The 922,746-nt window shown below is 41.3% G+C and carries 942 protein-coding genes, 1 tRNA gene, 2 other RNA genes, 3 pseudogenes, 11 riboswitches and 3 other annotated features (2 of these 962 cut by a window edge); of the genes and pseudogenes, 331 read left to right on the top strand and 617 right to left on the bottom strand.

Annotated features, from left to right (window positions below):
• The 3 genes in view from NSS76_RS10315 to NSS76_RS10305 are tightly spaced (at most 17 nt apart) and all read left to right on the top strand, a layout consistent with a single transcriptional unit that may run on beyond the window.
• Nucleotides 1-387, top strand: the 3' portion of a protein-coding gene (locus tag NSS76_RS10315) for a DnaD domain-containing protein (RefSeq protein WP_024422777.1). Its footprint begins 318 nt before the window's first position; only the last 387 of its 705 coding nucleotides appear in the window; its start codon lies beyond the left edge, outside the window; it ends in the stop codon at nucleotides 385-387.
• 17 nt (nucleotides 388-404) lie between these two features.
• Nucleotides 405-1,067, top strand: coding sequence for an endonuclease III (gene nth, locus NSS76_RS10310; protein ID WP_024422776.1), 663 nt, complete (start codon nucleotides 405-407; stop codon nucleotides 1,065-1,067).
• Nucleotides 1,064-1,573 (top strand): YpoC family protein, encoded by a 510-nt coding sequence (locus NSS76_RS10305; RefSeq protein WP_025093074.1) that lies wholly within the window; start codon nucleotides 1,064-1,066, stop codon nucleotides 1,571-1,573. The genes nth and NSS76_RS10305 overlap by 4 nt, the downstream gene beginning before the upstream one ends.
• A gap of 36 nt (nucleotides 1,574-1,609) precedes the next feature.
• Here NSS76_RS10305 and NSS76_RS10300 read toward each other — a convergent pair whose 3' ends face one another.
• Complete coding sequence (locus NSS76_RS10300) at nucleotides 1,610-4,327, bottom strand: PBP1A family penicillin-binding protein (protein ID WP_056767113.1); 2,718 nt, start codon at nucleotides 4,325-4,327, stop codon at nucleotides 1,610-1,612.
• Nucleotides 4,328-4,346: 19 nt separating this feature from the next.
• Entirely contained in the window at nucleotides 4,347-4,982 is a 636-nt protein-coding gene (gene recU, locus NSS76_RS10295; RefSeq protein ID WP_024428112.1) for a Holliday junction resolvase RecU, read from the bottom strand.
• A gap of 46 nt (nucleotides 4,983-5,028) precedes the next feature.
• On the opposite strand from recU, the gene NSS76_RS10290 reads away from it, so the two are divergent.
• A complete protein-coding gene (locus NSS76_RS10290; protein ID WP_341082110.1) occupies nucleotides 5,029-5,985 on the top strand; it encodes a DUF2515 domain-containing protein in 957 nt (318 codons plus the stop codon).
• Between the two features lie 24 nt (nucleotides 5,986-6,009).
• Here NSS76_RS10290 and sspM read toward each other — a convergent pair whose 3' ends face one another.
• Nucleotides 6,010-6,114 (bottom strand): acid-soluble spore protein SspM, encoded by a 105-nt coding sequence (gene sspM / locus NSS76_RS10285; protein WP_024422772.1) that lies wholly within the window; start codon nucleotides 6,112-6,114, stop codon nucleotides 6,010-6,012.
• A 197-nt stretch (nucleotides 6,115-6,311) separates the two neighbouring features.
• Here sspM and NSS76_RS10280 point away from each other — a divergent pair, with 197 nt between their 5' ends.
• The 3 genes from NSS76_RS10280 to NSS76_RS10270 all read left to right on the top strand — a co-directional run bounded on the left by NSS76_RS10280 (nucleotide 6,312) and on the right by NSS76_RS10270 (nucleotide 7,545).
• The gene (locus tag NSS76_RS10280; protein ID WP_223251001.1) at nucleotides 6,312-6,545 is read left to right on the top strand and encodes a DUF5446 family protein; all 234 of its coding nucleotides are present in this window, start codon (nucleotides 6,312-6,314) and stop codon (nucleotides 6,543-6,545) included.
• Nucleotides 6,546-6,594: 49 nt separating this feature from the next.
• The gene (locus NSS76_RS10275; protein ID WP_226340828.1) at nucleotides 6,595-6,975 is read left to right on the top strand and encodes a YppE family protein; all 381 of its coding nucleotides are present in this window, start codon (nucleotides 6,595-6,597) and stop codon (nucleotides 6,973-6,975) included.
• 108 nt (nucleotides 6,976-7,083) lie between these two features.
• On the top strand, nucleotides 7,084-7,545 hold the full coding sequence (locus NSS76_RS10270) for a YppG family protein (RefSeq protein ID WP_024422769.1): 462 nt from the start codon (nucleotides 7,084-7,086) through the stop codon (nucleotides 7,543-7,545).
• 19 nt (nucleotides 7,546-7,564) lie between these two features.
• On the opposite strand, the gene NSS76_RS10265 is transcribed toward NSS76_RS10270, so the two are convergent.
• Nucleotides 7,565-7,984, bottom strand: coding sequence for an Hsp20/alpha crystallin family protein (locus NSS76_RS10265; protein WP_056767106.1), 420 nt, complete (start codon nucleotides 7,982-7,984; stop codon nucleotides 7,565-7,567).
• 169 nt (nucleotides 7,985-8,153) lie between these two features.
• Here NSS76_RS10265 and NSS76_RS10260 point away from each other — a divergent pair, with 169 nt between their 5' ends.
• Nucleotides 8,154-8,660: a PTS sugar transporter subunit IIA gene (locus NSS76_RS10260; protein WP_024422767.1), complete on the top strand. Its 507-nt coding sequence runs from the start codon at nucleotides 8,154-8,156 to the stop codon at nucleotides 8,658-8,660.
• 54 nt (nucleotides 8,661-8,714) lie between these two features.
• Here NSS76_RS10260 and NSS76_RS10255 read toward each other — a convergent pair whose 3' ends face one another.
• Entirely contained in the window at nucleotides 8,715-9,833 is a 1,119-nt protein-coding gene (locus NSS76_RS10255) for an NADH-dependent flavin oxidoreductase (RefSeq protein ID WP_024428115.1), read from the bottom strand.
• A 159-nt stretch (nucleotides 9,834-9,992) separates the two neighbouring features.
• On the opposite strand from NSS76_RS10255, the gene NSS76_RS10250 reads away from it, so the two are divergent.
• The 12 genes from NSS76_RS10250 to pbuX all read left to right on the top strand — a co-directional run bounded on the left by NSS76_RS10250 (nucleotide 9,993) and on the right by pbuX (nucleotide 22,951).
• Complete coding sequence (locus tag NSS76_RS10250; protein ID WP_056767104.1) at nucleotides 9,993-12,239, top strand: DEAD/DEAH box helicase; 2,247 nt, start codon at nucleotides 9,993-9,995, stop codon at nucleotides 12,237-12,239.
• A gap of 24 nt (nucleotides 12,240-12,263) precedes the next feature.
• Complete coding sequence (locus tag NSS76_RS10245) at nucleotides 12,264-13,511, top strand: ribonuclease H-like domain-containing protein (RefSeq protein WP_024422764.1); 1,248 nt, start codon at nucleotides 12,264-12,266, stop codon at nucleotides 13,509-13,511.
• Nucleotides 13,512-13,827: 316 nt separating this feature from the next.
• Nucleotides 13,828-14,067 carry a CotD family spore coat protein gene (locus NSS76_RS10240; RefSeq protein WP_073206049.1) on the top strand — a complete coding sequence of 80 codons (240 nt, stop codon included), beginning with the start codon at nucleotides 13,828-13,830 and terminating at the stop codon, nucleotides 14,065-14,067.
• A 48-nt stretch (nucleotides 14,068-14,115) separates the two neighbouring features.
• Nucleotides 14,116-14,658, top strand: coding sequence for a DUF1273 domain-containing protein (locus NSS76_RS10235; protein ID WP_056767102.1), 543 nt, complete (start codon nucleotides 14,116-14,118; stop codon nucleotides 14,656-14,658).
• A 75-nt stretch (nucleotides 14,659-14,733) separates the two neighbouring features.
• On the top strand, nucleotides 14,734-15,039 hold the full coding sequence (gpsB, locus tag NSS76_RS10230; protein WP_012010336.1) for a cell division regulator GpsB: 306 nt from the start codon (nucleotides 14,734-14,736) through the stop codon (nucleotides 15,037-15,039).
• A gap of 61 nt (nucleotides 15,040-15,100) precedes the next feature.
• Nucleotides 15,101-15,487, top strand: an RNA gene (gene rnpB / locus NSS76_RS10225) — RNase P RNA component class B.
• A 108-nt stretch (nucleotides 15,488-15,595) separates the two neighbouring features.
• Nucleotides 15,596-16,750, top strand: coding sequence for a THUMP domain-containing class I SAM-dependent RNA methyltransferase (locus NSS76_RS10220; RefSeq protein WP_056767100.1), 1,155 nt, complete (start codon nucleotides 15,596-15,598; stop codon nucleotides 16,748-16,750).
• A 105-nt stretch (nucleotides 16,751-16,855) separates the two neighbouring features.
• Complete coding sequence (locus tag NSS76_RS10215) at nucleotides 16,856-17,053, top strand: hypothetical protein (RefSeq protein ID WP_024422762.1); 198 nt, start codon at nucleotides 16,856-16,858, stop codon at nucleotides 17,051-17,053.
• A 75-nt stretch (nucleotides 17,054-17,128) separates the two neighbouring features.
• A complete protein-coding gene (locus NSS76_RS10210; RefSeq protein WP_024422761.1) occupies nucleotides 17,129-19,066 on the top strand; it encodes an ATP-dependent DNA helicase in 1,938 nt (645 codons plus the stop codon).
• A 125-nt stretch (nucleotides 19,067-19,191) separates the two neighbouring features.
• Nucleotides 19,192-20,697 carry a carboxypeptidase M32 gene (locus NSS76_RS10205; RefSeq protein ID WP_025093083.1) on the top strand — a complete coding sequence of 502 codons (1,506 nt, stop codon included), beginning with the start codon at nucleotides 19,192-19,194 and terminating at the stop codon, nucleotides 20,695-20,697.
• A 136-nt stretch (nucleotides 20,698-20,833) separates the two neighbouring features.
• Nucleotides 20,834-20,933: riboswitch (purine riboswitch) on the top strand.
• A 117-nt stretch (nucleotides 20,934-21,050) separates the two neighbouring features.
• The gene (gene xpt / locus NSS76_RS10200) at nucleotides 21,051-21,635 is read left to right on the top strand and encodes a xanthine phosphoribosyltransferase (RefSeq protein ID WP_125587080.1); all 585 of its coding nucleotides are present in this window, start codon (nucleotides 21,051-21,053) and stop codon (nucleotides 21,633-21,635) included.
• On the top strand, nucleotides 21,632-22,951 hold the full coding sequence (pbuX, locus tag NSS76_RS10195; protein WP_197172695.1) for a xanthine permease PbuX: 1,320 nt from the start codon (nucleotides 21,632-21,634) through the stop codon (nucleotides 22,949-22,951). The genes xpt and pbuX overlap by 4 nt, the downstream gene beginning before the upstream one ends.
• A 189-nt stretch (nucleotides 22,952-23,140) precedes the next feature.
• Here pbuX and NSS76_RS10190 read toward each other — a convergent pair whose 3' ends face one another.
• Nucleotides 23,141-23,998 carry a polysaccharide deacetylase family protein gene (locus tag NSS76_RS10190; protein WP_197172696.1) on the bottom strand — a complete coding sequence of 286 codons (858 nt, stop codon included), beginning with the start codon at nucleotides 23,996-23,998 and terminating at the stop codon, nucleotides 23,141-23,143.
• Nucleotides 23,999-24,263: 265 nt separating this feature from the next.
• Here NSS76_RS10190 and NSS76_RS10185 point away from each other — a divergent pair.
• The 7 genes and pseudogenes from NSS76_RS10185 to NSS76_RS10155 form a co-directional block, all read left to right on the top strand.
• Nucleotides 24,264-24,656: pseudogene (locus NSS76_RS10185) on the top strand (hypothetical protein); the annotation flags it as partial.
• A gap of 321 nt (nucleotides 24,657-24,977) precedes the next feature.
• Nucleotides 24,978-26,078 carry a type III polyketide synthase gene (locus NSS76_RS10180; protein WP_197172698.1) on the top strand — a complete coding sequence of 367 codons (1,101 nt, stop codon included), beginning with the start codon at nucleotides 24,978-24,980 and terminating at the stop codon, nucleotides 26,076-26,078.
• Nucleotides 26,075-26,584 (top strand): isoprenylcysteine carboxyl methyltransferase family protein, encoded by a 510-nt coding sequence (locus NSS76_RS10175; protein ID WP_034623498.1) that lies wholly within the window; start codon nucleotides 26,075-26,077, stop codon nucleotides 26,582-26,584. The genes NSS76_RS10180 and NSS76_RS10175 overlap by 4 nt, the downstream gene beginning before the upstream one ends.
• A gap of 64 nt (nucleotides 26,585-26,648) precedes the next feature.
• Nucleotides 26,649-26,756, top strand: a complete 108-nt coding sequence (fbpC, locus tag NSS76_RS10170) for a Fur-regulated basic protein FbpC (protein ID WP_306299200.1) — start codon at nucleotides 26,649-26,651, stop codon at nucleotides 26,754-26,756.
• Nucleotides 26,757-26,889: 133 nt separating this feature from the next.
• Nucleotides 26,890-30,486, top strand: coding sequence for a dynamin family protein (locus NSS76_RS10165; protein WP_197172699.1), 3,597 nt, complete (start codon nucleotides 26,890-26,892; stop codon nucleotides 30,484-30,486).
• A 41-nt stretch (nucleotides 30,487-30,527) separates the two neighbouring features.
• Entirely contained in the window at nucleotides 30,528-30,791 is a 264-nt protein-coding gene (locus NSS76_RS10160) for a YpbS family protein (RefSeq protein ID WP_024422753.1), read from the top strand.
• 278 nt (nucleotides 30,792-31,069) lie between these two features.
• Nucleotides 31,070-31,957 carry a 5'-3' exonuclease gene (locus NSS76_RS10155; protein WP_341082098.1) on the top strand — a complete coding sequence of 296 codons (888 nt, stop codon included), beginning with the start codon at nucleotides 31,070-31,072 and terminating at the stop codon, nucleotides 31,955-31,957.
• Nucleotides 31,958-32,151: 194 nt separating this feature from the next.
• Here NSS76_RS10155 and NSS76_RS10150 read toward each other — a convergent pair whose 3' ends face one another.
• The 3 genes from NSS76_RS10150 to NSS76_RS10140 are packed head-to-tail and all read right to left on the bottom strand — an operon-like array spanning nucleotide 32,152 to nucleotide 33,406.
• Nucleotides 32,152-32,277 (bottom strand): small, acid-soluble spore protein L, encoded by a 126-nt coding sequence (locus tag NSS76_RS10150; protein ID WP_135032195.1) that lies wholly within the window; start codon nucleotides 32,275-32,277, stop codon nucleotides 32,152-32,154.
• A gap of 42 nt (nucleotides 32,278-32,319) precedes the next feature.
• A complete protein-coding gene (locus tag NSS76_RS10145) occupies nucleotides 32,320-32,715 on the bottom strand; it encodes a reverse transcriptase-like protein (RefSeq protein ID WP_025093093.1) in 396 nt (131 codons plus the stop codon).
• Between the two features lies 1 nt (nucleotide 32,716).
• A complete protein-coding gene (locus NSS76_RS10140; RefSeq protein WP_025093094.1) occupies nucleotides 32,717-33,406 on the bottom strand; it encodes a queuosine precursor transporter in 690 nt (229 codons plus the stop codon).
• A gap of 94 nt (nucleotides 33,407-33,500) precedes the next feature.
• Here NSS76_RS10140 and NSS76_RS10135 point away from each other — a divergent pair, with 94 nt between their 5' ends.
• From NSS76_RS10135 to NSS76_RS10125, 3 genes are all read left to right on the top strand, one after another.
• Nucleotides 33,501-34,172, top strand: a complete 672-nt coding sequence (locus NSS76_RS10135) for a ribonuclease H family protein (protein ID WP_024422749.1) — start codon at nucleotides 33,501-33,503, stop codon at nucleotides 34,170-34,172.
• A gap of 1 nt (nucleotide 34,173) precedes the next feature.
• Nucleotides 34,174-34,356, top strand: coding sequence for a zinc-finger domain-containing protein (locus tag NSS76_RS10130; protein WP_024422748.1), 183 nt, complete (start codon nucleotides 34,174-34,176; stop codon nucleotides 34,354-34,356).
• A 172-nt stretch (nucleotides 34,357-34,528) separates the two neighbouring features.
• Nucleotides 34,529-34,711, top strand: a complete 183-nt coding sequence (locus tag NSS76_RS10125; protein ID WP_008346368.1) for a hypothetical protein — start codon at nucleotides 34,529-34,531, stop codon at nucleotides 34,709-34,711.
• A gap of 51 nt (nucleotides 34,712-34,762) precedes the next feature.
• Here the strand turns inward: NSS76_RS10125 and cspD are convergent, their stop codons facing one another.
• A complete protein-coding gene (gene cspD / locus NSS76_RS10120; RefSeq protein ID WP_024422747.1) occupies nucleotides 34,763-34,963 on the bottom strand; it encodes a cold-shock protein CspD in 201 nt (66 codons plus the stop codon).
• A 262-nt stretch (nucleotides 34,964-35,225) separates the two neighbouring features.
• Here cspD and NSS76_RS10115 point away from each other — a divergent pair, with 262 nt between their 5' ends.
• Nucleotides 35,226-35,927 (top strand): AIM24 family protein, encoded by a 702-nt coding sequence (locus NSS76_RS10115; RefSeq protein ID WP_024422745.1) that lies wholly within the window; start codon nucleotides 35,226-35,228, stop codon nucleotides 35,925-35,927.
• 32 nt (nucleotides 35,928-35,959) lie between these two features.
• Here the strand turns inward: NSS76_RS10115 and NSS76_RS10110 are convergent, their stop codons facing one another.
• Together NSS76_RS10110 and metA are read right to left on the bottom strand one after the other, a co-directional pair.
• Nucleotides 35,960-37,111, bottom strand: a complete 1,152-nt coding sequence (locus NSS76_RS10110; RefSeq protein ID WP_024422744.1) for a diglucosyl diacylglycerol synthase — start codon at nucleotides 37,109-37,111, stop codon at nucleotides 35,960-35,962.
• A 228-nt stretch (nucleotides 37,112-37,339) separates the two neighbouring features.
• The gene (metA, locus tag NSS76_RS10105) at nucleotides 37,340-38,248 is read right to left on the bottom strand and encodes a homoserine O-acetyltransferase MetA (protein ID WP_024428133.1); all 909 of its coding nucleotides are present in this window, start codon (nucleotides 38,246-38,248) and stop codon (nucleotides 37,340-37,342) included.
• A 139-nt stretch (nucleotides 38,249-38,387) separates the two neighbouring features.
• On the opposite strand from metA, the gene NSS76_RS10100 reads away from it, so the two are divergent.
• The 12 genes from NSS76_RS10100 to NSS76_RS10045 all read left to right on the top strand — a co-directional run bounded on the left by NSS76_RS10100 (nucleotide 38,388) and on the right by NSS76_RS10045 (nucleotide 49,259).
• Entirely contained in the window at nucleotides 38,388-40,070 is a 1,683-nt protein-coding gene (locus tag NSS76_RS10100) for a formate--tetrahydrofolate ligase (protein ID WP_044335198.1), read from the top strand.
• Between the two features lie 74 nt (nucleotides 40,071-40,144).
• Nucleotides 40,145-40,627: a glutathione peroxidase gene (locus tag NSS76_RS10095; RefSeq protein WP_025093096.1), complete on the top strand. Its 483-nt coding sequence runs from the start codon at nucleotides 40,145-40,147 to the stop codon at nucleotides 40,625-40,627.
• A 13-nt stretch (nucleotides 40,628-40,640) separates the two neighbouring features.
• The gene (locus NSS76_RS10090; protein WP_226340829.1) at nucleotides 40,641-41,252 is read left to right on the top strand and encodes an HD domain-containing protein; all 612 of its coding nucleotides are present in this window, start codon (nucleotides 40,641-40,643) and stop codon (nucleotides 41,250-41,252) included.
• Nucleotides 41,253-41,282: 30 nt separating this feature from the next.
• A complete protein-coding gene (locus tag NSS76_RS10085; RefSeq protein ID WP_185854493.1) occupies nucleotides 41,283-42,419 on the top strand; it encodes a conserved virulence factor C family protein in 1,137 nt (378 codons plus the stop codon).
• Between the two features lie 307 nt (nucleotides 42,420-42,726).
• On the top strand, nucleotides 42,727-44,403 hold the full coding sequence (gene ilvD / locus NSS76_RS10080; protein WP_024422739.1) for a dihydroxy-acid dehydratase: 1,677 nt from the start codon (nucleotides 42,727-42,729) through the stop codon (nucleotides 44,401-44,403).
• A gap of 81 nt (nucleotides 44,404-44,484) precedes the next feature.
• Entirely contained in the window at nucleotides 44,485-44,919 is a 435-nt protein-coding gene (locus NSS76_RS10075) for a BrxA/BrxB family bacilliredoxin (RefSeq protein WP_024422738.1), read from the top strand.
• A 66-nt stretch (nucleotides 44,920-44,985) separates the two neighbouring features.
• A complete protein-coding gene (locus tag NSS76_RS10070; protein ID WP_149126525.1) occupies nucleotides 44,986-45,774 on the top strand; it encodes a class I SAM-dependent methyltransferase in 789 nt (262 codons plus the stop codon).
• Nucleotides 45,775-46,072: 298 nt separating this feature from the next.
• Nucleotides 46,073-46,690, top strand: coding sequence for a YpjP family protein (locus NSS76_RS10065; protein WP_149126526.1), 618 nt, complete (start codon nucleotides 46,073-46,075; stop codon nucleotides 46,688-46,690).
• 18 nt (nucleotides 46,691-46,708) lie between these two features.
• Complete coding sequence (locus NSS76_RS10060) at nucleotides 46,709-47,236, top strand: phosphatidylglycerophosphatase A family protein (RefSeq protein WP_024428140.1); 528 nt, start codon at nucleotides 46,709-46,711, stop codon at nucleotides 47,234-47,236.
• Nucleotides 47,237-47,339: 103 nt separating this feature from the next.
• Nucleotides 47,340-48,134, top strand: a complete 795-nt coding sequence (locus NSS76_RS10055) for a thymidylate synthase (protein ID WP_024422734.1) — start codon at nucleotides 47,340-47,342, stop codon at nucleotides 48,132-48,134.
• Nucleotides 48,131-48,616 carry a dihydrofolate reductase gene (locus NSS76_RS10050; protein ID WP_341082081.1) on the top strand — a complete coding sequence of 162 codons (486 nt, stop codon included), beginning with the start codon at nucleotides 48,131-48,133 and terminating at the stop codon, nucleotides 48,614-48,616. The genes NSS76_RS10055 and NSS76_RS10050 overlap by 4 nt, the downstream gene beginning before the upstream one ends.
• A 19-nt stretch (nucleotides 48,617-48,635) precedes the next feature.
• Nucleotides 48,636-49,259, top strand: a complete 624-nt coding sequence (locus NSS76_RS10045) for a lysophospholipid acyltransferase family protein (RefSeq protein WP_044335184.1) — start codon at nucleotides 48,636-48,638, stop codon at nucleotides 49,257-49,259.
• A gap of 37 nt (nucleotides 49,260-49,296) precedes the next feature.
• Here NSS76_RS10045 and trhA read toward each other — a convergent pair whose 3' ends face one another.
• Together trhA and NSS76_RS10035 are read right to left on the bottom strand one after the other, a co-directional pair.
• On the bottom strand, nucleotides 49,297-49,935 hold the full coding sequence (trhA, locus tag NSS76_RS10040; protein WP_041109539.1) for a PAQR family membrane homeostasis protein TrhA: 639 nt from the start codon (nucleotides 49,933-49,935) through the stop codon (nucleotides 49,297-49,299).
• Nucleotides 49,936-49,949: 14 nt separating this feature from the next.
• Nucleotides 49,950-50,903 (bottom strand): sigma 54-interacting transcriptional regulator, encoded by a 954-nt coding sequence (locus tag NSS76_RS10035; RefSeq protein WP_044335183.1) that lies wholly within the window; start codon nucleotides 50,901-50,903, stop codon nucleotides 49,950-49,952.
• 180 nt (nucleotides 50,904-51,083) lie between these two features.
• Between NSS76_RS10035 and ilvA the strand changes: the two genes are divergently transcribed.
• The 7 genes from ilvA (at nucleotide 51,084) to ypmT (ending at nucleotide 55,914) form a co-directional block, all read left to right on the top strand.
• Nucleotides 51,084-52,352 carry a threonine ammonia-lyase IlvA gene (ilvA, locus tag NSS76_RS10030; protein ID WP_025093104.1) on the top strand — a complete coding sequence of 423 codons (1,269 nt, stop codon included), beginning with the start codon at nucleotides 51,084-51,086 and terminating at the stop codon, nucleotides 52,350-52,352.
• A 36-nt stretch (nucleotides 52,353-52,388) separates the two neighbouring features.
• Entirely contained in the window at nucleotides 52,389-52,640 is a 252-nt protein-coding gene (locus NSS76_RS10025; RefSeq protein WP_024422728.1) for a YpmP family protein, read from the top strand.
• 187 nt (nucleotides 52,641-52,827) lie between these two features.
• Nucleotides 52,828-53,670, top strand: coding sequence for a DegV family protein (locus NSS76_RS10020; protein WP_044335180.1), 843 nt, complete (start codon nucleotides 52,828-52,830; stop codon nucleotides 53,668-53,670).
• Between the two features lie 23 nt (nucleotides 53,671-53,693).
• Complete coding sequence (locus NSS76_RS10015; protein ID WP_044335178.1) at nucleotides 53,694-54,284, top strand: SCO family protein; 591 nt, start codon at nucleotides 53,694-53,696, stop codon at nucleotides 54,282-54,284.
• Between the two features lie 69 nt (nucleotides 54,285-54,353).
• On the top strand, nucleotides 54,354-55,115 hold the full coding sequence (locus NSS76_RS10010) for an SGNH/GDSL hydrolase family protein (RefSeq protein WP_024422725.1): 762 nt from the start codon (nucleotides 54,354-54,356) through the stop codon (nucleotides 55,113-55,115).
• A gap of 10 nt (nucleotides 55,116-55,125) precedes the next feature.
• Complete coding sequence (locus NSS76_RS10005) at nucleotides 55,126-55,692, top strand: YpmS family protein (RefSeq protein WP_024422724.1); 567 nt, start codon at nucleotides 55,126-55,128, stop codon at nucleotides 55,690-55,692.
• A 24-nt stretch (nucleotides 55,693-55,716) separates the two neighbouring features.
• A complete protein-coding gene (ypmT, locus tag NSS76_RS10000) occupies nucleotides 55,717-55,914 on the top strand; it encodes a protein YpmT (RefSeq protein WP_024422723.1) in 198 nt (65 codons plus the stop codon).
• A 32-nt stretch (nucleotides 55,915-55,946) separates the two neighbouring features.
• Here the strand turns inward: ypmT and NSS76_RS09995 are convergent, their stop codons facing one another.
• The 3 genes from NSS76_RS09995 to NSS76_RS09985 all read right to left on the bottom strand — a co-directional run bounded on the left by NSS76_RS09995 (nucleotide 55,947) and on the right by NSS76_RS09985 (nucleotide 57,479).
• Entirely contained in the window at nucleotides 55,947-56,663 is a 717-nt protein-coding gene (locus tag NSS76_RS09995; protein WP_235356883.1) for a DUF4397 domain-containing protein, read from the bottom strand.
• A 69-nt stretch (nucleotides 56,664-56,732) separates the two neighbouring features.
• On the bottom strand, nucleotides 56,733-56,993 hold the full coding sequence (locus tag NSS76_RS09990; protein WP_024422721.1) for a hypothetical protein: 261 nt from the start codon (nucleotides 56,991-56,993) through the stop codon (nucleotides 56,733-56,735).
• Nucleotides 56,994-57,047: 54 nt separating this feature from the next.
• The gene (locus tag NSS76_RS09985) at nucleotides 57,048-57,479 is read right to left on the bottom strand and encodes a MarR family transcriptional regulator (protein WP_007500780.1); all 432 of its coding nucleotides are present in this window, start codon (nucleotides 57,477-57,479) and stop codon (nucleotides 57,048-57,050) included.
• Nucleotides 57,480-57,616: 137 nt separating this feature from the next.
• On the opposite strand from NSS76_RS09985, the gene msrA reads away from it, so the two are divergent.
• Both msrA and msrB read left to right on the top strand, forming a co-directional pair.
• Nucleotides 57,617-58,150 carry a peptide-methionine (S)-S-oxide reductase MsrA gene (gene msrA, locus NSS76_RS09980; RefSeq protein ID WP_024422720.1) on the top strand — a complete coding sequence of 178 codons (534 nt, stop codon included), beginning with the start codon at nucleotides 57,617-57,619 and terminating at the stop codon, nucleotides 58,148-58,150.
• Entirely contained in the window at nucleotides 58,150-58,581 is a 432-nt protein-coding gene (gene msrB / locus NSS76_RS09975; RefSeq protein WP_024422719.1) for a peptide-methionine (R)-S-oxide reductase MsrB, read from the top strand. The genes msrA and msrB overlap by 1 nt, the downstream gene beginning before the upstream one ends.
• A gap of 51 nt (nucleotides 58,582-58,632) precedes the next feature.
• Here the strand turns inward: msrB and NSS76_RS09970 are convergent, their stop codons facing one another.
• Nucleotides 58,633-59,661: an SDR family NAD(P)-dependent oxidoreductase gene (locus NSS76_RS09970; RefSeq protein ID WP_044335176.1), complete on the bottom strand. Its 1,029-nt coding sequence runs from the start codon at nucleotides 59,659-59,661 to the stop codon at nucleotides 58,633-58,635.
• 250 nt (nucleotides 59,662-59,911) lie between these two features.
• On the opposite strand from NSS76_RS09970, the gene NSS76_RS09965 reads away from it, so the two are divergent.
• Nucleotides 59,912-60,634 carry an acylneuraminate cytidylyltransferase family protein gene (locus NSS76_RS09965; protein WP_044335174.1) on the top strand — a complete coding sequence of 241 codons (723 nt, stop codon included), beginning with the start codon at nucleotides 59,912-59,914 and terminating at the stop codon, nucleotides 60,632-60,634.
• A gap of 229 nt (nucleotides 60,635-60,863) precedes the next feature.
• Here NSS76_RS09965 and NSS76_RS09960 read toward each other — a convergent pair whose 3' ends face one another.
• Nucleotides 60,864-61,826 (bottom strand): CgeB family protein, encoded by a 963-nt coding sequence (locus NSS76_RS09960; RefSeq protein WP_024428314.1) that lies wholly within the window; start codon nucleotides 61,824-61,826, stop codon nucleotides 60,864-60,866.
• 15 nt (nucleotides 61,827-61,841) lie between these two features.
• Entirely contained in the window at nucleotides 61,842-62,243 is a 402-nt protein-coding gene (locus tag NSS76_RS09955) for a hypothetical protein (protein WP_024422714.1), read from the bottom strand.
• A gap of 206 nt (nucleotides 62,244-62,449) precedes the next feature.
• Between NSS76_RS09955 and cgeC the strand changes: the two genes are divergently transcribed.
• The 12 genes from cgeC (at nucleotide 62,450) to NSS76_RS09895 (ending at nucleotide 71,694) form a co-directional block, all read left to right on the top strand.
• A complete protein-coding gene (cgeC, locus tag NSS76_RS09950; RefSeq protein WP_024422713.1) occupies nucleotides 62,450-62,770 on the top strand; it encodes a spore maturation protein CgeC in 321 nt (106 codons plus the stop codon).
• Between the two features lie 17 nt (nucleotides 62,771-62,787).
• Nucleotides 62,788-64,083 (top strand): glycosyltransferase family 2 protein, encoded by a 1,296-nt coding sequence (locus NSS76_RS09945; RefSeq protein WP_044335168.1) that lies wholly within the window; start codon nucleotides 62,788-62,790, stop codon nucleotides 64,081-64,083.
• Between the two features lie 146 nt (nucleotides 64,084-64,229).
• Nucleotides 64,230-65,606 (top strand): sigma-54 interaction domain-containing protein, encoded by a 1,377-nt coding sequence (locus NSS76_RS09940; protein ID WP_044335165.1) that lies wholly within the window; start codon nucleotides 64,230-64,232, stop codon nucleotides 65,604-65,606.
• 117 nt (nucleotides 65,607-65,723) lie between these two features.
• Complete coding sequence (ablA, locus tag NSS76_RS09935) at nucleotides 65,724-67,124, top strand: lysine 2,3-aminomutase (protein WP_024428317.1); 1,401 nt, start codon at nucleotides 65,724-65,726, stop codon at nucleotides 67,122-67,124.
• Between the two features lie 2 nt (nucleotides 67,125-67,126).
• Entirely contained in the window at nucleotides 67,127-67,408 is a 282-nt protein-coding gene (locus tag NSS76_RS09930) for a YokU family protein (protein ID WP_024422710.1), read from the top strand.
• A 79-nt stretch (nucleotides 67,409-67,487) separates the two neighbouring features.
• Nucleotides 67,488-67,712, top strand: coding sequence for a YozE family protein (locus tag NSS76_RS09925; protein ID WP_024422709.1), 225 nt, complete (start codon nucleotides 67,488-67,490; stop codon nucleotides 67,710-67,712).
• Between the two features lie 142 nt (nucleotides 67,713-67,854).
• Nucleotides 67,855-68,535 (top strand): hypothetical protein, encoded by a 681-nt coding sequence (locus NSS76_RS09920; protein ID WP_024422708.1) that lies wholly within the window; start codon nucleotides 67,855-67,857, stop codon nucleotides 68,533-68,535.
• A 250-nt stretch (nucleotides 68,536-68,785) separates the two neighbouring features.
• Nucleotides 68,786-68,956: a YozD family protein gene (locus NSS76_RS09915; RefSeq protein WP_065214722.1), complete on the top strand. Its 171-nt coding sequence runs from the start codon at nucleotides 68,786-68,788 to the stop codon at nucleotides 68,954-68,956.
• A 50-nt stretch (nucleotides 68,957-69,006) separates the two neighbouring features.
• Nucleotides 69,007-69,615 carry a phosphatase PAP2 family protein gene (locus tag NSS76_RS09910; protein WP_073205971.1) on the top strand — a complete coding sequence of 203 codons (609 nt, stop codon included), beginning with the start codon at nucleotides 69,007-69,009 and terminating at the stop codon, nucleotides 69,613-69,615.
• Nucleotides 69,616-69,669: 54 nt separating this feature from the next.
• Nucleotides 69,670-69,987, top strand: a complete 318-nt coding sequence (locus NSS76_RS09905) for a hypothetical protein (RefSeq protein WP_024422706.1) — start codon at nucleotides 69,670-69,672, stop codon at nucleotides 69,985-69,987.
• A 112-nt stretch (nucleotides 69,988-70,099) separates the two neighbouring features.
• Nucleotides 70,100-70,795, top strand: a complete 696-nt coding sequence (gene deoD, locus NSS76_RS09900; protein ID WP_012010274.1) for a purine-nucleoside phosphorylase — start codon at nucleotides 70,100-70,102, stop codon at nucleotides 70,793-70,795.
• 68 nt (nucleotides 70,796-70,863) lie between these two features.
• Nucleotides 70,864-71,694 (top strand): M15 family metallopeptidase, encoded by an 831-nt coding sequence (locus NSS76_RS09895; RefSeq protein WP_024422705.1) that lies wholly within the window; start codon nucleotides 70,864-70,866, stop codon nucleotides 71,692-71,694.
• A 50-nt stretch (nucleotides 71,695-71,744) separates the two neighbouring features.
• Here the strand turns inward: NSS76_RS09895 and NSS76_RS09890 are convergent, their stop codons facing one another.
• Nucleotides 71,745-71,996 carry a hypothetical protein gene (locus tag NSS76_RS09890; protein WP_024422704.1) on the bottom strand — a complete coding sequence of 84 codons (252 nt, stop codon included), beginning with the start codon at nucleotides 71,994-71,996 and terminating at the stop codon, nucleotides 71,745-71,747.
• A 93-nt stretch (nucleotides 71,997-72,089) separates the two neighbouring features.
• Entirely contained in the window at nucleotides 72,090-72,788 is a 699-nt protein-coding gene (locus NSS76_RS09885) for a class I SAM-dependent methyltransferase (protein WP_341082069.1), read from the bottom strand.
• A gap of 150 nt (nucleotides 72,789-72,938) precedes the next feature.
• Here NSS76_RS09885 and NSS76_RS09880 point away from each other — a divergent pair, with 150 nt between their 5' ends.
• Together NSS76_RS09880 and NSS76_RS09875 are read left to right on the top strand one after the other, a co-directional pair.
• Nucleotides 72,939-74,324: a S41 family peptidase gene (locus NSS76_RS09880; protein WP_149126534.1), complete on the top strand. Its 1,386-nt coding sequence runs from the start codon at nucleotides 72,939-72,941 to the stop codon at nucleotides 74,322-74,324.
• Nucleotides 74,325-74,677: 353 nt separating this feature from the next.
• Nucleotides 74,678-75,592 carry a class I SAM-dependent methyltransferase gene (locus NSS76_RS09875; RefSeq protein ID WP_185854485.1) on the top strand — a complete coding sequence of 305 codons (915 nt, stop codon included), beginning with the start codon at nucleotides 74,678-74,680 and terminating at the stop codon, nucleotides 75,590-75,592.
• Nucleotides 75,593-75,691: 99 nt separating this feature from the next.
• Here the strand turns inward: NSS76_RS09875 and NSS76_RS09870 are convergent, their stop codons facing one another.
• The 3 genes from NSS76_RS09870 to NSS76_RS09860 all read right to left on the bottom strand — a co-directional run bounded on the left by NSS76_RS09870 (nucleotide 75,692) and on the right by NSS76_RS09860 (nucleotide 78,244).
• Nucleotides 75,692-77,185: a sodium:solute symporter family protein gene (locus NSS76_RS09870; protein ID WP_172880755.1), complete on the bottom strand. Its 1,494-nt coding sequence runs from the start codon at nucleotides 77,183-77,185 to the stop codon at nucleotides 75,692-75,694.
• Nucleotides 77,185-77,388, bottom strand: coding sequence for a DUF3311 domain-containing protein (locus NSS76_RS09865; protein ID WP_024422700.1), 204 nt, complete (start codon nucleotides 77,386-77,388; stop codon nucleotides 77,185-77,187). Before NSS76_RS09865 ends, NSS76_RS09870 begins: the two co-directional genes overlap by 1 nt.
• A 238-nt stretch (nucleotides 77,389-77,626) precedes the next feature.
• Nucleotides 77,627-78,244, bottom strand: coding sequence for a nitroreductase family protein (locus NSS76_RS09860; protein ID WP_151039980.1), 618 nt, complete (start codon nucleotides 78,242-78,244; stop codon nucleotides 77,627-77,629).
• A gap of 138 nt (nucleotides 78,245-78,382) precedes the next feature.
• Between NSS76_RS09860 and NSS76_RS09855 the strand changes: the two genes are divergently transcribed.
• Nucleotides 78,383-78,715 (top strand): winged helix-turn-helix transcriptional regulator, encoded by a 333-nt coding sequence (locus tag NSS76_RS09855; RefSeq protein WP_024422698.1) that lies wholly within the window; start codon nucleotides 78,383-78,385, stop codon nucleotides 78,713-78,715.
• A gap of 75 nt (nucleotides 78,716-78,790) precedes the next feature.
• On the top strand, nucleotides 78,791-79,009 hold the full coding sequence (locus tag NSS76_RS09850; RefSeq protein ID WP_024422697.1) for a hypothetical protein: 219 nt from the start codon (nucleotides 78,791-78,793) through the stop codon (nucleotides 79,007-79,009).
• A gap of 41 nt (nucleotides 79,010-79,050) precedes the next feature.
• Here NSS76_RS09850 and NSS76_RS09845 read toward each other — a convergent pair whose 3' ends face one another.
• On the bottom strand, nucleotides 79,051-79,524 hold the full coding sequence (locus NSS76_RS09845; RefSeq protein ID WP_044332887.1) for an Hsp20/alpha crystallin family protein: 474 nt from the start codon (nucleotides 79,522-79,524) through the stop codon (nucleotides 79,051-79,053).
• Between the two features lie 86 nt (nucleotides 79,525-79,610).
• On the opposite strand from NSS76_RS09845, the gene rarD reads away from it, so the two are divergent.
• From rarD to bshB2, 4 genes are all read left to right on the top strand, one after another.
• Nucleotides 79,611-80,522 (top strand): EamA family transporter RarD, encoded by a 912-nt coding sequence (gene rarD / locus NSS76_RS09840; RefSeq protein WP_048239421.1) that lies wholly within the window; start codon nucleotides 79,611-79,613, stop codon nucleotides 80,520-80,522.
• Between the two features lie 78 nt (nucleotides 80,523-80,600).
• Nucleotides 80,601-80,882 carry a hypothetical protein gene (locus tag NSS76_RS09835; RefSeq protein ID WP_024428326.1) on the top strand — a complete coding sequence of 94 codons (282 nt, stop codon included), beginning with the start codon at nucleotides 80,601-80,603 and terminating at the stop codon, nucleotides 80,880-80,882.
• Nucleotides 80,879-81,229, top strand: coding sequence for a YojF family protein (locus tag NSS76_RS09830; RefSeq protein WP_008359999.1), 351 nt, complete (start codon nucleotides 80,879-80,881; stop codon nucleotides 81,227-81,229). The genes NSS76_RS09835 and NSS76_RS09830 overlap by 4 nt, the downstream gene beginning before the upstream one ends.
• A gap of 18 nt (nucleotides 81,230-81,247) precedes the next feature.
• Nucleotides 81,248-81,913, top strand: a complete 666-nt coding sequence (gene bshB2, locus NSS76_RS09825) for a bacillithiol biosynthesis deacetylase BshB2 (protein WP_024422693.1) — start codon at nucleotides 81,248-81,250, stop codon at nucleotides 81,911-81,913.
• Between the two features lie 45 nt (nucleotides 81,914-81,958).
• On the opposite strand, the gene NSS76_RS09820 is transcribed toward bshB2, so the two are convergent.
• Nucleotides 81,959-83,320, bottom strand: a complete 1,362-nt coding sequence (locus NSS76_RS09820; RefSeq protein WP_024422692.1) for an MATE family efflux transporter — start codon at nucleotides 83,318-83,320, stop codon at nucleotides 81,959-81,961.
• Nucleotides 83,321-83,379: 59 nt separating this feature from the next.
• Nucleotides 83,380-83,505, bottom strand: coding sequence for a hypothetical protein (locus NSS76_RS09815; RefSeq protein ID WP_008359993.1), 126 nt, complete (start codon nucleotides 83,503-83,505; stop codon nucleotides 83,380-83,382).
• Between the two features lie 82 nt (nucleotides 83,506-83,587).
• On the opposite strand from NSS76_RS09815, the gene cdaS reads away from it, so the two are divergent.
• The 7 genes from cdaS (at nucleotide 83,588) to odhB (ending at nucleotide 93,825) form a co-directional block, all read left to right on the top strand.
• Entirely contained in the window at nucleotides 83,588-84,214 is a 627-nt protein-coding gene (gene cdaS, locus NSS76_RS09810; protein WP_044332896.1) for a sporulation-specific diadenylate cyclase CdaS, read from the top strand.
• A gap of 404 nt (nucleotides 84,215-84,618) precedes the next feature.
• A complete protein-coding gene (locus NSS76_RS09805) occupies nucleotides 84,619-85,941 on the top strand; it encodes a C40 family peptidase (protein ID WP_151039979.1) in 1,323 nt (440 codons plus the stop codon).
• Nucleotides 85,942-86,020: 79 nt separating this feature from the next.
• Entirely contained in the window at nucleotides 86,021-86,599 is a 579-nt protein-coding gene (locus NSS76_RS09800; RefSeq protein ID WP_122631000.1) for a superoxide dismutase family protein, read from the top strand.
• An 89-nt stretch (nucleotides 86,600-86,688) separates the two neighbouring features.
• A complete protein-coding gene (locus NSS76_RS09795; protein WP_044332903.1) occupies nucleotides 86,689-87,567 on the top strand; it encodes an ATP-binding protein in 879 nt (292 codons plus the stop codon).
• 11 nt (nucleotides 87,568-87,578) lie between these two features.
• A complete protein-coding gene (locus tag NSS76_RS09790; protein ID WP_213405098.1) occupies nucleotides 87,579-89,495 on the top strand; it encodes a vWA domain-containing protein in 1,917 nt (638 codons plus the stop codon).
• Nucleotides 89,496-89,719: 224 nt separating this feature from the next.
• On the top strand, nucleotides 89,720-92,554 hold the full coding sequence (sucA, locus tag NSS76_RS09785) for a 2-oxoglutarate dehydrogenase E1 component (RefSeq protein WP_034280582.1): 2,835 nt from the start codon (nucleotides 89,720-89,722) through the stop codon (nucleotides 92,552-92,554).
• Between the two features lie 14 nt (nucleotides 92,555-92,568).
• Entirely contained in the window at nucleotides 92,569-93,825 is a 1,257-nt protein-coding gene (gene odhB / locus NSS76_RS09780) for a 2-oxoglutarate dehydrogenase complex dihydrolipoyllysine-residue succinyltransferase (protein WP_024422686.1), read from the top strand.
• A 35-nt stretch (nucleotides 93,826-93,860) separates the two neighbouring features.
• On the opposite strand, the gene NSS76_RS09775 is transcribed toward odhB, so the two are convergent.
• The 4 genes from NSS76_RS09775 to NSS76_RS09760 form a co-directional block, all read right to left on the bottom strand.
• The gene (locus NSS76_RS09775) at nucleotides 93,861-94,811 is read right to left on the bottom strand and encodes a bile acid:sodium symporter family protein (protein ID WP_024422685.1); all 951 of its coding nucleotides are present in this window, start codon (nucleotides 94,809-94,811) and stop codon (nucleotides 93,861-93,863) included.
• Nucleotides 94,812-94,960: 149 nt separating this feature from the next.
• Nucleotides 94,961-95,782: a superoxide dismutase gene (locus tag NSS76_RS09770; RefSeq protein WP_206533767.1), complete on the bottom strand. Its 822-nt coding sequence runs from the start codon at nucleotides 95,780-95,782 to the stop codon at nucleotides 94,961-94,963.
• Nucleotides 95,775-97,649 carry a terpene cyclase/mutase family protein gene (locus NSS76_RS09765; protein ID WP_341082053.1) on the bottom strand — a complete coding sequence of 625 codons (1,875 nt, stop codon included), beginning with the start codon at nucleotides 97,647-97,649 and terminating at the stop codon, nucleotides 95,775-95,777. The genes NSS76_RS09770 and NSS76_RS09765 overlap by 8 nt, the downstream gene beginning before the upstream one ends.
• A 300-nt stretch (nucleotides 97,650-97,949) precedes the next feature.
• The gene (locus tag NSS76_RS09760) at nucleotides 97,950-99,434 is read right to left on the bottom strand and encodes an aldehyde dehydrogenase family protein (protein ID WP_024422684.1); all 1,485 of its coding nucleotides are present in this window, start codon (nucleotides 99,432-99,434) and stop codon (nucleotides 97,950-97,952) included.
• 212 nt (nucleotides 99,435-99,646) lie between these two features.
• On the opposite strand from NSS76_RS09760, the gene NSS76_RS09755 reads away from it, so the two are divergent.
• From NSS76_RS09755 to NSS76_RS09720, 8 genes are all read left to right on the top strand, one after another.
• Nucleotides 99,647-99,859, top strand: a complete 213-nt coding sequence (locus tag NSS76_RS09755; RefSeq protein ID WP_024422683.1) for a DUF6501 family protein — start codon at nucleotides 99,647-99,649, stop codon at nucleotides 99,857-99,859.
• 49 nt (nucleotides 99,860-99,908) lie between these two features.
• The gene (locus tag NSS76_RS09750) at nucleotides 99,909-100,046 is read left to right on the top strand and encodes a DUF4025 domain-containing protein (RefSeq protein WP_075611524.1); all 138 of its coding nucleotides are present in this window, start codon (nucleotides 99,909-99,911) and stop codon (nucleotides 100,044-100,046) included.
• Nucleotides 100,047-100,324: 278 nt separating this feature from the next.
• Entirely contained in the window at nucleotides 100,325-100,663 is a 339-nt protein-coding gene (locus NSS76_RS09745; RefSeq protein ID WP_024422682.1) for a PH domain-containing protein, read from the top strand.
• A 175-nt stretch (nucleotides 100,664-100,838) separates the two neighbouring features.
• On the top strand, nucleotides 100,839-101,486 hold the full coding sequence (locus NSS76_RS09740) for an SDR family oxidoreductase (RefSeq protein ID WP_247721533.1): 648 nt from the start codon (nucleotides 100,839-100,841) through the stop codon (nucleotides 101,484-101,486).
• 91 nt (nucleotides 101,487-101,577) lie between these two features.
• Nucleotides 101,578-102,078: a TraR/DksA family transcriptional regulator gene (locus tag NSS76_RS09735; protein WP_024422680.1), complete on the top strand. Its 501-nt coding sequence runs from the start codon at nucleotides 101,578-101,580 to the stop codon at nucleotides 102,076-102,078.
• 132 nt (nucleotides 102,079-102,210) lie between these two features.
• Nucleotides 102,211-102,396, top strand: a non-coding RNA gene (gene ssrS / locus NSS76_RS09730) — 6S RNA.
• Between the two features lie 133 nt (nucleotides 102,397-102,529).
• Nucleotides 102,530-104,332 carry a DNA helicase RecQ gene (gene recQ / locus NSS76_RS09725; protein WP_024422679.1) on the top strand — a complete coding sequence of 601 codons (1,803 nt, stop codon included), beginning with the start codon at nucleotides 102,530-102,532 and terminating at the stop codon, nucleotides 104,330-104,332.
• Nucleotides 104,333-104,566: 234 nt separating this feature from the next.
• The gene (locus tag NSS76_RS09720; protein ID WP_341082046.1) at nucleotides 104,567-105,370 is read left to right on the top strand and encodes a LysM peptidoglycan-binding and 3D domain-containing protein; all 804 of its coding nucleotides are present in this window, start codon (nucleotides 104,567-104,569) and stop codon (nucleotides 105,368-105,370) included.
• A gap of 153 nt (nucleotides 105,371-105,523) precedes the next feature.
• Here NSS76_RS09720 and NSS76_RS09715 read toward each other — a convergent pair whose 3' ends face one another.
• Entirely contained in the window at nucleotides 105,524-106,036 is a 513-nt protein-coding gene (locus tag NSS76_RS09715; RefSeq protein ID WP_029708157.1) for a GNAT family N-acetyltransferase, read from the bottom strand.
• Nucleotides 106,037-106,234: 198 nt separating this feature from the next.
• Between NSS76_RS09715 and NSS76_RS09710 the strand changes: the two genes are divergently transcribed.
• The 4 genes from NSS76_RS09710 to prpB all read left to right on the top strand — a co-directional run bounded on the left by NSS76_RS09710 (nucleotide 106,235) and on the right by prpB (nucleotide 110,454).
• Nucleotides 106,235-106,774, top strand: a complete 540-nt coding sequence (locus NSS76_RS09710; RefSeq protein ID WP_024422676.1) for a DUF420 domain-containing protein — start codon at nucleotides 106,235-106,237, stop codon at nucleotides 106,772-106,774.
• Between the two features lie 168 nt (nucleotides 106,775-106,942).
• Nucleotides 106,943-108,085, top strand: a complete 1,143-nt coding sequence (mmgD, locus tag NSS76_RS09705) for a citrate synthase (protein WP_024422675.1) — start codon at nucleotides 106,943-106,945, stop codon at nucleotides 108,083-108,085.
• 2 nt (nucleotides 108,086-108,087) lie between these two features.
• A complete protein-coding gene (locus tag NSS76_RS09700; protein WP_103132034.1) occupies nucleotides 108,088-109,524 on the top strand; it encodes a bifunctional 2-methylcitrate dehydratase/aconitate hydratase in 1,437 nt (478 codons plus the stop codon).
• Between the two features lie 12 nt (nucleotides 109,525-109,536).
• Nucleotides 109,537-110,454: a methylisocitrate lyase gene (gene prpB / locus NSS76_RS09695; protein WP_268415118.1), complete on the top strand. Its 918-nt coding sequence runs from the start codon at nucleotides 109,537-109,539 to the stop codon at nucleotides 110,452-110,454.
• 34 nt (nucleotides 110,455-110,488) lie between these two features.
• On the opposite strand, the gene NSS76_RS09690 is transcribed toward prpB, so the two are convergent.
• A complete protein-coding gene (locus tag NSS76_RS09690) occupies nucleotides 110,489-111,151 on the bottom strand; it encodes a lysozyme family protein (RefSeq protein ID WP_024422672.1) in 663 nt (220 codons plus the stop codon).
• 97 nt (nucleotides 111,152-111,248) lie between these two features.
• The gene (locus NSS76_RS09685; RefSeq protein ID WP_198457005.1) at nucleotides 111,249-112,574 is read right to left on the bottom strand and encodes an APC family permease; all 1,326 of its coding nucleotides are present in this window, start codon (nucleotides 112,572-112,574) and stop codon (nucleotides 111,249-111,251) included.
• Nucleotides 112,575-112,758: 184 nt separating this feature from the next.
• Between NSS76_RS09685 and czrA the strand changes: the two genes are divergently transcribed.
• Nucleotides 112,759-113,088, top strand: a complete 330-nt coding sequence (gene czrA / locus NSS76_RS09680; RefSeq protein WP_024422670.1) for a Zn(II)-responsive metalloregulatory transcriptional repressor CzrA — start codon at nucleotides 112,759-112,761, stop codon at nucleotides 113,086-113,088.
• 31 nt (nucleotides 113,089-113,119) lie between these two features.
• Here the strand turns inward: czrA and NSS76_RS09675 are convergent, their stop codons facing one another.
• Complete coding sequence (locus NSS76_RS09675) at nucleotides 113,120-113,644, bottom strand: hypothetical protein (RefSeq protein ID WP_024428348.1); 525 nt, start codon at nucleotides 113,642-113,644, stop codon at nucleotides 113,120-113,122.
• 117 nt (nucleotides 113,645-113,761) lie between these two features.
• Here NSS76_RS09675 and NSS76_RS09670 point away from each other — a divergent pair, with 117 nt between their 5' ends.
• The 7 genes from NSS76_RS09670 (at nucleotide 113,762) to NSS76_RS09640 (ending at nucleotide 119,773) form a co-directional block, all read left to right on the top strand.
• Nucleotides 113,762-114,694: a helix-turn-helix transcriptional regulator gene (locus NSS76_RS09670; protein WP_024428349.1), complete on the top strand. Its 933-nt coding sequence runs from the start codon at nucleotides 113,762-113,764 to the stop codon at nucleotides 114,692-114,694.
• A 54-nt stretch (nucleotides 114,695-114,748) separates the two neighbouring features.
• Nucleotides 114,749-115,222, top strand: a complete 474-nt coding sequence (locus tag NSS76_RS09665) for a GyrI-like domain-containing protein (RefSeq protein ID WP_122630990.1) — start codon at nucleotides 114,749-114,751, stop codon at nucleotides 115,220-115,222.
• Nucleotides 115,223-115,258: 36 nt separating this feature from the next.
• On the top strand, nucleotides 115,259-115,978 hold the full coding sequence (locus NSS76_RS09660) for an MBL fold metallo-hydrolase (RefSeq protein WP_341082030.1): 720 nt from the start codon (nucleotides 115,259-115,261) through the stop codon (nucleotides 115,976-115,978).
• A gap of 3 nt (nucleotides 115,979-115,981) precedes the next feature.
• Nucleotides 115,982-116,554, top strand: coding sequence for a TetR/AcrR family transcriptional regulator (locus tag NSS76_RS09655; protein ID WP_024422665.1), 573 nt, complete (start codon nucleotides 115,982-115,984; stop codon nucleotides 116,552-116,554).
• A gap of 148 nt (nucleotides 116,555-116,702) precedes the next feature.
• The gene (locus NSS76_RS09650) at nucleotides 116,703-117,584 is read left to right on the top strand and encodes a hypothetical protein (RefSeq protein ID WP_024422664.1); all 882 of its coding nucleotides are present in this window, start codon (nucleotides 116,703-116,705) and stop codon (nucleotides 117,582-117,584) included.
• Nucleotides 117,547-118,155 (top strand): DUF4166 domain-containing protein, encoded by a 609-nt coding sequence (locus tag NSS76_RS09645; protein ID WP_257802549.1) that lies wholly within the window; start codon nucleotides 117,547-117,549, stop codon nucleotides 118,153-118,155. Before NSS76_RS09650 ends, NSS76_RS09645 begins: the two co-directional genes overlap by 38 nt.
• Nucleotides 118,148-119,773: a YndJ family protein gene (locus tag NSS76_RS09640; RefSeq protein ID WP_341082022.1), complete on the top strand. Its 1,626-nt coding sequence runs from the start codon at nucleotides 118,148-118,150 to the stop codon at nucleotides 119,771-119,773. Before NSS76_RS09645 ends, NSS76_RS09640 begins: the two co-directional genes overlap by 8 nt.
• Here the strand turns inward: NSS76_RS09640 and NSS76_RS09635 are convergent.
• Nucleotides 119,770-120,249 (bottom strand): hypothetical protein, encoded by a 480-nt coding sequence (locus tag NSS76_RS09635; RefSeq protein ID WP_024422662.1) that lies wholly within the window; start codon nucleotides 120,247-120,249, stop codon nucleotides 119,770-119,772. The genes NSS76_RS09640 and NSS76_RS09635 overlap by 4 nt on opposite strands.
• 244 nt (nucleotides 120,250-120,493) lie before the next feature.
• Here NSS76_RS09635 and csaA point away from each other — a divergent pair, with 244 nt between their 5' ends.
• From csaA to NSS76_RS09620, 3 genes are all read left to right on the top strand, one after another.
• On the top strand, nucleotides 120,494-120,826 hold the full coding sequence (gene csaA, locus NSS76_RS09630) for a chaperone CsaA (RefSeq protein ID WP_125587054.1): 333 nt from the start codon (nucleotides 120,494-120,496) through the stop codon (nucleotides 120,824-120,826).
• Nucleotides 120,827-121,339: 513 nt separating this feature from the next.
• On the top strand, nucleotides 121,340-122,731 hold the full coding sequence (locus tag NSS76_RS09625; protein ID WP_257802544.1) for an MFS transporter: 1,392 nt from the start codon (nucleotides 121,340-121,342) through the stop codon (nucleotides 122,729-122,731).
• A 24-nt stretch (nucleotides 122,732-122,755) separates the two neighbouring features.
• Nucleotides 122,756-124,363 carry a glycoside hydrolase family 43 protein gene (locus tag NSS76_RS09620; protein ID WP_133744108.1) on the top strand — a complete coding sequence of 536 codons (1,608 nt, stop codon included), beginning with the start codon at nucleotides 122,756-122,758 and terminating at the stop codon, nucleotides 124,361-124,363.
• A gap of 46 nt (nucleotides 124,364-124,409) precedes the next feature.
• Here NSS76_RS09620 and xylR read toward each other — a convergent pair whose 3' ends face one another.
• Nucleotides 124,410-125,570, bottom strand: coding sequence for a transcriptional repressor XylR (gene xylR / locus NSS76_RS09615; RefSeq protein ID WP_185854478.1), 1,161 nt, complete (start codon nucleotides 125,568-125,570; stop codon nucleotides 124,410-124,412).
• A 210-nt stretch (nucleotides 125,571-125,780) separates the two neighbouring features.
• Here xylR and xylA point away from each other — a divergent pair, with 210 nt between their 5' ends.
• The 3 genes from xylA (at nucleotide 125,781) to NSS76_RS09600 (ending at nucleotide 129,427) form a co-directional block, all read left to right on the top strand.
• Entirely contained in the window at nucleotides 125,781-127,118 is a 1,338-nt protein-coding gene (gene xylA / locus NSS76_RS09610) for a xylose isomerase (RefSeq protein WP_044332951.1), read from the top strand.
• 35 nt (nucleotides 127,119-127,153) lie between these two features.
• Entirely contained in the window at nucleotides 127,154-128,653 is a 1,500-nt protein-coding gene (gene xylB, locus NSS76_RS09605; protein ID WP_341082009.1) for a xylulokinase, read from the top strand.
• Nucleotides 128,654-128,740: 87 nt separating this feature from the next.
• Nucleotides 128,741-129,427 carry a glycoside hydrolase family 11 protein gene (locus tag NSS76_RS09600; protein WP_341082008.1) on the top strand — a complete coding sequence of 229 codons (687 nt, stop codon included), beginning with the start codon at nucleotides 128,741-128,743 and terminating at the stop codon, nucleotides 129,425-129,427.
• A 44-nt stretch (nucleotides 129,428-129,471) separates the two neighbouring features.
• Here NSS76_RS09600 and NSS76_RS09595 read toward each other — a convergent pair whose 3' ends face one another.
• Nucleotides 129,472-131,514, bottom strand: a complete 2,043-nt coding sequence (locus tag NSS76_RS09595) for a molybdopterin oxidoreductase family protein (RefSeq protein ID WP_341082007.1) — start codon at nucleotides 131,512-131,514, stop codon at nucleotides 129,472-129,474.
• 130 nt (nucleotides 131,515-131,644) lie between these two features.
• Nucleotides 131,645-132,841: a cytochrome P450 gene (locus tag NSS76_RS09590; RefSeq protein WP_341082004.1), complete on the bottom strand. Its 1,197-nt coding sequence runs from the start codon at nucleotides 132,839-132,841 to the stop codon at nucleotides 131,645-131,647.
• Between the two features lie 470 nt (nucleotides 132,842-133,311).
• On the opposite strand from NSS76_RS09590, the gene proC reads away from it, so the two are divergent.
• Genes proC through NSS76_RS09575 form a run of 3 tightly spaced genes read left to right on the top strand, consistent with a single transcriptional unit; the run spans nucleotide 133,312 to nucleotide 136,542 of the window.
• Nucleotides 133,312-134,109: a pyrroline-5-carboxylate reductase gene (gene proC, locus NSS76_RS09585; RefSeq protein WP_217273370.1), complete on the top strand. Its 798-nt coding sequence runs from the start codon at nucleotides 133,312-133,314 to the stop codon at nucleotides 134,107-134,109.
• 27 nt (nucleotides 134,110-134,136) lie between these two features.
• Nucleotides 134,137-135,255 carry a glutamate 5-kinase gene (proB, locus tag NSS76_RS09580; protein WP_024428364.1) on the top strand — a complete coding sequence of 373 codons (1,119 nt, stop codon included), beginning with the start codon at nucleotides 134,137-134,139 and terminating at the stop codon, nucleotides 135,253-135,255.
• 18 nt (nucleotides 135,256-135,273) lie between these two features.
• Nucleotides 135,274-136,542 carry a glutamate-5-semialdehyde dehydrogenase gene (locus NSS76_RS09575; RefSeq protein WP_044332966.1) on the top strand — a complete coding sequence of 423 codons (1,269 nt, stop codon included), beginning with the start codon at nucleotides 135,274-135,276 and terminating at the stop codon, nucleotides 136,540-136,542.
• A gap of 67 nt (nucleotides 136,543-136,609) precedes the next feature.
• On the opposite strand, the gene NSS76_RS09570 is transcribed toward NSS76_RS09575, so the two are convergent.
• A complete protein-coding gene (locus NSS76_RS09570; RefSeq protein ID WP_133744101.1) occupies nucleotides 136,610-137,182 on the bottom strand; it encodes a GNAT family N-acetyltransferase in 573 nt (190 codons plus the stop codon).
• An 87-nt stretch (nucleotides 137,183-137,269) separates the two neighbouring features.
• Between NSS76_RS09570 and NSS76_RS09565 the strand changes: the two genes are divergently transcribed.
• Nucleotides 137,270-138,097 (top strand): MerR family transcriptional regulator, encoded by an 828-nt coding sequence (locus tag NSS76_RS09565; protein WP_133744100.1) that lies wholly within the window; start codon nucleotides 137,270-137,272, stop codon nucleotides 138,095-138,097.
• Between the two features lie 50 nt (nucleotides 138,098-138,147).
• Here NSS76_RS09565 and NSS76_RS09560 read toward each other — a convergent pair whose 3' ends face one another.
• The 3 genes from NSS76_RS09560 to NSS76_RS09550 form a co-directional block, all read right to left on the bottom strand.
• Entirely contained in the window at nucleotides 138,148-139,977 is a 1,830-nt protein-coding gene (locus NSS76_RS09560) for an ABC transporter ATP-binding protein (RefSeq protein ID WP_025093146.1), read from the bottom strand.
• The gene (locus tag NSS76_RS09555) at nucleotides 139,970-141,706 is read right to left on the bottom strand and encodes an ABC transporter ATP-binding protein (protein WP_122630976.1); all 1,737 of its coding nucleotides are present in this window, start codon (nucleotides 141,704-141,706) and stop codon (nucleotides 139,970-139,972) included. The genes NSS76_RS09560 and NSS76_RS09555 overlap by 8 nt, the downstream gene beginning before the upstream one ends.
• 94 nt (nucleotides 141,707-141,800) lie before the next feature.
• Entirely contained in the window at nucleotides 141,801-142,703 is a 903-nt protein-coding gene (locus NSS76_RS09550) for a LysR family transcriptional regulator (RefSeq protein ID WP_024422648.1), read from the bottom strand.
• Between the two features lie 153 nt (nucleotides 142,704-142,856).
• Here NSS76_RS09550 and gltB point away from each other — a divergent pair, with 153 nt between their 5' ends.
• Nucleotides 142,857-147,428, top strand: a complete 4,572-nt coding sequence (gene gltB / locus NSS76_RS09545) for a glutamate synthase large subunit (protein ID WP_073205909.1) — start codon at nucleotides 142,857-142,859, stop codon at nucleotides 147,426-147,428.
• 16 nt (nucleotides 147,429-147,444) lie between these two features.
• On the top strand, nucleotides 147,445-148,929 hold the full coding sequence (gene gltD, locus NSS76_RS09540; protein ID WP_024428371.1) for a glutamate synthase small subunit: 1,485 nt from the start codon (nucleotides 147,445-147,447) through the stop codon (nucleotides 148,927-148,929).
• 60 nt (nucleotides 148,930-148,989) lie between these two features.
• Here gltD and NSS76_RS09535 read toward each other — a convergent pair whose 3' ends face one another.
• A complete protein-coding gene (locus tag NSS76_RS09535; protein WP_341081999.1) occupies nucleotides 148,990-150,192 on the bottom strand; it encodes a nitrate/nitrite transporter in 1,203 nt (400 codons plus the stop codon).
• A 170-nt stretch (nucleotides 150,193-150,362) separates the two neighbouring features.
• On the opposite strand from NSS76_RS09535, the gene NSS76_RS09530 reads away from it, so the two are divergent.
• The 9 genes from NSS76_RS09530 (at nucleotide 150,363) to NSS76_RS09490 (ending at nucleotide 163,056) form a co-directional block, all read left to right on the top strand.
• Nucleotides 150,363-152,612 (top strand): FAD-dependent oxidoreductase, encoded by a 2,250-nt coding sequence (locus NSS76_RS09530; protein ID WP_341081997.1) that lies wholly within the window; start codon nucleotides 150,363-150,365, stop codon nucleotides 152,610-152,612.
• Nucleotides 152,609-154,768, top strand: coding sequence for an assimilatory nitrate reductase catalytic subunit NasC (gene nasC, locus NSS76_RS09525; RefSeq protein WP_341081995.1), 2,160 nt, complete (start codon nucleotides 152,609-152,611; stop codon nucleotides 154,766-154,768). The genes NSS76_RS09530 and nasC overlap by 4 nt, the downstream gene beginning before the upstream one ends.
• A gap of 69 nt (nucleotides 154,769-154,837) precedes the next feature.
• Nucleotides 154,838-157,249: a nitrite reductase large subunit NirB gene (nirB, locus tag NSS76_RS09520; protein WP_341081992.1), complete on the top strand. Its 2,412-nt coding sequence runs from the start codon at nucleotides 154,838-154,840 to the stop codon at nucleotides 157,247-157,249.
• Nucleotides 157,250-157,272: 23 nt separating this feature from the next.
• Nucleotides 157,273-157,596: a nitrite reductase small subunit NirD gene (nirD, locus tag NSS76_RS09515; RefSeq protein WP_044332990.1), complete on the top strand. Its 324-nt coding sequence runs from the start codon at nucleotides 157,273-157,275 to the stop codon at nucleotides 157,594-157,596.
• Nucleotides 157,597-157,662: 66 nt separating this feature from the next.
• Nucleotides 157,663-158,364 (top strand): DUF421 domain-containing protein, encoded by a 702-nt coding sequence (locus NSS76_RS09510; protein WP_149126558.1) that lies wholly within the window; start codon nucleotides 157,663-157,665, stop codon nucleotides 158,362-158,364.
• Nucleotides 158,365-158,452: 88 nt separating this feature from the next.
• Complete coding sequence (locus NSS76_RS09505; RefSeq protein WP_216100443.1) at nucleotides 158,453-159,427, top strand: pectinesterase family protein; 975 nt, start codon at nucleotides 158,453-158,455, stop codon at nucleotides 159,425-159,427.
• Between the two features lie 126 nt (nucleotides 159,428-159,553).
• On the top strand, nucleotides 159,554-161,038 hold the full coding sequence (dacB, locus tag NSS76_RS09500) for a D-alanyl-D-alanine carboxypeptidase/D-alanyl-D-alanine endopeptidase (protein ID WP_257802534.1): 1,485 nt from the start codon (nucleotides 159,554-159,556) through the stop codon (nucleotides 161,036-161,038).
• 25 nt (nucleotides 161,039-161,063) lie between these two features.
• Nucleotides 161,064-162,431 (top strand): MATE family efflux transporter, encoded by a 1,368-nt coding sequence (locus NSS76_RS09495; protein WP_029705978.1) that lies wholly within the window; start codon nucleotides 161,064-161,066, stop codon nucleotides 162,429-162,431.
• 64 nt (nucleotides 162,432-162,495) lie between these two features.
• Nucleotides 162,496-163,056 (top strand): CatB-related O-acetyltransferase, encoded by a 561-nt coding sequence (locus NSS76_RS09490; protein WP_341081984.1) that lies wholly within the window; start codon nucleotides 162,496-162,498, stop codon nucleotides 163,054-163,056.
• A 20-nt stretch (nucleotides 163,057-163,076) separates the two neighbouring features.
• Here the strand turns inward: NSS76_RS09490 and NSS76_RS09485 are convergent, their stop codons facing one another.
• Nucleotides 163,077-169,658 carry a hypothetical protein gene (locus NSS76_RS09485; protein WP_341081983.1) on the bottom strand — a complete coding sequence of 2,194 codons (6,582 nt, stop codon included), beginning with the start codon at nucleotides 169,656-169,658 and terminating at the stop codon, nucleotides 163,077-163,079.
• Between the two features lie 173 nt (nucleotides 169,659-169,831).
• On the opposite strand from NSS76_RS09485, the gene NSS76_RS09480 reads away from it, so the two are divergent.
• Entirely contained in the window at nucleotides 169,832-170,851 is a 1,020-nt protein-coding gene (locus NSS76_RS09480) for an LLM class flavin-dependent oxidoreductase (RefSeq protein WP_024427753.1), read from the top strand.
• A 37-nt stretch (nucleotides 170,852-170,888) separates the two neighbouring features.
• Here NSS76_RS09480 and NSS76_RS09475 read toward each other — a convergent pair whose 3' ends face one another.
• Entirely contained in the window at nucleotides 170,889-171,509 is a 621-nt protein-coding gene (locus NSS76_RS09475; protein WP_025093160.1) for an acetate uptake transporter, read from the bottom strand.
• Between the two features lie 142 nt (nucleotides 171,510-171,651).
• Here NSS76_RS09475 and NSS76_RS09470 point away from each other — a divergent pair, with 142 nt between their 5' ends.
• Nucleotides 171,652-172,473 (top strand): uroporphyrinogen-III synthase, encoded by an 822-nt coding sequence (locus NSS76_RS09470; protein WP_025093161.1) that lies wholly within the window; start codon nucleotides 171,652-171,654, stop codon nucleotides 172,471-172,473.
• Nucleotides 172,474-172,530: 57 nt separating this feature from the next.
• Here NSS76_RS09470 and NSS76_RS09465 read toward each other — a convergent pair.
• From NSS76_RS09465 to NSS76_RS09450, 4 genes are all read right to left on the bottom strand, one after another.
• A protein-coding gene (locus tag NSS76_RS09465) for an IS3 family transposase (RefSeq protein WP_341081980.1) occupies nucleotides 172,531-173,681 on the bottom strand; the annotation gives its coding sequence in 2 pieces (ribosomal slippage) (nucleotides 172,531-173,408 and nucleotides 173,408-173,681; 1,152 coding nt in all).
• A 119-nt stretch (nucleotides 173,682-173,800) separates the two neighbouring features.
• Complete coding sequence (locus NSS76_RS09460; protein ID WP_024425701.1) at nucleotides 173,801-174,403, bottom strand: DedA family protein; 603 nt, start codon at nucleotides 174,401-174,403, stop codon at nucleotides 173,801-173,803.
• A 53-nt stretch (nucleotides 174,404-174,456) separates the two neighbouring features.
• Nucleotides 174,457-175,338, bottom strand: coding sequence for a UTP--glucose-1-phosphate uridylyltransferase GalU (galU, locus tag NSS76_RS09455; protein WP_034624312.1), 882 nt, complete (start codon nucleotides 175,336-175,338; stop codon nucleotides 174,457-174,459).
• A 4-nt stretch (nucleotides 175,339-175,342) separates the two neighbouring features.
• Complete coding sequence (locus NSS76_RS09450; RefSeq protein WP_056766903.1) at nucleotides 175,343-175,750, bottom strand: GtrA family protein; 408 nt, start codon at nucleotides 175,748-175,750, stop codon at nucleotides 175,343-175,345.
• A 168-nt stretch (nucleotides 175,751-175,918) separates the two neighbouring features.
• Here NSS76_RS09450 and NSS76_RS09445 point away from each other — a divergent pair, with 168 nt between their 5' ends.
• The 4 genes from NSS76_RS09445 to NSS76_RS09430 all read left to right on the top strand — a co-directional run bounded on the left by NSS76_RS09445 (nucleotide 175,919) and on the right by NSS76_RS09430 (nucleotide 177,207).
• Nucleotides 175,919-176,149, top strand: coding sequence for an excisionase family DNA-binding protein (locus tag NSS76_RS09445; RefSeq protein WP_024425698.1), 231 nt, complete (start codon nucleotides 175,919-175,921; stop codon nucleotides 176,147-176,149).
• 114 nt (nucleotides 176,150-176,263) lie between these two features.
• Nucleotides 176,264-176,458 (top strand): hypothetical protein, encoded by a 195-nt coding sequence (locus NSS76_RS09440; protein WP_249366127.1) that lies wholly within the window; start codon nucleotides 176,264-176,266, stop codon nucleotides 176,456-176,458.
• A gap of 200 nt (nucleotides 176,459-176,658) precedes the next feature.
• Nucleotides 176,659-176,799 (top strand): hypothetical protein, encoded by a 141-nt coding sequence (locus tag NSS76_RS09435; protein WP_232624299.1) that lies wholly within the window; start codon nucleotides 176,659-176,661, stop codon nucleotides 176,797-176,799.
• A gap of 177 nt (nucleotides 176,800-176,976) precedes the next feature.
• Complete coding sequence (locus tag NSS76_RS09430; RefSeq protein WP_232624300.1) at nucleotides 176,977-177,207, top strand: hypothetical protein; 231 nt, start codon at nucleotides 176,977-176,979, stop codon at nucleotides 177,205-177,207.
• 10 nt (nucleotides 177,208-177,217) lie between these two features.
• On the opposite strand, the gene NSS76_RS09425 is transcribed toward NSS76_RS09430, so the two are convergent.
• The 6 genes from NSS76_RS09425 to NSS76_RS09400 all read right to left on the bottom strand — a co-directional run bounded on the left by NSS76_RS09425 (nucleotide 177,218) and on the right by NSS76_RS09400 (nucleotide 184,943).
• Nucleotides 177,218-178,318, bottom strand: a complete 1,101-nt coding sequence (locus tag NSS76_RS09425; protein ID WP_024425697.1) for a Ger(x)C family spore germination protein — start codon at nucleotides 178,316-178,318, stop codon at nucleotides 177,218-177,220.
• Nucleotides 178,315-179,415 carry a GerAB/ArcD/ProY family transporter gene (locus tag NSS76_RS09420; protein ID WP_341081962.1) on the bottom strand — a complete coding sequence of 367 codons (1,101 nt, stop codon included), beginning with the start codon at nucleotides 179,413-179,415 and terminating at the stop codon, nucleotides 178,315-178,317. The genes NSS76_RS09425 and NSS76_RS09420 overlap by 4 nt, the downstream gene beginning before the upstream one ends.
• A 12-nt stretch (nucleotides 179,416-179,427) precedes the next feature.
• The gene (locus NSS76_RS09415; protein WP_029707078.1) at nucleotides 179,428-180,912 is read right to left on the bottom strand and encodes a spore germination protein; all 1,485 of its coding nucleotides are present in this window, start codon (nucleotides 180,910-180,912) and stop codon (nucleotides 179,428-179,430) included.
• A gap of 72 nt (nucleotides 180,913-180,984) precedes the next feature.
• Complete coding sequence (locus NSS76_RS09410) at nucleotides 180,985-182,325, bottom strand: (Fe-S)-binding protein (RefSeq protein WP_341081958.1); 1,341 nt, start codon at nucleotides 182,323-182,325, stop codon at nucleotides 180,985-180,987.
• Entirely contained in the window at nucleotides 182,322-183,731 is a 1,410-nt protein-coding gene (glcD, locus tag NSS76_RS09405) for a glycolate oxidase subunit GlcD (RefSeq protein WP_341081956.1), read from the bottom strand. The genes NSS76_RS09410 and glcD overlap by 4 nt, the downstream gene beginning before the upstream one ends.
• 78 nt (nucleotides 183,732-183,809) lie before the next feature.
• Nucleotides 183,810-184,943, bottom strand: coding sequence for a CdaR family transcriptional regulator (locus NSS76_RS09400; protein ID WP_151863028.1), 1,134 nt, complete (start codon nucleotides 184,941-184,943; stop codon nucleotides 183,810-183,812).
• A gap of 122 nt (nucleotides 184,944-185,065) precedes the next feature.
• On the opposite strand from NSS76_RS09400, the gene NSS76_RS09395 reads away from it, so the two are divergent.
• Nucleotides 185,066-185,644 (top strand): branched-chain amino acid aminotransferase, encoded by a 579-nt coding sequence (locus tag NSS76_RS09395; protein WP_133744082.1) that lies wholly within the window; start codon nucleotides 185,066-185,068, stop codon nucleotides 185,642-185,644.
• A 17-nt stretch (nucleotides 185,645-185,661) separates the two neighbouring features.
• On the opposite strand, the gene NSS76_RS09390 is transcribed toward NSS76_RS09395, so the two are convergent.
• Nucleotides 185,662-186,426 carry a DeoR/GlpR family DNA-binding transcription regulator gene (locus NSS76_RS09390; protein ID WP_133744081.1) on the bottom strand — a complete coding sequence of 255 codons (765 nt, stop codon included), beginning with the start codon at nucleotides 186,424-186,426 and terminating at the stop codon, nucleotides 185,662-185,664.
• A 150-nt stretch (nucleotides 186,427-186,576) separates the two neighbouring features.
• Here NSS76_RS09390 and NSS76_RS09385 point away from each other — a divergent pair, with 150 nt between their 5' ends.
• From NSS76_RS09385 to NSS76_RS09340, 10 genes are all read left to right on the top strand, one after another.
• Complete coding sequence (locus tag NSS76_RS09385) at nucleotides 186,577-187,383, top strand: tyrosine-protein phosphatase (RefSeq protein WP_133744080.1); 807 nt, start codon at nucleotides 186,577-186,579, stop codon at nucleotides 187,381-187,383.
• Between the two features lie 24 nt (nucleotides 187,384-187,407).
• Nucleotides 187,408-188,949, top strand: a complete 1,542-nt coding sequence (locus tag NSS76_RS09380; protein WP_198457397.1) for a glycoside hydrolase family 10 protein — start codon at nucleotides 187,408-187,410, stop codon at nucleotides 188,947-188,949.
• A gap of 142 nt (nucleotides 188,950-189,091) precedes the next feature.
• The gene (locus NSS76_RS09375) at nucleotides 189,092-190,234 is read left to right on the top strand and encodes an acyl-CoA dehydrogenase family protein (RefSeq protein ID WP_341081945.1); all 1,143 of its coding nucleotides are present in this window, start codon (nucleotides 189,092-189,094) and stop codon (nucleotides 190,232-190,234) included.
• Between the two features lie 42 nt (nucleotides 190,235-190,276).
• Nucleotides 190,277-191,914: an AMP-binding protein gene (locus NSS76_RS09370; protein ID WP_024425683.1), complete on the top strand. Its 1,638-nt coding sequence runs from the start codon at nucleotides 190,277-190,279 to the stop codon at nucleotides 191,912-191,914.
• Nucleotides 191,915-191,922: 8 nt separating this feature from the next.
• The gene (locus NSS76_RS09365; RefSeq protein WP_213405137.1) at nucleotides 191,923-193,272 is read left to right on the top strand and encodes an acetyl-CoA carboxylase biotin carboxylase subunit; all 1,350 of its coding nucleotides are present in this window, start codon (nucleotides 191,923-191,925) and stop codon (nucleotides 193,270-193,272) included.
• Nucleotides 193,269-193,484: an acetyl-CoA carboxylase biotin carboxyl carrier protein subunit gene (locus NSS76_RS09360; protein ID WP_044335272.1), complete on the top strand. Its 216-nt coding sequence runs from the start codon at nucleotides 193,269-193,271 to the stop codon at nucleotides 193,482-193,484. Before NSS76_RS09365 ends, NSS76_RS09360 begins: the two co-directional genes overlap by 4 nt.
• Nucleotides 193,485-193,495: 11 nt before the next feature.
• Entirely contained in the window at nucleotides 193,496-194,392 is an 897-nt protein-coding gene (locus NSS76_RS09355; protein ID WP_172881161.1) for a hydroxymethylglutaryl-CoA lyase, read from the top strand.
• A 24-nt stretch (nucleotides 194,393-194,416) separates the two neighbouring features.
• The gene (locus NSS76_RS09350; protein WP_073205854.1) at nucleotides 194,417-195,199 is read left to right on the top strand and encodes an enoyl-CoA hydratase; all 783 of its coding nucleotides are present in this window, start codon (nucleotides 194,417-194,419) and stop codon (nucleotides 195,197-195,199) included.
• 18 nt (nucleotides 195,200-195,217) lie between these two features.
• On the top strand, nucleotides 195,218-196,741 hold the full coding sequence (locus NSS76_RS09345) for an acyl-CoA carboxylase subunit beta (protein ID WP_281237124.1): 1,524 nt from the start codon (nucleotides 195,218-195,220) through the stop codon (nucleotides 196,739-196,741).
• A 13-nt stretch (nucleotides 196,742-196,754) separates the two neighbouring features.
• The gene (locus tag NSS76_RS09340) at nucleotides 196,755-198,689 is read left to right on the top strand and encodes an AMP-binding protein (RefSeq protein WP_341081933.1); all 1,935 of its coding nucleotides are present in this window, start codon (nucleotides 196,755-196,757) and stop codon (nucleotides 198,687-198,689) included.
• 29 nt (nucleotides 198,690-198,718) lie between these two features.
• On the opposite strand, the gene cysI is transcribed toward NSS76_RS09340, so the two are convergent.
• Nucleotides 198,719-200,437, bottom strand: coding sequence for an assimilatory sulfite reductase (NADPH) hemoprotein subunit (gene cysI, locus NSS76_RS09335; RefSeq protein ID WP_044335260.1), 1,719 nt, complete (start codon nucleotides 200,435-200,437; stop codon nucleotides 198,719-198,721).
• Between the two features lie 33 nt (nucleotides 200,438-200,470).
• Nucleotides 200,471-202,288, bottom strand: coding sequence for an assimilatory sulfite reductase (NADPH) flavoprotein subunit (locus NSS76_RS09330; RefSeq protein WP_213405131.1), 1,818 nt, complete (start codon nucleotides 202,286-202,288; stop codon nucleotides 200,471-200,473).
• A gap of 260 nt (nucleotides 202,289-202,548) precedes the next feature.
• Here NSS76_RS09330 and NSS76_RS09325 point away from each other — a divergent pair, with 260 nt between their 5' ends.
• Entirely contained in the window at nucleotides 202,549-202,947 is a 399-nt protein-coding gene (locus NSS76_RS09325; RefSeq protein ID WP_341081929.1) for a DUF3221 domain-containing protein, read from the top strand.
• A 70-nt stretch (nucleotides 202,948-203,017) separates the two neighbouring features.
• Here the strand turns inward: NSS76_RS09325 and NSS76_RS09320 are convergent, their stop codons facing one another.
• Nucleotides 203,018-204,445 (bottom strand): aldehyde dehydrogenase family protein, encoded by a 1,428-nt coding sequence (locus NSS76_RS09320; protein ID WP_172881496.1) that lies wholly within the window; start codon nucleotides 204,443-204,445, stop codon nucleotides 203,018-203,020.
• Nucleotides 204,446-204,656: 211 nt separating this feature from the next.
• On the opposite strand from NSS76_RS09320, the gene NSS76_RS09315 reads away from it, so the two are divergent.
• The 3 genes from NSS76_RS09315 to NSS76_RS09305 are packed head-to-tail and all read left to right on the top strand — an operon-like array spanning nucleotide 204,657 to nucleotide 206,283.
• A complete protein-coding gene (locus tag NSS76_RS09315) occupies nucleotides 204,657-205,082 on the top strand; it encodes a DMT family transporter (RefSeq protein ID WP_024425673.1) in 426 nt (141 codons plus the stop codon).
• Between the two features lie 13 nt (nucleotides 205,083-205,095).
• On the top strand, nucleotides 205,096-205,776 hold the full coding sequence (locus NSS76_RS09310; protein WP_024425672.1) for a Crp/Fnr family transcriptional regulator: 681 nt from the start codon (nucleotides 205,096-205,098) through the stop codon (nucleotides 205,774-205,776).
• Nucleotides 205,777-205,797: 21 nt separating this feature from the next.
• A complete protein-coding gene (locus NSS76_RS09305; protein WP_024425671.1) occupies nucleotides 205,798-206,283 on the top strand; it encodes a DMT family transporter in 486 nt (161 codons plus the stop codon).
• Between the two features lie 7 nt (nucleotides 206,284-206,290).
• On the opposite strand, the gene NSS76_RS09300 is transcribed toward NSS76_RS09305, so the two are convergent.
• Nucleotides 206,291-207,697: a phospholipase D-like domain-containing protein gene (locus NSS76_RS09300; protein ID WP_044335837.1), complete on the bottom strand. Its 1,407-nt coding sequence runs from the start codon at nucleotides 207,695-207,697 to the stop codon at nucleotides 206,291-206,293.
• 159 nt (nucleotides 207,698-207,856) lie between these two features.
• Here NSS76_RS09300 and NSS76_RS09295 point away from each other — a divergent pair, with 159 nt between their 5' ends.
• The 5 genes from NSS76_RS09295 (at nucleotide 207,857) to NSS76_RS09275 (ending at nucleotide 212,453) form a co-directional block, all read left to right on the top strand.
• Complete coding sequence (locus tag NSS76_RS09295; RefSeq protein WP_024425669.1) at nucleotides 207,857-208,633, top strand: MurR/RpiR family transcriptional regulator; 777 nt, start codon at nucleotides 207,857-207,859, stop codon at nucleotides 208,631-208,633.
• A gap of 130 nt (nucleotides 208,634-208,763) precedes the next feature.
• Nucleotides 208,764-209,678 carry a 1-phosphofructokinase gene (gene pfkB / locus NSS76_RS09290; RefSeq protein ID WP_044335841.1) on the top strand — a complete coding sequence of 305 codons (915 nt, stop codon included), beginning with the start codon at nucleotides 208,764-208,766 and terminating at the stop codon, nucleotides 209,676-209,678.
• Between the two features lie 13 nt (nucleotides 209,679-209,691).
• On the top strand, nucleotides 209,692-211,107 hold the full coding sequence (locus tag NSS76_RS09285; protein WP_151863036.1) for a PTS fructose transporter subunit IIC: 1,416 nt from the start codon (nucleotides 209,692-209,694) through the stop codon (nucleotides 211,105-211,107).
• Nucleotides 211,108-211,122: 15 nt separating this feature from the next.
• Nucleotides 211,123-211,581: a PTS sugar transporter subunit IIA gene (locus NSS76_RS09280; protein WP_024427781.1), complete on the top strand. Its 459-nt coding sequence runs from the start codon at nucleotides 211,123-211,125 to the stop codon at nucleotides 211,579-211,581.
• A 2-nt stretch (nucleotides 211,582-211,583) separates the two neighbouring features.
• On the top strand, nucleotides 211,584-212,453 hold the full coding sequence (locus tag NSS76_RS09275; protein ID WP_044335845.1) for a class II fructose-bisphosphate aldolase: 870 nt from the start codon (nucleotides 211,584-211,586) through the stop codon (nucleotides 212,451-212,453).
• 38 nt (nucleotides 212,454-212,491) lie between these two features.
• Here the strand turns inward: NSS76_RS09275 and NSS76_RS09270 are convergent, their stop codons facing one another.
• Complete coding sequence (locus NSS76_RS09270) at nucleotides 212,492-214,012, bottom strand: MDR family MFS transporter (RefSeq protein WP_044335847.1); 1,521 nt, start codon at nucleotides 214,010-214,012, stop codon at nucleotides 212,492-212,494.
• Nucleotides 214,013-214,182: 170 nt separating this feature from the next.
• Here NSS76_RS09270 and NSS76_RS09265 point away from each other — a divergent pair, with 170 nt between their 5' ends.
• The 5 genes from NSS76_RS09265 to NSS76_RS09245 all read left to right on the top strand — a co-directional run bounded on the left by NSS76_RS09265 (nucleotide 214,183) and on the right by NSS76_RS09245 (nucleotide 218,042).
• The gene (locus NSS76_RS09265) at nucleotides 214,183-214,602 is read left to right on the top strand and encodes a MarR family winged helix-turn-helix transcriptional regulator (protein WP_044335851.1); all 420 of its coding nucleotides are present in this window, start codon (nucleotides 214,183-214,185) and stop codon (nucleotides 214,600-214,602) included.
• A 375-nt stretch (nucleotides 214,603-214,977) separates the two neighbouring features.
• Complete coding sequence (locus NSS76_RS09260) at nucleotides 214,978-216,606, top strand: T7SS effector LXG polymorphic toxin (RefSeq protein WP_192929555.1); 1,629 nt, start codon at nucleotides 214,978-214,980, stop codon at nucleotides 216,604-216,606.
• A 19-nt stretch (nucleotides 216,607-216,625) separates the two neighbouring features.
• Complete coding sequence (gene cdiI, locus NSS76_RS09255) at nucleotides 216,626-216,985, top strand: ribonuclease toxin immunity protein CdiI (protein WP_226340878.1); 360 nt, start codon at nucleotides 216,626-216,628, stop codon at nucleotides 216,983-216,985.
• Nucleotides 216,986-217,128: 143 nt separating this feature from the next.
• On the top strand, nucleotides 217,129-217,491 hold the full coding sequence (locus NSS76_RS09250) for a hypothetical protein (protein WP_122631316.1): 363 nt from the start codon (nucleotides 217,129-217,131) through the stop codon (nucleotides 217,489-217,491).
• A gap of 131 nt (nucleotides 217,492-217,622) precedes the next feature.
• Nucleotides 217,623-218,042, top strand: coding sequence for a hypothetical protein (locus tag NSS76_RS09245; protein ID WP_151863039.1), 420 nt, complete (start codon nucleotides 217,623-217,625; stop codon nucleotides 218,040-218,042).
• A gap of 433 nt (nucleotides 218,043-218,475) precedes the next feature.
• On the opposite strand, the gene NSS76_RS09240 is transcribed toward NSS76_RS09245, so the two are convergent.
• A complete protein-coding gene (locus tag NSS76_RS09240; protein WP_024425197.1) occupies nucleotides 218,476-218,940 on the bottom strand; it encodes a hypothetical protein in 465 nt (154 codons plus the stop codon).
• 21 nt (nucleotides 218,941-218,961) lie between these two features.
• On the bottom strand, nucleotides 218,962-219,441 hold the full coding sequence (locus NSS76_RS09235; RefSeq protein WP_151039541.1) for a GyrI-like domain-containing protein: 480 nt from the start codon (nucleotides 219,439-219,441) through the stop codon (nucleotides 218,962-218,964).
• A 108-nt stretch (nucleotides 219,442-219,549) separates the two neighbouring features.
• Here NSS76_RS09235 and NSS76_RS09230 point away from each other — a divergent pair, with 108 nt between their 5' ends.
• From NSS76_RS09230 to NSS76_RS09115, 24 genes are all read left to right on the top strand, one after another.
• Nucleotides 219,550-220,512, top strand: a complete 963-nt coding sequence (locus NSS76_RS09230; protein WP_341081909.1) for a helix-turn-helix transcriptional regulator — start codon at nucleotides 219,550-219,552, stop codon at nucleotides 220,510-220,512.
• 277 nt (nucleotides 220,513-220,789) lie between these two features.
• Nucleotides 220,790-221,230 (top strand): rhs-associated protein, encoded by a 441-nt coding sequence (locus NSS76_RS09225; RefSeq protein ID WP_073205833.1) that lies wholly within the window; start codon nucleotides 220,790-220,792, stop codon nucleotides 221,228-221,230.
• A 257-nt stretch (nucleotides 221,231-221,487) separates the two neighbouring features.
• Entirely contained in the window at nucleotides 221,488-223,560 is a 2,073-nt protein-coding gene (locus tag NSS76_RS09220; protein ID WP_341082685.1) for a BglG family transcription antiterminator, read from the top strand.
• A 15-nt stretch (nucleotides 223,561-223,575) separates the two neighbouring features.
• A complete protein-coding gene (locus NSS76_RS09215; protein ID WP_024425192.1) occupies nucleotides 223,576-223,842 on the top strand; it encodes a PTS sugar transporter subunit IIB in 267 nt (88 codons plus the stop codon).
• Nucleotides 223,843-223,867: 25 nt separating this feature from the next.
• Entirely contained in the window at nucleotides 223,868-225,130 is a 1,263-nt protein-coding gene (locus NSS76_RS09210) for a PTS ascorbate transporter subunit IIC (protein WP_341081905.1), read from the top strand.
• Between the two features lie 17 nt (nucleotides 225,131-225,147).
• Nucleotides 225,148-225,840: a D-allulose 6-phosphate 3-epimerase gene (gene alsE, locus NSS76_RS09205; protein ID WP_257802823.1), complete on the top strand. Its 693-nt coding sequence runs from the start codon at nucleotides 225,148-225,150 to the stop codon at nucleotides 225,838-225,840.
• 185 nt (nucleotides 225,841-226,025) lie between these two features.
• The gene (locus tag NSS76_RS09200; protein ID WP_212048913.1) at nucleotides 226,026-227,066 is read left to right on the top strand and encodes a LacI family DNA-binding transcriptional regulator; all 1,041 of its coding nucleotides are present in this window, start codon (nucleotides 226,026-226,028) and stop codon (nucleotides 227,064-227,066) included.
• A 218-nt stretch (nucleotides 227,067-227,284) separates the two neighbouring features.
• On the top strand, nucleotides 227,285-228,541 hold the full coding sequence (locus tag NSS76_RS09195) for an ABC transporter substrate-binding protein (protein WP_341081902.1): 1,257 nt from the start codon (nucleotides 227,285-227,287) through the stop codon (nucleotides 228,539-228,541).
• Between the two features lie 30 nt (nucleotides 228,542-228,571).
• Entirely contained in the window at nucleotides 228,572-229,504 is a 933-nt protein-coding gene (locus NSS76_RS09190) for a carbohydrate ABC transporter permease (RefSeq protein ID WP_172881724.1), read from the top strand.
• Nucleotides 229,504-230,334, top strand: a complete 831-nt coding sequence (locus NSS76_RS09185; RefSeq protein ID WP_281237129.1) for a carbohydrate ABC transporter permease — start codon at nucleotides 229,504-229,506, stop codon at nucleotides 230,332-230,334. The genes NSS76_RS09190 and NSS76_RS09185 overlap by 1 nt, the downstream gene beginning before the upstream one ends.
• A gap of 31 nt (nucleotides 230,335-230,365) precedes the next feature.
• Nucleotides 230,366-231,706: an alpha-glucosidase/alpha-galactosidase gene (locus NSS76_RS09180; RefSeq protein WP_341081891.1), complete on the top strand. Its 1,341-nt coding sequence runs from the start codon at nucleotides 230,366-230,368 to the stop codon at nucleotides 231,704-231,706.
• A gap of 488 nt (nucleotides 231,707-232,194) precedes the next feature.
• Nucleotides 232,195-233,088: a myo-inosose-2 dehydratase gene (gene iolE, locus NSS76_RS09175; RefSeq protein WP_149126720.1), complete on the top strand. Its 894-nt coding sequence runs from the start codon at nucleotides 232,195-232,197 to the stop codon at nucleotides 233,086-233,088.
• Nucleotides 233,089-233,108: 20 nt separating this feature from the next.
• A complete protein-coding gene (locus NSS76_RS09170; protein ID WP_341081888.1) occupies nucleotides 233,109-234,524 on the top strand; it encodes a sugar porter family MFS transporter in 1,416 nt (471 codons plus the stop codon).
• A gap of 77 nt (nucleotides 234,525-234,601) precedes the next feature.
• On the top strand, nucleotides 234,602-235,471 hold the full coding sequence (gene fba / locus NSS76_RS09165; RefSeq protein WP_341081886.1) for a class II fructose-1,6-bisphosphate aldolase: 870 nt from the start codon (nucleotides 234,602-234,604) through the stop codon (nucleotides 235,469-235,471).
• Nucleotides 235,472-235,520: 49 nt separating this feature from the next.
• Nucleotides 235,521-236,306, top strand: a complete 786-nt coding sequence (locus NSS76_RS09160; RefSeq protein WP_135031627.1) for a DeoR/GlpR family DNA-binding transcription regulator — start codon at nucleotides 235,521-235,523, stop codon at nucleotides 236,304-236,306.
• A 42-nt stretch (nucleotides 236,307-236,348) separates the two neighbouring features.
• Nucleotides 236,349-238,274: a 3D-(3,5/4)-trihydroxycyclohexane-1,2-dione acylhydrolase (decyclizing) gene (gene iolD / locus NSS76_RS09155; protein ID WP_341081884.1), complete on the top strand. Its 1,926-nt coding sequence runs from the start codon at nucleotides 236,349-236,351 to the stop codon at nucleotides 238,272-238,274.
• Between the two features lie 28 nt (nucleotides 238,275-238,302).
• Nucleotides 238,303-239,133 carry a 5-deoxy-glucuronate isomerase gene (iolB, locus tag NSS76_RS09150; protein ID WP_151039530.1) on the top strand — a complete coding sequence of 277 codons (831 nt, stop codon included), beginning with the start codon at nucleotides 238,303-238,305 and terminating at the stop codon, nucleotides 239,131-239,133.
• Nucleotides 239,133-240,143, top strand: coding sequence for a 5-dehydro-2-deoxygluconokinase (iolC, locus tag NSS76_RS09145; protein WP_341081883.1), 1,011 nt, complete (start codon nucleotides 239,133-239,135; stop codon nucleotides 240,141-240,143). The genes iolB and iolC overlap by 1 nt, the downstream gene beginning before the upstream one ends.
• A gap of 19 nt (nucleotides 240,144-240,162) precedes the next feature.
• The gene (locus NSS76_RS09140) at nucleotides 240,163-241,623 is read left to right on the top strand and encodes a CoA-acylating methylmalonate-semialdehyde dehydrogenase (protein ID WP_149126597.1); all 1,461 of its coding nucleotides are present in this window, start codon (nucleotides 240,163-240,165) and stop codon (nucleotides 241,621-241,623) included.
• 64 nt (nucleotides 241,624-241,687) lie between these two features.
• The gene (locus NSS76_RS09135; RefSeq protein WP_044334537.1) at nucleotides 241,688-242,722 is read left to right on the top strand and encodes a Gfo/Idh/MocA family oxidoreductase; all 1,035 of its coding nucleotides are present in this window, start codon (nucleotides 241,688-241,690) and stop codon (nucleotides 242,720-242,722) included.
• A 253-nt stretch (nucleotides 242,723-242,975) separates the two neighbouring features.
• Nucleotides 242,976-244,514 (top strand): glycoside hydrolase family 43 protein, encoded by a 1,539-nt coding sequence (locus tag NSS76_RS09130; protein ID WP_341081881.1) that lies wholly within the window; start codon nucleotides 242,976-242,978, stop codon nucleotides 244,512-244,514.
• A gap of 35 nt (nucleotides 244,515-244,549) precedes the next feature.
• Nucleotides 244,550-245,815, top strand: a complete 1,266-nt coding sequence (locus tag NSS76_RS09125) for a glucuronoxylanase (protein WP_122631330.1) — start codon at nucleotides 244,550-244,552, stop codon at nucleotides 245,813-245,815.
• 141 nt (nucleotides 245,816-245,956) lie between these two features.
• A complete protein-coding gene (locus NSS76_RS09120; protein ID WP_122631331.1) occupies nucleotides 245,957-246,664 on the top strand; it encodes a response regulator transcription factor in 708 nt (235 codons plus the stop codon).
• Between the two features lie 2 nt (nucleotides 246,665-246,666).
• Nucleotides 246,667-248,070, top strand: coding sequence for a sensor histidine kinase (locus NSS76_RS09115; protein WP_257802828.1), 1,404 nt, complete (start codon nucleotides 246,667-246,669; stop codon nucleotides 248,068-248,070).
• Between the two features lie 58 nt (nucleotides 248,071-248,128).
• On the opposite strand, the gene NSS76_RS09110 is transcribed toward NSS76_RS09115, so the two are convergent.
• Nucleotides 248,129-248,437, bottom strand: a complete 309-nt coding sequence (locus NSS76_RS09110) for a DUF4870 domain-containing protein (protein ID WP_257802829.1) — start codon at nucleotides 248,435-248,437, stop codon at nucleotides 248,129-248,131.
• A 343-nt stretch (nucleotides 248,438-248,780) separates the two neighbouring features.
• Between NSS76_RS09110 and NSS76_RS09105 the strand changes: the two genes are divergently transcribed.
• The 7 genes and pseudogenes from NSS76_RS09105 to NSS76_RS09075 all read left to right on the top strand — a co-directional run bounded on the left by NSS76_RS09105 (nucleotide 248,781) and on the right by NSS76_RS09075 (nucleotide 255,682).
• Nucleotides 248,781-249,623: a PRD domain-containing protein gene (locus NSS76_RS09105; protein ID WP_073205807.1), complete on the top strand. Its 843-nt coding sequence runs from the start codon at nucleotides 248,781-248,783 to the stop codon at nucleotides 249,621-249,623.
• Nucleotides 249,624-249,736: 113 nt separating this feature from the next.
• Nucleotides 249,737-251,638, top strand: a complete 1,902-nt coding sequence (locus NSS76_RS09100) for a beta-glucoside-specific PTS transporter subunit IIABC (RefSeq protein ID WP_341081871.1) — start codon at nucleotides 249,737-249,739, stop codon at nucleotides 251,636-251,638.
• Between the two features lie 23 nt (nucleotides 251,639-251,661).
• The gene (locus NSS76_RS09095) at nucleotides 251,662-253,125 is read left to right on the top strand and encodes a glycoside hydrolase family 1 protein (RefSeq protein ID WP_171464276.1); all 1,464 of its coding nucleotides are present in this window, start codon (nucleotides 251,662-251,664) and stop codon (nucleotides 253,123-253,125) included.
• A 157-nt stretch (nucleotides 253,126-253,282) separates the two neighbouring features.
• Nucleotides 253,283-253,684, top strand: coding sequence for a MerR family transcriptional regulator (locus NSS76_RS09090; protein WP_024425176.1), 402 nt, complete (start codon nucleotides 253,283-253,285; stop codon nucleotides 253,682-253,684).
• A gap of 34 nt (nucleotides 253,685-253,718) precedes the next feature.
• The gene (locus NSS76_RS09085; RefSeq protein ID WP_024425175.1) at nucleotides 253,719-254,639 is read left to right on the top strand and encodes an alpha/beta hydrolase fold domain-containing protein; all 921 of its coding nucleotides are present in this window, start codon (nucleotides 253,719-253,721) and stop codon (nucleotides 254,637-254,639) included.
• 229 nt (nucleotides 254,640-254,868) lie between these two features.
• On the top strand, nucleotides 254,869-255,141 hold the full coding sequence (locus tag NSS76_RS09080; RefSeq protein ID WP_024425174.1) for a DUF2651 family protein: 273 nt from the start codon (nucleotides 254,869-254,871) through the stop codon (nucleotides 255,139-255,141).
• A gap of 132 nt (nucleotides 255,142-255,273) precedes the next feature.
• A pseudogene (locus tag NSS76_RS09075) lies at nucleotides 255,274-255,682 on the top strand (cytidine deaminase).
• Between the two features lie 34 nt (nucleotides 255,683-255,716).
• Here the strand turns inward: NSS76_RS09075 and NSS76_RS09070 are convergent.
• Entirely contained in the window at nucleotides 255,717-256,484 is a 768-nt protein-coding gene (locus NSS76_RS09070) for a pentapeptide repeat-containing protein (RefSeq protein WP_044334521.1), read from the bottom strand.
• A gap of 342 nt (nucleotides 256,485-256,826) precedes the next feature.
• Nucleotides 256,827-257,717 carry a LysR family transcriptional regulator gene (locus tag NSS76_RS09065; protein ID WP_257802831.1) on the bottom strand — a complete coding sequence of 297 codons (891 nt, stop codon included), beginning with the start codon at nucleotides 257,715-257,717 and terminating at the stop codon, nucleotides 256,827-256,829.
• Between the two features lie 100 nt (nucleotides 257,718-257,817).
• On the opposite strand from NSS76_RS09065, the gene NSS76_RS09060 reads away from it, so the two are divergent.
• Nucleotides 257,818-258,765 carry a carbon-nitrogen hydrolase family protein gene (locus NSS76_RS09060; RefSeq protein WP_341081855.1) on the top strand — a complete coding sequence of 316 codons (948 nt, stop codon included), beginning with the start codon at nucleotides 257,818-257,820 and terminating at the stop codon, nucleotides 258,763-258,765.
• Nucleotides 258,766-258,813: 48 nt separating this feature from the next.
• Here the strand turns inward: NSS76_RS09060 and NSS76_RS09055 are convergent, their stop codons facing one another.
• Together NSS76_RS09055 and NSS76_RS09050 are read right to left on the bottom strand one after the other, a co-directional pair.
• A complete protein-coding gene (locus tag NSS76_RS09055) occupies nucleotides 258,814-259,131 on the bottom strand; it encodes a monooxygenase (protein WP_212048950.1) in 318 nt (105 codons plus the stop codon).
• An 11-nt stretch (nucleotides 259,132-259,142) separates the two neighbouring features.
• The gene (locus NSS76_RS09050; protein WP_212051889.1) at nucleotides 259,143-260,069 is read right to left on the bottom strand and encodes a DsbA family protein; all 927 of its coding nucleotides are present in this window, start codon (nucleotides 260,067-260,069) and stop codon (nucleotides 259,143-259,145) included.
• Nucleotides 260,070-260,246: 177 nt separating this feature from the next.
• Here NSS76_RS09050 and NSS76_RS09045 point away from each other — a divergent pair, with 177 nt between their 5' ends.
• The 3 genes from NSS76_RS09045 (at nucleotide 260,247) to NSS76_RS09035 (ending at nucleotide 261,779) form a co-directional block, all read left to right on the top strand.
• Nucleotides 260,247-260,819: a TetR/AcrR family transcriptional regulator gene (locus NSS76_RS09045; protein ID WP_025093225.1), complete on the top strand. Its 573-nt coding sequence runs from the start codon at nucleotides 260,247-260,249 to the stop codon at nucleotides 260,817-260,819.
• Nucleotides 260,820-260,888: 69 nt separating this feature from the next.
• Nucleotides 260,889-261,314: a MarR family winged helix-turn-helix transcriptional regulator gene (locus NSS76_RS09040; protein ID WP_341081850.1), complete on the top strand. Its 426-nt coding sequence runs from the start codon at nucleotides 260,889-260,891 to the stop codon at nucleotides 261,312-261,314.
• A gap of 117 nt (nucleotides 261,315-261,431) precedes the next feature.
• Nucleotides 261,432-261,779, top strand: a complete 348-nt coding sequence (locus tag NSS76_RS09035) for a DoxX family protein (RefSeq protein WP_024425167.1) — start codon at nucleotides 261,432-261,434, stop codon at nucleotides 261,777-261,779.
• A gap of 63 nt (nucleotides 261,780-261,842) precedes the next feature.
• Here NSS76_RS09035 and NSS76_RS09030 read toward each other — a convergent pair whose 3' ends face one another.
• Complete coding sequence (locus NSS76_RS09030; protein ID WP_056766646.1) at nucleotides 261,843-262,040, bottom strand: hypothetical protein; 198 nt, start codon at nucleotides 262,038-262,040, stop codon at nucleotides 261,843-261,845.
• Between the two features lie 242 nt (nucleotides 262,041-262,282).
• Here NSS76_RS09030 and NSS76_RS09025 point away from each other — a divergent pair, with 242 nt between their 5' ends.
• The 14 genes from NSS76_RS09025 (at nucleotide 262,283) to NSS76_RS08960 (ending at nucleotide 278,053) form a co-directional block, all read left to right on the top strand.
• Entirely contained in the window at nucleotides 262,283-263,470 is a 1,188-nt protein-coding gene (locus NSS76_RS09025; protein WP_341081847.1) for an FAD-dependent oxidoreductase, read from the top strand.
• A gap of 42 nt (nucleotides 263,471-263,512) precedes the next feature.
• Complete coding sequence (locus NSS76_RS09020; protein ID WP_169510854.1) at nucleotides 263,513-264,193, top strand: TetR/AcrR family transcriptional regulator; 681 nt, start codon at nucleotides 263,513-263,515, stop codon at nucleotides 264,191-264,193.
• A gap of 146 nt (nucleotides 264,194-264,339) precedes the next feature.
• Nucleotides 264,340-265,005: a helix-turn-helix transcriptional regulator gene (locus NSS76_RS09015; protein ID WP_172881718.1), complete on the top strand. Its 666-nt coding sequence runs from the start codon at nucleotides 264,340-264,342 to the stop codon at nucleotides 265,003-265,005.
• Nucleotides 265,002-265,376 carry a RidA family protein gene (locus NSS76_RS09010; RefSeq protein ID WP_172881717.1) on the top strand — a complete coding sequence of 125 codons (375 nt, stop codon included), beginning with the start codon at nucleotides 265,002-265,004 and terminating at the stop codon, nucleotides 265,374-265,376. Before NSS76_RS09015 ends, NSS76_RS09010 begins: the two co-directional genes overlap by 4 nt.
• A 72-nt stretch (nucleotides 265,377-265,448) precedes the next feature.
• Nucleotides 265,449-266,552 (top strand): threonine synthase, encoded by a 1,104-nt coding sequence (locus NSS76_RS09005; RefSeq protein WP_212048960.1) that lies wholly within the window; start codon nucleotides 265,449-265,451, stop codon nucleotides 266,550-266,552.
• A 216-nt stretch (nucleotides 266,553-266,768) separates the two neighbouring features.
• Nucleotides 266,769-268,931, top strand: coding sequence for an MMPL family transporter (locus NSS76_RS09000; RefSeq protein WP_341081838.1), 2,163 nt, complete (start codon nucleotides 266,769-266,771; stop codon nucleotides 268,929-268,931).
• A gap of 101 nt (nucleotides 268,932-269,032) precedes the next feature.
• Complete coding sequence (locus NSS76_RS08995) at nucleotides 269,033-270,217, top strand: sensor histidine kinase (protein ID WP_341081835.1); 1,185 nt, start codon at nucleotides 269,033-269,035, stop codon at nucleotides 270,215-270,217.
• A 5-nt stretch (nucleotides 270,218-270,222) separates the two neighbouring features.
• Nucleotides 270,223-270,873 carry a response regulator transcription factor gene (locus NSS76_RS08990; RefSeq protein ID WP_024427104.1) on the top strand — a complete coding sequence of 217 codons (651 nt, stop codon included), beginning with the start codon at nucleotides 270,223-270,225 and terminating at the stop codon, nucleotides 270,871-270,873.
• A gap of 207 nt (nucleotides 270,874-271,080) precedes the next feature.
• Nucleotides 271,081-272,049 (top strand): AraC family transcriptional regulator, encoded by a 969-nt coding sequence (locus NSS76_RS08985; RefSeq protein WP_149126613.1) that lies wholly within the window; start codon nucleotides 271,081-271,083, stop codon nucleotides 272,047-272,049.
• A gap of 139 nt (nucleotides 272,050-272,188) precedes the next feature.
• Nucleotides 272,189-273,607, top strand: a complete 1,419-nt coding sequence (rhaB, locus tag NSS76_RS08980) for a rhamnulokinase (RefSeq protein ID WP_125587382.1) — start codon at nucleotides 272,189-272,191, stop codon at nucleotides 273,605-273,607.
• A 21-nt stretch (nucleotides 273,608-273,628) separates the two neighbouring features.
• Complete coding sequence (rhaA, locus tag NSS76_RS08975) at nucleotides 273,629-274,897, top strand: L-rhamnose isomerase (RefSeq protein WP_125587381.1); 1,269 nt, start codon at nucleotides 273,629-273,631, stop codon at nucleotides 274,895-274,897.
• A gap of 281 nt (nucleotides 274,898-275,178) precedes the next feature.
• Nucleotides 275,179-275,895, top strand: a complete 717-nt coding sequence (locus NSS76_RS08970) for a (Fe-S)-binding protein (RefSeq protein WP_111927442.1) — start codon at nucleotides 275,179-275,181, stop codon at nucleotides 275,893-275,895.
• A gap of 20 nt (nucleotides 275,896-275,915) precedes the next feature.
• Nucleotides 275,916-277,340, top strand: a complete 1,425-nt coding sequence (locus tag NSS76_RS08965) for a LutB/LldF family L-lactate oxidation iron-sulfur protein (protein ID WP_149126615.1) — start codon at nucleotides 275,916-275,918, stop codon at nucleotides 277,338-277,340.
• Nucleotides 277,340-278,053, top strand: coding sequence for a LutC/YkgG family protein (locus NSS76_RS08960; protein WP_341081830.1), 714 nt, complete (start codon nucleotides 277,340-277,342; stop codon nucleotides 278,051-278,053). The genes NSS76_RS08965 and NSS76_RS08960 overlap by 1 nt, the downstream gene beginning before the upstream one ends.
• A 119-nt stretch (nucleotides 278,054-278,172) precedes the next feature.
• Here the strand turns inward: NSS76_RS08960 and NSS76_RS08955 are convergent, their stop codons facing one another.
• From NSS76_RS08955 to NSS76_RS08945, 3 genes are all read right to left on the bottom strand, one after another.
• Nucleotides 278,173-279,444 (bottom strand): MFS transporter, encoded by a 1,272-nt coding sequence (locus NSS76_RS08955; protein ID WP_125587379.1) that lies wholly within the window; start codon nucleotides 279,442-279,444, stop codon nucleotides 278,173-278,175.
• Between the two features lie 82 nt (nucleotides 279,445-279,526).
• Nucleotides 279,527-279,841 carry an L-rhamnose mutarotase gene (rhaM, locus tag NSS76_RS08950; RefSeq protein ID WP_056766886.1) on the bottom strand — a complete coding sequence of 105 codons (315 nt, stop codon included), beginning with the start codon at nucleotides 279,839-279,841 and terminating at the stop codon, nucleotides 279,527-279,529.
• Between the two features lie 330 nt (nucleotides 279,842-280,171).
• Nucleotides 280,172-280,954 carry a DeoR/GlpR family DNA-binding transcription regulator gene (locus NSS76_RS08945; RefSeq protein WP_111927438.1) on the bottom strand — a complete coding sequence of 261 codons (783 nt, stop codon included), beginning with the start codon at nucleotides 280,952-280,954 and terminating at the stop codon, nucleotides 280,172-280,174.
• A gap of 366 nt (nucleotides 280,955-281,320) precedes the next feature.
• Here NSS76_RS08945 and rhaD point away from each other — a divergent pair, with 366 nt between their 5' ends.
• Together rhaD and aldA are read left to right on the top strand one after the other, a co-directional pair.
• Complete coding sequence (gene rhaD / locus NSS76_RS08940; protein ID WP_111927437.1) at nucleotides 281,321-282,157, top strand: rhamnulose-1-phosphate aldolase; 837 nt, start codon at nucleotides 281,321-281,323, stop codon at nucleotides 282,155-282,157.
• A 42-nt stretch (nucleotides 282,158-282,199) separates the two neighbouring features.
• Nucleotides 282,200-283,666, top strand: a complete 1,467-nt coding sequence (gene aldA / locus NSS76_RS08935; RefSeq protein WP_149126616.1) for an aldehyde dehydrogenase — start codon at nucleotides 282,200-282,202, stop codon at nucleotides 283,664-283,666.
• Between the two features lie 124 nt (nucleotides 283,667-283,790).
• Here the strand turns inward: aldA and NSS76_RS08930 are convergent, their stop codons facing one another.
• Nucleotides 283,791-284,132, bottom strand: coding sequence for a winged helix-turn-helix transcriptional regulator (locus NSS76_RS08930; protein ID WP_024425154.1), 342 nt, complete (start codon nucleotides 284,130-284,132; stop codon nucleotides 283,791-283,793).
• A 122-nt stretch (nucleotides 284,133-284,254) separates the two neighbouring features.
• On the opposite strand from NSS76_RS08930, the gene NSS76_RS08925 reads away from it, so the two are divergent.
• Complete coding sequence (locus NSS76_RS08925) at nucleotides 284,255-284,836, top strand: NAD(P)H-dependent oxidoreductase (RefSeq protein ID WP_073205741.1); 582 nt, start codon at nucleotides 284,255-284,257, stop codon at nucleotides 284,834-284,836.
• A gap of 227 nt (nucleotides 284,837-285,063) precedes the next feature.
• Here NSS76_RS08925 and NSS76_RS08920 read toward each other — a convergent pair whose 3' ends face one another.
• Nucleotides 285,064-285,633, bottom strand: a complete 570-nt coding sequence (locus tag NSS76_RS08920) for a sugar O-acetyltransferase (protein ID WP_122631423.1) — start codon at nucleotides 285,631-285,633, stop codon at nucleotides 285,064-285,066.
• 225 nt (nucleotides 285,634-285,858) lie between these two features.
• On the opposite strand from NSS76_RS08920, the gene NSS76_RS08915 reads away from it, so the two are divergent.
• The 3 genes from NSS76_RS08915 to NSS76_RS08905 all read left to right on the top strand — a co-directional run bounded on the left by NSS76_RS08915 (nucleotide 285,859) and on the right by NSS76_RS08905 (nucleotide 287,732).
• Entirely contained in the window at nucleotides 285,859-287,040 is a 1,182-nt protein-coding gene (locus tag NSS76_RS08915) for an MFS transporter (RefSeq protein WP_024425151.1), read from the top strand.
• A gap of 187 nt (nucleotides 287,041-287,227) precedes the next feature.
• The gene (locus tag NSS76_RS08910) at nucleotides 287,228-287,563 is read left to right on the top strand and encodes a hypothetical protein (RefSeq protein ID WP_176967404.1); all 336 of its coding nucleotides are present in this window, start codon (nucleotides 287,228-287,230) and stop codon (nucleotides 287,561-287,563) included.
• 43 nt (nucleotides 287,564-287,606) lie between these two features.
• Nucleotides 287,607-287,732, top strand: coding sequence for a hypothetical protein (locus NSS76_RS08905; RefSeq protein ID WP_254966705.1), 126 nt, complete (start codon nucleotides 287,607-287,609; stop codon nucleotides 287,730-287,732).
• Nucleotides 287,733-287,785: 53 nt separating this feature from the next.
• Here the strand turns inward: NSS76_RS08905 and parC are convergent, their stop codons facing one another.
• From parC to NSS76_RS08885, 4 genes are all read right to left on the bottom strand, one after another.
• Nucleotides 287,786-290,224, bottom strand: a complete 2,439-nt coding sequence (parC, locus tag NSS76_RS08900; RefSeq protein WP_024427093.1) for a DNA topoisomerase IV subunit A — start codon at nucleotides 290,222-290,224, stop codon at nucleotides 287,786-287,788.
• A gap of 2 nt (nucleotides 290,225-290,226) precedes the next feature.
• Nucleotides 290,227-292,194: a DNA topoisomerase IV subunit B gene (gene parE / locus NSS76_RS08895; RefSeq protein ID WP_024425148.1), complete on the bottom strand. Its 1,968-nt coding sequence runs from the start codon at nucleotides 292,192-292,194 to the stop codon at nucleotides 290,227-290,229.
• Between the two features lie 417 nt (nucleotides 292,195-292,611).
• Nucleotides 292,612-293,025 (bottom strand): CoA-binding protein, encoded by a 414-nt coding sequence (locus NSS76_RS08890; RefSeq protein WP_024425147.1) that lies wholly within the window; start codon nucleotides 293,023-293,025, stop codon nucleotides 292,612-292,614.
• A complete protein-coding gene (locus NSS76_RS08885) occupies nucleotides 292,976-293,104 on the bottom strand; it encodes a hypothetical protein (RefSeq protein WP_254966706.1) in 129 nt (42 codons plus the stop codon). Before NSS76_RS08885 ends, NSS76_RS08890 begins: the two co-directional genes overlap by 50 nt.
• Before the next feature lie 75 nt (nucleotides 293,105-293,179).
• Between NSS76_RS08885 and plsY the strand changes: the two genes are divergently transcribed.
• Nucleotides 293,180-293,761 carry a glycerol-3-phosphate 1-O-acyltransferase PlsY gene (gene plsY, locus NSS76_RS08880; protein WP_024425146.1) on the top strand — a complete coding sequence of 194 codons (582 nt, stop codon included), beginning with the start codon at nucleotides 293,180-293,182 and terminating at the stop codon, nucleotides 293,759-293,761.
• A gap of 97 nt (nucleotides 293,762-293,858) precedes the next feature.
• Nucleotides 293,859-294,146, top strand: a complete 288-nt coding sequence (locus NSS76_RS08875) for a HesB/YadR/YfhF family protein (protein ID WP_024425145.1) — start codon at nucleotides 293,859-293,861, stop codon at nucleotides 294,144-294,146.
• Nucleotides 294,147-294,185: 39 nt separating this feature from the next.
• On the opposite strand, the gene NSS76_RS08870 is transcribed toward NSS76_RS08875, so the two are convergent.
• The 7 genes from NSS76_RS08870 to acnA form a co-directional block, all read right to left on the bottom strand.
• Nucleotides 294,186-294,497, bottom strand: a complete 312-nt coding sequence (locus NSS76_RS08870; RefSeq protein WP_149126618.1) for a hypothetical protein — start codon at nucleotides 294,495-294,497, stop codon at nucleotides 294,186-294,188.
• 3 nt (nucleotides 294,498-294,500) lie between these two features.
• A complete protein-coding gene (locus tag NSS76_RS08865; RefSeq protein ID WP_341081814.1) occupies nucleotides 294,501-294,923 on the bottom strand; it encodes an acyl-CoA thioesterase in 423 nt (140 codons plus the stop codon).
• Nucleotides 294,924-295,030: 107 nt separating this feature from the next.
• Nucleotides 295,031-295,273, bottom strand: coding sequence for a small acid-soluble spore protein Tlp (gene tlp, locus NSS76_RS08860; RefSeq protein ID WP_341081811.1), 243 nt, complete (start codon nucleotides 295,271-295,273; stop codon nucleotides 295,031-295,033).
• Nucleotides 295,274-295,286: 13 nt separating this feature from the next.
• Nucleotides 295,287-295,430, bottom strand: coding sequence for an acid-soluble spore protein N (locus NSS76_RS08855; RefSeq protein WP_008357830.1), 144 nt, complete (start codon nucleotides 295,428-295,430; stop codon nucleotides 295,287-295,289).
• Nucleotides 295,431-295,481: 51 nt separating this feature from the next.
• Nucleotides 295,482-295,607, bottom strand: coding sequence for an FbpB family small basic protein (locus NSS76_RS08850; RefSeq protein WP_003211002.1), 126 nt, complete (start codon nucleotides 295,605-295,607; stop codon nucleotides 295,482-295,484).
• Nucleotides 295,608-295,681: 74 nt separating this feature from the next.
• The gene (locus tag NSS76_RS08845) at nucleotides 295,682-296,185 is read right to left on the bottom strand and encodes a TlpA family protein disulfide reductase (RefSeq protein ID WP_024425141.1); all 504 of its coding nucleotides are present in this window, start codon (nucleotides 296,183-296,185) and stop codon (nucleotides 295,682-295,684) included.
• A 66-nt stretch (nucleotides 296,186-296,251) separates the two neighbouring features.
• The gene (gene acnA / locus NSS76_RS08840) at nucleotides 296,252-298,981 is read right to left on the bottom strand and encodes an aconitate hydratase AcnA (protein WP_341081809.1); all 2,730 of its coding nucleotides are present in this window, start codon (nucleotides 298,979-298,981) and stop codon (nucleotides 296,252-296,254) included.
• Between the two features lie 220 nt (nucleotides 298,982-299,201).
• On the opposite strand from acnA, the gene sspO reads away from it, so the two are divergent.
• The 4 genes from sspO (at nucleotide 299,202) to NSS76_RS08820 (ending at nucleotide 300,706) form a co-directional block, all read left to right on the top strand.
• Entirely contained in the window at nucleotides 299,202-299,348 is a 147-nt protein-coding gene (sspO, locus tag NSS76_RS08835; RefSeq protein ID WP_024425139.1) for a small acid-soluble spore protein O, read from the top strand.
• Between the two features lie 16 nt (nucleotides 299,349-299,364).
• Nucleotides 299,365-299,511: a small acid-soluble spore protein P gene (locus NSS76_RS08830; RefSeq protein WP_003211331.1), complete on the top strand. Its 147-nt coding sequence runs from the start codon at nucleotides 299,365-299,367 to the stop codon at nucleotides 299,509-299,511.
• 102 nt (nucleotides 299,512-299,613) lie between these two features.
• Nucleotides 299,614-300,015, top strand: a complete 402-nt coding sequence (locus NSS76_RS08825; RefSeq protein ID WP_024427087.1) for an Hsp20/alpha crystallin family protein — start codon at nucleotides 299,614-299,616, stop codon at nucleotides 300,013-300,015.
• Between the two features lie 262 nt (nucleotides 300,016-300,277).
• Nucleotides 300,278-300,706: a DUF2621 domain-containing protein gene (locus NSS76_RS08820; protein WP_024427086.1), complete on the top strand. Its 429-nt coding sequence runs from the start codon at nucleotides 300,278-300,280 to the stop codon at nucleotides 300,704-300,706.
• Nucleotides 300,707-300,726: 20 nt separating this feature from the next.
• Here the strand turns inward: NSS76_RS08820 and NSS76_RS08815 are convergent, their stop codons facing one another.
• Complete coding sequence (locus NSS76_RS08815; RefSeq protein WP_073205729.1) at nucleotides 300,727-301,209, bottom strand: CcdC family protein; 483 nt, start codon at nucleotides 301,207-301,209, stop codon at nucleotides 300,727-300,729.
• Between the two features lie 94 nt (nucleotides 301,210-301,303).
• Entirely contained in the window at nucleotides 301,304-302,011 is a 708-nt protein-coding gene (locus NSS76_RS08810; protein ID WP_024425135.1) for a cytochrome c biogenesis CcdA family protein, read from the bottom strand.
• Between the two features lie 208 nt (nucleotides 302,012-302,219).
• On the opposite strand from NSS76_RS08810, the gene NSS76_RS08805 reads away from it, so the two are divergent.
• The gene (locus NSS76_RS08805) at nucleotides 302,220-302,393 is read left to right on the top strand and encodes an aspartyl-phosphate phosphatase Spo0E family protein (protein ID WP_369810454.1); all 174 of its coding nucleotides are present in this window, start codon (nucleotides 302,220-302,222) and stop codon (nucleotides 302,391-302,393) included.
• A 261-nt stretch (nucleotides 302,394-302,654) separates the two neighbouring features.
• Here the strand turns inward: NSS76_RS08805 and NSS76_RS08800 are convergent, their stop codons facing one another.
• From NSS76_RS08800 to yneA, 6 genes are all read right to left on the bottom strand, one after another.
• Nucleotides 302,655-302,873: a YneF family protein gene (locus tag NSS76_RS08800; RefSeq protein ID WP_003212379.1), complete on the bottom strand. Its 219-nt coding sequence runs from the start codon at nucleotides 302,871-302,873 to the stop codon at nucleotides 302,655-302,657.
• Between the two features lie 84 nt (nucleotides 302,874-302,957).
• Nucleotides 302,958-303,404: a sporulation inhibitor of replication protein SirA gene (sirA, locus tag NSS76_RS08795; protein WP_024425134.1), complete on the bottom strand. Its 447-nt coding sequence runs from the start codon at nucleotides 303,402-303,404 to the stop codon at nucleotides 302,958-302,960.
• A gap of 198 nt (nucleotides 303,405-303,602) precedes the next feature.
• On the bottom strand, nucleotides 303,603-305,606 hold the full coding sequence (gene tkt, locus NSS76_RS08790) for a transketolase (protein WP_073205726.1): 2,004 nt from the start codon (nucleotides 305,604-305,606) through the stop codon (nucleotides 303,603-303,605).
• 187 nt (nucleotides 305,607-305,793) lie between these two features.
• Nucleotides 305,794-306,024, bottom strand: coding sequence for a DUF896 domain-containing protein (locus tag NSS76_RS08785; protein ID WP_024425132.1), 231 nt, complete (start codon nucleotides 306,022-306,024; stop codon nucleotides 305,794-305,796).
• A gap of 69 nt (nucleotides 306,025-306,093) precedes the next feature.
• A complete protein-coding gene (locus NSS76_RS08780; RefSeq protein WP_044335370.1) occupies nucleotides 306,094-306,741 on the bottom strand; it encodes a YneB family resolvase-like protein in 648 nt (215 codons plus the stop codon).
• Between the two features lie 17 nt (nucleotides 306,742-306,758).
• The gene (yneA, locus tag NSS76_RS08775) at nucleotides 306,759-307,070 is read right to left on the bottom strand and encodes a cell division suppressor protein YneA (protein ID WP_024425130.1); all 312 of its coding nucleotides are present in this window, start codon (nucleotides 307,068-307,070) and stop codon (nucleotides 306,759-306,761) included.
• Nucleotides 307,071-307,228: 158 nt separating this feature from the next.
• On the opposite strand from yneA, the gene lexA reads away from it, so the two are divergent.
• Nucleotides 307,229-307,849, top strand: coding sequence for a transcriptional repressor LexA (gene lexA, locus NSS76_RS08770; protein WP_024425129.1), 621 nt, complete (start codon nucleotides 307,229-307,231; stop codon nucleotides 307,847-307,849).
• Nucleotides 307,850-307,893: 44 nt separating this feature from the next.
• Here lexA and NSS76_RS08765 read toward each other — a convergent pair whose 3' ends face one another.
• Nucleotides 307,894-308,343 carry a hypothetical protein gene (locus NSS76_RS08765; protein ID WP_171464262.1) on the bottom strand — a complete coding sequence of 150 codons (450 nt, stop codon included), beginning with the start codon at nucleotides 308,341-308,343 and terminating at the stop codon, nucleotides 307,894-307,896.
• A 295-nt stretch (nucleotides 308,344-308,638) separates the two neighbouring features.
• Between NSS76_RS08765 and NSS76_RS08760 the strand changes: the two genes are divergently transcribed.
• Complete coding sequence (locus NSS76_RS08760) at nucleotides 308,639-309,181, top strand: IseA DL-endopeptidase inhibitor family protein (RefSeq protein WP_341081793.1); 543 nt, start codon at nucleotides 308,639-308,641, stop codon at nucleotides 309,179-309,181.
• A gap of 32 nt (nucleotides 309,182-309,213) precedes the next feature.
• On the opposite strand, the gene NSS76_RS08755 is transcribed toward NSS76_RS08760, so the two are convergent.
• The 8 genes from NSS76_RS08755 to NSS76_RS08720 all read right to left on the bottom strand — a co-directional run bounded on the left by NSS76_RS08755 (nucleotide 309,214) and on the right by NSS76_RS08720 (nucleotide 321,034).
• Nucleotides 309,214-310,062, bottom strand: coding sequence for an STAS domain-containing protein (locus tag NSS76_RS08755; protein WP_171464260.1), 849 nt, complete (start codon nucleotides 310,060-310,062; stop codon nucleotides 309,214-309,216).
• 147 nt (nucleotides 310,063-310,209) lie between these two features.
• Nucleotides 310,210-310,590 (bottom strand): NucA/NucB deoxyribonuclease domain-containing protein, encoded by a 381-nt coding sequence (locus NSS76_RS08750; protein ID WP_044335941.1) that lies wholly within the window; start codon nucleotides 310,588-310,590, stop codon nucleotides 310,210-310,212.
• 224 nt (nucleotides 310,591-310,814) lie between these two features.
• Nucleotides 310,815-312,821: a glycosyltransferase family 39 protein gene (locus tag NSS76_RS08745; RefSeq protein ID WP_341081788.1), complete on the bottom strand. Its 2,007-nt coding sequence runs from the start codon at nucleotides 312,819-312,821 to the stop codon at nucleotides 310,815-310,817.
• A 146-nt stretch (nucleotides 312,822-312,967) separates the two neighbouring features.
• Complete coding sequence (locus NSS76_RS08740) at nucleotides 312,968-313,876, bottom strand: trypsin-like serine peptidase (protein WP_341081786.1); 909 nt, start codon at nucleotides 313,874-313,876, stop codon at nucleotides 312,968-312,970.
• 193 nt (nucleotides 313,877-314,069) lie between these two features.
• Nucleotides 314,070-317,213 (bottom strand): bifunctional cytochrome P450/NADPH--P450 reductase, encoded by a 3,144-nt coding sequence (locus NSS76_RS08735; protein ID WP_341081783.1) that lies wholly within the window; start codon nucleotides 317,211-317,213, stop codon nucleotides 314,070-314,072.
• A gap of 22 nt (nucleotides 317,214-317,235) precedes the next feature.
• A complete protein-coding gene (locus NSS76_RS08730; protein WP_041109214.1) occupies nucleotides 317,236-317,814 on the bottom strand; it encodes a TetR/AcrR family transcriptional regulator in 579 nt (192 codons plus the stop codon).
• Between the two features lie 227 nt (nucleotides 317,815-318,041).
• Nucleotides 318,042-318,752, bottom strand: a complete 711-nt coding sequence (locus NSS76_RS08725) for a DUF421 domain-containing protein (RefSeq protein WP_149126621.1) — start codon at nucleotides 318,750-318,752, stop codon at nucleotides 318,042-318,044.
• 65 nt (nucleotides 318,753-318,817) lie between these two features.
• A complete protein-coding gene (locus tag NSS76_RS08720; protein ID WP_341081778.1) occupies nucleotides 318,818-321,034 on the bottom strand; it encodes an RNA ligase in 2,217 nt (738 codons plus the stop codon).
• A gap of 110 nt (nucleotides 321,035-321,144) precedes the next feature.
• On the opposite strand from NSS76_RS08720, the gene NSS76_RS08715 reads away from it, so the two are divergent.
• Nucleotides 321,145-321,336 (top strand): hypothetical protein, encoded by a 192-nt coding sequence (locus NSS76_RS08715; RefSeq protein WP_025093255.1) that lies wholly within the window; start codon nucleotides 321,145-321,147, stop codon nucleotides 321,334-321,336.
• Nucleotides 321,337-321,348: 12 nt separating this feature from the next.
• Here the strand turns inward: NSS76_RS08715 and NSS76_RS08710 are convergent, their stop codons facing one another.
• The 7 genes from NSS76_RS08710 to NSS76_RS08680 form a co-directional block, all read right to left on the bottom strand.
• Entirely contained in the window at nucleotides 321,349-322,257 is a 909-nt protein-coding gene (locus NSS76_RS08710) for a DMT family transporter (protein ID WP_341081775.1), read from the bottom strand.
• A gap of 145 nt (nucleotides 322,258-322,402) precedes the next feature.
• Nucleotides 322,403-323,125, bottom strand: coding sequence for a LutC/YkgG family protein (locus NSS76_RS08705; protein ID WP_212048978.1), 723 nt, complete (start codon nucleotides 323,123-323,125; stop codon nucleotides 322,403-322,405).
• Nucleotides 323,125-324,546 carry a LutB/LldF family L-lactate oxidation iron-sulfur protein gene (locus NSS76_RS08700; RefSeq protein ID WP_212048980.1) on the bottom strand — a complete coding sequence of 474 codons (1,422 nt, stop codon included), beginning with the start codon at nucleotides 324,544-324,546 and terminating at the stop codon, nucleotides 323,125-323,127. The genes NSS76_RS08705 and NSS76_RS08700 overlap by 1 nt, the downstream gene beginning before the upstream one ends.
• A 15-nt stretch (nucleotides 324,547-324,561) precedes the next feature.
• Nucleotides 324,562-325,284, bottom strand: coding sequence for a (Fe-S)-binding protein (locus tag NSS76_RS08695; protein ID WP_341081767.1), 723 nt, complete (start codon nucleotides 325,282-325,284; stop codon nucleotides 324,562-324,564).
• A gap of 190 nt (nucleotides 325,285-325,474) precedes the next feature.
• Entirely contained in the window at nucleotides 325,475-326,326 is an 852-nt protein-coding gene (locus tag NSS76_RS08690; protein ID WP_212048982.1) for an SDR family oxidoreductase, read from the bottom strand.
• Between the two features lie 101 nt (nucleotides 326,327-326,427).
• Nucleotides 326,428-326,841 (bottom strand): Rrf2 family transcriptional regulator, encoded by a 414-nt coding sequence (locus NSS76_RS08685; protein ID WP_025093258.1) that lies wholly within the window; start codon nucleotides 326,839-326,841, stop codon nucleotides 326,428-326,430.
• Nucleotides 326,842-326,889: 48 nt separating this feature from the next.
• Nucleotides 326,890-327,363, bottom strand: coding sequence for a VOC family protein (locus tag NSS76_RS08680; protein WP_212048983.1), 474 nt, complete (start codon nucleotides 327,361-327,363; stop codon nucleotides 326,890-326,892).
• 165 nt (nucleotides 327,364-327,528) lie between these two features.
• Here NSS76_RS08680 and NSS76_RS08675 point away from each other — a divergent pair, with 165 nt between their 5' ends.
• A complete protein-coding gene (locus tag NSS76_RS08675; protein WP_212048985.1) occupies nucleotides 327,529-327,972 on the top strand; it encodes a DUF2188 domain-containing protein in 444 nt (147 codons plus the stop codon).
• A 218-nt stretch (nucleotides 327,973-328,190) separates the two neighbouring features.
• Here NSS76_RS08675 and ku read toward each other — a convergent pair whose 3' ends face one another.
• On the bottom strand, nucleotides 328,191-329,039 hold the full coding sequence (gene ku / locus NSS76_RS08670) for a non-homologous end joining protein Ku (protein ID WP_212048987.1): 849 nt from the start codon (nucleotides 329,037-329,039) through the stop codon (nucleotides 328,191-328,193).
• Nucleotides 329,040-329,154: 115 nt separating this feature from the next.
• Here ku and NSS76_RS08665 point away from each other — a divergent pair, with 115 nt between their 5' ends.
• Both NSS76_RS08665 and NSS76_RS08660 read left to right on the top strand, forming a co-directional pair.
• Entirely contained in the window at nucleotides 329,155-330,987 is a 1,833-nt protein-coding gene (locus tag NSS76_RS08665; protein WP_212048989.1) for a DNA ligase D, read from the top strand.
• A 67-nt stretch (nucleotides 330,988-331,054) separates the two neighbouring features.
• Nucleotides 331,055-331,750 carry a YoaK family protein gene (locus tag NSS76_RS08660; RefSeq protein ID WP_095408693.1) on the top strand — a complete coding sequence of 232 codons (696 nt, stop codon included), beginning with the start codon at nucleotides 331,055-331,057 and terminating at the stop codon, nucleotides 331,748-331,750.
• Between the two features lie 40 nt (nucleotides 331,751-331,790).
• On the opposite strand, the gene NSS76_RS08655 is transcribed toward NSS76_RS08660, so the two are convergent.
• Together NSS76_RS08655 and NSS76_RS08650 are read right to left on the bottom strand one after the other, a co-directional pair.
• On the bottom strand, nucleotides 331,791-332,012 hold the full coding sequence (locus NSS76_RS08655) for a hypothetical protein (RefSeq protein ID WP_058015686.1): 222 nt from the start codon (nucleotides 332,010-332,012) through the stop codon (nucleotides 331,791-331,793).
• A 456-nt stretch (nucleotides 332,013-332,468) separates the two neighbouring features.
• The gene (locus NSS76_RS08650) at nucleotides 332,469-333,581 is read right to left on the bottom strand and encodes a response regulator aspartate phosphatase (RefSeq protein WP_103132502.1); all 1,113 of its coding nucleotides are present in this window, start codon (nucleotides 333,579-333,581) and stop codon (nucleotides 332,469-332,471) included.
• 542 nt (nucleotides 333,582-334,123) lie between these two features.
• Here NSS76_RS08650 and NSS76_RS08645 point away from each other — a divergent pair.
• Nucleotides 334,124-334,495: an iron chaperone gene (locus NSS76_RS08645; RefSeq protein WP_203129860.1), complete on the top strand. Its 372-nt coding sequence runs from the start codon at nucleotides 334,124-334,126 to the stop codon at nucleotides 334,493-334,495.
• Nucleotides 334,496-334,547: 52 nt separating this feature from the next.
• Here NSS76_RS08645 and NSS76_RS08640 read toward each other — a convergent pair whose 3' ends face one another.
• Entirely contained in the window at nucleotides 334,548-335,129 is a 582-nt protein-coding gene (locus NSS76_RS08640; RefSeq protein ID WP_197197886.1) for an undecaprenyl-diphosphatase, read from the bottom strand.
• A gap of 228 nt (nucleotides 335,130-335,357) precedes the next feature.
• Between NSS76_RS08640 and NSS76_RS08635 the strand changes: the two genes are divergently transcribed.
• On the top strand, nucleotides 335,358-335,819 hold the full coding sequence (locus NSS76_RS08635; RefSeq protein WP_133743787.1) for a macro domain-containing protein: 462 nt from the start codon (nucleotides 335,358-335,360) through the stop codon (nucleotides 335,817-335,819).
• A 65-nt stretch (nucleotides 335,820-335,884) separates the two neighbouring features.
• Here the strand turns inward: NSS76_RS08635 and NSS76_RS08630 are convergent, their stop codons facing one another.
• The 14 genes from NSS76_RS08630 to spoVK all read right to left on the bottom strand — a co-directional run bounded on the left by NSS76_RS08630 (nucleotide 335,885) and on the right by spoVK (nucleotide 349,354).
• The gene (locus NSS76_RS08630; RefSeq protein ID WP_041109174.1) at nucleotides 335,885-336,361 is read right to left on the bottom strand and encodes an immunity protein YezG family protein; all 477 of its coding nucleotides are present in this window, start codon (nucleotides 336,359-336,361) and stop codon (nucleotides 335,885-335,887) included.
• 6 nt (nucleotides 336,362-336,367) lie between these two features.
• A complete protein-coding gene (locus NSS76_RS08625; RefSeq protein WP_341081735.1) occupies nucleotides 336,368-338,293 on the bottom strand; it encodes a T7SS effector LXG polymorphic toxin in 1,926 nt (641 codons plus the stop codon).
• Between the two features lie 125 nt (nucleotides 338,294-338,418).
• The gene (locus tag NSS76_RS08620; protein WP_257787571.1) at nucleotides 338,419-338,553 is read right to left on the bottom strand and encodes a hypothetical protein; all 135 of its coding nucleotides are present in this window, start codon (nucleotides 338,551-338,553) and stop codon (nucleotides 338,419-338,421) included.
• Between the two features lie 2 nt (nucleotides 338,554-338,555).
• Nucleotides 338,556-339,647, bottom strand: coding sequence for a Rap family tetratricopeptide repeat protein (locus tag NSS76_RS08615; RefSeq protein WP_044335959.1), 1,092 nt, complete (start codon nucleotides 339,645-339,647; stop codon nucleotides 338,556-338,558).
• A gap of 378 nt (nucleotides 339,648-340,025) precedes the next feature.
• Nucleotides 340,026-340,394, bottom strand: coding sequence for a nuclear transport factor 2 family protein (locus tag NSS76_RS08610; protein ID WP_024425099.1), 369 nt, complete (start codon nucleotides 340,392-340,394; stop codon nucleotides 340,026-340,028).
• 317 nt (nucleotides 340,395-340,711) lie between these two features.
• Nucleotides 340,712-341,056 (bottom strand): structural protein, encoded by a 345-nt coding sequence (locus tag NSS76_RS08605; RefSeq protein WP_341081731.1) that lies wholly within the window; start codon nucleotides 341,054-341,056, stop codon nucleotides 340,712-340,714.
• Nucleotides 341,057-341,146: 90 nt separating this feature from the next.
• Nucleotides 341,147-341,326 (bottom strand): hypothetical protein, encoded by a 180-nt coding sequence (locus tag NSS76_RS08600; RefSeq protein ID WP_341081729.1) that lies wholly within the window; start codon nucleotides 341,324-341,326, stop codon nucleotides 341,147-341,149.
• A 769-nt stretch (nucleotides 341,327-342,095) separates the two neighbouring features.
• Nucleotides 342,096-342,305 carry a hypothetical protein gene (locus NSS76_RS08595; RefSeq protein ID WP_341081726.1) on the bottom strand — a complete coding sequence of 70 codons (210 nt, stop codon included), beginning with the start codon at nucleotides 342,303-342,305 and terminating at the stop codon, nucleotides 342,096-342,098.
• A gap of 340 nt (nucleotides 342,306-342,645) precedes the next feature.
• Entirely contained in the window at nucleotides 342,646-342,933 is a 288-nt protein-coding gene (locus tag NSS76_RS08590; protein WP_341081723.1) for an XtrA/YqaO family protein, read from the bottom strand.
• 884 nt (nucleotides 342,934-343,817) lie between these two features.
• The gene (glnA, locus tag NSS76_RS08585; protein ID WP_341081720.1) at nucleotides 343,818-345,152 is read right to left on the bottom strand and encodes a type I glutamate--ammonia ligase; all 1,335 of its coding nucleotides are present in this window, start codon (nucleotides 345,150-345,152) and stop codon (nucleotides 343,818-343,820) included.
• 60 nt (nucleotides 345,153-345,212) lie between these two features.
• A complete protein-coding gene (locus NSS76_RS08580; protein WP_024424081.1) occupies nucleotides 345,213-345,623 on the bottom strand; it encodes a MerR family transcriptional regulator in 411 nt (136 codons plus the stop codon).
• Nucleotides 345,624-345,714: 91 nt separating this feature from the next.
• Nucleotides 345,715-346,995 (bottom strand): methionine gamma-lyase family protein, encoded by a 1,281-nt coding sequence (locus NSS76_RS08575; protein WP_103132395.1) that lies wholly within the window; start codon nucleotides 346,993-346,995, stop codon nucleotides 345,715-345,717.
• 6 nt (nucleotides 346,996-347,001) lie between these two features.
• On the bottom strand, nucleotides 347,002-348,273 hold the full coding sequence (gene hflX, locus NSS76_RS08570) for a GTPase HflX (RefSeq protein ID WP_257802843.1): 1,272 nt from the start codon (nucleotides 348,271-348,273) through the stop codon (nucleotides 347,002-347,004).
• 121 nt (nucleotides 348,274-348,394) lie between these two features.
• Nucleotides 348,395-349,354: a stage V sporulation protein K gene (gene spoVK, locus NSS76_RS08565; RefSeq protein ID WP_024424083.1), complete on the bottom strand. Its 960-nt coding sequence runs from the start codon at nucleotides 349,352-349,354 to the stop codon at nucleotides 348,395-348,397.
• A 320-nt stretch (nucleotides 349,355-349,674) separates the two neighbouring features.
• Here spoVK and NSS76_RS08560 point away from each other — a divergent pair, with 320 nt between their 5' ends.
• Complete coding sequence (locus NSS76_RS08560; protein WP_095408571.1) at nucleotides 349,675-350,433, top strand: N-acetylmuramoyl-L-alanine amidase; 759 nt, start codon at nucleotides 349,675-349,677, stop codon at nucleotides 350,431-350,433.
• Between the two features lie 67 nt (nucleotides 350,434-350,500).
• On the opposite strand, the gene NSS76_RS08555 is transcribed toward NSS76_RS08560, so the two are convergent.
• The 9 genes from NSS76_RS08555 to NSS76_RS08515 form a co-directional block, all read right to left on the bottom strand.
• Entirely contained in the window at nucleotides 350,501-351,118 is a 618-nt protein-coding gene (locus tag NSS76_RS08555) for a hypothetical protein (protein ID WP_024424084.1), read from the bottom strand.
• An 88-nt stretch (nucleotides 351,119-351,206) separates the two neighbouring features.
• Nucleotides 351,207-352,187 (bottom strand): class 1b ribonucleoside-diphosphate reductase subunit beta, encoded by a 981-nt coding sequence (gene nrdF, locus NSS76_RS08550; RefSeq protein WP_024424085.1) that lies wholly within the window; start codon nucleotides 352,185-352,187, stop codon nucleotides 351,207-351,209.
• A 17-nt stretch (nucleotides 352,188-352,204) separates the two neighbouring features.
• A complete protein-coding gene (gene nrdE, locus NSS76_RS08545) occupies nucleotides 352,205-354,307 on the bottom strand; it encodes a class 1b ribonucleoside-diphosphate reductase subunit alpha (protein WP_024424086.1) in 2,103 nt (700 codons plus the stop codon).
• Nucleotides 354,267-354,659 (bottom strand): class Ib ribonucleoside-diphosphate reductase assembly flavoprotein NrdI, encoded by a 393-nt coding sequence (nrdI, locus tag NSS76_RS08540; RefSeq protein ID WP_008360380.1) that lies wholly within the window; start codon nucleotides 354,657-354,659, stop codon nucleotides 354,267-354,269. Before nrdI ends, nrdE begins: the two co-directional genes overlap by 41 nt.
• Nucleotides 354,660-354,924: 265 nt before the next feature.
• Entirely contained in the window at nucleotides 354,925-355,137 is a 213-nt protein-coding gene (locus NSS76_RS08535) for a hypothetical protein (protein ID WP_003212415.1), read from the bottom strand.
• A 79-nt stretch (nucleotides 355,138-355,216) separates the two neighbouring features.
• A complete protein-coding gene (locus NSS76_RS08530; protein ID WP_024424087.1) occupies nucleotides 355,217-355,537 on the bottom strand; it encodes a YmzC family protein in 321 nt (106 codons plus the stop codon).
• A 162-nt stretch (nucleotides 355,538-355,699) separates the two neighbouring features.
• The gene (gene hfq / locus NSS76_RS08525) at nucleotides 355,700-355,921 is read right to left on the bottom strand and encodes an RNA chaperone Hfq (RefSeq protein WP_024424088.1); all 222 of its coding nucleotides are present in this window, start codon (nucleotides 355,919-355,921) and stop codon (nucleotides 355,700-355,702) included.
• Nucleotides 355,922-355,946: 25 nt separating this feature from the next.
• Entirely contained in the window at nucleotides 355,947-356,903 is a 957-nt protein-coding gene (miaA, locus tag NSS76_RS08520) for a tRNA (adenosine(37)-N6)-dimethylallyltransferase MiaA (protein WP_025093277.1), read from the bottom strand.
• A gap of 70 nt (nucleotides 356,904-356,973) precedes the next feature.
• On the bottom strand, nucleotides 356,974-357,375 hold the full coding sequence (locus NSS76_RS08515) for a YmaF family protein (RefSeq protein ID WP_044330437.1): 402 nt from the start codon (nucleotides 357,373-357,375) through the stop codon (nucleotides 356,974-356,976).
• Between the two features lie 104 nt (nucleotides 357,376-357,479).
• Here NSS76_RS08515 and NSS76_RS08510 point away from each other — a divergent pair, with 104 nt between their 5' ends.
• The 4 genes from NSS76_RS08510 to erbB all read left to right on the top strand — a co-directional run bounded on the left by NSS76_RS08510 (nucleotide 357,480) and on the right by erbB (nucleotide 359,108).
• On the top strand, nucleotides 357,480-357,749 hold the full coding sequence (locus NSS76_RS08510; protein ID WP_024424091.1) for a hypothetical protein: 270 nt from the start codon (nucleotides 357,480-357,482) through the stop codon (nucleotides 357,747-357,749).
• A gap of 112 nt (nucleotides 357,750-357,861) precedes the next feature.
• Nucleotides 357,862-358,404: a TetR/AcrR family transcriptional regulator gene (locus NSS76_RS08505; RefSeq protein WP_122631370.1), complete on the top strand. Its 543-nt coding sequence runs from the start codon at nucleotides 357,862-357,864 to the stop codon at nucleotides 358,402-358,404.
• 2 nt (nucleotides 358,405-358,406) lie between these two features.
• Nucleotides 358,407-358,724, top strand: coding sequence for an SMR family multidrug efflux transporter EbrA (erbA, locus tag NSS76_RS08500; protein WP_024424092.1), 318 nt, complete (start codon nucleotides 358,407-358,409; stop codon nucleotides 358,722-358,724).
• A gap of 15 nt (nucleotides 358,725-358,739) precedes the next feature.
• Nucleotides 358,740-359,108 (top strand): SMR family multidrug efflux transporter EbrB, encoded by a 369-nt coding sequence (gene erbB, locus NSS76_RS08495; protein ID WP_024424093.1) that lies wholly within the window; start codon nucleotides 358,740-358,742, stop codon nucleotides 359,106-359,108.
• A 46-nt stretch (nucleotides 359,109-359,154) separates the two neighbouring features.
• On the opposite strand, the gene NSS76_RS08490 is transcribed toward erbB, so the two are convergent.
• Nucleotides 359,155-359,604, bottom strand: a complete 450-nt coding sequence (locus tag NSS76_RS08490) for an OsmC family protein (RefSeq protein ID WP_024424094.1) — start codon at nucleotides 359,602-359,604, stop codon at nucleotides 359,155-359,157.
• A gap of 76 nt (nucleotides 359,605-359,680) precedes the next feature.
• Nucleotides 359,681-360,415, bottom strand: a complete 735-nt coding sequence (locus NSS76_RS08485; protein WP_025093280.1) for a poly-gamma-glutamate hydrolase family protein — start codon at nucleotides 360,413-360,415, stop codon at nucleotides 359,681-359,683.
• Nucleotides 360,416-360,999: 584 nt separating this feature from the next.
• On the opposite strand from NSS76_RS08485, the gene NSS76_RS08480 reads away from it, so the two are divergent.
• Nucleotides 361,000-362,325, top strand: a complete 1,326-nt coding sequence (locus tag NSS76_RS08480) for a S8 family peptidase (protein WP_341081706.1) — start codon at nucleotides 361,000-361,002, stop codon at nucleotides 362,323-362,325.
• Nucleotides 362,326-362,414: 89 nt separating this feature from the next.
• On the opposite strand, the gene NSS76_RS08475 is transcribed toward NSS76_RS08480, so the two are convergent.
• The 4 genes from NSS76_RS08475 to NSS76_RS08460 all read right to left on the bottom strand — a co-directional run bounded on the left by NSS76_RS08475 (nucleotide 362,415) and on the right by NSS76_RS08460 (nucleotide 365,761).
• Nucleotides 362,415-363,563, bottom strand: a complete 1,149-nt coding sequence (locus NSS76_RS08475; protein ID WP_103132402.1) for a Rap family tetratricopeptide repeat protein — start codon at nucleotides 363,561-363,563, stop codon at nucleotides 362,415-362,417.
• 161 nt (nucleotides 363,564-363,724) lie between these two features.
• Nucleotides 363,725-364,474 (bottom strand): poly-gamma-glutamate hydrolase family protein, encoded by a 750-nt coding sequence (locus NSS76_RS08470; RefSeq protein WP_257802845.1) that lies wholly within the window; start codon nucleotides 364,472-364,474, stop codon nucleotides 363,725-363,727.
• A gap of 310 nt (nucleotides 364,475-364,784) precedes the next feature.
• The gene (locus NSS76_RS08465; protein ID WP_024424099.1) at nucleotides 364,785-365,258 is read right to left on the bottom strand and encodes a CarD family transcriptional regulator; all 474 of its coding nucleotides are present in this window, start codon (nucleotides 365,256-365,258) and stop codon (nucleotides 364,785-364,787) included.
• Between the two features lie 245 nt (nucleotides 365,259-365,503).
• A complete protein-coding gene (locus NSS76_RS08460) occupies nucleotides 365,504-365,761 on the bottom strand; it encodes a hypothetical protein (protein WP_024424100.1) in 258 nt (85 codons plus the stop codon).
• A 68-nt stretch (nucleotides 365,762-365,829) separates the two neighbouring features.
• Between NSS76_RS08460 and NSS76_RS08455 the strand changes: the two genes are divergently transcribed.
• Entirely contained in the window at nucleotides 365,830-366,234 is a 405-nt protein-coding gene (locus NSS76_RS08455) for a hypothetical protein (RefSeq protein ID WP_024427030.1), read from the top strand.
• 123 nt (nucleotides 366,235-366,357) lie between these two features.
• Nucleotides 366,358-366,882: a biofilm surface layer hydrophobin BslA gene (gene bslA, locus NSS76_RS08450; RefSeq protein ID WP_024424102.1), complete on the top strand. Its 525-nt coding sequence runs from the start codon at nucleotides 366,358-366,360 to the stop codon at nucleotides 366,880-366,882.
• A gap of 37 nt (nucleotides 366,883-366,919) precedes the next feature.
• Here bslA and mutL read toward each other — a convergent pair whose 3' ends face one another.
• The 130 genes from mutL to NSS76_RS07800 all read right to left on the bottom strand — a co-directional run bounded on the left by mutL (nucleotide 366,920) and on the right by NSS76_RS07800 (nucleotide 508,549).
• A complete protein-coding gene (gene mutL / locus NSS76_RS08445) occupies nucleotides 366,920-368,818 on the bottom strand; it encodes a DNA mismatch repair endonuclease MutL (protein ID WP_073205249.1) in 1,899 nt (632 codons plus the stop codon).
• Between the two features lie 21 nt (nucleotides 368,819-368,839).
• Complete coding sequence (gene mutS / locus NSS76_RS08440) at nucleotides 368,840-371,416, bottom strand: DNA mismatch repair protein MutS (protein ID WP_270125059.1); 2,577 nt, start codon at nucleotides 371,414-371,416, stop codon at nucleotides 368,840-368,842.
• Between the two features lie 124 nt (nucleotides 371,417-371,540).
• Entirely contained in the window at nucleotides 371,541-372,086 is a 546-nt protein-coding gene (cotE, locus tag NSS76_RS08435) for an outer spore coat protein CotE (protein ID WP_024424105.1), read from the bottom strand.
• 255 nt (nucleotides 372,087-372,341) lie between these two features.
• Nucleotides 372,342-372,776 (bottom strand): RicAFT regulatory complex protein RicA family protein, encoded by a 435-nt coding sequence (locus NSS76_RS08430; protein ID WP_008358013.1) that lies wholly within the window; start codon nucleotides 372,774-372,776, stop codon nucleotides 372,342-372,344.
• A gap of 1 nt (nucleotide 372,777) precedes the next feature.
• A complete protein-coding gene (miaB, locus tag NSS76_RS08425; protein WP_341081693.1) occupies nucleotides 372,778-374,304 on the bottom strand; it encodes a tRNA (N6-isopentenyl adenosine(37)-C2)-methylthiotransferase MiaB in 1,527 nt (508 codons plus the stop codon).
• A 150-nt stretch (nucleotides 374,305-374,454) separates the two neighbouring features.
• The gene (locus NSS76_RS08420; RefSeq protein ID WP_044330477.1) at nucleotides 374,455-375,633 is read right to left on the bottom strand and encodes a glycine C-acetyltransferase; all 1,179 of its coding nucleotides are present in this window, start codon (nucleotides 375,631-375,633) and stop codon (nucleotides 374,455-374,457) included.
• Nucleotides 375,633-376,697, bottom strand: coding sequence for an L-threonine 3-dehydrogenase (gene tdh / locus NSS76_RS08415; protein ID WP_044330479.1), 1,065 nt, complete (start codon nucleotides 376,695-376,697; stop codon nucleotides 375,633-375,635). The genes NSS76_RS08420 and tdh overlap by 1 nt, the downstream gene beginning before the upstream one ends.
• A gap of 177 nt (nucleotides 376,698-376,874) precedes the next feature.
• Entirely contained in the window at nucleotides 376,875-379,922 is a 3,048-nt protein-coding gene (locus tag NSS76_RS08410; protein WP_341053389.1) for an efflux RND transporter permease subunit, read from the bottom strand.
• 202 nt (nucleotides 379,923-380,124) lie between these two features.
• Complete coding sequence (spoVS, locus tag NSS76_RS08405) at nucleotides 380,125-380,385, bottom strand: stage V sporulation protein SpoVS (protein WP_003211281.1); 261 nt, start codon at nucleotides 380,383-380,385, stop codon at nucleotides 380,125-380,127.
• Between the two features lie 202 nt (nucleotides 380,386-380,587).
• On the bottom strand, nucleotides 380,588-381,382 hold the full coding sequence (locus NSS76_RS08400) for a TIGR00282 family metallophosphoesterase (RefSeq protein WP_024424109.1): 795 nt from the start codon (nucleotides 381,380-381,382) through the stop codon (nucleotides 380,588-380,590).
• Nucleotides 381,383-381,472: 90 nt separating this feature from the next.
• Nucleotides 381,473-383,035 carry a ribonuclease Y gene (gene rny / locus NSS76_RS08395; protein WP_003211958.1) on the bottom strand — a complete coding sequence of 521 codons (1,563 nt, stop codon included), beginning with the start codon at nucleotides 383,033-383,035 and terminating at the stop codon, nucleotides 381,473-381,475.
• A 233-nt stretch (nucleotides 383,036-383,268) separates the two neighbouring features.
• Complete coding sequence (locus NSS76_RS08390) at nucleotides 383,269-384,447, bottom strand: serine hydrolase domain-containing protein (protein ID WP_341081688.1); 1,179 nt, start codon at nucleotides 384,445-384,447, stop codon at nucleotides 383,269-383,271.
• 142 nt (nucleotides 384,448-384,589) lie between these two features.
• Nucleotides 384,590-385,633 carry a recombinase RecA gene (recA, locus tag NSS76_RS08385; RefSeq protein ID WP_024424111.1) on the bottom strand — a complete coding sequence of 348 codons (1,044 nt, stop codon included), beginning with the start codon at nucleotides 385,631-385,633 and terminating at the stop codon, nucleotides 384,590-384,592.
• A 177-nt stretch (nucleotides 385,634-385,810) separates the two neighbouring features.
• Nucleotides 385,811-387,061, bottom strand: a complete 1,251-nt coding sequence (locus NSS76_RS08380) for a competence/damage-inducible protein A (RefSeq protein ID WP_073205231.1) — start codon at nucleotides 387,059-387,061, stop codon at nucleotides 385,811-385,813.
• 16 nt (nucleotides 387,062-387,077) lie between these two features.
• Complete coding sequence (pgsA, locus tag NSS76_RS08375) at nucleotides 387,078-387,659, bottom strand: CDP-diacylglycerol--glycerol-3-phosphate 3-phosphatidyltransferase (protein WP_008358030.1); 582 nt, start codon at nucleotides 387,657-387,659, stop codon at nucleotides 387,078-387,080.
• A gap of 74 nt (nucleotides 387,660-387,733) precedes the next feature.
• Nucleotides 387,734-388,633 (bottom strand): helix-turn-helix domain-containing protein, encoded by a 900-nt coding sequence (locus NSS76_RS08370; RefSeq protein ID WP_025092608.1) that lies wholly within the window; start codon nucleotides 388,631-388,633, stop codon nucleotides 387,734-387,736.
• Nucleotides 388,634-388,656: 23 nt separating this feature from the next.
• Nucleotides 388,657-389,448 carry a DUF3388 domain-containing protein gene (locus tag NSS76_RS08365; RefSeq protein ID WP_003211480.1) on the bottom strand — a complete coding sequence of 264 codons (792 nt, stop codon included), beginning with the start codon at nucleotides 389,446-389,448 and terminating at the stop codon, nucleotides 388,657-388,659.
• Nucleotides 389,449-389,579: 131 nt separating this feature from the next.
• Nucleotides 389,580-389,837 (bottom strand): DUF3243 domain-containing protein, encoded by a 258-nt coding sequence (locus tag NSS76_RS08360; protein ID WP_024424114.1) that lies wholly within the window; start codon nucleotides 389,835-389,837, stop codon nucleotides 389,580-389,582.
• A gap of 73 nt (nucleotides 389,838-389,910) precedes the next feature.
• Nucleotides 389,911-390,639 carry an elongation factor P 5-aminopentanone reductase gene (ymfI, locus tag NSS76_RS08355; RefSeq protein ID WP_024427021.1) on the bottom strand — a complete coding sequence of 243 codons (729 nt, stop codon included), beginning with the start codon at nucleotides 390,637-390,639 and terminating at the stop codon, nucleotides 389,911-389,913.
• Between the two features lie 31 nt (nucleotides 390,640-390,670).
• Nucleotides 390,671-393,790: an MMPL family transporter gene (locus NSS76_RS08350; protein WP_103132406.1), complete on the bottom strand. Its 3,120-nt coding sequence runs from the start codon at nucleotides 393,788-393,790 to the stop codon at nucleotides 390,671-390,673.
• A complete protein-coding gene (locus tag NSS76_RS08345) occupies nucleotides 393,768-394,244 on the bottom strand; it encodes a MarR family winged helix-turn-helix transcriptional regulator (protein ID WP_151039478.1) in 477 nt (158 codons plus the stop codon). Before NSS76_RS08345 ends, NSS76_RS08350 begins: the two co-directional genes overlap by 23 nt.
• Nucleotides 394,245-394,395: 151 nt before the next feature.
• On the bottom strand, nucleotides 394,396-395,688 hold the full coding sequence (gene yfmH / locus NSS76_RS08340) for an EF-P 5-aminopentanol modification-associated protein YfmH (RefSeq protein ID WP_257802852.1): 1,293 nt from the start codon (nucleotides 395,686-395,688) through the stop codon (nucleotides 394,396-394,398).
• Entirely contained in the window at nucleotides 395,685-396,965 is a 1,281-nt protein-coding gene (gene yfmF / locus NSS76_RS08335) for an EF-P 5-aminopentanol modification-associated protein YfmF (RefSeq protein ID WP_133743802.1), read from the bottom strand. The genes yfmH and yfmF overlap by 4 nt, the downstream gene beginning before the upstream one ends.
• Before the next feature lie 145 nt (nucleotides 396,966-397,110).
• On the bottom strand, nucleotides 397,111-400,227 hold the full coding sequence (locus NSS76_RS08330) for an MMPL family transporter (RefSeq protein ID WP_198456703.1): 3,117 nt from the start codon (nucleotides 400,225-400,227) through the stop codon (nucleotides 397,111-397,113).
• A 311-nt stretch (nucleotides 400,228-400,538) separates the two neighbouring features.
• Nucleotides 400,539-401,768 (bottom strand): MFS transporter, encoded by a 1,230-nt coding sequence (locus NSS76_RS08325; RefSeq protein WP_411809883.1) that lies wholly within the window; start codon nucleotides 401,766-401,768, stop codon nucleotides 400,539-400,541.
• 102 nt (nucleotides 401,769-401,870) lie between these two features.
• Entirely contained in the window at nucleotides 401,871-402,596 is a 726-nt protein-coding gene (locus NSS76_RS08320) for a GntR family transcriptional regulator (protein WP_024424122.1), read from the bottom strand.
• Between the two features lie 164 nt (nucleotides 402,597-402,760).
• Entirely contained in the window at nucleotides 402,761-405,133 is a 2,373-nt protein-coding gene (locus NSS76_RS08315) for an FtsK/SpoIIIE family DNA translocase (RefSeq protein ID WP_044330521.1), read from the bottom strand.
• 110 nt (nucleotides 405,134-405,243) lie between these two features.
• Nucleotides 405,244-405,480 (bottom strand): YlzJ-like family protein, encoded by a 237-nt coding sequence (locus NSS76_RS08310; RefSeq protein WP_044330523.1) that lies wholly within the window; start codon nucleotides 405,478-405,480, stop codon nucleotides 405,244-405,246.
• Nucleotides 405,477-406,205, bottom strand: coding sequence for a ClpP family protease (locus tag NSS76_RS08305; RefSeq protein WP_024424124.1), 729 nt, complete (start codon nucleotides 406,203-406,205; stop codon nucleotides 405,477-405,479). Before NSS76_RS08305 ends, NSS76_RS08310 begins: the two co-directional genes overlap by 4 nt.
• A gap of 323 nt (nucleotides 406,206-406,528) precedes the next feature.
• On the bottom strand, nucleotides 406,529-408,196 hold the full coding sequence (gene rnjB / locus NSS76_RS08300) for a ribonuclease J2 (protein ID WP_012010007.1): 1,668 nt from the start codon (nucleotides 408,194-408,196) through the stop codon (nucleotides 406,529-406,531).
• 171 nt (nucleotides 408,197-408,367) lie between these two features.
• Complete coding sequence (gene dapA / locus NSS76_RS08295; protein WP_024427012.1) at nucleotides 408,368-409,234, bottom strand: 4-hydroxy-tetrahydrodipicolinate synthase; 867 nt, start codon at nucleotides 409,232-409,234, stop codon at nucleotides 408,368-408,370.
• Between the two features lie 30 nt (nucleotides 409,235-409,264).
• On the bottom strand, nucleotides 409,265-410,479 hold the full coding sequence (gene dapG / locus NSS76_RS08290) for an aspartate kinase (RefSeq protein WP_270125066.1): 1,215 nt from the start codon (nucleotides 410,477-410,479) through the stop codon (nucleotides 409,265-409,267).
• Between the two features lie 92 nt (nucleotides 410,480-410,571).
• Nucleotides 410,572-411,591, bottom strand: coding sequence for an aspartate-semialdehyde dehydrogenase (asd, locus tag NSS76_RS08285; protein ID WP_024427010.1), 1,020 nt, complete (start codon nucleotides 411,589-411,591; stop codon nucleotides 410,572-410,574).
• A 139-nt stretch (nucleotides 411,592-411,730) separates the two neighbouring features.
• Nucleotides 411,731-412,324 (bottom strand): dipicolinate synthase subunit B, encoded by a 594-nt coding sequence (dpaB, locus tag NSS76_RS08280; protein ID WP_025092602.1) that lies wholly within the window; start codon nucleotides 412,322-412,324, stop codon nucleotides 411,731-411,733.
• The gene (dpaA, locus tag NSS76_RS08275) at nucleotides 412,321-413,223 is read right to left on the bottom strand and encodes a dipicolinic acid synthetase subunit A (RefSeq protein ID WP_024424129.1); all 903 of its coding nucleotides are present in this window, start codon (nucleotides 413,221-413,223) and stop codon (nucleotides 412,321-412,323) included. Before dpaA ends, dpaB begins: the two co-directional genes overlap by 4 nt.
• Before the next feature lie 122 nt (nucleotides 413,224-413,345).
• The gene (locus NSS76_RS08270; protein ID WP_024424130.1) at nucleotides 413,346-413,618 is read right to left on the bottom strand and encodes a YlmC/YmxH family sporulation protein; all 273 of its coding nucleotides are present in this window, start codon (nucleotides 413,616-413,618) and stop codon (nucleotides 413,346-413,348) included.
• A gap of 71 nt (nucleotides 413,619-413,689) precedes the next feature.
• Nucleotides 413,690-414,610: an aminoglycoside phosphotransferase family protein gene (locus NSS76_RS08265; protein ID WP_025092600.1), complete on the bottom strand. Its 921-nt coding sequence runs from the start codon at nucleotides 414,608-414,610 to the stop codon at nucleotides 413,690-413,692.
• A 72-nt stretch (nucleotides 414,611-414,682) separates the two neighbouring features.
• Nucleotides 414,683-415,912 (bottom strand): M16 family metallopeptidase, encoded by a 1,230-nt coding sequence (locus NSS76_RS08260; RefSeq protein ID WP_025092599.1) that lies wholly within the window; start codon nucleotides 415,910-415,912, stop codon nucleotides 414,683-414,685.
• A 33-nt stretch (nucleotides 415,913-415,945) separates the two neighbouring features.
• On the bottom strand, nucleotides 415,946-416,899 hold the full coding sequence (locus NSS76_RS08255; RefSeq protein WP_024424133.1) for a polysaccharide deacetylase family protein: 954 nt from the start codon (nucleotides 416,897-416,899) through the stop codon (nucleotides 415,946-415,948).
• Between the two features lie 124 nt (nucleotides 416,900-417,023).
• A complete protein-coding gene (gene pnp, locus NSS76_RS08250) occupies nucleotides 417,024-419,141 on the bottom strand; it encodes a polyribonucleotide nucleotidyltransferase (RefSeq protein ID WP_024424134.1) in 2,118 nt (705 codons plus the stop codon).
• Between the two features lie 181 nt (nucleotides 419,142-419,322).
• Nucleotides 419,323-419,592, bottom strand: coding sequence for a 30S ribosomal protein S15 (gene rpsO / locus NSS76_RS08245; RefSeq protein WP_008354438.1), 270 nt, complete (start codon nucleotides 419,590-419,592; stop codon nucleotides 419,323-419,325).
• 140 nt (nucleotides 419,593-419,732) lie between these two features.
• Nucleotides 419,733-420,698, bottom strand: coding sequence for a bifunctional riboflavin kinase/FAD synthetase (gene ribF / locus NSS76_RS08240; protein WP_056766472.1), 966 nt, complete (start codon nucleotides 420,696-420,698; stop codon nucleotides 419,733-419,735).
• Nucleotides 420,699-420,715: 17 nt separating this feature from the next.
• A complete protein-coding gene (truB, locus tag NSS76_RS08235; protein ID WP_151039473.1) occupies nucleotides 420,716-421,645 on the bottom strand; it encodes a tRNA pseudouridine(55) synthase TruB in 930 nt (309 codons plus the stop codon).
• Between the two features lie 68 nt (nucleotides 421,646-421,713).
• The gene (gene rbfA, locus NSS76_RS08230; protein ID WP_007499525.1) at nucleotides 421,714-422,064 is read right to left on the bottom strand and encodes a 30S ribosome-binding factor RbfA; all 351 of its coding nucleotides are present in this window, start codon (nucleotides 422,062-422,064) and stop codon (nucleotides 421,714-421,716) included.
• Nucleotides 422,065-422,081: 17 nt separating this feature from the next.
• A complete protein-coding gene (locus tag NSS76_RS08225) occupies nucleotides 422,082-422,360 on the bottom strand; it encodes a DUF503 domain-containing protein (protein WP_024424137.1) in 279 nt (92 codons plus the stop codon).
• Nucleotides 422,357-424,477: a translation initiation factor IF-2 gene (infB, locus tag NSS76_RS08220; protein WP_034623586.1), complete on the bottom strand. Its 2,121-nt coding sequence runs from the start codon at nucleotides 424,475-424,477 to the stop codon at nucleotides 422,357-422,359. Before infB ends, NSS76_RS08225 begins: the two co-directional genes overlap by 4 nt.
• A gap of 19 nt (nucleotides 424,478-424,496) precedes the next feature.
• The gene (locus tag NSS76_RS08215; protein WP_024424138.1) at nucleotides 424,497-424,799 is read right to left on the bottom strand and encodes a YlxQ family RNA-binding protein; all 303 of its coding nucleotides are present in this window, start codon (nucleotides 424,797-424,799) and stop codon (nucleotides 424,497-424,499) included.
• Nucleotides 424,792-425,076, bottom strand: a complete 285-nt coding sequence (gene rnpM, locus NSS76_RS08210; RefSeq protein WP_024424139.1) for an RNase P modulator RnpM — start codon at nucleotides 425,074-425,076, stop codon at nucleotides 424,792-424,794. The genes NSS76_RS08215 and rnpM overlap by 8 nt, the downstream gene beginning before the upstream one ends.
• 15 nt (nucleotides 425,077-425,091) lie before the next feature.
• Nucleotides 425,092-426,207 (bottom strand): transcription termination factor NusA, encoded by a 1,116-nt coding sequence (gene nusA, locus NSS76_RS08205; RefSeq protein WP_024424140.1) that lies wholly within the window; start codon nucleotides 426,205-426,207, stop codon nucleotides 425,092-425,094.
• 32 nt (nucleotides 426,208-426,239) lie between these two features.
• Nucleotides 426,240-426,713: a ribosome maturation factor RimP gene (gene rimP, locus NSS76_RS08200; protein ID WP_003211398.1), complete on the bottom strand. Its 474-nt coding sequence runs from the start codon at nucleotides 426,711-426,713 to the stop codon at nucleotides 426,240-426,242.
• A 238-nt stretch (nucleotides 426,714-426,951) separates the two neighbouring features.
• Nucleotides 426,952-428,085, bottom strand: a complete 1,134-nt coding sequence (locus tag NSS76_RS08195) for a glycoside hydrolase 5 family protein (protein WP_044330582.1) — start codon at nucleotides 428,083-428,085, stop codon at nucleotides 426,952-426,954.
• A gap of 24 nt (nucleotides 428,086-428,109) precedes the next feature.
• A complete protein-coding gene (locus NSS76_RS08190; protein WP_103132414.1) occupies nucleotides 428,110-429,339 on the bottom strand; it encodes an endo-1,4-beta-xylanase in 1,230 nt (409 codons plus the stop codon).
• A gap of 81 nt (nucleotides 429,340-429,420) precedes the next feature.
• Nucleotides 429,421-431,526 carry a glycoside hydrolase family 48 protein gene (locus tag NSS76_RS08185; RefSeq protein ID WP_103132415.1) on the bottom strand — a complete coding sequence of 702 codons (2,106 nt, stop codon included), beginning with the start codon at nucleotides 431,524-431,526 and terminating at the stop codon, nucleotides 429,421-429,423.
• A 32-nt stretch (nucleotides 431,527-431,558) separates the two neighbouring features.
• Nucleotides 431,559-433,409, bottom strand: a complete 1,851-nt coding sequence (locus tag NSS76_RS08180; RefSeq protein WP_103132416.1) for a glycoside hydrolase family 9 protein — start codon at nucleotides 433,407-433,409, stop codon at nucleotides 431,559-431,561.
• A 425-nt stretch (nucleotides 433,410-433,834) separates the two neighbouring features.
• Nucleotides 433,835-438,148, bottom strand: coding sequence for a PolC-type DNA polymerase III (locus NSS76_RS08175; RefSeq protein ID WP_073205195.1), 4,314 nt, complete (start codon nucleotides 438,146-438,148; stop codon nucleotides 433,835-433,837).
• A 73-nt stretch (nucleotides 438,149-438,221) separates the two neighbouring features.
• Entirely contained in the window at nucleotides 438,222-439,919 is a 1,698-nt protein-coding gene (locus tag NSS76_RS08170) for a proline--tRNA ligase (protein WP_149126658.1), read from the bottom strand.
• An 80-nt stretch (nucleotides 439,920-439,999) separates the two neighbouring features.
• Complete coding sequence (rseP, locus tag NSS76_RS08165) at nucleotides 440,000-441,265, bottom strand: RIP metalloprotease RseP (protein WP_087975441.1); 1,266 nt, start codon at nucleotides 441,263-441,265, stop codon at nucleotides 440,000-440,002.
• Between the two features lie 6 nt (nucleotides 441,266-441,271).
• Nucleotides 441,272-442,423: a 1-deoxy-D-xylulose-5-phosphate reductoisomerase gene (gene dxr, locus NSS76_RS08160; RefSeq protein ID WP_341081648.1), complete on the bottom strand. Its 1,152-nt coding sequence runs from the start codon at nucleotides 442,421-442,423 to the stop codon at nucleotides 441,272-441,274.
• Nucleotides 442,424-442,462: 39 nt separating this feature from the next.
• Entirely contained in the window at nucleotides 442,463-443,257 is a 795-nt protein-coding gene (locus NSS76_RS08155) for a phosphatidate cytidylyltransferase (protein ID WP_024424148.1), read from the bottom strand.
• Between the two features lie 12 nt (nucleotides 443,258-443,269).
• Nucleotides 443,270-444,052 carry an isoprenyl transferase gene (locus NSS76_RS08150; RefSeq protein ID WP_024424149.1) on the bottom strand — a complete coding sequence of 261 codons (783 nt, stop codon included), beginning with the start codon at nucleotides 444,050-444,052 and terminating at the stop codon, nucleotides 443,270-443,272.
• A 130-nt stretch (nucleotides 444,053-444,182) separates the two neighbouring features.
• Entirely contained in the window at nucleotides 444,183-444,740 is a 558-nt protein-coding gene (gene frr, locus NSS76_RS08145) for a ribosome recycling factor (protein WP_024424150.1), read from the bottom strand.
• A 1-nt stretch (nucleotide 444,741) separates the two neighbouring features.
• Nucleotides 444,742-445,464 (bottom strand): UMP kinase, encoded by a 723-nt coding sequence (gene pyrH, locus NSS76_RS08140; protein ID WP_008344767.1) that lies wholly within the window; start codon nucleotides 445,462-445,464, stop codon nucleotides 444,742-444,744.
• A 134-nt stretch (nucleotides 445,465-445,598) separates the two neighbouring features.
• The gene (gene tsf, locus NSS76_RS08135; RefSeq protein ID WP_024424151.1) at nucleotides 445,599-446,480 is read right to left on the bottom strand and encodes a translation elongation factor Ts; all 882 of its coding nucleotides are present in this window, start codon (nucleotides 446,478-446,480) and stop codon (nucleotides 445,599-445,601) included.
• 91 nt (nucleotides 446,481-446,571) lie between these two features.
• Nucleotides 446,572-447,306 (bottom strand): 30S ribosomal protein S2, encoded by a 735-nt coding sequence (rpsB, locus tag NSS76_RS08130; RefSeq protein ID WP_024426991.1) that lies wholly within the window; start codon nucleotides 447,304-447,306, stop codon nucleotides 446,572-446,574.
• A gap of 155 nt (nucleotides 447,307-447,461) precedes the next feature.
• Nucleotides 447,462-448,001, bottom strand: a complete 540-nt coding sequence (locus tag NSS76_RS08125; RefSeq protein ID WP_073205190.1) for a Swarming motility protein SwrB — start codon at nucleotides 447,999-448,001, stop codon at nucleotides 447,462-447,464.
• Between the two features lie 21 nt (nucleotides 448,002-448,022).
• Complete coding sequence (locus NSS76_RS08120; protein WP_024424154.1) at nucleotides 448,023-448,790, bottom strand: FliA/WhiG family RNA polymerase sigma factor; 768 nt, start codon at nucleotides 448,788-448,790, stop codon at nucleotides 448,023-448,025.
• Between the two features lie 24 nt (nucleotides 448,791-448,814).
• Nucleotides 448,815-449,315, bottom strand: coding sequence for a chemotaxis protein CheD (locus NSS76_RS08115; RefSeq protein ID WP_024424155.1), 501 nt, complete (start codon nucleotides 449,313-449,315; stop codon nucleotides 448,815-448,817).
• On the bottom strand, nucleotides 449,315-449,941 hold the full coding sequence (locus NSS76_RS08110; RefSeq protein WP_024424156.1) for a chemotaxis protein CheC: 627 nt from the start codon (nucleotides 449,939-449,941) through the stop codon (nucleotides 449,315-449,317). Before NSS76_RS08110 ends, NSS76_RS08115 begins: the two co-directional genes overlap by 1 nt.
• 12 nt (nucleotides 449,942-449,953) lie before the next feature.
• Complete coding sequence (locus NSS76_RS08105; RefSeq protein ID WP_024424157.1) at nucleotides 449,954-450,415, bottom strand: chemotaxis protein CheW; 462 nt, start codon at nucleotides 450,413-450,415, stop codon at nucleotides 449,954-449,956.
• Between the two features lie 24 nt (nucleotides 450,416-450,439).
• Nucleotides 450,440-452,467, bottom strand: coding sequence for a chemotaxis protein CheA (locus tag NSS76_RS08100; protein WP_122631391.1), 2,028 nt, complete (start codon nucleotides 452,465-452,467; stop codon nucleotides 450,440-450,442).
• 5 nt (nucleotides 452,468-452,472) lie between these two features.
• Entirely contained in the window at nucleotides 452,473-453,546 is a 1,074-nt protein-coding gene (locus tag NSS76_RS08095; RefSeq protein WP_024424159.1) for a protein-glutamate methylesterase/protein-glutamine glutaminase, read from the bottom strand.
• A complete protein-coding gene (locus tag NSS76_RS08090) occupies nucleotides 453,543-454,448 on the bottom strand; it encodes a MinD/ParA family protein (protein WP_024424160.1) in 906 nt (301 codons plus the stop codon). Before NSS76_RS08090 ends, NSS76_RS08095 begins: the two co-directional genes overlap by 4 nt.
• A complete protein-coding gene (flhF, locus tag NSS76_RS08085; protein ID WP_041109005.1) occupies nucleotides 454,442-455,560 on the bottom strand; it encodes a flagellar biosynthesis protein FlhF in 1,119 nt (372 codons plus the stop codon). The genes NSS76_RS08090 and flhF overlap by 7 nt, the downstream gene beginning before the upstream one ends.
• Nucleotides 455,560-457,593, bottom strand: a complete 2,034-nt coding sequence (flhA, locus tag NSS76_RS08080) for a flagellar biosynthesis protein FlhA (RefSeq protein WP_044330616.1) — start codon at nucleotides 457,591-457,593, stop codon at nucleotides 455,560-455,562. Before flhA ends, flhF begins: the two co-directional genes overlap by 1 nt.
• A 29-nt stretch (nucleotides 457,594-457,622) precedes the next feature.
• Nucleotides 457,623-458,711, bottom strand: coding sequence for a flagellar biosynthesis protein FlhB (gene flhB / locus NSS76_RS08075; RefSeq protein ID WP_029706524.1), 1,089 nt, complete (start codon nucleotides 458,709-458,711; stop codon nucleotides 457,623-457,625).
• On the bottom strand, nucleotides 458,708-459,487 hold the full coding sequence (gene fliR, locus NSS76_RS08070) for a flagellar biosynthetic protein FliR (protein WP_073205185.1): 780 nt from the start codon (nucleotides 459,485-459,487) through the stop codon (nucleotides 458,708-458,710). The genes flhB and fliR overlap by 4 nt, the downstream gene beginning before the upstream one ends.
• 6 nt (nucleotides 459,488-459,493) lie before the next feature.
• Nucleotides 459,494-459,763, bottom strand: a complete 270-nt coding sequence (gene fliQ / locus NSS76_RS08065; protein ID WP_003211206.1) for a flagellar biosynthesis protein FliQ — start codon at nucleotides 459,761-459,763, stop codon at nucleotides 459,494-459,496.
• A gap of 16 nt (nucleotides 459,764-459,779) precedes the next feature.
• Nucleotides 459,780-460,445, bottom strand: coding sequence for a flagellar type III secretion system pore protein FliP (gene fliP, locus NSS76_RS08060; protein ID WP_008354479.1), 666 nt, complete (start codon nucleotides 460,443-460,445; stop codon nucleotides 459,780-459,782).
• The gene (fliZ, locus tag NSS76_RS08055; protein ID WP_024424165.1) at nucleotides 460,438-461,097 is read right to left on the bottom strand and encodes a flagella biosynthesis regulatory protein FliZ; all 660 of its coding nucleotides are present in this window, start codon (nucleotides 461,095-461,097) and stop codon (nucleotides 460,438-460,440) included. The genes fliP and fliZ overlap by 8 nt, the downstream gene beginning before the upstream one ends.
• A gap of 18 nt (nucleotides 461,098-461,115) precedes the next feature.
• Complete coding sequence (locus NSS76_RS08050) at nucleotides 461,116-461,478, bottom strand: response regulator (protein WP_007499584.1); 363 nt, start codon at nucleotides 461,476-461,478, stop codon at nucleotides 461,116-461,118.
• 27 nt (nucleotides 461,479-461,505) lie between these two features.
• Complete coding sequence (fliY, locus tag NSS76_RS08045; protein ID WP_024424166.1) at nucleotides 461,506-462,627, bottom strand: flagellar motor switch phosphatase FliY; 1,122 nt, start codon at nucleotides 462,625-462,627, stop codon at nucleotides 461,506-461,508.
• Complete coding sequence (gene fliM, locus NSS76_RS08040; RefSeq protein ID WP_024424167.1) at nucleotides 462,617-463,615, bottom strand: flagellar motor switch protein FliM; 999 nt, start codon at nucleotides 463,613-463,615, stop codon at nucleotides 462,617-462,619. Before fliM ends, fliY begins: the two co-directional genes overlap by 11 nt.
• A 32-nt stretch (nucleotides 463,616-463,647) precedes the next feature.
• Nucleotides 463,648-464,076 (bottom strand): flagellar basal body-associated protein FliL, encoded by a 429-nt coding sequence (fliL, locus tag NSS76_RS08035; protein WP_024424168.1) that lies wholly within the window; start codon nucleotides 464,074-464,076, stop codon nucleotides 463,648-463,650.
• Entirely contained in the window at nucleotides 464,073-464,288 is a 216-nt protein-coding gene (locus NSS76_RS08030; protein WP_008344794.1) for a flagellar FlbD family protein, read from the bottom strand. Before NSS76_RS08030 ends, fliL begins: the two co-directional genes overlap by 4 nt.
• A gap of 37 nt (nucleotides 464,289-464,325) precedes the next feature.
• Entirely contained in the window at nucleotides 464,326-465,120 is a 795-nt protein-coding gene (flgG, locus tag NSS76_RS08025) for a flagellar basal body rod protein FlgG (protein WP_073205183.1), read from the bottom strand.
• 17 nt (nucleotides 465,121-465,137) lie between these two features.
• The gene (gene flgD, locus NSS76_RS08020) at nucleotides 465,138-465,584 is read right to left on the bottom strand and encodes a flagellar hook assembly protein FlgD (protein WP_024426978.1); all 447 of its coding nucleotides are present in this window, start codon (nucleotides 465,582-465,584) and stop codon (nucleotides 465,138-465,140) included.
• Nucleotides 465,584-466,909: a flagellar hook-length control protein FliK gene (locus tag NSS76_RS08015; RefSeq protein WP_122631394.1), complete on the bottom strand. Its 1,326-nt coding sequence runs from the start codon at nucleotides 466,907-466,909 to the stop codon at nucleotides 465,584-465,586. The genes flgD and NSS76_RS08015 overlap by 1 nt, the downstream gene beginning before the upstream one ends.
• Nucleotides 466,910-467,611: a MotE family protein gene (locus tag NSS76_RS08010; RefSeq protein WP_025092579.1), complete on the bottom strand. Its 702-nt coding sequence runs from the start codon at nucleotides 467,609-467,611 to the stop codon at nucleotides 466,910-466,912.
• Between the two features lie 12 nt (nucleotides 467,612-467,623).
• Nucleotides 467,624-468,067 (bottom strand): flagellar export protein FliJ, encoded by a 444-nt coding sequence (gene fliJ / locus NSS76_RS08005; RefSeq protein ID WP_024424173.1) that lies wholly within the window; start codon nucleotides 468,065-468,067, stop codon nucleotides 467,624-467,626.
• Nucleotides 468,068-468,075: 8 nt separating this feature from the next.
• Nucleotides 468,076-469,392, bottom strand: a complete 1,317-nt coding sequence (gene fliI / locus NSS76_RS08000) for a flagellar protein export ATPase FliI (protein ID WP_024424174.1) — start codon at nucleotides 469,390-469,392, stop codon at nucleotides 468,076-468,078.
• On the bottom strand, nucleotides 469,389-470,153 hold the full coding sequence (gene fliH / locus NSS76_RS07995) for a flagellar assembly protein FliH (RefSeq protein WP_073205175.1): 765 nt from the start codon (nucleotides 470,151-470,153) through the stop codon (nucleotides 469,389-469,391). The genes fliI and fliH overlap by 4 nt, the downstream gene beginning before the upstream one ends.
• Nucleotides 470,146-471,162 carry a flagellar motor switch protein FliG gene (gene fliG, locus NSS76_RS07990; RefSeq protein WP_024424176.1) on the bottom strand — a complete coding sequence of 339 codons (1,017 nt, stop codon included), beginning with the start codon at nucleotides 471,160-471,162 and terminating at the stop codon, nucleotides 470,146-470,148. The genes fliH and fliG overlap by 8 nt, the downstream gene beginning before the upstream one ends.
• An 11-nt stretch (nucleotides 471,163-471,173) precedes the next feature.
• Nucleotides 471,174-472,766, bottom strand: a complete 1,593-nt coding sequence (gene fliF, locus NSS76_RS07985; RefSeq protein ID WP_024424177.1) for a flagellar basal-body MS-ring/collar protein FliF — start codon at nucleotides 472,764-472,766, stop codon at nucleotides 471,174-471,176.
• A gap of 49 nt (nucleotides 472,767-472,815) precedes the next feature.
• Nucleotides 472,816-473,133, bottom strand: a complete 318-nt coding sequence (gene fliE / locus NSS76_RS07980) for a flagellar hook-basal body complex protein FliE (protein WP_025092577.1) — start codon at nucleotides 473,131-473,133, stop codon at nucleotides 472,816-472,818.
• Between the two features lie 11 nt (nucleotides 473,134-473,144).
• Nucleotides 473,145-473,597: a flagellar basal body rod protein FlgC gene (gene flgC / locus NSS76_RS07975; RefSeq protein WP_024424179.1), complete on the bottom strand. Its 453-nt coding sequence runs from the start codon at nucleotides 473,595-473,597 to the stop codon at nucleotides 473,145-473,147.
• Entirely contained in the window at nucleotides 473,597-473,986 is a 390-nt protein-coding gene (gene flgB / locus NSS76_RS07970; RefSeq protein ID WP_034623641.1) for a flagellar basal body rod protein FlgB, read from the bottom strand. The genes flgC and flgB overlap by 1 nt, the downstream gene beginning before the upstream one ends.
• Before the next feature lie 288 nt (nucleotides 473,987-474,274).
• Nucleotides 474,275-475,054 (bottom strand): GTP-sensing pleiotropic transcriptional regulator CodY, encoded by a 780-nt coding sequence (gene codY / locus NSS76_RS07965; RefSeq protein ID WP_007499612.1) that lies wholly within the window; start codon nucleotides 475,052-475,054, stop codon nucleotides 474,275-474,277.
• Between the two features lie 34 nt (nucleotides 475,055-475,088).
• Nucleotides 475,089-476,489, bottom strand: coding sequence for an HslU--HslV peptidase ATPase subunit (gene hslU / locus NSS76_RS07960; protein ID WP_024424180.1), 1,401 nt, complete (start codon nucleotides 476,487-476,489; stop codon nucleotides 475,089-475,091).
• A gap of 16 nt (nucleotides 476,490-476,505) precedes the next feature.
• Nucleotides 476,506-477,051 carry an ATP-dependent protease subunit HslV gene (gene hslV, locus NSS76_RS07955; RefSeq protein WP_024424181.1) on the bottom strand — a complete coding sequence of 182 codons (546 nt, stop codon included), beginning with the start codon at nucleotides 477,049-477,051 and terminating at the stop codon, nucleotides 476,506-476,508.
• A gap of 14 nt (nucleotides 477,052-477,065) precedes the next feature.
• Nucleotides 477,066-477,983: a tyrosine recombinase XerC gene (gene xerC / locus NSS76_RS07950; RefSeq protein WP_024424182.1), complete on the bottom strand. Its 918-nt coding sequence runs from the start codon at nucleotides 477,981-477,983 to the stop codon at nucleotides 477,066-477,068.
• 62 nt (nucleotides 477,984-478,045) lie between these two features.
• Nucleotides 478,046-479,350, bottom strand: coding sequence for an FADH(2)-oxidizing methylenetetrahydrofolate--tRNA-(uracil(54)-C(5))-methyltransferase TrmFO (gene trmFO / locus NSS76_RS07945; RefSeq protein ID WP_024424183.1), 1,305 nt, complete (start codon nucleotides 479,348-479,350; stop codon nucleotides 478,046-478,048).
• A 70-nt stretch (nucleotides 479,351-479,420) separates the two neighbouring features.
• Complete coding sequence (topA, locus tag NSS76_RS07940; protein WP_024424184.1) at nucleotides 479,421-481,496, bottom strand: type I DNA topoisomerase; 2,076 nt, start codon at nucleotides 481,494-481,496, stop codon at nucleotides 479,421-479,423.
• A gap of 193 nt (nucleotides 481,497-481,689) precedes the next feature.
• Complete coding sequence (gene dprA, locus NSS76_RS07935; RefSeq protein WP_341081628.1) at nucleotides 481,690-482,592, bottom strand: DNA-processing protein DprA; 903 nt, start codon at nucleotides 482,590-482,592, stop codon at nucleotides 481,690-481,692.
• A 63-nt stretch (nucleotides 482,593-482,655) separates the two neighbouring features.
• The gene (gene sucD / locus NSS76_RS07930) at nucleotides 482,656-483,558 is read right to left on the bottom strand and encodes a succinate--CoA ligase subunit alpha (RefSeq protein WP_007499624.1); all 903 of its coding nucleotides are present in this window, start codon (nucleotides 483,556-483,558) and stop codon (nucleotides 482,656-482,658) included.
• 22 nt (nucleotides 483,559-483,580) lie between these two features.
• Nucleotides 483,581-484,741, bottom strand: a complete 1,161-nt coding sequence (gene sucC / locus NSS76_RS07925) for an ADP-forming succinate--CoA ligase subunit beta (RefSeq protein ID WP_024426972.1) — start codon at nucleotides 484,739-484,741, stop codon at nucleotides 483,581-483,583.
• A gap of 176 nt (nucleotides 484,742-484,917) precedes the next feature.
• Entirely contained in the window at nucleotides 484,918-485,193 is a 276-nt protein-coding gene (locus NSS76_RS07920; RefSeq protein ID WP_003211418.1) for a FlhB-like flagellar biosynthesis protein, read from the bottom strand.
• Nucleotides 485,190-486,929, bottom strand: a complete 1,740-nt coding sequence (locus tag NSS76_RS07915; RefSeq protein ID WP_073205166.1) for a glycosyltransferase — start codon at nucleotides 486,927-486,929, stop codon at nucleotides 485,190-485,192. Before NSS76_RS07915 ends, NSS76_RS07920 begins: the two co-directional genes overlap by 4 nt.
• A 26-nt stretch (nucleotides 486,930-486,955) precedes the next feature.
• Nucleotides 486,956-487,720, bottom strand: coding sequence for a ribonuclease HII (locus NSS76_RS07910; RefSeq protein WP_044330674.1), 765 nt, complete (start codon nucleotides 487,718-487,720; stop codon nucleotides 486,956-486,958).
• Between the two features lie 76 nt (nucleotides 487,721-487,796).
• Nucleotides 487,797-488,645, bottom strand: coding sequence for a ribosome biogenesis GTPase YlqF (ylqF, locus tag NSS76_RS07905; RefSeq protein ID WP_024424188.1), 849 nt, complete (start codon nucleotides 488,643-488,645; stop codon nucleotides 487,797-487,799).
• 89 nt (nucleotides 488,646-488,734) lie between these two features.
• Nucleotides 488,735-489,082, bottom strand: coding sequence for a 50S ribosomal protein L19 (gene rplS, locus NSS76_RS07900; protein ID WP_008354510.1), 348 nt, complete (start codon nucleotides 489,080-489,082; stop codon nucleotides 488,735-488,737).
• A 137-nt stretch (nucleotides 489,083-489,219) separates the two neighbouring features.
• Nucleotides 489,220-489,954: a tRNA (guanosine(37)-N1)-methyltransferase TrmD gene (gene trmD, locus NSS76_RS07895; protein ID WP_024424189.1), complete on the bottom strand. Its 735-nt coding sequence runs from the start codon at nucleotides 489,952-489,954 to the stop codon at nucleotides 489,220-489,222.
• Nucleotides 489,951-490,475, bottom strand: coding sequence for a ribosome maturation factor RimM (gene rimM, locus NSS76_RS07890; protein ID WP_044330677.1), 525 nt, complete (start codon nucleotides 490,473-490,475; stop codon nucleotides 489,951-489,953). Before rimM ends, trmD begins: the two co-directional genes overlap by 4 nt.
• An 8-nt stretch (nucleotides 490,476-490,483) precedes the next feature.
• On the bottom strand, nucleotides 490,484-490,870 hold the full coding sequence (locus tag NSS76_RS07885; RefSeq protein ID WP_024424191.1) for a YlqD family protein: 387 nt from the start codon (nucleotides 490,868-490,870) through the stop codon (nucleotides 490,484-490,486).
• 103 nt (nucleotides 490,871-490,973) lie between these two features.
• Entirely contained in the window at nucleotides 490,974-491,219 is a 246-nt protein-coding gene (locus NSS76_RS07880; RefSeq protein WP_024424192.1) for a KH domain-containing protein, read from the bottom strand.
• Nucleotides 491,219-491,491 (bottom strand): 30S ribosomal protein S16, encoded by a 273-nt coding sequence (rpsP, locus tag NSS76_RS07875; RefSeq protein WP_008344841.1) that lies wholly within the window; start codon nucleotides 491,489-491,491, stop codon nucleotides 491,219-491,221. Before rpsP ends, NSS76_RS07880 begins: the two co-directional genes overlap by 1 nt.
• A gap of 105 nt (nucleotides 491,492-491,596) precedes the next feature.
• Entirely contained in the window at nucleotides 491,597-492,937 is a 1,341-nt protein-coding gene (gene ffh / locus NSS76_RS07870) for a signal recognition particle protein (protein ID WP_024426967.1), read from the bottom strand.
• Between the two features lie 13 nt (nucleotides 492,938-492,950).
• Nucleotides 492,951-493,283 carry a putative DNA-binding protein gene (locus tag NSS76_RS07865; protein WP_012009935.1) on the bottom strand — a complete coding sequence of 111 codons (333 nt, stop codon included), beginning with the start codon at nucleotides 493,281-493,283 and terminating at the stop codon, nucleotides 492,951-492,953.
• A gap of 143 nt (nucleotides 493,284-493,426) precedes the next feature.
• On the bottom strand, nucleotides 493,427-494,413 hold the full coding sequence (ftsY, locus tag NSS76_RS07860; protein WP_024424194.1) for a signal recognition particle-docking protein FtsY: 987 nt from the start codon (nucleotides 494,411-494,413) through the stop codon (nucleotides 493,427-493,429).
• A 21-nt stretch (nucleotides 494,414-494,434) separates the two neighbouring features.
• The gene (gene smc, locus NSS76_RS07855; RefSeq protein WP_073205163.1) at nucleotides 494,435-497,995 is read right to left on the bottom strand and encodes a chromosome segregation protein SMC; all 3,561 of its coding nucleotides are present in this window, start codon (nucleotides 497,993-497,995) and stop codon (nucleotides 494,435-494,437) included.
• A gap of 105 nt (nucleotides 497,996-498,100) precedes the next feature.
• Nucleotides 498,101-498,844, bottom strand: a complete 744-nt coding sequence (gene rnc, locus NSS76_RS07850) for a ribonuclease III (RefSeq protein ID WP_008344850.1) — start codon at nucleotides 498,842-498,844, stop codon at nucleotides 498,101-498,103.
• A 181-nt stretch (nucleotides 498,845-499,025) separates the two neighbouring features.
• Entirely contained in the window at nucleotides 499,026-499,259 is a 234-nt protein-coding gene (gene acpP, locus NSS76_RS07845) for an acyl carrier protein (RefSeq protein WP_003212028.1), read from the bottom strand.
• Between the two features lie 81 nt (nucleotides 499,260-499,340).
• Entirely contained in the window at nucleotides 499,341-500,084 is a 744-nt protein-coding gene (gene fabG / locus NSS76_RS07840) for a 3-oxoacyl-[acyl-carrier-protein] reductase (protein WP_025092570.1), read from the bottom strand.
• A complete protein-coding gene (gene fabD / locus NSS76_RS07835; protein WP_206533872.1) occupies nucleotides 500,084-501,028 on the bottom strand; it encodes an ACP S-malonyltransferase in 945 nt (314 codons plus the stop codon). Before fabD ends, fabG begins: the two co-directional genes overlap by 1 nt.
• Nucleotides 501,029-501,044: 16 nt before the next feature.
• Entirely contained in the window at nucleotides 501,045-502,043 is a 999-nt protein-coding gene (gene plsX, locus NSS76_RS07830) for a phosphate acyltransferase PlsX (protein ID WP_268416264.1), read from the bottom strand.
• Between the two features lie 15 nt (nucleotides 502,044-502,058).
• On the bottom strand, nucleotides 502,059-502,625 hold the full coding sequence (fapR, locus tag NSS76_RS07825; RefSeq protein WP_024424199.1) for a transcription factor FapR: 567 nt from the start codon (nucleotides 502,623-502,625) through the stop codon (nucleotides 502,059-502,061).
• Nucleotides 502,626-502,737: 112 nt separating this feature from the next.
• Nucleotides 502,738-504,786: an ATP-dependent DNA helicase RecG gene (gene recG, locus NSS76_RS07820; protein ID WP_024426964.1), complete on the bottom strand. Its 2,049-nt coding sequence runs from the start codon at nucleotides 504,784-504,786 to the stop codon at nucleotides 502,738-502,740.
• On the bottom strand, nucleotides 504,764-505,666 hold the full coding sequence (gene sdaAA / locus NSS76_RS07815; RefSeq protein WP_024424200.1) for an L-serine ammonia-lyase, iron-sulfur-dependent, subunit alpha: 903 nt from the start codon (nucleotides 505,664-505,666) through the stop codon (nucleotides 504,764-504,766). Before sdaAA ends, recG begins: the two co-directional genes overlap by 23 nt.
• Nucleotides 505,667-505,686: 20 nt before the next feature.
• Nucleotides 505,687-506,349, bottom strand: a complete 663-nt coding sequence (sdaAB, locus tag NSS76_RS07810) for an L-serine ammonia-lyase, iron-sulfur-dependent subunit beta (RefSeq protein WP_024424201.1) — start codon at nucleotides 506,347-506,349, stop codon at nucleotides 505,687-505,689.
• Between the two features lie 148 nt (nucleotides 506,350-506,497).
• Nucleotides 506,498-508,171, bottom strand: a complete 1,674-nt coding sequence (locus NSS76_RS07805) for a DAK2 domain-containing protein (protein WP_073205160.1) — start codon at nucleotides 508,169-508,171, stop codon at nucleotides 506,498-506,500.
• A 15-nt stretch (nucleotides 508,172-508,186) separates the two neighbouring features.
• Nucleotides 508,187-508,549 (bottom strand): Asp23/Gls24 family envelope stress response protein, encoded by a 363-nt coding sequence (locus tag NSS76_RS07800; protein WP_048239670.1) that lies wholly within the window; start codon nucleotides 508,547-508,549, stop codon nucleotides 508,187-508,189.
• Nucleotides 508,550-508,820: 271 nt separating this feature from the next.
• On the opposite strand from NSS76_RS07800, the gene rpmB reads away from it, so the two are divergent.
• On the top strand, nucleotides 508,821-509,009 hold the full coding sequence (gene rpmB / locus NSS76_RS07795; protein WP_003212514.1) for a 50S ribosomal protein L28: 189 nt from the start codon (nucleotides 508,821-508,823) through the stop codon (nucleotides 509,007-509,009).
• Nucleotides 509,010-509,078: 69 nt separating this feature from the next.
• Here the strand turns inward: rpmB and spoVM are convergent, their stop codons facing one another.
• The 17 genes from spoVM to NSS76_RS07710 form a co-directional block, all read right to left on the bottom strand.
• The gene (spoVM, locus tag NSS76_RS07790) at nucleotides 509,079-509,159 is read right to left on the bottom strand and encodes a stage V sporulation protein SpoVM (protein WP_008354550.1); all 81 of its coding nucleotides are present in this window, start codon (nucleotides 509,157-509,159) and stop codon (nucleotides 509,079-509,081) included.
• A gap of 71 nt (nucleotides 509,160-509,230) precedes the next feature.
• Nucleotides 509,231-509,875 carry a thiamine diphosphokinase gene (locus NSS76_RS07785; RefSeq protein ID WP_044330689.1) on the bottom strand — a complete coding sequence of 215 codons (645 nt, stop codon included), beginning with the start codon at nucleotides 509,873-509,875 and terminating at the stop codon, nucleotides 509,231-509,233.
• Nucleotides 509,876-509,935: 60 nt separating this feature from the next.
• Complete coding sequence (gene rpe / locus NSS76_RS07780; protein WP_044330691.1) at nucleotides 509,936-510,586, bottom strand: ribulose-phosphate 3-epimerase; 651 nt, start codon at nucleotides 510,584-510,586, stop codon at nucleotides 509,936-509,938.
• 3 nt (nucleotides 510,587-510,589) lie between these two features.
• On the bottom strand, nucleotides 510,590-511,486 hold the full coding sequence (gene rsgA / locus NSS76_RS07775) for a ribosome small subunit-dependent GTPase A (protein ID WP_024424205.1): 897 nt from the start codon (nucleotides 511,484-511,486) through the stop codon (nucleotides 510,590-510,592).
• Between the two features lie 12 nt (nucleotides 511,487-511,498).
• Nucleotides 511,499-513,454, bottom strand: coding sequence for a Stk1 family PASTA domain-containing Ser/Thr kinase (pknB, locus tag NSS76_RS07770; RefSeq protein ID WP_044330695.1), 1,956 nt, complete (start codon nucleotides 513,452-513,454; stop codon nucleotides 511,499-511,501).
• Nucleotides 513,448-514,218, bottom strand: a complete 771-nt coding sequence (locus tag NSS76_RS07765; protein ID WP_029706534.1) for a Stp1/IreP family PP2C-type Ser/Thr phosphatase — start codon at nucleotides 514,216-514,218, stop codon at nucleotides 513,448-513,450. Before NSS76_RS07765 ends, pknB begins: the two co-directional genes overlap by 7 nt.
• A 3-nt stretch (nucleotides 514,219-514,221) precedes the next feature.
• Nucleotides 514,222-515,304: a 23S rRNA (adenine(2503)-C(2))-methyltransferase RlmN gene (gene rlmN, locus NSS76_RS07760; RefSeq protein ID WP_024424208.1), complete on the bottom strand. Its 1,083-nt coding sequence runs from the start codon at nucleotides 515,302-515,304 to the stop codon at nucleotides 514,222-514,224.
• Between the two features lie 3 nt (nucleotides 515,305-515,307).
• Nucleotides 515,308-516,651, bottom strand: a complete 1,344-nt coding sequence (rsmB, locus tag NSS76_RS07755) for a 16S rRNA (cytosine(967)-C(5))-methyltransferase RsmB (RefSeq protein WP_044330699.1) — start codon at nucleotides 516,649-516,651, stop codon at nucleotides 515,308-515,310.
• A complete protein-coding gene (gene fmt / locus NSS76_RS07750; protein ID WP_216100352.1) occupies nucleotides 516,638-517,591 on the bottom strand; it encodes a methionyl-tRNA formyltransferase in 954 nt (317 codons plus the stop codon). Before fmt ends, rsmB begins: the two co-directional genes overlap by 14 nt.
• Before the next feature lie 5 nt (nucleotides 517,592-517,596).
• Nucleotides 517,597-518,079, bottom strand: coding sequence for a peptide deformylase (def, locus tag NSS76_RS07745; protein ID WP_024424211.1), 483 nt, complete (start codon nucleotides 518,077-518,079; stop codon nucleotides 517,597-517,599).
• 15 nt (nucleotides 518,080-518,094) lie between these two features.
• Nucleotides 518,095-520,503 carry a primosomal protein N' gene (gene priA, locus NSS76_RS07740; protein ID WP_122631404.1) on the bottom strand — a complete coding sequence of 803 codons (2,409 nt, stop codon included), beginning with the start codon at nucleotides 520,501-520,503 and terminating at the stop codon, nucleotides 518,095-518,097.
• Complete coding sequence (gene coaBC / locus NSS76_RS07735; RefSeq protein WP_341081587.1) at nucleotides 520,500-521,717, bottom strand: bifunctional phosphopantothenoylcysteine decarboxylase/phosphopantothenate--cysteine ligase CoaBC; 1,218 nt, start codon at nucleotides 521,715-521,717, stop codon at nucleotides 520,500-520,502. The genes priA and coaBC overlap by 4 nt, the downstream gene beginning before the upstream one ends.
• Nucleotides 521,718-521,834: 117 nt before the next feature.
• Nucleotides 521,835-522,038, bottom strand: a complete 204-nt coding sequence (rpoZ, locus tag NSS76_RS07730) for a DNA-directed RNA polymerase subunit omega (RefSeq protein ID WP_003211647.1) — start codon at nucleotides 522,036-522,038, stop codon at nucleotides 521,835-521,837.
• 3 nt (nucleotides 522,039-522,041) lie between these two features.
• Complete coding sequence (gene gmk, locus NSS76_RS07725) at nucleotides 522,042-522,656, bottom strand: guanylate kinase (protein WP_024424214.1); 615 nt, start codon at nucleotides 522,654-522,656, stop codon at nucleotides 522,042-522,044.
• A gap of 9 nt (nucleotides 522,657-522,665) precedes the next feature.
• The gene (gene remA / locus NSS76_RS07720) at nucleotides 522,666-522,935 is read right to left on the bottom strand and encodes an extracellular matrix/biofilm regulator RemA (RefSeq protein ID WP_008344898.1); all 270 of its coding nucleotides are present in this window, start codon (nucleotides 522,933-522,935) and stop codon (nucleotides 522,666-522,668) included.
• Between the two features lie 76 nt (nucleotides 522,936-523,011).
• Entirely contained in the window at nucleotides 523,012-523,887 is an 876-nt protein-coding gene (locus tag NSS76_RS07715) for a YicC/YloC family endoribonuclease (RefSeq protein ID WP_024424215.1), read from the bottom strand.
• Between the two features lie 83 nt (nucleotides 523,888-523,970).
• Nucleotides 523,971-526,646 (bottom strand): calcium-translocating P-type ATPase, SERCA-type, encoded by a 2,676-nt coding sequence (locus NSS76_RS07710; RefSeq protein ID WP_024424216.1) that lies wholly within the window; start codon nucleotides 526,644-526,646, stop codon nucleotides 523,971-523,973.
• 164 nt (nucleotides 526,647-526,810) lie between these two features.
• Between NSS76_RS07710 and NSS76_RS07705 the strand changes: the two genes are divergently transcribed.
• Nucleotides 526,811-528,520 carry an Rqc2 family fibronectin-binding protein gene (locus NSS76_RS07705; RefSeq protein ID WP_341081580.1) on the top strand — a complete coding sequence of 570 codons (1,710 nt, stop codon included), beginning with the start codon at nucleotides 526,811-526,813 and terminating at the stop codon, nucleotides 528,518-528,520.
• Nucleotides 528,521-528,554: 34 nt separating this feature from the next.
• Here the strand turns inward: NSS76_RS07705 and NSS76_RS07700 are convergent, their stop codons facing one another.
• From NSS76_RS07700 to NSS76_RS07410, 59 genes are all read right to left on the bottom strand, one after another.
• Complete coding sequence (locus tag NSS76_RS07700) at nucleotides 528,555-529,058, bottom strand: precorrin-2 dehydrogenase/sirohydrochlorin ferrochelatase family protein (RefSeq protein ID WP_149126678.1); 504 nt, start codon at nucleotides 529,056-529,058, stop codon at nucleotides 528,555-528,557.
• On the bottom strand, nucleotides 529,039-529,824 hold the full coding sequence (locus tag NSS76_RS07695) for a sirohydrochlorin chelatase (RefSeq protein WP_149126679.1): 786 nt from the start codon (nucleotides 529,822-529,824) through the stop codon (nucleotides 529,039-529,041). Before NSS76_RS07695 ends, NSS76_RS07700 begins: the two co-directional genes overlap by 20 nt.
• 74 nt (nucleotides 529,825-529,898) lie before the next feature.
• Complete coding sequence (gene cobA / locus NSS76_RS07690) at nucleotides 529,899-530,654, bottom strand: uroporphyrinogen-III C-methyltransferase (RefSeq protein ID WP_025092552.1); 756 nt, start codon at nucleotides 530,652-530,654, stop codon at nucleotides 529,899-529,901.
• Nucleotides 530,655-530,683: 29 nt separating this feature from the next.
• Nucleotides 530,684-531,277: an adenylyl-sulfate kinase gene (gene cysC, locus NSS76_RS07685; protein WP_149126680.1), complete on the bottom strand. Its 594-nt coding sequence runs from the start codon at nucleotides 531,275-531,277 to the stop codon at nucleotides 530,684-530,686.
• Nucleotides 531,278-531,291: 14 nt separating this feature from the next.
• Nucleotides 531,292-532,428, bottom strand: a complete 1,137-nt coding sequence (sat, locus tag NSS76_RS07680) for a sulfate adenylyltransferase (RefSeq protein WP_257802864.1) — start codon at nucleotides 532,426-532,428, stop codon at nucleotides 531,292-531,294.
• A gap of 57 nt (nucleotides 532,429-532,485) precedes the next feature.
• On the bottom strand, nucleotides 532,486-533,550 hold the full coding sequence (locus NSS76_RS07675; protein ID WP_025092551.1) for an inorganic phosphate transporter: 1,065 nt from the start codon (nucleotides 533,548-533,550) through the stop codon (nucleotides 532,486-532,488).
• Between the two features lie 13 nt (nucleotides 533,551-533,563).
• Entirely contained in the window at nucleotides 533,564-534,265 is a 702-nt protein-coding gene (locus NSS76_RS07670) for a phosphoadenylyl-sulfate reductase (protein WP_024424224.1), read from the bottom strand.
• A 45-nt stretch (nucleotides 534,266-534,310) separates the two neighbouring features.
• Entirely contained in the window at nucleotides 534,311-534,415 is a 105-nt protein-coding gene (locus NSS76_RS07665; protein WP_369810469.1) for a DUF2292 domain-containing protein, read from the bottom strand.
• 116 nt (nucleotides 534,416-534,531) lie between these two features.
• Nucleotides 534,532-534,634: riboswitch (SAM riboswitch) on the bottom strand.
• 167 nt (nucleotides 534,635-534,801) lie between these two features.
• A complete protein-coding gene (gene pyrE / locus NSS76_RS07660; RefSeq protein ID WP_024424225.1) occupies nucleotides 534,802-535,440 on the bottom strand; it encodes an orotate phosphoribosyltransferase in 639 nt (212 codons plus the stop codon).
• A gap of 7 nt (nucleotides 535,441-535,447) precedes the next feature.
• A complete protein-coding gene (pyrF, locus tag NSS76_RS07655) occupies nucleotides 535,448-536,152 on the bottom strand; it encodes an orotidine-5'-phosphate decarboxylase (protein WP_149125672.1) in 705 nt (234 codons plus the stop codon).
• Complete coding sequence (locus NSS76_RS07650) at nucleotides 536,124-537,056, bottom strand: dihydroorotate dehydrogenase (protein ID WP_149125673.1); 933 nt, start codon at nucleotides 537,054-537,056, stop codon at nucleotides 536,124-536,126. The genes pyrF and NSS76_RS07650 overlap by 29 nt, the downstream gene beginning before the upstream one ends.
• Nucleotides 537,050-537,826, bottom strand: coding sequence for a dihydroorotate dehydrogenase electron transfer subunit (locus NSS76_RS07645; protein WP_341081565.1), 777 nt, complete (start codon nucleotides 537,824-537,826; stop codon nucleotides 537,050-537,052). Before NSS76_RS07645 ends, NSS76_RS07650 begins: the two co-directional genes overlap by 7 nt.
• The gene (gene carB, locus NSS76_RS07640; RefSeq protein ID WP_151039465.1) at nucleotides 537,823-541,038 is read right to left on the bottom strand and encodes a carbamoyl-phosphate synthase (glutamine-hydrolyzing) large subunit; all 3,216 of its coding nucleotides are present in this window, start codon (nucleotides 541,036-541,038) and stop codon (nucleotides 537,823-537,825) included. The genes NSS76_RS07645 and carB overlap by 4 nt, the downstream gene beginning before the upstream one ends.
• Nucleotides 541,023-542,117 (bottom strand): carbamoyl phosphate synthase small subunit, encoded by a 1,095-nt coding sequence (locus NSS76_RS07635; RefSeq protein ID WP_024424230.1) that lies wholly within the window; start codon nucleotides 542,115-542,117, stop codon nucleotides 541,023-541,025. Before NSS76_RS07635 ends, carB begins: the two co-directional genes overlap by 16 nt.
• Nucleotides 542,114-543,400: a dihydroorotase gene (locus NSS76_RS07630; RefSeq protein ID WP_024424231.1), complete on the bottom strand. Its 1,287-nt coding sequence runs from the start codon at nucleotides 543,398-543,400 to the stop codon at nucleotides 542,114-542,116. The genes NSS76_RS07635 and NSS76_RS07630 overlap by 4 nt, the downstream gene beginning before the upstream one ends.
• The gene (locus NSS76_RS07625) at nucleotides 543,384-544,307 is read right to left on the bottom strand and encodes an aspartate carbamoyltransferase catalytic subunit (RefSeq protein WP_341081560.1); all 924 of its coding nucleotides are present in this window, start codon (nucleotides 544,305-544,307) and stop codon (nucleotides 543,384-543,386) included. Before NSS76_RS07625 ends, NSS76_RS07630 begins: the two co-directional genes overlap by 17 nt.
• Before the next feature lie 130 nt (nucleotides 544,308-544,437).
• A complete protein-coding gene (locus NSS76_RS07620; protein WP_025092549.1) occupies nucleotides 544,438-545,766 on the bottom strand; it encodes a solute carrier family 23 protein in 1,329 nt (442 codons plus the stop codon).
• Nucleotides 545,767-545,921: 155 nt separating this feature from the next.
• Nucleotides 545,922-546,464, bottom strand: a complete 543-nt coding sequence (pyrR, locus tag NSS76_RS07615; RefSeq protein WP_024424234.1) for a bifunctional pyr operon transcriptional regulator/uracil phosphoribosyltransferase PyrR — start codon at nucleotides 546,462-546,464, stop codon at nucleotides 545,922-545,924.
• A gap of 170 nt (nucleotides 546,465-546,634) precedes the next feature.
• Nucleotides 546,635-547,549 (bottom strand): RluA family pseudouridine synthase, encoded by a 915-nt coding sequence (locus tag NSS76_RS07610; RefSeq protein ID WP_024424235.1) that lies wholly within the window; start codon nucleotides 547,547-547,549, stop codon nucleotides 546,635-546,637.
• Entirely contained in the window at nucleotides 547,546-548,013 is a 468-nt protein-coding gene (gene lspA, locus NSS76_RS07605) for a signal peptidase II (RefSeq protein WP_024424236.1), read from the bottom strand. The genes NSS76_RS07610 and lspA overlap by 4 nt, the downstream gene beginning before the upstream one ends.
• 94 nt (nucleotides 548,014-548,107) lie before the next feature.
• On the bottom strand, nucleotides 548,108-548,482 hold the full coding sequence (locus NSS76_RS07600; RefSeq protein WP_103132565.1) for a TraR/DksA family transcriptional regulator: 375 nt from the start codon (nucleotides 548,480-548,482) through the stop codon (nucleotides 548,108-548,110).
• 160 nt (nucleotides 548,483-548,642) lie between these two features.
• Entirely contained in the window at nucleotides 548,643-551,408 is a 2,766-nt protein-coding gene (gene ileS / locus NSS76_RS07595) for an isoleucine--tRNA ligase (RefSeq protein WP_341081550.1), read from the bottom strand.
• Nucleotides 551,409-551,467: 59 nt separating this feature from the next.
• Nucleotides 551,468-551,705, bottom strand: a binding site (T-box leader).
• 59 nt (nucleotides 551,706-551,764) lie between these two features.
• Complete coding sequence (locus NSS76_RS07590) at nucleotides 551,765-552,259, bottom strand: DivIVA domain-containing protein (RefSeq protein WP_008344947.1); 495 nt, start codon at nucleotides 552,257-552,259, stop codon at nucleotides 551,765-551,767.
• Between the two features lie 26 nt (nucleotides 552,260-552,285).
• Nucleotides 552,286-553,062 (bottom strand): YlmH family RNA-binding protein, encoded by a 777-nt coding sequence (locus NSS76_RS07585; RefSeq protein ID WP_073205114.1) that lies wholly within the window; start codon nucleotides 553,060-553,062, stop codon nucleotides 552,286-552,288.
• Between the two features lie 53 nt (nucleotides 553,063-553,115).
• Entirely contained in the window at nucleotides 553,116-553,397 is a 282-nt protein-coding gene (locus NSS76_RS07580) for a YggT family protein (protein ID WP_073205111.1), read from the bottom strand.
• A gap of 6 nt (nucleotides 553,398-553,403) precedes the next feature.
• On the bottom strand, nucleotides 553,404-553,862 hold the full coding sequence (gene sepF / locus NSS76_RS07575; protein WP_024424241.1) for a cell division protein SepF: 459 nt from the start codon (nucleotides 553,860-553,862) through the stop codon (nucleotides 553,404-553,406).
• A gap of 1 nt (nucleotide 553,863) precedes the next feature.
• A complete protein-coding gene (locus NSS76_RS07570; protein ID WP_341082680.1) occupies nucleotides 553,864-554,553 on the bottom strand; it encodes a YggS family pyridoxal phosphate-dependent enzyme in 690 nt (229 codons plus the stop codon).
• 6 nt (nucleotides 554,554-554,559) lie between these two features.
• Complete coding sequence (pgeF, locus tag NSS76_RS07565; protein ID WP_073205108.1) at nucleotides 554,560-555,423, bottom strand: peptidoglycan editing factor PgeF; 864 nt, start codon at nucleotides 555,421-555,423, stop codon at nucleotides 554,560-554,562.
• Nucleotides 555,424-555,634: 211 nt separating this feature from the next.
• Nucleotides 555,635-555,871 carry a YlmC/YmxH family sporulation protein gene (locus NSS76_RS07560; protein ID WP_008344958.1) on the bottom strand — a complete coding sequence of 79 codons (237 nt, stop codon included), beginning with the start codon at nucleotides 555,869-555,871 and terminating at the stop codon, nucleotides 555,635-555,637.
• Between the two features lie 79 nt (nucleotides 555,872-555,950).
• Nucleotides 555,951-556,727, bottom strand: a complete 777-nt coding sequence (locus NSS76_RS07555) for an ABC transporter ATP-binding protein (RefSeq protein ID WP_024424244.1) — start codon at nucleotides 556,725-556,727, stop codon at nucleotides 555,951-555,953.
• A gap of 130 nt (nucleotides 556,728-556,857) precedes the next feature.
• Nucleotides 556,858-557,214, bottom strand: a complete 357-nt coding sequence (locus NSS76_RS07550; RefSeq protein WP_007499733.1) for a PTS glucitol/sorbitol transporter subunit IIA — start codon at nucleotides 557,212-557,214, stop codon at nucleotides 556,858-556,860.
• Between the two features lie 26 nt (nucleotides 557,215-557,240).
• Nucleotides 557,241-558,251 (bottom strand): PTS glucitol/sorbitol transporter subunit IIB, encoded by a 1,011-nt coding sequence (gene srlE / locus NSS76_RS07545; protein ID WP_024426936.1) that lies wholly within the window; start codon nucleotides 558,249-558,251, stop codon nucleotides 557,241-557,243.
• A 13-nt stretch (nucleotides 558,252-558,264) separates the two neighbouring features.
• A complete protein-coding gene (gene srlA, locus NSS76_RS07540) occupies nucleotides 558,265-558,795 on the bottom strand; it encodes a PTS glucitol/sorbitol transporter subunit IIC (RefSeq protein WP_024424246.1) in 531 nt (176 codons plus the stop codon).
• A gap of 18 nt (nucleotides 558,796-558,813) precedes the next feature.
• Nucleotides 558,814-559,245 carry a transcriptional regulator GutM gene (locus tag NSS76_RS07535; RefSeq protein WP_024424247.1) on the bottom strand — a complete coding sequence of 144 codons (432 nt, stop codon included), beginning with the start codon at nucleotides 559,243-559,245 and terminating at the stop codon, nucleotides 558,814-558,816.
• Between the two features lie 12 nt (nucleotides 559,246-559,257).
• Nucleotides 559,258-560,502, bottom strand: coding sequence for an NAD(P)H-dependent oxidoreductase (locus NSS76_RS07530; RefSeq protein ID WP_024426935.1), 1,245 nt, complete (start codon nucleotides 560,500-560,502; stop codon nucleotides 559,258-559,260).
• A 244-nt stretch (nucleotides 560,503-560,746) separates the two neighbouring features.
• Nucleotides 560,747-561,685: a sugar-binding transcriptional regulator gene (locus tag NSS76_RS07525; RefSeq protein WP_044330757.1), complete on the bottom strand. Its 939-nt coding sequence runs from the start codon at nucleotides 561,683-561,685 to the stop codon at nucleotides 560,747-560,749.
• 150 nt (nucleotides 561,686-561,835) lie between these two features.
• Nucleotides 561,836-562,615, bottom strand: a complete 780-nt coding sequence (gene sigG / locus NSS76_RS07520; RefSeq protein ID WP_024424250.1) for an RNA polymerase sporulation sigma factor SigG — start codon at nucleotides 562,613-562,615, stop codon at nucleotides 561,836-561,838.
• Between the two features lie 143 nt (nucleotides 562,616-562,758).
• Nucleotides 562,759-563,478: an RNA polymerase sporulation sigma factor SigE gene (gene sigE / locus NSS76_RS07515; protein WP_007499746.1), complete on the bottom strand. Its 720-nt coding sequence runs from the start codon at nucleotides 563,476-563,478 to the stop codon at nucleotides 562,759-562,761.
• A 58-nt stretch (nucleotides 563,479-563,536) separates the two neighbouring features.
• Nucleotides 563,537-564,466 carry a sigma-E processing peptidase SpoIIGA gene (gene spoIIGA, locus NSS76_RS07510; protein WP_206533878.1) on the bottom strand — a complete coding sequence of 310 codons (930 nt, stop codon included), beginning with the start codon at nucleotides 564,464-564,466 and terminating at the stop codon, nucleotides 563,537-563,539.
• A gap of 249 nt (nucleotides 564,467-564,715) precedes the next feature.
• Complete coding sequence (locus tag NSS76_RS07505) at nucleotides 564,716-569,032, bottom strand: S8 family serine peptidase (protein WP_433961053.1); 4,317 nt, start codon at nucleotides 569,030-569,032, stop codon at nucleotides 564,716-564,718.
• Between the two features lie 302 nt (nucleotides 569,033-569,334).
• Nucleotides 569,335-570,480: a cell division protein FtsZ gene (ftsZ, locus tag NSS76_RS07500; protein ID WP_024426931.1), complete on the bottom strand. Its 1,146-nt coding sequence runs from the start codon at nucleotides 570,478-570,480 to the stop codon at nucleotides 569,335-569,337.
• A gap of 33 nt (nucleotides 570,481-570,513) precedes the next feature.
• The gene (gene ftsA / locus NSS76_RS07495; protein ID WP_024424253.1) at nucleotides 570,514-571,836 is read right to left on the bottom strand and encodes a cell division protein FtsA; all 1,323 of its coding nucleotides are present in this window, start codon (nucleotides 571,834-571,836) and stop codon (nucleotides 570,514-570,516) included.
• Nucleotides 571,837-571,995: 159 nt separating this feature from the next.
• Complete coding sequence (locus tag NSS76_RS07490; RefSeq protein ID WP_003210988.1) at nucleotides 571,996-572,364, bottom strand: small basic family protein; 369 nt, start codon at nucleotides 572,362-572,364, stop codon at nucleotides 571,996-571,998.
• Complete coding sequence (locus tag NSS76_RS07485) at nucleotides 572,364-573,089, bottom strand: DUF881 domain-containing protein (RefSeq protein ID WP_073205101.1); 726 nt, start codon at nucleotides 573,087-573,089, stop codon at nucleotides 572,364-572,366. Before NSS76_RS07485 ends, NSS76_RS07490 begins: the two co-directional genes overlap by 1 nt.
• A 20-nt stretch (nucleotides 573,090-573,109) precedes the next feature.
• A complete protein-coding gene (locus NSS76_RS07480; RefSeq protein WP_073205098.1) occupies nucleotides 573,110-573,799 on the bottom strand; it encodes a DUF881 domain-containing protein in 690 nt (229 codons plus the stop codon).
• Nucleotides 573,796-574,575: a cell division protein FtsQ/DivIB gene (locus NSS76_RS07475; RefSeq protein WP_024424256.1), complete on the bottom strand. Its 780-nt coding sequence runs from the start codon at nucleotides 574,573-574,575 to the stop codon at nucleotides 573,796-573,798. Before NSS76_RS07475 ends, NSS76_RS07480 begins: the two co-directional genes overlap by 4 nt.
• Before the next feature lie 125 nt (nucleotides 574,576-574,700).
• Nucleotides 574,701-575,612: a UDP-N-acetylmuramate dehydrogenase gene (murB, locus tag NSS76_RS07470; protein WP_073205095.1), complete on the bottom strand. Its 912-nt coding sequence runs from the start codon at nucleotides 575,610-575,612 to the stop codon at nucleotides 574,701-574,703.
• Nucleotides 575,613-575,643: 31 nt separating this feature from the next.
• Nucleotides 575,644-576,738, bottom strand: a complete 1,095-nt coding sequence (gene murG / locus NSS76_RS07465; protein ID WP_286099088.1) for an undecaprenyldiphospho-muramoylpentapeptide beta-N-acetylglucosaminyltransferase — start codon at nucleotides 576,736-576,738, stop codon at nucleotides 575,644-575,646.
• Between the two features lie 196 nt (nucleotides 576,739-576,934).
• Nucleotides 576,935-578,035, bottom strand: a complete 1,101-nt coding sequence (gene spoVE / locus NSS76_RS07460; protein WP_024424259.1) for a stage V sporulation protein E — start codon at nucleotides 578,033-578,035, stop codon at nucleotides 576,935-576,937.
• Between the two features lie 59 nt (nucleotides 578,036-578,094).
• Nucleotides 578,095-579,441 carry a UDP-N-acetylmuramoyl-L-alanine--D-glutamate ligase gene (gene murD / locus NSS76_RS07455; RefSeq protein WP_404841203.1) on the bottom strand — a complete coding sequence of 449 codons (1,347 nt, stop codon included), beginning with the start codon at nucleotides 579,439-579,441 and terminating at the stop codon, nucleotides 578,095-578,097.
• 9 nt (nucleotides 579,442-579,450) lie between these two features.
• The gene (gene mraY, locus NSS76_RS07450) at nucleotides 579,451-580,425 is read right to left on the bottom strand and encodes a phospho-N-acetylmuramoyl-pentapeptide-transferase (RefSeq protein WP_003211854.1); all 975 of its coding nucleotides are present in this window, start codon (nucleotides 580,423-580,425) and stop codon (nucleotides 579,451-579,453) included.
• A 135-nt stretch (nucleotides 580,426-580,560) separates the two neighbouring features.
• A complete protein-coding gene (locus NSS76_RS07445; protein ID WP_151039453.1) occupies nucleotides 580,561-582,036 on the bottom strand; it encodes a UDP-N-acetylmuramoyl-L-alanyl-D-glutamate--2,6-diaminopimelate ligase in 1,476 nt (491 codons plus the stop codon).
• A 211-nt stretch (nucleotides 582,037-582,247) separates the two neighbouring features.
• The gene (locus tag NSS76_RS07440) at nucleotides 582,248-584,167 is read right to left on the bottom strand and encodes a stage V sporulation protein D (RefSeq protein WP_024424263.1); all 1,920 of its coding nucleotides are present in this window, start codon (nucleotides 584,165-584,167) and stop codon (nucleotides 582,248-582,250) included.
• 133 nt (nucleotides 584,168-584,300) lie between these two features.
• Complete coding sequence (locus tag NSS76_RS07435; protein ID WP_073208310.1) at nucleotides 584,301-586,451, bottom strand: penicillin-binding protein; 2,151 nt, start codon at nucleotides 586,449-586,451, stop codon at nucleotides 584,301-584,303.
• Between the two features lie 7 nt (nucleotides 586,452-586,458).
• A complete protein-coding gene (gene ftsL / locus NSS76_RS07430) occupies nucleotides 586,459-586,806 on the bottom strand; it encodes a cell division protein FtsL (protein WP_024424265.1) in 348 nt (115 codons plus the stop codon).
• 37 nt (nucleotides 586,807-586,843) lie between these two features.
• A complete protein-coding gene (gene rsmH / locus NSS76_RS07425; RefSeq protein WP_024426925.1) occupies nucleotides 586,844-587,776 on the bottom strand; it encodes a 16S rRNA (cytosine(1402)-N(4))-methyltransferase RsmH in 933 nt (310 codons plus the stop codon).
• 66 nt (nucleotides 587,777-587,842) lie between these two features.
• Entirely contained in the window at nucleotides 587,843-588,274 is a 432-nt protein-coding gene (gene mraZ / locus NSS76_RS07420) for a division/cell wall cluster transcriptional repressor MraZ (RefSeq protein ID WP_003211163.1), read from the bottom strand.
• A gap of 128 nt (nucleotides 588,275-588,402) precedes the next feature.
• Nucleotides 588,403-590,022 carry a bacillithiol biosynthesis cysteine-adding enzyme BshC gene (gene bshC / locus NSS76_RS07415; RefSeq protein WP_341081528.1) on the bottom strand — a complete coding sequence of 540 codons (1,620 nt, stop codon included), beginning with the start codon at nucleotides 590,020-590,022 and terminating at the stop codon, nucleotides 588,403-588,405.
• Nucleotides 590,023-590,087: 65 nt separating this feature from the next.
• Nucleotides 590,088-590,987, bottom strand: a complete 900-nt coding sequence (locus NSS76_RS07410; protein WP_172881500.1) for a 2-dehydropantoate 2-reductase — start codon at nucleotides 590,985-590,987, stop codon at nucleotides 590,088-590,090.
• Nucleotides 590,988-591,197: 210 nt separating this feature from the next.
• Here NSS76_RS07410 and NSS76_RS07405 point away from each other — a divergent pair, with 210 nt between their 5' ends.
• Nucleotides 591,198-591,677 carry an N-acetyltransferase gene (locus tag NSS76_RS07405; protein ID WP_007499784.1) on the top strand — a complete coding sequence of 160 codons (480 nt, stop codon included), beginning with the start codon at nucleotides 591,198-591,200 and terminating at the stop codon, nucleotides 591,675-591,677.
• Between the two features lie 45 nt (nucleotides 591,678-591,722).
• On the opposite strand, the gene gerR is transcribed toward NSS76_RS07405, so the two are convergent.
• The 3 genes from gerR to NSS76_RS07390 all read right to left on the bottom strand — a co-directional run bounded on the left by gerR (nucleotide 591,723) and on the right by NSS76_RS07390 (nucleotide 593,114).
• The gene (gerR, locus tag NSS76_RS07400; RefSeq protein ID WP_024424269.1) at nucleotides 591,723-592,262 is read right to left on the bottom strand and encodes a sporulation-specific transcriptional regulator GerR; all 540 of its coding nucleotides are present in this window, start codon (nucleotides 592,260-592,262) and stop codon (nucleotides 591,723-591,725) included.
• Between the two features lie 138 nt (nucleotides 592,263-592,400).
• On the bottom strand, nucleotides 592,401-592,574 hold the full coding sequence (gene rpmF, locus NSS76_RS07395; RefSeq protein WP_008354700.1) for a 50S ribosomal protein L32: 174 nt from the start codon (nucleotides 592,572-592,574) through the stop codon (nucleotides 592,401-592,403).
• A gap of 21 nt (nucleotides 592,575-592,595) precedes the next feature.
• A complete protein-coding gene (locus NSS76_RS07390) occupies nucleotides 592,596-593,114 on the bottom strand; it encodes a YceD family protein (protein WP_019743276.1) in 519 nt (172 codons plus the stop codon).
• Between the two features lie 206 nt (nucleotides 593,115-593,320).
• Here NSS76_RS07390 and NSS76_RS07385 point away from each other — a divergent pair, with 206 nt between their 5' ends.
• Nucleotides 593,321-594,565, top strand: coding sequence for a nucleotidyltransferase (locus NSS76_RS07385; protein WP_341081523.1), 1,245 nt, complete (start codon nucleotides 593,321-593,323; stop codon nucleotides 594,563-594,565).
• 40 nt (nucleotides 594,566-594,605) lie between these two features.
• On the opposite strand, the gene NSS76_RS07380 is transcribed toward NSS76_RS07385, so the two are convergent.
• Together NSS76_RS07380 and NSS76_RS07375 are read right to left on the bottom strand one after the other, a co-directional pair.
• Nucleotides 594,606-595,634 carry a SepM family pheromone-processing serine protease gene (locus NSS76_RS07380; RefSeq protein WP_133743855.1) on the bottom strand — a complete coding sequence of 343 codons (1,029 nt, stop codon included), beginning with the start codon at nucleotides 595,632-595,634 and terminating at the stop codon, nucleotides 594,606-594,608.
• A 4-nt stretch (nucleotides 595,635-595,638) separates the two neighbouring features.
• The gene (locus NSS76_RS07375; RefSeq protein WP_048238859.1) at nucleotides 595,639-596,418 is read right to left on the bottom strand and encodes a patatin-like phospholipase family protein; all 780 of its coding nucleotides are present in this window, start codon (nucleotides 596,416-596,418) and stop codon (nucleotides 595,639-595,641) included.
• 155 nt (nucleotides 596,419-596,573) lie between these two features.
• Between NSS76_RS07375 and ylbJ the strand changes: the two genes are divergently transcribed.
• Nucleotides 596,574-597,782, top strand: a complete 1,209-nt coding sequence (gene ylbJ, locus NSS76_RS07370; RefSeq protein ID WP_326849054.1) for a sporulation integral membrane protein YlbJ — start codon at nucleotides 596,574-596,576, stop codon at nucleotides 597,780-597,782.
• A 13-nt stretch (nucleotides 597,783-597,795) separates the two neighbouring features.
• Here the strand turns inward: ylbJ and coaD are convergent, their stop codons facing one another.
• The 9 genes from coaD to NSS76_RS07325 form a co-directional block, all read right to left on the bottom strand.
• Nucleotides 597,796-598,278, bottom strand: a complete 483-nt coding sequence (coaD, locus tag NSS76_RS07365; protein ID WP_024424274.1) for a pantetheine-phosphate adenylyltransferase — start codon at nucleotides 598,276-598,278, stop codon at nucleotides 597,796-597,798.
• Nucleotide 598,279: 1 nt separating this feature from the next.
• Nucleotides 598,280-598,837, bottom strand: coding sequence for a 16S rRNA (guanine(966)-N(2))-methyltransferase RsmD (gene rsmD / locus NSS76_RS07360; RefSeq protein WP_024424275.1), 558 nt, complete (start codon nucleotides 598,835-598,837; stop codon nucleotides 598,280-598,282).
• A gap of 310 nt (nucleotides 598,838-599,147) precedes the next feature.
• Nucleotides 599,148-599,420, bottom strand: a complete 273-nt coding sequence (locus tag NSS76_RS07355; protein WP_024424276.1) for a YlbG family protein — start codon at nucleotides 599,418-599,420, stop codon at nucleotides 599,148-599,150.
• A 65-nt stretch (nucleotides 599,421-599,485) separates the two neighbouring features.
• Nucleotides 599,486-599,935 (bottom strand): YlbF family regulator, encoded by a 450-nt coding sequence (locus tag NSS76_RS07350; RefSeq protein ID WP_007499807.1) that lies wholly within the window; start codon nucleotides 599,933-599,935, stop codon nucleotides 599,486-599,488.
• Between the two features lie 57 nt (nucleotides 599,936-599,992).
• Nucleotides 599,993-600,403 carry a hypothetical protein gene (locus tag NSS76_RS07345; protein ID WP_224426554.1) on the bottom strand — a complete coding sequence of 137 codons (411 nt, stop codon included), beginning with the start codon at nucleotides 600,401-600,403 and terminating at the stop codon, nucleotides 599,993-599,995.
• 69 nt (nucleotides 600,404-600,472) lie between these two features.
• Entirely contained in the window at nucleotides 600,473-600,721 is a 249-nt protein-coding gene (locus tag NSS76_RS07340; RefSeq protein ID WP_024424278.1) for a YlbE-like family protein, read from the bottom strand.
• 19 nt (nucleotides 600,722-600,740) lie between these two features.
• Nucleotides 600,741-601,154, bottom strand: coding sequence for a YlbD family protein (locus NSS76_RS07335; RefSeq protein ID WP_234107758.1), 414 nt, complete (start codon nucleotides 601,152-601,154; stop codon nucleotides 600,741-600,743).
• Nucleotides 601,155-601,264: 110 nt separating this feature from the next.
• Nucleotides 601,265-602,308, bottom strand: a complete 1,044-nt coding sequence (locus NSS76_RS07330; protein WP_024424280.1) for a CAP domain-containing protein — start codon at nucleotides 602,306-602,308, stop codon at nucleotides 601,265-601,267.
• A 122-nt stretch (nucleotides 602,309-602,430) separates the two neighbouring features.
• Nucleotides 602,431-602,853 (bottom strand): CBS domain-containing protein, encoded by a 423-nt coding sequence (locus NSS76_RS07325; RefSeq protein ID WP_029706548.1) that lies wholly within the window; start codon nucleotides 602,851-602,853, stop codon nucleotides 602,431-602,433.
• A 161-nt stretch (nucleotides 602,854-603,014) separates the two neighbouring features.
• Between NSS76_RS07325 and NSS76_RS07320 the strand changes: the two genes are divergently transcribed.
• A complete protein-coding gene (locus NSS76_RS07320; RefSeq protein ID WP_024424282.1) occupies nucleotides 603,015-603,380 on the top strand; it encodes a YugN family protein in 366 nt (121 codons plus the stop codon).
• Between the two features lie 73 nt (nucleotides 603,381-603,453).
• Here NSS76_RS07320 and ctaG read toward each other — a convergent pair whose 3' ends face one another.
• The 6 genes from ctaG to cyoE all read right to left on the bottom strand — a co-directional run bounded on the left by ctaG (nucleotide 603,454) and on the right by cyoE (nucleotide 609,626).
• Nucleotides 603,454-604,332 carry a cytochrome c oxidase assembly factor CtaG gene (gene ctaG, locus NSS76_RS07315; protein WP_024424782.1) on the bottom strand — a complete coding sequence of 293 codons (879 nt, stop codon included), beginning with the start codon at nucleotides 604,330-604,332 and terminating at the stop codon, nucleotides 603,454-603,456.
• A 30-nt stretch (nucleotides 604,333-604,362) separates the two neighbouring features.
• The gene (ctaF, locus tag NSS76_RS07310) at nucleotides 604,363-604,692 is read right to left on the bottom strand and encodes a cytochrome c oxidase subunit IVB (RefSeq protein ID WP_024426910.1); all 330 of its coding nucleotides are present in this window, start codon (nucleotides 604,690-604,692) and stop codon (nucleotides 604,363-604,365) included.
• Nucleotides 604,693-604,694: 2 nt separating this feature from the next.
• Nucleotides 604,695-605,315 (bottom strand): cytochrome c oxidase subunit III, encoded by a 621-nt coding sequence (ctaE, locus tag NSS76_RS07305; protein WP_024424780.1) that lies wholly within the window; start codon nucleotides 605,313-605,315, stop codon nucleotides 604,695-604,697.
• Entirely contained in the window at nucleotides 605,315-607,186 is a 1,872-nt protein-coding gene (gene ctaD / locus NSS76_RS07300) for a cytochrome c oxidase subunit I (RefSeq protein ID WP_024424779.1), read from the bottom strand. The genes ctaE and ctaD overlap by 1 nt, the downstream gene beginning before the upstream one ends.
• A 175-nt stretch (nucleotides 607,187-607,361) precedes the next feature.
• A complete protein-coding gene (coxB, locus tag NSS76_RS07295; protein ID WP_024424778.1) occupies nucleotides 607,362-608,429 on the bottom strand; it encodes a cytochrome c oxidase subunit II in 1,068 nt (355 codons plus the stop codon).
• A 279-nt stretch (nucleotides 608,430-608,708) separates the two neighbouring features.
• Nucleotides 608,709-609,626, bottom strand: coding sequence for a heme o synthase (gene cyoE / locus NSS76_RS07290; RefSeq protein ID WP_044334029.1), 918 nt, complete (start codon nucleotides 609,624-609,626; stop codon nucleotides 608,709-608,711).
• 393 nt (nucleotides 609,627-610,019) lie between these two features.
• On the opposite strand from cyoE, the gene NSS76_RS07285 reads away from it, so the two are divergent.
• Nucleotides 610,020-610,943: a COX15/CtaA family protein gene (locus NSS76_RS07285; RefSeq protein ID WP_044334038.1), complete on the top strand. Its 924-nt coding sequence runs from the start codon at nucleotides 610,020-610,022 to the stop codon at nucleotides 610,941-610,943.
• A gap of 37 nt (nucleotides 610,944-610,980) precedes the next feature.
• On the opposite strand, the gene NSS76_RS07280 is transcribed toward NSS76_RS07285, so the two are convergent.
• The 5 genes from NSS76_RS07280 to glsA form a co-directional block, all read right to left on the bottom strand.
• A complete protein-coding gene (locus NSS76_RS07280; protein ID WP_268748934.1) occupies nucleotides 610,981-612,417 on the bottom strand; it encodes a cryptochrome/photolyase family protein in 1,437 nt (478 codons plus the stop codon).
• 100 nt (nucleotides 612,418-612,517) lie between these two features.
• Nucleotides 612,518-615,964, bottom strand: a complete 3,447-nt coding sequence (gene pyc, locus NSS76_RS07275) for a pyruvate carboxylase (RefSeq protein WP_044334027.1) — start codon at nucleotides 615,962-615,964, stop codon at nucleotides 612,518-612,520.
• A gap of 79 nt (nucleotides 615,965-616,043) precedes the next feature.
• Nucleotides 616,044-617,255, bottom strand: a complete 1,212-nt coding sequence (ftsW, locus tag NSS76_RS07270; RefSeq protein WP_034621092.1) for a putative lipid II flippase FtsW — start codon at nucleotides 617,253-617,255, stop codon at nucleotides 616,044-616,046.
• Between the two features lie 210 nt (nucleotides 617,256-617,465).
• Entirely contained in the window at nucleotides 617,466-617,747 is a 282-nt protein-coding gene (locus NSS76_RS07265; RefSeq protein ID WP_003212509.1) for a YlaN family protein, read from the bottom strand.
• Between the two features lie 122 nt (nucleotides 617,748-617,869).
• Nucleotides 617,870-618,799: a glutaminase A gene (gene glsA, locus NSS76_RS07260; protein ID WP_044334025.1), complete on the bottom strand. Its 930-nt coding sequence runs from the start codon at nucleotides 618,797-618,799 to the stop codon at nucleotides 617,870-617,872.
• A 120-nt stretch (nucleotides 618,800-618,919) separates the two neighbouring features.
• Here glsA and NSS76_RS07255 point away from each other — a divergent pair, with 120 nt between their 5' ends.
• A complete protein-coding gene (locus NSS76_RS07255; RefSeq protein WP_087977216.1) occupies nucleotides 618,920-619,402 on the top strand; it encodes a hypothetical protein in 483 nt (160 codons plus the stop codon).
• Nucleotides 619,403-619,417: 15 nt separating this feature from the next.
• Here NSS76_RS07255 and NSS76_RS07250 read toward each other — a convergent pair whose 3' ends face one another.
• Nucleotides 619,418-620,740: a PhoH family protein gene (locus NSS76_RS07250; protein WP_025092370.1), complete on the bottom strand. Its 1,323-nt coding sequence runs from the start codon at nucleotides 620,738-620,740 to the stop codon at nucleotides 619,418-619,420.
• 140 nt (nucleotides 620,741-620,880) lie between these two features.
• On the opposite strand from NSS76_RS07250, the gene NSS76_RS07245 reads away from it, so the two are divergent.
• Nucleotides 620,881-621,498, top strand: coding sequence for a YhcN/YlaJ family sporulation lipoprotein (locus NSS76_RS07245; protein WP_185854374.1), 618 nt, complete (start codon nucleotides 620,881-620,883; stop codon nucleotides 621,496-621,498).
• A gap of 102 nt (nucleotides 621,499-621,600) precedes the next feature.
• Nucleotides 621,601-621,831, top strand: a complete 231-nt coding sequence (locus NSS76_RS07240) for a YlaI family protein (protein ID WP_024424769.1) — start codon at nucleotides 621,601-621,603, stop codon at nucleotides 621,829-621,831.
• A 31-nt stretch (nucleotides 621,832-621,862) separates the two neighbouring features.
• On the opposite strand, the gene NSS76_RS07235 is transcribed toward NSS76_RS07240, so the two are convergent.
• Both NSS76_RS07235 and typA read right to left on the bottom strand, forming a co-directional pair.
• Nucleotides 621,863-622,144 carry a YlaH-like family protein gene (locus NSS76_RS07235; protein WP_044334035.1) on the bottom strand — a complete coding sequence of 94 codons (282 nt, stop codon included), beginning with the start codon at nucleotides 622,142-622,144 and terminating at the stop codon, nucleotides 621,863-621,865.
• Nucleotides 622,145-622,240: 96 nt separating this feature from the next.
• Nucleotides 622,241-624,079 (bottom strand): translational GTPase TypA, encoded by a 1,839-nt coding sequence (gene typA, locus NSS76_RS07230; protein WP_024424768.1) that lies wholly within the window; start codon nucleotides 624,077-624,079, stop codon nucleotides 622,241-622,243.
• A 113-nt stretch (nucleotides 624,080-624,192) separates the two neighbouring features.
• Here typA and NSS76_RS07225 point away from each other — a divergent pair, with 113 nt between their 5' ends.
• Together NSS76_RS07225 and NSS76_RS07220 are read left to right on the top strand one after the other, a co-directional pair.
• A complete protein-coding gene (locus NSS76_RS07225; protein ID WP_024426900.1) occupies nucleotides 624,193-624,372 on the top strand; it encodes a DUF5325 family protein in 180 nt (59 codons plus the stop codon).
• A 275-nt stretch (nucleotides 624,373-624,647) separates the two neighbouring features.
• On the top strand, nucleotides 624,648-625,283 hold the full coding sequence (locus NSS76_RS07220; protein WP_024424766.1) for a hypothetical protein: 636 nt from the start codon (nucleotides 624,648-624,650) through the stop codon (nucleotides 625,281-625,283).
• Nucleotides 625,284-625,324: 41 nt separating this feature from the next.
• On the opposite strand, the gene NSS76_RS07215 is transcribed toward NSS76_RS07220, so the two are convergent.
• The 6 genes from NSS76_RS07215 to NSS76_RS07190 form a co-directional block, all read right to left on the bottom strand.
• Nucleotides 625,325-625,621: an anti-sigma factor family protein gene (locus NSS76_RS07215; RefSeq protein WP_044334015.1), complete on the bottom strand. Its 297-nt coding sequence runs from the start codon at nucleotides 625,619-625,621 to the stop codon at nucleotides 625,325-625,327.
• A complete protein-coding gene (locus NSS76_RS07210) occupies nucleotides 625,618-626,136 on the bottom strand; it encodes a sigma-70 family RNA polymerase sigma factor (protein WP_187470532.1) in 519 nt (172 codons plus the stop codon). Before NSS76_RS07210 ends, NSS76_RS07215 begins: the two co-directional genes overlap by 4 nt.
• Nucleotides 626,136-626,399 (bottom strand): hypothetical protein, encoded by a 264-nt coding sequence (locus tag NSS76_RS07205; RefSeq protein WP_216100330.1) that lies wholly within the window; start codon nucleotides 626,397-626,399, stop codon nucleotides 626,136-626,138. Before NSS76_RS07205 ends, NSS76_RS07210 begins: the two co-directional genes overlap by 1 nt.
• Nucleotides 626,389-628,314: a hypothetical protein gene (locus NSS76_RS07200; RefSeq protein ID WP_216100329.1), complete on the bottom strand. Its 1,926-nt coding sequence runs from the start codon at nucleotides 628,312-628,314 to the stop codon at nucleotides 626,389-626,391. The genes NSS76_RS07205 and NSS76_RS07200 overlap by 11 nt, the downstream gene beginning before the upstream one ends.
• 111 nt (nucleotides 628,315-628,425) lie before the next feature.
• On the bottom strand, nucleotides 628,426-629,232 hold the full coding sequence (locus tag NSS76_RS07195; RefSeq protein WP_024426895.1) for an inositol monophosphatase family protein: 807 nt from the start codon (nucleotides 629,230-629,232) through the stop codon (nucleotides 628,426-628,428).
• 133 nt (nucleotides 629,233-629,365) lie between these two features.
• On the bottom strand, nucleotides 629,366-629,554 hold the full coding sequence (locus NSS76_RS07190) for a hypothetical protein (protein ID WP_024424761.1): 189 nt from the start codon (nucleotides 629,552-629,554) through the stop codon (nucleotides 629,366-629,368).
• Nucleotides 629,555-629,831: 277 nt separating this feature from the next.
• On the opposite strand from NSS76_RS07190, the gene NSS76_RS07185 reads away from it, so the two are divergent.
• Nucleotides 629,832-630,467 carry a DUF1054 domain-containing protein gene (locus NSS76_RS07185; protein WP_103132175.1) on the top strand — a complete coding sequence of 212 codons (636 nt, stop codon included), beginning with the start codon at nucleotides 629,832-629,834 and terminating at the stop codon, nucleotides 630,465-630,467.
• A gap of 27 nt (nucleotides 630,468-630,494) precedes the next feature.
• Here NSS76_RS07185 and NSS76_RS07180 read toward each other — a convergent pair whose 3' ends face one another.
• The gene (locus NSS76_RS07180) at nucleotides 630,495-630,764 is read right to left on the bottom strand and encodes a UPF0223 family protein (RefSeq protein ID WP_024424759.1); all 270 of its coding nucleotides are present in this window, start codon (nucleotides 630,762-630,764) and stop codon (nucleotides 630,495-630,497) included.
• Between the two features lie 190 nt (nucleotides 630,765-630,954).
• Here NSS76_RS07180 and NSS76_RS07175 point away from each other — a divergent pair, with 190 nt between their 5' ends.
• Nucleotides 630,955-632,427 carry an aminotransferase class I/II-fold pyridoxal phosphate-dependent enzyme gene (locus tag NSS76_RS07175; RefSeq protein WP_306655083.1) on the top strand — a complete coding sequence of 491 codons (1,473 nt, stop codon included), beginning with the start codon at nucleotides 630,955-630,957 and terminating at the stop codon, nucleotides 632,425-632,427.
• 42 nt (nucleotides 632,428-632,469) lie between these two features.
• Here the strand turns inward: NSS76_RS07175 and NSS76_RS07170 are convergent, their stop codons facing one another.
• The gene (locus NSS76_RS07170; RefSeq protein WP_003212464.1) at nucleotides 632,470-632,589 is read right to left on the bottom strand and encodes a GapA-binding peptide SR1P; all 120 of its coding nucleotides are present in this window, start codon (nucleotides 632,587-632,589) and stop codon (nucleotides 632,470-632,472) included.
• Nucleotides 632,590-632,904: 315 nt separating this feature from the next.
• Between NSS76_RS07170 and NSS76_RS07165 the strand changes: the two genes are divergently transcribed.
• Entirely contained in the window at nucleotides 632,905-633,285 is a 381-nt protein-coding gene (locus tag NSS76_RS07165; protein ID WP_223250976.1) for a hypothetical protein, read from the top strand.
• Between the two features lie 326 nt (nucleotides 633,286-633,611).
• Here the strand turns inward: NSS76_RS07165 and lpdA (NSS76_RS07160) are convergent, their stop codons facing one another.
• The 5 genes from lpdA (NSS76_RS07160) to NSS76_RS07140 form a co-directional block, all read right to left on the bottom strand.
• Complete coding sequence (gene lpdA, locus NSS76_RS07160; protein ID WP_024426892.1) at nucleotides 633,612-635,024, bottom strand: dihydrolipoyl dehydrogenase; 1,413 nt, start codon at nucleotides 635,022-635,024, stop codon at nucleotides 633,612-633,614.
• 4 nt (nucleotides 635,025-635,028) lie between these two features.
• Complete coding sequence (locus tag NSS76_RS07155) at nucleotides 635,029-636,369, bottom strand: dihydrolipoamide acetyltransferase family protein (RefSeq protein ID WP_024426891.1); 1,341 nt, start codon at nucleotides 636,367-636,369, stop codon at nucleotides 635,029-635,031.
• 107 nt (nucleotides 636,370-636,476) lie between these two features.
• Nucleotides 636,477-637,454 carry a pyruvate dehydrogenase complex E1 component subunit beta gene (gene pdhB, locus NSS76_RS07150; RefSeq protein WP_012009824.1) on the bottom strand — a complete coding sequence of 326 codons (978 nt, stop codon included), beginning with the start codon at nucleotides 637,452-637,454 and terminating at the stop codon, nucleotides 636,477-636,479.
• A gap of 3 nt (nucleotides 637,455-637,457) precedes the next feature.
• Nucleotides 637,458-638,573 carry a pyruvate dehydrogenase (acetyl-transferring) E1 component subunit alpha gene (gene pdhA, locus NSS76_RS07145; RefSeq protein ID WP_024424754.1) on the bottom strand — a complete coding sequence of 372 codons (1,116 nt, stop codon included), beginning with the start codon at nucleotides 638,571-638,573 and terminating at the stop codon, nucleotides 637,458-637,460.
• A 409-nt stretch (nucleotides 638,574-638,982) separates the two neighbouring features.
• Nucleotides 638,983-639,651 carry a YkyA family protein gene (locus NSS76_RS07140; protein ID WP_056766352.1) on the bottom strand — a complete coding sequence of 223 codons (669 nt, stop codon included), beginning with the start codon at nucleotides 639,649-639,651 and terminating at the stop codon, nucleotides 638,983-638,985.
• Nucleotides 639,652-639,885: 234 nt separating this feature from the next.
• Here NSS76_RS07140 and NSS76_RS07135 point away from each other — a divergent pair, with 234 nt between their 5' ends.
• A complete protein-coding gene (locus NSS76_RS07135; protein ID WP_029706718.1) occupies nucleotides 639,886-640,077 on the top strand; it encodes a YjcZ family sporulation protein in 192 nt (63 codons plus the stop codon).
• A 111-nt stretch (nucleotides 640,078-640,188) separates the two neighbouring features.
• Nucleotides 640,189-640,746, top strand: a complete 558-nt coding sequence (gene def, locus NSS76_RS07130) for a peptide deformylase (protein ID WP_024424751.1) — start codon at nucleotides 640,189-640,191, stop codon at nucleotides 640,744-640,746.
• 39 nt (nucleotides 640,747-640,785) lie between these two features.
• On the opposite strand, the gene NSS76_RS07125 is transcribed toward def (NSS76_RS07130), so the two are convergent.
• Nucleotides 640,786-641,565 (bottom strand): Cof-type HAD-IIB family hydrolase, encoded by a 780-nt coding sequence (locus tag NSS76_RS07125; protein ID WP_044334000.1) that lies wholly within the window; start codon nucleotides 641,563-641,565, stop codon nucleotides 640,786-640,788.
• A 397-nt stretch (nucleotides 641,566-641,962) separates the two neighbouring features.
• On the opposite strand from NSS76_RS07125, the gene NSS76_RS07120 reads away from it, so the two are divergent.
• Both NSS76_RS07120 and rnjA read left to right on the top strand, forming a co-directional pair.
• Nucleotides 641,963-642,172, top strand: a complete 210-nt coding sequence (locus NSS76_RS07120) for a DNA-dependent RNA polymerase subunit epsilon (RefSeq protein ID WP_008345114.1) — start codon at nucleotides 641,963-641,965, stop codon at nucleotides 642,170-642,172.
• Nucleotides 642,173-642,177: 5 nt separating this feature from the next.
• A complete protein-coding gene (gene rnjA / locus NSS76_RS07115; RefSeq protein WP_012009818.1) occupies nucleotides 642,178-643,845 on the top strand; it encodes a ribonuclease J1 in 1,668 nt (555 codons plus the stop codon).
• A gap of 98 nt (nucleotides 643,846-643,943) precedes the next feature.
• On the opposite strand, the gene ade is transcribed toward rnjA, so the two are convergent.
• The 5 genes from ade to NSS76_RS07090 form a co-directional block, all read right to left on the bottom strand.
• Nucleotides 643,944-645,671 (bottom strand): adenine deaminase, encoded by a 1,728-nt coding sequence (ade, locus tag NSS76_RS07110; protein ID WP_341081475.1) that lies wholly within the window; start codon nucleotides 645,669-645,671, stop codon nucleotides 643,944-643,946.
• A gap of 261 nt (nucleotides 645,672-645,932) precedes the next feature.
• Entirely contained in the window at nucleotides 645,933-646,601 is a 669-nt protein-coding gene (locus NSS76_RS07105) for a potassium channel family protein (RefSeq protein WP_008345123.1), read from the bottom strand.
• Nucleotides 646,602-646,638: 37 nt separating this feature from the next.
• Nucleotides 646,639-647,475 (bottom strand): gamma-glutamylcyclotransferase, encoded by an 837-nt coding sequence (locus tag NSS76_RS07100; RefSeq protein ID WP_122631281.1) that lies wholly within the window; start codon nucleotides 647,473-647,475, stop codon nucleotides 646,639-646,641.
• Nucleotides 647,476-647,479: 4 nt separating this feature from the next.
• Nucleotides 647,480-648,790, bottom strand: a complete 1,311-nt coding sequence (locus tag NSS76_RS07095; RefSeq protein ID WP_171464194.1) for an ATP-binding protein — start codon at nucleotides 648,788-648,790, stop codon at nucleotides 647,480-647,482.
• A gap of 145 nt (nucleotides 648,791-648,935) precedes the next feature.
• Nucleotides 648,936-649,214 carry an AbrB/MazE/SpoVT family DNA-binding domain-containing protein gene (locus NSS76_RS07090; RefSeq protein ID WP_024424746.1) on the bottom strand — a complete coding sequence of 93 codons (279 nt, stop codon included), beginning with the start codon at nucleotides 649,212-649,214 and terminating at the stop codon, nucleotides 648,936-648,938.
• A 276-nt stretch (nucleotides 649,215-649,490) separates the two neighbouring features.
• Here NSS76_RS07090 and mreBH point away from each other — a divergent pair, with 276 nt between their 5' ends.
• From mreBH to NSS76_RS07075, 3 genes are all read left to right on the top strand, one after another.
• Nucleotides 649,491-650,498 carry a rod-share determining protein MreBH gene (mreBH, locus tag NSS76_RS07085; protein WP_024424745.1) on the top strand — a complete coding sequence of 336 codons (1,008 nt, stop codon included), beginning with the start codon at nucleotides 649,491-649,493 and terminating at the stop codon, nucleotides 650,496-650,498.
• 74 nt (nucleotides 650,499-650,572) lie between these two features.
• Complete coding sequence (locus NSS76_RS07080) at nucleotides 650,573-650,704, top strand: protein YkpC (protein WP_003210922.1); 132 nt, start codon at nucleotides 650,573-650,575, stop codon at nucleotides 650,702-650,704.
• 107 nt (nucleotides 650,705-650,811) lie between these two features.
• On the top strand, nucleotides 650,812-652,044 hold the full coding sequence (locus tag NSS76_RS07075) for an aminopeptidase (protein ID WP_024424744.1): 1,233 nt from the start codon (nucleotides 650,812-650,814) through the stop codon (nucleotides 652,042-652,044).
• 38 nt (nucleotides 652,045-652,082) lie between these two features.
• On the opposite strand, the gene NSS76_RS07070 is transcribed toward NSS76_RS07075, so the two are convergent.
• Nucleotides 652,083-653,702 (bottom strand): ABC-F family ATP-binding cassette domain-containing protein, encoded by a 1,620-nt coding sequence (locus tag NSS76_RS07070; RefSeq protein ID WP_024426884.1) that lies wholly within the window; start codon nucleotides 653,700-653,702, stop codon nucleotides 652,083-652,085.
• A gap of 143 nt (nucleotides 653,703-653,845) precedes the next feature.
• Between NSS76_RS07070 and NSS76_RS07065 the strand changes: the two genes are divergently transcribed.
• Nucleotides 653,846-654,121 carry a hypothetical protein gene (locus NSS76_RS07065; protein ID WP_024424743.1) on the top strand — a complete coding sequence of 92 codons (276 nt, stop codon included), beginning with the start codon at nucleotides 653,846-653,848 and terminating at the stop codon, nucleotides 654,119-654,121.
• Between the two features lie 63 nt (nucleotides 654,122-654,184).
• Here the strand turns inward: NSS76_RS07065 and lepB are convergent, their stop codons facing one another.
• The 8 genes from lepB to NSS76_RS07025 form a co-directional block, all read right to left on the bottom strand.
• Nucleotides 654,185-654,757: a signal peptidase I gene (lepB, locus tag NSS76_RS07060; RefSeq protein WP_029706712.1), complete on the bottom strand. Its 573-nt coding sequence runs from the start codon at nucleotides 654,755-654,757 to the stop codon at nucleotides 654,185-654,187.
• 211 nt (nucleotides 654,758-654,968) lie between these two features.
• Nucleotides 654,969-656,861 (bottom strand): PTS fructose transporter subunit IIABC, encoded by a 1,893-nt coding sequence (locus NSS76_RS07055; RefSeq protein ID WP_024424741.1) that lies wholly within the window; start codon nucleotides 656,859-656,861, stop codon nucleotides 654,969-654,971.
• Nucleotides 656,862-656,874: 13 nt separating this feature from the next.
• Complete coding sequence (gene pfkB / locus NSS76_RS07050; RefSeq protein WP_024424740.1) at nucleotides 656,875-657,786, bottom strand: 1-phosphofructokinase; 912 nt, start codon at nucleotides 657,784-657,786, stop codon at nucleotides 656,875-656,877.
• Nucleotides 657,783-658,538, bottom strand: a complete 756-nt coding sequence (locus tag NSS76_RS07045; protein WP_024424739.1) for a DeoR/GlpR family DNA-binding transcription regulator — start codon at nucleotides 658,536-658,538, stop codon at nucleotides 657,783-657,785. Before NSS76_RS07045 ends, pfkB (NSS76_RS07050) begins: the two co-directional genes overlap by 4 nt.
• Before the next feature lie 318 nt (nucleotides 658,539-658,856).
• The gene (locus NSS76_RS07040) at nucleotides 658,857-660,050 is read right to left on the bottom strand and encodes an ABC transporter permease (protein ID WP_044333993.1); all 1,194 of its coding nucleotides are present in this window, start codon (nucleotides 660,048-660,050) and stop codon (nucleotides 658,857-658,859) included.
• A complete protein-coding gene (locus tag NSS76_RS07035) occupies nucleotides 660,037-660,738 on the bottom strand; it encodes an ABC transporter ATP-binding protein (RefSeq protein WP_044333991.1) in 702 nt (233 codons plus the stop codon). Before NSS76_RS07035 ends, NSS76_RS07040 begins: the two co-directional genes overlap by 14 nt.
• A complete protein-coding gene (locus NSS76_RS07030; RefSeq protein ID WP_044333989.1) occupies nucleotides 660,735-661,841 on the bottom strand; it encodes an efflux RND transporter periplasmic adaptor subunit in 1,107 nt (368 codons plus the stop codon). Before NSS76_RS07030 ends, NSS76_RS07035 begins: the two co-directional genes overlap by 4 nt.
• Nucleotides 661,842-661,850: 9 nt before the next feature.
• Nucleotides 661,851-662,477, bottom strand: coding sequence for a YIP1 family protein (locus tag NSS76_RS07025; protein ID WP_044333987.1), 627 nt, complete (start codon nucleotides 662,475-662,477; stop codon nucleotides 661,851-661,853).
• Nucleotides 662,478-662,994: 517 nt separating this feature from the next.
• Here NSS76_RS07025 and NSS76_RS07020 point away from each other — a divergent pair.
• Nucleotides 662,995-663,372, top strand: coding sequence for a Rok-like winged helix domain-containing protein (locus NSS76_RS07020; RefSeq protein WP_024424734.1), 378 nt, complete (start codon nucleotides 662,995-662,997; stop codon nucleotides 663,370-663,372).
• Nucleotides 663,373-663,419: 47 nt separating this feature from the next.
• Here NSS76_RS07020 and moaD read toward each other — a convergent pair whose 3' ends face one another.
• The 6 genes from moaD to NSS76_RS06990 are packed head-to-tail and all read right to left on the bottom strand — an operon-like array spanning nucleotide 663,420 to nucleotide 667,555.
• Entirely contained in the window at nucleotides 663,420-663,653 is a 234-nt protein-coding gene (gene moaD / locus NSS76_RS07015; protein WP_024424733.1) for a molybdopterin converting factor subunit 1, read from the bottom strand.
• The gene (locus tag NSS76_RS07010) at nucleotides 663,646-664,137 is read right to left on the bottom strand and encodes a molybdenum cofactor biosynthesis protein MoaE (RefSeq protein WP_056766335.1); all 492 of its coding nucleotides are present in this window, start codon (nucleotides 664,135-664,137) and stop codon (nucleotides 663,646-663,648) included. Before NSS76_RS07010 ends, moaD begins: the two co-directional genes overlap by 8 nt.
• Entirely contained in the window at nucleotides 664,134-664,658 is a 525-nt protein-coding gene (mobB, locus tag NSS76_RS07005) for a molybdopterin-guanine dinucleotide biosynthesis protein B (RefSeq protein ID WP_247721840.1), read from the bottom strand. Before mobB ends, NSS76_RS07010 begins: the two co-directional genes overlap by 4 nt.
• Nucleotides 664,640-665,917 (bottom strand): molybdopterin molybdotransferase MoeA, encoded by a 1,278-nt coding sequence (locus tag NSS76_RS07000; RefSeq protein ID WP_341081457.1) that lies wholly within the window; start codon nucleotides 665,915-665,917, stop codon nucleotides 664,640-664,642. The genes mobB and NSS76_RS07000 overlap by 19 nt, the downstream gene beginning before the upstream one ends.
• A gap of 9 nt (nucleotides 665,918-665,926) precedes the next feature.
• Complete coding sequence (locus NSS76_RS06995) at nucleotides 665,927-666,943, bottom strand: ThiF family adenylyltransferase (RefSeq protein WP_341081454.1); 1,017 nt, start codon at nucleotides 666,941-666,943, stop codon at nucleotides 665,927-665,929.
• Between the two features lie 30 nt (nucleotides 666,944-666,973).
• Nucleotides 666,974-667,555, bottom strand: a complete 582-nt coding sequence (locus NSS76_RS06990; RefSeq protein ID WP_341081451.1) for a molybdenum cofactor guanylyltransferase — start codon at nucleotides 667,553-667,555, stop codon at nucleotides 666,974-666,976.
• A gap of 85 nt (nucleotides 667,556-667,640) precedes the next feature.
• Here NSS76_RS06990 and NSS76_RS06985 point away from each other — a divergent pair, with 85 nt between their 5' ends.
• Complete coding sequence (locus NSS76_RS06985) at nucleotides 667,641-668,558, top strand: sigmaE regulated sporulation protein (RefSeq protein WP_341081448.1); 918 nt, start codon at nucleotides 667,641-667,643, stop codon at nucleotides 668,556-668,558.
• A 47-nt stretch (nucleotides 668,559-668,605) separates the two neighbouring features.
• Here the strand turns inward: NSS76_RS06985 and rok are convergent, their stop codons facing one another.
• The 3 genes from rok to ahpA form a co-directional block, all read right to left on the bottom strand.
• Complete coding sequence (gene rok, locus NSS76_RS06980; protein WP_024426871.1) at nucleotides 668,606-669,178, bottom strand: transcriptional regulator Rok; 573 nt, start codon at nucleotides 669,176-669,178, stop codon at nucleotides 668,606-668,608.
• 481 nt (nucleotides 669,179-669,659) lie between these two features.
• On the bottom strand, nucleotides 669,660-670,118 hold the full coding sequence (locus NSS76_RS06975; protein ID WP_024424727.1) for a TlpA family protein disulfide reductase: 459 nt from the start codon (nucleotides 670,116-670,118) through the stop codon (nucleotides 669,660-669,662).
• An 82-nt stretch (nucleotides 670,119-670,200) separates the two neighbouring features.
• Entirely contained in the window at nucleotides 670,201-670,743 is a 543-nt protein-coding gene (gene ahpA / locus NSS76_RS06970) for a biofilm-specific peroxidase AhpA (protein WP_003211758.1), read from the bottom strand.
• A gap of 271 nt (nucleotides 670,744-671,014) precedes the next feature.
• On the opposite strand from ahpA, the gene NSS76_RS06965 reads away from it, so the two are divergent.
• A complete protein-coding gene (locus tag NSS76_RS06965) occupies nucleotides 671,015-671,824 on the top strand; it encodes a mechanosensitive ion channel family protein (RefSeq protein WP_341081444.1) in 810 nt (269 codons plus the stop codon).
• A 22-nt stretch (nucleotides 671,825-671,846) separates the two neighbouring features.
• Here NSS76_RS06965 and NSS76_RS06960 read toward each other — a convergent pair whose 3' ends face one another.
• From NSS76_RS06960 to fadH, 14 genes are all read right to left on the bottom strand, one after another.
• Nucleotides 671,847-672,089: a YkuS family protein gene (locus NSS76_RS06960; protein ID WP_024424725.1), complete on the bottom strand. Its 243-nt coding sequence runs from the start codon at nucleotides 672,087-672,089 to the stop codon at nucleotides 671,847-671,849.
• A 50-nt stretch (nucleotides 672,090-672,139) separates the two neighbouring features.
• Nucleotides 672,140-673,270 (bottom strand): N-acetyldiaminopimelate deacetylase, encoded by a 1,131-nt coding sequence (locus tag NSS76_RS06955; RefSeq protein ID WP_257802699.1) that lies wholly within the window; start codon nucleotides 673,268-673,270, stop codon nucleotides 672,140-672,142.
• Between the two features lie 82 nt (nucleotides 673,271-673,352).
• Nucleotides 673,353-674,063, bottom strand: a complete 711-nt coding sequence (dapD, locus tag NSS76_RS06950) for a 2,3,4,5-tetrahydropyridine-2,6-dicarboxylate N-acetyltransferase (RefSeq protein WP_008347987.1) — start codon at nucleotides 674,061-674,063, stop codon at nucleotides 673,353-673,355.
• A gap of 109 nt (nucleotides 674,064-674,172) precedes the next feature.
• Nucleotides 674,173-674,631 (bottom strand): flavodoxin, encoded by a 459-nt coding sequence (locus tag NSS76_RS06945; RefSeq protein WP_024424724.1) that lies wholly within the window; start codon nucleotides 674,629-674,631, stop codon nucleotides 674,173-674,175.
• A 16-nt stretch (nucleotides 674,632-674,647) separates the two neighbouring features.
• Nucleotides 674,648-675,541 (bottom strand): hypothetical protein, encoded by an 894-nt coding sequence (locus tag NSS76_RS06940; protein WP_024426867.1) that lies wholly within the window; start codon nucleotides 675,539-675,541, stop codon nucleotides 674,648-674,650.
• The gene (locus NSS76_RS06935) at nucleotides 675,531-676,007 is read right to left on the bottom strand and encodes a flavodoxin (RefSeq protein WP_024426866.1); all 477 of its coding nucleotides are present in this window, start codon (nucleotides 676,005-676,007) and stop codon (nucleotides 675,531-675,533) included. Before NSS76_RS06935 ends, NSS76_RS06940 begins: the two co-directional genes overlap by 11 nt.
• Before the next feature lie 123 nt (nucleotides 676,008-676,130).
• Nucleotides 676,131-677,012 (bottom strand): LysR family transcriptional regulator, encoded by an 882-nt coding sequence (locus tag NSS76_RS06930; protein WP_024424721.1) that lies wholly within the window; start codon nucleotides 677,010-677,012, stop codon nucleotides 676,131-676,133.
• A gap of 96 nt (nucleotides 677,013-677,108) precedes the next feature.
• On the bottom strand, nucleotides 677,109-677,552 hold the full coding sequence (gene cbpB, locus NSS76_RS06925; protein ID WP_024424720.1) for a cyclic-di-AMP-binding protein CbpB: 444 nt from the start codon (nucleotides 677,550-677,552) through the stop codon (nucleotides 677,109-677,111).
• 146 nt (nucleotides 677,553-677,698) lie between these two features.
• Nucleotides 677,699-677,890 carry an antirepressor AbbA gene (abbA, locus tag NSS76_RS06920; RefSeq protein ID WP_003210802.1) on the bottom strand — a complete coding sequence of 64 codons (192 nt, stop codon included), beginning with the start codon at nucleotides 677,888-677,890 and terminating at the stop codon, nucleotides 677,699-677,701.
• 149 nt (nucleotides 677,891-678,039) lie between these two features.
• Nucleotides 678,040-678,495 (bottom strand): ribonuclease H-like YkuK family protein, encoded by a 456-nt coding sequence (locus NSS76_RS06915; protein ID WP_206762011.1) that lies wholly within the window; start codon nucleotides 678,493-678,495, stop codon nucleotides 678,040-678,042.
• Nucleotides 678,496-678,702: 207 nt separating this feature from the next.
• Nucleotides 678,703-678,945: a YkuJ family protein gene (locus NSS76_RS06910; RefSeq protein WP_003212254.1), complete on the bottom strand. Its 243-nt coding sequence runs from the start codon at nucleotides 678,943-678,945 to the stop codon at nucleotides 678,703-678,705.
• A gap of 184 nt (nucleotides 678,946-679,129) precedes the next feature.
• Nucleotides 679,130-680,026 (bottom strand): manganese catalase family protein, encoded by an 897-nt coding sequence (locus tag NSS76_RS06905; protein WP_024424718.1) that lies wholly within the window; start codon nucleotides 680,024-680,026, stop codon nucleotides 679,130-679,132.
• A gap of 400 nt (nucleotides 680,027-680,426) precedes the next feature.
• On the bottom strand, nucleotides 680,427-681,647 hold the full coding sequence (locus NSS76_RS06900) for an EAL domain-containing protein (RefSeq protein ID WP_041117245.1): 1,221 nt from the start codon (nucleotides 681,645-681,647) through the stop codon (nucleotides 680,427-680,429).
• A 64-nt stretch (nucleotides 681,648-681,711) separates the two neighbouring features.
• Nucleotides 681,712-682,476, bottom strand: a complete 765-nt coding sequence (gene fadH / locus NSS76_RS06895; protein ID WP_041117243.1) for a 2,4-dienoyl-CoA reductase — start codon at nucleotides 682,474-682,476, stop codon at nucleotides 681,712-681,714.
• 138 nt (nucleotides 682,477-682,614) lie between these two features.
• Between fadH and NSS76_RS06890 the strand changes: the two genes are divergently transcribed.
• The 4 genes from NSS76_RS06890 (at nucleotide 682,615) to NSS76_RS06875 (ending at nucleotide 685,953) form a co-directional block, all read left to right on the top strand.
• Nucleotides 682,615-683,472, top strand: a complete 858-nt coding sequence (locus NSS76_RS06890) for a metallophosphoesterase (RefSeq protein WP_061109770.1) — start codon at nucleotides 682,615-682,617, stop codon at nucleotides 683,470-683,472.
• Between the two features lie 156 nt (nucleotides 683,473-683,628).
• Nucleotides 683,629-684,126 carry a L,D-transpeptidase family protein gene (locus tag NSS76_RS06885; protein WP_034623332.1) on the top strand — a complete coding sequence of 166 codons (498 nt, stop codon included), beginning with the start codon at nucleotides 683,629-683,631 and terminating at the stop codon, nucleotides 684,124-684,126.
• Between the two features lie 73 nt (nucleotides 684,127-684,199).
• A complete protein-coding gene (locus NSS76_RS06880; protein WP_024426859.1) occupies nucleotides 684,200-685,477 on the top strand; it encodes an MFS transporter in 1,278 nt (425 codons plus the stop codon).
• A 260-nt stretch (nucleotides 685,478-685,737) separates the two neighbouring features.
• Complete coding sequence (locus tag NSS76_RS06875) at nucleotides 685,738-685,953, top strand: hypothetical protein (protein WP_024424712.1); 216 nt, start codon at nucleotides 685,738-685,740, stop codon at nucleotides 685,951-685,953.
• 152 nt (nucleotides 685,954-686,105) lie between these two features.
• Here the strand turns inward: NSS76_RS06875 and NSS76_RS06870 are convergent, their stop codons facing one another.
• Nucleotides 686,106-687,002: a DMT family transporter gene (locus NSS76_RS06870; RefSeq protein ID WP_061109769.1), complete on the bottom strand. Its 897-nt coding sequence runs from the start codon at nucleotides 687,000-687,002 to the stop codon at nucleotides 686,106-686,108.
• A 113-nt stretch (nucleotides 687,003-687,115) separates the two neighbouring features.
• On the opposite strand from NSS76_RS06870, the gene NSS76_RS06865 reads away from it, so the two are divergent.
• Together NSS76_RS06865 and NSS76_RS06860 are read left to right on the top strand one after the other, a co-directional pair.
• Nucleotides 687,116-688,033 (top strand): AraC family transcriptional regulator, encoded by a 918-nt coding sequence (locus NSS76_RS06865; RefSeq protein WP_341081435.1) that lies wholly within the window; start codon nucleotides 687,116-687,118, stop codon nucleotides 688,031-688,033.
• Between the two features lie 178 nt (nucleotides 688,034-688,211).
• Complete coding sequence (locus NSS76_RS06860) at nucleotides 688,212-688,673, top strand: YkyB family protein (RefSeq protein ID WP_008356877.1); 462 nt, start codon at nucleotides 688,212-688,214, stop codon at nucleotides 688,671-688,673.
• Between the two features lie 37 nt (nucleotides 688,674-688,710).
• Here the strand turns inward: NSS76_RS06860 and NSS76_RS06855 are convergent, their stop codons facing one another.
• Nucleotides 688,711-689,619, bottom strand: coding sequence for a chemotaxis protein (locus tag NSS76_RS06855; RefSeq protein ID WP_024424709.1), 909 nt, complete (start codon nucleotides 689,617-689,619; stop codon nucleotides 688,711-688,713).
• A gap of 73 nt (nucleotides 689,620-689,692) precedes the next feature.
• Nucleotides 689,693-691,003, bottom strand: a complete 1,311-nt coding sequence (locus NSS76_RS06850) for an MFS transporter (RefSeq protein WP_341081431.1) — start codon at nucleotides 691,001-691,003, stop codon at nucleotides 689,693-689,695.
• Nucleotides 691,004-691,206: 203 nt separating this feature from the next.
• On the opposite strand from NSS76_RS06850, the gene NSS76_RS06845 reads away from it, so the two are divergent.
• A protein-coding gene (locus NSS76_RS06845; protein ID WP_206534229.1) for an IS3 family transposase occupies nucleotides 691,207-692,357 on the top strand; the annotation gives its coding sequence in 2 pieces (ribosomal slippage) (nucleotides 691,207-691,480 and nucleotides 691,480-692,357; 1,152 coding nt in all).
• Nucleotides 692,358-692,418: 61 nt separating this feature from the next.
• Here NSS76_RS06845 and NSS76_RS06840 read toward each other — a convergent pair.
• The gene (locus tag NSS76_RS06840; protein WP_212042820.1) at nucleotides 692,419-692,958 is read right to left on the bottom strand and encodes an RDD family protein; all 540 of its coding nucleotides are present in this window, start codon (nucleotides 692,956-692,958) and stop codon (nucleotides 692,419-692,421) included.
• A gap of 301 nt (nucleotides 692,959-693,259) precedes the next feature.
• Here NSS76_RS06840 and NSS76_RS06835 point away from each other — a divergent pair, with 301 nt between their 5' ends.
• Nucleotides 693,260-693,412, top strand: a complete 153-nt coding sequence (locus NSS76_RS06835; RefSeq protein WP_180272403.1) for a hypothetical protein — start codon at nucleotides 693,260-693,262, stop codon at nucleotides 693,410-693,412.
• Between the two features lie 64 nt (nucleotides 693,413-693,476).
• Here NSS76_RS06835 and NSS76_RS06830 read toward each other — a convergent pair whose 3' ends face one another.
• A complete protein-coding gene (locus NSS76_RS06830; RefSeq protein ID WP_144495051.1) occupies nucleotides 693,477-694,361 on the bottom strand; it encodes a cation diffusion facilitator family transporter in 885 nt (294 codons plus the stop codon).
• 293 nt (nucleotides 694,362-694,654) lie between these two features.
• On the opposite strand from NSS76_RS06830, the gene NSS76_RS06825 reads away from it, so the two are divergent.
• Entirely contained in the window at nucleotides 694,655-695,824 is a 1,170-nt protein-coding gene (locus NSS76_RS06825; RefSeq protein WP_341081421.1) for an aminotransferase A, read from the top strand.
• 25 nt (nucleotides 695,825-695,849) lie between these two features.
• Here NSS76_RS06825 and NSS76_RS06820 read toward each other — a convergent pair whose 3' ends face one another.
• Both NSS76_RS06820 and NSS76_RS06815 read right to left on the bottom strand, forming a co-directional pair.
• Complete coding sequence (locus tag NSS76_RS06820) at nucleotides 695,850-697,679, bottom strand: PAS domain-containing sensor histidine kinase (protein ID WP_025092344.1); 1,830 nt, start codon at nucleotides 697,677-697,679, stop codon at nucleotides 695,850-695,852.
• 156 nt (nucleotides 697,680-697,835) lie between these two features.
• Nucleotides 697,836-699,962, bottom strand: a complete 2,127-nt coding sequence (locus NSS76_RS06815) for a peptidoglycan D,D-transpeptidase FtsI family protein (RefSeq protein ID WP_044331937.1) — start codon at nucleotides 699,960-699,962, stop codon at nucleotides 697,836-697,838.
• Nucleotides 699,963-700,299: 337 nt separating this feature from the next.
• Between NSS76_RS06815 and NSS76_RS06810 the strand changes: the two genes are divergently transcribed.
• Nucleotides 700,300-701,094, top strand: coding sequence for a CAP domain-containing protein (locus NSS76_RS06810; protein WP_041116470.1), 795 nt, complete (start codon nucleotides 700,300-700,302; stop codon nucleotides 701,092-701,094).
• 61 nt (nucleotides 701,095-701,155) lie between these two features.
• Here the strand turns inward: NSS76_RS06810 and NSS76_RS06805 are convergent, their stop codons facing one another.
• From NSS76_RS06805 to NSS76_RS06760, 11 genes and pseudogenes are all read right to left on the bottom strand, one after another.
• Entirely contained in the window at nucleotides 701,156-702,028 is an 873-nt protein-coding gene (locus NSS76_RS06805) for an NAD(P)-dependent oxidoreductase (RefSeq protein WP_044331934.1), read from the bottom strand.
• Between the two features lie 13 nt (nucleotides 702,029-702,041).
• Nucleotides 702,042-702,827: an SDR family oxidoreductase gene (locus NSS76_RS06800; protein ID WP_044331932.1), complete on the bottom strand. Its 786-nt coding sequence runs from the start codon at nucleotides 702,825-702,827 to the stop codon at nucleotides 702,042-702,044.
• A gap of 73 nt (nucleotides 702,828-702,900) precedes the next feature.
• Nucleotides 702,901-703,848 carry a methyl-accepting chemotaxis protein gene (locus tag NSS76_RS19635; RefSeq protein ID WP_412152444.1) on the bottom strand — a complete coding sequence of 316 codons (948 nt, stop codon included), beginning with the start codon at nucleotides 703,846-703,848 and terminating at the stop codon, nucleotides 702,901-702,903.
• A pseudogene (locus tag NSS76_RS19630) lies at nucleotides 703,840-704,862 on the bottom strand (cache domain-containing protein); the annotation flags it as partial. The gene NSS76_RS19635 and the pseudogene NSS76_RS19630, both read right to left, overlap by 9 nt.
• A gap of 113 nt (nucleotides 704,863-704,975) precedes the next feature.
• Nucleotides 704,976-706,004: a spore photoproduct lyase gene (gene splB / locus NSS76_RS06790; protein WP_024424698.1), complete on the bottom strand. Its 1,029-nt coding sequence runs from the start codon at nucleotides 706,002-706,004 to the stop codon at nucleotides 704,976-704,978.
• A gap of 82 nt (nucleotides 706,005-706,086) precedes the next feature.
• On the bottom strand, nucleotides 706,087-706,329 hold the full coding sequence (locus tag NSS76_RS06785) for a transcriptional regulator SplA domain-containing protein (RefSeq protein ID WP_044331928.1): 243 nt from the start codon (nucleotides 706,327-706,329) through the stop codon (nucleotides 706,087-706,089).
• A 100-nt stretch (nucleotides 706,330-706,429) separates the two neighbouring features.
• On the bottom strand, nucleotides 706,430-708,148 hold the full coding sequence (gene ptsP, locus NSS76_RS06780) for a phosphoenolpyruvate--protein phosphotransferase (protein ID WP_024426847.1): 1,719 nt from the start codon (nucleotides 708,146-708,148) through the stop codon (nucleotides 706,430-706,432).
• Complete coding sequence (locus tag NSS76_RS06775; RefSeq protein ID WP_003211078.1) at nucleotides 708,148-708,414, bottom strand: phosphocarrier protein HPr; 267 nt, start codon at nucleotides 708,412-708,414, stop codon at nucleotides 708,148-708,150. Before NSS76_RS06775 ends, ptsP begins: the two co-directional genes overlap by 1 nt.
• A 93-nt stretch (nucleotides 708,415-708,507) precedes the next feature.
• Nucleotides 708,508-710,607 (bottom strand): glucose-specific PTS transporter subunit IIBC, encoded by a 2,100-nt coding sequence (gene ptsG / locus NSS76_RS06770; protein ID WP_044331925.1) that lies wholly within the window; start codon nucleotides 710,605-710,607, stop codon nucleotides 708,508-708,510.
• A gap of 202 nt (nucleotides 710,608-710,809) precedes the next feature.
• Entirely contained in the window at nucleotides 710,810-711,664 is an 855-nt protein-coding gene (glcT, locus tag NSS76_RS06765; RefSeq protein WP_024424695.1) for a glucose PTS transporter transcription antiterminator GlcT, read from the bottom strand.
• 55 nt (nucleotides 711,665-711,719) lie between these two features.
• Entirely contained in the window at nucleotides 711,720-712,709 is a 990-nt protein-coding gene (locus tag NSS76_RS06760; protein WP_341081411.1) for a LacI family DNA-binding transcriptional regulator, read from the bottom strand.
• Between the two features lie 93 nt (nucleotides 712,710-712,802).
• Here NSS76_RS06760 and NSS76_RS06755 point away from each other — a divergent pair, with 93 nt between their 5' ends.
• Entirely contained in the window at nucleotides 712,803-712,946 is a 144-nt protein-coding gene (locus tag NSS76_RS06755) for a hypothetical protein (RefSeq protein ID WP_162842493.1), read from the top strand.
• A gap of 54 nt (nucleotides 712,947-713,000) precedes the next feature.
• Here NSS76_RS06755 and NSS76_RS06750 read toward each other — a convergent pair whose 3' ends face one another.
• From NSS76_RS06750 to NSS76_RS06725, 6 genes are all read right to left on the bottom strand, one after another.
• A complete protein-coding gene (locus NSS76_RS06750) occupies nucleotides 713,001-714,095 on the bottom strand; it encodes a M24 family metallopeptidase (protein WP_122631259.1) in 1,095 nt (364 codons plus the stop codon).
• A gap of 104 nt (nucleotides 714,096-714,199) precedes the next feature.
• Nucleotides 714,200-716,119, bottom strand: a complete 1,920-nt coding sequence (locus NSS76_RS06745; protein ID WP_341081407.1) for a heavy metal translocating P-type ATPase — start codon at nucleotides 716,117-716,119, stop codon at nucleotides 714,200-714,202.
• A gap of 289 nt (nucleotides 716,120-716,408) precedes the next feature.
• Nucleotides 716,409-716,897, bottom strand: coding sequence for an endospore biogenesis thiol-disulfide oxidoreductase StoA (gene stoA / locus NSS76_RS06740; RefSeq protein WP_122631257.1), 489 nt, complete (start codon nucleotides 716,895-716,897; stop codon nucleotides 716,409-716,411).
• A gap of 54 nt (nucleotides 716,898-716,951) precedes the next feature.
• Nucleotides 716,952-718,268 carry a polysaccharide biosynthesis protein gene (locus NSS76_RS06735; protein ID WP_024424690.1) on the bottom strand — a complete coding sequence of 439 codons (1,317 nt, stop codon included), beginning with the start codon at nucleotides 718,266-718,268 and terminating at the stop codon, nucleotides 716,952-716,954.
• Between the two features lie 112 nt (nucleotides 718,269-718,380).
• Nucleotides 718,381-719,031 (bottom strand): cell wall hydrolase, encoded by a 651-nt coding sequence (locus tag NSS76_RS06730; protein ID WP_024424689.1) that lies wholly within the window; start codon nucleotides 719,029-719,031, stop codon nucleotides 718,381-718,383.
• Between the two features lie 307 nt (nucleotides 719,032-719,338).
• Nucleotides 719,339-719,533, bottom strand: coding sequence for a hypothetical protein (locus tag NSS76_RS06725; protein WP_024424688.1), 195 nt, complete (start codon nucleotides 719,531-719,533; stop codon nucleotides 719,339-719,341).
• 167 nt (nucleotides 719,534-719,700) lie between these two features.
• Between NSS76_RS06725 and NSS76_RS06720 the strand changes: the two genes are divergently transcribed.
• On the top strand, nucleotides 719,701-719,889 hold the full coding sequence (locus tag NSS76_RS06720) for a YkvS family protein (RefSeq protein WP_003211747.1): 189 nt from the start codon (nucleotides 719,701-719,703) through the stop codon (nucleotides 719,887-719,889).
• A gap of 122 nt (nucleotides 719,890-720,011) precedes the next feature.
• On the opposite strand, the gene NSS76_RS06715 is transcribed toward NSS76_RS06720, so the two are convergent.
• Together NSS76_RS06715 and NSS76_RS06710 are read right to left on the bottom strand one after the other, a co-directional pair.
• Nucleotides 720,012-720,230 (bottom strand): hypothetical protein, encoded by a 219-nt coding sequence (locus NSS76_RS06715; protein ID WP_024424687.1) that lies wholly within the window; start codon nucleotides 720,228-720,230, stop codon nucleotides 720,012-720,014.
• 381 nt (nucleotides 720,231-720,611) lie between these two features.
• A complete protein-coding gene (locus tag NSS76_RS06710; RefSeq protein WP_122631256.1) occupies nucleotides 720,612-721,358 on the bottom strand; it encodes an SDR family NAD(P)-dependent oxidoreductase in 747 nt (248 codons plus the stop codon).
• 168 nt (nucleotides 721,359-721,526) lie between these two features.
• On the opposite strand from NSS76_RS06710, the gene NSS76_RS06705 reads away from it, so the two are divergent.
• A complete protein-coding gene (locus NSS76_RS06705; protein WP_034623357.1) occupies nucleotides 721,527-721,889 on the top strand; it encodes a winged helix-turn-helix transcriptional regulator in 363 nt (120 codons plus the stop codon).
• 443 nt (nucleotides 721,890-722,332) lie between these two features.
• On the opposite strand, the gene queF is transcribed toward NSS76_RS06705, so the two are convergent.
• The 5 genes from queF to NSS76_RS06680 form a co-directional block, all read right to left on the bottom strand.
• Nucleotides 722,333-722,830 (bottom strand): preQ(1) synthase, encoded by a 498-nt coding sequence (gene queF / locus NSS76_RS06700; protein WP_024426839.1) that lies wholly within the window; start codon nucleotides 722,828-722,830, stop codon nucleotides 722,333-722,335.
• Between the two features lie 15 nt (nucleotides 722,831-722,845).
• Nucleotides 722,846-723,577 carry a 7-carboxy-7-deazaguanine synthase QueE gene (gene queE / locus NSS76_RS06695; protein ID WP_034623358.1) on the bottom strand — a complete coding sequence of 244 codons (732 nt, stop codon included), beginning with the start codon at nucleotides 723,575-723,577 and terminating at the stop codon, nucleotides 722,846-722,848.
• A complete protein-coding gene (gene queD, locus NSS76_RS06690) occupies nucleotides 723,570-724,010 on the bottom strand; it encodes a 6-carboxytetrahydropterin synthase QueD (protein ID WP_151863005.1) in 441 nt (146 codons plus the stop codon). The genes queE and queD overlap by 8 nt, the downstream gene beginning before the upstream one ends.
• Nucleotides 724,011-724,667 (bottom strand): 7-cyano-7-deazaguanine synthase QueC, encoded by a 657-nt coding sequence (gene queC, locus NSS76_RS06685; RefSeq protein ID WP_024424683.1) that lies wholly within the window; start codon nucleotides 724,665-724,667, stop codon nucleotides 724,011-724,013.
• Between the two features lie 158 nt (nucleotides 724,668-724,825).
• A riboswitch (PreQ1 riboswitch) is annotated at nucleotides 724,826-724,870 on the bottom strand.
• A gap of 71 nt (nucleotides 724,871-724,941) precedes the next feature.
• On the bottom strand, nucleotides 724,942-725,985 hold the full coding sequence (locus tag NSS76_RS06680; RefSeq protein ID WP_024424682.1) for a YkvI family membrane protein: 1,044 nt from the start codon (nucleotides 725,983-725,985) through the stop codon (nucleotides 724,942-724,944).
• Nucleotides 725,986-726,229: 244 nt separating this feature from the next.
• On the opposite strand from NSS76_RS06680, the gene NSS76_RS06675 reads away from it, so the two are divergent.
• The 3 genes from NSS76_RS06675 to motB all read left to right on the top strand — a co-directional run bounded on the left by NSS76_RS06675 (nucleotide 726,230) and on the right by motB (nucleotide 730,268).
• Complete coding sequence (locus NSS76_RS06675) at nucleotides 726,230-728,332, top strand: ATP-dependent Clp protease ATP-binding subunit (protein ID WP_024426836.1); 2,103 nt, start codon at nucleotides 726,230-726,232, stop codon at nucleotides 728,330-728,332.
• Between the two features lie 378 nt (nucleotides 728,333-728,710).
• The gene (gene motA / locus NSS76_RS06670) at nucleotides 728,711-729,505 is read left to right on the top strand and encodes a flagellar motor stator protein MotA (protein WP_024424680.1); all 795 of its coding nucleotides are present in this window, start codon (nucleotides 728,711-728,713) and stop codon (nucleotides 729,503-729,505) included.
• A complete protein-coding gene (gene motB, locus NSS76_RS06665) occupies nucleotides 729,498-730,268 on the top strand; it encodes a flagellar motor protein MotB (protein ID WP_024424679.1) in 771 nt (256 codons plus the stop codon). Before motA ends, motB begins: the two co-directional genes overlap by 8 nt.
• A 192-nt stretch (nucleotides 730,269-730,460) precedes the next feature.
• Here the strand turns inward: motB and NSS76_RS06660 are convergent, their stop codons facing one another.
• Nucleotides 730,461-730,916 carry a MarR family winged helix-turn-helix transcriptional regulator gene (locus NSS76_RS06660; RefSeq protein WP_044331884.1) on the bottom strand — a complete coding sequence of 152 codons (456 nt, stop codon included), beginning with the start codon at nucleotides 730,914-730,916 and terminating at the stop codon, nucleotides 730,461-730,463.
• A gap of 204 nt (nucleotides 730,917-731,120) precedes the next feature.
• On the opposite strand from NSS76_RS06660, the gene NSS76_RS06655 reads away from it, so the two are divergent.
• Nucleotides 731,121-732,626 carry an ATP-binding protein gene (locus tag NSS76_RS06655; protein ID WP_044331882.1) on the top strand — a complete coding sequence of 502 codons (1,506 nt, stop codon included), beginning with the start codon at nucleotides 731,121-731,123 and terminating at the stop codon, nucleotides 732,624-732,626.
• A gap of 46 nt (nucleotides 732,627-732,672) precedes the next feature.
• On the opposite strand, the gene NSS76_RS06650 is transcribed toward NSS76_RS06655, so the two are convergent.
• The 6 genes from NSS76_RS06650 to NSS76_RS06625 form a co-directional block, all read right to left on the bottom strand.
• Nucleotides 732,673-732,915 (bottom strand): aspartyl-phosphate phosphatase Spo0E family protein, encoded by a 243-nt coding sequence (locus NSS76_RS06650; RefSeq protein WP_024424676.1) that lies wholly within the window; start codon nucleotides 732,913-732,915, stop codon nucleotides 732,673-732,675.
• Between the two features lie 300 nt (nucleotides 732,916-733,215).
• The gene (locus tag NSS76_RS06645; protein WP_044331880.1) at nucleotides 733,216-733,746 is read right to left on the bottom strand and encodes a 1,2-dihydroxy-3-keto-5-methylthiopentene dioxygenase; all 531 of its coding nucleotides are present in this window, start codon (nucleotides 733,744-733,746) and stop codon (nucleotides 733,216-733,218) included.
• A 16-nt stretch (nucleotides 733,747-733,762) separates the two neighbouring features.
• Nucleotides 733,763-734,401, bottom strand: a complete 639-nt coding sequence (locus tag NSS76_RS06640) for a methylthioribulose 1-phosphate dehydratase (protein WP_024424675.1) — start codon at nucleotides 734,399-734,401, stop codon at nucleotides 733,763-733,765.
• Nucleotides 734,365-735,060, bottom strand: coding sequence for a 2-hydroxy-3-keto-5-methylthiopentenyl-1-phosphate phosphatase (locus NSS76_RS06635; protein ID WP_024424674.1), 696 nt, complete (start codon nucleotides 735,058-735,060; stop codon nucleotides 734,365-734,367). The genes NSS76_RS06640 and NSS76_RS06635 overlap by 37 nt, the downstream gene beginning before the upstream one ends.
• On the bottom strand, nucleotides 735,060-736,280 hold the full coding sequence (gene mtnW / locus NSS76_RS06630) for a 2,3-diketo-5-methylthiopentyl-1-phosphate enolase (RefSeq protein ID WP_044331877.1): 1,221 nt from the start codon (nucleotides 736,278-736,280) through the stop codon (nucleotides 735,060-735,062). The genes NSS76_RS06635 and mtnW overlap by 1 nt, the downstream gene beginning before the upstream one ends.
• A gap of 102 nt (nucleotides 736,281-736,382) precedes the next feature.
• A riboswitch (SAM riboswitch) is annotated at nucleotides 736,383-736,484 on the bottom strand.
• 44 nt (nucleotides 736,485-736,528) lie between these two features.
• Nucleotides 736,529-737,719, bottom strand: a complete 1,191-nt coding sequence (locus NSS76_RS06625) for a pyridoxal phosphate-dependent aminotransferase (protein WP_103132203.1) — start codon at nucleotides 737,717-737,719, stop codon at nucleotides 736,529-736,531.
• Nucleotides 737,720-737,883: 164 nt separating this feature from the next.
• Nucleotides 737,884-738,041, top strand: a riboswitch (SAM riboswitch).
• An 80-nt stretch (nucleotides 738,042-738,121) separates the two neighbouring features.
• Between NSS76_RS06625 and mtnK the strand changes: the two genes are divergently transcribed.
• Together mtnK and mtnA are read left to right on the top strand one after the other, a co-directional pair.
• Complete coding sequence (mtnK, locus tag NSS76_RS06620; protein WP_024424671.1) at nucleotides 738,122-739,315, top strand: S-methyl-5-thioribose kinase; 1,194 nt, start codon at nucleotides 738,122-738,124, stop codon at nucleotides 739,313-739,315.
• 6 nt (nucleotides 739,316-739,321) lie between these two features.
• Nucleotides 739,322-740,383: an S-methyl-5-thioribose-1-phosphate isomerase gene (gene mtnA / locus NSS76_RS06615; protein ID WP_341081384.1), complete on the top strand. Its 1,062-nt coding sequence runs from the start codon at nucleotides 739,322-739,324 to the stop codon at nucleotides 740,381-740,383.
• A gap of 24 nt (nucleotides 740,384-740,407) precedes the next feature.
• Here the strand turns inward: mtnA and NSS76_RS06610 are convergent, their stop codons facing one another.
• From NSS76_RS06610 to NSS76_RS06600, 3 genes are all read right to left on the bottom strand, one after another.
• The gene (locus NSS76_RS06610) at nucleotides 740,408-740,545 is read right to left on the bottom strand and encodes a hypothetical protein (RefSeq protein ID WP_162860203.1); all 138 of its coding nucleotides are present in this window, start codon (nucleotides 740,543-740,545) and stop codon (nucleotides 740,408-740,410) included.
• Between the two features lie 89 nt (nucleotides 740,546-740,634).
• A complete protein-coding gene (locus NSS76_RS06605; RefSeq protein ID WP_341081382.1) occupies nucleotides 740,635-741,126 on the bottom strand; it encodes a methylated-DNA--[protein]-cysteine S-methyltransferase in 492 nt (163 codons plus the stop codon).
• 1 nt (nucleotide 741,127) lies between these two features.
• The gene (locus NSS76_RS06600; RefSeq protein WP_341081380.1) at nucleotides 741,128-743,338 is read right to left on the bottom strand and encodes a PAS domain S-box protein; all 2,211 of its coding nucleotides are present in this window, start codon (nucleotides 743,336-743,338) and stop codon (nucleotides 741,128-741,130) included.
• A 293-nt stretch (nucleotides 743,339-743,631) separates the two neighbouring features.
• Between NSS76_RS06600 and NSS76_RS06595 the strand changes: the two genes are divergently transcribed.
• Nucleotides 743,632-744,651, top strand: coding sequence for an acyltransferase family protein (locus tag NSS76_RS06595; RefSeq protein WP_041116436.1), 1,020 nt, complete (start codon nucleotides 743,632-743,634; stop codon nucleotides 744,649-744,651).
• A 28-nt stretch (nucleotides 744,652-744,679) separates the two neighbouring features.
• Here the strand turns inward: NSS76_RS06595 and NSS76_RS06590 are convergent, their stop codons facing one another.
• The 5 genes from NSS76_RS06590 to htpX form a co-directional block, all read right to left on the bottom strand.
• On the bottom strand, nucleotides 744,680-744,853 hold the full coding sequence (locus tag NSS76_RS06590; protein WP_166644678.1) for a hypothetical protein: 174 nt from the start codon (nucleotides 744,851-744,853) through the stop codon (nucleotides 744,680-744,682).
• Nucleotides 744,846-745,010 carry a hypothetical protein gene (locus tag NSS76_RS06585; protein WP_087975542.1) on the bottom strand — a complete coding sequence of 55 codons (165 nt, stop codon included), beginning with the start codon at nucleotides 745,008-745,010 and terminating at the stop codon, nucleotides 744,846-744,848. The genes NSS76_RS06590 and NSS76_RS06585 overlap by 8 nt, the downstream gene beginning before the upstream one ends.
• A 6-nt stretch (nucleotides 745,011-745,016) precedes the next feature.
• Nucleotides 745,017-745,535, bottom strand: coding sequence for a DUF421 domain-containing protein (locus NSS76_RS06580; RefSeq protein ID WP_024424666.1), 519 nt, complete (start codon nucleotides 745,533-745,535; stop codon nucleotides 745,017-745,019).
• Between the two features lie 97 nt (nucleotides 745,536-745,632).
• Nucleotides 745,633-746,979, bottom strand: coding sequence for a TrkH family potassium uptake protein (locus NSS76_RS06575; protein WP_080652937.1), 1,347 nt, complete (start codon nucleotides 746,977-746,979; stop codon nucleotides 745,633-745,635).
• A 144-nt stretch (nucleotides 746,980-747,123) separates the two neighbouring features.
• On the bottom strand, nucleotides 747,124-748,023 hold the full coding sequence (gene htpX, locus NSS76_RS06570; protein ID WP_024424664.1) for a protease HtpX: 900 nt from the start codon (nucleotides 748,021-748,023) through the stop codon (nucleotides 747,124-747,126).
• A 278-nt stretch (nucleotides 748,024-748,301) separates the two neighbouring features.
• On the opposite strand from htpX, the gene NSS76_RS06565 reads away from it, so the two are divergent.
• Nucleotides 748,302-749,018 carry a DUF1836 domain-containing protein gene (locus NSS76_RS06565; protein ID WP_103132207.1) on the top strand — a complete coding sequence of 239 codons (717 nt, stop codon included), beginning with the start codon at nucleotides 748,302-748,304 and terminating at the stop codon, nucleotides 749,016-749,018.
• 124 nt (nucleotides 749,019-749,142) lie between these two features.
• Complete coding sequence (locus NSS76_RS06560; RefSeq protein ID WP_024424662.1) at nucleotides 749,143-749,337, top strand: alpha/beta-type small acid-soluble spore protein; 195 nt, start codon at nucleotides 749,143-749,145, stop codon at nucleotides 749,335-749,337.
• Nucleotides 749,338-749,375: 38 nt separating this feature from the next.
• Here NSS76_RS06560 and NSS76_RS06555 read toward each other — a convergent pair whose 3' ends face one another.
• The 4 genes from NSS76_RS06555 to NSS76_RS06540 form a co-directional block, all read right to left on the bottom strand.
• Nucleotides 749,376-750,554, bottom strand: a complete 1,179-nt coding sequence (locus NSS76_RS06555; protein WP_270125228.1) for an anti-sigma-I factor RsgI family protein — start codon at nucleotides 750,552-750,554, stop codon at nucleotides 749,376-749,378.
• On the bottom strand, nucleotides 750,551-751,306 hold the full coding sequence (gene sigI / locus NSS76_RS06550; RefSeq protein WP_003210952.1) for an RNA polymerase sigma factor SigI: 756 nt from the start codon (nucleotides 751,304-751,306) through the stop codon (nucleotides 750,551-750,553). Before sigI ends, NSS76_RS06555 begins: the two co-directional genes overlap by 4 nt.
• A 215-nt stretch (nucleotides 751,307-751,521) precedes the next feature.
• The gene (locus NSS76_RS06545) at nucleotides 751,522-752,313 is read right to left on the bottom strand and encodes a TerC family protein (RefSeq protein WP_025092318.1); all 792 of its coding nucleotides are present in this window, start codon (nucleotides 752,311-752,313) and stop codon (nucleotides 751,522-751,524) included.
• A gap of 31 nt (nucleotides 752,314-752,344) precedes the next feature.
• A riboswitch (yybP-ykoY riboswitch) is annotated at nucleotides 752,345-752,515 on the bottom strand.
• A 76-nt stretch (nucleotides 752,516-752,591) separates the two neighbouring features.
• Nucleotides 752,592-753,206, bottom strand: a complete 615-nt coding sequence (locus NSS76_RS06540; RefSeq protein WP_044331861.1) for a DedA family protein — start codon at nucleotides 753,204-753,206, stop codon at nucleotides 752,592-752,594.
• A gap of 246 nt (nucleotides 753,207-753,452) precedes the next feature.
• Between NSS76_RS06540 and NSS76_RS06535 the strand changes: the two genes are divergently transcribed.
• The gene (locus NSS76_RS06535) at nucleotides 753,453-755,873 is read left to right on the top strand and encodes a bifunctional diguanylate cyclase/phosphodiesterase (RefSeq protein WP_073204937.1); all 2,421 of its coding nucleotides are present in this window, start codon (nucleotides 753,453-753,455) and stop codon (nucleotides 755,871-755,873) included.
• A gap of 234 nt (nucleotides 755,874-756,107) precedes the next feature.
• Here NSS76_RS06535 and NSS76_RS06530 read toward each other — a convergent pair whose 3' ends face one another.
• The 3 genes from NSS76_RS06530 to NSS76_RS06520 form a co-directional block, all read right to left on the bottom strand.
• Nucleotides 756,108-756,572, bottom strand: a complete 465-nt coding sequence (locus NSS76_RS06530) for a MarR family winged helix-turn-helix transcriptional regulator (RefSeq protein ID WP_087975546.1) — start codon at nucleotides 756,570-756,572, stop codon at nucleotides 756,108-756,110.
• Nucleotides 756,573-756,929: 357 nt separating this feature from the next.
• Nucleotides 756,930-757,094, bottom strand: a complete 165-nt coding sequence (locus tag NSS76_RS06525) for a hypothetical protein (RefSeq protein ID WP_024426818.1) — start codon at nucleotides 757,092-757,094, stop codon at nucleotides 756,930-756,932.
• Between the two features lie 37 nt (nucleotides 757,095-757,131).
• Complete coding sequence (locus tag NSS76_RS06520) at nucleotides 757,132-757,287, bottom strand: hypothetical protein (RefSeq protein ID WP_087975683.1); 156 nt, start codon at nucleotides 757,285-757,287, stop codon at nucleotides 757,132-757,134.
• A gap of 192 nt (nucleotides 757,288-757,479) precedes the next feature.
• On the opposite strand from NSS76_RS06520, the gene NSS76_RS06515 reads away from it, so the two are divergent.
• Nucleotides 757,480-757,809 carry a MerR family transcriptional regulator gene (locus NSS76_RS06515; RefSeq protein WP_024424656.1) on the top strand — a complete coding sequence of 110 codons (330 nt, stop codon included), beginning with the start codon at nucleotides 757,480-757,482 and terminating at the stop codon, nucleotides 757,807-757,809.
• A 128-nt stretch (nucleotides 757,810-757,937) separates the two neighbouring features.
• Here NSS76_RS06515 and NSS76_RS06510 read toward each other — a convergent pair whose 3' ends face one another.
• A complete protein-coding gene (locus NSS76_RS06510) occupies nucleotides 757,938-758,309 on the bottom strand; it encodes a cupin domain-containing protein (RefSeq protein ID WP_122631243.1) in 372 nt (123 codons plus the stop codon).
• A gap of 209 nt (nucleotides 758,310-758,518) precedes the next feature.
• On the opposite strand from NSS76_RS06510, the gene NSS76_RS06505 reads away from it, so the two are divergent.
• On the top strand, nucleotides 758,519-759,382 hold the full coding sequence (locus NSS76_RS06505; RefSeq protein WP_341081370.1) for a LysR family transcriptional regulator: 864 nt from the start codon (nucleotides 758,519-758,521) through the stop codon (nucleotides 759,380-759,382).
• Between the two features lie 65 nt (nucleotides 759,383-759,447).
• On the opposite strand, the gene NSS76_RS06500 is transcribed toward NSS76_RS06505, so the two are convergent.
• The 7 genes from NSS76_RS06500 to NSS76_RS06470 form a co-directional block, all read right to left on the bottom strand.
• A complete protein-coding gene (locus NSS76_RS06500) occupies nucleotides 759,448-759,846 on the bottom strand; it encodes a hypothetical protein (protein ID WP_341081369.1) in 399 nt (132 codons plus the stop codon).
• A 290-nt stretch (nucleotides 759,847-760,136) separates the two neighbouring features.
• On the bottom strand, nucleotides 760,137-761,495 hold the full coding sequence (mgtE, locus tag NSS76_RS06495) for a magnesium transporter (protein WP_212048302.1): 1,359 nt from the start codon (nucleotides 761,493-761,495) through the stop codon (nucleotides 760,137-760,139).
• A gap of 207 nt (nucleotides 761,496-761,702) precedes the next feature.
• Nucleotides 761,703-761,867: riboswitch (M-box (ykoK) riboswitch) on the bottom strand.
• A gap of 134 nt (nucleotides 761,868-762,001) precedes the next feature.
• The gene (locus tag NSS76_RS06490) at nucleotides 762,002-762,142 is read right to left on the bottom strand and encodes a hypothetical protein (RefSeq protein WP_003212346.1); all 141 of its coding nucleotides are present in this window, start codon (nucleotides 762,140-762,142) and stop codon (nucleotides 762,002-762,004) included.
• 76 nt (nucleotides 762,143-762,218) lie between these two features.
• Nucleotides 762,219-762,737: a PepSY domain-containing protein gene (locus NSS76_RS06485; protein WP_151039385.1), complete on the bottom strand. Its 519-nt coding sequence runs from the start codon at nucleotides 762,735-762,737 to the stop codon at nucleotides 762,219-762,221.
• Nucleotides 762,738-762,830: 93 nt separating this feature from the next.
• Nucleotides 762,831-763,520, bottom strand: a complete 690-nt coding sequence (locus NSS76_RS06480) for a PepSY domain-containing protein (protein WP_341081366.1) — start codon at nucleotides 763,518-763,520, stop codon at nucleotides 762,831-762,833.
• Nucleotides 763,521-763,586: 66 nt separating this feature from the next.
• Nucleotides 763,587-764,936: an ATP-binding protein gene (locus NSS76_RS06475; protein WP_198456766.1), complete on the bottom strand. Its 1,350-nt coding sequence runs from the start codon at nucleotides 764,934-764,936 to the stop codon at nucleotides 763,587-763,589.
• Between the two features lie 3 nt (nucleotides 764,937-764,939).
• On the bottom strand, nucleotides 764,940-765,626 hold the full coding sequence (locus NSS76_RS06470; protein ID WP_024424649.1) for a response regulator transcription factor: 687 nt from the start codon (nucleotides 765,624-765,626) through the stop codon (nucleotides 764,940-764,942).
• 443 nt (nucleotides 765,627-766,069) lie between these two features.
• Between NSS76_RS06470 and NSS76_RS06465 the strand changes: the two genes are divergently transcribed.
• The 3 genes from NSS76_RS06465 to NSS76_RS06455 all read left to right on the top strand — a co-directional run bounded on the left by NSS76_RS06465 (nucleotide 766,070) and on the right by NSS76_RS06455 (nucleotide 770,382).
• Nucleotides 766,070-767,029: a S8 family peptidase gene (locus NSS76_RS06465; protein WP_024424648.1), complete on the top strand. Its 960-nt coding sequence runs from the start codon at nucleotides 766,070-766,072 to the stop codon at nucleotides 767,027-767,029.
• Nucleotides 767,030-767,141: 112 nt separating this feature from the next.
• A riboswitch (cobalamin riboswitch) is annotated at nucleotides 767,142-767,333 on the top strand.
• Between the two features lie 150 nt (nucleotides 767,334-767,483).
• On the top strand, nucleotides 767,484-769,772 hold the full coding sequence (gene metE / locus NSS76_RS06460; protein WP_024424647.1) for a 5-methyltetrahydropteroyltriglutamate--homocysteine S-methyltransferase: 2,289 nt from the start codon (nucleotides 767,484-767,486) through the stop codon (nucleotides 769,770-769,772).
• Nucleotides 769,773-769,911: 139 nt separating this feature from the next.
• The gene (locus NSS76_RS06455) at nucleotides 769,912-770,382 is read left to right on the top strand and encodes a nucleoside deaminase (protein WP_048238666.1); all 471 of its coding nucleotides are present in this window, start codon (nucleotides 769,912-769,914) and stop codon (nucleotides 770,380-770,382) included.
• Nucleotides 770,383-770,619: 237 nt separating this feature from the next.
• On the opposite strand, the gene NSS76_RS06450 is transcribed toward NSS76_RS06455, so the two are convergent.
• A complete protein-coding gene (locus NSS76_RS06450) occupies nucleotides 770,620-771,036 on the bottom strand; it encodes an organic hydroperoxide resistance protein (protein ID WP_024424645.1) in 417 nt (138 codons plus the stop codon).
• A gap of 161 nt (nucleotides 771,037-771,197) precedes the next feature.
• Here NSS76_RS06450 and NSS76_RS06445 point away from each other — a divergent pair, with 161 nt between their 5' ends.
• A complete protein-coding gene (locus NSS76_RS06445) occupies nucleotides 771,198-771,644 on the top strand; it encodes a MarR family winged helix-turn-helix transcriptional regulator (protein WP_024424644.1) in 447 nt (148 codons plus the stop codon).
• A 32-nt stretch (nucleotides 771,645-771,676) separates the two neighbouring features.
• On the opposite strand, the gene NSS76_RS06440 is transcribed toward NSS76_RS06445, so the two are convergent.
• The 6 genes from NSS76_RS06440 to purU all read right to left on the bottom strand — a co-directional run bounded on the left by NSS76_RS06440 (nucleotide 771,677) and on the right by purU (nucleotide 777,238).
• Nucleotides 771,677-772,105, bottom strand: coding sequence for an organic hydroperoxide resistance protein (locus NSS76_RS06440; RefSeq protein ID WP_024424643.1), 429 nt, complete (start codon nucleotides 772,103-772,105; stop codon nucleotides 771,677-771,679).
• A gap of 170 nt (nucleotides 772,106-772,275) precedes the next feature.
• Entirely contained in the window at nucleotides 772,276-772,410 is a 135-nt protein-coding gene (locus tag NSS76_RS06435) for a hypothetical protein (RefSeq protein ID WP_024424642.1), read from the bottom strand.
• Nucleotides 772,400-773,536 (bottom strand): Rap family tetratricopeptide repeat protein, encoded by a 1,137-nt coding sequence (locus tag NSS76_RS06430; RefSeq protein WP_056766262.1) that lies wholly within the window; start codon nucleotides 773,534-773,536, stop codon nucleotides 772,400-772,402. The genes NSS76_RS06435 and NSS76_RS06430 overlap by 11 nt, the downstream gene beginning before the upstream one ends.
• A 124-nt stretch (nucleotides 773,537-773,660) precedes the next feature.
• Entirely contained in the window at nucleotides 773,661-774,908 is a 1,248-nt protein-coding gene (locus NSS76_RS06425) for a glutamate-5-semialdehyde dehydrogenase (protein WP_341081359.1), read from the bottom strand.
• A 12-nt stretch (nucleotides 774,909-774,920) separates the two neighbouring features.
• A complete protein-coding gene (proB, locus tag NSS76_RS06420; protein ID WP_024424639.1) occupies nucleotides 774,921-776,018 on the bottom strand; it encodes a glutamate 5-kinase in 1,098 nt (365 codons plus the stop codon).
• A 55-nt stretch (nucleotides 776,019-776,073) separates the two neighbouring features.
• Nucleotides 776,074-776,292 (bottom strand) — a binding site (T-box leader).
• 43 nt (nucleotides 776,293-776,335) lie between these two features.
• Nucleotides 776,336-777,238 carry a formyltetrahydrofolate deformylase gene (gene purU / locus NSS76_RS06415; protein ID WP_024424638.1) on the bottom strand — a complete coding sequence of 301 codons (903 nt, stop codon included), beginning with the start codon at nucleotides 777,236-777,238 and terminating at the stop codon, nucleotides 776,336-776,338.
• 161 nt (nucleotides 777,239-777,399) lie between these two features.
• Here purU and NSS76_RS06410 point away from each other — a divergent pair, with 161 nt between their 5' ends.
• Entirely contained in the window at nucleotides 777,400-777,585 is a 186-nt protein-coding gene (locus NSS76_RS06410) for a hypothetical protein (RefSeq protein ID WP_024424637.1), read from the top strand.
• A 67-nt stretch (nucleotides 777,586-777,652) separates the two neighbouring features.
• On the opposite strand, the gene NSS76_RS06405 is transcribed toward NSS76_RS06410, so the two are convergent.
• The gene (locus tag NSS76_RS06405) at nucleotides 777,653-777,967 is read right to left on the bottom strand and encodes a DMT family transporter (RefSeq protein ID WP_024424636.1); all 315 of its coding nucleotides are present in this window, start codon (nucleotides 777,965-777,967) and stop codon (nucleotides 777,653-777,655) included.
• Nucleotides 777,964-778,293, bottom strand: coding sequence for a DMT family transporter (locus tag NSS76_RS06400; protein WP_025092310.1), 330 nt, complete (start codon nucleotides 778,291-778,293; stop codon nucleotides 777,964-777,966). Before NSS76_RS06400 ends, NSS76_RS06405 begins: the two co-directional genes overlap by 4 nt.
• A gap of 66 nt (nucleotides 778,294-778,359) precedes the next feature.
• Nucleotides 778,360-778,469, bottom strand: a riboswitch (guanidine-I (ykkC/yxkD leader).
• Nucleotides 778,470-778,692: 223 nt separating this feature from the next.
• Between NSS76_RS06400 and NSS76_RS06395 the strand changes: the two genes are divergently transcribed.
• Together NSS76_RS06395 and NSS76_RS06390 are read left to right on the top strand one after the other, a co-directional pair.
• Nucleotides 778,693-778,827 carry a YrzI family small protein gene (locus tag NSS76_RS06395; RefSeq protein ID WP_073204910.1) on the top strand — a complete coding sequence of 45 codons (135 nt, stop codon included), beginning with the start codon at nucleotides 778,693-778,695 and terminating at the stop codon, nucleotides 778,825-778,827.
• Between the two features lie 229 nt (nucleotides 778,828-779,056).
• Nucleotides 779,057-780,100 carry a bifunctional transcriptional activator/DNA repair enzyme AdaA gene (locus tag NSS76_RS06390; protein ID WP_341081358.1) on the top strand — a complete coding sequence of 348 codons (1,044 nt, stop codon included), beginning with the start codon at nucleotides 779,057-779,059 and terminating at the stop codon, nucleotides 780,098-780,100.
• Nucleotides 780,101-780,117: 17 nt separating this feature from the next.
• On the opposite strand, the gene NSS76_RS06385 is transcribed toward NSS76_RS06390, so the two are convergent.
• The 5 genes from NSS76_RS06385 to NSS76_RS06365 all read right to left on the bottom strand — a co-directional run bounded on the left by NSS76_RS06385 (nucleotide 780,118) and on the right by NSS76_RS06365 (nucleotide 783,000).
• On the bottom strand, nucleotides 780,118-780,663 hold the full coding sequence (locus tag NSS76_RS06385) for a GNAT family N-acetyltransferase (protein WP_024424633.1): 546 nt from the start codon (nucleotides 780,661-780,663) through the stop codon (nucleotides 780,118-780,120).
• Nucleotides 780,664-780,680: 17 nt separating this feature from the next.
• Nucleotides 780,681-781,169 carry a small multi-drug export protein gene (locus tag NSS76_RS06380; RefSeq protein ID WP_025092307.1) on the bottom strand — a complete coding sequence of 163 codons (489 nt, stop codon included), beginning with the start codon at nucleotides 781,167-781,169 and terminating at the stop codon, nucleotides 780,681-780,683.
• A 105-nt stretch (nucleotides 781,170-781,274) separates the two neighbouring features.
• The gene (locus NSS76_RS06375; RefSeq protein WP_341081356.1) at nucleotides 781,275-782,033 is read right to left on the bottom strand and encodes an HAAS domain-containing protein; all 759 of its coding nucleotides are present in this window, start codon (nucleotides 782,031-782,033) and stop codon (nucleotides 781,275-781,277) included.
• A 4-nt stretch (nucleotides 782,034-782,037) separates the two neighbouring features.
• Nucleotides 782,038-782,364: a PadR family transcriptional regulator gene (locus tag NSS76_RS06370; protein ID WP_024424630.1), complete on the bottom strand. Its 327-nt coding sequence runs from the start codon at nucleotides 782,362-782,364 to the stop codon at nucleotides 782,038-782,040.
• Nucleotides 782,365-782,478: 114 nt separating this feature from the next.
• On the bottom strand, nucleotides 782,479-783,000 hold the full coding sequence (locus NSS76_RS06365; protein WP_008346212.1) for an acyl-CoA thioesterase: 522 nt from the start codon (nucleotides 782,998-783,000) through the stop codon (nucleotides 782,479-782,481).
• 179 nt (nucleotides 783,001-783,179) lie between these two features.
• On the opposite strand from NSS76_RS06365, the gene NSS76_RS06360 reads away from it, so the two are divergent.
• Nucleotides 783,180-784,061, top strand: a complete 882-nt coding sequence (locus NSS76_RS06360) for a dimethylarginine dimethylaminohydrolase family protein (RefSeq protein ID WP_151039375.1) — start codon at nucleotides 783,180-783,182, stop codon at nucleotides 784,059-784,061.
• Nucleotides 784,062-784,099: 38 nt separating this feature from the next.
• On the opposite strand, the gene NSS76_RS06355 is transcribed toward NSS76_RS06360, so the two are convergent.
• The 10 genes from NSS76_RS06355 to proG form a co-directional block, all read right to left on the bottom strand.
• Entirely contained in the window at nucleotides 784,100-785,068 is a 969-nt protein-coding gene (locus tag NSS76_RS06355; protein ID WP_024426800.1) for an ABC transporter ATP-binding protein, read from the bottom strand.
• Nucleotides 785,065-785,976, bottom strand: a complete 912-nt coding sequence (locus NSS76_RS06350; protein WP_151039373.1) for a C40 family peptidase — start codon at nucleotides 785,974-785,976, stop codon at nucleotides 785,065-785,067. The genes NSS76_RS06355 and NSS76_RS06350 overlap by 4 nt, the downstream gene beginning before the upstream one ends.
• Nucleotides 785,976-787,055, bottom strand: coding sequence for a mandelate racemase/muconate lactonizing enzyme family protein (locus tag NSS76_RS06345; protein WP_213404919.1), 1,080 nt, complete (start codon nucleotides 787,053-787,055; stop codon nucleotides 785,976-785,978). Before NSS76_RS06345 ends, NSS76_RS06350 begins: the two co-directional genes overlap by 1 nt.
• On the bottom strand, nucleotides 787,052-787,993 hold the full coding sequence (locus NSS76_RS06340) for a S66 peptidase family protein (protein WP_025092301.1): 942 nt from the start codon (nucleotides 787,991-787,993) through the stop codon (nucleotides 787,052-787,054). The genes NSS76_RS06345 and NSS76_RS06340 overlap by 4 nt, the downstream gene beginning before the upstream one ends.
• 116 nt (nucleotides 787,994-788,109) lie before the next feature.
• Nucleotides 788,110-789,732 carry a peptide ABC transporter substrate-binding protein gene (locus NSS76_RS06335; protein WP_172880119.1) on the bottom strand — a complete coding sequence of 541 codons (1,623 nt, stop codon included), beginning with the start codon at nucleotides 789,730-789,732 and terminating at the stop codon, nucleotides 788,110-788,112.
• A complete protein-coding gene (locus NSS76_RS06330) occupies nucleotides 789,729-790,742 on the bottom strand; it encodes an ABC transporter ATP-binding protein (protein WP_120207199.1) in 1,014 nt (337 codons plus the stop codon). Before NSS76_RS06330 ends, NSS76_RS06335 begins: the two co-directional genes overlap by 4 nt.
• Before the next feature lie 7 nt (nucleotides 790,743-790,749).
• Entirely contained in the window at nucleotides 790,750-791,712 is a 963-nt protein-coding gene (locus NSS76_RS06325; RefSeq protein ID WP_024424622.1) for an ABC transporter permease, read from the bottom strand.
• A complete protein-coding gene (locus NSS76_RS06320; protein ID WP_034623403.1) occupies nucleotides 791,709-792,644 on the bottom strand; it encodes an ABC transporter permease in 936 nt (311 codons plus the stop codon). The genes NSS76_RS06325 and NSS76_RS06320 overlap by 4 nt, the downstream gene beginning before the upstream one ends.
• An 18-nt stretch (nucleotides 792,645-792,662) precedes the next feature.
• Complete coding sequence (locus NSS76_RS06315; RefSeq protein WP_034623405.1) at nucleotides 792,663-793,487, bottom strand: M55 family metallopeptidase; 825 nt, start codon at nucleotides 793,485-793,487, stop codon at nucleotides 792,663-792,665.
• A gap of 189 nt (nucleotides 793,488-793,676) precedes the next feature.
• Nucleotides 793,677-794,501 (bottom strand): pyrroline-5-carboxylate reductase ProG, encoded by an 825-nt coding sequence (gene proG / locus NSS76_RS06310; RefSeq protein ID WP_341081349.1) that lies wholly within the window; start codon nucleotides 794,499-794,501, stop codon nucleotides 793,677-793,679.
• A 168-nt stretch (nucleotides 794,502-794,669) separates the two neighbouring features.
• Here proG and NSS76_RS06305 point away from each other — a divergent pair, with 168 nt between their 5' ends.
• On the top strand, nucleotides 794,670-795,959 hold the full coding sequence (locus NSS76_RS06305) for a S1C family serine protease (protein ID WP_281237212.1): 1,290 nt from the start codon (nucleotides 794,670-794,672) through the stop codon (nucleotides 795,957-795,959).
• Nucleotides 795,960-795,991: 32 nt separating this feature from the next.
• Here the strand turns inward: NSS76_RS06305 and NSS76_RS06300 are convergent, their stop codons facing one another.
• Nucleotides 795,992-796,948 (bottom strand): ring-cleaving dioxygenase, encoded by a 957-nt coding sequence (locus tag NSS76_RS06300; RefSeq protein WP_341081344.1) that lies wholly within the window; start codon nucleotides 796,946-796,948, stop codon nucleotides 795,992-795,994.
• Nucleotides 796,949-797,277: 329 nt separating this feature from the next.
• On the opposite strand from NSS76_RS06300, the gene NSS76_RS06295 reads away from it, so the two are divergent.
• Nucleotides 797,278-798,603, top strand: a complete 1,326-nt coding sequence (locus NSS76_RS06295) for an APC family permease (RefSeq protein WP_025092292.1) — start codon at nucleotides 797,278-797,280, stop codon at nucleotides 798,601-798,603.
• A gap of 174 nt (nucleotides 798,604-798,777) precedes the next feature.
• Here the strand turns inward: NSS76_RS06295 and NSS76_RS06290 are convergent, their stop codons facing one another.
• The 18 genes from NSS76_RS06290 to ggt form a co-directional block, all read right to left on the bottom strand.
• Nucleotides 798,778-799,107: a bh protein gene (locus NSS76_RS06290; RefSeq protein WP_034281483.1), complete on the bottom strand. Its 330-nt coding sequence runs from the start codon at nucleotides 799,105-799,107 to the stop codon at nucleotides 798,778-798,780.
• A 63-nt stretch (nucleotides 799,108-799,170) separates the two neighbouring features.
• Nucleotides 799,171-800,127 (bottom strand): sugar-binding transcriptional regulator, encoded by a 957-nt coding sequence (locus NSS76_RS06285; RefSeq protein WP_024424944.1) that lies wholly within the window; start codon nucleotides 800,125-800,127, stop codon nucleotides 799,171-799,173.
• 93 nt (nucleotides 800,128-800,220) lie between these two features.
• Nucleotides 800,221-801,006, bottom strand: coding sequence for an SDR family NAD(P)-dependent oxidoreductase (locus NSS76_RS06280; RefSeq protein ID WP_133744060.1), 786 nt, complete (start codon nucleotides 801,004-801,006; stop codon nucleotides 800,221-800,223).
• On the bottom strand, nucleotides 800,984-801,685 hold the full coding sequence (locus NSS76_RS06275; protein ID WP_243837375.1) for an SDR family NAD(P)-dependent oxidoreductase: 702 nt from the start codon (nucleotides 801,683-801,685) through the stop codon (nucleotides 800,984-800,986). Before NSS76_RS06275 ends, NSS76_RS06280 begins: the two co-directional genes overlap by 23 nt.
• A 25-nt stretch (nucleotides 801,686-801,710) precedes the next feature.
• A complete protein-coding gene (gene lpdA / locus NSS76_RS06270) occupies nucleotides 801,711-803,093 on the bottom strand; it encodes a dihydrolipoyl dehydrogenase (protein ID WP_213404915.1) in 1,383 nt (460 codons plus the stop codon).
• Between the two features lie 12 nt (nucleotides 803,094-803,105).
• A complete protein-coding gene (locus NSS76_RS06265; RefSeq protein ID WP_073204871.1) occupies nucleotides 803,106-804,431 on the bottom strand; it encodes a dihydrolipoamide acetyltransferase family protein in 1,326 nt (441 codons plus the stop codon).
• A 17-nt stretch (nucleotides 804,432-804,448) separates the two neighbouring features.
• Nucleotides 804,449-805,429 (bottom strand): alpha-ketoacid dehydrogenase subunit beta, encoded by a 981-nt coding sequence (locus NSS76_RS06260; protein WP_034281944.1) that lies wholly within the window; start codon nucleotides 805,427-805,429, stop codon nucleotides 804,449-804,451.
• 31 nt (nucleotides 805,430-805,460) lie between these two features.
• Nucleotides 805,461-806,444 (bottom strand): pyruvate dehydrogenase (acetyl-transferring) E1 component subunit alpha, encoded by a 984-nt coding sequence (pdhA, locus tag NSS76_RS06255; protein WP_341081335.1) that lies wholly within the window; start codon nucleotides 806,442-806,444, stop codon nucleotides 805,461-805,463.
• Nucleotides 806,445-806,624: 180 nt separating this feature from the next.
• A complete protein-coding gene (locus NSS76_RS06250) occupies nucleotides 806,625-807,656 on the bottom strand; it encodes an alcohol dehydrogenase catalytic domain-containing protein (protein WP_341081332.1) in 1,032 nt (343 codons plus the stop codon).
• Nucleotides 807,653-808,099 (bottom strand): hypothetical protein, encoded by a 447-nt coding sequence (locus NSS76_RS06245; protein ID WP_252057893.1) that lies wholly within the window; start codon nucleotides 808,097-808,099, stop codon nucleotides 807,653-807,655. Before NSS76_RS06245 ends, NSS76_RS06250 begins: the two co-directional genes overlap by 4 nt.
• Nucleotides 808,100-808,160: 61 nt before the next feature.
• Nucleotides 808,161-808,439, bottom strand: a complete 279-nt coding sequence (locus NSS76_RS06240; protein WP_003212259.1) for a PTS sugar transporter subunit IIB — start codon at nucleotides 808,437-808,439, stop codon at nucleotides 808,161-808,163.
• Between the two features lie 19 nt (nucleotides 808,440-808,458).
• Nucleotides 808,459-809,832 (bottom strand): PTS galactitol transporter subunit IIC, encoded by a 1,374-nt coding sequence (locus NSS76_RS06235; protein WP_024426780.1) that lies wholly within the window; start codon nucleotides 809,830-809,832, stop codon nucleotides 808,459-808,461.
• Between the two features lie 53 nt (nucleotides 809,833-809,885).
• Nucleotides 809,886-810,353, bottom strand: a complete 468-nt coding sequence (locus tag NSS76_RS06230; protein WP_341081325.1) for a PTS sugar transporter subunit IIA — start codon at nucleotides 810,351-810,353, stop codon at nucleotides 809,886-809,888.
• 239 nt (nucleotides 810,354-810,592) lie between these two features.
• Nucleotides 810,593-811,324, bottom strand: coding sequence for a sulfate/molybdate ABC transporter ATP-binding protein (locus NSS76_RS06225; RefSeq protein ID WP_341081323.1), 732 nt, complete (start codon nucleotides 811,322-811,324; stop codon nucleotides 810,593-810,595).
• Between the two features lie 15 nt (nucleotides 811,325-811,339).
• Complete coding sequence (gene cysW, locus NSS76_RS06220) at nucleotides 811,340-812,209, bottom strand: sulfate ABC transporter permease subunit CysW (RefSeq protein WP_341081321.1); 870 nt, start codon at nucleotides 812,207-812,209, stop codon at nucleotides 811,340-811,342.
• A gap of 5 nt (nucleotides 812,210-812,214) precedes the next feature.
• Complete coding sequence (gene cysT, locus NSS76_RS06215) at nucleotides 812,215-813,060, bottom strand: sulfate ABC transporter permease subunit CysT (protein ID WP_044334582.1); 846 nt, start codon at nucleotides 813,058-813,060, stop codon at nucleotides 812,215-812,217.
• A gap of 11 nt (nucleotides 813,061-813,071) precedes the next feature.
• Nucleotides 813,072-814,109 carry a sulfate ABC transporter substrate-binding protein gene (locus NSS76_RS06210; protein WP_341081318.1) on the bottom strand — a complete coding sequence of 346 codons (1,038 nt, stop codon included), beginning with the start codon at nucleotides 814,107-814,109 and terminating at the stop codon, nucleotides 813,072-813,074.
• Between the two features lie 260 nt (nucleotides 814,110-814,369).
• Nucleotides 814,370-816,121, bottom strand: coding sequence for a gamma-glutamyltransferase (ggt, locus tag NSS76_RS06205; protein WP_044334585.1), 1,752 nt, complete (start codon nucleotides 816,119-816,121; stop codon nucleotides 814,370-814,372).
• Between the two features lie 227 nt (nucleotides 816,122-816,348).
• Between ggt and NSS76_RS06200 the strand changes: the two genes are divergently transcribed.
• The 6 genes from NSS76_RS06200 (at nucleotide 816,349) to NSS76_RS06175 (ending at nucleotide 819,936) form a co-directional block, all read left to right on the top strand.
• Nucleotides 816,349-816,807 carry an ASCH domain-containing protein gene (locus NSS76_RS06200; RefSeq protein ID WP_024424958.1) on the top strand — a complete coding sequence of 153 codons (459 nt, stop codon included), beginning with the start codon at nucleotides 816,349-816,351 and terminating at the stop codon, nucleotides 816,805-816,807.
• A gap of 206 nt (nucleotides 816,808-817,013) precedes the next feature.
• Nucleotides 817,014-817,631 carry a DUF47 domain-containing protein gene (locus NSS76_RS06195; RefSeq protein WP_024426775.1) on the top strand — a complete coding sequence of 206 codons (618 nt, stop codon included), beginning with the start codon at nucleotides 817,014-817,016 and terminating at the stop codon, nucleotides 817,629-817,631.
• A 15-nt stretch (nucleotides 817,632-817,646) separates the two neighbouring features.
• Nucleotides 817,647-818,645 carry an inorganic phosphate transporter gene (locus NSS76_RS06190; RefSeq protein WP_017359158.1) on the top strand — a complete coding sequence of 333 codons (999 nt, stop codon included), beginning with the start codon at nucleotides 817,647-817,649 and terminating at the stop codon, nucleotides 818,643-818,645.
• Between the two features lie 145 nt (nucleotides 818,646-818,790).
• The gene (locus NSS76_RS06185; RefSeq protein ID WP_024424960.1) at nucleotides 818,791-819,561 is read left to right on the top strand and encodes a type II toxin-antitoxin system SpoIISA family toxin; all 771 of its coding nucleotides are present in this window, start codon (nucleotides 818,791-818,793) and stop codon (nucleotides 819,559-819,561) included.
• A complete protein-coding gene (locus NSS76_RS06180; RefSeq protein WP_024424961.1) occupies nucleotides 819,536-819,706 on the top strand; it encodes a type II toxin-antitoxin system SpoIISB family antitoxin in 171 nt (56 codons plus the stop codon). Before NSS76_RS06185 ends, NSS76_RS06180 begins: the two co-directional genes overlap by 26 nt.
• Before the next feature lie 98 nt (nucleotides 819,707-819,804).
• Nucleotides 819,805-819,936 carry a type II toxin-antitoxin system SpoIISB family antitoxin gene (locus NSS76_RS06175; protein ID WP_120207232.1) on the top strand — a complete coding sequence of 44 codons (132 nt, stop codon included), beginning with the start codon at nucleotides 819,805-819,807 and terminating at the stop codon, nucleotides 819,934-819,936.
• On the opposite strand, the gene NSS76_RS06170 is transcribed toward NSS76_RS06175, so the two are convergent.
• A complete protein-coding gene (locus tag NSS76_RS06170; RefSeq protein ID WP_024424962.1) occupies nucleotides 819,925-820,824 on the bottom strand; it encodes an N-acetylmuramoyl-L-alanine amidase in 900 nt (299 codons plus the stop codon). The two genes, NSS76_RS06175 and NSS76_RS06170, sit on opposite strands and share 12 nt — an antisense overlap.
• Nucleotides 820,825-821,134: 310 nt before the next feature.
• Between NSS76_RS06170 and NSS76_RS06165 the strand changes: the two genes are divergently transcribed.
• Complete coding sequence (locus NSS76_RS06165) at nucleotides 821,135-821,683, top strand: ImmA/IrrE family metallo-endopeptidase (protein ID WP_024424963.1); 549 nt, start codon at nucleotides 821,135-821,137, stop codon at nucleotides 821,681-821,683.
• Between the two features lie 3 nt (nucleotides 821,684-821,686).
• On the opposite strand, the gene NSS76_RS06160 is transcribed toward NSS76_RS06165, so the two are convergent.
• On the bottom strand, nucleotides 821,687-822,310 hold the full coding sequence (locus NSS76_RS06160) for a poly-gamma-glutamate hydrolase family protein (RefSeq protein WP_065214258.1): 624 nt from the start codon (nucleotides 822,308-822,310) through the stop codon (nucleotides 821,687-821,689).
• 242 nt (nucleotides 822,311-822,552) lie between these two features.
• Between NSS76_RS06160 and NSS76_RS06155 the strand changes: the two genes are divergently transcribed.
• Nucleotides 822,553-822,924 (top strand): DUF5412 domain-containing protein, encoded by a 372-nt coding sequence (locus tag NSS76_RS06155; RefSeq protein ID WP_341081313.1) that lies wholly within the window; start codon nucleotides 822,553-822,555, stop codon nucleotides 822,922-822,924.
• Nucleotides 822,925-822,960: 36 nt separating this feature from the next.
• On the opposite strand, the gene NSS76_RS06150 is transcribed toward NSS76_RS06155, so the two are convergent.
• Nucleotides 822,961-823,785 carry a methyl-accepting chemotaxis protein gene (locus tag NSS76_RS06150; protein WP_224426338.1) on the bottom strand — a complete coding sequence of 275 codons (825 nt, stop codon included), beginning with the start codon at nucleotides 823,783-823,785 and terminating at the stop codon, nucleotides 822,961-822,963.
• Nucleotides 823,786-824,001: 216 nt separating this feature from the next.
• On the opposite strand from NSS76_RS06150, the gene NSS76_RS06145 reads away from it, so the two are divergent.
• Nucleotides 824,002-825,474, top strand: coding sequence for an NAD(P)/FAD-dependent oxidoreductase (locus NSS76_RS06145; RefSeq protein WP_341081310.1), 1,473 nt, complete (start codon nucleotides 824,002-824,004; stop codon nucleotides 825,472-825,474).
• Nucleotides 825,475-825,505: 31 nt separating this feature from the next.
• On the opposite strand, the gene hag (NSS76_RS06140) is transcribed toward NSS76_RS06145, so the two are convergent.
• The 5 genes from hag (NSS76_RS06140) to NSS76_RS06120 all read right to left on the bottom strand — a co-directional run bounded on the left by hag (NSS76_RS06140) (nucleotide 825,506) and on the right by NSS76_RS06120 (nucleotide 831,318).
• Entirely contained in the window at nucleotides 825,506-826,327 is an 822-nt protein-coding gene (gene hag / locus NSS76_RS06140) for a flagellin Hag (protein ID WP_025093449.1), read from the bottom strand.
• Nucleotides 826,328-826,613: 286 nt separating this feature from the next.
• Nucleotides 826,614-827,453 (bottom strand): flagellin Hag, encoded by an 840-nt coding sequence (hag, locus tag NSS76_RS06135; RefSeq protein WP_025093448.1) that lies wholly within the window; start codon nucleotides 827,451-827,453, stop codon nucleotides 826,614-826,616.
• Nucleotides 827,454-827,684: 231 nt separating this feature from the next.
• On the bottom strand, nucleotides 827,685-829,235 hold the full coding sequence (locus NSS76_RS06130) for a Kelch repeat-containing protein (protein ID WP_151862985.1): 1,551 nt from the start codon (nucleotides 829,233-829,235) through the stop codon (nucleotides 827,685-827,687).
• A 118-nt stretch (nucleotides 829,236-829,353) separates the two neighbouring features.
• On the bottom strand, nucleotides 829,354-830,535 hold the full coding sequence (gene alr / locus NSS76_RS06125; protein ID WP_034621719.1) for an alanine racemase: 1,182 nt from the start codon (nucleotides 830,533-830,535) through the stop codon (nucleotides 829,354-829,356).
• Between the two features lie 171 nt (nucleotides 830,536-830,706).
• Nucleotides 830,707-831,318 carry a hypothetical protein gene (locus tag NSS76_RS06120; RefSeq protein WP_044334595.1) on the bottom strand — a complete coding sequence of 204 codons (612 nt, stop codon included), beginning with the start codon at nucleotides 831,316-831,318 and terminating at the stop codon, nucleotides 830,707-830,709.
• Nucleotides 831,319-831,461: 143 nt separating this feature from the next.
• Between NSS76_RS06120 and NSS76_RS06115 the strand changes: the two genes are divergently transcribed.
• The gene (locus NSS76_RS06115; RefSeq protein WP_341082666.1) at nucleotides 831,462-831,818 is read left to right on the top strand and encodes a YunG family protein; all 357 of its coding nucleotides are present in this window, start codon (nucleotides 831,462-831,464) and stop codon (nucleotides 831,816-831,818) included.
• A 46-nt stretch (nucleotides 831,819-831,864) separates the two neighbouring features.
• On the opposite strand, the gene NSS76_RS06110 is transcribed toward NSS76_RS06115, so the two are convergent.
• The 4 genes from NSS76_RS06110 to NSS76_RS06095 all read right to left on the bottom strand — a co-directional run bounded on the left by NSS76_RS06110 (nucleotide 831,865) and on the right by NSS76_RS06095 (nucleotide 835,566).
• On the bottom strand, nucleotides 831,865-832,314 hold the full coding sequence (locus tag NSS76_RS06110) for a GyrI-like domain-containing protein (RefSeq protein ID WP_198456789.1): 450 nt from the start codon (nucleotides 832,312-832,314) through the stop codon (nucleotides 831,865-831,867).
• A 370-nt stretch (nucleotides 832,315-832,684) separates the two neighbouring features.
• Nucleotides 832,685-833,818, bottom strand: coding sequence for a Rap family tetratricopeptide repeat protein (locus tag NSS76_RS06105; RefSeq protein WP_087977362.1), 1,134 nt, complete (start codon nucleotides 833,816-833,818; stop codon nucleotides 832,685-832,687).
• Nucleotides 833,819-833,947: 129 nt separating this feature from the next.
• Nucleotides 833,948-834,367, bottom strand: a complete 420-nt coding sequence (locus NSS76_RS06100; protein WP_024424975.1) for a GNAT family N-acetyltransferase — start codon at nucleotides 834,365-834,367, stop codon at nucleotides 833,948-833,950.
• Between the two features lie 41 nt (nucleotides 834,368-834,408).
• Entirely contained in the window at nucleotides 834,409-835,566 is a 1,158-nt protein-coding gene (locus NSS76_RS06095; protein ID WP_024424976.1) for an MFS transporter, read from the bottom strand.
• Between the two features lie 127 nt (nucleotides 835,567-835,693).
• Here NSS76_RS06095 and NSS76_RS06090 point away from each other — a divergent pair, with 127 nt between their 5' ends.
• A complete protein-coding gene (locus NSS76_RS06090) occupies nucleotides 835,694-836,584 on the top strand; it encodes a LysR family transcriptional regulator (RefSeq protein ID WP_024424977.1) in 891 nt (296 codons plus the stop codon).
• Nucleotides 836,585-836,600: 16 nt separating this feature from the next.
• Nucleotides 836,601-837,164 (top strand): GNAT family N-acetyltransferase, encoded by a 564-nt coding sequence (locus NSS76_RS06085; protein ID WP_341081301.1) that lies wholly within the window; start codon nucleotides 836,601-836,603, stop codon nucleotides 837,162-837,164.
• Between the two features lie 4 nt (nucleotides 837,165-837,168).
• Here NSS76_RS06085 and NSS76_RS06080 read toward each other — a convergent pair whose 3' ends face one another.
• Together NSS76_RS06080 and NSS76_RS06075 are read right to left on the bottom strand one after the other, a co-directional pair.
• Nucleotides 837,169-837,693, bottom strand: a complete 525-nt coding sequence (locus tag NSS76_RS06080) for a DinB family protein (protein ID WP_103132073.1) — start codon at nucleotides 837,691-837,693, stop codon at nucleotides 837,169-837,171.
• Nucleotides 837,694-837,894: 201 nt separating this feature from the next.
• A complete protein-coding gene (locus NSS76_RS06075) occupies nucleotides 837,895-838,791 on the bottom strand; it encodes a macrolide 2'-phosphotransferase (RefSeq protein ID WP_103132074.1) in 897 nt (298 codons plus the stop codon).
• Nucleotides 838,792-839,368: 577 nt separating this feature from the next.
• On the opposite strand from NSS76_RS06075, the gene NSS76_RS06070 reads away from it, so the two are divergent.
• The gene (locus tag NSS76_RS06070) at nucleotides 839,369-839,617 is read left to right on the top strand and encodes a DUF2651 family protein (RefSeq protein WP_024424983.1); all 249 of its coding nucleotides are present in this window, start codon (nucleotides 839,369-839,371) and stop codon (nucleotides 839,615-839,617) included.
• Between the two features lie 32 nt (nucleotides 839,618-839,649).
• Here the strand turns inward: NSS76_RS06070 and NSS76_RS06065 are convergent, their stop codons facing one another.
• The 5 genes from NSS76_RS06065 to hag (NSS76_RS06045) form a co-directional block, all read right to left on the bottom strand.
• Complete coding sequence (locus tag NSS76_RS06065; protein WP_341081296.1) at nucleotides 839,650-840,477, bottom strand: SMI1/KNR4 family protein; 828 nt, start codon at nucleotides 840,475-840,477, stop codon at nucleotides 839,650-839,652.
• Nucleotides 840,478-840,822: 345 nt separating this feature from the next.
• A complete protein-coding gene (locus NSS76_RS06060; RefSeq protein ID WP_024424985.1) occupies nucleotides 840,823-841,122 on the bottom strand; it encodes a contact-dependent growth inhibition system immunity protein in 300 nt (99 codons plus the stop codon).
• Nucleotides 841,123-841,371: 249 nt separating this feature from the next.
• Nucleotides 841,372-842,028: a type A chloramphenicol O-acetyltransferase gene (gene catA, locus NSS76_RS06055; RefSeq protein ID WP_024424986.1), complete on the bottom strand. Its 657-nt coding sequence runs from the start codon at nucleotides 842,026-842,028 to the stop codon at nucleotides 841,372-841,374.
• A 255-nt stretch (nucleotides 842,029-842,283) separates the two neighbouring features.
• Nucleotides 842,284-842,607, bottom strand: coding sequence for a SunI/YnzG family protein (locus tag NSS76_RS06050; protein WP_024424987.1), 324 nt, complete (start codon nucleotides 842,605-842,607; stop codon nucleotides 842,284-842,286).
• 258 nt (nucleotides 842,608-842,865) lie between these two features.
• A complete protein-coding gene (hag, locus tag NSS76_RS06045) occupies nucleotides 842,866-843,837 on the bottom strand; it encodes a flagellin Hag (RefSeq protein ID WP_024424988.1) in 972 nt (323 codons plus the stop codon).
• A 448-nt stretch (nucleotides 843,838-844,285) separates the two neighbouring features.
• Between hag (NSS76_RS06045) and NSS76_RS06040 the strand changes: the two genes are divergently transcribed.
• Nucleotides 844,286-844,732, top strand: coding sequence for a MarR family winged helix-turn-helix transcriptional regulator (locus tag NSS76_RS06040; RefSeq protein ID WP_024424990.1), 447 nt, complete (start codon nucleotides 844,286-844,288; stop codon nucleotides 844,730-844,732).
• A 28-nt stretch (nucleotides 844,733-844,760) separates the two neighbouring features.
• On the top strand, nucleotides 844,761-845,702 hold the full coding sequence (locus NSS76_RS06035) for an acetyl-CoA carboxylase carboxyltransferase subunit alpha (protein ID WP_341081291.1): 942 nt from the start codon (nucleotides 844,761-844,763) through the stop codon (nucleotides 845,700-845,702).
• A gap of 355 nt (nucleotides 845,703-846,057) precedes the next feature.
• Here NSS76_RS06035 and NSS76_RS06030 read toward each other — a convergent pair whose 3' ends face one another.
• Both NSS76_RS06030 and NSS76_RS06025 read right to left on the bottom strand, forming a co-directional pair.
• Nucleotides 846,058-846,333: a MarR family winged helix-turn-helix transcriptional regulator gene (locus NSS76_RS06030; RefSeq protein WP_080780844.1), complete on the bottom strand. Its 276-nt coding sequence runs from the start codon at nucleotides 846,331-846,333 to the stop codon at nucleotides 846,058-846,060.
• 148 nt (nucleotides 846,334-846,481) lie between these two features.
• Nucleotides 846,482-846,865, bottom strand: coding sequence for a RidA family protein (locus tag NSS76_RS06025; protein WP_044334827.1), 384 nt, complete (start codon nucleotides 846,863-846,865; stop codon nucleotides 846,482-846,484).
• Nucleotides 846,866-846,970: 105 nt separating this feature from the next.
• On the opposite strand from NSS76_RS06025, the gene NSS76_RS06020 reads away from it, so the two are divergent.
• Nucleotides 846,971-847,309: a winged helix-turn-helix transcriptional regulator gene (locus NSS76_RS06020; RefSeq protein WP_024424994.1), complete on the top strand. Its 339-nt coding sequence runs from the start codon at nucleotides 846,971-846,973 to the stop codon at nucleotides 847,307-847,309.
• Nucleotides 847,310-847,708: 399 nt separating this feature from the next.
• On the opposite strand, the gene NSS76_RS06015 is transcribed toward NSS76_RS06020, so the two are convergent.
• Entirely contained in the window at nucleotides 847,709-848,815 is a 1,107-nt protein-coding gene (locus NSS76_RS06015) for a Rap family tetratricopeptide repeat protein (protein WP_341081282.1), read from the bottom strand.
• 202 nt (nucleotides 848,816-849,017) lie between these two features.
• Complete coding sequence (locus tag NSS76_RS06010; protein ID WP_122631198.1) at nucleotides 849,018-849,854, bottom strand: SMI1/KNR4 family protein; 837 nt, start codon at nucleotides 849,852-849,854, stop codon at nucleotides 849,018-849,020.
• 122 nt (nucleotides 849,855-849,976) lie between these two features.
• On the opposite strand from NSS76_RS06010, the gene NSS76_RS06005 reads away from it, so the two are divergent.
• A complete protein-coding gene (locus NSS76_RS06005) occupies nucleotides 849,977-850,099 on the top strand; it encodes a hypothetical protein (RefSeq protein ID WP_259279658.1) in 123 nt (40 codons plus the stop codon).
• Between the two features lie 323 nt (nucleotides 850,100-850,422).
• Here NSS76_RS06005 and NSS76_RS06000 read toward each other — a convergent pair whose 3' ends face one another.
• The 3 genes from NSS76_RS06000 to NSS76_RS05990 all read right to left on the bottom strand — a co-directional run bounded on the left by NSS76_RS06000 (nucleotide 850,423) and on the right by NSS76_RS05990 (nucleotide 851,783).
• The gene (locus NSS76_RS06000; RefSeq protein ID WP_024424997.1) at nucleotides 850,423-850,647 is read right to left on the bottom strand and encodes a hypothetical protein; all 225 of its coding nucleotides are present in this window, start codon (nucleotides 850,645-850,647) and stop codon (nucleotides 850,423-850,425) included.
• A 136-nt stretch (nucleotides 850,648-850,783) separates the two neighbouring features.
• Complete coding sequence (locus tag NSS76_RS05995; RefSeq protein ID WP_024424998.1) at nucleotides 850,784-851,005, bottom strand: hypothetical protein; 222 nt, start codon at nucleotides 851,003-851,005, stop codon at nucleotides 850,784-850,786.
• A 253-nt stretch (nucleotides 851,006-851,258) separates the two neighbouring features.
• Nucleotides 851,259-851,783, bottom strand: coding sequence for a hypothetical protein (locus NSS76_RS05990; protein ID WP_024424999.1), 525 nt, complete (start codon nucleotides 851,781-851,783; stop codon nucleotides 851,259-851,261).
• Nucleotides 851,784-852,040: 257 nt separating this feature from the next.
• Between NSS76_RS05990 and NSS76_RS05985 the strand changes: the two genes are divergently transcribed.
• Both NSS76_RS05985 and NSS76_RS05980 read left to right on the top strand, forming a co-directional pair.
• Nucleotides 852,041-852,310: a hypothetical protein gene (locus tag NSS76_RS05985; protein WP_024425000.1), complete on the top strand. Its 270-nt coding sequence runs from the start codon at nucleotides 852,041-852,043 to the stop codon at nucleotides 852,308-852,310.
• A 222-nt stretch (nucleotides 852,311-852,532) separates the two neighbouring features.
• Entirely contained in the window at nucleotides 852,533-853,159 is a 627-nt protein-coding gene (locus NSS76_RS05980; RefSeq protein ID WP_024425001.1) for a hypothetical protein, read from the top strand.
• A gap of 23 nt (nucleotides 853,160-853,182) precedes the next feature.
• Here NSS76_RS05980 and NSS76_RS05975 read toward each other — a convergent pair whose 3' ends face one another.
• Entirely contained in the window at nucleotides 853,183-853,449 is a 267-nt protein-coding gene (locus tag NSS76_RS05975) for a hypothetical protein (RefSeq protein WP_024425002.1), read from the bottom strand.
• Here NSS76_RS05975 and NSS76_RS19625 point away from each other — a divergent pair.
• Nucleotides 853,348-853,587, top strand: a complete 240-nt coding sequence (locus NSS76_RS19625) for a tyrosine-type recombinase/integrase (RefSeq protein WP_073204766.1) — start codon at nucleotides 853,348-853,350, stop codon at nucleotides 853,585-853,587. The two genes, NSS76_RS05975 and NSS76_RS19625, sit on opposite strands and share 102 nt — an antisense overlap.
• Before the next feature lie 140 nt (nucleotides 853,588-853,727).
• Here the strand turns inward: NSS76_RS19625 and NSS76_RS05970 are convergent.
• The 3 genes from NSS76_RS05970 to NSS76_RS05960 all read right to left on the bottom strand — a co-directional run bounded on the left by NSS76_RS05970 (nucleotide 853,728) and on the right by NSS76_RS05960 (nucleotide 856,226).
• Nucleotides 853,728-853,800 (bottom strand) — tRNA-Val (locus NSS76_RS05970).
• Between the two features lie 132 nt (nucleotides 853,801-853,932).
• Nucleotides 853,933-855,111 carry a cystathionine beta-lyase gene (gene metC / locus NSS76_RS05965; protein WP_185854248.1) on the bottom strand — a complete coding sequence of 393 codons (1,179 nt, stop codon included), beginning with the start codon at nucleotides 855,109-855,111 and terminating at the stop codon, nucleotides 853,933-853,935.
• Complete coding sequence (locus NSS76_RS05960) at nucleotides 855,108-856,226, bottom strand: methionine biosynthesis PLP-dependent protein (protein ID WP_151862970.1); 1,119 nt, start codon at nucleotides 856,224-856,226, stop codon at nucleotides 855,108-855,110. Before NSS76_RS05960 ends, metC begins: the two co-directional genes overlap by 4 nt.
• 78 nt (nucleotides 856,227-856,304) lie before the next feature.
• Nucleotides 856,305-856,426, bottom strand: a riboswitch (SAM riboswitch).
• A 221-nt stretch (nucleotides 856,427-856,647) separates the two neighbouring features.
• Here NSS76_RS05960 and NSS76_RS05955 point away from each other — a divergent pair.
• The 4 genes from NSS76_RS05955 to NSS76_RS05940 all read left to right on the top strand — a co-directional run bounded on the left by NSS76_RS05955 (nucleotide 856,648) and on the right by NSS76_RS05940 (nucleotide 859,670).
• The gene (locus NSS76_RS05955; RefSeq protein ID WP_172881641.1) at nucleotides 856,648-857,388 is read left to right on the top strand and encodes an alpha/beta hydrolase; all 741 of its coding nucleotides are present in this window, start codon (nucleotides 856,648-856,650) and stop codon (nucleotides 857,386-857,388) included.
• Nucleotides 857,389-857,440: 52 nt separating this feature from the next.
• Nucleotides 857,441-857,956 carry a YjcG family protein gene (locus NSS76_RS05950; RefSeq protein WP_039177859.1) on the top strand — a complete coding sequence of 172 codons (516 nt, stop codon included), beginning with the start codon at nucleotides 857,441-857,443 and terminating at the stop codon, nucleotides 857,954-857,956.
• Between the two features lie 6 nt (nucleotides 857,957-857,962).
• Complete coding sequence (locus NSS76_RS05945; RefSeq protein ID WP_103132082.1) at nucleotides 857,963-858,397, top strand: GNAT family N-acetyltransferase; 435 nt, start codon at nucleotides 857,963-857,965, stop codon at nucleotides 858,395-858,397.
• Between the two features lie 122 nt (nucleotides 858,398-858,519).
• Nucleotides 858,520-859,670 (top strand): IS3 family transposase gene (locus NSS76_RS05940; RefSeq protein ID WP_206534229.1). Its coding sequence is split into 2 segments (ribosomal slippage): nucleotides 858,520-858,793 and nucleotides 858,793-859,670, totalling 1,152 coding nucleotides; the frame shifts between segments, so codons are not numbered across the junction.
• A 98-nt stretch (nucleotides 859,671-859,768) separates the two neighbouring features.
• On the opposite strand, the gene NSS76_RS05935 is transcribed toward NSS76_RS05940, so the two are convergent.
• Nucleotides 859,769-860,026: a hypothetical protein gene (locus NSS76_RS05935; RefSeq protein WP_103132083.1), complete on the bottom strand. Its 258-nt coding sequence runs from the start codon at nucleotides 860,024-860,026 to the stop codon at nucleotides 859,769-859,771.
• Nucleotides 860,027-860,152: 126 nt separating this feature from the next.
• Between NSS76_RS05935 and NSS76_RS05930 the strand changes: the two genes are divergently transcribed.
• Complete coding sequence (locus NSS76_RS05930) at nucleotides 860,153-862,465, top strand: ATP-dependent helicase (RefSeq protein WP_341081268.1); 2,313 nt, start codon at nucleotides 860,153-860,155, stop codon at nucleotides 862,463-862,465.
• Nucleotides 862,466-862,481: 16 nt separating this feature from the next.
• Here the strand turns inward: NSS76_RS05930 and NSS76_RS05925 are convergent, their stop codons facing one another.
• The 5 genes from NSS76_RS05925 to NSS76_RS05905 all read right to left on the bottom strand — a co-directional run bounded on the left by NSS76_RS05925 (nucleotide 862,482) and on the right by NSS76_RS05905 (nucleotide 863,962).
• A complete protein-coding gene (locus tag NSS76_RS05925; protein WP_034282022.1) occupies nucleotides 862,482-862,739 on the bottom strand; it encodes a stage VI sporulation protein F in 258 nt (85 codons plus the stop codon).
• A gap of 138 nt (nucleotides 862,740-862,877) precedes the next feature.
• Complete coding sequence (locus NSS76_RS05920) at nucleotides 862,878-863,015, bottom strand: YjcZ family sporulation protein (protein WP_024425009.1); 138 nt, start codon at nucleotides 863,013-863,015, stop codon at nucleotides 862,878-862,880.
• An 84-nt stretch (nucleotides 863,016-863,099) separates the two neighbouring features.
• Nucleotides 863,100-863,321 carry a hypothetical protein gene (locus NSS76_RS05915; RefSeq protein ID WP_024425010.1) on the bottom strand — a complete coding sequence of 74 codons (222 nt, stop codon included), beginning with the start codon at nucleotides 863,319-863,321 and terminating at the stop codon, nucleotides 863,100-863,102.
• 90 nt (nucleotides 863,322-863,411) lie between these two features.
• Nucleotides 863,412-863,540, bottom strand: a complete 129-nt coding sequence (locus tag NSS76_RS05910; protein ID WP_259279657.1) for a hypothetical protein — start codon at nucleotides 863,538-863,540, stop codon at nucleotides 863,412-863,414.
• 71 nt (nucleotides 863,541-863,611) lie between these two features.
• Complete coding sequence (locus NSS76_RS05905) at nucleotides 863,612-863,962, bottom strand: DUF1360 domain-containing protein (protein WP_024425011.1); 351 nt, start codon at nucleotides 863,960-863,962, stop codon at nucleotides 863,612-863,614.
• Nucleotides 863,963-864,129: 167 nt separating this feature from the next.
• Here NSS76_RS05905 and NSS76_RS05900 point away from each other — a divergent pair, with 167 nt between their 5' ends.
• From NSS76_RS05900 to NSS76_RS05880, 5 genes are all read left to right on the top strand, one after another.
• The gene (locus tag NSS76_RS05900; RefSeq protein ID WP_341081263.1) at nucleotides 864,130-864,525 is read left to right on the top strand and encodes a spore coat protein; all 396 of its coding nucleotides are present in this window, start codon (nucleotides 864,130-864,132) and stop codon (nucleotides 864,523-864,525) included.
• A 42-nt stretch (nucleotides 864,526-864,567) separates the two neighbouring features.
• Nucleotides 864,568-864,903 (top strand): hypothetical protein, encoded by a 336-nt coding sequence (locus NSS76_RS05895; protein ID WP_024425013.1) that lies wholly within the window; start codon nucleotides 864,568-864,570, stop codon nucleotides 864,901-864,903.
• A gap of 88 nt (nucleotides 864,904-864,991) precedes the next feature.
• Nucleotides 864,992-865,495, top strand: a complete 504-nt coding sequence (locus NSS76_RS05890; protein ID WP_024425014.1) for a spore coat protein — start codon at nucleotides 864,992-864,994, stop codon at nucleotides 865,493-865,495.
• 146 nt (nucleotides 865,496-865,641) lie between these two features.
• Nucleotides 865,642-866,133: a CotY/CotZ family spore coat protein gene (locus tag NSS76_RS05885; RefSeq protein ID WP_003211658.1), complete on the top strand. Its 492-nt coding sequence runs from the start codon at nucleotides 865,642-865,644 to the stop codon at nucleotides 866,131-866,133.
• Between the two features lie 203 nt (nucleotides 866,134-866,336).
• Entirely contained in the window at nucleotides 866,337-866,780 is a 444-nt protein-coding gene (locus tag NSS76_RS05880) for a CotY/CotZ family spore coat protein (RefSeq protein WP_044334783.1), read from the top strand.
• Nucleotides 866,781-866,815: 35 nt separating this feature from the next.
• On the opposite strand, the gene NSS76_RS05875 is transcribed toward NSS76_RS05880, so the two are convergent.
• The 10 genes from NSS76_RS05875 to NSS76_RS05830 form a co-directional block, all read right to left on the bottom strand.
• Nucleotides 866,816-867,502, bottom strand: coding sequence for a CotO family spore coat protein (locus NSS76_RS05875; RefSeq protein WP_133743987.1), 687 nt, complete (start codon nucleotides 867,500-867,502; stop codon nucleotides 866,816-866,818).
• A 113-nt stretch (nucleotides 867,503-867,615) separates the two neighbouring features.
• Complete coding sequence (fabI, locus tag NSS76_RS05870) at nucleotides 867,616-868,392, bottom strand: enoyl-ACP reductase FabI (RefSeq protein ID WP_024425017.1); 777 nt, start codon at nucleotides 868,390-868,392, stop codon at nucleotides 867,616-867,618.
• Between the two features lie 150 nt (nucleotides 868,393-868,542).
• Nucleotides 868,543-869,349, bottom strand: a complete 807-nt coding sequence (gene thiD / locus NSS76_RS05865; protein WP_332284580.1) for a bifunctional hydroxymethylpyrimidine kinase/phosphomethylpyrimidine kinase — start codon at nucleotides 869,347-869,349, stop codon at nucleotides 868,543-868,545.
• Between the two features lie 16 nt (nucleotides 869,350-869,365).
• Nucleotides 869,366-870,379, bottom strand: a complete 1,014-nt coding sequence (locus NSS76_RS05860; RefSeq protein WP_341081258.1) for a thiazole biosynthesis adenylyltransferase ThiF — start codon at nucleotides 870,377-870,379, stop codon at nucleotides 869,366-869,368.
• Complete coding sequence (locus NSS76_RS05855; protein WP_041117145.1) at nucleotides 870,376-871,143, bottom strand: thiazole synthase; 768 nt, start codon at nucleotides 871,141-871,143, stop codon at nucleotides 870,376-870,378. The genes NSS76_RS05860 and NSS76_RS05855 overlap by 4 nt, the downstream gene beginning before the upstream one ends.
• Before the next feature lie 4 nt (nucleotides 871,144-871,147).
• Nucleotides 871,148-871,351, bottom strand: coding sequence for a sulfur carrier protein ThiS (gene thiS, locus NSS76_RS05850; RefSeq protein ID WP_024426466.1), 204 nt, complete (start codon nucleotides 871,349-871,351; stop codon nucleotides 871,148-871,150).
• Entirely contained in the window at nucleotides 871,348-872,460 is a 1,113-nt protein-coding gene (gene thiO, locus NSS76_RS05845) for a glycine oxidase ThiO (protein WP_341081256.1), read from the bottom strand. Before thiO ends, thiS begins: the two co-directional genes overlap by 4 nt.
• On the bottom strand, nucleotides 872,444-873,061 hold the full coding sequence (gene tenI / locus NSS76_RS05840; protein ID WP_103132091.1) for a thiazole tautomerase TenI: 618 nt from the start codon (nucleotides 873,059-873,061) through the stop codon (nucleotides 872,444-872,446). Before tenI ends, thiO begins: the two co-directional genes overlap by 17 nt.
• A complete protein-coding gene (gene tenA, locus NSS76_RS05835; protein ID WP_024425024.1) occupies nucleotides 873,036-873,746 on the bottom strand; it encodes a thiaminase II in 711 nt (236 codons plus the stop codon). Before tenA ends, tenI begins: the two co-directional genes overlap by 26 nt.
• Before the next feature lie 77 nt (nucleotides 873,747-873,823).
• Nucleotides 873,824-873,933, bottom strand: a riboswitch (TPP riboswitch).
• Between the two features lie 59 nt (nucleotides 873,934-873,992).
• Nucleotides 873,993-875,834, bottom strand: a complete 1,842-nt coding sequence (locus NSS76_RS05830; RefSeq protein ID WP_341081251.1) for a monovalent cation:proton antiporter family protein — start codon at nucleotides 875,832-875,834, stop codon at nucleotides 873,993-873,995.
• 161 nt (nucleotides 875,835-875,995) lie between these two features.
• On the opposite strand from NSS76_RS05830, the gene prpE reads away from it, so the two are divergent.
• Nucleotides 875,996-876,739, top strand: coding sequence for a bis(5'-nucleosyl)-tetraphosphatase PrpE (gene prpE / locus NSS76_RS05825; RefSeq protein WP_044334771.1), 744 nt, complete (start codon nucleotides 875,996-875,998; stop codon nucleotides 876,737-876,739).
• A gap of 41 nt (nucleotides 876,740-876,780) precedes the next feature.
• Here prpE and NSS76_RS05820 read toward each other — a convergent pair whose 3' ends face one another.
• From NSS76_RS05820 to NSS76_RS05805, 4 genes are all read right to left on the bottom strand, one after another.
• A complete protein-coding gene (locus NSS76_RS05820) occupies nucleotides 876,781-877,683 on the bottom strand; it encodes an RluA family pseudouridine synthase (RefSeq protein WP_044334770.1) in 903 nt (300 codons plus the stop codon).
• Between the two features lie 8 nt (nucleotides 877,684-877,691).
• Nucleotides 877,692-878,492, bottom strand: a complete 801-nt coding sequence (locus NSS76_RS05815; RefSeq protein ID WP_003211364.1) for an NAD kinase — start codon at nucleotides 878,490-878,492, stop codon at nucleotides 877,692-877,694.
• 63 nt (nucleotides 878,493-878,555) lie between these two features.
• Nucleotides 878,556-879,185: a GTP pyrophosphokinase gene (locus NSS76_RS05810; protein WP_024425028.1), complete on the bottom strand. Its 630-nt coding sequence runs from the start codon at nucleotides 879,183-879,185 to the stop codon at nucleotides 878,556-878,558.
• A gap of 33 nt (nucleotides 879,186-879,218) precedes the next feature.
• Nucleotides 879,219-879,584: a UPF0738 family protein gene (locus tag NSS76_RS05805; protein WP_024425029.1), complete on the bottom strand. Its 366-nt coding sequence runs from the start codon at nucleotides 879,582-879,584 to the stop codon at nucleotides 879,219-879,221.
• A 235-nt stretch (nucleotides 879,585-879,819) separates the two neighbouring features.
• On the opposite strand from NSS76_RS05805, the gene NSS76_RS05800 reads away from it, so the two are divergent.
• The 5 genes from NSS76_RS05800 (at nucleotide 879,820) to NSS76_RS05780 (ending at nucleotide 883,238) form a co-directional block, all read left to right on the top strand.
• Nucleotides 879,820-880,398, top strand: coding sequence for a CYTH domain-containing protein (locus NSS76_RS05800; protein WP_034282049.1), 579 nt, complete (start codon nucleotides 879,820-879,822; stop codon nucleotides 880,396-880,398).
• Nucleotides 880,399-880,419: 21 nt separating this feature from the next.
• The gene (locus tag NSS76_RS05795; RefSeq protein WP_024425031.1) at nucleotides 880,420-881,187 is read left to right on the top strand and encodes a lytic transglycosylase domain-containing protein; all 768 of its coding nucleotides are present in this window, start codon (nucleotides 880,420-880,422) and stop codon (nucleotides 881,185-881,187) included.
• Nucleotides 881,188-881,462: 275 nt separating this feature from the next.
• Nucleotides 881,463-881,861 (top strand): globin domain-containing protein, encoded by a 399-nt coding sequence (locus tag NSS76_RS05790; RefSeq protein WP_008355333.1) that lies wholly within the window; start codon nucleotides 881,463-881,465, stop codon nucleotides 881,859-881,861.
• Entirely contained in the window at nucleotides 881,858-882,769 is a 912-nt protein-coding gene (locus NSS76_RS05785; protein WP_024425033.1) for a ClpXP adapter SpxH family protein, read from the top strand. The genes NSS76_RS05790 and NSS76_RS05785 overlap by 4 nt, the downstream gene beginning before the upstream one ends.
• Nucleotides 882,770-883,064: 295 nt before the next feature.
• A complete protein-coding gene (locus NSS76_RS05780) occupies nucleotides 883,065-883,238 on the top strand; it encodes a hypothetical protein (protein WP_024425034.1) in 174 nt (57 codons plus the stop codon).
• Between the two features lie 106 nt (nucleotides 883,239-883,344).
• Here NSS76_RS05780 and pepF read toward each other — a convergent pair whose 3' ends face one another.
• From pepF to mecA, 4 genes are all read right to left on the bottom strand, one after another.
• Entirely contained in the window at nucleotides 883,345-885,171 is a 1,827-nt protein-coding gene (gene pepF, locus NSS76_RS05775; RefSeq protein WP_281733681.1) for an oligoendopeptidase F, read from the bottom strand.
• A gap of 214 nt (nucleotides 885,172-885,385) precedes the next feature.
• Nucleotides 885,386-886,546, bottom strand: coding sequence for a competence protein CoiA (locus NSS76_RS05770; RefSeq protein WP_341081243.1), 1,161 nt, complete (start codon nucleotides 886,544-886,546; stop codon nucleotides 885,386-885,388).
• A 162-nt stretch (nucleotides 886,547-886,708) separates the two neighbouring features.
• Nucleotides 886,709-888,229, bottom strand: coding sequence for a cardiolipin synthase (gene cls, locus NSS76_RS05765; RefSeq protein WP_044334757.1), 1,521 nt, complete (start codon nucleotides 888,227-888,229; stop codon nucleotides 886,709-886,711).
• An 87-nt stretch (nucleotides 888,230-888,316) separates the two neighbouring features.
• Nucleotides 888,317-888,982 carry an adaptor protein MecA gene (gene mecA / locus NSS76_RS05760; protein WP_341081237.1) on the bottom strand — a complete coding sequence of 222 codons (666 nt, stop codon included), beginning with the start codon at nucleotides 888,980-888,982 and terminating at the stop codon, nucleotides 888,317-888,319.
• 263 nt (nucleotides 888,983-889,245) lie between these two features.
• Between mecA and NSS76_RS05755 the strand changes: the two genes are divergently transcribed.
• Nucleotides 889,246-889,911 carry a TerC family protein gene (locus NSS76_RS05755; RefSeq protein WP_103132097.1) on the top strand — a complete coding sequence of 222 codons (666 nt, stop codon included), beginning with the start codon at nucleotides 889,246-889,248 and terminating at the stop codon, nucleotides 889,909-889,911.
• A gap of 39 nt (nucleotides 889,912-889,950) precedes the next feature.
• Here the strand turns inward: NSS76_RS05755 and spxA are convergent, their stop codons facing one another.
• The 8 genes from spxA to NSS76_RS05715 form a co-directional block, all read right to left on the bottom strand.
• Complete coding sequence (spxA, locus tag NSS76_RS05750; protein WP_003211421.1) at nucleotides 889,951-890,346, bottom strand: transcriptional regulator SpxA; 396 nt, start codon at nucleotides 890,344-890,346, stop codon at nucleotides 889,951-889,953.
• A gap of 193 nt (nucleotides 890,347-890,539) precedes the next feature.
• Nucleotides 890,540-891,118 carry a GNAT family N-acetyltransferase gene (locus NSS76_RS05745; RefSeq protein ID WP_024425040.1) on the bottom strand — a complete coding sequence of 193 codons (579 nt, stop codon included), beginning with the start codon at nucleotides 891,116-891,118 and terminating at the stop codon, nucleotides 890,540-890,542.
• 137 nt (nucleotides 891,119-891,255) lie between these two features.
• The gene (locus NSS76_RS05740) at nucleotides 891,256-891,543 is read right to left on the bottom strand and encodes a hypothetical protein (RefSeq protein WP_341081232.1); all 288 of its coding nucleotides are present in this window, start codon (nucleotides 891,541-891,543) and stop codon (nucleotides 891,256-891,258) included.
• Between the two features lie 104 nt (nucleotides 891,544-891,647).
• The gene (locus NSS76_RS05735; protein ID WP_024425041.1) at nucleotides 891,648-892,568 is read right to left on the bottom strand and encodes an ABC transporter ATP-binding protein; all 921 of its coding nucleotides are present in this window, start codon (nucleotides 892,566-892,568) and stop codon (nucleotides 891,648-891,650) included.
• 1 nt (nucleotide 892,569) lies between these two features.
• Nucleotides 892,570-893,649 carry an ABC transporter ATP-binding protein gene (locus NSS76_RS05730; RefSeq protein WP_024425042.1) on the bottom strand — a complete coding sequence of 360 codons (1,080 nt, stop codon included), beginning with the start codon at nucleotides 893,647-893,649 and terminating at the stop codon, nucleotides 892,570-892,572.
• Between the two features lie 12 nt (nucleotides 893,650-893,661).
• Complete coding sequence (locus NSS76_RS05725; RefSeq protein WP_024425043.1) at nucleotides 893,662-894,579, bottom strand: ABC transporter permease; 918 nt, start codon at nucleotides 894,577-894,579, stop codon at nucleotides 893,662-893,664.
• A gap of 3 nt (nucleotides 894,580-894,582) precedes the next feature.
• The gene (locus tag NSS76_RS05720) at nucleotides 894,583-895,527 is read right to left on the bottom strand and encodes an ABC transporter permease (protein WP_024426481.1); all 945 of its coding nucleotides are present in this window, start codon (nucleotides 895,525-895,527) and stop codon (nucleotides 894,583-894,585) included.
• Between the two features lie 116 nt (nucleotides 895,528-895,643).
• Nucleotides 895,644-897,281: a peptide ABC transporter substrate-binding protein gene (locus NSS76_RS05715; protein ID WP_024425045.1), complete on the bottom strand. Its 1,638-nt coding sequence runs from the start codon at nucleotides 897,279-897,281 to the stop codon at nucleotides 895,644-895,646.
• A 482-nt stretch (nucleotides 897,282-897,763) separates the two neighbouring features.
• Nucleotides 897,764-897,984 (top strand) — a binding site (T-box leader).
• Between the two features lie 53 nt (nucleotides 897,985-898,037).
• Here NSS76_RS05715 and trpS point away from each other — a divergent pair.
• Nucleotides 898,038-899,033, top strand: coding sequence for a tryptophan--tRNA ligase (gene trpS / locus NSS76_RS05710; protein WP_024425046.1), 996 nt, complete (start codon nucleotides 898,038-898,040; stop codon nucleotides 899,031-899,033).
• 35 nt (nucleotides 899,034-899,068) lie between these two features.
• Here the strand turns inward: trpS and NSS76_RS05705 are convergent, their stop codons facing one another.
• The 9 genes from NSS76_RS05705 to NSS76_RS05665 all read right to left on the bottom strand — a co-directional run bounded on the left by NSS76_RS05705 (nucleotide 899,069) and on the right by NSS76_RS05665 (nucleotide 909,032).
• A complete protein-coding gene (locus NSS76_RS05705) occupies nucleotides 899,069-899,821 on the bottom strand; it encodes a YjbA family protein (RefSeq protein ID WP_024426484.1) in 753 nt (250 codons plus the stop codon).
• Between the two features lie 145 nt (nucleotides 899,822-899,966).
• Nucleotides 899,967-900,866, bottom strand: coding sequence for an oligopeptide ABC transporter permease (opp4C, locus tag NSS76_RS05700; RefSeq protein WP_341082665.1), 900 nt, complete (start codon nucleotides 900,864-900,866; stop codon nucleotides 899,967-899,969).
• 33 nt (nucleotides 900,867-900,899) lie between these two features.
• The gene (locus NSS76_RS05695) at nucleotides 900,900-901,850 is read right to left on the bottom strand and encodes an ABC transporter permease (protein ID WP_024426486.1); all 951 of its coding nucleotides are present in this window, start codon (nucleotides 901,848-901,850) and stop codon (nucleotides 900,900-900,902) included.
• Nucleotides 901,851-902,080: 230 nt separating this feature from the next.
• Nucleotides 902,081-903,715: a peptide-binding protein gene (locus tag NSS76_RS05690; protein ID WP_341081229.1), complete on the bottom strand. Its 1,635-nt coding sequence runs from the start codon at nucleotides 903,713-903,715 to the stop codon at nucleotides 902,081-902,083.
• 85 nt (nucleotides 903,716-903,800) lie between these two features.
• The gene (locus NSS76_RS05685; protein ID WP_341081227.1) at nucleotides 903,801-904,823 is read right to left on the bottom strand and encodes an ABC transporter ATP-binding protein; all 1,023 of its coding nucleotides are present in this window, start codon (nucleotides 904,821-904,823) and stop codon (nucleotides 903,801-903,803) included.
• On the bottom strand, nucleotides 904,820-905,800 hold the full coding sequence (locus NSS76_RS05680) for an ABC transporter ATP-binding protein (RefSeq protein ID WP_025093401.1): 981 nt from the start codon (nucleotides 905,798-905,800) through the stop codon (nucleotides 904,820-904,822). The genes NSS76_RS05685 and NSS76_RS05680 overlap by 4 nt, the downstream gene beginning before the upstream one ends.
• 149 nt (nucleotides 905,801-905,949) lie before the next feature.
• Entirely contained in the window at nucleotides 905,950-906,753 is an 804-nt protein-coding gene (locus NSS76_RS05675) for a DUF2268 domain-containing protein (RefSeq protein ID WP_024425050.1), read from the bottom strand.
• Nucleotides 906,754-906,830: 77 nt separating this feature from the next.
• Nucleotides 906,831-908,072 (bottom strand): beta-ketoacyl-ACP synthase II, encoded by a 1,242-nt coding sequence (gene fabF, locus NSS76_RS05670; RefSeq protein ID WP_024425051.1) that lies wholly within the window; start codon nucleotides 908,070-908,072, stop codon nucleotides 906,831-906,833.
• A gap of 21 nt (nucleotides 908,073-908,093) precedes the next feature.
• Entirely contained in the window at nucleotides 908,094-909,032 is a 939-nt protein-coding gene (locus NSS76_RS05665) for a beta-ketoacyl-ACP synthase III (protein ID WP_024425052.1), read from the bottom strand.
• Between the two features lie 171 nt (nucleotides 909,033-909,203).
• Here NSS76_RS05665 and NSS76_RS05660 point away from each other — a divergent pair, with 171 nt between their 5' ends.
• Nucleotides 909,204-909,437 carry a hypothetical protein gene (locus tag NSS76_RS05660; protein ID WP_024425053.1) on the top strand — a complete coding sequence of 78 codons (234 nt, stop codon included), beginning with the start codon at nucleotides 909,204-909,206 and terminating at the stop codon, nucleotides 909,435-909,437.
• A gap of 10 nt (nucleotides 909,438-909,447) precedes the next feature.
• Here NSS76_RS05660 and NSS76_RS05655 read toward each other — a convergent pair whose 3' ends face one another.
• From NSS76_RS05655 to NSS76_RS05640, 4 genes are all read right to left on the bottom strand, one after another.
• Nucleotides 909,448-909,645: a ComZ family protein gene (locus NSS76_RS05655; protein ID WP_024425054.1), complete on the bottom strand. Its 198-nt coding sequence runs from the start codon at nucleotides 909,643-909,645 to the stop codon at nucleotides 909,448-909,450.
• Nucleotides 909,646-909,657: 12 nt separating this feature from the next.
• Nucleotides 909,658-910,620: a BMP family ABC transporter substrate-binding protein gene (locus tag NSS76_RS05650; protein ID WP_024425055.1), complete on the bottom strand. Its 963-nt coding sequence runs from the start codon at nucleotides 910,618-910,620 to the stop codon at nucleotides 909,658-909,660.
• A gap of 91 nt (nucleotides 910,621-910,711) precedes the next feature.
• On the bottom strand, nucleotides 910,712-911,287 hold the full coding sequence (locus NSS76_RS05645) for a nad binding enzyme (RefSeq protein ID WP_103132101.1): 576 nt from the start codon (nucleotides 911,285-911,287) through the stop codon (nucleotides 910,712-910,714).
• Between the two features lie 73 nt (nucleotides 911,288-911,360).
• Nucleotides 911,361-912,101 (bottom strand): hypothetical protein, encoded by a 741-nt coding sequence (locus NSS76_RS05640; protein WP_024425057.1) that lies wholly within the window; start codon nucleotides 912,099-912,101, stop codon nucleotides 911,361-911,363.
• 212 nt (nucleotides 912,102-912,313) lie between these two features.
• Here NSS76_RS05640 and NSS76_RS05635 point away from each other — a divergent pair, with 212 nt between their 5' ends.
• Entirely contained in the window at nucleotides 912,314-912,508 is a 195-nt protein-coding gene (locus NSS76_RS05635) for a YjzD family protein (protein WP_003211779.1), read from the top strand.
• A 111-nt stretch (nucleotides 912,509-912,619) separates the two neighbouring features.
• Here NSS76_RS05635 and NSS76_RS05630 read toward each other — a convergent pair whose 3' ends face one another.
• The 9 genes from NSS76_RS05630 to argC all read right to left on the bottom strand — a co-directional run.
• The gene (locus NSS76_RS05630) at nucleotides 912,620-913,885 is read right to left on the bottom strand and encodes an MFS transporter (protein WP_034282089.1); all 1,266 of its coding nucleotides are present in this window, start codon (nucleotides 913,883-913,885) and stop codon (nucleotides 912,620-912,622) included.
• Nucleotides 913,886-914,048: 163 nt separating this feature from the next.
• On the bottom strand, nucleotides 914,049-914,228 hold the full coding sequence (locus NSS76_RS05625) for a YjzC family protein (RefSeq protein ID WP_008348517.1): 180 nt from the start codon (nucleotides 914,226-914,228) through the stop codon (nucleotides 914,049-914,051).
• Nucleotides 914,229-914,330: 102 nt separating this feature from the next.
• A complete protein-coding gene (gene argF / locus NSS76_RS05620; protein WP_041110110.1) occupies nucleotides 914,331-915,281 on the bottom strand; it encodes an ornithine carbamoyltransferase in 951 nt (316 codons plus the stop codon).
• A complete protein-coding gene (locus NSS76_RS05615; protein ID WP_125586509.1) occupies nucleotides 915,278-918,358 on the bottom strand; it encodes a carbamoyl phosphate synthase large subunit in 3,081 nt (1,026 codons plus the stop codon). The genes argF and NSS76_RS05615 overlap by 4 nt, the downstream gene beginning before the upstream one ends.
• Nucleotides 918,351-919,412 (bottom strand): carbamoyl phosphate synthase small subunit, encoded by a 1,062-nt coding sequence (locus NSS76_RS05610; RefSeq protein WP_024425061.1) that lies wholly within the window; start codon nucleotides 919,410-919,412, stop codon nucleotides 918,351-918,353. The genes NSS76_RS05615 and NSS76_RS05610 overlap by 8 nt, the downstream gene beginning before the upstream one ends.
• Nucleotides 919,413-919,482: 70 nt before the next feature.
• Nucleotides 919,483-920,634 carry an acetylornithine transaminase gene (locus NSS76_RS05605; protein WP_044335428.1) on the bottom strand — a complete coding sequence of 384 codons (1,152 nt, stop codon included), beginning with the start codon at nucleotides 920,632-920,634 and terminating at the stop codon, nucleotides 919,483-919,485.
• Entirely contained in the window at nucleotides 920,631-921,407 is a 777-nt protein-coding gene (gene argB, locus NSS76_RS05600) for an acetylglutamate kinase (protein ID WP_025093396.1), read from the bottom strand. The genes NSS76_RS05605 and argB overlap by 4 nt, the downstream gene beginning before the upstream one ends.
• A gap of 14 nt (nucleotides 921,408-921,421) precedes the next feature.
• A complete protein-coding gene (gene argJ, locus NSS76_RS05595; protein ID WP_341081211.1) occupies nucleotides 921,422-922,642 on the bottom strand; it encodes a bifunctional ornithine acetyltransferase/N-acetylglutamate synthase in 1,221 nt (406 codons plus the stop codon).
• A 22-nt stretch (nucleotides 922,643-922,664) separates the two neighbouring features.
• A protein-coding gene (argC, locus tag NSS76_RS05590) for an N-acetyl-gamma-glutamyl-phosphate reductase (RefSeq protein ID WP_025093394.1) crosses the window boundary here: on the bottom strand, nucleotides 922,665-922,746 show its 3' end. Its footprint extends 956 nt past the window's final position; 82 of the gene's 1,038 nt are visible here — the last part of the coding sequence; its start codon lies off the right edge, out of view; it ends in the stop codon at nucleotides 922,665-922,667.

Genomic DNA, 922,746 nt, shown 5'->3' with positions numbered 1-922,746 from the left:
TATGACTTTTTAGAAACAAAACAGGCGAAAGAAGTTCAAAAACAACAGGTGCAGGCTGAAAAATCTTTATATGCTTTATTTGAAGATGAATTCGGCAGACCGCTGTCACCTCTTGAAGGAGAAACACTTTCGATCTGGATGGATCAAGACCATCATGATGCTGAGATGATTCGGCTAGCACTAAGAGAAGCCGTTTTATCAGGGAAATTAAATTTCCGTTATATTGATCGAATTTTATTTGAGTGGAAAAAGAAAGGGCTGAAAACAGCGAAAGAAGCAAAAGAACATAGCCAGCACTTCCGTTCTCAGCAGAAAACGCCACCTTCAAATGAAGAGACGTCCACTTATAAACGACAAGTTCCTTTTTATAATTGGCTGGAACAATAACCAATAAAGGAGAAGGCATGTTATCAAAAAAACAAATCAATGAGTGTTTAGATATTATAGGAGATATGTTTCCAGAGGCTGAGTGTGAGCTTGTTCATGCCAACCCATTTGAGCTTGTGATTGCTGTTGCGCTCTCTGCTCAATGTACGGACGTGCTTGTAAACAAGGTCACCAAAACGTTATTTCAAAAATATAAAACACCAGAAGACTATTTAAGTGTACCGCTTGAAGAACTCCAGCAAGATATTCGCTCGATTGGTCTTTATCGAAATAAGGCTAAAAACATTCAAAAGTTGAGCAAAATGCTGATTGAAGAATATGGCGGTGAAGTACCAAAGGACCGGGACGAGCTTGTTAAGCTTCCTGGGGTTGGCCGGAAAACAGCAAATGTCGTCGTTTCAGTCGCTTTTGGAGTACCGGCAATAGCAGTAGATACACATGTAGAACGAGTCAGCAAGCGTCTAGGCATCTGCCGCTGGAAGGATTCTGTGCTTGAAGTAGAGCAAACCTTGATGAAAAAGGTGCCAAAAGAAGATTGGTCTGTGACGCATCACCGTCTAATCTTTTTTGGAAGATATCATTGTAAGGCGCAGCGGCCGCAGTGCGAATCGTGTCCACTTCTTGATATGTGCAGAGAAGGGCAGAAGAGGCTGAAAAAAGGATTGGTGAAGCTGGCATGAGCGGGGCAGCTGTTTTCACCTCATATGTCGAAAAGCTAAAAGAAAAAAAGGTAGAGATTAAAGGTGATCGAGTAGATATACTGAGAGCCAATCCGCTCGCATATGATCTATCTTCAGAAGTTTTAACAGACGAGTTTCCATGGCAGGAAACGGAAGGATTTGTTCCTGTGATGTTTGAGCTGTGGGACGAATTAAAAGAAAAAATGCTTCCTCGTTTCCAAACAAGAAAATCCCGCTGTGAAGAAGATGATATGCTGCAAGGAATCGTCAGTATGATTGCGATGTTTTACTGGATCAAAGGGGAGAGTGTCCAAACGTTTGAATGGGAACATATCAAGCAAGAGACATTTCCTGTTGCTCCGATTAATTGGACGGAACGTTTAGAGTTCATTTTGCTAAAACCAACTCAATATCACTGCTTTATTCAATTGGACGAGCTATACACGGAATTAAAAAAGCAGTATGGAAAATATGAAGCATTAAAAAAAATCAGACAGCAGCGTTAAAAAAAGCACTTGCCATAGGAGGCAAGTGCTTTTTCATTATTCATCTTCTTTTCGAGAAGTAGCATTTGATTGCGAATTGGAACTTTGAGAGTTGGCTTTCTCATCATCTTTCTTTTTATCTTTATTATCAGTTTGCGAGTTGCTGCTGTTCCCATTTGTACTGTCTGAGCCATTTTCTGAAGAACCATTATTTCCGTTTTCTGTATTTCCACCTTGGTCTTGATCCTTATCCTTATCTTGATCTTTTTTGTCATCAGGCTTTTGCTCATCAGTGCCAGGGGGCTGATTTTTGTTATTGTCAGTTTGGTCTGTCTGTTCGTCGTCAGGCTGCTGCGGTTCTTCTTCTTCTTTATTCTCATCATCCGCTTTTTCTTCCTCATCTGCGTCATCCTTAATGGTGAGGAAGGTAGAAGCCGCTTTACTTGTGACATCATCTACAGTGGCTGTCACTTGGAATTTATAAGTGGAGCCAGGCTTCACATCAGAGATGACCGCTTCTTTAGCAGAGCTGTTTTGAATATCTTTATAGCCGCCATTATCAACTGCTTGCTTGACATTAAATGTAGCATCAGCGTCGTCAGAATAGCCCCAAGTCAGTGTGATGGATTTTTTCTCTTCATCATACACCGCTTTTAAGTCAGAAGGCTTATCGGCTTCTTTTTTCTCAAAAGTGTCAGACACTTTTGTTGGAACCGTACCTTTTACAAAGTATTCTGTTGTCTTCTTGTCACTTGGTGTATTCGGTCCGGCTAATTTTGCAGGATCGGATCCTTTTTCAACCGTAGCTTCAACGACACTGTCTGGTTTTTCAAATGAGCCGCTTCCATCATCAATTTGAGAAATTAATCGCTGGAAGACAATTTTGGCAACACGCTGCTCGTTTTCATTCAGCCATACTTTGCCGTCTGCATCTTTTGAATTACCGATTCCAGTCCAAACGGCTGCTGTATATTGCGGCGTATAACCGACAAACCACGAATCTTTTGCACCGCCAGAAGGGATATTGTGTGTCTTAATATCTTTTTCTATAAAGTTCGTTGTACCTGTTTTACCAGCTACTTGAACGTTCGGTACTTGTGCAAGTGTACCAGTTCCAGATTGGACAGCAGTTTTCAGCATATCTGTGATCATAAATGCTGTATAATCACTCATTGCTGCTTTTGAGTCCGGCGTAAGGTCAAGCTTTGTCCCATCATTAAATTCAACAGACGTGACAGCATGCGGTTCGTTATAGTATCCGTTATTACCGAATGCACTAAATGCTCCAGCCATCTTCAGGGAGGAGACACCATCGTCAAATCCACCGATTGAGTAGGACTCTGGAATGTCAGAAGGTAAGTCCATACCTAAGTTATTAGCGAATTGAACGGCATTGTCTGTACCAGCTTCTTGGAAAGCTTTTAGGGCAGGAATGTTACGTGATTGTGCCAAAGCACTTCTCATCGACATTTTCCCTAAGTGTCTTCTGTCAAAGTTATTAATCGGCGTACCGTTTGAGTACGTATACGGTGCATCATCAATTTGCTGATATGTTGACCATTTTTTGTTTTCAATGACTGGGCCGTAATCTAAGATCGGTTTGATTGTGGACCCTGGCTGGCGTTTTGCATCCGTCGCATAATTAAAGCCGCCGGCTGGTACATCACGTCCACCGCCAATGGCGCGAATTTCACCATTTTTCGTATCAAGCAGGGTCACACCCGCCTGCATCCCTTTCGTAAATCCAACTGAATCTCCATTGATGATATCATTTAGATGATCCTGTGCATTTCGATCAAGGGAAGTATAGATTTTTAATCCATCAGTTGATGCATCCACTTTGGCTTTTTTCTGTACTTCTTCCATCACTTCTTCAATGTAGGCAGAGTACTTACTAGAGTTTTGGCTCTTATATTTACTAGCTGAAACAACTGTCTTACTGACAGGGGTTGCTTTTGCAACGTCATATTCTTTTTCTGAAATGTAGCCTTGTTTTTTCATAAGGCTTAAAACGATATTACGGCGTTTTTCCGCTGCCTCGGGATGTTTCACTGGGTTATAAGCAGAAGGACTCTGCGGCATACCTGCAAGTGTAGCAGCTTGTGCAACGGTTAGTTTATTTAAATCTGTGACTCCGAAAAATTGTTCAGCTGCTTTCCCAACTCCATAAGCATAAGGAGAGAAGAAAATCCGGTTTAAATACATTTCTAAAATTTCATCTTTAGAGTATTTTTGCTCAAGCTGAATCGAGAGCCATACTTCCTGTACTTTCCGTTTTAACGTCTTTTGATTGGTTAGGAGGGAGTTTTTCACAACCTGTTGTGTAATGGTACTTCCGCCCTCAGCACCAAAGCCGTCCTCAACGTTTGCGACAAGGGCACCGCCAATACGGATTGGATCAATCCCGTGGTGCTTATAAAAACGTGCATCTTCAGTCGCAATAAATGCGTCTTTTACCACATCGGGTATATCTTTTATCGAGACATACGTTCTTTTTTCTGCACCAACTTCTGCAAACACTTTCTTGTCTTTATCATAAAGCTTTGAAGAGTATGGTGTTTTAAGCTTACTATCATCAATAGAAGGAGCGCTTGATGCAAAAACGGCAAAAGTTGTGATTCCGGCAACTAAACAAAGTAGACCGATCACGAGTAAAGATAAAAATATTTTTTTAAATAGACCTGCTTTCTTTTTGCCTTTTTTGTTCTTTTGCTTCTTATTGTTAACTTGACTTGCTTTACGTCGCTGTTCACGACTTGTAAATTGATCAGACATCACATCTCAACCTTTCGTGTTAAACCTTTTTCGAACGTAATTGCTGATTGCTTTCATCCGAAAAATGAAGTGTCTCCACTACTTTAATATAATCAATTCTTGGCGAATATCCAAGTGTCATTATGTGGCCAGCTTCCATTAATTCGTCTTTGCTAATGGATTTACGGCCGTTTTTCTTCTGCCGCTCCCAGAAGTAAAAGAGATCTGAAGCGGGCAAATAATAAACGGAGCCAAAAGCGGATATAATAACGAAACAAATGCCGCCTTGCTTTTCAACCTGTTTCATATGCTCAATTTGATGGTCGTGGAAATTTTTGAGCGGAAACGAGGTAGTGCTTTTGGTTTCCTTTGCTTCAAAATCGATATAGCGGCCTTTGTACACCCCGTTATAGTCTGTTGTGGATGATTGTTTAAAATAGGCTTCTTTAATGACAGCAGCACTTCTTTTTGGGTAATCCACATTCACAATTTGAACTGGGGTAGGCTTTTTATGAATGACTGCGATCCCGTTGACCAAATAGTATTGGTTCGTTTCATTTAAATCAGCCTCAAGCGTCATCCCGCGGTTACTATAAGAGGATTCGCCGCTGATTCTTTTTTTTGTCCCAATTTGTTGAATGGGCTGATACGATTTTCCGTTTGGATACCGAATCATCAAGTTTCAGCCTCCTTTTAATGCATTTTGTATTGGAGAGATCACCATGTTGTCCCAAGAAGAGCACATCATCACTCAGCAAATTTTGCGTGAAACGAAAGCAAAAAATAAAGACAACCTGACGAGGACAAATGCTTACAAGCGCTTTTATGACCGGCATCCAGAGATGAAATGGTCGCTGCTCGCTTCCTTTGTCTCGAGAAATGCTGGGTGGTCCATGACGGATTTAAAGGGCGAGCTCTTCCATCCAGGTTTAACGGATCAGCAGGGGCACCTTTTTTTCACAGCATATGAAAGAGCGAATTGGCTGATCTTTTCGGATGCTTACCCTCAGCTTCTTTTGTATGAATGGTCTAAAAGGTGCAGTCAACCTTTGTTTCATCTGCTTCCTTATTTCTCCGTGTCTCGGTTTATGAGCGCTGAGTGGGAACGTTTCTGGCTAAAGCGTGACACAGAGCGTCTGCTATATGCACTCATCATAAATGAACAATATACTATACAATCTCCTATTATACAAAATCCTCTTCTGAAAAAGAATGTTTTTCACTCGATTCAATATCTTTTCAGCGAGTGGGGACATTTCCAAACCGTTGTTTTTCCAACGGTGGACGGGCATTTGTACGGCATAACCATACGGAAGTTTTCCAATGTAAAGGAGCGCATTACATTAGGTAAAAAACTAGCGAAACTATTATTTCGAGCCGATTTGTTTTCGGATTTTTATCATTTTTTGCATACCGTTCCGCATACGGGGTCTCGGTTTGATTTTGAGCCGTTTTTAGGGATCGCTAGAAGGTCAACACCTTTTCTTCGGACGGTTTATCCGGTGATGACACATTCATTAGACGATCAAAGGGAAGATTGGTTTCAAAAGAAATTGAGTCCATCTTTATTTGAGGCAGAGCCGCTGCCAAAGCAGATTGATCTGACCGACTGGTATTTCCATAAAAAAAGACAGCTTCGTTTTCTTTTCTCATTAGAGCACTATTTTTTGCATAAATAAAAAGCAGGGGGTGCCTGCTTTTTTTTACGTTGATGGACGATTAGGACCGCCGAGCTTTTTATCAAGCTGATCTGGACTGTTTTCTTTCCCTTTTGGCTTTTGCTCTTTTGGTGCTGGCTGCTTTTTCATGAAATCTACCTCCTTTTGTCCTTAGAATTTACACAATCGGACGCAATCATACAAAGAAGGACAAGCATCTGTCGAAAAGGAAGAAATAGCGCTCATCTACACTTAGATTGGCGATTTGCTTCTAGTTTTGTCATGTGTGAAGGAGGGGGAGAAAGAAAAGAGAATGTAACGAGAGACAATAAAGGAGGAATCTGATGATGAGCGAATTTGTATCAAAAGAATCCATTATGCAGTTGTTAGAGGAAATCGAGCGAAAAATTGATGCGGTGGAGGAAGAGCTGTCTCTTGCTGTGAAGCAGACGAAACGTGCAGCGATAGAAGAGCAAGAACAAATAATTGACCGGCTTGAATCAGAAGTAAAGGACTGTGAAGTGAAGCTTCATGCAGCCGAGTATAAACTGGCAGCAAGACCGGCATATCACGCCGGATAGCTTTTCTATTTGAGCAATAGGTAAACGTTTGATAGGATGGTTCATAGAGGTGAACACTTTGGATAATCAAACATTACTTGAACATACACAAAACTTGAGAATATGGATCGAAGAAGCGTATAAGCAGTACCAAAAGGGAAAGGCTGAAGAGGAATACCCATCGTATGATTTTTATACGGATATTCAGCCGGCCGTTGTTACATTTGATCAGAAAATGGAGGAGTGGCTCACCGCTGCGATCTCGTTTATTGAGCAGGCCAAACCTAGATATTTACACCAAGAACAGCTTGAAGCCGTAAAAGAAAATGGTAAAGAGGTTGTCCTGCAATCTTATTTTGGTAAACAGCACGCACCCCGTGTAAAAAATTTAGTTGAGTCAGTGGTTTACACTCTGAACCTTTTAATAGAAGAAATCAAAAAGCGCAGCTAAAGACATGATGCTGCGTTTTTCTTATGGCTTCTTTAGGCACATCTTCTGCTCTTGGTCATAATATATGAGTGACATCAATATGTGTTGAGAGCGAGAGGAGCGAGATAGATGTTCCCTTATTCAAACCAGCAGCCTTATGAATTCAATCAATTCAAGCAAAGGCCTTTTCCGTATCCAGAGATGCAGCAGCAGCCTCCGCAGCCTCCAGACTATTTCATGCCGCCGTATCAAGGTGGAGGGGGAATGAATCAGGCACCATCTACTGTTTATCAGCCGCCTTATGGATACCAAGAAAACGTGCCGCTTATGCAGCCGCCTGAAGCGATGAATCCACCCCAAATGCAGCCGCCTCCAGGCATGATGCCCATGCAGCCGCCTATGAACCCTTATCCATTGCCAAGGCCGCAAAAACAGCAGCCATCTCAATTTAAAAGTGTGCTGTCACAATTCAAAAAGACGAATGGGCAATACGATTTTAACAAAATGTTTGATACAGCTGGCCAAATGATGAGTACAATGAATCAAGTAGGCTCATTGGCGAAAGGATTTACAAGCATTTTTAAAGCATAGCTAAACCCAATAGATTGAACTATTGGGTTGTTTGCTTTGGCGCAGACACATGAAGCGATTGATCTTTCCACACACTCTTCATTTTTGTCTCATCTATTTTTGCCGGCATTAAAATCGTTTTAGTAAAACTTGAATACGAGGTAGTCGTATTCGTTTTGATTTTTTCCTGTACTGATAAGTGTAAATATTGGGCTTTTACTTCTAGCGCAATGTCTCCTTCGACAAAATGGTCTGGAAATTGAATCTCGATATACACATTCTGTTCATCCTCTGTCACATTGGTCGTAATGGATGCAAGTGAATGCGATGTGGTCATGAGTGCCTCTGCACTATTTAATATCTCGTGAAACGGGGAGGATGCAAAAAATTGTTCAATCGCTTCATATAGCATATCTTCATTTGCCAGCATTTCATGTTTTTTTTCGCCTTCATGTTTCATCTGAATCACCTCTCATCTACAGCCTATGCAGAGGGGGCTCAGGCGGTTATCAATTGATGAGAGGAAAAAATTATGATTAAATAGTGTTGAATGAAGCAAGGTGTATGGGCGTAAAGTTTCATACACGAAATAGATTTAGGAAGCAAAGCTTGAAGGGAGCAAATTGACATTGCTGAAAAAATTATTCGGTTTCGGAAAAAACCAAGATGATGTAAAGGAAGAAGTCATTTATTCTCCAGTTGATGGAGAGTTAATGGATATGACTGATGTACCAGATCCCGTCTTTTCTCAAAAGATGATGGGAGACGGCGTAGCAGTAAAACCAAAAAGTGGGACGATTGTGTCACCAGTAGAGGGTGAAATCATTCAGCTCTTCCATACAAAACATGCAATTGGCATTCGAACACTCTCGGGGCTTGAGCTTCTGATTCATATCGGACTTGAAACAGTTGGGTTAAATGGTGAAGGATTTGAAGCGCACATGAAAGAAGGGGATAAGGTGAAAATCGGGGATCCTCTTATTACGTGTGATTTAGAACTGATTGAAGAGAAAGCGTCAAGTACAGTGACACCGATTGTGATTATGAACGGTGACCTTATCGAACGACTTGATAAAGAACCAAAAGGCTCTGTAGAAAAGCAGACGTCCAAGCTCTTTACAGTGAAAATGAAATAGTTCATGAAAAAAAACTACCCATTGATAGGGTAGTTTTTTATTGAGGTGAGAACATTAATCCTCCATTGGAACCCAGCCTTGACTCGCTTCCATGACAGACCACAATCCTTCTGGAATAAGATACTTGTCTTTTTGGCTGCGTTTAATGACGGTTTCAATCTCTTGTTCTCTGCCTTCTTTAATTTTCTTTGCCCAATCTGGGTCGACGATCAGCTCTCGTGCGACAGCGATGAGAGGAATTCCTTGATTGTAAGCATGGAGTGCATCTTCAGCTGTAATGACGCTGCCTACTCCAATAAGCGGAAGAGCATCGCCGCAGCGTTCTTTTAGCAGTTCCATACGTGTCTTATTAGAATCTGCGCCTCGTCTTGCTTTAGAGCCAATCTCCATTAAAGAGATATGCAAATAATCGAGGCTTTTTGTTTTGAGAACATCCACTAATGTAAACGTCTCTGTCATTGTTAAACCAGGAGTTTCTGGTTCTTCAGGAGATAACCGGTATCCAAAGATAAACGGTTTAGCCGCATGCTCTTTGATGGCCTCTTTAACTGCATCTACAACAGCAATAGGGAAAGCTAGACGTTTTTCTTCGTTTCCTCCCCATTGATCTGTACGCTGATTGCTATGCGGTGAGTAAAATTGCTGTAATAAATAACCGTTTGCCCCGTGAATTTCCACGCCGTCAAACCCTGCTTGAACCGCTCGTCTTGCCGCTTCTTTAAAGGAGTCGATAATATGCGTAATTTCCTCTTCTTTTAAAGCGCGTGCAATTTGTTTTCCATCTTTAAACACATCACTTGGCGCAACCACATCACCGTTTGGAACTAAATGAGGGAGAGCCTGAGAGCCGCCGTGATGAATTTGAATGATGGCTTTTGTTCCTTTTGCCTGGATAGCTGAAGCCAGTTTTTTCAGGCCAGGGATATCTTCATCTCTTGCGATAGAAGGCTGTCCTTCAAATGCCTTCCCATCTGGAGTCACATTCGCACATGCTGTAATGACCATGCCCATTTCACTTGATCTAGCTGTAATGAAGTCAATTTCGTCTTTTGAAATGGTGCCGTCGTCATGAGAACCGAAGTGTGTCATTGGAGCAACCACTAACCGGCCATCAATAGAGGCGCCTCCTGGAAACGTAAATGGTTCAAATAAAGGCTTAAATTCGTTTTTCAATCTGATCATCTTCTTCCTTGATAAAATCATTTCACTTTAGAAGTGTAATAGATACTGTTACAACAGTTCAAAGTATTTGCTCATAAGTCCGCATCAAAAAATTGCCGCCTAGTCATGCAAACAAATATTCGGTACACTAGAATGAGAGGTGGACGCAATATGAAAAAGAAAACAATGAACGAACTGATAGAAGAATTAAAGAAAGACGAACAGGTAGAACATTGGCATGAAATTGAAGCAAAGCCTGCACAGACCTCACCCGTTCCTGAAAGAGTGGACGACAGGCTAAAAAAGGCGCTTGAAAAACGAGGCGTGAAAGAGCTGTATATTCATCAAAAAGAAGCCTTTGAACGAGTAATGAATGGTGAGCATGTAGTAACGGTTACACCAACAGCTTCAGGTAAAACGCTTTGCTACAATCTGCCTGTTCTTCAGTCGATTGCAGAAGACCAGACAAACCGCTCTCTTTATTTATTTCCAACAAAAGCGCTCGCACAGGATCAAAAGAGTGAACTTAACGAGATCATCCACGAGATGGATGTTCCGATTCATAGTGAAACATATGACGGGGACACCTCCCCGGCCATTCGGCAGCGAGTCAGACAAGCAGGACATATTGTCATCACAAACCCAGATATGCTGCATTCAGCTATTTTGCCTCATCATACGAAATGGGTCAGTTTATTTGAGAATTTGAAGTATATTGTCATTGATGAGCTTCATACATATCGAGGCGTTTTTGGCAGTCATGTGGCTAATGTGATTCGCAGGTTAAAACGTATTTGTGCATTTTATGGAAGTGATCCGATTTTCATTTGTACTTCCGCAACGATTGCAAATCCAAAAGAGCTGGCGCAGCAGCTCACAGGGAGCAAAGTGCATCTTATTGAACGAAACGGAGCGCCTAGCGGTAAAAAGAATTTTGTGTTTTATAACCCGCCGGTGGTGAATAAACCATTAAATATTAGACAAAGCGCTGCCACTGTCGTCAACCAATTGGCTAAAACATTTTTAAAAGAAAAAATTCAAACGATCGTTTTTGCTAGAAGCAGAGTACGAGTAGAAGTGATTTTAAGTCATATTCAAGAGCTTGTGAAAAAAGAAATTGGTCCAAAATCGATTCGCGGGTATCGCGGAGGCTATTTGCCAAAAGAGCGGCGCGTGATTGAAAAGGGGTTAAGAGAAGGAGACATTCTAGGTGTCGTGAGCACGAACGCACTAGAATTAGGGGTAGATATAGGTCAGCTAAAGGTATGCATTATGACGGGGTATCCTGGCAGTGTAGCGAGTACATGGCAGCAGGCAGGACGTGCTGGAAGGCGTCATGAGGAGGCGCTCATTATCATGGTGGCAAGTTCCTCACCCCTTGATCAATATATTGTCCGACACCCTGAATATTTCTTTAATAGACCGCCTGAAGCAGCCAGAATCAATCCTGAAAATCTCATTATTTTAGTGGATCATCTAAAATGTGCTTCCTACGAGCTGCCATTTCGGACGGATGAACAGTTTGGCGGCATGGAAGTAGAGGACATTTTGCAATACTTACATGAGGAAGGGGTTCTTCATTTTAGCGGGAACCGGTATTATTGGTCAGATCAATCGTTCCCAGCGCATGGCATCAGCCTGCGGTCTGCAAGCCAAGAAAATGTGGTAATTGTGGATCAATCCGACGTAGCGAATGTTCGGATTATTGGAGAGATGGATCGATTCAGTGCAATGACACTGCTTCATGATGAGGCGATTTATTTACATGAAGGGGTTCAGTATCAAGTAGAAAAGCTAGATTACGAGCATTTGAAGGCTTATGTGAAACAAGTAGATGTAGAATACTATACAGATGCGAATTTAGCTGTTCAGCTCAAGGTACTGGAAATCGATCAGACAACAGAGAAAGAAGCAGTATCTGTTCACTACGGTGATGTGACTGTCAACGCAATGCCAACAATTTTCAAAAAAATCCGGCTCAGTACTGGTGAAAATATCGGGTCTGGACCGATTCACTTACCGGAAGAAGAAATTCATACGAGTGCGGCTTGGTTTGAATTACACGAGGCAGAGCGGAGATTTGAAGAGAAGACACTTGAACAGCTGCTGCTTGGCATCGCAAATGTTCTTCAGCACATTGTACCTGCTTTTGTGATGTGTGACCGCTCAGATATTCATGTTGTTTCACAAATTAAAGCGGCACATACCGGTAAACCGACAGTCTTTTTATATGACCACTACCCTGGCGGAATCGGTTTAAGCAAAGAAGTCCAAGCTCGTTTCGATGAAATAGCAGGTGCAGCCATTCAGCTGATAGAGCGGTGCCGCTGTGAGAACGGCTGTCCATCCTGCATTGGCATGGAAATGAAAGAGGTGAGCGGAAAAAGCAGCATTGTTGAATTGATGTCTGTATTTTAAGGGGAAGGAGGAAGATACCTACTCATGTCTTTAAAAGGGAAATTAAATCGAATGAAGAAGCACCTATCGCACAACCAGCCAAACGAAAAAAGGCAAAAAGCAGTGGAAGGGCAACCTCAGCCTGTGACGGCCGATAACATTCCATTTTTAAAGGAATGGGAGCAATTGGGAGCAGCTCCTTATCACTTTGAGGATTCTTTTTGTCTCATTCGAGAAGTCACCTATTCATTAGATGATAAGCATGGACTCTACTCGTTTGCGGAACTGCCAAAGATCATCGAGGCATGGAACAAAAGCAGCATCCAGCATTCTCTATCGGCTAAAGGTTACAAGCCGCATGAACTGTTTTTCTTTGATACAGAAACAACTGGATTATCTGGCGGAACGGGAAATATGATCTTCTTGCTAGGACATGCGCGGGTCTTTGCTGACAAAGTAGTGGTGAAACAGCACCTGCTCACAAATCCGGGAAATGAAGCGGCTCTTTATAAAAGCTTTCTCGATGAAGTGAACGTAGAATCACTCGTTACATATAATGGAAAATCATTCGATTGGCCGCAAGTGAAAACGAGACATACTTTGCTGCGAGATCAAATCCCTGCGCTTCCAGAGTTTGGCCACTTTGATCTTCTGCATGGGTCAAGACGGTTGTGGAAGCATAAATATGAACGAATGGCGCTGTCTGTGGTTGAAAAAGAAGAGCTGCACGTTCACCGGGAAGGAGACACACCGGGTTTTTTGGCACCGATGATCTATTTTCACTTTTTAAAGGAACAAAATCCGAAGCTCATTGAAGGGATTTTGACTCATAATGAATTAGACGTCCTTTCGTTAATCAGCCTCTACATTCATCTATCCAAAAAAATTCTATCTATGGATGCAGTAAAGGAGCACGATGAGAAATACGCGCTGGCTAGGTGGCATCTTGCGCATCGTGATGTACAGGAAGCTACGAAGCATTTGCGGGAATTAACAGGTGCTGATTTTGAACATGCCAATCAGGCGGCTTTTGATCTCTCCTTACAATATAAACGGCTAAACGAGTGGGATGAAGCAGTTCGAATTTGGGAAACATTATTTGAATCAAGTGATGTCCATTTAGCATTAAAAGCGGGTATAGAGCTTGCGAAGTGTAAAGAGCATCGCCAAAAAGATGCAAGGTCAGCTCTTTCCATCACGGAATCTTTATTATCTTTCTCATCGTTAAGCGAGCGAGACACAAAAGAGCTTGAGAAACGAAAAAAACGGCTATTGAGAAAAGCTGGGCAATGAAATATTATTACCCGGGAAAGCGCAAAAAATGACAACGTTCGGCTCTCGGCCGAAAATAAAAATTGTTTAGCACTTTTATTGTAGAAAGTCCGCGAATCCTGTAAAATAACGTTAGATATTGAATGAGGAGCGTATAGCATGTATAAGGGTCTTTTCTACTTGTTTTTTCTTGTGGTCATTTTGGTCGCTTTTGTGTTTTCAAACTATAAAGATATTTTTCTTGCCAACTTTTAAAATAGGTTAATGCATTAGTACATGTACACCTCTTAATTCATACATTGTTAATGTAAGAAAATAAAGGAGAGGGGAATGCTACATGTACCATCATCACCATCATTGCCATCCGAATGTTACACAGCCAATTGTTCATCCGACGAATCATTGCTGTACACACAGCGAGTCAACAACAATTGTGCCGCATATCCACCCGCAGCATGTGACAAATGTTCACCACCATAATTTCAAACATGTTCACTACTTCCCGCATACGTTTTCTCAGGTGGACCCGACAACACATCAACACTTTAACTGCGGTGGACCTTGCTGTAACAGATAAAGTGAATGGGACTTTTATAAGTCCCATTTTTTAAAAGCAGGTGAAAAAATGAAAATTATTGCTGTCACAGGGTACAAGCCGTTTGAGCTTGGGATATTCAAACAAGACGAGCCTGCACTTCAATACATAAAAGCGGAGCTTCAAAAAAGGCTGACAGCCCTTATCGAAGAAGGTCTGGAATGGGTTCTCATATCAGGCCAGCTTGGGGCAGAAATTTGGACAGCCGAAGTGGTGTTTGAGCTTCAGGAGGAATATCCAGCGTTAAAACTTGCAGTCATTACGCCATTTTATGAACAGGAAGAGCGCTGGAATGAACAAAACAAAGTGTTGTATGAAGGAATTCTTGCACAGGCCGATTTTGTAGAAAGTGTCACGCATAGACCGTACGAAAGTCCGGCACAATTTAAACAAAAGAACCGCTTTTTTATTGAAAAAACAGATGGTCTTCTCGTCTTATATGATCCCGAGCATGAGGGATCGCCGAAGTATATGATCAGGGAGGCGGAAGCCTATACCGATTACCCGATTATGTACATCACGATGGATGATCTAAGAGCGCAGGTTGAGGCGGAAGATCCGTTTTTTGATTAAAAGCAAGAGAAAATTTGACAACGTCACGTATTTCTGAAAAAATATACTATGAATTCACGATATGAGGTGAAAAAGATGCTTGCTGATAAAGTAAAGCTTTCTGCGAAAGAAATTTTAGAAAAAGAATTTAAAACAGGTGTCAGAGGGTACAAACAAGAAGAAGTCGATAAATTTTTAGATATGGTCATTAAAGACTATGAGACATTCAACCAAGAAATCGAAAAACTTCAACAAGAAAACCTCCACTTGTCAAAACAGCTTGAAGAAGCTGTTGAACAAGGGAAAAGACAGCCTGCACAGTCTAATACAACAAACTTTGATATTTTAAAAAGACTATCGAACCTTGAGAAACACGTTTTCGGCAGCAAACTTTATGATTGAGTGTTGCTGAAAAAAGCTTGTGTCAGATGTCATTGTCGTTTATAATAACGCTTATTGATTAACGTTCGGGTAATCGCTGTAATGCTATTTAGGGCATTGCAGAGGAAAGTCCATGCTCGCACGGTGCTGAGATGCCCGTAGTGTTCGTGCCTGGCGAAAAAATAAGCCAGGGCAGCCTGGGAAAGGCTGACGGCAGGAAAAATGCCTACGTCCTTTTTAGGATATGGCAAAGTATCCTTGAAAGTGCCACAGTGACGAAGTCTCACTAGAAATGGTGAGAGTGGAACGCGGTAAACCCCTCGAGCGAGAAACCCAAACTTGGTAGGGGAACTTTCTCAAAGGAACCAAACGGAGAGAAGGACAGAGAATTCTGTAGATAGATGATTACCACCTGAGTACGAGGCATTTGCCGTTTGCAGTACGATGGAACAAAACATGGCTTACAGAACGTTAAATCCGTTATAATAAACATGATGAAACAAAGCTCTCCTATTTCAACATATGGAGAGCTTTTATCTTGAATACATAAAAGGACGAGAAAACAGGTGATAAATCAATGAAAACCTATACACTCATCGCAACAGCTCCAATGGGAATTGAAGCAATTGTTGCAAAAGAAGTAAGAGACCTTGGCTATGAGTGCACAGTCGACAACGGAAAAGTGATTTTCAAGGGGGATGCTCTTGCGATTTGCCGTGCAAACCTTTGGCTGCGTACAGCAGACCGGATCAAGGTACAAGTTGCTGAATTTTCGGCTAAAACATTTGATGAGCTTTTTGAACGGACGAAAGCGATTGACTGGGCCGCTTTTTTACCAAAAAACAGTACGTTTCCTGTCATCGGGAAATCTGTTAAATCTCAGCTTGCCAGTGTGCCGGACTGCCAGCGCATCGTCAAAAAAGCCATTGCGCAAAAGCTTAAATCCTCCTACAACATTCAGTCTGAATGGCTTGAAGAAACGGGACCTGAATATAAAATCGAGATCGCTCTTTTAAAAGATAAAGCGGTTCTTACGCTTGATACATCTGGTGTAGGTCTTCATAAACGCGGATACCGCATGGATCAAGGCGGAGCACCTATTAAAGAAACGCTTGCTGCTGCGCTCGTCTTATTAACGAACTGGACACCTGACCGTCCGTTTGTTGATCCTTTCTGCGGATCAGGAACAATCGCCATTGAAGCAGCGATGATAGGACAAAACATTGCCCCAGGATTTAACCGGGATTTTGCGTCTGAATCATGGGAATGGATCGGTGAAGACGTATGGAACAAAGCGCGTGTGGAAGTAGAAGAAAAAGCAAACTATGATCAGCCGCTCCGCATTATTGCAAGTGACATCGACCATCGTATGGTAGATATCGCAAAAATGAATGCAGAAGAAGCAGGACTGAGTGAACTGATTGAGTTTAAACAAATGCAAGTAAAAGACTTTCAAACAAAAGAAGAGTACGGTGTGATTGTCGGAAATCCTCCTTATGGTGAACGACTGAGTGATAAACCAGCAGTTGAAAAAATGTATCAAGGAATGGGTGAAGCGTTTAAGAACCTAGATACATGGTCCATTTACATCTTGACGTCACACGAAAAATTCGAAGAGTGCTTCGGAAGAAAAGCGACGAAAAAGAGAAAACTGTTTAACGGATTTATCAAAACAGACTATTATCAATATTGGGGAAAACGCCCGCCTAGAAAGCAATCAACTGAATCGTAATAAAGAGCCGCACCGAAAGAAGGTGCGGCTTTTTTATGCTGAAAAGGTATAACTCTCAGCAAGACGGAATAAACTGAACTTGATTTTAAAAAAAGAGGTGTCTTCATGATTCATTATGATCAAATTCAGTTAATCCAAAAAGCACTCGCTTCGACTGCTCAAGAAATTGAAGGGCATGAAGGTGGACAATCTGCTCAGCTTACGGCAGCCATTGAAGATTTGGCGCTGGCTCAGGCATACATAGAACGTTCTGAGCATGCATTTTTAATGAAGGAAAGCTATCAGCATCGCCTGCGCTCATAAAAAAAGATTGTTTTTCCCCAGCGTAAATGGTACTATTGAATGTCTGAATGATTCAAAAGTTGGGGGTTGAAGCAGGTGACAGCATCTCGTTTGCCTTTTTCATTATCAAAAGAACACAATTTTTACGAAGAACTGGGCAACTGGATTGGTGATGTGTTTTATGACATTTTGCCAGAAAAGGGCTTTGATCTTCGAGATGAACAAATATTTATGGCTTTTCAACTAGAAAGAGCCTTTAAAGAAAAAAGTGTGATGTTTGCCGAAGCTGGGGTAGGCACAGGCAAAACCATCGTCTATTTATTATTTGCCGTCACATATGCAAGGTATACAGGGAAGCCTGCGATTATTGCATGTGCAGACGAAACGTTAATTGAACAGCTCGTTAAACAAGAAGGTGATATCTATAAAATTGCCAATCACCTTGATATTCAAATAGATGCGAGATTAAGTAAATCGCATGATCAATATTTATGCTTAAAAAAGCTGGAGAAAACGATGCAGCGTGAAGATGATGAAAAGTGGCTCGATATTTATGAATCACTGCCTTCATTTGTTCATGAATCACATGGCATGCAAACCTTTTATCCGTATGGCGATCGAAAAGAGTATCCAGAGTTATCAAATGATGAATGGTCACGAATTGGCTATGACTCGTTTCAGGACTGCCTGACGTGCGATATGCGTCATCGCTGCGGTCTGAATTTATCAAGAGATCATTACCGGAAAGCGACAGATCTCATCATCTGTTCACATGATTTTTACATGGAGCATGTGTGGACGAAGGAATCCCGGAAACGTGAGGGTCAGCTTCCGCTGCTTCCTGAGCATAGCTCCGTCGTATTTGATGAGGGACATCTTCTCGAGTTTGCCGCACAAAAAGCGTTAACGTACCGAGTGAAGCAATCAACGCTCGAAACATTTTTGGAACGTCTTTTGCAAAACGACATACGCGAAGAATTTGCAGAGCTTGTTGAAGATGCACTTGCAACAAACGATGAGTTCTTTTATCTCTTAAAAACGCATGCCAAAGAAGTCAAAGGCTCGCACCGGCTTGAAATTGGGCGTGTCGATGAGGTGAAGCGTTCTGCAAGTGAATTGTGTGACTTGCTTGAAAAAATCGGAGAAGCGCTCGTGTTTGAATCTGAGATGTATACGATCGATCAATACGAATTATCTGTTGTGGAAGAATACATTGAACAAATGGCGTATTCTTTATCGCTTTATCAAAAAAATGCCATTAGCTGGCTGGAAAAACAGGAATTAGATACAACATTTGTTGTGATGCCGAAGACGGTCGCAGAGGTACTTGGCGAAAAAGTATTCTCTCAAAAAAGACCATATATTTTCTCTTCCGCTACATTGTCTGAGAATCAATCCTTTGATTATTTAGCTGAAAGTCTTGGGATTAAAGATTACTTATCAATGAGTGTCGCTTCGCCGTATGATTACGATGAACAAATGAAGATTTATTTCCATGGAATTCAGCAGCTCGCTGAGCAAGAGGCAAAAGCACAGCAAGTGATGACTCAGCTGAAAGAAAATGGAGGACGATCTCTGATTCTCTTCCCTTCATTTGATGAACTTCATTTCTTTAGAAAACAACTTGAAGCAGCAAATGAATCACTGCCGTTTGACGTATATTTTGAGGGAGACGAGGAAATCAGCACGATTGTTCAAAAGTTCCAAGCTGATGAGACATCCGTGTTATGCTCAGTTCATCTGTGGGAAGGGCTTGATATTCCAGGTGAATCATTAACGAATGTGATCATCTGGGGACTTCCTTATCCGCCGCATGATCCAGTATTTGAAGCGAAACGGAATGAAGCAAAGGATGCACATGCTGAAGTTGACCTTCCGTATATGCTGCTTCGCTTACGCCAAGGGATCGGAAGACTGATCCGGACAAGCCAAGACGCAGGAAGCATTCATATTTACTTTGATCGTCAGGAAGATACTAAGCTTCAAAGTAAAATTGAATCCGTCCTGCCAGTGAAGCCCATCATCACATCTTAAATAGGTGAAAACTTGCAAATGAGGAGGATACCACGGTGTATCCTCCTTTTTCATTGACAAAAGAACATTCATTGAAGTAGCCTTGAAACGTACATACATATTTTATTGATTGGGGGAACAAACGCATGAGTCTTGAAGCAACTGAGAAAGCGTTTTATCAATTACTAGGGAAAATCGCCCATTATACAGAGGCGCTCCATTTACTTTATTGGGACTCTAGAACACAAGCACCTAAAAAAAGTGCGGATTTTAGAGCTGAAACGATCGGTCAATTATCAAGTGATATTTTTAATATGAAGACTTCTGATGAAATGAGAGATCTTCTTCTCGCATTAAACAAACATCGAGATGAGCTGTCAAAAGATACACAGAAGGCGCTCGAATTATCACAAAAAGAGTATGATGAAAACAGTAAAATTCCGAAAGAAGAATTTAAAGAATACTCGATTTTGCAATCAAAAGCGGAGCATGTATGGGTAGAAGCAAGGGAGAAATCAGACTTTTCACTCTTTGCACCATACTTAAAACAGCTTATTGACTTTAACAAGCGTTTCATCCAATATTGGGGCGTGAAAAAAACGCCTTATGATGTGCTGCTCAATAACTATGAGCCAGATATGACGGTTGAACAGCTTGATCAAAAATTTGGTGCACTTCGTGACGCTATTGTTCCTCTAGTGAAAAAAATCGAAGCCTCACCTAATAAGCCGGATACTTCATTTTTATCGAAAAGCTTCCCAATCGATAAACAAAAGGAATTGAGTCTCTTTTTCTTAAAAGAATTAGGATATGACTTTGACGCAGGCCGCCTTGATACAACAGTCCATCCTTTTGCTGTAACGTTAAGCAGAGGTGACGTACGTGTGACGACCCGTTATGATGAGCATGATTTTCGAATGGCGATCTTTGGCACGATTCATGAATGTGGTCATGCGATTTATGAGCAAAACATTGATGAAGCACTGAGCGGAACACTTTTATGTGATGGGACTTCGATGGGTATCCATGAATCACAGTCTCTTTTCTTTGAGAACTTTATCGGCAGACACGAAGATTTCTGGAAAACGTATTATCAAAAGCTGCAAGAAGCTTCTCCTGAGCAATTTAAAGATGTTTCTTTAGAAGACTTTGTGCATGCAGTGAATGAATCGAAGCCGACTTACATTCGAATTGAAGCCGATGAACTGACATATCCGCTTCACATTATCATCCGCTATGAAATTGAGAAAGCGATTTTCAATGAAGAAGTAGCAGTTGAAGATTTGCCTGCACTTTGGAATGAAAAATATCAAGCGTATCTTGGTATTACGCCTCCTAATGATGCACTCGGTATCTTGCAGGATGTTCACTGGTCTGATGGAAGCTTTGGCTATTTCCCTTCATATGCCCTTGGTTATATGTATGCAGCGCAATTAAAGCAGCAAATGATCAAAGATTTACCAAATTTTGATGAGCTCATTCAAACTGGGTCTTTTGCACCGATAAAAGAATGGCTGACGGAACATGTTCACCAGCATGGTAAACGGAAAAAGCCATCTGAAATTATTCAAGATGCAACAGGTGAAGAATTAAATGTGCAATATTTAATCGACTACTTAACGGATAAATATACGAAACTGTATTTATCATAAAAGAAGGGCACCCTTTCATGAGAGGGGTGCTTTTTTGATGCTTGAATATTCTAAAAACGAACATTTTGTTCTGATCTATTATTTAAGTTCGGTATTTTTCTAGAAAAGTGCTTTCCAAGCGTCTGAAATCTTGTTATAATTTGAACACTATAACACTCATATAATCGCGTGATGATGGCACGCAAGTTTCTACCGGACACCGATACGGTCCGACTATGAGTGAGCAAAATGAAACAGCTCTTGTTTGAGCTGAAGATCCGTTGATCGTTTTCGCATTGCTTGCTCCTCATGGACAGCAATGCTTTTTTTATACCAAAAATTGAATGTTTGCCAATATGCTAGGGGGAAGAATGATGGAATTGTTACGTCAAAAAATTGAGAACGAAGGAATCGTTCTGTCAAATCAAGTGTTAAAGGTAGATGCTTTTTTAAATCATCAAATTGATCCTGTGTTAATGCATGAGATCGGACAAGAGTTCGCTAGATTATTTCAGCATGATGGCATTACAAAAATCATCACAATTGAATCTTCTGGCATCGCACCTGCTGTGATGGCTGGACTTGCTCTTCAAGTACCTGTTGTGTTTGCAAGAAAACGTCAATCACTCACATTAACGGATAACCTGTTAACAGCCAGTGTGTACTCTTTTACAAAAAAAGTAGAAAGCACGATTGCTGTCTCAAATACGCATCTTAGTGAAAATGATTGTGTGTTAATCATCGATGACTTTTTAGCGAATGGTGAAGCTGCGAAAGGACTGGCTGCGATTGCAAAGCAGGCGAAGGCGAAAGTAGCCGGATTTGGCATTGTCATTGAAAAATCATTCCAGCCTGGAAGAAATGCGCTTGTGCAAATGGGCTACCGCGTTGAGTCGCTCGCACGTATTGAATCACTTGAGGAAGGGAAAGTCACGTTTGTACGGGAGGTACAATCATGAGTGCCGCTAAAAAAGTCAAAATGCTCTCACTGGGTATTCAGCATGTGCTGGCGATGTATGCCGGTGCTGTTCTTGTACCGCTCATTGTTGGAGATGCGCTCGGGCTCACGCCTGCACAGCTGACTTACTTAATCTCGGCGGATATTTTCATGTGCGGGGCTGCCACATTGCTTCAAGTATGGAAAAACCGCTTCTTTGGGATCGGTCTGCCCGTTGTATTAGGCTGTACATTTACTGCGGTTTCGCCTATGATTGCGATTGGCTCTAAGTATGGGATTTCGTCTATCTATGGAAGTATTATCGCTTCAGGATGTATTATCATTCTTCTTTCATTTTTCTTTGGAAAGCTTGTGAAATTTTTCCCGCCTGTTGTCACTGGTTCTGTCGTCACCATTATTGGTATCACCCTCATTCCTGTAGCGATGAACAATATGGCAGGAGGAGAAGGAAGTGCGGACTATGGTTCTTTTGAAAATCTAGGACTCGCTTTCCTTGTACTGTTTATCATTGTACTGCTCTATCGATTCACGAAAGGATTTATGAAGGCGATCGCCATTTTAATCGGTATTCTTCTTGGGACAGCAGTTGCTGCGTTTATGGGGAAAGTGGAAACAGCTGAGGTGGCAAACGCTCAGGTTTTCCGTATGATTGAGCCATTTTATTTTGGGATGCCGACCTTTGAATTTGCACCGATCATGACCATGACGTTAGTTGCGATTGTGTCATTAGTTGAATCAACAGGCGTTTATTTCGCATTAGGTGATTTAACAAACCGGTCATTAAAAGAGAAGGATTTGGCTAAAGGCTATCGGGCAGAGGGGATTGCTGTGTTATTAGGCGGAATCTTTAATGCTTTTCCGTATACAGCCTACTCGCAAAATGTTGGATTGATCCAGTTAACAGGCGTCAAGAAAAACCAAGTCATTGTCGTCACAGGGGCATTGCTCATGTTATTTGGTCTTTTTCCTAAAATCGCTGCCTTTACGACGATTATTCCAAAATCAGTTCTTGGCGGTGCAATGGTTGCCATGTTTGGCATGGTCATTGCATACGGTATTAAAATGCTCTCGCGCGTGGACTTTGCAAAGCAGGAGAACTTGCTGATCGTCGCTTGCTCCGTGGGAATCGGCTTAGGAGTTACTGTCGTACCGCAAATGTTTGAGCATCTGCCAGATTCGATTAAATTATTAACAAGTAACGGCATTGTGGCCGGAAGCTTTACCGCTATTTTGCTTCATATTATTTATCACATGATTCCTTTTAAAAAAGAAGCCGGGCATGACCTGGTAGAAGAACCTAAGCAATCTGTTATGTAAACCCCTCTCTTGGAGAGGGGTTCAGATGATGGACAAAGAGCTAAAATGACCTTTTATTTTAGCTCTTTGTCTTCTTTTTAGCTTGATAAAAAACCTTTGAAGTCCTAGGATCCTAGGAAGGAGCGTGTGAGGGTTTGTCTACAAGCTGAAAGCCCGCATCTTTTGGATACGGGCTTTTTGTGATTAGCACTATTCATGTTGTACCGGCGGCATTGTTTCGTTAATGACTGCAAATGTATAGCCCCTTGCTTTTAGCTGTATAATCAGGCTATCTAAATAGTTTGTGGTAGAGGGTTGATCATGCATTAATATAACTTTTGGTTCCCATGGTTTATTTTTCTCAAACATTTGCAATTGATTCAATACCTCTGGAACATATTGTGAGTTTTTATATCTCCAGTCAAGGCTATCAATCGTCCAGTCCCAGTAAATAAAGCCATTTTGGTTTAAACGTACTTTTTGATGATATGTTAAATTTGGAACACTGCCAAAGGGGGTTCTTACAAGACGGCTGTAGACGCCTGTAACAGAGGCAAGAATACGCTGAGCTTCTCTCATTTCATTTGCGGGAGACTCGCTGTTCTGATAAAAGAGGTTTATATCATGCGTCATGCCATGAAGACCTAATTGATGTCCTTCTTGATAAAGTCTTTTCACAGTTGATTGGTGTGCTTGAATTTGCGGTCCAAGCATGAAGAACGTCGCCTTCACGTGATGTGCTTTTAATACATTTAACAGCTGATTTGATGTAGCAGAAGGACCATCATCAAATGTTAAAAAGACCGTTTTATTCGTTGCCTGTTGGTTTGGATTGGTCTTAAAATGTGTATCCAATGTTCTTGTAGACTGATCTTTTGCTATCAGACTGATGCTTGTGTCACGGAAGTCACTGCTGGCAACATTTTTTGCTTGCCCATTTGTCGCCTGCAAATGGGGTTTAGACATATCCCAGATAAAAAAGAGAAACAGTGTAAGAAGCACTAAACCAATTACCTTTGAGAGAAGTATCGTGTTGTAGGGTGTCTTTTTTCTGGAAACCTTTTTCATTACAATCACTCCAGTCAATTAAATTTAGAGCCGAACCATGTTGTAGATCCTTTCTTTTTCACTGTTTTTCTTGGTACTCATATTGATTAAGTATATAGTGGAAAAAATCCTTTTTATATGGTTGTTACTTTGTGTTGATCAGCAAAAAAGGTGATCCATTCATGTTTAAATAAAATCATTCCGAATAATGATCGAAACGTTAATATTTATACGCTAAGATAGCAGCAGATTTGACCATTAATTCGAAGCGAAAGGGAGATTCCTTATGAAAGTGTTGTATAATGACGATTTCATTGAAAAAAGGGTGCTCATGTGGAAAGTGGAGACAGAGGCGATTAATCTCAAAAATCATAGAGAAAAGTTCTTACCACTACAAAATAAAGAAGAAACAAAAGAAATCAAAGTCAGTACAACTGAATCAGAGCTAACTTTTTATAGATCAAGAGATAAACCTGTCAAGCCTTACATTCGTCCGAGAATAGCAGCAGATTATTTTAAAAAGAATGAATGCGTGTATGGACGCATATTGTGCCCATATCGGCAAATTCTCTCTTACCGTACAACGACTAGAGAAGGATTTAAACAATATGTGTCCGGTTCAGAGGTTTGTAAAACTTGTTCTTTTCTAGTTAACTATACACCAAGTCAAAATCATACATGGAAAACACTATGTCCAGCGTAAACCCTTTATAATTATAGTGAAACCCCCACTTTTATTTAAAGTAAGGGGGGTTCTACGGTCTGAACACTTCTCTTTTAGAGGTGTTTTTTTGCATAAAAAAAGCAGGTTCGCTTGGCTTAGAACGAACCTGTGAAGGAGGAAAACTACATCATGTTTTCACCTATATTATCCAATATTTATCAATTGTCGTCAAGACAAAAAGTTAGCCGGAGGAAAATATTTTGACTGAATTGTGACGTTTTGGCATGTATATCCTTTTTTCGATAGGGGATATTAATCGAAAAAGAGGTGAAGCCGATGGCGTACATTCTTTCTGTTGGAACGAGTCTGCCAAAACATCATGTGGATCAGAAAAAGGCGGCTGATTTTGCTAGATCCCAATTTAAACGATCGTTTAAAGATATCGACCGGCTGCTCAGAGCTTTTCAAAACGGAGAAATCGAGAGCAGACAGTTTGTGCAGCCAATTGAATGGTATCAGACGCACCACTCTTTTGAGGAGAAAAACAATCTCTATTTGGAAAAAGCATTGGCTCATGCAAAAGAAGCGGTCATACACTGTCTCCATGAGAAGGCGTTCCTGAAAAAACCGATTCCGTTTGATGAGATCGATGCATTGTTTTTTATTTCAAGCACCGGCCTTTCGACACCAAGTCTTGATGCAAAACTGATGAATGTTCTTCCTTTTTCGCCTTATACGAAACGAGTACCGATCTGGGGATTAGGGTGCGGGGGCGGAGCGGCAGGGTTGTCCCGGGCTTACGAATACATAAGGGCATTTCCAGAAGCAAAGGTGCTGGTTGTCGCCTGTGAACTGTGCAGTTTAACTTTCCAGCCGCAAGATCAATCAAAAAGCAATTTAATCGGGACATCTTTGTTCGGAGACGGGACAGCCGCGGTACTCTTAACTGGAGAAAAAGGTGTATCAGAATATACCCATCTCAAAACAGTCCCTAAAGTGATTGGTACACAATCCGTCACAATGAAAGAGTCTGAAGATGTGATGGGCTGGGAATTTACAAGTGACGGCTTTCGGGTTATTTTCTCCCGTGACATTCCTTCCATTATTTCCGGCTGGTTAAAAGAGCAGGTCGATCAATTTTTAGAGCAGCAAGGGTATTCGGCAGAAGATCTATCAGTTTTTCTTGCTCATCCTGGAGGAAAAAAAGTGATTGACGCCTATATTGAAAGTCTATCCTTACAAGACGATCAACTTTTTTCATCAAAAGAGGTACTTAAACAACACGGAAATATGTCCTCTGCCACAGTTTTGTATGTGATCAAACATTATCTTGAACATCGATCTGCTGAAGCGGGAGATATGGGTCTTTGCGGAGCGCTTGGTCCGGGCTTTTCCTCAGAGCTGCTGCTCATGAAATGGGAGGAGGTCTTATCATGATCATTTGGCTCGTCATTGGTTTCTTCGTTTGTCAGCGGCTTATTGAAATGCTTGTGGCTAAAAGAAATGAAAAGAAAGTAAAAGCGATCGGTGCCATTGAATTTGGTGCTAGTCATTATCCTTATATGGTCGCTATGCATGCGGGCTTTTTTCTCTCACTTATGGTTGAGGTATGGGGGTTAAACAGGCCGCCGTCGCGCTATTTTCTTGTGCTTCTCGTTTTCCTGCTGGCCACACAGGTGATTCGATACTGGGCATTATGTTCTCTTGGGACGTATTGGAATACAAAGATTTTAGTTGTACCAAATGCGATGATGGTGAAAAAAGGACCTTATCGCTGGTTAAAGCATCCTAACTATGTAGTGGTGGCGATTGAGCTTATGCTGATCCCGCTTTTGTTTAATGCTTATTTTACCGCCATTTTGTTCACATGTTTAAATGCATGGATGATGGCTGTGAGAATTCAAACAGAAGAGAAAGCGCTCAATCAGTATTTGTTAAATTAATATTGAAAATCATTATCAATTGTGATACACTTTCATTAATGATAAGCATTCTCAATCACGAAGGATGGACGGTGATCACATGACAATGGTTTTCTTACTCGGTACGGTCTGTGTATACAGCCTATTAATTGGCTTCGTATTAAAAGGTGTTTCTAAAAAATCTGCTTCCTGATCGCAGTCAATTGCGACTGATCGGGCAGCAGATTTTTTTTATTTCCTCAGATCAGAAGAAAAATCTCTTCATTTTGTGTAAAATGGTATCACATACATAACTGACTTTTCTAAAAACAAAGGGGTTTATCGTCATGGAAGACTTGTCTATTCGAGATTCGCTCGTTCAAACTACAGGTGCTTTATATCAAAGCCTTCTCAAAAGGGATGATCATGAACGCGCAGCCAAACTTGCATCAATTATCAAAAAGGAAGCAGAAGAAGAAGTGTATATCGCATTTACCGGCCACTATTCAGCTGGAAAGTCATCACTTGTGAATCATCTGCTTCATGATCACATCCTGCCAACGAGTCCAATTCCAACAAGTGCAAACTTGGTCGTCGTGAGGAAAGGGGAGAGTGAAGTAAAGCTTCACACCTCAGATGGCCGTTTTGCAAAAATGAGCGGTTCTTATGATAAAGAAGCAGTTCAGCGTTTTTGTAAGGATGGAGAACAGATTGAAATGGTGGAAATTAGCGGGGACTATAGAGGACTGGAAGAAAAGGTGGCAGTGATTGATACACCCGGAATTGATTCAACGGATCATGCTCACTTTTTATCTGCTGCGTCTATTCTTCATCAAGCAGATGCTCTTTTTTATGTTGTTCATTACAACCATGTTCATTCGGAGGAAAACATTCGTTTCATTCGCTCCATTAAAGAGAAAGTGCCAAATCTTTATTTCATCGTAAATCAAGTCGATCGACATGATGAGCATGAGACAGCGTTTGAAGACTACAAAAATCAAGTAGTTGATATGCTTCAAAAAGAAGGCATTGAAGAAGAACACCTATACTTTACATCTGTAACCGATGAGGCGCATCCAAGAAACGAAATGATTCGTTTAATCGAGAAACTGCAAGAATTACAAACATTGCCGAAAGCATCGCTTCGCGCCTATACCGAGCAGAAAATAGAGCACGTTTTAAAAGAACATATTGACTCATTAAAAGAAGAGCTGCAGGAAGAGGGTCTGGATTTTCAGCTTCAAGAAAAAAGAAAAGAAGTGAAGGAACTCGAAGCGAAAAGCAGCTTCATTGAAAATGGAGCAAAACAGTTAGAAGATGAAGTGTCTTCTGAAGTTGAGAACATTTTAAAAAATGCAAATCTAACCCCATTTAAAATGAGGGAGCTAGCAAGTGATTATATTGAATCGAAAGCACCTGGCTTTAAGGTAGGACTGCTGTTCGCGAAAAATAAAACCGAGCAGGAAAAAGAAAAGCGGGCGAACGAGTTCTTAGCAGATGTCAAAGCAAGAATGAAAGCAGAAGTAGACTGGCATATTGCTGAACTGCTCAAAAAAGAAGTCAAGAAGCATCAGCTTGGTGAAGAATTATTAAATCAAGTGATGGCGTTTGAAACGCCTGTAGAAGAATCACTGCTTGAAAACGTGATTCATCACGGTGCGACATTTTCAAATGAATACGTTTTGCAATATGCAAAAGATGCTGGTGAAGCACTGAAAAGACAGACGAAACAGAAAGCAATACCATTGATTGAACAAATGACCGAGATGCTGAAAACCCAGCTCCTGAATGAAAAGGGAAAGCAGCAAAATAAATGGGCCCAGGCAGCACAGGAGCTCCAAGCGCTGGAGCAATGCATGGAAAAAAATGATCAAATCAGAAAAGATATTGAGCATGTATGGGATATATGGCAAAACGGAACAAATGAGCAGATCGAAGAAGATTGGTTTTATGTGAAAAAACACCGGATGCAGCATGACGAGCTAAATCAGAATCAAGCATCAACTCATACGGAAGAAAGCGAAAAAGAAAATCAGCAGCAGATAAAGCTTGATCAAATGCGACAATCACAGCATATCCCGACAGCGCAGTCGATTGACCAGTTTGAGCAGCTTTCTCAAATTTTAATGCCATTAAACGCGCTTCAATCTCAAAGAAAGTCCTTTGAAAAACGAACAAAGCGGCTGCAAGCGAAGGAATTTACACTCGCCTTATTCGGTGCTTTTAGTTCGGGGAAATCTTCGTTTGCCAATGCCCTTGTTGGGAGAAAGGTGCTGCCATCATCTCCTACACCAACGACGGCCACGATCAATAAGCTGACCCGGCCGACAGAAGACCATCCGCATGAAAGTGTGAAAGTGGTGTTTAAAACCGAGCAGGAAATATTAGAAGAGCTCGATCAAATTCTCGGTTATTCTATAACAGAAGAAAAGGGAGATACGTTTCAAGCGAAACTCGAGCGAACGCTGAAAAAAAGAGAGCTTGAACAAGATCACCGCATCATTGTTGACCATTTTTTAAACGCTCATGAAAAGTTCCGTGATTCGATTCAAAAACAAACGCCGCTCAATGTCACCCTTCAAGAATTAAAGCCATATGTGGCAGAAGAGGCTGTTTCTTGTGTGGTGAAGGAAGTGACGGTCTATTTAAGTACAGCTTTAACAGATAAAGGACTGACGATTGTTGATACACCAGGCGCCAGCAGTATGAATAAACGTCACACAGAGATTGCCTTTCAATATATGAAGGATGCTGATGCCCTTCTTTATTTAACTTACTACCAGCATTCTTTCTCAAAAGCAGACCGGTCATTTTTACGTAAACTCGGGCTTGTAAAAGATTCTTTTAGCATGGATAAAATGTTTTTTATTATCAATGCAGCTGACCTCGCAAAGGATCAAACAGAGCTTGAAACCGTCTTTGACTATGTGAAAAATGAGCTCACAAAAGAAGGCATCCGGCATCCAAACCTTCATCACGTATCCAGCAAGGAAGAGATCGAAGGAAAGGGACAGTCGCCTTATAACCAGTATGCACAGCTTAGAACACAGCTTGACTATTTTATTGAGGAAGAATTAACGAAAGATGCGATTGAGCTGCTGTATTTTGAAGCGAGTACATTATGTAGAACAGTTGACAAGCTGCATGAGACGCTGCATCAGTCGGAAGATGAAAAGCAAGCAGAAAAGAAAAAGATAAACACATCCTATGAAGCGATCGTTGATCAAATGAGCCATATTAAACGATCTAAGCTAGTAACAGAAAGTGTGAAAAAGGACTTGCACGAACAGCTGTACCACATTGTTCAGCGCTTGTCACTTTATGCAAACGATCTGTTAAAGACAGCCTTTTATCCTGGAATATCTCAAGGGGACTTCAGACAGGAGTTGAAAAAAGCGCTGGAACAAGCGTTAAAGGATTATGAATTTGAATTTGTACAGGAGATAAAAGCGCTTGATATTCGAATGGAATCGTTTATCACTCAATATTTCAAAGAGGAGTGGGAGAAAGGGTTACAGGCTGCGTGTGCAGAAGATCCTTACTTTTCTCTCCGGCTGTCGCCGCCAGATGAGAAGAATGCCGAGCTGAAACAAATTGAAGTGGAAGCGGACCTGACGCCGTTTGAGCCGCTCTTAAAGAAGCAAAAATCAGCGAAAGCTTTCTTTGAACAAAACGGGAAGGCAGCGTTTATTGAAGCGATTCGAGATGTCCTTTTCCAATTAACGACGAAATGGGCAGATAAAGAAAAAGAAGAATTACAGAGCAGATACGATATGATGGTAAAGACCTTTACTGAAAGATATGAAACAGAAGCGCTTAAGCAGCTGAGTGAACAAAAACAAACATTTATCATGAGCTTAACGACAGATGCGAAAGAGCAGGCGATGATAGAACAAGTATACAAGCAAACAAATGAATGGAAGAACCAGTTGAAAACCATTTGAGTCATGATACACTATATAAAAAAGAAAGCAGTTGATAAAAAATGACGAGCGTACACGAAGAAATTTCCGCACATTCACAAAAACAGAATGCTCATATCAAATCGTTTCTTGCGCTTGAACAGAAAAGAGAGCAGGCAATAGAGACTGCTGTTTTGAAGTGTGAGCAAAACGAACCATTTACAACTGACGAGATCAATGAAATTACCTCGAAGATGAATGAGCTTGCACGAGGCGGAATTGTTCCGCTGCGTAAGCATGTCACGATTGATATGGTCAGGGAGTATGTCGAACGAAAACAGAAGTAAAGAGTAACTTTCTCTTTTTAGGTCATCTTAACAAGTGAACCGAGAAAGGGGAATGATGATGGAAAAAAAGCAGCATGCAAAAAAGCAGGATGAGCGTCACCCTAAACAAAAAGAGATGCCGTCCTACGCAGAAGCAGAATCGAAAAAAATGCAATACGGTCAAAAGTAATCCCCCGGGTGCCACTTCTTTTCCAAAAGAAGAAGGCGCCTTTTTTATGTCGAATTCGATGTTCTATGATAGAATAGGAGTATTGTTTTGAAAAAGGGAGTTTATAAGAATGAATAAACACGTATTGCTTGTTGATGGCATGGCGCTTCTGTTCAGATCGTTCTATGCAACGGCTGTCCATCGCAATTTTATGATAAATGATCACGGCGTCCCAACGAATGGAGTAAATGGCTATTTGAAGCATTTATTAACCGCTGTTCAGACATTTGAGCCAACTCATATTGTTTGCTGCTGGGATATGGGAAGCCAAACATACCGAAATGAATTGTTTCAAGATTATAAAGCAAATCGAGGAGATGCGCCTGTCGAGCTCATTCCGCAATTCGATTTAGCAAAGGAAGCGACAGAAGAATTAGGAATTGTAAACGTTGGTATAAAGGGCTTTGAGGCAGATGATTGTATCGGCACCCTGGCGGCACTCTATCGGAATGAAGCACGTGTGACTGTCCTAACTGGGGACAGAGATTTGCTGCAGATATTGAATGAACAAGTGACGGTTGCTCTAATGCAAAAAGGAATCGGGAACTATAAACATTATACAAAAGCCTTATTTGAAGAGGAAATGGGTATCTCTCCAAAGGCGCTGATCGATATGAAAGCACTTATGGGGGATTCAAGTGACAATTATCCAGGCGTCAAAGGAATCGGAGAAAAAACAGCATTAAAATTTATTCAAACATATCAAACCATTGACGGATTATTAGAAAATGTTCATGAACTAACGGCTGGCCAGCAAAAGAAAATGCAAGCAGGATTAGAAGATTTGAAGCTTTCTCGTCTATTGGCAGAGATCAAATGTGATGTCCCGCTGAGCTGTCCAATTGATGAGACGAAGGTGAACATCAATCAAGAACGGGCTGCTGCCATGCTGCGATACCATCAAATCAAAGGAATTGAACCGATGGTAAATCGGATAAGTAAAATAGAGATCAGCTAAGCCGATCTCTCAGCGTATAGACAAACCCTCGCATTCGCCCGCAGGTCTGCGCTCCGGTGCTCACGAATGTCAAATTCGCTCCGCTCCGGTACTCGTCCTTCCTAGGGCTGCAAAGGTTTTCTATCACGCTGAAAAGAAGACAAAGGGCTAAAATAAAAATCATTTTAGCCCTTCAGCTAAGCTGATCTCTAAGGTCATCTTTTTGTATTGCTTTTCTTCGCTCTATTTTCGAGCTGAGATAGTGGCTGCTTATCATTTGTTTGCGCATCACCTTGAGGGGTTGTCCCATTTGTGACACGACCTTTATTTTCTTTATCCAATCAGTATCACCTCATACATTAGCATAACCGAAAAAAAGCGATTCATCCTTTAGAAAGGTGAATCGCTTTTCTAGCGAGCTGATCAGCTACTTGATTTTCCTTACTTGGAATCCACTTAATGAAAAATAAATCAAACTGGCTTTGAAGCTCGATCATCTCTTTTATAAAATGCTGAAAGGCTGGATTTTTAGCAAATCCTGCATTGGCCGCACGGTCAACTACCTGTGAATCTGTTCGAAACGAAACGGATCGCAGTCCTTTTTCTACGCAGATTTTCATCCCTTCAATGAGAGCGGTAAATTCTGCTTCGTGATTGCTCATTGATCCAAGAGGAATCGAGAAAGATTCTGCCTTTCCATCATATTTAATGAAAACGCCGATGCCAGAAGGACCCGGATTACCTGCGCTAGCACCATCAATGTATATTTCAGCTGGCAATTTATTTCCCCCTTTCATCAAGTGGAACCATTCTTTTCGCTGCATACGCGTATGGTGTCGCAATCGCGGCGACGATAAATTTAATCACATAAGTCGTGATGAAGATTTCGATCCATACATGAAATGGATAGGTGCCAAGAAAGGCAATAGTTGTGAAGATCAATGTATCAAGCAGCTGGCTGATCATCGTACTTCCAGCGTTGCGCACCCAGAGCGCACCATCAGAAGGAAATATCCGGCGAATAAACGAATATACATAAACATCTAACATTTGACTGATGATATAAGCAGCAAGACTGCCAAGTGCGACCCTTGGCATAAAGCCAAATATGGTTTCCAGCGATGTTTGAGAAATGTCAGATGGAGCGGGATGGAAAAGTAAAGCCTCTTGCATGACAACGGTTAGCGTTAAAAGGGTGGCAAAGCCAATCCAGACAGCTTTTCTTGCTTCATTTTGTCCATATTTTTCATTCAATACGTCCGTTGCAAAGAATACACTGCCGTATAAAATGTTTCCAAGTGTTGCCGTTAAGCCAAACAATTCAACGGTTTTGACCACTTGTAAATTTGCAGCAACCGTCGCAAAGCCAATCCAGACGAAAAGGCCCATCTTGCCAAATCCTTTATAAAATAGAAGAACAATGATAAAATTAATGATCGCAAATAAGATCCAAATACCTTCATTAAACAAGTGACATGAACTTCCTTTCTCATTGTAAAATGTAACTTTTTGATTATAGCATAACGTATGTTTACCTTAAAAGCACAGGAAGGCGATGTGATCAATGAAATTAAGAGCACACTACACAATGAAAGTGAAATCAATTGGGTCCATTGCTTTTTTCCAAGAAGATTGGATGGAGCTAAAAGAGGCCTTGATTTTAGCCAAACATATCGATAAAAAAGAACCACAGTCCCTCCTATCATTTGAAGATGAAAAAGGGGCGATGTGGTCTATTAAAGAACTTGAAAAGCTAAATGAAGAACTAAAGCTTGAACCTGATCAGCTTCAGGTCTATTTTGATGCAAGTTTTCACAAAGAAACAGGCGACTCTGGTCTTGGGGTTGTCGTCTACTATAAGCTCGGAGAAGATGCTTATCGTTTGAGAAAAAATCAGCCCTTCAAAGGAATCACCAATAATGAAGCAGAGTATGCGGCTTTATTTGAGGCAGTCAAAGCATTAAAAGACCTTGGAGCAAGCAGAAATTCTGTCACGATTAGAGGCGATTCACTTGTTGTCATGAATCAATTAAAAGGAGAATGGCCTTGTTATGATGATATACATAACAAATGGCTCGACCGGATTGAATCGGCTTTAAAAGAGCTGAGGCTTACGCCAACCTATGAAGTCATCGATCGTAAACAAAATGCAGAAGCGGATCAGCTTGCAAGGCAGATGCTTGCAGACGTTCCAATTGAAAGTAAATTGAAATTAGAAGCAGACGGAGCTGAATAATGTGGATAAAAAAACAGCAGTACAAGAATTGACGGATCTCCAAGACACGTATTGTTCAGATTGTTTGATTAAGAAGCACTTCCGAAAGGAATATGGCAAAAAATACGCCCATTCCTTTTGTATTCAGCAATGCACAGTAGGAGAGAAAATAAAAGAATACGGACAGACGCTGCTTAAAAAGTAAGCCGCTGCCGCCCCGGTTTTCCCTGCTCAAACATCCGCTCATGAAAAAAAACGGATAGAATGTGTAAAAAAAGAACATATTCTGAAAAATGAGCCGATATAACTATAGAAAGTTTTGGTTGAGTTACTTTTTGACTAAGTGACGGATAATAGAGGAAAAGGGGAAGGCCGGCATGGATAATAAGGATTTCGAAACGGTATTACATCGAACATTTCAAGAGGTATACAGCGATCTAGAGCAGCTAGTAGATGTAGCAAAGAAGGGAAGACCTTTTCTCGAAAAAGATATTTCTGAAATTGAACAACGACTGAAGCAAAATATTTTAGCCATTGAAATTCAGCTGAAAATCAAATAAGAGAGGCATAGGCCTCTCTTTATTTTGTCGTTTCATCATTGATTTAGTTGATTAAAGTTTTGTTACGTTTGCAGCTTGAGGTCCACGATTACCTTCAACAATTTCAAAAGAAACTTCTTGTCCTTCTTCTAAAGACTTGTAGCCGTCACCTTCGATAGCTGTGAAGTGAACGAATACATCGTCTCCGCCTTCAACTTCAATGAAGCCGAAACCTTTTTCATTATTGAACCATTTTACTTTACCGTTTTGCATATTGCTTTTTCCTCCTAGTACTGTAGCACACCTTTTGGCATACTAAAAAAAATTTTCATCACCTAACGACTTTGCAGTTGTTAAATGATGGTTCCACTATACACCATCAAAAGTAAAGCGTCAAGCAGGCGAGCCAAATTTTGAGCAGAATGTTTGATTTTTTTGTTTTTTTGGTGAATAACAATGAAATATAAAACGTTCTTTTCGGAACCTCACGTGCAGTTTGTCCGTATATAAAAAAAATACAGAAAGAGGTGCAATCATGAATCGTTATACACTTGAAGAATTTGTTCAGAATACGCAGCAAGAAGATAAAGGAGAAGGTGTCTTCGAACTTGAAACATCAAGACTTTTAGAAATTAATTTGACTGACACGATTTGGGCAAAAACGGGTTCTATGGTTTCCTATCGTGGGAAAATCAAATTTGAACGTGAAGGTGTTTTTGAGCACGGCGTCTCAAAAATGTTCAAAAAAATGCTCTCAGGAGAAGGCACCTCACTAATGAAGGCGACAGGTGATGGGAAATTATATGTGGCAGATCAAGGTAAAAAAATCTCGATTCTTCGTTTGGCTCAAGGAGAATCCATTTTTGTGAATGGAAACGATCTGCTCGCGTTTGAACCATCTGTCCGCTGGGATATCAAATTGATGAAAAAAGTGTCTGGCATGCTTGCAGGTGGATTATTTAATGTCAAATTAGAAGGGCCGGGCTTAGTAGCAATCACAAGTCATTATGAGCCGCTGACACTCATTGTTCAGCCAGGTGACTCTGTTTATACAGATCCGAATGCGACTGTTGCGTGGTCAGGGGATTTAAAAACTGAATTTGTGACAGATGTTTCATTTAAAACTTTTATTGGCAGGGGAAGCGGAGAGTCCATTCAAATGAAGTTTACCGGAAGCGGCTTTGTTGTCGTTCAGCCGTTTGAAGAAGTATACACAACAAATGGAAATCAAGGATGAAGAAAAGGTGTCCGTCATTGACGGACACCTTTTTATGATAATGCGCGAGCATAAGTTTTGTTATTCATGATGAGATCTGACTGCTCGACGATATCTTCCAGAATGGTTTGAGAAGATTGTTTTAAGTGCAGTTTTTTCATGTTTTGTTTCATTGTTTCTAATTTTTCTTCATCCTGAAGCAAGTTGGTCACAGATTCTAAAATGTCTTCATGTCTGTTAATGACAATGGCAGCGCCATAATCCTCAAAGAAAAGAGCATTTTCCTTTTCTTGACCAGGGACAGGCTTGTAAAGAATGACCGGGACACCGATTGCAGTTGCTTCTGTTAAAGTAATGCCGCCTGGTTTTGTAATCATACAATCTGTTACTCTGAACAATTCATCAATTTGTTCCACATATCCAAGCGCCTTCAATTGATCTGGGTGTGCTTGTTCAAGAACGCTAAGCGATTGTTTCAGCGCGGCGTTCTTTCCGCATACAACAACAATTTGTACTTCACTGTCGAGAAGCAGCGCCTCACATAATTCCTTCACATTTTTTAGTACACCGTGAGCACCGGCCATGATGAGAAGAACTTTTTTATCTGATGATAATCCATATTTCTTATAGATCATCGATTTTGGCACGTCTGCTTCAAACTGTGGTCTAATAGGAATACCTGTCACCTTGACATCGCTTGGATGTGTGCCGATTTCCACTAATTTTTGTTTCACATAATCGGTTGCAACATAGTATCGGTCGATGTTTTCATGTACCCAAATCTTATGGAGACAAAAATCTGTCATGACATTAAAAGTCGGAATCACTTTACCTGTTTTGTTTCGGTATTCTGGTACCACAATCATTGGGAATGTAATAATGATGATGTCCGGATTGTGTAACTGAATTAATTCATCGAGACGCTTATTTCCCATTTTTAAATAAATGTTAAATTTGCGTTTATTGTAAATTTTATCTACACCGTAATAAAACAAGCGATAAAATTGTTTCCCAATGGAAAAGCTCTTCAAGTATAAATATTGAGTCACTTCTGACACAATGGGATTCGATTCTTGATACAAATTAGAAACTACAACATGTTCAAATCCTTGGGATTTGCATTCATCATACAGTGTTTTTGCTACCTGCATATGTCCATTTCCATAATTTGCGGTCAAGATTAATATTTTTTTATTGGTATTCAAGAATATTCACCTCAAATGTAATCAACAACAACAAAACTTCGTACGAAAACTATTAATCTCATAGGTCTACATATACATAAAGATAACATATAAACAGTTAGAGCATATCATTCGTTACGAAAGAATTAAACTAATTTTAAAAAACAAACAGATTCAATTGATAATGGAAGACAGAGCCATTTGTATTTTAACACATTTTGACGATTTATCATCAGACCACAGTCTATTTTATTCCCAAACATATGGTGTTTCTTGATAAACATAATAATTAAGCCAATTCATAAACAATAAGGTTGCATGGGCTTTCCAGCGATTTACTGGGATTAATGTGTCACCATCTTCTATAAAATAGTGGACAGGTTTTTGGACTGTATCATGTTTCAACAAATCTCTTTCATATTCCTGCATCAATGTATCTGTATCATATTCAGGATGTCCAGTTAAAAATACTTGTTTATCATCATCTGAAACAATTAAACAAACACCCGCTTCTTCAGACATACTCAAGACTTTCAAATTCGGCGTGTTTTTTAATTGTTCTGTATTAATATCTGTATGCCTAGAATGTGGGACATAGTATACTTCATCAAAACCTCTGACTAATCTTTCTTTTTTCTCTTTCACAATATGCTCAAATACGCCAAATTTTTTCTCAGGAAGCTTGATTTTTTCAATCCCGTAATGGTGATATAAACCTGCCTGTGCACCCCAGCAAATATGAAGGGTAGACGTCACATTGGTTTTACTCCAGTCCAAAATGTCCTGCAGCTCTTTCCAATAAGAGACTTCTTCAAAAGGTAAGTGCTCGATTGGTGCGCCAGTGATGATCATTCCATCAAATTTTTTATGGCGAATCGATTCAAAGGTCGTATAAAATTCATCTAGATGCTCTCTCGACGTATTCTTCGGTGTATGTGTACTTGGAATCAAAAACGTAAAGTACACTTGTAAAGGAGAATTTCCGAGCATTCTCAGCAGCTGCGTTTCAGTTTGTATTTTTTTTGGCATTAAATTTAAGATCACGATATTCAAAGGACGGATATCTTGCTTGAATGCCCTTGTCTCATCCATGACGAAAATATTTTCGCTCTCTAGTATTTGTTTTGCCGGCAGATGAACTGGTATGTTTATAGGCAACTCGCCACCCCCTGAACCAAAGCTAATTTCACTTCATTATAGGAACTTTCTGGCGATATTTCAATGTTTCAATTATGTTACAATGAAAAATAGAGCAAAAAAGAATGCTGTTTCTGTAAAAAAAGGAGGCCGTTTTGTTATGATCACAAAGCATTTATCAGATATTGACATTGCCCAAAAGGCTAAGCTGAGACCGATTCAAGACATCGCAGCAAAGCTGCAAATACATGACGAAGAATTAGAATGCTATGGTTTCACAAAAGCGAAAATTTCTTTGACTATTTTTGACCGTTTAAAGAAACAAAAAGAAGGACACGTGATTCTTGTCACTTCGATTAACCCTACGCCAGCAGGTGAGGGGAAATCCACCGTAACTGTCGGCCTTGGTCAAGCCTTCGAAAAAATTGGCAAAAAAGCGATCATTGCGATGCGTGAGCCATCATTAGGTCCTACAATGGGGATTAAAGGCGGAGCAGCGGGCGGAGGATATTCACAGGTGCTGCCAATGGAAGAAATCAATCTTCATTTCACAGGGGATTTTCATGCCATTACATCTGCACATAACGCCTTATCTGCATTTATTGATAACCATATCCATCACGGAAATGAACTCGGTATCGACACGCGGCGCATTGTGTGGAAGCGGGTGCTTGATTTAAACGATCGTGCATTAAGACAGGTCGTTGTCGGACTTGGCGGTCAGTTAAATGGATATCCTAGAGAAGACGGATTTGATATTACAGTGGCTTCCGAAATGATGGCGATCCTTTGTTTAGCAGAAGACTTAAACGACTTAAAAAAACGTCTTTCTTCTATTGTTGTTGCCTATAATCAAGAAGGCGAGCCAGTCACAGTGGGAGCACTTGGATATGAAGGTGTTCTGACGCTACTTTTAAAAGACGCACTCAAACCGAACCTTGTTCAAACGATTGAAGGAACCCCAGCCCTTGTCCATGGCGGTCCTTTTGCTAATATTGCACATGGATGCAATAGTTTAATTGCAACCAAAATGGCAGCAAAATTAGCTGATTATGTCGTTACAGAAGCTGGATTTGGTGCAGACCTTGGAGCAGAAAAGTTCCTGCACATTAAAACAAGAGCTGGTGATTTCAAACCTAGTGCAGTTGTCATTGTCGCAACAGTGAGAGCATTAAAGATGCATGGCGGAATGAAGAAAACCGAACTCAAAGAAGAGAATGCACACGCCGTATTAGAAGGTATACATAATTTAGAAAAGCATATTGAAACCGTGCAAGCTTTTGGTCTTCCATATATTGTGGCGGTAAACCGATTTATAACGGATACAAAAGAAGAGATTCAAGCGATAGAAGATTGGTGCGGCAAACATGGCCATCCAGTCAAAGCCGTGAATGTATGGGAAGAAGGAGGAGAAGGCGGGACAGCTCTTGCCGAGGAACTAGCAGCACTCATTGAAAAGAAAAAGAACAACTTTACCTATTTGTATGAAGAGAACGATTCCATCGAAGAAAAGTTATCTAAAGTGGCCAAAGTGGTTTACGGGGCAGATGGGGTCACGCTCACAACTAAAGCAAGAAAGCAGCTGGCTGCCATTGAGGAAAACGGCTGGGCTCATTTGCCGGTTTGTATGGCAAAAACACAATATTCTCTTTCAGATGATCCAGCTTTAATCGGCAGACCTAAAGGCTTTACCATTACGATTCGAGAGTTAAAGCCATCTGTAGGAGCAGGGTTTATTGTAGCCTTAACCGGAAGCATTTTGACAATGCCTGGCTTACCTAAAAAACCTGCGGCTCTCGAAATGGACTTATTAGAAGACGGCAGTGTGACAGGACTCTTTTAAACGGGAGCATAAAAAGCGATTTTCTAAAAGAAGCATGTTACGATAGGAAAAAGTGAATCCTAGGAGGCTATGAGATGTCAATTTATGATATTCAGGTCAAGACCATTAACGGTCAGGAAAAATCGATGGCAGATTACAAAGGAAAAGTGCTCATTATTGTAAACACAGCAAGCAAATGTGGACTGACTCCTCAATTTAAACAATTACAAGAGCTATATGATCAATATCATGAAAAGGGCCTTGAAATTTTAGGATTTCCGTGTAACCAATTTATGAACCAAGAGCCAGAAGGAGAAGAAGCCATTCAAGAGTTCTGTTCTTTGAATTATGGAGTGACCTTCCCTATGTTTGCGAAAGTAGATGTCAATGGCGAAGAGGCGCACCCGCTGTTCAAACATTTAACAAGTGAAGCGAAAGGTGTGCTTGGGACAAAAACAGTGAAATGGAATTTCACCAAATTTATCGTGGACCAAAACGGAGAAGTCACTGAACGATTCTCTCCGAAAACACCACCAAAAGAATTAGAAAGCTCAATCATTGCTCTGCTTAACAAATAAGATGGTGACAGTCATGCAACGAAAACAATTGGAGGCAGCAGCCTCCTTTGTTTCAGACAGGCTGAAGAATGAACCGACTGGACACGATGCGGCTCATGTTGCTCGTGTGCGTCAGCTTGCCGTTCGTATTGCAAATCAGGAAGGCGGCTCTCTTTTTATCATCGAAATGGCGGCGATTGTACATGATGTCATTGATGAAAAGCTGTCAAGTGAATGGAAGGTTACGAAGGAGCAGCTTGAGAACCAGCTCCTTTTGTGGGAATTGGACACGCGGGATATCCGCTATATCATGGACATTATTACAACGATGTCTTTTCGTCATCGGCATAAGCAGTTTAGGCCAATGACGTTAGAAGGGGCCATTGTTCAAGATGCGGATAGGCTGGATGCGATAGGAGCAAGCGGTATCGCTAGAGTGTTTACGTATGCTGGCGCTACAGGTGAGCCCCATTATACAGAGGACACGCAGCAGGGCTCTGTGCTAAAGCATATGGAAGAAAAACTGCTCAAATTAAAAGACTTGATGAACACTCATGCAGGAAAGCAGCTTGCTGATGAGCGGCATGAATTGATGAGTTTATTTATCAAGAAGTGGAAAGAAGAATGCGGCCTTACAGATGAGTAGGGTCTTTATGTGTGTAAGGAGGATATATCAATGAAAATAACAGCAATAGAACCAACGCCAAGTCCGAATACCATGAAGGTGATTTTGACAGAAGCACTTGCCGGCGGTAAAAGCAACAACTACAAAAAGGATCAAAAAGACGAAGCACCAGAAATGATCAAGCGTATTTTAAGCATTGAAGGTGTAAAAGGGGTTTATCATGTTGCAGATTTCTTAGCGGTTGAGCGAAATGCAAAGTTTGACTGGCAGGGTATTTTACAACAGGTCAGAGAAGCCTTTGGACAAGAAACAGAAGGTCTTCAGGAAGGAGCTCAGTCAGGCGATGACACATTTGGTGAAGTGAAAGTGTTTGTCCAAATGTTTAATGGGATTCCAATGCAGGTCAAACTGTCAGACGGTGAAAGAGAAGAACGGTTTGGCATGCCTGAACGTTTTCAAGCAGCCATTTTAAAGCTTAGAAGCAGCTCAGACAATGTCGTGTTTGAACGTGTGTGGAAAGAACACGGCGTTCGTTTTGGAGAATTTGCTGATATCGGTCAGGAAGTCACAGAGGAGCTGCAAGCAGCCTATGATGACGAGCGTTTAGCCCGATTAACAGAGGCGGTTAAAGAAGGTCAGGAAGCTGTAGATAGACAGGTGAACCGAAAGGCATATGATGTAACAGAAGACATGCTGCAAGAGGAAGATTGGAAAAAACGTTTTGCCCATTTAGAGCAAATGCAGCCAGAGCTAAAGGACATACCTGTTTTAATGAAAGCAATGGAGGATCCAAAAACGTCTATTCGCAGACAAGCCGTTGTGAATGCTGGTATGATTGAAGATCCTGCCATTCTGCCTATTTTATATAAGGGGCTCGAAGACAAAACAGTGACGGTCCGCAGAACGGCTGGCGACTGTATTTCAGACCTTGGTGACCCAAGTGCTAGCGAAGCCATGATCGCAGCATTAAAGGACCCGAGTAAGCTCGTCCGCTGGCGTGCAGCTATGTTCCTTTATGAAGAAGGGGACGAAACGGCACTTTCAGCATTAAAAGAAGCAGAGCAAGACCCTGAGTTTGAAGTCAGTCTTCAAGTGAAAATGGCGATTGAGCGTATTGAGCATGGAGAAGAAGCAAAAGGCTCAGTATGGAAGCAAATGACAGAAAGTAGAAAGAACGCATCAGAATGATGAGATAGATGAACAAGCTGCCAATGAAAAGCAGCTTGTTTTTCTAAAAAGGATAGACAGAAAAATTTTTTTAGAAAAATTATTTTGAATATTGTTGAAATATGCGAAAAAACTCTATATAGTAGTACCAATATAGAATATTGGAGGTCAGATTTTATGACACGAACCTTGCTGAGCGCTTGCTTCAGCAGCCATGTTAGTCATCAGTCATTCATAGGTGGCTAAATAAACAGAAAATTTGTAAAATAAAATCAACTCAAAATCATGCAGTCAACAAGACTTGTAGTATAGGAGGCTTTTTAAACAGATGGCAGAACTACGCAGTAATATGATTAAACAAGGAATCGACAGAGCACCTCACCGAAGCTTGCTAAGAGCGGCGGGGGTAAAGGATGAGGATTTCGGCAAGCCATTTATTGCCGTATGTAATTCCTATATTGATATTGTCCCAGGACATGTCCATCTTCAGGAATTCGGGAAGATTGTGAAGGAAGCCATTCGTGAAGCTGGCGGGGTTCCATTTGAATTCAATACGATTGGCGTCGATGATGGAATTGCCATGGGTCATATCGGGATGAGATATTCATTGCCAAGCCGTGAAATCATTGCGGACTCTGTGGAAACCGTTGTATCTGCTCATTGGTTTGATGGAATGGTTTGTATTCCTAACTGCGATAAAATCACACCAGGAATGATGATGGCAGCGATGCGCGTGAATATCCCGACTGTCTTTGTGAGCGGGGGACCGATGGAAGCGGGTAGAACAAGTGATGGCAGAAAAATTTCTCTTTCTTCTGTATTTGAAGGCGTTGGTGCATACCAGTCAGGTAAAATCAATGAAGAGGAATTAAATGAATTAGAGCAGTTTGGCTGTCCAACCTGCGGATCTTGTTCAGGTATGTTTACAGCTAACTCAATGAACTGTTTAGCGGAAGCACTAGGGATCGCTCTTCCTGGCAATGGAACGATTTTGGCGACATCACCAGAGCGAAGAGAATTTGCGAAGAAGTCTGCAAAACAACTCATGGAGCTTATCAAAAAAGATATTAAACCACGGGATATTGTCACTGAAAAAGCAATTGATAATGCATTTGCATTAGATATGGCACTTGGTGGTTCAACCAATACCGTTCTTCACACATTGGCGATTGCGAATGAAGCAGGTGTTGAATATTCACTTGAACGTATCAATGAAGTAGCAGAACGTGTGCCTCATTTATCAAAACTTGCTCCAGCTTCAGACGTTTATATTGAGGATTTACATGAAGCAGGCGGCGTTACAGCAGCACTAAATGAATTGTCTAAAAAAGAAGGAGCTCTTCATTTAGATACAATGACCGTCACTGCGAAAACGCTTGGCGAGAACATTGCGGGGCATGAGGTAAAAGATTATAACGTCATTTATCCAATTGACAAGCCATTTACTGAAAAAGGCGGCTTAGCCGTTTTATTTGGAAACCTTGCGCCAGATGGAGCCATCATTAAAACGGGCGGGGTACAAGACGGGATCACACGCCACGAGGGACCTGCCATCGTATTTGAATCCCAAGAAGAAGCCCTTGAAGGTATCATTAATAGAAAAGTAGAAGCAGGACATGTTGTCATCATTCGCTACGAAGGACCTAAAGGCGGACCTGGCATGCCTGAAATGCTTGCACCTACTTCACAAATTGTCGGCATGGGACTTGGACCAAAGGTTGCTTTAATAACAGACGGACGTTTTTCCGGCGCTTCTCGCGGATTGTCTATTGGACACGTCTCTCCAGAGGCAGCTGAGGGCGGCCCGCTTGCCTTTGTTGAAAATGGTGACCATGTCGTTGTCGATATTGAGCAGCGCATTTTAAGCGTAGATGTTCCAGAGGAAGAATGGGAAAGAAGAAAAGCAAACTGGAAAGGTTTTGAGCCAAAAGTAAAAACGGGTTATCTTGCTAGATATTCAAAACTTGTGACATCAGCCAATACAGGCGGCATCATGAAAATTTAATCTGATATCGAACATTTGAAAATTGGCTCTCTCTATAGTATCCTTTATTCACAACATAAGGATTATAGAGGGGGCTTTTTTATGTCAATGGCATATGAAGAATATATGCGCCAGCTCGTTGTACCGATGCGTCAAGAGCTGACAAGTGCAGGATTTCAAGAACTAACAACGGAAGAAGAAGTAGAACAAACGATGCAAGAAGCAGAAGGAACGACATTTGTCGTTGTCAATTCTGTATGCGGGTGCGCTGCCGGCTTAGCACGCCCAGCTGCTACACAAGCTGTGATGAAGGCAGAAAAAACACCAGATCGAATTGTCACAGTTTTTGCTGGTCAGGACAGGGAAGCAACGGCAAAAATGAGAGAATACTTCACAGGGGAAGAGCCATCGTCTCCATCTATGGCACTTTTAAAAGGAAATGAACTCGTTCATTTTATTCCGCGTGACGAAATTGAAGGTCATGAAATGGAAGACATCATGAACAACGTCTTATCTGCATTCGAAAAACATTGCTAATACACATGTTGAAATGTCCTGTGATCAAATCAGGGCATTTTTTCTTGATCATGATGGAGGAACCGCATGCTTATCACAACAAGCTTTAGAGCAAATGAACAAACAATTGAAACAGCAAAAGCCCTTGCAGAGGATTTACATGGTGAGTATGTTGAAAGGCGCAAACAATCCGTCAAGCAGCTTGCGATGAAACGAGGAGACGTCCTTGTTGTGGGGAAAGAAAGATTCGAATGGTATCAGCCAAATGGTGAAAAGTTCTTCTTCCATCCAAGCTCAGCAATGTTCAGGATGAAGCGGCTCATGCGCGGAGAAAAGGATCCTTTAATCGAAGCCACGCAGCTTCGGCCAGGCGATTCCTTTTTAGATTGTACGCTTGGTCTAGGATCAGATGCCATTACAGCCAGCTTGCGAGTAGGTCCGAATGGAAGGGTCATTGGTATCGAAAAGAATCCCATGACAGCATTGTTAGTCCGAGAAGGATTAAACACATGGGAGACAGGGGTAAGAGAGGCAGATGAAGCAATGAAACGGATATCTGTTGTAAGTGGAGACAGTATCGAGCAGCTAAAAAAGCTCTCTGATGAATCAATTGATGTCGTCTATTTTGACCCGATGTTTGAGGAGGCGATTCAAGAATCTGCAAGTATCGCTCCGCTCCGTCATGCGGCAGAGTACCACTTTGATCACGAAACAGCCGTCCAAGAAGCGCTGAGAGTAGCGAGAAAAAGAGTGGTTTTAAAAGATCATTGGAAAAGCACCCGATTTCTAGCAGACTCCTATCAATTTCACGTTTTAAAACGAAAAACAGCCCAATTTCATTATGGATATATTGAGAAAGAAAAAAGCCCTCGCTAAAGGTTCAGCTGTGCAGACAATTCTTTTTAATTCCTTGTCAAGCATCTAAAAAAGCCCTTATTCAGGGCTTTTAATCTGTAATCTCCATATAGACAAAATAAAATAATGTCAGCAAGGAAGCCGTAATAAAAAACCCTTCAAGCATACCCATTCCTCCCAAATTTTAGTCGCCTTTACTGTCATTGTAAACGTTTTATTATAAAAAAGAAAGTCTCAAATCGGTGACCAAATTGAATGACTGAAAATTCATTATATGCTAGAATAGCAGTATGATAACTTATGGAAGGAATTAGATATCATGAAGATGTGGATGAGAAAAACGCTTGTTGTGCTCTTTACGATTGCAACTTTTGGTTTAGTCTCTCCTCCGTCGGCTTTGATGACAGACAAGCCCTCTGAACTTTCTTCATCTGATAAAACGCCTTATACAGCTGTTTATGATACATCAGATGAATTGCGCAGCTGGGAACGAACGCAAGAGGAAAGCAAAGAGCAGGTAGACCCCTTTGAGCAATATAAGCAAGAGGTGCTGTCAAGTGCAGAAAATCAATCCTTTCTCAAATTTGGCCGTAAAATCACACCTGTCATTGAGGACGAGTACAGAGAAGAAATTCAGCCGAAGATTGAACAAGTGTTAACCGACTATTTAACAAATTTCAAAGATGACGAAAAATTTCAAGATGTTGTGATAACTGATCAGCCTTCAAGCGGAAATGGCGAAAAAATCTTCCACATTTACAACCGCAAGACCGGAGAAGATTTGCTCCGTTTTCATGTCAGAAGAGATCAGCCGCCTCACAGCGGATATTGGTTTAACTTTCATTACCATACAGCAGAAGATGGATTCCAGACGCATCATGAACTCGGTAATATTTACTGGGATAAAAACACCCCGCCGAGCTGGATGAGCCACTAGAAGGAGATGTCATGCCAATTGAAAAAATATACAATGAACGAAATGGTGCAGATTACAAAACAAATGTTAAACGATCGCGGAGTGAAAATTGAAGATATCGCACACATTGTGCTGAAGCTCCAAGAAAAATATCATCCAAACCTTCCACTTAGTGTCTGTATTGAAAATGTTGAAAAAGTGCTGAATAAAAGAGAAATTGTCCATGCAGTTTTAACAGGACTTGCCCTTGATCAGCTGGCAGAAAAAAAGCTTTTGCCAGAACCTTTACAGCACTTAGTTGAAACAGATGAGCCGCTATATGGAATTGATGAGATTATTCCGCTTTCCATTGTCAATGTATATGGATCAATCGGTTTGACCAACTTCGGTTATTTAGATAAAGAGAAATTTGGTATTATTCGTGAATTAGATGAAGGCCGTCCAGGTGAAGTGCATACTTTCCTTGATGACCTAGTCGCTGCACTTGCCGCAGCAGCTGCAAGCCGGATTGCTCACTCACACCAAGATATTAAGGATGAAGAGCAGGAACGAGTGAATCAAGCATAAAAAGAAAAACATGTCTGCTCATCATGCAGGCATGTTTTTTTGGTTTCAAGAAAAGCTGAAATAAGGTAAACTACAACAAGAACATAAATAAAGGATGAAAAAAATGAAACAATACAAAGAGTTATGCCGTCATGTATTACAGCACGGGGATGAAAAAGGTGACAGAACGGGTACAGGTACAATCAGCACGTTCGGTTACCAGATGAGATTTGATTTACAGGAAGGGTTTCCTCTTTTAACCACAAAGAAATTACACCTGAAATCAATCATTCATGAGTTGCTTTGGTTTTTAAAAGGTGATACAAATGTCAAATATCTTCAAGAAAATGGTGTCCGGATTTGGAACGAATGGGCAGATGAAAATGGAGAGCTGGGCCGTGTATACGGTGCACAGTGGAGATCATGGGCGAGCGGAGACGGCGAGACAGTGGATCAGATCGCAAAGCTGATTCATGATATTGAGCACAACCCGAATTCAAGACGACTGATCGTCAGTGCTTGGAATCCGGGGGAAATTGATCAAATGGCGCTGCCTCCTTGTCATTGTCTGTTTCAATTTTACGTATCAAACGGGAAGCTTTCCTGCCAGCTATATCAAAGATCGGCAGATATCTTTTTAGGCGTGCCATTTAATATCGCTTCATATGCTCTTCTAACGATGATGATTGCCAAAGTCACAAATCTTGAGCCAGGAGAGTTTATTCATACACTCGGAGATGCTCATATTTACCAAAATCATCTTCCACAGGTGAAAATGCAGCTAGAGCGCGAGGAACGTACGCTTCCTACGCTTCGTATTACGAGAGATGTAAAAAGCATTTTTGATTTTACGTTTGATGATTTTGTGCTTGAGAACTATGATCCGCATCCGCATATTAAAGGAGAAGTCAGTGTATGATTTCCATGATTGTGGCGACAGGAGAAGACAGAGTCATTGGTCAAGATAATCAAATGCCTTGGCATTTACCAGCAGATTTAGCGTATTTTAAAAAAGTCACAGGCGGTCATACGATTGTCATGGGCAGAAAAACCTTTGAATCGATTGGACGAGCGCTGCCTAACCGCCGAAACATTTTGCTGACCACAAGTTCTTCTTTTAAAGCAGAAGGATGCGAGGTTGTTCATTCAATTGCTGACATTTTGGCAATTGCGGAAAGTGAGGCAGAGCTCTTTATCATTGGCGGGTCTAAACTGTATGAAGAAATGATGCCATATGCGGATCGTCTCTATATCACGCACATTCACCATGCGTTTGAAGGAGACCGCTATTTCCCGTATTACAATGAAGGTGAATGGACGATTGTATCACGCGAAAAAGGCCATCGTGACGAAAAGAACCCCTACAATTATGAATTTGTCGTCTATGACAAAAAAGGATAAGTGAGTAGGAGGAGTACGGTTGTTTCGTTATTGGTTTTTAACGATTTATGTTGTTGTATCCTTTTTAAAAAGTATGAGGCATTTGTACGATCATGAATTAACGGATCCACGCATTTCCTATACGAAACGAATGCATCTCATTCATGAGCATGCAAAAAGGTTTGCCCGGGGATGTATTGATCAATCAGGATCAGTCATGACCATTCATCAGCAAAAGAAGCTGCCTGATGGCCCGGTTATTTATGTCACAAAAGAGCTGAATCCAGTCACGACGACATTATTGATCGGCCACCTTGAGAAGCCATTTGCTTTTATGGCAAAGCCGAAGCTCTTTCGGTATCCGATTTTAAAACAATGGCTCAAAAAAATGGCGGTCATTCATCAGAATCAAACGGATGAGGTCTTATTAGAAGAAGCAAAGGAAAGAGTCATGTCTGGGCAGAGTATCTTGCTTTCAGAAGCATATCGTCACATTGCAGAGGCGCTTGCTGAAGAATACGATTGTCCGCTTGTACCGGTTGAAACGAGCGGAACGGATCGTCTTTTAACTGGGAAGATCGTGAAAAGACTGCGTCCTGTTAATGTTGATATTCATATTAAAGCTCCTGTCATGATCAGTGATTACGCACAAAAGCGTGCATAGAAAAAACCAGCATCCGAATAGTGGATGCTGGTTTTTTTCATGCAGCAGGAACGTTCACACAATAGAATAAAATACAGAAGAACATCGAGGCGCTGCCGCCGAGAACAAAGCTGTGCCAAATCGCATGATGATAGGGGATTTTCCGCCAAATATAAAAGATGGTTCCGACTGAATATAAAATGCCGCCTAACAGTAAGAGGCCAAATCCTGCACCTGTTAATTGGATATAAAGCGGTTTGATGGCAATGATGATCATCCAGCCCATTAATAAATAGACAAGGGTAGATACGATAATAAAGCGTTTGACGAAAAAGATTTTAAAGACAATCCCACCAGCAGCAAGCGCCCATACAATCGCAAGGAGTGTATAACCCAGTGCACCTTTTAGTGGTCCAAGTAAAAAGGGTGTATATGTACCAGCAATCAATACATAAATAGCCGAGTGGTCGAGAATTTCAAAAATATCTTTTGTTTTTTTGTGCCGAATGCTATGAAGCAGGGTTGAGCTTAAATAGAGCAGCAGCATGGATGCACCAAATATCGAAAAGCTGATAATGTCTGTGACGGTGCCGTATTGAACAGCGAATAAGACGAGAAACACAATAGCTGGAATGGATAAAATAACACCAATGCCATGTGTAATGGCGTTTGCAATTTCTTCTTTTACAGTAAACAATGGATGTCCTCCTTTTATTGAACCGGTATATAACCATCAAGCGACTTCAGGAATGAAAGACCTTCAAGTGTAATCTTCGTTCCGGCCCTGCCTTTTCCTTTCGTCACGTATGCTTTTTTCTCAAGATCATCTAAGCGGTTTCGCACCTGCTGAGGGGTCAGCGGGATGTCTCCTTGTTTGCTTAATTCAGACAAGATACGCCTGCTGGCTGCTTCTCCTTTTTCATTGAGAGATTTAATGGCTTCCAGCAAGAAAACAAACTCTTGTTTTTCCATTAGTGTGAGCTGGTGTTCTTCCTTTTTACCTTTCACGGCTGAGGGAAGAGGTGCTAACACAAAGGGCGGTAAATGATGTAAAAATACCGTGTGGCCCTCGAGTATGGTCGCAGCGTAATGAACGATATTTTTGAGCTCTTGCACATTTCCTTCAAATGGATACTGCTGCAAGGCTTCCCAAACACTTGGATCAATATCAGGTGCCATGTTCAGCTCTTGAAAGAAAGCATTTGTTAACACAGGAATGTCTGTTTTTCGTTCGGCTAAAGCCGGAAGGGCCAAATGAAGAACATTCAGACGATAAAACAACTCGGGTAAAAAGGTAGAAGAAACCCTGAGTGCCTCTATTGATAAAGACGAAGAAGCGATTACTTTTGTTGCAGGTGACGTTTCTAGAAAGTGAATGACCTGGTGCTGCATAGAAATACTTAATGCACCGATCTCATCTAAATAAAGAATTTGATTGTTTTTTTCTGTGAAGGCTTTCTGTAAGGTTTCTTCATTCAAGATGGGGCAATACATGTGTGTCAGTGATGCGTTCGCCATTTCTTGGGCGAATAGCGTTTTGCCTGTGCCGATGTCTCCTGTTATCAAGACCGGCTGTTCGTTTTTAGAAAATTGTTTTGCCAGATGAATTGCATGTTTGATATCTTGATGATCTCCATAGATAGATGCGAATGATTGAGTGGCCATTGGGTGATTCCTTTCTTTGTGGTTCTAATTGGTTCAATTGTAACACCCAATTAAAACAAATGTACAGGAAAACGAAAAAGTTTATAAAATTTATGATGGATCGTGATCTATTGGTTTATTTTTTGAATATTCATGTTATAATGACAAATTAAATAAGGTTAAAGAGAAAGGATCTTGTACATGAAACCGTTGCTCAAAGAAAATACGCTAATTCAAGTGAAAGACATCTTAAAAGCCCATCAAAATTTGAAGGATGTAGTCATTCATACACCACTTCAAAAAAATGAGCGACTTTCTGAACGATATGAATGCAATGTCTACTTAAAAAGAGAGGATCTTCAAGTAGTTCGTTCCTTTAAATTAAGAGGCGCTTTTAATAAAATGAGCCAGCTTCCAAAAGATAAACTAGAAAATGGCATTGTCTGTGCAAGTGCTGGAAATCACGCGCAGGGTGTTGCCTATTCTTGTAAATATTTAGGCATCCACGGGAAAATCTTTATGCCTGCTACGACGCCAAGGCAAAAAGTATCACAAGTGGAGCTGTTCGGAAAAGAATATGTTGAAATTATCTTAACCGGAGATACGTTTGATGATTCGTATCATGAAGCCGTAAAATGCGGAGATGAAGAGAAGCGCGAATTTATCCATCCGTTTGATGATCTGGATGTGATGGCAGGACAAGGAACGACTGCTGTCGAAATCTTAAATGATATCGAGGTGGAGCCTCACTTTTTATTTGCAAGTGTCGGAGGTGGAGGTCTGTTATCTGGTGTTGGTACATATATCAAAAATATCTCACCAGAAACCGAAATCATTGCAGTCGAACCGCTTGGCGCAGCTTCACTGCATGCCTCGCATGAGAAGGGCGAGGTTGTGACACTTGATTCGATTGATAAGTTTGTAGACGGAGCAGCGGTTCAGCGGATTGGCGAAAAGACGTTTACATCGCTTCAGTCTGTTGTCGATAAAATCAGTCTTGTACCAGAAGGGAAAGTATGTACAACGATTTTAGAGCTGTATAATCAATGTGCGATTGTAGCAGAACCGGCTGGCGCATTGCCGATCGCAGCATTAGATGCTCATCGCGAGGAGATCAAAGGGAAAAATGTTGTCTGTATTGTCAGTGGAGGAAATAATGACATCGGCAGAATGCAGGAAATCAAAGAACGCTCGATGATCTATGAAGGGCTTCAACATTACTTTATTGTCAATTTTCCGCAAAGAGCAGGAGCGCTTCGTGAATTTTTAGATGAAGTGTTAGGGCCAAATGATGATATCTCACGCTTTGAATATACGAAAAAGAATAACCGAAGCAAAGGTCCTGCGCTAGTCGGCATCGAATTGAAAGAAAGAGATGACTATGCAGCGCTGATTGAGCGGATGGATAAAAAAGGCTTCCACTATGTTGAAGTGAATAAAGATCAAGATTTATTCCACCTATTTATTTAGGCTTAACAGATAATTGGAAAAGAGGATTGATCGTTTGTGCTGCTCAAAACAATATGTTTTAGACGGATGGATGGAGCTCAGATCAAGGTAACAGAAGTCCCTGTTCTAAAGGGAGATGAGACGTATCGTTTCATGCTCACCTTTAGACTTGAAGCTTTCTTGAAAAAAGTCTATGTATCTAAAGGAAAGAGAGCTGTGTACTCTTTCAGAGAGGATGTGAAACGTAACGTCAAGTGGAGCACATATGAACAGATCTATCAGGAGCCTACACTGAAACACAATGCGTAAGCAGAAATCTTTGTCAAAAGGGGGAGGTAGCCATTTTGAAATGGCAGCTGCTCAGTTTGGCAAGGATTTTTTTCATGACAAGAAGAAAATGTGACAATTTCAAAAACGTTAGGTCAGTTGTTTTCAAGTGTGCAGGAAATAAGGTAATATCATAAGTAAAGACTAAGACAGCAAGGATGAGACGATAGTGAAACAAATTAAAATTGTAACAGATTCAACTGTGGACCTTCCGCAAGAAAAAATCAATGATCTTTCCATTCACGTGATTCCGCTCAATATCTCCATTTCTGGAGTTGATTATATTGACCGAGTGAATATACAGCCAGATGAATTTATTGAAAAAATGGAGGCCGCTGAGGAACTGCCGAAAACGTCTCAACCTGCGATCGGTCAATTCGTCGAATTATATGAAAAGCTGACGGTAGATGGAAGTGAAGTGATCAGTATCCATTTAACTGGTGGAATGAGTGGTACTGTTCAAACTGCTGAAAGCGCTTCGAAAATGGTAGATGGAAATATCACGGTAATTGATTCGAATTTTATTTCCTATGGATTAGGATTTCAAGTCATCAAAGCAGCAGAACTAGCCAAAAAGGGTGCAAGCCGTGAAGATATTATCACAGAATTAGATAAAATCCGTCATCAAACAAAGCTATATGTCACGATCGATACATTAGAAAATCTCGTCAAAGGCGGCAGAATTGGAAGAGGAAAGGCGCTCATCGGCTCACTTCTTCACATCAAACCTATTGCCAGCTTAACAGACGGGGTATATACGCCAGAAGCGAATGTGAGAAGCTACTCTGCGCTTGTCCGCCATCTGACAAAACAGTATGTACAGGCGGTGAAGGGAAAAACAGTTCAAGCCATTGGGATCGCACATGCAGATGCATTAGAACTCGCTGAAAAGCTAAAAAAAGCGCTGCTTGATCACACACCTGAAGCACTGATTGACATCGCCTACACAACACCGATTATTTCGTGTCATACTGGAAAGGGCGCAATAGGCTTTACTTTTTATACCGATTGATAGAAAAAGGGGATGGACATATCATGTATAGAAAAAGGGGAGCCTTACTTGGTGCGCTTATGATGGTAAGCGTGCTTCTTTTAGTCTCATGTTCAAATGGACAAATCAAGGATGCTTTAAATTATCAAATAGAGCCGTTTGAGTTTGAAAACCAAGATGGCCAAAAGGTGTCATTGGATGATTTGAAGGGGAAAGTATGGGTCGCTGATTTTATTTTCACAAGCTGTGAAACGATTTGTCCGCCGATGACTGCTCATATGACAGAGCTGCAAAAACGGTTAAAAGAAGAAAAATTGGAAGCGCATATCATTTCCTTTAGCGTGGACCCAGAGGTCGATTCACCGAAAAAGCTAAAGGAATTTGCAAAAGCCTATCCATTGTCCTTTAAAAATTGGGATTTTCTCACTGGGTATTCACAGTCAGAAATTGAAAAATTCGCAATGAAAAGTTTTAAAACCATTGTAAAAAAACCTGAAGATGAAGACCAAGTGATTCATCAGTCCCTGTTTTTCCTTGTCAATCAAGATGGGAAAGTGATGAAAAACTATGATGGGGTGCAAAACACACCTTATGATGACATCATCAAGGACATCAAAACGCTGAACCGAAGCTAGCATAAGGATGTTCAAATGGGCGAAAACATGATACACTTTTTTAATCAGAAAAAGGAGGGACATCATCGTTTGAAGGCTCGTTTGATTTTGATTGTGATGTCTCTAGCTTTTGTTCTTTCTGCATGTTCCGCGCAAGAGGCTGGCATAAAGGATAAACTAGAAGACACACCAAAAGTAAAAGAACATATTACCATCGCAGCGGTTGGAGATTCCTTAACAGAAGGAATCGGAGATCAAGATAAAAAAGGCTATGCAGGTATGACCCGTGACAAGATAGAAGCAGTGGACGGCGTGCAGTCTGTCACATTAAAAAACTATGCCATTAAAGGCAGTAGAACAGTAGATTTATTAAAAAGATTAAAAGAAAAAAAGGTGCAGGACGGACTGAAAGACGCTGACTATATTTTCTTTACGATCGGCGGGAATGATCTCATGCATGTTGTCCGTCAAAATGTGCTTAATTTGACGTTTGCTCCTTTTCAAAAAGAGCAGGGTCCTTTTGAAGAGCGCTTTAAAACCATTCTTGCTCAACTGAGAGAACAGAATGACCATGCGAAAATCATGTATGTCAGCATGTACAATCCTTTTAAATTCAGTTTGTCTGAGCTGCGAGATATTGATGAAGTCGTTCAAGACTGGAATGCCGCTGCCAAAAAGGAACTCAAAAAAGACGGCAATGCGGATATGGTCAATGTAGCAGATTTATTTGAAGAAGGTTCTGATGAAAAATTACTGGCAGAAGATGATTTCCACCCAAACCAAAAGGGGTACTCTCTTATGGCAAATCGTTTATTCTCCGAAGTGAAAAAAGAAGGACTGCCGAAGGAATAGGGTGAAACAGATGAAAAAATGGAAAAGCTTATTTTTTATTTTACTTGCAATCAATCTATTGATTGTGATTGGCTGCGGTATTTTGATGCTGCTGCCAGGCGGTCAATCCGCTTCAACCAAAGAAGTGAAAAGCGAATATGCTTTTAATATATCCAGCTCAAAGGAATCACTCACCAGCTTTGTGAATGATTATTTGAAAAATCAAGGATCAAATGATATGCCAGACTTTCATGTAGCAATCGATCAAGATGTGAAAGTAACAGGCGCAATTAAAGCTTTCTCTTCAACGATTGATGCAAACGTCTCATTTACGCCAACTGTTGAAGATAATGGTGATGTGCTTTTGAAAGTGGATGACTTTTCAATTGGACAATTGAGCATTCCGATTAGTTTTGTTTTAAGCTACATGGGTCAGTTCTATGAGCTGCCAGAGTTCGTTCATGTAAAACCGGATCAAAAAACGGTTGAAGTGCGTCTTTCAGAAATGCCGCTGACGAATGATATGTATGTGAAAGCAAACAAAATTGATCTACAGAACGATGAAATTGAATTTTCATATTATCATCCAAAGCAATAGAACGTGTGAGTCAGGAGTGTTATCATGAAGCGAGTCTATCAATATTTTAGTTTACTGTCGTTTTTATTTGCTGCGTACTTCGGCATAACAGCTGCCAATGCTTTAAAAGCAGAAAATATCGATCAGTTTTACTTAAATATTGCCTACTGTGCATTATTTCTTGGCACGATGATTCTTGCTTTTGATTTTCAAAAGCAAGAAAAAGCTGAAGATGTCTCGTAAGGAGCCTTTTCCATTTTAGGAAAGGCTCTTTTTTATAGTTGCCGAGACAAGACCACCTTTGCCATAAGTTCAGGTTCTCCGTTAGCAAAACCATGAAGCAGAATCAGGTATGCACGCTTTGTTTGCAGATGAACTTTTGGGATATCAAGCAGTACACTTTGAGTGCCGGCGGCTTTCAATTCAAAATGATATTTATTTGGAGAGAAATGTTGAATGTGGGTGCTGTTTACATAATCAAGCTCCTTCGATATGATCCCTTGGTCTCGTTCATATATATCTATAGAAGGAAGGTCCGGAGACAGCTGCACAAATGTAAGTGCTGACAGGTCTTCTTGTTTGATCAAAGGAGTCTGCTGCTCAGTCAGCAGTGCAAAGCCTGCACGGGCACCTGTGATACATAATGTGTAGACCTCGCCGCTCTTAAATCGAATGCGGGAATGAAGAATTCTCTCATTTGTAGCCAGTTTGAACACTTCTATTTCATACATTCCCTCATCCCACTCCATATAAGCGGTCAAATGGCTGTAAGGCATTGGTTTCATTACCTGCTTCCGGTTCACATAAACAGCAAGCTCACTGAGATCTGGTGCAGCGTGAAATAATCGAATAAAGGCTTTTGATGAAGGGCTGCTTTGAAGATGCTCGTAGGTGTCAGCGAATGGCCGATATGGAAAGTCATGATAAAAGAGCTGCTGCATGTCATCAATCCCTTCTTTCTCATGCAATGGTGTTTTTTGTAGCGTATGCATGAAAAAGACGATCTGTATAGGCAAAAGAAGCATAGAAAAAAGCCTGACGTATTCCGTCAGGCCGGCATGTTAAGAAGGAGAAGAATATTGATGATATTCAGCTAGTTTAATGAACGTTTTTTCATCCTCAATTAAACCACAAACACCGCACTGGACTTTCATTTGAGGACCTTGATAGCTCAAGTGAAAAGGAGACAGCTGTTCTCCTTCGTATCTTTCGACAACTGCTCCTGTTGCTGGATCTAGCTTGACAGGTTCTGAAAGCTGCTCAATGAGATTAAAGCGCGTTCTGTTTGTTTTACAGTTTGGACAAAGGTAAGGGCTTGTCATGGTTCATTCCACCTCTTTTTATCCGTAGCATGTCCTGAGCGCTAAAATCTATGCTTAATCCTTTTGACTTTTATCCAGCTTTTTAAATAATTTGATCATGGTTTTTAGTTCTTCGTCATCAAATGATTCAAATCGCTCCATAAAGTATTCCGTTTTCTTTTTCTCAAAATGCTCAGTAATTTCCTTACCCTTATCGGTTAAGTGGATTTTGATGATGCGGCGGTCCTCTTTTGAGCGGATACGGGTGATCCAGCCTTTTTCTACGAGTGTGTCAGTCACTGCGGTAATATGACTTGCTGACACTCCAAGAATGGAAGCGAATTCCGTTACTTTTTTTGCACCTTGCTCACGCAGCAGATTTAAAATAAGAAATTCATTCCGAGATAATTCGTTTTCGAGCAGGCTGTTAATTTCATAACGGATCTGCTTAAATACGGTTCTCAGTAAAGTGTCCATTTCGTACATCATTTGTTTTCTTTGTTCCAATCATTAAACCCCCATTATATTTTAAAGATACGACGTAATGCTTTCTTTTATTTTGGTATACAAGTCGTATCATTTTCATTATTTTTTATCATGTTATAATATGATGATACCATTTTTTAAATGAAGGGGGCACTAATATGTCTGAAAAACAAGAATTAGCCACATTTGCAGGAGGCTGCTTCTGGTGTATGGTTAAACCTTTTGATGAACAGCCGGGCATTATCAAAGTTGAATCAGGGTATACTGGCGGACATACAGTGAATCCGACCTATGAGGAAGTATGTACAAATACAACGGGACATAGAGAAGCGGTTCAAATTACGTTTGATCCTGACGTGTTCCCGTATGAGAAGCTGCTAGAGCTGTATTGGCAGCAAATAGACCCAACAGACGATGGCGGGCAATTTGGCGATAGAGGGGAATCTTACCGTACAGGTATTTATGTTCATCATGACGAGCAGCGAAAGCTAGCTGAAGCATCGAAAGAGCAGCTGAGCCAAAGCGGGATTTTCAAAAAGCCAATCGTTACAGAAATTTTAGACGCAGGTCCTTTTTATCCAGCAGAGGAATATCATCAGCATTATTATAAGAAAAACAAAATGCACTACGAACGATATCATGTCGGTTCGGGCAGAGCCGGTTTTATTGAGTCCCATTGGAGTGATAAATAATGGCAAATGAAAAAGAAAAGCGTATAAAAGAATTAAATCGCATGCAGTACGAAGTCACGCAAAATAATGGCACAGAGCCGCCATTTCAAAATGAATTTTGGGATCATAAAGAAGAAGGTATCTATGTGGATATCATTTCAGGAAAGCCGCTTTTTTCTTCTTTAGATAAGTTTGATGCCCACTGCGGATGGCCAAGTTTTACAAAACCGCTTGAAGAGGAAGAAGTAGCAGAGAAGGTTGATACGAGTCATGGAATGGTGCGGACAGAGGTTCGCAGTAAAACAGCTGATTCTCATCTAGGTCATGTTTTTCCTGATGGACCAGGGCCAAACGGTCTTCGGTATTGTATTAACTCAGCTGCTTTAAAGTTTATCCCAAAGGATGATCTTGAAAAAGAAGGCTACGGGGATTTGAAACATCTATTTGATTGATCCATTTAAAAATCGTCACATGGAAAGCAGCTGCTTCCGTGTGACGATTTTTTATTTTTTATGATGTGTATGATGTAATTGTTCGATGATGTGGAACAGCTTTTCTTTTGTAATGAGCGGTGCTTCTTTTGAGGTGTAATTCGTTAAGTCGACTTTTTGAAAGGCAGGGTGCAAATGTGGTCTCGGTAAAATGGCATAAAATTGTTCATGTTCAAACAGTGCATCTGCTTCGTGCGGAAATGTGAGCTCCTCGTGAAGCTTTTCGCCAGGTCTTTTTCCGACTACAAGAATATCCGGAGATTTAGCATTGATTTGAGCGGCATATTCATGAAACGCTTTTAGGAGATCGGCAAGCTGTAAGGACTCCATCTTGAGTATGAAGGTTTCGCCGCCTTTCATCATGATTGCTGCTTTAAGTGTGAGGGAAACAGCCTCTTCAATGGACATAAAAAAACGTGTCATATGAGGATCAGTCACGGTCAAAGGTTTTTCATTTAATAGCTGCTGGAGCATGATCGGAATAACGGAACCTCTAGATCCAAGCACATTGCCAAAGCGTACAGAGCAAAACCTCGTTTTTTGATTCGGAATACTTTCGTTTGCTTGGAAAAATAGTTTTTCTGAAATCAATTTTGTTGCACCCATGGCATTCGTTGGAGAAACCGCTTTGTCAGTTGAAATGTTGACGACATGACTCACTTCATGTTCGAGAGCGGCTTCAATGACGTGCTGCCCGCCGATGATATTCGTTTGAACAGCTTCGAACGGATTATCTTCACAAGTAGGTACTTGTTTTAAGGCCGCTGCATGGAAAATGATATCCACACCCTTGACGAGCTGTCTCACGCGGCTTGCATCCCGGACATCTCCTAAAGCGAATACGACCTCTTGATGATCTGCGTACTCATTTTTCATCATGTATTGTTTGCTGTCATCTTTACTGAAGACGATTATCTTCTTTGGAGAGCAACTTGTTAATTTATTCACGATTTGCCGGCCGATTGACCCTGTACCGCCTGTAACCAATATCGTTTTATCACGAAAAAAGGTCTTCAAAGTCGTTTCTATCTGTTTGGACATATCTAATCCCCCAACTCTCATTTCTCTACTTTGCATCATATGTGAAAGAGCGGCATTCGTTTGAGGAAAAGAACCACTTCATGTATAAATTAGGTGAACAAATTATAACCATCTGCTTGTTGTCTTAATAGAATATGGAGAGATAAGAGATCAACTAGAAAAACGAGAGACCTGAATACTTCAGTACTGCGGTCAGCTCGGGCAGAGAAGAAAATTGTAGGGAGCTGTGCGCGAGGGGAGAAGAGAAGACATGTATAGGGGAAATCGTATTTTAGCCATGATACCTGCATTTAGAAGTCACGACGGCCGGCATGATGAACACATACGCATATTGGCTGAGAGGCCGCTTATCTATTGGACCATTCAGCCGTTACTGCAAATGATTGAATTAGATGAAGTCATCGTCTCCTCAGAGGATGTCAATACGCAAATTATTTCATCTCACTACGGAGCAAATGTGATTGAACTGCCAAGCACACATGTGACAGAACAAACGCCGTCACTGTTAGCTGTGAAGCATGCGCTTGCTTATTTAGAGCGGGAGGGAAAAACCTTTGATATTGTGCTGTATCTGCATCCATCGTCTCCTCTAAGACAGCCGGCAGATATCGAGAAGTGCTTGCAGCTTTTAGTGGAGGGGGGATATGACTGCACCGCATCTTTTACAGAGGCGTTAGAAAACCCAAATGAAACTTGGACACTGCATGAAAACAATGAAGCTACTTTATATAAGGACAATCATTACTTTTTCATGCCAAAGCATGAGCAGCCATATACGTATGGCCGGCTAAATGGTGCAATATATGCTTTTCATGCTCATTATGCCAAAGAATGCATTCATTCCTTTTTAGAAGGATCTGTCGGAGCATATATGATGGATCACACGCAGTCGCTTGTGGTGAAACAGGAGGCAGACCGGAAAGAGGCAGAGAAAATCTTATTAGCTCGCCGAGATGCGGAAGATCATGCATAAGCTGGCATTCAACGAGAAAAAGCGCCCAGTCATAGGGCGCTTTCAGCGTGTAGACAAACCCTCGCATTCGGTGTCAGGTCTGCGCTCCGGTGCTCACGAATGTCAAATTCGCTCCGCTCCGGTACTCGCCCTTCCTACACTGCAAAGGTTTTCTATCACGCTGAAAAGAAGACAAAGGGCTAAAATCAAGAACATTTTAGCCCTTTGTCAACAATTTGAAAGCGCCCAGTTATAGGGCGCTTTTTACAATGTCATAAAGCCTTTGTGGCATCGTATCAAATGTATTCCAGCGAACGGCTTGCTCATAGTTGTTCAGTGCGGCAGCCTTTCTTTCACCGGCATTTGATCCATAGTATTCCACCTGTTTTATCAAATCATCCTCATCTTTGTAAAAAGCAAAGCTTGAAAAAGCAGGCGGTGGATGTAGATCTGTCAATTGAAAACTTCCAGTTGCAGCAATGTCAAATGCTCTGTTATTGAGGCTCATATTTTGAATCATGGCTTTGTTTTTGTTATACGCAAATTGAGCCGGCCTATGCGGATTCAGGACAATGGCTGTCTGCTGATAGATGTCCGCCATTTGCTGAGGACTCAGCCAATTCGTTATCAGTGTGAAATCACGATAATGTCTCCGTGATTTATTTAAGTGACGGTGCCATTCCTTACCTGCAACGAGAATACGCCATTTGTTTTGCTGCAAGAGTGTATCGATGGCTTTGATGCGGTTGGGATAAGGGTAGCCAATGAGAGCAATGTCATACGTGCACATCTCTTCTGGCGATTCATTTTTCTGAAAGACACGTGTATTTGCCGGAATGGGAAAGTAGTGCGTATTTAGAGCGCCTAATTGTTTATAAAATGGCAAAACCCCTTCATCAATCGTTAATATAAGCTGAGCTTCATGTGCGCAAGCAGCTGACACATCTGTATAAAAGGGATCTTCTGTCATCCAAAGAACAATCGGGATTTTTTCTTGTTTGAATTGATGAAGTACATCTTTCGGAACATGATCACCGATCATCATCAAAACAAAATCCGGAGAAAATGTCCGGATTTTGTGCATGTTAGTGGGTAGAGATTCTCTATCAATCTTTACACATGAAAAGGGGGAATCAATGAAGCTTTCTTCTACCCATTGATCAAACATGTGATAGATTCCGCCGTAGCCAGAACTGATATAAAGAAGCTTCATGATGATCCTCTCACATTAAGATGTGAATGTAACACTTTCAACTTTATCTACATCTAATAGAGTCGTTGCTGAGCCTGTAGGTGTGACAGAGCTTTCTTGTGTAACAAATACAACGCCTGTTGAAGCATCGAATGATACAAATTGAACTGGCCCAATTAAATCTCCTGAGTCAGTGACAATGCTAATGACTGTTCCTGGTGCAAGTCTTGCAAAGATCCATCTTGCTGGCTGAGATACATCGAGTGTTGTAGCAGAATCTGAAGGTGATGCCTCAGCTGCCACTTCACTTAATAAATCGTTCAATTTTTCTTCCATTTGAACTCCTCCTTCTTCGAGATTAGCTGTTAATGCATGAGTAATTGGTTTGAAAAACACTTTCAATAGTTCCTTTTTTAATTCAGCACGCTTTTCGCTCATTTTTTCCCCATCCTTTCTTCATCAATTCAAACTCACCCCTATGTATATGCCGTTCATTTTTTTTGGCATAAGCAGAACGCTGATTCCTGATCTTTTTTTCATTTAATCACTTCACACATTTTTAAAAATGTTTTCAAATGCTGAGGCTAAATGAAGTGGCGCTCATACTCTAGTAAAGATTAAATGTGAAGAGAGAGGGATTATGAATGGAATTTGAACAATTATTAGATGGTTGGAACGAAGAATTACTAGAGTCGGAAGGAGTGCTTGAAGTTATCTTGATTTTACTTCTTCTTCGTCTTTTAGAAGAAAGTGGGGAAGAGAATGTGTCAGACATCAAAGAATTACTTCGTCCATGGCTTGAGCTTGGCATTCCAGTGCCGCGTGTTCATTTAGTCAATGGAGATGTACTTCAAAACGTGGTTGTCGTGCAATTGTTTGATACGGTTGCAGTCTTTAAAAACGCGACAAATCAGCTAAGAGTGAGTGTTCCTTATGTGAACATTGTCAGCTGGGGGGCTTTTTAATCTAATCAAAAAGGATAATGATCATGAAAGTATCGGTGATTTTAACAAGCTACAATAAACCAGATTTCATTGATCGTGTGCTAAAGAGTATGGTAGATCAAACGTATCCGCATTGGGAGCTTTTGATTATGGATGATGGCTCAGAAGAGGGCACCATTCAAAAGATCCAGCCCTATTTAAGTGATGAACGCATTCAGCTGTATTCGCACACAGTTCATCCGGCAAAACGGCTGTTAACCGCACGATATGCGACGCTTATTAATGAAGCATTAACCCGTATAACAGGTGAGCTCATTTGTTATTTAACCGATGATACCGTGTACCATAAAGATCGTTTGCTTAAAATGGTGGATGTTTTTCGGTCGAAGCCTCACATAGATATTGTGTATTCCTCGCAGCGGGTCGTGCATGTTGATCAGCATTTAGTGGAAACGATGAGTTTTATTCGAGAAGCAGATCAAATCTTAGAGCATGCGTCCTTTCAAGTGGACCATTGTTCGGTCATGCACAGAAGCTGCTTGCTTCCACTGATTTATGAAAAATACGGACAATATTGGGACGATGAGCCAAAGCACTGGCATCATGCAGATTCTGTATTTTGGATGAGGCTGAATCACTTCGCTGCGTTTTTTCCATTAAAAGATGTACTGGATACAACGTATAAAACGCCTCATTCCTTTCATCATCTGTTTTCGAGTATGCCGTATGATTTAATTGACGGAACGGTCATTGAAAAAGAAGGAGATTATTATCAAATCGCAGACGGGAAACTTCATGGAATTGAAAAACGCTGGATCAATGAAAAGAACAGGCGTGCGATCCGTGTTCCACTGTTATGTGAGATGAAATATGAAATGAAAGAGAAGCTGGCAGTACCCAATTATACAGTTGTCACCGCAGATTATGGGAAAACGTTCTTTTATATTGAAGATCAGAAAAAAAGACGGTTTGCTTCAAAACGTGACGTGCAATATTTTCAGTTTCACCCAAAGGAGATCTATACGATTTCAAATGATCAGCTCCAGGCATTTGAGGATGGCAGCATCATTCAAGCTTCTCCAGTTTTCAGTCCGCCAAACAGGCGCCTGTTTAAATGGAAACAAGATGTTTATTTACTTGTGCATCATACCTTTTGCCGAATTGATCCTGAGGTCGTGAAGCGATTTGCTTTTTATCATCAGCCGATTAAGCTGTACCCATCCCAATTTGCGTTTTTTCAGGAAGGAAAGCCGATTGTGCCGCTGTATAGGGAATCGCTGCAAGAATTCGATATGTCTCTTTATCAAACATCCGGACGAAAGCACTCCTCATAAGAGGGGTGCTTTTTTCGCAATGATTGCAGGAAGTAGAAAGGAAAAAGCGAAACATGAAAAGGACAGGAACCTTTAAGAAACGATCAAGCCGCTGAAAACTTGGCAATTGATGCCGGTTTTTTGGCACTGAAAGTGAGGGGGAAAGAATGGGGAAGGTTGTCGAAAGAGCAGATTGGTTTGAATTGATTTTAGAAGCTATTGATGAAGCCATTCACGTTGTAGATGATCGAGGGATGACGATTTTTTACAATCATAATGCCGCTAAGTTTGACTCTTTAAAAAAAGAAGAGGTGATTGGCAAGTACATCCTTGATGTGTATCCCTCTTTAACTGAAAAAACAAGTACGCTCATGCATGTGTTGCGAACAGGAAAGCCCATTTATCATTCGCTGCAAACCTATTTGAATAAAAATGGAGAAAGGATTGAAACAGTGAACACGACATTGCCTATTATCGAAGATAACGAGTTAATAGGCGCGGTCGAAGTCGCAAAAGATGTTTCAAAGCTGTCAGCCCTTTCCAATCGTTTAGATCAAAAAAAGCGGACACAAGATGCGGCTGAGGCCGTACAAATGCATGATTTTGCTTCATTTTTAACAAATGATCCGCTTTTAAAAGAAATGCTTGAAAGGGCAAAAAAAGCAGCTGCTTATCCATCATCAGTTGTTGTCTACGGGGAAACAGGGACAGGAAAAGAAGTGCTCGTTCAAGCCATTGTCCATGAATCTGATCGAAAAAATCAAGTGTTCATTCCGCAAAACTGCGCAGCACTCCCAGAATCATTACTTGAAAGTTTATTGTTCGGATCTGTCAAAGGGAGCTATACGGGCGCGCTTGATCGCAAGGGACTTTTCGAATTAGCTGATGGGGGCACACTTTTTCTTGATGAGCTGCAAGCGATGCCGCTCACGTTGCAGACGAAATTATTACGTGTGTTAGAAGATGGCGTGGTGCGCCGCATCGGTGATGCAAAGTCCATTCAAGTGGATGTTCGGCTCATTACTGCGCTCAATATGGACCCATTCGAAGCAGTGAAAAAGCAAATTTTAAGAGAAGATTTATTTTATAGACTGCATGTATCATCTTTTCATATCCCGCCGCTTCGTGAAAGAAAGCAAGATATCACGCTGCTATCCCGCCACTTCATTCAAACCTATCATCAGCAGTTTTCAAAAAACGTTACACGCCTTTCTGAAGAAACGGAACGATTGTTTATGGCGCACCACTGGCCTGGGAATGTCAGAGAATTAAAACATACAATAGAACATGCTGTGTTGATGATGCCAAAGGAAGCGGAAGAGATCATCCCTCTATACCTTCCGGCTCATTTACGTGAGCAAAAGCTGGAAAAAGAAACATCTGAATCCTCCTTAAAAAATCAAGTGTCTTCATTTGAACAAACATTGATTCAAGAAGCTTTACATCAGCATAATGGGAATATTAAAAAAACCGCCGCTGCTTTAAAAATCCCTCGACAAACGCTGCAATATAAATTAAAGAAATATGCAGATGCCGAAATCTAGGCACAGCATCCAATTGAATATGACGGGTAAAGCTCCTTTTGTAAAGAATAGGGGCATTTTCCCATGTTGGCACATAACTTGCATAGTATAAAGTGAATGCTGATAGGGGGAATGGATATGAATCAGAAATTGTATGAACCGGCACGTCACTGGAAGGACATTGAGCTTTGGAAGGATGTACCTGAGGAAAAGTGGAACGACTGGATTTGGCAGCTGACGCATACCGTGAAAACGCTTGAGGATTTAGAAAAAATCGTAAACTTAACAGAAGAGGAACGAGAAGGGGTGAAGATTTCCACCAAAACCATTCCACTCAACATTACACCCTACTATGCCTCACTGATGAATCCAGACGATCCAAGATGTCCAATACGTATGCAATCTGTGCCAATTGCAGAAGAGCTTCATAAAACAAAATATGATCTGGAAGACCCGCTGCATGAAGATGAGGACTCACCTGTCCCAGGGCTCACGCACCGATATCCAGATCGTGTGCTGTTTCTTGTGACAAATCAGTGCTCCATGTACTGCCGTTATTGTACGAGAAGACGTTTTTCCGGCCAGATTGGTATGGGTGTGCCGAAAAAGCAGTTAGATGCTGCAATTGGATATATTAGAGAAACACCTGAGGTGCGGGATGTGTTAATTTCTGGCGGAGATGGGCTTTTAATCAATGATCAAGTGCTTGAATACATTTTGAAAAACTTACGAGATATTCCGCACGTTGAGATCATTCGGATTGGAACCCGCGCGCCGGTTGTCTTTCCGCAGCGTATTACAGATGAGCTGTGCGAGATTTTGAAAAAATATCACCCAGTTTGGCTGAACACCCATTTCAATACAAGTATTGAAATCACAAAAGAAGCAAAAGAAGCGTGCGAACGTCTCGTGAATGCCGGCGTTCCTGTAGGGAATCAGGCCGTCATCCTTGCAGGTATTAACGACAGTGTGCCGATTATGAAGAAGCTGATGCACGATCTTGTGAAGATTCGGGTCAGACCATATTATATTTATCAATGTGATTTATCTGAGGGCATTGGCCACTTTAGAACGCCGGTATCAAAAGGGCTTGAAATCATTGAGGGTTTAAGAGGACATACGAGTGGTTATGCAGTACCAAGCTTTGTTGTAGATGCGCCAGGAGGCGGAGGGAAAATTGCCTTACAGCCAAATTATTTATTATCGCAAAGCCCTGACAAAGTCGTCCTTCGTAACTTTGAAGGTGTCATCACCTCTTATCCAGAACCAGAGCATTACGTCGCAGGCCAGGCAGATGCGTATTTTAATGAAATTTATGAAGAGAAACAAGAACCGGCAATTGGTATTACCGCACTATTTGAGGATGAAGCGAGATCGTTTACGCCTGAGAATTTAAGCCGAATGAAACGTAGAGAAGCATATGAGACAAATCCTGAGCACGACACACTTAAAAACAAACGTGAGAAACGAGATGAATTAAAAGAGAAGAAATATCAAGCGCAGCTCAAAAAAGAACAAACCGTAAAGGAGGAGAAATAGCCTTGCTGACATGTGATTGGTGTGAGGAAAACAAAGCAAATGCGGAGCAGACAACAGTCTATTGGGAACTGATCACGGGCACACAATCAATTGAAATCATCGAAACGCCGTCCATTTCCTGCACGCACTGCGGGATGATCTATCAAAAGGATGAGACGGTCAAAGAGATTGAAGATCAATTAATTTTAGTGGATCAGACAAAACTTCCAGAAAAAATCTCCTACGAGGAATTAATGAGCATGGAGCGGTTATTAAAGCGAAATTACTTTGACTTTTCATCATAAGTTGTACCTCCGCCTATACAAGTCATCAAATTGCTGTATAATATAACAACAAAATAGTGTGTCGCGGAGGGAAAAACAGGTGAAGTCGTTTTACCATTATTTAATGAAGTTCAGACATCCAAAACCGAAAGATGAAATCAGCCATTTCGCAAATGCTGCGTATGAGGATCACAGCTTTCCTAAAGCTTCCACAGATTATCATGAGCTGTGCGCTTATTTAGAATTAAATGGTGATTATTTAAGCTCAATGACAACATTTGACGAAGCGTTTGAGCAATACGAAGTAGAAGTCAAAAAAAAATAACACACAACCGCTTATCCGAATGGAGAAGCGGTTTTTTCATGAGAAATAAAATGGCGTTTTGCATGGTGTGGTTGCCCATGCAGAATTCCTTGCGCCGGCATACGATACGTTAAGACCAAAAGTCGGGCAAGGGGGAGACAGAATGAAGGCGAAAGCACCAAAATATCAAGTAGGGGATATTGTCGTCGTTGTCATGTACGGCACAGTCGGAACGATTACAAAAGTCCATCAAATTGACCAGCACTATTTATATGAGGTCAATCATAATGAGGTGCTTTATTTTGAAACATCACTTCAGCTTTACGATGAGTATAGCGGAGTGATTGTCGATACAGAAAAGCTGGACATTGAATATGAGTTCCTCATTGGCGATGTTGTATATGTAAAAGATTACGGAAAAGAGCTATTTAAAATCATTGGTCATCGGACTGAAATTTGGCGCTACCTTGAAGATGGCTGGGAAGATGTCATTTACGAACTCACGAGGCTGAAAGACGGAGAGTGGCTGGAAACAGAAGAGGAAGATTTAACGCTTGTCCTAAGAAAATATGAGATGGACCAGTTTGTTCATCAGCTTCTTTTTGTGCATTACGTCGGAGAAACCTCAAAAGAGTTAGAAGAAGATATGGTCCAAACGGCTCTATTGCAGCTAGAAGAGAAACAAGAAAGCGAATCTTCACTTGAATTTCTGGCTGTATCTATAGTGGATGAGCTTCTTGATATTTATAACGATTATAAAATTCTCTATGAATTTTTCAAAGATCCAGAATATAAGGATATGATGGATTTTATTTTGGAAAGTTTACACGAACATTTTGGTTAAAGAAAGACTTGTCCTAACACGAATAAAAAATAAGGCACACAGAAAAATGCAATCACATAAAACCATCCCCTCAAGATACGGCCCATCACCTGATCAAAAGTTTCTCCATCTAATATGCTTAACCATTTCATTCTTTCAAGCCCCATTTCTTTTTGTTTACTGCATTTATATGTATGGAATGAGCCATTATGACAAACTGTAATAAAAAACAGCCGGCGTTCATACATCATAAAAAAGGAGGCGGAATGCAATGAAAGAAGCAGATTTGGTGATTGATACAGAGGAAATTGCGGAGTTCTTCTACGTGGAGCTGATCAAAAGAGGGTACATACCTGCTGAGCTTGAAACATTTGAGCTGGCTGACATTACATTTGAATATATGCTGAAAAAAGCAATGATAGTTGAAGAAGAGGCGTGGTAGGCACTATACTTTGAAGAGATTCTGAAGAGAGAGGGAGGGGAATCCTTCGCGTGTACATCCTATTTCTTTTCATTTTATTTGGCGCCATTGCTGCGCTCATGGCATCTGGGGCTTTTCAAGACTTGGACAACCAGATCATCCTATGGTTTGAAAGCATCAGACTCCCTTTTTTAAATGATGTCATGCTGGCTTTGACGGACTTAGGCATCAGCACGCTGCTCGTTCCAATCATGCTCATTTTTAGTGTGGTCTTGTTTATGTATAAGCGCTACTACTCTATCATGATGCTTTTTCTACTATATCTCACAGAAAAAACAATCAATCATGAATTAAAGGGGCTGTTTGCTAGAGAGCGTCCGGCCTTTGATCACCTTGTAGTTGAAACGTATTACAGCTTTCCGAGCGGACATTCGATGAATGCAGCCACCATCTACCCTTTTATTGCTTATCTATTAGTTGAAATGATCCCATGGCTGAAAGAAAGACAAAAAATCGTCTATTTGATCACAGGGCTTTGCGTTCTGGCCATTGGCATCAGCCGGATGTATATCGGGGTGCATTATTTGACAGATGTTGCAGGAGGCTTTGCGATAGGACTCGCTCTATTTCTCATTTGTAAAAAGATTGACGAAAGATTGCCTGTCATTCGACAAAAATAGAAGAAGGAAATGGACAGATCCCAGCCAATTTTATATAAAAGGGGAGGGATTTGAATGCAATTGACGTTGAGATTTTTTCAAAAGAAACCTTCAGCATTTCACTTAACCATTTATCAGACACCTGAATATGGCGCTGCAAGCGGGCATCAGCCTGTGTACCGGACAAAGATTGGCGGCAGAACACACCTTGATGTACTGGAAAAAGCATTCTCGACATTTAATGTACATGATACAGTCCCTAATGATTACAATGCGCGGTTTATCACAACAGGTGATATTGTTGTGATTGATGATAAGAAAAAGGGGAAGTGCTATTATCAGCTCTCTCCGGCAGGGTGGAAACGCAGTGAACGACTAATGACGATAGGTTAAATAGATAATGAATGATGCCAGCTTGAGATCCAGCTGGTATTTTCTTTTTTAAGCTCGATCGTTTATAATAAATAGGATAAAATACATAGTAAACGTAAGTGGAGGCTAAAAAATGAGTGTACATATTGGAGCAGAAAAAGGACAAATTGCAGAAACGGTATTGCTGCCAGGCGATCCGCTTCGTGCGAAATATATTGCAGATACATATTTAGAAGATGTTGAGTGCTATAACGAAGTGCGCGGAATGTATGGCTATACTGGAACCTATAAAGGGAAACGTGTTTCTGTACAGGGCACTGGAATGGGCGTACCGTCTATTTCAATTTATGTGAATGAACTCATTCAAAGCTATGATGTTCAAAACTTAATTCGCGTTGGATCTTGCGGAGCCATCAAAAGAGATGTCAATGTACGTGACGTCATTTTAGCCCAGACATCATCAACAGATTCACAAATGAATCGTGTGGCATTTGGACCGATTGATTATGCGCCATGTGCTGATTTTGGCCTACTCAAGAAAGCCTACGACACGGCAGAAGCAAAAAATGTCGCTGTACGTGTCGGAAATGTATTTACAGCAGACCAATTTTACAATGAAAAACCACTTGAGCTCATGGCTCAATATGGTATCCTAGCGATCGAAATGGAGACAACCGCTCTTTATTCTCTTGCAGCAAAATTTGATCGAAAAGCGTTATCCATTTTGACTGTGAGTGATCATGTTCTAACAGGAGAAGAAACAACGGCTGAAGAGCGTCAAACAACGTTTGATGAAATGATCTTAATTGCGCTAGACTCCGTTTTATAATAGTATAAAGGGTGTGCTACAATGTAGCGCATCTTTATTTTTTTAGAAGAGCAAAAGGAAGGTATGTCATGAAGAAAAGCTACAAAATACTCTCAATCGCATCGATTCTTGGTTTGACAGCCGCGCTATCAGGCTGCCAGTTGCTGGATCAAAAAAGCGGTACATCTGAATCAAACAAAACAAACGAACAAAAAAACGCAGCAAGTTCATCTCCCCAGCACAACTCAAACGATAAGGCAGATTCATCGAATCAAGAGCTGACGTTAAAGAGTGAATATTTCAATGACATCAAGGTTGTGAGTGGTCTGAAAACCATTCAAAATCCTGAAAATGTGCTAGCACTTGTCAACAAAGAATATGCATTACCAGGAACCTATAAACCTTCTGATCTCGTTGTACCAAAAGTAGAATTCTCTTTTTCGGAAGATATTGAAAAGCGATATATCCGCAAAGAAGCAGCGGAAGCGCTTGAGAAGTTATTCAAAGGTGCAAAAAAGGAAAACTTCGAGCTTGCTGCAGTATCTGGCTATCGCTCCTATGACCGTCAAAAAGTCATTTTTGATAGTGAGGTCAAATTAAAAGGCAAAGAAAAAGCACAAGAAGCAGTCGCTTTACCAGGCGAAAGTGAACATCAAACAGGTTTAGCCATGGACATTTCCTCAAAAAGTGCCGGTTTTGAGATATCTGAAAAGTTTGGTGAAACACCCGATGGCAAATGGGTGGCTAAAAACGCCTATAAATATGGCTTTATCATCCGTTATCCAAAAGGAAAAGAAGACATTACGAAATACGAATATGAGCCGTGGCATCTGCGCTATGTGGGAAAAGAAGCCGCAAAAGCGATGCATGATCATGATTTAACATTTGAAGAATACATGAACAAAGTAAAGAAAATCTAAACAAGTTAAAGGCCTCCCAGCTATTCGGGAGGCCTTCTCTTATTCTTCTTTTAAAAAAAGAACAATCCTGCTAATGCGAAGCCGGTAATGAAACCGAGGCCGATGCCATACGCTGCACCCCAGCCATAATATCCGCCCCAATAGCCAAAGCCAAAGCCTCCGCGAGACCCGCCGACTGGACGAATATAAACTTTGCGGTTTGTCACACGCTCAATGCGTCCGACGTGTACTCTGCCATTACGGTCAGTAATTCTAGCGACTTTCCCCATATGCTGCTGACAAAGCTTGTAGTAGCGCTCCATGTTTTTCCTCCTTATGACAAAACTCTATTCACTCTTATCCTATGCGAGAGACTTCATAGAGTTTGGACAAAACATATAGGAGATTCGCTCATTTTATACGGTGCATTCAAATAGAATGTGACTTAACTGCTTTCGGTGTGCTTGAATGAGATCGTAGTGTGTTTGCAGTGTCTCGTAAAGAGAAGGCGGTATGTGTTCAGATAATTCCATCTCTGTCGGTTCCTCCTGCACCATATGTTCATCGAATGAAAGAATCTGATTGTCACGGAAGCCTGCTGCTGTTAACTGCTCCTTCCATTCTTCAAGCGACAAGAGCGAGTGAAAGCCGTAAAAATTTCGAACAGCTGCCAGCTCTTCAGGGGTAAGAGGGGCTTTTAACACAGCTTCATTTGCAATCAATTGACTGCCAGGAGCAAGCACTCGTTTGATTTCAGCTAGTGCATCAGGCAGCTTGGTAAAGCTTAAAACAGATTCACTGATGAGTAGAGAGAACGCTTGATCTGGAAAGGGCAGCTGCTCAATAGATGCCTCTAAAGCACGGATCGGCAGTTCCTCCCGTTTGAATCGCAGGTTCGCCTTTTCAATCATCAATGGATGCGTATCAATGGCCTCCACCTGATAACCTATATTTCCTAAATAGGCGGCGGTCTGTCCTGTACCGCATCCAGCGTCCAGTATTCGTGCATGAGGCGGCAGTTTTATATGCTCAATCATCGTTTTTGTTAACTCAATTCCGCCAGGATGGGCACCTGATACGCCAAAATAAGCAAGCATTTCTACATAATCACTCATATAATCCCTTCTTTCTTTATCCTGTTCCTCTCTAAAGATTATGCAATAGAAGGGCAAATGGCTTATCTTTTCAAATAGAAGTTGATCCTTTGGTTGACGGATGAAGCATCGTCCTTGATAATAATGAAAGGAGATAAAGGTGGTGTTTTTTTGAAAAAACAAATGAAGTTCGTGGTAGCCATTCTGGTGACTGCTGCACTGTCCTCAGCGATTACATTTGTGATCACAAAACAAGGTGCTGTCAGCGTCTCAGGAGACGAGAAGTTTAGTAAACTCATGGCTGCGTATACGAAGGTAAAGGATGAGTATTACGAAAAAACGGATGATCAAAAACTAGTAGATGGTGCGATCCAAGGAATGATTGCATCACTTGATGATCCATACTCTACATATATGGATCAGGAGGAAGCCGAAGGATTTAATAATACCATTTCTTCTTCATTTGAAGGAATTGGTGCACAAGTTGAAGAGAAGGATGGACAAATTTTAATTGTTGCGCCGATTAAAGGCTCTCCTGCTGAAAAAGCTGGTTTGAAACCTCATGATCATATTTTAAAAGTGAATGGAAAAAGCACCAAAGGAATGTCGGTCAATAAAGCAGTCTCTCTCATTAGAGGGAAAAAAGGAACGGATGTTAAGCTGCATCTTAACCGTCAAGGAGTCGGCAATGTAGATGTGACCATCACAAGAGACACCATTCCGCTTGAAACGGTGTATGCAAAACTCACAAAAGACAAAATAGGAGAAATCCAAATTACGTCCTTTGCTGAAACCACATCGAAAGAGCTGGATAAAGCAATTGATGACCTTGAGAAAAAAGGGGCAAAAGGTTTTGTCATTGACCTGAGAGATAATCCAGGCGGCATCATGACAGAAGCCATTGAAATGAGCAATGACTTTATTGATAAAGGGAAAGTCATCATGCAGGTTGAAGAAAAAGGGAAGAAACAAGTGTACAAGGCTGAAAAAGAACGCAAAGTCCATCAGCCGGCAGTTGTCCTTGTAAATGGCGGTTCAGCCAGCGCTGCTGAAATCATGGCGGCGGCTCTGCACCAATCTTCAGGCATTCAAATTGTGGGTGAAAAGACGTTTGGCAAAGGAACTGTTCAAAATGCGCAAAACTATAATGATGGTTCTAGTGTCAAGTTAACCATTGCAAAATGGCTGACACCAGACGGTTCTTGGATTCACAAAAAAGGTATCGAACCACAGGTGAAAGCAGCTCTCCCAAGTTATGCAAAGCTGCCGTACTTAAGCCCGAAAAAATCATATGAGCTAAATGACAATGGAGATGAAGTCAAAGCAGCTCAAAAAATGTTCCAAGCGCTTGGCTACAAAGCAAAAGCAAACGGTGAGTACGATCAAGCATTCCAGTCTATCGTCAAAAGCTTCCAAACAGACAACGATCTCAAGGCAGACGGTATCCTGACAGGAGATACAACGACCGTTCTGATGACAAAGATCCAAGATAAGCTAAAGAACAACGATACACAAATGAAAAAAGCCATTGAAGTCTTGAAAAAAGAAATGAAATAAAAAAAGCAGTCCTCATCAGGGGACTGCTTTCAGATTGTAGAAAAACCCCACCTTTATTTTGAGTGAAGTGGGGTTTTTTGATAAAAACATATAGAGTTTTATGTTGAACACGGGTCTTTCCATGTCTAGTTTGTTTCCTTTTAAAATGCATGGCAGTGAAAGTAAGCATACTTTCTTTTTGATCCATGTAACGCTGTTAGGTGTTAATATTTGTATGAAAAAAGACTTTTTTGAACTTGACAAAATAATGTAATTATGCTATAATTTACTTTATTGTTTTTAGAATATATAATAGGATTCTCCTGGCCAGGAGAATCCTATTTTTTTGTTCTAAAATAAAGGAGTGTATTTGTATGAAGAAAGATGAGTCCAGTCTCACTTCGTTAATATCGGCTTTTGCCAGATCCTATCATAGTCAATTTGATACGCCTAAAATTTTTAATGATGATATAGCTAGAGAATTAATTTCTGAAAAAGAATTCAATGACATCAAAGAAAACATGGTTCAAGGCATACATTTCTTCAACAAATATATCGATCAAAAATTCGAAGGAAATACAGAAGAAATATTAAAATGGATTACACAAGTCCAGCTTTCTCCAATAACCTTATCACGTGCAGCGTATTGCGAAAAAGTATTGCTTCACGAGGTAGCGTTAGGATTAAAACAATATGTCATACTTGGTGCTGGATTAGATACTTTTAGTTTCCGACATCCAGAATTGGAAAACAGCTTAGAAATATTCGAAATTGATCATCCTACTACACAGGAATTTAAAAAGCAAAGATTGGACGAGGCTAAATTAAAAATCCCAAGTAATCTTCATTTTGTTTCTATGGACTTCACCAAAAATTTGTCCTATCAAAACCTAATAGTTCAAGGATTTGATAACAAAAAGACGTTCTTTAGTCTTCTAGGGGTTTCTTACTATTTAACGAAAGAGGAAGTGTCAAGCTTAATAGATTATTTATTCACCAAGGTTCCATCAGGAAGTTCAATCGTTTTTGATTATGCAGATGAAAAACTATTCGAAGAAAAAGGAACCTCTAATAGAGTTGAAAATATGGTGAAAATGGCTTCAATAGGCGGAGAACCGATGAAATCATGTTTTTCGTACTTTGAAATCGAAAAGGTGTTAGAGAAATCAGATTTACTCATTTATGAACATTTATCACCTGAAAAAATTAATGAACTGTATTTTAATAATAGAGAAGATTACCTATCAGCCTTTGAGACAATTCATTTTATTCATGCTGTAAAAAAATAATACTCGATCATGTACATTGGAATTGTGTTATACAAAAAATCTTGTAGACTTTGTCTACAAGATCAAAGCAGTCCTCATCGGGACTGCTTTTTCTTATCCTTACACTTCGTTTGTGATTGCTTCTGTTTTTTCATGATCCTTTTCAAATAGATCATTCATGACAGAATTGGATGTGACCTTGTTTTGGAAGAATGGATTCAAAATCAAGATGACAACGACGTTTGCTAGTAAACCAAGAAAACCTTCATAAAGACCAAACGTAACTTGTGAGATATTCGCTGTAAAGGTAACGATGATTCCAACGACTAAACCGGAAATCGTTGCTTCTCTCGATTGTTTTTTCCAGAACAAACTGATGGCAATAGCTGGGAAGATTTGAACCATTCCTGAAACACCAATGAGCTGAAGTGTGACAAGTGCAGTTGGGAACAGCATCCCGAATAAAAGAGCGAGCCCGATGACGATAAACACCATCGAACGTGTAATGATGGTCAATCTTTTAGGTGACACATTCGGATGAATTAAGTCACGGTATAAATTATTGGCAAATAAATTCGATGCGCCAATGGCCATGATGGAGCATGGAATGAGGGAAGCCAGTGCAATCGTTGAATATGCGAGCCCCTGCATCACGCCGCCATATGATGTTTGAATTAAATGAAGAAGAGCAAATCTTGGATTTGTATCTTCTGGTAAGACTAAAAAAGCAATAAATCCAAGGAAGATGACCAAAATCAATACAATATTATAAAGAGGCAAAAACATGCTGTTTTTACGGATGGCATCTGCGCTTTTGGCTGTAAAAACCCCAGTTGCTGCGTGTGCCCACATAAACAAAGCAAGAGCAGAAACGCCTGAAGCAGTAATGAACCATAAAATGCCCTTAGGACCGCCTTCAGGGATCGTTAGAAGCTGAGGCGCTTCTTTGGCTAACGTGTTCATCATCGGTGTCCAGCCGTTAAAATGAATAATTGGCAGTGAAACGACCATAAACAGCATGATCACCCAAACAAGAATATCCTTAATAATGGCTGTATATGTAGGACCTTTAATACCACTAAAAAATGTATAAAGTGCGACTAAAATAAACGAAATAATAACTACTGCATTCACATTAATATAATTCGTTCCAGCGACAGTTAACGTATCTTGAATTCCGCTCAGCTGAAGACAAATATAAGGAATCAGCATAAGTACTCCAACAATCGCAATCAAACTGGATAACAGCTTGCTGTCAAACCGCTCACGTGCATAATCGGCAAGTGTTGTAAGGTTGTGATTTTTCGCAACCGTCCATAGTTTCGGTAAAAAGAAATAAGCAATAAAATAAGCTAGGACTGAATAAGGAATAGCGAAAAAAGCGACGCTTCCAGCTGTATAGGCTGTACTTGTAAGCCCTAAAAAGGTATAAGCTGTATATAAGTCTGCGCCAACGAGGAACCAGACGAGCAGTCCGCCAAATTTTCTTCCGCCGACAGACCATTCTTCTACTGACTGTCTTGATGATTTGTCACGACCAGCGGCAAATCCGATGACCACGACGATGAAAATAATACTTGCAGTAATCAATAAAGCTGTTAAATTTCCTTGCATTAGTCAGTTCCTCCATTTGAATGTTGCATCTTATAAATGATAAATGTGCAAATTGGTGTGAGTACAATCCATAGCAAGAGCCAGAAGTGGAAAAAGGGCAGGCCGATGACAAATGGATGAATGCGATTCGCAAAAGGCAGCAATGCGAGCTGTCCGATGAATGGAATCGCGATTAGTAGTGCCAGCATCAATTTTTTGTTCATAATTTCCTCCTGAATATTTTGTAATTTCATAATAATAGCAGTTGTCAGATTAGATCACAAGACTATTTTCAGAAAAAACAATCATTTTGGTGAATATCATACTAATATAACGCTTTCATTTTTGAAAAAGGAGAAAGAGTGAAGTTGTAAAGAGGAGGAAGGTGAAAGAAAGTATGTAGAAATAATATTTAAAGCCAATAAAAAAGCCCCAGCATAAAGGCTGAGGCTTTGCCAATTTTTAAAGGAAATCAGAAACTTCTTCGATGTCGAAACGGTTGCTTTTATGAGCTTCTTTCGCTGCTTTACCAACTGAAATCAGCATAACCGGCTCGTAGCGGCCGCTTACATTGAATTCTTTGATGTACGCGTCTTTACTGAAACCACCCATTGCACATGTATCATAGCCCATTGCTTTGGCCGCAATCATTAATTGCATAGCAGCTAATGAAGCATTTGAATACGCTGCTTCGCGTGCATATTGCTTGCTTTGGTATGCGCCATTGATTTGAGTCATCAATGTTTCTTTAATGTCTTCAGTAATGAAGCCTTGTTCTGCCAGCTCACTGTAGATTTTTTCGCCATTTTGGTTAGCTTCAAGGTCACCTAGAACTGCAATAACAGCTGATGCCTGTGATACTTGCTTTTGGTTGTAAGCGATTGGAAGTAATTTTGCTTTTGCTTCAGCACTATGGAAAACAGTGAAATGCCAATGCTGAAGGTTCCAAGCAGATGGTGCTTTTGTTGTGATTTCAAGAAGCTCTGTTAACTCTTCTTTTGTCATTTCATGAGAAGTATCATACTCTTTTACTGAAGCTCTTTGTTTTAAGATGTCAATTGTTTTTTGATCGGTCGCCATATGGATATTTCCTCCCGTTTTTGCAAATAATATGGTACAATAACTAAAAAGTGAGAAACTTACTTATTGTAACTAGAGTTATTTTAAATTGTACACCGTTAGTTTGTCAAACAATCATGAAAAGAAAGGCTGAAATTTATGGAATTCCAATTATGTCCACACATTCAGCAAGCTTTTTTACTCCTAGGCAAAAGGTGGAACGGTCTCATTATACATGTATTGCTTGATGGACCAAAGCGTTTTAAAGACCTTACAGACACGATCCCGACGATCAGTCAAAAAATGCTCGCAGAGCGTTTAAAAGAGCTCGAGCAAGAAGGGATTATAGAGCGGACTGTCCTGCCTGAGACGCCTGTCAAAGTCATTTACAGTTTAACTGAAAAAGGGAATGCGTTACATGATGTGTTTCATGAGGTATCTCGGTGGGCAGGGGAGTATACAGACTCACACGGGAAAAAGGAGCAAGCCTAGTTTCAGGTTTGCCCAAACATTTTAACTCCTGATGAATATGCTGATGTTAGGCACATGACAAAGGAGGAGAAATGCATGTACCCTCATACTCCGTATTTTCGAGGCGGCGCCCCTGGCATTCCGCCATATGAATCCAGAGTCCCTTTGTTTTTTGGTTTTGGCGCTCCTTTAGTCGGCGGACTGCTTGGCGGATTTCTAGGAAGTGCGATTTTTAATTATCCCCGTCCATATTACCCGCCACCACCACCGCCTGCTCCACCACCTTATGGCGGCGGATATCCACCATATTATTAAGAAAAAAGAGTAAGCCTGCTTCCGTTCTTAAAGCAGGCTTTTTATAATGGAATATCAATTTCAGAAATTCCTGGATCATCATGCTTTAAAAACATAATTTCCAAAATGCCGTCTTGATATGACGCCTTCGTTCCTTTTCGTTTCACAGCAGCAGGGAGAACGACTTTCTTCTGCGTCCCTTCTTCAGGAAAATGATCAATAAACAGCAGATTGGCTGTATGTTTGATTTTGACTTTTTCTGTGTTCGGACGAGCAAGTTCAATTTTGACAAACACATGATCAGTCGTCTCGAACACTTCGACTTCTGGCTCTTTTTCTTTTTCGACATCATTTTCTCTCGTTTTTTGATTTTGAGAAAGGGGATCCTGAAATGGGAACTGAGCAGGATAATTGGAGCCGAATACACTTTCCATGACTTGATTGACATACTGCTCAACGTCTTTAGGATCTGAATTCTTTAAGGCTTCTTTTGAGAACTGCTTTTGAAAAGGGAATAATCGGTTCCAGTCGAACATGTGAATCATCCTTTCTAAATGCCCTGAATTAGTATATGCCCATTCGCCGGCGTGCGTGCTATAATATATGTTAGATTTAGAAAGGGATGGTTACATTGAACGAACAGCAATCAAAAGGTGTTCTCTACACGGCAGCATCTTTTACACTCTGGGGTTTATTCCCGTTATATTGGAAGCTGATGGAGCATATTTCGTCAGGCGAAATTTTAGCGCACAGAATTTTATGGTCATTTGTGTTTATGTGCGGTATTCTTTTGTATTTAAAACAAGTCCGCCCGGCAATGCAGACAGTGAAGGGTCTCATACTGGATGGTAAAGCATTTTTTTCATTACTTTTATCTGCTATTTTAATTTCGGTCAACTGGTATGTTTACATTTGGGCAGTCAATCATGGTCTTATGCTAGAAGCAAGTTTAGGGTACTATATTAATCCGCTTGTATCCGTTCTATTAGGCATTATTTTCTTAAAAGAACGACTAAATAAATTACAAACCATTGCCATCCTCATTGCCGCATTTGGGGTGATCCTTTCAACAGTTCAATACGGGTCATTTCCTGTCGTTGCTTTCTTATTAGCCCTTAGCTTCGGCTTTTATGGTTTGATTAAAAAAAGGATGAGCTTCACGAGCGCGATTGGTTTGACGATTGAAACGCTGCTTCTCGCACCGGCTGCACTTGTGTACTTATTATTTTTCTTAAAAGAACCTGTTGTGACTATGAATCCTAACAGCTTCGGGTCGCTCGGTCTCTTATTTTTTGCAGGCGTTTTTACAGCCGTGCCGCTTCTTTTATTCTCAGAAGGCGCAAAAAGAATACCTCTTTATCAAGTGGGCATTTTGCAATACATTGCACCGACAATTACGCTGTTTTTAGGGCTGTTTGTCTATCACGAACACTTATCCGCAGCTAAAATTGTAACATTCCTTTGTATTTGGGTGGCGATTTTACTGTTTACCACCTCTCAATTACGCATGAAAAAAACAGCGAATTCTCATTAAGTCAAACGAGCAGTTTGCTTTTTTTTGCAGGCGGATCATGTCATAATAAGTTGTTACCAAAACTGTAGAGGTGATCATATGTCGTCAGCTCATGAGCTTGCAGCCGCCTATCAATCTTTATGGAAAAATCGTCAGCTTGATGTTGATGATATGTCTTCTTTACACGAGGCCATATGTGATGATTTACTTGATGCACGAACTCATCCGCGGGCAAGGAAATCATTACACCAAAAGTATGTGCTTGCTGTGGAGAGAATTTTAGAAAGTGAGCTTAAGCATGATCATCAGCTGCAGCTGATCAGCTTACATACGAAAAAGCTGCGAGAATTAATTCAAAATGAAGGAAGGAACCACTCATGAAACCAATTCAAACGGAAGATGTCACAGCACATCTTGAATCGTTTTTAAATCGTCCAGTCTTCGTTCATCTTGAAACGACAACTGGTTCTTATTCAGCTCATGTAAATGAACAAAATATGACGGTTGTTGCGTATATCCGCAACGCGAAAGTCGTCTATTCACAGGCGAAAATAAAAGGACAAGGTCCATACCGTGTTGGAATGAAAACAGAAGATGGCTGGATTTACGCAGAAGGATTAACCGATTATGTGTTTGATGACCAAGGCCGCCTGCTATTAGCTGGACACTTGCCAGACGGCAAACTAGCGATCTCATTACAAATTAGCGAAACACCATTTCAGGTGTAGAAGAAAGGGTGACAAGTCATGAACGAACATGTACTAGTGATGCTGCCTCACCCCGATGATGAATCTTTTGGGGTTGCTGGTCTCATTGCACAAAGCAGAAAACGCGGAATTCCCGTCACATATGCATGCGGGACACTTGGAGAAATGGGCAGAAATATGGGAAGCCCAACATATGCGAACCGTGAAACACTTCCTGAATTAAGAAAACAGGAATTAATCAATGCCTGCAAAGAAATGGATATCACAGACTTACGTATGCTTGGCCTGCGTGATAAAACATTGGAATTTGAAGACGACGAGTATTTGGCAGATGTGATGGAAACCATCATTGATGAAGTCAAACCGACACTCATTGTGACGTTTTATCCAGGACACGGTGTACATCCTGATCATGATGCGACAGGTGAAGCTGTGATTCGTGCTCTTTACCGCAAGAAAAAAGAAGACCGTCCTGTCACATACTGCATGGCCATTACGAAGAATAGAGAAGAAGTCCTTGGACATGCGGATATTGTGATTGATATTACAGATGTTGCAGATATCAAATTAAATGCACTGAGAGCGCATAGAACGCAAACAGAGGGCATGCTGAGAGAGCTTGAACAAAAGCTGAAAAACAAAGAACCAGTTGTCCAAAAATGGTTTGATGAAGAAATTTTCTGGACGTATCAATGGAATGACTAAACAAAAAAGCAGCTGATCTATGTCAGCTGCTTTTTTGTGTTGTATTTAGTGATTCGATACATGCCTGAGTTGACGTTTTTGAATCAATCTGAGACGGATAAAGAGGACGATGGCGCCTGCGGCAAGCCCGGCAATCAGTCCGATCCAATAACCAAACGCCCCAAAGGAGGTATATGTGCCAATGAGATAACCGGCAGGAAGACCGATGACCCAGTAAGAGACAAAAGCAGCAATCAGCGTATAATTCACATCTTTATAGCCGCGCAGAGCCCCTTGAATGGGTGCAGCAATCGCATCTGACAGCTGGAAAAAGATCGCGTAAATCAAAAAGTGCTGTGTCATTTGTAAAACAGCTGATTCAGCTGTATATAAACCAGCGATCTCTGGTCTGAATAGCAAGATGAGGGCCGCCGTACATAATGAGAATAATACCGCTGTTCCAATGCCGATATAGCTGTAGCTTTGCGCGTCTTTATACCTCTTAGCCCCCGCTTCAAACCCAACAACGATCGTTAATGCCATTGAGATACTAAGCGGTAAAATATAAAGAATAGAAGCAAAGTTCATCGCTGCTTGGTGACTGGCAATAGTAATGGTATCAAAGTGCCCCATTAATAGCGTCACTGCTGCAAAGATACTCGTTTCAAAAAAGATCGCAAACCCGATAGGAAGGCCAATTTTCAGTATTTGCCCTATACGGGAGATATTCATTCGAGGCAGTTTTTGAAACAAACGAAATGAGGCAAATGGTTCTGCTTTAATGACAATACAAATACTCATGATGAAAATCGCCCAATACGTCATTGCAGATGCAAGGCCGGCACCCGCGCCCCCAAGCTTTGGAAAGCCAAAATTCCCAAAAATAAATACGTAATTTAAAACAAAGTTAATAGGAAGTGCTGTGAGCGTGATGAACATTGTCACACGTGTTTTCCCTAATGCATCAATAAATGACCTTAGCACCGAATAACCAAACAGCGGAATGATGCCAAAAGCAAGAAAGCTGAGGAAATGCCGGGCAATATCCTCTACAGAGTGCTCGAGTCCAAGTCCTCCGAGTATGTAAGGAACGCTGATCGTACCAATGACAATTACAGCGATACTTAAAAGAAAGGACAAATAGATCGCCTGAAAGACAGCCCGGGGAACATCATCTTTATGCCCAGCGCCCATCAGCTGAGCCACAATCGGAGTAACGGCCATCAAAATCCCGGCAAGTCCCGTATAAACAGGTGTCCAAATACTAGAACCGATCGCAACACCCGCAAGGTCTTCTGCACTCACTTTTCCAGACATCACCGTATCTAAAAAGGTAATAAGCGAAAGACCTGCTTGGGTGATTAAAATCGGAATCAAAATGGTTAAAAATAGTGTCAGCTTTGCTCGAATGCTATTCGTTTCTCTCATCATAAGTTCCTCTCTGAACAGAAATAACGAGAGGAATTATATCATGCTATGTAAAAAAATCAATTCTCCGTCGGATTATTTTTCTTAGATGGCTTCGTTTTTTTAAACATTTGGGCATAAATAAAAGAAAGACTGACAACACCTAAAATGCTGCAAGCATATTGGATGATTTTCTGAATGGTCATATTAAGCTCACCTCCATACTAATAGAATGTGCACAATTTGCTATTTTATAACAACAAGCGAAAGGAGGAGGGAAAAGATCAGATGATCCATCGGACGAACGAAGAAGTGATATTTAAAGCCGGGATGAGAACACATTTGATGAACATTATGAAGGATGCAAGTGATATCATTGATTCTCTTGATGAAACAGAGCAGTGTTTACTTTGTGATCTCGAATCATTGCATGATCAGTTTAATGAAATGCATGCAGAGGCCTCGTCGTTTTATTTACAAGCGTATATGGAAGAATTCACACCAGGATTTGCTCAATTTTCTTTAGCCATTGAGAATTTATCAAAACAAAAGCATGGAGCACTCATTGTGATCCAAAGACGCGATGAGGTTGAGGATTTTATTCAAAAAGGGACAAACCTTCATGCGAAGATTAGCGCTTCCTTAATAGAAAGCATTTTCTACCCGGGAAATCCACTGCATGACGGTGCTCTTTTAGTCAAAGAAAATACACTTGTCTCTGCTGCAAATGTGCTGCCGCTTACATCAAAAAAAGTGAGTCCTTCGCTTGGCACAAGGCACAGGGCAGCGATCGGACTCTCTGGTATGACAGATGCACTTGTTCTTGTCGTATCAGAAGAAACGGGAAAAATGTCGTTTGCGAAAGAAGGCGTGCTTTACCCGCTTACCGTAAAAGATCCGGAAATAAGAAAATAAAAACGAACGCTGCATTCTTCATTCGGAAGGATGCTTTTTTATTTGCGGAGAAAAATCGACCAATTAAGTAAAAAGTCATTTGATACAGAAAAATTTGTCATGTAGAATAGAACTATGAAACTAGCAGTGTGCTTGTTTTGACAAATTTCTAAACGTCAACTTAAAAATTCCTTAAAAAATGTTTATAAATACAACAAACAGCCGATAGAAACGATATGGCTTTGTTTTTTAGCATTTTGAGTTGGCTGCTTTAGCCTATTTGTTATTGCCCAACGTCTTCATGTCGAGTAATATAATAGAAATAAAGATAAAATAGTGCAAGAGAAGCAGAACCATTAAATGCTAAACTCGAAACTAGTACATAAGTCTTGATGGACCAAATTACGAAAGGCGGAGATTTCTTTATGAAGAAAAAAGTAGTAACCGGCCTCACAGTTTCAGCGATCGCTGGCTCAGCTGTGTTTGCTGCACCGGCAGAAGCACAGACGATCAAGGTGAAAAGCGGTGACTCACTTTGGAAGATTGCCGAACAGTACAATACAACTATTTCGGAGCTTCAATCTCTTAATCAATTAAAAACGACAATGATTTTTGCAGGGCAAAGCTTAAAAATTCCTGGTGAAAAAAGCAAGAAATCCAGTTCATCAACAGGGTCAAAAGCAAAGAAATCAAGTGCTTCAACGACTTCCAGCTATACTGTAAAGCTTGGGGATTCTTTATGGCTGATCGCAAAAAATCATAAAATGTCAGTTGCAAGCTTAAAAAGCCTAAACAGCTTAAACAGCGACCTGATTCGTCCTGGTCAAAAGCTAAAGGTATCTGGCAGCACGAAGACGAGCGGAAGCCAGTCATCAAATTCAAACTCATCTTCAAATTCCAGCTCAAGCAATAAGACAACGAACTCAAATAGTTCATCATCTTCAAGTACATACAAGGTTAAATTAGGGGATTCACTTTGGAAAATTGCGAATTCGCTAAACATGTCGATTGGTGAAATCAAAACATTGAACGGATTAAAATCTGATATGATTTATCCGAATCAAGTATTGAAAGTAAAAGGGACGGCTGCATCAAAACCAAGTCAGCCGAAACCTACTAAACCAAGCAATTCAAACAGCAACCAGTCTTCTAGCGGGAAAACAACCTCTTATACTGTAAAATCAGGCGATTCGTTATGGAAAATTGCGAATCAATTCAAAGTACAGGTTCAATCAATCCGCACAGCCAACAACTTAAAAAGTGATGTGCTTAGAATTGGACAAGTATTAAAAATTAATGGTGCAGCTTCCGGCTCAACTGGATCGAATGGCTCTACGTCTAACGGTTCAACAAAGCCAGTCGACAATAACAAAAATGATGTACCAATGAATGCAAAGATCACGACAATGATTCAAGAGGGGAAAAAGCTGACAGGCGTTCCTTACAGATGGGGCGGTAATACACCAGCAGGATTTGACTGCAGCGGCTTTGTTTACTATCTCATTAACAAAGTTTCATCTGTATCCAGATTAAGCACAGCTGGCTACTGGAATATGATGACTCCTGTAAGCACACCACAAGTTGGAGATTTTGTTTATTTTACAACGTACAAAGCAGGCCCTTCTCATATGGGACTATACCTTGGCGGAGGAGATTTCCTTCATGCAAGTGACAATGGAGTAGGAATTTCGAACTTAAGTAACCCATATTGGAAAAAAGCCTACTTAGGTGCAAAACGTTTCTTCTAAAAAAAGCCGATTTTCGGCTTTTTTTGTTTGCCCGCTGCTGTGATTGTCCATACTGATAACAAAAGGGGGCAGTCATAAAATGAAAAAGTCAGTGTGGATGATCATGATATGTTTGATCTTTACCGCATCAGCATGTCATGCACCGCCGAAAAAAGAAACGACAGAAGAAACAAGCGAAGTTTCAGCACCTAAACAAGCACCAGTCACGACGTCACTCATAAACGCAAGCGGGCAAAAAATAGGAAGCATTGAAATAAGAGAGTCCTCAGAAAATGGGCTGGATCTGCATGTGAAGGCGAAAGGGCTGCCGCCAGGTCCTCACGGTTTTCATATTCATGAAACAGGAATATGTGAAACGCCAGATTTTGAAACGGCAGGAGCTCACTTTAATCCAACCCATAGAGAGCATGGTTTTGACAATCCAAAGGGGCACCATGCTGGAGATATGCCTAATTTAGAGGTAGGGGCAGATGGACAAATTGATGTGGTTGTAAACGTACCAGATGTGACGTTAAAGGGAGGCCCAAATCAATTAATCGATCAAAATGGGCGAAGCTTTATCATTCATGCAGAAGCAGATGATTATTTAAGTAACCCTTCTGGAAACTCAGGGAAACGCATCGCTTGCGGATCAATCACAAAAGAAATGGTAAAATAACAGAAGTCTAACCTTTATGTATTGAGTGCATAAAGGTTTTTTTAGTATACTTGGTGAGGAAAATGATCGAAGAGAGGAATTAATCATACATGTTTAACGAACAATCACTCCCAGAAGAAATTCAAGAAATGATTGAAGCAAAAGCAAAAGTGCTGGAAGAAGAATTTCGTCCGCTTATTGGAACAGGCGGCTATGAATCACAGGATACTTCTATCATTCAAGATGCCATGATTGCATTAGCACTAGGAAAAAACGTTCTTTTAAAGGGGCCGACCGGCTCAGGTAAAACAAAACTAGCAGAAACATTATCCGCTTTCTTTCAGCAGCCGATGCACAGTGTGAACTGCTCGGTTGATCTTGATGCTGAAAGCTTAATTGGCTATAAAACCATTCACAATGATGGTCAGGTGGCTTCGATTGAATTCATTGAAGGGCCTGTGACAAAAGCAATGAAAAAAGGCCATCTTTTATATATTGATGAAATCAACATGGCGAAGCCAGAAACACTTCCTATTTTAAATGGTGTACTCGACTACAGAAAAATGATGACAAACCCATTTACAGGTGAGGTTGTTCGAGCAGAAGAAGGCTTTGGCGTCATTGCGGCAATCAATGAAGGATATGTCGGCACAGTACCTCTAAATGAAGCGTTAAAAAACCGTTTTGTTGTCATTGACGTTCCATATATTGGCGGCGGTATCCTGAAAGATGTACTGCAATCTCAATCTGTTTTAAAGGATGAGCGGTTAATTGATCAATTCGTTCAGCTCTCATCAGACCTCATTACACAAGCTCATAACGGACAGGTGAGTGAAGAAGCAGCATCCATCCGCGCACTCCTAGATACTTGTGATCTTGCGCAGTACATCCCGCCGCTTCGTGCCGTTGAACGAGGCATTGTTGAAAAGCTGGAAGATGACCGGGAAAAAGCAGCGGTAAGAAATATCGCTCAAACATTATTCGAGTGAGGTTCTGACTTTTGAAATTCATCAAATTTAATGACAGCAGAATCGATTCATTTTTATTTATGGAATTAACGGATTTAGCCAAAACGTTAGCAAAAAGTGATGATGTCGAGCTTGAATACGGTGTACAGTCCTACTATGAACCGTTTGAAAAGAAAATTTTCATCAGTCATTTTTGGGATGATCGTAAACAAGAAGATATGCTAGCAGGGCTGAAAAGTGATGTGTTCCTTCGTGCAGTAGGCACGGTTTATAGTGATCTTACGGTATTTCAGGAGATCATTCGCTTTGCTCATACATTATCCATTCCTGATGTATGTAAACAATTGTTTATGCTGTTTGAAGATATCCGGATCGAAGAGCGGATTAAACATGACCGCCCAGGAACAAAAAAGGTATTTAAACGAAGAAGAGAGCTGTACCGGCGTCACTTTAAGACACAATTAACGATTAACCAAGAACGAAGTATTTTAACAGATGCACTCTTTTGTGCGATTTATGTGAAGCTGACAGCTGATTCTCCGCTCGAAGAGATTCCGCCTCTTCATGAGCAGATCAACCCAATGATTCCGTTTATTGAGTCAAGTCTTGAACGTGTGTATGATGCGGGTTCAACAGCAGACATCGCAGCTATTGTCAAAGAATTGATGGAAGGCTTCGATGAACTGCTTGAAAAGGATATGCTGAATACGTACTTTTTCTTCCCTGAATTGGACTATGAACAAGCGGCAAAAGAACCGCTGTTCCATGACTTAAAAAGAAAACCTAAATTAAGTGAGGACATTAAAGTCGACCGTGAAAAAGAAGGCGATGAAGACATTCACCAAGAGTATATGGAAGTGTGGCATCGAGAAACCGAAGCGCCATCCAAAAGCTTCCTTCAATTTGATTTAGAGCACGGCGGTAAAAGTGATCTTGGTAAGGATGCGGCAAGAGAAGGTGATGACGGAGATCAGGCACTCGGAACTGTCCAGGGCTCTGCAAAGCAAACACACCGAAAAGATTATTCAAAGCTTGAAGCGCTGGAAGAGGCTGAAGGTGAAGAAAGCGGGTCAGATGGTTATGAGAATGGAAAAGAAAACAAATATGCGTTTCCAGTCATGATTTCACCAGATCCTCCTAAGCCAGAACAAATCGATGCATACAAGCAGCATGCGAAGGAAATTGAGCCTTATCAGAAACGCTTAAAACAAATGATCCAAAAAACACTTGAACATAAAAAATCATGGCCTAAAACAGACCTTCATGCAGGACGTCTCAGTAAAAAGCTGATTCGCTACTTTACAGAGTCTAACCCGCGTCTTTTCTATAAAAAACAGGCACCGTCTTCTCAGATTGATGCTGTTTTCACCTTATTAGTAGACTGTTCAGCGAGCATGTTTGACAAGATGGATGAGACGAAAAAAGGCATTGTTCTCTTTCATGAAGCGTTAAAATCCGTGCAAGTCCCACATCAAATTGTTGGGTTTTGGGAAGATACAAACGACGCAACAGAAACAAGTCAGCCAAACTACTTCAACACAGTTGTGTCGTTTAAAGATTCTTTATTTGACGTAGGGCCTTCTATTATGTCTCTTGAGCCAGAAGAGGATAACCGGGATGGCTATGCGATTCGCCAAATGACAAAGATGATTTTAAAGAGAAGAGAAGAACAAAAGTTTCTGATTGTCTTTTCAGACGGAGAACCAGCTGCGTTCAGCTACGAACAAAACGGGATTGTCGATACGCATGAAGCAGTTCTTGAAGCGAGGAAAAAGGGCATTGAGGTGATCAATGTGTTTTTATCCAATTCGCCGATAGAAGAAGCGCAGATGAAAACCATTCAAGATATGTATGGCAAGTTCAGCATTTTTGTACCAGATGTCGATACATTGCCAGATGTTTTATATCCATTACTGAAGAAACTGCTGCATAAAAGCATTGGGGCATAAGCTTTTGCCCCTTTCTTTAAATTATTTTTCGGAATGATTTAAATTTTTTGTTTTTCTGTGAATTTTTTATCTTTAATTGAACAAAGAATGTAGAAAGTAATCCAAAACAGTGGTAGAATATTATTGGAAGCGTTTTATTACATAAATTTGGTCATTGTGTTCTGGAAGTTATATCGAGATAGTGTTCAATCACTTGATGATCAAAGTTGGGGGTAGTGTTCAAAATGTTTCAAAATGATGTGAAACAACCGTTGAGTTGGGAAGAATTTCATGGTCCGAACCTCGGCTATGTGCTCGAGCTCTACGATCAATATGTCCAGGATCCTACTAGTGTTGATGAAGATCTAAGAGGCATATTTGATGAACTTGGTGCACCACCGAGTGAAATGAAGGAGGAAATTGGGAAAAAAGAAAATAGCGTAGTTACTTCTGAACAAATCCAAAAGATAGCATCAGTCGTTAAACTGGCAGAAGACATCAGAACGTATGGCCATTTAAATGCTTCCGTCAATCCTCTTCGCAAAGAAAAGGAATTACAAGAGCTGTTTCCTTTAAAGGAGTACGGTTTAACAGAAGAAGATGTCAAGAATATTCCGATTTCTATTATTAGTCCGGATGCACCAAAACACATTTCAAACGGCATAGAAGCCATTAACCATTTGAGAAATACGTATAAACGTACCATTTCATTTGAGTTTGATCACGTGCATGACTTCGAAGAGCGAAACTGGCTCTCAAAATCAATCGAATCTGGTGAACTATTTAAGAAAAAACCAGCAGATAAACTAGTTTCTGTATTCAAGAGATTAACAGAAGTTGAGCAGTTCGAGCAGTTTCTTCATAAAACATTTGTTGGGCAAAAGCGCTTCTCTATAGAAGGTTTAGACGCACTTGTCCCAGTACTTGATGAAATTATTTCAGAGTCTGTTACACAAGGGACTTCAAATATTAACATTGGAATGGCACACAGAGGCCGTTTAAATGTATTAGCACATGTGTTAGGAAAGCCATATGAGATCATTTTCTCAGAATTCCAGCATGCGCCAAATAAAGAGCTGGTTCCATCAGAAGGCTCTATTGGCATCAGCTACGGATGGACAGGGGATGTTAAGTACCATCTTGGAGCTGACCGTCAAATTAAAGACGAAGATACAAAGAGTGCGAGAGTCACGCTTGCTAATAACCCAAGCCACTTGGAGTTCATTGATCCAATCATTGAAGGAAGCACGCGTGCCGCTCAGGAATCACGTACTCAAAAAGGCTATCCAGTTCAAGACGTTGAAAAAGCGTTAGCCATCTTAATTCATGGGGATGCAGCATTCCCTGGAGAAGGAATTGTGGCAGAAACATTAAATTTAAGCCAACTTGTAGGCTATCAAGTGGGCGGAACCATCCATATTATTGCCAACAATATGATCGGGTTTACAACAGAAAGCAATGAATCTCGCTCGACGAAATATGCGAGTGACCTTGCAAAAGGATTTGAGATCCCTATTGTTCACGTCAATGCAGATGATCCAGAAGCGTGTTTAGCGGCTGTTCAGCTAGCAGTAGAATACCGCAAACGCTTCAAGAAGGATTTCCTTATTGACTTGATCGGTTACCGCAGATACGGTCATAACGAAATGGATGAGCCTTCTACAACTCAGCCAATGCTGTACGATGCGGTCAGAAAGCACAAAACGGTCAAGAATATCTTTGCAGATAAACTTGTCTCAGAAGGTCTTTTGACAAAAGAGCAGCGTGAAGAAATCGAGCAGGCTGTGACAGCAAAAATAGAAGAAGCTTATAAAAAGGTGCCTTCAAAGAAAGAGCATACGATTCAAGAAATCGAACTGCCAGAGCCTGTATCAAACGGCTTCCCAGCAGTGGATACATCAGTAGAATTTGATGTATTGCGAAAGCTGAATGAAGAATTGATCAGCTGGCCGAATGATTTCCAAGTATTTGGTAAGCTGAAGCGGATCCTTGAAAAACGTGCAAAAGTGTTTACAGATGACCGTAAAGTAGAATGGTCACTTGGGGAAGCACTCGCATTTGCATCTATATTAAAAGACGGTACGCCAATTCGAATGACCGGACAGGATTCAGAGCGTGGTACTTTTGCTCAAAGAAACCTTGTTCTTCACGACAGTCAAACGGGAGATGAATTTATTGCTCTTCATGAACTAAGTGATGCAAATGCTTCGTTTACAGTTCATAACAGTCCACTGTCAGAAGGCTCAGTCATCGGGTTTGAATATGGTTATAATGTCTATTCTCCTGAAACGTTAGTGATTTGGGAAGCTCAATTCGGAGACTTCGCAAATGCGGCTCAAGTGTATTTCGATCAATTTATCTCAGCTGGCCGTGCAAAATGGGGACAAAAATCAGGTTTAGTCATGCTGCTGCCGCATGGATATGAAGGACAAGGTCCTGAGCATTCAAGTGGAAGAACAGAGCGCTTCCTGCAATCAGCTGCTGAGAATAACTGGACAGTTGCGAACCTGACAAGTGCAGCGCAATATTTCCATATTCTTAGAAGACAGGCGAAAATGCTGCTTCGTGAAGAGATTCGTCCGCTTGTGATTATGACACCGAAGAGTCTGCTTCGTAACCCGAACACATTGTCTGAAGTCCAAGAATTAACAGATGGACAGTTCCGTCCAGTTCTTGAACAGCCAGGTCTTGTACATGATCACGAAAAAGTATCGCGTCTCGTGCTATCTAGCGGGAAGGTATCCATTGATATTAGTGATCGTTTTACTCAAATGGAAGAGCCGAAAGATTGGCTTCACGTTGCAAGAGTGGAACAGCTATATCCGTTCCCAGCCAAAGATATTAAAGGAATTTTAACAAAGCTGACAAACTTAGAAGAAATCGTATGGGTGCAAGAAGAACCACAAAATATGGGAGCTTGGGGATACATTGAGCCATATTTGCGTGAAATTGCGCCTGAAAAAGTAAAAGTACGTTACATCGGCCGAAGAAGACGTTCAAGTACGGCTGAGGGTGATCCAACTGTGCATAAAAAAGAACAAGAACGAATTGTATCTGATAGCTTGACTCGCAAAAACTAAGGGGGAAATGAAAAATGGCGGAAATTAAAGTACCTGAATTAGCGGAATCAATCTCGGAAGGAACGATTGCTCAATGGCTAAAGCAGCCGGGCGATTATGTGGAGCAGGGGGAGTACCTGCTAGAACTTGAAACAGATAAAGTCAATGTCGAACTGACTGCTGAAGAATCTGGTGTATTAAAAGAAGTGCTGAAAGATTCTGGTGACACTGTACAAGTTGGAGAGGTCATCGGAACGATTGCAGCAGGTGAAGCTGGCGGAAGCGAGTCCGCAGCTCCAGCACCTGAGCAAGCTTCTGCACCAGCTTCGAAAGAAGAACCGGCAGCTGCTCAAAAAGAAGAAGCAGTGAAAGAAGAGCCGAAAGCTGGTAATGGCAGAACCATCGCTTCTCCTGCAGCTAGAAAATTAGCGAGAGAGAAGGGATTAGACTTATCTGAGATTCCAACCGTAGATCCGCTGGGCAGGGTACGAAAGCAGGATGTCGCTTCTTATCAAAAGAATGAAGCACCTGCAAGTGCACCGAAAGCCGCGCCAAAAGCAAATGCTGCGGTGCAAACTGAACAACCAGGAAAGCCTATTGAACGTGAAAGAATGTCACGCCGCAGACAAACAATTGCAAAACGTTTAGTTGAAGTTCAACAAACGGCTGCGATGCTGACGACATTTAATGAAGTCGATATGACAGCGGTAATGGATTTAAGAAAGCGTCGTAAAGATGCCTTCCTAGAACAAAATGATGTCAAGCTTGGCTTCATGTCCTTCTTTACAAAAGCAGTTGTAGCAGCACTGAAGAAATATCCGCTGCTTAACGCAGAAATTCAAGGTGATGAGCTTGTCTTGAAAAAATTCTATGACATCGGCATCGCTGTTGCTGCAAACGAAGGACTTGTTGTACCGGTTGTCCGTGATGCAGACAGATTGTCATTTGCGGGGATTGAAAAAGAAATTGGTCATCTTGCGAAAAAAGCAAGAGATAACAAATTGTCTCTTAATGAGTTACAAGGTGGATCATTCACGATCACAAACGGCGGAACATTTGGTTCTCTGCTTTCAACTCCGATTTTAAACAGCCCGCAAGTTGGAATTTTAGGGATGCATAAAATTCAGCTTCGTCCGGTAGCGATTGATGAAGAACGTTTTGAGAACCGTCCGATGATGTATTTAGCTCTTTCTTATGACCACCGCATTGTCGATGGTAAAGAAGCAGTTGGATTCCTCGTTACGATTAAAAATCTGCTTGAAGATCCTGAGCAGCTATTACTTGAAGGATAATCTTCAATTATAAAAAGCTAGCACCTGTTAAGGTGCTAGCTTTTTTTCTTTTCACTGTCATGTTGTCCTCGTTTTGACCAATACGTCGCAAGCCAGGAACCAGATAAATTATGCCACACACTAAAAATCGCACTTGGTACGGCTGCGAGCGGTGAGAAGTGTGCTGTTGCTAGCGCTGCACCGAGCCCGGAGTTTTGCATGCCTACTTCGATCGAGATCGCTCTACGAGAAGGGATATCCATTCTGCACCACTTTGCGATCAGGTAACCAAATAAGAGACCAAGTGCATTATGTAATATAACAACGGCAAATATCAGCAATCCAGTTTGAAGAATTTGCTCTTTATTTGCACTGACAACCGCTGCAATGATCAACACAATTCCAGCAACAGATACAAGCGGCAATGCTTGAACTGCATAGTTTACTTGTTTTTTGAAAAATACCTTAACGATAACCCCTAAGATAATAGGAATTAGCACAACTTGGACAATCGACAAAAATAATGCCTCAGGTGATACAGGTAACCATGATCTTGCAAAAATATAGATAAAGAGAGGCGTTAAAAAGGGAGCAAGAAGGGTCGATATCGTTGTGACCGCTACGGATAATGCCATATTGCCTTTTGCCAAGAAGGTCATGACATTGGATGCTGTACCGCCTGGGCAGCAGCCGACAAGAATAACGCCTACTGCAATTTCAGACGGCAGCCGTAATCCGTAAGCTAATAGAAAGGCGATCAGCGGCATGAGTGTGTACTGCGCCAAAACCCCAATTAACACATAGAGAGGTTTACGAAAAAGCTCCTTAAAATCTTCACCAGATAACGTAAGCCCCATCCCAAACATAATGACACCTAGTAAAAAAGGGATATACGGTCCAATCTGAGAAAAGACGTCAGGAAAAGCAAATCCAAGACATGCAAAGATAATGACCCAGATTGCAAAGGTTCTTCCTGCAAATTGACTAATGGTTAAAAGAATGTTCATTCATTGCTTCATCTCACTTTCCTCACATATCCTTTCTATTTTAAACGAATTTTCTGAAAAAACAACCCATTCTTTATAAAGGTGTTAATAATAAAATTATGTAAACTAAAAATACCCCATATAAGCATTAGCCTATATGGAGCATCGTTTTAAAAAGGGGTCCATCTCACTTGCTGTGCTTGCTTAAGCCTAGCTTCTGGCTCACGCCAGTCGACTACATTCCACCAACGATCGACGTATTTCGCTTTTTCATTCAAATATTGAAGGTAGTAGGCGTGCTCCCATACATCAAGGGCTAGAAGGGGGATCACATCCCATTGTGACAAAAATTGATGGCGTTCTGCTTGTAAAATCTCTAATCGCTGAGATCTGGGCGCCCATACGAGAATGGCCCAGCCAACACCCTCTACTTGTTTGGCCGCTGCTGAAAATTGAGATTTAAATGCATCATAGCTGTCAAACGATTGTTCAATGAGACGAAGCATTTGTCCAGTGGGCTTTCGTTTTCCTGAAGGACTCATGGAAAACCAAAAAATACAATGTAAATAGTGCCCCGCACCATTGAAGGCAAGCTCCCGTTCCCAATGTTTGATCATTTTAAAATCATTGGTTCTTCTTGCATTTTTTAATGCAAGCTCAGCTTGGTTCAAACCATCTACATATGATTGGTGATGCTTCTGGTGATGCAAATACATAATTTCTTTTGATATAAACGGTTCTAGTGCATCATACCGGTAAGGGAGAGGAGGTAACTTGTGACTTCCAGCTGCTACCTCTCGCATGTCTTCTTGTGGGTTCAGGTCCTCAGCAATACGTTCTGCCAGTTCGTACCACTCTTGTTCACTGGAATGTTCATCATCCATTGAAAACCATAAATGGTCTACTTTCTGACGGATGTTGTCATCTTGAATCGCGGGTTGAATGGAGCTAAGCCACTCTTTAAGCTGCAAACGGTACTCTTCCTTATTCATTCTTACGCCTCATTTCTTCTAAAAATGTGGAACAAGCCATCATCGGAAAGACAAATGGGTAGCTATGATAAGTGATGTAAAATTGCTTTGGCAGGCCAATGCCTACTGGATAGTGCAAGGCTTCACTCGTATGCTGATGATGGATCAAAAATGAGATGGCTTTTAAAATCGTTTTGTCATCTGGCTTCTCATATTGTAAAAGTGCCTCTGCTGCCCAAGCCGTCTGAACCACTGTGCCAAACGGAAGGGGGACATACGTTTTTACCTCTGCACTTTTACACGATTCTCCGAAGCTGCCATCTTCTCGTTGAATCTGCTTTAAAAATCGGCATGCTTTTTGGACAGCAGGATGGGTGGAGGGGATGCCGGCCGCTTTTAGACCTGTTAATGCTGCCCACGTTCCATAAATATAGCAAACACCCCACCTGCCAAACCATGAACCATTTTTCTCTTGATGATCTAGGAGCCATTTGACACATTGATCTTTTTGCCTCTGAATAGGCGGTGACATGTTTTTCTCTTCAAGACCAATGAGATGAAGCACGCGGCCTGTAATATCGGGAGTCGATGGATCAATTGCTGCATCCTCCGCAGATTCAAGCGGCAGATGTCGAAGCAGGAAGTGATCTTGATTTTTTTCAAAGGCAGAGAATCCGCCGTCACGGTTTTGCATGGAAAGAAGCCAATGAAATCCTCGCTTCCACTGAACTGGTGCGTATGTTTTCGGAATGGCTTTTAATACAATTTGCGTATCATCACAATCAGGGTTATTCGTATTGATATCTGAAAAACCAAAGCCTCCCGGAGCAGCATGCCGGTTATGAATCGCCCAATCTGCTTTCTTCATTTGCTGCCGGTTCAATAAGTATGAGAAAGACTTTGTGATGACTGGGTCTTCTTGTTTTTTGCCAGCTTTTTGAGAAGCATAACTGACAAGCGCTGTATCCCAAACTGTGGATGTGGAATTTTCTGCATACATTCTGCCCTGACAGACAGTGACTAGCTTTTTCATGCCTTTGACTGCTTTTAAAATGAGATGATGTCCCGGCGAGTATCCAAGACTCATCAGTGCATAGACCATAAAAATACTTGCACTTAAATAGCTGTACAGTGTGCCATCTTTTTCGAGGCGGTCAAACATATATCGCTTTGCTGCTTCATATCCGAAAAAGTCCAGCCGGCTGTCAAGTGCTGTATACGATCGCATGTAAGTCAGAAAGTGATGAGTGGAACGTTCTTCTTTTGCCATAAACCAGTCAAATGGATTTTTAGTCATGTTTGCATCAAGGTGTGCTAGGCTTGGGAATTTCTCATGAGAGGTATATCGTTTGTTGAGTGCAATCATCATTGGCACAAAGTGAATTCTTGCATAAGCACTAAGATGATAGAAGTGCAGCGGAAAGTATGTAGGGATGAGTAAAAAGGAAAGTGGTGCATAGAAATACGGCCAAGGGTGCATGCCGTTGACGGCGAGCATCCACTTTGTCATAAAGTGAACGTTCTTTAATCCGCCTTTTGATCGAATAAATTGCGCTGCTTTTTCCATATGAGGCTCATCTTGTTGAAACCTGCCTGAAACAAGCATTCCGCAATAGCCCTGCACAGTGGCTGTTACATGTCCCGTTTGATCATGATACAAAGAAAAAGACCCATCCTCATTTTGTTTTTCGCGTATCGCTTCTGCTAATTGATGAACCAAAGCCTGATCCGAATCGCCGACAGCCTTTAACAGCATAATCAAAAAAGCATTTGTCATCATAGGACCTTCAAAGCAGAAAACAAAGGCACCATCTTCTCGTTGTCTTCGCTGCATTTGCATGTGCAATTCTTCAATAAATTCGTTTACTTTCAATTTAAAATCTTGCATATGCGGCCATGCTCCTTTCCTTTCATACTATATTCAGGAGCCGGCCTGTCACATGCAAACACAAAAAAAGCCGATGACAGGGTCACCGGCTCAGCGTGTAGACAAACCCTCGCATTCGGTGTCAGGTCTGCGCGCTGGTGCTCACGAATGTCAATTCGCTCCGCACCAGTGCTCGTCCTTCCTAGACTGCAAAGGTTTTCTATCACGCTGAAAAGAAGACAAAGTGCTAAAATAAAAATCATTTTAGCACTTTGTCAACGATCTGAGCCGATGACAGGGTCACCGGCTTTCTTGACGTCATTAGTCTTGGAGGTTAATCCATACACTTTTGACTTCTGTATAGTTGTTAAGGGCATATGATCCCATTTCTCTGCCAAGACCTGATTGCTTATATCCTCCAAACGGGGAGGCGGCATCAAAGACATTATAGCAGTTGACCCAAATTGTTCCTGCTTCAAGACGTGCAGCGATATCATGGGCATGCTTTAAGTTTTCTGTCCAAAGTCCTGCTGCTAATCCATATTCAGACTGGTTGGCTCGTTCGACCACTTCATCAATGGAATCGTAAGGAATGGCAGATAAGACAGGTCCAAAGATTTCTTCTTTAGCAATGGTCATTTCATCTTCTACATCTTTAAAAATAGTAGGAGAGACGAAATAGCCAGCCTCATAAGGGCAATCGCCCCCGACAACGGCTGTTGCCCCTTCGGATTTACCTTTTTCAATATAGCCTAACACGCGTTCGTGCTGTTCTTTACTTACAAGAGGTCCAATTTGCGTATCTTGATGAAGACCAGCGCCTTGTTTGAGGGATCCTGCATATTTGGCCATTTGATCGACCACTTCATCATATTGGCTCCGATGAACAAAGACTCTGGACCCTGCGCAGCATACTTGGCCTTGGTTAAACATGACGCCATTTAAAGCACCTGGAATGGCTTTCTTTAAATCGGCATCAGGTAAAATAATATTCGGTGATTTTCCGCCAAGCTCTAATGTGACCCTCTTAATGGTTTTAGCCGCTTTCTCCATAATTAATTTCCCAACACTTGTTGACCCTGTGAAGGCCAGCTTGTTCACGTCAGGATGATCAGTTAAGGCTTCTCCGGCTGTTTCGCCAAATCCAGGAACGATGTTAATCACGCCTTCTGGGAAGCCGGCTTTGTCCACTAATTCTGCTAAGTAAAGAGCAGAGAGTGGAGTTTGTTCGGCTGGCTTTAAAACGATGGTGCACCCTGTTGCAAGTGCGGCGCCCATTTTCCACATAGCCATGAGCAGCGGGAAGTTCCATGGGATGATTTGTCCTACAACCCCAACCGGCTCATGGCGGGTATAATTAAAATATCCTTGACTGACAGGAATGGTTTGTCCATTCATTTTTGTCGTCCAGCCCGCATAATAGCGCATGTGCTCAATAGCGAGGGGGATATCTGCATTTGTTGTTTCATTAATTGGTTTTCCGTTATCTAAAGTTTCTAGCTGTGCAAGCTCTTCCTGATTTTCTTCCATTAAATCAGCAAGCTTGAACATGAGGCGGGCGCGTTCAGCGGCAGACATTGAGCGCCAAGGACCATGAAAGGCTTTTTTTGCAGCTTTTACGGCCTCATCAATATCTTTTGCACCTGCTTCATAAACATCAATAAGGGTTTCGCCTGTGGCTGGGTTAGGAGTAGCAAAGGTTTTGTTATCGTGACTTGTGACAAACTGACCATTAATGTAGAGTTTTTTCGTCCCTTGGAGAAAAGATTCGAGTTTTGAACTAATTTGAAGTGTTGTAGAGCTCATAAATAAACAAACCTCCTTAAAGATATGGATTGTTTTCTGCGAGTTCTAGGTGGGAAAAGCGGACATGCAACGAAATTGTATACGCACAAAGATGTAAACGTATACAATTATCATATTACACGACCTGTTTGAAAGCAATCCATAACACTCATTGCATTTCGCGAAAATTTGGCTAAAATAAATGTATAGATGAAAAAAGGAGTTTTTAAATCATGATCCATCAAAACTGGCAAACGGCTCAAACGTTAAAACAGGTAAAATGTGTACATACAAATGCGAAAAAATATATGGTCGACCGGGCATTAACGGTTGGAAGCACATATGAAGTGAAAAATGAAACAGAAGAATTCCTGTTTGTCGTAGACAATACGGGTAAAGTAGGCGGGTATTACAAGGAGTATTTCGAAGATATTTCAGCTGAATGATTTTGATGGTCATCACTCATACTAAGAAAAACAGTAAAGGGTGATGATGATGAAAAAGCAGCAAAATGACGAGCAGAAAAATCAAAATGCATGGCATGAACACGAGGACGCTGATATGGCGATTACGCTTGAACAGATTTCCGATGTGTATGCCGAGGGAACGATTGATACACCAAAAGACGAATAGTCATTTAAAAACAGTGATTTGGCATAATCACTGTTTTTTTATTGGAATGATTCAGCATTTTTCTCGAAAAGAACTGAAACTTTTTTCCTGGTTTAACTGTCTAAATAAGTAGAGGAAAGAGCATCGGATCAAAAAGAAAAAGTTAAATGAAATTTAATCTATTCGTAATGGAATAACAACCATTTATAGCGTATTCTATAAGTGAGAATAAAACGTACCCACAGAGCCGTGTGGCCGTTTTGTCATAAAGGAATTTGATGCAGGAAGAGGGGGTTTACGTGGGTATTTTTTCTGTCAGTAAACAAAATGATAAGAAATTCGAATCCTTATTGATTGAAGGGGAAAGAATTGAGGCTGTTTACAGACTGCGTCACGACCAAATTTGCTTTACCAATAAACGACTGATCTTTGGCGATAACCGCGTATTTTCTAAGAAGAAAGTCAGGGTCTCCTTGCCGTATCGATCAATTGAAAGTTTTGCCATACAAGAAGCTGGCGTGTTTGATCAGGACACAGGTATGCTGCTTGTCACAAGCTCAAAAGTATTTGAACTCGACTTTTCCAAAGAGACGGATTTGAGTGATGTGCAAGCCATTTTGACAAAACATCTTTGCTGATCAATCTTGCGATTACATAGATCATATGCACTTTTCTCATTCTTCGTTCTTATTTTTATAGATCGCACATTGCTAAGCCCTTCCCATCTGATGGGAAGGGCTTTTTTCTGCTTAAGAGTTTGAATGATAGCAAAAAAGGATAAAGATGAAACAGATACAGAAAGGAGAATGAACAATGAAAGTATTAGTTGCAGGAGCAAATGGACATACAGGCAGACTTGTCGTTCGTTATTTAAAAGAAAAAGGACAGGAGCCGCTTGCTCTCATTCGAGATGAAAAACAAGCTGATGCACTAAAAGAACTTGGTGCAGTACCTGTCATCGGTGATCTTGAAAAAGATGTGACAGATGCTGTGAAACAAGCAGACGCTGTCATCTTTGCAGCTGGTTCAGGCTCAAAAACAGGTGCAGATAAGACCATTGCGGTCGATCAAGAAGGGGCAAAACGCCTCGTTGATACAGCGAAAAAAGAAAACATCCAGCATTTTGTTATGCTTAGTGCTTATAATGCAGATGATCCGAATCAAGGAAAAGGGCAAGGAAGTATGGAAACTTATTATGAAGCAAAAAGAAAAGCCGATGAGCACTTAAAACAGTCTGGTCTTTCCTATACGATTGTCCGCCCAGGTGCCCTGCTGCATGAGGAGAAGACAGGAAAGATTGAAGCTGCCGAACATATTCCAGATGATCAAAACATCGAAATTTCAAGAGAGGACGTAGCCATTGTTCTTGTGGAGAGCTTAACAGAATCCAATGTGAAAAATAAGTCCTTTGACTTGATGAAAGGCGATAAACCAATCGAAGAAGCACTTCGCCATCTGTAAGAAAAGAAAGCTGCTGCCAAAGAGGCGGCGGCTTTTTTGATGTTTTCTTTTCCCTTTCAGCGGGAAGGTAATGAGAAAGGAGTGATTGACCGTGGGCTTAACGAAAGAACAACAAGCTGATTTATACGAAAGATTGATTCAATTAAAAGAAGATGTGAAGGGATCAAAAAAGAAAGAAGAATCGATGCTCGTTGAATCGAGTGAGATTTCAAATGGTGTTGGTAATCATATCGCTGATCATGGGAGCATCTATTTAGACCGTATGACAGAACAAACGCTGGATCAGGTCGATGATCAGCTTGAAGGTGAAATCGATGCAGCACTGAAACGAATGGAAGACGGAACATATGGGATATGTGAGAAAACGGGAAAAGAGATCCCATACGAGCGTTTAAAAGCAGTTCCATATACACGTTATTCAATAGATGCAAAGAAAAATGAAGAAACCACTCAAGATCCAAACGAATTTGACCGTTCATTCTCCGATCAAATGCGCGATTTAACAAATAGAGAAACAATGGATCAGATGCATTCAGATACGTATGAAAGATTAGAGGAAGAGCAAGATGCTGATGTAGATGAGGAAAAATAGGATCATAAGCGAAGGTTAAATTTTTTCAGAATAATTTTTTCTTATGTACACATGAACAAATAACTTGTATACATGAGTATTTCATAGAAAAAAGATCTCTTGAAATTTAATAAACTTTCGTGTAATATAGTTTAAAGGCTGCGATGCGCGTAATGTTAATTAAGTTTTAACCTTTAAGCTGTAATAGGGAGTTTTATATTGAAGCCGGAATGTCATGCCTCCTTAGCGAGGAAGACAGGAACGTTTCTGCAAACACCCACTTTGAGGAGTGGTGGTTTAAAACTTTCTTACTTAGATTACGGCATCCGCAGCTTTTCCTAGGATGATTCAAGCCATTTTCCATTTTGGAAAATGGCTTTTTATTTTGTGAAAAAACGAAATTGCACAGTCAGCCGGAAGAGGCATGAATGTATGTTAAAATAGACAAAACAAAAGACGGAGAGGGAATTGGATGTTAGAACAAGCAGAAGCACTCCTGAAACAATACTTTGGCTTTGACGCCTTTAGGCAGGGACAGAAACAAGCCATTGAATCGATTGTAAACAAACAGAAGGATACCGTCTGTATTATGCCGACAGGCGGGGGGAAATCGGTTTGCTACCAGATTCCTGCCCTGATGATGGAAGGAACAACGATCGTTGTATCCCCGCTAATTTCTTTAATGAAAGATCAAGTCGATGCGCTAAATGAGATGGGCATACGATCGTCCTTTTTAAACAGCACACTTTCCGCAGCTGAAATGAATAAAAGGCTGAAAAAATGTGAAGATGGGGAATATCAGCTGCTTTATATCACACCTGAACGTTTACAAAATGAACGTTTTTTTCAGCTGCTTGATCGGTTAACGATCCCTTTAATTGCAATTGATGAAGCACACTGTATATCTGAGTGGGGGCATGATTTTAGGCCGAGCTACCGCTTTATTCAAGAATGTTTAAATCGGCTGACAAAAAGGCCAGTGATTGTCGCATTAACTGCTACAGCCACGAAAAAGGTTCACCGAGATATATGTGAACAGCTTGGCATGAACGAAGAAGAAACCATTTTTACTGGGTTTGCTAGAGAAAATTTATCTTTTCAGGTGGTCAAAGGAGAAAATAGTGACCGCTTTATCACACATTATATGAAGAAAAATAAGCTTGAGTCCGGCATTATCTATACTGCTACAAGAAAAGAAGCCGAAAATATTTACAATCGGCTAAAGAAACAAAAGATCAAAGCTGGCATTTATCATGGCGGGTTAGATGACGATGTGAGAGAAGAGCAGCAAAACCTGTTTTTAAACGATGACATCCAGGTCATGGTCGCTACATCTGCATTTGGCATGGGAATTAATAAGTCAAATGTCCGTTTTGTGATACATCATCAAATTCCAAGGGATATTGAAAGCTACTATCAAGAGGCTGGACGCGCCGGCAGAGACGGGCTCCAAAGTGAATGCATTTTACTGTTTTCGCCGCAGGGCGTACGAATGCAGCGATTCCTCATTGAACAGTCAACAGAAGATGAAGTGCGCTTTCAGCATGAGCTGCTTAAACTTAGACAAATGGTCGATTACTGTCACACTGAGCAATGTCTGCAGCAATTTGTGATGGACTACTTTGATCAATCAGCAAGTGCCCCTTGCCAAAAATGCAGTAATTGCCTTGATGAAAGAGAGCGTGAAGAGGTCACTCGAGAAGCGCAAATGGTTTTATCGTGTACGGTTAGAATGAACGAGCGCTTTGGAAAAATGATGATTGCTCAAGTACTGGCAGGCTCCAAAAATAAAAAAGTGCTTGACCTCGGTTTCGACCGTCTTCCTACATACGCTTTAATGAAGCCGCAATCAGCCCAGCAAATCAGTGATTTCATCGAATTTTTAATTACAGAAGAGTATTTGCACATGTCTGAAGGAGCTTATCCAACATTAAAAGTGACACATAAAGGAAAGAAAGTGTTAGTCGGGCAAGAGGCTGTGTATAAAAAGCAGGCAGTTAAAAGAGAGGCGATTCAAGAAAACGATGCATTATTTGAGCAGCTGAGAGCGGTGAGAATGAAGCTGGCGAGAGAGCAGGGCGTTCCGCCATTTGTTGTATTTTCTGATCAAACCTTGAAGGAAATGTCAGCCGTTCAGCCTAAAACAGAAGAAGAACTTCTCCATATTAAGGGAATAGGCGCTCAAAAAAGAGAGAAATACGGGGATGTTTTTTTAGAAGAAATCCGTTTATTTATAGAAAAAGAGAAAAATAAAAAGATTGAAGAAGAAAAATAAATTTTTTTCGCTGCGTTTGGACACGTTTTCAACAGGAGGTTTCTGATCCTTTCAAAACCTTGATATGGCGGGTAATCGAGCTGTTTTGTGGTCTGATTTACCAATGGAGAGAGATGTTTCATGTAAAGGAACTGTAATCTAAAACATATCGTTTTGTTATTGAATTGACATTTACATATGTTACGATAGCACTCGTTAGCCGCCATAAAAAGCTAACAAGGGAGGATTTACTTTATGAAGAAGACTATTATGTCCTTGGTTGCTGTTGCAGCAATCTCTACAACAGCATTTGGAGCACAGCAAGCTTCTGCAAAGGAAATCACTGTGAAGAAAGGTGATACACTTTGGGGAATCTCTCAAAAAAATGATGTGTCTCTAAAGGACCTAAAGGGTTGGAACAATTTATCAACAGACATGATTTATGTAGGTGATAAATTGACAATCTCTTCAAAAGAGAAAACTCAGGAGCAGTATAAAGTCCAGAAGGGGGACAGCCTCTGGAAAATCGCTCAAAAATTCAATGTGTCAATTAGCGATATTAAGTCTTGGAATAACTTAAACTCAGATATAATTATGATTGGTTCAACACTAAGTGTTGCTGGTCAAAGCTCAGCTCCGGTAAGCTCAGAGCCTGTCCAAAAAGAGCAAACAACACAAAAAGCTGCTCCTAAACAGGAAGCACCAAAAAAAGCTGCTCCTAAACAGGAAACAGCTAAAGCAGAATCATCTTCTGCTAGTCAAAGTGTACAAAAAGAAATGACTGTAACGGCTACGGCTTATACAGCAAATGATGGTGGCATCTCAGGTATCACTGCAACAGGGGTAAACTTAAACAAAAACCCAAATGCGAAAGTGATTGCAGTAGATCCTAATGTCATTCCATTAGGAAGTAAGGTTTATGTTGAAGGCTACGGTGAAGCCATCGCAGCAGATACTGGCGGCGCAATTAAAGGTAACAAAATTGATGTTCATGTACCAAGCAAATCCCAAGCAAAAAATTGGGGCGTAAAATCAGTCAAAGTGAAAGTACTTAACTAGTAACTTATTGTTTTTTGGAAGAAAGCATCAGGTGGCGGCCTGATGCTTTTATTGTACCCTTTTTTTGGTCAAAAAAACACACATTTTTCAGAAAAATTTGCATTTTCGACAAAAAACAGCGTATATTCCATCATACACGCTGTTTTTTTGTCGTTAGCTGTCCACCCAATAAATTTCTCCGCTTTGTTCTTTCCAATTGATTTGGACATCAAATTGGTGCTTTTCATAAAAGTGAATCAATCGGTCCACGTGATTCCAATCTCTTTTGACGAGATCACCTGTAATAACTGGAATGTTCTGCTCCCTTGCGATCTCTTTTAAATGCTTCATACAGATTGAGCCGTACCCATTATCGGGAGGGCCTTTAATATCAGCAATATGAATCTTTCCTTCTTCAGGATATTCCGCAATTAAGGAAAAATCAGATTGTCCGCGAAAAGCTTTTTCACAATCGGTCAGCATGATTTTACATGTATCAGCATTTTCAATGGCAGAGACAATCATCCATTCATCTTCTTTCGCCTGATCAATGCCAATGATCTTTGCCTTTTTCGAAATATCTTTCATATTTTCTTGCATTCGATACATTTGGAACTGCAATTGCTGTAATTCTTGCTCTAACGCCTTCACATCTTTGGGTGTTTCCTGTAAGATTGACAAGTCCATTACTCCTTTCATATAAGAAATGATAAAAATCACATAAATTCCAATTTTAAAGGAAGTGGATGGATCTTTCAAGCCGTTAGAATGCCGATTATCGGCAAGTTTGTCTAAAATTCGACGAAGACAGCGAATTCATTGACTTTATAGAGAAAGTTAAATAACATACTCTTAGTCGGAACTAATAAAGAGAGGTTTTCAAACATGAACGAACAGAATCAAAAACCGAAAAATTTCACCGGCATTGTTGTCATTTTAACAATTGCCATAAACGGATTAATCGCTTTATTATTTTTAATGCCAAAAACAGATAAATTTAGTCATCTGGATATTACATTTCTGCCGTTACTGAATGCCGTGATGAACAGCTTTACGTTTATCTTCTTACTTTCAGCACTCATTATGATTAAACAAAAGAACATTAAAGCGCATAGACGATTTATCTTTGCTGCATTTTCAACAACACTTGTCTTTTTAATTTCGTATGTGACGTATCATTCAATGGCAGCTGATACACATTTCGGAGGAGAAGGGATCATCCGTCCGATTTATTTCTTTATTTTGATTACACATATAGTGCTCTCAGCTATTATTGTACCGCTTGCACTGATTACACTATTTAGAGGCGCACAGATGCAGGTCGAGCGTCACCGTAAAATTGCCCGCTGGACGATGCCGCTTTGGCTCTATGTTAGTCTCACTGGCGTCATTGTCTATATCATGATTTCTCCATATTACAGCTAACGTATGTCCAACTGGACATACGTTCTTTTATTTACAAGATGAAGTGCTTTGGATAGAATGGAAATTGGATATCCGACTAGCACGGTATCTTCCCATCTATAGATTCACATCATTTCTGGCCGTTTGCTCGTTTGGAGATCAACAATTGGACGAAACGGGGGTTATATGATGACTGAACAATTGCAGTATAAACCGGGGCTTGAAGACATTGTGGCAAGCGAAACGTCCATATCATACTTAGATGTGGAGCAAGAGGAAATTGTGATTCGCGGGTACGACCTCATTGAGCTGGCACAAAACAAGACATATTTAGAAACAGCCTATCTGCTTATTTATGGAAGATTACCAGATAAGATGGAATATCATCAATTTCAGCAAGATATATCCTCACAAACGAGCTTACATCCAACCATTCAAACCATTTTAACCAAGCTGCCAAAATCCACTCACCCTATGGATGCGATGAGAACGTGTTTATCTGCTCTTGCAGGGTATGATGACGCATTACATGATCGATCTGAAGCGTGCCAAAAGAGGCGTGCAGTTCGATTACTAGGCCAGCTGCCGGCCATTGTTGCTGGAAGCTATTATATTCTCACAAAAGACGCCGCTATTTCTCCAGATCAGACCAAATCCTACACTGAAAACTTTTTATCCATGCTAACTGGACGCACCCCGACACAAGACGAAATTACCACTTTTGACCAAACACTCACATTATATAGCGAACATGAGCTGCCGAATTCAACGTTTGCGGCTAGAGTGATTGCATCCACGCATTCTGACATGTATGGTGCTTTTACTGGAGCGATCTCTTCATTAAAAGGTGACCTCCACGGAGGAGCAAATGAAGCTGTCATGCACATGCTTCTTGAAGGAAAAACAACAGAAGGATTTCTTGCGCTCATTGAACGAAAATTAGCCGCAAAAGAAAAAATGATGGGCTTTGGCCACAGAGTATACATGAGAAAAATGGACCCGCGAGCCGCTCTTTTAAAACGTTCATTGAAAACGCTTACCGAATCAAAAGGGGATACAATGCTATATGACATGTGTGTAGCAGGAGAGGCATACATGAAAGAGCAGAAAAACCTTTATCCAAATCTTGATTATTATGCTGCACCGATTTATTACGTACTCGGAATCCCTATTTCACTTTATACACCTATTTTCTTTGCTGCAAGAGCTAGCGGATTAGCCGCACATGTTATTGAACAGCATTTGCATAATCGCATTTTTAGACCGAGAGTCCGGTATTTAGGGCCAAGAGGATTAAAGGTTTCAAATGATGATGGAAAAACGGGGGAATGAACATGAACAAAACAGCAGTCGCCAATCAAACAGATCAGCTATTAGAAGAAATCGCTGCCTATGCAGTAGACGGAGAAATTACAAGCAAAGAGGCCATTGAAACCGCGCGGTATGTGCTCATAGACACGCTCGGTTGCGGAATGCTGGCTCTTAATTTTCCAGAATGTACGAAGCACCTTGGACCTATCGTACCTGGAACAGTCGTACCTAACGGAGCAAGAGTTCCAGGCACTTCGTTTGTGCTAGATCCTGTTCAAGCGGCTTTTGATATCGGCTGTATGATCCGCTGGTTAGATTATAATGACACGTGGCTTGCACAGGAGTGGGGGCATCCTTCAGATAACTTAGGCGGAATATTAGCTGTAAGTGATTATATCAGCAGAACTCGCCTTGCAAACGGAGAAGAGCCGCTAACGATGAATGATGTACTGCATGCAATCGTCAAGGCACATGAAATTCAAGGTGTCCTTGCTTTAGAAAATTGTCTAAATCGAAATGGATTGGACCATGTGTTATTTGTCAAAGTGGCAACAAGTGCAGTTGTGTGTGCAATGCTTGGCGGAACAAAGGAAGAGGTCCAGCATGTTTTATCACAAGCGTTTGTTGATAATTCCCCGCTTAGGACGTATCGCCACGCCCCAAACACAGGATCGAGGAAATCATGGGCAGCGGGGGATGCAACAAGCCGCGGAGTGAGGCTGGCAATGATGACACGTAAAGGGGAAATGGGTTATCAAACGCCCCTCAGTGCAGAGAAGTGGGGCTTTGAAGATGTTCTGATGAAAGGAAAACCACTTACGCTCGCCCAGCCCCTTGGATCATACGTCATAGAAAATGTTCTCTTCAAAATTGCTTATCCTGCTGAGTTCCATGCGCAGACTGCTGCAGAGGCGGCTGTGATGCTGCATGACGCTGTAAAAGATCGTTTAGATGAAATTGACCGGGTAGAGATTACGACACATGAGTCAGCGATTCGGATTATTGATAAGAAAGGACCGCTTTATAATCCGGCAGACCGTGATCATTGCTTGCAGTATATTACAGCTATTGGACTGATCTATGGTGAACTAACAGCTGACCATTATGAAGAAGAAACGGCGCAAAATCCAGCCATTGATCGTCTTCGTGATCGAATGATTGTGAAAGAGGATAAACGTTACACAGAGGATTATTTAGATCCGAAAAAGAGATCGATTGCAAACTGTGTACAAATTTTCTTTAAAGACGGGACGATGACAGACCGAATTGAAATTGAATACCCGCTCGGTCATCGCAGAAGAAGACAGGAAGGCATTCCGCTGCTTGAAAAGAAATGGCTCTATCATTTAAAGACAAGATTTCCACAAAAGCAAGTGGATCAAATTGTGTCACTCTGCCAAAATCCAAATCAATTAAAAACAACAACAGTGCCAGCATTTATGGACTTATTCGTCATATAAGGGGGAGCTAGTGTGTGGATCGTGAATGAAGAAAGAAGTCAGGCTGATTTAGCCGCAGCCTTTAAAGAACAAATGAACAAATCAGCTTTATTTCAAATTCCAGGCGTTCACGATGGAATGTCTGCGCTCTATGCGAAAAAAATGGGCTTTCAAGGACTCTATTTATCAGGTGCCGCTTTTTGTGCCAGCAAAGGACTGCCAGACCTCGGCATGATCCATTCAACAGAAATGGCTGAAAAAGCGAAGGAGATTATTCGAGCTTCCCAGCTGCCGCTTTTGGTCGATATGGACACAGGTTATGGCGGTGTTTTAAATGCAGCAAGAGCGGCAAAAGAAATGGTTGAGAGCAAAGTGGCAGCTGTTCAAATTGAAGATCAGCAAATGCCGAAAAAATGCGGGCATTTAAACGGGAAATCACTCGTTCCAGTAGAAGAAATGGTCGCAAAAATCAACGCCATCAAACAAGCGGCACCAACGCTTTTGGTGATTGCAAGAACCGATGCAAAGTCTGTAAATGGAATGGAGGATGTCATCCGCCGGGCCAATCTTTACGTAGAAGCAGGAGCTGATGCTATTTTTCCTGAGGCACTCATCACAGCAGAGGACTTCACGCATGCGTCAAACCATATTAAAGGTCCGCTCCTTGCAAACATGACGGAGTTTGGCAAGACGCCTTATTATCATGCAGACGAATTTTCTGTATTTGGATTTCAAATGGTCATTTACCCTGTGTCATCACTTAGAGTTGCTGCAAAAGCGTATGAGCGTTTATTTACAGAAATCATGGAAAAGGGAACGCAGCAGGGGATACTTGGGGATATGCAAACGAGAAAAGAGCTCTATGAAACGATTCATTATGATGAATATGAGGAAATGGACCAGCATTTAGCAAAAACGATCCTCCCGGAAATTGGGAAAGAACAGCGATAAAATGAAAAGCACTTCCTTGACGGAAGTGCTTTTTTTACGATGATGGTGTGGATGAAGAAGCCAATTTCATCTTTTCTTCAACTGTTTTCGTTTTTTCTTTTACTTTTTCAGCGTAAGTGAAGTCACCGTAGCAATACGGATAGCGGAAGTTATCTTTATTGCCGCCGCACGTATAGACCTCGGGGTTTCGTTTCACTTGCTTTTTGGAGTATTGCTTTGCCAGTTTCTCGGAATGTTTTCCCCCGTTTTTTGCAACAAAATCAATATAGCCGATTCCCATGTTATAGCTTTGAATAATGGTTTCCAAATCAACGCCTTTTTTCTTCCCATGCTTGTACATAGTCGAAAAATGATGGACTCCTTGTTTAATGCTTTTCTCAGGGTCATTGATTTCATTTCGTTTCAAACCAAGAGATTCAGAGGCCTGCATTGGATCTCCGCCCCTGCCTTTTGATTCTTGATACATCATACCGAGGATTAACCCGGTATACTGATCTAAATCTTGATCTCTTAACTCTGTTTCTACAAGCGGTTTGTAATCATCCAATCTCGACAAAACAATTGATTCCGTATCAATCGGCAGCTTTTTTAACTCCTTTTGATTAAAGGAGATGGCAATGGCTGCTAATACGAAAACAAAGAGAAAAATCGTGAAACAGCCTGAAATGGCAAAACATCCTGTTTTTTTCTTTTTCAAGGTCAGTTCACCCCTGTTTTGCCCCGCTTTTAAAAGGGAAGTACAGCCTTTTCATTATGCCATATCCTGTGCAGGATACCAAGTGAAAACCTTATAATCAATCATATCCAAACGTAAATTCAGATCTTGTTTTCAGCCTGAAGCAGAAATAAACAAAACCGATAATCAGCCAAATCATGCCAATGATTAATGCATTTGTACTAATGCTCGTTAACAGCCAAATACAAAACGCCGTCCCGCATAGAGGGATCACGGCATATCTCAATGTATTCAGTACACCTCTTTGTTTTTGTTTGACGAAAAAGTACGCAAAAACAGACAAATTCACAAAGGTAAATCCAATTAAGGCGCCGAAGCTGATAAAGGAATAAATGACTTCAAGTTCGCCAACGACTGCGGTTAATGAGAAAGCTCCGATTAACAAAATATTAAAAACAGGGGTTTTTAATCTCGGATGAATATACCCGAAGAAACGCTTTGGTAACGATTGATCTCTTCCCATTGCATATAAAAGCCTTGCTGCACTCGCATGTGACGATAAGGAGGAAGAAATGACAGCGACCATTGTGCCGGCTAAAAAGAACGAGTGAAGAAATGCGCCGCCCACAAATTCTGCAATTTCAAGTGAGGCTGCATCAGGATGTTTGAACTGCTGAAAATTTGGAAACACCTGCTGCAAAAAATAAGACGTCAAAGTAAACAGTACGCCTCCAATCGCAACTGTTAAGAAAATGGCAAGCGGAATCGTCTTTTTTGGTTTAATGGTTTCCTCAGACATCGTGGAAATGGCATCAAATCCCAGAAAGGAGAAACATAAAATGGTCGCTCCTGAAAAAATAAGCGCTGGATCTAAGCTCGCTGAATAAAAAGGCCGGGCTGACAATAACTCTCCACTGCCAGCGTTTTGCGTGAGCCCATAAATAACAAATCCAACAAAGGTGACAGCGACAATGACCTGAAATGTCACAAACAGCGCCGTAATGTTGGCTGTAAGCCGTATACCGATGACATTGACAGTCGTTATGGCGATAGCAAGTATGATGATCCAAATGTAATGAGGTACATCAGGAAAGGCTGCGGTTAAATAAGCACTTCCGATCGCAAAATTCACCATAGGCAGAAATAAATAATCCAGTAAAAGTGTCCAGCCCACAAGGAAGCCGACATGAGGATGAATACTTTTTTGCGCATATGTATAAGCAGATCCTGCTTTTGGAAAAGCTTTCACCATATTCCCATAGCTAAGCGCTGTCAATAGTAATGCAAGTAACGTAAATATATAAGCTGCAGCGACGTGTCCTTTCGTCAGCTGAGCAACAATGCCGTATGAATCAAATACGACAAGTGGATCCATATAAGCAAGCCCGATCACAACGAGTGGAAAGACAGTCAGGCTGCGTTTTAGTCTTGGCTCTTCAGTCAATTTGCCTATCAGCTCCTCTAAAAATGAATAAATAATGCTCATTTTAAAAAGAATGCTACCAAGTGTCAATGCTATTTGAATAAATCTTTTGTTTAAAGTGTGCCCGCTTTGCACGCCGGACGTTTTAGTATATGATGATACATAGAATAAGTCGTGATTTGACTAACAAGAAAGGTGAAGCGAAATGAAGGAAGAACTGAATACAAATCAAGAACAGGAACGGATGGAGCTGGATGAAGAAAGTTTATTTCTTGTCTCCCAAACGTTTAAAGCCTTATCTGATCCGACACGTATTCGTATTCTGCACCTCTTGTCTCAAGGTGAATACTCGGTAAATGATATCGCAGAAACGCTGAATCTCATGCAATCAACAGTTTCTCATCAGCTGCGTTTTTTAAAAAACCTTCGTCTCGTGAAATCTAGACGAGCAGGGACATCAATCTTTTACAGTCCTGAAGATCAGCATGTGATGGAAGTACTTGAACAAATGATTCATCATGCACAGCATGACTAATAAAAACCTTCCTATATGAGTAGGAAGGTTTTTACGCATGATGCATACGTGTTGATCGTTTACCTGCTTTCATCATTTGATAAGAAAAAACGACATAGTAAGCAGCTAACAGAAAAAAGCTGAGCATGGTCATGGCATCATCACTCACAATATGCTGATATAGTTCAACGACACCAATCTTTGTGAGCGAATGGTTCGTCAGCTCACCCAGCTTAAAACTAAGTCGAGATAAAAATAAGCATAAAATGAAGCTTTCAATCCATTTACTCGTTTTCACATAAAGACGGCCATTTTCTTCTTTCATGCGGATCGTCTCATAGGCATGAACGGCCAGACTGCTTCCAAAGAGCATACCAATAGCGGCATAGATGAAAATGCTGTGATTTTGCCAGCCTTCTAATAAGAGAATAAGGGCAGTGAGTCCAAATACATACATTCTCATCAAAAGACTGATCGGGCGCACAAGCTGATAGCGTCTCATTCGATTCATTCGAAAGATGATGCAGATCAGCATAATGCCCCCAATTATGAATAACTGCCACACGTGATGTGTCATGATGCAACCTCCTCCTGCATGTGCAGGGATGTAAACGAATGCTGGCTGTTCCTTATCTTTACCATTCTTTCATTTTTTATCAAATCAAAACCTACATTTATGAAAAAGAGGAAAAGCATGAAAATCGATCGTATTTTGTCTATTGTGATGCTGCTCATTAGCAAAAAGCAAATACAAGCGAAAGACCTTGCTGAACTTCACGAAGTGAGCGTAAGGACGATTTATCGCGATATTGAGACCATCAATCAAGCCGGGATTCCTATTGTGACAACACAAGGAGCAGGCGGTGGCATTTCGCTTGTTGACGACTATCGTTTAGAGAAAAAATTATTTACCGATGATGACATTGAGCTTATTTTAACTGCCCTTGAAAGCATGACGAGTGCATACTCCTTTAAAGAAAGTGAACATGTACTGAAAAAAATCAAATCTCTCATTCCGCCACAAAGTGATGAAAGCGAGAAACAGCACCATGTCTTTATTGATTTAAGCTCATGGGGGAAAGACAGCCAGGCAGAAAAGAAGCTTCAGCTGATCCATACAGCTGCTTCCGCGCATCAATTCATTCAATTCACTTATCGCAACGCAAAAGGTGAAACACTTCCACGTAAAGTGGAGCCTTATACGCTTGTCTTAAAAGGAAGGCATTGGTACTTGTATGCGTTTTGTTGTGTGAAACATGATTTTCGTCTATTCAAGCTGACCAGAATGACAGACCTCATCACCATTTCAGCATATTTCAGGCCGAAAAGAATCAAAAATGAAGAGAAGCCTTGGAATGACTCTTGGCATGAAGAACCTTCAGTCACAACCCTCACGCTCAGGTTAACGGAAGCATCAGTTGGCAAAGTGAAGGAATGGGTGGATGAGAACGAATTGATCATATGTTCAGACGGGACTTATCTGGCAGCATTGACTGTGCCGCAAGATGATTGGCTGCACAGTTTCCTATTCCATTTAGGACCGGACGTCGACATTGTTTCACCTCAGCACATCAAGGAAGCATTTGATCTCCAATTAAAACAATTTATGAAGCGATTAGAAACTTGACACACTGTTGTCAGGTTTCTTTTTATATGATGGGAGAAAAGGAGATGAGAATGTATGTACGATATCGTCACATTAGAGAAACAATGGGTCAAAGGGTTGTCTGTTCGAACAACAAATGAAATAGAGAAAACAAAAGAGCGGAAGATTGCACCGCTTTGGCAGGATTTTTTTGCGCAGCAGCTACATGGGGGGCAAGCTCCAGTCATAGGGCTGTATTCAGATTATGAAAAAGATGAACATGGTTCTTATTTATTTACAGCTGGGCAATTCGCGGATCAGCAGATCGAACATGTAAAAGAGATTCCTGCGTCCACCTATGCAAGATTTCAAACGAGAAAAGGACCGATTGAAGAGGTCGTGCTTGAAACATGGCACAAGATTTGGACGTGGGATCAGCGTCAATACCGCACTTATACAGGTGATTTTGAATGGTATGATGAAAGATCTATTGATCCAAAAGAAGCGCAAATTGATATTTATATTGCGGTTGATGAAAAAATGATTGCTAAAACTAATACCATTAGTTAATATAAAACTAACGATATTAGTTTTAGGAGGGCAATCATGAGATTAACAACTTTTGACCGTCTGCACCAGCTTACATTGATGCCGCGATTATTTCCGGTAAATTGCTATGTCTTTGAGGAAGAGGAAGGACTCATCTTAATTGATGCTGCTTTAAAAATGGCGGCAAACTCGATCATCGAATTTGCCCGTAAAAAGAACAAACCAATTCATAAGATTATTCTCACTCATAGCCATATGGATCATATCGGCGCATTAGATGAGGTGAAGAAGGCTTTTCCAGAGGCAGCTGTCTATTTATCAAAACGTGATGCACGCCTTTTTGAAGGTGACTTTTCCTTGCTCCCTGATGAACCTCAGCAAAAAATTAAAGGCAGTTTTATGAAAAATATTCATACAAAACCAGATGTACTTGTCGAAGAAGGAGATGAGATTGGGCCGCTCAAAGTGATTGCAACACCAGGGCATACACCCGGCAGCATTTCTTTATACGATGAAAGGTCAGGAGTTGTCATTGCAGGGGATGCCCTTGTGACAAAAGGGGACTTATCGGTTACAGGTGAGTTTCGGTGGAGCTTCCCGTTCCCGGCATTTGCCACATGGGATGCAGAAACCGCATTAAAAAGCGCTGAAAAATTACTAGCGCTGCGCATATCCTGTCTTGCTGCAGGACATGGTGACCTTATCATAGAGCCTCATGAAAAGCTTCAAGCTGCCGTTAAAAAAAGACAGTACCAGCTAAAAAAAGGAGGGCAGTAAACCGTGTCTCCAAGAATGGGAATTACACAAGAAAAAATTATGGATACAGCGGCTGCATTTGTTGATGAAGAGGGCTTCTCCGCTTTGACTATTGCTACATTGTCTAAAAGGCTGAATATCAGGCCGCCTTCTCTTTATAATCATGTATCCGGCCTTCATGAGATTCAGGCAGCACTCGCAGTAAAGGGGCTCTCCATGCTTTGTGAGGAAGGGATGCAAGTCACAGAGGGGCTAGAAAAAGAAGAAGCTGTTTTAGCCTTTGCCAGACAATATGTGCAATTTGTCCGAACACATCCCGGTCTTTATGAAGCTGCCTTTTCACATATGAACGAAAAAGAAGTACGACTTGCAGCAGAGCGCCTTGTTCAGTTTGTTCAATCCATTATGTCACGCTTTGGTGTAAAAGAAGAAGAAATGACGCATGTCGTCAGAGGACTGAGAAGCTTACTGCACGGCTTCGGTGATATTTCTAATAAAAAGGGATTTCAACGAAAAGAACAGCTTGAAGAAAGTGTGAGCTATGCGGTTCGGCTCTATATCACAGGTGTATTGCAAAAAGAAGATCTGTCTATTTGACAGGTCTTTTTTTATAGCAAATCGATATCATAAAGGAGTGTCCGTCTGGCACAATTTTTTAGCGAGAAAAACGAATAAAGATTTGACAGTTTTGTGAAACATGGTATGCTTATTATGTGAAATAATTCACATAGAGGAGTAGAGGCAGATGAAAAGAAAGCCTGTTTATGTGGAAACAACCATTCATGCACCTTTAGAGAAAGTATGGGAATATACGCAAAATCCAAAGCTTCATGAACAGTGGGATTTGCGCTTTTCAACCATTTCATTAAATGGACCTCAAGATGAACAGCCCCAAACCTTTTTGTATGAAAAGCATCTTGGTTTTGGGGTAAGTGTCACAGGGACAGGAGCATATCGAACTAGAATGATGGATGAACGGAATGAACGGGCATCCTCGCTTAAATTTAAATCGTCACACCCATTGTCTTTTATCAAAGAAGGCGGCGGTTATTGGAAATATGTGAAAACGAACGATCATATTGTGTTTCAAACGCAATTTGATTATGAACCGAAAGAAGGAAAAGGATGGGCGTGGGCAGATCGATTTCTTTTTCGCCCGATGATGGGGTTTATGACGGCCTTTAGTTTTGGCGCACTAAAGACGTGGCTTGAAAAGGGTACGCACCCTCGGTTGTTACTGGAGAGAACACTTGCCCATTATGGAATTTGTTTGCTGTTTGCCATCGTCTGGCTGTGCCAAGCGGTTATCCCTTTTTCACATTCTGCTTTTGATCATAGCACCGGGTTTCGGTTGTTTTATGCCCTTATAGGCGTATCATGGCTGATACCTAAGCTATCAAAGAAATATTTGTTCATTCTTCAAAGTGTGTTTCTGCTGCTGATGCTTTGTATCGGGATCCTATCCCCCCAAACGACACTTCATGAGCCGCTTGTGATGAGTGCATTTTTGATCCTATCCATTGCAGGAATGATTAATTTAAAAGATTGTATAGACGTATTTTCGATCAAACGAAAAAGGGGAGGTAGACATGGTCGTTCATCGTCATCAAGTAAAGGATTACGATAAGCTTCATCCAAAATTAAAAGAGAGATACAATCGTGCGTTTACCGCAGAAGGCACTATGGAGGAAATAGGCGGCGGAACGAGGCTCATTCGATTTTTCTTCAAAATTGGTCCACTGTTTCGCTGTTTTTTCCCTGAGAGAGGAAAAAACATTCCTTTCCGGATTGTGAATAAACCCTTTATGACAAATAAGGGAGAGGAGGGCATGCACTGGTTTCGTACGTTTTATTTCCCAAAGAAGGAACGGCACTTTGATGCAGATATGATCATTGATCAGAAGAGTCATAAAGTACTAGACTATTTTGGAAAGCCTAGACTTCTTATGTCAGAGCTTCATTTTAAAGTAACAAAGCATGGGTTCCTTCACATTCAATCCGGCCGGCAGAAGCTGCTCATGTTAGGACGTGAGTGGCCGCTGCCTTCATGGCTTTACGGTGTATCAGATGTCACAGAAGGCTACAACGAGCACGCGGGTGTGTATACCATTGATGTGCATGTGAAAAACCGATTGTTTGGGACCCTTTTTACATATAAAGGCCGGTTTACTGAAAGGGTAATGTCTCATTATGAATAAATGGCATTTGATATCAAGCCTCGTCTTCATGTGCTGTTTTATCGCCACCCGCTTGATGACAGGTCCGGTAGCAGAGTTATTTGTACTGATAGCCATTCTGTTTTTCCTTCCTGCAATTTTAGCCTTTTTTGTGAAGGAAGAGAGGGAGAGTAAGCCGGGGATACTGCTCGGCTTTTTAATGAAAGCCTTTCCATTAGCTGCTCTTTGTGCAACGGCTGCATTCATCTATCATTCTGCCTTGTTTGCATCGGGATGGTTTTTGTATACGATTCTTTTGGCGTTATATGGCTGTACTCGTTTGCTGAAAAGGGGAATCTTTCCGCTTCATGAATTGATCATCGATGGTGCATGGATGTATCTCGCTTTAGGAGGGCTTTGGTTTTGGCTGTACACGGCAGATATACAGGTGATGACCTTTTCACCAATCATCGTGCTTTTGACCGCTATTCATTTTCATTACTCGGCTTTTTTTATCCCGCTTTTCTATGGATTATTAGGGAGACAGCGAGAAAAAGAGACAGCTTTATACAAAGCGGCAGGCTGGGTGATTTTGCTGTCACCTGTGATGATTGCTGTTGGGATTAGCTTCTCCCGTCTATTTGATACGTTCAGCGTCACGCTATATGTCATTGCACTCTACTTGTACGGTATTCTTTGTATGAAAACAAGGTTTCGATCGACTGTGGCAAAAGTGCTGATTGTGTTTTCTAGCTGCGTCTTAATGGGAACGATCGTGCTATCTCTTCTTTATTCTGCTGGCATGCTCATGCGCGTGACCTACATCAGCATTGATCAGATGATTTGGTTTCATGGCAGTATTAATGCCTTTTTTGTTATTTTACCAGGTTTGATTGGATGGCTGATCGAAGGGCCAAAGGATCAATTGAAGCAGAAGGACTTTCCGATATCAAAAGTGCATGGCCGTTTTCATTTGATCTCTTTTCAAAAGGAAGGAATGCATGATCGAGAGAACCTTGGTTTAGTCGATTCACTTGATGATTTAAATGGAACGACATTTTCAGCTGATAGGGTGTCACCTGTGATTCGAAGGTTTTATGAGAACCCGATGGCGTTTACGTTAAAAGCAGCAGTCTGTTTTCATTGGTGGGTGAGGCCGTTTGTTTTTTTACTTCAGCCAGTTTTTAAGAAAATAGGCCAGCTCTATTTGGGGACATCTTGTATCCCGTATGAAATGAAGGGGCGTCTGACTACATTTCAACATCCTAAAGAAGGGCGAAAGAATGTCAGGGCGTGGATCCGTTATAACGAAAAAGGGGAGCAGGTTTTTTTTGCACTTTATGCTCATCATCACGATGCAGCTGCGGGCTATATGAATATTGCGCTGCCGCTTCCATATTCTCAGATGACCGTCATTTTAAAACCTTTTAATGAAAAGGAAGACTTTCTCTTAAAAAGTGCATGTCCAAAAGGCAGTACCGGTGACGAAGGATTGTATTTGCATACACCTTTTATCACCATGAAACTGCCAATGGAAGAAAGCTTTCATATGAAGCCGGAGACAGATAAAAGTCTCACAGCAGTTCATCAAATGAAGCTATTCGGTATTCCCTTTTTAACGATTCATTATCAAATTGACAGCAGGAAGCCATCCTGTTAATCAATGATGTCACATGGTTCACCGTGCCGAATGATGTTCACAATCGCTTGTCCATCACTCGGATGATGATCTGCATACTGGACTGGCAGCAGTGCAAAAAATACATAGTAGACAGAGAAGTAAGCAAATTGATAGAAAAATTGATGTTCTGGCAGGATATCATTGGCGATCATTGTATTCAGTATGAGAACACTGAGCAGGTTGCATAATGATCCGCCTAGGTAGACAAGAATATGCGAGAATCGGTTATTTTTCCTCATTTCTTCATAATGGCAAAATGCATCTAGAAAATAGATTCGTCTAATTTCAACAACACCTATTTTCAATACTTTTTTGCCTCTGCCAAGAGCAAAAGAAACCTTTGCGCCAAACATCCATGCGACCATAATATGGCCAAGCTGATGCAAGATGGCAACGATAGGAAGAATGACGAAAAACGACCAGCAAAATGTCCACATATCTGATAATGTAAACAAGTGTTAACCCCTCCCCAATATATTTGGGAGGAAGCAGTAGGATTATTTGCCATTTTACTGAATTCATTTTCAGGATGCAAATATTTAATACATGACGATAAAAACATTATGTAAACTAAAGGGAAGTTTTTGCGATGAATCGGCTTTTTGACTCTCTTTTTTTACGAAATGAATGTGCTACAATGAAAAAACAATAGATAACTCTAGTAAATGAACCTACCCTGAATGAAGAGGAGAGAATCAGATGGCAGATATTGAACAGTTTTTGGCGTTAGATATTCGTGTTGGGACGATCATTGAAGCAGAATTCTTTGCAGAGGCAAGAGTACCTGCATTAAAACTCAAGATTGATTTTGGTGAAGAGATTGGTCTAAAACAATCCAGTGCTCAGCTGACAAAACGTTATACGGCTGAGAGTCTTATTGGCAGACAAATCGTAGCAGTCGTCAATTTTCCGCCAAGAAGAATTGCAGGCTTCAAATCAGAAGTGCTTGTCTTAGGGGGTATGCCGTCAAAAGAAGACGTAGTATTACTAGCAACAGATGAGCCTGTAGAAAATGGGACAAAAATAGGATAATAAAAAAGACATCTTCCTGAGAAGATGTCTTTTGCGTATTGAGGCGGAATAACCACACGCCACATTCGTGTGTGTCTCAAGGAGACATGTTACCCGACTTACACAATTCAGCTCATCGCTTGATTAATATAGCATGAGGTGATCGGAATTGCAACCATTAAATGCTTTACTTCAGTTTTTCACGTCATTTCAGCAGAAAAATGACAAGAAATCAATTATTTGGATTATTTTTTCAAAAAATATTGAAAAGTCAGATCAGATTTTATAAAATGAATTCATCTTAGTTTGTTTAGTCGATAAACTAAGATGAATTCCAAGTGATGATCCGGTCATTAAAGGGGATGATTCCGTCATTCAAATCATTTGCTGTCTATGTGGGCTAAGCTGAAAGGATCAGATGTTCAGCTTCATTTTTACAACAAATTGAAAGCGCTTTATATTCTTTGTATTGACTGCTGCTGCCCTCCATCATCTGTTCATTAGAAGAGGCTAAGAGAAGAAGGGAGAAAGCTCATGGTAAGTGAGAATTTAAAAAAGATTCGTATGTCTGAAAAAGTGGGATATGCTTCAGGAGATTTCGCATGTAACTTAATTTATGCAACTGTCTCTACGTATCTATTATTTTTTTATACAGATGTGTATGGTTTATCAGCGGCGGCAGCAGGAACGATGTTTTTAGTTGTTCGCGCCATTGATGCGCTTGCAGATCCGTTTATTGGTGCATTGGTGGATCGAACGAACAGCCGTTTTGGCAGGTTTAGACCTTACTTGTTATTCGGTGCTTTTCCTTTTGTGGTACTTGCTATCCTTTGCTTTACAACACCTGATCTTTCTGAAATGGGTAAACTCGTTTATGCCTACATCACGTATGTTGGTTTATCGCTTACATACACATTCATCAATGTTCCTTATGGTGCTTTAACATCCGCAATGACAAGAAATAACCAAGAGGTTGTCAGTATTACGTCTGTTCGTATGCTTTTTGCTAATCTCGGAGGTCTAGTTGTTGCTTTTTTTGTTCCTTTTCTTGCGACTTTTTTGAGCGATAAAACAGGAAATACAGCTCTCGGCTGGCAGATGACGATGGCTTTTCTCGGCGTTCTTGGCGGTGTATTACTTATTTTCTGTTTTAAAAGCACGAATGAACGTGTCACGCTTCAAAAGCCGGAGGAAAAAATTAAGTTCAGTGATATCTTTGTCCAGTTACGTGTCAATCGTCCGCTTGTTGTATTAAGCATTTTCTTTATTATTATTTTTGGCGTGAACTCGATCAGTAACTCTGTTGGGATTTATTATGTGACGTATAACCTCGGCAGAGAAGATTTAGTGAAATGGTACGGACTCATTGGCAGTCTGCCCGCTTTAATGGTGCTGCCGTTTATTCCAAAACTGCACAAGCTGTTAGGAAAGAAAAAGCTGCTGAATTATTCATTATTGCTGAATATCGTAGGTCTTCTTGCATTACTTGTGATACCGCCGAGTCAAATCACTTTAATACTGATTTTTAGACTCGTTGCAGCTGCAGGAAGCATTACAGCCGGTGCTTATATGTGGGCGCTCATTCCTGAAACTGTTGAATATGGCGAATATAAAACAGGGAAAAGGATGGGCGGGCTCATCTATGCCATCATCGGATTCTTCTTTAAATTTGGGATGGCATTAGGCGGGATTGTGCCAGGGCTTGTACTCGATCGCTTTGGCTATGTTGCGAACCAAATGCAATCACCAGAAGCTTTACTTGGCATTTTAATCACGACAACGGTGATTCCTGTATGCTTACTGATTTTAGCGATGGTGGATATTAATTTTTATAACCTAGACGAAGAAAAACATAAAAAAGTCGTACGGGAGCTTGAGAATAGAGACAAAGTGTATATCGATCATATGGACGATTTTAAAATGTAGGTCTCTGAATGAGGAGGAAGTTCAATGAAGATTACTAACCCAGTGCTCAAAGGGTTTAATCCTGATCCAAGTATTTGCCGTGTAGGAGAAGATTATTATATGGCCGTCTCTACATTTGAATGGTTTCCAGGGGTGCAAATTTATCATTCAAAGGATCTCGTCCATTGGCGTCTTGCTGCGCGTCCATTGCAAAAAACGTCGCAGCTGGATATGAAGGGGAATCCTGACTCTGGCGGGGTATGGGCGCCGTGCTTAAGCTATGCTGATGGGCAGTTTTGGCTTATTTATTCAGATATCAAAGTAGTGGATGGCCCATTTAAAGACGGTCATAATTATTTGGTCACGGCAAGCGAGGTGGACGGCGATTGGAGTGAACCGATCCTGCTCAACAGCTCCGGCTTTGATCCATCTTTATTCCATGATCACAGCGGGAAGAAATACGTCTTAAATATGCTGTGGGATCATAGGGAAAAGCATCATTCCTTTGCAGGTATTGCCTTGCAGGAATATAGTGTGGCTGAAAAGAAGCTCATCGGACAAAGGAAGGTCATTTTTAAAGGCACACCGATTAAATTGACAGAAGCGCCGCATCTGTACCGTATCGGTGACTACTACTATTTATTAACGGCAGAAGGAGGTACCCGGTATGAGCATGCAGCAACGATCGCCCGGTCCTCGCATATTGAAGGGCCATATGAGGTTCATCCTGATAACCCGATTTTAAGTGCCTTCCATGTGCCTGAACATCCGCTTCAAAAATGCGGGCATGCTTCAATCGTTCAAACGCATACAAATGAATGGTATCTCGCTCATCTCACTGGCCGCCCGATTCAATCAAGCAAGGAATCTATTTTTCAACAGAGAGGGTGGTGCCCTTTAGGAAGAGAAACAGCGATACAAAAGCTTCAATGGAAGGATGGATGGCCTTATGTTGTAGGCGGAAAAGAGGGGACGCTAGAGGTTGAAGCGCCAAAGATCGAAGAAAAGGTTTTTGCACCAACCTATCATACAGTCGATGAATTTAAAGAATCAACACTAAATAGACACTTCCAAACATTAAGAATTCCGTTTACCGATCAGATTGGTTCGTTAACGGAGGAACCTCAGCATTTAAGATTATTCGGCCGCGAATCTTTAACGTCTAAGTTTACCCAAGCATTTGTTGCAAGACGCTGGCAAAGCTTTTATTTTGAAGCAGAGACAGCTGTTTCGTTCTTCCCAGAAAACTTTCAGCAAGCCGCAGGTCTTGTGAATTATTATAATACGGAAAACTGGACAGCACTCCAGGTGACATATGATGAGGAACTTGGCCGCACGCTTGAACTATCTGTCTGTCAAAATCTTGCCTTTTCTCAGCCATTGACACATAAAATCATCATTCCTGACGAGGTCACTTATGTCTATTTAAAAGTGACCGTTCGGAAAGAGACATATAAATATTCTTATTCATTTGATCAGAAAGAGTGGAAGGAAATTGATGTACCGTTTGAATCCATCCATTTATCCGATGATTTCATTCGAGGTGGGGGGTTTTTTACAGGGGCATTTGTCGGTATGCAGTGCCAAGATACGAGCGGCGAGCGTCTTCCTGCTGATTTTCACTATTTTCGCTATGAGGAAACAGACGAATAAAAAAGACAACTCGCTACGAGCTGCCTCTTTTTGAAAAATATATAGATCAGGTTGTGAGGGTGGCATTTTGCAGAAAAGCTTCTATGACAAGAGATGTCATCCCCAATACTGGTGCATTGTGTCCTAATGATGAAGGGAGCAGCTCTACATGTGAGCTGAATTGCGTATCCATTCGCGAGGATACCTCCTCCTTAATCACATGTAGAACCGCCTGATGTGATTCGATCACTTTGTTTCTTAAAATAATGGCTTGCGGGTTAAAGGTATGCAGGACGTTTGTGAGACCGACACCAAGGTAAAAGCCAAAGTTGCGCAGGGCATTGAGCGTTTTCATATCATTTAACTTGGCCAGCTGTTCCAGATCTTGATGGGAGATGTGCTGATCATCTGTTTGAAGAGACTGAAACAAGGCCTTCTCAGAAGCATACAATTCCCAGCACCCACGGTTCCCGCAGCTACATGTCGGTCCGTTAAAATCGATTGTCATATGTCCCATTTCACCAGAAAAGCCATACGCTCCTCTGTATAAATGATGATTGATGATGATGCCAATCCCGATGCCAGTGCCGATGCTTGCATAGATCAAATGGTCATAATGTTTAGCGGCACCAAAGATTTTTTCACCATATGCACCGGCATTTGCTTCATTTTCAATGAAGATCGGTACTTGGAATGTCTCTTGAAGCGTGGTTTTCAGATCAACATTTTTCCATTTTGAATGAGGCGTAAACACGATTTGTTCACCTGCATCCACTAAACCATGTATGCATAGGCCAATGCCAATGAGCCCGTATGGGGAAGAGGGCATTTGTGTGATGAGCTGCTGTATTAATTCAATTAATTTACGTATCGTCACCTCAGGAGAGCTGGGTGGGAGCTTGATCTGCTCTTCGTAAAGAATAGACCCTTCAAGGTCAGTTAATATGCCATTGACGTAATCAACGCCGACATCGATTCCGATGGAACAGCCAGCACGCTTATTAAACATCAGTAAAACCGGTCTTCTCCCGCCGCTAGATTCACCTTGACCGATCTCATAGACAAGATGTTCTTTCATTAACGTACTTACTTGAGAGGAAACAGTCGATTTATTTAATCCAGTGCGTTCAGATAATTTTGCTCTCGAAATGGGCGCATGCTGGAGAATTTCTTTTAATAAAAGTTTTTGATTTATTTTTTTGACAAAGTTCTGATCAGCGATATCCACGTTATCCACTCCATTTGTTTCGTCTTTAGATTAAGTTGAGAAGAGCTGCTTTTTTTCGCATGTATTCGATAAGAAAGATGATTTTAACTTTATTATAACGAAAATATTTTTAAAAAACTAAAAAATATGGAAAATTCAAAGTGATTTTTTCATAGATTGATCATTAGTTTGTTGTATCAACTTACAAAGTGTACTCAGGAGGAATGAAGAATGGCCAAATCAAATATGAAAACATTATACAGTCTAGAAGGAATCGGCAAGATTCAATATGAAGGAAAACAATCAAAAAATCCACTCGCTTTTCAATACTATAATCCAAGCGAAGTGATTGGCGGAAAAACAATGAAAGACCACCTGCGCTTTTCAGTTGCTTATTGGCATACATTGACGGCTGATGGAACAGACATGTTTGGAACTGGCACGATGCAAAGAGCCTGGGACACCTATAGCGGAATGGATTTAGCAAAAGCTAGATTGGAAGTCGCTTTTCAGCTTTTTGACCTATTGGATGTTCCGTATTTTTCATTCCATGACCGTGACATTGCGCCAGAGGGGGAGACGCTTCAAGAGACGAATCAACAATTAGACATCATTTTAGAAAGAATGAAAGAATACATGAAGCAAAGCGGAGTAAAGCTGCTGTGGAACACAGCCAATATGTTCAAGCACCCTAGATTTGTACACGGCGCTGCGACATCTTGTCATGCAGATGTCTTTGCCTACGCGGCCGCACAGGTTAAAAAAGGCATCGAAACCGCCAAAGAACTCGGTGCAGAAAATTATGTTTTCTGGGGTGGACGAGAAGGGTACGATACGCTGCTCAATACAGATATGAAAAGAGAGCTTGATCACATGGCGTCTTTCTTGCATATGGCTGTTGATTATGCAAAAGAAATTGGGTACACTGGCCAATTTTTAATCGAACCAAAGCCAAAGGAGCCAACCACTCATCAATACGACACAGATGCAGCGACATCCATCGCCTTTTTAAAACAATACGGATTAGATTCCCATTTTAAATTAAATATTGAGGCCAATCATGCGACACTGGCCGGTCATACGTTTGAGCATGAATTACGTGTCGCAAGAATTCATGGGCTGCTCGGTTCTGTTGATGCAAACCAGGGCAATTCGCTTCTTGGATGGGACACAGATGAATTTCCAACCGATCTGTATGCCACAACTCTTGCCATGTATGAAATTTTGCAAAATGGCGGTCTAGGGTCTGGCGGTCTTAATTTTGATGCAAAAGTGAGAAGAGCTTCCTTTGAACTTGAAGATATTTTATATGCTCATATTGCTGGGATGGATGCATTCGCAAAAGGACTGCGGGTCGCTCATAGACTCATAGAAGACCGTGTGTTTGAGGATGTGATAAAGCACCGGTATCGCAGCTTTTCTGAAGGAATTGGCCGTGACATTTCAGAAGGGAAGGCAAACTTTCATACATTAGAAGAATATGCGCTGAAACATCCTTTGATCAGAAACGAATCGGGAAGAGAGGAACAGCTGAAAGCCCGTTTAAATCAATACTTGTTAGAAGATTAATTGAAGGGGCTGACCTGTTTTGAAGGAGTGAAAACATGAAATATGTGATGGGAATTGATCTTGGAACGAGCGGGGTCAAGGCGATATTAGTGGATGAGAGCGGGAAGGTGTGCTGCGAAGCCTCTAAGCCGTACCGCCTCATTCAAGAAAAGCCTGGATATTGTGAGCAGCACCCCGAGGATTGGGTAAACCAGACAATGGCTGTGATGAAAGAACTGATGGCAAAGCAGCCTGTTCATTCAAGACAAGTTGAAGGCATCAGCTTTTCCGGCCAGATGCATGGATTAGTTCTATTAAATGAATCTCGCGAAGTGCTCCGCCCTGCAATTTTATGGAATGATACACGAACGACAGCACAATGTGCACACATCACAAAAAAGCTGGGAGACCGGCTGCAAAAGATCACAAAAAACCAGGCGTTAGAAGGATTCACACTGCCAAAATTATTATGGGTAAAGGAACATGAACCACATATTGATCAGCAAATCGACATGTTTTTACTCCCAAAAGATTATGTCAGATTTCGTTTAACTGGCGCTGTCCATATGGATTATTCTGATGCGGCTGGCACTTTGCTGTTAAATATCGGTGAACAGACGTGGAGTGAGGAGATTTGTCAGGCATTTGATATTTCTCCTCATATTTGCCCGCCTCTTATCACATCAGAGGCGGAGGTTGGTACACTTTTGCCGCACATTGCACGTGATGTTGGGATGAAAGAAGGCGCGAAGGTTTTTGCCGGCGGGGCAGATAATGCTTGCGGAGCAATTGGTGCTGGCATCTTGTCCTCTGACCGCACGTTATGCAGCATCGGCACATCTGGGGTGATTCTCTCCTACGAAGAGGATCATGAAAGGGAGCTTCAAGGGAATTTACATTTGTTTCATCATGCAAAAAAAGACGCTTTTTACACAATGGGTGTCACCCTCTCAGCAGGATATAGCCTTAACTGGGCAAAACACTTACTGGCTCCTGAGGAATCGTTTCAATCACTTTTAGAAGGTGCGGCGCATGTAGCGCCAGGAGCGAAAGGATTGCTCTTTACTCCCTATTTAGTCGGGGAAAGAACACCTCATGCGGATTCGACCATTCGCGGCAGCTTGATTGGATTAGACAGCAGGCATGAAAGGGCACATGTTGTCAGAGCTGTGTTAGAGGGAATTACCTTTTCGCTAAATGAATCTATCGCATTATTCCGGCAGGCAGGAAAAAACATAGATTCTATTGTGTCCATTGGCGGCGGTGCGAGAAGCCGGACTTGGCTTCAAATGCAAGCAGACATTTTTCAGGCTGAAGTCATCCAGTTAGACAATGAACAAGGGCCTGCTTTAGGTGCAGCCATGCTTGCTGCGGTTGGCTGCGGATGGTATCCGTCACTTGAAGTATGTGCCCATCAGTTGATCCATCAAGCTGCTGTTTATGAGCCAAATCAGCAGCATGCGGAAGTATATGCTGATCTATTTCATTTGTATCAAAGGATTTATACACAAACAAGAGACATCCATGCCGGGTTAAAGCAGTATCGTTCCATCTAACTGAGAAGGCTGCATGAAAGGAGGTGATGGGTTTATCACCTTAGGGATGACAGAACAATACGGATGAAAAAAGGAGAGGGATGGAAAATGAATTTGAAAAGATTGAGGCTTTTGTTTGTGGTGTGTATTGGATTTGTGCTGACACTGACGGCTGTGCCAGCTCATGCGAAAACGATTTATAATAATGAAATGGGTACACATAGCGGATACGATTATGAATTATGGAAGGATTATGGAAACACCTCAATGACACTCAATAACGGCGGGGCATTTACTGCAGGCTGGAACAGTATCGGAAATGCTTTATTTCGAAAAGGAAAGAAGTTTGATTCCACTAAAACTCATCATCAGCTTGGCAACATCTCCATCAATTACAACGCAAACTTTAACCCAGGCGGGAATTCCTATTTATGTGTCTATGGCTGGACACAATCTCCATTAGCAGAATACTACATTGTTGATTCATGGGGCACATATCGTCCAACAGGAGCGTATAAAGGATCATTCTATGCAGATGGAGGCACATATGACATTTATGAGACGACCCGCGTCAATCAGCCTTCCATTATCGGGATTGCGACCTTCAAGCAATATTGGAGTGTACGTCAAACAAAGCGTACAAGCGGAACGGTCTCCGTCAGTGCGCATTTTAATAAATGGGAAAGCTTAGGAATGCCAATGGGCAAAATGTATGAAACAGCATTTACTGTAGAAGGCTACCAGAGCAGCGGAAGTGCGAATGTGATGACCAATCAGCTGTTTATTGGACGATAAAAGCTTATAAAAAAGCCAGCAGTTTTTGCTGGCTTTTACTTTTTCTATGATAATTTTTCAACTTCCACTCTGCCAGAAAAGAACGTAGCGCCGCCGCCCATATCTGCCAATCGATCAGGTGTTAATCCATTCACTAAATGCTTTTTGCCTTTTTGATCTGCCCATAATCCTTGACTGACTACAACACCAGATAATACATTTTGACCGACTGACACGACAAGCTCACACTCTCCTCGGTCGTTCAACACACGTACCATGTCACCATCTTCAATTTTTCTTTCCTTTGCATCCTGTTCATTCATGTGAAGCTTCGGAAATTTCTCAAGCTTTTGATGCTTTTCATGAAGTGAGAAGGTGGAATTCAGAAAATTATGGTTCGGTCCCGGTATAAAGGTAAGCGGATAATCGCTTTCCTGATAAAGGGGCACATAGGTTGGAAGTGCTGGATACCCGTCTTTTTTCATTTGTTCAGAATAAAGCTCAATTTTCCCGCTTGGGGTTTGAAGCTTTAATTCCTGGAAAGGTCCACGTTTCGCTTTGATCCATTTCTTTTCTTTTAATGCCTCGTATGAAATGTCCTCATAATGCGGATTTTCTGGATGATGAAGAGCTTGTTCCATCAGTTCAGCATCTGTCTCGCGGAAGGCTTCATCTTCAAAGCCCATCGCATGGGCAAGCAGGCGGAATACTTCAGTATTGGATTTGCTTTCTCCGTAGCGTTCAATTACGGGCTCCTGAATTTGAATATAATGATGCCAGTATGATGTATAAAAATCCTCGTTTTCAAAGGCTGATGTCGCTGGCAGGACAATGTCTGCATACGTCGCTGTTTCTGTCAGGAATAAATCATGAACCACTGTAAATAAGTCCTCTCTCAGCAAACCTTCTCTGACTTTATTCGCTTCAGGTGTTACAACCGCTGGGTTGCACGAGTAGATAAAGAGAGAATCAACGGAAGGCTCTGCGCTTGTCAGCACGCTGCCCAGCTGATTCATATTAAATGATCTAGGCGTGCGTTCTTTTATTAAATCCGGCCGCTGAAGAGCTGTTTCATTATAGTTGAGAAAAGAAGAGTTTGATTTCATCGCTCCGCCGCCCTTGTGCAGCCATTGACCAGTCAGGGCAGGGAGGCAGGAAATGGTTCTAATACTCATCCCGCCATTATCATGGTGCTGCAAACCATTCCCAATCCGAATCAGAGAGGGCGATGACTCAGCGTACATTCTTGCAAGTGTAATGATATCGCCTTTAGGAACACCCGTGATGCGCTCAACTGTGTCTGGATCATACTGCTTTACATGCTCGCGCAGCTCTTTATGGCCGACCGTGTAAGCCTCTAAAAAGGCTTCATCTGTACGTTCCTCTTTAAAAAGGACATGCATGATGCCTAGGGCAAGTGCACTGTCAGTACCAGGCCGAAGCGGAATGAACCAATCTGCCATCCGGCCGGTTTGGTTCTTGTGAACATCAATTACGACAATCTTCGCTCCTTGCTTTCGTGCTTTTTGTGCCAAGGTGATTTGGTGCATATTGGTCGATACGGCATTGATGCCCCAAAAGATAAATAGTTTCGTATGAATGGTGTCTTCAGGATCTGCCCCAATGCTTGCACCCATTGTATATTTATAGCCAGTCGTTCCTGCTGACTGACAGATTGTCCGGTCTAACTGACTTGAACCAAGACGGTAAAAAAAGCGGCGGTCCATACCTTCTGCGTTGAGATTGCCCATGTTCCCATAGAAGCTGTAAGGCAGAATGCTTTCTGGCCCTTTTTCTTCGATCAGCTTTGTCCATTTTTGACGAATGGTTTCAATGGCTTCTTCCCACGTAATCGGTGCAAACTGACCTTCGCCTTTTTGGCCAACACGTTTTAAAGGAGTGGTCAGCCTTTTTTCATCATATAAACGGGCTGTGACATTACGCACTTTGTTGCATATGTTTCCTTGTGTGACAGGGTGATCCGGATCTCCCTGCACTTTCACGATCTTTCCATTTTCTTTATGTATTAAAAGACCGCACTGATCCGGGCAATCTAACGAACAAACTGATTTGAATATTCCGTCTTTCATCGCTGTATAATCGGTCATGAGTTTTCGGCTTCCTTTCTGCATTCCGTTATCACTTTGTATGGACTTTATTTTAGCATGTTCGGAGGAGGAAGGTAAGAAAGAGATGATGAATTGAAGAAAATGAAAAAAAGCCCCTGAAAAGGGACTTTTAAAAACGGGTGACTTGTACAGGAAATTCTTTTACCCCAAAAACAAACGTGCTTTGTATAGGTTTTAGCTGATCTGCAATACAGGTGATGTCTTGAAACGTATGGAGTAAAACGTCAAGCGCAATGTTGCTTTCAAGCCGGGCAAGCGGTGCACCGAGACAGAAATGAATGCCAAACCCAAAGCTCATATGCGGATTTGATTTCCGGTCAAGCCGGAACGTATCTGGATCTTCAAACTTCAGTTCATCCCGATTTGCTGAAGCAACCCAGCTGATGAGGTAGTCTCCTTTTTCAATGCGTGCGCCTGCAATTTCAACATCCTCTGCGGCGATTCGGCCAATGGCTTGGACAGGCGGATAATACCGCAGCGTTTCCTCAGTCAATTGAGGAATAAGAGAGGGGTCCTGCCGAACTGATTCAGTGATATGCGGCTGCTCTGTCAGCAGTCGTACGGCATTGGTTATTAAATTGGTCGTTGTCTCATTGCCTGCAACGAGTAGTAGAATACAAAAGCCAAGCAGTTCATTTTCCGTTAAACGCTCTCCATCAATTTCCGCTTGAATGAGAAGCGAGATCAAGTCATCGGCTGGTGTTTCTTTTCGTTTTTTGATCAAATGAGCAAAATAAACGGACAGCTCCTCTTCAGCGCGTTTCTGCATATCTACAACAGCCTGAATGGCTTCTTTTGATTCATCCTTAGCACCTGCCACGAGGGCATCAGAATGTTTTTTAATCAGCTCTCTGTCCTGCACCTCTGCACCAAGAAGCTCAGCGATGATCATCACTGGCAGGGGAGCTGCTAAATCTTGCACAATATCAAACGTACGTTGATCCTTAACTTGATTTAATAGATCATGTGTCAAGTCTTTGATCTTATCTTCTAATTGTTTGATCGCTTTTGGGGTGAACGCTTTATTCACAAGCGCTCTCATCTTTGTATGTTTTGGAGGATCCATCGTTAAAATACTTGTTTTAGACGTGCTTCTTCCTCGCTGTGAAGAAAACACTTTAGGCTGCTTTAGAACAGACTGGATATCTGCATATCGAAAGAGATCCCAGCACTTTCTTGTCTCATCATATCTAATATCACTCTCTGCACGCAGCTCATTGTAAATAGGGAATGGGAAAAGAAGGTCATCGGTAGAACGGATTTCTTTCATTGGAATCACATTGACATAGTTTTCTTTCACTTTCATTATGAACGCTCCTTTTTCACATGATTTCTCTTTCACGGTATCACCAGAAAAATATCATTTCAACGGACATGTTTTCTAAAATATGTCAATAGTCTAATCGAAAGATTCAAGCACATTCACCATATAGGAAAATAGAAAGTTATTAAAATGAGAGCGCTTTCTAAAAAATAGAATTGAAGTCACCGAAACCAAAAATAAAATGGTGAATTCAGTCGAACGAAAGGGCCCTATGATTCAAATGATCATAGTTCTTTTGATCTAAATTACTGTATTCGAAAAACACGGCTAACATACTTGCAGCAAGCTGCCGGCCATGCATTCGGGACTTTTGAAAAGCGCTGGCTCTTTCTTGACACGATTTCTCATCATGTTACGATAACTTACGTGTGAAAAACACGAACAAAAAGCGAACAAGGGAGAGGATCAATATCATTGATCAAAAGAAAGTTGCTTTCATTGGAGCAGGTTCTATGGCGGAAGGAATGATCGCAGGGATTGTACGATCAGGACAGATGCCGCTAGACCAAATTTACGCAACAAACAGACAAAATCAACTTCGATTGAATGAACTAACGAAACGATACGGAATCCAAACAGCCGCAATGGATTCATTTCCTTTTGAAGAAATGGATATGTTGATCCTGGCCATGAAGCCAAAGGATGCTGAAGCAGCACTTGAATCATTAAAACCTCATATTCGGCCAGATCAGCTCATCATGTCTGTCCTTGCAGGTGTGAAGCTATCGTATATTGAAGACATGCTGCACGAAGGCCAGCCTGTTATGAGGGTCATGCCAAATACATCAAGTACAATCGGAGCGTCAGCGACTGCTTTATCTGCTGGACGTTATGTGAAAAACGATCATATGAGCATAAGTCAGGCTCTTTTATCTGAAATGGGCGAAGTCTATACCATTCAGGAAGAGCAAATGGATATCTTCACTGGAATTGCTGGAAGCGGGCCCGCCTACTTTTATTTCTTAATGGAAAGAATCGAAGAAGCAGGAGAAGAGGCAGGTTTATCAAAGGAATTGTCTCGCCAAATTGGCGCGCAGACACTCCTCGGTGCGGCAAAAATGCTGCAAGAAACAGAGGAAAATCCTTCTGTCCTAAGAGAGAAAATTACGTCACCAAATGGAACAACTGCTGCAGGACTCAATGCATTAGATGATTTTGGCGGAGGAGAAGCGATCAAGCAAGCTGTCAAACATGCTGCCAATCGATCAAAAGAAATAAGCAATCAGCAAAAACAAAAAGTATCTATATAAATAGAGCTCAGGTACAGGAGTGATTAGGTGTACGCAGATAAAGAGAGAAAACGAATTGTTGTGAAAATCGGAAGCAGCTCTCTTACTAGCTTTCAAGGTGAGATTAGTTTGAAAAAACTAGAAAACCTCGTCAATCAAATTGTGAAACTCAAAGATGAAGGACACGAAGTCATTTTGGTTTCATCTGGTGCGGTTGCAGCTGGTTACCGAAAATTAGGATTTATTGATAGACCCAAAACACTGCCGGAAAAGCAGGCATCTGCCTCAATTGGGCAAGGGCTTTTAATGGAATCATATTCTACTTTATTTTTATCACACGGTTATATTGCCTCACAGCTCTTAATTACAAGAAGTGATTTTTCTGATGAAACGCGCTATCAAAATGTGCGTAACACAATGAACGTGTTATTAGATCGAGGCATCATCCCAATTATTAATGAAAATGATACAGTGACGATCAATCGGTTGAAGTTTGGAGACAACGATACATTGTCTGCAAAAGTAGCTGGACTCATTGATGCGGATTTCCTTGCCATTTTATCTGATATTGATGGCTTGTATGAAGATAATCCTCATACAAATCCAAATGCAAAGAGAATTCTTGAAGTGACAGACATCACAGAAGACATCGAAGCAGCTGCTGGAGACGCAGGCAGCAGCGTAGGTACAGGCGGAATGAAATCAAAGCTCGATGCGTTTAAAATATCAATGGCCGCAGGGATCAACGGCTTTTTAGGAAAAGCAGATACGCCTGACATTTTAGACAAAGCCATCAATGGGACAGAGGACGGTACTTATTTTACCGCTGACGAAAATGTAGCGCCGCTCAATTATAAGAAGCAGTGGATTGCCTTTCATTCTGGACCAAAGGGTGAGATCGTGGTTCAAGAGAAAACACAGGAATTCCTCATGCACCGAGAGGGAAGCCTTGATTCTGATGGGATTGTCAACGTAAAAGGTTCGTTTAAAAAAGGCGATGTGGTCCGTATTTTAGATCAAGATGGAAGAGAAATAGGTCTTGGCATTGTGAATTATGCGTCAGATGAACTCGCACGTAAGAGTGATTTGTTACAAGATGAGATCGTGCATGTCGTCGATCTTGAAGCATTTGTTTGTCATTTAGATTTATCGATTCCAGTTTGTTAACCAAAAGGGAGGAATTCCATGACACTGACAGCTGAAGTTGTCACATCGGTCAAAGAAAAAGCGAAAAAAGCAAAGCATGTTTCAAAAAAACTAAGTTTACTTCAAACAGAGGAAAAGAATGACGCGCTTCTTAAAATGGCAGAAGCATTAGAGCAAAACAGCCGCTTTATTTTACAGGAGAATCAAAAGGACTTAGATGCTGGAAAAGAAAAGGGCTTCACAGAGGCACTCTTGGATCGATTACTGTTAAATGAAGAAAGAATTCATGAGTTTGCTGAAAGTTTGCGGCTCGTGACGAGATTAACAGATCCTGTTGGAGAAATATTGGATGAATGGACTCTTGATAACGGCTTACACGTAAAAAGCCGAAGAGTACCGCTCGGCGTGATCGGGATGATCTATGAAGCGAGACCGAACGTCACTGTCGATGCAGCAGGCCTTGCCTTAAAGGCAGGCAACTCAGTGATTTTAAAAGGCGGTTCCTCCGCTATTTCTTCCAACAAAGCCATTGTCAGCGTGATCCATGAAGCATTGGATCAAACAAAGATTCCTCGTGATGCGGTGCAATTAATTGAACAAACAGATCGTTCATCGGTTCAGGCGATGTTTCAACTAAAAGAGTGGATCGATGTTTTAATTCCGCGAGGCGGAGCCTCTTTAATCAAAACAGTGGTAGAAGAATCCACTATCCCAGTGCTTGAAACAGGGACAGGAAACTGTCATGTCTTTATTGATCAAACCGCGAATGTGAAAAAAGCCATTGAAATCGTGATCAATGCAAAAACGAATCGTCCGGCTGTATGTAATGCACTTGAGACGCTGATCATTCATCGCGAATGGCTGAAAGAGAATGCAGCCTCATTAAATGAAGCTTTGCAGGAGCATCGTGTCACTGTACATGGCGACCAGGCAGCAGAGTCTTACTTTTCAAACGCGGTTCCTGCTGGAGAAGTGGATTGGACAGATGAGTATTTAAGTCTGGATCTTGCAGTAAAGGTAGTCGATTCAATTGACGAAGCAATCAGCCATATCGATCAGTATGGCACAAAACATTCAGAAGCGATCGTGACAGAAGATGAAAAAAATGCACTCACGTTTCTAAACGAAGTAGATGCGGCGGCTGTTTATCATAACGCATCGACTCGCTTTACAGACGGCGGTGCACTTGGCTATGGAGCTGAAATCGGCATCTCCACGCAAAAGCTGCACGCCAGAGGGCCGATGGGACTTCCTGCACTCACGACAACTAAGCTGCTTCTGTGTGGTGACGGTCAGATTAGAAGCTAGAAAGATTCAAGAAACACTACCTTTTTTATGAGGTAGTGTTTTTAACTTTATTTAAAAGAAATACACGTTATCCTACGTTTGCACAATTTTTCTTCATGACCTTCTCAAATTTAAAAAATTCAAATTCCTCTGGTGCTAAAGGTTCATTGCCTTGATGTGCTTCATGAGGTGCGTTTGGATCTGGATGGTGTAAGTGATAAAATTCAACTATTTGAAAGCCGCATTTATTGACATAAAAATGAATGTTGCGTTTTTCAAAGTATGGAGTCACAACCTCCCATACAATCGTTTCTGGATATTGCGCCTCGATGGCTTTCCATGCTGCCTGACCAATGCCCCGGCTGTGAAAGGATGATGAAATGTATAGCAAATCAACCGAGTTGTGATGTGTCTCTTGGTTGATTTTGATCACAACGCCGCCTGCCTTTTCACCATTTAGCATAATATGATAAACAATGTGTTCAATTGAATGAAAGGATTCATCAATCACTTCATCTGGAGGAATTGGTCCACCATGCGCATCGCCAAATGCATCGATCACGCCAGCTGTAAAAGCTTTCTGGAGCTCTTTTTTCATTGAAGGGAAGTCCTCTTTATTTGCTTGTGCTAATGTTACTTCATGTTGAGTTATTTTGTTCATTTTTTTATCCTTTCCATGCGTAGTGATGTTTCTGGATGTTATAATAAAGGATGGAGTTACTCCATAGTCAAGAAAGGAGCCTTCATCATGATCAATGATGTGCAAAAAACGTTTTTCACTGGAGAATTTGCCAAGCTATTTGATGTCAAAAAAGATACGCTTCTGTATTATGATAAAATCGATTTATTTAAGCCGGCTGGTGTTCACGAAAATGGATACCGTTACTATACACTTGAGCAATTTGACCATTTTATTGCGATTCAATCCTTGCGGGCTGTTCAATTTCCGATCAAAGAGTTAAAACAATATTTCACAGAACCTTCCCGCGAGAGACTGCAAAGCCTTGCGGCCGACCAAATAAAAAAAGTCAAACAAGAGATTGAAAAACTTCAAGACATCCAGGCTTTTCTTATGCGGGTGATGGAGACGACACATGAATTAGCAACTGTGAAAATAGGGGAGGTCCTGTTTCAAGAGCTGCCAGAAGAACCCGTTGTACTAAGTGCATCAAACCCGATCGATTTCAATACACCTGTAGAAGAAATATCACGTATTGTAGGGGAATTTTTAAAGGAAGTTGGCATAAAAGGGGCTGCGGCAAATGGTTCTGTCTTAAAAAAGGAGCAGTTCCGTAAACGGCACTATCATCAGTCAGATCAGCTGTTCTGCCGAATGGATGGCCCGGGGGCAGTCAAAAAACCAGGCGGGCTCTATGCGGTGATGTATGATCAAGGAACATTTGATGAGATCGAATCTGCTTATTCGCATTTGTTAGATGAAATCGAGAAAGAGGGCATGATGCTGGATGGAGATGTATATGAGGAGTATTTACTTCATTCGCTCATGTCTAAAGATGAAGCAGAGTATATAACGAAGCTCAGTGTAAAAGTGAAGAAGCGAGCAGATGACAATTGAAAAGAGGATAGACAGCATGTGACATGCGTGTCTATCCTCTTTTTTTGATGTTATCCCACTTGATTTTCGGCAAATTGACTCATATATAAGTCTGCATAGAAGCCTTTTTGTTTTAAAAGTTCGCTGTGCGATCCTTTTTCAATGATGCTTCCATCCTTCATGACTAAAATAAGGTCTGCATCCTTAATCGTTGAAAGTCTGTGTGCAATCACGAAGCTCGTTCTGCCTTTCATCAATTCATTCATTGCTTTTTGAATATGCATCTCTGTCCGTGTATCCACACTGCTTGTTGCTTCATCTAATATCAAGATCTTTGGATCAGATAAAATGGCACGGGCGATGGTTAACAGCTGGCGCTGACCTTGAGACAGGTTGCCTGCATCTTCTGTTAACAGTGTGTCATATCCATCTGGTAGCGTGCGGATGAAATCATCTGCATAGGCATGTTTGGCGGCTTTGATGACATCCTCTTTGGAAACGTGCTGCCTGCCATAGGCAATGTTGTCATAAATCGTTCCTTCAAAGAGCCATGTATCTTGAAGAACCATCGCAAATAATTCTCGTACTTGCTGACGGCTGAGGTCAGTTGTTTTGACACCGCCAATGCGTATGGAGCCCTGATCTAATTCGTAAAAACGCATTAAAAGATTAATGATGGTCGTTTTTCCCGCGCCTGTTGGTCCGACAATGGCAACCGTCTGTCCTTCTTGCACATCTAAATTCAAATCTTTAATAATCGGATGATCTTTTTCATATCCGAATTGAACTTGTTCAAAGCTCACATCGCCTGAGAGTGATGCAAGATCAATTGCCGCATCTTCTTCGGTACTTTCTTCTTCCTCATCAAGAATTTCAAAGACCCTTTCAGCAGAAGCGATCGCTGATTGAACTAAGTTTGCGACGCTTGATGCTTGCACAAGCGGCTGAGACATTTGCTGTGTGTATTGGATAAACGCCTGCACATCCCCGACACGAATATTCCCGTTAATGACTAGAATCCCGCCGGCTACACTGACTGCCACATAGCCAAGGTTCCCGATAAAGGTCATCATTGGCATCATTAAACCAGAAATGAACTGCGCTTTCCTTGATGATTCATACAGCTTTTCATTTAATTCATCAAATGTATCGATTGCTTTCTTTTCGTAGCCATACGCACGAACTGTCTGATGTCCTGTGAACATCTCATTGATATGTCCATTGATCGTGCCAAGCTCTTTTTGCTGCGCTTTAAAATGCTTTTGAGAAAATGACGTAATACCGCGAATCGCAAACAGGCTGAGTGGCAGCGTCAAACAAACAAGCAATGTAAGCAGCGGACTGATGAAGAGCATCATGACGACAATCCCAATGACTGTAATCACAGATGTAATCACTTGGGTGAGCGCCTGCTGAAGCGATGTATTAATATTATCGATATCATTCATCACACGGCTTAGCGTGTCCCCATGGGTTGTTTTATCAAAATAACGCAGGGGGAGACGTGTGAGCTTGTCATTTGCTTCCTGCCGTAATTCAGCAATGGTCTGTTGAGAGACACCAGCCATGACATATTGCTGAACGAATGAAAAGAGGGAGGCAACGACGTACAGCACGACAAGCAGTAAAAGAATTCGTGAAATGACGTCAAATTGAACGGCTGTTCCATTCGTAAAGCTGTCAAATAGGGAAGAGGTGGCATCCCCAAGCAGCTTTGGACTAATGACGTTAAAGACAGTTGAACCAATTGCTGCAATAAAGACGATGATCAGCTGAAATTTCCTTGGTTTTAAGTAGCCTGTCAAACGTAGCAGTGTTTTCTTAAATTCCTTCGGTTTTGCGGCTGGCCCTTTAGGGTGGCCGCCTTTATGCCCCATGCCAGAAGACATTTTCTTACTCATTCTCGCTCACCTCCTGACCTTCCTGAGATGCGACAATCTCTTGGTATACAAGATTGTCCTTTAATAATTGTTCATGTGTTCCGATACCTGCGATTTTCCCTTCATCAAGTACAATGATTTTATCACTATGCTTCACTGTACTGATTCGTTGAGCCACAATGATGAGGGCTGCATGAGCTTTTTCTGCTTCTAATGATGCCCGCAGCTTCGCATCTGTTTTGTAATCAAGTGCTGAAAAGCTATCGTCAAACAGATAGAATGATGGTCTTCTCACTAGCGCCCTTGCAATGGAAAGCCGCTGCTTTTGGCCGCCGGATAGATTGGAACCACCTTGATCAATTTCTGCATCAATTCCGCCATCTTTTTGCAAAACAAATTCTTCGGCCTGCGCAGTTCGCAGCGCCTGCCAGATGTCTTCATCGCTTGCATCCTGTTTGCCAAAGCGTACATTCTCGGCAATGGTTCCGCTGAATAAAACAGCTTTTTGAGAGACATAGCCCATTTGGTTTCTCAGTTTCTCCTGAGGCAGCTCTCTAATGTCTACACCATCTAGTGTAATCCGGCCTTCTGTCACTTCATAAAAGCGCGTCATCAGCTGGAGAAGCGTTGTTTTCCCAGAACCCGTACTTCCGATGATGGCTGTCGTTTCACCAGTTTTGGCTTCAAACGTGATACCTTGAACGGCCGGTTTCTCAGCATTTGAGTAATAAAATGACACATCCTCAAAGCGAATGGATTGAGCGGGCTTGTGAAGGTCAGTCATAGACTCTTCTTTGTCTTTAATCTTTGGTTCCATGTTTAACACTTCATTCATGCGTTTAGCTGACGCTTGTGCTCTTGGGACCATAATAAAGCTCATCGACAGCATAATCAGTGCCATTAAAATCATCATCGCATATTGAATGAAGGCAATGAGATTCCCAACTTCCATTTCTCCGGCATCAATTCGGTTTGCACCAAGCCAGACAATGCCGATATTCGTGAAGTTCATGATGATCAGCATAAATGGAAACAAGTAAGCCATTAATCGGTTGACTTTAAGACCAGTGTCCTTATAGGACGTGTTGGCTTCTTGGAATCGTTCCTTTTCATCATCCACACGGTTAAATGCACGAATAACGCGGATGCCTGAAAGAGATTCCCGCATAATTAAATTCAGCCGGTCTGTTTTTTTCTGAAGCTGGCCAAATAGAGGGATGGCTTTTCTTGACACCAAATAGATGAATCCGCCAAGAAGGGGGAGGGCTGCCAAAAAGATAAGAGACAGGACAGCATCCCTGGAAACAGCCAAAATAATTCCGCCCACAAGCATGAGCGGGGCCCGCGTCATCATTTGTAAAATCATAATCGTCACATCTTGGACTTGTTTCACATCATTTGTTGATCTAGTAATAAAGGAAGATGTGCCGATCTTTTGAAATTCTTCTAATGAAAATTGTTCGACATGCACAAACAGCTGTCTTCTCATATCACGGCCGAAGCCAAGTGCTGTCTTTGATGACAAGTAAGACTTCCAAATGGTGAGCAAAATGGCGAGTAAAGAACAAGCCACCATCCAGCCGCCAACCTTCCATATGTAAGCAATATCTCCCTGGACGATACCGACATCAACGATATCTGCTGTTAACGTCGGTAAATACAGCTGGAGCATACTGCTTAAAAAGGTGAGAATGACAATGGACACAACGGACAGCCGATACGGCTTTAAAAACGATAAAATTGATTTCATACGAATACCTTTCTTCCATATAGTCTTTTGTTCTGTAACCCATCATATACAATGAGGGATTATTTCTACAAATGAAATGTCTTCTTTTAATGAATTATTTATATTGTTCAATTTTAGAAAAGAAATCCTTCACAAACACATAAAAATCATGGGCAGAAGGAGACATTTCGCGCGTTTTAGATGCAATAATTCCAACCGTTCGTCTCACTTGAGGAAAATCGATCGGAATTTTCACTGTAAATCGCGGTGTTGTTTCATAAAAGGCGCTTTCGGGTAATAAGGTAACACCCATACCTGCCGAGACGAGACCTTTAATCGCATCCAAATCTTCTCCTTCAGATGAAATGGTAGGCTCATAGCCTGCCTGCTTGCAAGCATCAACCGCAATTTGTCTCAGCACATACCCTTCAGGAAATAACACGAAATGATCCCTTCTTAAATCACTTAAATGAATACTCCTTTGTCCGCTAAAGGGGTGGCTAACTGGTAAAAGGGCATAAATGCTTTCGGAAAACAAAATATTTCCTTCTATTTGAGAATCGTTTGTCGGTACGGGTCCTAAAAAGGCGAGATCGATATCTCGATTTTTGACCGCTTCAATGAGAAATTTATAGGATCCTTGACGAAGTAAAAAATCGACCTCTGGATATTCCTGCTTAAAGGCGGAGATGACAGAAGGGAGTACTTGGCTTGCTAGACTTGTAGGAAAGCCAATATTCACCGTTCCTTTGTGCGGGTCTAAGTATTCATCAATTTGCTCTTTCGCATAATCAATGGCTTTGAGTGCAGTTCTGACATGATCTAAAAATTGTCTGCCGATCTTCGTTAATTTGATATTTCGTCCTTCTCGTTCGAATAAGGCCACTCCAAGTTCTTCTTCTAAATTCGCAATCTGCCGGCTGATGGCAGATTGGGCAACATGTAAGTTTTCAGCCGCTTCTGACACGTGTTCACGGTCTGCGACTTCTACAAAATAACGTAACTGACGAAGCTCCATTTTTGCACTTCACACCCATCTATCTCAAAAAGAGATTGTTTTGATCTAAATTATATATTGTTTATATCAATTTGAAAACTTAAAATAAGTTACAGAGTTTGTGAGATTTTATTACTGTGAAAAAACGGATCTTTTAAACGGGGGAGAGAAACGATGACTTATAATCAACTACCACAACCACAAGGTCTCTACCGTCCTGAATTTGAACATGATGCATGTGGAATCGGACTGTACGCCCATTTAAAAGGGGAGGCGACACATAGCATCGTCAAAAAGGGATTACAAATGCTGTGCCAGCTTGATCATCGCGGCGGGCAAGGCAGTGATCCGTATACAGGTGATGGTGCCGGTTTAATGGTACAGCTGCCAGACGCTTTCTTTAGAAAGAACTGCAAAGAATTTGCACTTCCTGAAAAAGGCCGTTACGGGGTAGGAATGGTCTTCTTTTCAAAAGATGATGACGAAAAAACGCGTCAAGCCATCGAACAGAAAATCAACGGGTTCATTAAACAAGAAGGCCAAACATTAATTGGCTGGAGAACGGTTCCTGTCGATCCAGGAAAAATTGGTACTGTCGCAGCGAAGAGCTGTCCGGTTGTGAGACAGGTCTTTATCGGAGCAAACGACAACATCACAGATCGTTTGTCATTTGAACGAAAATTATATGTCATCCGTAAGCAGGCTGAGAACTGGGGAACAAGAGAGGAAAAGCAATTTTACTTTGTCAGCCTGTCGAGTCAAACCATCGTATACAAGGGGCTTTTAACATCAGATCAAGTCGATGCTTTTTATCTTGATCTACAGGATGAAACATTTGTTTCTGCATTTTCACTTGTTCATTCAAGATTTAGTACAAATACATTTCCTACATGGGAAAGAGCCCATCCAAACCGTTACTTAATTCACAACGGAGAAATCAACACATTAAGAGGAAACATCAATTGGATGAGAGCAAGAGAACAACAATTCGTATCTGAAGCCTTCGGAGACGATTTAGACAAGATTTTGCCAGTGCTGAATGCAGACGGAAGTGATTCATCCATTTTAGACAATGCCTTTGAATTCTTTGTGCTTGCAGGCCGTACACCTGCTCATACAGCAATGATGCTGATTCCTGAGCCTTGGACGGAAAACACGCACATGTCGAAAGAGAAACGGGCATTTTATGAATACCATAGTTCTCTCATGGAGCCGTGGGATGGACCAACAGCCATTTCCTTTACGGACGGGAAACAAATCGGGGCCATCTTAGACCGAAATGGATTGAGACCGGCAAGATATTATGTCACGAATGATGATCATATCATTTTCTCTTCTGAGGTTGGCGTAATTGACACAAATGAAGAAGATGTGAAGTATAAAGATCGACTTGAGCCTGGTAAAATGCTGCTCATTGATCTAGAAGAAGGACGAATTATTTCTGACGAAGAAGTGAAATCGACCATTGCGAATGAACTGCCTTATCAAAAATGGCTCGATGAAGAAATGGTCCACGTCAATCGCTCGGAAGAAAATTCAGAAAATTCTAGTATAATGGATGATTTATTGACGCGTCAGCGTGCGTTCCATTATACGTATGAAGACATTCAAAAGTATTTAATTCCTTTACTAGAGGAAGGCAAGGATCCAATCGGTTCAATGGGAAGTGACACACCGCTTGCTGTGTTATCAGATCGTGCGCAGTCTCTTTTTCATTATTTTAAGCAGCTGTTTGCACAAGTCACGAACCCGCCGATTGATGCCATTCGTGAGCAGCTCGTGACATCAACCATGACTTGGTTAGGTGCCGAAGGCGATATTTTACATCCGAATGAATATTCATGCCGAAGAATTAAACTTTATACACCGGTCTTAACGAGCGGACAATTTAACGGCTTGAAAACGATTGTTCATAATGCCTTTAAAAGCAAAACAATCCATACACTTTTCACCGATGATTTAAAGCGCGGACTGGATGCGATGTTTGAAGAGGCGGAAAAAGCGATCAGAGAAGGTGTCTCTTTATTAATCCTTTCAGATCGTGAAATGACAGCACAAAAAGTACCGATTCCACCACTTCTTGCGCTAAGTGCACTTCATCAGCATCTTGTGCGTCAAGGTCTACGGACAAAGGTCAGTCTGATCGTTGAATCTGGAGAGGTGAGAGAGGTCCATCATTTTGCCGCACTAATTGGCTACGGCGCAGATGCGATTCACCCTTACCTTGTCTATGAAACGTACAAACAGCTGATTGCAGACGAAGCGATTTCGATCAGCTTTGATGAAGCTGTTACAAAGTTTGGTAAAAGCGTGACAGAAGGTGTCGTCAAAGTCATGTCCAAAGTGGGAATTTCCACTGTGCAGAGCTATAGAGGCGCGCAAATCTTTGAAGCAGTCGGGATTAGTGAAGACGTCATTCAAGCGTATTTCACAGGAACAGCTTCACAGCTTGGCGGGATTGATCTTGACACCATTGCTCATGAGGCAAAACTCCGCCATGAAGCAGGGTATCAAGCAGCAACAGACCAGACACTTGAATCAGGCAGTGAATTCCAGTGGAGAAAAAATGGAGAGCATCATGCTTTTAACCCAAAAACGATCCATACGCTCCAGTGGGCATGCCGTAATGAAGATTACGATCTATTTAAACAATATACAAAAGCAGCGGATGAAGAAAGAATCGGCTTCCTCAGAAACTTGTTTGCATTTCAGCCAAAACAAAAGCCGGTTCGTCTGGAAGAGGTTGAATCTGCTGAATCCATCGTGCGCCGCTTTAAGACAGGTGCCATGTCATTTGGATCTTTAAGTAAAGAAGCGCATGAGGCACTTGCGATTGCGATGAACCGAATTGGCGGTAAAAGTAACAGCGGAGAAGGCGGAGAAGATCCTGCCCGCTTTACAGTAGATGAACACGGTGATGACCGCAGAAGTGCGATTAAACAAATCGCTTCTGGCCGATTTGGTGTAAAAAGTCATTACTTGGTCAATGCAGATGAACTGCAAATTAAAATGGCGCAAGGAGCAAAACCTGGAGAAGGCGGACAGCTGCCAGGAAATAAAGTGTATCCTTGGGTGGCCGATGTACGTGGTTCTACGCCAGGTGTCGGATTGATTTCACCACCGCCGCATCATGATATTTATTCCATTGAGGATTTGGCACAGCTGATTCATGATTTGAAAAACGCGAACCGTGATGCACGCATCAGTGTCAAGCTTGTATCTAAAGCCGGCGTTGGCACGATTGCAGCAGGTGTAGCAAAAGGAACTGCGGACGTCATTGTTATCAGTGGTTATGATGGCGGTACAGGAGCTTCACCGAAAACAAGTATTAAACACACAGGGCTTCCTTGGGAGCTTGGATTGGCAGAGGCGCATCAAACCCTTGTGTTAAATGGTCTTCGCGAGAGAGTCGTTCTTGAAACAGACGGAAAGTTAATGACTGGCCGCGACGTTGTGATGGCTGCGATTTTAGGAGCAGAAGAATACGGATTTGCGACAGCTCCACTTGTCGTGCTGGGCTGCGTGATGATGAGAGCATGTCATTTAGATACTTGCCCAGTCGGTGTTGCCACACAAAACCCAGAGCTTCGCAAAAAATTCATGGGTGACCCTGATCACATTGTGAACTTCATGATGTTTATTGCAGAGGAAGTAAGAGAAATCTTAGCGGAACTCGGCTTTACATCAATGGATGAATTAATCGGACGTACGGACGTCCTGGCGGTCAGTGAACGAGCAAAAGCTCACTGGAAAGCAGGTCAGCTAAACCTTGAAACACTGCTTTATCAGCCAGAAGGAGCGCGGACATTCAGAACACCGCAAAATCATAAAATTGACGAATCGCTGGATATGAATGAAATCCTTCCTTATGTGCAAGAAGCGCTGAATCATCAAACACCGGTTGATCTATCATTGAACATTCGCAATATCAACCGTGTGGCCGGAACCATTACTGGCAGTGAAGTGTCTAAGCGCTACGGGGAAGAGGGCTTGCCAGAGGATACGATCACACTCAGATTCACTGGTTCAGCTGGACAAAGCTTTGGCGCATTTGTGCCAAAGGGCATGTCTCTCTATTTAACAGGTGATTCAAATGACTATATCGGCAAAGGACTCTCAGGAGGCAAAATTGCTGTGAAAACGTCTGATCATTTTGTACAAAATGGACATGAAAACGTCATTGTAGGAAACGTTGCATTTTACGGTGCAACTAGCGGAAAAGCTTATATTAACGGCCGTGCTGGTGAACGATTTGCTGTTCGTAATTCAGGTGTACATGTGGTTGTTGAAGGAATTGGAGATCACGGCTGTGAATACATGACTGGCGGACGTGTCGTTATTTTAGGAGACGTTGGGAAAAACTTTGGTGCAGGTATGTCTGGCGGTGTGGCTTACATCCATACATCGGATGCGAAACAGTTCAAAAGAATGTGCAATATGGAAATGATCATGTTTGAAAAGCTCACAGATCATGAAGAAGAACAAGAAGTGAAGCAGATGATCAAGGAACACCTTGATTATACAAACAGCTCAAAAGCAGCAGCACTTCTTGAAAACTGGGAGCAAGAAAAGGATCAATTCATCAAAGTCATTCCGAGAAATTACAAAATGATGCTTCAAAGCATTGAAGAACAAAAACAAGCGGGCCTCAGTCATGAAGAAGCGGTGATGTTTGCCTTTGAAGCAAACACAAAACCGAAAAATCAAGAAACGGCAAACGGGCAAAAAGCAGCCCTCGCTCATTAAGAAAGGGGAGAGGACAATGGGCAAAGCAACAGGTTTTATGGATTATAAAAGAGAAAAGCCAAATGAACGTGACCCTCTCACTCGTCAAAATGACTGGAAAGAATATTCAGCTCCTTATACAGATGACGTATTGAAAAAGCAGGGCGCTAGATGTATGGATTGCGGAACACCGTTTTGTCAAATTGGGATGGAGATCAGGGGCGGCGTGTCTGGCTGCCCGATCTACAACTTAATTCCAGAATGGAATGATCTTGTCTATCGCGGGAGATGGAAGGAAGCTCTCGAAAGACTGCAAAAAACAAATAATTTCCCAGAGTTTACTGGGAGAGTATGTCCTGCACCTTGTGAAGGGTCATGTACAGTCGCTATCAATGATCCGGCTGTTTCGATTAAAAATATCGAACGCACGATCATTGATAAAGGTTTTGAAAATGGATGGATCACACCAAGAATTCCTTCAAGCCGTACAGGGAAGAAAATTGCCATTGTCGGCTCAGGACCAGCAGGACTTGCAAGTGCTGATCAATTAAACCAAGCAGGGCACGCTGTCACAGTGTTCGAGCGTTCTGACCGTCTTGGCGGACTGCTGACATACGGGATTCCAAATATGAAGCTCGACAAAGAAGTGGTCGAACGAAGAGTCAAACTTCTAAGACAAGAAGGCATTGACTTTGTGACGAACACAGAAATCGGCGTGGATATTACTGCTGATGAACTGAAAGAGCAGTTTGATGCAGTTATCCTTTGTACAGGTGCACAAAAGCAGCGTGATCTATTGATTGAAGGCCGGGAAGCAAAAGGGATTCACCTTGCGATGGATTATTTAACCCTTGCAACGAAAAGCATGCTTGATTCAGGATTTAAAGACAAAAACTTCATTGATGCAAAAGGAAAAGACGTGATTGTGATTGGCGGAGGAGATACAGGTGCGGACTGCGTGGCAACTGCACTTCGCCAAAAAGCAAAAAGTGTTGTTCAATTCGGGAAGCATCCAAAGCTTCCGGATACACGTGTAGGGGATAACATGTGGCCAGAACAGCCTTATGTCTTCTCGCTGGATTATGCTTATGAAGAAGCACAAGCAAAATTCGGAGAAGATCCGCGTCAATATTCAATTCAAACCACAAAAATTGTGGCAGATAAAAATGGGAAATTAAAAGAGCTTCATACCATTCAAATGGAAAAGGTGAAAAACGAACAAGGGAAGTTTGAATTTCATGAAATTCCAGGGACAGAAAAGGTATGGCCTGCTCAGCTCGTCTTTATTGCAATTGGTTTTGAGGGAACTGAACAGCCGCTTGTGAAACACTTTGGCGTGGACAGCAAAAACAATCGCATTGACGCAAAATATGGGGAATATACAACAAATGTAGAAGGCGTATTTGCAGCGGGAGATGCAAGACGCGGGCAAAGCTTGATTGTCTGGGCAATTAATGAAGGCAGACAAGTGGCGCACGAGGTAGACCGTTATTTAATGGGGAGTTCGGTTCTGCCAAAATAGGTCAAACAAAGGGTGTTACAATATAAAGAAAAGCCGTGACCAACGTGTGGTCATGGCTTTTTATGATTCAGAAATGGTATGGTTGATCAACACCTTTTTACGTTTAAACTGCGATACGACTAAACAGAGGAAGACAATCAGAACAAAAAGGGAAATGGTCAAAAAGCCAAACGTATATGAGCCAGTCAATTTTTTTAAACTGCCAAGAATATTAGGTAAAAAGAATCCGCCAATGCCTCCAGCAGCCCCAACAATTCCGGTCACAATCCCAATTTCTTTATGAAATACTTGAGGCACCAGCTGAAAAACAGCGCCATTCCCCATCCCAAGGCACATCATCCCCACAAATAAAAGCGCAATGACCACAGGTAAAGCTGGAAGACTGCTCACTCCTCCTAAGCAGATGGCGATGATTCCGAATAATGCAAGCAGTACTTTCATTCCGCCTATTTTATCGGCAATGAGACCGCCCACAGGCCGAAAGAAGCTGCCTGCCGCCACACAAAGTGTCACAAAATCACCAGCATGAATCTTCGAAACCCCATATTGATCTACAAAGAAAATACTGAGGAAACTGGAAAGCCCGACAAATCCTCCGAATGTGATCGCATAAAGCAAACAGAAAAACCATGTCGATTTCACTTGAAATACTGAAAAGTACGACCGGATCGGCTGAGGAGCGGGCTGATTTGGTGCATCTTTTGCAGTGAAAATAAAAAACAAAAAGACAAGACTTAACGGAATCAAAGCGAGCCCCATTACGGCATGCCACCCGTAAATCTCCGCAAGCCTTGGACCAAATAAGGTGGAGATTAGTGTTCCACTATTCCCGGCGCCTGCAATCCCCATGGCTACTCCTTGTAAGTGAGGAGGATACCAGCGGCTTGCCATGGGCAAAGCAACAGCAAAACTTGCTCCTGCTACTCCAAGCAAAATCCCAATTAGTACGAGCTCTGAAAGGGTTGTACCAGCGATAAACCCCCAAATAAGCGGAATAGTCGTTAAAAGCATTCCTATCACTGCGGTCTTTTTAGGTCCTATTCGATCGGTGAATAAACCAAGCACAATCCGAAAAAAAGAACCAGATAGAATTGGAATGGCTACAATCATGCCTTTCTCTACGGTTGATAAAGCAAAATCTTGTGCAATAAAAGCACCCAGCGCCCCTAACAAAACCCAAATCATAAAGCTCACATCAAAATATAAAAAGGAACCAAACAATGTCTTAGGATGACCACTTGATTTTAATTCTGAGAGTTTCATAAAACGCCTCCTCTATTTTGAATTTTCTGACTTAAAGATAGCGAGTTCACTTATGTAATGAAAGTATTATGTGAGAAAAATTGACATGAATAAACACTTTTTTACAAGTGTGTGCCATAATCAATCCATACAATGTGCTCGAGCAAGAGGCTTAGAAAGGTTGATTTCAGATGGCAAAACGCAAACTTGTGTTTATCGGAAACGGCATGGCGAGTATGAAATGTATCGAAGAGATCATTCAAAAGCAGCCAGAACATTATGCCATAACAGTCATTGGAAAAGAGAAGCACTCTGCCTACAATCGAATAAAACTTTCGTCGATTTTACAAAAAAGCGAATCATTCGCTGAAATTCAACTAAAGGAAAAAGAATGGTACACCGCGCATGACATCACATTGTACAAAGGAGAATCAGTTGTACATATCGATACAAATCGAAAGTGTGTCATGACAGATGCGCGCCGGGAAATTCCCTATGACAAGCTCGTCATTGCAACGGGTTCATCACCGAATTTTCTTCCTATTCAGGGTGTGTCCAAAAAAGGGATATACGCTTTTCGGACAATTGATGATTATGAGGCCATTTGTGCGGATGCGGTGCATTATCAACAAGCAGCAGTGATCGGAGGCGGCGTGCTTGGTGTGGAGGTAGCAGCCGGTCTGCAGATGGCGGGGCTTGAAACGACCATCATTCATCATACGGAGCGGCTGATGCAGCGCCAATTAGATGAAACAGCAGCCGGATTATTACAGCGAAAATTCATAAGAAAAGGCATTCAGGTGAAAACAAATGCCCATACGATTGCATGCTTAGGCGGTGAGAGGGTAGAAGGCGTTCTATTGAAAAATGGCGACATCGTGGATGCTGATCTTGTTGTTTTTACAACAGGTATCCGTCCGAATATACAGCTTGCAGAGAATCATGGCATACACACGAGAAAAGCCATTGTTGTCAATGACGTGATGGAGACTAATATCCCGAATATTTATGCGATTGGAGAATGTGCAGAGCACCAAGGAATGGTGCATGGCCTTGTTCAGCCCATTTATGAACAAGCAAGCGTGCTCGCTAAGCATCTTTTAGGAGAAAAAATCACACATACACCAAAGCCCATTTACTCAACAAAATTAAAAGTACCTGATTTGCCGATTTATTCTGCTGGATGTATTGAACATCATTCTCCGTTTATGTCAGCTGTGACTTATTTAGATGAAGAGCAAGAGGTGTATAAAAAATTCGTCTTTGAACGTCAGGCGCTGGCAGGTATTTTATTCGTCGGAGAGCTGGGGAATGCCGATCAGCTTTTGCAAGATGTAAAAGTGGGACGTGATAAAAGTGTGGTCATGAAAGCCCTTCATGAAAAGCCATCATCCCCACTAGATTCATTAAAAATGGAAGACCTCGTCTGCCAATGTCAAACCGTTACAAAAGGGACGATTTTAAAAAGCATTTCGGTTCATCAGCTGACAAACTTAGACGAGGTGAAAAAACAGACAGGGGCAGCAACTGGGTGCGGCGGCTGTCAAGAGCTCGTCCGTGCTTGCTGCCAGTTACCATCACATGATCAAACGGAATCGCAGGCCTTTTTTTGTCCATGTACAGAAGTAGAGGAGCAGACCATTTTTTCGTTTATTAAAAAACAGCAACCGGTGAATGCTGAAGAAATAAAAAGACATTTTCAATGGAAAACGAATCACGGCTGCGGCATCTGCCGGCCGGCCATTCAATACTATCTCGAGCAATTTCAAGGATCGGTGGAAAAAATCGGCGCTGCTGAACAGGAAGACATGTTGATTCCTCAATTATATGGAGGCCGGCTTGATCTGGATTTTTTGAAAATCATTACGTCTTTGTTAGAGAACAGGCTGATTGAGCAGGCAGAGCTGACAAAGCATAAACGAATACGGCTCATCGGTGTGTCAAAACAGGCGGCACAAATCGTCAAAAATCATTGGCCAATTATGCCTAATGAGAAAAGAAGACTATCTCATATCCTTTCATGCGACTGTAACGATCCAGCTGTCACGTCACTTGTGATGGAGCTGGAAAGACAAGTGGAAGATACACTTTTACCAGCTGTCACCTCCATTCATATCACCGGTGCTTCTTGCACGTGTAAACTTGCTCCAATTGATGACATCTGTCTGAAAAAGCAGCTGGGTGAATGGAACATTTATATAGGAGGCCAGCTTTTTTACACCTTGGCTCATTCAAGTGAGCTTATTCCTTTCTTAAAAGCGCTGCTTGAAGAGTATAGAAAAAATGCTTACTTTCAAGAATCCATTGGCGATTGGCTGTCACGGCAAGGGAACATTTCTATTCGAGAAAAGTTACTTGATGAGGAAATAAGAGAAGAGCTCTGTGCGCAATTTGACCAAAGCAGACAAGGAAATGTAAGACATAAGGATGTGAAGGTATGAGTCAATCTTTTTTACAATATGCCCAGCAAAAATCAAAGCAGGAAGAACAAAAGCGAGTGTTCCCAGCCCAATGTCCTTTTTGCAGTATGCAGTGCAAAATGCAATTAATCGAGCAGCATGTGGAAGGGCGAACACGCTACCAAACGATTGGTGTACACAATCCAACTACGCACGGAAGACTTTGTATGAAAGGACAGCATGCCCACCAGCACGCGCTTCATAAAGATCGCCTGAATCACCCGCTGATCAAAAGAAACGGACAATTTGTAAAAGCGACATGGCAGGAGGCTCTCGAAGAAATCAAAACAAACATAGAATCCCTTCAGCTGTCGCATGGCCATGATGTGATCAGTGTGTACGGAAGCGCATCAATTACAAATGAGGAAGCGTACTTACTCGGGAAATTTGCAAGAGTGGCGCTGAAAACGAAATACATCGATTATAACGGCAGACTATGTATGTCTTCGGCAGCAACTGCCGCAAATCAAACATTCGGACTTGACCGTGGTCTGACCTTTCCTTTAAGCGACATCAAGCATGCACGGGTGTTGATATTGGTTGGAACGAATATAGCGGAATGTCAGCCAACCTTTCTGCCCTACATTGAAGAGGCAAAAAACAATGGCGCTTTTCTCATCGTCATTGATCCACGCAAAACTCCGACAGCCCAAATAGCCGATTTACATGTCAGCCTCAAACCAGGGTCTGATGCCGCACTGGCAAACGGCATATTGCACATCATGCTGCATGAGCATTTAATCGATGAATCATTTATTCATCAACGAACATCAGGTTTCCAAAAACTAAAGGAGCACATCTCACGCATCTCCTTGCCAGACATTGCTGAGCAAACTGGCGTGACGATTGATGTGATGCAGAAAATAGCAAGGAAATTCGCGCAAGAAAAGACAGGTATGATTTTTACAGCAAGAGGCATTGAGCAGCAAATAGACGGTACAGCCTCTGTCCGTAATTTCCTGAATATTCTGCTTGTTACTGGGAAGATCGGCCGCTTTGGATGCGGCTATGGCGCAATAACCGGCCAGGGAAATGGCCAGGGAGCAAGAGAGCATGGGCAAAAAGCAGATCAGCTTCCAGGATACCGAGATATCTCAAACCCTGCTCACAGAAAAGAAATGGCTGAACGATGGAACATTGATGAAAAAGAACTTCCAGGAAAGGGCGTGTCTGCTTTTGAAATGTTTGAAAAAATGCAGGCAGGTGAAATCAAAGCACTCTTTTTAATGTGCTCAAATCCTGTCCAGTCAGGGCCGAACGCGCACTTGATTCAGCAAGCCATCAAGAATTTGTCCTTTTTTGTTTCCGTTGATTTATTTATGTCTGAGACAGCTGCGCTGGCAGATGTAATTTTACCGACTTCGTCATATTTAGAGGATGAAGGTACCGTGACAAACGTAGAGGGGCGCGTTACGCTTAGAGAAGCAACATATCCACTTAAACACCAAAGAAAGCACGATTGGCAAATCATTTGTGAAATAGCAGCTGTATTAGGCAAAGGCAGCCATTTTTCCTTTTCATCCGCAGAAGAGATCTTTGAGGAATTAAGAGCCGTAACAAAAGGTGCAAAGGCTGATTATTCAGGCATAACCTATGAAAGGCTGAGGAAGGAACAAGGCATAAGGTGGCCTTGTACTCATTTAGAAGACCCGGGAACTGAAAGATTATTTGAACATGCATTCTCACATTCTGACAGTTTAGCAAAGTTTGCCGTCGTCACACACGGAAAAAAGGCTGCAAAGGAACCCGTCAGTCAAGAATACCCTCTTTATTTAACGACCGGCAGGGTGATGGCTCATTACCAAACAGGCGTTCAAACAAGAAGGAGCACCTCTCTTGTTGCCAGACAGTTTGAAGCATATGCAGAGCTTCATCCTGATACAGCGAAAACGTATGGACTTCAGCACGGGGAGCTCGTGACCATCAAGTCAAAAAGAGGAAGTGTCATCATCAGATGCCGCATATCAGACACCATTCGAAAAGATACCGTATTTGTTCCATTTCACTGGAGCAAACATCAATCAATTAATCAATTAATTGATGATCAACTAGATCCGCACAGTAAAATGCCAGGCTTTAAATATTGTCCTGTACAGCTGTCAGCCTATGTGAATGAAAAACTATGTGAGAAATTTTAACATGTATTTTCCATCTATGTTTAGATTATGGTATTTTCTAAAAAATGATCACATGAGGGGTGTTTATTCATGAAAGAAAAACTCGTATTAGTGGGGAATGGTATGGCGGGCATTCGAAGCCTTGAAAACATTTTAAAAACAGACGGCGAACGCTTCGACATGACGGTATTTGGGAGTGAACCGCATCCTAACTATAACCGAATTCTTTTATCGAAAGTTCTTCAAGGAGATACGAAGGTCGAGGATATTACGTTAAACGATTGGAACTGGTATCAAGAGCATAATATTCAGCTGTTTACAAACGAGACCATTGTGAAGATTGATACAGAGAACCAAACAGTCACCAGTGATCAAGGACGGACCGTGAATTATGACCGATTGATTTTAGCAACAGGGTCCCTTCCATTCATCCTGCCAATTCCAGGGAGTGATAAAAAAGGCGTAACGGCTTTTCGTACATTGCAAGACACTGAGGAAATGGTCAATGCCTCTACCATGTACAAAAAAGCAGCAGTCATCGGAGGCGGACTCCTTGGGCTTGAAGCAGCACGCGGCCTATTAAACTTAGGCATGGAAGTGAATGTCATTCATCTCAGCTCTCATTTAATGGAACGCCAGCTAGACCCTATTGCAGGCCAGCTTCTTCAAAAAGCATTAGAAGAACAGGGGATGAAATTCCTGCTTGGAAAACAGACAAATGAGATTTTAGGAGATACAAGAGTAGAAGGATTATCATTTTCAGACGGCACTACACTTGAGACAGACCTAGTCGTCATGGCTGCGGGAATTAAACCAAGTAAAATGCTTGCAGAAATAAGCGGGCTTGAAGTGAACCGAGGTATTATTGTCAATGATTTCATGGAAACAAGTGTACCGGGCATTTATGCCGTCGGCGAATGTGTGGAACACAGGGGACAAACGTACGGATTAGTTGCTCCTTTATACGATCAAGCGACTGTACTTGCCAAGCATGTATGCGGCTTGAACCCTGCTCCATATGAAGGCTCTGTTCTGTCAACACAGCTGAAAGTATCTGGAGTTGATGTATTTTCAGCTGGTGATTTTATTGAAAACGATGAGAAAAAGGCGATTAAAATTTTTGACGAACAAAAAGGCATCTATCAAAAACTCGTCTTCCAGCAAAACCGATTAGTAGGCGCCGTCATGTTTGGAGAAACAAGCGACGGACCTCGTTTATTCTCGTACATTAAAGAAGGAATAGATATGTCGGATATGGAGAAGGTATCTGTCTTAACCTCCAATGATTCGGCGCAAGAAAGCACGATTGACAGCATGGCAAACGACCATATCGTTTGCGGCTGTAATGGCGTGTCAAAAGGGCAAATTGTAGAAGCCATTCAGAAAGAAGGCTTAACAACGTTTCAGGAAGTCAAGCAATGTACAAGTGCCTCACGATCTTGCGGAGGCTGTCAGCCTGTTGTCGAAGAGATTCTTTGGCATACGCTAGGTGAGGATGCAAGCCGGACAGGCCAAAAAGAAACCATCTGCGCCTGCACCACTCTTTCACGAGATGAAGTCATTCATGAAATCAAAGAAAAAGGCTTGCAGCATGTCAAAGAAGTAATGAATGTACTTGACTGGAATACAGAAGAGGGCTGTTCAAAATGCCGACCTGCACTGAATTATTATTTAGGCATGCTTTATCCACTTGAATACAAAGATGAAAAGAGCTCACGCTTTGTAAATGAACGGATGCATGCCAATATTCAAAACGATGGTACCTATTCAGTTGTTCCGCGAATGTACGGCGGCGTCACCAATGCAAATGACTTGAGGAAAATAGCCGATGTCGTCGACAAATATGAAATACCGCTTGTGAAAATGACTGGCGGTCAGCGTATTGACCTTCTAGGTGTCAAAAAAGAAGATTTACCAAAAGTGTGGGCGGATCTAGATATGCCATCGGGTTATGCTTATGGGAAATCTTTAAGAACAGTTAAAACATGTGTTGGAGAACAATTTTGCAGGTTCGGCACGCAGGACTCCATGGCTCTTGGAATTGCACTTGAAAAGAAATTTGAAGGTCTTGCGACACCGCATAAAGTAAAAATGGCCGTCTCTGCTTGTCCGAGAAACTGTGCAGAGTCCGGAATTAAAGACCTCGGTATCGTGGGGATAGATGGAGGGTTTGAATTGTACGCCGGCGGAAATGGCGGCACACACCTGCGGGCTGGAGATTTATTAATGAAGGTCAGTACAGCAGAAGAAGTAGAGCAAATGGCCGCAGCATACCTTCAATATTACAGAGAAACGGCAAATTATTTAGAAAGAACTTCTGCTTGGGTTGAGCGACTTGGGTTAGATCATATTCAATCAGTACTCCTGGATGATGAAAAACGAGCAGCCTTAATCGAAAGAATGAACATTGCGCTTTCAACATATGAAGAGCCTTGGCAGGAGCTTCGCGAGAGCCAAAAAGACACGAGACAATTATTTCAAAAAGCGACGGCTTCCGTATAAATCAATTGAAGGGATGAGATCATATGACAGTTTCAGTTGTTAAAGTTCACATTGGCACCCTATCAGATTTTCCGCTCCAGCTAGGGAAAACAGTTGAAGTCGGTACACTTGAATTAGCTGTTTTTCAAACTTCTAATAAGCAGTTCAAAGCCATTGAAAATCGCTGTCCTCATAAAGGCGGCGTTCTGGCTGAAGGCATGGTCAGCGGCAATCACGTTTTCTGTCCAATGCATGATTGGAAAATTGATCTTTCATCAGGAAACGTTCAAGCACCAGACCACGGATGCGTTAAAACATATGAAACATTCGTTGAAGGGGACAATGTCTTTATTTTATTGCCTTCATAAATGGTTTAGATCCTTCCTTTCATGTATATGCTGTATATAAATGCAGCAAGAAAGGAAGGAATTTTTGTGCCGTTCGTTAATATTTTGATTGAACTCTTAATCGGATTTTTCGCTTTATTTTTTATTACAAAATTATTAGGGAAAACACAATTTGCACAAATCACACCGTTTGATTTCATTTCTGCACTAATTTTAGGCGAAATGGTCGGAAACGCTATTTTTGATCCGGAAGTCAGGATTCAGCACATTTTATTTGCTGTTGCAGTATGGGGCGTTCTCATTTATACAGTTGAATGGCTTTCACAGCGCTTTAAATCCATTCGCGCTTTTTTAGAAGGAAGACCTACTCTTGTGATTGATAAGGGGAAGATTCGCTACAATCGGTTGAAGAAGAATATGCTTGATATCAATCAGCTGCAGACACTGGTTCGCGCAAAAGGCCATTTTGCCCTGAATGAAATTGAATATGCTATTTTGGAAACGGACGGCTCTGTCAGCGTTCTTCCGAAAATGAAATACGCCCCAGCCACAGCCGAAGATGTGAACGTGAAGGGAAAAGAAGTGAAATTGCCTAGAACGTTTATTATTGACGGCGAAATTTTAAAAAAAGATCTTCAAGAAGCCGGTTTTGATGAATCCTGGCTAAATGAGCAATTAAAAAAGCAGCATATTTCCTCTTATCGAGACGTTCTATTTTGTGAATGGATTGAAAATGAAGGGATTTATGCGATGCAATATGAAAAGTCTAAAAAAACATCCACAACATAAAAACGTGGGTGTTTTTTTGTGCGTGTACGGAATAGGATCAAAAAGAATGTTTGATGAAAACGTTCACAAAATGAGGGGGAGATATGTGATGAAATTTAGAAACGTATGGATGGTCATGGTCTTGTCTTTCTTTCTTTTTGACCCAGCTTCACTTCAAGCAGCAGAAGCCGGGCATAACCGCGTCCTTGTCGTTGATCAAAAGGGAAGCGGGACATACCGCACCGTTCAGTCTGCCATTGATGCGATTCCAGCAAACAATCAACAACCGGCAACGATCTATATTAAAAATGGCGTATATAAAGAAAAAATATTGCTTCCGCAAAATAAACCACACGTATCCTTTATTGGCGAAAACCAGCACAAGACGATTCTTACGTATGATGATACAAATGCAAGCACTGGGAGTACAACAAACAGCTCAAGCACAATGATTCGTGCAAACGATTTTTATGCAGAAAATATCACCTTTCAAAATACAGCTGGCAGACATGCGGGTCAGGCAGTTGCACTGTATGTGTCTGGCGACCGGGCTGTGTTTAAACAAATACGTGTGTTAGGCTATCAAGATACACTTTATGCAACAGGCACTGGGCGGCAATATTACGAAAACTGCTATATTGAAGGCACGGTCGATTTTATTTTTGGATCAGCCACAGCTGTGTTTAAAAGAGCTGAAATAAAAAGCCTTGGAAATGGGTATATTACTGCAGCATCCACAACAGAAGCACAAAGGTACGGCTATGTATTCATAGATTCTACGTTGAAAAAGGGAACGGCAGCTGCGCAATCGGTTTATTTAGGACGTCCGTGGAGACCTTATTCGGCTGTGACATTCCTCCATACAAAAATGGATGACCATATAAAAGCCGAGGGATGGCATAACTGGGATAACCGTAACAACGAAAGAACGGCCAGGTACAAAGAATTTGGATCGACAGGAGCAGGAAGCAGCCCAGCAAACCGCGTAAAATGGTCAACCATTTTAACCCAAAATGAAGCAAGTCAAATCACAGTTCAGGCTGTTCTTGGAGGAGCCGATGGCTGGAATCCAGAAAAGAGGTAAAGGGCTTGTCAGTTTTCGTCAAAGAAAGCTGACTTTTCTGTTTAAAAAACCTTTGAGAACAAACGTTCTTTTGTGTATAATGAACATATTCTTCTAAAATTGGCTGCAACAAAAAGGAGGGATTGCGTGAAGCGTTTTTCACAGCTCATGTTTTTACAAATATGTATCCTGTCGATTTTATTTCTCCCTTTTTCAGCAAAAGATGAACAACTCAAAGCTCGTGACGATTCACTTCAATGGATGACAGCTTTAGACGAATTCATACGAACAGCACCTGATTTAGAGGGCGCGATCTCTGGCATCAGCGTCCGCGATACTTCTGACACCTCCCTTATTTATGAACATCAAGCCGATATTCGTCTTACTCCTGCTTCTAATATGAAACTGCTCACATCAGCCATCGCACTTGATATACTTGGAGAAACACACACATTCCCTACAGACATCTGGATGGATGGTTCTATTCAAAAGAAAACGCTACATGGCAGCCTTTATCTTCGTGGCACCGGCGATCCGACTTTATTAGAGGAGGATTTTGCAGCACTCGCCAAACAGGTCAAAAAGGCCGGAATACATACCATTCGCGGACAGCTTGCGGCAGATGATACTTGGTTTGATGACACGAGATATTCCATTGATCTGCCTTGGAGTGATGAGGATCAATATTACGGTGCACAAATTTCTGCTCTCACGGCTTCACCGAATCAAGATTATGATGCAGGGACCGTGATTCTCGAAGTAAAACCAGGAAAAAAAGCAGGACAGAAAGCCGCCTATGATATGATCCCGAAGACGGATGTCGCTCAAGTCATCAATCAAGTGAAAACCGTTCCAGAAGGCGGAAAAAAGAAAATTTCTTTTAAGCGCTCTCACGGAACCAACAAGATAACGTTGACTGGAACCATTCCGGTTAAAGCAAGCTCATCTAAACAATGGGTAGCTTTATGGGATCCGTCCGCCTATGCTTTAGACTTAATGAAACGAGCGTTAAAGGCGGAAGGGATTCAAGTGAAGGGACCGCTGAAATCAAAACAAGTTCCTAAAAAAGCCAAAAAAATTGCTTCCCATACATCGATGCCATTATCAGAGCTGCTTGTTCCTATGATGAAATTAAGCAACAATACCCATGCAGAAATTTTGCTAAAGGAACTAGGCAAAAAAGTGAAGAACAAAGGGAGCTTTGAAGCTGGGCTGGACGTCATGAATGAACGGCTTCCTGCGTTTGGCGTTGATCCTTCGTTTGCAGTGCTGCGTGACGGATCGGGGATATCACCTATTAACCTTGTCTCCGCTAACCAGTTCACTTTATTTTTGACAAACATTCAAAAGGAAAAATGGTTTAAAACCTATGAACATGCGCTCCCTTTAGCAGGGGAAAGTGAACGAATGGTGGGGGGAACGTTAAGGAACAGATTGAAGGAACCAGCTACACTAGAAAAAGTACGTGCAAAAACAGGGTCGTTAACAACGGTCAGCACACTTTCTGGATATATTGACACGCAGGGCGGAAAAACGCTCGCTTTTTCCATTTTATTAAATCACCTTGTTGATGACGAAAAAGGGAAAGAGATAGAAGACCGTATTGTCAGCATACTAGCTGAGAATCTTTAGATTTAGAGAGAGAAGGAGAACCATCATGACGTTAGATAATAATCAATCTTTAGTAAAAACCATGTCCATTTTTCTCATCCCGCTTTTGCTAAGTAATATTTTGCAATCGATCGGACAATTAGTGTCTATTGTTCTTGTCGGAAGATGGATTGGAGAGGATGCAGTAGCTGCCATTTCTGCATTCTTTCCGCTTTTCTTTTTACTCGTTTCTTTTTCCATTGGCATTGGATCGGGGAGCTCGATCCTTATTGGACAAGCGTATGGAGCAAAAAATGAACAGAAATTAAAAGAAATTATTGGCACAACGCTTTCATTCACTTTTTTAATCGGAGTATCTTTAGCGATCATTGGAGGTTTTTTCGCAACTGATATCTTAAACCTCATGGGAACACCCGCTAATATCGTGGAGGAAAGTGCGGCATATGCCAGAATTCTATTCATCTCAATGCCGATCTTATTTCTTTATTTTGTTTATACGACCTTCTTGAGGGGAACAGGGGATTCGAAAACACCTTTTTATTTCTTAATGATTAGTACGGCAACGAATATTTTGATGCTGCCCATTTTATTATTTGGCTGGCTGGGACTGCCGGCGTTCGGCTTATATGGCGCTGCGTATGCTTCTGTGATTTCAACAATTGTGACGTTTATCATTCTACATATCTACTTATATAAGACAAAGCACCCGCTTCGCATTGATGCATCGGTGAGAAAGCATTTATTGATGAAAGGGGATCTATTAAAAACGTTATTAAAGCTTAGTATCCCATCAAGCATTAATATGATCCTTATTTCTTTATCAGAAATTGCCGTTATTTCTTTCGTCAACGATTATGGATCACAGGCGACAGCTGCCTATGGTGTTGTCAATCAAGTCGTGAGTTATGTGCAGATGCCGGCAGTGAGTCTTGGCATTGCGGTCTCAATCTTTGCAGCACAATTCATTGGTGCAGGGAATATGAATCGACTGAAAGATGTCATTAAAATTGGGTTAGGACTTAACTTTGCCATAGGCGGATGTATCATTATTTTCGTTTATATTTTTGCACCGCAGATTTTATCTATCTTTTTAACAGATCCTAAGACAATAGACATTGCCTATAGTTTGGTCGTCATTACACTATGGAGCTATCTCATTTTTGGAACGGCCCAAATTGTTGCAGCCACAATGAGAGCAAGCGGGACGGTTCTTTGGCCGACGATCTTTAGTATTTGTTCCATTTGGCTTGTAGAAGTACCAGTCGCTTATGTGCTATCACACTATACATCTCTTGGCATTAAAGGAATATGGATTGGCTACCCAGCTGCTTTTTTTGTGAACTTACTCCTCCAATACAGCTACTATCAGCTCGTATGGAAGAAAAAACAAATTGTCTCGCTTGTTCAATCATAATGTGAAAGCGTAAAGCAGCATATACATACGAAGATCTCTCACTTTTAAGGAGGCCGGATCTTCTATGTTTTTGAATCAAAGAAGTGAACTAATCTCGTACAATATCGGTGATTTTTCTTATGCCGGACCAGATTTCCAAGTGTTGACTTGGGGAGAAGGAACGACATTACATATTGGGAAGTTTTGTTCCATCGCAAACGAAGTGAAAATTTTTCTAGGCGGGGAACACCGTACAGATTGGGTCACAACGTATCCGTTTAATCAAATTTTTAAAGAAGCTGCCCATATTAAAGGACATCCCAAATCGAAGGGGGATGTTCATATTGGACATGACGTATGGATTGGATATGGTGCGACGATTATGTCAGGAGTATGTATAGGAAACGGGGCCGTGATCGGGGCAAATAGTGTGATCACAAAAGATGTGCCGCCATATGCAATTGCCGCAGGAAATCCCCAGCAGCTCATGAAATATCGATTTTCATCCGAAATAATCGAAAAACTGCAGTTATTAGAATGGTGGAATTTAGAGCTTTCAATCATCCAATCTATTTTTCACCTTTTACAATCTCATGATATTGAACGTTGTATAACTGTAATAGAAGATATAAAAAAGAAAGGCTGAGAAAGCCTTTCTTTTTTAGTTTAGCTGAGCCGTATGATGGTCAAGGTAGCACCTGCAGCACCGCCCCCGCCAACTAAAATAGCTGTGACAACTGCCCCAAAAAACTGCAGTGAAATGGTGCTTCCAGCTGTTATATTGACGATTAAAGTATTATTGAGAAACGAAGTAGAGATAACCGGTGATTGAACAGAACCAGGCACAGTATCTCCATTTAAAAGCAAACGTGTATTAATTAAAAGAGCTGTTGTGGTGTTGACTTGATACGTAATATAATATTTACCAGTTTGCAAAACGGTAAAAACAGTGCTCGTTCCGTTTGCGGTAAAGTTAGTAATGTTTTGTAAATTCGGCAGAGGAATATTCGTTCCACTAGCTACAGTGATAATGGTAGATCCAGAACTATTAGCAGCATAAAGTGCTGTATCCGTAAAACCACCTGTTCCAGTAGCCCCAGTAGCCCCAGTGACACCAGTAACACCGGTAGCGCCAGTAGGTCCGGTTGGTCCGGTGATACCTGTAGCGCCAGTACGACCAGTAGCCCCAGTGATACCCGTCGCACCCGTGATGCCTGTAGCGCCGGTAGGTCCAGTTGACCCAGTGCTACCCGTGGCACCGGTAGGACCAGTTAATCCAGTACTACCTGTGGCACCAGTAGGTCCGGTAGCACCAGTGCTACCCGTGGCGCCGGTAGGACCTGTTGATCCAGTACTACCCGTGGCACCAGTAGGTCCGGTTGATCCAGTGATACCAGTTGCACCAGTAGGTCCGGTAGCTCCAGTGATCCCCGTTGCGCCAGTAGGTCCGGTAGCTCCAGTGATCCCCGTTGCGCCAGTAGGTCCAGTTGATCCAGTGATCCCCGTGGCACCGGTAGGACCAGTAGGTCCCGTAATCCCAGTGGCACCAGTAGGTCCAGTTGATCCGGTAATCCCCGTGGCACCAGTAGGACCAGTAGGTCCAGTTGATCCAGTAATCCCAGTGGCACCAGTAGGTCCGGTTGATCCAGTGATACCAGTTGCACCAGTAGGTCCGGTAGCTCCAGTGATCCCCGTTGCGCCAGTAGGTCCGGTAGCTCCAGTGATCCCCGTTGCGCCAGTAGGTCCAGTTGATCCAGTGATCCCCGTGGCACCGGTAGGACCAGTAGGTCCAGTAATCCCAGTGGCACCAGTAGGTCCAGTTGATCCGGTAATCCCCGTGGCACCGGTAGGACCAGTAGGTCCAGTTGATCCAGTAATCCCAGTGGCACCGGTAGGACCAGTAGGTCCCGTAATCCCTGTCACCCCAGTAGGCCCAGTTGATCCAGTGCTGCCTGTAGCACCCGTATCTCCAGTTGCTCCAGTAATACCTGTAGCCCCAGTAGGTCCAGTTGACCCAGTGATCCCCGTAGCCCCGGTAGGTCCGGTTAATCCGGTGATCCCCGTGGCACCAGTAGGACCAGTAGGTCCAGTGCTGCCTGTAGCACCCGTATCTCCAGTTGCTCCAGTGATACCTGTAGCCCCAGTAGGTCCGGTTAATCCGGTGATCCCCGTGGCACCAGTAGGACCAGTAGGTCCAGTGCTGCCTGTAGCACCCGTATCTCCAGTTGCTCCAGTGATACCTGTAGCACCCGTAGGTCCAGTTGACCCAGTGATCCCCGTAGCCCCGGTAGGTCCGGTAGCTCCGGTAATCCCCGTGGCACCGGTAGGACCAGTAGGTCCAGTTGATCCAGTAATCCCCGTGGGACCAGTAGGTCCCGTAATCCCCGTGGCACCAGTAGGCCCAGTTGCTCCAGTGATCCCCGTTGCACCAGTAGGTCCAGTTGATCCGGTGATCCCCGTTGCGCCAGTAGGCCCTGTTGACCCAGTTGATCCGGTGATTCCCGTGGCGCCGGTAGGACCGGTATCTCCAGTTGCTCCAGTGATACCTGTAGCCCCGGTAGGCCCTGTTGACCCAGTGATCCCCGTGGCACCGGTATCTCCAGTTGACCCAGTAATCCCAGTGGCACCAGTAGGCCCGGTAGCTCCAGTAGGTCCAGTGCTACCCGTTGCACCAGTAGGCCCGGTAGCTCCAGTAGGTCCAGTGCTACCCGTTGCACCAGTAGGCCCTGTTGGTCCAGTGCTACCCGTTGCACCAGTAGGCCCTGTTGATCCAGTGATCCCAGTAGCCCCGGTAGGCCCGGTAGCTCCCGTAATCCCCGTTGCACCAGTAGGTCCAGTTGATCCAGTGATACCTGTAGCCCCGGTATCTCCAGTTGCTCCAGTGATACCTGTAGCCCCGGTAGGCCCTGTTGACCCAGTGATCCCCGTGGCACCGGTATCTCCAGTTGACCCAGTAATCCCAGTGGCACCAGTAGGTCCGGTTGATCCAGTGCTACCCGTGGCGCCAGTAGGCCCTGTTGACCCAGTGATCCCCGTGGCACCGGTATCTCCAGTTGACCCAGTAATCCCAGTGGCACCAGTAGGTCCGGTTGATCCAGTGATCCCAGTAGCCCCGGTAGGACCGGTAGCCCCAGTTGATCCGGTGATTCCCGTGGCACCCGTATCTCCAGTTGATCCGGTGATACCTGTCACCCCAGTAGGACCAGTTGGTCCAGTGCTACCAGTGGCACCAGTAGGCCCTGTTGATCCAGTGATCCCAGTAGCCCCGGTAGGCCCTGTTGACCCAGTGATCCCCGTGGCACCGGTATCTCCAGTTGACCCAGTAATCCCCGTGGCACCAGTAGGTCCGGTAGCTCCAGTGCTACCCGTGGCGCCAGTAGGTCCAGTTGATCCAGTAATCCCCGTGGCACCAGTAGGACCAGTAGGTCCAGTGCTGCCTGTAGTACCCGTATCTCCAGTTGATCCGGTAATCCCCGTTGCGCCGGTAGGCCCGGTAGCTCCGGTAATCCCCGTGGCACCAGTAGGTCCAGTTGATCCAGTGATACCTGTAGCCCCGGTAGCTCCAGTTGATCCAGTGATACCTGTAGCCCCGGTAGGCCCTGTTGACCCAGTGATCCCCGTGGCACCGGTATCTCCAGTTGACCCAGTAATCCCCGTTGCACCAGTAGGACCGGTAGATCCAGTTGATCCGGTAATCCCCGTTGCACCAGTAGGTCCGGTAGCTCCGGTAATCCCCGTGGCACCAGTAGGCCCAGTAGGTCCAGTGCTGCCTGTAGCACCCGTATCTCCAGTTGCTCCAGTGATACCTGTAGCCCCAGTAGGTCCGGTTAATCCGGTGATCCCCGTGGCACCAGTAGGCCCAGTAGGTCCAGTGCTGCCTGTAGCACCCGTATCTCCAGTTGCTCCAGTGATCCCAGTAGCCCCGGTAGGACCTGTTGACCCAGTGATCCCCGTGGCACCGGTATCTCCAGTTGACCCAGTAATCCCCGTGGCACCAGTAGGTCCGGTTGATCCAGTGATCCCAGTAGCCCCGGTAGGACCGGTAGCCCCAGTTGATCCGGTGATTCCCGTGGCGCCGGTAGGACCGGTAGCCCCAGTTGATCCGGTGATTCCCGTGGCACCCGTATCTCCAGTTGATCCGGTGATACCTGTCACCCCAGTAGGACCAGTTGGTCCAGTGCTACCAGTGGCACCAGTAGGCCCTGTTGATCCAGTGATCCCAGTAGCCCCGGTAGGACCTGTTGACCCAGTGATCCCCGTGGCACCGGTATCTCCAGTTGACCCAGTAATCCCCGTGGCACCAGTAGGTCCGGTAGCTCCAGTGCTACCCGTGGCGCCAGTAGGTCCAGTTGATCCAGTAATCCCCGTGGCACCAGTAGGACCAGTAGGTCCAGTGCTGCCTGTAGTACCCGTAGCTCCAGTTGATCCGGTAATCCCCGTTGCGCCGGTAGGCCCGGTAGCTCCCGTAATCCCAGTGGCACCAGTAGGTCCAGTTGATCCAGTGATACCTGTAGCCCCGGTAGCTCCAGTTGATCCAGTGATCCCAGTAGCCCCGGTAGGCCCTGTTGACCCAGTGATCCCAGTGGCACCGGTAGCTCCAGTTGCTCCAGTGATACCTGTAGCCCCGGTAGGTCCGGTAGCTCCAGTAATCCCAGTAGCACCAGTAGGTCCAGTTGACCCGGTAATCCCCGTGGCGCCGGTATCTCCAGTTGCTCCAGTGATCCCCGTTGCACCAGTAGGTCCAGTTGATCCAGTGATACCTGTAGCCCCGGTAGCTCCAGTTGATCCAGTGATACCTGTAGCCCCGGTAGGCCCTGTTGACCCAGTGATCCCCGTGGCACCGGTAGCTCCAGTTGCTCCAGTGATCCCAGTAGCCCCGGTAGGACCGGTAGCCCCAGTTGATCCGGTGATTCCCGTGGCGCCGGTAGGACCGGTAGCCCCAGTTGATCCGGTGATTCCCGTGGCACCCGTATCTCCAGTTGATCCGGTGATACCTGTCACCCCAGTAGGACCAGTTGGTCCAGTGCTACCCGTGGCACCAGTAGGCCCTGTTGCTCCAGTGATACCTGTAGCCCCGGTAGGACCTGTTGACCCAGTGATCCCCGTGGCACCGGTATCTCCAGTTGACCCAGTAATCCCCGTTGCACCAGTAGGACCGGTAGATCCAGTAATCCCCGTGGCACCGGTAGAACCAGTTGATCCGGTAATCCCCGTTGCACCAGTAGGACCAGTAGCTCCCGTAATCCCTGTTGCGCCAGTAGGCCCTGTTGATCCGGTGATACCTGTCACCCCAGTAGGACCAGTAGGTCCAGTGCTGCCTGTAGCACCAGTTGATCCGGTAATCCCTGTGGCGCCGGTAGGACCAGTTGCTCCAGTGCTACCCGTTGCACCAGTAGGTCCAGTTGATCCGGTAATCCCCGTTGCACCAGTAGGACCAGTAGGTCCAGTGCTGCCTGTAGCACCCGTATCTCCAGTTGCTCCAGTGATACCTGTAGCCCCAGTAGGTCCGGTTAATCCGGTGATCCCCGTTGCACCAGTAGGACCGGTTGATCCAGTGATCCCCGTAGCCCCGGTAGCCCCGGTAGGACCGGTAGATCCGGTGATCCCCGTTGCACCAGTAGGCCCGGTTGATCCAGTAATCCCCGTTGCACCAGTAGGCCCAGTAGGTCCAGTGCTGCCTGTAGCACCCGTATCTCCAGTTGCTCCAGTAATACCTGTAGCACCCGTAGGTCCAGTTGACCCAGTGATCCCCGTAGCCCCGGTAGGTCCGGTAATCCCCGTTGCACCAGTAGGCCCAGTAGGTCCAGTGCTGCCTGTAGCACCCGTATCTCCAGTTGATCCAGTGATACCTGTAGCCCCAGTAGGTCCGGTTAATCCGGTGATCCCCGTGGCACCAGTAGGCCCAGTAGGTCCAGTGCTGCCTGTAGCACCCGTATCTCCAGTTGCTCCAGTGATCCCAGTAGCCCCGGTAGGACCTGTTGACCCAGTGATCCCAGTGGCACCGGTATCTCCAGTTGACCCAGTAATCCCCGTTGCACCAGTAGGACCGGTAGATCCGGTGATCCCCGTGGCACCAGTAGGTCCAGTGCTGCCTGTAGTACCCGTATCTCCAGTTGATCCGGTAATCCCCGTGGCGCCGGTAGGCCCAGTTGCTCCAGTGCTACCCGTTGCACCAGTAGGTCCGGTAGCTCCAGTGCTACCCGTTGCGCCAGTAGGTCCAGTTGATCCAGTAATCCCCGTGGCACCAGTAGGCCCAGTAGGTCCAGTGCTGCCTGTAGTACCCGTATCTCCAGTTGATCCGGTAATCCCCGTGGCGCCGGTAGGCCCGGTAGCTCCCGTAATCCCAGTGGCACCAGTAGGTCCAGTTGATCCAGTGATCCCAGTAGCCCCGGTAGGCCCTGTTGACCCAGTGATCCCAGTGGCACCGGTATCTCCAGTTGCTCCAGTGATACCTGTAGCCCCGGTAGGTCCGGTAGCTCCAGTAATCCCAGTAGCACCAGTAGGTCCAGTTGACCCGGTAATCCCCGTGGCGCCGGTATCTCCAGTTGATCCAGTGATCCCCGTTGCACCAGTAGGTCCAGTTGACCCAGTACTACCTGTAGCACCGGTAGGTCCAGTTTCACCTGGTGCTGCTAAAAGTGTGTAATCTGGCGACGTATCTGGCGTACCTGAAGGTGGTGCAGAATCCACAATATACGTACCACCACCATAAGTGACCACTTGACCGACTGAATATGTTGGTGCCATAACAGGATCATAGGCTTCAATACCACTTAATCCGATCCCAGTAGGACCCGTAGGACCGGTTTCTCCAGAAGCAGCTAAAAGGGTATAGTCGGGGGAGAGTCCAGGTATTCCTGATGGAGCGTCAACATTGGCAATGTAAGTACTGCCATCAAACGTGACCACTTGCCCTGCATCGTAATCTTGTGATTGTGAGGGATTAAAAGGAAGGGCGCCGGTTAACCCGCCAGCAGGTCCAGTAGGTCCGGTTGGTCCAGGGGGACCTGCTGGGCCTGCCGGGCCTCTTGGTCCAGCTCTTTGATTTTGTTTTGATTGTTTTATTCCTTTTGCATTGTGGCAAGGTTGATTCCCTTGAGATATATTTTGTTTTGAATATTCTTGTTTAATGAATGGACAGTCTCTTTTTCGAGGACGGTCATGACGTGATCTTTTGTAATGAGGCTGTTCATGGTATTTACCGCAAAAGGGACATTTGTGTTCGAATTGATTGTACAAATTGCCCATCTCCTAGAATTGATATTTCATTCTATGTGCAAATTTTCAAATTGGAAGTAAAACCTAGAAAATCATCATTTCGAAAATCATCGAATCAAATCATTTAAATCTTTCATTGATTTGTGTTATGGTGTTGAAAGTATAAAATAGTATGATTTTTGACAGAAATGGGGACATCATATATGAGTCAATCAGTTTTACAAGGCAAAGCCTATTCCGTTTTAAATTTATCCTCAGTGACAGAAGGAGGTACCATTAAAGAATCTTTTGATCGTAGTATGGATTTAGCAAAGAAGGCGGAGAAGTGGGGTTATCATAGATACTGGCTGGCAGAACACCATAACATGGAAGGGGTAGCGAGCTCTGCAACGTCTGTTTTAATTGGATATATTGCGGGAGGAACCGAAAAAATTCGAGTAGGATCTGGCGGGATTATGCTGCCAAACCACTCTTCACTTGTCATTGCCGAACAATTTGGCACACTTGAGACATTGTATCCGGGGAGAATTGATTTAGGTCTTGGCAGAGCACCAGGGACAGATCAGTTAACAGCAAGAGCGCTTAGACGTAATCTTCATAACGGAGAAGATTTCCCTGAGCAGCTTGAAGAACTTCGTCAATATTTCAAACCGACCGGTCAGGTTAAAAAACATGTAAGAGCTGTTCCAGGAGAAGGCCTGGACATTCCAATTTGGCTCCTTGGTTCAAGCGGTTTTAGCGCTAGACTTGCAGGAGAACTTGGATTGCCATTTGCCTTTGCAGCACACTTCTCACCTAAAAATACAATTCCCGCATTAGAGTTGTACAGACAGTCATTTAGACCTTCTGATGTATTAAAAGAGCCTTATGCCATGGTCGGTGTGACGGTTTTTGCTGCAGATCAAACAGAACGGGCTGAATATTTGGCAACCTCTCATTATCAGCGGTTTTTAAGTCTCATTCGCAACACACCAGGAAAACTGAAGGCGCCTGTCGACAGCATGGACGGTCTTTGGAGTCCATATGAAAAGGCGATGGTGGATGAACAATTAAGCTCGACTATCATTGGGGATAAAGAAAAGGTGAAAACAGAATTAGAAGCCTTTATAGAAGCTACTCAAGCAGATGAAGTGATGATTAATTCGGATATGTTTGACCATCAAGAAAGAATGCGCTCGTATGAAATCATCGGAGAGATTTTTCAAGAGGCACAAGAAAAATAAACATAAAAAAGAACTGCACAGAGCAGTTCTTTTTTATTTAATCTTTTGTAAAAATGCGAAATGGTTGTCCAATTGGCAGAACAATACGGCCAAAATGTGTATTAAGAACAACAGCTGCAGAACCATAAAATGAAAGCAGAGAAATGATCAATTCTGCAATACCAGCCATGGTATGAGTCACATCATACATCACACCAAAAGTGCTAAGGGAAAGACCAATGAATAAGAAATCAATAAAGACGAAAATCAAAAATAACACTTTATGTGTTTCCATTGCACCAATCGTCATAAACAAGCTGAAAATCAAATAACCAATAAACGCAAAGCCTAGCTGTTTTGGATCTGCTGCTCCCGCAAGCGTTTTCCCAAAGACGCCGGCTTGAATGAGCCAAGTTGTTCCAACGCCCATCCAGAAAAGACCGAATGCGCCAAAAGCAGTGGCTCCAAAAATATTATGATGCTTTGAATCTTGTATGGACGCGATCAGCTGCGCGATTCCTCCAAGGAAGATAGCCCAAGGTAAAATAAGAGAAGTGCCATCTGTGATTCCTAGTTTTTGTGAGGACGCAACGAGCGTCACCATTGCTAAACCAAACAAACCAAGTGGTGTTGGGTCTGCAATTGATAATCGAATTGCTTGAACATTCTGTTTTTCCATAATGACCTCCTACAATTTGCACTTACAAAAGATACTCGAATTCGATAGAAACGTCAAGCTCTTTTTTAGTAGACACTTGCATCGTCTTCCAAATAAATCTATATTTAATACATATCAAATGTGATAGAAAAAGAGGGATAACATGAGTAAAGGCTTATCTGGAAAAACGATTGCCATTTGTGGAACAAGAAAAACAGAAGAAATGCGTACACTTGTCGAAAAACAAGGAGGACAAGCCGTTATTCGCTCTCTTCAAGGAACCGTATTTTTAGCCAAAGAGGATTTAAAGCCAGGCATAGAAACCTTTGTGAGACAAGGGGCCGACTGGGTGATCTTGACAACAGGCATCGGTACAGATACATTGATTGAGAGTGCAGAAGAGCTGCAGCTTGGTAAAGAATTTATGAACATTCTATCAAACGCACATATTGCTTCAAGAGGGTACAAAACCTTTGCTGCGCTGAAAAAACGCGGAATTCAGCCAGAGGTCTCTGATGAAGACGGAACGGTTCGTGACTTGATTTCAAAGCTTGAAGACAAGGAGTTTCAAGGAAAACGCGTGATGGTGCAGCTTCATGGTGAAAATGCACCAGCTCTCATTCAGTTTTTACATGACAAGGGGGCAGATGTTTTGCCGCTTTTACCATATCAGCACACACCTCCTGAACCAGAGGCAGCTGAAACGCTGCTGCAAGAAATGAAAGATGGACAAGTTCATGCCGTCTGTTTTACAACCGCTGTCCAGGTCCACGCTTTTTTCAAACTAGCCGCAGAGTGGGGCAGAAAAGAAGAATTGCAAGCATTATTCGAGCAGGATGTGCTTGCAGTAGCTGTCGGAAAAGTTACGGCTGAAGCTTTAAAAGAAGAAGGAATAGACCGAATTCTTGCCCCGTCACTTGAGAGAATGGGAGCAATGATTATAGAATTATCCCAATATATGAAAAAACAATCAGCACACATATAAAAAAAGCCTTTCACCAGGGGACTGACCCCCGTTTTTGAGACAGGGATCAAAACACCTTTATACAGCCAATTGCCGATAGTTGATCGGTGATTGGTTGTTTAGTTTTGTTTGAATACGAATGTTGTTATAATAATAAATGTATTCTTTGACAGTGCGTTCTACGATGGTGGTCGTAGTTCGATCAATGCTGTTAAGATAGAACGTTTCAGACTTTAGCGAGGAATGAAACGATTCGATGGAGGCATTATCAGCGGGCGTCCCTTTACGGGACATGCTCATGGTAATGCCTTTTATATGAACAGCTTTCTGATACTCGTAAGATGTATACACAGAACCTTGGTCGCTATGTAACACACAGTTTTCAGGCAGTGCTGGGAGCTGATCAAGTGTGTTTAAAATAAAGTCTGTGTCCTGCTTATCACCAATCGTAAACGCAATCACTTCTCCATTATATAAATCCAATATACTGGAAAGGTACAATTGTTTCTGTCCATAAGGCAAATACGTGATGTCCGTTACTAGTTTTTCAAGAGGACGATCAGACTGAAAGTTCCGATCCAGTATATTACCGGCCACGGCATAGGGCTGCCCATTCTTCTTACGCTTTTTCATTTTAACCCGGCACTGCCACTGGTTTTTCTGCATGATACGTTGAACAGTTTTATGGTTAATATGCAACCTCATTTTTAGTATGGCTGTGATTTTTCGATATCCATATCGATACTTGTGCTCTCGGCACAACGTGCCGATTTGTTCCTCTAGTTGTTTTTTAGAATGATTCTGAGTCAGATCTTTTTTCCATCTATAGTACGAAGCGCGAGAGATGCCTAAATGGACACAAATGTCCTGTACTGTCATCATTTTGCACAATTCTTCTACTAGTTTGATTGACGTTTCTTTATCAACTTCCTTTCCAATTCGTTGTACTTTTTTAAAACTTCATTCTGTTGACTCAGATAGCGATTTTCTGCCTGCAGTCTCTCTAATTCGGAAGAGTACTCGGGACCCTTTCCATAGGTATATTGTTTTCCAACAGGCTGTTCGAACCGGTGTGTATCCCCAGCCTTATGCCACCTCACCCATGTCTGAACCTGCGTTTTATTTTTGATATTCAATTCCTGCATGATCTCTTTCATAGATACGCCTGCCAATCTCATGTCTACAGCCTTCTGCTTGACTTCAACCGGATAACTCACTCTTGTCCCCATAGAAAAAACACCTCCATGTTTTATTTCGGATTACAACGATCCGTTTTCAAACTTGAAGGTGTTTTTTATTTGTCTCATCTTATGGGGTCAGTCCCCCAGATCAGTGAAAGGCTTTTTTGTTAGATTGTCCGTTTTCGATTCGTCCGAATTTTTTTGAGTACAAAGTAGAGAACAATCAGGACGATGGCAATGACCATAATGGGGGTTGTATAAGCATGAGCAACACTTTGAATATGATCCCATTTCGTCCCAAGCTGCATGCCAAGATAGATAAATAAGATAGACCAAGGGATGGCAGCTAATCCTGTCAAGAAAACAAATTTCAAAAAAGGCATCTTGGCAATACCCGCTGGAATCGAGATGGCATGACGGACAACAGGGATAAAGCGGGCGGTAAAGACTACACCGGTTCCATACCGATCAAACCAGCGCTCTGCAGTCGCGATATGATGTTCATGGATGAATAAATACTTTCCATACTTTGTTAAAAAAGGTCGTCCGCCGTACAGACCGATCCAGTAAATAAAACACTGGGCGAGCGTACCACCGATGACGCCGGCAATCACAGCTCCTACAAAACCAATTGTGCCTGTTGATACCATATATCCGCCATAGGCAAGTACAATTTCACTCGGAATGATTTCAATCATCAGTCCAAGTGCAACACCCGCGTAACCTAGGCTTGTCAGCCAGGTTAAAATTTCATTAAACAAGGTTCCCATTCATTTCACTCTGCCTTTAAATACGAATTTTCTTCAAGCATCCTTATAAGAGCCTATGCTTGTTTTTCTTCTCTCATGAGTATGCTTTGCATATATGCTAGCATGGCTGGCCGCATATCATGACGCATTAATCCAAGTTCTGCCGCTGCCTTAAACGAGCCGAGCTTATCACCAACATCAAATCTCATCCCATCTAATTGTGTTGCATAAATGGGTGATTCATGTGCAATGATTTTCAGTGCATCTGTCAGCTGGATTTCGTTCCCGGTACCTCTCTCGATTCCTTGTAAAATAGGAAAAATCGATGGTGTTAACAGGTACCTGCCCATGACGGCTAAATCGGAAGGAGCTTCATGAATTGCTGGCTTTTCCACTAAGTCTGTGACTTCAAACACTTGACCGTCTATTCTAGCTGGTCTTATCATACCATACTTACTGACATCTAGACGATCCACTTGCTGGACGCCAATGACCTCTCTTTGTTTGTCTTCAAAGACTTCCATGAGCTGAGAGAGTGCAGGTCTTTCTGACACCATGACATCATCACCTAAAAGGACCGCAAAAGGATCATTGCCAGTAAAATGACGTGCACATAATACCGCATGTCCAAGACCTAAGGGCTCCTTTTGACGAATATAATGAATATTGGCCATATCCGCAATATGTTTGATTTCAGCCAGCTGTTCTTCTTTCCCTTTTTCAAGCAACGTGTGTTCTAGCTCAATCGAACGGTCAAAGTGATCTTCAATCGATTTTTTATTTCTTCCTGTGATAATTAGTATATCTTCAATGCCTGATTGAACAGCCTCCTCAACTATGTATTGAATGGCGGGTTTGTCGATAATAGGCAGCATTTCCTTTGGCTGTGCTTTCGTTGCGGGTAAAAAACGTGTGCCTAATCCGGCTGCTGGTATGACGGCTTTTTTAATGTTCATTGAATCATCGCTCCATTTCTGATGGTTTATTTTCTGATGGAAAAACCCATAGGCGGCTTCCAGTAAAAGTGATCATCATGCCAAGAAGGGTACCAATCGCTTTACTAATGAATAATGAGAAACCTGCTTGCTGTATGACATATAAGACAACATAGGTGAGGAGGCACGCTGCGCCGTTGACTGTGGCCCACTTGATCCATTCCCACTTGTCAGCTTTCTTTTTCACTTGGAACGTCCATTTTCGATTCCAAACATAACTGTTCAGCATTCCTGCGGTATAGGACAAGCACTGTGCAAGAAAAGAGGGAACAAAGCAAGCAGTTAAAAAAAAGAAGAACAGAAAGTCAATCATCGTATTGCTAGCGCCTACAGTTAAAAATGCGGCATAGGTCCGAATATTTTTCTTTGACATGCGAAGGATCATCACCTCCTAGTGTTTGAGTGGGTGTATGAATACTGTACAAAAGCGAGTTGACGAATCAGTGAAGAAAAGATGAAAAAAACATGAACAAGCGATATCTGTTTTTTCACCAGCTCGTGATATAATTTGCTAGATGAAACGAACGGGTGGTGCACAAACATGTATTTAACAATCGCAGAAACAGCTGAATACTTAGAAGTATCTGAAACATATGTTGAAAAATTAATCCAGCAAAAAAAGATCCGTTACGTATTTGACGGGGAATCTTATCTCATTTATCAAGGGCAGTTTCAAACGCATTTAAAGCAGCTCGAGCAATATAAAGAGCTCGTCCAAGAGATCTTAAATGAACCGATTCCGGAAGATCCCGATGTAAAGGATGAAGATTAGAATATCTTTTCAATTTATTCAACATGGATTAATGGCCGTGGGTGATAGATAGAATAATCTCTATTTGAAAGAAGCAGAATGACCATTCATTAGCAGTAAAAGTAAGTGAAAATAATGGGGACAACTACTTTATGTGAAGCCGGTCAAAAAAACGAAATGAACATTTTAGAAGCGACTGATGAACCGAAACAGCCTTATGAATTATGCCATCAATGGCACGAAAGACTACTCAGCTATTCATTACGGCCTATTGAATGGTATAACCTAGCTGTTCTCCATTCTCCTAAACAATTTTTACTCCCGCGATGATTTTTATGGAGAGGACGGACAGGCTTTCCAATTAGAGGAGGAGGTTGTCATCACCAAAAGTGAAAAAGCACCAACATTACAAGCCGTTAGGCATGATTTGGTGTCTTTATTAGACTTTTCAATCACTAGATGGTTTCTTGAGGATGATGTCATCGATGCTTTGAAGCCAAAGTAGGTTTTATGAAACGGAGCATGCCGAAGTGAAATCACGAATGTTAGAGATCGCGGGTGATGTTCTAGATACATTTGCCGCTGAATGGGTCAGGGAACTTTTGGATCACGAGGACGAAGAATTCCTTTACCTACTCATGGGCAGCAGCCAGCAGTTTGCCGGGAGATGAGGGATTATATTAGAAAAATTGAAATCGATCAGTGAAAAAGAATTGCCGTTAGAGGCTTTTATTTGCCTGCATCGTTTCCGTTCTCACAAAATTTTGGATTGGATGGAGTCAAATTGCACCCATTTTCACGATCAGTGGGAAAGGCTGGCAGCCGTCAGCTGCCCAACCTGGGAGAGAATGAAATCTTGGCTAAACAAAAGAAGACCTTTCTGCTTCATTGCACTAGATACAATGGCAAACTGTGCAAAAGGGAATAGACCGGCTCTTGTGGAAAAATTTTCACCTAAAATTCTTAGAACTGATCAAAATGAAGTAGAAAAGATTTTACATGATGTTCATCAAAAAGATCCGGTTCCACGAGTGAAAATGAAAGTGTCCAACATCTTGGAGAACAAGCAAGACATTTGAATAAGCCTTTTTATTGGCTGACTCCGGTTTGAACAATCTTCATGTGGCATTTAACTTGTACATCTGCATCAGGATAAATGCTTTTCCACTTTTCTGGTGTTACTGCTTTGTCTTTTGATCTATACCTCAGGCCCAGCCCAAGCGGATCTATGTTTTGCTTTTTAAAGGATTGAACAAGGTCTTGTCCTTGCTGAGCGACACGTTTTTCTACTTCTTTTTCAACATGGTCCAATATAGATGGTTTATCAATTTTTTTGGACTTCATGAATTCTTTTAATTCACCTTTCAGTTTGATATCAATCATGATCTGAGGCTTCTTTGTTAGGTTTTCCGTTGGTTTAATTCGGTAAGACACATGGGATTTGATATTTTCAATGACGACATGGGTCTTTGCATGATCAGCCAATTGAAATTCGTAGATGCCATTTTTATGATTTTCAATCATCGCTTTAAATGTGAACGTGTCTTTTCCAGGGATATGACCGACCATTTTTTCATGATCAAACAGAGCGACTCCTGTGATCTTAATGACATTGCCTTTTTTCTTAATGTAGGGGAGGTATGCATCGACCCCTTTTGCCAGCATCTGATTCATAAAAATATGCTGATTGGTGACAGGTTCATTGCCATTTCGCATATTTTGGGCGAGCAGATCAGAAAGATATACACCTATATTTAAGTTCGTTTGATTCATTTTTGTGTATAATAACTCTTCCACTTCTCCGCCTACAATCGCAAACACTTGACGTGAACCAATGATAGGATCACGATAAATATAATTCATTAAATCGATCATGCCGACTTCTTTTGCTAACTTTTCACTGACTAAAATAACGAGCACCTGGCCCATGACTACTGGAAAAGGTGATTCTTCTGACACGAGAAATTGAATATTACTAATGGTGTTTGACTTTCCGCTTAATATTTGATAACTTCCTTGCTCTTGACTTTTAAAGACAGGGAAGACAAAGAAGCCCTTCATTTCTCCATCTTCCAATAAATCAAATCCTGCCGCCTGAGAGATATTTAATTCATCTAAAAGGCGGGGCTCTGCACAGCTGGTTAACAAAAGACTACACAACATGAGGCCCGTAAGTATATAACGTTTCATGCTCGTTTTTTCCCCCTCCTTTTTTTCAGCATCAGTCCAATGACCATACAGATAATCAATCCATAGTACAGAATGAATCCGCTAAATTCCACCCATTGATTAAAGGTTTCAAAAGAAGTTGCACTGGCAAAAAACGAAAACATGATCAGAATGAGGATGCTGAGCCCGATGAACGTGACGCGCTGGCTCGTATGAAGCATTTTTTTTGCCATTCGGCTTGCTGCCCATAATGGAATCGTGATATTAGGAATGATCAGAAGCAGCCAAAGAGACACTTCAATAAATTCAAAGCGCTGGATAAACGGAAGCTTCACAATGCTCGTTAACGTTAGCGTCGGCCATTTTGTTAATTTGAGCTGAGCACTTGAGTAATACGCTATAGAGACGAGAAAAGTGAGCAAGTTTAAGCATGTCGTAAATAATACCCCCATGTGAGCAAATTTTTGAGATGTCTGAGCTTGTTTAATAAAGGGATAATAGACAAGCAGCGTGCCAAAACCAGACATGGATAAGGATGCATCTTTGACTCCCACAAGCATTTGCGAAAATGTATGATCAAACATTGGGAACATGAAACGAAGGTGACTATATTTCATGGCATAAAAACAGATAAACGTCATCCAATATGTCAGTACAACACTAAAAAATGCCCATCCAGCAATGGTTCTAAAGCCGCCAGTATGAATGTAATACACAAGCAGCAACAGTACAGACGCAAACAAAAGACCAGGAATTTCTTTAAACAGCCATACATGGATCACATCCATGTAATGGATAAGAACGGTCAGCGACAAAGAAGCAAAATATAAGATATAAAGAATGTTGAATAATTGCCCAATCCATTTGCCAAATACATATTGCGTGATTTCACCAAATTCATCCGAAGGTGCCTTTTTAAACATCAAGTACATGAGAAAGATCATCACATTGACGCTCATGCCAGAAATCAAAATAGCGATCCATCCATCATTATTGATAGAACGAACAAGGTTTGTTTGAAAGTTTAAAATGCTGACACCGACTTGATTGGCATTGATGAGAAAAAACACAAAATAAGGGGATACTTGAAATTTCTCTTTGACAGAAGAAGAGCTCATGCCTTCACTTCCTTATTCATAAAAATCATTTTTCCCCTTGCGGCCTTGCTTCGGCTTAGAGCGATGGATGGTTTCATTTTGCGGACGTAAATTTTCCGGCCTTTTGTTCAAAAAACGGAGCTGAGGACGAATCAAACTGCCTTTTAAATCAGCAAGGCGCATTGGAAAAATAGGCTCTAAATACGGCCGGCCAATTGAAGTTAATTTCATTAAATGGGTGAGCAGAAAAGATCCCATCACAGCAATACCTAATGCGCCCCAAACCTGTGCTGCAACTAAAAAAGGAAATCTCAGCAGCCGAATGGCACTGCCCATTTTGTATATAGGCGTGACAAATGAGGCGAGAGCAGACAGGGCAACAATAATGAGTAAAATATTGCTCGTTAAGCCTGCTGCTACAGCAGCCTGTCCAATGACAATCCCTCCAACAATCCCGAGCGTCTGACCGACTTTAGCTGGGAGCCTTGAACCTGCTTCTCTTAGTAATTCAATCGAAATCTCTAAAAATAGTGCCTCAATGATCGGAGGAAATGGCACAAGATAGCGCGAGGACACAATGGTTTCTAATAAATCCTTTGGGATCAGCTCATAATGAAAGGTTAAAACGGCAACATATAAAGGTGTCGCAAAAATGGAAAATATCACAGCAAATATGCGTAACAGCCTAAAGCAAGAAGCCGCAATCCATGACATATTGTAGTCTTCCATCGTGGAAAAATACTCAAGTAAAATAGTCGGAGCAAGCAAGACATGAGGCGAACCATCCACTAATATAGCAATTTTCCCTTCTGATAAGCCTGAAGACACGCGGTCGGGTCTTTCTGTATTCAAAAACAACGGAAAGATCGTATTGGATACATCATAAAGCATTTGAGCGAGGTAATTCGCATCTAAAATCTGATCATAATCAACGTCCTCAATTCGCTGAAGAACCGTTTCGATGTTCTCCGGGTTGGCGATTTCTTCAATATATAACACGGCAACTTTTGTTTGAGAGAGCGTACCAACCGTCTTTTCCTCAACTTTCAGGTTAGGCGTCGGCAGCCGCCGTCTGACCAAATTTAAATTGGTATCTAAAACCTCCACAAATGCTTCCTGTGCACTGATAATCCCAAATTCAATTTCAGGCGGACCTATTTGTCTGCCTTTCTTTTCTTCAATCGGCAAAAGAAGCGTTTTGCCCCAGTCTGTCTCAAGTCTAATCGCAATGCTGCCCCGGTGAAGGGCTTCTTGCACTTTTTGAAGATCGCTCGTGATGACAGCCTGCTCAATGGGAATTCGTTCTTTCAGCTCTTCAAGAGTGGGTGACAGGTGCAGTTGTTTGAGGGAAGGGAGAATTTGTTCATGTAGAAGATGTCCATTAATCAATGAACGAAAAAAGGAAATCCTATACAGAAAATCTCCATTTCGAGACAGCTCATTTGTAAAATCAGCAGAACGTGACAATGCTTCAAATACTGAATTTGGGTCCTTTTGTTGTTTGTTTTTCTTCAGCATTTGGACCAGCTCCTTCGGCGATTTGCCTCTATTATCTAACCGATTGTCTAAAGATATGCATGAAAAAAGCGTTCAGCTTGATGGGCTGGACGCTTTTTTTCCATATAGAACGGCTTCTAATAATAAATCAGCTAGATGGACGGCACGCATGCTCGGTGAGTGCCCTGAGCGTTTGATGCCTGCTGCCATTTGCAGCTGACAGCCTGGATTAGACGTAACGATGGCAGCGGCCTTTGTTTGAGTGGCTTCTGTCATTTTATGATCTAAAATTTGCATCGACATCTTTGGCTGCAAGATGTTGTAAATGCCAGCTGAGCCGCAGCAACGGCCCGAATCCTTCATTTCTTTAAATGATACACCTTGAATGGCCTTCATCAGCACCCTTGGTGCATGCTGTACACCCATTCCGTTCCGCAAATGACAAGAATCCTGATAGGTGATGACCTGCTCTGGCAAAGCAAGCGGCATGCGGCGGTGAAATTCCAGCTCCACTAAAATGTCTGATATATCTGTGATTTTCTTTGAGAAGGATTCACTTCGCTTTTGAAAATCCGGATCATCGCAAAGCAAATGATCATAATCACTTAAAAAAGCGCCACAACCGCCCGCATTCATGACTATGGCATCCGCATCTATCTCTTCAAACGCTTCAATATTCCGCTTTGCTAACTGTTTCGCTTGTTCTTTTTCACCGCTATGGCCATGGAGCGCTCCGCAGCACGTCTGAATAGGAGGGACGATGACGTCACAGCCTGCCAGCTGCAAAAGCTGGATGGTCGCTTCGTTTGTGCTGGAAAAAACGGTGTCCATTAAACAGCCAGTAAAAAAGGCGACCCGTTTTCTCGCTACGCCGGCGGCTTTGTATTCCGGCAAACGGCTTTTTCGTTGACGCGGCACCTTTGGAAGCGCCTGTTCCATCAGGCGTAAGTGCGGTGGAAGCACCTTCAGCATGCCAGTTTTACGGGCGGCCGTTTGCAGACCAGATGTTTGATAAAATCGAAGAAGTCCTGCTGCTTGCCTCATTCGGCTTTGTGAAGGAAAGAGACCTTTAAACACTACACGTCTTACAAGTTTGACAGGAATGGATTGTTTTTTGTGCTGCTGAATGATGTCTCTTGCATCTTCAAGTAACCGTCCATATTTAACGCCGGAAGGGCAGACCGGTTCACATGCACGGCAGCCAAGACAAAGATTCAGTGAATGCTCGACATCTTCATCTGGCTCAATGACGCCGTCTCTCACCGCCTTCATTAAAGCAATTCGGCCGCGGGGAGAGTGTGTTTCTTGTTGACCAGATTCAATATAAGTCGGGCAGGAAGGAAGGCAGAATCCGCAGCGCATGCAATTGAGCAGCTCTTTTTCGTCCATTTGCTGCTGAAATGCTTGCTGAATCTCTGTTTGTTTAGAACTCATGAGACCACCACCCGCTTTCTTGCGGCTTTTCCGAACACTTTATCCGGGTTCATGATATTTTCCGGGTCAAGCGCTTGTTTGATCGCTTTCATTGCCGCAATGCCTTCTTTTTTAACTTTTAGTTCTAAGTAAGGGGCTTTCATAAGACCCACGCCATGTTCACCCGTAATGGTGCCGCCAAGTGAGACTGCTTTTTCAAAAATGGCCTGAAAGGCTTCTTCCACCCGTTTCATTTCTTCTTCATTTCTTGCATCTGTTGCACAAGTAGGATGCAAATTGCCATCACCTGCATGACCAAATGTACAGATTTTCACTTTGTACTGCTTCGCAATGTCTTCGATCGCCCGCACCATGCGGGCAATTTCAGACCTAGGGACTGTAGCATCTTCTAAAATGGTCGTCGGGCTTAACCGGGCGAGGGCAGATAAAGCGGATCGTCTCGCTGTTAAAAGTGCATTTGCCTCTTCTTCAGAATGAGCGATATTTACTTCTTTTGCACCGTGCTGCTGACAAACTTTTTCGATGCGCTGCATATCACGGGAAACCGCCTCGGGATGGCCGTCTTGTTCGATTAACAGCACCGCTTGAACGTCAGTCGGCAAACCGATTTTTGCAAAGTCTTCAACGACTTCCAGAGTCGGCTGATCCATAAATTCTAATGTGGCGGGGATGATACGCTCTGCAATAATCGCCGACACTGAAGCGGCGGCTTCCTCTAAACTTTCATATAAGCAAAGCATCGTTTGTTTTGTTTCTGGAAGCGGCAAAAGCTTTAGCGTAGCTTCAGTGACAATCCCAAGCGTTCCTTCTGAACCTACGAACAAACGGGTCATATCATATCCGGCAACGTCCTTTGCAAGCTTGCCGCCTGTTTTGATGATGTCACCGTTTGGGAGAACGACTTCAAGTCCAAGTACATAATCTCTTGTCACACCATATTTTAACCCCCGCAGACCACCTGAATTTTCATTAATATTTCCGCCTAATGTAGAGATTTTCATAGAGCTTGGATCAGGTGGATAGAAGAGGCCTTTCGCCTCTACTTGGCGAATAAGTTCCTGTGTGATCAAACCAGGCTGCACCGTTGCTGTCAGGTTTTCTTCATCTATTTCTATTAATTGGTTCATTCTTGTAAACAGCAGCACAAGTCCGCCTTGAGTGGGACATGTGCCTGCACAAAGGTTCGTTCCTGATCCTCTTGGCACGATCGGTATGTTATATGAGGCGCAGAGCCGGACAATTTGCTGGATTTCCTCAGCCGTATGCGGGCTTACGATGACATCTGGCATATGCTGAAAATTTGGTGTTGCATCATAAGAGTAGGCAAGCCGATCGGCTTTACTGTCCTGCATGTAAGACGCGCCAACAATCTTTTTTAATTGATTTAAAAATTCAGAATGTAACATACGCATTCAACTCCTATTGATGAGACGTATCGTTTCTTTCAGTATAAAAAAAGAATCGCCTCATGCCTATGGACGATTCTACAAAATATCAGGCTGTTTGCTTCGTTTTTTTGGATCATTATCTAATAGCATGAAGGCTAAATAAAAGAGCATGGCATCTTGCATGCGCTTTGGATCGAGTGTCGTTAAATCTTGGATTCGTTTTAGTCTGTAATGCAGTGTATTGATATGGACATGCATCGCTTCTGCGGTATATTTCAATGAGCAATCTGAGGTCATGAGTACCCGCAATGTTTTCACTAATTCAGGATAGGGGAAAAGAGGGGCGATCGTTCGATCGAGAAACACTTCTTTTGTTTCCTGACTGACTTCCTCCATAAAAAGTTCGAGCGTTAAATCTTCATCAAATACAATCGGGGTATCAGCATGGGCCATTTTTAATGCTCGAAAGGCTTGTTGAAACGATTGCTTCATCAAATGAGCAGCTGCTGGTTTTCCCGCTCCAATCAAAACCCCGGGCGAGCTCCGCGCCGTAAGGGAGGCATGGATGTGAAACAGGCGCTGCTGCAGGGCTTTACGATCATCTGCTGTTGTTTGCAGCATGAGTAAAAAGCGGCCATGCCCCCAGCGGACGATGATCTCCTGGATGTTGAGATGCAGCGTTTCCTTCAATTCTTTGTATTGATTCTGCTTCATAAACGATTCATCCTGACAATCGATCAGAACAACTGCACGCTCCTTGTTGATATCAAGCTGAAGCCGCGACGCTTTTTCAGTGAGATCAATCGCTGTCTCTGGCAGATGAAGCCAGTCGAATACAAACGCTTCGAGCTGACGTTCATCCGTTTCAGTTTCTTGAAAAAATTCATGTTCATGAATAAGCAGCTCGGTCATTTTTCTTAATATTTCGCCAAAAGGAGACACATGTACAGGATCTCCTGTCATTCCAATGACCCCGATGACCTCTTGCTTAAAATAAATAGGCAGATTGATGCCAGCTTTGACGCCTTTCATGTGCTGCTGGTCATCCTTTGTGAGAATTCGTTTCTGTCCTTCAAAAGATGTCAGATACGCTCCTTCATGAAATTGTCCAACGCGCGCTGGATCTGTGGCTGCAATGATGGTGCCGTTTGTTTGTGCGATGATGATTTCCTCAGTCAGCACCTTTTTAACCTCATCTACGATTTTTTCTGCCAGTGTCATTGTGAGCAAAACGTACCCCTCCGAGATGTTTCTTTTGACACTATCATACCATCATATGCTAGGACATATCTTTCTTTTCATGAGTTATGCTAAAATAATGAATGCACATGAAGAAGAAAGGAGACATAGCCATGTCGTTACTAAATCGCTTACAAGAACTATTAAAAGAAGGACAGGCGCTGACAGACTTCGAATATGATGAAGCGGCGCGCCGCAATTGGACATTAGAAGGAGCGAGAATAAAAGAAGAAGCCCGTTTTGGCGATGTATATATAGAGCGTGTAGACAAGGAATCAGAGAACATGATTCAAACAGAAAACCCCTCATTTCTAAACACACCGCTTACATATGTGAAAAAACATCAAAAAGAATTCATTTATATCGAATCCAAGTGGTTTGATGTCGTGAAAGTGGATGGCTTGGCCATTGAATGGGATGAAGTGTTTCAGACGTATACCGTCCTATTCGGTTTAAAACGTCCTAAAAAAGACACGAATATTCTAAAGGACATGCTATCGCCATTAAATGGTGCTCAGCTTCAATTTAATGGACAAGATGGCTTATTTGATGTGAATTTGCAGCTTCTTGAGCTTGAGAATATCCACGAAGATACGGCTTTCATTGACGTCATCTCGGCCGTGTATCGATTTTTATTCCGTATGATCATACAGCTTGAAATCAATGAATCAAAAAACGGCTCAAATTCCTGAGCCGTTTTTTTGTCCATCTATTCATTTGATGAAGGTGTGACAAACTGTACATCATGCTCTTTTCCATATTGAAGATAATCTTCATGTGGCTCCTGATTGGTCACGACGATATCAATCTCGTGCAAATCACAAAACGTGGTCAAGGCGTAATGATCGAATTTGCTATCATCCACTAATAAAAAGGTTTTGGCACTTTTTTGAACAAGCGTCTTTTTAATATCGGTTTCAAGCGGAGACGAATTCGTGACGCCGTGATCAATGGATAAACCAGTTGATGCGATAAAGGCTTTATTGACATTGTAAGCTTTTAAGCGCTCAACACTTTGATAACCAACGAAAGAATTCGTTTTTCTTTCAAGCATCCCACCAGTGGAAAAGATGGTGAGATTTTCATAAGGCATCGCCTGTGTAATGAAATCCACATTATTGGTCACAATGGTCACCTGTTTCTCCGTCAAATAGGGGAGCATCTCAAGCGTTGTCGTACCTGAATCAATAAAAATCATATCCCCGTTTTCCACAAAAGCGGCAGCCGTCTGACCGATCAATTGCTTTTTACTGAGCTGACGGATCTTTCGCTCCTGATACACGACTAACGTTGAGTGGTTCACAGCCACTCCGCCATACACTTTTTTGAGTACGCCGGACTCGACCAACGCCTGTACATCTCGGCGTATCGTGTTTTTTGAGACACCAAAATGCGCAACAAGCTCATCAAGTGAGGCAGATTCACGGTCAAACACATACTCTTTGATTTGCTGAATCCGTTTTGTTTTTATCATACTTCATATCTCCAATCAATCCGAATGTCCTTTTTCCATTATACCAATAAATTCTCTTACATGGATTAGGTCAATTGATTCTCTTTTCTCCTTTGATATAAAAGCGTATGATAGAAAAAAGAAAGAAACTAGAAAGGAACTTTCACTTCTATGAATCAATCAAACAACCCATTTTCAAAGCTTGCGAATTTTAGAGAAGTAGGGGGACTTCAAACAACAGATGGGATGGTGATCAAACAGAGAATGATTTATCGATCCGCAGACTTATCCCGTTTGTCGAAACAAGACATTGAGATATTCTCAGCACTCGGACTTCAAACCGTTTGTGACCTCCGTACAGCCTCAGAACGTAAATCACATCCGCCAAAGATCAAGGAACACGACAAAATCGTCCATATTCCGATGCAGCCTGACAGTAAGATGCCAAGTAAATGGACCATGTTTCGTATGCTGGTAACAGAAGGGAAGTCTCTCTCATTTACACCGATCATGAAAGAGTTATATCAAAGCATGCTGACAGAGCGTAAAGAAGAGATTCGTCAGCTGTTCACACTGCTTTCAGATCAAAGCCATTACCCGCTGATGCTTCACTGCACGAGTGGCAAGGACCGTACAGGTTTTTTATCTGCCCTGATTCAGTTGGTGGCAGGTGTACCGCTGGCTGTCGTTTTAAGTGAATACATGCGTTCCAATGAAGGCGTGCAAATGCTCGTCAGAAGGCAGGAACGATTTGTCCGATTGATGAGTTTATACCGGGTGTCAAAAGAACAAATTCAGCCGCTTGTCGGTGTGCAGCAAGATTATCTTGAAGATGTGCTGCACGAAATGCTGGAGACATACGGGAGTGCAGAGCGGTATTTAATTGAAGCCTGCAAAGTCCCTGAAGCTCATCTCAATGAAATGAAAAACATTCTGCTTACACCATCTGCTGGCATTCCATCACAAAAAGCGGAATAAACTTAAGATGAGGTGATGCAAAACATGCTGAAAAAGATCAGTATGACAGTTTTAACACTGATGTTGATGTTTGTATTTTTATTGATTCCTTCTAGCAGTCTAGCAGCTCGTGCAGTGCCAAAAGGGAAGCTTGAGAGCACAAGAGAGATGCGCGCGGTATGGATTGCATCGGTTTATAACTTAGATTGGCCCTCAAAGAAGGGGCTGCCCGTAGCAGAGCAGAAGCAAGAGTTTATTCGTTTGTTAGACGAAATCAAAGCGATGAATATGAATGCCGTCATTATGCAAATTAAACCAACAGCAGATGCCTTTTATCCTTCAGCATACGGGCCGTGGTCAGAATATTTGACTGGAACACAAGGGAAAGATCCGGGGTACGATCCGCTTGAGTTTATGATCGAAGAAGCTCATAAACGCGGCCTTGAATTTCACGCTTGGTTTAACCCTTACCGAATCACAATGAATCATACTGATCTCAGCCGTTTGTCTGCCGATCACCCTGCAAGACAACATCCTGATTGGACGATTGCGTATGGTAATCAGCTTTATTACAATCCTGGTATTCCTGAAACTCAGGACTTCATTATCGGCGGTATAGAAGAAGTTGTGAAAAACTACGATATTGATGCCGTGCATATGGATGATTATTTTTATCCATATAAAATAGCCGGTGTACCATTTCCAGATCAAGAAACGTATGAAACATATGGAAAAAAAGCATTTACACATATAGAAGATTGGCGAAGAGATAATGTGAATCAGCTAGTGAAGCAAATCAATGACACCATTAAGAAAGAAAAGCCGTATGTGAAATTTGGTATTAGTCCATTCGGGGTATGGCGCAACATAAAAGATGACCCGACTGGTTCAAACACCACTGCAGGAATGACCAACTACGATGATTTGTATGCTGATACAAGAGAGTGGATTCAGCAGCACGATATTGATTATGTTACTCCACAAATTTACTGGAGCATCGGCTTTCAAGCTGCCGCTTATGAAGTGCTGACGAAATGGTGGTCAAATGAGGTGAAAGGGGAGCCGGTTCATCTGTACATTGGGCAGGCGGCATATAAAATTAATCAAAACAGTGACCCTGCTTGGTCTGACCCGGAAGAATATTTTAGGCAGATTGAGCTGAACAGGCAGTCACAGCTTGTGCAGGGAAGCATGCATTTCAGCCTGAAGGATCTCAATCGCAACCCTTTGAATGTAAAGGATCGATTGATAGAAGAGTCATACCGCAAACCAGCTCTCATTCCAGAAATGCCTTGGCTTCATCAGAAAGCACCTAAAAAACCAATCATTCAATCTGTGAAAAAGACAGCGGATGGTGCGGCTTTACAAATCAAAAATGATTCGCATTCTACCGTATCCTATTATGCGGTCTATCGATTAACAAATAAAGGAACATATGAATTGCTGCAAACGGTTAGAAAAGAAAAAGGCGCCATAACAACGATTAAAGACCTCCCAGTCAATCAAAAGAAAATGGATACTTACAAGATTACGGCTCTTAATCGGCTTCATCACGAAAGCAAGCCTTCTACAAAAATAGTGAAATAACAGAAAAAGCATGAGTGAGATTTTCTTCGTTCATGCTTTTTTTCTATTATTCTTGTTTTAATTTTCTGAATTCAATCAAGCTTGGCATGAAGCAGCTGCTTGATTAATAAATATGATAGAAAGAGCTAAAGGGGGAAGCAAGATGGATTTTGAATTAACGAAAGAACAACAAATGATCCGCCAGATGGTCAAAGATTTCGCCAAAGCAGAAATTGCACCACTCGCTCAAACCATTGATGAACAGGCCGTATTCCCAGCCAAAACGTTTCAAAAAATGGGGGAGCTCGGCTTTATGGGCATCCCCTTTCCAGAGAAATACGGCGGCTCAGGAGGAGATACGATATCATATGCACTCGCTGTAGAAGAAATCGGAAAACAGTGTGCCAGTACAGGTCTTAGCTATGCCGCAGCCGTCTCCTTAGGCGCAAGCCCGCTTTATTACTTCGGTACAGAGGAGCAAAAGATGGACCACCTTGTCCCGCTGGCTTCTGGAACAGCACTTGGTTCCTTCGGATTAACAGAACCAAATGCAGGGTCAGATGCAAAAGGGACGAAAACAAAAGCAGTCAAAGACGGACAAGAGTATGTCATTAGCGGGGAGAAGTGCTGGATCACAAACGCCAATTTTGCCAGAACCATTATCGTCACTGCTGTCTCGGATCAAGATGAAAACGGCCGCCCGATCATCTCCGCCTTCATTGTGGAGAAAGGGCAAAAAGGGCTGACCATTACAAATCCATATGACAAAATGGGCGTGCGCGGTTCAGATACAGCAGAAATCATTTTAGACGGTGTACGTGTACCAGCCCAGAATATTTTAGGAGACCCAGCGAAAGGCTTTAAGCAATTTTTATATACATTAGACGGGGGGCGCATTTCAATTGCTGCGTTATCAGTTGGCATCGCACAAGCTGCACTAGATGCTTCGCTCTCGCATGCAAAAGAAAGAAAGCAATTTGGGCAGACCCTTTCTTCCTTCCAAGCGATTCAGTTTAAGCTGGCAGATATGGCGATGCAAATAGAGCTTGCCAGACAAATGGTGTGGAAAGCCGCTTGGCTGAAAGATCACGGCAAGCCGTTTACAAAAGAAGCTGCCTATGCCAAACTCTTCGCTTCTGAAATAGCGACAAAAGCAAGTCTTGATGCTGTTCAAATTCACGGGGGAACAGGCTACATGAAAGAATGTGGTGTAGAACGGCTTGTGAGAGATGCCAAGCTAATGGAAATTGGAGAAGGGACCTCTGAAATTCAGCGTCTAGTCATCGCAAGACAACTGTTAGCGTAATTCGATAATGAAAACGCTTACCATCAATGGAGGAGGAAAGCCATGATGTCGATTCATCCACAAACGATCGGCTCCCTATTAAAAGAGAAAAGGGAGCAGCACCCAGCACATGAAGCCATTGTGTATCCAGAACGTTCTTTACGTTATTCATATGAAGCGTTTTATCGAGAAGTCAAGGAAACTGGGAAAGGTCTTATGGCATTAGGGGTTCAAAAAGGGGATCATATCGCCATCATGGCGCCCAATGTACCTGAATGGCTTATGCTGCAATTCGCCTGCGCGTCGATTGGAGCCGTTCTTGTCACCGTGAATACGAACTTTCAAGCACAAGAACTCGCTTATTTACTCAAGCATTCTGATAGCAGCATGCTGTTTATCGTAGACGGCTTTAAAGAGACATCCTATGTCAAAATGCTTGAAGAACTCATACCGGAGCTTCAAAACGCTCATCAAGGTGAGATCACATCCTCATCTTTTCCTTATTTAAAAAGTGTCGTCTATATTGGCGAGCACACGCCAAAGGGCATGCGCAGCTGGGACAGTATTCACGCAGCTGCTAAAAGAACAGAGAATCATGAGTGGGAGAAACGAATGGATGAGCTTGCGCCTGATGATGTCATTAATATGCAATATACTTCAGGCACAACCGGCTACCCAAAGGGAGTCATGCTCAGCCATACAAACATTGTCTGCAATGCCAGACAAATCGCAGATTGTATGAAGCTCACCCAAAAGGACCGCATGTGTATCCCTGTTCCTTTCTTTCATTGCTTTGGATCCGTTCTTGGCGTGCTTGCTTGTCTCACAAAAGGAGGAACGATCATTCCAATTGAATCCTTCCATCCAGAGAGAGTTCTTCAAACAGTGGAAAAAGAGAAGTGCACCGTACTTCACGGCGTCCCGACAATGTTCATTTCAGAACTCGACCATCCGAATTTTCACCAATACGATCTGTCCACATTACGAACGGGCATTATGGCAGGTTCTCTTTGCCCATCCCATGTGATGAAAGCCGTCATTGAACAAATGGGACTAAAGGAGCTCACGATTGCTTACGGACAGACCGAAAGCTCTCCTGTCATTACCCAAACAAGAACGGATGATTCATTTGAAAGGCGGGTTCAAACGGTCGGCCGGGCGCTTCCTCACATTGAAGTGAAAATCACCGTTCCAGGCACGCCGGAGGAAGTACCAAGAGGAGAACAAGGAGAGCTGTGTACAAGAGGCTATCATGTGATGAAAGGCTACTATAAAAATGAAGAAGCCACAAATGAAGTGATTGATCAGGACGGCTGGCTTCATACGGGTGATTTAGCAGAGATGGATGAGGACGGCTATGTGAAAATCACAGGACGGCTGAAAGATATGATCATTAGAGGCGGGGAGAATGTTTACCCAAAAGAGATTGAGGATGTTCTTTACACTCATCCGGATATTCTTGATGCACAGGTCGTTGGTATACCTGACGAGACGTATGGAGAAGAAGCCGCCGCATTCATTCGGCTTAAACAAGGTAGGACGGTGACAATTGAGACACTCACCAGCTATTGTCAGTCGCAAATGGCACGCTACAAAATTCCTAAATATTTTTTCATCACTGACGAGTATCCAATGACCGCATCAGGGAAGATTCAAAAATTTCGTCTGAAAAAGCAGGCGCTTGATCTAATAAAGGAGTGAAGGCAGTGATGTTTCAAAAAGTACTGATTGCCAATCGAGGCGAAATTGCCCGGCGAATTATTCGAACGTGTAAAAGGCTCGGAATCCACACCGTCGCCGTTTATTCAGAAGCAGATCAGCATGCACTTCATGTGCAAGAAGCAGACAGCGCCTATCCGATTGGAGGCGCGAAAGTATCTGAAAGCTATTTAAACATGGAAGCCATCATTCGTGTAGCCAAACAGACAAATACAGATGCCATCCACCCAGGATATGGCCTCTTATCAGAAAATGCAGCCTTTGCAGAACGCTGCCGCAGCGAAGGAATCGCCTTTATTGGCCCATCCGCACAAGTCATTCAGCGAATGGGGAATAAAATTGAAGCAAGAAAAACGATGGCTCAAGCAGGTATCCCCATTGTACCAGGCGTTTCAGCTCCGCTGCATGATGCAGAAGAAGGGGTCAGTCAAGCGCAGTCACTCGGTTATCCGATCATGCTCAAGGCATCAAGCGGGGGCGGAGGAATTGGCATGCAGATCGTGCAAAATGACGAGGAGCTGTACAGGGCTTTTGAAGGGAATCAAAAAAGAGCGCAAAGCTTTTTCAACGATGGGACGCTGTATATGGAAAAGGTTATTGAAAACGCTCGGCACATTGAAATTCAGGTCCTTTTTGATTCCTTCGGTCATGGGGTTCACTTATTTGAGCGCGACTGCTCACTCCAGCGAAGACATCAAAAAATCATTGAAGAAGCACCAGCCGCCTGTCTTGATGAATCAGTAAGACATCAGATGGGGGAGATGGCCGTCAAAGCAGCCAAAGCGATTGGGTATGAAAATGCAGGAACGATTGAATGTTTAGTTGATCAGCATCAACACTTTTATTTCCTAGAAATGAACACAAGATTACAAGTAGAGCACCCTGTCACAGAAGAAATTACAGGCATTGACCTTGTCGAGGAACAGCTGAAAATCGCTGCATGTGAGCCGCTTTCCTTTAATCAGGAGGATATTCATCAAATCGGCCATGCCATCGAGGTTAGAATTTATGCGGAAGATCCCGTCACCTTTTATCCATCACCAGGAACGATCACTCGGCTTTCCACACCTGAAGCTCCGTATATCCGTCATGAGTCAAGCGTGAGAAATGGAAGCATCATTACCCCTTTTTACGATCCAATGATTGCGAAAATGATCGTTTACGGTGATACACGAAAACTTGCAATAGAACGATTAAAAGGGGCATTACAAGCATATGAAATAGAAGGGATCAAAACCAACTTACCGCTTTTAAGGGAAATGACCGGATCTTCTGCTTTCTTACAAGGCAGCATCACCACCGATTTTCTCATGAAAAAAAGGGAGGAAAACCGTTCATGAAAACTGTCACAATTCAAATGGCCGGAAACTTGTGGAAGCTTCTTGTGAAACAAGGCGATGAAGTGCAAAAAGGACAGGAGGTTGCCATTTTAGAATCAATGAAAATGGAGATTCCGATCGTTGCTGAAGAGGCCGGGATCATCAGTAAAGTGTATAAGGGAGAGGGAGAGTTTGTCGATGAAGGAGAGGTTCTTTTAGAACTAACAGAATAGGAGGGAGCCAGATGGCATTACCAAAGAGTGTGCTTATCAGGGAGGTCGGCCCGCGGGACGGACTGCAAAATGAATCAGTCTGGCTTGACACAGGCGAGAAGCGAACGTGGATTGATCTGCTCGCAGCAGCCCAGCTCCCTTATATTGAAGTCACATCATTTGTTCATCCTAAATGGGTTCCAGCCTTAAAAGATGCCAAAGAACTCACCCAATCCTTTAACAAAAAAGACGACATCACCTATGCAGCACTTATTCCCAATGAAAAAGGCTTAGCTCATTTTTTTGAAGCCAATCTTGACACAGGCGCTATGTTCATCTCTTCGAGTGAAACACATAACAAGAAAAATATGAATCAATCCATCCACGAAACACTTCCTGTTATCAAACAAATGACAGCTGATTTAAAAGCAGCAGGAAAAAACACGCGCGCGTATATTTCCACCGTGTTTGGCTGCCCATATGAAAAACAAGTGCCAATGGATCAAGTCCTCCGGTTAACGGATATTTTGCTTTCTTATGGCATTGATGAAATATCTCTCGGTGACACCATCGGTGAAGCCCATCCGCTTCAAGTAGAAAGGCGCTTAGACATTTTACTCGAACGTTTTCCTGCTGATAAAATCGCTCTTCATTTTCATGATACGAAGGGGATGGCTCTTGCGAATATTTATACGGCATTAAAAGCAGGGATCACCATATTTGACTCCTCCAGCGGCGGGCTCGGCGGATGTCCCTATGCACCTGGTTCCAGCGGAAATGTGGCGACAGAAGATGTGGTGCATATGCTTCAAAAACTAGGAATTGAGACAAATATTCACCTTCCTGCATTAATTAAAGCGGCAGAATGGATTGAAGCAAAAGTAGATCGAACCTTACCTAGTCACTGTTTACGTGCTTATCACTCTTAGACTATTTCATAAAGGATGAATAACATGACATCATTGGTCCATTTTTCGATACAAGATGAACAGATCGCTATCATGACCTTAAACAGGCCAGAACAAGCGAATTCCCTATCTGCTCCAATGCTGGAGGAGATCAATCAAATTATTCAAGAAATCAAACACGATGAAAGCATTCGCTGTCTTCTCATTACAGGAGCCGGTTCAAAAGTCTTTTGTGCTGGAGCAGATTTAAAAGAACGACGATTGATGACAGAAGCAGAAGCGAAAGGAGCTGTTCTTTCGATTCAGCAAACTTTTATCGAGATTGAATCTATTCCTGTACCTGTCATTGCAGTGATGAACGGACACGCACTGGGTGGAGGACTTGAGCTCGCGCTCGCTTGTGATCTCCGCATTGCACGAGCCGGAGCAAGACTCGGCCTGCCAGAAACAGGACTAGCTATCATACCAGGAGCCGGAGGGACGCAGCGCCTTCCGCGCCTCATTGGACTCGGTAAAGCAAAAGAACTTATTTTCACAGGCGCATCAATACAAGCAGAAGAAGCCATTCAAATCGGGCTGATTGAGCATATCTCTGTAGCAGATTCCCTCATGAACGATGCCATCTCTCTTGCAAAACAAATCATCAAAAATGGCCCGCTTGCCTTAAAAGAAGCGAAACAAGCGATTCAATCAAGCCTTGATCACGATTTGCATACAGGTTTGACAAAGGAATACGAAGCCTATCTACGGCTCATTGAGACAGAAGATCGAACGGAAGGTCTTCGAGCCTTCCAAGAAAAACGAACGCCTCAATACAGAGGCAGGTAGCAAGAAAGGGGAATGGGTATGATCGAAGAATATGAACTAAAAAAACAGCAGATTCTGAAAGGCGGGGCAGACCGATACCATCAAAAAAACAAAGAAAAAGGAAAATTGTTTGTCCGTGACCGCCTCCAGTTGTTATTAGATGAGGATTCTTTCATTGAGGATGCCATGTTTGCCGAGTGTCAAAATGAACATTTACCAGCAGATGGTGTTATCACAGGGACAGGGCGGATGAATGGGCAAACTGTTTGCGTCATGGCAAATGATTCTACCGTCAAAGCAGGATCATGGGGCGTCAAAACGGTAGAAAAAATCATTAGAATCCAGGAAACAGCCGAAAAGCTCAACTGCCCAATGCTGTATTTAGTTGACTCTGCGGGTGCTAGAATCACCGATCAAATCGCCATGTTTCCAGGCAGAAGGGGTGCAGGCCGCATTTTTTATAACCAGGTGAAGCTGTCTGGACGTATTCCGCAAATTTGTTTACTATTTGGTCCTTCGGCAGCCGGAGGTGCTTACATTCCTGCTTTTTGTGACATCGTCGTCATGGTCGAAGGGAATGCCTCAATGTACTTAGGCTCACCGCGAATGGCCGAAATGGTGATTGGAGAGAAAGTATCACTTGAAGAAATGGGCGGAGCAAAAATGCATTGCAGCATTTCTGGATGCGGCGATATTTTAGCAAAAACCGAGGAAGAAGCCATTCAAATCGCCCGCACTTATTTAACTTACATGCCTGCCAACTATACAGAAAAACCAAAACGGGCAGCCGCAATCGCACCTAAACCATCAGAGATCACCATCCAAGACCTCATCCCTAAAGGGCAGAATACCCCTTTTGATATGTATCAGCTCATTGATTTACTCATTGATGAAGGATCTTTTTTTGAAATCAAAAAACTGTTTGCCGCAGAATTGATCACAGGCTTTGGCCGCATGAATGGTCAGCCTGTCGGTCTTATTGCCAACCAGCCGAGGGTAAAAGGCGGCGTTTTATTCCATGACTCAGCCGACAAAGCGGCTAAGTTTATTCAGCTATGTGACGCCTTTCATATTCCACTCCTTTTCCTTGCCGATATACCGGGGTTTATGATCGGAACCAAAGTAGAACAAGCAGGCATTATCAGGCACGGGGCGAAAATGATTTCCGCCATGTCAGAGGCAACCGTTCCGAAAATATCCGTCATTGTTCGTAAAGCATATGGTGCAGGTTTATATGCTATGGCAGGACCGGCCTTTGAACCGGACTGCTGTCTTGCTCTTCCATCAGCACAAATTGCTGTCATGGGGCCAGAAGCCGCTGTAAATGCTGTCTATGCGAATAAAATTGCCGAACTGCCTGCTGAGGAAAGAGCGGCATTTATTCAAGAGAAACGCAAGGAATATCAGGAAGATATGAATATATATGAGCTTGCCTCTGAAATGATTGTCGATGGTGTCATTCCATTTGACCATTTGCGAGATGAGCTTTGTCATAGATTACAAGCCTATACCTCTAAAGAGATGACATTTACAAGACGAAAACACCCGGTTTATCCGGTCTAAAGGGGGCGGCCTCATGATGAACCTAAAACCAGCGTGGATACCCGAAGAGCAGATGATGAAACAAACACGCCTTTACAAATGGATGCATTCACTTGGTTTTTCTACTTATGATGCGTTCTATCAAGCTAGTATCGAGCGGACCGATTGGTTTTGGAGAGAAGCCGAAAAGGCGGTCGGCATCGTGTGGAAGAAGCCGTATGAAGCCGCATTAGGCCAAGATTCATTCATGTGGCCCAATTGGTACAAAGGCGGACGGCTCAACGTGGTCGAAACGGCTGTTGACAAATGGGCAGAGAATGAAGAAACCCAGCATCAACCAGCTGTGATGTGGAGAAATGAAGCGGGAGAAGAGAGAAGATGGACGTTCCTCGAACTTCAAGAAAAGGTCAATCGTCTCGCTGCTGGTTTTTTGAAGAAGGGAATACAAAAAGGAGATGTAGCGGTCATTTATATGCCGATGCTTCCGGAAACAGCTGCCGTCATGCTTGCCTTTGCAAAGATTGGTGTCATCTTTAGCCCGGTATTTTCTGGCTATGGAAGCGAGCCTCTTGCCGTACGTATTCGTGCATCAGGTGCAACCATTGTCGTCACAGGCTCTAGCGTGACGCGCCGGGGAAAGACGATCAACATGCGTGAATGTGCGGCAGAAGCGATCGACAAAACCAAGACTGTCCAAACAGTCATTGTACATGCTTCCTCTTCTACTGGATATAAAGAGGATATTCAGTTAAACGATTTGTTAAAAGAGGAACCACTGAGTAAAACGACTTATCTTTCAAATGAAGAGCCTCTTATGATCTTATACACGTCTGGAACAACCGGTACACCAAAAGGGGCTGTTCATACACACGCAGGCTTTCCTGTAAAAGCGGCTTTTGATGCCGGTCTTTGTATGGACGTTGCAAAAGGAGACCGTTTGTTTTGGCTCACAGACATGGGATGGATGATGGGGCCCTTTCTCGTCTTTGGCGGCTTGATCAATGGAGCTGCAATTGTTTTATATGACGGCGCCCCCGATTATCCAGATGAACAACACCTTTGGTCATTCATCCACGAGCAAAAAGTCACCCATTTTGGACTTTCACCTACTTTTGTTCGATCTGCGATGCAGCAAAACCTTTCAGACATTGAGCTGCCGCATGTGAAAGCCATCATATCTACAGGTGAACCGTGGAATGAAGCACCATGGCAATGGCTTTTTAACACCATTGGTCAAAAGCACATTCCAATCTTAAATTACTCAGGGGGAACAGAGGTTTCTGGCGGTATTGTAGGAAGTACGCTGCTTCGTCCAATCAAACCGATCCTTTTTAATGCGGCAATCTTAGGAATGGCGGCAGATGTGTATAATGAGGCCGGAGAGAGCGTTCTGAATGAGGTAGGGGAGCTTGTTGTGAAAAAGCCGTGGGTCGGCATGACATGTGGGTTTTGGAAAGATCCGGAGCGATATGAAGACACCTATTTTAAACGATTTGATGGGGTGTGGACGCACGGTGATTGGGTGATGCAATCAGAGGATGGCGCATTCCATATCACGGGCAGATCGGATGATGTCATTAATACAGCAGGTAAACGCATTGGTCCAGCTGAAATTGAATCCATTCTTGTCGGGCATCCAGCCGTACATGAGGCTGCTGTGATTGGAGTAAAGGATAAGGTGAAGGGAGAAGCACTAGTTTGTTTCATTGTGGCCAATTCACAGTCTTTCGAAGAAGCTGCACTCATTCAAGAGCTCAAAATACATGTTGGTTCATATGCGGGAAAAGCGCTCACACCAAAGGAAATTCATCTCATTTCAGCTTTACCGAAAACAAGAAACGGAAAAATCGTCCGTCGTTTATTAAAAGGAGCTTATGAACAGCAGCCTTCACCAGATCTTTCGTCTCTAGATAATCCTGATGTGTATAACAGCATTTGCGAATACTTGAAAAGGAAACAAAGTCCATAAAAAAAAGACAGGAGAGCGTCCTGTCTTTTTTATTGCACATGAAAATTCGTGCCATCTGTTGTTTCTTTTACAATACCTGCCCGAATCACAAAATCACCGAAATGTTCATGTTCCGCGCGTTCTTTTGCATAGCGGGGGAGAAGAGAGCCAAGCTCGTTTAAAATGTCTTCTTCTCCTACATTTTCTCGGTACAGTTTACTTAATCTGCTGCCATCAAACGCAGCGCCAAGATACATGTTGTATTTACCAGGTGATTTCCCGATAAAGCCAATTTCACCAAGCGCATGACGGGCGCATCCATTTGGACATCCAGTCATACGAATCGTGATTTCTTTATCACTTAAGCCATTTTCTTCGACAATCTCTTCAATTTTGTCAATTAAGCGCGGGAGGTAGCGTTCTGCCTCTGCCATCGCTAAGCCGCATGTCGGAAGAGCAACACAGGCCATTGAACTGCGGCGCAGTGCAGAGTGCTGCTGTCCATCTGACAAACTAAACTCCTGAATGAGCTGCTCGATTTGTTTCTTTTTATGAGATGTGACGTTTCCAATGATCAAATTTTGATTCGCTGTTAAGCGGAAGTCACCTGTATGAATCTTTGCGATTTCACGAATACCTGTCATCAGCGGATAATCATCGTAATCCGTGATACGTCCGCCTTCTACAAACATTGTATAATGCCATCTGCCATTGATTCCTTTTACCCACCCATAGCGGTCACCGTTATGATCGAAGTGATAATCTCTTGCGTCTAATAGGGAAAAACCAAGGCGGCGCTCAAGCTCTTCTTTTACATTCTCAAGACCAAGACGGTCCACTGTATATTTAAAGCGGGCATTTTTTCTCACCGAACGGTTTCCGTAGTCCCGCTGGATGGTGATCACTTGTTTGGCAATCTCTACAACTTGTTCCGGTGTACAAAAGCCAATTACTTTTGCAAGCTGAGGATAGGTCGCTGTATCACCATGAGTCATGCCCATTCCACCGCCAATCGCGACATTAAAACCGACTAATTGATCATTTTCAATAATCGCAATGAAGCCTAAATCCTGCGAAAAAACATCAATATCGTTAGCAGGAGGGACCGCCACACCAATCTTGAATTTTCTTGGCAAATAAAGTGGACCATACATCGGCTCAACCTCTGTATCAGGCGTTGCTGCTACCTTTTCCTCATCAAGCCAAATTTCATGGTACGCTCTTGTTTGTGGAAGCAGGTCATCACTTAATTTTTTGGCGAGCTCGTATACATCATGGTGCACTTCTGATTGATAAGGATTTGACGTACACATGACATTACGGTTCACATCGCCGCAAGCAGCGATCGTATCAAGCATAGTGGAATGAATGTCTTGAATGGTCTTTTTCATGTTCCATTTTAGAATACCGTGAAGCTGAAAGGTTTCACGAGTTGTCAGCTTTAACGTACCGTTTCCATATTTATGAGCAAGCTCATCCATTACAAGCCACTGTTTGGATGTAGCGATTCCGCCAGGCAGGCGGACGCGTAGCATAAATTGATAGGCAGGCTCAAGCTTTTGTTTTTGCCGTTCATTTCTCAGGTCACGATCATCCTGTAAATAACTGCCGTGATGCTTCATCAGACGGTTATCATCATCAGGAATACCCGCTGAAATCGGATCAAGCATCACTTCTTTTAAAGTACCCCGTAAATAATCACTTTTTTCTTTGATTTCCTCTACGTCGCTCGGAGGTCCATCCGGCGCTGTTAATGCTGTCTTCACCATGTAAGTAAAAGCTCCTTTCTTTCAAGCATTCAATCAATATACGTCACGCTGATAGCGTTTTTGCTGCTGCAAGTTGGCTAGATAGCTTTCAGCTTTCTCTTTGCTCATCGCACCTTCTTCTTGGATGATTGATAGAAGGGTATTATGAACATCATGCGCCATATGTTTTTCATCTCCGCAGACATATACATAGGCACCTTGCTCCAGCCATTCGAATAATTCTTTACTTTGTTTCTTCATTTGATGCTGGACATATACTTTTTCCTCTGAATCTCGTGAAAAAGCCACATCCATTTTCGTTAACACACCATCTTTTAACCACTTTTGCCATTCGGTTTGATATAAGAAATCCGTCACAAAGTGCTGATCACCGAAGAACAACCATGACTTTCCGTCTGCACCGACTTCCTCGCGCTCCTGCATAAAGGAACGGAAAGGGGCGATGCCTGTGCCTGGTCCTACCATAATGATCGGTGCTTCAGGGTTTTCAGGAAGCTTAAAGTTTTGATTGTGCTGGATATAAACAGGCAGCTTATCACCTGGCTCTAAGCGCTCCGCACATAAGATTGAGCAGACACCCTGACGTTCTCTTCCGTGAGCATCATATCTCACAGCACCGATCGTCAAATGAACTTCTTCTTCATTGGCTTTCAGGCTGCTTGCAATGGAATAGAGGCGAGCCGGAATTTTTCTTAAAATGGCAGTGAAGTCTGCCGCTGTTCCTTCAAAAGGACCGAAATCACGAGCAGCATCTACTAAATCTCTTCCTGCTATATACGCTTTTAACTTTTCTTCGTTTCCTTCTTCTAAAAGGGCCTGCAAGGCTTCGCTTTTTGTAAAGGACGCCATCTTTTGAAGAAGAGGTTTTGTCAATACGGTAATCTCAAAATGAGAGGTAAGTGCTTCTTTTAAAGGAAGCGTGTCGCCGTTTTTATGAACGGTTACGGCTTCCTCTGCATTCCATCCGCATGTTGTGATCAGTTCATCAACAAGCGCAGGATCATTTGTTGGATAAATACCAAGGCTGTCACCCGGCTCATAAACAAGTCCTGATCCTTCAAGAGAAAGCTCTAAATGACGGGTTTCTTTGTTAGAACCGCGGCCATTTAAGTTGATATTTTCAAGCACTTCAGCATAAAAAGGATTTGTTCTTGAGTATTCAGATGCTGCCGTTTGAGTGTTCGCTTCCGCTGATTCCTGCGGGGCTGCGGCTCCGCCTTCGCTAAGTGATGATGCCACCCCTTGAAGCCATTCAGAAAACGGCTCATCATAATCAAGATCACAGTCCACTCGATCGAAAAGACGCGTTCCGCCAAGCTCTTTTAAGCGCTCATCAAATTCTTTACCTGTTTGACAGAAGAATTCGTAAGAGCTGTCACCAAGTGATAGGACAGAAAAGCTTAAATGATCAAGCTTTGGTGCACGTCTGCCGTGAACATATTCATGGAAAGAAAGGGCATTATCAGGCGGATCTCCCTCGCCATGTGTGCTGACGATAATCAGTAAATTGTTTATTTTTTTCAGACTATTTGGTTTAAAATCTGACATAGAAGAGAGCGTCACTTGAAAACCTTTCTCTTCAAGATGTTGAGCTGTCTTTTTTGCTAACCCTTCAGAATTGCCTGTTTGTGAGCCATAAAGGACGGTCACATCTTTGCTGATAGGCTGCGCTGGTGCTGCGGCAGAAAGAGAAGGGGCTAGGGCAGTATTTTCTGATCCGGCTAAAGCTGCCTGTGCTGATAAATAACCGGTAAGCCAAATTTTTTGCTGATCTGTTAAAGTCGGAAGCAGCTGATTAAGCAGTTCTGCCTGCTCCTGACTAAACGGACTGTTCAATACATGAAGTTGCAACGATATCCACCTCACAAGGAATATAAACATAGATTAATTCGATAGGAATTATATATATAGGTTCAATTTGAACTTTACCGAAAGTTTGCCATTAAGTAAAATATATAATATTGATTGTCATGATTAAGATTTCTAATACCTTTGCAAGGTGACAGAACTTGAAGGTGAATCGCTTAACTGTATAAAGCATCTTTAGAAAAATGGGCCGTTTTGAATGAAGAGACGATCGTAAGGGATTGAAAAGGGGTGTATGAAAGTTAATGCAGATAAAGTTTAAAAATATAAAATGTTTTCGGCTTGTCATCTTGATTTTTCTCATTTTATTAGTAGCGTGTAATTCTCCACAGGGCAATATAAAAGATTCGTACAATAAAAATAAAACGACAGCACCTTTTTCAAAAAAAGGCATCCTGCTAAGAAAAGGGGAGACGAATTTACTTCTTATAAACAATAAAACGCCTCTAAAAAACGATGATTCATTGAATACACATCTTCTTATTGAAAAGTATAAAAATGATCTCATCGTTATGGATTTAACAAAAGTAGATTCTAAAGAGCTGTCACAGGGTCAAACGATTGAGGTTTGGTTTGATGAGTTACAAGAATCGTTTCCTCCTAAAGCAAAGGTCGAAAAATATAAAATCATGATGGATAAGTAGGGGGCAGGGGGCAGATTCTTTCTATCATGAAAAAGGAGAAAAACCTTAGAGTTTTTCTCCTTTTTTCAAATTATGCTGTTGGAAGTCCCATCACGGCTTTTACTTCTAAATATTCCTCGATACCGAAGTCTCCCCATTCTCTTCCGATACCAGATTGCTTAAAGCCGCCAAATGGGGCAAAGTAATCTGTTTCGGCGTTGTTAATGGTAATTTGACCGGCACGAATATGTTCAGCTACATATTTTAATGTTTTTTCATCTTTTCCAACCACATAGCCAGCAAGACCGTACACTGTATCATTGGCAATCTCAAGGGCATGATCCAAGTCTTGATATGTGATCACACTCATGACGGGTCCGAATATTTCCTCTTGCGCAATGGTCATATCATTTTTCACATTTGTGAAAATAGTATGCTTGGCGAAATATCCTTTGTCTAGTCCGTCCGGCTTACCAGTTCCCCCAGCAAGCAGGTGAGCACCTTCTTCAATTCCTTTTTCAATATAAGACTGCACGGTATCCCATTGCTTTTTGGAGACAAGCGGGCCAGTGGCGTGATCTTCTCGCGGATCACCAACTGTAAACTTCGGCAGGGCATTCAGCAGCGCTTTTTCAAATGCATCTTTCATTGATTCAGGAATCAGCACACGTGTAGCTGCGGAACATACTTGACCTGTATTCATCGCAATATGATGAACGGCTGTTTCGGCTGCCTCATCCACATCTGCATCATCTAAGATGATAAGAGGGGATTTCCCGCCGAGCTCAAGAGCCACTTTCTTAATATTGTCTGCAGCATTTTCCATTATTTTAGAGCCGACAGCACCTGATCCCGTAAATGAAACAAAGTCAATATCAGGGTGTGAGCTAATGCCGTCACCAATGACATCACCAGTTCCGTTTACTAGGTTGAAGACGCCTTTCGGTACGCCAGCTTCATCAATGATGTCTGCAAGAATCATTGCGGCAAAAGGTGTAATTTCCGCAGGCTTTAAGACAACTGGTGAGCCTGCTGCAATGGCACCCGCGATTTTAAGTGATGTTTGATTTGTTGGGAAATTCCAAGGTGTAATCAATCCGCTGACACCAATCGCTTCTTTTATAATGGTGTGTCCGCCGCGGTCCTCAGTAAATGTATACGATTTAAGTGCTTCCGCTGCTTTAGAAAAATGTTCATGTCCCATTTTGTAATGAACCTCTTCCGATACTTTCAGCGGTGCACCGAGCTCTTGTGTCATGACTTCAATTAGTTCATCCTTACGCTTTTCGTAGCCGCGCACAATGTTTTCCAGCATCTTTACGCGTTCATTTCGAGATGTTTTTGAGAAAGAAGGGAAGGCGGTACGAGCAGCTTTGACTGCCTTATCTAAATCTTCTTTTGTTCCTAAACTAATGGTGCCAATGACTTCCTCTGTAGCAGGATTGATGACTTCCGTCGTTTCGTTTCCTGTTGATGCGATCCATTCTCCGTTAATAAAATGTTTCTCTTGATTTCTCATTCTGACATGTCTCCTTTTTATATGTGATTCAATTCAATATTCTGTTTTCAGGTGATATAAAACTGTACCCACTGTGAAAAATCTAAAACGATGCAACTGTAAAAGAAAAAGTTTCTGATATAATACGCAAAGTGGGACATATGTCCTTTTCAACATCAGGGCATCTATCTTTTAATGGAACTAGACTGAAAAAGAAGGAGCATTTGAACGAATGAAAGGTGTTATTTTCGCTTTATTAGGAGGCGCTTGTATTACACTGCAAGGCGTAGCAAACGCAAGAATCAGCCAGGATATCGGGACATGGCAGGCGGCAACCATCACGCAGCTGACCGGCTTTATGATCGCACTGATCATTTTACTGATCGTACGTGACGGACACTTCAGGGAATATCAAAAGGTGCAGCCGCTTTATTTAGTAGGCGGTGCATTTGCAGCCATTATTATTTTCAATGAAGTGACTGCGATTCAAATGATCGGTGTCACACTGACCATCGCTGCTTTACTCATTGCTCAGCTGGCATTTACCTTTGCAATCGATGCAAAAGGATGGTTTGGTGTACAGAAGAAGAAAATGAAATGGCAGCATTATGCAGGAATTCTATTGATGATCGCAGGCGTAATCATTTTAAAGCTATAAAGGAGGGCGTCAGATGGAGGAGCTTCATGATGAATCTCTATTTTCCTCTTATCTCAAGGCACATGAATTAGAAAACGTCTTTCATCAGAAACTCATATCACACGTCAGCTTATGGCGCTATGAGCAAGGTGAGCTGATTTGTTCAAAGGGAGATCAGAGGGAGCACTTGTACTTGTTAGTAAAAGGAAAATTAAAGATTTTCACCACCACAAAAGAAGGAAAGACCTTCATTCTTTGTTTTAAACATCCTCTTGAAGCGATTGGAGATATTGAATACGTTCAGCAGACTGATATGGTCAATACAGTGGAGGCTGTCACAGAAGTACATATGCTAAGGATTTCTCATCAAGCGCTCATGCGCCATGCGAAGGATGACCCGCGCGTGTTAACCTTTTTACTAAAGGGCATCACAAACAAATTTTATACGAAATCAAACGATTTGAGCTTCCACCTTTTATATCCTGTAGAGGTCAGACTCGCAAGCTACTTATTGTCTGTGTTAACAGGGGATAACAGCGCGAGCGCACTGCGTCTTACTGATGCGGCGAGCTTAATTGGTACAAGCTACCGTCATATTAACCGGGTGATTCAGCAATTTTGTGAAAAAGGGCTGATAGAGAGGCGAAGAGGGAAGATTACGATTCTTGACCGGGAAGGACTCTTAGAAATAGCGGAGCGAAACATTTATGAATAGAAGAAATGAAGGGATTCAGACATGATCATAGGAATAGGATTAGCCATCACGGCTGGCGCACTCGTCAGCTTACAAACCATTTTTAACAGTAAGGTCAATGAGCAGACAGGCTCTTGGTCAACGACCACTCTCGTTCTAGGTATGGGCTTTATTGCTTCACTTTTGATGGGTCTTTTGCTAGAAGGAACCGGCATGTTTCAATTAAGACATATGGAAGCGTGGTACTGGATTAGCGGAGCCATTGGAGTAGGGGTGGTCATCTGCCTCGTTCAAAGCATCAAACGTCTCGGTCCGACTTATGGAATCTCGATTGTCCTGATTTCACAGCTCGGCTCCGCGCTTTTGTTCGATTCGCTTGGCTGGCTTGGGTTAGAGAAAGTGGAATTTTCCCCCGCAAAACTATTAGGTGTCATTGTGATTGTTGCGGGGATCCTGGTGTTTAAATTGACCAAATTGGAGTCAGCAGAAGAGGAGCAATCAGAAGAAAAAGGGCTGCCACAAAAGTAGCTGCCCTTTAGATCAACCGCCGCCATAGAACAGTTATCGCAGATAAACCATTTAAAAGGAGCCTTTTCATCAAAGGCTTTTTTTTCTGACCATAGGACCCCGTTTTATAGGCTTCCTTGTCCTTCGCGACAAGTATACTATAGGCGATTTTACGTTCTATTGCCTGAGTAAGTGATAGCGCAAAAGGGGCACTATCAATGACCAAAATTGACTCTGTATTTAAAAAACTAGACCTCGCATCTAAATTATATGTGCCAATAATACTTAAATAATCATCAATGACCATTGATTTCGCATGAATGGAATACGGACCTTCATATTCGTACAAATGAACGCCTGTTTTCATCAGTTCCTTTTTCGTGCTTAAGTAACCTGCAAAAGCTAATGGATTTGGCGTCGCTGTAAGAGAATTCGTGACAACTGTCGTTTGAATCCCGCTGCCTAAGGGAGTGAGGCCGTCTTTCATGGGTCGTGTCGGGATGACATAAGGCGTCTGTATGAGCACAGAACGCTTTGCCCGGTGAGCTAGATCGTTTAGTTTTTTGAGCACAAGAGGACGCTTATTGAAACGCTCCACAGGATTTGTAAAAAATGCAATCTGCTTTACTGAGGTGCCATCTGCTGCCCAGTTAAAGGACGACATCACAAAAGGTTCTTTCTCATGCACTGCCTCCTGATAGGATCTAAGCAGTTTCTTTCTTAGTTTTAAGCCTTTCTTTGCTTTTTGTTTGGAGAACACAGCTTTTGTTCTTTTCGTAAAGTTATGATTCCATAAATAAACGAAGTATTGCTCCATTTCATCTAATACTTTTCCTTTTTTGTCGTTATAAAGCAGCACATCGCGGTCAAATGCAAAGTCTTTCGGCGGCTGATCTGCAAAGTATTTATCACCGATATTTCTTCCGCCCATCACAGCCACTCGGCCATCTGCCAGCAGCAGCTTATCATGAAGGCGGTTATGCCACGTCCATGGCTTAAATAACCGAAAGGGCTCATAAAAACGAATGGCCATGTTCGGGTGATTTGCCACGGCATATCGTAAATCTTTTAGCGGTCCACGCAAACTGTGGCAGATGCCGTCTAAAAGCAGCTGAACTTTCACCCCTCGATCAGCAGCTTCAATTAAAGCACCTAGTACCCATTCGGCTGTTTTTCCCTTTTGAATGGAATAATAACTTAGGCGGATCATCCTCTTTGCCTCACGAATCATTTGGATTCTGGCCTGACCAGACTCAAATCCATCGTCAAGAAGCATCACTTGATTTGTGCCCTGATCATCTCCTGAGATCGAAGAGGCTTTATAGATACAATGTTCTTTGCATGTTTTTTGGATCGGTAAATAAAACAAAACAAATGCGGTCAAAAAGACATAAACGACATAGAGAAGGATCAGATAAAACAAAAGATGAAGCATTCGGATCAGCTCCTTTCACATAGACACAACTTTTCCTTAGTTTATGTCAAAAATAAAATTTCACTCATTTTCGCCTTTCATCTAAATACATGACAAAAGAATCATCTTGTTTTTATTGGGCATTTAATTATAGTATGAAATGAATAAGGGGGAATCGAATTGAACGAATCATTATTTAACATCCCAAGTGATGTATATCAAACGTTAAGTGAAACAGAACGTTATTTACTCAATTATATTCACCAGCATTTAGAGGATATCTCCACCTTATCCATTGTCACTTTAAGCGAAAGAGCCAATGTATCAACGGCCACGATTGTCAGACTGATGAAAAAAATTGGCTATAACGGCTATACATCCTTTAAATATCGATTGAAACAAGAAAAGAAAATGACAGATGCAAGCGACCAGCTCAAAAATATTGATGAAGACATCAAACTAGCGATTCGGAAAAATGAAGAAGAGGTTTTAAAAACGATACAGCTGCAAAGTATTGGACAAATTGAAGATGCCGTTCAAAAAATACATAATGCAGACAAAATTTATATTTTCGGCAGAGGCTTCTCAGAGATGATCGCCAAAGAGATGACCATCAAATTACAGCTCATCGGGAAAACATGTGAAGTACACGACGATCCGAATATCATTCGGCTGAAATCGCGAGACATTGAAAAAAGTGAGCTTGCCATCTTTGTTTCATTAAATGGCGAAACAGCTGAGCTTGTTGAAGCGTGTCAAAACCTCAGTATGAAGCAAGTCACAACCATTACGGTTACGACAAGAATAGATTCTACATTAAGCAAAATATCAGATATGACACTAGTCGGATATAAAGGGGAACAATCTTTCTTCCCAGATTATGAAGTCAGATCCCGTCTGTCTCTTCATGTCATTGCCCGCATTTTACTTGACGCCTATGTGATCCGAATGAAATAACCAATAAGAAAGCCTTCGAGAGTTTGATCTGGAAGGCTTTTTCTCATGAAAACCTTTACACATTCTGAAAACATTTTCACTGAATCGTATGAGATACTTTCTTTAGAGAAAAGAAAGAAGGTGAAACCAATTGATTTATACCTGCACCTTAAATCCTGCTATTGACCTATATATTGCATTAAAAGAAATGCGGGCAAATGCAGTCAATCGCACAGAAGATGAAGATTATCAGCCGAATGGAAAAGGCGTGAACGTGTCAATTATGCTAAAGAAATATGGCTTCACCAGCACTGCACTAGGATTTATTGCTGGGTTTTCAGGCTCTTATATTGAACAATCTTTAAAGGATCTCTCCATTCAAACCGATTTTATCTCGGTTGAAGGCATTACACGCATTAATGTTTTTATTAATACGACAGAAGAATACAAACTCGTGAATCAAGGCCCTGCAATTGAAGAAAAAGCGCTTCACGCCTTTCGTGAGAAAATTGCGGCTATCCCGCAGGGAGGCATCCTCATCATGTCAGGCAGTCTGCCAAAAGGCGTTCCTGCCAGCATTTTTTCAGAAGTAGCAGCTATTTGTCATCAACAGAAGGTCAAGTTCATTTTAGACACAAGCTCCGCAGCGGTTCTTGAGACGCTTCAATACAAACCGTATTTACTAAAACCGAATGAAGAAGAAATTGCTGCTTTTTTCGGTAAAACACATCCTTTGTCAGAAAAAGAACTCATTCAATCAGGAGAGAAACTCATTGAGATGGGTGCAGAGCAAGTGCTTATTTCCCGCGGGGGAGAAGGGGCTTTGTTCATTACGAAAGACGCCGTCTTAAAAGGAAACGCACCGACAGGCACTGTAGTAAATACAGCTTGCTCTGGAGATGCGATGCTCGCAGCCTTTCTTAGTAAACAGCTTGAAGGTCATTCATCTGAAGAGTGCTTACGTTACGGCATTGCAACTGGCGCATCTACTGCATTTTCTAAAGGCTTAAGTGATTTACATGACATTGATTCATTGATTGAGCAAGTACACATTCAGAAGAAATAAGGGGGAATAACACATGAGCCGTAAAAAAATTGTCGCTGCAACCGGCTGTCCAACAGGCATTGCACACACATTCATGGCAGCTGAAGCATTAAAAATCGCTGCCGAGCAACTAGGGGTCGACATCAAAGTCGAAACGCATGGTCAAGTAGGAATTGAAAACGCTTTAACTGATCAAGACATTCTGGAGGCCGATGGGGTCATTGTCGCAGCTGACAAAGATGTAAATACAGATCGTTTTCACGGCAAACCACTAATTGAAGTGCCTGTAGCGAAGGGTATCCGCACGCCAAATGAACTGATCCAAGGCATTATCAATGAAGATGCCCCCGTTCATCAAGTGAAAGGAAGAACTTCTGGAACGGAGAAACCATCTGCTCCTTCATCCTCTCAACAAAAGTCGGCAAATAAATGGATACACACCATCTATAAGCACTTAATGAACGGTGTATCACACATGCTGCCATTTGTTGTTGGAGGCGGTGTTTTAATTGCCCTTTCTTTCTTATTCGGTATCTACTCTGCTGATCCTAAGCACGAAACGTATCATCCGTTTGCTGCCTATTTGAAAAGCATTGGCGGACTCGGCTTTAGTTTAATGGTGCCAATTTTAGCAGCATTTATCGCTGATTCGATCGCAAGACGCCCAGGGATGGTCGTTGGATTTATAGGTGGTCTCCTTGCAAACGATGGAGGCGCTGGATTCTTAGGTGGTATTATCGCAGGTTTTGCAGCAGGGTATATCATCGTACTTCTTCAATTCCTGCTTCAAAAATTACCAGCATCACTTGATGGATTAAAATCAATCTTCATCTATCCTGTCATCGGTATTTTCTTAATTGGGGCTGTCATGACCCCGTTGTTAGTTCCAATCACAGGGCTAAATAATTCCTTAATGGACTTTCTCTCATCTGTACAATCCACAAATCCGCTGCTTTTAGGCTTAATTGTTGGAGCAATGTGTGGATTTGATATGGGCGGACCTTTTAACAAAGCAGCCTATGTCACAGGAACGGCTTTACTTGCAGAAGGTAACCTTTACTTCATGGCAGGTGTGTCAGCAGCATGTATCACACCGCCGCTTATTATTGCGATTGCTACAACGATTTTCCGAAAACATTTCACGCCACAAGAACGAAATGCAGGGGCAATCAACTATATTCTAGGAGCGACACATATTACAGAAGGAGCCATCCCATTTGCGGCCAAAAACCCGGTCGTTGTCCTGCCAATTATCATGTTTGGCTCTGCCATCTCTGCTATATTGACATATTTGTTTGGGGTACAGGTTCCAGCTCCGCATGGTGGATTCCTTGTTCTTCCGGTCGTCACAGGTGCATTCCAATGGGTGCTTTCCATACTAATCGGCTCACTCGTAGGTGCGATTCTCTACGGACTTTACCGTAAAAAAATAGACAACCCCGCAGTTTAAAAGGGAGGATGAGAAATGATGGAACATATCTATATGAATCTTCACGAAACAGCTTCTTCACAGGCTGGCGTGTTCGCAGCCATTGCTGACATTGCCTACAAAGCAGGTATTTGCACCTCACCAGAGGATGTCAAAAAAGGGTTAGCGGAAAGGGAAGCACTGAGTACAACCGGATTTCAAGATGGATTTGCCATTCCGCATACTCAAACAGAAGCCATCACGAAACCAGCACTTGTGATCGTCCGCACGGAAACAGGTATTGAATGGGACGCTTTTGATGGGAAGCCTTGCTTTTTCTTCTTATCCTTACTGATCCCTAAAAGTGAAGCAGGGACGACTCATTTAAAAGCTCTTTCAGCCCTTTCACGAGGCTTAATGGATGAAACGAAACGTCAAAAACTGCTGGAAACAAGAACAAATGAAGACATGCTTGCTGTATTAGAAACGGATATTTTAACTAGAGAGGATGTTTGATCATGCCTTTACTTTCAACAACACCAATGCTTGAGGCTGCGAAAAACGAAAAATACGGAATTGTGGCATTCAATGTGCACTCCTTTGACAGTATCTATTGGGTGCTCGAAACTGCCGCAGAATTAAAGTCACCTGTGATTTTGCAAACAACGGTTGGAACGGTTCAATCTCTTGGAGCAAAAGCGATTGCAGATACAGTGAAGGCGGCGGCTGATCAATATCAAATCCCAATCGGTCTTCACCTGGATCACTGCACAGACTTTGATGTGATTCTCACCTGTATCAGGGCTGGATATACATCCGTTATGATCGATGCATCTATGCACTCATATGAAGAAAATGTACGCCGCACAAAAGAAGTCGTGGATCTTGCCTTAAAAGTCGGTGTAAATGTCGAAGCAGAGCTAGGCAAGGTAGGCGGTGTAGAAGATGATATCGTCGTTGACGAAAAGGATGCTGAAAAAGCCGTTCCATCAGAATGCCGTCAATTTGTAGAAGAAACTGGAGTGCCTACTTTAGCGCCTGCGATTGGTACTGCCCATGGCATTTATAAAGGGGTGCCGGATATTGACTTTGACCGCATTGAACAAATTGCAGCGCTGGTCGATGTACCACTTGTCCTGCACGGTGGTTCCGCTGTACCAGATGAGGATGTCAAGCGATGCGTTGCACTTGGTATGGCAAAGGTGAATGTCTCAACTGAACTGAAAAATGCGTATTCCGAAGCAATACGTGATCATTTCTCAAACGAACCTGAAAGCTTAGATCCGCGTATGTATTTACAAAAAGCAAAACAAGCAGCGAAAGACATGGTCCAATCGAAAATACGAATCGTTGGCAGTGAGGGCAAAGCCCATCCGTTATATCAATAAGAAAAAAAGCAGAGCCGCTATCGCTCTGCTTTTTCACATTATTCGTTTTCCTTCATTTCATTAGATGTGCGTACTCGTGCATTTCCCATAAATATGACCGTAATCGCCGCAAGTGCAATCGGGAATAATGCAAGCAAAAATACGTACGTAATACTTTGTGACATCGCATCGATGACTTTATTTAAAATATCAGTCGGAATTTGTGAGCGGGCACCTTCTTGGAAAATAGCCTGTGGATCGCTTATTTGAGAAGGGGCTCCTTTCATTCCGCTAAAGGCATCAGCTAAACGATTTGTCAGCACATTGGTTTGAATCGTTCCGAAAATTGTTACACCGAGCGTCATTCCAAGTGATCTCATAAATGAATTGGTCGAGTTTGCACTGCCTCGGTAACGCGGCTCAAGATCATTCATTGAAGCTGACGGCAGAAGGGAGAAGCTGAACCCGACGCCAAAGCCTGATATCATCATAAAGAGTGTGAGCCACAGTCTTGCTGTATCTGGTGACATATTGGCAAGCAGCAGCATCCCAGCGAAAAATGAAATGACAGAAATAGTCATAAGACGTCTGAAAGGCACTTTCGTCTGCATCGTTCCGCCGATCATACTGCCAATGACTGATCCAATCATCATCGGTGTTAAAATGAACCCTGCACTTGTCGCAGATTCACCGTACACAGCCTGCACGAAAATAGGAATAAAGACAGCAAGAATAATAAATGTCCCGCCATATAAAAACGCCAAAATTTGAGATGTTGCAAATAATCGATTTTTAAACATCCAAAATGAGATAATCGGCTCCTCAGCCTTACGCTCAACAATAAAGAAGATCGTACCGAACACAAGAAACACAGCAAAAAGTGTGAGGATTTGCACCGAATCCCAAGCATAAGATTTACCGCCAAGCTCAAGCGCGAACATTAAGCTGACAACCGCAACGACAAGTGTAATAGCACCTGACCAGTCGATTTTCTGCTTACGATGTTCAAGCGATTCCTGATAGTATCTGGCGATCAAGAAGACACTGACAATACCAATTGGCACATTAATATAGAAAACCCAATGCCAGCCGATCGAATCCGTAATAATAGCACCTAAAAGTGGTCCGAGTACACTTGATAAACCAAAGACTGCTCCAAACATACCAGACATTTTCCCGCGCTTTTCAGGCGGGAAGATGTCGAAGATAATCGTAAATGCGATCGGAAGAAGTGCACCGCCCCCAAGCCCTTGAATGGCTCGGTAAATAATGAGCTGATCCATCGTTTGTGCGATACCGCACAGCGCTGATCCAATTAAAAAGAAAATAAGTCCAAACAGAAAAAAACGCTTTCGACCATACATATCAGAAAGCTTTCCGTAAATAGGCATTCCCGCCATCACTGCCACCATATAAGAAGCCGTCACCCAAGCAAATTTATCAAAACTGCCTAAATCTGCTACGATGCTTCCCATTGCTGTTGCAACAATGGTATTGTCCATCGCTGCCATAAAAATCCCTAACAGCAAACCGATGACAACAAAGCGAGTGGATGCCTTGCCTTTATCCACATGATTCATTTCATTTACCTCCTGCTTACGTTCTCTCATTATTTTTGCTATGATCAACTTAACCATAAAGTAAGAGAACATTTATCTTGATGATCAAGATAAATTGATTTTAAAGGGAGGAGAACAAGTTGTCAATAAAGAACGAGGCTGAAGACAGAGCAGCCCAGATCATACATACAATGAGGCGCCTCGCCACACGAACCGTTTTGTTCCACCAAGCGGCCGCTCAATCGCTCGGCCTTTTTCCAACAGATCTCAAATCCGCCGATTTATTAAACGAACTCGGTCCCCTCACAGCAGGGGAATTAAGTGAAAAAACAGGCCTTAGCTCCGGTGCAGTCACAGCTCTCATTGACCGGCTTGAAAAAGCGGGCTACGCCAAAAGAGAAAAGGATCCAAAAGACAAACGAAGAGTCATCATTGTTCCTCTAACAGCGGGGAAATCCCAGGTAAAAGAACTCTTTCGATCCTTATCAACATCAACGAAGGAACTCACAAATGAATACAAACCAGAAGAATTAGATTTAATTATTCAATTTATAACTGAAGCAGCAGATATCATGGAGCAAGAGCTGCAATTGCTGAAGTCTAAATCGTAAAAAGTACACTGATGCGGGTGTGCTTTTTCTAAGTGCATTCCTAATTCATGTATGGATTGCCTCGACTAGTGACATCTTCCTTACCATGGAAGTGCTCTATAACACTTTTTTATAATGGAGAAGCTCAAAAAAATGTTCTATTTAAAAGATTGTTCTAAAAACTACATTATAATTGTTATGACAAAAGTGGAGCTAACGCATTCTATAGTGAGCTTTTCAATTGCAACAATGTCATTTACATAATAAGTATTGTTTTTGTGTCTTAATTCCTATTTAATGACAAACTTTGTATTGGTAAAATTGACCTTGTCAATGAATAGGAAGGAGTGAATTCTTCTGGGCAAGATACTTGATGCAAAAGCACTAACAAGTGCCATGGACACAAGGGCAAAACACTATCAGGAACTCCGCGAACAAATGGTAGATTTAAAAAAGGCATTACAAGGTGTTGCCAATCTCGGTGATGACTTCACTGGGAAAGGTGCAGATAATATTAAAAGTTTCTATAAAGAGCTTGCTGGAAATGTAGACATGTTTATCAGCTTCATTGATAAACAAAAAGCCTTTCATGAAGGTGTTTCTGGGACACTGGATGATACGAGCTTTGGCGGCGATACCTTTGTAGAAGAACACTTTTTAGACAACGCAGTACATATGGGCATCAAGAATGCCAAAAGCATTGTGAAGGATCAAAAAAAGGCACTCAAAACGATTTTTCAAGACATTGATGACCTCATTTCCCTAGAGGTATTTGATAGCCAAACCTTTGATGAAAAAATAGAAGATGCGGAAGATGAACGAAAAAAGACGGTCAAAGAACTAAGAGAGCTTGATCAAAATTTAAAAGATGAATATGCTTTGTCAGAGACGGAGCAGCAAGCTACAATGGCATTGTACGCTGAAATGATGAATGCGACAAATGACGGAAAAGCGATTTCGCCTATGAATTTTGACAAGAAAGCGTATCAAAATAGCGAAATCTACAAGGCAAAAAGCGATATTGAGAAGCAAACTGCTGAATATCTGAAAATCAAAAAAGAACAAGAAGAAGCCCGCGAGATCGCAAAGGAACAAGAAGCGCTCGCCAACCGTCCTTGGTATGAAAAAGCCCTTGATTATGGGGGAAACATTGTCAATGAGCTAACCGGTGTGAATGATGCAAAACGAGCAGCTACAGGCGTCGATCCAATCACAGGCGAAAAGCTTACGGCAGGCCAACGAGTCGCTGCAGGTGGAATGGCAGCAGCCGGTTATATCCCTATCGTCGGCTGGGCAGGACGCATTTTTAAAGGCGGGAAAGCCGTCTATAAAACCACCCAAGCCACATCAGCTGCAGTCAGGGCAGTCGACATTTACAAGACATCACAAAAATCCTTTGACGCCTTAAAAACATCTCAAAAAGGACTATATGGCCTCACTGCAACCAACGGCTTCAGCGAAGCAATTACAGGCCGAGACATGTTTGGAAACAAGATCTCAAAAGAACAGCAGGAAGCAAGTATGAACGCGGCTCTGGGGATGCTTTTGCCGTTTGGGGCGAAAGGCTTTCGGGGGAAGATGGGAATTACGGGTAGGGAAAACGTTAAGTTCTCATCTAGCTTAGAAGATCATATAAGAAAAGTTGATCCCAATGTTCCAAGGAGAAGAGGAATTGGTGGGGCGCATAACAAAGATGAATTTATGAAAAATGATGTAAATATATTAAATGTTAAGAAGCATGATGCTTTGCCAGGAGTGGAAAAAATAACTTACCAAGTTCCTTCTTTAGATGCTAAAACAGGTCAAAAAATTGGATGGAAAGCAAAGCCATTTGATAAAACTGTTTATGATCCTAAGTTAATTTCTGATGAAGATTTTATTAAACGAGGAAAAGAAGCTGTAAATAATGCTTCTTCAAAAGGTGTTTTAGGGAGAGAATGGGAAGGTTATGATGGACAAGGTATAAAATGGAGAGGTTATACAGATAAGGATGGGGCAGTGACCTCGTTTTATCCTGAATTATAGGTAGGAGGATTCAGATAGTATGTTAAAAAAAATTTTAGAAACTCAAATGTTAAGAGATGAACACTTTCCTGTGGTGGCTTTCTTCAATGCCATTACTGATGATAGCTTTGTAAATATTGTTCAGCATTTATCTACGGGAGTAGGTTATGGAATTAACGATGTGGATTGCACATTTCCAAATGATCTGGAACCCGACGAGGAGCCCTTTCATGGAGTACTATTTGCACTTCATGATGATGAGGTTATTGTTGATTATCAAACATTCTACTATTATCTTGAGCAAGCCTGTAACACGTACATTACAGAGTATCCTCAGGATAAGAAAACTATTAGCGAGGTGTTAAGGAAGGTTTTTGAAAAATATAGATTGGCCAATTGACAGAAGCAACCTCTGAAAATAGTTGAGCAACTAAGTATTGAAATTAGTAGAATGATTAAAGACAATTCTAATTGATAATTTATAGGCTGAATAATAAATTAGGACTTAAATTACTATCAAATTTATGAATAAGTTGGAGAATAATGAGAAGAAATATAAAACTCGAAGTCCCTGTATTCAACATTCATCCTTTAAGAATAACTGAAGGTTGGATTGTACGTTATAATAATTTCAGGGAAATTGACCCTAAAAAGTTAGAAGCAGAAGATGATAGATGGTTTATGTTCACTGAAAGTTTATTACAACTTTATCATGAGAAATCATCAATAACATTGGATTTAGGGTGGTATCCTGATTTATCTTCTGATGGTAACTACCTTGTTCTAATAGTTAAAAATACAGATTGGGACAATCCTATTGAGGAATTCAGCTCGGATGACTATACCAAAGTGATTGACTTTATAGAATTTCATTTGAAAGAAATTACATCCAACTGGTGGAAATAAAATAGTAGATACTTAATTACTAACAAATTAACATCGCTAGTTTCTTCAGTTTTACTCGTTTATGATCAATTTTTGGGGCTGTAGGTACTCGAATGTGTTCTCAGAGTAATTTCATAATTAGGGGATTCAATATGTTTAGAGAATTAGATAATCTCTTATCTGCTGATACAACAGTAGATTCATGGTATGATGACGGGTGTTTGATTGCTAGTGAGATACTCTCTGATTTTAGCCAAAATGACTGGGAAGAACTATCAAATCAGGTGCTTAATAAACCAATAGAGTGGCAGCGTAAAATTGCTTATTGTCTGGATAATGAGTGCAATGAATATGAGCTAAATATTTTAATAGATTTGTTGAATACTAATGATAAAGAATTATTTGAGATTTGTATTGATACATTGAGAAGCTTCCCAATTGAAGAAGGCAAGAAATTGATATTGAAGCATCCTCAAATTTTAAAACGTGTAAATCATGTAATGGCTACTACTACGAATTCACCAGTAAAAGTAGTTCTTCAAGACTTTCTTTCAAAAATGAATTCAAATTAGTTCATTTTTAATGAGATTACGCAAAAAAACCTTGATCTGCTTAATGCCCTCAAGGTTTTTTGTGTTATTGGACTTCAAATTGAGAAAAAACCGACCAAAAGAGGGATGGGGACCCATCGTATGATAAAGACCAGCAAAACTAGGCGCTCACAGCTTTTATAGTGAGTTTTTTCGAATGAGGGGGATACTTTACATCTTTTTCTTTGATATAGATCAGAAATTCCTTTGAAGAAGTATAGATGTTAAACAATGAAATAGCAGGACATTTATATAAAAGACTAATGCCAAGCCATTTTAACGGCGAACTTCTTCATAAGAAAATGAAGTTGGTACAATAAACAGAAAAACATCCTCTAATAATGCATAGAGAATGCTGCTCTGTTTAGAAGAGGGAAATAATTTTAATTTATTTGTTAGATTCACAAATTCGGGTTCAATATTCCCCTTTAATTTTAAAAAATGACCCACGAATCGTTCCAGCAAGTTTAGACTTCTGCCTAGCAAATTTAAATTTCCCTTCTAATTCCTTTGGTACTTCCATACCTTCAGAAAGCTTAAAACCAACAGCACGTTTTTTCGGGTCATCCACTGTATACAGGACGTTAATTGCAAGACCATCCTCATAAAAGACGTAAGTCCATTTGATATTTTCCACTTGAAAACTTGCCGTTTCTAAAGGTTTTGCTGCAAACTCTAGTTCACGTTCTTCTTTTAACACTCGGTTCACATAATCAAGGGTATCCTGACTTTCGCTGGCAGGTAATACTGTAAATTCATGCTTATATTTGTTCATAAAGTAACGAGCCTCATTAGCTCGTAAGCCAGCAAGTGCTTCTGCTACAGGTGAAGACTCTAAACCAATCGTAGACACATTTTTAAAATCAACGATATAGGCCATTTCTATCCCTCCATATCCTTCTTATTTTCGTACAACAGGAATCCACATCTCACCAAGTAATAAGTCGTTTCGCTGCCCCATCTCTACCACTGCATTTGGTCCACCAACATAGGCGAAATTCTTTGCTTCAGGCAAGACTTGACCAAATGCAATACCAGTAAGCGTTTGATGCAATTCATCAGCGGTTTTAGCTTCCCCTTTAACGATTAGATATTCCCCTTTAGGAAATTGAATTACTCTGTCCGCTTCTGGTAATGATTCCTCTGTCATGACCCCGACATAATGCATCAGCTTGTTATTTACCGCTTCGTTTACGATAAAAATATAGTCATTTGAGGCAATGGCTTTTAAGGTGTCAAGCTTACCTTCTTGTGTGACTGCTTGCCAAAAGTCTGCTTTTTCCTTCGTGATGCCCGCATAGTCTGTGTAATGACTCTTAAGTTCAGTTCCAATACCTAACACGTGAAAGCTGTCTTTTTGTTCTAGTATATAATCTGCCATATTCAACACTTCCTTTTGAAAAATTGATCAAATGTTTTTTCTTTTCACTTGATAAATATATAATAGGCTTAAACCATGTCAAAAAATGATACTGTTTAGGGGGATCAGATGAAAAAAGTTGAACGGATTAATACCATCATGCGGTATATTAACAACCGCGCCAACTTTACAATTTCTGAAATCATGAGAGAATTTCATATCTCTCGTTCGACAGCAATTAGAGACATCAGAGAAATTGAAGCTATGGGGATGCCGCTTGTCGCTGAAGTCGGAAGGGACGGGGGGTATTTTGTGATGAACAATTCAGTCCTGCCAACTGTTCGTTTTACCGATAATGAGATTAAAGCTCTTTTTATTGCCTTTATGGCCACGAGAAACCAACAACTTCCTTATTTAAAGAGTCGCCAGTCTTTAGCTGAAAAATTACTAGGACTCATCTCAGAAACCCAGCAAGATGACCTTGTTCTGTTAAATCGCCTCTTGCTATTTGAAGGGACTAATCCGAATAATCCTGATCTGCTTGATTTGACAGATCTCCCTCATCCCATGTTAGAAAAATTAATCCAACTGCTTATTTTGGATCGATATTTACTGATTACCATGAGAGAGGAGAAAGTGATGAAGTCCTATCCTATTTACCTCTTGAACCTTTATCGTGAAAAAAGCATTTGGCTGATTGAAGGCTTTGATTTAAAGGAAGAGAAAAAACGGATTTTGCCTGTCGACAACCTCACAGATGTTGAACCATGCTCTACAAAAAATCGATTAAGCAGGAAAAAGATTTTAGAAAAACTAAGTAAGCAGGAGGAAGTAATCAACCTTGTCCTTGAACTTGGTCCAAAGGCAATTGCACAGTTCAAAAAATACCATCCTTTCAAAATGTCAATTTCTTATACGAATCCTTACCAAACTACAGCCATTTTAAAGACTTTTATCGATGTTAATCATTCAGAAGAAATAACGGAAATGACAAATTGGCTATTTTTCCTAGGCGATGATATCAAGATCAGGGAAATGCCTGTAGAAATCTTGGAAAGTTTACAAGAGAGACTACTCCTATATTGTCCATAATCAATGCTGGTTAGACCTCTTACTAGATACATGAACGTGAGTCGTATCAAAAAATTCTTGCTCCAAGTTTCGAACAAAATCTCAATGAACCACCAATCTTATTTCCATCTTCTTTAGATCTCAGCTGTTGAAGAAAGATAAATATGCTTTGTCAGAGACGGATCAGCAAGCTTCAATGGCATTGTACACTGTAATGATTGCAACAAAATGACAAAACAGCGATGCCTATGGATTTTGACAAGAAAGACATTAAAAAACATAAAAGGGGGTAATTTTATTGAATTTTTATGATGAAGATCTAATAAAAGATTTGGAATTAAAAGACCTTCTTAAATATGTCAAAGTACATAAAAATCCAAAAATTTATTTAGACTTAATAGAACAAAAATTTGATTTTGCTGGTTCAAAAATAGATTGGTTACAAACCAATAAACATTATAGTAAGAGCTCAAATCATGAATCGTTACTTCCTGATGCTCTTCTATTTATAACCGAATTAAAAGAAAAATATTTAGATAATAACTTACAAGTAATTTACATAGGGGATAACCTTACAGAGTTTGGGTACCAGTTTGAATTAAAACATTTAAAAGAGTTACTCGTCTATTTTTTAGATATCCCACAGCACCACTACTTTATATCCTTAAAAGGCGATTGGTGTATTTGTATTTCATTTGAAAACGATTTGGATTTCGGATTTAGTTTAAACAAAAAATAATTTTGAGCGTCACATATAAGAAAAATAAAAGATGTTAAGAAATGAAAAAACCTTGACTGGCTCTATACCATTCTAGGTTTTTTGCGTTTATTGGTTCTCAAATTGTATACAAGCCTGAAAGCACACTCCAATGGTGTGTTTTTCTTATGAAAAGAGCACACAATCGCTGCACAGCACGTGCTGAAGACATTTGGGCTTCTTTGATGCATGTGAGTTGATTAGACTTATAACAAAGGGAAAGAAAGGAGGAATTCCAACTGTACTTAACCAAAAGGGGCACGACGTTACTATCTATGCTGCTTCATACGACATCTTATCTATCAATAGAAGATTTACAGAATCGAATGAACGTTTCGACTCGAACCGTTTACGCTGAAATCAAGCGAATGAACAGCTGGCTGGAAACTCATCAGCTTAGTGGTGTGCAGCGAAAAGGCCAACTTGGCTATTATTTAAATCCTCATGAAAAAGAAATCATTATTCAAAAAGCTGATACCATTCTTGTTGGTCACGATTATGAACCATGTGTAAAGGAACGAAGGGCTATCTTGCTTTTAACCATTGCATGCAGCGAGCATTGCCTAAGAATAGATGATTTTATGAAGATGACAAAGGTGAGCCGAAATACATTACTCGAGGATATGAAACAGCTAAAAGAAGCGCTTTCAAAGCAGGAGATCACACTCCGCTATCAGGCAGCAAGCGGCTATGTCATTTCAGGGGACGAAAGGGCCATTCGATTGGCACTCAAACCTTATATACATTTCATCCGCACCATGATAAAAAACGAAAAAACGTTTCCGTCGTTTTGGTTAAAGGGACCTATTTCATCCAAACGGGTACACCATCTCCTCCAGCAGTCAGAACAAGAACTTAAGCTTGAATTTGCAGATGAGATGCTGGATCAGCTCTCTTTGGATCTCTTTTTCTACTTCAAGCGGATGAAGCTGGGGCATGCCGTACACATTTCAAACGAAGAAAAACGAACATTGCAGGAAACAGAGGAATGCTTGGCTGCTATTCGTTTCATGGCGCAGATTCAAAAAGAGGCCAGTCTCATTGTTCATGATGATGAGATCTATTTTCTCAGCACCTTATGGCTCAGTGCCAAAAAACAAAAACTTCCATCAATTAAAAAACCAGAAGAACATCTCATTCGCACCATCGCCAGACAAATGATCTTTGACTTTCAGCGATATGCTTGTATTTCCTTTCAAGAACCTAAAGCATTGGAGCAAAACTTAACAATGCATTTAATTCCAGCCTATTACAGGCTCATCTATCACATTGGTATGATCAACGAACTGACGGATTCTATAAAAAAAGCACAGCCAGAAGTGTTTGAAATCACTCAAAAAGTTGCTTGCCATTTAGAAAAGGCGGCCTGTTCAAAGTTGAGTGACCATGAAATTGCATATCTCGCCATGCATTTTGGCAGCTGGATGAGAAGAGAAGGAATTTCATCCATTGTCAGACGTTCTGTATACATTGTCTGCGGAGAAGGAATCGGCACAAGTAACATGCTGAAAACTCAGCTTCTCGAATTAATCGGCTACATTGAAGTACGCGGACTGTTATCAAAGCGTGCATATGAAGAATTAGCAGCAGTTGATGCAGATTTCGTTGTGTCCACAACACCTATTTCGTTTAAAGGAAAACCAGTTCATCTCGTTCATCCTATTTTAACTGCCTATGAGAAAAAAACATTACTTCAATACGGGAAAGGCTCCGAAGCGAAGATTGACGAGAATCATGTAAACGCTTTATTCAACATCATTCAGCAGCATACCATCGTACAAAATAAACAAGCACTGCTTCATGACATTCGGGAGCTGCTACATCCCACATATGTATCCTATCAGAAAGGGTGGAACCCAGTGTTAAATGATTTATTAACAGAACAAACCATCAAGCTCCACCAAACAGCAGACACATGGCAAGAGGCGATTACAAAAGCGGCGCAGCCTTTACTTGATCAAAATGCTATTAAACCAAGTTATGTAGAAGCCATGATACAGTCTGTTCATCAAAATGGTCCTTATATTGTCATTGCACCACAAGTGGCCATCCCACATGCAAGGCCCGAGGATGGCGTGAACAAATTGAGCATGACGCTCATGTCATTCAAACAGCCCATTTCGTTTTCAAAGGATGGAAAAAAGCAGGTGCGGCTTGTCATTGTGTTAGCTGCCATTGACAGCATGAGCCACTTGAAAGCACTCAAACAGCTGACCATGCTGTTAAGTGAAGAAAAACGCACGAAACAATTGATTGAAGCAGAAGATTTAGCATCGGTTCAAAAGCTAATTGATCAATTTTCACAAGTATAAAGGGGGAGTAAGAAAATGAAAAAAATTCTTGTTGTATGTGGAAACGGGTTAGGAAGCAGCTTTATTGTAGAAATGAATGTCAAAAAAGCATTAGAAGAATTAGGTCTTAAAGCTGAAGTGGATCATACCGATCTCAGTACAAGTAAAAATGAACAAGCAGACCTTTATATCGGAGCAGCTGATATTATTGACCAGCTGAATGACGGCACAAGAAATGTGGCTGGCTTAAACAATTTGTTAGACCAGGAAGCCATTAAAGACGTCCTTCGTCAACACATTTAAGTCATGAAAAAGGGGGATTCACATCATGATAGAACTGATCATGAACGATATATTGGGCACACCTGCCATTCTCATCGGTTTGTTTGCACTAGCCGGTTTACTTTTGCAGAAAAAATCAGCTGCAGACACTGTGTCAGGCACCTTGAAAACAACCATGGGTTTCTTAATATTAGGGGCGGGCGCTACAGTCGTCTCTGATTCACTTGGGGTTTTTCGAAAGATGTTCGAAGCAGCCTTTCACATTCAAGGGGTTGTCCCAAATACAGATGCTATGGCCGCCATTGCTCAAAAGGAATTCGGTACACAGACAGCACTTATCATGATTTTTGGTATGCTGGTCAATTTGTTACTTGCAAGATTTACACCTTTTAAATATGTCTTTTTGACTGGTCATCATACGTTGTATATGGCGGCGATGCTCGCCGTCGTTCTTTCGACAGCCGGCATGCACGGGTGGCTGCTCATCTCCACTGGCTCCATGATATTAGGTGCAGCTATGGTCATTGCACCCGCAATCCTTCAACCGTTTACGAGGAAAGTCACCGGAAGCAATGATCTCGCGCTCGGACACTTCAGTACTTTCGGTTATTTTACTGCGGGAATGATCGGCACATGGGTTGGATCTCCAGAAAAATCAACGGAAACCATTCAAGTGCCTAAATCACTCGGTTTTCTAAGAGATACATCTGTTGCCATTTCGATTACAATGGCTTTACTGTTCTTTGCCATTGCACCGTTTGCAGGAATTCCTTATATAGAACAAATTAGCGGTGGCACGAACTTCGCTGTCTTCATTCTCATTCAAGCGATTACGTTTGCTGCTGGTGTGTACATTATTTTAGCAGGGGTTCGGATGGCCATTGGCGAGATCGTGCCTGCGTTTAAAGGAATTGCCGATCGATTCGTGAAGGGGGCAAAGCCGGCACTTGATGCGCCAGCCGTTTTTCCATTTGCGCCAAATGCGGTCATTATCGGTTTTTTATGCAGCTTTGCAGGAGGCATTGTATCCATTTTTCTTTTACCTTTGTTTGGTTTAACTGTCATTGTCCCTGGACTTGTCCCGCACTTTTTTTGCGGTGCTACAGCAGGCGTGTATGGCAATGCAACAGGAGGGGTTAGAGGTGCTGTCGCTGGGGCCTTTGTAAATGGATTGCTTCTTTCCTTTTTACCTGCCTGTTTATTACCTGTGTTAGGAGCCCTTGGCTTTGAAGGGACAACGTTTGGAGATACAGACTTTGGTATCATCGGAATCTTGATTGGATTGATCAAGTTTTTATTTCAGCTATAAAAAGGAGGAGCCTGAGAATGACAGCCGTTTTTTCACCTTCACTGATGTGCATGGATCTAACGCACTTCCGTGAACAAATTCATCTTCTCAACACAAGAGCAGACCGGTACCATGTCGACGTGATGGATGGGCATTATGTGAAGAATATGACGTTATCACCCTTTTTCATTGAACAGCTTCGAAAACTGACAAATTTACCGATTGATGTTCATCTAATGGCTGAACATCCGCAGGAATTTTTAATCGATGCATGTATTGATGCAGGCGCAACGATGATTTGTTTACACCCAGAAGTCGTGCAAAAAGATGCCTTTCGAATCATCCGGCATATTCACCAAAGAGAATGTGATGTTGGCTTTGTTCTAAATCCCGCCACACCAGTTGCAGCATTAGATTCCTTTATTCATTTAATAGACAGAGTGACGATCATGACAATCGATCCAGGATTTGCCGGACAGCCTTTTATTAAAGAAATGCTTCAAAAAATTAAACAGGTGAGAGATATCAAAAAACACGGAGGATACTCGTTTTCAATTGAAGTAGACGGCTCTTGTAATGAGAGCACGTTCCGGCTGCTTGCTGAGGCTGGAAATGAGATTTACATCATCGGCACCTCAGGTTTATTTGGACTTCATAAAGAACTCAACACTGCTTGGGAAAGAATGAAGCAAATATTTGCAAAAGAAACAGCCTCAATCGAATCACGTTAGTAAAAGAGAGGATGAAAGCCATCCTCTTTTTTACGCAAATTTTACTAAAACATAATTCACTCACCAAAACTTACCCAAAAACAAATTAAAAATCACAAATTCATAATTGAAAGCGCTTTATTAATATGTTATCCTTCAAATATCTTTAGTAAATATTTAGTCAAATAACGATGAGGAGTTTGCCTATGACCACACTCAAAGATATTGCTCATGATGCAAAAGTGTCCGTTTCTACTGTATCCCGTGTGTTAAATGGCGATCAAACGCTTGCTGTTTCACACGCAACGAGACAAAACATCCTCGACATTGCTAAGAAGTTAAACTATACCCCAGTGAGAGCAAGAAAAGCCGATCAAGCAGAAGAAAAAAGCCCATCTGAATCCCCAGTCATCGGTGTTGTTGTCGCTCAATCCATTGACGAAGAATTAAATGATCCCTTTTTTTCATCGATTCGAAAAGGAATTGAAAAAGAATATGCCAAGCAAGGCTTGTCCACTCTCCATACCTTTCGCCTAAGAAGCATGGATAAAGGGGCGATACTAAAGGATATTGACGGTTTGATCGTCATTGGACGAATCAGCCCCGATACGGTTGAAAAAATGACAAATCGAATGGAACACATTGTGTTTATCAATCATTATGCGGATGAAGATTTGTATGATTGTGTACATGTGGATTTTGTCAGAGCGGCAGATCGCGCCATTCGTCATCTGCAATCTCTCGGCTATACACATCTAGGCTATATTGGCGGGAAAGAGCGGGAGCATTATTTCGAAGGTAATGCTGTGATTGAGGACGAAAGACAAACGACGTTTATGAAAAGAATGCAAGAGGCGGGAACTCTTCATATGGAAGACATCCACATTGGTGAATACTCCATGCAAGAAGGCTATACGCTTATGCAGCAAGCCATCAAAAAAGGAAAACTGCCGCAAGCCTTTTTCATTGGAAGTGACTCTATGGCAATCGGGGCAATGCGCGCTCTGCATGAAGCCGGTCTACACGTGCCTTCAGATGTATCTATTGTTGGATTTAATGACATTGAAGCCGCTTCATTTTCAAGCCCACCGCTTACAACCGTCAAAGTATATACAGAAGAAATGGGGGAAGTCGGGCTGAAGCTTTTGCTTGAGAGAATAAACGGAAGAAAACTTCCTCTAAAAGTCGTCGTACCAACAACACTCATCGAGCGAGGCAGTACATGTCTCATCCATGAAAGGGGGTGAACCATAGATTTCAGCACACAAAAAAGAGACAAAAAAGCAGAAAGCAAGCTGCTTAGCATGATGGCCAGATCATGCTAAGAACAAGGCAGCCTGCCGGTATGCTCTCTTATCTCTTAGAAAAGAATAGAATTCCAGTATAATGGACTTCCTTTGTTTCCGCAACTGCATGAATTCTACCGATTATCGTCTGAATTTTCAGTTATTAAAAGGAGGAAACCATGAATAAAAAAATCATGCTGCTGACTGCTGCCATGTTCTTGACCATGATTTTGTCTGCTTGCGGTAATAACAGCTCATCTGAAGCAAATGGAAAGGTCACCTTGACGCTATTTTCAACAATGAGCAACAGCGGGGAAAGAAAAGCGTTTGAAGAAGTCATTCGCGAGTTTGAGAAGAAGCATCAACAGATTCGAATCGATGCTAATTTCCCAGGCAACAGCTATGAAGATATGATCCGCGTCAAAATGGGAGCAAACGATATGCCAGACCTGTTTGATACACATGGCTGGGCCAAACTGCGCTATAGCGAGTATGTGGCTGATTTAAAAGAGATGGATTGGGTCAAACAGCTTGATCCATCACTCGACCAGATTTTAAAAGACCAAGATGGGAAAGTGTACGCTTATCCGCTGAATCAAGCAAAAGACGGGCTAAGCTTTAATGCCAATCTATTAAAGGAATATGGCATAGAAGTGCCTAGAACACTTGATGAATTAAAATCTGCTTTGCTGACAGTGAAAGAAAAGAGCAAAGGAGATGTTGTGCCGCTCTGGATACCAGGAGGAGATAACTCAAATATTGCCCAAGTCTTTGATGAGCTGGCGACGCCTTTATTAATCACCGATCAAAAGCATCAATACGGAAAAGAACTTGAAAACGGATCATTTGCTTGGTCTCTCTATACCCCGCTTGCACAATTCATGAAAAATCTGAAGGATCAAGACCTTTTAAACAAGGATGTCCTGACAGCGAAACTCTCTCAAGCGCCTGAACTCATGGCACAAAACAAAATCGCCTTCACCTTTGTCGGAGGATCCTTAGGACCTGAAGCAACAGAGCTGAATTCATCGATCAAAGTAGGCACGATGCCTGTTCCAGCCATTCATAAAGGAGATGAACAAAGCTGGATTGGCGGAGAACGTTTTACTGTTGCTGCTTGGAAAGGCTCTAAGCATCTAAAAGAAGCAAAACAATTCATCGATTTTTTAGCAAAACCTGAAAACGCAAAAAAAATCGCAGAGGGCACATCCTCTGAAACAGCTCTAAAACAAGTGAAAGCGAAAAACTATTACTCTACATTTTACGATCAATACAAACAGGTAAAGATTGAACCGTATTTCGATCGAAAATACTTACCAAGCGGAATGTGGGCGGTCATGGCAACAACGGGTCAAGAATTATTAGCAGGCTCGATCACACCAGAACAGTTATCAAAGAAAATGGAAGAGGAATATAAGCGTTTGAAAAAACAATAGCCGATGGATGCTGAAACAGGAGTGAAGCCAATGAATGACATCACAAAAGCAAAGCAGCCAGCCGTATTCACCTCTTTACCAAAACAAAAGATGCAAAAACGCCAGAATTCCTCACTTTGGTGGATGTACATGCCAGCTGTTCTCGTCGTCAGTACCTTTATCATCTATCCTTTTTTAAACGGCATTCAGCTTTCTTTTACGAATTGGAACGGTTTCTCACAAACTTATCAATGGATTGGTCTTGAGCAATATCAAAGACTGCTTCAGGATCAAGCGACATGGCTTGTTGTCAAAAACACGCTTCTCTATGGAATTGGGAGCACCATCTTGCAAAATATCATCGGACTTGGATATGCTCTTTTATTAAATCAAAGTTTAAAGATGAAAGCCATCACAAGAACGGTCATCTATTTACCTGTCATGATCAGCCCGATTGCGATGGGCTATATTTGGTATTTTGTGTTTGCTTACCAAGGCGGTGCCTTAAATGATGTGGTGACGCTTTTTGGATTCGATCAAATAAATGCGCTCGGCAATCCGGAATTAAACACATGGATCATTGTGCTTGTCAACACATATCAATTTGTGGGGATTGCGATGATCATTTATTTAGCAGGACTTCAAAGTATTCCTAAGGATTATTATGAAGCGGCTCAATTAGACGGCGCATCGAGCTTCCAGCAATTCAGGCGGATTACATTGCCGCTGCTTATGCCGTCGATCACCATTAATGTTGTGCTGAATGTCATTGGCGGGCTCAAGCTCTTTGATGTCATTGTAGCACTCACGGGCGGCGGACCTGGAGATTCCTCGCAATCCATGTCGACCTTTATGTATGATCTGTATTTCAAACGTCAGGATGCAGGCTATGCAGCGACGCAAGGGGTGTTCATGGCGGTCATCATCCTTGTCATTAGTGTCGCAGCGCTGATTTATTTCAAACGAAAGGAGACCGAGGTGTGATGGATAACGCCTATAAACGCAAGAAAAGATGGTACTCCGTCCTCGCACTATTGATCACATTGCTGCACCTCATTCCATTTTATATTTTGGTGACAACATCATTAAAGGGGATAGGAGATTTCAGTTCAAAATGGCTGTTTCCGAAAGCACTGCATCTTGAAAACTTCCGCACAGCATGGACAGAGGCTCAGCTTGGCCAGTCCTTTTTGAATACAGTGATCATTACGTTCAGTTCCGCTGTATTGCTCATTATCTTTGGATCTCTTGCAGCCTATCCGCTTGCAAGAAGGAACACAAAGCTGAATAAAGCAGTCTATGTTTTATTTATTGCCATTATGGTCATTCCACCGCTTACAGCCCTTGTCCCGCTCTATAAAATGGTCGTTCAAATCGGGATGATGAATACCTATCAAATTGCTATTTTAAATAATGTGGCTGCTTTTTTGCCGCTGACAATTTTCTTATACGCAGGCTTTATCCGGTCGACAATTCCAAAGGAGCTTGAAGAAGCTGCCCGTATTGATGGAGCAGGGACACTCAGAGTTTTTTTCACAGTCGTTTTTCCGCTTTTGAAGCCCATCACCGCTTCTGTATTAATCATTGCCTGCGTGTATATTTGGAACGACTATCAATTTGCTATCTTCTTTTTGCAAGATAAAGAGATGCATACACTCACAGTCGCCTTATCCCATTTTTTTGGTCAAAATCAGCATCAGCTTCAGCTCGTTGGGGCAGCTGCACTCATTGCGATGCTGCCAATGGTCACGATTTTTTTACTTTTGCAAAAATATTTTATCGCAGGGCTTTCACAAGGCTCTGTCAAAGGCTAGCCCAATATGGATGTGAAAAGGAGAGTCGTCTATGTCTAAAATTACATTTATCGGTGCAGGGAGTACCGTGTTTGCTAAAAATATATTAGGAGATTGTCTGTTTGTTCCCGCCCTTGCAGGGTTTGAATTCGCATTATATGATATCGACCACAACCGGCTGAAAGAATCAGAAACAATGCTGTCGCATTTAAAAGCAAATTACGGTGCAAACGTGACCATCCAGTCCTATCACAACCGCAAAGAAGCCTTAAAGGATGCAAAATATGTCATCAATGCCATCCAAGTTGGAGGCTATCGGCCAAGTACTGTCATTGATTTTGAAATACCTAAAAAATACGGATTAAGACAAACGATTGCGGATACGGTAGGGATTGGCGGCATCTTCCGCTCTCTTCGGACGATTCCTGTCATGCTAGACTTTGCAAAGGATATGGAAGAGGTTTGTCCAAATGCTTTATTGTTAAATTACACGAACCCAATGGCCACACTGACAGGAGCGATGCTGCGCTATACTCAGGTTCAAACGGTTGGTCTCTGTCATAGTGTGCAGGTGTGTACAAAGGACCTATTTGAATCTCTTGAAATGGAACATGAAGGCATTGAAGAAAAAATCGCCGGCATTAACCATATGGCATGGTTATTAGAAGTAAAACGGGACGGAAAAGACTTGTATCCAGAAATCAAAAGACGAGCAAAAGAAAAGCAGCAATCGCGGCATCATGATATGGTTCGTTTTGAACTGATGGATAAATTCGGCTACTATGTCACAGAATCCTCAGAGCACAATGCCGAATACCATCCATATTTCATCAAATCACGGTACCCTGAACTAATCGGTCAGTTTAACATTCCGCTCGATGAATATCCGCGACGCTGCGAGGAACAAATCAACAATTGGAATACAATGAAGCATGACCTTGTGGGAAACACACAGATCACACATACCCGCTCAAAAGAATATGGTTCCCGGATCATTGAAGCGATCGAAACGAACGTTCCCTTTAAATTTGGTGGAAATGTTCTGAACACTGGCGGGCTCATTGACAACCTGCCTGAAAAAGCCTGTGTAGAAGTACCGTGTGTGGCAGATCGAAGCGGCATCATGCCATGCTATGTCGGAGAAATACCTGAACAATTGGCAGGACTCAACCGAACGAATATCAGCTCACAGCTGATGACCATTGAAGCAGCGATCAGCGGTAAAAAAGAACACATTTATCAAGCAGCTCTACTGGATCCACACACAAGCGCTGAACTATCAATTGATGACATCGTGAATCTTTGCGACGACCTCATTGAAGCGCATGGGGATAGACTGCCAGCCTACAAAGAGGCTACACAGTATAGCGCTTCATCACCGTCATCAAATTAATCATGCTAATCAATCTTTTTTAAAAAAATAGGAGTCGGTGAAAATCACAGGAAAAAGAGACAAATGGATGAATTGAAAGTTTGTTGACGCTTTCATCTGTTTTGCAAATAAAACACACTGTCTTCATAATGAAAGAATCCGAAAAACGAAGGAGTCATTCATTATGAAAACATATGTGAAAAAGTTTATTGAAGAACTAAAAGAATCCATGAAGCATTACGGTGAATCTATCATTAAAATTAAGTCAAATCTATAATAAATGGATAAGGAACAAGACCTGATGTGCAAATGCCATCAGGTTTTTTTATACAAAAAATCACAAATAAATAGAAAAAATTCAGAAAAATAATTGACTGAAAGCGCTTTTAATATTATGATTACCTCAAACTTAACCATGAGTTACCCAATTAATCATCACTTTATTGGTTAACTTGTGATAAAGTTTGATGGAAATAAAGATGATGAATAAAAGGATGGTGACAAACAACGTGTCTAAAGAAGAAATTTTATGGGGCATCGCGCCTATTGGATGGAGGAACGATGACGTCCCAGCACTTGGCGCCGAAAACACACTATCTCATTTATTAAGTGATATTTGTGTCGCTGGCTTTGAAGGAACTGAAGCAGGTGGTTTCTTTCCAGAACCAGCTGTCTTGAATAAAGAACTAAAACTTCGCAATTTAAAAATAGCTGGAAAATGGTTTAGCAGTTATATGATACGAGATGGTTTAGCGGCTTCAATACAAGCATTCAAAAAGCATTGTCAGTACTTGCAAGACATTCATGCTAGTGTAGCTGTTGTCTCAGAGCAAACGTATTCCATTCAAAAAGAAAACATCAACATCTATCAACATCAGCCATCTTTCACAGGTGAGGAATGGGCACTGCTTTTAGAAGGTCTCAATGAATTAGGTCAAATAGCAAACAGTTATCATCTCAAACTAGTCTATCATCATCATCTCGGAACAGGGGTACAAACCTTATCAGATGTCACACGTCTTTTAGCTGGAACAGACCCTCGGTATGTTCACCTTCTATATGATACTGGACATATTTACGTATCAGATGGCGATTATTTATCCTTGCTCAAGCTGCATATCGACCGTATCCAGCATGTGCATTTTAAAGATGTGAGAAAAGAAGTGATGGAAAGCTGTCGTCAAAAAGAATTGTCTTTTTCTGAATCTTTCTTAAATGGATTGTTTACAGTACCTGGGGATGGCTGTATCGATTTTAATGAAGTATACCGTTTGTTAATCAGTCATGGCTATAAAGGGTGGATCGTCATAGAAGCTGAACAGAATCCTGCGATTGCCCATCCTTTAGAATATGCATTAAAGGCTCGTCAGTATATTGATGAAAACTTGGCTATTCATTCTTAAAGAGAACAGGAGAAAAGACCATGAACAAAAGTCAACAAACCAATTTAAGATCTATTATCCTAATTTCGACCTTTGGAGGACTTCTTTTTGGTTATGACACTGGTGTATTAAATGGTGCATTACCTTACATGTCTTTACCGAATCAGTTAAATTTAACAGCATTGATGCAAGGGATTGTGACAAGTGCATTATTATTAGGTGCAGCATTAGGTGCAGTCATATGCGGACGTTTATCAGATAGGTTCGGACGCCGTAAAACTATTTTTTACTTAGCCGCTCTATTCTTTTTTTCTACATTAGGATGTACTGTATCACCAAACGCTGAAGTAATGGTCTTATTCCGATTCTTATTAGGACTTGCAGTTGGAGGAGCTTCAGTCATAGTTCCAGCCTTTTTAGCTGAAATCTCTCCAGCAGAAAATCGCGGAAGAATCGTCACCCAAAATGAACTGATGATCGTATCCGGTCAATTACTTGCTTTTACCTGTAATGCATTGATTGGAAATTTATTTGGAGAGAACCCGTATGTATGGCGCATCATGCTACCAATTGCAGCGATTCCAGCCATTATTTTATTCTTCGGTATGCTAAAAGTGCCAGAGAGCCCAAGATGGCTTGTAACAAAGGGGAAAAACAAAGAAGCACTTCAAGTACTTCACCGCATTCGCTCAAAAGGAGCGGCGAAAACGGAGTTGCTCGAAATAGAGAACGCTTACAGGGAAGAAGTGAATTTAGATAAAGCGACTTTAAAAGATTTATCCACGCCTTGGATTAGGCGGCTTGTGTTTATCGGCATAGGAATTGCGGTTGTACAGCAGTTCACAGGAGTGAATTCCATCATGTATTACGGAACAGAAATTTTAAAAGATGCAGGTTTCGAAACGAAGGCGGCTCTAATTGGGAATATCGGGAATGGTGTTATCTCTGTCCTTGCTACATTTGTTGGAATTTGGCTGCTTGGCAAAATAGGACGTCGCCCTATGTTAATTTCAGGCTTGATTGGAACAACCTTCACATTACTGTTTATCGGCATTTGCTCTAATCTTTTTGCAGGAACAGCCTTTCTTCCATATTTGATTTTATTTTTGACGATTACATTTCTTGCATTCCAGCAAGGCGCCATCTCTCCTGTCACTTGGCTCATGCTGTCAGAAATTTTTCCTCTTCGGCTACGGGGGCTTGGTATGGGGGTAAGTGTATTTTGTCTATGGATGGTGAACTTTTTAATTGGTTTGACGTTCCCAATATTACTTGCTCAGATCGGCCTTTCGATGACTTTCTTCGTTTTTGTCGCTTTCGGAGTCCTGTCTATTTTGTTTGTGGTGAAGTGCTTACCGGAAACAAAAGGGCTGACACTTGAAGAACTAGAAATGAATTTCCGTAAGCACGATCAAACATCAATTGACATCACAACAGATCATCAAACACTGTCTTAAATAAAAGGAATGAAAACAAAGATGGTGTCGAACCAATTTGTGAAAATGGAGTTTCAACAGTAAGGAGTGTTCAATAGATGACCGTAATAGATTCAAAGCTCATTTCAATGAAAAGCATACTGCATGAAGCAAAACAAAAACAATATGCAGTAGGACAAATGAATATCAATGGTTTGCAATGGGTGAAAGCCATCTTACTTGCGGCAAAAGAGGAGCGATCTCCTATCATTTTAGCAGCATCTGACCGGCTCATTGATTATTTGGGCGGCTTTCACACGATTGTAGGCATGGTTGAAGGGTTAATGAGAGATTTGGAGATCAGTGTCCCAGTTTCTTTACATTTAGATCATGGCATGACTGTCTCTCGGTGCAAAGCTGCCATTGATGCAGGATTTAGCTCAGTCATGATAGACGGCTCTTCCTATCCTCTTTCACAAAATATTGCCATGACAAAAGAAGTTGTGCATTATGCCTCTAAAAGAGGTGTATCTGTCGAAGCTGAAGTTGGCTCTGTTGGAGGAATGGAAGATGGCTTGATAGGAAATATCATCTATGCTGATCCATACGAATGTGTGCGACTTGTTAGAGAAACAGGAATTGATGCCTTGGCCGCAGCACTCGGTTCAGTGCATGGCCCTTATCAAGGAGAACCGAAGCTAGGATTTGATGAGATGAAGCAAATAGCTGAACTCACAGACGTTCCGCTTGTCTTACACGGCGGTTCAGGCATTCCTGTTGATCAGATTCAAAGAGCTATCTCACTTGGTCATGCAAAAATCAATGTCAACACTGAATGCTTGGAAGCTTGGAATCAAGCTGTCCGAGCTCAACTAACTAAAAACAAAGCAACCAATGATCCACAAACAATTTTAACACCTGGTACAGAAGCCATTAAACAAGTTGTCAAGATGAAAATCCAACAATTTGGATCAAGTCAGCGTGTTTGAGCACATCTAGCAGACACTCCCATAGATAAGACGAAAAGGAAGATTAAGCATGATAAAAACGAAAAGAATCCAGCAAATAAAAGAATATGTGATCCAACATCAGTCTGTCTCGTTAGATGATCTTGTCACAACCTTTGGGGTGTCAAAAAATACGATTAGGCGAGACGTTCAAAAGCTCGTTGAAGAAGGACATATCCAAAAGGTTTATGGGGGAGTAGCAGCCAATCATGCAAGGCTTGAATCATTTCATGACAGACAAACACGAAACCAACTTCAAAAAAGATGGATTGCAAAAGATGCGGCTCGATTAGTAGATGATGGCGATGTCATTTTTATTGACTCTGGTACCACAACATTAGAAATGATTCATTTTATAAAAGAAAAGGAATTAACGGTTGTCACGAACAACTTAGACTTTATTGTACAAGCATTGCCTTACACTCAGCTTCAAGTCATTTCAACTGGCGGCCAATTAGAGCGGAAAACGAAATCATTTTCCAGCATTACTAATACAAATGATGTACTTCAATACAACTTCGATAAAGTGTTTATGGCCTCAACAGGGGTCTCTATTTCAAATGGAGTAACAAATTCATCGCCAGTAGAAACAAGCATGAAGGAAATGGTCGTCAAAAAAGGTAGAGAAGTGATTCTATTAGTCGATCATACAAAATTCAATAAATATGCGATGTTGACATATTGCCAGCTGGATGAAATCGACTACTTAATCACTGACGATTCTCTGGATACCTCCTATACAACCTTTTTCAAAAAGAATCAAATCAAATGGATCGTTGCTCCTTCACAAGATGAAAGTCAGCAAACTTTAACATGAAGGAACATGTCAAAAATATTTTCAGATAAGGCAGGGGAAAAAATGGACACAATCAGATTAACGGTGAGTCAAGCATTGGTCAAATTTTTAAATGCCCAGTACGTTGAATATGACGGTGAAAAAAAGCCTTTTATCAAAGGAATCTTTACTATTTTCGGTCACGGAAATGTGTTGGGGCTCGGTCAAGCACTTCAAGAAAACCCTGGAAGGCTCGAGGTATATCAAGGAAGAAATGAACAAGGGATGGCACATGCTGCAACGGCTTTCGCAAAACAAAAGCAACGTAAACAAGTAATGGCCTGCACCTCATCCGTTGGGCCTGGCTCTGCCAATATGATCACAGCTGCTGCAACGGCAACAGCGAATCAAATTCCACTTTTGCTTTTCCCAAGTGATGTCTTTGCCACACGACAGCCAGATCCAGCACTTCAACAGATTGAGCAAACATATGACTTGAGTTTATCGACGAATGATGCCTTTCGGGCTGTGAGTAAATACTGGGACCGGGTTTCAAGACCAGAACAGCTGATGTCCGCACTGATTAACGCCATGCGTGTTTTAACAAATCAAGCAGATACTGGTGCGGTCACAATTTCGCTTCCTCAAGATGTTCAAGGAGAAGCATGGGATTACCCGCTGTCTTTTTTTCAAGAGCGCACGCATTTTTTAGACAGAAATGCTCCTTCAGCAAGAAGTATTCAAGAAGCAGCGGCACTCATTCGTAAGAAAAAGAAGCCTTTCTTGATTTTAGGCGGAGGGGTGCGTTACTCAGAGGCGGCTGACGAGTTTGTCCAATTTGCTGAAACTTTTCATATACCCTTTAGTGAAACACAAGCTGGTAAAAGCTGTGTTGAAAGCAGCCACCCATTAAATGTAGGCGGACTTGGTGTCACTGGCAATAGTGCTGCCAATGAACTCGCTCAGAAGGCTGACCTTATTATTGGCGTCGGCACTAGATTTACAGACTTTACAACGTCATCTAAACGGCTATACGCAGACAGTGATGTTTTAACGATCAATCTATCCGATTATCATGCATCTAAATTAGATGCAACAACAGTCATTTCTGATGCGAAGATGGCACTCCTTGCATTAAAGGATGAACTAGCAAACTATCGAACAGGTTATCAAAATGAAATCAAAGAAGCAAAGCAGCGCTGGGCACAAGAATTACATCGGCTTCATCATATTCAGTACACTGAAACAGGCTTTACACCTGAAATCAAAAGCCACTTTGATCATGAATTAGATGAATATAAGGAAAAACTTCATACAACGCTACCTCAAACGACTGTACTTGGCTGTTTAAACGAATGGATTCCATCTGACGCCATTATTACATGTGCTGCAGGCAGTCTCCCAGGAGATTTACAGAGAATGTGGGTGACAAAAGAGCGAAACACATATCACCTTGAATATGGATACTCTTGTATGGGCTACGAAATTGCTTCTGCACTTGGAGTAAAAATGGCTGAACCAACTAAAGAAGTGTATGCCTTAACAGGTGATGGCAGTTATTTAATGCTGCATAGTGAACTTGTCACAAGCATTCAAGAGGGCTATAAAATCAATATCATTCTCTTTGACAACTCCGGTTTTGGCTGTATTAATAATTTGCAAATGGGCCATGGAATGGACAGTTTTGCGACTGAATTTCGAAAAAGAAACAAGAAAACAGGACAGCTTGATGGAGAGATTATGAAAATCAATTTTGCACAATCAGCAAAAGGTTATGGAGCAAAAACATACGAAGTTCATACACTCGATGAACTGAAATCTGCGGTTGAAGATGCTAAAAAGCAGACAGTCAGTACCCTGATTGATGTGAAGGTACTTCCAAAAACTATGACAGCAGGTTACGGTGACTCATGGTGGAACGTAGGTATCTCAGAAATCTCTGATAAAGAACAGATCAAAAAAGAATATGAAGAAAAACAGCAAAAATTAAAACAAGCAAGACAATATTAAGAAAAGCTATATGAAAGGTGTGTGCATAATGGCTGATTTAATTGTACCGAAACAAAAAAGAGACAAAGAGGGAAATGTGCTGAGCATCACACCTCAATCAGCAGGTTGGACCTATATTGGCTTTGAGGTGTACACATTGACAAAAGGTGAAAACCTTCGTAAAAAAACAGGTGAAAATGAGGTGTGCATTGTCATTCTCTCAGGTAAACTTCATCTCCAAACGAAAGAAGAGACATGGAAAGAAATTGGCGAACGAATGAATGTTTTTGAGAAAACACCTCCTTTCTCCATTTATATACCAAACGATGATCATTACGAAATTGAAGCCATAACAGATATTGAGATTGCCGTTTGTAGTGCACCTGGAAAAGGCACATATCCAGCTCGTCTCATACTTCCTGAACGAGTAGGGGTTGAACATAGAGGCGCAGGTAATATTGCAAGACAGGTTCACAACATTTTACCCGAACATGAACCAGCTGACCACCTGCTTGTTGTGGAAGTATTTACACCCGAAGGAAACTGGTCGAGCTATCCGCCGCATAAACATGATCAAGATAATTTACCGCACGAATCTTATTTAGAAGAAACGTATTATCACAAAGTAAACCCAGAACAAGGTTTTGTTTTACAAAGAGTATATACAGATGATCTTTCACTAGATGAGACAATGGCTGTAAGAGATAGTTCCGCCGTTCTTGTACCAAAAGGATATCACCCTGTGTCAGCACCACCAGGCTATGAAATCTATTATTTGAATGTCATGGCAGGTCCAGTGAGAACTTGGAAGTTTCATAACAATGCTGAACATGAATGGGTGATGAAAAACAAATTGAGTATGAAAAGGGAGGGGCGCTGATGCTAGACTTATCATTTAAACAAGATCGGCAGCTTGATGTTATTGCAATGGGAAGATTATGTATTGATTTGAATGCGAACGAACTGAATAGGCCGATGGAAGAGACGATGTCTTTCACAAAATACGTCGGGGGGTCTCCAGCCAACATTGCCATTGGTTTAGCAAGGCTCGGTATGAAATCTGGATTCATTGGAAAAGTCGCTAACGATCAGATGGGACGTTTTGCAACAAGCTACTTGGAAAAGAACAACATCAATACAGACGGCATTGTCATAGATCAATCTGGTGCTGTCACGGGTCTTGCTTTTACTGAGATTAAGAGTCCCGAAGAATGCAGTATTTTAATGTACCGAGACAATGTAGCAGATTTAAAAATCGATGTCCAAGAAGTATCTGAACAATATATCAAAAAGGCGAAAGCCTTACTCATCTCAGGCACTGCGCTAGCAAAAAGTCCATCAAGAGAAGCAGTATTTGTGGCACTTGATTATGCACGTAAGCATCACGTAACTGTCTTCTTTGACCTGGATTATCGTCCATACACTTGGCAAACCGAGCAAGAAACAGCGATTTATTACAATTTAGCTGCTGAAAAATCAGACGTGATCATCGGCACAAGAGAAGAGTTTGATATGATGGAAAAACTCATAGCAGATGGACCGTCAAATGATGAATTAACCGCCAAAAAATGGTTTTCACACCATGCCAAAATCGTTGTTATTAAACATGGGGGTGATGGTTCCATCGCTTATACGCAGGATGGACAGTCATATCGAGGCGGCATCTTTAAAACAAAGGTCCTCAAAACATTCGGAGCGGGTGATTCATATGCTTCAGCCTTTATTTACGGGCTGATGAACAACATGTCCATTGAAGAAGCTATGCGTTTTGGAAGCGCTTCTGCCTCCATCGTAATTTCTAAGCATAGTTCATCAGATGCCATGCCCACAGTTAAAGAAATCAAAGACTTTATAAACGAAACAAAAGTTGAACAATCACAACCAATTTAACCGTAGAGGAGAGAATACCATGGCTAAAACAACTGTCAAAACATTAAAAAATTATATTGGAGGAGAATGGGTAAATGCTGAAACAAGTCAAACTGAACCCGTTTATAATCCAGCAACAGGGAAAATCATTGCAGAAGTTCCCCTATCAACAAAAGGAGATGTAGAACGAGCAGTTCAAGCAGCAAAAGAAGCGTTTTCCAGCTGGTCTAAAACCCCTGTACCAAGACGTGCACGTATTCTCTTTAAATATCAGCAATTATTAGTCGAAAAATGGGAAGAATTAGCCGAACTGGTTACGCTCGAAAATGGAAAAAGCTTAACTGAAGCACGCGGAGAAGTACAGCGAGGCATTGAATGCGTCGAATTCGCAGCAGGTGCCCCAACTTTAATGATGGGAAAACAGCTGCCAGATATTGCGACTGGACTTGAATCAGGCATGTACCGCTATCCTATTGGCGTCATTGGCGGCATTACGCCATTTAACTTTCCAATGATGGTTCCTTGCTGGATGTTCCCGCTTGCCATTGCCTGCGGAAATACGTTTGTCTTAAAACCTTCAGAACGTACGCCTGTTCTTGCGGCACGGTTAGCAGAGCTGTTTGAAGAAGCGGGTCTTCCAAAAGGTGTTCTTAACATAGTCAATGGGGCTCACGATGTCGTTAACGGCCTGCTTGAACATCAAAACGTCAAAGCTATTTCATTTGTCGGCTCTCAGCCAGTCGCAGAATATGTCTATAAAAAAGGAACAGAGCATGGCAAACGTGTCCAAGCACTTGCAGGGGCTAAAAATCACTCCATTGTCCTAAAAGACGCAGATATAGATGCAGCCGTCAAACAAATTGTTGGTGCTGCCTTTGGCTCTGCTGGAGAAAGATGTATGGCTGCAGCTGTTGTCACAGTAGAAGAAGATATCGCTGACGAGCTCATTCAAAAATTAATCGCTGAATCCAATCAAATGGTCATTGGAAATGGCATGAATGAAGATGTTTTCCTCGGCCCAGTCATTCGGGAAAGTCACAAAGAACGAACGCTTCAATATATTCAATCAGGTATTGAAGAAGGAGCGAGTCTCATTCGTGATGGCCGCAAAGATCGTGAAACAGAGGGAGAAGGATACTTTATCGGACCGACTATTTTTGATCATGTAACAAAAGAAATGAAAATTTGGCAGGACGAAATTTTCGCTCCCGTTTTATCCATTGTTCGCGTTTCATCGCTTGCTGATGCTATTGAAATTGCCAATGAGTCTAAATTTGCAAATGGTGCCTGCCTTTACACTGATAGTGCATCAAGTGTGAGGGAATTCCGCGAGAATATTGATGCAGGCATGTTAGGTATTAATGTCGGCGTTCCAGCACCAATGGCATTTTTCCCATTCTCAGGTTGGAAAGATTCATTCTATGGCGACCTGCACGCAAATGGCACGGACGGTGTTGAATTTTATACTAGAAAGAAAATGGTCACCGCTCGTTATATGTAATACAACATACTCCTATCAATTTCAAAACAGCTGTGCGAAAAGCACAAAAACAGGAGGTCACTAGATGGAATTAAAGATTGGTGTTATTGGTATAGGTGCCATTGGTCAAGATCATATGAAACGAATTACAAATACGCTGTCTAAAGGAAGAGTGGTGGCTGTTACTGATGTGAACAGACAGCAGGCAAAAGCCATCGTAGATGCATTCAGCCTTGATGCACGTATTTATGAGGATGGCCATCAACTCATTCAATCAGATGAGGTAGATGCCGTTATCGTCACATCATGGGGGCCGACACATGAAGAATATGTGTTAGCTGCTATTGAAGCTAATAAACCTGTTTTTTGTGAAAAACCACTTGCAACCACAGCAGAAGGCTGCATTCGTATAGTCGAGGCTGAAATGAAGAAAGGGAAATTACTCGTACAGGTTGGATATATGCGCCGGTACGATTCGGGATATCGCGCTTTAAAACAAGTACTGGATGAAGGACAAGTAGGTGAACCATTAATAATTCATGCTGCACATAGAAACCAAACCGTCCCTGACACATATACAGGAGATATGTCAATTGTCGATACATTCATTCATGAAATCGATGTCCACCGCTGGTTACTAAATGATGAATACGTATCCGTACAAGTCATTGCACCTAAAAAAACGCAGCAAGCTGCTGAGCACTTACAAGATCCTTTAATAGTGATCATGAAGACGCAACAAGGAACCATCATCAACAGCGAAATATTCGTTCATTGTCAGTACGGCTATGACATTCAGTGTCAAATTGTCGGTGAAAAAGGAATTGCAAGTCTGCCTGATCCTGCCAGTGTCGTTTTGCATAGTCAGGCAACACGATCTACAAATATCTTAACAGACTGGCAGCATCGATTTAAGGCAGCCTATGACGAAGAATTGCAGGATTGGATCAATTCCTCCTTAAAAGGAGAAGTAAATGGACCTACTGCTTGGGATGGATATGTAGCTGCCGTAACAGCAGATGCTTGTCTTAAAGCAAAGGCAACTGGTGAGACAACACCAATCCATCTCCAAGAACGTCCAGCCTTTTATCATCAATCATTTGTCCCTGAAAAAGTATAATCAATTCAAAAGAAGAGGCTGCTGAAAGCAGTCTCTTTTTCATTCCAAAAAAGAAAAAATGCAGCTCCATCATGGGAGACTGCTTTTTTTGTTGTCTTCTAGTCAAAAAGTAAGGGTTTTCATCGTGATTCCAGCAAGGATTTGCCCTAGAAATCATTCTTTCTATTCATTCTTCATCAGTATCTATCAACATATTTTGAAATTGGGCCTAAACCCCAATATTAGGAAGATGAAAACAGGAGGAAATGAAACGATGAGGACGAGGATGAAGTGCGGCGTTGGTTTATTGATTTTTGCTTTGGTACTGAGCTTTTTACCGGTATATGATGCGAGTGCGGCAAGCACAACAATTGCAAAACGTGTAGGAAATGCAAACCCGCTCATAGACCACCACTTGGGCGCTGATCCGTTTGCGCTCACCTATAACGGAAGAGTGTACATTTATATGTCGAGTGATGACTATGAATATCACAGCAACGGAACGATTAAGGATAATTCTTTTGCCAATTTGAATAGGGTCTTCGTCATCTCTTCAGCAGATATGGTGAACTGGACAGATCATGGCGCGATTCCAGTAGCCGGTGCAAATGGAGCAAATGGCGGCAAAGGGATCGCTAAATGGGCAGGTGCTTCCTGGGCTCCATCAGCGGCGGTGAAAAAAATCAATGGGAAAGATAAATTTTTCCTTTATTTCGCGAACAGCGGCGGAGGGATTGGTGTTCTGACAGCAGACTCCCCAATCGGCCCATGGACAGATCCTATCGGAAAAGCGCTCGTCACGCCAAATACACCAGGAATGTCTGGGGTTGTATGGCTGTTTGATCCAGCCGTTTTTGTAGATGATGACGGCACTGGGTATTTATATGCCGGCGGAGGTGTACCAGGCGGTTCTAATCCAACGCAGGGACAATGGGCCAATCCGAAAACAGCAAGAGTCTTAAAACTAGGGCCTGATATGACAAGTGTTGTGGGCAGCGCCTCGACCATTGATGCTCCTTTTATGTTTGAAGACTCAGGGATGCATAAGTATAACGGAACCTATTACTATTCCTATTGCATCAACTTTGGCGGCTCCCACCCAGCAGATAAACCACCTGGTGAGATCGGTTATATGACGAGCTCAAGTCCGATGGGTCCCTTTACGTATAGAGGGCATTTCCTGAAAAATCCGGGTGCATTTTTCGGTGGAGGCGGTAACAACCATCATGCTGTGTTCAATTTTAAAAACGAGTGGTATGTCGTGTATCATACCCAAACGGTCAGCTCTGCCTTATACGGGGCAGGAAAAGGCTACAGATCTCCACATATAAATAAGCTTGTGCATAATGCTGACGGCTCCCTTCGAGAGGTTGCAGCCAATTTTGAAGGGGTCAAACAGCTTTCCAACCTGAATCCTTATCAGCGGGTAGAAGCTGAAACATTCGCATGGAATGGACGCATTTTGACAGAGGCATCTTCAGCTCCAGGCGGACCGGTCAATAACCAGCATGTCACAAACATTCAAAACGGAGATTGGGTGGCTGCCAGTAACGTCGATTTCGGATCAAACGGCGCAAGAACATTTAAAGCCAATGTAGCATCAAATGCAGGCGGAAAAATAGAAGTACGCCTCGGAAGCCCTGACGGCAGACTCGTTGGGACACTAAATGTCCCTCCCACAGGCGGAACAAACAATTGGCGAGAAGTAGAAACGACAGTAAAAGGAGCAACTGGCGTGCACAACGTATTTTTTGTCTTTACTGGAACAGGTTCAAACCTATTTCAGTTTGATTCCTGGCGGTTTACTCAATAACAAAGGATGACAAAATGATAGGAGAGTGGAAAAATTTGATTTCAATGATCAAAAAACCAATCTGTACTTTCTTGATCTGCTTCACCATGCTGTCTGTCATGTTCATCGGACCTGGTGTCACTGAAGTTTCAGCAGTAGATGCCAATATTAATATCAATGCAGAAAGACAAGTGATTCGCGGCTTTGGCGGAATGAACCACCCGGCTTGGATTGGTGATTTGACCGCACCTCAAAGGGAAACCGCTTTTGGCAATGGGCAGAATCAATTAGGGTTTTCCATTCTAAGAATTTTTGTAGATGAGAACAGAAATAATTGGCACAGAGAGGTCGCCACAGCCAAAAGAGCAATAGAGCATGGAGCTTTAGTGATCGCTTCACCTTGGAATCCTCCAAGCCATATGGTCGAGACTTTCAACCGTAATGGTACAACTGCAAAGCGTCTGAGATACAATCAATACGCTGCATATGCTCAGCATCTGAACGATTTTGTGACGTATATGAAAAATAATGGCGTCAATCTCTATGCGATATCAGTACAAAACGAGCCCGATTATGCACATGAATGGACATGGTGGACGCCTCAGGAAATCCTGCGTTTCATGAGAGAAAATGCCGGCTCCATTAATGCCCGCGTGATTGCACCAGAATCCTTTCAATACCTTAAAAATATATCAGATCCTATCTTAAATGATCCACAAGCGCTAGGAAATATGGACATTCTCGGAGCCCATTTGTACGGAACCCAAATCAGCCAGCTTCCGTATCCATTGTTCAAACAAAAAGGAGGGGGGAAGGAGCTTTGGATGACAGAGGTCTACTACCCGAACAGCGATAACAATTCAGCGGACCGCTGGCCTGAGGCATTAGGGGTTTCAGAGCATATTCACCATTCGATGGTGGAAGGTGACTTTCAGGCATATGTTTGGTGGTACATCCGCAGATCCTACGGCCCTATGAAGGAAGACGGCCTGATCAGTAAACGCGGTTACAACATGGCGCATTTCTCCAAGTTTGTACGCCCAGGATACGTCAGAATTGATGCAACGAAAAGTCCTGAACCAAATGTTTTCGTATCTGCCTACAAAGGAAACAATCAGGTCGTCATTGTCGCGATTAACAAAAACAATACAGGAGTCAATCAGCACTTTGTGATGCAAAATGGAACTGCTTCGCAAGCATCAAGATGGATTACGAGCAGCAACAGCAACCTTCAGCCGGGTACAGACTTAAATATATCAGGTAATCAATTTTGGGCTCATCTCCCGGCTCAAAGTGTGACAACATTTGTAGTCAAACGCTAAAAATTAATTGAATCACCAAAAGCCAATTTTCTTATTTTAAAAGAAAATTGGCTTTTTTTATGCAAATAGGAAGTTGATTTTTTCACTATGTTCTTACATTGGGTATAATAATGGCAATGACTTCAGGAGAGTGATCAATGTATGCCAAAGCATCAAAGCAAAGTATTAATGATCGATGACGAAAAAGAAATTTTGGAATTAATCAACACAGTATTAACAAGAGAAGGCATTGATCGTGTCATAACAGCTTCAACTGCCCGTGAGGGGCTCACGAAATTTCATCAAGAACAGCCCGATCTTGTCATACTTGATATTATGCTGCCAGACGGTGAAGGCTATGATATTTGCAGACAAATCAGAGAGACCTCCCATGTTCCGATTATCTTTTTATCAGCAAAGGGAGAGGAAACAGACAAAATTGTAGGACTTGCCATCGGCGGGGATGACTACATTACAAAACCATTCAGCCCAAAGGAAGTCGCCTACCGGGTGAAAGCGCAGCTGAGACGGCTCTCATACTTGCAGTCATTTCAAGCCGATCCCGTGATCAAAAAAGGGCCGTTTGAATTAAACGAGCAGCAAGCAGAACTGACGAAAAACGGCACGGTCATTGAGCTCACGCCGAAAGAGCTTCTGCTGATGACCTACTTCTTGCAGCATCCGAACCGCATCATCAGTAAAGAAACGCTTTATCAAACTGTTTGGGGGGAAGACTTCTTCGGTTCTGACAATACAGTGATGGTTCATATCCGAAGACTTCGGGAAAAAATAGAAAATTCCCCGTCAACACCAGAGTTTCTCGTTACAGTCAAAGGGCTTGGCTATAAATTTGTTGTAAAGGATGCGTAAGGATGAAATGGCGATTAACAGGCAGATATATGGTCTCTGTCATTATCGTGACCATAATCACAGTCTTTATCAACTTATTCGTATTTATGATTTGGCTCGTACTTCAGGCAAACAGCCAGCATAACGAGGAAAATACGCCGGAAACTTTTACAAGATCATTTGAACAATACGTCTCTTTTTCTGATCAAGGGATAACCGTAAACAAAGAAGGGCAGAAAGCCTTAAAACAACAGAATGCATGGATTCAAATTTTAGACGAAAATGGACAAGACGTGTATCATGCGCAGGCACCTAAAGGATTAAAGAACAAATATACACCGATTGACATCGTGAACTTACATAAATATAAAGATAAGCAATTATTATCGACCATTTATGCTGGCGGAAAAAAAGTAAAGGGCAAAGAATACAGTTACTTTATCGGATTTAAAGATCCTTCCATTGGAAAATACCTATTCTCGTTTGACACGAAGGATTTAGTAACAAGATTCAATATTGGGACGATGATTTTATTATCAATTGATGCCATCATAGCTTTACTCATTGGTTACTTATTCAGCCGGCAGCTCACAAAACCGCTCGGCCGTGCCATTCATAGCATCCAGCGGCTGGCAAACGGAGATTACACGACAAATCTGCCTGCTAAAGGAATTTATAAAGATGTCTTCTATAATATCAATCACTTATCAGAGCAGCTCGCTTCAAGCAAAAAAGAAAAAGACAAACTAGAGCAAATGCGTGAAGAATGGATCAGCCATATTTCTCATGATATTAAAACGCCGCTCGCTTCTATTCAAGGCTATGCAGAAATCATGAAAGACCCAAAGTATCCTCTTTCAAAGCAAGACATCAGACATTACGCGGGCATCATTGAGAATAAGTCATTGTATATCAAAGATGTTATGGAGGATCTGAATTTAACGACAAGGCTGAAAAATAACGGCGTCATGCTCAATAAAGAGCTGGTCAACATCGTGTCACTGCTGCGGGAAACGTTAATTGATATTTTAAACGATTCAAGATATGCGGATCAGACGATTGAGCTTCAAACGAATGAAGACAAGCTCATGCTGAATATTGATAAAATCCTCATTCGAAGAGCGGTTACCAATCTGATTTTAAATGCCCTCGTTCACAATGATCCTGATGTGACGATCATTGTACAGCTTGAACAAAAAGAAAAAACCCATATCACGATCCAAGACAACGGCAGAGGAATAGAAGAGGCAGAGCTGGAAAAAGTGTTTGACCGCTATTACAGGGGGACGAATACAGGAGTTTCACATGCTGGCTCTGGTCTTGGGATGGCCATTGCAAAGGATATTATCGTCAAGCACGGCGGGGACATCACGATCCGCAGCAGTGTAGGAAAAGGAACAACAATTGATATCCAACTACCAGCATAAAAATAGACAAAAAAAAACGGTTCTGTTCAACAACAGAACCGTTTTTTCACCTAATTATTTATTCTGAAAATACTTTGATGCCTTTCACAATGTTCCAAATGAAGAAGTAGATGGCAACAAGGAATGTCACTGCATATGTCCCAATTAAGAAAGGCCCCGCATGGCTGATATCTTTCATACCAAGTAAACCTGAACCAAGGATGCCAATACCAAAAATCAAATAAGGTATGACATGCGTCCATAATGATTTTTTCGCATGATATTTCACTTCGTCCTGACCTAAGAAATAGACGATAATTGGGAACAAAAATGGTGCGAAAAAGATACTGAAGTAACATAATGATGACAAGATTTTATTTTCTCTCAAAACGTTTCACCTCTATGATTTATTGACTACAAACACATTGTACTACCTCAACCTTAATCCGTATTAATCTGAACCTTACAGCAACCTTAAAAATGTTTACCTTTTAAAATAATTTATAAACGACATAATATAATATAGGTATTTAAATCTATTTTACCGAAAAAAATAGTTGACTTTGGTTTATCCTGTGTTTACAATAAAGTCGTAACCGATGCAGGAGTGTTACTGATATCATCAGGCACCACCAAGTCAGGTAAACATGTTGTACATTTGTACGTTGTTTGCTGAGATTTTGGTGTTTTTTTTATGCTTTTTTAGCAGTTTTAGGTAAGGTGGGATGAAGATGTTCACCGTCGTTAAAGTTTTAAACAATAATATTGTATTAGCTCTAACAGACACTCAAAATGAAGTAGTTGTTTTTGGTACAGGAATAGGCTTTAAGAAGAAAAAGGGTGATACACTTGATGAGAGCGCTGTCAGTAAGACGTTTTATTCTGATCAGACGTCTCCATTAGAATCTCAACTTGCCGCTATCCCAACTGATATCCTTTTATTAACTGAAAAAATCATTCATATGGGCGAAGAGATGTTGAATAAAAAATTAGGTTCTAGCATGCTGTTTTCGCTATCTGATCATCTTACCTTTTCTATTCAAAGGCATCAAGAAAAAATGGAATATGAAAACCCTATTGTATGGGAAATTCCACATCTATATTTTCAAGAATATCAAATTGGGAAAAAAGCACTTAAAATTATTCAAAAAATGATGGGAATTACTTTTCATGATACAGAGGCTTCACTCATTGCCCTTCATTTTGTAAACGCTCAAATAGATGGTCAGTCTATGGGAGATACGATCAAAATGACCCATCTCACGAAGGAAATCGTTAAGATTATTCAAAACATTTTCGAGATGGTATTAGATAAATCATCAATAGATTATTCGAGGTTTATCACTCATTTGAGATATTTTATTGTCAGACAAGAAACAAATCAACCGCCTCAGCAAATGGATGATTCATTAAAAGAATTAATTCAGGATCGTTATATGAAGAGCTATGCATGCGGTTTAATTATTAAAGAAATGTTAAAGCGGGAATTCAATTGGAATGTCACTGAAGACGAACTTGTTTTTCTAGTCATTCATATTGAAAGAATTACAAAGAAACATCAACAGAATAAATGATTTCTTTTAGGCGTGTTATGAAAAAGCATTAACCTAAACAAATCTCCATTTAGAAGTCTTTCTAATGGTGGATTTTGTTTAGGTTTTTTTTGTGAAAATGAAGGGGTGAAGACATGGGAAACAAAGAATTGGCGCAAGAAATTATCAAATTAATGGGTGGAACCGGCAATATATCTCAAAGCTGGCATTGTATTACGAGGCTGAGATTTAATATCAACGATGAAAAACAGGTGAAAGTAGATGAACTGAAAACAGTAGACGGTGTGCTGGGAGCGCAATTCCAAAGCGGACAATTCCAAGTCATTATTGGAGCAAAGGTTGCAGAAGTCTATGAGGAAATCGACCATCTGATTGGAGAGAGCAGCAATGATTCTACTTCTGCTAAAAATACGTCAAAAATGAATCCAATCGAAGTCGTATTCGATGTCATTAGCGGAATTTTCACACCCATTTTGCCGGCGATTGTTGGTAGTGGATTGATTAAAGGGATCATGGCTTTGTTCGTTAGTTTAGGCTGGATGACGGAAAAAAGCTCTACCTATGCTGTGCTTCAAATCTTTTCAAATGCAGTCTTTTACTTTTTACCTTTCCTCATCGCTTATTCTGCAGCGAAGAAATTTAAAACACGAGAATCTCTCGCGATGGCCTTGGCTGGGATTTTATTGTATCCCACGATGGTGGAAGGTGCAGTAAAAGGGGCAGATCCACTTAGTTTTTTAGGGTTGAGTATTCCATTATATAATTATACTTCTTCAGTCTTACCGATTATTTTAGGCGTGCTGCTGCTTAGCTTTGTCGATAAATGGATGACGAAAGTGATTCCAAAGTCCTTAAGTATCGTGTTTACACCAGTACTGAGCTTAATGATCACAGCGCCTCTTACACTAGCTTTCATAGCTCCTGTTGGAAACGTTTTCGGCCAGTATTTAGAGATCTTTTTCACTTCTTTATTCCATTTTGCTGGACCGATTGCAGGTTTATTAATGGGAGGCCTCATGCCTTTAATTGTGTTAACTGGGATGCATTACGCATTCTTCCCAAGCACGTTTGCCAGCTTTGAAAAAGTTGGTTACGATGTCATGCTGCTTCCGATGAACTTTATTGCCAATATGGCACAAGCAGGCGCCGTTTTAGGTGTCATCATTCGCACAAAACGAGTAGAAACAAGGTCTTTAGCGTTATCAACCTTGCTTCCGAGTTTCTTTGGTATCACAGAACCAGCCATTTATGGCGTAACACTGAGACTGAAAAAGCCTTTCTATGCTTCATTAATAGGCGGCGCAGTTGGCGGATGTTTTTATGGTTTATTCTCAGTCAAAACGACAGCATTTTCAATTCCAGGTATTACATCTCTGCCAACTTACATTATGAAAGGCACAAACAATTTCCAGCTGGCTCTAATTGGAATAGCACTGAGCTTTTTAGTATCCCTGCTAGTCACTATGTTCCTTGGTTTTAAGGAACCTGCCACAAAAGAAGAAGATCAGCCGGAAAAACAGGAGAAGCCATCTAAAAATCCAGAGAATGCAGTCAATCAACAAGCTGCCAGACAAGTAAATCCTTATGAAGTACAAGCACCTATAACTGGTAAAGTCGTTCCTTTATCTGACGTAAATGATGCCGTCTTTTCAAGCGAAATGATGGGCAAGGGAGTAGCGATTATACCTGATAAGGGGGTGGTACAAGCGCCGTTTGCCGGAAAAGTAGTGACCGTTACACCTACTAAACATGCAATAGGTTTGGTTTCAGATGATGGGGTTGAATTATTAATACATGTAGGGATTGATACCGTCACCCTAAATGGTCAATTCTTTGAGGTATTGGTGGAAGAAGGAGATGAAATCAACATCGGGGATCATTTATTATCCTTTGATATAGAAGGAATTCAATCAAAAGGATTAGATGTCGTGACACCTATGATCGTCACTAATTCCTCGAAGTACCTGGATGTTATTTATACAGGTGACTCTTATGTCAACGCAGGAGAAAATAAACTCTTAATGCTCATTCATTAATCAAAATAGAAGGGATGATTGAAATGAAAGAATTAAAAAAAGGATTTTCAGATAATTTTCTATGGGGTGGCGCAACCGCTGCCAATCAAATTGAGGGTGCATATTTAGAAGGTGGAAAAGGGCTGTCAACTTCAGACTTCGCTGCATATAAAGATCCTTATGCACAAGGAAAAGTGAACAACTTTACATTCGATGTGAGTTCAGCTGAACTAAACAAGTACAAGGAAAGTCCTGATGCATTTGATTTCCCAAAAAGACGCGGAATTGATTTTTATCATCGTTATGAAGAAGATATTGCACTGTTTGCAGAAATGGGATTTAAAGTATTTCGTTTGTCTATCTCATGGGCAAGAATCTTTCCAACAGGCTTAGAGGACAAGCCGAATGAAGAAGGATTGGCTTTTTACGATAAAGTATTTGATGAATGTGCGAAATATGGAATTGAACCGCTAGTAACGATGTCTCATTATGAAATGCCGATTACTTTAACAGAAAAATATAATGGATGGATGAGTAGAGAGCTTGTCCCATTGTTCGAAAAATACGCACGTGCGATTTTAGAAAGATATAAAAACAAAGTGAAATATTGGATTACGTTTAATGAAATGAATATGAACCTCAATAGCCTTTATACAGGTGCTGGAATTTTAGAGGATCTAGTAGACCATAAATTACAAGCTGCTTACCAAGCATCTCATCATCAATTTGTGGCAAGTGCCTTAACAGTGAAGGCTGCGAAGGAAATCATTCCAGATGTCCAAATTGGCTGTATGATTAACCAGATTGAAGCCTATGCAAAAACAACAAAACCAGAGGATCAGCTGCAGGCAGTCAAATCGAATCAATTGAATATGTTCTATCCAGATGTACAAGCTAGAGGCGAATATCCAACATACATGGTGAAATACTTTGCTGATAATCAAATCAAGCTGGATATTAAAGAGCAGGATGAACAAATTTTAAAAGAAGGCACGGTTGATTTTGTTGCGATCAGCTACTATATGTCACACGTAGCAGAAGCACGTGAAGATGCAGCTGAGCTAGCGGGTACGTTTGACAGTCCGATTAAAAATGAACACTTGGAATTATCACAATGGGATTGGCCAATCGATCCAATGGGTCTGCGCATTTCATTAATTAAACTGTATGACAGATACCAAAAACCTTTATTTGTTTGTGAAAATGGACTTGGTGCAAGGGATACATTGACACAAGACGGAAAAGTACACGATGATTATCGAATTGATTATTTGAAAAAACATATTGAACAGATGAAAGAAGCCGTAAAAGAAGGTGTTGACCTAATGGGGTACACACCTTGGGGCTGCATTGACTTAATCAGCTGCGGAACATCTCAAATGACTAAACGCTATGGTTTGATCTATGTGGATCAAGACGACCAAGGAAATGGTACACTGAATCGTTACCGCAAAGACTCATTCTTCTGGTACAAAAATGTAATCGCATCAAATGGAGAAGACCTATAAAAGCAAATTGAATGATGTAAAACACCATCTCAGGGCGCCTTAACCGGCTGCATGCGATGGTGTTTTGTTTTTTACGAAAACGTATCTTGACCTTGAAGTATACTTCAACCTTTATAATGTAAATATAGAAAGACAAAATTACGAAAAAGGGGTAACGATGGAGTTGATGACTAGAGGAGAACTTGCCAAACAAACAGGAATAAGCCCTGCCGCAATTCGTTACTATGAAGAACACAACATTTTACCTGTCCCGAGACGCCGTTCGAACGGTTATAGACTATACACAGAAGATTATATTGTGAAAATTCAATTGATCAAAGATGCCAAATCATTGGGTTATTCACTAAAGGAAATAAAAGAAATATTGGAAATGCTGAGTCAAGACATAGAACTTGATACTTTAAAAAGAATTGTACATCAAAAACATGAAGAAATTGAAAAGAAAATTGACAGTCTCCGTCTCATACAAGACCTTTTATCTAACTTATTAAAGACTCCTGAGAAAGAAGTACAAGTGTATCTCAAATCATTTCGTATGATGAATCAGGATGACGAATAAACATATCTGCTTAAAGTAAAGGAGAGGAAACAAAATGAGTATCGACATTTTTAATGGAGAACGTTCTGAAGAAAGTATTCAATTTGAAACATTATTCACGTCCCAAAGTAATAAAGAGAGTTTTGCTAGTGTCGAAAAAACCAAAAATCTTCTGTCTCAAATAGAAAATATAAAGCCTTATGCAATCGGAGACGATGTGAAATTAAAGAGTGAGATAAAGGAGCAGACTTTCGAAGAAATGCAGGTTTTCACATTGAATGACCAAATGTCGCAAAAACAAAAGGTGATTTTATATATACATGGTGGTGCCTGGGTAAACCAGCCTCTCGATTTCCATTGGTGGTACATGAATAAAATGGCTAGGTCCCTTAACGCCAAAGTGATCGCTCCTATTTACCCTAAATTACCTCATTACAGCTACCAAGATACCTATCCAAAAATTCTAAATCTATATAAAGAAATACTAAAAACAATTGAGAGTACCGATCAATTAACGATCATGGGTGATTCAGCGGGCGGAAATATCTCTCTTGGCCTTGCGCACCTCTTAAAGATGGAAGGTCTGCCGCAGCCGAAGGATATCATTTTATTATCTGCATGTGTTGATATGAGTTTAAGCAATCCTCTTATATTTGAATATGCCGATAAAGATCCCATTCTAGCGCCAGAAGGAATAGATGTCATTACAAAAATGTGGGCAGCAGATAAAAAGGTAACTGACCCATTAATCAGTCCAATTCACGGTGACTTTAACGGTCTTGCGAAGATCACTCATTTTATTGGAACACATGATATTTTATATCCAGATGCACTAAAACTTGATGAAAAGCTAACAGAACAAGGAATTGACATGAAAACCTTTGTTTATCCAGAAATGCTGCATGTATTTGTCGTCATGCCAATCCCTGAGGCACAAGACGCTCAGGAAAAAATCATTCAGGTGATAAATAGTTAGATGCTCTTTTCACATATCAAAATGCTCCGGCTTGAATATTTGAAAGCTTAGCGAAATGGGCTGCTTACTGAAAGCAGTCTTTTTCCATTCAACATGACATACATTTAGAATGTCAATCCGCCTCAGATTAAACATTCCTTAAATTCCATTTTTTGTTTACAACGTGCGGATTTCCTATTAATATGATACATATTCGGTTGTTCACCGGTTCATAAAGGAGAGTGACATGATGAGTGTTTTCTTTCTTCATCCCATGGCGCTAATCTTATTTACACTGCCTTTGTTATCTTTGGTATGGGGGATTGTTGGCTACTGCATCTTTAAGCGAGTTTACATCGTTCTTATCATCACATTTGCAGTCTCCACTATTTTCATATTTGCCTATACTGGGTTTGACATGTCAAATATGTATTGGGTCGTGGTCATGACCTTTTTATGCATGTGTACCTCTGTCATCACAAAAATCATTCGATATATGTATGCCCGCTATAAAAGAGCATAACGAAAAAGCTGATGGTCACAAAAATCAGCTTTTTTGTATCCATTCTTCATCTAGCGGAACCGCCCATTATCTGAAGTTTGGTATAATAGATCAGTATATTCAAAACGAGCATAGAAGGGCGAAGGGGACACAATGCACACATTTGATCTTACTCCAAAAGATGTAGAGTTAATAGACGAAGCAAAAAAGAAGATTACGAGCCTTTATGAAGAGGATAAACACCATGTAGGAGCCGCTATCCGCATGAAAACAGGAGAAATGATCTCGGCTGTCCATATAGAAGCGTATATCGGACGGGTAACGGTTTGTGCAGAAGCCATTGCAATTGGCAGTGCTTTATCGAATGGATATAAAGATTTTGATACAACATCCATATTCAGATGAAGAGGATAGAAGATTGAGGGTCGTAAGCCCTTGCGGCATCTGCAGAGAGCTCATTTCAGATTTCGGACCAGAATGTTTTGTCATCATAGAAATAGATGGCGAACTAGTCAAAGTGAAAATCGGGGAACTGATTCCACTCAAATATACTAGAAGTTGATGTACGACCTAGACTTAGCAGGAAGAGGGACGCATCAAGCGTTCTCTTTGTTACATTCCAGATAACTGAAAAATCGCTCCACAAAATCAGCCCCATGTATGTTCTCCATATGCGCCGTGTTAAAAATATATTGTTCCATATGCTCAAGCCTGCGCAGGCTGCGTACCAGTACTTTCCGATCCTCGTCAGAAAGATGAGGGTCATGATTTATCTTCAGCAATGCCTGTTTGACACGCGCGGAGACCTTTTCAACATATAGATGGTTTTTGGAAGCTGGCGGAATACATTGCGACAGGTCACAGCCTGTAAAGCGAACACCGTCAAGAATGCAGTTTTCAAAGTTGGCGATCAGCTTTTGTTTACCATTTCCCTCAAACGTTATATCCACTAGCTTACCGGTAAAGGTACAATGAACGATATTCGCTGCTTGTAAAATGCGGTCATTAAACCTGCATTGATAAAATGTACAGTTGATAAACGCAGCATTTTCCAATGTCATTCCTCTCATATCACAGGAGGAAAATTCGCAATTCGTAAAAACAGCCTCGCCTTTAGCAATCCCAACAGAGCGCAAATCGGAACGAATAAACGTACAATGCTCAATCGTACTACCTGCAAAGAATCTCGCATTCGTCAGATCACACGTATTAAATACAAGATGACGCAGCTGACAGTTCCAAAATATAGGTGAATGAACATTCGAGTTATTGATGGTCGTTCCGCTTATCGTTTCATGTTCATACCTGACAATATCAGAAAATATTTCGTTGTCTACTGACATTCCAGACTCAAGCCTTCTCATTGTGATCACCTATCATTTCTTCAGAATCTTTTCCAATGATGAATACCTTCCAGCAAGTTCATTTCGGTTTCACTAAGCGGTTGGCACTGACAAGTTATTATATCATAAAGCTAGAAACATAAAGAGGGTGGTCATCGTTTTGAAAAGCGCTTATATCAAAATGTGTATTTCACATTCATTTTTTGATCATTACATTCTGCAAAAGCCTGTACATGTGGAAAGTCTGTCATACGATGGCGTGGAAAACGAGCAGAAAGTGATGACCTGATGGTCTCATGTCTATTGCATGGCTGACAGGTGCTATCATGGAGAAACTAAGAAGGATGATTTTTTTATTTGTTTCTATTTCTGTTCCCCAGAATAGATATCCGCAACGATTTTTAAAAAAGCCTTCAAAGCACGTGTTTTATATCGATCTTTCTTCACGACAATGCCAATTTTCCAGGGAATATATTGACTGCTAATTGGTTTTACACAAATGTCCTCTCTGTACATATCCGTTAAAGGACTTGGAAGGATCGCCACTCCAAGTTCATCACGAACTAATGTCAAAAGCAAATCCCATTGTGTTGTGCTGTAAGCGATGTTGGGAACAAAATGTTCCTTACGGCAGCTATCTAAAATCACTTGACTCAACGCAAATGAAGAATCAAACAATATCCAGTTATCCTCTTTAAGCTGTTCGAGTGAGAGCTGTTGTTCATCTTTTAAAGCGTGATTTTTTGGTAAACAAGCCACAAATGGCGCTTCAAAAATGAGTTGTTCTTCTAATTCATGACTTTGCGCAGGTATGACAACAAAGGCAACATCTACTTCGCCTTTCTCAACGAGTTTTTCTACATGCAAGCCGCCCTCTTCAATCATTTCGAGCGTCACATCTGGATGCTTTTTAGTAAAAGACTTTGCCACTTTGGAAAAGAAAAAGGTACCAATTATTTGTGGCAGACCGATCTTTAAATGGCCGCGAATATGCGTCTCGGTATCACCCAGCTCCATTTGCAGCTCATTCATTTGCTGCAGCACCGCAATCGCTTTTTCATATACAAGCTGTCCTTCATCCGTTAACCTAAAAATTCGATTTGACCGATCGAATAGGATGACACCCAGTTTTTTCTCTAATTTTTGAATGGTTTTAGAAAGGGAAGGCTGTGCGATAAAAAGCTTTTCACTTGCTCTTGAAAAACTTCCACATTCCGCAATTGTTTTAAAAATTTCAAAGTCCCGTATGTTCATTTTATCCTCCCATTATTCCAATAAGGCATACTCATTATGATGATGATATATTGTACATGATAAACATTTATTTTTACACTGAGAATAAGGAGGGGGTAAGATGTCAACATGTAGAGTTGCTGTTGTGCAAGCTGCTTCTGTCATTATGGATAGAGAAGCTTGTATTGAAAAAGCCATTTCGTTAACACTTCAGGCTGGAGAAAAAGGAGCCAATATTGTTGTATTTCCTGAAGCTTTTATACCTGCTTATCCAAGAGGACTAGCATTTGGCGCCACAGTAGGAAGCCGTTCTCCAGAAGGAAGAAAGGACTGGCTTCGTTACTTAGAAAATTCAGTTCCAGTTCCTAGTCAAACGACAGACAGATTAGGAGAAGCAGCCCGCAAAGCTGGTGTCTACCTCGTCATTGGTGTCATTGAAAGAGATGATGAATCAAGCCGCGGGACTTTATATTGTTCCGTATTGTTTTTCGGACCAGATGGAACCTTACTTGGAAAGCACCGTAAACTAAAGCCGACAGGATCTGAACGACTCATATGGGGAGAAGGGGATGGCAGCACACTGCCGGTTTTCGATACACCATATGGTAAAATAGGCGCTTTAATTTGCTGGGAAAACTATATGCCATTAGCTAGAGCAGCGATGTATGCAAAAGGCGTCCAAATCTATATAGCCCCTACGGCAGATTCCAGGGAGCTATGGCAATCAACGATTCGCCATATTGCCGCAGAAGGCCGATGCTTCGTTCTATCTTGTAATCAATATGTGAATAAAGAGATGTATCCTAAAGATTTAGCCTGCTATGATGAATTAGCATCTTCTCCTGATGAAATGTGCCGAGGGGGAAGTGCAATCGTCGGTCCGTTAGGCGAATATATAAAAGAACCTGTCTATGGTCAAGAAGAGATACTGCTGGCAGATCTTGATTTGCGTGATATTTCTTCTAGTCAATTTGACTTCGATGTCGTAGGACATTATTCAAGACCTGATGTCTTCCAGCTCGTCGTCAATGAAGAGAAAAAAGAAAATGTAAAGTGGATGAATCGATGAAATCACACGAAAAAAAGAGCAGCCATCCAGCCGCTCTTTTTTCGTGTGTCAACCTTGATGAGTTTTTAATGGACCTTTTGTGATTTGAGAAAGCTCAGCATTAATATCAAAGATTTTAGCGTTGATGTCTGTTATTCCAAAGCTGGTTATTCTTTTAGAATGCATTTCAAGATAGTTTTCAGCTGCTTCTTTTGTTTCGAATAAGTAGATTCCGCCAGCCTCATTCTTCTCGGGATTCTCCGTCCATATTTTCCATATGAATCCGTCTTCCTCATTTATACTTTTCGCTAAATCAGAAAACTCTTTTGCCATTTCATCACCGAAAGGGCCCTTCATCTTAAAATCCATCTGTAATAAATGTGCCATCGTCATTCTCCTTATGTCGAAGTTGTAAAATACAGTTCTCCCAGCACTTCTTTCATTTGATACTGCTGCTGGGGAAGTTCTTTCTTCATAAAAGACCGTACATCTGATTGGTCAACATCGTACATTACTTCAATTTCTTTAGAAAATAGAAGTTTTTCTTTTTCGAGCAGGATTGAAACAGCTGGGCGCTTTTTCGGTTGAAGTTCTTCAGTGTTTAAAGCTTGCTTTAATCCTTCAACATAGACTTCAAATGAGCGGCCACCCGTGATTTTGACTCCTTTATTTTCTTCGTTGACGAAGATGATCGTTGGGAAACCTCTAGCACCAAGGTCTCGAACAAGAGTAAAATCTTGATCTAATAATTCCTGGCCGCTAGGCAGCTCCGCTTCATGGACTATCACATCTCCGTTAAGTCCAAGGTCGTTGACGATATCAATTAACACCGTGATATCCGATATATTTTGATTGAAGGCAAATAGCGCTTCTCTTGCACGGCGTAAAAAAGTATAGGCTAGTGCATCATCATGATGTTTTTGAATCACTTTGAACACGCGAGAGGGCGGGTAGGAGGATTGAACAGGATTGTCAATCATTAAGGAACCATCTATTGGCATGCGAGAATGTTCTCCAACCTCTCTCCAGTGACCAGCAACATCAGCAGGCTTATAAATTCCGTTTGCAGGATCAATTGGACCACCATGCCATTTCTCTAACAGTCCACCCAACACAGTCTGGAAATGAAAATAATGTCCATATTGCTCTTTCAATCGACGCAGGACAGGTTCAATTGCCCAGCAATGCGAACAAATCGGGTCTGTTACATAATAGAGCGTAATAGATTTTTTAGATTGTTGAAAATCAATCACCTGGATATCCTCTTCTTCACCTACACCACATACACCTGTTTCTATATCACAAAACATCTCATTGTTTTTCAATTTCATTTACCTCCTCAAATTATGCAGGAAACGCTATTCCCTATGTTTGTTTGAATCAATCATTTGCATTACAATTAGATCTTAAGACACAATGAGTAAGACCAACACCAATAATTTCTTCAATTTGTTGTTTATCCAACAGATTGATAGATGTGTTGAAAAAGGAGGAGGGATAAGATGACGCAGCCAAAGACAGACCCTCGGGTTTTAAGAACGCGTAAGTTAATCATGGAGTCTTTTATGAAACTTTCATCGAAAAAGGAATTTAAGGATATTACGATCAAAGATGTCACGGCAGAAGCCATGATCAACCGAGCGACGTTTTATTATCATTTTGAGGATAAATACGATTTGCTGGATAAAACGCTGTCAGAAGTATTATCGATTAATTTAGAAAGTATTCATTTCAATCATCGTAAACTAGATGAAGATACGATCATCAATATTTTTAAAGCATTAACGAATTTTCAACAATCTCTGCATAACCGCTGCCAAGTAGAATATGAAACTGAACTTGCTCCTATTGTGAGGGAACAGCTTGAAATTATTTTTTATCAATTGTTAATCAATCAATATACAAATGTCGAAAAGCAAATTCTGAAGGTCACAGCTGTTTTTTTAAGCTGGGGAATTCACGGAGCTTCTGTTGAGTGGAGAAAAAATAGTTCGCACATATCATCAGAGGAGTTTATCAAATCAGCAGTTCCATATATTTTGTCAGGGATTGATTTTAAACAAGCAGATAGTTGATTTGACAATTTTCAAAGGCTTCACTAATATAAATGCTATAGCATATAAATTTCATAGAGGGTGTTTTACATGGAGTTACAAGATTTAATAGGTTATCTCGTTCATCGTACCGATCTCAAAATGACAAATTATTTTACAAACAGGTTAAAGCCTTACGGGGTCACTCCTGAACAATGGAGTATTATCAGTATTCTGAGCAGTGAAAAGGGGACTACTCAAAAAGAATTGGCAGAAGGAATTGATAAAAATCAAACCACTGTCGTCAGAATGATCCAATCAATGGAACGAAAAGGGCTTGTCAAAAAAATCTATAACGAACAAGACCGGCGCTCACATCACCTGCTTTTAACAGAAAAAGGGCACGAGGTCAAAAAGGCCATTCTTCCTGTCGTCATGGATGCACACCAAACGGTAACAAAGCAATTAAGCGATGAAGAGATTCAACAATTAAAATTACTTTTGAACAAATTATTTCATTCACACTATGAATTTTGAAACGTCTAATCTGTAACAAACGATTTATACCTAATATATGCTATGACATATAATTTTCACCAGCTGAAAATTTGTCCATTTTGGACTGAGTGTTTCAGTCAAATAACTTAGAAAGATGTGATCACGATTTTCATACTTATTCTGCAAATGATATTGGCTGCTTTCTTTTTTGTAACAGGATCGAAAATTATATCAGGGAAAATGGCAGAAGAGTTCAAACGATTTGGTTTACCTGCTTTTTTTAATGTTTTAACCGGAGCCTTTGAGCTCATAGGCGCTGCTGGAATGCTGATCGGCATATGGATGCCAACAATAGCAATATTATCAGGCTTACTGTTAGGAGGCACGATGCTTGCAGCTGCCTTTACTCTGATCGTATTAGCCAAAGATCCCTTTAAAAAAGCACTCCCTGCACTTGTGTTATTCGCTCTCAGTATCGGGGTCAGCTTGTACCACATTCTTTAAGTTGATATCAGAATAAAACACAAAACCTAAACAAATCTCCATTATTCTAATGGCGGATTGTGTTTAGGTTTTTTTGCGATTGAATTGTTTTCGAAGAACTAGGCATGAGACAGCGAATACTGCGAAAGCGCCCGCTGATCCAGCAGCAAACACCAGCTCAAATTGTTCTGGTTTGGACTTGAATAACAAAGGGACAGAAAGAATGAGAGCGGCACCACTAAAACTCAATCCTAATATCAACATTGCCAATAATTTATTCATAGAAACACCTCTTACACTCAGAATTAGAACAATGGAAACGACTGATTCAAGAATCATTGTGATGATTTGACATCCTTTCACATTCCTAGTTGAAGTGTATCATATGGTGGCGGGCGATTGTAAAACACACAATTGTGAAATAAACTTTTTAAACGAACACTGTTCTTTACGAACGGTGTTCGTTATAATATAAATGTGATGTGGCTTTAAACGATTTCCATAAAGAAGAGGAGATGCATACGATGACGGCATTATCTAAGAAACAAAAGCAGATCGCTATTATTGGAGGAGGGCCTGGGGGGCTAACACTCGCCTTAATTCTGCAAAATTACGGTATACAAACTACTATCTATGAGCGAGAGATGCATGACAAGAGTCTTGAAAGAGGGGGATCACTGGATATTCATGAAGAAACAGGTCAAAAAGCTTTAAAAGAAGCAGGAGTTTATGAGGAATTTCAAAGGAACGCCCGCTATGAAGGAGAAGATTTCCGCTTACTTGATAAATCAGGAAGAATTTATTTAGATGAAGAAACGGAATCAGAGCAAAAAGGCACCCGCCCAGAAATTGATCGTGGTCTTTTGTGCGAACTGCTGTTAGATCAAATTGATGCTGAAAACATCAAATATGGATATAAACTAGAAAGTTGCATTTCACTAGAAAGTTGCATTTCACTAGAAAGCGGCATGACGGAGCTTCATTTTGAAAACGGAGTTGTTGAGACAGTTGAACTTGTAATCGGGGCAGATGGTGCTTTTTCTCGTGTGCGTCCTCTCTTAACAGATATTGATATTGAATACGCCGGACTCACGATGCTGGAACTGAATATCCTCAACGTAGAGATGAACCATCCTGATTTAGCTGCATTTAATAAACGTGGTAAGATGTTTGCTTTAGCTGACCACAAAGGACTGATTGGTCAGTTAAACGGAGATGGACGAATCAAAGTGTATGCAAGCCTTATGGTAGAGCGTAACTGGATTGAGACTTGTGGTATTCCGTTTCATCAAGCGAAAGAAGCAAAAGAACAATTATTAGAATTATTTAGTGATTGGGACGATCAGCTGAAAAATTATATTCGTTATGCAGAAGATGCCATCATTCCAAGACGGATTTATACGCTTCCTGTCGGTTTTAAATGGAACCGCCATAAAGGAGCAACGCTTATCGGTGATGCCGCTCATGTCATGTCGCCATTCGCAGGGGAGGGTGTAAACATGGCGATGTTTGATGCAATGGAGCTTGCACTTGCGATTGTTCGAAATCCTCATCATATTGAAAAGGCTATTGAAGAATACGAAGACAGGATGTACGAATATTCATCGGAGAAAGCTCATGAATCTGAAAAAAGTTTAAAGCTGTGTTTTTCAAAAGATGCTGCAGTCAAGCTTGCTGAAATGATGAATTCTTTTCAAGAAAACGGTGATTGATGCTCAATTTACTATTTGACTTTGACATGTTATAAAGAGATTATGAACAATTCAAATCGTCGTATTATAAGTCGTCGGTCTCGGCCGGCTAAAGAGCCCTTAAGCCGTGAACTCATTGTGAAAACTGCCTATGAGCTTCTAAAGGAGCAAGGGTTAGAGGGCATGAGTATGCGTAAGGTGGCTAAAGCACTCGATACGGGACCTGCATCTTTGTATGTCTACGTGAACAATTTTCAAGAACTAAGTGCTTACGTATTGGATTATGGTCTCGGCCAAATGGTTTATCCAGATTCAGTGAATGGCACATGGAAAGAACAGTTATTTGACATATTGCATACTTATTTCCTACTGTTATTCGAAAAACCTGGTCTTGCTGAAATTTCTCTTTCCACCATCCCGCAAGGAACGAACTTTTTACAGTTGACCGAACATATTCTCGCTGCATTGCATGAAGGCGGGATTAAATCTACATCTGCTGCATGGGGAGTAGACCTGTTACTGTTATACGTATCTTCCGTAGCATACGAAAAGGTCTCTTGGAAGAAACATGGCTCTTCGCAGATTTCAGATACAAAAAAAGCATTTCATGATGCAGACAAAACGCGGTTTCCTTTCATCCATAGCCTAAAAGAAGAAATGTTTGCAGGTGATACCGTATCAATGGAACGGTTCAGGTGGGGAATTGAAGTCATTTTGTATGGAATCCAGCAAGAAATCAATTAGAAAGGAGCACAAGCAAAAAGCAGTCAATGGCTGCTTTTTTTTTATATTTTCTTAACTTTTTCAACATATATAAAAAAATCTATATATTGTTTTTATATATAAAAAATTATATAATATAGTAGAATAAACAAATGAGGTGCTTAGGCATGGAAAATATAAAGAATTTATTAGAGAGCTATATTCCTTTAGCAAAATCTACGGCTAAAATGTTTGGACCAAATTGTGAAGTCGTTATTCATGATTTAACGAACCCTCAAGCATCTGTCATGTTTACAGTCAATCATCATGTGACGGGAAGAAAAATCGGTCAATCATTTGATCATTTGGTAAAGACTGTTTTACAATCAGAAGATTTTAAAGAAGATTATCTTGCTGGGTATACATTTAAAACAGAAGACAACCGTACCATTCGTTCTTCGACTTCATTAATTCGTGATTCGAAGAAAAAGGTGATCGGGGCATTCTGTATCAATTTTGATGTTGAAGCATTGAATCAAATGCAGCAATTTATAGATACTTTTCTTTCTACAAAAGTTGAAGTTCAAGAGAATGAAACAACATCAAATGATGATCTTGAAAATGTGGAAGGAATCGTAGATCAATTGATTCAACAGATCATTCAAAACAGTGTCCACCCAGTTATGAAACGTCATGAAAAAATTGAATTAATAAGGTTCATGGATGAAAAGGGAATCTTTTTAATGAAAGGTTCGGTTGAGAAGGTCGCATCTATGTTAGGTATTTCTAAAGTCACCGTCTATAGCTATTTGGATGAAATCAAACATAAATCGAATGAAGGGGAAACGAAATGAAAAGCATCCTTGAGGTAGGAAATCTAAAATCCAACGGACACTATGCATTTGCAACCATTCATCAAAACACGGTCTACGTTTCAGGACAATTTGCCATCAATCCCGAAACGAGAGAAAAAGAATTCGGCCCCATTGAAGAAGAGACATTACAAGCACTTAAGAATGTGGAGATGATTGTAGAAGCAGCCGGAAGTAAAAAAGAAAAGATTTTGCGTATGACATTATACATTTCGGATATTCATTTATGGGACAAAGTAGATGCGGTTTATACTCAATTTTTTGGTGAACATAAACCAGCACGTACTGTTGTCCCAACGAATGAATTACATTTTGGTTTCAAAATTGAAATTGATGCTATTTCTTATATTTAGAATATTTTTTTGCCTATGATATATAAAAAAGTATATTTTGTATAAAAAATTATTCGAAGGGGCTGATGATTGATGAATCAATTGATTTGTAACGATTGCGGTAAAAAGTATGAGATGACACCAACTCTATGGAAATGTGATTGTAACGGCGTATTAAACCTGGTGAAAGATACCCCTCAAATAGATATTGCGGCTTGGAATCACTACCCAAACTCATTATGGCGTTATGTTGAAACCATGCCATTTTCAAAAGGTTCAAAGACTTGGGAATCTGTGACAATGGGTGAAGGCCAAACTCCGTTAATCGTTTTAGATCCTAATGAGCCAAACACTTATGTAAAGGTTGATTATATGATGCCTACGCTATCCTTTAAAGATCGAGGAGCTGCTGTTTTAATGACAAAGGCAAAGGAATTAGGGGTATCAAAAGTCATTGCGGATAGCAGCGGGAATGCAGGAACGGCGATTGCCGCTTATGCAGCTCGTTGCGAGATTGCATGTGACATCTATCTAAGCGATGAAACTTCACCTAAAAAGATCGCTCAAATAAAAGCCCATGGAGCAACGGTTAAAGAAATTCACGGTACACGAGAGGATATTGCAGCCGCGGCGCAAAAAGCAGTAGACGCCGAAAACGTTTTTTATGCAAGCCATGTGTATAATCCTTATTTTTTTGAAGGAACAAAAACATACGCCTATGAAATATATGAACAAGTAAACGGAGCACCTGATGCTTTAATCATTCCGGTTGGAAATGGTACTCTCCTCCTAGGTGCGTATTACGGTTTTAAAGACTTACTTGAAAATGGTTTGATTCATAAAGTACCGAAAATCATTGCCATACAAGCGAAAAACTGTGCTCCTCTCGTGAAAGCTTATCAAAACGCGGTGGAATCAGCATCGCCTGTTACGAATACAGGAACTTTGGCAGAAGGAATAGCCATTGCTGCTCCGGCGCGCTCCAAACAAATATTAGAAGCTGTACAAGATACCAATGGTACATTTATAGATATTGAAGAGGATGAGATATTGAATGCACGCTCTAAACTAAGTGAGAAAGGATTTTATGTGGAAGTGACATCTGCCGTCAATTTTGCTGGCTACATGAAATATAAAAAGGAAGCAAAAGAAACAATCGTCATACCTCTTTGTGGTGCAGGAATTAAATCAAAATAACCAGATATGACTAATACAACTGATCCGGAATTGACCAGATGATGATATAGATAAAATGAACGCTCTCTATCAATAGAAGGGTATCTCAAAAGAGATGCTCTTTTTCTTGCCTAAATGTACAATCCCTTTTGCCCAAAAGTACAATTTCAATCAACTATTTCATTACGTAGAATAAAGAGGTGAATATCATGAATTCGATGAAAAAGGAGTAAGTGAATGGCTAAATTTTTATATAACTTAGGAAACTTTGCTTTTACTAAGCCGAAACGAATGTTAATCGGTTGGTTACTTATTTTAGCAGCTGTAGTTGCGGCAACAATAGGGACAGGCGTTTCATTTAATGGAGATATGTCGATTCCAGGAACTAAATCTGAAAAAGCGATGGATCTTTTGGAAAAGAAGTTCCCAGCAGGTGATGATGGGGGAACGATTCGTCTAATATTTAAAGCACCTAAAGATGAAACTTTAGAAGCAAAGAAAGTGAAACATAAAATTAATGAGACGATAAAAGAAATTAAAAAGGATAAAGCCGTTAAGCAGGTAACCGATTTATATGAGACCTTTACGATAAGTAAAGATAAGAAAATAGGATATGCGGATATTACGTATCGAATGAAAGCGGACAAGGTAAAGGAATCCTCAAAAGAGAAAGTATTAAATAGCATAAAGATTTCAAAAGATGCGGGCATCCAAACGGAATTAGGCGGCTCCGTCACATTCTCTGAAATTGAAGTAGGTGGGATTTCTGAAATCATAGGGATTGTCTTCGCCTTCTTGATTTTAGCCTTTACATTTGCTTCACTTTTGGTCGCAGGATTACCAATATTGACGGCTGTGATTGGGTTAGTAATAGGTGTGATGGTCATTTTAATCACCTCAAACTTTGTTGAAATGTCTGCATTTAGTCTCACATTAGCGGTGATGATTGGTCTTGCAGTAGGAATTGATTATGCACTGTTTATCATTTCAAGATATCGACAGCTGTTAGCAGAGGGCTACAATTTAAATGAGGCTGCTGCTAGAGCTGTGGGTACCGCAGGAAGTGCTGTATTATTTGCGGGCGTCACTGTTATTGTTGCATTATGTGGACTTGTATTAGTTGACATACCGTTTCTAGGTATCATGGGTCTTGTGGGAGCCTTTATGGTACTATCTGTTATGCTTGTTTCTCTCACGATTGTTCCAGCTATACTAGGGCTTCTTGGAGATAAGGTGAGTCCTTCCAGGCAAAATAAGTTATTTTCTAAATTACAGCCAAAAAAAGAGAAAAAAACAATGGGCTGGGCAAGATATATTCAAAAGCATCCGGGTAAAATAATGATAGGTGTCATTTTATTGACAGGATTGATAAGCTGGCCAGCACTTCATATGGAGCTTGGTCTTCCGGATAACGGTATGAAAGGCAAAGAAACAACTGAACGTAAAGGATACGATCTTTTAGCAGAAGGATTTGGCAAGGGGTTTAATGGACCACTTGCCATCATCATAGATGCCTCTCAAGCAGATAAAACGATGAAGTCCAAGTCCATCGAGGAATCATCAAAATTGTTAGAAAAAATGGATGGTATCAAACAAATCACGCCGGCGATCCCTGATCCATCGGGTGAGTACGCAATGTTAACAATCTTACCTAGAAGTGGTCCGGAGGATAAAGAAACGAAGCAATTAGTGAAAGACATTCGAAATGTATCGAGTGTGACTGACACAAAGTTTCTTGTGACTGGTTCTACTGCCGTGAATATAGATATTTCAGATAGACTCAGTGAAGCATTGCCAAAATTTGCAGGAGTCATTATTGGATTTGCTTTTGTGTTAATGATTCTTGTATTTAGATCATTCCTTGTTCCATTAAAGGCTGTACTAGGGTTTTTAATGACATTAACTGCTACATTAGGTTTTGCTGTCTTTGTTTTACAGGATGGACATCTTGCCCCATTGTTTGGAATACCTGCAGCAGGACCGTTGTTAAACTTTATGCCTGTACTAGTGACAGGAATATTATTTGGTCTTGCAATGGATTATGAAGTATTTTTAGTTAGTAGAATGAGGGAAGAATTCCTTCTATCTCATGATGCAAAGAAATCTGTTATTTCTGGATTACAGCATAGTGGCAGGGTTGTAACTGCAGCAGGCTTAATTATGATTTTCGTTTTCGCAAGCTTTATTTTTGCTCAAGACTTGATTATTAAAACAATGGGATTAACATTGGCATTTGGGGTTTTATTCGATGCATTTGTCATTAGAATGACCTTTATCCCTGCTTGTATGATGCTATTAGGGCGGGCAAATTGGTACTTACCAAAATGGCTGGCACAATTGCTTCCGCATATTGATATTGAAGGAGAGTCAATTGCCCAAAAAGAAAAGAAGATTATATAATGTTTTCTTTTTAAAATGTTAAAATCCTAATACCGCCATTGCCTCTTTAAAAGGCGGGCGGTATTTTTCGTGTTATGATGGGGTTTGGAAGGTGAGAATTTATGCTTAAGAAACGGATAGACCCATTTAATGAAATGATCTATTCCCGAATTCCCACGTTATTATGGGGCGTTCTTGTGTATGCTGCAGCGATGATTTTTCAGTTTTTAACAGCATCATTATCGCTTTCAAGTTTGTTTTTTTCTGGCCTTATCGCGATCCATCTCATTTTGCACTGGTGGTCATTTTATTGGTTCAAGAAGAAGCCTTGGATTTATTTCTTCATACAAGGAATCGTTATTTTACTTTGTGTTTTAGCTATGCAAGCTGCCTCTCCTGTTATTTTAATTGGTCTTTTACCGTTATTAATTGCTCAAAGCATCGGTGTATACTATCATACATTAAAGATTATTTTGACAGGACTTTGTTTTTATGTACTTTTTTTTCTAGCTCTTATTTTGGTTAATGATACAGATGATCTGACTGTCTACATTCCGATTTTATTTCTTATCCTTATTGTGGTCGTTGCATACTCTATCTTATTTTTTAGACAAGTAAAGGCTAGAATACGAACTCAAACGTTTCTAAAGGAACTCGAACTCGCACATCAGCAGGTGGAGGAGTTAACCCTTGCTAATGAACGTCAAAGAATGGCCAGAGATTTACATGATACCCTTGCACAAGGGCTTGCAGGCATTATTATGCAATTGGAAGCTGTTCAAGCACATTTAGTGAATCAAAATACCCAGCGTGCTCAAAGCATTATCAAGGGCTCAATGAGCCAAGCTCGAAAAACATTAGGTGAGGCACGAATGGTGATTGATGATCTTCGGAAGGATCGTCAGGATCAATACGATTTAACTGAAACAGTGAAAAATGAAGTAAATCGATTTACGACAGCAACGAATATTCCAATTCGTACAAAGATATCTGTACCTCAGAATATGTCACCTTTTTTTATTGAACATACTGTTTACATGATAAAAGAATGCTTAACGAATGTTTCAAAACATGCCAAAGCAAGCCATGTCGAGTTAGTGATGGTACAACAAGGTGATCACATCCATTTGGAAATAGCAGACAATGGAGTGGGATTTGATGAGAAAAAACGAGAATCCACTTTTGGACATTACGGCATCATTGGTATGTCAGAACGTGTTCGGCTGCTTGGTGGAGAGATCCATTTGAAAAGTAAAAAAAATGAAGGTACACAAGTAATAGTGAACATACCTTTGAAAAAGGAGTAAATACAGTGTCTTATCGAATTGTGATTGTTGATGATCATTATGTTGTGAGAGAAGGATTAAAATTAATTCTTGAAACAGACGAAAGATTTGAAGTAGTTGGAGAAGCAGAAGATGGAGGAAAGGGGATAGATGTCATAAAAGAAAAATCCCCAGACCTTGTATTACTTGACCTCAACATGCCTATGATGAGCGGGCTTGATATGCTTAGAGAAATGCAGACTCTTCAAATAAAAGTTCCTGTACTCATTCTGACTACTTATAATGAAGAAAAATTAATGATCCAAGGGTTACAGCTTGGTGCAAAAGGCTACCTCTTAAAGGATGCCAGCAGAGAAAACTTATTTAATACAATTGAAGCGGCCATTAGAGGAGACATTTTACTTCAATCAAATGTGGCCTCAAAGGTATTTGAATCAACCGTACACAAAGAACCTCAAGTAAAATTGAAAACAGACAACCACTTGCTTACCGAAAAAGAAATGCTCGTTTTGCAAGCAGTAGCTAGAGGGTTTCGGAGTAAGGAAATTGCATTTGATATGGGAATTTCCGAGAGAACTGTAAAAGCACATTTAACAAACATTTATCAAAAACTAAATGTGACATCAAGAGCTGAAGCCATTAAAACATCAATAGAATTAGGGATCATTCATTTTTAGATAATTGAACAAACAGGAGTCAAAGCCACTCTTGCAGAAGCACTTTTGTACAAACCTATGAGCTTGGGAAATAATAAAGAGACTACTTTAGGTAGTCTCTTTTTAAAAAGCATGGAGTTAGACTCTATATAAGAAAGAAGGTATGTGGGCTTTGGTTGAAGAAGTCTAATAAACAATGAAGTAAGATTATAAACAAAGGAGAAACCTATGCAACATGATCTTCTCAATCAATTATTAAAGATAACAGATGAAGAGGAACTGATTCTACAAAACAGAAGAGAGATAAATAAAGACATTTATACCAATCAGTCTAATTTTATTATAGAAAGTCAAAAATTTCTCAATCAAGAGAGTATGATTACGGTTCGAAAACATACACGCTTTGTGGATTTTCCTAAACATAAACACGACTACATTGAGATTAATTATGTTTACAATGGACAGTATAACCAAAAAGTAGGGAATCAAAGAATAAATTTGCAACAAGGGGAGCTGTTATTTTTAAACCAGCATATTGAGCATGAAACTCAAGCTTGTGCAGAAGAAGACATTATTATTAATTTTATCATTTTACCTCATTTTTTTGATTTTATCTTTTCGTTTTTAACGACTGAAAATAGAATTAGTAATTTCTTAATTAACAGTTTATATAACAGTACTCAAAATGGACAATTCCTTTACTTTAAAGTTTCAGAAGTAGAAAGCATTCAAGAATTAATAAAAAAAATTATTATTGAAATTATGTCTCCTGCTTTTATGTCTGAATCCACCATTAAATTGTATATGGGGCTTTTAATGGTGGAGTTAATTAAACACGCTGATAAGGCCGAACATACAGAAGACAATCCTGTACAACATTATTTAATTGTTGAATCATTAAAGTATATTGATGAACATTTCCAGAGTGCATCACTGAATGAATTAGCCACAAAATTAAGCCAGCCCGCTTATGCTTTAAGTAAAGAGATTAAAAAGGCTACCAACTATACATTTAAAGAATTACTTCAAGAAAAACGTTTAAATAAAGCGAAAGAGTTACTGGAAAGTACAGATATGCCAATTGCCTCTGTTATAGATCAAGTTGGATATGATAATGTAAGTTATTTCTATCGGATTTTTAAAAACAAATATCATCAGACACCAAAGCAATTCAGAGAACACTTAGCAAAAAGATAAGATGCTGCTAAATGTTCTTTTTTATTTTAAACAATTGCAAATAAGGACAATAAATAAATCATTTTAGACATTATTTTCTCCTTTTAGCTGGCTTAATATAAAGACATAAGCAAACGCTTTCATGCAAAGGGTGATTAAAATGAAGAAATGTTGTTTAGCAGTTGATATTGGTGCTTCTAGTGGAAGATTAATAGCGGGTCATCTTGAAGATGGACTTTTAAATCTAAAAGAAATCCACCGTTTCGAGAATAAAATGGTCCAAAAAAATGGCCAGTTTTGCTGGGAGCTTGATCGATTATTTGAAGAAATAAAAAAGGGAATCCATCAATGTAGTGAAATGGGATTATCTCCAGAAAGTATCGGTATTGATACATGGGCAGTAGACTTTGTTTTACTAGATGAATGGAACAAACCTTTAACAGATTTTGTTGCCTATCGCGATTCGAGAACAGACGGGATGATGGATGAGGTTTTTAAAACATTCATGAAGGAACGTCTGTATCTAGAGACAGGAATTCAATTTCAAAAATTTAATACGATTTATCAACTTTATTCAATCAAACAAAATCATCCGGAGATTTTAGAAAATGCAAAATCTTTTCTAATGGTTCCTGACTATTTTCATTATTTATTAACAGGAAAAAAGGCAAACGAATACACAAATGCCACTTCAACTCAGCTGGTTAATGCTTTCACAAAGAAATGGGATCATGAGATATTAGATCAACTAGGCATGAACAAAGAAATGTTCAAAGATATTCATCCCCCAAAAACAGTGTTGGGTACATTGACTGAAGATTTAATAGAGGAATTCGGCTTTAATATGAAGGTTATTCTCCCAGCCACTCACGATACTGGTTCAGCTGTCATTTCGGTTCCTGAGCAGGAAGAAACAATCTATATTAGTTCAGGAACGTGGTCTTTAGTTGGTGTAGAAAATCATTTTCCAATATGTATTACAAAAGCTTTAGATTACAATTTCACCAATGAGGGCGGCATTGATTATCGCTATAGATTTTTAAAGAATATTATGGGGCTTTGGATGATACAAGAAGTGAAAAGAAATTATAAAAATCAATTTTCTTTTGCAGAGTTGGTCGTCTTAGCTAATCAGGCTCAAACATTTAAATCCATCGTTAATGTAGATGATCCACGGTTTTTAAAGCCAGAAAATATGATTCAAGAGATTCAAAGTTATTGTCAAGAAACAAACCAGCCAATTCCATCTAGACCTGGAGAAGTAGCAAAATGTGTGTTTGACAGTTTAGTATGCAGCTACCAGCAAGCCATTAATCAAATTGAAGAAATTTTTGAAAGAACATTCAATCAAATTAATGTGATCGGAGGGGGTTGCCAAAATGAACTGTTAAATCAACTAATTGCTGACGCAACAAAAAAAGAAGTATACGCTGGTCCAGTTGAAGCAACCGCCATTGGAAATATTGTAGCGCAGTTAATGGCAGTTGGCGAAATTGAAGATATAAAAGAAGCAAGAACAATCATTAAGAACTCTTTTAAGGTTAAAAAATACACACCTTTAACAGTAACGACACCGTAAAAAAGAAAGGAAGAATATCACATGACAATAAGAGAAAATTATGAGATTGCGAAAAAAGAATATGAAAAATGGGGAATCAATGTTGATGAAGTATTGGAACAATTAAAACATGTACCGATTTCCATTCATTGCTGGCAGGGAGATGACATTGCTGGATTTGAAGTAAATAAAGGAGAATTGTCAGGTGGAATTGATGTAACGGGAAATTATCCTGGTAAAGCAACCACACCTCAACAACTAAGAGCAGATTTAGAGAAAGCGTTGTCTTTAATTCCTGGAAAACATCGTGTGAACTTACATGCCATTTATGCGGAAACAAATAGAGAAGTCGTTGAAAGGGATCAATTAGAGCCAAGACACTTTGAAAACTGGGTGAAATGGGCTAAAGATCAAGGTGTAGGCTTAGATTTCAATCCAACATTATTCTCACATGAAAAAGCAGCAGATGGGCTAACGTTGTCTCATCCTGATGAACATATCAGAAATTTTTGGATCAATCATTGTATCGCCAGCCGCAAAATTGGTGAGTATTTTGGTAAAGAATTAGGAACAGCATCCTTAACAAATATTTGGATTCCAGATGGTTATAAAGATATTCCAAGTGATCGACTAACGCCTCGTCAACGGTTAAAAGATTCGTTAGATAAGATTTTTGAAGAGGAGATCAATGAAAACTATAATCTTGATGCCGTTGAAAGTAAGTTATTCGGTATTGGTTCTGAATCTTATGTGGTTGGATCGCATGAATTTTATCTTGGATACGCATTAAAGAATAATAAACTATGTTTATTAGATACAGGACATTTCCATCCGACTGAAATGGTATCAAACAAAATTTCATCTATGCTGCTTTACAGTGACAAGCTTGCCCTTCATGTTTCTCGTCCTGTTCGCTGGGACAGTGATCATGTTGTGACGCTGGATGATGAGTTACGTGAAATTGGTCTCGAAATTGTTCGAAATCAAGCATTGGATAAAGTGATGATTGGCCTTGATTTCTTTGATGCAAGTATTAACCGAGTTGCAGCATGGACAATTGGAACAAGAAACATGATTAAATCGTTACTATATGCAATGTTAGTACCAAATGAACATTTAAAAGAGTTACAGGAAGATGGAAACTTTACAGAAAGATTAGCATTAATAGAGGAATTCAAAACGTATCCTTTCGGTGCAATCTGGGATTACTATTGTGAAAAAATGGGCGTGCCTGTAAAAGAAACATGGCTGGAAGAAGTGAAACAATATGAGCAAGATGTATTAACAAAAAGAAACTCTGTTTTAGCCTAAAAAATCATGAAAGGCTAACTAGTAAATTTACAAAGAGATACAGTCAGGGGAAGGGTCTAATAGATCAATTCCCTTGTTTATATTACAAGGATTCCTTTTTAGATGAATAGGTTACAACTCAATGTTTTTTCCACTCTACGCGTGCTAATTGAAGGGAATCATATTCATCTCACATGGAGAATACACAATAAAAATACTTATGAGAGAAGGGGCCTGCTTTTACTTTTCAGTCATCAGCCGACCAGGTAAATCTAAATATTCGTTAAGAGGAGGTTTTAAAATTGAAAGTGAGCTTATTTATTACATGTTTAATTGATACTTTCCAGCCGAATGTCGGTAAGGCAACAGTTGAGATACTTGAACACCTTGGTTGTGAAGTATCATTTCCTACATCACAAGTATGTTGTGGCCAGCCCGCCTATAATAGTGGCTATGTTGCCGAAGCCAAGCAAGCAGCGAAAAATATGATCCAAACCTTTGAAGATGCAGAGTATATAGTAACTCCCTCGGGTTCTTGTGCAGCGATGTTCCACGAATATCCACATATATTCAAAGGAGATTTTCAATGGGAGGAGCGAGCAAGGCGTCTTGCTGAGAAAACGTATGAACTAACTCAATTTATCGTAGAGGTGTTAAAGGTTACAGATGTAGGGGCACGTTTAAAAGGGAAAGCGACCTATCATACATCTTGTCATATGACACGTTTGCTAGGTGTGAAGGAAGCACCTTTTACGCTGCTTTCTAATGTAAAAGAATTAGAGGTTGAGCACCTTCCCAACGCCCAAAATTGCTGTGGATTTGGGGGAACTTTTTCTGTGAAAATGATGCCAATATCTGAACAAATGGTAGACGAAAAAGTGGAAAGTGTTGAACAGACAGGTGCGGACTATTTAATTAGTGCAGATTGTGGATGTTTAATGAATATTGGAGGACGAATAGAACGTTTAGGAAAATCAGCGCGGGTACTGCATATTGCAGAGGTATTAAATAGCCGTTAATTCAAGGGGGGGAACACGACATGAGCATGAAAATTAGTGATAAAAAATTTAATGAACGTATTGAGAAAGGAATCCAAGATTCTACGATGCGTGAAGCTGTGTCTACAGCTCAAGAACGCCTGTATACACGTCGTTTGGCAGCTAGTGAAGAGCTTGGGAACTGGGAAGAATGGCGCGATTTAGGGGAGCAAATCCGTCAACACACGCTGGAGAATTTAGATTATTACTTAATGCAATTAAGTGAAAATGTTACAAAACGCGGGGGACATGTCTTTTTTGCGAAAACAAAAGAAGACGCCGCTCAATACATGAAGGAAGTTGCAGAAAAAAAACAAGCCAAGAAAGTCGTGAAATCCAAATCAATGGTAACCGAAGAAATCGAAATGAATAAAACTTTAGAAGACATAGGTTGTGAAGTAGTAGAAAGTGACCTCGGCGAATACATTTTGCAAGTTGATGATCATGAACCACCTTCCCACATCGTAGCGCCGGCTCTTCATATGAAAAAAGAACAAATTCGTGATGTATTTCAAGAAAAACTAGGTTATGGAAAGTCGGAAGATCCTTACGAGATGACAAAATTTGTTCGTAAAATCCTGCGCGAAAAATTTCTTGAAGCAGAAATCGGTGTCACCGGTTGCAACTTTGCCGTTGCAAATACAGGATCAATCTGTTTAGTGACCAATGAAGGAAATGCGGATCTTGTAACTGCTATTCCAAAAACGCAAATCGCTGTAATGGGAATGGAACGTCTTGTACCAACAATGGAGGAGCTGGATGTACTCGTTGGATTGCTTTGCAGAAGTGCAGTAGGGCAAAAGCTAACGAGTTACATTACAACAGTAGGGCCTAAATATGAAGAAGAGGCAGATGGTCCAGAAGAATTTCACCTTGTTGTCGTTGATAACGGCCGTTCTGAAATCTTAGGGTCTGAGTTCCAACAAGTATTACAATGCATCCGTTGTGCAGCATGTATTAATGTATGTCCAGTATATCGTCATGTCGGAGGACATTCTTATGGCTCTATCTATCCGGGGCCAATTGGTGCAGTATTAAGTCCACTTTTAGGTGGATATGACGATTATAAAGAACTGCCATATGCATCAACTCTTTGTGCAGCATGTACTGATGCTTGTCCAGTTAAAATTCCGCTACACGAACTACTTTTAAAACATCGTCAAGTAATTGTTGAAAAAGAAGGACGTGCTCCTCTCGGTGAGAAACTAGCGATGAAAATGTTTGGAATGGGAGCATCATCTGCTGCTCTATACAAACTAGGTACAAAAATGGCACCTACAGCTATGAAGCCCATTGTATCAGGAGATCGAGTCTCCAAAGGAATTGGCCCATTAAAAAATTGGACTGAAATTCGAGAATTCCCAGCTCCAAGTAAAGAACGTTTTCGAGACTGGTTTGACAATCATAAAAAAGGTGGTGAAAAGTAATGAGAGGAACAGCTCAAAATCAGGAAGTTTTTTTAAATCATGTGGCTAAACAGCTAGGACGCGAAAGACGAATAAGTGGTGTTGTACGACCAGAGTGGAAGAATAACGTAAACTGGGATGTAATGAAAGGTTATACAGAAAAGGAGTTAATCGCTTCGTTCACAGAGCACTGCAGCAAAATTCATACCACTGTTTTTGAAACAACAAAAGATCACTTAGCTGAAGCTTTAAAGAAAATTGTTGCTGAACATGGCGGGGGGCCCGTAATGACAGCCCAAGATTCACGTTTCAAAGAATATGGCTTAACAGATTTACTTGAAAAAGAATGGCCGGAAGAAAATATAGAGGTACATGTATGGGATTCAAAAAGAGGACGTGAAGCGAATCATTCCCTCGCCGAAAAAGCCAATATTGGTATTACATTCAGTGACTATGCACTTGCCGAGTCAGGAACAATTGTTGTAAAAACTCATGAGGGACAAGGGCGGGCACTTCACTTTTTGCCGACTGTCTATGTCACGATTATCCCGCGTGAAACGATTGTGGCACGTATTACACAGGCTGTTTCTGACCTAAACCAACGTGTGGAAAAGGGAGAAGCTGTTGCTTCTTGTATTCACTTTATTTCTGGACCAAGTAATTCTGCAGATATCGAAATGAATTTGGTCGTAGGTGTGCATGGACCTTTAAAAGCTTTTTATTTCATTGTGTAAGGTTGGTTGATATAAAAAATAGAGTTTCCATTTGGAATCTCTATTTTTTATTGTAGTAAGGAGAGCAGGGGGGAGGCAGAAAAATAACCAAGCTTCTCAAAGAAAGCTTGGCTATTTTTTTAAGCGCTGTATCGTTCTTTTTCAATTTCTTTTAATGATTTTCCTCTTGTTTCTGGCGCCATGACTAATCCAATAATTGCAGCAATTACAAGAAACCCAATCATAATAGAACCTGATATTTTAAATCCTAATGTAGAAATCATCGTTGGAATCACAAGTGATATAAGGCCAACGGCTACACGCGCTGTACAAAAAAGGAATCCTTGTGCCTTTGCACGGTATTTTGTATGAAATAACTCACTTGACCAAAGACCATAAAATGCTTGAGCACCAAAACCAGCTGCAATTCCCCATAATATTACAAATATAAGCAGTTCAGTCATGCCCATTCCGCCATACGTAAGAGTAGCCCAAGCAGCAATCCCCATTGCCGCTCCTATGCCATACAATACACGTCTGTTCACTTTATCACCTAGTTTAATAAAGACAAAGTACGTTCCTAAAACGGTCAAAATCCATAAAAACGCTTGTAATAAATTTGCTTGTGATGATGAAAGCCCTCCAACGGTCTGATAAATATACGGCATGAAGTATCCCATTACACCAGCTACTAAGTTCCAAAAGCAATAGATCCCTAGTAATAAAATAATGGCATGACGGTTTGCTTTGATTGTGAATAATTCTTTGACTGGACTTTTTAATTTTTCACCATTTGCTTTTTGATTCTCTTCTTTTTGTTTTTCTTCTTCCCATATTTTTGATTCACTAATTTGTTGTTGCATAATCCAAGTAATTAAAGCGATTACAAATAATTGACCAAAAATAATTCGGCTTCCTAAAAGACCTAATGGGGCCAAGGCGACAGAGAGGAGTAACGAAATAGCTGGACCAACCGACCACGCTAACTGTCCCCATCCTACACGAGATGCACGTTCATTTTCAGGCGCTTCTTCTGCTATATACGTCCAAGCAGCTGGAATGGCAGCTCCTACGGCTACTCCAGTAATAATGTATCCAGCTAACAACATGGGGAAGTTAAAAGACAACATCGTTAATAAGACACCAAACATATAGACCAATAAATCGTATTTATAAATTAACTTTCGCCCATATTTATCAACCAGAACGCCTCCTATGAGGGCTCCTGCAGCTGAAGCAAATCCATTAGCACTCAGCGCTCCTAATAATCCCAGTTTAAAGTCATTTAAATTTAAATATTCCATCCAGAGTGTCAGGCCGCCAGCAGCAGCTACGATGGATGCTGCCTCCAAATAATTTGACATTGCTACAGTAATAGTAGACTTTAATCCGCCTTTTGCATTACCAGCCATATTTAAATCTCCTCTCAAGTACCTTCAAACGATACATCCGTTTGAATGCCTGTATTTTTGCTGTCTTTGTTTTCCTAAAAAATTATGCTAAGTAAAACAATTCATTTAAATCTACAGAGCGTGGACTGTTATCTGAATTTGTCTCCATGATAGGTGCCATGTAATCCCACCATTTTTTACAAATATCACTTTTAGCCATCTGGTTCCATCTATCTTCATTTTCGATTTCCAAATAAGCAAACAATTGGCCACTTTCTTTTTCTAAGAAAATAGAATAGTTATGAGCTCCATGCTGTTTTAATGCCTCAACCATTTCCGGCCATATTTCATCATGTCGACGTTTGTATTCATCAAATTGATCCTTGTGTACAAACATAATACTGGCTTTTCTTATCATCTCTCTCGCTCCTTGTACTGTAGAATAAATGAAAAAAATAAAGAAAGCGTTTGCAAAAAGCAATTTAATCTTCACAATAAAGTGATTTTTTCCCCTGATTTCTGCAAAATCTTTATTTTTCTTTGTTTATATGGTCATATTATTATAAAAACAAAAATAAAACAACATTTTTTTATTATTGGTTTTTGTTAATGTTGATTACGAGAGGGGTTCATCATAAATAAGGCAAGATAAAATTGTGGATATAGAAAAAGACAAACCTATATAGGTTTGTCTTGAACACGTATATACACAGAAAAGGAGAGACATTAATCTTCTATTTGGATTTGACTATGAAGCAGATTCACTCATCAAGGCTACAGAAGTAACATTAATATTTTTATCACGTAAAATGGCATGTGCATCATTGCTTAGTTTATCGTCAACAATAATGCGGCTAATATCACTTAATGAAGAGATATGAGAAAATTCACGGGATCCAAACTTACTAGAGTCGACCATTAAAATGGTCTCATGTGACCGTTCAATCATTTTTCTTTTTAAGAGAGCCTGCCACTCATTTGAATCACTTAAGCCGCTATTTAAGTCAATACCCTTACAGGATAAGAACACTTTATTCACATGATAATTTTCCAGTGAGCGCTCTGCTAGAGGTCCTACGTAGGACAACGATTTAGGAAGGAGGAGACCTCCTGTTGAGATCACCTGAATTTTTTCTTTCTTACTTAATTCTATGGCTACCTTAATGGAGTTGGTGATAACAGTCAAAGGAATATTCGGAAGGATTTTTGACATGTACCATGCAGTGGTACTTGCGTCAAGGATAATACGGTCGCCTTCTTCAACTTGCTTCACAGCTTCACGTGCAATCACTTTCTTTTCTAATACATTCGTAATTTCTCGCTCTGAAAAATCAACTTCTGATTCTTTTTCCTCAATACTAACTGCTCCGCCGTGGCTTCGCCGCAACTTATTTTCTTTCTCTAATTTTTCAAGATCACGGCGAATCGTTTCATCTGTCACAGAAAAAATTTCGCTTAATTCTGATACACGAATGCTGGATCGTAAATTAACTAAATCTACTATTTTTTGATGCCTTTCAGCTAATAACATGTGTAACTTCCTTTCGCTTTTAAATATGAATAAAAGAAAAACAGCATAAAATTGCCTATAAGGTTGTTGTTTTGTTTTTATTTTTGTTTGTTTTCATCATAACATACTTATAACTTCAAAAAAATGACCTTAAACAGCAGCAAGGTTTAGTATTTAACGCGAATGAAACAGCATTGTATCATTCATAAAATAACCACTTATATCACAATCAAAACAAACACAAACAAAGATAAAATGTTTGTTTGTGTTGACTTAATGTGTTTCTCGAAGTAATATGAGGATGTAAACGCTTTTGCATGAGTTTATCAAAAGTATAATTTTTATTTAGAAAGATATATATCAATGAAAACAAGGGAGAAGATGGAGATGAAAGACCTTTTGACAAAGAAAAATATACTAAAAGCACCTTTCCTTCAAGAAATGACCAAAACGACAGCAAACCTATATCGCTTAGGTTGGGATGAACGAAATGGCGGGAATATTAGTTATTTATTAAAAGAAGACGAAGTAGCAGAGTACCTTGACGTTCATGATGTGAAACGAACGGTGCCGATGATTTTTGATGGTGCTGAGTTAGCAGGGAAATATTTTATTGTGACGGGTTCGGGGAAATATTTTAAAAATGTAATAGATGATCCAGCCGCTAACCTTGGTATTATTCGTATAACTGAAGATGGCAAATCGCTTGATATTTTATGGGGGTTAGAAGAGGGAGGCGTTCCAACAAGTGAGCTTCCATCACATTTAATGAGCCATATTGAAAGATTAAAAGCAGATCCAAACCATCGTGTGATCATGCACTGTCATGCAACAAACCTTATTGGTATGACATTCACACACAGCTTGGATGAAGTAGCATTTACAAAAACTTTATGGCAGATGTGTACCGAATGCATTGTTGTATTCCCAGAAGGAATTGGTATTATTCCATGGATGGTTCCAGGAACTGATTCAATTGGAGAAGCTACAGCTGCAAAAATGAAAGATGTTCGTTCAGTTATTTGGCCACACCACGGAATTTTTGGTGCTGGAACTACAATGGATGAGACATTTGGGTTAATTGAAACAGCTGAAAAAGCTGCGGAAGTATACACAGTTGTATGTGCACAAGGAAGCGTCAAACAAACCATTACAGATCAACAGCTTCAAGACTTGGCAGATGCTTTTGGTGTTGTGCCAAGACAAGGAGTTTTAAATCTATAAAAATAGTCTTTCCTACAATCCAATATTAGGAGGTTTCAGTAAATGAACTCACAAACCAATGTTAAACAATTTCAAATGTACATTAATGGAGAATTTGTAAATGCTAGCTCTGGCGAAGTGATACAGGTGTTAAATCCGGCAACTGAAAAAGTGATTTCAGAAGTGCCAAGTTGTTCTAAAGAAGAGGTTCAAGAAGCGATTGAGTTTGCAGAAGCTGCACAAAAAGAATGGAAAAAGAAACCGGCTGCTGAGCGTGCAAAGTATTTAACACGTTTAGCTGAAGAAATTCGAAAAAATAGAGATTTTCTTGCACGCGTCATTTCAGAAGAACAAGGAAAAGTACTTGCTCTCTCTACTACAGAAGTTGATTTTACTGCTGAGTACATTGATTATATGGCAGGTTCAGCAAGGACGTACGAAGGGGAAATTCTTCAAAGTGACAGACCAAATGAAAATATAATGATCTTTAAAGAGCCAATCGGGGTTGTAGCTGGCTTTTTACCATGGAATTTCCCATTCTTCCTTGTAGCGAGAAAGGCTGCGCCTGCATTGGTAACAGGGAATACCATTGTCATTAAACCTAGTAGTGATACGCCAAATAATGCAATAGAATTTGCAAAATTAGTAGATAAAGTGGGTATTCCAAAAGGGGTATTCAATCTTGTAACAGGGCGCGGAGATACAGTGGGAGACGAACTTGCTTCAAATGAAAAGATTGGTTTAGTCAGTTTAACAGGGAGCGTGGATGCAGGTGTAAGTGTCATGAAAGCTGCAGCTCAAAATGTAACAAAAGTCAGTCTAGAGCTTGGCGGTAAAGCACCAGCTATTGTAGCTGAAGATGCAGACATTGATTTAGCCGTGAAAGCAATTGTCGACTCACGTATCATTAATACGGGACAAGTATGTAACTGTGCTGAACGCGTGTATGTTCATGAAAGTATCGCCGATCCATTTATCAAAAAAATTGTCACATCAATGAAAAATGTGAAATATGGCAATCCTCTCGAAGATGAAGGTTTAGATATGGGACCACTTACAAATAAGCAAGCAATAGAATCAATTGAAGCGATGGTAAACCGAGCTGTTGAAGAAGGGGCCCAAGTGTTAACTGGTGGAAAACGTGCAGATGTGACACCTGGATATTACTATGAACCAACAGTCCTCGTGAATGTAAAACAAGATTCAGAAATTGTACAGGAAGAAGTATTTGGACCGGTTCTCCCGATTATGACGTTTAAAGATTTAGATGAAGCAATTGAGCTTGCGAATGATTGCCAATATGGATTAACATCATCTATCTTTACACAGAATTTAGATACAGCGATGCGTGCTGCAAATGAGTTACTATTTGGAGAAACGTACATTAACCGTGAAAACTTTGAAGCCATTCAGGGATTCCACGCAGGTCGTAAGAAATCTGGAATTGGCGGAGCAGATGGTAAACATGGTTTAGAAGAATTTTTACAAACTCATGTTGTTTATTTGCAGCATAACTCAAACAAAAGATAAGAGAAAGACAACTTAATATTCCATGAGATGTATCAATGTTCTAAGAGTATCTCAAGAGAGATGCTCTTTTTTTGACTGAATGTACACCCTTTTGCCTAAAAGTACAATTTCACTCAACGTCTAACTATTTTTTCATTTGTTCTTCACCCCAATAGCAAATCGCATCTAATACAGGGATCAATGATAATCCCTTTTCCGATAAACTATATTCTACTTTTGGAGGCACTTGAGGATATTCTTTACGATTAATTAACTGATCTGCTTCAAGTTCTTTTAGTGTATTGGTTAATGTTTTAAAAGAGATTGCCCCAAGCATTCGTTTCAACTGATTATAGCGAATAGGCGCATTGTTTGCATATAAAGCATACAGTACCGTCATCTTATATTTCCCACCAATTAATGATAAAGTGTACCCAAATCCAGTTTCTTTTAGATCAGCATGAGCTGTAAAGGATTCTTTTGTCATTTTACACTCTCCTTAAGGTTAGTATCGCACTTTAATTACCGTACTTGTAGTACGTTATAGCATACAATAAAATGAATGTACATCAAAATATGATGAAAATAACAAAAAAGGGTGAATGAATCATGAAAACAATTGTCTATGCACATCCTTGGGATGGAAGCTATAATCATGCCATTTTGACTTCCATTACAGAAAATCTAGAAACAAAGAGAGAACCATTTCAAGTGATCGATTTATATAAAGATGGGTTTAATCCCGTTTTTTCAGCTGAGGAATTGAAGTATTTTCATAAAGGAGAAACGCCTGATCAATTAGTTAAGGATTATCAAAAGAAATTAAGTCAGTCAACTGAATTAATATTTATATTTCCTGTCTGGTGGTGGGATTTACCTGCAATTTTAAAAGGATTTATTGATAAAGTCATGTTAAGAGGTTTCGCATTCTTGGAAGATAAAAACACTGGGGCTTTAAAAGGTTTATTGACAAATATTAAAAAAACAACCGTGATCTCAACATCTACAACAGATAAGGATTATATAGAATCTGAAGGTGGGAATGCGATTCAAAGCGTTTTTATTAACAGAACTCTTGCTGACTTGGGAATTAAAAATGAAGACACCAAATGGATTCATTTTTCGAGAGTTAACTTAACAACAGATGAAAAGAGGAAAGTATTTTTAAACGAAATATCCCAAAGTATTTAATTTACTGTAGCAGCCAATAAGGAAAGACACAACCTTTACGACTGATCTAATTTATTGAGAAGGTGGTAGAGGTTGTGAAATTAAATATCGACACTCAAATATGTATTCTCTTTTTTAGTTTACATAATATATATTCTAGGAAGTTAAACAAACATTGAATTTCTCTTGTCTCAAAATTAAGTATACTTATCTTATTGAGACAAAATAGGAAAAATCAAAATCCAACGTTATTCGCCAGATTTTGATTCATCAAGATATTTAATGATTTTCGCAGGATTTCCGCCAACCACCACATTTGCTGGAACATTTTTTGTCACAACGGCACCAGATGCAATGACAGCATTGTCGCCAATTGTGACACCTGGATTAATAATAGCACCGCCGCCAATCCATACATGGTTTCCAATGGTGACTGGTTTGCCGAATTCAATGCCTTTTGCACGTTCTGTCGGGTCAAGCGGGTGTCCAGCCGTATAAATATGTACATTCGGACCTAATAAACAATGATGTCCAATGGTAATTTTACAAACGTCTAATAACACTGCATCAAAATTCGCAAAAAAATGCTCACCAATCTCGATATTGTATCCGTAATCGCACTGCAGTCTTCCTTCAAAAACGACATCATTTCCGCAAGCGCCTAATAATTCCTTTAAAATGGATGTTCTTTTTTCTTGCTGATTGGTTTGCTGATATGCGTATGTCAATTGTCTCGCTCTTTCACGATCTGCGATCAGTGTTTGGTCACTAGATACATAATGTTCTCCTTGGATCATTTTTTCCTTTTCACTTTTCATGTTGATCTCCTCCTCCCTTCTATTTAAATTGATGCGATATGATTACATCCTACCGCCCCCTTTATGTTTATTTTACCTTCTCATCATAACAATTGGGAAGGAATGATTTCTTTTGACTAGAATTGACCTTGTTCCTCCAGCAAGTTATTTACGAATCAGCAAGTCTCATTTATAATCGAGTAGATTTGTTCAATAACATATATATCTTTAAATGTGAGGGATTAGATGGAATTAAAGTGGTATAAAGCAATTATTGTGATCTTTACGATGTCTGGGATCTCCATTTCTACATGGTTTTCTCGGACACCGGAAGTGAGAGATTTATTACAAGCAAACACAGGAACAATGGGACTTATTTTACTCGGTTTATCCGTTGGTTCAATTGTTGGGCTTGTTCTTTCAAATGTATTCGTCCGCAAAAAAGGCGGCCGAGTGGCGATTGTGATCAGTGCTTTTTTGATGTTCCTTGGATTTACTACTCTTGCCATTGGTTCAACACTCTCTTCTATCTTTGTCGTCACTTCTGGTCTTTTTCTTTTTGGCGCAGGCTCTGGCATGTGCAATGTAGCGATGAACTTAGAAGGAACAGAGATTGAGTACAGCATCAAGAAAACCATTCTGCCTATATTGCACGCTTCCTTTAGCATTGGGACTTTAATTGGAGCAGGTGCTGGTATTCTTTTTATCCATTTAGGGGTTTCTGTATTGATACACCTTCTCGCTATTGCTCTTCTGCTTTTCCTCAGCATATTGATTTGTACACGGTTTATTCCGCACGGGACAGGAAAGGATCAGCATGAGAAACAGTCCGATACAGTTGAGCCTACTCAAACGGCATGGTTGAACAAACGAACAATATCTCTTGCGATGATCGCCTTATGTCTTGCGTTTGTCGAAGGCTCGGCCAATGATTGGATTCCACTTGCAATGGTGGATGGCTACCAAGTTTCACATTCCATGAGTACAGTCATCTATGCTTTGTTTTTGTGTGGCATGATTAGCGGCAGACTGATCAGCGGACGTTTGATCGATCGCTTTGGCAGAGTATTATTGCTAAGAGTTGCGATTTTATCAGCAGCTGCCGGCCTATTCTTAGTCATTTTGAAGATTTCACTTGTTGTATGTATGATATCAATCTTTTTATGGGGACTTGGCGCATCTTTAGGCTTTCCGCTGACCATCTCTGCAGCTGGCGATGATAGCCGGTACGCTGTCAAACGCGTTAGTATTGTGACCTTATCTGGTTACACAGCCTCCCTTTCCGGTCCTCCTATTTTAGGGCTGCTTGCCAATCAGGTTGGACTCCTTCATGCCTTTATCTTTGTTCTATTTGCCATATGTATTGCAGGAATCTTTACTAAAGCTGTAGCAAAACCACATTCATTACAAGCGACTAAAAGTGTCTGATCCTTTGTGATCATGGCACTTTTTTAAAATTTAAAAAATAAAATTGAAACCTTTCATGAAGTGAAACAGTCCTATAGATGTCGTGATGTTTATCGCTTTTTTAAAGAGGGAAAGTAAAAAAATAAGACTTTTCAAATAACTGAAAACGTGGTAAGATCATGAAAATAACCAGGAAGGGGTGAGAAAAATGAAAAAAAATATGCTATTAAAATTAGGTGTTTTATGCATAGCACTTGCAAGTTTTCATTTGTTCTCAATGCCTCATTCCGTTCAGGTATACCATCATGCTAAGGTGGTTGCCGATCAAGAATCACATGAAATGAAAATCGTCCAGACAATGGGCGATGAAAAGAAACAAAAACATGTGAACGCAGTATTTGCCGCATTTACAGCACTGCTGATTATTGGCAGTATGACAGCTGGATTTGCACGCCTCACTCATACTGATCGATTTGACCGGAAAAAGAAGCATTTACTTGCAGTGTTCTATCAATCTTCTTATTTCCGACAAGCTCGTGTTTAACCCAACCATCTAAATCAAAACAAAAATTGGGAGGTTTTACACGATGTTATTTTTCTTAAGAATTTTCATTCTAGGTCTTTTCTCTGTCACTTCACTTTCTCTTTTCGTCTACCAAGGAATTGAAGTAGTGCACGCCATTACAAGCATGTTTGGCAACCACGAGAGCTAAATGACCCGTATATAAAAGAAACCCCCTGCCAGTCGCAGGGGGTTTTCGTTTGCTTATTTATTATCATCTGGTGCAGGTTCAGGTGTCAGAAGGACATGAGTCACTTCTCCCTGCTCTTCCTCATCTACAATAAATGATCCATTGCTATAGCGGTCATTTGCTCTTAAAGTAGAAATATCAAGTGGAATCGTTGTACCTTTTTCGGTATCTATCTCAAGTGTATCGTGCAGCGCTGCAGCGATCACAGCCACAATACGGTGCGGGTTTTTCTTTAATTCTCTCAGCATAAGAACTCCGCGTTTCGCTCTTGATGTTTTATCAAATTCAGAGAGGTTCATTCGCTTTACAGCCCCTCTTTGTGTCGTGAGCACAAGGACATCGTTTTTCGGATCAATGATCTGGCCAGAGACTACCTCGTCCCCTTCCTTCAAGTTGATTCCTTTGACGCCGGCCGCTCTCGGTCCAACAACACTTACTTCTTCTTCATCAAACCACAAACCGTAACCATTTTTCGTTGCAATAAACAATTCCTGCTGTCCTGTTGTGACATGAACATCAACGAGTTCATCGTCACCTTTTAGGTTTAAGGCAACAAGCGGTTTCGAATAACGCTGCGCTTTATATTGAAGAAGCTCTGTTTTCTTCACCATTCCGCCTTTCGTAAAGAATAAAAGATATGAAGTTTCATCAAATTCTTTTATTGGAATGGCTTTTTGAATTGATTCCTCGCGATCAATCGAAATGATATTCGTAATATGCTGCCCCATGTCTTTCCAGCGTATATCTGGCAGCTGGTGAACAGGACAATAAATGTAGCTTCCTTTATTCGTAAACAGCAGAAGAACATCCGTTGTATTCATTTCAAACTGATGAATCAAACGGTCAGTATCCTTCATGCCAAAGTCCTTACCGTTAGAAGCAGCATAGGAGCGCTGGCTTGTCCGCTTAATGTAACCATCCTTCGTGACTGTGACGTATACATCCTCTGATGCGATCATCACTTCAAGGTTAATCTTAATTTCTTCGATTTTTTCCTCGATGACGGATCTTCTCTCATCAGCATATGTCTTTTTGAGTTTTTTCAGGCTGTTTGTAATGACCTTCAGCAGCTTTTTCTCGTTCGCTAAAATGTCTTCAAGCTCTGCTATGCGCACATCTAGCTCTCTTGCTTCGTCTCTTAATTGCGTAATATCTGTATTCGTTAAACGATATAACTGGAGTGAAACAATCGCTTCTGATTGTGCTTCTGTAAAGTCATATTTCGCCATCAAGTTGTTCTTTGCATCACGCTTATCATTAGAGGAGCGGATGGTGGCAATAACTTCATCTAAGATGGAAAGTGCCTTAATTAAGCCGTCGACAATATGGTGGCGTTCCTTCGCTTTTCGAAGCTCGTACGCTGAGCGGTTCGTCACCACTTCTTTTTGATGGGCAATATATGCATCTAGTACAGTGGTGAGCGTCATTAATGTCGGTCTTCGATTATGTATCGCTACCATATTAAAGTTATATGGGATTTGCAGATCTGAGTTTTTATATAAGAAATTCAGCACACCATTTGCATCTGCTTCTTTTTTCAGCTCTACTACGATTCGAAGCCCAGTACGGTCTGTCTCATCTCGGACCTCTGAAATGCCTTCTACTTTTCTTTCAATTCGGAACTCGTCCATCTTTTTGACAAGATTGGCTTTATTCACTTCGTAAGGAATTTCTGTGATCACGATTTGCTGGCGTCCGCCGCGGATGGTTTCAATCTCCGCTTTGCCTCGAATCATAATCTTTCCTTTTCCTGTTTCATACGCCTTCTTAATACCGTCTACACCTTGAATGATACCGCCTGTTGGGAAATCTGGCCCTTTGATGACCGTCATTAAATCCTCAACCGTACAATGCGGCTGTTCGATTCGTTTAATAACGCCATCAATGACTTCTCCCAAGTGATGCGGCGGGATATCTGTGGCATACCCAGCTGAAATCCCTGTTGATCCATTCACGAGGAGGTTTGGGAACATCGCTGGTAATACAACGGGCTCTTTACTTGTATCATCAAAGTTTGCGACAAATTCGACCGTTTCCTTGTCTAAGTCCTTTAAAAGCTCTGAAGCAATAGCAGACAGCCTTGCTTCCGTATAACGCATGGCAGCAGGCGGATCACCATCGATACTCCCGTTATTCCCATGCATCTCAATCAGTACATTTCGTACTTTCCACTCCTGACTCATTCTTACCATCGCTTCATAAACAGATGAGTCTCCGTGGGGGTGATAGTTACCAATCACGTTACCGACTGTTTTAGCGGCTTTACGGAAGTTTTTATCCTGCGTATTTCCTTCTGCATACATCGCATATAAAATTCTTCGTTGTACAGGTTTTAGTCCATCACGTGCATCTGGAAGCGCACGGTCTTGGATAATATATTTACTATAGCGGCCAAAGCGGTCGCCGATTACTTCTTCTAATGGTAAATCATGAAATCGTTCTTGTTGTGCCATGTTTAAACCTCCTCAGCTAGCGACAAGTTTTCATTTTCAAGAATGTTGCTTTCCTCATCAAGTCCAAAGGCTACATTCTTTTCAATCCATTTACGGCGTGGTTCTACTTTGTCACCCATTAGAGTTGTGACGCGGCGTTCCACACGTGCAGCATCATCAATTTTGACCCTGACAAGTGTTCTCGATTCTGGATTCATTGTCGTTTCCCATAGCTGGTCGGCATTCATTTCACCTAACCCTTTGTAGCGCTGAATCGTGTACCCTTTTCCAACTTTCTTCAATACGTCATCCATTTCTTCATCAGACCATGCGTACTCAATGATTTCTTTTTTCCCTGAGCCTTTGCTGACTTTATATAAAGGCGGGAGTGCAATAAACACTTTGCCATGCTCAATCAGCGGCTTCATATAGCGGTAGAAGAATGTTAAGAGAAGCACTTGAATATGCGCTCCATCCGTATCCGCATCTGTCATGATCACGATTTTGTCATAATTGATGTCTTCTACATTAAAATCGACACCGACGCCTCCACCAATTGCATGAATAATGGTGTTGATTTCTTCGTTTTTGAAAATATCAGCAAGCTTTGCTTTTTCTGTATTGATGACCTTTCCGCGCAGCGGCAGCACCGCCTGGAATTTACGGTCGCGCCCCTGTTTTGCTGACCCGCCCGCTGAGTCACCCTCTACTAGGTATAGTTCGTTTCTTGCTGGGTTTCTAGATTGGGCAGGTGTTAATTTTCCGCTCAGCGTGGCTTCAGACTTTTTCCGTTTCTTGCCGCTCCTTGCTTCTTCACGGGCTTTTCTAGCAGCCTCTCTTGCCTGCTGCGCTTTAATCGCTTTTTTCACGAGAAGAGTGGCTGTTTCCCGGTTTTCTTCAAGGAAATACGCAAGTTTTTCAGAAATAACAGCATCAACAGCTGAACGTGCCTCACTTGTCCCAAGCTTTCCTTTTGTCTGCCCTTCAAATTGAAGCAGTTCTTCAGGAATTCTGACAGAAATAATTGCAGACAGTCCTTCGCGAATATCAGTACCTTCTAAATTTTTGTCTTTTTCTTTTAAAAGAGCGACTTTGCGAGCATATTCGTTAAAGGCTCTCGTCATGGCCGTTTTGGCACCAGACTCATGTGTTCCGCCATCTTTTGTTCTGACGTTATTAACGAAGGAAAGGATATTTTCCGAATAGCCATCATTAAATTGAAAAGCAAAATCTACTTCAATGGACTGATGCTCTCCTTCAAATGAGACGACTTCACTCAGAACATCTTTTTCTTCATTTAAATAAGCAACAAAGGCTTCAATGCCTGTCTCATAATAAAACGTTTCTTGTACATCATGCCGTTCATCGATCAGCTCTATTTTTAACCCTTTTAATAAAAAGGCAGATTCTCTTAAACGCTCTGATAATGTATCGAAATTATAGGTCGTAACACTGAACATAGTAGGGTCAGGCTTAAAATGAATCAGTGTTCCCGTTTTTTTCGATTTTCCGATTTTTTCGAGTGATGTGACAGGTTTACCGCCGTTTTCAAAGCGCTGATGATAAATAAATCCGTCACGTTCAATTGTGACAGTGAGCCATTCTGACAGCGCGTTCACAACAGATGCCCCAACTCCGTGAAGTCCACCACTTGTTTTATATCCGCCTTGACCAAATTTTCCGCCTGCGTGCAGGACCGTTAAAATGATCTCAGGTGTCGGTTTTCCAAGCTTATGCATACCAGTAGGCATTCCACGCCCTTTATCTTGGACGGAAATGCTGTTATCTTTATGTATTTTGACAATGATATGATCTCCATGGCCAGCGAGCACTTCATCGACAGAGTTGTCTACAATCTCATAGACAAGGTGATGAAGACCGCGCGAATCCGTAGATCCAATATACATCCCTGGACGTTTACGGACCGCTTCAAGCCCCTCTAGCACCTGAATAGAATCATCGTTATAATCTACTTGCTGCTTTTTAACCAAATGCTTAATCCCCTTTCACTAACAAACATAACCGGCTAATCATCAAATGATCTCTCTAGATTTTAATGATGATCATGCTGCTCATTACTGTCCACTTTAATAAGCTGCATCATCATCATGCATGTGTCATTCACCAATACATGCTCTTTTGCACAGCTATGAGAATCATTCTACATTCTGCAATCAGAACTAGAAGTCCATTATAAACAAGACTGTTTCATAAGCCAAATGCAATCATATGATGGTTTTATCAAAACAGAACAAATGTTCTATATTGATCTTATCGCTCTTTTTCTCGATATGCAAGGCCGCCGATATGTCCCTGTCGCCTTATTTTATCGCTTTCTTTCAGAATCGCAAATATATTTCTGCAACAAAAAAGCAAAAATCCTTGAAAAACCAAGGATTTTTGACGATTTAATGAGTTTTTGTCATCGCATGAGCCACCTTGATACATAAATCCATGATGGCGACCTTGCCATTTTCCTCAATCAGCCTTTTCGCTTCTTCGTGATATATGCCTTGCTGCGCCCAAAAAACAGGTGCGTCTATTTCGAGAAACTCTTCTGCCACCTCTGGTAAAAACTCTGAACGTCTAAAGACATTGACGATATCAACAGGCTCTTTTATATCTTTTAAAGAAGCGACTGCTTTCACACCGAGTGCTTCATCGATCGTTGGATTCACTGGGATCATCTCATACCCGGCATCCTGCATCGCCTTAGACACCATATAAGACGTCCGGTGCGGCTGATCTGATAATCCAACAACAGCAATTCGTTTACTGCTTTTTAATATACGGCCGATTTCTTCTTTCGTAGGATTGTTCATCAAGACACTCCTTTTCCTCCATTTTAGCGAATTTCTGCTTAAAAACAAAGCCGAATCCATCTGCTTTCGATTTTTTCAAAAAAAGTTCCCCATGTTTTTCACAAGATCATGTTAAAATGTAAGACAAGAGGGAGAATATAAAGGAGTTATGCAGATGTTAATTGCTTTGATGTTTATTTTGGCTTATCTTCTCGGCAGTATTCCATCCGGTCTCATTGTCGGGAAAGCTGCAAAGGGTATCGATATCCGTGAACATGGCAGCGGAAACCTAGGTGCGACGAATGCATTTCGTACACTTGGCGTAAAAGCAGGGTCTATTGTGATTACTGCTGATATCCTAAAAGGGACGCTTGCTTCAGCTTTACCGTTTTTCATGCAGCTGGACATCCATCCCTTATTAGCAGGAGTTGCTGCTGTTATCGGTCACAGCTTTCCTGTCTTTGCAAAATTTAAAGGGGGAAAAGCAGTCGCTACATCAGGCGGTGTGCTGCTATTTTATGCCCCATTCCTATTTATCACGATGATCGCTGCTTTTTTCTTATTTTTATACATTAGTAAATATGTTTCACTATCATCTATGCTGACCGGGATCTATACATTCATTTACAGCATATTCACCAAAGACCTATTCTTAATCATTGTTGTTGCCGTTCTTGCTGGCTTTGTGATCTACAGACACATCGCCAACCTCAAACGAATTCTCAACAAAACTGAACCGAAAATCAAATGGCTCTAGCCGTTTCATCCATTTAAATATGTGGTAAAAGTAAAGAAAAGCTGTTTTTGCATCCTGCATTTTAAAAACAGCATGACTTCAAAAAGGGGCGATCACATTGAAATTAACGATAAAAGAAGATGCACTCAATTGGTACAAGGATGAATTAGATTTAGAAAAAGGTGATCAAGTTCGCTTTTTTGTGAGATATGGCGGGTGCAGTAATGTACAAAAAGGCTTTTCTCTCGGCGTCGCAAAAGATGAACCTCAAAATGCCGGCGCAACCGCTGAAATAGAAGGTATTACTTTCTTTATTGAGGAAAGTGATATTTGGTACTTTGACAACCATGATCTGCATATTGATTATAACGAGTCCGTGAAAGAACCAGAATTTCATTATGAATAAACAAAAAAGATACCTCATCCCTCGGGTATCTTTTTTGTTTTACACTTCAATATACAGCCCATACTCCTGAATCTTCCCTAAAGATCGTTCCTTTTGCAGAATTCTTTTTTGCGGCTCACCGATCAAGTCAAAATGAGGAAACCCTTCGCGGTCATGAATCCATTCTTTTTTTAGTCCATGTCTTTCTCCCCACTCAACTAACCGCTTCATATCCTGACAGGCTGCTTTTGTGACAGTATTGGCATTTGGAAAACGGTCATCGAGCCAGTAGTGTGTTAAAAAAGCAACTTTTCCTTGCTGGACAGCTGATTTCCAAGCGTTTAAATCGCTTCGTTTAATACCAAAAGCCATAAATTAAACCTGCTTCTTCGACTGTTCATATACTTTATGCCAGGCAGGAAAGGCTTTTCTAAATTGAATAGGTCTAAAGGTGTCTTTATCCACACATATATGTGAGGTTGTCCCTGTAATCGCTGTTTGTCCATCAGGTTTTTGAATTTCATAGCCATACACCGTTTTGAGACCATTATATTCTTCAATCCATGTATGAACGGATGCTGTTTCACCATACAGCAATGGTTTTTTATATTGAACCTGCAAGTCTATCACAGGTGCAAGAGCACCATCTGCTTCTAGCTGCGCATAGGAAAACCCTAATTCTTTAATCAATGCTGTTCTGCCGACTTCCATCCAAATTAAATAATTGGCATGATACACGATGCCCATTTGATCTGTTTCTGCATAACGGACTTCTATTTCTTTTTTGGATACATACACGTTTTCATCGCTCTCCTATCAAAACCTAAGGTCTGTCTCTGCCATTTTACCACATTCCAAATGGTTCTTCTAAAAAGAGGCAATAAAATAAACCAGGAATCCCTGGTTTATTCGGTATAACCATTCTTTCTTGCCGCTTCTTCGTCCTTGATCTCAGAACGCATCGCGTCAATACTCATTTTGCGGTTTTCGTTTTTTTGTTTGATCATTTGCTTTTCTGAATCTGTCGAAAGGGACATCGCTGCTTCAGATTCATCGATATTGTCAAGTGTGTTCTCGATCATATCTTGCAGCTTTTCAACATTATCAGAACGATCATCTGGATTGGATTGATAGGACTTGTCATTCATCACGATTCCCTCCTTATTCGCCCTTCGTCTGTATCACATCAGGCTGTTCATTTGATTTATTATGCATCTTTTTACCTTTATTCCGTTTGTATGCTACAGGTTTTGTCCCTAAATGGTCTGGTGTAAACTGCGCTTGTTTATCATGCTCTCTACCCATTATTCATCCCTCCCTCTTCTTTAGGATGAACGAAAACGGATAATTCATAACTTATTTCTGTCTAAATCGCTCTTCCAACTTTTCTTCAAGCTGGTTTAAAAATTCCTCATTGCTTAATAATTCTTTTTTATTTTCAAGCACAAGCTCTTCAAATGTGCGTCGTTTTCTTCTTCTCATTTTCACTCACCTCCATATATGTATGATTACATTTTCGCCAAAACATTTAGAAAATAAGCAAAAGAGCTGAATCATTATAGATCCAGCTCTTTTTCAATTTCTTTTTTTGTCAGCATTTGATGCTTCACAGACATGATGCGTCCTTTTTCATCTAATATGTATGTCGTTGGGTATGAAAGCACCTGATATCTTGCTTGAATGCCTTTTTGGTCCAATAAAACAGGAAAGCTCACCTTTAATTCTTTTGTGAATGCTGCCACATGATCCACACTCTTTTCAGTGGTCGTTAAATTCACCGCTAGTACTTCAACTTGGTCATTTTCGCTCCTAATCGCGTCTAGATCCGGCATTTCCGTCCTGCACGGCTTACACCATGTCGCCCAGAAATTGACGAGCACCTTTTTCCCTCGGTAATCAGATAACGAGGCGGTTTTGCCGTCAAGGGTTTTCAGTTCAAAATCAGGGGCTTGATCCCCTTTTTCAAGACCGATTGCGGGCTCTTTTGGCCCAAATAAATTCCACGCAAGTAAACCAATCAACACAAGTAAAACAGCGCTTGCCATTCCTTTTTTCCACATGATTGATCCTCCACTATTTTAAAAAAGAAGAGAAAGCTGTTGGATCGCCTTCTCTTCTTTGCTGTATTAGTTGCTTGCCAATTTTTCGCGAAGTACCATTTGAAGGATACCGCCATGACGATAGTAGTCAATTTCGACTTCACTGTCAAAGCGAACCACCACTTCAAACGTTTTCTCGTTTCCATCTGTGTCAATTGCTTTCACAGTCACGAGATCACGTGGACGAACTGTTTCGTCAACATGAACTTCAAATGTTTCTGTTCCTGTTAGACCATGAGTTTCTGCACTTTCTCCATCTTTAAACTGCAGAGGAAGTACGCCCATGAAGACAAGGTTACTTCTGTGGATACGCTCAAAGCTTTCAGCTAGAACAAATTTAATTCCAAGAAGGTTTGTTCCTTTAGCAGCCCAGTCACGTGAAGAACCCATTCCGTAGTCTTTACCTGCTAAGATCGCAAGACCTGTTCCATCCTCTTTATAACGCATGCATGCATCATAAATCGATGTCACTTCACCAGTTGGCCAGTAAGTTGTATAACCGCCTTCTGTTCCTGGTGCAATTTGGTTCTTAATACGGATGTTTGCAAAAGTACCTCTCATCATGACATGGTGGTTACCACGGCGAGATCCATATGAGTTAAAGTCTCTAGGCGATACGCCTCTTTCTTGCAAGTATTTGCCCGCCGGTGTGTCCTTACCAATCGCTCCAGCAGGAGAAATATGGTCAGTTGTGACAGAGTCACCGAACTTCGCAACGACGCGCAAGCCTTTAAGCGGTTCAACTTTACCAGGTTCAACTGATAGGTTTTCAAAGAATGGCGGGTTTGCAATGTATGTGGAATCTTCATCCCATTTATACAATGCATCATCCGTCGTTTTAATTTCATTCCAGCGGTCATTGTTGTCAAAAACAGTTTCATACTCTGAACGGAATAGCTCAGGTGTGACAGTGCTCTTAACGACGCTGTTGATTTCATCCATTGATGGCCAAATGTCATTGAAATAAACGTTCTCGCCATTTTTATCGACACCGATAGGATCTTTTGTTAAATCAATATTCACCGTACCAGCAAGTGCATAAGCCACAACTAATGGTGGAGATGCAAGGTAGTTCCCTTTCACAAGCGGGTGAATACGACCTTCAAAGTTACGGTTACCTGATAAAACAGAAGTGATCAGCAGATCATTTTCAGAGACTGCATCTTCAATTTCTTTCTCAAGCGGTCCGGAGTTTCCGATACATGTTGTACAGCCATATCCAACAATGTTAAATCCGAGGTCTTTTAAATATGGAAGAAGTCCCGAATTCACAAGGTACCCTGTTACAACTTTAGAACCCGGCGCTAGTGACGTTTTCACATAGTTCGGCACTTTCATACCAAGCTCACTTGCTTTCTTCGCAACAAGACCTGCTCCGATTAACACGTACGGGTTCGATGTATTCGTACAGCTCGTAATCGCTGCAATCGCAATCGCACCTGTCTTCATCACAGCTTTTTCACCGTTTGCAAGATCAAATTCGATTTGTTTATCAAGCTCCGATTTATCTAAGCCAAACCCTTGGTTACCAGCTGGGCTTTCGATGTGTTTATGGAACGTCTCTTTCATTTGAGAAAGTGGAATCAAATCTTGTGGACGTTTAGGACCAGATAAGTTTGACTCAATTTTAGAAAGATCAATTTCCACAATATCAGTAAAAATTGGTTCTTCTGCATCTGGCGTATAGAATAAGCCATTTGCACGAGAATATTCTTCAACAATATTAATTTGCTCTTCATCACGTCCAGTAAGGCGCAGGTAAGCAAGCGCTTCTTCATCTACTGGGAAGAATCCGCAAGTAGCACCGTATTCTGGCGCCATGTTCGCAATGGTTGCACGATCTGCTAACGGCAATTGTGCAACACCAGGTCCGAAGAACTCAACGAACTTGTTCACTACGCCTTTTTCACGAAGGACTTGTGTGACTTTTAATGCAAGGTCAGTTGCAGTTGTTCCGTTTGGAAGCTCTCCAACTAATTTAGCACCAATCACTTCTGGTACTGGGAAGTATGAAGGCTGACCAAGCATACCAGCTTCCGCTTCGATACCGCCAACGCCCCATCCAAGTACACCGATACCGTTAATCATCGTTGTATGAGAGTCAGTTCCAACTAATGTATCTGGGTAAGTGATGATCTCGCCATCTTCTTCAATCGCATGAACAACACTTGCAAGATACTCTAAGTTCACTTGGTGAACAATTCCTGTTGCAGGCGGAACAGCTTGGTAATTGTTAAACGCTTTCTTTGCCCAGCTAAGGAAGTTATAACGCTCTGCGTTACGTTCGAATTCTAAATCCATGTTAATGTTTAATGCATCTTCAGTTCCAGCTTTATCAACTTGTACTGAGTGGTCAATCACAAGGTCAACTGGAATTTCAGGGTTGATTTTATCCGGGTCCCCGCCTACATCTGCCATTGCTTTTCTTAAAGAAGCAAGGTCAACGACAGCTGGTACACCCGTGAAGTCTTGTAAAATAACACGAGAAGGTTTAAACGGAACATCAATTTCTTTTACCTCGGCAGTTCCCCATTTTGCCAAGTTTTCAACATGTTCCTTCTTGATCACTCTACCGTCTACTTGGCGAAGCACTGATTCTAAAAGTACCTTAATGGAATAAGGCAGCTTAGAAACATTTCCGATTCCTTGTTTCTCTAGTGCTTCTAACGAATAATAGTGATACGTTTTCCCATTTGTCGAAAACGTTTTTCTAGATTGAAAAGCGTCTTGTTTAGCGACTTGCTGCTGTTTCGACATGTCCAAAATCCCCCTTTTGATGATCAAGATCAATTTCAATTCTCAGAAAAATCGTCGTATTTCACCACAATTTTCTCACAATTTCATCTTAAAACAAATTCATACATAAGTAAATAACAATGCTTTTATTAAATTCAATAAGTTTAACTTATCATTAGGAAATGATTACTCTTCATAAACGAAGCGGGGCGGGCTCATACTACAAATGAGGTGATAGAACATGACAAAACGCAAAGCGAATCATGTCATGAATGGCATGAACGCAGCCAAAAGCCAGGGTAATGGCGCAGGCTATACGGAAGATGATCAGCTCGTTTTAACAGAAGAACAAAGGCAAAACAATAAAAAACGTAAAAAGAATCAATAAGAAGGAGCCAAACATCATGACGAATAAAAACACAGGGAAAGACATCCGTCAAAACTCTCCTAAGGAGCATCAAGGCGGTCAGCCTGAGCCGTTATCAGGCAGTAAAAAAGTGAAAAACCGCAACCATACAAGACAAAAGCACAATTCTCATCATGATATGTAATTATTCCCCTCTCATCCCGTGACCACACGGGATGTTTTAGGTCTTTCACACATTTCCATTTTCATCATATGATTTATTATGAGATGTGATGGAGGAGTGTTTATGGAGAATGAAAAGCAATCGAATTCCTCTGATTTTATTGAAATAGATGATTGGCTCAATGTTTTAATGGATGATCCATTTGCCTGGTATGATGAACACCTCCCAATTGATCTTTATGAAACAAGCCGTGATTATATTATCGAAATCGATGTCTCCACCTTATCGATCACTGATGTAAAGCTGACCTTCGCTGGACATGAGCTGACGTTGACTTACACAGTACAGCATCCAAATGGTGAAGGCGAACAGCCAATTGAAAAAAGCGTGATGCTCCCTTTTTATTTAAACGACAAAGACATTGAAACAGATTATGAAAACCGAATCATATCGATAAAAATTAAAAAATGTTCCGACCATCCAAACGGTACATTTTCCTTTCAAATCCCGCACTTCAAACATTAAGAGCCCACCTTTATATAGGTGGGCTCTCTTCCCGTTCGTTTCAAGTCAATACCTTTTGCGAACCACCATGGCCAAATAGTAGAGTCGCTATATGATAAAGTATTCTTTTTCTACTAATTGGTTTGGGTCATTCTAGTAAATGGGAGGCTATCAATGAAAAAGGGCGTTTATAGAGAAAATAGACATACATTTTTGTTATTTTCTTCTATCCTCTCTTCATGTAATATAAAATAGAGAGATAAGGGGTATAAGGAGTGAGAACATGTTAAGCGGCTGGTTTTTGTGGTTCATTTTATTTTGGGGTACAGTGATGATCGGATTACTCGCAATCGGTGGCTTTTTTATGTTTCGTAAATTTTTAAAACGATTGCCAAAGGAAGATGGGAAATCAGAGCTTGATTGGCAGGATGAATATATTCAAAAGAGCCTTCACCTATGGCGGGATGAGGACAAACAGCTGTTAAATGAACTCGTATTACCTGTGCCAGAGCTGTTTAGAGATGTTGCCAAAGAGAAAATTGCGGGTAAAATTGGCGAGCTGGCATTAAAAGAACAGGCTGCCAGCATTAATTTAGACTTAATCATTCGCGGCTACATTATGGCCACACCAAAGCGGGATCATAAGTTTTTACTGAAGCGCCTTCAAGAAAAAAACATTGATCACTCGCCATATGAATCGTTATTAAAATAACCTCCTTTAAAAAAGGAGGTTTAATTCATTTGAATCTGCTGCGGATCTAATTGTTTAGACAGCTTTCTAAACGATAAATACATGGCAACCCGCCAAGGCACGATCATGCCAAAGGCAAGAATCCAAAACATCCCGCTTAATGAACCATAATCAATAGAAGAACTTAGGATGGTTTTCATCCCGATACGAAGGATAAGAAGTCCAATGAGAATGAACACAAATGCTTTTGACCGTTTTAAGTAGATGTCATTGCCTCTAATTTCAAACTTCGATGTTTTGATTAAAAATATGGAGAAAAACATCCCTACTGTGATCGCTTCTAGAAATTCAGCTCCAGTTACCCGAAACATAGGAACAAAAAACATCAATGCGCCAGTGCTCATGAAAATAGGAGGTAAAATAATTTTTTTCGCAGTTGCAGGTTTTGCAGATGACTTAATGCGAATAAACATGACGGCCACCGCCATACATACCGCAATTATAGAAGAGATCAAGATCATCATATCAAATCATTCCTTTATTCTTTAAGGTCAGCCTATGTATAATATACTCCAATTGACGAAAAAAAACCATTCGCCGCGACTGTAGAAAACGATTTCAAAAGCCTGTAAAGCCGCCAAACAATGATGAGAACATGATGATAATCCATGTCAGTAGATCAAAGAACAGCAAAATCCCTACCACAATCATAATGATTCCGCCAATTCGCATGATGAGCTGCTGACGTTTTCTGATCCACGCCATTTTCGTAATGAAAAAGGAGAGAATAAAAAACGGGACGGCAAAGCCCAATATATACGCAATCATATACATGACCGCCGACTCAGGATTGTTACTCGCCAGTGTGATGACAGCGGATAAAATAGGTCCTGTACAAGGTGTCCATCCAGCGGCAAAGCCCATTCCGATGAGAATGGATCCAAAAAAACCAGCAGGACGGTTTTTGAACTGGATTCTCTTTTCGCCCATAAGGAAAGAGGGCTTGAATACACCAAGAGTCATAAAACCAAAGAAAATAATGAGGATGGCTCCAATTTGACGAATCGCTTGATGATAATCATTAAAAAACTTCCCGACAAACGATGTCCCAAAGCCAATCGCAATAAATATAATAGAGAACCCAACTAAAAAGAATAAAGTATGAAGCAGACTTCTTCTTCTCAGCATCACCTTCTCGGATTTCACTTCATCTATACTAACGCCCGTAATATACGATAAAAATGCTGGATAAAGCGGCAGACAGCACGGTGAAATAAAAGAAAGAAATCCTGCTCCAAATGCTAAAAAGTAATTCAAATCTGTCAAAAGAACACCCCCTTCTTACAATATACAATAAGAGATGACAAAATCATTTCATTTTTTTTACATCACCTCAATAAAGATGGTCTATTCTCTTAAAACCTTATATAATTTAATTTGACATCAAGATAATGAATCCTTTAAATTTGAAAATAAACCTTAAAATGGATATAATAGAATCGATTCTTTTTATCAAGATTTGCATGAAAGGAACATGACTTTGGTAAAAACATCATTATTAACTCAAATCGAAGAAAAAAGAGAAGAGCTGATGAAAGTTGTCTTGCATAATGGGATGACATCAACAGTGACCATCGAACATAGCCAGCAGCTAGATCATCTCCTCTTACAATATCAACGACACTTACACTCAAACTCAGCCAACTAATCATACTTCATGATATCAAACATGCCGCACCATTTTTAGAACAGTTGATATGTGTGACCATAAACGAAACAAAAACCTCTGACATAGGGGTTTTTTGTTTTTCACATGCTCTTGACGCCATAATAAAAACCACCTTCCCTGCTTCATTCATGCAAGTACAGTGGTTTTAAGCGTCTGATGAAGGTGAATTGAATAAAGAAAGGACAACGCTTGTCCATTCTTTAAAACCATGTTCCATCTATGATCATAATATCGTACGTATTATTTCGCTTGGTTGTTCATGGCTTTCATCATTTGATTGATTTTCTTCTGGGACGGTTTCATGCCCATTTGCATCATCATCATTCGAAGCATTTGTTCATTAATCGGTGGATTCTTTTTCAAATAGCTCATCATATACTTACGAGCAATAAAGAATCCGAGTGCAACTCCTGCAAGCAGTGCAACAACGCCTACAAGGATGACAACCCATAAATCCATAATTCTTCCTCCTTCATGTTGTCTCGTATAAAGTGTACTAAACAAAAGGCTATTATACAACATTTCACGTTCAATTTTATTTTTTTAAACAAAATTCCTCACTTTTACTGGATTGAGCCATCCGTGTTTCTTTGAACTAAAGTCCATCGCAAGAAAACAAGGGCTGATTTTTCTCAGCACTTCAAAAAACACCGCTTCTGCCTCATAACTGCCTGTGGCAGACATTTGAATATACCGGTCTTTAATAATAAATGCTGCAGTTCCTTTTCCATCTGGTAAGGAAGCGCTGTAAATCGAGCCTATTTGTGTATAGTGAATGTTCGTTAAGTTATTCATTAGACGCTGGTGCATATGAAAAGCAGGGATTCGTTTCGTCACATAATCCACTTGCTTCACAAGCATAACCAACTCATCGTCAGTGCGGTTCGTCCAATGTAACGACTCAAACAAATGAAACAAAATCGATTCTCTGCCAAAATAGTGATGCGCAAATTCATCCTCAATCCAATAAATATAATAATGACGTTCCATGTCTATCCCTTCCTTTCACATTTCGTCAATCTCGTTTATTGCTTGTATTATACAAAAATGTGAAAGAAAGAATTGTCTATATATGAAGCAAGAAGAAACTAGTTTTGTCAAAAAAACAAGAAAAAAGAAAAAAGTTTGCAGAGCGGATGAAAATGCTCTGCAAACAGATAGCAAAAAAGCATGATGCTTGGAGTTCGTTTATTTATTCAGCTTCGCTTTCACACGGCTGACTACATTGCTGACAGTAAATCCGTATTTCTCGATAATGGTTTCACCTGGAGCAGAAGCACCAAATTTATCAATTGCAATCACGTCACCATCAAGGCCAGTGTAACGCTCCCAGCCAAGTGAAGCACCCATTTCAATTGCAATACGTGCACGTACTGCTTTAGGAAGAACGGATTCTTTGTATTCGTCTGACTGCTGATCGAAGCGATCCCATGCAGGAAGGCTGACAACAGATGCGCGGATACCTTCTTTTTCAAGTGCCTTTTGTGCTTCAATGGCTAAACCAACCTCAGATCCTGAAGCGAGTAGAAGTGCTTCTGGCTGTGCATCAGCTGCTTCAACCACAACGTATCCACCTTTCTCTACTCCCTCATATGCCTTCTCTGGTGCCTGGTCAATCGTTGGAAGGTTTTGACGAGTAAGAACTAGTGCTGTCGGTTTATCCGTTGAAGATACAGCTAGTTTCCACGCTGCAGCTGTTTCATTTCCATCTGCTGGGCGGATAACGGAAAGGTTAGGCATCGCACGCAGTGAAGCAAGCTGTTCAACCGGTTCGTGCGTCGGACCATCTTCACCAACAGCGATACTATCATGAGTAAAGACGTAAGTGACTGGAAGTCCCATTAAGGCAGCAAGACGAATTGCTGGTCTTAAGTAATCTGAGAAAACAAAGAACGTTCCGCCGAATACACGAAGACCGCCGTGAAGTGCCATACCATTGAGCGCTGCACCCATTGCAAACTCTCTGACACCGAACCAAATGTTTTTGCCGGCATAATTATTTTTACCGAAATCATCCGTGTTTTTAATCGTTGTTTTATTTGATCCAGCAAGGTCAGCAGACCCACCAATAAAGAAAGGTACTTGCTTCGCAATGCCATTTAACACTTCGCCTGAAGATGCGCGGGAGGCAAGGCTTGAACCTGCTTCATAAACAGGAACCTCTTGATCCCAATTTTCAGGAAGCTTTCCTTCAATCGCAAGCTTCAGCTGTGCTGCCAGCTCTGGATATTCTTTTTCGTATTGCGCAAACAGTTCATTCCACGCTGCTTCTTTTTTCTGTCCAGCTTCTTTGACAGCTTCTTTAAAATGATCGTACACTTCAGAAGGTACATGGAAATCTTCTTCAAACGTCCAAGAGTAAGCTTCCTTCGTCAGCTTTGCTTCCTCGCTGCCAAGCGGTGCACCATGCACACCAGACGTTCCCGCACGGTTTGGCGATCCGAAACCGATCGTTGTTTTCACTTCGATTAATGTAGGTCTGTCTGTGCTTTGCTTCGCCTTTTCAATAGCAGCTGTTACTTCTTCGATGTTGTTGCCGTCTTTCACGTACAGAACTTCCCAGTTCATCGCTTCAAAACGATTCTTCACATTTTCAGAGAAGGAACGATCTAAGTCGCCATCTAAAGAAATGTCATTTGAATCGTAAAGAACGATTAAGCGGCCTAAGCCTAAATGACCAGCAAGTGAAGCTGCTTCAGAGGAAATTCCCTCCATTAAGTCTCCATCTCCGCAAATGCTGTATGTATAGTGGTCTACAACATGAAAGTTGTCTTTGTTATACGTTTCCGCAAGATGTCTTTCTGCAAGTGCCATTCCTACTGCCATAGCAATTCCCTGGCCTAGTGGACCCGTTGTCGCGTCTACGCCTTCTGTGTGTCCAAATTCAGGATGTCCAGGTGTTTTGCTTCCCCATTGGCGGAATTGTTTTAAATCGTCAATGCTCAGATTGTATCCGCTTAAATGAAGCATGCTGTATAGAAGCATAGAACCATGGCCCGCAGATAAAACAAAGCGGTCTCTGTTAAACCAATTTGGATTTTGCGGACTTACGTTTAAGTGATTCGTCCATAAAGCGTACGCCATTGGTGCAGCACCCATCGGCATTCCTGGGTGACCGGAATTCGCTTTTTCAATTGCGTCTATGGAGAGAGTACGTATTGTTGCAATAGATTTCAATTCAATCGTTTCCATATAAATCCCCTTCCGTATCTTGTGTACACCATTATCATAAATCTACTGTCCTTTTTTCACAACTATTTCACGCTGAAAAAGAAGGATTTTGTCACATTTAGTTTATCGATCACCTAAAAAGTTATGCAAATATGAAAAAAGACGAGAAAATTCTTCCCATCTTTTCAAAATTCAAGAAATCACAGCCTTAATGAAGGTTCTGATCTTTTTCTCTTTTTAATTTTTCTGGTGTAACATCGTTTCCTTCAGGGTCAACGATTTTAACAGTTTTAAGTGTATTTTTCATAGAAGAACGAAAAGCTTTCAAATACTCTTCTCTCAACTGCTTTTGTTCTGTTTTTTCAGCGTCTGATAAGCCGGTCTCTTTCGACTTTTTTGAAAGCTCATTTATTCTTGCAAGCTGTTCTTTAGAAATCATGACAAACTCCTTTAAAGCATTTTCTCTACATACTACTAAATATCAATCATTTTGACAACAAATCACGCTTTAGGTGGTAAGGTCTTTTTCGTATTCCTGATACCTTCTATGCACCGTTGCTTTTGAAATGTCAAAACCTAATGCCTGAAGAGTTGCGGCAATTTCGGCGAACGTCATGTTGTTTTTTCTTAATCGAACAATTTCTGAAATCGGTACTTCAATGCGCTCACGGCCAGGTGCATGGTCCTGCTGCCTTAGATTCAGTTCAGGCTGATATCCGCGCTCAACAGCCCTTTTCATCCCCCGCTTGATTTTCAGGTTATGAATTTTCCGTTGGTACTCTTCGACAACTCCTACAATCTCAATGACCATTTCATCTGCTTCTGAAAGCTCAAGCTCTCCTCTATGAAACACACTGTATACCTTTACGTTCTCTTTAAATAGACAATGAAGAAGTGCAATTTTTGCTTGTCCTCTTCCAAGACGTGTTTCATCTTGGATCAGAACGGCATCGATTGACTCTTCCTTCAGTGCAGCAAGCATTTCAAACACGCCATCACGATCTAGCTCATATCCACTTGCTTTTTCTTTGATGACTTTGACCACATTCATCTTGTGCATGGCAGCTAAAGCCAGCAGTTCTTCTTCTTGTCTTTTCAGCGAGGTTTCCTGCTCTTCTTTCACAGTGCTTACTCTCGCATAAATGATTGCGTTCATGTCTAAAATCGACCTTTCTACTGTACTGTTGCAAGTTGATATACGACTGGATGCTCTTTTTTGACGGGTATGACAAGAATGTCGCCAGGCTGGATTTCAGTTGAAGCAAGATCATTGTGTTCTGTTACCCAGTCAATAAATGCATTTTTGTCGATTGATTTGCTGTCATTTACTTGATCAGCTAACCCCCACAGAGTATCACCTGATTGAACCTCTATTTTAACATACTGATTTGAATCATTATGGCTTGTGACTGCAATAAGTGAGAGAAATATGCCAACGATGAATGAGAATACCCCAATAAAAATAATAGATTCTTTTAACCTCATAATGTCATCTCTCCTAATAGAATGTGTGTTCGCTCTTTCTGTCTCTCATTATAAATACGAACAAACGTTTCTGTCAAACGTTTTTTCGAACCTATGTTTGTACTGTTAGGAAAAACATGCTATAATTTCTTTAAAATTGACGTTTTGAGGTGCAAAAGATGACGAAGCTATCAAAAAGACAACTCGATATCCTGAAATTCATCAAAGATGAAGTAAAAAGCAAGGGTTATCCCCCATCCGTCCGTGAAATTGGAGAAGCTGTCGGTCTAGCATCCAGTTCAACGGTCCATGGACATTTAGCTAGACTAGAAACAAAGGGCTTAATTAGAAGAGACCCGACAAAACCTAGAGCGATTGAAGTACTAGATGAAGAGGAAATGAATATTCCGAAGAGTGCTGTAATGAACGTTCCAGTCATCGGAAAAGTAACGGCAGGCCTTCCTATCACAGCTGTTGAGAATGTAGAAGAATACTTCCCTCTTCCAGAGACATTTGCTGCACCAGACGAACAAGTGTTTATGCTTGAAATTATGGGAGAAAGTATGATTGATGCAGGTATTTTGGACAAGGACTATGTCATTGTGCGTCAGCAAAGCACTGCTAACAATGGAGATATTGTGGTCGCCATGACAGAGGAAGATGAAGCGACAGTGAAACGTTTTTATAAAGAAGATACACACTTTAGATTACAGCCAGAGAACCCATCAATGGAACCGATTATTTTACAGAATGTGAGTATACTAGGTAAAGTGATTGGCGTATTTCGAAATATTCATTAAAAAAAGCCGGTATTCATCAGCTGCTGATGAGAACCGGCTTTTTCTTATGCACAAGAATATGCAAGAATACTTGAGCTTGGGAAGGAACCAAATGTAAAGTTCGGCCATATAAAGCCAGTTGTTCGGCCAAAAGGCTGTGAGGAAAGAACGAACATTAAAAATACTTGGCCGTTTCTCAAAAGCACAATTGTCCATCTTCTATTACATCCTGCTGCAAATTGTACAGTTTGATGGCCTCCGCCTACACCTTGCCCAGATATAAACGACTGCATACTTTGAGGATGAGAGAGTGCTTGCTGATACTGCGAAATGATATGCTGCGGCGGAGCCGGCGGTGCTGAGTGTCCGCCTGAACCTTGCCCTGGCCAAGTAGCTCCTCCTCCAGTCGGAAACCCAGGAAACCCTCCACCTTGAGGAATACCGACAGATGGAAATCCTTGCATCTGTCTATCATATGAGTACCCATTCCACACACCTTCATAAGGATGATACATATTAAACACCACTTTCTTTAGACATTCATCACGACAGTATATGTCATAAATAAAAAAAGTGTGTTAAACGTCTAAATAGAAATTTTTCCAAAAGACGTTTCATTCTTCTTTAGAACGGTTAAATAATCATTAAGAAGAAAAATAAAAAAATGAAAACTTTTTGTCTCCCTCAAACGTTATATAATTAGAAACAAAAGAAATAAAAAACATTTAGATTTAATACTTGTAATATCACCGTAATTATTGTAACATTTGTAACATAAGAAGTTTTCATTGAGAAAAGGAGGCAATTGCCTTGAAAAAATTACTTGTTTTATTAACTGCTATTATGCTTATGATCTCATTACAAACAACAACATTGGCCGCTTCCAAGAAATCAGCCGCTTTGACAAATAAAGAAGCGTTACATATTGCCCTTGATGCAAGAGAACATTTTTGGAGTGCAATGTCAGGCTACAAAATTAAAGACCATTCTAATGTCAAATTAAAATCATTTACCTATAAAGATATGACGTACAACTATCTTTCTAAAACATTTGATACAAAGAAAAAATTAAACAGCTACCTATCTCAAGTGTTCACTCAAGATGCCATCAAACACGGTTTAAAAGATTATCAGTTCATTGTTCATAAAGGCAAAATGGCTGTTCCAGTCGGTGACGGAGACAACATGCTCAATTGGGAAAAAGCCACACCTAAACTCGTTTCTAAGAAACAAACAGTCCGCACATATGAATTTACTGTCCCAACACTTGATGGACGCAAAGTAAAACGAACTGTTACGTACGAAAAAGTACAAAAAGATTGGAAAGTCACACAAATTGACGCTGTCATCTAAATAAAAAACCAGGCCTCTCATCGGCCTGGTTTTTATATTGGAGAAAATTCAGTCATGCGGTCCAGCGCGTGAGCAAGTGATGATGCCGTGCGAAATTCATTAAAAGGAAGCCCGAGCTGTACTGCTGTTTGAGCAATTTCTGGTCTAATTCCTGAAATGGTCGTCTCTACTCCAATTAACCGAAGTGATGTGACAAGATCAAAGATTTGATGAGCCACCATTGTATCAATAATGACAACACCAGATAGATCAATACATAAATGCTGAACCCCTTTTTGCGAGCACTGTTTTAGCGTATTTTCTAAAATAATCTTTGCTCTCGCTGTGTCAATATCACCTACTAAAGGCAACAACGCAATCTGGCTTTTTAAAACAATCACCGGTGAACTCAATTCATAAATCATATCTCTTTGAGCCACAAGCTTCTTCGTTGTATTTTTCACATATTGCTGGATAAACACATGGATTGAAATATTAAACGCTTCAGAAATTAAATCATACCAATAAAAGATGCGGTCAATATCAATTTCATCTTGACGCTGTTTGATAAATTCTTTTAAGTAATGCAGAACCACTCTTTGATTGGACATGTATTCTCTCACGACATAATCTAATGGTGTATTTAAATGCTTTGGGTCACTGGCTAAATCCTCAGACCATTTTTTAAATTCAGTATGTAAATACGTCTTATCTTCAATAATAGCTCGTATAAAATGCTGGTAATAATCTTGATTCTGCCGTTTTAGCTCTGCTATGATGCTGGAATCTGTTGAACGATATATGGATTCTGGATCATCGTCCTCAATTGATTCATACCATGTTTCAGTCAGCTTCTCTGCATGCTGCATAAAAAAATCGTATAATGCACGGTTCTTATCCATAAGCAAATGTCCCTTCACATTTTCTTCTTGTCAGTCTTTGTACCTTATAGATTGATTGTACCACTGAATCTTTTTTCCCTGCCAGCTCGGATACGCTCTGCCATAAACAAAAAAGGCACCCGCTCGAGGGGTGCCTTTTCCTCAGATTTATTTCACAATGAATAATATTCTTTTCCCATCAGGAAATCCGCTTATTTGGTGCCCGACCCATGAGCCTGCTCCCCTATTATCAGATGGACTGACATATTGAACGCTTGCGCCTTTTCCTCCCTCAAGACAAACCGCCATCGGCCATTCATCCCGGTCAAATCCAGGTTTTGTCGGAATCCCTTTTAATGATTCTTGCCTGCGGGCATCTGCTCCATTCCTGTCAATGGTACACACATCTGAATGCCCTTTTCGAATGGCTTCTTGAATATGACTGCCTGTTTCAGGGTACCTTTCCTTTGGAAATTGAACGACATGATCATATCGATCAGCCCCTTTTGCTGCCTGCTTCTCTCCAAATCCACCTAACAACGTGCCCATCCATATCACAAAACATAAGGCGACAGCAGCGATCCAGCCTTTTCTCATCTTCAAAGCTCGTGCCCTCCACAAATTTCTTATGAAATAAAGTTGACTTGAAGGAAGTGAGTCATTTTTAATGTATGAGCGGCTGAGTGATGACATGAGAAAACATGAGCTGAAATCTGCCTAGCAACTAATCCATCAGAAAAAGCGAATGATCTCTTCAATTCGCCTTGTTCTATTTAGGATATTTCATCTACTCTATATAATGTTTCATTTTGTGAAGACATGCTTTTCATTTCGGACGGCTTCCCCTCTTCAACTGATGAGGATTGATCCTTATATTCTTCTGATGAGATCACTGTACCATGTGATTTGATCCAGCTAACCAATTCGCTGTTAGCTGATGACTGATTGTCTGGTAATAAAAAGTATTTCACTTTCCCTTGTTGAATAAGTGTTTTTAATTTGTTGACAGTCAGAATAGGATCTGTCCCATTAAAACCGCCTAAGGCCATGACATTCTCATCTTCATCAATGATATATGGCGCTGCGGTAACAGTCGTAAGTGTCGCAAATAAATACGTTTCTCCTGTTTGATGAGCCTTTAAATAAGTGAGTAACCCTTGATCGACACTAGATGTAAACATGTTCCCTCCTGATGAACTAGAGAGCTGGACACCTGCCTCTGGAAGTACAGCATTTCCTCCATATATTATTGGGGTGGCGGACCAGAAACCTGGAATCAGTAATAGCGTTGTCAAAGCAGTGATGAGTAGCCGTTTCATAATCAAATGTTTTTCTCTGTACATAAGCAATAGGATGGCGATAATCATCCCTGCAATAGCAATGGCATACATCCAAATACTACTGATTTGACTCGTATAGTTACTCAAAATATACCCTTGGAAGATAGCTGTAACAGCGATTGCTGCTGGAAGCAAATACGCAGATACTCCTTTGTTTACCGTAAATAACTCTCCCATCTTCTTAGCTCCTATGCCGCATAGTGCTGCAATGGGCGCGGCAAGCATAATGAGATAGTAATGGTGAAAGAAACCCGCAATACTAAAGAATCCGGCAGCAGGAATCAGCCATGCTGCCCAAAACATCGTTTGTTTCCATTCATTTAATTGCGTTTTTCTCTCCTTCCACCAGCTGATGATCATCCCTAAAAGCCCAAACAAAGCAAACGGCAGCATCCAGCTGATTTGACCTGACAATGCAGATTGAAATAAACGAAATACGCCGGGATTCCCAGTGCCATACATATTCATGCTTTGTTGACCTACAGCCCTTCCAGGCGGGGAACCTCCACCTGGACCATGCTGAGGTGGCGTCACTTGATTTTGGGATGGAGGCGGCTGATTTCTATTTGACTGATCCTCTGACAAATCGCCTAATCCCGAATTGTCTGGCATCACCATACCTGCTTGCTGGTTCATGTCACCAAAGGATTTCCCTGTCGTCTGTCCAAGCAGCCGTTCCGTGCCGTTATAACCAAAGGCAAGTTCTAACACTGAATTTGTTTGGCTGCTTCCCACATAAGGGCGCTCACTTTCAGATGTCATATCTACAGAAACTGCCCACGATAGAGATAAGCAGACTAATACGACCAAAGAGCATAGGAGAGAGAAAATTTTCTTTTTTAACGGTACGCGAGCAGCAATAAAATAGTAGAAAATAAATGCTGGAACGACCATAAACGCTTGCAGCATCTTCATATTAAATCCTACCGCTACCAAAGCGAAGGCAATAAGAAGCCAGCGCATCTTTCCGCTTTTTACAGCAAGCATTAAGAAATGCGTACCCGCAAGTAATGTAAAGACAAGCATACTGTCTATATTGTTCGTTCTGCTCACCGCTGCGGCAATTGGCGTGAGAGCCATAACGGCCGCTGACACCCTTGCAGCACCTTGACCGAAAGCCGGTTTTATCATGAGATAAAGAAGAAGAACAGACCCCACTCCAGCAAGTGCCTGCGGCAATATCACACTCCATGTATGAAAACCAAAAATAAGTGCACTGATGGTTTGAATCCATAAAACGACGGGGGGTTTATCAATTGATACGAAGCCAGTTGCATCAAATGAGGCATAAAAAAAGTGATGGAAGCTTTTGGACATACTTTTGACTGCAGCTAAATAATATTGATTGGCACTGTCATTCTGCCAAATTTGATAGGTGTAGAGAAATGCTGCAATAAGTAAAATCAACAACAAGATCATATCTATTTTTTTATTTTTCACTAATATCTCTTCTTTCTTTTTCATTTATTTCATTCAGCATAGCTTTTAAATATGAAATAGTGATGAACAAAAAAAGAAACTTTTCTGTATTTAACGATAAAAGAAGCCTGTCCCCTGTTAAGGAAACAAGCTGAATGCTCTATTTTTTATTGCGCTTTCGCATAGTTTATAAACTCAACAAAGGCAGCTGTCGCTTTTGGACCGCCATTTATCGTTCCGTTTGAATACCCAGCGTTATGAACTCCAACGATTTGCTGGTTCTGATCCAGCATGGCAGAACCTGAATTTCCGCTGAATGTATCAATCGTATAGTACGCTAGATTCGTATCTTCTCTCGTCACAGGACCCGACATCTCCCACTGTGACACCTTGCCAGTCGATCTCATTTTATCACCAGGATATCCTGAGATTTTAATGGTTGTCCCAGTCAAGTTTGTCACCTGGCGGATAGATCGGTAGCCGACCGTATTGCCAATGTTCGTATCGGTTTTAATCACGGCAAAATCATATTGGCTTGCACCAGTATTAATATACCCGCTTGGCACATAGAACTCCGTCATTTTTGCAGAACCGTTCACCGCAGTACTATCATTCATACCAGGATATACAGTCCCTTTCTCACTATAGCTTCTCGATGCTGTATTGTACACGCAGTGTCCGTTTGTCAAAATTTTGTTAGGAGCAATGAGTGTTCCCGTACAGCTTGAGCCGCCAAATGTAATATAAGCAATCGAATTGTATGGTGCCACTCTTGTATTTGCTACTTTGGTTCTACCATCGTCTCCAATGACGACTTTCGTTTGAAAATCTTTTAAATATTTTGATAGTGGTTTTACTTTTTCGCCAACAGTAGAAGAAAGATTATCCACTTTGTCAAAGGATGAGGGGGCTTTCGTATCATTGTGGAAATCACTTGAAGAAATCACTTTACCATCAGAAGTCACCATGTCATAATCAGACGTTAGTACTGAATCCGATGCGGCATGGGCAAAACTAGGCACACTTAAAGCACCAAAAACGAGAAGAGAAGGGAGTAACATTTTCACCTTTTTCATCATATTCCTCCTTTATGTCCTATATCAAAAATCATACGATTGTTTCATATTGGAGTAAATGAGAGAATATTCTTATTTTTTACAAAATATTTCATTTCCAAATTAGGTGTTTTGTATCTTCCCAACCTTCATTCTATCGATCTCTTTCTATGAGAACAGAAAAAACCGCCTAATAGGCGGTCTTTCCTCTTTGTCAGCTCCACACATCTTTTACATATCTATTGTCATTTGCGAGGGCTGTCAGCCAATTTTCAGCTGTTTCTCTCGAGCATTGTTTCTCGTTTTGATAAAGATCGATCAGTGTAGCCTCTACATCTGGAGCCATGACTTTTCCGTCTCCGCACACGTACAGATAAGCACCTTGATCAAGCAATTCGATCAGCATGCCGCCGTCTTCTTTCAACAAATGCTGGACATATACTTTTTGCTCATCGTAACGAGAATAAGCACGATGGATATGGACAATGCCTTTTTGCGCTGCAAGCTTCATTTCATCAAAATACAGATCATCTTCCTGAGGGTGACGGCAGCCAAAATATAGGTGGGCTTCGCCTAGCTGCTTCCCTTCCTTCTGCCACACTTCTCTTGCCTGAACAAATCCTCTAAATGGAGCGATTCCTGTACCTGGTCCAATCATAATCATCGGTATGTCTGATGAAGGGGGCAGCTGGAATCCGTCTTGTGCTTCATGCAGGAAGCAGGCTACTTCTTCCCCTTCTTTCAGACCACATAAATAGGTTGATGCGACTCCGGCATATTCTCCGCTGCCGCTCCATGCTTTACCTTTGACAACTGCCACTGTGATACTGACTTTTTCTTCATCTACCTTTGGCGAGCTAGAGATCGAATAATAACGCGGCTTCAAACCTGGTAAAAGCGCCAAAAAGTGTACAAATGGCAGCTCACACGCTTCATATTGATCTAATAAATCCAGCATGGTTACTCGTTTCTTTAAGATGGCTTCTTGATATGCTTCACCAGCCATTTGTTCAAGTTCTACGCGGTGAGGCGGACATACCGTATGTGCTGCAAGCTCTCTTAGCTGTGTACGTGTCGCAGGTTCTTGAAGCTCAACATGCGAGGCAAGTAATTCTTTGATTGGAATCGGCTGATCTAATGGTAAATGACTTGCCTCTTTATCAGATGAGAGCTTAATGCGCTGCTCTGGATCTAGTTTAAAGCGGCAGGTCACACGCTCAACGAGTGCATCACTATTTTTCGGCACAATCCCGATATGATCCCCTTCTTTGTATGCTTTGCCAGCAGGCAACTTCAGTTCAATATGTCTTGTCTGCCGCGTGCTTGTTTCTGATTGTAATTCTTCATTTTTCAATACAACAGCTGAAAAGGCATCATATATTTTAGCTACAGGACGCTCCACTAGCTCATTCGTATAAGAAACTGATAGGTTTGGTTTTTCCTTCCCCTTTTCTTGGAAGGTGAGCTTAAATTCTTTTGCAAGCTGTTCAAAGACAGTTTTCTGGAAGATTTCTTTATCCTCATCCATATCACCGCCTGCATCACCTTCTCCTAAATCAGCTACACGTTTGGCTCCTTTTCTTTCAAGAGCTTCATCAATCAGACGGGGGATCCGCTGGTACGTACTCGCCCAGTTTCGATCTCCGCATCCAAAGACCGCAAATGTCACGTTTGATAAATCCTGCTCCTCATCCTGCGCCAGCCAATCCACAAATTGCTTCGCATTGTCAGGCGGATGTCCGTTGTATGAAGCGGACACGATGAAGACAGCACCTGTATTTGGCAATTGGCGTGTAAAGTCATCAAGCGGCGCAGTGGTCACATCGAACCCTTTTGCTTTCCCATCTTCAGCCAATTCGTTCGCTATTTGCTTTGCCGTACCAAGATTTGATCCGTATAAAACTAGCAGCGGTGTACCGTGACTCGCCACTTTTGACTCATGAGATTTGGTGCTTTTCTTCGATTCTTCTTTCGGTGGTGCCATAAAGAATTGCTGGTTCCTTGGCCGCACTTTGATTTTAAAATCGTTAGGTTTAATTGTGAGAGATTCTTTTAAATCAAGCTCATAAGATGTGTGATCAATTAACTCTAAATTATGCAGGACCATCGCGAGAACGATCGTAGCTTCATGCAGGGCGAACTGCATACCGATACATGCACGCTGTCCATTCCCAAAAGGCTTGTAGGCATGCTGCGGGATTTTCTCAGGATGTGTAAACCGCTCTGGTTTAAATTCTTCAGCATCCTCGCCCCATACCGCTGGATCACGGTGTAATTTAGGGAGCAGAACAGAGACACTTTGATTTTTTTGAATCGGATATTTCCCCCCGATTACTGTGTCCTCTTTCGCATAAAGAGAGAACGTAGGCGCTGTTGGCCAGAGGCGGAGAGCTTCATTTAACACCATACGAGTGTAGCTTAGCTTTTGCACCTGTTTAAATGCCGGAAGCCCGCCCTGCAGTACCTCATCTGCTTCCTGAACGGCTTTCTTTAATTTCCCTGGATTCTTCAGTAAGAAATAAATCGCAAATGATAGCAGTCCGCTTGTTGTTTCGTGGCCTGCAATTAAGAAGGTGATGATTTGATAACGGATATTTTCATCGGATAAACGTTCACCTGTTTCAGGGTCCTCTGCATGCAGCATAAGAGACAGTAAATCATCGCCCGCTTTATCTTGTTTTCTTCGTTCCTGAATAATGTCATCTACTAATTGCTTCATAAAATCGACATGCTGGTCAAATTCTTTTCTTCTTTTGATCATGAGTTTATCTGCAATTGGCAATCGACTCGACTGCTCCATTGCTTCATTTAAGCCTTTCAGCATGCTGTCGATAAACGGATGCTGATTTTCTTTATAAAAGCTGTTAAAGCGAAAATCAAAACCGCAAAGGCCGATCGTATCTAAAGTCAGCTTTGTCATATCCTCAGCTACTTCAATTTCTTCATCGCGGCCTGTTCTTTGCCATTTTTGCACAAGCTGTGTGGCAATATCGAGCATCATCTCATGATAGCCCTTCATGGCCTGCTGGCTGAATGCAGGCATCAAAATTTGATGAGCCTTTCTCCAGTTCGGTTCTTCTGTCCAGCTTGTAAATAGTCCGTCCCCTGCAAATGCTCTTACTTTACTCAGACTAGTTCCAATAAATTTATCAAAACGGCTTTCGTCACATACTTCTTTGACAAGTTCATGGCTGGAAACAAAAATACTTGTTGCATTTGAAAATTCAAACTGAAAGATCGGCCCTAATTCATCTGCCAGCCGCCAAAAGGTTTGAGCAAGCTCCCCCTTTTTTATATGGGGAATATTTTTTAAAGGTCCGTATGTTTTTGGTTTTGGAATGATTGATGTTTGCTTCATATGCCCACTCCCTTTATTTCTTTTAAGATGCAACGCTGATGGCACGCCATAAACATTGCTCAATTTCCTCCAAAAATTCAATCGTTGGCTCTATTTCTTCTGCAAGAATTTGTTTATGCAGCTGCACAAAAGCACCAAATACAATAGATAAAATGGTTCTGCCTGAGAGGTTTGGGTGAATCCCATCCTTTTTCCCTTCTTCAAAGATAAGGAATAGCTCATGTAACAAATGCTGCATTTTCTCTTTGCTCGTCTCGTCTAAGTAATGGGACCGTTTATCAATCTCTAAGAAATACAGCCCGCTTGGATTCTCCTTTGTAAACAAAACTAAGCAATAAAATACATGCTTAAAGTACGCCCGAATACTTAACTTTGGATCTGGACTGTTTGTGTTCATTTTTTCGATAAATGCCGAAAGGCTGCGCTGGTACAAAATATTGACGAGTGCCTCCTTGCTGTCGAAATAACGGTAAATGGTGCCCGCTCCGACGTTTGCTCTTTTTGAAATCATCGGCATTGTGGTGCCATCAAAGCCTCGTTCAATAAATAGTTCCAGCGAAGCCTTCATGATCTGTTCTTGTTTATCAGTCACTGCTGGCATTTCATCCCCTCCTTTTAAAACGTAGGAATGAACGTTCATTCCGTTTGTGGTATATTATATTAATATTTTAATTTCATCTATTTATACTTAAACATACTTATTTTACTCCGTCACTACATTTTCTGAAAATAATAATAATTGAGAAATGATACCTAGTCGCATGACATCCAAAGGACTTATAAAGATTGTCAAATGTGTGTCATGCAGGTGTCATCAGCACTACACATTCATTCCTGATCGATTGGGGAATGAATATGGTCGTCATATGTATCAATATATAAGCTTCCATTACTTGAACGGACAGCATAAACAATGTCCTTTAAGGACAGCTGCCTTTTTTTCAGCTCTTCTTCTATCCATTGCTCTGTTAATTGATTTTCTTGTATGTTTTTTTGGATGAGTTTCCCGTCCATGATGACTTCAATCGGCATATAACGCTCTGCCTCCATGAATAAATGAAGGTCCTTCCGCGTGACTTTTTCAAACGAAGGGTATTTTTTCACTGACATATGCCCATCTGTTTCAATCATTGCAAATTCAACTTCGCTAATATCAAAAATGTCTTTTTCTCTCAGCTGCTGATTTAAATAATCAAGGGTATATCTCATCCCTTTCATATTCCCCTCAAGAATTTTTCCATTTTGTATGACAAGTGTTGGTTTACCCGCCATCAACCCTCTTATCTTCCGGCTTCTTAATGCAAGCAGGGAAATCACATAAATAATCATGACAAGTGACACAAAGGAAATCGTTGTGTGCTGAAACGGGAGCGTTGTATTAAACGCCAGGTTCGCTGCAATTGAACCTAAGCTGATGGCTGCTATAAAATCAAAAATATTCATTTGCGCAATGGTTTGTTTCCCTAAAAGACGTGCTCCTCCAAATAAAATCGCAAAAGCAAACATCGTCCGAAGAATGACTTCAATATGGTCAGGCATGCAAGTGTCCCACCTTTCAATTGCATCAAAAAAAGCCTTTTCCTTAGAAAAGACTCTTTGTTAGACTATGCATTTATTTCATCATTATTCAATTGGGCAGTACCGCTTTGTTCAAATTGTGATCGCAGTTCAATAATTGAGCTATTCCTCACATGATCTGCTTCTTGCTCAAGAAGCCATGTATAAAATCTTGCTTGCTCCGCTGTCTGCAAAGCCTGCATATATTTTTGCGAGGAACGCTTCTCTACAACGCGCTGCTTCATCCCCCGCATCTGCTTCCAGAATTGATAATAAGGGAGCTTGAGTTTGGTCATAAAGCCGCGAGCATCCTCAATGACATACCCCTCTTCTTTAATTGTATTATCATGAGAGACCGCCTGATACCATTTATAAAAAGACGTCCAATCATGGAAAACAGCCACTTCCTGCTTGCAGGATATTCCAAGCTGTTCACTTAATCTTTTCACTTCAGCGAATGGTGCTTTTTCATAGCTTAACTGCCGCTTCACAATATCAAGTAAAATGAGTTGATCTTGTTCATATGTGATAATATGCGGATCTTTTTCTGGCAAAATGACTTCAAACACAAGAGATACATGGTGGTCACGGACATATGATTTAATGTAATCAGCCTGCACGTCACTGAAGGTCTTATCAAATAGCTCTTCGACCCAGGAAGCATGCTGATTTTGTTTCACATGTGATGTATACGATTTGGATGTAAACACCAATTCATCTTCCATTTCATTATACCCAACAGTTCCTAAGTATCCATTTGCTTTATCATATACAGTGACAGGGAATTGCAGATGGTTCACTAAATGCTGCATTCTTGTCTCCGGACGCTCATCAATGTTAAAAAATTTATTGTAGCTTCTAGACACAATCTGCTTAGAAACCATATTGACAAACAAACCTCTTGCTTTCACATTCACATCATCCCATTGCCGTTCACTAAAAGCCTTTTTCGTAAAATTAAAAGATGAAATATGGTGCGGAAGTTTTAATTCCTGTACGTATTCATGCTGATCTAAATGAGCTAAAAAATCATCCAGTGAAATATCTGGCTGAACAGCAGCCGATTGTTTTTTCTCAGACGCTCTGTAGACTGGATTGTCAATTTCATGAGTCTCAATCCCGTCAGCTGTGATTTTCAACACCCGCAGCTGCCCCCCAAATTCAACCTGACCTTCTAGGTTATAAGACCTTTCCGCTGCGTGAATAGGCAGTCTGTATAAATTGCGATGCCCGTGAATTTGGATGATATTCAGCCCAGCCGTATTTTGAACAAATAAGTGATCAATATCATCTGAATATTCTCCTACGCCGTGAATGAGCTGCTGTGTTGAGACATGCAGAAGTTCTTCTGGCAAATGAGCGAGCCCGCCATGTGTAACAAGAAATGTCTGATCATGGTACGTAAAATAAGTAAGCTGATGAAAGGTTCTGACAAACTTTCGTACTTCCTTCAAATCAAAGTTTGCTGCTTCGATTTCAGGCACAGTATGACGATTAAACATATTACTTCTGACTTTTTCACCATGTGCAAACCGGTATAAATGCTGATCATGATTGCCTTCAATGACGATGACATTCCGGCATTCTCTATGGGCGATCATCCATTCTAATACTTCTTTGTTTTCTATTCCTCTATCAAGCAAGTCACCTGCAAAGATATAAAGTTCGTTTTCTTTGATGTCTCCTTGCAAATAGGTGGTAAGTGCGGTGTAACAACCGTGAATATCTCCGAAAACATGAATGGCCTCATATTGATCAAAGGATCGAGGCTGATAAGTCATCACTTGCGGATAATCCTCCGGCTGCAAAACAGTCACCCATGACGGGACCTTTTCTGTTTTTAACCGCTCGTTCATTTGATACAAAACAGATTCCCGCACCACTTTGTGAGATTCACGTGAGCGATTTTGCAAAAGAGCTGTTTCAAGGGGTACCTGCGTGAAATCGACGACATACACCCTGTAACGATAAGATGTCGCTAAAGACTTGTATTGAGAAATCGATTTACTTGAAATATGTGTCGCATCAATCACAGTAAAGTCTCCGCGCTCCATACGGGCTGTGAGTAGATCGAATAATAAAGACCAAACTTTGTGGTCATGCTTGCTTGAAATGTCTAGTTTCCCATTGACTGATAGCTGCGGCGGCTGAGTTAACAGCCGGATTTGATCCGCTGATAAAGTGTAAGGCTCTAAGCCTTGTTCTTTGATCCATGTTGATTTACCTACGCCTGGGAGACCTCGTAAAAGGACTAAAGTTCTCATATTGGTTCTCCTTTAATGAGTGATATTTTACCTATTATAGATAAATTATGGATAAATCTCAATCTTTTATTGATTATGGTAATATATAGGTAGAAAAGGAGGTTTTACGTATGTCTAATGGAGAGAATGTGGCATTCAACATGGGAGATCTTCTATTTCAAGTGTTCTCTCTTCTATTCATTGCCTTTATTGTGACAATCATTGTCATCGCGTTTCGCATGATCAGAAGAAAACGAATGGAATTGAAAAAAATCGAGGCAAGATTAAACAAAGTAATTGAAAAAAACGATTTAAAAGAGTAAAAAATCCGGAAGTTAACCGGATTTTTTTGTTTTCATCACGATACCTTGACGCTGCTGCATCAAAAAGAAAAAGACGCCTAAAAGAACAAGCAGACCGCCAAGCATTTGAAGCAGCGTGACTTTCTCTCCAAGCAGCCATACAGCAAGGATCGTTGCCCCAACAGGTTCACCTAGAATACTCATTGAAATGGTAGTCGCATTAACATAAGTTAATAGCCAATTATTAATGACATGAGACATAGTGGGAATGATAGCGAGCAATAAAAAGATTCCCCACTCTTTAGCCGGATAACCTATAAAAGGGGTTTGCTGAAGGAGATTGAATAAAATTAAAAAAAGACCAGCAAAACCAAATACACAAAAACTATAAATCCAATGAGATATTTTTCTTACAGCCTGTTGGCCTATTAACAAATAACAAACAACAGCGATCACACTCAAAAAGGATAAAAGATCTCCTAAGATGGCTTCCTTGCTATGACCAATATCTCCCCAGCCTATCATGAGGGCACCAACAATCGCTGCACACATCGTCAATAGAGCAGACATCGTCGTTCGTTCACGGAAAATGAGGAATCCGCCTAATAAGGAGACCATTGGCTGAAGGGCGATAATAATGGTAGAGCTTGCCACTGTCGTCAGCTTCAGTGAGCCAAACCATAACACAAAATGGAGTCCTAAAAAGAAGCCTGACATACATAAGAAAAACCAGTCTCTGCGCTTTATCGAGAGAAATTCTTCTTTTCTTGGCAAGATAAACGGCAGCATGAGAGCCGCCGCAAAAATCATTCGATACATACTTAAAATAGCAGCAGGTGCATTTGACCATTTCACAATGATTGCAGAAAACGAAATAGCAATTATCGAAATCACAAGTGGCAGTGCAATTGATTTCGTTTGAGCAGTTGTCTTGATTTCCATTAGCAGCTTCCTTTACATCAGCAGTAGATGAGCAGTTCATCTTGTATGTCGTCATCTTACTATGTCCATTCACCTAGTGGCAAGATGATTTTTTAAAACTGGCGTCAACTTGTTGGATGAAAAAAAGCTTTCATTACGAAAGCCTTCATTCATCATCTATTAACAGATAAATGGCCTGAACTGGACCATGAACCCCTACCACTAAATTCATTTCAATATCGGCAGAATTACTTGGACCTGATATGAAATGGATGGCACCTTTCGCCTGCTCCCCCTCTTCTACTGAGCGATTAAGAGCCGAAACAGCCTGAATCATTCGCGGAATAATCGAGCTTTTCTCTATACACACGATATACATCATTGGCAAAAAATGCAGCGCTCTCCCTTGACCTTGATGGGATGAAAGGACAACTGTACCTGATTCTGCAAGGGTATAATCACTGAACACAACTGCATATTTCGCTTGTTCTGCCTGCCTTATGTTTTCTTCTCTTGATAGATCTGTATTCCAGCAAGCGATGGAAATCCCATCTCGTTGCAAGCTGTCAAACATAGGGCTGAAACCATATTGTTCAAAGCGATGATCACACGATGTCATCACAGCACCCTCACCATATTCTGTCATCAACAATCGTAATACCGAGGACGCTTTCTCCGGTGTTGTTTCGACTACTCTTGTATGAATTTGCTGACATTGCTTTTTCAATTGCTCGACTAATTCATCTTTAGACAAACTTCCGTTTGTATCCCACTGGACTTGATGCTTCCATGCCGGCCGTTGAATAGAGGCAGATGGGGAAGAGTTTTTGCCTAATTGATGCTGGATATGAGATAAAAACGACTCTCGGTGAGAAATGGTCCCCTTCATCACTTCTCCTCCTTTTGTCTCTTTTTAAACCAATCCCTGAATCTTTCTTTACTTGGAACTGGCAGGTCACGAATATCTGTCCAATTCTTTAAAGAACCTATTCCTTTTGAAATTTGTCCGTTTGTCGCCATACGATTCATCAATGCAGGGGCTGCTTTTGTTCCAAATTGATACATCCCGGGAGACGCTGCCCCCATGCCAAACATTTTCATCGCCAGCATTTCAGCTTTAGGCGCTCTGCCCTCTTTTTCTACGATCACCTGTCTATGTTTAATCAATAACTCATGAAGTGGAATTTTCACTGGACAAGCATCCGTGCAGGCTGCGCACAGACTTGATGCAAAGGGGAGCTCCTTGTAGTCATCATAGCCGCCAAGAAGCGGTGAAAGAACAGCTCCGATTGGCCCGGGATAAATCGAACCGTACGAATGTCCGCCAACATGCCGGTAAACCGGGCATACATTGATGCAGGCTGCGCACCGGATACATTGGAGAACAGGCTGAAAGTCCGTTCCTAATATATTTGACCGCCCATTGTCCACAATGACCAAGTGGAATTCTTCTGGTCCATCAACTTCACCTTCTTCTTTTGGTCCCACAACAGAAATATAACTAGTTAATTTCTGACCGACTGCGCTTCTGCACAAAAGACCCACAAGGACATCCAGTTCCTCCATCGTTGGAACAAGCCGTTCCATTCCCATAACGGCAATATGCGTCTTCGGTATAGCCGTGACAAGATCTGCATTCCCTTCATTTGTTACAAGGCAGATGGACCCTGTGTTGGCCACTGCAAAATTACAGCCGGTCACACCAATATCAGCTTCTAGGAATTTTTCACGTAAGATGGCTCTTACAAAACTCGTCATTTCTTCGGGTGTTTCTGACATCTCATACCCTAGCTTCTCATGAAATACTTCCCGTATTTGCTCTTTCGTCATATGAAGAGCAGGTGCCACAATATGTGAAGGCGGTTCATGGTCATCCACTTGCAGAATATATTCACCAAGATCGCTTTCTACCACCTCACAGCCGACCTCTTCAAGCGCTTGATTCATCTCGATTTCTTCTGTGACCATTGATTTTGATTTGACGACCTTTTTGGCTGCTTTTTTCTGTGCCACCTCTTGAATATATGCTGATGCCTCTTCCTTTGTTTTCGCAAAAAAGACATGGCCTCCGCGTGCACTTACACTTTCACTTAATTGATATAAGTAGTCATCAAGATGCGTCAGCGTATGCTGCCGGATTTCCTCACCAAGCTCACGCCACTTTTCCCAATTGCCAAGCTCCTCGCTTGCAGTCAGCCGCCTTTTATACAGACGTTCCTGTGCTGAGGAGACAGCACCTCTCATGACAGCGTCTTCTAAACCTTTCCCGATCCGTTCTTTAAAGGCCTTTTCTCCAATTTTCATACTCATGTGCCGTTCCTCCTCTTAAAGTCCGCGGCTGTTTAATACTTCTGCGATGTGCATCACTTGGATGGGTTTATCAAGACGGTTCAGCCTCCCGCCAATATTCAGCAGGCAGCCGCAGTCAGCACCAATGATATAATCAGCGCCTGTCTCCTCTATGCTTTGTACTTTTTCGTCAACCATCTGCTCAGAAATAGGGGTCATTTTCACTGAAAAGGTACCTCCAAATCCGCAGCAATTTTCTGCGCGGGGCAATGCTCTCATCGTCAAATCTTTGACATTTGACAACAGCGTAAAAGGCGCCTCTTTAATACGCAGCAGTCTCGTCATATGACAGGAGGTGTGATAGGCTGCGTTCCCTTTCAGGCTTGCCCCTACATCTGTCACGTGTAATATATCAACAATAAACTCTGTTAATTCATATGTTTTTGCGGCAAGTGCCTCAGCTTTGGCCGACCACACTCGATCTTCTTTTAAAAGATGAGGATATTCTAAAAACATCGCCTTGCACGAACCTGATGGTGTCACAACATATTCAGCTGATTCAAAGGCTTTGATCATGTTCTTCGCTGCTTTGATTGTCTCTTTTGTATAGCCGCTGTTAAAGGCTGGCTGTCCGCAGCACACTTGTGCTTCTGGAAATTCCACTTCAACACCGAGTCTTTCCAATACTTCCACTGTCGCCTTTCCTACATTTGGCTGCATCGTGTCAACTAAACAAGTAACGAATAAATGGACTTTCATCGGCGAACTTCCCTTCTATTGCTGCATTTTGATTCATCATTCTGATCATCTGATGATTAAATAACAGGCCTTAATTTCATTTTAATCCCAAATTTCTGAAATTTCAACGAAGTGATTTGTCTAAAATTTGTACTTATGGCCTGTGTGACTAAATGAAAAAACGCCCTTTTCGTAGGGCGTTTTTTGATGTTTATTTTGAAATCAATTCACGAATTCTTTCTTCAATAGGTGTTAACGACCGGCCTAGTAATGTTTCGAAATCTTCACTTTCGACAGCTAAAGCACCATCGCGTATGCCGCTTTGAATGGCTTTGACAAATGGCACTGCTTCTTTTGGTACACCATTTGAAGCTAAAAAGTCTCCAAATGTGTCTACATCTATTTTTTCTAATTTAATTTCTTTTCCACTCACCTTACTAACAATTTGTGCAAGTTCAGTGTGCGATCGAAGCGGTCCTGACAGTTCATATATCTCCTGATCATGAACGGGAAGTGTTAACGCATTTGCTGCCGCTTCTGCGTAGTCATTTCTTGTTGCCCAGCCAACCTTCCCTTCGCCAATAGGGCTTAAAAATGGTGCACCGCTGACTGACGCCAGAATCGTGTCTTTTTCATTTTCTACATACCAGTTGTTTCTTAAAAATACATGAGGAATGTCAGAGGCCAAAATGGCTTCTTCCGTTTTTGCGTGGTCATGTGCAAGGACAAGCTGACTCTCTCTTGCATTGACAACACTTGTATAAGCAATAAACCTCACATTTGCTGCTTTCGCCGCTTCAATTGCTGCTTTATGCTGCTCGACGCGGTCTCCATCCGTCGTTGAAATGATCAACAGACGGTCAATGCCTTCAAATGCTGATGTCAGGGTGTCTGGCTGAGTAAAATCTCCACGGCGTACATCCACCCCTGCATCCTTCAAATGTGCTGCTTTTTGCGGATTTCGAACACTGACTGCAATTTGTTCAGCCGGTACTTTTGTGAGCAAATGCTTGACGACGAGCGATCCAAGTTGTCCTGTTGCACCTGTTACTAATAATTTCATTTGTTTGACCTCCTCATTTTTCGTTCAACGGTGATGTGCATTCGTTATAATCGAAATGGTTACAACAAAGGTGTAAAAAAAGCTCTAAAGTACGAGCTTTTTTATTCCGCCTCTGTCAATAATTGCTGAATTGTCACTTGCTTGAGGTGATTCTCAAGTGCAGCTTGTGCTTCTTTTAGTTCATGCCGAAGTCTCGTGTCCATCGCTTGACCAATCGGGCATGCGATGACGGGCTGATGAAAGTTAAATAATTCTTCATCCTCGCTTACATCTACAGCACGGTACACATCTAACAGCGTGATGTCCTCAGCCGGTCTTTTTAAATAAGCACCGCCCACACCGCGGCGAATCTCAATGAGACCCGCCCGTTTGAGCATTGCCATCATTTTTCGAACAATGGCTGGATTTGAATTCACGCTCTCTGCAATAAAATCACTAGTACACTCTTTTGGAACACCTGCAATAAATGACACAATATGAACAGCAATCGGATATCTGCTGCTAATTTGTTTCACAATCTTTCACCACCGTTGTAATCAATATAGTTACAATGAGTGATTTTGTCAATCAATAAACGGATTTTTCTTTCGATCCCAGTCCTCATATGCCATGATATCGTAGTTTTCTTCTGTATCAAGTTCAAGCGGGGCAATGCATTCAAGCAGATTCTCATCTGGGTCAAGAAAATAGATCGCTGCATGAAATTGCGGCGGATTATCGAGAACTAAAGGCTGCTTTTCTTCTGAAAAACCAAACATTGGGTGAATGCTGATGCCTCTTTCGATCAGCCAAGTCTTGATCTGTTCGATACTAGACGTTGTAATTTGAAAGGCAACGTGCCGAGTCGCTGGATGGTATGGAAAGTCATTTATATCTACTTTCCACAGACCAAGCCAGCTCTTTCCTTTCTCAATCCATAAAAAAGCAACTCGTTCATTTTCATGAGCAAGTGTCAATTCCAACTTTTCATAAAACGCAATAGATGCCTTCAAGTCACTCACAGGTAAATGTGCTTCATATAAACCTTTCATCATCATCAAAATCACTCCTTTTCTACCTTCTATTCTGCAGGAGTTGATGATATTCTGCCTCAGCAAAACGATGTATTTTATCCCTAACATTAGTTTGAGAGACATTGTATGTTTGACCCTTTGCAGATGGGGGAAGATGTTCAAATAAAATAAAAGAAAGGAGCGGTCCATATGCCTTGGACGATGAACGATTATCCAGCTTCATTTCAATCATTAGACAACGTCATTCGAAAAAAAGCGCTTGAGATTGCCAATAAAATGATCCAGGAAGGATATGAGGAAAATAGAGCCATTCCCATTGCGATCAGTCAAGCGAAAGAGTGGAAAAAGAACGCAACAGAGAAAGAGGTAGAGAATTTTTCATCTCATGGTTCTGTCAAACCTTCAGAGAGCAGCAGCTCCGCAAGACCAGAGCTCATGGATCATGCGCAGCATGTAGTAAAACACGAGGAAGGCTGGGCGATTCAAACAGAGAAAGCGAAACGAGCAAGTGAGGTCAAAGAAACAAAACACGAAGCAGTTGACCGGGCAAAGGAGATTTCAGCTAATAAAGGAACTTCCGTTGTCATTCATCGAAAAGACGGGACGATTCAGGACGTGTTAAAGCCGCAATAAGACCGCTCGTCAGCCGTCTTAGCGTGTAGACAAACCCTCGCATTCGGTGTCAGTCCTGCGTGCCGGTGCTCACGAATGTTAAATTCGCTCCGCTCCGGTACTCGTCCTTCCTAGGGCTGCAAAGGTTTTCTATCACGCTGAAGGAAAACAAAAGGCTAAAATAAAGATCATTTTAGTCTTTTGTCAACAATTTAAGACCGCTTGTCAGCGGTCTTATTTTATGCATTCTTTTCTTTTTTCGCTGGTGTTTTTCTTTTCTTAGGCGCTGCTTTTTTCGCTTTGGCTGGTTTTGATCGGTCGATAGATGCCTGTAGTGCGGCCATTAAATCAGTCACATTGGATGCAGGATCTTTTTTGCCTGTCGTTTCTGGTTGAACGGTATGTTCTCCAGATATTTTATCGCCAATTAAATTCATCAGCTGTTCTCTGTATTCATCCTGATATGCCGCTGGATCGAATGTCGTGGTCAGCTGCTCGATTAAAAGGAGCGCTGTATCTAGCTCTTTCTTGACAATGTTCTCCTCTTGGGGGATATTCGGTACATCTGATACTTGTCTAATTTCGTCAGGGAAATGAATGGTTTCCATCAGCAAAATATGTTCATAGCACCTAACGATCGCTAATTGCTCCTTTGAGCGGATCATAATTTTTGCCACACCAATTTTCCCCGACTCCTCTAAAGCTTTTCTTAATAATGAATAAGCTTTCGATCCGCCGGTATCCGGTGATAAGAAATAACTTCTTTCATAATAGATTGGATCTATCTCTTCAATCTTTACAAAATCAATGATTTCAACGGCTTTTTCTTCATTTTCTTTTCGCAGTTTTTCTAGCTCTTCATCGTCCAATTCAATAAATTTATTTTTCGCATATTCATACGCCTTCACAATTTGTTCTGGCGCTACCTCTTCACCGCAATTGGCACATACTTTCTTGTAGTTAATCGGCGTGTGACACTCTTTATGCAGCTGTCTTAATTTAATGTCTTTGTTCTCTGTAGCGGTAAACAGCTTGACTGGAATATTGACCAATCCGAAACTAATGCCGCCTTTCCATACTGTATGCATCGCGCTTCCTCCGTTCTTTTCTCCTTACTATGTAATGTTTTCATCAGACTTATGTATGTGATTGAAAATTTCATCCCACTCTAAGAACACATGATATAAGGAAGTGACATGCACAATGAAACCTATGCGATTAACACCTGCACATGATATACCTGCCGGTGCAGACTGGGTGTATGAATTAAAATATGATGGCTTTCGGGCTATTCTTGTATGGGAAGAAGACGAGATTCGTTTAGAAAGCAGGACCGGAAAACGGCTAAATAAGCAATTTCCTGAAGTGATGGATCAATGCGAACAATTAAGAGAACAATTGTCTCCTTTTTTACCGCTGACACTTGACGGAGAATTGGTCTTTTTAGTAAGTGAACAGCAAAGCGAGTTTGCGAAGGTTCAGCAAAGAGGCAGGCTGAAAAACAAAGAAGCCATACAACGACAGGCGGAACGATTTCCGTGTCATTTCATTGCATTCGATCTATTAAGCTGCAAAGGGAAACCTCTCGTTGATTCACCGTTGATGGAAAGAAAAAACCAGCTGCAGCAATTATTCCAAGAAGCAAAGCTCCCCTCCTCAGTTCAGCTAGAGCACCCTTCCCTGTTGCAGGTCATTCATACAGACCAAGACTCTGAATACATGAAAAACGTGATGACGACGTATTTAGCAGAAGGACTAGTAGCGAAAAAAAAGTCGAGTAAATGGCACGACAATACTCGTTCAAAAGAATGGCTGAAAATGAAAAACTGGCGGTATGTTTCTGTCATTGTCACCCGTTTTGACAAAGAAAATGGCTATTTTCAAGGTTCCATTTATCAAGATTCGGCTCTCATCGAGGTTGTCCAATTCAAGCATGGTTTTTCTAAAGAAGAAGAACAAACGCTGCGTACACTATTTCAGACAAAAGGCCAGTTAACAGGAGGATCATTATACGAAATCCCTCCTTCTATCGTTGCCAGCATTGCTTGTATATCCTTTGATGGATCGGCGCTAAGAGAGCCGCGTTTTTCTTCCTTTTTATTAGATGCTGATCCAGCAGCATGTACATTTCAGCAAATGCTCAAACAGCTGTATCCGCTCCCTGCTGCTATAGACGTCACCCACCCTGAAAAACCGATTGTCCCGGCTCTTCAACTAAACAAGGCAGATTACTTACTTTATTTAAGACAAGCGGCTCCCTACCTTTTGCCCTTTTTAAGTGAAAGGCGTCTTACTTTAATTCGGTATCCGCATGGCTCTGGAGACGAATTCTTTTATCAAAAGTCGACACCTGATTATGCGCCGGATTTTGTTTTAACAGACGAAGTTGATGATATTTCTTATACAGTCTGTAATGATCCTCGTACGCTTCTTTGGCTTGGCAACCAGCTGGCGATGGAATTTCATATCCCTTTTGAGACAAGAGATACGGATCGGCCGACAGAAATCGTCTTTGATCTAGACCCGCCATCTGTAAATGAGTTTCATCTAGCCATAGAAGCCGCTAAACGAATCAAAGCGCTTTTAGACGGGCTTTTTCTCACAGCCTTTATTAAAACAAGCGGAGGTAAAGGGCTTCAAGTCTATATTCCTTTAAAGAAAAACGCCTTCACATACGAAGAAACAAGACAATTCACCGCGTTCATATGCCAATTTTTATGTGAGCAAGCACCGGATCTTTTTACTCTGGAACGTCTTAAGAAAAAACGCGGCAATCGCTTGTATTTAGACTACATTCAGCACGATGCTGGTAAAACAATCATCGCTCCGTATTCTCCAAGAGGAAATGAGCTTGGACTTGTTGCGACACCCCTTGAATGGGACGAACTCTATCATGATGAGCTTCATCCTTCTCTTTTTACGATGCCGGCTGTTATAGAGCGTTTAAAGGAAAAGGGCGATCCGTTCCGCCGCATGAGGCACCTTGTGAATGATGATGCTTTTAGACAAGTCTTACATCAGCTTGCACACATGTGACCATCTCATCAGATGGACATTTGCGGTCATGACGCGTTACACTTATTCATTAGAGAGGAAGAAAGGGATGACTATTTTGACCGCACATTCATTTCGAAATACAGCTTTGATTTTCTTATGTCTTTCCGCAGGAATTGTGGATGTGATTGGCTATTTAAGCCTAGGACATGTGTTTACAGCCAATATGACAGGTAATATTGTGCTGCTTGGCATTGCAGCAGGAAGCTCCTTGCAGCTAACAGCCCTTCATTCCATCACTGCGCTAAGTGGATTCGTTTTAGGGGTTTTACTTGCAGTTGTAATAGGCGGAAAGCATGAAAAAACGTTTTGGCCAAAAGCCGTTACACGCATTTTTATCATAGAGGTAATGATTTTGCTTCTATTTGCTCTCATGACCATTTTCCCTTATACACAAGGTGCTTACTTTATGCTGATCATCCTTTTAAGTATGGCTATGGGCATGCAAACGGCGGCCGCTCGTAAATTGAATGTTGCTGGCATTTCCACAACCGTTCTTACGAGTACACTTGCGAACCTATTTGAAGATGCAGCCCAGCGTATATCATACCGGGAAAAAAGAAAGGCCCCTATCCAGCTTGTAAGCTTGATGCGAATAGGCTCTATTGTCTTCTACTGCCTAGGAGCGGCTTTAGCAGCATATACAGATCGTTACGATCCGTTTATCATCATTTGGCTGCCTATCTGCATTCTAGGGGTCATTGTGATCACGGCTACATTTAAGCACTTTCACCAATTGAAATAGCCAATCTCTAAATGGCTATTTCAATCACTGTGGTGAAACACTAATAACTTCTAACATAAAAACCAGGAGGACGCCCCATGATGAACGTGGAGCCATATGGAGAATATCCAGAAAACGTCCCAAATCCCCCATATCCGGGGTAACCGCCTAAACCAGAGAACACTCCAGGGCTCACATAATACCCGCCAAAGCCAATATGAGGGCCCACTGCTCCTCCGCTAAAACCGCCTCCATGAAAACCTCCATAAACACGTGGATACATACAATCACCTGCCTTCGAATCAGACCTTAACTCATCATATGCATGACAAATGGGGCGGTGCTCCTGCTTTTTCTCTTCCTTCTATGTACATTAGACCAATTTGATAAAATTTGAATGAAAAGTCCTGCAAAAAATTAAATTAAGCAAAGAAAAGTGACCTTTTTAACTTGTTGCTCTGCCCTATGTTTATTTAGAATAATGGAGCAGGTAATAAATTTGCACACCCCCTTTGTTGCGAATTCTTCTTATTAAACGTTCTTGCAGCGTTTAATAAGAAGAGCCTATTAAAACACAAAAAACCCTTGCTGACGATCATCAACAAGGGCGAGAGATAAATGGTATTAACCACCAATGATTTTTTCTGCAACTTCGAATGAACCCGCAACGTTTTGCGTCAAAACAGTCGCAGCAACCGCTAAACCGACAACGAATAATACTTTTAATCCTGTTTTCATCTTAAATCAACCCCATTCTTTTCATATGTAAATCCGCTTCTAAACTTTTGTTCAAGTAAAAAACAGACTGCTCATAAAGTGCTTGCTTTTCACAATATTTTGCTGCAAATTGTGATAGCTCTTTTACTTCATGATATTCATTCTTTTCTTCTAACTTTCTTAATTTCTCATCAATTTGCTGAAATCTTTGTGGCGCATGAGTTAAGTAAAGATCATGTACGATGCCTATTTTTAGCTGAAACACTTCATGAGAAGCATCTTTTATTCTGGCATATGCAGCCTCTATATATTGGCTTGCACGCTGCTTTTCACCAATCACACAGAGTTCCCGGCTGATCAGATACGTAGAATGGAAAAAGAAATCTGAATCATAATACTCTTGATGGGACAGTGCTTTTTCAAGATGGCGTATCGATTCCTTCGGCTTGTTCCAAAATGAATATAAAATGGCCACATTGTGATGAAGCTGAGCCAGCATAAAATCATCCTGCTCATTTGTCAAAACTTCTTCCGCCAGACGATAATTCTCAAGCGCCTCTTCATACCGGCCGATCTCCGTTAGATTCGCTGCTATAAGAGAGTATGAAAGGGCCGTTCTTCTTTCATACTGCTTGTGCCGCTTATAGACGTGCAGCGCTCTGCGGATATAGCTTAATGAGAGCATGATATGACTGAGCCGGTAATAAAGCCATGCCACTTTAAAATCGAAATCAGCACGTTCTATCTCACTTGGAATTTTATCTAAGAGCTTTTCAGCACTTTGATACATCTGCAATGCAACCTCATAATTACCTTGATGCTGCTCATACACACCTTCATAAAAATCAAAATAATAGGCAAGACGGTTAGACAGGTCATCTTCTTTTTTACCATAATGACCCTCTATGCTTTTCGTTGAAACATTGCCCTTTTGCCCTCTTAAATTGTACATAAGAATGTGATGTCTCTTCTCAAGAAGAGAATAGTATATGAGGATATCCGCATCGTCAATTTCCTCTACCGCTTTTTTTGCTTTGGCAAATAACCGTTCTGCCTCATCTGCATGATCTTTTTTGATTTCCATGTTCCAGTCATTTAATAGTGATGCCAATTCCGCAACAGGAACTTTGCTCATTCTACACCCCCAATCACCTTCAGCTGCAACACACATTTCACTAAATATGGAACTTCTATTAGCAATTGCTAATTAGTCCATTTGACATCATTTTAATATGAATCACTTAAATCTTCAATAACCGTTTCCATTGAAAGTGCGTTTCTTTCTCCTAGTCAATGATATTTGCGAAAAAATTCCGCCTTTTTTTAAAATAAACATCTTGAGATGAAATGAAAAAAGCCCAATGTCGAGGCTTTCTAATCTGATGATGGTTCATAGCAGCTTTTCATTTATCCAGTTTCTTTATATAATATGATCAATCACTTACACGCCTCAGTAGCTCTAGAAGGGAAGAGCGCCGTAAAACAAATTGTAGCTGGCGGGTCGCAAGGCAAGGGTTTCAGAAGCACCGAAAAGCACACGAGCTGAGACAGGTGAAATTCCTGTCGGTGAAATTCCGTAGGGAAGCGTGTTGCCCCTAGCCTATGCTTACGAAAGGAGTGCGGGTTCGAATCCCGTCTGAGGCTTATGAGGTAGATGGATTGGGAGGATAAAATATCATGCACGTTTTTGAAGAATACGTCAGCAAAATCGGTAACCCCGAGCTGAAGCAGCGCACTCAAGACATCCTACAATGGATAGAAGACACATTCCCTCAATTAGAGCCAAGAATTGCTTGGAATCAGCCCATGTTCACAGATCACGGCACATTTATTATTGGATTTAGCGTGGCAAAACATCACATTTCTGTCGCACCAGAAGCAAAAGGCATTGATCAATTTTCAGCTGACATTGTACAAGCTGGGTACGATCATGGAAAAAATCTGTTTCGCATGAAAGAAAGCTTGCCAGTTGATTATCCTCTCCTGAAAAAAATCATCGAATTTAATATCGAAGACAAAGCGGATTGTTCAGCGTTTTGGCGAAAATAAACAGTACCCCGATCTCAGCGTTAACAGATCGGGGTATTTTGCTGCAACAATATTATTTTGTTCTCTTCCCTAACAATTTCTGTTCAAGCCATTCATAACATGACAAGAGGGCATCAACGCTCTTTTGGCATATCGGCAAATATACAACGGCGACGGCTGTTAAACACGCTATAGCAGCTCCTGCTAATACATCAAATGGATAATGAACACCTACCCAAATCCTTGAAAAACCAACAGCACACGCAATGATCAGCCAATACATATGGCGTTTGTGAAACAGCCAAAAGATCAGGCAAATCGAAAAAATAAAGATGGTATGATCACTTGGAAAAGAGTTATTCACTTCCTTTTGAATCAAAAGATTGACGTGGCTCATTTCTGCAAAGGGCTGCTGATTAAAATAAAAGATCCCTGCGATTTTCCCAAGTAACTCGGCGAGTACGAAGGTCAGTCCGGCAGAAACGACCATCGCCCTATTGTACCTGCTGCGATTTTGAAACCATACGAACAGACACATGAGCGCTGCCAGCAGCACTGTATATTCAGCTAGTCCAATAAATATCGGATTCAAGTAACCATGATCGATACTAAGCTGATTCACCCACCTAAATAAATCTTCATTAAATCCCCGCATCTCATTTCATCCCTTTTTACTTGATTTACGATAAGGATAATTGAAATGAGATGCCTGCCTCCATCGATCGAACGAACAAACCATGGAATCATATGACAGGTTTGTCACTTTGCTGTCACCTGAACATCGTGTACTAACTAAAAACTCATCAAAGGCTATTAAATCACAGGAACAAAACTGCTATAATAGAACGTAAGTTTGTATTTTATCAAAAAGGGGTTACATCATATGATCAAAACGGTGGATGGAAACATATTAGAGGCAAGCGAAGACATCATTTGTCACCAGGTAAACTGTAAAGGAGTCATGGGAGCTGGATTAGCGAAACAAATCAAAAGCAAATATCCGAATGTGTACAAAGATTATAAACAGTTATGTACAGAACAAGGAGATGACTTGTTAAGCTCCATTCAACTCATCACAACAAAAGACGGAAAAACAATTGCAAACTTATTTGCCCAAGCTGGATACGGAAGAACAAGAAAGCAAACAGACTACGATGCCTTACGCAGCTGCTTTCAACATCTAAAGGATACAGTGACACAATCACCTGAGGAGAAAAACCAAACGTCCATCGCCATTCCATACGGAATCGGCTGCGGATTGGCAGGCGGCGATTGGACGATTGTTGAAGAGATGATTGAAGAGGTGCTGGGTGATTGTGAGGTGACGGTTTATCGGTTTAAATAAAGGGAATGAGAATTTTATGAAACATATATGACAAATACCCTCCTTTATTCGGAGGGTATTCTGCGTTAGTTATCGTCTTTATTTTTTATATAATTTAATACGGCTTCTTTATCTTCTTCATCGTCGGGTAAAAATCCGAACGTTTCATATTCCCAAACTGCGATTCTTTGCACATTGTCTATGCCTAATGAATAAACATCATCATATCCATACTCAATAGAGAATTTCCCTTTATAATCTAATTGGAGGGTAGCTGTTGTCCAAGCACCTAAATCATTTTGTATATATGCCTTTTTCAATGCTTCAAAAATTTCACTAAGTTCGTATAATAAGTGGATGTATGTTGACTTACTTACACTATATTTATGAGGAATTTGATGTCCATTAACATATTCATTTCCATTTTGTTCTTTAAAATAAAACACTATCTCAGCCGAATCATCAAGTATTTCTGCATACATCCAAACTTTATCCCAATCACATGGTATTAATTCATTAATTGATTCTGCTATTTTTTTATAATTTATTTCTAATTCTTCCATTGGGTTTTAACCTCCAGGTTGATTCTTAATAAATACTTGAGAATAACGTTCTCCAATTTTATACTCCACAGAGAAACTAACAGGTCGTAATGAATCTCCCTTATAGATAGGTTCAATGCTCACTGCTACTTGTTTAGGTGGATTTGAATTCAAGGCTTTCAACCACCGTTGCTCCATGGTGTACCATTTCCCGCCGCTTCGATTAATCTGTGAATTCATTGGAAGTAGGTTATCAATATCCCCAGAACCTTTAAAAATAGTTGCGATTAAATGACCTCCGTCATCATCTAGTAATCGATCCGGCTTACCTGAATTGGATTGGGCATATTGGTTTCTTTTGACCTCTCCGTATTTTAAATCACTTGCTTCGACTTTGACAATTCTTCCGTAGTGATCGGTTGTGTAGGTGTAGCCTTGCTTTGTTGAATAAACAACATTCGGTTTTAACACTTTTTTACGTTTCCATCTCACATAGTGATCTCCGTAACTAACAACAGTTGGTGGTGATTTTGGTGCCGGTAATCGTCTGCCTGTCTTAGAGATGCCATATCCTGAATTGTTGTCTAGACGCTTTGCCATAGAGAGGAGTTTATTTTTGAGATTTTCTCCGTCAAACACGTTATACGGCAGCTTCGGGCCGCCAGCCATTTGAAACTTTGGTGAGTATGGCAATAGATTCGGAATAGAGACTCTGTCTAATGATCTTGCTCCTTGTTCAAGCCCTTTCTTCACCGTCGTTTTAGCTGCAGTTCTCCCCGTTTTTGTAATGGCACCTGCTCCTTTAGAGCCAAAGACAATTTCTGCTAGAGAACCAGTTGCATAGGCGAACCAGTGTGATCGAGAATATGCATCACCATCGATGACTTCTTTTTGGAATGAGTCTGAAATCGACTTTCCAATCGCTTTCGACGTTTCAATTGGATGTGAAACAGCCGTTACGACCGATTCAACGGCACCTCCAGGATCTGTCACAAGATCGTAGATGCCAACTACTGTATCTTTGGCCACATCATATAGACCAACTGCTGCACCTTTTACAACATCAACGAACCCCTCTGATGCTTCTTCCTGCGCTTTGATCTGGAGAAGCTGGCTGTAATACATTTTTTGATCGTAAGAAAGATTTTCATATCCAATTTCGTCTACAATCTCAAAGTATTTCTCTTCTGATATACACGAAGGATCGTTGAGCTTTTCCTTCAATTCTTTGATTCTTCGTTTCTCTTTTTCTTCTTTTTTCACCTTTAAATATGCTTTCACCTGTGCATCGATTTTATCATGATTCTTGTACACATCTGTCTCATGAAACGCTTTTGCATCGTAATACATGGGCTGCGCATTTTTTCCTTTTCCTGTAGCAGCCATCATTTTTGCATAAAAAGTTGCGAGGTGTTTTTCGATCGCTTCTGATTTTGCGTATTCTGTTTTTAGCTCATGGTCTATTTTATGTAAAGCCTCAATTGCCTCTTTTCTTTTTTTGTTCGCCTCAGCTAAATGTTCATTGACCTCTTTACTTGAAAATACATTCAGTTCTATGAGATCACTGATGTCATCAAAAATAGTGGATAGGGCTTCTTTTTGTTCCTTGACCATATCTTTATTATTCTGAATCCCTTGTTTCAGTTGAGCGTCTAAGAAATGCTCATCAATAAATGTACTCCCGCCTAACGATTCATCATCAAGCTTTCCTTTTACCCCATCTAAAAAAGCTTTTTGCATATCAATAAAATCAAGATAAGTATCGGCATAAAGTGCAAGATCAGCATAAAAGGCTTTGATGTTATCTGCACCTTTACCTGTGAACTCATCACCTAATCCCGACACACTTTCTAATGCCTTTTTCAAATCTGTTATTTCTTCCCGAAGCTGTTCATAAGCCTTTGACCTTTTCTCAACAGCTGATATAAGGGAGGGAGCATCTAATATCTTCATATAAAAAAGACTCCTTTTATGGCGTATTCTTTTACTAGAATACCATAAGGAGTCTTACACTTTAATCCACTTTATCGTTTTTTAACCAATTATCCTCCGTAGTGGTGGATTAAATCTTATCTCTTTTATGACCCTGCACCTCTAGAGAAAAGCAACACTACCTCATTTTTAGCATCTGCCTGAGTTTGTTGTCCAGTAGGCATTCCAAGAATTGCACCTAATAGCAAAGCGGTAGTAATCATCATCATTATCTTTTTCATGATCATATGACCTCCTTTCCTATAAGCGTACAAGATTTCAAAGCCAATTCCAAGAAGTAGTTACTTTCTTCATAAAGATTTAACTTTTTATATATGGAGGCAACATCAGGAGCTAGAGCCTCTATATCAACATATGCTTTTCTTTCTTCCAAAAGACATAGCCCTTTCTTGATGTCCTCATAGCTTTCCCGTGGTGTGGTATAACATTTCTCAAGGATATTGAATTTCAAAATAAAGTTTGTGTTTTGCTGTTCTTTAGAGAAGCTTTTCCCCTCAGCAACCCAACTTATTGCCTGATCCAACTGATTTGATTTGTAGCTTGATCTTGCAAATTCATACGCACATTGTAAGTATGAAACAGGAGCTGACTGTTTTAGATCATCTGCGGAAATTGCTTTGTTGAAATATTCAATTGCTTCTATATGGTGGTCATCCTGAATTTTGAGAAATCCCAAATCATAATAAGCCAACGCTAACAATCTCTTATCATTTTTTTCAATCAGTCTATCGACACAATCCAAAAGCATTCGTTCAGCTTTGTCTAGTCTACCGTCATCAATCAAATTCAGTGCCAACAACATATTACAGTTTATGGTCTGTATGCTGTAGCCTTCATGACCTTTGTAGATGTCCTTTGCTGTTTGTAGATGATGATGAGAAAGGAGTGTGACCTTATTAAAATAGTAGAGTGTACCAATTTTATAATGGAACTCAGCCTTTTCAATTTCATCATGTACCTTGTCTAGTTGTCTCTCAGCTACTCTGAATAGGACTAGAGCTTCTGAATAGTTATTCTTTGCACTCTCATACATACCTTTGAAAAGATAAAAGTAAAACCTTAGCATGTCATCTGTTTTGACTCTTTCACTTTCTGTTATTGTTGGTTGCCCCACTAAATCCTCCATAAGTACCTTAAATCTGTAATCAAGAATATTGAAATAGAGTAAAACATCTTGATTTTCTTCCATTTCGCCTAACATTTCTTGAATCTCATCCCTCAGCTCTACTGCTTGTGAAACTTCCCTCTTTTTAATATGTAAATACCATTTGTTGAGCGTGTTTGCTACATCTACAGAAGAAATCAAATTCGACATCCCATTACCCCCTTGCTATCATTTCTTTTGTATAATTTTAACATGACATTTACAACATATGTAAAGACAAGGTGTTCATTTTAAAAGTTTTCGGTATCCCGCAAAATGCAAACATATGACTAATTGGCAATAGTAACATGTTCTTCTCGCATTCCGGCAATCGGGACAAGAACTTGTACCGATAAAATAAAAAGCCGCTAAAATAGCGACTTCAATGGGGACCATGTTCTTGTCCCTCGACAATCTTTAATAAACGGAGCAAATTTGTCCCTGGACAATTTTCTGTACCATTCATACGGAGTATCCCTCAACCGTGTTTAACCTCACATCGTGTCAGTTTTAAGTGCATGTGATTGATGTTCTTGTCCCTGGACATCTTTAATCAATCTTACATGGTCTAAAAGTTTCATGTTTAGCTTCATACTCTTCTATTAATCGGATTTTATTTCCATCAAATCTAATCTTTGATATACCATCAAATGAATAAAGTTGTTCTTCTTTTGCTTTAAAATACCATTCTACAAAAAATAAGGTATCATTTACTTGATGAATATTTTTTATCTTCCATTCTAAGACAACTTGCTTCAGTAACATTTTTTTGATCCACAAATGGACTTCCTCTATACCCACATACATTGCTCCATAACATTCGCGGTAGATAATATCATCAGAAAAATACGTATCTAAAAACGTAAAATCTCTAGTTACCCACATAAAGAAATATTCTTTTATAATTTCTTCTTTCATAAGTACTCCTCTATTTTTTAATTAAGCGCAGTTCTTAACTAGTGTTTTGAATCTATTATATCAAAATGAACAAAAAAAAAGTTCTTGGTTGGAATTTATGTCATTCTACACTCATTCGCTTTATTGGTGCACTTTAAAGCCTTGTTATAGTTGCTTTATGCATCTTTTTCCCAAATTGTTTCAAATAAATCCCGATGTATTTACTCTGTTCAAATGATGTAAATTCGTTGGTTTCGTTAATTTCATTCATAAGAAATCACCTCCTAAACATATATCGGAGGTGTTTTGGAAATTTTCAGGTGTTCACTGAATTGGTTCTATTTAATGTAAAATTCGTTTGTATAGAATGTACCAACTGTTTCAACATGGTTGCCATTTTTGTCATAGCGCTCTACGTCAACTCTGAATCGATAAGTGCCCTTCTTGTTACCTAGTGATTCCTTGATACCGAATTCATCGTACCGTTTTTCACCTGGGTTGAGTTCGTTCGGTGAATTCGTTTTGATCGTAACCCATTTCCCTGCAACTTTTCGTTGAGGAATAAGGTTTGGCCCACAAATGTAATCATTGTGATTCTGAATCGCAACAATCACAACCTTGTCCTTTCCTAAAGTATGATTTGCTTTTTTTGGATTAGCAGATACACCAAATTTTGATGCCATGCTCATCATCTCCCTCTTTATATTTTTGCGCTCCTATCCCTCGCCAAAGCACCTGCAGCCATACACCCAAAAGACGACTGTTCCCAAAATTTATCGTTTTCTTCGGATACGGCCGCTTTGTCTTTGATACGTTTCGCGTCTCGTCCCCATTATTTCTTCCCAATCGCGCGTCGTTATCGGATCAGCATCGCTCTTCTTTCGATTAGAACCAGGAGCAATGCTTTTAAATTGCTTTAATGTCTCTTTAGAAACAGAATCCCTGATCTTCATGTTCATACTCTCCTTGCCGAATAAGCACCACCTTACGCTATTCGCTTAAATAGATTTTGCAATGATGACTACACTCCGAGAGGATGCCAAGTACAGTCAATCATCAAGTAAAATGAAAAACTGTCCTCGATACGGCTGCCGCAGACCAGCTGCTATCCAGGCTCAGAATGTCCCTCTCGTATGGCCACATTCCTCAACACCTTTGTTCAGTATCCAGATACGTCATTGATAAGGGAAAGACGCGTCTCCCAATAAAAAAAGCGGACACCAATCAAGGCACTTAAAGTACTCAATGATCAGCGTCCGCAGGTTCTTCCTTCTGGACAAAATATTCACGTTCGTTTTGCTTGACTCATATGATAATCCACAAAGGAAATAGATGCTCTTTTTATCCCCGCTTTTTGATTTTTCTAGTTGTATGTTCTATTTTAGTAACAAAAAACGACCATTTTGGTCGCTTTTTTGAAATATATTCAATTTGTATTTCTTAAAAATGCCTTACCTCCACCATCACCTGCATTAAGCAAAACTCGGTATTTACAGCCACCCTTTAGATAAGCATTTGTTGAAGCACTACCAGCTCCGTCAAGTTTTAATTGATCACCTAATTGACGCTCTAATGATCCCGAGCATTTTTCATATAATATTCCTGAAACTCCAGATCCCCTACTAGTAATAGTCCATCTTCCATATCCATGATTACCATCCACATAGCCAGTATAAGCAAGGCCAGCCGATACTAAATCAATTTCACTATAATTTTCAGCGGCTAAAACATTACCTGCAGGACCTTCAGTTCATTTAAAACTTCTTGGTTTCTGAGAAAAGGGAAAAGGCCTTTTGCGTTGTTTGCCTCCTGTTCCTTTATATTTTCCTCCCTCACCTTCAGGGCCCTATAGACCTTCAACTCCTTGATAAGAGCATTTCTGACTTGTTTCTCATCGATCTCAGGCAGTAAGGACAATTGTTCTGCTATCAACTCTTACACCTCTTTATAACTATAAGATTTAGAAATTTGAAAACAAATAGAAATAATGCTATTCTTATCCTATTAAATCAAACACTGAAGGCGGCATCCCCGCAGTTGCGATACCCACTATGGAATTGATTATTTTACTGTTCACATTATTTATTATAAATTTCATGAATGGGGCTGATAATATGGAAAATCATTTTTATTCTTTTGTAGAGAAATTTACTACACTGTTCGATTTTCTTAAAACATCTATCATAGTAGGTGTCGCCTTGAGTGTTTGATTACCTTGACTCATCCCCTCTTTATCAAAACCTCTATAACCATTCTCAAAGAAACATCTCTTTTATTTAAATTTAAATGAACTGTTGTAACTTAAATTTGTGAATTGACCGTCACGTGTTATGATCTCAGGTTTGCCGTACATTGGCGTTTCAGCCAACACTACATTGTTGGAATGGCCATCTAGGATAATGACTATAACTTCTCCTTTTTCAAAAACGTTAGAGACTATATGTTTGTAAGGAATATTCGTGCACAAGGCCTCCCATGTTATAATGAATTGTGCAGATTCAATAGAACTAGGGCCTTGTGCTTCGGTTCTTTTATTTGCCCTGATGTGCTTGCAAATCACGCACTCACATTCTAAAGAGGTGTTCGTCCCTTAAATCTAAAGACAGATCAATCAAAGCCTTCACATCAACTTCAGTCAGAGCCACATCCAAATTTTCAGCCCAAGACTTTGGAACAACCAAGGTATTACCACTAAGGAACCTTACTAAAATGTCATCTTCAGATACTTTAAGTACATAACCTGCTTTATTAAGGGATTCTCTTTTTCCTTTCCTAGATGCTTTGATCCAGTCTCCTTCTAAGAATTTTCACCTGATAATCCTCCATCCTTTCCTGATCCGACTGTGCAGTTCATATTTTTTAAATGGTTCATAGAGGTGAACACGCTGTCCATCCTCTAAGCGGTAAAGTAGGAACCACCTTTTTAATCGTTTGCGTGCCATCTTAGGCAGCCACGTCTTCTTCTTTTTGATCATTCCCGTCAGAATCGTCTTTTACACTTTGAGAGGAATCTAAATTATTATCAGATGCTTCTTCAGTCTGCATCGGTTCACCTACATTAATCTGCTTTCAATCCCACCACTTTACATTCAATTTACATGGACTTTTTCTTTAATCTTAGTTTTTTCTGAAGATAAGCTCAATTCATCCTCTAACTGTTCCGGCTCATGATCAGCAATGTGAACTATACCACTGTGATCTACTGATAATTTATAATCAGACGCTCTGCATTTGAAAATATAGCGGAGAATATCGCTCCACTTGGACTTCGTACCAATCATTTCAGCAAGGTTTTGAATACTTTTTCTGAGACCTTCGTTGAAATTTGAAAGTCGCCTTTTTTGTGGGTGAATTGTGGATGATAGCTCCTTCATTTTGAAATATTAGAAACACCCACAAAAATAAAAACCCCCTGAAGCCAATGGCTCCAAGGGGTTTTTATTATTAATACTGAGACATATACTGATCGCGTTCCCATGGGTGTACTTGGGTTCTAAACATATCCCATTCGATTTCTTTTGATTCGATGAAGTGCTCGAATAGGTGATCGCCTAGTGCGTTGATCATGACTTCGTTTGATTTTAGCAGCTCGAGTGCTTCTGCAAGTGTTGCAGGAAGGTCAGAGATGCCGTTTTCAAGACGCTCTTCTTTGTCCATGACATAGATGTTTCTGTCGATTGGTGCTGGTGCTTCTAGTTTGTTTTTGATTCCGTCAAGACCTGCTGCAAGTAATACGCTTAGTGCAAGGTATGGGTTTGCAGATGGGTCTACGCTGCGCACTTCTACGCGTGTGCTGATGCCGCGTGATGCTGGGATACGGATCAATGGGCTGCGGTTTTGTGCACTCCATGCTACATAGCAAGGTGCTTCATAGCCAGGTACAAGACGCTTGTAAGAGTTTACAGTTGGGTTTGTGACCGCTGTAAAGCTTGTTGCGTGCTTGACGATACCTGCGATAAAGTATCTAGCAGTCTCGCTTAATTGTAAATCTGCTTTTTCATCAAAGAATGCGTTTTTACCATTTTTGAATAATGATAGGTTACAGTGCATACCAGATCCGTTTACACCGAACAATGGTTTTGGCATGAATGTCGCATGAAGACCATGCTTTCTCGCAATGGTTTTGACAACGAGTTTGAATGTTTGAATGTCGTCACAAGAACGGATCGCGCCTGCATATTTGAAATCAATTTCGTGCTGCCCTGGTGCTACTTCGTGGTGAGATGCTTCAATTTCAAAGCCCATTTCTTCAAGCTCTAGCACGATATCACGGCGGCAGTTTTCGCCTAGATCTGTTGGCGCAAGGTCAAAGTATCCGCCTTTATCGTTTAGTTCAAGCGTTGGCTCGCCTTTTTCATCTAATTTAAATAAGAAGAATTCTGGCTCAGGTCCAAGGTTGAAATCACTAAATCCTAGTTCTTCCATTTCCTTCAAGATACGCTTTAAGTTGTTACGCGGGTCTCCATCAAATGGTGTCCCGTCTGGCTTATAAATGTCACAAATAAAGCGTGCAACTTTACCTTTTTCTGCTGTCCAAGGGAAAATAACAAATGTGTTTAGATCTGGGTATAGATACATATCTGATTCTTCGATACGTACGAATCCTTCAATAGATGAACCGTCAAACATACATTTGTTATCGAGAGCTTTTTCTAACTGGCTCACAGGAATCTCAACATTTTTAATCGTTCCGAGAATGTCTGTAAATTGCAGACGGATGTACTTTACGTTTTCCTCATTTACTAATTTTACGATATCTTCTCTTGTGTACTTTGCCATTTCGTAAAACTCCTCCCCTACAAAAGGTAAAATGTGTATAGCAATGCTTTTGCTAATTGGTTAACGGAAGAACCTTGACATATCCCCCTGCCTAAAGGTCGTTCCTTGTTGGAAACGTCCAGCCTGAATGAGTTCTTTCTTCAGTAGCTTCCTGAGTTCATCATCTGTCAAGTTGTGCTTAGCTGCAGCTTTTTCCTCCGTCTTTGTATCAGACGATGGATTTTCTGCCTCAGCTTTGGCAAAAAGTTTTTTGATTCCTGCCATGTTTACACCTTGTTCGATGAGGTTTTTAATTTCTAGTAATTTATCAACATCATGAAAAGAAAATAATCGGCGGTTTCCATCACTTCTTGCTGGAAATACTAAACCATTTTCCTCATAATAGCGAATTTGTCTTGCAGATAATTCTGTTAGCTGCATGACAATCCCAATTGGGAATAAAGGCATTGAGCGGCGAATGTTATCACTCATCTCAACTGTCTCCTCCTCTTTGCTTAAATTTATTATATGTCATGTTATATTATGTGTCAACAACATGTTAGGAATATTAACATGGATTTTTTTATTGAGCAGGCACTTCAATAAAACCTTGTTCCAATAAGGCATCGACAGCACTGCAAATCGCATTTTTCACATGGGCATACGTGAGTCCGCCTTGAACGTAGGCAGTATAAGGCGGTCTGATCGGACCATCGGCTGATAATTCAATACTGGCTCCTTGTACAAACGTGCCCGCTGCCATAATGACATCGTCCTCGTAGCCTGGCATATAGCTTGCATGTGGTGTGACGTGACTATTAATCGGAGATGCATACTGGATTGCCTGACAGAACGCAATCATTTTTTTAGGATCCCCAAATTCGACTGATTGAATCAAATCCGTTCTTTTCGCATTCCACGCCGGGTTTGTTTGAAATCCGAGCTTCTCAAGAAAACGAGCCGTAAACACTGCGCCTTTTAAACTTTGAGCTACAACATGCGGCGCCAAGAAAAAGCCTTGATACATTTCTTGGAGCGCATACAGCGATGCACCCGCTTCACTGCCGATGCCTGGAGATGTCATTCGATAAGAGCAAGCTTCTACCCATTTTTCTTTTCCTACGATGTAGCCGCCTGTTTTGGCAAGGCCTCCGCCTGGGTTTTTAATGAGTGAACCGGCCATGAGGTCAGCTCCGACATGACACGGCTCTTTTAATTCAGTAAATTCACCATAACAGTTATCTACGAACACAATGATTTCTTCATTAATCTCTTTCACAAATGAAATCATTTGCTCAATTTCTTCTATAGTAAAGGATGGTCTTGACGCATAGCCTTTCGAACGCTGAATGCCGATGACTTTTGTTTTAGAGGAAATCGACTCTTTTACTTTCTCATAATCGACGGATCCATCTTGTCGTAAATCAATGGCTTTGTAGTCAATCTGGAAGTCTTTTAATGAGCCTGTCCCTTCTTTCCCGCGAATCCCGACAATTTCTTCTAGCGTATCGTATGGTTTTCCCGTCATATAGATCAATTCATCGCCAGGTCTCAGCACACCAAATAAGGCAATGGAAATTGCGTGTGTACCGGAAATAATTTGCGGACGCACAAGCCCGCTTTCTCCGCCGAAGACATCCGCATAAATCTTTTCTAATGTGTCTCTCCCCATATCATCGTAGCCATATCCAGTCGTCGGATTAAAGTGAGAGTCACTGACTTTGTGCTTTCGATAGCTTTCAAGCACCCGCCACTCATTTTGTTCGCTCTTTTGATCAATTTGCTGATGCACGTGTAAAATCTCTTGTTCTGTTTCTGCTGCTGCTTTTTCTAAAATACTGCCGTGTTTTAATGTGTGAAACATCTTGATTTAATTCCTTTCCAACATATACTTCTTGATTTGACCTAAAATGGTCTGATCCTCACCACTATATCCGGTGATGTCATATATCTCTGCTTCTTTTTGAAATTCTAGTGACTCCACAAGCGTTTCTGATTTTAATGCGGAAATGAGTTTGCCTTCATGCGCTGGAATCTTTACATGATATGGCTTTAAAAAGGCTTTTTTCAGCTCTGCCATAATATCCGCTTTTAACCTTTTTACATCTTCTTTGCGCTTAGCACTGATTAAGATGTGGCGATGCTTTGAAGATGGGATGAAATCTGGTCTAATTTGATCTTCCTTGTTATAAACAGTCAGCATCGGAATACGGTCCGCTTCTAATTCTTCTAAAAGCTCATGAACCGTTCGTTCGTGCCCTTCATAATCCTCATTAGAAGAGTCGATGACATGAAGCAAATAATCGGCTTCCTTCACTTCTTCAAGGGTGGAACGAAATGCGGCAATCAGTGTGGTCGGAAGGTCTTGGATAAAGCCAACTGTATCTGAAATCAGCACACTGTAGCCAGATTCTAATGTCATCTTACGTGTCATTGGATCAAGTGTCGCAAACAGCAGGTCCTCTTCATGACTATCCGCTTCTGTTAATTGGTTAAACAAAGTTGATTTTCCGGCATTCGTATAGCCGACAATGGCAATTTGGAACACACCATTTTTCTTTCGGCGCTCCCGGTATCTTGTTCGGTGTTCTTTGACTGCAGATAACTGCCCGTTAATTTCGTGAATGCGGTTTCGAATATGACGTCTATCTGTTTCAAGTTTTGTTTCACCTGGACCTCTTGCGCCAATTCCGCCCCCTTGTCTTGAGAGGCTGATCCCTTGTCCACTTAGTCTCGGCAGGGCATACTGAAGCTGGGCAAGCTCTATTTGCAGCTTCCCCTCTCTTGTACGGGCTCTTTTTGCAAAGATATCTAAAATCAATTGCGTACGATCAATAATTTTCACATCTAAAGCAGTCGCCAAAGCTTTTAGCTGGCTTGGAGAAAGCTCGTCATTAAAAATAATGACATCACATTCGAGTTCCTCGCAAAGCACTTCAAGTTCTTCTACTTTCCCTTTACCGATATATGTTGCACTGTCTTGTCTATTTCTCTTCTGCGTCATCACGCTGGCAGCTTCACCGCCAGCCGTTTTAGTTAAGGAAGCTAATTCTTCCATTGAGTATTGAAAGCGTTCATCCGTTACATGCGGCAATTGGCAGCCGACAAGGATCGCTTTTTCAGTCATTTCATGTTCATTCAACGTTAGTTGTTTCCTTTCTGTACTTAAGTTTTCAGTAGTACCATCATACCAAACACATCACACGTATACCACTATTCGGATGGTTTATTTTAGTGACTCTTTATAAAAAGGATACGCCATTTCAAGAAGGCGTATCCTCTTTCATTTGAAGATCGTGACTTTTAATGGTCAGCAGATCTTTTTTATCATAATGATCCACAAGAAGCAGTCTCATCGCTTGGGTTCGTATGGCCTTTTCAATGGTGTTTCGCACAAACCGGCCGTTGCTGAATTTTGCCGGGCTTGTGGTACTTTTAATGTGCATTAAATAATCCCGCAGCTTCCATTCGGCTTCTTGTGTAAATACATATTCTCTGTCTGCCATCATTCGTTTTGCAATATCCATGAGCTGATCGACTGTATAATCAGGAAAGCTGATGTTGATTGGAAATCTTGATTGCAGACCGGGGTTTAAAGAAAGAAAATGATCCATTTCCTTGGAGTAGCCTGCAAGAATGAGAATGAATTCGTGCTGTTTGTCCTCCATATGTTTTACAAGGGTATCAATCGCCTCTTTTCCAAAATCCTTTTCTCCTCCGCGTGCAAGAGAATAGGCTTCGTCAATGAACAAAATACCACCTAGTGATTTTTTAATTAAATCCCTTGTTTTTTGCGCTGTATGACCAATGTACTCACCAACTAGATCACCGCGTTCTGCTTCAATTAAGTGACCCTTTGAGAGCACATTCATTTCAAAGAAAAGTTTCCCGACAAGTCTTGCAACTGTGGTTTTTCCTGTGCCAGGATTTCCTTTGAACATCATATGAAGCGCTTGTTTTCCTACCTTTAACCCTTGTTCCTGCCGTTTTTGATTAACAAAAATCCAAGCATAAATCTCTTTTATGTTTCGTTTCATTTCATCCATACCGACAAGGCTGTTCATTTCACGCTCTATTTCCCGTAAGATGCTGTGTTTTGCCTCATTTTTCTGCAAGGCTTCTAGGTATTCTGCCTCTGAGTCTGCATCAACCAATACTTGCTTTTGTCCGTTAAGTATAATATTGATTTGGCCGTTGTTTTTATATGTGACAGCTCGCTCCAACGTATTCACCTCTCGCTCTTCTCTCTTTATTCTATTCGGGTGGAGCTGTAATCGTGACAATCGCCCGCTTAAGCCCAAGTTTGCTGTCAAAATGACCCGAGATACCGAATATTGTAGGGATTTCTGCGGTTTCCCAGGAAATGATGTGCTATTTCCATTGTATTCATCCCGTTTGGGCGGACAAACCAACAATTTGCTTTTTCTTAGAAAAATGTAGCTTTTTAATCACAAATGATGCAGAAAAGAGTCTCAATGATTTCCGCATTTTGTACAGGCAATTCTTCTATTTTCTCATAAAATAAAGACGAGGTGATGAATAGATGGTGAAAATTTTTATTGATCCTGGCCACGGAGGAACAGATTCTGGAGCTAGTGCTAATGGACTTTTGGAGAAAAATATAACACTTCAAATCGCGCTTTTATTGAGGGACATTTTGATTAGTGAATATGATGGGGTTTCCGTCCGCTTAAGTCGTTCAACTGACCAATCCGTCACTTTGTCCCAGCGTACGAATGCGGCAAACAGCTGGGGAGCTGACTATTTCGTGTCTATTCATATTAATGCTGGCGGGGGCACAGGGTTTGAAAGCTATGTGTATCCAGGCGTTTCAGCACCGACCACCACGTATCGCAACGCCCTTCATGATGAAATTGTCCGCTCGGTTGATTTTGCGAACCGCGGCAAGAAAACTGCGAACTTCCACGTTCTTCGAGAAACTTCTATGTCCGCTATTTTAACAGAGAATGGTTTCATTGATACGGCAGCTGATGCTAATAAGCTCCGCAACGCAACCTTCCTTCAAGGCATCGCTCGCGCTCATGCAACTGGTCTTGAAGAAGCCTTTCAATTGAAAAAAAAAGCAAGTAATCTTTATAAAGTGCAGGCAGGAGCTTTCAAGGTGAAAGCCAATGCGGATGAATTAGCAGCCACACTTAAATCCAAAGGCTTTGACGCGTTTGTTGTATTAGACGGCGGCATGTTCCGAGTGCAAGCCGGGGCTTTCCGTACAAAACAAAATGCAGATGACCTCGTCGCAAGATTGAAGCAGGCCGGTCACGATGCATTCGTTTTCCAATAAGCTGAAGCTGTTGTAACGAAACAAACCGGCTCAAGTCTTCTGCTGAGCCGGTTTGTTGTGTATTCATTTACGCTAAGATGTTGACGACAAATTGAGACCATGTTTCAAGACGATCGAAGTATTCAGGCTTTTTCAAATCGGCTGCTTTCATCCATTTTCCTGAGATTTGATCTGTTTCTTTTACTTCCACATGAGCACCCGGAGATAGCTCAAGCGCTGATAACAGTCCGATGTGCACACGGCCGACACTGTTGTCATCGTCATTGATTAAACCAAGGGTTTTCATTTCAAGTTTGTCTTCTTCTTGAATAGAAAGTTCTTCGTCCAGCTCACGATCTGTATTTTCTTTTAGAATCTCAGCAAAGTTTTTTCCTTCGATGAAATTCATATGCCCCCCAAAGCCAAGAGATAACTTATGATGTAAGCGAGTCTCTCCCCCGCCTTGAAGTCTTTCGTATACATACACTTCGTCCTCACGCTTAATCACGACATAAGGAATCGGCTGCTTGAAGTCAGGATTTTCTTCTGCATCGCCTCTTCGCATTTGCTCGAAGTGCTCTTCGATTTCTTTCATAATGGTGCTGATTGTTTTCTCTTCACTGTTCACACCATTAAACGCAAGTGTTTCGTTTTGAAACACGCGTGCGCGTGGTGCTACTAAAATGATTTCGTCCATTTTTCCCATGTTCGGTAACCTCCAGTATGTAACTATCACATTGTTAGAAATGGCAAAAAGCCAAAACGAGTGATGCGTTTTGACTTTTACGCTTTCCTTATGATTCATCTCCAAAGAAGAAGTCGTCATCTTTTAACGGCTCAACTGTTGCTTTTTTGTAGCCGTTCCCTTTCATTGAGAAGAAGTCATGCGACTTTGTTTTTGTATTGAGGCCATTCAATACAATAGGGTTGATCTCTTCTTCTTCAAAGTAAGGGGCAAATCCAAGGTTCATTAACGCTTTATTGGCATTGTAACGAATGAACTTTTTCACATCATGCGATAAATTGACTTGGTCATAAATATCTTCAGTGTAATGAAGTTCATTTTCATAAAGCTCGTTTAAAAGGTCAATAGAGAAATCATACAGCTCTTTTTGCACGTCAGGTGTTTGTTTGTTGTAAATTTCTTGTGCTAATAATCCAACGTACACACCATGAATCGCTTCATCACGCAAAATTAAGTTGATGATTTCACCACTTTGCATGAGCTTTCCTTGTCCATAGAAATAAAGCGGGTAGTAAAAACCACTATAAAATAGGAAACTCTCTAAATAAACAGAAGCAACCATTGCTTTAAAGAGAGAAATAGGATCGTCCTTTTGAATCGAACGGTATAAACTGACAATCATATCTGCTTTCTTTTGCAGGAATTTATTCTTCTTGACCCATTCAAACACTTCACTGATCGTTTCAGTTGGTGCGAGTGTCATGAAGATATTTGAGTATGATTTCGCATGCACCGCATTTTCCATCATTGCCATAAAGTTGAGTACTGCTTTACGCTGATGGCCGTCCACATGTTCAGCAACAATCGGCATCCCTGTATTTCCTTGTTCTGTATCAAGTAAAGTCAGTCCAGCAAGTACCTTCATGTACGTATCTCGCTCTTTTTCACCTAAATATTTCCATGTTAAGAGATCTCCGTTTAAGGAAATCTCTTCTGGAAGCCAGAACTGCTTTACATTTTGGTTGTAAAACATTTGTGTAAAATCGTCTTCGTGTTTTGACCAGTTGGCTGCATCATAAATTTTTGTCACGTTAAACTCTCCTTTAATCAAACAACACAAGAAAGACAGCCTTCCTGCCCTGTATCCTTCGTTCTTGCATAATAAAGTGTCTTAATGCCTTTATGGTGTGCATAAAGATCGATGCGGTTTAAATCACGCGTTGTCATCGTATCTTTTAAGAATAGTGTAAAGCTGATTCCTTGATCGACGTGCTGCTGAATCGTTGCAATCATATCGACCACTTTAAACATGTCCATATCGTACGCTTCTTTATAGAAGAACCAGTTTTGTGCTGAAAGACCTGGCATTGGGTAATAGGTTTTGCTGTTGCCGTATGTTCTTTCTTCGATACGTTCCATAATTGGCATCACAGAAGCTGTTGCCGATTGAACATAAGAAATGGAACCTGTTGGTGCAATACATAAACGATAGCTGTGATACATGCCATGTTCCGCTACAAATTCTTTGAGTGCGGCCCAGTCTTCTTTTGTTGGAATGTGCATGCCTTCAAATAGCGCTGCTGCTTTTTCTGTTTTTGGTGTGAAATCATTCTCCACGTATTTATTGAAGTACTCACCAGTTGCATAGCCAGAGCCTTCATAACGATGGAATGTTTCTCCTTTTTCTTTCGCAAGCTCACTTGAGCGTTTAATTGAATAATAGTTCACCATCATAAAGAACGTATTTGCGAAATCTCTTGCTTCTTCACTTTCATAAGCAATTTGGTTTTGAGCTAAATACCCGTGAAGATTCATCGCGCCGAGTCCGATTGACTTCATCGCTTTGTTCGCTTTTCGAACAGCTGGTGCATTGCGAATGTCTGTTGTTTCAGACACAAGCGTTAGTGAGTCTGTTGCAAGCTTAACCGTTTTTTCAATCGATTTGTTTTTCATGACATTCATGATATTTAATGAACCAAGGTTACAAGAAATATCAAGGCCGATTTCATCTTCTTGATCATAGTCCGTGTAAGAAGAAACCTCTGACGCCTGAAGCACTTCTGAGCAAAGGTTTGAGAATTTCACTCGTGAAATATGGTTCAAGGCATGCTCTCTGTTTACATTATCTTGGAACATGATATATGGATAGCCTGATTCTGAGCGTAGAACAGCCAATTTTTCAAGAAGCTTTCTCGGATTGACTTTTTCTTTTTTGACTTTCGGGTTTTCTACAAGCTCGTCATACATCTCTTCCATGTCCATCTCATCAAGATGCTGTCCATATTCTTTATAGACTGTATGCGGATAGAAGGTGTAGGCTGTTTTATCTTCTCTAGCAAGCTCGATAAATTTATCCGGGATGACGACTCCGATGGATAGTGTTTTCACGCGAACATCTTCATCGGCAGAGATTTTTTTCGTATCTAAGAAATCATTGATATCTCTGTGGAAAATATTCAGGTAGGCACTGCCTGATCCTTGTCTTTGCCCCATTTGATCTGCATATCTGAATGCATTATCAAGAAGCTTCATCACGCCGACGACACCTTTTGTCGCGTTTTCGACATCTTTGATTGCTTCGCCTTTTGCACGAAGTTTTGACAGGTTCAAACTGACGCCGCCGCCTAGTTTTGACAGCTGCATGGAAATATCAATCGCTCTTGAAATATCGTTTAGTGAGTCATTTACTTCAAGCAAGAAGCAGCTCACAAGCTCACCGCGTCTTTTACGTCCAGCGTTCAAGAAGGTTGGTGTACTTGGCTGGTACTCTTGATTGATCATCAGCTCTACAAACTCAAGTGCTTTTTCTTTATCTCCACCCGCAAAGAAAAGTGCTACAACTGAAATGCGGTCTTCATAGCGTTCAAGGATTTTCTTTTTATCATTTGTTTTCAGTGCATAGTCATTGTAAAACTTAAACGCACTCATAAATGATGGGAATCTAAATTTTTTGGCATATGCAGCTTCAAAGACTTCTTTAATATCTGCCATGCTGTATTGTCTTAAAAATTCTTCCTCATAGTAGTCGTTTTCTATTAAGTAATCAATCTTCTCTTCTAGATTGTGAAAAAAGACCGTGTTTTGATTAATGTAATCTACGAAATAACTATGTACAGCTTCTTTGTCCTTATCGAACTGAAACTTTCCTTCTTTTTGAATCATAATTTCGTTATTTAATTGTATCCACTTTGGAACCTGATTTTGTGACAATTCTTTCTACCTCCTGTGTAAACAATTCAACATCCCTTTTTGTTCCGCTTAGTTCAAAGGTGTGCAAAATAGGAACTTGATATTGTTTAGAAATCGTATCGGCGCTTTTTGCAAAATTATCTCCCCACACTTTGTTGCCACTCACCGCAACACCTAGTAAAAGGTGAGCATTTTTCTCTAAAAAGGACTGAGTGGTACTAGGGACTTGTCCAAATCCTGTCGTAAAGGTGACGAGAATAAACGGCGTATCCAAAAACTCTTCTCCAGTCAATTTTCGTTTGTCTGTAAAAGGGGTCTTGTCCAAAAAGCGTTGAACATTTCCTGTTTTTGAATCAAATACGATTTGAATCAATTCCATCACGACCTAGTTTTTAGTATTGTTGATCATTTCGTTATTCACTATATATAGTATACTATGTTTTTTCAAAACACAACATATAGATGTTCGAAACGAAAAAAATCAACCAACCCGGCCGAACCTTCATAGCCGAACTCGTACGTTCAAATAAATAGAGCAGAACAGGATCTAAAAATAGACTGCTCTACTCCCTATTCAACTGAAACCGAAATCTATCATAACACGAAAAAAAATCGCTTAGTAGACTAGACTTTTTGTTTTATTTTTTGTAGGCATCGCACTGTAAATCTTCTGACACTTCTGTAATTTCCACTTCAACACCTAATTCTTTTAGCACCGCTTCAAGCGCAGAGACGATTGAAGCTTCTCTCACTAATTCTTTCCCATTTACAGAAACGCTTGTTCCATATTCGAAACAGGAATCGTCTTCACAAGTTTGTTCCCAATGATTAATTTTAATTTTATGTGTCATGAACTCATCCTTTTCTGTCTAGATGTCTGATGCATGATTATAGTGTAGCGGCTTCACATTCATTTGTAAATTTACGTGCTTACTCTTCTTCATCAAGGTCATCATCATATTCTTCGTCGTCCCATTCATCTATGTATTTCGTTGTAACGAGAGTCAGCTCTCCTTCTTTTTCATCAAATCGGTACACATGTACTTGATCATCTTTCACAACAGCAAAATGATTATTTTTTAGTGCAGCAGATGATGGTAAAACGCCATCTGCATTTTCATGAGAATGGTTATTCCAACTTTCTTGTCTCGTTTCAATGTTTGAGATAGCGCACGATCCAAACAAGACAACAATTCCAATCAAAAGAAGGATCACTCTAATCCTTCTTAATTCAAGCTCTGCATTTTCCATATGAATCCCCTCACCCTTCTAATATCCAATAAGGAATGATACGGAAAATTGGCAGAAAAGTTTCATTGCATGCAAAATAGCCCCTCTGCACTGACAAAAAACGTAGCGGGTTCCGGCCGGTTTATTCGCAGAGGCATGGGGCTATTTTAAATACAACCTATCCTATTCTAATTCTAGATTTACATTCTTTTGAGGTGCAAATGTAGAAATGGCGTGTTTATAAATAAGCTGCTGCTTCCCTTCTGTTTCAAGCAGCACCGTGAAATTGTCAAACCCTTTCACTTGACCGCGAAGCTGAAAGCCATTCAGCAAGAATACTGTGACAAATGTATTGTCTTTGCGGATCTGATTCAAAAACTGCTCCTGAATATTAATCGGTTTCATGTTTCGTCCTCCTTGATTCTGATAACTACAGTTTCGCTTTAAGTCCAAGCTTTCCTGCTATATATGCGAAAATTTCCTCTTTTTTGTCTGAAAAGTGGCAAGGCGGTGTCATATCAAACCAAGTGACCGCCATTTTATTACGGAACCACGTGAACTGACGCTTCGCATATCTACGGGAATTTTGCTTTAATTGCTGGATGGCTTCATCAAGTGAGCAGTCACCTTGAAAATAGGCATACAGCTCTTTATAACCAATGGCTTGAACAGACTGACAATCCTTCAAACCAGATTGATAAAGTGCTCTCACTTCTTCAATTAAGCCTTCATCTATCATCATATCAATTCTTTGATGAATGCGCTCGTACAAAACCTCTCGATCCATTTTCAGCCCAATGAAGGCTGTATCATAAAGAGGAACTTCTTGATGCCCGTTTTGCATCTCCGACATTTTCTGACCTGTTGTATGAATCACTTCCAGCGCCCGGATCACGCGGCGGACGTTATTTGGATGAATAGCGTTTGCCGCATCAGGATCTACTGCCTTTAGCTTTTCGTGCAGCAAAAGCGCGCCGTGCTGCTGTTCAAAGAGCGTCATTTCTTCTCTAAAAGCAGGATCACTTTTCTCATCCGTAAATGTGTAATCATATAAAACAGATTGGATATAGAGGCCTGTTCCGCCGACAATCATTGGCGTTTTCCCTCTAGCGGCAATCTCTTTGATTTTCGCACGAACCAGCTGCTGAAATTCAGCTGTAGAAAAAGATTCGTCCGGCTGTTTAATATCAATTAAATGATGCGGGATGCCATTCATTTCTTCGGGAGTGATTTTAGCTGTTCCGATATCCATCCCTTTATAAATCTGCATAGAATCCCCGCTGATAATCTCTCCATTAAATGCTTTGGCTATATCAATGCTCAATTTGGTTTTGCCGACAGCCGTCGGCCCTACTAACACGATTACTGGCTGCTTCGCTTTATTCATAACATCACTCACTTTTACAAAACTGCCTACAGTATAGCATAACTTTTCTTACTCTCCTATCTCCTGCCCATTACCAGCCAAGCGGTTCATTTCCAACCACTTCATATGTTTTTCCTTTTAAACGATGCTTATGTGTTGGCCGCTTCTCATCTGGACTATAGACGACACCTCCATATGGAATGGGAACAGAATCGAGATAGGCTGAATAGGTGACTTCCTCGATCTCGTGATAATGTGTTCCATCCACTCTTGGAATTGCCGGCCCTGTGACCCCGTAGTACCTGTGAAAATGACCTCTTTCAAAGGAGGTGATCCCGCGATAAAAATGAGTATGCCGGTCGGTACTGCTACCATTTACAGGCTGAGAAATACCTTCTATTAAATGATAATGCCCCTCCGTTATATCTGTACGTGCTTTATATGCATGAGCATGCGGCGGACACTTTGCCCAATCAGATGGATACAGGCCCATTTCTAACATTCCTCCTTATATTAGGCGTTCACCCAAACATCTGTAGGCTGCTGGAATACACTGATGTCAGTTACAGTGATTTTATGAGAAAGGAGCCTTTTATTATGAATTATTTTGACGCACCTCCGTTTATTCAAGAAGACATGAGAAGACCTTTTGGATTTGGGTTTGGCCGACCTGGTTTTGGATTTGGGAGACCTGGGTTTGGCTTTGGCCGCCCAGGCTTTGGCTTTGGAAGACCTGGATTCTTTGGACCTCCATTTTTAGGTGGTTTTGCTGGAGGCCTGCTTGCTGGATCTCTGCTTGCGCCAGGATATGGCTATGGATACCCTTATCCGCCATACCCGCCATATGGACCATACCCTTGGTATTAAATATGACGTTTAAGTGAAAACATCCGTTCATAAAATGAATCGATTGACACACTCTTTTTTCATGGGTTAACATTTACTTTACCGACTGTTCAGTAAAGTAGGTGTTTTTTTTATGTCTAAAACCAAAAAAGAGCAAATTTTTGATGCAGCTGCCAGTACGATTTTAAAAGAAGGGTTAAGCCAGCTCACCCTTCAGCAGGTGGCAGAGCATGCAAATATGACCAAAGCCGGTCTGCTTTATCATTTTTCAAGCAAGGAAGAGCTCATCCAACAAATGAATGAGCATGCGATTCTTTGTTTTCGTCAGCAGCTCGAGACGTATCAAGAAACATACAAACACGAAAAAGCGCCTTATGTACGCGCATATCTATTGGCCACATTACATGATTTAGACATGCAGCATACGACCCAGCTATGTACAAGTATGCTGGCTACCATGTCATTTGATGATGCGCTGCTGCACCCTTGGCGTGCTTTTTATGCGGAGTTCAAAGAAAAAGCAGCTGAGGAAATAAGCGATCCTGCACTGAGTCAGCTGATCCGCCTTGCATGTGATGGGATATGGTTTTCAGAAATGTTTCAGCTAGAACCGCTGAAAAGAGAGGAAAAAAACCTTTTACTTCATCGGATTTTACACCTATTAGAGGAGGGATGATCATGATCCTCGGATATCTTTTTTTGGCTGTGGCCATTTTTTCAGAAGCCATTGGCGCCGCGATGTTAAAATTATCTCATGGTTTTACGCGCTGGAAGCCTAGCGCGGTTGTTGTGGCTGGCTATACACTTGCTTTTTATATGCTGTCATTGACGCTCAATATCATTCCGCTAAGCATGTCTTACGCAACATGGTCTGGGGTTGGTACGGTTCTCACGGCTATTTTTGGCGTGCTCTTTTTCAAAGAAACCTTGAACCAAAAAGCCGTCATTGGCATGGCGATGCTTGTCTCAGGGGTCGTACTATTAAATATGTCATAAAGGATGTGGGAGATGATGAAAGGAATACTCTACTTAACAGGAGCCATTTTGACGGAGGTTTTTGGGAGTACAATGCTGAAGCTTTCTCAAGGCTTTTCGCAGCTGCTGCCGAGTATCGGGGTACTGATCGGATTTGGATGCGCCTTTACTTTCCTGAGCTTGGCACTTAAAACCATCGAGCTCTCGTCTGCCTATGCAACCTGGTCTGGCGTTGGAACAGCTCTCACTGCTCTTGTAGGACTTGTGCTGTTTAACGAAACGATCAGCACGAAAGGCTACATCGGCCTTGCACTTGTCATCTGCGGCGTGATTGTCTTAAATCAATCCAAGAAGCAAAAGAACGAAACCAAAGCACAACTCGATCAAACCGAATGGACGTCATAAAAAAAGTCATTTTCTCCATATTTCTAGAGAAAATGACTTTTTTGTTTTAACGGCCGACTTGAATGGTTTCTTCTAAGGAAATGTTCACATTCCCCTGAACAGCTCTTGAAATCATACATGAGCTTTCGGCTTTATGCGCAAGCTTTCGGGCTAGCTCAATATCATGTGCGGAAGCGGACTCTTTGAGGGTGATGACAGGCCGATGAATGATTTCCTCATAAGTAAACACACCATTTGTCACATCTACGACGGCTTCAGAGCTCATCGATAGATCCTCTTTGTCTAATTGACTCCGCTCCATCATGGCTGCAAGTGTAATGATATAACACGTAGCCGCTGCACCTAAGAGCATCTCATCTGGATTGGTTCCAATACCTGGACCGTCCATTTCCTTTGGAATCGAAATCTTTGTTTTTAATTGTTCACATGCGATTGTACCCACATCGTTACGCAGACCGGGCCAGCTTGCCTGAAGATGAAAATGATGACGCGCCATATCCGTCTCTCCTTTTGTTATCACTGTTCATAGTGTAACAAGAATTCCCCTGCTTGTCTTAACATGTGCACAGCCCTTACGTATATTCTTCATCCAGCACTGTCCGAATCGCCCTGACATAACGATAGAATGTCTCGTTTTTTGTACTTGACCGTCTCCGAAAATCGAAACTGTCAAATAAAGCTTCACGCTGACTTCTACTAATCTCAAGCTGCACACTTTGCCCTGTTTTTGTAAGATTATTAATATTATGATTGCTTGTCCCGCTCAGGGTTGCGTGTGCGACAGCTAGTTCAGCAGAAAACCCGTTCCGCTCTAATGAGCTCACAATTTTCTCTGCACGATCGTAATCTGTTCCGCCGACGAGAGTATGGTCAATTCCTTCCTCGCCTTTGTATCCATGCACTGCTAAGATGTAATCATGTGCTTTTGCCTGCGCGACGCCGATTGGCTCATCAAAATTTGTACTTGTAATATGAAGTTCTGATGCATTCTCTCTTAGACCTTCAAATAAATACGTCGAAAAATCGTTGTCAAAAAAATGGACGATCTCGCTCACGCCGCCTTCGATCCTCCCGCCATGAGGTGACATCACAAGAAGGCGGCTGCCAGGCACTGGGTTGGCTGTAATGTTATAGCTGCTTGTTGATTCGTTTTCTTCAAGTTCTTTAAAATTTCGATAAATATCATTTGAACCGCTTTCGTCTTCCCCACCTGATGACACTGGCTCATCATGTTCCTGTGCTTGCATAGTATAATAAACGCCCCATCCGATCGCAAGCAGGAGAAGCAAAGCAAAAAACTTCTTCATTCCCGTTCTCCTTTAACAGATTTCTAAGCCGTTTCTATGATTAATATTGAATCATCATTTCTTATCATTTTTTCCACATTTTCTCTTCACGTTTGATCATAACACTCTAGATCATGAGATTCCTCAAAAATAAGATAATTGCATTTATATACACAGAAACGCCTCTCCTCTTTGAAAACAGAGTTAGAATAGTATGACAAAAAAATGACGTTATGTTTAATATGACCTAGTCCTATCCAGTCTGTTTTCTTTAATTCGGCTTTTTTTGATAAGGATTTGATGTTTTCCATCTGTCACGCATCACATTTATATGAGCATTGACCCTGTCCACAGCCCTCCTTTTTCGGCAAAATCCTTTGTTTCACTGGTTCTCTCAGAAGAACTCTCCCACCTATCATCGGCAGATTCTACGTGAATTCCACCTTTTTCTATTATTTTACAAAATGTAAGCGCTTTTCTTTTTTGAAAGACATAAGCAAGCCGCCAATATAAAGAAAAGGAGGGACAAGAATCCGAACCAAGCAGTTCTCATTCTCATAACGTAAGAGTGTACGAGAATGGATAGCTGGAATGGAGGGCATCACATGTTTGGATTTTCTATGGTGCAGATGGTCAGAACACATGCTAGTAAACTAGATCAGCCTTTAAGAGAGACCGTTCTTCACCTTTATAAACCTTTTAAATGGACGCCATGCTTTCTTCATCGTTTTTTCGAAGGCAGGCTGAAGAAGAAAAAGAAGCTTCGTGTGATCATTGAATTTAAGGAAGGTGCAGCCGAGGCAGGGATTCAAAGCACAAAGCAGCTCATGAAAAAAAGCAGAAAAACAAATATAAAACGGCATTTTTCACATATCGACTGCTGTGCCGCTGATCTAACGCCTGCTGCTTTAGAGGAGCTATTAGCAAATGGTGAGCATATTCGTAAAATTTATTTAGACCGGAAAGTTCATGCGCTGCTGGATATAGCCACACAAGCAAGCCATGCTGAAGAAGTCATCCGAAACGGGACAACTTTAACAGGAGAAGGCATTACGGTCGCTGTCATTGACACGGGAATTTATCCACATGAAGATTTAGATGGAAGAATTCGAGATTTATTGGATTTAGTCAAACAAAAAACAAAGCCTTATGATGATAATGGCCACGGTACTCACTGCGCGGGAGATGTCGCTGGAGATGGAGCCGCCTCAGACGGCTTATACAAAGGACCTGCCCCAAAAGCAAATCTAATTGGCGTGAAAGTGTTAAATAAACAAGGGGCTGGATCACTTTCTACTATTATAGAAGGTGTTGAATGGTGCATACAATTCAACGAAGACAACCCTGATGATCCGATTCATATTATCAGTATGTCGCTGGGCGGAGCTGCGCAGCGTTATGATGACGAACAGGACGATCCAATGGTGCGTGCTGTCAATGCGGCTTGGGATCAAGGGATTGTTGTATGCGTCGCTGCCGGAAACTCTGGTCCTAACAGCCAGACGATTGCAAGCCCTGCTGTCAGTCAAAAAGTCATTACGGTCGGAGCCTACGATGACCGGAATACACCAGAATCAAGTGACGATGTCGTGGCACCGTTTTCAAGCAGAGGACCAACGGTTTACGGGGAGGCAAAACCTGATATCCTCGCACCTGGAGTAAACATCGTTTCTCTTAGATCACCAAGGTCCTTTCTGGATAAACTTGATAAATCAAGCAGAGTCGATCATGATTATACAACGTTATCTGGCACATCGATGGCAACACCGATTTGTGCTGGTATTTGCGCTCTACTACTAGAGCATTCACCAGATTTAACACCGGATGAAGTCAAAACCCTGTTAAAAGAAAATACAAGCAAGTGGTCTGGGGATGACCCGATGGTTTATGGAGCAGGTGCAATTGACGCAGAAAAAGCAATCAAAGAATAAAGAAAAAAGCCCTTTACGTTTTGCGTAAAGGGTGTTGTTTGTCTCATTTTTAAGTGTGAAGTCTTTCATCTACTTGAGCAGCTGACATGTTATGCTTCGTTCTCATACATCTCATCTCCTTTTTGAATGTGCGTACGCGCTTCGATCACAATCTCAAAAAAAGTGGAGGATTCCTTGTACATGTCGCGTTCCTTATAATAATTAGCCGCATCAAGTGCTAATTCCTCTAAATCAGCAAACATTTTTTTATTTCTCAGACCAAAAAGGGCCGACCTCAATTGCTCACAGCCGTCTTTTTCTATATAGAGCGCCTGCAAAAATTGGAATTTCAACTGATAAATTTCATCTTCCAATACACAAGCCTCTTCCATTCCTATAGATATGGCCTCGCCCGCCCGCTTGATATCTCCGAGTTTAAAACAAGTAAGGGCAAGTGAAAACAACGATTTGATCATCGTGGATGCTTGATCTTTCTGATAAAGTGAAATAGCTTGTTCAAAAAAGACAGTCGCTGTATGATACGTTCCCATACTATAATGACAAGTGCCTAAGTTATTAAGAGCCATTGCTTTAAAGTAAGATGTGCATTCTTTTTGTTCCATCGCTTCACAGACCTTTAACGCTTTTTCTAAATAAGGAAGCGCTTTTTGATACTGATTAACATCAATCCAATTACCTGCCATGACAAAATCACATTGAATGCTTCTTTTTCCATAAAGCTGATGTTTCTTGTAGATGTCTCTTGCCTTTTTAGCGTAGTGCATGGAGAAATAGGTTTGTTTCATATGATAGTATACTTCTGCGATTTTATAGTAAAATTCTGCTTTTTCGATCTCATCTGTCACTAAAATCAGTTGATGTTCCGCATGCTTGTAATATGAAATGGCCTCGATATACCGGCGCTGGATAAACGCATACATTCCATGAAAAAAATGAAAATAATAGCCGAGTAAGCCTGTCATTTCATCTTCTGCATCGTCAATTTCTTTAGGAAAGGACACTGCTTGAAGCGTTTCACTCCCTGCATGGACTGGCGCTAAGTGCTGAAGCATCATTTGATGGCGAAAATCCATTAGAGAATAGTATAGGAGTAAATCTTGATCCTCTTCCATATCATGAATTTCTTCTTCAACAAGGCGCTTCATTCCGTTTGCCTGTTCAACTTCAAATTTGCAAATATGCGTGTACCATTGATTGATCTTTACACCTACTTCGGAAGATGGTATTTTGTGTGCCATCCACTTCAGCCCCATTCTATCATATCAAACTGATAACTATTATTTTACATAATTTATGTTTTCAAGGCAAATTGTAAGTTATTACATATTTTATGTTCAAATCGCATATTCCTATCTTTTTTACCAAGTTTAAATAGAGCACTTTTGCCCATCAAACTTTTTTACGCAGACGGATCGAATTCTCTTAGCACTTCTTTTAATGCATTAATATAGCGTCTAAATGCTTTTTTCTTTCCTTTTCTCGTCTCAAAATTATCAAAAAAAGCTTCTCTTTGCGCTGTACTAATTTCGAGCTGAACGCTTTCACCACTCGCATTTCGATTATTTATATTTTTGGGATCTGTACCAGAAAGCCGTTCGCCTTTTTGTACCATTTCTGCGGAAAATCCCCGATCTTTTAGTTCTCGTACAACGGCTCTTTGCATTTTTTCATTTGTGCCGCCAACGAGCGTGTGTCTTTTATCACTTTTATAGCCGTGGATGGAAATTGAAAAAGGATACGTTTTAATCATTTGAACCAAAATGGGTTCATCAAAATTGGTACTCGTGATATGCAGGTCCCGGTTATTGTCTTGCTTTGTACCTTCAAACAAATACGTAGAGTAGCTTTCTTGAAAGGCTTCTACAATTTCACTTGTTCCTGGTTCAATTTCACCTCCATGAGGAGAAAATACAAGTAAATCACTTCCGCCCTTTTCGTGAAATTCTATCTCATAACCGTCTCTTTCATATCGCATGAGCTGTTTAAAGCTTTCATATTGATCGCCTTGTTTTCGCTCTTTTTGATACTTTTCTACCTCTTGATGATGCTGCTTTTGCTCTTTTTTTTCTTGAACAGAATGGCTGCATTTCACCATTAAAAGAGTACACAGAATAAGAAAGATGAATCCACATATTAGTAGCCTTTTCATTTCACCGCTCCTTTTTTCTCTTAGGTGTCATCTTACCGCAATATTTTACTATCAATGGCTTAGAAAATTCAAAGGTTGTCCGGCTCATTTAAATGAATCAGGAGAAGTTACCTGTTTTTCATATGATCTAGGTATTTCAGAGGTCTTTAAATTTTTGTTGTGAACGTAAAAACTAAATCGTATGACCTCATTTCAATTTTAGTTAAAACCACCTACAAAAATGGCAATATTACTCTTTTTTTCAAACAAAAAAGCTGTAAACAAAAGAAGTAGTCCCCTTCAGTTTACAGCTAGTCTCTGTATATCATCATTACATTCTTAATTCATTCTCTAAAGCTGTCATCACTTCATCTTGCGTCAGTCCCTGTGCAAGTGAAATCTCACTCACTAACATGCCTCTTGCATCTTCAAGCATCTTCTTTTCACTTGAATTTAACGCTTTCTTCTGATTTCGTCTCATTAGATCTTTGACAACGTCTGCACCATCTTCGATCGCACCTGTTTTTAGCTTTTTCAGATTTTCATCATATCTTTGCTTCCAAGTAAGCGTGTCGTCGTTTGTTTCTTCTGCAAAATTGTTCATCACAACTTTCAGCGTTGCTTGATCTGCTACCGGACGTATACCTAGTTGATTGATTCTGCCTTTTGGGACCATCATCTGCATATTCGGCATTTGAATCAGGAAATATTCCTGCGTCTTACCTAAAATCTCTTTTTCTTCCATTCCTTCAATCACACCGGCTCCATGCATTGGATAAACAATTTTATCACCTATTTGAAACAAATCCGCCACCTCCGAAAGTATTCACAATATCATTATAACACATTTCGTCAGAGGATAAAAATTTATATTTTATCATGTTAATTTAGCACTAGTCAATTCTTTTTATTTGAGTTTTTTCAGAAAAAGCCTTTTTTTATAAAAGAAGCATGAGCATCCAGTCCTCATGACTCTTTCTTGCATATACTAGCATTGAGTCACATTTAGGAGGGATGACAATGTGCAAATGCAAGTGCAAACATTCCCACTCACACTGCCATAAAAAGCATGACGATCATTGCCATGAGGATCCATGTAAAGAAAAAAAGTTTTGTCATAAAAAAGATAAATGGTTTGAGAGCGATTTTTGGGATACCTCTCGAAGCTACGATCCCTGTTATTTTCCTAAAAGTGTCTGCAGCAGATGTAAAAAGCGTCGCAGAAGAAGACACAGCTACACAATTTAACGCTTGACGCTTTACCTGCTTTTCCTTTTCCCGGCTGAAAAGCCGGTTTTTTTCTTTCATATGGATAGGCTCATGAAGCAGATCTGTCTCATAGGATATGGCAACCTGACATAAAGGATGAGATATACATGAACGATATGAACAGCCAAATGAATCATTATCACCAAGAAAATCCCTATCACACATTTGAAAATGTGTATACAGCCAATCATGAGCATATGGTCGCGCCAAACATGCATGATCATATGAATATGCCAAACCATTATCATAGCGGCAAAAAAGATATGTATAACGCGCACCATCCACATCATCATTCAGTTTATTCACCGTTCCCAAATCAGCATGATACCTTTTCAAAGCATGTTCCAATGAAGGATCACCATCATCTAGGCCATTATGGTGGATATGGGATGATGCCACACCATCCATATGGTTATCAAGATATGCATATGATGATGCCAACAAACCAGCAAATGCCAGGCCATTATTACGGAATGAATCAACCAAATGCGCTATTTCCCCGCTATTACTAAAGAATGACAAAATAAGGGTATAATATCCCATTTAATACCATATGGTAATATGGTAACATTATAGGTAAATAATGGGTGTAATCATCTATTATTTACCTATATTCAACAAGGGGGAAGGAAAAAATGAAAAAAACGTGGACGATTCTTATGATGGGGATGCTCACATTGGTTATGGCACTGTCTGTACCGCTTTCTGCATCTGCTGAGGAAGCCGGCAAAGCAACAACCAATGCAAAACCAGCTGCACTTTACGCAAAAATTACAGGAGCAAGTAAGCAGGAATGGTCTTTTTCTGACATTGAGCTGACGTACAGCCCAAATTCTGTTCTAAGTCTTGGTGCGGTTGAGTTCACTCTGCCAAAGGGTTTCCAAGCAACGACTAAAGACATTATGAACGGTAAAGCATTAAAAGACAGCTACATTTTGAACAACGGACAAACCGTTCGTATTCCGCTCAGACTGGATTTACTTGGAATTTCCAAATATACATTAAAGCTTTCACATAAAGTACTCCCTGCTGCAGGTACATACACGTTCCGTGCAGAAAATCGAGCCATCAGCATCGGTTCCACATTTTATGCAGAAGATACGATTGATATTAATACACGACCAGTTGTGGTCACACCGCCAGATCCTTGCGGATGCTAAATAAAAAAAGCGCTCTTTTAAGAGCGCTTTTTTTATATCACATCACCCGTTTAAACATTTTCTCCATCTCATATGTCGAGTGATGAATGATGATCGGCCGGCCGTGCGGACAGGTGAATGGGTCCTTCGTTTGCCGAAGTTCATCTAATAAGGCTTTGATTTCATCATGACGCAAATGACGATTTGCTTTGATTGAGCCTTTACAGCTCATCATAATCGCCGCTTCTTCTCTTAGTTTCTTGATATCAACACGTTTTTCATCAAGCACTTGCTCTATAATCTCTTCGATCAATTCAGCCTCTTCACCTTTTGGAAACCACTGCGGATGCGACCGAACGATGTAGCTCCCTGAACCAAAGGGCTCTAAGAAGACCCCCACTTTCGCGAGAATATCTTTATGCTCTTCAATGATCAGCATATCGTTTTTAGAGTAGTGAAATGTTAAGGGGACGAGCATTTCTTGCACTTCCTGTTCGATCTCCCCCACCTTCTCACGATAATACTCATACTTGATTCGCTCTTGAGCCGCATGCTGGTCGATGATATAAAGCCCTCGTTCATTTTGAGCCAAAATATATGTGCCATGCATTTGCCCAATTGGATACATCACAGGGACGCGTTCGTTTTCAGGAATCGTTTTTGCATCTTCATGTAGAACCGTCTCTTCATATTCAAGTGAAGCGGCGGATTCCTCTAAATGAATACGCTCAGATGAGGTTTCTTCATAAAATACTGGTGATGATGCTTCTGTCTTCTCATGTTTAGGCATTCCGTATGCATCGGTATGACTTGTCTCGTATACGACCGACTCGTGCGGCTCCGGCTGATAGGTTAGCGGTGTTTCCGCTGGGCTTGCGTTCCTTTGTTTCGCATCAAAGGTTAAGGATTGCTGCTCATTTTTCACAGCTGGCATTGGTGCTTTTTTTGGTACTGAAGCACTTGGAATGAGCTGCTGCTTTTGAAATACTTCCTTAATTCCTTGTTTAATCAGATCATGAAGTTCCTGTTCTTTACTTAGCCTCACTTCTAGCTTCGATGGATGAACGTTCACGTCCACTAGAATGGGATCCATCTTCATCTCAATGAATGTAATTGGATGACGGCCAATCGGAAGCAGCGTGTGATACCCTTCATGGATCGCTTTCACGAGCGGAAAATGTTTGACATATCGGCCGTTTACAACAGAAGACATATAATTCCGTGATGCCCTCGTCACTTCTGGTAAGGAAATATATCCTTTCACTTCAAAATCAAGTGATTGTACGTGAAGCGGCAGCATTTTTTTAGCCACAGCTGTCCCGTAAATGGCCGCAAGTACATGACGCACATCTCCGTTTCCATTCGTCTGTAGCAGGACTTTCCCTTGATGACGCAAACGGATCGATACTTCGGGATGAGCTAGCGCAATTCGATTGACCACATCCGATATATTACCAAGTTCCGTATGAACGGTTTTCATATATTTTAGACGGGCTGGCGTATTGTAAAATAAGTTGGTGACCACAATCTCGGTGCCGCGGCGGCCAGAGGTTTTTTTCTCTGAGATAATCTTCCCGCCTTGCAAAGCTAAGTGTGTCCCAGCTCCTTCGCCAGTACTTGTTTTCATTTCTAGGTGAGAGACGGATGCAATACTTGGCAGCGCCTCTCCTCTGAATCCGAGCGTTCTAACACGAAACAGATCATTTTCATCTTTGATTTTACTCGTTGCATGGCGCTGGAAGGCGAGCTTACAATCTTCAGCATCGATTCCAACACCATTATCAATAATCCTGATAGAAGAAAGACCTGCTTCTTCTACATCGATTTCAATGACTGTACTTTTTGCATCGATCGCATTTTCCACAAGCTCCTTTACAACAGAAGCCGGGCGCTCGACCACTTCACCTGCAGCAATTTTATTGGATAGGTCATCGGATAACTGAATAATCTTTGCCATTTCTGCTCACCTCACCTTACATTATAATTTCTTTTGCAATTCATACAGCTTTGTCATTGCTTCAAGCGGCGTCATATCCATTAGGTTGTAAGACTTTAATTCGTCGATGACCGCTTGATCCTTCTGTTTTAGCGCAGCTTTCGGCTGCGGTTTTTCTTCTACTTCAAAGAAAGAAAGCTGCTGTTTTTCTACAGTCTTTTCTGCTTTTGGTGCTGTAGATACGGTTGGGGTCACGTCATGTGATCCGCTCTCAAGCTCCGTTAAAATAGTCTGGGCTCTATTAATGATGGCATCAGGCAATTCAGCAAGCTGCGCTACATGAATACCATAGCTTTTATCAGCTGCACCTTCTTTGATTTGATGTAAGAAAACGACCGTGCCTTCATGCTCTTCAGCTCGCACATGAACATTTTTTAGCTCGCTTAATTGGGATTCAAGGACAGTGAGCTCATGGTAATGTGTAGAAAATAGGGTTTTGGCCCCAATATGATCATGAACAAATTCAATGATCGCCTGCGCAAGAGCCATTCCATCATAGGTGCTTGTCCCGCGTCCAATTTCATCAAATAAAATCAAGCTGTTTTTCGTTGCATGCACCATCGCATTTTTTGCTTCGAGCATCTCTACCATAAAAGTACTTTGACCAGAAATCAAATCATCTGCTGCACCAATACGTGTAAAGATTTGATCGAAGATTGGAAGCGTCGCCTTTGACGCAGGAACGAAGCAGCCAATCTGCGCAAGAATCGAGATGAGCGCCATTTGTCTCATATACGTACTTTTCCCTGACATATTTGGTCCAGTGATGAGTAAGGTTTGTCTGCCTTTTCCCATATGGCAGTCATTCGGTACATATTCCTGGTGATCGAGCACTTTTTCAACGACAGGGTGACGGCCATCTTTGACATCCACGTCATCCTCTGAGAATTCCGGCCGGATATAACGGCGCTTTTCACTGACAGTCGCAAAGCATTGAAGCGCATCAAGCTCGCTCATTTGTTTTGCGAGCAGCTGTAATCTAGGAATATAGCCTTTTACTTGCTCCCTGAGAGCTGTAAATAGTTCATATTCCAATTCGTTAATATTTGATTCTGCTTCAAGAATCAGTGCTTCTTTTTCTTTTAATTCAGGTGTGATATACCGCTCTGCATTGGCAAGCGTTTGTTTTCTTTCGTAACGCCCTTCCTCCAGCAGATGTGTATTCGCGCGTGTCACTTCGATATAATAACCAAACACTTTATTAAACCCGACTTTTAAGGAGCGAATGCCGGTATATTCTCTTTCCTGCTGTTCAAGCCGTGCAATCCAGTCCTTTCCGTTTCGGCTGGCATCACGGTATTCATCTAATTTTGCATTGTAGCCATCTTTAATCAAATTGCCTTCTTTTATCGTCATCGGCGGATTTTCATGAAGTGCATCTTCTAATAAATCAAGGAGGTCACCACAAGGATCAATCTCATTCGCTCTTGATTTTGCCATATCCTCTGGTAATGAATGAACGAGTTGTTTAATATCCGGTACTTGTTTTAAGGATTCTTTGAGCTGGATGAGATCACGAGCATTCACGTTGCCAAATGCCACGCGGCCCGCTAAACGCTCAAGATCATATACTTGCTTTAATCGTTCGCGCAGATCCTCTCGCTCAAAGAAATGATCCATCAAGATTTGCACCATTTCCTGACGCTCATTAATTTGCGAAAGGCGAATGAGCGGCCGGTCAATCCATTGCTTGAGCAGTCTGCCGCCCATCGCTGTTTTTGTTTCATCTAACAGCCATAATAAAGAGCCTTTTTTGCTTTTTGAACGAATCGTTTCTGTTAATTCAAGGTTTCGTTTTGAGTAAAGATCGATTTTCATCGTTTGTTCAAGTTCAAACACTTGAACTTTCTGAAGATGATCCAAACTTCTTTTTTGCGTTCTTCTTAAATAGGCATATAGTGTTAAAAATGACGTTTTTAACTTTTCGTCTAGATGGGAAACGAGCCGCTTAGCTTCATCTAATAATTGATCACTATCTTCGTATGAAATGGTCGCTTGGCAGCGTTCTTTAAGGGTTTTGATTGTTTCCTCATCCAGCTGCTTTGACACCACAATTTCTTTTGCACCGACAGAATAAATTTCTGATACGACTTCATCTAATCGATCGATGAAAGCCGTCATGTTTTCACCTGTAGATAAATCAGACAGCGCAAGACCGTACCCATTTTGAAAGCTGGTAACAGACGCAATAAAGTTGTTCTCGTTTTCACTTAAACCTTTACCATCCATGACGGTTCCTGGTGTAATCAGTTGAACGACTTCCCTTTTGACTACACCTTTTGCCGTTTTAGGGTCTTCCACCTGCTCACAAATGGCGACCTTGTAGCCTTTTGAAATCAACTGTTCTATGTATGCAGAAGCAGAATGATAAGGAACGCCGCACATTGGAATTGTGCCGCCGTCTCTGCTTGTTAACGTAATTTCTAGTTCTTGCGCCGCTTCCTTTGCATCATCAAAAAACATCTCATAAAAATCGCCTAGGCGAAAAAATAAAAAGGCATCTTGATAATCTGCCTTGATCTTTAAATATTGCTGTATCATGGGCGTATAACTTGCCATATTTCTAATCCCTCACTATATTACTTTCGAATTCATACCATCTCTAATTATAGCATAAAAAATCACCTTTTTTCTCCTAGATCAGGCACAAAAAAACTAGGGGGATATGCGCCCTAGTCATTCCTTACTCTTCTGTCTCACCTGCTAGGAATTCTGGATGAATATCCTCTAACTCCTCATCCACTTCTTCTTCCCACTCGTGATCATCTTTTTCTTTCCAGCTTGAATCGACCTCTACGACAATTTTTGTTTCACCGACTACCTCAGCAATGAATTCACGCTCTGCCTGAACGATAATTTTATTGCCATTTGGAGAAATGGTCACTTCTAAGCAATTGGGCTGCTGCAATACTTTCGCAATTACTTCGTGCTCATCATCAAGGAAATTTTTATCTTTATATCTCAGTTTAATGATGTCTACATACTTCACACGCTCTGTGACGACTTCTGTTTTCGTGTTGTCGGCGTAAGAGTACCATACGTTAATATCAAATGTTCCTTCGATCTCAACGGTTTTACCGACCTTCTCAGCATCATACTTATGATTAATGATCCAACCACCTAGGATGCTGGTTGGTTTTTGCGATGGAGAAATGGTGTGTGTGCTTTGGGTGAATTTCCTCCCTTTTGCAACCACCGCTTTTGTAATAATTTCTCTGTATTCAGACATTCCGGCATGCCTCCTTGTTCTTGATCGTTTTATCTTATGCTGGGCATTCGTCTAGTGTGTCACGATTTTGAACTTCATGTTCAATTAAATTCATTTCTGTTTCAGTGTATGCATGGTCGCCCATAAACTTGCCTTGAAAATTGGAAAAGTTGGAGAGTGAGAGGTTTGGAAACGATGAAGCATGAAAAAGAATGGGTAGTGCTTTTCAAAAAATGTTAATAGGAAAGCAAAAAACCCCGCATCTGCGGGGTTTTCTCATTTAATGGAGCAACTTGGTGATGAGTTTTTTACTTTTGAACCGGTTTCTCCTAATAAGAGGTCACCGCCGGTTGAAAGAATGATTTCATCTGTTACTTGATTCGAAATCGTGTGCGCTACAAGTTGAAGCAGGGAATTGACTTCCATTTGTGATTCTTTGAATTCTTGAATCACTGGGATGTCATCCAGTTCTTCTTGCAGGGCATCGATTTTTTCTTCGACTTGTTTTAAGGCTTCATGTTTGCCGTAATGCTTTAAGTTCACAGCTTGTTTTTGAAGCGCCTTAATTTGATTAATAATCGTTGAAATTTTTGTATTTTCATTGATTTGCGCTTCTGCTTTTTTGAAGAAATCAACTTCTTCCGTTTCAGAAATCATTTTAGCGAGCTCTCTTGCACGCTCGACAATTTCTTTCTTTGAATAAAGTGTCATTTTAATTCACCTCGATAGCTTCTCCAACCATTTCTCCGTCAAGAGACCAAGTTTTGGCTTGTGTGATTTTCACTTTGACGATGTTGCCAATCGCTTCTTTTGGTGCTTTAAAATTCACAAGCTTGCTTTTACTTGTATATCCGGCTAGGATCTCAGGGTTGTTTTTACTTTCACCCTCTACTAATACTTCGACAATCTGCCCTTCATATTCCTTCATTTTTTTCGCAGAAATTTCATTCACAAGTGCATTTAGGCGCTGCAGACGTTCTTTTTTCACACGCATTGGCACGTTGTCTTTCATTTTCGCTGCCGGCGTTCCTTCTCTTGGAGAATAAATGAATGTATAAGCAGCATCAAACTCAACCTCGCGATAAAGCGAAAGTGTTTCTTCAAACTGCTCATCTGTTTCATTTGGGAACCCAACAATAATGTCCGTTGTTAATGAAGCATTCGGCATAGCTTCTTTGATTTTGCGCACAAGATCAAGGTAACGCTCACGGTCATATTTTCTCGCCATAAGTTTCAGCACAGAAGAACTTCCGGATTGAACTGGCAGGTGAATATGATCGAGAAGGTTTCCGCCCTTGGCAAGCACTTCAATTAAGTGATCATCAAAATCACGCGGGTGACTTGTTGTAAAACGGATACGCGGAATATCAATTTTTCGCAGCTCATCCATCAGGTGGCCAAGACCATATTCCATATCTTCAAAATCTTTTCCATATGCATTCACGTTTTGACCAAGAAGGGTAATTTCCTTATATCCTTCTGCCGCTAAACATCTGACCTCTTGAATAATTTCATCTGGGCGGCGGCTTCTTTCCTTGCCGCGCGTGTAAGGCACGATACAGTATGTACAGAATTTATCACAGCCGTACATAATGTTCACCCAGCCCTTGATTTTACCTTGACGGGCTCTTGGAAGGTTCTCAATCACGTCGCCTTCTTTTGACCAAACCTCAATGACCATTTCTTTTGAAAGGTAGCATTCAGATAACAGCTCTGGCAGGCGGTGAATGTTGTGCGTGCCAAAAATCAAGTCAACAAATGGGTGTTTCTTCAAAATACGGTTCACGACAGATTCTTCTTGTGACATACATCCGCAGACACCTAAAATTAAATCTGGCTTTTCACGTTTTAATGCTTTTAAATGTCCAAGCTCTCCAAACACTTTATTTTCTGCATTCTCACGAATAGCACAAGTGTTTAATAAGATAACATTTGCATCTTCCGTTGAGTTTGTTGGTTCATAGCCAAGCGCCATAAAAATACCAGCCATCACTTCTGTGTCATGCTCATTCATTTGACAGCCATATGTGCGAATATAAAACTTGCGGCCGTTTCCTAACCCTTGAAACTGCTCGTCAATTTGAAATTGATTGTATTCAACTTCTTCTTTACCCCGTTTTTTTGCATCTTTTAAGGAAGGCGGAATGTACACAGCTTCAAAATATTTGCTGTAGTCCTTCTCGGATTTTTTGTCCGATGAACTTACTTGTCCGCTCGCTTTTCTCTGCTCTTCATTCATGAATTTGTACTCCTTTCAAACCAAGTTCCACCCTACAGTATAGACTATTTTGTGATGAATTGAAAATAAATCATATACGGTTCTTCTATGAAAATTGCCTATTAGTCATAACCATTTTTCACAAAAAGAAAAAAGAGAGCCTGCGCTCTCTCAATCAAGTATGTTTAGTTTTTTTGCTTCTTCTTCAATGATTGTCAGTGCCCGGTCTAGTTCTTCTTTTGTGTGCTCGGCTGTGATGATGGCTCTAATTCTTGCCTTGCCTTTTGCCACAGTTGGGAAGGCGATGCCTTGGGCAAACACGCCTCGTTCTATTAAAGCCTTTGAGAATCGAAAAGTAAGTGCTTCGTCTCCAATCATGATTGGGATAATCGGTGTCTCTGTTGGGGCGACTTGAAATCCTAGGCTGATGACCTTTTCTTTAAAATAAGCGGCGTTCTCCCAAAGTATATCGATTCGTTCCGGTTCATCTAACAGCACTTCAATCGCTTCTTCACACGCTCTAGTTACAGCTGGCGGATGAGAGGTGCTGAATAAAAACGGTCTTGCTTTATGCTTTAAATAATCAATTAAAACCGCTGAACCAGCCACATAGCCGCCGAGCACTCCGACAGCCTTACTAAGTGTCCCGACCTGAATGTGCACTCTGCCGTCGAGTTTAAAATGGTTGACCGTCCCGCGGCCATTCTCACCAAGCACGCCCGAGGCGTGCGCATCGTCTACCATTACAAATGCATCATATGCTTCTGCGAGCCTGACGATCTCAGGAAGTGGCGCGATATCTCCATCCATCGAGAATACACCGTCTGTAACGATGAGGCGGACGCGGTAATTCATTGATTTTTTCAAAATCTTCTCCAGCTCTTCCATATTGGAATGACCGTATACCTTTTTATCTGCTTTTGTTAATCGGATGCCATCAATAATTGAGGCATGATTCAGTTCATCCGAAATGACAATATCATCTTTTGTCAAGATACTGGATAAGACCCCTTGATTGGTCGTAAAGCCTGATTGGAACACAAGTGCTGCTTCTGTCTTTTTAAATGAAGCAAGCTTTTTTTCAAGACGTTCATGCATCGTCATTGTGCCGGCGATGGTACGTACAGATCCTGTACCCGCACCGAATTCATCGATTGCCTCTTTTGCTGCTTTCATCAGCCTTGGGTGTGAGGTGAGGCCTAAGTAGTTATTTGAGGAGAGTTGTATGACAGATTGTTCATTTAATGTCACAGTGGATGATTGTTTTGAGTCGATCTCTTTCAAAGTTTGGTGGGTGCCTTGCTGCTTCATTGTGTCCAATTCATCTTGTAAATACGTGAATTCTTTCATCATTTCTTCCCCCTTTGATATGATGGCATCATCAGTACGACTTTTCCGCACGTACCGCTTTGCATAAGTTCAAATCCCTTTTCGAACTCTTCAAATGGCAGTGTATGAGTGACAACCGGCTTTACATCAATGGTATTCGTTCTTAATAGCTCAGATACTTGACGCCACGTCTCAAACATTTTTCTCCCCGTGATCCCTTGCACGGTTAATCCCCTAAAAACAATTTGATTCGTAATATCAATTGTTACTGGCCGTTCTGGCAAGCTTAGTATATTGACTTTCCCTCCATTTGCACAAGCTTCGAGTGCTTGATTAATGGCAGCTGGATGACCTGACATCTCACACATCACATCTGCCCCTTCCATCCGCGTGAGCTGCTTAATTATCGCGACTGGATCACCTTTTCCAATATCCACGATATGATCTGCACCCATTTTTCGGGCAAGATCGAGCCTGTATTCATTTTTATCAACAGCGAACACTTGAACAGCCCCGGAGGCTTTTGCGACAGCGATTGCCATTAAACCGATTGGTCCGCAGCCAAAAATCGCCACTGATTTACCTGATACAGGTGTGTGCAGTACAGTATGGACTGCATTTCCTAGCGGCTCTTGGATAGAGGCAAGCTCAACCGGCATTTGAGCTGGATTATGCCACACATTTTGTTCAGGCACTTTGACATATTCAGCAAAACAGCCATCAATGTCTACCCCTAAAATTTTCGTTTCACTGCACAAATGCTGCTGCCCTGTTAAGCACATATAACATTGATTACACACAACATGCGTCTCAGCCGATACAAAGTCCCCTACCTTTGCTCGTGAGACTTGCTTCCCCACTTTAACAACTTCCCCTGTAAATTCATGTCCAAAAATGTAAGGCGCTTTGACTCTTCCCTTAGCCCAGTCATCCCAATTATAAATATGCACGTCTGTTCCGCATATCGAAGTGGCTTTCACTTGGATCAAAACTTCATGATCTTTGATTTCTGGAATCGGCATCTCCATCATCACCGCTCCGTAAGCGCTTTCTTTTTTAACAATTGCTTTCATCGTTCCACACATGACGTACAACCCCTTTGTTAAAAAACTTCTCCCAATCAGATTTTAACACGACTTATTTTAGTCGTAAATACCACTGTCTACTAGAAAAAGACAAATGAACACCCCACATATTTTTTTGGATATTTTTCTAAAAAAAAAAAAGCAAATCTCCTTTCGATCGGAGATTTGCTTTCATCGTCAGCGTTTCTTTGAAACGGCAACATATAGTGCTGGCACAATGAATAAGGTCAGTATTGTTGAGAAAAACACACCTGATACAATGCAGATGGCCAGCGGCTTAAAGAGTGGATCATGACTTAATGCAACAGGCATTAGTGCAACAAGTGCCGTAAATGCTGTTAAGAGAATCGGTCTAATCCTTGCTCTTCCTGCTTCAATGACAGCTGTCTGTTGATCAAACCCTTGCTTACGCCGCTGTTCAATAAATTCGAATAGGACGACCGCATTTCGGACGACAATACCAGCCAATGAGACAATCCCCATTGTTGCCATAAAGCTGAATGGTGTTTGTGTGACAAACAGTCCGATAATGGCTCCTGATACGGCTAAGTAAACCGTTCCTAGAACTAACAGCGGAAGCATTAAAGAATTGAACTGGAAAGCGATGGTCACGTAAATGAGCAGCAAGACTACTGCAAATAAGAGACTAATTTCAATAAAGAACTGGGTCTGATTTTCATTTTCTCCACCCTGTGAGATGGTCAAATCCTTCGCTGTAGCGCTTTTCCCCACTTGATTGACGACTTCTTTCATATCGTCTTTAAACGAATCTGATGCGCCGGGATACGCCTTCAGCGTAATGGTCGGAACTCCATTTTCATGAGGAATGCTTTCGTACTGCTCTGTTTCTTTTTCTTTTACATATCGGCTAAGCGGCTCAAGTTGAGGCATACCGCCCTCATTTGTCTTCACAGGCACTTTCATTTCCTTTAGCTTTAACCCATTTTGATGTGTGCCTATATCCTGTTTCACTACTAAATCGATATCATTTGTTCCTTGTTGAAAGGTACCTAATGGCATCCCTTCTGTCACAAGACCAAGCTGTCTGCTGACAAATTGAGCACTGAGCCCATCCTCTGCCATCCGCTCGCGGTTTAATTCAAAAGAGATCGTTTTCACCGGCTGATTGACATCGTCCGTAATCAAGCTTGCCCCTTTGTCTTTCATTTCATTTGTCAGTGTTTCTTTGACATCAATGAGCTTTGAAAAAGAGTCACCCGCAACCGTTACTGTCACTGGCGCTCCAGTTGGCGGTCCTTGTACAATGGTTTTCATAAAGATTTCAGCCTCTTTGAATGTCTCTCGCAAAGGCTCGGTCATACGATCTATTAATGCCTTACTTGTCATCTGATCATTGTCTACTCTCACGACAACCTGACCCGTGTGGTCACTTGCATTTGAAATACTTTCATTAAACAGGTTCGGCACACCGCCGCCTGCAAAAATCGCCGTTTCTTCAATGCCTTTTTGCTGTTTGATCTCTTGTTCTATTTTCTTTAATGTTTCATTTGTTTTGTCTAATGTTGTTTCACTTGGAAGCGTGACAGTGACGACCACTTCTTTCTTATTCGCCGCAGGGAAAAATTCAAATGGTGTGACGAAAATAAGTAAAAAAGCAAGCGTTGCAACGAGCAAACCACTTAGTCCAATAACGAGCGGCCGCTTCACAATGTTTGTCAGCACACGGTCTGCATAGAAATCAGCCAGCCTTTTTAATGGTTTCCCTAGGAATCCCGGCTCTTTTTGACTGTTTTTGTTCTTTCTTTTCCGGTTCACAGTATATTGATAGACCGGTACAAGTGTCAGAGAAATCACCATGGACGCAAGCACAGTCGTCACTAGAACAGACGGTAATGCCCGAATAAATGAACCATTTGCACCTGATAGGAATACAAGCGGCAGGAAGGCAAACACAACAGCCAGTGTTGATGTCAAAATGGACCCTGCGACTTCTTTCACCCCTGCAATTGTTCCTTTAAGCGGACTTTCGTATTTTTTCATTTGTCTTAAAATATTATCATTCACGACAATGGCATCATCGACAAGTATCCCTAAAGCAATGATAAAGCCGATGATCGAAATTTGATTGAGGTCCACTTGTAAAAATGGCAGCGGAATCGTTCCAATTGTAATGGATAGCGGAATGGCGAGTGAAACGATAAACGCCCCGCCAATCGTGAGTCCAAGTGTGGTAACAATTATGACAGCAATGACCGCAACAATGGCTTCTTTTATTAAATCATTGAAAATGGTATCCACTTCACTTTTTTGTGAATAGTAGTCTACCCACTCCACCCCATTTGGCAGCTGCTTTTCTTTCTCAATGACATCACTGACTTTGTCATACATTTTAGGAATATCAAGCCCTTGTTTAATATTCACAGTAAATGAATAAGCGGGCTTTCCGTTATACGACACAATATCACTTTTCTGTTTTTCTACTTCTTTTAAACTGCCAAGCTGACTAATTGTGACCGGCTCTCTTTTCGTTTTTGAGAAAAGCTCAATTTTTTTAACTTGATCTAAGCGGCGGTCATATGTATCGATGGACAGCTTCACCTTCTCTTTGCCTGCCCGAATATCGCCTAGTGGAGATGTGTCAAATTCCTGATTGATGGCATTTGTGACATCAGTTACATTGAGCCCTTCACCCTCCAGCTTGTTTGAATCTAAGTTTAAAATCGCTTGTTTGTCATTGAAGCCTTTGATAATGACACTGTCTACCCCTTTGATGTCCTCTACTTTTTCCTTCAATGCACGCAGCGATTGCTGACTCTTTGCTAAGTCTGATGATTCACTCGACACAATCATATAAGAGCCAACCGGCACGCTGCCGAATTCATCCTTTACTTCCGGCTCCTTCACCCCGTCAGGAAAAGACGACGCAGCACTTGTGGTTTCATTCTTAATTTGACTTGCCACCTTTTGAAAGTCAGCTTGGTCCTCAATTTCAAGCACAATATTTGAGAAACCAATGGCAGAAACCGAGCTCGTTTTCTCTACACCGTTGATATCAGATAGGGCTGATTCCAGTTTATTGGTGACATCTCTTTCCACCTGTTTTGCATCTGCACCAGGAAAAACGGTAGAAATCGTGACGAGATTCGCCTCGAATTCTGGCAGTTCTCGTTTAGGAAGCTGCGCGAATAAATAGCCGCCAGTAATGAGAACGATAAAAAATAAAATAAAAACAAGCTTTCCTCTTTTCAAAAAAGCTTCAAACATTATTTCACCTACTTAAATATTTATTTTTGATGAAGTAAATTCAACTTAATCTTAATTTATCATCACGGTGAAAAAATGCAAGCTCTAATATGTCATTTTTATCTATTTCACGAACTGAATATGTTATATAAGAAATGTATAGCGGTAAACAAAAACAACCTGCTTACATGATGTAAGCAGGTTGAAAATAATAAAATTAGAATTATCGTGGTTCAACAATCAATTTGATGGCTGTTCTTTCTTCTCCATCGATCAGAATGTCAGTAAAGGCTGGAATGCATATCAAATCCACTCCGCTTGGCGCGACAAATCCCCTTGCAATGGCGACAGCCTTAACCGCCTGATTCAGTGCTCCAGCGCCGATTGCTTGTATTTCCGCTGCACCGCGTTCACGTAAAACGCCGGCTAATGCTCCTGCTACTGAATTCGGATTTGACTTTGCTGAAACTTTTAAAATTTCCATTTCTGCTCCCCCTTAAATTTACAATGGATAAGTGAGTGTTCATTAGAACAATCTTTGTTAGATGATGCTATTTTTTTGAAAATCCATCCCCAAAATGTTTTTCAAAAATAGCAGGCTACCTACCATTTTTACTATATTCACGATAGAGGGCGCATATTCCTTCTTTCTGATTAATATTTTTCTGAAATAAATATGTGAACATTTATTCAAAGAAAATATGGTCATCATTTATCAAAATTCGATCAATTTTGACAGCTTTTTTCGACTGTTCGTCAATTTCTACGATTACTGCACTTAACGTCGTTCGGCCTTCTGCAATTTCAAACCGTACTGGGAGACTTGTTTTGAATCGTTTAATGATCGTTTCTCGGTCAACACCTAAAATGCCGTCATAAGGTCCTGTCATCCCGACATCTGAAATATACGCAGTTCCTTTTGGCAATACGCGGTTATCTGCTGTTTGAACATGTGTATGCGTGCCCACGACACATGATGCACGGCCGTCTGTATACCAGCCCATCGCCTGCTTTTCACTTGTGGCTTCACCATGAAAATCAATAAAAATAAACGGTGTTCGTTTGGATGCTTCCGCAATTAATTCATCTACTTTTTGAAATGGGCAGTCAATTGGCGGTAAAAACGTACGTCCTTGCAGGTTGATGACAGCCAATTCTTTTCCTTGTTTTTTAATAAACGTGAGACCTTTTCCAGGTGTGCCTTCTGGGAAGTTAGCTGGACGGACCATATTAGCTGCATCATCGATGAAATCGAAAATGTCTCTTTTATCCCATGTATGGTTGCCCATTGTGAGCACATCAGCTCCTGCTTGCAGCAGCTCATGATAGATTTTTTCAGTTAGACCTTTCCCGTGAGCAGCATTTTCTCCGTTGACAATGGTAAAGTGCGGCTGATATTTTTTCTTTAGCTTTGGCAAATATTCTTTCAGTGTGTCTCTGCCAGGTGAACCGACAATATCTCCAACAAATAATATTTTCATGCGCTTTTGAACCCTTTCTCTTTTAAATTGATCTTCTTATCAGTGTTGCATATTTACACAAAAAAATAAAGCGGCGCTAAGCGCACCGCTCTATTTTGCATACTCTACTGCGCGAGTTTCTCGAATGACTGTCACTTTAATGTGACCAGGGTAATCGAGCTCGTCCTCAATTCGCTTACGAATATCCCTTGCTAGACGGTGAGCTTCAAGATCATTAATTGAATCTGGCTTCACCATAATACGTACTTCACGTCCAGCCTGTATCGCAAACGATTTTTCAACACCTTCATAAGATTCAGAGATATCTTCTAATTTCTCAAGTCTCCGAATGTAATTTTCAAGCGTCTCACTTCTTGCACCAGGGCGTGCTGCAGATAATGCATCAGCTGCCGCAACAAGAACAGCGATAATAGATGTCGGTTCTTGGTCACCGTGGTGAGAGGCAATACTGTTGATGACAACAGGATGCTCTTTATATTTCGTCGCAAGCTCAACGCCAATTTCTACGTGGCTTCCTTCTACTTCGTGATCAATGGCTTTTCCAATGTCATGCAGAAGACCTGCTCGTTTTGCAAGCTTTGCATCTTCTCCAAGCTCTGAAGCCATGAGACCTGCAAGATGTGCAACCTCAATTGAATGCTTCAGGACATTTTGTCCATAACTTGTACGGAATTTTAAGCGGCCGAGAATTTTGATCAGATCCGGATGCAGACCGTGAACTCCAACTTCGAATGTCGTTTGCTCACCCATCTCGCGGATATAATCATCGACTTCACGGCGTGATTTTTCCACCATTTCTTCAATTCGTGCAGGATGAATGCGGCCATCCTGGACTAGCTTGTCCAGAGCTATCCTCGCTGTTTCACGTCTAATCGGATCAAAGCCCGATAGTATAACAGCTTCAGGTGTATCATCTATGATCAAGTCAATACCTGTTAACGTTTCTAACGTACGGATATTTCGTCCTTCACGTCCGATAATACGACCTTTCATCTCATCATTTGGAAGATTGACTACAGATACCGTTGTTTCAGCCACATGATCAGCTGCACAACGCTGTAACGCAAGTGAAAGAATATTTTTCGCCTTTTTGTCAGCCTCTTCTTTCGCTCGGTTTTCAGATTCTTTCGTCATGACTGCAATGTCGTGGGAAAGCTCATTTTCAACTTGATCCAGAATGATTTGTTTCGCTTCATCTCGAGTTAGACTTGAAATACGTTCCAACTCGGCTTTCTGCAAACGAATCATATCATCCACTTTGCTTTCCATCTCTTCAATATGTTGTTGTCGTTCATTCAGAGAATGATCTCTCTTCTCCAACAGGGACTCCCGTTTATCTAAAGATTCGTCTTTGCGATCAAGATTTTCCTCTTTTTGAAGTAAACGGTTTTCTTGTCTTTGAAGCTCATTTCGTCTTTCACGAACTTCTTGCTCCGCCTCTACACGAAACGAATGAATTTCATCTTTCGCTTCCAAGAGCGCTTCTTTCTTCAATGCTTCCGCATCACGCTTTGCATCCTCAACAATTTGTTCGGCCATGTTTCTTGCGCCGGATATTTTTGCTTCTGCAATGGTTTTACGAACAAAGTAGCCAACAACTAAACAGATTAGGCTCAGCAAAATGGAGATGATCGTAAACATCGTAGGCGACATATTTTCACCTCCTCTTGCTATGAACTTGGTTTTACAAATAAAGTGTCGGCATGTACATTGTTTTGTGTCTCAACATACAGGGCCTTCACAGGGAATGAGATCCTCACTGCCCTTGTCAAGTTTAAATTAGTTATCAATCATGTTAAGAAAAACAAGTGATACATTCCCATTGTAATTGTGTCGGAAATACTTGTCAAGCTAGCCATCTTAGCGTTTGCAAAAGCAGATCAGAATTATTCTTGATTCAGCAGCTGATATACTTTATTGTTTACTTGGCCCAGTTTAGTGTTATTTTGTATATTTGAAAACAAAACAACGATGGTTTGCCCAGATTTGCTAAAGCTGTTCAAAATGTTGAAGCCCGGCATGACACCATGGTTTGAATAGCTACCGGGAGCAACATAAAATCCCATTCCGTATGTGGAGCTGCTTCCTGGCGTAAACATCTTTTTATAGCTCTTCTGCGAATACAGTTTGCCGTCTATCAGGGCTTGGTCAAATTTGTACATATCTATAGCACTCATATAAATATCTCCAGCACCGTAAAGCTGAGATAGATCGGGCATATACGGTGTAACCGCTTTGCTGCCTTTCAGCTTATACCCGACAGCAGGATAAGGTTCTTTTTCATATGTTTTGTAAAAGCCTGCATGCGTCATACCCGCCGGTTTAAAAATATGATTCGTTATATATTGTTCATAGGACTCACCGCTCACTTCAGCCACAATATAAGCAAGAACAGAATAGTTGGAATCCTTGTAGCTCCATTTGCCCGGCTGACGATTAATTCCCTGACGTTCTATGTCTTTTATTAATTCGTCCGGAGTAATTACACCATTTCCTTCAATATGGCCGTTTATTCCCGATGTATGTGTCAGCAGATTTTTCAAAGTAATCGTTTGTCCGTTAGGGAAATGAGGTAAATACGTGCTTACCGGAGCACTTGTCTGAAGTTTCCCCTTTTCCTCAAGCTGCAAAATAGCGGTTGCAATCAGCGCTTTTTGTGACGAACCGACATAAAAAGATGTCAAAGGATTATTTCGAATTTTTTGTTTACGGTCTGCATAACCAAAACCTTTATTTGTTACGATTTCTCCATTTCGAACAATCATGGCTGTTCCGCTGAAACCGATCCCATTTAAATAACTGCTGATTTTGTGATTACGGTCCACTGTTTTGATTTGTTCCTCTGATTTTTTGGCGGTTTTCCTTTTGACTTCTTTTTTCTGGCTGTTTTCTAAAGCTACAGCAGTTTTTTGAAACGGGTTGTTCTCTTCACTATTTCGATGAAGCACATTCCACATTGTTAAGCAAATCATCGCTGCTAAAAAAACAAGCACAAGTTTTCCCCTCTGACTTGGTTTTCTCCGTCTGCGTTTGGCAACAGTTCTTCTGCGGGTCGGACTTGTCATTATTTTTTCCTCCCAAAATAAATTCCATTTTGTACACTTTAGACGGATGAAATACTGAAAAAGTTGTCGAAAGTTTTTTGCAAAATAAAAAAGGCTGAGTTTTTCACCCAGCCTTTTTTATCATTTCATACTGATTTAATTTTTATTCTAATTCTAATTGTTCTAGCGCCTCTTCAGATTCCTGTTGCACTGTTCCGTTATTATCCAAACCGTAATGTTCGCGAATTTGCTCCTGGATCATCAGCATGATATCTTTATTTTCTTTTAGGAACTGTTTCGCATTTTCACGGCCTTGTCCAAGACGTTCCTCTTGGTAAGAATACCAAGCACCGCTCTTTTGTACGATATCTAGCTCGCTTCCAAGGTCGATGATTTCTCCCTCTTTTGAGATCCCTTCACCGTACATAATGTCTACTTCGGCAATACGGAATGGCGGTGCTACTTTGTTTTTCACTACTTTAATTCTCGTTTTATTCCCCATAATATCATTGCCTTGTTTCAGCTGTTCAGCACGGCGCACTTCTAAACGAACAGACGAATAGAACTTCAGCGCACGTCCACCTGGCGTTGTTTCAGGGTTACCGAACATGACCCCAACTTTTTCACGAATTTGGTTAATAAAGATGGCAATTGTTTTTGATTTATTGATAGCACCTGATAGTTTACGAAGGGCTTGGGACATCAAACGTGCTTGAAGACCAACGTGTGAATCACCCATGTCTCCTTCAATCTCTGCTTTTGGTACAAGAGCAGCTACAGAGTCAATAACAACAATATCAACTGCCCCGCTGCGGACAAGAGCTTCTGCAATTTCAAGTGCTTGCTCTCCTGTATCCGGCTGAGAAAGTAACAGTTCATCAATGTTGACACCTAGTTTTTGAGCATAAACTGGATCGAGTGCATGCTCTGCATCAATAAATGCAGCTTGTCCTCCCTGCTGCTGAACTTCAGCAATGGCATGAAGGGCTACTGTCGTTTTACCAGAACTCTCTGGACCATATACTTCGATAATACGGCCTCGGGGATATCCGCCTATTCCAAGCGCAGTATCAAGTGCTAACGAACCACTAGGTACTGTTGAAATACGTGTATCTGTTTGCTCTCCTAGTTTCATAATAGAGCCTTTACCAAACTGTTTTTCTATTTGTTTAAGAGCCATATCTAAGGCTGCTTGACGATCACTCATTCTATTGTTTCCTCCTTTATCAATTCCACTATCTATACTATACCTTGTTTTACGTCATTTGCCAAGAAAAAAACGAACACATATTCGATTTTTTTCTTGGCAGATTTTTAAGAAAAGAGTATTTTCTATTAGAAAAAACGCTCTTTTATAAAGGAGTAAACCTAACAAAAAACAAAATTAACTCTCTTTTAATAAGTTGAGTAAGTGATGCAGACCATATTTCACAGCACGCTTTCGAATGCCTGACCGGCTGCCTGTAAACATCCATTCAAACACGTCCGTCTGGTCTTTCGTAGATAGTCCAATGAACACTTTTCCAACAGGCTGACCCTCATGGGTATCAGGTCCTGCTACACCCGTAAAGCTAATGCCAATATCACTTCCGGTCAGCTTTCTAACCCCTTCAGCAAGCTCTAAAGCACACTCTTTGCTGACAGCACCATGAGAAGACAATGTTTCCTCGCGGCAGCCAAGTACCTGCTGCTTGACTTGGTTTGTATAACAAACCACACTTCCGTTCAAAATGGATGATGCTCCTTCGAGATCTGTCAGCCATTCGGAGAACATTCCGCCAGTCAGGCTTTCTGCTGCTGCTACTGTTTTCCCGTGCTCGTGCAAGGCTTTGGACGCTTCGCGGACAAGTGATGTATCCCCATATCCGTAGAAGTACTCTCCTACCCGCGCTAAAATTTGCGCTTCTGTTTCTTTTAACAGACGCTCTGTTTCTTTTTCATCCTCATGCTTAGCAGTCAGCCTTAGCGTCACTTCACCGTCAGATGCGAGTGGTGCAATCGTCGGGTTGGTTTGAGCATCAATTAAATCTTCTAGGTCTGTTTCAAGCTGCGATTCACCGATTCCGAAGAAGCGCAGAACAACAGACACGATCTTTTCCTTTAAGCCAAGCTTCTCAGAAATCAGCGGCTTTGCCTCGTTTTCAAACATCGGGTGCAGTTCACTTGGCGGTCCAGGAAGAAGCATATAAAACGTATCGTCTTCTTGAACAAACATACCCGGGGCCATCCCGAAACGGTTCACGAGCACATCAGACCCTTCTAGAACGAGTGCCTGCTTACGGTTGTTCGGTGACATAACGCGTCCGGTCTTTAGAAAGTAGTCTTGAATTGATTCAAATGCTTCTTCATTTAGTACAAGCTCTTTGCCAAGCGTACTCGCAATGGTTTCTTTTGTTAAGTCATCTTTGGTTGGTCCAAGACCACCTGAGAAGATAATAAAATTAGATCTTTCCTGCGCCACCTGAATGGCCTGTTTTAAACGCTCTGGATTGTCACCAACTGCTGTGTGGTAATAAACATTCACACCAATTTCAGCTAGTTGTTTGCTGATGAATTGTGCATTCGTATTCGTAATTTGCCCTAGCAATAGTTCGGAACCGACTGCAATAATTTCTGCTTTTCTCTCTGACTTCAAAGCGTACACGTCCTTTTTAGTTAGAATTCTTTAAAGCTTCCCAGTTTTTTGCAAAGTAATCCCAGCCTGAGACAACAGTGAAGAACACCGCTACCCACATCGCTAGATCACCAAACGGGAATGACACAAGTTCAAACGGCAGGTTATGCAGTAAAAGTGCAGAAATCGCAATGATCTGCGCCCATGTCTTCACTTTTCCAAGCATATTCGCTGCCACTACTTCACCGCCTCCGGCTAATACAAGCCTTAGACCTGTTACAGCAAATTCACGGCTGATGATCACAATCGCCATCCATGCCGGTGTGAGGTTGTATTGAACAAGTATAATTAAAGCAGCTGAAACAAGCAATTTATCTGCAAGCGGATCTAAAAATTTACCAAAGTTCGTCACTAAATTAAGCTTACGTGCGTAGTATCCATCAATCCAGTCAGTTGTTGAAGCAACAATAAACAGGATCGCTCCAACAAGGTGCGTCACTTCGATGCTGACGTCGCCAAAGCGCGCAACACCCCAATCTAGCGGTGCAAGCATAATAATCATAAAAACAGGGATCAAGGCGATCCTAGAAAGGGTTATTTTATTCGGTAAGTTAAACATGAAATCCAATCCTCCAATAATGCAATTTTATTATGTATATAATAGTAGGAACAAAAGAAAAGTCATCTACTTGCTTAAGATGACTTTTCCTTTCCTTTATTCACAATCACAATGTTTTGTGTCATGGTGTCCTTAGGGTCTAATTCGTACTTAAGTGTCTCATCATTTACCTTGATATCAATTCCAGACGCATTGCCTAGACGGATATCGACCTGAGAAAGATCAGACAGGTCTGTTTTAAACGATTCGCCATCTTTTAGTTCACCCATCTTCAGCACTTTTCCAGATTCGTCTCTTACACGCAGCCATGAAGCTTGCGAGGCAGAAATTTTTAACTCCATTTCGTCTGCACCTGATACTTCATACGTTGTTGTCGAGCCTTCTGTATTCGTCGCCTTTAAAGATACAGTTTCATCGTCTTTTGATGAATCATCTTTTTTAGATGATTTTTCTTTATCATCTGACGAAGCTTTTTCTTTTTTCTTTTGATCTTTTGCAAGAGATGAACCCTCAGATACTTCATATTTAGATTCTGATTGCTGAGGGGCCGCCTGATTATTCTTCTGTCCGCTATCATGATTGACCGCCTGCACGATCACATAAATGATGGCGATGACCACAATGATGCCTCCAATAATTAAAATTGTCGGCAATAGTTCAAGCACTTTCGAAGCAGGCTTTGGCAGCTCTCTTTGCGGCTTAATATTCGATAATTTATCAGATACTTCATCGTTATACGTGCTTGGAACATCTTTACGAAATTCTTCGAACAATTGTTCAGGATTCAGTCCAACGGCTTCGGCATATTGTTTAATAAACGCTCTGACGTAAAATTTACCTGGAATAATATCATAGTTTCCTTGTTCGATTGCTAGCAAATAGCGCTTTTGGATCTTGGTCACCGTCTGAAGATCCTCCAGCGACATCCCTTTTTCCTCTCTGGCCTCAACGAGCCGTTTTCCCAATTCAGTCAAAACAAACACCTACCATTACCATATTAAAAATCGAAGCCGGAAAAACCAGAATGATCAAACACTTGTGGTTCTTCAGCGTGTTCATATGTAATCTCTTCGTCTGCGCTATTCCGCAATTCAATGATATAGTCGAAATCATCCATTGTATATTCTGAATTTTGAATAAAGATGTCTGGATGCTCGACCACCTTCGTTGCCGGCAGTCTCATAATTTCCCTTAAAAGCTGCAAGTGCTTCTCAGAACCTCTTCTTGTCGACACAATCCCATCAATTATAAAGACGTTATCTGGGCTGTATTCATCTGCGATCAGTTGACTTCGGATCGTCTGTTTCAAAAGAGTTGATGATACAAACAGCCATCTCTTGCTTGCACAAACACTTGAAGCCACAATTGATTCTGTTTTTCCGACACGCGGCATTCCGCGAATCCCAATCAATTTATGTCCTTCTTTTTTAAAGAGTTCAGCCATAAAATCAACAAGAAGACCGAGCTCGTCTCTTTCAAAACGGAACGTCTTTTTGTCATCGGCATCACGCTGTATGTATCTTCCATGACGAACAGCTAAGCGGTCACGAAGCTTTGGCTGTCTTAATTTCGTTACTTTTATCGTTTCCATTGTATTTAAAATTGATTCAAGCCGCTTAATTTGATCTGTGTGGTCACAGCGTAAAAGCATTCCGCGTCTTGATACATCAACACCATTAATTGTCACAATATTAATTGAAAGCATCCCCATTAGAGAAGAAATGTCTCCTAAAAGTCCGGGACGGTTTACCTGTATCTCATATTCAAAATACCATTCGAGCTTTGCCAAATGATATTACCCCCTTCATTGTGGCAAATTTTTACCTTCCTTTATCATAAAGCATTTTCACATTTTTAGAAAGCACAATGTTGTGAAACGGTTAAAATAAAAAGAGAGGCACAAACGACCTCTCTTTTTGTTTAGTGCGAGCTATTATTTTCAACTAGCTTGACCATCATATTTGCAATGGCACGCTGCTCATCTTCTGATGCAACGCTCCAAAGGTCAGCAAGTACTCTTTCCTGCTCGTTCTTTGCCTCAACTTCGTTAGCTAGATATCCGCCAATTTCATACGCAAGGTTATTGATAGTCTCATCTTCTAAACCTTTATCCTGCGCATGATTTAAGCGATCACCTAAAAAGTTTTTCCAATGGTCCCAGTTCTCAAGTACAGACATGTCGATTCCTCCATTCGAAAAGATGAATTACAGCCATAGCTTTTGTCATGGAGAGACGAATTATACACGTTTTTTAACAGTACCAGCCGCCATTGACAGATAAAATTTGACCTGTGATATAACTTGACTGTTTTGAGGCGAGAAACCAAATGACATCTGCAACCTCCTCAGGCGATGCAAGCCGGCCAAGCGGAATTTCTTCTTCCAGCATTGCGATGTCTTCCTGCGTAAAACGATTCATCATGTCTGTTTTGACAGCACCTGGCGAGACAGCATTTGCTCTAATTCCACTTGGAGCAAGCTCTTTTGCTAATCCTTTGATAAACGCATTTTGCGCACCTTTGACCATGCTGTACAGCACTTCACATGATGCTCCCGTTTCTCCCCATATCGAGCTGACCGCAATGATATGGCCTGCTTTCTTTCGAATCATGGCGGGTAAAAGGGATTGGGTAAGCTCATATGGACTTGTGACATGAAGCTGCACCATACTGGCTAATACGTCTTTTTCTGTGTCTGTCACCAATCCGACATGGCTTCTGCCGCTGTTTAAAACAAGAATATCTGGACAGAGCGGCAGACGGCTGACAAGCTCATCTGCTCCGCCCGTTTTAGATAAATCGGCTTGAACGACGTGCGTTTGAATGGAATATGCCTCATCCAAATGAGCGGCGAGGCGCACAGCTGCCTGTTCATTTTTATGATAATGGAGCATCACATGGCAGCCTTCTTGGGCAAGCTTTTTCGCTGCTGCCTGCCCAATCCCGCCACTGGCACCTGTTATCAGCGCCCAACGACTCATCACATTGATTCCTTCTTTCTATATAGAATACCTATTCTTTTCGTTTAAATGGGAACCAGTTGGCTGATCCGAACAATTTCACCATTACAGGTACGAACAATGGTAGCACAACGAGTGCGTACAGTAAAAGTCCTGTGAGGACAAGTGTTGCAATCTGCAGGAGAGACAGCACACCTGATGGAAGCATGGCGGCAAATGTTCCTGCCAAAATAACAGCAGCAGACATAATGACAGACCCCATATTTTTCATTGATTCAGTCATGGCAAACTGGATGTCTTTTGTTTTGTATTCATTGAACCGCTCCATTAAGAAAATCGAATAATCGACTCCGAGCGCCATTAAAATCACAAATCCAAAGAATGGTACAGCCCAGTTAATGCCAGGATATCCGAAGAAATGGGTGAAAATAAATTCTGTTACACCGATTGCTGTAAAGTAAGTCAATATGAGTGAACCTACCAAGTAAAGCGGCATGACAAGCGAACGGAACAAGATCACCAAAATAAGGAAAATACCAATCATCATGTAAAGCACTGTCTTATTGAAATCTTGGTCTGACAGTTGTTTTAGATCAGCGTTCATACTTGATACACCTGAGACGCCAAATGATGCATCTTTTAGGTTTGTTTCAGGAAGTGCCCGCTCGACAGAAGCTTCCACTTGTTTAATCGTCGACAAGGCGTCATTTCCATATGGATTTTTCTCTAAAATGACATCAATCTTTGTCATCTTGCGATCATCTGACATGTATGAATCAAATACTTGCTTGAATGCTTTATTTTTCAAGACGTCTTTTGGAATAAACCAGCCGGCCATGTCTTGATCTGGTGCATTTTTCAGTTCGTCTAAGTAGTCACCTGCACCCATTAAGCCGCTCGAAATTTTCTCCAGTCCTTTCACACTTTTGTTCAGACCGTCTGTCAGCTTGGTCAGGTTATCCCCAAAGCCGCCAATCTTTTCTTTCATTTGCTTTTGGCCATTAATGATGTCCCCCGCTCCATTTGCAAGCTTTGGCATATTATCAGCTAGTTGTCCTTGACCTTTAGACGTTTGATCCAGTCCATTTTCAACTGCATCTAAGCCAGCAATGAGTTCATCGATTTGATTCGTCAAGACTTTTTGCTGCTCAGAAGCTTTTGCGATAAAGGCATCAGCTGCTTCAAGCTGCTTTCTAGCTTCTTTCGCTTGTTTGGCATAGCTGTCTGCCTGTTTCGCCCCTTCTTGCAAGGTCGCAGAAAGTTCATTGTACGAAGCTTTAATCGCTTGATACGATTGATTTTCTTTTACCTGCGGGATTTGCTTTTCAAGGGTACTAAATTGTGTATTTGCTTGTTTGATTAACGCTTTTACATCTGCTGCGGCAGAGGATGACGTATCCACTTGCGCTAATGCTGCCTTTAATTCTTTGGAAATGCTTTTATACAGTGAAACTTGCTGATTCACTTGTATGACTTGAGCCATTAATTCCTTTTTTGCACCTTTGATTTCATCTTTAATGGCTGCTACACCTTTTTTATTTTGGTCGATGCCGTTTTGCAATTTTCTTAAGGATTTTTCAACATTTTGAATCCCTGTTTGCACAGATTCTGTACCAGAAATCAATTTGTTAATGCCTTTTCCTGATGATTTGATTTGCGGTGTTTGATCCTCAATGGATTGACTCATTGTCGTCAGTGCATCTTGGATATTTTTCAAGCCTTCATTGCTTTTATCAAGTCCTGTGTTTAGTTCTTTGGCTTGTGATTTCACGTACAGATCACTCAGCCCTTTACCGACAGGGCGGGTGGCACTTCTCACTTTACTGACCCCATCTGTTTGTTCAATTGCACGGCTGAGTTTTTCGATGGCAATCAGCCCTTCATTGTTGTCTAAAAGGTCAGATGATTTCACAACCACTGTTGCCGGAAGTGCTTCACCCGGTCCAAACTTATCAGAAATGGTATTGAATGCGTTAACCGATTCGTATTTATTACCAATTTCATCTAAGCTGTTATAAGAAAGAGTTCCTTTATACATGAGAATTGGCGGAAGCGTAATGATTCCTACAATTAATAAGCTGAAAAGCGGTTTCTTAAATGAAAAACGGCCTGCTGTTTCCCACATTTTTGACTGCGGATGGGCAATATCGCCTTTAATCGGCCAAAATAACACCTTTCCTAAAACTGCCATAAAGAACGGCACAATCGTGAGAAGAGCCACAATGAGCACAGCAACCCCAACTGCTACTGCAACAGCTGATTTATAAAGCTGGAATTGTGCGAGACCAATACATGTAAAACCGATCAGAACCGCAATTCCGCTGAATAAGACGGTCTTTCCTGCTGTTTTATACGTAATCAGAATCGCTTCAATTTTATCTTTACCGTGTGCGATCTCTTCCTTAAAGCGGCTGAGAAGCAGTATGCAGTAGTCCGTTCCAATTCCAAACATGATCGCGACCATAAAGATCTGAGTAAAGGTCGAGAGAGGAAAGTCTACATATTTCACTAAATAAGCCACGATCGATTGACTCACCAAGTAAGACAGTGCCACTGCGACTAAGGGAACGAAAGGCGCCACAGCTGACCTAAAAACAAGAATAAGGACAACGAGAATAAACCCAATCGTAATGAATTCTGTTTTCTTCAGGCCTTCCTGCGAACTTGTGATAACATCATCATCAATTAACGGCTGCCCTGTCATTTCAAATTTCAGATTTAAGCTTTTCAGCTTTTCATTGACTCTTTCTTTAAAATCGGACGCTTTGATTTTGTTTGAGTCATATGTAACTGGAACAAGGAGTGTCGTTTGATCTTTAGAGAGCATTTGTTTTTTGATATCTTTATTGGCTTCAAAGTAAGAAGTGATGTCCTCTATGTGGAGATCTTGATCTTTTTCTAAAATATCCATTGCCTTTTTTAAAGATGTTTCTCTTTCTTTCACAATGTTCTTTTCTTGAAAGACAATGACGATTGATTTTTCTGTATCGCCGTTTTCAGACATTTTCTTTAATAACTGATTGGCATATGAGGACGGGTAGCCGTCTGGTACAGAAATTTGCCCCTTTTCTTTTGTTAATTGCGCCATATTAGGAGCGGTGATGAGTAACACTGCCGCTAATACGATCCACAGGATCGTGATCAGCCATCTACCCTTTATGATTGCTCTCATTAGTACTTTGTGCCTCCTCTTCGATGATCACTTGATAGATCTTTTCATATGTTTGAATAAATGATTCCATTTCTTTTTCTTCAAGCTTTTCAAAATAAGATCGAACCAGATCTTGAAGCTGCTTTTCCATTCGGCTGACCACATCTTTGCCCTCTGGCGTGACGTACAGGTGAACATTTCTTCTGTCAGCTTGATCATGTTCACGAAAAATATAGTTTTTCGTAAAAAGACGATTAGTCATGGATGTTACAGCACTTTTGTTTACATTACATACATAAGCAAGGTCCGTAGATGTACATCCTGGATGTAAATTGATGTATCGAAGCGAGTAATATTGATCAAGCGTCAGCTCTTTATCAAGCTTTTCGGTGATCATACTCGAGACTTTTTTCTCCATCCAGAGATAGACATCTGCATACCTCTGGATAAGCTGGGCAATTTTATTTTGTTCCATACGCTGCTCCTTTTTAGTTTAAGTGTTTAACTATTAAAGAGTTTAACTAATGTCCAAAACAATTGTCAATGAATATCCTCCCAAATAAAACGGCTTTTTCAATGAACATAAAAAAGACAAACTCTGCCGATATGAGTTTGTCTTTTTACATTTATTTTGTTTTTGGGACGACTTTGAAAACAGACATCCGTTCTTCATCAATTTCTTCGTCTAAAATTTGCTGAATATCAGCTAATTGAATTTGTTCCAGCATTGAGACGACATCAAATAAGCTCATGTCTAAGAATGCATATCGAGTAAATTGGTTCGCAATATATTCTGGAGAATTCATGGCTTTTAAAAAGCTGCCGATTTTTTTCTTGCGCGCGAGTTCAATTTTCTCTTCTGTCATGAGGCTTTTTGCTTGAAGAAGGGTTTCTTTTAATACCTTTGCGAGTTGATCAGGATCATTTGTATCCCCGCCAACTGAAGTAAAGCCAAAGCCGCCCTCTTCTGTATAATCGTAGCTGAATGTTTCATCAATTAAGCCTTTTTCATACATCTGTTCATATTGTAAGGAGCTTTTGCCAAACAGCGTCTCTAAAATGAGGTTCATCCCAAGCTCATGCTTTAGCAGCTGATTTCCTTTTTTATGCGGATTCTTTGTTTTCAAACCGAACATACATTTAGAGCCTTGTACGTTCATTGGAAGTTCGTATTCTTTCCGGTACACACCTTCTGGCTCATTGATGTCTTTTCGTTTGATCTCCGGCTGGTCTGTAAATGGCTTTTTCGCCTGATTCGCTCTGACTTGATCTAAAATTTGCTTCGGATCAACAGGCCCGACGACGAATAGAAGCATATTGCTCGGGTGATAGAACGTTTCATAGCATTCATACAAATGATCTTTTGTAATAGGGGCAATGCTCTCTACTGTTCCAGCAATATCTATTCTCACAGGATGCTCTTGATATAAATTTTCAATCAGACCAAAGAATAAACGCCAGTCCGGATTGTCATCATACATGTTAATCTCTTGGCCAATGATGCCCTTTTCTTTTTCGACTGTTTTTTCAGTAAAATAAGGCTCTTGAACAAAATCAATGAGTGTCTCAAGGTTTTGCTTTACATTTGAGGTGCTTGAGAATAAATAAGCCGTTCTTGTAAACGTTGTAAAAGCGTTTGCGGATGCTCCCTGTTTACTAAAAGTATGAAACACGTCTCCATCTTCTTTTTCAAACAGCTTATGCTCTAAGAAATGTGCAATACCGTCAGGCACTCGAATCATGTCTTCTTTGCCAAGCGGCACAAATTCGTTATCGACAGAGCCATATTTTGTTGTAAAGGTCGCATAGGTTTTGTTAAACCCTTGCTTTGGCAGCACATAGACGTCAAGACCGCTTTCCATTTTTTCGTGATAGACCGTTTCTTGCAGCTGATCGAATTGAATTGTTTTCACTGTCATGAAGCACCCTCCGTTCCTTTAAGAAAATAGGTCGTATCCCATTCGATTTTCTGACCCACTTTGATGATGTCCTCTTTTGTCACTCGGTCTAATGCTTCTAAAAAGGAATCAAGGGTTTCCCCAGTTGGCACAACGGCATGCTGATACAAATATTCTGCTGTTCCATAAGACGTATCGATCGTTTCAAGCAGCTGGTTTTTGACGACTGCTTTTGTTTGATCAATCGCTTCATCTGAAAAATCACCTTTTTGCATCGCTTCAAATTGTTCTTTGATGATGTCCACTGCCTGCTGGTAGTTGCCGACTTCAATCCCTGACATGACCATCATCAAGCCTTTAAAGCTTTCAAGTCTAGACACAGCGTAGTAAGCTAGACTTGCCTTTTCACGAACATTAATGAATAGCTTAGAATGCGAGAAACCGCCGAATATGCCATTAAACAAATGCAGCGCCGGATAATCTTTATCTGCAATCGTTGTATGTGTGCGAAAGCCGATATTCAGCTTGCCTTGTTTTACGTCCTCTTCATCAATGACTTCTTTTGGTTCATTTTGAGGTCTTTTTGATTCAGCCTGCTGTTTGACTGGTTCTCTTTCACTTGTTTTAAAGTATTGAGAGACCATGCGGCTGATGTCTTGTTCGTCAACATCTCCGACAACATAAAGATCAAGCTGGTTTGATTGAAGCGCATGCTCATAAGCTTCAAAGAGCGAGTGAGGTGTGATTGCGTCGATGTCTTCCATTTCGCCATTGACGTGCAGCGCATATGGTTCACCTTTACACATTTCCTGCACAAGTCTTAAGTTCGAATAACGCATTTTGTCATCATAAACTGCCTGAATTCGCTGTTTTAATGTGCGTTTTTCTTGATCCACATATAATTGACTAAACACTCCTTCTTCAACATACGGGTGGAATAATAGGTCAGATAGTAAGGCAATCCCTTTTTCTAGTAAAGGGGTTTGATCCTTTAAATATTTTTCATTCGCCATTTCTAGGCGAAAGGTAATGATGTGATTCTCACCTTTTTTCGCCATGTCGGCGGAAACGGTTGCTCCATAGAGCTCATCAAAATAGGCACGCAGTGCGCCTGTTTTCGGCATTTTTTCTGTTCCTCTTAACAGCACATGCGGGAAAAGAGAACGCATGGTGACGTCATCTTTGGATAGCGGTGCAAGCATTTTAAAAAGGATTGTCACGGTTTTAAATTTTTCTGTTTTGACAATATGAGTATGAAGACCCGGTGTGTCCAGTGTCTTCTCTTGTAAATACGTCATGAGAAACCTCCTTTGTTCATCCTATTTATTATGTATTAGAACATAGCTGATATATACGTGAAACAGCCATTTAATAGACATTATATCAATCAGAGGAAAGGATAGGAAATAAAAACGCCTCTGCTCATAGCAGAGACGCCAGTCGTTATTTCATTCTAAACGGCCACCAATTCCATTTACCAAAAATACGAACCATGACCGGAATAAAGAGGGGCAATACAACAAAAGCATATAATAAAAGTCCAATGAGTACGACTGTTGCAATTTCAACAAGCGATAATACTCCTGATGGCAGCATAGCAGCGAACGTACCTGCTAAAATGGCCACTGCAGAAATAATAACAGAACCCATATTTCTCATCGCTGATATCATCGATGCTTGTACATGCTCTCCCTTCCATTCATTAAAACGATCCATAAGGAAGATGGAATAATCGATCCCGAGGGTCACAAGAATGACAAAGCTGAAAAATGGAACAGCCCAGCTGACACCATCGTAGCCAAAAAATGTTTTAAAGATCCATTCTGTTAACCCGATTGATGTAAAGTACGTTAAAATCAGTGAAAGTGTTAAGTATATCGGCATGACGATTGACCGTAATAAAATAATTAAAATAATAAAAATACCAATTAACATGAAGATAACAGTTCGAATAAAGTCACCGTCAGACGTTTCTTTTAAGTCCACATTTAAGCTTGAGATACCAGATACACCGTATTTGGCATTTTTGAGTCCACTTACAGGTAAATATTGATCAAGGGTTTCCTCAATTTTCGCGACACCTTTCATCGCTTCATTGCTGTATGGATTCACATTTAAGATGACTTCAAAAGTCGTTAATTTACGATCTGGAGACATATACGTATGAAAGATTTGCTTAAATTCTTGGCGTTTCAGCACTTCTTCTGGAATAAACCAGCCCGTTATTTCTTCATCTGGCGCTTGCTGAAGCTGCTTTAAGTAGCCGTCAGCCTCGGTGAAGCCGCTTTTGACCTGCTCAAGCCCTTCAATACTTTCACCTAATCCATCTGTTAACAATGTAAGTTTGGATGAAAGCTGGCTAAATCCTTTTTTGATGGCTTTTTGGCCGTCTGTCAGCTGATCTGCACCATCTTCGATTTTAGGCATTTCTTTAATCAATTGTTTTTGGCCCTCATTTGTTTGGTCAAGGCCGTCATAAATTTGATCAAGCCCATCCATGAGCGCTTGCACTTGGCGTTTTACTTCTTTTTGCTTGCTTGATAAGGTTTGAATCACTTGATCTGCCTGCTTGATCTTTTGCTTAAAGTGAGCGGCTTCCTCTTCATATACACTCATTTGATCCTTTGCTTGATCAAGCATTCCTTTTGTTTCTTTGAATACCTTCTTGATTTCTTTATATTCATCCATGTCTTTTACTTCTGGAAGACGATTTTCTAGTGCTTCAAATGATAGATTTTCATAGGATGCCCTTACTTTCTTAATGGTTGTCATCAGCTGCTGATTCGATTTCGCATGGCGTTCAAGTGTATTCACCACTCGCTCTAGCTCTTGAATCATCGTTTCGCTGCTGCGATATTCTTGCTCTAATTCTTTTTTCGCTTTTTTGATTTTACTTCGAATGGTGCCGACGCCTTCCTTACTGCGTCTCACTCCATCTTCTAAAGAGATTAAGGATTCCCTGACTTCTCCGATACCGCTTTTGATTGCTTTTGTTCCATCAATCAGCTGGTCAATGCCTTGAGCGGATTCTTCAATTTTTGGTTTTTGTTTGAGAAGAGCGAGATTTGTTTCGGTCAAGCCATCTGAAATTTTCCCGATTCCTTCATGGCCTTTGCCGAGTTCTCCTCCAAGCTCTTTCGCTTGAGATGTGACATAAAGCTGGCTCAGCCCGTCCCCAACAGGCCGCGTGACACTGCGGACTGTTTTGACTTCGTCAATGTCATTTAATTTACGAGTCAGTTTTTCAATCATGACAATCTTTTCCTGATTATCCAGCTTATGATCATTTTCGACAAGCACATTCAGCGGCAGCGCTTCACCAAAGCCAAATTGCTCTGATATCGTATTAAATGCTGACACCGACTCATACTTATTCCCAATTTCATTTAAACTGTTATAAGATAGGGTGCCGTCGTACATCAGAATAGGAGGCACTGTAATAAGAGCGACTAACCCTAAGCTGATCAGCGGCCTTTTAAATGAAAAACGCCCAGCCCATTCCCACATTTTACTTTGCGGGTGCCGAATGTTTTCTCTTTTAGATGGCCAGAATAGAGATTTTCCGAAAACAGACATAAAAAAGGGAACGATGGTGACAAGGGCAATCAGCAGAATGCCTACTCCAACGGCAACACTAACGGCTGATTGATACAATTGGAATTTAGCAAATCCAATACTTGAGAAGCCGACTAACACGGCTAAGCCGCTGAAAAATACCGTTTTCCCTGCACATCGATATGTGACGATAATCGACTCTTTGACATCACGGCCTTGACCGATCTCCTCTTTAAAACGGCTTAACAGCAGGATGCAATAATCCGTTCCGATACCGAACATAATGGCTACCATAAAAATCTGAGTAAAATTAGATAGAGGAAATTGTGTATATTCTACGAGAAAAGCCACAATACACCGGCTGACAGCGTAAGAAATGCCTATCGTAATGAGCGGAACAACAGGTGCCAATATCGATCTGAAAACAATGATTAAAATAAAGAAAATAAAAATCATCGTGATAAGTTCAGTTTTCTTCAGACCTTGTTGAGAGCTTTGAATGACATCTGAATCCACAAATTTTTGACCCGTTATTTCATATGAGACATGATAGGGCTTTAAAACTTCCTCAATTTGTTCTTTAATCTTCACAGCTTTTGTTTCGTAGTGGTCGAATTTGAATGGAACAAGAAGTGTACTTTTATCCTTTGATAAAAGTTGTTTTTGAATGTCCGGATCTACATGAAAATACGAAGTAATTCCGTCAATGTGGAGTTCTGGGGCATTTGACATAAGTGCAGCTAAAGCCTTTTTTAATTCCTGCTCTTTCGCAGGGAACAGATGTTGTTCGGAGAATACAAGCACACCTGTATCTTTTTTCCCGTTCTTATCTGACAGCTTATCCAATAGGTGAAGTGCCTCAGCTGTTGGTGTCCCCTCCGGAACCTTTAATTGCCCTTTTTCTCTTGTTAATTCCTCTAAATCGGGCGCAGTAATAAACAGAATCACAGCTGTTATCATCCACACCACTAATACAATCCATCTTGCTTTAATTATTTGCAACATAGCTGCTTCAAGCTCCTTCTACTTCTTCAATCAATTTGCTGTATTTGAGCGTGTCTGAAGTGCTGACTGCGTCTCCTTCAAATGGCAGGATGACCTATTCAATTGTCCTTTCGTGTTGAAGAAGCATATCTCCATCATCAGCACGCGAGCTCAATTTCTGCCTAAAGAAAGACAGAAAATGAATGTTTTTGAACACCTCCAATTTGGGATAATTTAAAAGATATTACTATACATTAGTTTAACTATCAAAATTTTACATGTCAATTTATAAAAAAGAAAAAAGATGGCAAAATACCATCTTTTTTCTATATTTAAACCGTTTTCAATCGTTCACTCTCATCCTCTTCATCTGGCTGGATGAAAAAGAGGACCAAAAATAGTGAAATGAGACTGCAAATGGTCGAGAGAATAAAAACAATGGAGTCCCCTTTATCCATTAGATAGGCAAAAATCGGAGGTCCTAAAGCAACACCGATAAAACGCATACTGCTATAAAATGACGTAATGGTACCGCACTGCTCTTTTTCAATTCCTTCTGTAATCAGCGCATCAAGTGCAGGCAGCACAATACCGATGCCCACTCCGCCAATGCTTAAACAGATAAACAATACGAAAAAGCTGTGATTCCACCATAAAAAAATATAAGAAAGTGATAACAAAGCCATCCCTACGATTATAAAGATTCTCATTTTTCCTTTTTCTTTTCCAATCGTTTTTCCAGCAATGTAGGAACTGATTGATAGAAAAAGGAGCGGAATACTTAGCAGGAGCCCTTTTTTAACGCCCTTTATTTGATAAGCTGCCTCTAGGTTATCGGATAAGTAAAAAAGCACACCAAAAAGAAGAAACATAATAAAACCGCCAATAGCAAAAATGGCATAAAGCCACCGTCCCTCATGCTTAAAAATGGTCTTTGTTGATTTTAAAAATTCTTTAAATGTAGGCGGGTCCTCCTCTTTTTTCGCCGACTCTACCATGAACAGTACCATGAGAAAGCTGATGATCGAAAAGAACGGAATGAACCAAAACGGCACAAACCAAAACCATGAAGCAAGAAGTGCCCCAATAATAGGGCTTAGTACCTTACCTGCTGTATTAGAGGTTTCAATGGCGCCAAGTCCGGCACTGACCTCTTCATCATCATGAAACAAATCTCCAATAAACGGCATAACGACAGGTGCGGCTCCAGCTGAACCAATCCCTTGAAGGACCCTGCCAAACAGAATCCACATATAAGGTTCTTTCATGATCGTTGAGGCGACTGCTGCCACAGCTCCTCCAAGTCCAGCGATTAAAAGACACGGCAGCAGTACCTTTTTCCTCCCAATCCGGTCTGATAAGTAACCGGCGATTGGAATACATAAGATGGCTACAACCGAATATACCGTAATAATGAGAGAGACTTGAAAGGAAGTAATCGAGAGTTTCTTTTCTATCTCTGGCAATACTGGTATTAACATCGAGTTCCCTAGTGTCATGATTAGAGGCACTGATGATAATGCAATGATATTCTTTTTACTGACTGTTTTCTCGCCCAACATCATTCACCCAATTCTATATACTGTTACGTATTAGTGTGGCAAGTTTGACGAGTATTATGTATGGGCGAACAAAAAGCAGCCGCCTATGGAAGCGACTGCTTATTAAAATCGTTTGCGTATGACATGAAAGCTGAATTTATCCGCTCGAAAATAATTGAGGGAGTATAAGACCGGCTGATCATCCTGATCATAGTGCATTTGTTTCAGTAATAACAACGCCGTTTCAGGGTCACAATCTAGAATCGGTGAGACCTGATCGTGGTAGCCAATTGGTTCAATATCAGCAACTGCATATTTAATCCCGCTGTGCGGTTCTCTTCCAAACAGCTCAAAAAGAGACTCTTCTTCATGTGTAAAAGAAGCGGGAAGATGTTTGACCGGAATTTTATCTAAACAATAAACAACTGGCTGCCCATCTGCCGTTCGAACGCGTTCCATTGAAAAAATCCCATCAGATTTATCACACTGAAAACGAATGACATCATTCTCTGTTGGCTCCCCTTCTTGCGAGGATAAAAAGATGGTGCCAGGCGTCATATTGACCTGCTCAATCATTTTCGTAACACTTGTCAGCTGCTCTATGCCTGTCGAAAAAAGCGGTCTTGAATTGACGAAAGTCCCTACCCCATGCCTTCTAATTAAATACTTCTCTTCTTCTAATATACGAAGGGCCTCACGCAGTGTCGCTCTGCTCACACCTAAAAGTTTTGAGAGCTCAAACTCAGAAGGCAGTTTTTCTTTTTCGGCATATACACCTGTTTGAATATCTTCTTTAATACGGTCAATCACTTTCAAATATAAATGGCGATTGTCTGTTTTGGTCGACATGTTTTCCCTCCGTCTAATCAATGCAAATGATAAGATGAGAAATCTCTATTCCGAGATAAGTTGAACATAACTATATCATGTTTTTGCAAATAAATAAATAGTCTGACATCCAGTTAACATAATCATACTATTGTTTACTGTTTTTCAGGAAAGCTCTCTTCAATTTATGAAGAGAGCTCGTCATATTGTTCTTTTGAGAGAAGAACTTCTCTCGGTTTACTTCCTTCATACGGGCCTACAACGCCCCGCTCTTCCATTGCGTCAATGAGACGTGCCGCCCGGGTATAACCGATGCGAAATCTTCTTTGCAGCATAGAAACAGAAGCCGTCTGCATACCGATGATCAATTCTACTGCTTCATCATATAGATCATCTTCCACAGCCGCAAGCTGATCCTGCGTTTCTTCGCTCGGAATCATTTCCTCTTGGTATTGTGCTTTTTGCTGTGTGATCACGTGATCCACAACATGTTCCACTTCTTCATCTGATAAAAAGGCGCCTTGCACACGAACCGGCTTGTTTGCACCAACAGGTAAAAACAGCATGTCCCCTCTTCCCAGCAGCTTTTCTGCGCCTCCCATATCAAGGATCGTCCTTGAATCGGTTTGTGAGGATACGCTAAAGGCAATGCGGGACGGGATGTTGGCTTTAATGACACCTGTAATGACATCGACAGAAGGTCTTTGTGTGGCGATAATCAAATGTATTCCCGCAGCACGAGCCATTTGAGAAAGTCGTGTAATGGAATCTTCCACATCAGAGGAAGCGACCATCATTAAATCTGCAAGCTCGTCTACAATGACAACAATATAAGGAAGCTCTGGCTGTTTAGCATCTTCTGTTTGATTCATCCGTTTAATGTAATCATTGTATCCTTCAATATTTCTTGTCCCCGTATGCGAAAACAATTCATAGCGGCGTTCCATTTCGCTGACTACTTTTTTAAGGGCCTGCGATGCTTTCTTAGGGTCTGTTACGACAGGAGCCAAAAGATGCGGAATGCCGTTATACACATTTAATTCAACCATTTTCGGATCAATCATCATCATTTTCACTTCGTGAGGCTTCGCTCTCATGAGAATGCTTGTGATAATACCATTGATACACACACTTTTTCCGCTTCCAGTCGAACCTGCTACAAGCAAATGCGGCATTTTGTTCATTTCAGCAAGCACAGCTTCACCCGAGATATTACGGCCGAGTCCAATGAGGAGCTTAGCATTTGGACGGTCATTTTGCTTCGATTCTAATACCTCTTTTAATGAAACCATAGCAATTTCTGCATTCGGAACTTCGATGCCGATGGCTGATTTACCAGGAATCGGCGCCTCAATACGAATGTCCTTTGCTGCAAGGGCAAGGGCTAAATCATCACTTAGATTGACGATCTTGCTGACCTTCACGCCGACATCTGGATATACTTCATATTTGGTCACAGCTGGACCTAAATGAACCTGTGTGACTTTTGCTTTCACACCAAAGCTTTGGAATGTTTTTTCAAGTTTTCTTGCATTTTCATAAATATTTTTCTTATCTGTTTGCTGACCTGAATGCTGAGGCTCTGCCAAAATATCAAGTGACGGCAATTCATAATCTTTGTTTTCAAGTTCTGTAAATGTCATCGGAGGCGCCTCTTTTGGTTCATCGGCTGTATCTGATTGAACTGGTGCACTTTGCACAGAGTCCTGAAGAGGCGCTGTCTCTTTTGCCGCCTGCTTTTTTTGAACCGTCGGGGTGAGAATGTCATCTCTATCTGCAAAGCTTGAAATAATCGGCTGGCTATTATCAGAAGACGGCGTTTCCTCTTCGATCAAGATCAGATCATCCTCGTCTTCTTCTTGAATGCGTGAACGTTTTTTCTTTTCACCTGTTTTCTGAGAGGTCGCGCTCTTTTTGGCCTGCCTGATTCCTTTCATATCTTCAACAAACGCTTTCCACTGCTTCACCATAAATTGTGATACAGGAATCGTCACTTTTTTCACCATTTCCTGAAGGGATCGGTTTGTCATCAGGACAATTCCAATCAGCATCAGAACAATCGCCATGATTTGCGAGCCTGCTTGTGCAAATAAGAAATAAGAAGCAGCGAACAAGACGGCTCCGATCATGCCGCCCCCTAAATCAGGCGATCCTGTTTCACCTTTCATATCCATCAAGAAAAGCTCAAATGTATTTCTAATCACACTTTGAGAGCCAATGACGCCAGCAGATGAAAGATGCTGAAAGAGCTTCACATGTGACAAAAGCAAGATGCTCGCAATGATGCAGTAGAGACCTGCTTTTCTTCTTGTCAAAATATCTGGGATTTGTTTTTTCCAGAAAATCGTCACACCAAAAAGAAATAATCCGATAAGGCAGAGAATGAACCATTCACCTGCAAAGAATCGGAATAGATGTACAAAGGTTTGTCCAACAACGCCCAGCTGTAAAATGGCAATGATCGCTATGGCAATACAGACTAACCCATTTAATTCATATTTCAGTTTTAGCTGTTTATTTTGTTTTTTTCTCGTTTTCCGTTTTCTCTTTTTAGCCATACTCATCACCTTACTACGAAAGAAAATATAACCTACCGAAAGATCAGAAAGAAAGCAGCCTGGTTTTGGCTGCATCTTGTTGTAAGTTTTCCCTTTATTATAGCATAGAATCATTCATATGAGTCGGTTTGATTGGTGTCTAAATGTAACTTCAATCGCTTGCCTGGTGCAAGTTCTTGATTGAGAAAATCCATTGGATTGGTGCTCATGACTTGAACGATTTCTGCTTCATCTTCTTTCATTTCAACCATCACTGGCACACCTTGAATGTTTACCTGCTGGAGCTTGCGTTCTCCCTGTTCCTCAGCGTAAATGGCTTCATATGGCATAGGCGTATATAAAATCATTGGATCAGCCCCTCGTTTTGAGATGCCCTGTCTCCGATAAGTTCATTCAACTTTTTTATTGCTTGTCCTACACCGCCCACTTCATTCATGAGTCCGTATTCTGCTGCCTCATGACCAACGACATTTGTTCCGATGTCTCTCGTCAAATTGCCTTTTGAGAACATGAGCTCTTTAAACTTCTCTTCTGTAATGTTGGAGTGGCTTGTGACAAAGTTAATGACTCTTTCCTGCATTTTATCTAAGTATTCAAAGGTTTGCGGAACACCAATCACAAGACCTGTTAAACGCACAGGATGAATGGTCATCGTAGCTGTTTCTGCAATATACGAATAGTCACACGATACAGCAATCGGGACACCTATCGAGTGGCCGCCGCCAAGCACAATCGAGACAGTTGGCTTTGATAAAGAAGCAAGCATTTCTGCAATCGCAAGTCCCGCTTCAACATCTCCCCCTACTGTATTTAAGATGATCAGAAGACCTTCTATTTTAGGGTTTTGTTCAACGGCTACGATTTGTGGAATGACATGTTCGTATTTGGTTGTTTTATTTTGCGGTGGAAGCTGCATATGGCCTTCAATTTGTCCAATAATGGTGAGGCAATGGATATTTGTATCTTGCGGCAGCTGCGGAACGGCTGTTTCACCAAGCTGCTGTATTTTGCTCATAATGCTGTCTTTTTCTTCTGGCTTTCGCTCAGGCTGCTGTTCATTCTTTTCGTCCATTTGTCTCCATCCTTTCCTCAAACTCTTCTCCTATTATGAACAAATAGGGCATATTCCATCCGCATTCCTCATGCCACATCAAAAAAGCCCAAAGAGCTTATGCTCCTTGGGCTTAGCGTGTAGACAAACCCTCGCATTCGCCCGCAGTCCTGCGCTTCGGAGCTCACGAATGTCAAATTCGCTCCGCTCCGGTGCTCGTCCTTTCTAGACTGCAAAGGTTTTCTATCACGCTAAAAAGAAGACAAAGTGCTAAAATAAAGTTCATTTTAGCACTTTGTCAACAATCTAAAGCCCCAAGAGCTTATACTCTTTGGGCTTTATCATCACACTTCCATAATAATTGGAATGATCATCGGCTTACGTTTTGTTTTTTCATAAAGGAATTGATTTAGCACATCGCGCATGGATTGTTTCAATGTTGACCATTCAACAATTGAGTTTTCCGTTTGCTCTTTGACAATCCCTTTGACCATTTCTGTTGCTTTCACAATCAGCTCTTCGGATTCTCTTACATAGACAAATCCTCTTGTGATGATTTCAGGTCCAGAAATTAATTGTTTCTTTTGTTTATCGAGCGTAATGACAACAATCAAGATGCCGTCTTGAGACAATAGACGTCTATCGCGTAACACGATGTTTCCGATATCACCAACGCCAAGACCATCGATCAAAATGTTTCCTTGGTGAACTTTTTCACCGATTTTGACATTCTGTCCTCTAAACTCAACAACATCTCCTTTATCAATCAAGAAAATGTCACTGCGTTTCATGCCTACTTCTTCAGCAATACGAGAATGTGCTTTTTGCATACGATATTCGCCATTCACCGGAATTAAATACTTCGGTTTTAGTAAGTTCAGCATTAGCTTTAACTCTTCTTGGCAGCCATGTCCAGATACATGTACACGTTTTTGCGCAAAAATGACTTGTGCTCCGCTTCTTGTAAGGAAATCCACTGTTTTAGAGTATGTGAGTTCTTGTCCAGGAAGAGGTGTAGATGCAATCACAACTGTATCATCTTTTTCAATATGAAGCTGTTTGTGATTTTGCTTCGCCATTTTTGTTAAAGCAGCAAGCGGCTCTCCGTGGCTTCCAGCGGTCAGGATAACCACGTCGTTTTTCGCCATTTTCTTCACTTCTTGAACGGGTACAAATAATTCTTCGTCTGCTGTAACATAACCAAGCTTGATCGCCAGCTGAAGGGTTGTCATCATATTTTTCCCTGCAACGGCAAGCTTACGGCCATTTTGATTTGTTGCATTAATGATTTGCTGCACGCGGTTAATATTAGATGAAGACACAGCAACGATCACACGATTTTCAGCATTGTACATCGCATTTGAGATTTCGTCTTGGACGAGCGCCTCAGAAGGTGTATAGCCTGGTTTTTCAGCATTTGCACTGTCTGAAAGTAGTGCTAAAACGCCGTTATTTCCAATTTTCGCAATCTCTCCGATGTCACAGGCTTGGTTAAGCGCTGGGGTTTGATCAAATTTAAAATCACCTGTGCATACGATTGAACCAAGAGAGGTTTTGAAGCTGATCCCAACTGAATCAGGAATGCTGTGATTCGTTCTAAAGAACGATACTTTTGTTGTTTCAAAAGTAATAACTGATTTTGCATGTACCTCACGCAAATCAGCTTTTTGATTGAAGCCATACTGCTTTAATTTTTCTCGAAGTAACGCAAGGGTCAGCTTCGTTCCGTAGACTGGTACAGACAATTTGCTCAAGCAATGGAATACGCCTCCGATTGCTTCATCATGTCCGTGGGTAAGAAAAATTGCTTTCACCCGATCAGCACGCTCTGTTAAATAAGAGATATCAGGAATGACGACGTCAATGCCCAGCATTTCATTTTCTGGATGCATTAAACCTGCATCTACTACATATATGTCCGAATCAATCTCAATGACATATAGGTTTTTTCCGATTTCTCCAACGCCTCCGAGTGCAATAATTCTTACGTTCTCTGTATTTTTCTTTTTCAAAATTCTTATCCTCCTAGTCTCAAGCCCGTCCATCATCGCTTAATGCTATTATAACTGAATCTAATTTTAGAAAACAAGATGAAGTCACATTTTAAGAAAGTGTTTATGTATAAAAAACGGTCATACTCAGGGACATCTGAGAATGACCGCTTACGAAATCTTTTGTTTTGATCAGCTGTTTAAAACGCTGCTTAAATCCAGTCTCTCTTCTTCTGACAAAGGCAAAAGCGGAAGACGAACAGATCCGACGTCTAGTCCTTTCAGCTGAAGGGCTGTTTTGACAGGCGTTGGATTTGGTGCTGAGAAAAGCTGTTTCATGATTGGAAGCAGCTTTTGATGGATCAATGCTGCATTCGCTGTTTGGCCTGAAGCATAGCTTTTCAGCATTTGCTGCATATCCAGTCCTACGATATGAGACGCAACCGAGACAACTCCTTTTGCACCAACAGATACAGCTGGAAGTGTTAAGCTGTCGTCCCCTGAATATACGTCGAAATCTTCTGGCGTCTCTGCAATGATTTTTGTCATAGCATCAAGATCGCCGCTTGCTTCTTTAATGGCAACAATGTTAGGTATTTGCGCAAGCTTAATCGTTGTTTCTGGTGCTAATGAAGCTGCCGTTCTTCCTGGTACATTGTAAAGCATGACAGGAAGAGATGTAGACTCGGCAATGGCTTTAAAGTGTGCATACATGCCTTCCTGTGATGGCTTGTTGTAATAAGGTACGACAAGCATCACTGCATCAACGCCCGCTTCTTCTGCTTTTTTCGTTAGTTTGATAGACGCATTTGTATTATTACTGCCTGTTCCTGCAATGATTTTACAACGACCATTTGCTAATTTGACCGATTGCTGAAAAAGAGCGACTTTTTCTTCATTCGATAAAGTTGGCGATTCGCCTGTTGTCCCTGCAACGACTAAGGAGTCACTGCCGTTTTTTAACAAGTAATCAATGAGAATTGATAGCTTTTGGAAATCGATGTTGCCCTTTTTATCAAAAGGTGTAATCATAGCTGTTGCGATATTTCCGAAATTCATTTTTTTCACCTCATCATGATTCAATCACATTTATCTTGAAAGTTCAAACACTTCATGCAGGGCATTGACAGCCGCTCTCATGTTTTCTTCGTTCACTAACACCCAAATGGTCGTATGACTGTCAGCCGATTGTAAAATCGGAATGTTTTGCTCGGATAGAGCCGTTACAATTTTCGATGTGACACCTGGTACACCCATAATGCCTGCGCCAACAGCTGATACTTTCGCACAATTTGTTGTCACAATTGGTGTATAGCCAAGTTCTTTTAGGATCGACGTTGCCTTTTCAGTCATTGCACCTGTCACTGTATACACAATTTCACTCGGTGTGATGTTGAAGAAGTCGACACTGATTTGTGCGTTTGCCATTGCTTTGAAGACCTCTGTTTGTACGCTGTACTGACCTTCTTTTGCAGGGACTTTGATTTGTGTCACATGATTGACATGTGCAATACCCGTAATGAGGCGGTCATACACATCATGGCTCATTTTATCGGAGTAATGTGATGTAACGAGTGTGCCCTCATCATCAGAGTATGTTGAACGGACCCTCATTGGTACTTTTGCCTGCATCGCAATTTCGACAGCTCGCGGGTGAATGACTTTTGCCCCTTGATATGCGAGGTTGCAAATTTCCGTATATGTCACGACTCTCAGCGGTTTTGCATTTTCAACAATGCGGGGATCTGCTGTCATAACGCCTTCTACATCTGTAAAAATATCAATAAAGTCTGCCTGCAATGCAGCGCCTAAAGCAGCAGCGGACGTATCACTGCCACCTCGTCCGATTGTTGTCACGTCTCCATTTTTCGCGGCTCCCTGGAACCCAGCGACAACGACAACATCATGTTCAGACAGTGCTGCCTCCAGACGTTCGCACTTCATGTCAATAATTTTCGCACTTGTATGCTCCTTATCTGTCACAAAGCCCGCCTGAGCTCCAGTCATCGCTACAGCCTTTAGACCGTTTTCATTCAGCATACTTGAAAACACAACAGCTGAGATATTCTCTCCGCAGGAAACAAGCAAGTCTTTTTCTCGATTTGTCATGTTCTGCGCGCTGCCGTAAAGCAGACCAAGCAGCGTATCTGTCGCATAGGGATCACCTTTTCGTCCCATTGCAGAAACGACAACAACCGACTTATAGCCTTTCTCTTTTGCACATAAGATATGTGCAAGTGCCCTTTTTCTACCTTGATCATCTTTGACAGATGTACCGCCAAATTTTTGGACAATTATTTTCACTGTTTTCACTCCAAGTTCATTCTGACGTAACAGAAGAGAGCAGGCGAAAGATGCCTAACTCTCTTCTGTTCGTCCTCATCATCCATTGAATGTTAAACTAATTTTAATGCTTTTAAGCTTTCTGCAATTTGAACTGAGTTCCATGCAGCGCCTTTAAGCAGGTTATCAGATACAATCCACATATGGAACCCGTTTGGACGGTCCAAATCTTTCCGAATGCGGCCGACAAATACGTCGTTTTTCCCAACAGCATCTGCAGGCATTGGATAAATTTGCTGAGACGGATCATCTTGCAGCGTAATTCCTGGTGCATCTTTTAGAATTGATTTGAGGTCTTCCACTGTTGCATCATTTGATTCTAGTTCGACGTAGACAGATTCTGAATGACCTGTTTCAATTGGAAGCCTTACGCATGTTGCCGCTACTTCCAGCTCAGGCATATGCATGATTTTTTTCGTTTCATTGATCATTTTCATTTCTTCGAATGTATAACCGTTGTCTTGGAATTTATCAATTTGCGGGATCGCATTAAATGCAATTTGATAAGGCATGACTTCTGGTGTTACATCCTCTTTATTTAAAATGGCTTGTGATTGGCTGTATAGTTCGTCAATGGCTTCATGTCCCGCACCTGATACTGCTTGATACGTAGAGACAATGACTTTTTTCATTCCATATGCCTGACGAAGCGGTTCTAATGCCGCTACCATTTGAATCGTTGAACAGTTAGGGTTTGCAATGATCCCTTGATGATCATGCAAATCTTTTTCGTTTACCTCTGGTACGACAAGAGGGATGTTTTCGTCCATACGAAAAGCACTTGTGTTGTCAACAACAATCGCACCTCGTTTGACTGCTTCAGGAGCCAGCGCTTTAGAAACATTTCCTCCAGCACTGAATAATGCGATGTTCACTCCTTCAAAGCTTTCAGGTGTTGCTTCCTGAACAGTGTACTCTTGACCTCTGAATGTCACTTTTGTTCCAGCAGAACGTTTTGAGGATAGTAGAGTAAGTGTATCCATTTCAAAATCTCTGTCAGCTAGTGTTTTTAACATTTGTTGACCGACAGCTCCAGTCGCTCCAACTACAGCTACATGCAATCCTCTTCCCATCAGTAAAACTCCTTCCGACCCATCCATGATTCTTTTTTTTCGGATGGCCATCCTATGACTTTTTACATTTTATTTTACCATAGAAAAGCAAGGCTTGAAGCATCTTTTTTGAATCTTTCATGATTTTCTAGTGAATCTATTATTCGTTTGGTCCAATTAAAATTGGTTGAATTTGTCTATGCTGGAGTGCCTCTTCTACTGTTTGAGATAGCAGATCCATGTTCGCGACCATAGATGTCGGTTTTTTGAATGGATCATCCTGACCAAACGGAATAAAGAAAATATTCTTTGTCGACATCAGCCTCATCAGATTTGTACCATTTAAACCTAACGCATCATTTGTTGAGATACCTAAAACGACAGGTCGATGATTCCGTATGGTTGCTTTAGCAGCCATTAAAACAGGACTGTCTGTCATGGCATTTGCAAATTTCGCCATCGAGTTACCAGTTAGAGGAGCAATAACCATACAATCAAGCGGCAGCTTAGGCCCGAGCGGCTCTGCTTTCACGATTGAGTCAATCGCTTGAAAACCAGTCAGCTTCTCAATCCGGTCGATCCACTCGGCTCCATCTCCAAATCTCGTATTCGTGCTCTGCACCGTGTACGACACCACTGGACGCACCTCTGCCCCTTCTTTTACAAGCGCTTCGATTTGCGGAAAAACAGCTTCATACGTACAGTGGGAACCTGTTAAACCAAAACCGATTCTTTTCCCTTTTAATGTTGTCATGATTCCATCCCCCTTTTTTCCTCCGCAAGTTCACATAAAAGCCCGGAAAGCACTTTTGCAATGATTTGTCCTGCTGTTTTTGGTGCAACAATCCCCGGGAGTCCTGGTGCAAGAAGTGCCTTCACTCCGTGCTTTTGTGCAAAGTCAAAGTCTGTTCCGCCTGGGCGTGAGGCGATATCCAAAATGAGTGTCTTTGGTGTCATGCTGACGATGACAGATGAATCTAATACAAGACTTGGAATGGTATTGATGATAATATCAACATCCGTTACTTCCTCTTTTAACTGGTCCATTGAAAATGGATTAAGCCCCATCTCAAATGCCCGCGCTAAATGTGCTGTGTCTGCCGCCCCTACTTTTACGTCTGCCCCTAGTGCCCGAAATGTGCGGGCAATGGTGAGTCCTGTTCTTCCAAGTCCGAGAACAGCGACATGAGACCCGTGAATCGTATAGTCCGTTTGCTGAATGGCCATCATGATAATTCCTTCAACTGTTGGAATTGAGTTATATATGGCAATATCATCTCGCTCAAACAGCTTCACAAGCTTCCGGTTCACCTGCTTTGCCAGATTGTCTAAGTACGTATTTGAAATACCTGAGTACAAGATACAATGGGCAGGGGTTCTTTCTAAATATTTAGCTTCCAGCAAGACCTGCTCGTTTGAAAAAACGGTAGCAACAGCGCCTTCATCCGTTGTCCCAGATACTGGCAGGATCATACTGTCTACTTGTTCGAATGGAAGTTCAGACATTTTCAGCTTTTCAGCACCGATAAATCCATGATCCAGCTGGTCAAATCCAACCAAAAATACTTTGGCATGCTGCTGTGACAACTTGCGAATAATTTCAAGCTGCCTTGCATCTCCCCCGATCACCGCAACCGTTAAACCGCTCAACATACTGACCGTTCACCTTCTTTATTTAAAAAAGTCTGTAATATTTTCTGAATCTCCCTTTCAGCATATGAGGAGAGGATTCAGCCTGTGAACGAATCAGAGAGAGAAAAGAAAAAGAGCACCCATTATTGCGGGTGCTCTTTTTCTCCGTGCGGCTGAAGTTCTTCAGGCACATCGAGAATGATCATATCTGATCCTATTTTTTGAATGTGATTCCACGGGACGCGGATGTCATTTCCTTGTTTTCGAAAGCCAAACCACTTCACGGAAGGTATAATGAGTGCTGTAATTTGACCGTCCTGTTCATTGATTTCAAGGTCGGTTTGTCCAAGCACGCCAAGCCGCTCCGCTCTTTTAATATCGACGATCTCTTTTCCTGACAGTTCACTCAGCCTCAAAATCGCATCACTTCCCTTCCGTATCATATATGCAGCAAAAGGAAGAAATAGACCGTCCTGCTCTTTTCAAGTTATGTATAATGTGAGTTGGTATACCAAACAGGCTTAAGTTGATGAAAGCAATTATGATCTTTTAGCATTCTCTCCACTCGTTTCACCATGTCTTTTACATGTCCCGGATCATAGGAAAGCGTCCAGATGATAGATGAAAAGCAGCTCATTGCTGTATAGATGGAAAAAAGAAGCCAAAAATCGTTTATGGACTGCGTACTCACGTATTGATCCAGTTGTCCAGCTGAGAACGGAATGCTGCTTTCTCGACTAAATAAGGACAATTTATAAAAGTCATGAACCGGGTCGCCCCAGTCGGATTGATCGAAATCAATCACACCGGCATATTGATTACCTTGTATGATGATATTCCCTAAATGAAAATCATCATGCTGGAACTGGTTAGGCCTCTCTTTTACCGCATCAACATTCGACTTGATAAAATCTAATACAAACTGATCATTGGAAAACGTCACGCCACTTGATTGATAGGCATGTACATACCGTTCATGTTTTGCCATGACTTTCTCATCCCACGGACGAACATGAGAAGGTGCACGGCATGTATGCATCAAACTTAGCTCTCTCGCTGCCCGCCTCCCGATTTCATACTGCTCTTCATTTGTAAGTAGATGGATGGAGTCTCTAGCATTCTCGCCTTCGATAAAGGAGAAAATACGATAGGTACAGTTTAGTTCAGCACTCATTCCAATCTCAATCACTTCAGAACAAAGAATCCCTCGATCTTTTAACTTCCGCTGAAATGATGCTTTTCTTTTATAACGCGAATACGTTTGAATGTCTGATAACTTAAGCACCAGCTTTTCACTAGATGATATTGTAACCAAAAAGGTACGATCTCCCGAAAAACCAGATGTCATGGCTTGGAAAGAAGCTTGTGTCAGAAGTGGAGAGAGCTGTTTCAGCTTTTCATGTTCCATGAAAGCAGAACCCCTTTCTTCTTTACCTACAATAAAACGGCAGACTTTTTTGAGTCTGCCGTGTTGTTTACATTATGATGGCTGATCACCCGTCGGACTAATAAGCGAGAGCGCATAATCTTCTGTAAAGATGCGTTTAGATAAGTTATTCACGCCGTCTAATGTGACGCTGTTGATTTCATCAATAATTTCATCGAGTGTCCGATGTTTGCCAAGGAGCAGTTCATTTTTACCGTTTCGGCTCATTTTGCTGTTTGTGCTTTCAAGGCTGAGCATAAGGTTTCCTTTCATTTGCTCCTTAGAGTTCTCTAGTTCTTTCTGCGTGATTCCCTCACGCTTTAAGACGTCTAATGTTTGTAAGATGGTCTCAGAGAGCAGGTTTAGCTGCTTCGCTCCAGTCCCGCCGTAAATCGTCAGCATTCCATTATCTGCAAATGAACTGTGATAGCTGAAGACGGAATAAGCAAGTCCTTTGTCCTCTCTTACATCTTGGAATAATCGGCTGCTCATGCTTCCGCCAAGAACATTATTTAAGACGATTAAGTCATAGATGCCCTTATCTCCAGCTGGAAGGCCATTAAAGCCCAGGCATAGGTGCGCTTGTTCCGTTTCCTTTTTGCGTGTGAGCTTGTCATAATGAAATGCTGGAGCTTCTACAGGCTGCTTTTTCCCTTTTCCTTCATAAGAACCGAACAGCTTTTCAACCTCACGAATAAAGGTCTCATCTACGTTCCCTGCAACAGAGATCACGACGCGGTCCGGCGTATAGAATTCATCCATATATTTTCTAAGCGAATCTCCGTTAAAGGTAGAGAGTGTTTCCTCAGTTCCTAAAATCGGATATCCTAATGAATGATCCCCATAAATGGCTTTGCTTAATAAATCATGAACGATGTCATCAGGAGTATCCTCATACATTTTAATTTCTTCGTACACCACATTTTTTTCTTTTTTCAGCTCTTCTTCATCAAAAGCTGAGTGAAAGAACATGTCGCTTAATACATCGAGGGCATAGCCAGCATGTGAATCAAGCACCTTCGCATAGTAGCAAGTGTATTCTTTTGATGTAAAGGCATTCACCTGACCACCAATGCGGTCAAAGGATTCTGCGATATCACGTGCAGATCTTGTCTTTGTCCCTTTAAAGAACATATGCTCTAAAAAGTGTGAGATCCCATTAATTTCAGGTGTCTCATGTCTAGAGCCTGTTCCAATCCAGACGCCAATTGCGACAGACCTTACAGTGGGATTGTTTTCGAGTACAATTCTTACTCCATTTTGGCATGTATACGTTTTGACCAAGTTTTGCTCCTCCTATTCAACAAACAGATCGCATCACGGATGTCTTTTTTCACTTAGGAGGTCAGAAACCGTCCCTAATTCATATCCTCTTTCCTTGATTTGAGTGATAAGTGCGTCAAGACTTTTCGCTGTTGCATCTGTTGGATGCATTAATATCATCGCCCCATTGTGAATTTTCCCAAGCACCCGCTTTTGTAAAATAGCCGGGGATGGTTTTTGCCAGTCGATGGTGTCTACTGTCCACATAATGGTTTCCATGCCTTCTTGTTTGGCAAGCTTGACTGTTTCTTCTTTAAAGCTTCCGCTTGGAGGCGCAAACCATTTTGGTTTCTTCCCAAGGGATTCTTCAATTTGGCGATTTGTTTTCGTTATCTGCTCTAATGCTCGTTCTCTTGTCAGTGTGCGCATATCTGGGTGATTGTATGAATGATTTCCAATTTCATGACCATCTGCCACGATTTTTTTAGCAAGCTCTGTGCTTTTTTTCACCCATTTGCCTTCTAAGAAAAAGGTCGCCTTGACTTGATGCTTTTCCAGCGTTTTTAACATGTTGATTAAATGCTCGTCACCCCAAGCTACGTTGATGAGGAATGCATTCATTTTTTTATCTGGATGTCCCTTATAAATGGGCTCTGGACCAAGCTCATGTAAATGAATAGATGGTTTTGTTTCATTAAAAACAAGCAGCTTTTCATCGAATGACCCCTGTTTCTTCATTTTTTCATAAGAGGCATCGATATCAACTGTCTGTCCATTTAAGCCAGGCATCTTTTTCCACACTTTATCAATCTTAGCATTTTGCGCCTTTACTTCATAGTCAGAAGACTTCGATTCAATTTCCTGAAATAAAATATCTTTTGAAACAGATGCAACCTCGGCATGCTCTTTCATTGATTCAATATATGTAACAGCAGCCGGCTGCTTCATCGTTTGATATGACACGAGCAGTAAAAATACAAACACAATGAATGGTAACGTTTTTTTCAATGGTTGTCCCTCCCCTTTACCACAAATTATGACGGGGAGAAACAAGCTAGAACTATTGTTAGCGCAAGAAAAGAAAGAAGCCTGGCACGGATACCTGGCTTCTAACACATTTTATTTGATCTCATTAAGACTGCTTTTCTTCTTTTTCCTTTTCTTCACGTAAAACAGCTTTCCGAGAAAGGTTCACACGGCCTTGTTTATCGATTTCAGTGACTTTGACAAGTAATTCATCGCCAAGTTTCACGACATCTTCTACTTTGCCCACACGCTCAAGCGCAAGCTCAGAAATATGAACAAGTCCATCTTTTCCGCTGAAGATTTCAAGGAAGGCACCGAATTTTTCAATGCGTTTGACTTTACCTAAGTAAAGCTGTCCTACTTCAACTTCTCTCACAAGATCTTCAATGATTTTCTTCGCTTTTTGGTTCATATCTTCTTCTGTAGAAGAAATAAAGATTGTACCATCTTGTTCAATATCGATTTTCACACCGGTATCTTCAATGATTTTATTGATTTGTTTACCGCTTGGTCCAATGACATCGCGAATTTTATCTGGATTGATTGTCATCGTTAAGATTTTAGGTGCATAACGAGACAATTCTCCTCTAGAAGCAGGAATCGTTGACAGCATGCTGTCTAAGATTTCCATTCTTCCTTTTTTCGCTTGTTGAAGAGCCTCTTCTAAGATGTCTTTTGACAAGCCATCGATTTTGATGTCCATTTGAAGGGCTGTGACACCTTTTGATGTACCTGCCACTTTAAAGTCCATATCTCCAAGTGCATCTTCCATTCCTTGAATGTCTGTCAGCACTGTGTAGTATTCCCCAGATTTCACAAGTCCCATTGCAATCCCTGCAACTGGTGCTTTAATTGGAACACCCGCATCCATCATCGCAAGTGTGCTTGCGCAAATACTTGCTTGTGAAGTAGATCCGTTAGATTCTAATACCTCTGAAACGAGGCGAACCGTATAAGGGAAATCTTTTTCGGATGGAATGACTGGTTCTAGTGCACGTTCACCTAGTGCACCATGTCCGATCTCACGACGGCCTGGACCGCGCATTGGACCTGTCTCACCAACACTGAATTGCGGGAAGTTGTAATGGTGCATGAAGCGTTTTGATTCTTCAACACCTAGACCATCAAGAATTTGCACATCGCCAAGTGCACCTAATGTACAAATACTGAGCGCCTGTGTTTGTCCTCTTGTAAATAGGCCTGAACCGTGCGTTCTTGGCAGAAGTCCTACTTCTGAAGAAAGTGGACGGATTTGATCTACGCCGCGTCCATCTGGACGTACTTTCTCTTCAGTGATCAGACGGCGAACTTCGTTTTTGACAAGCTTGTTTAATACATCTTTCGCTTGTTTAATCGTTGCTTCGTCACGTTCTTCTGCTTCAAACTTCTCAACTACAGCTTTTTTCACAGCACTGATCGCATCCTCACGCGCATGCTTCTCATGTACTTGAATCGCTTTCAGCAGGTCAGCTTCAGCAAGTGCTTTTACTTCGTCTGCTAACGTTTGATCTACTTCATATAAAGGAATATCGATTTTTTCTTTACCGACTGCCTTCACAATTTCTTCTTGGAATTCAATTAAGCGTTTGATCTCTTGGTGACCGTACATGATCGCTTCAAGCATTGTCTCTTCCGGCACTTCATCAGCACCAGCTTCTACCATGTTGATCGCATCTTTTGTTCCGGCAACCACAAGATTGATGTCACTTTGTTCAAGCTGCTCCACATTTGGGTTAATGATCAGCTTTCCATCCACTCGTCCTACTGTAACGCCGGCGATTGGTCCCTCAAATGGAATGTCAGACACACATAAAGCTAAAGATGAGCCAAACATTGCAGCCATTTCAGATGAACAATCTTGATCCACACTCATGACGATACTAATGACTTGTACTTCGTTTCTAAATCCATCTGCAAACAGCGGACGAATTGGTCTGTCAATTAAGCGGCTCGCAAGGATAGCCTTTTCACTTGGACGGCCTTCTCTTTTAATGAAGCCGCCAGGAATTTTACCTACTGCGTATAGTCTTTCTTCGTAGTTCACAGTGAGCGGGAAGAAATCAAGTGGTTTTGGTTCTTTAGAAGCTGTTGCTGAGCTAAGCACAGCCGTATCTCCGTAGCGTACGAGGACCGCTCCGTTTGCTTGCTTTGCAAGCTGGCCAGTTTCAACTGTCAGTTGACGTCCAGCCCAGTCTATGGTGAAGACATGTTTCTCTTGTCCCATTCTGAGATAAACTCCTCTCTTATCGTAAAATTTTAGTTAGTTCTTATTATGAACAAAATGATTTTCACATATCAATGTGAAAGCTGTATGTAGAAGGGTATTTGCCATTCTTTCAACATTTTAACCATAAAATATTAGTGATTATACGATAAAAAAGCGGGAATCCTCCCGCTTTTTACGATTATCGACGTAAGCCTAGTTTGTTAATTAACTCACGGTAACGAGTTACGTCTTTATTACGTAGATACGTAAGAAGATTACGACGTCTACCTACCATTTTCAAAAGACCGCGACGTGAGTGGTGATCTTTCTTATGAGTACGTAAATGCTCGTTCAAGTTGTTAATTGATTCTGTTAGGACAGCGATCTGAACTTCTGGAGATCCAGTATCAGATTCGTGTGTTTTGAACTCATTAATTAATTGCGTTTTACGCTCTTGAGTAATTGCCATCCTGTTTCACCTCCAAATCATGTTAGCCCCATCTACCTCGCAGCCGTCGGTGAAGTCGGCCTGCCAAGTAAGTGGTTTTAAAGCTACAGGAATAATCATACTAAAAATATGCTGAATTTGCAAATGGTAGAGCAGTTTTTCTATGATTTTTTTGTTTGCTTATGCTGATCTTGAAAAAACTGAATCGCTTCTTCTTTATCTTGACTGATTTGAGCCGTCAGCTCCTGAATTCCGTTAAATTTTCGTTCACTGCGAATGCGCTTGAACCATTGTAATTTAATCGGCTGGCCATATATTTCTTCGTTAAAATCAAAGAGGTTTACTTCAATGGCAGGCTGATCAGGACGTTTTTCATAAAATGTTGGTTTATAGCCGACATTACAAACACCGTCATATACTTTACCTTTTACTTCTGCTCTTACTGCATATACCCCTGTTGGCGGAATAATGTATTCAGCAGATAAGCCGACATTAGCTGTCGGAAACCCGATCGTCCGTCCGCGTTTGTCTCCATGGATGACAATGCCGCGAAGCTGATAAGGTTTTCCTAAAAGCTCGCTCACATATTCAACATCCCCATTTTTTAATGCGGAACGGATGAGAGTGGAGCTGACTTTTCGGTCTTGATTAGACAGCTTAGGTACGATGGTTGCATTGATACGGCCTTTTCCGTATTCGTCGAACGTTTCCATTGTGCCTGCACCAAAACGGCCAAACGTAAAATCAAACCCCGCTACTGCGTGCTTCACATTCAATTCATCCAAATATTGATCCACAAACTCTTGAGGAGATAGAGCTGCAAAACTCTCGCTGAATTGTACGATGTATAAATAGTCAGCGCCCAGCTGTTCGATAAAATCAATTTTATCCTCAAGCGGTGTAATTAAGTCTTTTGGTTCCCGTGCCTTTTGCAAAACATGAGATGGATGCGGATGAAAGGTCATGACTGCTAAGGCCAATCCTTCTTTTTCCGCAATGCTTTTCGCTTTGTCAATGACTTTTTGATGCCCAAGGTGAACACCGTCAAAGTACCCTAAAGCCATGACAGACGGGACTTGATCCTTTTGATTCAATGTATGTGGGTGTGAAATATGTATAGTCTTCACGAGATGTCACCTTTTCTTTAAGATTGCTTGTCCTGAGATAAGATCTTCGCCGGCTTCATCAGGTTCTGTTTGGTCGGGTGCTTTTTATAAATCGCCAGACAACGGCCTGAAGGAGCAAATACAGCGACACGATCCGACTCTGCGAAATGAGCAAATTCATCAGGCATTGGCAGGACTGCACCGTTTTCCACTTTACTTGCTAATGTATCATTTATCTCCCATTTCGGCAAATGATTGAGCGCACGCTCGATCGGGACAAGGTGCTCATCTACAGTTCCTTCCTCGCTTATATCTCGCAGCTCATCCAGCGTGATACATTCATCAAGTGTAAAATCACCAGACCCTGTACGAATGAGATGTGACATGTGGGCTGGAAACCCTAGTTTCTTCCCGATATCAACCGCTAAGGTCCTCACATATGTTCCCTTTGAACATAGAACGGTAAACCTAAATGACACGCTACCATCCTCATATGTGACAGGTGTAGTCCGCTCGATACGGTGAATAGTAATTTCTCGGCTCGGCCGCTCAATTTCAATGCCTTCTCTTGCATATTCATAGAGCTTTTTCCCGCCAATTTTCACAGCAGAAAACATGGGAGGAATTTGTTTAATGGTTCCTTCAAACTGCTTCAGCGCCTCATCAATTTCTTTTTCTGAGATCGGTTTTTCCACCTTTTTTTCTTCTACGATCTCACCTGTTTGGTCTTCTGTTGTTGTAGAAAAGCCAATCGTGATTTCTGCATCATACGTTTTCGATTTATCTGTTAAGTATTCTACAATCTTCGTTGCTCTTCCGATACAAATAGGGAGAACACCTGAAACCTCTGGGTCGAGGGTGCCTGTATGGCCGACTTTTTTTGTGTGCAAAATTTTTCTTACTTTAAACACACAGTCGTGTGAGGTCATGCCTCTTTCTTTATGTAATAAAAGAACACCATTTATCATCTGCGTTCTCTCCTTTCATAAACGATGAAAAAGGACAGACGATCATCGCCTATCCTTATTTCAACGTCTTATTCGTGATCTTTTGTGTTTAATTCAGCAATCAGGCTTTCAATTCGATTTCCGTAATCTACAGATTCGTCGAATTCAAAGTGCAGTTCTGGTGTTTTGCGAAGTCTGATTCGATTGCCAATTTCAGAGCGGATGTACCCTTTAGCCTTTGCAAGACCTTTTAAGGTTTCCTCTCTTTTCTTCTCGTCGCCAAGAACAGAAATGTAGACTTTGGCAATTTGCAAATCACCGGATACTTCGACATCAGTTACAGTCAAAAAGCCGATTCTTGGATCTTTTAGCTTTCTGCCTAAGATGTCGCCCAATTCTTTTTTCATTTGCTCACCCACACGGGTTGCTCTCATACTCATGATCTTATCACCTCTAATTAAAACCACTCAGTTTTCGTGATCGTTCGTTCAATTTCAGGAAAAGAATCGATAAAGCTTAATACACGCTGAAGCTCCTTTTCCACTTGAACCCGAGATGAGGAAATCACGGCGATTCCGATTGATGTACGCTGCCATGTATCCTGGTAATCCATTTCAGCAATGGTTACATTGAATTTATGACGCGTTCTTGTCAATATCCGCTGAAGAACCGCACGTTTTTCCTTCAGTGAGGATGCATCATAGATCATGCACTCACATTCGGTATAACCGATCATTTTCTTTCGATTTCTTGCATAACGAATGATTCCATGACATCACCTTCACGGATATCATTGTATTTCTTAATGGTAATACCACATTCATAGCCTTGTGAAACTTCTTTCACATCATCTTTAAATCGTTTTAACACGTCAACTTCGCCTTCAAAAATAACGACGCCGTCACGGATTAAGCGGATTCCGCTATCTCTTGTAATCGTTCCTTCAGTTACATAACCGCCAGCAATTGTACCGATTTTAGATACTTTGAACGTTTGACGGACTTCAACTTGACCGATGACTTTTTCTTCATATTCAGGGTCAAGCATTCCTTTCATCGCAGCTTCAATTTCATCGATGACTTTATAGATAATGCGGTGCAAGCGGATATCAACGTTCTCAGTCTCAGCTGTGCTCTTCGCATTTCCATCAGGACGTACGTTAAAGCCAATCACGATGGCATTAGAAGCACTTGCTAAAATGATGTCTGATTCTGTAATCGCTCCAACACCCGTATGGATGATTTTCACTTTTACGCCTTCGACTTCAATTTTTTGAAGAGCTGCTGTTAATGCTTCAGCAGAGCCTTGTACGTCTGCTTTCACGATCAAGTTGATATCTTTTACGTCACCTTGTTTGATTTGCTCAAATAGGTCGTCTAGAGATAATTTTGCTTTATCTGAACGCTGTTCATCCAGCTGTTTAGAAGCACGCGCCTCACCGACTTGACGAGCTGTTTTTTCATCTTTGAATACGAGGAACTGATCCCCTGCATTCGGTACATCGTTTAAACCAGTGATTTCAACAGGTGTAGATGGTCCTGCTGTTTTCACGCGGCGGCCGATGTCATTGACCATTGCACGTACACGGCCAAATGTATTTCCGACAACGATTGGGTCACCTACATGAAGTGTACCTGTTTGAACAAGAAGGGTTGCAACAGAACCTCTTCCTTTATCAAGCTCAGCCTCGATGACAGTCCCTTTTGCCGCACGATTAGGGTTGGCTTTCAGTTCTGCTACTTCGCTGACAAGAAGGATCATTTCGATCAATTCGTCAATGCCTTCACCTGTTTTCGCAGATAGTGGAACGAAAATGGTTTCGCCGCCCCAAGCTTCTGGTACAAGACCATGCTCAGTTAATTCCTGCATCACGCGGTCAGGGTTCGCTGTTGGTTTGTCAATTTTGTTAACAGCGACAATGATTGGCACTTCTGCCGCTTTCGCATGGTTAATCGCTTCAATTGTTTGAGGCATGACACCATCATCTGCTGCAACGACTAGAATTGTCGTATCCGTTACTTCGGCACCACGTGCACGCATCGTTGTAAATGCTGCGTGTCCAGGTGTATCAAGGAACGTAATTTTTTTGCCGTTTTCTTCAATTTGGTATGCACCGATATGCTGCGTGATTCCACCTGCTTCGCCTTCGACGACTTTTGTCTTACGAATGCTGTCAAGAAGAGTTGTTTTCCCGTGGTCAACGTGTCCCATGATCGTTACAACTGGAGGGCGTACTTGCATATCTTCTTCTTTATCTTCAACTTCATACTTTTCAAGTTCAGTTTCTTCTAAAATAATGACTTCCTCTACTGGAACACCATATTCAGAAGCGATTAATTCAACTGTATCTTTATCAAGTTCTTGGTTGATCGTTGCCATGACACCAAGCATCATCAGCTTTTTGATGATTTCAGCTGTTTCTTTTCCAAGCTCATCAGCCAGCTGGCCGACAGTCATTGAATTTGTAAATTCAATTTTTTCAGGAAGCTCTTTTTTAGGCTTCACAGGTCTAGCTTGCTGATGCTGCGATTTGTTATTTCCACCGCGTTTATTTTTGTTTTTATTTTGGTTGTTGTTTTTTTTGTTTTTATTAAATTGATTATTCTGCACGTCATTCTTCTTTCTATCATTGTTTTTGTTAGATGATTGTTTTTTTTGTTCTGCGGGTTTCTCGTTAGCTGTCTCTTTTGCTTTGGCTTTTTTATAGATAGCGTCTAGCTTTTTCACAGTGTCGTCTTCAAGCGTCGCCATGTGGTTGTTCACTTCCACGTTCATATCCTTAAGCGCTGCTATAATATCTTTACTTGAAACATCTATGGCTTTTGCGTATTCATATACTCTCACTTTAGCCATTCGTTCACCCCCAAATAAATTAATCGAGCAAGCTTATGAGCTTCTTAGCGAAGCCTTGGTCAGTGACAGCGACAACTACGCGAGCTTCTTTCCCAATAGAACGTCCGAGAACGGAACGGTCTTCAACTTTTCTAACCGGAACATTATAAAATTTGCATTTGTCAGATACCTTTTTCTCTGTGTTAGATGAGGCATCTGCTGCAAGAAGAACCAGCTTAGCACGCGCATGTCTAATTTCTTTGATCACCAGATCTTCTCCTGACACGACTTTACGAGCTCGATTTGCTAGACCAAGCAAAGGATACCATTCAGATTCATTCATTAGGTTTTTTCACCTTTTCAGCTAGTTCTAGTAATTCTTCAAATATGTGTTCGTCAATCTGTGTCTGAAATTGCTGCTGTAAACTGCGTTTGTTCTTTGCCGCAAGAATGGTTTCTTTATCGAGAGAAAGGTAAGCTCCGCGTCCGTTCATTTTTCCGGTAGCGTCAACAGACACTTCTCCTTCTTTAGAACGAACAACACGGATCAGTTCTTTCTTTGGTTTCATTTCTCCCGTCACGACGCATTTTCTAAGCGGGATTTTTTTTCGGCTTTTCACCTTTAATATCACCTCTTATTCGTCAGATTCCTCAGCTACTGGTTCAGCCTCTAAGAAAAGAGATTCAGAGTCTTCAGTTCTTGGGAAAATACCGAGTTCCCTTGCATCTGTTTCGCTTTTAATGTCGATTTTCCAGCTAGTCAGCTTCGCTGCAAGGCGGGCATTTTGACCTCTTTTACCAATTGCTAATGACAGCTGATAATCAGGGACAATGACTGTTGTCGCCTTGTCTTCTTCATTCACAATGACATCAAGTACTTTTGATGGACTGAGCGCATTGGCAACAAATTCAACCGGGTCATTAGACCAATGGACAATGTCAATTTTTTCGCCTTTTAGCTCATTGACAATTGCTTGTACACGCTGACCTTTTGGTCCAACACAGGAGCCAACTGGATCAACATCAGGATCATCTGTACGAACAGATATTTTAGAACGGTCCCCAGCTTCTCTAGCAACCGATTTAAGCTCTACAGTACCATCATAAATTTCTGGTACTTCAATTTCAAATAAACGCTTTAAAAGACCTGGATGTGTTCTAGACACATAAATTTGTGGTCCTTTTGTTGTTTTTTCTACTTTTGTAATGAACACTTTAATGCGGTCATGTGGTTTGTATTCTTCATTTGGCATTTGTTCATTGACAGGAAGAAGAGCTTCGATTTTGCCAAGTGACACGTAAATGAATTTACTGTCAATCCGCTGAACGATTCCCGTCATAATGTCTTCCTCGCGGTCGATGAACTCAGTGTAGATCACACCACGCTCTGCTTCTCTCACTCGCTGCGTCACAACTTGTTTCGCTGTCTGAGCTGCAATGCGTCCGAAGTCTTTTGGTGTGACTTCAATCTCAACGACGTCACCAACCATGTAATTCGGGTTAATATTGGCTGCATCATCTACAGAGATTTCAAGGCGAGAATCATACACTTCATCTACAACATCTTTTCTTGCGAACACGCGAATCGTTCCCGTTTCGCGGTTTAAATCAACACGAACATTTTGTGCTTGATTAAAATTACGCTTATATGCAGAAATGAGTGCAGCTTCTATCGCTTCAATGATAATTTCTTTACTAATACCCTTCTCTTTCTCAAGAACAGTCAGGGCATCTAACAACTCACTACTCATTTTTATGGTTCCCCCTTATATCAATGAAAAGGTTAATTGAACGAAACTGCTAATCTTGCGTTAGCTATTTTTTCGTATGGAATATTGATCTCTTTCTTTCTTGTCTTGATCTTCACTGTCACTGTTGCAATCTCACCATCAAAGCTTGTAAGCTCACCTTCAAATGCTTTTTCACCATCAATTGGTTCATATGTTTTCATGAAAACATTTTTTCCAAGTGCTTTTTCAAAATCAGCTTTTTTCTTTAATGGGCGCTCCGCTCCAGGAGAGGACACTTCAAGAAAGTAGTTTTGGCTAATCGGATCTGCCTCATCAAGCTTTTCGCTCAAGGCTTCGCTCACTTTGGCACACTCTTCGATATCGACACCTTTATCAGAGTCAATAAACACGCGAAGGAACCAGTTTTGACCCTCTTTGACAAATTCAACATCAACGAGTTCAAGCTGTAAGCCATCTAAAATTGGCTGCACCATTTCGCTTACGACATCCACTACTTTTTTGCTCATTCTCTTCCTCCTTGTGCTTTCGATAAACGCTCTTATCAATCATTCTGCATAAAAACCCTGCTTTATGTGAGCAGGGGGAGCAGAAAACGGATGAATAATGTCGAGACAAAAATTGCCTGTTCAATACAAAAGAGCGGGTTTCCCCACTCTTGTCTCGGTAATCGTTAGCATTTCCATAAAAACTATACCATATCCAATTTTTTTATGCAAATGAAGTTCCTTATTCAGCAGGCATTCGTCATCGATTCTTTTTATTCATTCTTTTCGCATGTTCACTAATAAGTGCTGCCTCCCTGCTTCCTTTTATAATGCGGAAACCGTCATAATCTGGATAGAGCGAGTCATCGTCCTGAATGCTTGTTAAAATCCAAAATTGACTGCCAGCCCCTCCGAGCTGCTCTACCGCTGACAGCCAGCTCTGATATACGTCAGGACGAGCTGATTGATTTTGATAGCCAAACTCTTCTAGCACAACTGGCTTTCCGATTGACTTCCCGCGGGTGATATGGTCTTCAATCCATTTCACTCCCCAGGCAGCAGACTTGCTCCAGTGATCTGGGTACAGATGATAGGTTCCATAATCGATATTAGGAAGAGATGTTAAACGGTCCCAATCGACGCCTTCTCCTCCTCCGTAAAACCAATCTTCATGTCCTGGTATGCGAAAGAATCCTTCATCTCCTACTGCAACAAGATGGTGACGATCCAGCGATTTGATCCATGTACTCATTTCATCTGCCCATTTGACTAGTACATTTCCCGTTGGATCTGACTGCATCCGCGGCTCGTTGGCTAATTCCCAAGTCATAATAGCTGGATCGTCTTTATATTGAACACCTGTATACGTATTGGTTCTTTCTAATACATAGCGCACATAATTTTTGTAAGCTTTTTGAATACGAGGATCTGTATAGAAGGCATCATGCGATCCTGCCCCGAACCACTTCACATATTGATTCATACCGCCAAAGTCATCCCAATTGTTTACTAGTGGGATCACAAGCTTTATTCCTTCCTGTCCTGCTTTATAAATCGCATAATCTAGTTTTTGAAAACCAGATTCTTCATAGACGCCTGGACTAGATTGTAAGACTGAGTTTTCTTGAGGAGCCCCGTCGTGAAAGCCCCAAATCCGTATGACCTTTAAATTCATTGCTTTCATATCATCGAACACAGCATCTACCATTTTTTTAGATTTGTAATGGAAATAGTAATTATTTGTGCCGGCGAAGTAAAATGGTTGATTGTTCAGTGTAAATTGTGTACCAGACGTCTGCACATAAGCGGCAGCCTTCATCGTAAGCGAAAACCAGCCAGACCATATAGCGGCTATAAGTATGAAGCAAGACACTCTTTGAGCCCACTTTTTCATTTACATTCTCCTCACAATCTATCTCTATCCTTCTTGAGGCAGGATTACGTCTAGTTGAAACGGTGTTTGTTCATTTGAATCAAGTTCAATCGTCTGCTGTTTGAGCATTTTATTTTCTTTACCGATTCGAATCTCATATGTTCCGTGAAATGCTGGACATTTCACATGGCCATTAGCATCTGTTTTTTCAACTCTTTGCGTCGTCCACTCGTTTAGAAGCTTTTCATAACGTCGTCCTGCTTCATTTAAAGACCAATCATAATTCACGATGGCTGCATGTTCACCTCTCCAATGGGCACCTGCCCAAAATCCCCACATCAGCACTCCTTTTACGGCTGGATGACTAAATGCGACGCGATATAAAGCTTCCAGGTTATCCGCTCTTCTATTAGGGTCAGGGTGAACAGAATCGTACTCTGTGACCCATATTGGAAGACCAAGCTCAGCCAGCACATCGAGCCTCTCTTTGACAATGACTGGATCGACCCGTTCTTCAAAATGGCCTTGAACCCCAATCGCCTCAATAGGTGCGCCTAACTGACGCAGTTCATTGATATGGGCTTTATAGGCATGGTGTTCACCATAAGAGATCACATTATAATCATTCACAAACAATAGTGCTTGAGGGTCAATTTTTTTCGTTTCTTCATACATCCACTTCCAAATATTTTTCCCAAAGCGATCTTTAAAAAATGAACCATGCATCATTTCATTGTTTACATCCCAATGCCGGAACCTTCCCTTAAAGTGATTGCCCGCATGCTCAAGCCGTTTTTTCATGGCTTCATATACTTCGTGATTCGGCAGTGACCTTAGCCAGCTTGGATTCGCATCCTCTACCTCCCAAAATAAAGCGTGCCCCCTCACTGGAAGCTGATGTCGATCTGCAAAATTCAGCATCGCATCTGCTTTTTCGTAGGTGATTTTCCCTCTTTCTGGCTCATTCGCATACCATTTTGCTTCATTTTCAAAAACAGCCCAATTAAAATGCTTCACGAAAAAATCAGCATATTGTTGATTAAATAACACTTGATCATTCATCGCTGAACCAAAGGCGAATTCATGTCTGATTTGCTTTATTTCAACCTCTATACCTGCTATTGGCTTTTTTTCGCCGTTTGTCACGTTGATCACAAGATCTCTTTGTCTATGCTCTGAGATTCGATCATCCGCCTCTTTTTTCCACATCAGATTTTCCTGCCCATTTTCGCCTCTATTGAATGAATGATGAAGAAAGCTTCTTTCTTTGACCATGTGAAATCACCCTTATCTTCATTGGATTCATATTACCTATTCAAACTGCCGGCCAGAAGCCGGCAGCTTGCTTTTAACCTCTTAGTTGATCAGACGATGGTATTCAGCATAGGCAGTGGCCATATCCACTTGAGACCAGAAGCGGTGATAAGTGAAAACTGGTGCGCCATTCTCCCATTTGCCTGTAGCTTCATTAAATGAAGACTGATATTTACTTTCGAGTGAAGACCATGCTGGATCTTGTTTAATCTTCGGACGAAGATCAGCAAAACTCGTATAGACCCCATTCCCTCCTCGCTGCGGGTCAGAAGGAATGGTGCTGGCTCCAGGAATTTGATTTCCTTGACCAAATGTCCCGTTCCATCCATTTGGGAAATACACTTCTTTTCTAAAGAAACGGTCATAGTCTTCTCTATCTTCCTCTGTCACTATGCCGACGCCATCATTGTAATTCCATGCAACCTCTAGGAGCTGCGCAGCTGCATCTTTCGCTCTTGCACCAAGCGCTGTATAATCACCTGTTTCCTGCTTTGTGGCTGCAGCAAAGAATATCAAAGCTTTGGCTAGACTTCCTAATACGCCCGTATCCTGAGTCGGATCTTTAGTTACAGCTGTTAAATTTGGATTTCCTGTTGCAGACTGGAACCCGTTCCAAGTATCAGGCTGTCCGCTCCAAGCAATATTTCCAGGAAGCCAAAACTCTCCAGGCGCACTTGTTGTAGCAACTGAAACATTCGTTCCTCCTAGAATTCTCTGTCCTTGTTCATCTAAGAAATAACCCTCTTCATCTGACACAGGACGGCTGCCGATAAAAATGTAGTCTAAGGCATAGCTGACCCATTTTGTTATGACAGATTTGGCCATTTGGACATTTTCAGATGTTTTGTCGCCATCTTTTACAAAAATATAATAAAGCTCTGCTACGCGCTCCATTGGCCACGCCTGCATTCCAAACCAGTTATTTGAAGGCGGGTCAAGGTAAACAGGTGCATCTTCATATGCCATATCATAAAAAGTACTTCTTCCTGCTGGATAAGCGCTATAGTCTCCATTCCAGCTATTGGTTGCGCCTCCTGCTATGGCTCCTTCTTTCGATTGAAGCCATACGTAAAATTCAAGCTGTCTCTTTAAAGTTTTTTCCCAATCGCTTGCCCCGGTAGCAGAAGATGGCTTTAAGCCTCCTTTATCTGAGGATAAAGCATAAGCAGCGACAGGATTTTGATATCCTTGATGACAATGGCTCGCTCCGATACGCCATGACCAGTTTGCATACTCTCCAAGTCCTCCGCCCCAAGAGGTATACCATGCCATTAAGTAATGACAGGCACCCTTTCCGTTTCCAGGATACGGATTCCCCTGCTTCCCGCTTCCAATCGTTTGAAAATATTTATCGTACATGCCGTAACGGAGGAAATCCCCCATTTTTTTCGCTTTATCAAGATAAGCTGACCGATTATAGCCGAGCTCCTTTGCCCAATACATCGCTTGTATCGCGCGCGCATCAGCATCCGTTGCATTCGTATAGCGCCACTGGGCAGCTGGAGCTTGATTTTCTTTTGTGAACAAGCTCATGAATCCTTCATTCGGCTTGCCAAAAGATTTATCGTCTTGTGATGGATGAGGGATGGACTCCCATACAGATTCCTGTGGACCACGCTGGAATGTGTTCACATATGCCGCTTTATGTGATGGGTTGAGCAAGTTGCCATAGCCATACCAGTTATCTACGTCAAGGAGCCAGTGCATTAAATACGTTTCATTCGTCCCATAGGTTGATTTCAATTCACTATCAATTGGATCTTGACCAGCAGGACGAGCACCGGTCAGTTGGCTTGGGTATTGATCCGGAAATGGTTTCTCTGCTGCGTATGTGGCTGGGCTGGACGGATTGTAAGCGTTCATATGCGGCTGCTCATCATTTCCATCTTCATTGACTGGAATGATGTACTTCTCCATATTGTCCCAAGCTGCCTCTAATTTGCTCCAGTCCCCTGTGTAATGTCCGTACAGCACCTCAAGCCACAGCCAATAGCTATATGCTTCTGAAGTTGTCATATGCCCGTAATCAGGTGCTTCGCAAATGAGTGTCTCGATTGAATGATACGGAATTCCTTCTGGTGAAAAATATCCATTCGCATCGCTTTTAATTTGATGATAAAGCGTTAAAAACCGTTCTTTGTTTGACAAGTCCTTCACCCTTTCAATAAAATCGTTGATTTTTATTTGTCTGGAAGTGTGCCAAATACTAAAACACCATCGTCAAAGACGGGAATCTTTGTTGTTTTTTGCATATTGGATGTTAATCCTTGATAGGAATAATCATTTGAGGCATCCCATATATTCGATCCATTTGGAGCAGATAATCGAAATTGTATTTCCTTCTTATGCTCAGATTCTCCTCTAGGAGAAATGGCTACGCCCGTAAAATCGATTTCTGTAAAATAGACGCGGCTTGATGCGTCATATACTTTTAAAGGCGATAAGGAAGCGCCTTCATTGTAGGCTGCTGTCACTTGAATATCCTTTTCAGTGAATCCATTTGCAAAGAGCTCGCTCAGATTGACGTAATATCTAAAGGATAGTGTTTGACTGCTTCTTGCCGGCCAGCCGGACCTGTTGTATAACACTGCTTTCACTTGAGTAGATGTTGTATCATTATGCATCACAGCTGCCTCTACAAAAAACTCATCCTCCACTTGTTCTTTAGGCGGGAAATTTGGCAGCTTTGATTGCCCTTCACCAAACAGCTGCACCATTTTGGCGATATTTCCAGTAAAGGCGGCATTATAATCGGTCGCCACCTCGTTAGATATATAATCAGAGATGTCATCATCATATTGATCCTGTGCATTAGGACCCCCTACAAGCGCTCCATAAAGAGTGTGCCGGTGAGATGGAGGATTTGTCAGCTGGTTCGACCATGAGCCATGTGCAGTACGGTGGTGCGGGTGCTTCGGCGGATTCTGGCCAAACCCAACGACGTAGCTTCTATTCAGCGGATTATCACCTAACATATAGTGAGTTTGCTTAATCGCAAACGATTGGTATCGATTTTTCTTTTCTTGATCAGATACCCAATCAGCATAGACAAAGGCTAAAAATGATGCATTGGCGGCATAACGAAGTGAACCCCATTGATCCAGCCATGCCAAGCCGCCAGGCGTATAGGTGATTCTTTCTACTTTTCCATTTTGAACAAGACCTGTGGTCCAGTAATCAAGATTGCGCTCTGTCGATTCTATAAATCTGTTTTCTTTCGTGATTCTTGCTAGTAAGATTTGTGAAGCAAAAAAAGTATTGTCCCATGACATGGTAAACGTATAATCCCAATCCTTCGGCCATTCTTCTACCGCTTTTAATGCTTTGTTTAAATAGGTTTCTTCATTTGTCGCCAAGTACAGCCAGATTCCACCCCAAATAAGTTCGTCAACATAGCCGCTCCAGGAGTTGTAAAATGGCTGCGCATTGGTGACACAATCTGTATATTTGCCGCGATACCTGTCAGCAAATGCATATAGCTGTTTGGCGTGCGTTAAAAGCTTTGCTGCATAGGACGCATCTGTTTCTTTAAAAATGATAGAACCTGCTGCTAAAGCCGCCGCAGTTTGTGCAGCTACTTCTGTGCCAGGACAATGTTCATCAATTTTAAAAGCTGGCCGGTTCATCGGCATCACTTCTGCTGGTCCCCACCAAGCGTGATCGGCGTTTCCATCACCTACTTGCGCCCAAAATTCATTCGGTCCTGTATGTGCTTTCAAAAAATAATCTGTTGCCCACTTGATTTGATCTAAGATCTCATCAAGCAATTCTGCTTTTTCATAAGCTTCTCGGTATTCATATACTGTCCATGCAAGCACGGCTGCTGAGTAAGCCATCGGAAGTCCAAATTTCACATGATCTCCTGCATCATACCAGCCGCCAGTTAAGTCATGCCCAACATCCTTCCCGTCCTCTAGTCCAGAATCTCCCCGCCAGTTAAGACGATTACTTTCCGGAAGCCGGCCTGACCGCTGCGCTTCATAAAACAGCATGGATTTTTGGAGAACCTCTACATAGTTGTAAGATGCCATTTCTCTATTGCTCACCCCTTCTTTTTAGTGAAACATTGATCAATAGACGCAACCGCCTCCTTTCTATCCTTCGTTTCGTGATCTGTACAGTTTTGAAAAGAATCAAATATGTTTCAAAAATAAGCATAGTAAACAGCAATCAGCTTTACGCTCATCGAAGGTTTTCTCTTGATTCTCCTTCTGACTGTACCCAGAATGATCATATGTCGCTTAAGAACATTTCAGACGGCGAAATTCTCTTTTGAGCTCTATTTGGGTAGAAAGAATGACATACAATCTCTTCTCTTAAAACATCACGCTAAATCAAGATATATGAACGAATAAGAAAATAATTCCAATTGATAAGAAATCTTTATTAGTTAACATAATAAAATTATTGTATATAGAGAAAAGAACGCCCTTTTAGGGCGCTCTTATTTATCACATTAAAATAAAGAAAGCTGGTTTTGATCAGGAAGTGCTTCTAAACAGCCTTGACGATCTAAATATTCAAGGATGGTCTTCGACACTTTTCCGCGTTTTTGTAAATCTTCTTTTGAGAGGAATTCCCCATCTTGCCGCGCGCGGACAATATTTAACGCAACGTTTGTACCGAGGCCAGGGATGGAGTTGAATGGCGGTATTAATCCGTCTCCATCAATGATAAACTCTGTTGCACTTGAGCGGTAAAGGTCCACTTTTTTGAAGTGGTAGCCTCTTTCACACATTTCAAGGGCAAGCTCTAGTACAGTTAATAGGTTCTTTTCTTTCGGTGATGCATCTAAACCTTTTGAATTAATATCGTCCATAACAGCTCGAATCGCATTCGATCCTTTTGTCATCGTTTCAATATCAAAGTCATCCGCACGAACTGTAAAGTAAGCCGCATAGTACAGAAGTGCATGATGCACCTTGAAATAAGCAATACGAACAGCCATTAACACATAAGCAGCCGCGTGGGCTTTAGGGAACATGTATTTGATTTTTTTACAAGAATCAATATACCAGTTTGGTACATTATTATTCTTCATTTCTTCTTCCCATTCAGGAGGAAGTCCTTTTCCTTTACGAACAGATTCCATGATTTTAAAGGCAAGTGACGGCTCTAAGCCTTGATAGATGAGATAGACCATAATATCATCACGGCACCCAATTACTTCACTTAGTTCACACGTTTTATTGTGAATGAGCTCTTGCGCATTTCCGAGCCAAACATCCGTACCGTGTGATAGTCCAGAAATCTGAACAAGCTCTGAGAAAGTCGTTGGTTTTGTATCCTCTAGCATTTGCCGAACAAATCTTGTCCCAAATTCCGGGATACCGAGTGTGCCTGTTTTACAGCCAATTTGCTCTTCTGTGACACCTAGTGGCTCTGTCCCTTGGAAAATCTTCATGACTTCAGGGTCATCTGTTGGAATCGTTTTTGGATCGATTCCGCTTAAATCTTGAAGCATACGAATGACCGTTGGATCATCGTGCCCAAGAATATCCAGCTTCAACAAGTTATCGTGGATCGAATGGAAATCAAAATGTGTCGTCTTCCAATCGGAACCTGTCGCATCTGCTGGGTATTGAATAGGTGAGAAATCGTAAATGTCCATATAATCAGGCACAACGATAATCCCGCCTGGATGCTGGCCTGTTGTCCGTTTTACTCCTGTACAGCCTTGTACAAGCCGGTCGATTTCAGCGCCTCTCATATGAAGGTTATGATCTCCTGCATAGCCTTTTACGTAACCATATGCTGTTTTTTCTGCAACGGTACCAATCGTACCTGCTCGGTATACATAATCTTCACCGAACAACTCTTTCGTATAGTTATGTGCGATCGGCTGATATTCACCTGAGAAGTTCAAGTCAATATCAGGGACTTTGTCTCCTTTAAAACCTAAGAACGTTTCAAACGGAATATCATGTCCATCTTTTTTATACGGCGCTCCACATTCTGGACAGTCCTTATCAGGAAGGTCAAAGCCTGAACCAACAGATCCGTCATTAAAGAACTCAGAGTGCTTACAGCTTGGGCATACATAATGAGGTGCAAGTGGATTCACTTCAGTAATCTCTGTTAATGTCGCAACAAGAGATGAGCCGACAGATCCCCTTGAACCAACGAGATATCCATCATCAAGTGATTTTTTTACGAGCTTATGAGAGATTAAGTAAATAACGGCGAAGCCATGACCGATAATACTTTTTAATTCTTTCTCAATGCGGTCTTCTACGATTTTCGGCAAATCATCTCCGTAGATGCTGCGCGCCATTTGATAGCTCATTTCCCGTATTTCTTCATCTGCACCTTCAATTTTTGGTGTGTAAAGATCATCTTTGATAGGTTTAATGCTTTCGACCATCTCAGATACTTTTTGCGTATTTGTTACGACGATCTCTTTCGCTTTTTCGTCTCCTAGGAAGGAGAAGGCTTCGAGCATTTCATCTGTCGTTCTAAAATGAACTTTTGGCAATTCATGGCGGTTCAGCGGATTCGCTCCACCCTGTGATGAAATTAAGATTTTACGATAAATTTTGTCCTCTGGATGCAGGTAATGTACATTTCCAGTCGCCACAACTGGTTTATTCAGCTTTTCGCCAAGCTTGACAATGTTTGTGATGATTTCTTTTAACGCACGTTCATCTCGAACAAGCTCAAGCTGCAGCAGGTGCTGATACACTTCTGGCGGATGTACTTCTAAATAGTCATAAAATGCTGCAATGTCTTCTACCTCATCAGGGGACTTTTGCATCATTCCTTCAAATACCTCACCCTTATCACAAGCAGACCCAACAATTAAACCTTCTCGATATTTCTCAAGCTGAGAGCGCGGAATACGCGGGACCCGGTAGAAATAATGAATATGAGAAAGTGAAACAAGCTTAAATAAATTCTTAAGACCTGTCTCATTTTGAGCAATCAAAGTCGCATGGTAAGGACGTGAGCGCTGGTAAGCATTCGACTGCCCCATGTTTTCATTCAATTGATCGTGATAGGCAATCTCTTTTTCAGCCGCATCTTTTAGCATCTTCAGCATGAGATAGCCTGTCGCCTCTGCATCATAAATCGCCCGGTGATGCTGCGTCAGTTCAATATCGAACTTTTTACAAAGGGTGTTCAGCCGGTGATTTTTAAATTCTGGATAAAGGAACCGGCCAAGTTCAAGTGTATCAATGACAGGGTTTGACGCTTTATCTGTTTTTAACAGGCGTTTATACGCTGCATTTAAAAAGCCCATATCAAAGCTCGCATTGTGCGCAACAAGGATATCTTGTCCAATCCATTCTTTGAAATCCCGTACGACGTCGACGACATCTGGTGCATCTCTCACCATATCATCGGTGATACCTGTTAATTCGATGGTGGTCGCTGATAACGGGTGATGGGGATTTGCAAATGCCTCAAAGCGGTCTATGATTTCCCCGCCTTTTATTTTCACTGCTGCAAGCTCAATGATCGTGTCATAAACAGCTGAAAGTCCAGTTGTCTCGACGTCGAATACGACATACGTCGCATCCTCTAACAAGCGGTGCTCTGGGTTATACGCAATCGGTACCCCGTCGTCTACTAAGTTGATTTCCACACCGTACATCATTTTGATGCCATGCTTTTTACTTGCTGCATACGCATCTGGGAAGGATTGTACAACGGCATGATCTGTCAGGGCAATTGCTTCATGTCCCCATTTTTTTGCTTGTTCAACAAGTCTGCCAATGCCAGTGACAGCATCCATTTGGCTCATAGGGGAATGTAAATGAAGCTCCACACGCTTTTCACCCTCAGGTGCTGTATCTTCTTTCAGCTGCGGTTTCATTTCATTGACATCATTAGCGATCATGACAAGATCTCTGACAAACGTATCATTTTGAATGCTTCCTCTTGCTTTCACCCACATGCCTTTTTTCAATGATTTCATCAGCTGAGCATCTTCTTTTTCTCTTGCAAACATTTTGATCAGAATACTGTTTGTATAATCTGTGATCTTAAAGATACAAAGCGTTCTCCCGCTTTTCAGCTCACGCGTTTCTGCATCGAATACGTAGCCTTGAACGGTAATTCTTCTTTCCTCGTCCATGATACTGTCAAGCGTACGAATTTCTTCATTGTCTTTGATTTGATAGCCAATCATCAGAGGGCCTGACGGAGCTTCATTCTGCTCCTCACTTTCTTTCTTCTCCATCTCAGTGAGGGCTTGCATGGCTCTTTCTTGATCTTCAGCAAGCTTTTGTTCTCTGAACTTCTGAATCTCTTGATCTGATACAAAAATTTCTGTATCGAATTGCAGCTCTGGAAAGCCCACTTGTTTAAATGCGGCCTGGAGCATCGGGCTGTACTTCTTCTTAATAGCGAGTGCCTCTGTTTCGCTTTTCGTTTTAATGATGATTTTATGTCCAGACAGCGATGGTTTTTGCTGCTGAAGCAAGCTGATGATTGGGGGAGAAATTCCTTGAAGTTCTTCCACACAATGTGACCAGTACGATTGCACGAGTTCTTCAGATATGTGCGGATCACTCACTTCAATCGTACAAGTGATTTGTGCAATATGTGAAAATGCATTTGTCAGCCTGCTGAGAAACATGGCGTATACTTTGTAAGGCAAAAGCGCCTTAAATTTAAAAAGGAAATGCCAAGTTTTCGTCGCCTTATGCACCGTCAATTTGACGATTTCTCCTTCTTCAAAGTAACGACTGAGGTCATCATCTGTCATTTGAATCTGATTGAGTAATATATGAAATTGCCGCCGTGTGATCGGTAATTGTTCATCCAAGACAGGACCCTCCTTTTGTCAATCAGAAAGGTACCTCTTTTCTACAGGAGGTACCTTCATTTTTTTGTTCGTTTTATGCTTGGCGTATAAATGAAATCAGATCATCAACAGATACTTCATGTGATTCACCTGATTTTCTAAACTTCACTTCTACTATACCTTCTTCTGAACGTTTTCCGCAGCTAATACGAATTGGCAGTCCAATTAAATCACTGTCTGCAAATTTTACTCCTGCACGCTCCTGGCGGTCATCGAAAAGTACGTCGAAACCTTCATCTTCTAATCGCTCGTACAACGTTTCAGCCAGTTCTTTCTGCGCATCGTTTTTCATATTTAATGCAAGGAGGTGAAGGTCATATGGTGCCACTGTTTCCGGCCAAATGATTCCTTTCTCATCGTGATGCTGTTCAACAATCGCTGACAGCGTTCTAGAGATGCCGATGCCATAGCAGCCCATAATCATTGGCTGCGCACGACCATTCTCATCGAGGTACGTTGCATCCATCGACTCAGAATAACGAGTGCCCAGTTTAAAGACTTGTCCTACTTCAATCCCTTTTGCAAACTGGATTGTGCCTTCCCCATCTGGAGAAACATCTCCTTCTTGAATCAAACGAAGATCTGTGAATTCTTTTACTGACACGTCACGTGCAGGATTGACATTGACATAATGATAATCCGCTTCGTTTGCACCAGCGACAGCATTTGTCATTCCCTTCACAGCAAGGTCCGCATAAATATCGACTTCTGCTTCCAGTTTAACAGGTCCAACAAATCCAGGCTCAGTTCCAATGACTTCCAGCACTTCTTCACGTGAAGCAAGCTCGACAAGCTGTGCTCCTACCAAGTTTTTCACTTTCACATCATTTACTTCATGATCGCCTCTAGTAAGGATCAGAACATACGCATCATCTGCTTTAAACAAAACAGATTTAATGCAAGCAGCAGGGTCAACTTCTAAAAATTCAGCCACATCTTGAATGGTTTTCACTTGCGGTGTGTGGACTTTTTCAAGTTCTTTGAAGTCCGCAGGATTTGCTTCTTCTCCGTGATATACAGCCTCAGCCATTTCAATGTTTGCAGCATATGAGGAAGTATCAGAATAAGCGATGGTATCCTCTCCGACTTCTGAAAGCGCCATGAACTCATGCGTATCTTTTCCTCCCATTGCCCCAGAATCCGCAATGACTGGTCTAAAATTGAGACCCACTTTTGAGAACACATTAGAGTAAGCCGTAAACATTTTGTTGTATGTCTCATCAAGGCTTTCTGGTGAAGAATGGAATGAGTATGCATCCTTCATAATAAATTCACGTCCGCGCAGCAGTCCAAAGCGCGGTCTCTGTTCATCACGGAATTTTGATTGAATTTGATATAGAGTTAAAGGAAGCTTCTTATACGATTTCACTTCGCTGCGTACTAATGATGTGATCACTTCTTCGTGGGTTGGGCCAAGCGCAAATTCGCGGCCATGGCGATCCTTCATACGCATCAGTTCTGGACCGTATGTATACCATCTTCCTGACTCTTGCCACATTTCTGCCTGCTGCAGCACTGGCATTAACAGCTCAGCTGCGCCTGCCTTTTCCATTTCCTTGCGGACGATCGATTGAATATGCTGAATGACTTTATGCGCAAGCGGCAGATAATGATAGATTCCACTTGTATTTTGTCTAATAAACCCAGCTCTTACTAAGAGTTGATGGCTTTTTGCCTCAGCATCTGCCGGCACCTCTCGAAGAGTTGGAATGAAAGTCAGGGATTGTCTCATGTCGTTACACCTCATTTATGAAATAGGACTTCTCACAAAAACTCTTGTTTCCCGGAATGAGAAACAAGAGAGAATGGTTTTTATAAAAATAACCGCTGAATGTCATTCCACGTTACCACTAACATTAACAGCATGAGGAAAGCAACACCGATAAAGACAACAAGTGCTTCCTTCTCACGATTAATTGGTTTACCGCGAATGGCTTCAACAAATAAGAATAGTAAACGTCCTCCGTCTAATGCAGGAATCGGTAACAAATTCACGATGCCTAGGTTGATACTGAGGAACGCCGCAAACTGCATTAATGTTAACACACCTTGTTTGGCTACTTCTCCTGTCATGTCATAAATTCCAACAGGACCTGCTAACATGTCTAGTGAAAATTGTCCTGTGACAATTTTTTGCAAGTTCGTTAAGATCAGACCTGCCGTTGAAATGACAGTTGTTCCAGAAGATGAAATAACTTTCAAAAATCCATTTTCCGTTGGCGGATATGATCCGAAACGGCCAATGCTTTTCCCATCTGCTTTTACAGCTTCTGGTACAACCTGCACAGTGCTTTCTTTGCCGTCTCGGTCAATGACGACATTCATTTTTTTCTCAGGGTTCTTTTGAACTGTTTGAACGACGTCTGTCCAAGAATTCATTTTCTCGCCGTTAATGGACACGATGTGATCTCCCTGCATGAGTCCAGCCTCAGCCGCCCGGCCGTCTTTCGTCAGCTTACCGAGTACAGGATCATCAACGGTTACCCCTTGAATAAAACCTAAAGCAACCAAAATTACATACGCCAGGATAAAGTTCATAATCGGTCCAGCTGCGATAGCTTTAATTCGCTGCCAAACTGTTTTTGAACCAAATTGACGATTGTATGGTGCGATTTGAATTTCTTCACCATCTGCAATATAGAAGCTTGTTTGACTGACATTGTAGCCAGTCAGAATATCTTCATTTCCAGCTTCATATCCCGAGATTCTCATAGCATGATCTAAATCAATCTGCTCAACTTCGATGACAAGTGCATCAGGATATTTTTCTTTATCATTTAAAATGATCTTTTCTACTTCATTTTGCTCATTGAATAAGAGCCCCACTGTATGACCTGGTTTAATTTCGATAACTTCAGGGTCCTCTCCAGCCATTTTAACAAATCCGCCAATAGGGAGAAGTCTAATGGTATAAACGGTTTCTTTTCGTTTAAAGGAGAAAATCTTCGGCCCAAAACCAATTGCGAACTCGCGGCATAAAATCCCCGCGCGCTGCGCCATAATTAAATGGCCAAGCTCGTGGAAAAAAACGAGCGTTCCAAAAATAATAATAAACGCAATCACTGTATTCACGAACATACCACCTTATGTGAGGATTGATTGAACAAAGTCTCGTGTATCTTTGTCCACTTCATGGATATCTTGCAAACTAGGCGTTGAAATCACATGATGTCTAATTAGTGCCTTTTCAATCAATTCTTCAATTTGCAGGAACGTTACTTTGCCTTTCAGAAATGCATCGACTGCCATTTCATTTGCTGCATTAAGTACAGCAGGCATTGTCCCTCCTATTTTACCTGATTCATAAGCAAAATGTAAGCAGCGATACCTGTCAAAATCCGCTTTTTGGAAATTCAATTGTCCAATCTCCCAAAGGTTCAATGATTTCGCTTCTTGTAACGGCGCCCTGTCGGGGTATGTGAGTGCATATTGAATAGGCACTCTCATGTCTGGTGTCCCTAACTGAGCCATGACGCTTTTGTCGTGAAATTCCACCATCGAATGGATAATGCTCTCTTTATGTAGCAGCACATCAATTTGTTCATAAGGGATATCAAACAACCAATGTGCCTCGATCACCTCGAGCCCTTTATTCATCATCGTCGCTGAATCAATGGTGATTTTTGCTCCCATCGACCAGTTCGGGTGGTTCAGCGCTTCTTCAACCGTAACACCTTCAAGTTCAGTTCGTTTTTTTTCTCGGAAACTACCACCTGAAGCTGTCACGATTAAGCGTTCAATATTTTTAGCTTGTTCACCTTGCAGGCATTGAAAAATAGCGGAATGCTCACTATCGACAGGAAGTAAAGGTACATCATATGTTTTAGCGTACTCTTTTACTATATGACCAGCTGTCACAAGTGTTTCCTTATTTGCGAGAGCAATCGTCTTTTTTTGTTCAATGGCCTTTAATGTTGGAACAAGTCCAACACTTCCTACAAGTGCATTGACCACTACGTCCACTGCATCATAGGTCGCTGCCTCGATGTTGGCTTCATCACCAGCAGCCAGCTTCACATCGTATGCAAATGAATGATTTTTTAGCATGTGATAGGTTTCTTCGTCTACACAGCCGACGAATTCAGGCTGAAAGCGCTCAATGATCGGAATCGCCTTTGCTATATTTCTGCCAAATGTCATGGCTTTCAGCTTAAACTTGTCCGGGTGCTGACTGATCACATCTAACGTTTGTTCTCCAATTGATCCTGTTGCGCCTAATAGCGAAATATATTTCAAATTGCCACTCCTTCTCTCGTTCAATAAGTTTCTATGAGGTTAGCTGGCAAACGTTGCGAGCAGTAAGTATAAAAACGGCAGAACGAATAAAAAGCTGTCAAACCTGTCCAAAATCCCGCCATGGCCAGGGAGAATTGTCCCTGAATCCTTCACATGATAATGACGCTTTAAAGCAGATTCCACAAGGTCGCCAAGCTGTCCAAAGATACTGAGTAAAAGAGTAATAAACATCACAAGCAGATATGATGGCAAAAATCCTGTAACCGCCTGAAACACAAGTGACAACACGACCGCCGTGACGATTCCGCCGATAAATCCTTCTACTGTTTTGTTTGGGCTGATTTCTGGCCAAAGCTTTCGTTTCCCCATAGATTTTCCAATAAAATAGGCTCCTGAGTCAGTAGACCAAATAATCACTGCTGCGAAGAAGATCGCACTCATGCCATATAAGCCTCTAATTTGGATAAAATAATAGAAACTAACGCCAATATATAATGTGGCTAATACAACAAAAGCAACCTCATCGAATGTGAAAGAGTTTTTGCTCAAAACTGTATAAGTTAAAAGTATTAAGACTGCAAATAAAGCAATCTGCATTTTTGATGCGTCCACGTTTGGGAAGAAGCTGTTGTCTCCGCCCATTAAAAGCCAAAGCAATATTAAGCTGACAATACCAGGAAAGCTGAAAATCGAGATCTTTTTCATTCTTAAAAGCTCAAAGAGAGCGACACTTCCCATTAAATAAATCAGCAGGGTAAATGGCATCTGTCCATATATAACTGCAAGCAAAAAGACTGCAGCTGCCAAAACACCCGTCAAAATTCTTTGTTTCATCTGCACCACCCTCTAAATTCCACCGAACCTCCGGCCGCGGCGCTGGTACTCTCCGATAGCGCCTATAAGGTGCTCATCAGAAAAGTCAGGCCAAAGCACATCCGTAAAGACAAACTCGCTGTACGCAATTTGCCAAAGCATAAAGTTGCTTAATCTAATTTCTCCACTCGTGCGAATGAGCAAATCCGGATCTTGAAGAGATTCTGTCATTAAATAAGCTGAAAACATCTCTTCTGTGATGTCTTCTGCTCGAAGCTTACCTTCTTTGACCTTTTCAGAAATTTGTCTGCATGCGGAGACGATTTCTGTGCGCCCCCCGTAGTTGAGCGCAAAGTTTAAAACGAGCCCGTCGTTATTCGCCGTACTCTTTACTGCGTTCTCTACCGCTTTTTTCGTATGCTGCGGGAGGCCGTCTGGATCACCTGTTAAACGCACACGGACATTCTCCTCGATGAGTTCAGGCAGGTAGATGTTTAAAAATTCTTCAGGAAGTTTCATTAAAAAGTCTACTTCTAGTTTTGGACGTTTCCAATTTTCCGTAGAGAAAGCATACAAAGTCAGCACTTTGACATTTAGCTCATTTGCAAGCTTTGTCATGCGCTTGACGACTTTCATTCCTTCATGATGACCTGCTACCCGTGGAAGAGCACGTTTTTTCGCCCATCTTCCGTTCCCATCCATGATAATGGCGATATGTTCAGGAATTTCTCCATTTAATATGTCTTCTTTTGTCAGGCTTTCTAAGTTGGAAGCTGCTGTTTGCTGATTCTTCCAATTTTTGAGTATATTGAGCATGAGATTCCTCCATCACCCAAAAAGGTTGCGTTCCCGCTAAATAATATAGTCATCAACAGTATTAACAAAAAAACCCCCTGTAAACATGAAGAGGGTCTTTTCACTATTATCTATTGTACATAGTTTTTTCTTAAACTTCCATGATTTCTTTTTCTTTATCTTTCGTCACGTCATCAATTTTAGCGACATATTCATCTGTCAATTTTTGGACATCTTCTGTTGATGATCTTAATTCATCTTCAGTGATCTCCCCATTTTTCTCAAGCTTTTTCAAATCATCGTTTGCATCACGACGCACGTTACGAACAGCTACTTTTGCTTCTTCTGAGTATTTTTTTACGACTTTCACAAGCTCTTTACGTCTTTCTTCTGTCAGCGCAGGAATCGCAATGCGGATCACATTTCCGTCACTTGTTGGCGTGATGCCAAGATCAGACTTTTGGATCGCTTTTTCGATATCACCGATTGCTGTTTTATCGTAAGGTGTGATAATCAGCATACGTGCTTCTGGCACTGTGATCGACGCAATTTGGTTAAGCGGTGTTTGTGCACCGTAATAATCCACTGTCACTTTATCAAGCAGTGAAGCATTCGCACGGCCTGCACGAACAGTTGCAAGCTCACGTCCGTACGCTTGTACGGCTTTTTCCATTTTTTCCTTCGTTTGGTTCAATACTTCTTTTGACACGTTATTTCCCCCTCACGATCGTTCCGATTGATTCGCCGTTTACGGCACGTTTAATATTTCCTTCTTCCATAATGGAGAAGACGATTAATGGAATGTCATTGTCCATACATAATGAGGACGCAGTAGAATCCATTACAGCAAGCCCTTCTTTAAGTACATCAAGATATGAAAGCTTATCATATTTTACTGCATCCGCATCTGTACGAGGATCAGCACTGTAGACACCATCTACATTATTTTTCGCCATTAAAATGACATCTGCTTCAATTTCTGCTGCTCGAAGTGCTGCTGTAGTATCTGTAGAGAAATAAGGATTCCCTGTTCCAGCAGCAAAAATGACGACACGTTTCTTCTCAAGATGACGGATCGCTTTTCTTCTTATGTATGGTTCTGCAACCTGTCTCATTTCAATAGAGGTTTGCACTCTAGACTGAATGCCAAGCGTTTCTAGGCTGTCCTGTAACGCCAGTGAGTTCATCACTGTTGCCAGCATCCCCATGTAGTCTGCTGTTGCACGGTCCATTCCTAGATCACTGCCTGTCTTCCCGCGCCAAAGGTTTCCTCCGCCTACAACGACTGCAACTTCAACATCAAGCTCTGCAATTTCTTTTACTTGCTTTGCAATTGATTGAATGACAGTTGGGTTAATTCCATTTCCAGCATCACCCGCTAGTGCTTCGCCACTTAGCTTCAGTACAATGCGATTATATTTCGGTTTGCTCATGATAACCTCCAAGTGTATACTATACCGTCTCTTATTATGCGTAAGAAACTGCCTTTTGTAAATCAATATCCTCTAAAAAATAGGGAACACAGTGCTTGTGCTCCCTAAAAAAGCCCCAGAGAGCTTTTCAAACATTATTTTTTCACTTGGCTCATAACTTCTTCAGCAAAGTTGTCTTGACGTTTTTCGATACCTTCGCCCACTTCATAGCGAACATAAGTTTGAACAGTTGCGTTTTTCGCAGCTACAACTTGTTTCACTTTTTCATCTGGGTTTTTAACGAACGCTTGGTCAAGTAAGCAAATTTCTTCGAAGAATTTGTTTAGACGGCCTTCAACCATTTTAGCTACGATGTTTTCAGGCTTTCCTTCTTGAAGCGCTTGCTGTGTTAATACTTCACGCTCACGGTTTGCTTCTTCTTCTGACACTTGGTCACGAGAAATGTATTTAGGGTTTACAGCTGCAACGTGCATTGCGATGTCTCTTGCAAGCTCTTCGTCAGTTGTTCCGTTAAGAACAGCTAACACACCGATACGTCCGCCCATGTGCAGGTAAGAACCGAATGCAGCATTATCTTCTTTTGTGATGACAGAGAAACGGCGTAGAGTGATTTTCTCTCCGATTTTCGCAATTGCAGATGTGATATGCTCTTCAACTGTTGAACCGTTTTCCATTTTAGAAGCATGAGCTTCTTCAAGTGTTGCAGGTTTAGCAGCAAGCAAATGATCAGCAAGTTCGTTAAGAAGTGCTTGGAATCCTTCGTTTTTCGCAACGAAATCAGTCTCAGAGTTCACTTCTAGGATCACCCCTGTGTTGCCGTCAGTTTTGATAAGAGTTAATCCTTCTGCCGCAATACGGTCTGCTTTTTTCGCAGCTTTTGCGATTCCTTTTTCTCTTAGAAGGTCGATTGCTTTCTCGATGTCACCATCAGTTTCTGTTAACGCTTTTTTACAGTCCATCATACCTGCACCAGTTTTTTGACGCAGTTCTTTAACTAATTGAGCAGTAATTGCCATTTTACATTTCCTCCTTCTATGTTAAAACACGGATTACTAGGTGAAAAAAAGGTGATAAAAGGCATTTCCCTCTTATCACCTTTTGAATAGGTTACGCAGTTGTTGTTTCAGTTTCTGTCGTTTCTTCTACAACAGCTTCTTCTTCGCCTTGTTTAGACTCAAGAATCGCATCTGCCATTTTAGCAGTTAGAAGTTTTACAGCACGGATTGCATCATCGTTTGCAGGGATCACAACATCAATTTCGTCTGGATCACAGTTTGTGTCAACGATACCGATGATTGGGATATTCAATTTACGAGCTTCTGCAACTGCAATACGCTCTTTACGAGGGTCGATAATGAAAAGTGCATCCGGAAGACTCTTCATGTCTTTGATTCCGCCTAGGAATTTTTCAAGACGCTCTAATTCTTTTTTCAGTTGAACGACTTCTTTCTTAGGAAGAACTTCGAATGTACCGTTTTCTTGCATTTTTTCAATATCTTTTAAACGTTTAATACGTTTTTGGATTGTTTCAAAGTTTGTTAAAGTTCCACCAAGCCAGCGTTGGTTCACATAGAACATACCAGAACGGATTGCTTCTTCTTTCACTGAATCTTGTGCTTGCTTTTTCGTACCAACGAAAAGGATTTTTCCTCCGTCAGCAGCAAGGTTTTTCGTGAAGTTGTAAGCTTCCTCTACTTTTTTCACCGTTTTTTGAAGGTCGATGATGTAGATACCGTTACGCTCTGTAAAGATGTAACGCTTCATTTTTGGGTTCCAACGGCGAGTTTGGTGACCGAAGTGAACACCAGCTTCTAGCAATTGTTTCATAGAAATAACTGACATTTTGTTGCCTCCTAATATAATGGTTTTTTTTCCTCCGCTTAAGTCATGTTCACATAAAACTGCGCCACGGCAGCACCTTTATACGAATCATTAAGCGTGTGTATTTAACACCAAGAAATAATATAACACATGATGGACTGACAATCAAGAATCCTTTACAGCTTTCCGCTAAATTTTAATAAAAGCTCGATTTCTGTTTTGCCAGTTTTCATTTCTTTCGCTATTTCTTCTAGTGACCGCCCTTCATCATATAGGGTCTTCACTTGGTCCTCGAATGTTTCTTCTATTTCACTTTTAGAAGGCAGAGAAGCCTCTGTTTCAAGTTGTGGAACGGGTTCGTTTACCTTCTCTTCCTGCACCTCAACTTCGCTAAGGAGAGCCGACAGGTGCTCTGGTACGGGATCTTCACTTTCGACCGATTGCTGGGATTCAATTGGTGGTTGTGGCTGCTTTGGTGTCTGAAGATCCGATTTCAGCTCTTCAGCAGAAAAATCAGGGGAAGCGGCTGCCGCTTTTGATAGTTTGTCATTCTCTTCTTTGACCTCCATCAAAAATGCAGCCAGGGTATTTTCCGTTTCTTCTAGAAGTTCTCGCTGCTTTTGTTCTGTTGCCTTCAGCGAATTCATTCTCGTATATAAAATAATCACAAAATAAATAAGTGCAGCATGAAGCATGAAGCTAATCAGCCATAACATATTTTTTCACTCACTAACTCTTTAAGATTGAATGGCTTTATCAAGCAGATGCTTAAGCTTGAACAAGGCCTTTGAATGAATTTGCGAAATGCGCGAGGTAGATAAATTGAGCACTTGACCGATTTCCGTTAATGTCAGTTCTTCTTTATAGAAAAGACTGATCACAAGCTTTTCTTTTTCTGAAAGCTCTGTGATTTTTTCAGAAAGCTGTTCAATTAATTCATCTTTCAGCATTTTCTCTTCTGGAGTCACAGACTTCTCGTCGCGAATCATGACTTGGACGTTCTCTCCGTCTTCTTGATCATGCAGCTTCTCATCGATTGAGAGCAGATTTGCAAAGAATCCTTCATTCATCGTTGTGACGACATCCTGTTCACTCATGCCGAGTTCCTCAGCCACCTCTGTCGGCGTCACATTACGCAAATAACGCTGTTCAAGCTTTTCAATAGCCGCTTCTACTTTTTTTGTTTTTTCTCTTGATGTACGAGGCAGCCAGTCCTCTTTACGAAGACCGTCGATAATGGCCCCGCGGATTCTGAAGGATGCATATGTATCAAACTTCAGATCTCTTCCGGGGTCAAATTTTTCAAGGGCATCATATAAACCGAGCATCCCTAGACTGATCAAGTCTTCTTTATGCACTGACTTCGGGAGACCGATGGAAATTCTTCCAACATGATATGTGACGAGCGGCATATAGCGGCGCATAAGATCATCTCCAGCAGCTGGGTCTTTCCACTCTTTCCATCTAGCCCATAGCGCCTGATCTTCGTAATTTAAGGATTGCATCTTTATCCCCCTATACTTCCTTAGTTATATCTTCATAATGCCTTGCTTCACAGTACGGATCTCAAGCTCTGCCGTAAGCGGATCGAATTCGATTGTACGGCCACTGTTTCCGCCTGTATCCTCACTAATAATTGGGATATGATGAAGAGACAGATGTTCTTTTACAGCTGAAACGTTTCTAGGTCCAATTCTCATTAGATCATTGGTTGACTTAAACTTAAACATTTCCGCCCCGCCAGCAAGTTTTGCCTTTAGCGCATGTTTGCGTGCGCCTGCTTTTAAGAGCAGATCAATTGTATGCTTGACACCTGTATCTGCATATTTAGCCAAGTTCTCCACCGCCCCTTTTGAAAGAGAGGAATCTGGAAGCATAACATGGACAAGGCCTGCCAGCTTTTTGTCTTGATCAAACAAGACAAGCCCTACGCAGGAACCAAGACCGGATGTCCGAATGCGGTCCGGTGATTTAACAAGCTGAACATCCGCAATACCAACCTTTACAACTGCCGGAATTTGCACGTTCATTATAGGTTACCTAATGCTTTGAATAGTTTTTCGAATGATTCAAAGTCTGGTAATAGAAACATATTTCCTTTCAGCTCTTGCTTATTTTGATCATCAAAAATAGATGTATCAATCACAATCGCCTGATCCCCAAGAGGACTGAATTGCATCAACCCTTCACTAATGACAGCCCCGAACATATCGAGCGTGACATCTGGAACACTTGGGTAAAGCTGCAATTTGGTTAAATCGGCAAGGGCTGATAAATAAGAGCCCGCTAAAATATTTCCAAGTTCATGAAGTGCTGACGTCCCCATCTCATGTTCATGAATCGTATCAATATCAAATGCCGGATCCTGGACAAGCTCTCTTACAAATTGCTCTGCTTGCTCAAACGGCATAATGAAAAAGATTGAGCCGGTTAAATCCCCTTCCATTCGCAGGAAAATGCTTGCAACAGGAAGGTCTGCACCGCCAAAGAAATCCATTAAATCTTCAAACGAGAGAACCTTGACAAAAGGAACAGCCATATCGATTTTGCGATCCAATAGGTTGGCAAGAGCAGACGCTGCGTGGCCTGCCCCGATATTCCCAACCTCTCCTAAAATATCTAGCTGTTCATCTTTAATTTCGTTGAAAATGCTCATTTCACATCCCCCTTAATGAACAGGTGCACCTTGAACGCTCTTGTCGAGGACAGCACCGGCATGAATGATATTGAAAAGACGCTGATCATGCTTAATGATACCTGTCACCCATGACTGTCCTTCTTTTTCAGCTGATTCAGGAGAAGATTCTACTTCTTCCTGATGGACGGTTATGACATCATTTGCTTCATCAACAATCCAGCCGACTTCAATGTCACCAACTTGTACAATGATCATTCTTGTTTCATCTGTAATTTCGTTGTCAGTAGAACCAAGTCTGACTCTCAGGTCAATGACAGGTGTCACGACACCGCGTAAATTAATAACACCGCATATATAAGGGGCAACGCCAGGAACTCTTGTCGGCTGCTGCCATTTTTCAATGGACTTTACTTCTGATACTGAAATGGCGTATTCTTTTTTGTTTACGATAAACACAATCATCTTTTCGCCAGTTTTGATATCTGTACTCATTTCAGACCGCTCCTCTATTGTTTTTTACTTGATCAGTGCATTACAGTCAACGATGAGTGCAACTTGACCGTCACCTAGGATCGTTGCGCCGGATATCGCAAATACGTTTGGCAGATAATCTCCTAGTGATTTCAATACAACCTCTTGCTGACCAATAAATGAATCGACCACAAATGCTGTCAGCTTGTCTCCTTTACGAACAACAATGATGTGCAGTTCTTCCTCTAATTCATTCGCATTTGGTACGTGGAATTGTTTCTTCAAGTACACGACCGGTACGATAAATCCGCGGAAATCAATCACTTCACGATCATGCGTTTGCAGGATGTCACTTTTCTTAATGACAGCCGTTTCAATAATAGAAGAAATCGGAATCGCAAATGTTTCCTCTTCTAGTTTTACAAGAAGAACGGAAATAATCGATAATGTAAGCGGAAGCTGGATCGAAAATAGTGAACCTTGTCCTTCTGTTGAGTTAATGCTTACAGATCCGCCAAGTGATTCCAGCTTGTTTTTCACAACGTCAAGACCTACACCGCGGCCTGAGATGTCAGAAATCGTATCAGCTGTAGAGAATCCTGCTGCAAAGATCAATGAATCAATTTGATGATCTTCAAGTGTTTCTGCTTCTCTTTCTGTGATAACCCCGCGCTCTAATGCTTTTTCAAGCACCTTTTTACGGTTAATTCCGCCGCCATCATCTTCTACTTCAATGAAGACATGGTTTCCGCTATGGTACGCTTTTAATAGAACCGTACCTTTTTCCGGCTTGCCTTTTTTCACACGTTCTTCTGGTGATTCAATCCCGTGATCTAGACTGTTTCTGAGTAAGTGCAAGAGCGGATCACCAATCTCGTCGATCACTGTTCGATCAAGCTCTGTCTCAGCACCCTCAATAATAAGCTCAATTTTCTTATTAAGCTCTTTCGTCAATTGACGAATCATACGCGGGAATCTGTTAAAGACAGTTTCCACAGGTACCATTCTCATGTTCAGGATGATTGATTGCAGGTCTCCAGAAATACGAGTCATTCTTTCGACTGTGTCTGTGAGTTCGTTATTTTCTAGTTCTTTCGCAATCTGCTCTAATCGGCCTCTATCAATCACAAGTTCTTCAAATAGATTCATAAGAGAATCAAGACGGTCGATGTTGACACGAATTGTTTTCGTTCCGCCGGCAGCTGCACCGTTATTGCCATTTGCTTTTGGCGCATCATTTGCTGGCGCTTTCGCAGCAGGAACGGATACTTCTTCTTTTTTCTGTTCAGGCTGCGCCTCTTGCTTTTCAGCTGGAGCTGCTTCTTCAAATGCGGAGACTTCAGAGATCTCAACCTTCTCAACCTCTGAGATCGCCGTGACGATTTTCTGCACTTCGTCCATCGGCAGTTTAGAAAGATAAGAAATGCTGAATTCTGATTCGAAATCTTCTGATTCTAACAGCTCTGCATTCGGAACGGTTTTGACAACCTCGCCTGCTTCATTTAATCTTTCAAAAATCATATAGACACGAACGGCTTTTAGTAAGCACGCTTCACTTAATGTCACGTTGAGTTCATAGCATTTGAAGCCTTGCTCTCTCGCTTCATCAAGAACTGTTCGTTCAAATTCGTTATAATCTAAGTCATTAGCAGCTGCTAATGCATCTGCTGTTTCAACGCTTGAAGCTGCCTCAGCATGGCTTCCTGTCACATCTAGCTTTTTACTAATCTCTGTGACATCACGTTTCCCGTCTCCTCCTTCTGCAATCGATTGAACCATTGCTTCAAGATGATCGAGTGCTTCGAACATCGTATCCATTGACTCAGGAGTGACAATCATTTGTTCATTACGGATAGCATCAAACATGTTTTCTAAATGATGCGTTAAGTGAGCCATATCATCAAAGCCCATCGTTGCACTCATGCCTTTCAATGTATGAGCCGCTCTGAATATATCATTCACTAGCTGCAAGTCGGTTGGGTTCTTTTCTAAATCAAGAAGTTTTTCATTACAAGTTTGTAAGTGTTCTCTGCTTTCATCTAAAAAGATATCTAAGTATTGGTTTACATCCAACGTGTTCACGCCCTCTCTTTTTTCATGGAGCTTATAATTGCATGTGCGATGTCATCCACATGCCTTGTTTCATGTGCAAGGCCTGCTTTAATGACTGATTTAGGCATTCCGAAAACAACACATGATTCTTCTTTTTCTGCAATGACTTTCGTATGACCGCTTGCGACCATTTTTTTGACACCTTCAGTACCGTCACTGCCCATACCTGTCATAATGACAGCGATTTTCTCGTAACCCTTTATGCTGCTGATGGATTCAAATAAATAGTTAACAGATGGCTTGTGCCGGCTTTCCGTGTCTTCAGGGGACAGCCTGATAACAAGTGAGCCCCCTTGGTCATGAAGTGACATATTCATTCCACCAGGAGCTATGTAAGCCACTCCATTTTTCGCGATGTCTCCATCTTGCGCTTCTTTAATCGTAATTTGTGATAAATGATCTAATCTAGTAGCAAGTGATGCCGTGAATCCTGCTGGCATATGCTGCACAATCAATATAGGTGCCTCGATGTCCTTAGGCAGCTTCGTTACGACTCGTTGAAGTGCCCTTGGCCCTCCTGTAGATGTTCCGATAGTAATAATCTTTCGGAGTGAGCTGCCTTTTACAGATGGCAGCCGGGGTGCAGCCACTGGACTTGGCGGCTTTATCACCGGCTTAGGAGACATCTTCTCTTCAGTGCGTTTCCTTGACAGTCCTGCCGCAAGTACCCGCTCTACAATTTGCCCCCTCACTTTGTGCAAATCGAGCGAAATACTTCCCGAAGGCTTTGTCACAAAGTCAAAAGCACCGAGTTCTAAGCAATGGATGGTTAAATCTTTTCCTTGCTTTGTCTGGCTTGACACCATAATCACGGCAAGGTCGTGTTCAGCCAGAATTTGCTTTAATGCTTCTGTCCCATTTAAAACAGGCATTTCCACATCTAATGTGACAACATCTGGATTCAGTTCCTTGATCCGTTTTAAGGCATCTTCCCCATTTCGCGCCGTTCCGACGACTTCTATTTCTTGCTCGGCACTTAGAAAATCACTAATGAGCTTTCTCATAAAGGCCGAGTCATCTACTACTAGCACTCTAATCATGAGTCCACCTTCCTCCTTTTAAAAAAAGAGGACAACTTATCTATAAACGTATGCTGTTCTCTCCGTGCCTCTCTTATCTGCTGATGATATAGTGTTTCTGCCAGCATCTTAATGGTTTTACTCAGCCTTGAATGAGGCTGCTTCATATAAAATGGAATTTGTTCTGATACTGCTTTAGGAACCGCAGGATCATCAGGCACAGCGCCAGCAAATACAAGTTTTCTGTGAAGAAAAGATGTGACCACTCCTGCTAATTTCCGGTAGGTTTCAGACCCTTCTGACGGGGTTTTGCACCGGTTAACAATGATTTGCACAGACCGTTCAAACTGATGAATGGCTAAGTGTTTAATCGCGCTGTAGGCATCCATGATGGATGTTGGCTCTGGCGTAGTCACAACGACCACTTCTCCTGCCGATAAGACAAAAGGCAGCTGATCTTTTGACAAGCCGGCTCCCATATCAAAGAAAATACAATCGAAGTCCTGCATCATTCTTTCCATCTCTTCCAAAAAGAACGACCATTGATCTTTATCTAAAGAAAACAGCTGTTCAAGCCCGCTTCCGCCAGAAATGTAATATAGGTTATCCGTTCCTTTTGTCATGGCTGCTTGGAAGGATTTTTTTCTAACGAGAACATCTAATATAGAACTAGTCGATGTTTTCCCTAGTAAAATATCAATATTCCCCATCCCAAAATCAAGATCAATCACTAACACTCTTCTCTCTGTACTTGCGATAGACAGTGCCATATTCAGTGTCAAATTCGATTTACCTACCCCGCCTTTACCGCTCATGACGGCAATGGTTTTTGCCTGTCCGCTGGCGTTAAGAGGAGCCGGTGTGATCATTTGACTCTGCTGAACTAGTTTTCTTAACCCTTCTGCTTGGTCGGGCTTCATGATTGTAAAACCATCCTTGTTAGTTCAAGAGGCGAGCCTTCAAGAATATCCTCAGGCACATTTTGACCATTTGTTAAAAAACCAAGTTTGATTTGAGAGTCAGCAATGATTTGAAAAATGGTTCCCATCGTGTCCGTTTCATCTACTTTTGTAAAAATGAATTGATTGATTGGAACGTGTTCAAAGCGTTTGACCATGGCTTTCATGTCTTGATACTTCGATGTAGCACTCATCACAAGAAAACTTTGAATGCTCTCATCAAATGGAATAATGTCGGTCAGCTCTTTAATATACGCTTCTTCTTTAAAGTTACGACCTGCTGTATCGATGAAGATATGATCATACTCTTTAAAGGTCTCTTGGGCTTTTACAAAATCCTCTCTTGAATAACAAACCTCAAGCGGTGCATTCAGCAGTTCAGCATATGTTTTCAGCTGTTCGATCGCTGCAATCCGGTACGTATCGGTTGTAATAAAAGCAATTTTCTTTTGCTGCTGAATGGCCGTTTTAGCAGCCAGCTTTGCAATCGTTGTCGTTTTACCAGCTCCAGTTGAACCGAACAAAACAATGTATTTTGAAGAAATCATCGGCTCATCAGAGGTTTTAGCTGGCAGCATATCTGTCAGCAGTTGTTCAAGTTCTTTTTTTATGTGATTTTCTTTAACCGCACCCTTTGTTAAAAGACCCTTCAGGCATTCGTCTCGAATGGCATCATCAAGTCCTTGATCCTTTAGCTTTTGATCGATTGCTATGAGAGGATCAGGCAGAATACCCGCATGCCGTTCATTCCTCACATATTCTAAAGGCTGGGTATGAGAAGGCGCTGGTTTCGCCGCCTTGGGAGCAAATGAAGGCTCTTCGGGCAGCTTTTGAACTTGTTCCTTTTTTGGTAATACTGGAAGAGGCGGCGCAGGGTTTAACCCTTTACCAGCTCTTTCCTCGAAATCTTGATCCAGCACTGCAATCACTTCGACCATTTGCTGTTTCTTCAAACCGAACAGTTTGCGTTTGACAACGGTTTTAGAATTTAAAATAACGGCATCTTTCCCAAGCTGCTGCCTGATTTGAATCGTTGCCTCCTGCATAGAATTTGCTGTGATTTTTTTCATTTTCATTAGATATCCACCACTCCGATGCTCTGTACTTCCACATTTGCTTCTAGTTCGTTATAAGATAGTACCGGTAAATCTGGGAAATATCTTTCTAACAACTGCTTAACGTACATTCTTATAGGAGGTGAGCATAATAGAACCGGCGTTTCCTGACGAAGCGAAAGCTGTTCAATTTCTCTCGCCACTGATTGAATCACACTTTCAGAGGATTCTGGATCTAACGATAAGTAGTTTCCATGCTCTGTCTGCTGAACGCTGTCTGCAATCACCTTTTCTACTCGGCCTGAGCATGTCACAACTTTAAGTGATTCATTTTCTCTTGCATACTGTGCGGTAATCTGTCTTGCGAGCGCCTGTCTAACATACTCTGTTAATAAATCTGTATCAGTCGTTAATTTTCCGTAGTCTGCAAGCGTCTCAAAAATGGTGACAAGGTTTCGGATAGAGACCTTTTCTTTCAGCAGCTTCGCCAGTACTTTTTGAATATCACCGACTGCCAGCGGATTTGGCGTTACCTCATCCACTAAGACAGGATAACTTTCTTTCAGATGATCGATTAATTGCTTCGTTTCTTGGCGTCCGAGCAGCTCGTGTGTGTTTTGTCTAATCTTCTCTGTGATGTGAGTAGACACAACAGACGCTGGGTCCACAACCGTATAGCCTAGCATCTCAGCCTGATCTTTTTCTGCTTCTGATATCCATTTAGCCGGCAGGCCAAAGGATGGTTCGATTGTTTCAATTCCTTCAATCGGATCATCATCAGGCGTTGGGGACATCGCTAAGTAGTGATCAAGCAGCAGCTCACCTTTTGCTACTTCGTTCCCTTTAATTTTTAACCGGTATTCATTTGGGTTCAGTGCAATATTGTCCCTGATCCGGACGACTGGAATGACAAGCCCAAGTTCGAGGGCAAGCTGCCTTCGGATCATCACAATTCGGTCTAACAGGTCACCGCCCTGATTTGCATCAGCGAGCGGGATGAGGCCGTAGCCAAATTCAAATTCAATGGCATCCATTTGCAGAAGATGAATAACACTTTCTGGACTTTTCATCTCTTCTACCTCTGCTTGTTCCTCCAGTACCTCTTCGATTTCTTCTTGGTCTTGTTTGTTTTTCGACATCAGGTATGCGCCAAGGGCAAGTAAACCTGCGATCGGCCCTGTCAAAAGGATGCCGATTGGTGTAAACAGCCCAAGAAGGAAGATCGTGCCTGCTGTCACATAAAGCATGGCTGGGAATGCAAAGAGCTGCCCTGTAATGTCTGATCCAAGGTTTCCGTTAGAAGCGGCTCTCGTCACGACAATCCCTGTTGCCGTTGAGATGAGGAGTGCCGGAATTTGCGAAACGATTCCGTCCCCTACCGTTAATAGGGTAAAGTGAGAAGCTGATTCTTGAATCGACATTCCTTGCTGAAGCATCCCGATAATGATTCCAAATATAATATTGATGATGACGATGATAATACCTGCGATGGCGTCCCCTTTAACGAACTTACTGGCACCATCCATCGCTCCATAAAAGTCTGCTTCTCTCGCTACTTTTTCACGGCGGTTTCTTGCTTCACTTTCGGTCAGCATTCCTGCATTTAAATCTGCGTCAATACTCATTTGTTTACCTGGCATCGCATCGAGTGTAAATCTTGCCGCAACCTCTGATACACGCTCTGCCCCTTTTGTGATAACAATAAACTGAATGATGATCAGGATAAGGAAAACAACAAGACCAACGAGGACATTTCCTCCAACAACAAATGAACCGAACGTTTCGACAACCTTTCCAGCATCTCCTGTTGAAAGAATAGAACGTGTTGTAGAGATGTTTAGCCCTAAACGAAACAGCGTTAAGAGCAAAAGCAACGATGGAAAAATTGAAAATTGCAGTGGTTCTTGCATGTTCATTGTGGTGAGAAGCACGATAAGCGCAAGAGAAATATTAATAATGATTAAAATACTTAACAAAATGGGCGGAAACGGTATGACCAGCATCGCCACAATTAAAATAACACTGAATAAAACAGATAAATCTCTTGCTGACATGCCTGTTCTCTCCTTTTAAAACCAAAAATTCATAAAATCTTTTGTTTCGTTTTATAGACGTAAGCTAAAATTTCTGCGATGGCCTTAAAGTATTCTTCCGGCACCGCTTGGTCGATGTCGACCTGATCATAGAGCGCGCGGGCAAGCGGGCGGTTCTCTACAGTCATGACATCATGTTCTTTCGCAATCGTTCTAATTTTCAAAGCCAAAATATCCGTTCCCTTCGCCACAACATAGGGCGCGTCCATTTTTTCTTCATCATACTTTAAAGCAATGGCATAGTGGGTTGGGTTTGTAATGATGACGTCCGCTTTTGGGACTTCCTGCATCATCCGTCTCATGGCCATTTCCCGCTGACGCTGTTTAATCTTTGATTTGATGAGCGGGTCACCCTCTGATTTTTTATACTCATCTTTGATGTCTTGTTTGGACATCCGCAAGTTTTTTTCATAATCAAATTTCTGATACATATAATCAAGCCCTGCCAAGATCAGAAGAGCACCAGCAGCATACAGCCCCATAATCAAGGTCATATTTGCGACGAAATGAAGGGTTTCCTCTGCTGTTAATAAAGGAAGCCGCAGAATTTCGTCAAAGTGCATCCAAAGAGCGATAAATGTCGCAAAGCCAACAAAGCCAATTTTCAAAATGGATTTTAATAGCTCTACGAGGGCTCGAATACTGTATATCCGTTTAAACCCTTTGATTGGGTCAAGCTTTTCTAATTTCGGTTTGATCACTTCTGTTGAAAAGAGAAAGCCGACTTGTAAATAGTTACTGATAATCCCCGCCAGCATGCCAACACCAAGGATTGGCATGAGGAGGAGCCCTGTTTCTTGAAGCAATTCCAAGAATAATTGATGAATATTAGATGTGCTAACTTTCATTAGCATGGTTGTTGAATAAAAACGTTCTATGAGCGCGATAATCCGCTCTTTCATAAAAGGCCCAATAAAAAAGAATGATAAAAAGATTAATAGAAATGAGATGGCTGTATTGACGTCGGTACTTTTGGCAACCTGTCCTTTTTTACGTGAATCCCGCCTTTTTTTCGGCGTTGCTTTTTCTGTTTTTTCACCTGCGAAAAATTGCAAGTCTAGTCTAAGCCTTGTCATCATGACGAACCACCGACCAATGCTAAGAAATTCCTCATGGTGAGTACAATCGTTTCAAATGTATTTTGGACAACACCGAAGATGACGCCCATACAGATGATGATCATAATAAAACTCACACCCATTTTAATAGGAAGTCCAACCACAAATACGTTCATTTGCGGAACTGTACGTGCCACAATCCCCAGCGCCAAATCGACTAAAAACAGACTTGCCACGACAGGTGCCGAGATTTGAAAGGCGATGATAAACATTTGGTTGAAGCTCTTTGCGATAAAGTAAGCAAAGGATTCACTGCCGAAATTCAGCGCGTATTGATCAACTGCAATGTATTGAAAGCTGTAATAGATTCCATCAAGCAGCAAGTGATGTGCGTTTGTTGCCAGCATCAACAGCAATGTGACCGTATAAAAAAACTGTCCCATCAGCGGTGTCTGCGCCCCTGTTTGCGGGTCAATAATATTGGCAATCGCAAAACCCATTTGAAAATCAATGAATGAGCCGGCAATTTGAACAGCGGACACCATGATGTATGCAATCAGTCCAAGCAGAAGTCCGACCATTGCTTCTTTCACCGCAAGCATCATATAAAGACCGTCTATGTCGAGTGCTGACGGTTCTTTTATGGTGCTAAAACTAATGACAGCTAAAAACAGTGAGAATCCAACTCTGTGTACAGCCGGGATCGTTCTATGCGCTAAAAGCGGTACTGTCACAAAAAAAGCGGTGATCCGAATAAAAACTAAAAGAAAAGCAGGGAATAATTCTATGATTGACATCGCTGGTTAACCTGCAAATCGATCTAAATTCGAGAACAGCTCTGTCGTAAAGGACACAATTGTTGAAAGCATCCATGGACCAAACACAACAAGTCCAATGAGTACAGCAACAATCTTAGGAATAAACGCAAGCGTCTGTTCTTGAATTTGGGTTGTCGCCTGAAACACACTGACAATCAGTCCCACAATGAGTGCGAGCGCTAGAAGCGGCCCACTCACAAGCAATACTACATACACTGATCTTTCAGCCATCGTAATGACAAATTCTGAACTCATGTTTTAAGCACCTACTCTAAAAGCTTTGCAGCAAAGATTTCACTATCAAATACCATCCATCGACTAAAACAAATAACAATATTTTGAAAGGGAGCGATATCATAACCGGCGGAAGCATCATCATCCCCATTGACATCAGAACACTTGCGACCACCATGTCAATAATTAAAAATGGAATAAAGATCATGAAACCAATTTGAAATGCCGTCTTTAATTCTGAAATGGCAAAAGCGGGAACCATCGCCGTTAATGGAATATCTTTAATCGATTCAGGTGTATCCATTTTTGCGTAGCTAAGAAATAAAGCCAAATCTTTCTGTCTCGTATGTTTACTCATAAACTCTTTAATAGGCACTTCGGCTTTTTCATACGCCTGATTTAACGTGATGTCATCATTTAAAAGCGGCGTCAGCGCCTCTTTATTAATCTGTGAGAACGTGGGCGCCATGATAAAAAATGTGAGAAACAAAGCAAGTCCAACAAGCACTTGGTTTGGCGGCATTGAGTTGGTTGCAAGTGATGTTCTGACGAATGAAAGAACAATCACAATCCGTGTAAAACAAGTCATTAAAATGAGAATGCCCGGTGCAACCGAAAATACAGTTAAAAGTAATAGAAGACGGACAGATGTGCTGATATTTCCTGCACCGCTGGAATTAAATAAATCGATAAACTCATTCATTTTGTTTCGGGCCTTTCTTTCTGACTTCTGATTGGGTCTTTTTCAATTCGGCTAGCTGCGCTTTTAAATTGGCTGAAAAAGAAGAAGTGGTCGTCTGATCATGTTTCTTTATCTGCGATGTGAATTTTTGAACCATTTTTGGTAAATCGGTTTTGCTTTCCATCGCTTCTTCATATTGTTTCACGATTGCTTCACATTCTTGTTCATCATCAATCTCTTTTAGCAGCTGGATTGAGTCTGCTACGCCGACAACTAATACTCTTTTGCCCACTTTGATCAGCTGGACTGAACGGTTTTGTCCGACTGTCGTTCCGCCAATATTTTCAACATATCGAAATGGTTTGAGTAAGCGGTTTTGCTTACCAACAAATCTCACCAATCCATAAATAAGCAGGATGACAAAAAGTAAGGCACCAATCATTTTGACAAAATCCATAATGGAGACAGAAGAAGAGGGAACTTCTTCTGCCGGATTCGTTTGATTGTCAGTGGTTTTCTTCTCTGTATCCTTTTTGCTTTCTTTCTCATCTTTGAGCCAGTCATTCACTGTGCCATTCTCAGGATCTTTCGTTTCGGCAAACAGAGAGGCAGGCTGCATCGTCAAGAAAAGCATAAAACTGATCATTGCTATACATATCAAACGTTTTTTCAACAAATCTTACACCCTTTTTTAGCCTAACGTTTTATTAATTGCTTCAAGTACGCGGTCTGCCTGGAATGGCTTCACGATAAAGTCTTTTGCACCTGCTTGGATCGCGTCAATAACCATTGACTGCTGTCCCATAGCAGAACACATGATGATTTTTGCAGAAGCATCGATTTGTTTAATTTCTTTTAGTGCAGTGATTCCGTCCATTTCCGGCATGGTGATATCCATTGTGACAAGATCAGGAGATGTTTCTTTGTATTTTTCAACTGCTTGTGCGCCGTTTTCTGCTTCTCCTACTACATCAAATCCGTTTTTTACAAGAATATCCTTGATCATCATTCTCATGAATGCTGCATCATCTACGATTAATACCTTAGTAGCCATTTACTTATTCTCTCCCTATATGTTTGTTTATTTTAAATTAGAAAGTCTTTCTGACTGACTTAAAATATCAGTCACACGAACACCAAAGTTCTCATCAATGACAACGACTTCCCCTTTGGCGACGATTCGTTTGTTCACTAGAATGTCTACTGGCTCACCAGCAAGTTTGTCCAGTTCAATGATACTTCCAGCTGAAAGCTCAAGAACTTCTTTCACACTGCGCTGAGTTCTTCCAAGTTCCACCGTAATGGAAAGCGGAATGTCCATCAGCATATCAAGGTTTCCTAGCTGGCTTGTTGTATGCTGAGGCTCACTGAACGATTCAAATTCAACTGGCGCCACATTTACAGGTGCTGCCGGCTTTGGCTTTGCCTGTCTTTTCGGCGGTGCTGCTTGCTGCGCTGGGGCAGACTGCGTTTGCGGAGCTGCCGGCTGAGGTTCAGGTGCACTCACTTCTTCTTGAACCGGCTCTTCTTCTTGGGCAGGATCTGTTAATTCTGCAATTAAATCCTTCGCAAATGTAATAGGATAAAGCTGCATAATATTTGAATCGATGAGTTCACCTATTTTTAATCTGAAGGATACTTTGACAAGCATTTCTTCAGCTGGAATGCGGTCTGTCCCTTCTCCTTCTTTCACATCAAGTAATTCGACGCGCGGCGGAGAAATATCAATCTTTTTATTAAAGACAGTCGACATGGATGTCGCAGCAGAACCCATCATTTGGTTCATTGCTTCTTGTACTGCACTTAAGTGAATCTCACTTAAAGAAGGGTCAGCATTTGTCCCGTCTCCGCCCATCATTAAGTCCGCAATAACTGCTGCATCTGTTTGCTGGACGACAAGCAGGTTACTTGCGCTGAAACCTTCCGTATAATTCACTTCAATAGCGACATACGGATGAGGAAATTCCTCATTCAGCATACTTTTTTGAATCACTGTAACAGTTGGAGTTGTAATCTCCACTTTTTGATTTAATAGGGTTGAAAGTGCTGTTGCAGAGCTGCCAAATGAAATATTTCCGATTTCTCCAATGGCATCTTGCTCCATTGCAGAAAGGATTGTATCAGGCTCTATATCGTCATTGCTGCCTCCTTTAAGGAGCGCATCGATTTCGTCTTGTGATAATTTACTTCCGTTATTCTCCATCTTCTTCACCTCTTATGTCGTGATCTAGAATTTGAATCGCCTGTTTCCGATTCACGCGGCCGGCCTGTCCCAAGAATTTCGGTTTATTTCCGACCATAACAGTAAGAGGCGCATTTACTGGTTTGTCCAAGGCAATACAATCACCAATTTCCAAATTCAAAAACTCTTCCACCGTCATTTCCGATTGTCCCAGCTCTGCGACTACCGGTATTTTTGCCTTCATAATCCGTTTTTCAATGGCCTTTGTTTCTTGCTGTTTTGGTTCATTTCGTTCAGACTGCATCCAGTAGTGTACAGACAGCTTCGGAATAATAGGCTCTAATACAACGTGAGGAATACATAGGTTAATAACCCCGCTTACCTCGCCAATCTGTGTATTAAGAGAAATGACGACAACTGTTTCGTTTGGTGACACCATTTGAACAAACTGGGGATTTACCTCGAAATCTGCCATTTCAGGCTCGATGTCGGTTATGGACTGCCACGCTTCTCTGTAATTTTCCAAAGCTCCCTCAAACATGTTTGAGATAATCTTTGTTTCAATTTCTGTAAGTGATTCTGTCTTATTATGACTAATGCCAATCCCGCCCATCAGCCTGTCCATCATCGCATAGCCGATTGTTGGGTTTACTTCAAGCATGATTCTTCCTTCAAGCGGGCTGACATAAAATAAGTTTAATAATGTCATATTAGGAATCGAACGAATAAATTCTTCGTATGGTACTTGGTCAACCGAGCTGACAGTAATTTGAATATATGATCTTAGCTGCGCTGAAAAATGCGTGGTGAGCAGTCTAGCGAAGTTATCATGAATCCTAGTTAAACTTCGAATCTGGTCTTTTGAAAAGCGCAGTGCACGTTTAAAGTCATACACCTTCACTTTTTTCGTCGTTTCCTCTTTTTTCAGCTCTTCTGCATCCATTTCGCCTGTTGAGATGGCGGATAATAATGCGTCGATCTCATTCTGGGAAAGCACTTCTCCTGACATTTCTTCACCTCCATCGCGTTAATTAATCGCCTCTATTGCAGATTAAAGGAGGTTATATATACTTCTTTCACCTTGCCATCTTGCAAATAGTTATTCACTTTGTTTTTGACTTGTGTTTTAAAATGTTCTCTGCCTTTTTTGCCATCAAGTTCATCTGCATTCGTGTCTGATAAAATGTCGATGACAGCATCTTTTACCTGGAAACTTCTTTTCTCAAGCTCTGATTTTGCTTTTTCAGAGTCCGTTTCAATATTCAGGACAAGTTTGACAGCATTTCCTTCAGATTTTAAATTGGTGATAATCTCAGGAATTTCAACAGAAGCTTTTACAACTTCATCTGCTGTTGGCTCTTTTTCGGCTTTTGCTTCGTCTGACCCATTCAGCAGAAAAAAGATGCCTGCTCCAATTCCGACGATGGCAATAATCATGATTAGCATTACTACGACTAATTTCTTCTTCATTCAAACTCCTCTATTCCTTGATTCAATGAAATGACTTGGATTTTTCTGTAGAAAGAAATGATTTTCTCTTGAAGCTGCTCTTCATCTTCTTTCACAACGAATTTCTTTCCATTGGCCAAAGTAATGGTCGTGTCTGGAAAACTTTCGATTTGCTCGATATGGAGAGCGTTCAGCATAAATCCTTTGCCATTTAATCTTGTTACTTCAATCATATTAAGCAGAGAAGCGAGCATCCGCTCCCCCTACCTCCTATCGTTTCAGATTCACAAGCTCTTGCAGAATTTCATCAGATGTTGTGATCGTCTTTGCATTCGATTGGAATCCGCGCTGCGCGATAATCATTTCGGTAAACTCGTCTGTTAAATCAACGTTTGACATTTCAAGTTTCCCTGTTTGAAGTTCACCTGTTCCTTGACTTCCAGGAGCGATGGCATTACTTGGCGCACCGGAACTGAGCGTTTGGCGGTATAGGTTATCCCCAATCTTATCTAATCCTCCTGCATTACTGAATGACACAAGTGATATTTGCCCAACAGTACGAGAAACGTTGTTCTCAACAACAGAAACTGTCCCATCTGGCCCAACACTAACACTTGACACATTGTCGCTTGGAATGTTGATTCTTTGCCCATCCATGCCAAGTAGATAGTTTCCATCAGGTGTTGCCAAATCCCCATTTGAATCAGGTTTGAAGTTCCCTGTTCTTGTAAATAGGATTTCACCTTGCTTTTGAATACGGAAAAATCCATCTCCATTAATATAGAAATCATATGGTTCGTCTGTATTTTGAGAAGAGCCTGGTTTCATGATTTTATCAATAGAAGATAAAGATGATCCTAAACCAACTTGTTTTGAGTTGATTGAACCAGAGTTGTTCGTCGGTCCACCTGAGCTTGAAATGGTTTGGCTGACCATATCTTTAAATGTGATACGGCTTTTTTTGTATCCGTGTGTATTGACGTTGGCTACGTTGTTGGCTACCACATCTAATTTTGTTTGGAAGTTTTTCATTCCGCTAATTCCTGAGTAAAGTGAGCGTAACATTTATTTTCCTCCTCGAATTACTTCGTTTTTTCTCCAACTGCTGTAACATCCCAAGGGCTGATTTTCGTTCCATCTTCTAAAACAAGTAAGTATTCATTGTCTATGTTTTTAACAGACTTCACAGTGCCCGATATCTCTTTATCATCCAATTTGCCCGATACTTCTTTACCAATCCAGCCTACATACGTCGTAAACGGATCTTGGTGTGCAACAAATGTAGACATGAGCTGATTCAGCTTGGTGATCGAATCGTTCATATTGGTTTGCTGTTCTAAAGATGAAAATGTCGCAAGCTGCGTGACAAACTCACGGTCATCAAGCGGATTTGTCGGATCTTGGTTTTGAAGCTGCGTGAGCAAAATTTTCAAGAATTGATCTTTGCCAAGCGTATCTGTTTTCTTTTCTGCTTTTGAAGAAGTGTCTGCTTGTGCGGCTGTTCTATTCGTAGCATCAACTGTTGCCATTAGATCTCCTCCTCTTCTTCATCTGACCCAACAAGAGCGTCCAGTACATCTTGAAATTCTGCTTCCTGTTCATCAGTCTGCTGGAAATTCTGTCCTTTTGGCTGCTGCTGCTTGTTTTCTTCACTAAACTGTCCAAATAACGGCTGCTCATTTGATTGAAGCGGTATATGGAAACGGTCCACTTGAACCGACATATTCGGAAGCGCCTGCTTGAGCTGCGGCAGATGATGCTCTAACAGCTCTTTCGCTGCTTGCGTCGAGGCTGTAATTTTACTAGCATACATACCGTTTTGCTTCGTTAGCTGAATGGTAATGAATCCAAGATTTTCTGGATTTAATCGAACGGTAAAGCGTCCGCTTGAATTGCCAAACGGCGTGAATTTCATTTGCTTCCACGTGTTTAGAATTTGCTGATCAACTGTTCCCGGCTTCTCATCAGTCGTTTGTGTCTGCTGAACAGGAGCCGCTGACTGCAGTTGGAAAAACTGCTTATGACCTGGCAAAAGTGTATGGGTCATTATTTTTTCAGAAGCTGGTGCAGCAGCGCTTTGTCCTTTAACGACTTCTTTTTTGATGAGCCACTCAAGAGATGCATTCCCTTTTACAGGAGAAGAGAGTGTAGATTCTTGTTTTGGAGAGATTAGTTCTTTCAACTCTCCAAGTGAAATTTTCCACTCTTTGTCAGACCCTTTCGCATTCGCCATCATATGGTCGATTAACTGATTAAAGTGCTTTAGCTCACTTTGAGTCATCGAATTCAGCTTTGGCGTTGATCCCTGCGAGAAGAACTGCTCTTTTACTTGCTGAATGAGTTTTTCATCTACCCCGTTTTTCGAAAGAAAGTGGATAAAGTCTTGACCTTTTCCTTCAATATCCTGCACAAGTTTCGCATCAAAGCTTGGCGGCTGTTGATTGAGCAATTGATAGATGAAGAAGTGGACTTGTATGAGCTGTTCACTATGTTCAGAACCTGGCTTTTCCGCTTGATCACCGTAAATGGAAGATTCCATTTTTTGAAATAATTCTTCAAGTGATTTGAGATCAGATGATTCAAGCGTTTGACCTTGTAGTGTTTGAAGCGCACTTAGTAGGTCTGCGCTCATTCCTTCTTCAGGTGATTGCATCCATTTTTCAACAATTTGCATCGCATCATTGATAGAAAGAGAGGCTGCAGCGGCTGTCTCAGCATGAACAGGACCGCTTTGAGCGCCTGCTCCGCTAAGCAATTGTTTAAACAAACCTCGTGCAGATGCGGCGCCGTCTCCTTTTAGCCCTGAAAGACCTTGAGAAGATTGCTGTAAGGCTCCAATATCCAATAGCTTCACTTATTGTCCACCCCCATTTTCACTTTCTTCTTTTTTGGCAAGCTCTTTTGTAAACGTTGCTGCCTTCTGAGGTGTCAGTTTTGCTAATATGTCTGTCAGTTTATTTTTGCTCAGCTCTTCAAGAATTTTTAACGCCTCTTTATCACTTAATTCTGATAAAATTTTGGCGGATTTTCCTGGGTCCATGCTTTCATAAATGCTGGCGACCTTTCCTTTTGTCTGCTGATTAGAGGATGCCGCTGCATCAGAGGACGTCCCTGCCGAGTTATTATCTGACGTGTTATTTGATGAGCTGTTATTCGATGAACTGTCATTGGCTGACGTATTCTTTGCATCATTTTCAGATGTTTTTTCAAGTGAGTTGATTTTTTGATTCAGTCTTTTAATCTCTTCATCACTTGTTTTCAAATCTTTTTGTGCAATTTCGAGTTCATTTTTTTGCTCTTTAATGGTCTTTTTCAGTTCTTTCAACTCTGCATCGCTTTGATCATTAGGTGAAGATGACGTTTTTGAGGTGTCATCTGAACCAACTAAGCTGCTAATCACCGGAATGTTTTGGAGCGGTTTTTTTAGATCAAAACCTGCCATATAAAGGATCGTGCCAGTGACAATCACAAGCACAATCAATGGGATGATGACAATAAACAAGATCCATTGAAATTTCCCGCCGCCTGATTCCTTCGTTTTTTCCTTCTTAGGCATTCATCTCGACTCCTAATGTCCTTGAAACATGAATTGGCTGATAGAGATATCATCCATTTCTTTCATTTCAATTGCCTTATGTTCAAGGGAGAACTTTTCAAATTGCTTTTCTTTCATTTTTTCAAACTTTTTAAACTCAATGTTTTTTTCAGTTAAATCAGATTGTTTTTCATTCATTTGATGGCGTTTCATGATCACAAGCTGCTGATAATGCTGGATGGTGTTATCTAAGTTGGTCACAAATTGCTGGTAATGACGCATTTCTTGAACACTCATTCCACTTCTCAGCTTTTCTTCTTTGCTTTTTTCCATTAGCTCTTTTTTACTCATATTTTCATAGAGTTTTTCAGCAACTTGCTCAAATGCCGAAACGGATTGTTGGTATGCTGCGAGTGACTTGTCTTTTTCACTTTCTTTCAGTTCTAAGAGCTTTTGAAATTTGTATTGATATCTCACTGTTTTTGTCAATCCTCTCTATTCATCAAACTGAGCAATAAACTCACACTGTCTTCAATAGATACAGCCTCTTCTACATCCTGCTTCAAAAAAGAAATCAGGTGAGGGTAAGCCTGCATGGCCTCATCAATATCTTTGGAGGAGCCTTTTTTATATGCTCCAATATTAATGAGGTCTTCAGCGTTTTGATAAGTGGATAAAAGCTGGCGGAACCGGTTAGCCGCTTCCTTGTGATCATGACTTGCGATATTGCTCATGACACGGCTGATACTTTTCAAAATATTAACAGCGGGAAATTGTCCTTTGTTGGCTAAAGCACGATCAAGTACAATGTGACCATCCAGGATCCCCCTCACTGTATCAGCGATGGGCTCGTTCATATCGTCCCCATCAACAAGCACTGTGTAAAACGCTGTGATGGAACCAAGTTGATTTGTCCCAGTTCGTTCGAGCAATTTTGGCAGTATAGCGAACACTGAAGGTGTATATCCTTTTGTTGTTGGCGGCTCGCCAGTTGCGAGTCCTATTTCCCTTTGCGCCATGGCGACCCTTGTAACAGAATCCATCATGAACATGACATTTTTGCCTCTGTCCCTGAAATACTCCGCAATAGCTGTTGCTGTATACGCAGCTTTCAGTCTCGTCAGTGCAGGCTGGTCAGAAGTTGCAACGACAACAATGGATCGCTTCAGTCCTTCAGCACCTAAATCCTTTTCAATAAACTCACGAACTTCACGGCCACGCTCTCCAACAAGAGCAATGACATTCAGGTCTGCTTCTGTCTGCTTTGCAATCATCCCCATTAAGGTACTTTTTCCAACACCGCTTCCGGCAAAAATTCCGATCCTTTGACCAGTGCCAACTGTGAGCAGACTGTCAATGACTCTAACACCGACACCCATCTTTTCTCGAATAGGTGGCCTGTCCATTGGATTTGGGGGTGACTGATCTGTCGAAACAGGTGCAAGTCCTTTTGGAAGCATACTGCCATCAAGCGGATCACCGAAGGCATCAACGACTTCACCAATTAAACCAGTCCCTACTTTGACCTTCAGCGACTCACCCGTCGCTTCAACAAGACTTCCTGGTGAAATATTGGATGCTTCTACATAAGGCATGAGCAGAATGTTTTCATCTCTAAACCCTACGACCTCTGCTTTTATCGGATGGTGCTTGCTCCCTTTTTTATGAATGAGACATACATCACCGATCGAACTCTCCGGTCCCTTCGATTCAATCATCAGCCCAACCACTCGATTGACTTTACCAAATCGTTTATAAGGATCAGCGGTTTCAATCGTTTCTTTTAGCACATCCATTTTCATTTGTGATCACCTGAATCAATGACTTCTAATAATTTTTCTTTCAACTGATTCATTTGGGTATCAACACTCGCTTCCACTTTTCCAAAACTTGTTTCTACGTAACAAGTTCCTTTTGGCGCTTTTTCATCCGAGTAAATGGCAAGGTGTGTATCCTTTTGAAGGATTCTAATCAATTCGTCTTTATATTCCATCACATGCTCGTAATGTTCAGGGTCAACATAGATGGAAATATCATCATATTCTTTCACTTCTGAAATGACCTGCTTCACAAGAGCCAAAAATGGATCTTTCGTGTCCTCAGCTGCATTCCAAACGCGTTTGGCGAGTTCAAAAGCGAGTTCCACAATTTGCTCAGCAGAGCTTTCAATTTTTTCTTCGTAGTCCTGCCTTGCAAGACGAACGATGTCATTTGCTTGATCAAGAATAGCTTGGTACTGCAAATTCGCATCTGCTTCGCCCTTTTGGAAGCCGTCTTGATAACCTGCTTGTTTCGCTTCTTCAATGAGCTGCATTCTTTCTTCTTCAAAATTAGTCCGGCGCTGATTGATTTCAGCCATTGTTTTTTCCAGCTCACTGTTTGCTTGTTCTAATATGCGGCTCGCTTGATCTTCTGCATCACTGAGTACAAGCTGCGATGCTTCGGTTTCATTGACAAGCTCTTCTTCGTGATGTTCTCTTTTAAAGTTTACTTGCTGTAAAGGAATCGTTTGCCGTCCTTGTTCAGGAATAACAGATGTTTCATGTTTGATAATCCTAGACAATGATATCGTCTCCTCCGCCTCGAGCTATGACGATTTCTCCAGCTTCCTCAAGTCGTCTTACGATGCTGACAATACGGGTTTGTGCTTCCTCGACATCTCTAAGCCGGACAGGCCCCATAAACTCCATTTCTTCTTTGAATGTTTCGACCATCCGCTGTGACATGTTGCGGAAGACAATTTCTTTGACCTCTTCGCTTGCCACTTTGAGTGCGAGCAATAAGTCATCATTTTCAACATCTCTGATGACGCGCTGAATCGCTCTGCTGTCAAGAGTGACAATATCTTCAAAGACAAACATACGTTTCTTAATTTCATCCGCAAGCTCTGGATCTTGAATTTCAAGTGTGTCTAAAATGGTCTTCTCAGTAGCACGGTCTACACCATTTAGCACTTCTACAACCGCTTCGACTCCGCCCGTTTGCGTATAGTCCTGCGTAAAGGTTGAAGAAAGCTTTTGTTCAAGAATACGTTCCACCTCATTGATGATCTCTGGAGATGTGCGGTCCATTAAGGCAATACGTCTCGCAACCTCAGTTTGTACTTCCTCGCCTAACTCAGATAAAATTTGCCCAGCCTGCACTGGATCCAGGTAGGAAAGGATAAGTGCAATCGTTTGTGGATGCTCATGCTGGATAAAGTTTAAAATTTGTTCTGGCTCAGCCTTTCGAGCAAAATCAAATGGTTTCACTTGAAGAGAGGATGTCAGCCTGTTTAAGATGCTGTCCGCTTTATCCTCACCAAGCGCTTTTTCAAGCACTTGTCTTGCGTACATAAGACCGCCCTGCGATATGTAGTCCTGCGCGATGGCAATGCTGTGAAACTCTTCGATGACTTCATCTTTTTTAGCAGTATCTACACTTCGTACATTGGAAATTTCTAATGTTAATTTTTCTATTTCGTCTTCAGACAGATGTTTGTATACAGATGCTGACACGTCTAGCCCTAAGGAAATCATTAGGATTGCTGCTTTTTGTCTGCCTGTTAGTCGATTTGGATCTTTTCTCGACATGTGTATTCCTCCTAATCCTCGGACAGCCAGCTACGTAGCAATTTAGCAAAGTCTTCTGGTTTTTCTTTTGCCATTTTTTCAAGCTGATTTTTTCTCACCATTTCTTCTGTTTCTGGTTCAGTGTCAATATCAGGAACATCGATTGGTGTACGTTCATCAAACTCAAACTCTTCTTCCTCATCTCTTCTACGCTTGCGTACAAGAAGAATGATAAGAGCGATAATTGCAAGTAGGAGCACACCGCCTACAATATAAACCCAGATTGGAATATTGTTTGAAGGGTTATCTGCCGCAGTTTGCTGTTTACCGTCTAATTTTGATACAGATAAAACGATTTTGTTATCTAAGTCTGCTTGAGTGAGCGCTTGACCATTTGTGTATTCTTTATCAATCGATGTGCTAATGATCGTTGAAAGAATCTTTTTGATATCATCTTGTCTTTCAGCCGTTAAAGAGTTTACATCGTTTGCAGTTGGTGGTTCGACCAATGCTTGAATGCCAACATCTCTGATTTTATAAGGACTTTCTTTGATATCTTTATGAATGCGGTTGACTTCATAATTGATACGATCTTCGCTCTTTTCGTAATCTCCGCTTCCATTCGCTCCATCGGCACCTTGATAATTTGTGACATCATCGTCACCTGTTCCAGCAGTGCCTCCAGCTGCTGCGCCATTACCTGAATAAGTTTCAGCAATCTTTTCGGCGCTGACAGCAATTCCCTGCATGTTTTCTTTATCAACAGGTTCTACAAGGTCTTCTTTTCTTTTTTCTTCAGTAAAATCAATGTCTGTTGTGACCGATACAGCCACTTTATCTTGACCCATCATTGTTCCGAGCAGCTGCTGAATTTTTCTTTGAAGATTCTTTTCGATTTCCTCTTTTTTCTGCTGCTGTGCATCCATTCCACTTGCATAGGAATCGGAGCTGGTGTTTAAGTCGTAGTAGTTGGAATCTTGGTCCATAATGACAATGTTTTCTGTTTTTAAATTCGGCACACTTTTTGAAATAAGATGATAAAGGCCTTTTACTTGCTGCGGTGTAAGCGTGTAGCCTGGCTCAACTTGCAGCACAATGGATGCTGATGCATTACTTTGCTCTTCTCCAACAAAAACGGAATCTTTTGGCAGGTTAATCATCACTTTTGAATCTTTAATCCCATCAATCGTGTTGATCAGATTGGATAGTTCTGTCTGAGTTGCGTCTACTTTCAGAACATCAAATTCATTATCTGTTAAACCGAAGCCTGAATTGTTTGCAAAGAAGGAATAATCAATGTTGCCTGTCTTAGGGAGCCCTTCAGATGCGAGTGTTACTTTTAAAGAATCTGCTTGCTTTTCTGGAACGAGAATCGTTGTTCCATTGTTTGCAAGTTCCGATTTAACGTTTTTGCCATCTAGTTCCTGTTTGATTTGTCCAGCTTCTGCCTCAGACAAGTCTCTAAAGAGCGGAACCATTTTTTCAGAAGAAGCAAAGATGCTAACAACCGTAATAATGATTGCTAGGGCAGCAACGCCGCCAATCATGAGTATTTTTTGTAATTTTGATCGATTTCGCCAAAACTCAACTGTTTTTGTTCTTAATTGCATTAAAGTACGATTCATCTTAACCCCCGGTCATTCCATTCAGTCTTTTTTTGTCCACCAGCACCTCCTACATCTGCATTCTCATAATCTCTTGGTACGCTTCGACTGCTTTATTTCGAAACTCTGTTGCAGCTGTGAGTGTAACACTCGCTTTTTGCGCGGCAATCATGACTTCATCGAGATTGACATCTTTTCCTTGTGCAAGCGCATTTGTATACTGGTCTGATTTCAGCTGTGATTGATTTAATGCCTCAATGGAATTCTTCAGCACATCAGAGAAATTCGTTTGACTTTTAGGTGCAGCCGCCTGAACGGGCGTTGCATTCGTCAATTCACTTGCTTGCTGAGCAGTTTGAAGCTGGAAAGGAGATATTGCATTAACCAATTATTTTCACCTTACTTTCCTATTTCTAAAGCTTTCATCAGCATGCTTTTATTCGCATTTAGAGCAGTCACGTTTGCTTCATATGATCTTGAGCTGCTGATGAGGTCGACCATTTCTTTTAATGGATCGACATTTGGTGTTTGAACATATCCATTTTCATTGGCATCGGGATTTGTAGGATCATATTGAAGGTTGAATGGAGTTTCGTCTTCAGTAATCTTTGTTACTTTGACGCCGTTTCCTAATTTGCCGCTTGAATTCATACTTGAGTTCAATATAGATGAAAACGATTCACCTGACGGCTGTAATGTGACAAGCTTACGTCTATAAGGCTCCCAGTTGCCATCAACCTGTTTAGCTCTTGTTGTATCCATATTTGCAAGGTTTGAGGATACAACGTCCATTCTGAGCCTCTGTGCCGTTAATGCTGAGGCCGAAGCGTTCACTCCTGAAAAAATCGACATCACTTACCTCCTGTCAAAACTGTTTTAAGAGAATTGAATTTCCCGCTCATTCTTTCCACCAGCGCATTATACTGAATTTGGTTTTTAGCGAGTTCACTCATCTCTTGATCAATATCGACATTATTTCCGTTTTCTTGATAAGAAGTACGGTTGCTCGAAACAACTGAATAATTAGACCCTGTTTTAGAAAAATCAATGTGACCTTGGTATGTTTTTTTAGCATCTAATTTGATTGACGCATCATTTAGCATGTCATGGAATGTGACGTTTTTCGACTTGTAGTTCGGTGTGTCTATATTTGCGATATTATTGCTTATGACTTTTTGCTTAACATTCGCTCTGCCCAAGGCATTCTCAAGGTTGCTTATCGTTCCAGAAAATATATCCAAAACCATATACCTCCAATCATATGTATTTCATTCCATTTAATCATGTCGAGATTTGTAAAACCATATGTTCATTGTAAGAAATAATAGGATTAAAGTCTATGATGTATATGTAAAAAAAACTCGTAATATATATCTATTTTACGAATAGGTATAAAGGCCTAGATTCAAAGCACTACAGATTTGTAAGGGGTTTCTTGGAAAAAAGAGTGACATTTTTCGGACAAATCCTCATTTTTTCACATAAAAAAACCCTTTTCAGCATTTATTTCGGCTAAAAAGGGTTTTTGATTAATGAGATTTTAAATTTTCGAGTTCAATTAAAAATTTGTTGTTTAACACTTTGATGTACGTTCCCTTCATTCCAAGAGAACGAGATTCAATCACGCCTGCACTTTCTAACTTACGTAAGGCGTTTACGATCACTGAGCGCGTGATCCCTACACGGTCTGCAATTTTACTTGCAACGAGAAGACCTTCGTTTCCATCCAGCTCTTCAAAAATGTGCTCAATCGCTTCAAGCTCACTGTATGAAAGAGAGCTAATCGCCATTTGAACAACCGCTTTGCTTCTTGCTTCTTCTTCGATTTCCTCTGCTTTCTCGCGAAGAATCTCCATTCCAACAACTGTTGCCCCGTATTCAGCAAGAATTAAATCATCATCTGTGAATGTATCTTGTAAGCGGGACAGGATTAACGTACCTAAACGATCTCCTCCGCCGATAATTGGAACAATTGTTGTTAAACCTGATTGGAATAAGTCCCGGTTTTCAATCGGGAAAGCTGTATATTCACTGTTAATATCAAGGTTTGAAGACGTTTCAGGGACATTGAATAGACTCTTTGTATATTCTTCAGGGAACTGACGATCTTCAAGCATTTTTTTCATACGTGCATTTTCGATTTGTTGATTAATGGAGTAGCCAAGAAGCTTTCCCCTTCTGCTTAATACGAAAATGTTTGAATCAATGACATCTCTCAGTGTTTCTGCCATTTCTTTGAAATTAACTGGTTTCCCCGCTGCATCTTGCAGCATTGAGTTAATAATCCTTGTTTTTTGTAGTAACGCCATAATAATGATCCTCCTAGATTACTTTATTCATTTGTTAAAGTATAAATTGACTTAAATCTTTGTTATTTGCAATCTTTCCTAGCTTCTCTTCGACATACTGAGGTGTAATGGTCACTGTCTCCATCGTAATATCAGGCGCCTCAAATGAAAGCTCTTCAAGCAGCTTCTCAAGTATGGTATGAAGCCTTCTTGCACCGATGTTATCTGTCTCCTGATTGACATGATAAGCCACTTCGGCAATCTTATGAATAGCATCGTCAGAAAATTCAAGAGATATACCTTCTGTTTCAAGTAAAGCTTTATATTGCTTTAATAATGCATTATCTGGTTCCGTTAAGATTTTCACAAAGTCTTCTATACTTAATTTATCTAATTCTACACGGATTGGGAAGCGTCCCTGAAGCTCTGGAATCAAATCTGATGGCTTTGCCATATGAAATGCACCTGCTGCAACAAACAGCACATGATCAGTTTTAACGGCACCATATTTCGTCATCACAGTTGAACCTTCTACAATCGGTAAAATATCACGCTGAACCCCTTCACGAGAAACATCTGCAGATGATGCACCACCGCTTTTGGCGATTTTGTCGATTTCATCGATAAAAATAATTCCTTGCTGCTCTGCTTTGTAGACCGCTTCCTGACTGACTTCATCCATATCAATCAGTTTTGAAGCTTCCTCAGCCGTTAATGCCTTTCTTGCTTCTCTGACAGTCAGCTTTCTGCGTTTTTTCTTTTTAGGCATGAGATTGCCGAGCGCATCCTGCATGTTCATACCCATTTGCTCCATACCCGAGCCTTGAAGCATATCAAACATGGAAGGCTGCTGTTCTTCTACTTCAATCGTAACGTAATGATCTTCAAGTTCTCCCATCGCCAGCTGATGAGCGATTCGCTTTCTTGTCGATTCGAGTTCCACTTCTTCATTTGAATGATCTCGATCACGGTCATCTTCATCAGAACCGCCAAACAGCATCTCAAACGGATTTTTCACAGACTGGCTTTTTTTCTTGCCAGGAACAAGTAAATGAACAAGACGTTTATTTGCTTGTTTTTCTGCTTCCTCTTGAACATCTTTCATCTTTTCTTCTTTGACGAGTCTAATCGCTGTTTCAACTAAATCTCTCACCATGGACTCTACGTCACGGCCGACATAACCCACTTCAGTAAATTTCGTCGCTTCCACTTTAATAAAAGGCGCACCAGAAATTCGAGCAATTCTGCGGGCAATTTCTGTTTTCCCCACACCTGTTGGACCGATCATTAAAATGTTTTTAGGAACGACTTCATCCTTTAGCTTATCATGCAAAAGACTTCTTCTGTAACGGTTTCTTAAAGCCACCGCCACTGCTTTTTTTGCATCAAGCTGACCAATGATGTATTGATCAAGCTTTTCAACTATCTCTCTTGGGGTGAACGGCTTTTTCTCCATACGTCTCATGTCCTTTCTATTCAAGCTCTTCTAAAGTGATTTGATCGTTCGTGTAGACACAGATTTCTCCGGCCGTTTCAAGAGCGGCCTTTGCAATTTCTCTCGCTGAGAGATGATCACCTGCATGGGTTTTGAGTGCTCTCCCGGCGCTAAGCGCATAGTTGCCGCCTGAGCCAATGGCCAAAATCCCATCATCTGGTTCGATGACCTCTCCTGTTCCAGAGACAAGCAGGATGCTTTCTTTGTTCATGACGATGAGCATGGCCTCAAGCTGCCTTAGCATCTTGTCACTTCGCCATTCCTTCGCTAGTTCTACGGCTGCCCGCTTTAAATTACCACCATATTCTTCAAGCTTTGTTTCAAACTTTTCAAAGAGTGTAAAAGCATCGGCTACTGAACCTGCAAAACCTGCAAGCACCTTGCCTCCGAAAAGACGGCGCACTTTTTTTGCTGTGTGTTTCATCACGACAGCCTGCCCGAAAGTGACTTGACCGTCGCCAGCCATTGCACTTTTTCCTTTATGCTGAACGGCAAAGATGGTTGTTGCATGAAATGATGACATGAAAAAACCTCCTTTTAGGATCGTTTAAAAGCCCTTGGGTGATGAGACATGTACGTGTTTCTTAAAGAATCTTTTGATACATGCGTGTACACCTGTGTAGATGATAAATTTGAATGACCGAGAAGTTCTTGAACACTTCTCAAATCCGCCCCCTCGTTTAAGAGATGCGTGGCAAAGGTGTGCCTTAACATGTGAGGATGGATATGTAATGTACCTGACGCCTTTTTCATTAATTCAGTGAGAATGAATCGTACACCTCGGTCTGTAAGAGGCGTCCCGCGCTGATTCAAAAACACATGAGTATCAGCACGGTCTTTCCCTTTAGATTTCAGCTTCTGCCTTCCATCCTCTAAATAAGTAATGAGCGCTTCATGAGCATATGACCCGAAAGGAACATACCGTTGCTTGCTGCCTTTCCCATGAACAAGCACTGTATCCATCGATAAATCAAGATCAGATTCTTTTAATGAACATAACTCACTGACCCTCATACCTGTTGCATAAAGAAGTTCTAAAATGGCTTGATTTCTTTGCCCAAGCGGTGTGCTGACATCAGAAACTGTAAAAAGCTCTTTTAGTTCCTCTTCATACAAAAATGAAGGAATCCGCTTATCCTGCTTTGGTAAGCTAACGAGTAAAAAAGGATTTTCTTTCACAAGCTGTTCTCTTAATAAAAATTTATAAAAGCTGCGAAGCGCAGAGACTTTCTTACTAATCGTTCTTCTTGTCAGGCCTTTTTCATAAGCTTCTGTTAAATAAATTCTCGTATCTTGATAGGATACCTCTTCAAAACCGTCTATTCCTTGAATGTTCATAAATCTGACAAACTCTTCAATGGCTTCTGTATATCCTGAGATCGTTAAAGCTGAATAGTTTTTTTCAATTTGCAGATATTCAATGAATAAGTGGACAAGACGCTGTTTATTCGTCATTTTTACACCTCTTTAAGGCTTTTAAATGGTATCACATATCTTGCTTTCCGTGCAATGTTTTACTACAGAGATTTCGAAATAGTTTGAATAGTTTCGATTGCGCGCTTAGCGTACTCTGCATAACGTTCTTGTTTGTTTTTAATTCGAACTCCTAGATCTTTCAGCAAACCGAAGTTCGCATTCATCGGCTGGAAGCTTTTCTTGTTTGTCGATGTGATGTAGTGAGCCATACTGCCAATCGCCGTCTCCTCAGGAAGTGTCACAAGCTCTTCTCCTTTGACAAAACGAGCGGCGTTAATTCCAGCCACAAGTCCGGACGCTGCGGACTCGACATACCCTTCAACGCCTGTCATTTGTCCGGCAAAGAATAGATCATCTCTATTTTTAAACTGATAAGTCGGTCTTAAAAGACTTGGCGAGTTAATAAATGTATTACGGTGCATCACGCCGTAACGAACAATCTCTGCTTCTTCAAGGCCTGGAATCAAACGGAATACTTCCTTTTGATCGCCCCACTTCAGATGTGTCTGGAAGCCAACGATGTTATATAAAGTACCTGCTGCATCATCCTGTCTTAATTGAACAACAGCGTAAGGTCTTTTTCCTGTTTTCGGATCTTCCAGTCCTACTGGCTTCATCGGACCAAACAGCATCGTTTTCTTTCCTCTTTTCGCCATGACTTCAATTGGCATACAGCCTTCAAAGAAGATTTCTTTTTCAAATTCTTTTAATGGCACAGTTTCAGCAGAAATGAGTGCCTCATAAAAACGATCGAATTCTTCTTCTGTCATTGGACAGTTTAAATAAGCGGCTTCTCCTTTGTCATAGCGTGATTTCAAGTACACCTTATCCATATCAATGCTGTCTTTCTCTAGAATAGGTGCCGCTGCATCGTAGAAATAGAGATATTCTTCTCCTGTTAACGATTTTAATTCTTTTGAAAGTGCTTCTGATGTCAGCGGGCCAGTCGCGATAATTGTCGGACCTTCTGGTATGCTTTGCACTTCTTCTTGAAAGACAGTAACATTCGGATGATTTTTCACGCGGTCTGTCACGTTTGCTGCAAATTCATGACGGTCTACTGCAAGCGCGCCGCCAGCAGGAACTGAGCTTTCATCTGCTGCTGCGATAATAGCTGAATCTAAATGACGCATTTCTTCCTTTAATACACCTACTGCATTCGTTAAAGCATTCGCACGCAGTGAGTTGCTGCATACAAGCTCCGCAAATTTATCTGTGTGGTGAGCCGGCGTTTGTTTCACAGGTCTCATTTCATATAAATTGACTTTAATCCCTCGTTTAGCGATTTGCCATGCAGCTTCACTTCCAGCTAAACCGGCTCCGATCACATTTACAAATTGACTCATTGTACAACTCTCCTATTTCGTAAGGTCTGTTTGATGACATAAAAAAGCAGGTGAACAAGGCTGCTCACCGCTATTTTTGTTGTTCCTCTTTATAATCACAGTTGACACATTGAACTTGAACGCCTTTTTTCAGCTTTTTCTCTACAAGCATATTTTCGCATTTTGGACACTTTCTTTCAATTGGTTTGTCCCAAGAGACGAATTCACACTCTGGAAAACGATCACAGCCGTAAAAAATGCGGCGTTTTTTCGATTTTCGTTCAACAATGTTTCCTTCATGACATGACGGGCATTTGACCCCGATATCTTTGACAATTGGTTTTGTGTTGCGGCAGTCAGGAAAGTTAGAGCACGCCATGAACTTGCCGTATCTACCCATTTTGTACACCATCGGATGTCCGCACTCTTCACAATCAACACCTGCGTATTCCGGCTCAATCTCAACTTCTTGCATCTCTGCTTCAGCTTTTTCTACCCGTTTTGCAAAGTCTTGATAGAAGCTGTCGATAATACGAACCCATTCGATCGTACCTTCTTCAACACTATCAAGTTCCTTTTCCATTTTCGCTGTAAATTCAACGTTAATGATTTCAGGGAAGAATTCAATGATTAAGTTGAGTACAATCTCTCCAAGCTCTGTCGGAGTAAATCGTTTATTATCAAGTGCGACATAGCCGCGCTTTTGAATTGTATCTAATGTTGGTGCATACGTAGATGGACGGCCTATACCGAGCTCTTCAAGTGTTTTGACCAATCTTGCCTCAGTGTAACGCGGAGGCGGCTGTGTGAAGTGCTGTTCCGGTTCGATATCTTTTGAAAGAACTGTGTCCCCTTCTTTCAGATCAGGAAGCATTTTGTCCTTTTCCTCTAGCTGGTCGTCCTTTCCTTCCACATAAACCTTCATAAACCCAGGGAATTTTACTTTACTGCCATTCGCACGGAAAGTAAGACCGTTATGATCAAGGTCCACACTCATTGTATCAAGAACAGCCGGCGCCATTTGGCTTGCCACGAATCGTTCCCAAATCAATTTGTACAGACGAAGCTGATCGCGGCTTAGCACGTGCTTGACATCTGCCGGTTTTCTTAACGTCGAAGTCGGGCGAATGGCTTCGTGAGCATCTTGTGCATTTTCATTCTTTTTAGCTGTTCGTTTTGTTGTGTTTAAGAAATTCTTGCCGTACGTCTGATCAATGAAGGCAGATACTTCTTCAATCGCTGTATTGGAAATACGTGTTGAGTCCGTTCTCATATATGTAATGAGACCGACTGTACCTTCTTTACCAAGATCAATTCCTTCATATAATTGCTGTGCAATCATCATTGTCTTTTTCGCACGGAAGTTTAATTTTCTTGCAGCCTCCTGCTGTAAAGTAGAAGTCGTAAACGGAACAGCTGGATTACGTTTACGCTCTTTTTTCGTTACTTTCTCTACAGAGAATTTGCTTCCCTTTAATTTCGAAAGGATTTCTTTTACATCTTCTTTTGTTTTCAATGGATGTTTTTTGCCATTGAGGCCAAAGAAACTCGCTTCGAAGCTTTCTTTTCCTTTTAGGAATGTACCGTCAATTGTCCAGTATTCTTCTGGTTTAAATTCATTAATTTCATTCTCGCGATCAATAATCAGGCGGAGTGCAACTGATTGAACACGTCCGGCACTTAAGCCCTTTTTCACTTTCTTCCATAAAATCGGACTGATTTTATACCCAACGAGACGATCTAATATCCGTCTTGCCTGCTGCGCATCAACTAAGTCCATATTGATCATACGTGGATGCTTAAAGGAATCTTTAATCGCATCCTTTGTAATCTCGTTAAAAACAACGCGGCAGTCAGAAGAGAGGTCAAGGTCAAGGCTGTGTGCTAAATGCCAAGCAATCGCTTCTCCCTCTCTATCGGGGTCAGCTGCGAGATAGACTTTCTTTGCTTTTTTCGCTGCTGTTTTTAATTCTTTTAAAACTGGGCCTTTCCCGCGAATCGTAATATATCTCGGTTCAAAGTCATGCTCAGTGTCAACACCGAGCTGACTTTTCGGTAAATCCCTTACGTGCCCCATTGAAGCTTTTACTTTATACTTTTTTCCTAAATAACGCTCAATCGTTTTCGCCTTTGCTGGCGACTCAACGATGACTAAATAATCAGCCATACTCAAAATCCCCCTTAAGAGGTGTTCTCTCTTTATACATTTCACAATTCATATTTATGTTAATTGCACCTATCTAACAGGCAATCATTAAAAATTCTTTATGATGAACATCATTATAAACACGAAAAACAAAGTGTAAACTTAAATCCTCACTATTATTAAATATTCCGATGTCTTTTGTCAAACGATATTTTTATGAGAGTTCAGTATATTGAACGCTGTGGAAGGAGAATTCCTCTAAAATATCCTTTGTGGAATGAACAAGCTTTGCCCCCTGCTGAATGAGTCTTGCCGGACCTGTGGAATTAGAATCAAAGATGGATCCAGCAACCGCAAATACTTCTTTGCCTTGCTCAAGCGCTTGATAGGCTGTAATAAGAGAACCGCTCTTTTCTTTGCACTGAATCACGATGGTCCCTTTCGTCAATGCACTAATTAAACGATTTCTCATTGGAAAATGCCACTTTTCTGGTTTGACATAAGGCGGGTGCTCTGACAAAAGCAAATGATGTTCGCCCATGTATTGAGCCATTTGTGCATGTTCTTTTGGGTATACATGCTGAAAGCCGCCTGCTATAATGCCGATTGTTTTCCCTTTTTTCCTGATGCACTCTTTATGTGCCAGTCCATCGATTCCTTTAGCTAAACCACTGACAATCATCCACTCTTCCTTGACAAGCTCACCAACAATTTTCTTCACACATGCTTCTCCATAAGACGATGGAACTCGCGTGCCGACTACACCTAAACTTTTTTCTTCATTTAAATATGATACGTTTCCTTTTAGGAATAACACAGGGGGAGGATCATAAATATTTTTTAGTGTGCTGGGATATAAGGGTGATGTAATGGGAATCATGTGAATGTTTTGCGTTAAATAGGCTTGAACGATATGTTGAAAAATGGGGAATTCATTTTCTTCAGCTTGTTTTAAGCGGGTAAAGTCGATCGTTTGTAATGACCGATCCTGTTTAAAATGATGTGTTTCTTCATTTATATATAGTTCAGGATCGACTTTCCACCATTTTGTTAATAATGAGGGTGAGATGAGGCCTTTTAAGCGGTGAAAAATCATTCTTTCGGACACGTTGTACATACCATTCCTCCTGTTTAAGATAGAAAGAAGAAGACTTGTCAAAGAACAAGTCTTCTTGTGTCATTAATGCGTTTTACAAGCTTCGAAGAGATTCTTCTCTTTTAATACTTTAATCAACGTTTCTCCCATGACAGATGGTGTTTCTGCCACTTCAATTCCACATTCACGCATTGTTTTTACCTTTTCATCAGCTGTGCCTTTACCACCAGAAATAATAGCACCAGCATGTCCCATACGTTTTCCTGGAGGCGCCGTTTTACCGCCAATAAAGCCAACGACTGGTTTTGTCATATTTGCTTTTACCCATTCAGCTGCTTCTTCTTCAGCCGTACCGCCGATTTCACCGATCATAATCACAGCATGTGTTTCAGGGTCTTCATTGAATGCTTTTAACACATCAATAAAGTTTGTCCCATTTACCGGGTCTCCCCCGATTCCTACAGCTGTCGATTGACCAACGCCAGCTTCTGAAAGCTGATGTACCGCTTCATATGTAAGCGTTCCAGAACGAGAAACAACACCCACATGACCTTTTTTATGAATGTAGCCAGGCATGATACCAATTTTACATTCTTCAGGTGTGATGACACCTGGGCAGTTTGGTCCAACTAGTCTTGTCTTTTTCCCTTCCATATACCGCTTCACTTTGACCATGTCAAGCACTGGAATATGTTCAGTAATACAAATGACGAGATCAACTTCTGCGTCAACAGCCTCTAAAATGGCATCTGCCGCAAATGGTGCTGGTACATAGATAACAGAAGCGTTCGCTCCAGTTGTCTGCACTGCTTCAGATACAGTATTAAATACAGGAACTCCTTCTACTTCAGTTCCACCTTTTCCAGGTGTGACACCGCCAACAATATTTGTCCCGTACTCAATCATTTGTTTTGTATGGAACAATGCGGTTGAACCGGTAATCCCCTGAACAATTACTCTCGTATTTTTATTAATAAATACACTCATTTAGGTTCCCTGCCTTTCTGCTCTACTTGACTAAAGATACAATCTTTTCTGCCCCGTCAGCCATAGACTCAGCAGAAGTGATATTTAAGCCTGAATCACTCAGGATTTTCTTCCCTAATTCAACGTTTGTTCCTTCAAGACGTACAACGAGTGGTAATGTTAAGCCGACTTGTTTCGTCGCTTCAACAACACCTTCTGCAATCACATCACATTTCATGATGCCGCCAAAAATGTTCACGAAAATCCCTTTAACATTTTGATCAGATAAGATGATTTTAAATGCTTCCGTTACTTTTTCAGCTGTTGCACCGCCGCCAACATCTAGGAAGTTTGCAGGGTCCCCGCCGTAATGCTTGATGATATCCATTGTAGACATCGCAAGACCTGCTCCATTGACCATACAGCCAATATTTCCATCTAGAGAAATGTAGCTTAAGTCATATTTAGATGCTTCAATTTCTTTTGGATCCTCTTCATCAAGGTCACGGTATTCTAATATATCTTTTTGTCTATATAAGGCATTGCTATCAAAGTTTAATTTTGCATCAAGTGCCATGACTTTTCCATCGCCTGTTACAACAAGTGGATTAATCTCAGCAATTGAACAATCTTTTTCAATAAACGCATTGTAAAGGCTTGTCATAAACTTAACAGCTTGGCCAACTAATTTTGTTGGAATATTAATTTTAAATGCCACTTCTCTCGCCTGATAGCCTTGCAGACCAATCGCTGGATCGATGACCACTTTGACGATTTTTTCTGGCGTTTTTTCTGCTACTTCTTCAATTTCAGTACCGCCTTCTTCAGATGCCATCAACACAATTCTTGATGTCGCTCTGTCCAAAACTAGTCCAACATAGTATTCCTTTTGAATATCGCAGCCTTCTTCAATAAGTAAGCGTTTTATTTCGCGCCCTTCAGGCCCTGTTTGATGTGTGACAAGTGTCTTGCCGAGCAATTCCTCTGCAAACCCTTTCACTTCATCTTTCGTTTTTGCAATTTTTACCCCGCCTGCTTTACCACGGCCGCCTGCATGAATCTGTGCTTTTACGACATATACAGAGCTCCCTAGCTCTTCTGATGCTTTCACTGCTTCATCAGGTGTAAATGCTACTTTACCATTTGGAACTGAAACCCCATATTTTCTTAGGATTTCTTTTCCTTGGTACTCATGGATATTCATTTCCCATCCTCCCAACATATGTAGAAACAAAAATTATAAAATAGACTGCGCTTTCATTTTAAAGAATAAAAAAGAGAATGTCTAGGGTTCTATGTAAAATCGTAAAATCCTTCTAAACATTCAAACTTTTATTTTATTAAAAATATAAATTTTTCAGCCAAATCACTTATTTTACCTTATTTTTTCATTTTTTGATCTAACCTGTAGATAAACGAAAAAATTTCTGCTACAGTATCGTATAACGCTTCAGGAATCTCCTCATCTAATGTTAAGTGGCGCATGAGTTCGACTAAATTACGGTCTTCCTGGATAGGGACTCCCGACTTTTTTGCTTCTTCAATAATATGATCTGCCACATAGCCGCTGCCTGTTGCAACGACTTTTGGCGCCTTTTGTTTTTCTTCATCGTAATGCAGAGCGACCGCTCTTCTAAGCGGTTTTGAATCCTTCATACTCGTAAGTCCAGCCCTTTCTCGCTGATTTTATGAAAGTGTTCATCTAGAAATTGAGACGGATCTACTGGCTCTTGTCTCTTTTTTGCTGTAATTCCCGTTAAACTGTATCCTAGCGCATTTAAATTCTCCCGAACAGCCGGAATCATCGGATTAATGGTTCCTTGCAGTTCATGGGCTGTCTCGACAGTAATGGACATGACCTTTTGCTGAATCGTACAGTCTATTAAGGTTTCTTCAAGGTTTTCCATGTTTAAATAAAACATCAGGCGGCACTGAGAAATATCAATAGAGCCATCTTTTTTCTTATGTCCCTTTAGTATAAAGGTTAAATCTTGAACACTATGTTTTGAGAAAAGAGGATAGGAAATCATCATTTGACTGACGGCTTGGGTCTCCTGTTGCACAAATAACTGCCCATTCAATCTATGAAATAATTGATCCACTTCTTTTTTAATGGGCTCTGGTAAATCAGCCTGTCTCACATCATTTAAGGTAAGCTTTAATTGGTGCAGCTCCTGACTTTTGACATCCTGGCTGCCTTTTTCAAGCAGTTTCAGCATACCAATTTCATCACGCACACCTATTGCCTTTTTCATCGTCATAAGTAAATCGAGCACATCGGTTTTATTGCTTAATGTTGGTTCAGTCTGCTGCACCACCTGAGCCAAAGCTTTCGCCTCTCTTTTTGACAGGAAGGGAAACTCTTTTTGCAGTACAGCTGCTTTTGCGTCAGGCTGAGAGCCTGCCTGCTGGAGTCCTTGAAGCAATGCTGTGAGCTGTTTTAAGTTAGGTTCTTGCTGCCCGTCTGCACCTTGTTTCATCAAACTTGCCAGTATCCGCTCAATTTGCTGAGGCGGGATTTGCAGCTCTTCTTTTGGACTTGTTGACTGCTGCACGTTTGTCTGAGGAACTTGGGACGGCTGACGCTCTTGAACGATTGCGGCATGGCTATTTTCTTTTTGCTGAGAAGGATTGAGCTGAGTCGTTACTGGTGAATTGCCACCTTGCTTCGCCTCGTCTTCTCTCGCTGCTAGAAGGACCGATAAGAGCTTTTCTGAATGGACGGCTGTCTCTGCATCTACAACTGACCGAACGGCTTGTATAAGGGTCTGTGTGGCATCTGTGTGCTTCGGAAGCTGTGTTAATTGATTTAATAGTGCTGTTATATCCTGATGAAGGGCAGAGGGTGATTTTACGGCTAAAATAGATTGAAGCACCCCTTGCTGGATCGGTAAATCTTTCTTTAAAGCAAAGAGGAGGGCCTGGAGCCCTTTCTTCACATCAGCTCCTTGAAGCTGTTCGATCCACTTCACTGCCGTTTTTAACTCTCCTTCGTTGATGACGGACTTTTCCTTTAAAAAAGCTGTAGCTGTCAGCATGTTTTCAAGCCCATTTTTCAGTGAGAGACCTTCTAATAGTTTGGCTGCTGCATCCTTTAATGTCTTAGGATCTTGATCAAATTGCTGAACGGGTCTTAGTTTATTGAGGCTGCCTCCACCCTCTTGTTCAAATTGGAACCAATAAAATGCGTCTGCTTTAAGCTGAGCCGCCAGCTGTGCTTTTATTTTCGTTGAACCTATTTGAACAAGGGCTGTATCATCTCCAAGCATTTTTAGTACTTTACCGAGAATCAGCCGATGAACATTATCCTTCCCTTCGGTGTTTAATGGAACCGATTCGGCCGTATTCAGCCGGCTATTCAGTGCTGTATGTATGTCCTCAACTCTTGTCATCACAGGCAGCCTCCTTAGATTAAAATTTATGATATAACAGATTTTACTGGCGCAAACGATAACCGGTGGATGGGGGTAGCACCGTGTGTTTGAATCGCAGCCAGGTGCTCTTTCGTTCCGTACCCTTTATGTTTTTCAAATTGATACTCAGGATACTTACGCCCGTACTCTTCCATCATCTGATCTCTTGTCACCTTTGCAATACATGCACCTGCTGCAATGGATGCACTTTTTGCATCTCCTTTGATGATATTCTCTTGGTGAGTAGAAAGCGGGAGTGTCATGGCATCTATGAGTAGATAATCAGGTGTATGAGTTAACTGCTCTACAGCTCTTACCATCGCCAGTCTTGATGCTTCATAAATATTGATTTCATCAATCGTAGCCGCATCAACAATGCCGATTCCGATATCAAGTGCTTCTTTTTGAATTAAATCATAATAAGCCAATCTTTTTTTCTCAGATAATTGCTTTGAGTCGTTTAAACCGAGCAGGACTGTATTTTCCTTTAATATAACGGCTGCTGCCACAACTGGGCCGGCAAGCGGTCCTCTTCCTGCTTCATCTATTCCAGCAATACATGTGTATCCTTGCGCCTTTGCTTTGTTTTCAAATTGCATCATGTCATCCCATGCCACGCGAAGTGCTTGCTGCTTTTCTCTCTCTTTGTGCCACTTTTCTATCAGTTTTTGGACACTTTTTCTCGTATCATCTTTCACAAGCTCGTGAATGTAGGACTCGTCGCCTGCATGCTTTTCTATAAGTTCTTTTATTTGTTTCACCGTGTACATAGGCTTTTTCGCAGCCTCCTTTTTTATATCGGCAGTTTTTCGCAAAAAATAAAGACCCGCATGAGCTGCGTGTCTTTTAGCTTTCAGGCTTCTCAAAAGTGAGGGGACCAAATTTTTCTGTTCGAATATCCCGAATAATGATTTCGGTGGTTTTGTCATAGTTTATGAATCCCCCGCTCATTAGACAGCCGCGCTTAGTGCCAATTGCATCAAACAGCTCAACCGTATCTTCAGGTATCTCCGCTAGGTCATAGCGTTTTTTTAATCGCTCTGGGTAGTTCTCTTCTAGAAAACGAAGGGCATACACAGCGACATCCTGTAAATTGATGATCGAATCTTTGATCGCTCCAGTCACCGCAAGTCTGAGTCCTACTTGCTCATCTTCAAACTTCGGCCAGAGGATTCCAGGGGTATCGAGCAGTTCTAGTTCTTTCCCTACCTTTACCCATTGCTGTGATGTCGTAATACCAGGCCGATCTCCTGTTTTGGCAATGTTCTTTTTTGCTAAACGATTGATTAAGGTCGATTTGCCGACGTTGGGAATCCCGATAATCAGTGCTCGAATTGCACGTGGTTTGACGCCTTTTGCTTTCATGCGGTCGAATTTTTCTTTTAAAATTTCTTTTGAAGTCGTGATGATCTGATTTAACCCTTGTCCATCGACAGAGTTAATGGCAAGTGACCGAACGCCTTGCTGCTCAAAATGCGCCTGCCACTCCTTTGTCATACGAGGATCTGCTTTATCTGCTTTGTTTAAGAGCATGATTTTGGGTTTGTTTTGAAGGATTTCTTCGATCATTGGGTTTCTAGAGGACATCGGAATTCTTGCATCGGTTAATTCAAATACGATGTCGATGAGCTTTAATTTTTCTGTGACTTCACGTCTTGCTTTTGCCATATGGCCTGGAAACCATTGAATCGTCATAGGTGCACCTTCTTTCTTCTACCATTATCTTTATACATTGTACAAAAAAAGAGCCTGTTACAGGTAACAAGCTCTTTCCTTTGATATCATTATCGTCTGATTTCTTTGATACGAGCCGCTTTACCGCGAAGTTCACGTAGGTAGTAAAGTTTCGCACGACGTACCTTACCGTGACGTACAACTTCGATCTTAGCGATTTTTGGTGTGTGTACAGGGAATGTACGCTCAACGCCTACACCGTAAGAGATCTTACGAACTGTGAAAGTTTCGCTGATTCCACCACCACGACGCTTAATTACAACACCTTCAAAGATCTGGATACGCTCACGAGTACCCTCGACAACTTTAACGTGTACACGTAAAGTGTCACCAGGACGGAACGCAGGAAGATCAGTGCGTAATTGTTCTTTTGTGATTTCTTCAATCAAATGTTGCATCGTTTTCAACTCCTTCCAACAGATGCTCATGTCCTCTTTCTTCATTGCAGCGGAACATCGTTTTCAAACTTGGATCAGCAAGCCGTCCAAGTCACAAGTAGTATCATACCATACCTCTATGCCGTGTGCAATACAATCTAGTCATTATGAAGCTGCCAAAGCCATCTTTTTTCTTCATCCGTTAATGTTTTGCAAGAATCGATCAAATCTGGTCTTCTTGTATAGGTTCGCTTCAAGGATTCTTTGCGCCGCCACTCTTCTATTTTGGCATGATTTCCAGAGAGAAGCACATCCGGCACTTTTAGTCCTTTATAATCCGCTGGCCTTGTATAGTGCGGGTGCTCAAGCAGACCTGTACTGAATGAATCTTCGATGTGAGACGCTTCTTTTCCAAGCACATGAGGCAAAAGCCTGACCACACTGTCTGCAATCATCATCGCTGGCAGCTCTCCGCCTGTGAGGACGAAATCTCCGATTGAAATCTCATCTGTGACAAGATGCTCCCTGATGCGCTCATCGTAGCCTTCATAGTGGCCGCAAATGAACATAAGATGCTCTTCTTTTGCAAGTTCTTCTGCCTTCTTTTGTGTATATCTTTCCCCTTGAGGACAGACAAGAATGATTCGGGGTTTCGTGCTTGCTTTCTTCGTTAAATCTTCTACCGCATCAAATACGGGCTGCGCTTTCAGTACCATACCAGCACCGCCGCCATACGGATAGTCATCCACTGTTTTATGCTTATGATCCGAATACTCTCTAAAATTGACGACTTGAAATGAGACAGCTTCTTTCTCCTGTGCTTTTTTTAAGATCGATGAGTGAAGCACACCTTCGAACATTTCAGGAAAAAGGGTTAAGAAATCGATTTTCATTCGTCAATAAGTCCTTCCATCACTTCAATGTGTACGGTTTTGGATGAGATATCGATCTTTTTGACGACAGATGGTATATATGGAATGAGGGCATCTTTTTTGCCTTTTCTTCCAACCACCCACACATCATTTGCCCCTGGCGTAAGGATTTCTTTGATTTGGCCGATCAGCTTGTCCTCTTCATCGTATACTTCACAGCCAATGATTTGGTGGAAATAAAATTCTCCTTCGTCTAATGACCCAAGATGTTCTTTTTCTACCTTTAAGATTGATTCTTTCAAATGCTCTGCTTCATTTAATGAGCTGATTTCTTCAAATGTGATCAAATCAAACTGTTTGTGCTGGCGATGTGATGCGACAGTCACTTTCAGCGGCTCGCTTTGACCTTGCTTAAAAATATAGAGGACGCTTCCCTTTTTGTAGCGCTCTTCTGGGAAATCCGTCTTTGACACGACGCGTACTTCTCCGCGCACTCCGTGTGTATTGACGATCTTTCCAACATTCAACCATTCTAGCTCCATGTTCTCAATCACCCCTGACGTATTTCCACAATGGTGCCGTCTTTCACGACGATGACATTGTCTTGCATCTTGTCATCCCATTTATCACCTATTTTTACTTCAACCAATGCATCCACTTCTGTTTCTTTCATTTCACTTCCAAGCGGCAAAATATGCAGCTGCTCTACTTGAAAATCAATTTGCCGGATCTTCTCTTGCCTTTTATCGATCGCTTTTTGAAATTGAGGGATGGCTTCTTGCTGATGTGGTTCTTTTTCATGTTTTTTTAGTTGAAAATATAGTTGATTGCATTCACGTTCTAGTCTTTCTTTTTTCTCCAAAAAAGTCGTTAACAGTTTGTCCTTACTGCTTTCAGTTAATACTTGCATCACGGTGACATGTTGAATGATCTGCATCTTCCTTTTTGTCCCCCTATCCGAAGGCATTTGTCCTCTACAGTATAACGAAAAATAGATTTAAACGTGTAAAAAAAGGGGAGGTCCTAAGCCCTCTCCCTTTTTAGTCAGCAATCTCAAGTTGAACTTTCTTAGAAGACTCTGCACTTGCTGCAAAAATGACTGTTCGTATCGCTTTTGCTGTACGTCCCTGCTTTCCGATCACTTTTCCGGTATCTTCAGCATTGACAGACAGTGTGTAAATCACCTGCTCATCTTTTTCTAATGAAGATACGTGAATATCTTCAGGGAAATCAACAAGTGGCTCGACGATGGACACAATCAATTCTTCCAAGGACAGCTCATTCATTATTTGCTGTTTTTCGCATTATGAAATTTTTCAAGAATTCCTTGGCTTGAGAAAAGGTTGCGAACTGTATCAGATGGTTTCGCACCATTTTGAAGCCATTTAAGCGCTAATTCTTCGTTGATTTTCACCTCAGCTGGTGATACCACTGGGTTGTAAGTTCCAACTGTTTCGATGAAACGACCGTCACGTGGTGAACGAGAATCTGCTACAACAATACGATAGAAAGGAGATTTTTTTGCTCCCATACGTTTTAAACGAATTTTTACTGCCATTTTACTAGCACCTCCGAAAATATTTCAACAAGATAGTATATTAACAATGATAAAAGGGTTTGTAAAGTGTTTTTTCTTAACAACGGTTTTATCATGTATAACCAATTACATAAATGGTAATTTAAAGCCCTTTTTCTTTCCTTTGGACATGTTGGTCATTTGCTTCATCATCTTTTTCATTTCATCAAATTGCTTTAAAAGGCGATTGACTTCCTGTACAGATGTTCCGCTTCCTTTTGCAATCCGTTTTCTTCGGCTTGCATTGATGACCTCTGGCTGTTCTTTTTCCTGAGTCGTCATTGATTTAATGATCGCTTCGATGTGATTGAGCTGCTTTTCGTCTACTTGGACGTTTTTGAGCCCTTTCATTTTACCGGCTCCCGGCATCATTTGGATCAGTTCATCAAGAGGACCCATATTCCGAACTTGGCCAAGCTGCTCGAGGAAATCATCGAGCGTGAAGCTCATTGTCCGCATTTTTTGCTCAAGCTCTTTCGCTTTATCTTGGTCGACGTTTGCCTGTGCTTTTTCAATCAGCGTGAGCACATCTCCCATGCCAAGAATTCTTGATGCCATCCGCTCCGGATGGAATGGTTCAATCGCATCAAGCTTTTCTCCTAGTGCAGCGAATTTAATCGGCGTGTTGGTGACAGCTCGAATAGAAAGTGCTGCACCGCCTCTTGTATCACCGTCTAGTTTTGTTAGAACGACACCCGTTAAACCAAGCTGTTCATTAAAGCTTTTCGCGACATTGACAGCATCTTGACCTGTCATAGAGTCAACAACTAGGAAAATTTCTTCTGGATTCGCTACTTCTTTTACTTTCTGAAGTTCATCCATTAATTCTTCATCGATATGAAGACGTCCTGCTGTATCTAAAATGACATAATCATGGTGTTCTTCTTTCGCTTTTTCAATTGCCTGTTTGGCAATTTCGACAGGGCTGACTTGATCACCTAATGAAAACACCGGCATATCAAGCTGTTTCCCGAGCGTTTGAAGCTGCTGGATTGCTGCTGGTCGGTAAATATCAGCAGCCACCATCATCGGCTTGCGATTATGTTTTTTGCGAAGTAAATTGGCAAGCTTCCCAGTTGTGGTTGTTTTACCTGCCCCTTGAAGACCAACCATCATAATGACGGTCGGAGATTTTTTCGCTACAGCGATCTTACTCTCTTCTCCGCCCATTAATTCAGTGAGTTCTTCTTTTACAACTTTAATGACCTGCTGTCCAGGGGTAAGGCTTTTCATGACCTCTTGTCCAACTGCCCGCTCACTTACCTTTTTCACAAAGTCTTTGACTACTTTAAAATTGACGTCAGCTTCAAGAAGGGCAAGGCGTACCTCGCGCATCATTTCTTTTACATCTTGTTCTGACACTTTTCCTTTGCCGCGGATTTTTGAAATCGTCTGCTGCAGTCGGTCGGCTAATCCTTCAAATGCCATACTGTGCCGCCTCCTAATCTAATTTCTCAAGCGATTCAATTAAAGCTTCTGCTTCTTCTGTTTGCGCAGAATCAGCTACAAGCTCTCTCATTTTTTTGAGAAGTTCTTTACGCTCTTTAAATTTCTTAAACAAGAGCAGCTTTTCTTCATATTGTTCAAGCATCGCTTCAGTCCGTTTAATATTATCATAAACAGCCTGCCTTGATACTTCATATTCATCCGCAATTTCACCGAGGGAAAAATCGTCTAGGTAGTAAAGCGACATGTAGCTCTTTTGCTTTGCGGTCAACAACGATTGATAGAAGTCAAACAAGTAATTCATTCTCGTTGTTTTTTCAAGCGTCATGGGCTCTCTCCCCTTTGTTAAGTTCATTCCCTTTACATCAACTAAGTTTACACGGTTCTCTTCTGAGTGTCAAGTTTTTATCTTGTCACTTCATGAAGCGGCGTATAAATAAAAATGCCAGCAGTTTCGCCGGCATTTTTTTGTTAGTCTTGTTGATCAATTACGTCTGAGAATAATCCATACACATACGATTCTGCATCAAACTCTTGCAGATCGTCCACCTTTTCACCTAAACCAACAAGCTTCACGGGAATGTTCAGCTCATTTCGAATCGCAAGAACGATCCCGCCTTTTGCAGTACCGTCAAGCTTTGTTAAAGCAATCCCTGTCACATTTGTCGCTTTAGAAAATTCCTTGGCTTGTGCCATGGCGTTTTGACCCGTTGTCGCATCAAGAGCGAGCAATACTTCATGAGGTGCATCAGGAACCTCGCGCTCAATGACTCTCTTGACCTTCTCCAGCTCTTTCATCAAGTTGACTTTGTTTTGAAGTCTTCCTGCTGTATCGCAGATGAGGACATCCGCATTTTTCGCTTTTGCTGATTGAACGGCATCATAGATCACCGCTGCTGGATCAGAGCCTGCTGTTTGTTTGACGACAGGAACACCTGAACGTTCTCCCCACACTTCAAGCTGCTCGATGGCACCGGCACGGAACGTATCACCTGCTGCTAAAATGACGGATTTCCCTTCATTTTTCAGCTTGTTTGCAAGCTTGCCGATCGTCGTTGTTTTCCCAACACCGTTGACGCCTACAAATAAAATGATATTCAAACGCCCGTCTTCAATGTTCAGCGCAGAGATTTGTTCCTCTCCGCTATTGTAGATATCAACCAGTTTTTCAGAAATGACCGCTTGTACTTCGCTTGGGTCTTGAATGTTTCTTAATTTCACTTCTTTTTTCAGCTCATCAATCAGTTCCATCACAGTTGTGAAACCGACATCAGCGCCGATCAGAACCTCTTCCAGCTCTTCAAAAAAGTCTTCGTCGACTTTGCGGTAGCGGGAAATCAGTTCATTTACTTTTCCTTGGAAGGAGTTTCTCGTTTTTTCGAGTCCATCTTTAAACTTTTCTGATACTGAATCGGTTTGCTGCGTAAATTTTTCTTTTAATTTCTTAAAAAAGCTCATTGGTTCAAAAACCTCCTTTAATTACTGGACAAGCTCTTTCGTTTCTTCTAGTTTGACAGATACAAGCTTAGAAACACCTGATTCCTGCATGGTCACGCCGTAGAGCACATCGGCTTCTTCCATTGTTCCCTTGCGGTGCGTAATGACAATGAACTGTGTTTCCTGGCTGTATTTCTTTAAATATTGCGCAAAACGGAAAACATTTGCTTCATCAAGTGCCGCTTCTACCTCATCTAACACGCAGAATGGAACAGGTCTCACTTTTAAAATAGAGAATAGTAAAGCGATCGCTGTTAAGGCTCTCTCTCCGCCTGAAAGAAGGCTTAAGTTTTGCAGTTTTTTCCCTGGCGGCTGCGCGACAATATCAACGCCAGAGTTGAGTAAATCATTTGGATCTGTCAGCTTAAGATCTGCTCTCCCACCGCCAAATAATGCTTGGAAAACAGATTCAAAATGCCCGCGGATTTGAGAGAATGTCTCAGAGAAACGCTTTGTCATCTCTTGATCCATTTCTTCGATGACTTGGAATAATGTATTTTTTGCTTCTGTCAGATCATTTCGCTGTTCTGTTAAGAAGAGATAGCGTTCATTCACACGTTCATACTCGTCAATGCTGCCTAAGTTCACTGTTCCAAGCTCTTCAATCGCTAGTTTGATCAGCTTCACTCGTTTTCTTGCTTCATCTGGCGATAACGTCAACTGATACATCTCTTTTGCTCCTTCAAATGAAAGAGCATATTCATCGTTCAAATAAGCGATCAGGTTATCGAGCTCGACTTCCATACGGCCAAGCTTAATCTCTTCATCTTTTAAGCTTGTGGTGAGCTGCTTATACAAACGTTTTTGTTCTTTAAGCTCACGTTCAGCGAATTCTAATGTTTCAGAAAGAGCGAGACGCTGCTTACGACGCTCTGAAATGAGGGCGGTTGTTTTGTTTTTGTTTTCCAGCTTCTCTTTCGCCGCTTCTTCCAGCTGTTCGGCTCCGCTTGAACTAGATGACATTTCACTTGTTAAGAGTGACAGATCTTCTTTTGTTTCCATCAGCGTCTGTTCAGCCTCTTCTAATTCAGCCATTAAGCTCGAAAGCTTTTCTTGTTCATTCGCTAAGGACTGCTCTTTTTTGGCAAGCGAGATTTTCAGCTCTGTTAATTCAGCTGAAATGGTTTCCTTCGTTGAGCTTTGCGTCTGCTTACGCTTTGTTAATGTATTGATTTCTTGATCAAGAGCCGTCAGTTTCTCACCTATAGAGGCTTCTAGAGCGACCTGCTTTTTGTCCTTATCCGCGAGTTCAGTAGAACGCTGCTGCAATTCTTCTTTTTCTTGATCATAGAGCTCAAGATGAGCATTGATATTTTTTTCTGCAACTTGCAGTTCGTATAGCTTCCCTTTGAGATCTTGCTGCTTTTCACGAAGCGTTTCGCCGCGCTGACGCAGTTCGTTTAATTGGCCTTCGTTAGCTCCGATCAATTGCTTTGTTTCTTTTGTTTCTTTTTCAAGGATCGTTGTTTTCTCTTCCATTTCAACGAGTTGCTTTGTTAACGTTTCGATCTCCCGGTTTCTTGAAAGAAGAGAGTTGTTCTTTTTCTTTACGCCGCCACCAGTCATTGAACCGCCGGGGTTTACGACATCTCCATCAAGGGTCACGATGCGGTAACGATGTCCAAGCATTTTCGCCAGTTCATTGGCGCCTTTTAAGTCTCTAACGATCAGCACAGTTCCAAGCAAATTCTGCATCACCTTTTGATACTTTTCGTCAAAAGAAACGAGGTGACTCGCTACGCCGATAAATGCACCGTGCTGCTCTGCTGTTTGAACATCTCTGAGCTGAATTGTTCTTTCTTTGATCACGTTCATTGGCAGGAAGGTTGCACGTCCAAAGGAGTGCTGCTTTAAGTAACCAATCGCTTGTCTCGCAGCTGCTTCATTTTCTGTAACGACGTGCTGCGTCGCTGCACCTAGCGCAATTTCAATCGCTGTCTCATACTGCTGATCCGTTTGAATCAGCTCTGCAATGGCACCATGAATACCGCCTAACCGTTCTTTTGCCTTTAAGACCTCTTTCACTCCTTGGAAAAAACCTGAGAAGTCTTCCTGCATGGATTCAAGCATTTCTTTTTTGGATTTTGCCTGCTGTACGTATTGATAGGCTTGGTAAAGAGCCGTTTCTTTTTTCTCGTATTGACGCTTTATTTGCTCAAGCTTTTGTTCTGCTTCTCTAAAGCGTTTGACTTGAGCCAGAATGTCTTCTTCCAGTGCTGAAAGCTGCTGCTCAGCTTCTGTTTTCTTTTCTTTAACAGACACCCGTTCTTCGATATGTTTTTGGTTATTTTGCGTCAGCCGCTCTAGCTGCATCGCTGCTTGGCGCTGCTGTTCTTCTAGTAATTTACGTTCATTACGGATGGAAGCCTGTTCATTGAGCAGATCAAAATAATCGCTTTTCAGCTGTTCAATTTGACCTTCCACATCTTCACTATGAAGCGACAGTTGATGCTGCTTTGTTTTCACTTCATCTTTTAGCTGGTGCACTTCTTTTTGCAGGCTGTCCCGAGTGATTTTCTGCTGCTCAATCTTTTCGGTTAACAGCGACTGCTTTTCAGTTAAACGAATGAGCGTTTCTTCAAGCTGTCCTTGGTTTGCGGCCGCATTTTTTTTCCGTTCTTTTAGCACTTCTTTTTTACCTTCAAGCTTTTCTAATTCTTCACTTGTGAAAAGAAGAACTTCTTGCAGGTCATTAATTGATTCGTCAAGCGCTTGAATGCGGTCTCTAGACTCTTCAATTTTGGCTTCTTTTGCTTGGATATCTGTAGACTGCTTCATTTCATCTTGTTTGAAGCGCTCGACTGCTTCACCAAGTGTTGTCCATTTTTCATGAAGTGCTTCGATGTCATGGACAGTTAGGGCAATTTCGACATTTTCAAGCTCTTCTTTTTTTTGCAAATAGTCCTTTGCAATGGATGCTTGCATTCTTAATGGTTCTACTTGATCTTCTAGTTCATGCAGAATATCTTCTACTCGGTTTAAGTTGTCCTGCGTTTCAAACAGTTTATTTTCGGCTTTTTTCTTTCTTGTTTTATATTTTAAAACGCCAGCCGCTTCTTCAAAAATACTTCTTCTCTCTTCTGCCTTGCTTGATAGAATTTCCTCTACCTTTCCTTGGCTGATGATTGAAAAAGCTTCCTTTCCAAGACCTGAATCCATGAAAAGATCAATAATATCCTTTAAGCGGACAGATTGATTGTTTATGAGAAATTCACTTTCGCCTGAACGATAAACCCTTCTTGTCACACTGACTTCATGAAAATCGATCGGTAAAAAGTGATCTTCGTTATCTAACGTTAAAGTCACCTCTGCTAGATTGACTCTTTTTCTTGAGTCACTTCCTGCAAAAATGATATCTTCCATTTTTCCTCCGCGGAGGCTTTTCGCTGATTGTTCTCCAAGTACCCAGCGGATGGCATCGGTAATATTACTTTTGCCGCTTCCGTTTGGTCCAACAACAGCTGTGACCCCTTTAACAAAGTCCACGGTCACTCGCTGTGCAAATGATTTGAATCCTATCACGTCTAAACGTTTGAGGAACATGAGAGTGATCCTCCTTATGTATTTAAAGTACTATCATCTTACCATATGAAGTGAAAAAAGATGATGGAAAACAGAGTGAAATCCCCCTGAATAACGAGGGGGATTTTATTGGTTCATATGATGTTTCTGCAATTTAGCAAGTGCTTCCTGTGCAGCGTGCTGTTCTGCTTCTTTTTTAGAGCGTCCATTTCCAATTCCGAGCACTTCACCTCGAAGGGATACATTTGCTTCAAATTCCCGGTTGTGTGCAGGCCCTTTTTCATGCAGGATACGGTATTCAAGCACACCTTTTCCATCGCGCTGTACAAATTCTTGCAGCTGGCTTTTAAAGTCCATGACGTGCGAGAATGCTCCATCGTTAATTTTCGGATAAACGTACGCTTCTAGGAACCGTTCAACCGGCTCAAGTCCTTGATCTAAATAAAGTGCACCGATAAACGCCTCGAATACGTCCGCTAAGAGTGCTGGGCGTTTTCTGCCGCCTGTCATTTCTTCGCCTTTTCCTAAAAGAACAAGGTCACCGAAGGACAGCTCGTGTGCCAGTGATACAAGTGACGGTTCACATACGATCGCCGCTCTTAGTTTCGTTAAATCTCCCTCGCTCATCGCTGGATATTTTGCAAATAAGAATTGAGAAATGGTCAATTCTAAAACAGCATCTCCTAAAAATTCAAGTCTTTCATTATCCTCGTATGGCTTTTTCCGGTGTTCATTCACATAAGAGGAATGGGTAAAGGCTTGATATAGAAGCTTTTCATTTTTAAAGTGTACAGAAATGCGCTGCTGGAATTCTCTAAATTGCTCTAGTTTTTTGCTCTGTTTCTGTTTGTCTTTATATTGTTTTGGCATAGCAACCTCCAGGTAGGCGTAATCGCCTTTAAGGATACTGATTATATGGAGTCTCTCTTTCTACATGCAGGGAAACATTGCTCCCAGCATCTGAAAAAGGCTGACAATTGATCAGCTGAATGTGTTGAAACTAACATAAATTTTCAAAGTCCCGTCGAAAGTAGACGGGACTTTGTTACGCTTATTGCTGGCTATTTATGTAGTTCACAGCGTCACCGACTGTTGCAATTTTTTCAGCATCTTCGTCAGAAATTTCCATATCGAACTCATCTTCAAGTTCCATAACTAGCTCAACTACATCAAGGGAATCAGCGCCTAAATCTTCTTTAAATGAAGCTTCCATTTTCACGTCAGCCTCATCAACGCCAAGGCGGTCTACAATAATTTTTGATACACGCTCTAATACGTCTGCCATTGCCTTTCACCTCCCCTCAAAGTATTATAGTTGAATTGTTTTTAAAAAACTAGAGAAAACCTAATGAAATTTTGATATTTCTTAGGACATGACCATTCCGCCATCTACTTGGATGGTTTGGCCTGTAATATAACCTGCTCCTTCTGAAGCTAAAAAGACAACGACGTTGCTAATATCTTCAGGTGCACCAAAGCGTGCGAGCGGAATTTGCTTGAGCATTTCCGTCTGTACATTTTCATCAAGCTTGTCTGTCATATCTGTTGAAATAAAGCCTGGTGCTACTGCATTAACAGTAATATGACGGGTTGCCAGCTCTTTTGCTGTTGTTTTCGTTAATCCGATGACACCAGCTTTTGCTGCAACATAGTTTGCTTGTCCAGGGTTACCACACACACCAACGACTGAAGCCAAATTGATGATTCTTCCGCTTCTTTGCTTCATCATTTGACGTGTCACGGCTTTTGTACAGTTAAAGACACCTTTTAAGTTTATGTTAATGACATCATCCCATTCATTCTCTTTCATTCTCATGAGCAGGTTGTCCTTTGTGATCCCTGCATTATTCACAAGAATGTCAATTGAACCAAAGGTATCAATTGCTTGTTTCATCATGGATTGTACTTCTTCAGCATTTGAGACATCAGCTTTCACAGCAAATGCCTGCTGGCCGAGTGCTTTGATTTCATCTACGACTTCATTTGCTTTTGCTTCGTTTCCAGAATAGTTCACGACAACATTTGCACCACTTTTCGCTAGATCGATCGCGATGGAACGACCAATCCCGCGTGATGCTCCTGTTACAACGGCTGTTTTATTTGTAAGCATCAAGAATCCCCCTTGAGTGTTTGAATGGCTGCTTCAATTGTTTCTTGATCTGAAACGGAAATCGTCGTCAGACGGCGATTCACTTTTTTCACAAGACCTGAAAGCACTTTGCCAGGACCAATTTCAATAAATGTTGTCACACCTAAATCAATGAGGCGTTCCACACTTTCTTCAAAACGAACTGGAGAATACAGTTGTTCAATGAGCTTTGTCTCAATTTCATCACGAGAAGTTACGATGTCTGCTGTTACGTTTGAGATGACCGGAGTTTTCGCATCTGCAATGTCCAGCTTTGACAAAACATCTGTAAATTTTTCAGCGGCTGGTTTCATTAATGCAGAATGGAAAGGTCCGCTTACTTCAAGGGCAATTGCACGTTTTGCGCCTTTTTCTTTCGCTTTCTCTGAAGCAAATTCTACTCCTTTTGCTGTACCAGAGATCACGATTTGACCAGGACAGTTTAAGTTAGCGAGCTCTACAAGGTGACCGCTCTCTGTCACTTCTTTTGTCACTTCTTCAAGTGCCGCTTTGTCTAAGCCAAGAATTGCTGCCATGGCGCCTTCTCCTGCTGGAACAGCTTCATTCATTAATTCTCCGCGCTTTCTGACTGCATAAACAGCATCTTTAAACGAAAGTGCGCCTGCTGCAACAAGGGCAGTGTATTCACCAAGACTGTGTCCTGCTGCATAATCTGCTTTGATTCCGCTCTCTTCAAATTTCTTTAAGATGGCGATACTTGTCGTTAAAAGAGCTGGCTGCGCGTTAAAGGTGAGCGTCAGTTCTTCTGTATCCCCTTCAAAAATCATAGAAGATAAGTCAAACCCGAGGGTATTGTCTGCTTCTTCAAAAACAGCTTTAGATACTGCTTCTTGGTCAAATAAATCTTTTCCCATGCCAATTTTTTGAGAGCCTTGGCCTGGGAATAAAAATGCAATTTTAGTCATGCTGCTTTACCTCCAATTAAGACTCTTTCGTCGTTTCTTTTTGGACTTCTTGATGAATGATAGCTGAAACATCTTTTTCTACGATATCACGGGCCTGACGAATTGCATGGAAAATGGCATTTTCATCAGAAGAGCCGTGCGCTTTAATAACAGGTGCCTTTAAACCAAATAAAGCGGCACCGCCATATTCGGAGTAATCCATTTTAGATTTCATCTGCATTAATTTCGGCTTCATCATGCCTGCTGCAATTTTTGCTGTAAAACTGGATGTTAATGTTTCTTTCAGCATTTTAAAAACAGAAAGGGCTGTGCCTTCAATTGTTTTAAGCGCAATATTTCCAGTGAAACCATCTGTGACAACAACGTCAGCAACACCTTCTAATAAGTCACGGGACTCTACATTCCCTACGAAATTCAAGTCTGATGCTTTTAATAATTCAAAGGTTTTTTTCGTTAAATCGTTGCCTTTTTTATCTTCTGTTCCTACATTTAACAGTCCAACACGCGGATTGCTCTTTGGGAAAACACGCTCTGCGTAGATTGATCCCATCATGGCATATTGCACGAGATGTTCTGGTTTAGCATCAACGTTGGCACCAACATCTAGTAATAAGAAGCCGCTGCCATCCAGTGTTGGCAAAGTTGGGGCAAGGGCTGGTCTGTCAATACCGTCAATTCTGCCTACGATAAACAGTCCCGCTGTCATGAGGGCGCCAGTATTTCCTGCTGAGATGCAGGCACCTGCTCGTCCCTCGGATACTTCCTGCGCCATTTTCACCATAGATGAATCCTTTTTACGTCTGACTGCACGCACTGGTTCATCCGTCGGTTCAATGACTTCTTTTGCATCTAAAATTGTGATGCGGTCGTTGTTTGTTATGTATGGTTTGATTTTGTTTTCATCGCCGACAAGTGTAATCTCGATATCTGAAAATGCTGTTAAGCTTTTTTGCACACCGTCAATAATGGCTTTAGGGGCATGATCTCCCCCCATTGCATCGACTGCAATTCTCATATTACGTGCCACCTTTTACTTTTGTTTTGAGCGATACATGACGAAGTCACCTGAGAAGACAACTTCCTCACCAACATAGCTGTTTACTTCAACTACGGTTCTTCCTTTTTCTTTATCATGTGAGGCTACTTTGGCTTTAGAGACGACTCTTTCGCCTTGTTTCACCTGCCTTGTAAACCTGATATTCGCTTTTGCTGTCAAAGCCAGTTCATCGTCAATGACGGCAACTGCCAGCGAATTTGCCTGGGCGAAGAGATGATGTCCCCTGGCAATTTGGTTTCGGCTGAATACATGCTCTTTTCTCACTTCTAAAATGGAAATGGCTTGGTCATCAAGTTCTACATCAATCATTTCTCCAATCACTTCATCCAGTGGAAGTGACTTTACTTCATCCTCTAATGTCTTTTCGGCCACATGCTTAATTCTTTCGCGTAATTCAGGGATCGACAGCTCTAAACGATCAAGACGAACCGTTTGTATGCTGACACCGAATTTACTTGCCAATTCTTCATCAGTAATGAATGGAGTCGAGCTGATCGTTTGCTGGAGAAGCTTTTGACGTTCTTTTTTATTTAGTTTCATATGCAGACACCATCCGTACAATTATGACTAGGTACTAATAGTAGTATATAATCTCATAGATGATAAATCAATCCTTGTTTCAAAAAGACAAGAAAATTCCTCCAGCGTTTGATCAGCTTAATTTATCTCCTCCCAGCACACCGCTGTCTATCAGCGTTTGCCGGAGTTCTTTGTATTCGGGATCAGTCCAAAAGGCGTCCGATTGGACAAGATCTGCTGCATCTTTTCTAGCCGTTTCCAGCGCTCTATAGTCGTGAACCATATCTGCTACCTTAAATTCTGGCATCCCGCTTTGTTTTTTACCGAAGAAATCTCCGGGTCCTCTTAGTTCTAAGTCCTTTTCAGACAGCTCAAAGCCATCGGTTGTTTCGGACATGATCCGCATCCGCTCTTTCCCCGTTTCTGACTTCGGATCAGCCATTAAAATACAAAATGATTGATGCTCTCCTCGTCCGACCCGGCCTCTTAGCTGATGAAGCTGAGACAGTCCGAAGCGGTCTGCATCATAAATGACCATGATGGTTGCATTCGGTACGTTGACCCCAACTTCAACGACTGTGGTTGAAACGAGAATTTGTACTTCATTTGCGGTAAAGGCTCTCATGACCTGATCTTTTTCATCACTCGCCAGCTTCCCATGCATTAAGCCGATTGACCACTTGCCGCGGTATGCCTCAGTGAGCATGCTATGGACATCAAGCGCATTTTGCACATCCAGCTTGTCTGATTCTTCAATGAGCGGACAAATAATATATGCCTGTCTGCCTTTTCTCAGCTCTTTATCCACAAAAGCAAGAATTCTCTCAAGCATGTCATGCTTCACCCAATACGTTTCGATTTGTTTTCTGCCAGCTGGCAATTCATCAATGACGGATACGTCCATTTCTCCAAAGACAGTGATCGCAAGTGTTCGCGGAATAGGTGTGGCCGTCATAAATAAGACATCTGGGTCCTGCCCTTTACTTCGCAGTTTTTTCCGCTGCTCTACGCCAAACCGGTGCTGCTCATCTGTGATGACAAGACCGAGCTGCTGAAATTCGACTTCGTCTTGAATGAGTGCGTGCGTGCCGACTAATATGTCAATCTCGCCTTCTTTTAAACGTTCAAGCAATTCTCTGCGTCTTTTTCCTTTCACAGAGCTTGTCAAAAGGGCGATATTCAGCCCCCATTTTTCAAACAGCTGGTAAAGTGAATCGGCATGCTGCTCTGCCAAAATTTCTGTTGGGACCATTAATGCACCTTGAAAACCTGATAAATGAGCGGCATAAAGTGCAATGGCTGCAACAGCTGTTTTCCCTGAACCTACATCTCCTTGAAGCAGCCGGTTCATTCGATATGGAGACGCCATGTCCGACATGATTTCATCAAGTACTCTTGATTGTGCCTTCGTCAGCGGAAATGGCAGGCTGTTAACAAACTCAAAAACAGCCTCTTTGGAAAACGGATGCTGGATGCCTGATGTTCTCTCTCGTTCTTTCTTTCTAATCGCCTGCATCTTCAGCTGAAAAATGAGAAATTCCTCGTACACAAAACGGCGTCTTGCTTGCTTGAGCGAGTCTCTTGTTTCTGGAAGATGAATGGCTTTTAATGCTTCCTGATAGGACATGAGTTTATAGGCAGAGACAAGCTGCTTTGGCAATGGATCTTCAGCTTTGTCTGCATAAAGTGACAAGGCCTGCTTTACAAAGCGCCTCATCATTTTCACGGTCACATTTTCTTTTACTGAATAAACGGGCTCTATACTGCCATCTTGCTCGTGCGTGCCTTTTTTAAATTCCTGCACCATGATAGATTGACGGTTTTTATCCCATTTTCCTGTAACGGAAACTGTATCACCTAACACAAGGCTTCGTTTTAAATATGGGCGATTGAAACAAATCGCTGTAATGAGAAAACGCCCGACAAGCAGCCTGAATGTCAGCCTGCTTCGTTTTTTTCCATAATAGGTGAGAACGGGCTCACTATGTACTTTTCCTTCAACTGTGACACGTTCGTCATGTTTGACTTCTTCTAAGTTACGAAGCTCATAGTCGTCATATCGATAAGGAAAGTAGCCGAGTAAATCGGCTACTGTGTAGATTCCAAGTTCATTGAGTGTTTTTTCGGTTTCCTCTCCAATCCCCTTCAGGACAGAGACATTATCTTGCAGTTTCTGTATCACGAGATGAGGTCACACCTCCGAAAATCTTCTTTTCAAGCTCTCTTGCTGTCGGTGTCGCAGCGAGACCGCCTTGTGCAGTTTCGCGAAGAGCTGTTGGCATCGTTTGACCGATTTTGTACATCGCATCAATGACTTCATCACAAGGAATGCGGCTTGTGATGCCAGCAAGAGCCATGTCTGCTGCGATCATGGCGTTAGATGCACCCATTGCGTTTCGTTTCACGCAAGGTACCTCGACAAGTCCCGCTACTGGATCGCAAACAAGTCCAAGCATATTTTTCAGTGTAATCGCCATTGCTTCTGCAGATTGCTGCGGTGTACCGCCTGCCATCTCGACAATCGCTGCTGCCGCCATACCTGATGCAGAACCTACCTCTGCCTGACAGCCGCCTGCTGCACCGGAAATGCTCGCGTTATTCGCCACAACAAAACCAAATGCGCCAGAAGTAAATAGGAATCTGACCATTTGTTCCTTTGTTGGCTTTAATGTTTCTTTTACTGCAAATAACGTACCTGGTACAACACCTGCTGAGCCTGCTGTAGGCGTGGCACAAATGGTTCCCATTGCGGCATTGACTTCATTTGTTGCAACTGCTTTACTGACAGCATCTAATATCGTATGACCAGACAGCGTTTTGCCTGATGCGATATAGGCTTGAAGTTTGACCGCATCTCCGCCTGTTAACCCTGATAATGATTTCACACCCTTCAGCCCGTTTTCAACGGCCTGCTCCATCACTTCTAGGTTGCGGTACATCTGGGAGAAAATTTCTTCACGTGACTTCCCTGTCACTTCCATTTCTTGCACAATCATAATTTCTGAAATGGAGGTATTCCGTTCTTCTGTTAGCTGCACGAGTTCTTTGACGTTTTTAAACATCATTCATAACCTCCTTGTTGTTACTCTGCAATTTGTGTGACTTGAATAATGTTTGGCAGCGTTTCAAGCTCTGATAGGACAGCTGGGTCAATATTTTGATCCACTTCAATGGTCATCAGTGCCTCTTGCCCGACATCTTTACGCGCCACTTCCATATGACCGATGTTGATGGCGAATTTCGCTAGGACATTAGCAACTGCCGCAATCGTCCCGTAGCGATCGTTATGAACCACAAGAATGGCAGGGTGATTCCCTGAAAGCCTGAGCTCAAAGCCATTTAATTCTGTGATTTCAATTTTACCTCCGCCGATGGAAATCCCGATTAGTTCAAGGCTTCCGTTCGCATCTGAAATCTCTACTTTTGCTGTATTCGGATGCGCCGGCACCGCCTCTTCTTCTTTAAATTCAATGTCGATCTCTTTGCTTTTTGCAATATCGATCGCTGTTTTGATTCGTTCATCAAATGTATCAAAGTCAAGAACACCGCCAATAATGGCGACATCTGTACCGTGTCCTTTATACGTATCTTTAAAAGAACCATAAAATGAAACGACAATTCGTTTCGGTTCTCTTCCAAATAAGCTGCGAGCTACTCTCCCTATACGAGCCGCACCCGCTGTGTGCGAACTTGATGGCCCAATCATGACAGGTCCAATAATATCAAACACACTTCTAAATTTCATAGGTCTTCCCCTCTCATCACCACTCGCGTATGGTTTGGTTCTTTCTTTAGACTAATGGATTCATTCGTTTCCCGCAACTCATTTCACCGTGGAATGGCTAGTAAAAAATTGCAAAAGAAGAAGAAGGGCTTTATTTGCCCTTCTTTCGTTATTCAACCGCCAAAATATATGAATAAAGCGGCTGTTTTCCATCGTGGACTTCAACTTCTACATCTTCAAATGTTTCTTCAATAAAGGCTTGCAGTGCATCCAGTTCATCAGATGATGCATCTTCCCCTTTAATGATGGTGACAATCTCATCATCTTCTGTCACCATTTTGGTGAGAAGTTCTTTTGCTGCATCTAATTGATTTTTCGCTGTTAAGGTGATTTTCCCGTTGAACAGACCCATATAGTCACCTTTGGCAATGTCGATGCCATCAATTTGAGTATCTCTCACTGCAAAGGTAATTTGCCCGCTTTTCACATGGTCAATCGCTTCTAGCATCGCTCTTTCGTTGTCTTCATTTGAAGCTGCTTCATTGAGAGAAAGAAGTGCCGACATTCCTTGAGGAACGGTCTTCGTCGGAATGACAACGACCTCACGGTTTGAGACAGTTGCCGCCTGTTTAGCTGCCATGACAATATTAGAATTATTAGGTAAGATAAAGACGGTTTCGGCATGTACGCTTTCTATTGCTGTGACAATGTCTTCTGTGCTCGGATTCATCGTCTGTCCGCCTTCAATGACGACGGAAGCTCCGATGCTTTTGAACAAGTCAGCAATTCCTTCTCCCATTGCGACACTGACGACGCCAAAGCGCTGTTTTTCAGCAGCAGGTGCTTTTGGTGCAGCAGGCACATGTTCTCTTTCTTCGTTCACGATTGAGCTATGCTGCTCTCTCATGTTTTCTATTTTCATATTAATTAAGCTGCCGTAGAGCTGTGCATAGGATAAGACATCTCCTGGCTGCTCTGCATGAATATGAACTTTCGCCAGTGTATCGTCAGACACCACAAGAAGTGAATCTCCGAATTCACTTAAGTCTTCTCTGAAGGCATTCTCATCAAAGGACTGTTTGTCTTCTTCAAATTTCACCATAAATTCAGTACAGTAGCCAAATTCGATATCTTCTGTGTTCATGTGGCTTTGCGCACTTTTATGATGCTCAGCACTAACGAGTTCTTTTAGCGTAGGTAAAGAAGCCGCTTTAGGAGGAAGCTCTTCTCCTCTTAATGAAGCAAGGAAACCTTCATATACGCATAGAAGTCCTTTACCTCCACTATCGACAACACCCACTTCTTTTAACACAGGAAGCAGATCTGGCGTTCGATCAAGTGATGCTCTTGCTTCCTCAATCGTTAACTCTAAAACGCGGTCAATTTGATCCTCTGCTGCCGAAACAGCAACCGCTTTCTTTGCTGCATCCTTTGCAACTGTTAAGATCGTTCCTTCAATCGGTTTCATCACGGCTTTATATGCTGTATCAACACCCGCCTGTAAGGCAAGAGCAAATTCTTTTGCATCAATCGTTTCTTTTTGTTCAATATGTTTACTGAAACCTCTAAAGAGCTGTGACAGGATCACGCCAGAGTTTCCTCTTGCGCCCATCAATAACCCTTTCGAGAGGGCCACGCCGACCTTCCCAATATGATCGGTATTTGTTTCTTCAACTGCTTTTGCCCCTGAAGTCATCGACAAATTCATATTTGTCCCCGTGTCTCCGTCTGGCACTGGAAAAACATTTAACGCATCAACAATTTGTGCGTTTTGAGAAAGATGGTGAGCACCTGCAAGAATCATTTTTGCAAATGAACGGCCATCAAGATTTCTAATAGACAATATATTTCCTCCTTACTACGGGTTCGTAACTTTTACTCCTTGTACATAAATGTTGACCGAGTCAACAGAAAGTCCAATTGTGTGAGAAATCGTGTATTTGACTTTCGTTTGAACATTATGTGCGACTTCTGATATTTTTGTACCGTAGCTGACGATGATGTACATATCAATATGAATGCGGTCTTCTTTTTGACGCACAAGAACACCCCGGCTGAAGTTCTCTTTGCGGAGAATATCCGTCAAGCCGTCCTTAATTTGATTTTTGGACGCCATGCCAACAATACCATAGCAATCGATCGCAGCGCCTCCTGCCACCATTGCAATGACTTCATTTGATATATCAATTTGTCCGTATTTCGTTCTAAGTTCAATGGACACATTGGTTCCCCCTTTTTGAGAAATTGCCCTGAGTTATCACTATTTTACTATAAGACCCTTCTTTTTAAAAGAAATCATTCAATCCGACCCAATCCTACTTATACTATAGCCTTGATTTTTTATCAAGATGTCAAGGTATTTTTCTTGAAAGAGGAGTAAACAATCCTTGCAAACCCCTTGAAGCTGTGGTAAATTATTAAAGTATCTTGAGGCATCTCTAAGTACGTATATGAAGAATATGATGATGTTTTCGCAGTTAGGAGGGAAACAAATGGCACGTAAATGCGTTATTACAGGCAGAAAAACAAAAGCTGGGAACAACCGTTCTCACGCAATGAACTCTACAAAACGTACATGGGGCGCGAACCTTCAAAAAGTTCGTATTCTAGTGGACGGTAAGCCTAAAAGAGTATATGTATCAGCTCGAGCTTTGAAATCTGGTAAAGTTGAGCGTGTATAAGCAAGAGTAAACGCCTGCTACAATAAACTGTAGCAGGCGTTTTTATGTGGAAATAAAGGAGATTACTCATTAATCTTTTTTAAATGAACCAAGCATCGCACGGACAATGCCGCCAAGAAATCTAGGCAGTTTGATTGTATAAAATTTCATTTTGTCCCCCTCCTAAAAGTACCGCTTGCAGCACAATTGAGCTTAATCAGCCATCCACATTGATAGGTTGGTCAATCTTTGCTTCTTACCATTATTAATATGCCTTCATGAAAAGAAAAAGTACCATTTGAGTGGATGAGTTCGTTACTAATACATAGTGTGGAACCAGGCTCAATATGACAATTTTTCAGAGGATATTTGAAACCTTTTAATGTCAGCTTTTCAACCGATGTACCAAAGGGCAGAAACGACACATATTTTTTATCAGGGTCTTCTTTTATTTCGTATGTACCTGGTCCAAACATTTGAATGATATTTTGCTTATCTACAAGAGTGATGTTCTGCTTGTGCTGAATGCCTTGATATAGAAGGTGAATATTTCCTAGAAAGTGATCAGCCCTTCCTCCTGTAATGCCGTAGATGTGAATATGCGCTGGGTGCTGGCGCATGGCCCAGTTCAGCGCAAGCTCTAAATCGGTTTCATCCTTTTCAGCCTGAAATACATTCAAGGCAGGCAATTTCTTTTTCAGCTCACAAAGCTCTTCTTCTGTCACACTGTCAAAATCACCAAAAGCCTTGGCAGGCATGATGCCGTGCTCTAGTAAAAAAAGCGTCCCCCGGTCTACACCGACCCAGAGAATATCGTCCTGTGATGCTTCCTGTTCAAGGGGCGGGATGTATTTAAAAGGACCGCCGGCTACGATATGTATGTGCATGATATACGCTCCTCTCCATGTAAAAAGAACCAAAGATCAGAGTGACTTTGGTTCCTTTTTTTACGCTTCTCGAATGGCCTGAATGGCGGCTGCACGGTTGTTTTTACCGTATACCGCTGAGCCGGCCACAAGTAAGTTAGCGCCCGCCTCTTTACAGCTCTTTGCAGTCTCTACATTGACACCGCCGTCTATTTCAATGAGTAAGTCTGCTAAGCCCTTTTGTTCGCTAAGGGACTTCACTTCTTTTACCTTCGTGAGGACAGAGGGAATAAACGCCTGTCCGCCAAAACCAGGATTCACCGTCATGAATAAGACAAGGTCTACGTCCTCTAATACATGCTCAATCTGAGAAACAGGTGTGTGCGGGTTCAAGACGACACCTGCTTTTACACCTTGTTCTTTTATGTGCTGTATCGTCCGGTGCAAGTGCGGACAAGCCTCTACATGGACAGAAATAATATCAGCACCTGCTTTTGCGAATGCAGGAATATACCGGTCTGGCTGCTCAATCATTAAGTGAACATCGAGCGGCAGCTTTGTATGCGGTCTGATTGCTTCCACAACATTCGGCCCAAATGTAATATTCGGTACAAAATGGCCGTCCATCACGTCGATATGAATGTAATCCGCTCCGCCTTGCTCCACATCACGGATATCTTTCTCCAAATTGGCGAAATCTGCTGATAAAATGGAAGGGGCAATATAAACCATGAGTTAGTACCTCGGCTTTCTGTCTTTGATTTCAGTTAAAAACTCTAAATAATGCTGATAGCGATACGCTCTGATTTGCTCTTGTTCGACCGCGCCTTTTACCGCACAGCCAGGCTCTTTCACGTGCAGACAGCCTCTAAACTTACAATCTGCACTCCGCTCTTTGATTTCTAAAAAGTAAAGGCCTAAATCTTCCGCTTCGATGCCGGTAAATTCGAGCGAGCTAAAGCCAGGTGTATCTGCAATGAGCCCTTCTGCTGTACGAATGAGTTCGACATGTCTTGTCGTATGCTTCCCCCTTCCAAGATGAGAGGAAATATCATTGGTTTTCAGCGCCAAATCAGGACTCATCGCATTTAAAAGGGAGGACTTACCTACACCAGACTGACCGGCAAATACAGTGATTTTATTGTGAAAATGCGGGGTCAGCTTTTCAATTCCGTCTCCCTCGATCGTGGATGTTACATGAACATCATATCCAATTTGCCGATAGTCCTCTGCATAGCCTTGAATACTTTCACGCTCTTCATCTGTTTTCAATAAGTCCATTTTTGTGATACAGATAATCGGCTTAATATCATTTGCTTCCACCAGCACTAGAAATCTGTCTAAAAGCGATGTGCTAAAGGTCGGTTCTGTCGCAGAGAAAACGAGCACCGCTTGATCGACGTTACTAATAGGCGGACGAACAAGTTCGTTTGTCCGCTCTTTTACTTCTAATAAATAGCCTTCTTTATCGTTATCCGCTTGATATACGACATAATCTCCAACTAGAGGTGTGATTTTGTTTTTTCGAAAAATGCCTCTCGCTCTGCACTGAATCACTTTTCCACTTTCTAGAGACTCATCGAGCACATAATAAAATCCGCTTAATGCTTTAATAATTTTGCCCTCAGGCATAAAGTCCCTCCTTTATTCATCGTCAGGGTATTCGATTGTTTTAGAGCTTACGACTTTATCATCAACCGTCACTTGATAGTATCCTTTTTGACCTGGTTCAATCTTAAATTTAATGGTCCGTTCAGTTGGTGCAGTGATGTTAAAGGTTTCATATGAATCAGAAATGCTATGCTCAGCATCGTCAATGGAAATCTGAACGGTCATCTCTTGCCCTTCAGTGACTGGCTCATACGGGATGGCAATCTTCTCAGTAACCGTTTTAGCCGGTTTTTTCTTCGGTCCGAGTGAGAAGGTGATCTTAACCGTATCCCCTGGTTTCACAGCAGTACCTGCTCCTGGCTCCTGCTTCATGACCTCACCTTTTGGTACATCATCAGAATACGCTTCTTTTTCATCAAGCTTTAATCCGTTATCCTCTAAATAATTCGATGCAGCCTGTTTACTATATGTCGTTAAATCCCGCAAAGTAATATCGGCAGGACCTATGCTGACCGTCAACGTCACTTCTTCATCTGCTGCCACAAGCTCAGTACTCGCTGAAGGTTTCTGTTCCATGACAATCCCAGATTCGGTGTCATTATCATTTACTTCCTCCACAACAACTTGCTTAAACCCTTTTTTCTCTAATAATTCTTTTGCTTTATCGACCTTTTCACCTGTTACATCAGGTAATTCGGTCTTTTCCTTGCCCGAACTTTGGTACAGCTGAATCTCGGTGCCTTCTTTTACCTTTGTGCCGATTTTCGGGTCTGTTTTGACAACAAGCCCTTTTTCAATTTTCTCATCAGCGATCTCTATTGGTTCAGAGGCGACGGTAAAGCCAGCTTTCTTCAAGGTGTCCTCTGCTTTTTCAATCGTCATGCCAGATACATCAGAGACCTCAACATCTTTTGGAAAGAGCAGTCCGGGAAACACAGTGATGGCTAAAATGGTCGCAGCAGTTAGAATAAACAGGATGGATGCCACAACCCATGGCCATTTTTTTCGTTTCTTTTTCGGCTTTTGTTTCTCTTTTTTCTTCGGTTTTTGCACCGGATGGACAGCTGTTTTTTCATTGTCTTCATCGACTTGATGATCTTGAATGATTGGGATCGCTTTCGTTGCTTCATGATCCTCTTCAATGACAAAGCGTTTTTCTTTTAGTCTTGAAGGGTCGAAAGCAGTTTGCAGATCTTTTTGCATTTCAGATGCATCTTCATATCGATAAAATGGATCTTTGGCCATTGCCTTTAAAATGATGTTTTCCACGCTTTGTGGAACAGAAGGATTCCACCTTCTTACAGATGGCGGCTCTGATTGCAAATGCTTCAGCGCAACACTGACAGCTGATTCCCCTTCAAATGGCATGCGTCCAGAAATGAGTTCATAGAGCACAATGCCAAGTGAATAGATGTCTGACTTTTTCGTCGCAAGACCTCCGCGGGCTTGCTCTGGAGACAAATAGTGCACGGATCCTAGAACCGAATTTGTGTGGGTGATGGTCGCTGAGCTGAGTGCAATGGCAATCCCAAAATCAGTGACTTTAATATTCCCCATGTTGTCTATTAATATATTGTGAGGCTTAATGTCCCGGTGGACGAGCTGCTTTGCATGGGCTTCTTCCATTGCCGCAACCACTTGCTCCATAATGCGAACGGCTTCTTTCGGATGAAGCGGGCCATTGGCATGTATGTATTCTTTCAGCGTCATCCCCTCGACATATTCCATGACAATATAATAAATGTCATCTTCTTCCCCTACATCGTAGATGCTAACAATATTTGAATGATCTAAACTTGCGGCTGACTGCGCCTCACGCCGGAAACGTCTAATAAAATCATCATCGCTTGCAAAGTCAAAGCGCAAAATTTTAATCGCGACTTCGCGATCTAAAATCATATCCTCCGCCAAATAAACGTTTGCCATTCCGCCTCCGCCTATGACGCGAAGAATCTGATAACGGCCGCTGATCCGTTTTCCGATCAACACTTGCTGTCACCCTCCTCTGGCTGGGAGGAGATTTCTAACAATACTGCTGTAATGTTATCTTCACCGCCGTTGTCATTCGCTGTTTGGATTAATGCTGTTACTTTTTCATCTGGTGCGGTCGTTTGGTTTAAAATATGAATCAAATTCTCTTCTTCTACTTTATTTGATAAACCATCTGAGCAAAGCAGGATTTGATCTCCTGGATCCACTTCAAAGGTATGTGCATCGATTTGAACGTGTTTATCTGTTCCTAATGCTTTTGTAAGCACATTTTTTCTTGGATGATATTCTGCATCCTCTTTAGAAATTTCACCTGTTTTCACAAGCTCATTTACAAGTGAATGGTCATCTGTTAGCTGGGTCAGTGCTCCTTCTCTTAGCAAGTAGCAGCGGCTGTCGCCAATATGGGCAATTGTGACCGTTTGCAAATGAACGAGCGCACAAACAATGGTTGTCCCCATTCCTTGGCATTCCTCATTGTTTTTCGCATGTTCATATACTTGATCATTAATGTCACTTATTTTTGAGATTAACCAGCTTTCTTGCTCTGCTGGTTTTGCTGGGATTGATGATGTTTCTTCCCAGTATTCTTTTAAAGAAGAGACGGCCATCCTACTGGCGACATCACCAGCAAGATGACCTCCCATTCCATCTGCTACAACAGCTAGAAGGGTGTCTTCTTTTGCTTCAAAAATACCTGCATCATCTTCATTATGCTGACGGACTTTTCCTGTATCGGTTTGAAAGGCTGCCCTTATCAACATTCGTCACCTCGTCTCTTCCTGACGCTCCTTCGCTCTTAGCTGACCGCAAGCAGCATCAATATCATGGCCTTGCTCTCGTCTAATTGTTACGTTTACGCCGCGTTCCTTCAGCGTTTTTTCAAATAGGAAGATTTGTTCTCTCGGTGTTCTTACATAATCCCTTTCCGGTACATAGTTCACCGGAATGAGGTTCACGTGGCACTTGATTCCTTTTAATAAGTCTGCAAGCTCTTCTGCATGATGAACTTGATCATTTACTCCGCCAAACAGGCCGTATTCAAAGCTGACACGTCTACCTGTTTTTTGAATGTAGTATTCAATGGCTTCCATTAATTTTGGCAGCTTATATGCTTTATTGATCGGCATCAGACGGCTTCTGATCTCTGTGTTCGGTGCATGCAGAGAGACAGCAAAATTGATTTGCATTTGCTCATCAGCGAATTGATAGATCTTTGGAATGATTCCGCTTGTCGACACTGTAATATGACGCGCGCCAATATTTAAGCCGTTGTCATGGTTGATGATTTTAAGGAAGGCAAGCATTTCGTCAAAGTTATCAAACGGTTCGCCAATTCCCATGATGACAACCGAGCTGACTCTCTCATCTGTTTCGTCAAGTGCCTGCTGCACTTTCAATACTTGAGCAACGATTTCTCCTGCTTCAAGGTTTCGTTTTAACCCGCCAAGTGTAGATGCACAGAATGTACAGCCAATTCGGCAGCCAACCTGAGTTGTAACACAGACAGAGTTTCCGTATTCGTGGCGCATCAGTACTGTTTCAATCGTATAGCCATCATGTAATTCAAATAAAAACTTGATCGTTCCGTCTTGAGACGTTTGTTTGATCACGGTTTTTAATGTAGTGATCGCAAATTGATTTTTTAATTTTTCTCTTAAATCCTTTGAAAGGTTAGACATATCGTCAAAGGATGTCACACGTTTCTCATAAAGCCACTCGAAAATTTGAGCTGCGCGGAAAGGCTTTTCGCCTTGTTCTTTTAACCATTCTTTCATTTCGTGAAGCTCAAATGAGTAGATCGACGGCATTTCTGTCTTCAGTTCTTTTCTTACTTTTTGTTCTGTCATTTTTTATCCCTTCTTTCTCATGCTGCAAATAAAGAAACCATCTGTTCCGAAATAATGAGGAAGAATTTGTACACTTCCGTTTTGAACAAACGGAGCAACCTGCTCAGGCAGCCGTTCATTAAGAGATAGATCGGGTTCGAAGTCTTGGTGTTCTTGTAAAAACGCATGAATCACTTGTTGATTTTCTGTTGGGTCCATTGTACATGTACTGTATACAAGGGTTCCGCCCGGTTTTAAAAGCGGGGCCGCTTCCTTTAAAATGGCCTGCTGGATAGCCGCAAGCCTTGCTGAGTCTTCTTGTGACTTTGTATATTTCATGTCTGGTTTTCGTCTAATGACGCCAAAACCGGAACACGGTGCATCAATGAGAATACGGTCAAACGAAGCTTCGCTGTAATAGTCTGCCGCTTTCCTTGCATCAAGTGCTTTTGCCTCAATGTGAGTAAGGTTCAGACGTTTTGCTGCTTGTTTAATGAGTTTCACTTTATGTTCATGTAAATCAAGTGAAACAATTTTGCCCTCATCATTCATACGTTCTGCAATATGTGTTGATTTTCCGCCAGGAGCCGCACAGGCGTCAAGCACCGTTTCTCCCGGCTGAGGGTCGAGCGCTCTTGCGACAAGCATCGAGCTTTCATCTTGTATCGTCACATAGCCTTCTTGAAAAGATGGAGTTGAGACGATAGACCCTTTCATGAGCTTGAGCGCATCTTGAGATAAGTCGCCAAGCTCCGTTTCGATGCCTGCATCCATTAGTTTCTGCTGCAGTGCCGTGCGGTCAGTTTTCATTCGATTGACACGAAGGGTTTGCTTTGGCGGGACTAAATGAATGCGGCACATGCTTTCTGCCGCTTCAAACCCGTACGCCTGAACCCACTCCTGCACAAGCCACAATGGGTGGCTTGTCTCAATGGACAGCCGCTTTACGGGATCTTTGATCGCATCAAATGACGGAACGCCTTCTCTTTGCACGGAACGAAGAACACCGTTCACAAGTGAAGAAATGCCTTTGTGCCCGCGCTTTTTCGTTAGCTCGACAGCTTCATGAATGGCTGCACGATCTGGTATTTTTTCAAGGTACACCATTTGATAAAGAGACATCCGCAAAAGCTGCATCACCCATGGAGCGACCTTTTGCGGTTTTTTCACAAAGGGCGTCAGCATATAATCTAATGCCAGCTTATTTTGCAGTGTACCATATACAAGCTCTGTTAACAGCGGTTTGTCCTGATCAGCTAAGTCTTTATCTTTCATGACTGACTGCAACAGTAAATTACTGTAAGCTTGATTTTGTTCGAGTTTGATTAAAGCGTCCAGCGCTACTTCTCTCACATTACTTTTCTTCATTCATTAACCCTAATTTCTGTCCAATTTCGATATTTGCGCCTCTTAAGAAGTCTTCGCCGCTCATTTTTTTCTTACCAGCTGGCTGCACACCTGTTAATAAAAGGCCTTGCTCATTCCCCGTTCCAATGACCGGACCTTCTTTTTGAAGTTCAATCACTTTCCCTGGTTCTTCTTGCACTTGAAGCGGAACCTTTTTCGCTTCCCATACTTTTAGATGAGCGCCGTTCCATTCAGTATAGGCAACTGGCCAAGGATTTAGCCCGCGAACTTGGTTGTAAAGCTCTTCACCGGTTTTTGTCCAGTCTAACTTTTCTTGCTCCCGCTTAATATTTGGTGCGTATGTGGCCGCTTCTTCATTTTGCGGAATTGGAGAAATAGACCCGCTTAGAACATTTGGCACCGTATCTTTTAGCAGCGTGGCACCAGCTGCACTTAATTTGTCATGCAATGTTCCGACATTGTCTAATTCATCGATTTCTACTTCTACTTTACTGATCATGTCACCTGCATCAAGTCTTTCTACCATGTACATGATGGTAACGCCTGTTTTCTTTTTGCCTTGAAGGATCGCATAATGGATCGGCGCGCCGCCTCTTAGTTCTGGCAGGAGCGAGGCATGAACATTGATACAGCCAAACTTAGGTTCATCGAGTAATCGCTTTGGTAAGATTTGTCCAAATGCCGCTGTGACAATTAAATCCGGCTGTAATGCAAGCACCTTATCAATTTCTTCATCAAGGCGCACCTTTTCAGGCTGCAACACAGGAATGCCGTGCTTTAAGGCTTCCACTTTTACAGGAGGCGGTGTGAGCACTCGTTTTCTTCCTTTTGGGCGGTCTGGCTGCGTGACGACCCCTACCACTTCGTATCCTTCTGTTATTAGTGTTTGCAGCACAGGTACTGAGAAATCAGGGGTTCCCATAAATACGATACGTGCCATTTTCTTCACCCTTCCATTTCCGCAAGTTCTTTTTCTGTATACGTTTCAATGATTTTTGACGTAAATAAAATGCCGTCTAAATGATCAATTTCGTGCAATAAAGCTCTTGCTAAAAATCCGTCTGCTTCTATTGTAAATGGTTTGCCTTTCTTATCAAAGGCTTTTACCTTCACATAGTTCGGTCTCTCTACAGTGCCGTATAAAGATGGAAAGCTCAGGCAGCCTTCAATATCTGTCTGGCTTCCTTCTACTTCAAGCACCTCGGGGTTCACTAAGTCAATTCTGCCAGGTTCTTCCCCGATATCTACAACAGCGATTCTTTTTGAAATACCGATTTGTGGTGCTGCTAGTCCAACTCCATCCAGCTCAAGCATTGTATCATACATATCATCCAGCAGTTTTTTAAGCTTTTTATCGAACGTCTCGACGCGCTCTGTCTTTTGTTCAAGCACTTCTGCCGGATGTATGACTATTGGTTTTACTGCCACTTACAGCCCTCCGTTTTACATCATCATATATGGATTCATATCTATTGAAATCATCAATTGTTTTTGTTCCATTTCCTTTTGATAATGGTCTTGTATTTTCCGTAGTAAACTTGCCAGTTCATTTTCCCTTTTGTATTTTATCACGCATTGATACCGATATCTATCTTTGATCTTAGCGATTGGCGATGCGGCCGGACCAAGGATTCGAGTATTCGGTGCACAGTTCATTTTTAGGAACTGGACAATTTGATCAGTGACATGTGCTGCCTTCGTCACTTCTTCGTGTGACACTGTCACCATCGCCAAAAAGTAATAAGGCGGATAGGACTGGTGGCGGCGATGCAGCATCTCCTGTTCATAAAAGGCTTCGTAGTCATGCTGCTTCGTTAATTCAATACTATAGTGAGAAGGTGTATACGATTGAATAATAACCGAGCCCGCTTTTTCATGGCGCCCTGCCCTGCCGCTGACCTGCGTGAGAAGCTGAAATGTTTTTTCACTTGAACGAAAATCAGGGATGTGAAGGGATGTATCCGCACTGAGAACACCAACAAGTGTGACATCTGGGAAATCCAGCCCCTTTGCAATCATCTGCGTCCCGAGCAAAATGTCCGCTTCTTTATTGCCAAAAGACGTAAGAAGCTTTTCGTGAGCACCTTTACGAGACGTTGTATCCACATCCATTCGGATCACACGCGCCTCAGGCAACACCTTTGTCAGTTCTTCTTCTACTCGCTGCGTGCCAGTTCCAAAGTAGCGAATATGCTCACTGTGGCATTCTGGACATTCAGCAGGTACTGGTGCTTCGTGACCACAATAATGGCACTTCAGCCGTTTTTGATAGCGGTGATAGGTAAGAGAAATTTCGCAATGAGGACATTGCTCCACATATCCGCAATCACGGCACATCACAAAGGATGAATAGCCTCTTTTGTTCAGAAATAAAACGGCTTGTTCTTTTCTTTCAAGCACTTCCTTTAACCTGATCATTAATTCTTCTGAGAACATGGAGCGGTTGCCATTTCTTAGTTCTTCTCTCATATCAATTAACGAAACGTGCGGCAGCTGCTGCTGGTTGACGCGGTGCTTGAGCGAGAGCAATGTATAGACGCCTTTTTTCGCACGTGCATAGGTTTCAAGTGAAGGTGTTGCACTGCCTAATACGACTGGACATTGATGCCGCACTGCTCGTTCAATGGCGACATCCTTGGCATGGTAACGAGGCATTTCTTCTTGTTTATAAGAGGATTCGTGCTCTTCATCTATAATAATCATGCCTAAGTTTTCAAATGGTGCGAAAACAGCAGATCTTGCGCCAACGACTAGTTTGACTTCCTTGCGATGGATTTTCCGCCATTCATCATATTTTTCTCCTGTCGATAAGCCGCTGTGAAGAACGGCTACATTTGAGCCAAATCGTTCTTTAAATCGCTGCACCATTTGAGGGGTTAACGAGATTTCAGGAACTAAAACGATCGCTTCTTTTCCTTTTTGAAGAACATGATCAATTGTCTGCAAGTAAATCTCCGTTTTGCCGCTTCCTGTCACTCCGTGCAGCAAAAAGGTTTCGTGCTGGTCCTCACTGACTGCTTGATGAATATGTTTTGCCGCCTCTGTTTGCTCAGGCGTGAGATCAAGTGATGCAGATGGTGTAAACTCCCGATCACGGTAAGGATCCCGGTAAACCTCTTCATAGTTTTCTGTTAACAGCCCTTCTTGAATAAAGGTTTTAAGCGTTTGAGAACTCGCGCCTGTTTGCTGCTGCAAGTCTTTCGCTAAAAAGGTTGTCTCTCCCGCTTGAAGCAAGTAAAAGATCAGTGCCTTTTGTTTTACCGCATTTTTCTTTAGCTGCTGCTGCTTTTCTTCAAGTTTTTCTTTCGATACAGCCAACTGGAGCATGCGGACCTTTTTCTTTCCAGATTTTTGCGAGACATGGTATCTCACCTCTAGATGACCTTTTTGGACATGCTTTTGAATCTGTTTTAATTGTTCAGCCGGGATGTCAGCATAAAGAATGCTCTCTCGCTGACCGAAAAGCTCTTTCAATGACTGCGGAAGTTCTTCCTCTGATAGCACCTGTATTTCTTTTTCATACTTTGCCTTCATGGCTGCGGGCAGCATCGATTGAAGTGCCGTAATATGATAGGACAATGTTTTTTCCGTCAGCCAGTGGGAAAGCTCCAGCAGCTCATCTGTCAGAACAGGTGATAAATCAAATAAATCGACTATCTCTTTGATGCTTCCTGTCTTGATGTCTGTTTCCTCTTTGACTTTTGTCACAAACCCTTGAATCTTCCGCGGGCCAAAGGGAACGACCACCCTCATTCCCGCTTTGACGAGATCTTTGAATCGATCTGGTACACGGTAATCAAATGGCCGGTCAATGGCTTTCGTTGTGACATCTACGATGACTTCAGCAATCATGCGCGATCACGCTCTTCTGGAAGCAGCTGTATTGCCTCCTTTAAAATTTCAAAAGCGAGGTCTTTTTTGCTCATCATCGGCAGCTCTTTTTTCGTTCCATCTGCTTTGATGATCGTTGCCACATTGGTATCTGTGCCAAAGCCTGCACCTTCTTTAGTGACGTTATTGGCCACAATCATATCTAGATGCTTGGATTCAATTTTCTTTTTCGCATAATATTCTACATCCTGCGTTTCAGCTGCAAATCCGACCAGCACTTGATGCTCTTTTCTTTTCCCCAGCTCTTTTAAAATATCTTTTGTCCGGGTAAATTCAATGTCCAAAGCGCCGTCCTGTTTTTTCATTTTATGAGCATATGTCGTGACAGGGGTGTAATCGGCGACAGCTGCTGATTTTATGACAAGATCAGCTTCTCCGTATACATCTAGCGCAGCTTGATACATATCTTCAGCTGATTCAACGTGCACTACATGTACATGGTCAGGTTCAGTTAAAGAAACAGGTCCAGAAATCAGCGTAACATCTGCCCCCATTTGCTGAGCAGCCTCTGCGATCGCATAGCCCATTTTTCCACTAGAACGATTTGTAAAGAATCGGACAGGATCGATGACTTCACGTGTAGGACCTGCTGTCACCACGACTTTTTTTCCTGAGAGCGGTAAGCTTTTTGGCTCTTCAAAAAAAGCACGGATGTGTTCCACAATTTTTTCAGGCTCCTCTAATCGCCCTTTTCCAATGTAACCGCAGGCTAAATAACCTTCACTTGGCTCAATAAACCGGTAGCCGTCTTCATATAATGTGCGAATGTTCCGTTTCACAGCGGGGTGATCGTACATATGCACATTCATCGCTGGAGCGATCCATACAGGCGCTGTTGAAGCAAGCAAAGTCGTCGTCAGCATATCATCTGCAAGTCCAGCGGCCATTTTTCCAATCGTATGTGCTGTTGCAGGGGCAACAAGAATGAGATCGGCCCAGTCAGCTACGTCAATATGCGCAATGACTCTTGGATTGTTTTCTTTGAATGTATCTACATATACCTCATGCCTAGACAGAGCTTGGAAGGTAAGCGGAGACACAAACTCACGAGCAGATTCCGTCATAATCACTCTGACATTTGCGCCCGCTTGTACGAGTTTACTAGTAAGTGCTGCTGCTTTATATACAGCGATTCCTCCACTGACACCGAGCAAAATATTTTTTGACTGTAACATTTGTTTGTCCCCCTTAACGGCCTTTTTCACAAATTCGTCTACAATTCAAAAAAGTCAAAACCAATCATAGTTTTGACTTTTTTGAACGTATCGTATCTGCATTGCAGAAGCGATGTGTTATTCTTGATCCTCTTTTTCAAATGTCAAAAGACCAGCGTCGATTTCTTCTAGTGCTTTGCCTACGAATTTGTAAGACTTTGTGTTTTCAATCTGCTGATCTTGGTGGATCTGCATTTCACGTGCACGGCGTGCAGACACTGTTACAAGTGTATATTTTGAATCAAGTTTGTTCATCAATGAGTCAATTGAAGGATCTAACATGGTTTATTCTACCCCCAGCATTTTTTTATATCTTGGTGCGACTCTGTCTCTGCGCAGGTGTTCTGCAAGGACGATCGCTTTGATTCTTTCACAAGCCAGCTCGACATCATCGTTTTCAACGACATAGTCGTAAGCATCCATCATTTCAATTTCTTCTTTCGCAGCGGCCATTCGGTTTCGAATGAGCTCTTCAGATTCTGTACCGCGAGTAATGATGCGGTTTTGAAGTTCTGAAAGACTAGGCGGTGCAAGGAAAATAAAAAGACCTTCTGGGAATGCTTCTCTTACTTGAAGTGCGCCTTGCACTTCAATTTCAAGGAAAACATCTTTTCCTTCGCTCAATGTCTGTTCTACATAGTCAACAGGCGTGCCGTAGTAATTCCCGACGTACTCTGCCCATTCTAACAGTTTTTTGTTTTCAATCATATGTTCAAATTCTTCCCTGGTTTTAAAGAAATAATCGACACCATTTCTTTCACCTTCACGCGGTTTGCGCGTTGTCACAGAAATAGAGTATTCAAATTTCGTATCTTCCTGGGAGAAAATGGCTTGTCTGACCGTTCCTTTTCCAACTCCCGAAGGTCCAGAGAGAACGATTAAAAGTCCTCTTTCTTTCATAATGGCGTATTACCCCTGCCCTTCATCTATGATTTCTTCTTTTACAGAAAGTCTTTGCGCGACAGTCTCAGGCTGAACGGCAGATAAGATGACATGGTCACTGTCCATAATGACAACAGCACGGGTTCTTCTTCCGTATGTAGCATCTATGAGCATGCCTCGATCTCTTGCGTCTTGTATCATTCGTTTAATCGGTGCTGATTCCGGACTGACGATCGAAATCATCCGATTCGCTGAAATGATGTTTCCAAATCCGATATTGATCAACTTTATGGTCATCTTCTTTCGTCCCCCTGTAATATAAACGTCTCTAGTCTCGCCGAAAGAGACGCACTGTAAACAGCATACACAATGACTATTCTATATTTTGCACTTGTTCTTTTATTTTTTCAATAGCACTTTTCATTTCAACCACCAGCTTTGTTAAATGGTGATGGTTCGCTTTTGATCCAATGGTGTTCACTTCACGGTTGAGCTCCTGTACAAGGAAGTCAAGTTTTCGTCCGGCAGCACCGCCTTGCAGCAAGATTTGCTGAAACTGCTGAAAATGACTTTTTAATCTCGTGATCTCTTCTGTAATGTCACACCGGTCAGCAAAGATGGCTGCCTCTGTAGTCAGTCTGCTCTCGTCAAGCGCCTCTCCGATCCATTCTTGCAATCGCTGATTCAATCGTTCTTTGTACTGACTCACAACCTCTGGTGCAAAGACTTTGATTTCTTCTGTATAGGCCTCTAGTTCAGAAAGCCTCAGTTCACAGTCTTTTTGAAGGGATGCTCCCTCTTGCTCTCTCATGAAGCAAAGCTCCTTGACAGCAGCCTCGCAAGCTTCCATCAGCAGCTGCTCTAACTGTTCATTTCGGCTGGCTGACTCTTCCACCTGAACGGCAAGCTCCAGCCCCAATAAGTCATGTGCATGCTGAATGCCTGAAATGTGATAGCGTTTCTCGAGGTCTTTTGCGGCTTTCATGTATTCATCAAGCAGCGGCCAGTCGATCTGTAAGGACCGGCTTGCTAGTTTACCGCCTTCAATCGTGACAAACAGCTCAATTCTACCGCGCTGCACGTGACGAAGAATGATCTTTTTTAATGTATCTTCGAAATATAAAAGCGGCCTCGGCAAACGGGCATGAACCTCTTTAAAACGGTGATTGACCGATTTTAGCTCAACTGACACTGTCAGTTCTCCATCCGTTTTACTCGCTTGGCCGAATCCCGTCATACTGCGTATCATGTCAAAACACCCAATTCTTTCATATTAATAAAATGAAAAAGGTAATAGCAGACACTATTACCTCAAAATTATACCATAATCAATTATTTTTTTCTTGTCAAAAGTGATCCTGCCAGTAAAAAAGTTGGCAGTGCAGACATCCCGATGATCAGCAGCCAATCAATCGGTGCAACCGCGACCGTTTTGAAAATCGGCTGAAGCGGCGGGTAATAAATGACCACAAGCATGAGCAAAAGTGATGACAAAACCGCACCGATCAAATAAAGGTTCCCAAATGGATTACGTTCAAAAATGGACCGTTCACTGCGGCAGTCAAATACATGAATGAGCTGCGCCAATACAAGCGTACTAAATGCGACAGTCTGTGCATATTGCAGGTTGTTTGGATCGCGGTGATACACAAATATAAATGCCAAAAGGGTCGCAAGTCCGATGAGGAAGCCTCTTGAAATGACCTTCCAGCCAAGCCCTCTAGCAAAAATGCCCTCTTTCACATTCCGCGGCTTTCTCTTCATGACATCGCCTTCTGGCTTATCCATGCCAAGTGCCATAGCCGGCAGACCATCTGTGACAAGGTTTACCCATAAGATTTGTATAGGAACGAGCGGCAGCGGCAGCGCGAGCAGCATCGCAAACAGCATGACCAAAATTTCTCCGACATTTGATGCCAGCAAATAACGGACAAACTTACGAATGTTTTCATAAATATTCCGGCCCTCTTTAATGGCGGATTTTATGGTCGCAAAGTTGTCGTCAAGTAAAATAAGAGAAGACGCTTCTTTGGCTACGTCTGTTCCAGTGATGCCCATGGAGATGCCGATATCTGCTTGTTTAATGGCAGGCGCATCATTGACCCCATCACCTGTCATCGCCACAACATGCCCATTTTTTTGATAGGCTTTGACAATTCTCAGTTTATGCTCAGGGGAAACCCGTGCAAAGACGTATACATTTTCAGCCGTTTGCTCAAGCTCTTTGTCGCTCATCTGATCAAGCGCTTTTCCGTCGAGCACCTGTCCTTGCTTCGGTAAAAGGCTCAAGTCTTTGGCGATCGCTTTGGCCGTTTCGACGTGGTCGCCTGTAATCATGACCGTTTTAATCCCGGCATCCCGGCACTCTTTAATCGCTCGTCTGACTTCAGGACGCGGTGGATCGATCATGCCCTCTAACCCGATAAATGTTAAATCGGTTTCAGCCTGCTGTACAGAGGTGATTTTGTCTGTCAGACCGACTTTTTTATACGCAATGGCAATGGTTCTAAGCGCCTGTCTTGCTAAGCCTTGAATCGCAGCTTCTGTTTCTTGCCTGTGAGTGGCTGAAAAAGAAGCTGTGCGCCCGCCGTGCATGATATGACTTGAACGGTTCATTAGTACATCCGGCGCACCTTTTGCAATGACATACCGCTCTTTTTGATTCGTTTCAACGACGACTGACATCATCTTTCTTTCTGAATCAAAAGGAAACTCCTCAATGACATGAAATCCAGCTTCGATGAATTGCTCTGTAAAACCCGCTTTACGTGCTGCGGTAAGGAGCGCCCCCTCTGTCGGATCGCCATCAAGTCTCATCTCCCCGTCTTTTTCAACGATGGTCGATGTATTACAAAGCGCCCCGTATAATAACACCTTTTGCAGGCTTGGGTGCTTGTCGGCATGGACGATTTCTCCGTTTAAGGTAAAGTCACCGGATGGCTCGTAGCCTGTGCCAGAAATATTCCACGTTTTCCCCTCTGCCCACACATGGGTGACGGTCATTTTATTTTGCGTCATTGTTCCTGTTTTATCTGAGCAAATGATTGACGCGCAGCCGAGAGTTTCCACCGCCGGGAGCTTTCTGACAATCGATTTCTGTTTGATCATCCGCTGCACCCCTAAGGAAAGTGCGACAGTGACAATCGCCGGCAGTCCTTCTGGAATCGCCGCAACAGCAAGAGATACTCCCGCTAGGAACATATGATACAATTCATGTCCTTGCACAACACCGAGAACCACAACGAGCACTGTTAAAAATAAAGCAGCCACAATCAGAATTTTCCCAAGCTGCTCGAGACGTCTTTGCAGCGGTGTTTCCATATTACCTGCTGCATCCAGCATGCCGGCAATTTGTCCCATCGCCGTATTCATCCCTGTACCAATGACAACCCCTACGCCGCTGCCTCTAGTAACAAGCGTCCCCATAAAGGCCATGTTCGTCAAATCTCCAAGCGAGACATGGCTGCTTGAAATCGGACTTGCGTGTTTGACCGCTGGGATGGACTCACCAGTGAGAGCGGACTCCTCGATTTCTAAGCTCTTTGTTTCTAGTAATCTAATATCTGCCCCAATCCGGTCTCCGCTTGAAAATTTCACAATATCCCCTGGCACGAGATGTTTAGACGGGATCTTGATCCATTCATTATTTCTCCTTGCATACACGTGCGGAGTTGATAATTCTTTTAATGCTTGAAGGGATTTCTCCGCCCGGCGTTCTTGATAAAAGCCGAGTACACCATTAATCAAAACAATGGCTACAATCGCAACAGCATCAATGTATTCTCCTAAAAAGGCAGAAATGATTGTTGCTGCAAGCAAGATTAACACCATGAAATCTTTAAACTGTGCTAAAAAAATGATCAGAGCCGACGCCTTTTTTCCTTCCTGTAATTCATTAGGCCCGTGTTTTTCAAGCCGCTTTTGTACATCTTTTTCTGACAGTCCGTCACCTATCGATGTATTCATTGTTTTTAATAAATCGGTTTGGTTCAGTTCATGCCAATTCATTTGACCTCGTCCACTCCTCTTTTGTTCTCTCTCATATGCAGTGTTCTATAAGCCAGTTTATTCAGACTCGTCCTAAATCATGCTATAATAATAAGACTGCCTAAAGAACGAGAAAACGGAAGTTCTTTCAGTAGATTTGTGTGAAAGAAGAGGGTGTATCCAACATGTCATTTGACGGCATTTTTACATATGGTATGACAAATGAATTGCAAGAGACATTAACTGGCGGGAGGATTTCTAAAATCCATCAGCCATATAAGCACGAGCTGATTTTTCATATTCGGGCAAACGGGAAAAATCATAAGCTCCTTTTATCGGCTCATCCGAGCTATGCGAGAGTGCAGCTCACTGAGCATCAATACGACAATCCAAGCGAGCCGCCAATGTTTTGTATGCTCCTCAGAAAGCATCTTGAGGGCGGCTTCATTGAACGTTTTGAACAGATTGGATTTGACCGGGTGATCGTGCTTCATGTAAGAAGCAGAAATGAAATTGGTGATGAGCAAACGCGTAAGCTTTACATTGAAATCATGGGACGTCATAGTAATTTCATTCTGGTAGAGGATGGAACGCAGCAGATCATTGATGGTTTGAAACACCTTTCTCCATCTGTGAACAGCTATCGAACGGTGCTCCCTGGTCATGAATACCTTCTGCCGCCTGCGCAGCAAAAATTGAATCCTTTTGACGTGACAAAGGATGATATTTTGAAGCATTTACGCTTTCAAGAAGGAAAGATCGCAAATCAAATTGTCGATACCTTCTTTGGAGTTTCTCCGCTGTTTGCAAAGGAAGTTGTACACCGGGCCGGTCTTGCCAATCAAGAAACAATTCCAAATACACTGCTCGACATGTTCCAGCTCATTCGCATGCATTCTTTTACACCGCAGCTCACAAGAAAAGACGGAAAAGAGTATTTCTATTTATTAGAGCTTCAGCATGTCCATGGCGAGATGAAGACATTCGACTCACTCAGCCAGCTGCTTGACCGCTTTTATTTTGGAAAAGCTGAGAGAGATAGAGTCAAACAGCAGGCAGCGGACCTTGAACGGTTTGTCGTAAATGAAAAAAAGAAAAATGAAAACAAGCTGAAAAAGCTAAAAAGAACCCTTGAAGAATCTCAAGGTGCACACAAATATCAGCTCTATGGTGAGCTGTTAACAGCCAATTTATATGCGATTAAAAAAGGGGATAAAGAAGCGACTGTCATCAATTATTACGATGAAGACGGCGGAGAAATCACGATTCCGCTCAAAACAAACAAAACCCCTTCTGAAAATGCCCAGGCATATTTTACAAAATATCAAAAGGCAAAAAATGCTGTAGAAGCTGTAAATGAACAAATTAAGCGGACACATGAAGAAATTGCTTATTTTGAAGAGCTGATTCAGCAGCTGTCCTCTGCTTCACCGAAGGATTTAGAGGAAATGAGAGAAGAGCTTGTTGAAGGAAAATATTTACGCGCCAAACAAAAGCGTCTCGCCAAAAAGAAAAAACCGGCTGCTATTCAGCTCGAAACGTATGAATCATCCCAAGGCATACCAATTTTAGTCGGAAAAAACAACAAACAAAACGAGTATTTGACTACAAAGGCAGCTGCTCGTGATGATATTTGGCTGCATACAAAGGATATTCCTGGGTCACATGTCGTCATCCGTCACCAAGCACCTGATGAACAAACGCTGCTTGAAGCGGCTCAAATTGCCGCCTATTTTTCAAAGGCAAAAGAGTCCAGCTCCGTACCTGTCGACTATACAAAAATCCGGCATGTGAAAAAACCAAACGGAGCAAAGCCAGGCTTTGTTACGTATGATCAGCAGCAAACATTATTTGTCACACCTGACGAAGATCTTGTGCTCAAGCTGAGAAAATAAATAAAAGAAGCCGATAAAATCTCCTGTAAGGATTTTATCGGCTTTTTCTTTGTCGTTTTTTTCTTTCGATGTAAAGGGCATCAAGTGCGTCAATATCCTCTTCTTCAAGCAAGGATTCAATTGCCGCAGCCAGCTGTTTTGTCCGGGCGGGGCTAGCACCGCTTGTAGAGACTGAAATCGTCACTTTTCCTGCTTTGACAACCTTCGGCACCATCACATTGCCGAGCTCAGATTGGCTCACACAATTCACGAGCTGGTGAGGCTGTGCTGTTTGTGCAATCCATTCATTTACCGAAGGGTCGTTTGTAGCAGCTACAATGAAAAACGCATCCTTCAAATCTTCAGCGCCCACCTTCTTTTCCTTCCAATTCAATGCGTATGTATCAATGAGGCACGCCATCTCTTCAGAAAGATCAGGACTCACAACAGTTAGATGGCAAGGCTCCGTACACAATGTCTTTGCTCTTCTTAATGCAACAGATCCGCCGCCGGCGATGACCACTTGTTTATTGGTTAAATCAAGATGGACTGGAAGCATGGCTTTCTCCTCGGAAACGAAACGCATCGTCTTTGTTTAAAATGGTTTCTTGCACGCGTTCAATATAAGCCGCTTTGACATGCGGATGAAAGCCAATATACCGGCATACCCGGACATCTTTCAGCCGCTTTCTCGCCTGAGCGGCTTCACTTTCAATTTCTTTCATTAAAATCCCCGTAAACAGTAAGTAAGGAACGATATAAACAGGCCCATCGTCATCTTCTGATAACTGCGCGAGAACATCTCGATAATTTGGCTCACATGCTGTAATAAAACACGGAAGAACCTCTGCATGCGGAAGCAGGCTTCGGACATCGTCTGCAATGCCAAACACATCTCGCTTCACATCCGGATCAGAACTCCCGCGGCCAATTAAAAGAATCCGCGCGCGCTCGCCTTGATATCCTGCTTCTTTAATTCTTGCGGCAACCGCTTTTGTTACTTCTTGATTCACCCCGATCGGCTTTCCATATGTGACCTTCACTTGCGGGAAACGCGCACGCACTTTCTCAATTTCGACCGGGATATCCGATTTGGCATGCATGGCAGTCAAAAGGAGGAGCGGGACGATTGCAATGTGTGTCGCTCCTTTTTTCACACAGGCCTCAAATCCTTCTTCTATAGAAGGGTCCGTCAGCTCTAAAAAACAAATTTCTTGTATATCTGCTTTCACTAACGGCATACAGCTTTTCATAAAAGAAATGGCCTTATCTTGTGCTTCTTTCACCCTGCTTCCATGCCCAACATAAAGGACAGCTTGTTTCATGCGGCTCCTCCCTCTCACTTGTTTTCATCAGACGAAAAGACACGATGTATGCACGTGTCTTTTCTCTACCATTCTCATTTCTCGATTAATGCGGGTTCAAACCAGTTCAGCTTTTGATGAAAATGAACGACATCTCCAACAACAATTAAACTTGGATGCTCGATCCCTTCTTTTTCAACAGTTTCAGACAGTGTCGCAACCGTGCAGCAAGTTGTCTTTTGCCTCGATGTGGTTCCCCAGTGTATAAATGCAGCGGGTGTTTCTGGGTCCCGTCCATTTTTTAAAAGCAGGCGCTGCACTCTTTCCACGTTTTTGACACCCATGTAAATCACAAGAGTATCAATCCCTGTAGCCAGCGCCTCCCACTTTTCTTCAAAATGTTCATCCTTTTGATAGTGGCCCGTGACAAAAGCAACATTTGAGCTGAATTCACGATGTGTCACAGGGATGCCCGCATAAGCAGCCGCTGCAATCCCAGAAGTAATTCCTGGGACGACCTCATACGGAATTCCGTGCTCAGCTAAGCATTCGATTTCTTCACCGCCGCGGCCAAAGACAAAGGGGTCGCCGCCTTTCAGCCGAACGACAACGTTCCCTTCCTTTGCATGAGCCACAAGCGCTTCATTGATGGCTTCCTGCCTCATTGTATGATGATTTGGCAGCTTGCCGCAATAAATCAATTCCGCCTCCGGTTTGGCATGGGCGAGAATTTCTTGATTGACAAGACGATCATATAAGATGACATCTGCCTGCTGTATCGCCTTATGGGCCTTTAATGTGATTAAATCTGGGTCACCGGGTCCAGCACCCACAATGTATACTTTTCCCATCTTGCTTTTCTCCCCCTGCCATCAGGCGATTATTTCGTTGTTCCTTTTACATAATCAACAAGACGCTGTTTAGATTCCTCACGGGATAATTCCCCTGTATCTAATACAAGCTCAGGCGCAGCAGGCGCTTCATACGGTGAATCGATTCCAGTAAAAAATGGAATTTCACCGTTTCTCGCCTTTTTATATAACCCTTTTGGATCACGCTCTTCACACACGTTCAGATCACATTTGACAAACACTTCGTGAAATTCTCCCTCTTCGACCAACTGTCTGACAGTGTGGCGGTCTTCCTGAAATGGAGAAATAAAAGCAGTGATGACAATCGTTCCTTGCTCCACAAATAATTTCGCCACTTCTCCGATCCGGCGGATGTTTTCTTTTCTATCATCATCTGAAAACCCTAGATCTTTATTGAGTCCGTGCCGCACGTTATCGCCGTCAAGAACTGTGACTTGGTAGCCTTGTTCAAACAGCTCTCTTGCAGCTGCATTCGCGATCGTTGATTTACCTGACCCGCTTAGACCTGTAAGCCAGATAATGCCGCTCGTATGATTGTTTTTTTGTTGATATTCTTTTTTTGTAATAGATGAATCATGCCACACGATATGTTCGTTGCTCATGTCATACCCTCCCGTTAAGATACCGTCGTTTTTAATCCTTCGATTAATGTTTCAATGACTTCTTTTCGGCTGAACGTGCTTGGTGGTAATTCACCGTTTCTCAGCATTGTTCGAACCTTTGTACCTGAAAGAATGACATGCTCGCTTTTGTCGTGAGGACACGTTTTTGGAGTGGCCATCGCTTCACATGTATTACAGTAGAAGCTGTGTTCAAATTTTAATGGAGTAATGCCGATTTCTTCGCTTGTAAATTGATCAAATAGTTCCTGCGCCTCGTATGTGCCGTAATAGTCACCAACACCTGCATGATCTCTTCCGACAATAAAATGGGTGCAGCCATAATTTTTCCGTACTAGCGCATGAAAAATGGCTTCCTTTGGTCCAGCATAACGCATTGCAGCAGGAAAAACACCTAAAAAGACGCGGTCTTTTGGATAATAACCGTCCAATAACACTTGATAGCTTTTCATTCTTACATCTGCCGGGATGTCGTCAGATTTTGTTTCACCGACAAGAGGATTTAAAAATAAACCATCGACTGTTTCCAGTGCTGTTTTTTGAATATATTCATGAGCACGATGAACCGGGTTTCTCGTTTGGAAACCAACAATGGTTTTCCAGCCGTTTTCTTGAAAATGACGTCTTGTTTCTTCTGGCTCATACGTAAATTGAGGGAATGGTTTTTCACTGCGTTTCGTCAGTGTAATTTTTCCGCCAATGTAAGTATCGCCGCGTTCAAATAATTTTTTCACGCCTGGATGATTGCGGTCATCTGTTTTATAGACATTCACCGCTTCTTTTTCCTTATCTGGTGTGTATTGATCCTCTACTTCAATGACCCCATATACAGTTCCATTGTAGGATAAGCGCACGATATCGCCTTGATGGATTTCCGCCGCCTTTTCTTTTGGCACTGGCAGTGTAATAGGAAGAGACCAAACGACACCACTTGCTAGCCGCATATTGCTTACAACTGCTTCATAATCCGCTTTTGTTAAAAACCCTTCAATTGGGCTATATCCGCCAATTGCAATGAGTTCAAGGTCTGCAAAGGAAATCGCATCTAGTTCAATTTCCTTCGCAGCCGTGCTGAGATCATATTCTTCATTTACTCGATTAATTAATACGCCACCATGTGGTGTTAAACTCATTTGTTCATCTTCCTCTCAATGTTCATATTTATTAGATGTTAATAGTCGGATTTATGATTAAATCCCGCCGCCCTGTTCATGAATAGAGCTGCTTTCATTTTTGACTGCTTTCATCAGACTCAGCGCACCAAGTGAGGCAAGCAGTACACTCATCATGATAAAGATAGAGTAATAGTCTCCTTTTAAGAAAAGGCTCACAAGCAAATACGATAGGCTGAGTGATAAGAAAGGTGAGACCACCCATACTTTCAGCATTTTTTTCACAACATGTTTGTGAAAAATGTTAGGCCCGCCTTTTGCCATTCCAAGCCCGATAATAGACGAGGAGGTGATTTGCGTAAGTGGAACGGGCAGCCCAAAAATAGAGCTGACGATGACAAGCCCGGCACCGGTACTCGAAAGTAAAATCCCTTCGCCTGTTTGATAGCGGGTAATTTTCTTTCCGTTTGTTTCCAGTACTCTTCTGCCTAGCAAGAGGGCCCCTGCTGCGACGAAGATTCCGCCGTAAAGTGTTCCCTGCCCAACTGACAAAACGCCTGAAGCGACGAGCGGGCCGACGGCATTTGCCACATTGTTCATACCGGCTGAAAATGCCTCTAAAAATCCGCTGAGAATTAATACGATAGATAAAATAGCTGTGCCTTTTTTAGACAGCTTCCGTTTAGGGAACATTCTGATGATTTTGACGACAGCAAAGGTAAAAAGAAAGGCGAAAAGCGGGATGATGACCCAAAATGCCACAATCACTAAAATGGATTTCACAAACAAAACTTTATATGCGACTGCCACACCAACTACAGCCCCTACTGTGACCTCACTTGTTGATAAAGGAATCGCCATCAGATTTGCTATGAAAAGTGATAGTGCAGCAGAACCAATGATAATACAAACGATTTCAAGTGTAATGACTGATTCTGGCATAATACCAGAGCTGATCGTTTTGACGACCTCACCGCCGCCAATCACTGAACCTGCTAAAATCCCAACTGCACAAAAACTGAGCGCATAAATGGGCTTTTGAATGGCACCTGATCCATACGCAATGCCCATAGAAGCAGCTGCTCCGCTTGCGCCTATGTTTAAAGCAAAGAATAGACTAAATAAAATTGCGGCGATTTCCATACATTATGCTCCCTTACTCATGTAATCCGCACTCTGTCTTTGCTGTGCCTGACCATCTGCCAGAACGCAGATCATCTGCAGTAAATGCTGGCTGTGTACACGGTGCACAGCCGATACTTGGATATCCTTGGTCATGCAGCGGATTATAAGTAAGTTCCTCTCTAGATGCATATCTCCATATGTCCTTCCACGTCCAATGGATGAGGGGACATACTTTCACTGATTTGAATTTTTCATCCTTATTTAAGAAATTCGTCCCTGCTCGTTTTGGTGACTGCTCTCTTCTTAAACCAGAAAGCCATGCTGGATAACCAGATAAGGCTTCTTGCAAAGGAATGACCTTACGCATATGACAGCAGCTTTGAGGATCTGTTTTCCATAATTGATCACCGTGCTGCTCATTTTGCTGTTCAACCGTCAGCTCAGGCGTTTTCAGTACAATATCTAAGCCCGGATATCTTTCCTTTACCGCATCAATTGTGTCGTAAGTTTCTTTAAAATGCAGACCTGTATCTAAAAAGACAATTCTCGCATCTTTTTTTACTTTTGCAATCAGATCAATTAGAACGATGCCCTCAATCCCAAAGCTGCACGCATATACGAGCTGGTCACCATAATGACCGTACGCCCATTTCAGTACAGACAGGGCTCCTTTATACAAATCATCCTCTTGAAATGTAATGGACGGCTCTTGCCAATTTTCATAAGTTAACATGATTTCTCCCCTTCCGGAGTACCGCTCATATTGCTATTTTCCGCACTACTTTAATCTAATTTTTTCGTTTTTTTCCACTTGAATCACTTGACCGTCCTGAACAATTAACGTAATTGAACCGAATTTCATATCCCCAATCAGTTCTTGCATATGCTTTACTAAGTCCTCATCCTGATTTTGTTTCACTTCCATCTCCTCTTCCTCCTCACCGTTAAAATAAAAAAACTTTCTTTCAGTCCGAAAGAAAGATGAGGAAGCTCGCAATTTCCTTATCTTTCAAAATAGAATCATTTTGCAGGAAGTAGCACCTTGCGAATCGCAGGTTGCCGGGTTTCATCGGGCCAGTCCCTCCACCTCTCTGGATAAGAGTTTCAATTTGTCTTAAATATTAACACAATTCAAACAAAAGTCAACCCGACTTTATTGATAGGATTAGTTTTTATTAAAATTTGAGTCTATTTTACTATTTTTACCCAAATAAAAAAGCCGTGCGGGCAGGCACAGCTTTAAAATTGTTAACGATGGACTTTGACTTTTCAGACCGTTTCTTCCATCCAAGATTCAGAGGAAGGGTCTTGTCTCCAGCGTTTTAGTTTGTTCATCGCAGACGGCTCAATCGCTTTCAGTTCAAGTGCCACGTCTGTCAATGTGTCATAGTCTGTCAGGGTGACATATGGAATATTTTTTTCTTGAAAAGCGGCCGCTGCTTTTGGCAGTCCGTATGTGAAGATTGCGGCAACTCCTAGTACCTCGCAGCCCTCAGCTTGAAGAGCAGCAACCACTTCCAGCACACTGCCTCCTGTGGAAATAAGGTCTTCGACGACGACAACCTTTTGGCCTTTCGATACGGCCCCTTCAATTTGATTTCCTTTGCCGTGTGCTTTCGGCTTACTTCTGACATAACACATCGGGATGTTCAAGCGGTCTGCTGCTAATGCCGCATGCGGAATGCCTGCTGTTGCAGTACCCGCGACAACCTCTGCTCCCTTGAAATGAGTGAGAATCAAATCTTTTAGACCTTCCGCAATGTCGTGTCTGACTTCTGGATATGATAATGTGAGGCGGTTATCACAATAGATCGGTGATTTTATACCGCTCGCCCATGTAAACGGTTCGTCTGGTTTTAATGAGACCGCTTTGATTTGTAATAGATGTTTCGCGATTTTTGATTTCATCTGGCAGTCACTCCCACTCTTTCAAAATTTGATGATAGGCTTCTAATGGTTTATCAGCTTTTGTGATTGATCTTCCGACAACAATTTGTGAAACACCTTGCTCTTTTGCATAGGCAGGTGTCGCCACACGCTTTTGGTCATCGGTTTGATCATTCGGTAAGCGAATCCCTGGCGTTACAGTGAGAAAGGAGGGTGAGATATGTTCATGAAGTGCTTTAGATTCATGAACAGAGCAAACAACCCCGTCCAGTCCACTTTCATATGCTAATTGTCCATACCGGATCACAGTCTCTTGCAGCGGACGGTCAATGAGTAATTCGTTTCTCATCATGTCTTCTGACGTACTAGTCAGCTGGGTCACTGCAATAATGCCCGGACGGCTTTGTCCAGCAGGAGTCCCGCTTTCAAGTCCCTCTAATGCAGCCTGCATCATTCGTTTCCCGCCAGCAGCATGCACATTGACCAAATCAACGCCAAGTGTGGCAAGCCGGTTCATCGCTTTTTGGACCGTTGTTGGAATGTCATGTAATTTTAGATCGAGAAAAATGCGGCAATTTTTTTCTTTCAGCGCATCAAGGATGGCAGGTCCTTCTTGGTAAAACAGCTCCATGCCGACCTTCACAAATAATGGTGTCCCTTCAAAGGGATCTAAAAAGGCAAGCGCGTCCTGCCCTGATGGAAAATCAAGCGCGATGATGGGCAAGTGCTTCATGTTTCCAGCTCCTTCCGATACATTCCTCTACAGATGAATAACCATATGCTGCTAACACATTTGGCAGCTCTTCAATGATTTCCGGGCAAATAAATGGATTCACAAAATTCGCTGTACCGACAGCGACTGCACTTGCACCTGCTAGTAAAAATTCAAGTACATCTTCAGCACTTTGCACTCCGCCCATCCCGATAATCGGAATAGAAACCGCTTGACTCACCTCATGCACCATACGTACAGCGACAGGTTTGACAGCTGGTCCTGATAATCCGCCTGTTTTATTGGCAAGGATGGGTTTCCCCGTTTTTAAATCTAAACGCATCCCAATTAATGTGTTAATCATGGTGAGCCCATCCGCTCCAGCAGCTTCAATCGCTTGAGCAATTTCTACAATATTGGCTACGTTAGGTGACAGCTTGACATAGACAGGTACGGAAGAGACTTTCTTGACTGCTTTTGTCAATGATGCTGCCATATTTGGATCTGTACCAAAGGCGATTCCGCCGGTTTTAACATTTGGGCAAGAAATATTCAGTTCAAGGGCATGAACATTTTTTGCTTGGCTGATTTGCTTGGCTACTTCAACATAATCTTCAACCTGTGAGCCAGCAACATTCGCAATAATAGGCGTATCAAACTGCTCGAGCCAAGGCAATTCATTTTCAAGCACGCCTTTTAGACCTGGATTTTGAAGGCCGATTGCATTGAGCATACCAGCTCCTGTCTCAGCAACCCTTGGAGTCGGATTGCCAAATCTCGGTTCAAGGGTTGTGGCTTTGATCATGATACCGCCCAGCAATGATAGGTCATATAAGGATGCAAATTCTCTCCCGAATCCAAAGCAGCCTGATGCAGGGATAATTGGATTCTTTAAAGATAATCCCGGTAACTCAACGTTTAGCATGACAATGCCACCTCCTCTGCTTTAAAAACAGGTCCATCAAGACACACTTTGACATAAGGTTTGTCGAGCTGATCGGTATGACAGACACATGCAAAGCAGGCACCAATCCCGCAGCCCATTCGTTCTTCCATCGAAATGTAGACAGGCTTATCAGGATACGTGTCTTTCAGCGCTTTTAGCATAGGTGTTGGACCGCAGGAAAGCAGCACATCAAAGCTCAGGTTTTGCTCTTTTATCACATCTGTTACAAAGCCTTTAGCACCGTATGTGCCATCAACCGTTGCAATAAACGTATCGCCGAGTGCTTGAAATTTTTCCTCGTAAAATACATCCTTTTTCGACTGAAAGCCGAGGACATGCTTTACGATGACACCTTTTTTCGTTAAACGCTTGGACAGTTCATATAAAGGCGGTACGCCAATTCCGCCGCCGACTAGTAATGCCGTCTCTCCGGGCTTGACGACTGAAGGATCATACCCGTTTCCAAGCGGCCCTAATACATCGACTGATTCTCCCTCCCGCTTTTGGGAGAGGAGATTTGTGCCCTCGCCCTCTGCGCGGTAAATGATGGTTGCTTCTTTTTGCTCGGCATGAATGTTGGCAATACTGATCGGTCTTCTCAGCAGCGGTGTCATGGATTCACTGACCTTTAGATGAAGAAATTGTCCAGCCGTTTGAAAGGAGTCCACAAGGTCACCTTTTAATGTCATTTCGTAAATATGATCAGCGATCTCTCGGTTCGAGACGACCGTCAAGTATGCTTTTTTCATATCGTTACTGTCACCTCAGCATTCGTTTTCACTTCTGGCATTTCATCCGCTCTAAATGTCATGCTCTCAAGCACTCTTAAAATGGCTTCTGCTGTATCTAGAGACGTTAAGCAAGCCACTCCGTTTTCAACAGATTCACGTCTAATTCTAAAGCCGTCTCTTGCCGGCTGTTTTCCTTTTGTTAATGTGTTAATCACGAATTGGGCTTCCCCGTTTCGAATAACATCAAGGAGATTTTTGCCTTCCTCTCCAATTTTGCCGACCACACTTGATGGTATGGAGGCTTGTTTTAAATAATTCGCCGTTCCTTCTGTTGCTAAAATATGATAGCCGATCGAATGGAATCTTCTTGCGATCTCAAGTCCTTCTTCTTTATCCTTATCAGCCACTGTCAGAAGAACTGTTCCGTCATTAGGGATTTGAATGCCTGATGCAATCAATCCTTTATAAAGAGCTTTTTCGATCGTGACATCTTTCCCCATGACCTCACCTGTTGATTTCATTTCAGGCCCGAGTGTAATATCCACTCTTCTTAATTTTGCAAAAGAGAAGACTGGAACTTTGACGTACACTCCTTCTTGCTCTGTATGAAGGCCTTCTTCGTAGCCATAATTTTTGAGCTTGTCTCCTAAGATGACTTTTGTCGCAAGGTTTGCCATCGGAATGCCTGTAATTTTACTTAAGAAAGGAACCGTCCGGCTTGATCTCGGGTTCACTTCAAGTACATACACTTCACCTTTTGATAGGACAAACTGAATGTTCAAAAGCCCAATAATGTTGAGTCCTTTTGCAAGCTTGATCGTGTATTCTGCGATCTTTGCTTTGATGTCCTCAGACAATGTTTGCGGCGGATAGACCGCAATCGAGTCACCAGAGTGAACTCCGGCTCTTTCAATGTGTTCCATAATGCCTGGGATTACGACAGTTTCTCCATCAGACACCGCATCTACTTCAATTTCTTTTCCTGTCAAATACTTGTCAATTAACACTGGATGCTGCGGGTTGACCTTCACCGCATTCTCCATGTAGTGAAGAAGCTCAGCTTCTTGATACACAATTTCCATCGCGCGGCCGCCTAATACATAGGAAGGACGGACAAGGACTGGGTAGCCGATTTGATTGGCAATCGCTACAGCTTCAGGCACAGACGTTGCTGTTTTCCCTTTCGGCTGCGGCACGCCGAGTGTTTCTAACGTTTGTTCAAACTTGTCCCGGTTTTCTGCGCGGTCTAGGTCTTCTAGAGAAGTTCCAAGAATTTTAACCCCTCTATTTGATAATTCATCTGCTAGGTTGATCGCCGTTTGTCCGCCGAACTGAACGACGACTCCTTCAGGCTGTTCAAGGTCGATGATATGCATGACATCTTCTACAGTGAGTGGTTCAAAGTAGAGCTTATCTGAAATACTAAAGTCTGTTGAAACCGTTTCAGGGTTGTTGTTTATAATGATCGCTTCATAGCCTGCTTGTTTAATTGCCCACACTGAGTGAACAGTCGCATAATCAAATTCAACCCCTTGTCCAATTCGGATAGGACCTGAACCTAATACGATAACGCTTTTCTTGTCTGTACGTTCTGATTCATTTTCATCTTCATACGTGCTGTAGAAATATGGTGTCTCTGATTCAAACTCTGCCGCACATGTATCCACCATTTTGTAGACAGGTACAATGCCTGCTTCTTGTCTTAGCTTGTAGACATCCGCTTCGTTCATCTTCCACTCGCGGCTAATGTAGATATCTGAGAAGCCTTTTTCTTTCGCTTCTTTTAATACGTCTGTATTGCCTTTTTTTTCTTTTAATGTCTTCTCAAAGGCGATGATGCCTTCCAGCTTATGAAGGAAGAAGTAATCAATTTTTGAGAATTCATGTATTTGTTCGACTGTATAGCCTCTTCTAAGCGCCTCAGCGATATAAAATAATCGTTCGTCTCCCGCTTTGATAATCCGTTTTTCAAGCACTTCATTTGTGATGTCTGCTTCATCTTTTAATTCAATGTGATGCACATCGGCTTCAAGTGAACGTACAGCCTTTAGAAGAGACTCTTCTAATGTGCGGCCGATCGCCATGACTTCACCAGTTGCCTTCATTTGCGTACCAAGACGTCTGTTCGCAGATTCAAATTTATCGAACGGCCAGCGCGGTATTTTTGAAACGATATAGTCAAGAGCCGGCTCGAAGGCTGCATAGGTTTTACCTGTGACTGGGTTCATCATTTCATCAAGCGTTAAGCCGACAGCAATTTTCGCTGCCAATTTGGCTATTGGATAGCCTGTCGCTTTCGACGCAAGCGCAGATGAACGGCTCACACGCGGGTTTACCTCGATGATATAGTATTGAAAGCTGTTTGGATCAAGTGCCAGCTGAACGTTACAGCCGCCTTCAATGCCAAGTGCACGGATCAGCTTAAGCGACACATTTCGAAGCAGCTGATATTCACGGTCACTTAACGTTTGGCTTGGGGCTACAACAATACTGTCACCAGTATGGATGCCGACAGGGTCAAAGTTTTCCATGTTACAAACAACGATTGCATGGTCACCGCTGTCTCGCATGACTTCATATTCAATTTCTTTAAAGCCTGCAATGCTTTTTTCAAGTAAGCATTGTGTGACTGGGCTTAGCTTCAGACCGTTTTCAACGATTTCCTTCAGTTCTTGCTCGTTTGTACAAATTCCGCCGCCCGTTCCGCCTAATGTATAGGCTGGTCTGACGATGACAGGGAAACCGATTTGATCTGTAAACGCCATCGCTTCTTCCAGGTTATGAATGATTTCACTTTCTGGTACTGGCTCATTTAGTTCATTCATTAAATTACGGAATAAATCTCTATCCTCCGCTTTTTGGATGGCTGACAGCTTTGTACCGAGTACTTCAACGCCGCATTCAGCTAATACGCCAAGGTCTGACAATTCAACAGCAAGGTTTAATCCAGTTTGCCCGCCAAGTGTTGGCAAGATCGCATCAGGGCGTTCTTTTCGAATGATTCGTGTTAAAAATTCTGGTGTCAGTGGTTCGATGTATACCTTATCAGCCATTTCTGTATCTGTCATGATGGTCGCAGGGTTAGAGTTCACAAGAACGACTTCATAGCCCTCTTCTTTTAGCGCTAAGCAAGCCTGTGTACCTGCATAGTCAAACTCCGCTGCCTGACCGATGATGATAGGACCTGATCCGATTACTAAAATCTTTTTGATGTCTACGCGTTTTGGCATACTTCTTCCCCTTCTTTCTCAGTCGTATGAATCATTTCCATGAATTGGTCAAATAAGTAGTTTGCATCTTCTGGACCCGGTGATGCTTCTGGGTGGTACTGAACAGTGAATGCTGGTGCTTCTTTATGTTTTAATCCTTCAATCGTATTGTCGTTTAGGGCAATATGTGTGACTTCGAGCACGTCTTCGTTAATACTGCTAACCGTGTAGCCGTGGTTTTGAGACGTCAGTGTCACCTTGCCAGTTGCTAGTTCTTTCACCGGATGGTTTGATCCTCTGTGGCCAAATTTCATTTTTTCTGTGCTTGCACCGCATGCTAGAGCAAATAATTGATGTCCGAGGCATATACCAAAGAGCGGCACCTTTCCAATCAATTGCTGAATCATCTCAACGGCTTCCGGTACATCCACAGGATCTCCAGGTCCGTTTGAAAGCATGATACCATCAGGCTTTAGCTGCAGCACTTCATCTGCAGTGATGTTGTATGGCACCACAATGACGTCGCAGTCACGTTTATTGAGCTCGCGCAAAATGCCATGCTTCATGCCGAAATCGACAAGGACAATTCTTTTTCCTCTGCCTGGGCTTGGGTACGCATTTTTCACAGATACTTGACTCACTTGATCTGTTGGCAGCTGCAATGTTTGAAGGCGGCGGACAACGTCTTCCACTTGTTCATCAGGTCCTGCAAATGCCCCTCTTAAAGTCCCTGCACTTCGAATCATTCTAGTCAGCTTCCGTGTATCGATTCCGCTCAGCCCCGGAATGTTTTTCATTTTTAAATATTCATCGAGCGAATATGAAGAGCGCCAGTTTGAGGGCTTTTCACAAAGCTCTTTCACAATCAGCCCTTTCACAAACGGTGTGATCGATTCAAAATCGTCACGGTTAATGCCATAGTTGCCGATAAGCGGGTAAGTCAGTGTGACAATTTGTCCGCAGTATGATGGATCAGATAAAATTTCTTGATAGCCCGTCATCCCTGTATTAAAGACGACTTCTCCGACTGATGGTTCTAAGCTGCCAAAGCCTGTTCCTTCGAATACTGTTCCGTTTTCTAGCACTAAGCGTCTCTTCATTTTACTAGTCTCCCCTCTTCATAAACGACTTTCCCAGATGCAAGTGTCATGACCGGCCATCCTGATACAGTCAATTTGTCAAACGGTGTATTTTGCCCTTTAGATAAGAAGCTTGTTTTATCGATTGCCATTTCTTTGTTTAAATCAATAAGTGTGATATCAGCTATGTGCCCTTCTTCAAGCTTTCCGTATGGAAGAGAAAATGCTTCTGCTGGTTTAATTGTCATATAATCAACGAGTTCTTTTAATGTCCATTCGCCTGTTTTGACAAATCGTGTATACAGAAGCGGGAACGCTGTTTCAAGTCCCACAATTCCAAACGGGGCACGCTGCATGGTTTCGTTCTTTTCTTCTTCTGTATGCGGCGCATGGTCTGTTGCGATGAAATCAATCGTTCCATCTAACAGTCCCTCGATCAATGCCTCGCGATCCTCTTTTCCTCTGAGCGGCGGGTTCATTTTATAATTTGTATCAAGACCTGGAATGTCCGTATCACACAACAGCAGGTGATGCGGTGACACCTCAGCCGTCACACGGATGCCTGCTTTTTTTGCATCGCGTACGACCCGCACAGATTCTTTCGTACTGATATGACATACATGATAATGACAGTTCGCTGCTTCTGCTAAAAGAACATCTCTTGCAATATGCACCGATTCACAAATGGACGGTATTCCGTTTAACCCATTTGCTTTTGAAAATTCTCCTTCATGAACGCACCCGCCGTAAATGAGCGAGTTATCTTCACAGTGCGCCACAATCGCTTGATCAAGACTTGCTGCCTGTTTCATCGCTTCGTACATCATACCTGCTGTTTGGATGCCTACACCGTCATCTGTAAAAGCAAAGGCGCCTGCTTCTTTTAGTGCTGCAAAATCCGTCATCTCTTCCCCAATTTGTCTCGTTGTGATGGAGGCGTATGGCAGCACTCTCACAGATGAGGTCTCTTCGATTCGATTCATCAGCCATTCCATTTGCTCTTTTGTATCTGGAACCGGCCTTGTATTCGGCATCGCTGCAATCGTCGTATATCCGCCTCTTGCGGCTGCTTTAGAGCCTGTTTCAATCGTTTCCTTTTTCTCTCCGCCTGGCTCTCTTAAATGCACATGCAGATCGATCAAGCCTGGTGACACAAATAGCCCTGCTGCATCAATAACCTCTTCTCCGTCTTCTCTTTCTAGGTGACCGATCGCTTGAATCACTTTTCCTTTTACCCTAATATCCTGCTGCACTCTTTCACCTGTGCTTGTTAAGATAAACCCGTTTTTAATGAGATATGACATAGACAGAATCTCTCCCTTTTTGATGTAGTGTGCTATTTTGAAAAGCTCTTTTTAATACGGCCATTCGGATATAAACACCATTTTCCATTTGCTTGAAAATCCTAGACTGCTTGGACTCTACTAGTGAATCATCTATTTCAACACCTCTGTTTACTGGTGCTGGATGCATAATAATCGCGCGTTCTTTCATTTTGTTTGCTCTGTCTACTGTTAATCCATAAGTTGATAAGTAATCTTCGCTGCCCATTTTTTCAGCGTGCCGTTCATGCTGGATTCTAAGCAGCATCACCACATCAGATTGTGCGATGGCTTCATCTACTTGGACATACGTTCCGTGAGGGTTTTGTTCATCCTGGAAGAAAGCAGGCCCTGAAAAGAGGACTGTCGCTCCCAGCCTTGAGAGAACCTCAGCATTTGATCTTGCCACCCTGCTATGTTTGATGTCTCCATGAATCGAAATCGTTAAGCCTTCAAAGCCGCCAAACTCTTCAAAGATGGTCATGAGGTCAAGCAGTGATTGGGTTGGATGCTGTCCGCAGCCATCTCCTGCATTGATGATCGGAATTCCAACCTTCCCGATCAGCTCGTTATAATATTCATCGGTGCTGTCTCTGATCACACATGCCTTTACTCCGATCGATTCGAGTGTTTTTACCGTATCGTAAAGTGTTTCGCCTTTTTGAACGGAGGTGCTTGCCGCATCTAAGCTTAGGACATTCATCCCTAGTTTCTTCTCGGCTACTTCGAAGCTAAAACGTGTTCTTGTGCTTGGTTCAAAGAAAAGGTTTGCCACAAATTCTCCGGCTAATCCATGTTCTTGTTTCCCCTTTTTGAGTGCAGCTGCTTCTTCAATCAGCTGTAAAATCTCTTCTTTTGATAAGCTGCTCATTGTCGATAAATCATTCATTTTTTCTTCCCCCTCTAGTTTTTCATCACTTTCAGGTTCAAAAAAACCCTAAGCCTCGGCAGCTTAGGGTTCTCCAAAAGAAGCAGCGGCACTTTTGTGCATTCTGCTCCATTTAGAACCCTTGTCAGCCTCACTGGACTTCTTTTAAAAGGTTTTCTGTATTTGATTCATTTGAGTTGTCATCTTCTGCTTTTTGATGCGGCAGGATCAGATTTAACAGGACACCCGTAATCGCAGCAAGTGCCATTCCAGATAGGGTGAGATTGATTTGTTTCACCTCAATGAATGCCCCGCCAATCCCAATGACTAGGATGACTGATGCGATAATGAGATTACGCTTTTCTTCAAAATTCACTTTATGATCAATCAGAATTCTCAAGCCGCTTGAAGCAATGATTCCAAAGAGCAGGAACGAAACGCCTCCCATCACCGCGGACGGCACTGTACTGATTAATGCTGAAATTTTTCCTACAAAACCGAAGCAGATCGCAAACACGGCTGCTCCGCCGATGACGAAGATACTAAACACTCTTGTGATGGCTAGTACGCCAATGTTCTCTCCATAAGTTGTTGTTGGTGGTCCGCCAATAAGTGAAGCGAAGATCGTCGCCGCACTGTCTCCTAAAATGGAACGGTGAAGACCTGGTTTTTTAATAAAATCTTGTCCTACGACCTTACTTAACACCACTTGGTGGCCGATATGCTCAGACATTGTGACAAAGGCTACCGGCACCATCACTGTGAGAATACTTAAGGTCACAGCAGGTGTATAGTCGACAAATGGCACAACGAAGTCTGGTACAGCAAACCATTTTGCGTCAATGACCGGCTGGAAGTTCACGATGCCTTGTGTTAAGGCAAAGAGATAGCCGCTGATGATGCCGATTAATACTGGGATTAAGCTAAGGAATCCTCTTAGGAAAATCATACTGATAATGGTGACAGCCAGTGTGAAGCCAGCGACCATTAAGTGCTTGAGGCTGTAAACAAGCTCGGTTGCATTCGGATCAACATACATCGCCATGTTGACTGCTGTTCCAGCGAGTCCGAGTCCGATGACCATAATGACTGGTCCTACGACCACCGGCGGCAGAAGCTTCATCAGCCAGCCTGTGCCGAGCCATTTAATGAATAGGGCGATGAGTGCATAAGCGACACCCGCCATGAAGGCGCCAACCATTGCGGCTCCAGGGCCGCCTGTTGCTTTCACATTCAGTATGGGGGCGATGAAGGCAAAGGACGATCCAAGATACGCCGGAATTTGTCCTCTTGTGATGATTAAGTAAACAATCGTTCCCACTCCGCTTGAGATGAGTGCGACGGCTGGACTCATATCAATGATTTTTGGTACAAGAATGGTCGCACCAAACATCGCAAACAAATGCTGCAGGCTAAGTGACAGCCATGTGAATGGTTTTGGGATATCTCGAATGCCTAAATTGGCTTTTTGCTGACTCATGATTTTCCTCCTAGATGTGTCCTTTTTCATTAAAAAAGCCTCTTTGCGAGTATGCGCAAAGAGGCCTAGATAAGCCGGACACGTCATGTTGGCCGTGTGCTCGGTGTCTCTATTATTGCCCTCTTTGCAAACTCTCTGGAATGCATTTAAAAAGGTTATTTTTCATATATAGCGACAAGGTCGTTTTGATCTACTTCATTGAGCTGAACCATGACTGTCTCTGCTTTTGAAGTCGGGATGTTTTTCCCGATATAATCCGCTCGGATCGGCAGCTCCCGGTGTCCCCGGTCGACGAGCACAGCCAGCTGAATGGAAGATGGTCTTCCTACATCCACAAGGGCATCCATAGCTGCTCTCACGGTTCTGCCTGTAAACAGGACATCGTCAACAACAATAAGTGTTTTGTCATTAATGTCAGCTGGTATGTCTGCACCCTTTACAAGCGGGTCTTGGTTGTCTGTCTTTTTTGTCAGGTCATCACGGTATAGCGTAATATCAAGTTCACCTACAGTGACTGGATTCCCTTCAATTTGCTCGATGCGCTCTGCAAGGCGCTTTGCAAGATGTATGCCTCTTGTCTTGATCCCGGCAAGGATAACATCCTTCATCCCTTTGTTGCGCTCAATCATTTCATGTGCAATTCGGGTAAGCGCTCGTCTGATCGCTTGTTCATCAAGAATGACTGCTTTTTGTTCCATCTTTTACACCTCTTTTTGACAAATAAAAAGCCCCTTCTGCAAAGGGCAGAGAGGGGCGTTCATTTGTGCGTACGCGTGCACAAATTGATCCGTTATCCTTCTCAGCCTCTCTGGACTGTTTTAAAGAATCTCAATTTCTTCGTTTATTATTTCAAAAAAAGAACGGCCTGTCAATCGTTATTTCTTAATGAATCGATAAAGCCCTGCATATCAGCTGGAATTGGTGCTGTGAACTCGATATATTCTCCTGTTCTAGGATGATCAAATCCTAAAACACCTGCATGCAGCAGCTGTCCATTAAAATCGACTGTTTTTCTCGGCCCATATTTCGGATCTCCTGCAAGAGGATAGCCGATATATTTCATATGAACACGAATTTGGTGTGTTCTTCCTGTTTCAAGACGGCACTCGACAACTGTGAAGTCTTTAAAGCGTTCAATCACATCAAAGTGAGTGACGGCCTGTTTTGCATTTTCTTTTGTAACCGTCATGCTCTGGCGGTCTTTTTTGTCTCTGCCAATTGGTGCATCGATTGTACCTGTATCATGCTGGATAATACCGTGGACAACGGCCGTATACTTTCTTGTGACAGTTTTAGCCACCAGCTGATTGACGAGTGACTCATGTGCCATATCGTTTTTAGCGACCATTAACAGCCCAGACGTATCTTTATCAATTCGGTGGACAATTCCAGGACGCATCACACCGTTAATCCCTGATAAGTCTTTGCAATGTGCCATCAGTCCATTTACAAGTGTTCCTGACACATGACCCGGCGCTGGATGAACGACCATTCCTCGTGGTTTATTTACGACTAACACATCTGCATCCTCATAATAAATATCAAGATCCATTGGTTCTGCTTCTACATCTAGCGCTTCCGGATCTGGAATCTCCACTTTGATTTGATCTCCAGCTTGTACTTTGTAATTGGCCTTTACTTGTTTCCCGTTTACTTCGATCAGCCCATCTTTTACCCATTGCTGGACTTGGGTTCTTGACCATTCTGGTTCTGTCGTGCTTAGAAATTTATCTAGCCGTTCACTCGTTTGTTCTTCTGAAACGGCAATATTTACTTGATTCATGTAGTTGACTCCTTATTTTTCTTTCCATCTAACAGCATTTGAATGAAGAGCAGAATAACCCCTACACAGAGAGAAGAATCTGCAATATTAAAGATTGGGTAGTGATAATCCCCAAATACGAAATGAGCAAAATCAACCACTTCCTGACGGAAAATACGGTCGATAAAGTTTCCGATCGCTCCGCCAAGCATTAAGGCCAGCGCTACTCCCAGCAGCTTGTCCTTTTGTCCATGTTTTTGTAAGTAATAAACAATTCCCGCAATAACAACGAGTGTGATCACATAGAAAAACCACATTTGCCCTTGGAGAATTCCCCATGCGGCTCCTGAATTACGGTGAGACGTGATATAAAAGAATCCATCAATGACTGGAACAGAATCACCGAGCATCATATTTTTGACAATGAGCCATTTTGTTAATTGGTCTAAACAAATGATAACGAATGCGATTATGTAATAGAACACACACGTTCCTCCATCTTCATACTTTGATCTTTAAGCATTTTATCAAGAAAACAGAAAGGAGTAAAGAAACTTTAGTTGACAGACAAAAACCTCCCTACATGTGGAAGGCTTCAAAATGAGAATCATTTGATTCGTAAGGATAAGGAGTGAATGCTTTTTTCTCGTATTGCTTATGATATAAAAAGTCGTCAGCCGTGCGGGCGGTAGGAAGAATACTCATTTGTTCAAGCGGAATCACATCTCCTGTCGCCTCACATATGCCATAGGTTCCTTGTTCGATTTTTGCAATAGCGAGAGACACATCTTGCAGCTCTTCTTTGATGTGATAAAGAAGTGTGGTCGTTTTGACCTCATTCAATGTGACATGCTCAGCGGGTGAACGAAATGATGCGTATTCAAACAGTTTAGATTGCAGCTCTTCTTTCATTTGAAAGAGTTCCGTGTAAATCGTCTCTAGATCGCCATTCATGTCGCTATTTCAACTCCTGCCCTGTCGTGATAATCATATTGTTGCCCCGCCTGGTTACTTTAAAGCCATAAGATTTTTCCTTTCGTTCTAAACGCTGTCATTTTCTCATAAAAGAAAACGCCCCGCATATGACGGGGCGCGAGCTTGTGATATCGCATTGTTAATTTTGGTAATATTTCTCCACGATTTCAGCATTTTTCAGCGACAATGTTGGGTATTTCGGATTTGCACCAACGTCTTTTGAAATAATGCGGGAACGCTCGCACAGTTCTCCTTCTGCTTTTTGAACCACAATTCGTCCTGATGCATATTCAGGCGCTGATGTATCTGCATGCTGCTCATCTTCTACCGTTAATTCAGAGATGATAAAGAGCTGCTTCACATCTTCTTTAATGGATGCAAGAAGGTTTTTCACTTCATCTGTCGCATAAAACGTCACACTTGCTTCAAGTGAACGTCCGATGACTTTCTCGTTACGCGCAATCTCCAGCGCTTTTAGCACATCGTCACGTACTTCCATAAAGCGGTCAAACTTCGCTTCTGTCGCTTCAGCTTGAGGAACTGTTACACCTTCTGGCATATCTGTTAACTGAACACTCGGCTCTTCAACAAAGCTTAAGTGGCTCCATAATTCATCTGCGGTATGCGGAAGAATTGGTGCAGTCAGCTTCACTAAAGCCATTAATGTTTCGTAGAAGACCGTCTGCATGCTGCGGCGGTCTGGATGATCGGCATGCTCAATGTAGACGACGTCCTTTGCAAAATCGAGATAGAAAGAGCTGAGCTCAATCGTACAGAAATTGTGAATCGCATGATACACGACCGCAAATTCGTAATCATCATAGGCTTTTTTCACTTTATCAATCAATTTGTTTAATTTGATCATGATGTATTGATCGACTTCGCGAAGCTCTTCTACCGGCACGGCATTAACTGCTGGGTCAAAGTCAAATAGGTTCCCATGCAGGAAGCGGAAGGTATTACGGATCTTACGATAGACTTCTGCTACTTGTTTCAAAATATCATCAGATACTGGATGATCGGCTTGATAGTTGACTGAAGATACCCAAAGTCTTAGAATCTCTGCACCAAGCTGCTTCGCAACCTTCGTTGGATCAATCGTGTTGCCTAATGATTTACTCATCTTACGTCCTTCTTTATCAAGCGTAAAGCCATGACTTAGGACACCTTTATAAGGTGCTTTTCCAGTGACAGCAACTGCTGTTGATAAAGAGGAGTTAAACCAGCCGCGATATTGGTCAGAGCCTTCAAGGTAAAGATCTGCCGGACGGACTAGGTCGTCTCTTTCTTCTAAAACGGCTTGGTGAGAAGAACCGGAATCAAACCATACATCCATGATATCCTGCTCTTTTGTGAATTCACCATTCGGGCTGCCTGGATGTGTAAAGCCTTCTGGCAATAGCTCTTTTGCTTCTTTTTCAAACCAAATATTCGAGCCATGCTCTCTAAATAATTGAGATACATGCTGAATGGTTTCGTCCGTGATGATCGGCTCACCATTTTCCGCATAAAAGACCGGAATTGGAACGCCCCATACACGCTGTCTTGAAATACACCAGTCACCTCTGTCACGCACCATATTGAACAGGCGTGTTTCTCCCCATGCTGGAACCCATTTCGTTGCTTTAATATTGTCTAATAACGCTTCTCTAAAATCTTTAATGGATGCAAACCACTGAGCTGTCGCACGATAAATCGTTGGTTTTTTCGTTCTCCAGTCATGCGGGTAGGAGTGCGTGATAAAGTCGAGCTTTTTCAGCGCACCTTTTGCTTCAAGCTGTTCTGTGATGGCTTTATTGGCATCCTCGTAGAATAGTCCTTCAAAACCAGGCGCCTCATCTGTCATCACACCTTTTTCATCTACTGGACAGAGCACATCAAGACCGTATTTCATACCGACAATAAAGTCATCTTCCCCGTGGCCCGGTGCTGTATGCACACAGCCAGTTCCAGCATCCGTTGTCACGTGATCGCCAAGCATCACAAGAGAATCTCTATCGTAAATTGGATGTGCTGCAACGATTTTATCTAATTCTTTACCTTTTAATGTTTTCACAACTTCGCATTCTTCAAAGCCGAGTGTTTTTACTACTTGTTCAACCAGTTCAGATGCAACGACATAACGCTCAGCACCGACTTGAAGAACACTGTACTCTAAGTTTGGATGAACACAAATGCCAAGGTTTGCAGGAAGCGTCCAAGGTGTTGTTGTCCATATAATGAATTGTTCGCCGTTTTCAAGAACGCCTTTGCCATCTTTTACTTTAAACGAAACGTAAATCGATGGTGAACGTTTGTCTTTATATTCAATTTCCGCTTCAGCGAGGGCAGATTCACTTGAAGGAGACCAGTTAACAGGCTTTAATCCTTTATAAATATAGCCTCTCTTCGCCATTTCACCAAAGACAAGGATTTGCTGCGCTTCGTATTCAGGCTTTAATGTGACATATGGATTGTCCCAGTCTGCTCTGACGCCTAATCGCTTAAACTGGCTGCGCTGACCTTCAATTTGCTTCCAAGCATACTCCTCGCATAGTTTGCGGAATTCTGCTGTAGACATTTCTTTGCGTTTGACTTTTTTATTTTTAGTGAGAGCTGTTTCAATTGGCAACCCGTGTGTATCCCAGCCCGGAACATACGGTGCATGATACCCGTTCATTGATTTAAAACGGACGATAAAATCTTTTAGGATTTTATTGAGTGCATGCCCCATATGAATGTCACCATTCGCATATGGAGGTCCATCATGCAAAATAAACGTCGGGCGTCCTTTAGTCCGCTCTAAAACCATTTGATAGATGTCTTTCTCTGCCCACTCCTCTTGGATTTCAGGCTCTTTGTTCGGCAAGTTCCCTCTCATCGGGAATTCTGTTTTCGGCATTAATAAGGTGTCTTTGTAGTTCATACCCATTCCTCCACATGCAAATTCTGATTAAAAAACAATAAAAAAAGCCCTCTCATCCCATAAGGGACGAGAAGGCTTGTCTCGCGGTACCACCCTTTTAGACAAGCGATATGAAAGAACCGCTTATCCACTCTAAAATCGTAACGTGATCAGACGCCTTTTCTTACTGGTTTTTTTCAGAAAAGGAACTAAAGGGGTGATCTCATTGCAGCGTCTCGTAATGTCAGGCTTCCACCATCCCTGATTCGCTTTATTACGCATGTGACAGCTGCGAGTGTCCCTTTCAAACGTTTATCTCTTGTTAATTTATGATGGTATTATATGCAACATGAGCACGTCATGTCAAGATGATGCGCTTATTCTTTTTCATCAAAGACAGCGTCTACTTCATATTCCAGTAAATGATCCCAATCGTCATTTTTCAGAAGATCAAGCTGCGCTTCGATGAGCATTTGGAAACGTGTTCTAAAGACCTTCGACTGTTTCTTCAGCTCTTCGATTTCCATTGCAATTTTTCTTGATTTTGACAGCGCTTCGTTGATAATACGGTCTGCATTTTTCTCTGCTTCACGAATAATCAATTTTGCTTCTTTATCCGAATGGCGCTTTACGTCTTCTGCTGCTTCCTGCGCCACAAGAATCGATTTGTTTAATGTCTCTTCAATTGTTGCAAAATGACCTAGTCTTTCGTCAAGCTCGTTTACTTTGTCTTCAAGCTCATTCTTTTTACGAAGTACGATCTCATAGTCTTTACGTACTTGGCTTAAAAACTCGTTTACTTCATCTTCATCATAGCCGCGAAAGCTTTTTGTGAACGTTTTATTATGAATATCATTAGGTGTTAATGGCAACCTCGCCACCTCCAGATTCAAGTTCGTTATGTCAGAAGCTCAAATGTTACTTTGAATTTATCTTTTTTGGTCTTCCCATCAATCGTTTTGAGGCTAAAGCGGCCAAATCCCCGAACAGAGAGCTGATCGCCTTCACCGATTGTAAAGGAAGGGTCCTCTGTGACTTTCCAATTGACTTTGACAAGCCCATTTTTGACTAAAAGCTGTGCTTTTTGCCGAGACTGACGGCTGACAGCAGCACATACAGCATCAAGCCGAAGTGAAGAAATGGTATCTTCTTTGATATCAGTCTTCGTGATCACTGGCTTTATTTCTGCCTGCGTGATTTCCTCTAATGAAACGGCTGCTCTGCCGACATGTGTCAGCTGCGCCCGCACAAAATCGGCGACACCACTTGTACAAATAAACTGCACATCTTCCTCTGAAAATAATAGATCTCCGAATTTTTGACGCTTCAAGCCTGTCCCAATCAATGAGCCGAGAAGCTTCGGGTGTTCTAAGGAAATAAACTTTTTCGCATAGTTCACCTGAAAATATGACAGCTCAACATCTTGAATTGAAGGTTCTAAATAATCAGGATAAATGAGGGCTCTTTTGCGCTCAGCTCCCTCATACCCGCCAAAAAACATGATCCCAAGTTCTTCGCCATGCTGGATGACGGACTCAGTAATAAATTGCTCACGCGGATCAAGGAAATCTGTTAATTTCATTCGATATTGGTCGAGTGCGATTTTTTTCCAGCCTAACACTTGGTCGACAAATGGCTGTTCGTCTTTTCTAAAATGCTGATAGATATCGCTCATTTTGTTCCCCTCTTATGTAAAAGAGCCTGGCAGTGCCAAGCCCGGCAGCCTGTTTACATGAAGCGCACAATCATATTGTAAAGACCCGTTAGTCCATATGATGATGCAAAACGAATCACAAGCAATGCCACAATCGGCGAGATGTCAATCATGCCGATTGGCGGAATAATTTTACGAAATGGTTCTAAATACGGTTCGCAAATATTTGTCAGAAAACGGCCAATCACAGTTTCTCTTGCAGATGGCACCCATGACATAAAGATGTAAATAATAATTGCGAATGAGTAAATCGTTAATACAGTCTGTAAAAACTGGAAAATGTAATATAGAATCACTATGATTTACCACCTCTGAGGTTCTTCCTCTGTCAATAGCTCTGATATTGTACCAGATACATCTACATTATCAGGTGTGCAGAGGAATATATTCGAGCCAATACGCTGGATGTCTCCACCGATTGCATAAACGGTTCCGCTTAAGAAGTCAATGATTCGCTTTGCTTGATCATGCTGAATGCGCTGCAAATTCACGACGACCGCACGTCTGTTTTTAATATGGTCTGCAATCTCCTGCGCCTCTGCATAAACACGCGGCTCACTTAACACCACTTTAGAGGATTTTTGCACGCTTTGCAAGCTGACGACATTTTGTTTTCCTGTCTGCGGGCGATCTTGAAATGCTGCTTTGTCCTTCGTTCCTTTTTCTTCTTGAACGGGTTCTCTTTCTTCATCAATATATTCGTACTCATACTCTTCATCGTCGAGAGTGAAAAAGCTTTTAAACTTATTTTTTATGCTCATGTCACGCACCTCCTGTTTCATTTCCAACAAGTGAAGAGCCAATCCGAACGAATGTCGCACCTTCTTCAATTGCGATTTCAAAGTCATTTGACATGCCCATCGATAAATGCTGACAAGGTGCATTTACTTGGTTAAGATGTTTTACTTCTTCTTGAAGATTTTTTAATGTTTTAAAACAGTTGCGAATCACAGTGTGATCATCTGTAAATGGAGCCATCGTCATCAGTCCAGCAATTTCAATCTGTTTGAAATCAGCTAGCTGCTTTACAAATGGAATGACGTCTTCGCTTTTCAAGCCGTGTTTTGACTCCTCAAGAGATGTGTTCACTTGTACAAAACAGCAAACTGTGTGATCCGCTCTTTTTTCAATTTCATTCGCAAGAGACATCCTGTCGAGCGAATGTAAGTAGTCAATTGACTGAATGACAGATTTCACTTTTCGCGTCTGTAAACTGCCGATGAAGTGCCAGCTAATGTTTTCATCGGTTATGGCCGCCTGCTTTTCAAGTAACCCTTGGTCGCGATTTTCACCAAAGTGCATAATTCCTGCTTCCTTGGCTTCTTGTGCTCGTTCAATTGAGACATACTTTGTCACAGCGACGACCGATACATCTGCTGGTTGTCTACCGGCTCTTTTACATGCTTCGTTTATTTGTTCATTTATTTGTCTGAGATTCTCTCGTACATTCAATTGCACTTATGCCTCCTTAAACCCGACAAAAGACATCATACGTCCTGTTTTCCCTTGATCACGCCGGTGTGAGAAGAAAAGCTGATCATTGCAGCTTGTGCACATCGAACTGACATGTATGTTTTCTTCCTTTATTCCTGCATGAAGCAATACGTTTTTGTTTAATGTTTTCAAATCAATTTTATATTGTCCTGGTGAAATCTCGGAATACACATCCTCTGTTGAAAAAGGAAGCTGTTTCACTTGATCCATGACTGCGTCATCGACTATGTAGCAGCAGCTGCCAATGGATGGTCCAATGACGACTTGAATATGATCGGCCTTGGCATCTTCTTGGCTGACCCATACATCAACCATCTTTGCACCAATTTGCTTGACGGTTCCTTTCCAGCCGGCATGAGCCGTTCCAATTAATCCGTTTTGCGGAGCTAGAAAATAAAGCGGAACACAATCAGCGAAACAAAGAGCGAGCATCATGTTTGTCTCAGACGTATATAAACCGTCTGTACCAGGCAGTGCCTCATGATAATGAAGACTTCCTCTTCCTCTTTGCTCCTTGGTGACTTTCAGGATGCGATCCTCGTGTGTTTGGTCTGCAAACACCCAATCAGAGAGCGGCACAGCAGCAGCATCTGCTATGACTTGACGATTCATTTGAACACTAGAAGCATCATCTCCTACATGGAGTCCAGTGTTCAATGATTGATATGGAGGTAGGCTAAAGCCGCCATTTTTTGTGGTAAACCCGGCCAATACCTCTTTACCAGAACATGTCATGTTCGTCCAATCATGAATGGTCATTGCATATGGTGATTTCTGCTGAAAGGGGTCATATTTGTATGTCAAAGCTGCCTCCCACCTTTCATTCATCTCTCTTTATTTCGCTCCTATTTTACCACAAGACATGCATAGACAGTTAGTGGGATTCATTAAATATTACACTCAAATGTGCCCTTTCTGCAGGTTTTTTTACAAATTGATATGAAAACGTAATCTTTTTACCCGAAAAAGACATTGTTTGCTAAGAATGAAGAGTTTGTTTTAAGGAAAAATTGAATGATTCATTGAGGAATTATACGAATTAAGAAGACAAGCGGACAAGTATCACATCTTCGCCAATTTTTACTATATTTCGCCATGGGACAATCATTTCCTCTTCTTTTCCGAAAAATCCCATCATTTTACCTGTGCCGCCAATAATAATCGCTTGGATTTTACCGCTTGTGACATTAATATCAATGTCCCCAATGGTGCCTAGTTTTTTCCCGCTGGATACATCGACGACATCCTTGATTTGGAATTCAGAAATACTGATCATCTGTCCTTCCCCGCCTTTCGTTTTCTACTATAATATGTATGATGGAAAAGCAGGGACGCAGACCAATAGTTTCTTTTATCTACAATTTGCTTAAATGCGGACGGCCATTTCTCCACATGACATCTACCGGACATTCAAAAAAAGAAGAAAGCAGGCCGCTTGTCATCATCTCTTTTGTTTCTCCTTGATCAAAAACCGATCCATTTTTTAATAATAAGGTATGCTGAAAAACAGGCAGAATCTCCTCTGCATGATGGGTCGTATAGAGCAAAGTAGGCGCATCAGGCTTAGCTGCAATAAATGAGATGGTCTCCAGCACTTGCTCTCTTGCTAAAAAATCAAGACCCGTCACAGGTTCATCTAAAATCAAGAGCTGCGGATCATTCATTAAAGCCCTCGCAATCAAGACTTTTTGCTTCTCTCCCTGTGAGAGGGTTTCATATGTTCTGTTGGCATATTTGAATGAACCAAACGCTTTTAATAGATCAATGGCTTTCTCTCTCATTTCATCAGTCGGGGTTTCATAAAGCCCGATAGAAGCAAATGCGCCGCTCAAAACAATTTCAAAAGCATTGTCGTCTCTGTGCAATTTCTTTTCAAGTCCCGCTGAGATGAGACCAATTTTCCTCCTGAGCTTTTCACCAAGAGCTTCCTTGCCAAAGACATGCCCCAGCACTGTCATCTCGCCTGACGTGGGGAAATAATAGGAGCAGAGCATATTTAATAAAGCGGTTTTCCCCGCACCATTTAAACCGTAAAGCACCCAGTGTTCCTGCTTATTTACCTGCCAGTCAACAGACTGCAGCAGCCATTTCCCATTTCTTTTTAATGAAACATTCTTCAATTCAAGTGACACCATAACTTCCTCCTGAGTAAAAATTCTGAATATACAAATAATGAATGTTTACAGCATATCGTAAATGCTCTTTCTGGTAAACCTCATATAAAAAAGCTGTTCCAATTTAGGAACAGCTTTTTTTACAAGGTTACGAAATTTCAATTCGTACGCCTTCTTTTATATCAGGAAACGTGTGCGGGGATGCAAATACAGCTCCTGGTAATACATCATCAAACGGCTCTTGGAAGTAGATCGAAATATGGCCGAGCTCTTTAAAGTTGTCATTTGCTTTATTGCCTAGGGCTGTGATCGTGTACGTTTGATCGCCCACTTGAATGGTTCCGCCTAGCTTCAGCGGCTCTTCTTCTAGATGTTCGAACTCATGAATGACAGACATATCTCTTAATTCCTGCGGCGCTGCGGGTCCAAATAAAACAATCAGCTTATCTTCTTTAAATTGCGGGACTAAGATCCCAATTTCTTTTACGACAGATTGTGTTACCATGTATCTCGATTCCTCCTTTAATACGTTTAATACATACCGAAGCTGGCAACGTATGCGATCACAACAGATAGAACCCCTGTAATAAGACGGCTATACAAAACAGCTGGTACCCCATATTGTACCGTTTCCGGCTTCGCTTCACCAAGTGACAACCCCACTGGAATAAAATCACACCCTACTTGACCGTTGATGGCAAATAGTGCAGGAAGTGCAAATTGAGGCGGAATGTTTCCTAGTGCGATTTGACTACCAATCAGAACACCGATGACTTGGGCAATGACTGCTCCAGGTCCTAAGACAGGTGATAGGAACGGCAGTGTACAGACCACAACGAGCAGTAAGAGCCCCCAAAGAGATCCAGCCAAAGGTGATAGAAAATGGGCAATCAGATCACCGATTTTTGTATAATTGATAATTCCAATTAACATACTGACAAATGCCATGAATGGAATAATGTTTTTCAAAAGCATATCAACAGAATCACGGCCAGCCTGGTAGAACGTACCGGTGACTTTCCCGATTCCGCGTGAGAATCTCATCAGGAAATTGCCTTTTTCCTGCCGCTCAATATTTTCCTCTTTCAGCTTTGCATACGTTTCTTTGAAATTCTCTTTGTCAATCGACTCACTGTTTTCCTGACCTTCTGCTTTCGCCTCACCATCAGATGCTTCTGCATAGGAAATATCTTTTTCTGTTACGCCTGATACGAAGATATCTTCTGTAATATGTTTAGCAAGCGGCCCAGAAGGAGAGGATGCCAAAACGTCTACAGTTGGAATGCGTTTCATTGGATAAAGTCCGATTCGCGCTGTTCCCCCGCAGTCAATGACAACACACATCATTTCATCTTCTGGTATAGAGTTTTTAAAGCCATCACATGCTTCTGTCCCTGTCATTTCTGCAATTTTACGTGCAACCGGGTGAATGCCTCCCCCTGTAATGGAAACAACCTTTCTTCTTTTACCAGTTGGTTCAAGCTCTAAGCCTTCTCCCCATCCGCCAGCACCTTTTGCAACAAATACTTTGTGGTTTGTCATGTCTAACCCTCCCCTATTGTGAATTCGCTTTCATTTTTCCTGCTAAATATTTTGTAATCCATTCAGTAATGATTCCGCGTAGTAAAATGACGACGATCCCGACTAAGAAGTAACGAACAGCAAGCTCTGACATTGAATAACCAGCTTCTTTAATCCCGTTCGCAATTCCTAAGTAGACAAATAGTTCTCCTGCGTTGGCATACGGGAACAGTGATGTCACCGGATGAACAAATGAAACAGCTGAATCATAGAATGCTGGTTTTTGTTTTTCAGGTAAGAAGCGGCCAAACGTATAAGCCATTGGGTTTGTCAAAATAAGTACAGATAAGATCGGCATTAACGTGTAGCGCAAAATGGTATATTTCGCTGCAAACTGAATGGCTCTATTCACTCGCTCTTCTCCAATAAATTTCATGACAGCATAAGTGAAAGTAAGTAACACAACAAGCGTTGGAACGATACCTGTAATCAGACCCATGAACTGCTTTCCGCCGGCTTCAAACATTCCGATAAAGTGCTCTCCAAACCATTGAATCCATTCCATGTTTCATCTCCCCTTTCTTTAGTTCACATTTGTTATATTTTTTTTCGAAATCGAGACAAGTGCCTGCTCAGCCGCCATGGAAAGTGCTTGCATGACAGCTGGCGCTTTTTTGCGCTTTTTCAACGTTTTCTTCATCATGTGGTGCTCGTCCAGCACAGCCCCTACATGCTTGCCTTCATATGCAGGGACTTCTTTAAATTTAGATAAGATCGACACGCCGCCAAGCACATGGCATTTTTGAATGATATACGATTCATCCACAATGATGAGCGCAATGGCCCCAGGGCCAACTTTGCGCCGTTCCATTCCTGAAAATAAGTGATAGCCTTGTTTCCCTCTGTAGTCATCAATCAGTGAGTCCATGCTTTTGCGGTAATACTTGATTTGAATAAAAGATAACCCATACTGCACGATGAGAATGATACAAAGTACGATTGCTAATTTTTCCATAGCTTCACGTCCTTATGATTGAAATAAGTGATCTTGTAATGAACGCAGCTTCCAGACGGTTGTGTTTGAATCAAGCTCTACATCATCATGAGTCAGGAACTGTCCTAATTTGATGTCTTTTTTCGCTACGACTTTTCCGCTGATTAAGCCAATTGGAATGTGACCGTTCGTTTTCATGTCTTGATGCGTTTCAAGTACACCTCTTACGGAGTATCCGCCAATTCCGTCAAGTGATTCCCCTGCTTTAATATCTCTTTTCGCAACAGCGACTGTTTCTGACACTGGTACACCAATCGGGTGGATCGATGAATCATGCTGTAAGACCGCTTTTGCGATGGTAACAGGTGTTTCAAGACTCGCTAAGTGGAAAGGACGGTAAAGCGTGTAGTGAGGACCTTTTCCAACTTTTAAGTAACGAAGCTCTTCATCTACTGGCTCTAGATCACTCTTGACGATAACGAATACGCCTGGAGCAAGTCCATTTACATATTCAACGACTCCGAAGTTATCGAGCACGCCGCCTTGTTGTTTTTGATTCAATTTATCTGCTACATTCTCTAAATTTGCTTCGACTCCGTGCATACCGACTTTATCTGGCAAAAGCCCTGTCGCGTTACTTAATAAGTTCATTTCTGCCATTGTTTTTGTTCCGTCTTGGAAGGCAGCGAGCATATGTGCACTCATATGTTTACTATCTGCTTCTGCTTTACACGTATCTGGATTTGCTTCTGGGAAGAATGGGTTGTTCTTGCCTTTCCCAGCAACGAGCACCTCAAGTCCCATTGTTTTTGCAAATTCATATAATTCTAGTGTTGCTGCCGGTTCGTCTCCAGCTGATCCAGAATAAACAAGTCCTGCATTTGTGAATAATTTATGCATCACCAAACCGATGGTAATATCAACTTCTACATTTAAAAGAACGAGATGTTTCTTTGAATTAAGCGCTTCCAAAGATATGTTTGCTCCGACCTCTGGCACTCCTGTTGCATCTACGACAACTTCCACAAAATCTGATTGAATCACTTCTCTATAATCATTTGTGACGACCATTTGATGCGGCTTCGCATGCTGCTTGTAAAAATTCGCTGCCTTCTCTGCTGCACTAAGGTGAATATCACAAACACCTGCTACAATCATGCCTGGAATTTTAGAAATTTGTGAAATAAGTCCAAAGCCCATTTGGCCTGCCCCAATAATTCCTACTTTGATTGGATCTCCACTGCGTTCTCGAGCTAACAACTGTTGATAGATTGACATCTAAATCATCCTTTCAGGTTTTCTTGCTTCTCGGGTAGATTGCTAGAAAAATAATCTGAAACTTTTAACAAATGTTATAAAAATTAACAAAAATCTGTTTCTTGTAACATTTGTTATTTTATTTATCATTTGTTATGAACTTAGTTTATATGATGTGTCAACTTTGTGTCAAGATAAAATCGATAAAATTTTCAATCTTTTTGAGTCTAAAGACTCAAAAAAACTACCTAATCATATTAGGTAGTTACTTTAATAAGGCATCTCCTGTTCGTTCATCCGTAATTAATACATGAATTAATCCACCTTCTAATGCTGCCCGGATCGCTTCAACTTTTTCTTCTCCTCCAGCGACACCAATGACTAGCGGGATTTCTTTCAACTTTTGCGGGCTTATGCCCATTACCCTGTCGTTCCATGGGTGAGGATACACTTCCCCTTGGTGATCAATAAAGTTATAGCAAATGTCACCCGCTACATCCTTCGCTTGAAGAATATCCTCCTCACCGCTTGTCATATAAGATTTCACCATCGTTGAATGCTGCGGAACCCCGCCAATCCCGACAACCGCAATATTTGATGTTTCTCCTAATTCAATCACTTTTTTGATTGACGGCTGCCGTATCAGTACATCCTTCGCTTCTTTCGTATCAAGCATGACGGGCACATGTAAAAACTCACATTTAGATTTGAGTGCCTCTGTGCATCTCGCAATAATATAATTGGCATGGATATCAACATCTTCGTTTCCCACACCCCCGACAAGCGGAACAAATGTCACGGATGGGTAGTGCTGAACTGACGTAAGCGCTTTCGCCATTTCATGCAAAGTCGTTCCTGAGGAAAAACCGATGACTTGTCCATCCTTCATGACTTTTAATAAAAAGCCTGCCGCCGCAGCGCCGATTCGGCTTTTTGTTGTTTCTTGGCTGAGCGTTTCCACACAGACTACTTCTCGCAGCCCGTATTTCCGCTCTATTTTTCTTTCTAAAGATCCATATTGTTGATTCATTTCATCATGAATAATGATTTCCACGATTCCTGCTTCACGTGCTTTTGCCAAATATTTCGATATGAGCGAACGGCTAACCCCAACAGCATCTGCTATTTTAGATTGAGTGGCGCCTTCTTCATAATACATATGCGCAACCTTAATGAGCAGCCTTCTTTCATCATGGAATGTCATAATAACCCTTCTTTCCGCTTAAGTGTTCCCTAACAAATGATATCTAAAATAACATTTGTTAAAAACAGATTAAATGAAAAAAATAACAGAGTCAATACTAGAGACGCGCTCTTTCCCAGAATGAAAAAAGCCGCACATGAAGCGGCGGCTTTAAAAGATGTTTTTATTCATTTGTTTGATGGCTGCTTTTTCAAGTCTTGAGACTTGTGCTTGAGAAATCCCGATCTCTTCAGCGACTTCCATTTGCGTTTTTCCTTGGAAGAACCGTTTGCGGAGAATCATTTTTTCTCGATCATTCAATCTGCGCATTCCCTCTTTTAAGGCCAATTCCTCTACCCATTGTGTGTCTTTGTTCCGATCATCACTAATTTGATCCATCACATAAATCGGATCTCCTCCGTCATTATAGATCGGTTCAAACAAAGAAACAGGATCTTGAATCGCATCTAGGGCAAAGACAATTTCCTCATGAGGCACTTCCAGCACTTTGGCAATGTCTTCTGCCGTTGGCTCCTTGCTTGTCTCACTAATCAGCCTCTCACGAACCTGAAGCGCTTTGTAGGCAATATCTCTTAGTGAACGAGACACCCGAATTGGGTTGTTATCACGCAAGTATCGACGGATTTCTCCTATGATCATAGGGACCGCATAAGTTGAAAATCTGACATTGTGGCTTAAATCAAAATTATCAATTGATTTCATTAATCCGATACAGCCTACTTGGAAGAGATCATCCACATACTCGCCTCTGTTGTTAAAACGCTGAATCACACTTAAAACCAACCGCAAATTGCCATTGACTAGCTTTTCTCTTGCTGTATCGTCACCCTCATCTTGCAGCTGTCTGAACAATTTTCTCATCTCTTCGTTTTTCAGAACAGGCAGTTTGGAGGTGTCGACTCCGCAGATTTCCACTTTATTTCTGGACACTTTTTTCCCTCCCTACAGGAGCTGTTGTACAAAGTTCAGTATCTCCTTGGGATGGAAAAATATGCACGAGTGATGACGAGAATCATGAGAAAAGAAGTTGATTCCTTTGACAGCAAAGGGACAGAGCTTTTCAAAAATTTTTTTTAGACCATTTTGTTAAATTCTTTTTGTAATCGTTTAATAATTCTTTTTTCAAGCCTTGAAATATACGACTGGGAAATGCCTAGCATATCAGCGACATCTTTTTGGGTTTTTTCCTCACCGCCAACCAAGCCGAATCTGAGCTCCATGATCTGTTTTTCACGGTCATTTAATTGCTCCAGCGCTTTTTTCAAAAGTTTTTTATCTACATTTGCTTCAATATCCCGTGTGATAATATCATCATCTGTTCCAAGTACGTCTGATAAAAGCAGTTCATTTCCGTCCCAATCAATGTTGAGCGGCTCATCAAACGACACTTCTGAACGAATTTTATTATTTCGGCGCAAATACATCAAAATCTCATTTTCAATACATCTCGAAGCATATGTCGCAAGCTTGATCTTTTTTTCTGGGTTAAATGTATTGACTGCCTTAATCAGGCCAATAGTTCCAATACTAATTAAATCCTCAATATTAATCCCTGTGTTTTCAAATTTTCTTGCGATGTAGACCACCAACCGCAAATTTCTTTCGATCAGGATAGCCCTTGCTGTTTGATCACCTTTTGGTAATTTGACAAGCAGTTCCTGCTCTTCATCCTTTGATAATGGCGGCGGCAACGCCTCACTACCACCAATATAATAAATCTCATCACTCTTAAGACCTAGCTTCATGAGGAGTTTATACCAGTAGTAAGTGAGTTTAAATTTTAATTTTTTCATCTTCTTCTCCCTTCTAAATGTCAAGTTGACCTCGTAAGATAAAAGACATCACCAAAACTTAAGACACCCCTTGGATGATTTTTCCGTCTAACATATCTGGATGAATGATGGATTGAAATTCCTGATCTGCTGATAAACCGCTCAGACTCATACCTACAAAACACTTGGCTGGCTGGATCATATGCGTTTTTGAATAAATGATGACCGTATCTGGTTTTAAGCATAGAAGAAACCCGTGATCATGACCGACCGCTCGATATGGAACAAGTCTTAAACGATCAAGAAGCGGAAATCGATCATCGAGCTTTTGCATCACTTCAACAGGATGAGACTGCTTCATAAGCTCTATAAATGGCTCTCCGCAAATGGACATGAGTTGATCTGCTTGAACGATCATCACAGGTGTTTTCGTCATAGGATCATACAGCTGATTGCCAGAATCGACGAGTCCCTTTAAGCGGATGGTCTCTCCTTGAATGTGTATCTCCGCAAGGACTTGTTCATCAAACTGTCTTTTTTTCGCACCGACCTCTCCTAATCGTTTCTTTGAAAACAGCCAAATCGCAGGAAAGCCGGTTAAAACGAAAAGCCAGCTAATGGGATCACCAAAGCCATCATTTTGTGAAATCAGCAGCCCGTCTTGAATAACAGTATTGGTTTGTAAAAACGAATGAACCCCGATCATGCCTCCTCCCATCAAAAATGTGACAAAGTAAAAAGCAAACAGGTTTTGAAAAAAGAATCGAAATCTTTGAAATCCAAAAGTTGCAAGCACGATCAAGACAGAAAAAAGCATTTTGCCTAGAGGGTGTGACACAAACATTGCAAATGGTGTAAAGAGCAAGAGAACAATGCTCGATCCAATCAGAGCTCCTAACATATATCGCCGTTTTTTTACTTGTCGTTTGAGAATAAATGCAGTGAGTAAGAGAAGCAATAGATCAAAACAAAAGTTTAACAGCCAAATCACATCTAAATAAATGACCACCTTCTGCTCCTTTCATCTGAAACAAAGAATCAAAAGCAGTACTTGCACTTGTTTGTACCAGTATAAAACAGCCAAGAGATGGAAGTCTGTCAATTCTTGTTGGGGATGATAGAGAACTTTTGGTGGATTGTTATTGTTTTTGTCGAGGAATGAGAGCGCAAAGCAAGAGAGTGTGCTTCCGGACAAGCTTTTAAACAATGATTCGAAACGAAAAAGACACGCTCCAAGGAGGCGTGCCTTTCTTAAGGATTATTTTTCATTGATATTTAATGTGCCTGGGGCTTTTTGTCGTGTGACATTTCCATAATCATCCCGCACAATCACTTCAATGACTGCACCTTTTGCTTTGGCGGTAGAAGTAGCTGTCCAGTAACCTTCATATGTTCCCTTGGCTACCTCACGAAGCGGCAGCTCTGTTGTATTTTGCAGCTTTGATCTCGCGTTTGTCAGCGGCATGTGAATGACAAACGTTGCGTCTAGCTTTTCTCTGCTGTTAAATGAAATTTTAACAGACTCACCTGATGATAGATTGACATTCTCTGCTGGTGTCAGCTTAGAAATCTCAGGCGCTTCGTATTGAACATCGATATCGACTTTTTTAGTCGTTTTGTTTCCTGCTGCATCTTTTGCTGTTACTTTGATCGTATTTTTCCCGTTTTCAAGCAGGATTCTTGCAGAATATTTCCCATCTTTTATTGCTGCTTTTTTTCCATTCACAGTGACTTGATCAAGATGATCATCCGTTACCTTTCCTTCTACAGTGAGTGATTCTTTGTTAGACTTTTCCCCTTTTTTTGGTGTATCTATCGTTAACACTGGGGCTGTTTGATCAATGATCACCTTGACTGATTTGGATTTTTTCGTTGCGCCTTTATCCGTAACAGTAGCAGCTGTGAATACATGCTCTCCGCTTGACACTGTAACCTTCTCTTTGAAAGCACCCGACTGATCTGCTTTCACTTTGGCAATCTCTTTATCGTTTTGATAGATCGCTACATCAACCCCTGGAGAGGCTTTCCCTTCAATCTCCAGTTCATCTTTGTTCGTGATCGTTCCAGCCTTTGGAGATGTTATTTCTGGCACATCTGCTTCATATTGGACAAGCGCACGAATCATATAATTTCCCTCTTCTTTTGGAGAAGGAGAAAAGGCACCGCTTGTCAGCTGCCAGCTTCTTTCAGCATTCGGTCCATCTTCATCTGTTGCAAGGCCTGGAGATTCCGTATTCTTTTTCGTTTGAATATAGACAAGATAGAAATCTCCATCCACCGTAATGGCTTGATCTTCTAAATCTACTTTTGTCCATTCACCATTACGCAGCGCATTCGCTTTAAAAGGTCCCGCAATTTTCTCACCTGGAGCGCCGTCCTTCCCAGAAGCATCATACACTTCAACCGCAAATTCATTCCCGCCAGGGGCTGGCCACTCTGTTGTCCAGAAACGGAAAAGCCCCCCTGTGACCTGTGCTTGTTTCTTCCCTTTTTCTAATGAAAATTTCACCGCCCAGCCATTACCAGGATCATAGAACGCCCGTGCATTTTCAGCTGTTCCGTCATCGTAGCCAATTTCGCCAGCAAAACCGATGAAAGGTTCCAGATTGATTGCTTTTTCAAGCGGCTTTTCTGTCACGTCGGCTGTAAACGAATATCCTTTAAACCCTTTCGCAAATACTTTGACTGTATACACACCGCTCAATGCCTCTAGAGAAAACTCGCCAGATTCATCTGTTTTCACCGGCTCAATTTTCGCATCCTCTACAAGATAAACCGTAGCATCCTTTACTTTTTCACCCGTTGTTTCATTGACAATTGTGCCAGATATCGTTCGTTTTTCTAGTGGCTGTAACGAGAAATTTGCCTCTGCTTGATCATTTGCAGAAATATTGACTTTTTGTGTGCGTGATTCAAAGCCATATGCTTCAGCTTTCACTGTAAATTCCCCTGCACCATGAGAAAGCTGATATCTCCCTGTCGCTTCATCTGTGTATGTGGACTTGCCGCTTTCAAGAACACTGATTTCTGCCTTCATCGGAAGAGCTTTGATAGATGGGGCATCTAAGCTTTTTTCCTTTTTCATCTGGACATGTTTTTCTTTTATTTTAGCAGGCTTTGCGCTTTTCGGATCGACGGGTTTCTTCTGCTCCTGTGCTGACTTTTCTTTTTTGATGACGCCAAGCTGTTTCTTTGCCTTTTGAGGCAAGGCTTGATCTGTTATTTTCACATCATCTAAATAAAAACCGTCTTTTGTCACACTGCCATCCGTTCTTAGCTGAAAAATAACTCTCACGTTCTGACCTTTGTAAGCAGATAAATCTACTTCTCCTTTTGTCCATTCACTTGTTTTGCCTGTGTAGGCTGCCACTTGGACAGCATCTTCCCCCTCAGGCTGCACATGAATATGCACATAGTCATAATTTGCTTCAAGGTCATGCCAGTATTGATATTGTAAAAAGGAGGAGCCTGACTCAGGTACAGCAATCATCGGCATAGATAAATGAGCATCTGTTTGATTTTCATAAGGACTGTCTAGGTTTGTAGCGTAGACATGATCTCCAGTAAAGGCCTTTTTCGGACCGGTGGTCGGCTTCCCCCACTGCCAAGGATCTTTTGTTCCCCCACTAAACCATCCACTTGGCCAAGCTTCAAAATCTTGCGAGTAGCCAGTCGTGATGGATGTTTTAATCGGAAGCGTATACGGTTCTGATGCAGCTTCATTTTCTCCAAAATCTTTCACAATCCATCGGTACGTGACGTTTTCTCCCTCAAGTTCTGGGAGCTGAACAACATATGTCCCTTTTAAATGATTTCCATCCGTTCGTTTTGCTTGCAGCGTCTCCCTTTTCCCTTGATCCACTTGATAGCTCAAGGAGACATTTGTCACAGCTACTTCATCTTCTGCTGTAATACTTAGAGGTGTTGGCGTAGAGGCAAAAATTTCATTCGGTCCTTTATGAGAAAAAACAGGTGGTTCTGTATCTTCTCCTTCTTTTGTTACCTGTCCTTCAATCTTGCCAATTCCATCTGTTAATGCTGTGATGGCTTCTTTTGCATCAACTAATCCTGCCCCATAGCCATTGTTAGGAGATTCCGGGAATTGCTGATCTGTCAGCGGTTTTGCAGTATCAATGAGAATTTCTTCGATCTCTTCAACAGACAGATCTGACTGTACTTGGCGCAGAAGAGCCACAACAGCTGAAACGTGCGGACCTGCCATCGAGGTTCCATTCCAGCCATCCTCATACCCTTTCCCAGGAATAGAAGAACGAATATTTACCCCTGGGGCCGCAATATCTGGTTTCATGACCCCATATGGAGAGGGGCCTTGCAAAGAGAAAGAACCCAGTTTGTTGTTTTGATCTGTTGCACCCGTCGCAAAGGCTTCGGGATAGTTCGCAGGATTTGCAATAGATCCCTCACCGCCAGGGTTAAATAAATCCGTATTACCAGCTGAAAACTCTGGGAAGATGTCCGCTGCTCTCCAAGCATTGACCACATCTTTATACCAATCATCAAGACCAGGCCCACCGCCCCAAGAATTATTGACCACATCTGGCGCCTTTTCTGGATGAGGGGTTCCGTTTTCATCTTTTGGAGCTAAAATCCATTCACCTGCGTCAAGCAGATCAGCATCTGATCCACCATCTTCTGAGAAAGCTTTCACCGCGATCCATTTTGCACCTGGTGCGACTCCAATTTGATTCTCTCCATTTGGCTCAGAGCCAACCATCGTTCCCGTTACATGTGTACCATGCTCTAAATCATCGTATGGCGCTTTAGAACCTGTCGTTGCATCGTACCAATTGAATTCATGAGAAGGTTCATTCGGACGTGCAGGGTCAAATCCACGGTATTTTTCTTTTAATGCAGGATGATCCCATTCCACACCTGTATCAATACTTGCCACAACGGTACCAGTTCCGTCATAGCCTAAAGCCCACGCTTCTGGGGCATGAACTTGAGAAATATTCCACTCGATTCCATCTGCTGCTTTGATTTGTTTGTTTTTCATTGAAGTCTTCAAATCAACAGGACGATGGATTTGACGGATTTCATTTGGCAGCACTTGTTCTACTTCTGGGAAGGAAGCTACCTTTTCCATGACTTCTTTCGTTCCCGTCACAGCGAGACCATTCACAATATAGTACGAATGAATATCCTTCACTTGCTTTTTCTTTTGGGCTTTTTGTAAATAAGCAAGCAGCGCTTCCTGCGTCTCTTCAGACGTCGCTCTTAGTTCTGATACGACAGCTGATCTTTTTGTGTACTGCGTTTTAGCTGCTGTTAACTTTTGTTTTTTGGCTTTTGACACAGCATCCTTCGCCACTTTTTTGACATTGGTTTGTTCCTTCATTTTGACTAAAAAGGTCACCTTGTCTTCTTGTTGAAACTGTTTCATTAATCTAGATGAGATCTTTGCTTTTGTTTTCTTGGAGGAAACAGCTTCCTCTTGATATGAGGTAGAAGTCGATTTTGCTTGAACCATCCCAAAGCTTGTCATCGTTAAAGTACCAATCACCAAAAGACTCATCAAACGATAGCCGGCGGTTTTGCGAAACTTCACTTTCAATCAAATCCCTCCTCCTCAAATGGTCAAACAGTGTATGGGTTTAACTCCTCCCTTTCCTTTGTTCATGACAAGATTCATGGTGTTCTATTTAATGTAGTCAAATAAAGTTCATCATTTTGTCGCTTTTTGTAATAGGATTTAAAAATGATTCTTTTTACTTAATCACTCTAAGTCGAAATACATGTGTTGGATAAAGTAATCCAGACACATTTAAGACTTTTTGATTAGTAGTGATGCGGGTTTCTTTATATATTGAACATGAAAAAATCCCCTTCCGGTGGAAGGGGATGAGTGATACTCGATTAACGTTTATTACGGTTGCGCAAGAACGTTGGGATATCCAGCGTATCATCGCTTGATTGTGTATTTTGTCTCGGCTGAGATGATGACTGCTGATGTTCCTCACGTTTTACTTCACGTTTTTGAGGAATGGATTGATTTTGCTTTAATCCTTGCCCTAATGGATTTCTTTGTGGTTTTGACACCTCTGGCTCTTGCTCAATAAATCCAGTTGCGATCACGGTTACCACAATTTCATCCTTCAAGTTATCATTAATGACAGAACCGAAAATCATGTTTACATCTTCATCAGATGCAGAAGCCACAATGTCCGCTGCTTCTTGTACCTCATAAAGACTTAGGTTCGTACCACCAGTAATATTCATGATGACACCTTGTGCACCGTCGATTGCCGTTTCTAGAAGTGGTGAAGAAATAGCTTTCTTCGCAGCTTCAGCGGCACGATTTTCACCAGTCGCAACACCGATACCCATAAGAGCAGAACCTTTATTGGACATGATTGTTTTCACGTCAGCAAAGTCAAGGTTGATTAAACCTGGTGTAGCAATAAGATCTGAGATCCCTTGAACACCTTGTCGTAGCACGTTATCTGCTGCACGGAATGCTTCAAGCATTGGCGTGTTTTTATCAACAATTTCAAGCAAGCGATCGTTTGGAATCACAATTAAAGTGTCAACTGCTTCTTTCATAGAAGCAATTCCTTCGACTGCTTGAAGCTGACGCTTTCTTCCTTCAAATGTGAAAGGACGAGTCACGACTCCAACTGTCAATGCACCAGAATCTTTTGCGATTTTTGCAATGACAGGTGCAGCACCCGTACCAGTTCCACCGCCCATACCAGCAGTAACAAAGACCATGTCTGCGCCTTTTAATACTTCTTCAATCTGTTCTTTGCTTTCCTCAGCAGCTTTTTTACCGACTTCAGGATTCGCACCTGCTCCAAGCCCTCTTGTCAGCTTAGCACCGATTTGCATTTTCGTTTCTGCTTTTGATAGATTTAACGCCTGTGCATCTGTGTTGACTGCAATGAAATCGACACCTTGTACGTCATTTTCGATCATTCGGTTGACAGCGTTATTTCCGCCTCCACCTACTCCGATTACTTTAATTGATGCTAGGCCGTCTATATTTGTTTCAAACTCCAACATGCTGAATCCTCCTAATCCGTCGAAAATCTAATTCTATTCCCAGAACATATTAAATAGTTTTTTCATTTTGCCCGGTTTTTTATTTGTCTCTTCTTGTGCTTTTTGTTTTACTTTCGGTCTTGGCTGCGCTTCTTTCACTTGTGGTGCAGAAGAAACCGGCTCCATGGATGCGCCTACTTCATGAAACGCCTCATCCGGCATTTGGAATCCAACTTGTCTGCCCTGAATCTTTGCATTGCGATAAGCAAAGTGGATCAGACCCACTCCTGTCATATACTGAGGTTCTCTCACCCCAATATAATTTGGACTTGCAATTCTAACATTGTTTTGCAAGACCGTTTGTGCAAGAGAAAGGATACCTGGTATAGCTGCCTGTCCACCTGTTAGAACGAATCCGCCAGGCAAATCATGGACACCCATATTTCTTAATTCCTCTGCCACAAAGAGCAAGATTTCTTCCAGCCGAGCCTCGATGATATTAGCCGCTTCAAGCTGTGTATACGTCTGTTTCTGATCGGTACCGATGACAGAAACTTCAAATGTTTCTTCAGACGATGCCTCATCATAAAACGCATGTCCAAATTGTTTTTTGATTCGTTCAGCTTCTTCAGTAGAAGTTCTAAGTCCTATAGACAAATCTTTTGTAATGTTCTCTCCGCCCAAAGGGATACTGTGAGTAGAATAGAGATGCCCGTTTTCAAATACGGAAATCGTTGTAGATCCGCCGCCAATATCGACGAGAGCTACCCCTAGATTTTTTTCATCTTTCGATAATGCTGCTGAGCCCGATGCGAGCGGCTGCAAGCAAATATCCATAATTTCAATTCCAGCTCTTTCTACACATCGGAGCCAGTTATGTAGAATCGTTTTAGAACCTGTAATTAACGATCCATCCACCTCTAGCCGAACACCAAGCATTTTTTTCGGATCAGTGATCTCATCTCTTCCGTCGACGATAAATTGTCTCGGGATGACGTCTACGACGAGATGTTCTTGAGGAATAGATACTACCTGTGCAGCATCTAAGACACGTCTCACATCTTCAGCATGTATTTCTTTGTTTTCACTAGATACTGCGACCACGCCGCTCGTATTCTGAATATGAATGTGGTTTCCGTTAATTCCGACAATCGCCTTTTGTAAAGGAAAACCTACCATTCTCTCAGCCTGTTCAAATGCTTGTCTAATAGAATGAACTGTCTCATCTATATCAACAATCGATCCTTTTTTTAACCCTTCTGAAGGGACATTTCCAACACCTATAATGTTAAGCGAATCATCCGCCATTTCTCCGACGATGACTTTTATATTGGATGTACCGATGTCAAGGCTGACGTAAATTTCATTGTTGTTCATTCTATGGCACCTCCTCACATATCAATACTTTCTATTCTATTATTTGCTGAACAACAATACAATGAATGTGTTTTTACAAGTGTGTAACAAAACTTAAAAAATCAACATTTTTTATTAGGATTACTGAAAATATTCGTTACATCATATGTATATCCTTTTTTATGACTCACTTTTTTTCTTTTTTTCTCTAGAAATTGTCCATTTTGTTAGTAGAATTCTTCGAATAACTGCTATATTTTGAAACAATCTAACGCCGAAAGCAAACATTCCGACTAAATACAAGTCTACACCAAGATGGACGCCCAGAAAAGCTAAACTTATTGCAAGTATAATATTAAAGAAAAAGCCTGATACAAACACTAGTTCATCGTATGCCCCTTGCAGATGTGCCCTGATTCCACCAATCAATGTATCAAGCGCAGCAAGTACAGCGAGGGAAAGATAATTAGAATACTCATTCGGTATCGTAAAATTTGTTAAGAAACCGATCGCAACTCCTATGATTAAGCCAAGTACAGGAAGCCACATTAAGATTTTCCCTCCTTTACATCGTCAAGAGGCTTCAACTCGTTTAACTGAATTGCACCGTCATATGCTTTTAATTGAATTTGCTGCTTCGGCTGGCTAATACTTAAGCCGAAATTTTCCTGAGCAAACAAATCACCAATATCTGATACATTTAAACGGCTGTATAATTTGTCGGCCTGATCGCTGATCATCTTGATGGTCACTTCATCACCATCTAAGCTGTAGCCATCCATTTTCGTCGTGCCATTAATATCTCGAATCACACTTGTATTAATCACACGGTGGTCATTAATGGAAATATGTTTTGCCCCATACATATTGGCTTCGTTGATTAGCTTTTTCAGAAGATCAGGGGGGATATTTTTCACTTCTTCCCCGGTCAGATCCTTGGAGAAGAGCTGAGAGATGTCAACTTCAATTCCCTCCCCTGTCACTTCTGTAAAACCAGCCTTTTCTTTTAAATCTTTTAATGTTTTAGTTAGTTGAGCTTCTTTTGATTGATCTCCTTGATGACCATACTTTTTCAGCATTTCATCGTATTTATCAATTTCTTTCAGCAAATCCAATTCTTTACTTTTAGATGCAGATAATTCCTCTCTTAGCTCCCACACATCGCGAGTATCACGAACTTCGGGCTTTTGCAATGAATTAAATTGGATGGAGACCATGATGCCGAATATCACCATTAAGGCTGTCAAACTAAGTAAAGGCTTCTTTTTCCTCAACACCACTCACCTTTTCACTTTTAATCTTTGTGTTTTAAAAGAGGATTCATACGAATATCCTTTTTTTCAATCGTCATCGAAATTTGATCACTTGTCAGCTGATCGACCACTCCTCCTGCAATATTTAATGCAGGTATTAACACAGCCGGATCACCAATAGCAGAAATAACAAATGGCGCTGGATGCTGAACACCGTCAACTGTGACAACTGGGCCGTTACAATGTATGTATGATTGGTGTGTAATTCTTTGTCCATTAATAGATACGGCAGAGGCCCCTGATATAAACAGTTCGTTTATCACATGAAAAATGTGGCTCTCATGAACAATGTAATTATTGACATTTTGTCCACTCGGGATATAAGATGCATCTTCAAGGGATACTTTTACCCCTTTTCCTTTTACACCGATCTCTCCTGTAAACATCCTGTATTTCTCAACATCTTCCAATACATTAAAATACTGCTCTTTTTCATTTTTCAAATTGGACTCAGTGGCTTGAACCTGTGATTGAAGACTGTATAATTCTTTTTCAAGTTTCTGATTCGCCTTTTCTTGCTTTGTCAGCTGACTTTTCAAGGAGTATTCTTTTTTCCATTGCTCTGTTCGAATGACATCTGCCTGATGCTGCTTAGTATATTGGTATGAAAAAGAAATCAGAAAACCAAGAACAAGCATGACAATTGAGAATATAACTGTTTTGCCTCTCAACGTTCATCTTCCTTTTTCTTAGATTTAAACGCTTCAAAATACGTCGCGACTTCCATATGGATTGTGCCTTTTTCAGATGGCGAAAGTTCTTTTACAATGGCAGGATAGGTTTTCATTTTATCAGCGAATGTTTTAATTGATGCAATCACGGTGTTCCCGTCATTCATATAAAATTTAACGAGCCACTGGTTTGAGCTTGTTGGCACATAATATATTTCTGAGATGAGTTCCTGAATAGAGGCTGGCAGCTGATTTAAAGATCTAACCGTTTGCTTCAGCTTCTCTTTATTGTCCCAATCAACAAAAATAGGTCCTGCATGACTTGGTGTGACTTCTTCTGGTAATGCTGTCCCATTTTCAAGAAGCTCATAGTATAAATTTCCCTTTTGAAGATACGCAATATTGGCATATTCTTTGACAGCAATACTAACCTTATTTGGAAAATGTTTTTTGATACTGACACTTTTAATCAGTTTGTTTTGTTTAATATGATCTGCTGTTAAATCTTTATTTAAATTCCAAAACTCTGTTTCGCCTTCTTTAATCTGGGAAAGTTTCACAAGCTGTTTTGTAGGGACATGCTCATTACCCGTAATAGTTAAAGAAGAAATTTTACTGATTGGTGTCTGCAAATAAATAATGATTAAAACCATGATAAAAAACAGTAGAATAAAAGAAATTAGTCTCCGATTCGCTTTCTGCTTCCTTTGTTCTTTAATTTTAGGAATTCGTTCTTCTATATTGACGATCTTTTCATTTTCATGATCAGGCCGCATATATATTCTTCACCCCATTCAAAGCTGCTTGTCCACACCTTTGGGTCATCTTTTGATGAGAAAACAAACGGCATTCTTTCATGCCGTTTGTTTTCCTGTGATGCCATCATTCATAAAACTTGCTTTTAATTTGCTTCACCGATAATTTCTACTTCTGTATGCAAATCTACATTGTAGTCATCTTTAATTTTCTTTTGGATGTACTGGATTAAGTCCAGCACGTCTTGAGCAGTAGCCCCGCCAGCGTTTACAATAAAGTTGCCATGCATATCAGAGATTCTTGCGCCGCCAATTTGGTACCCTTTTAAATTCGCTTTTTCTACAAGCTGTCCTGCATATTCAGGCAGCGGATTTCGAAAAATACTTCCGGCACATGGTCGATTATAAGGCTGTGTTTCCTTGCGATAGTCTTTATTTTGCTGCATTTTCTTTGTGATTTTCTCGCGATCATCCTGTTTGAGCTTAAACACGGCCTCGAGAACAATGCCTGGTCGATCCTTTTGAAGGACAGACGTTCTATAGCTAAAGTTCATCTGCTCATTTGTTAGCCACTCGATGCTTCCATCTTCAAATAAGATTCTCGCTTTCACAAGAATCTTACTGATATCAGATCCGTGCGCACCTGCGTTCATATAAACAGCGCCGCCAATAGACCCTGGAATACCAGCTGCAAATTCCAGCCCTGAAAGACCCTGCTTACTAAGAGACGTTGCAAGCCTTACAACAGAATAGCCGCCGCCAACTGTAATTTCTTCATCATTTACAGTTAAATGATCAAGTCCAGCGCCTAACTTCAGGACGACGCCACGTATTCCTTTATCAAGTACGAGTAAATTTGACCCTCTTCCAATAACCGTCCAGTCCGCGTGGTGTTTTTTTATCTGATCCATGATCGTTTTAACTGAATCGATATCTTTAGGAACGATCAATAGATCTGCCGGCCCGCCTATTTTCATTGTCGTATGATTTGCAAGCGGCTCATTTTCAAGCACTTTACCGACTTGCGCTTCTAATAATTCATTCTTCAAGTTCTCCATATTACCCTCCGCCTTACCTAATATCATTCCATCATGTAGTCGTAATTTCTTTTAATACATTATATAAACGTCCAGCCGCATCTGGTACTCCAAGTTCTTTTGTTAAACGGCTCATTTCGTTTAATTTTTCTTCATTACCAGCAATTTCATCAATGGCATGAAGGAGGCTTTCTCCAGAAAGCTCTGATTCTCTTAAAACGATTGCAGCGTCATGCTTTTCTAGTGATCTTGCATTGATTTCCTGGTGATTTGCCGTCACGTATGGGCTTGGAATAAAAATAGTTGGAATTCCAAGGGCTGTTACTTCAGCAATCGTTGTGGCACCGGCTCTTGCAACAATCACATCAATCGATTTCAAGTACTCCGGCATTTGATGCAAGAAAGGCTTTGTGATCATATTAGGTGCTGCACCTTTTTCCTTTAGTTCGTTCAGCACTTTTTCATAATGAACCTCACCCGTGATATATAAAAGCTGATAGTTCTTAGCCTTTAATGCATCTTGCATGTCAATAACTGCTCTATTAATCGGCGCAGCCCCCCGGCTCCCTCCAAAAATAAGAACCGTTTTTTTCGTTTCATCCAGTCCAAACTCCTTCAGAGATTTCCCCTCTTTTATAGAGACGACTTCAGAGGCTCTAGGGTTTCCCGTAAATACAACCTTTTCAGAAGGAAAATGTGCCTTTGCTTCTTCAAAGCAGATGGCTACCTTATCAACATATCTTGCTAGAAACTTATTTGTGATACCAGGCAGGCTGTTCTGTTCGTGAATAATGGTCGGGATTTTCATCTTAGAAGCTGCATAAACGACAGGGCCGCACACATAACCACCTGTTCCAATGACCGCATCTGGCTTAAATTCTTTTAAGTAAGATTTGCTTTTTTGAACGCCTTTTAGAAATCTCATCACCGTTTTTACGTTATCAAAGGAAAGCTTTCTTTTAAAACCTGAAATTTCTATGGATTTGAAAGGGATATTTTCTCTTTCTACAATTTTCTTTTCAAGTCCATTTTCAGTACCAATGTATAAAAATTCTACATCAGGATGCAGTCTTTTCACTTCTTTAATAAAAGCTAAGGCTGGATAAATATGTCCGCCTGTTCCGCCTCCACTGATTACTATACGCATTATACCATTTCCCCTCAATTTTTTTCTGCTCTGAACAAAGTATAAACCCTGTTTTAAACAACAGGGCTCCGTTAAAACCTGTAAAGAAGAGTCGAAAAACATGTTTCCAATACAAAATCTGTCATTTCTACTCTTCAAATCATTTTTTTGTACTTTTGCAAAATAAATGTCATCATGGTTTCATGAACTAGCAGCATTAATATCTAGCGTACCTGCTTACATTCAAAAGTACGCCAATTGCCATCAGCATTAATGTCAGTGATGAGCCGCCATAACTTAGGAATGGGAGCGTGATACCTGTCACAGGGATAAGTCCAGTAACAACTGCGATATTAATCATCACTTGAATGGCAACCATTGAAATAATACCAACTGCTAGGAAACTTCCATATAAGTCTGGGGCTCCAAGTGCTATTCGTATGCCTCTCCATAATAGAACACTAAAGAGCAGCAAAATGAGTGATCCTCCTATAAAGCCAAGCTCTTCAGACAATATTGCAAAGATGAAGTCTGTTTGAGGTTCAGGTAAATAAAAGAATTTTTGTCTACTTTGACCGAGACCCATTCCGAACAGACCGCCTGGACCAACAGCGTATAAGGATTGAATAATTTGAAACCCACTGCCTAGTGGATCTTCCCAAGGATTTAAGTACGATGTAATTCGTTTTATGCGGTAGGGCGCTGATAAGACTAGTGCAGCGAATCCGCTGAGCCCTAAAAGACCGAGAAATATAAAGTGAGCAATTCTCGCACCTGAAACAAATATCATAATAATACAGGTTCCAACCATTACCGTCCCTGTTCCCAAATCTGGCTGCAGCATGATGATGGCAAATGCAGAAAACACAATGCCTAATGCTGGTGCGAAACCTTTACGAAAGGATGTGATATTTTTTTGTTTTTCAGATAAGAATTTTGCAAGAAACGCAATCATCGCAAGCTTCATAAATTCAGAGGGCTGAATACTAAACGCACCGACACCGATCCAGCTTCTTGATCCATTTCTCTCCATACCGATACCAGGAATAAGTACAAGCAGCAAAAGGAGAAAACAAACAGCAATCAATATCTTTGACCAAGTCCGCCACGTCCAATAATCGACTCGCATAATGAAAAACATCGCGATAACTCCGATTCCGGCAAACAAAAGCTGTCTTTTTGCAAAATAAAACGAATCATCAAATTTATACGATGCCCACACAGCACTAGCGCTGTACACCATAATTAAACCAATCGTCAATAAAAGTAACGTAATGACAACAAGCAAAAAGTCCGGAGAAGTTTTCTTATTCGTCAAGAGACCGACACCCCAAGCATAATTTCATTTGGGCTGTCAGTCATACGAGAGACAAGCCCTTATTTAAGCATATGCACGGCGTTTACAAACATGTCTCCACGTTCTTCAAATGTTTTATGTTGATCCCAGCTTGCACAAGCCGGGGATAATAAAATCACGTCTTCTTCTTCAGAAATGTTAAACGCCGCAGGTACTGCTTGTTCAACATTATCGACATGTTTTACGTGATGTATTCCCAGTTCTTCACCAAGCTTCACAAACTTAGGTGCCGTCTCACCAAATGTGATAATTCCTTTTACATTTTTCATAAAAGGTTTCAATTCATCAAATTCATTGCCGCGATCAAGCCCGCCAGCTAGTAAAATGGTCGGCTGATTAAAAGCTGACAATGCTTTACTTGTTGCCAGTATATTGGTAGCTTTACTATCGTTATAGAATTTTCTGCTTTGAATTGTATCTACAAACTGCAGACGATGCTTCACTCCACTAAATGTCGTGAGAACGTGTGCGATTGCTTCATTTGAACAGCCTGCATTTTTCACGACACAAATAGCTGCCAAAATATTTTCTTGGTTATGCTCACCAGGAAGAACAACATCCTTTAAATCGATGATATGTTCATTCATGTAGTAGATCGCACCATTTTTAATATACGCACCATGGTCTACTTGCTCTTTCACTGAGAAAAACACTTTTTTTGCTTTTGAAGCTTCAGCCAGTTTTACGACTGATGGATCATCGAGGTTAATAACAGCTATGTCATCTTCAAGTTGATGTGCGTATACTTTCTGCTTTGCTTTTTCATATTCATCACGAGTGTGGTGATAGTCTAAATGTGCATCAAAAATATTTAATATTAAGCTGATTTTAGGTCTGAAATCAACTGTTCCCATTAACTGAAAAGAAGAGAGTTCAGTTACGATCCACTCATCGCCAGCTGCCTTTGCAGCGACTTCGCTGGCAACTGTGCCAATATTACCTGCCACTAAAGTTTTTTGACTGTCTTGTTTCAACATTTCATAAATCAAAGTCGTGGTAGTGGTTTTTCCATTTGATCCAGTAATCCCAATAAAAGGAGCTGAGGTTAAATGATAAGCTAATTCTATTTCCGTCCAAACTGGAATTCGTCGGCGAAGCGCTTCTTGAACCATCACATTTTCATATGGAATTCCTGGATTTTTAATTAAAATCGTAATTTCTTTATCATCGAACATACGAAGAGGATGGCTGCCGCAAATGACATCAATCCCCTTTTCAGAAAGAAGCTGAGCAGGTTCATTTTCTTCAAACGGCTTTTGGTCATTTACTATGACATTTACTCCATGCTCATGAAGAATTGAAGCTGCCGCATATCCGCTTTTTGCAAGACCTAATACTAGTACATGTTCGTTTTTTAACATTTGCATCTTATTCAATTATAACCACACCTCGATGTAAATTCCTAAAACAGCAAGTAATAAACCAGCTGTCCAGAAGGTGACAACTACTCTCCACTCAGACCAGCCAACTAATTCATAGTGGTGGTGAAGCGGACTCATCTTAAAGATTCTTTTTCCAGTTGTTTTAAAGGAGATCACTTGAAGAATAACGGATAACGTTTCGACAACAAATACTCCTCCAATAATGACAAGTAAAATTTCAAGCTTTGTTAAAATCGCAATTGCTACAATCGCTCCGCCTAAAGCAAGCGACCCTGTATCACCCATAAATACTTTTGCAGGATGCGCGTTAAACACAAGAAACCCAAGAACGGCTCCAGCAACAGCTACTGAAAAGATCGCTACATCGTACTGTGATTGATTCCAAGCCAATATAGCAAAGGCTCCAAAGGCAATAGCCGCGGTTCCAGATAATAGACCATCCAGTCCATCCGTTAAGTTCACGGCATTAGAACCTCCGACAAGCATGAAAACGACAAGGATAAAGTAAGCCCATCCTAAATCGAAGCTCACATCTGTTCCTGGAATGCGAATAGTCGTTGCAAACTGATAATAATGGAAGACTGCATAAAAAATCACTGCGATCACAATTTGACCAATTAATTTCTGTTTCGATGTTAAACCTAGGTTTCGTTTCATCGCTACTTTAATATAATCATCTAAAAATCCTAATAGACCGTAGCCAAGCGTGACAAATAACAATAAAAACATTTCTGGACTAATCTCAGAAAATTTGTTGATCATCACAATCGTTGTAATGGTAATAGAAAAGATAATCATAATTCCGCCCATTGTCGGAGTACCTGATTTCTTTTGGTGAGACTGTGGCCCTTCTTCTCTAATACTTTGACCAAATTTAAGCCTTCTTAAAAACGGAATAAAAATCGGGGATAAAAGAACACTGATTAAAAATCCCATTATGATTGTAAACAATATCACCTGTTCAAGCATCGTTCTTTACTCCTTCCGAATTTCCAAAGCCGTTTTCCATCAGAAAATCACATTCATTATTAAGGTATTCATTCGCGTTCTTCGTATGTTGTTTTTGTACAAAATGCTTCATTTCATTACACTCTTTTCATCATTTTAAGATTTGTTTAGATCTAAAATAGCGTCCATAGCAACCTTTGCATCATCAAAATCGTAAACTTGATCGCCGACGATTTGATATGTCTCATGACCTTTACCCGCTATTAAGACTGTATCGCCTTTTTTCGCATTGGCAATTGCAAAAAAGATGGCTTGTTTGCGATTCACAAAACTATGATAATATGCGTCTGGAACCCCATTTTCCATATCCTTCAAAATAACTGAAGGATCTTCGCTTCTTGGGTTGTCTGATGTAAATACAGGTTCATCTGCATACTTCACAGCGATTTGGGCCATTTGAGGACGCTTTGTTTTATCACGATCGCCGCCGCAGCCTATCACACAGAAAATTTTGCCCTCTGTTAATTCTCTACACGTTGTCAGGACATTTTCTAAGCTGTCAGGTGTATGGGCGTAATCGACGATAACAGGGAAATCTTGATCACAGTTCACAAGTTCAAATCGGCCTTTGACTCCCTCCAGCTCTTCAATAGCACTTACAATCGTTTCAAATGTTAAGCCAGATACGATCCCTACTGATACAGCTGCTAGGATGTTGTACACATTAAACTTACCGATGAGGGCAACTGTCACATTTTTTGTGCCAATTGGAGTGATCAAATCAAATTGAGTTCCCTTCGGTTTGATTTGAATATTCTTTGCCATTACATCTGCTTTTTGCTCTAAGCCATATGTCATGACTTCAGCAGCTGTCACTTTTTCATAATAACTTGAAGCGTCATCATCTGCATTTAAAATCGCATGCTTCGGCTTATCGTGATGAAAGGCACTGCCAAGCTGTGAGAATAGCAAGCTTTTCGCATGTTTATATTCTTCCATTGTGTTGTGGTAATCAAGATGGTCCTGCGAAAGGTTTGTGAAAACGGCAATATCATAATCACATCCATGTACCCTGCCAAGATGCAGTGCATGTGATGATACTTCCATAATGGCTGTGTCTACATCTTGGTCAAGCATCTGTTTAAAAGTTTTCTGAAGTGTGACACTTTCAGGTGTGGTGTTTTTCACATCGAGAATGTCATCATTCACCTTCATATACATCGTACCGATTAAGCCAGTTTTCTTTTCGGCTTTTCTCATCATTTGTTCAATCATGTGTGTTGTCGAAGTTTTTCCGTTTGTTCCTGTGATCCCAATGAGATTCAGCTTATGAGTTGGCTGCTCGTAAAACGCATCAGCTATTCTTGCAAGAGCTCTTTGAGAGTGTTTTACAATAATGACTGGTACTTCTGTTATGTTAAGAGGGTGTTCTGCTACAATCGCTGCAGCCCCGCTTTTCACCGCTTTTTCAGCATAATCGTGTCCATCTACTGTATAGCCTTTTATACAGACAAAAAGGCTTCCTTTTTTCACCTCTCTTGAATCCATTTCAATGGAAGTGATATCAGGATTTTCGTTTATTAATTCGTTGTTTTCACTTTTAAAGTATGTAAGGAGTTCTTGTAATTTCATTTCATATCAAACCTCTCAAATTCGTTCACGTGCATGTCTTGTGAAAAAAACACACAGTCTATATTTTATCGTAAAAAAAAGGATACATCCAGCGTATTCCTTAAGTTTCTCTTGGAAAAAACACACTTTAGGCTCTTTTTTTCAAACAGACCTTCTCTTTCAACAAAAAGAGGCAGCCGAATGAGTGCGGCTACCCTCTGTTCATTCTTTATTATTCATCGTTTAAGTATAATCTGATGGTGGAGCCTTCTTTGACTTTTGTCCCGGCAGCAGGCGATTGCTTCACCACTTTACTGCCAGTTCCAGAAGCATCGATCTTCAGGTTAATCAGTAAGGATTCAAGGTCTGAAACAGATCCCCCTACAAGATTCGGTACTTCAATGGTTTTTGTGTCCAGCCACTGGTACTTCTTTTCAATTTGTCCTTTTCTTTTTTTCACACCCATCTCAGGCAGGCTGTCCCGCATAATATGCCCCACAATTGGTGCTGCAACTGTCCCGCCAAATTGAATGGTGCCTTTCGGGTTATCTACTGCGACATATACAACGATACTTGGATCATCAGCAGGCGCAAATCCGATAAACGACACAATGTGATTATTTTCCATGTACTTGCCGTCTTTTACCTTCTGTGCTGTCCCTGTTTTTCCGCCAACTCGATATCCTTCAACAAATGCATTTCGGCCAGTTCCTTGAGCGACTACACTTTCAAGCGCATATCTGATTTCTTTTGATGTTTCTGCTGAAATCACTTTCTTTTTGGCAATCGGCGATTGCTTTTTCACAACCTCTTTTGTGATTGGATCTATCCATTCTTTTGCAATGTATGGCGTGTAAAGTGTTCCGCCATTTACCGCAGCTGCTACGGCAGCCACTTGCTGTATCGGCGTAACAGATACACCTTGACCAAAGGCAGTTGTCGCCTGCTCTACAGGGCCAACTCGGTCCAGCGGGAACAAAATGCCTCGCCCTTCCCCTTGAAGATCGATTCCTGTTTTTTGGCCAAACCCGAAATTTTTAATATAGGAAAATAATTTATCCTTTCCTAGACGATCGCCTAGCTCAACAAAGCCGGGGTTACAGGAGTTTTGAACCACTTCTAAAAATGACTGTGATCCGTGTCCGCCTTTTTTCCAGCACCTAAGTCTTGCACCATCAACTGTCACAGAACCGCTGTCAAAAAAATGATCGCGTTTTAAATTGACTTTTTTCTCTTCTAGTGCTGCTGCAAGTGTAATAATTTTAAATGTCGAACCTGGCTCATATGTGCTCCACACCGGTAGATTTCGGTTAAACACTTTCGAGTCAACTGATTGATAATCCGCTGGATCAAAATCCGGTCTGCTCGACATCCCAAGCACTTCACCGTTCTTCGGGTTCATCGCAATTGCAATCATCCCATCTGGGTTATATTTTGCCTGCGCATTGTCTAATTCCCGTTCTATAATGGTTTGCACCTTCGCATCGACAGTTAACTTCATATCAAGACCATCTTTAGGTGGTGTATAATCATCTGCTTCATCTGGCATTTTCTGCCCTTTTGCATCGGAATAGAACTTGACAGAGCCTTTTTCACCTTTTAGGTCATCATCATAATAGGCTTCCAGTCCAAGTAACCCTTGATTATCAATTCCAGCGAAGCCAAGCACATGAGAAAGAAAACTGCCAAACGGATAGTGTCTGATGCTGTCTTCCGCAACATAAACGCCATCTAAATCAAGCTCTCTAACTTCTTTTGCTTTTTCATGAGATACTTTTCTGCCTTCTGGAGAAATTCGTTCGATGGATGTTTTCTTTGTGACGTGCTTGTACGCTTTCTCTTCAGACATATTCAGTACTGCCGCCAGTTTTTTGCTTGTTTCTGCCGGATCTTTAATTTGCCGCGGGACGACCAATATAGATGGGGCACTTTTGTTCGTCGCAAGCTCTACCCCATTTCGGTCCAAAATATCTCCCCTTTCTGGTTCGAACGGGAGGTTCCGGCTCCATGAATCTTTTGCTAAGCTTGTGAGCTTCTCGCCCATAATAAACTGTACATATCCTAATCTAGTATCTATGATGAAAAAAATGATCACCCCAAACAGCAGCACGAAAAGCAATCGTTTTCTCACTGTTACACTTGATACTCGCACGCCCGGTTCACTCCTTACATACATATGGCTTGTTTCCATCATATGCAGGCCCGTCCTTATGTAGAACGTCTCGTCTATCCCGCTTGGCTCGGCAAAAGAAAAAACCTAGCAAGTAGTTTGCTAGGTTTTGCAGTTAATTCGGGCTTTTAAATGTCACAGTGACGACTTTATCTGAAATCTCCGCTCCATTTTTCACACTTTGTTTGACAGCATATCCTTGTCCTTTTGTTTCGATATGCACACCGGAAATGGATGCATATTGAAGGACTTCCCGTCTCGACCAGCCTGTCATATCAGGCATTTTTATCGTTTTTCCTGCTGTTTTCAAGAAAACTTTCTGGCTTTCAGAGAATTCAGAGCCTGCACTTGGCCACTGTCGTTTAATGGAGAGACCGTCGCCGATGACAACAGGCGTTAAGTTTTTGTTTTTGGCTTCTGTTTCCGCCTGCTTCACTTCTAAATCTAAGAATGAAGGCATTGTTTCTTGTTTCACTTTTTGTTCGCCTGATTTTTTATCGTCTGTTTTTGTTGGTGCAATATTTAAATATAGCAGACTATTTTTCATCACTGGGTTAAAGATTTGTGCAACTGGGGCAGAGCCAGTTTCTGTAGCAGACAGCTGCGGCTGCTGTACAGCTACATAAACGAGCAGCTTCGGATCATCTTTTGGCGCCATTCCCATAAATGAAAAGACGTAATCGTTTCTTCCTTTGAGATAACCGCCGGCACCGCCAATTTGTCCTGTTCCTGTTTTCCCAGCAACGTCAAATCCTTTGATTTGGTAAGGCTGGCCTGTTCCAATCTTCGAGGAAACCACCTCACCTAAAATGTCACGGACTTGCTTTGCTGTATCAGAGGAAATTGGTTTTCCAGCTACTGTTGGTTCGTGCTGTAAAATCGTTTTGTTTGTGTTCGGGTCTGTAATATGATCAATGACATATGGCTTCATCATCGTTCCGCCGTTTGCTATCGCTGTCGCTGCTTCGATTTGTTGAATCGGTGTAATGGCAGACGCTTGACCGTAAGCCGTCGATGCTTTGTCATATTCGTATCTGTAATTGATTTTACTAGACGCTTCGTTCGGTAAGTCAATACCTGTTTTGTCATAGAAATGGAACTTCTGCAAATATTGTTCGTAGCGCGTGAAGCCTAATTTTTCTTTTGCCAGCTTTGCAAAAGCTACGTTAGACGAACGGAGAACCCCTTCATGAAAGTCAATTTTTCCCCAGCCATTTCCATTGTTGTGATCTCTTACAAGGCCGCCTCCTACTTTATAAGTACCAGATTGATATTTATCATTGCCTTGATAGACCCCTTCTTGGATTGCCGCAGCAAGTGTAAAGATTTTCATTGTTGAACCTGGTTCAAACGCATATGAAATGACATCATTGTTATAATTCGTAATGTCTAATTCATTTAAATTAAAGCTTGGCCGCTGTCCCATCGCGAGCACCTTTCCCGTTTTTGGGTCAACGACTGTGGCAATGATTTTCTTCGGTTTATATTTTTTGGCAACCTGCGTCATACTTTCTTCAAGGAACGCTTGGATTTTTTGATCGATGGTCAGCGTGACATTTTTTCCATCCTTCGGAGCGACAATGTCTTCTTTACTATTTGGAAGAGCCCATCCGCTTCTGTCACTGTTATATGTCACATAGCCGTCTTTTTCTTTTAAAAATTTGTTCAGTGCCTTCTCAAGTCCCATCGCGCCTGACATGTCCTTCGTTGCCTCATCTAATCTTGCATAACCGATCAGATTCGACGCAAACATGCCGTTTGGATAATATCGCTTCGTGTCTTTTTCAAATGCGATCCCTGGAAGCTTTAGCTTTTCAATTTTTTCCTTTGTTGAAAAACTGATGTCTTTCCCAGCTTTACCAAACTCAACTTGGAACGCATCTTTTGTATTCAGACGCTTTAAAATTTCGCTTTCGCTCATATCAATGACTTTTGACAGCTCTTTTGCTGTCTTTTCTTTGTCGACGACATGCATCGGGTGCTTTGGATCGACCGTCATTTTCTTGCTCATGATCGCAATGAGCTTATAGACAGACGTATCCTCGGCAATTACATTCCCATTTCGGTCTAAAATAGACCCTCTTTTCGCTTCAAGTGTTTTCTTCGATTGATATTGTTCATTTGCCTTTGCGGCTAACACTTGGCCATCGACCGTTCCTGTAATCTGAATATAGATAAAACGTGCAAGGATGATAAAGAAAAACAGGGCGAAGCAAATACTCGCAATTGCCGCGCCTCTGTTCATCATTTTATTCTTTTTAGGCATCGCCATCTTAATCGACCTTCTTAACATCTTTCGAAATGCTTAAGCCTGCTTTTTTTGCAGTATCAATGACTCTCTCCGGTTCACTCAGCAAGTCTTTTTCTTTTTGAAGCTCAGTGATCTTCTTCGATTCTAAAGATACTTGCTGTTCTAATTTCTGGACTTCAATATTAGCGTGATAGACAGCAAAGGCTTTAGAAATGATGAGAATGGAGCTGCACATAAGAGCCATGACAAACATGACAAGTAAGATTTTTTCACCAAGTGTGATAGAACCTCTTCTTTTAATAACAACCGATTGGCCTTGCTGCTCTGTTTGATATTGTTTTACTTCTCTTTGGTAAGCCAAATTACTCATAAGAAACCTCCTTTTTATCATCATCTATGGTGTCGTTTTACTTTTTTTCTGCAATTCGGAGCTTCGCTGAACGGGCACGGTTGTTATGTTCCAGCTCTTGTTCTGATGCAACGATTGGTTTTCTCGTGATCAGCTTCAGCTTTGGTTCAAGTCCTTCTGGAATCACTGGTAGTCCGTGCGGAAGTTCTGGAAGAGAAGACATTTCTTTAAATGTACTTTTACAAATCCGGTCTTCAAGTGAATGGAATGTAATGACAGAAATTCTCCCCTTCGGATTGAGTAACTCTATTGCTTGTTCTAGTGCTTCTTCAAAAACTTTCAATTCATCATTGACAGCAATTCGGATCGCTTGAAACACTCTTTTTGCTGGATGTCCGCCAGTTCGTCTTGCAGGTGCGGGAATTCCTTCTTTGATAATGTCGACAAGCTCACCTGTTGTTTCAATTGGTGCTTTTTTTCTAGCTTCTTCAATTTTGCGTGCGATTTGCTTGCTGAATTTTTCTTCCCCATATTTGTAGAAAATCCGAACTAGATCTTCAAATGGCCATTCATTCACCACTTGTTTTGCCGACAATGCGGCTGTTTGATCCATTCGCATGTCAAGAGGTGCATCATGGTGATAACTAAAGCCTCTCTCTGGTGTGTCGAGCTGAGGAGATGAAACCCCAAGGTCAAAAATCACACCGTCTACGCTTGTAATGCCTTGTTCATTCAGACGTTCTTTTAAATATCGGAAGTTGCTCTTTATGAAAAGAATGTTCGCTTTTGAATCCGCGAGCTTCTCTCGTGCATGATCCAGTGCAGCATCGTCTTGGTCAAATCCAATCAATGTACCTTTTTCTGATAGTTGAGATAGTAAATATGAGCTATGACCTGCTCCGCCCAGCGTGCAGTCTACATATGTACCGTCTTCTTTGACGTTTAAACCGTCAACTGTTTCTTTTAATAATACTGTCTCATGTTGAAACATGATGTTATGGTCCCACCTTTTTCAAATAGAAATGAATGTGTAGAAAGCTTGCTGCACAAGGGATTATTATATATCAAACCCAATCATGTTTTCAGCAATTTCAGCAAAAGAATCTTCTTGCTCTTCTGTATATTGTTCCCAGATCGACTTACTCCACAACTCAATTCGATTTGAAACGCCGATGACCACACATTCTTTTTCGAGTTTTGCATATTGGAGTAGGTTTGATGCGATGTTAATGCGCCCCTGCTTGTCCAGATCACATTCAACTGCGCCGGAGAAGAAGAACCGGGTAAACGCACGTGCATCTTTTTTCGTTAACGGCAGTGCTTTGAGTTTCTCTTCAATTAGTTTCCACTCACTCATAGGGTAGCCAAATAAACATTGATCAAGCCCTCTCGTCAGCACAAACTGTTCTCCGAGACCGTCTCTAAATTTAGCAGGGATGATCATGCGCCCTTTTGTATCAATCGTATGTTGGTATTCACCCATGAACATGATAATCAGAGCCCCACTTTCTCACCCTTACTCTCCACTATCCACCACTTCTCTCCACAAAACTTATTTTACACTGTTTCTACATAAAAAAAAACCCTGAACTAGTCAGGGTTCATTAAAACTTTATTTCAAAGTTTGACAATTTGCTGCTTGTTTTGAAATGAAAATGGCAGATTTTTGAACGTTTTGAAGAATTCTGGACCATATTTGTTTAAAAAGTACATGATATTCCAAATTCTTTCTTGCGGGGCATCTAATGGTTTTAAGCTGTTTTCAATCCGTTCAAAATCTCGAAGGATATATCCTTCCTTCTCTTCCACACGCTGCGCCACCTTTTGATAAACAAATTGAAGCTGATCTTCGATAAATTTGGCATTTTTATCTAGCAGCTGCTCGAAGTTTGGTTCAACCTTCAGTGCTTCTTGCCTCAATACACCATGAACATTCGCTAATTCACGTTTCGCTTGATCAACGGCTTGAACAAAGCTGTCTGGAAGGCTTTGCTCAAAGTGAGCCTCTTTCTTTTCTTTTACTCCGTTTGTGAGCACTTCTTCTAGAGAAAGTTCTCTGACAGGCAGCTTCTTGTCGATGTGTCTTTCAAGGATGGTCACGTGCAGTCTTGGAAGAACAGGTGCCATCTTTAATTTAAAATGCTCAAAAATTCCTTTCAGCTCTCCCCAATAGTTGACTTCACCGTGTCCTGCCATAAAAGCAAGTGTCGGGAGAAGGGTTTCCTGCATTAAGGGACGCGTCACCACATTGTTGCTGAACCGTTCTGGGTGCTCCTCAATTTCCTGCAAAAGCTCTTCTTTTGTCCACGTAAGCCCCACTTCTGATATAGAAAACTGGCCGTTTTCTTTTTCAATAAGGAAGCGCTCTTCATCATATTCGTAAAACAGGTTCGCCTGATTGTCACCAGCTTCAATGATCGGCTGATATCCCGCTCGTTTCATGGCAGCCTGCGTTTCATTCAAACGAGCTGTGACTGCATCATTTGTCTCGACAATGTGCTTGAATAACGTACGCTCAAGTGGTTTGACGCCTAAGTCTCCTGAATTAAATAAAAGCAGTCCATCTTCTTCAAAAAGGTCGCATACAATCCATTCAAAGAAATCAGTAAACGTTTGTGATTTGCGTAAACATCGAAGAAGCTGATCAAGCAAGTCATTAGTATACGCGGATTCTTCATACGTTGAAAACACATCGCGGAGCCATTTTTCTGTTTTTTCTTGATGCAGAGGTGTTCTTTTGGCCGCAGTTTTTTTGACGTTATGTAATGGCAGCTTTTGCTTGACTGGACCTTTTTCGCCGGATGTGTAGACAAAATTAATTTCATCTACGTCATGATCCTCACCTGCTACCCAAAAGACTGGAATCACAGGAACGCCAAGCGCTGATTCTTTTTCTTTTGCGAACTGAATAATGGATATGATTTTATGTATGGTATAAAGCGGTCCTGAAAGTAGGCCTGCCTGCTGTCCCCCAACCACCATGACACTCCGTTCATCACGGATCTTTTCAATGTTCTGACGCATCGCTGCTGATTCAAACTTTGCGTGGTATGCGCTCATATAATCCGCTAAAGCCTCGCGCGGGAAGCTCATTTCCATGAGATCGTCGTATCTTTTTTTCCATGTGTCTTCAGAATGTATATCATAATCAAAAAAAGCAGTCATCTCTTTTTTTTCTTGTATATAATCACGTATGAATAAATTCTGACTTCGGATGGAAAGTTCAGTCAATTGCATGTTTAGAACTTCCTTTCTTCAATAAATAGTTAGTTTCCCGAAAAAAGTATAGCATGTAAATGAGCTCACTCAAAAGATTTTGTTTGCTTTTTTTCCAATACTTCCAAGCTTCGATTAAAGAAAGTAAGATGTGGCGCCAGAATCTCTTGAGCTTGAGCCTTTTTTAAAAGATAGCCAACGATGGCTTTTCTTTCGGTTTCACGGCCTTTGACGATATCTTGAAGCATTGACGATTGATTGGCGGCCGTTTTTTTACAAATTGAAACGAGGTGTGACCAGAGACGCTCTTCTTCTGCCAGACCTAGAATGGACAATGCTTCTTCAAATGCACATTTCATCATGTATTCATATGCAGGATTTGCGATCAATTCTCCATTTTTCACACGCAATAAAGCCGTGAGCGGGTTAATGCAAACATTAACTAGCAGTTTTTCTTCCAGCACTCTTTTCCATTCATCCGTATAAATCATCTGAAAATGGGCCGGCGTTTCATTCAAAGCATTTCTCACATCATCTGTATCCTCAGGATGAAAAGCTCCCCACTTGATGACACCGATCCCTGTATGGTTCACAGCATGGTCTGATACCTTCATGGCGCCGTGCTCTACGACACCTATATATATCGAATGCGACGTGTCCCATTTTTCTAAATCTAATAAGTGGGCCATGCCATTTTGTAAAAATAGGATTCGCTGACGAGGTAATGTTGATAGTTCATCAAGCACCTCTTGCAGATGGTGATATTTCACTGTCACAATCAGCAGATCAAATCCTCCTGTAATCCCTGCCCTTGCCTCCGCAGACGCCCGGAATGTCTCTCCTTTTACCGTTCGCTTAATTCCTGATGTTCGAATCTCCTCTGCTTGTTCTTTTCTTCTTGTCAAAACAGTGATGTCATGATGCTGTGATAAATAACTGGCACAAAGCAGACCAATCGCACCGCCGCCAATGATTCCAATGTTCAACTGCCGCACTTCCCTTTTTCTGTTTACTTCATCATATCAACCATTTTAACAGTTTCAAGCCGCGATGCAAAAAGCAGATAGCGCACCGCGATTGAATTTTTTTAATTTAAAAACTATAATAATAAGTGTAAAAACTTTTTAAGGCGGATGGGATGAAAACGCCTTCAATGACATCACTGTCGACATTATGTGTGTAAGGGGGAAGATCATATGACACAAGTAAAACGACTTCTAATCAATTACAAAACTTTAGAGGAATTTAAACAATTTAAGGAATATGGTATACAAGAACTATCCATGCTTGAAGACCTTGAAAGTAATATGATTGAAAATGACAGCAACTCTCCATTTTACGGGATTTATTTTGGAGATAAGCTGGTCGCACGTATGAGCCTTTATCAAGTGGACGGCTCGACGACAACGTATTTTGACCACAATCATGATTATTTAGAGCTGTGGAAGCTGGAAGTGCTTCCTGGGTATCAGCGTAAAGGGTACGGCGAGGCACTTGTTGATTTCGCCAAATCTTTCGGATTGCCAATCCGGACCAATCCTCGCGTCAAATCTGCCGGTTTTTGGGATAAAATGGGCTTTGAAGCAGTCAAATATGATATGGAACGCGACAAAGGGGAAAATCCACTCATCTGGGAACCTGCCCATATCCAAAAAAATACAGGTGAATCTGCTTAATACTGATGGCAAAACGCCCCTCCTTTCTCTGTGAGGGGCGTTTTCTTATTTAGCATATTCTTTTAAGTTGATATTCTGTTTGACTCTTTCAACAATCCCAATGAGTGCCCGGTAATCTTCTTCTGTCATTTTTAATTGCCGCTTCAAGTGTTCATTCTCTTCCGTGAGCGACTTCAGTTGATGCTGCGTGTCCGCTAGTTCTTCGCGTAAATCTGCAGAGCCAGCAGGTTCTTTTTCAAGCTGCTCTAAGAACTGAATCACTTCTCGCAAGGTCAATTCAGCCTGATCTGAAGTTGCCTTTTCTTCTATCGTTAACGTATTTTGTGGTAAACCCGAGGAATGAATCCCAATCTTCTTACGCAGTTCTTTCCGCTGTTTTTTCGCCAGCTCAATGCCTGCCTGATATTGTTTTCTGACGTATGAATTCCACCTGAATCCACATGCTGCAGCCGTTCTTGACAACGCTTTTCCGACTTCTTCAAATGCGGAAAGCTGCGTTCCTCCATCTCGAATGTGTCTTAAGACGACTTCTGCTAAAAGTAAATCTTCATCTTGCGTCCATGCGTCCTGCCTTGTAATCGTCAATTGATCATCCCCCCTGAATCTGAATACCACATCATATGCGCTTACTAGAGTAGATAGACTATTTGCAGGAGAGAAACCTAAAAAATAGACAAATAAAAAAACGCAAGGGAAGATTCCCTTACGCTTTTTTATCAAGCATTAGTTGCTTTTTACGTCTTTGCCTTTGTATGTTCCGCAAGATTTGCAGACACGATGAGAAATTTTCATTTCACCGCATTCTGGGCAAGCTACCATACCAGGTACTTGTAGTTTGAAATGCGTACGACGCAATCTTTTTTTCATTTTAGAAGTTCTTCTAAAAGGTACAGCCATTATTCCCACCTCCTTAAAGAGTTAAGATTCATTATTTTCTTCTAAGAGCTTCTTCAAGCCTTCCAGACGCGGATCAATTCGGTTTTGATGTGCATCTTCCGAAATGACTGCCCAGTCATTCCCTTCCTGTGGTGCAGCACCTTTTACGTCTGTTTGGTCGCAAAAGATTTGCATCGGCACTTCAAGAAGAATTTCTTCCTTGACTATAGGCGTTAAGTCGATGATATCGTCTTCTACAACAGATACGTCTTCATCTTCTATATCGTCTGTCTTATGAAGTACAAATAGTTCTTTCGTTGAAATCGCAAATGGATAATTTACATCAACAAGCGTTCTTGAACAAGGCAATGTCATTTCACCTGTGATGGTTAAATCAAATGCGACTTGCTTTGATTCGATCACTCCAGTCCCTTTCACCTCTACTGGTGAAATGCGACGTATATCTGAATGAAGGCTAGTAAGTTCATTTAAGTCAACCGTCTCATGAAAATCGAAGCTGTTTTTAGCTTTTTGATGTAACTGATAAACTGTCCATTTCAATTGTATCACCTCTAAGAGCAACAAACATGATTATAGCTTTCATCATGCTATTTGTCAATATTTTTTCTTTACAGTCCTTTGTGATGTCAGAGCGTTGTTTGACATCAGTTCACGGAATGCCTACACTGAAAAAAATGGGCTTCATTTTTCCCTTATGCTACTGTAGCATAGACCATTTAACCATAGCAAGAAAGGCGGAACATCTATTGAAAGCAACAGGAGTCGTTGTCGAGTACAATCCATTTCATTATGGACATGCCTATCATGTTCGCCAGGCGAAAACACATACCTCCTCAGATGTAGCCATTGCCGTCATGAGCGGATCTTTCCTCCAGCGCGGAGAACCTGCTATCGTCTCCAAATGGGCACGTACAAAAATGGCATTGCAAAACGGTGTAGACATCGTATGTGAGCTTCCATACATCTATGCAGTGCAAAAGGCAGAAACCTTTGCAAATGGCGCTGTGTCTATTTTAGACGCTTTAAAATGCCGCTCCCTTTTTTTCGGAAGCGAGGATGGGGACATTAAAGCATTTGAACGAACAGCTCACGCTTGGCATGAGAAAAAAGAAGAAATTGACCTTTTCACAAAAGCAAAGGTCAAAGAAGGGCTTAGTTATCCGGCAGCTTCTGCCGCTGCGTTTCAGGAAGTCATTGATCCTAAACACTTACTGGATCTGTCTAAGCCCAATAACATTTTAGGCTTCCATTATGTCAAAGCCATCTTAGAGAGATCTCCTCACATAGAGCCCTTTACCTCTCAAAGAATTGCATCCGGTTATCATGATCAAGAGCTTCCTAAACATCAGAAAATTGCAAGCGCGACAAGCATCCGAAAAGCCTTAAAAGAGAACGGGTCATTTGAAACTGTCGCCTCTTATCTCCCGGAAGCTTCGCTTAAGCAATTACATGACTATTATTCTTCTTATGGTCTTTTACATACGCAAGAAGACTATTTCAGCTTCTTAAAACATGTGTTTCACACAATGGATACAGCAGAACTAGAAGGCATCTATGAAATTGAAGAAGGCATCGAACACCGCATGCAAAAGGCGATCACACATGCGTCCACCTACGAGGAATATCTATCACTTGTGAAAACAAAACGATATACGTGGACAAGGCTGCAGCGGATGAATACGCACCTTTTAATGAGGGTGAAGAAAACCGTTATGCATGAGCTGCTAAAGAAGAAACACGCGCCATACATTCGTTTACTTGGTATGTCAAAGAAAGGTCAGCAATACTTATCTCTTGTCAAAAAGGAATTGGACGTACCGCTTGTCAGCAAGCTGTCTTCCTTTTCACATCCTGCCCTTGATCTTGACATTCGCGCTTCCCGCGTCTTCAGCCTTCCCATCAGCGAACCAATGCAAACAAAGTTAACAGAAGCAGAATTTAAAACCTATCCGATCCGCTATGATGAAGAGACTGGTCTCTTCCAATCTTGATAAAAAGAGCAGCCTTTGATGAAGGCTGCTCTTTTTTCACTTAAGATGCTTTCTCTTTTAACTTGTTTAAATAGTTCAGTGCGTCCTGCATAGTGTCCACAGGAACGATTTTCATATTACTTTTAATATCTTTCGCTGTTTTCACTGCATTTTTGTAGTCTGAATTTGGATCACCTTTATCGTTTGGTGCAAAGAAGATATCTTTTCCTGCTTTATCTGCTGCAACAACCTTTTGATCTATTCCGCCAATTGGCCCGACCGTACCATCAGCGTCTATCGTTCCAGTCCCTGCAATCGCATAGCCATGTGTTTCGTCTTCTTTTGTCAGCTGATTATAAATTTCAAGTGACATCATTAAACCTGCCGATGGACCGCCGATATTTTCAATATCCACCTTAATTGAAGGCGACACTTTCACATTTCGGTCTGTAAATAAAGATACGCCAATTCCGACTCGATTCGGCTCTTCTTTAAAAGGCTTCAACTTCACTTTCTGCGTGATATCCTTGCCGTTTCGTTCAAGGACAAAACGGACAGATGTACCAGCTTTTTGACGGCTGATATACGACACCATTTTATCAGCAGAATCATACGTTTTGCCATCAACGCTTTTAATCCGGTCGCCCACTTCAATTTTGCCGTAAGCAGGCATGCCTTTCATGACGTAGCTCGCATATACCCCATTAAACGTATAATCTACTTTTTTGCCTGCTTTTGTATACGCTGCAATCATGGCATTTTCTTGAGAGCTTTTCATCAGCTGAAGCTGTCTTTTCATATAATCTTCATCAGACTCTCCGTCCGCTTTAATATTTTCTTCTGGGACGATTTCGTCATATTTATTCATTTTCGCAAGCAAATACGTATACGGATTGGCTGGACCTACTTTTATCGTCATAAGAGAGAAGCTGCCCTTCTCGCCGTATCCACCATCCACTTGAATGTGAGGGGCAATCTCTGTTGCATCACCCGGCTTTGTCACGTAATACGGCAGTTTAACAAAAGTTAAGCCAAATAAGACAAGAACAATAACAAAAAAGCTGAGCCAGCGAATATTCAATTTTTTCATTCGATTAACACTCCCATTTATCAATGACATCTTTCAGTTTACCTGTTAATTGGTCAGCGGCGAGTTCACCAGCCTCAATCATCTCCTGAACCTGAGTGAATGAACTGGAGCTGAATGTTTCAAGCCTCGGCCGAATCATGAGATCTGCATGAATGGTTTGGTGACGGACCAATTCATTTTGAAGGATGTCCAAACTTTGCATAATCACATCCGATAATCTCGTCGCCTTTTCTGTTTTTTTCACCCTAGATACATCAGAGGCGATAATAAGGTCTGCGCCCATTTCTTTTAAAACAGACACAGGAATGCGGTCAACAACCGCTCCATCCACTAGCTGTCTGCCGCCCATTTCGTGAGGAACAAACACGCCTGGAATGCTGATGCTTGCTCTGACTGCTTGTGAGACAGACCCTTCTTTAAACACAACCTTCTCCCCTGTTTCGAGGTCACAGGCAACCACCGCAAGGGGCATTCTTAATTCTTCGAATTTTTTCCCATATGTAAACGTGTGAATCAGCTGCAAAATTCGATTTCCTTTTAAAAGACCGATTTTTGGCAGTGTATAGTCAGCATAATACTTTCTTCTGAAGACAAGTGCAAGTTTTTTCATTTTTTCTACGTCTTGTCCTGCCGCATAAAAGCTCCCGACAAGTGCGCCAATACTGCTTCCAGCGATCATATCTACCTGTATCCCTTGCTTCTCAAGACTAGACAAAACCCCGATATGCGCCATTCCCCTCGCACCCCCGGAGCCTAGTGCAAGCCCGATGATCGGTCGCTTCATGAAAATCCACCCTCCTCTTTCTATGCATATATACGAATCTATAGGTCTAAACATGCCCCTACTGCTCGTATAGTAATAGAAGACAGGCTCGGCTAGTTTCTTTTTCTATAATCACGAGCTCGCCAATAGATCATACGGCAAGGGGCGAAATCTCCATGAAAAAATGGAACACTCTGTTCATCGCTGCTTTTTTTATTTTCTTAACAGCCACTGTGATTACACACCCACAAGCCTCTTTGCAAGCATCGAAAAATGGACTTGCAATGTGGTGGGAGGTTGTATTTCCATCATTGCTTCCTTTTTTTATTTTGTCCGAGCTATTAATTAGTTTTGGGATTGTCAGATTTGTCGGGGTATTATTAGAGCCATTTATGCGCCCCATCTTCCGGGTGCCGGGTGTAGGGGGATTTGTACTGGCTATGGGAATGGCTTCAGGGTTTCCTTCTGGTGCGAAATTAACGACAAGACTGAGGCAGGAAAGGCAGCTGACGCGGATCGAAGCAGAGCGTCTCGTTTCCTTTACAAATTCATCGAATCCATTGTTTATTTTCGGTGCAGTGGCTGTTGGTTTTTTTCATCATCCAGCTTTAGGCATTGTATTGGCCAGCGCTCATTATTTAGGGAATCTCGCTGTTGGTGTGACGATGCGGGCATATAAAGCGCGGCATGATGCACACCTAAGAAGCCGCAAGAAGTTTTTATTCCCGCCGTTTAAAGAGGCATTCAATGCTCTTCATACAGCAAGACTCGCAGAGAAAAGACCGCTCGGCCAAATTTTAAGTGATGCAGTCATGTCATCAGTCCAAACACTCTTTATGATTGGCGGCTTTATTATCTTATTTTCTGTGTTTAGCAAAATGCTGTCAGTTGTCCATGTGACAGACCTTTTATCCATCGGGCTCGGATATATGCTGCAAACGATGCATCTTCCGCCAGAATTAGACCTTGCCATGATTGCCGGTTTATTTGAAATCACATTAGGAAGCCAGATGACGGGGTCACAGGAAGTCACCCTTCTCGCTAAAACCATTGTCGTCAGCTTTATTTTAGGATTCAGCGGGTTCTCTGTTCAAGCACAAGTCGCTGGCATTTTAGCGGCAACCGATATCCGCTTTAAACCGTTTTTCTTCGCCCGTTTGCTTCACGGAATTTATGCAGCTGTTTTTGCCTTTTTATTATTCAAGCCTCTTTATGTCTCTCGATCAGATATGGCTCTCCCAGCGGGTGCCTTTGATGCAAGCCAGCAGGTCGTCATGTTCAGCAGCGTGCTTTGGAATCAGCTTGTGAAAGCCGGTCCCTTCATCACACTTTGCAGTATGATAGTGTATATCGCGCTATACTATCGGAAATTAAAAAATGGATGAGTGCCGGGTGCACTCATCCATTAAATTTTTCCTTCAGCGCTGCTTCTACCTCTTTTGGTACAAGATCGTTGACTGCCCCATGATATTTCGCTACTTCTTTGACGATGCTGGAGCTTAAGAAGGAATATTGATTGTTGGTCATCATAAAAAACGTTTCAATTTCATCGTCTAACACTTTGTTCATTGAGGTGCCTTGCATCTCATACTCAAAGTCCGTCACAGCTCTTAGTCCGCGTAAAATGACTTTGGCTTCTTTTTGCTTCGCATAATCAACAAGCAGGCCGTGAAACGATTCAACTTTGATATTTGGCAGCTCCTTTGTTGCTTGGCGAATAAGCTCACACCGTTCTTCAACAGTAAATAACGGTTTTTTAGATGAATTATTTAGTACACATACATACACTTCATCAAAAATCTTTGCACCTCTTTTGATGATATCCAAATGCCCCAATGTAACTGGATCGAAGCTGCCCGGACAAACGGCTATGTTCCCCATGCTAATTTCCCCGCTTTCTATAGATCGTAATACCAGTCAATCCGTACAGTTCCTGTCTTGTGATGTGGAGCTGCCCTGCTTCTTCTGGCAGCTTCACATCTCTATCATGCTCACACACGATCACGCCGTCATCTGTTAACAAGGCGTGCTCGTCAATCATTTCAAGAAGTGCTTTTAGCTGTTGATCTTTATAGGGCGGATCAAGGAAAATGGCTTGAAAGGATTCCTCTCGTTTCACAACAGCTGCAAGTGCACGCTTTGCTTCATTTCGAAACACTTCACTTTGATCCATTAGCGACAATTGATTCAGGTTGCCTTTAATCGTCTGAATCGCCTTCATATCTCGATCAACGAATATGCAATGATCGAATCCTCTAGAAAGCGCTTCAATCCCTAAACCACCGCTTCCTGCAAATAAATCAAGAGCCCATCCGCCATCAAAATACGGGCCGATCATATTAAATATTGATTCTTTTACTTTATCTGTCGTCGGTCTTGTTGATTGACCTGGTACCGCTTTAAGTGTGCGGCCTTTTCTCGTTCCAGAGATGACTCTCATTTTTCCACCACTTTTTCTACTTGCTTCTATTCGTCATTGTTTATGACAAAAAATTCAACATTATCTTACCACATCACTCCTCAAGGAACAATGCAATGATATTCATTCATTTTCTATGTATAGATCAAGAAATACGGGGTCATACTACTTATAACAGCATCTGATGTGGTGCTGTTGCCAACCGCGGAGAAGACTTACGTTTCCCCATAAGTTCTTCCTCCGGTTTCTCCTCTCCCTTTGCCTTCTCCTTAATGAATCATTAAGAATAGAAGGACCCCGCGGGTGATGCCGCGGGGATTTTTTTGTGTCTTTAAAAGCCCACCTTATAATCATACTCTTTTGCTTTGTCCAATTTGGATTCGTACTCTAATTTAATAAAAGGTTTATATGAAGGCTCAACACGTTTCACAAATGGTAACGAGCTGAGTTTAGCCATATGGCGCTCAAGATCATCCATATCACAATAGATCACAGCATATTTCATTTTCCTTGAAATATAGTGAACATTTCCGAATTTTCTTAGCGCTTTTGACTGCTTTAACGAATGCAGCCAGACGACCATCCCTTGACGTTTGGTTTCCATCTTTTCACCTGCCGCTTTTCAATTCTTTTCATTCATTATGTAAAAGACGAGACATTCAAGTCTCGTCAAGATACTTTACAGCCGCAGCTGCCACCTGATCCACAGCCACCGCCGCATGATGATAGACCATCAAAATATGGGTTCCCTGTTGGAACTTTAATATATGCTGATACAGCTTGACCGATTTCAATACTAATCTCATCTAAGATGGATTGAATCGCTGTTTCTGCTTTTTTGAAATCAACCACTGTATCGTGAAGATCTAGCTTTCTTTTGACCTCACGCATTTCCTTTGAGATCGTTCTATAGTCCGGATGATATTTGCCGAACCGCTGCACATCCTCATACTGCTCTTTTACTTTTGTAAAATGGGCAATAATTTGTTGGGCTTCTTCGTCTTGCTGGAGACGCTTAAAGCAGTTGCGGTAATGTTCAGCCTCCTCCGACTGAAGAATCATGGCAGCCAATTGATTTGCTTCCTCTTGGAGCTCCACAGATTCGATTGTCGCATACATAAATGTTGCACCTCCAATTCATAGTTTACCACGAAACCTATGGATCAGAAAATGCTTTTACGTGACAAATACATCCCATGTTTCTCTTTTCTGTTTATATTCTGGATGACGGGAATTCAGCACAACAGTCATTTTATGCTTTCCTTTTGAAAGATGCTTGACCACAAATGCCGCAGTATACTCATTCCCTGCACGTTTCCCGTCTACATACACTGTAAAATATCCCGCCTTCTCGTTCTTTTTTAGACGCTCTGGCTGAAGATGAAAATCTTGAAGTGTACTTTCTATATAGACAGACGACCCTTGCACTTTGTATTTCAAAAAGCCTTGCTGCTTCATTTCGCTTTGGGCTTGCTGCATGACTGGTACTGCTGGGTCTTGCTTAATCACTTGCTCTTCTCCATGTTGACTTTGACACCCGGTGACAAGAAAAAGCAATGCGCCTATTGACAGCATCCATTTCATCATCTGATTCTCCTTTCATCTACTTTTATAGGATGCTCAGGAAATAGACATCTTAATCAACTCAAAAAAGCCTCAACCGGCTCCATTTTGATTGCGCATTGCTTGGAACATTTGAATCATCATTTCAGCCATTTGGACGCTATTGCTCAACTGACTCACACGATGAGGAATGGTTTTTTCGTAAAAGTTCATTTTATCTAATTCAAAGGACGTTAGATTTTCAGGATGTCGCGTCAGCTGTCTGTACCAGATAGGACGCTGCCTTATGAATTTGATTCGCTCCTCTTCGGCCATGACAAATTCCTGTACTTCTTTTCGCACCAGAAGCATCCCCTTTCACTTAATCTTTCCTGAAGGAGAATGGGTGCTGACTGCCTCCAGATGAACCTTTCTTTGAACCATTGGATGAAAATTGGCCGAGCAAGCTTTGTAAAGAGGAAATAGACTGGCTCATTTTGTTAATCTGTTCATTCATTTGATCAGCGTCCATTTTTTTCACAGCAGAAACCATTTTAGACATAAAATCTGCTTTTCCTGCTTCACTTGGCTTAGAGGCTTTTTCTTCTTTCGCATCTTCAGATTTCGATTGCCGGTAAGGTGACCACATCTCATCTTCCTCACCAAACATGATCCAATTTTCGTATACACTTTGCCAGCTTTTTTCTTGCGTTTGCACTTCTTGAATTAACTTCGGATGGCGTCTGACGAATTGTTTAAATTCATCAATGGATGTTTGTTTTTGCTTGTTTGTCATATCCTCACCCCCCATACAAATGCCTACTATACTATATACACCAGCATCTGTTTTGGTGAGCCTCTTTTTAAACATCAAAAAAACAGCTGCGACCATGCAGCTGCTTTCGTTTAAGAAGTTTTCTTGATGAAATTTTGGGTGTAATATTTTTCTTTCACCCCTACGCCAAGATGCGTGTAATCTTTATTTAATAACGCCTTCCTGTGACCTTCACTATTGAGCCAGCCCTCTACCGCTGCAGGTCCATCGACATAGTTATAGGCAATGTTTTCACCTGCGAGCTGAAAGCCCACCTCGCCTCTTTCTAACCGGTCTTTCAGCGTACCGTATTTTTTAGATTCATGGGAGAAATAATGATTCTCTTTCATGTCCTCACTATGCATGAAGGCCACTTCAGAGGTTTCATCATCCCACTTTAAGATCGGCAGGTTGTACTTATGGCGGATAATATTGGTCATATCAAAAATTTGTTTTTGACTGGAAGCTTCGATATCTTTCCACTTTTCGCCTGATATCGCCTCAGGTTCTACCAATTGACCTCGGTAGACCACCTCATACGGCTTTTGTTTCACAAATGTATCTGCGTTGAAGGCCCTGATACTTGAAAGGGTGCTTTCAAACTTATCCATGTAAAGCTGAACATACACATCATCTCCCACTTTCACAGTGGGTCTTGTATTCATATCATCTTCTGAGAATTCAAAGCGGTATGAATTTTGTTCATCCTCCACATGAATGTAAGGTGCAATTTGTGTTTTCTTAAATACTTCACTCGTGGCTTGACCGATTTTAAACGGTTCTACATTCAGACCGTCTCCTGTAGCAAACAAGGTCACCACTTTACTATCCTTTACCCCTACTTGAATATAGTGCTTCTTCGATTGGTTGTAAATCCACCAGTCATAATCATATGCGGAAGGATCAATTCGATCTGGTTCTCCCAGCTGTTTAAGCACTTCGTTTGAAGATTTCCCCATAAAGGACATGAGCCCTTTTTTTGGGATGTTGATCGGCTTATCGCTAGATGTTTCTTCATTAGACACCTTCGGTTCATTGCTGTTTTCTTTTTCTGGTGAAGATCCATATTGAATAAAAAGAACGTACGTTCCAGATATAATCAGGAGGATGAGGAGTGTTTTGAGCACAGTTTTCAAATAAACACCTCCGTTAAATTGGCAAGGTACAAAAAGTACCTTCTACTGTCATTTAAACAAAACTTGCTCCATTTATCAACGACAATACAGCCTATTTAACACGAATTTAAAATATGCCCCTCTTAATGAAGAAATCCTTGTCCATGATCTTGATCCTGTTGAGAGATTTCTGTCAGTGCCTCTCCCGCGCGATCATTTGATAAATCTTCGACTGATAAATCTCCAAGAGCGACAATCCCTGTTAATGCGCCGTTTTTCACAACGGGAATGCGGCGGAGCTGATGCTCTGACATGAGCCGGACAATTTCTTCAAGTGTTGCATCTTCTTCAGCTGTTAATACTTCCTTTGTCATCAGCGAGCCTACTTCCTGTGAGTTTGGCTTTTTTTCTGCAATGCCTCTAAGCACAAGGTCACGGTCTGTCACTATTCCTACGAGCTGATCTCCGTCAACCACTGGAATGGCACCAATATCAGCATCTCTCATTTTGACTGCTGCTTCATACGTATTGTCATCTTGATTACATGTCACTACTTTTTTGGTCATAATATCTTTGATTTTTTTCGTTTTCACGTTGATTCCTCCATCCGTTATTTTCTTTATTACTGTAACCAGCTTATAAAAGAACATACCTTTCACAGTTGAAAGTTTAACGCTTTCATACTATGATTGTCAGTAAAGGGAAATTTTATAAGGAGGGGTTTTGGGTGAAGTTTGAAGGTACGGGGATTGAAAAGGTATCAGCTGACTTAAATAAATTAGATTTCATTATGGAAAGTGAAGGATTTGTACGAGCCGATCAATGGGATTATGAGCGTGTGACATACGACAGAAAGTACAGCATGGTAGAGGGAACCTTTTATTTACGGATTTCCGGCTACGCCACTGAAGGAGATGTCGGTTCCAAAAAAGCACACATTCAGCTTCTAACACCGTTACTTGGAAAACATTACTATCCACATGGCGTTGAATACGGCGAAGGCGAAGAATTCCCTAAGTCTCTCATCCAATCAAGCAAAAAAACACTTGCACAGCTGAAGGAAAAACTAGAAGCCATGACGGCTGAAGCATAAAACAAAGGGCTGAAATGATCTTTATTTTAGCCCTTTTCTAAGATGAAAGCACAGCCAGATGGCTGTGCTTTTTTTATTCATATTTCGGAATAAGCGCATCTGGTACGGCATCTTTTGCTCTTTCTTTTCTTGCCCAGTCAAAGAAGACAACAGCAAGAATAGAGCCGTACACAATCTCCTGAATAATTTTCATCAAAATCGCACCTAGCTGCTGGTCCTCTAGCAGCGGCAAGGTGTGGAACATATCAGGGCCAGTGAGGGCAAGGCCTGCAAGCATATCACTTGGCACACATAAATGCAGTGCTTGTATCCATGCGCCGGCATCTGAATAGGTTGCATAGATCGGTGCTTCACTAAACATGATGAGTGCACAGGCCGGTGTCATCAATATCCCGTCTGCCATGATATATCCAAGCTTCAAAATGCCTGTGATCTGCGGCTGACTTTGAACTTTATGGACAAGCGGCCACCACATGAAAAAGGCAGCGATAAAAATAACCACCGTCATCACTGCGTGGTAAAACGGATCTGTTTTCACAAAATCAAACACAAGCGGAATGTGATACAGCGAAAACAAGCCGTTAAACCCAAGCAGTGCAATTAAAGGTTTGGAAAACAAACGGAAAACAGCTTGAATACCTGGTGTTTGAATGATCCGCTCCCAAATAGCTGGAGGCAATCCTGTAATAAGGAGAGGCGGGATGACTAAGTACAGCACCGCCATTTGCGCCATATGTGCACTAAACATAATATGCCCCATTAAATCAATTGGGCTTCCTTTCACAGCATATAACAGAACAAGCCCCGTCAGAAATAACGTTTTCTCTTTCACCGTCGCACGGTGCTTTCCCTTTGTCACAAGAAGCAGATAAAGAGCAGCTGCTATCACAATACAAGTCAAATAATAAGGGCTCCATAAAGCCCGAAATCCGAAAATTTCTAAGTTCTCCATTGCTGCGCCTCCTTCAAGGGCAAAGCGGGTTTACCACCATATAATGGTCAAAAAGGCTAATACGGTAATAAACGCAACAAACACACCTGAGTATAGAAACAAGGCGGGTGTTTCATGCCCTTTTTGGTTCATGTGCATAAAATAATAAAGCTGAAAAGCCACCTGAATGCCTGCAAGCAGTAAAATAAATGGTACTGCGAACCAATTCCCAACGTCTTCTGAGGCGATCGTTAAAAACGCAACAAATGTTAATCCAATCATCAAGCCGAAAGAAATGAGCTGATGCTTCATTTCTTCGGCATTTTTCTTTTTACGATATACAAGGTCGACTTTGGACTGATTTGTGTTTTTATTTCCCATTCTTATCCCACCATTCCCATTAAATATACAACGGTAAAGATGAAGACCCACACAACATCAATGAAGTGCCAATAGAGACTAGCCACATAATATTTCGGCGCATTGTATAAATCGAGTCCGCGTCTCATATTTCGAATCATAAGAGCGGTAATCCAGCAAAGTCCGAAGGCGACGTGAGCTCCGTGAGTTCCTACAAGTGTATAGAAGGAAGAACCAAGAGCAGAGCTGGTAATCGTAAATTCATACGCATGCACATAGTGATAAAACTCATAAATCTCAACCCCTAAAAATCCAGCACCTAAAAGGACCGTGATACCAAGCCAAAGCTGCATCTTTTTAAAGGCAAAGTTTTTCATATGATACATGGCATACACACTCGTTAAACTGCTTGTTAATAGAAGCATTGTGGCAATAAAGACAAGTGTGAGGTCAAACATATCAGTTGTTTTTGCTCCGCCTGCATTTGAGTTTTTCAGCGCCAAATAAGTGGCGAAAAGCGATGCAAACAGAACGGTTTCTCCTCCAAGAAACAGCCAGAACCCGACAAACTTATTCTTCCCTTCTAACGTGGCCTTCTCGGGAGAAGCCGGAAAGGTTTCCGCCGTCATTTTTTGTGGTTCCATTATGCTTTCACCCCTTTATCATCGTCGTCAGTCAAATCTTCTTTGTGAATATGGTATCCATGATCATCTTTCAAAGACCTAACCAGCATGGTCGCAAACGTAATACCAAGACCAATGAAGATCACCGGAAGCCCCCAGCTGTGCTCTTGACGATACATGAAACCAAACGCTGACACAAATAGACCGAATGAGATAATGACAGGCAAAATGGAGTTATTCGGCATGTGAATATCATCGAGCGGTTCAGATGCTGTCATTCCTTTTTTACCATCCATTTTTTCAATCCATAATGGATCTAGTCCTCTCACAAGCGGGAGCTGTTTAAAGTTGTATTCTGGCGGAGGCGAAGAAACTGCCCATTCAAGTGTTCTTCCATCTCCCCAAGGATCGCTCGATACCCGCTCTCCTTTTGCTGTTGTCCAGATGATGTTAATCAGCATGATCACAACAGCTACAAACATAAACAGTGCCCCAATCGTACTGACTAAGTTCCCAAGCTCGAGACCCTGACCTGGCAGGAACGTAAAGACCCGGCGCGGCATGCCCCATAAACCGAGAAAATGCTGGATAAAGAAAGTTAAATGGAAACCGATGAAAAACAGCACAAAGCCAATTTTTCCAAGCTTCTCATTCAGTATTTTTCCAAACATCTTCGGCCACCAGTAATGCACACCTGCTAGAATACCGAATACAACCCCGCCGATAATGACGTAATGGAAATGCGCGACAACAAAATACGTATCATGGAACTGATAATCCGCTGCAGCTGCTGCAAGCATGACCCCAGTTACCCCGCCAAGTAAGAACGACGGAATAAAGGCAACAGAATAAAGCATCGGCGTTGTAAACTTCACATTACCGCCCCATATCGTGAGCAGCCAGTTGAATACTTTAATTCCTGTTGGCACCGCAATTGCCATGGTCGCTACAGCAAAGATCGCATTGGCGATAGGTCCGAGCCCCGTAGTGAACATGTGATGCGCCCACACCATGAATCCAAGGAAACCAATCAATACAGTAGCGAACACCATGGACGAGTAACCAAACAATCTTTTTCTTGCAAACACCGGAATGATCTCAGAGAAGATTCCGAATGCCGGCAGGATCAAGATATATACTTCTGGGTGTCCGAAAATCCAGAACAAATGCTCCCAGATGATTGTATTTCCTCCAAGCTCTGGATTGAAAAAGCTCGTGTCAAACATTCTATCAAGCATCAGCATCGCAAGCCCTGCTGTCAGCGGAGGGAATGCGAATAAAATAAGTGCGGAGGCGACAAATGTCGTCCAAGTAAAGAGCGGCATTCTCATATACGTCATACCAGGCGCTCTCATATTAATAATCGTTGCAAGAAAGTTAATTCCTGCAATCAGCGTACCAATACCCGCGATCTGTAAACCTAAAATGTAGAAATCCATTCCATGCCCTTCTGAATTCAGTGTGAGCGAAGCGTATGCAGTCCAGCCTGCATCAGGTGCTCCGCCCATAAACCATCCAAGGTTTAAGAAAATTCCTCCGAAAAAGAATAACCAAAAACCAAGTGAATTCACAAACGGAAATGCTACGTCACGTGCACCAATTTGAATTGGTACTACCGCATTCATTAATGCAAATAACAGCGGCATAGCTGCAAGGAAAATCATTGTCGTTCCATGCATCGTCATGATTTCATTGTAAACCCCTGCACTGACAAAATCATTTTCAGGGATGGCTAGCTGAATACGGATAAACATCGCTTCTAGGCCGCCAACCAAAAAGAAAAATCCCCCTGCCACTAAATATAATATGGCAATTTTTTTGTGGTCAACCGTTGTCAAGTAATCCCATAAGACAGCGCCAAACCCCCGCTTTTTAGCTATTGTACTCACCATGAAATCCCCCTCTTATCTCCCATTTGCCCCTTTTCATATAGATGTCTTTCTTCACGATCCTTTAAACAGACTATGTCTGACAGATGACGACTTCTCGGTTGTAGAGACATATTCGGGAGCTCTTAACAAAAACTTCACATCGATCACATACCCTCTTGAATATTTGCTCTAGTTGTTACTCGATTTTAAGACCTTTTAAATACTCGTAAAGTGCATCTGCTTCTGAGTCATTTAATTTAGGGTACGTTCCTGTCATCTTATTACCTGGTTTAAAGCTTTCTGGATCTTTCAGCCATGCTTTCACATTTTCTTTGTTCATGTCTTTAATTCCAGCTACTTTCGTCCGCTCTCCGAAGGTCGCAAGGTTTGGTGCAGTCCTTGCTGCTTCCGGCCGTTCGTCACCAGGCTCTACTGCGTGACAGCTTAAGCAGTTTTTCTCTTTAAATAGCTTTTCACCCTCTAAAGCGAGATCTTTTGTGGATTCAGGCTTCTTGTAATCAGCCATTTTTTTCGTCCATCCTAAAAACTCATCTTGAGAAAGCGTTTTAACTTTAAAGTCCATTAAAGCATGTGACGGCCCGCACAGCTCCGCACATTTCCCGTAGAAATATTCCCCTGCATCTTTCGTTCGTTTCGAGTCAAAGGTTAAATAAAATTTGTTCTCATTATCTGTGTTTGTATCAATTTTACCGCCAGCCGATGGAATCCAGAATGAGTGTTTGACATCGGACGCTTTCAGCTTAAAATATACCTTCTGATCTGTTGGTACGATCAATTCCTGACTTGTGACAATCCCATAATCAGGGTATTCAAATTCCCACCAATATAAGCTGGCTCTTACATTGACAACAAGTGTCTTTTCAGGATCTCGTTTTTTCTTATCCATAGCGCTTGTATCCCCTAGTTCAAGCGTGTATGCCACAACAGGTACAACGAGAATAATGAGTAGAAGAATCGGAATCGCTGTCCATGTGATTTCCAGGTTGCGGTTCCCTTCCACCTGCTTTGGAATCGTATCTTCTCCCACTTTAGAACGTTTGAATTTAATGATGACGTAAAAGAAAATGATCGATACAACAATGACGACAAGAACCATAATGAGTGTACTCAGTACCGTTAGGAAAAACTGTTTATCTGCTACTTCCCCAACAGGCTTGAGTGTTGATAAGTATGGTTCACCACAGCCCGCCAAAACGAGCGTCAGTAAGAGAAACAGTGAATAAACACGCCATTTTCTTATCATAATTTGTCCCAACCCCTTTTGCTTGATCTCCTTTGCCTTTCGCTTTTTACCTCTTATTTATAAAATCACTTCTCACCCATCAATAACCCCCGCCTCTTATAAAAGCACTTACATTTCCTCTTTTCATAAAAAAATGATGTTTTTACTCAAAATACCATCTATGTATAAACAGAAAGCCGCCTAAATAGAACTGAATATCAGGCGGCTTTCATAGTTGTTAGAAAATGTTGTGTTATAAGATATAGCCATTGTTTTGATGTGATCAAAGTGTATTTCACTCTAGAATAGTGTAATAATAATCATCGCTACGAAAAAGATGGTTAAGTAGTTTAATGAATAAACGAACATGAGCGTTGACCACTTCATGATGTCTTTCATTTTAAAGCCCATAAGGCCAATAACAAGCCATCCAATATTAAGCAATGTACCAAGTGCGACAATCGGCCATCCTAATCCACCTAAGAAAAATGGAAGCGGAAGAAGACATGCTGTCCAAATGATGATCTGGCGTTTTGTGACTTCAAAGCCGTAAACAACTGGCAGCATTGGAATGCCCGCCTTACGGTAATCTTCCGTTTTCTTAATCGCAAGTGACAGGAAGTGCGGGATTTGCCAAATGAACATAATCATAAACAAAACCCAAGCCATTGTGTCGATTGTACCTGTGACAGCTGTCCAGCCGATTAATGGCGGAACCGCGCCAGATACACTTCCGATAACTGTATTGATGGTGTAATGGCGTTTAGACCACATGGTGTAAAGAACCGCATAAGTAAAGACTCCAATAAATCCAATCACTGCTGATGTAATGGTTGTCATCAGAAGCATAATGAGTCCTAATACAACAAGCAGAATGCCAAATGCATACGCTTGCCCCGGCTGAATTTTACCTGTAACCGTCGGTCTTGTTTTTGTTCTTTCCATTAATATATCAATATCACGGTCAAACGCATTATTAATTGCGCATGAACCGGCAATAATAAGAGAAGAACCAATCATTGTTAACAGCACAATATCAAGATTTCCAAGAAAACTCATACCTGAAAAATAAAAAGCAAGCCACATTCCAGTAAATGTCGTAATGAAATTGGAATTGACGATGCCCATTTTAATCAGAGCAAGAAAATCTTTCCACGCTGTTGTTTCTTCTATTTGTCCATGAATAGCTGCTTCCGCGGCTGTTTTGGAATTTGCCAATGTGTATAACCTCCCTTGCCCAAACCTTCAAACGAACGAATGACACGTAAAATCATTACAACTCTATCATACAAGATAAACAGCTGTAAAAAAACATCCTATTAAATAATAAACGACAAACTTGAAGTTATTTGTGAACTTTTCGTGAATTTATTAGGATATATGTGTGTTTCAGAAGGCGGTGCAAAATGAAATATTCTCTCCTCTATTTCTATCAGACTGTCAAAGAAAGATCAAGCACTCTAAATCTGTAAACTTTGTGAACTAACATATCATTTTTTTGTGAACTTTGGTCAATATGAATTGCAACAGAACACGCATTTGGCTTAAACTTGAGAGCATGTGAGGTTTTCATTTACATCAGAAGTTTTTTAGAGAAGGTGAAATAATTTGATGAAATTTGCTTTAAGGCTATTGAGCGTGATCACAACGTTTGTGATGCTGATCGTACTGATTGGCGGTGCGCTTGTGACGAAAACCGGTTCGGGTCTTGGCTGCGGTAGACAGTGGCCCCTTTGCCACGGTCGTTTCTTTCCTGAAATGAACCCCGCTTCCATCATCGAATGGAGTCACCGCATGTCAACAGGGGTTTCCACCATTCTTGTTCTGGCACTGGCGGTCTTATGCTGGAAAAAAATTAGTCCAGTATTCCGTGAAACCAAATTCTTGGTCATCATGTCCATTATATTCTTAATGCTTCAAGCGCTGTTAGGAGCTCTTGCCGTCGTATTTGGCTCTAACGCACTTATAATGGCACTGCACTTCGGTATTTCACTCATTTCATTTGCTTCAGTATTACTGCTTGCACTTCTTGTCTTTGAAGCAACCAGATCTGAAACAAAGCTTGTGAAGCCGCTTCATATCGGCAAAAAAATGCAGTTCCATATTTATGGAGTGATCACGTATACGTATATCGTGGTATATACGGGTGCTTATGTGAGACATACAAAGTCAAGTCTTGCTTGCTCTGTGTTCCCGTTTTGTTCAAAAGACGGTGCACTTCCAACGTATTTTAATCAGTGGGTTCAAATGTCTCACCGAGCAGCAGCACTTCTTTTATTCGTCTGGATATTTGTCGCAATGTTCCATGCCATGAAACATTATAAAGAACAGAAGCAGATTTATTATGGGTGGATTATCTCAGCCATTCTGATTACACTTCAAGCCATTTCAGGTGTGATGTCTGTTTATTCTCATCTTGCACTTGGTTACGCGCTGGCTCATTCATTCTTTATTTCTTGTTTGTTTGGGGTACTATGCTACTTCTGCTTACTCATTGCCCGGTTTAAATATGAAAGCAAAGAGCCATTTAGATAAGAATTGTATCCCCCTATCATGTGAAGAGGGGGATTTTTTATTGTTGTTTTGCTTCTTCGAATAGCGAGATGGCCTTTTTGCGTCTTTCCTTGTGATCAACTGTCGGCAGCGGGTATGTATCACCTAGCACACAGCTCGATTTCAGTTGTTCATCTATCGGCATTTTACTTGGTTCATGAATCCATTTTTCATCAACATGCTCTAGCTCTGGTACATATCTTCTAATATATTCCCCGCTTGGATCAAACCGCTTCGACTGGGTCGTTGGGTTAAAAATACGGAAGTACGGCACGGCATCTGTCCCAACAGAAGCTGCCCACTGAAATCCTCCGATATTCGAAGCCTCATCATAATCCACAAGCTTTTTTGCAAAATACGCTTCTCCCTTTCTCCAATCAATCAAATAATCCTTTGTTAAAAATGAGGCGGTGACCATCCTTAAACGATTATGCATCCAGCCTTCCTCATTTAACTGTCTCATCCCTGCATCAACGAGGGGAAAGCCTGTTTCACCTTTACACCATGCTTCAAACAGCGTCTCATCTTCATTCCATTTCATCCCTTGAAACGCCGAATTGATTTCTTTTTCTTTCATCTCTGGATAATGAGCATAAATCATATGGTAAAAATCTCGCCACGCCAGCTCTTTGATAAAGGTTTCTCTGCCCTCGTCTTCAAACAGTGCTTCCTCATGTACCGCATGAAAGATCGTTCGAATTGAGATGGTCCCTGTTTTTAAGAAACGTGACAGCTTGCTCGTTCCAAAAACAGATGGCATATCTCGTTTTTCATGGTAACGTGTTAGTCTTTTTTGGATAAAGTCATGCAGCGTGTTCATCGCTTTGTGTGAGCCGATTTGATCAAATTTTCTTGAGCATCTCATGATTATACTGCGTAGTTTGTCATTCCCTTTGTGTGAAAGTGACTCATCACAAATCGTATGAGCGCTACTGAGAAATGATTTGTCAACTTTTATCACAATCTGCTTCTCTTGCTTTCGCCATGATTGATAGTATGGAGTAAACACTTGATAATGAGTGCCATCCGCTTTTAAAATATCTTGCGCCCCGTGAAGGTGTGTATCTTGCCATTTTGACACATGAATGCCCTTCTTTTCTAAAAAAGCGGTTACTTGATGGTCACGCTTTTGACCGATTCCCACTTGATCTTCATTAAAAAAGACAGCTTTGATGTCATAGACATCGATAACTTGCTGAAAGGCACGCAAGACATCTCCATAGAGAAGGTGAATATACGTTTGAGATTCTCTTGCTTCCTTGACGAAATGCGCCAAGTTTTGAAAAAAATGTTCGTTGTTTAAATCGAGGTCCATTTCAGTAAAAAATGGATCTAGATGATAAAGAGCAAATAATTTGTACTCGTGTTTTTTTGCATATGTGATCGCTTTTGATAAGGCGATATGATCATCTAATCGCATATCCCGGCGAAACCAAATCACAACAATGTTTTCCAACCTTCTTCACCTCACTCTATAGTGTAATCACTCTCACTGGCTGCTGCACATTTTAATGCGCTCAAAAAAAAGACACATCACGGTGGATGTGTCTCACTTATTATTCAGGCTTTAATACGATTAACAGATCACCGGTTTGAATCGGTTCTCCATTTGTCACATGTATTTCATCTACAACCGCAGAAAATGGAGCTTGTACAGTCGTTTCCATTTTCATGGCTTCATTGATCATCAAATGCTCACCTTGAGAAATTTTCTGCCCTTTTTCCACGAGTACTTTGATGACAGTGCCTGGCATTGATGCGGCGATGTGATTTGGATTCGAGCGGTCCGCCTTCATTTTTTCTTGAACAGAGGATTTGATGCTTTCATCCTTAATCACTACTTCACGCGGCTGGCCATTTAACTCAAAGTAAAGAACTCTTGTGGCATCTGGATTCGGTTCACCAATTGATACGAGTTTGACAATCAGAGTTTTTCCTTTTTCGATTTCTACCTCAATCTCTTCTCCAAGCCTCATCCCGTAGAAGAACGTTGGTGTATCAAGAACAGAGATGTCACCATAGCTTTCTGCTGTTTGGACAAATTCAGAAAAGACTTTCGGATATAAGGCATACGCAATTGCGTCTTGCTCTGTTAACGTCAGGTCATGAGATTCTTTGAACTGCTTCTTAATGTCTTCAAAGTCCACTGGCTTCAGCTTCTCACCAGGTCTGACAGTAAGAGGCTCTTCCCCTTTTAAAATCAGTTTTTGCAGCTTTTCTGGGAATCCGCCATGCGGCTGGCCTAAATAGCCTTTAAATAATTCCACAACAGAATCCGGGAAGTCTAGTGTTGCGCCTTTTTCATAAACATCTTCTTCTGTTAGATCATTTTGCACCATATAAAGTGCCATATCTCCAACTACTTTAGAGGATGGTGTTACCTTTACAATATCACCAAACATGTCATTCACACGTCTGTACATTTCCTTTACTTCATTCCAGCGCTCGCCAAGACCGACACCTTTCGCCTGCTGCTGCAAGTTACTATATTGACCGCCGGGCATTTCATGCTCATAAATTTCTGTATGAGGCGAATTCATGCCGCTTTCAAATTCATGATAGTATTTTCTGACGGAATCCCAGTATTGAGAAAGGCGTTCGACAGATTGGACATTCATGTCTGGCTTTCTTTCATGTCCATCTAAAGCATAATAAAGTGAGCTTGCACTTGGCTGCGATGTGAGTCCTGCCATAGAGCTGACGGCAACATCCACAATATCAACACCTGCATCAATCGCTCTTGCATAGGTGAACAGTCCATTTCCACTCGTGTCATGCGTATGAAGATGGATAGGGATCGTAAGCTCATCTTTTAAAGCAGAGACTAGCTCGTAGGCTGCCTGCGGTTTTAATAGCCCCGCCATATCTTTAATACCTAAAATATGTGCGCCGGCAGATTCAAGCTCTTTTGCAAGAGATACATAGTACCCAAGATCATATTTTGGACGAGATGGATCAAGAATATCCCCCGTATAACAAATCGCCGCCTCTGCCACTTTGCCTGATTCCCGAACAGAATCAATGGCAAGCGTCATGCCTTTGACCCAGTTTAAGCTGTCGAAAATACGGAACACATCAATGCCTGCCTCGGCTGATTCTTTTACAAATGCTTTGATCACATTATCTGGATAGTTTGTATATCCGACAGCATTTGATGATCTTAATAGCATTTGGAACAGCGTGTTTGGCACTTCTTGACGAAGCTCTTTCAATCGTTCCCAAGGATCTTCTTTTAAGAAACGGTACGCAACATCAAATGTAGCGCCGCCCCACATTTCCATACTAAACAGCTCTGGCCATAAACCTGCTGTTGGCTGAGCAACTTTCTTTAAATCATGTGTTCTAAAGCGTGTCGCAAGCAGAGATTGATGCGCATCCCTAAAGGTTGTGTCAGTTAAAAGGACGCTACTTTGTTCTTTCACCCAGTTGGCAAGCCCCTCAGGTCCATGCGTATCTAACAATTGTTTTGTCCCAGACGGAATCTCTTGATTGAGAGGAAGCTTCGGTACGTTTGGCTTGTCAAAATGAGGCTTCTTTTTCTCCGCAATACCCGGGAACCCATTAATGGTAACGTTACCAATATAAGTCAACATCTTCGTTCCGCGGTCTTTTTGCTTAGGGAAATTAAATAGCTCTGGCGTTGAGTCGATAAACGATGTATCGTACTCCCCTTTTAGGAACTTCTCATGCTTAGCCACATTTTCAAGAAATGGGATGTTAGTTTTAATTCCGCGAATCCTGAATTCTTGTAAATTTCGAACCATTTTAGCAGCCGCTTGATCAAACGTGAGCGCCCATGTAGACAGCTTGACCAATAGTGAGTCGTAATAAGGTGTAATGACCGCACCTTGGAAGCTGTTCCCTGTATCAAGACGTACACCAAATCCCCCACCTGAGCGGTAGGCCATAATTTTTCCTGTGTCTGGCATAAAGTCATTTAAAGGATCTTCTGTTGTGACCCTTGATTGAATGGCAAAGCCGTGTGTAAAGATATCTTCTTGCTTTGGAATACCAACTTCTTTGCTGTGAAGGTTATGCCCCTTTGCAACAAGAATTTGGGTTTGAACGATATCGACACCTGTAATCATTTCTGTGATCGTGTGTTCTACCTGCACCCTTGGATTGACTTCAATAAAGTAAAACTCTCCATTTGCAACTAGGAATTCTACAGTCCCTGCATTAATATACGATACATTCTGGGCCAGCTGGACAGCCGCTTCGCAAATATCTTCACGCAATTGATCTGTTAGAGACACACTTGGCGCCACTTCAATGACCTTTTGATGCCGCCTTTGAACAGAGCAGTCACGCTCATATAAATGAATGATATTGCCGTGATTGTCTCCAATCACCTGCACTTCAATATGTTTTGGATTTTCAATCAGCTTTTCAACGTATACTTCGTCATTTCCAAAAGCAGCTTTTGCCTCTGACTTCGCACGGTCATAGGCTTCCTTCAGCTCTTCTTTTGATCTGACAATCCGCATACCCCGGCCGCCGCCGCCTAGTGAAGCTTTAATAATAAACGGGTAACCGTATTCTTCACCGAATTTTTCGACTTCTTCGACCGAATCAACTGGTCCGTCACTTCCTGGAATGACTGGAATACCAGCTTTTTTCGCTTCATCTCTCGCCTTTACTTTATCTCCAAACATATCTAAATGCTGAGAAGTTGGACCGATAAATTGAATGCCTTCCTCTTCGCATCGTCTTGCAAAATGAATGTTTTCGGATAAAAATCCGTAGCCTGGATGAATCGCATCCACGTCATTTCGTTTTGCAATTTCGATGATCCCCTCGATATCGAGGTAGGCATCAATCGGTTTCTTCCCTTCTCCAACTAGATATGCTTCATCAGCTTTATAGCGATGATAAGAGCCCGAGTCTTCTTTGGAATAAATGGCTACTGTACGTAAATTGAGCTCCGTACAGGCCCTGAAGACTCTGATAGCGATTTCCCCTCTGTTTGCAACTAGAACCTTTTGAATTGTTCTCTGTGACATTCTCACTCCTCCATATCCCTTAAAATTTTATATGTACTCTATAATAAAGGAAGAAATGAAAACTGTACACTTTTGTTTTCTAAAGATTCAAAGTTTTCTGCAATCCATTTTTTTCAACTGATGGTTTGCTCATTGATTTTTTCTTTTTGTAACGCTCTTTATATTCAGTAAACATGCTGATATTCAGCAGCATTCCCATACAGATGCTAAGTAAAATGATAGACGATCCCCCGTAGCTGATAAACGGAAGTGTCACCCCAGTAATTGGAATAAGACCTGAAACACCGCCTAAATTGATACAAGTTTGGATCGCAATCATGGAGGAAATTCCTATTGCAAGCAAACTTCCAAACGGATCTTCACACTTTCTCGCAATGTAAAAACCTTTCACGACGATGAAACCAAGAAGAGCGAGAACAAAAAACACGCCGAAAAAACCAAGCTCTTCTGAGATAATTGCCATGATAAAATCTGTGTGCGGTTCTGGAAGATACCCGTACTTTTGAACGCTTTCTCCTAGACCGAGTCCAAAAAAGCCGCCTGATCCAATCGCATAATATGAATTAATCAATTGATGCCCAGTAGCCCCTGCATCTTTAAATGGATCTTGGAAACTCTCAAAACGTCCGAGACGATTTTGCGTGAAAATTTTATCCCAAAAAAGAATAATAAACGGGGTCACGACGACCATTACTGCACTAAATAGCGCCAGCAGCTTCGCTAGCGTTTTGCCGCTAAAGCCTGAGCATAAAATCATCGCAAGGGCAATCATGCCAATGATAAAGGCTGTCCCATAGTCTGGCTGCAAAATGATAAATCCGCACAGGATAGAGACAATCACGATTGGAGGCGTGACACCTCTTAAAATATGATCAATATAATGCTGCTTTTTGGCATACACCGCAGCAAGATAGATGATGACGACAATCTTTACAAATTCAGCTGGCTGAAGACTAAAAGGGCCTAATTTGATCCAGCTTCTTGCGTTCCCTGCAATATGACCGCCAAAGTACACATAGATGAGGGAAAAAACTGAAATCAGCAGCATACCAATCTGGAATTTCTTATTTGAAAACAGCTGATATGGAACTAATGCTGTAAAGATCAAGATGACTGCTCCAACAATCATAAATAAGAGCTGTTTCTTAAAAAAGTTATCTGGCGCGGCATCGTATCTGATAACAGATGTAATCATACTTGAGCTATACACCATAACCAAACCAAATGCGCTGATTAAGATAATGGCGAACAATAATGAGTAGTCATACGATTTTAGCATTCTCTTTAACATATAATCCTCTTCCTAACGTCTGTTTCTACTGCTTGATATCTTCTTAGCTGTTCTTATTCTACTACATTTTCTCCGTTTGATCCCGTTTTACCTCTTTTATATTGTTCGTCATTCATGAAAGAATCAAGTCCGTTTGCCGTCAATCCATCAAAAGAAAATAGGGGACAAAAAAACTCAAACTTATGTTGTGGAAGTTTGAGTTTTCAATCGTTATTTTTTTGTGAACGCATCATGAAGTGCGGAAAGCTCTCTCTCAAGTTTATCGAGTAGTTTCTTGCCTTCATGTTGATCAACTAATCCAAGCCGGACAGCAAAATCAATCTCTCTCGATAATCCGAACATTTGAGTATCTAAAACCTCTTCATAAAGAGGACATTGCGGCATCGTTAAGTTGTCCATTTGCACTTGGATCAATTTTAAAATTTTATCTGCATCCAATTTTAATAAAGCCAGTGCTTTTTGCCGATGATCGACTAAAATTTCTGACGCCAAAAGTATCCCTCCGTTCCCCAGGCGAGTACCTAATTCTTCTATTTATCATAAAGCGAAACGCCCAAAATTGCAAGCAGATTTGTACAGTTCGCTTTGTGAAAATAAAAAGAAGACATTTCTCATTAAAAGATACTCATCTCATATTTTTCACTCATGAGCTCAAGCAGCTTAATCCCAGCAATACTATTCCCTTTTTCATCCAGGGCAGGACCGAAAATTCCGATTCCAAAATCATATGGTGCCGCTCCCATAATCCCGCCTGAAACACCGCTTTTAGCAGGTATGCCGATATTAATGGCAAATTCCCCGCTTGCATTATACATGCCGCACGTCACCATAAAGGTTTTACAAATTCTAGCGACATCTTTTGAAAGAATTTGCTTGCCCGTCTCTGGATGTCTGCCATCTAATGAAAAAACACAAGCAATTTTCGCCAAATCTAAGCTGTTCATCATGATGGCGCATTGTTTCGTATACACATCCATGACCTCTTCTACGTTCCCTCTAATAATATGATATTGCTTCATATAATAGCACATAGCCCGGTTAATCATCGATGTCTCAAATTCGGATGCGGCTGTTTCTTTGCAGTATGTAATGCTTTTGTCATTTGCGAGCTCTCTAATAAAGCCAAGCAGGCGGTTCAGCTGATCTTGCGGAGTCGCTCCTCTTATTAAGCTTGTGACTGCAAGCGCTCCTGCATTAATCATTGGATTCAGCGGCTTATTCGGACTTGCTGTTTCCAGCTTAATCATTGAATTAAACGGGTCACCTGTTGGCTCTTGTCCAACAAATTGAAAGACTTTTTTTGGCCCTTCTTCTGAAAGCACGAGCGCAAGGGCTAATACTTTAGAAATACTTTGCAGGGTAAAGCGTTTATCTACATCTCCTGCCGAGTGGCAAGTATTACTCACATGGTACACAGCCACAGATAAATCCGTCTGATCCGCTTTGGCGAGAGCGGGAATATAGGATGCTACTTTGCCATCTTTGGCCACTTTTTTTGCTTCTTCTACAAATCGCTGAAGCTCTTCATTGTCACGACATGCCATGCCCAACATCCTCCCTATCTTTCATGTACGATTAGTGTGTACAAGGAAAAGCATGTTTATGAAAGTGACAAAGCAGGCGAAAACTTCTATAATTTATGTTGGAAAGGGGTTGTCTTGAACATGAGCATCATTCAAATTAAGGGGAACGTAAAGTACAAGATCACCATTGATCCAAGTGTATGGATTTTTGATGACCGCAAATTTTTAATGGATTCATTTTTTGAAAAAAGCACGGCAAATGAAGAAAGTCAGCTGGATCAGGAGCTTGACCAAGAGCGGGTGATCAGAGAAGGACAAACACTTCCACCCACTTTAAAAACAGAGAAGAAGTACGAAAAGGAAAGACTCATCACAGGCAGCTTCGGGATGAAGCTGGGTGATATGCTGAAAAATGCAGAACCGCTTGAACATGCAGACACATGCGAATTTGTCACAGAAACAGAGACAGTTGCTGTTCCGCTTTCTCAGGCAATGGAAAGCATTGCACACTTCAGCCAAAATGGGAAGCCGATGACTGAAGAAGGACCAATCCACGTTTATTTCGCAGATCAGTCCAACCTCACTCAGCCGATAAAAGGTGTCAAAGAGCTCATCATTACATAAGACAGAGGGTCTGGACTACAGCAAATCAGCTGCAAGCTGTGCAAGTCCAGATCTTTCTCCTTTGACAAGCTTGACATGTCCAGATATTTGCTGACCTTTGAACCGCTCAATGACATACGTAAGCCCATTATTTAAGCTGTCTAAATAAGGATGATCAATCTGCTCCGGGTCCCCCATCAGCACGATTTTACTTCCCTCTCCGACGCGCGTTAATAATGTTTTTACCTCGTGTTTCGTTAAATTCTGCGCCTCATCAATGATGATAAATTGATCAGGAATACTTCTTCCACGGATATACGTTAAAGCTTCCACTTGAATAGAACCAATTCCCGCCAAAATCGCATCAAGTTCACCAGGTTTTTTTGTATTAAATAAAAATTCCAGGTTGTCATAAATCGGCTGCATCCATGGTCTGAGTTTCTCTTCCTTTTCACCTGGCAAGTAGCCTAAATCCTTGCCAACAGGGACAATGGAACGGGCTACGATCAGTTTTTTAAACATGCCGAGATCCTCTGTCTGCATTAATCCGGCAGCAAGTGCAAGGAGTGTTTTACCAGTACCCGCTTTTCCGATCAATGTCACAAGCGGAATATCACGTCGCAATAGCAGCTCTAGGGCCATCGTCTGCTGAACATTTTTCGGACGGATTCCCCAAACATGCTCTTGATCATAAATAAGCCGTTTCACATGCTCTGCTTTTTGATCAAGCATTCCTAAAGCAGAACCGCCTTCATTCCCCTTCATAATGACAAATTGATGAGGGTTTAATGGTGCACTTGTGACTTCTTTTATCGGCAATTGACTTTGCTTATAAAATGTATTCAATTGCTCGGTCGGAATATAGAGCTCATGATAGCCGTTATCAATGTCTTCGTTTTGCAGCACACGGTCACTTAAGAAGTCCTCTGCTTGGAGACCTATAGCATCTGCCTTTACCCTGACTAAGACATCCTTACTGACCAAAATGACAGGCCGGCCGTGAGGCTTTGTTTCTTCCTCTAAGCTCAAATTTTTCGCGACCGCTAAAATCCGATTATCGTTCGTTTTTTCAATAAAAATTTCTTGAAGTTCATGGAAAGAGCGGTGATTCAGCTCGATGCGCAGCGTCCCTTTTGATTCTAGTGTAATTTTTTCATGCAGTTTCCCTTTCGATCTCAAACCGTCGATTAAACGTGAGACGCGCCGGGCGTTTTGCCCAACCTCGTCCATGTATCTCTTTTTCGAGTCTACTTCTTCTAACACAACGGCCGGAATGACGACCTCGTTGTCTTCAAATGAAAAGATTGAATTCGGATCCTGTAATAACACATTTGTGTCTAATACATAAATTTTACTCAGGTCCTTCGCCTCCTGATCGGGGTTTCATTCATCCTTGTCTTTCCCAAAACGATTGTTAAAATATATGTTTTCATGAATAAAGTTAGAAGGTTAATTCAACAATAAAATAAATCATGCAGTTTGTGAAGGAGGGAATATAAATGCGACTATTTTTGACATTATTCATGATTCAAACGATCATTCTGTTAGGCGCTTGCCAGCAGCAGGAAAAGCCAGAGGCGCTGGATGAGCAAGATGGACGCCAGCACTTAGTAAGGGTGTCTGACTCATCGAAGAAAAAGACAGATCAAGCCCGCCCATCCACAGATGTTGCGGAGCATCTTGTCAATGTGACAGAGCACGTAGCAGATGTCAATGATGCAACGGCAATCGTCATCGGCCGCTATGCTGTTGTTGGTATTGATGTAAAAGATGATTTAGATAGAAGCAAAGTAGAAACCATTAAATATTCAGTTGCAAAAGCGCTGAGAAATGACCCGGAAGGTGCAAATGCTGTTGTAGTTGCTGATCCGGATACAGTCAGCCGTTTAAAAGAAATGGGCAAAGAAATTCAAGCAGGCCGTCCTGTAAGCGGTATTATGGATGAACTGGCTGCCATTGTCGGCCGCGTGATGCCTGAGATGCCGAAAAATGAGATCGACCGTAACGAAAAGGATCCGACAAATGATCCGAATAATCAGCTCAAAGAACGAGATCAAAAACAGTTAGAAAAAAATCAGAACGACCAATCAAACCATCATATGAATCAGAAGAAATAATGAGAACGGCTTATATCTCCTGTGATATAAGCCTTTTTCTACGCTGATTTTAAGTGACTGGAAAACATGCTATAATAAATGCATTAAAGTGAGGTGAAAATGATGAGAGTGAAGTGCTCATTATGTGAAAAGCTTGAAACCATTGATGATGATACACTTGTTGCTAAACGGTTAAGAAACCGGCCAATTCATACATATATGTGCGATGACTGCCAAGAACGCATTAAAATAAAGACTGAAGCTCGCATCAAAACTGGCAGATTCTCTCTTTATCAGGATCCTGCGACAAAAGAGAAAAAGAAGAAAAAAGGAAAGAAAGAACAAAAGACATAAAAAAAGACCTGACACATGTTCAGGTCTTTTTTTACGTATTGACTGTTCCTTCTTTTTTCGCACGATGCAGCCGTATTTTATAAATAATCAAAATGGCAGCTGCCACAACAAGGCCTTCCGCTACTGGCAGGAAGATTCCTAGAAATGTGAGAAACGTGCAGCCAAAAATCAAAAACAAATAAATCACGAGCGCTTTTAAAATCGGTAAACGTCTTGCAAAGCCGAGCTTAAAAACAATAATCGCTAAAACAAGGATGGTGCCATATAGGAGCCACATCCCTGTTTGAGGATTTTCATCGACACGAAACAGCATCGCGAAAAAGGATAGATTTTCACTTACTTCCTGATCATTCAAAAAGATTCCCTCCCCTTATCTTTCAGGGTTCTATCTTTTTAATTCTTCATGGAATTAAGATAATCCTGCTAGCTTTTTCTTCTTCGCTGCTTTCTCACGTTCGTTTTTGTCTAAAATTTTCTTTCTAAGACGAATTGATTCAGGTGTAACCTCACAGTATTCGTCTTCATTCAAGTACTCAAGAGATTCCTCAAGTGACATAATGCGAGGTTTTTTCATGCTAACTGTTTGATCTTTCGTCGCTGAACGTACGTTTGTTTGTTGTTTCATACGGCTTACGTTTACAACAAGGTCGTTCTCACGGTTATGCTCTCCAACAATCATCCCTTGGTATACTTCAGTACCCGGCTCAACGAAGATCACACCGCGCTCTTCAACACCTTGGATTCCGTAAGCAGTCGCTTTACCTGTTTCCATTGAAACAAGTACACCTTGACGGCGTCCGCCAACTTGACCAGACTGCATTGGCTGGTAGCTGTCAAACGTATGGTTCAAAATACCAAAACCACGAGTTAATGAAAGAAATTCAGTTGTATATCCAATTAAACCACGTGATGGCACTGTAAAGATCAGGCGAACTTGACCGTTACCATTATTGATCATGTCAATCATTTCACCTTTTCTTGCACCCATTGATTCCATAACAGAGCCAGTATGCTCTTCTGGTACATCAATTTGAACGCGCTCAACAGGCTCACATCGAACACCATCAACTTCTTTTACAATAACTTCTGGCTTCGATACTTGTAATTCAAATCCTTCACGTCTCATATTCTCAATGAGAATGGATAAGTGAAGCTCTCCGCGTCCAGAAACAACCCAAGCATCAGGTGAATCAGTTGGATCTACACGAAGACTGACGTCTGTTTGAAGCTGCTGCTCTAAACGCTCTTCGATTTTACGTGATGTCACGTATTTTCCTTCACGGCCTGCAAATGGGCTGTTGTTTACAACAAACGTCATTTGAAGTGTCGGCTCATCAATACGAAGGATTGGAAGTGCTTCTTGGTGTTCTACCGGACAAACCGTTTCACCTACGTTGATGTCTTCCATTCCAGATACAGCGACAAGATCTCCCGCTTTCGCTTCGTTGATTTCCACTCGTTTTAACCCTTGGAAACCAAAGATCTTTGTCACGCGGAATTGTTTCACAGTGCCGTCGACTTTCATCAAGGCTACCTGCTGTCCTACTTGCATTGTTCCTCTGAATACACGGCCAATTCCAATTCTGCCAACATAATCATTGTAATCAAGTAGCGCCACTTGGAATTGAAGCGGCTCTTCATGGTTATCAACCGGGCAAGGAATATGGTTCACAATAGCTTCAAACAAAGATTCCATGTTTTCATCTTGCTTGCTCGCATCGTTACTTGCTGTACCGTTGATTGCTGATGCATAGACAACTGGGAACTCAAGCTGTTCTTCTGTTGCATCCAATTCAATGAACAAGTCAATCACTTCATCGACTACTTCAGCCGGACGAGCAAAGTCGCGGTCAATTTTATTGACGACAACGATTGGTGTTAAGTTTTGCTCAAGTGCTTTTTTCAGCACAAAGCGTGTTTGAGGCATACAGCCTTCATAAGCATCCACAACAAGGAGTACACCATCTACCATTTTCATGATACGCTCAACTTCACCACCGAAATCGGCGTGTCCGGGTGTATCTAAAATATTAATGCGTGTATCTTTATAATTTATCGCAGTATTTTTAGCTAAAATCGTAATACCGCGCTCTCGCTCTAAATCATTTGAATCCATGGCTCTCTCAGCGATATTTTCATTCGCACGGAAAGTACCAGCTTGATGGAGCAATTGGTCAACAAGCGTCGTTTTACCATGGTCAACGTGGGCAATAATTGCGATGTTGCGAAGGTCTTTTCGAAGTTTCACATTTTCATCTCCTAAAATAATTAGATAACTTTCATATTATATCACAATCCCCTTTAAATGCCGATCGTTTTTCTGTAAACTTATATTAACTCTAAAAAAAGGGATGGGGACATATGAAACAAATCAAATGGCTTCTATTATTATGTGCATTACTTGCAGTTGTCAGTATGGCGTTTATTGGGGTAACTCTTGCAGAAAAAAACATACTGGGTATATGTCTAAGCATTGTATTCGCCATGATTTTCATGGGTACAGGATTTACATTAAAAAGAAAATTAAACGTGCAATCATAAAATTAGTTAAAAGCCTTTTACATTCTATATGTAGAAGGCTTTTTATTTTGAGTAAAAACAAGACAAATCACCTATGAAAGCTTCATTCATCAGACGGAACGTATCTTGAAGAGTTGACAAAAGTAAGCAATCTGAACCCCTCCATTTTTCGACAAGAACTTTTATAGTTCTCCAAAACCAAACATAAAGTTACAATTTTCCTATTCTTCCACAAAGTTTCTCATGGTATGCTTTTCTTGCAACAAAATTTAACAGAAAAGGGAGAGAAAAGAAGCATGAAGAAGTTTTTGAGCAAATCGCTCAGCTCTGTTGTATTTTTCGCTTTAGCTATCATTCTTACTTTCACAACAGTAGCTCCTGGGCAAGCAAGCGCTGCAACTTTCAAAGGAATTCCTTTTGAACAGCAGCAAATCATTAAAGAATTATTGGAGAAAAACGAGCGTGTCATCAACATTCTCATCAATTCATTTGTTGAGGAAGACAACAACTACACATTTGATGTGAAAAAAGCTGTTGAGCTCGGACTAACTGAAGAAGAAGCGGCGACTGCTGAGAAATTCTTAGATCGCGCAGCTGTTCTTACAATCGTTTTCAGTGAAAGCATCACTAAAAACGAAAAAGGGAAATTGGTTTTTGATGCAGCAAAAGCTGTTGAACTTGGTCTTACAAAAGAAGAAGCGGCTAAATTCGAAAAGCTTTTCAAATCAGTGATCAGAATTGCTGATCTTGCTGGTGATGCCCTTGTTCTAGACAAAAAAGGAAACGTTGTAATTGATTCAAAAATCGCAAAAGGTCTTGGATTCAGCTCTACTGAATTACTTGTTTTCAACCAAATGCTTAAGAAAATTCCTCAAGAGCAATTGAAAACGTTCTATGATGCAGTTCAAATTGCGAAAGAAAAATTAAGCTAAGCTAGAAAAACCCCCACCTGGTTTATCCAGATGGGGGTTTTTTATTTCAGCCAATAAAGAATGATCATCACGACATATCCTATACAAAACGCGATACTTGCTCGATATAACAGCTTGCCATAGTAGCGCTTTTCAAATTTTCTTCTTTCTTCCTTTTCATCTATATATGGCATGAGATCAGGAGTTTGTATAAAGGTTATTGGCTCTTTCATTTCGTGATAAAGGTGTTGGCAGCTCTCGCAGGATTGTAAGTGCTCTGCAACAATTTTATTTGTTTCTGCACTTGTGTCCCCCTCTATATAAAGTGGTAACAATTCTTCAATCAAATAACAGCTCATTTATTGAACTCCTCACAATGTAGCTTTCGCTTCAGCTCTAATCTGGCTCGATGAAGGGTTGTTTTGACTTTAGATAAAGTCCAATTCAAAATTTCTGCTACTTCTTCATATGACAATTCTTGAATATCTCTTAAAATAAGGACCTCCCGGTAGGAATCCTTCAGCTGATAAATATGATGCCACAGCCTTTCGATGTCAGCTTGTTTTTCAATGTGATCTTCTGGTGTCGTGAACGACTGCTGCTCTAAGAAATCCATTTCCTCTACGTTCGTAAAAGTCCATTTTACTTTTCGGCGATAATCATTCACAAATGTGTGATACGCAATGGTATAAAGCCATGTTTTTATACTTGAATGTCCCTTAAAGGAGGACAACCCATGAAGTGCCTTCATAAATACGTCCTGCGCAAGGTCCTTGGCCGTTTCCATATTTCCCGTCCGGCGATATAAATATTTGGTGATTTCCTGAAAATATTCTTCATAGATTTTTTCAATTTGCTCTGCTGGTCTGGACATCAAAAATAAAACCACACAGTCATCCAAATCGATAAAACGATAAAAAAGAAATATAACGAGTAAATAAACCCTTTCATGCGTTTTAAATCGTCATAGTCATTCTGACTTTCCATCGGCGCTGAAGACTGCTTTTTACCCGTGTCCACATGCTGAAATTGCTGCTCGTGTGCCTTCATCCAGCTCGCTGCCTCGGCTCCCAGATCCCCTTCTTGATACAGTTCATATAAGTCTTGAAAGATGGCTTGTTTTTCTTTATCTGTCAAAACGATGCACCTCTTTTGTTCGTCCATTCACTTCATAGATTTTATGCTCATTTGATCCGAAGGTTTGGATGATGACAAGCCATGAAATGTCGATGTTCCCTTCTTTGTCGATCATCTTCACAGGTTTTATTTGTTTTTTATAAATCGTATATGGTTTATACCTTTTAAGTACTTGCTGATAGACGTCCTCCCGATCTTGATTAGATACTGCGTGCGGGATTGAAGAATCTGATTGTACTCTCAACTCAATTCCATCATCCCCTTTAAACAGATTGGCGACATGAGAGAAACGGTTAAACGTATATTGTTTGCTTTCACTAGTACCTGTTTCTTTCCTTACGTCTTTTGGCGTTTTCCCTATGATTTTTAACAAATCTTCATCGCTGACGTTCCCTTTTTTCTGTTGAAGAATCGTTTTTGACAGCTTAAAGCTGATAACTTCTTTTGTTGAGCCATTAAACAGAAACTCCGATTGATCTTTAGTTGTAACCCTCACTTCATGCTGCCAATTAAAATAAAATTCATCAATGCCTGTGATTTGATAAGCTGGCGGCTTTAAATTTAAATGTTTATAAATACTGTTGATCCTGTTTTTTATCTCCGTTTCTGTTAAACGGATGCCGTCTATATCCTTTAATTGAAAGATGGCGTTTACGTATCGCGCTTGTCGAAGCGTCCCTTTTTTCCAGGTGGCAGACGCTAAACTGTCCTCTTCATTCTGAGACATTTTTGGCAGAAGAAGAACGTCCGTTTCTCCGTCCTCTTTTTGTACAGTCAATTGAATGCGATTGAGATCTATTGACCGCCCGCTTCTTTCGAAAAATTCAATGGTTTTTTTCCTATATTCTTTATCGGTCATCTCCTTTCCCTCTACACGACCTCGATAAGAATATCCGCTTAATTCACCTGTAAACGGAGAAATATTCACTTCATACTGATCATCTGCAAACACGTAATGGTAAGGGATAGGCTGATGACTAGTATTTAAATACAGCGATTGATTCTCCGGTACAAATTTTGAAGCGAATGCTTTTGCACTTGCTGCTGATAAAGGGCGATATTCTTCTGAAAAAGTATCTACCAGTTCCGTTTTGGTAAATTGGAACATGGTATGAGGAATATTGACAACCGGGTTGAGTAACAGCAGAAAAAAGACAGTTATACAACCAACGCCCCACTTCCTTAATCTCAGCTTGTCCCGTAGTAAAGCAGATAACAAATCAATCGTCATAAAGCTTCCTGCTGCTGCCGCTAAAATGACTATCGATTTAAATGAAGATTGGAGCTCATGCTTCGAGATAGAAGGATAAAATATATAAAGCAAGGCTGCGAAAATTAAGCCATAGAAGAAAAGCAATTCCTTCCACTTTCGGTGCCAAAACAAGCGAAAGAAAAGGTGCAGCAGCAAAGCGGCAAAGCAAGCCATAACCAAAATGGTGATCATATCTCTCCATACTAGCCCCGTATCACCGCTAAGAAAGAACTTTTTGCTTTCAGCAAACACAATAAACACTGTTTGACATAAAGGCAGAAGTAATACAGATAAATCAAAAACAAAGAACATACCTTTATTTTTTAAATAAGGAAGAGTAATCACATAGTACAGTGATGCAAGCAAGACATACCCATAAATGAGAAATTGCATGAAATCTGTCAGCACTTCAAATGTTTCGATCGTATACTGTCTAGACAGAACTTGGTGGATCATTTCAACTGTCATCCCGCCAAGCAGAACAACTCTTAATACGATTCCAGCATAAAATACATAACTACTCCTCTTTTCTTTCCATATGGGGAGTGTTACGAACAGGACAAATAGTCCAAGTACACACCATTGAATGATGTGGATACTGTACTCATTTAAAATAAAATACCTTTCAAAATGGAGCGATAAATCACTAAACAAATCAAACATTGATACACAATCCTTTACTTGAAATTAAGGCCTCATTCGTATAGACATCCGCCTTACCAAAAAGTTTCAGGAAAAACAAAAAATCACTTCATTCTCATGAAGTGATGTCGTTTATTTTTTATTTCCGCTTCCTTTTATGTAATCATGCAAGATTTTTTCACAAATGGATCGATTTCCAGCCACTATACTGTTTTTGTCTAGGAACGTAAGACGTTCTCCGTGAATATTTGAGTAAACGGCCCCTACTTCATCAAGCAGTACGCAGCCCGCTGCATAATCCCACGGCGCAAGCCTTAAGGTGACATATGCGTCACTTCTGCCGCTTGCAATATAAGCAAGCTCAAGGGCAGCTGATCCAATCGTTCGTGTCCCTCTCACGTCACGCACAAGACGGGCAAATGGTTTGGCGTCAAAATAAGGGCTTTCAATCGCCCATGTCGGATTAATACCCACAATGGCTTTTTCAATCTCCACATCTTTTAATGGCGGGAGCAGGATATCGTTCATATAGGCTCCTTCTCCTTTAATGGCATGGTAGAGCTCGTCATGAATGACGTCATAAATAAGACCGATTTTCCCCACACCATTTTCAAATATCCCGATTGAAATGGCAAAGTTTCGTTTTTGATGGACAAAGTTCATTGTGCCATCGATCGGATCAATGATCCACACAATTCCATCGAGTGAGGTGACCTCTTCCCCTTGTCCCTCTTCTCCTAAAATGTGATGATCTGAAAATGTCGACTGTATTTTTTCAATAAAAAAACGTTCTGTTTCTTTATCGATATTCGTGACTAGATCATTTGGATTTGATTTTGTTTCAATTGATAGACCTTCCTGCATGGACGCTTTAATACGGCTTCCTGCTTCTTTTACCCAGAGCTTTGCAAGACGGTCAATTTCCACCCAGTTTGTCATCAGATTGTAAACCTCTTTTCTATGTAGGACCTATTTGTAATAGCATACTGATATTATGTACGTAAAAGCAAGAAAAAAGCAGCTTCATACAAAAACGAACCGATGAATTGGTTCGTTTTTACCTCACGCTGTTTTACCCTTGAAGCTGCTCCCATTCTTTTCTTAGGCGCTCAAGCTTTCGTTTGCTGCGTTCGATTTGGATGTCATCTTTTTGTTCGATGGCTTCATGAAGCGTAGAAAGCTCATAATCAACCTCTAATCTCCACACAGCGATGCGATTTTTCTTCTCCTGTCTATAGCCCTGCTTCACGATTTGCTTCATTGGTCAACGCCCCTTCCAGAGAATGATTCATTCCTTGTCAGTTTTCATTGATAAAAATTCAATCGATAAGAGAAATGGTTCTTGCTTATATCGTATGAAGCGATCGCATAACCGCAACGACATTCTGAAAATTGTGTCTTTACCTATTAATGATGTACCACAAATTGAAAGGTTTTAAACGCTGCACCACGCCCTTTTATCTGCCGGTGCATCTTTTTTTGAGCTTGACCCAAGCTATGATAAAATATGATCAGCGAAAAGATACAGGAGGCATAACATGAGTGAAATACGTTTTAGAGATGAAGATTTTGAAACATTCACAGTTGATGGTTTAGATGAACGAATGACTGTATTAAAAGAAAGAGTCCGTCCAAAGCTTGAGGCACTTGGCGAACATTTTGCACCACTTCTTTCTTCTATTACAGGAGACGAAATGTTTGTACACGTCGCAAAGCATGCTAGAAGATCTGTCAACCCGCCAAATGATACATGGGTTGCTTTTGCAAACAGTAAGCGTGGATATAAAAAACTTCCTCACTTTCAAATTGGACTTTGGAAAACACATGTCTTTGTCTGGTTTGCGCTCATTTATGAATCTCCAGTGAAAGGTGAGTACGGCCAGCTATTTGAAAAAGAGCTAGACACCATCCAGCAGAAAATACCGCAAGATTTTGTATGGTCTAAAGATCATATGAAACCAGATGTCATGCGTCACAGCGAACTAGATTCCGAACAGCTGAAAACGCTGTTTGAACGTGTTCAAACAGTGAAGAAAGCCGAGCTTCTGTGCGGCATTCAGCTGCCTAGAGAGGAAGTCGTTCAAATGAATAATGAAGAATTTCTATCGAAAATCGAAAATGCCTTCCGCACGCTGACGTATCTATACCGCTTCACACAGAAAGAATCTGTATAAAAAAACGAGCCCTTATAGGCTCGTTTTTTACATACGTATAATAGCAGTCTCTTCTGCCTCTCTTGCGGTTTTCACTGCACGATAAGGGGAATACCCGCTTCCCTTTTCAAACGCCGCACAATGCGTTTTTTCCTCTGCTTTTGATGGCACAACCTCTTTAAATCGTTTATAAGCATCTAATAACTCCTGCTTCGCAATTCCTTTTTCATAGGCTTTTTCAACAGCCTGAAAAAATGAAATGACTGCAATTTTTTCCTCTGTCGTCCAGTCGACATCCATTGGATATTGATATTCCATTTACTTGTCCCTCACTTTAACACTCATTTCTCATTTGAACTTTTATTATAGCATCTGTTTGATCAGAAACCGATTGATTTTATGCTTTACATTCCGATCAGTTCATAATATAATTCTTTTGTTTTATGCAATGAAATCTGCTGTAATTGGCACAATAATAGCAGGTATTTCGATGAAGGTGGGAAAGCAATTGTCACAACATGATACACCCTTATATACTGGACTAAAAAAACACGCAGCAACCAATCCAGTCCAATTTCACATTCCAGGCCATAAAAAAGGAGCCGGAATGGATCCTGAATTTAGAGCATTCATTGGCGACAATGCATTAAGCATTGACCTCATTAATATAGAACCTCTCGATGATTTACATTCACCTCGAGGGATGATAAAAGAAGCACAGGAGCTTGCTGCTGAAGCCTTCGGTGCTGATCATACGTTTTTCTCCATTCAAGGCACAAGCGGCGCTATCATGACAATGGTGATGACGGTATGCGGGCCTGGAGATAAAATTATCGTTCCGCGTAATGTCCATAAATCAATTATGTCCGCGATTGTATTTTCTGGCGCAGTTCCTGTTTTTATTCACCCAGAAATAGACAAAGAACTTGGCATCTCTCACGGTATTACACCTGATTCAGCCAAAAAGGCGCTCATTGAGCATCCAGATGCGAAAGGGTTGCTTGTCATTAATCCAACGTATTTTGGTATTTCAGCTGACTTAAAATCAATCGTAGACATTGCCCATTCATTTGATGTGCCTGTCCTTGTCGATGAAGCACACGGTGTGCATATACATTTTCACGATGAGCTTCCCCTCTCTGCGATGCAGGCAGGTGCCGACATGGCAGCAACAAGTGTCCATAAACTCGGCGGCTCTCTTACGCAGAGCTCTATTTTAAATATGAAGGAAGGGCTTGTTTCAAAAGACCGAGTGCAATCGATTTTGAGTATGCTGACGACAACGTCCACTTCTTATTTGCTCTTAGCGTCACTTGATGTCGCTCGAAAACGATTAGCCACTGAAGGAAAGGCACTAGCTGAAGAAGCCATTCGTTTGGCTGAATCAGCGAGAGACCGCTTGAATCAAATTGAAGGCATTACCTGCATTGGCAAGGAAGTACTCGGTTCAGCTTCCACTTACGATTATGACCCAACGAAATTAATTATCTCCATTAAAGACCTTGGGTTAAATGGACATGATGTCGAAAAATGGCTGAGAGAAAGCTATCGAATTGAAGTAGAGCTCTCTGACCTTTACAACATTTTATGTATCGTTACACCTGGCGATTCAGATGAGACAATTGATACGCTCGTGACGGCGATGCAGGAAATTGCCGCAGCCTCTACTCGTGAGAGCGGCAAACAAGCAGTAACGGAAGTGCTGCTGCCTGAGATCCCATCCCTTGCTATGACGCCGCGTGACGCCTTTTACGCTACAACGGAAGTCGTTCCATTTAAGGAAGCAGTCGGCCGCATTATCGCAGAGTTTGTGATGGTGTATCCGCCAGGTATTCCGATTTTTATACCAGGTGAAATTATCACAGAAGAAAATATATCGTATATCTTTAAAAATATTGAAATTGGTCTCCCTGTCCAAGGACCTGAAGATTCAACGCTTGAAATGATCCGTGTGATTAAGGAACAAAAACCAATTTTATAAAAAAGAAACATGCAGCCCAAATGGAGCTGCATGCTTTTTTATTTATTCAGAGGCTTCATCACAGCAATGACAGTGACCGCATGTTCCGTATAACGTTGTCACTTTTTCATTTTCAAATTGATCAATGGTTTCATTGCAATCTTGACAAATAATTGTACCCACGTACATTCCCCTTTTCTTCATTCATAGTTTGAAAGCGTTTGATCTATTTCTTATTTCTATAATATGATGTCACATTTAAGTTGTCAACGGTTAATTGTATGACACATTTAATCATTTTTTATAAATATGTGCTTTTTCTTATCATATTGAGGGAACGTTTCAATTGTATTTTGCTTCATATCAATTCTGTAACAATTGAGTAACAATCGAAAATTGTCAAAAGGGACATGATACACTAGAGTGACTAACAGGGAACAAGCTCCTAAAAATGTTGGGACAACCCCAAATGATTTTGAGGTGAATAGATTGAATTTTATGAGGACACTTCTCATTATATTCCCCATGCTCTTTGTACTTAGTTCATGCTCATTTGCGTATATCATACCGAATCAGACCGACCAAGTCCGTCATATTCAAAAACCGAGAATTCTCTTTTTTACTGATGCAGAAAACCTTGATAAAGAAAGCCCTTATTATGATGCAGTCCTCGATTTAAAAAATGAATACCCTAAGGAAATGTCAAAAATGATTGTAAAAGAAGATCGTAAAGGCTGGAAAAATGAAGTGGACGAATTACCGGCTATTTTACTTGTCAATGATGAAAAAGTGATCGTGAAGGTGGAAGGAAATGTCCGCAGTAAACAGGAGATCTTATCGCCTTTATGTCATGCTTTAGACCGCGTCAATACAAACTAATGTTATTTACCTTGCACTTATATATATCCATATGAAAAAACCCCTCACCTCATGAGGGGTTTCAAATTGTTGACAAAGGGCTAAAATGATCTTTATTTTAGCTCTTTGTCTTTTTTTCAGCGTGATAGAAAACCTTTGAAGTCTAGGAAGGACGAGCACTGGCGCGGAGCGAATTTGACATTCGTGAGCACCAGCGCGCAGGACTGACAAAGAATGCGAGGGTTTGTCTACACGCTGAAACCCCTCACCTCATGAGGGGTTTTTCATATGGTGTTCAGGGCGTCAAAAAAACCCTCTCCATCAAGGAGAGGGTTTCATAGGTTTCATTATTTTACGATGTGGATTGGGCTTCCGATTGCTACTTCAGCCGTTTCCATTGTAATTTCACCTAATGTTGGGTGAGCGTGAATTGTCATAGCGATATCTTCAGCAGTCACTCCAGCTTCGATTGCAAGGCTAAGCTCTGAAATCATATCAGAAGCGCCAACACCTGCGATTTGAGCACCGATCACTAGACCATCCTCTTTACGAGTGATCATTTTCATGAAGCCATCAGTTGCATCAAGAGAAAGTGCACGTCCGTTCGCTGCGAATGGGAATTTCGCTGCAACGATTTCGATTCCTTCTGCTTTTGCTTCTGCTTCAGTGTATCCAACAGTTGCAAGTTCTGGCTCAGAGAATACAACAGCAGGAATACCAAGGTAATCAATTTCAGCTGGCTCTCCAGCGATTGCTTCAGCTGCAATTTTACCTTCGTAAGAAGCTTTGTGAGCAAGTGGTGGTCCATCAACGATGTCACCAATTGCATAGATGTTAGATACGCTTGTACGGCATTGTTTGTCTGTTTTGACAACTCCGCGGTCAGTCAATTCAACACCAACTTGCTCAAGACCAAGCTCATCAGTGTTTGGACGACGACCAACAGTCACAAGTACGTAATCAGCATCAACTGTTTTTTCTTCGCCTTTTACTTCGAACGTAACAGTGACACCATCAGATTTTTCTTCAACGCCTTTTGCAAGAGCGTTTGTATGGATTTCAACGTTTCCTTTTTTCTTCAGGTTACGTTTAACCAATGAGCTCATTTGCTTTTCGAAACCTGGAAGGATTTCGTCTCCACCTTCAAGGATCACAACTTCTGTTCCAAAGTTTGCATAAGCAGTACCAAGCTCAGTACCGATGTATCCACCACCGATGACAACTAACTTTTTAGGTACTTCTTTAAGCGCTAAAGCACCAGTTGAGTTGATCACGCGGTCTGTGTATTTAAAAGTAGGCAATTCAATTGGACGAGATCCAGTTGCAAGAATTGCATTTTTGAACGTGTAAGTCTGTGCTGAATTATCATCCATTACACGTACAGAGTTGCTGTCTACGAAATAAGCTTCACCTTTGACGATGTCTACTTTATTTCCTTTAAGAAGACCTTGAACTCCACCTGTTAACTTATTAACAACAGAAGCTTTCCACTCTTGAACTTTTGTGAAATCAACTGTTACGTTTTCAGCTTTGATACCCATGTCTTCAGAATGCTTAGCATTTTCAAAACGATGGCCAGCATTGATTAATGCTTTTGAAGGGATACAGCCAACGTTTAGACATACACCGCCAAGTGTTCCTTTTTCAACGATTGTTACTTTTTGTCCAAGCTGTGCAGCACGAATAGCAGCTACATATCCACCAGGACCTGCACCGATGACAAGAGTATCTGTTTCGATTGGGAAATCTCCTACTACCATGACATTACGCCTCCATTAAAATTAATTGTGGATCATTCAATAAACGCTTGATGTGGTTAAGGGCATTTTGCGCAGTAGCTCCGTCAATCATACGGTGGTCAAAGCTTAGGGAAAGAGCTAAGACTGGAGCTGCAACGATTTCGCCATCACGAACAACCGCTTTTTCAGCGATACGGCCAATACCAAGGATCGCTACTTCTGGGTGGTTGATGACTGGAGTAAACCATTGTCCACCAGCAGAACCGATGTTTGTGATTGTGCAAGATGCACCTTTCATTTCAGCTGGAGCCAATTTACCATCACGTGCTTTTGTTGCAAGCTCATTGATTTCGTTAGAAACTTCGAAAATCGCTTTGCGATCTGCATTTTTTACAACTGGAACTAGCAAGCCTTTTTCAGTGTCAGCTGCAATTCCGATGTTGTAGTAATGCTTTTGAACAACTTCATCTGTTTTATCATCGATAGAAGTGTTAAGTACTGGGTACTTTTTCAAAGCAGAAGTTAGAGCTTTTACAACGTAAGGCAAGTAAGTTAACTTGATTCCTTGATCAGCTGCAACTTGTTTGAATTGTTTACGATGTGCAACAAGGTTTGTTACATCAACTTCATCCATTAATGTTACGTGAGGAGCTGTATGCTTAGAGTTCACCATTGCTTTTGCGATTGCTTTGCGGATTCCGCTCATTTTCTCGCGAGTTTCTGGGAATTCTCCTTCAAGAACTGGAGCTGCTGCCGCTTTTGGAGCTGCTTCTTCTTTCGCACTTTCAGCTGCTTGAGGTGCTGCCTCTTGAGCTGCAGAACCACCATTAACGAAGCTGTCGATATCTTCTTTTAACACACGGCCGTTTTTACCAGAACCTGCAACTTTGTAAATTTCAACGCCTTTTTCGCGAGCATATTTACGTACAGATGGCATAGCGATTACGCGTTTGTTTGGATCAGCGTCTACTTGCTCTTGTGCGCCTGCACCAGTTGCTGCTGCCGCTTCTTCTTGTGCTACTTCTTTCTTCTCTGGCTCGTTACCAGCTTCAGCAGTACCTTGTACTTGAGCTTCAGTTTTTGCTTCGCCTTCTTCTTCGCTGCCTTTAAATTGAAGATTTTCGTAACCAGGTGCATCAAACGTAATGATTGTTTGTCCTACAGTTGCAACTGTTCCCTCTTCAACTTTTAATTCTAATACTTTTCCTTTAACAGGTGAAGGAATTTCTACAACTGCTTTATCATTTTGTACCTCTGCTAAAACGTCATCTTCATTGATTTCGTCGTTTGGTTTAACAAACCACTTAACGATCTCACCTTCGTGGATACCTTCTCCGATGTCCGGAAGTTTAAATTCAAATGCCACTGTTTTTCGCCTCCTAGATTTTGTTGAACCCTTGTTGTGTATATTTACACGGTCATGTAATTGATAAAGGGGAAGAGAAATAAATTCTTTTCCCCTCTGTCATTTAATTAAAATTCAAGAACTTTCTTCGCTGTTTCAAGTACATCTTTATGGTTTGGAAGCCATACGCTCTCAGCTTGAGAGAAAGCAAATACAGTATCAGGTGCAGCTACACGAAGTACTGGTGCTTCCAAGCTAAGGATCGCTCTGTCATTGATTTCAGCTACTACGTTTGCAGCAATACCAGCTTGTTTTTGTGCTTCTTGAACAACGATCGCACGGCCTGTTTTTTCAACAGAAGCGATGATTGTTTCAATATCAAGCGGGCTTACTGTGCGAAGGTCGATCACTTCAGCAGAAACGCCTTCTTTTTCTAGCTCTTCAGCAGCTTTTAGTGATTCGTGAACCATTGCACCGTAAGTGATGATTGAAAGGTCAGAACCTTCACGTTTCACGTCAGCTTTACCGATTTCAATTGTGTACTCTTCTTCAGGAACTTCCTGACGGAAAGAACGATAAAGTTTCATATGCTCAAGGAACACTACAGGATCGTTGTCACGAATTGCAGAAATTAAAAGTCCTTTTGCATCGTAAGGTGTTGAAGGAATAACAACCTTGATACCAGGCTGTTGTGCGATAAGACCTTCTAAGCTGTCAGCGTGAAGCTCAGGTGTGTGAACTCCCCCGCCGAATGGAGAACGGATTGTCACTGGAGAATGCCAGCGTCCGCCAGAACGGTAACGCATACGAGCCATTTGTCCAGAAACAGAATCTAATACTTCGTAAACGAATCCGAAGAATTGAATTTCCATTACCGGGCGGAATTCTTGTAGTCCAAGGCCAATAGCAAGACCGCCAATACCAGATTCAGCAAGTGGAGTATCGAATACACGATCCTCACCAAACTCTTTTTGCAATCCTTCAGTCGCACGGAATACGCCGCCGTTTTTACCAACGTCTTCTCCGAAAACGAGAACGTTTTCGTCATTTTTCAGTTCTGTGCGTAACGCATCAGTGATCGCTTGAATCATTGTCATTTGCGCCATGGCTTACTTCGACTCCTTCTGTTTGTAAATTTCAAGCTGTTCAACTAAGTTGAATGGTTTTACATCGTACATGTTTTCAATCAAGTCAGTGACTTTTTGCTTAGGCTGTTCGTCAGCTTCTTTGATCGCTTGTTTGATTTGTTCTTTTGCATCTTCAATCACTTTATTCTCTTCTTCTTCAGACCATAGGCCTTTGTTTTCCAAGAATTTGCGGTAGCGTACCAATGGATCTTTTTGCTCCCACTCGTTTTCATCTTCTTTTGTACGATATCTTGTTGGATCGTCACCAGCCATTGTATGTGGGCCGTAACGGAATGTAAGAGTTTCGATTAATGTTGGACCTTCACCATTTACAGCGCGCTCACGAGCTTCAGCAGTTGCTGCATAAACAGCTAATGCATCCATACCGTCAACTTGTACGCCTACGATACCAGCTGCAGCTGCTTTTTGCGCAATTGTTTGTGCAGCAGACTGCTTTTCAACAGGTGTAGAGATCGCATATCTGTTGTTTTGGACAACAAAAATCGCTGGCGCTTTGTAAGCCCCTGCAAAGTTAATACCTTCGTAGAAATCACCTTGTGAAGCTCCACCGTCACCAGTGTAAGTGATTGCAACAGCTTTTTTACCGCGCTTTTTCAAACCAAGAGCTACACCAGCAGCTTGAATGATTTGAGCACCGATAATGATTTGCGGTGAAAGTGCATTCACATCTTCAGGCATTTGGTTACCAACAAAGTGTCCGCGAGAGAACAAGAATGCTTTTGTTAGCGGAAGACCATGCCAGATTAATTGTGGTACGTCACGATATCCTGGAAGAATGAAATCTTCTTTCTCAAGTGCAAAGTGAGTTGCAAGCTGAGAAGCCTCTTGTCCAGCTGTTGGCGCGTAGAAGCCAAGACGTCCTTGACGGTTCAATGAAATTGAACGTTGATCTAATACTCGTGTAAACACCATACGGCGCATTAATTCTTTTAATTGGTCATCTGAAAGATCCGGCATTGCCGCTTCGTTTACGACTTCGCCTTTTTCGTTTAAAATTTGAAACGTTTCAAACTGCTTTTTGATGGCATCAAATTGCTTTTTGCTATCAACAATTGCTTTTTTTGTTTTTGCAGCCATTCTAAAGTCACCTCTTCCTTTCTTTTAACAGTCCATTTGTCGTGAATCCATTTATACATACAGATATAGGATAACCCAAAATACTCATATGACTCCTGTATATAATAGCCACTAAGATCGTTGTCGAAACATTGGTTGACCACTCGTTTTTGAGTCCTTCTAACTGTATTAACGATAGTTCACAAAAAACTAATACAACTTCTGTTAACAAGGAATAGTTTACAACAAGAAAAATAGTCCGTCAATTGATTTAACAGCTTTATTTAAATAAATGTATTCGCTTTACTTTTTATGGTGAACTGTATCAATCTGTTTAACAAACAACCTAATCTGTACTAGTATAGAGTGTACTGCTGTACTACAATAGAAAATGTTTGTTTTTGTCGAAAAATAAAAAAAGAGCTGTTTTTCAGCTCTTTTTCGACTCTTGATCTGCTGCATTATACAAAGCCTTTTTATGATCATTCAATTGATCTGTATATCGATTGAACTTCTTACTTTCTTTTCTGACTTTGCTATATGAACGATTCACGGTCTTCAGCTTGGACTTCAGTTCGTCATATCCGAGATCCTTTTTCTTCAAAGATTGATACAAATGCTGGTCTTGTTTCAGCGCCTTTTGATACTCCTTGTAAAGCTGATCATATGACGCATATCGTTTCTCGATCGATTTGACCGTTTGATCTGCTTTCTCTTTTAACTCCGCATCTTGCAATCGTGCGGCAGATTCCTTTACCGTTTTCAATTCTTTTTTCGATTCATCCATACTGTCTTTTTCTGTTTTTAAATGTTCTTCTCGTTTCGCTGCCGATGCTAACGCCTGATCAGAAAGGCTTGCCACTGTTTTTGTATGGTCCTTCGTTGTTTGGATCATTTTTTTATACAGCTTCTGCTCTTTTTCTTCATAGCTTTGCAGTGTACCTTGCTCTTTTTCGAAGGATGCTTCTTTTTCACTCATTTTCGTCATTGCGTCCTGCATATCATTAAACGGACTTTGACCTCCGCACCCTGTCAGCAAAAGGGTACATATCCCCGCTAAAGCAGCACCTGCTTTCATGCTTCTTTTCATCTGTCTCATGACAAGGTCCCCCCTTTACATCTCCACATACCACTATAATTTTTATAGACGTTTGTGACAAGGAAAGAGGTCAGTCAAATGAGGCGGAGAAGATTTTTTTCAAGCAATAGGCGCATGACTATACAAATAGTGCATTCATACATAGTTTATATTACACGCTTCGCCTTCACTTATGAGAGGCCGAGTGTATTTCCAAAGGAGGTCAAAAGTATGTCTAATTATAGTCATGGAAGTATGTATGGTGGATACGGCGGTTACGGGTATGGATTCGGTGGTGGATATGGCGGCGGCTGTTGTTACCCAAGTTATGGCGGTGGATACGGATGCGGATACGGCGGCGGACGTACATTCGCTTTAATCGTTGTGCTTTTCATCCTATTAATTATCGTTGGCGCAGCATTCTTAGGCGGCGGTGGCTGCTGCTAAGGCTGTTTAAGCCTCTGACCGGTCTCATAGGACCGGTCTTCTTTATTTCATTGCATATGTTGTGTATCATTTTATATACTTTACATACAAAGGAAATAGGAGTGAAGTTTTGTGATTACCATGGATGATATCGTAAGGGACGGACATCCCGTCTTAAGACAAACAGCTGAAGCGGTCGAGCTCCCGCCGACAGAAGAGGAAAAACAGCAATTAGCTGACATGATCGAATTCGTCAAAAACAGTCAGGATGCTGACATTGCTGAAAAATACGGACTAAGACCCGGCGTTGGATTGGCAGCTCCGCAAATCAATATTAGTAAACGAATGATCGCTGTTCACTGTGAGGATGAAGACGGAGAAGAATACAGCTATGCTCTGTTCAACCCGCGTATTGTCAGTCATTCAGTCAAAAGAGCTTATTTAGCGACTGGTGAAGGCTGCTTATCAGTTGATGAAGCCATCCCTGGATTTGTTCCTCGATATCAAAAAATCAGGGTCAAGGCCACTACGCTTGAAGGAGAGGACATTGATATCCGTCTAAAAGGGTTCCCTGCCATTGTCTTTCAGCACGAAATTGACCATTTAAATGGCATTATGTTTTATGATCATATTCAAAAGGATCAGCCGTTCGCTGAGCCAGAAAACTCTGTTGCGATCGGCAGATCATAACATAAAAAAGAAGACCCGGCGATCTAAGGGTCTTCTTTTTTATTCTTCAATGAGGCCAAGATGGGTCAATGCATGGAATATGCCGTCCTCATCTACTGGCTTAGTCACAAAATCAGCCAATGCTTTCAGTTCACTCACAGCATTTCCCATCGCCACGCCTGTTCCAGCAAACGAAATCATTTCTCTATCGTTCAGTCCGTCTCCAAAGGCAATGGTATCCTTTTGATCGTAAGGAAGTCTTTCGATGACTCGTTTGATTCCTTCAGCTTTTGATCCGCCTTTTGGCAGAACGTCTGTTGACAGCTCATGCCATCTGACAAGGTCAATTTCTTCGCGGAATGCCTTATACACCACTTCCTCTTCTGCCTTACAAAATAACAGCATTTGAAAAATGTCGTTTTCTTTAAAGAAAGATACATCGTGCTCAGGATGCTCTGTTTTTAAAGTACCGATTCCTTCATGGATAAACGGATGATTCGGCACAGACGCCTTCATCGTTTCTCCTCCCATAAAAACAAGCGGATGATCATGACGATCCGCTGTTTCATAAATCCGCTCCATCAGCTCCTGCTTCAGCGGATTGCCGTAAATAACGTCTCCCTCATACATGACATACTGACCGTTATAAGCAATGAATGAGTCAAGCCCTAATTCTTCTAAAATGGGCCGAATCAGAAAAGGAGAACGCCCAGATGCAATAAAGAGATGATGACCTTTTTCTTTTAATAAATGAACCGCTCGCTTCGTTGACTCAGGTATATTTTTATCATGGTCATATAAAGTACCGTCGATATCAAAGAAGATGACTTTTTTATTCATATCTCGCCCTCCTGCTCTTCGTTATGTATACACACTCCCTTTCATCATACAGAAAGATTTCCGCTTTCGAAACCAATTCCTTTTGAAAACGCCTATTTCCCACATATAACCATGTAACATTCAATAGAAACATCATATAATACAAGTATATAGAGAGACCGGAACACGCTGGTTAAGCTTACTTCAACCCGAAAGGAGGCGGCATGTGATGCTTCGTCGTCTGCGTAAGAAAATTCGAAGACAATGGAAGGACATGCTTCGTAAAAAATCGATTGCTTAAAGGGATCTTCCGCACATTTGCCGAAGGTCCTTTTTTCTCAGAGACTTTTCTTATGCGCGTTTTTTTAATATAATAGAATAAGCGAGTGTAACATACGGTATTTAAGGAGAGATTTGGATGATATATAAGGTATTTTTTCAGGCAAGTACTACTGAGGTACCTGTAAGAGAACACACAGATTCACTATACGTTGAAGCGGTTTCTGAAAGAGACGTACGCGATAAGTTGAAAAAACATAACTACAACATTGAATTCATTCAGCCTGTAGACGGTGCTTTTTTAGACTATGAACGAGAAAGTGAAAATTTTAAAGTATTGGAGCTATGAGAGGAATGAAATTTGTTAAAAACGATCAGGCGGCAGTTTTTGCGCTCGGCGGTTTAGGCGAGATCGGTAAAAACACGTATGGCGTTCAATTTCAAGATGAAATCATTTTAATTGATGCAGGTATTAAGTTTCCTGAAGACGAGCTTCTTGGAATTGACTACGTCATCCCTGACTATACGTACTTAGTTAAAAACGAAGATAAAATCAAAGGTCTTTTCATCACTCACGGACATGAAGACCACATCGGCGGTATCCCTTACCTTCTCAAGCAAGTGAATATTCCAGTTTACGGCGGCAAACTCGCAATCGGCCTACTTCGTAATAAATTGGAAGAGCACGGTCTCTTGAGACAAACAAAACTTCATATTTTTGAAGAAGAAGATACCATTAAATTTAGAAAAACAGCTGTGTCTTTCTTTAGAACGACACACAGTATTCCAGATTCTTATGGAATTGTCGTCAAGACACCTCCTGGTAACATCGTACATACAGGTGATTTCAAGTTTGACTTTACTCCTGTTGGCGAGCCTGCCAATTTAACCAAAATGGCTGAGATCGGAAAAGAAGGCGTTCTTTGTCTTTTATCTGATAGTACAAACAGTGAAATCCCAGAATTTACGATGTCTGAAAGACGCGTAGGTGAAAGCATTGATGACATCTTTAGAAAAGTCGATGGACGCATCATCTTTGCCACGTTTGCTTCCAACATTCACAGACTTCAGCAAGTGATTGAGTCTGCTGTTGCCAACGGCAGAAAAGTCGCTGTATTTGGACGCAGTATGGAGTCTGCTATTGATATTGGACAAGATCTTGGCTATATTAAATGTCCAAAAAACACGTTTATTGAACATAATGAAATCAACCGCCTTCCGGCAAACAAAGTGACCATTCTTTGTACTGGAAGCCAGGGTGAACCGATGGCAGCTCTTTCTCGTATTGCGAACGGTACTCACCGCCAGATTTCTATTAACCCTGGAGACACTGTTGTCTTCTCATCTTCACCGATCCCAGGTAACAATATTAGTGTAAGCCGCACCATTAACCAGCTTTATCGTGCAGGTGCTGAGGTCATTCATGGCTCGCTTAATAATATTCATACATCTGGTCACGGCGGACAAGAAGAACAAAAACTCATGCTCCGTTTAATTAAACCAAAATTCTTTATGCCGATTCACGGTGAATACCGCATGCAAAAAACGCATATCAAGCTTGCGAATGATTGCGGCATCCCTGAGGAAAACTGCTTTATCATGGATAACGGTGAAGTTCTTGCACTTAAAGGTGACGAAGCAAGTGTCGCTGGCAAAATTCCATCAGGCAACGTGTATATCGACGGAAGCGGTATTGGCGATATCGGAAACATCGTTTTAAGAGACCGCCGCATTCTTTCTGAAGAAGGTCTTGTCATTGTAGTCGTGAGCATGGACATGAAAGAATTCAAAATCTCTGCTGGTCCTGATTTGATCTCAAGAGGTTTTGTCTACATGAGAGAATCTGGAGACCTGATCAACGATGCACAGGATTTAATTTCAAAGCACCTTGAAAAAGTAATGGAACGTAAGACAACTCAGTGGTCTGAAATCAAGAACGAAATTACTGACACCCTTGCACCTTTCCTTTATGAAAAAACAAGACGCCGTCCAATGATCCTACCGATTATTATGGAAGTGTAACCATAAAAAGAGACACAAGCCGCTTGGCTGTGTCTCTTTTTTTCACTATTCATTGAAAAAAGCGCATATATACAAGGTACACATGCGGTTTCTCATTTTTATTGAATTGGGAGATGCTTAAAGCTTCTGACATCAAACAAACCCTTTGTCGTCATTTTCACATCAGGAATGACTGGGAGTGCCAAGAAGGACAGCGTCAAAAATGGATTAAAATCTAAAGTAAAGCCTGTTTCTTTCAACGCTTCATGGAGTGCATGAAGGCTTTCATTTACAAGATGTGCCGGCTGATCTGAAAGTAAACCAGAGATCGGTAATGGCAGCGTATGAAGAGACTGGCCCTCTTTGACAACCGTCAAACCGCCCCCTGCTTCTTTTAATGCGTCAATGGCTTTCACGATATCAGCATCATTTGTGCCAACCGCAATTAAATTGTGAGAATCATGCGCAACCGTTGTTGCAATTGCGCCCTTTTCTAATCCAAAGCCGCTGACAACCCCTATCCCCATTTCAGATAAGCCTTGATGGCGTTCGACAAGCACCATTTTTAATACATCTCTTTCTGTATCACTAGTGAATTGTCCGTTCGTTTCTGAAGGAGAGATTTGTTCTAATTTTGTTTCTAGCTGATTCGGAATAATGCGAATGACATTCATTTTTTGATGAGCTGTGATAGGCAGAGCCAGATCCTGCTCTTGAACGTCTTTAGCATGAACAGATTGTAATAAGGCTGGACTCGGTGCAATTTTTTCCACACCTGGCTTGTACTCTCCATGCTGCGCCACCAATTCTCCTGCAATAAATACGCTGGTGATGTCTACTTGATGAAGATCAGAGACAAGCATAAAATCAGCATCAAAGCCTGGCGCAATGGCTCCCTTTGTTTTGAGGCCAAAACACTCCGCTGCGTTTAAACTTCCCATTTGATACGCTAAAAATGGGTCTAATCCTTCTTTTATAGACATACGTACTTGTTCATCAATACTTCCTTCAGCCATTAAATCATCTAAATGTTTATCATCGGTACAAAAGAAAAAACGTCTCGCATTCTTTTCATTCACAGCTGGTAAAACGTTTTTCACGTTTTTGGCAACAGAGCCTTCTCTCAGCATGACATACATGCCTCGTTTTACACGTTCAAGGGCTTCGCCGGCTGTTGTTACCTCGTGATCTGTTTGGACACTAGCTGTGCGGTAAACGTTTATTAATCGGTCCGTTAAGCCTGCTAGATGACCATCAATCAATTTATTCTCATTTTGAGCATCAAGCAGTTTTTGAAGCATATCTTCTTCCGCCTGCTCCACACTGACGTAATCCATCACCTCGGCAAGACCAAGAACCTCTTTCTCTTGATACAAAGGCTTTAAATCTTTCGCTTTTAAAACAGCACCTGATCGCTCAAAACTAACTGCCGGTACGCAGGATGGCAGCATGAAATAAATATTTAAGGCAGCTTTTCTCGCTTCTTCCAGCATAAAACGGATGCCTGTGATCCCTGACACATTGGCAATTTCATGCGGGTCTGTTACGACAGTTGTCACACCGCGCGGGACGACAGTTTTGGAGAATTCAGCAGGGGTAACCATGGAGGACTCGATATGAACGTGGCCATCAATAAAACCGGGTACAAGCATTTGACCTGCTGCATCCAGCTCCTGTTCTCCCTCGTACTCTCCAATCCCTACTATTTGTCCATTTTCAACAGCGACATCAGCGTCTAGCCATTCCTGGTTAAACACGTCCATAACCTTCGCATGTTTAATCACTAGGGCTGCTTTTTTTCTCTTTGCAGCTACCTCAATTTGATGTCTGAAAAGCTCCTTATCCAACGACACTGCCTCCTCCAAGTAAACAATATAATGTTTCTTATCGTAAACGAATCTGTTTGCCCAGTCAATGACATTTAGAGAAAATCATCCAGATAAAAAGACTGATTTTTATTTCTGAATAGTGATAATTGCATGAAAAATATGATGATTGACTTTAGCTGTTTATGCAGAACAAAACAGCCCTTTTAAATGTCTTCTTCCCTCTTCACTGTCCACCTCATGTGTACACAATCATATAAAAAAACACCCTGCCCAGGGTGTTTAATAATCGTTCTGCATTTCTCGTTTTTCAAAGCGTCCGATATCGGCAACTGCCCCAATGACAATCAGAATATCTTCTTTTTGAATCATTTCATCTGCGAGCGGTGAAACAATCACTTCTTTTCCACGCTTAATCGCCACAATATTAATGCCATATCTCGCTCTAATATCGAGATCTAAAAGAGAATGTCCTGCAAGCCTGCTGTTAGCAACGATTTCAATGAGGCTGTACTCATCTGACAGCTCAAGATAATCTAATACGTTATTGGAGATGATTTTATGTGCAATTCGTCTGCCCATGTCCCGCTCTGGATGAACGATGCGGTCAGCCCCAATTTTATTTAGTACCTTTTCGTGATAGTCGTTTTGCGCCTTTACTGTGACCATTTTGACGCCAAGCTCTTTCAGCATGATCGTCGTTAAAATACTGGCCTGAATGTTTTCACCAATCGCAACGATGACATGATCAAAATTGCGAATGCCGAGATTTTTTAAAACAGATTCGTCCGTCGAATCACCAATGACCGCATGTGACGCAATTTTCGCGTATTCGTTCACTCGATCTTCATTCATATCCATGGCCATGACTTCAAGTCCTTCTTCGCTCAGCGCCTTGCAAATACTTCCGCCAAAGCGTCCAAGACCAATGACTGCATATTCCTTTTTCATGTTCAGACTCCTTTTATCTCACTTACCATGCATTTTACTACGGTTTGATTAACGAATCCATATGCGAGCGAATTTTTTTGCGGAACGCTTCACTTAAGTAAAGATCTGCTCCTTTTTCAATTTCACTGCGGTAATGACCTGGCGGAGCCATTTCTTCGCTCTTTTGAAGAACTAAAAAGGTTAAACAGTCTGCATATATTTGATCACCTATTTTGACATCGACAAAAGCTGGACGATATGTGCCCTCATAGACGCCTTCTCGTTTGTACAAATATCGAATGGCATCAAAAGGAACCTCATATAAAACGCCCTCTGTTTCTCCGCCGTCTTCTACCATATCGGCTCTTGATCCATCAGGCCTTACCAACGTAAATCTAGTTGTAAAGCCGTTCAGTGCACCGCCGCCGATGATTTGTTTAAAATAATGATCAACTTCCGCCAGTTTAAATCTTGCATCATCCATACAGGAGCCATAGGCAAAATAATAGAAGGATGCCGGCTTCTGCTGCCACAGTCTATATTCCTTCCAGCAGCCGCTCTCGATCTCCTTCAGCGCTGATGCCTTCTGCTTTGGTAAAGTGTATGTAACAGCCGCCACCAGCCCTTGGTCTGTCATGACATCGACCACCTGCTTGTCATACCCTTCCTCAAGAAAATCTATCTTATTCAGCGTGCTTACGGTTACCTCGTACAATTCTCCATATACTGTGCTTTTCTCTTCTAGAACGCACGCAGGGTATCCTTGACCTGTATCATAGATTCTGCCGCTGATCCAAGCTGATTTAGCTAATGGCCTGCTTTCTTTCATATACGACTCGTGGTGCTCTTCATGCTGCAAAAGCGTCCCATATACAAATAAAGCTTTCACCTTCATGAAATCACGTCCTCTCGCCTTGCTGTTGTCTGCATTTTTGCCACACAGGTAAATAGATATGAAAAGCTGTACCTTTTCCCAGCTCACTGACCACATCCATCCTACCGTGATGATCTTTTAAAATCGCTGCACAGATGGTGAGGCCAAGCCCCGTCCCTTCTGTTTTCGTAGAGAAGAAAGGATCATATATTTTCTGAATATCCTCTTCAGACATCCCTTTTCCTTCATCTTGAATGGTAATTTTCCATTCGTTCATCACTTTTTCTGTTGATATGTATATGCTGCCGCCTTCGGGCATTGCCTCAATGGCATTTTTGATTAAATTAATGAACAGCTGCTTCATTTGATTAGCGTCTGCTAATATAGCGCCGGCATCCTGCTTTTTAAATGGCTGTTTGAGATCAATATTCGAAAGGACTGCATTGGTTTTCAGCAATGTAATGACCTGCTCTAACAGTCCATGAAGCTGAACTTCTTGAAAATGGACAGACTGCGGCTTTGCCAGCACAAGCAGCTCACTTAAAACAAAATCAATCCGTTTAATTTCGGAAAAGATAATGTCAAAATAATCGGTTCTTTCAGGATATTGTGTTTTCATCAGCTGCAAAAAGCCGTTTACTGAGGTCAGCGGATTTCTGACTTCATGGGCGATTCCAGCGGCTATTTGTCCTGCAACGGCTAACTTTTGCGCCTGCATTTGCACTTGTTGATTTGATCTTTCAAGTTCAAGCTTTGCCAGCTTTTGTTTTGTAATATCTGCAACTGTTCCAATACCTCCAGTAAACTGGTGCTGCTCATCAAAGTAGAGCTTATAATGAACGTCTCCCCATACTTTCTTCCCCTCTTTATGAAGAAGCTGCAGCTCGATCCGCCCTGAATCTTTATGCTCTTTGATGACAGATGACAAATGCTGAATAACTCTTTCTTCTTGATCAAAGTACTGATTGTACATCGTACCTAGACATTCATCTATGTCATAGCCGGTCATTTGTTTCCATGCTTGATTTAAGAAGATGATGTGCCCTTTTTCATCTGTTTCAAAGACAATTTCTTGCAAGTTATCTGTAATTCGATTCAGCCGCTCTGTCAGCTCGTGTGCTTCTTTTTCTCTCTTATTTAGATCTGACACAAGTAAATTCAAGCGGTCTACATATCTTGAGACAACCCAGATCCCTGCTAACACAACGACTGTAAAGGCTAGATCGAGCGGCCAATTAATTTGATAGCCGCCTAGATAATAAAACAAATCCCAGCTTATGATTAAGATAAATGCAAGAACAGATAACACGATCCGCACTTGATATGTTTTGTTCAAATGATTCCACCTGCCGCCCTGAGATTCTTTGTCAATTGTACCATTTTCCACTTATTTTTTGAGGGAGATGGGGCATTTTTAAGGAACTTTTTTAAAGAAAAAATAGCCTGTTCTCAGCACAAAGGAAGAGAGCAGGCTATTTTGATTACTTCTGAAGAGCTTCTTGCAGCTCTTTTAACAGCAGTTCTGCGCCTTCAGCGCTTAATGTAATTTGACCATTTCCATATTCATGGTTCTCTGATGTAATCTCACCAGTCATGAGACAAACGCCCTCTGGCTGATATTTTTTCAAGACGATTTTATCTCCATCTATAAAAAATTCCATACTGTCTTTAATAGCGATATCAAGTGCTCTTCTCAATTCGATTGGCATCACAATACGCCCTAGTTCGTCTACTTTTCTTACGACTCCGATAGATTTCAATTTCGTTCCCTCTTTCTTTCATTAGCTCAAGATCAATCTGTTTTTCACCAATTGATATATCGTAGACGTAAGAGATTCTTAAAAGGTTTCTCCTCTATAAAAATTTTTTTCATAAAAGAAAAAACAAAGGGAAAATTTATTGTGATTGTCAAAATGATACTTGAATTTTACAGATTCATTTCAAGGTGATCACAAACCCCCACAAATGACATCAACCCTCTGAACTTTTAAATGTAAAATTGTTTAAAACAGCAAAAATAGAGATTGGGTGAAAACATGTTTCAAAATGCCGAAATTGGAATTGATTTAGGAACAGCTAACATATTGGTTTATAGTAAAAATAAGGGAATTATTTTAAATGAACCGTCCGTCGTAGCAGTTGATACAGAAACAAAGACTGTACTTGCCGTCGGATCAGAAGCGAAAGAAATGATCGGGAAAACACCTGGGAAAATTGTTGCGATCCGTCCGATGAAAGACGGTGTCATCGCTGATTATGATATGACAACAGATTTACTTAAACAAATCATGAAAAAAGCAGGAAAAAATATCGGGTTTACCTTCAGAAAGCCAACTGTCGTTGTATGTACACCTTCTGGTTCAACAGCTGTTGAGCGCCGCGCCATCAGCGATGCTGTGAAAAACTGCGGAGCAAAACATGTGCATTTAATTGAAGAACCTGTTGCAGCTGCAATCGGTGCTGATCTTCCGGTAGACGAGCCTGTTGCGAACGTCGTAGTCGATATTGGCGGCGGAACAACAGAAGTTGCAATCATTTCATTTGGCGGCGTTGTCTCTTGTCATTCGATCCGAATTGGCGGCGATCAGCTGGATGAAGATATCATTACGTTTGTCAGAAAGAAATATAACCTATTAATCGGTGAACGGACTGCCGAGCAGGTGAAAATGGAAATTGGGTATGGTCTCATTGAGCATGAGCCTGAATCATTAGAAGTGCGCGGGCGCGATCTTGTGACAGGTCTGCCAAAAACGATCACACTTGTCTCTCATGAAATTCAAGGCGCCATGCGTGAATCACTTCTTCATATTTTAGAAGCGATCCGTGCCACATTAGAGGACAGCCCTCCAGAGCTAAGCGGAGATATTGTAGACCGCGGCGTCATTTTAACTGGCGGAGGCGCTCTTTTAAATGGAATACAAGAATGGCTTTCTCAAGAGATTGTTGTTCCAGTCCATATTGCAGCCAATCCCCTTGAATCTGTTGCAATTGGAACAGGTCGTTCATTAGAAGTGATCGACAAATTGCAAAAAACTTTAAAATAATCTTCTTGTTCTACTTCTTTTTTTGTCATTTCGATCATATCGTGAGAAATGGATAAACGTGAAGGAGGAAGAACATGTTGCTTGATTTAGGTAAACGGGTCGTTGTCACAGTCATTTTAACGGGTATTATTTTAGGAGGAATGAGCCTGTCGTTTTCACATATGCCGCCTTCTAATGCACAGCCTGTGAAACAACTGAACCGCTAAAAAAGCCGCACGAAAGCGGCTTTTTTATTTTGGCTTTAAACGGGCTCCCCATTTTCCTTTTCGGTCATAAATCTGATATGATGAACATGACTAAAGGAGGGGTTTTTATGAGTTCATTTGAAAAACAACTAGATCAATATGCGAAGACCATCGTTGAAGTCGGTGTGAATGTACAAAAGGGGCAGGAAGTCGTTGTATCCGCATTTACTGAATCTGCACATCTTGTTCGTCTTGTAGCAAAACACGCGTATGAGCGCGGGGCGAAAAACGTACATATCCGCTGGAGTGATGGTGTTCTCACCCGTTTAAAGTATGAACATGCACCGCAAGATGTATTTGAGCAATTCCCTGAATGGGAAGCACAGATGATGGAAACCATCGCAAAACGCGGAGGCGCTTTTATTACCATCCTGTCAGAAAGCCCTGACCTTTTGCGAGGCATTGATTCGAAAAAAATCGCTGCACAGCAAAAAGCTGCTGGTTCAGCACTACATACATATCGTCAATACGTTCAATCTGACAAAGTCGCTTGGACAGTCGTAGGTGCTGCATCAAAAGAATGGGCGAAAAAGATTTTCCCTGATCATACAGATGAAGAAGCTGTCACGTTATTGTGGGATCAAATCTTTAAAGTCGCACGCGCTGATCAAGCAGATCCAGTTGAGGCTTGGAAAAAGCACGATGCGTCATTAAACGAAAAGGTCAAAATACTCAATGAACGCCACTACCACAAGCTTCATTATGAAGCACCCGGCACAGATTTAACAATCGAGCTTCCAGAGCAGCATATTTGGGTAGGTGCTGGCAGCGTAAGTGAACGCGGCGTTTCGTTCATGGCCAACATGCCGACAGAAGAAGTCTTTACCGTACCGAAAAAAGACGGTGTAAACGGGACAGTCTCAAGCACAAAGCCGCTCAGCTATGCTGGAAACATCATTGATGAGTTTTCATTAACCTTTGAAAACGGCCGGATTGTGGATGTGAAAGCAAAAGAAGGCGAAGATATTTTAAAATCTCTCGTTGAAACAGATGAAGGCTCTCATTATTTAGGTGAGGTTGCCCTCGTACCAGATGATTCACCAATTTCTAACTCAAATATTCTTTATTACAATACACTTTACGATGAAAATGCATCAAACCACCTTGCCATCGGCAGCGGATATGCGTTTAATATCGAAGGCGGAAAAGAAATGAAACGAGAAGAATTGGATGCTGCGGGTGTGAACAGCAGTATTACACACGTTGATTTTATGATTGGTTCAAAGGAAATGAATATTGACGGAATCACAAAAGACGGGAAACGCGAACCGATCTTCCGAAATGGAAACTGGGCGATTTAATCAAAAAAAGACATCCACATTTGGATGTCTTTTTTGTGTTATGCGTAAAGCTCTTCAAGTCTTTTTTGGATGTCTTGATCTGATAAAAACTCATCATATGTTGTTTGTTTATCGACGATGCCATTTGGCGTCACTTCGATAATCCGGTTTGCGACTGTTTCAACAAACTGATGATCATGAGATGAGAAGAGCATGGCTCCTTTAAAGCTCATGAGACCGTTATTCAGCGCTGTAATGGATTCTAGGTCTAAGTGGTTCGTTGGCTCATCCAGCAGCAAAATATTCGCTCCAGACAGCATCATTTTTGATAACATACAACGAACCTTTTCTCCTCCTGATAAAACACTTGCTTTTTTCTTCACTTCTTCCCCAGAGAAAAGCATACGTCCTAAGAAACCACGCAGGAAGCTTTCGCTTTGATCATTCGGAGAATATTGACGGAGCCAATCAACGAGATCAACGTCATTCCCTTCAAAGTATTCACTATTATCTTTCGGGAAAAAAGCTTGTGACGTTGTGACGCCCCATTTAAATGATCCGCTGTCTGGCTCCATTTCACCAGCAAGGATTTTAAATAATGTGGACACAGCAAGCTCATTACGGCTTAAGAACGCAATTTTATCTTCGCGGTTCATAATAAAGCTGACATTATCCAGTACTTTTACACCGTCAATTGTTTTTGATAGACCTTCTACTTGAAGGACATCATTTCCGATTTCGCGCTCTGGCGCAAAATGAACATACGGATATTTACGTGAAGACGGCTTAATGTCGTCTAAAGAGATTTTATCAAGCAATTTCTTTCTTGATGTCGCTTGCTTGGATTTAGAAGCGTTCGCACTAAACCGGGCAACGAATTCTTGAAGCTGCTTAATTTGTTCTTCTTTTTTCTTATTCGCTTCTTGGCTTAGTTTCAGCGCTAACTGGCTGGACTCATACCAAAAATCATAGTTACCGACGTATACTTGGATTTTTCCGAAATCAAGATCCGCAATATGTGTACATACTTTATTTAAGAAATGACGATCATGCGAAACGACGATGACGGTATTTTCAAAGTTAATGAGGAACTCTTCGAGCCACTGGATTGCTTGTAAGTCCAAGTGGTTCGTCGGCTCATCGAGAAGCAGAACGTCAGGCTTGCCAAATAAAGCTTGAGCTAAAAGTACTTTTACCTTTTCAGAACCGCCAAGCTCAGACATTTTCTTCGATTGAAGGCTTTCTGGAATGCCAAGACCCTTTAATAGGATCGCTGCTTCACTTTCAGCTTCCCAGCCGTTTAATTCGGCAAATTCACCTTCAAGTTCTGCTGCACGAATCCCGTCTTCATCTGAAAAATCAGGTTTCATATAGATCGCATCTTTCTCCTGCATCACATCATATAGACGTTTGTGACCCATGATGACGACTTTCAGCACTTCAAACTCTTCGTATTCAAAGTGGTTCTGTTTTAAAATCGCTAAACGCTCGCCAGGACTCATATGAACATCGCCCGTTTGAGGCTCAATTTCGCCAGAAAGAATTTTTAGGAACGTTGATTTACCAGCTCCATTGGCACCAATTAATCCGTAGCAGTTGCCAGGAGTGAATTTAATATTTACTTCTTCAAATAGTTTACGATCAGCAAAGCGCAAACTAACATTATTTACTGCAATCATTTATTAATCCTCCATCACTCATTCATCATTATGAAGTATAACATGAATAACGTTTGATAGAAACGTCTCTCGCTAAGAACGAAGGCTTTTTGTCTATTATGATATAATAAACGGGAATGATTGATTGAAGGAGTTCGGGCGATTTGAGATTACTCACACTGATGGAATACTGTTTATTGATTTTCTTTATGGGCATTTATTTATCTGCAACAGGCTTTAATGCGAGGGACTTTGGCCTTTATATTGGGCTTGTCCTCATTTACACACTGGTTCACATCTTTTCCAAACGCTTTTTACAAAAGCGGGGCAAAGAAAACCAAAAGATCGGATTGTTTCGATCCGTTTTAGCCATTACCGGATCTGTGTTCGCTTCTGTTCTTGCGATTGTGATCATTGTGACGGTGCTCACACCAAATTAAAAACGACCCTTCTGTAAGGGTCGCTCGTTCAAGTACCTTTCTCTTGCCCATGAGAAGGTGCTTTTATTTTGTCTGTCGAATATCGCCAAATGGGAAGAAAACAAATTCTGATGTCCCGACAACCCGATCCTTTTCAATGAGGCCAAGTCCATTTCGGCTGTCCATGGAATTGAGTCTGTTGTCCCCCATCACAAAGTAATCGTTTTTCGGTACTTTTACTGGACCAAAATCTCCAGTTAAATGCACTTCATACTCTTTCGCATGCGCCTTGTTCTCTTTTAAGTAAGGCTCATCTACTTTTTTACCGTTAATGTAAAGCGTATCATCCTTCATTTCAATCGTATCACCTGGAAGGCCGATCAATCGTTTGACATAATGAATCTTCTGACCATCTTTTCCATTAATAATCACAATGTCACCGCGTTTCACACCACCGAGATAGTTAATGGTTTTGTTGACAAACAGCTTTTCCCCGTCATGAAGTGTCGGCTCCATTGACTCTCCTTCCACTACATACGGTTCAAATATAAATGTACGGATGAGCAAGACGAGCGCAAGTGCAATTAAAATGGCTTTGATCCATTCAAACAGTGAACTTTTCTTCTCTGTTTTGGCTTGCTTCGCATCAGATTGAATTTCATTTTCGTTTTGTTTGTTTTCTTCGTTCAAAATACTGCTTCCTCCTAAGACTTTCTACTAAAAGACATAAAACGTGAATTGATTAACTTTACTTTATCATATGTCAATTAAAAATTCACAAGACAACCATCTAATTAGATATTTTTTCCTAATTCACTGATAATTAAACAAAAAGAAGCACCGTTTTACACGATGCTTCTCTTCTGCATTACGCTTCTTGTCTGACTGGTTTTTTCAAAATACCCAGTAAAATCGCTGTCACAACGGCACCGATTAAGATGCTGATGATATAAAGAACTGGATGATTTGTTACCCAGAAAACAAATAGTCCGCCATGCGGTGCAGGAAGCGTCACTCTGAAGAATTCCGTTAATCCGCCAGCAACTGCTGCACCAATAACAGCTGAAGGAATCACACGAAGAGGATCTGCCGCCGCAAACGGGATCGCTCCTTCCGTGATGAAGGCAGCTCCCATGAAGTAACATGTAATCCCTGCTTCACGGTCACGTTTTGAAAACTTATTTCTAAAGATCGTTGTTGCAAGTGCAATACCTAGTGGTGGAACCATTCCGCCTGCCATAATCGCAGCATGCGGTGCATAGTTGCCAGCAGCAATCATCGCAAGACCAAATGTGTAAGCCGCTTTGTTAATTGGGCCTCCCATATCAATTGCCATCATACCAGCTAAAATAATACCCATTAAGACAAGGTTTCCCGTACCTAATGATTCAAGCCAATGTGTTAATCCGTCCATCACCATTTTCACTGGTGTGTTGACAATATAATGCATGATAATGCCTGTGAAGAAAATACCGAACAATGGATACAGCAGAACCGGTTTAATCCCGTCGAGTGTCTGCGGTACGAATGTGAATACTTTTTTGAGCAGCACAACAATGTAACCTGCTAGGAAACCAGCAATCAATCCGCCTAAGAACCCTGCACCTGCTGCTGACGCCATAAAACCACCGACCATACCTGGCGCAAAACCTGGACGATCTGCAATACTCATGGCAATAAATCCAGCTAATACCGCAACGATTAAGGCAAGTGCATTATCGCCGCCAATTCCTTTTAAGACAGCTGCAAATGAATTAAATGAAGGGTCCTTAGGATCTGCTGAGTTAATGCCCCAGAAGAATGAAATCGCAACAAGAATACCGCCTCCGACAACAAATGGAAGCATGTTACTTACACCACTCATTAAGTGCTTGTAAAATCCGCTTCTTCCTTTGCCAGATGATTCATTTTCCTCTTTAGAAGAACTGCCGCCTGAACCTTTATAAATCGGCGCATCTTGATTGATTGCTTTTTCAATTAATTCCTGTGGACGGCGAATACCAGCTGTTACAGGGACTTCAATGACATGCTTGCCTTTAAAGCGTTCCATCTCTACTTGCTTGTCCGCTGCCACAATGATGGCTGGTGCTTCTTCAATTTCTTTTGCTGTAAGGGCATGTTTAATACCGCCAGAGCCGTTTGTTTCAACTTTAATGTCAACGCCCATTTCCTTTGCTTTTTCTTTCAAAGCATCTGCTGCCATAAATGTATGGGCAATACCTGTCGGGCAGGCGGTTACCGCTAAAATTTTAGCAGGCTTTCCTTCTGCAGCCGGCTCCTCTTGAACTTCCTCTTCTTCTTCATCATCTTGATCATGTGTATTGATGATCTCAATGATTTCATCTTCAGTCGCCGCTTCAAGGAGCTGCTTTCGAATTTCTTCACGCATAAGAAGTGTGGATAAACGAGAAAGTGCCTCTAAGTGCGTGTTGTTTGCACCTTCAGTTGCGGCAATCATAAAGACAAGATGACTCGGCTGTGCGTCTAGTGATTCATAATCTACACCAGCAGTTGAGCGGCCAAATGCAATGGCAGGCTCTTTTACACTTGCTGTTTTAGCATGCGGGATGGCAATTCCTTCGCCAATACCAGTAGAGCTCTGTTTTTCACGATTGATCACAGCTTCTTTGTAGCCCTCTTTATCATTTAACTTGCCTGCTGTATCTAAAACAGTGACCAGCTCTTCAATGACTGCTTCTTTCTGCTGGCTGTCTAATTGAAGCTTAATGGTATGCTTCGTGAGTAGTTCTGTAATTTTCATGATGACTCCTCCTTTAAATGCGTGTGACTTTTACTTGTGGTAATAGTGTGTCAACAAGCTCTTTTGTGCCAAGCTCCTCAGAAAAGGCTGTAGCGCTTCCTGAAGTAACACCAAGCTTAAATGAATCTTCAATTGAAAGGCCTTTTGAAACGCCGGCTAAAAACCCTGCAACGACTGAATCCCCTGCTCCAACTGAATTAACGAGCGTTCCCTTTGGAACATTGGACTGAAAGATACCTTCTTTACTGAATAAAAGAGCGCCATCTCCAGCCATGGAGACGATGACATGTTCAGCACCTTGTTCTAACAGCTTTTTCCCATAAGGAATTGCATCTGCTGCTGATGAAATACTCGTCTCAAACATTTCACCAAGCTCATGATGATTTGGCTTCATTAAGAACGGTTTCATGTCTGCTGCTTTTTTTAACGCTTCGCCAGAAATATCAAGAACAACTCTTACACCTTGCTCTCTGCAAACTTCAGCAATACGCTCATATGTGTTATGAGGTAATGAAGAAGGAATGCTGCCAGCTAAAACCACGACATCTCCTTCAGTCAATGAAGAAAATTGAGATAGAAACGACTCAAATTGCGCTTCAGTAATTGATGGGCCGAGTCCGTTGATTTCTGTCTCTTCACCTGTTTTTAGTTTCACATTGATTCTTGTATCTTCTGACACCTCGTGAAAGGCTGTTTGTAATTGTTCGTTCTGTAAAAAATCTTGAATATATTTGCCTGTAAATCCACCAATGAATCCAAGTGCTTTTGATTCAACACCGTGACGTTTTAAAAGCCTTGAGACATTGATTCCTTTACCACCTGGATATTTTTGATCATAGGTTGAACGATTTAAACCGCCGACTGCAAAATCCTCCACGTGTACGATGTAATCAACTGATGGGTTTAAAGTAACTGTATAAATCATGTTTTCACTACCTTTATAACCGTTTTTTCATGGTAATTATCGAATGAATCCTCTTTTGCGTCGTTTGTGATAATGGTGGCTTCCTGTAAACTAGCAAAGGCTGAAAACGATATTTCGCCAAACTTCGAGGCATCTGATAAGATATAGGTTTTTTTCGCCTGTTTCATGGCTCTTTTTTTCATGAGTGCTTCCTCTGGATCAGGCGTTGTAAAACCCGCCTCGGGATGAATGCCGTTTGTCCCAACAAAGCTTTTGTCAAAACGATAATTTTCCATCGCTGTCAAAGCTGCGGCTCCCACCATGGCTCCTGTTCGATGTTTCACTGATCCGCCTATCAAGTAAAAAGTAATGCCTTTTCTCATAAGTGCTTCAATGTGCATCACACCGTTTGTCACTACAACAATATCTTGATCTGGATCGATATATTCAATCATTTGCTGTGTGGTTGTACCTGCATCTAAATAAATACAGTCGCCCTGTTTTAAAAGAGATGCCGCTGCCTCTGCTACCAATGACTTTTCTTGAAGGTTTTTGGCAGATTTCTCAAATACATCTGGTTCAAGGCGAATACTCGAAATCTTGGCTGCTCCTCCATGAACCCTTTTAAGAAATCCTTTTTCTTCAAGGGCTGATAAATCTCTTCTAATTGTAGATTCAGACGCATCCGTCATCATCGTTAAGTCCTGTATTTTAATGACATCATTTTCTTCTAAGCTGTCGATAATGAGTTGATGTCTTTCCGGTGTTAACATGAGAACACCCCTTTTGAAAACGTATTCATTTTGCGCGCACCTTTATTGTAATCGCTTTTTTCAACATTATCAATACAAAACAATCAAATACATTCAATAACTATCAAAATCTTTCACCATGGTCATCTTACCTTTATATGTACCATTTGTAAACTGAAAAATATGTGACATTATGATGAAAGTCATGATATTAGCATTTCTATCATTTTTTATTTCATTCAATGGAACTAAAAAAAGCTTTTATGCGATTTGCATAAAAGCTTTTGGTGTGTAATGAAGGCGAATGTAGACCATTTGTATGCTTTTTTCTTCTCCGAATTATTCATACCTGAGCGATTCAATAGGGTCTAGTCTCGCTGCTTTATTCGCAGGAATTAACCCAAAAACAATACCAATGAGCATACTAAACAGTACGCCTCCACAAACCACTTGCCAAGATACGAGAGACGGCCAGCCGGCAAATAGTGATACTAGCGAAGCGCCGCCTAAACCAAGTGCAATTCCCATCAGCCCGCCGATGAGTGTTAAAACGACAGACTCAATTAAAAACTGAACGAGAATTTGCGCCCTTGTTGCGCCCATCGCCTTTCGAATACCGATTTCTCTTGTCCTCTCTGTCACAGAAACGAGCATAATATTCATCACACCGATGCCGCCGACAAGTAAAGAGATTCCGGCTATTGAGCCAATGATCGTTGTCATAACGGACGTTATTTGACCGATCCCCTCTGCGATTTCTTCCATATTGATCATTTCGTAAGCATCTTCTGTATGATGATTTTCATTTAGTATGGCAGCCGCGCTCTTTCCTACTTCCTTCATTTGATCCGCATGTGCGACTTGAATAGACAACTTATCATATTCATTCATACCAAATGTGGAGGTGAGCATCGCAAATGGGACATATATTTCATTCATATCAAATGAAAACATCCCTTTCTGTTTTGCTAACACACCGATGACTTCAACTGGCTGTCCGTTCATCCAAATCAGTTCACCTAATGCCTTTTGTCCATTGAATAGTTCTTTTTGTAAGCCATCCGAGATGAGGGCAGCTCTTCTGCCGCTTCTAAAGTCAATATCTCTTAAATTCTGTCCTTCTGCGATTTGTAATGAATGTACATCCGTATACCCCTCATTTATGCCGTTAACTGTCGCATCAACTGTCGTATCTTGAAATCTCAGCTGCATTCCTTGTGCAGTCGAGGAGGCGACCTGCTTCACCCCATGGATTGTCCTAATGCTTTTTATGTCTTCCTCAGTAAATGAGGCTTCGAATAAGGCATTTGGATTTGCATTTAACTCTTCGTCAGAAGGCGTATATGTCATATCAATGGTATTGTTTGGACCTGAAATCGATCCTTTTAACATTTGCTCACCGCCTTGACCGATCGCCACGACTGCAATGACTGATCCAACACCAATAATAATCCCAAGCATCGTTAAAATAGAACGTAATTTATGAGCTAAAACCGAATTCAGCGCTATTTTGATATTTTCAAAGAGTTTCATTCATAGCGTCCCCTTGTATCCATCTATCTTCAACAAGCCGTCCATCTCTCACAACGACCGTACGGTTTGTGTACGCAGCTATTTCTTCTTCATGTGTGACAAGCACAATCGTTGTCCCTTCCTCATTCAGCTGTGTAAACTGTTCCATAATTGACATGCTTGTTTTTGAGTCGAGCGCACCAGTCGGTTCATCTGCTAAAATAAGCTGAGGCTTATTGACAATCGCTCGTGCAATGGCCACCCTTTGCTTTTGTCCTCCTGACAACTCACTTGGCATATGTTTCATTCGATCTGCCAAACCAACCTTTTCAAGCGCCAATTCCGCACGTTCTTTTCTTTCCTTTTGGCTGATCCCAGCGTAAATCATTGGCAGTTCAACATTGCGCCTCGCATTTAACCTTGGCAGGAGGTGAAATTGCTGAAAAACAAATCCAATGGATTGATTTCGAATGACCGCAAGCTCTTGATCCTTTGCTGCTGACAGCTCTGTACCTTGAAAATGATATTGTCCTGTCGTCGGGCGGTCTAAACAGCCAATAATATTCATTAATGTTGACTTTCCAGAGCCGGACGGGCCCATAATGGACATATACTCGCCTTTTTCAATGACAAGATTCATGTCACTTAATACATCAAATGTTTCGTATGCGACCTCATAGCTTTTTGTTACGTTGGAAAGCTGAATCATTCAGCATCCACTTCCATTCCGTCATACATATCATCTGTTGGATAAGCAATGATTTGATCCTCTGCCTTGACACCTTTTGTCACTTCAAGATCATGACCTGACGTTTCCCCTATGACCACTTTTACTTTTTTCAGTACATTTTTTCGAACAACATAAACGTATTGTCCATCAGTCTCTTTTTTTACCGCTGTTTCAGGAATCGTTTGCGCTTGGCGTTTATCTGTTTCAATTTCCATGATCATTTTAAAACCAGGCTTCGCCTCAGGTTTCTTTCCTTTTATTTCAACTTCAACAGGATATTGAACCGTTTGATCGCTCGAAGTTGTTTCGGCTGCAGTCTGGACAGGAACAGCGCCCACTTTTTTCACGACTCCTTGCCAGCTCTTCCCGCGAATGACATCAGACGTTACCTTCACTTTTTGTTTCTTTTTGATTTTGATGGCATCATACTCTGAGATCAAACCCCGTACAATCATTTTTTTCTCATGACCAATATGGATGATCGGCTGCCTTTCTTCCGGCCCCCCTGCTCCGGCCTCTTGCTCAATGGAAATGACTGTTCCATCAATTTTACTATGTACGGTTAAATCTTCTATTTGCGCCTTTACTTTTTCTTGGCTGATCTCTGCTTGCTTTTGTTCTAATTCAGCCGCTTTCAGTTCTAATTGAAGCTGATCTCGCTCGCTTTTGGCATTAGCGTCAGATCCGCCTGCTTTTTTCTCATCTAATTCACTCAGCCTTTTTTGCAATTGTTCCAGTTTTAATGTACTTGACTCAGCCGCTAGTGCTTGCTGCTGCTCCTCAAGCTCCAGTTCCTTGTTTTCATATGTAAGAAGCGGCGTTCCAGCCTTTACCTTTTCCCCTTCTTTCACAGCAATTCCCTTCAATTTCCCCTTTTCCTCTTCTTCATAGATGAACTGCTCTTCAGAGAACGAAAGTGTCCCGGGTGTCATCACCGTAGATGTGATTTCTCTTGGCATGAGTTTGACTGTTTTAATCGCTGCTGTAGAAGCAGGCTTTGCTTGGTTTTTCGCAATATTAAATCCAATAAATAGTCCGATCACAATAATTAAAATAGATCCGATGATGATTTTCTTTCTCATAAAAACCTTCTACCCCCAGCTTACTGATATGTTAATTGCTGTTCCTACATATTGAAAAATTAACGATAAGATATAAAAAACGCCTATAATCACCCAAGAAATTCTCGGTGATATACGCCCAACTCGAATGAATAAAAAGCCTGTTAAAACAAGATTCCAGATCACAAAAAGATCGATATTGGCTAACACCGCCTGCCATGGACCAGAAATTCGAATGAGCGCGTTTAACGAGGTAACCGTGATGTCTTTTGGAACATGAAAAAGGATGACTGCCAAATGAGAAATAATCGTCCCAATGATCGTAACGGGCGTAATGAACAGGACCGCTGAAAACAACTGCCGAAATGATGCATCACCTTTCGCTAAAAATACGATGAACTTATATATAGCTGCATTGATGACAATGCCAAATACCAGACCAATGAGCGTCACCACATAAACAACAGGTACCGGCAAACTTAAATCTGCCCACATTCCCTTATTTACGAGCTCAGACAAATAAGTCACAACGACTGTTAAAATAAACACACAAGATAAAGGCCACCAAACAACTGGATGTTCCCATACTCTTTTCAGGTGCTCTGATGGTCTTGTGCTCACTCCCATGATCGTAGGTTTTTGCATGTTTTCTTTCATCAAATGTCATCCTCTCTATGTCAAGCAAGTATGCAAACGCACAATGACGCTCTTTTTCTTTCTATTTTATCAAAAGATTGCCAATAAGTGATCGATCATTTAATTTTCTTATTTTCGTTGAGAAAAAATTTTATCTATTATTCTATTTTCACGAATGAAACCCTTCAAATGACCTCATGATCCGACCATATTCATATCAAGAATCGTGCTTTTACTGACTTAAAAACATTTTATTAAGTAAACAATATGTCTTTCGGAATAAATATCCTTTTCTTTTGGATTCGCATGGTCTTAGATAGACACAACAATTTTTTGTTAAAATAATCCTAGTAATTTCGGCAAATCCCGGCTTTATAGGACTATGATTGGTTTCTTTTACAGAACAAATAAGTCTTTAGTATCAATACTTTCATATTAAAAAATTAAAAATAAAGGGATTTTACTTGATCAAAAGTTATTTTTTCATATAATGTAAAATAGAGGTAGGTTAAATGATAGTGGAAATGGAGTCAAGTGAATGTTAAGAGAAAAATTGAAAATGCAATTGATTTTACTGTATGAAAAGGAACAAGAAGCATGGCAATACTTTCGAAAGGAAAGAGAATCGATTTATCATGAGCTCAAATTACTTGATATGAAAGAAAGCAGACCTTCTAACGACAAAATATACTACGCTGCAAGATGTGTAGATATTATTAAAGAGAAAAAGGGAAGCATTGTGAGCACAAAAGAATTAAAGGAACAGCTTCAAGCTCAAACAGATTTCAATGTGAGACGAATCAGCGAATTGTATGATCTCATTCAGCAGCTCGATCCTCACATTTCTAAAGCAAGAAGGGGATGTTTTATTTACGAAGATCACACCCAAGCACCTCTACAAACTTTTCACACATAAAAAATTGGTTACAGCCGGGTGGCCATAACCAAATCCTCTAATATCTATTATCCACCACTTACAGGAGGAATGAGTGCAACAGTGTCCCCGCTACGCACTTCAGCATTTCCCCTCGTATATATTTCGTTGACTGCAACCATTACATTTTGTGCAGCATCAACACCATATACCTCCTGTAATTCTATTTTAATCTCATCAACCGTTGTTTGATCTTTTTGAATGATGATTTGTTGTTTACCGGCCTTCTCAGCAAGGCCGGCGAACAATAACACATTAATCATGCTGATCACCTTCTTTCTCTGCAAGTTGAAGATGGCTAGGTTTACCTTCTGGATATGAAACCGTTTCAAGCTGATCACCTATCCAGGCCTCTCCATCTTCCCAATATTCTTTTTTCCAAATAGGAACGATTTCCTTGATTCGTTCAATAGCATATTCATTGGCTTCGTAGGCAGCCTTCCTATGAGGAGACGAAACGGCGATCGCAACAGCAATATCGGTTATCTCAAGTGTTCCAATTCGGTGCACAATCGCAGCTTCAGTGTCAGGCCACCGATTCTTCATTTCTTGTCCGATTTGCCTTAGCATGTTTTCAGCCATTGGTATGTATGCTTCGTAGGTTAAACGCAATGTTTTCTTGCCGTTTGTCCATTCTCTGACCGTCCCGATAAACGTTGTAATGGCTCCTGCCTTTCGTCTTGTCACATGCTGAATCAATTCGTTTACCTCAATCGGCGTTTTTGTTATTTTAAAAAGTTCGCTCAAAACGTGCCGCCTCCCTTCAATAAGTGAAAAGCAAATGTCATCCCGCGCTTATCAAAAGCTGAAAACACAGGAAACGGGTAATTTTCGGTTAATGGATCCTCTTGAGAAAAATAAATAGCTGCTTGTATATTAGAAAGAGTCGAAAGGTCATTAAGCTCCTCTTCATTCTTTACACAAATGATTTTGCGATAAGGCGCCTGTTTGTACCCCTCTATGAGAACAGCGTCTAGCGGAAGATGCTGACACATGTTGAGCAGCTGCTCTAACGTGATGTGCTGCATCGAAAAGTGAAATTCACCTTCTCCTTCCACACCTGCGGCATATGCACCTGCCTGAATATATCGATCAGAATCTTTTTCTTTGAAAAGACGATCTGGTGTCCCGCCATGTCCATGGTGTTTAAAGCAGCCTAGCTTCAGCCCTTCACATTCAGCCAGCTGACAGAGCTTTTCGATCAACGTGGTCTTGCCGCTATTTTGATAACCGACCACCTGTAATATGCTTAATTTGTCATCCAGCATGAAGACCCACCGCCTTTGTGCTGAAACAGCAGAACATCAACTTGATCACCTGCTTGAAAACCTCTTGTTCCCCCAGGCAGCACGATGAAACAGTCAGCCTCTGCAATAGAGGTCACTGCACTTGATTTATCAAGACCTGTTGGAGTCACACTGATCTGACTGCCAGTGAATTGAAGGGCCGCCCTGACAAAACGAGTGAACGGATTGGCTTTTGGAAAATCATGTGTGAGTTTCGCCTCAGCAAAAGTGGGAAACGGATTTTCTTTCCTATACCATTTATAAATGATCGGTTTCACAAATAATTCAAAGCCCACAAAACAGGCAGCAGGGTTTCCGGACAGCCCAAACAGCAATTGGCCATTCGGCATTGCAGCCACAGTCGTCACACTTCCAGGTCTCATGGCTACTTTATTAAACAGGACCTTGGCTCCCAGCTTTTCATAAATGGCAGGCAGAAAGTCAAAATCGCCCACTGACACACCGCCTGTTGTGATCAGAATGTCTACCTTGCTCATGGCTGCTTTTACTGCATGATAACTTTTGTCAAAATCATCGGAGACTCCGCCTAAATCAAGCGGCTCAGCTCCGGCCTCAAGTACTTGCGCATAGACCATACTAAGATTACTATTTCTAATCTTGCCGTCCACCATGGCATCACTTACTTGAAGAAGCTCTGTGCCTGTTGAGATAATGCCAATCACCGGTTTTTTGACAACTGGCACTACCGCATATCCGAATGTCGCCAATAGAGCCGTGACTCCAGGAGTGACTTCTGTTCCTTTTTTGACCATCACGTTTCCTTTGAGTACCTCTTCTCCTTGACGAGAAATATTGTCACCCTTTTTCAGCGGTCTTTTCAGTGACATGAATGATTTGCCGCCTTTTTCAAAAGTCTTCGTCAGTTCAATCATGATGACGACATTTGCGCCATTTGGAATTTTTGCTCCTGTCATAATACGGATGGCCTGAAAGGGACCGATGGTTTTTGCTGAGACCATTCCTGCACCAATATGATCAATGACCTCGAATTCAACTGGATGCGCACTTGACGCTTCTTTTGTATCTTCTGCCCGAAGCGCAAAGCCATCATACGGAGAACGATCAAAAGCCGGAACATCATGGTCTGCCAAAATATCTTCTGCAATAAACCGTCCAAGGCTGTCTTTTAAAGGGGCCCATTCTATTTCTCCATGTTTTTCGTATTGGTGGACTTTCTTTATGGCCTCTTCTACTGGTATTGGCTGCCGTCTTTCCATCACACATCACTCCTATATCCCTAGCAGTCTTGCTAGTAATGAATTGGCTTCTTTTTCATCATTAGTTCCATGGATTAATGCACGTCCCCCTTTGAAACAGACCATTCGGTAGTTTTCGTAGCGTACATGAATTAAGAAATCGTTTACTTCCACCTCACATATAGATGAGAGCCGCTCTTTTATATGCTGAAATGATAGTTTTGCTAAATCCTTTGATACAATTTGAACGGTGTCACGTCCGCAAAGGACCGTCGATTTTTTACGCTGATCATGTAAATAAGGATAGGTCCTTGCCGTGCCGCAAGTTGGACAGGTCTTCTCTTGAGTGCGAGATAAATCCATTTTAAATGATGTAGACTGCCAAAGATCAAACGTGACAAATTTCCGCTCGATTTGCTCTTCATGCCCTGTTAAATATTTGAGTGCTTCTGTTTGCTGATAAGCAGAAACCATTTGAACAGCAGGTGAAATAATTCCCGCTGTATCACACGTCAAGCCGCCAACAGGCATTGCCGTGAACACACATGATAAACATGGCGTTTTATCCGGCAATATGGTCATATACATCCCCTGACTGCTCACACAAGCGCCATATACCCACGGCGTCTTCGTTTCTAGTGATAAATCATTCATCACCATTCTTGTCTCAAAATTATCTGTTGCATCAATGACGATATCTGCTCTCTGGAATAACGGCCTTAACAGCTCCGCCCCTGCATCTTCAATCAGGGCGTGTATCGTTACTTCATGATTGATCTGCTCGAGACGTTTTTTTGCCGCTGCTGCTTTTGGCACATGTGCGTTTGCATCATGTTCCGTGTACAGCTGCTGCCGCTGTAAATTTGAAAATTCCACATAATCACGATCGACAATCGTAAGCGTACCGATGCCAGACCGAACAAGCCCTTCCGCAGAGGCGGTACCAAGAGCACCGGCTCCAACGATCAGAACATGACTTTCAGCCAGCGCATGCTGTCCTTTTTCCCCAACCGGAGGGAACAAGATTTGTCTTGAATATCGATCATTCAATGCTGTTCTCTCCTCACCGTTTTTTATGTATCATATCATACCGTTTTCAGGTAAATCGCTTCTTTTATTGATATTACGAAATTCGTTTGATGTCACGTTCAGTTCTTCCTCTGAAACGATGCGCACTTGAAGCTTTTGAAGCAAGTCCTTGACGGCAAATTTATTCTCTTTTAAACACGCACGAATAAAAGGCAGAGAGCGGCGGTGATAAAGCGCAAACAAAGGCTGTAATCTGCCCTGAACAAGCGGGATAATGGCATCTGTGTGCTCACTGCAATAGGACGATAATACTTTCGCCGTTTCCTTTCGTATGAAAGGCATGTCACATGCCGTTACTAAATACCATTCTGCCTCTTGCTTTTGCATCGCCGTATATATGCCGGCAAGCGGTCCGCATCCGCGCACCTCTTCATCATCTAACCACACACTTTGTTCACCTCTTGCTTTGAAAAAAGGAAGAAGCGACGGATGGCTGATGATAACCGTCTGCCCTTCTAAAAGCTGCTCTTTCACATGCTCATATAATGATTTCCCTTGATACATATAACTTGCCTTTGGCTCTCCAAAGCGTCTGGAAGCGCCTCCAGCTAAAATGACATTCACTACGTGCATCCTCTAAGTCCTCCTTTGATATGGTTGTTCTAATCGCACTCCTTTCGCATACTTTATTGGTAACATGAATAAGGAGGGTCTATCGATGAACAGGCGCCATGCTTCTCCCCTATTCCATGATTTATCTCAAGAGAATTTATACTTAAAAGCTGAAACTGCCAAATATCAACAAATGATCTCTGATTTACAGTCCTCATATACGTATTCTAAAAATAAGAAGTTAACTCAAGAATATCATGAGATGAAAAAGGATTTCACGCAATTAAAACAACAATTGGATGAAATGACCAATGATCAACACGATGCTGCCTCAAAAATACAGGAACTCTCCTACAGCAAATCAGAATTATTACATAAAATTGTCCTTCTCCATGAGATGCTGCAAAAGGAAACCTATCATAGAAGAAAAGAAACCGAAGAAAAACACAGGCTGCATTTGAAAGTTGTCAAATATAAGGAAATCTCTCAACAATTAAATGAGCGGATAGAGGATCAAGATAAACAGCTTGCAAAAGAGGAGAAAAAAGGAAATACTTTATCCGCAGTGATTGAGAAGCTGCAGCAAACATTAAGCGATAAAAATGCAGAGTTTCATGTATTACAGGAAGGCGTCAGACACCTTCAAGAGCGTTTTTATGAAACACAAGAGAAATTGCTGCAAATAGAAAAAGCAAAAGAAGCGATTTTTTACGAAACGCTCACAAGCTATCAAAAACAGTTAGCAGAAAGCGAAGAATGGATCGCCTCTCATTTTGCTGATATTGACCAGTCAGCAAAAACAAATACACAGCCATTCTCACGAGACCGCATCCTGCAAACGACAGAAGAAATCGAACCGATCTTGAAGAAACTCAACGAACAAGTTCAAACACTTCAGGAACACGTTGATGCAGTGCAGCGTAATGGAGAAGTCATGACAGTCAAAATCGACAGCTTCAAAAAACAGCGTGATCACCTGCCCAAGGAACGCAAAATTGTCTATACAGTTGATCAAAAGAAGTAATTCTCGAAATAAAAAACTGCTGGCTTTTACGCCCAGCAGTTTTTTATTTATTCGTCTTCTGTTTGAATGTCGCCTTCTAAAATATACTGTCCACGATAAGGCTTCTTCACTTCAGGGTACATTTTAATTAAGCTTTGCATAAACGTTGTCATATTTGGGATTTCAAGACCGCTCTCTTTTTCGATCTCTTTTTGAAGTTCTGAGCTTTTAATCGCTGCATTATGACGTTTTAACGTTTTAATCGCAGCTTCACGAAGCTTCGCTGCCTTAGAGCCAGGACGAGCTGTGCCTCTTCTGCGTCTTGTCGATCCTTCAGGAATACCTACAGGTGCACCGTTTAGCTGTCCTGTTCCTAAAGATGATGATTGTGGTTGTGCCGGCTGCTGGTAGCTTCTCATTTCTTGCGCAGCAAGCTCAGCTAATACAGGCAGTGAATCCGTCTTTCTCTCTGTACGTACTTCTTTTTTTGTATCTGACACTAGACCTGTTCCTTGACGGTCTAATTCTCTTAATTTTGCATAAATCGCATCTCGCTCAATTTGATATTCACGGATGACTTTTACTTCTGCCTCGTTTAATTGTTCCAATCGTAAACGTAACGCTTCCCTCTCATTAAACAATGGATTTCCCCCTCATCATATAAAAAATATTCTATAGTAAATATTAGATTAGAAAACTAATTTTATCAACTATTTTTTTATCATTTTACAGTTTGCTAACAGATAGGTATTTTCAACTAAAATTTTGCCAAAGAGGAAAAATCGGCACCCATTTCATTGCCACTATAGGCTTTTGACAAACCTTAAAATATTGTAAAAAAATTGAATAAACGCTTATACTACTTGATTTATATAGTTATTTACCTAACTGAAATTTCTTTTGTGCAAAAACGTTCTGAATAGTAAAAAGTTAAAATCTTTACATTTTCATTTCAAAACAAAAATGTAAATAGGTCGTTATACCTTTTTGTTTCAGGGATATTTTTTAATAAACTCCCTCATTTTCTCTTTTCTTAGGAATAACACCTACATAAAAACTCATCCGAAGCCATATGCTTCTTATTTTTCTCCATGAAAAAACCCCCATTTATGGGGGAAAAGCTTATTCTGCAGCCTTTTCAGACTCAGAAAGCACTCGATTGACACGTTTTTCAAGCATTTTCATTCCGCTTCCGCCGGCTTGGAAGTGGCGCAAAGCACCTGTTTTATCAAATACATAGTATGCCGGTACATATTCGTTTTCAAAGGCTTCTGTTAAGTGATGATCACTGTCCACAAAGATTGGCTGCGTGATTTCATGCTCTTTCGCAACTTCTTTGATTTTTTCTAGATCTAGGTCATCCTCTGAACGAGGCATATGAACTGCCACAACGTTTAGTTGATCCTTGTATTCATCACGGAATTGATTGACTTGAGGCATTGCCTCTTTACAAAGATGACAGCTGACTGACCAGAAATGAATCAATGTTGGTTTGTCACCAATCAAATCTTCTTTTGTTACTTCTCCATTTAACCATTCTTTTGCACCAGTTAGTTCTGGCATTGGTTGACGTAATTTCATTATGAAGCGCCTCCATCCATTGTATGTGTCGAAACAAAAAGGTCTAACATCAGTTAGACCCTCCTGTTTCTTCAGTTATCAATTAAAGTGTTTTTTGACCAGGTTTCCAGTTCGCTGGGCAAAGTCCACCAGTTTGTAATGCTTGAAGAACACGTAATGTCTCATCTACATCACGACCGATATTGTTGTGGAATACTGTTTGGTATTGTAATTCGCCTTCTGGGTTAATGATGAATAAACCGCGAAGAGCAATTCCTTCTTCTTCGATTAAAACGCCGTATTCTCTAGATACTGTGTGGTTAGTATCAGCAGCTAACGGGTATTTTAATTCACCTAGACCATTATCTTTACGGTCTGTATTGATCCAAGCAAGATGCGTGTGGATTGTATCAGTAGATACACCAATGATTTCTGCATCTAAATCTTCGAACTCGTCATAACGATCGCTCATTGCTGTAATTTCAGTTGGGCAAACAAATGTGAAATCCATTGGATAGAAGAAAAGAACTGTCCATTTGTCATTCTTCATGTTTTCCTCTAAACTTACTTTACCAAATTCCTTGTTAGCAAGTACTGCTTCCATTTCAAAACGTGGAGCTTGTTTTCCTACAAAACGCTCTGCCATATGTAAATCCCTCCAAAAAATAATATCTTTATACAGTCTTCTTAGCTGTATATAAAATGAGAATCAAAACTTAAAATTCTCATTTAGTTAATAACTTCACAATTACAATTATAATACTTATGCGATTTTTAGTCAATATTAATTAATAATAAATTTAATTAACGATTTGTCACAATTCCTGCTCTTCTTATCAAAAGTTTAACATGACTTGCATAAGGGAACAAATGATTAGCTTCTCTTTTAGAGCATACATAGAAAGGTTTTGAAGATTATGAGAGCATTTCAACAAGTAGATTGGGTTTCCATTATCCTCAATATCAGTATGATTTTGCTAAAACTAGTCGCCATTTTTGCCATTTACTTTATCATCAGAGCCATAGGAAACAAGATGATTAAGCGCGCCTATTCAACATTCGCTGAAAAGCATGAAGTCTCTTTATCAAGAGCTCAGACACTGCAAAGTTTGACGTTAAATATTTTCGCCTACTTATTGATTTTTATTCTAGTTGTGATGATCCTCGACTTATTTCATTATAACCCGACCGCTTTGCTGGCAGGTGCGGGCGTTGTGGGACTTGCGATCGGTTTTGGCGCTCAAGGTTTAGTGAGTGATATTGTGACCGGATTCTTTATATTATTGGAAAAACAATTTGATGTAGGAGAATATATAACGGTCGCTGGCTTTGATGGGATTGTCGAACAAATTGGCCTAAGAACCACGCAGCTTCGAAGCTTTGACGGCACCCTTCATTTCATTCCAAATCGCAGCATACTGAATGTCAGCAATCATTCAAGAGGAACGATGCAGGCACTCGTTGATATTGAGCTGTCACCGGATGAAAATGTGGATCAGATGATCACAGCCCTTCAAGCTGCCTGTGATGAGGTGCGAGAGGAAACTCCGCAAATTATCGAAGGTCCTCAAGTTGTCGGCGTAGAGGCGTTCGGTTCTTCTTCACTTGTGCTGCGCATCATAGCGAAAACTGAAACAATGGAGCAATGGCGAGTGGAACGAATCTTGCGCAAAAAATTGAAAGAAGTACTCGATATAGAAAAAGAGCAAAAAGAACCGGGATCATAATCTACCGGTTCTTTTTCTTGTTTTATTGAACACGCTGTTCTACTTCTTGGCAAATTTCATCAGCCGTCATACCTGATGCTGTAATAACAGATGCCTTTGTTGTTGTGTCTGAAATGCCAAGAACATTTGAATCTAGTCCTGTGACGACATAACAGTCACACTGATCCATTTGCTGTTCATTTTGAATACGTACGACATCATACCCTTTTTGCTTCAATAGTTCTTCTACATCGGATAAAGATTGTTCTACACCAATTCTTGTCATAATCAAGAACACCTCCTGTTCATAAGGTGTACAGGAGGCAGCTCGATTATTCATTCGCCAGCTTGCTTTTTAAAATAAGCCGTCATGACTTTCACAGCTGTTTCAATTGCGTTTTCATCAGGCTGGAGCTTTGCATGGTGCAGGCCGTATTCTGAATCGACCCCTAACCAAAACATGAAGCCGGGATACTTTTTCAGCATGTACCCAAAATCTTCTCCTGTCATGGCTTCTCTGCATTCAATCACATTTGCTAGCCCTTCTTCGGCTACATATGACATAAATTCCTCAGTCAAATCCTTTGAATTGTCCACTTCGTAATAAGATGAAGGGTATCGAACGGTTGCCTTGCATTCGTAGCCAATTTCAATGCCTTTTGCCAATGCTTCAATTCTCTTTCTCACCTTGTCCATAGACTCTGGAGATAATGTGCGAATGGTACCGTCAAGCTTTGCATGCTGCGCAATAATATTTTGAGCCGTTCCACCGGTAATCGTGCCGACTGTAATGACCGCACTATCAAGGGGATCGACATTACGCGAAATGACCGATTGCAGCTGACCTACAAGTGCACTTGCAGCAACAACCATATCATTTGCTAAATGAGGATATGCAGCGTGTCCGCCTTTTCCTTCAAGCTCAATTACAAGCTCACTCGTATTGGCAAATAACAAACCAGGCTTTGTAGCAATTGTTCCAACAGGATATTCAGGAGCGATATGTAGCGCTGTAATAAAGTCTGGTGTCCATTTTTTCAATACATCACTTGCAAGCATCGGTTCAGCTCCGCCTGGACCTTCTTCTGCCGGCTGGAAGATAAATAATACGTCTTCTTTGATCGGTTCATGGACGAAATGATCAATGATACCAAGTGCAATGGTCATATGAAGGTCATGTCCACATGCATGCATCTTTCCTTCATGCACAGATTCAAATGGATACCCTGTTTCCTCAGGAATAGACAGACCGTCCATATCTGCACGATAAGCAAATACGCGCGTTGGATTTGTTCCCTTCACTTTCACAAAAAGCCCAGTGCGCCACGTTTCAATCTCAACTCGATCTTTTGAATAGGTATTAAGGTGCTGAATGAGATACGCTTGTGTTTTAAATTCTTGGAAACCAAGCTCAGGGATTTGGTGTAAATCTCTTCGAATGGATATTAATTGCTCACGATTTAACAAGTGAACTCACTTCCTTTCTTCTATACGAATAAGACGTGGATATCTCATCCACGTCTTTGTCTTCAGCTGCGAATTATATGAATTAAAGCTGACGCAGTTCTTGTTTGATTTCAGTCTTACCTTTTGTTTTCTCATCAATGTCTTTGATTTTCTTAGCAGGTGTACCTGCTACAACTGTGTAAGGCTCTACATCGTTTACAACGATTGCACCAGCAGCTACTACTGCACCTTTACCAATTGTCACGCCTTCTAGAACAACAGCGTTCGCACCGATGACAACGTCATCTTCTACAACAACTGGTTTAGCAGACGGCGGCTCAATGACTCCTGCAAGAACAGATCCAGCACCGATATGACAGTTCTTACCTACTGTCGCACGGCCGCCAAGCACCACGTTCATGTCAATCATCGTACCTTCGCCGATCACAGAACCGATATTAATAGAAGCACCCATCATAATGACTGCATTATCACCGATTTCAACTTGGTCACGAATGATTGCCCCTGGCTCAATACGGGCTTTAATGTTTTTCAAATCTAACATCGGAATTGCAGAGTTGCGGCGGTCATTTTCCACGACAACATCTTCAATTTTATCTTTGTTAGATGCTAGCGCTTCTTGAATTTCGCTCCACTCACCGAAAACAACTCCAGTGTTTCCTGTGATGAATGTTTTTGCATGTTCACCAAACTCAATACCTTCTAAGTCACCTTTGATATAGACTTTGACAGGTGTTGATTTTGTACTATTTTGAATAAATGAAATAATTTCATTAGCGTCCATTTGTTTCATGTATGTATGTCCTCCTCTTAATTTATACTTCATTACTGTACCAAAGGAGTGTTTTAATGACAAGTGAAAGAGTCATCTCCGCAATGGAAAATAAAACAAGCGGGACCGATTATCCCGCTTCTTGCTGGTGAAGCTGAACAAATTGTCTGCCAAAAGATATTAATTCGTCTTCTTCCTCCCCTTCTGGATTCAGCTCAATCTTAACTGAGGGCAGGACAATGTCACCGCCAAGCTCCTTCACTTTTTCTTCAATTAGGTCAACAGCTCCGCAAAAATGTTCGTAAGATGTATCGCCAGAACCAAATACTGCAAATGCTTTTCCCGTTAAATCAAGCTCTTCCATTTCTTCATATAAATCAATAAAATCATCCGGAAGATCGCCATCTCCCCATGTATACGCACCTAACATAATGTGCGAGTAATCATTGAGCAGCTCGGCATCAATATCCATCGCTTCATGCCGGTCTACGCTGGCTCCTGCTTCCGTTATACCTTTTTCAATTAAATCTGCCATCGCTTCTGTATTTCCAGACATCGTGGCATATACCAATAAAACCTTTTCTGTCACTTTTTCTTCCTCCTTATCAATGAATCAATGCAGGCTCCTCATATGGCCTGACAAACTTACTTTCATATAAACCCGCACAGAAAAAGTTTTCGTTTTGATTGGCTACACGAAAACCATGTCCTTTGATCGTATCAAACCATTTGAGCTCTTTTTGCTCAATATCAAGCTGATACACTTTAGAAAATCCGTGTTCGTCTTGTGAGGTGGTCACATACACAATGCCATTATCCTCTGACACATCCAAAAATGATTCTTCTCTAGCAAAGGCCTGTGATTGAATATCATGCAGAATATTTGTATGTAAATCTAAAATTTGAACAGATCCTTTTTTGCCTTTTTTTGAACCTAACGCACAAACAAGAAGATGTTCATGACAGAGCAGCATAGAAGCTGTCATGCGGTGCTCCTCTCTGTTTAGAAGAAAAATATGTTCTCTTTGCAAGTCATACACCCATATTCCTCCGTGAACCTCATGAATCTGTGTTCCAATATAAAGATGGTCACCTGCAGCACATAAAGAACGAATGACCGGCGGATGATTCACATGAGCAAATGGCTTCATAATTTCCCAGGAAATTCCGAAATCATTTGACACATAGATACTATGTTTTCCATGCGCACATACAAACCCATCTTTGCGTCCTGTAATAGACCAAACGACTGCATTTGTTGGAAATGAAGATAACGCCCATGTGTTGCCTTCATCTCCTGATCTAATTACTGTGCCATTTTCACCAACACCGAATAAATAAGGGCCAATATAGCTGATCGCATGGATTTTATGCTTGAGCTTAAACAGCTGCTGCCATCCGCTCTCCACACTATAGTGAAAAATACCTTCACGTTTTACAGCAACAAAGTATCCACCGCTTTTAGATGCTGCAACGGCTGTTGCTCCTTTATGAAACATGATTTTCAACTCGTTTCTCAGATAAAGCAGCCCACGTTAAAAAGCTCGCAGCAAATTCCTGACAGCACGCCACATCTTCATCTGTATCTGGTGCAAGCTCCATTTTTAATGTTTCAGGAAAAACAGATGCACCCGTTGATTTCAGCATGTCATGGAATGTATGGACAGCCTCGCAAAACTTCGGATAGCTGTAATCACCCGATCCAAAGACAGCTGCTTTGATGTGGCTAAGTTCAAGAGTAGAGACCTCTTCATAAAAATCCTCTGCTTCATAAGGCAAATCTCCATCACCCCATGTATAAGAACCAATGAATACGTAATCGTATGAGGAAAGGTCTTCTGCATTCGTATCATCAAATTCCATCATTTCTGTATCGATCCCTTTTCCTTCAAGTGTTTGCTTTAAGATCGCTGCCATATCTTCCGTATTTCCAGACATACTCGCAAATGCAATTAGTGCTTTCATCTATCGGTCACCTCATCTAAATGATAATCATTTTCAATTATTATATGTACACTTTAAATGATAATGATTTTCATTGTCAAATGATTTCATAAAAAAAAGTACCTCCTAATTCCAAGAAGGTACTTACACGGCATCATTCTCAAGCATTTCTTTAACCACACCGACAAAAGCTTGCACCTGTTTTAACTGAAAAGACGCTTCATAGCCTAGCAGCCATGTGTCACGGCCGATTTGCTCTCCGTTCACATCAACAAGCGGTGTTTTATAAACACTTTTTTCGTGGTCATATAAGGTAACAGAAGGCAAAATGGCGTAACCGATGCCGTGGTAGGCCATTTGTTTACATGTTTCAATTTGGTCTACTAAAATCGTCTGCTTTGGAGACACTTTAAACTTTTGGTGCCACCAGTGCTGGATTTCCTGATAATACGTGCTGTCGCTTTTAAATTGGATAAATGGCCGCTCTGTCTTGATTAATTCATCTACGTCCTTGATCACGGAATCGACTAAATATAAATGATCTGTCATCAAGTATTCCTTTGTCCCCTTCCAATCAGGGTTACCGCGAATGATTCCTATGTGCACGTGATCTTCATACAAGCTTTTGAGCATTTCACTGCTCCAGCCAGTAACGAGTGATACTTTGGCATTTGGATATTTTTCAACATACCGTTTTAACACCTTTGGCAGCCAGTGCTGTCCAATAATCGACGCCACCGCAAGCTTGAGTGTACCGTGAATATCACCCTCAAGTTCATCAATTCGCTCTCTCACTCGATCCTGTTCAACCGTCACCTCTTTTGCAAATTGAATAATCTGTTCACCTGCCGAGGTCACAGTCAGCCCCTTTTGTGAACGAAAAAAGATTTTGGTTCCCCATTCCTTTTCGATCGTCTGCAATCTTTGAGATAATGCAGGCTGAGAGACAAAGAGCCGCTCTGAAGCCTTTCTCATATTCAATTCTTCACTTAGCACAACAAGCATATGTAACTCCTGAAGCTGCATGGGCGTCCCCTTTCTCTCTATAAGTTTTTCTTATTTTATATGCTCATTATATAAATTTTAACTTATGAAGGCAAAAAAAATAAGCTGGGCTGCAGCTCATTTTTTTGCGGAATGAATGACCTCATTTAAGCGCTTTAATACAACTCGTCGAGTAAAAATGCCTTCAAAGACCTGCTCCTCATTTTCTACACAAACAAATCCATTATTCGTCACAGCGTGAACGCCTTTTAGTACAGGATCTGTTGTTTTAAGTCTCGGAATATCCTTCAGCATGACTTCTTCAACCTTCAACTGATCGAGCTTCTCGAATTCGATTCGTTCTAAACCGAAGATTTTATCCATAATCATATTCGTTCCAATTAACCCGTGTAAATGATAAGAAGCGTCTAATACCGGTATAGCTGTATATCCTGTTTTTGTTAGAACCAATAGGGCATGCTCAAGGTTATTTCCAATTTGAACATGTGCGACTTTATCTGCATCAATCATATGCTCGGCTACTGTGGACTCAAGCAATTGAGTCGGTTCTATCTCTATCATGTTTCTTCGACCCCTTTTCTCTCAATCATCAATCATACATTCCCCATTACGATTAAGCATAAACTAAAACGAATTTTGTCGAAAGATTTTTTCTGCATAAAAAAGATACTCAGCCCCCGAGTATCTAATAGAATGTTAAACCAATATTAATTCTCAAACCTTACTCTGTCATACAATGTGATCAATTGCTTATACGTATTGTCGTCGACATTTTTTGTTCCACATTCTATATCATTGATCTCACTGCTTAGTAATTCGACAGCATATTCCTGATTCAGCAATACGTTTAATAATAGCTTTTTCTCTTCTTCATTAAAACGATTTTCGATGACGCTCATTCAACATCAGGCCCCCTGTTTCATATATGCTTTTATATTGATTAGCAGGCTTTTGAATGTCTGCTTCCTCTCTATACAGCTAGAATAAGGAACTAGAATCGAATCGTCAACCGCACGTTTCGACAAGGTTTGGAGAAAAATGACGGAATTTATTTTGTGTATCGATTGGCATAGCAAAATGCTGCATATGAGTCGGGTTTTATTTTTGCTTCAATTCCCATAGCTGTGATCATTCCGGTCATTTCCTGAATCAGCTCTTTCGTACTTCCTTTTTTGCCAATATCCAGATGGGCTTCAAAACGAAGGTCTGCCCCTTCCTCAGCAAACGGAAGAAGCAAATCCATCAGTTCTGTTAAAGGCCCCTCAAGGATGTCTGCACATACCTTTTGGCTAAACGCTGTCTCTAATGAAATTTTTTCTCTAAGACTTTGCACAGGCCTCTTGATCACTTGTTGTGTGAGACAGCCCCATGCTCCTTTGCCAATCCGGTGGAGATGAATTGCAGTCATAAATGTTGTGACATTTTGATTGACCTGAGAGTCCGTACCAATTGATAACACATAGGCGGATCTAGGGTCTTTTCGAATAAAGTCTTTCATTCTCATGACGACATCAGAAAACGCTAAATGATCTTCAGAAAGATTGTAGAAAAAAAGAATCACTCACAGAAAGGAACTCCTTTTTAATGGTCTCTTATCCGAAAAATGCGCTGATTGATCATCTTCCATTTGTACATATCATCTATGATGATCCATGTATGCTGCCGCAATAAACGAAGGAATCCTCAGAAAAAACATTTCATACGATTCAGCTTAGGATTGTAGAAGCTCAAAAATCTCAATCGAAATCATATCAATGTTGTCAAATGGGAAAGTATTTGGCTTATCCCCTTGTTGAAAAACAGTCAATTCAAACGTTTGATTCTTTTCGAAATACTTAACACTACAGATTTTTTCACCGTTCACTTCGAAATAACGCTGTGCCGGCTCGTTTGCAGCTTCTGCTGTCTCTTGAAGACTTTGCAGCCTTGTAATGATACCCATTAATTGTGACATTCTAAAAAAAGACTCCTTTCAAAAAAACAACTCAAGATGAACCCGTATTGATTATACACAAGTCCTACAAAGCATCATACCATAAAGTGTTCTCAGATGATATTTTTCCTCTTGAATTCAAAAAAAGAAAAAGAATCTGTTTTTTTAGTTTGAGTCTTTTTTCTCATCTCATGCACCATGATTTTTATAACCCAGCAGATCTCATCAGCCGTTTCGCAATTTCATCAAAATCCTCTTTTGAAATGCCTGGAGCAAACTCTTCCGGTAATTCTCTATAATCTGGCACAGGTGCACCTTGCGGGGTGCCCTCAATGACTGTCAGCGGTTTTCCATCAATCGGATGGCTGCCTTTCCAAATTTTATTAATATCCTTGTAATCCGTATCACTAAATGTATAGAGCTTTGTATGAACATTCTGATCTTCAAATTTTCTCGCTGAGTCAAAGTATTTGTTGTCGAGGTTTGGGATTGGCAGCATCTTCCCCACATCTACTCCTGTAGCGACTTCAAGTGCCTTTGCATATGCCACAATATGCACGCCGCCCCTGACAAGTAAATAACCGATCATCTCTCTTGCTGTAGGATGGTCCGTCATTTCATATACGCGCATTTTGTGCGTACGTGCTCCGCATTCAAGAAAGAAATTATGGAGAAGATCAAGAATGAGGTTGCCACTTGAGAACACATTCTCTCCGGTCCAAGGTTTTGCCATTGAATCAAACGGATAGCCTGTTTGGGCTGTTTGAATAAAATGCTGTGTATTTCGCTTATCGACAGCTGCCTTCATCGGCGTCGTATCTGGGTCCCCGCCATGGGTGGTTCCTGTAATCATGAGATTGATGGCTGTGGTTACAAGCTCAACATGACCGAATTCTTCAGCCGTAATACTGGATACGAGGTCATAAAACGGTTTAAGTTTTCGTTTTCCTCTAAAGTTAAAGGATTGAAACATGTAATTATTTAATGTGGACATTTCACCGAATTTTCCGCCGAGTAATTCTTGCACAGCAGCGGCACCATTTGCATCTGGGTGATCTGGCCTTGGCAAATCAATGAGCAGCCGCGTGTCACGTTTGATCATGATGTTTCCCTCCTACCGTCTAACTATCATCACTTAAGATGTATGGAAGGTTTGGGCTGTCCTATGCATGAAGGGAAAGATTGAAGCACAAAAAAAACTTGGCGGGGGTAGCGCCAAGTTTTTTGGATCTTGATCTGATAGAGGGGTTGGGGAACAGAGAGTAGCTTCTCTCTATAACTAAATGATAATGATTATCAGTTTCATTGTCAACCATTTTTTATTTCTTTTTTCTATCAAAAAAAAGCAGCCTTCAAGGCTGCCTTTTGTTTACATTTCAGTGTGATAGAAAACTTTTGAAGTCTAGGAAGGACGAGTACCGGAGCGGAGCGAATTATACATTCGTGAGCACTAGCACATAGGACTGACAACGAATGAGAGGGTTTGTCTTCACGCCGCATCTTCAAATTAATCCATCTTGCTCATATAAATAAGCATACGGAAGGTCTATAAACAAATACATATCTCCCTCTAAAGGATAAGAAAACGTACGTATCCTCTCACCGGTTTCTAAATCACTGTAAATATCGCTGAAAAATCCTTTTCCGCTAATTCTCATTTGAAGAATATTTGCTAGGAAATAAGGACGCCAGCTCCAGTTTTTTTCGATATACTCCGGCTGAAACAGCCATTCTTCTTCTTTTTTGAACACATTTCCAGTGATTTGAAAGCCTTCTTCATTACACATATAAATCCGGAAGCTGCAATCTGTTAGTTCGAGTGCCAGCTTTTGAATGAGCTCATCATTTGTGCTGCACGATTTCTTTAAAGTCGTAACAGCTTGATGAATTCGTTTATAGAATGTTTCAGAATGTTCGTAGACCGCTTGCAGCTTCTTTTTCTCATGGGCAATAAATTGCTGGAATTCTTCTCTAAGCTGATCTTTTCGGTGGTTTCGGTCGATTAATTCTCCTGCAGGCTCATGAAGATAGAACCCTTGAAAATATCTCCCGCCATTTCTCCAAGCATACTGCAGCTGGAAATTTGCTTCAATATCCTCATAAATTAAGGCTGCTCCTATTTTTCTTGCAAGCAATGAAATGCTGTACAAGACATATTCATAGGAAGGAGATGGAGCCGATGCCTTTAATGCCTGTAAATCTATTTTTAATAAATCGGGTGAAAGCAAGGCAATCCGGTCCAGATTACTGCTTTCTTTTCCTATATTTGAGACGGCGATTTTAATCCCATATGTACGATAATACGTTAACGTATGGTATAGCTGTTCAATGTCGCCGCTAAACGTATGCTCTGCAAACTCAATAACAAACCGGTTAAGCTGAATGCCCCGTGCTTCATATTCCTTTAAAAGTTCTAAAAAGCTTTCTCCATGATCCAGCATGAGGATATTGGCATCATGATTAATAAAAATGAGCAAATCGTCATCTGCAGTTGTGAAGAGATCAAGTGCTTGAGTCAATACTTTGTGATCTACTTCCAATTTATATTCGTCAGGAATAGATGAATCCGTAAAGAAGGAGCCTAGGCTGACCGTTTCTGACTCAAGCTTCATTCTTCCTAGAATCTCATAGCCTATCACTTTTTGCTCTTCCGCACTGAATATTGCTTGATAGTGCGGGAAAACATCTTCAATATTCGTTAAAATATCCAATGGATCGACCATTTTCATCACCTGCTTCTCTCTTTGTGTGATTATACCACATCAAAAGCAGGTCTTACATCGTCAATCAAAATGGTGATTGGTTGAGCCATTGTCCCCCATCCATCGTGATACAATCTCCATTTATATAAGACGCATGCTCAGACAATAAAAAGCTCACAAGCGCTGCAATTTCCTCAGGTGTGCCCAGTCTGCCAAGAGGAACACTATCTAATGTTCTTTGCGCTGCCTCTTCAGATTCCCATAGTTTATCTGCACCGCCTGTTCTCTCAATTGGACCTGGTGCGATCGCATTGACGCGAATTCGATATTGCTTCCCCCATTCCACAGCAAGCGTTCGAGTGAGAGACAACACACCGGCCTTTGCTGCCGCCGAATGCGCCACGCCTACACCAGCACCCCATGCATAGGTGGCCACCATGTTAATCATACTTCCCCTTTTCTTTTGACGAATCCAGTAATTCCCCACTGCATGGCTGCAAAAAAATGTACCATTTAACACAATATCAATGACAGCCTTCCAGCCGTTAGGAGACAGTTTTTCTGCTGGCACTAAAAAGTTTCCTGCTGCGTTGTTAATGAGGGCATCGACATCACCAAATGTATCCACTGCAAACTTGACCATTTGGTCAGCATCCTCTGGGTTTCGTACATCCATTTGGAAATAAGCGACCGATCCGCCCTTCTGCTTCATTTCTTTTGCCGTTTTTTCCAGCGTCTCTTCCGTTCTACCAGTAATCACGACATTCCAGCCTTCAGCTGCCAAATGAGCAGCCATCGCCTTCCCCATACCGCTTGATCCCCCTGTGACAATCACTGTTTGTTTCGTCATTTGTTCTCCCCCTCTGTGTCATTTGAATGACTATTCATTCATTATTGTCTATCATATCATGATTGACCCTCGGTGCACCATATGGGAGATTATCCAAATATGATGCTATACTTAATTTTATTTATAAAGGAGTCTTATATGAAGCAGCTTTCCCGCAGACAATTTTTAAAAGGAGCAGCTGGTGCGAGTATTCTCGGTTTTTTGGCTACAAGTTGTGGATATGGATATGCCAGGTACATTGAGCCGCGCATGATCGATACCGTGTCACTGACCATTCAAGATGCTCAGCTTCCAGCTTCATTTGACCAGTTTAAAATAGCCCAATTTAGTGACGTTCATTTGAGTGATACATTCGCTGCGAAGAATCTAGAAGCCATCGTCCAGAAAATCAATGCTGCATCTCCAGATCTCATTGTGTTCACAGGTGATCTCGTTGATTTTCAAGCATCCTCTGAAGAGCATGAAAAAGCGAAGGCTTATTTGAATAAGCTTCATGCTCCGTTCGGTAAGCTTGCCATCTACGGAAATCATGACTACGGACCATTTGGCGTGGAGCTTTATGAGAAAACAATGGAGGCTTGTGGATTTACTTTATGTAAAAATGATGTGTTTCTATTAGAAAAAGATCATGCGCATATTCAGATTGCTTCACTGGATGATCTCATGATGAGCCTGCCTGATTACGATTTGATCAAACGGGAAGTATCAACTGATTTATTTACATTACTGCTCGTCCATGAGCCTGATGCCGCATTAGAGCTGAAAACCACACCTATTAACTTGCAGCTTTCCGGGCATACGCATGGCGGTCAAGTGCAGCTGCCTTTCTATGGACCGATTCTCACAGCACCTTACGGCCGTACATATGTAGAAGGTTTATACGGCAGTGATCAGCACCGCATCTATGTCAACCGTGGACTTGGAACAACGCGGCTGCCGCTTCGGTTTTTAGCCAAACCCGAGTTAACCTTTTTTACCTTGACATCTCGCGTATAAATAGAAGCCAAACCGCCCTCTCCTGCATATGTATAATCAAAGATCTTTCTCATGACAAATGTTAGGAGAAACCTTACGGGGCCTGATTCCGTCCATATAGTATGTCAAGCGACGGCATCACGGCTTCTTTTATTTGAGTAAAAGGAGTGTGCTTTGGTGCTTCGATACACGGTGAAAAGCGGGGAAACCCTTGCTTCTATAGCACTTGATTTTCGAACAACAACAGATGCCTTAAAGGCTGCAAATCCGTCACTTCAAGCTCGCGAGCCCGAACAAAATGAGGTCATCATTATTCCTGGTTTGCCGGATCCTAATACGATCCCTTACCGCATCTTTGTTTCGATTTCAACGAAACGTCTTGTTTTGTTTTCTGGATCACAGCTTATTCGTTCGTATCCGATTGCAACAGGGAAAATTTTAAATATGACACCGACAGGTTCTTATTATATTGTCAACAGACAGCCAAACCCAGGAGGTCCCTTTGGCGCTTATTGGCTGAGCCTCTCAAAAATTCATTACGGCATTCACGGTACGAATAACCCGTCTTCAATTGGTAAAGCTGTTTCTAGAGGATGCATTCGCATGTATAATCAGAATGTCATCGAGCTTGCTTCACTCGTTCCAAACGGAACACCTGTGACCATTAGCCAGTAGATGAAATCAATTGTACGAATGGTTAAAATTTTATATGATATAAAGTGGGATCTTCAGGTTAAGGAGCGTATTTATGGATATTTTTAAAAACAGAAATTTTGTTCGTCTCTTTTTTGCGGCACTTGCTTCGCAAATGGGGACAACAGTAGGCAATATGGCGTTTGCCTTTTATTTGCTCGACCATTTTAGTCATCAGCCCGCATACGCCACATTGGCTGAGCTTATGTATTCTCTTCCTACTGTCTTTGTCTTTTTTATGGTCGGTGTGGTCGCAGACCGGTTTGATCGTAAAAAAGTCGCAGAGAATTGTGATTGGATACGAGCTGGGCTGACGATTGTATTATTCATCGTTATTTATTTTAATTCACTGCCACTTATTTTCTTGATCTTGTTTATTCGAAGTGCCATTACGAAATTCTTCTATCCAGCTGAAGCTTCTCTCGTTCAGGCCATTTTAAATAAAGATCAATATGCAAAAGCCGCTGGCTTAAATCAAATGCTGTTTAGTTTATTTATGGTATTTGGCGTTGGACTCGGTGCCATTATGTATAAAACGATTGGTCTTCACGGTGCCATTACAATTGATTTAGTCAGCTTTATTATTTCAGGCATCCTGATTCGTTCATGTAACATTCCAATTGAAGCGCGTCAGCCAAATGGACAAGCTGGCTGGAGAGGCATGACCATTAAAACGTCTCTAAAAGATTTTAAAGAAGGCATACTGTATATTTTAAAAAATAAATTATTGGCTTCTTTAATTTTTGGCTTTTTTGTTTTCGGTCTAGTCAATGGCGCATTTGCCGTTCTTCCGATGTTTACAATGAAATATGGACTTTCACCGGACCATTTTGAGCTGCATACATCCTTCTTTACAATTGCGATCGGTGCAGGATTGCTCGTTGGAAGCTTAATGGGCTCTGTCCTCGCTAAGAAGGTAAAGATGCAATATCTCATGTCGATTCCAATTCTGGTCGCAGGTATTTTGATTTTTGTCCTTGGTTCTACCCATACATTATGGTTGTTTTATGTCACATCATTTGTCATTGGTACATGCATTGGCCCAGTCAACATTGTCATTGGCGGCTGGCTGCCTAGAATCGTCCACCCTCGCCTGATGGGCCGTGTGTCAGGATGGGTTGATCCGCTTACTATGTTTGCTCAATCAATGACATTAGGTCTGATTGCTGTATTATTTCCAAAACTCATCACAAATGTTTCTTATATTTATTACGGAATGGGCTTTATTATTTTACTCGTCTTCCTTTTTTACTTCATTACACTGCCAAAGTTCAGCAGAGAAGCTGCCGACTTAGACGTGCAGCGTGAACTAAAGGGTCAGGGAGTTCAATAAGTAAATAGCAAAAAGGACTTTCTTTTCAGGAAAGTCCTTTTTGCATGGCTGAAACATCCTTCATGTCATTTCCTCTGCCCATAGAATCTGCTTGAAGCATGCATAAATAAATCACATTTACCTCGCTTTACTTCCCCCCTCCATCCATTTAGCACTTCTCGTTTTGTTTTGTTGATCCATTTTTTCTTGTTTTTCACAATAAAATTCCTTTACATCATTAAACGTTTTATAGTAGGATAGTCAGGTTGGAGGTGAAAGAAATGCTAAAAAGTTACTATTTTATTCATACAAAGAATGAACAAGGACAGTTTGTTGTACATACAGAAGATTGTGCATTTTTAGGTGATGCTGCAAGCCGTACATTGATTGGCATGCATATGAATGGGGAAAGCGCCATGGGCGAAGCCAAACAAATGACGAATGAAACGGACTTTAATGGTTGTTTTTATTGCGCTTATTCTATTCATACAAAATAATTCATCTGCTTACATCATATAAAAAAATATCATTTGAGAAACTACCCATTTTAATAAATAGGTAGTTATCATGAACTAATAGTTCACTTCATTTATATTTCATTCAGTCAATTCTTCTTATCATTCCTTCTATTGTTCAACACCCATCCCTCTCATTTTTTCGGCTGATACAATGCCAAGAATAAAATCATATAGACAATACAAGCTGTCCCTATCCATTGGAAAAGTCCGAATGGCTCTTTTAACCAGAAAACTGTCGTAACGACTGCTGCAAGGGGCTCGACACTTCCAATTAAGCTCGACTCTTTTGGTGATAAGTATTGCAAACTTTCTATGTAAAACCAAAAAGCGATCATCGTTCCAAATATGACCACAAATAATAAATAGACATACGCTTCAAAAGGTAAATGAGTGAGATTAACCTTCCAAGGAGGATGGATCAAGCTAAGGGCGCCTCCTCCTATCAGCATCGCCCAGCCGACAACCACTAGAGAATCGAATTGTTTTAACAGGCTGATTGGATATAACGTATAAAACGAGAGCGCCACAGCCGATAATATTCCCCACATCACTGCCGCAAATGGAACGGTTAATGTTGAAATAGAACCATTCGTCAATAAGAAAAACATGCCTGCTAAAGCCAATACCACTGTGACCAGATCTCTTCTAGTGAAGGTTGATTGCCTGCGAATGACCAAATACACGATAATCATAACAGGGGCTGTATACTGCAGCAGCGTTGCCACAGCAGCATTTCCATGTTGAATGGATGCCATATAAGTATATTGAACAGCCAGCATCCCCATTAGTCCAAATAGAAGGATTTGCATCACTGTCCTCTTCTTTTGCCACACACCCATCAGATGTGTTTTTTCTTTTGTCATCACATGAACAAATAAAAGCAATCCCCCTGAGATGAGCAGCCGGACCGTCACAAGCCAATTGACATCAATCCCATATTGCTGAAACAATTTTTGTGAAATCGTTCCTCCTACACCCCAGCAGATGGCGCCTATGAGTACAAGTAAAATGCCCTTTCTCCTATTCATTTTCATTCTCCTCAATTCTTAACAAATCATGATAATATAGTTGATAGTAGTTCACTTTGTTACATATTGATATATTAATTGAACATAAAAATAAAAGAATATTGAGGAGAATTATGCACAACCATCATTTTCTGATTGACTGCAACCTGAAAGAATTAACGGAGCATTCCACGACAACATGGCCTATTGCTCTTTATCATACGAAGATTCGTCATCATAGAAGCGGCTATATTCCTCTTCACTGGCATGACGAGTTTCAATTTGTCTTTATTTTAGAGGGTGAGGCTGAATTTCATATCAATGAAGAGACATTATATGTAAAGCAAGGAGATGGCATTTTCATCAATAGTGGCTGCCTGCACATGGCAAAAGATCCGAATGGGACGGCATGTACTTATGTTTGTTTAAATGTCTCTCCCTACTTCATCACAGCGAATGAATTATTCACCACTTTTGTCCATCCTTATATGCATGCGAGCCAGACAGCTTATATTTTACTCAACCAAAAAGATCACTGGCCTAAACATATTTATCAATGTATTCAAACCATTCAACAATTAATTGATGAAACTCCAGTCTATTATGAACTTGAACTCAATATTCAGCTCATCACCATTTGGAAAAGCTTATTACAAAATGGCTTCCAAATGAAACATGATGCGCGTAAACACGATAAAAACGAACGGATGAAACACATGCTGAATTGGATTCATCAGCATTATCATGAAAAGATCCTTCTCCAAGATATTGCTCGTGCAGGACAGCTTAGCCGCTCAGAATGCTGCAGATCCTTCAAAGACATTTTAAAGAAATCACCTATGCATTATGTAAATGAATATAGAATTCAGCAAAGCCTCATCCTGCTTCAAGAAACGGATCTCACTATCACAGAAATCGCTTACCAAGTAGGTTTCAACAGCACAAGCTATTTTATCAATTTGTTTAAAAGAATAAAAAATACGACACCTTTAGCATATAGAAAATTAAAACAGCTGGATCTTCTCCAAATAAAACAGGTAGAGGAAAACTGATGGCAGATAGCTTGTTTACTAAAATGCAGAAGGTGTTTTAGACCTATCATGAATGGCAATTGTAAATACAAGCGATGAGAATCCCATCGCTTTTTACAATAACTCTATTTGCAATTTACTAATAAAAACGTATAATTTATACTAAGCACAGGAAGACGAAAGACAAAGGAGAGAAAAAATGGACGATTATGCTCATACTAAAGACATAGAACCTACAGCAGAAAACATCGCAAAAGCCATTTATACTGTTAACCGCCATGCTAAAACCGCACCAAACCCCAAGTTTCTTTATCTTTTGAAAAAACGCGCGCTGCAAAAACTATTGCAAGAAGGTAAAGGAAGAAAAGTGGGCCTACATTTCTCTAACAATCCCAAGTATAGTCAACAACAGTCCGACGTGCTGATTGAAATTGGAGATTATTATTTTCACCTGCCACCAACGAAAGAAGACTTCGAATTTTTGCCACACTTAGGAAATTTAAATCAATCATATCGCAATCCGAAAGCGAATATGTCATTAAACCGAGCAAAGCAAATACTTCAAACGTATGTCGGTTTAAAAGAAAAACCTGCCGCCACAAAACAAAAATCACATTACACAAAGCCCGTCTTCAAACGTCTCGGGGAAAGTTATTTTTAAACAGAAAAAAACCACTCATACCGAGTGGTTTTTTCGTTTAGATAATAAAATGATCGACTTTTTCAATCAACTGATGAATTTCTGGTTTACTGATTTGATCATCTGCCCCGATCGTTTCCCCTTTATGACGCAAATCTTCAGTGATTAACGAAGAGAAAATAAGAATCGGAATGGAATTTGTTAAAGGATTGTCCTTCAGCAGTTTTGTTAGCCGGTGGCCATCCATTTTAGGCATTTCAATATCCGTAATAATCATATCAATTTCTTCTGTGACACTGATTCCTTTGCTGACAAGGTCCATGACATGATCATATGCCTGTTTGCCATCTTCAAAGGTCACAATGTTTTTATAGCCTGCTTCGGTTAATTCATTTGTTAATAAACGCATGAGAAGCGGAGAATCTTCAACGACATATAGTTTCTTCCCTGTTCTTCTCTCGTCTTTCTCACCGTCAAACATATGATACGTATCAACACCAGAAGCGGATTCAATATCATAAATGATTTTTTCGTAATCTGGAAGGAAAATCATTTTTTCATCAAGCTTAATGATGCCCGTTAAATGACGGTCCATCCCTTGATTGAGTGCAGTCGGTTTCTCAATCTCTTCCCAGCTGACGCGGTGAATTTGTGATACCGTTCCTGTATGGAACACAAATTTCCGTTGGTTGAATTCAGTCACAATATATTTCTCTTGTTCTGACTGATCTGACTCGACATTAAAAAAGGAAAATAGATTGATGACTGGTAAAATCTCGCCTCGTAAACTAATCATCCCTTCTACATCTTGGTGAGAGTGCGGTACAACCGTCACCTCAACCGGCTGAATGATTTCTCTTACTTTCATGACGTTAATGCCGAATTGATTTGCACCAATTTCAAACTTCACAATTTCCAATTCATTGGTACCAGAGTCAAGTAAAATTTCTTGTTTGTTTAAAGCCACGGAAATCCCTCTATTCTTCAATATAAGATTGTACTTTTTATATCGGCAGCATAGGAAAAAAGTTGACGTTTCTTTACGCTTTCTCTCGAACGAATTGATGAATCACAAGTCCTATCGCTGCAAGGATGAGCAAAGAGCCTAGTGCAAGGCGGCTTGCGAGATTTCCGTGCTCTGCAAACAGCAGGGTAACTGAGCCATAAATGATCGGCCCGATAATGGAAGATACCTTCCCTGAGAATGCAAAGAGGCCAAAAAACTGTCCTCGCTTTTCCTTCGGTGTCAGTTCAATAATCAAGATTCGTGATGCCCCCCAGCTTGCGCCAAGTGAAATCCCGAATAAACTGCCCGCTATCCAGAAGACCCATTCGGTTGCCGCTGTCACAGCCAAAATGAGCGCCACAATTAAAATGACATACACGACTGTAATCGATCGCTTTGCCCCTATCGCTTTTGTGATATAACCAAACAGAAAGGAGCCAATGATACTTGAAATGGTCGACACAAGATAGAGCAAAATAAATTGCCCAGCGGTAAAGCCAATGATGATTTTGGCATAAACAGCCATCATCGCAATCGCTGTTTGTAAAGCATCATTCATAAAAAAGAAAGCAATCATAAAGATAAAAGCTGGCTTGTACTTTTTCATCTCTTTAAACGTGTGAATAATCTCTTTATACCCGCTGAAAAAAGACGCCTTTTTCTCTCGCTGAGGCAGCGGATAAGGATCTTTTACAAAAAAGAGAAAAGGTAGAAAGAATAGAAGGAATAAAAGAGCTGTCGGAATAAATGCTTCATGAAACTGGTCATTGCCGACAAGTAAATAAACAGAGAGACCGACAAGTGTTCCTAAATAGCCAACGGCGATACCAAATCCTGAAATAAGCGGGATTTCTTCCTTTGTCCCAAGATCGGGCAAAATGGTGTCATAGAAAACCAGACTAGAATGATAAAAAAACTTTGCGATCACAAACAAGGTGACCACGACCAATAAAGAAACAGGCAGCCCAAACCATTCACTTGAGAAATCAATCCCAGCAAAAATCCCCATCATCAACGTACAAGCAATACATATGAACGTAAACATCGTAATATAGCGTTTCTTTTTCCCTGTACGATCAATCAGCACTCCGTATAAAGGTGTAAAAATGACGAGAAAAAAGCTGGCTAGTGCGTTTGCATAAGAAATAAAGGTGCTGGCGATCTGGTCCATTCTCGCACTGTCCCCGATCGTTTCCTGCAAGTAAAATGGGAAGAAAATGGTGATCATATTTGATGAAAAGATCGTATTTGCAAAATCATACAACGCCCAGGCCAGCACAGGTGCTGTCAAAAACAGCCCAAAGCCTGCCCCTTTTTTCTGTGCGGTCTTTTTTCCTGTTCTCAATCGATTGTCTCCCTTCCCTGCCTCATTTTTCACTATCATTCTATTTTATGTGCTGTTTCCCTCTTCCATACAATAATCTATGAAAAAAAGCACCTCTTACCATATAGCGGGACTGACCCCATAAGATGAGACAAATAAAAAACACCTTCAAGTTTGAAAACGGATCGTTGTAATCCGAAATAAAACATGGAGGTGTTTTTTCTATGGGGACAAGAGTGAGTTATCCGGTTGAAGTCAAGCAGAAGGCTGTAGACATGAGATTGGCAGGCGTATCTATGAAAGAGATCATGCAGGAATTGAATATCAAAAATAAAACGCAGGTTCAGACATGGGTGAGGTGGCATAAGGCTGGGGATACACACCGGTTCGAACAGCCTGTTGGAAAACAATATACCTATGGAAAGGGTCCCGAGTACTCTTCCGAATTAGAGAGACTGCAGGCAGAAAATCGCTATCTGAGTCAACAGAATGAAGTTTTAAAAAAGTACAACGAATTGGAAAGGAAGTTGATAAGGAAACGTCAATCAAACTAGTAGAAGAATTGTGCAAAATGATGACAGTACAGGACATTTGTGTCCATTTAAGCATCTCTCGCGCTTCGTACTATAGATGGAAAAAAGATCTGACTCAGAATCATTCTAAAAAACAACTAGAGAAGCAAATCGGCACGTTGTGCCGAGAGCACAAGTATCGATATGGATACCGAAAAATCACAGCCTTACTAAAAGTGAGAATGCGTATTAACCATAAAACTGTTCAACGTATCATGCAGAAAAACCAGTGGCAGTGCCGGGTTAAAATGAAAAAGCGTAAGAAGAATGGGCAGCCCTATGCCGTGGCCGGTAATATACTGGATCGGAACTTTCAGTCTGATCGTCCTCTTGAAAAACTAGTAACGGACATCACGTATTTGCCTTATGGACAGAAACAATTGTACCTTTCCAGTATATTGGATTTATATAATGGAGAAGTGATTGCGTTTACGATTGGTGATAAGCAGGACACAGACTTTATTTTAAACACACTTGATCAGCTCCCAGCACTGCCTGAAAACTGTGTGTTACATAGCGACCAAGGTTCTGTGTATACATCTTACGAGTATCAGAAAGCTGTTCATATAAAAGGCATTACCATGAGCATGTCCCGTAAAGGGACGCCCGCTGATAATGCCTCCATCGAATCGTTTCATTCCTCGCTAAAGTCTGAAACGTTCTATCTTAACAGCATTGATCGAACTACGACCACCATCGTAGAACGCACTGTCAAAGAATACATTTATTATTATAACAACATTCGTATTCAAACAAAACTAAACAACCAATCACCGATCAACTATCGGCAATTGGCTGTATAAAGGTGTTTTGATCCCTGTCTCAAAAACGGGGGTCAGTCCCTAGCAGAGGTGCTTTTTTTCATTATCTCTTCACAACAATGGTACTTGCAATCAAATCGTGAAGTGCTTGTTTTTTCTCTGTGAAAAAAGCAATGATATATCCAATATATAAGATCGGAGACAAAAAGCCTTTTGCAAAGAAGCGGCCAGTTGCACGCCCGAATGTGACCTTTTCGCCTGTGACTTTTGTGACTTTGATGCCAAGAGCCATCTTCCCGAGTGTTCCTTGTAATTTTGATGATTCCATGATGGCGTAATAAAGCCATGTCACCACGGTCCCCATCAAGACTGCCCCTATATAGAAAATGATCAGTCCCATAATAGCTTCCCATTCCTCATCCGTTATGACGGTTGAAGAATAGTAATAACTGTCGTCATCCATCATCAGAGCTGCACCTGGGCTTGAGACAAAAAAGACTGACGCCAAAATAAACATGATAAAAGCAATTGGTACTCCGATAATGATACCGTCCAAAAGATGTGCAAGAAAACGATAGCCTACGCCTGCTAGCTCAGGATGCTTCTTTTCTTGAATGTGTGGTTCTGTTATGTTGGTTTCCATCCTATTTCTCCTTTATTATGTATGTTTTCTATAAATTTCTTATAATCATTCGTTATTATATCCTATGAATATAGCAAGATCAATGCAGCTTTACACTTTTACATACATTTTAGATCAGTTTGATCTAAATGATTTATGTGAATAAATACTGAAAATTTGTGAAAATCATGGCACTTCTAGTTCTTTTACCTCCTGATTTTTTAACATTTTGTGATATTTTCGTCTTGTTTCCATTCTTCTGTTGACAATGATTCTTCAAATGGTACAATAGTCAAGGATTTTTTAAAGAAAGGTGTTCATGATGGGAACTGTCGTATTATTAAAGAACAACGAAATGACTGTAATTGAAGATATTTGCGAAGCTGATTATTTAGATATGAAGCATGGTTTGTCAAACGATGACACAGCTTATATCTCTTGGTACGAAGACTACGATACTGCTTATGGATATTGATTTCATTTCATAGATGAAGCGTAAAAAAAGGCGATACAACCAGAGAATAGGTTGATCGCCTTTTTTACGTTTGTAAACTTCTTTCACTTTCAGGTTCCACATGAATAAAGATTTGCGCATGCGGAAATTCGAGCTGAATCTTCTCTTCAATTCGATCACATAATTGGTGAACATCTTCAATGGTTGTCTTTCCATCTACAATCAAATGGAAATCAATATATTCCTCTGCACCTGACCGCCTTGTTCGAAAGTCATGATATTCAATGAATTCTTGACTGAATCCTTGAATGATCGCTTCAATTGATTGTTCTTCCTCTGGTGTTAAACGAGCATCAACAAGCGGCGGGAAGGCTTCCTTCATGAGTTTAAACGCTTCACGCATAATAAAGAGGGCCAGAATCATTCCAATGATCGGATCTAGGAAATACCAGTCGGTTAATGCCACAAGCAATAAACTGAATGCCACCCCTAGTGACGTATACACATCCGTTAAAAGGTGCAATGCATTTGATTTCATGGCGACTGAATGTACTCGCTCAGCCTCTTTGTTCACAATTCTCGATACAACAAAATTGATGAGCGCGCCTAGCAGCATGACCACAATGCCAAGCACGGGCAGCTTAACTGGCTCTGGATGCATTAATTTGTGAACACATTCGTATATAATCCAAATGCCAGCAACGAAAATCAGCAGGGTCTCAATCGTTCCAGAAATATTTTCGACTTTTCCATGTCCATAAGGATGTTTAGAATCTGCTGGCTTTCTTGAAATACGAACAGAAATAAATGCAATAAACGACGCCATTAAATCGAGAAACGAATGAATGGCTTCTGATAAAACCGCAACAGATCCGGTTAAGAGACCTACAATGATTTTTAAGATGACAACAAATGTGTTGCTCAGCACGGATAGAAACGCGATTTTCGATGTCTTCGCTGATTGTTCCATCTATCGTCCTCCTTTAGGAGATCGTATGTCTATGAAAGCAATTCCCATGACCATGATTCTCACGTTCTTTCAGTTTACGCAGTTTTGCCGTTTTCTAATCATCTTCATCACAGCCTGTATTTTCTCTTGAGGTTACGCTATAATAAATGTTGCTCTTTCTTTAATATATCACTCATGCGGTGATGGATAGGAGAATAGACTACATATAACGATATCCAGTGCCTTTCGCAGGTGACATTTATGCAGTGAATGGTAAAATAGGATAAAAACATAAATTTTTAAGGTGATGAGAAATGGAGCATTTGCTGAATCCAAGAGTAAAGGATATTGAAATTTCAGGCATTCGAACATTTTCAAATCTCGTATCGTCATATGAGGATGTCGTTTCATTGACGATAGGCCAGCCCGATTTTTATACGCCGCATCATGTCAAAACAGCTGCCAAAGCAGCCATTGACGAGAATTTCACCTCATACACTCACAATGCTGGGTTCCTAGAGCTTAGACAAGCGATTCAGCATTATATCAAGAAGAAAGTGAATCTTGATTATGATGCAGAGTCAGAAATCATTGTGACAACAGGTGCAAGTCAAGCAATTGATGCTGCGTTTCGAACCATTTTAACAAAAGGCGACGAGGTCATTTTACCTGGACCTGTATACCCCGGATATGAACCGATCATTCGAATGTGCGGTGCCATGCCCGTACATATCGACACAACGAATGCCGGCTTTAAATTGAATGCCAAGCTGATTGAGGATGCGCTAACGGAAAAGACAAAGTGTGTGGTTCTTCCTTACCCTTCAAACCCGACTGGTGTCACGCTTTCAGAAGAAGAATTGAAAGAAATTGCCCAGCTCCTTGAAGGAAAAGAAATCTTTATTTTATCCGATGAAATCTACAGCGAGCTGACATTTGACCGGCCGCATCATTCAATTGCCTCTTTCTTAAAAGAACAGACCATTGTCATCAATGGACTGTCTAAATCTCATAGCATGACTGGATGGAGAATTGGATTTTTATTTGCTTCAGCTCCAATTGCTAAACATGTATTAAAAGTACATCAATATAACGTGTCTTGTGCCTCGGCTGTCTCACAAAAGGCGGCACTTGAAGCTGTGACAAATGGTGTGGATGATGCACTGATCATGAGAGAGCAATATAAGAAAAGACTCGATTATGTATATGATCGGCTCATTTCTATGGGGCTTCCGGTGATTAAACCTTCTGGCGCTTTTTATATTTTTCCATCCATTGAATCGTTTGGGATGAGTTCCTTTGATTTTTGCATGGAGCTGTTAGAAAGTACAAGACTTGCGGTCGTACCAGGCTCTGCTTTCTCTCCACTCGGCGAAGGGTATGTGCGCCTGTCTTATGCTTATTCACTTGAAACGCTGAAAGAAGGACTTGACCGGCTAGAACAATTTGTACTCGAAAAACGTTCTATTCATTCGCTAGATTGAAACAACGGCTCTCTTGCCGTTGTTTTTATTTTGCAGGAAACATGATGTGAAATACAGTGCCCTTTTCAGGCTGACTATCCACACGGATCGTCCCGTTATGATTTTCTAAAATATTAAATGTGACCATGAGGCCAAGTCCTGTTCCTTTTTCCTTTGTGGTTAAAAAGGGCTCTCCAATCCGCTTCATCACCGATTCAGGAATGCCGATCCCTTCATCACGAATCGTGACAAGTATTCCATCACCTTCTGCTTTGGCTGTGATGTCTACCTTTCCTCCGTCCGGCATGGATTCTACGGCATTTTTGATTAAATTGATAAACACTTGCTTGAGCTGATTTTGATCTCCGTTCATCAGGAGACCCTCCTCTATCTCACTTGTGTTCATTAAAATGCCATTTAAGTTCGCTTGTGTTTCTAACAAAGCTGTGACTTCGCTGATGATTTTTTTCAAATCAAGCGTCTGCATTGAGGACGTTTGCTGCGGTTTCGCCAGCATTAGCAGTTCACTCAAGATAATTTCTATTCGGCTCAGCTCAGAGAAAACAATCTCGAAGTATTGATCGCGATCTTTTGTTTTCGGTTTAATGAGCTGTAAAAAGCCTTTGATGGCGGTCAATGGGTTTCTGATTTCATGTGCAATGCCAGCCGCCAATTGGCCTGCAATCGATAATTTTTCAGAGCGGAGCATGAGCTCTTCTGTCTGCTTACGTTCGGAGATATCTCTTAAAATAATTTGAACCGCTGTTTCTCCAAAAAATGTAGTTGGGATACAGACCATTTCTGTATAAATCAGCTTATGTTTAAACGTATGACAGCTCATTGTGACAATCTCAGAATCTGATGCTCTTTCAATAATACGTGATAAACTCTTTTTGACCTTTTGCTGATCACAGGAATGAATTTGATGAAAGATATCCTTTCCTATTAATTTATCGTAATGCTCTGCTTCAAATAATTTAATGCCAGATTCATTCATAAACACCCATTTGTGATCATGGATGACCGCAATCGTATCAATGGAATTTTGAATGAGCAGCTGATACCTCTCCCGGCTTTTTTGAAGAACGGTTTGAAATTTTTTACGGGATGAGATGTCCACGAGCAGTAAAAGCTCTGCCCGCTGATTTTGATAAATCGTCGGTGATGACTTTACCTCAATATGAATACTGCTCCCATCTTGACGCTTCCATATCTGTTCAATCATTCCGACTGGAAGTCCTTGCTGCAGCCTTGTTATTCGGCTTCTGACAATGTCATGGTACTCTTCAGCAATAAAATCAAACGCGGACTTGCCGATCATGTCATCTCTTGCACTTACCCCCATTAATTGCAGCATCGCATCATTCGCATACACAATTTTCCCTAAAGTCGTAATACATAACGGGTTTGGCAGCATGGCAATCAATTGTTCAGCTTCACCGACATTTTGGAAAGCCGGCAGACTGCCTAACGACTGTTCTGCTACTTTTGATGTTGTTTGAAATGCTGCTTTTTGGGGCTCAGTATCCAGCACCCTCATTTTCAGGATCATTTCTCTACTTACTTCGTTGTCTAACCCATCACAAGCAACAAAATCAATGCTTGCTTCGATCCATACAGCTGTCAGATCACTTCTTAGCAGTCTAAAGTGGCAAACCTCTAGCATGTGCTGATTGTAAAAATAACTTTCGACGAGAAATTGATCTTCGGTATGAACAAAGTCTTTCAAAAAACACCCTAGTAAATCCTTTTGTTCATAGAGCAAAAGCTGCTTACAGTTGGAAGAAATGTAGAGAAAGCGGCCATTAGAAGAAAGAACGGCATGTAAATCGATGTTCGAATACAATTGATTCGAATCTTTCATTTGTTGTTCCATCGTCGTCCGACCCTCCTTTTCATTTTTTAGGGTTGTCCTTAGATTGATGTATAAAAAAGATTCGCTAGAAAACCCGTATTTTCCTTCTGTCATCGAGGGAAACGTCCATATTTTCAGCAAAAAGGGAGCACTTTCTGCTGCTGTGCTCCCTGCGGTTTATTGTTTTTCATATTTCTTTTGTAATTCAACGTACTTATCCACAATTTTACTTGGGATGTTTTTAATAACAGGATCCTTATCTGAGACATAAGGTGTCACGACACTAAACGCCACCTTTGGATTAGAAGAAGGATAATATCCTCCAAAGGTTAAGTTGTACGTTGAATTTCCCCACCAGCTGCGGTTGGCACCATAGTAGAACGTTTGCGCTGTACCTGTTTTTCCCGCGACATCATGCTGACCAAATCGGCCAGCGGCAGTTCCGCCTGTTGATGTGACCATTTTCAGTCCCGTTTTTACGCGGTCAATATCTGCTTTCGAGTTGTTAATCGTATTCAGCACCTTCGGCTCATATTTTTTTACGACTGGGCCTACTTCATCCTTCTTCGTTGGAAGATGAACACTTTTCACCACTCTTGGCTGAATACGGCTGCCTCCATTGGCGATCGTTGACATGTATTGCGCCACTTGAAGCGGTGTATACGTGTCATACTGACCAATTGCTTCATCAAGCAAGAGTCCGCCGACCGTCTTAGGATGCGTCTGCATCCCGCTTGATTCCTGCGGCAGATCGATCCCCGTTTTCACGCCAAGACCGAATTGCGCATAGTAGTTTCTCATTTTTTGTAAGTGCTCAGGCCTTGCAGGTAACGGACCATCCTTTTGATAGGTGATGCCCGCCATTCTCATCGCTACTTGGAACATGTAGACGTTGGAACTTTTTTGGAGTGCTTGAAGGTCATTGACCCATCCTAGATTTTTATAAGACTTTTTCGCCTTTCCATTACTCCCTGCAAAATAGAGCGGTGTATCCATATAGGCTTGGTTGTGTGACATCCCGTCCTGATAACCGCCAAGTACTGTGGCTCCTTTGACAACAGAGCCCATTTCGTACTGGGTCGTAAATGTTCCGATCGCATAATCTGTGACGTCTCTGCCGTCCATTTTCTTGCCTGACATCGCGAGAACATCCCCTGTGTGAGGGTCCATCATGACGACAAAGGCACGATCCATCATATAGTTTCTCGCGCTGGCAGATCTAAGCTCTGATTCAACAATTTTGTCGACTTCCTTTTGCAGCTCCATATCAAATGTCAGCGCAAGATCAAGTCCTCTTCGTCCTTCTGTCCGCTTGATTTCATCGAGCAGCTTCCCGCCAACCTGTGTATATTGAACGGTCGCTTTCTCTGGGTTTAGAAAATCCTCGTATTGATATTCTAAATAGCTCTTCCCTACCCGGTCATTTCGCGAGTAGCCTCTTGCCATATAGTAATCTTCACGCTCTTTAATGATTCCTTGCTCTGGTGTAGTCACACCGCCAAGTACATTATAAAGGGTCTTTTCATACGGATATTTTCTTGTCCAGTCGTTGATGACGTTCACACCAGGCAGTTCATCAAGATGCTCTGAGACAAGTGAAATTTCTTCATATGTCAGGCTTACGGATGAAGTTTGTTTTGATTCTTTCGTTTCATCGAGTAAAGCCACTTTTTCGTCCCCTTTTTTCTCTTCGTTTGGGTTCATTGCCTTCACGATTTGAGGCTCAAAGGCATATCCGCCTGTAAATCTACGGTAGATCGCTGCAACAGCTTTTTCCTCTGCATCCTTTTCGATCGCTTTGACTTCTTTCTTTGGGACACGCTCTACTTGAAGCGGATAGACATCCTTTGCATCGATATCTTTTTTCTCCGCTTTTGAAATGAGTTTATCCGCTTCTTTCGGATGGCTCGCCAGCCAAAAATCTCGAATGTCACGCTCTCTCAAAAAATCAGTATCCATTTTTATATAAGTCGCAAGTTTTCTTGCTACCTTAATCTTATCCTCCGCTTTCACACCGCTTTCTGATGTATAAACGATGGCAGGTACACTTTCGTTATCAACGACGACTCTTCCTCTCGCGTCATACATTTTTCCTCTTGGAGACGGGTATGATGCTGTTTTGACCTCTGTTCGGTTGGCTTGCTTTTTATAATCTTCACCATTGACGATTTGCAGCACACCCAGCTTGATCACAAGTCCAGCAAATAAACTAAATACAGCGAAGAAAAAGAGATTAATTCTCCAGGCGTTCCGGCGCTTGATTTTTTTTTGCTCGGCAGCACCTTGATGCTGTTTCTCTCCCACTTATGTAGCTCCTCTCATCCTTTTCAATCTTTTACAATTACCACTCATTATTGTAACACTTTTGTAATAGTTGTTACAGCGAAACGAGTGAAAAAAAGCTGTCAATCCCTAATCTGCAAAAAAATATACTAACACTTTAAAATATTGGTATGTTTATGTCGTTTTCTTTAAATGGAAGAATTCCCTATCCTTTGATATGAAGCGGCTCTTACGATGACTTTAACAAAAATGACAAACTTGCATTGTCAATGGAGGATGCTGGTACGTTTATAACAAAAAGTCCATGTTATGATTTTTTGTGAGAAAACAAAACAAAGATTTTAGGAGGAGTTACAATATGAAGAAGAAATCATTCTTTTTTTCAGCGCTGACAGCTGCTGCACTCATCACATTCACTGGAGGACATTCAGCTGATGCGAAGGAGCTTAACCTGAAACAAGTAATAAATGTACAGCATCAAGCTATTGATCTTCATACACTAGCAGCAAAATTACATATCTCTTCAGATGTAAACAAGCTAAGCAAGTCGAATCAAAAAGAGATCGAAGCTCTATTAAACAAACTGATCAAAAGCGGTCAACCTGTTACAGGAACAAAAGTAGTGAAAGAAGTAAACAAAGCAAAACAAGAACAAAAACAAGAATCAGTGAAAAAACCAACTGCTTCTAAACCAAGCACTCCAGCAAAAGAAAACACAAGCAGCAACACAAAAGCTGACCAAAAAGACACAACCGCATCAAAAGCAGACAGCAGCTTAAATGCATTTGAAAAAGAAGTGGTTGAGCTTACAAATAAAGAGCGTGCAAAACAAGGCTTAAAGGCCCTTTCTGTTGATTCTAAATTAAGCAAATCTGCTCGCGCAAAATCTCAAGATATGAAAGATAAAAACTATTTCTCTCATACAAGCCCAACTTATGGATCTCCATTTGATCAAATGAAGCAATTCGGTATCACTTACAAATCAGCAGGTGAAAACATTGCCCAAGGTCAAAAATCTCCTCAAGAAGTTGTGACAGCATGGATGAACAGTGAAGGCCACAGAGCGAACATTTTAAACAAAAGCTACACACATATCGGTGTTGGTTATGTGAAATCTGGCAACTACTGGACGCAGCAATTCATCGGAAAATAATATCAAGAAAACCTGTCCCTATTTGGGACAGGTTTTTAGTTTGTTTTGAGGATGCTGCAAACTATTTGACCCATAATTTATAGATGCTCTGGGTCCCGCTGTTTTCTTCGCCCTGTTCGCTCAGCTTTTCATAAAGGGACTTCGCAAGTGAGAGCCCTGGCATTTCTTCCCCCATCAGCTCTGCTTCTTCAAGTGCAATGCCCATATCTTTGATAAAATGCTTCACATAAAACCCTGGCTCGAAATCGCCTTTCAGCATTCTTGGTGCAAGGTTTGACAAAGACCAGCTGCCGGCTGCACCTGTTGTGATGCTTTTGAGCACCTGCTCTGGATCAAGCCCTGATTTTTCGGCATAGGCCATTGCCTCTGCGACACCGACCATTCCCGCTGCAATGGCAATTTGGTTACACATTTTTGTATGCTGACCGCTTCCTGCCGGTCCTTGATATTGAATGTTTTCACCCATTTGCTCAAATAGCGGCAGACAGGCTTCATAGGCTGACCTTTCTCCGCCGATCATAATGGCCAGCGTGCCATTTTGGGCTCCTATGTCTCCGCCTGATACAGGTGCATCTAATGTAAATATACCTCTTTCCTTCGCTTTCAACTCAATTTCTTTTGCAAGCTGAGGCTTCGATGTTGTCATATCAATGAGATATGTACCTGGCGCAGCATGTGCCACAAGCCCATCTTCACCTAAATAGATCTCTTCTACATCAGATGGATATCCCACCATTGTAATGACGGCATCTGCACTTTCTGCAATCTCCTTTACTGCCGGCTTCCATGATGCGCCTTTTTGAATCAATGCGTCTGCTTTTGCTTTCGTTCTTGTATAAACGATCACTTCATAGCCTGCATCCATTAAATGTCCTGCCATACTGCGACCCATTACACCGATTCCTATAAAACCAACTGTTTTGATTTGTGCCATTACTTATTCCTCCTTAAAGAGACTTTGTCAATCCACCATCAATGATCAGTGTTTGACCTGTCATATATGTATTGGCTTCTGATAAAAGAAACATTGCATATGCTGCAAATTCCTCTGGCTGGCCGTAACGGCCAAGCGGGATCGCTCGTTCAGCCTGTGCTTTGATTTCTTCAATCGTTCGATTCTCTCTTTGTGCGCGGTGCTTTTCCAGCTGTTTCACACGGTCTGTTTCAATTTTTCCCGGTGCTAACGTATTGATCAAAATACCATCCTTTGCAAACTCCAGAGCGGCTGTTTTTGTCCATCCGGCTATGGCCGGTCTAAATGTATTCGACAGCATCAAGCCCGGGATCGGTTCTTTCACTGACATTGACGCAATATTTAACACACGTGCGCCGCGTTTTTTCAAGTAAGGCAATGCCTCTTTTAATAATCGAATATAGCTGAGTAAATGAAGCTGAAATGATTCGATCCAATCTTCATCTGTTAAGGTGTCGAGCGTTCCTGTTTTAGGCCCGCCTGTATTGTTCACAAGAATGTCTAGACACTTCTCATCACCAGCCGCCGCTTGAACAAGCGCCTTGATTTGCCCGGCGTCAGATACATCACATACTTGATAAGTCAGCTGTCCTTTGACAAGCGGAGACAGCTCATTGACTGTTTCCTTCAGCTTTTGTTCATGTCTTCCCGAGAGCATCACATCTGCTCCCTCTTTTGCTAGAGCAAAGGCAATCGCTTTTCCGATACCTTGACTGCTTGCAGCTACCAATGCTTTTTTTCCAGTTAGATTGACATCCATGTCAACACCTCCTCTAGTTTATTTTATCATACAAAAAGAACCTTGCTCACATCGCAAGGTTCCTTTCCGCTCATTACACCTTAAATCGATCAACCGCCTGACGCAGTGCCTGGCTTGATTCGTTCAGCATTTCAGTTGAGGTTTTCGTTCTTTCTAACACTTGAACTTGTTCATCTGTAGACGCATGCACTTCCTCAGCTGAGGCAGCAGATTCTTCTGAAATGGCAGCAATACTTTGAATGGAGTCACTCATCTTCTGCTGTTCTTCTGTCATTTCATTAATCTGTGTATGAATGCTGTCGATTGAACCGACAAGTGCCTGCATTTCCATTGTGATGCTGCTGAGAGCCTCACCTGTTGCATTGATGGCGGCACCTTGTTCCTCATTCATTTTACTTGCTGTTGTCATCGCTTCAGCCGCCTTCTTCGATTCATCTTGAATAAGTTTGACGGTTTCACTAATGTGTTTTGTTGACTGCGCAGATTGTTCAGCAAGCTTTCTCACTTCTTCTGCAACTACAGCAAACCCTCGTCCGCTTTCTCCTGCTCTCGCTGCTTCAATGCTTGCATTCAGTGCAAGTAAATTCGTTTGATCCGAGATTTCAGAGATGGCGGTCACGACATTTTCAATATTTTTCGTTTTATGCTCAAGGTCTAGCAGCATTTGCTCAACCTTTTTCGATTCTTCGTTCGCTTGTGATGATTTTTGGACGAGCACACCAAGTGCGTCAAGCCCTTTATAGCTTGCATCTTCAGATGATTTTGAGTTGGTTTGCATTTGTGAAGCGAGCTCACCCATATGGCGCACTTTCTCATACAAATGCTCTGATTTTTCATTAATCGTTTCTGCATCTGATGCCTGCTTAGTCGCTCCTGTTGCCACCTCTTGAATGGCCGTTGCAATCTGTTCGCTAGACAGCAAGGTCTCATTTGAAATGTGGGTCACTTCATCCGCTGATTTCACAACTTGGTCTGAAGCCCCTTTCACTTTTTCAATTAACTCCCTGATATCCTCGGTCATTTGATTAATGCTTTTCGTGAGGAAACCAATTTCATCTTGGGATTTCACTGCAAGCGTACTTGTTAAATCGCCTTCTGACACCTTACGCACATGCCCTATTAGACGCTTGATTGGCGTTGTAATGCTTCTTGCCAATAAGAAGCTGAGGATCATCGCAAGAATAATGGCAATGACGGATATAATGATACTTGTCTGATTCATTTGTTCTGTGATCCAAAGAAGTTTACTTTTTTCAAAGCTGACACCAACCGTCCAATCGGCTTCTTTGATTTTAGATATGACCGTCAGTTCTTTGCTGTCATCAACACCTGAGTTGTCAAGCGCTTTTTTCACAGAAGGGACCTTTGATATGTTTTTTCCTTGCTCTGTTGGATGCGCCAAAAGGGTGCCTGTGCCATCAACTAAGAAAGCGGTCCCCTTATAAGGAATCTCTTGTTCATTTATATACGTTTGAATAGAGGACAGCTTCAAATCAAGTCCAGCGACCCCAATGACTTTTCCATTTTTGACAATCGCCTTCGTGGCTGAGACAATCACTTTTTTCGTTGCTTCATCGACATATGGATCTGTCCAAACGACCTGTTCAGGCTTTTCTGCTGCTTGTTTAAACCAGCCTTGTTTCGATGGATCATATCCTTCGCCAAGATCGAACTCCGGAAAGCCGAACATTTTTCCGTCACTTGTTCCAATATAGGCAAACGAAATGAGCTTATCCTGTTCCTGCATGTTTTTTAGTTCATCGTTTTCAAAAGCCAATGTTTGCTTGGTTTGTTTTCGCGCAAATTCTTCAGTCATTGTACTTGTTGCGAGTTTATTAATTGTATTGCCGTAATTATCAAGCTTTTCTGTAATAATGTCTTTCATGCTTTCTGCCGTTGCTGCTGCGGTGGTTTTTGCATCTCGTTCAATCAGTGGTCTTAACACTAAGTTGGAACCCACTTGAACAGCCACGACGGTTAAAATTAAAATAACTGAGATGAAAACAGCTATTCTCACTTGAAGTTTCTTAAACATCTCATCACCCCTACATCTACTTTCACACCTTAATTTATATATCGGCAAAATGATACCGCATTCAATAGTTGTAAGAAAATTTAAATAGAAAAAACAAGCCTTATTGGCTTGTTTTAAGTAAAATATTCAATTTTTGCAGAAGGAAAGTACTGATCTATATATGACTCTAAAGTCTTTCTTAGTTCTTGTTCCTCATCTTTTTGATAGATATATTTTCCTATCCCGTATCTTCCCCACTTGTATCTTCTTTTTTCTTCGTCCAACTCTAATTTTGATTTTGGGTAGTTTTTTTGAATCACACGCTTTGCTGGTTTTGTAAAGCGATGCTGAATCATCTCAAAGGTGATATCGTCTCTCACATCTTCAGGAAGAGCTGCATCAAGCTTTTCAAATAGAACTTTATATCCTTCCTGCCAGCCTTCATGGATGTAGATTGGAGCAACAATAAAGCCTAGAGGATAGCCTGCTTTTGCGACCTTAACAGCCGCTTCAATCCGCTGATCTAGCGGTGATGTGCCGGGCTCAAAATATTTAATGACATAATCGGCATTGATACTAAAACGGAATCTTGTCCGGCCATTATGCTTTGCATCTAACAGATGATCGACATGATGGAACTTCGTGACGAAGCGAAGCTTTCCTAAGTCGGTCTGCCCAAAGTATTCAATCGCTCGTTTGAGTGTATGTGTCAAATGGTCAATTCCTACGATGTCTGAAGTACATGATGCTTCAAATCTCGTGATATCCGGCGCCCGCTCGTTCATGTACTGCTCTGCCTGATCTAATATTTCTTCTACATTGACGTACGTTCGAATGTACGGCTTACTTCCCATTGTTGTTTGCAAATAGCAATAATGACAATGTCCCATACACCCTGTTGCAAATGGGATCGCATACTCTGCAGATGGTTTAGACGAGTCAAACTTCAATGTCTTCCTCACACCAATGACAAGCGTTGACTTCGCATTACGATACTTTTGCAAGTCATTTTTTCCCGGAATATTTCTGACCTGGTTGTGTGAAGTCGTTTCTCTTATTTCGATTCCCATCCCCTCAAACTTTTCCTTCAGCTCTCGTCCTAACGGGTACTCTAACGCCCGGGGTTCAATGTAAACAAGCTGGGGAACGAAAGGTTTGATCATATTAAGCACATCCTTACCTTTAAGGTTTTCATACCGTTACTTTAACCGCACAGGATGGCTTTTATCCTTTCTAAAATCTCCCTTATTCAAACAAGTCTTGATAAAGAGCTTCTGCTTCTTCATATGTTGGAAACACAGCATCATCAGGTGCTAGTGGATGATACGTTTCAAGTAAAAAGAGGGCAAGCTCTTCTTCGTTGTATGGATGTGAAACAATTTCTGCTTCTTTAATTTGTGCTACGTTTGCAGCATGTGGATTTCGATAAATCACATATACTTGATCACCCGGTTTGTAGTCTGAGAAAGGCAATCTGGTCACCTCCATTTTTTAATTATAGGGTGCCCTTCTCACAGCCCAATATGACTCAATATGATAAAATTCGACAAAAAAACCAGACAGTCTCACCTGTCTGGTTTTCATTCACTTAGTTCTGTTGAAACGTCTTCTTGACGAAATCAACCACTTCTTCTGTTGTGCTAAGTGATAAAATATGCTCTTTAAATGATGCAGCTTCTTCTTTAGAAAGCTTGCTTAGCTGCGTTCTAGCTGGAAGAATGGATGTTGCACTCATTGAGAATTCATCTAATCCTAATCCAAGTAGAAGCGGGATTGCGATTTCATCTCCTGCCATCTCACCGCACATGCCGACCCATTTACCCTCTTTATGCGCTGCTTCGATCACAAGCGTAATAAGACGTAAAATCGCTGGGTTGTAAGGCTGGTAAAGATAAGACACTCGTTCGTTCATTCGATCAGCAGCCATTGTGTATTGAATCAAATCATTCGTTCCAATACTGAAGAAATCTACTTCTTTTGCAAATTGGTCTGCGATGACAGCTGTTGATGGAATTTCTACCATCATTCCGATTTCAATGGAATCAGAAACGTCTGTACCAGCGGCAACCAATGCTTCTTTTTCTTCAAGTAAAATGGCTTTTGCTTCTCTAAATTCTGATAACGTCGCGATCATAGGGAACATGATTTTCAAGTTTCCATATGTACTTGCACGAAGTAAGGCGCGTAGTTGTGTTCTGAAAATCTCCTGCTCTTCCAGGCAAAGGCGAATGGCTCTATAGCCAAGGAACGGGTTCATTTCTTTTGGAAGCTGCAAGTAAGGAAGTTCTTTATCGCCACCAATATCTAGTGTGCGGACAACCACTGCTTTCCCTTCCATCTTCTCTAAAACTGTTTTATACGCATCGAACTGCTCTTCTTCTGTAGGAAGCTGGTCTCTGCCCATGTATAAAAATTCAGTACGGTACAATCCGACTGCTTCGCCGCCATTTTCAAGTACACCTTTTACATCTTCAGGTGTTCCGATATTTGCAGCTAGCTCTACGTGAACGCCGTCTTTTGTAACCGTTGGCTGGTCAACAAGTTTCGCCCATTCCGCTTTTTGAGCTAAGTAGTCTTCATGCTTTTTTTGATACGCTTTCACTTCATCTTCAGAAGGCTGAATGATGACGTCGCCGCTAATACCATCCACAATGATCAGATCATCGTTTTTCACCGTTTTTGTTGCTTCTTTTGTCCCAACAACTGCTGGAATCTCCATAGATCTTGCCATGATCGCTGAGTGAGAAGTACGACCGCCGATATCTGTTGCAAAGCCTTTGACAAATTGTCTGTTCAGCTGAGCAGTATCAGAAGGTGTTAAATCTTCAGCAATGATGATGACTTCTTCAGAAATCATGCTTGGGTTTGGAATGTCAACGCCTAGCAAATGGCCAGTCACACGTTTCGTTACGTCGCGAATATCCGCTGCACGTTCCTTCATGTATTCATTGTCCATTGCTTCGAACATTGTGACAAACATTGTCGCTGTTTCTTTTAAAGCAAACTCAGCATTTACTTTATCAGATTTGATTTTATCCTTTACTGGGTTTAGCAGTTCAGGATCACTTAACACAAGAAGGTGGGCAGAAAAGATATCTGCTTTGTCTTGGCCAAGCTCTTTTAGCGCATGTTCTTTAATTGCTTCAAGTTCTTGTTTAGAAACATGAATTGCTTCTTCAAAACGCTTCACTTCTGTCTCTGGATCATTGATGTCTTTTTGGTGAACTGTTAAATCTGGTTCTTCCAGACGATACGCTTTTGCAATCGCAACGCCTGCTGAAGCACCGATTCCTTTCAGTTGTTGCATTACTCGCCTAGGCCTTCACTTTTCATTGTGTCTTTAAGCGCAGCAAGTGCATCGTTTTCATCAGAACCAGAAGCAGAGATTGTGATTGTAGCACCTTTCGCAATTCCTAGAGACATTACACCCATAATAGATTTCAGGTTCACTGTTTTACCATTATATTCTAAGTTGATATCAGCATCATATTTACTAGCAGTTTGTACAAGAACTGTTGCAGGACGTGCGTGAATTCCAGAATCTGCAGTTACTTTGAATGTTTGTTGAGCCATTTTTATCAATCTCCTTTTTATACAATTAATACATCCACAATATTATATCATACTGCCGAGCTTGTCATCTAACAAGAACGGCAGTTATGAAAATTATTTTGAAATTTTCATGATGTTTTCTTGTCCAGCCTTGATTTCACCGGATGCTTGAAGGTCAATAAATTGTCCTTCACTTAAGTTGGTAAATACAATTGGAGTCATCAAAGATGGTACTTCAGACTTAATTTTATCAATATCAACCTCTAAAAGTTTTTGACCGATTTCTACTTGATCTCCCTCTTGTACAAATGCTTCAAATCCTTCTCCTTTGAGGCCGACCGTATCAATTCCGAAGTGGATCAAAATTTCAAGTCCACCATCAGACTGCAGGCCAATGGCGTGTTTCGTCGGGAACACATTTAAGATCTTCCCTCTTATCGGTGAAACAACCGTTCCATCTGTTGGCAAGATGGCGAAACCGTCACCCATCATTTTCCCTGAGAATACTTGATCTGGTACATCTGTAATTGGATGAAGCTCCCCTGTAATTGGTGAAGCAAAAATTTCTTCCCCTTGCTCATTTTGAAGCGGCTTTGCAATAACTTCTTCGACCTGCTGGCTGACTTCTTCTTTTGCAGAAGGGTCTTTCGCTGGACGAGGCGTGCGGCCTGCAATGATGTCCTGCATTTGTGTTTTTAAGTTATCAGAGCGCGGGCCGAAAATGGCCTGGATGTTGTTCCCTACTTCGAGAACACCAGAAGCGCCAAGCTTTTTCAAACGGTCTTTATCCACTTTCTTCTGATCATTCACAGTGACACGTAAACGCGTGATACAAGCATCCAGGTGCTTAATGTTTTCTTGATCACCCATTGCTTCAAGGATTTCATAAGGCAAGTCATTCCCTTTTTCAGACTTCGCCTCACTTGCTCCGTCTGCTGCTTCATCCTCGCGGCCAGGTGTTTTCAGATTAAATTTGCGAATGGCAAATCTAAATCCGAAGTAGTAAATGACAGCAAGTACGAGACCTACTGGAATGACGAGCCACCAAGCAGTTCTATTTGGCAGGATACCAAATAGGAAGAAGTCGATTAACCCTCCTGAGAAGGTCATCCCGATTTTCACGTTTAGAATATCCATTATCATAAAGGATAATCCAGCGAATACACAGTGAATCGCAAATAATACTGGTGCAACAAACAAGAATGAGAATTCAAGCGGTTCAGTGATCCCTGTAAGGAAAGAAGTAAGGGCCGCTGATCCCATAATTCCTGCTACTAGCTTTTTATTCTTTGGTTTTGCTTCATGGTAAATCGCAAGTGCTGCTGCTGGAAGACCGAACATCATGAACGGATATTTCCCTGTCATGAATGTACCAGCTGTCAGCTGAACACCATCTTTGATTTGCGCCATGAAAATACGCTGGTCACCACGGACAAGCTCTCCTGATAAGCTCTTGTAGCTAAAGAACTCATACCAGAATGGTGAGTAGAAAATGTGGTGCAGACCAAACGGAATTAATGATCGTTCAATGACACCGAATACAAAGGCAGCCAGCGGCTCATTCGCTGCGAGCAGTCCTGTTGAAAATGAGTTCAGTGCACCTTGGATTGGCGGCCAAATGACTAGCATCAATAGCCCTAAAATAAGTGCTGAAATAGAAGTAACGATTGGAACAAAACGCTTACCAGCAAAGAAGCCAAGATATTGCGGTAGCTCAATTTTGTAAAATTTATTATACATATAAGCTGCTAATACCCCAACGATAATCCCGCCAAAAACGCCGGTAGACAAGGTCGGTATGCCGAGCATATTAATATATGCTGGATGGCTTTCCTTGAAGAACTGGGCCAGTTTGAGTGAATCGGATGGAATAGATCCGTTAGCCATTAATACGGCACTCATCGTGACGTTCATGACAAGGTAACCGATGATAGCGGCAATCCCTGCCACTCCGTCTCCATTGGCAAGACCGATGGCAACCCCTACAGCAAATAATAGCGGAAGATTCGAGAAGACGATGTTCCCCGCATTCTCCATGACACTTGCAACAAGCTGAATTGTATCATTGCTTAAAAATTGAGCTACATCAATCAGCTGCGGATTTTGCATCGCATTCCCAAGTGCCAGTAAAATACCAGCAGCAGGAAGGATCGCAACTGGAAGCATGAGTGCTCGTCCAATTTTTTGCAACACACCAAAAAGTGATTTAAACACTGGTTGAACCTCCTTTTGTTTTCGCTTACAACATACATTTGGGATGCTCCCTGACGTACATTTCATAATTAACCGTTTACATTTCACTTTCAAACGCAAAAAAAGGCATGGTGATATAAGGTTGCGCAAATAACAGGATCTTATCCTGTATTTACCTTAAGTCACTCATGCCTGATCGAATCAGTTACACGTTTCAAGGAAACTATGAAATTTTATTTGTCAATCTGTACAGATGAAGTGTCAGGTAGACGGCCTCAGCATCCTGTACAGGCTTTTTCAATGCATGCTGCAAAATTTTGATCATTTTCCAAGCAGTATTGTAGCATAAAGGATATTCATTTTTCAATAGATGAAGCAATTTTTCTGGCTCCTCTAATGATTCTCCCCGTTTAATACGCTCAATTGAAAACGTAATATGGCGTAATAGGCGTAAATAATGAATACTTTCTCTGTCTACTTTCATATGAAATGAATCTTCAATGACTTGGACCATTTGTGTAATGAGCTGCGAATGACGGTTCACTTCAGATAATGGCCGATTCGTCAAAGCTGAATGGATATGGAGCGCTATAAAGCCAATTTCTCCTTCTGGCAGCTTCGTTTCGACATCTGGCCGCTCGTTAATCAGTTCAACGACTTCCTTTGCAACCTCGTATTCTTTCGGGTAAAGCGATTGCGTCTCAAGCATAAAAGGGTTCGTGATATCATAGCCTTGCTGCACCCGCTTAAAACTAAACGCAATATGGTCGGTCAGTGCAACATGTATATGCTCATTCAATCGTTGTCCCATTTTTTCTCGTATATGATAAATGACGTCATTGGCAAGCTCGATCATGTTCTCATCAATATGATGAAGCAGCTGTTTATATTCTGTTTGTTCCTTCGTGTTTTTTAACACAAACATTTTTTCAAACACGTCTTGATCGAGAAGATCCCCCGATTTTTTACCGAAGCCGATCCCTTTCCCAATCAGAACCACTTCGCCCAAAGAAGGGTGTCTTGCGATGATGACATTATTATTTAACGCTTTATCAACGGTGAAGGATTCCATGAACATCCCCACCTCCTTCTTATTCAATCCCTCTTATCGTACAAAACAGATGAAACGTGCGTCAACGATTGTTTTTCAAAACGGTTGTTGTTCGCTCAATCAGGCGAAATGGCAGCATTCTTTTTTCTGATTTCTCTCCCTTTAATGCCCGATCGAACAATTCAAACGCTTCCTGTCCCATTTGTTTGAGGGGAATATGAATGCTGGAAATCCCCAAAGCCTCACTCAATTGGTTATTTTGAAAGCTGAGTATGGCTGGTGATTCTCCTACTTTTATGTCATGACGCTGCGCCTCTAATAAAAAGCCTGCAGAGACTTCGTCATTTGTGATGAATAAAGCTGTAGGACGATTTTTCATTTCCTGCCATTCTGCAAATAATTGCTTCCCATCAAGCAGAGATAACTTCCCTTCGATGACCCAATCCTCATCAATGGTCTGCCCGAGCGATTGCATCATGTCTTGATAAGCCTGAAGTCGCGACTCGCTATTCGCTCCTTCTGTTCTGGCGAGAACGATCGCAATTCGTTGATGGCCGCATGCCACCAAATGATGCAGCCCTTCCTTAAATGCTTGATCATGCGCAATCGACACGGTTGAGCATTGATCGTGCGGTGCAGGATGACAAAATATAATCGGACCTGATTCCTGCCACTTTAAAATGTGACCATCACTTAACGCATTTGAACAAAATATTAAACCATCTACACGGCGCTCTTTTAAACTCATTAACGCTTCTTTTTCTTTTAATGGGTCATATCCTGTTTGAAATAAAGCAAAATGCATGCCGCGCGCCTGTGCTTTTTCTGCAATACCTGTGACGAGAGCGCTGAAATAAGAGTGTTCAATGTTTGGAAGGACAATGCCAAGCATATTCGAATAGCCCTTCGCTAAATGGACCGCCTGGATGTTTCTCGTATACTTGAGCTCTTTCATCGCTTGTAGAACACGTTCCCTTTTTTCTTCTTTAACATAAGGATGCTCATTCAACACACGTGATACGGTTGTCACAGATACACCCGCTCTTTTCGCAATCTCCCTTATGTTTGCCATTTTTTCTCCTACTTTCTCTTGATATGGTAAGCGTTTCATACTTTAAGATGTATGTGAGCTGAACAAATCACTGGATGGAAAGGGGAATTCAAGATGGGTTTCATCATATGGATTATATTATGTATGACTGTTTTGTTTTCTGCTCGTTTTGCATTACATCCTTTAGGAAAAGAACATAAAATCAAACCGTTTCAATCAATTGATGATTTTTTTGTTGATAAGGATCGAGAAGAGTGATAAAAAATCACGATGACACTTCCAATCCCTGGACGTTCATCGTGATTTTTTTCATTACTTGATGATCGTCAGCTCTTTCGGATAATTGGTTAAGGTGACTGGACCATCTGCCGTAATGAGAACATCATCTTCAATTCTTACGCCGCCGACTCCTGGGACATAAATTCCTGGTTCGATCGTATACACCATACCTTCTTGCAGAAGGTCGTCATTTGCCTGACTCATAGAAGGAAACTCATGAACAGAAACCCCTAGCCCATGTCCGAGACGATGAGGGAAATATTCACCATATCCCGCTTCTGTGATCAGCCCGCGGGCTTTTAAGTCAAGATCACCGATTCTCACGCCGGGCTTACTCATTTCAAGTGCTGCCATTTCTGCATTTAAGACGGTTTGATACATGTCCTTTTGCTTTTCAGAAGCTTCCTGATAGATGAATGTTCTTGTGATATCTGAGCAATATCCATCGACAATGACGCCAAGGTCAAATAACACAAAATCGCCTTTTTTTAAGGCTGCCTGTCCCGGATTTCCATGAGGCTCGCCTGATTTTTCCCCAAAGAGAACCATAGTTGAAAAGGACATACCTTGAATGCCTTTTTTCTTTAGTTCATATTCTATGACAGCGAGCACTTCTGTTTCTGTGATTCCTTCTTTTAAGGCGTTAACCCCAATCTTTACACCTTCATCTGCCAATTGAGCCGCTTTTTTGAGTGTAGCAATTTCAGATTCATCTTTAATCAGTCTGAGCTGATTGAGCGCATCTTCAGCCCGGACGAACGTTTCTGCCCCGGTAACAGCTTGGAGCTCTTCTGCTCTTTGAAGCGGAATCGATTCTTTTTCAATCGCAAGACGCGCCGCTTGAATACCTCGTTTTTCTATCGCTGATTGAATGAAATCAAATGGATTCTCATGATCTTCATATCCAATGATATCGCCGGACCATCCTGCATTTTTTGCCTGCTCGACTTCCATTTTAGGCAAAATAAAAAATGGTTCTGCCTCTTGGAACACAAACAGCCCCATCACTCTTTCATGCGGCTCTGTGAAGTATCCAGATAGATAAAACACATTTTCCTTTGTATGTATAAATGCACCTTGAATGTCTTCTTTCTTAAGCCAAGAAGACAAGCTCTTCATTCGGTTCATCATGATCCTCCTCACACGTTTTACTACTGGTCTATTGTATCAGTTTTTGCTTTATTTCGCACAAAAGCGCACTGGCATGAATCCAGTGCGCCCTGATGATTGATTTAAGATGCACGAAGCAGACGCAGACCATTTAAAATGACCAAAATCGTACTTCCTTCATGCCCGATGACACCAAAAGGCAAATCAAGCACTTGTAAGAAATTCGCACAAATTAACAGACAGATCACCGTTAATGAGAAAATAATGTTTTGCTTAATGATTCGATTCATTTTTCTTGAAAGACGGATCATCTTTGTTAGGTTATTTAAATTGTTCTTCATTAAGATGAGATCCGCTGTTTCTAAGGCAACGTCTGTGCCTCCGCCCATCGCAACCCCAACATCTGCTGTGGCAAGCGCTGGTGCATCATTGATTCCGTCTCCTACCATGATGATTGAATTACCTTGTTTTTTTAATTGATTGACCTCATGTACCTTTTCATCTGGAAGACATTCAGCCACTACGGTTTGGATGCCGGCTTCCTGCGCAATCGCTTCAGCCGTTTTTTGCTGATCTCCTGTCAGCATGACGGTTTGGATGCCTAAATCATTTAGTTCTTGAATCATTTTTTTGGCTTCAGGTCTGATTTGATCCTTAAGGCCAAGACAGCCAACAACTTTTTCATCCTTTTGAACGTAGACCACTGTGTATCCTTGCGCGGAAAGGTCATCACCTGTCTCTTCAATCTCGCGGTCGATTGACGCCTTACCCGCAAAGTCTTTCTTCCCAATCCGCCACGTTTCTCCATTTAATTGTGCTTTCACACCAAAACCAGAGGTTTCTTCAATGGTGACATGGACTGATCTTTCTGTTTGGTGTTCTTTTGCCATATCAGAAATTGCTTTCGCTAATGGGTGGTTTGATTGACTCTCAATTTGATAGAGTGCCTGGTAGAAAGCAGATTCATCCTGCCCTTTAGCCATGATGACTTGTTCTACGGCTGGCTTCCCGCTTGTAATCGTCCCCGTTTTATCAAAAGCAATCATGCTGCTCGTGCCTAGTTTTTCTAAAAAGACACTTCCTTTGACAAGCATTCCATTTCTTGCGCCATTTGAGATCAATGACAATGCTGCTGGCATGATGGATGCAACTAGAGCACAAGGTGAAGCAACGACCATAAACACCATAGCCCGGTAGAAGGTTTCACTCATACTCCAGCCGAGGACAAAATGAGGCAGAACCATTAAAATCGCAACGGTGATCAGCACACCTTTTACATAGGCACCCTCGAATTTTTCGATAAATGCCTGGCTTGGCGAAACACTTTCTTGAGCGGATTCAACAAGTTTAATAATTTTATGGAATAACGTTTCTTCATTATGTTTCGTGACTTCTACTGTTAAGGAACCATTTAAATTCACTGTTCCTGCAAATACGTCTTCCCCCTGCCCTTTTTCCTGTGGAATAGATTCGCCTGTGAGGGCAGATTCATCCACACTTGTTCTCCCGTTTAAAATGACACCATCTGCTGCAATGCGTTCCCCAGCTTTGACCATAATCCGGTCACCTGGTGTTAATGATGAAGCGGCGATTTGAATGGTCGTACCGTCTTCTTCAATTAAAGTTGCTTCATCTGGTGCAATGCTCATTAATGCTGTTAAATCTTTCTTGCTTTTATTTGACGTATACGTTTCAAGCGCACCACTCAGTGAGAAAATAAAAATTAAGATAGCGCCTTCTGCCCAATAGCCGATTAGAGCTGAGCCTATTGCTGCGAAAATCATTAAAAGTTCCACATTCAAGGTCTTCGACGAAATCGTTTCTTCAATTCCTTCCTTCGCCTTTGCAAAACCTCCAATAACAAATGCTAGGACGAAAAGAGGAATGCTCCACATGCTCTGATCCTTTAGAATCCATCCAATTAAAATGAGAATCCCCGAGATTCCTGCTGCAATTAATTCTCCGTGCTGTGCCCATTTATGTAAGGACCATTTCGATTCCTTTTGATTTGTCGTTTGGTAAAGTGCTGTATTCTCATTCATGATTGTTTTCTCCTCTCTAATTGATAATCTTTTTCACATTATCAATCGTTACCCGTTTCTTTTTCCATCTATATTTTCTGCTATTTCAAGCTTTTTATTGGTCTGTAACTCATTATAACAGGTTCTGATCAATTTTCAATTAATAATTATTATAATTTCTTTTTGATAATAATTATCATTATTGATATAGATCGTTCCGTCTTCTTCTGAGCACAGTGTATTCAGATGAAAAGCAAACGAACACAAAAAAGAACCAACAGAATTGGTTCTTTCACATAAAGGATTTGTTCTACGAATTTGTCCACTCTTTGATTTGTTTTTTTGTCAGTGGACCTACATGATTTTTCACCACTTCTCCTTTTTCGTTAATCAAAAAGGTCGTTGGGATGGTGATGATTTGATATTTCTTCATCATTTCTCCGTGTTCATCTAGGATGATCGGGAATGTAAACCTTCTGTCTTTCACAAATTGGGCAACAGCATGTTTACTTTGTTCAGCACCTAGTAAATTCACGGTCAATATGTCAACATCACTCTGATTTTCTTTCACAATCTGTTCAAATTCGGGCAGCTCCATTTTGCAGGACGGGCACCATGTTGTCCAAAAATGCAAAATGGTCTTTTTCCCTTTTTCGGGAACCATCTGCATGTCACCATTTAATGTCGGCGCCTCTATCCTTGGCGCCATCACAGGCTCTTTTGCTTCTGCTGCTGCGCTCATGAGAAATAGAAGCACGCTCATCATCAGAAGACTGGCGGGTAGATGTTTACGATTCATCATGATCTTCCTTCCCAGTTTTCTTATAGCTTGCCCGCTCGATGATGATGACATTCAAGCTTTTTTCAATGTAAGGAACATTGAAACGCCGAGCTCCTTACAAATCGTCGCATAATGCAGCGCAGTCAACAGCAGCATGCCTGTGTTCATCCCTAAAATGACCCCCATCATATTCAAGCTTTCAATTGAACCAAGGAAATACACCATAGAAAAAGAGACGACATGCACCCATATATTATGTAGGAACACATCTTTGATGAGCCCCATTCCGATTAAACATGCTTGAAAAGGCATCACAAACAGATGGCATAAAAAGTATGGCCAAAGCAGCTGTAAATAGACAGCAGCTTGCGGTGAATCAAAAAAAAGCTGCGTGAGCGGGTAAGCAAAATAATACATCACCATCACTGCCGGCACCCCATATCCAAACGTTATGAGAATCGCCTGTCTAACACGTTTTTTCACAAGATCATACTGGCCTAAAGCATAGGCTTCAGAGACACTCGGAATCATCACAATCATGATGGAATGAGCGATAAACGCCGGGAAAAAACCGATCGACATTGCGACACCAGCCAGCATGCCGTAATGATCAACAGCAAGTGTTCCAGAAATGCCTGCTGCCACGAGCGCTCCTTTGATTAAAAATGGTTCAACCGCATTGGCAATCGCATGAAAGATGCGCATGCCCGTTGTCGGAATGGAAACGGCTAATAGGCGCTTTCGCACATCACTTCCTCTTAATTCAACAGACCTGACATTCACAGCATTTTTTGCCATGACGTATTGGGAGTATAAATAAATAAAGACAACAAGATCACTCGCAACAATGACACCAATGGCGATGAGTACTGCTGTTTCAATATCAAACGAATACCAATGAAAAAACAAAAACAAGCAGATAAGCTGGATCGTTTTCTTCAGCATATTGGCTAAAGCAATTCTGCCCATTTGCTGCTTTCCCATAAAATAGCCGCGGGCAATGGAGGTAAACGCAATAATCGGGATAAGTGACAGCACCAAGCCTTTCATAAGCGGATGATACGACTGAAACACTGGAATGAAAGGCAGTACAATGGCTGCTATAGCTGTTGTTGTACTTGTCACCACAAGTGTCATTTTAAAGGCATGACGGAGCATGCTTTTGTGGAGACGTTCATGTGATTCTGCAATGAATTTAGAAATGGAGACTGGCAGCTCTAAACTGGCGATCACAAGGACAAGCATGATGATTGGAAGGATACTCATATATAAACCCATTCCATGTTCTCCAAGCTCTCTCGCTAAAATCATATTGACTAAAAACTCTATACACTCCGCAATAAAAGCTGCGACAGATAGCAGAATGACCCCTTTTACAAATCGATTCATGTAGCCTCCCCTTGTCTAAAGCAAATTCTTTTCACATTCTATGAGACAAGTCCAAAAAATATTTTAATAATTGAAGACAAAAAAGAGCAATCTCATTGATCGCTCTTTTTCTTTATACGGCAAACACGTGACGTCCGATGCGTTCTACAATTTTGCGGGAACGAATCCAATGATCTGTTGCCGTTTTTGGATTATAAAAATAGATAGCCTTTGTTGTTCTGTCATGCTCTTTTACTACCTGCTTCACCGCTTTAATGGAATCTTGATCTGCTTTATCATGAATGCTTCCATTTGATACTGGCTGGAAGGCATTTCGCTGATAAATCACACCTTTAACGCTGTCAGGAAAAGAACGATGCTCCACCCTGTTTAAAACAACGCTTGCCACCGCTTTTTTCCCTTCGTAAGATTCACCTTTCGCTTCAGCATGTACCAATCGAGAAAGCAAATCCATTTCTTCATTAGAATACTGTTTGCCGCTTGCCTTATTCGTCGTTTCAGATTTTACTTTTTTCTTTTGCTTCGGTTTTGAAGACTTTTCTTCTGTTGACGTACTTAGCAATTTCACTTTTGGCTGACGCTTTTCTTCAGAAAATGCCGGGATGACTTGATCGTGGTCTTGATCTATATATGAAAGCTGATGTTTAACAGGTGCTTGTGAAAGTTCGTGACTTAATGTGCCTTGCTGCTCTTGTATATTGTCCATCTTCATTGCTGCAACGAGCATAAGGATGACAAAAAGAGCTGTATGAATTTTAATCATTCGCCTTTTTCCTCCTTTAATCAAAAGTAGGCTGTAAGATACTTGTCCACTCTAACAAGAGCTCATTCTATTTTCACGCACAAAGATTTACATGCCTGTCCAAATTCCGTCATTAAATGGCATGTCCTAGTTGAGCGCACATAAAATGGAATTGTTAGCGCTTAAAAATGTCCCTTTTTCACCTATCATCATCCTTATGCTCCTGATTATGGGTTATTACATTTTCTTTTCATATGTATCAGAGTGGTTTGAAGTGTGACAAAAGAACGAAAATAAAAAAGCTTTCTCTCATCAATGAGAAAAAGCTTTAGCTTCTTGCTTCTGTAAGATATTCAAAAATAACATCTCCACCATGTTTGGCAATCCCGCGAAAATGTTTAAAATCATCTTGATTCACCAAAACAGAACGAAACGTTAAAAAGTCATCTTTTTGGATGGTCACCTGTTTTTCTGTCCCATTCCGTAAAGATTCGAGGATGGTGAGGATTTGTTCTTCAGTCAAAAAAACCGCTCCTTTTCAGCCATGATCAATTATTAAATATACCATTCGTTAGAAGAGCATACAACGAAAACAAAACAAAAACGTCTTTATCCTTTACATTGGTATGAAAATATTGCAAAATACTTTTTAATAGGGAATGAAATCTGTTTTTAAAGGAGAGGGATCGGTTGAAGATTGCAAAAATTGGAAATGTGATCGAATTTAGAAATGGTTTAACAGGTGTAGTTGAAAAAGTGAATGAAAACTCTGTCATTGTGGATGTCACCATTATGGACAACTATAGAGATTTAGAACTGGATTCACTAACAGTCGTTAATCATAAAAACTATAAAATCATCAAAGACTCCGTACATTAATTTGCAATCCTCAATTCAGACGATCGGTACATACGTATATATAAAGCAAATTTGGCTCGTTTGACAACTTTGCTCTATTTGAACAATCACATATGAAAAAGACTGATACCACTTAAAGAGGGTCAGTCTTTTTGCGTATGAAAGGTTTGCATTTCCGCCTTCGTCTTGTACATCTCGACTTCCTCGGGTGTAATCACTCCTTTATCAATCAAGAGGGCAATCACTCCAAGCAATGTGGAGGCACTCCATTTATACCGTTCTTTGTTTTGATGTTCAAGCATTTGAAGCTCTTCCTTTAGTTCCATTAGCAGCTGCTCTGCCCGCTCTTCTTTGTTTGCCAACTCAAACGCCTCCGTTTCTCATTCATTGCCTCTATTTTATCTTACATCAAATGAGATAAGCAAAAAAAGCATGATCCCTCTTTACAAACATACGTTCTGTCATGTATAATATGTTTACGAGCTGGTAGCCCCCAGCCGTCCTAGCAAGTTCTATTCCCATTCGTATGAGAAGAGTGACATGACTCTTCTCTTTTTTTTATGGTTGATTCGCAAAAAAAGACATGCATCCGGCATGTCTTTTCCTTTTTTCTCATTTTACATATCCATCATCAAACTTAGTTTGCAGCATTTATGGTTACTCAGGACATATGGAAAACGACTTTTTTATACGACTCAAGGAAATCCCCATTAAGGACGATTTGCAATCCCTTCGCAGTGACATTATACCTGTGCTAGCCCGCCATCTACGAACAATTCAACACCCGTCAAGTAACTGCTTTCGTCTGATGCAAGGAAAGATACAGCGTTTGCTACTTCTTCAGGTGTCCCAACTTTTCCAACTGGAACAGTATTTCTGGCATTTTCCATCGCTCCTTCAAGTGCATCACCAAAAAGCTCATCGTATGCAGGTGTAAGAATCACTCCTGGACTTACCACATTTACACGAATTTCAGTACCTTTTAGGTCAAGAATCCAGTTGCGAACTAGTGCTCTTAATGCTGCTTTAGATGCTCCATATACACTAAATGCTGGGTTGCCAATTGATCCAGCAGTAGAGCCCGTTACAATAATAGAACCTACTTTGTCCGGGAATAGTGATAGCGCTTTTTGAACAGTAAAAATGGTTCCTTTCACGTTAATGTCGAACGTTCTATCAACCTGCTCTTCAGTAATTTCACCTAATGGAAGGAAGTTGCCGATGCCTGCATTAGCAAAAAGGATGTCCAACTTACCTTTTTCCTGCTTTATCATGTCATATAGTTTGTCTAAGTCTTCAAGCTTAGAAATATCACCTTGAACACCGGTTACGTTCTTGCCAATTTGGTTAACAGCTTTATCAAGTTCGTTTTGTCTACGTCCCGTGATATAAACATATGCACCTTCGTTTACAAATTTTTGTGCTGTAGCAAGACCAATCCCACTTGTTCCACCCGTTACAAGCGCTACTTTACCTTCAAATTTCCTCATACTTAACACTCCTTTAGAATTCATATTATTTTATGTCTAGTACCTTTAAGTACTTGAAGAACAACTTACAAGTAATAGTATCCTTCAGTAAGCACATTATCGGAAGTACCCACTTTTTTGTGATATAGTAACTAAAAAGTAACAAATGTGGAATGGAGAGCTTTAGACATGAAAAAATTTAGCTGTGGGTTTGAAGTGACAAAGGAAGTGATTGGCGGAAAATGGAAAGGACTTGTATTATACTTTTTAATGAATGGACCAAAGAGAACGAGTGAATTAAAGCGCATTATCCCAAATATAACTCAGAAAATGCTGATTCAAACTCTTAGAGAGCTTGAAGCCAGTGGACTTGTGACCAGAAAGATGTATAATCAAGTACCGCCGAAGGTTGAATATTCATCCACTGAACTTGGAAAATCTCTTAAACCTATCTTGCAGGAGCTCTGTCAATGGGGGAGCCAATATGCGGAGCAAGAGTATGCAGAAGGTGAATATGAAATTGTACAACCAGAACAACTAAAGTTAGGATAGATGTAGCTGCTGAAGTAAATGCTAAACAACTTCAATAGCCTCACCTAACAGATGAGGAACAGTCATGAAATAAATGAGATAGTCAACTTTGAAAGTGAAGTTCTAATCAGAAGTGTCATGGACTATATTCAGGAGAGCTTTGATGAAATTCAAAAATGAGCTGTTTCCAATGTTAAAGAGAAGGTTCAGAAACTTAACCAAACAATAATGCCTATGATCTCATAATAGGCATTTTTTCTTTCGGATAAAAAAGAAAAGACGTACAAATTGTACGCCTTCATCTGCTTCTGTACTATCAATTTTTCACTGCATAAAAGTCACAGTTAGGTTGCACCTTAGGTCACACTTTTTCATACAATTCTCATGAGTATTTTCAGGTGTGACTTTTTCCACTTTAATGTGACACCATTTCGTTTCATACTCCGTCTCACACAGCGGAATAATTACCGATTATCAATCGTCTCCGGATACATATCATGGTTCATCATACGGTATTCTGCCATTTCCTCATATTTCGTCCCAGGTTTCCCGTAGTTCGTATACGGGTCAATGGAAATACCGCCTCTTGGCGTAAATTTGCCCCAAACTTCAATATACCTTGGGTCCATCAATTCAATCAGGTCGTTCATAATAATGTTCATACAGTCCTCATGGAAGTCACCATGGTTACGGAAGCTGAACAAATATAATTTTAACGATTTACTTTCGACCATGATTTCATTTGGGATATAGCTGATATAAACTGTCGCAAAATCTGGCTGACCTGTTTGCGGACAAAGTGATGTAAATTCTGGGCAGTTGAATTTCACAAAGTAATCTCTATTTGTATGTTTATTTGGAAACGTTTCAAGCACTTGTGGTGCATAATCAAACAAATAATTGGTTCCTTGGTTTCCTAGTAGCGTGACACCTTCTAATTCTTCTGGTTTTCTTGTCGTCATGTCATCTCTTCCTTTCTATACGCCTCGTTTATTTCCCCACAATAACGTGTGCAGCTGCGGCAGCACTCTTACGCGGTTTAAGTCTGGATCTTGCGCGACTTGATTCACAAGCGCTTCATATTTCTTTAATAAATGCGTTAATAAGTACGCATCATCACCTGTCGTTGTGTCATCATTTCCTACCTGCAAATAAAAAGGAAGCTCAGGATATTTCGCATGAACATCCTTCGCATACGCCAGATCACGATCGTCAAAAATCACGACTTTCAAGCTAGCATGCTGCAATCTATTCCCGCTTTTCAGCTCATCTATAATACGTGTTAGTTTCGTAAAATCTGTTTTCATATTCGAGCTTGGCGGCTTAGGAGAAATGGTTAAATCATCAATTTTCAAAAACCATTCCTGATACATCGTCCCTTGTGTTTCAAGCGCTGTATCAATTCCTTCTTCATGCAGCAAATCAATGAGGGATTCCATTTGTTTTAAAAGCGCCGGGTTTCCCCCTGAAATGGTGACATGAGAAAAAGCCTGTCCGCCTATTCTTTTTAATTCTTTGACAATGTCTTCTGCCTCAAGCCACTGAATGTCATGCTTCGCTGAGCCATCCCATGTAAAAGAGGAATCACACCAGCTGCACGAGTAGTCACAGCCAGCCGTTCTGACAAACATGGTTTTTTGTCCAATGACCATTCCCTCTCCTTGAATGGTTGGACCAAAGATTTCTAATACTGGAATCGCTTTAGCCATTGATCTCAACTCGTTTCGGACGGTAAATGCAATAGCTTGTTGGTGTCTCTCTGACAAAGACCTGAACACATGTCGGCTTGTTCGCTAAAGTTGATAAATACGCTGCGACTTTGTCATGTACGGTCTTTGCCACCACCTCAGTGGTTGGCATCGCGTATCGATCGTTTGATGAGAATTCCTTATGATCATTGAGCAGCGTGTGATCGTACTGCCCATGAATGAGCTTCTTCAATGTACTGAAATTGACAAGGAAACCCGATTCATCTAGCTCGTCTCCCGCAATCGTGATATTGATGGTGTACGTATGACCATGAACACGGCTACATGCGCCCGCATCTTCCCGCGGGATGAAATGGGCAGCAGATACATGCATGTCTTTATTTAATTCAAATGAAAATGGATGATCGGTTTGTGGATAGATTTGAGAAAGCATTTATTTTGCCTCCTTCATTTCCATATAAGTGTCATAGCCATTTTTCCGCAGCTTACACGCAGGACATTCCCCGCAGCCATCAGAGATGATGCCGTTATAGCAAGTGAGCGTTTCATTTTTCACAAAATCCAGCGCATTAAGCTCGTCTGCCAGCTTCCATGTTTCTGCTTTATTCAGCCACATCAGTGGTGTATGAATCACAAATGGTTTTTCCATTGCTAAATTCACTGTGACGTTGCAAGATTTCACAAACTCGTCACGGCAATCTGGATAGCCGCTAAAGTCTGTCTCACAAACACCTGTGATAATATGTCTTGCTCCAATTTGATACGCTAATATAGAGGCGAAGGATAAGAACACTAAGTTTCTTCCTGGTACAAATGTGGAAGGAAGCTCTCCTTCTTTTTCCTCAATGTCAATGTCATCTCTTGTTAAAGCATTAGGTGCCAGTTGATTTAAAAGTGACATATCTAATAGATGATTCTTCACACCTAATTTGTCAGCGATTCTTTTGGCGACATCAATTTCTTCTTGATGACGCTGATTATAATGAAAGGTCACTGTTTCTACCTCTTCAAATTGTTGAAGTGCCCATAATAAACAGGTCGTACTGTCCTGTCCCCCGCTAAAGACAACGACTGCTTTTTCATTTTTCATTTTCTGTTCTCCTCCTTTTGCAGATGGTACAACCGTACAGCACTGCATCTGAAAGGCTCCTGAAAACCCCTATTTTTCTCAAAAGAAAAGACACCTTTACATGTGTATGAGGTGTCCCAGCCATAAAAAATAAAAAATGCCACATCCAAGGATACGGCAAGTCCTTAGTTTTTTATAGAGGGTTTTGCTAGAACCTCTCCCGTCTTCACGGATTTTTGTTCAATTTTCACAGAGGATAGTGTACCACATATTTTTCATACAGGCTATCCTTTCTTTACTTATCTAGCGGTACAGGCACTTTTTTTAGACAAAGAAAGAGGATAAAAAAGATGCTGACATAGCCAAAAACCGGATAAACCGTTGAAATCAGTGTACCGTAACCAATTTTACTAATCACATAGCAGCATATGAGGATAAGGGATATCGTAAAGATGCTGTTCATTCGGATATATGCCCTCACTTGTCTCTCCAGCCCGTATAAATTGCCTATGACGGATGTAAAAACTTCACCGAAGATGACAAATAAATAAATGAGATGAATCGAGTTTGCAACTTGATACACCACCTGGGCCATTGGAATATCAAACGCCTCCAGCATATCTAATGAAGAAAGAGATAAGAAGCAAGCAAGCAAAATGAGTGTCAGCATGACACCCCCAAGCACCGCTCCCTTTTTAATGACTGCTTCAGAGGTCATTTCATTTGCGACGGGTACTAACACTGCCTGTGACAGTGCTAAATTAAAGGCACCATATGACACTGCTGATAATATCCACTCGCCCTCACCCATTTGCAGCGCAAGAACATAACTTTCACTGCTGCTAAACACAAATGAATCAAGAAACACGATCATTGAAAAGAAAATCAGCATTGGAACGACAAGCACGTTGACGCCAAATAGCCCTTTTGAACCTTTAAAGAGTACAATGACGCTCAGAATGATCGTCAAAAAGATCCCATATTCCTTCGATATACCAAGTTGTTCTTCAAAAATAGCCCCTGCGCCTGAAATCATCACTGAGGTGACACCAAGTAAAATAAAAAACATGACAATATTAATATAACGACTCGCAGCTGCGCCAAATAAAAAACGGTTCATATCTTGATAAGATTCTGCTTCGATTCGTTTCGAAATCAGCATCATTTTTGCCCCAAGACCAGTAAAAATAACACCGCTAATCAGGATTCCTAATAGTCCAATCCAGCCAAAACGAACAAAAAATTCTACGATTTCTTTTCCTGTCGCAAACCCAGCTCCAACCACTGTTCCTACATATACAAAGGCAAGCTGAAAAGCGGATTCATTTGAACGTTTCATGTGACCCCTCCGCACCCATCACTTTCGATTGTTCCTTTTTTATCCTATGAGACAAGTTCCTTGAAAAGAAGGACAAACCATGATTAAATGCAAAAAAGGATTTTTATTCCCCTTTGAGCAAAACAGTTGAAAGTCAAAATAGGTCAGAGTATACTATAGTCAAAGATGGTCAAACAATAGACCATTTTCTTTAACATTCATTGGTCAAATAAAGTCAAACTTTATTTTAAGGAGGTCATGGCAAATGCGTTGTCAACATTGTCAAGTAAATGAAGCAACTATTCGCCTGAATATGCAAGTAAATTCGTCCCGGAGCCAAATGGTTTTATGTGAAGACTGCTATACCTCTTTGATGGAGCAGTCAAAAATGAAAATGGGACCTCAGCTCTTTGGAGGAAGTTCATTCTTCTCTCAGGCAGCAGGTCATGCCCCAAACATGGAGCAGCCAAAGCAAAAAGGCTTACTCGATGAGCTTGGCCGTAACTTAACAGATGGAGCAAATGCTGGTTTAATTGATCCAGTCATTGGCCGTGATGAAGAAGTCGCAAGAGTCATTGAGATTTTAAATAGAAGAAATAAAAATAACCCTGTTCTTATTGGTGAACCAGGTGTTGGGAAAACAGCGATCGCAGAAGGACTCGCGCTCAAAATTGCGAGCGGCGATGTGCCAAATAAATTAAAGAACAAACAAATCTATTTATTAGATGTCTCCTCACTTGTCGCAAACACAGGTGTACGCGGTCAATTTGAGGAAAGAATGAAGCAGTTAATCAAAGAACTGCAAAGCCGTAAAAATATCATCTTATTTGTAGATGAAATCCACCTTCTTGTGGGCGCAGGATCTGCAGAAGGATCAATGGATGCTGGAAACATTTTAAAACCAGCCCTTGCAAGAGGCGAACTGCAGCTAGTAGGTGCGACGACATTAAAAGAATATCGCCAAATTGAAAAAGATGCTGCACTCGAACGGCGCTTCCAGCCCGTCATCGTAGATGAGCCAACACAAGATGAAGCGATCGACATCTTAAAAGGCATTCAAGATAAATATGAGGCCTATCATGGTGTCACCTATTCAGATGAAGCAATCAAAGCGTGTGTTCAATTATCTTCGCGGTATATTCAAGACCGCCATTTACCGGATAAAGCCATTGATTTAATGGATGAAGCTGGTTCAAAAGCGAACCTCTCCATTGATGCAGCAAGTGAAGATGAGCTGACAAATCGATTAGCGGAAATTGCCGCAGAAAAACAAGCTGCGCTAAAAGAAGAACAATATGAAAAAGCAGCGAAGCTTCGCGATGAAGAAGAAGCCATTGAAGCAAGACTTCAAAACAAAACAACTGAAAAAGAGCATATCGTTACAGCAGAGGACATTCAGGCCATTGTGGAACAAAAAACAGGCATTCCTGTCGGGAAACTCCAAGCAGACGAACAAACTAAAATGAAAGAAATTGACGTCCGTCTAAAAGCACGAGTGATTGGGCAGGAGCATGCGGTTGATAAAGTGGCCAAAGCCGTGAAAAGAAGCAGAGCTGGATTAAAATCGAAACATAGACCAACAGGCTCCTTCCTTTTCGTTGGACCAACAGGTGTCGGGAAAACCGAATTGTCTAAAACGTTAGCTGAAGAATTATTCGGTTCAAGAGATGCGATCATTCGTTTAGATATGAGTGAGTACATGGAAAAACACTCTGTGTCCAAACTCATCGGTTCTCCTCCTGGTTACGTTGGACATGATGAAGCTGGCCAGCTGACTGAAAAAGTGCGCAGAAAACCATACAGCATCATTTTGCTGGATGAAATCGAAAAAGCACACCCAGATGTACAGCACATGTTCCTGCAAATCATGGAAGACGGCCGCTTAACAGACAGCCAAGGCAGAACGGTCAGCTTTAAAGATACAGTCATCATCATGACAAGTAACGCAGGCACCGCAGATAAAACAGTCAAAGTGGGCTTCCAATCTGATCAGGAAGAAGCGTTTGAGGAACAATCACTCATTGATTCACTGAGCAGCTACTTCAAACCAGAATTTTTGAACCGTTTTGACAGCATCATTCAATTTGATTCACTAGACAGAGAGGACTTAGTGAAGATTGTTGATCTTCTGCTCAATGAGCTGTCAGAGCAATTAAAAGAGCAGAATTTAACAGTTCATGTCACAAATGAAGCAAAAGAAAAGATCGCAGAGCTTGGATATCATCCTGCATTTGGTGCTCGTCCACTTCGAAGAACCATCCAAGAGCACGTTGAAGACCAAATGACGGAGATCCTGCTTGAAGAGGAGCAGCTTTCTGGATTTACTGTGGATGTTGAACATGACGAAATCGTCGTAAAAAAAGGATAACTACATCTTCAGGATGATATGCACCTCCATCATGTTGCGGCGTCTAAGTTCCATCTGAACGCCGACGCTCCCCCGCCTCTTTTCCTTTACGATAAAAGAAAAAGAGGTGGAACACATGATGAATTGGAGCTACGATCTTGTCAAAATCATATATGAAGAAAAATTAAAAGAACTGCTTCATTTAGATGAACCAGCTCAAAACGATTAAATGGAGACTCCCTTTATATGAGAGGGAGTTTCTTCTTTTACATATTTAGAAAGCGCTTTCGTCAAAAATTCTTCACAGAAACTGTCTTAATTTTATATTCTGACTAAAACCATTCTAGAACACACCGATATTAACTATAGAAAAAGATAGTTAAAGGATTTGGTGAGATAATGGACAAAACATCGTTAATTGGTATTATTTTAGCATTTATTGCACTAGGTGTCGGTATGGTTTTGAAAGGTGTGAGTCTAACTGCTCTTCTCAACCCGGCGGCTATATTAATCATCATTGTTGGAACGGTTGCAGCTGTTGTCATCGCATTCCCTTCTAGTGAAATTAAGAAAACACCAAAATTGTTCGGCAAAATTTTCAAAGACAGCCAGCTTCCAACGATTCAAGAAATGATCCCTCTATTTTCAAACTGGGCACAAATTGCGCGTCGTGAAGGTCTTTTGGCATTAGAAGCAAGTCTTGAGGAAGTCGATGATGATTTTCTAAAGAACGGGTTAAGCATGGCAGTTGACGGCCAAAGTGCTGAATTTATTCGTGACGTCTTAACAGAAGAAGTTGACGCCATGTCTGAACGACATCAGTCAGGTGCATTAATCTTTACACAAGCTGGTACATACGCTCCGACGCTAGGGGTACTTGGCGCCGTTGTCGGACTTATTGCCGCACTTGCCAACATGGGAGATATTGAGGCACTTGGTCATGCAATCAGTGCTGCCTTCGTCGCCACACTGCTTGGGATTTTTACCGGGTATGTATTATGGCATCCATTTGCCAACAAACTGAAGCGTAAATCAAAGGAAGAAGTAAAGCTTCGTCTGATTATGATCGAAGGTATTCTGTCTGTTCTTGAAGGCCAGTCTCCAAAAGTCATTGAACAAAAACTTCTTATGTACTTACCAGCAAAAGAACGTGCAAATCTTGTCATTGAAGAAGGAGAAAATCAAAATGGCTAGGAAACGTAAAAACCATGATCATGAAGACCATGTAGATGAATCTTGGCTTATCCCTTATGCCGATCTTCTGACGCTTCTTCTCGCCCTCTTCATTGTGCTTTTTGCATCTAGTTCAATTGATGCGGCAAAATATGAACAGATGGCTAAGTCTTTTAATGTAGTTTTTACTGGCGGTACCGGTGTTATGGATCAATCCAGCATGCAAAGCACGGAAGAAACTGAAAACAGCAACCAGGTCAAGAAAGCAGCCGAGGAAGAGAAAGATGAAGAAGCCAAAGCAAAGGCTAGGGACCAAGCGGTTCTCACAAAGGTCAAAAAACAGGTCGATTCATTCATTGCAAATAAAAAACTTGGTGCCAAGCTCGAAACAAAGCTTACGGATGAAGGACTTCTCATTACGATTGAAGACAGTATCTTCTTTGATTCTGGGCGGGCAGTTATTCGCCCTCAAGATGTCCCGTTAGCAAAAGAAATCTCAAAACTGCTCGTCATTAATCCCGCACGTGACATTGTCATTAGCGGACATACAGATAATGTACCGATCAGAAATTCAGAATTTGAATCAAACTGGTATTTAAGCGCCATTCGCGCTGTGAACTTTTTAAATATTCTTCTTGAAAACAGCAATCTAAACCAAGAGAACTTTAGTACAAAAGGATACGGCGAATTCAAACCGATTGCCTCAAACGATACAGCAGAAGGCAGAAGTAAAAACCGGCGTGTAGAAGTACTCATTTTACCGATTGAGAAAAAAGCGAAATAAAAAAAGAAGCCAGGGGCTTCTTTACAGATTGTTGACAAAGGGCTAAAATGATCTCTATTTTAGCCCTTTGTCTTCTTTTCAGCGTGATATAATACCTTTGCAGTCTAGGAACGAGTACCGGAACGCAGGACTAACGCCGAATGCGAGGGATTGCCTGCGCGCTGAAAAGGAAGCCGGCGGCTTCCTTTTTATTTAGTCTTGATGATCATATAAATGCTTTGCACGCAGCCCTACATGTTTGAGCATATCGATGCAGGCATCTTTCTCTTCTTCGCTCAGGACACTGATCATCTCATGAATTTCTTTCGCATGATCTGGGAAGATGTCATCAAGCAAAGCTCGTCCCTGCTTGGTAATATGCGCAAATGTCACTCTGCGGTCTTCTGCACAAGCCTTGCGACTGAGGAGTTCTTTCTTCTCCAATTTATCGACCACATACGTGATGCTGCCGCTTGCAAGTAAAATCTTATCACCGATTTGCTGAAGCGGCTGATCACCTTTATGATATAGCAATTCTAGCACAGCAAATTCAGTTGGATTCAGCCCGTGCTTCACAATATGTTTGTTCATGTGATGATTAATTGAGCGATAGGCACGTGATAATACAATAAATAGTTTCAATGATTTTTCAACATTATGATTTTCCATTTTTTATCATCCTTTATGAAATGCAACCTACTAATGTGACATTAATAAACAATAAGTAAAATGTCAACATTTTGATCCATCTTTAGCACGAAAATGAGACCAGAACGAATCACCTAATTTTTTAAAAATCACACAAGTCATCGTAATAAAGATAGGTTCAATGCTATAATAAGTCTATTAGGTAATACGTTGGAGCGATGAATGATGAGTATACTGAAAGGGTTTTGGAAAAAGATCAGGCTTTACCTTATTTTGGTCATGCTTCCAACCCTAATCATTAGTTATTTTATCTACGAAAAAGAAACTGAAAAAATCGATTTAAAGAACAAACAAACTGCTACACTTATGTTAAATATTCACAAAAACCAAATGAATTATTTAATAAGTGAGACAGAAGCGAGATTAACTTCCCTTGCCATGGGATTTGACCAGCCGCTTGAGACGAAAAAAGTACAAAACATCCTAGAGAACATCTATAAACAAGAACCTCGTTTTTCAGGTCTGTATCTCCTAGACAAAAAAGGAAATGTAACAGCAAGCACCACCCCGTTAAAGGAAAAAATCAACCTATCATTCAGAGATTACTTTAAACGCATTCAAGTGACCAAGCAGACCGTGATCACAGACAACTATGTGAGCCGAATTACAAAACAGCGGATTCTCTCCATTTGTGTGCCTGTTCTCGATGAAAACGAAGAGGTCACCAATGTACTGATTGCCGCCATTCAAATTGATTATTTAAGAAATATTATGAATGTATTGAACCCTGATCTTCATTTTAAGATGCTGAATCAAAATGGACATGTCGTGTTTACAAGCGGTCCACAGCCAGTACCCGAGGGCGGCAGCACCGTGTCTACATATTTAGATGAAAACAGCTGGAAGCTGGAGGTCTTTCCGCAGCGTGCTTCAACTAGTGAAGTGCTGTCTGTGATGCTCATCCCTTTATCCAGTGCGTTTATTTTATTAAATATTTTATTCACACTCGTCCAATATATCGTGTTAAGGCGGCAAACTCAGCAGGAGCGTCATGAAAATGAAGCGCAAAAGCTTGAATTGATCGGAACACTCGCAGCAAGTACAGCACACGAAATTCGCAACCCATTAACAGGGATTAGCGGATTTATCCAGCTATTGCAAAAGAAGTATCATTCAGAAGAAGATCAGCTCTATTTTTCTGTCATCGAGGAAGAGATTAAACGGATCAACCAAATCGTCAGTGAATTTCTTGTATTAGGAAAACCAACGGCAGAAAAATGGCAAAATAACTCTGTAAAAGAAATTGTAAGTGAGATCATGCCGATCGTTTTCTCTGAGGCAAACCTTTATAATGTGGAAGTGGATTTGCAAATCAATACGATTCAAGATGTGGGCGTGTATTGCACAAAGGATCATATTAAACAAGTCGTTTTAAATGTAGCAAAGAACTCTTTAGAAGCGATGCCAAACGGCGGTCATTTGAAGATTGTAATCGAAGCTGAAAAAGAACATGTCATCATTAAAGTAGAGGATACAGGTGAAGGCATACCAGAAGAGATGTTAAAGCACATCTTCCTCCCCTTTATTACGTCGAAGGAAAAAGGCACAGGTCTTGGGCTTGTCGTGTGTAAACGAATCATTTCGATGTATGGCGGAACAATTGATATTCATAGCGAAGTGAATAAAGGAACGACTGTTATGATCATGCTTCCTTCTGCTCACTCAGCATAACTGAAGATGTCAGCCGGTTTTGCTTATGCAAGACCGGTTTTTCATGTCAATAAGAGGGGCGGTTCACAGATAAAAGACTCATTTGAGACACAAGATCATGAAAGGAGGGGGCAGATTGTTTCTCATGAAAAAGAAGATGCTGATACTCATTCATCAGGTTGTCCAGTTCTTGACTATATTTAATTGTCTTCTCACCAGTGTACCCTTCCACTTGAGCAGCTTCTACCATTTGTTTTCTCTTCTCATCAATGGACATCAGCAATTGTTCTTTCCTTACATAAATATTCATGATCTCAGCTCCCGCAATGAATTCGACTGTCTATGCTCAAAATGATCCGACACCAAAATTATACTTTATTTGTAAATTAAATTAAATATGCTTATTTTATTTAATTTTTTACAGCCTAAAGACCTTTTACCCAATCAAATTTGGGGGTAAACTTCAAATTTGGACAGGACTGACACATTGATTAAACAGAATTTTATCCTATGCAGAAGATCAAAATCAACTATTTTCTTTCTCATTTCATGTCTAATTTCCTAAAAAAAAGCTGATCTTCCGCCTCATGCGGAATGATCAGCTCTATCATTAAACCGTTTCTTCCTCGTAAATCGGCACCCAGCCCTCAGTTGTGACAAATATGCGAACTGCGACCACTTTGCGGTCCTCTTGAAGTGTAAAGTAATGACGAATGTTTGGCGGCACAGAAATTAAATCACCTGGATTCAATCTCACATCAAAAAAGACGCCATCCTTGCCTTGAATAGCAAAGATTCCGTGCCCGCTCACAATAAAGCGTACTTCATCATCTGTATGGTGATGCTCACGTTTAAAGTTTTGGAGCAGCTCATCAAGATTTGTAGTGGCATCAGACAATGAAATGACATCCTGCGCTTTGTACCCTCTTTTTTCAGAAATACTTTGGATTTCCTTTTGGAAAACAGTCAAAATCTCTTCCTTTTCCTCATCAGTTAAATCATACTTTTCTGATAAACGGTTTGGCAGCTTTTCAATATCCCAATGCTCATAAATGACCCCTTGGTTTTCTAAATATGATGCTACCTCTTGCTCGCTTTCCAGTAATGTGTTTTCTTCGTTATGAATCAAAATCGTCGCCATGTGCTTTTCCTCCTTTTTATCTTACAAGCTGCTGTTGATAAAGCGCTAATTTTAAGTGATAGCTAAATAAAAATTCATATGCTTCTAATACTCGTTTTGCTTCAAAGGCTGTTTTTCCCCAGACCGTGATGCCATGATTGCGAATGAGTACAGCACCAGATGACGCCTCTAGTGTCAGATGTTTGGCAAATTGCTCTGCAAGCTGCGGAATATGAGCTGGATTTTCAATAATCGGAATCGACACTTCTGCATCCTCTTCCCAATAACCAAGCGCTTTGATGATTTCGTTGCCTTTAAAACGAATCTCTCCCTTATCCCCATACAGCTCTGACATCACATTATTATCGATTGTATGGACATGGAGGCAGCAGCCTGCTTTCGTCCGTTCATACACGTACGTGTGAAGCAGTGTTTCAGCTGATGGTCTAAGCGGCTCGTTCGGATGATGGGGCTGGCCTGCTGCATTTACTAGCACAAAATCTTCGTTTGTTTCTTTTCGTTTATCTTTGCCGCTTGCCGTCACCAAAAACGTGATTGGATCATCCGACACCTTGATCGATAAATTACCGCTTGTTCCGAAAAACCAATCTCTTTGGGCCAGTTCACGTTTAACGTCTGCTAGCTCCTGCCAGCGTTTGCTCTTTGCGTCTGCCATTCCTTCACTTCCTTTATTTGAACAAATTGCGCGTGTAGATCAATAAATGTTTCATACTCCTTATGTACGAGCCCGAGCTCTTGACATTCATTGAGCAAGTAGTCTCGTGCAAACGTAAGATCCGCATGCTTCGCCGCCTCCACATCAGTCACTGAATCTCCGATCATGATGATGAAGTCATCCTCACGAGTCAGCTTTCGAATGATTGAGGGCTTGCAGCATCCACAGCCATTTTGACATTGCGTATCGCAGGCATGCGGCCATTCAATCTGAATATGGTCTTCCCCAAATGATGCATGGTTGCAATAAATATCGTCTCGATCGACAATTCCTTCGAGGATAGGGTAGACAAAAAAGTCCATCCCCCCGCTAAGTACATAGAAAGGAATATCTGCTTTTTTTACCTCATACACAAATTGCTTAAATCCTTCTCGAATCTCTGTATCCTCTAAAATAAATGATTGAATGGCATCCTTCTGATCACTTGTCAGCAATTGAAACATTTGCCCGACGCCTTCTTGAATGGTGATTTCCTTTGACAGGACACCATCCTTCAGCTTCGTCCATTCACTTGGTGCAAACTGTTTCATGATGCGGATGATATTATCATTTTTTGTAATTGTTCCATCAAAATCACAACATACAATTGGTTTTTTCATTATTCTGCTACCCTTCCCCAAAGATCAAGTGCCGCTTTTAAGTCTTGGCAGGAAGCCGCCTTATCTTGGATGGACTCTTCATGAATCACGGCATCAATGATCGAACGAAATGCCTTCCCTCCGCCGATGGCTCCCCGCGGATGTCCGTGAATGCCTCCACCTGCATTTATCACATGATCAATTCCAAAATCTTTGATTAATACTGGAACCATTCCTGGATGAATGCCTGCTGACGGGACAGGGAATGTTTTTTGAACCGTATCCTCTTTTACGCAAGCTTCATAGATTCCAAGGGCATCTTTTTTCGGAAGTGCAACCGACCCATAAGGTGAGGGGAAAAGGCTCAAATCAGCGCCAGCATATCGATTTAATTTGCCTAAAAGAAGAGAATGCGAGAATCCATATTCAGGAGAGGATGTCAAAGCACCACTCACAGCGGGATGCGCCATAATCGGCAGTGGAATGTCTGGGTCCTCAGCTAGGCTTTGCATGACATCAAGGCCGTAAGCAAAGACATTGAATAAGAGCGCATCTGCCCCAAGTTCAGCGGCCTTTCTCGCCCGATCCTTCAGGTCAAAGGTTCTGCCCGTTAAATTGACAGCATACAGCGTGCGGTGTCCTGTCTCTTCATAGGTTTCTTTTAAAATCGCTTTTCCTTCTTTGATTCGCTCTTCAAAAGGAGCTAATGGACTTTCAAATAAAATTTCATCGTCTTTGATGAAGTCAACCCCGCCTAATGCCTGTAAACGGAGCTGCTCTTTTAAATCCTGCATATCACGGCCGATAACGCCTTTAAAAATACTCATCAATAATGGACGATCAAACACATTTACCTTTTTTCGAATGCCATCAATTCCAAATACAGGTCCTGGCAGGCTTTTTTTAAATTCTTCAGAAAATTGGATATCGACTAGCTTCACTTTTCCGTCTAGTGAAAGCTTTCCAAAAATCGTCGTGAAAACTGCTGGTAAATCAGCTGAAAAGTTTGCCTCAGGATAAGCAATCGTCACCTCTGATTGATAAAGACCATTTTCGGCTGGAGCAGCTTTTTCTAATACTTTTTCAACTCGGCCTTTATGCTTTTGAAGCTGCTCCTTTTTGAGCTGCGGCAAATCCGTCCATGATCCAACTGTTAAACCAAGCGCGATCTGCTCCGCTTTTCGATTTATTTGTTCATCCTCTCGATGTGTTAATACGTATGTTGCCAGTAATTCACTCACTAGGAATCCCCTTTCGATTGCGTCATGCATATGTTCAATAAAAAAACCTCTTCAAGTGCTTCTTGAGCGCCTTAAAGAGGTTGTTTCGTGTCATTCGTCCGAATCTTATCTCTCAGCGCTTGCTGCAAGAATTAGCACCGTGCTTCATGGAAGTCGGTTGCCGGGCTTCATTGGGCTAGTCCCTCTGCCTACTCTTGATAAGAATATTCAATTTTCTTAAATATTGCCTGAATTATCGCACCATTTTTTTATGTTGTCAATGGCTTTTTTTCAAAAAGATTCAAGGCAGCGATGCGCTGAGCAGCTTCTTGTAACCGCTCTTCGCTTGTTAGAAGTCCTACTCTCACGTACCCTTCACCGTGAGCACCAAAGCCATTACCTGGCGCAACCACAACATGAGCCTTCTCTAATAATAAGTCAGAAAAGGCTTCAGATGTATATCCTTCCGGCACCTTTAACCAAGCAAAAAATGATCCCTTTGGTGCACTGACTTCCCAGCCAATTTCTTTGCAGGCAGCAATCCATACATTCCGCCTTTTCTCATATCGATCATTTTGCACCTGTACACACGTTTGATCGCTTAATAGGGCTTCCGCTGCTGCATCTTGAGTGGCTTTAAACAGGGAGACAAACAGATGATCCTGATAAAGCTCAATGGCTTCAATAACAGATGAATTTCCAGCTGCAAATCCTACTCTCCACCCTGCCATATTGTACGTTTTAGACAAGGTGTAAATTTCTATTCCCGTCTCTTTCGCTCCCTCTATTTGCAGAAAGCTGAGCGGCTTTTCTCCATCAAATCCAATGCCGCCATATGCAAAATCATGGACAACACATAGCTTGTGATCTTTCGCAAATGTAACGGTTTCTTCAAAAAATGAACGGCTTGCCGTAGCCCCCGTCGGATTGTTGGGGTAATTTAAATACATTAATTTTGCCTTTTTCTTATCATCTTCAGGCAGCAAATCGTAGTCAGGTAAAAAATGATTTTTTTCAAGAAGTGGCATGGTTACCATTTGCGCTCCAGCAAGCACAGCGCCTGACCAATAATCAGGATAGCCAGGATCAGGGACAAGAAGCGTATCACCCGGATTCAGCAGGCATTGCGGCAGCTCAACAAGCCCTGCTTTCCCGCCAAATAAAATCGCAATTTCCGTCTTTGGATCAAGTGTGACGCCATATTCTCTTTCATAAAAAGCGGCAGCAGCCTTTTTTAATTTCGCTGTTCCACGGAATGAGGAGTATTGATGATTTTCAGGTTTTGCTACCGCTTTCTGCATGGCTTTTACAATGTGCGGAGGAGTTGGCTGATCAGGATTTCCCTGCCCCAAATTAATGATATCTGCCCCTTCCTGCACTTTTTTCTGCACCTTTTGGACAAGGGACGCAAAAAATTGTTTCGGTAATTGTTTCAACACATCTGATTGCTGGAATTCCATTTCTTCACCTTCTATTCAAGTTACGTGACAATACAATCACTGTAATGGATTGTTTTATGAATTGTAAAGCAATTTTGAAAAAAGATTGACATGTAAAGCAACGCTCTGATAATATCTTGAATTAAGAAATGCAAACAGACACGAAACAATTACATATTGATTTCTCTTATCGAGAGTTGGGCGAGGGATTTGGCCTTTTGACCCCAACAGCAACCGACCGTTAATACCACTGTGAAGTGGGGCGCAGCAAGTAACGCGCCAAGACAATTGTCTTATAGGGCACGGTGCTAATTCCATCAGACGTATGTGCTGAGAGATAAGAGAGGCTTTGAGCATACACACCATCAAGCCTCTTTCTCTCAGGAGAAAGAGGCTTTTTTATATGATTTGGAGGGGAAGCAATTGGTTACACTTACGGCATCATATGAAGAACTAACAGAAAGCTCGGCAGTTGCACTCGCAATTAGACTTGGTTTGATCCAAGAAAGCAGTCATTTGACATGTACTGAAATTGGTGACGGGAATTTAAATTACGTCTTTCATATTTATGATCACAAACAAGAAAAAGGATTGATCATCAAGCAGGCGCTGCCTTATGCAAAGGTGGTTGGGGAGAGCTGGCCGCTTACATTAGACCGGGCAAGAATTGAAAGTGCCGCCCTGATCAAGCAGTCAGAATATGCGCCGCACCTCGTACCAGCAGTCTATTATTCAGATACAGCTCTTGCAGTGACAGCCATGGAGGATCTATCTCACTTAGAAATCGTCAGAAAAGGGCTAATTGCCGGAAAACAATATCCGCATTTATCTGATCATGTTGGAGAATTTTTAGGAAAAACACTTTTTTACACATCTGACTTTGCTACAAATCCTAAAATCAAAAAACAATTTGTGAAGCAATTTACGAACCCTGACCTGTGTGATATTACAGAAAAACTCGTCTTCACAGACCCTTTCTTTGATAGTGAAACAAATGACTTCGAAGAAGAATTAAGAGAATCAGCAGAAGCGCTTTGGGCAGATCTTGAGCTGCAAGCCAAAGCAGCGGAATTGAAGCGTATCTTCCTGACATCAGCTGAAACATTGGTTCATGGAGATCTTCATACAGGCAGTATTTTTGCAAATGAGACTGAAACGAAAATCATTGATCCAGAATTCGCGTTTTACGGCCCCTTTGGATTCGATATCGGCCACTTTATCGCCAATCTGTTCCTGAATGCTTTATCTCGCGAGAATGAACACGAGCAGCAGCACCTTTTTGACCATGTCGTCAATGTATGGGCAACCTTCAAAGAAGTGTTCACAAAAGCTTGGAAAGAGGACAGCATTGAAGCGTTTAGTGTATCGGACAGCTTTTTAGAAACAACCTTTGACCGGATTTTAAAAGAAGCGACAGGCTTTGCCGGCTGTGAGCTTGTCCGCCGAACAATCGGTCTTGCTCATGCCGCTGATCTTGATGCGATTCCATCACCAACGAGACGGATTCAGCAGAAAAAAGCAGCACTGACACTTGGAAAAACATTTATCAAACAATATCATACAGTGGAAACAGCGTCTGATCTCGTCGCATTATTCCAGCCATCTGTAAAGGAGTGACGGGTTTTGTCAAAAGAATTGGAAGTCCCCCGTTCTGTCGAATGGGAAGAAAACCGTATTCACATTTTAAATCAGCAAAAATTACCGGCCGAAACCGTATTTGAGCATTTATATACGAAAGAAGATGTGTATGATGCGATTGTGTCATTAAAAGTACGCGGAGCGCCTGCGATTGGCATTACAGCAGCTTTTGGGCTGGCGCTTAGTGCGCAAGCCATTGAGACAGAAGAAATGGATGTGTTTAAACAAGAAGTCATTCGAATCAAAGAATATTTAAACAGTGCTCGTCCAACCGCTGTGAACCTCGCTTGGGCATTAGACCGGCTGCTGCAGCGCATTCAGCGTGCAGCATCAGTGAATGCAGCCAAAACAGACCTTGTCCATGAAGCCATTCAAATTCAAATTGAAGATGAAGAAACATGCAGACAAATCGGTCAAAATGCTCTTCAGCTCTTTAAATCAGGTGACCGTATCATGACCATTTGTAATGCAGGCTCCATCGCAACGAGCCGGTACGGAACAGCCCTTGCTCCCTTTTATTTAGCCAAAAAGAAAAATCTTGATCTTCACATTTATGCATGCGAAACACGCCCTGTTCTTCAAGGTGCTCGTCTGACAACATGGGAGCTTATGCAAGGCGGCGTGGATGTGACGCTCATTACAGATAACATGGCAGCCCATACGATGAAGGAAAAGCAAATTTCTGCTGTCATTGTTGGAGCTGACCGTATCGCCCGTAATGGAGATACAGCAAATAAGATTGGAACGTTAGGTCTTGCCGTTCTAGCCAAGCATTTTAACATTCCGTTTTTTGTAGCAGCACCGCTTTCAACCTTTGATGTATCCACCCGCGACGGGTCAGATATTCCAATTGAAGAGCGCGACCCGCTGGAAGTAAAGGAATTAAACGGCGTCCCCATTGCACCGCCTGATGTTCAGGTATTCAATCCCGCCTTTGATGTCACTCCTCATCATCTTATTTCAGGCATCATTACAGAAAAGGGAATTATCACATCGAACTATGCAGAAGAGATTGATGCTCTTTTCGCCGAAAGCATCTCCCAATGATCGCAAAAAAGCGCCGTGTTCTTGTCATTTAAGAGCACCGCGCTTTTTTGTTTCTTGATTCGTTTTTGTTAAGATTTCTTTTTTTTGTTCTTCTGTCAAAACGTTCATTTTGACACATAGTGACGTAACGGCATACATTTTACCTTTTTTGCCCCAAAACATGCCAGCGCCCTCCTTTTTCCCTCAACCAACTTTTTTAGCTTAATAAAAGGATATGTCGCTTGACAAACATTTGGAACAGGTCAATCGATTTATTTTTGAACAAATGGGATGCCTTCTAATTCAAGGAGGACCGCTTTCATGTCTGTCTTCGATCCTGCATAGCCCGTCAGAGACCGGTCTTTTCCAATCACCCTGTGACATGGAATAAAAATAGGTAATGCATTTCGTCTGTTAGCTTGTCCGATGGCTCTTACAGCCTTTGGATTGCCAATCGCTTCTGCAATGTCTGTATAGCTTTTTGATTGACCATATGGTATGGCCGACAATGCTCCCCACACCTGCTCTTGGAACGGGGAACCTGCTTGCTTGAGCGGGAGATCGAATACTTGACGCTCACCCTTGAAATATTCATCTAGCTGCTTTTTCGCTTCTTGTAAGACAGGCGTATCTGCTTGCTTTAGATTCGCTGCCTGCTTTTTTGCTAAAAACGGTTCATCATCAAACATCACCTCGATGATGGCACCATCCTTTTCTAGTATGTATAATTCCCCGATAGGTGCGTGATAGACGGTATAATACACGTTACTGCTCTCCTTCTTGTTTCTGCTGCCTAAGTGGCAGCGTGAGATGGAAGACGGTTCCTACGCCTTCCTCACTTTCTACCTCAATGGTTCCTTGATGCTCTTCAATAATTTTATAACTAACCATTAAGCCAAGTCCAGTTCCTCTTTCTTTCGTTGTATAAAAAGGCTCACCTAGACGCTTTAGCTTATCCTCTGCCATTCCGCAGCCTTCATCACGCAGTGAAATGACAATATGCTCCTCACCCTTCCGCTGAATGCTCACATAGACATTTCCTTTGCGCGGCATGACTTCAATTGCATTTTTTAAAATGTTAATAAAGACCTGCTTTAATTGGTTTTGTTCACAATAAATGAGCGGAATCTCATCCAGCACATTGAGATGCATTTGAACATTGCCAAGATTCGCCTGTGCGTGCAGAAGATCCATCGTGTCTTTCACAATCTGCACCACATTTTTTTCTTCATATACAATGGCTTGCGGTTTCGCTAAAATCAAAAATTCGGTGATGATGGATTCAATTCTTTTCAGCTCTGATGTGATGACATTGAAATAGAGCGAATACTCCCCTTCTATATTTCCTTTTAACAGCTGAATGAAGCCTTTTAAGGCTGTCATCGGGTTTCTAATTTCATGAGCAATTCCAGCGGCAAGCTCTCCGACCACATGAAGGGTATCTGATTTTCTCACCCGCTCTTCTAATTCCTTCCGCTCTGTCACATCTCTAAAGATCGCCAAATTCATATTATGGATAATGTTGCGTTTAAAAGAGAATTCCAGGATACGCTGATCTGGATGGTTCAGTACAAACGGAACCTCATTATCCATTTCATCTAATGACATCGCCTCGGCAGGCTGAGCCAAATTTTCTATTTGATAAGGGGCAAGGATGTGGAAAAGATTCATTTCTGTTAAATGATCGTCCTTCAATTGAAGCAGCTCGCTGGCAGATGGATTGACTTCAATAATTCGGTATTGATTATCAAAAAGAACAATGCCGTCCATTGATCCATTAAATACTTTGCGGAATTTAAGCTCACTTTCGCGCAGCTCCTGCTCCATTCTTTTTCGATCACTTACATTACGTAAAATGGTTAAGTGCTGTCCTTCTAATACCGCATGCTTTGATGTAAACTCAAGCTCTTTATACTGTCCATTTGCCATTTTGAACAATAGCTCTTCCCTTATTTCATGATTCCGGATATAGCGTCTTCTTGTTGGTCTATATCTCTTATCAGATTTGACCAGAAAATCGGTAAGTTTTTTGCCAATCAGCGAGTGCATAGGTAATTCAAAAATTCGGCAGGCTGATTCATTGGCTTTCACAATCTCTCCATCGTCCGCCCATATGATGATGGCATCCATTGCATTTTCGAAAATTTCTCTAAAACGTTCTTCACTTTTTAACAGCTTCTCTTCCATCAGTCTTTTTTCTGTAATATCCCGCATGATGGACATATAAAAACCACTCATCACATTTGATGTGATGGTGAGTTCAAATAGTTTTTGCTGGCCAGATTGAAGGGTAACAGGAAGCTCCCCTTTTGCTTTCCCTGTTTCTTTAAGTGACGTTAAAAGATGCTGCAAGGCGGGAAGATTTTCTTTTTCGACAAATTCATGTAAATAGCGATCGGTTAAATCAGTCTTTTGCAGCTCAAAGCTCTGACAAAAAGAATGATTCGCATCAATCATGCAGCCATCCTGATCAAAAATGACCATCCCGTCAATCGCTCGGTCAAACAAATCTTTGAACAGCTGCTCATTCATGGAGCGTTCTCGTTCTAATATTTTCTTTGAGGAAATATCTCGCATAACCACTATATACTGCTGATTCATAGTGTCGTGCTCTGCGACAAATTCAATGTATTTTGTTTCGCCATTTTCCAGCTGAATGGAGATTTCTCTTTTTAACGTACCTTTTCGAAAAAATAGATCGAGTGAGCATTCAACTTTATCTTTCGGGATGCCGTATAGGAAATCTAGAACGGATTTATTGAGGAGGTCTTCTTTCGGTGTCTGGACAAGCCTGCATGTTGCTTCGTTGGCTTGGATGATGTTGAGGTGCTGATCAAATATAAAAATGGCATCGAGCGTCTTATTTAACAGCATTTTTTGCTGCATCAACTCAGTTCGCAAATATTCGTTCTCTTTTTCTAATTTTCTGATATCTCCCGCAGGGGTTAACCTATTGCCATCGAGCGTTTCAGTCATTCTCTTACACTCCTTTTCCAGCCTCATTCCTCTACAATATTTCTACAATATTTTCATTGTTCCTTCATTCGACTCATAAAAAAAGATAACTTTTTACACGAAGACTGTCTCATTTATTTCATTTGGATGACAGGATTGTATAACGATTCACTTTTCTTACGCTTCTTTTACAACCGTTCTACAATTTCACATCAAATAGCGAATTAAGCCAAAATGTATTTTAGAATGTGGCAAATAAGGGAACAGTGCACTTAGAACATTTATGTTCGAAATCGAGCAGGAAAGGTGATGTTATGGCATCTTCACGAGATAGTTATTTTGATAATGCGAAATTCCTTCTGATTTTTCTAGTTGTTTTTGGTCATTTGTTAAGATCATTCATTCATGATAATGACTGGATGCTCTATTTATACAAGTTTATTTATACCTTTCACATGCCCGCCTTTATTTTAGTTTCTGGCTTTTTTGCAAAAGGGTTTAGAAAACCGGGCTTTATGAAAAAAGTCGCCGTTAAGCTGATCATCCCATATTTAATCTTTCAGGTGATCTATTCGGTTTACTATTATCTATTACAGGATCAAAGCATGGCCAATTTAAATCCAATTGATCCGCAATGGTCCTTATGGTTTTTAATTAGTTTATTCTTTTGGAACTTGCTGCTTATTCCTTTTTCAAAACTGCCGTTCCACTGGGCGATGATCGTCAGTTTATCAATTGCATTACTTGTCGGTTATGTGGACAGCATCAGCGATACACTCAGCTTATCACGTACGTTTGTCTTCTTGCCTATGTTTTTAGCTGGATTTTATTTAAAAAAGCAGCATTTTGAATTCATCCGTACAAGCAAAGGAAAGCTTGCAGCACTTTTTGTATTAATGGCTGTGTTCCTGTTTTGCTACTTCTATGAATTTGATTATTCCTTCTTATTTGGCTCAAAGTCGTATGCTTCTCTTGGAGATGAAGGAATGATTGCGGCGATGAAACGAATGGCATGGTATTTGCTTGCATTTGGCGCTACATTCAGCTTCTTTGCATTAGTTCCAACACGCCGTTTCTTCTTTACAAAATGGGGAACAAGAACGTTATATGTTTATTTATTACATGGCTTTGTGATCAAACTGCTAAGAACCACTTGGTTTGATGACTGGGCGCTAAATGCAGCAAGTGTACTCATTTTATTGCTGCTGACCATTTTGTTAACCTTTACCCTGTCTAGCACTTTTGTCAAAACCGTTGCACAGCCAGTGATTGAGCTCAAAATGACCAATCTCATGCGAACAATCACCGGCAGGCAAGGCAGTTATATCAAATAAAAAACGATCCTTCATGGATCGTTTTTTTCTATTTCTTATTCTGCTGACATGCAGCATCTTTCTTTGGCTTCACCAATGTATCAATCCATTTGCTGCTGTTAATATCTCCAAGCTCACTGCCAAATTCCTCTTCTAAAATATCTGGGTCCATTGGCTTTTTATGGTCCTTCATCTCTTTGCTCTTCATATGCTTCTTAGTCACGAGATGCTCCCCCTTGTTTTCCTTTATGAGAATTTCGGTTTGCCTGACGATCTCTTGATTGTTCGTCAAATTGAGTTTGTCCTTGATCATGTGCCATGCTTTCTGTCGGCGTCATATTATTTGTTAATGCTTCATTTTTCGCTGCTTTTCTTTTCATCTGCATTCAGTCCTTTTTTGACAGGTTTAGTTCTTCTCTTAATTGGTCAAGGAGTTCTTTCATTTGCTTGACCGTCACTGGCTTTTCCTCAGGTTTTAACTCATAGCCAATTTGTCCATTGGCTTCTAGCGTGGCTTTTTTGAGACAGCTGATGTCAGTGATGCCTTGCTGCTTTAAACGCATTTTAAATTGATCCCTTGTGAGCCTTGTTTTCTTCAGCTTATGATCAAGCATTTCGCCATCCTGTAAAATCACGACCGATTTTCCTGAAAGCAATTTTTCAAAAAAATCCGATTGAATCGACAGCTTTTCCATAATGACAAGTGCCACAATAAAGATGGTAGCTGCATAAATGGTTTCAAGTAAATTATGCTCAATAAAGGGTTGGATAATAATCGATCCGATTGAAATCATAATCACTGTTTGTTGTACAGTTAATTGACTAATGGATTTAGGCCCTGCTATTCTCAGCAGCAAGGTACCAACTAGCAGCATGACAATTGCTTTCCATAATACATCCAGCACGTCTCGTTCACCTCTTACCTATAGATTGCGAACATCCCATATGATTTAGCCAGTTAGATAATGGAAATAAAAAAACAGCATTCAAATGGAATGCTGTTTAACCAATAATGACGCGCTCTTTCGGATAATGATAATTTGCTTCGCTTTCTCTCCGGCCTATTAAATATAAAAAGCTTGGAATGCCGATCCGGCCAATAAACATGACCACCATGATAATACATTTACCAAACACAGTGAGATCTGAGGTGATCCCAAGTGACAGCCCCGTTGTTCCGAAAGCAGAGCAAACTTCAAATAAATTTTCAAGAAGTGTATTATGCTCTGTTAAGGATAACAGGAACGTAGCGCCAAAGACCAAAATAAACGCCATCATGGTTACCATAAGGGATTTATTAATATCCGCTTGATGAAGCTCTCTCTTGAAGATTTTAATGGACTTATTTCCCCTAGCAAAATGAAACAAGGCGAGTAAATTAAGAGCAAACGTAGTTGTCCGAATTCCGCCCCCCACAGAGCTTGGGGAAGCCCCGATAAACATGAGCATACATAAAAATAAAAGCGTCGGTTCCGTCAGCTGCGTAATATCTAACGTTGTCAGCCCACCGCTTCTTGTTGCAGTCGATTGGAATAAAGAATAGAACAAGATTTCGTGCCAGCTTTTCCCTACAAAGCTAAACCCGGCTTCAAGTGCATAGATTCCAATCGCTCCAACAACGACAAGGCCGCCGAACGTGAGCGTGGTGATTTTTGTAAACAATGAGAACGATGCGTGCTTACGGTCCTGATTGAACAAATAATCCTTTACTTCCACAAGCACAGGAAAGCCAATCGCTCCAAAGATGATCAGCAGCATCGTAATAAACTGGACGAAATAATCATCTTTGTAAGGGATAAGAGAGCTCCCTGTAATATCGAAGCCACCATTGGTTGTCGCACTAATACTTGAGAAGAAGCCATGCAAGAAAGCGCTTTGCACATCGTAATACTTGAGAAAATACATGCTTAAAATCAGCCCGCCGACAAACTCAATCAGCAAAATTAAATATAAGACCTGCTTCATTAGTTTCACAATTCCAGATAAATTGCTTTGGTTTTGATCTGCCATGATCAGCTTTCTTTCTTTAATTCCAATTCTTTTTCGCATGACAAGCCATACGAAGGTACCGAGCGTCATAATGCCGATGCCTCCAATTTGCAGAACAAACGCAAGGATCCACATCCCTGCCACACTAAATGTTTGTGAGGTGTCGACAACAGTCAGTCCTGTAACACTTACCGCACTCACCGCTGTAAACAAGGCATCAATGAATGTCCATTTGACTCCCTCTTGATGAGCCACTGGCAGGCTGAGAAGAATAAACGACACGGTCACAGCAAGAAAATAATAAAGGGCAATCAACTGAAAAGCTGACAGCCGGTCAATTAGCTTTTTTATAGGATTCATTGTCATTCCTTCTTTTATCTATCTTTTCGAATACCTTTATCATTTTAATGAAAAGAGACATGATTTTAAAGCTATTTTATGCTTTATTTTCTTTTTCATCAAAAAGAAAAAGACATCCTGTAAAAGAATGTCTTTTCCTCTTTCTTATTTTGCTTCTAGTCTTCTGATTCTTTCGTTTAAATCAGGGTGTGTTGAGAAAAGAGAAGCTTTTCGTTTACCGCTGATTTTCAGCGTAGCGACTGCTGTTTGATCATCATCTTTGATTCTTGACGTGTACGCCTCAAGTGAACGAAGCGCATGAATCATTTTATCTTTACCTGCAAGGTCGGCTCCGCCGCGGTCTGCATGGAATTCACGGTGTCTAGAATATGCAAACACGACAAGGCTTCCTAGGATAGAGAAAATGATTTGAAAGACAATCACAGCGATAAAGTGAACAATCGGCACAAGCTCTTCACGTGAAACAAAACGGCTTGCGATCCATGCCGCAATTCTTGAAAGGAACACAACGAACGTGTTGACGATTCCTTGAAGCAGCGTCATCGTCACCATATCACCATTCGCAACGTGAGCGACTTCGTGGGCGATGACACCTTCAACTGCTGCATCATCCATTTCATGAAGCAATCCAGTTGATACCGCAACAAGTGATCTTCTCTTAGAAGGACCCGTTGCAAATGCATTGACTTCAGATGATTGATAAATACCAACCTCAGGCATTTTAGAAAGGCCTGCTGCTCTTGAAAGTCTGTGCACGCGGTCAACAAGCTGCTGCTCATCATATGTTAATGAATCCTTTTCTGGATTTAACACGCGTACACCCATCATCATTTTTGCCATCCAGCGAGACATTGCAAGTGACATAAACGAGCCAACAAAACCGACAACTGCACTGAATACAAGAAGATAAAGGATATTAAGTCTTCCGTCTGCTCCTATATAAGAACCAACACCAGTTGCTGCACTAATAACCGACAGTACAATACCAATCGTAGTGATAACAAGAATGTTCGTTAATATAAACAGAAATATTCTCTTACCCATACATAACCTCCGCTGTCATATTAAGTTCAAATGAACTTATTAATAAAATTATAAAAATAAACGTCTCAAATTGCAAGGAAAAAGGAATCACTTTCTCTGTTTATCATAACGGCTAAAGCCCCATCACATCAATATTTACGACATTTGCCCCAGCAGAAAAGTGAACAAATTGTGACGCACAGGTTTGAATATGAGTTTATTTTGCATTTTCATCAAAAAGAGACTATGATGTTGAATTAGATCAATAATCACGTTTTGACGTACAAATGAGGTGGAACATGGTTACTTTTAAATTAACGAGAATTGACATGACAAGACTTCTATATTCTCTAAAAGGAGAGGGAGATCTGACTCCGCTTCAGCTTTTGAAACTATCTGTAAAAAATGGCAAGGGGCATGACTATGATGAATTAAAGATCCCGTCTTTTTTTGAGAAGCTTGAACGGCGGAAGCAAAAATCAGAGCATGGTCTTTCTACAAATGAAATTGTTGAGCTTGGCAACTTGTGTGAGCTGACTTCTCTTAAATCGACGGCGATTCAAAATTGGATCAAACGTGATATTAAAGATATGATTGGCCATCCAGAGCTTGGCAAAAAATACTCTATTGATCAGGTCGTTATTTTATTAATTGTCAGGGATTTAAAATCAGTTTTTGACTTCGATAGCATTCGTATGATCTTATCTGCCTTATTTAACACCATCACAGATCGAACAGATGATATTATTAGTCCAATCCGTTTTTATGAAGCATATGCGCACGTCCTTGATTTTATTTATCACCATACACAATTTCCATTAAAGGAAACAAATTTACGAGAAATAACTGAGGAGCAGACAGACAAGCTCCATGACGAGTTTACAGAATTGACGAAGAGCCAATGGCATTTGATTAAAGGAATTATCAGTTCTACCGTCTTCTCTGTATTTACTTCTCATTTGCAAAGTACAGCTCAAGAAATGATGTATAATACGCTTCAGCTGAATAAGGGATAAATAAGAACCGAGGTGACCTTCATCATCTCGGTTTTTTTGTACAGCAATTGCCAGCATAAATGTGCGGCTTTTTTTTCAAAATAAGAAGGCGCAACAAACATGAGGTGAAAGGAGGAATATGAACATGGCAAATCGAAATCAACTTCTTGTTCCTGGAGTAGAACAAGCTTTAGATCAATTTAAATACGAGATCGCGCAAGAATTTGGCGTCACTCTCGGTTCAGATACAGTCTCACGTGCAAACGGTTCTGTTGGCGGTGAAATCACAAAAAGACTCGTTCAACAGGCTCAATCACAAATGGGCAATCAATCTAAATAAAGACATGGTGAAATACGCCGGAGCTATTCTGGCGTTTTTTATTGTTCATATGTGTGCTCATGCCGGTTTTCGCGATAAGGAAACGGTGCACCTTTCCCTTTTTGCTTCACATGTTCTCTTTTTTGTTCAGCGGATGGATTGTTCTGATCCCTGCCGTTTTTTTTTGCATGTTTTTCCGCATCACCACGTGATGTGCCGTTCCAGTGTCTTCTTTCATCAGGATCAGTTGATTGATTTTTTTTTTGCTCTTTATCGAAAGAATGATCCTTTTCTTCCTTTAAGTTGTTGTCTTTGCTTGCATCATCAGGTTTTTGAGGCTTTTGAACAGATCCTTGCTCTTCCCTCTCTGCCTCCTTCTGCTCTTTGTCCTCAGCTTCAGGAGCCTCTTGATCTGGCTGCATCTCTTCGCTATCGTCTGTCTTTACGTCTTCTTGTTTGTCTTTATCTGCTTGTTCTTCATCATGTTTCTTAGGATCTTCTTCCTTCACAGCATCGTTATCTGCTCCGTCTTTATCCTTTTTGATGTCTTCATGTTCTTTATCTTGCATTTCTTGATTTCTAATATATGTTCCTGTTGAAATGCCTGCCTTTTGAGCTTTTTCTCTTGTTTCCATGTCACTTTCCACAGTTTCCAGCTTATAATTGCGTTTTTGATATTCACCAGAAATGGTGTTAATTTTGCTTTTTACGTTTGTTTTATATGTATTGTCCTGCTTGTTTTCATAAACGGTTGAAATATAAATACTTTTAGAATTGTTCACATATCCTTTTTTGTCACAGTCATCTATAATTTCCTGCACGACTTTGGTCATGTCGTTTTTTTCTAAATCCTTCATACTCGCCAGTACTTGCTTTGCATCTTTATTCAGCGGTGTGACACCGATCACTTGATAATTGTGATCAAGCTTCAGCTCAAAGCTTGGGTTAATATCAATTGTCATATACGCATATGCTTTTTGACTTGAGAAAGATGGCATCATAGTAAAAATTACGACAATAATCGCTGCTATTGATAGGATTCCTGCATTTAACGGACGTAAACGAAGCAGGTCAAAAAAACCGGCTCTTTTTCTTTCGAGACGTGATTCATTCGGAAATGTCACTTCTTGGCCGATTTCATAGTTTTGCTCTTCATATTTTGTCCGCAGAAATTGTCCATCAGGGGTCAGCAGCGTGACATATTTTTTGTTTTTCTCTACTATAATGCCTCTTCTCATGAATTAAGCACCCCTTTAAGGTAATCTTTCAAATACACATAATCACCTGTCATAATGATCGCCATCGCAATGATATATTTTCTATTTCTCTCAATCGTTTTGCGGCTGACTTCCACTAGCTTTTCCAGCTGTTTGACGGGCAATTGTTTTTTCTGAAATAAAATGGTTCTCAGCTCATCGTGTTCAACGAGTGTATGGGCTACTTTAATGGCATTTTGCCTGGCATCTGCATGCTTTGGTGAATGCTCAAGCAGCTCTTGAAACGTGAGACCGTATACTTTCAATCGTTCTTTAAAATGTTCAATCTCTTCTCTTCTATGTTCTTGTTCGATTAAACGCCTATATTCATTTGCAGAGAGCTCGGCTTCAATCATGCTTTGAGAGTATTCGCCATTCTCACTTTCTTGCAGGTCCATTTGAACCGTTGGCGCATTTCTTGCTTCTTTTCGAATATAGTCAATCACTTTTCTTTTAATAATTAATTCTGCGAAAGCAAGCAGTGAGTTTCCTTTTTCGGCAGAGTATTTTTCTATCGCTTCATTAAAGGCGATTAAGCCTATGCTGAATTCATCATCTTTTTCATCTATATATCGTTTACAAACGGATGAAACCGTCTTAGCGACAAATGGTTTGTATTGCTCTATTAATGCATTTTGCAGTTCGATATCACCTTGTTGAATACTGATAGCCGACTGCTCTAATGTTTGCTTTTTCTTTCCTTTTTTAAACAAAAGGCTAAGCAATGGTTTCACCTCAGTTCTCCCTATATTACTCATTTATGATAGCTAATTTATGAGGGAAGCGCAAAGGAAGAAATGAGGAATTCATTTCCTGTTACTCAATTATGACATGTTTGTCACCATCTACTTTACAATGTTTCGTCTAAAAGCAAAGAAATAAGGGGGTATCTCCCCCTTATTTGTAATATACGTGTTATGAAAATGAAATGATATTTCTTTCAAAAAACCTACTCTCCCAGGCGCGCCTCTTGCTTCTCCTCGTTTTCCTGCCCGCCTTTTCTTGATGGACTTGATAAAAACCAGCCAAATGCTGCAATTGCGAGAAGCACTGTCCAGAAAATGACTTTCCATAATGCTGAATGGATAAAATGAGACGATACGACCCCAATAGCTGGATGTGACAGTGTATAAAGCGTGAGCTTCACACCCACCCATCCGACAATGACAAATGCTGCTGTTTCTAGGCTCGGTCTTGTTTTGAGCAGTTTCACAAAGACCGTTGCTGCAAATCGCATAATAACAAGACCAATGATACCGCCTAAAAGAATGACAATAAATTGACCGCCATCGAGTCCACCGATTTGCGGAAGACTTGTTTTTGGCAGTGTCACAGCTAAAGCGACGGCCGCTAAAATGGAATCTACAGCAAAAGCAATGTCAGCAAGCTCTACTTTCACGACTGTTGCCCAGAAGCCGCTTTGTTTCACATTTGTTTCAGTTTCCTTTTTCTTAAATACGTGTGATTTTAAAATATGGTGAATGGAAATATAAAGAAGATAAATTGCACCAATGGCTTGAACTTGCCACACATCCACTAAAAACGAAATAAGAAACAGAGAACCAAACCGCATGACAAACGCACCTGCAAGTCCGTAAAACAGTGCCTTTTTTCTTTGTTTTTCAGGAAGGTGTTTGACCATCACGGCCATGACCAGCGCGTTATCAGCTGCTAAAATCCCTTCTAATCCAATCAGTACGAGCAGAACCCACCCGTACTCTAAAATAATAGCTGCATCCATCATCATTCCTCCTTGTTTTTATCTATTGTCCCACAACAGACAAAGGCTTATGAATGCAAAAAAGACCTTTGCCTGTAATGGCAAAGGTCTTGCTAGACATGTGATATGTAGAATCATGCCAACAAAGCCGATGAACATCAGTCCATGTAATGACGACTTTGTTTCCGGTAAAAACCGGACGCTACTCCCCTTTGGCGGGATTTAGAATATTTAGATTACTTATATCATAATCAATAGACACTCGATTGTCAACAGGTGACTTCTGTTCGATCCATTGATTAGGCAGTTGGCGTTTCTGTTTTTCTTTTTCTTCGTTTTAGCAATAAGTAGAGAACAAACAATAACACAACACCGATCCCAATTGGTAAAAGATAAGGATCTATCATGGCGCCAACCTCTTTCCAGTTCTCCCCAAGCATAAACCCAAGATACACATACACAAACGTAATTGGTGTAATTGCCAAAAACGTATACAGGCAAAAGACCCACACATTCATCTTGGCAATACCGCACGGAATGGAGATCAACGTTCTGACTCCTGGTATGAACCGGCCGCTGAATGCGACGAATCCGCCATGCTTTTCAAAAAAAGCATCCGATTTATCAAGCGACTCAGGTTTTATAAAAAAGTACTTTCCATATTTATTTAAAAAGGGTCTGCCGCCGTAACGTCCTAACCAGTACAAGGTCAAAGGGCCAGCCACGCCGCCAATAGAGCCAGCCGCCACAACACCGATAAAAGCCATGTCCCCTTCTGAGACCCAGTAACCCGCAAGAGGCAAAACCACTTCAGCAGGTACAAATTCAATGCATAATGCGAGGAAGATGCCAAAGTATGACAAGTTCTTAAAGGCATCAGCTAAAGAAATAATAAAATCTTCGATGTTTATCAATCCCTTTCAAACATAATCATTTGACTGATTCTATCTCTTTTAGAATCACACCATATATTAAACGAATAAAACCGAAGAAACGATTCGCTTTTCGTCGTTTTTTTACATTAAATTTGATTTTACTATAAAAGAAGGGTGAAAAAAACGTTGATTATTGTATTTAAGTGAAGGAAAGGTGAACACAGAAGCCATTCGATCCGATATATTAAGTATATGTCTGTTTTAAAGTACAGGAGGTTTTCTTACATGACCCATTTAACAGGAAGCTACAATGGATGGCTTGTCTTTCTGTCAATCGCTGTCGCCGCTGTTGCCTCCTACTCAGCTCTTCATATAGCCAGCAGGGTAGCACAATCAAGCGGTGCAAAGAAAAAGGTATGGCTGCTCATTGGTGCAATGATCATGGGAATGGGGATATGGTCGATGCATTTTATTGGCATGATGGCATTTCAAATGCGTGTTGGCATCACATATGATACATACTTACTGATTTTATCGATTTTGGCCTCATTTATCGGTTCCTTGATCGCTTTTTCAATATGCATTCAAAAGCAGCTCTCTAGAAGACGGCTGCTCATTAGTTCAATCACCATGGGTTCAGCTATTTGCAGCATGCATTATCTTGGAATGGAATCAATGGCCAATGTCTCAATCAGCTATGATCCAGTCCTCTTTTTTCTTTCGTTTTTCATTGCTGCCATTACCTCCTACTTCTCATTGAAACTCTTCTTTCGTGTTGACCGCACGAAAAGTAAACGGGAGAATTATCTTTTAAAGGGTCTTGGTTCAATGTTGATGGGCGGTGCTATAGCAGGTATGCATTATACTGGTATGGCTGCCTCTACCATGTTTTATCATTCAAATGGACAGGCTGCTATAGGTGGATCTCTTGAAATGTCGCCATTCAGTCTGTCGATTTTTGTCGGCTTAATGACACTTATAGTCCAAACACTGATGATTTTTGGTGCCTATATTGATCACCGGATCATGACGCAGTCAGATCAGCTGAAAGAAAATGAACAACGGTTTCAATCGCTTATCAAACATAATATAGACGGCATTATCGTGTTATCTGTCGATCGAAAGGTTCTTTCTGCAAATGACTCTGGTAAACAAATCTTAGAGTTGTGCAATTCTAAGATTGGTGATGATGTCAGCCAATATGTGATGCCGACTGAGTTGTGGGAAGAATTTATTTCTCAGTCAAAAAAAGCTATCACACGCGAAGCAGAACTGAAAGCAGCAGATCGTTTTTATTATTATCATGTCACTTACATACCTGTTCATGTGAACAATTCACTCGACAGCATTTATCTTGTTTTAAAAGATTTAACGCAGCAGCGGATTGCAGAAAAAGAAATTCATGTGATGGCACATTATGATGCACTTACAGAGCTTCCTAACCGCCGCCACGGCATCAATCATTTAAATGATGTTCTCTCCGCTCAAGAAAAGTCAAAAACATCAACAGCGGTTCTGTTTCTGGACTTAAATCGTTTTAAAATTATTAATGATGCACTCGGGCATAACATCGGAGATTTACTGCTGAAAGCTGCCGCAAATAGACTGACACAATGTTTACCGGACAATGGCTTTATCGCAAGACTTGGCGGCGATGAATTTTTAATGATCTTTCCCCACATGGATCATGATACACATAAAGTCGAACAATTTTCTAAAAATATCATCCATCAATTTGAACGTCCTTTTTTCATCCAGAACCATCAGCTCATTACATCAATCAGCATTGGGATCGCCATCTCTCCGCAAAATGGCAAAGACGGGATGGAGCTGATGAGAAAAGCCGATATGGCCATGTATTTATCCAAAAAACATAAGCAAAGCCGTTATGAGTTCTTTACCGAATCCATGGAAAGATTAAGTGAGGACAGGTTAAACCGGGAGCTGGAGCTGAGGGATGCCATTCAAAGAGAGCAATTTGTCCTACACTACCAGCCGCAAGTCAGTGCCAAAACAAGAAAGATGACTGGGGTTGAAGCCCTTTTGAGAATGAAGGCACCAGATGGTTCCTTAAAATCACCTGAGGCTTTTATTGAGCTGGCAGAGGAATCAGGTCTGATCATTGATATTGGCAGATGGGTCATAGATACGGCTGGCAAGCAGGCAAAAAGGTGGTATGACGATGGGCTGAAGATTCCTGTGGCTGTCAATTTATCTGCGAAACAATTCAATTCTGAAGACTTAATTGATTTGATCAAGCTCACACTGAAAAAATACGACCTGAAACCGTCACTCTTGGAGCTTGAAGTCACAGAAAGTATGACAATGGACAATATCAAGCAATCAAAACAGGTGTTAACGTCGCTAAAACAGCTTGGCGTCCGCATTAGTATTGATGATTTCGGTACAGGCCACAGCTCATTAAGCTATTTAAAGGATTTACCGATTCATCGACTGAAAATTGATAAATCCTTTATTGAGGATATTTTAAGTGATTCAAAGTCTGAACAGATTACAGGGGCTATTATAGCGATGGGACACCAGTTATCTCTCGAAGTGATAGCAGAAGGTGTTGAAACGTTTGCACAGGCTCAGCTATTATCTGCCCAGGGCTGTGACGACCTGCAGGGGTTTTATTATGCCAAACCGCTGCCAGCAAGCGATATTGAAAAATTCATCGCCTATCCGGCGCTGCTTGACACATAAAAAAGGTGCCAATGATGGCACCTTCCAGCGTGCAGACAAACCCTCGCATTCGGTGTCAGTCCTGCGTGCCGGTGCTCACGTATGCTCAATTCGCTGCGCTCCGGTACTCGTCCTTCCTAGACTTCAAAGGTTTTCTGTCACGCTGAGCTGAGAAGAAGACAAAGGGCTAAAATAAAGATCACTTTAGCCCTTTGTCAACAATTTAAAAGGTGCCAATGATGGCACCTTTTCGTTTTATCTAAATAATAAATGCTGACTGTGAATACCTGCTTTTTTCAATAGACTAATCAATTGCTCTTGCTCTTCACGCGTCAGACCAGAGAATGCACGCGCAATTCGAAGAGAGTGGATCGGATAAATCTTGTCAAGATAGCTTCGCCCTTTTTCCGTTAAATGGGCATAAACCGACCGTTTATCCTTGGGGTCCTGTTCTCTTTCAATGAAACCATTTCGTTCTAATTTGTCAATTACGTACGTCACATTCCCGCTGACTAGCAGGAGTCTTGAGCCGATTTGCTGAAGCTTTTGAGCACCTCTTGTGTACAGTAATTCAAGAACGGCAAATTCAGTTGGATTGAATCCATGCTCTTTGCTGTCTCTAATACTGTGTTCTGAAACGCTTTTAAATGCTCTTGCAAAAACCTTGTAAAGCGTCATTGAGCGTTCTACTTCTTCTTCATTAAACGATAGTCTCATCACATATCTACCTCTTATAATATTTTTTTAACTTCAAGGCTGTCTTGCGGTGCAGTTGGAGCCTTTCGTAAAAAATAGAAGTACGTTTTTGAAAACCCTTTCAACCACATAAGTGACTCCATTCGTGTTATGTATAAGGTTTCGATATAAACTTTTAAAATCCTTCTTATTTTTCACAATCATCTCGAAAAAAAGCTTTTTCAGCAAACCATCAAGATGCGACACACTTTAACAAAATCTGTAAAGAATCTATGGTTTCTTGCACTTCATTCGCCAAATTTCTACAAAATTCAATATTGCTATAATATTAAACACAAAAAAAGAACCCTTTATGTGACATACGCACATTTCAAGGGATTTTTACAAACAGCGCTCTGTTTTGTTGAAAAAGAAATGATACTCTTTTTTTAGGTCACTAATTGTCATGTTCTTGGCCGCATCAGGGCTGTAAACCCCTAATGAACATAGCTGCTTCGTATAATAATGTCTTTCCTTTGCTAAAGCTTCTTTTAATATACGCCGCACCGATTATCCCTCCTATCAAGTGATTTGGATCGGGTGCTTATGAAGACTTCTTATACAAATCATTTTGCATGGCTCTTAGAAGCGCATGTGCATTCTGACCTGCAGCCTGCATGAATTGCTCGAGCAATTCATCCCTCTTCACATCTAATGCGATGATTTCTTTTGCCATACGAATGATCTGTGCTTGCTCCATCATATGCTCCTCCTCCTATGTCAATTCACCATGATTATATGCCGCCGTAAGATGTATTGCACACTCCCTGTAATCTTTCCTTCCATGGTTTTTTCATTTTTTTCGTTTTTGTGTTATATTTTCTAACAAACGATAGGTTTTTTCACTTCTCGTTCTATATAATATGAAGAAAAGACTTGCAGGGGTGAGTATATGACGCAGGAAGATGTATCTTATAAAGATAAAAAAGTCATTTCAATCGGGATTGTCAGTGAGCTAACAGGGCTTTCCGTCAGGCAAATCCGATATTATGAGGAACGTAAACTCATTTACCCCCAGCGCTCAACAAGAGGCACACGGAAATATTCTTTTGCAGATGTTGAACGTTTGATGGACATCGCCAATAAACGGGAAGACGGTGTGCAGACAGCTGAAATTTTAAAAGACATGAAGAAAAAAGAACAAGCGCTAAAAAGCGGACAATTTAAGAAAAAAATGCTGGAAGGCCAGATTAACGCACACTTTCGGTATAAAAATCGTTAAACAAAAAAAGAATCGCTTACTCTTTAAAATCAAAGCTTTATTCGTATTGATTGCTTCAATTGCTGAATGAAAAAGAGACAGCGATGGCTGCCTCTTTTTTAACTAACGCACCTGTTAAGTGCAATGAGTTAGTGTCCATCGATTCGTTCAGGAATCGAAACGGTTCGTTCATTGACCACATTCCCCGTGTTTAGAGTCGTTTTGGGTTCAATTAATAGCAAATGAACTTCTTCTTCAGCAATTGGCTGATGTTCAATTCCTTTAGGAATTACAATAAACTCCCCTTCATTAACAGGTATTTCATTATCCCTGAAACGGATGACCAGCTTCCCTTTACATACAAAAAACATTTCATCCTCGTCATCATGGTGATGCCAAATGAATTCACCTTTAACTTTTACCATCTTAATGTATGAATCGTTCAATTCTCCGCTAATTCTAGGATTCCAATAATCATTTATTTGCAAAAATTTCTCTTGGACATTCGTCTTTGAAATCAATAGATTCCCTCCTCATTCATTGGAAACGTCTGTTTATCTTTTTCTAGATAAAATTGCCTACCTCACCATCCTCCTCATGATCAGATACCAAGGGACACAATTAGCATCAACCTCTTATATCTTTAAGTTTACTTATTCCTTTGGATCACGTAAAATCAAAAAATAACGTATAGTTAATCACAATTTGTGATGCAAAAAGGAGAGTTATTTTGGATATTAAATCTTTGGAAGTGTTTAAAGCCGTTGCAATTGAACAAAGCATCACAAAAGCGGCACAGAAATTGAATTATGTGCAGTCCAATGTTACGGCACGAATCCAACGTCTTGAACAAGAATTAGGAGTTCCTCTTCTCTATCGATATCATAAGAAGATATCTTTAACACCTGCAGGACGCGAACTATTGCCCTATGTAAACAAATTACTCTACGATTTCGAAGAAGCGATAGAGGCAGTAAAGCTTTCCTCTACTCCGCGGGGAACTTTACACATTGGATCTATAGAGTCAACCGCTTCTACAAGATTGCCAAAAATTTTTGCCGAATATCATAAGAATTTTCCACAAGTAGAATTGAGTATGTATATGGCACCTACAGTAGATCAAGTAAGTGCTATTCTCAACTACAAGGTAGACGGCGCATTGGTAGATGGGCCCATTCTTCATCCAGAAATTATGGAGTATCCTGTATTGGACGAATCCCTGGTCCTGATTACAAGCTACTCCTCGGAGCAATTCCAGGTAGAATCAATTTTACACGAACCATTGCTCTCGTCATTCGCTCATTGCATCTATTTGGGGCGTTGGCAGCAATGGCTTGAGAGCAGTGGTTATCCTCCTATGAAGGTAATGGAATATGGTACTTTAGAGGGCGTGCTTAAATGCGTTGAAAACGGTCTGGGAGTTACCGTATTACCAAAATCTATGGTTGAATCTCGGGTGCAAGGCGGCTTTACCTGTCATCCATTACCAGAGCCACATAGAATAGTGCCCACTGTGTTTATAAGGCGCCGCGATTCTTACATGACCAGTGCTCTCTCACACTTTATGGAGTTAATGGGTATAACTGATTTGTGATAAAAAAGAGGATAGGAGAGCTCATTTTTGTCAGCTCTTCTATCCTTTTAAAAATACCTTGACTTTTATTTAGAGAATGCCTCAGACCCTTCAACAACCCCTACAAAGTCAATTAGCACACCGCCTCTTTCTGGATCTTCTTTCACCCGCAGGGCAAGTGCCTTTTTCTTCCCGGTTTTTGCATCTTCATAATTCGCATGGAACACATGAATGCTGGCTTCTTCCAATTGAAAATCCTCATATGAAAGCGTGTCTATGCCCCATTCTTTTTTCAGTTTCAGAATGTCATCCGGGCTCGGTACCGCACCTTCGACGTAGACGTCTTCCATTTTTCTTTTATTTCCTTCGGTGATGGCTTCAAGCATATGCTCTGCAGCCACTAGCCTTCGGTCTTTCCCCTCGTCCTCCCTTTGACATGCACTCAGCAAAAACATACACATCAAAACGAATAAGAATTTCTTCATGTTTCTCTCCCACCTTCTCCTTAAAATGTAAAGGATGGAAGCGCTATATGCAATCTTTATACAAAAAAAGACTGCAAAACGTCATGTTTTACAGGCTTAGATTGTGGACAAAGGATGGTCCTTTGTCTACCTTTCAGCGCGATCTGAAAACCTTTGAAGTCTAGGAAGGACGAGTACCGGAGCGAAGCGAATTGAACATTCGTGAGCACCGGCACGCAAGGACTGACACCGAATGCAAGGGTTTGTCAGCGCGCTGAGACTGCAAAACGTCATGTTTTACAGTCTTCTTGCTACATAAGTGTATGAAGGAACGCTGTCGCAATACCAAAATAGATAAGCAGTGATAAAATATCATTCAATGTTGTAATGAGCGGCCCAGATGCAATCGCAGGATCGACGTTTAATCTGTGTAAAATAATAGGCACGATCGTACCTGCCATCGTTCCAATAATCAGTGTGGCAAGCAGTGAGGAACCGACAACAAATCCTAAAATCATATTGCCCTGCCACACCATTGCGACGACTGTAATAATGATGGAACAGACAATCCCAATGTAAATACTTGTTCGGAGCTCTCTAAAAATCAGGCGCATAATGGTTTTTTTCGTTAATTCTTCTTTTGAAAGCCCTCTAATGACGACGGCAAGCGACTGTGTGCCTGTATTCCCTGTCATCCCGGCGATCATTGGCATGAAGAAGGCTAAGGCGACGACTTGCTGAAGGGTATCTTCAAAGTAATTTAAGATACTGCCTGAAATCAGCCCAATGAATAAGAGCAAAATGAGCCACGGGAGACGGCGGTATGCCGCAACAAAAGCGGGCGTGTCGAATGTAATATCTTTACCAGAGGCAGCGAACTTCTCATAGTCTTCTCCTGCCTCTTGAATGACGACATCAATGATATCATCGACTGTGACGATTCCGACGAGGACATTGTTCTCTTCCACAACAGGAATGGCAAGAAAATCATACCGTTCAATCAGCTTTGCGATTTCTTCCTGATCTTGAAAAGCTCCAACGGCAATGACTCTTGTAAACATAAGATCCTGCACTTTTTCATCTGGTTCACCTAAAATGAGATCCCGGTACGACAGAACCCCTACAAGCTGTTTTTGATCATTAATGACATATAAATAGTTGATCGATTCTGCAATTTCAGCAAAGCTTTTCAGCTTTTCAACCGCGTCCTGAACCGTATAGTGCTGAGGAATCCAAACGTACCGGTTGGTCATGATCCGGCCTGCTGTCTCAGCAGGATAATTCATGAGAAGCTGGACGGCCTTTGATTCCTCTGCCTCCATGTTTGATAAAAGCTGGTCTTTCAGCTCATCATCCATTTCATCAAACAAGTTGGCTAGGTCATCGTTATCCATTTTGTTTGTGACGAAGGTGGCTTTGTCTTTTCCTACTTTTTCAAGCACAATTTCTTGGTATTCGCGCTCAAGCTCACCCATCATTTCCGTCACATCATCGATTGTTAAAAAGCTGAGGAAACGGCCACGGTGTTTTTCTGGAAGTTCTTTAAATAAATAGGCCATATCATATGGCTGAAGTTCTTCCATAATGTTTTTAAATTCTTTGCGTTTGCCATCTCTTAATAAAATAATGATTCTTAAAATGAGTTCATCGTACGTAATGTTCTGTATCATCGCTGTTACCTCCCCAAAGTCAGGAGATACCCGAATCCCTTAGAATGTGCGGGGTCAGGATCTCCTCTGTCTGATGCGTCAATCTGATCTTTTGACATACTCTCTATGTGTCTCGAATCGGGATGATCCATCCCCACACCTCCTTTTCTCATAAAAAAGCACCTTCAACCGAATGAAGGCGCTTTGTAAGCATGACAAAATAAACACTTGCTCCTTCAATCGTAGAGCTTTAGCACTGTACGGCATAGGATCAAATCCAGCTGCATTAAAAATCACCTTATGTCGATGATTTCTGTTGACCCATTGGCGTCTTTGGACATTTTTGGGCAGCAGCGTATCTCCATACAGGAGCCTCACCTAACGAAGTCTCATATTGTTAACACACTGAGATTACAGAAAAAGCGGAATGATGTCAATAAGCAAGATGCCAAGTAACCTTATGTATTCGCTTACTTTTCAAAAAAAAGAGCGATAGACAGCTCAGCCATCGCCCTTTTCATGTCTTTTTATTCCTCTTCCGGCTGATTCATATCCTCTTGGGAGAGGAGATGAAAGGAATCATGCAAAAACAAAGCATATCCTTCTCCATCAGGATGCGGAACGTATTCCGCGTGATCCATTGTTTGCTCTTCTTCTTTTTTCTTCATATTCTCTCGCCTCCTTTCCCGTAGTTTGTCCCAATGAAAAAACCTTACACATGAAAGTGTAAGGTTTGGTCATAGCTTAATCATCCCATTCTTGCTTCAGGATTTTGCCTGTTTTAGCGGAAATCTCAAAATCAACTTCCTCGCCGCTTGGTGTTGTGATTTCAATTTCGTAAATGTACACACCATTTTCTTTATCTAGATCAGAATCTGTGACTGTGCCTTTTACTTTTGCAAGAGCCATTTTTTCAGCCTGTTTTTTCGTGATCTTCACGTTCTGTTTCTTTTCTTTGACTGGGTCATTCAGCGCTTTTCCAGTTTTTGCATCGACATATACTTTATATTCAAAGCCGCCTTTTTTGATCTCGACCTCATACACCCATTTTCCTTTTTTACGCTCAAGATCCACATCATCCACATAGCCTTTCACCACTTTTAAGGCTGCTTTTTCAGCTTGTTTCTTTGAAACAAATGGCGATTTCTTTTGCACGACTTGCTCGGCGTTTGCTGTTTGATTTGTATTTTGCGCTTGAAGTGTGAAACCACCTGCGACAAGAGTTCCCGTTAATGCTGTAGCTACTAGTATTTTTTTCATCATGTTCATTTCCTCCTCTGTTTGATTTCTTCTATATCTTAAGAAAACAAGATGATAAAGGAAGGAAAGAAACATGAGAATATCATGAGAAAAGGATTAGTTTTCGTACGTAATGCCCTCAATATCTCCTGTATAGGCGTTCACAAGCACCTCTGCCTCTCTGCCGTCAGGCAAATCCAGCTCCACCTCAAATACGAGCATACCGCTGAATGTTTCAAGATCAGCATCATCCACTGTTCCGCCAACTTCTTTGACGGCAATTTGGATGGCTTCCTCGACGGTGATTTTCGTGAGCTTCTTTTCTTTAGAGGTTGGTTTTTTCTTTTCTGCTTCAAGCACCTTAAATGACTGTTTGCCGACCTCGACTTGATACAATTCTTTTTTTGATTGGATGGTAAAAATGAAACGATCTGACGTCTCCTTTTTTTGAATGACGGTTCCGCTCACCTTTTTAACAGCTGCCTCTTCTGCCTGGAGCTCAGCATTTTTTTCATTTGTCTTCTGATAGCTTTTTAACTGTCTAATTTCTTTCATTTGACCGCTTGCAGAAGATGCAATGATTTGATAGATGCCATTTGCATTTTCGAGCGTCATTGTGTAGTCCTGTTTATGATTGATTAAATCAATATGTGTAATGTTTCCATTATAGTCTTTTGAGATCATTTTTTTCATTTCTGCTTCACTTAATATTTTTTGATCAATGGTTTGGATCATGAGCATTGCAAAGGCCGCAAGAATCACAAGACATCCTGCGAGCGCAAGCACCATTTTCGTTTTTCTAGACATGCAGCGCCTCCTTCCTATTTCCTATTTTATAAGGAGGAAATGAGAAATTGATGAGAAAAGACCCATTTATTTCTGAAAAAGAATGGTCATGGCTGTTCCTTCGCCGATACGGCTGTCTACCTTCAGCTCGGCTTCATGTTCTTCTGCAATTTGCTTCGCAATTGAAAGACCGAGTCCGGTTCCGCCCGTCTCACTGTTTCTCGCTTCATCCACACGGAAAAAGCGGTCAAAGATTTTCGGCAGATCCTCTTCTTTTATGCCAATTCCTTGATCAATCACTGAAATAAATGGCTTGTCTCCTGTCCATCCGCAGGTCACATCAACTGGCTCTCTGCTATATTTGACCGCATTATCAATTAAGATAGTCAAAAGCTGTTTGATTTTCTCTTCGTCTCCTTCTGCGATCAGCGGCTGTTCTGTCTGCACATGAGATTGAATCGTTCGATTGGTAGCCACTTCAAGTGTATGACATAGCTGCTTGCACAAATGACCAAGATCAACCGGCTTCATATCCAAGTATAACGGCTGGCCGTTTTTCGCCAATGTCAGTAATTGATCTGTCAGTCTTTTCATTTTTTTCGCTTCATCATGAATCGCTTGGGAGGATTCTTCTACAACCTCTGGACGTGTTTGCCCCCAGCGTTTGAGTAAATTGCTGTAGCTCATAATGACGGTAATCGGTGTCTTCAATTCATGGGAGGCATCATGCAAAAATTGCTGTTCTTTTTCATAATGCTTCTCGAGAATCTCGGACATTTCATTAAAGGTTTGTCCCATTTGATATAGTTCATCCTTTGAATCGCCTGTTAATTCAATTCGTTTAAACGCCTTCTCTTTCATACTTGCCTTCATGGTATTCGTCATTCTGCTAATCGGCCGGACAATTTGCTTTGTTAAAACGTGGCCTGCAAAATAGGAAAGCACAATAAACAAAACGCCGGTAGCGATTAAAATCATTTTTAATAACGCTAAGTTCTCTTCCGTATTTTCGATTTCTTCATATACTTGAAGTGACATAATCTCACCATTTGTCCAAATGACCGGAATAGCAGCGAACGCAATCATATGCTTATTGTATTCTTTGATTTCTGCTGTCTGGCCAGATTCGTATGTAAAAGGCAGTGAGCTAAACGTTGATTCCTTTGTGACAGTCAGTTTTGACTCTCCCGTTTCTGTCACGACACGGATCATACCATTTTGAGGCAGGTACGCCTTCAGCAGCTCCGAGGACGGAAGACCCTCTTCCTCTGATTTTTTTAAAGCAATCGCAATATTTTCAGCCACCTCAGACAAGCGGGACATATCTTTTTGCGTCAAGGTCATCGAAAAAATAAAATAAATGGCTGTATGAAACAAGAGCACCATTAAAAACAAAGACAACGACGTATAAAGCTGAATCTTATTTTTTAATCTCATTCTTTATCCTTTCATCACATAACCCACACCTCTCACTGTGTGAATCAGCTGTTTTTCGAATGGGTAATCGATTTTTTTCCTTAAATAACGGATATAGACATCTACCACGTTTGTATCACCGAAATAATCAAAACCCCAAACCGCTGTTAAAAGCTGATCTCTTGTGAGCACTTGCTGCTGATGGTTCAGTAAGTGAACAAGCAGGTCATATTCTCTCGGTGTGAGTTCAAGCATTTGCCCAGCCCTTTGTATTTCTCTTGTTTTCTCGTTGACCGTTAAGTCTGCTATGCTCAGCTCTGTCTCCTTTTCTTCTTGTGCATGTATATTCAACCTTAGCTGTGCACGAATTCGTGCTAATAATTCTTCTATGTCAAAAGGTTTTGTTATATAATCATTCGCCCCAAGATCGAGCCCGCTTACTTTATCAGGAACACTTCCCCTTGCTGTAATCAAAATAATAGGTGTCGCTGTATTTGTCTTCCGAACCCTTCTCAGCACTTCAAGCCCGCTTAACTCTGGAAGCATGACATCAAGCAGTACCAAATCGAAGCTATCTTCTTCAAGAGCCTGAAGCCCGTCTATTCCTGTCTCTTTGACTGTCACCTCATATCCTTCATATTCAAGCTCAAGTGACAGCACCCTTGCGATTTTCTTTTCATCTTCGACTACGAGTATCTTCCCTTTGTTCATCTCTATCTCTCCTATCTAAAAGGCAAGCTTGTCTTTCCATTATTATATGTTGCCTTTCTTATTTGGAACAGTCACAATCTTCACATCTATTTTTTTATGGAGGCAATTATTTTTGAGAAAAAACATTTAACTTGAGCCTTCTTCTCAAGTTGTTACTTCATCTCATTATTTTTTAGTCTGCCGCTTTTAGTTCTATTCACCCATTTTCATCTGTACAGGTGCAACCTCACTATGCAGCATTTCCTTCTTTTTCATATGATATCAAGAGTTTTCTTCAAAAGGCGAGCTCTTTCGTCAATATGTGAGGAGAACTGCACTTTTGATAATAGATTGATTATTTGAAAAATTATTACAATTGACCCTTTCCGATCAAAAGTTTCTTTTATACAATAACATTATGCAGCCTGAATCTACTTTGAAAACAAAATAAGGAGGGCTTTCTTATGAAAGGTGAAATTCGCTTAATTCCGTATGAAGTAAAAGCCAATGTGATGGAAGCGAAAGAGACGCCGGAAAGTATTCAGGAGATTAAAGCACCCGAACTTTGGTCAAGTGGCTTCAAAGGAAAAGGCATAACCATTGCTGTCCTTGATACAGGCTGTGACACAGAGCATCCCGACTTAAAAGATCAGATTATCGGTGGGAAGAACTTTACCGATGATGACGATGGAGATGCTGAAAATGTAAAAGACTATAATGGGCATGGTACCCATGTAGCAGGAACGATTGCCGCAACAGATCAAAATGGCGGAATTTTAGGGGTTGCCCCTGAAGCCAAGCTTCTCATCGTGAAAGTTCTTGGCGGTGAAAATGGCAGCGGAAAATATGAATGGATCATTGATGGCATCAACTATGCCGCAGAGCAGAAGGTGGATATTATCTCCATGTCTCTCGGTGGTCCAAGCAATGAGCCTGCCCTGCAGGAAGCCATTCAAAATGCGGTAAAAAGCGGTGTGCTTGTTGTGTGCGCAGCAGGAAATGAAGGGGACGGGGACGAGCGTACGGAAGAGTTCTCCTACCCAGCAGCATACAATGAAGTCATTGCCGTCGGTTCTGTTTCCCTTGCTAGAGAATCCTCTGAATTTTCTAACGCGAATAAAGAAATCGACCTCGTCGCTCCAGGAGAAGACATTTTATCCACTCTCCCTAACCATAAATACGGCAGGCTCACAGGGACTTCAATGGCTGCCCCTCACGTAAGCGGTGCACTAGCCATTATTAAAAATGCCGAAGAAGAAGCGTTCCAGCGCAAGCTGACAGAGCCTGAGGTTTATGCTCAGCTTGTCAGAAGAACCCTTCCATTAAAACAGTCGAAAGCCCTTGTAGGGAATGGATTTTTATATTTAACTGCGCCTGATGTCCTTTTAGAAAAAACATTGGAAGCAGATCTTTTATCTCTATAGCTTAAATAGAGGTCCTGAGAAAAGATAGAATTTTCTCAGGATTTTTTTAATTAAAATTATTCAAAATTTACTTTGACGAAATGAAGTGAACGTTATATAATCGAACACAATAAATTCATAGTTTGAGAGTCGGTAATTCGATTACACGTCGAATTTTAATTGGGAAGACCGGTGAAAATCCGGCGCGGTCCCGCCACTGTGAGTGAGGAGAGCTTTTCTCAGGAATCCACTGTCATTAGGATGGGAAGGATGAAAAGCTTGCAGATTCACCAGCCAGGATACCAGCCGCTCTATCACATCAAACCCCCTACGGTTGATAGGAGATGTCGGAAAAGCGTCAGTGATACTCACGCCTTATTTCGCACACACATTTTGTCTTTTAAACCAGACATTTACCTCATCAATCATGATCATGAGCGTAAATGTCTTTTTATATTTAGAGGAGGAATTGGAATTGACAATTGTTAAAACAAGTAATCTAGGCTTTCCGCGAATTGGTTTAAACAGAGAATGGAAAAAAGCACTTGAGTCTTACTGGAAAGGTCAAACAGACCGCGAAACCCTCTTAAGCACACTGGATGAACAATTTTTAACTGCCATTAAAACACAAATCGATCAACAAATTGATGTTGTTCCTTCTGGAGACTTTACCTTCTATGATCACGTACTGGATACCGCTGTTATGTTCAATTGGATTCCAGAGCGCTTCCGCAGCTTAAAAGACCCGCTAGATACATACTTCGCGATGGCAAGAGGAACAAAAGATGCCGTCTCAAGTGAAATGACAAAATGGTTTAATACAAACTATCACTACATCGTTCCAGAATACGAAAAAAGCACAGAATTTAAACTCACACACAACAAACCGCTTGAAGCTTACGAAAAGGTGAAAAAGGCGTTTGGTGTTGAAACAAAACCGGTTGTACTTGGTCTATATACATTTGTCTCACTTTCTAAAGGTTATGAAGCAAATGAAGTAAAAGAAATCCAGCAGCGTCTAGTGCCGCTTTATACTCAGCTTTTAAAAGAACTTAAAGAAGCAGGCGTCAAATGGGTTCAAATTGATGAACCTGCACTTGTCACAGCTTCCAGTGAAGACGTAAAAGCCGTAAAAGAAATTTATCAAACGATCAAAGAAGCCGTACCTGGGTTGAACATTCTTCTTCAAACATACTTTGATTCAGTAGATGCGTATGAAGAGCTTGTCACATATCCTGTTGAAGCAATCGGTCTTGATTTTGTCCATGATCAAGGGCGCAACCTTGATCAAGTGAAAAAGCACGGCTTCCCGAAAGATAAAATTTTAGCAGCAGGCGTCATTGATGGAAGAAATATTTGGAGATCAGATCTTGGCGAAAGATTATCCTTTATTTCTGAAGTCATTGCTGACGTTCAGCCGAAAGAAGTATGGCTGCAGCCATCAAGCAGCTTGCTGCATGTGCCAGTTGCCAAACACCCAAGCGAACAGCTTGAAGAAAAACTATTAAACGGACTGTCTTATGCCACTGAAAAGCTGGCTGAATTGACACTGCTAAAAGAAGGTTTAACAAAAGGAGCAGCTGCCATTGATGCTGATATTAACGAAGCAGCACAAGCACTTCTTACCTTAAAAGAGTTCGCAAAAGGAACAAATGCGGATCTAACAGCGGAACGCAACAATCTTTCATCGAAAGATTTTAAACGTCCAGCTGCCTTTGAAGAACGCCTTCGTATCCAAAACGAATCTCTTGAGCTCCCGCTTCTTCCAACAACAACAATTGGCAGTTTCCCGCAGTCTGCCGAAGTGCGCAGTGCTCGTCAAAAGTGGCGCAAAAATGAGTGGACAGATGCAGAGTATGATGAGTTTATTAAGAAAGAAACAAAACGATGGATTGATATTCAAGAAGAAATTGGTCTGGATGTGCTCGTACATGGGGAATTTGAACGTACAGACATGGTTGAATACTTCGGCGAGAAGCTAGCCGGATTTGCCTTTACGAAATTTGCTTGGGTACAATCCTATGGATCACGCTGCGTGAAGCCGCCAATCATTTATGGAGATGTAGAGTTTACAGAGCCAATGACAGTGAAAGAGACAGTTTATGCACAAAGTTTGACAGAGAAAAAAGTCAAGGGCATGCTGACAGGACCTGTTACCATCTTAAACTGGTCTTTCCCAAGAACGGATATCTCTCGCAAAGACATTGCTTTCCAAATCGCTTTCGCTTTGCGTAAAGAGGTAGAAGCTTTAGAAGCAGCTGGTATTCAAGTGATCCAAGTGGATGAGCCTGCGCTAAGAGAAGGACTTCCGCTCAAAGAAAGTGATTGGGCAGAATATTTAAACTGGGCAGCAGAGTCATTCCGTTTATCCACATCATCCGTTCAAAATGAAACACAAATTCATACACATATGTGCTACAGTAACTTCGAGGATATTGTCGATACAATCGAAGACTTGGATGCTGACGTGATTACAATTGAACATTCACGCAGTCATGGCGGATTCCTCGATTACTTAGAAAAACACCCGTATTTGAAAGGACTTGGACTAGGTGTTTATGACATCCATAGCCCGCGCGTTCCATCTGTTGAAGAAATGAGCGAAATTATTGATGATGCGCTGAACGTTTGTCCAACAGATCGCTTCTGGGTGAATCCGGATTGTGGTCTAAAAACTAGACAAGAGCCTGAAACCATTGCTGCTTTGAAAAACATGGTCACAGCTGCTGAAGTCGCTCGTAAAAAGCTGGCGCAGCACGCTTAATTGAATGTCTCTCCCCTGCTGAACTCGGCAGGGATTTTTTATGCGCAAATTGGCCTGTTCGATCTCCTACTATGATGATTTCTTTTCTAGCATGATTCGTTTATACTAGAGAAGTCAGTCGAACAAAGGGAGGAAGACAATGAATCACGAAGATTTTTTACAACGCGCAATTGATCTTGCAGTAGAAGGAGTCAATAGTGGTACTGGCGGTCCTTTTGGAGCAGTCATTGTCAAGGATGGTCAGATTATTGCAGAGGGCAGCAACAACGTGACAACGAGTAACGATCCAACCGCACATGCAGAAGTCACAGCCATTCGCAAAGCGTGCCAAACTCTACATACATACCAATTAGAAGACTGCATTCTATACACAAGCTGCGAGCCTTGTCCGATGTGCCTTGGCGCTATTTACTGGGCTAGACCAAAAGCTGTATATTTTGCTGCTGGACATCAGGATGCAGCGGATTCTGGTTTTGATGACTCATTTATTTATGAAGAAATCAACAAAGAATACGAATCAAGAAATATACCATTTTACAAACTGACACCTCAAAAAACCCTTGCGCCATTTGAAGCATGGGAAACATACGATAAAAAGAAAGAATATTAAAAAAAGACACCTGCTCGTAAGCAGGTGTTGCGGATTGTTGACAAAGGGCTAAAATGATCTTTATTTTAGCCCTTTGTCTTCTTTTCAGCGTGATAGAAAACCTTTGCAGTCTAGGAAGGACGAGCAGCGGAGCGGAGCGAATTTGACATTCGTGAGCACCGGAGCACAGACCTGACACCGAATGCGAGGGTTTGTCTACACGCTGGACACCTGCTTGTAAGCAGATGTCTTCTACTATTACTCCGCCACTTCAAGCTCTACTTCAATGTTCCCTCTTGTTGCTTTTGAATATGGACAGAATTCATGGGCAGCATGGACAAGCTCTTTCACTTTGTCATGATCATGACCTTTCGCAGACACAATCAGCTTTACGCCAAGCTTAAAGCCGCCGTCGCTTTCATCTTTTAAAAGACTGACATGTCCTTCTACTTCCGATTCTATTTCTATCCCTTGCTTCTTCGCTACGTGTTCAAGTGCTCCTCCGAAACAAGCTGCATAGCCTGCTGCAAATAATTGCTCTGGGTTTGTTCCAGTCTCTCCATCTTTCTTGGCGTTAGGCATGACAATGTTATGGTCGAGCACACCATCCTCTGAACGAACATGTCCAGCTCTTCCATGCTGTGCCTTTACTTTTGCTGTGAATAATGGTTTCATCTTCATCTCCTCCTTTATCTATTGATCCTTTTCACGTTCTATTCATTTCTCAAACATTTATCGCACATTGAACAATTTTTCATTTTTCGTCTGTATTTATTTTAAAAAGGAAGAAAATCTTATACAATGATAAGTATGACAAAAAATAGTTGGTGACTGACATGACAAATGAATTTGAACATATGAAGCTGGAAAATCAGCTTTGTTTCTTGTTATATGCAAGTTCACGAGAGATGACGAAGCAGTATAAACCGTTATTAGAAGAATTAAACATTACGTACCCGCAATATTTGGCACTGCTTTTATTGTGGGAGCATGGAACATTAAATGTGAAAACGATGGGAGAGCTTCTCTATTTAGACTCCGGTACACTCACGCCCATGCTGAAACGAATGGAGCAAAATGGACTCATTATCCGAGAACGTTCAAAAGAGGATGAGCGGTCTGTACAAATTCGTTTAACGGAATATGGAGAGCAGCTAAAAGAAAAGGCCACTGCGATTCCGTCTCACATGCTGACTGGGACAGGCAGATCGGAAGAAGAGCTAAAAACACTGCGTGCCTCTTTACATGAGCTTTTGCAAAATTTAACACAATCAAAAGGCTGAGGGAATGTTCCCTCAGCCTTTTATAATGTCTATTATTGTGCGACAGCTACTAGTTCTACTTCGATGTTTCCTTGAGTTGCTTTTGAATATGGGCAAACGCCGTGTGCTTTATGAACAAGTTCTTCTAATGCTGACTGCTCAATTCCAGTTCCTTTTACCTCTAATTGAACGCCTAGTTTGAAGCCGCCATCTGAACTGTCTTTTAATAAGCTGACATGTGCTGTAACTTCACTTTCAAAGCGAATACGCTCTTGTCTCGCTACCATTTGAAGGGCTGAATCAAAACATGCAGAGTAGCCTGCTGCGAATAATTGCTCTGGATTTGTTGCTTTTTCAAGTTTTTTTGCTCTTGGTGTTCCAGGCATTGCTACATCATGTTCAAGTACACCATCTGTTGAAACAACCTTACCTTCTCTTCCTCCGACAGCTGATACCGTTGCTGTAAATAAAACGTCTGACATGAATATAACCCTCTTTCTCTCCAATAATGTTTTCTACAATTGAATTGTACACAATTTAAATTACAGAGTCAATCAATAAATACTCTTTTTTAAGTTTTCCTGCCTGAACCCTTTTTATGAGTATGTCCGGAAATTGTTAGGCAGTAAAAAAAGCCCTTTAACAAGGGCTTTTAGATCGTGTCATGCTGCGGATTCGGTTGTTCTAGCGTATGGTTTCTGTTATCTGGGTCGGCATTTGCTGCTGCCAGCCACAATGCCATAATGGTGATACTTGTACAGACGACTGCCCATTTTTTAAAATTCATATAAACAATCCCCTCTCTGAATATAGATTCGAGCATGTTCCGCTTCCCCATAGAACATGGAAGATTTTTCATAATCCCCCATTTCATTATAATACTTTGCGGTATCTAATGCCAGCTCCTCTATATCTGGATATGCATAGGCAGACTCTAAAAAATGGAAAATCCGTTTAATATGCTCAGCATCTTGTCTTAAATACAATGCTTCTAGAAATATGGTTTTCTGAATATGAATGTCATCTTGAAGAGCTTCTGCTCTCTTCATACATTCTTCTCTGTAGTGTAATGCTTCTTCGTGTTTTCCTTGTTTGTATAATATCTGAGCGGCTGTATAAAGAGGGTCTATAGATCGACGAAGATGGTCGGATTGATTTTGATCAAATAACGAGATGGATTCTTTCATTAATTCGAGTGCGCGGCCCAAGTCTCCCATTCGGTAATAACTGTTGCCCATATTAAACAAAGAGGAGGCAATAAAACGCACATTTTGAAACTCTCTTGATCTCGCAAGTGCTCTTTCGAGATGTGGTAATGCTTTTTCATGCCTTCTCATATCATCGTAGTTACCGGCCACAATAAATTCACACTGAATCGTGCGAAGCGCATACAGTTCATGCTGAACATAAACATCCAGCGCTAGTTTAGCATGGTGCATCGAGATATGAGTTTGTTTCATGTGATAATATATTTCTGACATTTTAAAATGAAATTCCGCACGTTCAATATCATCTGATACAAAAGAAAGCTTATGCTCTGCCTTTTGATAAGACGATATGGCAGCAATATACTCCCTCCGCCCGAATTCATACATGCCTCTAAAAAAATGATAGTAGTATTCAAGCATGCCTGTGACATGCGTTTGATGCTCATCTATTTCTTTCGAAAGCTCGGAAAAGTTGGCGCGAAGCTTTCCTTCCTTTAATGGCTTTAAATAATCGAGCATGACCTCATGCCTAAATTCCATTAAAGAAAAATAGAGAAGCAAATTCTGATCTTCTTCCATTGAATCAAGAGAGGTGCGAATTTCCTGCTTTAACAGTTCTGCTTGTTCGGAATCAAATCTGCGGATTAATTCATACCACTTGTTGATTTTCACTCCAATATCCGAAGAGGGAATGATTTTCGCCATACGTTGCCTTCTCCAATCTTCTCAAAATATAAAACATTACCATATTTTATCATACTTGACCGGAGAAATACAAAAATGAAAGGAAAAAGAGAGCCTGTTGTCACAAGACTCTCTTTTAAATTCGTTATTCTCTTATTTGTCCTTGACCACGAATGACAAATTTTTCAGACGTTAAGGCTGGCAGACCCATTGGCCCTCTTGCATGAAGTTTTTGCGTACTAATACCTATTTCCGCTCCATAGCCAAATTCAAAGCCATCTGTGAAACGAGTAGAGGCATTATGATAAACAGCGGCAGCATCGACAGCTGTTAAGAAAAGGGCTGCATGCTCATCGTTTTCCGTAATGATCGCCTCAGAGTGCTTAGAGCTATATGTTTGAATATGCTGAATCGCTTGTTCTATGTTTTCTACAATTTTAATACTGACGATCGGTGCTAAAAACTCCGTTGCATAGTCCTCATTTGTCGCTAATGCAGCACTAGGAGCAAGCGCGCAAACGGCTTCATCACCGCGTATTTCTACCCCATTGGATTGAAGGGCTTCAAATAAAGAAGCACCGTAGTTGTTTGCCCATTTTTTATGAATGACAATGCTCTCGATCGCATTACAAACAGAAGGTCTTTGAGTTTTGGCATTCAGCACAATCCGCTCAGCCATTTCGTTTTTCGCTGTTTCATCAATATAGATATGACAATTTCCTGCACCTGTCTCAAGCACTGGCACAGTTGACTCTCTCACAACAAGATCAATTAAATTCTTCCCGCCGCGCGGAATGAGGACATCCAGGTATTCATTTAAAGTGAACAGCGTTTTCGCCGTTTCACGGCCAGTATCTTCAATTAATTGCACACTGTCTACTGGAATATCCGTCGTATGAAGCGCTTCATGAATCACCTTTACAATCGCTTTATTACTATGAATAGCAGAGGAGCTTCCGCGCAGAATCACAGCATTCCCAGTTTTCAAGCAAAGGGTCGCAGCATCGACTGTCACGTTTGGTCTTGCTTCATAAATCATTCCAACCGTTCCAAGCGGTACACGAACCTTTTCGATGAACAGACCGTTTTCTTTCTGAATGGTTTCTAACGTTTCACCGATTGGGTCTTTTAGCTGAATGAGTTGAAGGGTCGCATCTGCAATGGCTTCAATTCTCTCTTCCGTGAGTGTGATCCGGTCAATGACAAATGGCGTGAACTGCTTTTCCTCAGCAGCCTGAACATCTTTTTGGTTCTCTTCTATTAAATAAGCTGAAGATGCTTTTAGTGCACTGGCAATGGCGTGCAGGGCAGCATTTTTTTGTTCCGTCGTTTTTAGAAGCAGCTGATCTTTGGCTGCACTTGCTTTTTTTGCTTTTTCAAGAACTTCATTCATCGTATTCCCTCCTCAGTTTTGTACATGCTGTACCCAGTGATCTCGGTGTATGACCTCAGGCTTCTCTTTTGCAAGCTCGTCACTTCGCATTCCTTTAATGCCGAGAAGCTCATCGGAGGCGTACAAGGTTTGTCCTTTACCAACTAATCCGTTTGGACCGACGACTTCTACGACTTCTCCTTTAGAAAAGTCACCAGCGACATCAATGACTCCTGCCGGAAGAAGGCTTCTGCCATTATGCAAAATCGCCGCTTCCGCTCCTGCATCAATCATGATCTTCCCAGAGACCGGTGAGTGGAATTGAATCCATTGACGGCGGTTGTTCACAGCTGATAAATCCTGTTCACCGATATACGTTCCGTCGCCTTGACCCGCAAGAATACGAAGAAGCTTGTCTTCTCCAGTGCCTGTGCCAATGAAGACTTTCACGCCAAGTGAAAGTGCCGTTTGTGCAGCAGACAGCTTCGATTTCATTCCGCCTGTGCCAACCTTTGAACCGGTGCTCTTTGCATATGAAAACAATTCTTCTGAAATGTGGGTCAGGACATCAAATCGCTTCGCCTCAGGATGCTCATTTGGATTTGCATCATAAATGCCATTGATGTCTGTTAATATGATCAATTGGTCTGCATGGATTAATCCACTGACAAGAGCTGACAGCATGTCATTATCCCCAAAGGTAAGCTCCTCGATGGAGACTGAATCATTTTCGTTTATGATCGGCAAGATTTTTCTTTCAAGCAGCTCCATCATCGTTGCGTAAGCATTTCGATATCTTGTTCGATCTGAAAAGTCATTACGTGTTAAAAGCATTTGAGCAGGTGTCATATGAAACTGTGAAAAAAGCTCTGTATATTTCTGCATTAACAAACCCTGACCAACGGCAGCGGCTGCCTGTTTCCCCTTTAAGGTCACAGGTCTTGATGGATAGCCTAAACTGCCAAAGCCTGCTGCAACGGCTCCTGATGAAATTAAAATGATTTCATGACCTGCTTCTTTGAGCTTTGCTATGGCTCTTACATGATCCTGCATCTTTTGTTCATCAATGGCTCCTTTTTGCTCTGTTAATGAACTGCTGCCAATTTTTATGACGATCCTTTGCTTTTTCATCCTTGATTCCCTCCGCTATACCTTTAGGCACAAAAAAATCCCTATCTCTCCTTATGTAAAGGACGAAAAGGGATTTTCCGTGGTACCACCTTCATTGAATAAGCATGCGATCTGCTTATTCCACTCAACTCCTGTAACGCCAGGCACGCGCTTAGATTTTTCCTCTAAGGCTCAAAGGGCAGGTTCAGCAGCTGTCTGCGGCAAATGTTTCAGCACATCATTTGCTCTCTTTACGCATCAGTTCCTGCTTACTATTCCTTTTCAACGCTCGTTAATTTTTTTATATTATCACCAATTGCTAAAGAAAAGTCAAGCGGTCAATTAAAGACAATCGTTTTATTCTCATGAACAATAATGCGATCTTCAAGGTGCCATTTGACAGCACGTGCAAGCACACTGCGCTCAATTGTCCGGCCAATATTTTTTAGGGCTTCCGCATCATCCCGGTGATCGACCCGCTCAATATCCTGTTCAATGATCGGGCCTTCGTCTAAATCATTGGTGACATAATGAGAAGTCGCACCAATTAATTTGACTCCCCGCTCATATGCCCGCTTGTATGGGTTTGCACCAATAAACGCTGGCAGGAAGGAATGATGAATATTAATGATTTTGTTCGGATGCTCTTCAATGAATCCAGGCGTTAAAATTTGCATGTATCTAGCAAGCACAACCACATCAATGTCGTACTCTTCTAATAAGGCGAGCTGCTCTTTTTCAGCTTCTTTGCGAATGTCTTTGTTCGCCTTTACAAAATGGAATGGGATTCCAAGCGATTCTACTGTATCTTTTGCCGTTTCATGATTGCTGATCACAACTGCGATTTCAGCCATTAAATTTCCGCTTTGCCATTCCCACAGCAGCTCATGCAGACAATGAAGCTCTTTTGAGACAAAGATTGCCAGCTTTTTAAGCTCACTTGCACGCGACATGCTCCACGTCATTTGAAATGAGGCTGCGATTGGCTCAAAACTATTTTTCAATTGATCCATATTCGCCGAGATGTCTTTCCAATCAAATTCAATTCTTAAAAAGAACCGGCCGCTTTCATGATCGGTTGTGTATTGGCTCGATTCAATGATGTTCGCTCCGTGCTCAAATAAAAAGGAAGAAACAGCTGATACAATACCAGGCTGATCTGGGCAGCTGACAAGTAATCTGCCTTTTTGCTCGTGCTTTTGTCTGTGTAATTCAAGTTTCTCTGTAATCAATGTTCTCATGTATCATGACCTCATTTGCGTTTTCATTCTAATGAAATATTATACTGGACTGGAAAGAGAAAAAGCAATGAAGAGTCTATTTTTTATTGAATATTCATTCAATTCTGCACCTAGCGTGATATAATGTGAGTAGACCTTTTATCACAAAAGGAGTGATGGAGATGAAAAGCATGACTTTGTTTGGTAAAGTGAGCTTTTGGCTCGGCATCGTATGTCTGATCACAGGTATTTATCTTTTTATGGCCGGTGAGAGACTCATTCCTTTGCTCACATTTGGTGTCTGTTTTCTTCTAGTGAGTCAGCTTTACCGCAAAAATGAAAACGATTCCAATCATCATTCGATGTAACAAAAAAGGGCTAAAATGATTTTTATTTTAGCCCTTTTTCTTCTTTTTCAGCGTGATAGAAAACCACTTATTCAATGATTTTTAACCCGACCGCCGCAGATAAAATCAGTGCGATAAAGAATATACGTTTTGCGTCCTTCGACTCACCGTAAAACAGCATGCCGACAATGGCTCCTCCAGCAGCTCCAATGCCAGTCCAAATGGCGTATGCCGTTCCCATCGGAATTGTATTCATCGCAAGAGAGAGCATGAGAAAGGACAGCGAAAATCCAGCTGCAATGAATAAAATCCATTTGACATGCCGGTCTTTCTGGAATTGATTCATCATGGTGACACAAAGCATTTCTAAAATGCCTGCACCAATGAGTAAAAGCCAGCTCATGATTCAGTCTCTCCTTTCTTTTCACCTGTGGTTAGTTTAAGTCCTAATACACCGCTTAAAAGCACCATGATTAAAAGTAATTTCACTAGCTGTACCGGCTCCCCCAGTACCATACCTACTATGACAGTACCTGCTGTCCCAAGTCCGGTGAAAACGGCATAAAGTGTGCCAACTGGCAGTACAGTCGTGGCTTTCAGGAGTAAATAAAAGCTGACGACAATACAAACGATGGTTGCGGCCCATTCCAATAAAGAGTCAGCATATTTCAACCCCATCACCCAGCCGACTTCAAAGATCGCCGCAATCAAGACGTTTCCCCATTTCATCTAATCCCTTCCTTTCTGAACGATTCCAAGCAACAAAAAAAGCCCGGAAATCGATCGTTTGATCAAATCTCCCGGGCTTTTATCCCTCCGTGTCCATACGGTCAATTGTCTAGACCCTATGTGTTTTCTCTCGGTCCAGACTGCGCCACCCGCACGGAACCCTAGAAAACCATTTCTTAATAAGCAGATCTGACTTAAAGCAGATTCTGTGTGTCAAAATTGTATCACACCCCGAAATACCGGTCTACCGCTTAGCTTCCCACATGCAAATATACTTGTTCATTTTTCGAAAGAATTTTTATGGAACCGCCGTATACTAAGTGTTAGAAACAGGTCAACTGATAAAGAAGATTTGCGTGCTGTTTTCGCGTGCTGCGAACTGAAGGGAAATGAGCGTATATGACAATCCATTTATTTTTTATGACATTGACGATCAAGCGTAAATACAAGGACATGGAGACCGTACTTTACGAACAAGAAGTTGAAGCATTTTATGAAGAAATGAAACAGAAGCAGCTAAAATATATGAACTAAAACAGGAATGAGAAAAGGAGGAGATTGACATGTTTATGATGCTTGATTGTAAACAGGATCTATACCGCATTCCTTAAAGCAACGATACGTCAATGATCACATCGCTGATATAATGAAATCAGATTGATGCGATGAACGTTCAACTTTAGGATGATGTATTTACAGATCATCCGTCGTACCCCAAACAATGCTGAAAAACATTTTATAGAAAATCAAGAGGTGGCTTCATATGATGATGACCGATGAACAAAAACATGAATTTTATCAAGCACTTGTTGACAAGAATCCGCAATATGACGGCACATTCTTTGCCTGTATTAAGACAACCGGTATCTTCTGTCATGCCACATGTACGGCCAGAAAGCCAAAATTTGAAAACTGTGAGTTTTTCTTTACAGCGGAGGAAGCACTGCTGGCAGGGTATCGCCCGTGCAAGCGCTGCACACCATTAACATACCCTAACAGCATTCCTGAAGAAGTCAAAACACTCGTTTCAGCAGTAGAAAAAAATCCTGAAAAACGCTGGAAGGAAGAGGACTTCCGCCAATTAGGGATTCACTCTGCCACAGCTCGAAGAAAGTTTAAAGACATTTACGGCATGACCTTTGTTCAATATGCAAGATCACGCCGAATGGGGCTTGCCTTTAAAGAAATTTTGAACGGAAAAAAAGTAATCGATCAGCAGGTCACTTTCGGCTATGAATCTTCAAGTGCCTTCAATGATGCATTTACGAAAATTATGGGAAATCCCCCTAAAAAAGCGCAGATTCACATTCTCTATGCTAATTTTATTTCCACACCGATCGGGCGCATGATGAGTGTGACAGATGCCACACATGTGTATTTACTGGAGTTTATGGACAGGCGGGGACTCGAAAAAGAAATTGAAACATTAAGAAAGAAGCTTCATGCCCGCATTTTAGTTGGAGAAACAAACGTCCATCAGCAATTAGCAAAGGAATTGGCCTTATATTTTGAGAAAAAGCTGACCAAGTTTACTGTACCGCTTTCTTTACATGGCACCCCTTTTCAAATGAAGGTGTGGGACCAGCTCTCACGCATTCCAGCAGGCGAAACGAGATCCTATCGAGATTTAGCCACGAAACTGGGCGATCCGCATTTGGTTCGTGCCGTTGGTAATGCAAATGGTGCCAATCAATTGGCGATTATCATTCCCTGCCACCGCGTGATTCAAACAAGTGGTGAGCTTGGAGGCTACGGCGGAGGGATTGAACGGAAGAAATATTTACTTCAGTTAGAACAGCGTGCATAAAAAAAAAACGGCTCTGCTTATTCGGTAAGCGAGCCGTTTTCTCCGTTACGGGTGATGCTGTATACATCAATGATTTGGTCCCATTTTGAAATGGTTTTTTCTTTTTTCATGCCCATTTTTAAAGCGACCTTCACCGACGCTTCATTCTCAGGACGAATTAGGCTGACCATCCGTCTGACCTTCATTTCTTCAAATCCATAGGTAAGGCAGCCTTTTGCAGCCTCAGCAGCATAGCCATTCCCCCACGCCGCTTTCTTTAGCATATAGCCAATCTCAAGCTCGGTTTGTCCTTCAATGTTTTGCAGGACAATGCCGCTTTGTCCAAGTCGTTCATTTGTTTCTTTATCTTCAATGATCCATAGCGAGGTGTGGTACATGCGGTCATTTTTTTGATTCCATGCAATCCACTCTTTTGTCTGCTGTTCATCCTTCAAAGAAGGATAATACTTCATCACTTCTTCATCCTGAAACAGCTCGTCATATAAAAATGACGCATCATGTTCATTCATCGTTCTCAGTTTCAGGCGCTCTGTTTCAAATACTGTTCTTGTTTGAACTGTCATTGATGATCCCCCCTTTTTTACTTGCTAAAAATATCTCCGAACAATCCATTTGAATCTGGGGCAAAGTAATGGAAGCCCGCACCGGTTAAACTTGCAGCCAGCGCTGTCCACATCATTAAACTGACGGTCATCCACACCGCGACTTGCTTTCTTTTCGTTCCAAAGCTCATGCACATCAAGGCCGCTAAGTGACTGCCGATGATAAAAGGTCCTATGAGCGCTAACCCAGGCAGACCGTATCGTTCCCAAATTTTTCTCGCGCGCAGCTGCTTTTTCTCTCCTTTTTCATCACCTTTTTCCTCTTTTCTTTTTAACCACCATGCTTTAAACCGGTCCACGAACACAATAAGAAGCAAGACTGTCAAAAAGTTGCCGATGAATCCAATCACAGCTGTTGTCACAGGATGCAGCCCACTTAAGATTGCGAATGGAACGACACCAATCACTTCAAAAAAAGGCAAGGCAGCCAATACAAAAACGAGTACATATCCCCATACAATATCCAAAAACAGAACCCCTTTTCATTTTTGTCCTCTCCCCATTGTAATGAAAAAGACAATTCCATTTCTACATTTTTTTAGAAAAAGAAAAGCACATCGGATAGGATGTGCTCAGTTTACATTCGTATTTTCATTTTTCTTATTTGTCCGGCGCAGTACAATGAATATAAGCCCTATTAAAATCACAATAGATAGCAGACTTTGCAGCAAAATCACACTTGGTGACGTCCAGCCAATCCATTCGAAGATAAGCTGCGGTCCGAAAAAGATGAGTGGAATCAATGAAACGACATTCGCCTTTAAGATTGCATTTAATACAACGATACATAGCAGCATGAGCAAAATGACGCCCCACCTCTGGCCAGAAGTAAGGACAAGTAGTGGTGTGCCGACTTTTTGATCCAATAGTTTGATTGTCACCATCGCTGTCAGCTGAAAGATTCCTAACATCCAAAAGTAGAGAAATACCCGGCTGCTTGTTTGAAAGGCGGACGCTCTAAACATCACAATGATCATGATGACATTGGCCACTAAAACGAGCGGATATCCAATCAAAGCAAACCAAGAATAGGATAAGTTTTGGCTGATTGCATCTGCTAAAATCATGTAAAAAAGCGATCCAATTAAGAAAGCACTGACAAACGGCACCCAGTCTTTATGGTTTCCTGACAGCTCTTTTGCCAGTTCATCAGCATAGCTCCGCGGATCTCCGCCGAACACATCCTCACCTGTTTTGCCGTCTTTTTCAGCCTCAACCGCATGTGCTGTCAGTTCGTCCATCAGCTCATCGATTTCATCCTGATTTTTTCCCTTTGATATGAGATAAAGTTGCAGCTCTAGTAGAATGTGTCTTGTTTCTTTTGATACCATAATCTCACTTCCCTTTTTGTAATAAGCGGTTTACATTTTTTGAAAGCTCATTCCAGCGGTCAATAAACTCTGTGAGCGCTTGTTCTCCCGCTTGTGTGAGCGTATAGTATTTCCTTTTCGGGCCGGTCGCTGACGCTTTTGTGACGGTGGTCACCAGCTGTTCCTTTTGCATACGCAGCAAAATCGGATAGATACTGCCTTCACTTATTTGATCAAACCCATAATGCGCGAGCTTCTTCGTCATTTCATACCCATAAATTTCGCCCTCAGAAATAATCGACAGCAGGCAGCCTTCTAAAATTCCTTTTAGCATTTGTGTGGATGTTGTCATGATTGTTCCTCCGATTCCAGTACCTTGCATCACAAGATAGCTTTATCTTACCATACACTATCTTGCCATGCAAGATACTGGCACAGAAAAAAATCACCGCTTAAAGGGTGATTTTTACGCCCAAGGTTTATCTGTCCCAAGTGCGTCAGCAAGCGCCTTACTATGTTTTCGGCGGCTTTTTCTTTCCTCTGCCCGCTGCTTCGCTGTTTGATGAAGCATGATCTCTTCTTCTGTTTCCGGCATCACCTGCGGGACTCGTTTAGGCTTTCCGTTTTCATCTAATGAGACAAATGTCAGAAATGAAGTCGCTGCGAGTCTGCGCTCTCCAGACATCAAGTTTTCTTTAATGACTTTGACGAACACTTCCATAGAAGACGTACCCACCCATGTGACATAGGATTCCAAGCATACTGACTCCTTTTGTCCAATCGGCTCTAAAAAGTCAACAGAATCCATTGAAGCTGTGACCGTTTCACTGCGGCTGTGTCTTGCTGCCGAGATGGAGGCAATGTCATCTATATAACTCATTAATTTCCCGCCAAATAACGTTTGGTGGTTATTCGTATCGAGAGGGAATACCCTGCTGGTTTTAACAACTTTCGATTCCTTGCAGTATTTGAAATTTTCTTCACTCATCATCATAGCTCCTTCTTGCTGTTTTCGTGGATGCGGAACGACTTTTATTAAACACTATTCTTTTAGGTTTGTCTAAACTTTTTGCTTTAGTCTTATGTGAGAGATTTTCTTTCGGAAATGTTTCAACCATGGCTAGAAGAAGGAATAATAGAACTATGAATGAACAAGGAGGCCATTTAATGGATTCTATGAGAGCAGAGCAATTATACAAAATGCCGCAATGCATGAGTGAATACGACGATTTAGAAGAAGTTCTTTTATGCAGTCCTATTTATATGGAAATCAAACAAATTATTAACGAAACCCAGAAACATTTTGCGAAAGAAAATATTTCTCAAATGAAAGCAGTCGCTCAGCATAAGCAATTGATCCAAACCCTTAAAGATCATCAAGTACGGCCCATCCTGCTCCCGCCGAATGAACGCTTCCCTGAGCAAGTCTTCACTCGGGATATTGGGTTTACGATTGGACATACACTGTTTGTTTCAAGTATGGCCGCTCCGGTTCGGCAAGGGGAAGAACAATACCTAAAAGAATGGGCACAGGCAAAAGGGTGGTCAGCTGTCACTTTGACAGACGGAACGATTGAAGGCGGCGATGTGCTTGTGGATCAGAACCATGTGTTTGTTGGCACGAGCAAAAGAACTAGTCCAGCCGCTATCTACCAGCTCAAAAAGGAACTGCCGGATCACGACATCATTCCGATTCACCTTCCTCCTCACATTTTGCATCTTGATTGTGTGATGAATATTCTGTCTCATGACGAGATCATCATTTATCCTGAAGCGTTCAAGCAAAAGGATCTCCAGCTGCTCAAAACGTATTATGATTTAATTGAAATCAGCGAACAAGAGCAATTCACACTTGGACCAAATGTTTTATCCATTGGGCAGAAAAAAGTGATCAGCTTGCCCAGCAACCAAGAAACAAATGCTGCGTTAACCGCTCACGGATACACCGTTATTGAAGTGGACTTTTCTGAAATTATTAAATCTGGCGGCTCTTTCAGATGCTGCACATTGCCTATTCGGCGTTCATCTATTAAAAAAGCCAGCATGTAGAACAGCTTGTCTACTTGCTGGCTTTTGTCTAGCTTGTCCTATTTTCTATTATATAAATGACAGGCGACTTCATGTCCTTCTTCCACCGCTTGTAATGCCGGCTTTTTTTCAGCACACACATCCATCGCGGCAGGGCATCTTGTTCGAAATACACAGCCGCTTGGCGGGTTCACTGGACTTGGAATTTCTCCTTTTAAAATAAACCTTTTGCGTTTGTCCTCTACGTCAGGATCTGGAATGGGGATTGCAGACAGCAAGGCTTGTGTATATGGGTGAAGCGGTGTTTGATATAATGCATCACTCGTCGTCAATTCGACGAGATGACCTAAATACATGACACCGATCCGGTCGCTAATATATTTCACCATTGACAAGTCATGTGCAATAAAGAGAAAAGTTAATCCTTCCTCTTTTTGCAATTTTTTCAGCAGATTCACGACCTGCGCTTGAACGGAGACGTCTAGTGCAGAAATCGGCTCATCTGCCACAATAAATTTTGGCGCTAAGGCAAGTGCTCTTGCAATGCCGATTCTCTGCCTCTGTCCTCCGCTAAATTCGTGCGGATAGCGGGTGGCAAAATCATAGCTTAATCCTACCGCTTCGAGCAGTTCTTTCACGCGGGCAATCCTTTTCTTTTGACTGCCATAAAGCTGATGAATCTCCATTGGCTCCAGCATAATATCTTTTACTGACAGTCTTGGATTTAACGAAGAATACGGGTCTTGAAAGACCATTTGCATTTGCCGGTTGAAATCAAATGATTCTTTTTTAGAAAGGTGGTGAAGACTTTTCCCTTCATATAAGGCTTCACCATCTGTTGGTTCATAAAGACGCATGAGCACTTTTCCAAGTGTGGATTTGCCGCAGCCAGACTCACCAACGAGACCAAAGGTTTCACCTTGTTTCAGCTGAAAAGAGACACCATCCAGCGCTTTTAAGGTTCTCCCTTTCGAAAGGTGAAAATGTTTTTTAAGGTTGTTTACTTGTAAAAGTGGTTCAACTGTCATGTATCGCTCCTCCTCTCACTTGGTAAATACCGCCTTGCACCTGCCCATTCCTTTTCATATGAAGTGCCAGAAAGGGAAAGAAGCTCAATTTGTCTGCCGGTTTTAGGCGAATGAAGCATCATCCCGTCCCCAGCGTAGATTCCTACATGGCGGACCGCTCCCTTTCCGTTTTCATTTGCAAAAAACAGCAAGTCGCCTTGTTCTAAATGGTTTGATGTAACCGGCGTTCCTTGAACTGCTTGGTCACTTGCGTCTCTCGGCAAAAGATATCCGCAAGCTTTGTACATGCTGTAAGCAAAGCCTGAACAATCATAGCCAAAGCTGCTCATGCCTCCCCATAAATAAGAAAGGCCAATAAATTGTTTTCCTGCGTCTACGACATCTTTGCCGGTCATAGAGAAAGCTTGCGATACTGGGCGTACATCCGCTTTGTTGATTTCTCTTATTCCTAATGGGGTGACAACATGAAATTGATCATCTGTTTCTTTGGCGGCTGCCAGCTCTGTTAAAAAGCTAATCTCCATATCAGGTTCCCCGTTTTGATAGAGTGTGGCTTTTTTCTGACAAACGATAAGAGATGCAGCTGACGCACTTCCCTCTGTTACTTGTTTTAATTGCTCAGCAGGCATATAGCCTGGATAGCCTTGCGGATGTTTCCGGCTGGCCTGCTGCGGAATGACGACTTTCATCCAGCCATCTGTCTCTTCTAATCCAATCACTCGTCCGCCGAGCAGTACTTGAGATTGAATCAAATTTTCTTCACATAAAGCCAGCTTTTCTTCATATGTTTGCTGGTCAATCCATTCTTTGATGTTGATGGAGTCCTGAAGTACCTTTCGATCGATTTCTCGGGGAGACTGCGGCGCTGTCCAAACGTTAGCGACTGGAACCTTTGATTCGTATATCATCATGAGACTCCTTTCACCCCTTGAATGCCTAACCCATGATGCAGCGGTAAAAATATATCTTTTCCTTTGTACACGATTCCTCCGTCTATCATGTCCTCTTTCAGCATAAGCGGGGCATCAAAATCGCAGCGGGTGATATTCGGCTGGCTTGCGGCGAAATGTGCCGCTGCTGTAATGCCAAGCTTTGATTCAATCATACTGCCAACCATGCACTGAACACCGTATGCTTCGGCAAGGGCATTGATTTTTAATGCTTCTTTTATGCCGCCTGATTTCATTAATTTTAAATTGATCAGATCACAGCTTCTCATTTCAAGCACCTTGATTGCATCATGAAAACTGAAAATGCTTTCGTCTGCCATGATCAATGTTTCAGTTGCTTCCGTCACACGACGCAGGCCTTCGATATCTTCTTTCGGCACTGGCTGTTCTACTAATTCAATATTCAGCGCTTCCATTTTTCGAATAGCTGTGATCGCTTCCTTCCATGTCCAGCCCTGATTGGCGTCGAGCCTGATCTGAATGTCTGGCCCGACTTTTTCTCGAATCCGCTTGATCCGCTGTATATCAGTGTGTATATCATCTTTTCCTACTTTGATCTTTAACGTCTGAAAGCCTTCAGCTGAGTATTGCTTCGCATCTTCTGCCATCTCAAGCGGCCGGTTTACACTGACCGTATAGTCGGTTTCGAGCTGATGACGATATCCGCCAAGGTATTGATAAAGCGGAAGTCCTGCCTGCTTTGCTAAGCCATCATAAATGGCCATATCGATTGCAGCTTTTGCGCTTGTGTTGCTTGCGAGCACGCGGTTCATAGCAGAAAAGATTTGTTCATACTCTGCCAAGGAAGCCCCGAGCAAAATGGGTCTGATCACTTCACAGATGGCATAGTCGATGCTTTCCAGCGTTTCTCCTGTAATCACCGATGTGGGAACTGCCTCTCCGTAGCTGACATCACCTTGATCATATGTGATGATAACGATCAGAGATGCTGCGTCATACACCGTTCTTAAAGCGGTTTTGAAAGGCTTTTTTAGCGGTACACTTGTTCTGCATGTACGAACATCGACAATTTTCATTTAATCGCCTCTTTCGCTGCAACGCCTGGAGAAATGTGCAGTTTTTTCCCTGCGGCATCTAGTGCAGCCTGCACGCCCATCGGAAAGGCAAAGTTCGGTGATGAATGACCGATCCGAAAGCCGCCGAGTGCGGGTTTCTTTTGCGGCACAATATAGGTTTCCCACAGCTGTTCCAAGGTTAAGGACTGGTCTTTCTTTTTTGGTTCACATTGATGAAAATCTCCAATGATGAATCCGGCCGCATCATCCAATTTTCCAGCAGAGGTGAGGTGCTGCATCATGCGATCGATTTTATAAGGCTCTTCGTCAATATCTTCAATGAACAACAGCTTTCCCTTCGTATCAATTTCAAAAGGTGTACCAAGTGTTGTCACGATGAGAGCAAGATTCCCTCCTATAATGTCACCTGAAACGGTGCCGGGGTAGAAAGTATGAAGAGGTGACAAGTGATGCGTATACGTAAAGGCCTTCGGCGTGAACAGCTGCAAAAAGGTATCCTTCGTATACGGATGGACCTCTTCAAGCCCCACATCAGAGGAAAGCATTGGACCATGAAAGGTCACAAGACCGGTCTGCTGCTGGATGGCCGTATGTAAAAACGTAATGTCACTATAACCCCAAAAGATTTTTGGATTCCGGCGAATGAGGTCATAATCAATGGCTTCCGCAAGTCTTCCAGTTCCGTACCCTCCGCAGGCACAAATAACTGCTTTGACTTCTGGATCTTGAAACATGCCATGAAGATCTTCCACTCTTTCATGATCACGCCCTGCTAAATACCCGTACCGGGAATCGAGATACTTCCCTTTTTTCACCTTCAGCCCAAGGCTCTCTAAAAAGGCAATCCCTTTTGCTAATTTCAATTCATCAGGCGGGCTTGCTGGTGCGATAATCCCCACCGTATCCCCTGTTTGAAGCGCCGCTGGCAGCTGGTTCATGCCAATCCCCTCTTTCTCTTTATTTCTTACAATCTATGGGCATTTTCTCCATAACATGAACAAATAAAGGAACAGACGCTTTTGTTCAAAGCGTCCGTGTTCCTCATTCCCTTCAATTACTCTCCATCTACTTGCGCCCATTTCAAATCGATATACCCAACAGGGTGGCGGACAATTCCCTTCACGCCCTCTTTTTGCAAATGAACTTGGTTATAAAAATGAATTGGAATGATTGGTGCTTCTTCAATGAGAAGTGCCTCTGCATCATGAAGGATGCTGTTTCTTTTTTGTTCATCTGCTTCCTTTCTCGCCTTTTTCATCAGCTGATCATAGGTGTCGTTTGACCATCCAGTCCGGTTCATCGCATTCCCTGTTTGAAAGCTCTCTAGGAAATTAATCGGATCTGCATAGTCTGCTAAAAATGAACTTTGCGAGAATTGGAATTTCAGTGCCTTTTGATCTTCTGCAAATACATTGGCTTCCATGTTTGCAAGCTTCACGTCCACACCCAGCGCTTCTTTTAGTTGCTGCTGGATGGCTTCAGCTTTTTTCTTGTTCTCAGGCTTTGTGCTATATGTTAATGTGACGGGCGGCAGCTTTGAATAGTTCTCTTCTTTCAGCCCTTTTTCTAATAGTTTTGCAGCTTCACTCGTATCTTGTTTGACAAGATCACCGCCAGCTTCTCTGAAATCCTCACCCTTTGAATCTAAAATCCCCGGTGAAACGAAGGCGCGGGCTGGCTTCTCTTTATTTTTCGTGACATAATCCACGATATCTTGCGGATTGATCGCCATTTGAAAGGCTTTGCGAATGTTCTTATTTTGAAAAGGTTCCATGTTCACATTCAGACGATAAAAGAACAGTCCAGCCTGATCTTCAATTTGTACATCTTTATTTTTCAGCAAATTTTCACTTTGTTCTGCTGGGACGAAGGCAGTATCTAAATCTCCCGATTGATACATTTGATAATCAGTGTTTCGATCGCTGATCATCAGCCACTTTACCTGATCCAGCTTGACTGATTTTTTGTCCCAATACGTCTCACTTTTTTCCATAGTGAAGCTCTCATCATGCTTCCATTCTGTCAGCTGAAACGGTCCATTCCCAACAAAGGTTTTGGCATCCTTTGCCCAGTTTGGATCCTTCTCTGCTACCTTCTCATTGACAGGGAAAAAGGCAGGGTTTGCGGTCATATTTAAGAACGATTTCTGCGGGTATGCCAGTGTGACCTTTAGCGTTTTGTCATTTTCAGCACTGACTTTTACATCCTCTTTCTTTCCTTTTCCGCTGTTAAATGCCTCTCCGCCTTCAATCATGTAAGCTAAGAACGATGCAGAGGAGCCTGTTTTCGGATCAAGCAGACGCTTCCACGCATATTCAAAGTCACTCGCTTTCACTGGATCACCATTCGACCACTTGATGCCGTCTCTTAAATGAAATGTGTACGTTTTTCCATCCTCTGAAATTTCCCATTTTTCCGCCATTGCAGGAGATGGTTCGTGCTTTTCATTCAGCCTCGTTAATCCCTCCATTAAGTTATTCAGTCCTTGCCACGATACATTATTAAAACCAATCGGCGGGTCAAATGACGTCGGTTCGTTTTCGTTATTTAAGGTTAATACTTTCTTTTCATTCTTGTTGCTTGATGATCCTTTACCTGCTTGCTCATTGGCTGTACATCCTGCGAGCAGCATGATGATGAACAAACAAACACTAATGATCCACCCTTTTTTTCTCATGAAAAACTCCCCCTTTGTGTTGAAGATAACATCGCTTGGTTCGCTCGCTCATCCTGGAGCCAGCAATGCACTGTATGAGTAGGTGACCGCTGCGTTTCGTGCGGCATGATATGATCACACACTTTCATGGCAGCCGGGCAGCGATCGGTATACGGACAGCCCTTTGGCGGTGCAAATAAATCAGGCGGGCTTCCTTCAATCGGAATCAGTTCATCTTTCATATCAAGTCTTGGAACGGATTGCAGGAGTCCTTTTGTATAAGGATGCTGCGGACTGTAAAAAATATCTTGCCTTGTTCCGGTTTCAACCATTTTCCCTCCGTACATGACTGCTACCCGGTCGGCAACTTGGGCTACGACCCCTAAGTCGTGTGTGATTAATATAATGGTAACCCCTGTTTTCCTCTGAATCTCTTTAAACAGTTCTAAAATTTGTGCCTGTATGGTCACATCCAGCGCGGTCGTCGGTTCATCTGCGATCAGCACCTTTGGCTCACAAATCAGTGCCATGGCAATCATGAGCCGCTGCCTCATTCCCCCGCTGAATTGGTGCGGGTATTGCTTTAATCTCTCCTTCGGCTGCGGAATACCAACCAAATCAAGCATCTTTATGGCGGCTTCTTTCACTTCTTTTTTCGTCAGCTTTTGATGCTCCTTCGCCGCCTCCATCAGCTGATCCCCTATTGTCAAGGTAGGGTTCAGTGCCGTCATCGGATCTTGGAAGATCATCGAAATATCGACACCTCGTATGGCGCGCATTTCTTTTTCAGATAATGACAGCAAGTTGCGGTCTTGAAACCAGATTTCTCCCTGATCGACATGCGCGCTGTATGCAGGCAGAAGCCTCATAATGCTTTGTGATGTCACACTTTTCCCGCAGCCTGATTCTCCCACAATGGCTAAGGTTTCTTTTTCATATACATCGACATTCACTCCGCGTACTGCTTGAACTGAACCGCCGTATGTCCGAAAGCTGACGTGCAGATCGATGATTTGTAGAACTTTTTTCAAAGCGCCATCACCTCTTCATCTTTGGATCAAGCGCATCTTGCAAGCCATCACCTAAATTGTTAAAGCAAAACATCGTGAGTGAAATAAAAAATGCCGGGAAAAATAAACGCCACCAATGTCCATTGTCTGACAGCACAGTCGGCAAAGCATCATTGGCCATCACGCCCCAGCTTGCAAATGGTGCTTGAATACCTAAACCGAGAAAGCTTAAGAACGCTTCAGCAAATATCGCTGTCGGCACAGTCAGGGTCATTTGGACGATAATCGGCCCCATCGTATTCGGCAGCAGGTTGCGGCGAATGATCCGCAGGCTTTTGGCACCAAAGGTCTTTGAGGCAAGGACATATTCCTGGCTTTTCAGCTGAAGAACCTGACCTCTCACAATTCTTGCCATTCCAATCCATCCGGTGACAGTGAGCGCTACAATAATGGTGACAAGCCCTGGGCCCATGAGCACCATCAATAAAATGACGACAAGTAAATAAGGGAGTCCGTAGAGCACCTCGACAATCCGCATCATGACATGGTCATAGCGTCCGCCTTTATAGCCGGCTATGCCCCCATAAATCACACCGATGGCAAAATCAATCAAGGCTGCCATAACACCCACAAATAACGAAATGCGAGCTCCGTACCAAGTCCGAGTAAACACATCTCGTCCAAGCTCATCTGTTCCAAACCAATGAGCAGCCGAGGGCGGCAGATTTTGCATCGAAAGACGCTGCTCTGTCACACTATTTGGCGCAAGCAATGGACCTAAGACTGCCATGACAAAAAGAAAAATCAGAACCGATAGACTAAACATCGCAAGCTTATTTTGCTTCAGCCGCCTCCATGTATCTGCCCAATAGGAAAGAGAGGGTCTTTTAATGGCATGGGCTTCTGTTTTCTTTTGCTCTCGAGGAGAAAACCATTCGTCCGGCACTTCAGGATGCCTGTTCGGTGGATCATGCTGAAGGTGTATACTCATGCCTTTCCTCCTTTCTGATGCAGCTGAATCCTTGGATCAAGGAGACGATACGCCACATCGACAATGAAGAGAAGTGTGATTAAAATAATGCTGTAAAAAACAGTGGTTCCCATGATGACAGGATAATCACGGTTGTTAATGCTCTCGACAAAGTATTTTCCCATTCCAGGAATGGCAAATATTTTTTCAATGACAAAACTTCCTGTTAAAATACTTGCGACAAGTGTTCCAAGAATGGTCACAACGGGTAAAAGTGCATTTCGAAGCGCATGTTTAAATACAATTTTAAAAGGAGAAAGTCCTTTTGCTTTGGCCGTACGGATATAGTCTTGCGACAGCACTTCAATCATGCTTGACCTCGTTAACCTGGCGATAATGGCCATTGGGCCAACAGCAAGGGCGATTGTAGGCAGCACCATATGCATTGGACTTGTCCACATCGCTGTAGGAAAGAGCTGCAAATTGACAGCAAGCTGCTGAATTAATAAGGTAGCAAAGATAAAGTTTGGAATGGATATACCGAATACAGCAATCGTCATGGCGATGTAATCAATCAAACCATTATGCCGGAGGGCAGCCATAACCCCTAGCAGAATGCCAGAGATAACAGCAATCAATATTGAGATAAGACCAAGTTCTAATGAGACTGGGAAGCCTCTCGCCAATAGATCATTGACACTTTCAGAAGGCTTTTTAATGGAAGGACCAAAATCAAAGGTAACAATGGATTTTAAATAGATGACATATTGAACATAGAGTGGTTCGTCTAAGTGATAGTAGCTTTCGAGGTTTCGCTGGACGGTTTCGTTTGTATTTCGTTCTTCATTGAAAGGCGATCCTGGGATGACCTTCATTAAAATAAACGTTAAAGTCGTAATCGTTAAGATCGTAGCAATCATCGCAATAAAACGCTTGAGCAAAAAGCTGGCCATCTGCTGTCTCCCCCTCACTTAACAAAATGTTGTACGTGCGGCAAGCTCTGTCATGACAAGCATTGCTTGATAGGCTTCTAATATATTGTCTGCCTGGTACGTCACCGTCGTTGTTCCTTCTATGATGGCAGTACCCGGCATTAAATTCGCCCATTCAGCTTGTCCATAATTGGCAAACTCAATCTTAAGCAGCGGCTGATCAGGAGGCGTCAGCGGCTTCATTTGATCAATCTGTTTCATCGCGGCTTCCACTTGCTGCGAGATTTGTTGATTGACTTTGGCTGGAGGTAAGCATTTCACAGCAGATCTTGAGATGGTCTCTTTCACTGCCACTGTTTTCACACCAGGCATCAGCTTTTCTGCCTCAAGTGCTGCTTGATCATCCCCGCAAACAAGAATCACCGGCACACCATAGTAGCCTGCAACATACGCATTAAAGCCCATTTCACCAATTGGATGATCATTTATGTAAAAATGTCTGACCCCAAAAATCATACTGTGTGACATCACACCTTTCATTGATGCCCTTGCATGATAGCCTAAAAAAACAGCTGCATCATAGGTTTGATCCAATCCTTGCACCATTGAATAAGGCTTTACGTCACCTGATATGAGAACTGCCTCTTCATGCAGTTCTTCGATCAAAAGATTATTCATTTTAGAATGACTGTCATTGACCAAAATGTCGGTGGCACCATGCTGAAGAAGCGCCTCTACACAGGCGTTCACTTCACCCGTCATAATGCGTCTGCCACGCTCATAGTTATGCTGGCGTGAATCAACAAATGTATGATCAGCTAGACCAGTAATTCCCTCCATATCGACAGATAGATAGAGCTTCATTCCCATCCCCCTTTAATTAAACATAAAATTTGTGTATATTTTTCTAAATTTTCTAAAAAATTATATGAGAACTTGATTGATTTTTCAATACAATGTCCGAAAATAAGGAGTTTAGACTCAGATAATACAGGTCAAACGGCTTTTTTAGAAAGGATTTTTTTAACAAATAAAACACCACTGACTATGTCTTTAGTGGTGTTTATCCGCTTCGTTGATCTGCGATTTCAGCTGTTCATATTTCTTCATGGTTTGTGTAAATAAATCATCAAACATCTGAGGTGCCTGCTGTTGAATGACCTCAGCACCTTCTCCTGTAATTCCCCCTTTTGTCGCCACTCTATCGACAGTTTCAGCAAAGGTTAGGCCTCGTTCTACGAGGATCTGGCCAGTTCCTAAAAGGGCATACGTTAAAAATTCATTCGCTTCCTCTAAGGAAAGATCACTATTTCTCACAGCCGCTTTCGCCATTTCTTCAAAAAGAGCAGCGATAAAACCAGGAGATGAGCTTGTCAAATTGCTCGCCGCATCAAACCGGTCTTCCTCTACCTCCCTGACGATGCTAAAAGCTGAAAGCAGCCGGTGCAAACGCTCCTTGTCCTCACGTCCTGCGGCTGCACCATGCGCAACAAGGGACACGCCTGTCCCAACAGCTGACGTGAGCGTTGGGATGTATCTGGATACTGGCTGCGCTGTATGCGCCTGTAACTTTTCTAATGTCACAGCTGCTGCTACTGATACAATATGTACCGCTCTCCCTTTAGAAGGCAGCTGATCCAGAACATTTAGTACAGCAAGCGGCGGCACGCAGACAAACAATATATCACATGACGCAGAAAGTTCGTCTAATGAACAAATGTTGATTTCTTGGTGCTTTTCTTTGAGCTGATGAAGGCGCTCCGTTTCACTTCTTGTATGGATCATGATTTGATGAGCAACCAGCACCCCATTTTCCAGCCACTTTTGCACCATCATATCAGCCATACTTCCATATCCAATGATTCCAATTGTCTCCACAGTTTAATCTCCTCTATCTTGCTTAGATTTACTACTTATTTTAACAATTTCCCACAATGTTTTCATTTTTATCCCACACTTTTTTCATACGATAAAGTCAGTCCCCACCACATACGGTAAAACACCCAAACACATACATGAAAAAATCATTGAAAGAGAGTGATTGAAATGACAGAGCACAAAGATGACAAACAAATAATTGAACAACCTCAAAAACAGAAAAAGCCAAACGGCTGGTTTAAGCCATTTGTCAGCGGTGTTGTAGGCGGTACATTAGCGTTAGGTGTCTACGTTCTTACGCCATATGCTCAGCATTCATCAGACAGCACCGCAAATGATTCGGCAGCAAAAACAGAAGCAGTATCGACAAATCACACGAATTCGTCAAAAGCAACAGCCGTCCAAACATCAAATTCATCAAGCAGCATCTCCAGTATGGTCGAAAATGTATCACCAGCTATTGTCGGCATTACAAACTACCAAGCGCAAACTCAAACAGACACGAGCTTTGGCGATTTCAGTACGCCTTTCGATGAATCACAGCAAAACAAAAGCAGTCAAGAGGAAGAAACCGGTACAGGCTCAGGAGTCATTTTCAAAAAATCAGGCAATAAAGCCTATATCTTAACAAACAACCATGTCATTGAAGGGGCAAACAAACTAACCGTATCCTTACACGATGGCAAAACCATTGAAGGAAAACTGGTTGGAGCTGATCCGCTCACTGACTTAGCCGTTGTGGAAATTAGCAGCAGTCATGTGACGAAGGTGGCGGCATTAGGCAATTCCTCCTCACTGCGTGCTGGGGAAACCGTCATTGCAATCGGAAACCCGCTTGGTGAAGATCTTTCAAGAACGGTGACACAAGGAATTGTCAGCGGCGTCGACCGAACAGTCTCTATGAACACATCAGCAGGCGAAAGCAGCATTAATGTCATTCAAACAGATGCAGCTATTAACCCAGGTAACAGCGGCGGTCCGCTTCTGACGACAGACGGAAAGGTTGTGGGGATCACGAGTATGAAAATCTCTGAAACAGGTGTTGAAGGCATTGGGTTCGCACTGCCAATCAATGATGTCAAACCAATCGCTGATCAGCTTCTCACAAAAGGAAAAATTGAACGTCCATATATCGGCATCAGCATGCTGGATCTCGAACAAGTTCCAGATGTGTATCAAAAAGAAACTCTCGGACTTAAAAGCAGTCAGCTCGATCAAGGCGTGTACGTCAAAGATATCGCCGCAGGTTCACCTGCCGCCAAAGCTGGCTTAAAGTCAGAGGATGTCATTACCGGCATCAATGGGAAACAAATCAAAACTGGCAGTGAATTACGTCATGAGCTATACACGAATGCAAAAGTAGGAGACACCGTGAGCATCACCCTCATTCGAAATGGAAAACAAGAAACAAAGCAGGTCACATTAACACAATCTGAATCTAAGCAGGTCAGTTCCTAATAAAAAAACAGCTCAGTTGATGAGCTGTTTTTTTATGAAGACTGAATTGGCGTTAGTCTTTGTTCAATTTCTGCGCGTTTATGCTCTAGGAACGGCGGAAGGGCTAATTGATCACCAAGTTCGTCCACCCCTTCATCCACTGTAAACCCAGGGCCATCGGTTGAAATTTCAAATAAAATACCATTTGGCTCTCTAAAGTAAAGAGCTTTAAAGTAAAAGCGTTCTACAACACCAGAGTTCGTAAAGCCTGCTTTTGAGATTTTTTCATACCATTTTTCAAGCTCCTCTGCATCCTTCACGCGAAATGCGACGTGATGCACACTTCCTCTGCCGGAACGTTCAGAAGGCCCTTCTGTTTTTTCGATCACATGAATTTCTGTTCCAGCACCGCCATTTCCTGACTCAAAAATGGTCACGATCTCACCATCATTTGATTGTTCACGTGCTCTTTCAGTGAAACCAAGGATGTCCGTTAAAACACGGACCGTCTTGTCAGCTTCTGCAACGGTTAATTCAACTGGACCTATACCTCTAATCGCAAACTCTGCCGGAATATCGTCATGCACTGGCGGTGAGCCTGCCTCTTGCGTATTCGGTTCTACTGTTAAAAACAGCTGCTGCCCTTCTGGGTCTTTAAAACGCAAAGCAGGTCTTCCGCCTCTCAAGGAAGCTGTTTCTTGCTGCACGCCTTTATCTTCAAACCGCTTTTCCCAAAACGTGAGTGCCTCTTCAGAAGAAACGAGAAGACCTGTGCTTGTGATCGCATTTGTCCCTTCCAAACGGCGGGCAAGCATTGGAATTTCAAAGAATGTTAGCTCTGTTCCTGGTGAAGCGACCTCATCTCCATAAAACAAATGATACATAGACGGGTCATCCTGATTGACTGTTTTCTTTACAAGTTTTAAGCCAAGGATTTGGCGGTAGAAATCAACATTTTTCTGAGCATTGGCTGTTAACGCAGATACGTGGTGAATCCCATTGATTTTCATTATTTTCACTCCTATTTCAAATTATCTCGAATTCGAGATAATATCCTTATGAATAAAATAGTTCATTTTTCAAGAAAAGTCAACCATTTGGCTGCACGTTTACTGGATGTTCGGTTTTCGGTCATTAAATTAACATTAAATCAAAAATAAACTTTCATTGTTCGTTTTTAACACAACATTTACCCTAATATCTCCAATAAAAGAACACTTTTAAATACAAATACGAAAATCAGAAAATTTTTTTAATTCTTGTTTTCCTAAAATCGTATTACAATGAACAAAATACATGTCACAGTAACGTACGAAAGTGATGCAGGAGGTCGTGTGTAATGAACAAAGAACAACCAGCGTTAAAACAAGACATCGGCTTATTTTTCGCCCTATCTCTTGTCATCGGGACCATTATCGGGTCAGGCGTCTTTATGAAGCCAGGCAACGTCCTTTCCTATTCAGGAAGCTCAGACATCGCATTATTCGCTTGGCTGTTAGGTGGGATCTTGACCCTTGCAGGCGGACTGACTGTCGCTGAAATTGGTACACAAATCCCGAGAACCGGCGGTTTGTACGCCTATCTTGAAGAAGTGTATGGTGAATTTTGGGGCTACTTATGCGGCTGGGTGCAGATTATTATTTACGGACCCGCCATCATTGGTGCACTTGGTCTTTATTTTGGTTCATTATTAGCCAATTTATTTTCTCTTTCGACTTTGTGGTCTACAACGATCGGCATTATCACCGTTTTATTTTTATGTATCATTAACATCATGGGAACAAAATACGGCGGATTTGTTCAGGGGCTGACTACTATCGGAAAGCTTGTCCCAATTGCCGCGATTATTGTGTTTGGCATATGGAAAGGTAACGAAAACATCTTCATGGCCGTCAACGATAGTATCGCTCAAATGAACTTCGGTGCAGCGATTTTGGCTACGCTGTTTGCCTATGATGGCTGGATTTTACTTGCTGCGCTTGGTGGTGAAATGAAAAACCCTGAGAAACTGCTTCCTCGCGCGATGGCAGGCGGAATTTTAATCGTGACGGCTTGTTATCTCTTTATTAATGTCGCACTTTTGCACGTGCTGCCAGCTGATCAAATCGTCCAGTTAGGTGAAAATGCGACAAGCACTGCTGCTACCATGCTCTTTGGACCAATTGGCGGGAAAATCATTAGTATTGGGATCATCATCAGTATCTTTGGCTGTTTGAACGGAAAGGTTCTTTCATTCCCACGTGTGATTTTTGCGATGGCAGAGCGAAAGCAGATTCCTTTCGCCAACGCGATTTCGCGGATTCACCCAACGTTTAAAACACCTTGGATCGCTGTATTTGTGCAAATTTTGATCGCCATTGTGTTTATGATCGTCAGTAATCCAGAGAAACTGTCTGAGGTGTCGATTTTCATGATCTACATCTTTTATGTCATGGCCTTTTTCGCCGTCTTTAAGCTGAGAAAACAAAACAGCGGAATGAAGCGTGCGTACAGTGTACCACTTTACCCGCTGACACCGATCATTGCGATTATCGGTTCATTATTCGTTTTAATCAGCACCATGATCACCGATTGGAAAAGCTGCCTGATCTCCATGCTGATCGGGATGGCCGGACTGCCTATTTATTATTATATGAAAAAAGCACAAAAAAAAGCAGAGCACTAATCAGTGCTCTGCTTTTTTCCCTTCTTTACAGCGTAATAGAAAACCTTTGCAGTGTAGGAAAGACGAGTACCGGACCGGAGAGAATGTGACATTCGTGAGCACAAGAACAGAGGACTGAGAAAAAATGCGAGGGTTTGCCTACACGCTGAAGCAGAGCGCTAAACGGTCTCTGCTTCATTTTTTATATTGTTTGATCACTTTGTATGATTCGTTTAAATATCTCATGAGCCGGTATGGCTTACTAAGCACGCGGATTGGGAGCCTTGAGATAAATCCATTCAGGTTCGACTTATATTCCTGCGTGATCCGCTTTGGCTTTGTTGCTATTTTCTCGTATACTTCCTTGTAAAATTCCTTCATGATGTCGACTTGCACACTGATCTTTTGATGACACTCTGTACACTCAACGCTTTTCATCTGATCATTCACATAAACGATGCTGTGGAGGGTCTCTTCTTGGCACCGAGTACAGTGTAGGTTTGCTTCCATTTCGGTTTGCTTCAAGATACACAGCTCCTTTCTCGTTTGATGTTGCTCTTGTTATATCATTCGAACGCTGCCAGTCTTTTATTGAACGGATGCTTCCTTTAAAATGGCTGCCGCCGTTAGTTCGTCTGTCACCAGTACTTGGATGAAGCCGCCATTTAAAGCCCCTAAAATGCTCTCAGCTTTATGGGTGCCTTCTACAACAGCGATGACCGTTTTGACGCTCTTTAATTGTTCCAGCGATAAGCCAATGACCTTCTGATTCAGTTCATCTTGGACAGGTTTTCCTTCTCCATCAAAGAAACGAAAGCCAATATCACCGACAGCCCCTGATTGCCTTAAACCAGATAAGTCCTCTTCTTTTAAATAACCGACTGTTTTTAAAGTTGACCCTTTATGCGGGTTGCCAATACCGATGAGGGCAATATCCACATTTCTGCCTTCTTCAAGCACAGCTTCTATGTCCTGCATCGCCATAAGCCGTTCTTTTAATTCTTCTGTTTCTAAAATCGCAGGGGCATATAAATAGGAACACGTGCCGTTCATTTTCTTTGCCAGCTCATATGCCAGCTGATTGGCATGAATGTCGACCGCCTGCCTGCCCATTCCGCCCTCTAAAGGAATGACCTTCACATCATTTCTTCGTTCAAAAGGATATTCTTTGACAAGCTCAGCTAGCGTCGTGCCCCATGAAATACCGATTTTCTCCGCATTTTTCATGTTTTTAGACAAATAATAGGCGCCTGCTTGACCGACTGCCCGCTTCACCATCTCAGACATTGTCCCGACACTTGGGACAACGACCGCATCTGTTAATTGAAAGGTTGTTTCTAGCTGCTTTTCAAGTTCCACCGTATGAATGCTTTCGTCTTTAATGTACACTTCAACGATTCCCACATCTTTTGCTTTTTGTAAGAGCTTTGAAATGACTGGTCTTGAGACATTGAGCTTTTTTGCAATTTCCTGCTGCGTCCACCCGTCTGTATAATAAAGATGAGCAACTTTGACGAGCTGTCGTCTTTCTTCCCAATTCAGCATGTGACATCATCCTTTTAATATACTATGATTACCAGTATACCAAACATTCGTTTCCAATTGGAACAATTGTTATGAAAATGACAAAAAGAGCGATTAACTCTCCGCTCTTTTTCCCTCAGTATATTTCGGCTGATACGTTCTCCCTCCGTCTAACAGGATAATTTGTCCGTGCAAATAACTCCCCTCGCTACGTGTGAGAAATAAAGTGAGTCCTGCAATATCCGCAGGCTTTCCTAATCTTCCGATGGGAATGAGTGATTGCAGCTGCCGTTTCTCCTCTACAGTAGGATAGAGCGTATCAAGCATTTGAGATTCAATGACGCGGGGGGCAATCACATTGATGCGTATATGATGCGAACCTAGTTCTTTTACGAGCGAACGCATCAATCCAAAAGCCCCTGCTTTTGATGCATAATATTGAATACCGCCGCCTGATCCGGTGATTGCCGATCCCGATCCAATAATGACAACACTGCCTTCCTGCCGCTCACACATATAGGGTGCCAACGCTTTAATGCAATAGTAAAGACCATATAAGTTCACAGCCAGTGTCTTTTTCCAAAGTGAAAAATCGACTTCTAAAAAAGGCAGTGATTTTGTCATTCCTGCTGAATACACAAGGTGAGCAATACCGCCCAGCTCCCTTTCAGCTGCTGATATCATTTGCTGAACACTTTCCCACGATGAAACGTCAGCTTGAAATATCAGCAGCTGGGGATACTGTGTCTTTAAGAGCGAAAGTCCCTTTTCGTCTATATCTGACACGGCGACTTGGTGCCCTTCTTTTAAAAATCGCTCAGCAATTTCTTTTCCGATCCCTTGGGCTCCGCCAACGATGAGAACTGGTTTTTGCACATTAGCCAGCACTCTCACCCCCATCAAGCATAATCGCCGCGCCATCTGTAAATGCACCATAGGATGTACTGAGAAACACCGTCATATGGGCCACAGTCTCCTTGATTTGCTCTGTATCAGGAACCAAATCGAGAGGCGGCGGCAGCAGCGCAAGCACCCGGATACCTTTGTCTTTAAATTCTCTCGCTAACCCTTTTGTCATGGCATTCAGCATAGAATTCGATGTAGCATGTGAGATCCCGCCATCACCTGTGATACTGCCTGATGACGATATATTAATGATGCAGCCTTGCTTCTGATCAACCATATGCCATACAGCAGCCTGACTGGAAAGAAAGACGGTATTCACAGCCGATTCCACTTCATCTACCCACTCATCTGGGCTCACGTCATCAAGCTCCGCGTCTGCTCCTTGTTCAGCTTGATTGACCAAAATATCCAGTTTACCGCATGTATCAATCACTTGCCTCAGCATCCGTGTGGCATCACGCGGCGTTTCCAGCGGGTTCTGAATGATACTCGCTTGACCGCCCATTTTTTGAATGTCTTCACGAATGGTTTTAGCCTTTGATTCATCATGAAACGTGTGTAAAAAAACATGTGCACCTGCCCGGGCTAAAGCCAGGCAGATGGCTTCTCCAAATCCATCTGTGCTACATGTCACAAGTGCCGCTTTCTGATGAAGCTGGACGTGCACATGCATCTCCTCCCTATCCCTTGTTTGGCCATTATTTTCTCAGCTTACTCACGATATCAAGTGCTGCTTCATAAAAACCTTCTGAGATGGTCGGATGCGGATGAATCATTTTCGCCATCTCTTCTGCTGTTCCTTCTAAATACATAAAGGAGGAAGCTTCTGAAATCATCTCTGTGACGTGCGGGCCAACCATCGTCGCACCAATCACTTCACCATAGGCTGTATCGTATACCAATTTAATAAAACCTGTTTGCTCGCCTGCCGCTAGTGCTTTACCACTTGCTGCTAAATCAAATCGTTCTGCCCGCACGTTAAGTCCTTTGGCTTTTGCCTCTTTCTCAGTCAGACCGACACTTGCTACCTCTGGTAATGTATAAATACATCTAGGCATGATATCAGCGTTCATTTTTTCAGACACACCGCAAATATTACTGACCGCAACAGCGGCTTCTGCCATCGCTGCGTGAGCAAGCTGATAGCCGCCAGCGACATCCCCAACTGCATAGACACCTTCCACGCTTGTCTGCATCTTGTCGTTCACCTTGATAAAAGGACCATCCAGCTGAAGGTCAAGCTGGCTGACAGCAGAAACGCTAGGTCTTCTTCCTACACAAACAAGCAGTCTTTCAGCCGTAAAGATATGCGTCTCTCCTTTATCGTCTGATGCATGAACCGCTTTGATTCCTTCGCTTTCCGTCACCTCTGTCACAGTGGTTTTTTTCGCGATATGGATGCCTTTTTTCTTTAATTCTCTTTCTAGCAGCTTAGATGCTTCCTCATCCTCTTGCGGAATAATAGACGGAGCCGCTTCGATAATCGTGACTTTTGATTGAAGACTCTGGAAGATACAAGCCAGCTCAAGTCCAATGACACCGCCGCCAATGATGACGACAGAAGCCGGAATATCTGGGATGTCAAAGATTGTATCACTTGTGTCAAATTGAATGTCTTTAAGGCCTGGTATTGGCGGAACGGCAGGTGAAGATCCAGTAGCAATGATGAGTTCTTTCGTTTCGATCGATTCTGCCCCATCTTGCTTTTCAATCTCAATCCGGTGCTTTGTAACAGCTGTACCTCTGCCGTTATATACATCAATCTTTCCTTGCTTTAATAAAAAGGCAATTCCGCCTCTGAGCTTTTCAATGACGTCATCTTTGCGCTTTCTCATTTTATCGAAGGAAAGGACCAAATCACCTGTTTCAATTCCCCAGCTTTTCGCCTTCTCAATTGATTCAATGACTTCTGCATGTTTGAGCAGCGTCTTTGAAGGAATACAGCCCCGATTTAAACAAGTACCGCCTAGAAAATCCTCTTCAATCAATGCGACCTTCCGTCCACGCTCAGCTGCTTGAAGGGCGGCAGTATACCCGCCAGGCCCTCCGCCAATGACTGTCAGATCATACGTTTTCGTCATCCGATTCATCTCCTACATTAGCAATTCAAATGGTTGTTCAAGCACTTTTTTAAGATCTGTTAAAAAGGCAGCCGCTGGTGCGCCATCTACCACTCGGTGATCAAACGATAAACTAACGCCCATCATCGGCCGCACCTGAATTTCTCCATCTACTACAACAGGTTTTTCTTGAATGCGCCCAACCCCTAAGATCGCCACTTCTGGCTGATTAATAATCGGGGTAAAGGTATCAATGGCATACATCCCTAAGTTACTAATGGTAAAAGTGGACCCTTTCAGCTGGTCTGGCAGCAGTTTTTGATCACGTGCGTTTCGGCCGATTTCTTTCGCCTCTTTTGTCAGCTGTTTTAACCCTTTTTGGTTCGCATGAGAAATGACTGGAACCATTAAGCCATCTTTTACAGCGACAGCGAGACCAATGTGCACATCGTCATGGAAATGGAGCTCATTTTGTTCAAACGTCATATTGATATGCGGGTGACGTGTGAGTACGTTGCTGACCGCATGAATGATAATTTCTGTGAACGACAGTCTGTAGCCTGTCTCTTTTTCAATCGCTGGCAATAGCTGTTTGCGTACTTCTTTCGCTTTTGTCATATCGATTTCACTTGTTAATGTCACGTGCGGTGCTGTAAAGGCACTTTGTGACATGCGGTCAGCAATCACTTTTCTCATGCCAGCTAGTTTTTGTGTTTTCGCTGGAGAAGACTCTGCTGTTTGTGCAGCTGCTGCCGTTACATCACTCTTCATAATTTTTCCGTGTGCACCAGATCCAGCAACATTCGCTAAATTGATTCCTTCACGAGCAGCCACTTTTTCTGCAAGTGGTGACACACGCTGATCTTTCTCACTAGAGTGGACGGCCGCCTCGACGTCACGCTTTTGAACTCTGCCTTTAGGTCCTGTGCCAGATACCTCATGAATCGCTACATGATGATCCTTTGCCGTTTTTCTCGCCGCAGGTGTGGCACGTACTTTTTCATTAGGTGTTTTTGGGGCTTCAGTAGAACTGGATGAAGCCGCTTCTGATGAAGACGATTCGCTGCTGCCTGGTGAATCTTCATCTGATTGTGCTGGCGGTTCACTTGGCACCTGTTCATTTGCCTCTCCGATGTATCCAATGACAGCATTAACTGGAATTTGATCATCGGCTTCATAATATTTCTTTAGAAAAATACCATCATCATAGGCTTCCACCTCAATATTGATCTTGTCTGTCATAATTTCAAAAAGAGGCTCACCGATTTCAACCGAATCTCCTTCTTCTTTAAACCATTGAAGCAAGGTGCCGACTTCCATCGTACTGCTTAGCTTCGGCATAAATATCTCTTTTGGCATGATCTTCTCCCCTTTACTTAAGAGCGCACAAGCTCTTTTGCTGCTTCAATAATATCTGGCACTTGTGGAATGACCGCTTTTTCCAGCGTCGGGTTGTATGGTATTGGGACCGCAAGACCGCCAAGTCGTTTAATTGGAGCATCTAAGTAGTCAAAGGCTTCACTTTCCGCTATCATACTTGCAATCTCTCCGCCATAGCCGCCTCGTTTTACCGCTTCATGAACGACGATACATTTACCTGTTTTCTTCACAGATTCGATAATCGTTTCTTCATCTAATGGGACGAGTGTTCTTGGGTCAATGATTTCAACATCGATTCCCTCGGCTTCTAGTTCCTTCGCCGCTTCTAACGCTTTGTGTACCATAATCGCTGTTGCTACAATCGTGACGTCTTTCCCGCTTCTTTTCACATCTGCTTTCCCTAGAGGAATGGAATATTGCTCTTCAGGCACTTCACCGATTGTTTTATATAAAAGCTTGTGCTCGTAGAAAATGACAGGGTTGTCATCATCCATCGCCGCTTTTAAAAGTCCTTTTGCATCATAGGCTGTTGAAGGCTGAACCACTTTAAGTCCTGGAATATGCGCCATCCACGCTTCTAAGCTTTGGGAGTGCTGCGCCGCTGCCCCCGTTCCTGATCCTGCTGGTGTTCTCACGACAAGCGGAACCTTTCCTTTTCCGCCAAACATGTACCGTGTTTTGGCTGCTTGGTTCACAAGCTGATCCATTGCGATTGTGATAAAGTCAGAGAATTGAAGTTCTAAAATAGGACGCATACCAGTTAAAGCCGCTCCGACTGCCCCACCTGCGATGGCAGCCTCTGAGATAGGTGTATTGCGAACACGCTCTGGACCGAATTCTTCAATCATGCCGCGCGTGACCCCAAAAGCACCTCCATATACGCCGATATCTTCACCTAAAATGAAGACATCTTGGTTTTCTCTCATTTCCTGACTCATAGCCTCTCGAACGGCTTCTAAATATGAAATCTCTCTCACTGTTGTTTTTGTCACGTGATTCCCCTCCTAATTAGGCGTATACATCCTCTAATAGTGTGTCAATTGACGGTTCTTTACTGTTTTTGGCGAATTCTACAGACGCTTCAATTTCCTGCTTCGCTTCTTCCTGTAAGCTTGCTGCCTGCTCTTCTGTCAAAACATTCAGTTCAATCAAGAGAGACTTAAAGCGTTTGATTCCGTCTTTTTGTCTCCACTCTGTCTCTTCTTCACGTGTACGGTATTTTTTCGCATCACTCTTAGAGTGACCCTTCCAGCGGTACGTTTTCATTTCAATGAGTGATGGGCCTTCTCCCGCTCTCGCACGACTGACTGCTTCATCTACTGTGTTCATAATTTCGACCATGTCATTTCCATCAACCGTTTTCCCTGGCATTCCGTAGCTTTCTGCTCTTGTTGAAATGTCTTTAATGTTGATCATTTCTTTCACAGGGCCAGACATGCCGTACTGGTTGTTTTCACAAATAAACACAACTGGTAAATCCCAAATAGACGCAAGGTTTAATGCTTCATGGAAGCTGCCTTCATTTGTGGCGCCATCTCCGAAGAAACAAAGAACAACAAAGCCTTCCTGCTTCATTTTAGATGTGAGCGCTGCACCTGTTGCCAGCGGGATACCTCCGCCAACGATTCCATTTGCCCCAAGATTTCCTTTTTCTAAGTCCGCAATATGCATGGAGCCGCCTTTTCCTTTACAATAGCCGGTTTCACGTCCAAACAATTCAGCCATCATTTTATTGACCTCGGCCCCTTTTGCAATACAGTGACCATGTCCTCGGTGTGTGCTGACGATCTTATCTTTATCTGCTAATACGGCAATCGATCCAACAGCTGACGCTTCCTGTCCAACACATAAATGAGTAGTGCCATGGATAAGTCCTTTTGCAAAGAATTGATCGACCTTTTCATCAAAATATCTCACCAACCACATTTGTTTATATAAATCTGCTAATTTCTCATGACTAATCTGTTCAGGCAAAGTGATTTGTTTTTGCATTTCTTCTCTCCCCTTTACATTTGTTCTTATGTGTTACATTTGTAATTATCATACGTTTAAGTGTCATCGAAGTCAAGCATTTCTCTCTCATTTTTAAGCGTTTTCATCTTTTGTCAGAAAAAAAGAGAAAGGCAAAGCCCTTTTCCAAAGAACTTCTCTTTCTCTTTCAATCTCATACACTCATTCATCTGGATACATCATGATTTTAACGCTCTCACCCTCAGGATGCCTCGCACATTCTATCGCCTGAAGCAGCTGGCTTAACGGATAACGATGCGTCACCATCTTTTCAGTGTTGACTACTTTTGCTTTCAGAAGCTCAAGGGCTTCACGATAGTGATATGGATGAGAGGAATAGGCTCCTACTACCTTCACTTCATCATTGAAAAATCGTTCAGCAGGAATGGCCACATCGCCCTTTGGAAAATGAGCAAACACCAAAATCGTCCCGCCTCGCGCTACAGCCTGAAACGCCTCTTTTAAAAGCGCACTGCTCCCAACAGAAATAATGACGAGGTCTGCTCCCTTTCCATCTGTTTCCTTCATCACCCGGTTTTCAACCGGCTCAGCAGCTGGATGGAAGGAGGCGTCTGCACCTAAACTCCTCGCTTGCAGCAGCCTGTTCTCATTCACATCTGTTATCATCACTTTCCCAGCCAAATAATATTTGGCGAGCTGCAATTGAATACAGCCAATTTGCCCCGCTCCAAGGATCAATACGGAATCTCCTGGGTGAACAGGAGCTCGTTCAAACCCATGCAGACAGCAGGCAACCGGTTCTACCATCGCCCCTTGCTCATACGATACATCTTTTGGGAGCTTGCCCATCGTGTGCTTGACATGTAAAGCAGGTACACGGATATATTCTGAAAACCCGCCCGGCTCTACATTTGTGGCTGTAAACTGCGGACACATCGTATAAAATCCCTTTTGACAAAAGTCACAGGTGAAACAAGGCACATGATGCGCCACATAGACCCTGTCTCCCGTCTGGACATTTGTCACGCGCTTGCCGGTCTCGACAATATCACCAGCGATTTCGTGTCCTAACACCGTTCCAGGAGGTACTGTCTCATGCGTTGCTTTGTAAATATCCGTTCCGCATAAACCGCAGGCTCGCAGCTTTAACAGAACTTCATCATCACCGATTGCTGGCCGGTTCCGCTCCTCATACCGAATATCCTCTGAAGAATAAAAGACAGCTGATTTCATGTAGCAGCATCCTCCTTTTCATCACCCTTCGCAAAATCCTGTAACGTTTGAACAAGCTGCTTGTACTCACTCATCTCACTGGATATCCAGTAGCGCCCTCCGAATATACGAGATGGCCCCACCCTGACATAGACTTTCCCGATATGAGGATAAGGCTTTAAAAATAGCTTTCCTTTAATATCAGAAACTGCATATGTGTGCCATCTGCCAAAAGCGCCTATCTTCAGTTGATCTTCACTAATGATGACGTTTGTCGGCTGGTTCAGTCCCGTGATACTAGAAAGTATGAGAATAGGCAGCGTATAAACGCCTAATACAGCTAACGGCTCAGGTCCTGCTGACCATAACGTATAAAGAGACCAGAGAAAAAATAGAGAGATGAGCACAGCCGGAAGAAAAATAGACAACACTGCGGACGTTCGGCTATAAGCATGATGCTGCATGAGACTTCCTCCTTTCAAATCACTAGAAGGAGCCGCGAAAGCTCCTCCAGAAAATAGCCCTCTACTTGATATGATCGATGATTTTCTCGATATCGTCTTCAATGCCAAATCCAGTTAAAAAGGATAAGGTTTGAATCACAGGTGTCCCTTTTGTATCACTTACAGGCGTTGTTGTCACAATTAAATCGGCGCCCTCTGCTTTTTGCGGGACTTCAGATGCCTTACACTGTTCCACCACGACATCATATCCTTTTTCCTTTAACGTCTCTTCCACCTTTTTAGCCACAACCGTTGATGTTGCAACTGCCGTTCCACATGATACTAATATTTTCTTCGCCATTAGAATCCCTCCAGCTCATTTATTGTTCTTTTTGATCTAAGCCCATTTCTTTCGCATACTGCTTTTTAATATCATTTCGCACCCAGTACCATAGAAGCGCATAAGCCAGAGCACAGATGATCGCTGCAATAAAGTAAGGGTTGCTCGGATCAAGAAGTCTCACCATGATCCAAGGAATGACGTGAGAGCCAAGGTCAATACCTGAAATCATGTTTGCCCCTTCTGGGAAATCAAAGCCGACTGCTTTCCCCATGGTTGTCGCAAGCGGTGCAAGGTTCGTTGCGATAAAGAAGACAATCATTAATGTAAAAATACTGTTAATAAGACCGCGAATAATATTTCCACGAGCAGCTGCAACTGCCCAGACAACTGTAAATGGCAGAACCGATAAGTCAGCAAACGGGAGCATGCCATTGTAAGGGAGAACAACAGCGAGCAAAATCGTAATCGGCACCATTAAAAGGGCTACCGCCATATTCGCTGGATGACCAATAACAATCGCTGTATCTAAACCAATATAGACATTTTTTCCTGGGAAACGCTTTTGAATATAAGAACGAGCGCCCTCAGAGATTGGAATGAGCCCTTCCATTAATAGCGCAACCATTCTTGGCATTAAGACAAGAACTGCTGCCATTTGAATACCGAGCGTCATCACACCTTTTGCATCATAGCCGCCGAGAAGACCAATAATGATACCAAGTATGAGACCCATCACAAGCGGTTCACCAAAAATGCCAAAGCGTTTCTTCAATGTTTCTGGATCAGCATGAATTTTGTTTAAACCAGGGATTTTATCAATGATGCGGTTGGACGCATACATGAGCGGGGCAAAGTTGACCGTTTCAGCATGAGCCATCGATACGCCTTTTAATCCGAAATGGTGTTCGATTGTCGGCGCCGTCCAATCGGCTAATTTTAGCGTGATCGCAGAGACGATCAAGCCGACAGCAAGAGCCAAGAACATATTATGATAAGCGTAGTAAGTAACAGAGGCTGCGAAAATCAAATGCCAGAAGTTCCAAATATCCACATTCAGCGTTTTCGTAAAGTTTACGGACAATAAGATGACATTTAATAAAAGCACAAGAGGAATCATGAGCGGGGCAACGGGTGTACCAAAGGATATGGCAGCTCCAATCGGCCATCCAACATCCAAAATATCGAGCTTTAGCCCAAGGGAATTAACCATGGCTTTTGCTGCTGGCCCAAGTCCGCTCACGAGCAAATTAATGACAAGATTGACACCGACAAATCCAATTCCGATCGTAATACCGGCCCTGAAGGATTTCTTAAAGCCCTGCCTTAAAATCATACCGAAAAGCGTCATAATAATCGGGAGCATAATAGTTGGTCCAAGGTCTAATATAAAATCGACGGCTTGCTTGATCATACATCCACCTCCTGAATTTTTCAGATAAAGCGCTTACATATTTTCGTGAATGGCTATTGGTTTAGTTCTTGCTGAAGCACGTCAACTGCTTCTTCGTAAGATGTCATGTTTGAGAGCTTTGTCATCACTTCTTCTTTTCTAAAAAGTGTCATCAGCTTCTCCAGCATCACAAGCTGTTTGCTAGGCTCAGAGATTGCTAGGACAAACACAATTTTGGCTTGCACTGTTTCATCAGGGCTTCCCATCTTATGAAAAATGACAGGTTCCCTTAAAGTAGCTACACTAATCGCTGGTTTGTTCACATGCTCAGGATCTGTATGCGGAATCGCTACCCCAAAGGCTGCAAGTGGAAGGCCTGTAGGATATGTTTTTTCTCTTTCAAGCACTGCTGGTAAAAAGCTCGATTTAATGTACCCTCCAGCTTCTAACCGCCCTGCTAAATATGTGGTCACCTCCTCTCTCGAAGATGCTTCGAACTGCAGCTTAATCAGTTGTTCATCTAACTCAAACAAGCTGTTCAAACAACCACCCCTTTCATTTGGTATAAATATGAACACATGTAACAAAAGAAAGAACATTTTTAGAATAGAACCTTTTATAAAGCGCTTACAATCATGAGTTCTAAAAAATGTTCAATACTGTTACCTTTGTAAAGATATTATAATATTCAAAATTATAAGTCAATCTCCCTAGGGAAATTTAAATAAAAAAAGACGCAGTCATCACCGCGTCTCTTCCTTCTAATCTTCTATACTGCTTGTTAAATGTGGCTTCCTATATCTAAAAATTCTGATACAAATAGATTGTCTGTCTGCACTGCCATTTCTTCCTTTGTGCCAATTTTTTCGATTCTTCCTTCATTCATCACCACAACACGATCAGCAATATCGAATGCTTCTTCTTGATCGTGTGTCACAAAAATGGTGGTCATTTGAAAGTCACGATGAACTTTTTTCAGCCAATGCCTTAATTCTTTCCTCACCTTTGTATCAAGTGCACCAAAAGGTTCATCTAAGAGGAGTGCCTTCGGCTGAACGGCAAGTGCGCGTGCCAGTGCTACACGCTGCTTTTGCCCGCCTGACAACTGATCTGGATACCGCTGCTCAAACTGCGTAAGCTGAACAACCTCTAAAAGCTCATGTACCCGCTCTTTGATGTCTTTTTTAGGCAGTCTTTCTCCTCTAGGTTTCATTTTCAGCCCATATGCCACATTATCAAAAACCGTCATATTTCGAAAAAGCGCATATTGCTGAAATACAAAACCGATCTGCCGTTTTCGTACTGGAATGTGTGTGTAATCCTGATCTCCAAATAAAATCTGTCCGTTATTGGCGTAATCAAGACCTGCAATGATTCTTAATAACGTCGTCTTCCCCGAGCCAGACGGTCCTAGTAAAGAGATCAATTCACCATTTCTTATCGATAAATCCACGTTTTGCAAAACCTTTGTCTGACCAAAATGTTTTGATATTTGTTTTGCTGTAATCCCCAAGGCCGATCCCTCCATTTATGTTGACCGCTTGCCAAGCCGGTGATCCCTCTGCTGAATGATTTGCTTAATGATTAAAGTAATGACAGCCACAAACGCCATGAGAGACGCCACAGCAAAAGCGGCTTGAAATTGGTACTCATTGTATAAAATTTCGATATGAAGCGGCATCGTATTGGTCATGCCTCGAATATGACCTGATACAACCGACACGGCACCAAATTCACCAATCGCTCTTGCACCGGCTAAAATGACACCGTAAAAAAGAGCCCATTTGATATTCGGCAGTGTCACAAAGAAAAAAGTCTTCCATCCGTTTGCACCAAGTGTGAGCGATGCTTCCTCCTCATGAATGCCTTCATGCTGCATAAACGGGATTAATTCTCTAGCAATAAACGGAAATGTAACGAATATGGTGGCTAGGATCATGCCTGGTACAGAATAAATGACTTTCCATCCATTCGCCATAAGCCAAGGTCCTAAAAGCCCGTTTGAACCAAATAAAAGCACAAATACAAGTCCAGCAATCACAGGCGAAACGGCAAACGGGAGATCAATCACAGTCGTTAACAAACGTTTTCCGCGGAAATTAAATTTTGTGATAAGCCATGCAGCACTCACCCCAAAGATCATTTGAAGCGGCAAGGTGACGACGACAATGAAAACAGTCAATTTGATCGCCGCGAGTGTATCTGGATGTGAGATGGCCAGAAGGTATGAACTCCACCCTTTCTCAAATGCCTTTGAAAAAACGGCGATCAGCGGTATGAGTAAAAATAAAATCAAAAAAGCATACACGACCGTAATCAAGAGGATTTTCACCCCTTTAGATTCGGTTACAGGACTTTTATACTGAACATGGCTCCGATGACTAAGCTCTCTCTCCAATAGTTTCACCTCACGTATACTTGTTTTTTCCGCTCAACATACCACTGAATGCCGTGAATCAATAACAGGATGAAAAACGAAAGAAGCAGCATCAAGCATGCAATCGCTGCTGCACCATGATAATCATATTGTTCAAGCTTGGACATGATCATCAGCGGTGTAATTTCTGTTTTAAACGGAATATTTCCAGCAATAAACACAACAGAGCCATATTCACCTAGTGCTCTTGCAAACGCAAGTGAAAATCCAGTCATCACCGCAGGAAACAAGGCAGGCAGCAGTATGTGAAAAAAGGTCTGTCTCCTTGTCGCTCCAAGAATCGCCGCAGCCTCTTCTACTTCCTGCTGCAGCCCTTCTATGACAGGCTGAACGGTTCTGATAACAAATGGAATGCCAATAAAAATCAGTGCCAAAATAATCCCAATCGGCGTGTATGCCACCTTGATATGCAGAAATTGACCAATCCATCCATTAGGAGAATAAAGGGTGGTCAGGGCAATACCTGCAACAGCTGTTGGGAGAGCAAAAGGCAAATCAATGAGAGCATCTAAAATTTTCTTTCCAGGGAATGTGTACCTGACGAGAACCCAGGCAATCAATACACCAAACCCTGCATTGATGAGAGCAGCTGCAAAGGAAGTCGTCACGGTCAGCTGAAGCGACTTCAATACTCTTGCATCGGTAAAAACCTTCCAAATCCCCTCTGCTCCTAATGAAGCCGTCCAAATAAATACCATGGATAAAGGAATGACGACAATCGCACTCACATAAACGAGCGTCACCCCAAGGCTCAGCCCAAATCCAGGCAATATACGTTTTCTTTTATTGGCGGCTGCATGTGCTTTCTTCATCACATCGCCCCCTATTTTTGTCCGCTGTATATTTGATCAAATAATCCGCCATCATCAAAAAATCTTTTCTGCGCTTTTCTCCACCCGCCAAACGCTTGATCAATCGTCACCATATCAATCTTTTTAAACTGGTCTTTATATTTGTTTAAGACTTCTGGATTTCTAGGACGATAATAGTTTTTCGCCGCAATTTCCTGCCCTTTTTTAGAATATAAATAATCTAAATAAGCCTTCGCCACTTTCTCTGTTCCTTTACGTTTCACATTTTGATCTACGACCGCAACAGGCGGCTCCGCTAGAATACTAATCGATGGGGTGACAATTTCAAATTTGTCTTTGCCTAGTTCGTGCTGCGTTAAATAGGCTTCATTCTCCCATGCAATTAACACATCCCCAAGTCCGCGTTCAACAAAGGTCGTTGTGGCTCCGCGTGCACCTGAATCAAGGACTTCGACATGTTCATATAGCTTTTTGACAAAATCCTTTGTTTTTTCTTCATTCCCATGAAATGTTTTATCGGCGTAGGCCCATGCAGCTAAGTAATTCCATCTCGCACCGCCGGACGTTTTCGGATTTGGCGTAATGATGGACACACCTGGCCGAATCAAGTCGTCCCAATCTTTAATATTTTTGGGATTCCCTTTCTTCACAAGAAACACAATGGTCGATGTATACGGTGTTGACTGATTTGGAAATTCTTTTTGCCAATCTTTTGAAAGCAGTCCGCGATCTGCAATCGCATCAATGTCATACCCTAAAGCCAGTGTTGCCACATCTGCCTCAAGTCCATCAATAATCGATCTTCCCTGCTTTCCTGATCCACCGTGAGACTGCTTGATCGTGACATCCTCACCTGTTTTGTTTTTCCAATACGTCTGAAAGGCTTGATTGTATTCCTGATACAATTCACGTGTAGGATCATACGAAACATTTAACAGCTCAACCTTTCCCTTTTGCTTTGAAGCTTCGTTTGCGTTTGAGCATGCAATACTCGTCACAGCCAAGACGAATATAATGGTCACGACCCAGATCCATTTCCACTTTTTCATGTTATCCCGCTCCCCCGTTATCAAAAATAGTGACACCAACCTTGCCGTTTCATACGCAAAAAAGACCCTTAGCCACCTGAAATACATCACAGTCCTGTACTTCAAATTGCCAAGAGCCTTCGGTTGTCCGATCAGCTATGTATGATTGATGTTAGTCTATATATTATTCAAACTATTCACAGGTGTCAACTCTGTTTTTTCATTTAAACAAAAAAAGAAACGCCATCTTGAAGAAGCGCTTCTTTTCCCGGGAAATGGTTTTAATCGGCAGAAAGCTTTAAATTGACACCAACAGCGGTTCCATTTCTCGAGGAGTCAGCTACTCCAGTAAATGTCCCTGCTTTTCGATCAATGAGTAAAGCTTGCACATTTCCTATATCAATAGGTGAACTGCCAAAACGATGACCCATATCATTTAGCTTCGTTCTCACATCAAGGGGAACACCTACTTCGTAACGGTAAGAAGTTGTACTGTTTGTATAAATCCGCGGCTCTTCCACCGCATCTTGCAGCTCCATGTCGTATTCAAGCAAGTTTAGGATGGTTTGTGAAACAGAAGCAATAATAGTCGTTCCACCAGGTGAGCCCACAGTCATGACCGGCTCGTTATCTTTGAATATGATGGTTGGAGTCATACTGGATAATGGACGCTTATTCGGCTGGACTTCATTTGCTCCGCCTGGTCTTGCGTCAAAATCTGTTAGTTCATTGTTTAAGAAAAAGCCATATTCCGGAACAAGGATCCCTGTACCAAATAACTGTTCAATGGTTGTTGTGAATGACACGACATTTCCCCACTGATCGGCAACAGTAAAATGAGTGGTCTCGCCAATGGTTTTATCTTCTGGCTGCGGGACAATTGGGGATGGATTTTTTTCCTCCTCATACGCCCATGGATCTCCTTCTTTCGGGTTTTTGTTCATTTGATCTAATTGAATGAGAGAAGCTCTTTTTGAAATGTAATCATCGTCTAGTAGTCCTTTTAGTGGAACATCTACGAATTCGGGGTCGCCTGCATATGCAGCACGGTCAGCATAGGAGAGATGCATTGTTTCAGCTAGCAGCTGATATTTTTCGAATGATTTGGGGTCATATTGTGATAGATTGAAGTGATCTAGTATTTTGAGTATTTGCAGCATAAACACACCGCCTGAGCTTGGTGGAGGCATACTGGCAAGCTGGTATCCTTTATAGTCCCCCCAGATAGGCTTGTCAGTCTTGACCTCATAACGACCGAGGTCATCAGTTGTCATCGTCCCGCCAAAATCTTGGACTGTCTTTGCAAGTGCTTTTGCTACTTTTCCTTCATAAAATGCTTTGCTTCCTTTTTTTGCAATGAGCTTAAATGTTTTCGCAAGACCTGGCTGTACAAGCAGATCGCCTTCTTTGAGCGGCTGATCATCTGGAAGAAAGATTGGCGCTGCGGCCGTTTTTTTCAGCTTTTCTTGATGATCTTCAATGGCTTTTGCCAGAACAGAATCGATTTCAAATCCATCCTCTGCAAGCTGAATGGAAGGCTCAATCAATTCCTTCATCGAACGGGTTCCCCACTTATCTAATGCTGCTTCGAGACCTTTTACTGTCCCTGGAACACCAACCGCATTACCGTGTGTGGACCGCTCAGCAAATGGGATGACTTTTCCCTCATCCGTTAAAAACATGTCAGGTGTTGCGCCCTGTGGTGCTCGTTCTCTACTATTGATGATGGATGTTTCTTTTGTCTTTCCATCATAAACCATCATAAAACCACCGCCGCCAATTCCAGACATCATTGGCTCTGTCACATTCAGTGCATACTGGATGGCAACAGCAGCATCCACTGCGTTTCCACCTTTCTTCAATACATCAGCACCTACTTCTGATGCCAGCGGGTGAGCAGTAGCCACCATGCCATCTTTACCAACAGCTACTTTACTCCCATGAGATTCGTTCGCATTGACTTGGCTGACAGGCAGAAAAAACGAGAAAACAAACAGACATATGGACAAAACAGTTAGAGAAATGCGTTTCATGAACAACACCCCTTCCATATTCTTACTTTGACCTTACCGACTTCTTGACCAGAATACAATAGATTATTCTAAAATTTCAAAAATTTTCATTCTATCATCCTACATTTCCCAAATAAAACATTGTTTTTCAAAACATATGACGCACTCACTCATTAGGAATAAAGACACACCATTTCCAACGATTCAGCTTCAAGGTATAATAAACACAACAAAGAGGGGGAAAAACATTGAACAACAAATGCAGATTATTTTGGGAAGACTATTGGAAAGAGAAATCAGAAAAAGCACCTGCTGACGCGTTTGTTTCGGCGTGGGCTTTCGGCTCAGATCCTGATCATTTGCTTGATCTTGTCAAGCAAGGAAAAAAAACAGCCACTTGTTCTGGACACCTTTTTTATGAAAAGGAACAGGAGCCACTTCCACAACCCGGACAATATGCGGTCATTTTGGACAGCCAAGAAGAACCAAAAGCCATCATTGAAATTACACATGTTGATGTCATGCCAATGAATGAAGTCCCCGTATCATTTGCACAAGCAGAGGGTGAAGGCGACTTATCTTATGACTATTGGTACAGAGAACATAAAGAATTTTTCACAGAAGCACTCCAATCATACGGTTTAGAATTCAAAGAGGATATGCTTCTTGTTTGTGAACGGTTTAAGCTGATTCATTCAGCTTCTTAGCCTTTAAGCGGCGCCAAATATGGCCCGCTTTTTTCGTTGCTTTTCCCCTTTTCGAAAAAGGTGTGTTGAGATCACATCTTTAGGTCAGAATAAGATCAAATAGAAAAAGTGAAGAAATTTTCGACTACACCTGTTTTTTTTCGACAAAAGAATATATAATTATTTGATGTGTGCATTGTCTCATTTATACAATGGAGGGTTTTTACATGTTAAAAAGGAAAAAAGACAAGTTTTCCGTCTTGTTAACGGAAATTGCTAAAAATTTAGATGAAACTGCTGAGTATTTTGTTAGCTATAAAGTAACAAATCAAACCACTCTGAAAGAATTTTCTGACACATTGAAGGAATATGAGACAAAAGGTGATAATCATGTTCATACCATGATTAAAGAGCTGAACAAAGCCTTTATTACACCGATTGAACGTGAAGACATTCTTCAATTAACGAATAGCCTCGATGATGTTTTAGATGGAATTGAGCATTTTTCCGCAACATTAGAAATTTACTCAATCACAAGCTCTGACGAACATATCGACAAATTCAGCCACTACATCAGAGAGTGTGCGAAAGAAATTTTAATCACAATTGATCTACTAGCTGAAAATCGCTTGAAAGATATTCATCCGCACGCAATCAAGATCAAAGAGATTGAACATAATTGTGACAATCTTCATCGTAAATCATTAAAGAACTTGTTTGGAAAAGAAACAGATCCAATTAAAGTGATTCAATACAAAGAAATTTACGAAACACTTGAAGAAATCGCTGATTCCTGTCAAAGTGTTGCCAACAATCTAGAAACAATCATTATGAAGAATGCGTAACGGGGTTAGTTAAACATGGACACATTACTCATCCTTACCATACTTATTGTCATTTGTGCACTTGCTTTTGATTTCATTAACGGGTTCCACGATACAGCAAATGCCATTGCGACTTCAGTTTCAACGAAGGCATTAAAGCCTAGACATGCAATCATCATGGCAGCGTTCATGAACTTCTTAGGAGCAATGACATTTACAGGTGTGGCAAAATCCATTACAAAAGATATCGCAGATCCATTTACACTTCAAAACGGCTCTGTTGTGATCTTGGCTGCTTTAATTGCGGCCATCACATGGAACTTGCTTACTTGGTATTACGGGATTCCGAGTAGTTCTTCACATGCATTAATCGGATCAATTGCAGGAGCGGTTATTGCCTCTGCCGGTTTTGGCGCTTTAAACTATTCGGGATTCATTAAAATCATTCAAGCACTTTTGCTTTCACCTATCCTAGCTTTCGTATTGGGATATATCGTGTATACCATTATCAAAATTATATTTAGAAACAACAATCTCGCAAAAACAAATAAACAATTCCGACGTGTTCAAATTTTAACGGCTGCACTGCAATCGTATACCCATGGGACAAACGATGCGCAAAAAGCGATGGGAATTATTACGATGGCTTTAATTGCAGGTAATTTGCATACAACAGACGACATTCCTTTCTGGGTACAATTCTCTTGTGCGCTTGCAATGGGACTCGGTACTTCTATCGGCGGCTGGAAGATTATCAAAACAGTCGGCGGTAAAATTATGAAAATTCGTCCAGTAAACGGAGTATCTGCCGACTTAACGGGTGCAGCTATTATCTTCGGTGCGACGTTTATTCACTTACCTGTTAGTACGACTCACGTGATCTCATCTTCTATTCTAGGTGTAGGTTCTGCACACAGAGTCAAAGGGGTTAACTGGGGTACGGCAAAACGTATGCTTGTCACTTGGGTGATTACATTACCGATTTCAGGAACTCTAGGAGCTCTTATATACTTTGTGTTAAATGCGATTCTCTAATATCAAAGACCTGTCTAACAGGTCTTTTTTTATTTGCCCACACACTTAAAACCCTTTTTCTGCAGGACATTTTTTCATGAAGCAGGGTTTCCAATCATATCCATAGAAATAAACAAGTATTCATCTGTCTATGGGAGAGAAGAACATGCTATTATTTTTTCAATTGACTGTATGGTTATTGCTAGGTGCTCTTGCAGTGTATGTATTTGCGGTTTGGCGCTTTGAACAAAAAGTAAAAGAAAAGATGTTTGCCATTCGTAAAACGTGGTATTGGATTTATGTAGCGGGAGCTGTTGTGTACTGGACAAATGACCCTTCTTCTATCTTCACCGATTGGATGCACTACTTGATCATTGCCGTATTTTTCGCATTAACTGATGCTTTCATCTTTCTTAGCTCCTATATTAAGAAACTCGGAAATCATGAGCTGGAAACCGACACCCATCAACTCCTTGAACAAAATAACGATCTGCTTCATTCTTACCTCAATAAACTAAAAACGTACCAATACCTATTGAAAAATGAACCGATCCATGTATATTATGGAAGTGTAGAGGCATATATAGAGGGAATTGAGCGGCTGATTTATTCTTTTGCCGACAAGATGAATATTCAAGCGGTGCTTTGTCCATACGATATGCAGGAACAAAAAGACGACCTGCTTCGGACACTTGACCAGCGGGCTCTTATTCAGGCGAAGCTTGACAGGCAGGAAGTATATTACGATGATTTCGGTCATTTGGTGCTCATCCCATTTTCTGTAGCAGATGCTCACTTTGTCATTAAGCTTACCTCCGATGAGATTGTAACGGAGTTCGACTATTTATTAATGACATCACTTACAACAATTTATGACCTAATCTTGCCTGACGAAGAGGAAGGTGATGAAGATGGACCACGCACTTCAAGGGGATAACAACAATCCTAAGAAAAACCCTTTTAAGATTTTAAAGAAAAAACGCCATATCAGTATGGCCGATTATAAGGTAAGCCCCCATACTGAGCGAATTTTTAAAAAGAATGAACAGCTTCTGGATGAGTATAAAAATAAAAAGGCTTGATTACACTAAAGGACGCGGAACGAAATCCGCGTCCTGCTTCCATTTTCACATAGACTTGCATACAATACACTATACGCTGCAACGATTGAGGTGCCAAAATGAAAAAGAAAATCAAACAACTGAGATATGTTCAGTTTGCCGAATATCAGCCGTCCCCATATACGAAGCGTTTAATTGAAAAGAGTGAAACAGCCATCCAATCATACAAACAGAAACACTCACTGATTTAACAGTTTAAGCAGCTTCTCCTTCGTTTTAGGACCGTATACCCCATCACTTGTCAGACCGTTCACCAGTTGAAAGCGCGCTACGGCATTCGCCGTTTTTTCTCCGTAAACACCATCGATGCCTTTATCTGCAGCCGATTTATCAGGATAAAAATAAACAGCAGCAAGCGCTTTTTGGACGAGGCGTACGTGCTCTCCCTTCGTTAGAGGCGAAGTCACCTTTAAAATCCCATCTGGCAGCTCATACATCATTTTTCCATCATTTCGATAAATTTTGAGAACCTGTCCAATTTGAATCTTGTTCGGGTCGCTAATGTTATTCCACTTCTGAAGATCTTGAACTGTGACGTCGTGAGCTTTGGCAATACTCGTTAACGTATCCCCGCTTTTGACGACATACGTGATGACCGTTTCAGGGTCTCCTGCCGTTTCAATTCCTTTTTTAAATTCATCCCATGTAGCGAGAAGCAGACGCGGACATGCTTTTCCAGACCAGTGCTGATGTGTGACCACATTCGCTAGTGGAATATTATGCTCTTTCAGCAGCTTTTGAATGAGCCATTGCGCATGTTTGACCGCTTGCTGGAAATTCCCATCTTCATTTTCACAAATTTCAATCCCGATCGACTTTCTGTTCCCATTTCCATTTCCGTCCCCTGCATGCCAGCCATTTTCATTTAACGGCAGATGCTGAAAGATTTCATGATCATCCACTGTAAAGTGCCAGCTTTCCGCTGTCGTTGGGCGTTTCACATATGCCGCATGACTTTTTGCATCCGCTCCCTTTGACGTGTTTGCTGTGTTATGCACCGTCACATACATCGGTGTCATGGCGTATCCTGGGCGGTTCCCGTTTCCAACTGGAATAAAATCTTGATAAATTTCTACCATGTTCTGCACTCCCTTTTGCTAAATTGAATTGATCTTTCTCATCAATTGGTGGCGTTCGTAAGACAACTTGTGTTTGTTTTAGTGATAAGACTATGGTAAAATTTGAATTCAATCCACTCTTTTTAGTAATGGAAAACGCAAAAATGAAGAAAAAAACAGGAATTAATTCCATTTTTCCTTGATTTTATGTTAAAATTGTTAAAAATAAGCCGATATTAAAAGTAAGTAATAGCTTCATTAGCTATTTAGTCCTATACGGACTTTTCTTTTACGCCAAAAACAGAACATACGTTTGCTTGGAGGTTTTTAAATGACTGGTTTTTTAACCCATTTAGAAGAAGAGATTAAGCGGTTATATGCCAAATTACAAATAAGCGGTCCTGCTTATAGAGACATGCAAAGGATCGCTTCTGAATTTCATGTATGGGTCCACTATGAGGATACTGGCAGCATGATGATCAAACATCAAGGTCTTTACAGTATTATATTAAACAGATCTCTATCGTCAGAGGAACAATGGCAGGATTTTGCCCACGAGCTTTGTCATGTGCTGAAGCATGCAGGCAACCATTTCAAGATGCACAAACTCTTTCGAGAACTGCAAGAGTTTCAGGCTAAACAATTCATGTATCACTTTTGTGTGCCGACCTTTATGCTGATGCAAATGAAGCTTCCAAACCTTCGGCAGCAAGCCATTTTGCACATTGCGCAAACATTTCACGTCACCTGGGCTTTCGCTGAAAAGCGGCTCGCCTTGTTCGAACAGCGGAAAGCAGGCATTCGCTTCCAACAAGAGTTTACATCTTATTTAATGAAAGCCGAGAAGGTCGCGGAAAAAGAAGCTGTTTATCAAACGTGAGGTTTATTCATAAAGATTTAATACTTGCTTGAGTACATTTGTGTACCGATAAAATTGCTCATTTTGCGTTTCACGGCGATAGCGCCGTCTGAAGTCTTGAAAGAATGCTCTTCTTTGAGCCTGACTGATTTCAAGTTGTACACTTTTTCCGGTTAGACATTGATTATTAATATTGTGAGGGTGTGTTCCAGAATAGCGATCAGATTCAGATAGCAGCACTGCGGGAAATCCATTAAGCGTTAAACGTTTCACTGTTTCTGCCGCTTTTTCTCTGTCTGTCCCGCCCACTAATGTTTGAAGCACCTCCGTTTCCCCGTAGCCATGGAGCGCAAACGTGTAATGATGGGCATGCACTAGAGAAAGGCAGACCGGCTCATTGAAACGTGTGCTTGTAATATGAAGCACATGATTGCCTTTCACTTTAAGGCCTTCAAATAAATACATAGAATCATCACTTGCAATTTCATGAATGAGCTCACTCACGCCAGATTCAATTCCCCCAGCATGAGGGGACAAAACCAAAAGCTGATCTCCTTTCCGCTCGTGAAGAATTTGATAGTCGATTCCCTCTCTTTCATGAGCGGAAAGCTCTTCATAACTTTGATATGTATCAATGATTTGCGTCATTCCATCTTCCCCATTTCTCTATATGAGCATAAGTCTACTGATCTTAAATTCTTTTGTAAAGGGATTTCGCATGACCTATCGACTTAATACATCCTTAAATTTTCCTTATCTTTTCGGCTATCTGTTGAATTTTGAGAAAAAATGACCGATAATTGAAATGAATAGAACTTTTGGACTATATGAATCTTTTTGCATTCTCTCTCATAAATTAGAAATATTGTGATCTACATCTGGAGGAATTCATGTTAAAAAAGAAAACCACCATCACCTTTGTCATCTTAATCCTTAGCTTCGCTGGTATCATTTACTGGAAATGCTTTTCTCTTCAAGGCGTATCTCACGGAACCTTTATCCGCTCGATGACATCACCTGACGGAGCATATATCATCAACACCTATCGACATAGCGGAGGGAAACTAAAGGAGAACGCAGTTAGAGCAGAGATTGAAAACAAACTCACCCACCGAAAGAAAACGATTTACTGGAAATACCCTGACAAAGACCCTCTCATCAAATGGAAAAATGGACAGCTTGTTCAAATTGGGCATGAATTTTTAAATGTGGTAAAGGGAGAAACATACGATTATCGCTTTGACCGGAACAAAAGAAAATAGCGTATCAAAAAAACGAATCCCTCTTGGATTCGTTTTTTACGTTGACATCACATGCTGCATGAATTCTTTCATTTCTTTACTTACGCTCGTCAGTCGTTCCACAATTTCACTAAACTCTGTCACAAGTAAAGCCTGCTCTGATGATGAACCTTTCATATGGTCCATACTCTCAAGTAATGTATGTATATTAGAGGAAATTCCTTGCAGTGAGCTTTCAATGTTTTCTGTTGCACGTGAAGTTTCACTTGAAAGCTTTTGAACCTCACTGGCTACAACACTAAATCCAGCCCCCTCTTTTCCTGCCCTGGCTGCTTCGATTGACGCATTCAATCCCAGCAAACTCGTTTGTTTCGAAATGCCCTTAATCATTTTTGTAATATCAGATGTTTTTTTCGAGCTTTCAAGTGTTTGCTGCGTTTGTAAGGTCATTTCCTCACTTGTCGCAGAAAGCTCTTCTGAATGTGCCGCCACCACATGGACCTTTTCTTGAATACTTTGAATGATGTCATTTAATGACTCCATATATGCTTCAAGCTCTAATTGATTTTTAAGTGGAAAACCTAAAGCGAGTGCGCCGATCACTTGTTGATTTTCATCAAAAATTGGCAGACCCATTGCATTTAACGGTATTCCGTAAACCGATTCAGGTACAAACGTACTTGATGTTTCACCTCTGAGCGCTTTTTTCATATTTAAATCATCTGGTTTAATGAGTTCTCCAGCACGAATTTGAAAATCCACATCTTTCGATGGCAAATACAGCAAGAATTTCTCTCGATCAATGACACCCATCGTCACTTCATTTTTTAAAATCTGCATCATATAAGGTGCTGCTGTCACAATACTCTGTAGTATATCCAATTTCTCTACCCCCTTATATAGTTTATCGGTCGTTCTTCTTAAATTAATAGTTACTTTTTAAAATAATCATGATGATTAGAAGAAATTCTTCATATTTACGAGTAAAAAGAAGTAATTTCCTTTCTATATTCAAACGTATATTTGCTATAATTAATGAATCAACATATGATGAAATGGTCATGTAACCATTTTGTGTATTCATTGGAGGCGCATGTTGTGACACAACCCATGAAATATGAGCGGGCAATCGTCATTGGCGGAGGTATCACCGGGATGCTCGCTGCAAAAGTTTTATCAACGTTTTATGATCAAGTCTTAATTATTGAAAAGGATGAACTGCCAGACTCTCCTGAGAATCGTCTCGGCACTCCTCAAGCCTTTCATCCACATAGAATGCTGCCACTTGGCAAGCAAATCGTTGAATGTCTATTTCCTGGTTATACAAAAGAGTTACTGGCAATGGACGGATTTAATACCATGCATCAAACCTCTCGATTTATCACAAAAGATGGCGAGTTAACGCTCACTGATAGAGAAGAAACTGCCGTCACAAGACGCGCAATGCTAGAGTGGGTATTGATGCAAAGAATGGTAACAGAGGAACGTGTGCAGTTTTTAGATAAACATGAAGCCATCTCCCTTCAGTTTAAAGAGGGAACTAATCAAGTCATGGGGCTCATCGTGAAGGACCGGCAAGTAAAACCTGGCAGCATTCACGAAATGAAAGCAGACTTAGTGATCGATACGTCTGGAAGAATGTCTAAGTTGCCAAAATGGTTGAAAGACGCTGGATTAACCTTGCCACAGACTGATGAGTTACATGTGTTTCTAGGATACAGCACAAGATATTATCAAATACCATCAGGTGCGCCACCCCTACAATCAATGGTTGTAGTTGGCCAGCCAAACAAGCAAATTCCAACAGGGCTGTTTGAACGGGTTGATCATGATTTAGTAGCTGTGCTTCTTTCTGCAGCTGGCGGTTCACATTATCCAACAACGGATGCTGATCAATTTGATTCAGAAACCGCTGCACTGACCCACCCCGCGATAGCAGAAGCCATCCCCCATTTAACGCCCTTTACAAAACCAAAAGGATTTAGAGTTCCTTCTTGCGTGAGACATCACTATGAACACATGCAGGATTGGCCAAGTGGATTATTGGTGATGGGCGATGCCTTGTGTACGTTAGATCCCATTCATGGACAGGGCATGACAAAGGCAGCCCTCGAAGCACAAACACTTGACCGTATGCTCAAACAAGCACAAAAAAATGAGCGGCTGTCTTTTGAAAAGGACACATTACAACAAATGCAGCAAGCGAGTGAACTTGGCTGGTGGCTTTGTGCAATTGCTGATATGGCGTGGGACGGTGTCGAGTTAAAAGGAGAAACAACCATCCCCCACTTGACGTTCGTACAGGAATTTTTAAATCGCTACGTACAATACGCCATTGTCACAAAACAGCCTGAACGACTTGAAGCGTATCACCGGATGCATTCTTTCTTAACAGAACCGAGAGAAATCATCAACTTAGAACAGCTGAACGACATGATTCAAGCTGACACCTCAGGAGAAACCGCCGAATGGTGGAAGCAATGGGAGCAAAAGAACGATGAAGGCAACCGAGCTTTTTTCCATGAAGCGGTTCCTGACTTCCGTCTAGAGCACTTTCTGTCATTAAATTGAATCAAAAAAGCCCCTTTAAGGGGCTTTTTCATTAACGTAATAATTGAAGTACGTTTTGCGGCTGTTGGTTTGCTTGAGCTAACATTGCTTGAGATGCTTGAGAAAGAATGTTGTTCTTTGTGAACTCACTCATTTCTTTCGCCATGTCAACGTCACGAATACGAGACTCAGCAGCTGTTAAGTTTTCAGCAGAAGCACCAAGGTTATTGATTGTGTGCTCTAAACGGTTTTGGACTGCACCAAGAGCTGAACGCTGTTTAGATACAGCGCCGATTGCTGCGTCGATTTTTGCTACTTCGGTGTCAAAGTTAAAGCCTTCTTCATTAACTACAATATCTTTTACAGTTAAAGTTTCTGCATCCATTTTGCCAATCTGTACGTTGATATTTTGCTCAATGTTTGCACCAATTTGAAATTGGAATCCTTCCTCAACGCTACCATCCAACAGATTCTTTCCGTTAAATGCTGTACGCTGAGAAATACCATCAATTTCATCCACCAAAGCAGTGAGTTCTTCTTGAATAGCTGTTAAATCTTCTGTTTGTTGAGTACCAACGTTACCCGCTTGAACTGTCAATTCACGCATACGTTGAAGAATCGCATGTGTTTCAGTTAATGCACCCTCAGCTGTTTGAATAAGAGAAATACCATCTTGTGCGTTTTTAGACGCCATTTCTAATCCGCGGATTTGTCCACGCATTTTCTCAGAGATGGCAAGACCTGCTGCGTCATCTCCTGCACGGTTGATACGAAGTCCAGAAGAAAGCTTTTCCATGTTCTTTTGCCCTGCACCATTGTTGGCAGACAAACGGTTCAATGTGTTAAGTGCTGCGATATTGTGGTTAATTCTCATGTTAAATGACCTCCGTGTGTTTGAACCAATTGGACGTCCTTATCCAAAAGTTCTAAATTAGAATTTTTTTGTAAGCCTTACAATCCATTTATCGAACTTTAATGGAATATGTTTAACAAAAAAGGAATAAATAAGGATAAAGTCTCATTAACTATGATCGTTTCGCTAGAGTATGCCAAATTTAAAGGTCATTTTTCATGATTTATAACAGGGGTTTAAGAATCATAAGACTGGAGAAAACTCGAAGAATAAAGCATAAAAAAAAGCCCCATAAAGGGGCCTGTCATTAACGTAGTAATTGAAGTACGTTTTGTGGCTGTTGGTTCGCTTGTGCAAGCATTGCTTGAGACGCTTGAGAAAGAATGTTGTTCTTAGTGAACTCACTCATTTCTTTCGCCATGTCAACGTCACGGATACGAGACTCAGCAGCTGTTAAGTTTTCACCAGAAGCACCAAGGTTGTTGATTGTGTGCTCTAGACGGTTTTGGACTGCACCAAGTTTACCACGCTCAGTAGATACTTTATTGATTGCAGCATCTACTTTGTCTAATAAAGCATCTGTATTAGCAGCTGTAGCAGTTGTTACATCATAATCTGCTTTCAACATATCAAGACCAGCAGCAGCAGTACTCATGTTACCAATATTAACAGTTAATTGTTGAGTTTTGTTAGCACCAATTTGGAAAGTAAATCCATCTGTTGCTGTACCATCAAGTAATTTTTTACCGTTGAATGCTGTACGATTAGAGATACCATCTACTTCATCTAAAAGGTTGTCGATCTCATCTTGGATCGCTTTAAGATCTGTAGTTGCATCTTGCGTACCAGTGTTACCCGCTTGAACAGTTAGTTCACGAACACGTTGAAGGATTGAGTGAGTTTCAGTCAATGCACCTTCAGCTGTTTGGATAAGAGAGATACCGTCTTGTGCGTTTTTAGATGCCATTTCTAATCCGCGGATTTGTCCACGCATTTTTTCAGAAATCGCAAGACCTGCAGCGTCATCTCCTGCACGGTTGATTTTAAGACCAGAAGATAGTTTCTCCATGTTCTTTTGGCTTGAAGCGTTGTTTGCAGACAAACGGTTTAATGTGTTAAGTGCTGCGATATTGTGGTTAATTCTCATTTCCTATTACCTCCATGTATGTGGGACCTGACAGACGTCCTTGTCTGAAAAAAGTCCTTTATTCTAGGGCTTATCAACCCTGACAATTCTATTATCGGACGTGATTATAGGATGTTTAGCAGATTTTTAAAAAAATATCGCATTTTTATCATGATGTTAATCCTAACTTTGAGAATTCTATAAAAATAAAAGCTGCTGATCTCTTATCAGCAGCTTTACAATTTATGAATATCAGTATTGCTTGATATCAAACATTAAGATATTTTGGTACACCACGTAATCCTTCTTACTTGTGAAAGGTCCTTTATTATGTTCATCATTGATTTCATAGAAATTCATCCCAATTCCAAAGCTTCTTTCTTTATACCAGTTAAGAAAATCGTTGATTTCTTTCATTGAGAGCAGATAGTCCTTTTGCAACCCGTTGATCATGGTAATTGAAAGTATACCTTTTGTTGCTTCTTCATTAGGTTTTGTTCCGTCTTGATCTTTCGGTTCTTCTGTTGAACCATCACCAGGTTTTGTCCCGTCCTGATCTTTTGGTTCTTCGGTTGTGCCGTCACCAGGCTTCGTTCCGTCCTGATCTTTCGGTTCTTCGGTTGAACCATCACCAGGCCTTGTCCCGTCCTGATCTTTTGGTTCTTCGGTTGAACCATCACCAGGCCTTGTCCCGTCCTGATCTTTTGGTTCTTCCGTTGTGCCATCACCTGGCTTTGTTCCGTTCTGATCTTTTGGTTCTTCCGTTGTGCCATCACCTGGCTTTGTTTCACCTTCAGCAATTTGCAAATCTTTTAATGAAATAGATATCACTGATTTGTAATCACTTTTAATCGATTTTGAATGAAAATATTCCTGAAAATTTCTTCCACCTATGATATATATCGTATCATCAAGTGTTACAGCACTTGACCCCACTCTAGCTTCAGGCAATTTGCTTATACTTTTTTTCACAGAATTAGACTTAACATCATAATATTGTGTATAAGGTGAGATTATGCTAGACCTGTCATCGTCATACTGACCGCCAGCCATAAACAATTTCCCCTGATATGTTGTAAATGCAGCCCCTAGTTGATAAAACTTCAATTGTGATTTTGTTTGTACCCATTGATTTGTTTCAATGCTATATTCATATACGTGGGCGTTTTTGTGATTACTTACTGTTCTTTCCCCACCTGTAACATAAATTTTATTGTTAATAACTTCTGACATTGACATTCCCGTAAATTGCTGAGGAAACATTTTTAATTGTTGCCATTTATCCGTTTTTGTATCATAACTATAAAAATTATGTTCTTGATAAGGACTTTTATTCGTTGCAAGAATATAAATTTTATCGTTTTCTTCAGTCGCAATAATATCTCCATTTGTCACAGCAGAACTTGGTATTAAGATTGGTTTTTCCGACCATTTATCAGATTCTGCATCATAAATATCAATCGTATTTTCGCTCTCTCGGTATGCTCCTCCAATGACGTATATTTTCTTACCTATAGCCACTGCCGTACTATCTGTTCTTTTTCTAGGCATATCTGCTTTTGAGCTCCACTCATTTTTATGAGGATCATACATGTAAGTATTTTTATTACTAGATGATTTTTCACTACTTCCCCCAAAAACAAAAATCTTCCCATCTACTACTGCGGAACTAGAATGAAGTCTCTCTTCCGGTAAGTCTGCTCGCTTCTTCCACCCATTTGTCTCAGCTGCATGAGCTTTTAGCGGATGAATTGTGACCATCATAAAAATAGTCAAAAGCACTAAAAATAAACCTTTTTTCATCTTTTCTTTCCTCCATATCTTAAATATCCCTCCTTTTATCGACATATTTGTAATAAAATTTAATTTTTATCATTGTACACCAGAACAAATATCCTCAAATTGCACCTGTTATTTACCCTCACACATACATCACCGGTGTCGATATTTTAATAATCTTCCCGCCTCGACGGTAAAATCTTGGGACGCGGCGGCTTAAGGTGGCGATGACTTCGTAGTTGATTGTATTGAGCATTTCGGCGATTTCATCGACAGAAATTTCTCCACCCTTTTGACGGCCGTAAATAACGACTTCCTCGCCTTGCTTTGCTTTCATTTCTCCTAAACTGATCATCGTCATATCCATGGTGACGCGGCCAGCAATCGGCATTCGTTTTCCACGGAAAAGCATAAATCCTCGATTGGATAATGCTCGTGAGTACCCATCTGCATAACCGATTGGTATGGTTGCTATCACTTCATCAGGTTTTGCTACATAGGTTGCCCCATAGCTGACGGTCCTTGGCTTTGTCACCATTTCCTTCACGAATGCAATCCTTGCTTTTAAACTGAGAGCGGGCTCTAGCTGAACAGCATCTAAACTCTCAATGTATTGCGAAGGATACAGTCCATAAAGTCCGATGCCTAGCCGTATCATATCTGCGCTAAATTCAGGAAATGCGATGGCAGCCGCTGTATTGTTCATATGTACCGTGGGCAAAGTAATGCCTTGTTTTTTTAAGAAACGAAGAAAATCAATAAAAATGCTGTGCTGCAGCAGTGTGAAATCAGGGTCAGGCTCATCCGCAGTGGAGAAATGCGTAAATATTCCATCCCACCTCAGGTTTTCACTCTTTTCAAGCGCCTCCACCACCTCTAACAGCTCTTCCTTTGTCCGTACACCTAATCGTCCCATCCCTGTGTCAACATTGACATGAATCCCAAGGCGATGCTGACTTTCTTCTTCCGCTAAGATCTCATTTGCTTGAACAATCCAGTCTTCTCGAAGGCCGGATAGGTCAATTCTCCAGGCTGCAGCCCTTTTCACACAGTCGAGCGGGGTAAATCCAAGGACCAGAATCGGTGCTTCAATTTTTGCTCTCCGCAATACAATGCCTTCTTCCAAGCTGGCAACCGCAAGCTCTGTCGCACCGCTTTCTAGTGCCTGCCGCGCTACTTCAACTGAACCGTGTCCATAAGCATTCGCCTTTACCACAGCCATGATCTTGCTTTTCCTTGGAATATGCGCTTGAATGGCTTCGATATTTCTTTTAATCGCGTCAAGATTGACCTCGATCCAGACTTCCCTGCAAAGCTTTTGCATGTATGTTTCCTCCAGTCATTTCGATATCAATGTTCGTTTTCGTGTCTAGTCTATCTTTATTCATTTTTGAGAAAAACATTCAACCGCAATGATTGAACCAGCTTTTGTCTTGATGGACATAAAAAAGAAACCACCTCAAATGGTGATTTCTTCTTTATGAACAGTCATTTATTAAACCGCAGATTTCATCATTGAATCAATTTCATGATAAATCTCCTTCAGATTTTCTCGTTCAGTCAAATATTCGGCAGTGCTCTTACGAACAGGGACATCAAATGCCAGAAAGGTGAGCGTGATCGTTGATGATTCCTGATCATTCATAGTTAATCTCAATTCAAGTGTCGAGATCTCTTCATTATTATCACTCTCAACAGATTGTTCAATCGGCACACCATCTTCTAACATGTCAACTTGTTTCAACTCTTTCAAGGAAAGCTCAGTGACTTCAAACCTGAATTTTCGAGATGAGCCGCCAGGTTGATGTGTAATAAAGCGCATTACCTTTCGCTCATCATCAATCGCAAAACCTTTATCAACATTTTGTGAAAAGATATATGTTGATGCCTGAAAACCGTCTTCTTGAAAAAGCATCATCATTTTATCTAATAATATGTTTGGATCATTCTTTTCTTTTTGTCTTTGCAATCTACCAGCTATGAATAAAATGACCATTCCCCCGATGATGCTGAGAGCCGTCCCCAACCCATTCCCTACATCTACAAAAACAGTAAAGCCTAAAATAGCAACAATATAAGCGATTACAATACCTATGATGAATACCACACCGAGCTCCTCCTGTCATGAATCTTCATTGTTATATTGGTTTAGCCATAGTATAGCATCTGGATTTTGATTGAAAAAAAATCTACTATAGACTAAACAGATACTACATTCATTTCACTTTTTAAATAGAAAGGATTTTTATGATGAACCTCTACACGACAGACGAAATCATTGATGCTCTTTTTAAAGCCTGGTCCTCTCAATCTAGTTCAAAATGGAGTAAAGAAAACCCGGCCAATGGACAATGCGGTGTCACTTCTTTAGTCGTCCATGATCTTTTAGGCGGAAAAATAAACAAAACCGCATTACCCAACGGATGGCACTTTTACAACGTAGTGAATGGAAAAAGAATCGACTTTACTTCTTCACAATTCTCGGAGGAAATCGTTTATATGGATGTACCTTCAAATCGAGAAGAAGCATTTCAAGATACGAATGAGGATCAATATCGATATTTAAAAGAAAGAGTCGTAGAATATTTAAACATATCATATTCATGAAAACAGACCATAAGAGGTCTGTTTTCATTGAAGTTCAATAAAGTGTTTAAAAGATAGGTAGTAAGAACTCACACATGCCTTCTTCTTCTCTATATCGCTCTATAATAGGTACCTGACGCATGTTCAATTGATTGTTTTGGATCATTTGAGGCAATTGTCTCCAAAACAAATTCACTGTTTCAGTTGTATGTGTCACCGTAAACACAGCATACGTTCCTCCTTCAAAATGACCAGTCTGAACCATTTGATCTTTTGTGAAATCTCTATTTGTCATAAGCATGAGGTCGTATCTGCATTTTTCTGATGGAATTTTTCCAGGATCATCTTGAGGAACACCATATATACCATATTCCTTTAATTCATCATTTAAATGATGTTGCTTAATCCATTTTTTAAATCTCTTCATCATCTCAAAATTCTCTTTGCTGCCATATGATCCGATATTTCTCATATACACCATTTTCATATTCGTTAACATTTCAATTTTGTCATTCATGATTTCCCTCCAACTCGTATTGGAACACTGGCCAATCATTCCTTACAAACAACGGTAACATCCTTTAAAATATAATGCAGTAGGATATTAAAAATAATGTAATGTATGATGAAAAATACATATTTTTCAAGATTTGAATCTTTAAAACAAAAAAGAACGGACAACGGCCGCTCCCTTTCTATTACGATTCATTTTTTGAAGGCTTAGCACATTGAAAACCAAAAAAGCCATTAAAAAGGCTCTTTTAGTTTAAGCAAAATAACCGATACTAGATGTATGTCCTCTTTGGGCTTCATTATGGATATCGTTTGACGAAACATAGCTAAAAGCACCTAACACACTGACAATTATAAATACGGTTGCTACTGACTTAAATTTCATAAAGACAGTCTCCCCTTTTAATTTGGTGTTGGAAATATAGAATCTTCTCGTAAAATTCGTTTGAGCGTTCTATATCTCCTGCTTTATTATAATGCTTCGCTGCATCTTTCGCTAAATCTTCAAGATTTGCAAAAAAAGACTTTGATTCCAAATAAGCCATTGACTCTGTTATACGATTCACATTGTTATCTATATATAGTGATTTCAACATAATGAATGTATTTATAAAAATATCATCCTTTAATTTTTCAGCTAACTCGATCCCATAGTTTAATGCATATAAACCTAAATCACTCTGATTATCTTTAAAGTATGATTTTGTCAACATGACCAGCGGATCAAGGATTTTGTTTAAATGCTCATATCCCTGTTCTTTAAACGAATGAATAGATTCATTAAAATATTTAATTGCCATTGAAAGATTATTGTTATGAAAATAACTCAACCCTAAATTATAGAGTGCTGATCCTTTTAATCGTTTTGTTGAATTGTCGGCGGCTTTTTCTAGTGCGTGTTGAAAATGGGGTATTGCTTTTTCGGGGCAGCCCATATCTATATAGTTTAATCCGATCACAAAAGAACATTGTATTTCTCTTACAGTGTATGTATCTTTTTCTCGATAACATTGTATCGCCTGTGCGATATGGTGCATAGACATGTGGGTTTGTTTCATGTGGTAATAGATTTCAGCCATCTTGTAATTGAACTCGGCCCGTTCAATATCGTCACTGACAAGAGACAGCTTTTTTTCTGCCCGTTTATAGAAGGTAATCGCATTTAGGTATTCATAGTTTTCAAATTCATACATGCCGTAGAAAAAATTGAAGTAATACTCGAGTAATCCTGTTAATTTCTCTTGGTCCCTTTTGATCTTCATTGCGAGCTCCTTGAAGTTAGCCCGCTCTTTCCCATTTTCTAAAGGATTCAAGTAATCAAGCATTAATTTATGTCTGAACTCCATGAGTGAGAAATACAATAATAAATCTTGATTTTCTTCCATATGATCAAGCATTGATTTGATTTCCTCTTTATATGCTTCGGCGTCCGGTACGTTAAATCTTTGAATATGATAATACCATTCATTGATTTTCAAACCGACGTGAGAAGAAAGCACTTTCTCCATCAGCCCCTACCCCTTCCTCTATTTTCCCTATAATGACATATATTATCATTTTATGAACCATTCGACACCGAAAAGAAACCGCAAAAAAGCCCTATAAAGGGCCCTGTGAATGATAAGATAAAAAGACTTCTATTCATAAATAAGCACCCAGTATTCCGCCCCAGGTTCTCCTTCTTCTACAACAGCCTTCCAGCCTCTTTTTTGATAAAAAGATAAAGCTTTGTGATTTTCGGAGACACATTTGAGGGTGACCGGTGTTCCCAAAACTTTTATCGCTTGTTTGAGCAGCAGATCGCCAGCCCCTTGACCAGCAGCTTCAGGATGTACAAACAAGAGATGAATAAAACGATCTGGTACATATAGAGAAATGAATCCAAGGATTTTATTGTTCTCCTCAGCTAAGAAAATTTGCTCTTCCTGCGTATCTTGATCAAAATCTTGCAGATTGAGTTCTTCTGGATTGAGCCAGTGAAAGCTCTGGCGCCGTGATTCTAAATAAATTTGCCTTAATTGTGGATAATCGATCGTTTTTGCTTCTCGAATGAGCAATAGAATTCCCCCGTTTTTATTGAAATGTGAAGCAGCATTATTTAACTCGACACTTCTCCTGCTTTTCTACCAAGTTTCATTGATAACTGAACGCCAATCATTAACGAGACGATGACAAGCATTGCCACAATGGAAGCATAAAAATGTCCGCTTAGATCGAAAACCAAGCCAATGAAAAACGGACCGAATCCACCCACGATGTACCCGCCCATCTGCGACATCGCGGACCATGTTCCGGCTTCCTCCGGAGTGCTCGTCTCCATAATCGGAAGCATAAGCGCTAAAGGAAATAATCCACCTGCACCCATACCTAGGAAAATGACGGCTGGCAAGATCGGCATTGGCAGAAGAAGAAAGATAAGACCAATGAGTTCAGACAAACTGCATAAGATGAGAAATAATTTCGGTTTTCCTAATCGAGTAACGACCGCTGGAACGAGTAGTGCCACCGGAATCTGAATGAGTGTAAATATGGTCAAGAGCATGGCAGCATATTGCGGACTGTTTCCGAAACTAAGAGCAATCGGTGAAATCCATGCCGTCAAAGAATAAAACATACTGGACATAAAGCCAAAGAACAAGGTGAATTGTATGGCCTTTTTGTTTCTCAACGGCAATTTTAACGGCAAAGTTACATGATCACTCTGCTCATTTTTGCGAACTAAACCGACCCATAGAATAAGTGCAATCACTCCTAGAATAGCCCAGCAGGACAACGCAAATGGAAGATGATGCTGGCTACGCAGATAAATTGGAATGGTGAAGCCGGATGCGAGCGCTGCACCTATCGTCATCGAAATTGAATACACACTGACGATACCAGGATTTCTCGGGAAATATTTTTTAATAAAACTAGACAATAAAGGACCCGCGAAGCTAATCCCTACACCTCCTGCAAAAGCAGTCATGAGCAGGATAGCAACCGATTGGCTTGTACCACGCAGTGCGGTGGCAATCGTGATAAGAAGAATCGAGAAAAACAGCGTTCTCTCTAAACCAAACCGCCGGCTGAGTATCGTCGCAACAGGAGCAAATATTCCCATACAAAGAACAGGCAAAGTGGTCAAAAGACTTGCTGTCAGTGCGTTTACGCCAAGCTCTGATTGGATCATGCTCATCATGGAAGCTACGGAAGTAATGATCGGACGTAAGTTTAATGCCGCTAAAAATAAAGCGGCTAAATAATATATTTTTTTCATCAATACCCTTCTTTCTCTCTCATCTTGTTAAGGTTACTTTGAGTATAAATCTGCTGCATTCATTGATCAATACAATAATTCGTATTATGATGATAGGAGAAAACTATCATTTACGAAAGGAAGACAAATGGATACCCGGCATATTACCTATTTTATGGCTGTATTCAATCATTTGCATTTTACAAAAGCTGCTGAGCAGCTAGGCATATCACAACCTACACTTAGCCAGCAAATTCGACTGCTTGAAGCAGAAGTTGGGATGCCGCTCTTTGATCGAATCGGCAAAAAAGTCGTTGCTACCGAAGCTGGTTCGCTGCTTTATCAATATGGCATGAAAATGCTTCAAGCTGAAAGAGATGCAAAAAATGCGATGAAAGAACTATTATCAGAAAAACGAGGAACCGTTCGTCTCGCAGTACTCCCCTCCGATCTTGATTTTCAGCTGGTGCCACTTTTTGTAGAATTTAAAACACTTTACCCCGAAACCAATCTGAAGGCATATTCAAATATCTTCGTTCGTGACGAAGTCCTTTCACATAAAGTAGATCTCGGCATCGGACTTCAAGGGCCTGCGGATAAGCGTCTCGTTCAAATTCCACTTGGTAGTGAGCCCTACGAATTATTTGTTCATTCAGAAAGTGATTTCGCCCAAAAGAGTGAAGTGACTTTAGAAGAGCTGACTCAGCATGCGTTGGTCATGTATCCGAAGGGATATCTTGGAAGGGATTTAGTAGATGACGTATGTAAAGAACAGGGTGTTGAACTGGACACTGCCATGGAGGTTGGGTCTGCATCTTCGCTATTGCAGCTGGTTGAAGCGGGAATCGGCGCAACCATTCAGCCAAGAGGATTACTAAAACAACATTCGACGTGGCCCAATATTGTTTCGATTCCTATTGCTGAGCCAGCACCTGTCCGGCACTTGGAATTAATTTATTATGCAGATCGATTTGTCAGCAAAGCACAACAGCAGCTATCTGAATGGCTGATAGACTTTTTCAAATCAAGAACAAATTAAAAAGTGAGGTTAACACATGAAGAATGCAAACAGCATATTTACAAGAACAAACCGAGTTGTTATTCGCCAATTCGATAGACAGGATATTGAAGCATTTTATCAATATCGAGCAAATCCTTCTATAGCAAAATTTCAATCCTGGGAAAACTACACATACGAAGATGCTGAATCATTTGTTCAACATCAAATGGCACAAAAACCTAATCAACCGGGGACATGGTTTCAATACGCTATTGCCTTATCTGAGTCCAATCAGCTGATAGGAGATTGCGCCATCCATACGCTTGACAGTGAGCCAAGAATTGTTGAAATAGGTTTTACACTCGCGCCTGAATACCAAGGAATGGGCTATATTCATGAAGCTCTGAGTGCAATTTTCGAATATATTTTTATAACACTAAACAAACATAAAATCATTGCCTTTACCGATGTGCGCAACGAAAAATCCATTCGAGTGCTGGAACGTTTAGACATGAGACGCGAAGGACATTTGCTGCAAAATTATATGTCTAAGGGACATTGGGTTGATGAATATCAATATGCCATGCTTCAATCTGAGTGGGCCGCTAAGCGTCATTAAACATTTATTTCCTATTCAAAATTCCTAAATAAGCGCTCCATGGACCCACATCGGCTCGATATCGTTCCGCCATGACCCGAACAATCTGGGACATATGTGTGAAGTCATGGACAACCCACGCAGAAAGTAATTCGCTCACTTGCACGACCCCAAACTCCGGATGAACGCCCTTTTTCTCTAAATCAAGGCCTGAATGTGTCATACGCTGAATGTATGCCACATTCTCCATCCGCACATGATGAAACTCAGAAAGTGCTTGTTCTATCTGTCTTTCAGATTGGTTCAAATGGGAGTAGCGGTCAAACGCAGGAAATGGTGTATTCTCTCCATCAGCAAGAATCACATTTAATCGAGGAATCCAATTGAATTTCTCTGCTTCAATCAAATGTTCAATGACTTCAACTGGATTCCACGTTCCCTCCCCTTCCCGGCTGTGAAGCCAATCCTTCGATAAACCCGACAAAAGACTTTCTAACGTGTGAGGAGTTCGACTCAACATATCCAAAGCTTCATTTAAATTGAAATTCATGTGGTTGCTCCTTTATCCATTTTCTTTATTCTAATGGATTTTGGATAGATTGTAACTCATACCTCAAGACAGATAAAGGTGCTTATGCCTTTTATTTTCTTTGACTATGGATCATTTGATCGATCAACTCAAACATTTTTTTCATGAATTAGATTAAAAAAAGCCCTTTTCAGGGGCTTTTTTTGGATTCGTTCTGATTGATTAGCTCTCGTTTGCCAACATGTACGCTGCAGTTTCATGCATATCTTTCAATCCTGATCTCTGTGCGTACTCGGCCACAGTGATCGCACTTGTCGTCAGAAGTTCTATTATATGTTCATCCATTCCTGGCCAAGTTCTCCCGCCTGCTTTTTCATACGCATGGATAAGTTTTGTTAACCCTTCTTTCCCAAAGAGAAGCTGATGCGACAAAAAGTCTACAGATACATCACCAATCCCCACTTCAGACCAATCAATCACACCCGTCACACATTGATTTTCATCAATCAGAATGTGGCCAGGATGCAAATCTCCATGCTTCACTCCCACGAAAGGCGGCCATAAAGAATCTTTAGCTAGCCAATCTTGCCAGCGCTCCCATAAATCGCTGTTAATGGTGTATTGCGATTTGACACGTTCCATTCGCTGTTTCATTGATCCTCTTAATTCATGAGCACTGAGCATCTCCACACCGATTGTTTTAAAAGGCTGTTGATCTAAGGAATGTACATTCGCTAGAACTCTTCCTAATGATTCGTAATAGGCGTGCGGTACATTCGTTTGGTCAAAACTCCACACATACGATTGCTTCTCCACATCAATACTAGCCGCCGGTACCCCCTCTAATTGTTTATAAGCAATCAGACTTTCTGTAAAGATAGACCACTGAGGGACCTGAAATTGAACCTGCTTACTCATATGATCTAATGTCTTTTTTTCTTGTAAAGTATGTTTCATTGATTCAGGTCTGCGAGGCACTCTTAATATCCATTGATCACCATGAAAATCTTTGACATGTGCGACACGGAAATCAACACCTGATTCATTTATTTTGACGGTATTCTCTGAAATATCTAATCCGTGATGATTGGCTAACTGCTTTAATTCTAGTCTATTCATATTCATTCCTCCAATTGCTCATTTAATCATGATCAATAGGCATCATTAATATCATCACAAAAAACCACAAAAGGCTACTTTATGTGGTCAGAGTAAACAAAGCTAGACTTATGCCTTTCTTTGTATTATAAAAACATACAAAAAAGACAGAACAATTATCTGCCTGTCTTCTAGTGAAATTGCATACTTTCCCGCTGAAGATCATTAAAAATGTGCAGACTACCCCGTTTACTCCGTTTGATGAAAACAGAGCCTTTGTACATATGAAATTACTGATTGTTCAAAGTTTGCTGGCGTAATCTTCCTGCATGCATCATCTTTAACCATCCTCCTCTTTGTCATATAAAGTTACTATACTTTATTTAAATATGACTTTCAATAAGACTACGAAAAGAAGGATTTAAAATCATCCAACATCCTATTGATTACATTTAATATAATAAATGTATTTACTTGTGTTAAGATATGGTTATTGATTCCATTAAACTCAAAAACCCGATGTACTATGAATTATGAGTGTATGAGTGGCAATTAGAACAAATCAAATGTAGCTAAGTCATTTAAAGGGAGAATTGATATGACTCATTTAGAATTCGTATTCGGCTTGCTTCCAGTAAGTATAATCATCGCTTCTTTTATCGTCACATTGTTTGTACAAAAAGTTTATTTCATGCCAGTTGTGAGCTTTATCATTTTGCTCATCCTGACATTTACACTTTTTAATGTCTCTTTCTTAGGGTGGTCAGTTGTTTACACTTTAGGCTCATTCATTGCTTCATATATAGCATTATTCATCATGAAAACTTTAAATAAAAAGAGATCTTAAACTACATTTTTAAAAGCCCTTTTGAGGGGCTTTTATTCTTTCACTGGATGAATGTCTTCTCCTAAAAGAGTGGTAAGAGACTCTCCACTATCTTCTAGAAACTCCGCTATTTCTTGCAGCTCTTTATTGATACGGTCATTCCTTGGCATATCAGGATTTAACAAAAGAATGGAGTGAACAGTCGTGGCTGCTTCGTACAAGACATTTTGATCTTTTATCTGTTTGATGCATTGTTTCATACGATCGAAAAACCATTCAATCTCTTCAATGTCTTCCATCGGATAATGTGCCATTTTAAAAAGATTCTGCTGACGAAGGTCTTGTCTTTCAAAAATTTGTTCAAGCTCTTCTCTACTTATATATAATTCAGAAGATTCATCATCAATCTCTACTACCTCGACCATCACATCTTCAGCTGTATATAACTGCTCAATAAAATCATCGAAAGTATCCGCCAGCTTAAAATCGACTCCCATTTCTAAATCAAAATAGTGAATAGGCGGGTGTTCCTTCGTTTTTCGATAATCCATTGCGATCCATGTATCTTCCTCTCCGCTGATGATCACAAGTCCCTCCGGCAGCTCCAATTCATCACTTAACTGGGAACTATTCATGATGCCATCATCTTTGGCGATTCCTCTTAGATGGTCAAATTGAACATGATCCTCAGCCCATGAATTCGGTTGTTCCGTTGGAAACGCATTACGAACTGTAAAGCCACCATTCCATTCTAAGATGAGCTTTTTATATGTATCAGGTAAAGCGACACCAAGTCTTCCCTCTGCTTCACGAATTTTTTCCTCATCTATCTTTTCTAACGTGAAAGGACTCTCTTCTTCTTTCTCCCAGAATGATTTCAAAGTGGATGCCTCCCTATATCTATTGAGGTTAGTATAACATTGACCAACTAATCATTTACCATTTTAAAACCTCAAATTACAAACCTGTTCAATCCCTTCCTCCAATAAAGAATTTATCAGTAGATATAAAAAAGATCTGACTGGAGTACCAGCTAAGTACAAGGCACTTAAAGTGCTCAATGCCAGCATCCTCAGGTTATTCCTTCTGGACAAAATATTCACGTTCGATTTGTTTATCTATATCATGCGATGATCCACGTAGAAAAAGATCTTCTTTTTCTCAGTTTGTTGACCAATAGACACAAAAAAACCTTGAAAGGCATTAGTCAATCAAGGTTCATTTTGTTACTTCATCTTCACTGCTTCTTTCATTTCCTCTATTATTTTATTAAACCACTGTAAAGGGTTTAATGAGATCGCCGGAAAATAGATTTCTGCATTATTATCGATAAAGTTTTCTTTTTCCTGTATTGTTAAAGTACTATTCAAAAAATCCTGACAATCCTTTATAGTAGACAGCAGACATTCTTTACTAGCTTCATGAATAAACTCATCAATCGCTTCTTCTGGGGAATCGATATCCTGATGAAATGTGCCACCTAAAAAATCTTCTAACTCTTCTAAATAACTGTAACTCTCATTCATTTTATCATCCTTCTTTCTATTTAACAGGGTATCCCGTTAAAATAAAACCCCCATTCTCATCTTTTTTCAATATAATTTTCGCATTTGTAACATTCTCGACTACTTCTGAATTTCTCGAAACACTTTCTGCCAATTACCTCTCCATCACCCTTATATTTTAATAGAGTAACATAACGTGATGTTACACATTTCTTCTCACGACAGAAAAAGCAGACTCTGCAAAAGTCTGCCTTTTTCACCTTTTGAAAATTAAGTATACAATGACTCGTTTAACCACTCTTCACAATGTTCTATCAGCCACTTCAAATATTCCACATATTGACCGACATGAAAGCCGTCACAAACAGCATGATGTACTTGAATGGCGACTGGCAAGATGATTTTTCCTTCTTCCACCTTAAATTTGCCTAACGTAAATATCGGCAGTAAATAAGTTTCATCTGTAGATACATTAAGGTTAAAAGAAGTAAAATCAATCCAAGGCAGGCTTGAAATATTGAACATATTTTCTGGCATATGAGGTTTCGGAAATAGTTTGTTACTTTCGCTATAAGCTTCAATATCAGCTACACAGCTTTTATAAAACTGAGCAAAGTTTTCGTCATAAGGCGTCCAAATACTTGAAAATGTCTTTGTTTCTTTATTTAGAATCGTATAACTAGGATTTAGAAGATCCCAGTGACCAAGTTCATCGTTCACTAGATCCATCCGAAACTCCGGTATTTTTTGCACAGCCCTTGCTAACAAATAAATTTGCACAGGATATACTTTTAGATTTTTTTCTTTTAATATTGCATGCAATTTCGTGATGTCTAGATCGATCACCAGGCTATATGAGCATCGGGTTACCTTCGTATAATGATGGAAGTGTTCTTTTCTCGGATAATTATCTATTTGTTTAAACATTTTTATCTCCTCCTGAATGTAATTTCATGAATTCAGGAGGAGACTTTATCTGTTTTCACCACCACAATCATCCTTTCAAGTGATTTGTCATGTTTCTGTCCATTCAAAGTCTACCATGAGTTTTGCCTACGATAAACCCTGCAGCAACTCTTCATAAGTGAGCTGGCTGAAGTATTGAAATATTCATTCTATTAGTATATTTAAAGAAGAGGAACTCGAATAAAAAAGCACCTTCTATCGTAGAAAGTACTTATCTTATATTCTAGCACTAGCTTTTTTATAATTTTGAAGAAAATGATGACCTTCATTTAAAAAAACTAGAAAACGCTTATTCATAGTTTCAATAACGATTCTATCTGGTTGACCATATGGAGCACCAATTCTATAATCAATATTATCTGCAATTCCATACTTGTCCGACTCTTTAATACTAACGATTTGATCAATTGGTATTTCTGTTTTAGATAAACCAAATTTTAAGACTAAGTATTTTTCACCAAAACTGTAACGGGTTTTTAGGAAAACAGTAAAAATAAAGAAAAGTGCTAATAAAAAGATTAACATAATTACATATTCCATAGAATCACTCTTTTTTATACTTTTATCTAATTTTACCATGTTTTTTACTTTTTAAAACCAACAACTTTAATAGAAGTATTATATATGTTTTAATTCACCCTAGTAAGGCATGTTCTATGAAGGTTGGTCAGTTGGATAGTAATATTCTTTGTCGTATTTATTGGCGTTGAAGCATCTTTTAGAACGATCAATAAAATGAGGCATCGAACCAATAAAGACTAACAAAAAAAGCCCCTATATAAAGGGGCTTTTGATTTATTAACGTAATAATTGAAGTACGTTTTGTGGCTGTTGATTCGCTTGTGCAAGCATAGCTTGAGAAGCTTGAGAAAGAATGTTGTTCTTCGTGAACTCACTCATTTCTTTTGCCATGTCAACGTCACGAATACGAGACTCAGCAGCCGTTAAGTTTTCAGAAGAAGCACCAAGGTTGTTGATTGTGTGTTCTAGACGGTTTTGGACTGCACCAAGTTTAGCACGCTGTGCAGAAACTTGTTTAATAGCCCCATCAACGATTGCTAACTGATCATCAAATCCACCATCGTCATCAGCTGCAATTGTTTCAAATTTAGATACATCGATATCTTTAACAGACTTACCTGTCTCAACTGCACCATCGTTGTCTGTAACGCCTAAAGCAGCAGCGCTCATATCTTGAATGTTGACTTTAATTTGTTGTGTAGCATTTGCACCAATTTGGAATACTAAAGCATCACCAGGAGTTGCTGGGACTGCAGGTGTACCTGTACTTGGATCATCTGGATCTGTCGGCGGAGTTGCTGGTGTGCCAGGTGTACCTACTCCATTAAACGTACCATTTAATAATTTTTTTCCGTTAAACTCAGTACGATTAGAAATACCATCGACCTCTTCAACAAGCGCTGTGATCTCATCTTTAATTGCAGCTAAGTCTTCACCTTGCTGTGTACCAGTATTTCCAGCTTGAACGACTAGTTCACGAACACGTTGAAGGATGGAGTGAGTTTCAGTCAATGCACCTTCAGCTGTTTGGATAAGAGAGATACCATCTTGTGCGTTTTTAGATGCCATTTCTAATCCGCGGATTTGCCCACGCATTTTTTCAGAGATTGCTAGACCTGCTGCGTCATCTCCTGCACGGTTGATTTTAAGACCAGAAGAAAGTTTCTCCATGTTCTTTTGGCTCGCACCGTTGTTTGCAGACAAACGGTTTAATGTGTTAAGTGCTGCGATATTGTGGTTAATTCTCATTTCCTATTACCTCCGTGTAATTTTTTTAGAGAGCTTATCTGTAAAGTCCATTTGGATGAGAAGCTCTTCCTTAGAATTTTTTGATTTCTAAGGCATGTGTATAGTAGTAACGCAGAGCACCTTTTGGCTCTCTAACTTTACTACCGTATGTAACATCAGTTATGGCAATAATCATGAAACCTCCTTCTATTCATTCAAAATGATTAGTCTTGTCACTTTTACGAGACTAGATACCCGCCATAACAATGAGTATTATGTTACCTACTATAGACTGAACTTCCATATATTTTAGTTTGTGGAATTTGTTAAATTCACAAATTAGACACATTTAACAAGAAGAAATATCTCGTCCATGTTGTCACATTGGCTTATGTTAAGCTTGTGAAAAAACCAAATTGATGTATAATACAATTGATGTATGATGCATGAATTGTAGGAGGTTGACCTTTTGAAAAGAGAAGATGCCTTAAAACTAAGAACAGATATTAAGAAAATGATTATATTAACTGGGGTTTTCGAATCTCAAAATTTGCCGAATGGACCATTTGAAAAACCTCTACCAACTTCTCAAATGATGGCGTTAGAGGAACTAGAGATGGAAAAATTAACTGTTTGGCAACTATCCAATAAACTTAGATTAGAGACTTCAACTGTAAGTAGATTGGTAGATAAGTTAGTAAAAAAGGGACTTGTTTATCGTGAAGTAAATGAAAAAAATAGAAGAGAACTTTTTCTGCACCTCACAGAAAAAGGTCACATTACTGTTAATCGCTTAAGAGAACAATCCCTTACATTTTATCAACGCATCCTCAATAATTTATCAGAATCAGAACAAAAAATTGTTGTGGATGGTTTTGAATTATTTATTGATTCTATTTCTAAGTCTTTTGATTAGAGTGAGGTCATAACCTTTGGAGGATAAAATGAGTTTGGATTTTGAACGTCCTATTATTGAACTAAAAGAGAAATTTGATGAATTAAAGAAAATGATGAAAGAAAATAATGTAGATTTATCGTCAGAAATTCATTTATTAGAAAAACGTTTAAATAAAATGCAAGATGAAATTTATTCTAATCTTACAGCTTTTCAACGAGTTCAAATTGCAAGGCTACGTAACCGGCCCACGACATTGGATTATATACCTTTATTGTTTACAAATTTTTTCGAACTTCATGGTGATCGATTATATGGTGATGATCAAGCAATGATAGGTGGTATTGCAAAATTTAAAGGAATGCCCGTTACGGTTATAGGTCATCAAAGAGGTAGAAGTACAAAGGAAAATATAGAGAGAAATTTTGGAATGGCTCATCCAGAAGGTTATAGAAAAGCGCTAAGGCTTATGAAACAAGCTGATAAATTTAATCGCCCTATTATTACATTTATTGATACAATAGGCGCCTATCCAGGAAAAGGGTCTGAAGAACGTGGAATTTCTGAAGCGATAGCTCGAAATCTATTGGAAATGGCTACGCTTAAAGTGCCAATTGTTTGTATTGTAATTGGAGAGGCATCAAGTGGTGGAGCTCTTGGCATTAGCGTCGGTAACCATATCCATATGTTAGAGTATTCATGGTACTCGGTCATTTCGCCAGAAGGAGCAGCATCTATCCTATGGAAGGACGCTAAGTATGCTCCAGAAGCTGCTGAACATATGAAAATTTCAGCAAAAGATTTAAAACAGTTAGGAATGATTGATGAAATCATCCCTGAAATGAAAGGTGGAGCACAAAATGATATAAAATCACAGGCAAAAATGATTGAATCTGTGATCGAATCATCTCTAAAAAAATTGATACCATTATCCTCAAAAGAGCTTATACAACAGCGATATGAAAAGTATAGACAAATAGAAAATATGTAAAGTTTATATTACATTTAGGAGAATTTTTACAAAAAATTCTAAATAATTTGTAAGTAACCTCTTAAAGTAAATATGCTGATACTATTAAAAGGTGTGAAATCAGTATGAAAAAGGATTTTCTTCCATCAATACTTTTTCTGAATGTCCTCAAATCGTCTTCATAAAAAAACAGACCATGCATGGTCTGTTTTCATTTTTCCCATATGTTTTGAGATTCTCCATCTCTCAGTCGCCGAGCCATATCTAAAGCAAAATAAGTCAAGATGCCATCGCATTGGGCACGTTTAAACGACATTAATGATTCTTCAATTACAACATTTATGGATTTAATATGAAACTTGTTTATAAAAGTACATCATTGAAAATTATTTATAATGGTACTTAATGCTTTCTTTAGTACAACCTTATCATCATTTGACAAGTTTTGAAGCGCTGTCTTGTTCAGCTCAATTGTTGCTGCTTCAACTTGATCTCTAATGACTAAAGATTTTTGAGTAGCCTTTACTAAAATATTTCTTCGATTGTTTGGATCTATTGTGCGTTCAATTAAGTCAGCTTTTTGCATTTTATCTAAAATGCCAGAAACGGTTGAGGCTTCTAAAAAATAACCCTTGTTACGCAAGGGTTTCAACGATGATTACGATTGGGCTACCTCAGTTATAGTTTTTTGATTGTTTAGCTCGAAGCCTTATTCTGCTTAAATTATAAAATAATAAACCGGATAAAGATTCTACCCTTTCCCTGTATAAAGAATTGGTCAAATTAATCTGATAACGTATTTAATCAGTGTGTGCGATAGCCTTGACTTCAATCAATTGCTCTGGGAAAGCCAGATATGTCACACCAATGAGACTGCCAGCTGGTCTGTGTTGACCTAAGTATTCCTTGAATAGATCTATGACCGTTTCGGAGTGTTCTTGTGGATTTGTTAGAAAAATTTCCACATATGCAATGTTGGATTTCGTGGCTCCCAATTCCACCAATACCCGATCAAGGTTCTCAAATGTTTGTAGAGTCTGAACTTCAATATCCTCTTTACCAACGAACATACCATTTTTATCGTATGAAAACTGACCTGAAATGTAAATTGTTCCTTTAACGCTATATCCTTGGGTAATACCGTGATCCCATAGATTGTGATTGTAGGTTTTAATATTAGTCATTGTTTTCTCTCCTTTATTTCAAAGTAAAGTAAGTATAAAATGAATATAAATAAAAAAATAGTACGCACTATTTAGATAGCTACTATCAGAAAGGATAGTGTCAATATGAGTATGGCTGATTATAGAAAAACGGGTAATATCCAAGAGACACCTTTTGGATATACTTTATCAGTTATAGGAGGCAAATGGAAAATGCTAATTCTGTATCTCCTTTCGGAAAATCAACCCGTTCGTTTTAATGATATGAAAAGGAGACTTGGAACGATTACCTTTAAAACATTGAGTGCACAACTTAAAGATTTGGAAGCAGATGGGATGATTATACGAAAGGAATATCCACAAGTCCCCCCTAAAGTGGAATACAGTCTTACAGATAAGGCAGAAACACTTTTACCAATTTTAGAACAGTTATGTGATTGGGGAGAGAAAAATCGAAGTAATTAAATTCTTTTTGTATACATAATTCAAAGTATTGACTATGAAGATACAAAAGAAAAGCAGCTTTTGATAAAGCAATGGAGCGTATAGGGAACTTCTAATCTTAATGAAAAAGATAGTAATGATTAGGCCCCATCCGTCCCCATAAAAACAGACCCTGCAGGGTCTGTTTTTATTTTGCCTATACGTTTTGAAGTTGTGTTTTGATCAATTGAAACAGCAATGAAAATAGCAGATAATATTCAAATAAAAAAAGCCCCGAAAAGGGCTTTTTTATTAATAGACTCCATGCTTAACCAAAGTAGCCGTTTTCTGCGGTTTGAAAATCATTTAAGGAATTTATATGTACAGTGGTTGTAATCCCCATTAATAATGTAAGGCTTAATATCATAACTTTCAAGTGCTTCATTCAGCTTCCTCCTCCATCCATGTCAATTTTTTGGCCTGTGATTCCAAACCTTCATCAAAGTATTTTGATGCCAGTTTGTAATTATCCTGCTTTTTATAAAATCTTGCTGCCATAATTGACAATTCTGCGGCATCTGTCCAAAGTTTTTGATTTTTCAGTACATCAAGAGCTGCGTCGAGCTGAATTTCATCATCTGTTACATATATTAAATGTATGATATTTAACTTAGCAATATACGCATTGTCAGCTAATTCATTCGCTAACATGAGTGACTCGTTGTGTGCATCCAGCCCTTCAGCTTTTTTATCTAACTGGAAGAGTACACGCGCTAACATGTAATTTGTTCTCATATACAGTGGTTTGTGTGGCTTTTTTAATTCAACCGAAAAGACATTTTGTAAACATTCTAAAGCTTGCTGAAGCTTTCCTTGACGCTCATAACATATCCCAAGATTGAAATACCCTAGCGCTTGTGGCAAATCAACTTTAGATTCTGCTGCTAAATTAATAGCATCCTTATAGGTGGATTCAGCTTGTACAAATTGGTTTAAATCCATCTTATTTGATGCGATTACCATTAGAGTAGTAGCAACTCGACTCTCTTGTAAATCTGCTGATTTAAAGCTTTCTAAAGCTTTTTTGGCGTGGTTAATGGAGAAATGATTTTGTGCGATTTCGTAGTATGCAATTGAAAGCTGATAATTAAATTCAGCACGTTCTAAATCGTCAGGAATGTTTCGAAGTCGGGTCTCTGCAATATGATAATAGTTGATAGCGTCTGAAAAGCGCTTTTTATAAAACTCATACATGCCATTGAAGAAGAAACAATAATACTGAATCATGTCATCCGTTTTCTGCTTCTCTTCAATGTCTATTTGCTTCAATATATCTTTTGATCCCTCAAACTCCTGTGCCAACATTTTGTATCTGGAATCAATCAAGTTAAAGTATAATAAGACATTTTGATCTTCTTCCATATTTTCAAAGGCTATTACGATCTCTTTTCTCTTATTTTCAGCCTTTAGAATGTCCTGTTTCTTTATATATCCGTACCAATCACCGATCATTTTAGCAACAAATGGGCTTGCTGCTTTTTCTCCCAAACAAACCTCCCCCTGTCCATTCCTTTATTTTCCCTATAATTACATATATTATCATCCGTTTGAATATTCCACACCGAAAAGAAACCGCAAAAAAGAACAAAAAAAGAGAGACGAATTCACCTCTCTGGTATGCCTTTTATTATTTGATGATACTCCAAATAAATCTTCCACTAGTATGGCCTGTTTTTTGTGCCCAAGCTTACTAAAGGAAACTTGTTTTCATAGCAATATGTTCTCCGAGATTTACTTTAAGTGGATCTTTATTTTTTTCTAAAAATTTAGCAATTTGATTTAGATTTCCATTAATTTTATCGTTGATTGGCATATTGGGATTCAATAAGAGAACGTTGTTAATCGTAGAAGCTACTTCATAAAGATCATCTTCATCTCTTGTTTTTTCAATGTGATATTGCATCTTTTTAAAAAACCATTCAATTTCGTTCAAATCAACCATTGGGTAATATTGAATTTTTTGCAAATTACCTTCATCAAGGACGTCCAATTCAAATATGGCTTCAAGTTCTTCTTTACTTAAATGAACTTCAGAAAGTTCATATTCACCCTCTGCTGCTTCCTCATCGGCAGTGTACTCAGCTGTATAAAGCCCCTCAATGAATTCATCAAAGGAATCTGCTAATTTAAAGTCTTCTTCCATCTCAACATCAAAATAATGAATTGCAGGATTCTCTTTCGTTTTTTGATAATCCATCGCTACCCAAGTATGGCCATCCCCGTTAATCAAAACAAGCCCTTCTGGCAGCTCCCACTCTTTTATTAAGTAGGCACTATCCATAATCCCCTCATCTTCTGCAATTCCCAAAAGATGATTAAATTGAATATGATCCTCAGCCCATGAATTAGAGTGAGTGGTTGGAAAAGCATTATGAATTATATAACCGCCATTCTGTTCCAGTATGAGCTTTTTATATGTATCTGGCAAAGTGACTCCTAGTTTCTTTTCAGCCTTAGCTACTTCTTCTGCGGTGATCTTTTTTAACGTATAGTAACCTTCATCGTCTATTTCCCAAAAAGATTTCAAAGTTTATTTCCTCCTAGTGTCATTTAACAAAACCATTTCATGAACTTATATTCTATTAAATTGTTTTTGGTGGTGATTGTATGTCTTATCTTGAGAGAAAGATTTATTGAATTATTTATAATATGAGTCGCTTTCGTAAGAATCCAACAATTGATGACATGAAAAGAAAAACAGGTAAAGATGAGACGACTGTTAGGCAAGCAGTCAAAAACCTTCTGCCAACTGAGAAACAATCTGGCGGATAAAGTTCGTCCCCAATTCGTCCCCATTCAAAAGAAACTGAACAAATATTCATTGTTAAAAAAACAAAAAAACCCTTGCTACGCAAGGGTTTAAACGATGATTCCGACTGGGCTCGAACCAGCGATCTCTACCCTGTCAAGGTAGATATATAGAATCCTGTGATTATCAGCGATATCCTCTATTCACTCATAAACCTTGATACACAAGCTTTCTTTATCCTTCTGTATCCTCTTGTGTTCCTTCGTATTTTTTAAAAACTAAAAATTTTGTTACTTTTTTGTTACCTTTTTATGCGCCTGTTTTAAACCTATGCCTGCCTATAAATTTAAGCTTTATCACCATTAATATATTTCACTAACATAGCTGCTGCGTACATAAAGAATGCAGCGATTAAACCATTTACCATACTCCCAAAAATGACAATCAACATCTGTCCTGCATAATCTGCCCATGTCTTATCTGGAAATACAGCAATGTTCCATATACTCACCAGCATATAGAATCCAGTCACAATGATAAACGTCCAAACAACTAACTTTGATTTGAGCATTTACTGACAATCCCCCAACATCCATTTTCTTCTATGATAACATGGGTTCTTTTCAAATCCTCAATTAATTCATCGTAATCCATATTCTTAGCTCCATCTAACTGAGGTTCTAATCCCTTCTTATCTTGTTATCCTTTCAAAACGTATATGAGCAATACACTGAATTGGTTTCTTCGTATGTTGAAAAATGTTCTTGTTCCAAATAACCTTCAAATCCCAAAGCAGCTTTAACTATATTTTTACTCTTAAACAACATATCTCTTTGAATATCATCATCCCTCATGCCTGAAATATCGTCCATAAACATTGCGTGTAATTTAAATCTATTTTTCTCATATTCAAATCTAAGAACCTTCACTTGTATCCCCTATTTTCTTTTCCATAATTATACACAAAATTTGAGCGAACTGAAAAGAATACCGTAGCTTAAAACGGCAGTATTCCAAATGTGGAATTTCCCACTATAGGTTTAATCGACAGTTAATTCATAGACTCCCTAAGTTCAATTTAGGCAACTTAATACCCTTATTGAAAATGAGTGTATTCTTCAACATATCGCCAAAATTTACGATGAGTAAACTGGATATAGATAAAACTGAACAGGGGACAAGCTAAACAATTTCAATATCGTTCTTTTTCTCACCTCTTGCAAGGATAAGCAAGTCTTTAAAATAATTAACCGTCGCTTTGCTGAAACTGTCCATTATTACTGCCCAGGAAAACATTAGACAAATAATTACAGGAACTATGTATATCATTGCAATAGTTGTAGCAATATCTAAATTGGTTGCATTAGGGGCGAATTCTATGTTCCTGAGAATGGTACCAATTGCGGCAGCGATAATTGTTGACATTGCTCCAATAAAGAAGAAGAATCTTTTTTGGTCATTAACATGATTAATCCTATCCATTCTAGCAATAGCATGTGATATATCTTCCGTATCTAATGATTTTAGAATCATCATCTTCTTTTCAAATTCGGTATAATCTTGCCCATCTCTAGGGAAATTCTCTGTTAAGTAAACAATGAGTCCACGTGAACTCAACTCCACCAAATTATGCTTTAAATTTTGCTTAGTAAACTTCTGTTTTCTCAATTCCTTAATTTCTCTATTTTCCTTCAGTGTGCTTCTCATTTATAGTCACCTCATGGATAATATCGGAAACTGCGCTTGCGATTGAAGTTGTTTGAGGCTTTTTTAAAAGTCAACAAGACTTTTTCTCTAGCTAGCATATAATCATATTGTTGAATAGAATGTTATCATTAGTCAAAAATGGGAAATACTTTAATGAAAACTACACGATTCGACAAATTATGAACAAATTAAATGTTAATATTAGGATGTCTATTAGCGGTTCAATAGATACATAAATTTGAGAGGGAGTGTCATTTATGAATTTGAAAAAAATCATTGGAAGTGTTTTAGTTACAGGGGCTTTGTTTGTATCTGCTGTCCCAGCACATGCATCAGATCCAGTAAAACCAGGAGATTTAACACCTATCCGAAACAAACACAAAGGCTATGAGTATAACTGGCTTGGTTATAATAGTCAGGGAATAGCACAAGTTCGTGTTTGGTTTAGAGATGATGATGGAGACTCATATTATAGAACATTCGATTGTATTGATGTTATCAATGGAACATGTTACGTCTACAAATGAGTTTAAACCTACCCCAGATCGGGGTGGGTTTTTGTTTAATCATACCTGTTTTTGTAAAGTTTTTCATCAGCACTTTCTTGCATTGTCTTCCTTGCTTCCGCTATTAATGAGATAGATTTAATCTTTCTTTCATCTAACATATTTTGCTTTACACCCCTTCCACTTTACACAGTTTTATAGTTAATTTATAATACTTCTATTAATTGGAACAGGATGATGAATATGGCACCTAAAATATTTAAAATACATGATTTTTTTATAGAATTCGAACTCAAGCAAATACTGCAATACTACAATGAAATGGAAAAATACAATCAAAATTCCCTTCAGTCCTATGAAGAATACCTCGATGAAGCTACACAAGGAATGGATAAAGAAGAAGCACAGTATTACGTGGAGAGAAATGATGATAAGCTTTATGATTATGTAATTAGACATCCTCAAATGATACGTAGAACAGTATTTCTGGAGATATACTTTTCATTTGAAAACTATCTTAATTCTAAATGTAATGATCTACAAAAAGAGAAAAACCTCAATCTGAGTTATGAGGATATTCATGGCCAAGGAATTAATAGAGCAAAAACTTTTTTAACAAAAGCTTGTTTAATCACTGAGCCATTCAACACTGGTTTATGGCGAGATATTGTAGACTACGGAAAAGTAAAAAATGCTATTGCACATAATCAGTCTATAGTTAAAAAGAAAAAATACTCAAGTATAAAACAGCTTCCTGGATTAAGTGTAGAACACGAGATAGATGAATATACATTTTCCTTTATACTAGAGGAAAACTTCGTTCCAAAATGCATAGATACTATTACTGAGTTTGTAAAGACCCTTAGATGATTTTCTGTTTAGAAAAGCTGTCCTCAATTCTTTTTAAATTTACTTAACTTTGCGGTAACAGCTTTTTTCTCTTTTAATTCCTTCATCCATTCCTGTGGATCTACAAACGAGAATGTATCTCTGCATACATCGACATCTTTAATCACCGACAAAACTTCTTCAATCTCATCTTTATATTCCTCAACAATGTGATCAACTGTTTCTTTTACTTCTTCACTTGGTTCATAAAACGGGGTCTGATCTATGATTGGCCAATAGAAGAAACAGGCGTTACCAAGATACGGTTTCATGATCTAAGACACACTTGTGCAACTATCTTATTATTGAATGGCGCACCTGTTAAAGCAGTGAGTGAAAGACCGGGACATAAAAGTAACACTTCAAACATATGCTCATGTACTACCTTCAACAAGCCAACAGATTGCTGATCAAATGGATGGAATTTTAAATTGACCACACTTTATTTCAGTGTGGTTTTTATTTTGGTAATGTTACCTTTTTGTTTTAAGAAATACAAAAGCCATTCTCGATTATCTCAAGAATGGCTCTGTATCAAAGTCTTTTCATATGATTCCGACTGGGCTCGAACCAGCGACCTCTACCCTGTCAAGGTAGCGCTCTCCCAGCTGAGCTACGGAATCGGGTTATGTATCAGTTCTGGGCTTTCTGTTACTGACAGTCTCTATTATATAACCATCATATTAAGCCGTCAATGGTTTTGTTCAAAAAAGGTCAAAAAGCCGGCGGCTGTGCCGGCTTTTTTCTCTCCTTCTTTATGATTGGTTCACAAGGACGGGCTTTAGTTGATCAAGTGCTTGTTTGAAGTCGCGTTTGAGGTCTTCTCCGTTTTCAACTCCGACACTTAGACGAAGCAGCCCATCTGTAATCCCTCTTTTTTCTCTTTCTTCTTTTGGCATAGCCGCATGTGACATTTTGGCTGGATACGACAGAATGGATTCAACGGCACCGAGGCTGACAGCGAATACAGGTAATGTGACAGCATCCACCAATTCTTTGACTGCCGCTTGGTTTTCTAGTTCAAATGAGAGAACCGCTCCTGCTCCGCTCGCTTGCTTTCGCTGAACATCTGCCCCTGGATGATCGTCTAAGCCCGGGTAGTAGACTTTTTTCACCGCAGGATGTTCTTTGAGAAATGAAGCGAGTTCGAACGCCGTTTGGCTTGCTTTTTCTAATCTCACCTGAAGGGTTTTTAACCCTCTTAACACAAGCCAGCAGTCCTGCACGCCAAGGACCGCACCGAAGGAGTTTTGCAGCGAATAGAGTTCGTCTCCGAGCTTCTCATCTTTCACCACGGCTAAGCCTGACAGCACATCACTGTGGCCGCTTAAAAATTTCGTTGCGCTGTGCAGAACAACGTCAACACCAAGGTCGAGCGGACGCTGAAGCGCAGGTGTTAAAAACGTATTATCTAAGAAAGTCAGACAGTCATGCTCTTTCGCAAGCTGGACAACACCTTCAATATCTGTAATCCCTAGTGTTGGATTTGACGGTGTTTCCATGTAAATGACCTTTGTATTTGATTGAATGCCTCTTTTGACTTCATTCAAATCGGTCATGTCCACGAAGGTATGCTCAATTCCAAATCTTGAAAGAACTTGGGTGATCATTCGGAAAGTCCCGCCGTACACATCTCTTGTGACAAGGACGTGATCTCCCTTTGATAATAGAAGAAAAGCGGTTGAAATGGCTGCCATGCCTGATGCAAAGGCAAGCCCTCTCGTTCCTCCTTCCAGCGCTGCAATCGTATCCTCTAATGCTTGACGTGTCGGAGTTCCCGATCTGGAGTAGTCATATTGGCCAAATTCATCGAAGCTGCTTTGATGAAAGGTGGATGCATGCTGAATCGGTACACTGACTGCACCTGTTGAACGGTCTGTTTTAAACGCATTATGAACGAGTTTTGTTTCGAGTGTCCAATCGTGTGTGGTCATTTGGCGTGTACCTCCTCTTTTACTTGTGATAGCGCCTGTTTCAAGTCTGCTTTCAAGTCATCTACATGCTCGATGCCAACAGAGAAACGGAGCAGCTTGTTACATACACCGTTTGCAATGCGAATCTCTTCTGGAATATCCATGTGCGTTTGTGTTGCAGGATACGTAATGAAGCTTTCGACTCCGCCAAGGCTTTCAGCAAAACAAATCGTTTTCAGCTGCTTCAAAAATGGATTGACCCAGTCCTCTTTGGCTACTCGGAATGACAGCATGCCTCCCTTTCCTGGATAAAGGACATCTTGAATTTCCGGCTGCTTCTCTAAAAACTGTGCCAGTTCCTTCGCATTTTCCTCGTGCTGGCGCATTCTAAGTGCCAGTGTTTTCATTCCTCTCATTAAAAGCCATGAGTCAAATGGTGATAGAACCGCTCCAATTGCGTTTTGATGCTGGAACATGTCTTCAGACAGCTGCTCTCCTTTTGTCACCACAAGCCCGGCAAGAACGTCATTATGTCCGCCTAAATATTTGGTTGCGCTATGAATGACAATGTCCGCTCCAAGCGTAATCGGCTTTTGCAAGACTGGTGTGTAAAAGGTGTTATCGACAATCACCAAAGCGCCATGCTCTTTTGCAATCTTCGCTATTTTTTGAATATCTGCTTCCTGCATCAGTGGATTTGTCGGTGTTTCAATAAAGACCGCTTTTGTGTTTGGTGTGATTTTAGAGCGTAAACAGTCTTCATCTGAAAAATCATCATAAAGAAAACGTAATCCGTACTTTTTCCATTCGTTTTCAAACAAACGGTATGTACCGCCATATAGGTCTGATGAGACGATGAGTTCATCTCCGCTTTCAAATAGAGCCATGATCGTTTGGATTGCCGCCATTCCCGAACTGAAGGCAAAACCGGCCGTCCCTTCTTCGAGTGAAGCAATTGCATCCTCTACGAGCTGTCTTGTTGGGTTTTTCGTTCGAATGTAATCAAATCCTGTAGATTCCCCTATACCTCTATGTCTATATGCTGTCGAAAGATAAACGGGAGGACTGACAGTGCCAGTCACCTCTTCGCTACGGTTTCCAATCTGCACTAATTTCGTTTCCACATGTTCTGTCATTTGACACCATCCTAAGTAAAAATCTGATTTCAAAACAGAAAACCCCTTCTTCATAAGAAGAAGGGGTTTAATCGCTTCCTCTTATCTTCCAAGCAAAAAAGCTGCTTGCTGGATTTAGCACCTTGGTACATCACATGAAGTGATGCATACCGGTTGCTGAGGTTTCAAAGGGCCAGTCCCTCCACCTCTCACGATAAGAATGTGTTGTCTGTCTGTTCTAATTCTTAATACTGTAACCCATTAAATCTCATTTTTCAAGGGGAAATGTCATGATTAATTAAAATTTTCTGTATTTTATAAAAGAATCGATGTTATACGATTTGATTGCATGTTAGCATATAGGAACATCACAGTTTTTCATGTTACAATGAATGGAAACGTTTCACTTTATGATGAATTTGGTTAGCTGGAGGAATGGATTATGGTGAAGAAAACAGGAATCATTCAAGAAGAAACCATACAGTCAAAAGAACTTGGGGCGGATATGACCATTTTGATCTATTTGCCAGTCAATTACTCCCCCCTTTATACATATCATGTCATCATTGCCCAGGATGGTCATGATTATTTCCGCCTAGGCAAAATAGGCAGACAGGCAGAAGAATTGATGCAAAACAAAGAAATGGAACGCTCGATTATCATTGGTGTACCTTATGAAAATGTCACGGAAAGACGAAACACGTATCATCCAGACGGTACAAAGTTTGAAGCGTATAAGCGCTTTTTAGCAAATGAACTGGTCCCTTATATTGATGAACACTATCCAACCTATCAAATTGGATCAGGGCGTACGTTTATTGGTGATTCACTGGGTGCGACGATTTCCCTCATGACAGCCATTGATTACCCTTCTTTATTCGGCGGGCTGATTTTGCAGTCCCCTTACGTTGACGAGTCGGTTCTAGAAGCCGTCAAACAGTCGACAGCCCTTTCTCATTATGCCATTATCCATCAAATTGGGCTTGAGGAAACGGCTGTGAAAACAACAGATGGCCAGGTGCTTGATTTTGTTCAGCCGAACGAAGATTTAAAGGCCCTTCTTGAAAAATCTGGTGCAGATTACTTATTTGAAACATTCGAAGGGGATCATAAATGGACGTTTTGGCAGCCGCTCATTGCGCCTTCGTTAAAAAGAATGCTCCCATATTCGTTAATCAACTGAATTTTGTTATAATAAACAATAATAAATACTTTCTTATTCAGGAGGGAACATGATGAAATACGGAGTTGTTATATTTCCATCAAAAAAATTGCAAGATATTGCGAACTCTTACCGGAAGCGTTATGATCCGAACTATGCACTCATACCGCCTCATTTAACATTAAGAACACCTTTTGAATTAACGGATCTAGAAGCGGCTGAGGTCGTCTCAACGTTAAGAGATTATGCAAAAAATGCTTCTCCTATTACGTTACGTATTAAAAAATTCAGTTCATTCGCTCCTGTAAACAACGTCATTTATATGAAAGTAGAACCGAACGAGGACATCATGGCGCTCAATGAAAGATTGTACGCAGAACCACTTGCTGGTACACCTGAATATGCCTTCGTTCCGCATGTGACAGTGGCTCAAAAACTATCAGATGATGAGCATTCAGACGTACTTGGCACATTAAAGCTGAGAAAGATTGACCATGAAGAAACAGTGGATCGCTTCCACCTTTTATATCAATTAGAGAACGGATCTTGGACCGTCTATGAAACATTTATTTTAGGAGAAGAGGGTTAAAGACATTTGAAAACAGTCATCGCAACAGAACAAACACAACGAGAAGATGCATACTACGTTCGAAAAGAAGTATTCGTAAAAGAACAAGAAGTTCCAGTAGAGATCGAAATAGATGAACTAGAGGACAAAGCCACCCATTTTGTCATTTACAATGATGACAAAAAACCTCAGGCGGCCGCTAGACTGCGGATCATTGAGGAATCAAAGGCAAAGCTTGAACGCATTTGTGTGTTAAAAGAGGCGCGCTCCTTCGGCCTTGGCCACAAACTATTAGAGGCGCTAGAAACAGAAGCGATTGCTAATGGAGCAAAAGAAGCGGTTATGCATGCCCAAGTCCAAGCTCTTCCTTTCTACGAAAAGAAAGGCTACAAAGCGGTTTCTGAACCGTTCGAAGAAGCGGGAATCACACATGTCAAAATGACAAAAACGCTGTCTGTTTGACCAAAAGAAAAGCCAGAGCATTCAAGAGGGACTGACCCCATAAGATGAGACAAATAAAAAACACCTTCAAGTTTGAAAACGGATCGTTGTAATCCGAAATAAAACATGGAGGTGTTTTTTCTATGGGGACAAGAGTGAGTTATCCGGTTGAAGTCAAGCAGAAGGCTGTAGACATGAGATTGGCAGGCGTATCTATGAAAGAGATCATGCAGGAATTGAATATCAAAAATAAAACGCAGGTTCAGACATGGGTGAGGTGGCATAAGGCTGGGGATACACACCGGTTCGAACAGCCTGTTGGAAAACAATATACCTATGGAAAGGGTCCCGAGTACTCTTCCGAATTAGAGAGACTGCAGGCAGAAAATCGCTATCTGAGTCAACAGAATGAAGTTTTAAAAAAGTACAACGAATTGGAAAGGAAGTTGATAAGGAAACGTCAATCAAACTAGTAGAAGAATTGTGCAAAATGATGACAGTACAGGACATTTGTGTCCATTTAAGCATCTCTCGCGCTTCGTACTATAGATGGAAAAAAGATCTGACTCAGAATCATTCTAAAAAACAACTAGAGAAGCAAATCGGCACGTTGTGCCGAGAGCACAAGTATCGATATGGATACCGAAAAATCACAGCCTTACTAAAAGTGAGAATGCGTATTAACCATAAAACTGTTCAACGTATCATGCAGAAAAACCAGTGGCAGTGCCGGGTTAAAATGAAAAAGCGTAAGAAGAATGGGCAGCCCTATGCCGTGGCCGGTAATATACTGGATCGGAACTTTCAGTCTGATCGTCCTCTTGAAAAACTAGTAACGGACATCACGTATTTGCCTTATGGACAGAAACAATTGTACCTTTCCAGTATATTGGATTTATATAATGGAGAAGTGATTGCGTTTACGATTGGTGATAAGCAGGACACAGACTTTATTTTAAACACACTTGATCAGCTCCCAGCACTGCCTGAAAACTGTGTGTTACATAGCGACCAAGGTTCTGTGTATACATCTTACGAGTATCAGAAAGCTGTTCATATAAAAGGCATTACCATGAGCATGTCCCGTAAAGGGACGCCCGCTGATAATGCCTCCATCGAATCGTTTCATTCCTCGCTAAAGTCTGAAACGTTCTATCTTAACAGCATTGATCGAACTACGACCACCATCGTAGAACGCACTGTCAAAGAATACATTTATTATTATAACAACATTCGTATTCAAACAAAACTAAACAACCAATCACCGATCAACTATCGGCAATTGGCTGTATAAAGGTGTTTTGATCCCTGTCTCAAAAACGGGGGTCAGTCCCAGATGCCCTGGCTTTTTCTTTTTCATTATCGTTCGTCACAGGAGGAAAGCGCAATCATTTATATATACGTATTAATATGAATGCCCTTGCCTTCCTCCATAAACATATCTCGTACAAAGCGTTCCCGCTTTTTTTGCTGTACTTTCATTTCCGCTTCTGTCACTAAGTCCTCTTTTTTCTCCAGCTCTCTGTATATCTTGTCATGAAAGGTGCGAGAAACCTTTGTTACTTTCGCATAGTCTTCTTTATCCTGAGGAGCTGGACGATTGATATATTGAAAATACAGATCCGGCTGAATCGGGGCTATATATCCCATCAAGAACGCCTCCTTTGCTTCTCTTCTATTCTACTATTCCCTAATTATGACTGTTTGAAACACGCCTCATTTGATATGATTAGATGTGTTTCATTTTAAGATTGATTGACTATTGGAGGACTAGCTTTGAAATGCGCACGACGACATGATCGAACGATCTCATTACATACGTATTCGAGAGAACACTATCAATTCCTCCATGACGAGGGAAAAAAAGGACAATTATTCTGCCCATATTGCGGACAACCGGTCTTTTTTAGATTAAATATACATGATGAACCTGCCTTTATTCATAAGCACATGTCTCAGCAAGAGATTTGTGAAAAAGCTGAAGAACAAGCAGATCATCATCAAACGGCTGAACAAGAGGAAAAGGCTTCCTATAAAGAACTTGGAGGCTTCCGTTTTCCAACCGGCAAACAGATCATCTCGCAAACGAGCGAATCATATGATTGGCAGGAACCAAGGTCGATTCAATTTAGCGACGCCTTACATTTAGAAGAGAATGAAGAAGTTCATACGATCGACCTCTTTCCGCATATCACCTTTAGCACACCGCAGCTTCAAGCTGTCACACATCAAGATGGTCCGATGCTTGTACTGGCTGGTGCCGGCAGCGGGAAAACAAGAGTCTTGACGGCTAGAGCGGCTTATCTCATGTCCCATCATCATATTCCTGCTCACCATATTTTACTCGTAACTTTCACCACAAAAGCGAGCAATGAGATGAAAGAAAGACTGCGCAAGCAATACCAGCTTCATCCTTCACAAGCCAGCCAAGTAGTGACAGGCACCTTCCACAGTCTTTTTTATAAAATGCTGCTTCACAATGACGCAAACAAATGGAACGGCCAGCATCTGATCAAGTTTGACTGGCAAAAGGAGCAATACATTCGAAAAGCTATGATGAATGAAGGACTTGATGAGAAAGACTACCCTACCGATCAAGTACTGCAATCGATCGGCTATTGGAAAAATGCTTTTTTACCAGGTGAACTTCCTGATTTGAAGGATGAAAAGGAAAAACACATGTGGACGATCTATCAATCATATGAACAGCAAAAACGAGATCATCAGCAATTTGACTTTGATGATATGGCGATTGCCTGCTTACATATGCTCACAGAACAGCCAGAACTGCTAAAACGGTATCAAGAACGATTCCAGTATATTTTAGTGGATGAATTTCAGGATATTAATCCAGTGCAATATCAATTAATTCAGCTTTTAGCCGGAGAATCAGAGCAGTTATTTTGTGTAGGGGATGATGATCAAGCCATTTACGCCTTTAGAGGGAGCAATCCAGCTTTCATTCTTGAATTCAAACAGGACTATCCTTCGGCTCAGATCGTCCATTTACATGCGAATTACCGCTCTCATCATACAATTGTCGCAAGTGCTGATGCGATTATTAAGAAAAATCAGCATCGTTATGAGAAGACGTTAAAAGCCGTGCGCGCGGAGAAAATTCCTCCGACGCTCTTCTATCCATATGATGAAGAAGAGGAAGCGACCATGATTGTCGCAGATATTCAGGAGAAAATTAAAAATGGTGCAAAGCCGAATGACTTCTGCGTGCTGTTTCGAACAAATACAGGCGGCCGTGCGATTTATGAACGGCTGCATCAATCGGCGATTCCATATGAGACGGATGCTGGCGTCAAAGCCTTCTACAGCAGACGAATGGTTCGGGTTCTTCTCGCCTTTCTTTCCTTAAGTCAGGATGCAGACGATGTGGCCGCCATAAAACAGCTGCTGCCGGTTTTCTTTTTAAAGCAGCAAACCCTGAATACACTAAAGGCACTGACCATCACAGAAGATTGCTCAATGGTAGAAGCGCTCGGAAAACTGACAGATATACAGCCGTTTCAACAGAAAAAGCTGCAATCAATCGTTCCTTTGTTCCGAACATTACGAACATTAAAGCCATCAGACGCGGTGACATTTATTGAACAAAAGATGGGACTCGGTGATTACTTAAAAAAACGGGTGAACGATACGAATGTACTTGAAAAAGGGGCGGATGATGTACGTGATGTGAAAACAGCCGCCAAACGCTTTGAAACGATTGAAGCCTTTCTCGCACATGCCGAACATATGAAGTCTGCCGAAAAGGAAAAAACAGATGAACCCGGTGTTCAGCTCATGACGATCCACCGCGCAAAGGGACTTGAATTCCAGACAGTATACATCACTTGTGTGGTCGACGGAGCACTGCCTCATGATTTCTCACTGGATGAACTCAGAAACGGTCATGAAGAAGCGCTCGAAGAAGAGCGCCGTTTATTATACGTGGCCATGACAAGAGCTGAACAATCTCTTTATCTGTCTGTTCCTTCATTTAGACGAGGAAAAACGGCTCATCGTTCTCGTTTTTTGTATCCTCTTCTAAAGAAAAACCGTGAATTATTTACGCAAAAACAACAGGCCCCCCTTTAAACGGAGAGCCTGTTGTTTATTTTTTGTTGTTCATCATTTTAGAGATTGTATTGAAATCAAGCTTTTCTTTTCCACTTGTAATCGATTGAACGATTTTGTCTTCCATTTCTTTAGGTACACGTTTGTTCGCAAGCTGTGCTACTTTTTTAATGACACCTCGAACGGTATTCTCATCTTTAAAGTTGGCATTTTGCAAAGAACCTGCAAGTTTAAACACATCATTCATATTCACACCGGTTTTGTTTTCTACGCTTTTAAAGAATTTATTATCCATTCATTTGCCTCCTCTTTGTGGAGTAATCACCTTACTATATGAAAATAGGCGAGATATGTGCCTATCCTAAAGCCTTGTTTGACCAAAGAGAAAGGAAAGCAAAAGGCTTCCCCCTTGCTTCCCTCACCTTCTTACTTTTTAGTAGTTAAAGAAAGAAGCACCAACGATGATTAAAAGGATGAAAAGCACTACGACAAGAACAAATGTTGATCCATATCCGCCGCCGTAGCCACCACCGTAGCCGCCGCAACAACCGCCACCGTAACCGTAACTCATATTTAAGCACCTCCTCTTCTCCCTTACAAAGTATGAAAAATGCAAGAAATGGTTTGGACGATCACATAAAAAAGTGCGGAATTTTTATTTCTGCTGTTTAAAGACGTAATCTGCCTCTGTATGACGCATCATGAATGCTTCTGTTTCTTTCGCAAAAGCCTCCATCTTCACGCCAAATGCTTTTAAGTGCTCCTCAAGATCATTCGCTTTATCCGTTAGATCCATTTCAGCCTTCTCGTGCGCTTGTTCTTTCCCATCATGCGGTTTAGTGAACAAAGAACCGATTAATTGTTCGAATGCATCCATTCTGGTCACCCCTTCTCTCTTACATATGCATCACTCAAAAAAAGGGCAACAAAAAAACCGGATAAATCCGGCTTTTGTTTTTCTCTTCTATTATTGAGGTTTCTTTTTGTTTCCACAGCCGCAGCCATTTTTCTTGATTTTCTTCGTATATACTGATTGTTGATTTGACTGCGCTGGATAACCTTGAAGCATATGTGACGGCGTTTCAGTTGGTTTCATCGCAACCCTTCCTTTCCTATTCCATGATAGTATATGCATTTATTGAAAGCGTGTCTGATCAGAATGCCTGTTTATTTCACAAGCTTCGAGACAACCGCTTCAATGATGCCTGCTGCTGCGGCAATCGCTAATAGTAAATTAAGCCACATGCTGATGACAGGAAAAAGTATGTATATCAGAAGTAAGGCAGCAGTGCACCATATGCCAGTACACCAATAACAGCTTAACAGTTCTCCAATCCAAGACCGCAGTCCTTCCCCTTTAATGATGATATATGTTTCGACCTCACCTTGTTCGTTTACCTCTTCCTGTTCTTCATGAAATAGACGGCGGAATGGCGCAGTAATGGTATCAAACACAATCAGTCTCGTCAGTCTAAAGGATGCGAGGGCAAACACGACAAATGACAAAGCACCGCTCAGAAGCCTCCACCTCCTTCTTTCTTCTTTTTCCGTCCTTTCTTTATATATGCAAGAAAAAAGACCGACATGATGAATCGAGCGGAAATAAAATTGGGTTGTACTTTTTCACACTTTCCGATTCCACCTTGCGTCCTTGTTGCATTAAATAATGTATAGATAAGAAAGGAGTGAAAGTATTGTCTATTGAAGAAAGTGCTGAAAAATTGTATACACAACTGTTAAACGAATTAATCAGCAATTATGATGATTTCATTGAGATCAAAGATTCCGAAAATGTCACAATTCATAAAACAGATGTAACAGCCGCACTCTCCCTTCAAGCGACCGTAACGACAATCATTACTCTTTTAATCCAAATTCTTGTACCAGACGATGAATTGGCTGCTGACATCACAGACCAGCTTTTATCCACACAACAAGTGGAAGTCCAAAAGAAAACTGTGATTCAAATCATCAACTGCTATAACATTACGATAACATTATCAGATGCATCCATTATGAACTCCGTCCAAATTCTCACTCAAACATTGAATGTGCTCTTAGTTGAAGCCGGCATTCTTTGACCCTTTCTTTTTCTAATGACGTATGAAAGAGGTGAAATCATCGTGGCTGAAGAGAACGAAAAAAAGGAGTTTCAAATCAATACGGATATTGATCCATTAACAAGTCTTCTTGTCAGTGATGTGTTAAACAAAAACAATATCACTGATGATCAGAAAGCAAAAATTTCAGACGATCAAAGAAGAATGATTTTGAAATTAGTCGAGGACTTACAAAAGAAAGCAAATGATTTCGTAGAACAGCAGCAGGAGAAAAAAAGGCAGGCTGAGGCAGCAAAACAGCCGGAAGAAGTAGTGCCTGAACCAAAAGTACGTCCAAATCGAAACTCACTTCGAAATCGTATTCAGCAGCGTCGTAATGCGCAGCGTAATAACGATTAAATAAAAATGGGTTGCCTGCTAGGGTAAATGCCCGAGACAAAACCACGCATTCCAGCATTTAATAAAGTAAACGGAAGGAGGAATAGAAATGGATTCTAAACCATATTCTTGGGTCGCTCTAGATCGTAACTGTACACACCACGGACACCACAGACACCACGAACACCACGACGATTGCAACTATGAAAGAAAAGCACTTTGTGACGATTATTATGATGATGAAGATATCTTACAAGACTTGGATCAAGTAAGCTTCACAAAGCAGACATCTGAGGAAGTCATTATCGTCAGAGACTCTTGTGACATTAACGTATCTTCTGTCGATGCACAGGTTGCAGCATCTATCCAAGTAGCGATTCAAACAGCGATCATCACCATTACAAATATCTCAATCGCAGACGGTGATTTGGCAGACCGCGTCACGCAGGATCTCTTACAAGCTGCTACTCACAAACAAACAAACCGCCAAAAACTTGTCATCGAAAATTCAAGAAACGTTACAGTCTCTACAATCGATGCGGACATCTCTATCGCAATCCAAACACTTACACAAACTCTTGTTGCGACAATCGTTGCAATCGGCATCCTCTAATGTCCAAAAGCAGAGCGAAAAGCTCTGCTTTTCCTTTTATAAAAATACAACAAATATAAATGGTCATTTACCCACACCAACTAGAGGGCGCATACATATGTTGTTAAGGACTAAAGTCAAATACCTTGTTAAAGGAGCTGAAATCCATGAGCTGCGGAAAACACCATGGCCGACATGATGAAAACTGTGTATGCGATGCGGTTGATAAGATTTTAGCAGAGCAGGAAGCTGTAGAAGATAAATGTCCTACGAGCTGCTACAGTAATTTATTAAGCCCAACAGTTTCTGGAAAAGATACGATTCCGTTTTTACTTTTTGATAAAAAGGGCGGGTTGTTCTCTACTTTCGGAAACATTGGAGGATTCGTTGACGATTGCCAATGCTTCGAATCTATTTTCTTCCGGGTTGAAAAATTACACGACTGCTGTGCTACGTTATCTGTATTAAGACCAGTTGATGTACACGGACATACGCTGAGCGTGTGTCACCCTTGTGACCCTGACTTCTTTGGTCTAGAAAAAACGGACTTTTGTATTGAGGTTGATTTAAACTGCTTCTGCGCAATCCAATGCTTAAACCCAGAGCTTGTCGACAGAGTCATGCCATCGAAAGATAAAAAGCATCATCACCACGGCTAAATCAACAGGCCGCTGATCTAACTTGTCATGAGTCAAAGCATCCCCTTCCTCACGAATGACAGCCAATCATGCGGAGCAGTCAGCATAAGAAGCGGCCGCTTCCGCATTGGTTAAAAGTAGATGCACGAGCCGGCAAAGATAGCTTGTAGATGATGACAGTGCTCAAACACTCAAACAAATTTCCTAGTATAGGAGGGTTGAATATGAGCCGCAACCATTCATGGAGCTGTGTAACAGAGGCTGTTGAAAACATTAGCGACTTGCAAAATGCTGTCAAAGAAGAGTGCCCGACCAGCTGTTACAGCAATCTCCTTTCTCCATCACATTCATTAGGTGACACTGTCCCGTTTGTTCTCTTTACATCCAAATCAAAACCATTCGTCGCATTCGGAAACGTCGGAGAAGTAGATCCAGGTCCTTGCTTCAGCACTGCATTTTTCAGAGTCGAACACATCTGTGATCACTGCGCAACACTCAGCTTGCTTATCGCATTTGACAAAGACCGTCATATTTTAGATTTTACAGATAAAGATTCTTTATGTGATGTGTTCCGATTAGAAAAATCGAAGTATTGCGTTGAAGTAGACCTTGACTGCTTCTGTGCAATCGAGTGCCTAAACCCACGACTCATCAATCGTAACTGCTAACAAAAAAAGTCCCTATAAGGGACTTTTTTTATTAGTTAAAAACCTAGCGGATGGATGGAAGTAATCTCAGCAATCGCTAATTCGACTGGATTTCCCCCGCCTGCTGTACGAATAATCACAGTATCATCTTTTCGATCCATGATGATTCCTCTATATGTTTTACCATCAGCTTCAATCAGACAAAGAGCTCTTGGCATATTATGAGGCAGTCTTGTGAGAAAATCGACTTTTTCATCAATACTCATCTGACTTAAAGGCTTTTTCACTCGTTTTCTTCTTGGTTCTTCTTTTGTTTCATGAAAAACACCTTCTGGCTGGTTTCCCTCTTCTTCTTGAGGCTCTCGCTTTTGTATGAGCTCTGGTTCTTGTGTGATTTCTTGTTCCTGTGTAAGTTCGGCTTCTTGTGTATCCTCTTGTTCCTGTGTAGCCTCTGCTTCTTGTGTGATCTCTTGTTCTTCTGTAAACTCAGCTTCGTGTGTCATATCTCGTTCTTGTTGAAGTTTAGGCGGCTCGGCTTCTTTTTTATGCTCTATTTCTTGAGCGGCAGGTTCCTCCTGCGTGCTTTCTTTGATCACATCTTTTACATTGGTCTCACTTTCTGGCTGTTTTTCTGATTTCTTTCGCTTTCTCACAATATTTTGCATGGCCGGCTTTGATTCTTGATAGCTCGGCTGAACAATATACATCAGCGGCTTTTGATTCTCATCACCTTTATTTGACATACTAATCCCTCCCGAATGATTCATTCCTTATATATATGAACGGAGGCCTCAAATCAGAAGAAAAATAAAAAACAGCATACCCTTCATCGGTATGCTGCAAGTCATGTATTCGTTTAGCGGGCAATGATATGGAAGCCGGAATCAACATGCAGATTCTCACCTGTCATGCCGCGAGATAGATCACTGAATAAGAATAGAGCTGTATCGCCAACTTCTTCAGGAGTTGTTGTACGGCGGAGCGGTGCACGCTCTTCAATATCCTTCAGAATGGTATTAAAGCCGCTGATGCCCTTTGCAGATAACGTACGAATTGGACCAGCAGAAATACTGTTCACGCGGATACCCTCTGCGCCTAAATCAGCTGCTAAATATTTCACACTTGCTTCAAGTGATGCTTTCGCTACACCCATTACGTTGTAGTTTGATACAACACGCTCTCCGCCGAGGTATGTAAGCGTCACAATGCTTCCACCCTCTGTCATCAATGGACGTGCTGCTTTTGCTACAGCAGTTAATGAGTATGCACTAATGTTGTGCGCCAAAAGGAAACCTTCACGGTTCGTGTTCAAGTATTCTCCAACAAGCTCTTCCTTGTTTGCAAATGCAATGGCATGCGCAACGCCATGAATGACTTGTACTTTTTCTTTAATTGCAGCGAAACATTTTTCGATTTCTTCGTCACTTGTCACGTCACATGGAAGAATGATAGAATCATCACGCTCAAGTGTGCTTGCCAGCTCTTTTACCGATTCAGCAAGACGATCTCCAACATAAGTAAAAATCAAACGAGCTCCAGCTTCATGAAGTGAGCGGGCAATTCCCCAAGCGATGCTTCGTTTATTGGCAACACCCATAACCACGATATTACGGCCTTCTAAAGAAAAGTTCATATGTAATAAAGCCTCCTATTTTTTCAAGACATAGTATTAGTACCTGATCATAATATTATCACAGATCATAAGAGAATGACAATTTTCGCTGAAAGAAAGTTTCATTTTTGCGAAAAAACCGTCTTCATAAGTGAAGACGGTTCGATTTCTTTATCGTTTGATTCTGTTTTGCTGATAAGCAAAATGGTTCGTAGGCCCGTGTCCAGATCCAATACGCAAAGGGAATTTAATGGCTTCATGAACAAAGGTTTCTGCTGTTTCAAAGGCTTCCTTCATCGAATATCCTTTCGCAATTTCAGCTGTTAATGCTGCTGCAAACGTGCAGCCTGTGCCATGTGTATGCGGTGTATCAATATGTTCATTTGTGACTTCAATAAAGCCTTTTCCATCATACAGCAGGTCTGTAATCATCCCATCAGATGGACCATGGCCGCCTTTAATCACGACATGTTTCGTACCTAGCTCATAAAGGCGCTCCGCCGCCACATAGCGGTCCTTTTTCGTCTGAATTTGTATCCCTGTCAGTACTTCTGCCTCAGGAAGATTCGGCGTTACAGCATAGCTGACAGGCAGCAAGTGTGTTTTCATCGCAGAGACCGCATCTTCATTTAATAAAGAGGCCCCTCCTTTTGCGATCATGACTGGATCTACAATCAGCTTCATATCATATTGAACCGTTTTTTCAGCTACAATCTTGATCATGTCTGCACTCCACAGCATCCCTGTTTTGACGGCATCTGGCAGTAAGTCTTCTGCCACTGCATCTATTTGACGCTCTAACGCCTCAATTGAAAGCGGGTATATCCCGTGAACACCTAGTGTGTTTTGCGCAGTAATCGCTGTGATCGCAGACATTCCGTACACACCGAGCTCCTGAAAAGTTTTCAAATCCGCCTGAATGCCTGCTCCGCCGCCAGAATCAGAACCCGCGATTGTGAATGCTTTTTTGATCGTCATTTCTTCACACCTCTCATTAGCCAATCCATTGATGATAAATGGTTCTTGCTTTGGCAATATCATTCGTACCATGAACAAGCGCTCTGCCATCTTTAAATAAGACAAGCTTAAACTCATCCTTTTGACACGAAAGCAAATATGGATTCTCAAGCACATCCATCCCTGCCCTCTTTAACCGAAGAGCTACTTCATGTAAAGGCGGCGGTGTTTCTGCTGCACTGCGGATTTGTACCGTATTGCGGCCGCATAGTACATCTGCCTTCGCTCTCTTGTCATATGAAAGAAATGGATAGGTCTTCAGTCCACAGCTTGGACATTGCTTCTTCTTTAAAGACGCGGCCGACCGAATGTCAGACCGTTCATTTTTCCATAAATCGAAGGATTTTAAAATTGGCGTCACTTGATGTCCTGTTAAATATTTAAGTGCATCTGCCACTTGATATGCGGCCACCTGTTGCACAACTGGACTAATGATACCTGCTGTATCACATGTCATTCCTTGTGCGGGTAAATGTTCAAGCAGACAGTGTAAACACGGCGTTTCACCAGGGATCACTGTGAATTGAATGCCATAACTAGCTACACAGGCCCCATAAAGGAACGGAATTTGATGTTTGACAGCGGCATCATTTGCAATCATTCTTACCTCAAAATTATCCGCTGCATCGACAATGATTGAAGCCTCACTGACAAGTTCGTCAATATTGTGAGCAGTCACATCGACCACGATTCCTTTGATGTGCACGTCACTGTTTACTTGCTTGAGTCTTTTTTCAGCCGCCACAGCTTTTGGCAGCCGATCCTTCACGTCTTGCTCCGTGTAAAGCTGCTGACGCTGAAGGTTGCTCCATTCAATATAATCTCGGTCCAAAATAGTGACAGAACCAACGCCGGCACGAACGAGCATTTCAGCACTTGCGGTTCCAAGTGCCCCCGCTCCAATAATGACCGCCTTTGAGTCATTTAGCCGCTTTTGTCCCTCTGTTCCAATTGGCTGAAATAGCTCTTGGCGTGAATAACGAGTGCTCAAAATGTCGGCATTCCTTCCTGTGGACTGCTCGCTGTCCCATAGTTTTTCAGCGGAATACGTCCTGCCTCATAGCCTAGTCTTCCTGATTCAATCGCGAGTTTCATTGCTTTTGCCATTTTCACAGGATCCTTTGCACCAGACACAGCGGTATTTAGTAATACAGCGTCTGCTCCAAGCTCCATCGCATAAGCTGCATCCTTCGGAGAACCTACGCCAGCATCAATAATGACCGGCACCTTCGCCTGCTCAATAATAAATGAGAGATTCAAAGGATTTAGTAAGCCTTGGCCTGAACCAATCGGTGAAGCACCAGGCATAATGGCATGGACACCGAGTTCTTCTAATTTTCTTGCCAGCACCACATCATCAGATGTATATGGCAGCACGATAAATCCTTCTTCGAGCAGCATTTCAGATGCTTTTAATGTTTCAACTGGATCTGGCAGAAGAGACCTTGAACAGCCAATGACTTCTACCTTGATCATGTCACAAAGCCCAGAAGCCTTTGCTAAACGGGCAATACGCACTGCCTCTTCTGCTGTACTTGCTCCAGCTGTATTCGGAAGCAGCGTATATTTTGATAAATCAAGCTGCTCCAAAAAATTAGGCTGAGATGCTTCGAATATGTTCATTCTTCTGACGGCAAAGGTTAAAATTTCGGCTTCCGATACGTTCACCGCTTCTTTTTGAACCTCAAATGATGGGTACTTTCCTGTTCCGAGTAATAGTCTTGATGTGAATGTTTTTCCGCCAATGTGCAGCATTGGATCATCCTCCTCCTACGAAATGAACGATTTCTATTGTGTCATTTGGTTGAATTTCTACTTGTTGAAACGCTTCTTTATCAATGATTTCATGGTTCTTTTCAACGATCACCACACGGTTTTCAAGCTGATAGGCTGATAGCAGATCATAGATCGTTCCATTCTCTTGATCGAAATCAACGATTCTGCCATTCAATTGAATCTTCATACGAATAGTGCCTCCTTTCGTCCAATACGAAACGCGTGAAGCCATTCCTCTTTGACCGGTTCGCCTAATATCAGGTCACGAATGATTTCTCCCGTAATCGGCGCAAGTAAAATGCCATTCCTGTAATGCCCTGCAGCAAAAAGAATACGCTTGTCTTCTGGATGTCTTCCGATATAAGGATGCCGATCGTTTGTCGCCGGACGAAGGCCTGCCCAGCACTCTTCAATCGGCATCTCCTTAATAGAAGGCATAAGCTGAGACGCCTTTTGAATCACAGCTTCCATGCCGCCAAGCGTTGGAACAGCCTGCCACTCGTTTGGCTTCATTGTTGCGCCGATGACAAGCTTTCCGCTATCTCGCTGAACGATATAACAATGATCATGATAAATGGTGTGTGCGAGCGCCGGACCATTATTCCATACAGACACACATTCCCCTTTTACTGGATAAAGAGAATGCGATAATCCGAGCTCTTCAAAAAAACGGCCAGACCATACACCACTTGCGACTGTCAGTTCATCACATATGAATGTGCCCTTCGTTGTTCTGACAGTTAACGCTTCTTTGTCCCGCTTCACTTCGATCACAGGTGTACACTCTTTCACATCTGCACCGTACCGGACAGCCGCCTGCCATAAAGCCCTGCATACAGCGTAAGGTTCCACATGCACATCCTCTTCAATCAAACCTGCTCCCAGCATGTGATCTGTAACTTGAGGCATGCATTTTTTTACGCTGCTTGCGTCAAGCCATTGAAATGTAGACAAATGCTGCATCCGGCAAAGGGCTTGCTTCTCTTCTTCTGTAAAGGCGACCTTCATGATACCGCCCGCTGAAGTTCGTATATCAATACCTGATTCATGCAGAAGATCGACTTTTAATTTTTCGTACAATGTCTGGCTTGCTCTGCCTGCCTGAAAGAAAACATCCTCATGACCCTCTCCTTCAGCATGTGCACCGAGCATCCCGGCAGCCGCACTTGTCGTTTGCTTCCCTATCTCATTCGCTTCAAATAAGACCACCTGTTTTCCTGCTTTTGCAAGGTGATAGGCGATGGAGATCCCTATGATTCCACCACCAATGATTGCAACGTCATAATGCTTTTTCATAAGGATTCTCCTTTACCTTTTCAGAAAATGCTTGTGCCATCATACGCGGCTGATGATGAGTAAAAATCCCAGACATGACAGCAATTCCTTTCACATTTGCTTGTTTCAATTCTGGAACTCGTTCTGGGGTCACCCCGCCGATGGCCACCACTGGAATTGTTAGTGCAGAAGTCAGTTCTTTCACAAGCTGTACACCTCTTGCCTGAAGTCCTGGTTTACAAGAGGTGTCATATACGTGCCCAAATATGACATACTCTGCTCCATTTTTCTCTGCTGCTTTTGCTTCTTCTATCGAATGGACAGACACTCCCGCATGAAGGTGAGGGAATTTTTTTCGCAGCTCTTTTGGCGAAAAGCTGTGGCCCGGGAGATGCACCCTGTGAATATTGGTAAGCAGCGCAACATCTACTCTGTCATTGATCACGAGCTTTTCTTTCGGTACACCTTCTAAAAGGAGATTCTTCACGAGATCAACAAGCTCACTTGCTGTTTTAGACCGTTCCCGAATATGAATAAAATCCACTTCAGACGCTATGGCTCTTATTTGTTTGATCAGTTCACCCGCAGGAAGGGAATCATTTGTCACTGCGTGGAGTTCCATTTGCACCAACCCCATCTAAGCATGCTGTTTGCCACATTTCTTTTTGATACGCCATCTCCCAAAAGTGATATTCATAATAGCTTGAAATCACGAAATTTTCTTTCATATTGGCCCTTACATGGTCTGGTGCTTTTTCTGCTAGTTCATCAAAGCGGTTCACTTGTTCGAAGACGAGTTCCTTAAACCAATCGCCTCCGTATGTCAAAATCCATTCTTGGTAAATTGGATGGTCAGGTGTTGTTTGTTTCAGCTTTTCACCTACCTCATAATAGAGCCAGTAACACGGTAATAACGCGGCTAAAATCTCTTCAAACCGTCCGCTTTTTACAGATCGGTACATATGAGAGGTATACGCATAAGCAGTGGGAGAAGGCTTAAAGTTCTCAATGGCTTCATCAGAAATTTGCAGAAGCTCTGTAAATTTCCGATGCAGCGACAGCTCTGCTTCATACGTGCCCTGGGCATGATACGCCATTCTGCCCGTCGTATGTAAGTCCTCACTGATCGCCGCTCCATATGCCTGCACCTTTGCAAAATGAGTTAAATAATAAGAATCCTGCATCACGTAATAGGTGAAACGATCGAGTGAAAGTGTGCCATCTCCAATCCCTTTGACAAAAGGATGTGTAAAGCTTCCATTCCACCATGTTGCTGCAGCCTCTTTACATTCTGTTGAAAACGTCATGTTCCTCTCCTCCTGTTTTTCCATTAAAAAAGCCACTTTCCGCGTGGAAAGTGGCTTGGAATTTGTAAAAAGCATAGTCAAAAACCGCACCACTTCCCTACGCAGGTATGAACCTGTTCAGGTAATGAGGGTCTAAAAGTGAACACTTTTATCTCAGCCCTTTTAAAGGACTCCCCTAGTGGATCAAATATATGATGTTGTACCTCTATCTTAATCAGGAATTGTTCATTGGTCAAGGGTTCATTGTCATTCTAATTGGGCTCTTAGTCCTGCCACATACTCCCGGGAGCCAGATACAAGCACACGGTCGCCACTTCTAAGTGTCGTATCTCCATGCGGTACTAAGCTGTCTACCCCTCTGAAAATACGGACAAATACCAAATCACCGGTGAAAGGAAATTCTCTTAGCATGACATTATGATAACGATGATTGTTCATTTGAATTTGATACAAAGAAGAATCCTCATTTGTTAGCAATCGAATCGCATCAGGTGCTTCAATCAAAGCTCTTAGCACCGTTTTAGATGACAGGAAAGTAGAAAACGTATCAATTCCCGCTTCCTTCAATGTCAGCTCCGCCTCAGCTTTGTTGACACTTGCAATGACTTGTTTTGAACCTTCTTCTTTTGCAAATAAAGCAATTTCCTTATTTTTCGTCTCACTGCCTGTTGCGACGACAAGGACATCCTCTTGACCGACGCCTGCCTTTCTCAGCGTCTCATCGTCGTATTGTTCAATTGATTCGACTTCAAAGATAGAGTCTGCCAGCAGTGCTTCCTTATTTTCTTGAAACACATGCAAAATCCGAATGTCATATTCATCCTGATGTAAATCAAGTGTGACAGGTAAGGTCAGCTGATTTGCACCAATAAAGGTCACACGCTTCTTATGGCTTGCCGTTTGTTCTTTTTTAAACAGCGCTTTAAACCAAACAGGTGTTAAAATACTCGTTAGCACAGCAACTAAAATCAGCGCTCCTGACATTTTATGATCAATGACACCGAGCCGCTCACCAATCGTCGCAGCTGCAATGACGAGAGATAAAGTTGAAGTTAATAAAAAGCCGGAGCCAATGACCTTTTTCATGTCATACCATTTTTTCAAATAAAGAATCGGGATGAGCTTACTTATAAGCAGCGCAATAAACAGAAGCGGAATCATGATCATAATCGTCGGGTCTTTAAACAGTGCCCATATATTCAGATCCACTCCGACCATCACAAAAAAGATCGGGATTAAAAATCCGTAGCCAAATGAGTCCAGCTGCTGAACGAGTTCTTTATTTGGCGAAAGAAGGGACACAAGCACGCCAGCTAAAAACGCCCCTAGAATATTTTCAGCCCCGAGTGATTCAGATAAGGCAACTAAGACTATAATGAGAGTAAAGATTGCCCTTGTCCCAATTTGCACGGTTCCTTTAGACATCGACTGAAAAATTGACTTAGTCTTAAAAACGCGGCCAAATAAATAAAGAAGAATGCCTGCAGCAAATAATAAGAGCAGGAGCCACATGTTCCCTGTTCCATCTCCATAAATGGAGGAAAACACAGCAAGCAAAATCATCGTGACCAAATCGGCAATGACAGCTACAAGCAGAATGATTTGACCGATATTCGTCTGCATCAACTTTTCCTCTTTTAAGGTTGGCACCACTACGCCTAATGAAATGGTAGAGATAATGAGCGTCATTAAAAAGGCATTTTGGATAAATCCTGCGAGTACAAACGCATAGGACAAGATAAAAGAAATACAAAATACCCCAAGAAAAATCATGGTGGCTGCTTTAAATGTATTTGGTTCTTTTAAACCATTTGGAAGTTCTCGTGCTTTCTTCTTTGACTCAAAAGAAGAAAAATCTATTTCAAGTCCACTTAAAAACATCAGAAAAATAAAACCGAGCATGGATAATGTATCTAACCACGCATCATGTTCGACAACCAGTTGAAGGCCGCTTTTCCCAATGATGAGCCCCATGATGATTTCAGCTACAACGACCGGAATGGTCAGCTTAAATCGGTGCAATAAAATAGGGGTGAAAAAGGCGACAATAATAACGACAACGAGTGATGAAACAGATGTATGCTCCATTGGCTAAAGCCTCCTAACATTCATGTTTAATTTTTTAAGTCTTACGTTAAAGCATTGATTCTAACAATTGCCCAAATGAAATGAAAGCCATTCGTTATATTTTCTAAAATTCAAACTTCTTTATATCCGATGAATGGATGAAAAAATCAGGAGGAAACCTTATGAAATTCGATATTATTGGCGATATCCACGGCTGCTACGAAGAGCTGCTTACCCTCATACACAAACTAGGATACGAACTCAAACATGGATTACCCGTCCATCCTGATAAGAGAACGCTGGCCCTTGTTGGTGATCTAACAGATCGTGGGCCTCAGTCAGTAGACGTCATGCGATTTGTCATTCATGCCTATTCACACGGCGCAATCCGCTATGTACCTGGCAACCACTGCTTTAAGCTTTATCGCTACTTAAAAGGAAATCCCGTCAAATTGCTTCATGGCATCGAAACCACAGTGAACGAAATAAAAAAACTGCCAATCCATGAACAAAACAAATTGTCACATGAATTTAAGCAGTTATTCGAGAAGGCTCCGCTTTATGATGTACTCATTCCTGATGAGCTGATCATTGCACACGCGGCGATGAAGGAAAAGGATATTGGAAAAAAGCCGAATAAACAAATGCGGTCCTATTTATTATTTGGTGCCGTCACAGGAGAAACATGGCCAGATGGACGGCCTGTTCGCAAGGACTGGGCAAAAGAGTATCTCGGAAAACCATGGATTGTGTACGGCCATACACCAGTGAAAGAACCTCGATTCGTTGGCAGAACGGTCAATATTGATACAGGCTGCGTATTTGGCAACAAGCTGTCTGCCCTCACATACCCTGAGCTTAAAACGGTCTCCGTTCCTTCATCCATGCCTTATGACGATTCTAGATTTCAGCATTTCACATCATAAAAAAACCCGGTCCTGCGCTGCAGGTGACCGGGTTTCTCTATTTAAAAAAGCAATGATTTCATATCATCAGGAAGCGGGGCTGAAAATGTCATTTGCTCACCTGTCATCGGATGAGGAAACACAAGGGTTTCACTATGCAGTGCCTGCCGGTCTATCCGCTCGGTCGTTCCGCCATACAGCGTATCTCCGATGAGCGGATGCCCAAGAAATTGCATATGCACACGAATTTGATGTGTTCTCCCGGTTTCAAGTGAGAGAGACACATCCGACATGTTCAACTCAGCGATTACCGCTCGCACGGAATAATGCGTTACTGCCTCCTGCCCAGCATCATCAACCATCCGCTCGATAATACTATCCCCTTTTCGGGCAATTTTTGCAGCGATCGTTCCATGTTTTTCTGTGATCATGCCGTGTGTAAAGGCTCTGTATGTTCGTTTAACCGCTCCACTTTTTTGCGCTTTTGATAAAAGGCTATGGGCAAACCGATGCTTCGCCACAAGCATGACACCAGATGTATCACGATCAAGACGGTTCACCAAATGAACCGTATGCCTAACAGACTGCTTGGCATAATGATGCAGTAATCCATTCGCAATACTGTGCGCAGGGTGCTCCCGAGAAGGGATCGAAGGAATATACGGCCTTTTATTCAGCACAAGGACATGCTCGTCCTCAAATATAATATCAAGTGGAATCGGTGCAGGCTTCAGCCCTTCACTCACTTTTTCCTCGGGAAATAAAATGGTGAGTCTGTCCCCTTCATGCAGCTCGCACTTCACGGTAACATGCTCTCCATTAATGAGGAGGTCACCGCCATCAAACTTAATATCCGTCATCATTCTTTTCGAAATGCCAAGATCAATTAAATATTCCTTTAAAAGCAGCCCTTCTTCTTTGGCTGTTATGGTTTTGTTTAACGTAAAGTATTCCAGCGGGAACAACCTCTTTCTTATTCTCCTTTTCCGATAAAGGAATCTTGCACCCTTTTCCAAAACGGAAACGGTCTAAATCTGGCAAAACGGACATTCTCGTCTGCCACCCGGCATTGAATGGATTTGACGTCTTTATGAAGCAGTGTCAAATGATCAATGGTCACCTGAAAATCGACATCATTCCTCGGTTTAATCACACAAGTATGATGGTCAGGCAAAATAAGCGGTGAACCGACCGTCCGAAACACTCGGTTGTTGATTGAAGCCATTTCTGCCAGCTGAATGGCTCTAATAGAAGGATGAATAATGGCGCCACCCAGTGCCTTATTATAGGCCGTACTGCCAGATGGTGTAGACAGACAAAGGCCGTCACCTCTGAATGTTTCAAACAGCTGGCCTCTAATTTCAACATCTGCTACAAGTGTCCCTTCCATGCTTTTAATCGTACATTCATTCATTGCTAAATATTTCTCTTCTCTGCCGCCGTCGTTGTATCTGACAATGACTTCTAAGATCGGATATTCCACAATATGATAAGGCGTTTTCGCAATGGCTAAGACGAGTTTTTCAATTTCACTCGGCACCCAGTCAGCATAGAAACCAAGATGACCTGTATGAACACCGACAAACGCTGTTTCATTTAGACGGTCGCTATAACGGTGAAACGCATAAAGAAGGGTGCCGTCTCCACCAACCGTAATGACAAGATCCGGTTCCTCTTCATTTAGTTCCATACCAAAATCCAATAAGTAGGTCTGAATTTTACTTTTGAGCGTGTCAGATACAGAATTCCCTTTTGAAGAAACTGCAAATTTCATGAATTCTTCTCCTTTTTCACCTTGCTGCTATGAGAGGGCAGCATCATATTTGATCAAACTGGCTCAGCTGTCGTTTTTCTTTTTCCGGGAAAATGCTACTTGTGCTTCTTGAATTTCCCCTCTGATTTCGGACATTTCTTCATCGAGACGAGATGCTGCCTCAGATGCTCTTTGAAGGCGCAGCTTGACCTTCTCCGGGATATTCCCGCTATATTTATAATTCAGAGAATGCTCAATGGTCGCCCAAAAGTTCATCGCAAGCGTACGAATTTGGATTTCGACGAGGAGCTGTTTCTCTCCACTTACGGTTTGCAGCGGATATAACACAACAAGGTGGTAAGAGCGGTATCCGCTTTCTTTATGTTCTGCAATATAGTCGCGTTTATCTACAACCACAAAATCTTTACGTGACTGAAGCATTTTTTTCACGACTTGTATATCTTCTACAAACTGGCACATAATGCGAAGCCCAGCAATATCCTGCATCGTTTCAATCTCATGCATCGGGATGTTTTTACGCTTTGCCTTTTCTAATATGCTGGCAACGGGTTTCACTCTGCCTGTGACAAATTCTACTGGTGAATGGTCATCCTCGAATTCATACAGCTTTCGAATGCCTTTTAGTTTCACTTTTAATTCTTCGACTGCTTGTTTATACGGTGCGAGGAATTGATCCCATTGTTTTTTGTCCATGAAACTTCCCCCAATTCCATATACCTAATTATTTCAGAGGAATGTGCTTTTCACTTTCTCTTCCATATCTCCGTAATTGGCATTGTCTTTAATATTGTCGATTAAATAATGTAATTCCTGTTGAAGCTGAATGAGTTCCAGCGAATATTCATCCGATGCCAAATAGACAGGGATGTCACGATTCATTGCTTCTTTTAATGGAGCCCATGTATGTTCCCCTAAAATAAGATACGAAAAGGACTCCTCGGTTTCAAGTATGTAAACGAACGCAAAGTGATCAGAATCAACAAGCATTTGTCCTGATGCTTTTGCTTTTTGAATTTGCTCTTCTGACTGGATTGTCAAAATCAGCCTGTCTTCTTTTAAAGTTGCTTCTGTGATTTCAATTCTGTTTTGCATCATGATCTCCTTTACAACAAAGTACAGCTTTATTTTATCATATCAAGTTCAATATTGATAAACCGAACTTTTTGAGAAAATCCTGTTTTTCTCTTTTAAATGATCCTTTCCCAAGATTCTTCATTCATTTTGGTCCATACCTAAAGAAAATAGAGAGAAAAAAACAGTCTTTTACATGGTGAACACACTTCATGTACAATAATCATATTTCCTCTAATGAAAGGTTGATGTCAAAATGGCACAGGAAATTGAAATCGAACTAAAGCAATTATTAATGAAAGAAGAATTTGAACAGCTGAAACAGCATTTTCAATTGAAGGATGCGGATTTCCACACGCAAACCAACTATTATTTTGATACACCTCAATTTGATATAAAATCTCAATTGGCTGCATTAAGAATGAGAGAAAAAAACGGTCAATGGGTGCTCACATTAAAGGAACCTCACGAAATAGGCTTGCTCGAAACCCACCAAACGATCGCTCCCCCTTCTCAACTTGACGATTTTAAGCTGCCAGAAGGTGAAGTTGCGGACAGATTAGACCACCTGAACATTCAAAAGGATCAAATTGTGTACTTTGGTTCACTTGAAACGTCAAGAGCAGAAAAAATGATCCAAGAAGGCTTAATTGTTTTGGATCACAGCCGATATTTAACAGTAGAGGACTATGAACTTGAATTTGAAGTGAGCGACCTGGAAATCGGACAAGCCGCTTTCTCCGCATTGCTCCGCAAATTTCATATTCCAGTACGAAACACGAAAAACAAAGTCGTTCGTTTTTATGAAGAAAAAATGAAAACACAGAATAGATGAATTCCTTGAAGGAGGAACATGATGAACGTCAATCAACTTCAATCCTTTATGCAGCTTCAAGCGCTTAAAACGTTACAGACAGATCCAGCACAAACGCAAATGTCTGCGGGTCAAGAATCGAATGCCCAAGCTTCATTTCAGTCGCTGCTGCAAGATTTTTTAGGCGGATCAGAATTATCACGTCTCCCGCTTTCCATCTCTGCTTTTATGGGCACGGACCCATCAACGGCTCCGAACACGCAATATGCGCGTACAAACCCATATTTATCTGCCACTTCCGGCAGTGATCAGCTTGAGGCTCAATCTTTGTATGCAAATGACAACCAATTAAATACAGCGAATGGCATTGGAAATGTCTTAAACAACAGCTACACGCCGCCGCTTCAAAAGGCTGTCTCCAGCGGCTCATCTTCAAAAGAGATTAATCAAATCGTGTCACAAATGGCTCAAAAGCATGGCGTTCCCGAAAAGCTGATTCACGCGGTCATCAAGCAGGAATCCGGCTACCGCACAAATGCTGTCAGCCATGCAGGTGCGCTTGGACTCATGCAGCTCATGCCATCTACTGCTAAATCACTTGGCGTCAACAATGCTTTTGATGCATCCCAAAACATTGAAGGCGGAACGAAGTATTTAAAACAAATGCTCAATAAATATAACGGGAATATCTCACTCGCATTAGCTGCCTATAATGCAGGCTCAGGAAATGTAGATAAATACGGAGGCATTCCTCCATTTAAAGAAACACAAAATTATGTAAAGAAAATCACAGCTCAATATTTCGCTTAAACCGAAGAGAATAACCTCTTCGGTTTTTTGTATGTCGCTTTTCCCCCTTTTTTGACTGAATGTGTTATGATATGGTCAATTGATCACAGAACCCGATTCTCTCTTTATTTCGAGCAGACCAAAGCGGTTTGTTTGTGGAATTGAGATGAGGTTGTTAAAATAAGTACAAGAATAGAAACAATAAAATAGAACAAACTGAATATCACTTTTGAAATAAATGAAATGCGCAATAGGGTGAGTCATCCTATTAACTACGAGTAAAAGGAGTAGTCAACATGGTACAATCGTTTAACGCACCTTACGAAGCGGTTGGAGAGGAACTTCTATCGCAACTTGTTGATACTTTTTATGAAAATGTAAAGTGTCATCCTTTGCTTCATCCTATTTTCCCGGATGACTTAAAAGAAACAGCAAGAAAACAAAAACAGTTTTTAACGCAATATTTAGGCGGACCACCGCTTTATACAGAAGAGCATGGCCACCCAATGCTGCGGGCGAGACATCTCCCTTTTCCGATTACTGAGGAGCGAGCTGACGCATGGCTTGAATGCATGGAGGATGCAATGGATCAAGTAGGATTAACCGGCGATATTCGTGACTTTTTATTTGAACGGCTTTCTCTGACGGCTCGTCATATGGTCAACCAAACACCTGAAAAGGATGGACGATCTTGAGCTGCAATACGCACGATCAATATTTCTCACACTGTCACGGACATCCTCAAAAGCCGATTGAAATCTATGTATTCATTGATCCTCTAAGCCCAGACTGCTGGTTATTAGAGCCGTCCATTAAAAAGTTGAAAATGAAATATGGCCGTTTTTTCACTTTACGAACGGTAACAAGTTCTAGTATTAATGCTTTGAATCGGAAAAGAAAGAAACATTTACTGACTGAAGCATGGGGGAAATTTGCCACTAAAACGCAGACCAAAAAAGAACAAATGCTGTCTGAACAAATTGTGACATCACCCTACCTCGCCTCACTCGCACTAAAAGCAGCGGAACTTCAAGGCAGAAAATGCGGAATGAAGTTTTTGCGTCTCATTCAAGAATCACTTTTTTGCCATCAGCAAGATGTCACAAGTGAGCAGGTGCTGATAGAAAATGCAAAAAGTGCTGGACTGGATATCGAGGAATTCCAGCGCGACATTCATTCTCAAAGTGCTGTGAAAGCACTGCAATGTGATATGAAAATTGCAGCTGAAATGGACGTATCTGAGCTTCCGACCTTCGCCTTTTTTAATACCGTAAATGGAGATGAAGGATTAAAAATTTCAGGTGCCTACTCTTATGATATATACGAAGAAATCCTTTTTGAAATGATTGGTGAAAAACCAACACCTTCAGAACGGCCTCCAATTGAATGGTTTATTGCTTACTTTCAATTTGCTTCCGCAAAAGAGATAGCCGTTGTCTATGACCTGACGCTTGAAGAAGTTGAACGAGAAATGAAGAAGCTGGCTTTCGCTCAAAAGGTAGAACGTGTCCAAGTGCAGCAAGAAATGTTTTGGCGCTATAAAGAGAATGACCATCATACAGATCTTGATGTCTATCGCTGTGAAAATGAACATGGGTGCTGACCCATGTTTTTCTTTACCTTCACCAAGAACATTTGTTCTGTTTATAAATACGAAGAAACCGCGCCGGGATAAGCGCGGTTTCACTATGTCTTAACGACAACAAAGGGGATGGGAGAAATTTTTCACGGTCAAACAAAGGGGTAATGTTTGTATGTGATTAATTTCACATCTGTAGTATATCAAATTTTGTCGACTTATGACAACAGATATACTATATGTTCATATTTTTGTCACAAAACATAAGAGGGTTGTCACTTTCATATAGTAAAAGTAACAAAAAAATGGGGGGATCTGCATGCGCAGCACAACTATTGGACTTGTTGCCATTGGCTTATGTTTCTTTTTAAATATATTAGGCTTAATGAAGATGCTTCCTCTTTATTTGACGTCTCCACTCTTATTTGCTTCGATTCTTTTTACGCTTTATCGAATGAATCACCGTAAGACCTTTAGAGGTTTTAAAGGTTGATATTGACATGGAACGGCCTCGACATCTGAAGAGGTCTTTTTTTATGAGAAAAAAACTCCTGTCAAAAGATGAGATAGCACTCACACGTCTGACAGAAGTCTTTTCATTACTCACCTGTTTTGGAGATGAGCTCTTCCATTTCTTTTAGTTTTTCTTCGAACAATTGACATGCTGCTTCGATTGGTTCTTTAGAAGCCATATCAACCCCTGCTTTTTTCAGCACATTGATTGGATAATCAGAGCTTCCTGCTTTAAGGAAATCGGTGTAGCGCTCTACCGCTGGTTTTCCTTCTTGTAATATTTGCTTGCTTAATGCCTGCGCCGCGCTATAGCCTGTCGCGTATTGATACACATAATAGTTGTAATAGAAATGAGGGATTCTCGTCCACTCTAATCCGATTTCCTTATCAACCACCATACCGTCACCAAAGTACTTCTTGTTCAGGTCATAATAAAGGTTCGTCATAAATTCTGGCGTTAAAGCCTCTCCTTCTTGTGCTTTCACATGAATAAGATGCTCAAACTCAGCAAACATCGTTTGTCTAAATACCGTTCCTCTAAATCCTTCTAACAAGTGGTTTAACACATACAAACGCTGCTTTTTATCGTCCAAATGATTAAGCAGGTATTCGCCTAGTAACGCTTCATTTGTAGTGGAAGCCACTTCAGCTACAAAGATACTATAGTTTCCATACGGATATGGCTGGTGCTTTCTTGTATAGTAGCTGTGTACAGAATGCCCAAATTCATGAGCCAGTGTAAACAAATTATCAATATTATTTTGCCAGTTCATGAGGATATATGGATTTGTACCATAGCTCCCAGATGAATAAGCACCGCTTCGTTTCCCTTTATTCTCATAAACGTCTACCCAGCGATTTTCGAGTCCTTCTTTTAACACGGACACATATTCTTCTCCTAATGGGGCTAACCCTTTCAGCATATAATCCTTTGCTTCATCGTAGGTGAGCTTCATGCCAGCATCTTTCACAAGTGGTGTGTACAAGTCGTAATTGTGCACTTCATCAAGCTTTAATACCTTTTTACGTAATTCAATATAACGGTGTAATAACGGTAAATATTGATGAACTGTATCAATTAGATTGTCATACACTTCTTCCGGGATGCTGTTTCGTGATAATGCCGCTTCTCTTGCCGATTTGTAATTTCGTACTTTTGCATAAAAATTATCCTTCTTAATTGAACCGCTCAGTGTAGAAGCAAGTGTATTCTTATACTGATCATACGTTTTATACACAGCTTTAAAGGCATTCTTTCTCACTTCACGATCATCACTATTTAAAAATGTGATAAAGTTGCCGTGGGTAATCTTCTTTTCCTCCCCATTCTCATCCTTTACAGAAGGAAAAGAAATGTCGGCGTTGTTAAACATACTAAAAGTAGTAGATGAAGATGAAAGTGGTTCAGAGGCCTCAGCTAATAAAGCTTCTTGCTCCTCACTTAAAATATGTGGACGCTCTTTATTAATTTCTTCGAGAGCATGTGAGTACAGTTTTAATTCTTCTTTTTCTAGTATGAATTGCTGCAATTTATCTTCTTGAATCGATAAAATCTCTGGAACAATATAAGCAGATGTACTAGACAGCTGTGTAAATAGATTTGATGCCTTATCATTTAACGCCTGAAAGGATGAGTTCGTAGTATCTTCATCGTATTTCATGTGCGCATATGTATAAAGCTTGCCAAGCTTTTCAGAAAGTTGATCCTGAAAGGTTAGGGCTTCATACAGGACATCAGCAGAATGGGCCAGCTTGCCTTTAAACTGAGCCAGCTTCGGAATTTCTTTTTTGACCGCTTCGAATTCCTTGTTCCATGCATCGACGCTTTCAAAAATATCTTCAAGACGCCATTTGTTTTCTTCTTTTACTTCGCTTCTGTCTGGTAGATGATTGTTTTTGTTTTGTGAAGTCATATGAATCCCCCTTGCTTGAGTTGTGTTGAACCAACCTTTCGGAAAGTGAAAGAAATTGGTGTTGTATTTATCTTCTTTGTTTTGAACTATATTTGTCAAATCATATGCAGAAATAAATACCAAACAGACTAAAAAAATGAGAAAAAAGCGTTTCTTTTGATTCAATAGCAGCACCACCTTTTTCTTATCATGATCAAAGTGGTGATGAAACATGCTAATGAAATAAGAAAGCATCTCGTTTTAACACTTCATCTAGTGTTCGTATAGGCATTTGATTCGACGATACTTCATAATTACCCTCTTTCGTCATATGTAAAAACCCTTGTCTTACAAGCGCATTTACATATGCAGTGACCACCTCTTTTATTTCTTCTCTTGAAACATCGCCATATCGGAGTTTCACTTCTTTCATTTGCACACATCGATTGATTTCCATCATTAGCTGCTGAATTGTCACTCTTCCGCTTCCTTTTTTCCTCATCATCCAATCATAGAGACACCCCTGCCAAACATACACGGGACTTGTAAAAATATACGCTTCTTGCACTGGAATAAATAATTCAGTTGGCAAAAAAGGGAATGCTGTTTGATGATGCTCATAAAAAATATTTCTCAAACGTTTGCTTTCATTTGATAAAATGCGAGGAGGACGCAACCTAAATTGCTGTATACATTTAATCCATTGTTGGTTTACTTGACGCTTGCTTGAAGGCGGAGATAGAAATGCCGGAATTTCGCGGTATGCTGAAGGTGGTCTGACAGTCATTGCCGCACATATTTTCGTTGATTGAAACACAAGGAATTGATCAAGATGGATGAACTTATTCTGGATCGGGCAGAAAAAAATCAACCGCCTTTCCTCTGATTCCCTTAAAATTCCCCAATGAATGGAGGAGAAAGAAAAAAGCTGGGCAGATTTTCGGTTTAAACGATTTGCCCCTATCATCCATATGGGAAAGAGCCCTGCCTCGCGGAGACCTGCTGTTCTTCTGCGAAGCTCTTGCCGGGAAATATTTGCACATTGAAATTCGATTGCATAGGTTTCATTTCCTATAGAGACGGTCACATCAGGACGCTGATGAATCTTTGACATATACTTTTCAAGCGCTGGTTTATGTCCAAGCTCCTTCAGCCAATTCATAATAGCTTCCTTTCCTGCCTGATGATAAGCCGTTTCGCCTGAGGCTAACGGACATGCTGTCAGCTGTTTATGCGCAAAATGATAGACACGATGCTCCCCTAGCTTTAATTGCACCTCCTCCCTGCACTCAGGACAATAAAATTTGCACGTCTTTCTTACATGCTCCAGACGGCTTTTCGATAAATGATGTGTCATTCGGATAAGCTTACCGTTATCCATCATTGCTGTATTCATTCAGTTCGCCCCTCGCTCTTTGATGACCGTATTATAGCTTGTTCGTCTATAAGGAAGCGAAAAGGCAAAATGAATTTTTACCGTGTCAAAAGATGATTTTAATGATCATCTCTTCAGGAAAATTAAAAATCCCCCTTATAGAAAAGGGGGAAAATACAATCTTTATAAAAGTGGTGATAATAATCTTGCTGTTGATTCAAACAGTCTGACCCCCAAAGGTCTCTTTGCAAACTCTTCAGGAACAATTTCATGTGACTGCTCTAAATCACCTAAGAAATCGTTGACGAGCTTCTCGGTGCTTTTTGTTTTATAGAGGAAGGCATTCACTTCAAAGTTCAAATGAAAGCTTCTCATATCCATGTTTGCCGTTCCTATCGAAGCCAGCTCGCTGTCCACAATAATAAATTTACTATGCATAAAGCCTTGATCATACTCGTACACCTTTGCCCCTGCGTCAAGAAGCTCCGGGAAGTAAGAACGAGACGCATGGAAAACAATCCGTTTATCTGGATTCTTTGGAGCAATAATCCGTACATCTACTCCGCTCAATGCGGCAATTTTCAATGCGGACAAAATATCATCATCCGGCACAAAATACGGTGAAGCGATCCAGATGGATTTTTTGGCGGAGATGATCATGGAGAAAAAGAGATTTTTAATGACCTCCCACTGCTTGTCAGGCCCGCCAGCAATCATTTGTACGCCTTCTGTTGTACTCTCAAGGTGGCTGAAATCTTTGAAATAGTCCACACCAGAGCATCTTTCATTCGTCATATAATACCAATCCTGCATGAAAATCTGCTGGAGGTCACGAACAGCTTCGCCCTTAATCATCAAATGAGTATCACGCCAGAATCCATATTGTCTGCTTCTGCCCATGTATTCGTCTCCAATGTTAAGCCCGCCGACAAATCCCACTTCCCCATCAATTACGACAATTTTTCTATGATTTCGGAAGTTGATTTTATTATTTAAAAGGGGGAGCCTTACTGGTAAAAACGGAACGATCTGAACGCCAGCCTTTTCTAGGTCAGCAATATATTGACGAGAAAGTTTTAAGCTTCCTACATCGTCATATAAAAAGCGGACAATCACGCCATTTTTCGCTTTTTCAATGAGAATGTCCTTTAATTCTTGGCCAAGGTCATCGTGGCGGAGAATGTAATATTCTAAATGAATGTGATGTGTTGCTTTTTTAATCTCTTCAAAAATATGAGAGAATGTTTCTTCACCATTGGTTAAGACTTTAGAGGACGTGCGATATGTAATAGGAGTATGTCCAAGTCTGTGGGCCAGCTTAAATAAGAGCTGCTGATGATCACCCATATGCGTCATTTTTTCAATTGCTTCTCTATGGATATTTTCATCTTCCTGGATTAACTTCTCGTCCAATACCGCCTTCTTTTCAAACAGCCGGCGCTTTTTAATATTGCGTCCAAAGAAAATGTAGAACAAAAAGCCGAATAACGGAAAGCTGCCAAGCAGGACAAGCCATGTAATCGTTTGAGACGGATTCCGGTTCTCCAAGAAAATAACAAATCCGATGAAAATAATCGATAAAGTAAATAGAACACTGACAGAACTTAATACACTTACCGCTAAATCACCGACAATCAATTGGATGATTAAATAAGCACCTATCGTAATGATTAGAAAAAATAGAACTTTGACTACATTTCTCATTTCATTTTTCTCCTTGCCGATCTCTTTATTTACCTATTCATTCAGATAAAAAAGCCGATTCCTCTATAGAAATCGACTTTTTGTTAGTTACGAGAAGTGCTGTTGAATCGTTTCAAGGGCATTCCCTTCGATAATCAGCTGACCGTATTCTTTCAGTCTGTAGATGCTGACCACTGATTCATGAGCATATTCAAGCAAAATGCTGAGCTTATTTTCCACTTGCTCATCTGACAAATCCTCGTGGAAGTCAACATATAGATAATAACGGTTTTCAAACGAATATAAACTTGTGGTAAAATCCTGCATATTTAATTGAGAAAGTGCAATCAAATCTTCAAAGTCATCCATTTTCAACACGAATTGAAGTTGAAGTTTTTTGTCCTTATCATTATGGTCTTCTTGATCTTGCTCTTCTTTATGAAAATCATCAAGCAGTGCATCTAAGCTTTCTTCATCTGTTTGATCTTTTTTATCTTCTGGAATCGGCAATTCGAGCTTTTGTCCATCTTTAGAAAGTTGGGCTTTTGTCACGACAATTTCAAGACCTTTATCAAGTGCCTGTACTTGAATCCAAAGCGGCCCCTCTACTGCAAATTCTTCTTCTTCGTGCACTTCGTCCATTACTTCCCAAAACAGCTCTTCACTGCGCTCACGATTATACCAAATCTCTTCACGGTCAAATCCGCGATCTTCAATATCACCGTAGGAAATATAAAATTTTACTGTATGTTCATTTATTCTTTCGATTTCCATTTTGCCAACCTTCCCTTCTATATAAGATGTTGAAGGGACATACAAGCTCCCAATTAATAGTACTTTACTACACTTTACCCGTTCCGTCTACATGTTAACCGTTTAAAGAATTGAGGTATTGCTTCGTACTGTCTATTTTATGATAAAACATGAATAAAAGAAATAAAAACGCATTTTTTGCAGAGAAAACTTGCAGAAACATATATTTGAATTGTCTTCATATATTGGTTGTACGAGCTCTATTAGGACAAGAGGTGAAATGGATGGAAACAGAGTGGATCGTATCCTTACTGATGATTATTGGCATAGACCTGATTTTAGGCGGAGATAATGCGCTCATCATTGCGATGGCCAGTCGCAGTTTATCACATGACAAACGCAATAAAGCCATTTGGATCGGCACTCTTTTGGCCGTTCTGATGAGAATTACAATGACGGGTGCCGCAGTTTATTTATTGACTATCCCTTATTTGCAGTTTATTGGCGGTCTTTTTCTCCTTTATATAGGATACAATCTTTTAATTGAACAAAAGAAGGAATCGATTCGGATTAAGAGCAGCGGCTCCCTTTGGCGTGCGGTTCAAACCATTGTGATTGCCGACCTCTTTATGTCACTTGATAATGTCATCGCAGTTGCAGGTGCAGCAAAAGGCAACATGATTCTGACCGCTTTCGGCCTCATGATTTCTGTACCGATTATTATTTGGGGAAGCAAGCTGATTCATGCGGCTTTAACTAAATTTCCGTTTCTTTTATACGGAGGAAGTGCGCTTTTGGCCTTTACTGGCGGCGAAATGATTGTGCGTGATGTGAAATTGACTGAATTTATGTCACAGCATGCCACGCTTGAATTGATGCTTCCGTTTTTAACCGTCATAGTGGTCATATTAGCCAGCCTCTTTTACGAACAAACGGCTGAAAACAAATAAAAAAAGCTGCCAAATGATCGGCAGCTTTTCGTGTTTTTATTAGTTAGCAAGTCGCTGAGCTTCTCTTAGTTGGAATGTACGAACCGTTCTTGGTAAGAAACGTCTAATTTCATCTTCATTGTACCCAACTTGTAATCTTTTTTCATCCAAGATAATTGGACGACGCAATAGACCTGGATGCTCATTGATTAGTTTATACAATTGTTGAAGCGGCATTGTCTCAACATTGACATTTAGTTTTTGGAATACTTTTGAACGTGTTGAGATAATTTCGTCTGTACCGTCTTCTGTCATTCGAAGAATTTCTTTGATTTCATCGATTGAAAGAGGCTCAGAAAAAATATTTCTCTCTTGATATGGAATATTGTGCTCTTCTAACCACGCTCTTGCTTTTCTACATGATGTACAGCTTGGTGATGTGTATAATGTTACCATAAATCTTCACTCCTCAATTTGTAGAATGAATATTGATCTGTATTCTTAAATTAAAATTGTTCTAAATAAGTAATCTTTATAGTGATTATACTATAAAAAAGTAAGTGTGAACAGATTTTCTTGCAATTTTTGTGACAAAAACTAGACAATTTCATTCATTTTGTGGTGCTGCTTGATGTCAGAACATTCTCATTTAGTCGAGATGATCGAAAATATTTTTTTGCTTTCTATTTTCAATGATCTTCAATACATCATCAACATCCTCATACGATTGTCCATACCATTCTTCATCTTTATACGTATGGATTCGTTCATAGGTCTTCCTCATGGCTTCCATGATCTCTTCCTCATGATTTGTAAGAGGCGACCAATAAAGAATTTCCATGCGGTTCACTTCATTTGTTGCAAGTGACCTGCGTTTATAACCGATTGATTCTGCATGCTTGAAGTGCTCTCTTTGGTAAAACTTTAGGCGTTTTGCAGTATCTGCATCATCTTCATCTACAGGCTCGACCTCAAGCAAGATCGGTTTCTTTTTTTCCTTCAGCTTATGAATAAGCTTTGACCCGAGGCCTTCACCTCTTGCATCTTTGGAAACAAATAAATAATCAATAAAGATGAAAGAATCAAATTCGGCGTACATCATCACATGATGAGGTCCTTCCTCCTTATGATAAATATCACTTCTTTCCTTTAATAAAGCTTCCATATGCTCTTTTGACTTCATTTCTTCTATCGGGAAATATTCACTGAGCTTTTCATACCAATTCATGGATCTGCTCCTTATGCTATAGTTAAGAACCACTTCCTTAGATATTCCCGATTTCCTGCTATTTAAACGCCTGTACTAGTAAGACGCAGCAAAGTCTAAAGTAGTTTCACTTTTTTTCAATTAACGCAAAAAAAGTTTTATAACGAACGATTCATGACGAGTTGAATGCAGACAAACAGGATAAGTGTCATCGCAATTTGAAGCATGATGAAATAAAGATATTTTACACGCCGCGCTTCTTGCTTCTGACCGCTTGTCTTTCGGTTAAGCATATATTCCACTGAAAAAGACACAATCCCAATGAGCACCATAAACGCGAGCATCCACTTTCCTCCGTTTGGTTTCCTGAAAAAAGACGTTGAAAAAAGCATGAATACAATGAGAACATGAAGTAATGAATAACGATAAGTTTTCCAAATGGACATATGATTTCCTCCGGTATCTGCTTGTACTTAACTAAAAATTACCATCATCTTGTTTTTTTGTAAAATAAAAAAAGAAGCACTGACTTAGCAGTGCTTCTTCCTTCTTATGATTGTTTCGCCTGTAGCTCTTTGAATTCTTCCTCTGTGCAGCTCACAAAGTGACCTGGCTTCACTTCACGGAACTCGGTGTTTGTTCCTTTGTGAACAGATGGATCATACTTGATTCGTTTGCGGTTACGCTCATAATCAGGATCTGGAAGCGGAATCGCAGACAGCAATGATTTTGTATATGGATGAAGCGGGTTTTCGTATAATTCATTCGCTGGTGCCAGCTCAACCAATTTTCCGAAATACATCACGCCGATACGATCGCTGATGTATTTTACCATGGACAAGTCATGGGCAATGAATAAGTACGTTAAACCTTTTTCCTCTTGAAGCTCTTTCAATAAATTGACGACCTGCGCTTGGATCGACACGTCTAATGCAGAGATTGGTTCATCGGCGATGATGAAATCCGGCTCTACTGCTAATGCACGTGCAATTCCGATACGCTGCCTTTGACCGCCTGAGAATTCATGCGGGTATCTGTTCGCATGCTCTTTGTTCAAGCCAACAGTTTCAAGTAATTGGTACACACGCTCTTTACGCGCCTGTTTTGTTTTTGCAAGGCCATGAATGTCGATGCCCTCTGCAATGATATCAAGCACTGTCATTCTAGGGTTGAGTGAAGCATATGGATCTTGGAAGATCATCTGCATTTGACGGTTGAACTCAAGCATTTTTTGTCTTGATTTCTTCCCGTGTACATTTTCTCCCTTATAAAGAACTTCACCATCTGTCGCATCATAAAGTCTAATGATCGAACGGCCCGTAGTGGATTTACCACAACCAGACTCACCTACAAGACCAAGCGTTTCACCTTTGTAAATATCAAATGAAACCCCATCAACTGCTTTCACAGTTCCTCTTGCTGTATGGAAATGCTGTTTCAAATTTTTGATTTCTAACAGTTTTTCTGCCATGCTATTCACCCTCTTTTACTAATACAGGTTTTTCGTAGCTACCTTCTAGTTCACGCATTCTCGCCTTTACAGAAGCAGGCGGTTCAACTTTAGGTGCATTCGGATGAAGTAGCCATGATTTCACATAATGCGTATCTGATACTTTGAACATTGGCGGTTCTTGTTCAAAGTCAATTTTCATTGCATAATCGCTGCGGAGTGCAAATGCATCTCCTTTCGGCGGGTTTGTCAGATCTGGCGGTGTTCCTGGAATGGCAGTCAGCTTTCCTTCATCTCCGCCATCTGTGTCAAGACTCGGCATGGATGCTAAAAGTCCCCATGTATACGGATGCTTAGGATTGTAGAAAATTTCATCGACAGTCCCTGTCTCCACAATCTGTCCTGCATACATAACAGCTACACGATCAGCGACGTTGGCAACAACACCTAGATCATGCGTAATAAAGATAATCGAAGTGTCAACCTTTTGCTGAATTTCTTTCATTAATTCTAAAATTTGTGCTTGAATTGTTACATCAAGTGCAGTCGTCGGCTCATCGGCAATCAGCAGCTTTGGATCTGCTGCAAGCGCCATGGCGATGACAACCCTTTGTCTCATCCCGCCACTAAATTCGTGCGGATATTGTTTAATTCTTTTTTCAGGCATTGGAATTCCAACGAGCTCCAATAGTTCAATGGCTCTTTTTTCAGCCGCTTCTTTTGAAATTTGTTCATGCTTGAACAGCACTTCTGTAATTTGTTTCCCGACTTTCATCGTTGGATTCAAAGATGTCATCGGATCTTGGAAGATCATTGAGATATCTTTTCCTCGAATGGTTTGCATTTGTTTCTCAGTTTTCTTGACAATATCTTGGCCATCAAACAGGATCTGTCCACGCTTGAAATAACCCGGCGGCATCGGAATTAATCTCATGATCGCTTGTGATGTCACACTTTTACCAGAGCCAGATTCACCTACAATAGCAAGTGTCTCGCCTTTATTTAAGTGGAAGTTCACACCACGAATGGCTTGAACCTCTCCACCATATGTTTTAAATGAGATTGCAAGGTCTTTCACCTCTAGAATACGTTCACGTTCCATCCTAATCACTCCTTATTTACGCAACTTCGGATCTAAAGCGTCTCTTAGTCCGTCTCCAACCACGTTAAAACCAAACATTGTAATACAGATAAATGCGGCTGGGAACCATAATCTCCAAGGGTAGTACGTCATGGCTGGAATTCCGTCAGACGCCATTGTTCCCCAGCTCGCTAACGGAGCCGGTACACCAAGCCCTAGGTAGCTTAGGAATGCCTCTGTGAAGATAGCAGAAGGAATCGTTAATGTCATCGTCACAAGAATTGGTCCCATTGAGTTTGGAATTAAGTGTTTAAATAAAAGTCTAGATGTTTTCGCACCTAATGTTTGTGCTGCAAGAACGTATTCTTGACTCTTTAATTGTAAAACCTGTCCCCGAACAATACGTGCCATGTTAATCCAGCCTACGACTGTCATGGCGAGGATAATCGTTAATAATCCTTTTGGCAGAACAACCATCATTAAGATAACCATTAATAGTGTTGGAATTGCCCATAAAACGTCTGCGATACGCATCATTACTTCATCTGTACGGCCGCCTTTGAACGCAGCAATACTTCCCCAAATAATACCGATGATCACGTCAAGGACCGCTGCAGCAAGACCGATGAAGATCGAAATTCTTGCCCCGACCCATGTACGGACAAACATGTCACGTCCTAAATCATCTGTACCAAACCAGTGCTCTTTTGAAGGCGGCTGGTCAGCATTCAGCAAATCGGTCGTGGAGTAATCATATTTAGAAAACATCGGAACAAAGATGGCCAGCATCACAATAATAAAAATGATTGTAAGTCCAACCATTGCAAGTTTATTGGCACGGAAGCGAAGCATGGCATCCTTCCATAAAGATAGACTAGGTTTAGAAATTTTTTCAGATTCTGCTGCGTCAGCTGTCGCAGGCACAAATAAATCTTTTCTCATCTCTTCCATGTGTTAGACCCCTTTCTTCGCCTTCGTCAGTTTAATTCTAGGATCGATAATACCGTAGAGGACGTCAACGACTAGAATACTGATTAATAGAATAATACTGTAGAAGACTGTAACACCCATGATGACGGTGTAATCACGGTTTGTAATGCTTGTGACAAAGTGAGAGCCTAATCCAGGGATACCAAAAATCTTCTCAACGACAAAACTACCTGTTAAAACTGAAGCAGCCATTGGTCCCATGTATGTGATAACAGGTAACAATGCGTTTCGGATGGCGTGTTTGATCGTCACAGCAGATTTTGTTAATCCTTTCGCTCTAGCCGTTCTAATGTAGTCACTATTTAGTACTTCAAGCATACTTGACCGTGCAAGTCTAGCGATAAATGCCATTGGCATGAAGGAAAGTGCAATAGAAGGTAGTACGGTGCTTGCCCAAGACTCCCATCCTGCAACTGGGAAGATCGCTATAATACTTGCCTCAGATGCAAATACATATTGTAGTAGCGCCGCTAAAATGAAACTTGGAACTGAAATTCCAAAGATCGTTAAAATGGCAATCGTATAGTCTTGCCACTTGTTATGATAGAGCGCTGCAAGGACCCCAAACAATACACCAAATGCTAATGCGAGGAGAATTGCCTCAATTCCGAGGGTAAAGGAAACGGGGAATCCAGAACTGATTAAGTCATTTACAGTTTGTCCTTTATATTTAAATGAGGGACCAAAATCTAATGTTGCAACTGAACCTAGGTAGCTTACATATTGAACAAATAAGGGTTTGTCCAATCCGTAGTGCTCGTTTAGGTTTGCTTCAATTTCAGCAGGAAGTTTCTTCTCACCAGAGAATGGACCACCAGGTGCTGCCTGCATGAGAAAGAAAGTTGCAGTTACAATAACAAACAGTGTGATTAAAATATATATTAATCGCTTACCGATATATTTAAGCAACGGAATTGCACCTCCATGATTTTACAACAATTTCTCTAATCAGCAAGAAAGGTATATGGAGAGACATCCTCCATATACCTTAAGATCCTTGCCGTAGATCTCTTACACTATGACTCTTACTTTTCGAAATGTGCCCATTTGTATTGAACATCACCTAGTCCAGATACAACTACACCTTTAAGTTTTGGATCTTGTACCCAAAGCTGAGTGTAGAAGTAAATTGGTGCTACAGGCATATCGTTGATGATGATTTCTTCTGCTTTTTTCAGCATTTCTTCACGCTTCGTTTTATCTGTTTCTTTTGCAGAATCATTCAACAATTGTTTGTACTCTTTGCTTTCCCATCCAGTGTCGTTGTTTCCACCGTCTTTATCTTTGTAAAGCTCAAGGAAGTTCACTGGATCGTTGAAGTCACCTAACCAGCCCATACGTCCGATTTGGTAGTCTCCGCTGTGGATTTTGTCGATGTATACGTTCCACTCAGAGTTATCAAGTTCAACTTTCACACCTAAATCTTTTTTCCACATTTCTTGAATTGCTTGTGCAATCTTTTGGTGGCCTTCATCTGTGTTGTAAGAAAGTTTCAATGTTGGAAGATCAGAAACAGACTTATAACCTAATTCTTTCGCACCTTTTTCAAGAAGCTTTTTAGCTGTATCTACATCATGATCTTTGAAGTAGCCAGTTTTGTTATCTGTGAAACCTTCCATTGTTGGTGGAACGATTGCCATTGCTGGAACTTGTTCACCTTGCGTAATTTTGTCAACGATCGCTTGACGGTTGATTGAGTATGCAAGGGCCTTACGGATGTTTGCATTGTTCAAAGGTTTTACTTCTGTGTTGAATTTGTAGTTATAGATACCAGCGATCGTCTGGATTTTCAGACCGCCCTCTTTTTTCAATGTTTTTAAAGACTCAGTTGGAAGGCTTCCAGTCGGAGAACCAGCCCAGTCAAGCTCGCCTTTTTTGAACATGCTAAGTTCAGTGTTTGTATCTTTGATCATAGACATGTTGATTTTTTTCAATTTCACAGTATCTTTATCCCAGTATTCATTGTTCTTTTCAAGCGTGATAGAACCGCCATGTTTCCATTTAGAAAGAACGAATGGTCCGTTAGATACGTAGTTTTCACCAGCATTTGTGTACCAGTTTTTATTCTTTTCAGCCACTTTTTTGTTGACTGGCATATAAGTATAGAATGCAGTTAGTTCAGTAAAGAACGGTGTTGGGTTCTCTAGCTCAACTACAAGCGTTTTGTCGTCTTTAGCTTTAATGCCAACATCAGCAACTTTCGCTTTCCCTTTGTTTGCTGCTTCAGCACCTTTAATATAGTAAAGCTGGTAAGCATATTGAGATTCATTTTTAGGATCTAATGCCCATTTCCAAGCATATTCAAAATCTTCTGCTTTTACAGGGTCACCATTAGACCATTTTGCATCACGAAGTGTGAATGTATAAGTTTTACCATCAGCACTTGTTTTGATATCAGAAGCCATTGCATTTTCTGGCTTTCCTTCAGCGTTAATTCTTGTTAATCCCTCAAAAGTCTGACGGATGACACTACCTGAAGTTGAATCATTTGCCAATCCCGGATGTAGAGAAAAAGGCTCAGTGGAGATATTCACATTTAATGTTGTTTTAGCCTCTCCAGAACTGCTCGTGCTGTCGCCTGATTTGTTTCCGCTGAAACCACAAGCGCTTAATACAAGTGTGAAAATAAGCATTAAAGTAACAACAGACCAACGCTTTTTCAACTGTATTCCCCCTTATAATATGTTTTTAGTTCAAAGGTCTCGATAGAAGATGAGATTCAGATTTAAGAAATAGCGTAAAAAAGTCCCTAAATAGCTTACTTTCTATTTCTTTTGTTTTTTCTGAATTTTCACTATGTAAAGAGCCTAGCACAAACGTGTGAACAAATTCATTATAATGAATAGAATAATTTATTGCAATATCAATTTCATATATTTTTTAAAAACGTAAATGGGGATAAAGAGGGATTTTTATAAACTAAAGTCTCAATCACTTCAACAAATTAAAGCGTAAATTGATTAAAATAATTTAACAAATTCAGCAGGAATAATGTTTTATACATATAATTAATCATCCTTTTTTAAAAAATTCTGACAGACATTTAGTATTTTATCTAAAATTTTAAGTGTCAATAGGCATGATGAGAAGGTCACATAATGGCTTCGTGACTTTTTCATGGTCATCCTTTATAATAGATAGACATATTGTTGCGATGAAAAAGAAGAGTACATATATTCACCATTTACAGAGAGTCTGCGGCCGGTGTAAGCAGATAATGGCATGTATGGAATGGGCTTTGGAGCAGCTAACCGAACACTTCTAAAAAAGTGAGTAGGCTTAGACGGAGCAGTCTCCGTTATCAACGTCTTGAGTGATTTCTATGTGAAATAACAAGGGTGGTACCACGGTTCATTCGTCCCTTTTCTGTTGAAAAGTGATGGGTGGGCCTTTTTATATTGAAGAAAAGAGGTTTTAGTATGACAAAGAAGACAATTTTTTCAGGCATTCAGCCGAGCGGTTCTGTCACATTAGGGAACTATATTGGAGCAATGAAGCAATTTGTCGATTTGCAGCATGACTATAATGGCTATTTTTGTGTCGTCGATCAACATGCGATTACAGTGAGTCAGGACCGATTAGCTCTCCGCCAAAATATTAGAAGCTTAGCAGCTCTTTATTTAGCTGTTGGTCTTGATCCAGAGAAAGCGACATTGTTTATCCAATCAGAGGTACCTGCTCACGCCCAGGCAGGATGGATGCTTCAATGTGTTGCTTATATTGGGGAATTAGAAAGAATGACCCAATTTAAGGACAAATCAGCTGGTAAAGAAGCAGTTGTTTCAGGCCTATTAACGTATCCCCCATTAATGGCTGGCGATATCTTATTATATGGTACTGATTTAGTCCCTGTTGGAGAAGACCAAAAGCAGCATCTTGAATTGACTAGAACGCTCGCTGAACGCTTTAACCGAAAGTACAATGACATTTTCACTGTGCCTGAAGTGAAAATTCCAAAAGAAGGCGCGCGGATTATGTCTTTAACAGATCCAACGAAAAAAATGAGCAAATCTGATCCGAACCAAAAATCTTTCATTACCTTATTAGATGAACCAAAGCAGCTTGAAAAGAAAATTAAAAGTGCTGTGACGGATTCAGAAGGCATCGTCAAGTATGACAAAGAGAACAAGCCAGGAATTGCCAACTTGCTGACGATTTATTCTGTATTAGGCAACATATCCATTGCAGAGCTGGAGCAAAAATACGAAGGAAAAGGATATGGTGAGTTTAAAGGAGATCTTGCGAACGTTGTCGTTGATGCTTTAAAACCAATTCAAGATCGATACTATGAACTCATTGAATCAGACGAGCTTGACCGTATTCTAGACGAAGGTGCTGAAAAAGCAAACCGCGCAGCAAACAAAATGCTGAAAAAAATGGAGAATGCGATGGGTCTTGGCAGAAAACGCAAATAAAAAAAGCTTGCAGCACGACTCGCTGCAAGCTTTTTCTAATTTACTTTTGATTCGTTTTCCATTTCCCAAAGCTTTTCGAAAAAAGGCTGTCCTTTAATCATTTTTTCACAGAAGGCTAAATGATTCTCTGACCACCCATCAATCGTTTCATTGTAAAGCATGTTCCAAATCTCTTCGAAAGACATTCGTTTGATTTGGTTGTACATGCGCGGGTTCCATTCCGTATACCAATACGCAATCTCCGCCCTGTTTTTGAGCCCTTTTAATTGATCGAGCGCCATAAACATCAGCTGTTTCAGCTGTCTTTCTTTTCTCGTTAATCCGCTGATATGCTGCGGCGGCAGTGATAGAATGTGATACTCTTTCGTCGATTCAAGGCTGTCTTTAGAAAATTCATATTCCTCTGCCTTTACATCTTTCACCATTTCATAGACCAATTGCTCCTGCCTTGGGATCAAGCGGCTTTTTCTCACAGGTATGGAATACCCAATCGTATCTACAGCAATAATTCGAATGCCGTCTGTGACCACAAAGCAATACTCTAATTTACGGCGTTCATGATTTTTTCGAATGTAGGATTTCTCAAATACAGACTCTAGCAGTGTCTTCGGCAGCTCTGAAAGATCATTCTCTATGTAATCAAACAAAGGGCTCTGCACCTTAAGTAAAGGCACTTGATCTAACAGTTCAACGCTGTCCTCCTTACGCCACTCATGAAAATGACACACATTGTAGCCATTTTCTTCCCCTTCAAACCAATTCACCCATACGTCATGAAGAAATAACATAACCAATCCCTCACTTTATAAAAACTGTTGTCCACAGTATGGGCAAGGGATAGAGAAATTATTCCAACTTTATCAAACTTCAAGCTGAGCGAATGATGGCTTCATGTCTTTCTTTCGTTCAGGAACCGCAGAGCCCCTTTAAACTTTATTTCAGCTTTTTAGGATCAAGCGCATCTCTCAGCCCATCTCCTAAAAAATTAAAGCATAAAACAGTCAGCAAAATGAGTAAACCTGGGAAAAGCGGGTACCACCACGCTTGCACCATAATCGAGAAATTTTGTGCATCTTGCAGCATGTTGCCCCAGCTTGCTGTTGGCGGCTGAATACCAAAGCCAAGGTAGCTGAGTGTTGATTCAGCTAAAATGACGGAGCCTACTTTTAATGTAGCTGATACAATAATAGGACCGATACAGTTCGGTAAAATATGCGAAAAGATGATGACATGATTTTTCGTTCCAATGGTTCTCGCCGCGAGGACGAATTCTCTTGTTCGAAGTGATAAGAATTCACTGCGTATGAGCCTGGCGGTTGTTGTCCAGCCTGTCAAAGCAAAGATTAAAATCAATTTATCAATGCCCGGTTTGAAAATGGTGACGAGCGTGATCAATAGAAAAATGTCTGGAATCGACAAGACGACATCCACAAACCTCATTAACAAGGAATCAACAAACCCTTTGAAATACCCCGCGACCGCGCCAACGACAGTGCCAATGGTGATTGCACCGACCACTGAAACGAAACCAACCAACAAAGAGACCCGCGCGCCATATAGCACCCTTGAGAAAATATCGCGGCCAAACTTGTCAGTGCCCATAAAATGCTCAGCACTCGGCGGCTGGAGCCGCTTCAATAAATCTTGCTGTTCTGGTGCATATGGAGCGATCACTGGAGCGAAAATGGCAGAAAAAATAATGATCAATAAGATCACGGAGCCGGCAACCGCCAATTTATTTTTGAAAAATTTCTCGCAAAACAAACGCAGCATCGTCTCAGGCTTTGGCGGAAGGCCCTCCTTTAATTTGATATCAACAGGAGGTGTTCCCATATTAGGCTGTGCCAATTGTGCTTCAGCTCCCTTCTAATATTCAATACGCGGATCAACGATCGCATATAAAATATCCGCTATTAAATTTCCAACCACCACAAGCACTGCGGAAATAACGGTCATTGCCATAATGACCGGATAATCTCTCGAAAAGGCAGAATCAATGAACAGCTTTCCAAGTCCAGGCCAGGTGAAGATTTGTTCCACCACGACTGCGCCGCCAATAAAAGATGGTATCATCAATCCGAAAATCGTTATGACCGGCATAAGACCGTTTCTTAAACCATGCTTAAAAATGACTTTGTTTTCTCTAAAGCCTTTCGCTCTTGCTGTGCGAATGTAATCCTGCCTCATCACATCAAGCATACTCGACCTTGTGTACCGGGTCAGCCCTGCCATATCAGCCGTTGCTAAAACAAAGGCAGGTAAAATGATATGATGGAGCCGGTCTAACACATTAAAATCGGCATTCAAGGTAGAAACTCCGCCAGTTGGAAACCAACCCAGGTTCACGGATAAAACCATAATGAGGATGAGACCAAACCAAAAGTTTGGAATAGCCAGTCCGATAAAAGATGTAACCGTAATACCATAGTCAAGCTTTGTATATGGACGTTTTGCTGAAAGGACACCAAATGGAATGGCGATCAGCAGGGCAACTAATGTAGAAAAGATCATGAGGATGAGGGTATTTGGCAGCCGGGCAAAAATCAAATCAGCCACGGGTGTTCCCTTTTTGACAATGGATGTGCCAAAGTCACCTTGAAGCATATTGCCAAGCCATTTCATATATTGCACATATTCAGGATCGTTCAAGCCGTACTTGTCAATAAAGGCTTCCCGGTCTGCCGCACTAATGGTAGGGTCCATCATGAGTGACATCGGATCGCCTGGTGCTGCTTTCATAATGGCAAAGGACAAGATGGTAATCCCTAATAAAATGGGAATGGAGAGTAATGTCCTTCTAATGATATATGTAACCATATGCACAACTCCTTTTTCATCGGATCGCCATTCTGTGAAAAAAAGGCCAAAATGATGTTATTTTAGCCCTTTGTCTGCTTTTCAGCGTGATCTGAAAACCCTTGAATTCTCGTGCTGATGGCGGAGCGAACGAAGTGATCTTTTTAGCACCCACGCAGAGAACTGACACCGAATGCAAGGGATTGTTCTCACGGTGAAAGGGGAGAATCCCCCCCTTCTTCACTATCAGCCTACTGTTCAAGCCACCATTTTTCAATTTTGTAATATTCATCTTTCGGGTGGTAAGAGTAGCCTTGGAGATTAGATGGCATAGCACGATGTGAGTTAGCATAGTAAAGGAACGTATACGGCTGATCCTCTGCGATCAGTTTATAAATTTTTTCATATGCCTTTGAATAATCTTTTCGATCGCTTAAGTTTTTAGCATCAACTAACAGCTTATCGACCTCTTTATTTTTATACCAGATGTTATTTAAGCCTTTTTCTGACTGGCTTGAGTGGAATATGCTGAATTGATCAGGGAATGTCGCAAGGCTCCAGCCGAGCAGCAGCGCATCATAATCCCACTTAGGCGGTGTCGTCTGCTCAATGAGTGCACTGAATTCCACAATTTGCGGCTTCGCTTCCACACCGATTTCTTTGAGCTGCTGCTGGACAACGACAGCGATATCCTCGCGAACTTTATTTCCTTGGTTGGTCTTTATGACAAAGGTGAATTTCTTGCCATCTTTATCAAGATAGCCGTCTCCATCTGTATCCTCCCAGCCCTCTTCTTTCAGCATCTTTTTCGCTTTTTCTTGATCAAACTCAAACACTGGAACATTTTCATCCTTTGGATAGTTCCAGGACAGCGGACTTTCTGGAATATTGGCTACTTTGCCGTCTCCATCTAGCACTTGGTCAACAATCGTTTGACGATCAATGGCATGTGTCAGTGCTTGGCGGACCTTTTTACTTTTAAAGAGTTCGTTTTTCTGGTTCCAGCCAATGTATGAATAATTGAGTCCTAGATCAGATTCGATTTTAATGTTGCTCACTTTTTCAGCTGTTTGCAGCTCGGATCCTGGTACAGCAAAGAAATCAATATCTCCTGCTGACAGCTGGGCAATCGCTGCATTCTGATCAGGAATGGTTTTAATTGTGACAGTATCAAGGTAAGGACGTCCATCCCAATAATCGTCAAAGGCTTCTAGTTTGACGTAGTCTCCTTCTTTCCATTCTGCGAATTTAAATGGACCTGAACCGATTGGTTTTTTTCGGTTAAATTCGTTTTCACCGAGATCTTTTATAGGCACATCACCTAAAATATGCTTAGGTAAAATACCGTAGCTTCCTAGTGTGACATTATAAAAATAAGGATCTTTTTTATTGAGCTTGAATTCGATCGAGTAGTCCCCTGTTTTTTTAACAGACTCTAAAACTTCAAAGCCTGATCCGCGCTCCCCGTTGTAGTCCTTATTGATTGGTATGCTGTATGTAAACACAACATCATCAGCAGTCAGTTCTTCACCATCATGAAACTTCACACCTTTTTTAATGGTGACATCAAACTGCTTGCCGTCATCAGATTCTTTAATATCCTCTGCCAGCGATAGCTGAGGGTTGAGCTTTCCGTCTGTTTGAAGTAAGAAGCTGTAGATTCTTTCTTCAATATCAGAGCTTGCCACATCTGTAGAATACAGCGAGTTAAATAATGTTGGCTCTGCAATTGAACCGATGACAAGATCGCCGCCTTGTACCGGTTTACCTGTGGATTTCTTTTCACTGTCTCCAGACGTTTTATTTCCACCAGAACAAGCAGCAAGGATTAATGTAAAAATCAGCAGTAAACTGACCAGAATGGACTTTCTATTTCTACCTTTCATAGACAATTCCCCCTATTCTTTTTTTAAAATAATGACTGAATCCTGTTTCATCCCCCCTCTCAAAGATGAGATCATACAAGCTTGATCAAGCGTTGTAGAGGTGGCAGGCAACAAAGTGGTTCGTTTTTAATTCTTGAAATGCTGGTACTTTTTCTTTACAGATTTCTTTCGCATGCGGGCATCTTGTGTGAAATACGCAGCCTTTTGGCGGATTTGCAGGATTCGGCAAATCGCCTTGCAGCATAATGCGTTCTCTTTTCGTCTGCCCTTTTTTACGGGTGACAGGAACGGAAGAAAGCAGAGCCTGTGTATATGGATGGAGCGGTTCATCGTACAGACTGTGCTTATCGGCAAGCTCCATCATTTTGCCGAGATACATGACGCCGACTCTATCGCTAATATGTCTGACCACACTTAAATCGTGAGAGATAAATAGATAGGTAAGGTCAAATTCCTCCTGAAGCTCCTCCATCAGATTAATAACCTGCGCCTGAATAGATACATCAAGTGCTGATACAGGCTCATCTGCGATGATCATGTCGGGATTCATGGCAAGCGCACGAGCGATGCCGATCCGCTGCCTCTGCCCGCCTGAAAATTCATGGGGATAGCGGTTCGCAAAGCTTGGATGAAGACCTACCTTTGATAAAAGCTGTTCTACTTTTTCATTTCTTTCTTTTAAGGAATATAAGTGATGTGTTTTGTAGGGTTCTTTGATGATGCTTCGAAGTGTTTTTCTAGGGTTGAGTGATGCAAAGGGATCTTGAAAAACCATTTGGATGTTTTTTCGTGTAGATTGTCTTAGCTTTGATTCTGATACGCGCGTGATGTCTTGCCCTTTAAAAAAGATTTGACCGTCGGTTGGTTCGTATAGGCGAATCATTGTCCGGCCTAGGGTGGATTTCCCGCATCCTGACTCCCCGACAATACCTAACGTTTCACCTTTATAAATCTTCAAGTCTATGCCGTCAACAGCTTTCACTGCACCGACTTTCTTCTGAAAGACGCCCGCTTTAATCGGAAAATGTTTTCGAATCTGTTTCAGTTCAAGGATCGTTTCTTTCTCTGGTAAGTCTGTTATGTGTGTTTGATTTTGAGCAAGTGTCATGTGTGGTCTGCCTCCTCATATAAGAAACATCTGACGCTTCTGCCATCTTCAAATGTTCTCAGCTTAGGCAGTTCTCCCAGGCAGCGTTCCTTCACTTGCGGACATCTAGGAGCAAAGCGGCAGCCGGCTGGAAGCTGATCTGGCGCAGGAACATTTCCTTTGATGGCTGTTAACGGCTGTATGTCTCCGTCAATGACAGGAATCGATTCAAGCAGCCCTTCTGTGTAAGGATGAAGCGGCTGTTCAAACAACTCTTCGACAGTCCCATTTTCAACAACCTGTCCGCAGTACATGACAATCACTCGATCTGCCACTTCAGACACGACACCTAAATCATGTGTGATAAGAAGAATAGATGTACCAAAGGTAGAGCATAAATCTTTCATTAAAGTGAGTACCTGTGCTTGAATGGTCACATCCAGGGCAGTTGTCGGTTCATCTGCAATGAGAAGCTTCGGATCACAGCTTAGCGCTATGGCAATCATCACTCTTTGCCGCATGCCGCCTGATAAACGATGCGGATAATCTTTCATGATTTGCTCCGGGCGGGAAAAACCAACAAGCTTCAGCAGATCAACCGCTTTTTTGACCGCTTCTTTTTTTGAAAGTTTTTTGTGATAGATGAGGATTTCTGTTATTTGTTCTCCGATGGTTAAGACGGGATTAAGTGAGGTCATGGGTTCCTGAAAGATCATAGATACATCATTACCACGGATGCTGCATAATTCCTTTTCACTATATGTAACAAGGTCCTTTCCATCAAGTTTGATGGAACCGTCCATAATTTTCCCGCCCGTGCCATGAATCAGACCCATAATGGATAAGGACGTAATGCTTTTGCCAGACCCAGACTCACCGACTAATGCGACAGTTTCTCCTCTGTTGATGCTGAAATCAACGCCATCCACAGCAGGTATCGGTTCCTTTTTTCGAAAAAAATAGGTTTTTAAGTTTTGCACTTCAAGCAGCGTGCTCATTCATTCGCCCCTTTCTCCTTAGATCAATAGAATCGAACCTGAATATTCTGTATTTTAAAAATAAAAAGAATTATTTGTATATTATTACATCGTTATGACGAAATCAAGAAGTATTTAGTAAATTTGTAATATGTCTCTTTTTATGTGAATTATTCACTTTGTGATTCTATTGCCTTTAAAAAGGTTTCTGCTGGCTCTGCAATCATAGATTCCTCGCTGATTCGGTGCTCATTGAAATATTTTTTCACGATATAAAACCCGGTAGCGTAACCAAGCATTTTAGGGTAGTTCCCTTTTCCATAAAGAAGATTCTGTATCAGCCTTTCGTCGTCCTGGACTCTTTGATCAAGATGACTGGATACCCATTTCTTGTACATACGCTGAAGCTGTTCTTCGCTATAGAAGGTGGTCCATTTCGCTGTATAGTTTTCTCCATATCTATGATACACAGCATATTCAGCGAGCCCCTCCATCATGATTGTATCGAGGAATGTAAAGTCTTTTTCTTCTTTTGAGAGAAAATGCAGCCTGCATACATGGTGATATTCATGAGTCAGCAATGTACCGATTCGCTCCTTCGGGGTATTTGGAGACAAAAAAAGAAAGACCTTGTCATCAAATGCCATGCCGGATTGATAATAAAATTGCTCTCTGATTTCTCTGCTGCTCTCATTGACAGGTAAAATAAACACAGGAATGTCTGGACCTTCCCACTGCTTTTGAAGCGTTTGATATTCTTTCATGACAAGCTTGAAGTACCCTTTTTCCTTGAGCTTGTCGATCATGTTTTTGCACGAGCTCCAAGACCGAACCATCCCGTGATGCTGCAGGTGAGCGAGGATAGACGACCATTCTTTTTCCTCGGCCCCTTTAAAATAAGGAACAAAGCGCGCTGCAAGCTCCTGAAATGATGATGATTGATGAATGAGATATTGTGTATTGATCAGACCCATACCGCTGAACACCTCCATTTTCATCATATGCAAAAAAGCGGCGATCTGTTTATCGACCGCCGCTTTCTCAGCAAGTATTATGCTTCGTATTTTTTGAAAATAATTGTCGCATTATGCCCGCCAAAACCAAGTGAGTTACTTAAAGCCACTTGTACTTCTTTTGAACGTGCTTCATTTGCTACATAATCAAGATCACATTCTTCATCCGGTGTTTCAAGATTAATGGTTGGAGGAAGGACGCTGTCTTTAATCGCAAGAACAGAGAAAATGGCTTCTACTCCGCCTGCTGCGCCAAGTAAGTGACCTGTCATTGATTTTGTCGAACTGATCGCAAGCTTGTTCGCATGCTCTCCGAACACTTCTTTAATCGCCATTGTTTCAAATTTATCATTGTAAGGTGTGCTTGTACCGTGGGCATTGATATAGTCAATGTCTTCCACAGATAAACCTGCATCTCGAATCGCTTCTTTCATTGCACGGACGCCGCCTTCTCCATTCGGAGCTGGTGCTGTTATATGGTAGGCATCTCCAGTTGAACCATAACCAACGATTTCTGCATAAATGGTCGCACCACGTTTTAAGGCATGCTCAAGTTCTTCAAGAACAATAATCCCTGCACCCTCACCCATGACAAATCCGTCACGGTTTTTGTCGAATGGACGGCTTGCTGTCTTTGGATCAGGATTTGTCGAAAGGGCTTTGTTCGCACAGAAACCTGCAAACGACATTTTTGTTAATGGCGCTTCTGTTCCGCCTGTGATCATCGCATCTGCATCACCGCGCTGAATCACTTTAAATGCATCACCAATTGAGTTTGTTCCTGTTGCACATGCTGTCACTGTACAAGAGTTAACCCCTTTTGCGCCAAGTGCAATAGAGATTTGGCCTGTCGCCATATCAGGAATCATCATTGGGACGAAGAATGGACTGACGCGTCTTGCCCCTTTATTTGAATACACTTCGAACTGCTCTTCAAATGTTTCAAGTCCGCCAATACCAGACCCAACCCATACACCAACACGCGGTGCGATTTCATCTGTGATTTCAAGACGTGAATCTTCCAGCGCTTTTTGAGCAGCAACGACTGCATATTGCGTGAAGCGTGCCATTTTTCGCGCTTCTTTTTTCTCCATGTAATCTTCAATGTTAAAATCTTTTAGTTCTGCCGCTACTTTTGCGGTATATTCACTTGAATCGACACGTGTAATAGGTCCAACCCCTGATACACCCGCTAAAGCATTTTTCCATGTTGACTCTACATCGTTGCCAAGTGGTGTCAAAGCACCTAATCCTGTAACAACTACTCGTTTTTTATCCATTAATTTGTGCACCCCACTCTTTTATCGGCCCCATCGCATAGCGATTGCGCCCCAAGTTAATCCGCCACCAAAACCAACCATTACAATCACATCGCCGTCATGAATTTTTCCGGCTTCGATTTCTTCACATAGTGAAATTGGAATGGATGCTGCTGATGTGTTTCCATATTTATGGACAGTCTTCGACATTTTTTCAACTGGAAGCTCTAAGCGTTCACGTGCTGCTTCCATAATGCGAATATTTGCTTGATGCGGGATCAAGAAATCAACGTCTTCTTTTGATAATCCAGCTTTTTCAATGACATTTACACTTGACTCGCCCATTTGTCTTACAGCAAATTTAAATACTTCTCGTCCATTCATGATTGTATGATCTTTTTCATCTAAGTACAAGTGCTTCCCGCCGCTTCCATCTGCTCCAAGTTCAAATGATAGAATTCCTTTACCTTCGCTGACTTCTCCCAGCACAGCAGCTCCAGCTCCATCTCCAAACAAAACAGCTGTATTGCGGTCATCCCAGTCGGTAATGCGAGAAAGCTTTTCAACACCGACGACAAGCACGTGTTTGTAAGTTCCTGATTCGATAAATTGTTTTCCAGTAACAAGCCCATACATAAAGCCAGCACACGCAGCGCTAATATCCATTGCACATGCTTTATGTGCACCGAGCTGCTCTTGAATCATACAAGCAACTGTCGGAAATGCTTGATCTGGCGTGACTGTCGCCACAAGAATCATATCGATATCTTCTGCAGCCACATCTGCGTCAGCTAATGCTTTTTTTGCAGCAGCAAGCGCCATATGAGATGTATTGACATCATCAGATGCAATTCTTCTTTCTTCTATACCTGTTCTAGTACGAATCCACTCGTCAGAAGTTTCAACCATTTTTTCTAAATCATGATTTGTTAATACTTTTTCAGGTATATAGCGGCCAAGGCCAATAATTCCAGCATTCATTGAATAAGACTCCTTTTACTCATACGAGCATGTGATATTGTGATCTTATATTAGTATCTGGTACTAATTTTACCTTATTTTTTTCTTCTTGGCAATACAAACGTCTAACCTTTCCTCTCACTTTTTTCATAGATTAATGATATATACCAATAGTAGAAAGGAACATGTGATATGGCGCAAAAAGATATTTTCTCAGCAATGATGTTTGGACAGCCGCTTGAAAAGGAGAAAAGCAAGACAGAGGCAAAGGAGGAACGTGCGGAGACATCTTCAAGTGATGACTCAATTGACTACATGCATGTCATGAATCAAATTGGGAACATTATGAACTCCATCGATGAGCTGAAGCCTGTGTTTAAAGATGTTGGTCCTATGATTAGTGCCTTCAAGAAAAAATTATCATAAAAAAAAGCCACTATTCTGTGGCTTTTTCTGATTCTGCATCTGCTTTTCCAAGCTCGTATGCTTCTTGCATGACAGATGTAAATAATGTTAGAAGCGGCTGAAGTGCTTCAGGCTCAAGCTGAATCCCTGCTTTATCTAACTCTTCCTTCGCCTGCGGAAAATACTTCATGGCAATTTGTAAAAATTCCATCGATTTTTCGTGCTGCATGTCGTCGTCTCCTCACTTTTCATTTGGCAGTTTACCTGTTTTTTTGTATGACGCAATATCACTTTCAATGTCTTTCACAAAAGCGTCGTCAATGGTGGAACTAAATTTCCCCATCTCGACCACTCCTTCTTTAAAATCAAAGGAGTACTCATCTTGTTCATTTAGCTTGCCTTCATTAAACTTCTTTGCAATGATACTGTACGCTTTATCAACATGCTGTACAGTGCTCGTTAAAACTGTATGGCTGCCGAGGTTGGATTGATCGGTGACGTACCCGATCGCTGATAAATTATCGGCTTTGATTTGTTCAATGACAGGGATATTATAACCATCACCTGCTGGATACACAACATCAACGCCCTGCTTTTTTAATTTTTGATAGAGCTCCACCGCTTTGTCAGCATCATCCCAGTTTTCGACAAACTCTGCTAATACTTGTACATGTTCATCTTGATATTTTGCTCCTTTGATAAAGCCGTCTACTTCACTTTGCCAATCATATGTAGCAAGAATACCAATCTTTTTTGTTTTTGACATATGTGCAGCTGTCATGCCTCCGAAAAAGCCCATCGCTTCACCTTTAAACGTCACGTTTGTGACATTGCCCGCCTGAGGCTTGTTTCCATTGACCGTAATAAATTGTATGTTTGGATAATCTTCACTGATCAAGTTAAAAATTTCACTGTATTCATTGCCATGGCCAATAATCAAATTGACTCCTTTTTTATGGAATTCTTCAATGGCATCAACGATTTTCTCCTTGTCGACCATTCCTTCCTTATAATAAACATCTACACCAAATGTTGATTGGATACTTAATAAGCCTTTATAACCTTTCGTTCCCCAAACTTGATCATTGATCGTATCGGGGACGAGTAAACCCACCTTCTCAATTTTTCCTTTTAAAGGCGCCTGCGAGCAGGCAGATAATAGAAGAAGGAACGAAAAGATCATGACAAGCCGCTGGTACTTCATGCCATGTTCAACTCCCTTTTACAACATGCAGTGATGAACCTGTATGTTAAATATAGGTTTATTTTATACTGAAAAAAGATAAGATGGAAGATCATTCTTGCTTTTTGTCGAAAAATGTTGAGTTTTGTCTTTTCCATTCTGCAATCATGTCTTCTGCTTGTTTGTCATCTGTTTGGCTTTCTACCTTCAGTTCATACGTCATATCCTGTCTTTGACCTGTGTCCGATGCCCATTGTAACAATTCCTTTGCCACATCTTCTACAAAAAGTGAATCTGCACGCTTTGTTTGATCTTCATTGAGTGTCCATGGTCCGAACATGCGAGGAAGAATAACTGCCGGCACATTCTGTTTCGCTGATTCGTTTTCAGGTTTTTCATAAAGAATCCGGTACATGCCATGCTCTGCTTTGATGTCTTTCAGCCTGTTATGCGATTCCTCTGATTGAATAAAAATGAAGTCATATGTGTCTTTGCTATCCTGAAGGTCAATGACACGAACGAGATCATTTCTGCCCAGCCACATCATCCGCTCTTCTAACAGTGCCTTTTGTTCTTCTTTAAGATCTTGAGGACGTATGATATCCACTTGAATGCCCTCTTTCATCATATATTCACAAAGTGTCAGGCCAAAAAACTCATCTGCCCCTATGATCAGTCCTGTTTCCATGTTCATGTCCCCTTTTTTAATATCGAATAAAAAGAAGAGCCCTTTCTATGAAGGGCTGTTATCATCCTATTCATCACAATTCTCTTTCATGCGATTTATAAAACTTGTGAATGGATTGAAAGATTCTTCTCGGATGATCAAACATATGCAGCGTGAGATCGACCTGACAATGTTCTGGATTTTTCATATGCTGATCAATAAAAGGCTTTGCGTGAAGTTCATATGCATAAGGTGCGCCGTTTAGCCTTTGCCATATATGAATCGGCACATGAGCAGAATGAACAGGACAAGAAGGCAGTGGATACGTTTCAGCTTCCTTTTCAGAACAGCCATAGCTCTCTGCTAACTCTTTGAGCAGCTGCTTATAAAAGAATTTGTGTTCCTTTTCTCTTTCTCGTTGTGCATCCAGATTCAGACATGGATTCACCATCGCAATGGACCTTAGTACTTCAGGCATCTCCTCAGCAAGGCTCATGGCAACAAGTGCACCCATTCCCTCTGCGAGCACATGAATTTCCCGGTTTAATATTTCTTGTTTTAGTGTGTGATGCACGAGCTGCTTGGCACTAAAAACAGCATCTTCGCATCCCCAGTGATTCCCATGAAGATGACTATTAAATAATGTATATCCTTCATCCTTTAAGGCAGTTAAAAGCTGGTTTCTTCCATAATGCTGAAGCCAGAATGATGTATTTTCCTGCACAAAGTGATTTCGGTCACCGAGGATTAGAATGCCAAAGCCATTTGGTTTTTGAGGAAGGTGAATGATGTTCCACTGGGAACCAAGCTGGAAAAAACGTTCGCTTACACCCATATGGCCAGCCTCCTTTCAGTGATTCTGCTTTCTATGATATGAACAACAACTCTTGTAGGAATAAGGAAATCCCCTAAAGACAGAAGAATTCTTTTTATTTTTATAGCAGAAGGTCTCAAATTGGTCACATAAAGGCGGAAAACAGTCTTTTCCCTTCACTTGCATCTATGGTATGATAATCAATAGATTGTTACATAAAGGACGGTGGGATTATGCATTATATTATCACCCTCATTTGGACTTTTCTGCTAACACATATGGCTGGTTACATCGTTGCCTCTATGAATGGAGCTGCTTATGATTTTACGCTCACTTCCATTCTTGCAGTTGTGTTTACGGTTATTTTATTCATCTTTGCTGAAGTAAGTCCAATGAAAGAAACGGAAAGTTCAACAAAACATTCTTAATATGACTTGTGAAAAAGAGCTAAATTGATGTTTAGCTCTTTTTTCTTTTTTTCAGAGTGATTGCGGCACGCTAAAACCCCCTGCCTTAAACATACAGGGGGTTTTTATTGTTTAGACCTCGACGGTTTCGGACTTCTGTTTGTCCTCTGTCAAATGGCTTTTCGCAAGCCCTGTAAACAGGAAGATCGCGATACCTGATAAAATTTCAAGGATTCCTCCGCCAGCAATGACAGGTCCCGCTCCAAATCTTTCTGCCAGGACGCCTGATACGACAGCTGCAAGCGGGAGGAAGACATTTGATGAGGCATTGATCACAGCATATACTTGCGGCTGATCCTCTTGGTCAACAGATGTTTGAATAATGACCATTTCCGGCACATTAATCGCACTGACAGCAGCTCCGAAAATAAAGGAAGCAAGCAGAACAACCGGCAGCCATGTACTCATCCCTGTCATAAAGAATGCAGCCCCTTCAATCATGCCAGCGACAATAAAGAACAAACCAAATCTCTTAATTTTCACCTTTGCCAGAGCAAAGCCCATCATAAACGCGCCAACTGCGGCAACACCTCTTAAAATGGAATACACCATGGAGTCGCTTTGCAGCGCTTCTGCTACGTATACCGCTGACAGTGCCTGCCACGGAGCTGCTGCGACATTCATTAAGATACAATACAGCGTGAGCGCAAATAAAATGTGATGGTTTTTGACAACGAGAAAACCTCTTTTTAAGTTATACAAATATGTATTCTTCGCTTGTTTAATGCCCGCTGCTTTTTCTTCATCGGTTTTCTTTAGTTTGACCCCGATAATAAACAGACCAGAAATCACAAATAAAGCAGTGGTGATCAGCAGAGTATCTGCAGGTCCAATTAATTTAACCAAAAGACCTGCCACCATGACTGCTGCAAGTGCAACAATCTCAAAAGAAGATTGCAGGATTGCATTTGCTTTTTGAATGAGATGCTTTGGAACAATCTGCGGTAAGATCGCCACCGAAGCTGGATTATAAGCTGCACCTGTTGCCGATTGAATAACCATTAATGAAATCAATAACCATAGAGGCAATAGATGCGAAAAGTGCAGAAGTGGAATAATGAGTACAATTGTTGCTCGAACAACATCTGAAGCGAACATCCATTTAGACAAATGGTGCTTTTTCATAAGAGGTCCTAATATTGGGGCTAACAAAGATGAAGGGAGAACAGTTACTGCTAGAAGAAGTCCTGTACCTAGCGCTCCATCCCCTCTTAAAATCAATAGCCAAAGGACGGATGTAAAAGCAAAACTTTCCCCTGTGTTTTTAATGAGTCTTGATATGAATAATGAGGTAAAGCGTTTATTCCAAACACTTTCACTGAGATTCATCTTTTCCATCACACAAATCCTTTCAACAATATATTACATATTTTACCTTAAGTTCTCTTTTTTTCATACTATTTATTTGAAAATTTGAACTTAATTGTTTTTTATTATAAAGAAAAAAGAGGCATGACACATGCCTCTAAAGTCTTATTCCTGCTGACTCTTAGTCAATTGCTTACGGCTTTCTTTGGTAGGTCCAAACGCGATTATGGTTCGAGTTATCAGGAAAGACATCGCCTGCTTTAAGCTTAATCTTTAAAGGATCTTTCACCATACTTCCAGTTTCGCCGATCTCGATATACACACCATTATTCGGTGCTTTATTCCCTGATTTAAACTGATGCTGCTGACCCATTTTCATCCTCCTTTCTCGATTGATGTTATTATGTCCCGTCCCTTGCCTCTCCAATCCTTTATGCAAAAAGTCCCTGCTCATACGAGTCAGGGACACTTGGATTTATTTGGATGGTTGATACATAAGTTCTTTCATTAACGCTTTTTGCACATGCAGGCGGTTTTCTGCCTGTTGAAATACTTTTGATTGCGGCCCGTCAATAATATCTGCCGTTACTTCTTCCCCGCGATGTGCCGGGAGACAATGAAGGAAAATATAGTCCTTTGCTGCATGACTCATCAGTTCGTCATTGACTTGATATTCTTTAAATTCAGCAAGACGTTTCTCTGTTTCTGCTTCCTGCCCCATGCTTGTAAACACATCTGAATAAATAACATCTGCATCTTTTACAGCTGCAACAGGATCTGTTGTCACAGTCACTTCTGCGCCTGATTGTTTTGCAAACTCACGGGCAGTGTCTGTTACTTCTTGAAGTGGTTCATAGCCTTTTGGTGATGCAACCGCAATGTCACAGCCTAGCTGCGCACAGCCGACCATCAAGGAGTGCGCCACGTTATTTCCGTCACCGATATAGGCCACTTTGATTCCTTTTAAAGTACCTTTTGTTTCTTTAATGGTTAATAAATCAGCAAGCGCCTGACATGGATGTGAGTAGTCAGTTAATCCATTAATGACTGGAATTGACGCGTATTGTGCAAGCTCTTCAACCTTCTCATGTTCAAAGGTTCGAATCATAATACCGTCGACATAACCAGACAGCACCTGCGCTGTATCACTGATGGTTTCTCCTCTGCCAATTTGCAAATCATTTGAGCTGAGGAAGAGCGCATGTCCTCCTAGCTGCGTCATCCCCGCTTCAAACGAGACACGGGTTCTAGTTGAAGATTTTTCAAAGATCATCGCTAACGTTTTTCCTTTGAATAAATCTTGATATGGGTTTTGTTTCATTTCTTCCGCTTTTTCAATTAAATAAGCAATCTCATGGATTGAGAAATCTTTTAATGATAAAAAGTCTTTTCCGTATAATGCCGGTTGCACGTCGACTTGACTCATGCCGTCACTTCCTTTTTATATAATTCATGGAGCGATACTGGTGATACATCTCCATTTTTTCCTTGCAGGAATGCTTGAACTGTTTCATATTCGGTTAGGACTTGAACGCCGTGTGTGAGTGCTTTTACACGCTGCTCTTTTGCCTCTTCATCTTCTCCTAAATGAATATGAAGGGATTTGTCTTCATTCTGCAGCCAAGATTCAAAGCTGCCAGTCCAGACGTCAAAGCCTGCATGCTTCGCTTCATCTATCAATTGATCGCTGCCTTGTATAAAGAGGCTTCCTTTTTGCTTCCAGATCGGCGCAAACACTTTTTTCAAGGCGCTTTCGGCGTTCTTGCCTACACACATACCTTCTCCTGTCGCTTTCATTTCAGGTGTCAGCTTGAGGTCGATATCTTGAATGGCATGTGATGAGAACACTGGGAATTTGACCGCTGTCCCCCCTTTGTTTTTCGTTGCAGGGTTTAGTTTTTCAAGCGATGCACCAGCTAATAATTGAGTGGCCATTGGGATCATATCAATGCCCATTACCTTACTGACGACTGGTACAGTCCGGCTTGCCCTCGGATTCACTTCTAATACAAGCGCCTGATCCCCTTTGATGACAAATTGGATATTCATAATGCCCTTGAACGCTAATTTCTTCGCTATTTGTTCAGACGCGGTATACACCTGCTGTTTGATGTCTTCACTGATTGAGATACTTGGTAAAATGGCAAAGCTGTCACCTGAGTGCACGCCCGCTTTCTCAATATGTTCTACGATGGTTGGAATGAAGGCCTTTTTCCCGTCAGAAATAAGATCGACTTCAATTTCTTTTCCTGTGACGTACTCATCAATTAAGATTGGGTATGGTAAATGATCTGGCTGATCAAGCAGTGACGCCAAATGTGCTTCTGACTGAACAACGATCATTCCCATTCCGCCAATGACATACGATGGGCGAATTAATACAGGGTAACCGATGCTTTTCGCATGTACGAGTGCTTCTTCTTTTGAATGAGCCGTATCTCCTTTTGCGTGAGGAAGATTCAGTTCATCAAGAAGCTGATAGAATAAATCACGGTCTTCAAGTGCATCCAGCGTATCAAAGGACGTACCTAACAACGTGACACCGGCTTTTTCCAATCCTTCTGCGACGTTAATCGCAGTCTGTCCGCCAAATTGGACAATGACAAAATCAATCTGTTCTGCTTCCACAACGTTTAGGATGTGCTCTAATGTAATCGGCTCAAAATATAAACGATCGGCAATCTCATAATCAGTACTGACTGTTTCTGGATTGTTGTTCATCATGATGGTTTCAAATCCAAGCTTTTGCAAGGTCAGAACGCCATGAACGGCACTGTAATCAAACTCGACCCCCTGCCCGATTCGGATCGGACCAGAGCCAATGATGAGTGCACGCTGCTTTGTTTTTTCTTGATGTTCACCATCGCTTTTGCCGAAGTAGGTGGAATAGAAGTAATTCGTTTTTGCATCAAATTCCGCCGCACATGTGTCAACAATTTTAAATGAAGCAGCAATGCCGTATTCTTGACGAAGCTGCCTGATTGACTCTTCCGTGTAACCCGTAAGAAGAGCAATCGTTTCATCAAGGAAACCCTTTTCCTTTACCTTTTTCAAGGTATCTTTTGATAACGTCCCCTTATGATCTTTCAATTCTTGTTCGAGCGTAATCATATTCTGGAACACATGTAAGAAGAATCGATCAATTTTCGTCGTTTGATGAATCGTTTCAACCGTTTCTTGTCTTGAAAGAAGCTCCATAACAGCGAAAAACCGGCGATCGTCTGGTGTTTTGATGAGTTCAAATAATTGTTCTGTCGATTGCTCTTTCAGTTCTGGAAGGTGGAAGCCCTTCGTTTTAATTTCAAGTGATGCAACTGCTTTTTGAATGGCTGACTCTAAATTCCGATCAATCGCCATGACTTCGCCAGTGGCCTTCATTTTTGTGCCTAATTGACGATCTGCCTGTTTAAATTTATCAAACGGCCAGCGCGGGAATTTCACGACAACATAATCGAGTGCCGGCTCAAAACTAGCATAGGTTGTGCCTGTGAGCGGGTTTTTCAATTCGTCTAGCGTATAACCCACCGCAAGCTTAGCTGCCATTTTCGCAATCGGATAGCCTGTTGCTTTTGATGCAAGAGCGGAAGAACGGCTGACCCGAGGATTCACCTCAATGACAAAGTATTCTTTACTGAGTGGATCAAGGGCAAATTGGATGTTGCAGCCGCCGACTACATCCAGCGCTGAAATGATTTTCAGGCTTGCAGAACGGAGCATTTGGTAATCCTGATCTGTTAATGTTTGGGAAGGTGCAACGACAATCGAGTCTCCTGTATGCACACCAACTGGATCGATATTTTCCATGTTGCATACCGTGATACACGTATTTTGACGGTCTCTCATGACCTCATATTCGACTTCTTTAAAGCCAGCTATGCTTTTTTCAACTAAACACTGGTGAATTGGACTCGCTAAAAGAGCTCCTTCAATGAGCGGCTTAAACGCCTCTTCTGTTAGAGCGATTCCGCCGCCTTTACCGCCAAGTGTGTATGCTGGTCTTAGGATAACTGGGAAGCCGACTTCTTTTGCAAATTGAAGAGCATCTTCCGCATTATCCACAATTTCACTATCTGGCACAGGTTCGTTCAAATGCTTCATGAGAGCACGGAATTTCTCTCGATCTTCACCGTTTTCAATGGTTTCAACTGACGTTCCGAGCAGGGTCACCCCATGCTTTTTCAGCACACCGGCTTTTTCCAGCTCGACAGCAAGGTTTAAAGCCGTCTGTCCGCCAAGGTTGGCTAAAAGACCATCTGGTTTTTCCTTTTCAATGATTCTTGTCACTGAATCAACTGAAAGCGGTTCAAAATAGATTTCATCAGCAAAAGACTCGTCTGTCATAATGGTTGCTGGGTTATTATTCACTAAGATGACTTTGTAGCCTTCTTCTTTTAAGGCCATACATCCTTGTGTTCCTGAGTAATCAAATTCTGCTGCCTGACCAATGATGATTGGACCAGACCCGATGACTAGAATGGTTTGTATGCTTTGATCTTTAGGCATGTGCGACTTCTCTCCTTGCTTGTTTCACTTTCTCAATAAAATCATCGAATACCCATTCACTTTCAGCAGGCCCTGGGTGTGCTTCTGGATGAAATTGAACTGACATAATCAGCTTTTCTTTATGAATGAATCCTTCTACAGATCCATCATTGACATGAAGGAATTTCACATCCACTTCTTTGTCATTCATGCTTTTTTCATTCACAACATAGCTGTGGTTCTGACTTGTCATAAAGACACGTTTGGATTCTGTATCCTGGACAGGATGATTCGCTCCCCTGTGGCCAAATGGTAGCTTATACGTATCTCCGCCAAGTGCAAGAGCGATTAATTGGTGACCTAGGCAGATCCCAAGTGTCGGAAATGACATCATAATGTCATGAATTGTTTTTAAATACGGTGTCATGGTTTTCGGGTCTCCAGGTCCGTTTGAGAGCAGGATCGCATCCGGCTTAATCTCAAATACCTTTTCCATTTGTTTATATGGAATGACGGTTACTTTACAGCCGCGTGCTGCAAGCGAATCTGCAATTGATTTTTTAAAGCCAAAATCAATGAGCGCCACATGCTCCTCACCGCTGCCTTGTGTGTAAATCTCACTATCTGTCACCTGTGCGACGACATTGTCTTGTTTCATTGCAGGCGGTGTTTCGTTTTCGTCTACACTGAGCACAGCGTTCATCGTTCCATTTGCCCGGATGTTTTGCACGACTGCGCGCGTATCTGTATGTGTCAGAAGCGGGATATTCCACTTTTGTAAATAATCTTTTAAGCTGACTGCTGCAAGATGATGTGAAAAATGCTCTGCTGCCTCGTACACAACCACCGCTTTTACTTGAGGCTTTTTGCTCTCAAAGTCTTCATGGTTAATGCCGTAATTTCCGATCAGCGGATATGTGAAAACAATGATCTGACCTTTATAGGAAGGATCTGTGAGCACCTCTTGATAACCTGTCATACCTGTAAAAAAGACCACTTCACCTGTGATGCCAGCTTCTCCTGTCAGATCTCCTTCAAAAGAGGCTCCATCTTCTAAATTTAAATAACCTTTCATGCTTATGTCACCCCAAAATTGAATAATTAATGATACAAATGTATTTTTATACGTTCGTTTGTAAAAAAATTTACACCGAAACTGTTTTATTGGCTAATACTTGAACAATTGCTTCGATCGCCTGATCCAGCTCTGCTTTCTTCACATTCAGCGGAGGTAATAAACGAATGACATTCGGACCAGCTGGAAGCACAAGCAAACCTTGTTCTCTAAGAGCTGTGATATAGCCGGCGACTGGCTGATCACATTCAATACCTGCCATCAATCCTTTTCCCCGCACTTCTTTTACAATATTCAGCTGTTTGACTTTTTGCAGCTTTTCTAACAGGTAATCACCCTTTTCTTTCACTTCTGAAAGAAACTCTTCTTTGAAAATGACATCGAGTGTCGCATTCACAGCGGCCATGGCGAGCATATTCCCACCAAATGTTGTACCATGTGAACCTGGAGAGAATGCATCTCCTAGAGCTTTTTTCCCTATCACTGCACCAACTGGAAAGCCGTTGCCTAACCCTTTTGCTGCTGAGATAATATCAGGGTCAAGACACGTCTCTTCGTACGCAAATGCTGTTCCTGTACGACCGATGCCCGTTTGAATTTCATCTACAATCAGCAGTGCTTCATGCTTTTTGCAAAATGCTTGAACGGCTTCAAGGAATTCTGGTGTCGCTGGATTCACTCCACCTTCACCTTGCACAACCTCCAGCATCACCGCTGCCACATCATCGACTGCACAGGCTGACATAGCGTCTGGATCATTAAACGGTACGTAGTGAAAGCCTTCTAGCATAGGGCCAAAGCCAGTTTTGATTTTATCTTGACCTGTGGCAGCCATACCAGCATACGTGCGCCCATGGAAAGAGTGCAAAAATGTGACGATATTTGTTTTCCCTGTCGCTTTACGTGCTAATTTAATGGCACCTTCATTTGCCTCTGCCCCGCTATTGCAGAAAAACACGAGATCCCCTGAACTGTTTGCTGCCAGCTTTTCTGCTGCTTTTTCTTGCAATCCATTTTCAAATAGATTCGATACGTGCCAGACGTGGTCAAGCTGTTCCTTAATGGCTTGATTGACCTTTGGGTGATTGTGGCCTAAATTTGTAACAGCAATGCCTTGTATAAAGTCTAAATATTTTTTTCCATTTGTATCGATTGCCCAAGAACCTGCTGCCTCTTTAATTTCAACATTCCACCGTCCATAGTTTTGAAAAAGATGACTCACAGGACCGCCTCCTTTTGTTTCACGATTCTTGTTCCTTTAAAGGTTTCTCCTGTAAAGATACTGCCTTTGCCATTTACGATCATCACTTCATCTACATCACCTGATAAAGCACTCAAAGCGGATTGTACTTTTGGAATCATTCCCCCGGAAATAATGCCTTCATCAATGAGTGAAAGGGCTTCTTGTTCTGTGACGACATCTAATAGTTCACCATTTTTTAAAATGCCTTCAACATCTGTGACAAACATGAGCTTATCAGCTTTCATCGCTCCGGCGACAGCTGATGCAGCTAAATCAGCATTCACATTTAAGGTTTGGCATTCTTCCGTCATAGACAGCGGCGCAATCACAGGAATGAATTGTTTCTCCATGAGTGCTTCTGCCATCTCTGGATGAACTTCTTTGATTTCACCAACGTACCCGTAAACGTCTTGATCAAGGAAATCGGCGACAAGCATCTGCCCATCTTTACCGGATACGCCGACAGATGATATATCATGCTTTGCAAGCTCTGACACAAAGTATTTATTGACTGTTCCTGAGAGAACCATTTCGGCTACCTCTAACACAGGCTTCGTTGTTTTACGCTGACCATCAACAAATTCTGTTTTCACTTCTAATTTTTGCAGCATGTCGGTGATTTCAGGTCCTCCGCCATGCACGATAGCCAGCTTAAATCCAGCAGCTTGAAGTGAGCGGACATTTTCATAAAATGTATCTGAAAGTTCTCGAATGACACTGCCTCCACACTTGAACACGATCGTTTTATTCATGTCTATCTCCTTCTTTATGTGCGATAGCTCGCGTTAATTTTCACATAATCATAGGTAAGATCACAGCCCCATGCTGCAGCCTCACCATTCCCCTCACTCATTTGAATGAAAATCGTAATCTCATCCTGCTCTAGATATGCTTTTGCTTCCTCTTCTGAGAATCGCTGCGGTTCATTGTGTTTGAATAAACATTGTCCGCCTAAATAGACTTCTACCTCTTCCGGTGTGACGGAAGCTGCGCTATGACCAATGGCTCCAACGATTCGTCCCCAGTTGGCATCTGTACCATATACGGCGGTTTTAACAAGACTTGAACCAACGATTTTTTTTGCAATGATGCCGGCTTCCAAGTTATTTTTAGCACCAGCAACTTTTGCTTCAATTAATTTGGTTGCGCCTTCTCCATCTCTCGCAATCTCTTTGGCTAAATCCTCGCAAGCTAGTTTTAATCCTTCTTTAAACAATGGCCACTCTGGATGCTCTTCATTGAGTACATCGTTTTGTGCCATTCCATTTGCCATCACAAGCACCATATCGTTTGTCGAAGTTTCTCCATCGACGGTAATTTGATTAAAGGTCACATCCGTAATGTCACGAAGCGCTTGCTGTAAGGCTTCCTGTTCGACATGTGCATCTGTTGTGACAAAGCCAAGCATTGTCGCCATGTTCGGGTGAATCATGCCAGAGCCTTTCGCTGCGCCTGAAATGATGATCTCTTTTCCGTCTATCGTAAGGGTGTATGCTGTATTTTTAATGACAGTATCTGTCGTTAAGATCGCTTCTTCAAAATGGCCTTTTTCGGCTTTTGCTTCTTTTAACTCGACGATGCCCTTTTTGATTTTATCCATCTCAAGACATTCCCCAATGACACCTGTAGAAGAAACAGCAATATAATCAGGTGCTACACCTAACATATCTGCACAGGCTGCCTGCATGTCGTATGCGTCTTTTAATCCCTGCTCACCAGTACATGCATTGGCGATGGCACTATTGACAATGACACCTTTTAATTGTCCTGTCTTTTTTAAGCTTTGTTGTGTGACTTTGAGAGGCGCAGCTTGAAAGTGACTTTGTGTGTAGACCGCTGCACTTACTGCTGGTACTTCGCTGACGATGAGGCCAAGGTCTTTTTTTGAATAGCGCAAGCCAATGTGAATCCCCTTTGCTTCAAAGCCTTTTGGTGATGATACGTCACCGTCTATTTTGACAATGCTTTTTTCATTCAATTCGATCATGTTTGTTGTCTCCCCTGTTCTCTTATGGATAAAGAGGTGTCATTGTGAGGCCCGCCTCTTCATGTAAGCCTTTGATGATGTTGAAGTTTTGAACCGCTTGACCG

Origin of the sequence: Bacillus sp. FSL R5-0654 (genome assembly GCF_038008745.1) — a bacterium.
Taxonomy (GTDB): Bacteria; Bacillota; Bacilli; order Bacillales; family Bacillaceae; genus Bacillus; species Bacillus safensis.
Note: the sequence above shows the minus strand (reverse complement) of the source record. Positions and strands in the feature narration are given on the sequence as shown.

Excerpts from the sequence above, each read along its gene's own strand:
- nth (WP_024422776.1), top strand. The coding sequence starts at position 405 with ATGTTATCAAAAAAACAAATCAATGAGTGTTTAGATATTATAGGAGAT.
- NSS76_RS10305 (WP_025093074.1), top strand. The coding sequence starts at position 1,064 with ATGAGCGGGGCAGCTGTTTTCACCTCATATGTCGAAAAGCTAAAAGAA.
- NSS76_RS10300 (WP_056767113.1), bottom strand. The coding sequence starts at position 4,327 with ATGTCTGATCAATTTACAAGTCGTGAACAGCGACGTAAAGCAAGTCAA.
- recU (WP_024428112.1), bottom strand. The coding sequence starts at position 4,982 with ATGATTCGGTATCCAAACGGAAAATCGTATCAGCCCATTCAACAAATT.
- NSS76_RS10290 (WP_341082110.1), top strand. The coding sequence starts at position 5,029 with ATGTTGTCCCAAGAAGAGCACATCATCACTCAGCAAATTTTGCGTGAA.
- sspM (WP_024422772.1), bottom strand. The coding sequence starts at position 6,114 with ATGAAAAAGCAGCCAGCACCAAAAGAGCAAAAGCCAAAAGGGAAAGAA.
- NSS76_RS10280 (WP_223251001.1), top strand. The coding sequence starts at position 6,312 with ATGAGCGAATTTGTATCAAAAGAATCCATTATGCAGTTGTTAGAGGAA.
- NSS76_RS10270 (WP_024422769.1), top strand. The coding sequence starts at position 7,084 with ATGTTCCCTTATTCAAACCAGCAGCCTTATGAATTCAATCAATTCAAG.
- NSS76_RS10265 (WP_056767106.1), bottom strand. The coding sequence starts at position 7,984 with ATGAAACATGAAGGCGAAAAAAAACATGAAATGCTGGCAAATGAAGAT.
- NSS76_RS10250 (WP_056767104.1), top strand. The coding sequence starts at position 9,993 with ATGAAAAAGAAAACAATGAACGAACTGATAGAAGAATTAAAGAAAGAC.
- NSS76_RS10245 (WP_024422764.1), top strand. The coding sequence starts at position 12,264 with ATGTCTTTAAAAGGGAAATTAAATCGAATGAAGAAGCACCTATCGCAC.
- NSS76_RS10240 (WP_073206049.1), top strand. The coding sequence starts at position 13,828 with ATGTACCATCATCACCATCATTGCCATCCGAATGTTACACAGCCAATT.
- NSS76_RS10235 (WP_056767102.1), top strand. The coding sequence starts at position 14,116 with ATGAAAATTATTGCTGTCACAGGGTACAAGCCGTTTGAGCTTGGGATA.
- gpsB (WP_012010336.1), top strand. The coding sequence starts at position 14,734 with ATGCTTGCTGATAAAGTAAAGCTTTCTGCGAAAGAAATTTTAGAAAAA.
- NSS76_RS10220 (WP_056767100.1), top strand. The coding sequence starts at position 15,596 with ATGAAAACCTATACACTCATCGCAACAGCTCCAATGGGAATTGAAGCA.
- NSS76_RS10215 (WP_024422762.1), top strand. The coding sequence starts at position 16,856 with ATGATTCATTATGATCAAATTCAGTTAATCCAAAAAGCACTCGCTTCG.
- NSS76_RS10205 (WP_025093083.1), top strand. The coding sequence starts at position 19,192 with ATGAGTCTTGAAGCAACTGAGAAAGCGTTTTATCAATTACTAGGGAAA.
- xpt (WP_125587080.1), top strand. The coding sequence starts at position 21,051 with ATGGAATTGTTACGTCAAAAAATTGAGAACGAAGGAATCGTTCTGTCA.
- pbuX (WP_197172695.1), top strand. The coding sequence starts at position 21,632 with ATGAGTGCCGCTAAAAAAGTCAAAATGCTCTCACTGGGTATTCAGCAT.
- NSS76_RS10190 (WP_197172696.1), bottom strand. The coding sequence starts at position 23,998 with ATGAAAAAGGTTTCCAGAAAAAAGACACCCTACAACACGATACTTCTC.
- NSS76_RS10180 (WP_197172698.1), top strand. The coding sequence starts at position 24,978 with ATGGCGTACATTCTTTCTGTTGGAACGAGTCTGCCAAAACATCATGTG.
- NSS76_RS10175 (WP_034623498.1), top strand. The coding sequence starts at position 26,075 with ATGATCATTTGGCTCGTCATTGGTTTCTTCGTTTGTCAGCGGCTTATT.
- fbpC (WP_306299200.1), top strand. The coding sequence starts at position 26,649 with ATGGACGGTGATCACATGACAATGGTTTTCTTACTCGGTACGGTCTGT.
- NSS76_RS10165 (WP_197172699.1), top strand. The coding sequence starts at position 26,890 with ATGGAAGACTTGTCTATTCGAGATTCGCTCGTTCAAACTACAGGTGCT.
- NSS76_RS10160 (WP_024422753.1), top strand. The coding sequence starts at position 30,528 with ATGACGAGCGTACACGAAGAAATTTCCGCACATTCACAAAAACAGAAT.
- NSS76_RS10155 (WP_341082098.1), top strand. The coding sequence starts at position 31,070 with ATGAATAAACACGTATTGCTTGTTGATGGCATGGCGCTTCTGTTCAGA.
- NSS76_RS10135 (WP_024422749.1), top strand. The coding sequence starts at position 33,501 with ATGAAATTAAGAGCACACTACACAATGAAAGTGAAATCAATTGGGTCC.
- NSS76_RS10125 (WP_008346368.1), top strand. The coding sequence starts at position 34,529 with ATGGATAATAAGGATTTCGAAACGGTATTACATCGAACATTTCAAGAG.
- cspD (WP_024422747.1), bottom strand. The coding sequence starts at position 34,963 with ATGCAAAACGGTAAAGTAAAATGGTTCAATAATGAAAAAGGTTTCGGC.
- NSS76_RS10115 (WP_024422745.1), top strand. The coding sequence starts at position 35,226 with ATGAATCGTTATACACTTGAAGAATTTGTTCAGAATACGCAGCAAGAA.
- NSS76_RS10100 (WP_044335198.1), top strand. The coding sequence starts at position 38,388 with ATGATCACAAAGCATTTATCAGATATTGACATTGCCCAAAAGGCTAAG.
- NSS76_RS10095 (WP_025093096.1), top strand. The coding sequence starts at position 40,145 with ATGTCAATTTATGATATTCAGGTCAAGACCATTAACGGTCAGGAAAAA.
- NSS76_RS10090 (WP_226340829.1), top strand. The coding sequence starts at position 40,641 with ATGCAACGAAAACAATTGGAGGCAGCAGCCTCCTTTGTTTCAGACAGG.
- NSS76_RS10085 (WP_185854493.1), top strand. The coding sequence starts at position 41,283 with ATGAAAATAACAGCAATAGAACCAACGCCAAGTCCGAATACCATGAAG.
- ilvD (WP_024422739.1), top strand. The coding sequence starts at position 42,727 with ATGGCAGAACTACGCAGTAATATGATTAAACAAGGAATCGACAGAGCA.
- NSS76_RS10075 (WP_024422738.1), top strand. The coding sequence starts at position 44,485 with ATGTCAATGGCATATGAAGAATATATGCGCCAGCTCGTTGTACCGATG.
- NSS76_RS10070 (WP_149126525.1), top strand. The coding sequence starts at position 44,986 with ATGCTTATCACAACAAGCTTTAGAGCAAATGAACAAACAATTGAAACA.
- NSS76_RS10065 (WP_149126526.1), top strand. The coding sequence starts at position 46,073 with ATGAAGATGTGGATGAGAAAAACGCTTGTTGTGCTCTTTACGATTGCA.
- NSS76_RS10055 (WP_024422734.1), top strand. The coding sequence starts at position 47,340 with ATGAAACAATACAAAGAGTTATGCCGTCATGTATTACAGCACGGGGAT.
- NSS76_RS10050 (WP_341082081.1), top strand. The coding sequence starts at position 48,131 with ATGATTTCCATGATTGTGGCGACAGGAGAAGACAGAGTCATTGGTCAA.
- NSS76_RS10035 (WP_044335183.1), bottom strand. The coding sequence starts at position 50,903 with ATGGCCACTCAATCATTCGCATCTATCTATGGAGATCATCAAGATATC.
- ilvA (WP_025093104.1), top strand. The coding sequence starts at position 51,084 with ATGAAACCGTTGCTCAAAGAAAATACGCTAATTCAAGTGAAAGACATC.
- NSS76_RS10015 (WP_044335178.1), top strand. The coding sequence starts at position 53,694 with ATGTATAGAAAAAGGGGAGCCTTACTTGGTGCGCTTATGATGGTAAGC.
- NSS76_RS10005 (WP_024422724.1), top strand. The coding sequence starts at position 55,126 with ATGAAAAAATGGAAAAGCTTATTTTTTATTTTACTTGCAATCAATCTA.
- ypmT (WP_024422723.1), top strand. The coding sequence starts at position 55,717 with ATGAAGCGAGTCTATCAATATTTTAGTTTACTGTCGTTTTTATTTGCT.
- NSS76_RS09995 (WP_235356883.1), bottom strand. The coding sequence starts at position 56,663 with ATGCATACGCTACAAAAAACACCATTGCATGAGAAAGAAGGGATTGAT.
- NSS76_RS09990 (WP_024422721.1), bottom strand. The coding sequence starts at position 56,993 with ATGACAAGCCCTTACCTTTGTCCAAACTGTAAAACAAACAGAACGCGC.
- msrA (WP_024422720.1), top strand. The coding sequence starts at position 57,617 with ATGTCTGAAAAACAAGAATTAGCCACATTTGCAGGAGGCTGCTTCTGG.
- msrB (WP_024422719.1), top strand. The coding sequence starts at position 58,150 with ATGGCAAATGAAAAAGAAAAGCGTATAAAAGAATTAAATCGCATGCAG.
- NSS76_RS09970 (WP_044335176.1), bottom strand. The coding sequence starts at position 59,661 with ATGTCCAAACAGATAGAAACGACTTTGAAGACCTTTTTTCGTGATAAA.
- NSS76_RS09965 (WP_044335174.1), top strand. The coding sequence starts at position 59,912 with ATGTATAGGGGAAATCGTATTTTAGCCATGATACCTGCATTTAGAAGT.
- NSS76_RS09960 (WP_024428314.1), bottom strand. The coding sequence starts at position 61,826 with ATGAAGCTTCTTTATATCAGTTCTGGCTACGGCGGAATCTATCACATG.
- NSS76_RS09955 (WP_024422714.1), bottom strand. The coding sequence starts at position 62,243 with ATGAGCGAAAAGCGTGCTGAATTAAAAAAGGAACTATTGAAAGTGTTT.
- cgeC (WP_024422713.1), top strand. The coding sequence starts at position 62,450 with ATGGAATTTGAACAATTATTAGATGGTTGGAACGAAGAATTACTAGAG.
- NSS76_RS09945 (WP_044335168.1), top strand. The coding sequence starts at position 62,788 with ATGATCATGAAAGTATCGGTGATTTTAACAAGCTACAATAAACCAGAT.
- NSS76_RS09940 (WP_044335165.1), top strand. The coding sequence starts at position 64,230 with ATGGGGAAGGTTGTCGAAAGAGCAGATTGGTTTGAATTGATTTTAGAA.
- ablA (WP_024428317.1), top strand. The coding sequence starts at position 65,724 with ATGAATCAGAAATTGTATGAACCGGCACGTCACTGGAAGGACATTGAG.
- NSS76_RS09920 (WP_024422708.1), top strand. The coding sequence starts at position 67,855 with ATGAAGGCGAAAGCACCAAAATATCAAGTAGGGGATATTGTCGTCGTT.
- NSS76_RS09915 (WP_065214722.1), top strand. The coding sequence starts at position 68,786 with ATGAAAGAAGCAGATTTGGTGATTGATACAGAGGAAATTGCGGAGTTC.
- NSS76_RS09905 (WP_024422706.1), top strand. The coding sequence starts at position 69,670 with ATGCAATTGACGTTGAGATTTTTTCAAAAGAAACCTTCAGCATTTCAC.
- deoD (WP_012010274.1), top strand. The coding sequence starts at position 70,100 with ATGAGTGTACATATTGGAGCAGAAAAAGGACAAATTGCAGAAACGGTA.
- NSS76_RS09895 (WP_024422705.1), top strand. The coding sequence starts at position 70,864 with ATGAAGAAAAGCTACAAAATACTCTCAATCGCATCGATTCTTGGTTTG.
- NSS76_RS09890 (WP_024422704.1), bottom strand. The coding sequence starts at position 71,996 with ATGGAGCGCTACTACAAGCTTTGTCAGCAGCATATGGGGAAAGTCGCT.
- NSS76_RS09885 (WP_341082069.1), bottom strand. The coding sequence starts at position 72,788 with ATGAGTGATTATGTAGAAATGCTTGCTTATTTTGGCGTATCAGGTGCC.
- NSS76_RS09875 (WP_185854485.1), top strand. The coding sequence starts at position 74,678 with ATGAAGAAAGATGAGTCCAGTCTCACTTCGTTAATATCGGCTTTTGCC.
- NSS76_RS09870 (WP_172880755.1), bottom strand. The coding sequence starts at position 77,185 with ATGCAAGGAAATTTAACAGCTTTATTGATTACTGCAAGTATTATTTTC.
- NSS76_RS09865 (WP_024422700.1), bottom strand. The coding sequence starts at position 77,388 with ATGAACAAAAAATTGATGCTGGCACTACTAATCGCGATTCCATTCATC.
- NSS76_RS09860 (WP_151039980.1), bottom strand. The coding sequence starts at position 78,244 with ATGGCGACCGATCAAAAAACAATTGACATCTTAAAACAAAGAGCTTCA.
- NSS76_RS09855 (WP_024422698.1), top strand. The coding sequence starts at position 78,383 with ATGGAATTCCAATTATGTCCACACATTCAGCAAGCTTTTTTACTCCTA.
- NSS76_RS09850 (WP_024422697.1), top strand. The coding sequence starts at position 78,791 with ATGTACCCTCATACTCCGTATTTTCGAGGCGGCGCCCCTGGCATTCCG.
- NSS76_RS09845 (WP_044332887.1), bottom strand. The coding sequence starts at position 79,524 with ATGTTCGACTGGAACCGATTATTCCCTTTTCAAAAGCAGTTCTCAAAA.
- rarD (WP_048239421.1), top strand. The coding sequence starts at position 79,611 with ATGGTTACATTGAACGAACAGCAATCAAAAGGTGTTCTCTACACGGCA.
- NSS76_RS09835 (WP_024428326.1), top strand. The coding sequence starts at position 80,601 with ATGTCGTCAGCTCATGAGCTTGCAGCCGCCTATCAATCTTTATGGAAA.
- NSS76_RS09830 (WP_008359999.1), top strand. The coding sequence starts at position 80,879 with ATGAAACCAATTCAAACGGAAGATGTCACAGCACATCTTGAATCGTTT.
- bshB2 (WP_024422693.1), top strand. The coding sequence starts at position 81,248 with ATGAACGAACATGTACTAGTGATGCTGCCTCACCCCGATGATGAATCT.
- NSS76_RS09820 (WP_024422692.1), bottom strand. The coding sequence starts at position 83,320 with ATGAGAGAAACGAATAGCATTCGAGCAAAGCTGACACTATTTTTAACC.
- NSS76_RS09815 (WP_008359993.1), bottom strand. The coding sequence starts at position 83,505 with ATGACCATTCAGAAAATCATCCAATATGCTTGCAGCATTTTAGGTGTT.
- cdaS (WP_044332896.1), top strand. The coding sequence starts at position 83,588 with ATGATCCATCGGACGAACGAAGAAGTGATATTTAAAGCCGGGATGAGA.
- NSS76_RS09805 (WP_151039979.1), top strand. The coding sequence starts at position 84,619 with ATGAAGAAAAAAGTAGTAACCGGCCTCACAGTTTCAGCGATCGCTGGC.
- NSS76_RS09800 (WP_122631000.1), top strand. The coding sequence starts at position 86,021 with ATGAAAAAGTCAGTGTGGATGATCATGATATGTTTGATCTTTACCGCA.
- NSS76_RS09795 (WP_044332903.1), top strand. The coding sequence starts at position 86,689 with ATGTTTAACGAACAATCACTCCCAGAAGAAATTCAAGAAATGATTGAA.
- sucA (WP_034280582.1), top strand. The coding sequence starts at position 89,720 with ATGTTTCAAAATGATGTGAAACAACCGTTGAGTTGGGAAGAATTTCAT.
- odhB (WP_024422686.1), top strand. The coding sequence starts at position 92,569 with ATGGCGGAAATTAAAGTACCTGAATTAGCGGAATCAATCTCGGAAGGA.
- NSS76_RS09775 (WP_024422685.1), bottom strand. The coding sequence starts at position 94,811 with ATGAACATTCTTTTAACCATTAGTCAATTTGCAGGAAGAACCTTTGCA.
- NSS76_RS09770 (WP_206533767.1), bottom strand. The coding sequence starts at position 95,782 with ATGAATAAGGAAGAGTACCGTTTGCAGCTTAAAGAGTGGCTTAGCTCC.
- NSS76_RS09765 (WP_341082053.1), bottom strand. The coding sequence starts at position 97,649 with ATGCAAGATTTTAAATTGAAAGTAAACGAATTTATTGAAGAATTGCAC.
- NSS76_RS09760 (WP_024422684.1), bottom strand. The coding sequence starts at position 99,434 with ATGAGCTCTACAACACTTCAAATTAGTTCAAAACTCGAATCTTTTCTC.
- NSS76_RS09755 (WP_024422683.1), top strand. The coding sequence starts at position 99,647 with ATGATCCATCAAAACTGGCAAACGGCTCAAACGTTAAAACAGGTAAAA.
- NSS76_RS09750 (WP_075611524.1), top strand. The coding sequence starts at position 99,909 with ATGAAAAAGCAGCAAAATGACGAGCAGAAAAATCAAAATGCATGGCAT.
- NSS76_RS09740 (WP_247721533.1), top strand. The coding sequence starts at position 100,839 with ATGAAAGTATTAGTTGCAGGAGCAAATGGACATACAGGCAGACTTGTC.
- recQ (WP_024422679.1), top strand. The coding sequence starts at position 102,530 with ATGTTAGAACAAGCAGAAGCACTCCTGAAACAATACTTTGGCTTTGAC.
- NSS76_RS09720 (WP_341082046.1), top strand. The coding sequence starts at position 104,567 with ATGAAGAAGACTATTATGTCCTTGGTTGCTGTTGCAGCAATCTCTACA.
- NSS76_RS09715 (WP_029708157.1), bottom strand. The coding sequence starts at position 106,036 with ATGGACTTGTCAATCTTACAGGAAACACCCAAAGATGTGAAGGCGTTA.
- NSS76_RS09710 (WP_024422676.1), top strand. The coding sequence starts at position 106,235 with ATGAACGAACAGAATCAAAAACCGAAAAATTTCACCGGCATTGTTGTC.
- mmgD (WP_024422675.1), top strand. The coding sequence starts at position 106,943 with ATGACTGAACAATTGCAGTATAAACCGGGGCTTGAAGACATTGTGGCA.
- NSS76_RS09700 (WP_103132034.1), top strand. The coding sequence starts at position 108,088 with ATGAACAAAACAGCAGTCGCCAATCAAACAGATCAGCTATTAGAAGAA.
- czrA (WP_024422670.1), top strand. The coding sequence starts at position 112,759 with ATGAAGGAAGAACTGAATACAAATCAAGAACAGGAACGGATGGAGCTG.
- NSS76_RS09675 (WP_024428348.1), bottom strand. The coding sequence starts at position 113,644 with ATGACACATCACGTGTGGCAGTTATTCATAATTGGGGGCATTATGCTG.
- NSS76_RS09670 (WP_024428349.1), top strand. The coding sequence starts at position 113,762 with ATGAAAATCGATCGTATTTTGTCTATTGTGATGCTGCTCATTAGCAAA.
- NSS76_RS09665 (WP_122630990.1), top strand. The coding sequence starts at position 114,749 with ATGTACGATATCGTCACATTAGAGAAACAATGGGTCAAAGGGTTGTCT.
- NSS76_RS09660 (WP_341082030.1), top strand. The coding sequence starts at position 115,259 with ATGAGATTAACAACTTTTGACCGTCTGCACCAGCTTACATTGATGCCG.
- NSS76_RS09650 (WP_024422664.1), top strand. The coding sequence starts at position 116,703 with ATGAAAAGAAAGCCTGTTTATGTGGAAACAACCATTCATGCACCTTTA.
- NSS76_RS09645 (WP_257802549.1), top strand. The coding sequence starts at position 117,547 with ATGGTCGTTCATCGTCATCAAGTAAAGGATTACGATAAGCTTCATCCA.
- NSS76_RS09640 (WP_341082022.1), top strand. The coding sequence starts at position 118,148 with ATGAATAAATGGCATTTGATATCAAGCCTCGTCTTCATGTGCTGTTTT.
- csaA (WP_125587054.1), top strand. The coding sequence starts at position 120,494 with ATGGCAGATATTGAACAGTTTTTGGCGTTAGATATTCGTGTTGGGACG.
- NSS76_RS09625 (WP_257802544.1), top strand. The coding sequence starts at position 121,340 with ATGGTAAGTGAGAATTTAAAAAAGATTCGTATGTCTGAAAAAGTGGGA.
- NSS76_RS09620 (WP_133744108.1), top strand. The coding sequence starts at position 122,756 with ATGAAGATTACTAACCCAGTGCTCAAAGGGTTTAATCCTGATCCAAGT.
- xylA (WP_044332951.1), top strand. The coding sequence starts at position 125,781 with ATGGCCAAATCAAATATGAAAACATTATACAGTCTAGAAGGAATCGGC.
- xylB (WP_341082009.1), top strand. The coding sequence starts at position 127,154 with ATGAAATATGTGATGGGAATTGATCTTGGAACGAGCGGGGTCAAGGCG.
- NSS76_RS09600 (WP_341082008.1), top strand. The coding sequence starts at position 128,741 with ATGAATTTGAAAAGATTGAGGCTTTTGTTTGTGGTGTGTATTGGATTT.
- NSS76_RS09595 (WP_341082007.1), bottom strand. The coding sequence starts at position 131,514 with ATGACCGATTATACAGCGATGAAAGACGGAATATTCAAATCAGTTTGT.
- NSS76_RS09590 (WP_341082004.1), bottom strand. The coding sequence starts at position 132,841 with ATGAAAGTGAAAGAAAACTATGTCAATGTGATTCCAATGAAAGAAATC.
- proC (WP_217273370.1), top strand. The coding sequence starts at position 133,312 with ATGGCGGAAGGAATGATCGCAGGGATTGTACGATCAGGACAGATGCCG.
- NSS76_RS09575 (WP_044332966.1), top strand. The coding sequence starts at position 135,274 with ATGACACTGACAGCTGAAGTTGTCACATCGGTCAAAGAAAAAGCGAAA.
- NSS76_RS09570 (WP_133744101.1), bottom strand. The coding sequence starts at position 137,182 with ATGAACAAAATAACTCAACATGAAGTAACATTAGCACAAGCAAATAAA.
- NSS76_RS09565 (WP_133744100.1), top strand. The coding sequence starts at position 137,270 with ATGATCAATGATGTGCAAAAAACGTTTTTCACTGGAGAATTTGCCAAG.
- NSS76_RS09560 (WP_025093146.1), bottom strand. The coding sequence starts at position 139,977 with ATGAGTAAGAAAATGTCTTCTGGCATGGGGCATAAAGGCGGCCACCCT.
- NSS76_RS09555 (WP_122630976.1), bottom strand. The coding sequence starts at position 141,706 with ATGAAATCAATTTTATCGTTTTTAAAGCCGTATCGGCTGTCCGTTGTG.
- NSS76_RS09550 (WP_024422648.1), bottom strand. The coding sequence starts at position 142,703 with ATGGAGCTTCGTCAGTTACGTTATTTTGTAGAAGTCGCAGACCGTGAA.
- gltB (WP_073205909.1), top strand. The coding sequence starts at position 142,857 with ATGACTTATAATCAACTACCACAACCACAAGGTCTCTACCGTCCTGAA.
- gltD (WP_024428371.1), top strand. The coding sequence starts at position 147,445 with ATGGGCAAAGCAACAGGTTTTATGGATTATAAAAGAGAAAAGCCAAAT.
- NSS76_RS09535 (WP_341081999.1), bottom strand. The coding sequence starts at position 150,192 with ATGAAACTCTCAGAATTAAAATCAAGTGGTCATCCTAAGACATTGTTT.
- NSS76_RS09530 (WP_341081997.1), top strand. The coding sequence starts at position 150,363 with ATGGCAAAACGCAAACTTGTGTTTATCGGAAACGGCATGGCGAGTATG.
- nasC (WP_341081995.1), top strand. The coding sequence starts at position 152,609 with ATGAGTCAATCTTTTTTACAATATGCCCAGCAAAAATCAAAGCAGGAA.
- nirB (WP_341081992.1), top strand. The coding sequence starts at position 154,838 with ATGAAAGAAAAACTCGTATTAGTGGGGAATGGTATGGCGGGCATTCGA.
- nirD (WP_044332990.1), top strand. The coding sequence starts at position 157,273 with ATGACAGTTTCAGTTGTTAAAGTTCACATTGGCACCCTATCAGATTTT.
- NSS76_RS09505 (WP_216100443.1), top strand. The coding sequence starts at position 158,453 with ATGAAATTTAGAAACGTATGGATGGTCATGGTCTTGTCTTTCTTTCTT.
- NSS76_RS09495 (WP_029705978.1), top strand. The coding sequence starts at position 161,064 with ATGACGTTAGATAATAATCAATCTTTAGTAAAAACCATGTCCATTTTT.
- NSS76_RS09490 (WP_341081984.1), top strand. The coding sequence starts at position 162,496 with ATGTTTTTGAATCAAAGAAGTGAACTAATCTCGTACAATATCGGTGAT.
- NSS76_RS09485 (WP_341081983.1), bottom strand. The coding sequence starts at position 169,658 with ATGGGCAATTTGTACAATCAATTCGAACACAAATGTCCCTTTTGCGGT.
- NSS76_RS09480 (WP_024427753.1), top strand. The coding sequence starts at position 169,832 with ATGAGTCAATCAGTTTTACAAGGCAAAGCCTATTCCGTTTTAAATTTA.
- NSS76_RS09475 (WP_025093160.1), bottom strand. The coding sequence starts at position 171,509 with ATGGAAAAACAGAATGTTCAAGCAATTCGATTATCAATTGCAGACCCA.
- NSS76_RS09470 (WP_025093161.1), top strand. The coding sequence starts at position 171,652 with ATGAGTAAAGGCTTATCTGGAAAAACGATTGCCATTTGTGGAACAAGA.
- NSS76_RS09460 (WP_024425701.1), bottom strand. The coding sequence starts at position 174,403 with ATGGGAACCTTGTTTAATGAAATTTTAACCTGGCTGACAAGCCTAGGT.
- galU (WP_034624312.1), bottom strand. The coding sequence starts at position 175,338 with ATGAACATTAAAAAAGCCGTCATACCAGCAGCCGGATTAGGCACACGT.
- NSS76_RS09450 (WP_056766903.1), bottom strand. The coding sequence starts at position 175,750 with ATGTCAAAGAAAAATATTCGGACCTATGCCGCATTTTTAACTGTAGGC.
- NSS76_RS09445 (WP_024425698.1), top strand. The coding sequence starts at position 175,919 with ATGTATTTAACAATCGCAGAAACAGCTGAATACTTAGAAGTATCTGAA.
- NSS76_RS09440 (WP_249366127.1), top strand. The coding sequence starts at position 176,264 with ATGGGGACAACTACTTTATGTGAAGCCGGTCAAAAAAACGAAATGAAC.
- NSS76_RS09430 (WP_232624300.1), top strand. The coding sequence starts at position 176,977 with ATGAAATCTTGGCTAAACAAAAGAAGACCTTTCTGCTTCATTGCACTA.
- NSS76_RS09425 (WP_024425697.1), bottom strand. The coding sequence starts at position 178,318 with ATGAAACGTTATATACTTACGGGCCTCATGTTGTGTAGTCTTTTGTTA.
- NSS76_RS09420 (WP_341081962.1), bottom strand. The coding sequence starts at position 179,415 with ATGAGCTCTTCTTCTGTCAAAGAGAAATTTCAAGTATCCCCTTATTTT.
- NSS76_RS09415 (WP_029707078.1), bottom strand. The coding sequence starts at position 180,912 with ATGCTGAAGAAAAACAAACAACAAAAGGACCCAAATTCAGTATTTGAA.
- NSS76_RS09410 (WP_341081958.1), bottom strand. The coding sequence starts at position 182,325 with ATGAGTTCTAAACAAACAGAGATTCAGCAAGCATTTCAGCAGCAAATG.
- glcD (WP_341081956.1), bottom strand. The coding sequence starts at position 183,731 with ATGTTACATTCTGAATTTTTAAATCAATTAAAAAAGATTGTTGGCGCG.
- NSS76_RS09395 (WP_133744082.1), top strand. The coding sequence starts at position 185,066 with ATGTCGTTACTAAATCGCTTACAAGAACTATTAAAAGAAGGACAGGCG.
- NSS76_RS09390 (WP_133744081.1), bottom strand. The coding sequence starts at position 186,426 with ATGATAAAAACAAAACGGATTCAGCAAATCAAAGAGTATGTGTTTGAC.
- NSS76_RS09385 (WP_133744080.1), top strand. The coding sequence starts at position 186,577 with ATGAATCAATCAAACAACCCATTTTCAAAGCTTGCGAATTTTAGAGAA.
- NSS76_RS09380 (WP_198457397.1), top strand. The coding sequence starts at position 187,408 with ATGCTGAAAAAGATCAGTATGACAGTTTTAACACTGATGTTGATGTTT.
- NSS76_RS09375 (WP_341081945.1), top strand. The coding sequence starts at position 189,092 with ATGGATTTTGAATTAACGAAAGAACAACAAATGATCCGCCAGATGGTC.
- NSS76_RS09370 (WP_024425683.1), top strand. The coding sequence starts at position 190,277 with ATGATGTCGATTCATCCACAAACGATCGGCTCCCTATTAAAAGAGAAA.
- NSS76_RS09365 (WP_213405137.1), top strand. The coding sequence starts at position 191,923 with ATGTTTCAAAAAGTACTGATTGCCAATCGAGGCGAAATTGCCCGGCGA.
- NSS76_RS09360 (WP_044335272.1), top strand. The coding sequence starts at position 193,269 with ATGAAAACTGTCACAATTCAAATGGCCGGAAACTTGTGGAAGCTTCTT.
- NSS76_RS09355 (WP_172881161.1), top strand. The coding sequence starts at position 193,496 with ATGGCATTACCAAAGAGTGTGCTTATCAGGGAGGTCGGCCCGCGGGAC.
- NSS76_RS09350 (WP_073205854.1), top strand. The coding sequence starts at position 194,417 with ATGACATCATTGGTCCATTTTTCGATACAAGATGAACAGATCGCTATC.
- NSS76_RS09345 (WP_281237124.1), top strand. The coding sequence starts at position 195,218 with ATGATCGAAGAATATGAACTAAAAAAACAGCAGATTCTGAAAGGCGGG.
- NSS76_RS09340 (WP_341081933.1), top strand. The coding sequence starts at position 196,755 with ATGATGAACCTAAAACCAGCGTGGATACCCGAAGAGCAGATGATGAAA.
- cysI (WP_044335260.1), bottom strand. The coding sequence starts at position 200,437 with ATGGTGAAGACAGCATTAACAGCGCCGGATGGACCTCCGAGCGACGTA.
- NSS76_RS09325 (WP_341081929.1), top strand. The coding sequence starts at position 202,549 with ATGCAGATAAAGTTTAAAAATATAAAATGTTTTCGGCTTGTCATCTTG.
- NSS76_RS09320 (WP_172881496.1), bottom strand. The coding sequence starts at position 204,445 with ATGAGAAATCAAGAGAAACATTTTATTAACGGAGAATGGATCGCATCA.
- NSS76_RS09315 (WP_024425673.1), top strand. The coding sequence starts at position 204,657 with ATGAAAGGTGTTATTTTCGCTTTATTAGGAGGCGCTTGTATTACACTG.
- NSS76_RS09310 (WP_024425672.1), top strand. The coding sequence starts at position 205,096 with ATGGAGGAGCTTCATGATGAATCTCTATTTTCCTCTTATCTCAAGGCA.
- NSS76_RS09305 (WP_024425671.1), top strand. The coding sequence starts at position 205,798 with ATGATCATAGGAATAGGATTAGCCATCACGGCTGGCGCACTCGTCAGC.
- NSS76_RS09300 (WP_044335837.1), bottom strand. The coding sequence starts at position 207,697 with ATGCTTCATCTTTTGTTTTATCTGATCCTTCTCTATGTCGTTTATGTC.
- NSS76_RS09285 (WP_151863036.1), top strand. The coding sequence starts at position 209,692 with ATGAGCCGTAAAAAAATTGTCGCTGCAACCGGCTGTCCAACAGGCATT.
- NSS76_RS09280 (WP_024427781.1), top strand. The coding sequence starts at position 211,123 with ATGATGGAACATATCTATATGAATCTTCACGAAACAGCTTCTTCACAG.
- NSS76_RS09275 (WP_044335845.1), top strand. The coding sequence starts at position 211,584 with ATGCCTTTACTTTCAACAACACCAATGCTTGAGGCTGCGAAAAACGAA.
- NSS76_RS09270 (WP_044335847.1), bottom strand. The coding sequence starts at position 214,012 with ATGAATCATGTGGATAAAGGCAAGGCATCCACTCGCTTTGTTGTCATC.
- NSS76_RS09265 (WP_044335851.1), top strand. The coding sequence starts at position 214,183 with ATGAGGCGCCTCGCCACACGAACCGTTTTGTTCCACCAAGCGGCCGCT.
- NSS76_RS09260 (WP_192929555.1), top strand. The coding sequence starts at position 214,978 with ATGGACACAAGGGCAAAACACTATCAGGAACTCCGCGAACAAATGGTA.
- cdiI (WP_226340878.1), top strand. The coding sequence starts at position 216,626 with ATGTTAAAAAAAATTTTAGAAACTCAAATGTTAAGAGATGAACACTTT.
- NSS76_RS09250 (WP_122631316.1), top strand. The coding sequence starts at position 217,129 with ATGAGAAGAAATATAAAACTCGAAGTCCCTGTATTCAACATTCATCCT.
- NSS76_RS09245 (WP_151863039.1), top strand. The coding sequence starts at position 217,623 with ATGTTTAGAGAATTAGATAATCTCTTATCTGCTGATACAACAGTAGAT.
- NSS76_RS09240 (WP_024425197.1), bottom strand. The coding sequence starts at position 218,940 with ATGGCCTATATCGTTGATTTTAAAAATGTGTCTACGATTGGTTTAGAG.
- NSS76_RS09235 (WP_151039541.1), bottom strand. The coding sequence starts at position 219,441 with ATGGCAGATTATATACTAGAACAAAAAGACAGCTTTCACGTGTTAGGT.
- NSS76_RS09230 (WP_341081909.1), top strand. The coding sequence starts at position 219,550 with ATGAAAAAAGTTGAACGGATTAATACCATCATGCGGTATATTAACAAC.
- NSS76_RS09215 (WP_024425192.1), top strand. The coding sequence starts at position 223,576 with ATGAAAAAAATTCTTGTTGTATGTGGAAACGGGTTAGGAAGCAGCTTT.
- NSS76_RS09210 (WP_341081905.1), top strand. The coding sequence starts at position 223,868 with ATGATAGAACTGATCATGAACGATATATTGGGCACACCTGCCATTCTC.
- alsE (WP_257802823.1), top strand. The coding sequence starts at position 225,148 with ATGACAGCCGTTTTTTCACCTTCACTGATGTGCATGGATCTAACGCAC.
- NSS76_RS09200 (WP_212048913.1), top strand. The coding sequence starts at position 226,026 with ATGACCACACTCAAAGATATTGCTCATGATGCAAAAGTGTCCGTTTCT.
- NSS76_RS09195 (WP_341081902.1), top strand. The coding sequence starts at position 227,285 with ATGAATAAAAAAATCATGCTGCTGACTGCTGCCATGTTCTTGACCATG.
- NSS76_RS09190 (WP_172881724.1), top strand. The coding sequence starts at position 228,572 with ATGAATGACATCACAAAAGCAAAGCAGCCAGCCGTATTCACCTCTTTA.
- NSS76_RS09185 (WP_281237129.1), top strand. The coding sequence starts at position 229,504 with ATGGATAACGCCTATAAACGCAAGAAAAGATGGTACTCCGTCCTCGCA.
- NSS76_RS09180 (WP_341081891.1), top strand. The coding sequence starts at position 230,366 with ATGTCTAAAATTACATTTATCGGTGCAGGGAGTACCGTGTTTGCTAAA.
- NSS76_RS09170 (WP_341081888.1), top strand. The coding sequence starts at position 233,109 with ATGAACAAAAGTCAACAAACCAATTTAAGATCTATTATCCTAATTTCG.
- fba (WP_341081886.1), top strand. The coding sequence starts at position 234,602 with ATGACCGTAATAGATTCAAAGCTCATTTCAATGAAAAGCATACTGCAT.
- NSS76_RS09160 (WP_135031627.1), top strand. The coding sequence starts at position 235,521 with ATGATAAAAACGAAAAGAATCCAGCAAATAAAAGAATATGTGATCCAA.
- iolD (WP_341081884.1), top strand. The coding sequence starts at position 236,349 with ATGGACACAATCAGATTAACGGTGAGTCAAGCATTGGTCAAATTTTTA.
- iolB (WP_151039530.1), top strand. The coding sequence starts at position 238,303 with ATGGCTGATTTAATTGTACCGAAACAAAAAAGAGACAAAGAGGGAAAT.
- iolC (WP_341081883.1), top strand. The coding sequence starts at position 239,133 with ATGCTAGACTTATCATTTAAACAAGATCGGCAGCTTGATGTTATTGCA.
- NSS76_RS09140 (WP_149126597.1), top strand. The coding sequence starts at position 240,163 with ATGGCTAAAACAACTGTCAAAACATTAAAAAATTATATTGGAGGAGAA.
- NSS76_RS09135 (WP_044334537.1), top strand. The coding sequence starts at position 241,688 with ATGGAATTAAAGATTGGTGTTATTGGTATAGGTGCCATTGGTCAAGAT.
- NSS76_RS09130 (WP_341081881.1), top strand. The coding sequence starts at position 242,976 with ATGAGGACGAGGATGAAGTGCGGCGTTGGTTTATTGATTTTTGCTTTG.
- NSS76_RS09120 (WP_122631331.1), top strand. The coding sequence starts at position 245,957 with ATGCCAAAGCATCAAAGCAAAGTATTAATGATCGATGACGAAAAAGAA.
- NSS76_RS09115 (WP_257802828.1), top strand. The coding sequence starts at position 246,667 with ATGAAATGGCGATTAACAGGCAGATATATGGTCTCTGTCATTATCGTG.
- NSS76_RS09105 (WP_073205807.1), top strand. The coding sequence starts at position 248,781 with ATGTTCACCGTCGTTAAAGTTTTAAACAATAATATTGTATTAGCTCTA.
- NSS76_RS09100 (WP_341081871.1), top strand. The coding sequence starts at position 249,737 with ATGGGAAACAAAGAATTGGCGCAAGAAATTATCAAATTAATGGGTGGA.
- NSS76_RS09095 (WP_171464276.1), top strand. The coding sequence starts at position 251,662 with ATGAAAGAATTAAAAAAAGGATTTTCAGATAATTTTCTATGGGGTGGC.
- NSS76_RS09090 (WP_024425176.1), top strand. The coding sequence starts at position 253,283 with ATGGAGTTGATGACTAGAGGAGAACTTGCCAAACAAACAGGAATAAGC.
- NSS76_RS09085 (WP_024425175.1), top strand. The coding sequence starts at position 253,719 with ATGAGTATCGACATTTTTAATGGAGAACGTTCTGAAGAAAGTATTCAA.
- NSS76_RS09080 (WP_024425174.1), top strand. The coding sequence starts at position 254,869 with ATGAGTGTTTTCTTTCTTCATCCCATGGCGCTAATCTTATTTACACTG.
- NSS76_RS09070 (WP_044334521.1), bottom strand. The coding sequence starts at position 256,484 with ATGAGAAGGCTTGAGTCTGGAATGTCAGTAGACAACGAAATATTTTCT.
- NSS76_RS09065 (WP_257802831.1), bottom strand. The coding sequence starts at position 257,717 with ATGAACATACGGGACTTTGAAATTTTTAAAACAATTGCGGAATGTGGA.
- NSS76_RS09060 (WP_341081855.1), top strand. The coding sequence starts at position 257,818 with ATGTCAACATGTAGAGTTGCTGTTGTGCAAGCTGCTTCTGTCATTATG.
- NSS76_RS09055 (WP_212048950.1), bottom strand. The coding sequence starts at position 259,131 with ATGGCACATTTATTACAGATGGATTTTAAGATGAAGGGCCCTTTCGGT.
- NSS76_RS09045 (WP_025093225.1), top strand. The coding sequence starts at position 260,247 with ATGACGCAGCCAAAGACAGACCCTCGGGTTTTAAGAACGCGTAAGTTA.
- NSS76_RS09040 (WP_341081850.1), top strand. The coding sequence starts at position 260,889 with ATGGAGTTACAAGATTTAATAGGTTATCTCGTTCATCGTACCGATCTC.
- NSS76_RS09030 (WP_056766646.1), bottom strand. The coding sequence starts at position 262,040 with ATGAATAAATTATTGGCAATGTTGATATTAGGATTGAGTTTTAGTGGT.
- NSS76_RS09025 (WP_341081847.1), top strand. The coding sequence starts at position 262,283 with ATGACGGCATTATCTAAGAAACAAAAGCAGATCGCTATTATTGGAGGA.
- NSS76_RS09020 (WP_169510854.1), top strand. The coding sequence starts at position 263,513 with ATGAACAATTCAAATCGTCGTATTATAAGTCGTCGGTCTCGGCCGGCT.
- NSS76_RS09015 (WP_172881718.1), top strand. The coding sequence starts at position 264,340 with ATGGAAAATATAAAGAATTTATTAGAGAGCTATATTCCTTTAGCAAAA.
- NSS76_RS09010 (WP_172881717.1), top strand. The coding sequence starts at position 265,002 with ATGAAAAGCATCCTTGAGGTAGGAAATCTAAAATCCAACGGACACTAT.
- NSS76_RS09005 (WP_212048960.1), top strand. The coding sequence starts at position 265,449 with ATGAATCAATTGATTTGTAACGATTGCGGTAAAAAGTATGAGATGACA.
- NSS76_RS09000 (WP_341081838.1), top strand. The coding sequence starts at position 266,769 with ATGGCTAAATTTTTATATAACTTAGGAAACTTTGCTTTTACTAAGCCG.
- NSS76_RS08995 (WP_341081835.1), top strand. The coding sequence starts at position 269,033 with ATGCTTAAGAAACGGATAGACCCATTTAATGAAATGATCTATTCCCGA.
- NSS76_RS08985 (WP_149126613.1), top strand. The coding sequence starts at position 271,081 with ATGCAACATGATCTTCTCAATCAATTATTAAAGATAACAGATGAAGAG.
- rhaB (WP_125587382.1), top strand. The coding sequence starts at position 272,189 with ATGAAGAAATGTTGTTTAGCAGTTGATATTGGTGCTTCTAGTGGAAGA.
- rhaA (WP_125587381.1), top strand. The coding sequence starts at position 273,629 with ATGACAATAAGAGAAAATTATGAGATTGCGAAAAAAGAATATGAAAAA.
- NSS76_RS08965 (WP_149126615.1), top strand. The coding sequence starts at position 275,916 with ATGAGCATGAAAATTAGTGATAAAAAATTTAATGAACGTATTGAGAAA.
- NSS76_RS08960 (WP_341081830.1), top strand. The coding sequence starts at position 277,340 with ATGAGAGGAACAGCTCAAAATCAGGAAGTTTTTTTAAATCATGTGGCT.
- NSS76_RS08955 (WP_125587379.1), bottom strand. The coding sequence starts at position 279,444 with ATGGCTGGTAATGCAAAAGGCGGATTAAAGTCTACTATTACTGTAGCA.
- rhaM (WP_056766886.1), bottom strand. The coding sequence starts at position 279,841 with ATGATAAGAAAAGCCAGTATTATGTTTGTACACAAGGATCAATTTGAT.
- NSS76_RS08945 (WP_111927438.1), bottom strand. The coding sequence starts at position 280,954 with ATGTTATTAGCTGAAAGGCATCAAAAAATAGTAGATTTAGTTAATTTA.
- rhaD (WP_111927437.1), top strand. The coding sequence starts at position 281,321 with ATGAAAGACCTTTTGACAAAGAAAAATATACTAAAAGCACCTTTCCTT.
- aldA (WP_149126616.1), top strand. The coding sequence starts at position 282,200 with ATGAACTCACAAACCAATGTTAAACAATTTCAAATGTACATTAATGGA.
- NSS76_RS08930 (WP_024425154.1), bottom strand. The coding sequence starts at position 284,132 with ATGACAAAAGAATCCTTTACAGCTCATGCTGATCTAAAAGAAACTGGA.
- NSS76_RS08925 (WP_073205741.1), top strand. The coding sequence starts at position 284,255 with ATGAAAACAATTGTCTATGCACATCCTTGGGATGGAAGCTATAATCAT.
- NSS76_RS08920 (WP_122631423.1), bottom strand. The coding sequence starts at position 285,633 with ATGAAAAGTGAAAAGGAAAAAATGATCCAAGGAGAACATTATGTATCT.
- NSS76_RS08915 (WP_024425151.1), top strand. The coding sequence starts at position 285,859 with ATGGAATTAAAGTGGTATAAAGCAATTATTGTGATCTTTACGATGTCT.
- NSS76_RS08910 (WP_176967404.1), top strand. The coding sequence starts at position 287,228 with ATGAAAAAAAATATGCTATTAAAATTAGGTGTTTTATGCATAGCACTT.
- NSS76_RS08905 (WP_254966705.1), top strand. The coding sequence starts at position 287,607 with ATGTTATTTTTCTTAAGAATTTTCATTCTAGGTCTTTTCTCTGTCACT.
- parC (WP_024427093.1), bottom strand. The coding sequence starts at position 290,224 with ATGGCACAACAAGAACGATTTCATGATTTACCATTAGAAGAAGTAATC.
- NSS76_RS08890 (WP_024425147.1), bottom strand. The coding sequence starts at position 293,025 with ATGAACAATCCTACGAAAGAAGAAATCGGCCGTATATTAAAAAGCAGT.
- plsY (WP_024425146.1), top strand. The coding sequence starts at position 293,180 with ATGTTAATTGCTTTGATGTTTATTTTGGCTTATCTTCTCGGCAGTATT.
- NSS76_RS08870 (WP_149126618.1), bottom strand. The coding sequence starts at position 294,497 with ATGGCTTTTGGTATTAAACGAAGCGATTTAAACGCTTGGAAATCAGCT.
- tlp (WP_341081811.1), bottom strand. The coding sequence starts at position 295,273 with ATGAATGACAAGTCCTATCAATCCAATCCAGATGATCGTTCTGATAAT.
- NSS76_RS08855 (WP_008357830.1), bottom strand. The coding sequence starts at position 295,430 with ATGGGTAGAGAGCATGATAAACAAGCGCAGTTTACACCAGACCATTTA.
- NSS76_RS08850 (WP_003211002.1), bottom strand. The coding sequence starts at position 295,607 with ATGAGAAGAAGAAAACGACGCACATTTGAAGAGCTTGTGCTTGAAAAT.
- NSS76_RS08845 (WP_024425141.1), bottom strand. The coding sequence starts at position 296,185 with ATGTGGAAAAAAGGAATGGCAAGCGCTGTTTTACTTGTGTTGATTGGT.
- acnA (WP_341081809.1), bottom strand. The coding sequence starts at position 298,981 with ATGTCGAAACAGCAGCAAGTCGCTAAACAAGACGCTTTTCAATCTAGA.
- sspO (WP_024425139.1), top strand. The coding sequence starts at position 299,202 with ATGACAAAACGCAAAGCGAATCATGTCATGAATGGCATGAACGCAGCC.
- NSS76_RS08830 (WP_003211331.1), top strand. The coding sequence starts at position 299,365 with ATGACGAATAAAAACACAGGGAAAGACATCCGTCAAAACTCTCCTAAG.
- NSS76_RS08825 (WP_024427087.1), top strand. The coding sequence starts at position 299,614 with ATGGAGAATGAAAAGCAATCGAATTCCTCTGATTTTATTGAAATAGAT.
- NSS76_RS08820 (WP_024427086.1), top strand. The coding sequence starts at position 300,278 with ATGTTAAGCGGCTGGTTTTTGTGGTTCATTTTATTTTGGGGTACAGTG.
- NSS76_RS08815 (WP_073205729.1), bottom strand. The coding sequence starts at position 301,209 with ATGATGATCTTGATCTCTTCTATAATTGCGGTATGTATGGCGGTGGCC.
- NSS76_RS08805 (WP_369810454.1), top strand. The coding sequence starts at position 302,220 with ATGACTTTGGTAAAAACATCATTATTAACTCAAATCGAAGAAAAAAGA.
- NSS76_RS08800 (WP_003212379.1), bottom strand. The coding sequence starts at position 302,873 with ATGGATTTATGGGTTGTCATCCTTGTAGGCGTTGTTGCACTGCTTGCA.
- sirA (WP_024425134.1), bottom strand. The coding sequence starts at position 303,404 with ATGGAACGTCATTATTATATTTATTGGATTGAGGATGAATTTGCGCAT.
- tkt (WP_073205726.1), bottom strand. The coding sequence starts at position 305,606 with ATGGAAACGATTGAATTGAAATCTATTGCAACAATACGTACTCTCTCC.
- NSS76_RS08785 (WP_024425132.1), bottom strand. The coding sequence starts at position 306,024 with ATGATTTCTAAAGAACAGCTTGCAAGAATAAATGAGCTTTCAAAAAAG.
- NSS76_RS08780 (WP_044335370.1), bottom strand. The coding sequence starts at position 306,741 with ATGAACGCAATCATTTATGCGAGAGTAAGCACTGTGAAAGAAGAGCAG.
- yneA (WP_024425130.1), bottom strand. The coding sequence starts at position 307,070 with ATGAGGTTAAAAGAATCTATTATTTTTATTGGGGTATTCTCATTCATC.
- lexA (WP_024425129.1), top strand. The coding sequence starts at position 307,229 with ATGACGAAGCTATCAAAAAGACAACTCGATATCCTGAAATTCATCAAA.
- NSS76_RS08765 (WP_171464262.1), bottom strand. The coding sequence starts at position 308,343 with ATGTATCATCCTTATGAAGGTGTGTGGAATGGGTACTCATATGATAGA.
- NSS76_RS08755 (WP_171464260.1), bottom strand. The coding sequence starts at position 310,062 with ATGGATAAGAACCGTGCATTATACGATTTTTTTATGCAGCATGCAGAG.
- NSS76_RS08750 (WP_044335941.1), bottom strand. The coding sequence starts at position 310,590 with ATGGGCACGTTGTTAGGTGGATTTGGAGAGAAGCAGGCAGCAAAAGGG.
- NSS76_RS08740 (WP_341081786.1), bottom strand. The coding sequence starts at position 313,876 with ATGAAAAAGGTGAAAATGTTACTCCCTTCTCTTCTCGTTTTTGGTGCT.
- NSS76_RS08735 (WP_341081783.1), bottom strand. The coding sequence starts at position 317,213 with ATGAAGCAAACATCAATCATTCCAAAACCAAAAACATACGGACCTTTA.
- NSS76_RS08730 (WP_041109214.1), bottom strand. The coding sequence starts at position 317,814 with ATGCCAGCAGTGACTGATAAACAAGAACAGATCATGAAGGCTTCGCTG.
- NSS76_RS08725 (WP_149126621.1), bottom strand. The coding sequence starts at position 318,752 with ATGCCTGACCATATTGAAGTCATTCTTCGGACGATGTTTGCTTTTGCG.
- NSS76_RS08720 (WP_341081778.1), bottom strand. The coding sequence starts at position 321,034 with ATGAGAACTTTAGTCCTTTTACGAGGTCTCCCAGGCGTAGGTAAATCA.
- NSS76_RS08715 (WP_025093255.1), top strand. The coding sequence starts at position 321,145 with ATGTCTAATGGAGAGAATGTGGCATTCAACATGGGAGATCTTCTATTT.
- NSS76_RS08710 (WP_341081775.1), bottom strand. The coding sequence starts at position 322,257 with ATGGAAATCAAGACAACTGCTCAAACGAAATCAATTGCACTGCCACTT.
- NSS76_RS08705 (WP_212048978.1), bottom strand. The coding sequence starts at position 323,125 with ATGAAGGGGACCATTTCTCACCGAGAGTCGTTTTTATCTCATATCCAG.
- NSS76_RS08700 (WP_212048980.1), bottom strand. The coding sequence starts at position 324,546 with ATGAGTATGAAAATTGGAGAAAAGGCCTTTAAAGAACGGATCGGGAAA.
- NSS76_RS08695 (WP_341081767.1), bottom strand. The coding sequence starts at position 325,284 with ATGAAAGTCCATTTATTCGTTACTTGTTTAGTTGACACGATGCAGCCA.
- NSS76_RS08690 (WP_212048982.1), bottom strand. The coding sequence starts at position 326,326 with ATGAAATTATTAGTAACAGGTGCAACAGGACAACTTGGATCGCTCGTC.
- NSS76_RS08680 (WP_212048983.1), bottom strand. The coding sequence starts at position 327,363 with ATGATGATGAAAGGTTTATATGAAGCACATTTACCTGTGAGTGACTTG.
- NSS76_RS08675 (WP_212048985.1), top strand. The coding sequence starts at position 327,529 with ATGCCTTGGACGATGAACGATTATCCAGCTTCATTTCAATCATTAGAC.
- ku (WP_212048987.1), bottom strand. The coding sequence starts at position 329,039 with ATGCATACAGTATGGAAAGGCGGCATTAGTTTCGGATTGGTCAATATT.
- NSS76_RS08665 (WP_212048989.1), top strand. The coding sequence starts at position 329,155 with ATGAAACCTATGCGATTAACACCTGCACATGATATACCTGCCGGTGCA.
- NSS76_RS08660 (WP_095408693.1), top strand. The coding sequence starts at position 331,055 with ATGACTATTTTGACCGCACATTCATTTCGAAATACAGCTTTGATTTTC.
- NSS76_RS08655 (WP_058015686.1), bottom strand. The coding sequence starts at position 332,012 with ATGTATCCACGTGTTTATGGAGGTTTTCATGGAGGCGGTTTTAGCGGA.
- NSS76_RS08650 (WP_103132502.1), bottom strand. The coding sequence starts at position 333,581 with ATGAGCAAAGTTCCTGTTGCGGAATTGGCATCACTATTAAATGACTGG.
- NSS76_RS08645 (WP_203129860.1), top strand. The coding sequence starts at position 334,124 with ATGCACGTTTTTGAAGAATACGTCAGCAAAATCGGTAACCCCGAGCTG.
- NSS76_RS08640 (WP_197197886.1), bottom strand. The coding sequence starts at position 335,129 with ATGCGGGGATTTAATGAAGATTTATTTAGGTGGGTGAATCAGCTTAGT.
- NSS76_RS08635 (WP_133743787.1), top strand. The coding sequence starts at position 335,358 with ATGATCAAAACGGTGGATGGAAACATATTAGAGGCAAGCGAAGACATC.
- NSS76_RS08630 (WP_041109174.1), bottom strand. The coding sequence starts at position 336,361 with ATGGAAGAATTAGAAATAAATTATAAAAAAATAGCAGAATCAATTAAT.
- NSS76_RS08625 (WP_341081735.1), bottom strand. The coding sequence starts at position 338,293 with ATGAAGATATTAGATGCTCCCTCCCTTATATCAGCTGTTGAGAAAAGG.
- NSS76_RS08620 (WP_257787571.1), bottom strand. The coding sequence starts at position 338,553 with ATGAAAAAGATAATGATGATGATTACTACCGCTTTGCTATTAGGTGCA.
- NSS76_RS08615 (WP_044335959.1), bottom strand. The coding sequence starts at position 339,647 with ATGTCGAATTTGATTTCTTCTGTAGATGTAGCAAACACGCTCAACAAA.
- NSS76_RS08610 (WP_024425099.1), bottom strand. The coding sequence starts at position 340,394 with ATGAAAGAAGAAATTATAAAAGAATATTTCTTTATGTGGGTAACTAGA.
- NSS76_RS08605 (WP_341081731.1), bottom strand. The coding sequence starts at position 341,056 with ATGGCATCAAAATTTGGTGTATCTGCTAATCCAAAAAAAGCAAATCAT.
- NSS76_RS08600 (WP_341081729.1), bottom strand. The coding sequence starts at position 341,326 with ATGAAGATCAGGGATTCTGTTTCTAAAGAGACATTAAAGCAATTTAAA.
- glnA (WP_341081720.1), bottom strand. The coding sequence starts at position 345,152 with ATGGCAAAGTACACAAGAGAAGATATCGTAAAATTAGTAAATGAGGAA.
- NSS76_RS08580 (WP_024424081.1), bottom strand. The coding sequence starts at position 345,623 with ATGAGTGATAACATTCGCCGCTCAATGCCTTTATTCCCAATTGGGATT.
- NSS76_RS08575 (WP_103132395.1), bottom strand. The coding sequence starts at position 346,995 with ATGTTTCACACATTAAAACACGGCAGTATTTTAGAAAAAGCAGCAGCA.
- NSS76_RS08560 (WP_095408571.1), top strand. The coding sequence starts at position 349,675 with ATGGTGAAAATTTTTATTGATCCTGGCCACGGAGGAACAGATTCTGGA.
- NSS76_RS08555 (WP_024424084.1), bottom strand. The coding sequence starts at position 351,118 with ATGGGAAAAATGGACGAAATCATTTTAGTAGCACCACGCGCACGCGTG.
- NSS76_RS08535 (WP_003212415.1), bottom strand. The coding sequence starts at position 355,137 with ATGACACATAAAATTAAAATTAATCATTGGGAACAAACTTGTGAAGAC.
- NSS76_RS08530 (WP_024424087.1), bottom strand. The coding sequence starts at position 355,537 with ATGGAAAATGCAGAGCTTGAATTAAGAAGGATTAGAGTGATCCTTCTT.
- hfq (WP_024424088.1), bottom strand. The coding sequence starts at position 355,921 with ATGAAACCGATTAATATTCAGGAGCAGTTTTTGAATCAGATCCGCAAA.
- miaA (WP_025093277.1), bottom strand. The coding sequence starts at position 356,903 with ATGAATAAAGCGAAGCAGCCAGTAATCGTGTTAGTAGGGCCGACGGCT.
- NSS76_RS08515 (WP_044330437.1), bottom strand. The coding sequence starts at position 357,375 with ATGGGCCTGTATCCATCTGATTGGGCAAAGTGTCCGCCGCATGCTCAT.
- NSS76_RS08510 (WP_024424091.1), top strand. The coding sequence starts at position 357,480 with ATGAATTATTTTGACGCACCTCCGTTTATTCAAGAAGACATGAGAAGA.
- NSS76_RS08505 (WP_122631370.1), top strand. The coding sequence starts at position 357,862 with ATGTCTAAAACCAAAAAAGAGCAAATTTTTGATGCAGCTGCCAGTACG.
- erbA (WP_024424092.1), top strand. The coding sequence starts at position 358,407 with ATGATCCTCGGATATCTTTTTTTGGCTGTGGCCATTTTTTCAGAAGCC.
- erbB (WP_024424093.1), top strand. The coding sequence starts at position 358,740 with ATGAAAGGAATACTCTACTTAACAGGAGCCATTTTGACGGAGGTTTTT.
- NSS76_RS08490 (WP_024424094.1), bottom strand. The coding sequence starts at position 359,604 with ATGGCGCGTCATCATTTTCATCTTCAGGCAAGCTGGCCCGGTCTGCGT.
- NSS76_RS08485 (WP_025093280.1), bottom strand. The coding sequence starts at position 360,415 with ATGAAGAAGTTTTTTGCTTTGCTTCTCCTGCTTGCGATCGGATGGGGC.
- NSS76_RS08480 (WP_341081706.1), top strand. The coding sequence starts at position 361,000 with ATGTTTGGATTTTCTATGGTGCAGATGGTCAGAACACATGCTAGTAAA.
- NSS76_RS08475 (WP_103132402.1), bottom strand. The coding sequence starts at position 363,563 with ATGGCACACAAAATACCATCTTCCGAAGTAGGTGTAAAGATCAATCAA.
- NSS76_RS08470 (WP_257802845.1), bottom strand. The coding sequence starts at position 364,474 with ATGAAAAGGCTACTAATATGTGGATTCATCTTTCTTATTCTGTGTACT.
- NSS76_RS08460 (WP_024424100.1), bottom strand. The coding sequence starts at position 365,761 with ATGAAAGAAAAAAACCGGCTTTTCAGCCGGGAAAAGGAAAAGCAGGTA.
- NSS76_RS08455 (WP_024427030.1), top strand. The coding sequence starts at position 365,830 with ATGAACGATATGAACAGCCAAATGAATCATTATCACCAAGAAAATCCC.
- bslA (WP_024424102.1), top strand. The coding sequence starts at position 366,358 with ATGAAAAAAACGTGGACGATTCTTATGATGGGGATGCTCACATTGGTT.
- mutL (WP_073205249.1), bottom strand. The coding sequence starts at position 368,818 with ATGGCAAAGATTATTCAGTTATCCGATGACCTATCCAATAAAATTGCT.
- mutS (WP_270125059.1), bottom strand. The coding sequence starts at position 371,416 with ATGGCAAGTTATACGCCCATGATACAGCAATATTTAAAGATCAAGGCA.
- cotE (WP_024424105.1), bottom strand. The coding sequence starts at position 372,086 with ATGTCTGAATACAGAGAAATTATTACAAAAGCGGTGGTTGCAAAAGGG.
- NSS76_RS08430 (WP_008358013.1), bottom strand. The coding sequence starts at position 372,776 with ATGACACTTTATTCAAAGAAAGAAATTGTCGAGCGTGCAAGAGAGCTC.
- miaB (WP_341081693.1), bottom strand. The coding sequence starts at position 374,304 with ATGAATGAAGAGCAGAGAAAAGCGAGCGGACAAGTAAGTTCATCGGAC.
- NSS76_RS08420 (WP_044330477.1), bottom strand. The coding sequence starts at position 375,633 with ATGAAAGAATTCACGTATTTACAAGATGAATTGGACACAATGAAGCAG.
- tdh (WP_044330479.1), bottom strand. The coding sequence starts at position 376,697 with ATGTGTGGAACGATGAAAGCAATTGTTAAAAAAGAAAGCGCTTACGGA.
- NSS76_RS08410 (WP_341053389.1), bottom strand. The coding sequence starts at position 379,922 with ATGTTTGAAGCTTTTTTGAAAAGAGGAAAGCTTGTTTTTATTTTATTT.
- spoVS (WP_003211281.1), bottom strand. The coding sequence starts at position 380,385 with ATGGAAATTTTAAAAGTTTCAGCAAAGTCAAATCCGAATTCAGTAGCA.
- NSS76_RS08400 (WP_024424109.1), bottom strand. The coding sequence starts at position 381,382 with ATGAAAATATTATTTGTTGGAGATATTGTCGGTTCACCTGGCAGAGAC.
- rny (WP_003211958.1), bottom strand. The coding sequence starts at position 383,035 with ATGTCGCCTACGATGTTTACGATCATCTCCATTTTGCTGAGCCTAATC.
- NSS76_RS08390 (WP_341081688.1), bottom strand. The coding sequence starts at position 384,447 with ATGACAAGTCCGACCCGCAGAAGAACTGTTGCCAAACGCAGACGGAGA.
- recA (WP_024424111.1), bottom strand. The coding sequence starts at position 385,633 with ATGAGTGATCGTCAAGCAGCCTTAGATATGGCTCTTAAACAAATAGAA.
- pgsA (WP_008358030.1), bottom strand. The coding sequence starts at position 387,659 with ATGTTTAACTTACCGAATAAAATAACCCTTTCTAGGATCGCCTTGATC.
- NSS76_RS08360 (WP_024424114.1), bottom strand. The coding sequence starts at position 389,837 with ATGTCTGTACTTGAGAACTGGGACCATTGGAAAAACTTTTTAGGTGAT.
- ymfI (WP_024427021.1), bottom strand. The coding sequence starts at position 390,639 with ATGAGTCGTTGGGCGCTGATAACAGGTGCCAGTGGCGGGATTGGGCAG.
- NSS76_RS08350 (WP_103132406.1), bottom strand. The coding sequence starts at position 393,790 with ATGAGAGCAATCATAAAGGGTAGATGGCTGATCACGATCCTGTGGATC.
- NSS76_RS08345 (WP_151039478.1), bottom strand. The coding sequence starts at position 394,244 with ATGGAACAAAATAAAATTGCCCAGCTTATCCAGAGGTATGCAGATGTC.
- yfmH (WP_257802852.1), bottom strand. The coding sequence starts at position 395,688 with ATGACAGTGAAAACAATTCAATTCGATCAGCTGCAAGAAACGGTCTAT.
- yfmF (WP_133743802.1), bottom strand. The coding sequence starts at position 396,965 with ATGACGTATTTACAAGAGAAGACACTGGACACACCGGGTCTTCATACT.
- NSS76_RS08330 (WP_198456703.1), bottom strand. The coding sequence starts at position 400,227 with ATGTTGCAAATAATTAAAGCAAGATGGATTGTATTAGTGGTGTGGATG.
- NSS76_RS08325 (WP_411809883.1), bottom strand. The coding sequence starts at position 401,768 with ATGTTGGGCGAGAAAACAGTCAGTAAAAAGAATATCATTGCATTATCA.
- NSS76_RS08320 (WP_024424122.1), bottom strand. The coding sequence starts at position 402,596 with ATGTCGACCAAAACAGACAATCGCCATTTATATTTGAAAGTGATTGAC.
- NSS76_RS08315 (WP_044330521.1), bottom strand. The coding sequence starts at position 405,133 with ATGGCTAAAAAGAGAAAACGGAAAACGAGAAAAAAACAAAATAAACAG.
- NSS76_RS08310 (WP_044330523.1), bottom strand. The coding sequence starts at position 405,480 with ATGATTTTATATACGCCTATGCCATATGAAGCCATTTACGCTGAGGAA.
- NSS76_RS08305 (WP_024424124.1), bottom strand. The coding sequence starts at position 406,205 with ATGGACGAAAAGAATGAACAGCAGCCTGAGCGAAAGCCAGAAGAAAAA.
- dapA (WP_024427012.1), bottom strand. The coding sequence starts at position 409,234 with ATGAATTTCGGAAATATCGCAACAGCTATGATTACACCTTTTGATAAA.
- asd (WP_024427010.1), bottom strand. The coding sequence starts at position 411,591 with ATGGGAAGAGGATTGCATGTAGCTGTAGTTGGAGCGACTGGAGCTGTC.
- dpaB (WP_025092602.1), bottom strand. The coding sequence starts at position 412,324 with ATGACAACATTAAAAGGGAAAAGAATCGGTTTTGGTTTAACAGGTTCC.
- dpaA (WP_024424129.1), bottom strand. The coding sequence starts at position 413,223 with ATGTTGAGCGGTTTAACGGTTGCGGTGATCGGGGGAGATGCAAGGCAG.
- NSS76_RS08265 (WP_025092600.1), bottom strand. The coding sequence starts at position 414,610 with ATGGAACATGAAAAGCTGAAACAGCTCTCTCCACTTCTGACACAAGCT.
- pnp (WP_024424134.1), bottom strand. The coding sequence starts at position 419,141 with ATGGGACAAGAGAAACATGTCTTCACCATAGACTGGGCTGGACGTCAA.
- rpsO (WP_008354438.1), bottom strand. The coding sequence starts at position 419,592 with ATGGCAATTACTCAAGAGCGTAAAACGCAATTAATTAATGAGTTCAAA.
- truB (WP_151039473.1), bottom strand. The coding sequence starts at position 421,645 with ATGATAAATGGTGTTCTTTTATTACATAAAGAAAGAGGCATGACCTCA.
- rbfA (WP_007499525.1), bottom strand. The coding sequence starts at position 422,064 with ATGAGTATGAGAGCAACCCGTGTGGGTGAGCAAATGAAAAAAGAATTG.
- NSS76_RS08225 (WP_024424137.1), bottom strand. The coding sequence starts at position 422,360 with ATGATCGGTTATACCGAATGTGAGTGCATGATCTATGATGCATCCTCA.
- infB (WP_034623586.1), bottom strand. The coding sequence starts at position 424,477 with ATGGCTAAAGTGAGAGTATATGAATACGCAAAAGCCATAGATGTTTCA.
- NSS76_RS08215 (WP_024424138.1), bottom strand. The coding sequence starts at position 424,799 with ATGAATGAATCTGAATGGTATCCTTTGCTTGGTCTAGCAAATCGAGCT.
- nusA (WP_024424140.1), bottom strand. The coding sequence starts at position 426,207 with ATGAGTAGTGAGTTGTTAGATGCCCTGACTGTTCTTGAGAAAGAGAAG.
- rimP (WP_003211398.1), bottom strand. The coding sequence starts at position 426,713 with ATGAGCAAAAAAGTAGTGGATGTCGTAAGCGAAATGGTGCAGCCAATT.
- NSS76_RS08195 (WP_044330582.1), bottom strand. The coding sequence starts at position 428,085 with ATGAAAAAGTGGGCTCAAAGAGTGTCTTGCTTCATACTTATAGCCGCT.
- NSS76_RS08190 (WP_103132414.1), bottom strand. The coding sequence starts at position 429,339 with ATGGTCAAAGAAAGAAGCTTTCTTCATCATTCATTCAATAGAGGCGAA.
- NSS76_RS08180 (WP_103132416.1), bottom strand. The coding sequence starts at position 433,409 with ATGGCATCTTACAACTATGTAGAGGTTCTCCAAAAATCCATGCTGTTT.
- NSS76_RS08170 (WP_149126658.1), bottom strand. The coding sequence starts at position 439,919 with ATGAGACAATCCCTGACTTTCATTCCAACTCTTCGAGAGGTGCCGGCA.
- rseP (WP_087975441.1), bottom strand. The coding sequence starts at position 441,265 with ATGTTCGTGAATACAGTGATTGCGTTTATTATTATTTTTGGAACGCTC.
- NSS76_RS08155 (WP_024424148.1), bottom strand. The coding sequence starts at position 443,257 with ATGAAACAAAGAATTTTGACGGGTGTTTTGGCAGCTGCAGTCTTTTTG.
- NSS76_RS08150 (WP_024424149.1), bottom strand. The coding sequence starts at position 444,052 with ATGCTCAATATACTCAAAAATTGGAAGAATCAGCAAACAGCAGCTTCC.
- pyrH (WP_008344767.1), bottom strand. The coding sequence starts at position 445,464 with ATGAGCAAACCGAAATATAATCGCATTGTACTGAAGCTAAGTGGCGAA.
- tsf (WP_024424151.1), bottom strand. The coding sequence starts at position 446,480 with ATGGCAATTACTGCTCAATTAGTTAAAGAACTGCGTCAAAAAACTGGT.
- rpsB (WP_024426991.1), bottom strand. The coding sequence starts at position 447,306 with ATGTCAGTTATTTCTATGAAACAATTGCTAGAAGCTGGTGTTCACTTC.
- NSS76_RS08125 (WP_073205190.1), bottom strand. The coding sequence starts at position 448,001 with ATGTTATGGCTGATTAGCTTCATGCTTCATGCTGCACTTATTTATTTT.
- NSS76_RS08120 (WP_024424154.1), bottom strand. The coding sequence starts at position 448,790 with ATGCAATCCTTAAATTACGAAGATCAGGCGCTATGGGCTAGATGGAAA.
- NSS76_RS08115 (WP_024424155.1), bottom strand. The coding sequence starts at position 449,315 with ATGAACGTGCAAATTCCGGCAGTTGTAAAGGTTGGTATTGCGGATGTT.
- NSS76_RS08110 (WP_024424156.1), bottom strand. The coding sequence starts at position 449,941 with ATGAGCATTTTCAACGAAATTAAAGATGAACAGCTAGATATTTTAGGA.
- NSS76_RS08105 (WP_024424157.1), bottom strand. The coding sequence starts at position 450,415 with ATGAGTACAGATATCAAAACTGGCGAAAAGATGATTGTGTTTATCGTA.
- NSS76_RS08095 (WP_024424159.1), bottom strand. The coding sequence starts at position 453,546 with ATGATTAGAGTGCTAGTAGTAGATGACTCGGCCTTTATGAGAAAGCTC.
- flhF (WP_041109005.1), bottom strand. The coding sequence starts at position 455,560 with ATGAAAATGAAAAAAATCACAGCAAATTCTATGCAGGAGGCAACGATT.
- flhA (WP_044330616.1), bottom strand. The coding sequence starts at position 457,593 with ATGTCAGCAAGAGATTTATCTGTTTTATTCAGTGTTATTTTAATTGTG.
- flhB (WP_029706524.1), bottom strand. The coding sequence starts at position 458,711 with ATGATGACAAGGCTTAGACTAGACTTGCAATTTTTCGCAGGTGAAAAA.
- fliR (WP_073205185.1), bottom strand. The coding sequence starts at position 459,487 with ATGTCAATCATAGAATTATTCCCTGCTTTTCTTTTAGTTTTTATTCGG.
- fliQ (WP_003211206.1), bottom strand. The coding sequence starts at position 459,763 with ATGAGTTCAGAATTTGTCATTACGATGGCTGAAAGATCAGTGTATGTA.
- fliP (WP_008354479.1), bottom strand. The coding sequence starts at position 460,445 with ATGAATGAGTTTATCGATTTATTTAATTCCAGCGGTGCAGGAAATATC.
- NSS76_RS08050 (WP_007499584.1), bottom strand. The coding sequence starts at position 461,478 with ATGGCTACTAAGGTATTAATCGTAGATGATGCAGCATTCATGAGAATG.
- fliY (WP_024424166.1), bottom strand. The coding sequence starts at position 462,627 with ATGGAGAATAACGGAAGTAAATTATCACAAGACGAAATCGATGCGCTC.
- fliM (WP_024424167.1), bottom strand. The coding sequence starts at position 463,615 with ATGTCAGGAGAAGTGCTTTCCCAGAATGAGATCGACGCATTATTATCC.
- fliL (WP_024424168.1), bottom strand. The coding sequence starts at position 464,076 with ATGAAGAAGAAATTAGTCGTAGTAATGCTAATCATGATTATTGCCATC.
- NSS76_RS08030 (WP_008344794.1), bottom strand. The coding sequence starts at position 464,288 with ATGATTGAAGTAACAAGATTAAATGGCAAAGGATTTATGCTGAACGCT.
- flgG (WP_073205183.1), bottom strand. The coding sequence starts at position 465,120 with ATGTTACGCTCACTTTACTCAGGAATTAGCGGAATGAAAAACTTCCAA.
- flgD (WP_024426978.1), bottom strand. The coding sequence starts at position 465,584 with ATGGCAACAGTTGATGCTACGAATAGAACAGCCGCACAAGCAGACACT.
- NSS76_RS08010 (WP_025092579.1), bottom strand. The coding sequence starts at position 467,611 with ATGCCTAAGAAGGAAAAAACGAAGGAATCAGGCGGCGGGAAATTTCAA.
- fliI (WP_024424174.1), bottom strand. The coding sequence starts at position 469,392 with ATGAAAATGGATGTGCTAAAAGAAACGATTGAAACCGCTGATCCTTAT.
- fliG (WP_024424176.1), bottom strand. The coding sequence starts at position 471,162 with ATGTCGAGAAAAGATCCAAATCGACTAACAGGCAGACAAAAAGCAGCA.
- fliF (WP_024424177.1), bottom strand. The coding sequence starts at position 472,766 with ATGAATCGTACTTTAATGCAATTAAGAACAAAAACAGTTGAGTTTTGG.
- flgC (WP_024424179.1), bottom strand. The coding sequence starts at position 473,597 with ATGTCGATTTTTTCAGGAGTGAACGCTTCGGCCTCAGCATTAACGGCA.
- codY (WP_007499612.1), bottom strand. The coding sequence starts at position 475,054 with ATGGCGTTACTACAAAAAACAAGGATTATTAACTCAATGCTGCAAGAT.
- hslU (WP_024424180.1), bottom strand. The coding sequence starts at position 476,489 with ATGGAGAAAAAGCCGTTCACCCCAAGAGAGATAGTTGAAAAGCTTGAT.
- hslV (WP_024424181.1), bottom strand. The coding sequence starts at position 477,051 with ATGTCATCATTTCATGCAACAACCATCTTTGCCGTTCAGCATAAAGGA.
- xerC (WP_024424182.1), bottom strand. The coding sequence starts at position 477,983 with ATGACGAATAAACAGCGTCTTGTCCACTTATTCATTGAATATCTGCAA.
- trmFO (WP_024424183.1), bottom strand. The coding sequence starts at position 479,350 with ATGAGTCAATTTGTAAATGTGATCGGAGCCGGTTTAGCTGGAAGTGAA.
- topA (WP_024424184.1), bottom strand. The coding sequence starts at position 481,496 with ATGGCTGATTATTTAGTCATCGTTGAGTCGCCAGCAAAGGCGAAAACG.
- dprA (WP_341081628.1), bottom strand. The coding sequence starts at position 482,592 with ATGTACAACGTGTCCGAAAGAATGATTTTTCACCGCTTAAAAGGCCTC.
- sucD (WP_007499624.1), bottom strand. The coding sequence starts at position 483,558 with ATGAGTGTATTTATTAATAAAAATACGAGAGTAATTGTTCAGGGGATT.
- sucC (WP_024426972.1), bottom strand. The coding sequence starts at position 484,741 with ATGAATATCCATGAGTACCAAGGAAAAGAAATCCTAAGAAAATATGGG.
- NSS76_RS07920 (WP_003211418.1), bottom strand. The coding sequence starts at position 485,193 with ATGAAGGATTCAAAACCGCTTAGAAGAGCGGTCGCTCTGCATTACGAT.
- NSS76_RS07915 (WP_073205166.1), bottom strand. The coding sequence starts at position 486,929 with ATGACAAGAGTTGAGGACATACATACAGCACTGAATAGCCGGCTGAAT.
- NSS76_RS07910 (WP_044330674.1), bottom strand. The coding sequence starts at position 487,720 with ATGTACACGGTGAAACAAATAAAAGAACTTATAGAAAAGCATGCAGGC.
- ylqF (WP_024424188.1), bottom strand. The coding sequence starts at position 488,645 with ATGACGATTCAATGGTTTCCAGGCCATATGGCAAAAGCAAGACGTGAA.
- rplS (WP_008354510.1), bottom strand. The coding sequence starts at position 489,082 with ATGCAACATTTGATTGAAGAAATCACAAAAGAACAATTACGCACTGAT.
- trmD (WP_024424189.1), bottom strand. The coding sequence starts at position 489,954 with ATGAAAATCGATTTCTTAACCCTTTTTCCTGAAATGTTCGAAGGTGTG.
- rimM (WP_044330677.1), bottom strand. The coding sequence starts at position 490,475 with ATGGAGCTAGAATGGTTGAATGTTGGAAAGATCGTCAATACACACGGA.
- NSS76_RS07885 (WP_024424191.1), bottom strand. The coding sequence starts at position 490,870 with ATGCAGATCATTCAACATGTCACCGTGATGCAAGTATTAACTGAAAGC.
- NSS76_RS07880 (WP_024424192.1), bottom strand. The coding sequence starts at position 491,219 with ATGAATGAGCTGTCCTTGGAAGAATTGATTGTGTCCATCGTCGAGCCA.
- rpsP (WP_008344841.1), bottom strand. The coding sequence starts at position 491,491 with ATGGCAGTAAAAATTCGTTTAAAACGTATGGGAGCAAAAAAATCTCCT.
- ffh (WP_024426967.1), bottom strand. The coding sequence starts at position 492,937 with ATGGCATTTGAAGGATTAGCCGACCGACTGCAGCAGACGATTTCAAAA.
- NSS76_RS07865 (WP_012009935.1), bottom strand. The coding sequence starts at position 493,283 with ATGACGCTTGAAAAAACAACGAGAATGAATTACTTGTTTGACTTCTAT.
- ftsY (WP_024424194.1), bottom strand. The coding sequence starts at position 494,413 with ATGAGCTTTTTTAAGAAATTAAAAGAAAAATTTACGCAGCAAACCGAT.
- smc (WP_073205163.1), bottom strand. The coding sequence starts at position 497,995 with ATGTTCCTCAAACGTTTAGACGTGATAGGATTCAAATCATTTGCACAG.
- rnc (WP_008344850.1), bottom strand. The coding sequence starts at position 498,844 with ATGCCAAAACAATATAAAGACAAACAGAAACAGAGCAAAAAACTAGAG.
- acpP (WP_003212028.1), bottom strand. The coding sequence starts at position 499,259 with ATGGCAGACGTATTAGAGCGTGTATCAAAAATTATTGTAGACCGCCTT.
- fabG (WP_025092570.1), bottom strand. The coding sequence starts at position 500,084 with ATGCTTACAAATAAAACAGCCGTTGTAACAGGAGCATCACGCGGGATT.
- fabD (WP_206533872.1), bottom strand. The coding sequence starts at position 501,028 with ATGACTAAAATTGCATTTTTATTCCCAGGCCAAGGCTCTCAAAAAATT.
- plsX (WP_268416264.1), bottom strand. The coding sequence starts at position 502,043 with ATGAGAATTGCAGTCGATGCAATGGGGGGAGATCATGCCCCTAAAGCC.
- fapR (WP_024424199.1), bottom strand. The coding sequence starts at position 502,625 with ATGAAACTAAATAAAAAAGAACGTCAAAAGCTTCTCCAGCAAACGATC.
- sdaAA (WP_024424200.1), bottom strand. The coding sequence starts at position 505,666 with ATGTTTAAAAACGTCAAAGAACTCGTGCAGCTAACAGAAGAACGGAAT.
- sdaAB (WP_024424201.1), bottom strand. The coding sequence starts at position 506,349 with ATGAAATTTAGAAGTGTGTTTGATATTATTGGACCTGTCATGATTGGG.
- rpmB (WP_003212514.1), top strand. The coding sequence starts at position 508,821 with ATGGCACGTAAATGCGTTATTACAGGCAGAAAAACAAAAGCTGGGAAC.
- spoVM (WP_008354550.1), bottom strand. The coding sequence starts at position 509,159 with ATGAAATTTTATACAATCAAACTGCCTAGATTTCTTGGCGGCATTGTC.
- NSS76_RS07785 (WP_044330689.1), bottom strand. The coding sequence starts at position 509,875 with ATGCACATACATATCGTAGCCGGCGGTCCTTTTAAATACATCCCGCCC.
- rpe (WP_044330691.1), bottom strand. The coding sequence starts at position 510,586 with ATGGTTTATATTGCCCCTTCCATTTTATCAGCAGATTTCGCCAATTTG.
- rsgA (WP_024424205.1), bottom strand. The coding sequence starts at position 511,486 with ATGCCTGAGGGCAAAATTATTAAAGCATTAAGCGGATTTTATTATGTG.
- NSS76_RS07765 (WP_029706534.1), bottom strand. The coding sequence starts at position 514,218 with ATGTTGATAAGGGCAGCCTTTCAAACCGATACAGGAAAAGTCCGTCAG.
- rlmN (WP_024424208.1), bottom strand. The coding sequence starts at position 515,304 with ATGACAGAACAAAAAGTAAGAAAAGAACTGAAGACAGAAATGCCGTCG.
- rsmB (WP_044330699.1), bottom strand. The coding sequence starts at position 516,651 with ATGAAGAAAAGTAATGTGAGAGAAGTAGCGCTGGACGCTTTAATCAAA.
- fmt (WP_216100352.1), bottom strand. The coding sequence starts at position 517,591 with ATGGCACGTATCGTATTTATGGGAACCCCTGATTTCTCAGTACCTGTG.
- priA (WP_122631404.1), bottom strand. The coding sequence starts at position 520,503 with ATGATTGCTGAAGTCATCGTAGATGTCACAACGAAAGCCATTGACCGG.
- coaBC (WP_341081587.1), bottom strand. The coding sequence starts at position 521,717 with ATGTTACAGTCAAAAAATATTTTGCTCGGTGTCAGTGGAGGAATCGCT.
- rpoZ (WP_003211647.1), bottom strand. The coding sequence starts at position 522,038 with ATGTTAGATCCTTCAATTGACTCATTGATGAACAAACTTGATTCAAAA.
- gmk (WP_024424214.1), bottom strand. The coding sequence starts at position 522,656 with ATGAAAGAAAGAGGACTTTTAATCGTTCTCTCTGGACCTTCGGGAGTT.
- remA (WP_008344898.1), bottom strand. The coding sequence starts at position 522,935 with ATGACCATAAAGTTGATCAATATCGGATTTGGAAACATCATTTCAGCG.
- NSS76_RS07715 (WP_024424215.1), bottom strand. The coding sequence starts at position 523,887 with ATGATACGCAGTATGACGGGATTCGGCCAAGCGAGTAAAACGGATGGA.
- NSS76_RS07710 (WP_024424216.1), bottom strand. The coding sequence starts at position 526,646 with ATGAATTGGCATGAACTGAACCAAACCGATTTATTAAAAACAATGAAT.
- NSS76_RS07705 (WP_341081580.1), top strand. The coding sequence starts at position 526,811 with ATGTCATTTGACGGCATTTTTACATATGGTATGACAAATGAATTGCAA.
- NSS76_RS07700 (WP_149126678.1), bottom strand. The coding sequence starts at position 529,058 with ATGCTTCCAGTCCATCTTGATTTAACCAATAAACAAGTGGTCATCGCC.
- NSS76_RS07695 (WP_149126679.1), bottom strand. The coding sequence starts at position 529,824 with ATGAAACAAGCTGTCCTTTATGTTGGGCATGGAAGCAGGGTGAAAGAA.
- cobA (WP_025092552.1), bottom strand. The coding sequence starts at position 530,654 with ATGGGAAAAGTATACATTGTGGGTGCTGGACCCGGTGACCCAGATTTA.
- cysC (WP_149126680.1), bottom strand. The coding sequence starts at position 531,277 with ATGAGCAACGAACATATCGTGTGGCATGATTCATCTATTACAAAAAAA.
- sat (WP_257802864.1), bottom strand. The coding sequence starts at position 532,428 with ATGAGTTTAACACCACATGGTGGCGTATTAATTAATCGAGTAAATGAA.
- NSS76_RS07675 (WP_025092551.1), bottom strand. The coding sequence starts at position 533,550 with ATGGAAATCGCCGCAATTTTATTTAGTCTATTCTTTGCTTTAAACATA.
- NSS76_RS07670 (WP_024424224.1), bottom strand. The coding sequence starts at position 534,265 with ATGTTAACTTATGAAAATTGGCAAGAGCCGTCCATTACATTTCAAGAG.
- NSS76_RS07665 (WP_369810469.1), bottom strand. The coding sequence starts at position 534,415 with ATGCAAGAACTGATTGGGGATATGAAATTCGGTTCAATTACGTTAATT.
- pyrE (WP_024424225.1), bottom strand. The coding sequence starts at position 535,440 with ATGAAATCAAAAATCGCGAAACATCTATTACAAATCAAAGCGGTCTCA.
- pyrF (WP_149125672.1), bottom strand. The coding sequence starts at position 536,152 with ATGAAGCACTTGCCCATCATCGCGCTTGATTTTCCATCAGGGCAGGAC.
- NSS76_RS07650 (WP_149125673.1), bottom strand. The coding sequence starts at position 537,056 with ATGCTAAACGTTGAGTTACCGGGATTATCTTTAAAGAATCCAATTATC.
- NSS76_RS07645 (WP_341081565.1), bottom strand. The coding sequence starts at position 537,826 with ATGAAAAAAGCATACTTGACGGTCGTCTCGAACCGAGAGATCGCTGAT.
- carB (WP_151039465.1), bottom strand. The coding sequence starts at position 541,038 with ATGCCAAAACGCGTAGACATCAAAAAGATTTTAGTAATCGGATCAGGT.
- NSS76_RS07635 (WP_024424230.1), bottom strand. The coding sequence starts at position 542,117 with ATGAAGAGACGCTTAGTGCTAGAAAACGGAACAGTATTCGAAGGAACA.
- NSS76_RS07630 (WP_024424231.1), bottom strand. The coding sequence starts at position 543,400 with ATGTCATATCTCATTAAAAACGGGTTTATCTTAACAAGCACAGGTGAA.
- NSS76_RS07625 (WP_341081560.1), bottom strand. The coding sequence starts at position 544,307 with ATGAATGATTTATCGACAATGAGCAGCTTATCAAAAGAAGAGATTTTA.
- NSS76_RS07620 (WP_025092549.1), bottom strand. The coding sequence starts at position 545,766 with ATGAGTCAGCAAAAAGCCAATTTAGGCATTCGAGATATCCCAAAACCA.
- pyrR (WP_024424234.1), bottom strand. The coding sequence starts at position 546,464 with ATGGAACAAAAAGCAGTCATTCTTGATGAACAAGCGATCAGACGAGCG.
- NSS76_RS07610 (WP_024424235.1), bottom strand. The coding sequence starts at position 547,549 with ATGAATCAAGTAAATATTGCCGTTTCAGAAGAACAAACGAGTGAACGG.
- NSS76_RS07600 (WP_103132565.1), bottom strand. The coding sequence starts at position 548,482 with ATGAATGGCGATCTAGAGACGATTTACACGGAACTCTTTCAAATGAAA.
- ileS (WP_341081550.1), bottom strand. The coding sequence starts at position 551,408 with ATGAACTACAAAGACACCTTATTAATGCCGAAAACAGAATTCCCGATG.
- NSS76_RS07585 (WP_073205114.1), bottom strand. The coding sequence starts at position 553,062 with ATGAGCGATATCTATCAGCATTTTAGAAAAGACGAACAGCCATTTGTC.
- sepF (WP_024424241.1), bottom strand. The coding sequence starts at position 553,862 with ATGAGCATAAAAAATAAGTTTAAAAGCTTTTTCACTCTCGACGATGAA.
- pgeF (WP_073205108.1), bottom strand. The coding sequence starts at position 555,423 with ATGAATGAAAGGTGGGAGGCAGCTTTGACATACAAATATGACCCCTTT.
- NSS76_RS07560 (WP_008344958.1), bottom strand. The coding sequence starts at position 555,871 with ATGATCAGTATTTCTGAATTCCAAATCAAGGATGTCGTCGATGTATCC.
- NSS76_RS07550 (WP_007499733.1), bottom strand. The coding sequence starts at position 557,214 with ATGGTAACACAATCTGTCGTAAAAGAAATTGGGATCTTAGTCCCGCAA.
- srlE (WP_024426936.1), bottom strand. The coding sequence starts at position 558,251 with ATGACAAACCACAAAGTATTTGTTGCAAAAGGTGCTGGCGGATGGGGA.
- srlA (WP_024424246.1), bottom strand. The coding sequence starts at position 558,795 with ATGGAATGGATTCAATGGTTTGGAGAGCACTTTATCGGAATGTTTGAA.
- NSS76_RS07535 (WP_024424247.1), bottom strand. The coding sequence starts at position 559,245 with ATGGAAAAATTAGCAATCGTACTTTGTATCATTCTCATCGTGCAGTAT.
- NSS76_RS07530 (WP_024426935.1), bottom strand. The coding sequence starts at position 560,502 with ATGTCAATCTATCAACAGTTGTTAGCTCGAGAACGCAGTGGAGATCCA.
- NSS76_RS07525 (WP_044330757.1), bottom strand. The coding sequence starts at position 561,685 with ATGACATTCCATGATGAAAGAAGGCTGCTCATTAAGGTTGCGCATATG.
- sigE (WP_007499746.1), bottom strand. The coding sequence starts at position 563,478 with ATGAAAAAATTAAAATTTAAACTCACTTACTACTGGTATAAACTCCTC.
- ftsZ (WP_024426931.1), bottom strand. The coding sequence starts at position 570,480 with ATGTTGGAGTTTGAAACAAATATAGACGGCCTAGCATCAATTAAAGTA.
- ftsA (WP_024424253.1), bottom strand. The coding sequence starts at position 571,836 with ATGAACAACAATGAAATTTACGTCAGCCTTGACATCGGTACATCCAAT.
- NSS76_RS07490 (WP_003210988.1), bottom strand. The coding sequence starts at position 572,364 with ATGTGGCTTCCTGTACTTGGCTTAATCATAGGAGTTGCGATCGGTTTC.
- NSS76_RS07475 (WP_024424256.1), bottom strand. The coding sequence starts at position 574,575 with ATGCGGCCTGATCATGAAAATGAAAAGATCGTCAATATAGAAGAACGA.
- murB (WP_073205095.1), bottom strand. The coding sequence starts at position 575,612 with ATGGAGAACTTGAAGAATGAATTATTAGAAGCGCAAGTCGGTAAAGTG.
- murG (WP_286099088.1), bottom strand. The coding sequence starts at position 576,738 with ATGCGTATAGTAATCAGTGGAGGCGGAACAGGCGGACATATTTATCCA.
- murD (WP_404841203.1), bottom strand. The coding sequence starts at position 579,441 with ATGCAAATGTTAAAAAACGAACATGTACTAGTATTAGGTCTTGCAAAA.
- mraY (WP_003211854.1), bottom strand. The coding sequence starts at position 580,425 with ATGCTTGAACAGGTGATATTGTTTACAATCATAATGGGATTTTTAATC.
- NSS76_RS07445 (WP_151039453.1), bottom strand. The coding sequence starts at position 582,036 with ATGAAATTACAAGAACTCCTTACATACTTTAAAAGTGAAAACAACGAA.
- NSS76_RS07435 (WP_073208310.1), bottom strand. The coding sequence starts at position 586,451 with ATGCCTAAAAAGAATAAAATGATGAACAGAGGCGCGGCAATTGCGAGT.
- ftsL (WP_024424265.1), bottom strand. The coding sequence starts at position 586,806 with ATGAGTAATTTGGCTTACCAAAGAGAAGTAAAACAATATCAAACAGAG.
- rsmH (WP_024426925.1), bottom strand. The coding sequence starts at position 587,776 with ATGTTTCAACATGAGACAGTATTATTAAAAGAAACAGTTGACGGTTTA.
- mraZ (WP_003211163.1), bottom strand. The coding sequence starts at position 588,274 with ATGTTCATGGGTGAATACCAACATACGATTGATACAAAAGGGCGCATG.
- bshC (WP_341081528.1), bottom strand. The coding sequence starts at position 590,022 with ATGCAATTGACTGAACTTTCCATCCGAAGTCAGAATTTATTCATACGT.
- NSS76_RS07405 (WP_007499784.1), top strand. The coding sequence starts at position 591,198 with ATGACACAAGTAAAACGACTTCTAATCAATTACAAAACTTTAGAGGAA.
- rpmF (WP_008354700.1), bottom strand. The coding sequence starts at position 592,574 with ATGGCTGTACCTTTTAGAAGAACTTCTAAAATGAAAAAAAGATTGCGT.
- NSS76_RS07380 (WP_133743855.1), bottom strand. The coding sequence starts at position 595,634 with ATGAAAAAATTGAATATTCGCTGGCTCAGCTTTTTTGTTATTGTTCTT.
- NSS76_RS07375 (WP_048238859.1), bottom strand. The coding sequence starts at position 596,418 with ATGAAGCGACCGATCATCGGGCTTGCACTAGGCTCCGGGGGTGCGAGG.
- ylbJ (WP_326849054.1), top strand. The coding sequence starts at position 596,574 with ATGAAAAAATGGAACACTCTGTTCATCGCTGCTTTTTTTATTTTCTTA.
- coaD (WP_024424274.1), bottom strand. The coding sequence starts at position 598,278 with ATGGGGAACATAGCCGTTTGTCCGGGCAGCTTCGATCCAGTTACATTG.
- rsmD (WP_024424275.1), bottom strand. The coding sequence starts at position 598,837 with ATGAGAGTCATCTCTGGAACGAGAAAAGGCCGCACACTTAAAGCGGTA.
- NSS76_RS07355 (WP_024424276.1), bottom strand. The coding sequence starts at position 599,420 with ATGGAAACCAAACGTCAAGGGATGGTCGTCTGGCTGCATTCGTTAAAG.
- NSS76_RS07350 (WP_007499807.1), bottom strand. The coding sequence starts at position 599,935 with ATGTATGCGACAATCGAATCTGTGGAGCTCCAAGAGGAAGCAAATCAA.
- NSS76_RS07345 (WP_224426554.1), bottom strand. The coding sequence starts at position 600,403 with ATGATGAAATGGATGCTGTCAATAGGCGCATTGCTTTTTCTTGTCACC.
- NSS76_RS07335 (WP_234107758.1), bottom strand. The coding sequence starts at position 601,154 with ATGACAAACAAGCAAAAACAAACATCCATTGATGAATTTAAACAATTC.
- NSS76_RS07325 (WP_029706548.1), bottom strand. The coding sequence starts at position 602,853 with ATGACCAAAAAAGTAGTGACATGTAATCAAGATGACAATACGTATGAA.
- ctaG (WP_024424782.1), bottom strand. The coding sequence starts at position 604,332 with ATGGAGAACTTAGAAATTTTCGGATTTCGGGCTTTATGGAGCCCTTAT.
- ctaF (WP_024426910.1), bottom strand. The coding sequence starts at position 604,692 with ATGGGAAATAAAAACACAAATCAGTCCAAAGTCGACCTTGTATATCGT.
- ctaE (WP_024424780.1), bottom strand. The coding sequence starts at position 605,315 with ATGGAACCACAAAAAATGACGGCGGAAACCTTTCCGGCTTCTCCCGAG.
- ctaD (WP_024424779.1), bottom strand. The coding sequence starts at position 607,186 with ATGGTGAGTACAATAGCTAAAAAGCGGGGGTTTGGCGCTGTCTTATGG.
- coxB (WP_024424778.1), bottom strand. The coding sequence starts at position 608,429 with ATGATAAGAAAATGGCGTGTTTATTCACTGTTTCTCTTACTGACGCTC.
- NSS76_RS07285 (WP_044334038.1), top strand. The coding sequence starts at position 610,020 with ATGAAATTTGCTTTAAGGCTATTGAGCGTGATCACAACGTTTGTGATG.
- pyc (WP_044334027.1), bottom strand. The coding sequence starts at position 615,964 with ATGTCACAGAGAACAATTCAAAAGGTTCTAGTTGCAAACAGAGGGGAA.
- ftsW (WP_034621092.1), bottom strand. The coding sequence starts at position 617,255 with ATGTTAAAGAGAATGCTAAAATCGTATGACTACTCATTATTGTTCGCC.
- glsA (WP_044334025.1), bottom strand. The coding sequence starts at position 618,799 with ATGGCATGTCGTGACAATGAAGAGCTTCAGCGATTTGTAGAAGAAGCA.
- NSS76_RS07255 (WP_087977216.1), top strand. The coding sequence starts at position 618,920 with ATGAGCATCATTCAAATTAAGGGGAACGTAAAGTACAAGATCACCATT.
- NSS76_RS07245 (WP_185854374.1), top strand. The coding sequence starts at position 620,881 with ATGCGACTATTTTTGACATTATTCATGATTCAAACGATCATTCTGTTA.
- NSS76_RS07240 (WP_024424769.1), top strand. The coding sequence starts at position 621,601 with ATGAGAGTGAAGTGCTCATTATGTGAAAAGCTTGAAACCATTGATGAT.
- NSS76_RS07235 (WP_044334035.1), bottom strand. The coding sequence starts at position 622,144 with ATGCTGTTTCGTGTCGATGAAAATCCTCAAACAGGGATGTGGCTCCTA.
- NSS76_RS07225 (WP_024426900.1), top strand. The coding sequence starts at position 624,193 with ATGAAACAAATCAAATGGCTTCTATTATTATGTGCATTACTTGCAGTT.
- NSS76_RS07220 (WP_024424766.1), top strand. The coding sequence starts at position 624,648 with ATGAAGAAGTTTTTGAGCAAATCGCTCAGCTCTGTTGTATTTTTCGCT.
- NSS76_RS07215 (WP_044334015.1), bottom strand. The coding sequence starts at position 625,621 with ATGAGCTGTTATTTGATTGAAGAATTGTTACCACTTTATATAGAGGGG.
- NSS76_RS07210 (WP_187470532.1), bottom strand. The coding sequence starts at position 626,136 with ATGTCCAGACCAGCAGAGCAAATTGAAAAAATCTATGAAGAATATTTT.
- NSS76_RS07200 (WP_216100329.1), bottom strand. The coding sequence starts at position 628,314 with ATGTTTGATTTGTTTAGTGATTTATCGCTCCATTTTGAAAGGTATTTT.
- NSS76_RS07195 (WP_024426895.1), bottom strand. The coding sequence starts at position 629,232 with ATGACAAACTGGGTGGAAATTGACCGTCTTGCAAAGCTCTGGGTAAAA.
- NSS76_RS07190 (WP_024424761.1), bottom strand. The coding sequence starts at position 629,554 with ATGAAGCAAATCGTGAAGCAGGGCTATAGACAGGAGAAGAAAAATCGC.
- NSS76_RS07185 (WP_103132175.1), top strand. The coding sequence starts at position 629,832 with ATGAGTGAAATACGTTTTAGAGATGAAGATTTTGAAACATTCACAGTT.
- NSS76_RS07180 (WP_024424759.1), bottom strand. The coding sequence starts at position 630,764 with ATGGAATATCAATATCCAATGGATGTCGACTGGACGACAGAGGAAAAA.
- NSS76_RS07165 (WP_223250976.1), top strand. The coding sequence starts at position 632,905 with ATGAGGACACTTCTCATTATATTCCCCATGCTCTTTGTACTTAGTTCA.
- lpdA (WP_024426892.1), bottom strand. The coding sequence starts at position 635,024 with ATGGTAGTAGGAGATTTCCCAATCGAAACAGATACTCTTGTCATCGGT.
- pdhB (WP_012009824.1), bottom strand. The coding sequence starts at position 637,454 with ATGGCGCAAATGACAATGATTCAAGCGATCACTGATGCGTTACGCACA.
- pdhA (WP_024424754.1), bottom strand. The coding sequence starts at position 638,573 with ATGGCTGCAAAAACAAAAAAAGCAATTGTTGATAGCAAAAAGCAATTT.
- NSS76_RS07140 (WP_056766352.1), bottom strand. The coding sequence starts at position 639,651 with ATGAGACAGATGAAAAGAAGCATGAAAGCAGGTGCTGCTTTAGCGGGG.
- NSS76_RS07135 (WP_029706718.1), top strand. The coding sequence starts at position 639,886 with ATGTATGGTGGATACGGCGGTTACGGGTATGGATTCGGTGGTGGATAT.
- NSS76_RS07125 (WP_044334000.1), bottom strand. The coding sequence starts at position 641,565 with ATGAATAAAAAAGTCATCTTCTTTGATATCGACGGTACTTTATATGAC.
- NSS76_RS07120 (WP_008345114.1), top strand. The coding sequence starts at position 641,963 with ATGATATATAAGGTATTTTTTCAGGCAAGTACTACTGAGGTACCTGTA.
- rnjA (WP_012009818.1), top strand. The coding sequence starts at position 642,178 with ATGAAATTTGTTAAAAACGATCAGGCGGCAGTTTTTGCGCTCGGCGGT.
- NSS76_RS07105 (WP_008345123.1), bottom strand. The coding sequence starts at position 646,601 with ATGAAAAAGGAATATGCAGTCATTGGTCTTGGACGCTTTGGCGGAAGT.
- NSS76_RS07100 (WP_122631281.1), bottom strand. The coding sequence starts at position 647,475 with ATGAAGGTGAAAGCTTTATTTGTATATGGGACGCTTTTGCAGCATGAA.
- mreBH (WP_024424745.1), top strand. The coding sequence starts at position 649,491 with ATGTTTCAAAATGCCGAAATTGGAATTGATTTAGGAACAGCTAACATA.
- NSS76_RS07080 (WP_003210922.1), top strand. The coding sequence starts at position 650,573 with ATGTTGCTTGATTTAGGTAAACGGGTCGTTGTCACAGTCATTTTAACG.
- NSS76_RS07075 (WP_024424744.1), top strand. The coding sequence starts at position 650,812 with ATGAGTTCATTTGAAAAACAACTAGATCAATATGCGAAGACCATCGTT.
- NSS76_RS07070 (WP_024426884.1), bottom strand. The coding sequence starts at position 653,702 with ATGATTGCAGTAAATAATGTTAGTTTGCGCTTTGCTGATCGTAAACTA.
- NSS76_RS07055 (WP_024424741.1), bottom strand. The coding sequence starts at position 656,861 with ATGAAAATTACAGAACTACTCACGAAGCATACCATTAAGCTTCAATTA.
- pfkB (WP_024424740.1), bottom strand. The coding sequence starts at position 657,786 with ATGATTTATACAGTTACTTTAAACCCATCAGTTGATTACATCGTACAC.
- NSS76_RS07045 (WP_024424739.1), bottom strand. The coding sequence starts at position 658,538 with ATGTTAACACCGGAAAGACATCAACTCATTATCGACAGCTTAGAAGAA.
- NSS76_RS07040 (WP_044333993.1), bottom strand. The coding sequence starts at position 660,050 with ATGAAACTCTTTGAAAATATCAAAATAGCGCTGAATTCGGTTTTAGCT.
- NSS76_RS07035 (WP_044333991.1), bottom strand. The coding sequence starts at position 660,738 with ATGATTCAGCTTTCCAACGTAACAAAAAGCTATGAGGTCGCATACGAA.
- NSS76_RS07030 (WP_044333989.1), bottom strand. The coding sequence starts at position 661,841 with ATGAGAAAGAAAATCATCATCGGATCTATTTTAATTATTGTGATCGGA.
- NSS76_RS07025 (WP_044333987.1), bottom strand. The coding sequence starts at position 662,477 with ATGAAAGAAAACATGCAAAAACCTACGATCATGGGAGTGAGCACAAGA.
- NSS76_RS07020 (WP_024424734.1), top strand. The coding sequence starts at position 662,995 with ATGTTAAGAGAAAAATTGAAAATGCAATTGATTTTACTGTATGAAAAG.
- moaD (WP_024424733.1), bottom strand. The coding sequence starts at position 663,653 with ATGATTAATGTGTTATTGTTCGCCGGCCTTGCTGAGAAGGCCGGTAAA.
- mobB (WP_247721840.1), bottom strand. The coding sequence starts at position 664,658 with ATGCTGGATGACAAATTAAGCATATTACAGGTGGTCGGTTATCAAAAT.
- NSS76_RS06990 (WP_341081451.1), bottom strand. The coding sequence starts at position 667,555 with ATGCACGTAGTGAATGTCATTTTAGCTGGAGGCGCTTCCAGACGCTTT.
- NSS76_RS06985 (WP_341081448.1), top strand. The coding sequence starts at position 667,641 with ATGAACAGGCGCCATGCTTCTCCCCTATTCCATGATTTATCTCAAGAG.
- NSS76_RS06975 (WP_024424727.1), bottom strand. The coding sequence starts at position 670,118 with ATGAAATTACGTCAACCAATGCCAGAACTAACTGGTGCAAAAGAATGG.
- ahpA (WP_003211758.1), bottom strand. The coding sequence starts at position 670,743 with ATGGCAGAGCGTTTTGTAGGAAAACAAGCTCCACGTTTTGAAATGGAA.
- NSS76_RS06965 (WP_341081444.1), top strand. The coding sequence starts at position 671,015 with ATGAGAGCATTTCAACAAGTAGATTGGGTTTCCATTATCCTCAATATC.
- NSS76_RS06960 (WP_024424725.1), bottom strand. The coding sequence starts at position 672,089 with ATGACAAGAATTGGTGTAGAACAATCTTTATCCGATGTAGAAGAACTA.
- dapD (WP_008347987.1), bottom strand. The coding sequence starts at position 674,063 with ATGAAACAAATGGACGCTAATGAAATTATTTCATTTATTCAAAATAGT.
- NSS76_RS06940 (WP_024426867.1), bottom strand. The coding sequence starts at position 675,541 with ATGTTTCATAAAGGAGCAACAGCCGTTGCAGCATCTAAAAGCGGTGGA.
- NSS76_RS06935 (WP_024426866.1), bottom strand. The coding sequence starts at position 676,007 with ATGAAAGCACTAATTGCATTTGCGAGTATGTCTGGAAATACGGAAGAT.
- NSS76_RS06930 (WP_024424721.1), bottom strand. The coding sequence starts at position 677,012 with ATGCAGCTTCAGGAGTTACATATGCTTGTTGTGCTAAGTGAAGAATTG.
- cbpB (WP_024424720.1), bottom strand. The coding sequence starts at position 677,552 with ATGATAGAGATAGAACCGACTCAATTGCTTGAGTCCACAGTAGCCGAG.
- abbA (WP_003210802.1), bottom strand. The coding sequence starts at position 677,890 with ATGAGCGTCATCGAAAATCGTTTTAATGAAGAAGAGAAAAAGCTATTA.
- NSS76_RS06915 (WP_206762011.1), bottom strand. The coding sequence starts at position 678,495 with ATGAGAATGAAAGACTTTATTCGAAAAGACCCTAGATCCGCCTATGTG.
- NSS76_RS06910 (WP_003212254.1), bottom strand. The coding sequence starts at position 678,945 with ATGTCACAATTAATGGGTATCATTACAAGGCTGCAAAGTCTTCAAGAG.
- NSS76_RS06905 (WP_024424718.1), bottom strand. The coding sequence starts at position 680,026 with ATGATCAAACGTGACACGCGGCTGCTCATTGATTTGCCAAGGCCAGAT.
- NSS76_RS06900 (WP_041117245.1), bottom strand. The coding sequence starts at position 681,647 with ATGGTCGATCCATTGGATATTTTAACGAATATTGAAGATGTTTTCCCG.
- fadH (WP_041117243.1), bottom strand. The coding sequence starts at position 682,476 with ATGACGAAACAAACAGTGATTGTCACAGGGGGATCAAGCGGTATGGGG.
- NSS76_RS06890 (WP_061109770.1), top strand. The coding sequence starts at position 682,615 with ATGAAGCAGCTTTCCCGCAGACAATTTTTAAAAGGAGCAGCTGGTGCG.
- NSS76_RS06880 (WP_024426859.1), top strand. The coding sequence starts at position 684,200 with ATGGATATTTTTAAAAACAGAAATTTTGTTCGTCTCTTTTTTGCGGCA.
- NSS76_RS06875 (WP_024424712.1), top strand. The coding sequence starts at position 685,738 with ATGCTAAAAAGTTACTATTTTATTCATACAAAGAATGAACAAGGACAG.
- NSS76_RS06870 (WP_061109769.1), bottom strand. The coding sequence starts at position 687,002 with ATGAATAGGAGAAAGGGCATTTTACTTGTACTCATAGGCGCCATCTGC.
- NSS76_RS06865 (WP_341081435.1), top strand. The coding sequence starts at position 687,116 with ATGCACAACCATCATTTTCTGATTGACTGCAACCTGAAAGAATTAACG.
- NSS76_RS06860 (WP_008356877.1), top strand. The coding sequence starts at position 688,212 with ATGGACGATTATGCTCATACTAAAGACATAGAACCTACAGCAGAAAAC.
- NSS76_RS06840 (WP_212042820.1), bottom strand. The coding sequence starts at position 692,958 with ATGGAAACCAACATAACAGAACCACACATTCAAGAAAAGAAGCATCCT.
- NSS76_RS06835 (WP_180272403.1), top strand. The coding sequence starts at position 693,260 with ATGGGAACTGTCGTATTATTAAAGAACAACGAAATGACTGTAATTGAA.
- NSS76_RS06830 (WP_144495051.1), bottom strand. The coding sequence starts at position 694,361 with ATGGAACAATCAGCGAAGACATCGAAAATCGCGTTTCTATCCGTGCTG.
- NSS76_RS06825 (WP_341081421.1), top strand. The coding sequence starts at position 694,655 with ATGGAGCATTTGCTGAATCCAAGAGTAAAGGATATTGAAATTTCAGGC.
- NSS76_RS06820 (WP_025092344.1), bottom strand. The coding sequence starts at position 697,679 with ATGGAACAACAAATGAAAGATTCGAATCAATTGTATTCGAACATCGAT.
- NSS76_RS06810 (WP_041116470.1), top strand. The coding sequence starts at position 700,300 with ATGAAGAAGAAATCATTCTTTTTTTCAGCGCTGACAGCTGCTGCACTC.
- NSS76_RS06805 (WP_044331934.1), bottom strand. The coding sequence starts at position 702,028 with ATGGCACAAATCAAAACAGTTGGTTTTATAGGAATCGGTGTAATGGGT.
- NSS76_RS06800 (WP_044331932.1), bottom strand. The coding sequence starts at position 702,827 with ATGGATGTCAATCTAACTGGAAAAAAAGCATTGGTAGCTGCAAGCAGT.
- NSS76_RS19635 (WP_412152444.1), bottom strand. The coding sequence starts at position 703,848 with ATGACCGAGGATATCAGGGAGTTAATTGAAAAAGTGAAAGGGGCTTCA.
- splB (WP_024424698.1), bottom strand. The coding sequence starts at position 706,004 with ATGATCAAACCTTTCGTTCCCCAGCTTGTTTACATTGAACCCCGGGCG.
- NSS76_RS06785 (WP_044331928.1), bottom strand. The coding sequence starts at position 706,329 with ATGGAGGTGACCAGATTGCCTTTCTCAGACTACAAACCGGGTGATCAA.
- ptsP (WP_024426847.1), bottom strand. The coding sequence starts at position 708,148 with ATGCAACAACTGAAAGGAATCGGTGCTTCAGCAGGCGTTGCGATTGCA.
- NSS76_RS06775 (WP_003211078.1), bottom strand. The coding sequence starts at position 708,414 with ATGGCTCAACAAACATTCAAAGTAACTGCAGATTCTGGAATTCACGCA.
- glcT (WP_024424695.1), bottom strand. The coding sequence starts at position 711,664 with ATGTTCATGGAATCCTTCACCGTTGATAAAGCGTTAAATAATAATGTC.
- NSS76_RS06760 (WP_341081411.1), bottom strand. The coding sequence starts at position 712,709 with ATGGCAAACATAAGGGAGATTGCGAAAAGAGCGGGTGTATCTGTGACA.
- NSS76_RS06755 (WP_162842493.1), top strand. The coding sequence starts at position 712,803 with ATGGGTTTCATCATATGGATTATATTATGTATGACTGTTTTGTTTTCT.
- NSS76_RS06750 (WP_122631259.1), bottom strand. The coding sequence starts at position 714,095 with ATGAACCGAATGAAGAGCTTGTCTTCTTGGCTTAAGAAAGAAGACATT.
- NSS76_RS06745 (WP_341081407.1), bottom strand. The coding sequence starts at position 716,119 with ATGAATGAGAATACAGCACTTTACCAAACGACAAATCAAAAGGAATCG.
- stoA (WP_122631257.1), bottom strand. The coding sequence starts at position 716,897 with ATGAATCGTAAACATCTACCCGCCAGTCTTCTGATGATGAGCGTGCTT.
- NSS76_RS06735 (WP_024424690.1), bottom strand. The coding sequence starts at position 718,268 with ATGAATCGATTTGTAAAAGGGGTCATTCTGCTATCTGTCGCAGCTTTT.
- NSS76_RS06730 (WP_024424689.1), bottom strand. The coding sequence starts at position 719,031 with ATGATTAAAATTCATACAGCTCTTTTTGTCATCCTTATGCTCGTTGCA.
- NSS76_RS06710 (WP_122631256.1), bottom strand. The coding sequence starts at position 721,358 with ATGAGGAAATTTGAAGGTAAAGTAGCGCTTGTAACGGGTGGAACAAGT.
- NSS76_RS06705 (WP_034623357.1), top strand. The coding sequence starts at position 721,527 with ATGAAAAAATTTAGCTGTGGGTTTGAAGTGACAAAGGAAGTGATTGGC.
- queF (WP_024426839.1), bottom strand. The coding sequence starts at position 722,830 with ATGACGACAAGAAAACCAGAAGAATTAGAAGGTGTCACGCTACTAGGA.
- queE (WP_034623358.1), bottom strand. The coding sequence starts at position 723,577 with ATGGCTAAAGCGATTCCAGTATTAGAAATCTTTGGTCCAACCATTCAA.
- queD (WP_151863005.1), bottom strand. The coding sequence starts at position 724,010 with ATGCTTTCTCAAATCTATCCACAAACCGATCATCCATTTTCATTTGAA.
- queC (WP_024424683.1), bottom strand. The coding sequence starts at position 724,667 with ATGAAAAATGAAAAAGCAGTCGTTGTCTTTAGCGGGGGACAGGACAGT.
- NSS76_RS06680 (WP_024424682.1), bottom strand. The coding sequence starts at position 725,985 with ATGAAACGTTCAAATGAATCCGCTTTTCAGCTTGCCTTTGTATATGTA.
- NSS76_RS06675 (WP_024426836.1), top strand. The coding sequence starts at position 726,230 with ATGCGTTGTCAACATTGTCAAGTAAATGAAGCAACTATTCGCCTGAAT.
- motA (WP_024424680.1), top strand. The coding sequence starts at position 728,711 with ATGGACAAAACATCGTTAATTGGTATTATTTTAGCATTTATTGCACTA.
- motB (WP_024424679.1), top strand. The coding sequence starts at position 729,498 with ATGGCTAGGAAACGTAAAAACCATGATCATGAAGACCATGTAGATGAA.
- NSS76_RS06660 (WP_044331884.1), bottom strand. The coding sequence starts at position 730,916 with ATGGAAAATCATAATGTTGAAAAATCATTGAAACTATTTATTGTATTA.
- NSS76_RS06655 (WP_044331882.1), top strand. The coding sequence starts at position 731,121 with ATGAGTATACTGAAAGGGTTTTGGAAAAAGATCAGGCTTTACCTTATT.
- NSS76_RS06650 (WP_024424676.1), bottom strand. The coding sequence starts at position 732,915 with ATGAATATTTATGTAAGGAAAGAACAATTGCTGATGTCCATTGATGAG.
- NSS76_RS06645 (WP_044331880.1), bottom strand. The coding sequence starts at position 733,746 with ATGGCGACGATTTTGATTCATAACGAAGAAAACACATTACTGGAAAGC.
- NSS76_RS06640 (WP_024424675.1), bottom strand. The coding sequence starts at position 734,401 with ATGGCAGACGCAAAGAGCAAACGCTGGCAGGAGCTAGCAGACGTTAAA.
- NSS76_RS06635 (WP_024424674.1), bottom strand. The coding sequence starts at position 735,060 with ATGAAAAAACCAATTGTATGTTGTGATTTTGATGGAACAATTACAAAA.
- NSS76_RS06625 (WP_103132203.1), bottom strand. The coding sequence starts at position 737,719 with ATGGAATTCCAGCAATCAGATGTGTTGAAACAATTACCGAAACAATTT.
- NSS76_RS06610 (WP_162860203.1), bottom strand. The coding sequence starts at position 740,545 with ATGTTTTGGGGCAAAAAAGGTAAAATGTATGCCGTTACGTCACTATGT.
- NSS76_RS06600 (WP_341081380.1), bottom strand. The coding sequence starts at position 743,338 with ATGACTGAAACGCTCGATGGCAATAGGTTAACCCCTGCGGGAGATATC.
- NSS76_RS06595 (WP_041116436.1), top strand. The coding sequence starts at position 743,632 with ATGGCATCTTCACGAGATAGTTATTTTGATAATGCGAAATTCCTTCTG.
- NSS76_RS06585 (WP_087975542.1), bottom strand. The coding sequence starts at position 745,010 with ATGAAAAGAAAAGCAGCGAAAAATGAAGCATTAACAAATAATATGACG.
- NSS76_RS06575 (WP_080652937.1), bottom strand. The coding sequence starts at position 746,979 with ATGAATCCTATAAAAAAGCTAATTGACCGGCTGTCAGCTTTTCAGTTG.
- htpX (WP_024424664.1), bottom strand. The coding sequence starts at position 748,023 with ATGGGTAAGAGAATATTTCTGTTTATATTAACGAACATTCTTGTTATC.
- NSS76_RS06565 (WP_103132207.1), top strand. The coding sequence starts at position 748,302 with ATGGTTACTTTTAAATTAACGAGAATTGACATGACAAGACTTCTATAT.
- NSS76_RS06560 (WP_024424662.1), top strand. The coding sequence starts at position 749,143 with ATGGCAAATCGAAATCAACTTCTTGTTCCTGGAGTAGAACAAGCTTTA.
- NSS76_RS06555 (WP_270125228.1), bottom strand. The coding sequence starts at position 750,554 with ATGAGAAGAGGCATTATAGTAGAGAAAAACAAAAAATATGTCACGCTG.
- NSS76_RS06545 (WP_025092318.1), bottom strand. The coding sequence starts at position 752,313 with ATGGATGCAGCTATTATTTTAGAGTACGGGTGGGTTCTGCTCGTACTG.
- NSS76_RS06535 (WP_073204937.1), top strand. The coding sequence starts at position 753,453 with ATGACCCATTTAACAGGAAGCTACAATGGATGGCTTGTCTTTCTGTCA.
- NSS76_RS06520 (WP_087975683.1), bottom strand. The coding sequence starts at position 757,287 with ATGGAGCAAGCACAGATCATTCGTATGGCAAAAGAAATCATCGCATTA.
- NSS76_RS06515 (WP_024424656.1), top strand. The coding sequence starts at position 757,480 with ATGACGCAGGAAGATGTATCTTATAAAGATAAAAAAGTCATTTCAATC.
- NSS76_RS06500 (WP_341081369.1), bottom strand. The coding sequence starts at position 759,846 with ATGAAGAAATTCTTATTCGTTTTGATGTGTATGTTTTTGCTGAGTGCA.
- mgtE (WP_212048302.1), bottom strand. The coding sequence starts at position 761,495 with ATGATACAGAACATTACGTACGATGAACTCATTTTAAGAATCATTATT.
- NSS76_RS06490 (WP_003212346.1), bottom strand. The coding sequence starts at position 762,142 with ATGAAGAAAAAAGAAGAAGAGCAAACAATGGATCACGCGGAATACGTT.
- NSS76_RS06485 (WP_151039385.1), bottom strand. The coding sequence starts at position 762,737 with ATGATGAAAAAAATACTAGTAGCTACAGCATTAACGGGAACTCTTGTC.
- NSS76_RS06480 (WP_341081366.1), bottom strand. The coding sequence starts at position 763,520 with ATGTCTAGAAAAACGAAAATGGTGCTTGCGCTCGCAGGATGTCTTGTG.
- NSS76_RS06475 (WP_198456766.1), bottom strand. The coding sequence starts at position 764,936 with ATGAGATTAAAAAATAAGATTCAGCTTTATACGTCGTTGTCTTTGTTT.
- NSS76_RS06470 (WP_024424649.1), bottom strand. The coding sequence starts at position 765,626 with ATGAACAAAGGGAAGATACTCGTAGTCGAAGATGAAAAGAAAATCGCA.
- NSS76_RS06465 (WP_024424648.1), top strand. The coding sequence starts at position 766,070 with ATGAAAGGTGAAATTCGCTTAATTCCGTATGAAGTAAAAGCCAATGTG.
- NSS76_RS06455 (WP_048238666.1), top strand. The coding sequence starts at position 769,912 with ATGAATCACGAAGATTTTTTACAACGCGCAATTGATCTTGCAGTAGAA.
- NSS76_RS06450 (WP_024424645.1), bottom strand. The coding sequence starts at position 771,036 with ATGAAACCATTATTCACAGCAAAAGTAAAGGCACAGCATGGAAGAGCT.
- NSS76_RS06445 (WP_024424644.1), top strand. The coding sequence starts at position 771,198 with ATGACAAATGAATTTGAACATATGAAGCTGGAAAATCAGCTTTGTTTC.
- NSS76_RS06440 (WP_024424643.1), bottom strand. The coding sequence starts at position 772,105 with ATGTCAGACGTTTTATTTACAGCAACGGTATCAGCTGTCGGAGGAAGA.
- NSS76_RS06435 (WP_024424642.1), bottom strand. The coding sequence starts at position 772,410 with ATGAATTTTAAAAAATGGGCAGTCGTCTGTACAAGTATCACCATTATG.
- NSS76_RS06430 (WP_056766262.1), bottom strand. The coding sequence starts at position 773,536 with ATGGCGAAAATCATTCCCTCTTCGGATATTGGAGTGAAAATCAACAAG.
- NSS76_RS06425 (WP_341081359.1), bottom strand. The coding sequence starts at position 774,908 with ATGAATGAAGTTCTTGAAAAAGCAAAAAAAGCAAGTGCAGCCAAAGAT.
- proB (WP_024424639.1), bottom strand. The coding sequence starts at position 776,018 with ATGAAAAAGCAAAGGATCGTCATAAAAATTGGCAGCAGTTCATTAACA.
- purU (WP_024424638.1), bottom strand. The coding sequence starts at position 777,238 with ATGAGAACATTGATTACAGAGAAACTTGAATTACACAGACAAAAGCAC.
- NSS76_RS06410 (WP_024424637.1), top strand. The coding sequence starts at position 777,400 with ATGAAAAGCATGACTTTGTTTGGTAAAGTGAGCTTTTGGCTCGGCATC.
- NSS76_RS06405 (WP_024424636.1), bottom strand. The coding sequence starts at position 777,967 with ATGAGCTGGCTTTTACTCATTGGTGCAGGCATTTTAGAAATGCTTTGT.
- NSS76_RS06400 (WP_025092310.1), bottom strand. The coding sequence starts at position 778,293 with ATGAAATGGGGAAACGTCTTGATTGCGGCGATCTTTGAAGTCGGCTGG.
- NSS76_RS06395 (WP_073204910.1), top strand. The coding sequence starts at position 778,693 with ATGACAATCCATTTATTTTTTATGACATTGACGATCAAGCGTAAATAC.
- NSS76_RS06390 (WP_341081358.1), top strand. The coding sequence starts at position 779,057 with ATGATGATGACCGATGAACAAAAACATGAATTTTATCAAGCACTTGTT.
- NSS76_RS06385 (WP_024424633.1), bottom strand. The coding sequence starts at position 780,663 with ATGACAGTTCAAACAAGAACAGTATTTGAAACAGAGCGCCTGAAACTG.
- NSS76_RS06375 (WP_341081356.1), bottom strand. The coding sequence starts at position 782,033 with ATGGTATCAAAAGAAACAAGACACATTCTACTAGAGCTGCAACTTTAT.
- NSS76_RS06370 (WP_024424630.1), bottom strand. The coding sequence starts at position 782,364 with ATGACAACATCCACACAAATGCTAAAAGGAATTTTAGAAGGCTGCCTG.
- NSS76_RS06365 (WP_008346212.1), bottom strand. The coding sequence starts at position 783,000 with ATGAGTGAAGAAAATTTCAAATACTGCAAGGAATCGAAAGTTGTTAAA.
- NSS76_RS06360 (WP_151039375.1), top strand. The coding sequence starts at position 783,180 with ATGGATTCTATGAGAGCAGAGCAATTATACAAAATGCCGCAATGCATG.
- NSS76_RS06355 (WP_024426800.1), bottom strand. The coding sequence starts at position 785,068 with ATGACAGTTGAACCACTTTTACAAGTAAACAACCTTAAAAAACATTTT.
- NSS76_RS06350 (WP_151039373.1), bottom strand. The coding sequence starts at position 785,976 with ATGATATACGAATCAAAGGTTCCAGTCGCTAACGTTTGGACAGCGCCG.
- NSS76_RS06345 (WP_213404919.1), bottom strand. The coding sequence starts at position 787,055 with ATGAAAATTGTCGATGTTCGTACATGCAGAACAAGTGTACCGCTAAAA.
- NSS76_RS06340 (WP_025092301.1), bottom strand. The coding sequence starts at position 787,993 with ATGAACCAGCTGCCAGCGGCGCTTCAAACAGGGGATACGGTGGGGATT.
- NSS76_RS06335 (WP_172880119.1), bottom strand. The coding sequence starts at position 789,732 with ATGAGAAAAAAAGGGTGGATCATTAGTGTTTGTTTGTTCATCATCATG.
- NSS76_RS06325 (WP_024424622.1), bottom strand. The coding sequence starts at position 791,712 with ATGAGTATACACCTTCAGCATGATCCACCGAACAGGCATCCTGAAGTG.
- NSS76_RS06320 (WP_034623403.1), bottom strand. The coding sequence starts at position 792,644 with ATGGCCAGCTTTTTGCTCAAGCGTTTTATTGCGATGATTGCTACGATC.
- NSS76_RS06315 (WP_034623405.1), bottom strand. The coding sequence starts at position 793,487 with ATGAAGCTCTATCTATCTGTCGATATGGAGGGAATTACTGGTCTAGCT.
- NSS76_RS06305 (WP_281237212.1), top strand. The coding sequence starts at position 794,670 with ATGACAGAGCACAAAGATGACAAACAAATAATTGAACAACCTCAAAAA.
- NSS76_RS06300 (WP_341081344.1), bottom strand. The coding sequence starts at position 796,948 with ATGAAAATCAATGGGATTCACCACGTATCTGCGTTAACAGCCAATGCT.
- NSS76_RS06295 (WP_025092292.1), top strand. The coding sequence starts at position 797,278 with ATGAACAAAGAACAACCAGCGTTAAAACAAGACATCGGCTTATTTTTC.
- NSS76_RS06285 (WP_024424944.1), bottom strand. The coding sequence starts at position 800,127 with ATGCTGAATTGGGAAGAAAGACGACAGCTCGTCAAAGTTGCTCATCTT.
- NSS76_RS06280 (WP_133744060.1), bottom strand. The coding sequence starts at position 801,006 with ATGGGGGTGAGAGTGCTGGCTAATGTGCAAAAACCAGTTCTCATCGTT.
- NSS76_RS06275 (WP_243837375.1), bottom strand. The coding sequence starts at position 801,685 with ATGCATGTGCACGTCCAGCTTCATCAGAAAGCGGCACTTGTGACATGT.
- lpdA (WP_213404915.1), bottom strand. The coding sequence starts at position 803,093 with ATGACGAAAACGTATGATCTGACAGTCATTGGCGGAGGGCCTGGCGGG.
- NSS76_RS06265 (WP_073204871.1), bottom strand. The coding sequence starts at position 804,431 with ATGCCAAAAGAGATATTTATGCCGAAGCTAAGCAGTACGATGGAAGTC.
- pdhA (WP_341081335.1), bottom strand. The coding sequence starts at position 806,444 with ATGCAAAAACAAATCACTTTGCCTGAACAGATTAGTCATGAGAAATTA.
- NSS76_RS06250 (WP_341081332.1), bottom strand. The coding sequence starts at position 807,656 with ATGAAATCAGCTGTCTTTTATTCTTCAGAGGATATTCGGTATGAGGAG.
- NSS76_RS06245 (WP_252057893.1), bottom strand. The coding sequence starts at position 808,099 with ATGCAGCATCATGCTTATAGCCGAACGTCCGCAGTGTTGTCTATTTTT.
- NSS76_RS06240 (WP_003212259.1), bottom strand. The coding sequence starts at position 808,439 with ATGGCGAAGAAAATATTAGTATCATGTGGAACGGCAGTTGCAACATCA.
- NSS76_RS06235 (WP_024426780.1), bottom strand. The coding sequence starts at position 809,832 with ATGATCAAGCAAGCCGTCGATTTTATATTAGACCTTGGACCAACTATT.
- cysT (WP_044334582.1), bottom strand. The coding sequence starts at position 813,060 with ATGAAGAAAGCACATGCAGCCGCCAATAAAAGAAAACGTATATTGCCT.
- NSS76_RS06210 (WP_341081318.1), bottom strand. The coding sequence starts at position 814,109 with ATGAAAAAGTGGAAATGGATCTGGGTCGTGACCATTATATTCGTCTTG.
- ggt (WP_044334585.1), bottom strand. The coding sequence starts at position 816,121 with ATGAAACGCATTTCTCTAACTGTTTTGTCCATATGTCTGTTTGTTTTC.
- NSS76_RS06195 (WP_024426775.1), top strand. The coding sequence starts at position 817,014 with ATGTTAAAAAGGAAAAAAGACAAGTTTTCCGTCTTGTTAACGGAAATT.
- NSS76_RS06190 (WP_017359158.1), top strand. The coding sequence starts at position 817,647 with ATGGACACATTACTCATCCTTACCATACTTATTGTCATTTGTGCACTT.
- NSS76_RS06185 (WP_024424960.1), top strand. The coding sequence starts at position 818,791 with ATGCTATTATTTTTTCAATTGACTGTATGGTTATTGCTAGGTGCTCTT.
- NSS76_RS06180 (WP_024424961.1), top strand. The coding sequence starts at position 819,536 with ATGGACCACGCACTTCAAGGGGATAACAACAATCCTAAGAAAAACCCT.
- NSS76_RS06175 (WP_120207232.1), top strand. The coding sequence starts at position 819,805 with ATGAAAAAGAAAATCAAACAACTGAGATATGTTCAGTTTGCCGAATAT.
- NSS76_RS06170 (WP_024424962.1), bottom strand. The coding sequence starts at position 820,824 with ATGGTAGAAATTTATCAAGATTTTATTCCAGTTGGAAACGGGAACCGC.
- NSS76_RS06165 (WP_024424963.1), top strand. The coding sequence starts at position 821,135 with ATGACTGGTTTTTTAACCCATTTAGAAGAAGAGATTAAGCGGTTATAT.
- NSS76_RS06160 (WP_065214258.1), bottom strand. The coding sequence starts at position 822,310 with ATGACGCAAATCATTGATACATATCAAAGTTATGAAGAGCTTTCCGCT.
- NSS76_RS06155 (WP_341081313.1), top strand. The coding sequence starts at position 822,553 with ATGTTAAAAAAGAAAACCACCATCACCTTTGTCATCTTAATCCTTAGC.
- hag (WP_025093449.1), bottom strand. The coding sequence starts at position 826,327 with ATGAGAATTAACCACAATATCGCAGCACTTAACACATTGAACCGTTTG.
- hag (WP_025093448.1), bottom strand. The coding sequence starts at position 827,453 with ATGAGAATTAACCACAATATCGCAGCACTTAACACATTAAACCGTTTG.
- NSS76_RS06130 (WP_151862985.1), bottom strand. The coding sequence starts at position 829,235 with ATGAAAAAAGGTTTATTTTTAGTGCTTTTGACTATTTTTATGATGGTC.
- alr (WP_034621719.1), bottom strand. The coding sequence starts at position 830,535 with ATGCAAAAGCTTTGCAGGGAAGTCTGGATCGAGGTCAATCTTGACGCG.
- NSS76_RS06115 (WP_341082666.1), top strand. The coding sequence starts at position 831,462 with ATGAACCTCTACACGACAGACGAAATCATTGATGCTCTTTTTAAAGCC.
- NSS76_RS06110 (WP_198456789.1), bottom strand. The coding sequence starts at position 832,314 with ATGAATGACAAAATTGAAATGTTAACGAATATGAAAATGGTGTATATG.
- NSS76_RS06105 (WP_087977362.1), bottom strand. The coding sequence starts at position 833,818 with ATGGAGAAAGTGCTTTCTTCTCACGTCGGTTTGAAAATCAATGAATGG.
- NSS76_RS06095 (WP_024424976.1), bottom strand. The coding sequence starts at position 835,566 with ATGAAAAAAATATATTATTTAGCCGCTTTATTTTTAGCGGCATTAAAC.
- NSS76_RS06090 (WP_024424977.1), top strand. The coding sequence starts at position 835,694 with ATGGATACCCGGCATATTACCTATTTTATGGCTGTATTCAATCATTTG.
- NSS76_RS06085 (WP_341081301.1), top strand. The coding sequence starts at position 836,601 with ATGAAGAATGCAAACAGCATATTTACAAGAACAAACCGAGTTGTTATT.
- NSS76_RS06080 (WP_103132073.1), bottom strand. The coding sequence starts at position 837,693 with ATGAATTTCAATTTAAATGAAGCTTTGGATATGTTGAGTCGAACTCCT.
- NSS76_RS06075 (WP_103132074.1), bottom strand. The coding sequence starts at position 838,791 with ATGAATAGACTAGAATTAAAGCAGTTAGCCAATCATCACGGATTAGAT.
- NSS76_RS06070 (WP_024424983.1), top strand. The coding sequence starts at position 839,369 with ATGACTCATTTAGAATTCGTATTCGGCTTGCTTCCAGTAAGTATAATC.
- NSS76_RS06060 (WP_024424985.1), bottom strand. The coding sequence starts at position 841,122 with ATGAATGAGAGTTACAGTTATTTAGAAGAGTTAGAAGATTTTTTAGGT.
- catA (WP_024424986.1), bottom strand. The coding sequence starts at position 842,028 with ATGTTTAAACAAATAGATAATTATCCGAGAAAAGAACACTTCCATCAT.
- NSS76_RS06050 (WP_024424987.1), bottom strand. The coding sequence starts at position 842,607 with ATGGAATATGTAATTATGTTAATCTTTTTATTAGCACTTTTCTTTATT.
- hag (WP_024424988.1), bottom strand. The coding sequence starts at position 843,837 with ATGAGAATTAACCACAATATCGCAGCACTTAACACATTAAACCGTTTG.
- NSS76_RS06035 (WP_341081291.1), top strand. The coding sequence starts at position 844,761 with ATGAGTTTGGATTTTGAACGTCCTATTATTGAACTAAAAGAGAAATTT.
- NSS76_RS06025 (WP_044334827.1), bottom strand. The coding sequence starts at position 846,865 with ATGACTAATATTAAAACCTACAATCACAATCTATGGGATCACGGTATT.
- NSS76_RS06020 (WP_024424994.1), top strand. The coding sequence starts at position 846,971 with ATGAGTATGGCTGATTATAGAAAAACGGGTAATATCCAAGAGACACCT.
- NSS76_RS06005 (WP_259279658.1), top strand. The coding sequence starts at position 849,977 with ATGAGTCGCTTTCGTAAGAATCCAACAATTGATGACATGAAAAGAAAA.
- NSS76_RS06000 (WP_024424997.1), bottom strand. The coding sequence starts at position 850,647 with ATGCTCAAATCAAAGTTAGTTGTTTGGACGTTTATCATTGTGACTGGA.
- NSS76_RS05990 (WP_024424999.1), bottom strand. The coding sequence starts at position 851,783 with ATGAGAAGCACACTGAAGGAAAATAGAGAAATTAAGGAATTGAGAAAA.
- NSS76_RS05985 (WP_024425000.1), top strand. The coding sequence starts at position 852,041 with ATGAATTTGAAAAAAATCATTGGAAGTGTTTTAGTTACAGGGGCTTTG.
- NSS76_RS05980 (WP_024425001.1), top strand. The coding sequence starts at position 852,533 with ATGGCACCTAAAATATTTAAAATACATGATTTTTTTATAGAATTCGAA.
- NSS76_RS05975 (WP_024425002.1), bottom strand. The coding sequence starts at position 853,449 with ATGAAACCGTATCTTGGTAACGCCTGTTTCTTCTATTGGCCAATCATA.
- metC (WP_185854248.1), bottom strand. The coding sequence starts at position 855,111 with ATGACCACACACGATTGGACACTCGAAACAAAACTCGTTCATAATGCG.
- NSS76_RS05960 (WP_151862970.1), bottom strand. The coding sequence starts at position 856,226 with ATGACAGAACATGTGGAAACGAAATTAGTGCAGATTGGAAACCGTAGC.
- NSS76_RS05955 (WP_172881641.1), top strand. The coding sequence starts at position 856,648 with ATGGTGAAGAAAACAGGAATCATTCAAGAAGAAACCATACAGTCAAAA.
- NSS76_RS05950 (WP_039177859.1), top strand. The coding sequence starts at position 857,441 with ATGAAATACGGAGTTGTTATATTTCCATCAAAAAAATTGCAAGATATT.
- NSS76_RS05935 (WP_103132083.1), bottom strand. The coding sequence starts at position 860,026 with ATGGGATATATAGCCCCGATTCAGCCGGATCTGTATTTTCAATATATC.
- NSS76_RS05925 (WP_034282022.1), bottom strand. The coding sequence starts at position 862,739 with ATGGATAATAAATTCTTTAAAAGCGTAGAAAACAAAACCGGTGTGAAT.
- NSS76_RS05920 (WP_024425009.1), bottom strand. The coding sequence starts at position 863,015 with ATGAGTTACGGTTACGGTGGCGGTTGTTGCGGCGGCTACGGTGGTGGC.
- NSS76_RS05915 (WP_024425010.1), bottom strand. The coding sequence starts at position 863,321 with ATGGATGCATTCGAACAATTAATCGGTTCTTTGTTCACTAAACCGCAT.
- NSS76_RS05910 (WP_259279657.1), bottom strand. The coding sequence starts at position 863,540 with ATGAAACCAACTGAAACGCCGTCACATATGCTTCAAGGTTATCCAGCG.
- NSS76_RS05890 (WP_024425014.1), top strand. The coding sequence starts at position 864,992 with ATGGATTCTAAACCATATTCTTGGGTCGCTCTAGATCGTAACTGTACA.
- NSS76_RS05885 (WP_003211658.1), top strand. The coding sequence starts at position 865,642 with ATGAGCTGCGGAAAACACCATGGCCGACATGATGAAAACTGTGTATGC.
- NSS76_RS05880 (WP_044334783.1), top strand. The coding sequence starts at position 866,337 with ATGAGCCGCAACCATTCATGGAGCTGTGTAACAGAGGCTGTTGAAAAC.
- NSS76_RS05875 (WP_133743987.1), bottom strand. The coding sequence starts at position 867,502 with ATGTCAAATAAAGGTGATGAGAATCAAAAGCCGCTGATGTATATTGTT.
- fabI (WP_024425017.1), bottom strand. The coding sequence starts at position 868,392 with ATGAACTTTTCTTTAGAAGGCCGTAATATCGTGGTTATGGGTGTTGCC.
- thiD (WP_332284580.1), bottom strand. The coding sequence starts at position 869,349 with ATGACGATCAAAAAAGCATTCACAATCGCGGGTTCTGATTCTGGCGGC.
- NSS76_RS05855 (WP_041117145.1), bottom strand. The coding sequence starts at position 871,143 with ATGCTGCACATTGGCGGAAAAACATTCACATCAAGACTATTACTCGGA.
- thiS (WP_024426466.1), bottom strand. The coding sequence starts at position 871,351 with ATGAAGATTCAATTGAATGGCAGAATCGTTGATTTCGATCAAGAGAAT.
- thiO (WP_341081256.1), bottom strand. The coding sequence starts at position 872,460 with ATGAAAAAGCATTATGACGTTGCAATCATTGGTGGTGGAATCATAGGG.
- tenI (WP_103132091.1), bottom strand. The coding sequence starts at position 873,061 with ATGGAACTCCACGCAGTGACAAATGATTCCCTTCCTGCGGGTGAACTG.
- tenA (WP_024425024.1), bottom strand. The coding sequence starts at position 873,746 with ATGACGTTTTCAACAGAATGTAAAGAGGCTGCAGCAACATGGTGGAAT.
- NSS76_RS05830 (WP_341081251.1), bottom strand. The coding sequence starts at position 875,834 with ATGGAGCATACATCTGTTTCATCACTCGTTGTCGTTATTATTGTCGCC.
- prpE (WP_044334771.1), top strand. The coding sequence starts at position 875,996 with ATGAAATTCGATATTATTGGCGATATCCACGGCTGCTACGAAGAGCTG.
- NSS76_RS05815 (WP_003211364.1), bottom strand. The coding sequence starts at position 878,492 with ATGAAATTTGCAGTTTCTTCAAAAGGGAATTCTGTATCTGACACGCTC.
- NSS76_RS05810 (WP_024425028.1), bottom strand. The coding sequence starts at position 879,185 with ATGGACAAAAAACAATGGGATCAATTCCTCGCACCGTATAAACAAGCA.
- NSS76_RS05805 (WP_024425029.1), bottom strand. The coding sequence starts at position 879,584 with ATGCAAAACAGAATTGAAATCACAGAAGCAACTTTAAAAGAAGACAGG.
- NSS76_RS05800 (WP_034282049.1), top strand. The coding sequence starts at position 879,820 with ATGGCACAGGAAATTGAAATCGAACTAAAGCAATTATTAATGAAAGAA.
- NSS76_RS05795 (WP_024425031.1), top strand. The coding sequence starts at position 880,420 with ATGAACGTCAATCAACTTCAATCCTTTATGCAGCTTCAAGCGCTTAAA.
- NSS76_RS05790 (WP_008355333.1), top strand. The coding sequence starts at position 881,463 with ATGGTACAATCGTTTAACGCACCTTACGAAGCGGTTGGAGAGGAACTT.
- NSS76_RS05780 (WP_024425034.1), top strand. The coding sequence starts at position 883,065 with ATGCGCAGCACAACTATTGGACTTGTTGCCATTGGCTTATGTTTCTTT.
- pepF (WP_281733681.1), bottom strand. The coding sequence starts at position 885,171 with ATGACTTCACAAAACAAAAACAATCATCTACCAGACAGAAGCGAAGTA.
- NSS76_RS05770 (WP_341081243.1), bottom strand. The coding sequence starts at position 886,546 with ATGAATACAGCAATGATGGATAACGGTAAGCTTATCCGAATGACACAT.
- cls (WP_044334757.1), bottom strand. The coding sequence starts at position 888,229 with ATGAGAAATGTAGTCAAAGTTCTATTTTTTCTAATCATTACGATAGGT.
- mecA (WP_341081237.1), bottom strand. The coding sequence starts at position 888,982 with ATGGAAATCGAAAGAATAAATGAACATACAGTAAAATTTTATATTTCC.
- NSS76_RS05755 (WP_103132097.1), top strand. The coding sequence starts at position 889,246 with ATGGAAACAGAGTGGATCGTATCCTTACTGATGATTATTGGCATAGAC.
- spxA (WP_003211421.1), bottom strand. The coding sequence starts at position 890,346 with ATGGTAACATTATACACATCACCAAGCTGTACATCATGTAGAAAAGCA.
- NSS76_RS05745 (WP_024425040.1), bottom strand. The coding sequence starts at position 891,118 with ATGAATTGGTATGAAAAGCTCAGTGAATATTTCCCGATAGAAGAAATG.
- NSS76_RS05740 (WP_341081232.1), bottom strand. The coding sequence starts at position 891,543 with ATGTCCATTTGGAAAACTTATCGTTATTCATTACTTCATGTTCTCATT.
- NSS76_RS05735 (WP_024425041.1), bottom strand. The coding sequence starts at position 892,568 with ATGGCAGAAAAACTGTTAGAAATCAAAAATTTGAAACAGCATTTCCAT.
- NSS76_RS05730 (WP_024425042.1), bottom strand. The coding sequence starts at position 893,649 with ATGGAACGTGAACGTATTCTAGAGGTGAAAGACCTTGCAATCTCATTT.
- NSS76_RS05725 (WP_024425043.1), bottom strand. The coding sequence starts at position 894,579 with ATGGAAGAGATGAGAAAAGATTTATTTGTGCCTGCGACAGCTGACGCA.
- trpS (WP_024425046.1), top strand. The coding sequence starts at position 898,038 with ATGACAAAGAAGACAATTTTTTCAGGCATTCAGCCGAGCGGTTCTGTC.
- NSS76_RS05705 (WP_024426484.1), bottom strand. The coding sequence starts at position 899,821 with ATGTTATTTCTTCATGACGTATGGGTGAATTGGTTTGAAGGGGAAGAA.
- opp4C (WP_341082665.1), bottom strand. The coding sequence starts at position 900,866 with ATGGGAACACCTCCTGTTGATATCAAATTAAAGGAGGGCCTTCCGCCA.
- NSS76_RS05695 (WP_024426486.1), bottom strand. The coding sequence starts at position 901,850 with ATGGTTACATATATCATTAGAAGGACATTACTCTCCATTCCCATTTTA.
- NSS76_RS05690 (WP_341081229.1), bottom strand. The coding sequence starts at position 903,715 with ATGAAAGGTAGAAATAGAAAGTCCATTCTGGTCAGTTTACTGCTGATT.
- NSS76_RS05685 (WP_341081227.1), bottom strand. The coding sequence starts at position 904,823 with ATGACACTTGCTCAAAATCAAACACACATAACAGACTTACCAGAGAAA.
- NSS76_RS05680 (WP_025093401.1), bottom strand. The coding sequence starts at position 905,800 with ATGAGCACGCTGCTTGAAGTGCAAAACTTAAAAACCTATTTTTTTCGA.
- NSS76_RS05675 (WP_024425050.1), bottom strand. The coding sequence starts at position 906,753 with ATGGGTCTGATCAATACACAATATCTCATTCATCAATCATCATCATTT.
- fabF (WP_024425051.1), bottom strand. The coding sequence starts at position 908,072 with ATGGATAAAAAACGAGTAGTTGTTACAGGATTAGGTGCTTTGACACCA.
- NSS76_RS05665 (WP_024425052.1), bottom strand. The coding sequence starts at position 909,032 with ATGAATGCTGGAATTATTGGCCTTGGCCGCTATATACCTGAAAAAGTA.
- NSS76_RS05660 (WP_024425053.1), top strand. The coding sequence starts at position 909,204 with ATGGCGCAAAAAGATATTTTCTCAGCAATGATGTTTGGACAGCCGCTT.
- NSS76_RS05655 (WP_024425054.1), bottom strand. The coding sequence starts at position 909,645 with ATGCAGCACGAAAAATCGATGGAATTTTTACAAATTGCCATGAAGTAT.
- NSS76_RS05650 (WP_024425055.1), bottom strand. The coding sequence starts at position 910,620 with ATGAAGTACCAGCGGCTTGTCATGATCTTTTCGTTCCTTCTTCTATTA.
- NSS76_RS05645 (WP_103132101.1), bottom strand. The coding sequence starts at position 911,287 with ATGGAAACAGGACTGATCATAGGGGCAGATGAGTTTTTTGGCCTGACA.
- NSS76_RS05640 (WP_024425057.1), bottom strand. The coding sequence starts at position 912,101 with ATGGGTGTAAGCGAACGTTTTTTCCAGCTTGGTTCCCAGTGGAACATC.
- NSS76_RS05635 (WP_003211779.1), top strand. The coding sequence starts at position 912,314 with ATGCATTATATTATCACCCTCATTTGGACTTTTCTGCTAACACATATG.
- NSS76_RS05630 (WP_034282089.1), bottom strand. The coding sequence starts at position 913,885 with ATGGAAAAGATGAATCTCAGTGAAAGTGTTTGGAATAAACGCTTTACC.
- NSS76_RS05625 (WP_008348517.1), bottom strand. The coding sequence starts at position 914,228 with ATGGGTCAGCAGCATCAGTTTAAATCAGGGAATAAAGCACCGAATAAT.
- argF (WP_041110110.1), bottom strand. The coding sequence starts at position 915,281 with ATGAGTCAAGTCGACGTGCAACCGGCATTATACGGAAAAGACTTTTTA.
- NSS76_RS05615 (WP_125586509.1), bottom strand. The coding sequence starts at position 918,358 with ATGCCTAAAGATCAAAGCATACAAACCATTCTAGTCATCGGGTCTGGT.
- NSS76_RS05610 (WP_024425061.1), bottom strand. The coding sequence starts at position 919,412 with ATGAAAGGTTATTTAAATTTAGAAGATGGAGCCTCTTTTGAAGGAGAT.
- argB (WP_025093396.1), bottom strand. The coding sequence starts at position 921,407 with ATGAATAAAACGATCGTGTTCAAGTGTGGAGGCAGTGTCATTCGAGAA.
- argJ (WP_341081211.1), bottom strand. The coding sequence starts at position 922,642 with ATGATCGAATTGAATGAAAAAAGCATTGTCAAAATAGACGGTGACGTA.